This is a genomic window from Cupriavidus sp. C1SS-2L, assembly GCF_057073735.1.
Map to the genome: position 1 here is coordinate 284,881 of NZ_CP172709.1, position 911,205 is coordinate 1,196,085.

Here is a 911,205-nt window from a genome sequence, read left to right on the forward strand (position 1 = left end):
ATGCCGAGCAACTGGCCTTGGCCCGCGTCGCCCGCTGCGCGCGAAATCATCGCGGTCAGTACCGGTGTTGTGGCCCCCAGAAGCAGGCCCCACAGGAAGTAGACGGCAACAAATACCGCGATGCTGCGCGTCACCGCCGCCACCGCAGCGAGCGCGGCACAGGCCGCTACCACGCAGCCGATGCGTCGCAGCGCGTCGTCCGCCTGCCGTCCTTCGAAATAGCGTGCCCATGGCGCAGCCGATACGATGAAGCCCAGCGCCAGCAAACCGTAACACAGTCCCACCACCCAGTTGCTGACAGCGAAGACCGAGCTGACATAGAGCGAGAACGGTGTCTGCGGCATCATCCGGCTGATCAGGAGCAGGCCCATGGTGCCAAGCAATATCAGCATCTGTGGCGAATAGCGCGCAACGCCGTGACCGGTGCTCGTTGCAACCGGGGGGGCGGACGGTGCCGGCGGCACAGTCGGCAGGCATGTGGCGACGGCGGCCGCGCAGGCCGCGCACAGTGCCGCCGCGATGACATTGATCCAGTAGAAGGACGCGACGTCCAGGATCAGCCCGCCTGCCACCGCGCCGAGCAGCGAGCCGACGTTGGTGGAAACTTGCAGGAAGGCGAACAGCCGCCCGCGCCGCAGCGGGCTCTCGATGCTGACACCGTAGGCCTGCGCCGGCGCGATATAGCCGGCGCAGGCGCCTTGCAGGAAGCGCAGCGCGAGAATGGTCCAGACGTCCTGTGACCAGGCCAGCGCCAACTGCGTCAGGCATAGCCCGGCCAGCGCGCGCACCATCATCGGCTTGTGGCCATAGCGATCGCCGATGCGGCCCCAAAAGGTGCTGGTCAGCACGATACCAAGCATCGGGCCGACGTAGACGGCGATGCCGGCGAAGCCGAACACCGCGTCGGAACTGCTCATCGCGCGCAGATGAATGGGCCAGAATGGGCCGCTCATTTCCATCGCGCCCATGGAGATGCACTGCAGCACGAAGAGGAGCCGGATCTGGCGCGCGGTTTGCCTGGGGTCGCTTCGGGTGGTATCCGCGGTTCCGCGCATCAGGCCTCTTTCCCTTGACGCAAGGGGTTGGTGAGCCCGTGCTGCAGCCGGTAATCGCTGTACTTGAGCAAGTGCATACGCAGCAGCGAGCGGGTCGACCATGGGTCTTCGAGAAAGATGCGCTGTTCTTCTGCCCAAAATGCCGGATCGACGCGTGCCTGCACGGCGTCGAAGGCTGCGATGGTTTCTTCGCGCAGGATTTCCCACAACCTTGCCGTGGAGAACCCATAGGTGTGGAAGAGTCCTAGCGCGATCTCGTGCAGATGGCTGACGAAGCAGGCGTCGATCACGAATGTGCGCACCGGTTCGATGTCGCCATCGAAGACCGTCGGCAGGATGCCGGGCCAGGCGTACGGGCGCAACGTCAGACCGCGCGCCGCCAGTAGCGGCGCATAGGTGCGGCCATCGCCGAAGTCGCGTACCAGCAGGCGCTGGGCCTGGCCGTTGGCGTCGAACAGCACTTGCGTGTTCTGCTGATGCGCTTCCAGTGCGATGCCGTAGAGCAGGTAGATGGCAATGACCGGCCGCGTCACGGTGCGGGCGTACTGGCGGAACCAGCGCTGCGCAGCGTCCTGCGCGGTGACGTCGCCGGCGCCGGCCTCTACCAGTTCGGTGAACAGCGGGCCGCCGCCGTCGGGGCGCTCGGTAAAAAGCGCTGCGACCGTGACAGGGAGGCAGCCGTCGTCGCGGTCCAGCGCCGGTACGCTGGCGCGGAACACTACGGACAAGTGCTTGCCGGGCGCGTCATCCTTCGTCAAGGCATTGCGATAATGCCAGGCTATCTCTTCGGGAAATATTTCCAGTGTGCGGCCAAAGCCGTCTTCCGTCTTGAGGATGTGCTCGATCAACGCGCTGATGCGCGGTCCCATGTGGATCGACTTTGCCTGGAGGCTGCGCTGCTCGCTGGTCATCCACAGCGCCACAGGCAGCTTGATGAACGGTGCGGTCTGCGGCGTCGCCGGCAGCACGGTGCGGAAGGACATGGTCGGCAGCGTGGGCAGGTCGGGGCCATCGACGATCAGGATGCCATCGGCAATCTCGTTTGCGTAGGCAGATCTGACATGGGCGTTCAGGTGCCAGCTATGGATCGGCATCGGCAACCAGTCCGATTCGCACAGGCCGCGCGCGTTCAGCCCGGTTTTCCATGCTTGCCACAGCGACGGGAACTGCGTGGCGAACCATGCATGCGCGTCCTGGACATGGGGCATGCGTTCCACATAGGCCATGTCCGCGCGCAGCGCGCCGATGCGCACGTTCACCCGCGCCTGGCATTCGGGCGACAGGGCGAGCACTTCGTCGTCACGCAGGCCCGGCTTTGCCTTCCAGGTCGGGTAGTAGGGATGCCCTTCAAGGGCACCCCACTGATCAAGCAGCATGGCGGCATCTCGCGTGCTGACATGCCGGCGCAGGTAGTCGGTCAGCCGCACGACGCCGGCCTCGGCCATGTCGGATCGCAGTGCGGTGGCCCAGCCTTGGCGGTGCATGCGCACATTGGCGTCGTTGCGCACACTGTTGAGCATGTCGGCCTTCAGTCCATCGACGCCAACGTCGCGGGGCGCGAAATCGAAGCTGTCGCGCAATGCATCAATCAGCGCCTCATGCGTGTCCAGTGGAAGGTGCATGCCATCGGCGCGCAGCAGCGTGATGCTGCCGTGATTCACGAATGTATCGGCAGGGGCTGCCTCGAGGTCGTCGAAGTAGACAATGGCCTGCTGTTTCCACAGCGGGAACCATGCCTGGCGCCCGTGCGGCGCCAGCACCAGTCGGGTCTTGTCGAGGATGCCCTCGGCGAACAGGCAACGGACCAGCCGACGCAGCGCATTTCGGCGCGAAAATGCCGTGTCGGCTTCACCGTTGGCGGCAGGATCATCGGTTGCAGTGGTGGTGCGGCTTGCGGACTGTAGATTCAGCATGGTGATTACCGTGGCCAGAATTCAGGAAAATAGTCGAGGGCGGAGCCGCGCAGGCCGCCCATGTAGGTGACGTTCCATTCGAAGATCTCGCGCAGGTGAGGGGTGTCCACCCCCAGCCGCCGGGCCATTTCCACCAGCGTCGCGAGCCCATACGCCACATCTTCGTGGAACGCGCGGCTGGACGTGTCGACGAGGTAGCCGCCGCTGGTCGGCACCAGTGGGGCCTCGATATCGGCGTAGGCGCGGTTGGTGCGCAATACCGACAGCATCGTCGACGGGTCCTGGATCTGATCGCCGTAAGCGTCGACGATCTCCTGCCTGAGTGGCTTGACGGAAGACAGATCCACGCCGAGCCGGCGCGCGACCGCTTGGCACAGGCGCTGGCTTTCCTCGTCGGCGCGCTCCAGAAAATGTGCGCTCAGTTCCGGGCAGTCCGTCCACCAGCACAAGGGCGTGGGCAATGCACGGCCGTGCCACTGCCCATAGGGACCGATCAGTCCGTAGATGACGGCGCTATGCATGATCGGATTGCCCGGAGTCAGCGTGATCTCCAGGTAGCTGTCGAGCAGCTCCACCGATGCGTCGTACAGCCTGTTCAGGTGCGAGAGCAGGGCCTGCCGCGCCGCACGCTGTTCGCGCGCATGGCAGCCAACGTAAAGCCGTTGCTTGGCGCCGCCCATGCGCACGCTGACGCCGGGGTCGAGCGCGAATGCCGTATGCGGCACGTCTTTCATGCCCCAGATCACCGCGTTGGGCCGTTGCGCAAGTAAAGCCCCTGCCAGCCAGTCAAAGCCGCAGAAGCCCGGGATAGCGCCGACATAGACGGCTTTGCCTTCCGGCAAGTGGGCCACGATCTCCCGCAGCAGCGAAGGTCTTGCATGGGCGGGCACGGTGATGATGACGATGTCGGCATCGCGCAAGGCGACGGCAGGGTCGTCAGTCACCATGCCCGCGCTGGCCGTGAGCGTGGCGCCGTCCGGCAGGAGGCCACTCAGCATGGCATCCTGCCGCGCGGCGATGTGATGGTTCCGGGTCAGCAGCTTCACGCGCACACCGGGCCGTTGCGCGAACAGGATGGCGTTCAGGTGTCCGGTGCGGCCGCCGCCGCAGACTGTCACGCACAGCGGTGGCGCGCTCATGCGGCATTCAGGCGCAGGACGTCGGGCGCGACCTCGTCGCGGCACGTGGCCTTGCCAAGCCATGCGTCCAGGCGCTGCCATACCTGCGGCGCGAGCAGGTTGCGCGCCCGCAGCCAGTCCTCGTCGAAGACGGTGTGCAGGTACTTCTCGCCGCCGTCGGCCACGGGGACGACGACGTTGCCGCGTATTTGGCTGTCATGGATGGCCTCCAGCGCCTTGTAGATGGCGCCACCGGTGGAGCCGCCCACCAGCAGCCCGGTCTGGCGGGCCACGTAGCGCGCGGTCTCGAAGGCCTGCGCATCGGTGACCTGTACGCCCATGTCGATGCAGCTGTAGTCGAGCACGAGCCCGACCGTGTCACCCTGCGGCGTGCCCGTGCCCGACTGGTAGTAGGGGTGCCCAGGCATGCCGAACACGATCGATCCGGACGGCTCGACCGCAATGGTTACAGCGTCGGGATTGAACTGCTTCACGCCGCGGGCGATGCCGGTCATCGAGCCGCCGGTGCCGACGCAACCCACGAACGCATTGACTTCGCGCGCCTGGGCAAAGGTCTCTCGGACGAATTCGAGGTAGCCGCCGGCATTGGCCGCATTGTCCGACTGGTTCATGAATACGGCGCCGGGCGTCTGACTGGCGATCTCAGCAGCGAGGCGCTGGCGCTCCACCACGGCGACTTCGTTTTCTTGGAAATTGCCTTCTACGTAGCGAATCTCGGCGCCCAGCGCGCGCATGACGGCGATCTTGTCCGGCGCCGCGTGGTGGTCAACCACGGCAATGAAGCGCAAGCCGAATTCAATCGCGGCCAGCGCCAGCCCGATGCCGGTGTTGCCGGACGACGATTCGACAATCACGCCGTTCGGTTGCAGCCGCCCGGACTTCAGCGCAGCCAACACCATATTGCGGGCCATGCGATCCTTCATGCTGCCGCCCGGGTTGTTCTTCTCCATCTTCAGCAACAGCACCGAGTCCTTGTCGGGGACGGGGATGCCCAGCATCGGTGTGTTGCCGATCAGGTCTGACACTTTCCACAGGATCATCGGGAGCTCCGTTCATTGGTCAAGGGAAAAGGAAACGCGGCCCGCGTCATCGCACTGCGCGGCCACGCGGCGTGGTATGGGGTGGCGGTGAAACTCGTTTTCGAGCAGATCCATCTGGTAGCCCGCGGTGTTGGCGTAGACCAGCAGATCGCCCGGATGGGGCAGCCCGCCGAATGGCAGCAGGCGATTGGTCAGCACGTCTTCGTCCAGGCAACTGTGGCCGGCGATATAAGCCTGCACGGGCCTTGCGCCAACGGTGCGCGGCGGTACGGCGCTGATCCATGCGGGATCGGCCAGGAATTCCGAAGCGAACCAGGTCTCGCAGGCGCTGAAGCTGCTGCCCTCCACGAATACGACGTGCCGGCCATCGCCAAGCGGCTTGCTGCGCGTCACGCGGAACACGGTGATGCCGGCCTGGGCCGCAAGGCACCGCCCGGGTTCCAGCGCCAGCGTGACGCCGCCCGCCCGCAGCCATGCCGCGATCGACTGACCCGCCGTGCACGGCGCATTGAGGAAGTCGTCCAGCCATGTAGCGGCATCGATGTGGCCGCCGTATGGATAGAAGGACGCCGGCACGATGCCGTTGCGGTAATGTTCCGGCCGCTGCGATTGCAGGAATTCGGTGTAGACGTCGGGATCGACATAGCGCACCGGCAGGCCGCCGCCGATGTCGATCATCGTTGTAGTCAGCCCCATGGAATCCGCGGCATCGATCAGTGGAAGCAGTTCGCGCAATGCCTGTGCCCGGGTCTCCCAGCCATAACCACTCAGGTGAAAGTGAAAGCCTTCGAACGCCAGTCGCTCGGTGGCACTGGCAATGTGCTTCAGGCCCTGCACCACGGTATCGGCGGCCATGCCGAAGCGGCTGCCGCGCGCCGAATCGGGACAGTAGCGCAGCAGTACACGGGCGTGGCGGCCTGCCGGCGCTCGCCGCAGGCAGGCGCATACGTCGTCCAGTTCTTCGAGCGAATCGACAGAGATCAGTGCGCCATGCGCCAGCAACTGCTCATGAAACGCCTCGGTCTTGGCCGGACCCGTCGCGCATATGCGCAACGCGTCGGCGCCGGCCCGCAGGGCATCGCGCAGCTCGTGGCGGCTCGAGACATCGATGCCCACGCCTGCCATCACCGCGGCTTTCACCAGCGCCTGTGATTTGTTCACCTTGGCGCCGTAGAAGATCTCGGCTTGCACGCAGTGCGTGGCCAGCACCGCGCGCAAGGCCGCAACGTTGTTGCGCAGCGCGTGCGGCCAAAGCACGTTGAGCGGGGACCCGTATTGCGCCACTGCCGCAGCCAGCAGGTGCGGTGCGTTGCGCAGCATCCGCGCGATCACCGGGTCCCAGAACGGTGGCAATTGCCCGGGCGGAACGGTGCGGTAGCGATCCGGCAAAGCGCGTACGGAATCATGGTCAGTCCACATGGTCTGGTCCGAGGGGGCGTTGGTGGTCAGCGATGCAGTCATGCAGTGCAAGCGCGTCTCAGAATTCAACGGTGGCGGACAGCATTACCGTGCGCGGCGCGGCTTGCGAGAAGCCGCCCCACGATGTCACACCCGACCAGTAGTTGCGGTCGAATACGTTGAGCACGTTGGCGCGGAAGGTCGTGGTCTTTCCCGTGATGCGCGTGCGATAGCGTGCGCCCAGGTCGAACGTGGCCCATGACGGCAGGCTGGCGGTATTGAGCTGGTTCACGTATTGCCTGCCCGTGTAGATCATGGCGCCGCTTACGGTCAGGCCCGCTACCCACGGCAAGTCCCATTCCGCACCAAGGTTGGCCTGAACGCGCGGCACGCCGATCGGGTCCTTGCCGACCGCGGCCGCGGTGCCGGACCTCGTGATCTCGCCATCGATCAGCGCCACGCCACCCAACAGCCGCACACCGGGCGCAACCTGGCCGAACAGGTTCAGCTCCAGCCCGCGGTTGCGTTGTTCGCCGTTGACCGAGAACACATTGCCGCCGAGCTGGCCGCTGGGCTTGCTGATCTGGAACGCGGCCAGCGTGGCGCTGAAGCGGCCGAAATCGACCTTGGTGCCGACCTCGTACTGCGTGGTCTTATACGGCGCGAACACCTCGCCCGAGTTGCTCGCCGTAGGGGGCGCCACGTCGCCCTTGCTCAAGCCCTGGACGTAGTTCGCATACAGCGACACGCGCTTCCATGGCTGCACGACGAGGCCCGCCATCGGTGTGGTGGCGCTTTCCTCATAGGACGAAGTCACGGCCCCTGTTGCGCCGAAATTGCGTGAGCGGATGCGCTGCTGCCGCACGCCCAGCGTCAACAGCACGCGGTCATCCAGCGCGGACATGGTGTCCGCGAGCGAGAAGCCCGTCTGGTCGTTATCCGAGACTTTGGGAACGCTATCGGGCGCAGGCAGACCCTGGGCCGGACGTACCACGGGGTTATAGATATTCGATGCCACGGGCGTGCCTGTGGTGTTGGCGCGGTCCAGGCTGTCGGCGTAGGCGCTCGCCTGGAAGGTCACGGCATGGCGCAGGGGGCCGGTGTCAAAGCGGCTGCGCAAGCCGGCATCGTACGTGGCGCGATCGACCTTGAACTTGTAATAGGTGGGCGTGCTCAACGTGTCGCCCTGCGCGTTGACGATTTGTGGCGTGGTGCCGAACAGGCGCGAAAGCTGTGTCCAGCCGCCGCCGGCATCGGCGAACACGGTGAGGTGGTCGTTGATGTCGTATTCCGTGCGGAACAGCAGGGACTCGTCAGTGCCGCGCGTCCATTCCCACGGCTGCGTGACGTTGCGTCGGCCGTCCGGCGCGCCTGGGATGGCCTGCAGGCCGGGCCCCATGATGAAAGCGCGGCCCGGCGCATCGATCTTTTCCTGCTGGCCAATCACGTCCAGCGAGGCCCGCAGCTGCTTGCCCTGGTAGTCCAGCGACAATGCGCCGATGCCGGCCTTGCGCGACTGGTTATCCATGGGTGTATCGCCCTGGTAGTAGCTGCCGTTGAAGCGCACACCCCATTCCCTCGATTCGCCGAAGCGCTGGCTCACGTCGACGTGGCCGCCGAACTGCGTGTCGGACGCATAGCTTGCAGTCACCGAAGCCAGGTCCTCGTGCGCGCGCTTGGGCACGATGTTGATCACGCCCCCCACGCCGCTGTTGGGGGACATGCCATATAGCATCGCGGCCGGGCCTTTGATGACTTCGAGGCGCTCCACGTAGTCGGTGAAGACGCGGTAATTCGGTGCCACGCCGTACAGGCCGTCGAATGCGATTTCGCCGCTGTTGCCTTCGCCTACCGGGAAGCCGCGGATATAGAAGTTGTCGATGTTGCCGCCGGGCAGGCCGGTGAATCGCACCGATGGATCCTTGTTGACAGCGTCAGCCAGCGTTGGAGATTGCTGGTCCTGGATCATCTGCGCGGTGTAGCTGCTCACGTTGAACGGCGCCTTCATGATGCTGGTGTTGCCCAGCACACCAAGCCGCGCACCGCGCGCGACCTGGCCGCCGGCATAGGGCGCGGGCAGGTCTTCCGGTGACGCATCGGCGGTGACACGGACCTCCGGCAAGGTTTGCGCACTGACATTGCCGGTGGCAGTGGCGCCGTCCTGAGCCCGGGCGGGGTCCAGGGTGGTCAATGCCAGCAGGCCTGCCATTGCCAGAGACGGTGCGAGACCTCGCCCAGCCGGTCGCGGGCACGCGGCCGCTATGCCTGGGAGGGTGCTGGTTGTCTGGAACGATCTCGTTGTGGTGAGGGGGACTGCCAGGGCAGTCTGACCGGGGACCGGCATGCTCAAGGTTCCTCGTTGACGTCCACAACGAGCGGTCAGCGAGGATCGGATCGTATCGGACAGGTAAGTGGTGTCAGGAGCCTATTGCAAATGCGAATCATTATCAAGTAAATTGTGCAGATAACTTGATCTGTCCGAAACCGCTGGCTGCGCCGACGCACGTGTGGCCAGCCCAAGCCTGCTTGCCGAGACCATGAACGACATCCCGGAAACATCCGCGTTGGCGCGGCACGACGCCCGCGGCTATGGCATTGCCGTGCTGCCGATTTCCTTCTTCCGCCAGTCGGAGGAGGTGGATATGGAGGGGGTATGGATCCTTACCGAGTTGATTGCCTCCGATGGCTGCTGGCTGGCACCCATTCCGGTCGAGGCATCGCACGGTATCGTGATGGATGGCAACCACCGGTTGCGCGCCGCAATGCGTCTCGGGCTCAAGTGCTTGCCCTGCATTCCACTGTGCTATGGCGATGCGCGCATTTGCGTGCGTGACTGGCATTCCGGGGAGCCATTCGATACGCGTTGCATCCTGCATACCGTGGCTGCCGGCGCGCTGCTGCCGTACAAGAGCACCCGGCACTTCTTCGAGCCGTCCTTGCCCCGCACGTCAATTCCTTTGGAGCGCCTGAGAACCCAGGGCCGGTAGCAGGGTGAGCGGCCAGAACCTGCCGCGCGATGCCGTTATCTCATTTGCGCCGCCGATGGCCACCGACCGAATCGACGATGATCATCGTACGCGCGAAGCGCGAGGCATGGTCGTACCGGCTCTATGCGAGCGGCTATCAGCCGGCACACTTCAGCGTGTATTTTGATGACCAGGGCGTGCTCCTTCTGCCGAGGTCGGCCGCCACATAAAGAAATACCCCGCTCGCGGCGGGGTATCCAACTGTGTCCGGTGTTCCGGAGCGACCTTACTGCGGTCCGAGCTTGCGGATCAGCGCATCCAGCTTTTCCATCTCGTCGGCCGTCAGGTCCGTCAGCGGTGCGCGCACGGGGCCGGCGTCGTAGCCGACCAGGCGGGCGCCGGCCTTGACGATGCTCACCGCATAGCCCTGGCGGCGGTTGCGGATATCCAGGTAGGGGAGGAAGAAGTCGTCGATCAGGCGGCCGATGGTCGCGTGGTCGTCGTCGGCGACGGCGCGGTAGAACTCCATCGCAGTGCGCGGAATGAAGTTGAACACAGCCGACGAATACACCGGCACGCCCAGCGCCTTGTAGGCGGCGGCATAGACTTCCGCGGTCGGCAGGCCGCCCAGGTAGGCCAGGCGGTCACCGAGCTTGCGGCGCACGCGCACCATCGCTTCGATCTCGCCGACGCCGTCCTTGAAGCCGATCAGGTTCGGGCAGCGGTCGACCACGCGTTCGAGCAGGTCGGCACCGATGCGCGAGTTGGCGCGGTTGTAGACGATCACGCCGATGTTCACCGCCTTGCAGACTTCCTCGATGTGATTGGCAATGCCTTCTTCGCACGCTTCGGTCAGGTAGTGGGGCATCAGCAGAATGCCCTTGGCGCCAAGGCGCTGCGCTTCCTGAGCGTAGGCGATGGCAACGCGGGTCGGGCCGCCTGCGCCAGCCAGGATGGGCACCTTGCCCGCGCAGGTTTCCACCGCGGTGCGAATCACGTTCGAGTAGTCATCCGGCGTCAGGGAGAAGAACTCGCCGGTGCCGCCAGCCGCGAACAGCGCCGATGCGCCATAGGGCGCCAGCCATTCGAGGCGCTTGACGTACGTTTCCGGCCGGAAGTTGCCTTGCGTGTCGAAGTCGGTGACTGGGAAGGACAGCAGGCCTTCCGAAATGATCTGCTTCAGTTCTTGCGGTGTCGTCATGTCTCTCATCCTGGGCCAGAGGCGGCAGTGGGTGATGGATTGGGGCAGGGCGGCGTTCCGCGTTCCTGCAGTGCGTTATCAATGTACGTCATCGTACAACTAGGCGCGACAATAGACAAGCATTCAAATGCCGGATTGCGGGAAAACCCCGGTGTCGTATCTTTGGTCAGCGCTGTTGGCGCGCGATTTCAAACCGCCAGATACCCATGTTCTGCAAAGAAAACGGAAAAAATTCCAGGGTGAATCAGGGGAAGTTGGGGTAAACGCGCACTACGATGCCCCGATCCGATCCCTATAATCTCAGTCATACGACGACATATCTCAATCCGCCTTTTGCCGTGTGGCAAGCAGGGCCATGAGGAGACCTGATGAACGCAAGCCCCACTTCCACCTCGACGACCGCAGCCGGCAGCGCAGCCACCGCGCGCCGCACCAACATCCGTTACTGGATCCTGGCGATGATCTTCATCGTCACCACGGTCAACTATGCCGACCGCGCCACGCTGTCGATCACGGGCCCCGCCATGCGCGAGGCCTTCGGTTTCAGCGCCGTGCAGATGGGCTATATCTTCTCGGCCTTCAGCTGGGCCTATGTCATGGCACAGATTCCGGGCGGCTGGCTGCTTGACCGCTTTGGCGCGCGCCGAATCTATGCGGCCAGTATCTGCCTGTGGTCGGTGTTCACGCTCCTGCAGGGCTGGGTGGGTGTGTTCGCCTCCATGGGCGCGGTGATGACCGTGCTGTTCATGTTGCGCTTTGCCGTGGGCCTGGCCGAGTCCCCCGCATTTCCGGCCAATGCCAAGGTGGTCGCGAGCTGGTTCCCCACGTCGGAGCGCGGCACGGCGTCGGCCATCTTCAACGCGGCGCAGTACTTCGCGGCCGTGGTGTTCACGCCGCTGATGGCATGGGTCACGCATAGCTGGGGCTGGCACCACGTCTATCTGTGGATGGGCGTGATCGGCATGGCGCTGGCCTTGCTGTGGCTCAAGGTCATGCGTAGCCCAGCCGACCATCCCGCGGTCAATCGCGCGGAACTCGAGCACATCGAGCAGGGCGGCGGCCTGATCCACATGAACGAAGGCGCGGCGCGCGGTGCCGGCAAGGCCGCGGCGCCGGCGGGCTGGTTCTATGCACGCCAGCTGCTGAGCAACCGCATGCTGGCCGGCGTCTACCTGGGCCAGTACTGCATCAACGTGCTGACCTATTTCTTCCTGACCTGGTTTCCGGTGTACCTGGTGCAGGCGCGCGGCATGTCGATCCTCAAGGCAGGTTTCGTGGCGTCGCTGCCGGCAATCTGCGGCTTCCTTGGCGGCGTGCTGGGCGGCATGATTTCCGACGCGCTGCTGCGCCGCGGCCATACGCTGACTGTCGCCCGCAAGGTGCCCATCGTGGCCGGCATGCTGCTGTCGGTCAGCATGATCGCCTGCAACTATGTCGATGCCGAATGGCTCGTCGTCGGCTTCATGGCGCTGGCCTTCTTCGGCAAGGGCATCGGCGCGCTGGGCTGGGCCGTCGTGGCGGATACCGCGCCCAAGGAAGTGATCGGCCTGGCGGGCAGCATCTTCAATACGTTCGGCAATATCGCCGGCATCGTTACGCCGATCGCGATCGGCTATATCCTGAGCGTCACCGGCTCCTTCAACGGCGCGCTGGTGTTCGTCGGAGTCCATGCACTGGTCACGGTGCTGAGCTACCTGGTGATCGTCAAGGACATTCGCCGCGTGGAACTCAGGCACCCGCAATAACCGCAGGAAGCACAAGCATGTCAGAACACGATTCGCAGGCAGTCAAGGCGCCGCTCTATATCCGCATCCATCCCGAGGACAACGTGGCCATCGTCGCGAACGACGGCGGCCTGCCTGCGGGCGCGGCGTTTCCATGCGGGCTGGTCCTGCAAGAGGCCGTGCCGCAGGGGCACAAGGTCGCGCTGTCCGACCTGAAGCAGGGCGATGCAGTGGTGCGCTACAACGTGGTGATCGGCTACGCGCTGAAGGACCTGCCGCGCGGCAGCTGGGTCAACGAGCGCGTCATTGAAATGCCGGTGGCGCCGGGCCTGACCGACCTGCCAATCGGCACGCGCGTGCCCGCGCCGCTACCGCCGCTGGAAGGCTATACCTTCGAAGGTTTCCGCAATCCGGATGGTTCGGTCGGCACGCGCAACATCCTGGCTATTACCACCACCGTGCAATGCGTGTCGGGCGTGGTCGAGCATGCCGTGCGGCGCATTCGCGAAGAACTGTTGCCGCGCTATCCGAATGTCGATGATGTCGTCGGGCTCGAACACACGTATGGGTGCGGCGTGGCCATCGATGCGCCCGATGCCGTGATCCCGATCCGCACGCTGCGCAATATCGCGCTCAATCCGAACTTCGGCGGCACCGCGATGATGGTGAGCCTCGGCTGCGAAAAGCTGCAGCCGGACCGCCTGATGCCGGCGGGCACCATTCCGATCCAGACCGGCGCGGGCGAGGTGCAGGTGGGCGTGGTCTGCCTGCAGGACGAGCAGCATGTCGGGTTTGCCTCGATGATCGCATCGATCATGACCATGGCCGAAACGCATCTGGAGCGCCTGAACGCGCGTCGGCGCGAAACCTGCCCGGTGTCGGACCTGGTGGTCGGCGTGCAGTGCGGCGGCAGCGACGCGTTCTCCGGCGTGACGGCCAACCCCGCAGTCGGCTTCGCCACTGACCTGCTGGTGCGCGCGGGCGCCGCCGTCATGTTCTCCGAGGTGACCGAAGTGCGCGATGGCATCGACCAGCTCACCGCGCGCGCCGCCACCCCAGAGGTCGCCGACGCGATGATCCGCGAAATGGCCTGGTATGACCGCTACCTGGAACGCGGCCGCGTGGACCGCAGCGCCAACACCACACCCGGCAACAAGAAGGGCGGACTGTCAAACATCGTCGAGAAGGCGATGGGCTCGATCATCAAGTCAGGCAGCGCACCGATCTCGGGCGTGCTGTCGCCGGGCGAGAAACTGAAGCAGAAGGGATTGATCTACGCGGCCACGCCCGCAAGCGATTTCATCTGTGGCACGCTGCAGCTTGCGGCCGGCATGAACCTGCACGTGTTCACGACCGGACGCGGCACGCCCTACGGGCTGGCCGAAGTGCCCGTGATCAAGGTGGCCACGCGCAGCGACCTGGCGCGCCGCTGGCACGATCTGATGGACGTCAACGCGGGCCGCATCGCGACCGGCGAAGCCACCATCGAGGACGTGGGCTGGGAGCTGTTCCGCCTGATGATCGACGTGGCCAGCGGCCGCAAGAAGACCTGGGCGGAGCACCACAAGCTGCATAACGCGCTGGCGTTGTTCAATCCGGCGCCGGTGACCTGAGGGCGGTTTCGACTCCGCTCCCGGGCGGCTGTCAGCTGAAGTGATTCGCTGGACGATTTGGCTCTATCACTGGTGCTGGCCTGCTAGGGCTATGCGCCCCCACGGATGTGTCGGGGCTCGTTCTTGTTTCCGGCTTAAGTATGCGGCGAAGCCGGTATTCTCAGCTGGCTCGTCGGGCACAAGGCAGGCGCCGGCTTCTATTGCTACGTGGATGGCAACAAGCAGGTCCTTGCCGTTGCCGCCGTCCCGGCACGTCCGGCCAGCGTGCGGTGACGAAGCTGCTCGGCTCGCTGCCCAGGGCGAACCATCGCACCCGCGCGCGAGAGCTCCGCTTAGACCTGCTGCTGGCCGCCGTCGACGAACAACTCGACGCCGTTCACGAAGCTCGCGTCCTCCGAGGCAAGAAACAGCGCGGCGCTCGCGATCTCGCCGGGCTCGCCGAGGCGCCCCATCGGGATCTGGGCAGCCAGGTAGTCGGCCAGGCCCTGGCGTTGAGTGATATCGTCACCGGCGAGGTCGAGCAGGCCAGGCGTGCGCGTCGCGCCCGGGCTGATTGTGTTCACGCGGATGCGGCGATCCTTCAGGTCGAGAATCCAACTGCGTACGAAGGCGCGCACCGCGGCTTTCGAGGCCGAATACACGCTGAATGCAGCCGTACCCGCGCTGCCTGCCGTTGAACCAGTTAGAATCACAGACGCGCCCTGGGCGAGCAGCGGCAGCGCTTTTTGCACCGTGAAGAGCACGCCCTTCACATTGCGATCGAAGGTGTCGTCGTAGTGCTCTTCGGTGATGCTGCCGAGCGGCAGCATCGAACCGCCGCCGGCGTTCGCGAACAGCACGTCGAGATGCCCCTGTTCTTCCTTGATCTGCGCATACAGCGCGTCAAGTTCACCCAGCTTTGTTGAGTCGACACGTACCCCCGTCGCGTTGCCGCCTGCTTCGCGGATGCTCTTCACCGCGGTATCAAGTTCTGCCTGACGACGGCCGGTGAGATAGACGTGCGCGCCTTCCGTGGCGAAGCGCTGCGCAGTAGCGAGGCCGATGCCGCTGGTTCCGCCGGTAACCAGTGCAACTTTGTTGTCGAGCTTGCGTGCCATGGCATTTCTCCTTTCGTTCGGTAAGTGAATGACTGCGTGGTTGCGTGCTGCGATGTGAGGAGAATATCGACGCCCTCGGCTTTTCGAAATAGAATTGATTGCAAACTAACGTTGCAAAAATGAAAAGATGAGGGGCAATGCCGAAACTTCCTGATTTCGAAGGACTCGCGATGTTCGCGAAGGTCGCCGAGGAGGGATCGTTCACGGCCGCGGCGCGCGTCATGGGGGTGTCTGTGGCCACGGTCTCGCGTGGCGTCGCCCGGCTGGAAGAACGGCTGGGCGCTCGGCTTTTCAACCGCACATCACGCGAGCTCTCGCTTACCGGGTTCGGCCAGACGATCTGTGACAAGGCAGGAGCGATCTACCGTCAGGCCGAAGAAGCGGAAAGCGCCGCGCGCGAGATGTCGGTGCAGCCTCGCGGGCTGGTGCGCCTGGCTGTGCCGATGTCGTTCGGGCTGCGCTGGGTCGCGCCGCTACTGCCCGGCTTCTTTCGCGCGTACCCGGAGGTGTCGATCGACATGCATCTTTCAGATGCGTCGGTCGATCTGGTTGCCGATGGGTATGACGCCGCACTGCGCATCGCCGCGCTGCCGGATTCGTCGTTGGTCGTTCGACGGCTGTGCGCAGTCACACAATTCGTAGTGGCGTCGCCGGCGTATCTGAAGCGCGAAGGGCGGCCCGCCCATCCGCGCGAACTGGCGGACCGGTCGTGCCTCTCATACGCGTACCGCGCACGCAGCGATGTGTGGCGGTTCACGAACGCTGTGGGCGAGGAGGAGTCGGTCATGCCCACCGGCCCGTTGCGCGTGACGAATTCGGAGGCGCTGCTGCCCACGTTGCTCGACGGCCTTGCCATTGCCGAACTCCCCGAATTTATCGCCGGCGAATATTTGGCCGATGGCCGCCTCGAAACGATCCTCACCGACTGGTCGCTGACGAAGGGCGGCCTTTACTTCGTCACGCCATCGGCGCGCGCGCGTCCCGCGAAGGTGGCTGCGCTGTCCGACTATTTTGCGGAGCATCTCTCCGAGCCGACATGGCGATGGCCGAGGTAATGCGTTGGCGAAGTTGAGCCGCTTTTATGTTCACCGGGGAAATACTTTAGCCGACAACGGCGGCAAGAGCGCTACCCGGGCCGCCGCCAGCACCTCGCGACTCAAGCCTTCAATCAATCCCGACGTCGCACGGGCGTGTTGCCAGTGAAGCGGTACATCCAGCGGTGTATCCGCCACCAACTCGACGAGTGCGCCGTCGTCAAGATATGGCTCGATGAGCGACTCCGGATGTAGGCCCCAGCCCATGCCCGCAATGGCTGCGGACACGAAAGCGTGGGCCGAAGGCAATGTGTGCCGGGGCAGTTCCACGTGCCGGTGGCACAGACGCCGCGCCCAGCGCGCCTGCAATTCATCCTTGGTGTTGAACACCAGGCTGGGCGCTTTCGCCAGGCTCCCAGCGCCAACGCCGTCGGCAAAGTGGCGTCGCATGAATCCGGGGCTCGCAGCAGCCCGATAACGCATGGAGCCAAGAGGGCTGCTGTTGCAGCCTGCGGCAGGGCGCGCCGTAGCGGTCACGGCGGCCAGCACCGCGCCGCTGCGCAACCACTCGGTCGTATGGTCCTGGTCATCCACGGCCACGTCCATCAGCACGGGATTTTCCGCGGCGAACCGGGCAATCGCCGGAGCGATCCACGTCGCCAGGCTGTCGGCATTCACCGCAACAGGCAGCGTTACCCGGGCAAGCCCCTGTGGAGCGAGAGCCGGCAACGCCTCCTGCAACTCCTGTTCGAGTAGCCGCACACGGTCGATGTGCTGGCACAGGCGCCGTCCGGTCTCCGTCGGCCGACAAGGCTGATCGCGGACCACCAGCGTGCAGCCAACTTTCTCTTCCAGCAGCCGAATGCGCTGCGAGATGGCTGAAGGCGTCACGCTCAATGCGCGTGCGGCACGCTCAAAGCTGCCTTCTCGGATTACAGCAGCCAAAGCAGAAAGCGCGGCGTAGTCGAGCATATGTTAAGTTTTTCTAAACTGGGTGAAGGAAGGATAGTTTGTCTTCACAAAAAGGAGCAGGCAAGCTGGGGGCATGAACTCCCTGCCTGACACCGCTTCCCTCGCCCTGTCCATTGCCCTGCAGGGTCTTGCCCTGAGTCTTGGGCTGATCGTTGCCATCGGCGCGCAGAACGCTTTCGTGTTGCGCCAGGGTTTGCGTCGCCAGCATGTGGGCAGCGTGGTGCTGTTCTGCGCCGCGGCCGATGCCTTGTTGATTGCCGCTGGCGTCATGGGCATGGCGCAGGCCCTGGGCGACCGGCCCGGGCTGGCGCGTGCCCTCGCCGTGGCCGGTTCTGTCTTCCTGGCGATATATGGCTGGCAGGCATTGCAGCGCGCGCGGCAGTCGCATCAATTGAAAGCTGCGGACGGTGTGGACGGGCTCGGCCGGGGCGCTGTACTGGCGCAGGCGGCGGCCTTCACGCTGCTTAATCCCCATGTCTACCTCGATACGGTGCTGCTGGTCGGCAGCATTGGTGCCCAGCAACCTGCGGCGCTGCGCGGCTGGTTCGTGGCCGGCGCAAGCGCCGCCAGCCTGTTCTGGTTCGGACTTCTGGGATTTGGCGCGCGGTGGCTGGCGCCCTGGTTCGCGCGGCCCAAAGCCTGGCGAGTGCTCGACGGCGTCATCGCCATGACCATGTTCGTACTGTCCGCCTTGCTGGTGCGTCACGTATTCAACGCAGTGTGACCTGCCGCAGGTCTGCGAGCCCTTCGGGCATTGAAGATCGTGAAGCGCCGCATGCTCGCGTTGATCAACGAGGGCGCGCACATCCTGGCCAGGATTCGCGCCTTGCGGGAGCGCACGGCGCGCACTGGGAACCGGCAGCCGCTGCTGGAACGCCTTGTATCAAGCGGCGCGGGGACGTTCGACCGCACGGACTGAGCGAGGCAGCCAAGACGCCGCTACCCCGAACGACCACGCGCGTGGCCTATTCCGTCTCGATATCGAGCGCCGCGATCATTTGCTCCCGCCGGGCCAGCGCTCGCAGCGATCGCTTGCCAAGCTTTGTCGCGGCCAGATTGAGCAAGCCTTCGCAAAAGATCAGGTAGGCGCCCATGCTGTTGCTGAAGAAGCTGCTTTCGTGCGGGATGAAGAAGGCGTGGCGCGCAGCGGCCGCGAGCGGGGAGGCGCTGGTGTCGGTGATGGCAATGACTGTCAGCCCGCTTTCCGCCGCCGCTGCTGCGGCTTCGGCCACGCTGCGCGTATAGGGCGCGACGCTCATCACCACGACGACATCGCCGCGTTGCAACTGAGCCAGGCCTTCCGCCACGCCCAGCCCGTGGGCGTCGAGCAGGCCGACGTCGCTGCGGATCATGCTCAGGCCATAGCACAGAAAGCTCGCGAGGGCGCTGAACTGGCGCAGGCCATGAACGCGCACGCGCGGTGCCTCGGCCAGTAGTTCCGCGGCCCCGCGCAGTTCTTCGGCCGACAGTCGGGCCACGAATCGCTCGACATTCTGGATGGATTCGTGCGCAAGCTGGACGACAGCGCCAACCTCCGGAGAAACGCCGCCGGGCATGCCGGTATTGTCCGCGCCAACGAGCCGCTCGGCCTGCTGGCTATAAAAATGCCGGTGGCGCTGGGCCATGCTGTTCCGGAATACGCCCTGGAATTCGGCGAACCCTTCGAAGCCCAGTCGGGTCGCCAGGCGCGTAAGTGTCGACGCGTTCACGTCGAGGGAGTTGGCCAGGTCCGTGATTGTCCGGACGGCTACTTCCTCGGGGCGTTCTACCAGATGAGCCAGGACCGTCAGGGCCTTCGCGCCCAGCTTTACCTCGGCCTGGTCGCGCCCAATGCTCACGACCAGATCGCGCAGTCCTTCGACCGTGCGCGGCGGCAGGCTAGTGGCGGGATTGGACGTCTGGCCGGGCGCCAGCGTCGGTGGCGTCTTCTTCTCGCGTATGTCCATTGATCATTCGGTACCGGGGGGCAGTGCCGGGCTGTTCGTAAACCTCCCATTCTATGCAAGTCGGACCCACCCGCATATCGGCGGTCGCCTGGGTGTTCTCGCCGTCGCTGTCGTGCGGGTCATCCCGATAGATCGGGAACGAGGGATGAGCGGTATCGGCAAGGAGTTCCAGAGGATCAATTTCCCTTCCATCTCGCGCCGCATCGGCAATGACAGTGTCGCCGCGCATCTGCCGGTGCCCGGACGAACCGGTCACGATCTGCGGGTGGTCCCTCATCTGCGGGTGGATAGCATGGTTGGCGTGCATGGACGTCTGCGTGATGTCCAGCACCGAGCATCCATACGCGCTGAATTCCACACTGAGCAGCGCCGTGCTGCGGCAATGGCCGAGCGTCAGGTGGAAGCCGCCGGCATGGGGATTGTCGCGCAACACGGCCAGGGCTTTATCGAGATCGGGCGCATCCAGAACCGCGCGGGTCAGGACCATGCGCGGCACGCCAGCCGTCGTATTGCGGTAACGCAGGTTATTGACGGTCATGGCGAGCCCCAATTCGGTGGCCGCGAACGTATGCCCGGGCAGCGATCCCGGATAGACAAACGATGCGAACCCCGGGCTGCCGGCGATGTGGCATTGCGCGATCGCGCAGTGGCCACTGAAGCCAGGGTCGCCGTCCTCGTTGTGGCTGATGCGGCGCCGATGTGCGCCGGGAACCTGGACGGTGGTGCAGCCGTCGGGCGACATGGCCCAGACATCGCCGCGGCAGTTCCACAGGAACGTATCTTCCAGCGGAAGACCGAGGCCGTCGGCAAGGCCCTTCAACTCGTCCCAGATTCGCGGAAACCGCGCCTGGACCTGTGCCGCCATGAGGGCGGCCTGTTCCGTGCCACGCCAGCGCATCACGCTGCGCCACGCGTCGGTGTGCAGCAGATGGTCACGGACGGCGCTGGCGCCAAAGCGGCCGAGCGCCTGACCGGCCTGGAAGGGTGAACCTGAAATATCGATGAAAGCAATTGCCGGCATGGATTCTTCTTTGTTACTCGACGTGTTGGAGGAAGTCCTGCAAACGTTGATTGGGTGGGTTGTCGAGCACATCAACCGGCGAGCCATCCACCGTGATCCGGCCGTGCTCCATGAAGATCAGGCGCGTGCCTACCTTACGCGCAAACGCCATTTCATGTGTGACGACAACCATCGTCATGCCTTCGTCCGCGAGCGTCTGCATCACGCGCAGCACCTCCTGGCGCAACTCGGGATCCAGCGCCGAGGTGGGTTCGTCGAACAGCATCAACTGAGGCTTCACGGCCAGCGCGCGGGCGATGGCCACACGCTGTTGCTGTCCGCCGGACAACTCGCCCGGATAGTGGTCGGCCCGTGCCGCAAGGCCGACCTTCGCCAGCAGGTCTCGCGCTACCGCCTCGGCATCGGCCTTGGTCGTGCCACGCACCTGGCGGGGGCCGAAGGCCACGTTTTCCAGCGCTGTCATCTGTGGAAAGAGATTGAACTGCTGGAACACCATGCCGGCCTCGAGGCGGATCTCGCGGACCTTTGCTGCGCGATCGAGCACGCTGATACCGCCGACGACCAGGTCGCCGTCATCGATGGTTTCCAGCGCGTTGATGCACCGCAGGAGGGTCGATTTGCCGGACCCCGACGGCCCGATCAATACCACCACCTCACCCTTGTCGATCGAAAGGTCGACCTGGTCGAGCACCGTGGTTTGCCCGAAGCGTTTGGTCACGCCCTTGAAATTGACCATGCTCATAAGATGCGCATCCTCTTTTCCATCGTGCGCAGAACGAATGTCATCGCGCCGATCATGCATAGGTAGAGTGCCGCCACGGCTGTCCAGATTTCGACGGCCCGGAAGTTGGCTGCCATGACCTCCTGCCCCTGCCGCGTCAGCTCTCCCACGCCAATCACGATGAACAGGGAGGTGTCCTTCAAACTCACGATGAACTGGTTGCCCAGCGGCGGTGTCATGCGGCGCAGCGCGACAGGGCCGACCACAAACGCGAGCACACGCCACGGTGGCAGGCCCAGCGCCAATCCCGCCTCGCGCAGGCCCCGGGGCACCGACAGGAATGCGCCGCGCACGATCTCGGCAATGTAGGCGCCAGAGTTCACGATGATCGACGCCACTGCGGCAGTCATCGCGTCAACGCGAACATGCAGCAAGACCGGCAAGGCAAAGTAGATGAACATCACCTGGACCACGATCGGTGTGCCGCGCACCAGCTCGACATACGTGAAGGCAATGTTCTGGACCCAGGCATTGCCGTAGGCGCGCATCAGGCCGAACAGCAGGCCAACCAGGGTGCCGCCGACCAGCCCGGCCAATGTAATGGCGACCGTCAGCCTCGCGCCCTGGAGCAGGGCCGGGAGGGCGTCGGTAATCACCGAAAAATCGAACTCCATCTAGGTTCTCCGCTTCGGTGATGGATCACATGTTTGCCGGTTCGACACCGAACCACTTCTTGTAGATAGCGGCGTACCGGCCGTCGGCCCGAATCTTTGCCAGCGCCTCGTTGACCTTGGGAACCAGTGGGCTGCCCTTCGGAAATCCGATGCCGTACTTCTGCGCCATCATCTGCGGCCCGACTGCCTTGACTTGTCCTTTGCCGGCGGTGTGGATGTAGTACAGGACATTCGGTGTGTCGTGCATGGCCGCATCCACGCGTCCCGTCCTCAGTTCAAGGTAAGCGTTGTCAATATTCGGGAAGAGCCGCAGATCGGTTCCGGCGAAGTTCGATTTGGCGTAGTCGGCAGCGGAAGTACCGGTCTTGAGCGCCAGGGATTTGCCCTTCAGCTCGTTCGGGCCCTTGATCGTGCTGGAACTCGGCACCATCAGCATGAAGCCGCTGTCATAGTAGCCATCGGAGAAATCGATGACTTTCTTGCGGTCTTCCTTGATGGTGATGCCAGCCAGCGCCACGTCGACATTGCGGGTCTGGAGCGCCGGCAGGATGCCATTGAAATCCATTGGCTGCAGCTTGTAGTCGAGCTTCAGATCCCTGGCGATGGCATCCCATAGATCAATGTCGAAGCCGACATACTTGTCGCCTTGCTTGAACTCGAACGGGACGAAGGCGGTGTCTACGGCCACGAGCAGCTGCTCGGCATGTGCGGCGTGGGCGACAAGACTGGCGGCAAGGCACACAGCCGCGGCGAACTTGGCAAAGAGCTTCATACGGAAATCCTTTCAGACGTGTTCACCAACATGAATCAGGCAAGGTGCGTATCGCACATTGTCAGGCAACTACATTTGCGTAAGTGCTCGTAAAGCAAATGTAGTTGCGAAGTGTGGTTCCGAAAGACCGATGCCGCAACCTAGGGTTTTCCCATGGGATCGAATGCGGTCGGACTTGCCCCCACACGAGCAGAAGGTGGTGCGCGACGGCCAGGTGCTGGAAGCGCGGGTCACGGCCGGTATGGGCACTCGGCTGGGGACCAGCTCCTGAAACGGGAGCTAGCTGTTGCGGCAGCGGGCGCGCGCCGATGACGTGGTATGCCGTTACGGCAGCGAGGAATGACTGGAGGCGGATGCGGCCCGGATCGACCGGGCGGACAAGGCGATGTATCTCGCGAAGTCGAACGGGCGCAATCGGTCTGTGCCGCTTGCGGAGACGGATGCCAACGTGTCGTCGCGTGAGATGGGTGGCCTATACGGCAATGTCTGCGGTTTCCACAGGCTTGTCATCGCGCGGTTCCGGTGGCGCGCCGGGTCGCTTCAACGGGCTGTCGGGCATGTTGATCAGGTAGTGCGCCTCGCGCCGCAGTTGTGCGGCAAAGCTGGCGACCACCGGAGGCATCGGGGAATCGGCGCGGTAGATCAGGCAGACGGTGTGGCTCGGCAACGGGTCTTCGATCGGAAGGACCGCCAGCCCCGTCGAGGCACCCACCCGGTCTTGCATGAGTTGGCGCGCAACCATACACAGCAGCCTGCGGTCCTGCAGCAGCGCCTGGATGAGGTTGAAGGTGTCGCACCGCACGGCCACGCGGGGCAGGGGCAGATCCTGCGCGCGGAAGGCATCCATGATGGCCGCGCCAGGCCCGTGCATGCGGCAGGTAGTCAGGATCCATTCCGAACCCACCAGCTCACGCAGCGTGCGCGCATGGCGCAGCGGATGGTCCTGGTGTGCAACCACGACCGAGTCGTTGTTGTAGAGCGGCTCGCAGATGAAGTCGTGGTCAATGCCTTCATCGGGAATCGGGCTCACCGCGACGTCGATGAGGCCCGCACGCAGGTCCTGCAGGTGCACCGCAGAGCGGCCGCTGTCGATGTAGACCTGCACTTCCGGATGCTGCCGGCGGAACCGGTTCAAGGCAGCGGGCAGCAACAGGTGCGCCGGACCGCCGGTGACGCCAATGCGAACGGTGCCGGTACGCGCGCCCAGCATCTGCGTCATTTCTTCCGTGGCCCGGCGGGCTTCGGTGGCAATCAGCCGCGCGCGGCGCAGGAAGGCTTCGCCATAGTGCGACAGCACGACCCCGCGCGTCGTGCGCGTGAGCAGCGGCACATGCAGTTCGTCCTCAAGCTGGCGGATGCTCTTCGTCAGCGCGGGCGCCGACACGTCGCGCGTCCGAGCCGCGGCGCGGATGCTGCCGCCTTCCGCCACCGCGATGAAATCCTGGATCTGGCTGAGTCGCATGCTGTGCATCCGGGTTGAGAATCGGCGTCCAAAGTACCTTATGCCCTACCCGCGAAACGGGTCAAGGCGATGACCTATATTTCCAACATCTGGAAATGGATTCCACGTTTTGACACTGGGCGCCTCCGTGTCCAGACTGGATAGAGAGGAAACACCATGAACCTGCCCGTCGAACAATTCATTGCCGAGCGCCGCCGCGAAGACCCGTCTTTCGGGGGGCTGCTGGCCAAAGGCTTTGCCCTGCTGCGCTGCTTTATCGACGAGCCGCGGCCGCTTGGCAATGGCGAACTCGCGCAGCGGCTGCAGCTGCCGCGCGCGACGGTATCGCGCATCTGCCGCACGCTGTTCGAGCTTGGCTATCTCGACTGGGATCCCAAGCTCGACAAGTATTTCGTCAGCGCCCAGGTGCTCGCGCTCGGCTATCCGTACCTGACCGGCCTGCAAGTCCGCCACGTGGCCCGTCCGCTGATGCAGGCGCTGGCCGACCGCATCGAAGGCGCGGTGTCGATGGGTGTGGCGCACCGGCTCGACGTGACCTATCTGCAGTCCTGCACCCACAACGAAGGGACGCCGGCCAGACCCGGTACCGGCGCCGTGCGCTCGGTGCTTAGTACGGCCATGGGGCGTGCCTATCTGTGCACCTTGTCAAAGGCCGAGTTTGAAAGCCTGATGACCTCCGCAAGCGAGGAGCGGCCGGAGGAATACGCCGCGTTCTACGACACGCTGTGCCACAACGTCGCCCACTACCCGAAGCGCGGCTTTGCGCTCAACGAGGGCGATGCCGGCATTGGCGTGCATGGCGTGGGGGTCTATTCGCGCATCCGCTACCTGAACCGTCCGCTGCTGTTCAACTGCGCCTTGCCTGGCTCGCAGGTCAGGCGCGGGACCATGGAAAAGAAGATCGCGCCGCTGCTGATGGAAATGGTCCGCTCCATCGAGGCGGCCACCGGCCTGCAGCAATAGCGGCTGACGCCCAACATCCACAACAAGACCCGCATTGGAGACGCTCGTATGGTTGACCTGAATTCCCTGCTGTATCCGCGTTCGATCGCCGTGATTGGTGCTTCTACCCAGCCGGACAAAGTGGGCGGCATGCCCATCCGGCTGCTGCGCGAACTGGGCTATGCGGGACGCATCTATCCGGTCAACGCATCAGCGGCCGAAGTGCAGGGCTTGCCTGCCTATGGCTCGCTGTCAGATATCGGCGAACCGGTCGACCTGGCCATCATCGCGGTGCCGGCCAGCGCCAGCCAGGACGTGATGGCACAGCTTGCCGGCAACGGCACGCGCGCAGCGGCGGTGTTCACTTCAGGCTTCGCCGAGGCGGGCGGCGCCGGCGTGCAGATGCAGGAGCGCCTGGCCCGCAGCGCGCAGCAAGCCGGCATCACACTGCTGGGCCCCAACTGCCTTGGCGCCATGAATCTGCGCGAACGCGTGTTCGCCACGTTCTCGCCGATTGCGCTGAGCGGTACGCCGCCGGTCGGCGAAGTGGGCCTGGTGAGCCAGAGCGGGGCGTTCGGCGCCTATGCTTTTGCGCTCGCGCGTGAAGCGGGCCTCGGCCTGAGCCACTGGGTCACGACCGGCAACGAGGCCGGGCTGCAGGTGGCCGATGTGATCGAGTGGCTTGCCCATGATCCGAACACCCGCGTGATCCTCGCCTATATCGAAGGCTGTCGCGATGGCGCCCGCCTGCGCCGGGCACTCGCCGCCGCGCGTGCAGCCGGCAAGCCGGTTGTAGTTACCAAGGTGGGCACGACCGAAGCCGGCGCACGTTCGGCGCAGTCGCATACGGCCAGCCTGGCCGGCGAAGACGCGGTGTACCAGGCGGTGTTCGATGCGTACGGCGTGCACCGCGCCCATACGCTGGAAGAGTTCTTCCGGCTCGGCTATGTGCTGTCGCGCGGCCGACGGCCGGCCACGTGGCAGCGCACCAGCGGTGGTGACGCCGATGCGGTCACGCCGCTGGCCATCGTCACGGTGTCGGGCGGCGTGGGCATCATGATGGCGGACCGCGCCGAAGAACTCGGCCTGCCGCTGCCGCCGATGCCCGACGACGCGGCCGCGGCACTGCGTACCGCGATACCGTTCGCGAGTACGGCCAATCCGATCGACGTCACGGGGCAGATCGTGGCGCAGCCGCGCGTTTTCATGGACGCCATCGCCGACGTGGCGCGCAGTGGCGCCTACGGCAGCGTGGCGGTCTTTCTCGCCGGCGGCGCTAATGCCCCGCGGTTCTGGCCGGAGTTGCAGCAAGCCATCGGCGCGCTGAGCGAAGCGGCGGACGCCGCGCCGCTGATGGTGTCCGGCCTCGTCGATGACGACAAGCGCGCCTGGCTCGAAGCGCGCGGCTGCCTGGTGTTCCGCGAGCCGGGCCATGCGGTCGAAGCGGTCGCCACGCTGGCGCGTGCGGCCGCGCTCGAAGACGCGCGCGGAGATGACGCGATTGAAGGGCAAGCACAATCCGATCCGCAGGACGACCTGCTGCGCGACATTCCGCCAGCTGCCACCGCGCTGTCCGAGTACGAGGCCATGCGTCTGCTCGCCGAGGCCGGCGTACCGGTCGCCCCGCACGACCTCGCACGTGACGCTGAAGAGGCCGTGCGCATTGCCGAACGTCTCGGCTACCCCGTCGTCGTCAAGCTGTGCTCGCGCGAGATCCTGCACAAGAGCGATGTGGGCGGCGTGGCGCTCAACCTCGCCAACGCGCAGGCGGTGCGCGATGCCTTTGGCCGCATGGCGCAGGCCGTGGCCGGTCTGCGCACGGACAAAGGCACACCGGTCGCGCTCGACGGCGTGCTGGTAGCGCGCATGGTGCGGGGCTGGGGCGAGGTCATGGTCGGCGTGCGGCGCGATCCGGTATTCGGCCTGGTCGCGCTGGCCGGCATCGGCGGCACGGCCGTCGAGATCTTCCGCCAGACCGCCTGCGGACTGGCGCCGCTGTCGCGCGAACAGGCGCGCGCCATGCTGCACGCGAGCCGCGTCGCCGCGCTGTGCGAAGGGCACCGGGGCCACCCGCAGGTGGACCTGAACGCTGCCGCGCAGGTGCTGGCCAGCGTGTCGCAGCTTGCCGCGGAGTTGGGCGACCGGCTTGACACGATCGAGATCAATCCGTTCATCGTCACCGCGCAGGGACTGGTCGCCGCCGATGCGGTCGTCATGCTTCGCGCGGACAGCCACGGCGCACTGTAGCGAACGCAATCCCATCCGAAGAAAAGGAGTCAGGATGCCCGCACAGACAGGCACCGGCTCCGCAGCAGACCCTCAATAAAACAGGAGACAAAACATGCAATTGCAGACGCACTTGACGGCGCGGCGCATGGTGCTGCGTGGACTGGGCGCACTCGCCGCGACGGCGTTTTGCGCGGTGGCGCCCACGGCGCATGCGGGCGCCTATCCCGACAAGCCAATCCGTCTCGTGGTGCCGTTCCCGGCGGGCGGCGGCACCGATGTCGTGGGCCGGCTGGTAGCGGCCGGCCTGTCCAAGGATCTCGGCCAGACGGTTGTCGTGGAGAACATCGCCGGGGCCACGGGCACCATCGGCTCGGCACAGGTCGCGCGTTCCGCGCCCGACGGCTACACGCTGGTGCTTGGCATTTCCGCCACGCATGCGATTGCGCCGGCCATCTTTCCCAAACTCCCGTACGATCCGGTGCGCGATTTCGTGCCGATCGGGCGGCTCTTCTATGGCGGCAATGTGCTGATTGCCGGGCCCGCCTTCAAGGGCCGCGACCTGCCCGCGCTGATTGCCGCAGCGAAGCGCCCGGGCGCGGACCTGGCCTACGGCTCCTGGGGCAATGGCTCGGGCGGTCACCTGGCCGGCGAAAGCCTCAACGTCTTGAGTGGCATCCACCTGCGCCATATTCCGTACAAGGGCGTCAACCCGATGCTCACCGACGTGATCGGCGGCACGCTGCCCGTGGCCATGTCCGATCTGGCCGGTACGCTGCCGCTGATTCGCAGCGGCAAGGTGAGGGCGCTGGCCGTCACCGGCTCCGAACGTTCGCCCGCGCTGCCCGATGTGCCGACCTTCACCGAATCCGGCGTCGCGTTCGGTGTCGACAGCTGGTTTGCCTTGTTCGCGCCCGCGCGCACGCCCACCGACATCGTCGACCGGTTGGAGCGCGCATTGGCCGCAGCCATGCGCGACCCGGCCATCAAGGCACAGGCCGATTCGCTCGGCATGCGCTATACGCCCCAGCCGCGCAGTGCATTTGCCGCGCAGATGCGCAGCGACGTTACGTCCTGGGCCGCACTGGTCAAGTCCAGCGGCGCGGCCCAGGAGTGAGCCGCCGCGCCCGTCCGCTATTCCCTCAAGATTCCCGGAGCCCTGCATGAACCATCCCGCGCCACAGTTGTTTTCCGCCCCCGTCTACAGCTCCAGCCAGGAAGCCCTGGTTGCCGCCGCCGCATTGCCTGTCGTGATCTATGGCTATCCGCTGATCGAGACCTTGCGCACCTGCCGCATACAGACCTCGGTCAGCACGGCAACCGGCTATGGCCGCGCGCCGGTCAATACACTGTCGGCCAGCGAGCGCCAGTGGACGCATGAAGACCGCGACGTCGTCACGCCCGCCAATGACCTGCTTTACTTCTGCGGCTGGATCAACCTGGCCGACGGACCGGTCACGCTGCGCGTGCCGCCGCTGCCCGAGCGCGACCGCTACTACGTGGTGGAACTGCTCGACGCCTGGACCAACAACTTCGAGAACCTCGGGCCGCGCAACGTGTCCGCCGAAGGCAGCACCGTCACGCTAGTCGGCCCCGGCCAGCAGGCCACCGGGAGCCATGTGGTGGCGTGCCCGACTTCGCTGGTCTGGCTGCTGGGCCGCGTGCTGGTGCAGGGCCCCGCCGACCTGGCCGCGGCGCATGCGTTCGAAAGCGGCTTTGCGCTCGATGCGCCCGCGAAGACCATGCCGGAATGCTTGCGCGCCTGGAGCGACACCGGCAACGAAGCGCTCGACTTCTTCCAGAACCTGTTCAATGCACTGCGCGAGTATCCGCCCGCCGAACGCGAGCAGGGCGTGCTGACGCTGCTGCGCAAGGCCGGCCTGAAGCTCGAGGGCGAGATCGACATCGCCGGCCTGCGCGCCGAAGTCCGTGCCGGCCTGGAGAATGCCTATCGTCAGGCCCTGCAGGTGATCGAGGCGCATACGCGCAGCCAGGGCCGCAAGAGCTGGGGCTACAGCATGAAGCTCGGGCTCTATGGCGACGACTGGCTGCAACGCGCCTGCACCGCGATGAAGGGCCTGGGCGCGCTGCGGGCCGACGAGGCGATCTACGCGATGGCCGATTTCGATGCCGACGGCGAACCGCTGCGTGGCGAGCACATGTACGAGCTGCGTTTCCCGCCCGGCATGCTGCCGCCCGCACAGGCGTTCTGGTCGGTGTCGCTGTATGGCGAGGACCGCTTCTTCAGCGCCAACGAGATCGGCCGCTATGCCGTGGGCGACCGCACGCCCGGCCTGCGCCTGGAACCGGACGGCGAGCTGGTCATCCCGATTTCACACCAGAGGCCGGCGCAGGCGGAGAACTGGCTGCCGGCGCCCGCGGGCTCGTTCTACCTGATCCTGCGTCTCTACCACCCGGCACCGGCCTTTATCGAAGGCCAGTACCGCATCCCCGCAGTGCGCCGCGTTTCCTGAGGAGCGAGGTCCATGAAGCTCAAGACAGACGACTACCCGATATCGCGCAGGGCCATGCTGGCCCGCATGCGCGACCTGTTGCTGCTGGGCGCGGCGCCCGCGCTGGCGCCATGGAGCGCGCTGGCGCAGGCCTATCCGTCGCGCACGGTGCGGCTGATTTCCCCGTACGGGCCGGGCGGATCCAACGATACCTCGGCCCGGCTGCTGGCCGAGTCGCTGAGCCGCAAGTACGGCCAGCAGTTCGTGGTCGAGAACAAGCCGGGGGCCGGCACCCGCGTCGCCAACGAAACGCTCGCGCGTGCCGCGCCGGATGGCTACACGCTGCTGTGGGCTGCCGCGCCGTTTGCGATCAACACGGCGGCCGGCCTGCCGCAGCAGTACGACATCCACAAGGATTTCGTGGCGGTGGGCCCGCGCGTGGTGGGCCCGGTATTCCTGATCGTCAAGGCCGATTCGCCGGCGCGCACAGTCGCGGACTTCGTGCGCATGGCGCGCGCGAAGTCGGGCGGCGCCACGTTTGCGTCGCCCGGCGCCGGCTCGGGGCCGCACCTGACCGCGGAGCTGTTTGCCGCACAGGCCAAGTTCAAGGTGCTGAACGTGCATTACCGTGGTGACGCGACGGCCTATACCGAACTGCTTGCCGGCCGCGTGGATGCCACGCTGACCGCGATCACGTCTGCGCTGCCGTTCATCAAGGCCGGCCAGTTGCGCGTGCTGGCGGTGGCGTCGGAGCAGCGCACGCCGGTCTATCCGGATGCGCCGACCTTCGCCGAGCAGGGGTTCCCCGGTGTGGTTGGCTACGGCTGGTTCGGCCTGCTGGCGCCGGCGCGTACGCCCGCCGCCATCGTCCAGCAGATCAACCGCGATGCCAGTGCCGTGCTCGCGGACAGCGATGTGCGCAACAAGCTCACGGCGCTCGGTCTGCAGCCCGAGCCTGGCGACAGCGCAAGCTTTGCACGGTTCATCGATGAGGAAGTGCGCAAGTGGGGCACCGTGATCAAGACCAGCGGCGTGGTGCTGGAGTAACCGGGCCAGCACGCACGCGACGAGCCGGCGCTCAGTGGATGCCGAAGGTATCGGCCGCGCCGTGTTCCAGCATGTCTGCAGCGGCGCCATACAGGCTGCGGGACACGTAGCTCCGTACCTCGCCCGCGCGCTGGCGCAGCCACCCGGCCTTGAGCCGGCGGGCTTCGGCCAGCGTGGGCGCGTCGCCGGGCGCGAGTGCGAGCACATCGACCACGTGCAGCGCCAGCTGGATCTCGCCGCGCGCGGCCAGGGACTGCGCGTGGCGGATCAGCGCGTCGTGGTCGGCCACTGCGGCAGCGATCTCGGCTGCGGCTTGCTCCGGCGCGGCGGGGTGCAGCGAGGTCGCGTTGCGGTCCCACCAGCCATTCTCCGAGCGATAGATATCGCGCGCGATATAGCTCGGATCGCCGTACGTGGGCCGCATCCACGGTTGGTCGAACAGTTCCGCGGGCGGCTTGAGCGCCGCAAGCATCTGGCGCTCGTTGCAGCCCGCGTTCATCAGCCGGACCACCTCGGCGCGCAGCCAGCGCAGCGCGCGCGCCGTCTGGCACAGCACGCGTTCGCATTCCTCCGCGCCGCGTAGCGTGGGGCCGAACTCGCGTACGACGGTGCGAGGTCCCAGCGCTGCCATGCGTTCCAGCGTCTCGGCCCAGCGCACGGTATCGCGCAGCGTGCGGAACGGCGTGCCGACGTTGGGAATGGAGTCGATCACGGCCGGGCCGCCGTACAGCAGCCGCCGTCCCGGCAGCCAGACTGCGATGGCATCGTCGGTCTCCGATGGCGCCCACAGGATCTCCGCACGGCCATTGCCCTGGCCAATCGTCACGCTGTCGGCAAACGTCTCGGTGGGCGCGGTGTGGCCGAGCTTGCCCGCCATGGCGCCGGCAGGGCGGCGGAACTGGATCTCGGCCATGCGTTCCTGCATGCGGCTGGTCTCGCGATAGCGCGCCTGGCGCGCCAGCACGTTCACGTGGGCGAGCACACGGGGCGCTGGCTCGCCGCGTGCGGCGGCATGGTCGAGCCATTGCTGCAGGCCAGCGTTGTAGCCCATATGGCCGTGGCTGTAGCAGATTGCCAGCACCGGCAGGCTGCTCTGCGTGCGCAGGGCTTCGATCATGCCAGCGGTCACGCGCCCGCCCGGGCCGCTGTCGACCACCAGCAGGCCGCCGCCGACATCCGCGACAAAGCTCTGCCCTTGCCCGTGCAACAGCCATACACCATCGTCGATGGCTTCGATGCCGGTGCCCGTTACCAGCGCGACGGCCCTTTCCTCGAGATCCTGCATGCGTGACTCCTTTCGCAAAATGGTGAATCCGGCTGGCTGCCATGCATGTCCACGGCAGCCGTCTTCAGCACGAATTTCAGGGCAAGCGGCGGAGGATTGGGATAGGGGAAACTCCGCGCCGCCGTTCCCCCATCACCCGTCGGGCCAGCGCTGGCGCGGCCCGGCGGCCGTTCGGGTTGGCGCCGTGTGAACCGGTGGTTAGCAGCGGGCATTGCGCGGCAGTTCCCCCCAAGCGCCGCACGCGCTAGCGCATACCCGGCAGCCTGGATAACCCCGGGGTGCTAACCGCAGGTTTACGCGGCAGCGATCCTGCCATCTGCCGCAAACGCCGCTGCTGCCGCATGATCCTTTCGCATCATCGCAACGCCGGGCAAACCGGCATGGAGTCCATGGCATGGCAAGCCGGCAAGACCTGCCCCTGGCAGGCATTCGGGTAGCGGAGTTTGGGCAGTTCATCGCAGCGCCAGGCGCGGCCATGATGCTGGCCGACCTCGGCGCCGACGTGGTCAAGGTGGAAGCGCTGCGCGGCGACAGCGCGCGGCGTTTCGACGGCACCAGCGCGCAGAGTCCGATGTTCCTCGCGTACAACCGTGGCAAGCGCGGCATCGCGCTGGATCTGCGCAGCAGCGGTGGCATGGAGGCTGCGCGGCGGCTCGCGCTGGCCAGCGACGTGGTGCTGCACAACACGCGTCACGGCGTGATGGAAGCGCTGGGGCTGGATGCCGCGACGTTGCGCGCTGAGAAACCCGAGCTGATCCATGCATCGATCAGCGGCTTCGGCACGCGCGGACCGTCGCGCTCGCGGCCGGGGCTCGATATCGCCGCGCAGGCCGAAAGCGGCATGATGTCCGTGACCGGCGAAGCCGGCGGACAGCCGCTGAAGGCGGGCTTTGCACTGATCGACGCGGCCACGGCACTGGCTGCGGCCAACGCGATTCTCGCTGCGCTGTTTCGCCGCCTCCGCACCGGCAAGGGCGAAACCATCGAGACGTCGCTATTGCAGGTTGGCGTGCAACTGCAGGCGCAGTTGTGGGCGGAGTTCCAATGCTCGGGCGCGCTGCCGGTGCGCAGCGGCAACAGCCAGCCCAAGGCCGCACCTGCGGCGGATGTCATCGCAGTGGCCGATGGCCATGTGGTGCTGTCCGCGTATCTCGACGAACACTGGGCGCGCCTGTGCGAAGCGATCGGCAACCCCGCGCTCGCGCAGGATCCGCGTTTCGCCAGCAATGCACTGCGTGTGCAGAACCGTCCGGCGCTGCTCGCGATCCTGCACGATGCGCTGCGCCATTTGAGCGGCGACGCTGCGCGTGCGCTGCTCGAACGCCATCAGGTCGTGGTCGGCGTGGTGCGGGATTACCACCAGGTCGGCGCCAGTTCCGATGTGCGCGCCAGCGGCATCCTGCGCGCGGTTGGCAATGGCGAAGGCGGCCTGCTCGAACTGCCAGGGCTGCCGTTCTCGATGGAGAGCCTGCAAGGGGATGGTATTCCCGCCGTGCCTCGGCTGGGCCAGCACACCACTGAAGTGCTGACCGAGCTTGGCTACGGTGCCACTGAAATTGATGAACTGGCCTGCGCCGGCGCCATTGGCTGCGAGCAAGGAGTGACTGCATGAGTGAAGCGGCAATAACCTCACCGGTACTGCTGGAGCGCCATGCCGGCTGGACCGAGATCGTGTTGAACCGGCCCGAGCGCCGCAATGCCATCGACATTGCGCTAGCCAGCGCGCTGGCCACCGCCATCGACAGCGTCAACGCCGACGACAGCACGCGTGCCGTGCTGCTGCGCGGCGCCGATGGCGCGTTCTGTTCGGGACTGGATCTGAAGGCGCTGCAGGCCGAGCCGGACGGCATGGCGAAATTCGCGCAGGTCTGGGAGCGTGTCCACCTGTCGCTGCTACAGAGCGAGAAGGCGTGGATCGTGGCGCTGGAGCGCCATGCGGTCAACGGCGGCGCGGCACTGGCTCTGGCCGGCGACCTGATGGTGTGCGGCGCCGGCGCCTTTCTGCAGATCGGCGAGATCCGCCTTGGCATGGCCGCGCCGCGCAATGCGGCATGGCTGGCACTGCGCCATTCCGAAGCGGTCGCCGCGCGGCTGTGCCTGCTTGGCGATCGCGTACCCGCCGCTGACCTGCTTCGGCTTGGCGTGGCCACGGAAGTCACCGACGACACGCAGGTGCTCGACCGCGCGCGCGACCTGGCCACGACCATTGCCGCTTTCCCGGCCGGCGGCGTGACCGCGATCAAGCGCGGCATGCGTGCCGCCAGCACGCGCATGGCGCGCGATACCCACGACTGAAGCGAGATCCCGCATGAGTGAATCCATCACGACTGACAGCGAAGCCTCCCTGGAGGCATTCCGCCGCGAGGTCCGCGACTTTGTTGCGCAGGCCTTGCCGGAAACCGTGCGCGAGAAGGTGCGCCTGGGCCTTGAGGTCAGCAAGGACGAAATGGTCGCCTGGCAGCACCGGCTGGCCGAACGCGGCTGGCTGGCGCCGCACTGGCCGCGCGACTGGCAGGGCCTAGGCTGGAGCGCCGAGCGGCGCGCCGTGTTCCAGGAGGAACTGGTGCTCGCCCACGCGCCGGAGACCGGTGGCATCTCGATCGAGATGATCGGGCCGATCCTGATCCGCTACGGCACGCCGGCGCAGCAGCAGTATTTCCTGCCGCGCATGCTTAATCTGGAGCACTGGTGGTGCCAGGGGTATTCGGAGCCCAATGCGGGGTCGGACCTCGCATCGCTGAAGACGCATGCGGTGCGCAAGACGCGCGCCGACGGCACCGAAGTCTATGTCGTCAATGGCAGCAAGATCTGGACGTCGTACGCGCAGTACGCGGACTGGATCTTCTGCCTGGTGCGGACTGACAGCGCGGCGCGCGCGCAGCAGGGCATCAGCTTCCTGCTGATCGATATGCGCAGCCCCGGCATCAGCGTGCGGCCGCTCGTAGGCATCCACGGCTGGCACCTGTTCAACCAGGTGTTCTTCGACGATGTCGAGGTGCCCGTCGACCACCGCGTCGGCGACGAGAACGCGGGCTGGACGATCGCCAAGTCGCTGCTCGAGCATGAGCGACTGAACCTCGCCCGCGTGGCCGAGAACCGGCGCCGGCTGGTCAAGGTCCGCGCCATTGCCGCGGAAGTCGAAGAAGCCGGACAGCCGCTGATGGAACGGCCGTGGTTTGCGCGCCGCTATCGTGAACTCGACGTGCGACTGGAAGCGCTGGCCGCGACCGTGCTGCGCTTTCGGCAGCGGGCGCGTGCGGGCGAGCGGCTCGGTCCCGAGACCGGCATGCTCAAGCTGCTCGGCAGCCGCCTGATCCAGGACATCGAGAACCTCGCCGTCGACGCGCTCGGCCCCGGCACGCTCGCCTACGACCGCGCGGCGCACTTCGAGCCGGCGGCGCCACGCTCCGGGCAATCCGCGTACTCGGCAGCCGCTTCCGCGAGGCGCTTCGTGACGCGTGGCTACACCATCGCTGGCGGCTCCAGCGAGATCCAGCACGAACTGCTGGCCAAGCAGGTGCTCGGGCTCTAACAAACTCTGCGAAAGGAACGGAACCCATGAGCGATTCCCACGACGACCGCCGCATGCTGCGGGAAAGCGTACGGCGCTATGTCGAACGCGACTATGGCTTTGAACAGCGCCGCGCGGCGCTGGCGGAGCCGGGCGGCTTCTCGCGCAGGCACTGGCAGGCATTTGCCGAGTTCGGCTGGCTGGCGCTCGGCCTGCCCGACGCCTGTGCCGGGTTTGGCGATGCATCGGACCAGGCCGTATTGGCCGAGGCGCTCGGATGTGCTCAACCCGCCGAGCCGTGGCTGGCCAATGCCGCCTTGTGCGGCCCGCTGCTGGCCGCTTGCGGCGACGCTGCACATGCTGTCACCGCAGCCGCGATGGCGGAGGGCAGGACGATGCTGGCGCTGGCCGCATGGGAGGCGCAAGGGCGTTATGACGCCTTCGATGTCGCTACGTCTGCCGAGCCACGGCAAAGCGCAGGCCCCATCGACTGGATGCTGGATGGCCGCAAGACGCTGGTGCTCGGCGGCGGCTGTGCCGACATCCTGCTCGTACTGGCGCGCAACAGCGGCCAGCGCCGCGACCGCGATGGCCTCACGCTGTTCGCCGTGCCAGCCGGCACACGCGGCGTCGCCATCGAGGCATTGCCGACATATGACGGCCGCCAGACCGCCACGGTCACGCTGCGGCATGTGAGCGTTCCCGACAGCGCGCGAGTCGGTGCCGTCGGCGGTGCGTGGCCGAGCGTCGAAGCCGCTATCGATCGCGCCACTACCATGGCCTGCGCGGAAGCCGTGGGCACCATGGCGCGCGCGTTCGAGCTGACGCGCGATTACCTCGTTACGCGTGAGCAGTTCGGCCGGCCGCTGTCCGCCAACCAGGTGATCCGCCACCGGCTGGTCGACCTCTATGTCAGCGTGGAACAGGCGCGTGCCATCACCGAAGCGGCCGGCGCTGCGCTGCAGGGCGATGCGGCAGCGCGGATGCGTGCGGTCTCGCTCGCCAAGGCCTTCGTCTCGGTCGCGGGACGCGCGCTCGGCGAAGACGCGGTGCAGCTGCACGGCGCGGTCGGCATGACCGATGAGATGGAAGTTGGCCACTGCTACAAGCGGCTCGCCGCGCTGGCCAACCTGTTCGGCGATGCCGACTGGCACTACGAACGGCTTTCTGCCGTCGATCCCGCGGATCAGGCGCTGGCCGCCTGAGCCGCATTACCCGGGGCGCCTGCGAGCGCCCATACACAACACGCCGGCAACGCACCGGCATGGGCGGCCAATGCGCCGCAATGGAGACCACATCATGTTCAGCCAGCACACCGGCATCCGCAGGGCCGGCGCGGCACTCGCCGTACCACTGGCCTTGGCCAGCGCCGCCGCCGCGCACGCCGAAGCCCCATACCCGAACCGCCCGATCCGCGTGGTGCTGCCCTCCGGCGCCGGTACCGTGACGGACCAGACTGCCCGGCTGATTGCCGAGCGGCTAAGCACGTCGCTCAAGCAGCCGGTGGTCATCGACAACCGCCCCGGTGCCAACGGCATCATCGCCAGCGAAACCGTGGCGCGCGCTGCGCCGGACGGCTACACGCTGCTGTTCACCTATTCGGCCACGCTGACGGTGAACCCGTGGACCACGCCGTCGCTGCCGTACGACCCGCTCAAAGACTTCACGCCGATCGCGCGCCCCAGTGCGCCCGGCGGCAACCTGCTCGCGGTCAGCGCGAGCGTGCCGGTGCACAACCTGCAGGAGTTCCTGGCCTATGTGAAAGCCAGCAAGTCGGAACTCGCATATTGTTCATGGGGCGTGGGTTCGGGCGGCCATCTGGCGATGGAGTACCTGAAGGCCAAAACCGGCATCCGCCTGCGCCATATCCCCTACAAGACCGCGACCCAGTGCAGCAATGACCTGGCAGCCGGCCACGTGACCATCGGCATCACCGATTCGGTTTCGTCGATTCCGCACCTGAAGTCGGGCCGCATTCGCGGCATTGCGGTCTCGGGGCCCGAGCGGCTGCTGCCCACGCCTGACGTGCCGACGATGACGGAGCAGGGCGTGCCGTTCCAGCAGGCGAGCTGGGTCGCGCTGTTCGGACCGAAGGGCCTGCCGGCGCCCATCGTCGCGCGGCTCAACGCCGAGGTGAACCGCGTCCTGCAGTCGCCGGAGGACCGCGAACGCTTCACCTCCATGAACCTGAAGCCGGCCGCGCCGACGAGCGCGGCGGAGCTGGGCAAGCTGGTCAGTTCCGACCTGGCCGCCTGGGGCGAGGTAGTGAAGATCGCAGGACTCAAGGCGCAGTAGGGCACAACACAACAGGCAGTGAGAACGGGAGAGTGCAAGCGTGAAGGCAAGACAGTGGATGGCAATGGGGGCGACTGGGGCGGCGCTGGCCGCCGGCAATGCGGCAGCGGGAACGATGCAGCTGTTCGGCGTGGTGGATGCCTCACTCGAATATGCGAAGGGATCGGACAGCGTGGTGCGGATGCGCGAAGGCCAGCAGGCGGCCTCGCGCTGGGGGATTCGCGGCATCGAGGACCTTGGCGGCGGATTGAAGGCTAACTTCCTGGTCGAGTCGGGCTTCAACATCGACACCGGCACGGAGTTCTTCGGCAACAACCGGCTGTTCGGGCGGCAGGCCTACATGGGCCTGTCGGATGGCTGGGGCGAATTCCGGCTCGGCCGCCAGTACACGCCGTCGTTCTATGCGTTGCTGCGGCTCGATCCGTTCCTGCTCAACGGCGCGGTGTCGCCGTTCAACCTGCTCAGTGCCACGGCATCGCAGGGCACCGGGCATGTGGCCTATGGCGCGCGCTTCGACAATGCCGTGCAGTACTTCTCACCGAACTGGGGCGGCTTTTCCTTCACGGCCGCGGTGGCGCCGGGGGAAGTCCCCGGGGCGCCGCGATCAGGCCTGAACTTCGGCATGAACGCGACGTACGAGGCGGGCAACGCGTATGCGTTCTACAGCTACCAGGGCATGTACACGGGCGCCAACGTGCCCGTCGATACCACGCTGACATCGAACCATTTCATCGGTGGCTCTTACCGGTTCCAGCCGATCGAAGTCGGCTTGCTGTTCAGCACGGCCAGCAGCAACCGGCCTGATACGCGCTCGGCGCGCCACTATGGCGTGACGTTCAGCTGGACGGTGACGCCGCGCGACACGTTCAAGGCCGCCGCGGTCAAGCGGCAGATCCTGGGCGGTGGCGAGCGCCCGCTCGCGGTGACGCTCGGCTGGGACCATGACCTGAGCAAGCGCACCACGGCCTATCTGCGCGCGGTGCTCGTGCACAACAGCCCCGGTGGCAGCGTCACCAACAACAGCATTGCGATCGATCCGGGCAGCGGGGACGATGCCAGGTCCGTCAGCGTCGGTTTGCGCCACCGGTTCTGAAGACCCTCAGCCCTTCGCGGGTTGGCCGTCCTTCAGGCGCCACAGGTCCAGCGGATTGCCGTCCTGCAACGCAGGCGGCAGCAGTTCCGCGGGCACGTTCTGGTAGCACACCGGCCGCAGGAAGCGGTCCATCGCCGTGGTGCCGACCGAGGTCGTGCGCGTATCGGACGTGGCGGGGAAGGGGCCGCCGTGAACCATGGCGTAGGACACTTCAACGCCGGTCGGGTAGCCATTGAACAGGATGCGGCCCACCTTGCGCTCCAGCAGCGGCAGCAGTTGCGCGGCCAGCGCGTAGTCGCCACGGTCTGCTTGCACGGTGGCGGTCAGTTGGCCTTCCAATTGCTGCGCGACGGCGAGCAGGTCTTCCCCATCGCGGCAGACCACCAGGACTGTGGAAGGGCCGAACACTTCGGCATGCATGCGCGGATCGGCGATAAAGCGCTGCGCCGTGGTTTCGAATACTGCGGCGCAGGCCTGGTTCGGGCCGGTGCTCGCCTGGCCGGTCGCGGTGCGGGCGAGACCGGGGATGTCCGACAGACTGGTGATGCCATGTTCGAACGCGCGCTGAATACCCGGCGTCAGCATCGTGCCGGCCGGCTTCGCGGTCACTGCGGCGCCGGCCGCCGCGCGGAACCTGTCGAGCGCCGGGCCTTCGAGGGCGAGCAGCAGGCCGGGGTTGGTGCAGAACTGTCCCACGCCGAGCACCAGCGAATCGGCCAGTTCGCGGGCAATGGCTTCGCCGCGCGCCGACAGCGCCTCGGGCAGCAGAAAGACCGGGTTGATGCTGCTCATCTCCGCATAGACGGGAATCGGCTGCGCGCGGTTGCTCGCGACCTGCATCAGCGCCAGGCCGCCGCTGCGCGAGCCGGTGAAGCCCACGGCCTGGATGGCTGGGTGCGCGACCAGTTCCGTACCGACGGTGTGACCTGCGCCGGTCAGCAGCGAGAACACGCCCTCTGGCAGGCCGGCATCGGCAACGGCCTTGCGGATCGCGCGGCCGACCAGTTCCGACGTGCCTGGATGCGCGGGATGCGCCTTGGCCACCACGGGGCAGCCGGCGGCCAGCGCCGAAGCGGTGTCGCCGCCAGCCACGGAGAACGCCAGCGGGAAGTTGCTGGCGCCGAATACGGCCACCGGGCCGATTGCGATCTTCTGCATGCGCAGGTCCGGGCGCGGCGGCGTGCGTTCGGGCAGGGCCCTGTCGAGCGTGGCCGACTGCCAGCGACCGGCGCGCAGCACGCTGGCGAACAGGCGCAACTGACCGGTGGTGCGGCCGCGCTCGCCTTGCAGGCGGGCGATGGGCAGCGCACTTTCGGCGTGGGCGCGTTCGATCAATGCATCGCCCAGCGCTTCGATCTGGTCGGCGATTGCTTCGAGGAAACGTGCGCGCTGGTCAGGCGACGTCGCGCGGAAGGTGTCGAACGCCCCTTCGGCCAGTTCGCAAGCGCGTGCCACATCATCGGTGCCGGAGGCGTGGAATTCGGGCTCGAGCGTCTCCCCCGTGGCCGGGTTGATCGCGTGGAAGGGTTCGCTGCTGCCGCGCACGGCGCTCGCGCCGATCAGCATTTCGCCGGTTATCGTCATGGCTGGGGTTTCCTGCAGAAGAAGGGTGCGGGGGCACCATCAAACGGAATGATCGGCCTGAGCATGCTGCCGAATCTCATAGGACATCATATGACATGCGACGGTCGTCCGCAACAGTAGGGACGACGCAGGCTCAGGCTGCCGCGGACGCCTTGCGCAGGCGCTCGCGGCTGTTGGTCAGGTGCATGCGCATGGCGGCCTTGGCGGCCTCCGGGTCGCGGCGCTCGATGGCGTCGTAGATGTTCTCGTGCTCGACATGCACGCGTTCCAGATACTGGGCGCGCTCCTGCGTATTGACCTGCAGGCGGCTGCGCGGGATCAGCATGGTGCCCAGGTGGCCCATGATGTCGGTGAAGTAGCGGTTGCCAGTGGCGCGCGCGATGGACAGGTGGAACTCGAAATCGGCGCCGACGGCGTCGCTGCCTTCGGTCGTATTGCGCTTCATGGCGTCGAGCGCACGGCGCATGGCGGCCAGATGTTCGTCGCCGCGGCGCGTCGCCGCCAGGCCGGCGGCTTCCGCTTCCAGGCTCACGCGAAACTCCAGCATGGCCAGCACATCCATGGCGGTGCCCATGGCGGCGGTGTCGATGCGGAATGGTGACGGCGTTTCGGCAGGGCGCGCGAGCACGAACGTGCCAATCCCGTGACGCGTTTCCACCAGGCCGCTGGCCTGCAGGCGCGACAGCGCCTCGCGCACGACGGTGCGGCTCACGCCAAACGTGGCCATGACCTCGGATTCGGTGGGCAGCTTGTCGCCCGGCTTCAGCTGTCCCTGGCGAATGCGCTCGGTCAGGCCGCTGACCACTTCTTCGGCAAGCGTACGGCCGCGGCGGCGCAGCGGTGCGGGCGAAGTCATCTGGGCGTCGGGCATGGTCATGGGAATGGCGTAGGGAAATTGCGGCCTTGACCTGGCCGGGATGCCGTCATTATACTCGGTTGTAAGTCATACGACGACTGATAACGTATGCTAAAGCATTCAAGCATGCGCCGCCAACAGCGCATGCCAATCAGACCCTGGAGCAGCCCGCATGAACGCCACGCAAGCCGCCATCCCTGGCATTCCCGGCAACAGCGCCGCCACGCCGGTCGTGACCGAACTGACCGTGGTGCCGGTCGCCGGCCACGACAGCATGCTGATGAACCTGTCGGGCGCGCATGGCCCGTACTTCACGCGCAATATCGTGATCCTGCGCGACAGCGCGGGCCATACCGGCGTGGGCGAAGTGCCGGGCGGGGAGGGTATCCGACAGACGCTCGAAGACGCGCGGACGCTGGTGGTGGGGCAACCCATCGGCCAGTACCAGGCCGTGCTCAACCGCGCGCGTGCCGCGTTTGCCGGGCGCGACGCGGGCGGCCGCGGCCTGCAGACGTTCGATCTGCGCATTGCCATCCACGCCGTGACGGCGCTGGAAGCGGCGCTGCTCGATCTGCTTGGCAAGCATTTGCAGGTTCCCGTGGCGGCGCTGCTTGGCGAAGGCCAGCAGCGTGATGCGGTCGAGATGCTCGGCTACCTGTTCTATATCGGCGACCGCCGCCGCACCACGCTCGACTACCGTACCGAGCCGGATGCCGGCAACGACTGGTTCCGCCTGCGCAATGAAGAAGCCATGACGCCCGAGGCCGTCGTGCGCCTGGCCGAGGCCGCTTACGAGCGCTATGGCTTCAATGACTTCAAGCTCAAGGGCGGCGTGCTGCGCGGCGACGAGGAGATGGAAGCGATCATCGCGCTGCACGAGCGCTTCCCGAAAGCGCGCGTCACGCTCGATCCGAACGGCGGCTGGCTGCTGGCCGACGCGATCCGCCTGTGCCGCGACAAGCACGGCGTGCTGGCCTACGCGGAAGATCCGTGCGGCGCCGAAGACGGCTACTCTGGCCGCGAGATCATGGCCGAGTTCCGCGCGGCGACGGGCTTGCCGACCGCCACCAACATGATCGCCACCGACTGGCGCCAGATGGGCCATGCGGTGCGGCTGCAATCGGTCGATATCCCGCTGGCCGATCCGCATTTCTGGACCATGCAGGGCTCGGTGCGCGTTGCGCAGATGTGCGCCGAGTGGGGCCTGACATGGGGCTCGCATTCCAACAACCACTTCGATATCTCGCTGGCGATGTTCACTCACGTGGCCGCCGCCGCGCCGGGCCGTATTACCGCGATCGACACGCACTGGATCTGGCAGGACGGCGAACACCTGACGCGCGACCCGCTGAAGATCGAAGGCGGCATGGTGCAGGTGCCCAAGACGCCGGGCCTTGGCGTGGAGCTGGACATGGACGCGCTCGCGCGCGCCAACGCGCTCTACCAGGAGAAGGGCCTCGGCGCCCGCGATGATGCGATCGCCATGCAGTTCCTGATTCCGGGCTGGAAATTCAACAACAAGGCACCCTGCATGGTCCGCTAGGGCTGCTGCACAGCCACCACACAACACACAGCGACATAAAACAACAGGAGACAACCATGATCAAACTTTCCACGCTGCTGCGCCGCTGTGCGGGCGCGGGCATTGCCCTGGCTGCGGTAGCCATGGCCGTCGCTGGCGGCACCGCAACGGCCGCCAGCCCGGCCTGGCCACAGAAGCCCGTATCGGTAGTCGTGCCGTTCCCGGCCGGCGGCTCCACCGACACGATCGCGCGCATGCTCGCCGTGCCGCTCAACGAAAAGCTCGGCCAGCCCTTCGTCATCGACAACCGCCCCGGCGCCACGGGTGCGATCGGCGCGACCTTCGTCAAGCGCGCGCCGGCGGACGGCTACACGATGATGGTCGCCTCGATCGGCGTCTATGCCGTCAATCCGTTCCTGCAGAAGAACCTCGGCTATGACCCGGCCAAGGACTTCGACCTGCTCACCGTGGCCGTGCGTGCGCCCAATGTGCTGGTCGCCAACCCTAACTTCCCGGCCAAGACGCTGCAGGAGCTGGTCAGCTACATGAAGAAGAACCCCGGCAAGGTCAGTTTCGCGACCTCGGGTGCCGGTTCGTCGGATCATCTGACTGCCGCGCTGTTCTGGCAGAAGAGTGCCACCGAAGGTCTGCACGTGCCCTACAAGGGCGGTGCGCCGGCCATCTCCGACCTCCTGGCCGGGCAGGTCGACGTGTCGTTCCAGAACATCAACGCGGTGCTGCAGCACATCCGCAGCGGCAAGTTGCGCGCGCTCGCGGTGACTTCAGACAAGCGCGCCGCGGTGCTGCCGAACGTGCCGACCATGGCCGAAGGTGGCGTGAAGGATGTGGAGGTCTATTCCTGGCAAGGCGTGGCGGCCCCGCGCGGCCTGCCGGCTGACGTGAAGAGCCGACTTCACGGCGCACTGGTCGGTGCACTTAACGAGCCGAAGATGCGTGACAAGCTGGCCGAGAACGGCTTCGAGGTCGTGGGCAATACGCCGGAGCAGTTCGCACAGTTCGAGAACCAGGAACTCAAGCGCTGGAAGACGGTGATCGAGCAGGGCAAGATCACCATCGAATAAGGCGCGGCTGAGGCGCTAGCGCGCGAGCTGCAGCGTGATGATCCCTGCCAGGACCAGCGCCGTGGCGGCAAGCCGGCGTCGGTCGAATGGCTCGCGCAGCAGGAAGTGGCCAAGCAGCGCGGCGAAGATGACGCTCGATTCGCGCAGCGCGGCGAGCTTGGCCACCGGCGCCAGCGTCATCGCCCAAAGCATCAGCGCGTACGAGCCCACGCGGTTGATGCCCCCGATCCACGCGCGCTTCCATTCGCTGCGCAGCAGCGTCACCAGCGCCTGTCCGCGCCGGGCAAAGGCGTAGGACGGCATGAAAATGTGCGACAGCGCCTGCAGCCAGACGATGTAGGTGAAGACCTCGCCGTAGCGCTTGACGGCAGTGCCGTCGATGACTGTGCCGCCGGCCAGGCACGCGCCCGCCAGCAACGCAAAGCCAAGCAGGTCAGGCGCCTGCTGGCGCCAGCGCACCAGGCTGACCAACCCGCAGCAGATCAGCGCGATGCCGGCATAGCCGCCGGGCCCCAGGCGTTCGCTGCCGGTCAGCAGCAGGATGATTGCCACCATCATCGGTGCCGAACCGCGCATCAGCGGATAGGCCTGGCTGAAATCGCCGCGGTTGTAGGCGGCCACCAGCGAGAGCTTGTATCCCACCTCCAGTGCCACTGTGGCCATCAGGAACGGCCATACCTGCGGCGCCGGCAACGGCACGAAAAACAGCAACGGCGCCGCCGCGAGCAGGCAGAACGTGTCGATCAGCGCCATCGACGAAAGCCGGTCGCCACCGACCTTGATGATGGCATTCCAGGAAGCATGCATCAGCGCGGACAGCATGACGGCTGCGAACGCCATGCCGTGGAAGTCGGCGGGAAGGGGCATCAATATGGTCTTGGTGGCGCTGGCAGGGTGAGCCCTTCCACCGCTGGCGGGAAAGGGCGTGGGCTGGAAACAGACGGGGTCAGGCGGCCCGCACCCGCCCTTCGGGCTGCATGCTGATGCCCATCTCGCGCAACGTCTCGCCGATCGCCGAGACGACATTGCGCATCTCGTTGTCGTCGATCGCGCCGATGCAACCGACGCGGAACGTCTCCACCTGCGTCAGCTTGCCCGGGTACAGGATGTAGCCGCGGGAGCGCACTTTTTCATAGAACGTCCTGAAGTCATAGCGGGCGTCGGCGGGCGCGTGAAACGTCACGATGATCGGCGCCTGCACATCGGGCGACAGAAACGGACGGAAGCCCAGCACCGCCATGCCTTGCACCAGCGTTTCATAGTTGCGGCGGTAGCGCTCGCCGCGCACCGGCTGGCCGCCTTCCTCGAGGAACTGGTCCAGCGCCGTGCGGAAGGCCGCGACCACGTGCGTGGGCGGCGTGAAACGCCACTGGGTGGTCTTCTGCATGTAGGTGTACTGGTCGTACAGGTCCAGCGCCAGCGAATGGCTGTTGCCCTGGCTGCCTTCCAGCACGGTCTTCTTCACCAGCACGAAACCCATGCCCGGCACGCCCTCGATGCACTTGCCGGTCGCCGCGACCAGCGCGTCGAATGGCATCGTGCGCGCATCGATCTCGATCGCGCCGAACGAACTCATGGCATCGACGATCAGTCCCTTGCCCAGGCGCGCACACACGGCCGCAATTTCGGGCAGCGGATTGAGCACGCCCGCGCCGGTCTCGCAGTGGACTTGCGCCACGTGCGTGATCGACGGGTCCTTCTTGAGCGCCGCTTCGATCGCGGCCGCCGTGGCGGGCCGGTCCTCGGGAATCGGCAGTTCCACGTGGGCGCGGCCCAGCACCTTGCAGATCTTCAGAATGCGCTGGCAGTAGGCGCCGTTCTGCGGCACCAGCATCTTGCCGTCGCGCGGCACCACGTTCGCAATGGCTGCTTCGACGGAGAAGGTGCCGCTGCCCTGCATCGGCACGCAGACGTGCGTGCCTTCGCCATGGACGATGCGCACCAGGTCCTCGCACAGGCTTCCTGTGATGGCGTTGAAGGCGGCGTCCCACGATCCCCAGTCGCGCAGCATCGCCTGCTTGGTGGCCAGCGATGTGGTGAGAGGGCCGGGGGTGAGAAGGATCGGATCGTTGCCGCGGATCATGTCGGGCTCCTGGTGTTGGGAGGGAGAGAGGGTTGTCGGATCAGTGTCTGACCGACGATGCCGCCAGGGCGTCCGTGACGAAGCTTTGGCAGTCGGTTCTGTGGCATTGTAGTTGGCATTTTGTGTCAATGTGGTGAATTTGTGTTGTTATAAAAAGTACATATTCACGCACATTTATTTCGTAACCTATTGAATTTAAGTGAAACAACCGAGCTTCGACATTCGAGCGCCGCGACAGATTCCCTCTTCGCCTTCTGATGATTGTTGACAATAGACAAGGTGCTTGATTTAATCGCAGCCAGCAAACCTGCCGTGGCGCGAGCGCCGAACCCGGAGTCTTCATGTCTATCCAAGCCCCGCTTGCGAGCGAAATCTCGATCCTGCAGAGCCAGTCGCTGACCACGCTGGTCCAGCGCGAACTGGAGACGCGGATCATGTCCGGCGGTCTTGTCCCCGGGGCCAAGCTCAATGAGATCGAGGTGGCGGGGCAGCTCAATGTGTCCCGCGGCCCGGTGCGCGAGGCATTCCGGGCACTGGAACAGGCCGGCCTGCTGCGCATGGAGAAGAACAGGGGCGTGTTCGTACGCGCCATCTCGCTGCAGGAAGCCGACGAGATCTATGAACTGCGCGCGGTGCTGGACGAGCACGTCGGCCGGGCGCTGGCGGCCCATGCTACGGCCGAGGGCGTGCGGGAATTGCGCGCCTTCATCGAAGGGTTGGCCCGCGCCAGTACCGACGGCGACGTGGATTCGTACACGCGCCTGAACCTGCGCTTCCATGACCGCATGGTCGAACTGACCGGCAACGGCAAACTCGTCGATACCTACCGCCGTCTCGTCAAGGAACTGGCGTTGTTCCGCCGCGAGGCACTGTCCGGCAACAGCGCAGCCATGCCCGATTCGACACGCGAGCACCGTGAAATTGTCTCCGCCATTGCCGCGCGCGATGCCGATCTGGCGGGACGCCTCATGCGCGAGCACGTCGAGCGCGGCCGCGCCCGGCTGCATGCCGCCGTGGCCCCCGCGCAGGCAAACGCCTGATTACGCCGCGCCGGGGCAGTACATTGCCCGGCGCCATGAAAACCGAACCAAGTCCCGCACTGATCGTCGTCATGCCTGAAAGCCAAGCCTTGCCCCGCACCGTCACCGTCACCGTTACCGTCAACCAGCGCACTTACCAGTGGATGCAGCAGCCCGTCGTCGTGGTCTGCGTCGACGGCTGCGAGTACGACTATCTCCAAGCCGCGGCCGCCAGCGGCAGCGCGCCATACCTGAAGCGCGTGCTGGCTGAAGGCTCGGCCTTCCAAGGCAAGTGCGTGGTGCCGACCTTCACCAACCCGAACAACCTGTCGATCGTGTGCGGCGCGCCGCCGGCCGTGCATGGCATCTGCGGCAACTACTTCTTCGACCGCACTGCCAATGGCGGCAAGGGCGAGGAAGTCATGATGAACGACCCGAAATACCTGCGCGCCGGCACCATCCTGGCCGCGTTTGCCGATGCCGGTGCCAGCGTTGCCGTGGTCACCGCCAAGGACAAGCTGCGCCGCCTGCTGGGCCACGGCATGCGCGGTATCTGCTTTTCGTCGGAGAAGGCGGACCAGGCCACGGTCGAGGAGAACGGTATCGATGGCGTGCTCGAACTGGTCGGCATGCCAGTGCCGGACGTCTACAGCGCGGAGCTATCGGAATTCGTCTTTGCGGCCGGGGTGCGCCTGATGGAAACGCGCCGCCCGGACCTGATGTACCTGTCCACGACCGATTACATCCAGCACAAGTTCGCGCCCGGCTCGGACGGCGCCAACGCGTTCTACGCGATGATGGACAAGTACCTCGCGCGCCTCGAAGCGCTGGGCTGCGTGGTGGCGCTGACGGCCGACCACGGCATGAACGCCAAGCATGACGACGCGACCAAGGCGCCCAACGTCATCTACCTCCAGGACCAGCTCGATGCCTGGCTCGGCCGCGGCGTGGAAGCGGGCGGCGCCCGCGTGATCCTGCCGATCACCGATCCGTACGTGGTGCACCACGGCGCGCTGGGTTCTTATGCGACGATCTACCTGCCCGAGGATGTCGACGCAGCGGCGATCCGCGCGCAACTGGCCGGGTTACCCGGCGTGGAAGACGTCATGGACAACGCCGAAGCGTGCGCACGTTTCGAATTGCCGACCGACCGCGTGGGCGACCTCGTCGTGGTCAGCGAGAAGCATGTGGTGCTCGGCACGAGCCACGCGCGGCACGACCTGTCCGGTCTCGATGCGCCGCTGCGTTCGCACGGCGGCGTGTCCGAGCAGACGGTACCGCTGGTGTTCAACCGCACCACGGCCGGCATTCCCGGCAAGGCCGTGCTGCGCAATTTCGATATTTTCGATGTGGCGCTGAACCATCTGCACTGAACCGCCCATCCTGTGAACGCAATCCGGAGACCGACCATGAATGCCCCCCAGTTTCCCGACAAGGCTGTCAGCCCCCAGTTCCGCGCCGAAGCGTTGCGCATCGATGGCCAGAAGGTCGTGCGCGAGCGTGTGATCGAAGTGCGCAATCCGTATGACGGCACACTCGTCGGCACCGTGCCCAAGGCCACGGTGGAAGACGTGCGGCGCGCCTATGAGGTGGCGCACGGTTATCGTTCGACGCTGACCCGTTACGAGCGCGCGGCGATCCTCAACCGCGCCGCCGCGCTGCTGCGCGAGCGCACGGAAGAAGCCTCGGACCTGATCACGCTGGAGTCGGGCCTGTCGAAAAAGGACTCGATCTATGAAATCGGCCGCGTGGCCGATGTGCTCGGGTTTGCCGCCACCGAGACGCTGCGCGACGACGGGCAGATGTTCTCGTGCGACCTCACGCCGCACGGCAAGCGCCGCCGCGTGATGACGCAGCGCGAGCCGCTGCTGGGCGCGATCTGCGCCATCACGCCGTTCAACCACCCGATGAATCAAGTCGCGCACAAGGTCGCGCCGTCCATTGCGACGAATAACCGCATGGTGCTCAAGCCGTCGGAGAAGGTGCCGCTGTCGGCGTACTACCTGGCTGACCTGCTGTATGAATCTGGCCTGCCGCCGCAGATGCTGCAGGTGATCACCGGCGACCCGCGCGAGATCGCCGACGAGCTCATCACGCATCCGCTGGTCGACCTGATCACTTTCACCGGCGGCGTGGCCATAGGCAAGTACATCGCGAACAAGGCCGGCTACAAGCGCGTGGTGCTGGAACTGGGCGGCAACGATCCACTGATCGTGCTCGACGACGCCGACCTGGACCGCGCCTCCGACCTGGCCGTGCAGGGCTCCTACAAGAACTCCGGCCAGCGCTGCACGGCGGTCAAGCGCATGCTTGTGCACGAGGCGGTTGCCGCGCGTTTCACCGAACTCGTGGTCGAGAAGACTCGCGCGTGGCGCTATGGCAACCCGATGGACCGCAGCGTCGACATGGGCACCGTGATCGATGCGCAGGCCGCGGAGCTGTTCGAAGCCCGCGTGAACGAAGCCGTGGCGCAGGGCGCACGGCTGCTCATCGGCAACAAACGCAACGGCGCGAGCTATTCGCCGACCGTGCTCGACCGTGTTGATCCTTCGATGACGGTGGTGCGCGAGGAAACCTTCGGCCCGGTGTCGCCGATCATTACGTTCCGGGACGTGGATGACGCCATCCGCATTTCCAACGGCACCGCCTTCGGGCTGTCGTCGGGTGTCTGCACCAACCGGATGGACGATTTCACCAAGATCGCCAATTCGCTGCAGGTGGGTACCGTCAACCTGTGGGAAGTGCCGGGCTACCGGATCGAGCTGACGCCATTCGGCGGCATCAAGGACTCGGGCCTTGGCTACAAGGAAGGCGTGCAGGAAGCGGTCAAGAGTTTCACCAACCTGAAGACTGTCACGCTGCCCTGGGGCTGAGCGCGGCGGCTGCCGGGCGGCTGCAAGGCCGGACCCTGGCGGCCTTCGGCTAGAATCGGCGCACTTGTCCGTCCCTTCCGGAGTCCACTGTGCTGGCCGAACAGCGGCAGAAACACATCCTAAATCAGCTTGCCGCGACCGGTGCGCTGGCTATCAGCGCGCTGGTCACGGAACTCGGCGTCTCGCGCGAGACCATACGGCGCGACCTCAACGCATTGGCCGAACGCGGCCTGCTGGTGCTGACCCATGGTGGCGCGCTGGCGCCGAACCGAACCGAGCCCGACACCCAGACCCGTGCCGCGATCAACGCCGAAGGCAAGCGCGCCATCGGCCAGCGTGCGGCGGAGCTGGTGCCGGACGGCGCGTCGCTGATCCTCGACTACGGCACCACTACCCACGCCGTGGCGCAGGCGCTGCAAGGCCATCACAACCTGCTGGTCTATACCAACGACCTGTCGATCGCGCTGCTGCTCGGCCGGCGCAACGGCAACCGCGTAATCGTGCTCGGCGGGGAACTGCAGGACAACGAGGACGCGACCCACGGGTGGGACACCATCGAGCAGGTCTCTCGCTATCACACCGACTTTGCTTTTGTCGGCATCGGCGGCGTAACGCCGCGCGGCGAAATCTGCGACTTTTCGCGTGGTGCGGCGGAACTGCGCAGCCGCATGCTGCTGGCCGCCGATGTCGCCTGCGTGCTGGCCGACTATACGAAGTTCGGCCGCAACACGGGCGTGAACATCCGGCACTTCGATCAGGCCGCGTGGCTGATCACCGATATGGCACCCGAGCCGCCGCTGGCCGAAGCGCTGCGGCAGGCGGGGCCGAAACTGCTGATTGCCTGACCCCCGCGGGCAAGCCCGCGGGGCTACTGGTAATCAAACGTGAATGTCATTGCGCCACTGACCACGCCAGGCTTCGCATGCGGGGCCAGTGCGAAGTATCTCAACGCGTAGGCGTAGGTGGCCGGTGCATTGGCGTCGATGGTGCCGACCGGATTGCTTTGCTGCAGCGGCACGGGGTTGGTGCGCGCATCGGTAAGTTGCACGCCGACGCCGCCGGCGGCGCCGGGCGCGCCTTCGTTGGCCGGGCCGAGCACGCCGGCCTGTGCCGACTTGACGGTCGAGCCGCCGGCGGCATCGAAACTCACGCCAACGCGCGCAGTGCCATTGCAGTTCAGCACGATGGCGAACGGCGTTGCGCCTGCGGTGGCACCGGCCGATGCCAGCGTCGAAGCCTTGACCCTCGGTAGCCGCACGGCAGCAGGATACGTGGCATTGCAGGCGATCTGGCGGACCTGCAGCATGCCGCTGAATCCGATGTAGTTAGATGTGCCGCCGAGGCCGTTTCCGTGATACACGCCAAAGCCGAAGCGCGTCTGGGACGGGTCCAGCGCCCCGGCGGCAATCGATCCGGTCTTGACGAATTCTGTCGAGACCGAGACTGAATAGGTCATGTCCGCGTTGAGCGTCCCGAGCGAAGCGCCGCGGGTATCGCAGCTGCGTCCGGCCGCATTCAGCATGGGCTCGCCCGCGGCGTTGCGCAGTCGGATCCCCAGGCCGGAAACGCCGGTGGAATACACGCCGGGCATGACTTCCTTGCCGGAACCGTAGTAGCACGCGACGATCACGGCTCCCGGCACCTGGTACGGCTCACCATAGTCGCACTTGCCGGTCAGCGTGTAGTGCCTTGCCGTGCCGGGGATGGTCGCGCCAACCGCAAGGTTCGATTCCGCGGCAATGGTATCGATGGCCTGCAGGTAAGGCATTCCGGGTGTTGAGGTGCAGGCCGCCCGGGCTGGGCCGGAACAAAGCAGACTGGCAGGCAGCAGGGTCAGCAGGGCTGTGCTTTTCAAAGCGTCGATCATGGGATTTTTCAGAGCAGGCGTGCGCGAAAGAACCCGCCACTCTAGGCGACCCCTGGCCCGGCCGACATCGCCGAACGTTGAAATGGCTGCTTCCATTCAAGTGATTCCTGCAGCGCCTTCACCCCGGTCATTGCAGTTTTGACTGTCGGGAAATCGTCACGAAATGGTAAAGTGACACCTTGTTGATACATTCGATGCCCAACCATAATGTATTGACAATGGTGCCGCCCAGGGTTTTCCACGGGTCGCCGCCATTCTCACGGTACGCAGCCCGGCACGTATCCGGCGCGGCCGCCTTTTCCAGCACAGCAGAGACATCCCGTGAATTCTCCCTCCCTCGACGCATTCCTTGCCGGCGTCGCCCGGCGCGACCCCGGCCAACCTGAATTTCTGCAGGCCGTGAAGGAAGTCATGATGACGCTCTGGCCGTTTGTCGAGCGTCACCCGCGCTACGCCGATCAGGCCCTGCTCGAACGCCTGGTCGAGCCCGAGCGTGTGATCCAGTTCCGCGTGGCGTGGACCGACGACCAGAACCGCGTGCAGGTCAACCGCGCGTTCCGCGTGCAGCACAGCTCGGCCATCGGCCCGTACAAGGGCGGCATGCGTTTCCACCCGACGGTGAACCTGTCGGTGCTCAAGTTCCTCGGTTTCGAACAGACCTTCAAGAACGCACTGACCACGCTGCCGATGGGAGGTGGCAAGGGCGGTTCGGATTTCGACCCGAAGGGCAAGTCGGACGCTGAAGTGATGCGCTTCTGCCAGGCGCTGGTCACCGAGCTGTACCGCCACCTGGGGCCGGACACCGACATCCCCGCCGGCGACATCGGCGTGGGCGCGCGCGAGGTCGGCTTCATGGCCGGTATGATGAAGAAGCTGTCGAACCAGTCGGCCTGCGTGTTCACCGGCAAGGGCCTGGCGTTCGGCGGCAGCCTGATGCGCCCCGAAGCCACGGGCTACGGCACCGTGTACTTCGCCCAGGAAATGCTCCACCGCCGTGGCATGGACTTCGACGGCCTGCGCGTGCTGCTATCCGGCTCGGGCAACGTGGCGCAGTACGCAGCCGAGAAGGCCATCGAACTGGGTGCCAAGGTGCTGACGCTGACCGACTCCGGCGGCGTGCTGCACTACCCGGAGGGGATGACCACAGAGCAACTGGCCGAAGTGATGGCGTTCAAGAACGAAGAGCGTGGTCGACTGTCCGACTTTGCCGCACGCCATGGCATGAAGTTCGAAGCCGGCCGCACGCCGTGGCATGTGCCTGCCGACGTAGCGCTGCCTTGCGCAACGCAGAACGAACTCGATGGCAACGACGCCGAGACCCTGCTTGGCAACGGCGTGATCTGCGTGGCCGAAGGTGCGAACATGCCCTCGACGCTCGAAGCCGTGGACCGCTTCGTCGACGCGAAAATCCTCTACGCACCCGGCAAGGCCAGCAATGCCGGTGGCGTGGCGACCTCAGGTCTGGAAATGTCGCAGAATGCCATGCGCCTGTCCTGGCACCATGCCGAGGTCGACGAGAAGTTGCACGCGATCATGAAGGACATCCACCAGAACTGCATTCACCATGGGCAGAAGGATGGCGGGTACGTCAACTATGTCGAAGGGGCGAATATCGCTGGCTTTGTGAAGGTGGCGGATGCGATGTTGGCGCAAGGGGTGATTTGACGGCTGTGACTGCGGAGTGTGTTGCCGGGATGCCGTGCCCGGCATACACCGCTGTTTCGCCGGTGTAGCCCGCGACCTGCTTCTTGTCCGAGCGACAAGAGGCAGGCAGCTCCAAGGTGTAGAGGCGGATGTCATGCCATGGCGTCTGCGCGACACCCCTCGTCAGGGTAACAGTTTCGCCGTCAGACTTCCGTTATTGTCGATGGGAAATCGAGCGGCATCCAGACCGCGCACAAAGGCAGACAGTGAAAGGGGTGTTGCTGCGTATTGCCGATTATTCCCCGGGTTATTCCCGGTCGCGGAGACGATATGGCGGGCAGCACAAACATCTTTTCGCAACACGAATCGCGCTATACGCCAGGGACGAGCCTGATGCAGGCGCAGCCGCTGGATCGCATCTATCGCCGTGCCGACCGCATGATGTTGGCCATCATCTGGGGGCTGGTGGCCGTGTCTCTCGCCATCGGCTGGTACTACGGCACCATGGGTGTAACGTTTACGGTGGGCTTGCCACTGGCAGTGGCATTCACGCTGACTGCTCTCGCCGCACCAGGGCGTCTGCCCACGCGTCTCATGGCGGGCGCGGTGCTCATGGCGTTTTCGGCATTGCAGATCCACCAGTCCATGGGCCGCACGGAGTTTCATTTCTCGGTGTTCGTGCTGCTCTCCGTACTGTTGGCATATCGCGACTTCCGGCCCATTCTCGTGGGCGCCGTGACAATCGCCTTGCACCATCTGTCATTCAACTATCTGCAGGCGTGGGGTTGGGGGCCGGTCTGTTTTACAGAACCTGGACTCGGCATGGTCGTGTTGCACGCCGCTTTCGTCGTGGCGCAGACCGCCATGCTGGCGAGTCTGGCCTGGCGCATGGGGCGCGACGCCATGGCTGCGGAAGAGCTTGCGTCCCTGGCCATGACGATCAGTAGCGAATCGGGGTGTCTGACTCTGTCTCCTCAGGAGGCACCTGCTCGCAACAAAATCGCCCGCACGTTTGGCGACACGCTGGATGCGGTACGTGGCACGCTGGTCCAGGTTCGCGACAGCGCTCGCGAACTGGACGCCGCAGCCGCGCATATTCTGGACGGTAATACGGCGCTCTCGCAGCGTACGCGTGATCAGCAGCAGGCTGTGGAACGCATTGCCGAAGGGGTAACTGACCTGACGCGACTCGCTCATGCCGCCGCCGACAGTGCCGCGGCGGCACGCACGCTGGCGAATGCTGCGAGCAATGTCGCCACGCGTGGCGGCGCAGTCGTTGACTCGGTTATCTACACGATGGGGGAGATCAATGATTCGTCCGCTCGTATCGCTGAAATCGTGGGCGTGATCGACGGCATTGCTTTCCAGACCAACTTGCTCGCACTCAATGCATCGGTGGAAGCAGCCCGAGCTGGGGAACTCGGCCGCGGCTTTGCCGTGGTGGCGGGGGAAGTCCGTACGTTGGCCCAGCGCAGTGCCGGTGCAGCGAAGGAAATTCGCGCGCTGATCGCCGCGTCAGTGAATCACGCACATGAGGGCGCCGATCTGGTTGCTACCGCTGGCGGTACGATGACCGAGGTGGTGGACAGTATTGCAAAACTGTCAGCACTGGTCGAGGAGTTGGCCCGTATGGCCGAACATCAACGTGCCGATACGGATCGCATTGGCGTCGACATTAACGCCATTGACCGTGCCATGACCGAAAACAGCGCGCACGTCACGGAAACTGCCGTCGCGGCTCAACGCCAGCAGGCGCAGACTACGCAACTGACCGGAGCCCTGGAGGTCTTCCGGCTGGTTTAGGCCCAGCGTGTCCTCAGCAGCGTGGCGCATCCCGCACGGGGTTGATCGCCAGGTCGTCTAGACCGCAATATCCCCCTTGCGTGGGGGATAACCCGACTCTCGTCACCCCAACCTTCAGGCTATCATTCCCCTTTCGGTGGGCTCACGGCCTGCCAGAAATAGCGGTATCGGACACCCTCCGGCACCGTGCGACCTCGCAGGAGAGACCGGAACGCCGCCAGGCGCGTCCGGCGCCGACGGAGCAACCGCCCCGGAAACTCTCAGGCACACAGGACTGTGGCGTCGCAAGTACAGATCTGGAGAGAGGCGCTTTGCGCCCACCGAAGGGGACGGCATGGCCTGGCCATGTCCAAGCTCTCAGGTACCGCGGACAGATGGGGCAGGGGACCGGCAACGGTCAAATTTATCCTTGCTTCAGGACAATCTGTCATGTCTCACATGCTCGTCATCGGCGCCGGCATTACCGGCGTCACGACCGCCTATACCCTCGCGAAACTCGGCTATCGCGTCACCGTACTGGACCGCCAAGACTATCCGGCGATGGAAACGTCTTTCGCCAACGGCGGACAGCTTTCCGCCTGCAATGCCGAGGTCTGGAACAACGCCGGCACGCTGCTCAAGGGCCTGAAATGGATGATGAAGCGCGATGCGCCGCTGCTGCTGAATCCGCGTCCATCGTGGCACAAGTATTCGTGGCTCGGCGAATTCGTCGGGCACCTGCGCGGCTATCGCGCCAACACGATCGAAACCACGCGGCTGGCCATTGCCGCGCGCGAGCACCTGTTCGCAATGGCCGAGCGCGAGCAGATCGATTTCAATCTTGAGCGCCGCGGCATCCTGCACTTCTATCACGACCGCCCGAGCTTCGAAGCCGCGGGCCGCACCAACCGGATGCTGATGGAGGGCGGGCTGGAACGCTACGCCGTCACGCCGGAAGAGATTCGCACCATCGAGCCCACGCTGCAGGGCAGCTACTACGGCGGCTACTACACGCCGTCCGATTCCACCGGTGATATCCACAAGTTCACGCGCGGCCTGGCCCGTGCTTGCGAGCGGCTCGGCGTGACGTTCGTGCACGGCGTCAATGTGAAGGCCGTGGACCAGCGCTCCGATGGCGTGGTGATGCGCGTGGCGGCGTCGGAAGCCGCCGTAGCCGCAGGTCAGGATGGCGGCGAGCGCGAGATCAAGGGGACGGCAGTCGTGGTGTGCGCTGGCGTGGGCAGTCGCCATATCGCTGCCATGCTGGGGGATCGGCTAAACGTGTATCCGGTCAAGGGCTACTCGATCACCGTGCATCTCGATGACGTGCGCAGCGTGAACAATGCGCCGTACGTGAGTTTGCTCGACGAAAGCGCCAAGATCGTGACCAGCCGGCTCGGTGCCGACCGCTTCCGCGTGGCGGGCACGGCGGAATTCAACGGCCACAATCGCGATATCCGCGCCGATCGCATCGCGCCGCTGGTGTCGTGGGTGCGGCGCAATTTCGATATCGAAACCTCGCGCGCGGTACCCTGGGCAGGGCTGCGGCCGATGATGCCGGACATGATGCCGCGTGTTGCGCGTGGCCGTGCTGCCAGGGTCTTCTACAACACAGGGCACGGCCATCTGGGCTGGACGCTGTCGGCCGCGACGGCGACGATGATCGGCCAGACCATCGCAACAAGCCATCCCGTCCACTGACCGCGCTCAGGACTCCGCCGTGCCGGCCGGTGCGATGCGCCCGGCCGCGCGGTGCGCCACGAGCTTCTTGTAGAACGCGGCGCGGCTGATGCCGATGGCCCTGGCCGCACGCGGCACATTGCTTCCGCTTGCAGCCAGCGCTTGTGACAGGTAGGCGGCCTCGTATTGCGCCATGGCGTCCGCGTAGGCGGGTGGATCCGCGGGCAGCACCGGCTCTGTAGCGGTCATCGCGTCGGGGGATGGCGCCGAAGCGGCCACGGCAGCCGGCGCCGTCACGGCTCGCCGGCCGAGCAGCGGGGCCAGCATCGATGCATCGACGGCGCCGCCATCGTGCAGCATCACCAGGCGCTCCAGCGTGTTGCGCAGTTCGCGCACATTGCCCGGCCAGTCGTGTTCGCCCATGAGGCTCAGCGCACAGTCGGACAGCACGGGCGCGTCGCGCTCCGTGCGCCGGCAGATTTCTTCGAGGATCGCGTAGGCGAGCGGCAGCAGGTCCGCCTGGCGCTGGCGCAGCGGCGGCAGGCAGATCGGCACGACATTGAGCCGGTAGTAGAGGTCCGCACGGAACTTGCCGGCTTCCACCAGCGCAGGCAGGTCGGCCGAGGTCGCGGCAATGATGCGCACATCCGAGCGGATGATGCGGTTCGAGCCGATCGGCTCGATCTCCTTGTCCTGCAACGCGCGCAGCAGTTTGCTCTGCAGCGCAAGCGGCATGTCGCCGATCTCGTCGAGAAACAGCGTGCCGCCATCGGCCAGCTCGAACTTGCCGACGCGTCCCTTGCGTTCCGCGCCGGTGTAGGCGCCCGGCGCGGCGCCGAAGAACTCTACTTCGAGCAGCGCTTCCGGAATTGCCGCGACGTTGACGGTGACCAGCGGACGGTCGGCACGCAATGACCCGGCATGGATAGCATGCGCGAGCAGTTCCTTGCCCGTGCCAGTCTCGCCGAGCAGCAGCACCGGTGCATCGACCTGCGCGGCCCGGCGCGCCAGGCGCTTGACCTCCAGCGTCGCGGGCGAGTTGCCGACGAAGCTCGCGAAGGTGTACTTGGCGCGGCGCGTCTGCTCCAGCGTGCGGCGCGTGGCGGCCAGTTCGTCGCGGGCCCGCGTGTAGTGCGACAGCAGTGGCGTCAGCGCCTTGAGTTCGTCGAATAGCGCGAAGCCCACTGCGCCCACGGTATTGCCGTCGTCGTCCTTGATCGGCAGCCGCATCACGATCATCGGCTCGCGCCCGGCCTCCATGATGTCGAGCAGGATCGGCTTGCCGGTGTCCACCACCTCGCGCATCAGGCTGTTGGGAATCACCCGCTCGCAATCGAGGCCGACCGCTTCCTGCGGATCGGCAAAGCCGAAGCGCGCCGCATAACGCTTGTTGATCCACACGACGCGGCCGTTGACGTCGACGACGATCGTGCCCTCGCTGAAATTCTCGAACGTGCGGAACAGCGATTCCATCGCGCGGCGCGCCACGGAGTCGTAGTTGCCCAGCACGTTGTCTCCTGCGTCACTGAGTGTTTCCATTTGATTATTCTCGATTTGGAGACAGATAGTCTCACAATCGAGCGCGTATGGTGCATGGGTTTGCGCTCGTGTCTCCGAATTAAGACGTCCCCAGGTAGACTGGGGTTAAATTCGACGATAAGATACTTATAGAGCACTTATATTGTTGGCATGTTCCGTGCAATGTCTCCCCGCTCGCAAGAACGCGGCGTTGGCCGTGTGTTCTGCAACAGATGTAAGTGACCGGGCGCGCTCACGCGCCGGCACCTATATTTCCCCCAGACCAAGAACAATCCTCGCGGAGACTTCATGTCCTTTGTGATCGTCGTTGCTGCTCTAGCCTTCCTGATGCTTGCCGCCTACCGCGGCTACAGCGTCATCCTGTTTGCCCCGCTGGCCGCCCTTGGCGCCGTGCTGCTGACCGACCCGTCGGCCGTGGCGCCAGCCTTTACAGGCATCTTCATGGAGAAGATGGTCGGTTTCGTGAAGCTGTATTTCCCGGTGTTCCTGCTCGGCGCCGTGTTCGGCAAGGTCATCGAGCTGTCGGGCTACTCGCGCTCGATCGTAGCGGCCGCGATCCGCTACATCGGCAGCTCGCGCGCAAACGCGGTGATCGTCGCCGTGTGCGCGCTGCTGACCTATGGCGGCGTGTCGCTGTTCGTGGTCGTGTTCGCGGTCTATCCGTTCGCGGCGGAGCTTTACCGCCAGAGCAATATCCCTAAACGGCTGATGCCGGGCGCGATCGCGCTGGGCGCGTTCTCGTTCACGATGGATTCGCTGCCCGGTACGCCGCAGATCCAGAACATCATCCCGACCACGTTCTTCAAGACCACCGCCTGGGCGGCGCCTGTGCTGGGCGTAGCCGGTGCGCTGTTCATCATCGTGGTGGGCCTGAGCTACCTGGAATGGCGCCGTCGCGCCGCCATGGCGAAGGGCGAAGGCTATGGCACGTCGCTGCTGAACGAGCCGGAACCGATCGAGACGGCCCAGCTTCCGAACCCGCTGCTGGCCATCGCGCCGCTGGTGCTGGTCGGCGTGTCCAACTTCGTGCTGACGCGCATGATCCCGCAGTGGTACGGCACGACCGCTGGTCTGGAACTGCCCGGACTGGCCAAGCCGGTAACCGTCCCGGTCGCCTCGGTGGTCGCGATCTGGGCCGTGGAAGGCGCGCTGCTGCTGGGCATCCTGCTCGTGGTCGTGACCGCGTTCGGCACCGTGCGCCAGCGCTTTGCCGAAGGCAGCAAGGCCGCGGTGGGCGGTGCGCTGCTGGCGGCCATGAACACAGCTTCGGAATATGGCTTCGGGGGTGTGATCGCGGCGCTGCCGGGTTTCCTGGTGGTGGGCGATGCGCTGCACAGCATTCCCAACCCGCTCGTCAATGCTGCGGTTTCGGTGAGCGCGCTGGCCGGCATCACCGGCTCGGCGTCGGGTGGCATGAGCATTGCGCTTGCAGCCATGGGCGACACGTTCATCCAGGGCGCGCAGGCGGCGGGCATTCCGATGGAGGTGCTGCACCGCGTGGTGTCGATGGCGAGCGGCGGCATGGACACGCTGCCGCACAACGGCGCGGTGATCACGCTGCTGGCCGTGACCGGCCTTACCCACCGCGACTCGTATCGCGACATCTTCGCCGTCACGATGATCAAGACGCTGGCGGTGTTCTTCGTCATCCTGGTCTACTACATGACCGGCCTGGTCTGACCGTTCCGAACGTTTCCAACGTTTCCCGCAATTCCTGAATCCGCATTGCCATGAATACCCTGAACGGAAAGACCGCGCTCGTGACCGGTTCCACGAGCGGCATTGGCCTGGGCGTCGCCCGGGCACTGGCCGAGGCGGGCGCCAATATCGTGCTCAACGGCTTCGGCGACGTCGATGCCGCGCTTGACACCATTGGCGCTACGGGCGCACAGGTCGTGCACCACCCGGCCGACATGCGCAAGGCCGACGAGATCGGCGCAATGATCGCCATGGCCAACGAGCGTTTCGGCGCGCTGGATATCCTCGTCAACAACGCCGGCATCCAGCACGTATCGCCGATCGAAAGCTTCGATGCGCAGAAGTGGGACGACATCATCGCCATCAACCTGAGCTCGGGCTTTCACACCACGCGTCACGTGCTGCCCGGCATGCGGGCGCGCAACTGGGGCCGCATCATCAATATCGCTTCGGTGCACGGGCTGGTCGGCTCGGCCGGAAAGTCGGCCTATGTGGCTGCCAAGCATGGACTCGTCGGATTGACCAAGGTCACCGCGCTGGAGACGGCGGGCACCCGCGTGACCTGCAACGCGATCTGCCCGGGGTTCGTGCTGACGCCCCTGGTGCAGAAGCAGATCGACGATCTCGCCGCTCGCGAGGGGATTGCTATCGATGCGGCTCGCGCGCGCCTGCTCGGCGAGAAGCAGCCCTCGGGCCAGTTCGTCACGCCCGAGCAATTGGGCGGGCTGGCGCTGATGTTGTGTTCGCCGCTGGCGGCCGAAGTACGAGGTGCCACATGGGTGGCTGACGGAGGTTGGACGGCGCAGTAATCGCCCCCGGCCGGAAACGACTTCCACACCACATCCATGTCCACAAACGCGAAAAGCCGGCGGACACAGCCGGCTTTTCGCTGACCTGAACGGTCGCCCTGAGCGTTGTGCGCTCAGCTTGACTTCGGCTTGAGCAGCGCTCCCGCTTCCTGCAAATTCTGCTGTGCGCGGTTGCCGATCACAGCCATCGCATCGGCCTGCGACTTGCGGGCCATCTCGGCCAGCTCGCGCATATTCTCCAGCGCCTGGTGCAGGGCTTTCTGCACGAACTCGTTCTGCTGCGCCATGGCCTCGACCGGATTGGAGCCGGTGCTCATCTGCTGCGCGGCGGACTGGATCTGCTGCATGGCCTCGCCGAAGATCTCGGTCTGCTTCTGTATCAGCGCCTGCATGCCTTCATAGGCGAGCTTGTTGGCCTCGCCGAGCGCCTCGATATCCTTGCGCCGCGCTTCCATCACGGCGCTCATGTCCATGCCCGGAAGCTTGAATTGCTCAAACATCTTGGTGAAATCCGCGAAGGGGTTGGGAGGGGTAGTCATGCGGTCGCTCCTTGTCATCAGGGGGAATCGGCGTGGCGGTGCATGCAGCATGTCTGTGAATACTCTAGGTGTTGGACGGGCCGGGCGGCAAGGAATGGGAGCGTTCCGGGCACAATTTCCGAACCTGTCAGCCACACCCCACCATCGCCGGGTATTCGCAAAAACCCTAAAGTTTCGCCCTGCCGCTGCCGTTCCCATCCATAGCCCGCCACAGTCCCTGTCCAGGTCGGCGGGCCACGAGAGCGAAAGGCGGCGTCCGCGCGCCAGCACTTCGCCGTATCGAAGTCCAGATCAGGTAGAAGAAATAATGAAGAATTTCGGAATCGGGGTACGCCTCGGCATTGGCTTTGGCGTGGTGTTGGTGCTTTGCGCGTTGATGTCCGCATTCGGCATCATGCGCCTGCAGCAGGTGGCGGAGCGCACGCATGACATGATGCAGCAGCCGCTGACGAAGGAGCGCCTGGTCAGCGACTGGTATCGCCTGATGCATACCAGCGTGCGCCGTACCACGGCGGTGGCCAAGAGCGCGGATCCGTCGCTGGGCGCGTTCTTCGCGAAGGAAACCAAGGCGTCGCTCGAAGGCATTGCGGCGCTGCGCGACAAGATGCAGCCGATGCTGACATCCGAGGCCGAGAAGGCCGCGTTCGCGAAGATCCTGCAGGTGCGTGAGCCGTACAACGCCTCGCGCGACAAGATCACCAAGCTCAAGCAGGAAGGGCTGACCGAGGAAGCCAACGCGGTACTCGAGAAAGAGTTCGTGCCCGCCGGCGATGCCTACCTGGCCGAGATCCAGAAGCTGCTCGACATCCAGCGCACCAGCATCGACGCGACGGCTGCCGAGATCAACACCATCTACGTCAATGCGCGCAACAGCCTGATTCTGCTGGGCGTGCTGGTGCTGGCCATCGGCGTTGGTTTCGCCGTGTGGCTGACGCGCGGCATCATCCGCCCGCTGGGCCATGCCGTCGATATCGCGCGCACCGTGGCGTCGGGCGACCTGACCAGCGACATCCGCGTAGATAGCCAGGACGAGACTGGCCAGCTGCTGCACGCACTGTCGGAGATGAATACCAACATCCTGCACATCGTGCGCGACGTGCGCACCGGCACCGAGGCCATTGCCTCCGGCACCAGCCAGATCGCCGTGGGCAACACCGACCTGTCGCAGCGTACGGAAGAGCAGGCGTCGTCGCTGCAGCAGACCGCGGCCAGCATGGAAGAGCTGACCAGCATCGTGCGCCAGAACGCCGACAACGCGAAGCAGGCCAGCGCGCTGGCCGTGAACGCGTCGGAGATCGCGGCCAAGGGCGGCGACGTGGCCGACAAGGTCGCCGAGACCATGGAAGAGATCAACGGCGCGTCGAAGAAGGTGGTCGACATCATCGCCGTGATCGAAGGCATCGCGTTCCAGACCAACATCCTGGCGCTGAACGCAGCGGTGGAAGCCGCGCGCGCGGGCGAGCAGGGCCGCGGCTTTGCGGTGGTGGCGGGCGAGGTGCGCAGCCTGGCCCAGCGCAGCGCTACCGCTGCCAAGGAAATCAAGGCGCTGATCGGCGACTCGGTCGACCGCGTGGAGAAGGGCTCGACCCTCGTGGCGCAATCGGGCCAGACCATGCTGGAGATCGTGGAAGCGGTCAGGCGCGTGACGGACATCATGGGCGAGATCAGCGCGGCGTCGGCGGAGCAGAGCGCCGGCATCGAGCAGGTCAACCAGGCCGTGACGCAGATGGATTCGGTCACGCAGCAGAACGCCGCGCTGGTGGAAGAGGCGGCTGCGGCGGCCGGCTCGCTGGAGGAGCAGGCGCAGCGGTTGAAGCAGGCGGTGGCTACGTTTCGTATTGCGGCCTGACGCTGCATCGATAGCCTGAAAGAACAAGGCCCGGCGTCTGCCGGGCCTCTTATTTAGCGCGCCTTCAGAAACTCCCCGACTTCCAGCAACACCAGCTCGTTGTCATCCGCACGGTTAGGCTCGCGGCTGCTCGAGAAGGGCAGGTTGTTGTCATTGCCCACGACGATGTGCGTGGCATCCACCACGTCCACGTTCTCGATCGTGAAGAACGGGAAAGCCAGAACACCATCGGTCAGCGGCTTGCGTGCCAGGTGGTTCGGATCGGCCATGCGCAACAGGTCGATATAGCCGATCTTGCGTACTGGCGCGCCCGCGTTGGCATCGGTCAGTTCGATCTTGTAGATGCGCTTGAACTTCGCCACGTCGTCGAAGCAGTCGGTGCGCTTCTGGCCGGCCGGGCAGGCCTTGTCTGGCGTGCCTTCGCCGTTGTCGCGCTCGATGATCAGGCCCGTGGTGGCGTCGATCATGTTGAAGTCCCCGATGGCGTGGTGGCCCGCTTCGAGCACGTATTTCCAGTGGCGGCCGGTCCAGGCGCGCTGCTTCACGTCGAACTCCAGCACGCGCAGGTAGGGCTTGCCGTCTTCGGACTCATACGCGCGGCTGGCCTCGTTCCACAGTGCGCCTTCCAGCAGCGCGTACAGCTTGCTGCCATCCGGCGATGAAGCCATGCCCTCGAAGCCCTTCGAGCGGCGTACCTCGAATTTCACCGTGCCGTCCGGGGCGCCCGGCGCGGTGATGGCCGGGTGGTCGGGCGAGCGCACGACCTTGCCGTCGACCTTCGTCTCGAACACGGCCAGCACCTTGCCGTTCAGGTCCGCCTGAATCAGGAAAGGACCGAACTCGTCACCGATCCACAGCGAGCCGCCGGCGAACTGGAAGCTCTCGGTATCAAAGTCAGAACCCGTCAGGTAACGCGCCTTGCTGCCTTCGTGGACGATGCGGAACGGCACCTTCTTGTCCGGATCGTGCAGGAACACGGTCTTCAAGCGCTGGAACTTGCCGCTGGCGAAGTCGACCTTGTAGTGGTTCAGGTACAGCATGAAGTCCGGCGAATTGGCCTTGGCGCCTGCGCCGTTGTCGGTCAGTACCCAGAAGGTGCCATCGGCCATGCGCTTGATGCCGGAATGGCCCTGTGCAGGCTGGCCCTGGAACGGCAGCGAGACGCCGGTCGGGCGGCCGTTCGACTTGCCTTCCACGGTGCCCGGCGCGTCGGCACGCTGCGCAGTGGTGAATTTGCCGCTGAGCTGCAAGTCGGCCGGCGCATCCTTCGGCACGGGCAGGTAGGTCTGGGCCGGCAGCACTGCGTGGCCAGCCAGCGTGGCGGGATAGGCGGTCTGCGCTTGCAGCGACGGGGACAGGCCAAGACAGGCCAGCGCGATGGCGCTGGCCAGGACGGATTGACGGAACATCGGGCGGGCTCCTTTGCCGGGATTTTCGGTAAGCGCGGCACCGTACCGCGCAAGCAAAAGCGCCCCATTCTGGCGGTCGAGTTTTACAGATTTGTGATGCAATCGCCGCAGACAGGCGATTGGCTGCCAGTTGCCTGCGTGGCAAGGCTGCCGATTACCGGCCGTATCGGCCCAGCACGCTGGCGCCGCCGCGAGCGTGCCCCTTGAGCGCCGCCATCAGTTCGTCGCGTGTCAGGCCGGCGGGAAGGGCGCCGGGCTCCAGATCCGTGGCGACTACCGTCACGATGTAGTGGTGCGGCACATCGCCCACGGGCGGGCACGGTCCGCGGTATGCGGCTTCGCCGGAAACGTTCTTGCCGACCGTAATACCCGCGCCATCCTTCTGTCCCTCGCCCTGCTTGAGATGGCCGCGATCCGCCGCGATGTTGTAGGCGACCCAGTGCGAAACCCCCAGGCCCATGGCGCCATCGGGATCGAACATAAAGATCGCCACGGATTTCGTTCCGGCCGGCAGGCCCGTCCATGCCACGGGCGGCGATACGCCCTGGCCGCCGCAATTGGCTGGCGTGTTGCCACCATGTGCGGCTGGAATGACGGCGTTTTCGGCGAATGCGGTCGATGACACGGTCATCGGGGCGGCCTGCACGATCGACGTGCCGGCCAGGCCCAGCACTGCCACAGCGCAATGCAGCAAAGGCGTTGTTTTCATCGGAGAACCCGTTCCGCAATGGAAAGAAATGACCCGCACGGCATAACTCCAATACGGTAGGACGGAATTTCGGAAATGCCTAGTTGATTGCGTCTTTCGAAATGCTAGCTCGTCGGACCGGGCCCGGTGCGGCCGCGGTATGAGCAGGCACAAACCGCCTACGCCATGGCAAAGCGCCTGCGCAGAAGCCGGGTGGCGTTGGCCAGCGTACCTTCGGATACCTCCACAACCTCGCGCAGATAGTCCTCGCTGGCATCCAGCAGTGCCGCGTACATATCACGGCACAGGTCTCGCGCGGTGCGACCGGGCCAGTCCGTGGGCAGCAGTTGTTCCGGCAGATTCGGGTCGCGCAGCAGCACGCGGCGGTATTCGTGCAGCAGCAGCGTGCGTACGAAAAAGGCGTCGGCCGGCGTCATGGCATGTGCGTCGGCCAGCACGGGCGAGAAGCGGCGCAGCAGCGCCTGCCACGCGGACGCCACGTCGCCGAGCTTGAACGTCTGGTGCATCAGCGTCTGCAGCGGTCGGATCGAGAATGTCTCGAGGCTGGTCGCGTCCATCACCGCGACGAAGTCCTGCGCATGCGCTGCACGGATGATCTCACCTAGCGAGTTTGCATCGGCATTCGGATGCGCATACACGCCCGGCGCGATCGCGCCGAAGCCTTCCCACAGCAGCTCGCGCTTCAATCGCTGGCGGATGGTGGCGCGCGCGTCGCCACGCACCAGCGCCAACGTCCAGCGGCCGTCCCAGTCGGGTGCGTCGCCGGCGTAGATTCGCTTGCCGGCATGCAGGCAGCGCTGCAGCCCCGCCTCGGACAAGCCGTAGTAGCTGCGCCGCCCGATGCGCGTGGCGTTGAGCCAGTCATCGGACGTCAGCCGGAACGTCGCAGTGCGTACAAGCCGGTCGTTGATGCCGAACGGCTCGGCCAGGCGGATCAGGCTGCCCAGCCACAGCGCCTGAGGCCGCGGCGCGACCACATCGCCAAACAGTGTCACGAGCATCGAATTGGCGCCGAGCTTAAGGCCGCGTGCGAGCCGCGCGACCTGCGGGGAAACCGGTTCTGTCGCCGAACGGGTGGCCATGCATGCCCCTCAAAATGATTCCGAAAGTGATACACAAACGTCGATTGTTTGAATCAAATTGTATCACTATCATCCATTGCAACCGAATGATTTGACGCAGGTCAAGACCCTACAAAGCGGAGTACTGCATGTACGCACAGTTGGTGGATACCGGGGCAACAAGGCTCCGCGCGATGGAAGAGATGGACCCGCAGGAGCGCGAGTTCCAGGCACGCGTGGATGCCGGCATCAAGATCGAAGCGAAGGACTGGATGCCCGAGGCTTACCGCAAGACCCTGATCCGCCAGATCTCGCAGCACGCGCATTCCGAGATCATCGGCCAACTGCCTGAAGGCAACTGGGTCACGCGTGCGCCGACGCTGGAACGCAAGGCCGTGCTGCTGGCAAAGATCCAGGACGAAGCGGGCCACGGCCTCTACCTGTATAGCGCCGCCGAAACGCTCGGTGCTTCGCGCGACGAACTGCTGGGCGACCTGCACTCCGGCAAGGCGAAGTATTCGAGCATCTTCAACTACCCGACGCTGAGCTGGGCCGACATCGGCGCGATCGGCTGGCTGGTCGATGGCTCGGCCATCATCAACCAGGTGCCGCTGTGCCGCTGCTCGTTTGGTCCGTATGCCCGCGCCATGGTGCGCGTGTGCAAGGAAGAGTCGTTCCACCAGCGCCAGGGCTACGACATCCTGCTCAAGCTGTGCCAAGGCACGGCCGAACAGAAACAGATGGCGCAGGACGCACTGAACCGCTGGTGGTGGCCCGCGCTGATGATGTTCGGCCCGTCCGATGCGGATTCACCGAACAGCGCGCAGTCGATGAAATGGCGCATCAAGCTGTTCTCGAACGACGAGCTGCGCCAGAAGATGGTCGATCAGACCGTGCCGCAGGCCGAGTACCTGGGCCTGACCATTCCCGATCCGGACCTCAAGTGGAACGAGGAACGCGGCCATTACGATTTCGGCGCGATCAACTGGGACGAGTTCTACAACGTCCTGCGCGGCAACGGCCCGTGCAACCGCGACCGCCTGCGCACGCGCGTCAAGGCCTGGGACGACGGTGCGTGGTTCCGTGAAGCGCTGGTGGCCCGCGCCGACAAGCAAGAGCGCGCCGCCGCCTGAGCATCCGGCGCGCCGCCGCGCCAACAACCCCTCACAAACTGACAGGAGAGTTGCCATGAAAGAGTGGCCGCTTTGGGAGATCTTTATCCGCAGCCAGCACGGTCTCGCTCACAAGCACGTGGGCAGCCTGCATGCGCCGGACGGCGAAATGGCGATCAATCACGCGCGTGACGTCTACACGCGTCGCAATGAAGGCGTCAGCGTCTGGGTCGTGAAAGCCGCCGACGTAGTCGCCAGCAGCCCCGGCGACAAGGGCCCGCTGTTCGAGCCCGCCAACAGCAAGGTCTACCGCCACCCCACCTTCTTCCCGATGCCGGAAGAGGTCAAGCACATCTGAATTCCAGGCGCGAGGACGCATCCACCATGGACCAACACAAGTTCGAATATCTGCAGCGCCTGGGCGATACCACGCTGGTGCTGGGCCAGCGCCTGTCGGAATGGTGCGGCCGCGGCCCCGCGCTGGAAGAGGACATTGCGCTGACCAACGTCGCGCTGGATCTCGTCGGCCAGACCCGCCTGTGGCTCGGCTACGCGGCGGAAGTCGAAGGCGTGGGCCGCAACGCTGACCAGCTTGCCTACCTGCGCGATGCCCACCAGTTCCGCAACCTGCTGCTCGTCGAACAGCCCAACGGCAGCTACGCCGACACGCTGGCCCGCCAGTTCCTGTTCGATACCTGGCACTACTTCCTGCTTGAGCGGCTGCAGCACTCGACCGATGCGCGCATTGCAGAGATTGCGGCCAAGTCGCTGAAGGAAGTGACCTACCACGTGCGCCGCAGCGGGGACCTCGTCGTTCGCCTTGGTGACGGCACCGAGGAGAGCCATCGCCGCATGCAGGATGCCTTCGACGACCTGTGGATGTTCACCGGCGAACTGTTCGAGTCCGATGCTGCCGAAGTCGCGCTGGTTGCACAGGGCGTTGCGGTCGATCCGGCCTCGCTGGCCGAGTCGTGGCAGCGCCATGTGGGCGAGGTACTGGAGGAAGCCACGTTGCGCATCCCCGCTGGCAATTGGTCGCAGACCGGTGGCCGCCAGGGCCGCCATACTGAACATCTTGGCTACCTGCTGGCCGAGATGCAGTTCCTGCAGCGCGCCTATCCTGGCGCCCGGTGGTGAGCGCCATGTCAGCGCAAGTGTTGGAACGCGCCAGCGTTGCACAGCTCTGGGACTGGCTGGAGCAGGTGCCCGACCCGGAAATCCCGGTGATCTCCGTCGTCGACCTGGGCATCGTGCGCGACGTGGCGTGGATCGACGACGCCTGCGTGATCACCATCACGCCGACGTACTCGGGCTGCCCGGCCATGACGGTGATCCGCGACGACATCGAGCGCGTGCTGGGTGCGCAGGGCATCGACCGCATCAGCGTGCAAACGCGCCTGGCGCCGGCCTGGACCACCGACTGGATGAGCCCGCGCGGCAAGGCCAGCCTGTCCGGCTACGGCATTGCGCCGCCCGCGCAGCAGGTGATTGACATCAGCGGCATCAGCCGCAAGGCGTCGCCCGCGCTGGTGGTGGCCTGCCCGCACTGCGGCTCGCGCCACACACGCCTGGTCAGCCAGTTCGGCTCGACCGCCTGCAAGGCCCTGTACCGCTGCGGCGATTGCAAGGAACCTTTCGACTATTTCAAGGCCCATTGAGCCGCCCGGAGCCGCAGAATGAGCAAATTCCATGAACTGACCGTCGCCAGCGTGACACGCGAAACGCGCGATGCCGTGGCGGTGACTTTCGCCGTGCCGGAGGACCTGGCCGATACCTATCGCTACGTGCAGGGCCAGCATCTGACGCTGCGCGCCGGCATCGGCGGCGAGGACGTCCGCCGCTCGTACTCGATCTGCTCCGCCGTGCAGGACCGGCGCCTGCGCGTGGCGATCAAGCGCGTGGATGGCGGCATGTTCTCGAACTGGGCCAACGATGCGTTGCAGCCGGGCATGACGCTGGAAGTCATGCCGCCGTCGGGACATTTCCACGTGCCGCTGTCGGACACGCACAGCAAGCACTACGTGGCGTTCGCCGCCGGCAGCGGCATCACGCCGATGCTGTCGATCATCAAGACCACGCTGATGACCGAGCCGGACAGCCGCTTCACGCTGTTCTACGGCAACCGCGCATCGTCGTCGGTGCTGTTCAAGGAAGAACTTGAAGACCTGAAGGACACCTACCTCGAGCGCTTCAACCTCGTCTTCATCCTGAGCCGCGAACAGCTCGACATCGACCTGTTCAATGGCCGCATCGACGGCGAGAAAGTGCGCGCGCTGCTGCGCCACTGGGTGCGCCCGCAGGACATCGACGTGGCCTTTATCTGCGGCCCGCATTCGATGATGGAAGAGGTGTCGCATGCGCTGCAAGAAAACGGCGTCGACAAGGCACGCATCAAGCGCGAACTGTTCGCCACCAGCATTCCCGCGGCGCGCCCCGCGGCGCACGCACACAAGCAGCTGGGGCAGCAGCAGTGCGAGGTCACGGTGATCCAGGATGGCCGCACGCGGCAGTTCACGCTGGAGAAGAACAAGGAGACCATCCTCGACGCCGCGCTGGCGCAGGGGATCGAGCTGCCTTACTCCTGCAAGGGCGGCGTCTGTTCCACGTGCCGCTGCAAGCGCATCGAAGGCGAGGTCGACATGGATGTCAACTTCGCGCTCGAAGACTACGAGGTTGCGCGCGGTTTCATCCTGAGCTGCCAGAGCTACGCCGTCACCGACAAGCTGGTGATCGATTTCGACCAGGAAACCTGAGCGGTTCCCGGCGTCCATTCAAGTCATTCAAGCCATTCAAGCAAACATTTCCCCGGAGCAAGCTGTGTCCCATCCGTTTTTCACGCGTCATCAGGCGCTGCTGGACCAAGCCACCCAGGCCATCGCCGAGCGCGGCTACTGGAGCCCGTTCCCCGAAATGCCGAGCCCCAGGGCGTACGGCGAGACCGCCAACGCCGACGGCAAGGCCGCATTCGAAGCGCGGCTGAACAAGCCCTTCGCGCTGACACAGCCGGGCACGGTCGGCCAGGCCGGCAAGGAAGTCTCGCCGTATGGCACGGAACTGGGCGTTACCTATCCGAAGCCCGATCTCGACCAGCTTTTCGCCGGCGTGGCGGCAGGCATGCCCGCATGGCGCAAGGCTGGCCCCCAGGCTTGGGTTGGCGTCTCGCTCGAGATCCTGCATCGCCTGAACCGCCGCAGCTTCGAGATTGCGTACGCAGTCATGCACACCACCGGCCAGGCCTTCATGATGGCCTTCCAGGCCGGCGGCCCGCACGCGCAGGACCGCGGCCTGGAAGCCGTGGCCTATGCGTGGGACGAGATGCGTCGCATCCCGAAGCGTGCAGTGTGGGAGAAGCCGCAAGGCAAGAACGAGCCGCTGCGCATGGAGAAGCAGTACACCGTGGTGCCGCGTGGTGTCGGCCTGGTGATCGGCTGCTGCACGTTCCCGACGTGGAACGGATATCCGGGCCTGTTCGCGAGCCTTGCCACCGGCAACGCCGTGGTGGTCAAGCCGCACCCGGGCGCGATCCTGCCGCTCGCCATCACCGTGGAAGTCGCGCGTGAAGTGCTGCAGGAAGCCGGCTTCGACCCGAACCTCGTCACGCTGGTCGCCAACGACCCGACCGAGCGCATGGCATCGACGCTCGCGCTGCGTCCGGAAGTGCGCCTGATCGATTTCACCGGCAGCACCGCCAACGGTGACTGGCTCGAGCGCAATGCGCACCAGGCGCAGGTGTACACCGAGAAGGCTGGCGTGAACCAGATCGTCATCGACTCGACCAGCGACTTCAAGGGCATGGTGCGCAATATCGCGTTCTCGCTCGCGCTGTACTCTGGCCAGATGTGCACGGCGCCGCAGAACATCTATGTGCCAAAGGGCGGCATCGACACGCCGGAAGGGCACCTGAGCTTCGATCAGGTCGCCAGCGCGATTGGCGAAGCCGTGGGCAAGCTGACGGGCGATGCGGCCAAGGCTGTGGAACTGATCGGCGCGATCCAGAATGATGGCGTGGTGCAGCGTATCGAGGCATCTCGGTCGCTGGGCGAGATCGTCATCGACAGCCGCGCGCTGCAGCATCCCGAGTTCCCCGGCGCCCGCGTGCACACGCCGCTGGTGCTCAAAGTCGATGCGAGCGACGAAGGCAAGATCATGCAGGAGCTGTTCGGTCCGATCTCGTTCGTGGTCGCCACTGAAGACACCGCACACAGCATCGATCTGGCTCGCCGCGGCGCAAAGGAACACGGCGCGCTGACGCTGTCTGCCTACACCACCAACGACGGCGTGGCCGATGCGATCAGCGATGCAGCGGAAGAGGCCGGCGTGGCGCTGTCGTTCAACCTGACCGGCGCCGTGTTCGTCAATCAGTCGGCGGCATTCAGCGATTTCCATGCCACCGGCGCCAATCCTGCCGCCAATGCGTCGCTGTCAGACGCGGCGTTCGTCGCCAACCGCTTCCGCGTGGTGCAGAGCCGCAAGCACATCTGACCCTTACCGAGCTTCGCTCGCAGTACCGTAGCCCCTCGCGCCGGCCCCCCAAAGCATGCGGCGCCACGATAACGATGGAGTAGACAATGGTTCAACGCACTTCCCACCCCGACGAGCTGGAGCCGATCGAACGCGCCAGCCGCGATGAACTGCAGGCGCTGCAGCTGGAACGGCTTAAATGGAGCGTGCGCCATGCCTATGACAACGTGCCGCATTACCGCAAGTCGTTTGACGCGGCGGGCGTGCATCCGGATGACCTGAAGTCGCTGTCGGACCTGTCGAAGTTCCCGTTCCTGGCCAAGCAGGACCTGCGCGACAACTACCCGTTCGGCATGTTCGCCGTGCCGCGCGAGAAGGTGGCGCGCGTGCACGCATCGAGCGGCACCACGGGCAAGCCGACCGTGGTGGGCTACACCGCACGCGATATCGACACGTGGGCGAGCGTGGTGGCGCGCTCGATTCGCGCCGCAGGGGGGCGTCCAGGCGATCTCGTGCACGTGAGCTACGGTTATGGCCTGTTCACGGGTGGCCTCGGCGCGCACTACGGTGCGGAAAAGGCGGGTTGCACGGTCATCCCGATGTCGGGCGGCCAGACCGAGAAACAGGTACAGCTGATCCGCGAGTTCCAGCCGAACATCATCATGGTGACGCCGTCGTACATGCTGAACCTGATCGAGGAGATGATGCGCCAGGGTATGGATCCGGCCGAAAGCTCGCTGAAGGTTGGCATCTTCGGCGCCGAGCCGTGGACCGATGCAATGCGTGCCGAGATCGAAGCGCGCGCGGGCATCGATGCGGTGGACATCTACGGCCTGTCGGAAGTCATGGGACCGGGCGTGGCGTGCGAATGCATCGAAAGCAAGGACGGCCCGGTGATCTGGGAAGACCACTTCTATGCCGAGATCATCGATCCGGTCACCGGCGAAGTGCTGCCGGACGGCGAGGAGGGCGAACTGGTGTTCACCTCGCTGACCAAGGAAGCGCTGCCGGTGATCCGCTACCGCACGCGCGACCTCACGCGCCTGCTGCCGCCGACGTCGCGTTCGATGCGCCGCATTGGCAAGATCACGGGTCGGTCGGACGACATGTTGATCATCCGCGGTGTGAACGTGTTCCCGTCGCAGATCGAGGAACTGATCCTCAAGGCGCCCGCGCTGGCCCCGCAATACCAGCTCGTCGTCACGCGCGACGGCCATCTGGACAAGCTCGAGGTGCGCGTCGAAGCGCGTCCGCAATCGTCTGGCCTGAGCGGCAATGACCGTGCGGCGCTGGAGCAGCAACTCAAGGAGCAGATCAAGACCTACGTCGGCGTGACCACGCGCGTGCAGGTGCTCGATGCCGAAGGCATCGAGCGCACGAGTGTGGGCAAGGCGCGGCGTGTGCTGGATATGCGGCCGAAAGTTACGCATGAGCAGCCGGTCGGGGCGATCTGACCTTCCGGGCTGGCAAGTCTTGCCGGCCCGCAATTCCAATCCGATTTGACAAGGACGATGGCGCCCGCCAAGAGGCGCCACGGCCCCCCTCGGGCCAAAGGAGACCGCATGGACGCGCAACAACTGGAACTTGAGACCCTGCAGCAACACCCTGATTTCATCCGGCTGGCCAACGGGCGTGCGCGCCTGGGCTGGTCGCTCACGGTGGTGATGCTGGCCATCTATTTCGGCTTCATCCTGCTGCTGGCATTCGCGCCGGCCACGCTCGGCACGCCGCTTGGCGGCGGTGTCATGACGCTCGGCATCCCCGTCGGCGTGGGCATCATCGTGGCTGCCATCGTGCTGACTGCGGTCTACGTGCGTCGGGCCAATACCGAGCTGGACCCGATCAACGAACGCCTGCGCAAGGAGTGCCAAGCATGAAGCCGACTCTTCGCAAACTGCCTCTTCTCATCATGAGCCTGGCAAGTGGCGCTGCGCTGGCGGCGCCTGCCATCCAGGGCGAGGTCACGCGCCGGCCGCTGAACTGGAGCGCCATCGTGATGTTCATGCTGTTCGTGCTGTTCACGCTCGGCATCACGCGCTGGGCCGCGCGGCGCACGAAATCAGCGTCGGACTTCTATGCGGCCGGAGGCGGCCTGACCGGCTTCCAGAACGGCCTGGCGATTGCGGGCGACATGGTCTCGGCCGCATCGTTCCTCGGCATCTCGGCAATGATGTTCGACAAGGGCTATGACGGGCTGATCTACGCGCTCGGCGTGGTCGCCGGCTGGCCCATCATCCTGTTCATCGTGGCCGAGCGGCTGCGCAACCTGGGCCGCTATACGTTTGCCGACGTCGTGTCGTACCGCCTGTCGCAGAAGCCCGTGCGCATCACGGCCGCATTCGGCACGCTGACCGTCGTGATCATGTACCTGGTCGCGCAGATGGTTGGGGCCGGCAAGCTGATTGAACTGCTGTTCGGCACCAGCTATGAATCGGCCGTGGTCGTCGTCGGCCTGCTGATGGTGCTGTACGTGCTGTTCGGCGGCATGCTGGCGACGACCTGGGTGCAGATCATCAAGGCCGTGCTGCTGCTGGGCGGCGTCACGTTCATGGCGTTCATGGTGCTGGCGTACTTCGACTACAGCCCCGAAGCGATGTTCGCGGGCGCGGCGAAGGTGCATGACAAGGGACTCGCCATCCTGTCGCCCGGCGGCCTCGTGTCGAACCCGATCGACGCCATTTCGCTGGGCGTGGGCATGATGTTCGGCACGGCCGGTCTGCCGCATATCCTGATGCGCTTCTTCACGGTCGCGGATGCGCGTGAAGCGCGCAAGTCGGTGCTCTATGCGACCGGTTTTATCGGCTACTTCTACGTGCTGATCCTCGTGGTGGGCTTCGGCGCTATTGTCATGGTCGGGAGCGATCCTGCCTACCGCGATGCCGCGGGCAAGCTCATCGGCGGCAGCAATATGGTGGCGGTGCATCTCGCGCATGCCATCGGTGGTGACCTGTTCCTCGGCTTCATCTCGGCGGTGGCGTTCGCGACCATCCTCGCGGTGGTGGCGGGCCTGGCGCTTTCGGGGGCCTCGGCGGTGTCGCACGACTTGTACGCCAATGTGTTCCGCAAAGGACAGGCGAACGAGAAGGACGAGATTCGCGTCTCGAAGGCGGCCACGCTGGTCATCGGCCTGCTGGCGATGGTGCTCGGCGTGCTGTTCGAGAAGCAGAATATCGCCTTCCTGTCCGGGCTCGTGCTGGCTATTGCCGCTTCGGTCAACTTCCCGGTGCTGTTCCTGTCGATGTTCTGGAAGGGACTGACCACGAAGGGCGCCGTTGCGGGAAGCCTCGCGGGACTCGCATCGGCGGTGGCGCTGCTGGTGCTCGGCCCCACGGTGTGGGTCGGCCTGCTGCACCATGACAAGCCGATCTTCCCGTATGCGAATCCGGCGTTGTTCTCGATGACGCTTGCGTTCGTCTCCGCGTGGCTCGTGTCGGTGCTGGACAACTCGGCGCAGGCTGCTGCGGAGCGGCGTCGCTTTGGCGCGCAGTTCGTGCGGTCGATGACGGGGATCGGGGCTGCGGGGGCATCGCAGCATTGAGAATTCCCGACGGCGCCAATCATGCATGGGTCGGGTTGCTCCCTCTCCCACTTCTGGAGAGCGGAGTTACGCTGTGCGTAGTTGTTGCCGGCGCGCTCCCATACAGTCGAATAGCCCGGTGTGTTCGATTGAGATATTTTCGCTCGAAAAGCGCGTGGGCGACCTTCGATATGCCTGGCATGGATTGCAAAGTCGCTGGCGCGCTTTGCATGGCTGGTTGCGCGGCGGGCCGCTAGTCTTTGGGTGCGGCGATCGTCGAGGCGTGAAGCGGCTGGGGCCGGTACGCCCACTCGCGCGTCGTCGCATTCCAATGTTTCTGGAAGGACGGAACCAGCATGACCTACTCGCTTTCGCGTGCTGACGTGGACAGCATCACCGATACGGAACTGGCGCGCAGCACCACGAGGCTTCTGCCCCAATGGCCGGACATTCCCGACGACTTTCGCGAGGGCAATGTCTACACCCGCATGGCAGAGGCGCGCCTGCTCGACTACCCGATGCCGGCGATCACGCTGACGTTCCTGCCGGGCTTCGACGACGCGGCGGCATGCGCGGCGATCGACCGTTGCGTCGCCGCTCACCTGAAGGCATTCGATCCGGGGCACGAGCACCGGATCGCCGGTGTCGGCTACATGATCTCGAAGGTCTGCACGATCACGGGAGGCTGAGCACGGGGCGCCCGCTACGCAGGGACGAACGCGCTCCCACGAATGCTGGCAAGCGCCCGTGCGGCATTGAGGTAATGCGGAGGAAAAGGGCTACCTGATGCATCAGAAGCCCGCCCGGGCAGGATCAGTCGGCGATCAGATTGATCTTCGACGCGAGCTTCTGCCAGCGGTCGATATCGCCGTTCACGAGCTTCTGGAACTCGGCCGGGGTGCTGGTCGTGGTGGCGAAGCCGAGTTGCGCGAGCGATGCCTTGATCTCGGGCTTGGCCACGGCCTTTGCGATTTCCGCGTTCAGCTTCTGCACGATTTCAGGCGGCGTATGCGCTGGCGCAAGAATGCCGAACCACTGGTCGACTTCGTAGCCAGTCACGCCCAGTTCGCTGACGGAGGGCACATCGGGCAGCAGCGGCGAACGCGACTTCGATGTCACGGCCAGCGCGCGCAGCTTGTTGCTCTTGAGGTAAGGCACCGTGTTGGGCAGCGTGTTGATGCTGACCTCCGCCTGCCCGCCCAGCACGTCTGCAATGGCCGGAGCACAACCCTTATAGGGCACGTGCAGCATGTCGATCTTGGCGGACATCTTGAGCAGTTCGCCGGCCAGATGCTGCGGCGTGCCGTTTCCGCACGAGGCATAGCTCGGCGGCGTGGCGCTCTTGCCGGCCGCGAGCAGATCCTTGAACGTGCGCAAGCCGGAGTTTTGCGGAACGGAAATGACCGACGGAACCGACGCGAAGGTGATGACGGCATTGAAGTCATTCTTCGGGTCGAACTGCAGCTTCCTGAAGACGCCAGGGTTGATGGCGAAGCTGCTGTTGACGATCAGCAGCGTATAGCCGTCGGCGGGGCTCTTGGCAACGAACTCGGCGCCAATATTGCCGCTCGCGCCGGGACGGTTGTCGACGACAACGGGTTGCCCCAGGGTCTTGCTGAGGTCGGTGCCAATCAGCCGCGCGAGCGCGTCCGTTCCGCCGCCGGCGGGGAACGTGACGACCATGCGGATCGGCTTCTGGGGGAAGGTGCTCGCGATGTTGGCTTCGGCGCGTCCGGGCAAGGTGCCCAGGCTGCCTGCCACGAACAGCAGCGATGCAAGACTGCGGACGACGGTTAGGGGTCTCATTGATTTGCCTCGTCGGTTAGGGTGGGGGAAACAGGAAGCCAGGTCAATCGGGATCAACACGCACGGCCGTGGAGGCTTCACCGGCCGGGCCCGTCATGGCGACGGCCGTGGCGAGATCCGCGGCGGACTCCGCATGGATCCGGTACAGCGGCTCGCCGGCCGCAACGCGCTCGCCGATCGTGCAAAGCAGGTCGATGCCCGCACCGGCACTGCGCGGCGCGCCCGCGGCGCGCGCAATGCCGGAGATCTGCCACCCGTTGATCGCCGCGACACGGCCCTCTGCCGGTGCAACGATCACGTGGGTATGCGCGCCCGGCGCCACCGGATCCGGGCGGATTCCCTGCGTGGCGACAATCCGATCGAACGCGGCCCTGGCGCTTCCTTCGTCGAGCAGCGCCGTCGCAATGCGCATGCCTTGCGCCGCGGACGCCACACGCGGATCGAAGGCGATGATCTCGCCGGCGAAGCGCAGCGCCTTTTCGCGCAGGTCCATCGGGGCGTCGGGGTGGTTCTCCAGCACTTGCCGCACATCGCGCACCTCGAGCGCGGGACCGACGCCGCGGCCGATCGGCCGGCTGCCGTCCGTGACCAGCGCGCGCACGTGCAGGCCCAGTCCTTTGCCGACCTCCTCGAACAACCCGGCCAGCGCGTCGGCGTCGGCACGCGCGGAAAGCTTGGTCTGCGGGCCGTAGGGGATATCGACGATGACGTGCGTGGCGCCGGCCGTGGCTTTCTTCGACAGGATGGAGGCCACTGCCCAGCGGCGTGAGTCGAGACCGAGGGGCCGCGTGATCGCGTTCATCACGTCATCGATGACCGAATGGTTCAGACGCCCGTTCCACGCAATGCACGCGCGCGCCTGGGCGACGCAACGGCGCACGTCGTCGTGGGTCAGGTCCACGCGCGCCACGGTTTCCATGGCGTCGGCGGTGCCGGCCGCCGACGTGATCGCGCGCGAAGACGTCTTTGGCATGGCCAGTCCGTATGCGGCGACGATCGGCACCACGATCAGCGTGATGCGGCTGCCCGGTATGCCGCCCATGGAGTGCTTGTCCACGACGATTGGCTCATCCCACTCGATGCGCGCGGTAAAGCGTGTGCGCGCGCGGGCCAGTGCAACCACTTCGCGGTCGTCGAGCGAGCGTGTGGCGGCAGTCAGGAAGGCGGTGAGTTCCTGCTCGGTGTAGCGGCCTGCGATGGCGTCGCGCAGGATGGCTTCGTAGGCGCCTTCGTCGAGCGGCTGGCCGTCCAGCTTGGCCGCAAGATGGCGGCGGCTGGCGGGCTGCGGCACAGAGCCTGCGTTCGCGCCGTTCCGCAGCGCATCGGTGAAGCGCGCCACGCCGAGATCGAGCGTGCTGTCGTTCGTCACCGTGACGCAGTGCACGCCGTCGGGCATCGGCGGGGCCTGGCGTGCGACGCGGCGCATGACATCGTCGCCGGATTCACGGCCGCGTGCGGCAATGCGCTGCGCCAGCACGTCCTGGGGCGCAGTCACATTCACCACGACGAAGCGCGGCAGTTGCCGGGCCAGCATCGCAATCACGCCGCGCGAGCCGTTGGCGACCACGTGCTTTCCCGTCTCCAGCAGCCCGACCAGCCACTGCGGCAGCCCGTAGCGCAGCCCGTGGGCATGCCACGTAACGAGGAACTCGCCATTGCGCTCGCGCTCGGCGAACTCTGCCTCGGCGACACCTTCGTGGTCTTCGCCCGGCGATCCGCTCGGGCGCGTGATGATGCGCCGCGCGAACACGTACTCGTCGTTGCCGAGGGTCGCACGTGCACCGTCGATCAGGGAATCCTTGCCTGCCCCGCTAGGGCCCACCACAAGAAAAAAAGTGCCGCTCTCTTTCATGATTACCTTAGACGTCGAAGATGTTTGGGTATGCTAGCAGCCAGCCCCGGACTGTCAAGACAAGTTCGATGTCTAAGTTAATGCAAGCAACGGGCCAGCTGCCGCAAATCCAGTGTGTACGCGGGATTTCTGATGTTCTAGGGGAAAACACGGGGATGGCCGATGCGCGTTGCCGGTGCCCGGCGCATCAGCGTCGCGCATGCTGCACTGATGTAGTGACGGCTACATGGATGGGGCTGTGCGGTATGGCGGGAACAGCGCGGGCGATGTCCGGAAGCGCTATCATGTGCACCGCCCCGCTCGTGGCCACGATGGCCATACCGGGATCGCATCGCCTTCTATGTCACCGCTATGGCCACGAAAAAGCAGGAATCCCCGGTCACGATCACGCCTTCCGACGAAGTCGACGTCGAGCGCCTGGCGCACCTCGTCAAGGACGCCGCGCGCGCCTACATCCGCGCGCTGCAGCTGCGCCTCGCGCAGCATTCCGTGTCGTACGGGCACTGGACCATCCTGCGCATCCTGTGGCGGCACGATGGCCTGTCGCAGCGCGAACTGAGCGAGCGTGCCGGCGTGACGGAGCCAACGACGTTCTCTGCGGTCAAGGCGCTGGAAGCGCTGGGCTATGTGGAGCGGATGCACCTGCCGGGGAACAACAAGAAAGTGCATGTGTTCCTGAGCAAGGCAGGACGGGCGCTACGGCGCAAGCTCGAGCCGCTGGCCGAAGAGGTCAACGCGATCAGCGTCGAAGGCGTGACGGAAGAGGACGTGATGACCACGCGCCGCGTGCTGATCTCGATCGCCGAGAAGCTGGTCGCCGACGAGGCCGCGCTTGCGGAAAGCGGACGCAGGGTGCCTTCGACGCAGGAAGTCGGGCGCCTGCTGGCTGATCTCTGACGCAGAAAGCGAAGACGAAAAAGCCCCGCGCCGGCAGGTACCGGCGAAGGGGAAGTGCCCTCGGGTAGACGAGGAACAGCCTTGCGCGCCGCTCAGGCGTCGTCGAGCCCGATATCCACGGCGGGCGCCGATTGCGTGATCTTGCTGGTGGAGATGTAGTCGACGCCGGTTTCCGCCACCGCGCGGATTGTCTCCAGGCGAATGCCGCCCGACGCCTCGACCTTGGTCCGGCCGTTGACGATCTGCACGGCTTCCTTCATGTCGGGCAGCGACATGTTGTCGAGCATGATCACATCCACGCCGGCGTCCAGCGCTTCACGCACCTGATCGAGTCGATCGCATTCGACCTCGAGCTTGGTCAGCACCGGCAGCTTCCTGCGCACACGCGCCACGGCCGCGGCAATGCTGCCGCACACGGCGATGTGGTTGTCCTTGATCATCACACCGTTGTCGAGGCTGAGCCGGTGGTTCAGGCCGCCACCGCAGGTTACGGCATGCTTCTCCAGCGCGCGCAGGCCCGGCGTGGTCTTGCGGCTGTCGATCAGGCGCGCTTTCGTATGCGCGATTTCATCGGCATACCGCGCCGTCAGGTTGGCGATGCCGCACAGCCGCTGCATGATGTTGAGCGCCGTCCGTTCGGCGGTCAGTACGCTGCGTGCATTGCCGCTGACGTTGAGCAGCACCGCGCCTTTTTCGACCTTGTCGCCATCGGCCGCGCGCACGTCGATCGAAAGGCTGGGGTCATAGCGGGCAAAGATGCGTGCGGCCACGTCAATGCCGGCAATGATCATCGGTTCCCGCGCATTCATGCAGAACGTGCCGGTTTCACCCGGTTCGATCATCGTCTGGACGGTCAGGTCGCAGATGCCGATGTCTTCGGTCAGCCAGAGATCGATGAGCTTGTCGGTGGAGAATATGTCGTACATGTGTCGCTCCTGAGTGGTCGGTGGCTGTACTCAATAATCTTAGATATCGAAGTACATGGCGCAATACTAGCACCTCGGCGTACCGTGTCAATAATATTTCGATGTCTAAGATAAATTGGCGAGATCAGCCGGGAGCGACTTTGCTGCGACGGTGGGAGGCGAGGGGATGTGGCGCAGAGCCGGCCAGCCGCACCAGGGCATCTTCGGAACCGCGCGATGGAAACTACCGGCGCGCACCACGCCAAGGAAGAAAGTCAAGACACGGGCCTTGTCCATGATCGGAGCAATCAGTGGGAAACGGGGCCCATTATCGTCCGAACGGTGCGCGCGATGCTCGCGTATGGCCGCGAGCGTGCCGCGGCCATACGCGCAGAGGGGACGCGCTCAGGCCCCGGTATCGGCCTGCGCCTTGTGCTTGGCCGCCATCTTGTCCTGCTGCCCGGGCGGCACGCCCTCATAGTGGCTGAACTGGATGGTGTAGCTGCCGTGGCCGCCGGTCAGGCTGTTCAGCCGCGACTGGTAGTCGTTAAGCTCCGACAGCGGGACCTTGCCGGCGACAATTACCGTGTTGGCCGCACCGGTACGGGTGCCATGCACCTGGCCGCGCTTGGACGAGAGATCGCCGATCACGTCGCCCATGGACGAGTCGGGCATCATCACCTCGATATCGACCACCGGTTCCAGCACGCTGGGCCTGGCCTTGAGCACGGCGTCGACAAAGGCTTTGCGCCCGGCAGTGGCGAATGCCACTTCCTTGGAATCGACAGGATGGCTCTTGCCATCGAGCACCGTGACGCGCACGTCCTGCATCGGGAAGCCGGCCAGCGGCCCGCACTCCAGTGCCTGGCGGATGCCTTTTTCCACGGCCGGAATGAACTGCCCGGGAATCGCGCCACCCTTGACCGCGTCGACGAACTCGAAGCCCGTGCCGCGCGGCAGGGGGTCCACGCGCAGCATGACCTCGCCAAACTGACCCGCGCCGCCGGTCTGCTTCTTGTGGCGGTGATGGCCCTCCGCCGATCCGCCAATGGTTTCGCGATAGGCGATGCGCGGCGGCCGTGTGACCACTTCGAGCTTGTACTGCTCGGTCAGCCGCTCCATCACGCAGCGCAAGTGGAACTCGCCGAGCCCGAGCAGCACGGTCTCATTCGTGCCGGGCGGATGCTCGACGCGCAGGCAAGGATCTTCGGCGGACAGCTTGTGCAGGACTTCGGCCATGCGCTGCTCGTTGCCGCGGCGTGCAGGCTCGATCGCGAGGCCATAGATCGGCGTCGGGAATTCGAGCGGGATCAGGTGGATATTGCCGTCCTCGTTGGCATCATGCAGCACCGCATCGAAGCCGATCTCGTCGATCTTGGCCACCGCACAGATGTCGCCTGGCCCTGCGCGTGGCACTTCCTCGTGCTCCTTCCCTTGCAGCAACAGCAAATGCGCGACCTTGATCGGCTGGCGCGCATCGCCGATGTAGAGCTGGCTGTCGCGCGTGACGGTGCCCTGGTGGATGCGGAACACCGCCATCTTGCCGACGTACGGGTCCATCACGATCTTGAAGACGTGCGCGAGCACATGCTTGTCGGGCACGGGCTCGGCGCGCACTTCCTTCTTGCGCTCCGCACCGTCGCTGCCTTCGCCGACACTGCGGTAGAACATCGGCGGGTTGCCTTCGGTCGGGTTCGGCAGCAGCCGCACGAACGCGTCGAGCAGTTCTGGCACACCCGCACCGGTGGCGGCCGAGGTGAAGCAGATCGGCACCAGATGCCCTTCGCGCAGCGCGCGCTCGAACGGCGCGTGCAACTGCTCGGGCTGAATCGCTTCGCCTTGCTCGAGGTAAAGCTCCATCAGCTCCGGATCGATTTCGATCACCTGGTCGACCAGCGCATCATGCGCGGCGGGCACGCTCAGGAAATCCGCTTCGCCGGCAGGGTTGAAAAAGCAGTCCACCACCTGGCTGCCGCCCGCCGCCGGGAGGTTGATCGGCAGGCATTCCTTGCCGAACGCTTCCTGGATGTCGGCAAGCAGCGCTGGCAGGTCGACCTTCTCGCCATCGATGCCGTTGACGATGATCATCCGGCACAACTTGCGCGCCTGGGCCCACGCCATGGCGCGCCGCGTGGTCATCTCGATGCCGGTCTGGGCATTGATGACGATGGCGGCCGTTTCCACCGCAGGCAGGGCGCTGATGGCCTGGCCAGAGAAGTCGGGATATCCGGGGGTGTCAATCAGGTAGATGCGGGTGTTGCGGAAATCGACGTGCAGGACTGCGGAGGTGAGGGAGTGGTGGTATTTGCGCTCGAGCGGGTCAAAGTCGCTGACCGTTGAACCCCGCTCGACGCTGCCTGGGGCATGCAGGGCGCCCCCCTTGTGCAGCAGCGCCTCGGCTAGCGAGGTCTTGCCGCACCCCGCGTGGCCCAGCAGGGCAATGGTTCGAATTGCGTCGGGACTATAGTGCATGGCAGCTCTCGTCCGGCAATGGCAGTCAGGCCATTATTGGCGAAAATTGCCGGAAGCACCATATGCGGAAACCCGCCGATGGGGCGGGAGCAGACAAAGGAGTCCCGTCCTGTGCACTCGCGCTGCGGCCCACAGCGCGGCCGGCCGGCATGCTGCGACGCAGCGAAGCCTGCCGCCGGGGCGTTAGGGCGTTATACCTCGTCCTTGAAGTGGTACCAGTGATACAGGAAGCGCTGGCCAAAGCGGCGGAACGGCGCGAACATCTGCGATTCCACCATCTCGCGCACATTCGGGAAGGGCAGCGACGAACGGAAGATCGGCAGCGGCGGCAGTGAATCGCCTTTGCCAGCAATCAGCGCTGCAAGCCGTTTGCCGGCCTGCGCGGAATACATCACGCCGTTGCCGCCATAACCCAACGCGTAATAGATCGACTGCGACGGATCGGGCTGGGTGATGCGGGGCATCATGTCGTGGCTCACGTCGACCCAGCCCCACCACGAATAGTCGATCTGGATGCCGCGCAACGACGGAAATTTGCGGTACATGTCGTCGACGAGCTTCTGGCGGTACTGGTCTTGCGGTGCATCATGACCGGTGATCGCGCTGCGGCTGCCGATCTGCAGGCGCCCGTCGGGCATCAGGCGGTAGTAGTGGCGCAGGATGCGCGTGTCGGTGATGACCTGGTGCGTGCGGAAGTTGCACGCTTCAATCTCGGCGGGCGTCAGCACGCGCGTGACGATGGAGTTCGACAGGATCGGGAACAGCCGGTTCTTGAGCTGCGGGTGCAGCGACTGCGAGGTATAGCCGCCCGTGGCCACGCCTACCGAGCGCGCGCGCACGATGCCGCCCGGCGTACGCAGGTAATGCACGCCATTGCGCGTCTCCCAGCCCGTCACCGGGCTCGATGGATGCACCTTGACGCCGAGTTCGCGCGCGCGGCGCAGGTAACCGAACGCGAGCTTGCCGGCGTGGATGCCGATGCCCTCGGGCTCGTGCATGGCGCCCGCGGCTTCCTTGTCATCGACGTACTCGCGGCGCACGGTGTCGGCATCGATGATGCGCGCATCGTACTTGAAGATATCGCGCAGGACCTTCGCTTCCTTTTCGAGCGCAGGCATGGCCTTGGCGCGGTGTGCAATATACAGGTGGCCACCGGGCTGCGGATCGCAGTCGATGTCCTTGATCAGGCTCTTGAAGGTCTGCATGCCGTCGCAGACTTCTTCATGCAGGCGCAGTGCCGTATCCAGGCCATAGCGCTGGATCCATTGCGAGCGCTTGAGCCGGCCCGACGCGCATTGCGCCTGGCCGCCGTTGCGCGTGCTGCAGCCCCAGCTCACGCGGTTCGCTTCGAGCACGGTCGCCTTGATGCCGTGCTCCTGCGCGAGAAAGATCGCGCTGGTCAGGCCCGTGAAGCCGGAGCCGATGATGGCGACGTCCACGTCGATGTCATGCGTGATCGGGCCGTCATCGGCAGGGGGCTCGCCGGCCGTGCCGATCCAGTAGGTCGGCGCATATTCACGGCCCTGGCCCGGCGTAGGCGTGCGCAGCGGGTCGTACGCGGGGTCATACGGCCGCTGCGGCGCGGTGGCATGGCCGCCGGTGAGGAGATTGCGGGTGGCTACTGCTTCCATGGCGCGTCTCCGGTGCTCAGGCCGCGTTGGTCACCGGCGGGCGATCCTTGCGGTACGCGTTCTTCACCGCGATCTTGCCGTCGTGGAACGTGAACACGTCCACCATGCGCGCTTCGATACGTGCGCCATCGGCACGCGTGCCGCGGAACGTCGATTCGCTGACACCGCGGTCGCCAGACACGAAATGCTCGCCTTCAGTCCACGACGCATCGGGAAACGTCTGCCAGGCCAGCATGAAGCCCTCGCGCACGGCATCGCGGCCGACGAAGCTGCGGCCGAGCAAGTCGGCGCCCGCCACGCCGTGGAATGCGCAATCGTCGGCCATGAAGCTCATCAGCGCGTCGATGTCGTGGCGGTTCCAGGCGTCGTTGAAGGCTTGCAGGAGGTCGGTGCCGACCGGGGTGGTGCTGGGCTTGCTCATAGGGGTCTCCGTGGTATTTCTGGTGTTGCTGGTATGGCCGGTATTGCGTGACGATGCGGCAGCAGGGACCGCGCATCGACCATGACTCGAGGATAGGGAGACTGCGCGCTGCGCTGTAGGACCAGTTGGTGCTAATCGCTTGGGCCAGCAGTTTGCGGGCTGCGGATAGGCCCGGCAAATGACCTCCGGCAGAGCCGAAAATGCAGAAAGGGCTACTGCGCGGAGCGCGGTAGCCCTTCTTGCCTCAGTGCCGCCTGAGCCGCCGCTCAGGCCGCCGATGCGCCCCGTGCGGGGATAGCTGCGTGCAGTTCGCGTGCCACGCTGGCTAGCACGCGTATGCCGGGCTCGATACGTTCCGGCGCGATCGACGAATAGCCGAGCCGGAAGCCGTTGCGTGGCGCTGGCTCGCCCATGAAGAACACGCTGCCGGGCTCGATCAGCACACCCTGCAGTTCGGCGAGGCGCGCCAGCGCATCGGCATCGAGCCACGCCGGCCCTTCGATCCAGCACGACGCGCCGCCGGCGATTGGCACCGGGCGGAACTCGGGCATATGGGCGGCCAGCGCGGCCAGCACGGTCTCGGCGCGCGCCCGGTGCGCGGCGGACAGGCGCCGCAGATGCGCGTCATAGTGGCCCAGCGACAGGAACAGCGAGAACGCGCGCTGGATATACGCGGACGGATGCCGCAACATCAGCCGGCGCGCGCCGCGCAGTTCGGCAATCAGTTCGGCGGGGCCGACGATGTAGCCGATGCGCAGCCCCGGTGCGAGGCTCTTGGACAGGCTGCCGACGTAGATCACGCGGTTGTTGCGGTCCAGGCTTTTCAGCGTCGGCGTCGGGTCGCCTTCGAAGCGGCTCTCGCTTTCGTAGTCGTCTTCGATCAGCACGAAATCCGCCTCTTCCGCTTGCCGCAGCAGCGCCTGCCGGCGCGCCAGCGGCATGGTGACCGTGGTGGGGCACTGGTGGCTTGGCGTGACGTAGACGTAGTCGCATGCGCGCAGCGCATCGGAGGGAATCACGCCTTCGGCGTCGATCGGCAGTGGAATCAGCTTCGAGGTATGGCGGCCGAAGATATTGCGCGCGTCCGGGTAGCCCGGTTCCTCGATGCCGACTGGTGTATCTGGGCTAGCCAGCAAATCGGACAGCAGGTAGAGCGCCTGCTGTGCGCCCACGGTAATCACGATCTCGTCAGCGCCGGCCCACACGCCGCGGCGCGGCAACACGCGCGTGCGGATCTGCTGCACGAGCGATTCGTCGTCGCGCACGATCATGTCCTGCGCCCACTCGTGGATATCGAGCACGCTCAGTGCCTTCAGGCAGCACTCGCGCCAGTCGGCCGTGGGGAAGAGGACGGGATCGTACTGACCGTAGATGAACGGATACGGGTAATCGCGCCAGTTGTGGCGCTTGACGATATTGCGCTGGTGGGTCGGGCGGAACACGAAACGCCTGTCCCAGTCGGGACGGGCGCTGACGTGCGTGTCGGGTTGCGGCGTGCCGCGCAGCGATGCCACGCCGCTGACGCGCGTGCCCAGGATGTCCGGATTGACGAAATAGCCGCTGCGCTCGCGGGAGATCAGATAGCCCTCGTCCACGAGCTGCTGGTAGGCCAGTACCACCGTATTGCGGGCCACGCGCAGCTGCGCGGACATCTCGCGGCTGCTCGGCAGCGGGACGCCCTGCGGGAGCTGTTCATCCAGGATCGCGGAGACCAGCATCTGGCGGATCTTGCCTTGCAGGCTCAGGCCGGAGTGGGCGTGCTGCTGGAAGAGCTGGTCCCACATGGGGGGCGTCAGCTTGGAGGTCATAGGGCGGCTGTCTTGAGGGGGCGGAAGACAGGTTACCCCATCTCCACACCCTTTCCCATCCTCAATCAATATTCATGCAAATCCGGCCGAGGCATCTCCGCTAGGGGCACGACCTGTTGGACGCCACGCCGAAACAGATGCCGCACGATATAGGCCGATACCAACAGTCCAAGGCTAGCCACGCCCAGGGCCAGCGGCGTCCGCTGATCCGGAATAAACGCCATCGCCACTACAATCGCCAGCATCCCGAAAATCGCCAGCCACGTCAGATACGGATAGCACCACATCCGCACCTTGAGCAGGTGAGGCGCTTCGCGCTCAAGCCGCGCACGCAACCGCAACTGAGACACCGCGATCAGGATGTACACGAAGATGGCCACCGTGCCATACGAGTTCACCAGGAATGCAAAGACCTTGTCCGGCGATACATACGACATCACTACCGCGCCGTAGCCAAACAGTGTGGCGACGAGGATCGCGCGCGTCGGCACGCCGTTGCGGCTGACGCGGGCGAGGGAACGCGGTGCGTCGCCGCGCTTCGTGAGCGCGAACAGCATGCGCGACGAGGCATACAGGCCGGAGTTCAGCGCCGACAGCACGGCGGTCAGCACGATCGCGTTCATGATCTGCGCGGCTGCCGGAATCCCCATGACGTTGAGCGCGCTGACGTACGGCGTGGCGATGCCAGTGGCGTTCCACGGCACCAGGCAAACCACCAGCAGCACCGAACCCACGTAGAACACGAGTACGCGCGTGATGACCGAGTTCGTGGCACGGGCCACCGCCTTCTGCGGCTCGGCGGTTTCGGCCGCGGCGATGGTGACGATCTCGGCGCCGAAGTAGAAGCCTGTCGCCGCCACCGCGCCGGTCAGCACGGGCACGATGCCGTTCGGCATGAAGCCGCCGTTCGCGGTCAGGTTGGCCACGTTCATGCCATGGGCGCCGGGCGCGAGGCCCAGCACGTACACGCCGGCCACGAACAGGAACACCATGATCGCCGCGACCTTGATGGACGCGAACCAGAACTCGAACTCGCCGAATGACTTTACCGAGATCAGGTTGGTCAGCGTGAGCATGACCAGCAGCACCAGGCTGATGGTCCAGTTCGGCACGTCCGGCAGCCAGTAGCGCACCAGGTCAGCCCCTGCCACGGCTTCGAGCGCCACAACGATGACCCAGAAGTACCAGTACATCCACCCGGTCAGGAAGCTGGCCAGATTGCCGACTGCGGGGCGGTCGCTCCAGGCCTCGCGGGCATACTCATAGAACGAGCCGCCGCCGGGCATGGCGCAGGCCAGTTCACCGAGCATGCGCATTACCAGCACGACAAGGAGGCCGGTGATCAGGAAGGAAAGGACCGCGGCGGGCCCGGCGGATTTGATGACGACGCCACTGCCGACAAAGAGGCCGGCGCCGATGACGCCACCCAGGGCGATCATGGTCATGTGCCGCTGCTTGAGGCCGTGCGATAGCCCTGAGGAGGGCTGCGGTGTTTGGGTCATGTTGTGTCTCCTGTACTGCTGACTGCTGTACTGTCAGCCGCCACGGCGTCTTTCTCTGTAATAGTCGGCCCTGCGCTTGGTTGCAGGCCTGTGCCGTGGTCGGTCACCCCAATTTGGTACGAAAAGGGGCGGTGGCATCATCCATCCATCGATTTGTGTCTCCGAGTCGCCTTGTAAAACGGAACAGATTGTTCCGATAAATGTATTTGTATTCGGAATGTAGGTCTTCCTGAGCCGAAGGTCAACCCGGAATTTCAGGAATTGATATGATTTGTATCTGAAACTGAAACTTGACTATGATGGGAGCCAGGCATGAACGAATTGCGTCTTGCCAAGAGCGATGCCAGGCCTGACGGCGACACGCCGGCGCTGCGTCTCTTTGGCCTGCTGGAAGTCATTGCCACCAAGGATCACCCCTTCAACCTGCAGGCGCTGGTGGAGGAAACCGGCCTGCCCAAGCCCACGCTGCACCGCATGCTGCAGCAGCTCGAAGCGGCCGGCATGGTCCAGCGCAACGGCGATGGCCGCCACTACGGCACCGGCCTGCGCCTGCGGCGGCTGGCGGAAAACCTGTTGCTGAACAACACCTCGCACGGCGCGCGCCACATGGTGCTGCGCAAGCTGGTGGAAGAGGTCGGCGAAAGCTGCAACCTGACCGCGTTTTCGAGCGGCGAAGTGCTGTACCTGGACCGCGTGGAAACAGCGGCGCCCTTGCGCTTCTACCTGCACCCCGGCTCGCGCGTGCCGGCGCACTGCTCGGCCACCGGCAAGCTGTTCCTGGCGCAACTGACGCCAGCACAGCGCCAGCGCCTGCTCGCGCATGCGGAGCTGGAACGCTACACGGCCAACACGCTGACCGACCACGTGGAGCTGGAAGCGGAGATCGAGCGCGTGAAGCGCGACGGCTACGCGATGGATGACGAAGAGTTCCTGCCCGGCCTGCTGTGCATCGGCGTGCTGGTGCCGGCGGTGGACGGCGGGAAATCCAACCTGGGGCTCGCGTTGCAGGCCCCGGTGATGCGCGTGACGCACGAAAAGGCGCTGCAGATGCTGCCCGCGCTGCAGCGCGCGGCCAGGGCGCTGGCGGCCATCGAGGCCGAGAGCGGTACCGCCTGGGGCGGCGCGGACGAGGACGAGTAGCGGCGGATCGCGCAGGCTCCCGGCTTGTCTGCTGTCCGCCACAAGAAGGACACAAGCAAGGCAAGCAAGAGGAGCAAGACGTGACGCAGAAGGAGTTTGGCAGACCGGACCGCATGGTGCCGGTGCGCAGCCTGTTCGGTATCGATTCCGGCCTGATGGTGCCGGCGTTCAGCGAACGCGATGACCATGTGCCGGAGATCGATCCGGCCTACCGTTTCCAGCCCGAGGTGACGCTGGCCATCCTGTCGGGCTTCATGCGCGACCGGCGCGTGATGGTGCAGGGCCTGCACGGCACCGGCAAATCGACGCATATCGAGCAGGTTGCGGCGCGCCTGAACTGGCCGTGCGTGCGCGTGAACCTCGACGGCCACATCAGCCGGCTCGACCTGGTCGGCAAGGATGCAATCGTCATCCGTGACGGGCAGCAGATCACCGAGTTCCAGGAAGGTATCGTGCCGTGGGCGCTGCAGCGGCCCGTCGCGCTGATCTTCGACGAGTACGATGCGGGCCGGCCCGACGTGATGTTCGTGATCCAGCGAATCCTCGAACGCGACGGCAAGTTCACGCTGCTGGACCAGAATCGCGTGATTCGTCCGCATCCATCGTTCCGTCTGTTTGCGACGTCCAACACGGTAGGCCTCGGCAATCTCAACGGGCTGTACCACGGCACCCAGCTCCTGAATCACGCGCAGATCGACCGCTGGAACGTGGTCGCCACGCTCGACTACCTGCCGCATGCGGAAGAGACAGGCATCGTGCTGGCGCGCGTGCCGGAACTCGACAACACCGACGGCCGCGAACTGGTCGATGCCATGGTGGCACTGGCCGCGCTCACGCGGCGCGGGTTTGCCGCGGGCGATGTGTCAGCCCTGATGTCGCCGCGTACCGTGATCAGCTGGGCGGAGAACTGCCAGATCTTCCGCGATCCTGCACTCGCGTTCCGCCTGACCTTCCTGAACAAGTGCGACGAGGCCGAACGGCCGGTGGTGGCGGAGTACTACCAGCGCTGCTTCGGCAACCTGCCCGGTGAAGCGGCGGGGCAGGCGGCCAGCAACGCGACCCGACCGGAGCCGGCGCAATGAGCGCGGCGGCGGCCGCGCAACGGCTGCGCCGGCGACAGCGGCAGGATGCGCTGTCGGGTGCCGCCGTGCGTGCGCTCACCGGAGATGCGGCGCTGCATTTCCGCGACGGCCGGCTGTGGCGCGAGATGCGGCCCGTGCCGCAGCATGCGCCGCATCTGCGCACCGATCCGGACATCGACAGCGCGGCCTGCCTGCGCGGGGCCGCCGATGGCGCCGCGCTGCGCCACGCGCATTCCGATGCCGCGTTGCATCGCAGTCTTTGTCCAGAGGACGCCGTCGAGCGGCTGCTGTTCGAAATGCTGGAACAACTGCGCTGCGAAACGCGCGTGCCGCGCGGCATGGCCGGCGTCGAAGCCAACTTGCGCCATCGTTTCCTGGCGTGGTCGCGTGCGTTTCATCGCTCGGGCCTGACCGAGGGCCAGCTTGGCATCCTTCTCTACACGGTGGCGCAAATTGCTTGGTCACGCCTGAGCGGCGAGCCCGTACTCGATGAAACCGAGGACTTGATCGAAGCCACGCGCGCCGCGATCGTACCCGTGTTGGGCACATCGCTCGCGGGCTTGCGCGCGCATCGCCATGACCAGCCTGCGTTCGCCGAGCACGCACTGGCACTGGCCCGCGCGGTGGCGCAGATGGTGCGCAGCGAAGCGCCCAATGCAGGCGAGGATGATGACGACGCCGCATCCGCCGCGCGCGCCGGGTTTGCGTTGTGGCTCGATTTCGAAGAAGAGCAACCGGAGACCTTCGCCCTCGCTGACAGCGGCCACAGCCGGGTGCTGGCAGAAGCGAAAGACGGCTATCGCGCCTTCACCACGCGCTACGACCGCGAGGTGCGTGCCGCCACGCTGGTGCGGCGTGCCTTGCTCGATGAATACCGCACGCAGCTTGACGCGCGTATCGCGCGTGCCGGCGTCAACGTGGCTCGACTTGCGAGACGCCTGCGTGCCGCGCTGGCATTGCCGCGCGTGGACGGCTGGTCCTTTGGCGAGGAAAGTGGGCGTATCGATGGCCGCCGCCTCGCGCAGCTTGTCAGCTCGCCGGCCGAACGCCGCCTGTTCCGGCTGGAAGCGCACCGGGCCCATGCCGATTGCGTGGTCGGCTTCCTCGTGGACTGCTCGGGATCGATGAAGGCACGGGCCGAGCCGCTGACGCTGCTGCTGGACTTGCTCACCCGCGCGCTCGACGAGGCTGGCGTCGCCACCGAGGTGCTCGGTTTCACGACCGGTGCCTGGAATGGCGGCCGCGCCCGCGCCGACTGGCTCGCGCGCGGCCGGCCCGCGCATCCGGGCCGGCTCAACGAGACCTGCCACATGGTGTTCAAGGACGCTACGCGGAGCTGGCGCCGTTCCCGCACCGACATCACGGCCCTGCTCAAGCCTGACCTGTTCCGCGAAGGCATCGACGGCGAGGCCGTGGAATGGGCCTGTGCCCGCCTGCACGCGACCGGCAAGGCGCGCCGCATCCTGCTGGTGCTGTCGGACGGCAGCCCGATGGATACGGCCACGGGCCAGGCCAACGACGCCAGCTACCTCGACAACCACCTGAAGGCCGTCGTCGCGCGGCACGAGTTCTTGCGTGACGTGGAAGTGCTGGGGCTCGGGGTAGGGCTCGACCTGAGCCCATACTACAGGCATGCGCTGGCGGTGGACCTGTCGCAGCCGGTGGATATGGCGATGCTCGACGAGGTGGCGAACTTGCTGGCGGCACGGCGGCGTTAAGCCAGCCGCACCGATGAGGCTCAGGCGCTCGACGAACACTCGCTCTGCGGGGCAGGGGCATTTGCACCCGCCTGCGCAGGGCCGCGCGCCATCTCACGCGGCTGCCACGACACGGCAATATCGCCGCGGATAAACGTCTGGCAAGCCAGGCGGAAGCCGCCGGCAAGTTCCTGCTCCGTCAGCAGCTTCTTTTCCTTCGGCTTGACCGCGTCCGTATGCTCGTGGCCCGTTTCGATGCGGCATTTGCAGGTGCCGCACAGCCCGCCGCCGCACTTGAACGGAATGCCGCCCTGTTCGCGCAGGGACACGCGCAGCAGGTTGCTGTCGGGCGGTGCGCTGACCGTCTTGCCGTGGTTGGTGAGGAAGGTGATCTGAATCATGGCGATGAAGGGTTTGTGCGCCGGAATGGCCGCGTGCTCAGGGCTGTCCGCCAGCGGTGACGGGCGTGGGCACGAGGGCGATGTCCATCGTGCCGAATTGCGCCAGCTCGCGTAGCGCCGAGCGGGCCGCATCCAGCGTGTCGTACTTTTCTAGGAACTTGGTCGGCACCAGGTTGACGATGCCGGGCGGCGTTTCCTCCTGCACCCGCACCTTGGTGTCGGCGGCCAGTTCTGCAATGACGAAGCGCGCCGTGCGCTTGCCATAGAAGACGTAGTCGTACGCCTCCACCGCTGTCATGCCATCGGTGGGCTCCGTGCGGAACTGGCCGGGGCGGCTCGTGAGCAGGACGAACATGTCAGGCATCCACGCTGTCGGCGGGCACGGCAACGGTGCCTGCGGTAGCAGATGCGGGAGCGGGCAGGTCGTCCTGCGCGAGCTCGATGTCATGCTCGATCCACAACTGGCAGGCAAGGCGATAGCCCTGTTCGAGCCGATCACCCAGTTGCTTCTTTTCCTTCCAGTTCGGTGGCGGGAGGTGCTCGGCGCCGGCGATCACGCGGCAGGCGCACTTGGAGCACTTGCCCATGCCGCACTCATAGCGCAGGTTGGGGTAGGGGAACTGGCGGATGCCCGCGCGCACGACAAGGTTGGTCTGGGGTTTGACCTCGTCGGTGTAGGTCTGGCCCTGCTTGTGGAAGGTGACTGTCGGCATAGTGCGGATCCTGCGGATTCAGAATGAGTTCGGAAACGTCTTGAAGCGCCTGCTGCCGCTTACGACCACAGCAGCATCGCGGCGACCGTCGAGCAGGTCAGCCCGATCAGCACCGGAATCAGCAGCGCACGTACCGCTTCAAGCACCGGCACCCGGGCAAAGCCGGCCACCGCAATCAGCGAGGACCACGCCACCAGCGTGCCGCCACCGGTCCAGACGGCGCCCATCTGGCCGACCGCCGCCAGCGTGGCCGGGTCGAAGCCGACCACCGGGCCCAGCGCACCGGCCAGCGTGCCGGTCAGCGGCAAGCCCGCGAAGCCCGAACCGTCGATGCCGGTGATCATGCCGACCAGCAGCACGCCGAACGCGACCAGTACGTGGTTGTCAGGGATGGTGTGCTGGTACGCCTGGATCAGCTCGAACAGCAGGCTCGGTGCCTTGCCGGGCGGCAGGCCGAGAATCTGCGCGGCGGTCTCGCCCGCGCCGACGAAGAAGAAGCCCGCGATCGGCAGCACCGAGCCCATCGCCTTGAAGGCGAACACGAAGCCGTCGGTGATGTGTTCCGGGCAGACATCGAGCATGCGGCGCGGGCCTTCCGCGGCCAGCGTGGCGAGCATCATCAGCACGGCCGCCACCCCACCAACCAGCGCGGCCGCGTCGCCGCCCTTGAGGTCCTGCACGCCGGTGCCAAGCTTCGGCAGCACCATGATGGCGACCACTGCGAGGAAAGCAATCGGCGTGACGATGGCGAAGCATTTCGACCACTTCACGCGGCGCCGGGCCACCATCGACAGGCTGGCTTCGATGTTGCTGTCAGTGGCCAGCGGTTCGGAATGGGCGGTGCCGCGCGCGATCTCTGCCTTGTCGAAGGTGCCGCTGCCCTCGATGTGCCCGGCTTGCGCTGCGGTACCGCCGGCGCGTGCCTGCCAGCGGTCGAGCAGGGCGCCGCTGGCAGGCACGATGTGCTTGCGCATCGTCAGGTAGGCCAGGCACAGCGCAATGGAGCCCGTGATGATCGACAGCGCCAGCGCGCGATCGGCCACCACCGCAGCGCTCACCGCCGCACCGGCGGCCTTGGCGCTGATGCCGGGCGCCACACCGATCACATAGTCCGACGACAGCGCCATGCCCTGGCCGGCGATGGCGATGGCCATTGCGCCCGCCAGCGGCGGCAGCCCCGCGGCGATGGCCGCCGGCAGCAGGATGGCCGATACCAGCGGCACGGCCGGCGTCGGCCAGAAGAACAGCGAGATGACGTAGGTAATGCCCGCCAGGATGAAGAAGGCCGAATGCCCGTTCTTCATCACCATGCGGAAAGGCTCGACCATGCGGATGTCCGAGCGCAGCGTCTTGAGCGCGTTGAGCAGCGCGGTCATGAACGCGATCACCAGAAAGATATTGAACAGCTCTTTCGCGGCAACCAGGCTGGCGGAGAACACACCAGCCAGCGCCGATACCGGGCTGCCAGTCAGCGCGAAGACCACGAGCGCAGTACCCACGATCGAAGGCACTACGACATTGGCACGCAGGATCATCGTCAGCACGATGACTGCTACCCCTGCCAGATATATCCAGTGCGCTGCACCGATCACGACTTGTTGTGACATGAAAACTCCCTGGGGGCCGAGGGGTTGTGGGGGCCGGTTCTCGTCGGGGCGTGAATCGGTGTTGGTATACTATATTCCGAAGTGGGTGCGAGCCAAGCAGATTTTCATCGGGACTTACGCGAAGCCCAATACGGTGCAAGGTACTGTGACGTCGCACTGTTGTTGGGATAGGGGCTTTCCCGGCACCCTTTTGGTGGCGCGTCGAGCGTCTGTGTTATTTGCTCGCTGGCAGTCGTCTATGTAGACTGTATACCGTTATGCAACTGGACGGAACAGCGTGCCTCACGGATGAGCATGAGGCGTGCCTGGAACCAGACCCCGGTCTTCCGTCCTGACAACCCAAACCCAACCAGCGGAGCCCCCATGCAGCACATCACAGACGCGATGATCGACGCCCACGTCAGTCCCGAAGACGCCCGGCAAGTCATGGAAGCGGCGTTTGCCAGCTTTGGCCGGGGCGATGCGGCCATGCAGGAGCGCATCCGCACCGAGGCGGGTGGCGTCAAATTGTCCACGCTGGGCGCGGTGATTCCGCAGCAGGGTTTTGCAGGCGCCAAGGTTTACACCACCATCAACGGCCAGTTCTCTTTTGTCATTCTGATCTTCTCGACGGAGGACGGCCGTCCGCTTGCGTCATTCGATGCGGGCGCCATCACGCGCCTGCGGACGGCCGCGTGCACCACGCTTGCGGCGCAGCGGCTTGTGCGGCCGGGCGCGCGCACGCTGGCGCTTTTCGGCGCCGGCACGCAGGGCGTTCAGCACGCGCGCCAGCTCAGCGCCACGCTGGGGCTCCAACGCATCCTCGTGTCCGATCCGCATGCCGATGCCGGCATGCCCGCACGCCTGTCGGCGCAATGCGGCATTCCGGTTGTAGTGTCCGAGCCCGATGCTGCGGTGGCCGAGGCCGATATCGTGGTCACCGCCTCGCGCGCGACCACGCCGCTGTTCGCGGGTGCGTCGCTGCGGCCGGGCGCCTTCGTAGCCGCCATCGGCTCAAGCCTGCCGCATACGCGCGAACTCGACGACACGGCGCTGCGTCGGGCCGCCGCCGTGGTGGTCGAGTGGCGTCCGCAATCCACGCGCGAGGCCGGCGACATCGTACTGGCCGATCCACAAGCGCTGCCGACGGAAAAGATCGTCGAGCTCGGCGACGTCGTGCTCGGCAAGGTTTCGCCGCGACAGCGCGACGACGACATCGTCATCTACAAGTCCGTGGGTGTCGGCCTGGAGGACGTTGCGTTGGCCGGTTTTGCGTGGTCGCGCATTGCCGGCGCAGTGGAGCTTCGCGTCGCCTGATTCATCTACGGCTCGGGTAAACCCCGGCGTGACGAGTCAACGAAGCGCTTACCGTCCCACATTAACTGTATATAGTATACAAGCATGCCGATGCGATCGATTCTCTGACGACCACGGCATTCCAACCCACCGAATCGCCCCACATCCGCCAACAGGAGCCTCCGCCATGGCCGAACTGATGAACCGTGAAGCATTCCGAGCCGCCCTTGAAGAAGCCATCAAGGGCAAGAGCGCCAACAAGGCGCCGTTCAGCGTGGCCTGGGCCAGCGGCAAGCTGACCCGCGCCCATCTCGCACGCTGGGCAGAGAACCACTATCACTATGTCGGTCCGTTCGCGGATTACCTCGGCTATATCTATGCGCGCACGCCGGACCGGTATACCGAGGCCAAGGATTTCCTGCTCGCCAATATGTATGAGGAAGAAATCGGCGGCGACCGCCATACCGACCTGCTGATTCGCTTCGCCGAAGCTTGCGGCACCACGCGCGAACGCGTGATCGACCCGGACAACATGTCGCCGACCACGCGCGGCCTGCAGAGCTGGTGCTACGCAGTCGCCATGCGCGAAGACCCGATCGTGGCCGTTGCCGGGCTGGTGGTGGGGCTCGAATCGCAGGTGCCGTCGATCTACCGCAAGCAGACTCCGACGCTGCGCGACAAGTACCAGTTCACCGACGAGGAAGTCGAGTTCTTCGACCTGCATATCGTCTCCGACGAGATCCACGGCGAGCGCGGCTACCAGATCGTGCTCGAACACGCCAACACGCCCGAGCTGCAGCAGCGCTGCCTGAAGATCTGCGAGATCGGCGCGCAGATGCGTCTGCTGTACACCACGGCGCTCTATCACGACTACGTCGCGCACGAACTGCCGCTGCCCGAACTCGAGATGGCCGCCTGAGCGGCGCCCCCCCAACCCGGACCGACGATGAACGTATTCCTCAACCATATCGACGGCGAATGGACGGCCTGCCAGTCGGGCCGCACCTTCGACAACGTCAACCCGGCCGACACCGGCGATATCGTGGGCCGCTTCCAGGCGTCGTCGGCAGTGGACGCGCAGGCGGCCGTCGCCGCGGCGGCGGCCGCGTTCGCCGGCTGGAAGAAGACTCCGGTCGGCAAGCGCGCTGCTGTCCTCAACCGCGCCGCCGATCACCTGGAAGCCAATGCCGACAGCATCGCGGCCGAACTGACCCGCGAAGAGGGCAAGGCGCTGACGCTGGCCCGTGACGAAGTCCTGCGCTCGGCACAAACGCTGCGCTTCTACGCGGTGGAGGGGCAGACCTTTACCGGCGAGGTGTTCCCGAACGACGACCCGGACCAACTCGTCTTCAGCCAGCGCGAGCCGCTGGGCGTGGTGACGGTGATCGCGCCGTGGAATTTCCCGGTGTCGATCCCGGCGCGCAAGATCGCTCCGGCGCTGGTGACGGGCAATACGGTGGTGTTCAAACCGTCATCCGAAGCGCCGCTGTCGGGGTATCGCCTGGCTGAGGCGCTTATCAAGGCCGGCCTGCCCAAGGGAGTGCTGAACTTCATCACGGGCAGTGCGGCCGAGATTGGCGCCGCGATCACCGAGGCGCCGGTCGTGCGTGCGATTTCGTTCACCGGCTCGTCGCGTGCCGGCGAGCAGATCCACCGCGCCGTGCCGCTGACCACGCGCACGCAGATGGAGCTGGGCGGCAAGAACCCGCTGATCGTGATGGAGGATGCCGATCTCGACCGCGCGGTGGACCTGACCATCAAGGGCGGTTTCTCGTTGTCCGGGCAGGCCTGCACCGGAACCAGCCGCGTGCTGGTGGCGGAATCGGTCAAGGCCGCCTACACCGAGCGATTGCTGGCAAAGGTCGCCACGCTCAAGGTCGGCAGCGGCATGACCGCCGGGATGGACCTGGGGCCGCTGGCATCGCAGAAGCAGATGGAAACGGTGCTGCGCTACATCGACATCGGCAAGTCCGAGGCGACGCTGCTATGCGGTGGAGAACGGCTGACCGGCGGCGAGTTCGACAAGGGCTACTACGTCGCGCCGACGGTATTCACGGACGTGACGCAGCAGATGCGCATCGCACGCGAGGAAATCTTCGGGCCGGTGATCGCCATCCTCGGCTTCACCGATTACGCCGACGCCATCGCCAAAGCGAACGATACCGAGTATGGCCTTGCCGCGGCCATCGTCACCAGCAATCCGCGCTACATCCACCACTTTGCCAACGACATCGAAGCGGGCACGGTCAAGATCAACCGTACCACCACGGGCAACCTGGTCAACGCCCCGTTCGGCGGATTGAAACGATCGAGTACCTCAACCTTCCGCGAATCGGGCCGCACCGGGCTGGAGTTCTATACGCAGATCAAGACGGTCTATCGGGGCGCCTGAGCGCGGCCGTCGCAAGGAGTCACAGAGATGAAGAAAGCCATCAAGCTGGAACTGCGCGAAGCGCGCCACATGGTTGCCGCAGCCATTCGCCGTTCCGAAGAAATCGGCGTGCTCGAGTCGATCTGCGTGGTTGACGAGGGCGGCTATCCGCTCGTGCTGGAGCGCATGGACGGCGCGCGTATCACCGGGCCGCAGATTGCGTGGAACAAGGCGTTCACCGCCGCGGGCCACAAGCGTTCGACACACCTGTTCACCACGCCGCCGAATGGGCCGGCATTGCCCGGCAACGAGGCGTTCGGCATCCAGTGGAGTTTCGAAGGCAAGTTCGCCGCGTTCGTGGGCGGCTTCCCGATCGTTGTGAATGATGAAGTGATCGGCGGCATCGGCCTGTCCGGCGGCAACGGGGAGCAGGACACGCAGGCCGGCGTGGCGGCGCTGCAGGCGCTGGCGGAACTGCTGGCGCCGCAGGACCTGAAGGTCCTGGTGCAGGCCGATATCAAGAAGTAACGCAGTCATCTTGCGCGGAGGTTCCATGTCGTACCGCATCCAGATCGCCGAGACGCAGCAGGTCTTTTTTGTCGAACGCGGCGAAACGCTGCTGCAGGCCGCCGGGCGTGCGGATATCTCGCTGCCGCATGACTGCCAGCTCGGTGGCTGTGGCACTTGCCGCATACGTCTGCTCGACGGACAGGTGCGGTATGACGAAGAACCGTTCGGGCTTGCGCCGGACGAGGCTGCTGCTGGCTATGCGCTGGCGTGCCAGGCACAGCCGCTCGCCGACCTGGTCATCAGTACCGCGCGTGAAGACGAAGCGTGCGCCGAGCCGGCGCGGCATCAGGCCATCGTGCGCGGCGTGCGCCCGTTGTCTTTGGACGTACTGCATGTCGAGCTTGAGGTGCCCGATGCCGGTACGCTTGCGTATCGCCCGGGCCAGTACCTGAAGCTCGTGACGGGTGACGGCCTCGCGCGCAGCTTTTCGATGGCGTCGGTGCCAAGCGAAGGGCGGGTTGACCTGCATGTGCGGCGCATCCCGGGTGGCGCTTTTACCGACGGCATCCTGCCGAGGCTGAAGGCCGGTGACGCTGTCGATGTCGAATTGCCGCTTGGCACCTTTTTCTATCGTGCGAAAGACTATCGGCCATTGTTGATGGTGGCCACGGGCACGGGGCTGGCGCCGATCAAGGCGATCCTCGAGTCGCTGATGGACGATCCCGACTGTCCGCCCGTGTCGCTCTACTGGGGCATGCGCCAACCCGAAGACCTTTACCTGCACGCGGACATCCCGGCATGGGGAGAGCGGCTTTATGACTTCCAGTACGTGCCGGTGCTATCGCGCGCCGGCGATGGCTGGCAGGGTCGGCGCGGCTACGTGCACGACGCGGCATTGGCCGACCTGGGCGATCTGAGCGAGCATGCGATCTACCTTTGCGGATCTCCGAACATGATCCGTGATGCCCGCGCCGCCTTCATCGCGCGGGGCGCCAGTCCCGAGCATCTCTACGCGGACAGTTTTACCTTCCAGCGCGATTGATAAGACATTGCGGTATACAGTCGGAGGCTTGGTATACAATGAGGGCCAGTTCGTGTCCTGCTTCGCTTCCGTTCATCCATGGCCCTCACTTCGCCCACTGCCTCGACTGCTCCGACTGCCGAGCCGCTTAGTCTCGGCGCCAGCCATTCGCCGCTGTTCGCCCTTGTCACCGACAAGCTGCGCGAGGGCATCCTGAACGGCAAGTTCGCGCCGGGGGAACGGCTGGTGGAGAACAAGCTGTCGGCCGAACTCGGGGTGTCGCGTATTCCGGTGCGCGAGGCGCTGCGCGCGCTCGCCAGCGAAGGCCTGGTACTGATCGAGCCACGCCGTGGCGCCTCGGTGGCGAGCCTGTCGCCGGTGATCGCGCGCGAGATGGTCGAGGTACGCGCCACGCTGGAAGGCCTCAACGCCAAGCTCGCCGCACAGCGCCGCGACCCGGCGCTGGTCGCCGAACTGGAAACCGTGCTGCGCCAGGGCATGGACGCCGCCGCGCAGGGCCGCGCGGATGAACTGCTCTCGCTGAATTCCCGTTTCCACGAGGTGCTGGGTACGATTGCTGCCAACAGCGTGCTGCAGGAAATGATGCGCTCGCTGCGCGAGCGCACCGCCGTGCTGTTCGGGCCTGCAAACGTGGTCCGTGCGCGCCAGAACTGGGATGAGCACGCCCAGATCCTGCAGGCGGTGATTGCGGGGGACGCTGATCTGGCTGCCTTGCTGGCGGCGCGGCATGTTTATAGTGCTGCGAAGGCGGCGGATTTGCCGGTGGAAGGGCAGGGTGGTGGGGTGCAGGTGCAGGTGGCTTGAGGGTTTTGGCGGGATCTTTTGGATGCTTCGGTGAATGGCGGGGCGTCGTTCTTGGCATGCGCCGCTGTTTCGCCGGCGTAGCCGGCGAGTCACTTTCTGTCCGAGCGCAGAAAGTAACCAAAGAACGCGTCGCCTGGCGGCTGGTCATCAACGGTACGCTTCTTGTTATCAAGTGGCTTTGGTCTCGCGAGGCGTGGTAATCGTTCAAGCCTGCTCACGCTATGTGATTCAGAACCTGTGCCTGGCGCGGCACGGCTTTTGAACGATCCCCAAGTTGGACTCGGGTACAGCGTTTCAACCCGGTCAGTGGTGGGACGCCTTCGGCTGCGCTGCGCGCACGTCGTCGTCTGGGTGCAAGCTCATCAACGATGCTGACGCCCGAGGTCCGCTTTCTTCCCTCTCCCTCCCACAGTCTCTCTACTTCGCATGCAATGCCCTGGCCTGTCACCGCGGCGTGGTTTGCCCTGGGCCTTTCGCGCTCAGACTTGAGCTCTGCGCGTAGCGCAGCCGAAGGCGATCACACGATATCGCCAGCAGCAGGGTCCACGGACAGTTTCGGGGCTCGTTCAATCAGCGCTGTAATTCTGACCACGGTGGTGCACCACGCGGCAGGCAGCCAGAAAGACTCTGAAGCCCATACCCGTACAACACCCTCAGCCCACTACGATAAATATTCGCCCGTTAGGGCAAGCCTGACGCGCTTTTGCCTCCTTTTGTCGCTCGGACAAAAGGAGGTCGCCGGCTACGCCGGCGAAACAGCGGCGCCTGCCAAGAACGAAGGCCCTAACCCCCAGCAATCGCCAGACATTCAATCTCAACCCTTGCACCCAACGCCAGCCCATTAGCCCCCAACGCACTCCTAACCGGATAAGGGGGCTCAAAAAACCCCTTATAGACCTCGTTAAAAACCTGCCATTCACTAATATCCGCGAGCATGATCGTGCATTTAGCGACATCCCGCATCGTCAGCCCATGGGCTTCCAGCGTCGTACGGATATTCATAAGCGCCTGCTTGGCTTCTTCCCGGATGCCGCCCGGCACGAGGCGCGTACTGCCCGGCACGATACCCATCTGCCCTGACAGGTAGACAACATTGCCAATGCGGACGGCTTCGGAGAACGGCAGTCCTGCGGGCAGGACCTTGCCGGAATTCAGGAATTCCATGTCGCCCCTCCATGGTGGATGTGCGGCGCGCCGGAGCGCCGGCGCGTGGAGCATCCAATGTAGGCGCCAAAGCCAAACCGCTCAAGGCGTGGGGACAACAGCGTCCGGCACTTCTCGGTCGGCGGCGCGCCGGAGGCAGTCGAGCATTGCGGCGACGGCGGAACGATTGACCGAATCTTCGCGCCAGTACATCGACACCGAGCCAAACCCGGCGAGGCGCAGCGGCACAATGCGCAGCGCGCCAAGTTCTTCCAGCCGGCGCGCGGTCCGGTGCGAGGCCAGGCCGATCATGTCGCTGCTGTTGAGTAGCGTGAGGTTGAGAACCGTGGAGTTCGATTCCACGCAGTCCGCCGGCAACGGCCGCCCGGCGCTGGCCAGCGCCGCCTCGAGCGCATTGCGGATCGGCGTGCCGCGCGGCCAGACGACCCAGCGGTAGCTTTGCAGCGCCTCCCAGGTCACCGTGTCCTGCGTGGCCAGCGGGTGGCGTGGCCGTGCCACGAAATGGATCGGTTCGAGGTACAGCGATTCGCCAATGGTCTGCGCGTCCTGGAGCTCGGGCGCGGACCGCCCGACCACAATGTCCAGCTCATTGTGCGCAAGCTGGTTCATGAGCCGGTCCATGGTCGTTTCGACGAGCCGAACCTGCGCGCGCGGCATGCGCTGCAGCAGTTGCAGCACGGCCAGCGGCACCGTGTCGGCAGCCGACGCGCCCGACGTGCCGACCACCACCAGCCCGCTACCGCCCTCCCGCATCGCTGCCAGGTCATCGCGCGCCGTGTCGAGCTGCGCGGTAATGCGGCGCGCGTGCTCGATCAGCGACTCGCCGTAGGGGGTCGGCTGCAGTCCGCGCGCCTGCCGCTCGAACAGCGGCAGCCCGATGTCGTCTTCCAGGTCCTTTAGCCATTTCGATAGCCCCGGCTGCGTGGTGTTGAGCAGCGCCGCAGACTGGCTCATGTTGCCGGTTTCGGCGAGGCTGAGGAGCATCTGCAGGTTGCGCAGACGCAGGCGCTGGGTCCAGTCCATGTGTGATCGCTTGGTTCACCTATACGATGGATCGTATAGATAAGAGGATTTATTCATTTCAAATCTTATATCGAGGGACGTATAACTCCAAGCAACAGCCTGGCAACACGCCGGCGAACACAAAAAGCCACGGAGACAGCATGTCCGAACACTCGCCCGATCCCGCCCGCGTCGCGTACTACGAGCGCATCGGCCACAGCCATATGACGCCGCTGTGGGAGTCGCTCCACAGCCTGGTGCCCCCGCAGCCGCGTCCGCAGATCATCCCGGCCATCTGGAAGTACGACGCGATCCGCCCGCTGGTCATGCAAGCCGGCGCGGTCATCAGCGCCGAAGAGGCCGTGCGCCGCGTGCTGATCCTGGAGAATCCGGGGCTGCCTGGCAAGTCGAGCATCACGTCGACGCTCTACGCCGGCCTGCAACTGATCCTGCCGGGCGAGATCGCGCCGAGCCATCGCCATACCCAATCAGCACTGCGCTTCATTGTCGAAGGCAAGGGGGCCTGGACCGCCGTCAACGGCGAGCGCACCACCATGCATCCGGGCGACTTCATCATCACGCCGTCGTGGACGTGGCACGACCACGGCAACCCGAGCCTGGAGGACGGCGGAGAGCCGGTGGTGTGGCTGGACGGCCTCGATATCCCGCTCGTTCAGCAGTTTGATGCAGGTTTTGCCGAGAACTACCCTGAGTCGCAGCAGCCCGTGACACGCCCCGAGGGCGACAGCTTTGCGCGCTTCGGCCAGAACATGGTGCCGGTGCGCCACAAGGTCACCGACCCGACATCGCCCATCTTCAGCTATCCGTACGATCGTTCCCGCGAAGCGCTCGACAAGCTCTACCGCAATGGCGAACTGGACGCGTGGGACGGCGTGAAGCTGCGCTACGTGAACCCGGCCACGGGCGGCTGGCCGATGCCGACCATCGCCACCTTCATGCAGTACCTGCCGGCCGGCTTCCAGGGCAAGACCTATCGCAGCACCGACGCCACCGTCTACAGCGTGGTGGAAGGCCGCGGCACCGTGCGCATCGGCGATGCGCAGTTCCAGTTCGAGCCGCGTGATGTGTTCGTCGCGCCGTCGTGGGCACCGGTGCAGCTCGGCGCGATGGAAGACGCCGTGCTGTTCAGCTACTCCGACCGCCCGGTGCTGTCGGCGCTGAACCTGCTGCGCGAATCGCGCACCTGAGCCCCTTTCCACCCGATTCATCCGATTTCATATGCCCGGGTGCGCGCATAGCGCGGCACCCAGGCCCCCGCACACCCTTCTGACTGAACCGACCATGTCCTACGTCTTCACGCCCCCCGCTACCGTCGCCATTCCCGTTGTTGGCAGCGATGACCAGTTCGCCGTGCGCCGCGTCTACTGCGTCGGCCGCAACTACGCCGCCCATGCACGCGAAATGGGGTTCGATCCCGACCGCGAGCCCCCGTTCTTCTTCTGCAAGCCGGCCGACGCCATCGTGCCTGTGGCTGACGGCCAGACGCTGGAACTGCCCTACCCTGTACAGACGCAGAACTACCACTATGAAGCCGAGCTGGTCGCGGTGATCGGCAAGGCCGGTTCCGACATTCCGGTCGAGCAGGCGCTGGAGCACGTTTGGGGCTACGCCGTAGGCCTGGACATGACGCGCCGCGACCTGCAGATGAAGATGCGCGAGATGGGCCGCCCGTGGGAAATCGGCAAGGCCTTCGACGCCTCGGCACCAGTCGCGCCGATCCATCGCGCTGCCGATATCGGCCACCCGCAAGAGGCTGCGCTCTGGCTGACCGTCAACGGCGAAGACAAGCAGCGCAGCAATATCACGCACCTGATCTGGTCGGTGGCCGAAACAGTCGCTTACCTGTCGCAGTTCTTCCGCCTGGAACCGGGCGATGTGATCTTCACCGGCACCCCGGAGGGTGTGGGCGCGGTCAAGGCCGGCGACACCATGGTGACCGGCGTCGACGGCCTCGGCGAACTCAAGGTCCGCGTGGTCTGATATCCACGCCGGCAAGCAGCGAAGCCATCATGCAGCTCTATAGTTTCTTCAACAGCTCCACGTCCTACCGCGTGCGCATTGCACTGGCGCTCAAGGGCCTGCCGTTCGAGACCCTGCCGGTCAACATCCGCACCGGCCAGCACCGCGAGGCGGAGTACGTGCAAGGCATCAACCCGTCTGCGTGCGTACCCGCGCTGGTGGACGGCGACTTCACGCTCGGACAGTCGCTTGCGATCATGGACTACCTTGACGCGCACTACCCGGAACCGCGGCTGCTGCCGCAGGACGCGGAGCCGCGTGCGCGCGTGCTGGAACTGACCAGCCTGATCGCCTGCGACATCCATCCGGTCAACAACCTGCGCGTACTGCGCTACCTGCAGGATGTGCTCAAGGTGACGCCGGAACAGAAGGATGCCTGGTACCGCCACTGGGTCGATGAAGGCATGGCCGGTGTGGAACGCCTGCTCGCGCTGCACGGCAAGGGCCCGTGGTGTTTCGGTGACAAGCCGACCCTGGCCGACGTCACGCTGGTGCCGCAGATCGCCAACGTGCAGCGCATGGGCTGCGACCTGTCGCCCTACCCGCGCGCCATGGCGGTCTATGCGCATGCCACGGCGCACCCCGCGTTTGCCAAAGCTGCGCCCACGCAGCAACCCGATTACACGGCCTGATTCGCTGACCCGGCCAGGAGACAAGCATGAATACATCACAAGACACGGGCCGCAAGGTTCTGATCATCGGCGGCGGCATCGGCGGGCTGGCAGCGGCGCTGGCGCTCGCGCGCAAGGGCATCCGCATCGAACTGCTGGAGCAGGCCGAGCAGATCGGCGAAATCGGCGCCGGCATCCAGCTCGCGGCCAATGCGTTCGCAGCCATGGATGCGCTGGGCGTCGGTGAAGCCGCACGCGGCCGCGCCGTCTTTACCGACTACCTGAGCCTGCGCGATGCAATCGACACGCATGAGATTGCGCGCGTCGATGTCGGCACGCCCTACCGCGAGCGCTTCGGCAACCCGTACGCGGTGATCCACCGCGCGGACATCCATCTGTCGATTCTCGAAGCGGTGAAGGACCATCCGCTGATCAGCTTCCGCACCGCCACGCGCGTCGAAAAGCTCGAGCAGGACGAGCGCGGCGTCACCGTCATCGACCAGCGCGGCGCGCGCCACCAGGCCGAGGCCGTGGTCGGCTGCGACGGCGTCAAGTCCGCGATCCGCGACGCGCTGATCGGCGATGCGCCGCGCGTGACCGGCCACGTGGTGTATCGCGCAGTCGTCGAAGTCGAAAACATGCCGAAGGACCTGCAGGTCAACGCCCCGGTGGTGTGGGCCGGTCCGAACTGCCACCTCGTGCACTACCCGCTGCGTGGCGGCCAGCAATACAACCTGGTCGTGACCTTCCACAGCCGCGAGCAGGAAACCTGGGGCGTGCGCGAAGGCAGCAAGGAAGAAGTGCTGTCGTACTTCGACGGCATCCACGCGCTGCCGCACCAGATGCTGGACCGGCCGACGTCGTGGAAGCGCTGGGCCACCGCCGACCGGGACCCGGTCGAGCGCTGGAGCTTCGGCCGCGCGACCCTCCTCGGCGATGCCGCGCACCCGATGACGCAGTACGTCGCACAAGGCGCCTGCCAGGCACTGGAAGACGCCGTCACGCTGGGCGCTGCGGTGGAAGCTGCGGGCAATGATTTCGAGGCCGCGTTCAAGCTGTATGAGCAGGCCCGCATCCCGCGCACGGCACGCGTGCTCTACGCTGCGCGCGACATGGGCCGCGTGTACCACGCCAAGGGCGTGGACCGCATGGTGCGCAACTCGCTGTGGACTGGCCGCACGCAGACCCAGTTCTACGATGCGCTGCAGTGGCTGCATGGCTGGCGCGCCGAGCGCTGCCTGAGCGCGACGCCCTGGCTCTGACACCCCGCAAACCCAAGCAGTAACCGACAAGGTGACTGGCGGCCCATCCGGCCGCCGGCCCGAGTTCGTCCCGAAACAGGCAACGAGGAGGAGACAACCCATGCCTGCCAGCCAGACCATCAATATTTCCGCGTTCATCGACCGCCAGCCGCTGTCGCCCTTCCAGGTCATGATCGTGGTGCTGTGCTTTCTGATCGTCGCCATCGATGGCTTCGATACCGCCGCCATCGGCTTCATCGCGCCGGCGATCCGCGCCGAATGGCAACTGACGCCGGCGCACCTCGCACCGCTGTTCGGTGCCGGACTCGGCGGCCTGATGGCCGGCGCTTTCCTGTTCGGCCCGCTTGCCGACCGCTTCGGCCGCAAGAGCGTGCTGGTGTTCTCCGTGCTGTTCTTCGGCGTGGCAAGCCTCGCTTCCGCGTGGTCGGGCGGGTTGTGGGAGCTGATTGCGCTGCGCTTCCTGACTGGCCTTGGACTCGGCGGAGCCATGCCCAACACCATCACGCTGACGTCCGAATTCTGTCCGGAGAAGCGCCGCTCGTTCCTGGTCACGACCATGTTCTGCGGCTTCACGCTCGGCTCGGCGCTCGGTGGCCTCGCTTCGGCGGGATTGATCGAGGCGTATGGCTGGCGTTCAGTGCTCGTCGTTGGCGGCGTGCTGCCGCTGGTGCTGTCGGTGCTCCTGGCCCTGCTGCTGCCGGAATCGGTGCGCTACCTGGTGATGGCCCGCCGCGCGCCGGAACGCATCGCCGCAACGCTGCGGCGCATTGCCCCGCAGGCCAACCTGGATGGCGCCACCTTCACGGTGTCGGAATCCCGCAGCACCAGCTCGCCGGTGCGCCACCTGTTCAAGCCCGAGCTTGTACGCGGCACGCTGCTGTTCTGGCTGACCTTCTTCATGAGCCTGCTGGTGATCTACCTGCTGTCGAGCTGGCTGCCGACGCTGCTGCGCGGCACCGGCCTGTCGCTGCGCACCGCGGCGCTGGTCACCACCATGTTCCAGGTCGGCGGCACGCTTGGCGCCATCGTGCTGGGCTGGCTGATGGACCGATTCAATCCGCACTACGTGCTGGCGATCAGCTACGCGCTGGCCGGCGTGTTCGTCGCCGCGATCGGCAGCCTGGCCGATACTCCGATGCTGGCAGGTGTCGCGGTATTCCTCGCTGGCTTCTGCGTCTCGGGTTCGCAGGTCGGCGCCAACGCATTGTCGGCCGGCTTCTATCCGACCGACTGCCGCGCGACCGGCGTGAGCTGGGCCAATGGCGTAGGCCGGATGGGCTCGGTGGTGGGCTCTGTCGGCGGTGCGACGATGCTGTCGATGGATCTGGGCATGCCCACGCTGTTCTTGCTGATCGGCATCCCCGCTCTGCTGGCAGGGGGCACCATGCTGTCGCTTGGGCTGGCACGCCGCGCGCCTGTACGGCAAGAGTTGGCCGCGAGCTGACGGCCGGCAGCGTCAGTGAGCCCGCAGCGCATCGACGATGTTCATGCGGGCCGCGCGCAATGCCGGCAGGAAGCCGCCGATCAGCCCCATCGCCATCGAGAACAACAACGTCCGGACCACGACGCCCGGTGTCAGGATGAAACGGAACGACAGGTCGGCGAAGGTCTGGAAGTTGGTGGTCGAGAACGAGGCGAACTGCATCAGCGCGGCGCAGCATAGCCCGGCCACGCCACCGATGAGTCCGAGCAGCAGCGCCTCGATCAGGAACGCCGCCAGCACGTTGGTGCGCCGGAAGCCCAGCGCACGCAACGTGCCGATCTCCGCCACGCGGTTGGCCACCGACGCGTACATCGTGATCATGGCACCAATCATCGCGGCAATCGAGAAGATCGTGGTCAACGTCAGGCCCAGGATGTTGATGAACGTCGACAGCGCCTTGGACTGGTCGCTGTAGAAGGTCTGCTCGAGCTTGGCCTCGTTGGCCAGCCGGGGATCTACGTCGATGTCGGCGCGCAGCCGTGCGAACGCATCTGGCCGCGTCAGCCGTACCACCATCGACGAATAGCTGCTGCGGCGGAACGACTGCATGAGCTGGTCGGCATCGCCCCAGATCTCCGAATCGAAGCCGCTGCCGCCCGCATCGAACACGCCGACGATGGTCCAGTCGCGCTGGGCGAAGCGCAGGCGCCCGCCTGGCTGCGCACCGGTAAAGCCGCCGGCCACGCTGCTGCCGACGATAATCTCCGATGAACCGGGCCGGAACGTGCGCCCCGTCACCATCCGGATCTGCGGCCGCAGTTCCAGTCCCTTTGGCGACACGCCGCGAATCACCACGTTGGACGGCGTATCCGATCCGCGCTTGTTCAGCGAAATCAGCACCACGGCTTCTTTCGACGCCATCGGCCGGCCGTTGCCGTCCATCGCGACCGATGGGTGCATCTCCATGATGCTGGCCTGGTCGCGGCTGATCGCGCTCTGCACTTCGGTCTCCGCGCCCTTGCGGATCATGACGACGTTGTCTTTCTCGCCAGTGGTGACCAGCGTGCGCTTGAGCCCCGCGTCGAGCATCAGCATGGTCGCGAACACGAACACTACCAGCGCGAGGCCGCCCGCCGTCAGCGCCGTGGTCAGCCGACGGGCCCACAGGTTGCGCGCGATATAGCTGAGCGGGATCGCCATGTGATCCCTAGCCGATCGCCCGCAGGCCTTCGACGATGCGCACGCGTGCGGCCTGCACCGCCGGCACCACCGCGGCGAAAAGCGCCACGACGAGCGCGCAGGCCGCCTGCATCCACATCGTCTCGGGCGACACCGTGAAAACGGGGAAAACGCCGCCCACCGACTGCTTGAATATCGCGGCCATCGGCGGCGTGGCCAGCATGCCGATGCCGCCGCCCACGAGGCAGATGAACATCGATTCGCCGAACATCAGCAGCGCCAGGAAACCGGGCCCGAAGCCCAGTGCCTTGAGCGTGGCGTACTCCACCGTGCGCTCGCGCGCGCTCATGGCCATGGCATTGGCCATCACCGCCATGATGATCAGGATCACGACGTACGACACCACACGGATTGCCGCGATGATCTGGTTCGACATCGCCACGAAGCCGAGCTGGAACGCCTGCTCGGTCTCCGTCAGCGTCTCGGCGAGCGAATTGCGGAACACGGCGTCCACGTTTCTTGAAATGGCTGCGGCATTGTCCGGGTTGTCGATACCGAGGATGTACACACCGACCTGGTCGGCCTGCTTCGGCGAGCGCTTGCGCACCGTCTCGTTCAGGTATTCCCAGTGGAACACCATGTGGCGCGTGATCGTGCTCTCATCGCGCCCTTCCATGATGCCGCGCACGATGAACTCCCACGTGCCCGGATAGATCGTGCCCTTGATGGGGACCACGTCGCCGACCTTGAAGCCATACTGGTCCGCAAGCTGCCGGCCGATCAGCGCGCCCTTGCGATCGCGCGCGTAGTCAGCGCGCTGCTGTGCAGTGACGATGAATTCCGGATACAGGTCCAGGTAGTTGTCCGAGACCGCGAACTGGGCGAAGAAATTCTTGGGATCGCGATAGATGCCGCCGAACCAGTTGGAGCGCGCCACGACCGTCACACCGTCCACGCCGCGGATGCGGTTCTCGTAGCTGAGTGGCAGCGGGAACACCAGCGAGATGGCATTGCGCGTCACCAGCCGCCCGCTCGAAGCCGCTGCGGCACCCGCATACCATGCATCGACCACGGTCTGCAGCAGCCCATAGGCCAGCACCGCGACCACCAGGCCGGTCACGGTCAACACCGTGCGCAGCTTGTGGCGCAGTGCGTTGCGGGCGATCAGCTTCAGCACGAACATGGCGTGCAGTCAGCGTGGTTCAGGCGCCGTTGCCATGGATCAGCTCTCCCTTCTCCAGGTGCACGAGCGACCGCGCCGCATTGGCGGCATGCGCGTCGTGCGTGACCATGATGATGGTCTTGCCCGCCTCACCATTGAGCCGCTTCAGCATGGCCAGGATATCGGCGGCGGCGTTGCGGTCGAGGTCGCCGGTGGGCTCGTCGGCGACGATCAGCATCGGGTCGGTGATCAGCGCGCGCGCAATGGCCACGCGCTGCTGCTGCCCGCCCGATAGCTCGGACGGATAGTGGTCCATGCGGTCGGCCAGGTTGACCATGCCGAGCACCAGCTCCACGCGCGCGCGGCGCTCGGCGCGCGACAGGCGCGTCAGCATCAGCGGCAGCTCCACGTTCTCGAACGCGGTGAGCACCGGCATCAGGTTGTAGAACTGGAAGATGAAACCGACATTGGCGGCGCGCCACGCGGCCAGCTCCGACTCGGCCAGCCGCGTGATGTCCTGCCCGCCCACCAGCAGTTCGCCGCTGTCGGGCCGGTCGATGCCGGCGATCAGGTTCAACAGCGTGCTCTTGCCGGAGCCGGACGGCCCCATCAGCGCGATGAAGTCGCCCTCGGCAATGTCGAGCGTGATATCGGTCAGCACGGGCACGGTCTGCATGCCGCGCCGGTATGACTTGGCGACGTGGCGGATGCTGACGAGCGGGATCGCGGCCACGTTACTTCTTCGCCACGGTGACGCGGGCGCCGTCGTGCAGCTTGTCACCGGGCGAAAGCACCAGCACATCGCCCGCGGCCACGCCGTGAACGGCCACCAGTTCGCCGATGCGCTCGCCGGTCGTCACGGTAGTTTCATGCGCCTTGCCGTCGCGGACGACGAACACCACCTTGTGGCCGTCACGCGAGGCAATCGCGGCCGGCTGCACGGCGATAACGGCCTTGCGGTCCTGATTGGCCAGCGGTTTGGACAGGAACGCAATCTTGGCGCTCATGTCGGGCAGCACGCGCGCGTCGCGGTCGACAAAGCGCACCTTGACCAGCACGGTCGCCTTGGAGCGGTCCACGGTCGGCACGATGCGCGACACTTGGCCCGCGAATCGCATATCGGGCAGCGCATCAAGCTGCAGCAGACACGGCTGGTCCGCGCGGATCTTCGCGATATTGGATTCAGCGACGTCGGCCTCGACTTCGAGCGTATCCATGTCCGCAATCGTCACGACCGCGCCCTTTGTGTCGGACGCCGACGAGAACGGCGTGATGTTGTCGCCCACGTTGGCATGCTTGATCAGCACCACTCCGTCGAACGGCGCGCGAATGACCGTCTGGTCGACCGACACTTGCGCAGCCTGCGCATTCGCCTGCGCGGAGGTGATGGCCGCACGCGAATTCGAGACCGACGCCTGCGCCTTCTTGAAGCGGGCCAGGTCGGCATCATACTGCTGGACCGAAATCGCCTTCGGGCCCAGCAGTTGTTCCGAGCGGCGCAGGTTCACTTCCGCGTCGCGCAGCTCGGCGAGCTGCAATTCCAGATTGGCTTGCGCTACCTTCACCTGCGCGGTCGCCTGCGCAAGCGTGGCATCGACGTCCCGGCGTTCTATCCGGGCGATGATTTCGTCCTTCTTTACGCGCGAACCTTCCAGCACGCCCAGCCACTCCAGCCTGCCTTGCGCCTTGGAGGCGACAGCCGCCTTGCGTTGCGGCACGACATAGCCGGTAGCGTTAAGCAGGGTGTAGTTTTGGGAAGGATAGGCGGACGAGACCGTGACGGTTTCCACCGCGGCGGGACTGGCTACCTTGAAGGCGATAGCAGCAGCTGCAGCGAGCGCCACGGCGATGGCCACATAAAGCAGCCACCGGCGGCGGCGCGGCGGGGCCGCGTGTGGACCGCGGTCGATTTTCAGCCGGGAGAGGTCTTGGTCGGCCAATCGGGTCATCCTGCTGGGAGAGGTTGTCAGTATAGCGCTGGGGGCACTTTGGGCTCGTTGTCGCGGGGCAACCGCACGCCACCTAAAAAATTCCCTTGACCATTTCCCTATACCCATCATAATTGCAAACGTTTGCTGCAAACGTTTGCAAAGGAGATGAACAATGCAGACCATCCAATACAAAGAAAACGATCTGCGCCTGATCGAAGACGAGCATTCCGTCACCCAGATCGTCCAGGCCGCCATGGCTCAAACCAGCAGCCCGCGCCTGCGCTTCGTCATGGGTCTGCTTGTCCAGCACCTGCACGACTTCCTCCGTGAAGTGCGTCCAACAGACGAGGAATTTGAAAAAGCGCTGGAGTTCGTCGCCGCGCTGGGCCACGCAACCCACGCCACCAACAACGAAGTGGTGCTGGCCGCCGACGTGCTGGGTCTCTCCACGCTGGTTACCGTGATGAATAACAACACCACGGACGGCCGCACGCCTGGTGCGCTTCTCGGCCCGTTCTACCGCGCCAACGCCCCACGTTACGACTGCGGCGACTGCGTGGTGCAGGATGACGCACCAGGTCTGCCATTGTTCGTGCGCGGCACCGTGCGCGCGACGGACGGCACACCGTTGTCCAACGCACTTGTGGAAATCTGGCAGGCATCGCCCGTCGGCCTGTATGACAACCAGGACCCGCGCCAGCCCGACCGCAACCTCCGCGGCTGCTTCCAGACCGACGCAGAAGGCGGGTACCACTTCCGTACCGTGCGCCCGGCCGGCTATCCGGTGCCGACCAATGGCCCGATCGGCACACTGCTCGACGCACAGCAACGCCATCCGTACCGCCCAGCGCATATCCACTTCATCGTCGCCGCACCGGGCTACCGCACGCTGGTCACGCAAGTGTTCGTGGACGAGCCGCGAGCGCTCGAATCCGACGTGACATTCGGCGTGCACCGACAGCTCGTCGGGCAACTCGAACTTGTCGACCAGGGCCGCAGCCCATGGGGCGACCAGCCCGCGCCGTTCTACACGATGGACTTCGACTTTACGCTCGAACCGGGCGAGCAGACCTTCCCTAAGCCGCCGATCGACTGACGACCCGGTCCTCCACATTTCCACGCAGCACAACTGAACACCATGAGCCTCTCTTCTCTCTCCGGCAAGGTTGCCGTGATCCTCGGCGGTACTGGCGGCATCGGCCTGGCGACAGGCACTGCGCTGGCGCAGCTTGGCGCGAGCGTCGTCCTGACCGGGCGCAATCGCGATACCGCGGCCAGCGCGGCGGCTTCGCTGCCGGCCGGCAATCACATGGGCGCAGTGGCCGAGATCGGCGACACCGCATCGCTAAACGCGCTCGCCGCCGAAGTCGCTCACCACTACGGCCGCGTCGACATCCTCGTCAATACCGCAGGCTTCACGCAGGCCATTCCGCACGCCGATCTCGACGCGCTCAACGATGCACTGATCGACGAGCTGTTCGCGATCAACTGGCGCGGCCAGTTCGCGGCGATCCGCGCATTTGCGCCGCATCTTCGCGCCAATGGCGATGGACTGGTGGTCAACGTAGGCTCGATCGCGGGCCGAACGGGCCAGGGCAGCAACGTGGCGTACTGCGCCGCCAAAGCCGGTCTCGATGTCATGGCCGTGTCGCTGGGCCGCGCGCTTGCGCCGGCCATCCGCGTACTGAACGTGTCGCCGGGCGTGGTCGATACCGGCTTTGTGCCCGGCCGCGACGACACCTTCAACGAACGCGCGGCCAAAACCACGCCGCTGCGCCGCATCGGCCAGGCACAGGACGTGGCCGACGCCATCGTCGCCTGCGCGACTTCGCTGCGCTTTGCTACCGGCACCACCATCGTCGTCGATGGCGGCCGTCAGCTCGGCTGATCCATTTCCACCCTTAGCCCAACGCAACCATGCACGCTCGCAAGACCATCATCACCTGCGCGGTGACAGGCAATATCGTCACGCCTGAGCAGTACCCCGATCTGCCGGTCACGCCCGAGCAGATTGCCAATGCCGCACTCGACGCCGCCGAAGCCGGCGCCGCTGCCGCGCACATCCACGTGCGCGATCCCGAGACCGGCCGCCCGTCGATGTCGCTCGACTACTACGCCGATGTCATCGACCGCATCCGCAAACGCAACCGCGCACTGATCATCAACCTGACCACGGGCCCCGGCGGGCGCTTCGTGCCCAGCGAGGACGAGCCGCGCGTAGCCGCGCCGGGCACCACGCTGCTGCATCCGTCCAAGCGCGTCGAGCACATCGCGGCACTGCGCCCCGACGTGTGTTCGCTCGACCTGAACACCATGAACTCAGGCGGCGACGTGGTCATCAATACGCCGGCCAACGTGCGCAAGATGGCGGGCGTGATCCGTGCGGCAGGCGTCATGCCGGAGCTCGAGATATTCGATTCGGGCGACCTCAACATGGCGCTCGATTTCATCCGCGAAGGCGTGCTTGACGGTCCCGGTCTGTGGACCTTCGTGCTCGGGGTGAAGTACGGCTTCGCGCCGACGCCCGAAACCATCTTCTACGCACGCAACATGCTGCCGCCCGGCGCGCACTGGTCAGCGTTCGGCATCGGCCGTGCGGAGTTCCCGATCGTCGCGCAGGCATGGCTCGCGGGCGGCCATGTGCGCGTCGGCCTGGAAGACAACATCTACCTGGAAAAAGGCGTACTCGCGCCGAGCAATGCCGCGCTGGTCGCCAAGGCGAGCGACATCGTCCGCTCGCTGGGCGGCGAGATCGCCTCGCCGCACGAAGCGCGCCGCGTACTTGGCTTGCGCGAAGCCTGAGCATTCACAACACCGAACACTGAACGAGGAAGACACCATGAACACGATTCGCGTCAGCGAGAAAGCCTCAGGCATCGATACCCTGAAACTGGAACTGGTGGGCGCACCGCGCCCTGAAGCCACCGATGGCCAGTGCGTGATCGAAGTGGCCAGCGCCGGGGTCAACCCCAGCGACGTCAAGGCCACGCTCGGCCTGATGCCGCATGCAGTCTGGCCGCGCACGCCGGGGCGCGACTATGCGGGCGTCGTGGTCGACGGCCCGACCGGCCTGATCGGCCTGAAGGTATGGGGCAGCGGCGGCGAACTCGGCATCCGCCGCGACGGCACGCACGGCAAGTACCTGCGCGTCAATGCGCAGTCGGTGCGCGAAAAGCCGGCCACGCTGTCGCTGCTCGAAGCCGGCGCCGTTGGCGTGCCTTTCATCACCGCGTATGAAGGCCTGCGCCGCGCGGGCATGCCCAAGCCGGGCAGCGTCGTGCTGGTGGGCGGCGGCAACGGCAAGGTCGGCCAGGCCGCCATCCAGATCGCCACCGCGCTGGGCGCGCGCGTGTTCGCCGTAGAACGCACCGCCGAGCCCTACCGCGGCCACGCGAACGCACCGGTGCGCATGATCGACGCGAGCAGCGAATCGATTTCCGCCGTGGTGCGCGACGAGACCGACGGCCATGGCGCCGACATCGTCTACAACACCGTGGGCAGCCCGTACTTCGAGCAGGCCAACCAGGCCATGGCGATCGGCGCCACGCAGATCTTCATCTCGACCATCGAGCGTCCGGTGCCGTTCGACATCTTCACGTTCTATCGCGGCCAGCACACCTACGTGGGCGTCGATACGCTTGCGCTTGACAGCGGCGCGGGCGCAAACATCCTGGACCAGCTCGCGCCGATGTTCGCCTCTGGCGCGCTGAAGCCGTTCCCTGTGCTGCCCGAATACACGTATGCGCTGGCCGACGCCGCCGACGCCTATCGCGCCGTGCTGCAGGGCGCGACCGAACGCGTGGTGCTCAAGCCATGAACACGACCCGCTTCGCCCAGGCGCCAGCCTACTTTCCGCCGAACCACGACGGCATGCACTGCCTGCGCCTGCAGGGCCACGAGGCCGGGCCGTCGGAATCGCTGTGGATGGGTGTGTCGGTGCTGCTGCCCGGCGGACATACCAGCATGGATGCATCCACGGTGGAAAAGCATTACGTCGTGCTCGAAGGCGAGGTCTGCATCCGCACGTCCGACGAAGCCGTGACGCTGCAACAGTTCGATTCGGTGCGGCTGGCACCGGGCGAAGCGCGGCAGGTGTCGAACCCGGGCAACCGCCCCGCCATGCTGCTGCTGGCCATGCCTTATCCGAAGGCCTGACCGGCAGCCTTAGCAGCAAGCAGTATCCGGCGCCCCGGCATGGCGCCGTGCCCGCGCATCGGTGCGGGCGCCACTTCCACAACAAGCACACAGAAACACAGAAGCGGGAGACTACCCATGAAACGCGTTCCCATGCGAAGCGCTGTCCTGACCCTGGCCGCATGCTGCATAGCCGGCGAGGCCGCGGCGCAATCGTCGGTCACGGTGTATGGCCGCATCAACACGGCGCTCGAATACTCCAGCGCCAGCACGGCAACGGACGGCACGCATCTTGGCGGCACGGGCCGGCTGACCAACAACCGCTCGGTGTTCGGCCTGCGCGGAGAAGAGGATCTCGGCGGCACGCTCAAGGCCATCTGGCAGATCGAAAGTAATGTCTCGCTCGATACAGGCCAGGGCCAGATTGCCGGGCGCAATGACCGCATCGGGCTGCAGGGCAAGGCCGGTACCTTCTTCATGGGCCACTGGCAGACACCGTACACCGTGTCGACGATGGGCTATGACCCGTATTACCCGACCACCGCCGGCTACATGGCGCTGATCGGCAACGGCTCGGCGTCCAGCTCCGACAACGTGCAGGACACCAGCTCGTTCGACCGCCGGCAGAAGAACATCATCGTCTACCAGACGCCATCGTTTGCTGGCTTCAGCGGCTCGGCGGCGTGGGGCATCAACGAGGAAAAGCTGACGGTGCCGCGCAACCCGGGCCTGTACTCGTTCTCTGCCGCGTACGACAACGGCCCGCTCAATGTCGCGCTCGCCTACGAAATCCACCAGAACTACCAAGTCAAGGGCCGCAACGACGATGCCATGAAGGCCGGGGTGTCGTACCGGTTCCCCAGCACGACCGTCGCCCTGCTGTACGAACGCCTGCATTACCGCACCGCGACCGGCGATCTCACGCGCAACGGGTACTACGCATCGCTCGTGCAGAAGCTCGGGCCGGGCAGCGTGAAGCTGGGCTTTGCGCTGGCCAGCAACGGCACCGGCAACGCGACCGAAACCGTCGGCTTCTTCCGCAGCGGCGCGGATACCGGCGCCACGCAGGTGACCATCGGCTACGACTACCCGCTGTCCAAGCGCACGACGCTGTTCGCGTACTACAGCCGCATCGATAACAAGAAAAACGCGATCTACGACTTCGCCATCAACGAACTTGGCGTGAGCGCAGGCGCCGACCCGCAGACCTTCGCGCTCGGCATGCGCCACTTCTTCTGAATTCACCGGTTGTGAGGAGACAAACGATGTATCGCCCCCTTCGTCGCAAGACTCTGTTCACCCTGTCCGCCGCCGCACTCGCCGTGCTGGCCGCTGCTCCGCCCGTCATGGCGCAACCGCAATACCCTGCCAAGCCGATCCGTCTCGTGGTGCCGTTCTCGGCCGGCAGCGCGACCGATATCCTGGCCCGCATCGTCGGCACGAAGATGGGCCAGAACGCTGGTTACCAGGTCATCGTCGACAACCGACCGGGCGCCGGCGGCACGCTGGGCGCCACCGGCGTGGCCAAGGCCGCGCCCGACGGCTACACGCTGATCCTGGTGTCGGTGGGCCACGCCATCAACGCCACGCTATACCCGAAGCTAGGCTATGACACCGTCAAGGACTTTGCGCCCGTGTCGCTGGTGGCGAGCGTGCCGAACGTGCTCGTTGTGAATGCCACGAGCAAGTACAACTCCGTGCGCGACATCGTCGCCGCAGCCAAGGCAAACCCGGGCGCGATGAACTTCGACTCGGCCGGCTCGGGCAGCTCGACGCACCTCAGCGGCGAGATGTTCAAGATGCAGGCCGGCATCGACGTCGTCCATATCCCGTACAAGGGTACCGGCGAAGCGCTGACCGATGTCATGGCCGGTCGCGGCGACATGATGTTCGCACCGACCGTATCGGCGATGCCGTTTGTGCGGCAAGGCAAGCTCAAGGCGTTGGCCGTGACCACCGCGAAGCGGGCCGGCTCGCTGCCCGACATTCCGACCGTGGCGGAATCCGGCCTGCCCGGCTATGCGTTCGATTCGTGGTTCGGCATTCTGGCGCCGGCCGGCACGCCGAAGGAGGTCATCAACACGCTCAATGCCGAGATCGGCAAAGCGCTGGCGTCGCCCGATGTCAGGGAAAAGCTTGCGGTCCAGGGCGCCGAGCCGCGGACGTCCACGCCGCAGGAGTTCTCCAGCTACATCAAGACGGAGATCGCCAAGCTGGCGCCGGTGGTGAAACAGTCGGGCGTTCAGGGCGGCCAGTAACGGGGCGGACAGCGCCGCACGGGGCTCGGGTGGCGGCCGCCCGGGTCCCTTGCCTTAGAATGGCGTATTGCCGATTCCGATCAGCGCCGAGCGCCCACGGCGCCGCCGCCCCGCTTCCCGCCGACATGTCCGAGCGCAAACGCCTGACCCTCAAAGACCTCGCCGCCGAAATCAATGTGCATTACTCGACGGTGTCGCGCGTCATGAACCCGGCAACGCGGCATCTGGTGGCAGACGACGTGGCGGCGCGCGTACTCGCGCTGGCCGACGAGCGCGGCTTCCGCCCAAACCGCATTGCGGCAGGGCTGCGCACGCAGCGCTCGGGCCTGGTCGGCGTGGTGCTGCCTGATATCGCCAACCCTGTGTTTCCGCCGATCCTGGCCGGCATTGAATCGGTGCTTTGCCAGCAGGGTTATGTGCCGATCGTGGTCAATGCGGGCACCGACAAGGAACGCCAGCGCTTCGTGATCGACCAGATGGTCGGGCGCCAGGTCGAGGGCCTGCTGCTGGCCACCGCCGAGCGTGATGATCCGATCCTCGACTATTGCCTGGCCCAGCGCATTCCCGTGGTCATGGTGAACCGCGGCGAAGACACTGGCCGCGCATCATGCGTGGTCAGCGACAGCCTGCTGGCCATGCGGCTGACCGTGGACCATCTGATCGGCCTTGGCCACCGCCGCATCGGCCATATCGCAGGCCCCGCCACGCTGTCGACCGGCTTCCTGCGCCGCGCAGGATTCCTGCGCGCCGTGCGGCACCACCGCCTGCGGCGGGAGCAATGGCAGGTCATCGAAGCCCCAAGCTATTCGCGCGAAGCGGGCCGCGAAGCCTGCGCGAAGCTGCTGGCCGAGTTTCCCGGCATGACGGCCATCGCCGCCGGTAACGACCTGATCGCCATGGGCTGCTATGACTACCTGCGCGAGCGCGGTCTGCGCTGTCCGGAAGATATCTCGGTGGTCGGCCACAACGACATGCCGTTCGTCGATGCGCTGACACCACCGCTGACCACCGTGCGCATTGCCGTGCACGAGATGGGCGAAGAAGCCGCAAAGCTGCTGCTCAGGAAGATCAGCGAGCCCGACGCCGATGCCGTGACGGTCGAGCTCAAACCGGAACTGATTGTGCGCGGATCGACGGCGGCGCCGGCGTCCGCCTGAAACTGGCTGCCACCACCGCCAGAAAAACGCGCGGATTCGAAGTCCTTCTATAGTTTCCGTGGCTGCGGAACCCTAGTCTACGACCCGAAGATCCGCAGCATTCCACGTCGCTCGCCATATTCACGACTGAAGCCAGTCTCCCGGACAGCCAGGCTGGCCGTGGGCAGGTGTTTGCCGCGGATCGAAGTCCTTCGATCAACCCTGGGCACCACCATGAGATTGACTATCGCTTCGCTGACGGCCACCGTGGCATTGACGGCCACGATCCTTTCCGGATGTTCCACCACCTCCAGCCACCCCACCAACCAGGGCACGTCCGCCAACGTCGTATTCCCCGACAAGGCAAGTGCCTGGCCTGAACAAGGCACGTTCCCGAACCTAGACAGCCTGCGGCTGCTGCAGCCGGGCATGACCAAGGACCAGCATTACGCGCTGATCGGCCGGCCGCACTTCAACGAAGGCATGGCCGATGTGCGCGAGTGGGACTACCTGTTCAACTTCCGCACGGGCAAGCCGGCCCCGAACGATGTCGTGCAATGCCAGATGAAGGTGCTGTTCGACACGGCCATGGCGTCGCGCTCGTACTACTGGGCACCCGAATCGTGCGCGGCGTTCCTCCGGTATCCCGAAACGCCGGCTGCAATGCCTGCCATCGTGCAGACCACCGCCACCACCACCACCACGCTCGGCGCCGATGCGCTGTTCACGTTCAATGGCTCGACTGCCGCGGAGTTGGTGCCCGATGGCCATGCCAGGATCGACGCGCTCGGCCAGCAGCTGGCCGGCATGAAGATGCTCAAGCATGTGGACGTGTACGCGTACACCGATCGTCTTGGCACCGACGCCTACAACAAGCGCCTGTCACAGCAGCGCGCCGACACGGTGAAGTCCTTGCTCGTGGCACAAGGCGTCGACAGCCGCCTGGTAACGGCGCAGGGCATGGGCAAAGCCGACCCGCTCAGCCATTGCGGTGCGATGCCGCGTCCGAAGCTGATCACTTGTCTGGCGCCTGACCGGCGCGTGGAGATTCGCTCCGCAGGCGTGAAGTAGTACGCCGCGAGGCCGGCGTGAACACGCCCGGCTGATTTCCTCCATACACGAAGCTTCTCAAAACATGCCGCAGCGTGCGGCAGGGGCGGACTCGTGCCGCATTTCCGCGACGCGGCTCCGATGAGGCGCTGGCCGCCGCACGCCATCTCTGACTCAAGGGAACAGGAATTTCATCATGAACAAGACTTACCGCAGCATCAGGTCCACCTGCCGGTTAATTGCCTGCGCAACGCTTGCTGTCACTGCTGGATTGGCAATGCGAACCGCCTTCGCCTTCACGCCTATTGGCGATGGCGCAAGCGGCAGCTCCTCCGACTTGGTCATTGGCGACAACGCCAAAGGTGACACCACGCCAACCTACTTCTGGATCGTTCCCGATAAGGATCCCGCCGGCAACGCAATACCTAGCGTGGGCTCGACGATCGTCGGCAACTATGCCAACGCTAACGAGTACGCGGGCGTGACCTTGTTCGGCGACCATACCTACGCGACCGGCAACGGTGCGGTAGCATTCGGTCCCAATGCATCGGCTGGTACGGTTGCGACGGCGGTCGGCAATGATTCCATGGCCTCAGGCAAATGGAGCCTGGCTTTTGGCGCGCGCTCGTATGCTTCGGCCGATGCGTCCGTGGCGTTGGGCGGCATGTCGACCGCGTCCGGCGCGTATTCCAATGCCGTGGGGGTATATGCCAATGCCTCCGGCTATGGCTCGTTTGCGGGGGGTTTTGCCTCGGCCGCAGGCTCGGGTGGCATTGCCATCGGCCTGGGGGCCACGCAAACCGATGACAATGGCGTCGCGCTCGGGGCTTTGGCCAGTGCAGGCGGGACGTCGTCGGTGGCCATCGGCTACGGCGCGCGCACGAGCAGTGCCGACGCCATCGCGCTGGGCAAGAACGCCTCGGCACTTGGCAATCGCTCCATCAGCATTGGCACAGGCAGCACCGTGACAGGCGCACGGTCTGGCGCGATCGGCGATCCGAACACCGTCACCGGCTCTGGCAGCTACGCACTCGGCAATGACAACAACGTCGGCGCCGACAACGCATTCGTGATGGGTAACAACGTGACCGCACCGGCCGGCCTGAACGGCGTTGTCGTACTGGGCAACGGGTCGACCGTGTCAGCCGCTACGCCGGTGCCGGGCATGACGATGAACGGCGTCGCCTACACCTTCGCCGGTGGCTCCCCGGCAGCCGGCGATGTCGTGAGCGTCGGTTCCGCGGCCGCACCGCGCCAGATCCAGAATGTGGCCGCCGGCCGCATCAGCGCCGACAGCACCGATGCCATCAACGGTTCGCAGCTGTACGCGACCAACCAGGCGGTGAACGAGAACACGCAGGACATTGCCAACCTGAACCAGCAGATTGGTGGCAACACCCAGGCAATCAGCAACCTGAGCAACCGGATCGACGGCGCGCAGCGCGATGCCAATGCGGGTACGGCGTCAGCCATGGCCCTGGCGGGCCTGCCGCAGTCGGTGCTGCCGGGCAAAGGCATGGTTGCGCTGGCGGGCAGCACTTACAGCGGACAGTCGGCGCTGGCGCTGGGCGTATCGAAGCTCTCGGATTCCGGCAGGTGGGTCTTCAAGGGTGGCGTGACAAGCAATACGCGCAGGAACGTCGGCGCAACCGTCGGGGCCGGCTTCCACTGGTAGGCGCAAAGCCGTTCACTTGCCACCGTCGTTCCCGCCTGTGCGGGAATGACAGTCAGGGAGCGATCATGACTTCAAGCCGTGCTTCTGTGCATAATCGAACAGCTCGGCATCGTTCGACACCCCGAGCTTGCGCATGGCATTGGTCTTCTGGGTGCTGATCGTGTTGATGCTGCGATGCAGGTGCCGCGCCATCTCCGACGTCGACATGCCATTGACGTACATGCGCACGACCTCGGTTTCACGCGGGCTCAGCTGGCGGGCGGCATGCCGCTGCGACATCTGGTGTTCCCATTGCCTCAGGTCCTCGTGCACGGACGTGCTCAGCAACCTTCTGCGCCGGAATGCTGCCGCAATCACCGCCGGCAATTCCGACAGGTCGTCGCGCTTGTTCACGATGCCGAGCACGCCGACATCCTGCATGCTGACCATGAGCCCGGCATTCTCGAGCATGGTCAGGACAACCACCCTGACATGGGGAAACCGCTGCCGCAGGCTCGTCAGCATCGCCAGGCCATCTGGCGTTGCGCCGCAGGGCATGGAAAAGTCCGTTACCAGCACATCGCATGGCACGTTGCGCAGCAGTTCGGTCAGTGCGCCGGGGTCCGGGGCGTCCGCTACCACGCGAATGCCCGGCGCCGAAGCAAGCGCCTGCCGTACGCCAAAGATGATCAGCGGATGGTCATCCGCGACTATTACCCTGATTGCCATTGCTTCTCCCCTCTCCAGATTCAAGGCCGCCATGGGAATCGCCCATCGCGCATTCGGCACGCGACAGCATGCAATTCCGGCAGTTCACTGGCGGCTGCGCGCGCGCTTCGGCATCGCGTGTGTCCTGCGCCAGCGCCTGCGTCAGGTGGGCAATCGCGTCCAGGACGGGGCGGCTGGCATTGCGGATCCTGTCGCCGTTACCGCGTTCCACGGCCCGCTGAAGGCTGTCGATGATGTCGTCGAGGTGAGGCTGACCAAAGACGGAGAGCGCGCCCCGCATGCGGTGGCACCATGCGCGCAGCACCGGCGTCGCGCCCGTGGCAAGGCCATCTAGCAGGGCCTTGCGGTCTGCCTGCAGCGCAGTGATGCACGCTTGCAGGCCGGCTTCGCCCGAGCCCGGGACAAGCACAGCCAGCAGGTCATCGCGCCTTACGCGTGTTGCGTCGAAGCGCGGCGCATCCGTTGCCTCCCACTGTGGCCGGCGACTCCCGACCGGTACGTTAGCGCTGAATTCCGCGTGCATTGCGCTCGCAAGTCCTTGCCGCAGCGACGCGAGCGTGATCGGCTTCAGTACGCATGCGTTCATGCCAGCCTCGAAGCCGCGCTGGTGTTGCTCCCGCACGGTGGTCGCCGTGATCCCCACCACAGGTAGCGCCCGCAACGTGGCGTCCCGGCTGTTGCGCAGGGCTTGCGTCAGCGCGAAGCCATCCATGCGCGGCAGGTGGAAGTCCGTCAGCAGCAGGTCGAACGTGCCGGCACACAACGCGTCAAGCGCTGCCTCGCCGTTGTCAACCACCGTGGGCGAGTGGCCCAGCACCACCAACTGCTGGCGGATGACTTCCTGGCTGATGTAATGGTCCTCGGCCACCAGGATGCGCCAGCAGGCCGGCATCTCTGACATCTCTGTTTCACCCACGCTTATCGCCTCGCTCTGCCCCATCGGCATGGGCGGTCCGGATTCCTCAGGCATGACCGGACACGGCACACGCAAGGACGCCGTGGTGCCAGTGCCTTCCTCGCTGGTCAGCACGAGGCTTCCGCCCATCATCGCCGCCAGGCTTCGCGAGATGGCAAGTCCGAGCCCCGTGCCGCCCATGCGGCGTGTCACGCTGCGTTCGCCCTGCATGAACGGCGTAAAGAGCCGGGGCATGTCCGCGCTGGCGATACCGATGCCCGTGTCCTGCACTTCCAGCAGCAGCGCGGCTGTTTCGCCGTCAGACGTTTCGGCCGAAGCGTGAAGCGTGACGCTGCCGCGATCGGTAAACTTGATGGCATTGCCAAGCAGGTTGAACAGGATCTGCCGCATCCGGATGCCATCGGCGCGCACGGTCGCGGGAACATCGGCGCTGACGTGTACGCGCAACTGCAGGCCCTTCTGCTGCGCCTGTGGCAGCAACAGCGACGAGACGCTGTCCAGCAGCTCGCGCAGGTCCACCGGCGCCGGCACGATCGCAAGGCGGCCGGCTTCGATCCTCGCGTAGTCGAGGATGTCGTCCAGGATCTGCGCAAGCGCATGGCCGGACTCATGCGCGAGCGTCAGCATGCGATGCTGCGCCGGCGTCAGTGCAGTGTTCCGCAATAGTTCGACAAGCCCGAGGATGCCATTCATCGGCGTGCGGATTTCATGGCTCATCATGGCTAGAAAGCCTTCTTTGGCTCGCAGGTCTGCCTCGGCCGCGTCCTTCGCCTCATGCAGCGCCTCGGCTTGCCGGTGCACGTCGGTGACATCGATAACCACGCCGTTCCACACCGTGCAGTTGCCGTCCCGTCTCGGCATGGCGCGGACGCGGATCCATCCCGGTGCCGGCCCGCGATTCAGGCGCCCTTCGACATCCAGCGGCTGGCATGTACGCGCGCTCTCGAGGATTGCCGTGCGCAGGCGCGGGCGATCCTGCGGACAGAAGGCCGTGCTGTCGGACGGCGCGGCACCGAGTGCGGCAACCGTATCGATGCCGCGCCCGACACCATCGCCGGCGGCATACGTGACCTCCCAGCCGCGGTCCGATGCATCCTGCGGCAGACGGCTCTGGAATACGGTGACAGGCAGGCTGTCGACCACGTCCTTGAGCCGGCGCTCGAACGCCTGCGCGCGCTCGCGCGATTCATCGATATCCGTCACGTCGAAATGCACGGTCACGATGCCGCCGGGCATGCCATCGGGATTGCGGAACGGCAACGCCCAGAAGTTCACCCGGCGCGACTGGCCCGATGCGTTCCTCATCTGCAGCCGCGCCTGGCGCGGTTCCATGGTGCGGATGGCTTCGTCCTGCAGGCCCAGCAGGTCGCCCGTCATCCGCTCCCGCAAGGATTCGACTTCCAGCGCGTGCCTGCCCATGGCATCCGCCTTGGCGATGCCAAAAAAGTGCTCGAATGCGGGATTCAGTTCGATGTAGCGGAGATCCGGGTCTTTCGCTGCCACGGGTTCCGGCAGGCAGGCCAGCAGCGCCTTCCTGAGTGCGAGTTCATGGCCAAGCTTGGCCTCGGCTTTGGTACGCTGCGTGATCAGCCGGCGCATGCGCAGGTAGCCGATGGCCAGCACACCGCTGGCGAACATGAACGGCAGCAGCAGCGGCCATACGGCACGAAGCATGCCGCCCCGCTCCGTCATGACCTGCGCCGCTTCGTCGAGCAGGAACAGGAACAACCCTCCTGCGAACAGCGCACGACCGATATGCAGCCCCAAGGTGCTCCCCTTCTGTCTCCATGGCGATCCGCGTTCGCCGCATTGTTTGTTCGCGTCTGCGCGAAAGCATTTATTGCTGTCGTCCGCGGGTATTGGCGACAGCGTGGAAAAGTCTAGGCTCGGCACATCGTGCACGGCTATAGAAGGAATTCGATTCTTCAGACAATCCTGATGCAGTCCCGACGAACGGGTTCGCCTGCAGCTTCAACGGCGTGCGAATGATGAAGTGGGGAACAGGACCGCTCATGATGCTTTGGCGTTGAACCATGCCGGCGCGCGAAGCGCGAAGCGGGTGTCGAAGCTGACCGGCGACGTGGTGTCACACCGTGTTCGAGGAAAAGCCGAGAGCCATTCTAGGACTGCAGGCTGGGGACGCCTTGCGGTGTGTCAGCGTTCCGTGCAGGGTATCGCCGCGGCCTTGCACCGCCGGCGTTCGTGCTGCGCGCTGCGCCGACAGGCGCGGCACAGCAAGAGGATGGCAAAGGGATGCATTAGGCCGGAAGGAACCGAGGGCAGGTGCCGACAGCCATTCCGACCCCAAAATGCGCCTGCGCTATCCGGCCTTTGCCGAACTCTCGAAGCTGGCGAATACGCGAGCCTGCACCGCGTCCATGATTGCAAGCACCTGCGCGTCGGTCTGGCCGCTGGCCGCCACGCCTGTCGCATGTTTCGGCTTGGCGCCGGGAGGATAGAACACAAAGGCGGCGTCGCTGGTTCCGGCCAACTCCTTCTTCAGCTGCTGGTTGAGCGCCTTCAGGTACTGCTTCTTGATCGTCTTCGACATGAGTGACCCGGCTCCGTTTGCTGTGCTGTTTCCGATGATGGGCTGCCATCCTTGAAGGAAGCATGACCCGGTGCGGCCATGGGGCTCCACTGCCTGCTGTGATGCATCCTTCGGCCGCCATACGACCGGAGGGAACCTTTGCATAAAAGTGATTTACGAATAACCCAGAGAGGAGATCGCCCCTTTCGAGTGTACGCCCCGGCGCGAGGGCCGCTCGGTATGGCTCCGCACGTCGCGCCTTCGGTTCAGGTCAGGGTGGCCAGCAGCACGCTCTGTGCCGATTCCCCCTGGCGCGAGCGCTTGCGCCGGTAGCCGCCGGCGGGTTCCATTTCCCAGGCATCGCGCTTGTCATGCAGGTACGGCTTCAGGCCTTCGCCGATCACGCGCTTTTTCAGGCGCGCATCGAGCACCGGGAAACAGATTTCAATCCGCCGGAACAGGTTGCGGCCCATCCAGTCCGCGCTGGACAGCATGACGTCTTCGGCCTTGTCGTTGTAGAAGTAAAAGATGCGCGAATGCTCCAGGAAGCGGCCGATGACCGAGCGCACGCTGATGTTCTCGGACAAACCCGGGACACCGGGCCGCAAGGCACAGGCACCGCGCACGATCAGGTCGATGCGCACGCCGTCACGCGAGGCGTCATAAAGGGCCTGAATCAGTCCCGGCTCCAGCAACGCATTCATCTTGGCAATGATCCAGCCCTTGCGCCCTGCCTTCGCATGCTCGGCTTCGCCGCGGATCGCATGCATCAGCGACTTGTGCAGCGTGAATGGCGACTGCCAGACATGCGCCATCTTGCTGGTCTGCCCGAGTCCGGTCAGCTGGGCGAAGACATTGGCGATGTCCTGGGTGATTTCAGGATTGCAGGTCATCAGGCCAAAGTCCGTATAGAAGCGCGTCGTCATGCTGTGATAGTTGCCAGTACCCAGGTGCGCATAGTGCCGCAGGCGTCCACCTTCGCGCCGGACCACAAGCACCATTTTGGCGTGCGCCTTGTAGCCAACCACGCCATAGACAACATGCGCGCCCGCCTCTTCCAGCTGCGCGGCCCAGCCGATATTGGCTTCCTCGTCAAAGCGCGCGAGCAGTTCCACGACCGCCGTGACCTCCTTGCCCTTGCGCGCGGCCTCAGTCAGCGCCGACAGCAGCACCGAGTCGTGGCCGGCCCGATAAACGGTCTGGCGGATGGCCACGACATCCGGGTCCTGCGCAGCCTGCCGGACAAAATCGACCACCGGCGAGAACGACTGGAACGGGTGGTGCAGCAGCACGTCCCCGTCGCGGATCGCTCGGAACATGTCGCTCTGCTGCTGCAGCGCCTTGGGCAGGCCCGGCCGGAAAGGCGGGTATTTGAGATCGGGCCGGTCGACCTGGTCGGGCACTTTCAGCAAGCGCACCAGGTTGACCGGCCCGTTAACCGAAAACACCTCCGTTGCCGACAGGCCGAACTGCTGCTGCAGGAACAAGGTCACGGCCGGCGGGCAGTTGTCTGCCACTTCAAGCCGCAACGCATCGCCGAAATGCCGCTGTGGCAATTCACCCTGCAATGCTTCACGCAGGTTCTTGATTTCTTCATCGTCGACGAACAGTTCGCTGTTGCGCGTCACTCGGAACTGGTAGCAGCCGCGCACCGTCATGCCGCTGAACAGCTCGCCGACATGTGCATGCAGGATGGAAGACAGGAAGACGAAACCATGCCGGCACCCGGCCACGTCCGGCGGCAAGGCAATGACGCGCGGCAATGCACGCGGCGCCTGGACGATGGCGTTGCCGGAGCGGCGCCCAAATGCATCCTTGCCTTCCAGCTCCACCGCGAAATTCAGGCTCTTGTTCAGTACGCGCGGGAACGGGTGCGCGGGATCTAGGCCGATCGGCGTGAGCACGGGCATCAGTTCATTGAAGAAATACTCACGGATCCATTCCGCCTGTGCCGGGTTCCACGATGGCCGCCGCAGAAAACACACGTCTTCGGCGGCCAGCGCGGGAATCAGGACATCGTTGAACATCTGGTACTGCAGCGCGACCAACTCGCGGACCCTCGCGTTCACGAGGTCGTAGAGCGTCTGCGGGGACAGGCCATCGGGACCGGTGACCGGCGACTGCACCAGGCACTGCTCCTTCAGCCCCGCAACCCGGATCTCGTAGAACTCGTCCAGGTTGCTGCTGAAGATGCACAGGAACTTCAGCCGTTCCAGCAAGGGCGTACCCGCGTCGGCGGCCTGCATCAGCACGCGCCGGTTGAATTCAAGCTGACTCAGTTCCCGGTTGACGAACCATGCATTGCCGTTGGGCCACGCCGAAGAAGCGGCGTCCGACGCGTGCGCGGCCTCGATACCGGCCGGCGGCGGCAGCGCGCTCAGTGGAGTGATCGAGTCGTCTTCCATTTGGCATCCGATCAGAAGAGGTTCCGCCGCACGCACGCTGTTCGCGGCCGACGCCAGCACCAACACAAGGAATGCCGGCGCGGGCCCGTTTGGATTCTAGTTCACGACGTCATGGAAATCGCGTTCGCTGCCCTTTTAGGATCAGCTCGGACGAGCATTGAATTTTTTTGATTAACTTGTTTAGTATCGCATCCGGAATCTGGCCAATTACGCGTCTATTCTTCCGTCATGCAGGGAGACGTTTCATTCAACGAATTTCACGCTCACCCGGTTAATCTCAACTTTGGAGCTTGTCATGACCCCCAGCCTTTCCCGCCTGTACCCCGCCGGCCGCGCCCTGCTGGGCGTGCTCTTCCTGATTTCCGGAGTCCTCAAGATCGGCGGATTTGCGGGCACTGCCGCGTGGATGGCGAGTGCCGGACTACCGTTGGCGAGCGTCCTGCTCGTATTGACGATCGTGATCGAGATCGCCGGCGGCCTGACGCTCATTACCGGCTGGAACGCACGCTGGGGCGCGCTGGGCCTGGCAGTGTTCCTGGTACCGGTGAGCCTGGTTTTCCACGGCTTCTGGAGCGCGGACGCCGCGACGTTCCAGAACCAGCTCAACCACTTCCTGAAGAACGTGTCGATCCTGGGCGGGATGCTTGTGGTGTATGCGCTGGAGTCGCAGATCCGCGGTGGTACAGCCAAGGCACAGTGACGGTATGGCGCAGGCCGCGTGTTCGTGGCCTGCCATTGCAGGTGTCTCAAATGAAAAAACCCGCGCCATGACCAAGCGCGGGCTTTCCATTAAACAGTAGGTTTCGCTTACGCAGCCGCCTGATGCGCGCCTTCGCGATACTGCGCAAGCAGTGTGTCGCGCCGTGCCTGTGCCGCATGCAAACTGGCCTCCTTCACATGGCCGAAGCCCCGGATGTCGTCCGGCAACGTCGCCAGCGCGATAGCGCTATCGAGCCGCTCAACGCTTAGCGATTGCGCGAACTCATCTACCATGGCCAGGTACTCGGCGATCAGTTGCCGTTCGGCGCGGCGCTCTGCGGTCTTGCCAAACACGTCGAGCGCGGTGCCACGCAACCCCTTCATTCGGGCCAGCAGCCGGAATGCCGTCATGGTGCGCGGGCCGAAGCGGCGCTTGAGCAGGCGGCCCTTGTCGTCGGTCTTCGCAAGCATCGGCGGCGCCAGCCAGAAGTTGAGCTGGTAGTCGCGGCCCGGTTCGCCTTCGAACTGCGTACGCAGCTTGTCGAGGAACGCGGGATCGGTGTAAAGACGCGCGACTTCGTACTCATCCTTGTAGGCCATCAGCTTGGCAAGGTTGCGCGCAACGGCTTCGGTCAGCGCCAGCTTGCGGCCCGCGCCGAGCTTCTGCTCGGCGGCGCGGACACGCTCGACCGCGTCGCGATAGCGGCCCGCATAGGCGGCATTCTGGTAGTCCGTCAGCATGGCTTCGCGCTTGCGGATCAGGTTGTCCACCGTCTGCGGCATGGCCACGACCTGCTCGCGCCGCGGAGACGGCAGCAGCGCCTGCACTGCAGCCTCGCCATGATGCGCGAGATAGCGGCCCCACTCGAACGCCAGGCGGTTCTTCCCGACCGAAACGCCGTTGAGTTCGATCGCGCGCACCAGGCTGTCGCGCAGCAGCGGAATCCAGCCCTTCTGCCAGGCAAAGCCCAACAGCAGCGGGTTCGAGTAGATGGCGTCGGCCAGCAGCGTGACCGCCCATGCGCTCGCATCGACAAAGGCACAGGCATCGCCGGCGCTCGCGCGCAGGTCCTGTTCCGCGCTGGCGCCCGGGAACTTCCACTTCGGGTTCTTGATGAAGTCGGCGGTCGGCGTGTTGGCGCTATTGACGACAGCGGCGGTCACGCCGTGGCGGACCTTCGATAGCACCTCCGCCGAGGCGGAGACGATTGCGTCGCCGCCGATCACCAGCCGCGCATCACCGGTGGCAATGCGCGTGGCGTGCAGTTCGGCCGGGCTCGGCGCAATCTGCACGTGGCTGATCACCGCGCCGCCTTTCTGCGCCAGGCCCGCCATATCCAGCACCGTTACGCCCTTGCGCTCCAGATGTGCGGCCATGCCCAGCAGGCCGCCGATCGTCACCACGCCGGTGCCGCCCACACCGGTCACGAGCACGCCATAGGGACGCTCGAGCGCCGGCAGCAAAGGCAGCGGCAGCGCGTCGAAATCCGCACCCACGCCCTTGCCGCCGGCAGCCGCCGGCTTGCGCACCTGCGCGCCTTCAGCCGTGACGAAGCTCGGGCAGAAGCCGTTGACGCAGGAGAAGTCCTTGTTGCACGACGACTGGTTGATCTTGCGCTTGGTGCCGAGCTCGGTTTCGAGCGGCTCCACCGACAGGCAGTTGGACTTGGCCGAGCAGTCGCCGCAGCCTTCGCAGACCGCATCGTTGATGAACGCGCGGCGCGCCGGATCCGGATAGGTGCCGCGCTTGCGGCGGCGGCGCTTTTCCGTGGCGCAAGTCTGGTCGTAGATCAGGATGGTCACACCCGCGGTATCGCGCAGGTCGGTCTGCACCTGGTCGAGCTGGTCGCGGTGGAACACCGTTACGCCGGACGGCAGCATGCCGCCATCGCCGTACTTCTCGGGCTCGTCAGTCACCACGACGAGCTTTTTCGCGCCTTCGGCAAGAACCTGATGGGCGATCTGCGGCACCGTCAGCACGCCGTCGATCGGTTGCCCGCCGGTCATCGCGACAGCGTCGTTGAACAGGATCTTGTACGTAATGTTCGCGTTGGCCGCGATCGACGCACGGATCGCCAGCAGCCCCGAGTGGAAATAGGTCCCGTCGCCGAGGTTCGCGAACACGTGCTTGTCGTTCGTGAAATGCATCTGGCCGGTCCAGGCCACGCCTTCTCCGCCCATCTGGCTGAAGGTGTCGGTATTGCGGTCCATCCACAGCGTCATGTAGTGGCAGCCGATGCCGGCCAGCGCACGCGAGCCTTCGGGCACGCGCGTCGACGTGTTGTGCGGGCAGCCAGAGCAGAACCACGGCTTGCGCTCCACCGCGATACGCGGCTGCGCCGCCTCGCGCTCCTTCGCTTCGATCAGCGCGACCCGCGCGGCAATACGTGCGCGGACCTCTTCGGGCAGGTCGAAGTGTTCCAGACGCCGTGCGATAGCCTTGGCAATCAGCGCCGGCGACAGTTCGTAGTGCGCGGGCAGCAGCCAGTTGCCACGCGGCACCGACCATTCGCCGCCGTCATTGCCACGCTGGTCGAACTTGCCGTAGACCTTTGGCCGCACGTCCTCGCGCCAGTTGTACAGCTCTTCCTTGAGCGCGTATTCGAGGATCTGGCGCTTCTCTTCGACGACCAGGATCTCTTCGAGACCGGTCGCGAATTCGCGCGCGCCGTGCGCTTCGAGCGGCCATACGCAGCCGACCTTGTAGACGCGGATGCCGATGCGCTGGCACGTATCGTCGTCGAGCCCCAGGTCGGCCAGCGCCTGGCGCACGTCCAGGTAGGCCTTGCCGGCGGTCATGATGCCGAAGCGCGCATTGGGCGAATCGAGCACGACGCGGTTGAGCTTGTTGGCGCGCACATAGGCGAGTGCCGCGTACCACTTGTGGTCGAGCAGGCGGGCCTCCTGCTGCAATGGGGTATCCGGCCAGCGGATATTCAGGCCGCCCTCAGGCATGGCGAAATCTTCGGGAAGCACGACCTGCACGCGGTCCGGATCGATATCAACCGAAGCCGTCGACTCCACCACGTCCGTCACGCACTTCATCGATACCCACAGGCCCGAGTAGCGGCTCATGGCCCAGCCATGGAGCCCGTAGTCGAGGTATTCCTGCACGTTGGACGGATAAAGCACCGGAATGCCGGCGGACAGCAGCACGTGCTCCGACTGGTGCGCCACCGTGGACGACTTGGCCGCATGGTCATCGCCGGCTAGCAGCAGCACCCCGCCGTGACGCGACGAGCCGGCCGAGTTGGCGTGTTTGAGCACGTCCATGGAACGGTCCACGCCCGGACCCTTGCCATACCACATCGCGAAGACGCCGTCGCGCGTGCCGTTCGGGAACAGGTTGACCTGCTGGCTGCCCCAGACCGCCGTAGCGGCCAGGTCCTCGTTGACGCCCGGTTGGAACACCACATCGCTCGCGGCCAGGTGCTGTTTCGCCTTCCACAGCGCCTGGTCGACACCGCCCAGCGGCGAGCCCCGGTAGCCGGAGATGAAACCCGCCGTATTGAGGCCAGCGGCACGGTCGCGCGCCTTCTGCAGCATGGGCAGGCGCACCAGCGCCTGCGTGCCGCTCATATAGACGCGGCCCTTGTCCAGGGTGTACTTGTCGTCCAGGCTGGCATTGGCCAGCGCCTCGCGCAACGCGTTGGGTAGCGGGGCATTCATGGTGTCTCTCTCCGGGGGATATCGGGGGATATATCGGGCTTATCGGGGCAGTGTAGAAAGCACCGCGGCTATCGTAAAATCATGAAATACGAGAGCTGATATCTGACAAACGAATACCGGAGAGCACGACCATGGCAAAGGCTCGCGAGACGCCCGAACGTCTGGCCAAGGAAATCACATTGCGGCAGTTCCGCTACTTCGTTGCCGCGGCGGAAACGGGCCAATTCTCGATGGCCGCGACGGCCGAACATGTGTCGCAATCAGCCATCACCAATGCGGTACTGACGCTGGAACAGCGCCTCGCGGTACGCCTGTTCGACCGCCTGCCCCACGGCGTAGCACTGACGGCCGAGGGCCACCTGTTCCACCAGCACGCGCGGCAGATCCTTGATTCGGTCGAGGACGCGCTGCGCGAGCCGCGGTTTCAGGTACACGGGTTGAAGGGCAGCGTACGGCTGGCCGCGTCGTACACCGTGCTCGGCTACTTCCTGCCGGGGCTGCTGGCGCGCTTTCGCACGAACTACCCCGATATCGAACTCGACCTGCTGGACATGGATCGCCCCGAGATTGAAAAAGCCGTGTTGTCCGGCGACATCGAGCTCGGCATCGCGCTGCTGTCCAACCTGGAACGGCCGCAGCGCTTTTCACGTCACACGCTGGTCCGTTCGCGGCGGCAGCTATGGACATCGGCCACGCACCCGCTGCTCGCTATCGACCGCCCTTCACTGCGCGATATCGCGGCTCATCCGTACATCCTCATCACCGTGGATGAGGCGGAAACGTCGACCATGCGCTACTGGCGCAGCCGCAAGCTCGCGCCGAATGTTGCGTTCCGCACCAGTTCGATGGAAGCGTTGCGCGGGCTGGTCGCGCATGGCTTCGGTGTCACAGTGCTGTCCGATATCGTGTACCGGCCCTGGTCGCTGGAGGGTAAGGAGATTGCCGCACGGCCGATTGCGGATGCAGTGCCGGACATGGAGGTCGGGATGCTGTGGCAGCCCGGGCGCAAGCTGGAGAAACCGGCGGATGCGCTGCGGGAGTTTTTGATTCATGCGTGTGGGAGCTGACGAGGTGACGCCTCCTCCCTTTGGCTAAGCTCAACCTTTGGTCTCATACCGCACCAAGAGCCTAAGCCCTTCAGCCAATGTTCGTCCACGTACAGAACGCGCCTAATGTGCCCACGGTGAGCACCGGATCGACAAGAACTCTTCGAAACTTGCTAAACGGGGGCGGGAATGGACACTTCAATCGGATCGAGCAGCAACAACCTTCTGTTGCGTCAGCTTCCGGAATCGGAATGGACGGCACTGAGGCCGTATCTGGAAACCGTGGCATTGCGAGGCGGCCAATTGCTGTGCGACGCCGGCCAGCGCGTGCGGCACGTCTACTTTCCCAAGGACGGCGTGGTCTCGCTGCTGTCGCTCCATGCGGACGGCTCCAGCGTGGAACTGGCGGCGGTCGGCAAGGAAGGCCTCGTCGGCCTGCCGGCGCTGACGGGCGCGGAATCCATGCCGCAACGCTGCGAGGTCAGCCAGGCAGGCATGAGCTGGCGCATTGCCGCCGCCGACCTGCGCGACCTGTATCCGCGCTTGCCGCACATGCAACGACTGGTCATGCGCTATATGCAGCTGCTGCTCACGCAGGTCGGCCAGACGGCGGCATGCATCTGTCATCGCACGTTGATGGAACAACTCTGCCGATGGATCCTGCAGACGCTGGACCGGCTTCAGAGCAACGAGCTCAGGATCACGCAGCAGCGGATTGCCGAGATGCTCGGCGTGCGGCGCGAAGGCGTGACTGAAGCCATGGGCAAGCTGCAAAACCTGCGGTTGATCGAACACACGCGCGGCAAGATCGTCGTGATCGACAGGATCGGTCTGGAGTCCATGTCGGGCGAGGCCTATACGATCGTTTCGGCGGAAGTGCGGCGGCTGGTCGGGGATGCCAGCGCGATGGCGCGCTGAACCGAAGCATCGGGCGATGGCCGGGTATTGGAAGGACGGGACTTTATCCCCGCTTCTGCCCGGTCACATCCTGCGACGCTCCCACCATCGTAAGTGCATTTCCATCCTCGTCGAGCGTCACCTCGCCTTCCTCGTGGATCTCCCGCCGACTTCCGTCCGGTAGCAAGATCGCGTAATCCACGCGGTACGGCTGACCGTCGACAACGGCCGCGCGGATAGCAGCCTGGACTCGCGGGCGGTCTTCTTCCACGACGGATGCCAGGAATCGCTCCATCGTGACCTTGAACGCCTGGGGGGCCCAGCCGAAGATGCGATAAGCCTCGTCGGTCCACGCGCAGTCGTCGGTCTGGATATTCCAGTACCAGCCGCCAAGGTGGGCGATTTCCTGCGCCTTGGCGAGCAGCGCCTCGCTCTGCCGCAAGGCCGCCTCGGCCCGGCGGCGTTCGCTGATGTCGAGGCTGACGCCGATCATCTTCGTGGGACGCTGGCCAAAATCGAACACCAGGGTCGCGCGGGATGAGATCCATCGCGTCGCGTTTTCGTGCACGACGCGAAACTCCCACTCGTGCATCTCCTGCGCCCCCAGCGCGCGCTGCAGCACCTCGCGCAAGCGGGCCGCGTCGGACGGATGCACGCAGGCCCAGAAGTCCTCCATGGTCCGGATATGCCGGCCGAACAGCGTGATGTCATTCGACGAATAGGTCACGCTGTCGGTCAGCACGTTCCATTCCCACGTAACGATGCCCGAGACCTCCTGCGCGAATTTCATTCGCGCTTCACTCTCCATGATCTCGGTGAGGTGCTTCTGGCGCAGTTCGCGCATGTGCGGGTCGCTGACGCTGCTGGCCTCCAGATCCGCAATGGCGCGCTCTCCGTAACGGAGCCACAGCCAGTTCACGCCGAGGAACTTCGCGAGCGCGAGCAGTCGTTCGTATTCGATTTCGCCGCCGCGTGTCCATTTGTGGACCGCCGATGGCGACACCGCCAGTGCCTCGGCCACCTGCTTGAGCATGATGCGCTTGCTCTCGAGCACGCCCTTGAAGCGGGTGGCGAACGTGTCTTCCGTCATCGCTTTCCCTGATATCTGATTAACCATCGGTGAATTTTACAGCCAGAACACTACAGCATCCGGCACTTTTTAGCTTTTTGATAGAAATCGATGATCGCAGCCCTCCTAGCGATTGTTTTTTTGAGGTTGATTCACTGGCATCGAAGTCACTAGACTTCGCCTCACATCACCAATGGTTATTTACTTAACCATCAGTGAATCGCCACAACAGACGAATAATCCTTAAGGAGACAAGCCATGCAACAAGCGACTGCCCCCGTCTGCCCCGCCCCCGGCGAACTCGGCTACACCTTGCCCGCGCACTACTACACCTCGCAGGACATCTTCGAGCATGAAAAGAAGACCATCTTTGCGCGCAACTGGATCTGCGTGATGCATCGCAGCCAGGTGGCCGAGGCGAACCAGTACGCGACGGTCAGCGTGGCCGGCGAGAACGTTTTCGTCGTGCGCGGTCGCGATGGCGTACTGCGGGCGTTCTACAACGTATGCCCGCACCGCGCCCACGAGTTGTTTCCGGAAGGCGCCGGCAAGGCGAAGAACGTCATCACCTGTCCCTACCACGCCTGGTCCTTCGGCCTGGACGGCAAGCTGATCCACGTGCGCAACGCCGAAAACGTGCCGGGCTTCTGCAAGGACAACGCGGGGCTGACCCCGGTCCGCGTGGAAGAGTTCTGCGGCCTGATCTTCGTCAACCTCGATATGAACGCCAGGCCGCTGGCCGAGCTGGCGGCCAGCCTGAACGACGAGATCCGCGCGCGCTGCCCCGACGTCGACAAGCTCGTCCCGGCGCGCAAGCTCACCTACGAAATGAAGGCCAACTGGAAGGTCGTCGTCGACAACTACCTCGAATGCCTGCACTGCCAGACTGCGCATCCGGCGCTGGTCGAGTCCATCCGGATGGAGACGTACAAGCACGAGGTACGCGGCATCTACACCAGCCAGGTCGGTCAGACACGCTCGGGCAGCGACGCGTTCACCTACGACAGCGACGCCCCCAACACTGACTTCGCCGCGTACTGGCTGTGGCCCAACGTCACGCTCAACGTGCTGCCTGGCGATGGGAATTACGGCGTGTTCTACATGTTCCCGGTCGACGCCGACACCACCATCCAGCACTTCGAGTTCTACTTCCGCGACGCCACGCCCACCGCCGAGCAGGAGCAGCTCATCGATTACTACAAGAACGTACTGAAGCCCGAGGACCTAAGCATCGTCGAGTCGGTGCAGCGCGGCCTGAAGTCACGTGGCTATCGCAATGGACAGGGCCCGTTGCTGGTCACGGACGACCGCACGTCCGCCATCGGCGAACACGGCGTGCAGCACTTCCAGCAGATGGTGCTCGACGCCCTCGCCGCCTGAGGCGAACCACCCATACAAGAAGGAACAGGACATGATCCAGACCCAGCTTTACATCGACGGCCGTTGGCAGTCGCCGCTCGAAGGTAGCACGCGCGACATTCTCAGCCCCGCCGACGAATCGGTGATCGCCCAGGCCGCCGAGGGCACCCGTGCCGATGCCCGAATCGCCATTGCCGCGGCGCGCCGAGCTTTCGACGGTCCCTGGCGCCAGACCACCATCCGGGATCGGGCCAGGCTGCTGAACAGGATCGCCGCGCTGATCGACCGCGACGCAGAGGAACTTGCCAGGTTCGAATCGCTGAACACCGGCAAGACGCTGACCGAGAGCCGCACCGATATGGGCGATATCGCCGCCACGTTCCGCTACTTTGCCGGACTGGTGGCCTCGGAGTCCGGCGCCGTCAACGAAGCGCCGCACCACGTCATCAGCCGCACGCTGCGCGAGCCGGTCGGCGTTTGCGGGCTGATCACGCCGTGGAACTATCCGCTGTTGCAGGCCGCATGGAAGATCGCCCCGGCACTGGGCGCGGGCAATACGGTCATCATCAAGCCGAGCAACCTGACGCCGCTGACCACGCACCATTTCACGAAGCTGATCGCGGAACTGGACCTGCCGGCCGGCGTCTTCAACCTCGTCACAGGGGGAGCTGAAGTCGGCGCCGAGCTGGCCGAGAGCCGCGACGTCGACCTGGTCTCATTCACGGGCGGCGCGTTCGCGGGCGAGAGCATCATGAAGGCCGCGACCGGCAACTTCAAGCGCATCGGCCTGGAGCTGGGCGGCAAGAACCCCAACATCGTTTTCGCCGACGCCGACCTGGACGTAGCGGTGGACTACGCGCTTAACGCCGCCTTCTTCCATGCGGGCCAGGTCTGCTCTGCCGGCTCGCGCCTGATGATCGAAGACAGCATCTACGACGCCTTCGTCGCAAAGCTGGCCGAGCGCTTGCCGCGCATTGCAATTGGCAACGGTTTCCACGCCGAAACGCAGATGGGGCCGGTCCAGTCCGCTCAGCAGCACGAGAAGATCCTGCGCATGGTGCAGGCGGGCGTCGCGGAAGGTGCCCGACTGGTCTATGGCGGCAAGCGGCCCGAAGGTGACGTATACCGAAAGGGTTATTGGCTGCAGCCGACCCTGCTCGCCGACGTGACCGCCGACATGAACATTGCAAAGGACGAGATCTTCGGCCCGGTGGTGACCGCGGAACGCTTCCGCTCCGAGGACGACGCGCTGCGTGCCGCCAACGACACGCCGTATGGCCTCGCCGCCGCAGTCTGGACGCGTGATCTCGACAAGGCCAACCGCATGTCGCGCGCGCTGCGCTTCGGCACGGTCTGGGTGAACGACTACCATCCGTACTTCCCGGAAGCGCCTTGGGGCGGCTACAAGGCCAGCGGCATCGGGCGCGAGCTGGCGCGCATCGGCCTGGACGAGTACACCGAACTGAAGCACAGCTACATCAACCTCGCGCCGAAGGCGATGGGGTGGTTCGGCGCCTGAGCGCCGGCGTCGCCCACATCACCCATCAGGAGGAGACAGCTCGATGAGTGCAATCCACGAATACGACTACATCATCGTCGGCGCCGGGTCGGCAGGCTGCGTGCTGGCCGCGCGGCTGACCGAAGACGCCGATGTGACGGTGCTGCTGCTCGAAGCCGGCGGACCGGACTGGCGGCTCGACTGGCGTACGCAGATGCCGGCAGCGCTGGCCTATCCGCTCCAGGGCACCACCTACAACTGGGCTTACGTCACCGAGCCGGAGCCGCATATGAACGGCCGCCGCATGACGCAGGGCCGTGGCAAGGGCCTCGGCGGCTCGTCTCTGATCAACGGCATGGTCTACATCCGCGGCAATGCGATGGACTATGAGGATTGGTCGCAGAACAGGTCGCTGGAAAACTGGAGCTACGCAGACTGCCTGCCCTACTTCCGCAAGGCCGAAACCTATGACAAGGGCACGAACGACTATCACGGCGGCAATGGCCCGCTGCATGTCACCACGCCCAAGGCCGGCATCAGCCCGCTGTTCGATGCGTTCATCGCCGCCGGCGAGCAGGCCGGCTACGCACGCACCGAAGACCTGAACGGCTACCGCCAGGAAGGCTTCGGCCCGATGGACCGCACCACCACTGCGAAGGGCCGCCGCTGCAGCACGTCGCTCGCCTATCTCGACCAGGCGAAAGAGCGCCCGAACCTCACGGTGCACACGCGCGCACTGGCCGACCGCGTACTGTTCGACGGCGCCCGCGCCACCGGCGTTTCCTACCTTCAGGGAGACTACGTGCGCGAAGCCCGGGCGCGCCGCGAGGTGATCGTCAGCAACGGTGCCATCGCCTCGCCGCAATTGCTGCTGCGCTCGGGCGTGGGCAATGCCGACGAACTTCGCGTGCTAGGCATCGACCCCGTCATCGACCTGAAGGGCGTGGGCGAAAACCTGCAAGATCACCTGGAGATGTACCTGCAGTACGAATGCACAAAGCCTGTATCGCTGTACCCCGCGCTCAAGTGGTGGAACAAGCCAGGCATCGGCATGGAGTGGTATCTGCGCGGCACGGGCATCGCGGCGTCGAACCACTTCGAGGCGGGCGGTTTCATCCGCAGCAGCGAAGAGTTCGACTTCCCGAACCTGCAGTACCACTTCATCCCGCTGGCGATGAACTACGACGGCAGCAACCCGGTCCAGTCGCACGGCTTCCAGTGCCACGTAGGCTCGATGCGGTCGCCCAGCACAGGCTTCGTCAAGCTGGCCAGCCGCGACCCGCGCGTCAAGCCGCGCCTGCTGTTCAACTACATGGCGCACGACGTGGACTGGCGCGAGTTCCGCGCCGCGGTCCGCCTGACGCGAGAGATCATCGGCCAGCAGGCCATGGACCAGTTCCGCGGCCGCGAGATCAAGCCCGGCTTGATGATCCAGTCCGATGCCGAGATCGACACCTTCGTGCGCGAGCACGCGGAGACCGCACTGCATCCGTCCTGCACCTGCAAGATGGGCAACGCCTCCGACCCGATGGCCGTGGTCGACAACCAGGGCCGTGTGCATGGGCTGTCCGGGCTGCGCGTGGTCGACGCGTCGATCATGCCGAAGATCGTGACCGGAAACCTGAATGCGCCGACGATCATGATGGCAGAGAAGCTCGCCGACGTGATTCGCGGACGCGCACCGTTGCAGCGGTCAAACGCACCTTACTACAAGGCGACGCCGATGCGCGGGCACGCGGCAAACCCGCAGGACGCGCGAATGCGGACAACGGCGACACCGATGTTCGCGCCTGCCTGACGACGGCGCGACGCTCGCGGGTGTAACCCGCGCCCCCTCCGACGAACGATGACACCGGGACTGCCAGTCCCGAAGGACACCGCACGCCCGGAGGCTGCGTCGCGCCCCTGCGCTACGGGCAACCCACACCCACCCATCTGACAAAGGCCGGCCAGCCACCCCGAAGGACACAAGACAAGGACCGGCCAAGGGGAGACACTCATGCTTTGCAAGCGTTCAGCAATCCACCACAAGCCTTGCCTGGCCGCCGTCACCGGCGCGCTGCTGCTGTGCCAGGCCGCCGCCGCGCACGCGCAATCCGGCAGTGCGGACACGACCGTCGCCGTCGCGCCCGTGCCGCAGGTCATGGCCACGGTGCCGCCGGAGCAGGCGGCCTCGCCGTCGCCGCTCAGTGCCAACATGACGCTGACCTCGCAGTACGTGTCGCGCGGCTTCCGCCAGACCTGGGGAAAGCCGGCTGTGCAGGGCGGCGTCGACTACGCCCATCCGAGCGGCTGGTCAGTGGGCACGTGGATGTCGACGATCAGCGACAAGTTCATCGAAGGCGGCACCGTCGAGTGGGATCTCTACGGCGGCTACACCGGCACCATCGGCGACTTCGTCTATGCGGGCCAGATCTACTACTACCTTTACCCGGGCGCGAAGCTGCAGTCCGCGCAGACCAAGTACAACTACGGCGAGGCCGTGGCGTCGCTGACCTACAAGTGGATCAACGTCAAGTACTGGCTGACCTATACGCCCGACTACTTCGGCTACAACAGCGCGTCCATCGGCACCGGCAGCGGCCTGCACAGCCGCGGTTCTGGCTACCTCGACATCAACGGCACCTTCGATCTCGGCTACGGCGTCTCGCTGCTGCTGCACTACGGACAGGAGCGCGTGCGCAACTTCGCCGCCTACGGGTTCCGCGACGTGCGCGTGGCGCTCTCCAAGGCCTTCGACGGCGGCTGGACGCTTACCGGCGCATATACGCGCGGCTGGGGACGCTCCGATGTCTATGACCACTACACCACCGGCGCGCTCGACTCGGCGGGCAACCCGTCCGTGTCGAATCCGCTCGAGAACACCTTCCTGGTCTCGCTGACCAAGACGTTCTGACGCGCCACCGACTGCTTTCACTGCCTCAACCCATTTACATCATGGCTTCACTGGGTCTTACCGATGCAACCGGTCTTGTCGGCGTCGCCGCCTACGTTGCCGCGCACTTCGCCGTGCAGGTCCTGCACAAATCGCCGACCGGCAGGCTGGCCGTCGCCCTCAATGTCATCGGGCCGGTCTGCATCCTCGTCTCGCTCACGGATGCCTTCAACCTCGCCTCTTTCCTGACGCAGTGCTTCTGGCTTGGCCTGACGCTGCTGGGCTGGTGGCGGAACCGCCGCAGGAAGCGCCGCGCGGACAGGCCCGTGGCAATGCCAGGGGAAACGCCCGCACGCGTGGCAACGCACCGCCCCGCGTCGCCTCACAACGTCTAGATCACTTCATCGCCAGGTGCCCGCAGGGAAACGATTTTTCGCGACATCGCAACCCCGGATTGACAACAGGAGACAACGATGACGACCGCCCCCACAATACCGCTCAAAGGTTTCCAGGCCGTCCCCCATATCGGCTCCCCATGAAGAAGGTGCCAACGACGCTTCCAGGCGTCCAGCACAGGCATCCACCAGCCCAGACGGCAGACCGCGGCGGAGCACCGCTCCGCACAAGCGGCAACCGGGAAACCAGGAGACAACGTGTTATCACAAAAAGATGTGCTTTCGCTCGGCGCCGATGCGCCGACCGCTTCATCCGCCCCTTCGCCCCAACATCACGAACTGCAGCGCACGCTGACGTGGAAAGACGCGTTCTGGGTCACGAGTGGCGTGCCCGCTGGCGTGCTGTTCACCATCGGCGGCGTTTCGGCCACGATCGGCAACCCGGCTTGGGTCATCTGGATCCTCGCCATTCTGGTGGGCTTCGCGCAGAGCTTCGTCTACGCGGAGATCTCGGGCCTGTATCCGCACAAGTCGGGTGGCGCGTCGGTCTATGGCGCGCTCGGCTGGGTACGCTACAGCAAGTTCGTGGCGCCGGTATCGGTGTGGTGCAACTGGATTGCCTGGTCGCCGATGCTGGCGCTCGGCACGAGTCTCGCGGCGGGCTACATGCTGAGCTGCCTGTTTCCGCCCGATTCAGTGATCAACACGTGGCAGATCACGCTGGTCGACCTGGGCTTCATCAGCCACGGCCTGACGCTGCGGGTGAACTCGACGTTCCTGCTGGCCACGGCGTTCCTGCTCGTCACGTTCAAGCTCCAGCACAGCGGCGCATCGTCCGCGGCGACCACGCAGCGCATCCTGGGCATCGCATCGCTGACGCCGCTGGTTGTCATCGCGCTCGTTCCGATGTTCACGGGCGACATGCCGTCGACGAACTTCATGCCGCTGCTGCCGCTGACGCACGACACGTCCGGCGCCGCCGTGCTCGGCAGCTGGAATGCGGCCGGTATCAGCACCGCAATGGGCGCGATGTTCCTGGCCTGCTGGTCGACCTTCGGCTTCGAGACCGCGGTGTGCTACACCCGCGAGTTCAAGGACCCGCAGAAGGACACTTTCCGTGCGATCTTCTGGTCCGGCGTACTGTGCCTGTTCATGTTCATTGCGGTTCCGATCGCGTTCCAGGGCTCGCTCGGGCTGCACGGCATGCTTGAGCCGTCCATTGTCGACGGTACCGGCGTGGGCGCCGCCATGGCGAAATTCGTGGGCGGCGGCGCGGTGGTGTTCAACGTGATCGTCGTGATGCTGGTGCTCGCGATCCTGCTGATCGTGATGACCTCGATGATGGGCTCGTCGCGCACGCTGTACCAGGCCTCGGTCGACGGCTGGCTGCCGCGCTATCTCTCGCACGTGAACGAGCACGGCTCGCCGACCCGCGCCATGTGGACGGACCTGGTGTTCAACCTGTTCCTGCTGCTCATGTCGAACTACATGGCGGTGCTGTCCATCTCGAACGTCTGCTACATGATCTTCGTGTTCCTGAACCTGCAGTCGGGATGGATCCATCGGCTGGACCGCGCCGAATGGCCGCGTCCGTACAAGTGCAAGAACTGGCTGCTGGCCCTGGGCGCGATCTGCGGCTTCCTCGACCTGGCCTTTGTTGGCGCCGGCGCCAATTTCCAGGGCGAGAACACGCTGCGTAATGGCCTCATCGCCACGTTTCTGATCGTGCCGGTGTTCGTGTACCGCCATTACGTGCACGACAAGGGCCGCTTTCCCGAGTCGATGCGCCGTGACATGGAGCTGCCCCATGCCCGCGCAGCGTGGCTGCCCTACGCCGCCCTGGCCGCGGGTGCGCTGGTGGTCTGGCTGGCCGCGAAGCTGACGGTGATCGGCTGACGCCGGGACGCCTTGCGTCCACGAGGACCGGTACCGCGCCGGTCCTCCCTCCACTACATACATTCCCGAGGTTCCGCAATGAACGACACCCTTCGCGTGCGCATCGGCCGCATCGAGCAGCTTGCCGCCGGCATCAAGCGTTTTACCTTGCAGCCGTGCGACGGCGACGCGTTGCCCCCATTTGAAAGCGGCAGCCACGTCGTCGTCCACATGGACAACGGCCGCTACCGCAACGCGTATTCGCTGACCAGCGCGCTCGACGACGACAGCCATTACCAGATCAGCGTCCGTCTTGAGGAAGCCTCGCGCGGCGGCTCGCGGTTTCTGCATGAAACCGTGCGTGAGCACGACGAGCTGGAGATCGGTCGTCCAGGCAATCTGTTCTCCCTGCACCGTGGCGCCAGCAAGCACTTGCTGATCGCCGGCGGCATCGGCATCACACCGTTCATGACGCATATCCAGACGCTGAAGCGCCAGGGCGCCGCTTTCGAGCTGCACTACTGCTTCCGCAACCGCGCCAGCGCGGCATTTCTCGACACGCTGTCAACCGCGCTGAATCAAGGCCAATGGCAGCAGTACGAGAGCGACGCCGGCATCCAGCTCGACATCGCGGCGCTGATTGCCCGCCAGCCCACCGATGCCCACGTCTACGTCTGCGGCCCTTCCGCGCTCAACGACGCCGTCGTCGATGCCGCCCGGGCCGCCGGCTGGGACGCATCGCGCATTCACTTCGAGCAGTTCCGCAACGAGGTCGACGCGACCGGCGGCGCCTTCGAGGTAACGCTGCGCAAGAGCGGACTGACGCTGCAAGTCGCACCGGACGACACGCTGCTGCGGGTGATCGAGAAAGCCGGCGTCAAAGTCGATTGCATGTGCCGCGAGGGGATCTGCGGATCGTGCGAAACAGCCATCGTTGAGGGCGAGGCGGATCACCGCGACAGCTACCTCTCCGACGAAGAGAAGGCGGCGCAGAAAACGATCATGCTCTGTGTTTCGCGGAGCAAGGCACAGCGGCTCGTCCTGGATCTCTGAGCGAGCCTGATGATGCTTGCAGGCTGACTCGGGTAGGTCTGTGCGGCGGCAGGCAGCACGGTCACAGCGCTGGCTGCACCTCGGCGGGCGGCCGGAACGTGAAGCCCTGCGAGAACGACTCCCGCAGGTACTCGACAAAGACCTGGGAGACGCGCGACGCGTGTGCGGAGTACGGCCGGATCGCATAGAGCCAGTCTCCAAACGCACCAGTCGCGCGCCATTGCGGCAGCAGCTCGACCAGTCGTCCGCTTTCCAACGCCGACTGCGCACTGAAGTCCGGCAGCAGCGCGATGCCGAGCCCTTCGATGGCGGCGTCACGCAATGCCTCGCTGTTGTTGACCGCGAGCGGGCCGGCCACCGGGACCGTAACCGGATCGGCATGCGTCGCGCCTGCGTCCGGCGCCTCCGGCACGAACGTCCATGTGGCGGTGCCCTGGCGCCGCGGATAGTGCAGGCAGGCGTGGTCGGCCAGCGCCTCGGGCGATTCGGGCGCGCTTCTCGTCCTGAGGTAGGAGCGGCTTGCCACCAGCACTGTGCGCGTTGGGGCCAGCGTCCAGGCAACATGGGTTTCGGGCGGCGCGGATGTATGCCGCACGGCAATGTCGAAGCCTTCCTGCGCGAGCGGGCGCAAGCGGTCAGACATATCCAACTCGACCTGGATCTGCGGATAGCGGCGCAGGAACTCCGGCAGCCGCGGCACCAGTTGCTGTCGGGAGAATGCCACCGGCGCGGTGACACGCAGGAAACCACGCGGCGCGCCCGCCAGATCTCGAACATTGGCGTAGCCCGTGGCAATTTGTTCGAAAGCCCCGCGCATCGAATCAACCAGCTGACGGCCGGCATCCGTCAGCGTCGCGCTGCGCGTGGTGCGCTGGACGAGCATGATGCCGGCGGCCTTTTCCAGATCGGCAATGTGCTGGCTCATCGAGGCCTTGCTTACGCCTAACCTTGCGGCGGCCTTGCTGAAGCTGCCCTGCTGGTGCAGCACGACCAGCCAGTGCAAGTGCTCCCAAAGATCCTCTACGTTAGCTTTCGTCATTTAGGGAGACCTCCTGCGTCACTTTCGGCGTTTATTTTTCGATATTCATAGCATGCCACTATCTAAAAATCCTGAACAGTGAGTTCGGCGGCGGATGGCTACCCGCGCGCGGCCCGTCTTTCTACACTCGCCTCATTCCCAGACACGGCGGGCGACGCAGGCCCGCAGACCAGCACAGGAGATCCCCATGACGGCGCCTTACAACGATTCCGCTGACGTCATCCACTTCGTTTCCGGCGAGCTTTACGCCGGTTCGGGCACGCGTTCGCAGGCCGTGTTCAACCCGGCGACGGGCGCCGTGGCGCGGCAGCTTCGGCTCGGCACGGTCGAGGATGTCGATGCGGCAGTAGCCAGCGCGCTGGCGGCATTCCCTAAGTGGGCCGACACGCCGCCGATCCGCCGCGCGCGCGTCATGCTGAAGTTCCTGGAGCTGATGAACCAGCACAAGGACGAGTTGGCCACCATCATCACGGCCGAGCACGGCAAGGTACTGAGCGATGCGGCCGGCGAAGTCAGCCGCGGCATCGACATCATCGAATTCGCCTGCGGCATTCCGCAGCTGCTCAAGGGAGATTTCACGGACCAGGTCTCCACCGGCATGGACAACTGGACGCTGCGCCAGCCGCTTGGCGTGGTGGCCGGCATCACGCCGTTCAACTTCCCGTGCATGGTGCCGTGCTGGATGTTCCCGGTCGCAATCGCCGCCGGCAACTGCTTCGTGCTGAAGCCGAGCGAGCGCGACCCGTCGGCGTCGCTGTTCATGGCAAAGCTGCTCAGGCAAGCCGGCCTGCCCGACGGCGTCTTCAATGTCGTGCAGGGCGACAAGATCGTGGTCGACGCACTGCTCCATCATTCCGATGTCAAGGCAGTGAGCTTCGTTGGCTCCACGCCGATCGCGAACTACATCTACGAGACTGGCGCGCGGCTGGGAAAGCGCGTGCAGGCGCTCGGCGGTGCCAAGAACCACATGGTCGTGATGCCGGACGCCGACATCGATCAGGCCGTGGACGGGCTGATTGGTGCGGCATACGGCTCCGCCGGCGAGCGCTGCATGGCGATCTCCGTCGCGGTGCTGGTCGGCGACGTGGCCGACAAGATCATGCCGAAGCTGGAAGCCCGAGCGCGCGAACTGGTGATCCGCAATGGCATGGACCCCGCGGCCGAGATGGGCCCGGTCGTCACGGGCCAGGCGCTCGAACGCATTGAGAACTACATCGCGCTCGGCGTGAAAGAAGGCGCGAAGCTGGTGGTCGACGGCCGCAGCTACAAGGTGCCCGGGCACGAGCAAGGGTTCTTCACGGGCGGCACGCTGTTCGACAACGTCACGCCGGACATGCGCATCTACAAGGAAGAAATCTTCGGGCCTGTGCTGTCATGCGTGCGTGTGGATGACTTCGCGCAGGCCGTAAAGCTCGTCAACGACCATGAGTTCGGCAACGGCGTGGCTTGCTACACGCGCGATGGCCAGGTGGCGCGCGAGTTCGCGCGCCGCATCGAAGTTGGCATGGTCGGCATCAACGTGCCGATCCCCGTGCCGATGGCGTGGCATGGCTTTGGCGGGTGGAAGCGTTCGCTGTTTGGCGATATGCATGCCTATGGCGAGGAAGGGGTGCGGTTTTACACGCGGCAGAAGAGTGTTATGCAGCGTTGGCCCGAGGATGTGACGCGGGGGGCGGAGTTTGCGATGCCTACGGCGAAGTAGAGGGTTCTCGGGTGGAGCCGGGGGGGTGGTGGGGATTGTGTGTCGCTCTTAGCTCCTCCGGCCTGCGCACATTGACTGTATATTCATACAGTTGCGAAATCCCCGCCTGTTTGCGCCTTGTCCGCCACCCAAACCGCCCCACCCCGCTACACCGTCGCCGTTCGCACCTTATGCGAATTCACCGCCAAGGCCGGCGACCTCGACCTGCGCTTCACGCCGTCGCCCACGGGGCAGGAAGGCGTTGCGGGCCATGGCGTGGTCACCAGCCGCCGCGGGCCGGGCTACGAGTCCGAGGTAACGCTGTCGGGTGAATTCGAAGGCCTGCGCGTCCGCGGCCGTGCCGATGGCTACGATCCCGTGGCGAACCGCGTCGAGGAAATCAAGACCATACGCGGCGACAAGGCCGAGATCCCGCAGAACCATCAGGCGCTGCACTGGGCGCAGGCAAAGATCTACGGGTGGCTGCTATGCGAAGCCCGCAATCTGCAGAAGATCGACGTGGCGCTCGTTTATTTCGACATCCTGAGCCAGCGCGAACGCGTGCTGAAGGAACGCTATGACGCCGCGACGCTGCGTGCCTTCTTTGAAGACAGCTGCCGCCGCTTCATGCACTGGGCCGAGCGTGAAATCGCGCATCGCAGCGATCGCGATGCGGGCCTGCAGGCGCTGGCCTTTCCCCATGGCACATTCCGCGACGGCCAGCGCCTGCTGGCGGAGTCGGTCTACAAGGCCAACGCCTCGGCACGTACGCTGCTGGCGCAGGCGCCTACCGGCATCGGCAAGTCGATCGGCACGGTGTTTCCGGCCTTGAAGGCCATGCCCGCGCAGCGCATCGACAAGATCTTCTTCCTGTCCGCACGGTCGACGGGCCGCGCCGTCGCGCTGCAGGCGACTGCACAACTGCGCGGCAAGCCCGACGATGCGCCGCTGCGCGTGCTGGAACTCACGGCACGCGACAAGGCCTGCGAGCATCCTGATCTGGCCTGTCACGGCGAATCCTGCCCGCTGGCGCAAGGCTTCTATGACCGGTTGCCAGCGGCGCGCGATGCCGCGAGCCGCGTACCGCTGCTGGATCGCCACGCCGTGCGCGAGATCGCCCGTACGCATACGGTGTGCCCGTATTACCTCACGCAGGAGATGATCCGCTGGAGCGATCTGGTGGTGGCCGACTACAACTACTATTTCGACCGCAGCGCGATGCTGTATGCGCTGACCGCGCTGAACGAATGGCGCGTGAGCGTGCTTGTGGATGAAGCACACAATCTGGTCGAACGCGGCCGCACCATGTACACCGCCACGCTGGACCACGCGGCGTTCCGCGGCGTGCGGCTGTCCGCGCCAGGTGCGTTGAAGTCGAAGATGAACAAGGTCTATCGGCAGTGGAACACGCTGGCCAAGTGGAGCGAGGCGGAGTACGAAACGCACGACGAAGAGCCCGCGGCATTCATTGAAGCGCTGACGCAGCTGTGTACTGCCATCATCGACGACATGAGCGAGCATCCGCAGCGGCACGACGCCACGCTCGAACGCTTCTATTTCGATGCGATGCACTTCTTGCGCCTGGCGGAGCAGATGACGGAGTACGGCGGCAAGCATTCGCTGTTCGATATCACGCGCACACCGCGCGGCCGTTCCGGCGTGGATGCCGCGCTGTGCGTACGCAATCTGTTGCCTGCGCCTTATCTCGCGCCGCGCTTCGCGGGCGCACATTCGACCACGCTGTTTTCCGCCACGCTGCAGCCGGCCGACTATTACCGCAACCTGCTTGGCATGCCCGCCAGTGCGGTGTGGGTCGAAGTGCCCTCGCCGTTCCAGCCCGAGCAGCTCGACGTGCACGTCGCACGCCATATCTCCACGCGCTATTCCCACCGGCAACGCTCGCTGCCGGCAATCGTGGAACTGATTGCCGGCCAGTACGCGCGGCGTCCCGGCAACTACCTGGCCTTCTTCAGCAGCCATGATTATCTGCAGCAGGCCGCGGCGCTGCTGGCCGAATGCCATCCTGGTATCCCGACCTGGTCTCAGGCACGCGGCATGACCGAGGCCGGTCAGGCCGCGTTCCTCGACGCGTTTGCGCCGGGCGGCTGCGGTATCGGCTTTGCGGTGCTTGGCGGCGTGTTCTCCGAAGGCGTGGATCTTCCGGGCGACCGGCTGATCGGCGCGTTCGTGGCCACGCTGGGGCTGCCCCAGGTGAACCCGGTCAACGAACAACTGCGCGAACGGATGGATGCCGCATTCGGCCGCGGCTATGACTACGCCTACCTGTATCCGGGCCTGCGCAAGGTCGTGCAGGCAGCCGGCCGCGTGATCCGCACCCGAGAGGACCGCGGCGTGGTGTGGCTGATCGACGATCGTTTTGGGCGGCCGGAAGTGCGGGAAATGTTGCCGGCATGGTGGGAGATATCACCGATGGATGATCGGCAACGCAACGTTCGCGAACGACAGCCCGGATCCTGACCTGCAAAGTATTGCCATGCCCCTGTTGCCGCCGCCCGCCTTGCTTCAGCAGACGCTGCGCGCCGTTGCTCGCCGGTATCGATTGCCTGCTCTATCCGAGACGGGAGAAGCAGGTCCCTCTGCCACGCTGGCAACCGTGATCGAACAGGCGCGCCTGGCGTTGGCTCGCGGCGAATCTCCGGACGCTACGCTCAAACGCCTGTTCGTCGATGCGCTCGCCCGGCTGATACACGACGCAATGCGCGTGGATGCCGGCGATCCCGTCTTTCAGGCCATGCTGCTTCGGCACCGCGTGACGCATGTTCGCGAGTATGCGTCGCTGTCCGCGCGTGCCGAGCAGGATCGGCGTCCGGTCCTCGCAAGCGTCAATGCGTTGGCCCATCCGCGCAAGCCACAAAGTGAGGGGATGGCGAAGCTGCATGCGTTGGCATCATCGTCATCGTGGTCAGCGCTGCACGACGCAGTGCAACAGCTGCTGGATCTGCCGGCGATCCCAGACGACACACCGACCCGGCATCGTTTGTCGCGGCTCGCCGACAATCCCGAACTGGAACGCTTGCGGCGCCTCGAAACGCTAGCGTCCGATGCGCTCGTGCGCCAGTACCGGACGCTGTGGGACCGACATGGTCCACGCTCCGGCACTGCCGCGGCTGCGGCCCAGGGCGTTGACGCGCAGCGGCGTGGCACTGCCGTCGAAGCACTCACGGCACAGGCGCTTCAGGCCTTGGCGCGCGGACTCAATGAGGCAGATGGCACCGGGGCTCCATACCGTGTTGTCACATCGATGCGCGTACCCGCATCCATGCCCGCAAAGCACGAGCGCGCCAAGACCGAATGGGATGCGGTACTGCTGAGGCAGGCGGAAACGATCGACGATGCACCGGCCTGGGACATCTGCCTGCTCGCAGAAGCGAAGGCCTCCGCCGATGCGGCTACCACCGACTTCCCGCGGTTGCTGCGCGGCATGCGCCTGCTCGCGCAAGCGGACGCTACCGTGATCTATGATTTTGAAACGCGTGAAGGCGTGGTCAGGCTGCGCGGCGCTTCGTTGAGCACGCTACCTACCGACGAAACCGCGCTCGCCGATACGGTGCTCTACTGCAGCAATGCCCCTGCCGAGGCGACGCCGCGTTTGCTCAGTGCGGCCAGCCGGATGCAGTTGCTGTCCGCGCAGGCCAGCCTGGACTTCGCGGCTTGCGTCGCGGAAACGCAGCACGCAGACACACGCAGCCTCGAACCGGTGTGGCAGCAATTGGTGGAATCACCGCGCTGGGCTGCAGTGTTGAACCAATACGCGGTGATGCGCGAGGTCCGCGAGTTGATGGTCCATCCGGAGGACCTGCTCGCTGCCATCGACAGCCCGGATTAAGTCCGCATTCGCCTCACGGCTAATGTGGCGTAGGCCTTGGACGCGGAGTCGGATAAGGGGGATTCGGTCCGCCGCCGGGCACTTCGATATACGGCGCGACGATGATTGGATACTGCGCAGCCCCATTGGGCTGCGAAGCCTCGGGTGCCATGTACGGCTGGCCTCCTGCGGCGCCGCGACGCGAAGGCGGTGCTGTCTGAAGTCCGGTGCCGCCGCTCTTTCCGTCGTGGATGCCGCCTTGCGTATCGAGGACCAGCGGCTGGCTGGTCGAAGGTGGCGCGGCAATAGCCGAGGAAGCCGCGGCCAGCAGCAGCGCGGTTGCCGCGGATTGCAGTAAGACGGACACAGCTGAACGCATGAATGCTCCGTTGGACCAGGTAGAAGGTGGCTGCCGGCTTGATTTGGCGCGATCAGGACGGCTCGTTGCCATCGCTCTATGGTAGCCCAGAGACTTTCTGGCAACACTGAATTACCCGGCGCCGCATACCGCGCTGAAAACGTACGTTGAAAATCTCTTTGCCTCGCTCTTGCTATTCTCAATATATGAGAATTAATCTCGCATATTGATAATTTCTTCGAGGCAGAGTAATCTTCGTCCACGGGCGCGGCCACCGAATCCCGCAAGACCGCCCCTGCTGCCCATTCCCGACACAACAGAGGGCCGGCAGCAACGCGCCACCCAAGGAGGCTCAATTGGCGACAAGGAAACTCAAGGCCGCGATCATCGGATCCGGCAATATCGGCACGGACCTGATGATCAAGATCCTGCGCCATGGCAAGCACCTCGAGATGGGCGCCATGGTCGGCATCGATCCGGCATCGGATGGCCTGGCGCGTGCTGCCCGCATGGGTGTGGCGACCACGCATGAAGGCGTGGAGGGGCTGATCAGCCTGCCGAATTTCGCCGACATCGACGTCGTCTTCGACGCCACCAGCGCTGGCGCCCACGTCAAGAACGACGCGCGCCTGCGCGAAGTCAAGCCGGGCATCCGCATGATCGACCTCACCCCGGCGGCCATCGGCCCGTACTGCGTGCCCGTGGTCAATCTGGACGACCGCCTCGACGCGCTGAACGTCAACATGGTCACCTGCGGCGGTCAGGCGACCATCCCCATGGTCGCGGCCGTGTCACGCGTCGCAAAGGTCCACTACGCCGAAATCGTTGCATCGATCTCCAGCAAGTCGGCCGGCCCGGGCACGCGCGCCAACATCGACGAGTTCACCGAGACCACGTCGAAGGCGATTGAAGTGATCGGCGGCGCCGCCAAGGGCAAGGCCATCATCGTGCTGAACCCGGCCGAGCCGCCGCTGATCATGCGCGACACGGTCTACGTGCTGAGCGCCGCCGCCAACCGCGCGGAGGTGGAAGCCTCCATCGAGGAAATGGCCGCCGCCGTGCAGCAGTACGTGCCCGGCTACCGCCTCAAGCAGAAAGTGCAGTTCGACGAGATTCCGGCCAGCGCTCCGCTCAATATCCCGGGCCTCGGCAAGTTCAGCGGCCTGAAAACGTCGGTGTTCCTGGAGGTCGAGGGCGCCGCCCACTACCTGCCCGCCTACGCCGGCAACCTGGACATCATGACCTCCGCCGCGCTGGCCACCGCCGAGCGCATGGCGCAGGCCGCACTGACTGCTTGAGGAGACACCCGCCATGCCTTTCAACCCCGGCAAGAAGCTCTACATTTCCGACGTGACGCTGCGTGACGGCAGCCACGCCATCCGCCACCAGTATTCGATCCAGAACGTCAAGGACATCGCCCGCGCGCTCGACAAGGCCCGCGTCGATTCCATCGAAGTCGCCCACGGCGACGGCCTGCAGGGCTCCAGCTTCAACTACGGCTTCGGCGCCCACACCGACCTGGAGTGGATCGAGGCCGTGGCCAGCGAGATCTCGCACGCGCAGATCGCCACGCTGCTGCTGCCCGGCATCGGCACCATCCATGACCTGGACAACGCTTACAAGGCCGGCGCGCGCATCGTGCGCGTGGCCACGCACTGCACCGAGGCCGACGTCTCGCGCCAGCACATCGAGCGTGCGCGCGAACTGGGCATGGATACGGTCGGCTTCCTGATGATGAGCCACATGACGACGCCGGAAAACCTGGCGGTCGAGGCGAAGAAGATGGAAAGCTACGGCGCGACCACGATCTACGTGGTCGATTCCGGCGGCGCGCTCAGCATGGATGATGTCCGGGCCCGCTTCCGCGCGCTCAAGGCCGTGCTCGACCCGTCGACCACGACGGGTATGCACGCCCACCACAATTTGTCGCTCGGCGTGGCCAATTCGATCGTCGCCGTCGAGGAAGGCTGCGACCGCATCGACGCCAGCCTGGCCGGCATGGGCGCCGGCGCCGGCAATGCGCCGCTCGAAGTCTTCATCGCCGCCGCCGACCGCATGGGCTGGGACCACGGCACCGATCTGTACACGCTGATGGACGCCGCCGATGACATCGTCCGTCCGCTGCAGGACCGCCCGGTGCGCGTCGACCGCGAGACCTTGGCACTAGGCTACGCAGGCGTGTATTCGAGCTTCCTGCGCCACTCCGAAGTCGCCGCCAACAAGTACGGCATCAAGACCGTCGACATCCTGGTCGAGCTTGGCAAGCGCCGCATGGTCGGCGGCCAGGAAGACATGATTGTCGACGTGGCGCTGGACCTGCTCAACAAGGCATAAAGCGATTGGGCCTGCGTTCGGCCTACGCGCGCGCGAAGTGCCGCCGGACACCTCCGGCGGCGTTACACTTGCCGGCATGACCGACACCACCAATCCCACCCGCGCCCTCGCCAGCCAGACGCTTTTCCGCGGCCTGGACGTGGTCGATGCCGTCGCGGCCGGTTCCCAGACCGTGCAGGACATCGCGAACCGCACCGGACTGCCGTTCAGCACCACGCACCGGCTGGCGTCGGCCCTAGTGCAGGCGCGCTACCTCCATTTCGAGCCGCGACGCGGCTACCGGCTGGGCCCGCGCCTGCTGGAACTCGGCTTCGCCGCCTACCGCGACTCGGACATTACGCGCAGCGCGCGCGCCGGCATGGAAGAACTGGCCGAGCAAACCCGGGACACCATTCACCTCGCCCAACTCGACGGCGACGAGATCATCTACCTCGACAAGATCGGCGGGCAGCGCCCGATCAGCGTCAATTCGCGCATTGGCGGCCGCAAGCCGGTCTGCTCGACCGGCGTGGGCAAGGCGCTGATCCTCGACGAGACCGAGGACAAGTGGAAAGCTCGCTACGAATACGATGCGAAGCGGGGCAACGTGCAGCTTCCTCTCGATCGGTGGCTCGCCGGCATGCGCGTGTACGCGCAGGGCGGCTATGCCTTTGACCTTGAAGAAGACGCGCCGAGCATCTGCTGCGTGGCGGTGCCCATCCGCGATGCCAGCGGCCAGACGGTGGCAGCCATCAGCGTCACGGGGACGACCGATTACACCGACGAAGCGCAACTGCGAGCGCTGATTCCGGTGGTGCGGCGGGTCGCGCAATCCATCAGCGAGAAGATCGGCGGCAGGCTGGGGTGAGGGCCTGTCCGGGGCAGCAGGGGTGAACCTGCCCGAGTTTTTGTCGTACTCCCGAATCGGACATCACCCGACCAACGACAGCCGCGCAATTTCCGAGGCGAGTCCGCCGGCGAAGTCGTCGGTGCCATGACGCTGCGCCAGTGCGACGCTGTCCCTCCACGCCGTAGACGGTCGTCGCAGCGAGCGGCATCGAGTTCTCTTCCACAGGCGCTCCGGCGCCTCTCGGCGCTTAGTGCCGACCTTCGGGACCGTCGGGCGGCAGCAAGACGCCGCACCGATATCTGCATAGCGCGATCAGTCCTCGCCTTCCACCTGGCAAAGGATCCGATGCGCCAGTCGCAAGTGGGGACGGTCAATCATGGTCTTGCCCAGCTTCACCACGCCCGAAGCGCCCACCTTTGAAAACGCCTCGACCACCTCTCGTGCCCAGCGAATCTCTTCCACCTGGGGCATGAAGGCTTGATTGATCGCTTCGATATGGGAGGGATGGGCGGCAGCCTTGGCAGTAAAGCCGTCGCGCTTTGCCTGCGCCGCCTCGTGGCCGATCTCGGCGTCGTCGGACAGATTGGTGCTGACCGCGTCGATGGCGTCGATCCCAGCCTGTGCGGCTGCCATCAGGCACATCGTACGTGCCACGGAAAACGGTGCGGTGAGTTCCCTGCCCTGGTGCGACGAGCGCGCCCCAAGGTCGGCCGCGAGATCGTCCACGCCCCACATCAAGGCGCGCAGGCGCATCGGGGCATTCCGGTATGAAGACAGGCCAAACACCCCTTCCGATGACTCGGTGGCCATGGCAACGATGCCGGTCTCCCACGCGCTGTCGAGCAACACGCACTCGAGCGCCGCGAGGAAATCGCACAGGCGATGAACATCGGCCACGCCCCTGCACTTGGGAAGCACGATCGCATCGGGACGGTGAGGCACGACAGCGGCCAGGTCCTGAAGAATATGTCCCGACGCCAGGCCGTTGACCCGCACCATCACCGCAGCGTCCATGCCTTGACGGTTCTCCCCAAGAAATGCCGCCAGCTTGCGCCGCGCCTCTTCCTTGCCATGCTCGGGAACGGCATCTTCGAGGTCAAAGACCAGGCCATCGGCTCCCGTCTTGAGTGCTGCGGCGAGTTTCCTGTCGCTGTCCGCGGGAACGAATAGCAGGGAACGTAGACGTTGTGACATGTTGGCGTGCATGGTCGCTTGCTCCTGGGAAATTGCGGCAGGTATCGCTGAGACTGGGCACGGGTATGGGCATCGTGCTGATGCCTAACGATGCCAGTGATTTCCGCGAACAACAAATTGCCATTTCCGAAAGGGCCATTCGCGAAACGCGAACGGCTTGCTGGCATCGGGGCATCACCGGACCGCGGCACACCTACACCACGACTGGCAAAGGTGCGGCGAATGAAAGTCCGTTTCGCCTGATCTCCGACCATTTCGTCGGAGTGATCTGCTATGCGCTCAGCCTACGAGGCGCGAGCGGCCGGATACCCGCATGAGCATGTACGGCAGTTCGGCTACCAGTTCCCGGTCAATAGTTCGCAGAGCGGACCGTGGCATGGGTGTGGGGGCAGTGTTGGAGTTCGATATGTCTGGTGAAACACGCAGTCTTCTCCGTGTCGCGCTCCCCACATGGCAGCAAATGCTAAGCCAACTGTGTGCAATGCAAATCAAGCCGGCCGTTAATTCCCTATATTGCTTCCGTTGAATCCGACCCGGCATGAGGCGATCGCCGCTCGGCCGCCGCTTGATTTGGTCAATGAAAGGAGGAAGTGATTAGTGAGTCTTCTGAGAGAAATAACGTCCGCCGCTTATATGCTTTGGGGCCAACACGCTGCTGCCAGAGCGAGAACCCTGGCGCGGGATATTCGATCGCTGATGCACGAAGCAGGCACTACCCCAAACGACGTGAATGATCACCACGGCGTGAAATCGAAAATCTGGCGCAGAACGCGTCATTGCTCCCAGAAGGAGCTGCTGTTTCTCTATGCAGTCGACAAGGAGGTTGCCATGCTGTGCGAACAGGTCGCGCGACAGCACCTCCTGCCGGATCTCGTGTGAGCGTAAGTCTCCACCTGCAGCCAGCACATCATAGCCGCCACTGACGTGACCGTTAACTCATGATCGGCGCCATCGCGGCTTCGATTCTGGACAGTTGGTTTCCAGTGATCATGTTGCTGAGAACCTGACTGAAGCGCGGCTCCTGAACGCCGGAGATGATGTACTGCCACCTGTATGCCGCCAGCAGGCCGCTGCGCACGGAATCCTTCTCGGTCATCGACAGCGAGCGGCCGCAGATCATCGCGAAGTAGTCCGCGTCAGCACTCGCCTGGGACTGCAGGATGCCATCCACGGCGGCGACCAGTTCGATCAGATCGTTAACGGCCGTGTCGCGTTCTTCAGGTGAAAGCTTCGCGTCTTCGCGCTGCCATTCGAGTTCGTCCAGAATCGCGTGCTGCGATTCCTCGCGCCAGTGAAAGAGGAACACATCCTTCCATAGATCGGAGGAATTCATGTCCCCGTCGATGCTGCCTCGATAGTGCGCGAGCACGAAGAGTTCGATGTGGCAGGTCAGGGCGAGCACCGCCCAGGTGGACTTCGCTAGTACAAACGATGCCACACTGTTTGCTTCCGGCAGGAACGTGTAACCGTCCGGCATGCCTTCGGCGCACATGTGTTCGATGCGGCGAAACAGCTCCTGATGCTTGATCTCTTCATCGCTGAACCGCACGAGCGCTTCGAGTGCCGTCTGGTTGCCGAGTCGGTGTGGTCCGCTCATCTCGAGCACCTTTGCTGCGATGAAGCGTTCGACAAGTCCGAACATGTTCGCGTAGGTGCGACCCTGGACCTGGCTGAGCAGACGTTTTTCGTCCTGCCCAAGAAAGGAAAGCGCGTCGACCTTCGAGAGCGCATCGGGCAGAAACTTCTTCGAATAATCGAAGCTTCGACCGCGAATCACATCGCGGTCGATATCCCAGCGCACGCGCTTGGACGCAGCGATGCACTTGGCGTAGCGGTTGATAGTCGCACCATCGAATTCGGTCATGATTTCCATTTGGCACATCTCCTTCCATATCTCACACACCCCGTGGCGGCCGTGGGCGTCAACCGTCTTCCCACCCGCACGGATCAAACGCCGGGCTGTCCGGCATCCTGCGACGGTAGTACTCGCCTTTCGCAGCGCTTCGAAGGGGAAGTCCACGTTGGAAATGCAGCACCATCACGCTTCCGACTATCGGCGCCTGACGTCATGAATCCGTGATCAGGGGTCGGGTCCGCGTAAAAACGCCGTAAAAAATGCTCATGCAGTTGGGCTCGTGCCTCAGCGCAACGAGGCACGGACATCTGGCCTGACCGGGACGCTCCAATCGGCGCCGTAGAAAGTGACCCATGAAATACGGCGCTGCCGCAGGGGCGCATGAAAGTTGCGCCGGGCGGTCTAGACTCTTTGAGAGCAACGCTTCACCTCACGAACGACATGACCCGGCTCAAGATCGACGTTCTCGGCGGCCTGCAGATCCGGCTGGCCGGGCAACAGGGATCGCCGGCTTTTCCCACCCGGAAAAGCAAGGCCATCCTGGTCTACCTCGCCTTGTCGCCGGGCATGCTGCGGTCGCGAGCGCAACTGGCAAGTGTGTTCTGGGAGCGCAGCGCGGAAGAGCAGGCAAGAGCGAGCCTGCGCCAGACGCTCTCGAGCTTGCGCCGGATCCTGCCGAACGCGCCGCCACTCCTGCGCGCGGAGTCTGATGCCGTCTGGCTCGACGAGCCCTCCGTGGAAGTCGACGCGCTGCAATTCCGGCGCCTTGCAACTGACCGGTCTGCGGCTTCCCTGGCAAACGCGGTGGCACTCTACCGGGGCGTCCTGCTCGATGGCTTCGGTCTTCGTGAAGAACCGTTCGAGCAGTGGATGATCCTTGAGCGCCGCTGGTTTCATGAACGTGCCGTGGACGTGTTGACCGAGCTTGCCGGCCACTACGAACGATCAGGCGAGATGGACCACGCCATTGCTGCCGCAAGCAGAGTATTGACCCTTGACCCGACCCTCGAATGGGCTCATGCGGTGCTCATGAAACTCTATGCGAGGACGGGACACCGCAACGCTGCCGTTCGCCAATACCAGGAATGCGTACGCGCCCTCAATATTGAACTCGGGATTGCCCCGGCGGAGAGCACGCAGCGGCTGGCCGCTCAGATCCAGCGGGATGCGCATCGCGAGCCTGCAGGTTCGGCCGTGGTGATCCAGAATCTGGACACGCAGACAGCGAGTGCGTCGCGCACTGGCTACGAGGCAGGCAACGCAACGATCTTGCCAGCGGAGCGAAAGCACCTGAGTGTGCTGTGCGCCCGCGTGCGCCAGCCAGTCAGCGTGACGGATCACGAAACGGCACTGGAGCGCGTCGACGCCGTGCTGAAAGCGATGGCCGATGCCGTTCAGCGATTCGGCGGCCTGGTCACCCAGGTCAGGAGCGATGGTGTGACTGCCCTGTTTGGCGCCCCTGTCGCGCAGGAAGAGCATGCGGTAGAAGCCTGCTATGCCGCGCTGGCGATGCGCGAGCGCATCTCGGAGCTGATTGGCCGGTCCCTGGAGGTGCGCATTGGCGTACATTCCGGCGAAGCTGTCGTTCGCGCGATTGGGGAAGGCGGGTCGCAGCACTATGACGCACTCGGCGCCGTTCCGCAGGTCGCGAATCAGATCGATGTCGCGCTCGCTGCCGGAGAAATCGGCGTCAGCGCCGACACCGTCCGGTGTGCCGAAGGTTTCATCCAGCTATCGGACGATCGTGCGAGACCGCTCCCCGGTGCGGCGCCTCCCATCGAAATCTTCCTGTTGCGCACAAAGTCCGATTTGCGCCTGCGCTGGAATGCCCGCACGGTGCGCGGCCTCACGCAATTGGTCGGTCGTGACGCGGAGATGTCTGCTTTGCGGGGAATGCTGGGGCGCGCCGGACGCGGCGCAGGCCAGGTATGCGCAATCGTCGGGGAGCCCGGCGTCGGAAAGTCCCGCCTCGTGCATGAGTTCGTCAACTCGGAACAGGCGGCCGGGTGGACCATAGTCGAGACAGGCGCGACATCGCGCGACACGAGGGCGATCTACCTTCCGCTAGCCAATTTGCTCCGGACATGGTTCCGGATCGCGGCCCGCGACTCCCTGGACGAGGCAGCCGGCAAGCTTCGTCGCGGCGTCGAAGCGGTCGACCCCGCGCTCGCGTCGGCCTGTCCCGCATTGTCCGCCATGCTGGACTTGCCTCCGGATGATCCGCAATGGGACATGGCGAGTCCACCGCAAAAACGCAAGCTGACGCTCGAAGCGCTTGCCGCTTTCGTGATTTGTGCGAGTCACACCCATCCATTGATACTCGTTGTCGAGGATCTGCATTGGATCGATGAGGGCACGCAGGCGGTTCTCGATCATCTCGTCGACTTTATCGGTGCTTCACGCATCCTGCTTCTCGTGACCCATCGCCCCGAGTATCGGCACACATGGTTCGGAAAGAGCTATTTCTCCCAGCTTCACGTTGACAACCTCGACGCCGAAAGCGCGAAGGTGCTGCTGCAGATGCTCCTCGGCGACGGCAGCGAGCTTTCCACCCTGAGGCGTCGCCTGATCGAGCGTACGGGGTGCACGCCGCTCTTCCTGGAGGAGTCCGTTCGCGCGCTTGCAGACACGGGCGCACTGGTTGGCCGGAAAGGCGCATATCAAATGGCGCGGACGATCGACACGCCCGACATTCCATCAACGGTGCATGCCGTGCTCGCTTCGCGGATCGATCGCCTGCCGGCGGAGGAGAAGTCGCTGATGCAAATGGCGGCCGTGATTGGTCAAGAGTTCTCCGTCGATGTGCTGCAGCCGATCGCCGATCTGGACCGCGAACGGCTGCTCGATCTGCTCACTAATCTGCAAGCAGCGGAGTTTTTGTATCAGACCCAGCGTTTGCCGCATCAGCAATACACCTTCAAGCACGCGCTCACGCACCGCGTCGCCTATGCAAGCGTGCTCAAGGAGCGAAGGCGCTCCATGCATATACGGCTCGTGGATGTCATCGAGCAACTTTACGCGCAACGTCTTGACGAGCATGTTGAACGCCTCGCGCATCACGCCATTGCCGGCGAGCTGTGGGACAAGGCCATCCATTACCTCTACCAGTCTGCCGGCAAGGCGCTCCAGCGGTTCTCCTACCAGCAGGCGCTTGATCACCTGATCCAGGGACTCGGGATCATCGGTACGCTATCTCCTTCTCCTGCGCTGCTAAGGCAAGAGCTCGAATATCAAAAGGTACTCGGCGTGACCATGATGGCGGCGAAGGGGTGGGCGGCGAAGGAAGTCCTCGACGCCTATACGCAGGCCAGAACGCTCTGCGAGGCGCTTGGCGACAAGGGCGAGCTGTTCACCGCACTGCGGGGCGAAGGGCAGTACCGAATGATCCGTGGCGAATCGGAGATCGCCCGTGAACTTGGCAATCGATGCATCGCTCTGACCGCGGATTCCCATGACCACGGGATGCAGATCGAGACGCATCACCTGTTCTGGACCAACAGCTTTTTCATGGGCGAGTATGCGACGTCGGAGTTTCACAGCAGCAAAGGAATAGCGCTTTACGAGCGGGAGCGGGACCATGCGCTGACATTCAAGTACTCCGGACATGATCCTGGCGTGTGCTGCCGATGCTTCACCGCGTTGGCTGTGTGTTTGCGCGGATACCCCGACAAAGCACTGTCGGTTTGCCACGAGGCGTTGGGACTCGCGCAGGATCTCGCTCATCCGCTGACTACGGCACTGGCGTACTGGGCCTGCAGCTTCGCGCATATCCTGCGCGGCGAGCCGGACCAGGCGAAGCACTGGGCTGAGCGGGAGATTTCAATCTGCGATGAGTACATGTTGCCCCTGCTGCTGTCGCAAGGCCAATTTCAGCTTGGCTGGTCAGTGGCACAGACCGGCGACCTCGACGAAGGGATCGAGCGGATGCGGGAGGGCATCTCGGCAATCAGTGCGACCGGTGCAGAAATGGGGCTGCCCTTCTTCAATGCGCTGCTGGGCGAAGCGCTGGGCCGCGCAGGCAAGCCGGAGGCAGGGCTTGCAGAGATCGAACGTGCGCTTGCGATTGTCAACCAGCGCGGCGGACGCTTCCAGCTATCGGAAATCTTGCGTCTGAAAGCCGAACTGCTCGCAACCGGGGACTTTGCACAACAAGACGAAATACTCACGATCCTCCTTGAGGCGATCGCGATTGCACAAAGACAGGGTGCAAGTCTGCCCGCGCTTCGCGCGGCGTTGAGCCTCGCCCGCCAGCTGGCAGCAACCGGCGACATGCGGAATGCATACGCCGTGTTGCAGCCTGCCTGCGACAGCATCATGGAGGGCGGCAACCTCGCCGATATAGGTACCGCGCGAAGGCTCCTCGCTGAGATCAAACAGCGCTAGCTTTCTCCGTGTGGGGGTGACCGCTCAGTTCGGCGCGATGCCGCGCGACAACACCTCGTGCGCCCATGTCACTGCCGCGCGTGCGGGCGCCTGGCGCGTCGACTCCACGCGCTGCGCCAGTCCGAGTACACGATCGCGGATACCAGCGACTTCGTCGCGCAGGGCGGAATCGTCGACGCCACCGAGGTATTCCCGCGCGCAACTTACGATGCCGCCGGCATTGATCAAGAAATCGGGCGCATAGAAGACGCCGCGCTGATGCAGGGTGTCGCCCTCGGCCAGCGAGGCAAGTTGGTTGTTTGCGCCGCCGGCGATGATCTGGAAGCGGCAGTTTTCGGCCACGGCCGCGGTGATGACGGCACCCAGCGCGCAGGGCGCGAATATGTCGGCATCCACTGCCGTAATGGCTTCCGGCGATACGACGCGTGCGCCAAATTGCTGTTGCGCCCGCGTCGTGCGCCCTGCGTCGATATCGGCCACGGTCAGGATGGCGCCCGCTTCATGGAGGCGGCGGCAGAGTTCCCAGCCTACCGACCCCAGACCCTGAACCGCCACAGACAGGCCAGTGAGCGACTTGCGGTCCAGGCGGTACTGCGCCGCCGCTTGAATACCGACGAACACGCCGTAAGCCGTCCACGGCGAAGGGTTGCCACCGAATCCGCCATCGCGCGGCATGCCGCTGACATAGCGGGTCTCGGCCTGGACAGCGCGCATGTCGTCCACCGTCGTACCCACATCTTCAGCCGTGATATAGCTGCCGCGCAGTGACTCGACCATGCGGCCGAAAGCGCGGAAGAGTTGTTCGCGGTCTGTCTGCGCAGGCGAGCGCAGGATCACCGCCTTGCCGCCGCCGAACGGGAGCCCGGCGAGGGCGTTCTTATAGGCCATGCCCTGCGACAGGCGCAGGGCGTCGGACAGCGCCTCGGTCTCGGCTGCATAGGTCCAGTACCGGCAGCCGCCGAAGGCAGGACCGAGTCTGGTGTTGTAGATCGCGATGATGGCCTGCAGGCCGGATTCCGGATCGGTGGCGAGCGTCACGCGCTCGTGAGACAGGCCTTCGCCGGTGCCGAACAGGCGGACAGCGGCCGCTGCGTGGGTACAGTCGTTCAACTTCTTCTCCATGACGTGGGGAATGCAAAGCTGTAGCTCTGCCTTCCTTGGCACACCGCCTGGGTCGCAGTGCGGTGCGGCTTTGACAGGGCGCGGAGCCCCATCGCGTCCGGCGCGGGCGATCGTGTCGCGCCAGCGCCGGGTTGGCGTCCTACCGGGATTCCATCGTTGCCAGGCAAACGGTGGCGTCCATGTGTGCGCTTACAGGTGGCCCCGCGCGCTACCTGCTGCCTTCGTGTAGCACCGCATTGCGGCGCGCGTACAGGAAGTAGACCGATAGTCCGATCGCCAGCCAGGTGAGAAATGCGATCCAGGTCAGCGCTTGAAGGTGTGCCATCAGAAACAGGCAGAAGCCCACCGATAGCAGCGGAACCACCGGCACGCCGGGGCATCGGAAGGCCCTATGCAGTTCGGGACGGGTCCGGCGAAGCACCAGCACCGCGATCGAAATCAGCGTGAAGGCGGAGAGCGTGCCGATATTGATCAACTCGGCCAGCACATTGAGCGGCACGAATGCGGCGATCATCGCGAATACGATACCGACAGTCCAGGTGGCAAAGAATGGCGTGGCGTGTACCGGGTGTACTGACGACAGCCTGGCGGGCAACAGGCCGTCGCGCGACATGGCGAAGATGACGCGAGTCTGGCCAAAGGTCATGACCAGGATCACAGTGGTCATGCCGAGAATCGCGCCCAGGTCGACAAAGCCGGCCACCCAGTTCTGTCCCGCGTACTGCAGAACCAGCGACACCGGATGGTCGATGCCGGCGAACTTGGCGAAGGGAACGACGCCGGTCATGATGGCCGCGACAATCACGTATAGCACTGTGCAGACCGCCAGCGAGCCGATGATGCCGACCGGCAGGTCGCGGTGCGGATTGCGTACTTCCTCGGCGGCCGACGTCACCGCGTCGAAGCCGATGAAGGCGAAGAACACCAGCGCTGCAGCATTGAAGATGCCGGATACCCCGAACGGCGCGAATGGCTGCCAGTTGGCCGGTTTGACGTGCCAGACGCCGACTGCGATGAACAACACGACCACTGCAACCTTGATCGCCACCATCACGTTGTTGAGGCGCGCCGACTCACGCACGCCGCAGGACACCACCCACGTGGTAATCAGCATGATCAGGAAGGCCGGCAGGTTGAACAAGGTCTGCACGCCCGGCACTGCGCCTGGAGCTGCTGTCAGCGCCGCCGGCAAATGCAGGCCGAAACCTGCCGCCAACGACTGGAAGTATCCCGACCAGCCCACTGACACCGCCGAGGTAGCGAGGCCGTATTCGAGCAGAAGATCCCAGCCGATCATCCACGCGATGATTTCGCCCAGCGTCGCATAGCTATAGGTGTAGATCGATCCCGACACAGGGATGGCGGAGGCGAACTCGGCATAGCACAGTGCGGCGAAGCCGCAGGCCATGGCGGCAATGACGAAAGATATGGTGAGTGCGGGACCGGCGGTCAAGGCGCCCGTTCCGGTAAGCACAAAAATGCCGGTCCCGATGATGGCACCGATGCCCATCAGTACAAGGTCCACCGGACCCAGGACCTTCTTCAGGCCGCCAACGTGGCTGTTCACCAGCATGGCGTCAATGTCTTTGGTTCGAAACAAGCTCATATAGGTGTCTCCTGCATGTGCTGCCGCGCGATCGCACTGCCCGCGCCGGAGATGGCCACGGGTCATGCGGGTGTGACGGCATCCGGGCAGCGTGCTGCCGGGGTCGACGGCACGCTTGCCGGCACGCGGGTAGCTCACCGGTCCCGGTAGTTGTTGGAATTTATCCAGACCGCGATTTGAGAACCGCGGCCAGCCTGATTGCGTCAGACCTATTGCTGGGTCAATGGCTGCGAACAGGTGGTGTTCCTTCTTTTGTTCGGAGGAGTGTAGGAAGCGCCCTCGTCATCGTAAAATCAAAAATTCCGACACCTGATATCCGGGAAACAGATAGCGCAAAAGTGGTCACGGCCGAGTCTCTGGACGCCCATTTTCACCGTCATTCTTTTGTTGATGGAGCCGCCTCCACCGCCCGCAATCCAGTTGCCAGCCATGGTGGCGGTGCGCGCAACGATGATGGTCTCGTTGTTAGGAGATCGACCTGCTCCTTCCATTGCGACGAACCGTGCATCGTCGTCAATGACACCCTTACGGAACGATTCGAGCACCAGATCCATCGCCACGTGCCCGCCCCGCGAAAACCCGATCTGTCCAATTCGTTGCGGATCGATACGCGGATCCGTACTCAGCAGTTTCAGGGCAAATAGTGCATCGGCGTCGTTGGCGGCAGGGCTCAGCTGCGACTGGTTATCCATGGTGTTGGCAATCCCGCGCCCGCCAAACGAATCGACCACGAACGCTGCCACTCCCATCTGGTTGAACACACGTACCCAGCGGTCGGTGTCCTTGTCCTGTACGCCCGCCGACCCATGGGAGATCACCATGGCGGGAACCCTGCCTTGGACGTTCTCGGGCAGGTACAGCATGCCCCAGATGGTTGTCGGCTTCGGGTCGTACTTGCGATGGACCAGTTCCCATTTGCTCTTCGGGGTGACGCTGTTGAAATAGATCCTCCCGGACGGCCTGGACGCGAGGTCGTTGTAGATTTCCTGCGCCAGTGCCGGCAACGAAATTGCTGCGGCGAGGCTGATCGCGAGCAACTGGCGCAGCAAGCTGGCTTTAAATAGGGGCCTCATGGGTTTTCCGCGTGGCAAGGTCGCCCACTCTACCGCAATTGAGGGCGACCGAATGCTCCAAGCGGATTCATCTGCCGGTTGGATGAACTTGAGCGCTGGATGGCGTTATCGCCCTAATCAGTCCGCGACACGCTGCTCAGCAAACGCCAGCAGCGCCAGCAGGCTCGCCGTGCCGCAGCCGAGCACATACCACGCGGGTGAAAGCGGGTTCCCTGTCACGCTCAGCATCCACGTGACGATAAACTGAGCAAAGCCTCCGAACAGCGTCACGCCGCAGGCATAGATGATCGCCAGCCCGGTGGCACGCACGCGGCGCGGGAAGCTTTCCATGATGAATAGGAAGCCGGCCGGCGCCCCCAGCGTAGCCAGCATCATGACACCGCACACCAGCACCAGTGCCGACCCGAGTGACGGCGCATTCTGCACCAGCAGGAATCCCGGCAGTATCCCTAGCAGCGACACCATGCGCAGCGTCAGCAGCAACGGCTTGCGGCGGCCCAGGCGGTCAGCGAACACGCCCGCCAGCGGCGATACCAGGAGCATGATCGCCCCGGCCGCGCAACCGGTGAGCAGCGACGTGGCGGCCGGCATGTGGAAGGTCTTGACCAGCCAGGCAGGCGTGAAGAATACGACTACGTACATTTCGGCAGTGCCGCCGAGGATCAGCAGCGTGCCGAGCAGCAGCTTGCGGCCGTGCTGTTGCACCGCCTCAGACAGCGCGCTGCGCTCGCGCGCTACGTCCTGGTGAGTCTCGTCGAGGTGGCGGCGGATATAGAAGCCGACCGGGCCAATAAGCAGGCCGAGCAGAAAGGGCACACGCCAGCCCCAGCTTTCCAGCGCGGCCTGCGGCAGGCCGTGGATCAGCAGGGCACCGCACAGGGCGCCGGCCAGCGCCGACGCACCCTGCCCGGCCATCTGCCAGCTCACCATGAAGCCGCGGTTGCTGCGCGTGCCGGACTCCATCAGGAAGCTGGTAGCGGCGCCGATCTCGCCGCCGGCCGAGAAGCCCTGTAGCAGCCGGCCCGTGACGACCAGCAGCGGCGCGGCGATGCCGATCTGTGCATAGGTGGGCGCCAGACCGATGATGGCCGTGCCGAGCGCCATCAGGCCGATCGTCAGCGTCAAGGCCGGCTTGCGACCGGCGCGGTCGGCGTAGTTGCCGATCACCACGCTGCCCACGGGCCGCATGACAAAGCCGATGCCGAACGTCGCCAGCGCCAGCAGCAACGGGCCATATTCGCCTTCTACCGGAAAGAACAACTTGCCAATCAGCCCGGCGAAGAAGCTGAACACCGTGAAGTCGAACAACTCCAGCGCGTTGCCGAGCGAGGCCGCCACTATGGCGCGGCGCTGCCTGGCGAACGTTGTGGCGTCAGCCCGCGCGGTCGGCGAGCCAGGTAAGACAGGGCCCGTCAGGGCCGCATCGAGTCTTTGCTCCATACAGCATCCTCCCTTTTCAGGCGGCGACGAGGTAGCGCTCAACCAGCCGCGCCCACATGCTTGCGCCCAGCGTCAGCGCCTCGTCGTTGAAATCGTAGCCGGGGTTGTGGACCATGCAGCCGCCCTGCGAGCCGCTACCGTTCCCGAGCAAAACGTAGCAGCCTGGCACTTCGTCGAGCATCCACGAGAAATCCTCGCTGCCCATTGCTCCCTTTTCCATGTCCTGCACGCAATCCGGGCTGACGAGGTCCTGGATGACACCGCGGATGAAGCGCGTTTCGTCTGGCGTATTGACCACCACGCTGGTGACCTTGTGATAGTGAATTTCCGCACTCGTCCCGAGGCTGCGGGCCTGCAGGTCGACCACTTCGCGCAGGCGGGCCTCGAGCGTGTCGCGCACAGTGCGGTCGAGTGCGCGCACGGTCAGGAGGATTTTCGCTGTCTCGGGAATAACGTTGTGCGCGGCGCCGGCCTGCAGTGCACCCACAGTAATCACTCCGGCATCGGTGGCCGACAGGTTGCGCGCGACGATTGTCTGCAGCGCCATGACAATGGCGGCAGCCGCCACCACGGGATCGCGTCCGTACTGCGGCATGGCGCCGTGCGCGCCTTTGCCGGTCAGCGTGATGGTGACGGTATCGGCCGAGGCCAGCGTCGGCCCCTCATGCACCACGAAGTGCCCGAGCGGCACGCCGGGCGCATTGTGCAGGGCGTAAACCGCGTCGCACGGGAAACGCTTGAACAGGCCATCCGCCACCATGCGCTGCGCACCGCCCTGCCCCTCCTCAGCCGGCTGAAAGATCAGGTTGAGTGTGCCGTCGAACCGGCGCGTGGTGGCGAAGTAGTGCGCGGCGGCAAGCAGGATAGCGGTGTGGCCGTCGTGGCCGCAGGCGTGCATTTTGCCGTGGTGGATACTGGCGTACGGCAGGCCGGTAGCCTCGACGATGGGAAGCGCGTCCATATCGGCGCGGATGCCGATGCGGCGCGTACCGTTGCCGAGCTTCAGTTGCCCGACCACGCCGGTTCCGCCCACGCCTGTCGTCACGTCGTAGCCCCACTCCGCCAGCTTGTCGGCCACCAAGCGGCTGGTGCGGACTTCCTCGAAGCCGAGTTCCGGGTGTGCGTGGATATCGCGGCGCAGCGCGACGAAGTCCGCCTGATGGGCGTGAATTTCGGGAATAATGGCGGCGCCTTGCGACATTTGTGGGTTCCTGTGGAGATGGATGCAGAAGGCCCATGGTAGGGAATCCCACGCCACAGCAGCAAAGCACGAAAGTTGATAACCATAACCGGGGGTTATTCAGGTAAACCCCTGACCGGGTAGACCCGCATGAAACACCACCACCTGCGCGCCCTCGTCGCCATTGCCGATCACGGCAGCATCAACGCCGCCGCGCGCGCCCTTTGTCTAACCCAGCCGGCCATCACCAAGGCCATGCGCGAGCTGGAGACCGAGGCCGGCGTGCCGCTGCTAGCGCGCAACTCCTGGGGCGTGACGCTAACGAACGATGGCCAGGCGCTGCTAGCGCGAGCTCGGCTGATCGTCTGCGAGATCGAACGGGCCGAGGCCGAGCTGGCGCAGCGGCGTGGCATCAACGAGAGCCGACTGCGGATCGGGGTGTCGCCGCTGCCCGGCATCTCGCTGCTGCCGCCGGCATTCTCGCGATTTCGACGTGTCATGCCTGACGTGAGCGTCGACTTCCTTGAATTCGACCCGCCGCGACTGCAGGAACACTTGCGCAACGGCCAGGTCGACTTCGGCCTCACCGCCACGCAGGTTCTGGCCGCCGATCCGTTCCTGGAGTACTCCGAACTGTCGGTCTATCCGACATCGTTCGTAGTGCGCGCCGGCAGTCCGCTGGCCGGCGCCACCTCGCTGGCGGACCTACAGGACGCGGAATGGCTGCACCAGGATGCGAGCAACAGCTACCCCGTATATCTCGCTGGCCTGTTCGGCCGGCACGGACTGCCGCCGCCGCGACGCGTCACACGCAGCACGTCGAACGTCCTGTTCAGCACGCTCATGCTGGAGACTGACGCGGTGGTGCCACTGTCGCTGGCGTCGGTACGCTCACCCTATATCGCCAGCCTGTTGACGCCTCTCGCGCTGCCGGAGAATCCTCCGGATATCCAAGTGGCCTTGGTGCTTCGCGAAGGTGCGATCCTCACTCGCACGGCGGACTACTTCATCCACTGCATCCGCGAATCCACCGGTCTTGGGAACGGCTCGGAGCCCAAATGACCACCTGCCGTCCAGTGGACGTCGAAACTTGCAGTCCGAACGACCGCAATACCCAGGACTCCTGACGGTGGTCCGTCCATACCTCGACACTAGGCACGCCGACGTTCGCGACCAACGCCGGGGGGGAGAACAGACTGCAATGTGATCCTAGCCGCAGGCTCTTACGCCGCAAGGCTCTCGACAAAGAGAATGGCAATGGGGCCCAGCTCCGCGATCAAGCGCGAGACAAGACACGGGCGTCCGATGTCCCGTGCCTCAGTCGCCATGACCGAAGCTGCAAAATTGTTCCTGGAGTTACCGCTCGCGGACAAAAAATAAGGGCGCGCTGCAAGCCGGAATGAGTTCTGTCCCAATCGAAGGCCATGGAATGCGCGTCACGAAGAACAAGGTTGGCCTCGCTGTCCGCAACTTTTGTCATTCTGCGCAAAAAATGAACGACCATGTTGGCATAATCCTTGCCGTGCGGGTATAACCGAATCGCAAAACCCAACATTCTTGCAAGACAGGAAAGGACCGCTGACATGGCAACGGATCGCGCGCTCGGCGTGCTGACACTCTTCTCCCTGGACAAGCCAATGTGGACGGTTGACGAAATCGGCGAGCAGCTAGGGGTTTCGTCCAGCAGCGCCTATCGGTACCTCTCCAATCTCTTGGAGCTTGGGCTCGTTGCAAGTGCAGGTGCGAAGCGCTATGTGCTGGGCCCTGCGATCATTCAACTGGATCGGCAGATCCAATTGACCGACCCGATGTTGCAAGCTGCGCGCCCGGTCATGGCCGAACTTGTTGATTTCGCGCCCAGTGGATCCGTGATGTTGCTATGCCGGGCCTTTGGTGATTCCGTCCTGTGCGTCCATCAGGTACTCGGTAAAGGACCTCAGTCAATCGTGAGCTACGAACGAGGGCGTCCCATGCTCATGTTCCGGGGCGCGACGTCTCGCATCATTCTTGCCTTCCAGCAGACGCGAATGCTGCAAGCAATCTACGAAAAACACCATGTCGAGATTGCCGCTGCAGGGCTCGGAGATGATTGGAGCACCTTCCGCCTTGGCCTGAGCCGTCTCCGGCGTATGGGTTATGCCGTCTCGCACGGCGAAATCGACCCAGGCCGGGTCGGTATCGCGGCGCCTATTCTTGGCGAGGATGGTCGCGCGGCTGGCAGCTTGAGCTATGTGGTGGCGGAAGCCAGCGTGGATCAAGGCTCCATCGCAAGGTTGTCCCACATTCTGATGGGAGCTGCGCACGAAATCTCGATCTCGATGCTTGCCCAAGGCAAGGACGGTACAAGCGCCGCCGACGCACAGTCTGCCGGACACTAGCACACCTACTTCCCATTCAGGGCCCCGCCTCTTCTTCGAGCCACCGGCAAAGACGCATGGGGAGATCCCCTCCGTCTTAACCAATGCGCTCGAGCGCCTGACGTGCTGTGCCAATGCTCGCGCGCGCACCTCGTAGATGAGAGGAGCGCTGCAGCGAACTGCTACGGACCAAGCCCTTCGCGGCGCCTCTTCCATGACGAACCATCCTCAGGTCTCGCGCGGCTCACGCGGCGCATGCGCAATATTCATTTTCCCCACACATATCTCTTATTCCGCAACTCTTAACATAGTACTTTATCTTTTTTCTCACTATATGCGAAAATAGAACACATAAAGACGCTGCATTCCTGTTAGCGTCTCCTCGCAAAGGAGAGAAAAGTGAAACTCGTAAGCTTCGAACATGCCGGAAGGGCCTCTTTCGGAGTCGTCCTCGGAGACGCAGTGCTGGATCTGGCCCCCCACGCTGCTGCCGTCGGTCAAAGCCTTCGCGAAGCCCTCAGCAAAGGTACATTGGGCTCGATTGCCGAAATCGCGAAGGATGGAGGGACGACGATTGCGTTGGACAAAGTCCGCCTGATGCCCGTAATTCCCGACCCGGCGAAGATTCTCTGTGTCGGCATCAACTACGCGTCTCACGTCAAGGAAACAGGTCGCGAGATGCCGAAGTACCCCATGTTCTTCACACGCTTCGCCGACTCGCAGGTCGCGCACGACCAACCCATTATTCGCCCCCGTGCCTCGCAAAAGCTGGACTTTGAAGGCGAGCTGGCCGTGGTGATCGGACGCACGGCCCGCCATGTCCCTGCGGAGCAGGCATTGAACTATGTTGCCGGCTATTCCTGCTACAACGACGGAAGCGTTCGCGACTGGCAAAAGCACACCATTCAGTTCACACCGGGCAAGAACTTTCCCCAGACCGGCGCGTTTGGCCCATGGCTCGTAACAACCGATGAGATTCGCGATCCGTCCGCGCTGTCGCTGACCACGCGGCTCAACGGCGAAGTGGTGCAGGCCGCCACGACGGACGACCTCATCTTCAGCGTAAGCGAAGTGATCGCCTATTGCTCAACCTTCACGGAGCTACGCGCTGGCGACGTCATCATTACCGGAACGACAGGCGGCGTCGGCGCATTCCGTGAGCCTCCGCTATGGATGAAGCCCGGCGACGTGGTGGAAGTGGAAATCTCCAAGATTGGCGTGCTGCGCAACACAATCCAGGACGAATGACGCAGCCGTGGGCGAACGCCGCACGATCCAGCGGTCGTCCACGAAGGAGACAACCATGCAAGACGCGAACGCGCTCAACACATCCGTGTTGATTGTCGGCGCCGGCCCAACCGGGCTTACCCTCGCCAATATCCTCGGCCAGCAGGGCATTGACACCATCATCATCGATCGCAAGCCGTCCACTGTAGGGGAACCGCGAGCGGTTTCGATCGACGACGAATCTCTGCGAACCATGCAGGCAATCGGCCTCGCTGACGACGTATTGAAAGACGTGGTCAAGGGCTACGGCGTGCACTACTACACCCGCCCTGGCGGCATCTGCTTCGGCAAAGTGGAGCCCACGGCAAGCGAGTACGGCTTCCCGCGCCGCAACGCATTTCGCCAACCGCTGCTGGAGGCCACGCTCCGCAAGGGACTTGACCGCTTTGCCTGTGTTCGCGTTCTGTTCGAGCACACGCTAGTTGACTTTACGCAGGATGCAAACGGCGTCCGTGCAAACGTCGCGTGCAGCGATGGCCCGAAAACCATTGCGGCAGCCTATGTCGTAGGCACCGACGGAGGCCGCAGCGGAGTTCGTCAGCAGATCGGCTCGACGCTCGTCGGCTCATCGTTCAACGCAAGATGGCTGGTGATCGATATCGAGAATGACGACGACTCGTTCTGGCAAACACGAGCGTTCTGCGACGCGGACCGTCCCGTGGTCGACGTCCCGGGCCCCAACCGCACGCGCCGCTACGAGTTCCTCCTCAAGCCCGACGAGACGGACGACGCCATGCTGAAACCAGAGCGCATTCGCGAATTGCTTCGGCCTTTCAAAGATGACAGGCCCGTAGACGTCGTCCGCAAGACCGTCTATACGTTTCACGCGCGCGTGGCTGACAAATGGCGCGTCGGCCGGGTGTTCCTTGCCGGAGACGCTGCACATCTGACCCCGCCGTATGCGGGTCAAGGCATGAATAGCGGGGTTCGCGACGCACACAATCTCGGCTGGAAGCTTGCTGCCGTGCTCAACGGCATGATTGGGCCAAATGCACTGGACACCTACCAGCAGGAGCGTCGCATTCACGCCTGGGCGTTAATTCGTCTTGCGTTACAACTGGGTTTCGTCATGGCGCCCTCAAGCCGCTTTCAGGCATGGAGCACCTCCGCATTCTTCCGAGCGACGGCCATCGTCCCGCCGGTGCGTGATTTTTTCCTCAAGATGAAGTTCAAGCCGAAGCCGCGCTTCCGCGAAGGGCTCGTTGAAATTGAACATAGCAAACATCCGCGACTAGTCGGCTCCATGGCGCCCCAGCCGTTGGTTCGGGTAGAGGGCGGCGAAACCGTCCCCCTCGACGATCTCATCGGGCACCACTTCGGTCTACTCGCCATCGATGTCCCCACCGTGGCACTGCGATCTGTCTGCGACCTCCCTCTCTGGACGCAACTGCAGGCAAGCAAGATTGTGCTTTGCGCGAATGGGATTCGTACCGGTGCAACCTTGGGTGGTTTCTCAACTGCGGCTGTCGACGAATTGCCAGCGAGTCTGGCGACTGCAAAGGGTTGCTTCATCCTGCTGCGTCCCGACCGATATATCGCTGGTGTTTTCGATGCAGACGGCGCCGAGCCGTTTGCGAAAAGCTACCAGCAACGAGCTCAGTCCAGACAGCAAGCTCCAGACCTCATTTCGACTTTTCCACCAGCTCGCCAACCGCAATTGGTTGTGGCCGACTGACGGAGCCAATCATGTCAACACTCCAGACTGACACGCCGCTCTCCCTGCATCATCTGCACGTCACCAGTGAAGCGCCGCAAGCCTTGGCCAGCTTCTATGCCGATCTCTTCGACCTCCGGCTTGTGCCATATGCCGGAGATGCAATCGCACTGGGTGGTGGCTCTCGAGCCATCGTGATCCACGAGGGTCGTTCCGGTGAACTTGCCGCCGCCGCCTACGCAGCCGGCGACGAAAGCGCCCTCGCACGGCTGACTGCACGCCTCGGGGACACGGCGATTCCCGCTGGCCCGGAAGCGATGATCTTCTTCAAACGAGGGGCCATCGCCGTCGAGGATCCTCAGGGCCGTCGCCTGATTCTAGGTGTTCCTCGTGAGACTCGCAGTGACGATCCCCTTCCCGCCCGGCTACAACATACCGTGTTCCAGACAACCGAACTCGAAAATGTGCTTGATTTCTACGTGCATCGACTTGGCTTTGTCGTCTCTGATGAAGTCGTCGACGATGAAGGCCGCCTGACAACGTGCTTCCTGCGCTCGGACGACGAGCATCACTCGCTCGCATTCTTCCGCGGATCGCAGAACGCGTGGGACCATCATTGCTATGAGACGAGTTCCTGGAATGACATCCGGGACTGGGGCGACCGATTTGCCCGGGTACGCCGATCCATCTTCTTCGGCCCCGGTCGGCATGGCCCCGGAAACAACCTGTTCTTCATGGTCACGGATCCTGACGGCAACCGGCTCGAGCTGTCCGCCGAACTCCAGAAGGTGAAGGCGGACCAACAACCGGGCTTGTGGCCGCACGAGGAATACACGCTCAATTCCTGGGGCCGCGGCTGGATTCGCACCTGAGTCTGACGGCGCGACAATGATGCGCCGGATGACCGGCCGCCCAAGTCGGGCTCGCTCAATGAAGCATACGAATCTTGTCGAGTTCGGCCTTATACAAGTTAATAACGGAAGCGTCATAGTCGCGGGCAATGCGCGCAAGCACCGGTCGGGCTCGCTCGCCTAACTTCCTGAGTTCGGCGGGCTCCATCTCATTGATACGCATGCCTTTGGCTTCAAGCTCCGCACGCATCCTGGCATTCTCAGCGCGAATCAGGCGCCGCTGATACTGGCCGGCCTCCGCCGCGGCGTCGCGCAACAGTGCCTGGTCAGCCGGCGCCAACGTGTCCCAGAAGCGCTTGCTCGCGATCAATGTCATGGCACCGTACGAGTGGTGGGTGACACTCAGGTAGGTCTGGACCTCATACAGTTTGCCCGTCACTATCTGGGAATAGAAATTGTCCTGCGCTGCGACGCTCCTGGATTTCAACGCGGCATGCAGTTCAGAAAATGGCAGAGGGACGGGATCCGCCCCAATTTCCTTGAAGCTTTCCATGAACAAAGGCGAAGGGATGACACGAATCTTCAAGCCAATGAAGTTGTCCGCATGGAGGATGGGACCAGTAGAAGTCGTCACATGCCGGAAGCCGTTCTCCCACCATGCGAGTCCGATCAGATTACGGCTTGCCAGACGATCCAACAGGGTGGCGCCGAAAGGTCCGTCGAGCAATGCATTGGCCTGATTTTCATTGCTGATCGTGAACGGAAGATCAATCAGACCAAAGCCCTTCTCGACATCAGCCAGCCCGATCGTAGCTTGAAGCATCAATTCTGGCGTTCTGCCATCTCCTGCCTGCAAGGATGCGATCTGGACTGATGGAGATTCCGGCATGGAATCTGCGGAGGCCTGCACGAGTATGCGGCCACCACTTCGGGCTGCCACCAGTTCTGAAAACTTGTTCATGCCACGGCGCACGGGGTGATCCGCCGAGAGATATCCACGGTAATCGGCGATATGGATGATTCTCACCCCCGGCATCGCGGCGGAGAGAGGGTCCGCCACCGCTGCGGTTGCCAGTACGGACAATGGGATGCAACAAGCGAGTCTGGCAAGACTCCGCCTATACCTTGATGACACCAGTAAGGTAAGCAGACCCACTACGGATGAATGCTTGGGCATTCCTGTCTCCTTGTGATGCACGACGATGCGCCATCCTGATTTCTTGCAAAGCAGTAAGAAGCGTGACATCCGCTTCTTTCCCCACCTTGCTTCTCACAGCCAGGGCGTCTGGCTCAGGCATTTCTCAGCCCGCCACCCATGCAGCCATTGCAGCGAGTCGTAGAACTGCGACTGCGTGCGGCCCGTCCACAGCGAGTTGCGCACGTGGCGGTCAACGCCCTTGGCGTGATAGATGCGGCCCATGTCGCGGGCGGCATACAGCACGCGCGCGGTACGCGGGATGCGGGCCTGTTCGTACAACGTAAACGCGGCCTCAAAGTCGCCATTGGCTTCCTGCACGGCTGCGCCGAGCGTGACGGCGTCTTCGAGCGCCTGGCAGGCGCCCTGCGCGACGTACTGGGTCATCGGATGCGCAGCGTCGCCGAGAATGGTTGCGCGGCCGAAGCTCCAGCGTTCGACCGGTTCGCGGTCGGCCGTAGCCCAGCGCTTCCACGACGATGGCCGGTCGAGCATCTGGTGTGGGAGCGGATGGATAGCCTCGAAGTATGACAACACCTCTTCCTTGCTGCCGTCTTTCACCCCCCATTCTTCCTTCTCGCGGCTGTGGAACGTGACGACGAGGTTGTACTGCTGACCGCCGCGCAGCGGGTAGTGCACAAGATGGCAGTTTGGGCCGGCCCAAACCACAGGCGCGTTGACTTGCAAGTCCTTTGGCATGTCTTCTACATCGACGACGGCGCGGTACACGACGTGGCCGGTCACGCGCGCCTCATCGCCGATCAGCGTCTGGCGGATAGCGGACTTCACGCCATCGCAGCCCACCACGGCATCAGCCACGTGGCATTCGCCGCGCTGGTCGATCACCGTCACGCCGCGCTCGCCCTGCTCCAGCTTTTCCACGCGGGTGCTGGTGCGAAACGTGATGAGCGGATGGTCCTGCACGGCTTCCAGGATTGACAGGTGGATGTCGGCGCGATGAATGACCGCATACGGGTTGCCGAAGCGCTCTCGGTACCGTGCGCCCACATTGACGACGGCCACGTCGCCAGTGTCGATCGCATCCTTCAGGATCATCTGTTCAGTGAACACTGCCCGATCGCGCGCAGCCTGGCCAACGCCCAGCGCGTCAAGCGCGGCAAAGGCATTGGCGGCCAGTTGGATACCGGCGCCAATCTCGCCGATCTGGTCAGCCTGCTCCAGCAGCTCGATGCGGATGCCCTGCTTCGCCAGCGCCAGCGCCGCGGCAAGACCGCCGATGCCGCCGCCGATGATCAAGACTTTCCTGTCGGATTGATTCGATTGCATGTGTCGTCTCCTATGCCCGGGCGCTCTTGCGCTCAGGCGGTGTAGTCGGGCTGCCGCGCCGGGGCGGCCAGGGCGAAAGCGGGGTGCGCGCTGGCGTGGGCATACACTGCCATCGCCTTCGGGTAACCGGAAAGATCGCAGCCCATGCGTAAGGCATTGGCGATCTGCGGCACGAGGCAGACGTCTGCCAGCGTGGGCTGGGAGCCGAAGCACCACGGCCCTTCCCCATACCGGGAAAGCAGGCGCTCGACGCCGGCCATGCCTTCATCGATCCAGTGGCGATACCACGCGTCCTTCTGCTCGGGAGACACCTTCAGCTCGCTTTGCAGATACTTGAGGATGCGCAGGTTGTTCACCGGGTGCATGTCGCAGCTCACCAGATATGCCAGTTCGAGCACCCGCGCGCGGAGATGGCCGCTCGCCGGCAGCAGGCGCGGCTCCGGATGGCGCGCGTCGAGATAATCCACGATCGCCAGCGACTGCCCGAGCGCGAAGTCGCCATCGATCAGCGCCGGTACCGATGCCGACGGGTTGATTGCGTTCACGTACTCCCCGTCGTGATGTTCGCCGACGCGGATGTTCACCGGCAGGTACTCGTACGACAGGCCCTTGAGCGCGAGGGCGATGCGCACGCGGTACGACGTGGAACTATTGAAAAAACTGTAGAGCTGCATGTCGACTCCCGTGAATTTCCGTCAGACCACGCGCACGGTCAGTTCGCCGAGCCCGTCCACGCCCGTCACCATCGTCTCGCCGGCCTTTACCGCACCCACGCCTTCCGGCGTGCCGGTAAAAATCACGTCGCCCGGCTCCAGCCGGAAGAACTGCGACAGGTACGCCACCGTCTCGGCCACCGACCAGATCAGGTGCGTGATATTGCTGCGCTGCTGGTCTTCGCCGTTGACGGTCAGCCAGAGCGCAGCCTCTTGCGGGTGGCCGATATCGGCAGCGCGATGGATCGGCGCGACCGGTGCCGAGGCGTCGAAGGCCTTGCCGATCTCCCACGGGCGGCCCATCTCGCGCATCTTCATCTGCAGGTCGCGGCGGGTCATGTCCAGGCCCACGGCGTAGCCCCAAACATGCTCGAGCGCCTGGTCGACGGGGATGTCGGAACCGGCCTTGCCGATCACGGCCACGAGTTCGGCTTCGTAGTGATAGTTGGTGGTCTGCGCGGGATATGGCAGTTCCAGCACCTGGCCGTCCTGCACCGGCATGATGGCGTCGGCGGGCTTGCAGAAGAAGAACGGGGGCTCGCGGTCGGGATCAAAGCCCATCTCGCGCGCATGGGCGGCGTAGTTGCGGCCGACGCAGTAGACGCGGCGCACGGCGAACTGGTCGTCGCTGCCCGCGACAGGGATGGAGACAGTTGCAGGCGGCGTGAAGATGTAGGACATGACAGTCTCGGTTAAAGATTTGGCAAACGCAGGTTGAGCGGGTCCGAGGCAGCGCCTGTGGCGGCGCGGCCTGTTGGCTTTTATCGAAAGGAAATCGGATCAGGTGCGCGATTCGCGCAGCAGGTTGAGCGCGGACAGCACGGGGCGGTCGGAGTAGCTGAACAGCACGGTTTCGTCCAGCGCGGCGAGTTGCACCGGAGCCCAAGAGGGAACCACGAAGGTATCGCGCGGTTCGAACTGGAATTGTTCGTCGCCAATACGTACCGTGCCGCGCCCCTCGACCACGCTGTAGACGGTTGCGTCCGTGCTGCGGTACGTGCGGCCCTGGAAGCCCGCCGGCAGGTATTGCATGAAGGTCGCGATGGTCGGCATTGGCCAGCCGCCCGTGGCAGGGTTGACGTAGCGTAGCTTCACGCCGTCCCAGGCATCGAGTTCGCCGTTGCGGTAGAGCTGGTCGAGCGCCTCGCGGGAGCGGTCGTACGGGTAGCTGAAAATCGGCGAGGTCGGGTCGGAAACATTGTGGCGCACCGGCACCATGTTGTGACCAAAGCGGGCAAAGCTGTCGCCCTCGGGCCGCGTGACCGGCTGCTGCGCCTCGGGGTAGTTCTCGGCAAAGCCGCCGTCGAAGAATTGCACCAGCGGAATATCGAGTCCATCGAGCCAGACCACCGGCTCACCGCCGTTCTCGACGGCCGGATTGCCGTGGTCGTGCCACGTCCACGAGGGCGTAATGATGAAGTCGCCGGGGCGCATGGTGGTACGCTCGCCATTCACGGCGGTCCAGGCACCTTGCCCCTCCACGATAAAGCGCAGCGCCGACTGCGTATGGCGATGACTCGGCGCGACCTCGCCCGGCAAGATCAGTTGCAGCCCGGCGTAGAGCGAGCCGGTGATGCTCGATTTGCCAGGCAGGCCCGGATTCTCCAGCACCAGCACGCGGCGCACGGCTTCCTGGGCACTGATGAGATTGCCAGCCTGCATCACCAGCGGACGGACCTGCCTGTACTTCCAGATGGCCGGCAGAATCTTCGGCTGGGGCTGCCGCGGCACCAGCGTGTGCAGCGATTCCCAAAGGGCGCTCATGTGGCTTCGGCCGATATCGGCGTAGTAAGCAGCACGATCGGCGCCGGATTGGCGTGCGTCCATAGTATCTCCGTAATGATTGTTGTACATGGCGGCGCGCATCGGCCGCATTGGGACCCATGCGTTCAGGGCCGCCTTCGCCTATGCCCACGAGCGACCACGCGCCACGGCAGCAGCGCCCGCTCCAGCATGTCGAAGCCAAGCGAGAACAGGAATCCCAGCATCGCGCTCGCGGCCAGTCCCACGTACATCCTTTCGACTTCAAACACCTGCCAGCTATTCCAGATCAGGAAGCCGATGCCCGACTTCGCGCCGACGAACTCCGCCGCGACGATGACCAGCAGCGCTACACCAAGGCTGATTCGCAAGCCCGCAAGAATCTGGGGAAGCGCCCCCGGAAAAGCGATGTCCCGAAACATCATCAGGCGGCTCGCTCCGAAGTTGTGGCCGACGTCGAGATGCAGCGGACTGATGTCGCGCACTCCCTCGTATGTATTGATCAGCACCAGGTACACCACGGTGACGGCGATGATGGCGTACTTCGACAACTCTCCCATGCCGAACATCAGGATGAACAGCGGCAGGATCGCCACCTTTGGAATAGGAAACGTCGCGTTCACCAGCGGCTGGACCAGCGCGCGGACGACCGGCGACAGACCCATCGCTAGCCCGATCAGCACGCCCGGGACCGCGCCGAGCAGGAAACCCGCGAGAATCCGGGTCAGGCTGATGCCGACGTGCACGAAGATCTCGCCCGTCGCGATGAGGTGCGTCAGTTCCTCCAGCACGGCCGAAGGCGGAGGGAAGAAGCCCGTGTTCACCCAGCCCGCGCGGCACGCACCCTCCCATATCGCCAGCAGCAGCAGCGGGGACGCGATCGACAGCAGCGCGTAGCGGCCTGGCATCAGCGCGCGCAGGCGTCGCCACGGCGGCGGCTGGTGCGCCGTTGCAGGATCACCGGATTGCATGGCGTCGGCCATGTTTCGCTGCGCCTTCATTTCCCCATCTCCCGGCCGTGGGCCATGACTTCCTCGCGCAGGCATCCCCAAATGCGCCCGAAGAGATTGCCGTATTCGGCGCTGCTCTTGACCTGCTCGACATGGCGCGGGCGCGCGAACACCTCGCTGATATCGATGACCTCCTTCACGCGTCCCGGCCGATTGGTCATCACCAGCACGCGATCGGCCAGCACGATGGCCTCGTCAATGGAATGGGTGACGTACACCACGGTCTTGCGCGATGCTTCCCAGATATGGAGCAGTTCCGCCTGCAGGACCAGCTTGGTCTGCTCGTCCAGCGCCGCGAACGGCTCGTCCATCAGCAGGATCTCGGGATCGTTGGCGAACGCGCGGGCGATGCTGACGCGTTGCTTCATGCCGCCTGACAGTTGGTGCGGATAGGCGTCGCGGAACATCTGGAGACCGACCTTGGCGATGAAGTCCTCGGCGATGCGGTAGCGGTCCTGCTTGCCCATGCCGCGTGCCTTGAGGCCGAACGCCACGTTGTCCCGCACTGTCATCCACGGAAACACGCCGTGTTCCTGGAACACCATCGAATTCAGCCTGCGCTTTCCCTTTTCCTCCGACGTGGCATTGCGCGTCACCTCCACGTCACCGGCCGATGGCGTCTCCAGATCGGCCAGGATACGAAGCAGCGTCGTCTTGCCGCATCCGGACGGTCCGACGATGCAAAGGAACTCGCCTTCCCGGATGTCAAAGTCAAACGGCGCCAGCACGGGCACCTGGCGTCCGTTCAGCGGAAACGACTTGCTGACGCCGCGCAGCCTGACCTTGGCCGATGTACCTGTGGGCGTAGTTTCCCGGGCTGGCAAGGAAGCCGTAGCCGTCATGCCGGATTCTCCCCGGAGTATCGCCGTGTGGCCGCCTGTCATTTCGCACGCCCAAGCCGGCCGATCGCATAGTCAACGTAGGCGGGATCGAAGACCTTCGCTGGCTCGACCACCTTCTTCTGCACTCCGCTCGCGATAAAGAATTTCTGCACCTGCACCTCGGCGAGCGCCGCCGCATTGCTGGCGCCGTTGGGTTCGGCATTCGGCAGGCCGATGGCACGCAGGAGGTTCACGTCCTTCACCGGCGTATGCGCCTGCAGCGACCGGATCAGTTCCTCCTTCGCCGGTCCGCCGCTCGCGCTCGCCCGAATGAATTCGCGTTGTCCGCGCAGCAATGCGGTGACGAATCGGCTGACCGCTTCCTTGTTGGCCATCGCGAAATCGCGATTGGCGAACAGCACGATGGTGGGGAGCGGCGGCGACGTCTGCCCCTGTGGAATCGCCATCACGGCGGCGCCGCGCGCTTTAGCCAGGCTGATGAACGGCTCGACCTGGAAGGCGGCGTCCAGCGACTTGTTCGTGAGCGCAACCACGGCGTCGGGAAACGACAGCGTCGTAATATGGACGTCGGTTTCGGACAGGCCCGCCTGTTGCAAGGCGCGCAGCACATTGAAGTGCGCATTGCCGCCGAGCGTCAGCACGCCGATCCGCATGCCGCGCAGGTCCTGCGGCCGCTTGTACTTGCCTGACTCAACCAGATCACGGCGCACGGCGATGCCGCTCGAATGATCGTTGGGTCCGACCGTGTTCAGTGGCAGCAGCCCCACCACGCCGATGCCTCGGTTCAGCGCATTGAACAGCGCGGCGCTGAGCGACATCGAGCCGAGATCGAGTTCGCCGCCGGCAAGCTGCGCCAGCGTATCGGAGCTTGAGTTCGCGCTGGCTGTGGCGACCAGTTGGACATCGAGCCCCTCCTCCTTGAAGTAGCCCTTATCGTAGGCCAGGAACAGACCGCTTTCGGCGAACAGGCCGGCGGTATTGATGCGGATCTTCACGGGAGGATGAAGAGCCTGCGCGTGGGCGCCGCCAAGCGCGGCACCGAGCGCCACTCCAACCATGCACGCGAGGCGCCGCAACATGCCGCGTCTTGTCATATCCGTCTCCGTTCGGTGGCCTTGATGGGGAAGCAGCGGGGTGGCCAAACCTGTTTTGTAGGCTAGATATTATTCAATTATGAATTCTTAATCAAGAACTGCTGCGTGAACAGGGTGCAGCATGAACAGAGATGCTCGCGCATCGAGGCGGCCCATGCAGTACGCAATGGCCGATCGCCGTGGCGGGGGAGAAGTCAATCAGCCGATGTTGCCCAGTCGGGCGCGGCATGCTGTCAGCAGGCGGGGAGCTGGGGGACCGAGGGACATCTCGCTGACAGCGTCTGGTACATGAGCGCGAGCGTACGCGCCCAGGGCAAGCGCGACTCCAGACAAGAGTGCGGGCCGCATCGGCAACCTGGTGCTGCGGCCTTCGAGCCGTACTACGACAGCTTCCTGTTCGAGAACCGCGGTCTACCCGCGCGGCATCACGCGGGTTCTCAGGCGAGCTACAGCCCGCGCGCGTCGATCCTCGCCAGCATCGACGTCAGAATCTTCTCGCGCTCGCGTTCGAAACCGCGGATGAGTTGCGCACGGTCCCGTTTCGACATGGCGGCCAACAGCGTATGTTCAAGGTGCGCGGTCCGTTGTTCGCCCGGTACCCTCACCTCCGAGGCCAGTGCCCGGTAGCGGTCGGTCAGCCTGATCAGGCGAATCGCCTCGCGCCGCAGGATCTTGTCCGGTGACAGGTCAAACAGCAGTGCATAGAAATCCTGGTATTCGTCGATCCACTCTGCGCGTTGGCCGCTATCGAGGTAGCTGTCGAGCCGTTCCAGCATCGCCTTCAGTGCCTTCATCTGCGTGCTGTCCGGCCATTCGACGGTCTTCAGCAACTCCCGCTCCAGCAGGAACCGGTAGCGGTAGAGCTGGCGGGCTTCGTCTGTCGAAAGCGGAGCAACGAAAAAGCCGCGGTTAGGATCATGTTCAATGATGCCCTCGGCCGCCAGCAGCTTGAGCGCCTCTCGCACCGGCACCCGGCTGATGCCGAAGCGATCGGCCAGGTCTGACTGGCGCAACTGGAGCCCCGGGGCAAGGGTGCCGCGATTGATCAGCTTGCGGACCTGTTGGGCGATCTGGGCCGGAAGATCTACGCCCTTGACTTCTACATGGTTCATGTTCGGCAGCGGATGGACAGACGGGACGCCTGCAATCATGACAGGTTCATGCGACTGTACACCGGTTGAACCTGCTCGCGCATGGCGGCGACGTTCGTCATGTACAGCGCCGATGCCAACAACAACACCACGCCGCAGGTCGTCAGCGCAGCCGGCGTGCCGACGTACTCCGCCGTCCAGCCCCAGAACAAGGCGCCCACGGGTGAAATGCCCAGGAACGCCACGACGTACAGCGACGCGACCCTGCCGCGAAAGCCATCTGGCGCCGCGAGCTGGATCAGGGTATTGACTGAAGCCGCTGCGAGCATGGTACCCATGCCGACGAGAAACAGCATCACGAACCCCATCCAGACCACCGGCGCCTGGGCGAACCCGATGGCGGCGCAGGCAGCCATGACGGAGGCGAAGCCGATCGTCGCCAACAGCCAGCCGACACCGCGCCGCATCGCCAGATACAGCATCCCGGCCAGCGCGCCAAGCCCCGCCGCGCCAAGCAGCATGCCCAGCGTGCGCGAGTCCCCGTGGAAGCGCTCCCGCACGAACCACGGCATCATTGCGGCATGGGTCTGGATGGTAAAGCTCATCGTTGCCAGCAGCCACAGGCTGTTGCGGCAGGGCGTGAAGCGATTCGCATAGCGCAGCCCAGCCGCGAACTGCCTGAGCCAAGGCTCCGGCTGCGCCGCGCGCTGCGCCGGCGCCACGCGCATGGCGCGCAGCGCCGCGATGATCGAAAAGCGCAGGATCGCGTTGGCCGCGAACGCCCACACCTGGCCGAACGTGGCGATGATCGCCCCAGCGATCGTCGGGCCGACGAATCGGGCACCCGCCATCATGCTGGAATTGAGAGCGATGGCGTTGGCGAGATCTTCCTTGCGCTCCACCATCTGCGACAACAGCGATTGCCGCGCCGGCGAATCAAACGCATTCACGATGCCGAGCACCAAGTTCGCCACCACAATATGCCAGGGCCGCAGCAGGCCGGTTGCCACCAGCGACAGCATCGCCACCGACTGCATGCACGCGACGGCATTCGCTACCATCAGCACGCGCCGGGTATCGAGACGGTCCAGCAGCGGCCCCGTCACCGGGGCCATCAGCAGAAAGGGAATCTGCAGCGCGAAGGCGGCCAGGCCAAGAACCAGCGTCGAACCGGAGAGCGCATAGGCCAGCCAGGACGTGGCAATCAACTGCTGCCAGTTGCCCACTTGCGCGGCACCCTGCCCCGCCATGAACAGGCGGAAGCTGCGGGAGGAGAGTGCGCGGAGGCCGTGGGGTAACTGCATGTGGGACACCATAAGAAAAAAAGAGCGACAGCCGTTTCCAGGCGCCGCCCAACTCTCGAGCACGAGAAGTCAATAATTAATGATCAGGCATCGGCGTTGCCACGCTTCGCCCCGCGGAACGGCTTGCGCGGCTATCCTTGACGAACATCACGAAGACGTAGAGCCATGCCGCTATCAGCGCAAAGCAGTCGCGATAACGCAGCGGACGATAATCCGCATAGCCCAGCCCGGTCGACCCGATGCACGCGGCGAGCGTGATGAGCAGACAAATACCGACAGCAATCCACATAGGCTTCTTCATCGCAGTCTCCCGGTTCAGGCGTCAGCCTGCTGAACCACGCGCGCCCGACCGGCGCCTTCGCGCGATCGCACTAGCGTCTTCCATCCGTCCCACAGCCATACCGGCTCGGCCTTGGCCTGCAGGATCGTCGCGTAGTGCCCGCCATACGCTAACAGGAGCGAGACGTTCATCAGCAGTTCCTGCGGGCCGGAAAACAACTGGCGCGGCGTGCCCACGATAAACGTGTTCATCCAGAAGATGTTGAAGGTGGTCGGCATCTCCAGCACCAGGGCCAGCAGCACGTTCCGATTGGTCACGAGCAAGATCCCACAGAAGCATTCGAGAAACTTGATGCCCTGGTAGATGTAAATGGCCTTCGCCGCATCCACATAGACGCCCGCGGCTCCCGGAATCTCCGGAATGAACCCCGTGGCGATGTAGCGAACGCTTGAATAAATCAGGTTGGCGCCATAGTAAATCCGCAACCAGGCGACCACGTATTTCCAGGGGGATTGCGCGTCCCTGCTCATTTGATGTCTCCTCTGCTTACCCTATTGTTCCCGTCAATGGCTTACCGTCGCTTGTTCGCCGCCGGCAACTGCTGAGCCGGCGGGCGTCAAGGTCACACCGGCGTGCCGATGCGACTGCTACTCACGATTTGTTGCTGCGGCGATCCTTGATGAGGGTCACGATCAGGAAGAGCCACGACACTCCCAGCGCGAAATAGTCGAAATTGCGCAGCGGGCGATAGTCCGCATAGCCCAGCCCTGTCGAGCCGATGCATGCCGCCACGGACAAGAACACGCACATGGCCACGCCAATCCACATCTCTTTCTTCATTGCAGTCTCCGGTTCAAGCTTTTGTTCATGCTTCGATCTGTTGGACCGAGGTGGGAGCGCCGTCACCGCGTTCACGCGCGCTTGCGACCTTCTTCAGTCCATCCCACAGCCACATCGGCTCGACCTTCGCCTGCAGGACCGACGCGTAGTAACCACCGTAGGCAAGCAGCAGCGCGCCATTCATGAAGAGCTCCTGCGGGCCCGTAAAAAGTTGGCGCGGCGTCGCGACGATGAAGGTGTTCAGCCAGAAAATGTTGACCGTGGCCGGCATCTCAAGCATCAAAGCCAGCAACACGCCGCGATTGGTCAGCAGCATCAGACCAAGCACGCATTCCATGTACTTGATTAGCTGGTAGATGTAGATGTCCGACGCGGCGGCAACATAGGCGCCGCCAATGCCCGGTATCTCGGGAACGTATGACGTCAGGATGAAGCGGGAGCCCGAATAGAAAAGGTGCGCTCCAAAATAGATACGCAACCACAGGATCGCGTACTTCCACGGTGATTGATTGGCCCTGCTCATGTCTGTCTCCTAGATCAACACGAATTGAAATCCTGGCGGGGTCGGGGGCGCCCTACAGGTTGACCACCCGCGCAGGACGGCCCTCGGTGCGAATCTGCCCGAGCAGTGCCTCGTTCAGTTCCACGCCAAGGCCCGGACCGTCGCCGGGGGATACATGGCCGCGATGGAATCGCGCGCCTTGCAGGGCAAGGTCCGCGCCCTGCGGGATGTCTTCGCTATTCCAGACGCCATGCACAGCCAGCGGCCCCGTACTCTCGCTGATGAACTGGCAAGCCCACTGGTTCGCCACCCACAGATGCGCGGTCGGACAGGCCTCCACGCCAGAGCCGATCAGCGTGCTGCACATCACTGGCAGGTCGAACATCTGGGCCACGGCGAGGAAGCGCTGGGCCTTCAACAGGCCACCGACCTTCTGCACCTTGAGGATGACGCCGTCGGCCGCGCGCCGCTCGGCGATTTCCTTCAGGTGATGCAGCTCCTGCGCTGCCTCGTCGGCGTACACGGGCGTGTCGATGCGCTGTCGCAGGCGCGCCATGCCTTCGATGTCCCAGTGCGGCAGGGGTTGCTCGACGAAGTCGAGTCGATACGCATCGAGCCGTCGGATCGTGCGCAGGGCCTGCTCGTAGTTCCATGAGCCATTGGCGTCCAGGCAGATGCGCGCGCTATCGCCCAGCGCCTTGCGCACGGCTGCGGCGGTCGCCACATCGTTGTCAAAGGTGCCGCGCCCCACCTTCAGCTTGAAGGCGACAAAGCCCGCTTCCCGGGCCGATAGCGCGGCCTCGGCCACTTTGTCCGGCTCGCCGGCCGACAGCACCCAGCCAAGCGGCGCCGATTCGCGTGTGCGTCCGCCGAGCAACTGGTAGACCGGCACGTTCAGTACCTTGCCCTTCAGGTCGTGCAGCGCGCAGTCGACGAGACCCTTGGCCTGGTTGTTGTCACGCGCCAACGTGTCCATTGCGCCGACAATTTTTTCAATGTTGCACGGGTCTTCACCGAGAAGAATGCGCGGCGCAAATATGTCGCAGATCATGCTGACCATCGAGGCCTGGCTTTCGCCGCGGTACCACGAAGACGTATCGCCGGATTCGGCGATGCCCACCAGGCCCGTTTCGGTATGCAGCCGCAGCAGCAGCGTATCAAGCTTGGTAATGGTGACATTCGGCAATCGCAGCGGCTTCTTCAGCGGCATCGATACCGGAATGCATTCGACTTTGGTGATTTTCATGGCGGCCTCACTTCCTTCTGGCGTCACGGAGCAGCGCAACCACGGCAACCACGCCCGCGGCCAGCGGCGGGCCGTAGTCGTAGATTCTCAGCGGTCTTGCGCCGAAGCTGGTGGAGACAGCCATGACGATGAGTATCGTCACCACGATCACTGCCACAACAATGACTAGATCCTTAATCACGTTTATCTCCTCGCACCAAATCGGCGATGCATGCCAATCGGGGGGTTATATGAATCGAAGTGTTGACGACATGCCCGCCTGCCGGCCGCTTTTACTCTCCCGCCTGAGCGCGTGACGCGTGCGACAACCCGTCCCAAAGCCAGAACGGTCTGGTCTTGATGCGACAAAAGTTCGCGTAGTACCCGCCGTAGGCGAGCAAGAGTGCGCCGTTGAGAAGCAGCTCCTGGAGCCCCGTGAACAACTGCCGGGGCGCGGGGGAAATGAAGAGATTCAGGTAGATGATGGTGACGCTGATGCCAGCCATCACAATCAGCGCGAGCGGCACTGCCAGGTTGAAAAGCAACATCGTCCCAAGCACGACCTCGAGGTATTTGATTACCTGGTAAAAGCCGATATCCGCCATGGCATGAAGATACGGCCCAACCCTTCCGGCATGACTGAAATCCGGAACGAAGTTGAAGATGACGTAATTCAAGCCTGAAGCCAGATAGTGAATGGCGAAGTACAGCCTGAGCCACAGGACAATATATTTCCATGGCGATTTTTCAGCGGCATGCATTGGCAGTTTCCCTTTTTGCGGTCAGACAAAAGCGGAGGCGTGGGCGTGGCGCGGCATGGCGCCGCGGATCAGGAGGCGCGACGCTGCGTGGCAACCTGGAGCGCTCGCGAGACGCGCACCAGCAGGCACACGGCTATGCCGACAGAGACCACGTAACACGCCACAAATGCATGGCCGAGCGCGTTTGGGCCATTGAAAAGCAGCCGCGCCACCAGCGCACAGACGGTGGGGCCGAGCGCCAGTCCGAGCAGGTTGGTGATGAGGTAATAGAGGGCCGTCAGCTTGCCCATCATGTTGCCTGGCGTGAAATTGGCCATGGTGGCGCCGCCAGCGACCGCAAAAATCGCGAAGAAGAACGTCTGCGCGCCGTAGGCGATGGCGCCGAGTTGGGCGCTGTGAATCAGCGGAAAACAGGCGGTGATAAGCGCGGCCACGGCAGTCGAGCCGATCGCGACGCGAACCGGTGCGTCACTCCAGCGCTTCTGCAGTTTGTCCGCCACACTGCCGAAGAACAGCAGCCCCAGCGGCGAAGCCACCAAACTGATCGCGCCAAGCGTCTTGCCGATCTCGGGGCGTGCGATACCCATCGAGCGGTTGATGATTTCGGGCAGCCACGCCAGTTGGCTGCCGATGGCGATACCGTAGAGGCAGATGGCGATCCACAGCGGACCGTATACGGCACGCTGCTGCCATGCAAAACGCAGTGCAGCCGGATAGGTGACGCGGTCCGCGTGAACGACGGCATCGCGTCGCGGCGGCTCGCGCAGCAGCAGCGTCAACGCGGCGAGCGGCACGCCAAGCAAGCCCGGAACGATCAGGACGAATTGCCAAGGCTTCAGCGCTCCCAGCAACGGCACGCCCGCCAGCTTTCCGCTGGCCGCAAACGTCAGCAGGAAGCTGCCGAGCACCAGCGCCAGCCCGGTGCCCAGCAGCGGTCCGATGTTGTAGATACCGAATGCGAGCCCGCGCCGCTCGGGCGGAAAGGCGTCCCGGATCATCGACGATGCCGCGGGCGGCAGCATGGCTTCCCCTACGCCGAGACCGATACGCGCGAGGAACAGGTGCCAGTACGTATTGCTCAGTCCGCACAGCATCTGCACGCCGGACCACATCAGGATGGCGCCGCTCAGCAGATACTTTCGCCGGTACAGATCGACGAGGTAGCCGGCAGGAATGCCCAGCACGCTGTACAGCAGCATGAACGACAGCCCGAGCAGCCAGCTCACTTCCAGGTCGGTGGCCCCGAGATCCTGCTTGATGGGGCCGACCACCAGCGAGATGGCCCCACGGTCTATGAACGACACGATATAGACCAGGGTGAGCACGCACAGCAAAGCCCAGCCGCCTGGCGCCACCGCCGATTTCGCCGGCGTCGGCGCGGCCACCGCGGAGCTGCGGGGCGGCGACTGGATTGTGGTGGGGCTTTCCAACATGATTGTCTCCGTTTATCGGTTCTTCGAACTCTCGTTGCCTGGGACTCAGCGGTCCCAGGCGTCTTCTTCCAGGGCCGCGCGCGCGGCGGTGCGGCCCGACACGATGAACTCCGCGATGTCGCCCATCGAGTTGTAGTAAGGCCCCCACAGCGAGCCGCATTCGCCGATGGCGTACAGCCGTGGGATGGGCGCGCCGCGCTGGTCGAGCACGCGCTGGCGGGCGTCGTGTCGGGGGCCGCCGTGCGTGTTCAGGAAGGTCGGCAGCATCGGGCCGATGGCGTAGTACGGACCTTTATCGAGCGGCACGAGGAAATTCTTGCGGCCGAAGTCGGTGTCCTCGCCGGCTGCGCATTGCGCGTTGTAGCGCGCCACGGTGGCCTTCAGCGCTTCAGGGTCGAGATGGCCGGCGGGCCAGGCGCCGGGCTCCGCATCCCAGCGGCACTTCAGCGCCAGCTCCTCCAGCGTGTCCGCCTGGAGGATCCAGCCTTTCTCCAGTTCGGCGAGGTTGTCCTGGCTCCACGGCGGGGTGCGCGAGTTCAGCGTCGTCATGGCTGCGCCGCCCGAGCGCACCTTCTCGTCGAAGATGTGGAAGGCAGGCACATTGATGAACTCGGGCACATCGGGGTTGGTGGCCAGCCAGGTGGCGCGGTTGCTGAGGCCGTGGCGGACATCGGCCGTATCGGTGGTCTCGTTGTGGAAGCGTGCCGCCTCACGGTTCACCCAGATCAGGCTGCCGCCGTCCTTGAACGCGCCCGAGTTGTAGCCGAAGCCCGCTACCTTGTTGAGGTCGTACGTCACGTACACCCTGCCGCCGTCCACCCTGATGCCCCAGTTCAACGGCCCTGCCACGGCATTCATGTGCCAGAGCTGGGCACCGACCTCCTGCGCCATGCGGATGCCGTCGCCGGTCAGGTTCGGGCTGCCAAGGAAATGGATCGGGCACGGTGTCAGGTACTGCCGGCACATCTCGGCATCGAACTCGAAGCCCCCGCTGGCAAGCACTGTCGCCTTGCGTGCCTTCACGGCGATGGTGCGGCCTTCAGCGGTGCGGGCGAGCACGCCCAGGATGCCTCGCGACGCCGGATCCTGCACGAGCTGCGTCACCGTCGTATTGCACTGAACGCGCGCACCATGCTTTTCAGCTACCGCCGCGATGGCGTTGTATAGCCCTGCCCCGCCGGGCGCGGCCACCACGCTCATACCGTGGATGCTCGCGGCGCCTGGCGCGCCCGGAAACTCAGGAAAGAATCCCGGCGCGCTGAAGGGCCTGGGGTTGTCCTTCAGCGGCAGCTCCAGCTTGTGCTGGAAGGCCGGGATGTCCTTCAGGCCTGTGACAAAGTTGCGCAGGACCGGCTCGTCGGTCTGGCCGGCGCACAGCCAGTTCATGTAGTCGAACGTGGCTTCCTCGTCGGACGAGGTCATGATGAGCCCGCCCGCGACGCAAACCGAATTGCCGCCGCCGCGATCGCCCTTTTCCAGCACCAGCACGTCGGCGCCGGCCTCTGCGGCTGCGAAGGCAAACGTTGCGCCAGCGCCGCCGTAGCCGACCACGACCATGTCGGCCTCGTCGTCCCAAGCCGGCGGCGACCAGTTCACTGCATGCGTCTTCTGTTCCATCTTTCTATCTCGAAATCCTGTCGGTCACAACGATTCAGGCCGGTTCGGCAACCGGCTTCTCGACGGCCAGCAGACGCGCATAGATCTCGTTGTAGCGGACCACCGGCTGGTCCATCGGGAGCAGCACGAACTTGCGGCCGGGCGAACGATGGATCATGTCCTGTTGCGCCTCGATGATCCGCTTGTCTTCCTGGAAGGCAGCGTCGGCGATGCCGAAGCAATGCTGCTTCAAGTCGGCGGCGGCGGCCCACGGCCCGAAGTTGAAGAAGAAACGCGACTTGTTCTTGCTGATCGGCGTGATCATCTGGCAAGTGCAGCGCTTGAAGATCGGCGTCTCGGTTACGTCGCCGCCCTCGCTGCGCTCGAGCACGCCCGGCTCGTAGGAAGTGATGGTCAGGATAAAGACGCCGGGCACCAGGAACAGGCTGACGACGTGGTCGTCGCATGGGCGCGCGCCGAAGTACGGGTTGGACTGGCGGCCCAACTGCCAGCGGTCGGCCAGCACGCCGCGCTCCAGTTGGGTGACGCCACGCTTCGTTTCACTTTCTTTCATCATCTTCAGCGCGACAGGATCGCTGGCGCCGAAGGTGGCCTCGTGCACGAACGGCGCGTGCGAAAGGTCGAGCAAATTGTCGGAGATCAGCTCGGCATTTACGTCCATGTCAAAGGTCGAGCATTGCATCGCCCATTCGGCGTTGTCCGGCCCGATGATGGGGGGAACCAGCGCCTCATCCGCCTTCTCCGCCTCGCCCATCCAGACCCAAGCAGCGCCGTGCTTCTCCACGATCGGGTAGGCCCGCACGCATACGCGCGGCGAGATGCGGTCCTGGCCCGGCACTTCCGTGCAACGCCCATCGGCGGCAAACTTCAAGCCGTGGTACATGCAGCGCAGTTCGTCACCTTCCTTGCGGCCGACCGACAGCGGCGCGAGGCGGTGGCAGCAACGGTCTTCCAGCGCAGCCAGGCTTCCATCGGTCTTGCGATAAATGGCCAGCGGCTCATCCATCACGGTAAAGGGCACGATGGCATCGGCCGTGAAATCCGTGGACCATCCAACCATGTACCAGCAATTGCGAAGGAACATTTCTTTACTCCAGTTTGTGTTTTGAGGAACGGCTACCCGTGCTGCGTGCGGGTCACGCACTTCGTTGTTCTTCCGGGCTTGTAGCGAAGACAGCAGCCGGCAGGCGCCTGAAGTCATCGAGACGCCCCGGTGATGTGCGGCACGCCAGCATCGGCAAGTAGTAGCGCAGGTACGCGAGAATCAGGATGACGTTCAAATACAGGCACCACACGCTCATGGACGTGCTGACCAGCATTGCAAACCGCAGGTTAAGGACAATGGCGTTGAAGAAGACCATGAACGAGATCGGCAGCGTCATCGCCAGCGCGAAGGGGACGAACAGGTCAAGCAGGAGGAGTAAGCCTGCTATCAGTTCGCAAGCCTTGACGATATCGAACACACCGGTTTCGATCAGCGTGACCAGCATCGCGTTGGAAGCGGGCAGGGTGCCAAGCGGCTGAGGGAAGATCGGCGGGAACCCAAAGTTCGTCAGCCAATGGCTCAGGCCGCTGTTGATCATCCAGGCGCCAAGGGCGAGCCGCATCAGGGTGATGACCAGACGGCCGGCGCAGGCAGCGTCCAGCCTCCGCTTCGCAGGGGACGTTGTATTCATTTGGCATCTCCGGAATGGGTGGTCTTGGCGGCCTCGCCGGCCGGCGGGAATTGGACGAAACGCCGCCTTTCGGCGATCCGGCCCGTATAGGCGCCTGTCTTGAACACGTCAAGCACATCGACAGCCGGCTGGCCCCGCGCCGCCTCCACACGGTGGTAGACAGCGACGACCAGGCCTTCGGCGATAACCTGCCGGATCTCATGGCGGATCGGTTCACCGTCGCGAAGCTCGATCGAGCCGGGATTGTGGTCGACCATCTTCGGCGAGAAGTACCCCTTTGCGGCCTCGGCGCCCCGACCCGTGTCGTAGGCCTGCTTCATATAGTCCAGCACGATCGTGCGTGGAAGCTTTCCCACGCCGGGGCCGTTATCGCCATACCAGCGCGGATTGAAATGCAGGCTGTAAGCAAACGATAGTGCGATCGCAATCCCGACTCCGATGGAGGCCGCGCGGGTCATGCAGGCATTCGTTGCAGTACTCGTTTTCATCGATAGACTCCGGCTGCGTCAGAAACGGTGATAGATGCCCGCGCCAAGCGCGTTCACGTTTTCGTGCAACTGGGTCGGCGCAGCGAGCCCGCCCGGCGGATAGATGGTTTGCTTTGACGAACCGCGGTTTTCGAGGCGCTTGAAGAAGGCGTAGAGCGTCGTGCGCTTGGATAAGTCGTAGGTGTAGCCGATGGCCCAGGCGGCCACGTCCGCCGTCGGCGTGTTATCCGGGAGGCCGTTCGTCACTCCGCTGTCGCGCATGCCGTAGGCAAGCTTCAGATTACCCGCCGCACCAACCGGAATGGTCGTACCGACTTGCCACGCCGAGTCATGCGCTGCGCCCAGCCGATAGCGCAATTGATAGTTCACGTAGAGCGTTGCCCAGGGCGTCTCGTAAGATGCCGCGAACGCGTGCTCAAGCTGACGGCTGGTGTCCGGTGTCAGGTTGGTCGTTCCCGTGGCGCGCGCAAAGCCGTAGCCGGCGTTCAGCTTATTGGCCGAGTAGAGGAACGTGACGATGTCGTAGTTGCGATTGACCGGCGCGCCCGCATTCTCGCTAAACACATGCGCTGCCGAAACCGTCACGCCGCCGAAGGATGGCGAGTTGTAGCGGACCGCGTTATCCGAGCGGGCCGGATCATTGAGCGGGTTGAACATCCACGGATTGCTCGACTCGCCGGTGAGCGACGCTGCCACCGAACCCGGAGCCATCAGTACGGGATCGAAAATCGCGGCGAAGTCGTAGCCCGGCGTGGGCTGTCGTCCCAGCGCGATCTCGCCATAAGTATTGCTGCGCATACCGACAGTTGCGCGACGTCCGAACAGACGGCCGCCCTGCGCGTTAGTACCGGTATCCATGTTGTAGCCGCCCTCAAGCACAAACACGGCCTGTAGATCCGCCGACAGGTCTTCCGTGCCGCGCATCCCCCAGCGCGAGCCAGCCAGGCCACCGCTGTTCAGACTCGTGACGCTCTTCTCCGAATTGCTGAAATAGCCGATAAAGCTGTCTGCGACCCCATACAGGGTTACGCTGGCGGCAGATGCGGCAAGGGGGAAAAAGCCGGCAACCGCTACTCCGGCAAGTCTTTTGTCCACGTCGTCTCCTTCTAGTCGTTATGTTCTTGCCAGTGGGCTGGCATTGGGGCTACATACTCTGGCCAACGGCGTCCGTAGCCGTTGTGTCCGAATGTGCTTTTGATCCGAAAGGCGGATCGCTCCTGGTCCTCTCAGTCCAAATATTATTCAATTTAGTATTGCGAATCTTATACAGCGAAAAGCGCCACTTCAATCTTTTCTTTGGCTTTACGGGGTAAACCCCGTTCCACCCTCACTGCACCCAAAAAGCGGGCGAGCGCCGTCCCCGAGCGCGTGGTGACGAACAAAGGATTCCAGCGTAGAGATATGACTTCAGAGAGCGCGCGCGGTCAGCGACGCCAGCAAGCGCTTTTCCACCGCGCTGCGGTCGCGGCGGTAGGCATCCAGCAACGCCTCGCGGTCTTGTGCGGCGAGCGTCTCGACGAGATGATGTTCCGGATCGGCGGGGAAACGATAGCCGGCAATATCTGGCGCGGCCATGGCGCGATATCGATCCGTCTGCCGCATCAGTCGCATCACTTCACGCCTTAGCACCGCGTCGGGCGACAAGGCAAAGATGGCACCGTGGAACTCCCGGTGTGCGCGCACCCACGCGGCCCGGGCGCGCTCCGTCAGATGGTGGTCGAGCAGCGCGAGCCGCGCGCGCAGGTCCGCCAGTTCGCTGGCGTCGGGCCATCTCACCGTCGACAGCAGTTGCGTCTCGAGCAGATGTCGTATGCGATAGAGTTGCCGCGCCTCGCTACTCGACAGCGGCGCAACGTGGAAGCCGCGATTGGGGTCGTGGCAGACCGCAGCCTCGGCAACCAAAAGGCTCAGCGTTTCCCGCACCGGCACGCGACTGATGCCGAATCGCCGGGCCAGGTCCTGCTGCCGCAACTGCTGTCCGGGCGACAGTTTCCCTTCGTTGATCATTTCGCGGATATCGGCCGCGAGCCGCGACGGCAAGTCGGTATCGGTGGCGCGTGGCGTCAGGCCCACAGCAGGATCGAACACTTCGCGCCGGCCCATCTCAGCGCGTTCCCCAGTACACAGCATGCGCGGTGTCGTGCAGAACCTTGCGCTGGTCGGTTTCAGACAGCAGCGACACCGACTCCTTCGCCAGCGCCACCATCTGCGCGTAGCTACCTTTGGATTGCGCGACGTCGGACCCCCACATGACGCGATCCGCGCCGAACTCGCGTACCACACGCTCGACCATCGGCGCCGCCGCCATCTGCGCGGCGGCGAGTTTGCCGAGGTTGATCATGGAGTACAGCAGGTAGACGTTGGAATGCTCCACCATCTCGAGCAGCGTCGCGTCGACGCCGTGGTCCGGGGCGCCGCTTTCGCCGACGATATTGGAGAAATGATCCAGTACCACCGTAGTCTGCGGAAACCGCTGCAGTACCGGCTTGAGCGCCTTCAGGGCAGCCTCGCGATTCCAGCGATAGAAGTGCAGTCGCACCGAACCGCCCAGTTCCGACACGGTTTCCCAAGCTGCCATCGCCTCAGGCGAAGCGAACCAGGACGGGTCAGCACCCTTGAACGGTTCAGTCAGGCGGATGCCGACCGCGCCGCGCTCGCCGACCCAGTGCCGCACTTGCTCACGGATGTTCTGGTCAAGCGCGTCCACCATGCCAAGCGCGCGCAGGCGTTCCGGGTAGCGCTGGGCGGCATCGCACACATAGGCGTTATTGAAGCCGTAGATATGCGCCCGTTGCACGGCCAGCGCGCGCTCAATGCCTTGCTCGTCCATCAGCGCAAGAAGGCGCTCCGCTGTCACCGGATTGTCGAGAGCGCCGGGCTCCAGCTCGCCGCTCAGTGGAGAAGTCGGATAGCGTTCCACATCGGCGGAAATCAGGTGTGCATGACTGTCGATCATTGACTTTGTCTCCTGTAAGTAATGAAGTGAAGTGATGTCTGACGCCTTGCGCTCCGCTCGCTCAACCTCGAGAGGAGCGCGAGCCGTTCACTTCCAAGGATCCACCGTAACGTGGACGGCGCCCTCCACGCCGCGACCGGCAGTGGCAAGGATCGCCTCGTGCGTCTGTGCCAACCCGAAGGTATGCGAACACACTTCATCGAGCGGATAGCGGCCTGAGCCGATGTAGCGCAGGGCGAGTTCCACCGCCGCGTAGCTGCGCCCGCGCGGAGCACGCACGGTCAGGTAGCGCTTCTTGATCTCGCCGATCGGTACGCTCTGCGCCAGGCCGTTCAGGCTCAGGTACGCGCCCTTGGCAGCCAGGCCAATGGCAAGCTGCGCCACTTCGCCGGTCGGATCGCCAGTGGTATCCACCACCACGTCGACGCCGCGACCATTGGTCAGGCGCATGACTTCGGCATGGAGATCCTGGTTCTGCACGTCGATGGCATGGTCCGCACCGAGGCGCAGCGACAGGTCGAGCCGGCTGCGATCGCGGGTCATGCCGGCGAGGATCACCATCAGGGACCCTGCGGCCTTGGCCGCCAGCACGCAACCCAGTCCCTGCTGTCCGGGACCGAATACCAGCACTGTCTTGCCGGGCCCGGCGCCGCCGTCATTGCATGCCCACTGCACGCCGTTGCCGAACGGCACCGCGAGGGTGGCGTGGACGGCGGGCATATCGGGCGGGATCACGTGCATGACCGTATTCAGCGGCAAGTGCATGTACTGCGCGTAGCCACCCCACAGGTGCGGTGCAATGGTGCAGGTCGACATGCCGAAACGCAGCGTGTTGAGCCGGTCCTTCACATTGAAGAAGTCCACCTCCATGCACAGTCGGAAGTCGCCCTTCATGCACCATTCACAGTGCCAGCACGGCAGGTATTCGTGCAGCGCCACGCGGTCGCCGGCCTTCACGCCCCAGCGTTGCTGCGCAATGGGGCCAAGCTCGACGATGGTGCCGACATTCTCGTGCCCCATGATGACAGGAGCGTGCTCGGACTTGCGATACAGCTCCGGATCGCTGCCGCCAACGCCGCTAGCCTCCACCTTGAGGATGCCTGAGTCCGGCTGCACTAGTGGGTAGTCGAACTCCCTCAGCTCGGTCGTCTCGACACCAGTCTTGACTGCCGCGAGTACTTTCCTTGTCATATCAAATCTCCTTCCAAAATATACGGCGCGCGGTATCGCCAAGGATGGCCTCGCGAACCACTGCCGGATGGTCGAGGAGGCATTCGCGCACTAGCGCCAGGGCATTGCCATAGCCTTCACGGCTGCTCACCACCGGAAAATCGCTACCCCACATCAGGCGCTGCGCGCCGAACGCTGCAATGGCGGCCTCCAGCAGCGCTGCCGCCTCACCGCCGAACGTGGGGCCGTCCCGCAGCGCGCCGGGCGCACGAGGCGCCAGTTCCCCGAGGCCGGGAACCTTGAGGCACACATTGTTGAAGCGGGCCAGCCGCAGCACCGTGTAGCGCAATTCGCCATCGGCCACGGTCTGCATCGGCTTGCTGGTGTCGCCGAGATGCTCCAGCACGACCGTCAGGCCCGGCACCGCCTGCAGCAGATCGGCAAAGGCTGGCGTGGTAAACGCTTCGGCATTGCCGACGCAACTGACCGGCAGGCCGCAAGCTTCTGCGGCCCGCCAGATCGCCAGCGGATCGTCGCCGGGCGAGCGGGCTCCCGGGCGCAGGCGCACGCCGGCGGCACCTTCGTCCGCCAACCTTGCAAGCGCGCGCGGAGCGTCCGGCGCGGCCGGGTCAATCCAGACCACGCTGGCGAATCGGCCTGGATGCGCGCGTACGCAATCCGCCTGGTAGCGGTTGTCCGCCTGCCCGATCATCTGCGTCAGCACCGCACGCGCCACGTCGTGACGCTTCATCTGGCAGAGCAGCGTCTCCACCGGCTCGTACCAGACCTGCGAGACATGCGCGTGGCTATCGATCAGCATCGCCGCGTCAGGCCGTCAGGGCCACGTCCGGATTGAGTGGGACCTCCTGCTTCCACGTGCGCTCGTTGCTGAAGATCACCGTCGCCGCGCGAATCTGCGGGAACGGAATCGGCGCGGTCAGCACGCTGGGCGCCTCGCCGCGTTCGGCCAGCGCGCGGGCAGTGCGGATCATCTGGCGGCGCCAGGCCACCACGGCCACGTCGGACGTGCCGAGGTGTTCCTTGGTACGGTCCAGGATGCGGCCCTGCGTTTCGCTGACCGCGTGGTCCTGCGTCAGGATGCCCTTGATGCCCGACATCGACCCGGTCTTCATCCACTCGCGGTCCTGCTGGTACCAGTTGTCGATATTGAGCTTCTTGCGGAAGTTCTCGTCGACCCAGTGGCCGCCCTCCTCGATGCGATAGGCAACATCCACCGGTTGGGTGTCGTCGAAGAACCACTGGACGTGCCACGTGGATTCGTCGTCGCGCGGCACGAAGGCGTTGGCCATGCGGCGGTTCTTGCGCACGCCGAAGCCGTCGGGCGGGATCAGCGTAAAGAAGGGCAGCACCACTTCGGTCACGCGCGCATGCAGCTTGCCTTCTTCGCGGAAGTTGCGCACGCCCGCGTAGCGCAGGCCGTACTTGGTGTATTCGACTTCGATCTTCGGTTGCAGGTCGCGCTCATGGTCGTACTTCGCGGGCGCGCTCCACGGCTGCTCGCGGTGCAGCACACCGGCATGGGCCGAGTCGATGGTACCTTCCACCGCCTGCGCGTAATTGCAGTCTTCCAGCACCTTGAAAGGCACGGCGTTGACGGCCGGGTACGACAGCCACTCGAATTCCGGGAATTGCGGCTCCTCGGCGGCGGGGCCCATGTAGGTCCAGATCACGCCGCCCGCTTCCCGCGTCGGGTAAGCCTGCGCGCGAATGCGCGAGCAGAAGGCGGAACCGGACGGCTCGGTGGGCGTGTCCAGGCAGGTGCCGTCGGTGGCGAACTTCCAACCGTGGTAGAGGCAGCGCAAGCCGCCGTCGGAGTTGTCGCCCAGCGCCAGCGACGCGCGGCGGTGCGGGCATTGCTCGTCGAGCAGGCCCACCTTGCCATCGGTATCGCGGAAGGCCACGAGATCTTCGCCGAGCAACCGCACGCGCACCGGCTTGCCACCGGGCTCTGCAATCTCGGATGCCAGAAGCGCCGGAATCCAGAAGCGCCGGATCAGTTCGCCCATCGGGGTGCCGCGGCCAACCTGGGTCAGCACATTGTTGTCTTCGCGAGTGAGCATAGGTCCTCCTATCTTGAATCGGTGTATCGTCTTTGTGGGAAAAAACGGCCTGCGCCGGCTTCAGTCCAGAAGCGCGATGGCGCGGCCGAGTCGTTCACGGGCGGCAACGGTGTCTCCGTCGTTGCCAACCAGGTCATGTGCTTCGATCACCAGCGAGCGCATCGCCTCCAGGCGCTGCAATTGCTTTGCGCTGCAACCGTCGCGAGCAGCATTGGCGACGTCGGCGTCGAGCAGGCGCCAGACCTCGTCCAGTTCGGATTCCCGGTAGATCATGTGTTCCACTTCGCGGGAGACCGCCATCCGCTCGCAGATCGACGACAGCGTGGCGGCCGAGTAGTCGTCGATGGAAGTCAGTTCGTCGGCATGCATGGGGCTTTCCACTCGGCGCGCCGTTACCGGCCCTTCGGGCCGAATTTCGAGGGCTGCAGGCCAATGACCGCACGTCCGTAGCTGGTCATGGCGCTGTCCCACGTAAAGGCGAAGTGCTGGGCGGCGGAATTTACGTCGCGCCAGATTCTCTGCAACTCGGAACTGTTGTAGATACCGGACCCGCCGGCTGCTTCGAACAGCGCGTTTACCGCGTAGCGCGCCTTCTGCGCGGCATAGGCCCAATCGCGTGGAATGCGTGCCCAGTCCAGGTCGCTGATCGAGCGCGGATCGTCCGCACTGTCTACACGTCGCGCATCCTCGCGCACCACGGCCAGCGCCGCGTCGATCTCGGCCACCGATTCCGCCACCCGTGCGAACGTGGCCGATTGCTCGGCTGCCTGTTCACTGCTGAACGTGGCCAGGCGCGCCGCCAGCCCGTCGGAGAATGACCGCACCGCCGCACGGGCCATGCCTAGTGGCGCGCCCACGAGCGAAAACGGCGTGACGTTCTGGAACGGCATCCGGTAGATCGGTGCGCGCACCGATCCGGTTTCATCGGCCATGCCCGACATCATGTCCTTCACCGATACCGAGCGATGCGCCGGGATGAACGTATCGGCGATTCGGATCGAGCGGCTACCGGTGCCGCGCATGCCTGCCGTGAACCAATCGTCAACGATCTCGATATCCTCGCGCGGCACCACGAAGAAGCGCGGCTCCGGCGGTTGGCCCTCACGCTGCACCGCATTGCCGACAATGACCCATTGGACATGGTCGATGCCGGAACAGAAGCGGCCGTCGCCGTTGACCAGCCGATAACCGCCGTCCACTTCCGTGACGGTGCCGCCGAGACGGAACACGGTCGCGGTCAGCACGCGGTCGGCGCTCATCACTTCGCGCTGCGCCTGCAGCGGGAACAGGTTCAGCATCCAGCTATGGCCGGCCAGGACACCATAGACCCAGCCGGTCGAGCCGCACGCGGAGGCGATCTCGGCAGTCACGTCGACCAGCGTCGCGAAGCCCAGCTCCGAACCGCCAAACATGCGCGGCGTCACGACGCCGAACAGGCCGGCTTCCATCAGCTCGCGGATGGTCTCGGCAGATACGATGCGCTCGCTTTCGGTGCGGTCGGCGCGCGCGCGGATCTTGTCGTGCAGCGCACGCGCCGCGGCAATCGCGGCATCGTGGCTGGCCAGTACGGGGAGGCTACCGGAAGCGGTTGCCAAGGGGGATGTGCTCACGTCTTGTCTCCTTTGTGAGGACGTACGCCTCCGCGCCGCGCGCCGGTGACGCCGCGGCGAGGCATGGTTCGTCGTTTCTGAATGGTTCGGCCGGGGCGGCCGTCAGGTGCCGGTGCGCATGCGGTCCTCTACCTTCTCGCGCTCGTCGGCTTGCAGGAACCAGCGATAGTGGCCGCCCTTCGAGATGGGGGGCAAGTTGTCGGCAACCGTGTACCAGTTCTCGCCACCGTCTTCGCTGGCGTAGGTTTCGCCGGTCGCGGTGCCGGCCAGCAGCATCACCTGGTCGGCCCAGTGATACAAGCCCATGCCTTCGATATTGCCGATAACTTCTGCCGGCAGGCCGTTGCGGATTTCCTGCCACGTTGCGCCGCCATCGCGGCTGCGCAGCACGGTGGCATCGGCACTGCGCTTGGAGCCCCAATCACGCGGCGCGTTGCCGGGCCCGCCGAGGTACAGCACGTTCTCGTCGCGCGGGTCGATAAACATGGCATCGGGGTAGCCAATACGGTCCGCACGCGTCATCAGGTGTGTCCAGGTCTCGCCGGCGTCGGCGCTGTAGTGCAGGCCTTCGCCACCGCACATGAAAAGCTGTGCAGGGTTCGACGGACGGATCAGAACGCGGTGGTTGTCGTGATAGAACTTGTCCTGCGCGGACTCATAGCTGCGCGGCTCGGTCCAGGTGGCCCCATCGTCCGTCGTCTTCAGCAACGCGCCCTGCTCGATGCATACGTACAGCGTGCCCGGTTGCGCCGGATGAAAGGCCACGTTCTTGACATGTGCGACGTGCGGCGGCGGCGGGAACGTCCACTTGTCCTGGTCCGGCACAGACAGCATGGCCGAGACTTCCTCCCAGTTTTCGCCAAGGTCGTCGCTCCGATACAGGGCTGAGGGCTCGGTGCCCAGATAGAGCGCCACACGGCCGTCGCGCTGCTGTGCCGCCAACGTGTAGACGTGTTCGCTCTTCAGGCCATTGCCACGCGGTTCCCACGTGACGCCGAGGTCGCGACTGACCCACATGCCGCCCTTGCCGTGCGCGCCGGCAAACAGCAACCCTGATTGCGGCTCGAACAGCAGCGCGCTCACGTGACGGTCTTCCAGCGCCGAGCGGGTCCGCTGCCAGGGCGCGCCTTGCCCTGTCCGCTCGAATACGTGCATGCCACGCAAAGTGGCGACGAAAAGTCGGGTGGCCGGGCCGCTGCCGTGTGTGACCGTGCCGCCGTTGCAAGAGAGGACTGCGATCAATTTGTTCTCCATTTCCATGTGACGCGGACGGTGCTACTGCGCTGCACGATGCCGCTGCCGGTTTCCGCCAGTGATGTGCCCCTCGGGCCGATGCCCGGGAAAGTCCACGCATCAAGATGCTTTGACTTTTTTCTTGTTAGTCGAAATAATATGCAAAAAAGAATTTCGCGTCAACGACGAAGCGAGCGACAGCGGGCCTCTCCTTATCGGTCCCACGCCGCACGCTTCGGACACCAGGCGCCGGCAGGAATATGCCTCGCCGCATCACTGAACGTCGTCACTGGAGACACACATGAACGACCTGCCCCAGTTCACGGGCGCCCTCCTTGAGTTGCGCCTGGAGTCGATTCAATTCCTCGCCCGCGACACGCTGCTCTACGCCTTCGCGTCTCCGGTGGGCGCCGCGCTGCCGCCGTGCGAGCCGGGTTCCCATATCGGCTTGCACCTGCCCAATGGCCTGGTGCGCCAATATTCGCTGCTCGAAGGCGGCCGCGAGCCGCGGCGCTACCAGGTAGGGGTGAAGCGCGACCCCAAAAGCCGCGGCGGTTCCAGCTTCATGCACGAGCAGTTGCGCCCCGGCGCGGTGATCCAGGTGGAGCCGCCGCGCAACAATTTCCCGCTGAATGAAGAGGCCGAGCATTCGGTGCTGGTCGGTGGCGGCATCGGCATCACGCCGATCCTGTGCATGGCGAGGCGCCTGAAGGCGCTGGGCCGCTCGATGACACTGGTGTACTCGTGCCGCGACCGCGTCGACGTCGCCTTCCTCGAGGAACTGCGCAGCTATGAGAACCTGCACCTGCACATCGACGCAGAAGCGGGCGGCGTGCTCGACATCGCCGAAGTAGTGAAGGCGCATCCGGCCAACACGCACTTCTATTGCTGCGGCCCGGGCCCGATGCTGGCGGCCTTCGAAGCAGCCACGGCCCACCTGCCTGCGGCGCAGGTCCACGTCGAGTATTTCACCGCGAAGCAGGAAGCCGCGCTGGACGGCGGCTACACGGTCGAACTGAAGCGCAGCGGCAAATCTCTGCAGGTACCGGGTGGCAAAACCATCCTGCAGGTGCTCAAGGATGCCGGCGTGGAAGTGGCGCACTCCTGCGAGGAAGGCGTGTGCGGCGCCTGCGAGACGCGCGTGCTATCCGGCATTCCCGATCACCGCGACGCCATCCTTTCCGAACCGGAGAAGGCGGCCAACAACACCATGATGATCTGCTGCTCGGGTTGCAAGGGCGAGCGGCTGGTCCTCGATCTGTAAGTCATTTCATCCCAACCGGAGACATCCCATGATCATTGACTGCCACGGCCACGTCAGCCCGCCCGCCGAACTCTGGGTCTACAAGGCTCACATCCTGTCGCATCGCGGCGAGCACGGGCGCAAGATGCCCGAGGTGACGGACGAGGAGATCCTCCACTACGCCAATCGGAAGGAGATGGGGCCGGCCGGGCACATCGACCTGCTTGACCGCGTGGGCACCACCGTCCAACTGCTGTCGCCGCGTCCGTTCCAGATGATGCACAGCGCGAAGCCGGGCAAGCTGGTGCACTGGTTCACCGAGGAGACCAACAACATCATCGCCCGCACGGTAAAGCTGCTGCCCAAGCGCTTCATCGGCGTGGGTGGGCTGCCCCAGGTGGCTGGCGACCCGATTGAAGTGGTGCTCCCGGAACTGGAACGCTGCGTGAAGGAACTGGGCTTCCGCGGCGTGCTGCTCAACCCGGACCCATTCGAGAACAACGGCGCTGAAGCGCCACCGCTGGGCGACCGTTACTGGTATCCGCTCTACGAAAAGCTGTGCGAGCTCGACATTCCCGCGCACATCCACGCCACCGGCTCACACTCCGCACGGTCGCCGTACACCGTCCACTTCATCAATGAAGAGACCATCGCCGTGTTCGGCCTGGTGAACTCCGACGTGTTCAAGGACTTCCCGTCGCTGAAGATCCTGGTGTCGCACGGCGGCGGCTCGATCCCCTACCAGATTGGCCGCTTTCAGTCGGGTGCCGCGCGCGCGGGCCGCGACTTCCTGGCCGGAATGCGCAACCTCTACTACGACACCGTGCTGTATTCAGAGGAGTCGCTGCGCCTGCTGATCAAAACCGTCGGCGCGGACCGCTGCCTGTTCGGCGCCGAGTGCCCAGGCGTCGGCTCGCAGACCAATCCGGCTACCGGCCGCACCTTCGACGACATCAAGCCGTTCATCCAGGGCTTCGACTGGCTGTCGCCGGAAGAGAAGGACCAGATCTTCTTCGGCAATGCGCAAAAGTTGTTCAACCTCGACCTGGCGGCGTACCGCTAAACGCGCGACGACGCCCGGAGGAGAGCAAGCATGGCAGAAATCGTACTCGGCATGGGCACCTCGCATGGTCCCATGCTGGTCACGCCGCCGCACACATGGGGCTCGCGCCTGCCCGACGACCGCCGCAGCCTGCATCACTACCAGGGCCGGACATGGACGTTCGATGAGCTGGTGCAGCATCGCGCGTCGGGAAACCTGGCCGCGCAGATTACGCCGGAAGTGTGGGAAGCCCGGCACACCCGCTGCATGCAGGCCATCGAACGCATGTCGCGGGTGCTCGCGGAAGCCCGCCCCGATGTGGCAGTGATCGTCGGCAACGACCAGATGGAAATCTTCGACGACATGCTCGTGCCCGCGTTCAGCGTGATGTGGGGCGAGACCATCGTCAACAACATGATCAGCGACGAGAAGCTGTCGCGGCTGCCGCCGGGCGTGGCCCACGCCATGCCCGGCTACATGCCCCCGGAAGCGACATATGCCGGCGTACCGGCGCTTGGCCGCCACCTGATCGAACGCACCGTGGCCGACGGCTTCGACATCACGGCATTGAAACACCTTTCCGCCACGGAGACGCCGCACGCCTTTGGCTTCGTATTCCGGCAACTGATGAAGGATCAGGTGATTCCCACCGTGCCGGTGCTGATCAACACGTTCTATCCGCCCAATCAACCGACGGTTGGCCGTTGCCACGCGTTCGGACGCTCGTTGGCGCGTGCCATCCGGTCATGGGACAGCGACGCACGTGTGGCCATCATCGCCTCTGGCGGCCTGACCCACTTCGTCATCGACGAGACCGTCGATCAGTTGATCCTCGACAGCATGCGCGCGCATGACTTCGCGCCCGTGGAGGGGCTGGGCGAGGCGATCTTCCAGGCCGGGACCTCCGAGGTCAAGAACTGGATTCCCGTGGCCGGCGCGATGGACGAGCTCGGCTTCGGCATGGAAGTGATCGACTACGTGCCGTGCTACCGCAGCGAAGCGGGCACGGGCAATGCGATGGGCTTCGCCTGCTGGCGGCCCGACAACAACAAGGAAGCCATTCGATGAGTACCCCCGACGAATATGTGCGCCGCCTGCGCCGGCTGGATTGCTGCGCGGTGTCCGACACGCTCGACAAGCTCGGCCTTCCGGGCGTGGTCAGCGGCGTGCGGCAGGAAGCCGGCGAGGGCCGCATCGCCGGTCGCGTGATTACCGTGCAGCTCGGCACGGGCGCGCCGCCACCGGGCGAGCCCCGCCACTTGGGCACCACCGCCATTGAGGCCGGCGGCGCCGACGACGTGATCGTCGTCGAGCAGCGCACCGGCGTCGAGGCGGGGAGCTGGGGGGGCATGCTGTCGCTCGGCGCGAAGGTGAAGGGTATCGCGGGCGTGGTGGCCGATGGTCCCGTGCGCGACATCGACGAAGCGCGCGCGATGAACTTTCCCATCTTCGCCTCTTCCCTCACCGCCCGTACCGCGCGCGGCCGCATCGTCGAGAAAGGTACCAACGTGCCGATCCGCGTGTGGGGCATTGACGTCGATGCCGGGGACTACGTTCTCGCCGACCGCAGCGCTGTCATCTTCATCGCCGCGGCGAACATCGACCGGGTGCTCGAGGCCGCGGAAGGCATCGTCGCCCGCGAAGCTCGCATGGCCAAGGCCGTTCTGGCCGGTACACCGATCAGCCAGGTCATGGGCGGCAACTACGAATTCATGCTGAAGGATTAAGTCATGTCAGAACAGATCGAAGACCGCAACGTCGCTCGCGCCGGCAGGCTCGACACCGCCACGCTTAGCGACGCCATGGACCGCCTCGGCATCGTCGGCCAATGCCGCGCCATCAAGCCGCGCGATGCCGGCTTCCGCATGGCCGGCCGCGCCTTCACCATCCTCTACGGCCCCGCCGCCAGCCCGCCGGGCACCGTCGGCGACTTTATTGACGACGTGCCACCCGGTCACGTGATCGTGCTGGACAACGGTGGCCGCACCGATGCCACGGTCTGGGGCGACATCATGACGGAGATCGCCCATCGCCGCGGCATCGCCGGCACGGTAATCGACGGCATCAACCGCGATGTGCATCTTTGCCTGTCGCTCGGCTACCCCGTGTTCTCGCGCGACAACTGGATGCGCACCGGCAAGGACCGCGTGCAAGTGGAGGCCACTAATGTGCCGGTAAATATCGGCGACGTGCGCGTGGCACCGGGGGACATCCTGCGAGGTGACGCAGACGGCCTGGTATCGATCCCACGTGATCACGAGGAGCGCATCCTGGCGGCCGCCGAAGAGATCGAAGCTGCGGAGAACGCCATTCGCAAGGCAGTCGCCGGCGGCATGCGTCTGGACGAGGCCCGCGCCGAGTACCGCTACCATCAACTGCAGACGCGCGCCGAAGGAGCGAAAGCATGACATTGTCCATCGACCGCATCGATCCGCGCGACACCACGCAACTGGATTTCGCGCGTACCGCTCCGCAGATCGTTGACGCCGCCCGTGCCGTCCCAACGGCCACGCTGCACGAGGCCGGCGGGAAGATCGGAGCGTTTCCGTCCGCGATCAAGCCCGTCGCACCGGGATTCAGGCTGTGCGGCCCCGCCGTCACAGTGCATGCGCCGGGCGGCGACAACCTGTGGCTGCACCGCGCCATCTATGCCGCGCAACCAGGCGACGTGCTGGTGGTGTCGGTCAGCGACGCTTTCGAGCACGGCTACTGGGGGGAGGTCATGTCCACCGCCAGCCAGGTGCGCGGCCTCGCCGGCCTGGTCATCGACGGCTGCGTGCGTGATGGCGTGCTGCTGGAAGAGATCGGCTTCCCGGTGTTCGCCCGCGGACTTTGCATCCGCGGCACCGGCAAGGATTTCGGCGCGCGCGGCTGGATCAATGCACCGACCGTGTTTGGCAACGTCACCGTCCATGCTGGCGACCTGATCGTCGGCGACGGCGACGGCGTGGTCTGCATTCCGCGCGACAGTGCGGGCAAGGTGGTGGACGCCGGCCTTGCGCGAGAAGTGAACGAGGCTGATCAGTGCCGCCGACTCCGTGCAGGCGAGGCCACGCTCGACATCTTTGGCTGGCGCTGAGGAAGGAGGCAGACGACATGAAGGAAAGCATCGACGACAAGACGACGATCCGCACGAGCTGGATCGACATCCCCGCAGCCGATGGTCGCGCGTACCAAGGCTATCTCGCGCTGCCGCCAGCGAGAACGGGCCCCGGGATTGTCCTCTTCCAGGAAATCTTCGGCGTGAACCGCCATATCCGGGCCGTAGCCGAGCAGTACGCGCAACTGGGCTTTGTCGTGCTCGCGCCCGACGTGTTCTGGCGGCAGGCGCCGCGCGAATCGTTCGGCTATGTGGGCGATGAAGCCGCTCGCGCGCGTGACATGCTCATTCGCGCCGACATGGCAGAGATCGAGAGCGACCTGGAAGGCACCGTGCGATCGCTGCGCGAGCGTCCCGAAGTGACGGGCGGCGTGGGGGCGCTCGGCTTCTGCATCGGTGGCCGCCTGGCCTATCTGGCCGCCGCTGCGGGACTGGTGGACACCGCCGCGTGCTACTACGGCGGCGGCATTCAGGACCAGTTACAGAAGGCGTCGGCTGTGCGTTGCCCGATGCTGTTCCACTACGGCGAGACCGATCCCATGATCCCGGTCGCCGCAGTCGAGCGGGTCAAGGCAGCCTTTGCCGACCGCGACACGGCGAAATTCTTCGTCTATCCCGGCGCAAGCCACGGCTTCAACTGCTGGGAGCGTGCCAGTTATCAGCCGCTCGCCGCGATGCAGGCGCACGGTCGGACGGTGCTGCACTTCGCCCGCCATCTCGCCGCAGCCCCCACGGTCGCATAGCCTCCGGACGGAGAACTCGCATGAGCATCGACGCCAACCAGTTCAGGACAGCGATGCGCTGCCTCGCCGGACATGTCTGCCTGATTACCACGTTGTCGGCGGACGGCTCGCGTGCGGGGCTAACAGCCACGGCCGTCTGCTCGGTCTCGGCCGATCCTCCCACGCTGCTCGCCTGTGTCAACCGCAACAGTGCGTCGTTCCACGCGATCCAGGCATCAGGGATCTTTGCGGTGAACGTGCTGGCGGTGGAAAGCCGCCGGCTGGCGGACCGCTTTGCCAGCCCCATACCGGCAGAGGAAAAGTTTGCCGACGGCGTATGGGGACGCGCCAGCACCGGCGCGCCAGTTCTCCGCGACGCGTTGGTCAGCTTCGATTGCCGAGTGGCCAGTGCGTTGGACGTTGGCACGCACGGCATTCTCTTCGGCGCCATCGACACCGCAACGCCCCGCGCCGACCGCGCCCGGCCTCTGCTGTACGCGCACGGCAGCTACGGCGAATTTTCATCGACCGACGCTGCCGCAGCTCCAGAACTGCTCTGGATTCCGACATGGGACCCGGAGCCTGCTAGCTGAGGCGGACCCTCGCAAATCTGCCGGTCGACCGAAACCGGCCTGCTCCCCTGCAGGGCAGGCACCACAACAATAAATTCCAACCACGGAGACACGGAATGGCTTTTCGGAAGAAAAAGCTGGCAATGGCACTTCGCCATCTGTCATTTGGCATTGCAATGACAGCCGCGACCACAGTGACGCACGCGCAGGGCAGCGTCACCATCGGCGGCCTGCTGGACGAAAGTGTCGCGCTCTATCGAGACAACGGCGGCCATTCGAACGTCCGCATGCAGGATTCCGCGATCTACCCATCGAAGTTCTACGTGCGCGGCACCGAGGACCTCGGTGGCGGCCTGCAAGCATCGTTCAGCCTGGACTCGATGATTTCCCTCAGCACCGGGGCGCTCGATCCGCAATCGCGCGGCGCATTGTTCGAGAACTCGGCTTGGGTCGGCATGCGAAAGGTTGGAATCGGCAGCTTACGCCTCGGGCAGCAGAACGACTTCGCGTTCGACTACTTCCTGATCGGCGCGATCGACCCCGCCACCGGCATCGCGGGCGGCATGCTGAACTTCCGCACCGGGAGCTTCGGTGCGGACCTGCTCGGCCTCAAGGGCCCTGCGCAGATCGGCGCCGGTCTTGCCGCCGGTGGGCCATACGCGCCCTACACCAATGCCGCTGGCGTGCCGGTGGGCATGTCGGCCATCAACTGGGACCGCGTGGGCGGCAAGCGGATGTCAAACGCCGTCAAGCTGACGACCGACGAGATCGCCGGCTTTTCGGCCGGCTTGATGTACAGCTTTGGCGAAGTGGCGGGAGACTTCCAGAACGGGTCCGGCAAGAGCGCGGCGATCGGGTATCACCACGGAGAAACGCGCGCCGCCATGGTCTATACCGAGCAGAACTACGGGGCGGTAAATGGGGGACAGAGTGGCATCGCCAACTTCCTCGCCGGCGCCCGCACCAAGGTATCGCGCTTCGATTTCTCGGGCATGTACAGCCAGGCGCGCAACACATTCACCGGAGCGAGGATCTACGCGGTGGCCGGCGGCATCGGTTATGAACTGACGCCGGACCTGATTCTCGGGGGCGCCTATACCTACGAGAACGGCAACGAGCAACTGAAGAACGTGATCATTCACCAGGGCGCGCTCCAGTTGACGTATACCTTTTCCAAGCGGACCGCCGTCTATCTGGTGGGCGTGTATCAGCACACTAACGGCGCCTATGCCGCGGAAATCGGCAACATCCTGGCCAGCGGGAAGATTCAATCCGTGGCGGCAGTCGGCATGATGCACCGCTTCTGACAGCGGTGCACGGGGGGCTAGAGCGCTCCCCGCTTCATACGCCGCGCGCCGCGAGGATCTGCATCAGCCCCTCGGCCACCATCTTGCGGCCTTCGGCGTAGGCATCCAGCAACATGTCCCGATTCTTGGTACTCAACGCTTTCACAAGCTTCTGTTCGATGTTGGCGTTCAGGTGCTGGTCGCGCAGCGTGATATCGGCGGCCAACGCGCGGTAGCGGTCGGTCAGCCGCATGAGCCGCAGCGCCTCGCGCTTGAGCACCTTGTTCGGGGACAGCTCGAACACCGCGTCGTGGAACGCGCGATGGTGCTCGATCCATTCCGAGCGGTTGCCGGCCGAGAGCAGTTCGTCGAGTTCGGTCAGCATCGTCTTGAACTGCTTGAGTTGGGCGGGCGTGGGCCACTCGATCGTGGACAGCAGTTCCGCTTCCAGCAGTTGACGCATCAAGTAAAGCTGGCGCGCTTCGTCAGTCGACAACGGCGCGACGAAAAAGCCCCGGTTCGGATCGTGTTCGATGATGCTTTCAGCCGCCAGCAGCTTCAGCGCCTCGCGCACGGGAACGCGGCTGATGCCAAAGCGGTCGGCTAGGTCGGATTGCCGTAGCTGCAACCCGGGCGGCAACTGTCCGCGGTTAATGAGCTTGCGGATTTCCTGGGCTATCTGCGCGGGAATGTCGATGCCTTGTAGTTCTGCGGTGGACACGGTAGGGCTAAGTCGGAATTAGATATGCAATATTGAATGCAATCATACCTCCAAATTACCTTTCTAAGGCACGATCCGCAGTTCTTTCGGTAGCAATGCGCGCTCATGGCCGCACCTCGTCAAACGCTCCCGCGCTCTGCGGATGAAGTAAGCACGCACCCTATTGGACGCGCTTCAGCTTCGACGGTAGAGCCGATGCAACCTTCCCGCATGCACTGGGAAGCCTGCGGCGGAACCTCGACTGTCGCCCCCCGAAGTGTCTTGAAAGCAGACGTTGATAGGATGAGTGTGCGGATGGCAGCTATGGGTCGGCGGTAGTTGCCTTCGGCGTCCAACAGCCGGCGCCGAAAGGGAGGAGGGCAGAGTTCGGCCAGATTCTGTCACTCGCCTTCGGCCGGCAAATGACCGTACCGGCCAATGATCTGCCTGTCGAGTTCGGCGAGGGCCACGCCGCCCGACTTCAGTCGATCCTGTATCGCCCTGGGGAGCCACACAGGAACACATGAGCGGTTCTACGCAGCCGTGGCCCACTTCGCTTGCTGCCCGGCCGACGTTAGTGGCGAATCAAGCTGCGCCCGCGATCGTACCGGCGCGATCGATTCTGCCCCCCATAGCCTTCAGCCCGATGCCGGCAGCCAGTGCAATAACGGCGACACCCGTCAGGTAGAGGCCAGGCGCAGCCGGAGATCCCGTCGCGTGCAGGAGTTGTGTCACCAGGAAGGGCGTGGCGCCCGTGAATATGACCGTGGCAAGGTTAAGCGAAAGCGCAATGCCACTGAAGCGGACTTCAGTGGGGAAAAGATCCGCCAACAGGAAGGCGTAGGACCCATTCACCAGTCCGCCTATGGCCCCAATGATCGTGAAGGCCGCGATCACGTCGAGCCTCTGGGCGGTGAGCAGTGCATAGAATGGGTAGCTTCCTGCCAGCATCAGGATTGTCCCGAGCCGATGCCAGTGTCGAGACGCGATGCGGTCACCCAGGCAGGCAAAGAGAAGGAGCGACACGCACATCGTGGCAATCCCGATGTTCTGCCCCTCGCTGACAAGACGCGGATCCGCATGCAGTACAAGCGCCATGTACGACGGCAGCACCACGAACAACAAGCTATTCGACGCGTTAACGATCCCAGCCACTCCCACGCCAACAACGATTTGCTTCGGATATTCAGCGAGCACACGGCGGAAGGGGCGCTTGACTTTGTGGCTTCTGAGTTGCTGGAACTCGCTGGACTCCTCGAGCGAGGTCCTCAGCCAGTACGACAAGAGGCCGATGACGCCGCCAAAAAGGAAGGCAATGCGCCACCCGTATGTCAGGACATCATCCGCCGACAGTGTTGAATGAATGACCAGGCTGACGAGCGTCGCGATCAGGATACCCGCAGCGGCACAGAAAATGACAAGCCCACTGACCGTGCTCGCGCGGCCGGGTACCTCCTCTACCACATACGTGATCGAGCAGGGCAATTCCCCCGCCAGGAAGAATCCTTGCAGGAGGCGGAGCATCACGAGCAACACCGGTGCGGCCATGCCAATGGCCGCATAGCCGGGGACCAGGCCAATGCCGATGGTCGTGGCCGACATCGCCAGCACCGAGACCAGGAAGACCACGCGCCGGCCGAATCGGTCGCCCAGGCTGCTCAGGATGACACCGCCCAGCGGCCGGGACATGTATCCGAGCGCGAAGACGCCGAAGGCGCCGATCAGCGAAGCGACGGGATCTGTCGCGGGAAAGAATTGCGTGGCGATCTCCCGCGCGAAGACGCCGTAGATGATGAAGTCGTACAGTTCCAGCGAACCGCCAAGGCTCGCCAGGATAACGGTTTTCCACTTCTGCCTGAGCATGGGATGGTGCGCTTGCAACGCGAGGTCGATTGACGTCATCACTTGTCTCCAATCGGTATGGTGCCGCGCTCTCCGTCGCGTCGCTAAAAACTTGTGGCGCACGGCCAACATCGAGGTCCGACCGTTACCCTCAGGCTAGGGTGCCGAGAGCACGCAGACCAGATACGCGGGTGCGGGCTTCGAGAACCAGTAGGCCGTGAGCCAATCACAACGCCAGCCTTGGCTGGCGGGAGCTACGCCCCCTTGATGCCCAAGCGCCTGATGATGTCTCTGTAACGCGTCGACTCGCTGCGCATCCGTTCTGCGAATTGCGCGCCCGGCATGCTGACCAGATCCGTCCCGAGGGCCAGGAACCTCGCCCTGGTGTCCGGGCGCTTGAGCACTGTGAACGCTGCCTTTTCAAGCTGGGCGACGACGTCCGCGGGCGCGCGCGACGGCACGAGCAGGCCGTACCACGTCACGAAGTCGTCCTCCCGCATGACGCCCATCGCCTCGCCGAGCGTCGGCACGTTCGGCAGCAGTGGCGAGCGGCGGGGCTGCGTGGTCGCCAGCGGCACCAGCTTGCCGGACGCGATATGCGGCAACAGCGGGGGCGCGCCGACGAGCGCGAAGGTCACCTCTCCGCCCAGCGCGGCCACGGTTGCAGGGCCGGCCCCCTTGTAAGGAACGTGGACGATGTCGAGCCCGGTACGTGCCCGCAGCAACTCCAGCGCAATGTGCTGCGGTGAACCGTTGCCAGGTGTGCCGACAGTAATACCGCCGGGGCTGCGTTTTGCCGCGTCGAACGCCGCGTGCAAGGTCTTCGCGCCGATCGAGGCATTGGCGACGAACACGTTTGGCGACTGCGAGATCAGCACGACCGGCGTGAAGTTGGTGATCGGCGCATACGACCTCTTCGCCTGCAGCCACGGCGTAATGGTCAGTTCCGGATTGCCGGCAACGAGCACCGTGTAGCCGTCCGGGGAGGCCTTGGCGGCTGCCTCGGCGCCCATCATTCCGCCAGCCCCGGGACGGTTGTCAACCACGAAGCTCTGCCTGAGTTCGTTGCCCATCCCCTGCCCGAGTAAGCGGGCGATGGCGTCCGCCCCGCCCCCGGCCGCGTAGGGCACAATCATCCTGACCGGCGCGTTGGGATAGCCCTGCGCCCAAGCCGGTTCGAGCGTGGCGAGCAGCGACGCGCCCAGCGCACCCATGAAGGTTCTGCGATGCATGTGGATCTCCAGGCTAGTCGAATATCCGGCCGGGATTCAGTATGCCGGCCGGATCCATCGCCTGCTTGATGCACCGCATCAGCGCGATCTCTTCGGGCTTGCGCGATACCAGGAGGTATTCCTTCTTCAGCCGGCCAACGCCATGTTCGGCGCTGACGGTGCCCCCGCGGCCCTTCAGTGCAGCGTAGGCCAGTTGGTCGACGAGGTGCACGCCGGCGTCGTCGACGGGGCCGCTGATCAGGTGGATGTTGTTGTCGCCCAGATGCCCGAGGAACAGGTGTTCCGCATCCGGCAGGCGATCCCGCAGCGCGGCTTCCAGTTGCCCGATGTAGCTGGCAGTCTCGCTCCACGGCAGGCCGAGATCGAGCGTCGCAGCCGGCTTGAGATGCGTGAGGACTTCCGGGATTGACTCGCGCAGACGCCAGAACGCTTCACGATGCGACAGCGATGCCGCAAATGCGCAGTCGGTGATCTCGCCGGCTTCCAGCGCATCGGACAACGCTGCTTGCAGCGCATCCTCCATCGATTGCCCGACATTGCCGGCCGCCTCGATCAGGACATGCCATGGCGCTGCAGCGACTGGCGCCGGCTGCCCGGTCAGGCGCGACGCAAGACTGACGAAACGGTCGGACATGAATTCGAACGCGCACATCGCCGAACCCAGGCGGCGCTTGAGCGCACGCAGCAGTTGCGGCAGTGCCTCGAAGCGGGCGGCCGACACCCACGCCGCCGCCAGATCGCCCATCGGCGGATGCAGCCGCAGGGTTAGCCGTGTGATGATGCCCAGCGTGCCTTCGGTTCCGATGAACAGGAACCGTGGATCCAGTCCCGTGCTGTTCTTTACCAGGCGGGAGAGCGAAGAGACAGCAGTGCCGTTGGGCAGCACGGCCTCGACGCCGAGCACGGAGTCGCGCATTGTCCCGTAGCGCATCACGCGGATACCGCCGGCATTGGTCGATGCATTGCCGCCGATCTGGCAACTGCCGCGTGCGCCGAGGTCGACCGCGAACATCCAGCCCTGATCTGCCGCCGCCTCCTGGACCTGCTGGAGCGTCGCGCCAGCCTGGACCTGCATCACGCCTTCAAGAGCGTCGATCTCTTCGATCCGGTTCATGCGTTCGAGGTTGATCACCACGTCACCCTCGCCGGGCACCGCACCGCCGGCCACCCCGGTCAGGCCGCCCTGCACCGTGATCCGGCGCCCTTCCTCGTGGCAGCGGCGCACGATGGCCGCGACTTCCGCGGTCGTGGTTGGGCGATACACTTGGGCGGGTCGTCCAACGGCGAGTCCGCTCCAGTCCCTTAGAAAGCGCTCATCGATCTCGGTCGACGATGCGAGTTGAAGCTGGTCGTCCATGATGTCGCTCCCTGTCTTATGCAGCGGTCTTTGCCGTCACGGGCGTGGATGTGGACGAGCCGAGCGTATGGGCCATATCGGGGCCGCCGTAGTGCTCGATCAGGGCGGCTTGATCACACTTGGCCTGCCGATCAACTGCATCGGGGTCGCAGATCGCCAGCAGGGCCTCGTGCATGCTGGCAAGGACCGGGGCGTATGCCGGATCGCCAGCCAGATCGGTCAGTTCCTCGGGGTCTGACTCCAGGTCGAACAACTCCGGGCGGAAGCCAACGTAATGGTGGTACTTCCAGCGTCCCTTGCGCAGCATGAAGCCACCCGCATTGCTGCCTGCCGCGTGGTACTCGCTGAGGATGACCCGATCCGGTTCCGGCGCCGAGCGCGCAAGCTCGAACAGGGAGCGGCCGGGCCGTTCATCGATCTCCGTCGCCGGATCGACACCCGCGCCTTGCAGGATCGTCGGGAACAGGTCCAGCAGGTCGACAGGGGTGTTGCACACACCGGGCGTGACAATCGGGCCGGCCAGCAGCATCGGCACCTTGACGCTCTCTTCATAGAGGGTCGACTTGCCCCAGACACCACGCGCGCCGAGGTTGTCCCCGTGGTCGGAGGTGTAGACGATGTGCGTGGTGTCTTCCAATCCGTTGTCGCGCAGCGCCCCGAGGATCTGGCCGACGTTGTGGTCGAGCCAGGTGCAGAGCCCGTAGTACGCGGCGAAGGCGCGCAGGCGTTCGTCAGCATCGGCGAACTGCCGTTCCGACGCCATGAAGTCGCAATACTCCCTGACCCAGGGATGCTGTTCGTAGCCGGTACGCGGGTGCAGCTTCGGCTCCGGCAGGCCGTCGGTCGGGTAGAGGCTGTAAAACTCTTCAGGTACGACGAAGGGGAAATGCGGCGCGACCAGGCCGACGTACAGCACAAAGCCGGCTTCCTGGCGCTGTGCCGCCTCCTGCAGCCATTGCACCGCCCGTTGCGTTACCGCCCGGTCGTATTGCGTGTACGACGACTCGCCGGGGCCGATGTGCTCGCCCAGCATACGCGGGCCGTTTTCGCGTGGACGAAACGGATTGCGGATCGACGCCCAGACCATGCCGTGGCCACCGACCACGTGCATCGGCAGGTGCTCCGCATCGAAGCCCGCCGGATCTTCTTCATTGCGGTAATGCAGCTTGCCGATACTTTCGACGCGGATGCCCCGGTCCTGCAGCACATGGCCCCAGCCGCGCTGCTCGCCCGTATACGGCATGGCGTTGTCCCAAAGCCGGACCTGATGTACCCGCCGGCCGGTGGCAAAGGCTGCACGGGCCGGGACGCAGATCGGGCTGGGTGTGTAGGCGCTGGAGAAGCGCACGCCGCGGGCGGCCAGTGCATCCAGGTTGGGAGTTTTCACGAAGGGATGCCCGGAGCAGCCCATCATTCTCGGGTCGTGCTCATCGGACATGATGACCACAACATTCTTGCTTGCCATGCTTGTCTCCATCGAAGGCGTCTCAGTGCGCTCTGGAGACAACTCTAATCAACCCGCTGCGCCGAAACCAATACTGTCTCGGACTAGGAAGGTTTCATTTTTTCTTATAGGTCGCCCCGACCGTCCGGCCGGGCAGCGCGCCGCGCTCCACGAGGTCACCGACAATGTGGGCGATGAGGTCACGGATTGCCGCGGCAGCAGGAGACAGGGGCCGGTCCCCTGGCCAGACCAGCGCCTGGATGCGGGTCAGGTCGGGTTCCGTCACCGGGCGTCCGACAATGGATTTGGCCGCGACGGCCTCGAGGCAGGCGCTGGGCGGCATCACAACGTACGCGAGTCCGTCACGTGCCAGCGCGATCAGCATCTGCGGGCTGTTGAGTTCGTACCGGACATCAAGGGAACGGCCGATGGCATTGGCCGCACGCTCGATGATCTTGCGCAGGTCATGCGCGCCATCCGGCGCGGCCAGTGGCAGTTCTGCCACCTCCGCGAATGTCATCGTTTCTGGCTTGCGGCGCATAGCGGCACGCGTGCCGTACAACATGAAGCGCTCTTCGTAGAGAGGTATAGAGGCCATTCCCTGGATTTCCGAGGGGCTCGGCATGAGGGCCAGATGCGCCTGCCCCGACTCGACGAGCGCGCGCGATTCGAAGGACATGCTTTCGCGCACGGTCACTTCGATGCCGGGATACTCGCGTGCCACGGCGCCAAGCAGCGGCGCAATGACGGCGCCGGCAATGGATCCGGCAATCGACAGACGCACACTCCCGGTCGGAAGGCTTGCGCGTCCGTCGATGTCGTCCTTCAAGGCGTCGGTACGAGCGAGAATGTCGATGGCGCTCGTCAGTAGCCGCTCACCGGCCGGCGAGATTTCGACGCCACGAGCATGGCGCTCGAACAGCTTTGCGCCCAGGCTGTCTTCCAGTGAGGAGATATTCTGGCTGAGAGCGGGCTGGGCTACCCGCAACCGCTCCGCGGCGCGCGAAAAGCTGCGGCTCTGCGCGATCTCCACGAAGTACCTGAGTTGACGCAGCGTGATGTTCATATGGCCCGTCCCTCCCGTTTCAGCCGGTACTCTTTCGCCAGCCTCTGGCGTGCCATTTTAAGCACTTATTGCGGTGAACTGACGAGAAGAAAGGCAAGTACATTGGAAGGCGCACACTGGGCCGAAGTCTTCCCAGAACTCAAGGCTCGGGCCTTGACCCTCGATCGACCGCAGCGACGCTTTACGGGTTTCACAGACTCACGCCGTCATCCGAACGACACCTTCTCCCACGATACCGGCCAATGGCTTACGAAGCGCGAGTGGCCGACACGGGTCGTGGATTCAACCCGTCGATGCAACACTAGACGCTTCGTGAGCAGTGGAGGTGTTGCAAATGAAACAGAGGCGCAGGATCTACTACACCGAGACTCAAAAGGCACTGATGTGGGAGCGGTGGCGAAGTAAAGGCGCTAGCGTAGCGTTTCCCTCAGCGCAACCCGCAAAAATTCCCGCAGGCTTTGCGTCTGCGGGTCTGCTCCGGCATCGAGCCGCCAGATCAATCCGACGTCCATGGACGGCACCCTGTCAGAAAGGCCGCGCCGCAGAATGCGCTGCCCTTCAAGCGACCAGGGTCGGTAAACGAGATCGGAGAGGATCGATACGCCGCGCCCCGACGCCACCAGACTGCGCACGGCCTCGATCGAACAGCTTTGCAGCCGCACGCTGGGCGAAAGCCCGTACTGTCCCCAATACTTGATCACGGTGGCGATATGTTCGTCCATGTCCAGCAAGATATAGTCGTGCTGCGCCACGTCGGACAGGCTTATCTCTTCCTGCTGCATCAGCGGATGGTCCGGATGCCCCCAGAGCTGACGCGCCGAGCGCAGCAGCGTTTCGCAGCCAACGTGCTGCATTTCAGGCAGGTTGGAAACCAGTAGCAAAGCGAGGTCGAGCTTGCCTGTCTCGATATGCGCCTCGATATCGCCGCGCGGTCGCTCCAATATCTGCAGTTCCAGTTGCGGAAACTTCTGTTCGAGGGCGGGCAACAGCTTGGGCAGAACGTATGCCGTGATGGTCTCTGTGACGCCGAGGCGGACGACGCCTGTCAGCGTTGCAGGGGCGACCGCGGCCGCACTGACTGCCTCGCGCACGGCCACGTCGATCTGCTGCGCATGGCGCAAGAAGCGAATGCCCGCAGCAGTCAGCTTTACCCCGGCGGCGTGCCGCGAGAACAGCGGCGCGCCCACGACCTCCTCCAGCGCCTTGAGCGATGCCGTCATCGAGGACTGCGAAACGTGGCAGCGCTGTGCGGCGCGCGACACCTGTCCGGTCTCGGCAATGGCAACAAAGTGCTGTATCTGTTTCAGTGTCGGCAGCATCGATTTTTCCGATATTGCAATGTCAAAACTATGAATTAGCTATAACGCTCCATGCTAGCTAGCATCCAGCTCGAAGACAAGTTGCTGGGATCTGGCGATGAGCGAAGTAGAAAAGAAGGGGTTCTGCACGTTGTGCCGTTCCCGTTGCGGTACGGTCAACGTCGTCGACGGCGAGACGCTGGTCGCGGTCCGCCCCGACGGCGATCACCCCACCGGCAAAGCGATGTGCCTGAAGGGCAAGGCTGCCCCGGAACTGGTGCACAGCGCCGATCGGATCCTGTACCCGATGCGCAGGACCCATCCGAAAGGGGCGGACGACCCGGGCTGGGTACGCATTTCCTGGGACGAGGCGCTCGATGAAATCGCCGCGCGCCTTCTGCACGCGCGCGCCACGCGCGGCGCCGAGTCCGTCGCGTTCGCGGTGACGACGCCTAGCGGTACAGCGCTGTCGGACAGCATCGACTGGATCGAGCGCTTTGTCCGCCTTTATGGCAGCCCGAACATCTGCTACGCCACCGAGATCTGCAACTGGCACAAGGACTTCGCACACGCCTTCACCTTCGGCTGCGGGATGCCGACGGCGGACTACCGCAATGCCGGGCTAATCTTGCTGTGGGGGCACAATCCGACCAATACGTGGCTGTCGCAAGCCGAGGCAATCGGCGCCGGTCGGGCGGGCGGGGCCAGGCTTATCGTGGTGGACCCGCGGCAGACAGCCCTGGCGGAGGACGCCGACCAGTGGCTGCGCGTCAAGCCCGGCAGCGATGCTGCGCTGGCCATGGCGCTGGCCAACCTGATGATCGAAGCCAATGCTTTCGATATCGATTTTATCAGGCGCTGGACCAATGGCCCGTTGCTCGTGCGCCAGGACAACGGTGCCTTCCTCCGTGGGGGCGACATCGGCCTGGCGGATACGGATGCCCTGCTGGTCTGGGACGCACGCCAGCGCATGGCGGTGCCGGCCGGCAAAGGCGTCGATGACGCGCAGCATATCGCGCTGCGCGGTACCTTTGCCATCCCGCGGATCGGCGGCGGCGAGCGGAAGTCGCTGCTGTGCCAGCCGGCCTTCGACTTGTATGCCGCGGAGTGTGCACGCTATACGGTAGAGCGCGCGGCCGCGCTCACGTGGATCCCGGAGGGCGATATCCGGCATGCGGCGAGCCTGATCGGAGCGGCGGGCCGCATCGCGTATCACGCCTGGTCCGGGGTCGGTCAGCATGAGAACGCCACACAGACGGAGCGCGCCATTGCGTGCCTGTATGCGCTGACGGGCAGCTTCGATCGCCGCGGCGGCAACCGTGTCTATAGCAAGCCGCCGTTCAACGCGGTAAGCCGGTTCGACTTGCTGAGCCCGGATCAGGCGCACAAGGCGCTGGGGCTGGATGCGCGGCCGCTCGGTCCACCGGCGCAAGGCTGGGTCACGGCGCCGGACCTCTACCGCGCGATCACGCATCACGCACCTTATGCGGTCACGTCGCTGATTGCATTCGGCACAAATACGCTGTTGTCGCAGCCCGATGTGGCCAACGCAGAGCAGGCCCTGCGTGAGCTGGAGCTCTACGTGCATTGCGATCTCTTCGAGAACCCTAGCGCCCGGCACGCGGACATCCTGCTGCCAGTGAACACGCCCTGGGAACGCGAGGGCCTGCGAATCGGCTTCGAGGTGTCCGCCGACGCCGAGCAGCTCGTGCAGTTGCGCCAGCGCATGGTCGCGCCGCGCGGCGAATCCCGCTCGGACAACGACATCGTGTTTGCACTGGCTGCGCGCATCGGACTCGACGAAGCCTTCTTCGGCGGCAGCCTTGAAGCCGGCTGGAACCACATGCTGGCGCCGACGGGGCTGACCGTGGCGGCGCTGCGCGACGCCCCCGAAGGGATACGCGTGCTGGTCGAGGATGTGGAGATGAAGTACGCGGCCGGCACCGACGGTCAGCCTTTCAACACGCCGACGGGGCTGGTCGAGCTCTACTCCGAGCGCCTGCTCCGTCATGGCTATCCACCGCTGCCCGGCCTGCCAGAATCGGCATGGAACGATGCAGGACAGACCAGTGCATCGTTTCCCTATCTGATGACGTCGGCGAAGAACGGCTACTACTGCCACAGCCAGCAACGCGGCGTGGCGTCCTTGCGCCGCAAGGCATTGCTGCCGCAGCTCGATATCTCCAGCGACATCGCCGCGGCCAGGAACATCCGCACGGGAGATCCCGTCCGGGTGTCGACGCCGGCCGGCAGCGCGCGATTTACCGCGCGGGTCCAGCCAGGCCTGCACCCCGCCGTGGTGGTTGGGGAGTATGGATGGTGGCAAGGGTGCGACCCCATGGGGCAACAGCCCACCGCCGTGCTTGGCACGGAAAGCGCAAACTTCAACGCACTGATCGATGCGACCCGGCAGGATCCGGTTAGCGGCTCCTCGCCGCTGCGATGCTGCCACTGCAACGTGGAACGCGACGCCACGCTCGACATACGACGCAGGCGCTGGGAAGGATATCGACCGTTCCGCATCGTCGGGCTGCGCAAGGAGGCAACCGATGTGACTGCGGTGGACCTGGAGCCGGCCGACGGCGGCCGGCTGCCGGACTACCTGCCAGGCCAACACGTGACCATCAGGCTCTGTGTTGACACGGGCCAACAGGAGGTGGTTCGCTCGTACTCGCTGACCGGGCCTGCTGTCGTCGCCGATCGCCGCCGCTATGCGATCGCCGTGCGGCATGCGAGGGCGCGGCTCGCCAGCGGCGAGGTCGTGTCCGGCGTCGCCTCGTCCTTCATCAACACGCGACTGGCGATCGGCGACACGATCGAGCTGCGCGCACCCGCTGGCACATTCGTCATGCCAACGCGTACAGCAAGACCGTTGGTCCTGCTTGCCGGCGGCATCGGCATCACCCCGTTCATCAATCTGCTGGAATCGCTCGTCGGTCAACAGGACCCGCCCCGGATGCTGTTGCTGTATGCGAACCAGAACGGCACCACGCACGCTTTCAGGGACCCGCTGCGCGAACTGGAAGCGCTGATCCCCGCACTCAAGGTGATCAATTTCTATGACGCTCCCGCGGACGGCGACATCCTTGGCAGCGACTTCCAGGTGCATGGGCGCGTCACTGCGGCGGCTGTGCCGGACGCGCTGCTGGCCTCGCGTCCGCTGGTCTACATGTGCGGGCCCGACGCCATGATGACGGCGTTTGCCGCCGGGTTGGCCGCGAGAGGCGTGCCGCGCTTCGATATCCAGAAGGAAGTTTTCCGTTCGCCGACGGTGCGGCGAATCGAGGCGAGTCAGGCCTTCCAGGTTCAGTTCCGCAGGTCTGACATCACGCTTTCGTGGCGCTCCGAGCATGGCCCCCTGCTTGGCTTCGCCGAGGCGCTGGGCATTCGGCTGCCCAGTGGCTGCCGCGTCGGCCAGTGCGAGAGTTGCGCCGTCCGGATCGTATCCGGAACCGTACACCACTTGCATGGCGAGGCGCCCGATGACCCCGGCGTATGCCTGGCGTGCCAGGCGGTGCCTGCCAGCGACCTCGTCATTGACGCATGAATCACCATTCCCATTTTCTTGAAGAGTTATCGCCATGCTGAACATCGATGCGCCCACCACGCGGGCGTCCCTGCCATTCGACCGCCTTGTCGCAGCCCTGAAGGACGCGTTCGCATCGGGTTGCGAGGTGCCGCTTCGGCACAGCCATACGGTCACGGCCGCGCCGGGCGAGCCAGGCACGCTTTTGCTGATGCCTGCGTGGAATGCGGCAAGCGGGTACATGGGCGTCAAGACCGTGTGCGTTTATCCCGGCAACCACGGTCGCAAACTACCGGGGCTCTATTCGACCTACATCCTGTACCGTGCGGAGACAGGCAAGCCGCTGGCGTTGATCGACGGCAATGAGATTACCTCCCGACGGACGGCCGCGGCGTCGGCCCTCGCGGCGTCCTTCCTGTGCCGCGCGGATGCGAGTTCCATGCTGGTGCTTGGCGCCGGCCGCGTGGCCGGTCTGCTTCCCTATGCCTATCGCACCGTGCGCCAAATCCGGCGCGTCGCGGTGTGGGATATCGACACGGACCAGGCCCATCGGCTCGTTGCCCGCCTGTGCGCCGACGGCTTTGATGCCGATGTGGTCGACCGGCTCGATATCGACACCTGTGCCGTCGATATCGTCAGCGCGGCAACGTTGTCCACCGAGCCGCTGATCCGCAGGGAATATCTGCGCCCCGGCACCCACGTCGACCTGATCGGGGGCTTCACCCCTGCCATGCGAGAGGCCGATGACGCGTGCTTCGATGGCACGTCGGTGTTTGTTGATACGGACGAGGCCTTCCGCAAGGCCGGTGACTTGCTGTCGCCTGTCGCCAGCGGCGTGATCGGCCCCGAAGAGATTCTCAGCGACCTGGCCGGCCTGTGCAGGGCCGAGCATGCAGGAAGGCGCTCGGCGCAGGAGATCACGGTGTTCAAGGCGGTGGGGACCGCACTGGAAGACCTGGCCGCGGCCGCCATGTGTTTCGAAGCCGTGACGAACCATTAGAACGATATAGGAAACTGCCAAAGGAGTTCAGCATGAAAGAGACAACAAGCATGGCATTCCCGGATGCCGGGAAGCTGCAACAAGGCGGACTGGAACGCCTTGCGATACGGGTGACTGACTGGTCCGAGCGGTGGTTCCCGGACTCGTATATTTTTGCGGCCATCGCCGTGGTCGTGGTGGCGTTGGGCGCAATGTTGGTGGGCGCGCCAGCGCAGGCCGTGGCGAAGGCCTTTGGCGACGGCTTCTGGAGCCTGATCCCTTTCACCATGCAGATGGCAGTGGTCGCGATTGCCGGCTACGTGGTGGCGGTGTCGCCGCCGGCAGCCATGCTGATCAACCGTCTGGCAGCCTTGCCGCGGACAGCGCGCGGTGCCGTGGCTTTCGTCGCGCTCGTGAGCCTGTCGACGTCGCTGCTCAACTGGGCAATCAGTTTGATCTTCAGTGGCTTGCTGGTACGCGCAATTGCCAGGCGGCGCGGCTTCCGTGTCGACTACAGGGCAGCCAGCGCGGCAGCCTACCTTGGCATGGGGGCAACCTGGGCACTGGGACTCAGCTCCTCCGCCGCGCAGCTACAGGCAAATGCCGCCAGCCTGCCCAAATCTCTGCTGGATATCACCGGGGTCATCCCGTTCTCCGATACGATCTTTCTTTGGCAATCCATGGCGATGACCGCCGTATTGATCGTCGTGTCCCTGGCGGTGGCGTACTTCTCGGCCCCTACCGAGGCGCGTGCTCGCACGGCGGCCGATATGGGGGTTGACCTGAACGATGCCGATGAAGCGGTCGCGCGGCCATCTCGGCCAGGTGAATGGCTGGAATACAGTCCGATCCTGACGTTGGTTCTGGTCGCCATGGGCGCGAGCTGGCTCTATCAGGAGTTTTCGACCAAGAATCCGATTCTCGCCATCTCCAACCTGAATACCTACAACTTCCTGTTCCTGCTGCTCGGCATGCTGCTGAACTGGCGTCCGAAGCGCTTTCTGCGCGCCGTCGCGAAGTCCGTGCCGTCCACGGCCGGCGTCCTGATCCAGTTTCCGCTGTATGGCGGCATTGCCTTTATCCTGACCAAGGCGACCGGCGGCAACGGCGCCCCGCTGTCGCACCATCTGGCGTCAGCCTTTGTCTCCATGGCGACCACGGAGTCGTTCTCCGCGGTCATGGGAGTGTATTCCGCCGTGCTCGGCTTCTTCGTACCGTCCGGCGGCGGCAAATGGATCATCGAAGCTCCTTACGTGATGCAGGCCGCCAACGAACTAAAGGTACACCTTGGCTGGGCAGTACAGGTCTACAACGCCGCTGAAGCGCTGCCGAATTTGATCAATCCTTTTTGGATGCTGCCGTTGCTCGGTGTGCTCGGCATCCGGGCCAAGGACGTGGTCGGCTTCACCTTCACCCAGTTGCTGGTGCATACGCCGTTAGTTCTGCTCATGTTATGGGCTTTCGCCGCGACGCTTTCCTACCATCCTCCGGTGATGCCCTGAGGGCGACCGGACCTGGCGAGCGCCGTGTGCGCGCGTCATGGCGCCCTCTGCCCGCGCTGATCTGGGACCGGGAAGATTTGTTGGCAGCGCGCTCACACGACCGCCTGATCCATTGTTGCGCGCACGGCGGCTTCTGCTGCATCGCCGAAGGCGCCGATGAACACCAGCGCCGATTCGCTCATGCGATCGGTGCATGCCAGTCGGCCGATACGCAGACGTCCTCCGACCAGATGGACTTCGTGCAGACACACATCGCCGGCCAGCCGCACTACCCCTTTGGCGCGCAGCAGGCGCACTGGCAAGTTTTTGAGTGCCTGGCACAGGCGACTTTTGTCAAACACGCGGCCGGTGCGGTATGCGAGAGTGCGTATGCCAGCGTGCTGCGCCGCCCCGGACACGCTATGCCAGCCTTCTCGACCGTCTAGCAGTCCCGGTGAGACAGGCCGAGGCTCGGCCACGTCCGCAAAGACTTCCCACGGCACGTCGCCATGGTGTGCGACCAACACCGTCGCCTGCGGCGCGATTTCCGCCATTAGCGCCCTCGCCCTTTCAAGGCCTGTCGGCCCAGCCAAATCCGCCTTGGTCAGCACTACCGCCGACGCCCCAGTGATCTGCCGCCGCACCATGTCGCCTACGAGCGGATCGGCCAGACGCTCGAACACGCTTTCAGCGTCAACCGCCACCACGACGCCGTTGAGTCGAAGCGCTGCATCGAGCAATCCGACCTGTGCAATCCGCTGCGGGTCGGAGACCCCGCTCGCCTCGATCACCAGCAAGTCAGGGCGCTTCTCGCGCTGGCCGATTTCGACCAGCGCGGCGGCCAGCCGTCCTCCAATCGAGCAGCAAATGCAACCGTTCTCCAACTGAATCACGTCGTCGCTGCGCGAGCGAACGAGTACGGCGTCGATATTGATCTCGCCAAAGTCGTTGACGAGCAACGTGATGCGCCGGCCCTCGCCGTTGGCCAGCAGACGGTTCAGCATTGTCGTCTTTCCCGCCCCAAGATAGCCGCCGACGACGACCATCGGCACCGGCGCGCGCTTATTCATCGCGTCGGCGCAGGGAAAATACGTCCCCCGAGCACTGTGCCCCACACGCGCGTATCCTTGAGCCGTTCGGCGCCAAGCGCAATCGGGTCGTCGTCGAGCACGGCAAAGTCGGCCAGCTTGCCCGGCTCGATGCTGCCGATCAGGCGGTCGAGCTTCAATGTGTATGCCGCGCCGAGCGTGACCGCGTGCAGTGCCTCCTCGAGGGACAGTCGTTCACCCTCGCCGAGCACGCGCCCCGCCGCCGACTGCCGCCACGCCGCGCACCACGCGGTAAAGAGCGGATTGAGCGGCGTGATCGGCGCGTCTGAATGCACCGACAGCGGGATCCCGAGCTTGCGTGCGGTACCGGCTGGGTTCATGCGCGCCGCGCGCTCGGGGCCGACGGTCTGCGTCGAGTGCGCCTCGCCCCAGTAATAGAGGTGGTTGGCGAAGAAATTGATGCACATGCCAAGGTCCGCGGCACGGCGGAGTTGCGCTTCGTCGGCCAGTTGGCAGTGCTGGAGCGTGTGGCGATGGTCAGCGCGCGGGTGGCGGGCGAGCAGCGTCTCGATGGCGTCGAGCACGACTTCGGTGGCTTCGTCGCCATTGGTATGAATATGAAGTTGCAGGCCGGCCCGGTGAAATGGCGTGAAGGTGTCGAGCAACTGGTCAGGCGGGATCAGCCACAGGCCGTTCTCCTGGCCGCCCGCGTAGCCGGGGGCGCGCAGTCGCGCGGTAAAGCCCTGGATCGAGCCGTCGACGATGAACTTGACAGGACCGAAGTGCAGCTTGTCTGAGCCCCCTTCCTGCGCCGCCGCCACGCGTGCGAGGCCGCCTTCCGGATTGCGCTGCGGCGCAAACGCGGGCACCACGCGCAATGGAAAGTTGTCGGAACTCGTGACTTCGCGCAGTGTGTGCAGACCAAGCGGCGACAGGTCGCTCACAAGGTCGGTCGCAGTCGTCACGCCTGCAAGTTGAGCCACGCGACCGAATCGGCGTACCGCTTCCGGGTCCTCTGCCGCCGCCAGCGACAGGCCCTTGCCGAGCACACGATGGACCGGAAACATGGCCGCAAACTCCTGCAATTCGCCCGTGGGCTGCCCGTCGGGAGCCCTGTGGATACCGTCGATGTCGGTGTCCTCGTTGATGCCGGCCAGATCCAGCATGGCCGAGTTGACGTTCATCAAGTGGACGCTCGCGTGCATCACCGCGATCGGTCGCGACGCCGACACGCGGTCCAATTCCCGCACCGACAGCCGATCGGTGCCGAAGTAGATCGGATCGAAGCCCCACGCGAGCAGCGGCTTGCTTGCCTCCTTCAATTGGCTTTCGGCGCCCGCCAGGCGGTCGATGACCTGGTCGAGCGTGCGCAGCCCGCGCCAGAGGCGTCCGTCCGGGTCGCGCCGGTCGAAATAGCCGACGTAGACCGCGTCCCACATCGCACCTTCCATCAGATGGCAGTGGGCTTCCACCAGGCCCGGCATGAGTACCTTGTCGCGGAACGTGTCGACCGGCTCGGCGTCGGGCCACGGGGCCATTTCGGCGGGGCCGCCGACCGCGAGGATTTTGCCGCCCCGCACAGCCACGTGGGTGGCCTCGCGCTGCGCGGGATTCATCGTAAGGATCTTGCGTGCTGCGAAGACCTGTGTAGTCGTAGTCATGATCGGTTCGATAATTCAGGCGGCCTGCACGCGGGTGAGGCGCGGGGCATAGTGGACGAAGGCGCTGACGAGCACGTTGACGGCGAGCGCGATGAGGCCGATGTTCACGCCGCCGAAGTCAGCCTGCTGCAGATAGAGCGCCATCGCCAGGATCTGGCCGGTCAGGATGCCCGCCCCGATGGCGAGCGGCCGGACGCGCAGACCGAAGAGAATCACGATCACGCCCGGGAAGAACTGCGTCACGCCGTAATACGCGGTGTTGATCAGCGTGAGCATCAGGTTGGGCGTGGCGAGCGTCATGCCGATCGACAGCACCAGATACACCACAATTACCACCTTCGCGCCCCGCTTCTGCTTGCTTTCTGGCATCCCCGGCAGCAGATTGCGCGTGACGATCGGACCGATTGCGAGGCAGATCCCAGCCAGCACCAGCAGCCCCGACAACGCTGCGCCCGCCCCCACCAGACCGAGCAGCCATCCCGGCAGCAGTCGCACCGCCGCCGCGAAGAACGCTTCGTTCGGCGACGCGAGGTGCAGGTTCTGGCTGATTGCGTAGTACGACGCCAGCACGAGGAACGGGTACATCAGCATGTACAGCGGCATGTAGATCTGCGTGCGGCGAATCGTGTCGGCACTTTTCGCGGTGAAGAAGTTCTGCACCGCGAATGGCATCACGTAGAAGCCCATCGCCTGGAACAGCATGGTGCTCATCGAGAAGCGCAGTTGCGTGTCGGTCATCTGGTTGCTGACCTGCACGCTCGCCACGTGGAACACGTCTCCCACGCCCGCCTTCATGCCCACGGCCACGCCGGTGGCAACAATGGCCACCACCATCAGGATGTCCTTGAGGATGGCGATATAGGCCGACGCGCGCACGCCGGAGATGGCGATGTATGTGAACGCGAGCGCGGCCGAGATCATCACGAGATAGACCGGCGAGAACTCCCAGCCGAGGCCCTTGAGCGCCGCCACCAGGCCCGTAAATTGAAGTTGTCCCCAAGGCAGGAGAAACAGGATCGATGACCCTGCCACGATCAGTTCGAGCGTACGGTTGCCATAGTGGCCCTTGAACAGATCGGCCATCGTGATCGCATTGAACTTTGCGCCTGCGCGCCAGATGCGCGGACCGAGAAAATAGCCAAGCGGATACGCGAGCAGGATGTAGCCAAGGAACCAGACACCATAGGTCGGCCCCTTGGCGTAGATACCGCCCGGAAAGCCGACCATCGTGCCAATGCTGTAGATCTCGCCGGCGGCGAGGAAGAACACAAGGAAGGCGCCGAACTGGCGCGATGCAACGAAGAAGTCGTGCATGCTCTGTGCGCCGTGGCCCTTCTTCGAGCGAATGGCAAGGTAGAGCGACAGGACGAGAAAGCCGAGGAATACCGCGCTGGTCATGTTGGCTCCTTCAGCAGGGGTCGGCCGCGGGCACGACCTCGGTGTCAAGCGAATCGGCGCGTCGGTCGAACAACCACCAGCACGCGAGCATGCAGCCCGACGTCAGCACAAACCACAGGAAAATCCACGCATAGATGAAGGGCACCCCGAGCACGAAGCGCTCGACCGACGCTACCCACGGCAGCATGCCGATCACGCCGATGTACGGGATTCCCAAGCCTATGAACAGCTTGAGCATGTCTGTCTCCATTTCGATGTTGAGGCGGCTGTCGGGAGTCCGGCGCCGTCCTTTCTTGGTTCTCATGTTCGATTTCTTGTTGTCTGGCCATCTTAGGGAGTCCAGAGGTATGATTCAAATGCAAATTAATAACGATTTCCATAACATCGACGCATGGATACGCAAAAGCTGCTGCATCTGCTCGCGGTGGTCGAGCACGGGACGTTTTCCGAGGCCGCGCGAGCGGTCCACCTCACGCAACCGGCATTGAGCCGCAGCATCCGGTCGCTGGAAGACGAGGTGAAGGCCCCGCTATTCGACCGCGGCGCGCGGCGTGCGCGGCTGACGGTATTTGGGGAACTGGTGGCCGAGCGTGCGCGGCGCATCCGGCTGGAGGAGCGCCAGTTGAAGCGCGACCTGGACCTGCTGCGTGGTGGCGAGGAAGGTTCGATCACGGTCGGCATGGCGCCTGCGCCGGCCGCGCTGCTGCTCACGCCATTCCTGATCCACATGGCGAGCAGCCACCCGCGCATCAAGGTGCGTATCGAGACAGGCGCCACCAGTGCGCTGCTCGACAGGCTGCGCAACGAGTCGATCGACGCCATCGTGGGGGACGCTTACGTGTTGCGCGCCGCGGACGACATCGACATGGATCCGCTCGGCGACCTTCCCGCGGGCCTTGTCTGCCGCGCGGGCCATCCCATCCTGAACGAACCGATGCCCGACATCGCCACGATCGGCCGCTGGCCGGTGGCCACGACCACGCTAAGCGCGGTCATCAGCCGCCAGCTCGCCGATCTGTGGGGACCAGAGGTCAACCCCGACACGTTGTTCACACTGATCTGTGACAATCTCGACATGCTACGCAGCGTGACGCTCGCCACTGACACGCTGCTGTTCGGCGTATTGCCTATCACGCGCCATGAGCGCGCGACGGGGCAGATGGTTGAGGTGGCAATGCCTCCCGACCCCAGCCGTTGCGGACGGTATGCAGTGGCGCGGATGGGCGCAAGGTCGCTGTCACCAGCGCTCGCCGCGCTGTATGGCTTCACGCGCACGCACTGGCAGGAATTGTCGCAGGATCCCGCGTAAGCGGAAAAATGGACACTTTGTTTGCCAGCCGTCGCATAGCCGACCGGCAACATCAGCCGTATTATCCAGCCGCCGGGCATCGTAGTTGCGACGGCCAATGAGTCATTTGGCGTTGGCCTATCAACGTGTAACCGGGTCGCGCCCACCAGTGCCGCCATGCCACTCGGGGCGGTTCTCACCGCCGATCTTGAAGGCGAATATCTGGCTCAGGTGCCGGTACCGCCGGGTGTTGAGCAGATCGTAAAAGGGCGCGAGCCGGGGCCGCTGATCGGTCGGGTCGACCAGCATCGACAGGTTCTTGGCGTGACTGTCGTATAAAGCGCATGACGAGACGCGCAAGCAATTCCGTGCCGCCATGTGTCATGCACCGGAATGGCGACGCGCACAAGGGCTTCTTAATGCAGGGTGTAGAGAGTCTGCCGCCCCTCGACATAGAGGGCCATGGCGATCTTCAGGATCTCATTGCGATGCCGGTCGAAGGAGGCCAGCACCCCGGCTTCGTCAGAACCGAGAGCGGAGTCGAAATTCATCAGTACGCGGTCTTCCACAAGGAAGGTAATTTCGCGTGCGTTGTCGTAACCCCAGAACCACACGCCATGCCTGGTTCCATCATAGCTGCGGCTGGGGTTGGGAAAACTGAGTGCCATGTGTCGTCCTGCGTTCTACGCCTTTGATGGACCGGTTTGCACGCTCACTACCAACGCGAAGCGCTCCCGCTAATGCGTATCGCCTTTCATGCTCTCGGCTTCCATCGCGGCATGCAATTCCTCATACGCCTCGATTGGCTCCATGTCCTGATCGACGAACGCGGCTGCGCGCTCTGCGGCGGCCACCGCGTCGGGCGGGCTGTCGCTCTGGCTGTCGTCCTCGGTACTTGGCGGCAGCAGCATGTCCTCAAGCATCCCGCGTAGCTCCGGGGTATTCCATGGCTTGCCCAGCCTGGCCTTCCTGTTCAGGTAGTGACGGATTTCCGAGTCTTGCTCGGCGGTGAGCGGAAGCCCTCGGAAAGTGGGGTCCGTGTTGTGATGAATCATGATGCGCCTCCCGATGCGGTCTGCGCTTTCAATGTAGAGATATCGATTCCCTGCGGTGAACGTTACAAGTTGCGTGTGATCACTGTGCCGCGTGTCCGCGGCCAACCGATTCACGTCTTCTTCTTGGCGACACCTTCGTTCCCAACCCGCGAATGAGCCGTGCTGAACGGGGTTGCCGGCACTGACGGCTTCTTGGGCTGCTTGGGCTTTTTCGCTTCGCGAGTGCTGCGTAGTTGACTCTTGGCCATGGTGTTGCTCCTAGTGCGTTGCTTGCCAAGGTGGCAGTCCCAGCATACGCGCTTAGAAGCGCTAACAAAATGACTTTCATGAGATGGCGCCAGCAGATGATGCAGCAAGCGATTTTCAGGAAGGCTTCATGTATGAGGGCGAGTCTCTCGAAGCGAACTCGCAGTCGAGTGAAATTGTGCAACCAGGCGATCGTTCGTTCCACAACCCAGCGGGTCTTGCCAAGGCCGCTGCCGTGCAGCTGGCCCCAGCGGGCGATCTCCGTGGCGATGCTGACGGCATGTAGGGGCTTGCGCTATTTGTCGTGGTGGTATCCGCGATCACTCTGCAAGATGCTGGGCTTGGATAGGGGACGACCACATTTGCCACGGTTCGGAGGAATGGCCTCGATCGGCGGCAGTCGGGTGACGTCGTTGCGGTTGGCGCCCCAGTCAGGATCCTGACGGGCATGCGTGGCAATTTGCCGATCGAACCAGGCGATTTCCTGATTAAGCGCTTGCCACTGTGCCCAGGCACACATCATGTCCAACTGCAGGCCCGCGTCGGCTACTACCAGGCCCTGGTCGCAGTAGCCAACAAGCACGCCAGCATTCTTTGGGCCATCCTCGCGAAAGGGGAAAAAATTCGAATCCACATCCCTGGAATTGACCTCGCCTCATCCGCTATCTTGAACCGAAGAGGAGGTGCTCATCATGCCCAAGAGCCTCCGCAGCGCGCTGGGCTATTGCTTGCCGCTTGTCTGCGAACAGCGTCAAGGCCGAAGCACAACGAAACGCGCTCGCCAGCGAGTTGTCCACCGCCGGACGGCGTCGTGGTCGGCAGCGGCGACCCCCCGCCCGCCCGCGGACAACTCGCGCCACGCCACCACAAACCGATCTTGCTATAGGGCGAGGCTCCTTATAGGTGGATTGGCCCTGAACTCACCCTTTCTCAAGGAGCGCAAGCATTGATCGCATGATGGCTAACAGGTTGGACCGGGGCGAGGAAAACCCGATAGGGAAAGTGAGCAGCTTCATGCTCGGTAATCAGATGGGGACCTCGTCAGCGAATTCCATATGGGCCAGCAGGCTAGATCCTTCATGCTGCCATGTATCGCAACCACGCACAGGTCACTTGCGTGGCGGCCGTAATGCGCTATTTCCCCTCGTCCGGCACGTTATACATCTCGCGTAGCCGGCTGGCGAACGGGCGGATCATCTCCAAACATGCGGCGCTGTTGCCGCCTTCCATGGTTGACAGACTCCAGTTGCAGCCCCCGGCATCTGCGGCATGCCAGAGCACGTCGCCAAAGCAAGCGCCCTCACATTCAGAAAATTTTGCCTGTTCCGCGCGAAGCATGGCGCGCAGTTCGGCCTTGTGCTTGAGCTGTCTCGACATTATGTCCCCTCTTTCTCTCTCGATCGGAGCCTATGGCATGGCCGCCGGGACTACCTCACCTCGCCTTGACGAAGGTGGACATGCCGTCAATCGCATCCCTGGCCGACGACAAGGCCAGCGCGGTGGCAGCGTGCGGCGCACTGGCGAAATGCTGGATCACGGCTGGCAGCCGTCTGCGCGAACCCATTCCTGTACTCACTTGTGTAATCGTTACGGTAGCGAGGAAGCGCGACTGAACCCGGTCCCCGCCGGGGACTGCACCGGGTGCGTGACGCACCCTCGCAGATACCCTGAAACCTTTGTAGATTGCGTTGTTCTGCGACATGTCGGTCTCCTTTCATCACCGAGCATACGCGGATATGCCGGGATGTGTCCGATTTACTTTTGGCGACAAGGTGGCAATGTCATCGCGCGCCTTTGCCACTCCATGGTCAAGCGCCGCATCGGCGCTGCGAAAGTAGTCGGTGCCGTCAATGAGATCGTAGGAATGTACGCTGAGAAGATCGCCTCTGATGGGCCGGCAATCCGGACGGGCAATCGAGTAGCGTACTACGTAGCCAATCGCTCCGGCCAACTGGGTGGTACCGAGGTGTTGCTCAGCTTCGATCAACACTTCATATTCACCAATCGTGACGCGTCTTTGCATATCTGACCTCCGCACTGGGCCTCTGTTCATTCGTCCATTCCAGGAATAACGTCCACGGCCGCCTTATCGTTCAGGCTGCCTAACGTACGTTTCCGGGAGCGCATTGGCAAGGCCAATCCGAAGCGGCAGTCATTGCCATCTGAAATTCGGCATCAGGTCACTACGCTCGTCGACCCCGACCCCGCCCAGTTCGTTGATGAGCTGCTTCAGGGCTTCTTTCGATCTCGAATCGCAACTGACGATCATCAGCAATTGGCCCGGTGCGAGTTGCGCATTCCGCCGCCACAGTGCAAGGCGAACGATCTTGCCGCCGACCAATCCGCAGACCCACCATCCGATCATCGCGCCAAGCATGACAGCACCAACATACGCAATAGCAGTGGCGCCGGCGCCGGCTGAAGCGCCGTATCTGAAGATGACAAGCGCTCCAACGAGCGCGCCGACGAAAATTCCTGTGATCGCCGCCTCTTCCCGGTACGTAGTCTGACCGACGTCGATCGTTGGCAATCCGTCGACGGGCTGATTGTCGCGCTGGACAAACCACGGCCCTGCGACGAGTGCCTGGGTACCGGCGAAATCGCCCAATCGCACTTTTGCCAGTCGCGCCGTGGCGGTGTCTCTCAGACTAAAATACAGCAACGTACGCATGAAGTTACCTCACGCAATCTCAGTGCCCATTTCCGGCGAGCCGGCGGATGCTTGCTTGATGACTACGGCCGATGCTCCTCATGGCTCTGGTTCGGGTGCAGGACGGTGACCGCAGGTCTGGCCAGCCTTCGTTGACAGCACGATCCCAGTCAATCAGCAGCGTGATTGCCTGATGCCACTGGGACGCTGCCAATCGCATGACTCCGAATCGCTGGGTATTTCCCTTCGACGGCCTGCCCACCTGGCGGTCGCGTAAAAGGCGCGTAACATGTATAAACCGGTAAGTGGTCTCTGCAGATTCTTTCGGCACGATATCTTCCTTCATCGCTTGCCACGCTGGCATAGTGATGGCAGTGTTGAAAAATTGTCATCGTTGTGGGCACCGATCTTCCATTGCCAGCGGGTAATCATTTCCACCCATATCGCGTTGCTGGAGATCGTCACGGCATCTTCATCACGATGAGAGCACGGCTCCGCCAGCCCGAAACGCGGGAGAGCAGCCACAAAGGCGGAAGCCAACTTTGCAATCGGTCTTGCGGAGAAGCGTCTCCCTTGCCAGACATCGGTTGCATCGATCCCGGCGAAAGACTGACTTATTAATAACTGACGATTGGGGGGCTGGGCGAACGGCGGTCGCCGCGTGGCATCTTGCATGAATTTTCCAGGAGTCCCCATAAGTGACTTCAGGAGTCACCAGTCCTAAGACGTCATCGAGGGGGAAGGCCCGGAAACGAGTGATCGGCGGATCAGAGGCACTTGGCTTCCGAAACGCTACAACTAGCAGTATAGGGGGCCGATGCACACCGTCCTATCTCCCTTACAAATTGGGCGCCGCGCAACTGCTTCCCAGCTAACGCGGACCGGTCGACCGCTTCTGGCGCTACACTGAATTAGAAGGTCCGATCCGTTCCTGCGGCCGACACCATCTCCCGCCTCCACATCGCACAAGGTCAGCAATGAACCGCCTTCGGTACTCGGTGAACCTGTCCTACGAGATCTCGGATCCCACAGGAGACTTTCTGTTGATTGTCGAAGCTGCGAAGACCGCAAGACAGTCCGTTGTCTCCGAGCGTCTGGCACTCACGCCACCGACTCACGCCGCTCGCTACACGGACCCACTCGGCAACCGGCTGCTCAGGATACGTGCGAATAAGGGCCCCTTGGCCATCCGCTATGAAGCTGTGGTGGACATCGATCATCGTCTGGACGATGGCATGTCGCTAACGGAGGTACCCGTCGCCGAACTCCCTTCGATGTACTGTCGTACCTGGCGCCGAGCCGGTATTGCGAATCTGACCGCATGATGGAGTTCGCCATGCGCGAGTTTGGCAGCATGCGCCCCGGCTATTCGCGCGTGTATGCAATTCGGGAGTGGGTGCGCAACCATGTGCGCTTTCTTTCGCGATCCACCAATGAGCGCACCTCTGCGATCGATACGATTGTCGAGCGCACCGGCGTATGCCGGGATTTCTCCCACCTGATGATCGCGATCTGCCGCGCCCTGAGTATTCCCGCCCGTATGTCCAGCAGCGTGGACTATGGCGCGGACCCCGCCTTGGGCGCGCCGGACTTTCATGCGGTCGTCGAGGTGTTCCTGTCAGGCGGATGGTACCTGCTCGACCCCTCAGGGGTATCCATTCCGACTGGCCTGCTGCGCATCGGCACCGGCCGGGACGCAGCCGACATTCCGTTTGCTGCCATATTTGGCAAGGTCGAGTCGAAGCGGCCCTTTATCGAGATCCAGCCAATAGCCGACCCGGTTGCCGGGATTGGCCTGCCGCTCGCAACGACAAGCGCCATCTCCACGTGGTAACCAGCATTAGCGCACTTCGCCTGTCATCCCCTCGATTTCCAAGGCGGCGTTCCAATCCTCATATGCCGCAACCGGATCCATCGCCTCATCGACGAACGACGCCGCACGTTCCGCGGCAGCCGACCGCCCTAGGAGTACATCTTCCTGACCGCCCTCCTCGGCCTTCGGCGGCAGCAACATGTCTTCGAGCATCCCGCGTAATTCCGCGGTATCCCATGGCTTGCCAGGCCTCGTTTTTCTGCTCCGATAGTGGCGAACCTCCGAGTCTTGTTCGGCTGTTAGTGGCAGGCCTCGGAATGTAGCGCCTGTGTCAGGATGGATCATGGTGCGCCCCCCTCAACGATCGGCATTCGTTGAATGAAGAGGTATCGCCCAGCGGCGATATCGCGCCTTGCCTGGCATTTGCCCGGCTTACGACTTCCTCTTGGCGAGACCGTCGTTCCGAACCCGCGACTGAACTGTGCTGAACGGGGTTGCCGGTACGGAAAGCTTCTTGGGTTGCTTTGGCTTTTTCGCTTCTCGGTTGCCGCGTAGTTGGCTTTTTGCCATGAGAACTCCTGCTGCATTGCTTGCCGGTTGGCAACCCCAGCATACGCGCTGAAGCGGGCCTGTCAGAAATTTTGTGTTTAGGGCATAACATGTCACCAAGGAGCATGTATGCCACGCAAAACCAAGACGAGCCAAGCCGCTGACCGCGAGCTGCCGACCATTCCCGAGGACCTGATCGCGCATTTCGTCAAGGGTCCGATGACCGCTGAGGCGGTCCAGGACGCCTCGATGGCGTTCAAGAAGGCCCTGATCGAGCGCGCCCTGGGCGCTGAACTGGGCCATCATCTAGGCTACCCGGCTGGTGCTGAGCGCCCAGCCGGCACGGCCAATCAGCGCAATGGCAAGAGCGCCAAGACGGTCTTGACCGATGACGGCCCACTGCGGGTGGATATCCCACGCGACCGCGATGGCAGCTTCGATCCGATCCTGATTCCCAAACACGAGCGGCGCTTTACCGGGTTCGACGACAAGATCATCGCCATGTACGCCCGCGGCATGACCGTGCGCGAGATCCAGGCGTTTCTGGCCGAGCAGTACGGCACCGAAGTGTCGCCCGAGTTCATCAGTTCGGTGACCGACGCAGTCATGGATGAGGTAATCACCTGGCAGTCGCGCCCGCTGGAGGTGATGTACCCAGTGGTGTTCTTCGACGCGCTGCGGGTCAAGATGCGCGAGGACGGCGTGGTGCGCAACAAGGCTGTCTACCTGGCCTTGGGCGTGCTGCCAGATGGCACGCGCGACATCCTGGGCCTGTGGATCGAGACTACCGAAGGCGCCAAGTTCTGGATGAAGGTGTTCAACGACCTGAAGACCCGCGGCACGCAGGACATCCTGATCGCGGTCACCGATGGGCTCAGAGGCATGGAGCAGGCATTGAATGCGGTGTTCCCGAATACGACGCTGCAGACCTGCATCGTGCATCTGATCCGCAACAGCCTCGAGTACGCCAGCTGGAAGGAACGCCGGGCCGTGGCGGCAGCGCTCAAGCCCGTGTACACGGCACCTACTGTCGAAGCTGCGCTAGCCGAGTTGTCAGCCTTCGAGCAAGGGGAATGGGGTCAACGGTACGCACCCATCGGCGCATCCTGGCGGCGCGCCTGGGATCAGGTGATTCCGTTCTTTGCGTTCCCGCCGGCAATCCGCAAGATCGTCTACACGACCAACGCCATTGAGAGTATCAATGCCCAATTGCGCAAGATCATCAAGACGCGAGGTCACTTCCCCAGCGACGAGGCGGCAACCAAACTGCTCTGGCTGGCGCTGCGCAACATCACCGGCAAGTGGGGAAGCTCCACCCATGACTGGAAGGCGGCGATGACCAGTTTGCGATCCTCTACGAGGAGCGCTTCACCCATCCGCATCGTTGAGATAATGCTGGCTCACCGCTCAATCGACGGTGAGCCTTTAACTGCCTGCACACAAAAAAACTGACAACCCCGCTGAAGCTTCGGCAAAGGAATTTTTTCGTCCAACCCATGACTTTGTATGGGCTCCAAGGCGTGAGCGTCCATGTCCCTGGCATCGCGACTGAACCCTTCCGCCTCGCGGCCCGCCGCCAACTCAGTCAGATTCAGGTTATAGCGATGCAACACACTACGGCGGCGTGAATTGGGTACATCGCAAGCAGAGATATCCAAAAGTGGTATCATCCAATTTCGTCGATACCCATCGACGCCAAATGCGCTGTCCGCAAGACATTATCATTAGAAGAGTATCAGCGGCAGCACGGGCGTACACCCGAATCTTTCGCGGCAACAACCGGCCGCAACCTTTTCCGACCCGCGGCACGTCCGCTCCGCAGCCACTGCGCATGTACCAGGCGCGCTCGCTGATGCAAGAACGGTCAATTTCACACCAGTTTCTCCACCTGCACTAGAGCGCGGGACTCGACACTGATTTTTCCAATGGCAACCGATTGCGGGGACCACGCGCGCACCGCTCCCACAAGGGAACACCAGACGCCCCCCCCGAAACGAGCGCCTTCCGAACAGGCAACAGTTTGAATCACAGCATGACCCCGTTCACCGTTTCGGTGTACCCCATCCAACAAGAGCCCGGCGTATGGTTCGCGAATTACATGATCTCCGAGTACAAAGACGGCGCTGAACGCATCGTCGCCAACGTCTCGATGCGCCATGCCACACATCACACCGAAACCAAAGCGCGGCAAGCCGCCCGTCGCGCAGGGGAAAGCGCAGTCGCGCGCATACGGTTGCAACCATCCGCGCATCGGCATACGGCACTCGCTTCCACGTTGCCGCGTGGCATTCGATAAAACTTAAAGGAGCATCCTTGGCAAAAGAAGAACTGGTGGAGTTTGGCGGAAGGGTCTCCGAAGTCCTCCCGGATAGCCGTTTTCGCGTCACCCTGGAGAATGGCTTCGAAGTCTGGGCCTATTCGTCCGGGCGGCTTAAGAAGAATCGCATACGAATTCTCGCCGGAGATCGCGTCACGCTCGAGATGTCGCCATACGATCTGACAAAGGGTCGCATCAACTATCGTCACAAGGTCTGAGCGAACGCTGTTGCCGTATTCCTAATCTGAGCTGGCATGGTGCAGAGGTTCCTCCAGACAGACACCATGCGAGCGCGCGGCTTCCCGACGCACCGTCGCTCGCTATCCCGCATCCCCAATACCATCGCGTTTTTGCAAGCCAATTTCGGGGCTTATGGGACGCTTTGACTTCGTAGCCGAAAGTAAATCGGACACGCCGCTGTCGTGAGCGTATGCTCGGTGATGAAAGGAGACCAACATGTCTCAGAACAACAGCATCTACAAAGGCTTCAGGCTATCTGCGAGCGTACGTCGTGCCTCCAGTGGCATCCCCGGTGGCGACTCGGTTCAGCCGCGCTTCCTCGCTACCGTAACCATCATGCAAGTCTGTTCAGGAATGGGTTCCCGAAGACAGCTGCCACCGTTGCTCCAGCATTTCGCAAACGCGCCGCACGCTGCGATCACGCTGGCCCTCTCGTCCGCCAGGGACGCGATCGATGGCCTGTCTACCTTCGTCAAGGCGAGGTAATCCGTCGGCCATGTCGCGGGCTTAGATTAAAAGTGTGGTGGCATGACATTTTGCATGGATTCTCCGAGCCCCCTTAGGCGTCTTCAGGAGTCACCGTCCTAACGCCTTGTGACTGTCGCCGTTGTCTCCCGGCCTGGCGAGGCGTCACGCCCCCCTATGCCGGGAGTCTTGACAAGCCCTACCAGTCTGCGGTTGACGTTTCGTGTACCTCGCGATGGAAGGGGACAAGGCGGGACAGAGACCGCTGGCGGTCGGATGGCGCAGACGCCGAAGTCCCGGACAGCAAGTGGGACGAATTGCGTCATGACGAGATTGCACCGGATAGAGGAGATGATTTTTGTCGTGAGACTACACCAGCATGTCTCGGGACGGTGCCACGCCGTCAAAGGATTAACACAATCCGCTTCTCAGCGGCGGGCCGGATCGCGCGTTGTGTGCCACGCCTTGCGGCGCTGAGGATATGTCCCGAAAAACGATCGCACCCCTACCGAGCGGCCACTACTGGGCCACGCCCCACGCGCCCTTTGCGCTGGACGGTCCGAACGGCCACGACGAAGTGTTTCCTGGCGCCCACTGCGTCAGCGACGGCAAATGGGTCACCTTCTATAAGAACGGGGAAGAGGTATGGGCGTGCAATGCCATGTATGCTGCCGCCCATTTCGACGTTCCGCCCCTTTCCAGTGCCTGCGCGTCGACGGCCGACTTAGGGGCGCACGACTCCGACCGGCAGGGATACCCGCCGCATCTGACATAAGCGCCGCCCAACAGCAATTGCGCGATAGCAATTTCTCTCTGATCGGGTGTGTGGTGGATGGCTTGCCATCGACGCTGCCCCATGTGAAAGTGGAAAGCTGAAGCCGCTTGCCGTCACCAGTGCGAAGCGCATTTCCGTCTTGCCGGACGTTCCGACGGTCGCGGAGTCGGGATTGACCGGTTTCGAGATGGTTTCCTGGTATGGCTTGTAGGGGCCGGCGAGAATGCCCGCAGAACTGACTCAACGTATTAGGAATGAAGTCGCGAAGGCGTTGGCTTCGGAAAAAGCCATCAAGGTATTGGGCGATTATGGATTCAGCTCCACCGCTTCCGAGCCGGCGGACTTCACCACATACATCAAGCAGGAGAAGGCCAGATTCAGCACCCTGATCAGGGAGGCAAATATCACGCTCGACTGAGCGGCACTTGGAGGGCCACGATGAGCACATTTACCGCACGCGACCGAGCCAGCGCGGTGGAACGCATCCATGGTCGCGCTGCCGGCACGCTTGAGTTGGACTACGAGAACGCTTGGCAGGATGCGGTTGAGCTTGAGCAACTCGGCCGACAATTCGGTGTCGACGTCCAGTACCGCGCCGTCGAGCATGTCTCCGTGGCATCCCCCGAAGCATTGGTGCGCGGCCTGCGCATGGAAAAGGCCACATTCAGGCAGCGCTACCTCTACTGCAGGTTTGACATGGCCGCGCTGTCTGAGGATACGCTGCGCGATCTGGAAGATCTTGCCATTGAACACGGCGACTACCTCATGCCCGCTAACCTCTTTACGGAGGCAACGCTGACTTGGATGTGAGCGGCCAGTGGCGCTTGAGGATGAGCTGACACGGATACTACATTTTCCTAACGGATCAATACCTTTCAGCGGCGCATATGTCGCATAAGGCATATCTCGATCGAAGGCCGCGTTTTGAGGCTCGGCCGGAATTCGTGAAATTTTCGCCAAATATGGAGGACGCTGCCCCTCCCGAACGGCACAGGCGAGCGCCCAACGCCATCGCCCGCGACAAGAGAAAACGGAGGTCAGAGACGAATCTTCCTTGTCCCGCCTGCACGTCCCATGTACCGTGGAAGCGAGCTTTTTAGCAGGTACCACAAGGCGCGTCCGCATCCGGTATCCGTGCAGGCGGCCGCGCGCCCGCGAAGGCCCGCAAACAGGAGCTGCCATGATCGAAATCCTGGAAGGCTTCCCGGGCAACGTCGTCGCGGTGCGTGCGTCCGGCGAAGTCACACGAGATGATTACGAGCGGGTTCTGATTCCTGCCGTGGACGCCGCGATGAAGGGGCACGACAAGATTCGCGTCTACTATGAGCTCGGGCCGGGTTTCACGCGGATGTCCGCGGGTGCGGCATGGGATGACCTGAAACTTGGGGTTGCCCATTACTGGCATTGGGAAGCCGTAGCCGTGGTGACGGATCATGACTGGATCCGCCGCGCTATCGATGTCTTCCGCTTCGTGGTGCCGGCCCACGTCAGAACTTTCCCGGACGATCAGGCGGCCGAGGCGCGGGACTGGATCGTGAGCGCTCTCGACAAGCCCACGACTCGCCCGAGCTGACCAGGCCGCGACGGCAAATCAGGCCGCACTGGCGCGCCGAGGCGTATGAAGGACTGACACTGGGCGATTATGCTAAGCGATGGGTGTCCACAGGTCTGGATCTAGCAGTAAAGGGGGGCAACGTGTCAGAAGATCTCAATCAGGAGAAGCTGCGCCAGCTCGCTGCCACCGTAGCCACCCAGATCGCCGAAGAGGACCGGTCCGCTGTCCTCGCATTAATGCGTCAGCTCTTAGTGATCCGCGACAGCGCACTGCCCCGGTATGAACAGGCGCGCGCGGCTTACCGAGCGACTGCGCAAAGTGGCGGAGCCTGGGCTCTCGCGAAGATGGCGGCTGGGGCTCTCAAGGAATACGCCTGGGACAGCCGTAGCACGTCCACTCGGCTTGGGCTTTCAGGTCTCGCCATCGTCGCGGCCGCGTTCGCCCGTCGAGGCTTAGGAATTGCGGCGGTGGGGGCGTTATTTGGCGTCCCCCTCTGGATCGTGTTCGGCGCCGGCGGCCAGTTCCCTGACCTACTGATTGAGGAACTCTCTAAGATGGAAAAACCAAACGGCAGGGACGACGCGCAATAAACAATATCCTGCATATCGCTGCCCTGGTTCTTATCAGTACCGCTGTCGAGATTCACGTAACTCTGAACTTTGTTCGCTCAACTCTGAACTCTAGCGGCGCACGTACGTACCGGTCGTGGTGGGGCGAGCCGGTTCGGTAACGTTCCGGACGGGCTGCAGTCACTCGAGGTCGCGGAGAGGACGACCATGTAGCAGTCTTGCTCGCGCGGTTGTCGAACGGCTGAGCTTGGACTCCCGATCCTGACCCTGAGCCTGCGGAAAGGTGGCAGCGGTCAGGCTTCAATGAAGGAAAGCGAGGGGGGGCTATAGAGAACGTGAAATTATGGCTCCCAGCCGTATTTTCGCATAGCGATCTCCCGTAGATGCTGAAAGTGGATGGAGTCGCGCCGCCGGCCCCTGGCATTGGCCGCGATGGCACGACGCAGGAGAAACTCAACGCTTGCGTGGACGATCGGGGCGTGGGGGTCGCCTTCGTATTCCTCTAGCATCGCGGCGAGGTAGAGCATCGCCAGCGCCTGTGGCGCGAGTTCGCCTCGGGCCTGAACGCTGAGGCACATCAGCCGGTGGTGGATCTCGTCTGTGATCCGGAGACCATAGTATTTCCAGAGGAGGTCTGCTGCTTTCGCGCTTCGACGGTAGATGACATACGCGCGAAGGTAGTCAACCAACCTGCCCATATCGTCCCCGCCGCGAATTGTGAACGAAATTTATCTGGTAACACCCGGCAGCGGGGAGAGGCGCAAGGTGGACATCTGTGGGTTTCCGAACAGGGCGTGAGCCAGGTATCGCAGGGCATCGATGGATTCACTCAGATCATCCTTCCTATGTTGTCCTTGCCGGTTAGTCGGCGCCCGTTTTTTGCGCGGTCTCCCGGCCTTGCAGCAACACGGCTTGAGGGAAATTGCGAATCTCAGCTGTGGCGCGGAATAACGCGCACTGCAAGCGCGTGATCGGTCTGCTCCGGCGAGATCGTGCTGGCCGTGGCGATCACCGAGCTGGGCAGCGGCTCTGACACGAAGGCCTGCCGCCAATGCCGTCAGCCCACCACTGGTCCTGGCGCGGGAGGCAGCCTTCTCCAGGAGGCGCCGCGCTGTGGCGCGGAACTGCTCGTGATCCTACCGGCTCGAAACGTGCCGGAATCGAAATCGCAATCAATGCTGCCCCTACGGTAAAGCGTGTCGCGCAAGAACTCGGGGGGATGTCCCCGTATCTGGCACCGGTGGGGCCATCCGACCCGGAAAACCCCCACACTCAGCCCCGCATTGACCGTCCGCCGCAGCCACGAGGGCATTTCTCCCTGCCCGTCACTAAGGCACGTGCCTTTGCGCGTCCGAATGTGCGCGCAGCGACCAGGATCGAGCCGATCTGATCGTCGCGACGCAAGTTGAGTAAAACTCCGCAATGCGGAGCTTTTTACAGGCGCGATTGTCGCCTCCAGTGAAATAAGGCCGGCCCTGGCCTCACAAGAGGAGTAGAGTGGGGCATGGAAAGCAAACCGCAAAAGCCCAGAGCAAGTCATGGATACTTACCCGAGTGCCACTTACAAGGGGTATGACCTTTACCCTCTGGTGTATAGGGATACTGTGGAGCGTGCTTGGCGCGAGCCTAGGCCTGACCGGTCCTTCAAGGCCGCAGTGGTGATCTGCCGTGAAGGCGGACGTCCCGAAGGCGAGCAGGCACGCACCTTTCGTCTCAACGCAACGCCGTGGGACAATGTGGGCGAAGCACGGCGCGCCGTGCTTCGCTACGCCGAGGACATCATCAACGGACTGGTCGCGGGCGAATCCGTGGTTTTGCTCTAGCACCATATGCTCGTATCCGGGCGGACCATCATCTGTAGCTTGCTAGGGGTTCAGGCATGAGCAGCGTCGACGCGTCATCCAGTTTCCTGTGCACGCTGCCCGGCGTAGACAAGGGGATTGCCTACCATGTTGCCGTCCTCTTTGTCGATGCGGCCCACCCGAAGGGCGTCAGGTTCACCAGCTTTGTCGGCGGCGGCAGGCGTTCATTCGAGGTACTGACCGAGGTAGCTTCGCTTCAGGGTGCGATTGCCTCAAGCTGTGAGGGACTGTGTCGCCTTGCGATCGGGCAGGCGATCCGGGACCACCTCTACGAGAAAACCAGAGAAGGCGACTATTTGCTGGATCCGGATGCCGCACCCTGGGAGGGCGAACTCAGACCGGTCGGAGTGGGAGCCACGCCACGCCGACCACGACAGCACTTCCCAGGCTGAGTCCATGCTCTGCCGTAGCTATTGCGGCACGGCGTGGAGAGGGCGAGTGCGAGTTGCCCAAGAGATCATGTTGACCGACGAGGAGCGAACCAGGTTGACGAAGCTGGTTCGGTCGAAGCTCACGAGCGTGAGGCGGGCGCAGCGTGTGCGTATCGTGCTGCTGGCCGGTATCGAACGCGACTTGCCGCGCGGTGCGCCGCCGTTGAAGGTGGACACGGCGCGGCTGGTGGAGCTGACCACGCAAGGCAAGCCCGTTGCGGCCACGCACTGGAGCACGCGCAAGCTCGCCGCCGAGTTGGGCGTGAGCGCCAGCACCGTCATGCGCCCATTGGCACGCCCATCCACCCAAGCCGCTCGGCATGGTGTTGTCGGTATTTGCGCTGGTATTGGTGTCGATGGCCAGCCACGAGTTCATCTGGAAGGGTGCGCTTCTGAACGGCGTGGAGCCCGTGCGGATCAGCACGGGCTCCCTTCGTCTACGGCATCAATCTTCAGATGCCGGTTTGGCCGGCCTTTATCGCAGGCTAAGGAGACCGCCACATGGAACTGCTATCCAACCTGGGCTTAGGCTTCGCGACTGCCCTGTCCTTCCAGAACCTGGCTTATGCCTTCCTCGGCTGCGTGCTCGGCACGCTGATCGGCGTGCTGCCGGGTATTGGGCCGCTGGCCACCATCGCCATGCTGTTGCCGGTGACCTACACGCTGCCGCCGGTGGCCGCACTGATCATGCTGGCCGGTATCTACTACGGCGCGCAGTACGGCGGCTCGACCACCGCGATTCTGGTGAACCTGCCGGGCGAATCGTCCTCGGTGGTGACCACCATCGACGGCTACCAGATGGCGCGGCGCGGCCGCGCCGGAGTGGCGCTGGCCACTGCCGGCCTGGGCTCCTTCTTCGCCGGCTGCGTGTCCACGCTGATTCTGGCCGCCTTCGCCGGGCCGCTGTCGGAACTAGCATTCAAGTTCGGTCCCGCCGAGTACTTCTCGCTGATGTGCCTAGGCCTGATCGGCGCCGTGGTGCTGGCCTCGGGGTCCTTGATCAAAGCCATTGCCATGATCGTGCTGGGCCTGCTGCTGGGCCTGGTCGGCACCGACGTGAACTCGGGCGCCGCGCGCTTCTCCTTCGATGTGCCTGAGCTGACCGACGGCCTGAACTTCGTCTCGGTGGCCATGGGCGTGTTCGGCTTTGCTGAAATCATCGCCAACCTGGAGCAAAAGGAACATCGCGAGACCTTCACTGACCACATCACGAGCCTGTGGCCGAGCAAGGCGGACTTCAAGCGCATGGCCCCGGCCGTGCTGCGCGGCACGATATTGGGTTCGGCGCTGGGCATCCTGCCGGGCGGCGGTGCTGCACTGGCGTCGTTCGCGGCCTATTCGCTGGAAAAGAAGACCTCCAAGTACTCGCATGAGTTCGGCAAGGGCGCCATCGAGGGCGTGGCGGGTCCGGAGTCGGCCAACAACGCGGCGGCGCAGACCTCCTTCATTCCGCTCCTGACGCTGGGCATCCCGCCCAATGCGGTGATGGCGCTGATGGTGGGTGCGATGACCATTCACAACATCCAGCCCGGCCCGCAGGTGATGACCAGCAACCCGGCGCTGTTCTGGGGCCTGATCGCGTCTATGTGGATCGGCAACCTGATGCTGATCATCCTGAACCTGCCGCTAATCGGGGTGTGGGTGAAGCTGCTCAAGGTGCCCTACCGTTACCTGTTCCCGGCCATCCTGGTGTTCTGCTGCATCGGCGTGTACTCGGTGGGCAATACCACATTCGACGTGTTTCAGACCGCCGTCTTCGGTGCGATCGGCTACCTCTTCATCAAGATCAAGTGCGAACCGGCGCCGCTGCTGCTGGGGTTCGTGCTGGGGCCGATGATGGAGGAAAACTTCCGCCGTGCCCTGTTGCTCTCGCGTGGTAACTTCAGCGTGTTCGTGACCCGTCCGCTGTCGCTGGGCCTGCTGATTGCCGCGGCAGCACTAGTGCTGATCGTGGCGATGCCGACGATTAAGAACAAGCGCGAGGAAGCGTTCCAGGAAGAATAAGCAAAACAAGAGCGCCGGCCGCAGGGCGGCCGCGCAACGCCAGTTCATAGGGGCAGCCGGCACCCTTTATTACGGTTGACATCGACAACGCCCCGCAGACGCCGACGGAAATCGAATGGCTGACGGATAATGGCACAAGGTGCTTGCCGGTTGAGGTGCACGAGAGCGAGGCGGACCCACTCGAGCATTATTGAGCGGGGCGTCAGCCCCCCCCGCAGAGGATCCAGTGACCGGCGGCGAGCGGTCATTCAAGCGAAGGTCCGCGGTCCGTGGTCGGCCATAGCAGTCCTACGATTTCCGTGATCGCTTTAACCGCCTGGATAATCAGTGCTTGTGCAGGTCGGTGTACGGCAGCAGCGCGAGGAAACGCGCGCGCTTGATGGCCGTATTGAGCTGACGCTGATAGTGCGCCTTGGTGCCGGTCAGGCGAGCCGGCGTGATCTTGCCGTTGTCGCCGATGAAGTCCTTCAGGGTGTCCAGATCCTTGTAGTCGATCTGTTCTACACCAGCCACGGTGAAGCGGCAATAGCGCTTGCGCTTGAAAAGAGAGCTTTCCTTTTTGAAAGGCTTCTTCTTTTTGTCGCTACGTTTGATGAATGCCATGATTCGATCCCTTGCGGATACAGTGGGGATAGCGTATTTGCATGGAGCCTCCTGCCAGAGTCAACAGTATCGGCAGCAGCCCTCGTCGTCGAAATTTTCTGTGCTCAGGGGTCGCTACCCCCGCGGTCACAATTCTGGGTGCTCGCAGGGTTGCGGATCCAGGGCCTCTGCGCACCAAGAGCGAGCCGACGCCCTTACCGATGCCACACGCCATCTCATACGGCGCTCACGATCCTCGGCGGATAGCGGCATCGGAGGGCGCACGGGACACCGTCCATCCCCCCAGCCGGCGTTGCGAAGCCGCCGGGATGATCGCCCGGCCCACCTATCCTTGTTACGTGACTACTGATGCCACGAAAGGAGCGAGCCGTGACGACCATCTGGACGCTAGCCGCAGATGGCACCCATGCGCGGATCTTCCAGATGCACGGGATGGAAAGGAATATGGAAGAGATCCAGGACGTTGTCAATCCGGTTGGTCGGGCCAAGGATGGCGAACTGCGCGACGACGCGCAGGGGCGCTTTGCCGGCAAGGGCGAGCCCATGCCGCGGCGTTGGAGGGATACCATCGTTCAACGTACGACCGGAGCTGGTCATTGAGCACGGCCGTGGAAGCCCAGTATTCACATTCCGCGCGCGGCGTGCCGGTTGATGCTGGAAGTGGCCGACGTAAGCGTGGAGCGGCTGCAGGTCATCAGCGAGGCTGATGTTCAGGCGGAAAGCGCTATTTGTGGGCCTTTGCCTCCGATGAGGTTCAACTTGCACGGTTGCGATCCAGACGATGCATCCATGCGCTCCCGTTACATCCACTTGTGGACTCATCAACGGCGCCGATTCATGGAAGGCCAACCCGTGGGTGTGGGTGGTGGAGTTCCGGAGGGTTCAGCGTTGATCCTCGACCCACGCTTTCGCCCATGCGATGCCTGCCGCGACGGCAAGGTCGAACGTTGGGTAGTAGCCCAAAGGCTCAGACGCCTCCAGAACGAGATGGTCCTTTTGCACGGTGCCAAAGGCTTCGAACGAACCATCGCACATTTGCTTCGCAAAGCCACGAACTGTGTAGTCCTGGTAGCTCTCAATGCCCATGGTGGTACCTCCCTGTTTTGGAGGATCGTAGCATGACCAAAGAACACGCTATCCTCTTCAGTGGTGCCATGGTGCGCGCCATCCTGGACGGCGGGAAGTCATCGACTCAGCGCCTGGGACGCCTGCAAAACAGCCGAGAGTCATGTTCATCAGCGCAGGAGAAACGATACCGCCTTGCGGTGTACCAGCCTGCGTTGAGTGAAGAACACGGTTATGAAGGTAGCCTGCCTTCAACCATTTTTGCAGTATCGCCTTGTCCGTAGGGATGTTGGCGACAAGCCAGTCGTGCGAAATTTCGTCAAAACAGCTGCGGATATCAGCCTCAAGCATAGCGCATGCTCGCACTAGGACTCCGCAAAACAGGAAGCAGATCAGGAACAAGGCCGGGCCCCAAAATAAAAAAAAGCCCGCGCGGCGTAAACCGGGCGGGCTTTCGAATCTGGTTGCGGGGGCAGGACTTGAACCTGCGACCTTCGGGTTATGAGCCCGACGAGCTGCCAACTGCTCCACCCCGCGGGCCGCACTATACGCGGATTGGCAAAACATTGATACAGCTAAATGCAGAAAGCCCCGCCGGCGTGATCCGGGCGGGGCTTGGCTGAGCCTTGGTGAAATCGCACGCTGTATGGGGGGCGGCAACGCCGTGGCCTCGTTTTGTCCGGGCTTCGTGGAACGCATTGTCTACCTGCTGGTGGAGAAAGTCGTGCGCGGCCAGTACTGCCGCAGCGCGGCCGGCGGCGACCCGATGCCTGGATACGTGAGCGAGCCAGGCATCCGAGAGCGCGCCAAAGCGGGGGCTGATAATGCGGCAAGGCGGCGATCTTCATCTCACAGCGACGGAGGGATACCATCGTTCAACGTACGACTGGAGCTGGTCATTGAGCAAGGCGGTCCGGATTTGTAGGAGGTTGTGCGCATGCCGGGGCCGCCAGGCCATCTGCTGCGCTTGACGAACCGCTTGCTGACCACCTGGTTGACGGCTGACTCGACGAACCCTGATGCAATGGGCTCCCCATGTCGATAGCTGTCACCGTTCACGATGCAGCTCCCAGTTGTTGTCCAGGTAGACGATGAACGCTTCGAGTTTGCCGAGCACCGGCACTCTGCCTGCGCCATCGTGTCGTATGGACGGGAGGATCAGATCGAGCGCGGCTCAATAGATCGCCGGTTCCCCCGAGGGCCGATTCTTGAACCGGCGATGCACCCAATAGTACTGCTCGGGAATTCGCAGGATTTGCGCTTCGAGAAACGCGTTCATCTGTGCCGCGTCTGCCGTTACGCAGGCCGACGGAAAGCCTGGTAGCGGCTTGAACACCCGGAGTTGGTAGCCGCGATAGTCGGGCAAAACCTCGGTTGTAAAAGGCACGACCTGGGCACCTGTGAGCCTGGCGAGGCGGGACACGGAGATCAGTGTGCAGGCCGCGACGCCGAAGAACGGAACGAATACGGAGTCTTTCAGGCCGAAGTCCATGTCGGCGGCAAGCATGACCGGTACACCCTTGCGCAATGACTGAATGACCTGCCTTGCGCTTTCGTTACGCGGCACCATGACCGCGCCAAATCGCTCGCGCTGCGTTCTGGCAATGGTTTCGAGCGCCCGGTTCGACATTCTGGTGTAAAGCGACGTTACCGGGCTGCCGGCCATCGAATAGAACATGCAGCCGGCTTCGATGGCGACGAAGTGGAAGCCGAGAAAAATCGTCGGAGTACGCGAGCACGACGACAGGTCTATCTCGGATTCCAATCGCAGCAGGCCATTGAGGCGATCGCGGTCGCCGAACCATTGCACGCCTCGCTCGACGTAGCTGCGCATGACGTGGCGAAAATGCAGCCGTGCCAGGTCGCGCCGTGCAGCATCGGACAGATCGGGGAAACACAGCGACAGGTTGGTATGGACAATGTTCCGCCTGCGACTCGGGATGCTGTAAAGCAGCGCGCCAAGTGCTGCGCCAATGTGGGCGGACCATCGATACGGCAGCGCGGCGAAGGCCTTGAGCAGCAGGGTGAGCAGTGCCGCGATGAGGCTGTCGATCATGTGGGGGGGATAGCGGAAGTCGCTGGCACACTGGCCCGACGACTAGCATTGATGTACCTGCACTGTAGCACGCCGGCCCGATTCCCTGCGGCGGGACATAGGCGAAGCCGGCACCAAACTCAAGCAGGATACTCATGATGTGATTGACCAGTGCTACCTCGAGGTCCTGCTCACTCGACCACTGCCCAATTCCAGCTGTCAACGGCGAGCGCTTCGGCACTTGGGGATTGAGCTAACCTCCCCAGGATTCATTTGCAACATTGAGTCTCCAAACTCAGTTCCTCAATGAGGGCCGGCCGGGATACGCCCCCTCGAGCAGGCTACCATTTACCGTCGTGATCGAGCATTCCCAAGTATTCGCATGCTGGCATCGATGCCAAGCTCTCAAATGAACAAGGGCCCCCGAAGGAGCCCTTGTCAGTAACTTTTCTGTTTCGAGGTCAGTTACAACCCAAGGCGGCTGTTAGGCGGCCAATGCGAACTTTTCGTCGTTAGCATTTACTTCGATTTAGTTTTAACGTCTTCTCTGACGAGTTGCCTCACGACCCTATCTCCCCCTGTCGAAACCAGGTCAGGCCCATCAGAAGTGCACTGCCCGTGCAATGTGCTTCTGGTGGACCTGGGCGGAATCGAACCGCCGTCCAGAAGGCCTTCAAGAAGAAGGTTCACAACCATTATCGGGAACCTTGCAGCCCCCGACGGTCCAGATTCTACGCGTCCTGCCGGCAGCGTCAAGGCAGTTTGCGTGGGGCTTTACAAGGACCCGACCCGGTAAAACTCCACGCTCTGCCCCGCATTGACTCCCCGCTTGAGCCACGACGGCATCTCGCCCTGCCCGTCCCAGGTCAGCCCGTCCGCGTTGCGGTAGCAGAACTACCAGCGGGGGTAGGGGCCTTCCAGTCGATGACCCCATTCAGCGCTTTCCCGTAATGCCTTTCCCCAAGTGCTACTGATTGCAGTTGTACCCATACTGGGGACTCGCCTTTTCGCGTGGCGATCACTTTTACCCATGGAATCTGCCGCCATGCTTGCAATTGTTGCCTGGATCACCTGCTCCTTCGCGGTTGGCCTTTTCGCCAACGCCCTGGGACGCTCCGGCGCCACATGGATTATCTTCTCATTGATCCTGAGCCCGTCGCTTGGGCTGATGGTCGTCGCCGTGCTCGAGAAGATGTGGACCAGGTCAGCTCGCGTGGTGACTGCCATTGCACCTGCAGCGGTGTCAGTGCCCGTATAGTCGGCCGACAGGACCTTTTCGGGATCATCGCTGACCCTACACTCCGGAAAATGTAGGGTTCGTCAGAATCTGAAGATCCACCTAAAGCGGGCCTTCGGCGTGTGGTGCGGCCGCTGGAAGCCGCCCGCCCTTACATCAGCGTCTTCAACCGGTTGTTCGCCGCATGCCCGCCTTCGGTAACGGGATACTTGGCCACGACCTGTTCCAGCGTTTTGCGTGCGGCCGCCTTCTGGCCGGACTCGAGCTGATTATTGGCAACCGCGATCATGGCGTCCGGCACCTCAAGCGCGTGGCTCGCCTGATGCGTGAAGCGGGCCTGCGCGGCGTAAGCCGGCGCCGCTGGGTAAAGACCACGCGGCGAGCACCTGGCGCACGACCGGCTCCGGATCTGGTGCAGCGCCACTTCCAAGCTGACGCACCGAACCGTCTGTGGGTCGCCGATGCGACCTACATTCCAACCGCAGCGGGCTTCTTCTACCTCGCGGTGGTGTTGGATGTGTTCAGCCGCCGGATTGTTGGCTGGGCCATGGGCAGCCATCTGCGTACCGAGTTGATGCTGCAGGCGCTGGATATGGCGCTCGCACAGCGCAACAGCTTCTTCAAGACCGTCTCACATCCAGTGACCGTAAGCGTGCTATAGGCGACATCTCCCAAGGTATTCGCGAGCTGCTGCCAAGGGTCGGGTAGCGCCGACCGGCGCCCTCCCCCCGGACACCTGAAGTCAGCATCGACCACTGACCAGCGCATTCAAGATGGATGCGCGATTACCGGCCCGCACCTTCAAGCGCATGATCAGCATGCCGGCGGCCCAGGTCAGCGTCCTGCGCAACTCGTCGTTATTCAGCCGATTCGTTCAAGCTTCCAGCAATCAGCGGCCCTACACTGGCGTCTCGTTTCAACCGAAAGGAGAGCCACCATGAATACCGCCACCCAATCTACGTGCAACTGTGTTGTTTGCCCCGGTGCAGGCTGTGCCTGCGGCTGCCAGGGAACTGCGGAGCAAAGAGCGTGTGCCTGTGGCCCGCAATGCCCCTATGGACCGCGATGCGCCTGCGGGCCACAATGCCAGTGCGGCGCTGAATCCACCTGACATAGAAAAACGGCAGGAACAAAGTCGATGGGGTCTCGAGCAAAAAAGAACGCCGGCCTCCTCTAAGAATGGAGGCAGCTTGCGGACCGTCGAATACCACTTTTCGACCATTTGGCGCATCGATGCGCCAGTGCAGGAAGTATGGGCAGCAATCCAGGATTCGGCGCGCTGGCCCGAGTGGTGGATTAACGTCGAGCGAGTGGACCAGCTAGAGGCCGGTTCCGATCAGGGCGTGGGCGCCATACAACGCTATACGTGGAAAGGCTGGTTGCCCTATCGACTCGTGTTCGATATGCGGGTAACGCGCATCGATCCGTTGGTCGCGCTGGAGGGGGAAGCTAGTGGCGACGTCGAAGGCGCCGGTCGATGGAGCTTTTCGAGCGACGGACGCAACCTTACCGTGGTCCGCTATGACTGGTGCGTGCATACGAACCGCGGATGGATGAATGCATTGGCGCCGTTGTTGCGACCGGTTTTTCAGTGGAACCACGATGCAGTGATGCGCGAAGGTGGCGCGGCGCTAGCGCGGCGGCTAGACGCGCGCCTGCTCGGCATCGAGCATGGATGAAGCGTACCCGGCAACGGATTGAACGCTCTGCAACGTCTCCCCCTTTACCTCGGTTGTTTCTCTTGGCATCGAGGCAGGTGATGGGCATGAGATGGTGGAGCACACTGAAGTCGGGTGCCACCGGATGGCGATCCATCATTCGTCCCTGAGCGGCCAGAAGCAGACTATCGACCACGGTATCAAGCTAATATGTGGACGACGCAACTACATCAATACCGGCCATTTGGAACTCACTCGTCTCCCTCGACGTGGGAGAGGATTCGATGCGGTAGTCGTAAGTGCCGCCGATCAATCAAAGCGTTTTCAACGCCTCGCCAGACCTGAAACATTGACGCTTGAGAACTTACTAACAATCTCCCTCGCCCATGTGAACTTTTCCTTATGGGGCATAAAGTGTTTGCCATGCTTTTGCACGGCGTCTTCAATATCGAAGAGGAGGACCGCAGTGGATTGGGCAAGGCCGTATGCATTTTTGTTGATCTTCTGAGGTGCCCTGGTTGCCTGGCAGCCAGCACTACTGCTTCCTTCAACTCTGATCACATCGACCGCGGGAATCCCCAGCTACTCATTCAACAGCCTTGACCATGTCCTCGACCACCTTCTTGGCGTCGCCGAACACCATCATGGTCTTGTCCATGTAGAACAGCTCGTTGTCGAGGCCGGCGTAGCCGGCCGCCATCGATCGCTTGTTCACGATGATGGTCTTGGCCTTGTACGCCTCCAGGATCGGCATGCCCGCGATCGGCGACTTCGGATCGGTCTTGGCCGACGGGTTCACCACGTCGTTCGCGCCAAGCACCAACACCACGTCTGCCTGGCCGAACTCGCTGTTGATGTGTTCCATCTCGAAGACCTGGTCGTAGGGCACCTCGGCCTCGGCCAGCAGCACGTTCATGTGGCCCGGCATGCGGCCCGCCACCGGGTGGATCGCGTACTTCACGGTCACGCCCTTCTCGGTCAGCTTTTCGGTCAGTTCCTTGAGTGCGTGCTGGGCGCGCGCCACTGCCAGGCCGTAACCCGGCACGATAATCACGGTCTCGGCATTGCCCATCAGGAACGAGGCGTCATCGGCGGAGCCCGACTTTACGTTGCGCTGCACTTGCGAACCGCCTGCTGCGCTCGCTCCCGCATCGCTGCCGAAGCCGCCGAGGATCACGTTGAAGAACGAACGGTTCATCGCCTTGCACATGATGTACGAGAGGATGGCACCGGACGAACTCACCAGCGAACCGGCAATGATCAGCATCGGGTTGTTCAGCGAGAACCCGATACCGGCGGCCGCCCAGCCCGAGTACGAGTTCAGCATCGACACCACCACCGGCATGTCGGCGCCGCCGATCGGGATGATGATCAGCACGCCGAGCACGAAGGCGATGGCAAGCATGACGAGGAACGGCGGCCACTCCTGCGTCATGAAGAACGCAATGCCGAAGCCGACCATGGCGACGGCCAGCGCCAGGTTCAGCATGTGCTGGCCCGCGAACACAACGGGGGCACCCTGGAACAGGCGGAACTTGTAGCGACCTGCCAGCTTGCCGAAGGCGATCACGGAACCGGAGAACGTGATGGCACCGACGAAGCAGCCGATGAACAGTTCGATGCGGTTGCCCATCGGAATCTCATGCGAGCCCGCCGGCGCGATGCCGAAGGCCGAAGGTTCCGCCACCGCGGCCACCGCAATGCACACCGCCGCGAGACCGATCAGCGAGTGCATCGCCGCGACCAGTTCGGGCATCTTGGTCATCTCGACCTTCTTCGCCACATAGGCGCCGATGCCGCCGCCGACGACCAGGCCAGCCAGGATCAGCGCAAGGCCAGACCCGGCTGTCGTGCCGCTACCGGCAGCGAGGAACTCGTTCTTGAGCTTGAGGATCAGCGCCACCGTGGTGAGTGCCGCCACCGCCATGCCGATCATGCCGAAGGCATTGCCCTTGCGGGCCGAAGCCGGGTGCGAAAGCCCTTTGAGGGCCTGGATAAAGCAGACCGACGCGCCCAGGTAGAACAGCGTCACGGTATTCATGGACAGTCCGTTCATCGCGGCATCTCCACCAGTTCTCCGCCGGCATGCGCGGGCGTCTTTGCGGGCTGCGCCTCGGCCTTCACCTTCGGCGCCTTCTTGCGGAACATCTCGAGCATGCGCTGCGTGACGAGGAAGCCGCCGAACACGTTGACCGCAGCCAGTGCCACCGCAAGCGTGCCCATCGCGCGGCCCACGCCGCCTTCAGTCAGGCCAGCGGCCAGCATCGCACCGACGATGATGATGGCCGAGATCGCATTGGTTACCGCCATCAGCGGCGTGTGCAGCGCGGGCGTGACCGTCCACACCACGTGGTAGCCCACGTAGATCGCCAGCACGAAGATGATCAGGTTGATCACCGTGTGGTTCACCATTTCCATGGTTGTCTCCTTAACCGGCCAGCGCCGCTTCTTCGCGCCGCGTCATCAGGCAAGCTGCGACGATGTCGTCTTCGAGGTTGAGCGAGAACTGGCCGTCCTTGTCGATGACCAGCTTGAGGAAGTCCAGCACGTTGCGCGCGTACAGCGCCGAGGCGTCTGCCGCGACCATGCTGGCCAGGTTCGTATGGCCCACGAAGATCACGCCATGGCGCTCGACCACTTCGTCGGCCACGGTCAGCGGGCAGTTGCCGCCTTGCGCGGCGGCCAGGTCGACCACCACCGAGCCCGGCTTCATCTGCTGCACGGTGGCTTCGTGCAGCAGAACCGGTGCCTTGCGGCCGGGGATCAGCGCGGTGGTGATGATGATGTCGGCCTGGATCGCACGCTGGTGCACCAGCTCGGCCTGGCGCTTCATCCAGTCCGGCGGCATTGGCCGCGCATAACCGCCGACACCTTGCGCGATCTCGCGCTCTTCGTCGGTCACGAACGGCACGTCGAGGAACTTGCCGCCGAGCGATTCGATCTGCTCCTTCACGGCCGGGCGCACGTCCGAGGCTTCGATTACCGCACCGAGGCGCTTGGCCGTGGCGATGGCCTGCAAGCCCGCCACGCCGGCACCGAGGATCAGCACGCGCGCGGCCTTGACGGTGCCCGCGGCGGTCATCAGCATCGGCATGAAGCGCTGGTAGTGATGCGCTGCGACCAGCACGGCCTTGTAGCCGGCGATGTTCGCCTGCGAGGACAGCACGTCCATGCTCTGCGCACGCGTGGTGCGCGGTGCCGCTTCGAGCGCGAAGGCGGTGATGCCGGCGGCGGTCATGCGCGCGTTGTTCTCGGTATCGAACGGGTTGAGCATGCCCACCAGCACGGCGCCGGACTTCATCTGCGCCAGTTCGGCGCTCTCAGGTGCGCGCACCTTGAGCACGAGCGGCGCGCCGAGCGCGTCGTCGGCGGTGCCGATCGTCGCACCGGCCGCCTCATAGGCGCTATCGGGCTGGCTGGCACGCAAGCCCGCGCCTGCCTGCACCACGACCTTGTGGCCTTGTGCGACGTATTTCTTGACTGTCTCCGGCGTAGCGGCGACGCGCGATTCGCACGCATGCGTTTCTACGGGCACTCCGATATTCATTTGCGCTTAATTCTTGAAGTTGTTCATGGTCGTCGTGACTCCCTGACAGCGCGGCGCTTACTTAGCATCACGGCCTCACCCGCGCAACAGCGGACCTTTTCGCCGCCTCAGATTGTCAGGCCACCGTCGACTACAATGCATTCGCCATTGGTATAGCTCGAAGCATCCGACACAAGATAGAGCACCGTGCCGGCCATTTCGCGGGGCTCCGCGTGACGACGCAGCGGGATCTCGGCGAGCCATCGCTCATAGATTGCCGGGTCCTCGAACAGCGCACCCGAAAATTTTGTCCTTGTGAGGCCAGGAAGCAGCGCGTTCACCCTGATGCCGAGCGGCCCGCACTCCTTCGCGAACGCCTTCGTCATGTTGACGACCGCGGCCTTCGTGATTGAGTAGATGCCCTGCTTTTCGCCTGGCTGCAGCGCGTTCACCGACGCGGTATTGACGATCGCGCCGCCGCCTTGCGCCTTCATCATCCTGCCGGCTTCGACTGACATGAAGAAGTAGCCGCGCACGTTCACTTCGACCGTCTTCTCGTAGGCGCCAAGATCGGTGTCGAGGATGTGGCCAAAATAGGGATTCGCCGCCGCGTTGTTAACGAGGATGTCGAGACGGTCGTGCTTGCTGCGGATATGCTCGAACACCGCGGCAACATCCTCCATCCGCCCGACATGGCACGCCAACGCCTCCGCCTGGCCGCCCGCCTTGACAATCTCGTCGGCGACAGCCTGACAGTCATCAAGCTTTCGGCTCGACACGATCACGTACGCGCCCTGCTCAGCGAGCAGCTTCGCAATTTCCTCGCCTATGCCTCGGCTCGCGCCGGTCACGAGGGCGGTCTTTCCGGTCAAGTCGAACAGATTCGTTGCCATAAATTGTTCCTCCAATTGGTTCGAGATTCGATGAACTGCGTCGATACCGATCGCGGAGGTCGTGAGCGACCTGCATGTCAGCCTCGCGCATCGATCACGCGCACGGCCTCTTCGGCCAGCATGCCCGCCATTTCACCGACTTGCAGGGCAGCCGTGCTGGACGCATTGCCCTTCAGCGCGCGAGCCTTCACACCCTGCGCGATCGCAGCGAGCCTGAAAAAGCTGAACGCAATATAGAAATGCCAGTCGCGGATTGGTTCGATGCCGCGCAGCTCGCAATAGCGCGCGACAATTTGCGTTTCCTGCGGCACGCCGAGCTCAACGCGATCCCTACCCGCAAGTCCGGGGACGCGGCCGTCGGACGGCAGCCGCAGGCACATGCAGAAGTACGCGAGATCGGCGAGCGGATTGCCCAGCGTCGACAGTTCCCAGTCGAGGACCGCCTTCACGCGGTAGCTATCGCGCTCGAACATTACGTTATCCATCCGGTAGTCGCCATGCACAAGCGTCGGCGGACCAGCGTCTTCGGGGCACGCACTTGGCAGCCAGTCGATTAGGGTTTCCATCGCGTCGAGCCGCTCGGTCTCTGCCGCTCGGTACTGTTTCGTCCAGACGCCGATCTGGCGCTCGAAGTAATTGCCATGCCGTCCGAAGTCAGCAAGTCCGACGGCTTCAATGTCGATGTCATGGAGCACGGCCATTGTTCGCAAAACTGCGTCGTAGCAGGCGGCGCGATCCTGCTGCGGCAACTCAGGCAGGGACGGATTCCAGAAGATCCGCCCATCCTCGAAGCTCATCACATAGAACATGCTGCCAATTACGTCGCAGTCCACGCAAAGGTGATACGGGTGCGCGACAGGGACCTTGGTCCTGGACAGGGCGGTCAGGACTCGAAACTCACGATCGACAGCGTGGGCGGACTTCAGCAGTTCGCCAGGAGGCTGCCGCCTGAGCACATATCGACCGCTGCGCGCTTGCAGCAGAAAGGTAGGATTCGACTGGCCGCCGGCGAACTTCTCAGCGTGCACAGGTCCGTCGAAACCAGGCAGGTGGTCTTCGAGATAGCGCGCCAGAATTGCGGTATCGAGTGGATCGGAGATCTTCTTCATCGTTTCTTTCCATTTTCCATGCCGTAGCGCTGCCGCGAATGGTAGTCAGTATGACAAACGCGCACCTTTGGGCTGAGCAGTCATTGCCAAGGGTGGTGGATCAACGTGGTGCCAAAGGGCGACTCGGCAATGATCACCTGACGATCTCCGGTGGCTCGAAGCAGGTTGTCGTCGGTAGAACCCCGGCATAGCGCTCGATCTGGACAAGGCATGAATTCGCTGCGCTGCCCTGCGCGATTTCCGATGTGCCAACATCGCGCGTCAACACATTGGGGTTGCCATGCTTATCCAAAGGTGGACCATCTCCATCACCAAAGGCCAGGTCCAGCCAAGCGCCTGTGGCCATTTGCACCACCCCAGGAATCACGTCATCGGACACCACCACACCCGCGAGACAACTGCCTCGCGCATTGAATACGCGAACGATCATTCCGTGTTCAATGTTTCGGCTCGATGCATCGATTGGGTGAATGCGTATTGGCTCCCTGTCAGAGATCTTCAATTTCCTGCTGTGCGGCGCATGGTCATATTGGCTGTGCAGCTTGGATGCTGGCTGGTTCGAGAGTAGATGCAAAGGAAACTCGAGCACCTTAGGAGACCCCAGCCACTCCTCGGGCTCGATCCACACCGGATGCCCGGGCTGGGCCTTGATCCCGAAGTCGTGAATGGTCTGTGAAAAGATCTCAATTCGACCAGACGGCGTCTGCAAGGGCTCTCCCACCGGATCACGGATGAACTCCGAGAAAACGGTGTGGGATTCTCTCGTCGGAGCCTCAATCATTCCCTTCGCCCAGAATTCATCGAAGTGCGGGAAGCTCAGGCCCTGTTCGTCGCCCTGCTCTTTGATCCGTGCATAGAAAGATCGCAGCCAATCCTCCTCGCTCTTTCCTTCCGTGAACTTCTTCACAAATCCAAGTCGGGCGGCGAGCTCGGAAAAAACCTCATAATCATTACGCGCGTTGGCATGCGGTTTCACATGTGCTGCTGACGCGATAATGAAAGGGTCTGTACTGGTGCCAGCGATATCGTTTCGCTCGTAAGCGACTGTCGTAGGGAACACGATGTCCGCGTGCTTTGCGGTTGCTGTCCACCAGGGCTCATTGACGATGATGGTTTCTGGCACCGCCCATGCCTTTCGGAGTCGGTTCAGATCTTGATGGTGATGAAACGGGTTGCCCCCGGCCCAATAGATGAGCCGTATGTCGGGATAGGTCAGGGTCTCGCCGTTGTAACGGTAGGATTGCCCCTTGTTGAGTAGCATGTCCGAAATGCGCGCCACGGGAATAAACGAATCCACATGGTTCTTGCCCTGCGGCAGCGCGGGGATCTTCACCGTGATAGAGTCAAGCCCGATACCGTTGATGGCGGCATAGCCGAACCCAAATCCGCCGCCATCCAGGCCAATCTGGCCGATCATCGATGCAAGGGCCACTGTCATCCAATACGGTTGCTCGCCATTCTCGGCCCGCTGCAGCGACCATGACATGGTGATCATGGTCCGTTGCTGTGCCATATCACGCGCGAGATGCGTGATGCCCTGTGCGGAAATGCGGCATATGGACGATGCCCACTGCGGCGTCTTTGGCACACCGTCGGACTCGCCCAACAGGTAATGCCGGAAGCGGTCGTATCCGACCGTGTAGCGGTCCAGGAAGGCGCGGTTGACCAGGTTCTCGGCTTCCAGAACATAGGCCAGGCCAAGCATGAGGGCTACATCAGTCTGCGGACGTATGGGAATCCATTCGCATGGTGCGCTGGTGTCATCCTGGATCGGGCTGATAGATACCAGGCGCACTCCTGCCTGTGCGAGTTGCCCGAGTGTGTCGCGGTAGTGATGGCGTGTCACGCCACCGGAATTCATCTGAGCATTCTTTTCCGGCAATCCCCCAAACGCCACCAACAGTCGAGTACTTCGAACCATGGATTTCAGCGAGGTGTGCCTGTCCGCCAAGCTATGCATGGAGCCCACCACTCGGGGAATGATCACCTCCCCTGCGCCATAGCTATATGAATTGACCGACCGCGTATAGCCGCCCAGAAGGTTCAGAAAGCGGTGAATCTGGCTTTGCGCGTGATTGAATCGCCCGGCGCTCGCCCATCCATAAGAGCCACCGAAAATCGCCGAGTTACCGTACGATGAGCAGACTCGCTGTAACTGCCCGGCGGCCATATCAAGGGCGGTATTCCAATCCACCTCGACAAATGGCTCGCGCCCTCGGCCCTCACCACTTGCCCGATGCTGCTTGTCGAGAAACGACTTTCGTATGGCAGGTGAGGCAACCCTCAACTTGGTGTGAGATCCATCGAGCTGCTCCCAGATGGGGGCCGGAGCAGGGTCGCCAGGCCAGGATCGAATGTTGGACACACGGCCTTGGTCCACGGTGACGTTGTAGGTGCCCCAATGCGTGGAGACCCACCGATTTTCTTGAACGGGCAACATGGAAGACTCCTTACTGCAGGGCAGGTGAAAGCTGATTCATGCGGCAGCGTGCGCGGCTGACTTGGTGGGGTCGCCTGACGTCCCAAGGCCCAATTCTTCGTCGGCTACTGCTTCCAGCGAACGGTTGGTGGTGCGCGGGCCGAAGATAAGCACGGGGATGGCGAAGGCGATGTAGATGGCGGCGGCGGTCCACGTTACGTACTTCAGGCCACCCGCAGTGACCAGCGCCGCGCCCATCACGCCGGACACCACGCCGCCGACCCGCGCACCCGACATCACGATGCCATTGCCCAAGGCACGCAACTGCGTTGGCATTGTCTCGGGGATATATGTGTAGTAGGCGTTGAGTACGAAGCCACTGAAGATGGCGAGCGCCCCGCCGATAACGGCCACGGCCCAATAGCTGGTTGAGAGGCCCAGCACAACCAACGCGAGCGCGCAGAACACCGACATGCAGAGGATGGTGTTCTTGCGTTCCCACCGATCCAGCAGTCGCATGGCAATGAAAGGCATTACACCGTAGACCACGACCCAGATGAACATGATGAAATATGCGTCCTTCTGGGGGTATTTGAGACCATACACCAGCGCGTAGATGCTCCAGTTGATCCAAGTGTAGTACGCCAGGTACACCCCGAAATAGGACACAAACAGAACGATCAGGTTGCGCAAGACCCCCTTGTTCCGCAGCAGGTCCCGCAAGGTGGCATTCGCTGCGCCGCCTTGCGCTGCCAGCGGATTGGGGTCGTCGAGCGGCCCCTTGCGCGACGCGCGCGCTTCCAGGCTGGCGACAATCTGCGCTGCGTGCTCGAGCTTCCCGCGAGAGACGCACCAGCGCACTGACTCCGGCAGATAAAAATACACGAGGGGCGCAATCAGCAAGCCGATGCCGCCGGCCAAGAACAGGTACCGCCAGGTGTTCGGTCCGCCCGTAGGCAGGTAAAACATGGCCAATGCCGCCGCAATCACTGCCGAGGCTGTGTAGCCCATCGTCACGAGCGAGAGAAAACGTCCGCGTGCATGGCGTGGGAACATCTCGGCGACGTAGACGAGCAGCACCGACGTGGCCGCCTGCACGCCCAGTCCAGTCACGAAGCGGGAGGTCAGGATCATCTCGTACCCTGGGACGAACGCCGTCACGATCACGCCGAGCGAGTACATGACCGTGCCCCACACCAGCACTGGACGACGCCCCACCCTGTCGGAGAGCCAACCGCCGGCCAGCGCGCCAATCACCATCCCCACGTAGAGGGCGCTGCTGATAACCCCGATCTGCTCGGTACTCATGCCCGTGTGCGCCTTGATGGTCGGCGCAGCGTACGAAAAGATGGCGTTGTCGTAATACTCCAGCATCAAGTTGATTGCCAGCAATGCCGCCCAGGCGTAATGCGTGCTCATGGTTGGCAAGCGGTCGAACCGCGCCAACAGATGGGAGGAGCGGGAGTTACTGTCTGAGAATGACTTCGTTCCGTCGATGTGACTCACGGTGTGTCTCCGGTTGGCGCTGTCGCCGTTATTGGTCTTCGGTACTTCAGTGATGCGGCCACCTCCACACGGAATGCGGACACAACCGCCCTCCTCCCATCAAACGATCCTGGTATCAACGCAGTTGTGTGCACCATGCGGCGCGAAACGGCTCACCTGGCATCAGCGAGGGATCATTGAGCGCGCTGATGTCGTAGGGGTAGTTGCAGCCCCCGGTCGGCAGCGGCCGGTAGAAGAGCTTGTCGCCGAAGAACCGGTAGACGAGTGTGTGGCGATCGGGGCAGTCCGCGCTGACGGGGGCGCCGCCGTGCAGCGCACCGGAGTGGAATACCAATGCGTCGCCCAATTCCAGGTCCCATGAAAGAACATCCCACGAGTTCGGATCTTTCGCCCGTTCCGCCTCGATATCCGGAAGATCCGGCCAGTCGGTGTTGAGCCACAACGGCTTAGTGGGCTTTCCCGGGTCTGTATAAGAGTTGCCGTTGTACTGAATGCCGAGATGCGAGCCGCGCACGACTTCGAGCGCGTTCTTGCGAGGTATCCGTTCAAAACAGGTCCAGATGTTGAGCATCTGCGGCCCGCTTACTGGTGTGTACGAGTTGTCCTGATGCCACGGCGATCGCCCGGCCTTCCCGCCCTTTTTTATGAAGATCTCCTCGCCTTTGAACCATACATGCTGGGAGTCCCATAGCGACGCCACGAATTCATCAAGCACCAGTGCCTTGATCGTCGCGATATGCACATCGCGGTTGGCAATGTTGCCGTAGTCGTTGAAATGCTCGTCCGGCGTGCCTTTGAAGATGTAGCCGTGCTGCGGACTCGGGTGTTCAATCCCATAATCGAAAGCCTCGCGCATCCGCTTGAGCCCTTCAGGAGAAAACAAGCCTCGTGCAACGAAGGCGCCGTCCCGTGCCAGGTCCAGCTTCATTTGTTCAGTCACCTGCATGTGAGCCTCCCCAGTCAATCGGCACCGCAGCCGGCCACCGCGACGGCGCGAACTTCGACAAGAAACGCCGGATTCGCCAGTTGGGTCACGCCTACCGCAGTCCAGGAGGGGTAGCGCTCAGGCAGGAACTCGTCCTTCGCCCTCACGAACGCTTGAATGTCCGGGCCATGCAGGTCGATGTGGAAAGTCACGATCTCGACGATGTCCGCCATCGTCGCACCCGCCTCCTCCAGCACGCACTTCAGGTTGTTGAAGGCCAGTCGAGCCTGCTCGGCCATGCCCTCGCCCGGCTTGCCAGTGGCCACATCAAGGCCCACCTGACCCGACACCCAGATCATGTCGCCGACACGGGTGGCGGACGAGAAATGCAGTTGGTCGTAATGCCGCTCCTTGAATGGCGCGGGGTTAATCATTTTTCGCTTCACGATGTTGGTACTCCGTAGTGATATCAGACCCCGGCAACCTGGCGGAAGACCGGCGAGCGGAACGCATCGCCCTGATTGAGCTTGGCCATTTCTTTCTGGAAGAGCGGGCCGTTGCGGGCGTACTTGGGGTTGCAGGTGGGCAACTCGCGAAAGGTGGCGTCGTCACCGAAGAAGCGCAGCACCAGTGTGTGGCGGGTCGGGCAGTCGGCATCGACCTGTGCACCGCCATGCAGAGAGCGCGGGTGCAGCAAGACGATGTCGCCAGGATTGATGTCAAAGGAGACGATGTCCCAGGAATTGGGATCCCGAGCAAGCTCGTTGTCGATGTGCGGGAGACGAGGATAGGTGCCATCGCCATAGAGCGGATCGGTCGGATCCTCGGCACTATCAAAGCTAGCGCCGTCGTACTGGATACCCAGATGTGAACCGCGCACGATCTCCAGCGAATTCTTCTTGGGCAGCTTCTGGAAACTGATCCAGGCATTGCCCCAATGGCGGCCGGCCCACGGCAGGTTCGCTGTGTCCTGGTGCCAGGGGCCTCGGCCGCTTTTTCCCCCTTCCTTGGCGAAGATCTCCTCAGCGAAGTACCAGACGTTTTTCGAGCCCCACAATTCCTGGAAGATCTGGCCGAAAGGCAATGCGGCCGCCAGGTCATCCAGCTCGGACTTGGCTTCGGGGTTAGCAATGTCGATGTGGGTGTGCAACGTGGTGCCGATGAGACCGCCCTTGTAGACGTGCGGGCCGGGGTTAGCCATGTCCCACTTGAAGCCGTCGTAGCACTGGGCCAGTTGCGCTTCGTTGAGGCAGTTCCTGAAGATAGTGACACCGTCGTTGCGGAACTGCTCGCGCATCTCGGGGGTGGTCAGCATAGTGAAGCTCCTTGGTGGCTTGGACGGCACACACTCCCGTCTCTAAGATGATTCACTTTAGTCCTCGCCAGAGGTTAACACAACAGCCGTTTTGTAAATACATTCCCATATTTGCACAACGTACGTTTTGTGATATCGATCGTCATTGAGCGGCGGGCTAATGGGAAGTACTGGGCGCGTGCGGGAAGCCGCGTTTGCAACATCGCGCACTGCCATGCTGACGAAGAGCCTCCGCAGGGAATACCCTCATTCTTCGTTAAACATAACGACTGTTATTCTAAATTAGCGTTCGCTTCCGGACTTCCTGTCAGGGGATGTCGACAGGGATGCGGCCGTGCGGGAGTGCTGTGACGGCTACGCAACTGCCCGGATCAGAGGATCAACCGTGCATGAGTGCAAGCGCGAAGTTTTTCCCGCGGATCGAGAACCTGTCATTGACGACTGTCTCAACCAAGGAAGCGCTGGCGCTGTGCAAAGTGGCGGCGTTCAGTCCAGGTATCGAAGTTCGTGCAGTGGCGGCGGCCGGCTTCGGTAAGACCGTCGAGTAAAGGCAGTCTCGGTTCACATGACGCTATGTGCGCGCGACGGAGGCTCTTGCGCGCACCGGGCCCAATCCTATTTGAACGGAACATCGAGCATGAAGAAGAAATGGCTGATCGCGCTAACCACACTTGGCACCGTAGCAGGCGTAGCCCAAGCTCAGTCCAGCGTCACGTTGTACGGCGTGCTGGACACGAACGTCGAAGTCGCCACGAATATGAAGGCGCCGAGCGGTGGCTCGGGTACCCGCTACGCGCTGAATGGCGGCGGCCTGTCCAGTTCGCGCTGGGGGCTGCGTGGCAACGAAGACCTGGGCGGCGGTCTGAGCGGTATCTTTGTTCTGGAAAGAGGCTTCAGCGCGGACGACGGCAAATCTCTGCAAGGCGGTCGTCTGTTCGGCCGTCAGGCATTCGTCGGCCTGCAGAACGCAACCTTTGGCAAGGTCACCTTCGGCCGCCAGTACACGTCGATGCTGGATGCATTGGCCCCCTTTTCGCCCGCTGCGCTGGCAGTCTTGTATGAGCCAGTCATCGCCCTGTTTGGCGCCGCCTACCGGCAAGACAATACGGTCAAGTACACCGGAACATTTGGGCCGCTTATGGTAGGTGCCCACTGGTCATTCGGTATTGGGCCCACCTTCAGCAGCCCGGGCGGCGTCAACATCAGTGGCAGCGGGGAGGTTCCGGGCCAGATCCGCCGCGATAGCGGCTTCGGTGGCCAGACAACTTATCGTGCGGGCTCGTTCGGCGCCACGTTGTCCTATGATCAGGTCAATCCGAGCATTACCCGTAACGGTGCGCTCCTTGATATCGCCACCAGCAAAAAGGCTGCCGCCGCGGCCAGCTACGCCCTTGGCCCTATCCAAATCATGGGCGGCTATCGCTGGGGCAAAGCAGTCGCGTCCGGGCAGACGCTGGTGCGTGACGACTTGTATTGGGCAGGGGTTTCCTATGAGGCGGCACGTTCTCTCAGCTTGACGCTGGATTACTACTACCAAGCTTTCCACTCTTCGACAACGCCCGCATTGAAGCCGCCAGGCAACCCTTGGCAAGTCGCGTTCATCGTCGACTATAACTTGTCCAAGCGTACGGACCTATACTGGACCACGGTGTACGCCAAGAATTCCGGCCTGTGCCTGGATACCGCCTCCATTGGTTACGCTAATGGGTATCAGCCGGGAGGCACCAGGAACAATATGTTGGGGGCTGCTGTGGGCCTCCGCCATAAGTTCTGAAAATAACTGAAGCACGGATGCCATCTTACTCGGGCACGTATGTGCCCTTTTCTTACAAGCAGCAGAGGTCCCCTTATCGCAGATCCGTTGCACGGCCACTGCGACTTGGCAATCGCGTAGGCTCCGCTACATTGCACAGATCGCTGCGGGAGTTCCAGTTTGCGAGGGACCCTTTTCCCATTGGAGGCTGGTTCATGGCAAAATTGACCGTCTGCCACAAGGCCGTGCTGATATCTCCTGTGCCATGCATCTGCAAACGCCTATCGACTCATTGTCGATGACATGTCTTGTCGCTCTAGAGTCGGCGCAGTCCTTTCCTCAGTGCCCCATTGACGTGCCGGCTTTCCCGCAATGCGCGCAATGACGGCGTATTGATGAAACGAATGGTCAGAAGGAATGAGTACGCACGCGCCCCGTTGTTTGTGGATTCCCGACAGATGCCAGAGAGAAAAATCAAGCCAAAACACGACGATAGTCGGACCGATCAAGTCACGACCCGTGGCCGCCCTGCCGGTGACCGTGAAGCGAAGCGCCAGGAACTGCTGAAAGCCGCAGCATTGGTGATAGCGCGGGAGGGGTATGCAAAAGGATCATTGCGCTCAGTGGCACAACAAGCGGGTCATACGACCGGCGCCGTGACGTACTATTTTGCAAATAAGGAAGAACTCGTCGTTGCTCTACTAGAAAGCGCATTTGATCGCTACGATGCCATGCTCGAGTCCGTTCGGCAAAGCGGCGATATTCATTCGCTTCTGGGTTGCTGGCTGCGACTGAATCAGCGCAGCGAAAGTTTCTTGCCTGAACTCTCCGAGTTGCTTGCGCAAGGCCGGTATGAGCCCGTCTTTGCTGACGTCATTGCCAGACGCTACGCGCACTATCGACGAGTCTACGCGTCGATCCTCAAGACCGCACAGGAGCAAGGGACCGTTCGCCGCGATATTTCGGCTGACGTGCTGGCCGATCAACTGTGCGCCATGGGTGATGGCTGGATCCTAATGTACCCGGTCGAGCCAAAGCGATTCACACCCAAGCGTATCCAAGCGTTGATCGAAGCCTTAGGTGCCCTGATCGCCCCCCCTTTCGCTCACCAGCCTCCCGCGAATGGCAGCTAGTCAGCGAGGTACTTAGATCAGCACTATATCGGCGCAAGTAGTCGAACTGCCTGGGCTGTACGGTGACGGTCGTTCCAGCGCGAAGGAACTACGCCAGCCGTCGGCTTCCAAGGCGATGTAAACCTGTAAGGCCTTCTCGTCTGATAACCGGATCGAAGAATTGCCAGCGCGCTGGGGGTTATGTTTGATGGGTACGCAGCATTGTCCGCATCAAGTAGCGCTGCGCGCACCGGGGTATGTGGATGTGCAACGAGGGCGACGGCGCCCACAACGCCCGACCTGGATGCTCTGTGCGGAATGCATTCCGAGCTATGCAGGTTTCCGAGTCCGCATTCGTTCCAAGGCAAAGGCAGAGATCGCCCAATGAAGGTTGCAGGCACGCACGCTCCTTCGCGGGCGGAGTGCTATCTGAACGTCCAAAACGGACTAGGGGCCAGCTTACCCACTCGGCGTGCCCTCCTACCCCAACCAGCCGCCCGCGTCACCAGCAATCGGCCAACAGGAGCCACGTGGGAGCGGCCCTCGCTCCGGCGAACGGCCGCGGGGATGCACCCGACTTGGCGCGGTACCGAAACGTCACGGCCTCGCAAGTCGTACGACGCACTTCTGCAAAGTGGCCGCGCTATACTTCGCGGCGATGCGTCTAGCGCATCCCCACCCCGCACCGCGAGAACCCGCCCTCATGACCGAAGCCACCGCCCTGACGCCCGACGAACTCCAGGAGCTTGACGATCTGCTGGACGACCTGCGCCAGCGCGCTGAGGAAATCCCGCAATGGGAGTTCTGCGACGGCTTTCTCACGGCCCTGGTCTGCACGCGCCGCCGCATCCCGGCTGCCGACTACCTGCCCATGCTGCTGGGCGACGGCGCGGCGCTCGACGTGGCCGAGGGCAGCCCGCTGCCGTTGCTGCCCGCGTTCCATGAAGCGGCCCAGCAGACCCGCTTCATGGAGCTGTGGCAGCGTCGATGGAACGAGGTGGAGCATCAGCTCGACCAGCCCGTGGAGACGCTGGAGGACGAACGCACCTTCCATCCCGAAGCCATGGACATGCGCGGCGCCATCTTGAGCCTGCCCGAGGAAGAGCGCGCCGAGATTGACGGGCGGGAAATCCCGTCGTTTGGCCAGGTGTGGGCGCTGGGCTTCATGTTCGCGGTAGAGAACTGGCCCGAGGAATGGGCCTCCCCACGCGACAAGGAAGCCGCCCAGTGGTTGGACGACGCGCTCGACGCCATTGTCGCCCTGACCGAGGACGACACCGGCCAGCCCGAGGTCTGCATGTACAGCGAGGATGGCCCGCCCAGCACCAGCCAGGCGCGCGTGGAAACCTTCGGCGAGGCGATCTGGGCGGTCTACGACCTGCGCCAGATCTGGAAGAGCCTGGGCCCGCGCGTGGAGGCCGTGGTGAGGGGCGACCAGCCCGGTCGCAACGACCCGTGCCCTTGCGGCAGCGGCAAGAAGTTCAAGAAGTGCCACGGGAGATAAGGGATTCAGCCAGAATTGGCCGATTGTCTGCCCGAATTTCTCAGGCGAGTCGACATGAGGGTGGCTGGTCGCCGCCGCCCAAAGTCGAGCAGCCGGCGACTTGCTCGCAGGGGCCGTGTCCGGCCCAGAAGGAGACGTTGAACTGACCCGTCCAAATCGACGGCAATCGCGCCTCCGCAGACTCGCCCAAGCTCGCCCGCTTTGACGTCTCACCTGGCATACGCCGGGGGCCGCCTTAAATCCACTGGTCGTTCTCGACAGTACGCTCGCCCGTCGCGCCGTCGCCCGTGTTCACCACGCCTCGCGGCTCGATCAGCAGCAGCTTCACTTCTGCGCTTGCACGGGGCTTGTGCTCGACGCCCTTCGGTACCACCGCCATCTGACCGGCACGCAGCATGATCGAACCGTCGCCGGAGGGCCCCGCGCGAAAATCGATACGCAACTCGCCTTCGAGCACGATGAATGTTTCGTCGGTACCGGCATGTCGGTGCCACTGGAACTCGCCTTTGACCTTTACGACCTTAAACTGATAATCGTTCATTTCAGCGACAACGCGCGGTTGCCAGTGACCGTCGATCTGCGCGATCTTGCCGGCCAGGTCGATGGCCTGGCACTGGCCGCGCTCGGCCGGCGCGATGGTGTGGTTCGAGGATTGAGACATCGTTCTCTCCGTTCAAAGGTCAATGCGTCGAGGATACGCACGCGCCCTGCGGCCGTATTGAACGATCGTGGGAGTTTCAGCCGCGCTGGGAGCGGTTCGCGACCTGGAGCCAGCGCCCCGGCGTCAGCCCGAATGCCCTTGAAAAGTGGCGCGTCATGTGACTCTGATCAGCAAAACCCGCGGCGGTAGCGGCGTGAGCGAGCGAGGTGCCAGTGAGCAGCATGCGGCGCACCGCATCGAGGCGCCGCATCAACCCTTGCCGACTCGACATTCCCGGCTGCATCGCTAAGAAAGACAGCGGCCGACCATCGGCCGGCAGCCAGTCCGAAGCTGGCGGGCCATGCCAGTGCGGCGGTCGGCCGCATCAATTTCGGAACCAAGTCATCCGGTGAAGCCGGCCCCGCTTGGGCTCTCGATCTTGTTATCGATCTTCCTCTCCAGTTTCAGGTACGCATCGGCCGCGACCAAGCCAAACACCACATGTGCCAGGAAGCTCAGCGCGCTTCGCGCTTCGACAAACCACGGGAAGACCTGGGTCATGCCATAGAAGTTGATCCAATACACGGCGACGCCGAACACAGCGCCGGCAAGCGATGCCATCCCCACACTCGAATCGAAGCTAAACGGTGCCATGATCACCGCCAGGATCAAGCCGAGCACGATGGACAGCGCGAAATGCACGACCAGCCCGACAAGCATGATGCCAGCGCCCGGCGCGGCTTGAGACACCACGCTTGGCCCCATGACGATTGCGCCGATCATCCGCGGCAGCCCCCAGGGGCTCTCGCCCATCAGCCACAGTACGACCATTTCGACCACCAGAAAGACCACTCCGGCGGCAAAGCCGGCCATCGCGGCGGCACGCCAGTCAGGCATTCGCCGCGTAAAGTGGTGCGAGTGCATATGAAGTTCCATAGTGCCCTCCTGTAGATGCGGCCTGATTGGGCCGCTTCCGAGAAACATTTTAGGAAATGTGCCACCAGGTGCAACCCGGCCCCGACTCGCTGAGGCAGCCAAGGTTGCAACGTAACATGGCTGTTCACGCGGAAGCAGGGACATGAGCCGGCTCATGCACATGGGAGCGGCCTCTGACACTCTTGGCTGTGGGACTTCGTCGCGATACTTTAGACAACCCGTGAGGAAGGCCGCGCCGGCCCTCGATGGTGTGATCCTCCGGTTTGCGTAGACGAGTTCGATCGCTCGTTGTATCTCGTCGCGCGCATCCACATCCGGCGGCGCGTTCACCTGTGCATCGACCGGTTGAATCCGCAGTCGACCAGCGACGGCCGCAGCTTGGCGGTGGGCAGTCGGCAGAGACCGGCCAGGAAGCGACTTTCGCCCCATACGTCGGCGAGGCATTCAAATGGCAACTTCACTCTGTAAGGAGTCGTTCGCCGAAAAGCGGCGTCGCGTTACGGCACCCGCCGACCGCCGGACTTCGGCAACCAGCCGCATTCGGGAATGCCTCGAGCGAGTCTCCAATGCTCTTCCCTCCCAAAACGTCGCCATGACCGTCGAACTCGAGGTGAAAAATGCGGGAGCTACGTTGACATACGTAGATTGAGCTATAAAGAAGATTGCAACGCCTCTACAAATACTCGCACAGCTATCGTCTGTTCACGACCTTTTAGCAACGCCAGCGAGAATTCGGCGCTATGGCTTAGAAACGCGGGATGTATCGCTCGCATCAGGTCTTGCTTGACCCACTGCAAGGCATAATGCTCCGGAAGGAACCCGATAAAGTTGCCTGACAAAACGAGGGTCGCGACCGCTTCCATGTGATGGACGGTGGCCGCTACTTTAAAGTTGCTAGCGTCGCTCAGCTCCCTGGATTCGCGCATATAACCCCGCGCAACGTAATCCAGCTTCTGCAAATCCTCTGTGTTGATGTCATTCGGAGCCGAATTGAAAAGAGGGTGGAGGTGGCTGCAGTAAAGACGTAGATTCTCTGTATAAAGTGGCAGGTACTTCAAACCTGGATGCATAATTCGGAAGGGTCCAATGCCAACATGTATTCTCCGCTCAAGCACCGCAGCCTCGATCTCGTCTGGGGATTTGATTTCCATTTTCAAAAAGAGATCACCCCCTTTTTTCTTGACGGCGCGGATCGCATCCGTAATTTTGGCCTGCACGTCGGTGATGGTGTTATCTACAACGCCAATTGCCAACTCGCCGCTAATCTCATGACGTATGGCCCCGATGTCCGCCCGGAATTCTTCCACTGAGTTCAGCAAGCTCTCGGCCGCCTGATAAACAGAATAGCCCTCTTCGGTCAGATGGAAGCCCCGCCGACCGCGCTCGCATAGCCTTAGGCCCAGTCGCTTTTCGAGATCCGTCATGTGGGAGCTTATGGTGGACAGATTCATATTGAGCGCAGATTCCGCTGCTGAAAGACCTTTCAAGTCAGCAACCGTTTTGAATATGCGCAACAACCGTAGATCGACGTCGGTCATTCTGATCATACTGATACTCCTCCATCCGCTGTCCGTGGGCTTGCACTAGTGGCTCCTACAGCTTACGTCGCATCGCCCCATGGACAGCCTAGCACGGCCGCCGACCTTGAATGGCAGATTGGAAAGGTTCGAGGAATCCAAAACTAAAGTTCGAGAAGTTCTGATTCAACATGTGTCACTCGCGTGCAAGACTAAATGGACGCCTATGGCGGATGGCCGGACCACAGCATCGGAGCGCCGGTTCCAATCGTACTAACTGCGAGGACCTTACTCATGGAAGAAAAAATGTTTGCGCCGGTCACCGGTACAGTGACGCCACGTTATGCCGGTTTGGCTACATTGATGCGGCTGCCGCACATCGAACTGATGAGCGAGAACATTCCAGATGTGGATATCGGGTTGATTGGGGTGCCATGGGATGGTGGCACCACCAATCGTCCGGGCGCCCGACATGGCCCTCGTCAGGTGCGTGATATCTCGACGATGGTGCGCAATGTCAACCGAAGCAGCGGTATCAAACCATTTGAGATCTGCAATTGCGCGGACCTAGGGGATACGCCTGTCAATCCGGTGGATTTGATCGATTCGATGAATCGCATCACCGCGTTCTACGACGCAGTGTGCAGGGCTAATATAGCGCCACTATCGGTGGGTGGAGATCACCTGGTAACGTTGCCGATCTTGCGGGCGCTTGCAACGGACGGGCCCGTTGGTATGGTTCACTTTGACGCGCATACAGATACGTGGAATCGCTATTTTGGCGATAACCTTTACACACATGGCACCCCCTTTCGGCGAGCGATCGAAGAGGGATTGCTGGATCCGAAACGGACCATACAAATCGGTATTCGCGGGGCGTTGTACAACGACAGTGAGAATGATTGGGGAGAACGTCAGGGCATTCGAGTCATCGACATGGATGAATTTCGGTCGATGGGTGTCGAAGCCGTGATCCAGGAAGCCTGGCGTGTAGTTGGAAACGGCCGCACGTATGTGACCTTCGATGTCGATGCACTGGATCCCGTATACGCCCCCGGCACTGGCACACCGGAAATCGGTGGGCTGACAACGATCGAGGCCCAGCACATGATTCGTGGACTACGGGGCCTGAATCTCATCGGAGGTGACGTGGTTGAAGTGTCGCCGCCGTTTGATCCAACTGGCAATACGGCATTGGTCGCTGCCACGTTGATGTTCGAGATTCTATGTGTTCTAGCTGCCAACATCAGCAAGCAAAAACGCCGCTAGCCTCCGAACATCTAGTCAGCGCCCAAAGAAATAGACTGCCAGCCGTCGACTGAGATCGACAGCTAGGTAAGCCTCTACGCAGGAGACAAAAATGGACACTTCGAAATTCGGCACAGAATCCTCGGCAATCTCACCTTCAGGGCCGAACCTAACCTCAGGTCAGATCTCCTCCCGGCTCATTGAACGCCGCTCGATTGACTTTATCCCAGAATCGGAAAGGCATGGCAGCCTGGCCAGTCAGTTTACTTTATGGCTTGGCGCCAATCTTCAGATCACCGCTGTGGTAACGGGTGCACTGGCAGTGGTGCTTGGCGGCGACGTGTTCTGGTCCCTCATCGGCCTCCTGATTGGCCAGATCCTAGGTGGTGCAGTCATGGCGCTCCATGGCGCGCAAGGACCTCAGCTCGGGCTCCCGCAGATGATCTCCAGTCGAGTCCAGTTTGGCGTCTACGGTGCGATTGTGCCCCTGGTGCTTGTCTGTATCATGTACGCGGGATTCTCTGCGGGGGGCATGGTTCTGTCCGGCCAAGCGCTCAGCCATCTGATGGGCATAAGCAACGCCAGCTCGATTCTACTGTTCTCGGGCCTGGTGATCATGCTCGCGACATTCGGCTATCGCACCATTCATTTCATGGGGCGAGTCTCCAGCGTGATTGGCGTTGTGGCGTTCCTGTACCTGTTCGCCAGCCTACTCAAAGGGCAGGACGTTGGCGCGTTGCTGCAGAATCGCAGCTTCGATGTGGGGCACTTCCTGCTGGCCGTTTCCCTTTCCGCCTCATGGCAGATTGCCTACGGGCCATATGTCGCCGACTACTCGCGCTATCTGCCTCGCTCGACCTCGGCTTTCAAGACATTCCTCGCAGTGGGCATTGGTTCGGTGCTGGGTTCGCAGATCTCCATGGTCTTCGGAGTCTTTGCCGCAGCGTTGGCGGGCAACCAGTTCGCCGGACATGAGGTGAGCTTCATCGTCGACTTGGGCGCGACTGGGGTAGCTGCCATTTTGCTCTACCTGACGATCGTCTTGGGCAAACTCACGATCACCACGTTGAATGCCTATGGGAGCGTCATGTCGGTCGCCGCCATCCTGACCGGACTTGGTGGGCAACGGACCATCTCCGGCCGTACGAAATTCTTCTTCGTCGTGGTCATGGTTGGGTTTTCGACCGGGCTCGCTTTGGCGGCCGGGGAGCATGATTTTCTCAAGAAGTTCTCAGCCTTCCTGTTGTTCCTGCTTGCGTTCCTGACTCCTTGGAGCGCCATCAACCTCGTCGACTACTACTTTGTCACCAAGGAGCGCTACGACGTGCCAGCGCTCTTCAACCCCAACGGCCGCTATGGTCGCTGGAATGCCAGGGGCATGACGGTCTATGTGTTGGGTGTAGCGGTGCAAATGCCCTTCATTGCTACCAGTTTCTACACCGGTGCATGGGTGGAGGCGCTCGGTGGTGTCGACATATCCTGGATTGTAGGTCTGGTTGTTCCAGCCGTGATTTACTACCACTTTGCCAGTAAAGCGAACGTGCCGCAGGCTCTGATCCTGCCAGCCGACCACGCCGAGTCGTAGTCCGGCCAATCCGGCCTGCACCCGCGCGGTATCGGGTCGGTGCGCCTAGGTTACCCCCATCATGTCCGGAATGCCCTCGAGAGCCCCGATTGCTACCGCGCTACTCTGACCAAGTACCGACAAGGGCTTCCTGGCAGTTTGGCATCGCGAATTCAAAAGACGCATTCCGCTGCGTTATGCCCTTTGCCGCGATTTCAATTGTCATGGGCATAGCGGATTCGTAGTCTTCGACTCGGCAAAGCAACGGGTATCACCACGGTAGTTGATGTGGCCACCAGCCGCTGCGGCCATCATTGAAGTTCGCAATCGCTCAACGCCTTTGGGTACCAACACGATTTTGCCTGTAACACTCTGCTCTCCAAGCAATTCATGCGCCTGTCTTGCCTCAGCCAGTGAAAACCTTGCGGCGATCAGCGTCTTGATTTTCTTCTGTTGAAGCAAATCCAACAAGGCGATCAGGTCGTGGCGAAACAATGCTGGCCGCATCCGCTTGAGCCACTGGAGCCTCGGCAGCGTCCAATCCGAAAGGCATGGGAACAAGCTCACACTGCGGCAGACAGACGAACTCGGAATACGCACCGGTGATGGATAGTGCGGCGACCAACTGACCTGAATCCACTTCGGCAACTCCGGCACCAACTCGATCCACCAGTCCAATCAGGTCCCACCCCGGTGTGAAAGGCAAACGAGGCGTTTCAGGATGAAAGCCTTCGCGCATCATCAGGTCGGTCTGGCGCACACCGGCTGCCAGCACCCTTACCCGCACCTCTCCGTTCTTTGGCCCGGGACACTCTTCATCTATTACCTGAAGCGAATCCGGACCGCCGTAATGCGTGACGATGACTCGCGTGTTTCTCATCTGACGAGCTGTCTCGGTTGCAGAACCGCCTGGCGGATTACCGACGAACATTTAGCACACGACCAGGTCCGTGTGTCCGAAACCTTTCGAGTAGTCGAGGACGGAAATGACCGTGGGCGTCACGCGAAATATCCTCACGTCGTTCCGGGTAGGCATCGATACTGGCAACGTGGATTGCTGCGGATACTTGAGGGGAAGCATGTGCAGGACCTCGTCCTCCTCGACCGGGTCGAGGACGAGCTTCGCGCGCGCTGCCATAGACAGCCCAGTGATCGCCATCAGATCAGAGGCGTCGTCATCAATGGTTAGGGATACCCGGTCATCCTGAGCCAGGTTAGCTGCTTTCTGGCTGTTCAGGCCACACAGAAAATAGAGCACAAGGCCTTTGCTGACGTAGCCCACAGTGGTCGCCTGTGGCCAGCCATCCGGCCGGATCGTGGCGATCGTCATGATCCGGTGTTGATCCAGTAACGTCAGGATCTTCTTCCTGATCTCGTCATCCATGATGACTCTCCCTTTCAGTCAGGAAAGAGGGTACCCCTCGCCAACCCATGGAAGACGCCTCAAGGCAGGCCGGGGCCACCAGTCCGATGGCACCCCGCATGCAACGGCATGCCTGCGGTCGCGTGACGCCGCAGCCACCGATCCTTAGTTCAGGATAGAAACAGCAGATCCCTTGCCTGTTGACTTGCATCAATCAAGTCCTGTATCGGTCCGGGGCTCATGAGGTGAGATTGAGCAGCTTCCGATTCCTGCGGCCGTTGCTAGGCAGCGAGACCAGGGATCGTCACTTCCAGGTCAGCGGCCGTGCCGGGTCGCATAGTCCACGCCGTGCTCTTCGAGGTACTCGCGTATCAGGCGGCGCACCACCTGCGACGGCGTCTGATCTTGCGCCGCACACAGCGCCTCAAAAGCCTTCTTTTTTTCCGGATCAATCAACAGGGTGAGCCGGGCGGTCTTGGATTCCATACGCTCTGTATGATCATCATATGTTAATATAATGATCATTGTATACAACTAGTAGTCATCATCCGAAGTTCGTTGGCACAAGCCGATTTGGACGATCCGGAGTCTCGCTCACGAGTACAGTCGTGGCAGTTCCGGCCTCACCAGAGTGGCAGGCAGACAGCCGCGGCGCGCCTGGCCGTCCTCAATCGCGGGTGCCAGGATCGTCTGACGTGAATTCACTTGAAGGTGCGGTGGAAACAAGAACAGTTGAAATGGCCAGCCGCGTCGGCCTGCAGGGCAGCGGCTCCGCGCGAGTTGCGCTTGCCGCCAGCCAATTCCACAGCGAGATCCTGCTGGTCTGTCACGATTGCAGCGCAGATGCCAAGGATGTCATGGCGGTGATGCGGCTTTCCGCACGGGCCGGTACCAAAGTAACGATCCAGGCAGCCGGCCCCGACGAGGTGGCTGCGGTGCAAGCACTTGCCGCGCTCCTGGCAGCGTGACACTTTCTTGCGCATGTTTGATGGAACCCGGCTGATGAATTCCTCCCGCGCCTCCTTCGAAGCCTATTTAAACTTTCTCGCCGAGGCGACAGGCGACGGGTCACCCGTGTTGCTGGAAACTGAGCATGCGCTGTCGCTGCACTTTGACGTCCATGCGACCCAAAGCCTGATGTCCAGGCGCGATCCCAATAAGCTCGTACTCGGGTACACCCGGACGATGATGAGCTTCCTGCTGTTGCAGCCAGCTCCCACCCGAATATCTATGATTGGCCTGGGCGGCGGCTCCCTGCCCAAATATTGTTACCACCATCTCCCCCACACCAAGGTGGTGGCCATCGAGATCGATCCGGCAGTCATCGCCCTGCGTGAGACGTTCCTGATTCCGCCGGATGACGAACGCTTCGAAGTCATCTGTGCGGATGGTGCCGAGTACGTGAAAGGCCAGGATGCCCGGCCTGATGTGATTCTTGTCGACGGGTTCCTGGCCTATGGCATGCCGTCCCAACTTGGCACGGCGGACTTTTATGCCGCCTGTCATACGCGGCTCGCCGACAACGGCGTCCTGGTCGCCAACTTTCTCGAGAGCGACCAGGACATCCCGTTCTACTTGGAAGAGGTGCGCTCGGTGTTCGGAGAATCGTTCTCCATTTCCCTGTCCGAGGATAGCTGCAACTACACGCTGTTCGCCTGGAAGGGAACGTGGAAGCTGCCATCGCTGGACACGCTGCTCGCGCGAGCGCGCATTCTGGAAACCGCACACCCGCTGAAGCTACGCACGGCGGCGCGCCGGCTTAAGCAGGGCAAGCGGCTCGCGTCGGACCGCAAGTTCTGGCAAAGGCTGACGGGCTGACCAGGCCACACATCGACGCTGCCAGCCAAGACAATTACCGCACGCGACCATGCCCATCTCGTACCTGCGCCAGTTGACCGGTAAGGAACGCAGTCCTGAGGCCAACCGGGAACTGGCTTGCTATTTGTCCTTTGTCGCGGGCGCTGCCAACGCCGGGGGCTTTCTAGCCGTGCGGCAGTACACGTCGCATATGTCAGGCATCATTTCGGCCATGGCCGATAACCTGGCGCTAGGCAGCATGGGGCTTTTGCTGGACAGCCTCGGTGCTCTGCTGTCTTTCCTTGTCGGCGCCGCCTGTTCGGCCGTGCTCATCAACTGGGGCCGGCGGGAAAACTTGCAGAGCGAATACGCGCTCCCGTTGATGGTGGAAGCCGGACTCCTGCTCTGCTTCGGGCTGCTCGGCGGCAATCTGGAACATCACGAATGGTTATTCGTGCCGGCAACCGTGATGGTGCTTTGCTTCATCATGGGATTGCAGAACGCCATGGTAACGAAGGTTTCCAACGCGGAGATTCGCACGACGCACGTGACCGGCATGGTGACCGATATCGGCATCGAGCTTGGGAAACTCCTCTACTGGAACCTGTCGAGAACCCATGCCACCAAGCCGATGGTTCTGGCCAACCGTCACAAGCTGCGAGTGCTGACTCACCTGGTTGGGCTCTTCTTCCTCGGCGGTGTGGCGGGTGCGTTGGGTTTCAAACATATCGGGTTCAGTGCCACGCTGCCATTGGCCGCCCTGCTCCTTGCGCTTGCGGCGGTTCCGGTGCTTGACGACATGCGACTGCGCGTCTGGCGCCGGGATTTCTTGCCACACCTCGCCGAGCGCGGTCGTCGATGGGCCCGCGCGGTCAAGGCGGATGACCACGCGATCTGGCTCGCCACGCATGACGCGCGCACGCCCTGGTACGCGAAAGCACTGGGTCGGGTGGTTGCCGCATACGCGTTGTCTCCCATTGGTCTCATTCCGGATTTCATCCCGGTGCTCGGTTATCTGGACAAAGTCGTGCTGGTCCCGCTGGGTATCTTGCTGGTGGCCCGTCTGATTCCGGGCGAGGTCATGGAACAACACCGGGTGGCAGCCCGGCGAGCCGAGTGCCGGCCCAACAACTGGATAACGGCGGGGATCATCGTGGGAATCTGGATTTTCGCGTTGTCCGGGTTCGCACTCTGGTTCCCGCGGCTTGCAGGCTGGTCTTTGCACTCATGAACGAGACTCAGCGCCCCTGGTTGCGCTAATCCAGTAGCACTGCTTGGCCGGAAGCGGCCATAGAAAGACGCTCGCCCGAAGTGTTGTCGAGACCCCGCGGGCGCTGACGCACCCGCAGCATGGCCAAGTGGCGGTTGGTGGACGCCGCGATGCTGCTCGACCGCGTCAGGCTGACAACCGACTGGGCAGCAATGCGCAAACTCTTCATCATCAACAATCTGTGCTTCACGTTCGTGCCGTCCATAGCGGTCGCCCGAACTTGGGCGGCCGTTCAACGCCTCTGAACTGGCTTAGAGCGGAACCCGAGGACTGCGGAGCGCTTCATGTTTGGTTTGATCCGGGCGCAGCCGTGACGACAGCCTTCCGACCCGGATCATGACAGCTCCCTTAGAAAATGTGGCGGACCCCCACTGCGACGGCGGTCATCCCGCGTTGTCCCGGTGTCGGAAAGTAGCCGGTCGCAAAGCCCGTATTCGACGAATCGAAGTTCACGCCGGCATTGCGGGCGTACGCCGTCGTCAGGTAGACGTCCGTGCGCTTCGAGAACGCGTAGTCCGCCACGAATGCGACTTCCCACGGATTTGCCGGATTGCCTTCAGTAGCAGTTGCACCGAGTCGTAGAGACTTGATGTTCCAGTAGTAGTAGCCAAGTTGGAAATTCAGCGCAGTGGTAGCCTGATAGCTGCCGCCCGCCCACCAGAAGTCGTCGCGCGACAGCGTTGCTCCGTTCGCGAACTCAGTGGAACCCCAGCGGTAGCCTCCCATCACGCTGGCTGGCCCAATGCTATAACGGAGAGCGGCTGCCGCCTTCCTTTGCACACCGCTCTGGCCCGTTACGATTGCAGGATGCCATTCGTCGTACGCCAGTGCGACACCGAATCCGTTGGCGGAATAGGAAACGCCTGCGCCAAAGCCGGTATCGTCGCGGCCATGACCCGGTACCTCCCCCGCACCCGCGCCTGCCAATGGCGTCATACCGGTCAAGCCGACGCCAGTGCCAAAGGAGTAGTGGGCCATGGCGGTCAAGCCGCCGAAGGTGCCGGAATACTTGACGGTATTGTCGGAGCGGTTATCCAGCCCCGTCAGGGCCCCGACGGGCTCATAGAGGCTGGCATAACGCAGGGGCGCGAAGTTTGCCAGGGTTTCAAACAGCGGCGTGTATTGTCTGCCGAGCATGATCTGGCCCAGTTCTGATTGCAGCCCGACATATGCCTGCCGTCCAAAGAGACGGCCGCCGTTCCCGGATACTCCGGTATCCACCCCAAATCCACTCTCGAGGACGAAGATCGCGCGCTTCCCGCCGCCCAGGTCTTCCGTCCCACGCAGGCCCCAGCGCGGACCGGACAGTCCACCGATCGACCCCATTGCGAATCGACTCCCACCTTGCTGATAGGTGACTTGGCCGTTGTTGAGCGTTGGCGGACTACTCGCCATCTTGCTCACATACTCGACTGGGGCATCCAGTACCCCGTACAGGGTGACGTTGCTTTGCGCAGCCGCCGGCGTACAGAGCATCACCGATCCGACGATGGCTGCGGCGCATGCGAAGGCGATGCCATTTATCTTCTGACTCGAACTCATGGTTTCAGATTTCCTCCTCGTAGTTATGTTTGGTCTGCCCGCATCCATCGCCGGGCCCCATGTTGGGGCCCGGCAAACGACGAGCGTCTCCGCGCCCGGGACGCTTGCCGCGTGGGCGTTCGTTATGCACCGCTTCGTTGTTTGCCTGAAAAGCGGAAGAGACTGGCTTACCGCTGTGGATCCTTACACTATGCAGCGATGAGCTTCGCGCGGACCAGCGCGCTTGCGCCGGTCAGTTCGCCGAGCGGTCGCTCCGGTGTTATCAAGGGCAGCCCCTGCTGCTCCATGCGCTGGAGCTTTACCGCCTGCTCGCATTGGGCCAGTGCCTCTGCGCGCGACATGAACACAATGCCACCTTCGTCGGCGATGACGAGATCCCCGGGGGCCACTACCGCACCGCCACAGCTCACCGGCACATTCATGGCACCGCCGATCCCCTGAAGACGAGTAGTGATGCTGCTGAAGCCGCGCGCCCAGACGGGCAACGCGAGGTCCCGAATCTCCGCGGGGTCCGCGCAGGGGCCGTCGACAATCACGGCTGCGACCCCGGCCTTTGCAATGGCATAGGCGACGCCTCCGCCCAGGCATGCATGCCGGTCGTCGCCGAGCCGGTCGATCACCAGGACGTCACCGGGTCGCAACATGCCAACCGCGTGATGCAGCAGCGTGGAATCTGCCGCTGGTAATGCCAGGGTCACCGCTGGGCCAGCGATACGCTCGCGGCCAAAGAGCGGTCGAATTCCGGAATCCGGGAAGCCCAGCAGCCGGAAATGGCCGATCGTTGCCGGCTCCGCTTCCATCGCTGCACGATGAATCTCCGGAGGCAGTCTCTCCGGCATCGGTCGAATGTCAAACATGGGTAGACTCCGCTCGTCGCTTAAAGGACACGGTGTTGGCGCAACGGCATGCGCGCGCGGATCTGAGAAAGATAGGCTCGGTCGAAGCTTGCCGACGCGTGACCTTCGGTGTTCGACACCTGTGCCACGATTTGACCCCATGGATCGATGATCATGGAGTGGCCGAAATTCTTGTACTTGCCTTCGCCAAACGTGCCGACCTGGCCGGGCGCTACAAAATAGGTCTGCGTTTCGATGGCACGCGCACGCAAGAGGACTTCCCAGTGGGCAGCACCGGTTTCAAAGGTGAAAGCCGACGGCGCTACGATGATGTCGGCGTCACGTTCCACCAGGGCTCGATAGAGTTCGGGGAATCGCATGTCATAGCAGATCGAGAAGCCAATTTTGACGCCCTCCACTTCCACGCAAACGATCTCCTCGCCACGACCGACCAGCTTCGATTCCTTGAGCTCGGTACCATCCGCAAAGACCACATCGAAGCGATGAATCTTGCGGTACTTCGCCAGGAGATTGCCGTCTCGGCCGAACATGAGCGAGCAATTGAAGACGTCGTCGCCATCACGCTCCATCATGCTGCCGATATGGAGAACGATGTTGTGCTTGCGGGCTGCCCCGCTGAAGGCGCGGCAAGCCTCGCCGTCCGGCAGCGCTTCGGCGGAGTCGCGCATTTCCTTTGGCGACGCGCTGATGCAGGCAACCATTTCCGGCAGCACAACAAGATCGGGGGAATCAGCTTGCACCGCACGCTCGATCAGGTCGAGCGCCTTTTCAATGTTCTTCGGCTTGTCGTTGGTAGCGTTTAGCTGGATGACTGAGATTTTCATGGTTGGCTTGTAGTTGGACTTCGCGAAATTCGAGAAAAAGGGGGGCCCCCGCCAAGCGAGGACGCTTGGCGACTTTCGGCCCAGGTACTTTGGTGTGGCGGCGCAGACGCGCGCCGCAGGAATCAGGAAGACGTCGGGATTCTGGCGTCGATCCGTCAGGACATCGCGGCGGCCGCCCGGCCTCTCGCTACCAGCGTGTAGCTGGCAAGCACGGCGACCGAGATCAGCAGTGCGGTGCCGCCAACGACCGCGACGGACGTGCGCAGTGCTTCCGCGCCTTGCGGTACAAGCTTGGTCATCTCGCCCACCAGCAGCGGCCCGACTGCCAGTCCGCAAATATTTACCGCTAGGACATAGACGGCGGATACGCGGCTGCGGATGACAGCCGGGGTGCGAAGCTGAATCAACGCGGGAGCCACCCCGATCGAGCAAGTGCAGAGGGCGTGCAGTATCGCGGCAACGCCCAGCAGCAGCATTGGTGTGTTAGTGAGCGCAAGTGCGATAGCAAATGGCAGGCCGATGACTGCCGCGGTCAGGGGTACGCGCAGAACCCCTACCTCTGGTTGGTTGCTCTGGATGCGATCGGCCGCCCAGCCGCCAATCAGCATGCCGATGGAGCTGGCGAAGAGGACGATGAGGCCATAGGGTCGACCAATCTGGCCAGGCGTCCAGGCAAACTCACGGGCGAACATGGAAGGCAGCCAGGAGAGCAGCGCGTAGTTCATCGTCAGCAGACCAGACATGCCGACGAACAGCGCTGCAATAAAGGTCCTGTCCGACCACATGTATCGACCCGTGCTGACCTGTGCGGACACTGCCTTGGCATTGCCCCGATCGATTGCCACGGGCTTCTTCTCTTCGGTGCGCGACAGCACCCACCAGAGTAACGGGGTGAGCACCAGCCCCGGCAGGGCAACTGCCACGAACGTCTGCTGCCACGGTTCCAGAGTGCCAAACCATGGCGTGACGACCGGGCCGACGCCTTTGAGATAGTCATACATCGCGCCGACGATATAGAAGGCCGTACCCGCACCGACTACAGCACCTACCTGAAAGAGACTCAGGGCCCGATTGATCATCGTGCGGGGGAACTGATCGTGAATAATGGCGTAGGCGGCTGGGGCGAGCGCCGCCTCACCGGCACCGACCAGCATCCGCGAGGCCAGCAGCCCGACGAAGGTTGTGGTCAGTCCGCAAGCCGCAGTCGCCGCGCTCCAGATCAGTAGTCCGACGACAATGGTGCCCTTGCGCGACCACTTGTCCGCGAACCATCCGCACGGAAGACCCAACACCGCGTAGAAGAGGCCAAAGGCCAGACCTTGCAGCAGGCCAATCTGCGAATCGGAGATGCCGTACGCTTTCTTGATCGGCTCGATCAGCAGCGACAGGGCGAATCGATCGATGACTGAGATCACCATCGCCAGGGCGAGGACCATCGTGAGTATCCACGCCCAGCGTTGGACTTTCTTTACCACCGGCTGAATGATTGGGGAATTCATGTTGCGTATCCTGTTCCAGGAATCCGATAAGCAGCGCGACTTCGCTTACTGCTGGGAATGGCTTTGCAGCGTCTCGTTTGCCGTGGCCCAGATGGCGCTCAGCCCACGGTACAACGCTAGCTGCTCCATCGCGATGAACACGCGCTCCGCACCGTTCTGGATGGCGAAGGCTTGTTCTTCCGGGCTCCATGCCGGGAAAACCCACGATTTCCCCGCGGCCTTGGCGCTTTTGACGACGGACTCGATGTCGGTCCAGTCGCCCACCTGCCGTTTGTAGATGCCTCGACCACGCCGGATGGAGAGATCAGTCGGCCCAATGAAGACACCGTCCACGCAAGGCAGGTCCAGGATGGCCCCGACTTCCGCCAGCGCGTGCTCGTCCTCAATCATGGGATAGCACTTCGTGTTCCTGTCTTGCTGTTCGATCCACTCATCGGCGGGGTAGGCAAAATTCGTCGTTCTGCCGCCTGCGAGACTGCGATCGCCAAGGGGTGGCAGCTTTGCGTAGCCGCAAACGCGCCTGGCCTCTTCAACGCCAGAAATGTGGGGAATCACGACGGCATCCGCGCCGAAATCGAGGGCCTGCTGGACCGCTTCCCGGGTTGGGCCGAGCACCTTGGCAAAGACTTCATAGCCAAGTGCCTTCAGGAAAGGAATGAATCGGTCGAGCGCATCCAGATCAAAGGTGCCGTGTTCGATGTCCAGGATCGCCACGCTATAGCCGATGGTCTTGCCTATTTCGGCTGTGGCCACGTTAGGCCCGGAAAACCAGAGCCCAAGGTGGTTACGGGAAAGCTTCGTCTTCATATCGAGTTGGGGTAAATCGCTTTTCATGGAGAGGCTGCAACGCAATTGCCAAGTAGAACATTCGCCGCAGAGTGCTATGTGCATACTTCATGTATACACGACGTATGCAAAGATAGAAGGCGGAGCATGCCCGAGCAATCCGCGTTTACCCGGTTTCATGCCCAGTGGTCTCTGGCGGACAGACAGGCCGGGTATGCTTTTTCAGCTATGATGCGGTCTGACGGATCCAGTTAATGGAAACATGGAATAAGCGCTCGATATGGCACTTTTAGAAAGTCGCGCGCCTGAGATATACATGACGTACACAAGAGTTAGCCAAATGGGTACCGAGAGTTCGAAGACAACAGCCGCAGCACTTTCTGCCGCCGAGCGGGCCTACCAGCACATCCACAACCAGATTTTGCGGGGGCAGCACGCCAGCGGTGCCTTCCTTGAGGAAGAACCGCTGTCCGATGAAATAGGCGTGTCACGCACGCCGATCCGCGAGGCGCTGCGACGTCTGGCGGCTGAAGGATTCATCGAACTCATTCCTCGGCGAGGCGCACGCGTGCGCGGGGTGACCGCACAGGAACTGCGCCAGTTTCTGGAAGCGAGGTACGCCCTGGAAAGCCATGCCATTCGGACCATCTGCCAGCAGAAGCTTGCCGTCCCCGCCGAAATGGCGCGCATGATTGGCGAAATCAGTCGTCTGGTCCTGGAGCGGAACTTCTTTGAGGCCGCCGAGTTGGACCGTCAGTTTCATCGGGCCATCGTGTGCCTGGCCGGTAATGACTTGCTGGTCGAACTGTTCGATGCGCTTCGATTCCGTCATCTCCTGGCCTGCCTTTCCACACCGCCGGATCCAACGCAAGTTCGTCTGGTCGTTGACGAACACGTGGATCTGCTCGCCGCGCTGTCAAGCCATGACACAGCGCGGGCGTTGGACAACCTCGCGGAACATCTGGATCCGGAACGGGCCCCCCGGCTTCGCGCCTTATCCGATTAAAGGAACGGTCACTCCCCTGCCAGGCATTGAACAGTAGCCTCGGAAGCCGGAAGCGTTCAGGCGGCCTGCTCCACCGGGGCAAGTAGTTCAGGCGCCTGAAATTCATACCATTCGCGTGCCAACCATTGTGCGAAGCGCAGAGCCGCAAAGTCGCCGAACGCGGGCGCGATGATCTGCGCGCCGAAAGGCAGTCCGCGCGCGCCGCGCCCTAACGGAACGGCCGTGGCCGGCAGCCCCACCACCCCCGGGTATCCAGCCCAGAACATCGAATCGGTGCTCTCCTGCGGCTGCCCATTGACATCGAGCATTCGCTCCCAGCGTTCGCCCTTCTGATTGTGGGCGAAGGCCGTCGTGGTGGCGACCGGGCAGATCAGCAAGTCATAGTCGCTGAAGAATTGATTCCATTGCGTGCGTAGCTTCGAGCGGCGCTGGTCAAACGCGAACCAGTCCCGGTGCGTAAGCGTGCTGCCGCGATAGTGGCAAGCGCGATAGCTCATGTCGGCGGGGTCCAGCAGGCTCGTTGTGCGCCGTGCCACGTCGTAGGCTTCGTCGGAGAGGAAGGCGCCGGTCGCGGCACGTACCAGATGCAAGTACACAGCACGGGTCTCCCTGCTATCGACGGGGCGGTGATTCTCGCTGACAAAGGCAACCTCGCTACGCAGGAACGCAGCCAGTTCCTGCAGTCTCGAGACGATGACGCTATCGACGCGCGCCACCGGATCATCGGCAACGACAGCGATTCGCAGGCCCTCGACCGGGGGGCTGCGATCACGCCAGCGCGCGTCTTGCCAGCCGTGGCTGCCAAAGCAATGACCGGGCGACGTCAGGACGTCCATGGCCAGTTCGAGGTCGTGAGCGCTGCGTGCCATGGGCCCGGCCACTCCGATATCCACGGTATTCATGCATGCAATCCCTGGCAATGCGTGGCCGTCCATGGGTACCAAGCCCCACGTGGGCTTGTGACCATACACGCCGCAGTAATGCGCAGGGTTGCGAATCGATGCGCCAATGTCACTGCCAAGCTCGAGCGACGTGTAACCGGCCGCCAATGCGGCAGCCGACCCACCCGAAGAGCCGCCCGGAACGCGTGTGGCATCCCAGGGATTGCTGGTGGTCCCATATACCGGATTGAAGGTCTGCCAGTCGGCCAGTGAAACAGGCACGTTAGTCTTGCCAAAAATGATGGCTCCAGCATCCACCAGGCGCTGCACTGCCGCGGCATGGCAAGTAGCGATGTTGGTTCTGAACGCCTCATAGCCCCAGGTTGTAGGCAGGCCGGCGACGTCGAACGATTCCTTTACCGTTATCGGCAAGCCGTGCAAAGGCCCCAAACTCCTTCCGCGCGCCCGGGCTGCATCGGCTTCGGCGGCGCGCAACAGCGCGCGTTCCGCATCTAGTACCGCTACGGCGTTAATGATTGGATCGACCGCCGAGATACGCGCCAACTGGTTTTGCAGGACTTCGACGCTGGAGATTTCTCCGTGACGCAGCAGTCTCAGGAGTTCATGGGCAGTTGCATAGTTTTTCATTTGGACAGTTCCCCCTTTGATCAGCGGTTGACGGCCTGCGCGGGCATCAAGAGCACGGCGATGCTGCCCAACGCGATGCAGGCCGCGAGAATGCCCAATCCCAGCGATGCACTTCCGGTCGTCGCGAAGAGCCATCCAAACACCGAGGGGCTGGCAAATCCGGCGACCTGCCCAAAGGCATTGACAAAGGCAAGACCGACGGCGGCCGCGGCCCCCGACATGAACGCAGTCGGCAGATTCCAATACAGCGCGTTGGCAATCACGTTAAAACTGATGGCAACGGTGCTGGCGATCAGCAACAGCGTCGAGTTGTCGAGTGTCCACGGCATGACCGCGAGGCCGGCGGCGGCGGCAAAGCCGGGCAAGGCGCTGTGCCAGCGGCGTTCACCGGACGCATCGGAGGTCCGGCCCAGAACCAGCATGCCGATGACTGCGAGTACGTACGGGATGGCAACCATCCAGCCGATTTCCACCGTGCTTTTTACCCCTGCGTTGCGCAGCATGGACGGCATCCAGAAGGCCAACGTGATGCCGCAAAGGAAGGCGAAGTTGATGAACGCGAGCAGCCAGACCAGCGGCGAGCCAAATGCGTCGCGCATGCGGTGGGCGCTGGCATGTTGCGCGTCGCTGGCGACACGTTGCTGCAGAAGATGCCGTTCACCGGGACTGAGCCACTTCGCCTGCGCGATGGCGTCGGGCAAATAGCGAAGCGTGATCAGGCCGAGCAGGACGGCCGGGATTCCCTCGACCAGATATAGCCATTGCCAGGCAGCCATGCCTCCCTGGCCATCAAATGCGCGCAGGATCCAGCCTGACAGCGGACTGCCGAAAATGCTGGAGACCGGAATGGCCGCCATGAATAGCGTAATGACGCGGCCGCGCCGGTCGGCCGGATACCACTGCGTAAGGTACAGCATGACCCCAGGGAAGAACCCGGCTTCGGCAGCACCGAGCAGCAGGCGCAGCACATAGAAGTGCGTGGGAGTCCGGACGAACATGGTGGCCATGGACAGCAGGCCCCAGGTCACCATGATGCGGGCGATCCATCGGCGGGCGCCGAAGCGCCCCAGCAACAGGTTGCTTGGGACTTCCAGCAGGAAGTAGCTCACGAAGAATATGCCCGCCCCAAGCCCGAAGACGGCTTCGCTGAAGCCAAGGTCGGCTTGCATGCCAATCTTGGCGAAGCCGACATTGATCCGGTCCAGGAATGCGAAGATAAAACAGACGAAGAGGAAGCCGACCAGGCGCCGTGTCACTTTGGCGTAGACGGCATCCTCCCTTGCTGCGGGATTCTCGGTGGTGGAACCGGGCGGCACCAGAAGCCCCTCGGGGCTCTGGCAATTGACCTGCGGGCGCATGCTGTCTCCTTGGAGTGGGCGGCCCCCTTGGGGATCCGCTATGCCCAGCATGGTAGGAACACCGGCAGCTTGCCGCTACTGATAAGATTTCATAGTGAACCCTTTAGGTGTTCACTCTCCGTATAGCTATCAAGTCGGTGAGGACATGAAAAACAGTCAGTTGCGGGCTTTTGTCGCCACCGCCGAACAAGGAACTATCAGGGCTGCGGCCCGTTCGCTGGCGCTGTCGCAGACAGCGGTCACCAAGGCACTGCGAGAACTGGAGCGTGACCTCCAAGTACCTTTGCTGAGCCGCAGCCCCCAGGGCGTGAAGCTGAATGACGCCGGCCTCGAACTGCTCAGGCGTGCCAAACTGATCCTCGCTGAAGTGGACGATGCACGCGCTTCGATCCAGCGACTTTGCGGCCAAGGAACGCCGCACATCCATGCCGCAGTGACCCCCGCGTTCTCGCTCTTGTGCCTTCCCGATGCACTGCAGCGCTTTCGCAGCCGCTATCCCGAGGCCCGCGTGACCATTCGCGACGCTTTCCTGTCGGAGATGTTGCCCTTGCTGCGCGACGGCACCATTGACGTTGCGATCACCTCTCTCATGCCGGAAGTGTTGGGTAGCGACCTGAGCTTCGAGCCGCTGGGGCGTGTCGCAGTTGCAATGTCGGCCCGAGCTGGCAAGTTCGGGACTCGTACGCATCGCCTTGCGGACCTGGGCGATTCGGTCTGGCTGCTCGACAGTTCGCGCGGCGGCACGAGCGAAACGGTTCGACAGTGGTTCATGCGACATCAAGTACCGCTGCCGCGTCAGATCATCGAATGTCCGTCGTCCATGGCCTCGCTTGTGCTGACCACCAACGGCGATGCCATCGCCCCGGTTCCGCAGCCAGTGCTTTCCCTGCCATGGCTGGTCCCGCTGCTGAGTGAGATCCAACTCAAAGAGCCGTTGCCGACCATGCCGATCGGCATAGTCAAGCGCAAAGGCAATGTGCTGGACGCACCAGCCAACTGGTTTGTTGAATGCGCGCACCTTGCGATACGCTCGGTCCCCAATCTGAATCTATCCCCCTAGAGGCGCCGTTCGCTTCCTCGGCGTCGAGGTGGACGATGCCATAGAGATCGTGAAGCAAGCCAAGGGTATGAAAGCGAAACTGGTCGGTAACTCGTCGCGGCCACGAGCAGCTATTCCATCGAGCTTTCGAATGGACATTCGAGCGACTGCTTCGCCCCGAGGCCGTGTGGAAACGTCTCTCGAATCGGACTAATGCGCGTCTCCTCCGGGGCGTAGCCTGTCTTATCGAATTTTCGGCCAATCTGGTCATGGGACGACGCCGTAACGGGTGCGAACAGCGCTAGTGAGCTCCTGAGGGCGATCTTCAGCCCATTTTTTGGGCGCAAATGGGTGCTTACGCACCCACCAGGCGCATTGCCTTCATTGTTTTCGAGAACCCGAGAATTCGAAGGACGCGCTTCAGGTTGTACGCCAGAACATGCAGGCTCATTTCAGTACCTACATTCGGTAGCGTGCGCGTCAGGAAGTGCGTGTAGCCCATCCAATGTTTGAAGGTTCCGAAGACATGCTCGACGGTTCGCCTACGAACCGTCATTGCATCCGGCGTCTTGTCGAGCCGGCGCTGGACGGCCTCCAGCACTTCCTCATGCTCCCATCTGGAGATGCGCCGGTACGGACTCGGCGTGCAGTGAGATCGCATGGTGCACTGAGGACAGGCACTACTCCAATAGCGGCGTAGCTGCAGTCCATGTTCTTCTCTGGTGAAGCGGTATATCGCACGTTCACCGGCGGGACATTGATATTCATCGTCCCGGGCAATGTAGATGAAGTCCGCCCGATCAAATCGACCTCCCGCCTTCGCGCTGGACGTCGTTGGCTTGGGCAAGATGGCAGCAACTCCCGTATCCGCGCATGCCTTGATCTCCTGCGCGCTGAAGTAGCCACGATCAGCTATGGCTTTAAGCCTGGTCTTACCCATCGCATCGCGAGCGGCTCGAGCCATCGAACTCAGTTGCGCCCGATCATTGCCAATATTGGTGACTTCATGAGCGACGATCAGATGGTGCTTGGCATCTACGGCCATCTGTACGTTGTAGCCGACCATTCCGGAGCCCTTGCCACTTGTCGCCATCGAACGCGCATCAGGATCGGTCATCGAGATCTGACCATCTGGAAGTGTCTTGAGCTCTTCCTTTATCTGGCCAAGGCTATGCATCTGCTGACGCAGTTGCGCAATCTTCTCGCGCAGTCGAGTTGTCTTGAGTTCCATCTCCGCCGGCTGCGTGCGATCGGCAGTCTCCAGCGCGCTCAGATACCGCTGGATGCTTTCCTCGATTTGCTGCTGGCGTTTGTCGACTTTGCCAGCCGTGAAATTGCGGTCCCGAGTATTGACTGCCTTGAACTTGCTGCCGTCGATGGCGACCAGGGCCTGCGAGAACAACTTTAAATCGCGGCACAGAACTATGAAACGACGGCAGACATTGCGAATGCCCGTGCTGTTATCCCTGCGGAAGTCTGCAATCGTCTTGAAGTCCGGCGCCAGTCGGCCGGTAAGCCACATCAGTTCTATATTGCGTTGGCACTCGCGCTCCAGACGGCGGCTGGACTGGACTCGGTTGAGGTAGCCATAGATGTAAATCTTCAACAGGACGGCAGGATGATATGAGGGGCGACCTGTAGTCGAAGGATTGGCACCTTCGAACCCGAGCGACTCGAGATCCAACTCTTCAACGAACGCGTCGATGATCCTGGCGGGGTTATCCTCGGCGATGAAATCATCGAGGCATTCTGGAAGCAGCGTAGCTTGCTTGCGGTCTTCTCCCTCTATGAATCGCTTCATCCGGTCCCCCAATCTGAATGCGTTGATCCAGTCTAGGTGATCGAACCGTTTTCACACAGCCTCCCCCGGAAGCTGTCGTCGGTTAAGCGTGCGGTCCAGTGGCTGTAGTGGGTCGCTAGCGTTCCCTTGAACCATCGAGACCGAAGCCAGGAGGGCAACTCCGCGGCCCCCGCCTTCTGTGAACTCAATCCAACGGTAACGGGATCCCATTCTCGGCGAATACCTCCCGTACGACGGACAGTCCGTTCAACGCTGCCGGAAATCCTGCATAGACCGCCATCTGCATTACCGCTTCCACGACCTCGGCCGGCTTGCAACCGACATGCAATGCGGCATGGACATGCACACGACCACCATCGTCGCGTTCAGTGAATCGACGGAGCGCACCTGATTGAGCCGGGTCAGCGACAGCAGTACCGCCGTCCCGCTGGCATCCGGCACGCTGCCCCCCAGGAGCGAGGTGTTGCCGCCCTGCGGCACCACTGGAATGTCATTCCGGTTGCAGTACGCCACGACAGCGCTTACCTCCGCGGTCGACGCCGGCCTGACGACCGCCAGAGCCTGACCACGGAAAACACCTCGATAGTCGGTGGCGAAGGACTGGACGTCCTCGCCGACCAATACATTGGCCGGGCCGACGATGGAGATGAGATGGTTCACGTGGTGGTTCGACATGCGGGCTCCGACGGTGAGAGGGTTCTCGTGACGCCGGAAGGATCTGCATTGAGTCGTCCGACACAGTCCGAAGCATATGGGCCGTCATGCCGTCCGCATACCTATGTGTCATAGGAGAAATCGCAGGAATTTTCACACTGCCGGGCATGAGCGGGCGGCGGATTGTCCTGTCAGCCCCTTTCGCAGGGCCCCCCGACTTCCAGGGCTTTTGACGCAGCGATGGCCTGTTCGAAGTCGAAGGCCGAGTGACGGATCGCAAGCCTCAGGACGTTGCGCCACCGAGCGGCCAACGGCCCATACCGGCGAACGAACTTGCGTATCCCTATCGGGAATGCCCCGGGGGTGGCGAATCACTGCAGGCCCTTGTGGGACTTTGCATCGGCGCAGGCTGGAGCGGCGAGGTCTGCAAGCGGCTGCCATCCGGTGAAACCTGTGCACACCTGCGCGAAATACTGGGGGAAAACACCGATCACAGCAGGCGTGGACGATGCAGAACGTTCGGCACGTGTCATGCCGAACGTGCGGTGATGTGACCGCTGAAGCGCAGGCGTCAGACCACGGAGGCCTGTCCGCTTACTGCCTCAGTCGTCGAGATCCCACATCTGGTGAAGGTCGAGCCTGAGCCGGCTGTCGGCTTCCAGCGCATCGACCCGTGCAAGCCGTTCGGCCAGCAGCGCCTCCGCAAGGCTTCGGCGGACCGCAAGCAATTCGGCCAGGCCAGATTCGCCTGCGCGATAGGCGCGCGTGGCGCGATCCGACGCGATCCGCTGCAGGCGCGCGGCCTCTGCCTGAGCCTGCGCTGTCGAGCGTTTGCCAAGCAGATTCCGGTACTGCACGTCGAATTCCGTGCCGAGCCTGCGCTCGGCTGCCATTCGGCTGCGCGCCGCGGCCTCGGCGTCCGCTGCTGCTGCCGTGGCGACCGCGCGGCGATGTTCGCCGCCAAGCGGCATGGCCACGCTGACGCCAAGGATGCGCTCGGCGCCGCCACGCTCAATGGAAACAAACATGCCCACCGTCGGATCGGGCTTGCGCTCCAGATCCGCGCGGGTAGCCTGCCGTAGCGCCTGCGCTTCCTGCGCCATCGCGAGCCGGTACTCATGGCTGCCGCGCACGTAGTCCATACGTAAAGCCTCGGGCGGGTCATGAGGCGCAAGTGACAGCGCTGTATCTGCCAGCGGGCCGGGCTCTCCCAGCCCCGGAAACCGCCCACGCAGTTCGGCCAGTGCGGCCTGCTCCGCGGCCGCGGCCGTCGCTAGCGCGGCCTGCGTACGTGCGTGATCCGACGCAGCCAGCTCTCCGTCGAGCCTCGCGGCGTCACCCATTTGGATGCGGCGCGCCGTCATGGCCACAAGTTCGCCGGCCGCCCTGGCGTTATCCTGCGCGGCAAGGCGAGCCTGCCCGGCACGCATCACGGCAAACCACAGGGCAAGGATCTGGCGCGACGATTCGTGCCGCGCGTCCATCACGGCAAGGTTCGCGGCTTCGCCAGTCGCATCGGCCAACCGCGCATCGGCATCGGCCTTGCCCCATAGACGCAGCGGTCTTTCCACTGCTATCTGCCCTTCGGCAAAACGCTGGGACGGCTCTCGAACGCTGCGGCCCTGCCCAATCGCCCGTACCACCGTTTCAGCGGTGCCCGCGCGGATGCCGACGGCGCGCGCAAGCGCGGCATCGCGCCTGGCTTGTGCAGTCATCACGTCGGGAGAACCGGCAATCGCTTCCCGCACCGCCGCTTCGTCCGGCAGATAGCCGCCTGCGCTGCCCGCGTGCGCAGCAGCACTCCAGACCGTCATCGCGACGGCCGCTGCAAGGCGCTTGACATACAGGTCGCGTTTCATCGCGGCTCTCCCTGCGGGATGGACGGCCGCGGTCCCGACACGCCGAATCGTTCGAACAATAGTGGCAGCAGGAGCAGCGTCAGTGCCGTCGAGGACACTAGGCCACCCGAGACAACGATCGCCAGTGGGCGCTGGATCTCCGATCCGGGGCCGCTTGCCAGCAACAGCGGGATCATCCCCAGCGCAGTGATGCAGGCGGTCATCAGAACGGGGCGCAGGCGGTCACGTACGCCGGTCCGGACAGCCTGCGCAATGTCGATTCCCGATTCCAGCAACGTGTTGAAGTGCGACACCAGCACGACCCCATTGAGCACTGCGATGCCGAGCAGCGCGATGAATCCGACCGACGCCGGAACCGACAGGTACTCTCCCGACAGCCGCAATGCGGTAATACCTCCGACCAGTGCGAACGGAATATTGGCGATCACCAGTACGGCCTGGCGCACTGAGCGAAACGTCAGCATCAGCAGGAGAAAGATCGCTGCCAGCGCCATTGGCACCACCAGTGCCAGGCGTGCCGCGGCGCGACGCTGGTTCTCGAACTGCCCGCCCCAGATGATGCGCAGCCCCTTGGGGAGTGCCTTGAGATTGGCGACAGCCGACTGCGCTTCCTGCACGAAGCCGGCCAGGTCGCGGCCTTCCACGTTGGCCTGGATCACCGCGAACCTGGCGCCATCCTCATGATTGATGCGCACCGGGCCGTCCACGCGCTCGATGCTCGCCAGCGACGTCAGCGGCCAAGCGCGGCCGTCGGGCGCTGTGACCAGCAGGCTGGCAAAGGACTCGGGCGCCTGGCGCAATGCCGCGCCGCCACGCAGGATCAGCGGCGTGCGGACGATCCCTTCAGGCACCACGCCGATGCGGTCCCCTTCCACCAGCGCGCGCAATTGCGCCTGCAGGGCATCGCCGGTGAAGCCGGCCCGGCCCGCGGCGGCACGGTCGAGGGACAGTTTCAGGTATTGCACACCGCTGTTGCTGGGGGCGATCACCTCGGCCGCCCCCCTGATGCCGCGCACGGTCGTCGCGATGACCTGCGCCGCCGCGTCGATGGCCGCAAGATCACTGCCGAACAGCTTGATGGCAACGTCGCCGCGCGTGCCGGTCAGCATCTCGGAGACACGCATCTCGATAGGTTGGGTGAATCCATAGATCACGCCGGGAAAGCGTTCCATCACGCGCCGGATCGCTATCGCAATATCCTCTTTGCTGCCGCGCCACTGGTCCTTCGGCTTGAGGACCAGGAAGGTGTCGGTCTCGTTCAGGCCCATCGGATCGAGGCCCAGGTCGTCGGAGCCGGATCGCGCCACGATGGATCGGATCTCCGGGACCTCCTTCAGCAGGGCCTGCTGTACACGCTGGTCCAGATCCAGCGATGCCGCGAGCGATACTGATGGCGCCTTCTGGAGCTGCACGATCAGATCACCCTCGTCCATCGTCGGCATGAAGGTCTTTCCCACAGACAGGTACAGCACCGTGGCACCGGCCAGCGCCGCGCCTGCGACCCCAAACACGGTGCGGCGGTGCGTCATGCTCCAGTCCTGCATCCTTGCAAAACCCGCCGCCACCTTGCGCATCAGCCAGGGCGGTTCATCGGCATGCGAGAGCAGCAGCCACGATGCCAGTGCAGGGACCACCGTGAAAGCGATCACCACCGAGGACCCCAGCGCCAGCACGATGGTAAGCGCCACCGGCGCAAACAGCTTTCCCTCAAGACCTTCCAACGACAACAGCGGCAGGAACACGATGGCGATGATCGATACGCCGGCCAGCATCGGCACGGCCACGGTCGACACCGCGTGCCGAATGGCCGCGCCACGCAGCGTCTCATCGGTCTTGTGCGCTTCGGCGCGTGCCAGGGCAGTCTCGATGTTCTCGACGACGACCACGGCGGCATCCACCAGCATGCCCAGCGCGATTGCCAGGCCGCCAAGGCTCATCAGGTTCGCAGTGAGCCCGGCGTAGCGCATCAGCAGAAAGGTGGCGAGCATCGATAGCGGCAGCGTGGCCGCCACGACCAGCGCGGCGCGTATACCGCCGAGAAACAGGTACAGCGTGACGACTACCAGCAAGCCCGCCTCCGCGAGCGCACGGATCACGGTGTTTGCAGCCCGTGTCACCAATTCGCCGCGGTTGTAGAAGACGCCGGTCGACATGCCTTTCGGCAGGCTTGGCGCCAACTCGTCCAGCCGCGCCTGTACTGCCCGCACCAGCTTGCGCGCATCCGTGCCACGCAGCCCCAGCACGAGCCCCTCCACCGCCTCGCCCTGCCCGTCCTTGCTGACCGCGCCGTTGCGCGTCGCCTCGCCAAGCCGCACCGTGGCCACATCACCGACCGTCACGGCCGGCGCCGCGGAAACGTCGTGCGGGGCAGACACCACGATGGCACGCAGGTCATCGAGCCCCCGTACGCCCCCTTCCACACGCACCACCCAGTGCTCGTCGCCGCGATCGAGGCGACCGGCACCGTCGTTGCGGTTGTTCGTGTCCAGCGCCTGGCGCAGCTGGTCCAGTGTCACGCCGCGCGCTCGCAGGCGGGACGGATCGGGAATTACCTCGTAGCTTCGGACCTCGCCGCCAAGTGCGTTGACGTCGGCGACGCCCGGCACGGTACGCAAGGCCGGCCGGATGATCCAATCAAGCACGCGGCGCCGCTCCGCAAGCGAATAGCCATCACCCTCCACGGTGAACATGAACATCTCGCCCAGCGGCGTGGTAATGGGCGCCAGGCCGCCCTGGGCGGTCGAAGGCAGGTCCCGCGCGAGGCCGGCGATCCGCTCCGATACCTGCTGGCGCGCCCAGTAGACATCCACCCCTTCCGCAAAATCCACCGTCACGTCGCTGATGCCGTACTTGGATACCGAGCGCACGATGGTCTTGTGCGGGATGCCGAGCAGTTCCTGCTCGATCGGCGTCGATACGCGCTGCTCGACCTCCTCCGGCGTCATGCCGGGCACTTTGAGCACCACCTTGACCTGAGTCGGAGAAATATCAGGGAAGGCGTCAATCGGCAGGTTTGCATAAGCCCAGGCGCCCGCGGCGGCCAGCACACAGGCGGCGATCAGGACAAGAACGCGCTGGCGCAGGGAAAATTCGATCACTCGGGCAAGCATTACCGGTCTCCCGCCAGCAGGCCTTTGAGCGCGCCGATGCCCGCAACCGCTACACGCGTCCCCGCCGGAAGATTGCCGCGGACCACCGCGCTGGCTTCATCCATGCCCTCCAGCGTCACGGGCTGGAAGCGGAAGCCCTTGTCCGTAGCGATGAACACGCCCGGCACTCCCTGCCAGTAGGCCACCGCTGCCGCCGGTATGCGCACCCGGCCGGCAGTACCCTTCCCGTCCTTGCTTCGCAGTTTCAGCGTGACATTGACGCTCTCGCCGACGCGCAGGTCACCACGGCGGTCCAGCGAAGCGCGCACGCGAATTCCCGCCGTTCCATCGGCGGCGGGCGCAACGCCAACCACCGTGCCAGCCGCGTCGCGTTGCGGCACCTCCACCCGCTCACCTGGCGCCGGCACTGGCACATCGCGGCCCAGCAGAAGATCGAGTTCCAGCGCATCAGGGTCGACGACGCGGAACAACGGCGTCGCGGCTTCCACGCGCGCGCCGGGCACGGCGTTCACTTCCGACACGATGCCGCCGTGGGCGGCCACGAGCTGGGCCTCGTCGCCCGCAGCGGAAAACACCACGCCCGACGATGCCATCTCCGCCCGTCGCGCCTTTGCCATGGCGGCAGCCTCGGCGGCCCGCGCCTGGGTTGCCTGCCAGCGGCTGGCAGCGATAATGCCGTCGTCATAGAGCGACTGGTCACGCACCAGGGCCTGTTGCGCGAGGCGGCCCTGCGAATTCGCTTCGGCCAGAGCGCGCCTTGCGTCGAATAGTTGCGGGCTCAGGAAGCCGGCCAGCGGCTGGCCTGGACGCACGGTCTGCCCGATGGCTACCAGCACACGCGGCACGATGCCCGCATACGGCGCCGCCACGACATACTGCGCGCCGGGCTTGAATACGACCCTGGCGTGCGTGCCCACGTCAACGGTTTCGGCGGCGGAGACGGCGCTGGTGCGCACGCCAAGGGCGCGCGCATGCTCCGCTGAAAGCGGCACCGCTTGTGCCGCGGTCTGCGCGACAGCGATGTTCGAAAGCGACAAGCAGGTCAATGCGATCCACGCACGGACCCTACGAAGGTGTCTGAATGACATTCCTGACTCCAACATGCAGGAGAGATTCGCGATCCACGAACGAACCGCGTGAACGAACACCGGCAAGGCGCCGGACAACGGGAATCAGGAGAACTGCGGTGGCGCTTGCGCGGGCGGCGGGCGACTGAAGCGGTAACGCCAGCGTGGCGCTGGGGCGCGATAGAAGGGAACGCGTCGCGAGACATCGCTCGCAAGTGCCGCCAGCAATACGAGCGTCAGGATCGACAACCCGGGAAGTACTGCCGGCTGGATCAGCGCGCCCAACACCAGGCGTCCGACCCCGGATTCGACATCCACTTCTAACGAATCGCCACTAGCCAGCGACGAATCGGCACGAGCAGCGTCATCACGCATTTGCGACGCCGCTGCAGGGAAATGGGAATCAGTTTCGGCAGGTAGGCCAGCGTGCACGTGCAGGCCAGTCTGTATCGGAGTTCCGAAATGGCCGTGCAGGAGCGGGGTCAGCAGCTGCGTCAGTATGAAGAGCACCAACACGGCGCCCCGGAGCGAGGCTCTCGGTATTGCACGTGACATGCACGCATTGTAATTCAACAAGTGCCGAGCGCCCGGCCGGCTTGTGCACCCATGATTGCCGCCCCCCAAAAGCCGGCCTTCGCGGTTGCTAAATTTCTACCAATTCGACCCGTCCTTGCTCGGGCTGTCGGCGTGATGCCTCAGAAAGCTCCGGAGGTGCTCGACGAAGTAAGAGACCTTGGCAGACTGGTTCAGGCGTTCCAGATAGACAGCGTAGATGTCCGCGGGAGGCGTGGCATAGTCAGTGAGGACCTGGACCAACCGCCCGCTGCGCAAGAACTTGGCGACATCCCACTCGGCGCGCATCAGGATGCCGTGTCCTTCCAGCGCCCAGTTGAGGGCCACTTCTCCGTCGTTGGTGCTGAGTTTGCCGTGAACCTTGATGGTCTCGGTCTGCTTCCCACGGGTCAGCCGCCAGTTGCCATAGGCGGTCTCGTTTTGCCGCAGCACGATGCATGCATGCTGCGTCAGGTCGTGCGGCAAAAGCGGTTCGCCCGCAGAGCGCAGATAAGCCGGTGACGCGCAAAGCAGACGCCGGTTCGGCGCAATCCGCTTGGCGATGAGCCGGGAATCAGGCAGGTCGCCGAAGCGGATCGATACATCGATCGCTTCATCGGGCAAGCTGATCGGGCGATCCGTCAGCTGGAGCTGGACTTCGACGTCCGGATAGGTCTTCGAGAACCCCGAAATGGCCGGACCGATATAAGAGCGCCCGAAACCCAGCGGCGCATTGACACGCAACAGGCCTTTCGGCGCCTCGCGACTGCTCGATACCAGCCTCTCCATTTCATCGATATCGCCGAGGATGCGCATCGCGTTCGCGAAATAGACCTCCCCTTCGTTAGTGAGACTGATCCGTCGCGTCGTGCGGTTCAGCAGCCGCACTCCCAGACGCGCTTCCAGTTGTGACAGCCGCCGCGATACAGCGGGCGGCGTCAGATTCAGCTCACGCGCTGTGGCGGCAAGGCTCCCCTGCTTCACGAGCAGGCAGAAAAAGGCGAGCTGCGAGTCCGAATCCATTAGTAAAAATTTTGCAAGGATGTCTTAACTTTACATCGATTCATCGCCGCACTGAAGCGAATAACCTTCGATCACACCAAGCAAGCGCGCTACCAGCTAACGCAGCGAGCCGAGAAGTGGCATTTCCGCACCGATCGGGATTCATCAACAAGGAGACACCCAGTGCAAGCGGATATCGAGAAGCGGACCTTGCGCCGCATTAGTTGGCGCATCGTGCCGTTCATCATGCTGTTGTATTTCATCGCCTACATCGACCGGGTCAATATCGGCTTCGCTGCCCTGACGATGAAAACGGACCTCGGCTTCACCGCCTCGATTCTCGGCTTCGGCGCAGGCATCTTCTTCTGGGGCTATTTCCTGTTCGAGGTGCCGTCCAACATCGTGCTTCACAAGGTAGGCGCGCGCCTGTGGATCGCCCGGGTAATGCTCACCTGGGGACTGATCTCGGCCTGCATGGCTTTCGTCCAGGGTCCGACCAGCTTCTACATCGTTCGCTTCCTGCTTGGCGCAGCAGAGGCCGGCTTCTTCCCCGGCATCATCCTGTATCTGAGCTACTGGTTCCCCGCGCGTCACCGGGCCGGCGTGACGGCGTTCTTTATGGCCGCTGCGCCGATCTCCACCGCGCTGGGCTCACCGCTCTCGGCCGCGCTGCTGGAAATGCACGGCGTGATGGGCCTCGCAGGCTGGCAATGGATGTTCATCGTGGAAGCGATTCCGGCTGTCATCCTCGGCGTCGTGGTCTTTTTCTATATGACCGATCGCCCCGAGCAGGCAACCTGGCTAAACGAGGACGAGCGTGCCTGGCTGGTCAGGGAAATGAGCCAGGAGGCCGCCAGCAAGCGGCATCACGGTGACCACAGCGTCCTGCGCGGCCTTGCCGACCCCCGGGTGCTGGCCCTGGCGCTGATTTACTTTGGCACGTCGGCAGGTCTCTACACGCTGGGCATCTGGGCGCCGCAGATCATCAAGCAACTGGGCGTTTCGTCCATCACCGTCGGCTTTCTCAACGCCATTCCCCCGATCGTTTCGGTCATCGCCATGGTCTTGTGGTCCCGCCATTCCGACCGCACCGGCGAACGCACGTGGCACGTAATTCTGGCCTGTGTCGCCGCCGCAGTGGGCCTGGTGGTCGCGGCAAGCGCCAATAGCATCGTTGGACTGATTGCTGCGCTCACGCTTGTCAACGTAGGGATCAGTTGTGCCAAGCCGCCCCTGTGGACGATGCCGACGGCGTTCCTGTCGGGCGCTGCCGCCGCGACTGGCATTGCCACCATCAATTCGATCGGGAACCTCGGCGGCTTTGCCGGCCCCGCCATGATTGGCTGGATCAAGGACCAGACAGGCAGCTTCGCGGGCGGACTCTACTTCGTCGCAGGCCTGCTCGTGCTTTCCGCAGTGCTGACCCTCGTGCTGGCCACCTCGCAGAAGTCGAAGGTGACCGCCTCCAACGCGACAGCGCACTAACCACGTTGCGCCTCTCATAACCCCCGCATATCGAAAAGGAGTACCACATGGACACGGAAGCTGCAGTCCAGTCGCTGACAGACACCATGGCGAAGTTCACGGCTTACATCGGCAAGCGTCTGCCCACCGATGTCAAGAAGAAGCTCGCCGAACTGCGCACGATGGAAACCAATCCGCTGGCGAAGTCGATCTACGATTCGATGGCCGGCAACCAGGAAGCTGCGGACAAACTTGATCGGCCGAGCTGCCAGGACACCGGTGTCATCCAGTATTTCGTCGAGGCCGGCGCCAATTTCCCGCTGCTGGGCGAACTCGAAGAGATCCTGAAGGAGGCCACCGCCGAGGCCACCCGCATGGGGCCGCTGCGCCATAACGCCGTCGAGACCTTCGATGAGAAGAACACCGGCACCAATACCGGCACCCAGATCCCGTGGCTGGACTGGCGCATCGTCCCAGGCCTGGATAGCTGCACCATCGACGTCTACATGGCCGGCGGCGGCTGCACGCTGCCCGGCGCGGCCAAGGTCCTGATGCCGGGCCAGGGTTACGAGGGCGTGGCGGAATTCGTGATGGACGTCATCACCGAACGCGGCGTCAATGCGTGCCCGCCGCTGCTCGTCGGCGTCGGTGTGTCGACATCGGTCGAGACTGCCGCGCGGCTGTCCAAGCTCGCGATCATGCGGCCGGTCGATTCCAGGAGCGCAAATCCGCGTGCGGCGCTGATGGAAGACCTGCTGGAGCAAGGCCTCAACGAGGTCGGAATCGGGCCGCAGGGCCTGACAGGGAATAACAGCGTCATGGGCGTCAACATCGAATCGTCGGCGCGTCATCCATCGACGATCGGCGTGGCGGTCAACACGGGCTGCTGGGCGCATCGCCGCGGCAAGATCCGCATCAACGCCGACATGTCTTACGAAATCATTTCCCACGAAGGAGTCGTCCTGTGAAAAAAGTCCTCACTACCCCCATCAAGGACGAAGATCTTGCGGATCTCAAGGTTGGCGACGTCGTCTATCTGACCGGCCGCCTGGTGACCTGCCGCGACGTGGCACATCGCCGCCTGATCGAACAGGGGCGCGAACTTCCGGTCAACCTGGAGGGAGGTGCCATCTTTCACGCCGGCCCGATCGTCCGCAAGAAGGAAGACGGCGGCTTCGAAATGGTCTCGATTGGCCCGACGACCAGCATGCGAATGGAGAAGTTCGAGCGCGAGTTCATCAAGCAGACTGGCGTGAAGCTGATCGTCGGCAAAGGCGGCATGGGTCCGGAAACCGCAGCCGGCTGCCAGGCAAACGTGGCAGTGCACGCGATATTTCCCGGCGGCTGCGCCGTGCTGGCGGCGACGCAGGTGGAGGAAATCGAAGGCGCGGAATGGCAGGACCTTGGCATGCCCGAGACCCTCTGGATCAACCGGGTCAAGGAATTCGGACCGTTGATCATCTCGATCGATACCAAGGGCAATAACCTGATCCAGCAGAACAAGGCCGAGTTCAACTCGCGCAAGGCCCCGATCCTGGAGCGGATCAGCAAGGAACTGAGTTTCATCCGGTAATCGGCCCCGGCTCGACAACATCTGCGATGACCTGACAGCCGGGTGTCAGGCCAGAGTTGTACCTGCCGGCGATCGGCGCCGGGGCATTGCAGCAGGTCAGCGGGGCGTGACACCGCGTCCGCAGGCTTTGCGCGCCGCGCAACGCAGACTTGCTCTGCGTTGTGATTCAAATTGCGCTTTTACGCTCCTAAGCTTGGGGCACTGCAACCTGATACCCCAAGCCATGAAAACCACAACCTCCCACGCGCCGCATACTGCCGATCACGCGGCCGCGCCAATGTCTGGCGCGCTGGTCGGCTTGTTCGCCCTGTGCGCAGGCGTCCTCGTCGCCAATCTCTATTACGCACAGCCGATCATCGAACTGATTGCACCGGCCGTTGGCCTGTCCGCGCAAAGCGCCAGCGTGATCGTATCGCTGACCCAGATCGGCTATGCGGTCGGCCTTTTCTTTCTGGTGCCCCTTGCCGACCTGCATGAGAACCGGCGTTTGCTGACGATCAGCGGCGTCGCGGCCGCAATCAGCCTGGCAGGCGCCGCCACCGCGTCGCAACCGGGCGTGTTCCTGCTGGTGTCGCTGCTGCTGGGCCTGAGTTCGGTGAGCGTGCAGATTCTGATTCCGCTGGCCGCGCACCTTGCCCCTGAGGCGCTGCGCGGGCGGACTGTCGGCACCATCATGGGCGGCCTGCTTTCCGGCATCCTGCTGTCCAGGCCACTGTCGAGCATGCTTGCGCAGTACTTCGGCTGGCGTGCCGTGTTCTACATCGCCGCCGCGACGACGCTGATCACGGTCGGCATCATTACCACGACGCTGCCTCGGCGCACGCCGCAGCATCGGGCCACCTTTGCCGAACTGCTCGTATCGTTGTGGCATCTGTTCACGCGCTTTGCAGTGCTGCGTCAGCGCTCGCTGTACCAGGCCCTCCTCTTTGCGGCCTTCAGCCTGTTCTGGACCGCTGCACCGCTCGAACTCGCCAGCCATTACGGGCTGTCGCAGTCGCAGATCGGCGTGTTTGCCCTGGTCGGCGCACTGGGCGCAGTCGCAGCCCCTGTTGCGGGCCGGCTGGCAGACGCGGGGCACACGCGCATTGCCTCATTCCTTGCGATGATCGCGGCAGCCATCAGCTTTGTTCCGGGCATTGCCGGTGGCGCTGGCGGCCTGTATTGGCTGGCACTCACCGGCATCGTGCTCGACTTCGCCGTGCAGATGAACATGGTGCTGGGCCAGCGTGCCATCTATGCGCTCGATGCCGCCAGCCGCGGACGGCTGAACGCACTGTATATGACTGCCATCTTCGCCGGCGGCGCGGTGGGATCCGCGCTGGCCAGCACGCTGTACACGCATCTCGGTTGGGCCGGCGTGGTCGCGGCAGGCAGCGGTCTTGCGACGGTCTCGCTGGTGGCGCTGGCGATCGCTTCGCGGCGCTGAGACCACGCCGCCGCGGCACGGGCGAGCGATCAGTCCCGACGCCGGGTCGGCCCTGGCAGCGCTGCGAGGAAATCCATGAACGCCGCGATTCTGCGCGAACCGCGCTGGTTCGGCAGATATAGCGCGGAGATTGCGGAACTGGCCTGATCCGGGTTGACTGACCATGCATCGAACAATGGCATCAGTCGTTGGCTTTCGATATCTTCATCGATCAGCCAGTCCGGCAGAAGGCCGATTCCGGCGCCCGCGAGCGCGATATCGCGCAAGACGTCGATGTTGTTGCTGCGAAAATGTCCGCTGACGGGAACTTTGGTCTCGCTGTCGCCCTGGCGAAATGTCCAGACCTGGTCGCGCGTGCCGTAGCTGAACCGAAGGCAACGATGGTTGACCAGATCAACGGGATCATCGGGACAGCCCCGGCTTTCCAGATAGGCCGGACTGGCGACCACCCGGCGACGAAAGCGGCCGATCTCACGCGCGACGACATTGTCATACGACGCAGGGCTGCCGAGCCGCACGGACAGATCGACGCGCTCGCCCACGAGGTCGACGATATCGTCGGTCAGCGTCACGTCAACCTCGAGCTGTGGATACTTCGCCAGCCAGCCGCCAAGATACGGCGCGATGCACCGCCGCCCGAAGGCCACCGGCAATGACACGCGCAACTGCCCGACCGGCTCCTCGCCTCGATCCGCGATCAGCGCATCAGCCTCTTCTACGGCATCCAGGATCCTGCGAGCCCGCTGATAGTAGGTGGCGCCGGCCTCCGTCACCGTGATCTGCCGCGTCGAGCGGTTCAGCAGCACGGCGCCGAGCGACGCCTCCAGTCCATCAAGCGCACGCGTCACGGACGACGTCGCCAGGTCCAGCCTTCGCGCAGCGGCCGAGAATCCCTTTGCGTCCACGGTCTCCACGAACATCTTCAGTGCAAGCAGTTTGTCCATCCTTGCCGTGATCCTTGTTGATTGAATTGGCTTGTCCGTACCCAAGGCACGGACAGATTATGCCGAGAGATTCGCGTCAAGGATCGCGACGCGGTCGCTTTGTATCGGGCTGGTCACTTCACAGGCCCGATCACGCCCCCATCGGCCCGCAAGGGTTAACACCGAGATTCGCGCCCCTTGGTCTTCTGCGCGTTCCGCCCTATTATTTATCAACCGATCACTGATCGATCGATCATTAAAGGAGACAGCGATGGCACTGACCAGGCTGGCACATTTTTCCATCCGCACCACCGACCTGGAGCGGACTTGCGCGTTCTACGAACGCATCCTGGGTTTCCGACGCGGATACCGGCCCCCGTTCGACTTTCCGGGTGCGTGGCTCTACATGGGCGATGACGAGCGCGACTATGGAACCGTGCACATCATCGGCGTCGACCCTGACAACCCGCAGGGCCTGTCCGCCTACCTTGGTGACAAAGCCCTGCCCGCATCGGGAACCGGCACGCTGGACCACATCGCCTTCCTTGCCACGGGTGTCCGGCAGATGTGGGCGACTCTGCGCGCGGAGGGCATCGCCTGGCGCGACCGCACCGTTCCAAGCCTTGGCCTGCACCAGGTGTTTATCGAGGACCCGTCTGGCGTGACGATTGAATTGAACTATCCGGCCGCCGAGGTGGAAGGCCTGGAACTGCCGAAAGCGGCGCAAGCATGAACCGGAGTCATGGCATGAATAACGTACTGCAACAACGACCCAGGGCAATCATCGTAGGCGGCTCCCTCGGCGGACTCTTTGCGGCCAATATGCTTCAACGCAATGGCTGGGACGTCACGATCTTCGAGCGCACGCCCGAGACATTGACCGGCCGCGGCGCTGGCATCGTCACGCATCCGGAACTGTTCGAAGCGCTCGCTGCTGCCGGCGTGGCGATCGACGACAGCATCGGGGTTCGTATCCGTACCCGCGTCACGCTCTCGCGCGACGGCTCGACTGTATCCGATCGCGAGATGCCGCAGACATTGACGGCCTGGGGCAAGATGTATGACGTACTGGGCCACGCATTTTCCGGCGAGTATCGGACCGGTGCCACGGTGACGGACGTCGATTCGCGCAGCGACCATGCAGTGGTCGAGCTGGAGGACGGCTCGACGCACCGCGCCGACCTGGTCATTGCTGCAGACGGCTTTCGCTCCGGCGTGCGCGAACGGCTGGTGCCATCCGCGGCCCTGGAATACGCCGGATATATCGCCTGGCGTGGTCTTGTTGATGAAGCCCAAATTTCGCGCGAAACGCATGCGGCAATCTTCGACAAGTTCGCCTTCTGCCTGCCACCGCATGAGCAGATCCTCGGCTACCCCGTGGCCGGCGACGGCAACAGCACGACGCCGGGCCAACGCCGCTACAACTTTGTGTGGTATCGCGCCACGCGCGAGCACGACGAACTGCCCGACCTGCTGACCGATGCCACCGGCAAGGTCTGGAACAACGGCATTCCGCCGGCGCTGATCCGCGCGGACGTGCTCGCCGACATGGAAAGCGCCGCCGCCGACCGGCTTGCTCCGCAGTTCGCGGAAATCGTGAGCAGCACTGCGCAGCCGCTGTTCCAGCCGATCTTCGACCTGACCGTGCCCCGCATGGCCTTCGGCCGGATCGCGCTGCTCGGCGATGCCGCCTTCGTGGCGCGCCCGCATTGCGGCATGGGTGTCACCAAAGCCGCCGGCGACGCCATGGCCCTCGTCCGTGCGCTTGCCGGACATGAGTCTGTTGAAACGGCGCTCGAAGCGTACAGCGCGGAACGCGTCCAGGTGGGACAGGCAGTCGTCGAGCATGCCCGCCATCTCGGCGCATACATGCAGGCGCAACTCAAAAGCGAGCAGGACCGCGAGATGGCCGAACGCTATCGCACCCCCGAGGCGGTGATGCGTGAAACCGCAGTTTCGCGTCGCTTCTGAAGGATCTGGAACCACAAACATTCGGAGACAAAGCATGCCTCAAACCGCCCCCGCCGCTTACTCAACCGATCTCGGCACTGCCGGGATCGATCCGCCGTTACCACACCCCGTGCTCAGCGAACCCGCCTTCGAGCGCCTGCACCGCATGCGACGCCGATTCTCCTGGTCGCTCACGGCAGCCATGCTGGCCGTCTACTTCGGCTTCATTCTTACGCTGGCGTTCCGGCCGGACCTGCTTGCCGTGCCGTTGACTCCCGGCCAGCCGATGAGCATCGGCATACCGGTCGGCTTCGGCATGTTTGCCTTCACCTTTGCCCTGGTGGCCATTTACGTGCATCGCAGCAACACCGTCTACGACAAGATGATCGCGGACATCCGCAAGGGACTTCAGCCATGAAACGCCTATTGATCACCGCTGCCGCGCTGGCAGCAACCACCCCGGCCTTCGCGGCGACGCCTCCGGTCGGCCAGGGCCTCAACCTGATTGCCATCGGCATGTTCGTGGTATTTGTCGCGGCGACGCTCGGCGTGACGCGCTGGGCAGCACGGCGCAACCACAGCGTTGCCGACCACTACGCGGCGGGCGGCAAGATCACTGCGATGCAAAATGGCTGGGCCATCGCCGGCGACTATATGTCGGCAGCATCGCTGCTCGGTATCTCGGCGCTGGTCTTCACCAGCGGCTACGACGGGCTGATCTACTCGATTGGCTTTCTGGCCAGCTGGCCGATCATCCTGTTCCTGATCGCCGAGCCGCTGCGCAACCTCGGGCGCTACACGCTGGCCGATGTCCTGTCCTATCGCCTCAGGCAGCGGCCAATTCGTGGTTTCTCGGCATCGAGTTCGATCGTCATCGTGCTCCTGTACCTGGTCTCGCAGATGGTCGGCGCCGGCAAGCTCGTGGAATTGCTGTTCGGCTTCAACTACACCTCGGCGGTCGTGCTGGTCGGCGTGCTCATGGTCGTCTATGTGTTCTTTGGCGGCATGCTCGCGACCACCTGGATCCAGATCATCAAGGCGGTCATGCTGCTGGCCGGTTGCGCATTCATGGCTTACATGGTGCTCAGCCGTTTCGGCTTCAGCCTGAACAGCCTGTTCGACCACGCCATTGCCGCGCACGGCAAGCACGAGGCGATCATGCGTCCCGGCGGTCTGGTGTCCGATCCGGTCTCCGCCGTTTCACTGGGGCTGGCGCTGATCTTCGGTACGGCTGGACTGCCGCACATCCTGATGCGCTTTTTCACCGTCGGCGATGTCAAGGCCGCACGCAAGAGCGTGCTTTATGCGACCGGCATCGTCGGCACGGGCTATGCCATGATCATCGTGATCGGATTTGGCACGATCGCGCTGGTTGCGCAGGATCCGCTGTACCACAATGGCGCGGGCGCAGTGATTGGCGGCGTGAACATGGTGGCCGTGCATCTGGCTCACGCAGTCGGCGGCAATGTGTTCCTCGGCTTTATCTGCGCCGTGGCGTTCTCGACCATCCTGGCTGTCGTGGCAGGCCTGACGCTCGCCGGATCTTCGGCGATCTCGCATGACCTCTATGCAACGGTCATCCGCAAGGGGCAAGCGTCCGACAAGGATGAGCTGCGAGTGTCCCGCATGACCACGCTGGTGCTTGGTGTCCTGTCGATCCTGCTCGGCATTCTGTTCGAGAAGCAGACCATTGCGTTCATCGTCAGCCTGACCTTCTCCATCGCGGCCAGCTCCAATTTCCCCGTGCTGCTTCTGTCGATCTACTGGCGCGGGCTCACCACGCGCGGCGCCGTAGTCGGCGGCATGCTGGGCCTCGTGACGGCGGTCGTCCTGACGATCCTCAGCCCAACGGTCTGGGTACAGGTGCTGGGACATGCGTCCGCAATCTACCCGTACGAATATCCGGCGCTGTTTTCGATGCTGGTGGCATTCCTCGGCATCTACGTGTTCTCCGTGACCGACCGATCGCCTCGCGGCGCGTGGGAACGCGATGCCTACCAGAACCAGCGCGTAGATGGCGAACTGGGGCTCGGCAGTAAAACCGCCGGCTGACCGTTCCCCCATGATGAGAAGCGACCCGCGCAGGCTTCAGCGGGCCCGTCTTCTCATTTATCGCCCGATTGGTAGAATCCTGACATTATCCGCATCACCACTGCGAGAAGAAGCGTCATGGAGACCAGCACTGCATCGGCCGGGGAAGATACGCCCGTCAAAGCGTCCAGGCGGCTGCTGCCCGAGGAACGCGAACAGCAGATTGTGGAAAAGGCGATCGAGCACTTCACCCGGAACGGCTTTGGCGGAAGTACCCGCGAACTGGCACGGCAGATCGGGGTGACGCAGCCGTTGCTCTACCGCTACTTCCAAAGCAAGGATGCATTGATCGAGCGCGTCTACAACGAAGTCTTCCAATGGCGCCCAGGCTGGGAAGGGCAGATCGCAGACCGCTCGTTGCCGCTGACGGAACGGCTTCACGCCTTCTACCTCGACTATTCGTCGGTGATCCTTCGCGAAGAGTGGATTCGCCTGTTCATCTTTGCCGGCCTCACGCACGAAGGCATCAATAAAAAATATCTGAGCAAGTTGCGCAGCAAGGTGTTCCTTCCGGTGCTGGCCGAGGTCAGAGCGGAGTTCGGCATTCCCGCTCCGCGCAATGCGGCAGAAACCGAAGCCGAGATCGAAATGATCTGGAGCCTGCACGCGGCCATTTTCTACATCGGCGTGCGCAAGTGGATCTATGGCCTGAAGGTGCCGGCCGACATGGACGCCCTGATCCGGCGTCAGGTCGATATGTTCCTGAACGGAGCCGCGGCGGCCATACGTGCGATGCGTGCAGGCACGCCTTGAGCCGCCACAGTTTGTTGTGTGACTGGCTACCCCTGGTCAAGAGAGGAGCCGGCCAACCCGCTGCGCGACGCGCCGTGCTATGGCTTGCTGCCCGCCCGCACGGGCAACCAGGCAGCATCAGCCAGCCGCATGCGGCTGCCATCCGCCACCGAGCGCCTTGAATGCCGCAACCGCGGCCCGCGCCGATTCGGTCCGGGCCTGAGCCCTTGCATCGGAGGTTTGCAGGAGCCGCTCGTCGGCATGCAGGACCTCGATCAGGCGGACGACGCCTTTCTGGTAGGCGGCAAACGATGCATCGCGCGCCTGGGACAGCGACGCCTCCCCGCGTGCCAGGGTCTGTGCCTGGTTCTCGCGCTTGACCAGCGCGGAGAAGGCGTTCTCGACATCTTCCGTGGCGTGCAGCACGGCCTGGCGATACGCGGCGAGCGATTCCGCCTCCTGTCCCTGCGCCTGTTCAATCTGCGCGTTGATGCGGCCAAAATCGAACAGGCGCCAGCGCAAGCCCGCTACGCCTGCTGCCTGGCTCGCGCCAGCGGAAAAGAGATTGCCGCTGGCCACTGTGGTGGCGCTGCCCAGCAACGCCCCCAATGAAAATTTCGGGTAGTACTCCGCAATGGCGACCCCGATGCGTGCATTGGCGGCTGCCAGCCGCCGCTCCGCGACGACCAGATCGGGCCGGCGCCGCAGCAGGTCTGCGGGCGACCCCGAGCCAGTGATCTCCGGGGCCGCGGGTATGTCTTGCACACCCTGCAGTTCCGCGCGATATGTGCCGGGCGGAACGCCGAGCATGACGTCGAGCGCGTTCAGCGCCGCATCCAGTCCGGCCTCGAGTACCGGTATGGTGGCCTGAACCTCGGCCAGCGCGCCTTCGGCCTGCCGCACTTCCAGTTCTGCCGCGAGGCCCTTGCCATACAGCAGGCCAACAGTCGACACCAGCTTCTGTTGCGTCTGCGCCTGCCGCGTGGCAATGGCAAGGCGGGCCTGCAGGCCGCGGACCGTGATGTACAGGTCCGCGGTCTGCGCGGCCACCGCAAGCCGCGTGGCCATGGCGCCCGCTTCCGATGCGCGATAGTCAGCGAGCGCAGCCTCGCGCCCGCGCCGCAAGCCGCCGAACACGTCCAGTTCCCAGGACGCGCCCAAATTCGCTTCGTAATTGTTGCCATACCGGTCAAAGCCCTGCGTCGCGCTTTGCAGCCTCCCCAGCGGTGTTTCGATCGACTGGTAGCTTCGGGCCGCCTGTGCGCTGACGCCGGCCGAAGGCAGCAACGCCGCGGTGGCGGCACCGAGCCCGGCGCGAGCCTGGGCGACGCGTGCCGTCGCCTGGGCCAGATCCAGGTTCTGGTCGAGTGCGACCGACACCAGGCGGGTCAGTTGCGGATCGCCAAACCCCTCCCACCAGTTCACCAGTTCCGCCGTGGATGCGGCCCGGCGCTGCTCGACCTGCGGCTGGCCCAGGTATCGCTCCGACAACGGGACATCCGGCGCGTGATAGTCGGGGCCGACCGCGCAGCCCGCCACGACGGCGGCACTCAGTAAAGGGGCGAGGAGACGGGCAGAACACATGGCAGCGGACCTTGAAAGGATGTTGTGACTATTTTATAAATTGGTCACATGTTGTCAACTCCCAATTCGCGCGGTACCCTCGTACCATGACTGAGACCACGACCACCACGCCGGCCCAGCGCGGGCCGTCCGACCACGCCATCCGCACCCAGATCGTGGAGGCGGCCACCAAGCATTTCAGCCTCTATGGCTACGAGAAAACCACGGTGTCCGACCTCGCCAAGGCGATCGGCTTCTCCAAGGCGTACATCTACAAGTTCTACGATTCGAAGCAGGCGATCGGTGAAGTGATCTGCGCGAACTGCCTGACCGCGATCGTCAAGGCAGTGGACGAAGCGGTGGCGGGTGTGCCGTCGGCCGCTGACCGGCTGCGGCGTATGTTCCGCGCGCTCGTGGAAGAAAGCGTCCGCCTGTTCTTCCAGGATCGCAAGCTCTACGCCATCGCCGCGGCCGCCGCTGCGGAGAGGTGGCCGCCGGTGAAAGCCTACGAAGTCCACGTCAGGCAGCTGGTCCTGCAGATCGTCCGCGAAGGACGGGAATCGGGCGAGTTCGAGCGCAAGACACCGCTTGACGAAGCCACCAGCGCGATTTACCTGACCATGCGCCCGTTCTTCGATCCGCTGCTGTTGCAGCACAACCTCGATCTTGCGGAAGAGGCGCCGGCCCTGCTTTCGAGCCTCGTCCTGCGCAGCCTGGCGCCTTGAGCGCCGCTTTCTGTTTGTGACCATTGACTAAATTGGTCACAAGAACAATACTGAGGTCCTGCCTTCCAGGAGAGACCTCATGCTTTCGCGTCGCCTTGCCTCTTCCGCCGCAAGCTGCCTTTTGCCCCTCGCGCTAGCCGCGTGCGGCGAAAAGGCCGCGCCCGACCCGCGTACCCAGCCTCCGCTAGTCCGGGTCGAAACTGTCCGGACCACATCGGTCGGTTCCCGCTCATTCACGGGAACCGTTGCCGCCCGCGTTCAGGGCGATCTCGGTTTTCGCGTTTCCGGGAAAGTGCTGGAGCGGCTGGTGGATGCGGGGCAGACAGTCCGCCGCGGGCAGCCGCTCATGCGGATCGATCCCAATGACCTGAAGCTCGCGGCCCACGCGCAGCAGGAAGCCGTCGCGGCGGCCCGTGCACGGGCCAGGCAAACCGCGGAAGACGAGGCGCGCTACCGCGATCTGGTCGGCTCGGGCGCCGTATCGGCCTCTGCCTATGACCAGGTGAAAGCCGCGGCGGACTCGGCCCGGGCCCAACTCAACGCGGCAGAGGCCCAGGCCGACGTGGCCCGGAACGCGACCAGCTATGCGGTACTGGTCGCCGATGCCGACGGCGTGGTCGTCGAAACGCTGGCGGATGCAGGCCAGGTTGTCAGCGCCGGCCAGATCGTGGTGCGTGTGGCGCACGCCGGTCGCCGCGAGGCCATCGTGCAGCTGCCCGAAACCCTGCGCCCGGCCGTGGGTTCCGTCGGCCAGGCAACGCTCTACGGCAATGACAGCCTGACCGTGCCGGCCAGGCTCAGGCAGCTTTCGGACGCGGCGGACAGGCAGACCCGGACCTATGAAGCGAGATATGTGCTGGAGGGCCCGCTGGCCGACGCCCCGCTCGGCGCCACCGTGACCATCCGGCTCCCCGAAAGCCATGCAGCGACGGCGCAATCGGACCTGCAGGTGCCGATCGGCGCGCTGCACGATGCCGGCAAGGGCCCCGGGGTGTGGGTGATCGATCCAAAGCTCAATCGTGTGAGCTGGCGTCCGGTGACGGTTCGCGGCCTCGGTGACGACACCGCGCGTGTCGCCGGTGAGCTCCGCACCGGCGACCGTATCGTGGCGCTTGGCGCCCATCTGCTGCGCGAAGGCGAGCAGGTCCGCGTCGCCGCCAGCGAAACCGTGGCCGCCCGTGAGGCGGGCCGTGGAGCGCAGCAATGAGCGGCTTCAACCTATCGGCGCTCGCCGTCCGCGAACGGTCCGTCACGCTGTTCCTGATCATCCTGGTATCGGTAGCGGGCGTCATCGCCTTCTTCAAGCTTGGCCGGGCAGAGGATCCCGCCTTCACTGTCAAGACCATGACCGTCGTCACCGCATGGCCGGGCGCAACCGCGCAGGAAATGCAGGACCAGGTTGTGGAAAGGCTGGAAAAGCGCATGCAGGAACTGCGCTGGTACGACCGCACCGAAACCTATACCCGTCCGGGCCTGGCCTTTACCACGGTGACACTGCTCGACAGCACGCCGCCTGCCGAGGTGGAGGGAGAGTTTTACCAGGCGCGCAAGAAGCTGCGCGATGAATCGGCCTATCTGCCCCCCGGCGTCATCGGGCCGATCGTGAATGACGAGTACTCAGACGTGACATTCGCGCTCTTTGCGCTGAAGGCCAGGGGCGAGCCCCAACGTCTGCTGGCCCGCGACGCCGAAAAGCTGCGACAGCGCCTGCTGCATGTAGCGGGCGTCAAGAAGGTGAACATCATCGGCGAACAGCCGGAGCGCATCTACGTGGCCTTTTCCCATGACCGGCTCGCGACGCTCGGCATCTCGGCGCAGGACATCTTCACCGCGCTCAATAGCCAGAACGTCCTCACGCCGGCCGGATCGATCGATACCGCAGGCCCGCAGGTCTTTATTCGTCTCGATGGCGCGTTCGACAAGCTGCAGAAGATTCGCGACACACCGGTAGTGGCACAGGGCCGAACGCTGAAACTGTCGGATATCGCCACGGTCGAGCGCGGCTACGAAGACCCCGCGACCTTCCTGATCCGCAACAACGGCGAACCCGCGCTGCTGCTCGGCGTCGTGATGCGCGAAGGCTGGAATGGCCTGGACCTCGGCAAGGCTCTCGAAGCCGAGGCCGCGACCATCAATGCCGGCCTGCCACTAGGCATGAGCCTGACCAAGGTGACCGACCAGTCCGTCAACATCAGTGCGTCGGTCGACGAGTTCATGGTCAAGTTCTTCGTCGCACTGCTGGTTGTCATGGTGGTGAGCTTCCTGAGCATGGGCTGGCGCGTCGGGATTGTCGTGGCGGCGGCCGTGCCGCTGACGCTGGCCGCCGTGTTCGTCGTCATGGCGGCCACAGGCAAGAATTTCGACCGCATCACGCTTGGCGCGCTGATCCTTGCGCTGGGCCTGCTGGTCGACGACGCGATCATCGCCATCGAGATGATGGTAGTGAAAATGGAAGAAGGCTACAGCCGTGTGGCCGCCTCCGCCTACGCCTGGAGCCACACCGCCGCGCCGATGCTGTCGGGCACGCTGGTGACTGCGATCGGCTTCATGCCCAACGGCTTTGCTCGCTCCACGGCTGGCGAATACACGAGCAATATGTTCTGGATCGTCGGCATTGCGCTGATCGCGTCGTGGATCGTCGCCGTCGCCTTCACGCCTTACCTTGGTGTCAAGCTGCTTCCGGAAATCCGCAAGGCCGAGGGCCATGGCGCTGTCTATGACACGCCGAACTACAACCGTTTCCGTGGTTTGCTGGGCCGTGTGATCGGACGCAAATGGATCGTCGCCGGCATCGTGGTGGGCAGCTTCGTGGTCGCGGTGCTTGGGATGAGTCTGGTGAACAAGCAATTCTTCCCGACGTCGGACCGCCCCGAGGTGCTCGTCGAAGTGCAGATGCCATATGGCGCCTCCATCGGCCAGACCAGCGCGGCTGCGGCCAAGGTCGAAGCATGGCTCGCGCGGCAGTCCGAGGCAAAGATCGTCACGGCCTACGTCGGGCAGGGGGCGCCCCGCTTTTACCTGGCGCTTTCCCCCGAGCTGCCGGATCCCTCGTTCGCGAAGATCATCGTGCTGACCGGCAGCCAGGAGCAGCGCGAGGCCCTGAAGCTGCGGCTGCGCAAGGCGATCAACGACGGACTCGCACCGGAGGCGCGAGTCCGTGTGACTCAGCTGGTGTTCGGCCCATATTCGCCCTTCCCGGTGGCGTTCCGTGTCTCGGGCCCCGATCCCGACAAGCTTCGCGCCATCGCCGCTGACATGGGCAAGGTCATGGAGGCCAGCCCGCTGATGCGCACCGTCAATACCGACTGGGGCACGCGCACGCCCGCGCTGCACTTTACGCTGCAGCAGGACCGGCTGCAGGCCGTCGGCCTGACCTCCAGCGCGGTCGCGCAGCAGCTGCAGTTCCTGCTCAGCGGCTTGCCCGTCACCGAAGTCCGCGAGGACATCCGCTCGGTGCAGGTGCTGGCGCGCGCGGCGGGGGACATACGACTGGACCCGCAGAAGATCGCCGGCTTCACGCTGATCGGCGCTGCGGGGCAGCGCATCCCGCTTTCGCAGGTAGGCACCGTAGACGTGCGCATGGAAGATCCGATTCTGCGCCGGCGCGACCGTACACCGACCATCACGGTGCGCGGCGATATTGCCGAGGGGCTGCAGCCGCCCGACGTGTCGACCGCCATCTACAAGCAACTCGCGCCCATCATCGCCAGGCTGCCTGCCGGCTACAGCATCGAGCAAGCGGGAGCCATCGAGGAATCGGCAAAGGCCACCAAGGCGCTGCTGCCGCTGTTCCCCATCATGCTGGCCTTGACCCTGGTGATCATCATCCTGCAGGTGCGCTCGATCTCGGCGATGGTCATGGTGCTGGCCACGAGCCCGCTGGGGCTCATCGGCGTGGTGCCGACCCTGCTGCTGTTCCGGCAGCCGTTCGGCATCAATGCCCTGGTCGGACTGATTGCACTGTCAGGCATCCTGATGCGCAATACGCTGATCCTGATCGGGCAGATCCACCAGAACAAGGCAGAAGGGCTCGCACCGTTCGACGCCGTCGTCGAAGCCACGGTGCAGCGTGCGCGTCCCGTGATCCTGACCGCGCTGGCGGCGATGCTGGCCTTTATTCCGCTGACACACTCGGTGTTCTGGGGAACACTGGCCTACACGCTGATCGGTGGCACGTTCGCCGGCACGGTGCTGACGCTGGTGTTCCTCCCGGCGATGTACGCGATCTGGTATCGGATCCGGGTACCTGTCGACAAGACCGGGCGCATCCCGGAAACTCGCATCCCCATGCCACCCGCTGGCGACACGCGCGGCCGGAACGCCGACACGCCCGCTGCCACTACGTGAGCCGGCGCGACGTCCCGACTCCGGCGAGCCACGTCGGGACGTCATCACGGGAGCACAGGCGCTCAACATGCGTTGCTCAAGAATTGCTGATGCCTGCCCTCGTCTGCAGCCCTGTGAGTGGCCATAGCTCGTATGGGCAGGCATCGAACACGCCTCGCGGGAGGTGTCAAAGTTCGAACACCCTGTTCAGCAAAGCGGCATCACAATGCGCTGGACTCCCCGGTGAGAATGCGGTCTTCATGAGGCTTAGCCCTGAGGTACCAGGCGAGGGACAGCAGGGCAACCCAACCCGCACCGATATAAAGCGCTACGCGCGTGTCTTCTACATAGCCCAGCACACAGATGACAAACAACATGAAGGCAATTGCAAGCGCCGGACCGACAGGCCACATTGGCACTTTGAACTTGAGCGCGCGAACCTCTTCGGCCGACAGGCGACGCCGCATGGCAACCTGAGACAGAAGGATCATGAGCCAGACCCATACGGTCGCAAAGGTCGCGATCGACGCAATGATCACGAACACCTGCTCGGGAATCAGGTAGTTCAGCACAACGCCGCCGAGCAATGCGGCAGCCATCGCCAGCACCGTCACCCAAGGCACACCTTGACGCGAGGTGATCGCAAAAAGACGGGGTGCCTGGCCCTGCTCTGCCATGCCGAACATCATCCGTCCGGCACCAAAGATGTTGCTATTGATTGCCGAGATGGCGGCGGAAATAACGATCAGGTTGAGAATCGCTGCGGCAGACTTGATGCCCAGTCCCGAGAATATCTGTACAAACGGGCTGCCCTGACCGCCGATGCCGGTCCACGGAAAGATTGCCATCAGGACGACCATCGTCAGTACGTAGAACAGCAGAATCCGTGCAGGTACGGCATTGATCGCCCTTGGAATGACCTTCTCCGGCTCCTTTGCTTCGCCGCCGGTGATGCCGATGATCTCGATGCCACCGTACGCAAACATCACCACCGCCAGCGAGGCGATCAGCCCTCCTGCGCCATGCGGGAGGAAACCGCCGTGCGCCCACAGATTGGTCAGGCCCGGAGAGTGTTCGCCATTCATCTTGACGCCTAGAAACAGGATCAGGGTGCCGCCAATGATCATCGCGCCGATGGCAAGGATCTTCACCAACGCAAGCCAGAACTCCAGTTCCCCGAACACCTTCACGTTGCACAGGTTCAACCCACAGATCAGCATGACGATGCCGAGCACCCATATCCATTGCGGGACTTCCGGGAACCAGAATCCCATGTAGATGCCGAATGCGGTCACGTCTGCGAGGCAAACGATGATCATTTCGAGGATATAGGTCCATCCGGTGAGAAAGCCTGCGAGCGGCCCAAGGTACTCGCTTGCATACCGTCCGAAGGAACCGGATACTGGCTCGCGAACCGCCATTTCGCCGAGCGCGCGCATGACCATGTAGACGGCCGCTCCGCCCAGGATATAGGCCAGAATGACGGCCGGGCCAGCGAGTTGGATGGCCGATGCGGAGCCATAGAACAGGCCCGTGCCAATAGCCGAGCCAAGCGCAAGAAAGCGGATGTGCCGCGCGCCCAGGTTACGTTGCAGGTGTTTCAAGCTGTCTCCAGAAAGATATCGAGATGGGGACCGGCAGTCCCATGGCGCGCAGGTCTTAGCCCGCTCAGCGCCGGTGTAAGCGTTTTGCGTTCTTCTTAGAGGCTTGGCAGCATGCCCGCAGGCAACAGGGCCGTGAGGTGGCGCTCGGCGATCAGTGCGCTGGCCCCTTCAATGTCCGGAGCGAAGTAGCGGTCCTTGTCGTAGAACGGCACTGACTGTCGCAGAAGCCCACGCGCGCGCTCCAGCGCCTCAGAAGACTTTGCCCCCTCGCGGAAATCGAGTCCCTGGCAGGCAGCGAGCCATTCGATGGCAATGATGCCCTTCACGTTGCTGGCCATCTCCCAAAGACGCTTTCCGGCGTTGGGAGCCATGGACACGTGGTCTTCCTGATTCGCGGAGGTCGGCAGGCTGTCAACGCTGGCAGGATGTGCGAGCGCCTTGTTGTCCGACGCCAGGGCAGCCGCCGTGACCTGCGCGATCATGAAGCCGGAGTTAACGCCGCCGTTGGCGACAAGGAACGCCGGCAACTGCGACATGTGCTTGTCCATCATCAGTGAAATGCGCCGCTCGCTCAACGCGCCAATCTCAGCCAGTGCCAGCGCGAGGTTGTCCGCTGCCATGGCCACCGGCTCCGCGTGGAAGTTGCCGCCCGAGATGATGTCCCCTTCCTGCGCAAACACCAGGGGATTGTCGGAAACCGAGTTCGCCTCGACGGCAAGCACGTCCGCCGCATTGCGGATCTGCGTCAGGCAGGCGCCCATGACTTGGGGCTGACAGCGCAGGGAATAGGGATCCTGGACCTTTTCGCAGCTTGCATGGGACTGACCGACCTCGCTGGTCGGCCCCAGCAGGTGACGATAGACCTCCGCCGAATCGATCTGCCCTCGCTGGCCGCGCGCGGCATGGATACGTGGATCGAACGGCGCGCGCGAGCCAAGCGATGCCTCGACGGTCAGCGCCCCGCAGACACTCGCCGCGGCAAACAGGTCTTCTGCCTGGAACAATCCCTGCAGAGCGTACGCAGTGGAGACCTGCGTGCCATTGAGCAACGCAAGCCCTTCCTTGGCTGCAAGCGTGAGCGGTTGCAGATCGGCAAGGGCAAGCGCTTCACGTGCGGGCAGCCATTCGCCGCGATAGCGTGCCTGGCCTTCGCCGAGCAGCAGCAGCGACATGTGGGCAAGGGGCGCCAGATCGCCCGACGCGCCGACCGACCCCTTCAGCGGGATGCGAGGGTACACCTCGGCGTTCACCAGAGTGATCAGCGCGTCGATGACTTTGCGACGGATGCCGGACAGTCCCCGCGCCAGGCTGTTGATCTTGAGCACCATGATCAGGCGCACCAGGGCGTCGTCGATCGGCTCGCCTACGCCGGCCGCATGCGAGAGCACCAGCGAGCGCTGTAGGCTCTCCAGGTCCTCGCGCGCAATGCGCGTCTGTGCCAGCAGGCCGAAGCCGGTGTTGATGCCATAGGCAGTGCGGCCCTCGGAGATGACGCTCTCGACGCACGCCACGCTTTGATCGATGGCCGCGAAGGCACGCTCGTCGAGCATGATCCTGACGGGATACTGATGTACGGCACGCAGTTGCGCGAGCGTCAGCTCACCCGGTTGCAGATGGAGGGCGGTGGCCGGCTGGTTTGCTTGATATGACATGTTCAGGTTCACTTGGAGGTGCCGAGCATCGGCAGGTTCAGACCGGCTTCGCGTGCGCAGTCGATGGCGATCTGGTAGCCAGCATCGGCATGGCGCATCACGCCGGTGGCAGGATCGTTGTTCAGCACGCGGGCAATGCGCGCGGCGGCTTCATCGGTGCCGTCGCAGACGATCACCACGCCCGAATGCTGCGAGAAGCCCATGCCGACACCACCACCGTGGTGCAGGCTCACCCAGGTCGCGCCGCTCGCGGTGTTGAGCAGCGCATTGAGCAGCGGCCAGTCAGAGACGGCGTCCGAGCCGTCCTGCATGGATTCGGTCTCGCGGTTCGGGCTCGCGACCGAGCCGGAGTCGAGGTGATCACGACCGATCACGATCGGCGCCGACAGCTCGCCGCTGCGCACCATCTCGTTGAATGCCAGACCCAGCTTCGCACGCAGGCCCAGCCCGACCCAGCAGATCCGCGCCGGCAGGCCCTGGAAGCTGATGCGCTCGCGCGCCATGTCGAGCCAGCGGTGCAGGTGCTCGTCGTCGGGAATCAGTTCCTTGACCTTGGCGTCGGTCTTGTAGATGTCCTGCGGGTCGCCCGACAGCGCAGCCCAGCGGAACGGGCCGATGCCGCGGCAGAATAGCGGGCGGATATAGGCCGGCACGAAACCCGGGAAATCGAAGGCGTTGTCGACGCCCTCTTCCTTGGCCATCTGGCGGATGTTGTTGCCGTAGTCGAAGGTCGGCACGCCCATCTTCTGGAAGTCCAGCATGGCCTTCACGTGGGCGGCCATCGACGCCTTGGCGGCCTTCACCACCACGGCCGGCTCGCGCTGCGCGCGCTCGCGGTATTCGTCCCAGCCCCAGCCCGCCGGCAGGTAGCCGTTGAGCGGGTCATGCGCGCTGGTCTGGTCGGTGACCATGTCCGGACGCACGCCACGGCGCACGAGTTCGGGCAGCACTTCGGCGGCGTTGGCGCACAGCGCGATCGAGATCGCCTTGCCTTGCGAGGTATAGCGGTCGATGCGGGCCAGCGCGTCGTCCAGGTCCGTGGCCTGTTCGTCGACATAGCGCGTCTTCAGCCGGAAATCGATGCGGCTCTGCTGGCATTCGATATTCAGCGAGCACGCGCCGGCCAGCGTCGCGGCCAGCGGCTGCGCGCCGCCCATGCCACCGAGGCCCGCGGTCAGCACCCAGCGGCCCTTGAGGCTGCCACCGTAATGCTGGCGGCCCGCCTCGACGAAGGTTTCATACGTGCCCTGCACGATGCCCTGGCTGCCGATGTAGATCCACGAACCGGCGGTCATCTGGCCGTACATGGCCAGGCCCTTGGCGTCGAGTTCGTTGAAGTGTTCCCAATTAGCCCAGTGCGGCACCAGGTTGGAATTGGCGATCAGCACGCGCGGCGCGTCGCGGTGCGTGCGGAAAACGCCAACCGGCTTGCCCGACTGCACCAGCAGCGTCTCGTCATCTTCCAGGCGGGTCAGCACCTCGACGATGCGGTCATAGCATTCCCAGTTGCGCGCGGCGCGGCCGATGCCGCCGTAGACCACCAGTTCCTTCGGGTTCTCCGCGACCTCGGGATCGAGGTTGTTCATCAGCATGCGCAGCGGCGCTTCGGTCAGCCAGCTCTTGGCGGTCAGCTTGTTGCCACGCGGGGCACGGATCTCGACATCGCGGAAACGGGGGTTCTCACTCACGGCACAACTCCTTCGGAATTTCGGAACAACTGGCCCACGGCACGGCCGGGAAACGTCATCTTATAGTGGTGTATAGTGTTGTATATACAAGCATAGATGTATTGGGGTATTCCCGAGGACTAGCAGAGATCTATGCCTGGAAGTGACTGCGCCCGGACTTGGCCGGGCGCGAGGGTCGGGTGGGAACCGCCCAGGCACCCACTACAACGGGGGCGTCGGTGAGCCCCCGCCTTCTGTTCGCTGGATGTAAGCCTGGTAAAGACGGGAGATGTAATGCGGTCACGAAATACCGTCTGATCTCACCCAACGGTTCGAGCGACGACTTTTGTACGACCCCAGTCTCGAGCGGCACCGAAGCGGGGAATCACGGAACTCGGGGATTCCGTCGTCACCGTAGAATTCAACCACGAAGCCAAATTCAGTGGCCGCCCAGCGCTTCTCATATGCTGCAACGAAATAACAGTGCCATATGCACCACATTAAGATGTGTCAGGCGTTCCGAACCGCATCGATTCGCTTAGCAAGATCGGCTTAAGAACAAAAAAGCCTCGAAACCGGTATAGATACCGGGCTCGAGGCCAATTCTTCAATCACTTTTTGGATTTAATCTATCGCGGGTTTTGAGCCTTTATTGTCCGTGCACAAACACGGAATGCCCGACCCGCTACCGTCCTTACAGATACTTAAACAAATTCATCCCTTGAATTTGCATGAACGATTGCTGCGCGCCCTGCAATGCAGTCTGTCTCTGGTAGTACTCGGTAATCGCTGAAGCGTAATCCAGATCCTGAAGGCCGGACAGCGTCTCCGTGTAGTTCAGACCACGGTTCGTGCCAATGGTGTCCAGCGCGTCCAGTTCCTGCATGCGCGAACCCACGGACGCGCGCACCGTCAGCACGTTATCCAGCGAATTCGAGAACTGGCGGATGCCGGTGGCAATGACGTTGTTCAGGTTGGCACTGTCGGCGTCGGAATGCACCGGCGCGTCCAGCGCGTCGATCACCGACTTCAGGTTCGCGAACATGTCGGTGCCCGCCTGGCTGGCCGGCTGAATGCTGATGGTGTCGCCCGTCTTAGGCGCTCCCTTGACCGTGAAGGTGACACCCGCGACGGCGATCTGTCCTGGGTCGGTGTAGGCGAGCGGCGTACCGCCAACGGGGTTTCCGCTCGGATCGGTGATGGTGTACTGCATCGAGCCGCTGCTGTCGTCGAACGTCAGCGTGAGCGGGGTACCGTACAGCGGATTGGTCGGATCGGTGGTCGATACCTGACCGTAGGTAGCACTGCCCGTGTTCGCGCTGTTGCCCTTGAGCACATAGCCAGCCGAGCCCTGCACGCTCTGGAATACCTCGCGGCCGTTGCTGCCTGCCGGCATCTGGCGCGCTACGTCGACCTGGTACTGCTGTTGCTCGGTATTGCCGATGTACTGGACGCTGCCTCCACCCTGCACGAACGGCGGCGAGCCCGACAGCGTGCCGCCGAACAGGTACTGGCCGTTGCCGTCGTCGGCGTTGGCCAGGCCCAGCAACTGCTCGTACTGTCCCTTGAGCGCGGTGGCCAGCGAGGCGCGGTCCACATCGCTCAGCGTGCCATTTCCGGCCTGTACCAGCAGCGTCTGGATGTTCTGCGTCACCGTGGTCACGGTCGACAGCGTGTTTTCCTCCATGCCCAGCGAAATATTCGCCTGGTTGCGCGAGGTGGTGTACTGGTCGTTGATCGCGCTTGCCTGCGTGACGCCAAGTGCGCGCGTGGCGGCCACCGGGTCGTCGGACGGCGTGAGCACCTTGCGGCCGGTGCCGAGCTGTTGCTGGATATGCAGCAGCGACGACTGCTGCATGTTCATCGAGGCCAGGCCTTGCTGGTAGAGCGTGGAGGTTGCGACGCGCATTGTCTGTTCCTTCTCGGATTCCTGGTCGGTTCGGCTTACCGGCCGATGCCGATGATGGTGTCGAACAGCGTCGAGGCCGCCTGAATCACCCGTGCGTTGGCCTGATACATCTGCTGGAAGCGCAGCATGGACACCGTTTCCTCGTCCATGTTCACGCCCGATACCGACTGCTGCGCAGCGGTGATCTGAGCGGTGATGCTGTCCTGCGATGTCGAGGCGATCTGCACGGACTTGGCTCGCGTGCCGACATCGTTGACAAGCTGGGCATAGGCATCGTTGAAACTGGACACGCCGCCGATGGTCTTGGCGCTCTGCAGCTTGGCCAGCGCGAGCGCGTTGCCGTTGTTCTTCACCGCGCCCGCATTCGAACCGAGCGTGAACGAATCGCCCGCCTTGGGCGTGCCGCCAAACGTGAAGGTCAGGCCACCAAACGTGTAGTCGGTGTTCGCACCGTTCGCCGCCGTGCTGTCCGGGGTGATCGCCGCACCGGACGCGTCCGTAAAGGTGTAGCCGGTACCGTCGTAGGTGGCGATGATCTTGCCGGTCATCGGGGTAAAGCCCGGTGCCACGCTACCGAGTGCGGCGGTGCCACTGCCCTGGTTCGTGCTGCCGGCATCGACCCCTGCTGGCGCTGCCGCGGCAATCTTGGCCGGATCGGAGATCGCCATGTCGAAGCTGGCCGCGGCGTTGCGCGTCGGCTGGATCAGGAACGAGTCATGAGCGCTCGGGGTGCCGTTCAGCTGCACGGAAAAACCATCGAACTGGATCGGGTCAGTCGGAGCGAAGGTTTCGACGTGCTTGTCCGACATGCGGGTCAGCTTGTAGTTGGTACCGTCGAACTCCAGCGTGTAATCGCTCGTGGTCAGGGCCGATGCGTCGGTGACCGTGGCCTGCGCGATGGCACTGCTCGTGTTGTTGGCGTTGGACAGCGTGGTCGCGCTGCCCAGTTTGAACATGTCGGTGCCGATATCGCCGTTCATGTCCATGCCCAGCTTGTGCTGGTCATTGAAGGCCTGGCCGATCGCAAGCGACAGGCGGCCAATGGAGTTCTGCGCGCTATCCAGCGTTTCGCTGCGGAACTGCAGCAGGCCGCCCAGCAAGCCGCCGGTGATGGCGCCGCTCTCGCTTTCACGCAGGCCACCGCCAGGCACCGTGTAGGCGACCACGGTACGGCCAGGATCGGCCGCCGACGCGACGGCCTTCAGGTCATAGGACTCGTTGCCCATGACCAGCGGCTGGCCGTTGCCGATGAACACGTTGTAGGTACCGCCGTCCTGCACCACGACCTTGGCGCCGACCAGCTTGGTCAGTTCGGATACGGCCTGGTCACGCTGGTCCAGCAGGTCGTTGGGCGGCTGGCCGCCCGACAGTGCCTTCAGCTTCGCGATCTCGCCATTGAGGTTAGAGATCTGCTTGGAGTAGCTGTTGATCTGATCGACGGCAGTGCCGATCTGCTCATTCACGCCGGACTGCAACTGCTTGAAGTAGTTGCTGGCCGAGCGCACCTGCCCCACCAGCGCCTGGCCTGCCGAAAGCATGCCTTGGCGAGCTGCCGGGTCAGCCGGCGTATCGGCCACGGCCTGCACCGCCGAAAAGAACTTCTGCATCAGGGGCGCCAGGCCGCCCTTCTGGTCGGCCAGCAGGTTGTCGATCTGGCCGATCTGGTCGGAGTAGGTCGACAGCGCCGAACCGGCCGACTGCGCACCGCGCAGCTGGCCGGTCAGGAACTGGTCGTACACGCGGGCCACGGTGGTCGTGTTCGACCCCATGCCAAAGAAGCCCTGGCTGGTGTACTGCCCGCCAGCGGAAGCCACGATGGTGTTCTGCCGCGAATAGCCTTCGGTGGCCGCGTTGGCGAAGTTGTGGCTGGTCGTCGTCAGCGCGTTCTGCGCGGTGTTCAGGCCGGAAAGACCAATGCTGAAGAGAGACATGTTGCTCTGACCCCGGATGCTGTTGATGCCTCCGGCGTACTGGGTCGGAGGCAGGGAATGTGAGAGTTATCGGCAATTTACGCGGGAGACTTTAGGGTCATCCGCGCTGGACGAGCGGTGTCGCAACTGCGTGCGCCAACCCTTCAACTCCGGCCCCTCTCCCGAGAGCGAGAGAGGGAGGGACTCGTCGACGAGCGCTTACGCCGACACCTTCTTCATGATCTGCACCAGCTTCTGCCCGTAGGCAGGATCGGTGGCATAACCCGCGCGTTGCAGGCCATGCGCTGCTTCGTCGGCAGAGCCTGCCGACACCACGGCCGCGTAACGCGGATTGGTGGTCAGCAGCCGTGCGTAGTCGGCACACGCCTCGTCATACGAGCCATAGGCGCGGAAGCGCGCGCGCACCTTCTGCGGCTGGCCATCGACATACTCGGTCGTGGTGACTTCAGCCACGCGGCCCTTCCAGTTCGCGCCGGCCTTGATGCCGAACACATTGAACGTGGTGCTGCCGTCGGGATGCGTAATTTCGCGGCGGCCCCAGCCCGATTCCAATGCCGCCTGACCGACGATCAGCCGCGCCGGCACGCCGCTGACGCGCGAAGCTGCTTCGGCGGGTGCGGACATGCGCGATACAAACGCGCTCACGTGCGCCGGTGCATCGTCGGGCAACGGCCCGAGATTGCTACCGCCCTGCCCTTGTCCCTGCCAGGCATAGTCCTGCTCGCGGTATTGCCGCAGGCCCGCCGTCGGGTTCCAGCTCGCGCCCGGCACCACGGTGCCGATGGCCGGTGCGTCGCCATCCTGAGCAGTCGCCGCGCCGGCGCCGCGGCCGTCCAGCAGCCGTGCCATCTCGGCATCGGCTGCCGCGGTGCCGGTGGCACCCGGCGCGGCGTTGGCATTGATCATGCCCGGCGGAACCTGCGCACCCGTGGCGCGCGCAAGCTGACGCACCATCACTTCGGCCAGGCCGATGCCGCGCGAAGACATCTGCTGTGCAAGCTGCTGGTCCAGCATCGACATGTAGAGCTTGCCTTGCTCGCTGTCGAACACACCGTCCTGCGGCGTGGCATCGCGCATGCTCTTGAGCACCATCTGCGTGAAGACGGCCTCGAACTGCTTCGCGGCGGCACGCAGCGTGCCTGTGTCAGCGCCGCTGCGCGCGCTTTGCTTGAGCGCCTCGAAGCCTTGCGTATCGAGGGCAAAGCGCTGCGATACATCCGCCTGCGCGGAGAGAGCGCTGTCCATCAGATAATCTCCAGCTCGGCGCGCAGCGCCCCGGCCGCGCGCATCGCTTCCAGGATGGTCTGCAGGTCCGCCGGCGTTGCGCCCAGTGCATTCAGACCCTTGACCACGGCCGCCAGCGAAGCGCCGGCCTTCACTATCTGCAGCGAGCCACCCTGCTGCTTCATGTCGATCTGCGACACGGGGGCAACCACGGTCTGCCCGCCGCTGAACGGCGCGGGCTGGCTGATCACCGGCTGGGTGTTGATTACCACCGAAAGATTGCCGTGTGCCACTGCGCAGTCTTCCACAGTCACGGCCTGGTTCATGACGATGGAACCCGTGCGCGCGTTCAGGATCACCTTGGCCGCCGCCTTGGCCGGCGTCACGTCCAGGTTCTCGATGCGCGCCAGGAAACCCACGCGTGCCGACGGCGATTGCGGCGCACGTACCTGCACCACACGGCCATCGAGTGCCGCTGCCACGCCGCCGCCCATCGAGCGGTTGATGGCTTCCACCACGCGCTCGGCCGTGCCGAAATCCGTGTCCTTGAGTTCCAGGTTGAGGACCCCACCGTCAGGCTGAAAGGCCGCCACCGCACGCTCGACAATCGCGCCATTGGCAATACGGCCCACGGCCAGCTGGTTGACCTGCACCTTGCTGCCATTGGCCGATGCACCAGCGCCGCCCACCAGCATATTGCCCTGTGCAATCGCGTACACCTGTCCGTCAGCGCCCTTCAGAGGCGTCATCAGCAGGGTGCCGCCGCGCAGGCTCTTGGCATTGCCCATCGACGACACCACGATGTCCAGCTGGCTCCCCGGTTGCGCAAACGCCGGCAGCGTGGCGGTGACCATCACTGCCGCCACGTTCTTGAGCTGCATGTTCTTCCCGGCCGGCAGCGTGATGCCGAGCTGCGAGAGCATGTTGGTCAGGCTCTGCGTGGTGAACGGCGTCTGCATGGTCTGGTCGCCGGTATTGTCCAGGCCGACCACGAGGCCGTAGCCCACCAGCGGGTTGTCACGCACGCCCTGGAACGTCGCCAGGTTCTTCAGGCGCTCCGCGCGAGCGAAATTGGCGGCGAAGCCGAACGCCACCACCACCGCCAGCGCGGTGACGCTGGCCTTGAGCAGGCTCGACAGGAAACGGGCAAGCATCGGAGCGGACATGGGCGAATCAGAGCAATCAGAACGGTGAGACATTGAGGAAGAAGCGCTGCAGCCAACCCATGTTCTGCGCTTCGTCGATATAGCCCTTGGCCGTGTATTCGATGCGGGCATCGGCAACCTGGGTGGACAGCACCCCGTTGTCGCCGGTGATGGTGCGTGGGTTGACCACGCCCGAGAAACGGATGAATTCGGCGCCCTGGTTGATCGCGAGCTGTTTTTCGCCCGAGACCACGAGGTTGCCGTTGGCCAGCACTTCCAGCACCGTCACGGTGATGGTGCCGTTGAAGGTATTGGCCGCGCTGGCGCCGCCGCTTGCCTTCAGTGCATTTGCGCCATTGATGCTGGCGTTCGAGCTGCTGCTGAACAAACCGGCCAGTGCCTTGGGCACCGCGTCAAATGCCATGGAGGTGCTGCCGGTGCGGCTGGCATTGGTGCCCGAATTCTTGGTAGCGTTGACGTTTTCGGTAATGACGATCGTCAGGATGTCGCCGACGTTGCGCGGACGGCGATCCTCGAACAGCGGGTTGCCGGCGTATGAGGACGCGAAGATCGAACCCGTTGCCGGGCCCATCGGGCGCGGCTCGGCGCGCGCGGTGGTCGGCAGTTGCACGAGCGGCTCGCGCGGCATCAGCGCGCAGCCGCCGCTGGCCAGCAATGCCAGGCCGGCCAGGCAATACAGAACGCGCGCGCCTAGGCGGGAAAGCATGTTGGCCATATCCACTCCGTCAGCCCATTTGCGTCAGGCGCTGCAGCATCTGGTCGGATGTCTGCACTGCCTTGCTGTTGATTTCATAGGCGCGCTGGGTCTGAATCATGCTGACCAGCTCCTCCACGACGTTGACGTTCGACGCTTCCACGTAGTTCTGCTGCAGCACGCCCGCGCCGTTCAGGCCCGGCACGGTGGTGTTGGGCGCGCCGGAGGCATCGGTCTGCACGTACAGGTTCTCGCCCATGCTTTCCAGGCCGGCCGGGTTCATGAAGGTGGCGAGCTGCAGCTGGCCGACCTGCACGTTGTTGCTCGAGCCCGGCTGGGTCACCGACACCGTGCCGTCGCGGGCAACGGTCATGGAAGTCGTGTTGGCAGGAATCGTGATGGCCGGCTGGATCACGAAGCCGCTCGACGTCACGAGCTGGCCGTTCTGGTCGACCTGGAACGAACCGTCACGCGTATAAGCCGTGGTGCCGTCGGGCATCGCGACCTGGAAGAAGCCCTGGCCGATGATGGCCACGTCCTTCGAATTGCCGGTCTGCTGCGGATTGCCCTGCGTGTGGATGCGCTCGGTGGCGACCGGGCGCACGCCGGTGCCGAGCTGCAGGCCCGAAGGCAGGGTGGTCTGGTCCGACGACAGCGCGCCCGGCTGGCGGATGTTCTGGTACATCAGGTCCTCGAACACCGCGCGACCACGCTTGAAACCGTTGGTGGACACGTTGGCGAGGTTGTTCGAGATCACGTCCATCTGCGTCTGCTGCGCATCGAGGCCGGTCTTGGCAATCCAGAGAGAGCGGATCATGGTATTCCTTGGAATCCTGTGCAGGGCCGCATGGCCCCGCGCGTCATGCGTTCATGGGTGCGGCGGCGCCGCTTCAGTTGGTCGAGAGCAGCTGGTTCGCGCGCTGGTCGTTGGTGTCGGCGCCGGTAATCATCTTCATCTGCATCTCGAAGCGCCGGGCATTGGCGATCATGTCGACCATCGCTTCAGTCGGATTCACGTTGCTGCCTTCGATCGCGCCCGAAACCACGCGTACGGTCGGGTCGGCTTCCAGCGGCTGCGCACCGGGGCGCAGGCGGAACAGGCCGTCATCGCCACGCGCGATCGAATCGGCGGGCGGGTTCACCACGCGCAGCTTGCCCACCTGAGCCAGGCCCGCTGAGGCTTCGCCAGGACCACGCGCTGTGATGGTGCCGTCGCTGCCGATCGTCACCTGCGAGCCAGGCGGCACCGACAGCGGGCCACCGTCGCCCATGACAGGCAGACCCGAGCTGGTCTGCACCTGCCCGTCCTGCGCGATCTGCAACGAGCCGGCGCGCGTGTAGGCTTCGCTGCCATCGCGCGCCTGCACCACCAGCCAGCCGTTGCCTTGCAGGGCAACATCCAGCGGGCGGCCGGTATAGGTCAGCGGACCCGCGCGCATGTCGGCGCCCGGCGTCGACGCCAGCGTGAAGGCACGCGTGGGCGACTCCTGCCCCACCACCGGCACCGCGCGGTACATATTGACCTGCGCGCGGAAGGCCGGCGTCGAAACGTTCGCCAGATTGTTCGACACAGCGGCTTGCTGGTCGAGAATCTGCTTGGCGCCCGACAGGGCGGTGTAGATCATGCGGTCCATCGACTTGCCTCAGCTTGCTTGCTCTTCACGCTCTTCACGCCGCTCACCATGCTTACATGTTCATGAGCGAATTCATGACCTGGTTCTGCGTCTCGATGGTCTTGGCGTTGGCCTGGTAGTTGCGCTGCGCGACGATCAGGTTGACCAGTTCGCCCGACAGGTCGACGTTGGAGGCCTCCACTGCGCTCGACAGCAGCTGGCCGCGGGCGCCGCCCGGCGCGCCGACGATGGCCTCGCCGGACGCACCGGTCGCTGCCCAGGTGTTGCCACCTTCCGGCTTGAGGCCCTCGGGGTTTCCGAAGCTCGCCAGGACGACCTGGCCCAGCACCTGCGTCTGCTCGTTCGAGTAGCTGGCGCGCACGGTGCCATCGCCCTCGATTGCAAAGCCCAGCAGCGCGCCCGATGCATAGCCGTCCTGCGATGGGCTCATCACGTCGTTGTCCGACCCGAACTGCGTCGTGCCGGCAAGATCCAGCTTCATCGACAGGTCGGAAGCACCATTCGTCATGGTCTTGGTCAGCGTGATCGTGGCAGGGCTGGTGGACGTCAGCTTGCCGTTGCTGTCGAACGCGAGCGTGATCGGCGATCCGCCCATGACGTTGCCGGCGGCGTCCGTCACGTTCATCGTCCAGTCGGTGCCACCGGCAACAGTCGGGCCGCTGGAGGACTTGCCGAAGTACGCAACCAGCTGCTGCGAATTGCCGAGCGAGTCATACACCGTCATGCTGTTGCTGTAGCTGTACATGTCGGAAGTCGGCAACGCTGCGGGGGTCGGAGGCGTCGCGGTCGGGTCTGCGGCCGTGCTGGAGAATGCCGTGGCAGGCACGCTGCTGCGCGAATCGAGGTTGTAGCCAACCTTGATATTGCCCGTCGGCTTCGGCGGCATCTGCGCGCTCGAGACGACCAGCGGCTGCGGCAGTGCGCCGCCGCCGGAACCAGCTGGCGGGAAGCCGGTCAGCTGCAGGCCTTGGGCGTTGACGATGCGGCCGTCGTCGGTGCGGGCAAACTGGCCGTTGCGCGAGAAGTGCACCGAACCATCCGTCCCGACCAGCCGGAAGAAGCCACTGCCGTTCGTGATGGCCACATCCAGCGAGCGATTGGTCGCCTGGATATTGCCCTGCGTGAACGATTGCACCACCGAGTTGACCGTGGTACCCAGGCCGATCTTGGTGCCGGCGTACACGTCTGCGAACTGCGCAGTCGACGCCTTGTAGCCGACGGTGTTGGAGTTTGCGATGTTGTTGCCGATCACATCCAGATTCGCTGCGGCGGCATTAATGCCGCTTACGCCTTGACCGAAACCCATTTAGTTTCTCCTTGATACCTGTATTTCGTTTGTCGCCAGCGCGCTGCCGGCAGGAATCAGGGCCGCGGCCCCGCGTTCAGAATCAGAGAATGCGGCGCACGTCGTCCACGTTCGCCTGCTGCCCGTTGCCAACATCCACCAGCACGCCAGACGAATCGCCGCTGATGCTATTGACCTTGCCGTAGACCAGTGCCACCGGCTGCACCGAGGTGCCATTGGCCGTGGCGCTGACCTTGAAGCTGTAATCGCCGTCTGCAACCGCCACCCCGGCATCGTTCTTGCCGTCCCAGGCGATGTCGTGCACGCCGGCCGTCTGGCCCTTCATGTCGATGGTGCGCACTACGTTGCCGTGGGCATCGAGCACGTTGACGGTCACCGCATCGGCCGTCGACGGCAGGTCCACGCCGAACTGGCCAGCCACGCCGTCCTTCACCGAGAACTGCGAACCCGGCACCATCACCGTACGGCCGATCAGCGCAGCCGAATCCATGGCGCGGCTTGCGCTCGTCTGGTTCAGCAGCTGGGTCAGCGTGGAGTTCATGGTCTGCATGCTGCTGACCGTGGAAATCTGCGCGAGCTGCGAAGTCAGCTGCGCGTTGTCCATCGGGTTGAGCGGATCCTGGTTGTTCATCTGCGTCACGAGCATCTTCAGGAAGTTGCTCTGCAGATCGGCGGCGCTGGCGCTGCCGCTCTGGAGCGCCGCATTGACGTTCGTGGTGCTGCTGGCGCTGCTGCTGTTGTTGACCGAGGAGGTAGTAGTCATGTCGCGTTGGATGAGTCCGTTGTCGTTACTGGCCGATGGTCAGCGTCTTGAGCATCATGTTCTTGGCGCTGTTCAGCACCTCAACGTTGGCCTGGTACGAGCGCGAGGCCGAAATCATGTTGACCATCTCCTCCACCGGGTTGACGTTGGGCATGACCACATAGCCTTCCGCATTGGCCATCGGGTGCGTGGGGTTGTGGACCATACGCGGCGGCGACGGGTCTTCCATCACACCTTGCACCTGCACGCCACCGACGTCGCTCTGGCCGGGCGTAGGCGCCATGCCGAAGATGACCTGCTTGGCCCGGTAGGCCTGGCCGTCGGGGCTGACCACGCTGTCGGCGTTGGCCAGGTTGGACGCAGTTACGTTCATGCGCTGCGATTGCGCAGCCATGGCCGAGCCCGCGACGTCGAAGATGTTCATTGCTGGCATGTGTGTCTCCGGCGCTTACTGCTGGATCGCGGCCAGCATGGTCTTGATCTTCGAGCTCACCACGGTCAGGTTCGATTCGAAGTGGACCGAGTTGTCGGCGAAGGCCACACGTTCGGTGTCCATTTCGACCGTATTGCCGTCGACGCTCGACTGCAGGGGAATGCGGTAAGCGAGATCGGCGTCGTCGCGGGTCGGTGCTTGTGCCGGCAAGTGGCGCACGGAGGTCGTCGACAGCGACACGCCGTCGGGACGGCGGCCGCGCTCCATGGTCTGCGCCAGCGTGCTCGAGAAATCGAAATCGCGGGCCTTGTAGCCGGGCGTATCGGCATGCGCAATGTTCGAGGCAATCACCGACTGCCGCTGAGTCCGCAGGCTCAGCGCTTCCTGCTGGAAGCGCAATGCCGAGTCGAGTCTGTCAATCATGTATGCATCTCCGCTTGGAGCAACTTGGAGCGAACGACGAAGGGCGACCTTCTTCAGGGATCGCATCTTAGGTTCAGCCCTGTCACGCCAATCGGATGAATAAGAACGGGAAATCCATGCAATTCGGAGGGCTTGCCCGGCAACGGCTGCCTACAATGGGACCCGTTTCCTTGCGTGCGGCCGCACAAGCGGCTCAGTTGCCACCGTGGCCGCCGCGTCGTCCTTGCTGGGATGAAGACATGAAGAAGATCCATCGCGCCGTCATCAGGCCGGCGCTGGCCCTGCTGGCAGGAGGCGTCCTGTCAGCCGTGGCCGGCGAAGCCCTGGCGGCGCCTGCGCAGGTCACCCCGGTGGCCATGCAGGCGACCAATCCATTCCCGGAAGACCCGGTACGCGCGGCCGTGGAGCAGTTCCTGCTGCGCCAGACGGCCGGCCTGCCGGGCAAGGCCACCGTTCAGGTGCAGCCGCCGTCAGGTGGCCGCGCTCCGGAATGCGTGTCGCCCGATCCGTTCCTGCCTCCGGGCGCTTCGCCATGGGGCCGCATTTCGGTCGGCGTGCGCTGCGGCGGCGAGCGGCCGTGGATCCGCTATATGCAGGCACGCGTGTCCGTGCTGTCGGACTACTACGTGGCCGTGCGCGCGCTCGGCCCGGGCGAGCCGGTGACGCCGGCCGACCTTGAAGTGCGGCAGGGCGACCTGTCCACGCTGCCCAAGGCCGTGATTACCGACCCGTCTCAGGTCGTGGGCGCAGTCACGGCCAACCGCGTCGCAGCGGGCTCGCCCATGCGCACCGATCTGCTGAAGAAATCGATCGCCGTACGCTCCGGCCAGACCGTGACCGTCGCGGTGGAAGGCGACGCCTTCCAGATCACCAGCGAGGGCAAGGTGCTCGCCGATGCCGCCATCGGCAACTCGGTGCAGATCCGCCTGCGCAACGGGCAGGTAGTGAGCGGCCTAGTGCGCAGCGGCGACACCGTCGTGCTGCAATAACGTCCGACAAAAGTGCCTCATGGGACACTGGAATGCAGGATCGGCGACCATGCGACAATGCGTGCCAGTCCTGCCGTCGGGGCGAGATTTTCCTAAAGATTTCGCCAAGGCGTCCGTAATGACAGTGGAACCCAGCAAGGAACGCCCGTGAAGATCAACCATTCCACCTCGTCCAGGCCGGCCGACGCCCCGGCTGCGGACAGCACTGTCCGGCCGCAGGCGGGACAGAGTGCCCCCGTCGCCACCACGAGCGGCGTGAGCGTAAGCCCCCTGGCCTCGCAGGTCCGCGAAATCGGCAGCCGCCTGGCCAACGAAACCGACGACGACATCGACACCGCCAAGGTCGAAGAGATCCGCCAGGCCATCGCCGAAGGCCGGATCAAGATCGACCCGGGCAAGATTGCCGACGGCCTGCTCGCCACCTTGCGCGAACTGAGCCAGGGCGACATCCACTGAAACAGCCATGAGCCAGCCCCTGATCCAGAGCCTGCAGAAAGAAGCCGAAGCCGTCACGGCGTTTGGCCAACTGCTCACCGAAGAGCGCGACGCCCTCAAGGGCGGAGACTTCCAGTCCCTGAGCGGACTGCTCACGCGCAAGGTGGAACTGGGTCAGGCGCTCTCTCGCCAGGTAGCTGCGCGCGAAGCACAGATGGGCGCGCTGGGCCTGCGCCCGGGCCCGCAGGGCCAGTTGCTCGGCCGCAATATCGATCCCGCCGTGGGCGATGCCTGGCGCAAGCTGATCTTTGCCGCACGCGCCGCGCGCGACAACAACCAGCTCAACGGCGCCATCGTCGCTGCGCACCTGGACCACACGCGCGAAGCGATCAATGTGCTGCGCCAGCACAGCGGCGGCGACTCCGGGCTTTACGGCAAGAACGGCAAGGCATCGGCCGGTGCGGGCGGCGTCAGCCTGGCCAGCGGCTGAAGCCGCCTGCGTTCAATCGTCGCAATACTGTTCGAGCACGTTGAGACCGCGCTGCGGGTCCCGGACAAACGGATTGGAACGGTCCCACGCGTAGCCGGCCAGGATGGCCGAGATCATGCGGCGGATCTCCGGTGTGGCGTTGGGATGAAAGACCAGCTTCTGGAAACCTCCGGCGTACCACGCATCAACAAATGCGCGGAAGCAATCGACGCCGGACTTCAGTATCTGCGCATAGTCGGCTTCCCAATTCACCGATTCGCCCGCGAATTCACGCGCGATGCAATCGGCGGCCAGACTGGCTGACTTGAATGCGATCGTCACGCCTGAGGAAAAGACCGGATCCAGGAATTCGCCCGCGTTGCCAAGCAGCGCGTAGCCGTTACCCCAGAGCGACTTCACGTTAGCCGCATAGCCCGCAATATGTCGCGCGGGGGTATCCCACACGGCATGGGCCAGCAGGCCGGCAAGAGCGGGATCCTCGTTCACCAGCGCCTGCAGCCGTTCGGTGTCGTTACCGGCATAGCCATCAAGGAATGCCTTTTCGGCAACGACGCCCAGCGAACAACGTCCGTTCGAAAACGGAATTGTCCAGTACCAGACATCCACGTGCTGCGGATGAATGCCAATACGAATCTTGTTGCGATCGAAGGTACCCGGCATCACCCGGTCTTCGACATGCGTGAAGATGGCGCTGCGCACGGGAAACCCGGATGGCGACTCGAGCTGCAGCAGGCGCGGCAGGATCCGTCCGAACCCCGATGCATCCAGCAGGAAACGGCTGGTGACGCGATAGCTGTTGCCATCAGGGTCGAGCACGGTCACAACCGGTCGCGCACCTGACACGTCGACGCCCGTCACCAGATGCCGGAAGCGGACTTCGGCACCTTGCTTCTCCGCTTCGCGTATCAGCACATGATCGAAATCCGCGCGCTGGACCTGGTACGTCGTACCCCAGCCCGCCGAGAACTTATCGCGGAAGTCGAAATCGACATAGCGATCTCCACGCGCAAACGCGGCACCGTTCTTGTATTGGAAGCCAGCCTCTACCACTGCCCGCAGCATGCCGGCCGCTTCAATGTACTCCATGCTCTGCGGCAGCAGGCTTTCGCCGATTGAAAAGCGCGGAAACGTCTCCTTCTCGAGCACCAGCACACCAATACCACGACGACGCAGCAAACCCGCCGCAACAGAACCTGCTGGCCCCGCGCCGATGATCAGCACGTCTGCGAATTGATCTTCCATTCCAACCTCCAACACGCCTGGCGTATCGCCAACGCTTTCGCCCAAACCAGTGATAAAGCCGGCCCTCCCGGCAGGATATCGCGTCCTGCAGGATCCGGCGGAACCGCTACGGAAGGGATTGGCTACAGAAAACCGCGAAAACTGTCAGGGAACAGCATGGGCACATGCTACCGAAGGATTGGCAGCGTGGAAACCGGACATTCGGTGTGCGCGCCGGCGGAGATTGCGATGCCGGTTGTTGCTCGGCGGTTGCATCACATCGCCGGGCCGGTACGCCCGGCCGTGGTCAGAGGGATTGAGCGTCTTATCGGAACCCCACAACCACCTGATTGCTCTTGCCCTGCAGCACCGGCGCCACCGGGCCCTGCCCCGGCAGCCGAAACGCAAACACAAAACCCTGGGTTGCATCATCACCGTCGAAGGCGTCGGTCTTGCCTTCGGCCTGTGGCAGCAGCACGCAGCGCGTGTCGTTGCAGAGATAGGCCTGCAGATCCGTGGGCGGCGTCGCGGCAAAACTGTAGCGCCAGCGCACCGAGGTAATGACGCCCTCCGACTGCGGCAGGTTGCCGCTCGGCAGGATCGGGCGGGACACGGTACGCAGCCCGCGGCCATACAGCGCCGGGCCGTTGACCGATGCGCTCCAGCTGTGGTTCGTGCCGTCATCGGGCGCGGCCCACGTAATCGTCGCCATCGCAGCAAGCAGCGCCGCGATGGCATGCATGGCAACCTGACCTGAGCCGTGCCGCCCGCGCATCAGAGCAGCCCGCGCAGTTGGTTGCGCAGGCGCGTAATGGCTTGCCCGCGGATCTGGCACACGCGCGATTCGGTCACGTCGAGCACGGCGCCGATTTCGCGCAGGTTGAGTTCCTGGTCATAGCACAGTGAAAGCACCAGCTTTTCGCGCTCGGGCAGGCGCTCGATGGCGCGGATCAGGGCTGCGCGCATGCCGTTTTCCATCAGCTGCGTGAGCGGGTTGCCGTCTTCGCTGCCGCCAAGGTGGCGATCGAGGAAGTCCTCTTCCCCGGAGCGCTCGAAATCTTCATAGTGCAGCAGCTGGCAGCCATAGACCTCGTTGAGCAAGGTCTGGTATTCGTCCAGCGGCATTTCCAGTTCCTGCGCAACCTCCGAATCCAGCGGTGCACGGCCAAGCTTCTGCTCGAGGCCGCGCTGCGTGCGTTCGATACGGCGCGTGAACTGCCGCAGGCTGCGCGACTGCCAGTCGTTGGCGCGCACCTCGTCGAGCATGGCGCCGCGGATACGCTGGCTGGCGTAGGTTTCGAACCGCGCGCCATGGGTGTCCTCATAGCGCTTGGCCGCGTCGAGCAGGCCGATCATGCCGGCCTGGATCAGGTCGTCGATCTGCACGCTGGCCGGCAGCTTGGCCGCCAGTTGCAATGCGATGCGGCGCACGAGCTGCGCGTGGGTCTTGACCACATCGGCCTGTTCGAGCTTTCCCTGGATCGTGTACATGGTGGAATTCTCGTGAATGCTTGCTTGCAGAACCTGCCCGTTTTTGCGGGCCGGCGGCTCAGGGTCTTCGTCAGTTTCGAATAGTCACGGCATCAGGCCGCCACGGCAGCGTGCGCAGCCGATGCAGCCGGCTCGGCACGCAATGGCCATGCGCCGATGCCGCTGGCAATGCGGCGCAATCCGGTCGTCGCGGGCGCTGCGGGGTAGGCTTCCACCACGCACCGTCCGAGCTCCACGCTGCGCGTGACCAGCGTGTCCGCCGGCAACCAGCCGGCACAGCCGATCTCGACGCCCAGGTACTGCCGTCCTGTGCGCGCCAGGTTCCCTGTGATCGCCTGAACGGTGGCCTCATTGGCCGCCATGTTGACCACCAGATGGAAATGCCGGCAAGCGTACAGATGGTGCAGCCGCTTGATGCAGGCATATGCCGCGGTAATAGACGCCAGTTCCGGCCGCATCACCACGAGCACATTGTGTGCGGCCCCCGCCAACGGTGAGAGCGCACCGTCGCCGTCCCTAGCGGCATCGACCAGCACCGTGCGAAAACCCGACAGTGGATCCGCCGATGGCGCACCTTGCTGCGTTGCCTTGCCAGCCGGCAGCACCGCGACGGCACTGGCCGGACGCGCACCGAGTGCGGTCTCCAGCGTCATGCGGCCAGCCTGCACGTCGGCAAGCGTGCCGGCTGGGTCGGCCCCCGACAGGCGCACGGCATGGCCCGCGTTGTCCTCATCGGCGAGCAGCACGCGTTCGCCCTGCATCGCCAGCGCATGCGACAGGCCCAATGCGATCGTCGTCGCACCGGCACCGCGTTCGCTGGCCACCACCGCAATGCGGCGCGTGACACGCGGCGCCAGCATGCGTCGCAGGCTTTCGGCCTGGTCCATTGCGAGCGCGCTCACGACACGACTCCCGGCGCCATGAGTTGGGGAAGTCCCACCACCACATTCGATTGCGCTTGCACGTCCGGCTCCGCAGGCGCGTCGGCCTCGGCGGCGTCAACGACCGGGCGGCCCGGATAGTTTTCGAGTACATCGAGCAAAGCCAGCAGGCGCCCCATGCCTTCATTCAGCACTGATCCCGGCACCGATGCGCCGCCGGGCTGTCTCGCAGCCGTGCGGCCGGCAAGGCGGGCCAGGAAGGCCGGGGCAGTAGCCGTGGGCGCGTGTTCGAGGCGCAGCACCGTCAGACCGAGCTGAAGCGCGGCCACGCTGCCGCCAGCGGCGCTTTCGCCATCCTGAGCGAAATGATCGAGCGCATGGCGCAGCGTGCGGAACTGCGCATCCGCGTTGTCGGCCCACAGCGCCCAGCGTGCCGTGTGCGCGGCCTGGCCTGACAGCTGCGGGTCGCACAGCAGGTAGCGCGTATCGAACAGTTCGCCCGAAGCGTGGTCGACCATTCTTGCAATCACGAGTTTCGCGTCGATGCCGCCTTCCGGTGCACCGCGGCCACGCACGGGGCCTTCCGGCACACGGACATCCGCCGTGGCGAGCCACTGCACGGCCTCGCGGCCACGCACGGTGAACTCGCCCATGGCGTGGAACGTCAGCGTTTCGGCCAGTGCATCAAGCTTCCACGCCGCGCCGCCGCTGATCACGCGCGCCGTCTTGCGTGTGGCAGCGACCCAGCGCTCGCCGGATTGCTGCCAGCGCGCCAGCGTGGCCCCGGCCGGTAGCGCATCCAGCATATGCACGACGGGCCGCGCCGCGCCAAGGGTGGCGCGCAGCGTGGCGACCTCGGCGTCGGCTTCGCCCATGGCCTGGCCAGCACGTCCGGCAGGCGTAACCGTGGCCGCCACCGGCATGCCGGTGCGGTCGCCCAGCCACAGCGTATGCAGCATCGACTGCGGCGCACGGCGTCCCGGTACTGGCACCTGCAGCGTGGCCGTCAGCGACAGCACGAAGTGGTCGCATTCGCGGTTCACGTCGCGGCAAACCGCTTCGCGCACCTGCTGCGCCATCGGCCGCAGTGCGGGCGTATCAGCCGTGCGCTGCTGCCAGAGCTGGCGCGCCAGGTCGAAGCCATGCTGCGCGGCATTGAGTTCATTCACGCACTGGCCCAGCGCGTCCGCGCTGTCGGTCAGCGACCGCAGCACATCGTCGGCGCCGCCCTGGCGGCCCGGCGCTTCGTCGAGGGTGCCGGCCTGGCGCCGTGCAGCATCTGCATCGGCAAACACCGAACCACGGCGCGGCGTCAGGAACGCACGCTCGACCAGCGAGGCGCCTTGCGCAAGCTCGAGGTGTTCCGGCACACGCTGTCCGGTGGACACGTAGAACACCGGCAAGCGATGGCGAATCACGACGTCGAGCACGGAGCCCAGATGCGTGGCTTCGTCGAGCTTGCTGATGATGCAGCCGTCGACGCCACCGCCTTCCGGCACGGCGTCATGGCGGTAGGCATGCACCACCTCGTTGAGTGTGTCGCCATGGCTGGCGCCATTGAGCAGCAGCACACGCTGCACCGGCGCCTGCACGCCGGCAAGCATGGCGATCTGCTCCGACAGGTTGCGGTCCCGCTGGCTCATGCCGACGGTGTCGATGATCACCAGATGCTTGTCCTTCATCGCCGCGAGCGCGAAGCGCAGATCGGCAGCATCTTTCACCGCATGCACGGGCACGCCGAGGATATCGCCATAGATGCGCAGCTGTTCATGCGCGCCGATACGGAAGCTGTCGGTGGTCAGCAGCGCCAGGCGCTCGGGACCATGGCGCAGCACGTAGCGCGCGGCCAGCTTGGCCGTCGTGGTGGTCTTGCCCACGCCGGTCGGACCGATCAGCGCAAGCACGCCGCCCTGGTCGAACAGTGTGTCTTCGTTGTCGAGTACGGGCACCTTGCTGGCCAGCTCGCCGCGAATCCATGTCATGGCAGCGGGACGGTCGTAGCCAACCGGCAGCCGCGCCAGCAGCGTGCGCGAAAGCTGTGCCGAGAAGCCGGCCCCGACCATCCAGGCGAACAGCGATTCGCGCAGCGGATCGCCATTGGAAACCGCGCCAGCGGCAGCGGCGGGGGCCAGCCCGGCCAATTGCCGTTCGAACATGGCACGCATGGACTGCAGTTCGCCGCGCAGATCGTCGATGGCAGCCGGCTCGGGCGCTGCTACGACCGGCGCGGGCGCCACGTAGACCTGCGCGCCGGCCGATGCGGCGCTCAGGTCGGTGTCGCGCATGGCTACGATTTCCACGCCGCCATCGATGGTGCGGTTGGACAGCACCACGGCATCGGGTCCCATGGCTTCGCGCACCTTGCGCATGGCTTCACGGCCGTTGGCCGCCACGAATTTCGCTACGCTCATCTTGCGTTCCTCACGCACCGATCATTGCGGTAATGCGGATATTGCGGTTGTCCGGCACTTCGGCATGGGACAACACCCTCAGCTGCGGCATGGTGCGACGCAGGAAGCGCGCCATCAGCGGGCGCAGTTGCGACGGCACCAGCAGCACCGGATCCAGGCCCATCTGCTCCTGGCGGCTCACAGCGCCCTGCGTCTGCTGCAGCAGCGCGTCGGCGAGGCCCGGCTCGATGCCGCCGCCATTGGTCAGCGCCTGCGACAGCACGCGCTCCAGGCCCGCGTCGAGGCCGATCACCTGCAGGTCGGCGCCATTGGGGAACAGCTGCTGCGTAATCGCGCGGCCCAGCGCCTGGCGCACCAGTGCGGTCAGTTCGTTCGGATCGCTGATCTTCGGCGCATGCTCGGCGAGCACATCCAGGATGGTGCGCATGTCGCGGATCGGCACGCCTTCGTCCAGCAGGTTCTGCAGGATCTTCTGCAGCGCCGTCAGCGAGATGGTCTTGGGCACGAGGTCCTCGGTCAGCTTGGGCGCTTCCTTGGCGATGCGGTCGAGCAGCATCTGCACTTCCTGGCGGCCCAGCAGTTCGGCGGCGTGCATGTGGATCAGGTGGTTCAGGTGCGTGGCGACCACGGTGCTCGCATCCACCACGGTGTAGCCGAACGCCTGCGCCTGCTCCTTCATGCCGGCGTCGATCCACACGGCTTCCAGGCCGAACGCCGGGTCGCGCGTGGCCGTGCCCGGCAGCGTACCGCTGACCTGCCCGGGGTTGATTGCCATCCACTGTCCCGGCATGGCCTCGCCACGCCCGATCTCCACGCCCTTGAGCGTGATGCGGTAGGCGTTGGGCTTCAGTTCCAGGTTGTCGCGGATATGCACGACCGGCACCAGGAAGCCGATTTCCTGCGCCACCTTCTTGCGGATGCTCTTGATGCGGCCCAGCAGTTCGCCGTCTTGCGCGCGGTCCACCAGCGTGATCAGGCGGTAGCCCACTTCCATGCCGAGCGGGTCCACCAGCGTGACGTCGTCCCAGCTCGCTTCGGTCGATTCCGGCGCGGCGGCGGGTGCGCGCTCCTCGCGCTGCTTGGTCTGCTGCGCGGTGGCCTCGCGCTGCGCCAGGTAGCGGCCCAGCCAGATCAGGCTGCCGGCCAGCACCAGGAAGGCGAAATGCGGCATGCCGGGGATGATGCCCATCATGCCGATGATGCCGGCGGTCAGGTACAGCACGCGCGGATTGGCGAAAAGCTGGCCCGTGAGCTGCTCGCCCACGTCCTGCTCGTTCGACACGCGCGACACGATCACGCCGGCCGCGGTCGAAATCACCAGCGCAGGAATCTGCGCGACCAGGCCATCGCCAATGGTCAGCAGCGTGTAGTTGTGCACGGCGGTGCCGAAGTCCAGGTCGTGCTGGACCATGCCGACCACCATGCCGGCGGCGACGTTGATGAACATGATCAGCAGGCCGGCGACGGCATCGCCGCGCACGAACTTGCTGGCACCGTCCATGGCGCCGTAGAAGTCGGATTCCTGCGCGACTTCCGCGCGGCGCTTCTTGGCCTGATCTTCATTGATCAGGCCGGCGTTCAGGTCGGCGTCGATCGACATCTGCTTGCCGGGCATGGAGTCCAGCATGAAACGCGCGCCCACTTCGGCGATACGGCCCGCGCCCTTGGTAATCACCATGAAGTTGATCACCACCAGGATCGCGAACACCACGATACCGACGGCGAAGTTGCCACCGACCAGGAAGTGACCGAACGCCTCGATCACCTTGCCGGCCGCGTCCGGGCCGGTATGGCCTTCGAGCAGCACCACGCGCGTGGACGCCACGTTCAGCGACAGACGCAACAGCGTGGTGAACAGCAGCACGGCAGGAAACGCCGCGAAATCGAGCGGCTTCTGCGTGTACATGCTGACCAGCAGCACCATGATGGCCAGTGCGATATTGAACGTGAACAGCAGGTCCAGCACGAACGCCGGCAGCGGCAGGATCATCATGCCGAGGATCATGACGATCAGCATCGGCCCGGTCATTGCCTTGAGCTGGCCCACATTGCGCAGGCCTGGCAGTTTCAACAGGGAGTTCAGAGCGTTCATGCGCGGCTTTCCGGAACGGCGAGTTCGTCCGGCACCAGGAGATCGCTGGGCGCCGACGGCTGCGGGCCTTGCGAGTAGTGCCAGTGTTTCAGTTGATAGACCCAGGCCAGGACTTCAGCCACGGCGGTGTAGAGGCCGGCCGGGATTTCCTGCCCCAGGTCCACATGGCGGTGCAGCGCGCGCGCCAGCGGCGGCGCGGACATCAGCGGAATACGGTGTTCGGCGGCGAGTTCGCGGATGCGCGCGGCCACCTCATCGGTACCCTTTGCGATCACGCGCGGCGCGCTCATGCGGCCTTCCTCGTAGCGCAGCGCCACGGCGAAGTGGGTCGGGTTGGTCACGACCACATCGGCCTTGGGCACTTCCTGCATCATCCGGCGCCGCGCCATGGCGCGCTGCTGCTGGCGGATGCGTCCCTTGATGTGCGGATCGCCTTCGCTTTCCTTGAATTCCTGCTTGACCTCTTCCTTGCTCATGCGCAGCTTCTTGAAGTGCTCCCAGAACTGCCAGGGCACATCGATGGCTGCAACCAGCAGCAATGAGAGCACCACGGGCACGCAGCAGCGCAGCACCATGTCGAGCATATGCAGCAAGGCTTCCTGGACCGGGGCGTTCATCAGCGCGATGGCATCGGGCAGCCGGTGCCACACGACCCAGGCGCCGACGCTGCCGACCAGCAGCGACTTGGCGATGGCCTTGACCAGCTCCGCCACGGAATGCACCGAGAACATCCGGCCCAGGCCGGACATTGGCGACATGCGGCCGAAGTTCGGCATGAGCGCCTTGGTCGAGAATGTCCAGCCGCCCATCAGCAGCGGCGCCGCTACAGCGGCCACGCCGAACAGCAGCAGCAGCGGCATGAACGCGAGCAGGCTTTCCCAGATCACGTTGGCAAAGCGCGACAGCATGCGCGACGTGTCGAAGGCGGTGGCCGGCTCGAAACGCAGTGATTGCCGCATGACTGTGTCCAGCGAGCGGCCGATCGTGCCACCGAGCGTCCAAAGGCCGATCACGCCGGTCATCAGCATGATGAACGTGGCGAGTTCGCGCGAGCGAACGACCTGCCCCTCCTCGCGCGCCTTTTCCAGGCGCCGGGGTGAGGCGGGTTCGGTCTTCTCGAGATCGCTTTCGTCGGACATCCACGCTCCGGTGACAGGACGGTCAGGCGGCACGCAAAGGCCGCCATGGGTCAGCGAGGATTATCGAAGCGCGCCCGGACAGGCATTAGGCGGAAAAGGCGGGGGATTTCGGTGCTGTTTGGAAAATGAGCACCGGCAGGGAGTTAACGGCACCTGACAGCACCGACTTTAGGGCGGGAATGGAGAGAGCGGCACCGGAAGGTCCGGCCGGCAAGACCGTTCCCCCCTCTTCCATGTGATGGAAGAGGGAGAAACCAGAAGATACCGCTCAGAAGCCGCTCAGAAGCCGCTCAGAAGCCCAGGCTGGCCAGCAGGTCGTCGACCTGCGACTGGTCGGAAACGACGTCCGCCTTGCCTTCCGGGTTGATCTGCGGGCCGTTGAGCAGCGTTGCGGCTTGCGCTTCCGAGCGTCGCTCGCTAGGCACGTTCTCGATCAGGACCTGCAGCAGCTCATGCTCGAGCGTGCGGATCATGTCCATCATCTTCTTGATGACTTGGCCGGTCAGGTCCTGGAAGTCCTGCGCCATCATGATGTCCAGCAGATGGCTGCCGGTGGCGCGGGCCTGTTTCGGCACGTCGGTCAGGAATTCGCGCGTGTCGAGCACCAGGGCGCGGGCATCGCCGAGCTCCACCGGCGTTTCGAACCACGCGTCCCAGCGCTTGTCCAGGGCTTCGGCCTGCTGTTCAAGGCTGGCCTGGATCGGCTGCGCCAGTTCCACGGCATTGAGCGTACGCTCCGCCGCTTGTTCCGTCATGGCCGCAATGTAGTTCAGGCGGTCACGCGCATCCGGAATGGCCTGGGCGGCGCGCTCGATTTCCTTGTCCAGGCCGAGCTCGCGCATATTGTCGCGCAGCATCCGCGTCAGATTGCCGATGCGGAGGATCAGTTGCTCTGCGGAATCGTGGGGAAGAGTCGCAGTCATGGGACGCTCCTTGGCTTCAGCCGCCCAGTTTCTCGAAGATCTTGGTGATCTTCTCGTCCAGCGTGGCGGCGGTGAACGGCTTGACCACATAGCCGTTGGCGCCGGCCTGTGCGGCGGCAATGATGTTTTCCTTCTTGGCTTCGGCGGTCACCATCAGCACGGGGGTCTTGCCGATGGCGGCGTCGGCGCGGATCGCCTGCAGCATGCTCAGGCCGTCCATATTGGGCATGTTCCAGTCCGAGATCACGAACTGGAAGCTGCCGTCCTTGGCCTTCTCCAGGCCGGCGGCGCCGTCTTCGGCTTCTTCGACGTTGTTGAAGCCCAGTTCCTTGAGCAGGTTGCGGATGATCCGACGCATGGTCGGGAAGTCGTCGACCACTAGGATCTTGATGTTCTTGTCCACTTTGAAGGCTCCGGTAGATGCAGTTGTGGAATGTCGTTTGGTTTTCAGGCCAGCCCCGCCGGGGACAGGCCTCGACCTGTTATTTCAGACCCGTTGCGCGCGGGTCCCGTAAGTGGCCAGGCGCGCCATCACGCGCTGGGTCATCGAGTGCAGGGGCACTACTTCATGCACGCCGCCGGCGGCGATCGCCTCCTTCGGCATGCCAAACACGATGCAGGTACTTTCGTCCTGCGCCAGGTTATAGGCACCGGCCTCGCGCATGCGCAGCATGCCCTTGGCACCGTCCTTGCCCATGCCGGTCAGGATCACGCCGATCACGTTCTTGCCGCCATGCTCGGCGGCAGAATCGAACAGCACGTCCACCGACGGACGATGGCGGTTGACCGGCGCTTCTTGCGACAGGTGCGCCACGTAGTTGGCGCCGCTGCGCGCCAGGCGCAGGTGCGAATCGCCGGGCGCGATATAGGCATAGCCGGGCAGCACGCGTTCGCCGTGCTCCGCTTCCTTCACCGTGATGCGGCACAGCCCATCGAGCCGTTGCGCGAACGAGCGCGTAAAGCCGGCAGGCATATGCTGCACGATCAGCACGGCGGGGCTGTCCGGCGGCAACGGCATCAGGAAGTCCTTGATCGCTTCCGTTCCGCCCGTCGACGCGCCCAGGATGATCAGCTTCTCGGTCGACAGCAGCGGGCTGCGCAGCATCGGCGTGGCCGGCGTGCCGGACGCGGCCTGCGGAGCCTGGCGTACGCGCGCACGCGACGCGGCGCGGATCTTGTCCGCGATGGTGTCGGTGTACTCCATCAGGCCGTCGCGGATGCCGAGCTTGGGCTTGGTGACGAAGTCGACGGCGCCCAGCTCCAGCGCGCGCATCGTGATTTCGGAACCGCGTTCGGTCAGCGACGACACCATCAGCACGGGCATCGGGCGCAGCCGCATCAGCCGCTCGAGGAAATCGAGCCCGTCCATGCGCGGCATTTCGACGTCGAGCGTCAGCACGTCGGGGTTCAGCTGCTTGATCATCTCGCGCGCGACGAGCGGATCGGGCGCAGTCCCAACCACTTCCATGTCGGGCTGGCTGTTGATGATCTCCGTCATCAGGCTGCGAATCAGCGCGGAATCATCCACGCACAACACCTTGATCTTCGCGGCAGTCATAGTCGTTCTGCTTTCGATTCGTTCAGGATGGCGTCCGGGACGCCGATGGGCGCGTAAAAAGCTCGCCACCACGCGACGGCGCCGTGCCGGACGTGGCGATGGCGCGCGCCAGCGCGCGCTCGTCGCGCTCTACCGACACCTGGTCGTCCTGGCGCGTCAGGCGGCGCACCAGTGCCAGGCCGGTAACCGGGAAATAGCTCACGCGCCGCGCATGCGGGCCGCGCAGGTCCTGCGCCGCAACGCGGATTTCCTCTGTCTTCAGATAGCGCAGCACGAAGTCCGCGTTACGGTCGCCAATGTTCAGCGTGGTCATGTTGGCCAGCACCGCGCCGCCACCAAAGACCTTGGCCTCCAGGCGTTCGCGCCGCGCGCCCATCTTCAGCAGCTCGTTGATCAGCACTTCGAGCGCATAGCAGCCATAGCGCATCGACGCGGACAGCATGCGGTCCGCGGTGCCGCCCTCATCGTCCGGCAGCATGAAATGGTTCATGCCGCCCACGCCGGCCTTCTCGTCGCGGATGCACGCCGCCACGCAAGAACCGAGTACTGTCGTCAGCACCACGTCCTCGCCGGTCACGTAGTACTCGTTGGGCAACAGCTTGATGGCCTGGCGGTCGAACTCGCGGTCGAAATACTTGCGCGTGGCAATGGCTTCGGGAAGATGAGGCGTACGCATCAGGCCCGTCCCGCACGTGCGGCGTCGGGCGCCAGTTCGTACACGGTCTGCCCGCGCAGCTGGAATGCGCGCGTGACGTACGAGAAGTTCTCCGAATGGCCCGCGAACAGCAACCCGCCCGGCTTGAGCAGCGGTGCGAAGCGCTCGAGGATGCGGCCCTGCGTCGGCTTGTCGAAGTAGATCATCACGTTGCGGCAGAAGATCACGTCGAAGCGGTCGCGGATGCCCCAGTCAGGCGCGAGCAGGTTGAGCGGCTCGAACGCAATGGTCGATGCAAGCTCCGGCTTGACCTTGACCGCGCCGGCGCGCTGGCCCGTGCCCTTCAGGAAGAAGCGCTTGAGCCGTTCCTGCGACAGGCGTGCGATCTGTTCCTCCGTGTACACCCCCGCCCTCGCCTTGGCCAGCACCTGCGTGTCGATATCGGTGGCCAGCACCGTCGCACCGCGGTCCCCCAGCGCCTCGGCGAGCGTGATGGCGATAGAGTACGGCTCTTCGCCGGTCGATGCCGCGCAGCACCAGACGTTGTAGGGCCGGCCGGTCTTCTTGGCGTGCTCGGCCAGCAAGGGGAAGTGATGCGCCTCGCGGAAAAACGACGTCAGGTTGGTCGTCAGCGAGTTGGTGAAATATTCCCACTCGGACGATGTGTCATCCGCTTCAAGGATGGCAAGGTAGCTCGCGAAATCGGTCAGCTGCAGCGCGCGCAGCCTGCGGGCCAGACGCGAATACACCATCTCGCGTTTGTGGCTGCCCAACGAAATACCTGCGCGGCGATGGATCAGCGCGCGGATCTTCTCGAAGTCGCGCTCCGTCAGCAGGAAGTCGCGCGACTCGTCGCGCCGCAGGGCAGCAGACGCCGCGCTGGCGGCGGCCATGCCTTGGGCAAAGCTGGCGGCGTTACGGTTGGGCGTCATGGGTTCGCGTGGCAATACGGGTAATGCGGCAAGATGCGGATCGCGCGTCGGCCGCTCAGGCGGCCTCAGCCTCGATCAGCTCCATCTCGGGGCTGGTGATCAGGCGCTCGATATCGATCAGCACCAGCATGCGGCCTTCGACCGTGGCCAGGCCTGTCAGGTGCTCGGTGGACACCGACACGCCGAACTCCGGCGCCGGCTTGATCGCTTCGCCGGTCAGCGTGAGCACGTCCGACACGCCGTCCACGACGATGCCGACCACGCGGCCCGCCACGTTCAGGATGATCACGACGGTCTGGTGGTCGTAGCGCACGTTGCCCAGTCGGAACTTCAGCCGCAGGTCGACGATGGGCACGATCACGCCGCGCAGGTTGGTCACGCCTTTCATGAAGTCGGGCGCGCTGGCAATGCGCGTCACGGTCTCGTAGCTGCGGATCTCCTGCACCTTGAGGATATCGATGCCGTATTCCTCCGTTCCCAGCGTGAAGACCAGGAACTCCTGGCCCGAAGCTTCGCTTCCGGGGGTATCGATCTGTCCGATGCCGGCCATGATGTCTAGTTCTCCTTTGGTTGGACGATTACAGCGCCAGCGTCGTTTCTTGCCGGCGCACGCCGGTGCGCTGCAGCGCACCGACATCGACGATCAGCGCCACGCTGCCGTCGCCGAGAATGGTGGCGGCGGAAATGCATGGCACCTTGCGGTAGTTGGTTTCCAGGTTCTTCAGCACGACCTGGTGCTGGCCGATGAGCTGGTCCACCAGCAGCGCGAAGCGCTTGCCTTCGGCCTGCAGGATCACGGCGATGCCCTGGGTCGGCTCCTGCAGCGCGTCAGCCACGTTGAAGACGCGGTGCATCTCGAGCAGCGGCAGGTATTCGCCGCGCACGTGCATGACGCGGTCGGCGTTGGCTGCGGTATGGATGTCCTCGGACTTCGGCTGCAGCGACTCCATCACGCAGTTCAGCGGCAGGATGAAGGTTTCCTCGCCGACCTTCACCGACATGCCGTCGAGAATCGCCAGCGTCAGCGGCAGCACGATGCGGATCGTGGTGCCCAGGCCCGGACGGCAGCTGATCTCGACATGGCCGCCCATCTCCTGGATGTTCCGCTTGACCACGTCCATGCCCACGCCACGGCCGGAAACGTCGGTCACGACTTCTGCCGTAGAGAAGCCCGGCGCGAAGATCAGTTGCCAGACTTCTTCATCACTGATGTTCTCGGACACCGGCAGGCCGTTCTGGATTGCCTTGGCGAGAATGCGCTCGCGGTTCAGGCCACCGCCGTCGTCGCTGACCTCGATCACGATATTGCCGCCGTGGTGCTGCGCGGAGAGGATGAGCTGGCCGGTCGGATCCTTGCCCGCGGCGACGCGCTTGTCCGGCGTCTCGATGCCGTGGTCCAGGCTGTTGCGCACGAGGTGGGTCAGCGGGTCGATGATGCGTTCGATCAGGCTCTTGTCGAGCTCGGTCGCCTTGCCGAACGTCACCAGGTCGATCTGCTTGCCGAGCTTGCTGGCCAGGTCGCGGACCAGGCGCGGAAAGCGCGAGAACACGTAGTCCATCGGCATCATGCGGATCGACATCACGGCTTCCTGCAGGTCGCGCGCATTGCGCTCGAGCTGGCCCATGCCGGAGAACAGGCGATCGAACAGAACCGGGTCGAGCGACGACGCGGTCTGCGCCAGCATCGATTGCGTGATAACGAGTTCGCCCACCAGGTTGATGATCTGGTCGACCTTCTCGGTCGGCACGCGGATCGAGCCCGACTCCTGATTGTGGGCGGCCGCTGCGGCCGGCTTGGTCTTCTCCTTGGCAGCGGGTGCCGGCGTGGCGGCGACCGGTGCGGCCGCAACCGGCGCTGGCGCCGCAGCGGCAACAGGCACCTCGGCCAGCGCGGGAGCCTGAGCCGATGCGCCGGCTGCCTCGACCACGATCTGGTCGGCATCGATCACGAAACAGCAGACGGCAATGATGTCGTCAGCGCTGCACTGGCTGTTGAGCCAGATCGCCAGTTCGCCGTTTTCTTCGTGCTGCCCGGTGATCTCGCCAAGGTTTGCAAGCTCTTCGCGCAGCAATGCCTGGTCGGAGGCAGACACCTTGATCAGGCGCACCTTGAGGCCACCGCCGGCAGCGGGCGCCGCAACGGGCGCGACTACAGGTACCGGTGCCGCTGCGGGAGCCGGAGCGGATCCGCCTGCCGTGCCATTCGCCTCCTGGGCAAGCTGCTGCAGCACGGCGCAGATGCGCACCAGTGTTTCCTGATCGGGTTCGGTGCCGTTGCGGTAGGCGTTGAGCTGATCTTGCAACACGTCCTTGGTTTCCAGAAAGGTGTCGATGATGGTCCGGGACAGCGCCAGTTCCTGGCGGCGCGTACGGTCCAGCAGATTCTCGAAGATGTGCGTGGTTTCGGTCAGTGCCGCAAACCCGAAGGTAGCCGCACCGCCCTTGATGGAGTGCGCGGCACGGAAGATCGCGTTGAGGTCTTCCGGGTCGGGCGACTCGATGTCCAGGCCGAGCAGCAACTGCTCCATTTCAACGAGCAGTTCTTCCGCCTCTTCAAAGAAGGTCTGGTAAAACTGTGTGATATCGATATCGACAGACATTGGCGTCCTGACTCACTAAGTTACTGCGCTAAGCATCGCCGCCATGCCAGCGGCCACGCATCATTCTGTCTTTGCCTTCGGCGCCGCCGGTGCTGCCGGTGCTGCCGGTGCCGAAGCGGCCAGCCCTTCGTGCATCGCGCCCGCAACCTTGCCGGCCTGTGCCTTCACCGTGACGTCCGCGGCGCTCGCGTTTTCCGCTTCGAACTGGGCCTGCGCCTTCTGATTCAGCACCACGATACTGATGCGCCGGTTAACCGGCGCCAGCAGGTCGCTCTTGTCCAGCGGCATGGTGGCCGCCAGGCCCAGCACGCGCAGCACCTTGCCCTCTTGCATGCCGCCGGCGATCAGCTCGCGGCGCGATGCGTTGGCGCGATCGCTCGACAGTTCCCAGTTGCTGTACGTGCGCTCGCCGTTGGAGTAGTTCGCCGAGTCGGTATGGCCGGACAGGCTGACCTTGTTGGGCAGATCATTGATCACCGGGCCGATCTCGCGCAGGATGGCACGCATGTACGGTTCCACCTCTGCACGGCCGGTACGGAACATCGGGCGGTTCTGCGTATCGAGGATCTGGATGCGCAGTCCTTCGCTGGTGATGTCGAGCAGCAGTTGCGGGCGGAACTGCTTGAGCATCGGGTTGTTCTCGATGATCTGCTCAAGCCGGTTCTTCAGCGCGCGCAAACGCTGGGCTTCCTGAAACTCGTTGCGGCGTTGCTCGGCGGACGGATCGTTGTCGTGCGCACGCATGACTTCACCGTCCTTGCGCATCACGTCCATGCCGCCGCCGGGAATCACGCTGGGCGTCTGGCTGCTCCTTTCACCGCCGACAACAGCCACCTTCAGCGGCATGCGGAAATACTCGGCAATGCCTTCCAGGGTCTTCTTGTTGGCGCTGGACAAAAGCCACAGCACCAGGAAGAGCGCCATCATCGCCGTCATGAAGTCGGCGTAGGCGATCTTCCAGCTATGGTTGCCGTGCGGTTTGGCGTGCGACTTCGCCCTGCGGACGATGATCGGACGCATATCGTTTGCGCTGCTCATGACGGTGGCTCGGCAGGATCAGCTCAGGCTCTTGACTTCGCGGACGTGGTCGTCCAGCTCGAGGAACGACGGCCGCACCGTGGAGTACAGCACCTTGCGGCCGAACTCGACCGCCACCAGCGGCGCATAACCGTTGAGCGAGGCAAGCAGGACCACCTTGATGCATTCGTAGACCTTGACGTTCTCCGACACCTGCAGCTCGATGCGCGCGGCAAGCGGCGAGACAAAGCCGTAGGCCAGCAGAATGCCCAGGAACGTACCGACCATCGCGTGCGCGATCAGCGCGCCCAGTTCGGCCGGCGGCAGGTCGGCCGAAGCCAGTGCATGCACCACGCCCATCACCGCGGCGACGATGCCGAAGGCCGGCAGTGCGTCGCCGACGCGCGACAGCGCATGGGCAGGGATTTCGGCTTCGTGGCGGAAGGTTTCGATCTCGTGGTCCATCAGGGCCTCGATCTCGAACGCGTTCATGTTGCCGTTGACCATCATGCGCAGGTAGTCCGTGAGGAACTCCATCACGACCGGATCGGACAGGATGCGCGGATACTGGCTGAACACGCTGCTCGCGGCGGGATCGGCGATTTCCTTTTCGAGGAACAGGATGCCTTCGCGGCGTGCCTTGGACAGCAGCACGTACAGCAGCGACATGACGTCGAGGTACAGCTCCTTTTTGTACTTGGAGCTCTTGAACAGGCCCGGCAACGCCTTGAGCGTTGCCTTGAGCGCCTTGGTGGTATTGGTGGCGATGAAGGCACCGGCGGCAGCGCCACCGATGATCACAAGTTCCGCCGGTTGATACAGCGCGCCCATGTGGCCGCCGGTCATGGCATAACCGCCAAGCACCGCCGCTACCACGACGATATAGCCAAGAACTACTAGCACGATCGGATCCCCGTCAAAAAAGCGCGTCAGTCACGCACGATTGCCCGTTGCACGGGCGGACAGGGATGATCCGGTCCACCAGTGCTGCGCAGCTTGCCAGCCTGGCGGACCTCAACCAGGATCAGGCTTCGGTCTGCAAGGCGGCGGCGTTCTTCGAGGGCTTCTTCACCTTCCCGGCACGCGAGGGCGGACGGCACAGGCTGCACACGAAATTCGCGTGCGGCTCATAGGCGTGCGTCACGAACTGTCCACCGCAACACGTGCAGCTGGACAGCTGCAGCATATTGCTCTCGAAGAACCGTACTAACGTCCAGGCACGGGTGAAACTTAAGACTATTTCGCCGCCGAGCAGCGAAACATGCTCGAGATACAGACGGTAAGCGGCCACTACGGCGCGAATACCCACGGTTTCGCCCTCTTGCACCATGAACTGGTACGCGGAGAAGAACAGCGACGAATGGATATTCGGCAGCCAGGTCGTGAACCAGTCTGTCGAGAACGGGAGCATGCCCTTGGGCGGCGAAACGCCCCGCAGCTCCTTGTAGAGACGGATCAGCCGGTCGCGCGAGAGCGTAGTCTCGGCCTCAAGCACCTGCAGGCGCGCACCCAGGCCGATCAGCTCGATGGCGAGCTGGGTCTGGTTGGCATCCTGCAGTACGCTCTTGCGGCTTGGAACGGGCGCGGTGGTAACGCTGCGCGCCGAAGGGGCCTGCAGGAGCGCGGTCAATTGAGCGACTCCACAGGCTGACGGGCAAGCAGGATCGCAGCGTGCATCTGCTGCATATCGTGGTTCTTGGCCGTATGAGTGAGAGTGGACAGAAGCGCGTGGTCGTCAAATCGGAACCTGCAGAGCACCATGTTCGATGCCGCGAGCTTCACGAGTTGCGCCGAGGTCAGCTTAGCGAGAATGTCGGCAATTTCCTTGCTGACACCAAGTCTGAACATGGCTTCCACCTGGTTTTCCCGCACCAGGCGCTGGGCGAGCAGAAGATAGGCGAGGTTAACCTCCCTGATCTCCTGGAGAACTTCACTGCTTTCCAATTTTTCCCCGCTACCAAAAACCTGCCTTGCGCTTGTCCGGCGCTTACCGGCGGCCCAGTAGGGGGCTTCCGGCGACCAGATCGTTTACATGCGTGTCAGGCAGGTACTACGTACGACAATAGGAACTTCAGCCCGGTCGCACTTACTTCCTCGTACCGACTCGTTACAAGTGTTACAGAGTGTAAGTGAAACTGTTACGTTTATATCGGCAATCCGCCCGCAATGCCAATCCCTACTTACGCGGGGGAAACCCCAATGTCGCACGGAAGATACATGGCTGTACGAATTTTGTAACAAATCGAGCGTGCAACAATTGATGTAACGCAATAGTGGAACGGATAAGTCATTGCATGCGCTGACTATCACCCACTACCGGGATTCCACTATTGACGAATTGGAATGTGACGAATTGAACAACCGTCTGAGCCAGGCAGCCAATCGTGCGAATACATCGTCCGGGGCGTCCTGGAACAAATGTGGCCGTGCCCGGGCGGCTTGTTCGAGCACGCGGTTGGCTTCTTCAAGCTGGATAGAGCCGTATTGCAGCGCCAGCGTCAACGTCGCACGCAGTTCCCCGACGCGCGACCGGCCGAGCGTTTCATTGTCCTCGGTCTGCAACGCATACATCAGGTCATACGCGCGCTGCCGCAGGCTTTCGGCCAGCACCCAGGCCGGCGTTCGCATGCGTTCCTCCAGCACGCGTACATCTTCGGCCGACGCGGCAACCTGAGACGCCAGGGCGTCCGTGAACGCTGCATCCGCCCCGCATTCGGCCAGCACCTGGGCGGCCCATTCGCGTGCGTGCTCGAAGCGCTGTTGCGGGTTCCAGTCTGACTGCACGGCGAGGCCGAAGCCAAAGCGTCGCGCATCGCGCATCAGCGACGACAAGGCGTTGGGAAGCTGCTTGTCGAACACCTTGCGCGCCCAGCCGTATTCCCCGCTGGCCAGCAGCCGCATGACGGCGCGCTCGGTCAGCGGACCATCATGCTGGAGCAGCCGCGCGCGCAGGAAGTCGTTGAATTCAGGCGGCAGGAAGTCCTTGTCGAAACCCGTCGACAGGCTGACGAAGTCGTCGAACTCCCTGCGCAGCCTGGCCACCTCGTCTGGCGACAAGGCCAGGGTGATATTGGTATTCATGGCATCGAAGGCGAAGGCGGGCGGCAGGCCGTAGCAACCGATTGCCGCCCGCCGGGGCTCAGAACGCGCTCCAGTCCCCGTTGTCCGCGGCGGCGAGAGCGGCCGGGCGCGGTAGCGCACGGGCCTTCGCCGCCGGCTGGCTCGTCGGCTCCGCGGCATCTGCAGTCGGTGCGGGCTTGCGCGCCGACGCGAGTGCGGCCTTGCCGGTTGGGCGTGCCGTGGAATGGGCTGCGGCAGGCCGTTCGAAGCGGGCCGAGGCTACCGAGCCATCCGCAGCCAGACGGAACGTGGCGACCACCGTCTGCAGGCGGCCGGCCTGGTCCTGGAGCGAGCCTGCGGCGGCTGCAGCCTGCTCCACCAGTGCCGCATTCTGCTGCGTCACCTCATCCATCTGCGCCACGGCCTGGTTCACCTGTTCGATGCCCGAGCTCTGCTCGGCCGAGGCCGCGCTGATCTCGCCCATGATGTCCGTCACGCGCCGCACAGCCTGCACGATCTCGTCCATGGTCGTGCCAGCCTGACCCACCAGCGCTGTGCCGTTGTCCACGCGCGCCACCGTGTCGCCGATCAGGCCCTTGATTTCCTTGGCGGCATTCGCGCTGCGCTGTGCAAGGCTGCGCACCTCGCCTGCCACGACCGCAAAGCCACGACCTTGTTCGCCCGCACGTGCGGCTTCCACCGCCGCGTTCAGCGCCAGGATATTGGTCTGGAACGCAATGCCTTCGATCACGCCGATGATGTCCACGATCTTGCGCGACGCTTCGTTGATCTCTTCCATCGTGTTCACCACGCGGCCGACCACTTCGCCACCGCGCACCGCGGTTTCCGACGCATTCGCCGCCAGCCCGCTCGCCTGGCGCGCGTTGTCTGCATTCTGGCGCACCGTGCTGGTCAGCTCCTCCATGCTCGATGCCGTCTCTTCCAGCGACGCCGCCTGCTGCTCGGTGCGCTGCGACAGGTCGTTGTTGCCCGCGGCAATCTCGCGCGATGCCGTGGCGATCGACTCAGCCGACTCCTTGAAGTCGCGCACCATGCCCGACAGCTGCTGCTGCATCTGCTTCATGGCGTGGACCAGGCTGTCGCGATCGCCGGCACGCGTCTTCACTTCGGCGGAGAAATCGCCATCGGCAATGCGCGAAGCAATGGCCACGGCGTAACTGGGCTCGCCGCCGAGTTGACGCGACAGCGCGCGCGCCAGGAAAGCGCCAAGCAGCACCGACAGCGCCAGGCCGCCGAGCACGAGGCCGAGCATCCACAGGCGCGTGCTCGTATAGACGCTGCGCGCCTCTTCCATGTTGGAGCGTGCGCGGTCATCGCGGCGCTTGACCATCGTGGCCATGATCGCTTCAAGCGCATGGCTGTCCTTGAGCAGGTCTGCGCTCTCGCTGAACACGCTGCTTTCGAACTGCGAGGTATCGAGCGGCTGCTTGCTCACGAGCTCCGTGTACTTGCCCATGCGTTCGCGGAACGCCGGCGCCAGCGTCTGGTATTGCTTGACCAGCGCCTTGCCCTCCGGCTGTTCGAACTTGTCGGCCACCTGCTTCACGCGCTCGTCCATGGCGGCGAGCGACTTGGTGATCTGTTCCTTCTCGGTGCTGCGCTCGCCCATGGTCGATGCCGACAGCAGCGCGATCTGCGCACGGCTGGCATAGACCAGATTGATATTGGCGTCCTGCACCGCTTTCAGCGCCTGCAAGTCGTTGTTGTAGATCTTGCCGGTCCAGTCGGCCATGCGCCCCATATTGACGACGCCGAGCAGCCCCATGAAGGCACCGATCACTGCGACCACCAGGAACCCGCCAACCAGCCGGGTCGTAACCCGCAGTTGATTGAACCAATGCATAGAAATCCCCCTTGTAACGAATGATCCGGGTACGCCCCACCGGCGTGCGGTAGCACGCGGCCGTCGCGCCCTGCCTGTCTCAAGCCTGCGCCAGCGACAGCACCCCTTCTGTATCGGCGCGGCGCGGCCGCTGGGGCCGCACCTCTGCCTGCATGCTGACGCGGAAGGTCGCTACCGCGTCGCGCAAGCGTTCCGCCTGCTCTTCGAGCGAACCGGCCGCCGCTGCAGCCTGCTCGACGAGTGCCGCGTTCTGCTGTGTCACTTCATCCATCTGCGCCACGGCCTGGTTCACCTGTTCGATGCCCGAACTCTGCTCGGCCGAGGCCGCGCTGATCTCGCTCATGATGTCCGTCACGCGCTTGACCGCCTGCACGATCTCGTCCATCGTCGTGCCAGCCTGGCCCACCAGCGCTGTGCCGTTGTCCACGCGCGCCACCGTGTCGCCGATCAGGCCCTTGATTTCCTTGGCGGCATTCGCGCTGCGCTGTGCAAGGCTGCGCACCTCGCCTGCCACGACCGCAAAGCCACGACCTTGTTCGCCCGCACGTGCGGCTTCCACCGCCGCGTTCAGCGCCAGGATATTGGTCTGGAACGCAATGCCTTCGATCACGCCGATGATGTCCACGATCTTGCGCGACGCTTCGTTGATCTCTTCCATCGTGTTCACCACGCGGCCGACCACTTCGCCACCGCGCACCGCGGTTTCCGACGCATTCGCCGCCAGCCCGCTCGCCTGGCGCGCGTTGTCTGCGTTCTGGCGCACCGTGCTGGTCAGCTCCTCCATGCTCGATGCCGTCTCTTCCAGCGACGCCGCCTGCTGCTCGGTGCGCTGCGACAGGTCGTTGTTGCCCGCGGCCACCTGGTGGGTCGCCGACGAAATGCTGGCCATGCCTTCCTGGATCTCGTGCACCACGGACAGCAGGCTGCGCTGCATGGTCTGCATAGCCTGCGCGAGTGCGCCGACCTCATCGTTCGCGCGATGTTCAAAACTGGTGGTGAGGTCCCCTGCGCCCATGCGCAGAGCAAAGTCGAGCATTTCGCGAACGGGACGATGCACGCGCGACAGCAGCATCGTGCCGGTCGCGAAGGCGGTCACGACCGCCAGCACGAAGCCGCCCCACAGCCAGGGACGTACCGCGGCGACGGCGTCGCCACCGAATGCTTCGGCGGCCAGCAGCGCCGCCAGGAACCACACCAGGCCGCCCGCTTGCGACCACAGGATGCGCCGGCGCAGGTTCAGGCGCGTGGCACGGCCGACCCATCCCGCCATGCCGGTACGCACCACGGCCCCCTCGCGGATGGCCAGGCCGCCCGCGCGTCCTTCGCGGAAGCGCGCGTAAGCGGCGCTGGCCGCCTCGACCTGTTCGCGTGTGGCCATCGAGCGCACGGAGGTATAGCCCACCAGGCGACCATCGATATGGGTCGGCGTGACCGTCGCGCTGACCCAGTAGTAGTCGCCGTTCTTGCGGCGGTTCTTGACCACGCCCACCCACGAACGGCCTGCCTGGATGTTCTGCCACAGGTCGGCAAAGGCCTCCGGCGGCATGTCGGGATGACGCACCAGGTTGTGCGCCGCGCCCAGCAGTTCCTGCGCGCTGAAGCCGCTTGCCTCAACGAACGTACGGTTGGCGAACGTGATGCGGCCTTTGAGGTCGGTACGCGAAATCAGGTAGTCGTCAGGGGAAAGCTTGTATTCGTTTTGCGTGACGGGTTGGTTGTTTCGCATGTATGACATTAACTGCTTGCTTTGGGCACGGCGGCTGCGATTGCGGCACCACTCAAAGCGGTTTGGCGGGGGTGCGGCGGCACGGGTGGGTGCCGGCTCCGCTGGCCGGGCGGGCTTGGGGCCCGCGGCCGGAGCGATCAGCGTTCGGGCGTGGCTCAGGCCAGCGCTTCGAGCGCGGCGAGCTCTTCGGTATTGAGGAGCTTTTCGATATTCACCAGGATCAGCATGCGCTCGTCGACCGAACCCAGCCCGCGGATATAGTCGGTGGCGAGTTCGCTGGTGAAGTGAGGCGTAGGCTTGATCTGCGCCGGCGACAGCGTAAGCACGTCGGACACGCCATCGACGACGATGCCGGTGGTGCGGTCGCTGAGGTCGACGATGATGACGACCGTGTACTGGTCGTAGCTGATCTTTTCCTGGCGGAACCGGATGCGCAGGTCGATGATGGGCACGATGGTGCCGCGCAGGTTGATCACGCCCTTGATGTAGTCCGGCGCATTGGCGATCTGCGTCACGGACTCGTAGCCACGGATCTCCTGAACCTTCAGGATGTCAACGCCGTACTCCTCGCGCCCGAGCCGGAACGTCAGGAATTCTTCGCCGGCGCCTTCCGCCTTGTCGATCTGTTTCATCGTTGCTTGCCCCCGGTTGGCTGCTGGTGACTCGTGTCCGCCGATGCACCATGCAGGCGCCGGCGGCACGGGGACCTTTTCACTTTGTCCCCCCGTTATTTACGGCAGCGCGGCGAGTGCCTGAAGGGCTACGCACGGCAATTCGACCCCTTCGTTAGTGGGGGATTGCGTGAATGGCCGTTCAGTTGCCCAGCTCGGCCACCGCGGCCATGAGCTGGTCGGGATCGAAGGGTTTCGGCAGGAAACCCGATGCCCCGGCCTCGCGGGCCTGCTCGCGGATGCGGTCGTCGGCTTCGGTGGTCAGCATCAGGATGGGAATGCCTGCATAGCGTTCGGTCGCTCGCAGATGGCGGATCAGCGTCAGCCCGTCCATGCCCGGCATGACCTGGTCGGTCAGCAGCATGTCGAAGCTCGCTTGCGCCGCGAGCGCCTGTGCCTGGTCTCCATCGGCGGCCTCGGTCACTGCATAGCCACCGGCACGCAGGCATGCGGCAATCATGCGGCGCAGGGACGGCGAATCATCGACGACGAGGATGCTGGGAACAGACGTGGCAGGCATGGTGGCTCCGTGGACGCACGGCGGTTGGATCCGACAGGGGCATGGCGCGACCGGCGGCGGACAGGCCGGCGCGGGCTGCGGGGATTGCCGTCAAGGCAATGGCGGCCTGCCGCATTGGATATCGGCAGGCTTGTGCAGCAGCTTGAGGGAATCAGGGAATACGCGGAGCGTGTTGTGGCCGTCGCACGCCCCTGATGCGCTGCGCGTCAGCGCACCGCCTGGACTTCGCGGGCGGCCGCCTTGTGCTCGAGCGCCTCGGCAAATCCCGCGGCGTCCAGCGGCAGCGACAGCAGGTAGCCCTGCACCTCGTCGCAGCCCATCTCGTTCAGGATCTCGAGTTGCGACGTCGATTCCACGCCTTCGGCCACCACCTTCATGCGCAGCTCGTGCGCGAGCGCCACCATGGAGCCGACAATGGCCCGGCCCTGCGCATCGGCATCGAGGCCACCGATGAGCGTCCGGTCAATCTTCAGCGTGCCGACGCGCAGTCGCTTCAGGTAGCCGAGGCTCGAATAGCCGCTGCCGAAGTCGTCCAGCGCCACCTGGATGCCGAGCGATTGCAGTTCGGCCAGCGTTTCGAGCGACTTGGCGATGTCCTTCATGGCCGCCGTCTCGGTGATTTCGAGCGTGATGGCCGACGGCGGAATGTCGTGCTGGTGGATCTGCTCGAGCAGGTATTGCGGGAAATTGCGGCTGGCGAAGCGCAGGCCCGATACGTTGATGGCCACCGGCACTAGCGGCAAACCGGCGTCCTGCCACTGGCGCACGTGCCGGCATACGCTGGCAATGACCCAGTCGTCAAGCTTATCGATCTGGCTGGACTGCTCGGCCACGGCAATGAACTCGGCCGGGCTGACCTGGCCAAGCGCCGGGTGGCGCCAGCGGCAAAGCGCCTCGGCGCCGACCACGGTGCGCCGCCGCGCGTCGAACTTCGGCTGGAACTGCAGCGACAGCGCATCGTCCTGAATCGCCGTCCACAGGTCGCGCCGGATCACGCGCGTGCGGCGCGCGCGCTCGCCGGCCGCACTGTTGAACAGGCGCACCTGGTTGGAGCCGCTTTCGCGCGCCTCGGTCAGGCTCACGCGGGCGGCCTGCATCAGCGACTCGGACGTCTGTGCATCGCGCGGATAGATGGCAATGCCGATGTTCACGCCGATCTGCATCTGCAGGCCGCGCGACGCCACGAACTCGGCCAGCGAGCCTAGCACGCGCGAGCCCAGTTCCTGCGCACGGCCATGGTGGACCATTTCGGGCACCCCGACCGCAAATTCGTCGCGCGCGAGCCGGGCCAGGAAATCGTGGGGTTCCAGCGCGGCCTGCGCCAGCGCGCCGGCATCCTGCGCGAGGATGTCGTCCGCGCGCACTTCAAAGACTTCGTCGACTTCGCGGAAATCCGCGACATGGATGAGCAGGACGGCGCAGCTGCTTTCGGCCAGCCGCGCCTGGGCGATCGCCTGGTCGAGCCAGCGCCCGAACGCGACGCGGTCCGGCATAGCGGTAGCCACGCTGTACTCGGCCACTGTGCCCTGGCCCCGCGCGCCAGGCCGCACGACCAGACGCCCGGGAATCCGTCCGCTACGCCGGATCTGCCGCGACTCCACCACGCGCAAGGCGCCGGCCGCTTCGTCAGACAGTTCGTCGGTAGCGCCAGCCGCATTGCGCCTGGGACCAGGCACCCAGCCGCGGGACTGCGCCTTGTGGACGAGCAACATCAGCAGGCACAGCGCGGTCAGCCCACCCGCCAGCCAAGCCGGATGCGGCAATCCCGCCGCGTCGATGCACGCGCGTGCGGTCATGGAGCCTGCGCCACAGACCCGGCCAAGCCGGGTACCCGCGACCGCCACCAGCCCGGCGCCGGCCAGAGCCGAGGCAATCGCCGCGCCGCGCCAAAGCCGCGCGCCCTGCCTGAGCCACGCAAACAGCAACTTGCCCGCCGAGGTGGCCGCCGCGGCAACGGCAAAGGCCGCAGCGATCTGTGCGGTTTCATTGGCCGCAGGCACCGCGCCGGAGCTGATCACCACCACGAACGGCAATCCGACCGTCAGTTGCGACAGCAGCGCGGCGGACCACGTCAACGCGCGCAATGGACGGCGAGCCCCCACCTCCGGCCGTGCCTGGCGACCGCCGAGAACGGCGGCCACGCCGAGCAGGGCGGCCAGCAGCAAAAGGGCGGTACTCAAGGCGATCATTCGATTGCGCGGAAATTAGAAGAATGCGCGAACAGTCGGGCAATCCGAGGCAAACCCCGAATCATGGCACTTTGCGGTCGCTCTGTGAACAAGGCAATACTTCATCCGTGCTAGAAAGCGCTCCAGTCGTCGTCCGCGCCACGCTGTACCGCCGCAACCGCGCGGACAGGACGTACCGTGACGGACGAGCGGGCCAGCGTTGCCGCCGCGCGCGGCCTGACCGGCTTGGCCTGTGGCGTGCGTACGGCGACCTGCGCAACTGTACCGGCTCCGCCGCCTACATTGAATACCGAAACCACGCTCTTGAGCTTGCGAGCCTGTTCTTCCAGCGAACCGGCGGCCGCGGCCGCCTCTTCGACCAGCGCGGCATTCTGCTGCGTGACCTGGTCCATCTGGGTGACGGCCTGGTTCACCTGTTCGATACCGCTGGTCTGCTCCTGCGAGGCAGCACCAATCTCGTTCATGATGTCCGTGACCCGGCGCACAGCCTGCACGATCTCGCCCATGGTCTGGCCCGCCTCCGCCACCAGGCGCGTCCCGCTTTCCACGCGCTGGCCGGATTCACTGATCAGCGCCTCGATTTCCTTGGCCGCGGTCGCCGAGCGCTGCGCCAGGCTGCGCACTTCGCCCGCGACCACCGCAAAGCCCCGCCCTTGCTCGCCCGCGCGGGCCGCTTCGACCGCGGCATTGAGCGCGAGGATATTCGTCTGGAACGCGATGCCTTCGATCACGCTGATGATCTCGACCACCTTGCGCGACGCGTCGTTGATCTCGTTCATGGTGTCGACCACGCGGCCGACCACGTCTCCACCCTTGACGGCGATCTGCGAAGCCTCGCCAGCCAGTATGCCGGCCTGGCGGGCATTGTCTGCGTTCTGGCGCACCACGGTCGTCAGTTCTTCCATGCTGGCCGCAGTTTCCTCGAGCGAGGAAGCCTGCTCTTCCGTGCGTTGGGACAGGTCCAGGTTGCCGCTGGAGATCTGTTCGGTCGCCGACGCCATGGAGTCGGCGCCGACACGGACCTCCGACACGATCTTTTGAAGGCTGTCCTGCATGGCCGCCAGCGCCTGCATCATGCGTCCGACTTCGTTGCGGGACACCGTGCTGATGCGCGAGGTCAGGTCGCCGCGCGCGATCCGCTCCATCACCGTCAGCGCTTCCTGGACCGGGCGCACGATGGCGCGGTTCAGCGTCACCGTGCACAGCGCCGCGATGGCAAGCCCGGCGACGATCAGCACGATCGACAGAATGCGGATCCGCTCGAAACGAGCCTGCGCCGCGTCGAAGTTGTCCTGGCCGGCGGTCAGCTGGAATTTCTGCAGCGCCTCATGCGCTGAAGACATGGCACGCTGCAGTTCGGGCAAGACCTTGCTGGCCAGCCTAACCGCCTCTTCCTGGTTTCCGGCCAGTGAAGCCTTCTGCAACGGCTCGATGCCATGCGTCATGAAGTCGGCGCGCTTGCGTGCGAGTTCATCGGCGAGCGCCTTCTCCTGGTCGTTCTGCGGCAGGCTCGCATAGCGCTTCCAGGCCGAATCCGAGGCTTCGACGAAGACCCTGGAGCGGTCGACGTTGACCCTGGGATCGTCCAGTTCGCCCTGCATAACGTTGCGGTCGAGCGCCAGGCGCATGCGGACCGTGGCCAGCATGGCGTCGCTCAGCGCCATCGTCGAGGCAAGCTGGTTCGAATACGTTTCCTTCAATGCGTCATTGCTCTGAGAGATTCCGTGCAGCCCCGCGCCCCCCATCAGGATGAGCAGCAACGACAGCGTGGCCATGGCGCCCCTTAACAGGGTCTTGATCTGGATATTGTTCTCAAATGACATGATGAATGCGACGGTAGGCAATCCGCAGGACACACCCTTGGTCCCGGTACGGCGAACCGACACCCCGACGATCCGCCCTGCCCGGATAACGGCTTGCACACTTGGTTCTTGAGACAATCCAAATCCCGCGGGACGTCGTCTTGAAATGTCGGATATACCGCACGTGACGTATTTCCGACATCGCCTTTCATGCGAAAAATGACATTTCGGTCAAGTTTGTCGCCGCCCCATGCGGGATTATCTGTATTTCAATAGCGAAGACCGGCGCGCACCGGCGGGACAAGAGCGAGAAAAAACAATTGACCCATTTGTCCCAGTTCCACAGGGCCGCTGCGGGCGGGGAATTCGCCAGCAAGTGCAGGCCAAACCGGCGAACAGATGGCGACATGGCATGCCCCGAAAAGTTCATGACAAAACCGCTGGAGAATCTTCCTAATTTTGCATGCGAAACGCAGGTGAAGGATTTGCAGCGGCGCGGGAGCCCGATATAATGCTTTTCGACATACCGCACCCACCCGATACCCGAGGATCAAATGGCGACTTATCAGGAAATCGTTCAGAAAATCAACGAACTGCAAAAACAGGCCGAGGAAATCAAGGCACGCGAGCAGGCCGCAGTGATTGCCGATATTCGTGAAAAAATCGACCAATATGGCCTGACCGCGGAAGATCTCGGTTTTGGCGTGAAGGCCGTGGCCGGCAAGAAGGCGACCAACCGCAAGGTACCCGTGCGTTATCGCGACAGCGCTGGTAACACCTGGACTGGCCGCGGCAAGCGTCCGGGCTGGCTGACCCAGGCCCTGGCGGCCGGCAAATCGGTGGACGATTTCCTGATCCGCTGATCATTCGGTTGCTTCTGCCAAAGCAAAACGCCACGGAAACCTCCGTGGCGTTTTTGTTTTCTCAGCGTTTGCCGCAAACCGCGGCAACGCAGAAACGGGTACGCCCCAGATTTCAGGCGTCAAAACCATTGGGGTTGGTGGACTGCCAGCGCCACGAATCCTCGCACATGCGATCAAGGCCGTGACGCGCGCGCCAGCCCAGCAACTGGTGCGCCAGCGCGGGATCGGCATAGCACGATGCAATATCGCCGGGGCGGCGCGCCACGATCTCGTAAGGCACTGGGCGTCCGCTCGCCCTCTGGTACGCCGCCACGACCTCCAGCACGCTGTAGCCACTGCCCGTGCCAAGGTTGACCGTCATGCTCTGACCGCGGTCGCGCAAACAGACCAGCGCGGCCAGATGGCCATCAGCAAGGTCGCAGACGTGGATGTAATCGCGTACGCCGGTGCCGTCCGGCGTCGGATAGTCGCCGCCGAATACCATGAGTTTTTCACGGCGGCCGCCAGCCACCTGCGCGACATAAGGCATGAGGTTATTCGGGATCCCGCGCGGGTCTTCGCCGATCAGCCCGCTTTCATGCGCGCCAACCGGGTTGAAATACCGAAGGTAGGCAATGCGCCACTCGGGATCCGATTTTTCGAGATCGCGCAGGATTTGCTCGCCCATCAGCTTGGTCTGGCCATAGGGGTTGGTGGCCGACAACGGGAAATCCTCGAGAATGGGCACCGCATGCGGATTGCCGTAGACAGTGGCTGACGAACTGAACACCAGTTGTTTTACCCCGGCGTCGCGCATGGCCGCGCATAGCGTAAGCATGCCGTCCAGGTTGTTGCTGTAATACTCGAGCGGCTGGCTGACGGATTCCCCTACCGCCTTGAGCGCAGCAAAATGGATTGCGCCGGTGATGTCATGTTCGGCGAACAGGCGGTCCAGCAGCGCGCGGTCGCGGACATCGCCCTCGACAAAATGCGGAGTCTGCCCGGTAATGGTTGCCAGCCGGTCTACCACCACGCGGCTGCTATTGCACAGATTATCGAGCCCGATCACCTTGTAGCCGGCATTGAGCAATGCGACCCAGGTATGGGAAGCGATATAGCCAGTAGCACCGGTAAGCAGCAAGGTCTGGGACATGGAAATTCAGTAATCAATCAGAAAAACGATGGGCGAACATCGACCATCGGAGGGCCGACTCAGCGCGTTGTGTGCAGCACAGCACACGCCGGAACAACCACTATTATCGCCGACGCTGGCGACGGCTTGCCTGAATCAGCCGCCCGCCGCGGCACTTGCCGGCAGCAGGCCAGCACGGGCCACCCACGCTTCGTGCGCGGCGCGCAGCCGCCAGCCAGACTCGAAATCGCGCATGCCGAGCCACTGCGCCACCATTGCCGGCGATGCACCAGCCTCGAAATGCATTGCGCCGCAGGTGTTGCGCAGGGTCTGCGGCGAGGCGCGTTCACTGCGTGCCGACAGCACGCCAGCCTCGTCCAGCAGCAATTCCACCCGCCGATAGACGGACGCCGCATGCAGCGGCCGCCCGCTCGGCATGGCCGGGAACACCAGGTCGCCGAGCGTTCCCGATGCTTCGCGCAGTGCAAGCCAGGCCATCAGCGGCCGGTGAGCAAACGCAAACAGCGGCGTTTCATAGGTGCGACCGCTCTGCGGCTTTGCCATGCGCAGCATCACGCGCCCGGTGCGGTTGCTGTCGATGGCCATCGTACGCAGCGCGCGGACTTCGCCAACCTTCAGCCCCGCGCCCAGCAGCACCGCCACCAGCGCGGTATCGCGCGCACGCTTCCATTCGGTGGGCGAAACGCCGGCACCATCCGCGGCAGCTTCGCCGGCAGGGCCGAGCACGCGCGCGATCAGCAGGTCGCGCTCGCCGGGCAGCAGGAAAGCCGTCGGATCGTTCTCGCCCTCGGCCAGATGCGCGCGCACCGCCTGGCTCGCGGGGTTGTGCAAGCCATCCTGCAGCCGGGCGAGATGGTTGTAGATCCGCTCGATCAGGCGCGCATAGCGGTAGCGATGCGACTTGTGCAGGTCCTGCTCGTCCAGGAACTCGCCGATCTGGCTGGCGGACCAGGACAGCGGCGCCAGGCCGCGTTCGGCCGACCACCGCAGCAGTTTTCCCCACATCGCTCGATAGACCACGCTGGTGCCATGGCGGAAACCGTTGCGCGCAAGCCAGCCGTCGAACGCACGCTCGGGATGGCTGTGCCAGCTTGCCAGGTCGGCATCGAACAAGGCTGCCTGGGGTCCATCCGCGCTGGACTCGCTGTGCTGAGTGGTCACTGACTCTCCGGCAGAAGATAACGGCAATGCGCTAATTGTAGACAACCCGTCACTGCACGGGCGCTCGGCGCCCGTGACTGCGCTGCACACGCTTGCGGGTACGTCCCGCTCATGCTACCTTTCACTCGTCAATGCAACTGGTTGCATAGTTTCAATAACTTGCCGACCAGCAGAACGAGGAGACCACCGCCCATGAACGCCGCCCTGATTCCGAACGCCCAACCCACCCTGGCCGCCTGGCACGAGATGCTAGCCACCCATTCATTCGAAGGACTGGGCGAGATCATGGCCGACGACGTGGTGTTCCGCTCGCCGGTCGCCCATACGCCATACCCGGGGCGCGCCGCCATCGTGCTGGTGCTGACCACGGTCAATCGGGTATTCCAGGAGTTCCGCTACCACCGGAGCTTCGCCAGCGAAGACGGCCACAGCGTAGTGCTCGAATTCAGCGCACAGGTGGACGGCAAGCAGCTCAAGGGCATCGACATGATCCGCTTCGACGCGCAAGGCAAGATCGCTGAGTTCGAGGTCATGATCCGGCCACTGAGCGGCCTGCAGGCACTGGGCGCCGCCATGGGCGCACGCCTGGCCAGCCAGAAGCAAGTACTCACCGGGGCGGCCTGAAGCCGCCCGTCAACGCTACCTCGCCCGTTTCCATCAAGGAGTTCCGCATGTCGCTTCCCGTCCAGCTGAAGAACCGGCTCTCGCTGCCGGCCGTATGCTCGCCGCTGTTCATCATCTCCAATCCGGACCTGGTCATCGCCCAGTGCAAGGCCGGCGTGGTCGGTTCGTTTCCCGCGCTCAACGCACGGCCGGCGCCGAAGCTCGAAGAATGGCTGGACCGCATCACGACCGAACTCGCGGAACACGATGCCAAACACCCGGACCGTCCGTCCGCGCCGTTCGCGGTCAACCAGATCGTGCACAAGTCCAACGACCGGCTCGAGCATGACCTGGAGCTGTGCGTGCGCTACAAGGTGCCCATCGTGATCACCTCGCTGGGCGCGCGCACCGAAGTCAATGAAGCCGTGCATTCGTACGGCGGCATCGTGCTGCACGATGTCATCAACAACACGTTTGCGCGCAAGGCGATCGAGAAAGGTGCCGACGGCCTGGTCGCCGTGGCGGCGGGCGCGGGCGGCCACGCCGGCACGCTGTCGCCGTTCGCGCTGCTGCATGAAATCCGCGAATGGTTCGACGGCCCGCTGCTGCTGTCAGGCGCCATTGCCAGCGGCGACGCCATCCTGGCCGCGCAGGCGGCAGGCGCGGACCTGGCCTATATCGGCTCGGCCTTCATTGCGACGCAGGAAGCAAATGCCCAGGACGCCTACAAGCAGATGATCGTGGACAGCTCGGCGAACGACATCGTCTACTCGAACCTGTTCACCGGCGTGCACGGCAACTATCTGCGCGGCAGCATCGAGCGCGCGGGCCTGGACCCGCAGGCCCTGCCGGAATCGGATCCGTCGAAGATGAATTTCGGCTCCGCCAGCGCCAAGGCATGGAAGGACATCTGGGGTGCCGGCCAGGGCGTGGGCGCGATCAAGCGCGTGGTGCCGGCTGCCGAACTGGTGCGCCGCTTTACCGAGGAATATGCGCTGGCCCGGCGCCGCCTGGGGCTGCCCGATGCCGCGCTTGCGCAGCCGGCGCGCACGGTGGACGTCGCCTGACGACGTCGGAAGGGTTCATTCCTGGCGGTTGCCGGACGGCGCCGCCAGCAGGGGCAGCAGGTCGTTGCCCCACGCCACCCAGTCCTGTTCGAAGCGAATGCCGCGACGCAAAAGCGCGAAGCGCAACTGCTCGCCGCGGTCCGGGCGCGCGCCGGCGAAATCCCGGCGCTCGATCGCCTGATAGGTTTCCAACCGCGCCTGGTGCAATGCAATCAGCCGGCGCATTTCATCGGCCAGGCCCAGCGGGCCGATCGCCGCATCCGCACGCAGCTTGACCAGGATCTCTTCGCGCTGGTCCAGCCCGGCGCCGGGCTCCAGCACCCACCGCACCAGTTCCTCGCGGCCTGCGGGCAACACGTGGTAGACCTTCTTGCGGCTCTTCTTCTCTTCGCCATTGGCCGTGGTGTTGCCATTGGCATCGCTGCCCTGTTCGTTGTCTTCGGCGGCAATCCATCCATGTTCGGCCATGCGGCCCAGTTCTCGGTAAATCTGCTGGTGCGTCGCGTGCCAGAAATAGCCGATCGAACGGTCGAAACGGCGTGCCAGGTCATAACCGGACGACGGTTTCTCGATCAGGGAAATCAACAAGGCGTGCTGTGTCGACATTCGCTGGGAAGGTAGCCATGTGGGCGGTTGATCGGCCGGGAAGCGATACGACTGCGGGTACGACTGCGGCCTCACGGTGGATCGCGCTATGGTAGCGCAAGGCCTTGCGCGGCAACCGCCGAACGCATATCGACAGACAATGTCTGACGCTCGGGGGCGACGACAATTGCTACAGAATCGCTAAAACCAACAATTTTGATAGCGCATGCCTCTTAGAATTAAAAAATACTGAATAGCATTTCTGCGACGCATGGCATACATTGCGAACATTACCCCCTGTCTGCGCGAGACTGGCATCGCCTCACCCGCTCGCGCCCTGTTTATCGGAGCCAATGGAAATGACGAGAGGACACGATCTTGCAGAAGACCGTGACGTCGCCTGGGAGGCGGATACCGTGCAGCTTCCGGCCGACGCCGTGGCACTGATGCCGTCCCGCCCACCGGTTTACTACCGCCTGCCCGATACGCCGGACGGCCATCACATCAAGGAATACGCGAGCGGCCTGCGCCAGCTCGTGCGCTTCGTCGGCGTTGAAGAACAGGTGGTGAAGTACTGCCTGGGATAGCCAAAGCTCCTCCGGGATGACCTCGCCGGTTGTCTCCTCCGGGCCTGCCTGTGGGCACGGATTGAACCCGCCGATATGGCGGGTTTTCTTTGGCCCCGACGATCGCCTCCCAATGCAAAGAGCCGGCCCAGGGCCGGCTCTCGTCAAGGCAACACTGCCGTGAGGATCAGTCCACGGTCGCGCCCGAGGACTTCACGACCTTCGCCCACTTCGCGGTTTCGGACTTCATGAACGCGGAGAGCTGCGCCGGCTTTTCCGGATACGGCTCGGCGCCCTGGTCGGCCATCTGCTTCTTCACTTCCGGCATGGCCAGGATCTTCACGACTTCGGCGTTCAGGCGGTCGACGATGGCTTGCGGCGTGCCGCCGGTTGCGTACAGCGCGAACCACGAAGTGGCTTCATAGCCGGGCACGCCAGACTCCGCCACGGTCGGCACGTTCGGCAGCGCCGGCGAGCGCTTGGCCGAGGTCACGGCGATCGCGCGCAGCTTGCCGGCCTTCACGTGCGGGTACGACGACGGCATGTTGTCGAACATCAGGCCGATCTGGTTGCCCAGCAGGTCGTTCACGGCAGGCGCGCTGCCCTTGTACGGGATGTGCTGGATGTGCAGGCCGGTCATCGAGTTGAACAACTCGCCCGACAGGTGCATCGACGAGCCGCTGCCCGACGAACCGTAAGACAGCTTGTCCGGATTGGCCTTCACGTAGGCGACCAGTTCCTTGATGTTGTGGACCGGCACCTTGGGGTTCACCACCACCAGGTTCGGCACCATGGCCACGCGGCTGATCGGCGCGAAGTCCTTGACCGGGTCGTACGGCAGCTTCGAGTACAGCGACTGGTTGATCGCGTGCGTGCCGATGGTGCCCATGAACAGCGTGTAGCCATCGCCAGGCGCCTTGGCCGCCAGCGATGCGCCGATATTGCCGCCTGCGCCCGGGCGGTTGTCGATCACCACGGGCTGGCCGAGCGCCTTGCCCAGTTGCAGGCCGACGATACGGGCAAGGATGTCGGTGGTGCCGCCTGCCGAGAACGGCACGATCATCGTGATCGGCTTGGTCGGGTAACCACCCTGAGCATGTGCGGCACCGGCAAAGCCGGCAATGGTGGTAGCCAGCGCAACGCCTGCGGCCAGCAGGCGGCGGCGGGTCGTGGAAGTCTGGGAATCGAGTCTCATCGGTTTACTCCGGTTGTCCTTGTTGCCCGCGCGCACCATGTGCCGGTCGCAGGCTATTGCCAGATAGCGTGATTGCTGCCCTGAAAGAAGACAGCGCGGTGGCGCTGTCCTCGCCGGATGTGGCCCATGGGAAAAGGATCACATCCTGATATGACGTTTTAATAACGTCTGTTCTATTTGAATGCTTGAGCAGGCGTGCGCCTCAGACCGGTGCCACGCCAAGCGTGGTGCCGCCGCACACGTAGAGCACTTGCCCCGTGACGAACCCGTTGTCGGGCGACAGGAAGAACAGCGCGGCGCGTGCCACGTCTTCCGGCGTGCCCATGCGCTTCACGGCGATGCTCGCGAGGATGCGGCGGGTCTGCTCGCTGCCTTCGGGATTGCTCTTGCGGAACAGCTCCGTGGCGATCGGGCCCGGCGCCACCGCGTTCACGGTGATGCCGTCGCCGCCGAGCTCCATGGCCAGCGTACGGGTCATGCCGATCAGCCCGGCCTTGGTCGCCGAGTACACCACGCGCTCGGGCTTGCCCAGCGCCGCGCGCGAAGCCATGTTGACCACGCGGCCGAACCCGGCGGCGCGCATCGCAGGCAGGCATGCCTGCGTGAGCAGCATGGCCGCCTGCAAGTGCAGGCCGACGACATAGTCGAGGTCGGCCACGGTGGCCGAATCGGCCGTGCCCGGACGCGTGGCGCCCGCGTTGTTCACGAGCCGCGTGACGTCGAACTGCGAGGTGACCTGCTCCGCCACGGCGCGTGTCGCCTCGGCATTGGTCAGGTCAGCCTGGAAAAAGGTCATGTTGGGGTGCGACCAGCCCGGCTCGGTGTAGTCGATATTGACCACCCGGGTATTGCCGTCTGCCAGCAGCATTTCGCTGATGGCGCGCCCGATACCGGAACTGGCGCCGGTGACGATCGTGGCGTTGGGAAGAGACATCTTCAACTCCGCTCCGGCCGCTCGTGGACCGGATCTTGCAAACAATCGCGACTTCACTCACTACATGCCGCCGGACCGGCGAGCCTGTCGGCCCTGCAGCATGGCTCCGTCACGGGGGAGGGAGACGATACTGCGCCGCGTCCCGTAGCGGGCCGCGGCGCATGCGCTATGCCGAAGCGTCAGACGCGTTCGATCACCATGGCGATACCCTGGCCCACGCCGATGCACATCGTGCACAGCGCGAAGCGGCCGCCGGTGCGATGCAGCTGGTACATCGCGGTGGTCACCAGACGCGCGCCGCTCATGCCGAGCGGGTGGCCCAGCGCGATCGCGCCGCCGTTCGGGTTGACGCGCTTGTCGTCGTCGGCGATGCCCAGTTCGCGCAGCACGGCCAGGCCTTGCGCGGCGAACGCTTCGTTCAGTTCGATCACGTCGATCTGATCCAGCGTCATGCCGAGCTGCTTCATCAGCTTCTGCGTGGCCGGTGCCGGGCCGATGCCCATCACACGCGGTGCCACGCCAGCCGTTGCCATACCGACGATGCGCGCACGCGGGGTCAGGCCGTGTTGCTTGATGCCGGCTTCGCTCGCGAGCAGGATCGCGCAAGCGCCGTCGTTCACGCCCGATGCATTGCCGGCAGTCACGGTGCCGTCAGCACGGACCACGCCGCGCAGCTTGCCCAGCGCTTCCATGCTGGTCGCACGCGGATGCTCGTCACGCTCGACGATGATCGGGTCGCCCTTCTTCTGGGCGATCGTCACTGCGGTGATTTCCTGGGCCAGCGTACCGTCGGCCTGTGCGCGCGAGGCCTTTTCCTGGCTGCGCAGCGCCATCAGATCCTGGTCTTCGCGGCTGATCTTGTAGTCGGTCGCGACGTTCTCGGCGGTCTCGGGCATCGAGTCAACGCCATACGCAGCCCGCATCGCCGGGTTGATGAAGCGCCAGCCGATCGTGGTGTCGAAGATCTGCGCATCGCGCGAGAACGCGCTGGTGGCCTTGCCCATCACGAACGGAGCGCGGCTCATGCTTTCCACGCCGCCGGCGATCATCAGGGTCGCTTCGCCGGCCTTGATGGCGCGCGCGGCCGTGCCGGTTGCGTCCATGCCGGAACCGCACAGGCGGTTGATGGTGGCACCCGGCACGTCCTGCGGCAGACCGGCCAGCAGCGACGACATGCGTGCCACGTTGCGGTTATCTTCGCCGGCCTGGTTGGCATTACCGTAGATCACGTCGTCGACGGCTTTCCAGTCCACGTTCGGATTGCGCGCCATCAGCGCTTTCAGGGGCACCGCGCCCAGGTCGTCCGCGCGTACCGCGGACAGGCTGCCGCCGTAACGGCCGATGGGGGTACGGATGGCGTCGCAGATAAAGGCTTCGGTCATGTCTCTCTCTCGGTCTTGATATCAGTGGTCAGCCCTGGATCAGGGTAACGCCGGTCAGGCGCTGCAACTCGTCAAAGCTCAGCCCTTCCACCAGGTCGCGCGCAACCAGCCCGTCGGTGGTTACGTCGATGGTGGCCAGATCAGTGTAGATGCGCGTCACGCAACCGATGCCCGTCAGCGGATAGGAGCACTGCGGCACGATCTTGCTTTCGCCCTGCTTGGTAAGGTGTTCCATCATCACGAACACCTGCTTGGCCCCGATGGCGAGGTCCATCGCACCGCCAACGGCGGGGATGGCGCCCGGTGCGCCGGTGTGCCAGTTGGCCAGGTCGCCCTTCTCGGAGACCTGGAACGCACCCAGCACGCAGAAGTCGAGGTGGCCGCCGCGCATCATGGCGAACGAATCGGCGTGATGGAAATAGGAACCGCCAGCCTTGATCGTCACTGGCTGCTTGCCGGCGTTGATCAGGTCGCCGTCTTCTTCACCGGCCGCGGGCGCGGGGCCCATGCCGAGCAGGCCATTCTCGCTGTGCAGCAGGATTTCCTTGTCTGCGGGCAGGTGGTTGCCCACCAGCGTGGGCAGTCCGATGCCGAGGTTCACCACGGCACCTTCGGGGATGTCTTTGGCCACGCGGGCGGCCATTTGGTCGCGGGTCAGTTTTTGCATGTTCGCTCTCCTTCGCTCAGACCTTCACCACGCGCTTGACGAACAGGCCCGGCGTCACGATGTGCTCGGGATCCAGCTCGCCCAGTTCCACCACGTGGCTCACCTGCACGATGGGGCACTTGGCAGCCATGGCCATGATCGGGCCGAAGTTGCGAGCGGTCTTGCGATACGTCAGGTTGCCCCAGCGGTCGGCCTTGTCGGCCTTGATCAGGGCGAAGTCGGCGTGAATGGGCTTTTCGAAAACATAGCCCTGGCCGTCGATGATGCGCGTTTCCTTGCCTTCGGCCAGCGGCGTGCCGTAGGCCGTGCGCGTGAAGAAACCGCCGATGCCGGCACCGGCGGCGCGGATGCGCTCGGCCAGGTTGCCCTGCGGCACCAGTTCCAGTTCGATTTCGCCAGCGTGGTACAGCGAGTCGAACACGTACGAGTCCGTCTGGCGCGGGAACGAACAGATGATCTTGCGCACGCGTTTGGTCTTCAGCAGCGCGGCCAGGCCGGTGTCGCCGTTGCCGGCGTTGTTGTTGACGATGGTGAGGTCGCGCGCGCCTTGGGCGATCAGGGCATCGATCAGTTCAGCGGGCATGCCTGCCATGCCGAAACCGCCGATCAGGATCGTGGCGCCGTCGTGGATGCCGGCCACCGCCGCTTCCACCGAGTCGAATAGCTTGTTGATCACTTGCGTTCCAGTCCGGGTAGAGGTCTGGCAGGTGCCGGAACCGGCCGCAAGGCGCGGCGCGCAAAAACTGTCTCCGGGCATGCCTGCCGGACGGGCGTCTGGCGCAAGCACCGGTGATGGCGCACTAGCCAAGACGTGTTCCAACAGAGTGCGTCAGTTTTGTTCTAATTACGAACTTGAATTCGCACTATGAACAGAGTACACCTCGCGACAAATGCGGGTCAAGACAACGGTAAAGAGCTTGTCCGGTAATCGGCCGCACTCGATTTAAGGAGGCCCATACATGGAGGGTGCGATACACCGAGGGCCTCATTCAGCGCCTGTAGGACAGAGCCGACGCCACAATCGGCCCGGCTTCGATACGGCCGCGGATCCCCGTTGCCTATGCTTGCCTCAAGACATGCCACATGGCAACCGCCATCGGACCACCCGGCACGCCCCGGCAAGTCTGAAGACAACGAGTCAGGCCCCCAGGGCCTGACCAGAACAGCCAGAGGAGTCGGACATCATGGCACGCGCAATCGCCATCCCGCGCCACCCCAGTCCCTCAAGGACCTTCAATAATAGTCATCACGATGCGCTGGAACGGATTCTGCGTACCACGCGGCAACACTGGAAGCTTGACGTCCCGCCAGCCGAGCCGGCTCCGCAAATGCCCACGCCGCGCACGCGTGTGCGCCTGCCGCGCCTGGCAGCCCGCGCGTTCGAAGCGCAGATCATGGCGATCCGCTGTCAACAGGTCTTCACGGCCTGACCCCACCATCGCGATCAGGGCAACTGCATCACCGCGCGACTGCCCGCAGCGCCAGGCTTGACTTCGAGCCGAACGTCGATGCGTTCGCGCAGTTCAGCGACGTGCGAGATGATCCCCACCAGCCGTCCGGCCTGCTGCAGGTCCAGCAATGTACGGATCGCGAAGTCCAGGCTTTCCGGATCGAGCGTACCGAAGCCTTCGTCGACGAACAGCGTGTCGAGCTGGATGCCGCCCGAGCGCGACTGCACCACGTCGGCCAGCCCCAGCGCCAGCGACAGGGACGCGAGGAACCCCTCGCCGCCCGACAGCGTGTTGGCCGGCCGCGCCGCGCCGGTGTCATAGTCGAACACTTCCAGATCGAGGCCGCCGGCCGAGCGCTGGTCGGTCTGCTCGCGTACGCGCTGCAGCGTATAGCGGCCCCGGCTCATCGCCAGCAGGCGCACGGACGCCGCTTCCAGTACCTCGTCGAGCAAGGTGGCCAGCACAAAACGCTGGAACGTCATGCGGCGCGGATTGTTGCCGTTGGCAACCTCCGCCAGGCGCCCGAGCACCGCGTAGCGCGCCTCTATCTCGCTGTTGGCGGCGGCCAGTGCATCGAGCTGCCGCTGGCATTGCAGCAGGTTGTCACGCATGCGGCCCCGATCGGCTTGCCGCCGGACCAGGTCTTCGACGCCGGCGGCGGCGGTCGACGCAGCAGTACGCAAGCCATCGATGTCCGGGGCCGATAGCCCTTCGGCCGCCGCAATCGCACGTGAAAGGCCGTGCGCGGCCACCGCGAGTGCTTCGTCGTACCTGCGCACCGCATCATCCAGCCCTTCCATTGCCGCGGCATCGAGCCGTGCCGCGCTGAATGCCGCCATGTCGGCAAACCCCGACGCTGCCAGCATGGCATCCGCCGCGCTGCGGGCCTCTTGCAGACGTTCGCCTGTCCGGACCTGCGTCGCCAATGCGGACTGGCTGGCCGCTTCGGCGCGCGCCAGCGCCGCAGTGGCGTGCTTGTCGGCCGCCTGCGCCGACTCAAGAGCGGCGACAAGCACGGCCATCTGCTTGCGCACCTGCTGAAGCGCGGCTTCGATCGCTTGCGGAACGCGTAAATCTTCCGGCAACTGGGCACAGGCTGCGCGCCACTCGCCCTGCAGTTGGGCAAGCGCCTGCGCCGCGGATTCCACCGCCGCGCAGGCCTTGCGGTGGAGGTCATCAGCGGTAGCCAGCGCTGAACGCCGTTCCTCAATGACCGCCGGCATGCGTTGCAGCCGGGCAGCCGAAGCCTGTGCCGCCGCCAGATCGCGCTCAAGCTCCGCCGTCTGTGCCGCCAGGGCCTGCGCCGTCGACTCCACGGTGCGCAGCGCACCATCGCCGATATCAGCTTCGAGTTCCGCGAGTTGCTCTGACAGCCGCTCGACGTCCGCCTGCGCGGCGTGCCGGGCATTAGCAGCGCGCAGCACGAGATCATCGGCCTCTCGCGAGGCGATCCGCGCATGTTCAAGCGCATCATCCGATACCAGTTCGCCGCTGTGTTGCGCCAGCGACGGATGATCGGTGCCGCCGCACACGGGACATGTGTCCCCCGCTGTCAGTGCGGCAGCCAGGCGCGCAGCCTGTCCGGTGCGCCATGCCGATTCGGTGGCGGCCAGCACCGCGCGCGCGGACTCACGGCCGGTTGCGGCACGCGTAGCCGCAGCGTCGCTACGCGCAAACGCCTCGCGGGCTTTTGCCACCGCCTGTCCGGTCTGCCGGTAGCGGGCAATCTGCTTTGCACGCGCCTGCACAGCCTGCAGTTGCAGGCTCAGCGCCTGCGCCTGTGCGGCGAGCATCTGGGCGCGCCGCTGTTCCTCTTCGGACGAGGCCAGCTCCGCTTGCCGCTGCGCCAGCGACTGCGCGGCACGATCCCGCGCGGCGACGGTATCGCCCTGCTGCTTCTGCGCCGCATCAAGTGACTGGCGCAAGCTGCCGAGCTGACGCGCGCGCGGCAGCAGCGCCTCGAATTCCATCACGCGGCGCTGCGCGGCTTCACGCGCGTCACCGCGCGCAAGCTCTGCCTGCAGCCGTTCGCCCGAGTGGGCCGCCTCGGCCTGCTGCTGCCGCAGCGCGCCAGCCGCCTGCTCCACGGCGCCCTGCGCGGTTTGCTGGTCTCGTTGGGCAGTCTCCATCTGCTGGACGGCAGGCCACGCCTGCGCGGCGCGCCGCGCCGCCTGCAAACGCACGCGCTGTTCGTCGACCGTCGCCTTGCGGGCCAGCAAGGCATCGTGAGCAGCTTGCGCGTCGGCACGTTCGCGCAGCCGCGCCTCGACCTGCTCGCCGGCCTGCAGCGCCGACTGCGCAGCAGCCAGCGTGGCACGCGCAGCCTGTTCCTGCTGTTGCAGGTCGCCCAGTTCCTGCTGGAGCTGGGCGATGCCTGCAGCCAGCGTTTCCGTCGATTCCATCTCGAATTGCCCGAGCAGCGCCTGGCGCTGGTCGCCGATGCGCTCGGCTTCGCGCTTGATGCCGGCCGCTTCGCCTTTCAGCAACTCTTCCACGCGCCGGTACAGCTCGGTGCGGAACAGGCGCTCCAGGATCGATTGCCGCGCCTGCGAGCTCGCGGTCAGCAGTTCGCGGAAGCGTCCCTGCGGCAGCACGATGACCTGGCGGAACTGTGCGCTGTCAAAGCCCAGCAGTTCGCGGACGGCCTCGGTGACCTTGGCCGGCTGCCCGGCTTTGCTGACCCAGCCGTCACCGTCCCATGCGTCGAGCTGGGCCTTCGGGGTCTCGTTGACCATGCCTTCGCCACGCTGCTTCGGCCGCTCCTGCGCGGGAGAACGCACGACGCGGTAGCGCTTTTCGCCAAGGCTGAATTCGAGCGCGACTTCCGTGCGCAATCCGGGCGCGGCGTTGGCGCTGCGCATGGCCTGCGCGCTGCGTTCGCCGCCGGAAGTATCGCCATACAGTGCGAAGCAGACCGCATCGAGCAGCGTGGTCTTACCGGCACCTGTAGGCCCGTGAATCAGGAAGAAGGCCTGCTCGCCCAGGCGCGTGAAATCGATTGCCTCAGTGCCGGAAAACGGCCCGAAGGCCTGCATTGTCAGGTGCAGGGGTCTCATGCGGACTCCCGCTGTGCCGCGGCCATGCCGGCCAGCACCTGTTCCAGCGCGCCACGCTGGCCATCATCGAGTTCCGCATCGACCACTTCGCGGAAGAAGCTCGCGAAGAGCTCGCCCGTGCTTTGTTCGCGCAGGCGCCGCGCCGCATCGCCGGCTACACCGCCGCGTGCCAGCACGGTGCGCTCGACCGCGAGCGCGTTGGGATAAGCCTGCCGCAGCTTCGCCATCGGGTCCAGCAGCGCGCCGGTGTCCGTCAGGCGTGCATAGACATAGTCATCACGTCGCGCGTCATCGGCGGCAGCGGCGATCAGCTCGCTGAGTTCGCCTTCCACGATACGCAGGTCGCGTAGCGGCCGCAGGGGCATGGGCGTGATTTGCACGCTGCCGTCAGCGCCAAGGTCGATCATCGACACGGATTTGTCGTGACCGCATTCCGACAACGAATACTTGAGCAGCGAGCCCGCGTAATGCACCCGCCCGTCGAGGGTCTGGGGCCGGTGCAAGTGGCCCAGCGCAACAAGGTCGAACCCTTGGAACGCTTGCGCGGCAACAGCGCCGCTGCCGCCCACCGATAACGGCCGCTCGGATTCGCTGACCGCGCCGCCGACCACGAACGCATGGCCGACCACCACGGAGCGCATACCGGCCGGATGGCTCGCACGAATCGCGTCGAGCTGCGCGCACAACGCCGCCTCATGGGTGGGCAGTTCGGCACCGAGCGCGTCGCGCACGACGGCCGGCTCCGCATACGGCAGCGCATAGAGTCGCACTTCGCCATGCGCGTCATGCAACGACACGCAGGCCGGTGTGGCGGACGTGCAGCCGGCAACGTGCAGGCCCTGCGACTGCATCAGCCGGGCGCCGAATTCCAGCCGCTGCGCGCTGTCGTGGTTGCCGGCGATCAGCACGACAGGAACGCCCACGTCCAGGATGATCCGTGCCAGCACGTCATCGAGCAGCGCCACCGCTTCCGGCGGCGGCACGGCACGGTCATAGACATCGCCGGCGATCAGCACGGCGTCGGGCCGCTCGGTGCGCACCAGTTCGACAAACTGGTCGAGGATGTAGGCCTGGTCTTCAATCAGGCTGCGGGCATGAAAGAGCCGCCCGAGATGCCAGTCGGCGGTATGCAGGAAACGCAATGTAGATACCTGGTCTGCGGTGTGGGGGTGGCGTGTCCGTCACGGCGGCACGCGGTACAGCCGGCATCATAACTGTGCGCGCGGCGCACAGGTGCCGCCTGTCCCTCAGGAAACCACAGCGCCGGTGAAAACCGTCAGCACGCCGGTGTAGCCGTACAGATGGTCGCGAGCGATCTCGCCATTGGCAAAGAAGCCCGCCATCGGCAAATCCCCGAGCGCACGGCGCACGATCTGCAGTTCGGCACTGGGCGCGCCGAAATGCGGCCCACCTCGTCCGGAACAGCTGATATAGAGCGCGCCGAGCGCCTTGCCGGCTGCGCCTCCCTCGATCTCGGCCCGGATCTCCGTGGCGATGCGCGTCAGGTCCGTGCGCGCCGCGGCTGGATTGCGCGTGCAGAACGCCAGCCGCATACCGGTTTCGGGAACATCGGCCAGCGCGAGTACGCGATGCTGCACGTCCAGGCCGATCAGATGCCGCACCACGGTTTCTGCGCCGAACATGCCGGGGAGCCTTGGCGCATCTTCGGTACCGGCGCTCAGGCCGGCTAGCGTTCCCGACAGCGCCTCGGCCATGGCCTTGGTCGGCGCATCGCGCTCGAGCCCGAGATCCTTGAGCACGCAGTCGAGGGCGGGTTCATGGTCCAGCGTGAACACCACGTTGCGTTCCGCGCGCGTCACCGTTCGCGCAGGCCCGATGGGCTGGCAGCCCTGCGTCACGCGAGAGATCAGGCCAACGCCAGGGCCGAACAGTACGCCCGACAGGCCGCCCGTGAAGATGCCGTCGGCGATCTGCAGTGTCTGATTGCGTGCCGACGACAATCCGCCGAACAGGTAGCCGGTCGCCGTGCGTTCGCTCAGTTCGCGCAGCAGGTCCTGGAGGTCTGGCGTCGACCCCTCCGCATGCACGAGCGCGGTATGAGGCGTGAAGCCTGAAGTGGCTGGCGGCAAGGGCTTGCGCCCCGAGAACAGCCGGAACGCGTCCCGCGGCAACGGCGCCATCATCAGCGCCAGTGCGGGCTCATCGATGTACTCCACCCCGCAAGCCGATATTCCCATTGCCGCCGTACCGACCCAGGCCACGCCGGGCCATTCCTGCTGCAATGCATCGAGAATGCGCTCGGCGGCCGTTGCGTAGTAGTCGCTCAGGTAGCACCAGCCAAGCGTCAGGGCGACCGCGCTGCCCAGCCGGGCGTGTTGCACTGCAAGCTGGGCCTCCAGTTGCTGGCGGCAGTCCGCCAGCGCGTCCTGCCAGCGGGCATTGGCCGCGTGGGCATGTACGAAGGCAACGTCATGCATGGTGGATCCTCCATTGCGCCTTCGTCGAGTGGCTGGCAGCACAGGTTGGACACCGGCGCGCGCACAGCGTTCTTGCCGTGCGGGACAGGCCGGATCATTCCATACCCTTGCTCGCCAGTTCACCGCGCAGCAGCTTCTGCACGATCCGTTCGTGCTGCGCGAGCGCCGCTTGCAGCGAGCTGGCCCCGTAGCTGCGGTTCCCGCCGGGATCCGCTGCCCCGGCCACGCGCGTGATAAATAGCGGCGTGTCCACCGGCGCGGCTTCCGACACCCCGCGGAAGCGCGTGGTCACCGTGCTGCCGGCAGCCTCCAGCACGGTACGGCGGAACACGGGGTCGTTCTCCTCCATCCAGCGCGACCATTCGCCATGGCCAGCCACCTGGACCGGCTCATTGCGTTCATCGAGGATGTAGAAGCGGGCCCACGCCTCGTTGGACCTGGTGCGGGATTTCATAGGCGGTCAGCATCGCAGCCCAATACCGGACCTCGCGATTGGACTGCGCAACAACCCATCGACGCCAACACGTTGTGGGACTGGCGAGCGAATACGACAAGGCACTGATCGGCGAATCGCACTTCGACGTGAAGGAAATCCGCCTGCCGTTGGTGGCCGCTCAGGTCACGCGAAAGCCGATCTTCAGCGTCACCTGGAAATGCCCGACCTTGCCGTTCTCGATATGGCCGCGCGTTTCCACCACTTCAAACCAGTCAATGTTCTTGATGGTCTCGCCGGCCTTGGCGATCGCATTGCGAATGGCGTGGTCGCTGCCGTCCGGCGATGAGCCGACGATTTCGACGAGCTTGTAGGTATGGTCGCTCATGTCCGTCTCCTTGGCCGGCTGGCACCCGGCGCGGTTTATCCATCATAGGCAGCACCACGGTGAAAACCCAGTAGACGCATGCGGTGAAAAGGACTGTTACACACGCGCGGCTTGTCCGGTGCGGAGCGTGCTGCTACGCTGCGGGCCCGCATTGCCGCGCGGCGTGGCAATGCGGGCCTCCGTTCCCGAACCGAATCGCACCGTGACTCACCGATCCAAGCGCGCGGCCCTGTCCGCCCTACTGCTCGCCGCATGCGCAACCGGCCTGGCTCATGCCCGCTCCGCCTCGGCGCTCGACAGCATCACCGATACCATCAGCAGCACCTTCAACGACGCAATTGCAAAGCACATGCCCGACATCCCGGGCCAGAACGCGCGGCAGGATGCGTCGGCCCGTCCGGTCAACGCCAAGCCGTTTGCGTCGGGCAGCGGCTATACCCTGTGCTTCGTCCCCGACGGGCTGAGCTGCCAGGACCTGCTCGTCAATGCGATCCGCGGTACGCGCCGGCGGCTGCTGATCCAGGCCTACTCGTTCACCAGCAAGCCCATCGCCGAAGCCGTGGTGCAGGCGCACAAGCGCGGCGTCGATGTACGCGTGATCGTCGACAAGAGCCAGGTGAGCGAACGCTACACCAGCGCCACCTTCCTCAAGCACGCGGGCATTCCGGTCGTCATCGACACCAAGCCCGCGATCGCCCACAACAAGGTCATGGTGTTCGATGACCAGGCCGTATTCACCGGGTCGTTCAACTTCACCAAGTCCGCCGAAGAACGCAACGCCGAGAACGGCATGCTGATCCGCGGCGACTCGGCGGTGGTCAAGGCCTATACCGAGAACTGGAACGCGCGCTTCCAGCAGTCGTCCGCGTACTGAGCCGTGGCCGGCGTGATCTGGCCGGCGGTGGCACACTTGCGGTTTGCCCATCCTTCATCCGTCACCAGGAACCCGCCATGCCAGCCACTCCCAACAGCAAATGGATCCGTGTCGACAGCGACGCCGGCAGCTTTGACGCCTACCTGAGCCTGCCGCCTGCAGGCGTGCAGCCCGATGGCCCCGCCATCGTGCTGCTGCAGGAAATCTTCGGCGTCAACGAACATATCCGCGCGGTAGCCGACCAGTACGCGGCCGACGGCTACACCGTGCTCGCGCCCGATGTGTTCTGGCGCGATGCGCCGCGCATCGAGCTGGGCTATGCCGGCCCCGACATGGAGCGCGCCATGGCGCTGCGCAAGTCGGTCGACGTGGAAGCCGCCGTGCGCGATATCGCCGCGACCGTGCGCACGTTGCGCACGCACACCGGTGCAGGCAGCAAGGTTGCGGCGGTTGGCTATTGCTTTGGCGGCCTGCTCGCCTACCTGAGCGCGGCGCGCGGCCTCGTCAACGCCGCGGTGCCCTACTACGGCGGCGGCATCCAGAACAACCTGCAGGAAGCGAGCGCGCTGAACGTGCCGGTGCAGTTCCACTACGGCGCGCTCGACGCGCATATCACGCCCGATGCGGTCGCCAACGTGCGTGCCGCTGTCGCCGGCAAGCGTGGCACCGAGGTGTTCGTCTACGACGGCGCCGACCACGGATTCAACTGCTGGGCCCGCGCGAGTTACCACCAGCACAGCGCAGCGCTGGCGCACGGCCGCGCACTGACCTTCCTCGCGCAGACGCTGTAATCCCGCGCCCCTCGCCGGAGGGGCCCGCCTTGCCACCGGCGTGCGGCACGCCGTATGCTGAGCTGTCGAGCTTCAAGACTTGCTGGATCCAAACCACGATAACGGAGACCACCATGCAGTCAGAGCAGCAGCGCGCCCTGCGCAATACCATCCCTGACGCCGTCGGCCGCGCCGTCCGGCGCGATCCCGACAAGACTGCCATCCGCTTCGGCGCCCGTAGCTGGACCTTCCGGCAACTGGACGAAGCCGCGGCATGCGTGGCGGGTGCGCTCGCGCAGTGGGGCCTGCGGCCCGGCGACCGCGTCGCGGCCTTCGGCAAAAACTCCGATGCCTACGTGCTGCTGTGGCTCGCGTGCTTGCGATCCGGCCTGATCCACGTACCGGTGAACTTCTCGATGACGCGAAGCGAAGCCGAGTACATCGTCACGCAATCCGGTGCCAGCGCGATCTTTGCCGATCCTGCACTGGCCGAACGCGTGCAAGGGCTACCCTGCCGGGTGAGCGGCACGCTGCATGGTGGCGGTGATCACGACATCCTGATGGCAGCCGCGCAAGGGCCCGCGGCACCGGTGCTCGCGGAACTGGCCGACGACACGCCGGCGCAGATCCTGTACACGTCCGGCACCACTTCCGCACCGAAGGGCGCCGTGCTTACGCATCGCGCGCTGCTGGCCGAGTACGTGAGCACCATCGCGGCATGCGACGTGCGTGCATCGGATTATTCGCTCGCAGCGCTGCCGCTCTACCACTCGGCGCAGATGCACGTATTCCTGATGCCGCTGCTGCTGAGCGGTGGCACCACGCTCATCGCCGACAGCCCCGAGGCCGGCTTCTGCCTGCGCACCATCCACGACGAAGAGATCACGAGCTTCTTTGCGCCGCCCACGGTGTGGATCGCGCTGCTGCGGCATGCCGATTTCGATCCCGCGCGGCTCGGCACGCTGACCAAGGCGTACTACGGCGCCTCGATCATGCCGGTGCCGGTGCTGCTCGAACTGCAGGCGAAGCTGCCGGCGCTGCGCTTCTACAACTGCTACGGCCAGAGCGAGATCGGCCCGCTCGCCACGGTGCTCGGTCCCGACGAGCATGCGGAGCGCCCGGCCTCTGCGGGACGGCCCGTGCTCAATGTGGAAACCCGCATCGTCGACGAGAAGATGAACGACGTCGCGCCCGGCACGCTTGGTGAAATCGTGCACCGCTCGCCTCAGTTGCTGACCGAATACTGGGACAAGCCGGAACAGACCGCCGAGGCATTCGCCGGTGGCTGGTTCCATTCCGGCGACCTCGGCTACATGGATGTCGCGGGCTACCTGTATGTGGTGGACCGCATCAAGGACGTGATCAACTCGGGCGGCGTGCTGGTGTCGAGCCGCGAAGTCGAGGAGTGCCTGTACACCCATCCCGCTGTGGCCGAGGTGGCGGTGTTCGCGCTGTCGCACCCGAAGTGGGTGGAAGCCGTGACCGCTTGCGTGGTGCTCAAGCGCGATACTGCAGCCACCGAAGAAACACTGGTCGCGCATGCACGCGATGCGCTGGCACCGTTCAAGGTGCCCAAGCGCGTGGTGTTCGTGGCCGACCTGCCGCGCAATACGGCAGGCAAGCTGCTCAAGCGGAAGCTGCGTGAAGACTATGCGGCGCTGTTCAGCGACGAGACAGGCGGAACGGGACGATAGCGGGACAGTCTGCGGGCAAGGTGTGTCTGGCGGGGCCACTCGCCAGATACGGCGCCCGCCGCATTGACGAGCGCCTGTCTCGGCCTCAATACGGCACGGCTACGCCATTCTCCACCCGCACCCGGTCGCCATTCCGCAGTTGGTACGGATTGGCCTGCGTCACGGTCAGATAGGCATTGTCATTGGTCCGAACGCGCACGCGATAGGCGGGCGGCACCGCGCTGCCGCGCTTCTCCACTTCGTTGCCGGCCAGCGCGCCAGCCACCGCGCCACCGATGGTCGCCACGGTGTTGCCGCGTCCGCCACCGACCTGGTGGCCGAGCAGGCCGCCAACGATGCCGCCGACCACGGCACCGGCACCACTGGTCGAAGCCGCTTGCCCCGACACGACTTCGATGGACTCGACCCATCCATAGCGGACACCATACTGATCGGCGCCGGTGCTGCCGTAGCCGCTGTCGGCGGGATACCCCTGCTGGTAGCCGCCCTGCTGGGGATAGCCTTGCTGCGGGTAGCCTTGTTGCGGGTAGCTTGCCTGCGGATATCCCTGCTGGGGATAGGCCGCCTGCGGATAAGACGACTGCGGATACCCCGTCTGCGTTACCGCACCGGAACCATAGCCTCCGGAGTACCCACCCGAATAACCGCCCGCGTATCCGCCATAAGGCGCAGTCACGCAACCGGCGAGCGCGCCGGCACCGAGCACCGCAAGCACAACGGAACGAAAGGGGATGGACATGGAAACGGCTCCTGCGGATTTCGCGAGTTGGGAATGCGCGCGAGTCTAGAGCCGGCGGAGCGCGGCGGGTGTCACTACAAATTGTGATTGGTAACCGCCTGTAACGGCCCGGCCCCAGCCGTGGCGTGGCGGCCTCAGCCGCGTTCGGCTTCGTCGTCGTTGAACGCCGTGATGCGCGCCACGCGGAAAGTACCGCGCAGCGACTCCAGTTCAGTCCGGTGCAGCATGGCCAGCCGGTTCAGGCAGCGCTCGCCCTTTGCAAGCAGGTGCACCTGGACCACGCGGCGGTCATCAGGGTTGAGCTTGCGCTTGACCAGGCCAGCAGCCTCGCAGCGGTTCACCAGCGCCACCACGCCGTGCTGCTGGGCCTGCAGCCGCTCGGCCAGTTCGCCGATCGATGCCCATTCCTTGCCCGGGCAGCCCCGGATATGGAGCATCAGCAAATACTGCTGCACGGTCACGCCTTCGTTGCGCGCGGCGTCTTCGGAAAAACGCAGGAAGCGGCGCAACTGGTAGCGGAAATCTGAAAGTGCCTCGAAGTCCAGCTTGCTGAGCGGCGACTGTTTCGCGGAGGCGGACTTGCTTGGCATAGGCAGGGAAGGCAGACGGTAAAAGCGCGATCGCGCAAGGCTTGGCGGGCGTCCGGATTCGGACCGTCGCAATTATAGGGGCAGACCTGCCGCATCGCGGAATGCGAAGCGGCGCCGTCATGGCATCCGGCTATGGCAGAATCTGTGCGGTTGCAGACACCTTTCCCACCGCCACGGAACCCTGACCGATGTTTACGGAAATCGCCCTATTCCTGCTCGATACAGTCTTTACCCTGTTCGGCATGGCCCTGTTGCTGCGCGTGTGGATGCAGATCACGCGCCTGCCCACGCGCAATCCGGTGTCCCAAGGTGTATTCCAGGTTACCGATTGGCTTGTACGGCCGTTGCGCCGGGTCATTCCTGGCTTCGGCGGCATCGACTGGGCCACGGTGGTCGGCGCCTGGCTGACCGCGGTGGCGTTCCTGCTGCTGGTGACAGCGCTCACCGGCGGTGCCTTGCTCGATTTCCTGCCCATGGTGCTGCTGGGCGGCGTGCTCTACGTGCTCAAGTGGGGCATCAGTCTCGTGATGTGGGTAACGCTGCTGATGGCGATCCTGTCGTGGGTGAATCCGCACTCGCCCGTCACGCCGGCCATCAACTACCTCACGGCGCCGCTGCTGCGCCCGATCCAGCGCGTGGTGCCGCGCCTGGGCGGCTTCGATATCTCGCCGCTCGTGCTGTTCGTGATCGCCCAGATCCTGCTGATGATCATCGCCCGCCTGAGCGTGGGCGTGTTCGGCATGCACTACTGAGCAAAGCGGGGCGAAACGGAGCGCGCATCGACATTGTCCAGCTTATTGGACAGTGTGTCGGAGATTGACGCTTTTTCCGGGGTCTTCGAAGTCCTACATTACAGGCATCGTGGTTGACGCCACAAACCCTGACAAGAAGGACATGATCATGAAGACCCTTGCACAACGCCGCAACCTTGCCACTTCCGTGCTCTGCGCACTCGGCCTGACGCTGGCCGCCGCTTCCGGCGCACACGCTGCCTCGCCCGTTTCGGACCTGGCCCGCCTCGACGGCAGCATCGGCCGCGTCGGCAATGTCGACCCCTACCTTGACGGTGCCAAGCTGGGCAAGGTGGACCCGTACACCGACGGCGCCAAGCTCGGCAAGGTGGATCCGTTCACCGACGGCGCCAACCTCGGCAAGCGCGACCCGTACACCGATGGCGCCCGCACCGTGCAGGAATCCCGCGACGCCTTCACCGACGGCGCCTGATCCTTTGCCGCAGCCCTGAACGCCCCCGCATCGCAGCCCGGTCAGAAAGCCGGGCTCGCTCCTTCCTCGGAGTCCTGTTCCAGTTCGGGCTCCAGCATCGACTCGATTGCCTCCATGAACGCGCGCACCTTGCGCGGCTGCAGCCGCCGGTCCGGCAGCAACGCGAACGCGCGCAGCGGCGGCAACGGATAGTCGGGCAACACGCGCACCAGCCGGCCCTGCGCAATTTCCGCCTCGCAATAGTTCACCGACAACTTGGCAATGCCCAGTCCCGCCAGCGCGCCCTGCAGCCGCAATTCCGCGTTGTAGGTCTGCATGCGCGGCCGGATCGGCACCGTGATGCTTTCGCCGTCGCGCTGGAATTCCCATACCGTGTCGCCCGGCGTCGTGAGCGTCGGCATATTGACGAGGTCTTCGGGGCGCGCCAGCGGCGGCAGGCTGGCGGCCAGCGCCGGCGCGACAAAGAGACCGCGCTCCACGTGGTAGATGCGGCGTGCCACTGTACCGGAGTCGGGCAGGTCGGCGTCGACGATCACGAAAGCAACGTCAAACCCGTCGCGGATCGGATCGACAAGGCCTTGCGTGATTTCCACCGACACATCGAGCGCCGGATGCGCGGCCAGCGTGCGGCAGATGATGCCGCCAAGCTGCTGCGCGCCGAATTCGTAGGGGGTGGCGATGCGCAGCACGCCCTGCACGCCTTCCTCGCGCGCGAGCGTTTCCTGGCGGATTTCGCGCAGGCGCGCGAACAATGGCGCGACATCGCGGTAGACGGCGCTGCCGGCATCGGTGAGCCGCATGCGGCGCGTGGTGCGCTCCAGCAGCTTCGCGCCGATCGCGGTTTCGAGCCGCGCCACGGCAGCCGACACGCGCGATTTCGGGCAGTCGAGCTGCTCCGCCGCTGCCGTAAATGTGCCCTGCTCGACCACGCAGCAGAACGCCTCCCAATCATTCCACTGGATTGTTTCGTTCACCGGACAATGTTTCCCTGACAAGCTGTAGTTCCAGACAGCAGGCGACATTATGCTGTAGCGATGCAACAAACGTCTGTCCCCGCTGTTTCCAGCGTCCCGGTCGCGCACAGCGCCACCACTTCCCCAAGCCAGGCCACCATGGCTACCGCAGCCCCCGCCCGCCCTCGCATGCAGATCGCTAGCCATCCGGAGATGGGCCACTGGCGGCTGTCGCTGTTCGGGCTGACGCTGGGCCTCGTGACCGGCATCGACTTCTCCTCCACGCTGATGATGGGCGTAGCCAGCCAGCACATCCAGGGCGGCGTGGGCGCCGCGCCCGAAGATTACCTGTATGCGGTCTCGGCCTACGCGGCCACCGCGGTGCTGATGAACATGGTGCTCGACCAGATCGCGCGCCGTACAACGTACAAGCGCTTCACCATCGCGTCGCTGCTGATCTTCATCGTCGGCTCGCTGCTGTGCGCCGAAGCCGCCAGCCCGGCCGGACTGATCGGCGGCAAGGCTGTACAGGGGTTGGGCGCCGGCGGATTGTTCGCGGCCTCGCGGATCCTGGTGCAGCTGGTATCGACGCCGGCCGAGCGCGCGCCGCTGATGCTGCGCTTTGGCGGCGGTGCGTTCGCCATGCTGGCCATCACGCCATGGCTCACCAGCATCTTCCTTGACGACATCGGCTGGCGCGCGGTGTTCCTGTTCCAGGCCGGGATCTCGCTGCCGGTGCTGCTGTCGGTGATCGCCACCTATCCCACGCGCGCGCCGCGCGATCCGCATCCGCCTGTCTCCACGCTGGACTGGCCGGCTGCGATCGCCGCGGCACTCGGTGCGCTGGTCTTCCTGCATACGCTGCAGGAAATGCGCTACACGCGTTTTTTCAGCTCGCCGCAGATGCCGCTGGCCGCGTTGCTCGGCGTGGGCCTGTTTGCGTTCAGCGGCTGGCGCCTGTACCGGCACCCGGACCCATGGATCGACTTCTCGCGGCTGGCCGGCCGCCAGTACCTGTACGGGCTGGGCTTCTATACGCTGTACTACCTGCTGTCGTCGGCGTGGGCATTCCTGTTGCCCACGCTCACGCAGAGCGGCCTGCGGCTGACCTTCCGTACCACGTGCATGCTGCTCACGACCAGCGGCACGGTTTCCGCCATCGGCGCGGTGCTGATCACGCTGGGTATGGCGCTGGTCTTCCGCAAGCGCCGCGTGATCGCGGTCGGCTTTCTCATCTATGCAGGCGCGGCCATGCTGTTGTCGTACCAGTTGATGCCCGGAGCGCCCGACTACGCACTCGTGCCGGTGGTGCTGCTGGAAGGCCTGACGCCGGTCCTGCTGATGGTGCAGGTCGCTTCGATGACCTACCTGGACCTGCCGGTCGAGGACTTCTCCCACGCGTACCAGTTCAAGAACGTCTGCAAGCAGATCGCCTCGGCCTCCGGTACCGGTCTGGCGAGCGTCTTCATGCAGGACGGCCTGGCGGCGCACCGCACGCACCTGGTCGAGCACGTCACGCGCTTCACGCCGTCGCTGCAGATGCCCGATGCACTGTCCGCGTCGAACCTGGCAAAGATCTCGCTGGAAATCGACCGACAGGCCACCCTGCTGGCCGGCATGGACATGCTGCACGGCTTTGCCGCGCTGTGCGTGGTCATGGCCATTTTCGTGCTGCTGCAGAAGAGCTTCCGTTGATCCGGGTAACCCGATAACGGTGCAGGAGACAGCATGGCGGCGGCGCCCCGAACGGCGGCGCCGCCAGCACGTGCGTCGCTGCGCACTGGCGAAACCGGCGTATTTCCTCTACGCTTTCGGCCTTTGCGAGCCAATCCGGCGACCCGCGCCGGTGCCCGACAGATGGCCAGTCCCGCCGATCCCTCACAAGCCGCGGAAACCGCCGCCACCTCCGCCGCCACGCCCGAAAAGCCCAGCGACAGCTATGTGCAGTCTTTTGCACGCGGCCTGGCCGTGATTCGCGCGTTCAACGCCGAGCACCCGGCCCAGACCCTGACGGAAATCGCCCAGGCCAGCGGCCTCACGCGCGCCGGCGCGCGCCGCATCCTGCTGACGCTGGTGGGCCTTGGCTATGTGCAGGCCGAAGGCAGGCTGTTCCGCCTGACCCCGAAGATCCTCGATCTTGGCTTTGCCTACCTGACCTCGATGCCGTTCTGGAACCTGGCCGAGCCGATCATGGAGGCGCTCTCGCAACAGGTCCACGAAAGCTGCTCGATCTCAGTGCTCGACGGCACCGAGATCGTCTACGTGCTGCGCGTGCCCGCCCGCAAGATCATGACCATCAACCTGTCGATCGGCAGCCGCTTGCCGGCCTATTGCTCCTCGATGGGGCGCGTGCTGCTGGCCGGCCTGCCCCCCGATGAACTGGACCGAGTGCTGCGCAACACCGAACTGCGCGCGCGCACCAGCCGCACCGTGACCGATATCGATGCGCTGAAGACCGTCATCGCCGATATCCGTACGCGCGGCTGGGCGCTGAATGACCAGGAACTGGAAGAAGGGTTGGTTTCGCTGGCCGCGCCGATCCGCAACCGCGCGGGCCATACGATTGCCGCCCTCAACATCAGCGGCCAGGCCAACCGCACCAGCGCCGCGGAAATGCGCGAGCGCTTTCTGCCTTCGCTGCTGGAAGCGGCCGACAAGATCTCTGGGCTGGTCGGCCTGCGCACCTGAGCGCCACAGGCCCCGCCCCGGGCACGCTTAAAGCTCGACGCTGCCGAATTCGGCCGAACGCGTGCCGTCCACGGGACGATTGCTGGCGCCGAAGTAGGCGAACGCCACCGACAGCTTGACTGCATTCGAGCTGTTGCGGCCGGCGGCATGGAACAGCCGGCTGTCGAAGAACAGCACGTCGCCACGGTGCAACGCCAGCGACGCCGCGCTCTCGAGCAACGGCTGACTTGCCGGGTGGGCCTCGATCAGGAACTCGGCCGGATCGAGCTGGCCCGGTTCCAGCACGGCCTTGTGCGAGCCGGGAATGACGCGCAGGACGCCGTTACTCTCGTCCTCGTCGCCAAGCGCCAGCCACACCGTCACGAGTTCCGGGCTGACGAACGACCAGTAGCGCGTATCGCGATGCCAGCCGGTCTGGCTGCCGTAGTGCGGATGCTTGGTCATCACGCAGTTATGGTGGGCCAGCGTGATGCGCGGGGCTTCGCCCAACAGCGCCTGCACGATAGCTGTCAGGCGCGGGTTCGCCGCCCAGTCGCGAAAGACCTGATCGCGTCCATAAGCCTGCCGCAATCGCCTGACGGTGCCGCCGCCGGCGGCATCGCGCGTGGCGGGTGCGCCGGGATAGCCGAGGTCGGCCTCGAACTCGACCGGTGGAACGGCCGTGGCCAGGTGGCTGCGCGTCACCGCTTCCAGCGCAGCACAGGTCTGCTCCGGCGCGAAGCCGCGCAGCACGATGAAGCCATCCTTGTGGAACGCCTCGGCGAGGTGCTTCAGCGCGGCGGAATCAGGCTCGGTGGAGGTGGCAGACGGGAAGGGGGATGCGTCCAGCGGGGCAGTCATTGCGGCAGAGGGAGATCCAGGCCAACATGTGGCCGATACGACGATGATGCCAGAAGCCGGCGCCGCTCGCGCGTCAAGGCCGAAGAGGCAGGAAAAGCCCGACCCGCGCATGGTTGTCTTCGTGCGGAAACAGACTGTGCCGAGCAAGGCGCACGCCGCTACAATGCGCGGATTCCCCGTCTCCCAGCCGAGGCCAATGTGACTGCTCGCCCGAGGATCGTCGCTACGCTCGCCGAAGCCCAGAACCAGCTCGGCCGCATCGTGCTGGGCAAGCCGCGCCAGATCCGGCTGGCCCTGGCCTGCATGCTGGCCCGCGGCCACCTGTTGCTGGAAGACCTGCCCGGTGTCGGCAAGACCACGCTGGCGCATGCACTGGCCCGTACGCTTGGCCTGCAATACCAGCGCGTGCAGTTCACGAGCGACCTGCTGCCCGCCGACCTGATCGGCGTATCGGTCTTCGTCCGCGACACGAGCGAGTTCCGCTTTCATCGCGGGCCCGTTTTTGCGCAAGTGGTGCTGGCCGACGAGATCAACCGCGCCCCGCCCAAAACCCAGAGCGCGCTGCTCGAAGCGATGGCCGAAGGCCAGGTCACGCACGACGGCGCCACGCATGCGCTGCCCTCGCCATTCTTTGTGATTGCGACGCAGAACCCGCTCGAGCAACTCGGCACCCACGCTCTGCCCGAGTCGCAGCTCGACCGCTTCACCATGCGGCTGTCGCTGGGCTATCCCGATCCGGCGTTCGAACGAGTGCTGTATCTGGGCGGCGGCACGCCACCCCAGGACGAACCCGTCATGGATGCCGCACAGGTCCTGGCGCTCCAGGAAGCCGCGGCACAGGTCTACGTCAGCCCGGCACTGGTGGACTACGTGCTGGCATTGGTGCATGCGACACGCACCAGCAGCGCGTTTGCCGCCGGACTGTCGCCGCGCGCGGGGCTCGCATTGCTGGCGTGTGCGCGGGCATGGGCACTACTCGATCAACGCGAATTGGTGCTGCCCGAAGACGTACAGGCGGTCTTTACCGCCGTGGCGGCGCACCGCCTGGAGCCCTCCGGAACACGCGCCGGCGCCGATAGCCTGTCCACGCTGCTGGCTGGCGTACCGATTCCCTGACCGCCATGCCGCGCGATCCGTCCGCGGCAACCCGCCACGCCGCGCTGCCGCTGGCCGGTGCCTCGCCATACCGGCGGCGCTGGTTCCGGGCTCCGCAAGTCCAGGCGCAGAGCGACGTGCGGCTGGATCGCCGGCGTCTCTACATCCTCCCCACCCGCAGCGGCGTCGGCTTTGCCGTGCTGCTGCTGGCCATGCTGCTGACATCGCTGAACTACAACATCAGCCTCGGCTTCGGGCTCACGTTTCTGCTGGCGGGCATCGGCATGGCGTGTATGTGGCTCGCTTATCGGAACCTGCTGGATGTGTCGGTGACCGCGGACCCGGGCGCTCCCGCGCAGGAAGCGTTCGCCGGGCTGAATGCGGGATTTGCGCTGCGGCTGTCCAATGCCGACGAGCAGGCGCGCATCGGCATCGAGGCGCGCGTCGCGGCCATGCCAGAGGTCGAGACCGCGAGCGTCACGCTCGATGCCGCAAGCAGTGGCACGCTGACGTTGTATGTACCAGCCGCGCGGCGCGGCTGGCTGCGGCTGCCGCGCGTCACGCTGTCGAGCCGGTTTCCGTTCGGCCTGTTCCGGGTCTGGGGCTATGCGGACCTGGGCCTGTCGGTGCTGGTTTTCCCTGCGCCGGAAACCGCCGCGCCGCCACTGCCACCACTGGCTGCCGTGGACAATGGCGACGATGGCACCGCCGGTGGACCGGCCACCGACGGAGGCATCGACCAGCTTCGCAAGTACCGCAGCGGCGACCCGCTGCACCGCATTGCGTGGAAGCACAGCGCGCGCACCGGCCGCTGGATGAGCCGGGCGGGCGAGCCGCCGGCACGGCCGACGCGCTGGCTGGACTGGCATACGCTGCCAGCCAGCATGCCGACCGAAGCGCGCCTGTCCAGGCTATGCGCATGGCTGCTGGCCCTCAGTGACACCACCGAAGTCGGCCTGCGGCTGCCAGGTGTGGAAATCCGGCCCGGACACGGCGCCGGCCACCGCCGCGCCTGCCTGGAAGCGCTGGCACTGTGGCGTGCGCCCGGCCGAGGAGCCCCGACATGAGCACGGCGGCGCGACCCCTTGCGCACCAGGATCACGGCGTCCTGCTCGGACAGCTCGCGCTGGTACTGGCGCCGCAGGCGCGTACGCTGCCGATGGCGGTCAGCCTGCTGCTGCTCGCGCTGCTGTGCTGGCGCTGGCTGCTTTGGCGCAAGCGTGCGCCGCTGCCATCGCGATGGGTAGTTGGCGTGGCCGCCCTGCTGGTGCTGGGAATCGCCGCGGCGCTGATCTGGCAAGACGGCGGCGGCGCCATGCGCGACCTGGCCGTTGCGTTGCTGGGCGCCTTTGTCGTGCTCAAACTCCTCGAATGCCATAGCCTCGCCGATGCCACACTGGTCACGCAGCTCTCGTTCTACCTGTTGCTGACGCTGTACCTGTCCGACCAGCCGTTCTGGCTGGCGTTGTACAGCATGGTGATCGGCGCATGGGTTCTGCGCAACTGGCTGCTGCTCCACCACCCCGAAGCGCGCGGCCGGCTGGCCATCTGGCCGCTGCTGGGGCGCATGGCGCTGATTGGCCTGCCGTGGGCGCTGGCGCTGTTCATCCTGTTCCCACGCCTGGAACATCCGCTGTGGCGCCTGCCGCAATCGACGCCGACGTCGCGAACGGGCCTCAGCGACGTGATGCGCCCGGGCAGCGTCGGGCAGCTCGTACGCTCGCCGGAAGTTGCGCTGCGCGCGGAGGTCGAGGGCGATCCGTTGCCGACCGGTGCGCTCTACTGGCGTGCGCTGGTGCTGTGGCAATTCGACGGATCCGCCTGGCTGCCCGCGCGGCAACGCCAGCAATTCACGATGCCGGCCGCGCCCACGCCGCCCGCTGGTACACCGCGGGCCGGCGGCGTTGACTACACCGTCACGCTGGAACCAAGCCAGCAACAGTGGCTGTTCACGCTGGACCGTGGCGTGGCGATGTCATCGGATGCGAATACCCGTGTCACCGCGGATGGCGAGTATTTCGCGTCGGTGCCAGTCGACCAGCGTATGCGCTACCGGGCCCGCTCCACGCTGGGTCCATCGCCCGAACCACTGTCGGCACGCACGCAGGCACTCGCGCTGAGCCTTCCGCCTGGCAATCCGCGCGCACGCGAGCTGGCTGCGGGCTGGGCGGCCAGCTATGCCGACCCTGCACTGCGCGTGCAAGCCGCGCTGCGACTGTTTGCCTCGGCGCCGTTCGGCTACACGCTGCGGCCGCCCCCACTGGGCACGCAGCAGGTCGACAGCTTCCTGTTCGAGACACATCGCGGCTTCTGCGAACACTATGCAAGCAGCTTCGTCTTCCTGATGCGCGCGGCGGGCGTGCCCGCGCGCGTGGTAACCGGCTACCTGGGCGGCGAGTATAACCCCCTCGGCCGCCACTACATCGTGCGCCAGTCCGACGCCCACGCATGGGCCGAGGTCTGGCTGGAAGGACGCGGCTGGGTGCGTGTCGACCCGACCAGTGCGGTAGCGCCGAGCCGGGTCGAACAAGGGCTCGACGCCGCACTGGATAGTCAGGAATCCGGCGTCTGGTCACCGGGCCGGGACGCCGGCTGGCTGCGCAACGTGCGCTGGGCCTATGACGGGCTGACCTACACGTGGCAGCGGTGGATCCTGCAATACGACCGCGGCCAGCAGGAACGGCTGTTCGGCAAGCACCTGCCCGGCATCAGCCTGGCGCAACTGCTCGCGTTTGGGCTCGCCGCACTGAGTCTGCTGGCACTGCTGCCGCTGTGGCTGCGCCGCCGGCGTATCGATCCGGTGGAAGCTTCTTATGCGCAGGTGTGCCGCATGCTGGCACGCCGTGGCTGCGAGCGCGGCGCGGCCGAAGGCCCCCAGGCATTCGCAGCGCGCGCGGCAGCCCGGTTGCCGCATGCCGCTGCGGCGATCCATGCCTTTATCGCCACCTACATCGGCCTGCGGTATGGCGCCATGCCGGAGGCGCGGCGGCCGCAGGAACTTGCAAGGCTGCGCGCAGGCGCGCGCCGCGTGTCGGCGAGTCTTCGCATAAGGCACGCCGACAACGTCCGGGCTGGCGAAATTCGTCCCGGCTGATATAATTTCGTCTGAAACTATCTCAGATGAAATCATCTGTGCCACTATCCTGCGGCGCGGATGCCTCCCTCGCCATGTCCTTCGAACAACGTATGGATCGCTACTGCGCGGCGCATCCGGATGCCCCGCGCGACCTGATCCTGGCATCCCGGCTGCTACTGCGCACCGCACGCCTGCTGCGTGACCACATCAACCGGAGCCTCGCGCAGTTCGACCTCGACCTGAATCAGTACCTCGTCCTCAGCATGCTTGCCGTCGATGAGGGACAGCCGAGCATGCCTTCCGAACTGAGTGCCACGATCGACGCCACGCGTACGCAGATGACCCGCCTGGTTGACGGCTTGGAGGCTCGCAGCCTGGTGCGCCGGCAGGCTTCTGAACAGGACCGCCGCAGTCTGGAATTGACGCTCACGCCGGCTGGCCGGAGGCTGCTCGAGCGAGCGCTGCCGCTTGTGCATGCGGCCTATGCCGAAGTGTGGGCGCCTGTCGGGGAAAACGCGCTGGCGTCCAGCACGCGCGTGCTGAACCGCCTGCACCAGAGCCTGCTGGCGTTACAGCCATGAGCGTCGGCTCTCGCTGGCAATCGCTCTGGCAGCTGCGCCTGAGCGTGCGCTGGCTGCGGTGGCTCAGCCACCGGCAGCGGCAGACGCTGCTGATGATGCTGCTGGCCCTGGCCACCGGCGTGGAATTCCTCGAGAACATCATGTTCGTGTTCGCGTCGAGCCACATCATGGGCGGTCTCGACGCGGATCCCCGCAGCTTCGCGCTCGCGCAGGCCGCGTACGCCGTGGGCAGCATGCTCATGATCCTGAAGCAGCAATGGCTGTCACGCCGCTTCGGCTACCGCTATTACCTGACCGGTGCGCTGCTGATCTTCATGGCGGGCACGCTGGGCGCCGCGACCAGCCACTCGCTCGCCCAACTGGTCGGAGCCCGCTTCGTGCAGGGTTTTGGCGGCGGCGCGCTATTCACGAGCTGCCGCATCCTGGTCGCGGTGCTGTTCGGACCCGCCGACCGGCCGCGCGCAAGCCGCATCTTTATGACCGGCATTTTCGTGGCAAGCGCGCTGGGGCCTGCATTCGCAGCCGAACTGGTGGACCACGGCGTCTGGCAGGACGTGTTCTACGGTGCCCTTCCTTTCGCCGCGCTGGCCGCGCTTGGCGCGTGGGTGCTGCTGCCCGATGCGGAGCCGCGCCGCCCGGCACCGAGCCCCGGGCTCGGGCCGCTGCTGCTGTTCGGCGCTGCGGTAGTCACGCTTCAGGCGGCACTGACCGAAGCGCGCTTCGACATTTTTTCGCATCCGCTCCGGCTGGCGCTGATCGCGGCCGCAGGCCTCGGTCTGCTTGCCGTGTTCCTCTGGCACCAGTGGCACCACGAGACCCCGGTGCTGCATCTGCGCGCGCTGCGCAATCCGATCTACCTGGCCGGGATCGGCATGTACTTCGTGTACTACATGATCAACAACCTCAGCGCCTACGTGTTTCCGATCTACGCGGAGCAGGCACTGCGGATTCCGCTGGCCACCACGGGCTGGCTCAACACCTTTGCCGCGATCGTCAGCCTTGTCGGGGTCATCATCTACCTGCGCTACGGCTCGAGGCTGACCCGCAAGAAGCCGCTGATGGTGACCGGCCTGATGATGATGGCCGCCACGGCCTGGTGGTTTTCGCGCATGCCGCCGGACGCAGGGCCGCCCGCGCTTGCTTGGGGTCTGGTCGGCAAGGGCCTGTTTGGCGTGATGGTGATCATCCCGATCGCCGGGCTGACGTTCCGCTCACTGAGCGGCGAGGAATTCGCGCATGGCTACCGCAGCAAGAACCTGATGCGCCAGATCGCCAGCTCGTTTGCTTCGGCCATCGGGGCAGTGCTGCTGCAGAACCGGCAGTTTGCCGTGCATGACAGTCTCGTGCACGCGCTCGGGCAACGGGTCGCGGAAACCCAGCTCTGGATGCAGTCGGTGCAGGCGGCGTTGGCCGCTCGTGGCTTTGATGAAGCGCAGGCTCGCCATGGCGCGATGGCGCAGCTTGCCGGGCTGGTCGAACAACAGGCCCGTCTGATTGCTTGCGAGGATATCTACCGTCTGATTGCGGTGCTGGCGCTGACCGCTGCGGTGTACATGCTGCTGCAGCGCCGCCTGGACTAAGGCGCTACGTGTGTGGGTGCCATCGATCGGGGCACCGGGCGGGAAATCAGAACAGCGTCAGAACGTCATCAAAACAGCGAAAGCTGGCGCATGCCAAAGCCGACCGTCTCTTCCACGCGCGCGCGCGCATGGACCAGCGATCCTTCCGCGCCGGAGTAGTTGCCCGCGGCCCAGTGGTACACCACCGGCACGTCGCCACGGTCGGACAGGCGGACTTCTCCCAGCTTCTCGCCGCGCTCGTTGCGGTAGAAGTGCGAACGGTAGCCGCGCTCCCAGTGCGGAGGCGCTTCCTTTTTGCGCCGCCGGGGGCTCGGCGCAGACTGAGCGGTGGGCGCAACGCGCCGCGCTCTCTCAGGACCCGGAGTAATGGCTCGGGTGAAATCCAACTGCATAGACTTCCTTGTTCTATCGATTCAGCAAGAACCAGGGTCGGCGGGCCGTGCCGCCGCATGCTTCATGCATCGCAGTCGAGATCATACCTGCTGGCGCGGTTTCTGTAAGCCCTTCCTTGCGCGGAAACCCGCTTGCCGCAAGGCTTCGCGGGCCGTATACCGGCTTCGTATACGGCCCGTATACGCTTCGTATACGCCGCCGTTTACCCCCCTGCATACGACCCGCGAACGCCCCCAAAGCCTTATCGGTAAACGCTTGCAGCGATCAGCCGAGGTCGAGCGGAATGAAGATGCGCGCCTCATCGCGCTGCACCAGGAGTGCCACCTGCTTGCCGGATTTGGCAACCAGAGCGCGCAGTTGGTCGGCCGACGTAATCGGCGTGCCGTTGAGCGACAGGATCACGTCGCCCGGCTGGATGCCCACGCGCGCAGCCGGGCCGGCGACATCCTCCACCACGAGTCCGCCATCGATCCCGCTTTCGCGCCGTTCCGAAGGCGTCAGCGAGCGGACGGCCAGGCCCAGCCGTCCGCCGGCCTGACTGTCGTTACCCTTCTGCGCGACCGATTCCTCCTTGGCGGCGCCCACCTTCACCGCGAGCGTCATCGGCTGGCCCTTGCGGATGATCTTCAGCGTGGTCTGCGTGCCCGGCTTGATATCGGCAACGTGCTCAGGCAAGTCTCCGGAGTGGTCGATCACGTCGTCGTCGAGTTGCACGATGACATCGCCAGGCTTTACGCCCGCCTTGGCAGCGGGGCTGTCAGCCTCGACCGAATTCACGAGCGCACCCGACGGCTTGGGCAGGCCGAACGACTGCGCGAGCGCTTGGTTGACTTCCTGCACCGAGATGCCTAGACGGCCGCGCGTGACCTTGCCGTGCGCCACGAGCTGCTGTTCGACCTTGGTCGCGACGTTGATCGGAATTGCGAACGACAACCCCTGGTAGCCGCCGGTCTGGCTGTAGATCTGCGAATTGATGCCGATCACCTCGCCGCGCTGGTTGAACAAGGGGCCTCCGGAATTGCCAGGGTTCACGGCCACGTCGGTCTGGATGAACGGCACATAGGTGTCGTCAGGCAGTGAGCGCGACTTGGCGCTGACGATACCGGCGGTCACCGTGTTCTCGAATCCGTAAGGCGAGCCGATGGCCAGTACGGGCTCACCAACCTTCACGCGTGCCGGGTCGCCGAGCCGGACCGTGGGCAGGTCTTTGGCATCGATGCGGATCACGGCCACGTCGGTCTGCGGGTCCGTGCCCAGCACCTTGGCCTTGAACTCGCGCCGGTCGGTCAGCTTCACAGTGACCTCCTGCGCGCCATCCACGACGTGCGCGTTGGTCAGGATCAGACCATCCGGGCTCACGATAAAGCCGGAACCCAGGCCCTTGACCAGTTGCTGACCGCTCTGCGGCCCCTGGAACTGGGGCCCAAAACGCTTGAAGAACTGGAACAGCGGATCGTCGGGGTCCATGCCGGACGGTGCCTGCATAGCGGTGCGCTGCGCACGCGCGGTCACGCTGATATTGACCACGGCTGGGCCATACTGGTCGACGATGCCGGAGAAATCCATCGGCGTCGCCACCGCAGCGGCTTGCGCGGGTGCGGCCGAGACCGCCGGCGCGGATGCGGCGTACCCCGGCGTTATGACTTCCTTCTGCAGGTAGGCATAGCCTCCACCAATGGCGGCGAGTGCAGCAATGCCAATGGCGGTACGTGCAATGGTCTGGCGAATCATGGAATCTCCTTTCCCCGATCTGTTCCTGCGCCGTTGCCGATAGCGGCGTGGCGCGACACGGTAGATGCTAAACAGCAAGACTTAAGACAGCCTTAAAGGGCGAAGTTACGTATTCGCTACTTCGAAAAAAGACTTCAAATTTATCTTGCACACAATTTAATTGTGTCTAATATATGTGCATGGACGACACGAACACGCAAGCCAAGCAGAACCTGCTGTTGCTGGACCGGCAGCTGTGCTTTGCCCTGTACTCGACTTCGCTGGCGATGACCAAGGTCTACAAGCCGATGCTGGATGAGCTTGGACTCACTTATCCGCAATATCTGGTCATGCTGGTGCTGTGGGAGCACGAAGGACTGACGGTATCCGAACTGGGCAACCGCCTGGCGCTGGATTCGGGGACGCTGACGCCATTGCTGAAGCGGCTCGAAGGCGCCGGACTGGTCAGTCGCAGGCGCGACGCCGGAGATGAACGCCGTGTGCTGGTCGCCCTGACCGATGCCGGCCGCAAGTTGCGGCAGTCAGCGGTCGGCATTCCGGAAAGATTGCTGTGCGCGACGCAGTGCCCGCTCGACGAGATACAGGCACTGACGGAGCGCCTGCATGCATTGCGGTCGACGCTCGAACAAGCGCGAACGATTTCTGGGCTACCGCATGAGGATGAAGCGGTCGCTCACATGCCCTGATGATGGGCTACATTACCTCTGGAGCTTTCATGAAACTCGAAAAAGTCCTCTACACCGCCCATGCCACTGCCACCGGTGGCCGCGATGGCCGCGCTGTGACGTCCGACGGGCAACTCGACGCCAAGCTGGCGCTGCCGAAAGAGATGGGGGGTAAAGGTGACGGCCTGAATCCCGAGCAACTGTTCGCCGCGGGCTACTCGGCCTGCTTCATTGGCGCCATGCGGCATGTCGCGGCCCAACAGAAAATCGTGCTGCCGGCGGATACGTCGATTGAAGGATCGGTTGGCATTGGTCCGATTCCGCAAGGTTTTGGCATTCAGGCCGAACTGAAGATCTCGGTTCCGGGCTTTGAGCGCGAGGCAGTGGAAAAGCTGGTTGAGCAGGCACACCAGGTTTGCCCGTACTCGAATGCGACGCGCGGCAATATCGAAGTGACCTTGACGGTCGTCTGATAGACCGGCATCGAAACGGAAAGGCGCACGCTGCGGCGTGCGCCTTTTTCATTTCATGTTTCGGGCTGCTCAAGTTTCGCGCAAAATGCGATCTTCTGCGCCGAACTCATACGCTTCGTCGCCAATTCGGCTTTCAGCGCTTCGGACTTCGAGGGAAAGGCGACCTGGCCGAGCACACGCAAGGGCTTGCGCGACCGGGTGTACTTCGCACCTTTTCCGGCTTGGTGCTGCGCGAAGCGTCGCGCCACATCGGTAGTAATGCCGGTGTAGATTGAACCGCCCGTGCATTCGAGCAGATAGAGATACCACTGGCGCTCAACGGACATGCAATCCTGACACTTGAAAACGATCAGGCGATGTTAAAGCGTGAGTGCCGGCCGCGAAAGTGGGTGTCGCGGGATTATTGGAATGTCCGCGCGCAGCCACAAAAGACAAAACCCCTCGCAGCACACGCTGTCGAGGGGTTTTGGGTATAAGAGCCTGGCGATGACCTACTTTCACACGGGTATCCGCACTATCATCGGCGCGGAGCTGTTTCACGGACCTGTTCGGGATGGGAAGGGGTGGTTCCAGCTCGCTATGGTCACCAGGCATGAGGGGTTGTGAGGCTGACGCGGTCAACCTCACCAATTCGGGATGTAGTTTTGTAGCGTTGGGTTGTGCTGTATCGGCACAAGGCGATTGACTCACCAGGCTAAAACACACTGGTTATAGGATCAAGCCTTACGGGCAATTAGTACTGGTTAGCTTAACGCATTACTGCGCTTCCACACCCAGCCTATCAACGTCCTGGTCTCGAACGACCCTTCAAGGAGGTCAAGCCTCCAGGGAATCCTCATCTTCAGGCGAGTTTCCCGCTTAGATGCTTTCAGCGGTTATCTCTTCCGTACATAGCTACCCTGCGATGCCTCTGGCGAGACAACAGGTACACCAGCGGTACGTCCACTCCGGTCCTCTCGTACTAGGAGCAGCCCCCGTCAAGATTCCAACGCCCACGGCAGATAGGGACCAAACTGTCTCACGACGTTTTAAACCCAGCTCACGTACCTCTTTAAATGGCGAACAGCCATACCCTTGGGACCGGCTACAGCCCCAGGATGAGATGAGCCGACATCGAGGTGCCAAACACCGCCGTCGATATGAACTCTTGGGCGGTATCAGCCTGTTATCCCCAGAGTACCTTTTATCCGTTGAGCGATGGCCCTTCCATTCAGAACCACCGGATCACTATGTCCTGCTTTCGCACCTGCTCGACTTGTCGGTCTCGCAGTTAAGCACGCTTTTGCCATTGCACTTTAGGTACGATGTCCGACCGTACCAAGCGTACCTTCGAACTCCTCCGTTACACTTTGGGAGGAGACCGCCCCAGTCAAACTGCCTACCATGCACTGTCCCCGACCCGGATTCACGGGCCAAGGTTAGAACCTCAAACAAACCAGGGTGGTATTTCAAGGACGGCTCCACGTGAACTAGCGTCCACGCTTCAAAGCCTCCCACCTATCCTACACAGATCGGTTCAAAGTCCAATGCAAAGCTACAGTAAAGGTTCATGGGGTCTTTCCGTCTAGCCGCGGGGAGATTGCATCATCACAAACACTTCAACTTCGCTGAGTCTCGGGAGGAGACAGTGTGGCCATCGTTACGCCATTCGTGCAGGTCGGAACTTACCCGACAAGGAATTTCGCTACCTTAGGACCGTTATAGTTACGGCCGCCGTTTACCGGGACTTCAATCAAGAGCTTGCACCCCATCATTTAATCTTCCGGCACCGGGCAGGCGTCACACCCTATACGTCCACTTTCGTGTTTGCAGAGTGCTGTGTTTTTATTAAACAGTCGCAGCCACCATTTTATTGCAACCCCTTCACCCTTCTGGCGCAGGCCAGTCAAGCTACCAGGGCGTACCTTATCCCGAAGTTACGGTACCAATTTGCCGAGTTCCTTCTCCCGAGTTCTCTCAAGCGCCTTAGAATACTCATCTCGCCCACCTGTGTCGGTTTGCGGTACGGTCTCGTATGACTGAAGCTTAGAGGCTTTTCTTGGAACCACTTCCAATTGCTTCGCGAGCCTAGCTCACTCGCCCCACAGCCTTGAATTACGCGCCCGGATTTGCCTAAGCGCCTTCTCCACTGCAGGGACCGGGACTTCCAACACCCGGACAACCTTCCGCGATCCGTCCCCCCATCGCATCATACGACGGTGCAGGAATATTAACCTGCTTCCCATCAGCTACGCATCTCTGCCTCGCCTTAGGGGCCGACTCACCCTACGCCGATGAACGTTGCGTAGGAAACCTTGGGCTTACGGCGAGGGGGCCTTTCACCCCCTTTATCGCTACTCATGTCAGCATTCGCACTTCCGATACCTCCAGCATCCTTTACAAGACACCTTCACAGGCTTACGGAACGCTCTCCTACCACGCACATTACTGTGCGTCCGCAGCTTCGGTATATGGCTTAGCCCCGTTACATCTTCCGCGCAGGACGACTCGATCAGTGAGCTATTACGCTTTCTTTAAAGGGTGGCTGCTTCTAAGCCAACCTCCTGACTGTTTTAGCCTTCCCACTTCGTTTCCCACTTAGCCATATTTGGGGACCTTAGCTGGCGGTCTGGGTTGTTTCCCTCTTGACACCGGACGTTAGCACCCGATGTCTGTCTCCCGTGATTGCACTCTTCGGTATTCGGAGTTTGCTATGGCGGGGTAATCAGCAATAGACCCCCCAACCATGACAGTGCTCTACCCCCGAAGGTGACACACGAGGCACTACCTAAATAGTTTTCGGAGAGAACCAGCTATTTCCAGATTTGTTTAGCCTTTCACCCCTATCCACAGCTCATCCCCTAACTTTTCAACGTTAGTGGGTTCGGTCCTCCAGTACGTGTTACCGCACCTTCAACCTGGCCATGGATAGATCATCTGGTTTCGGGTCTACACCCAGCGACTAATCGCCCTGTTCGGACTCGCTTTCGCTACGCCTGCCCTAATCGGTTAAGCTCGCCACTGAATGTAAGTCGCTGACCCATTATACAAAAGGTACGCCGTCACCCCTTACGAGGCTCCGACTGTTTGTATGCATGCGGTTTCAGGATCTATTTCACTCCCCTCCCGGGGTTCTTTTCGCCTTTCCCTCACGGTACTGGTTCACTATCGGTCGATCACGAGTATTTAGCCTTGGAGGATGGTCCCCCCATCTTCAGACAGGATTTCACGTGTCCCGCCCTACTTGTCGTACACCTAGTTCCACAACGCTGTTTTCGCATACAGGGCTATCACCTGCTACGGCCGGGCTTTCCATCCCGTTCTGCTAACAACACTGCTAAAGAGTACAAGGCTCTTCCCATTTCGTTCGCCACTACTTTGGGAATCTCGGTTGATTTCTGTTCCTGCAGCTACTTAGATGTTTCAGTTCGCCGCGTTCGCTTCCCTGACCTATGTATTCAGTCAGGGATGACCCATTCGGGCCGGGTTTCCCCATTCGGACATCTCCGGATCAAAGCTCGTTTGCCAGCTCCCCGAAGCTTTTCGCAGGCTACCGCGTCCTTCATCGCCTGTGATCGCCAAGGCATCCACCACATGCACTTGTTCGCTTGACCCTATAACAAGTGTGTCTCAAGGACACCGTCTCGCTACAGGTTGAGTTCTCGCATTTGTGCCGTATTCCAAGTCATCTTTCGATCACTTAAATACTTTGGTTGATACAATCACAACCCGGTATCGCGTTATACAACTGAGCGTCTCATCAACGCTCGCGCGACACCTTTACTACATCCCATATTGTTAAAGAACAGCCGATCTTGCGATCGCTTGGCAAATGCCAAAGGCAAGCGCTCAATGCTAAGCGCTTGCCTTTGGCCAACCATTCTGGCTGCAACAACAAACAAACCGATAAGTGTGAACGCTTGACTTGGGATGCACACTCTGGAAAGGAGGTGATCCAGCCGCACCTTCCGATACGGCTACCTTGTTACGACTTCACCCCAGTCATGAACCCTGCCGTGGTAATCGCCCTCCTTGCGGTTAGGCTAACTACTTCTGGCAAAACCCACTCCCATGGTGTGACGGGCGGTGTGTACAAGACCCGGGAACGTATTCACCGCGGCATGCTGATCCGCGATTACTAGCGATTCCAGCTTCACGTAGTCGAGTTGCAGACTACGATCCGGACTACGATGCGTTTTCTGGGATTGGCTCCCCCTCGCGGGTTGGCAACCCTCTGTACGCACCATTGTATGACGTGTGAAGCCCTACCCATAAGGGCCATGAGGACTTGACGTCATCCCCACCTTCCTCCGGTTTGTCACCGGCAGTCTCTCTAGAGTGCCCTTTCGTAGCAACTAGAGACAAGGGTTGCGCTCGTTGCGGGACTTAACCCAACATCTCACGACACGAGCTGACGACAGCCATGCAGCACCTGTGTCCACTTTCCCTTTCGGGCACCTAATGCATCTCTGCTTCGTTAGTGGCATGTCAAGGGTAGGTAAGGTTTTTCGCGTTGCATCGAATTAATCCACATCATCCACCGCTTGTGCGGGTCCCCGTCAATTCCTTTGAGTTTTAATCTTGCGACCGTACTCCCCAGGCGGTCAACTTCACGCGTTAGCTACGTTACTGAAGAAATGAATCCCCAACAACTAGTTGACATCGTTTAGGGCGTGGACTACCAGGGTATCTAATCCTGTTTGCTCCCCACGCTTTCGTGCATGAGCGTCAGTCATGTCCCAGGGGGCTGCCTTCGCCATCGGTATTCCTCCACATCTCTACGCATTTCACTGCTACACGTGGAATTCTACCCCCCTCTGACACACTCTAGCCTTGCAGTCACAAGCGCCATTCCCAGGTTAAGCCCGGGGATTTCACGCCTGTCTTACAAAACCGCCTGCGCACGCTTTACGCCCAGTAATTCCGATTAACGCTCGCACCCTACGTATTACCGCGGCTGCTGGCACGTAGTTAGCCGGTGCTTATTCTTCCGGTACCGTCATCCCCCCACCGTATTAGGGCAAGGGTTTTCTTTCCGGACAAAAGTGCTTTACAACCCGAAGGCCTTCTTCACACACGCGGCATTGCTGGATCAGGGTTGCCCCCATTGTCCAAAATTCCCCACTGCTGCCTCCCGTAGGAGTCTGGGCCGTGTCTCAGTCCCAGTGTGGCTGATCGTCCTCTCAGACCAGCTACTGATCGTCGCCTTGGTGGGCTCTTACCCCACCAACTAGCTAATCAGACATCGGCCGCTCCTATCGCGCGAGGCCGTTACCGGTCCCCCGCTTTCACCCTCAGGTCGTATGCGGTATTAGCTAATCTTTCGACTAGTTATCCCCCACGACAGGGCACGTTCCGATGTATTACTCACCCGTTCGCCACTCGCCACCAGGGTTGCCCCCGTGCTGCCGTTCGACTTGCATGTGTAAGGCATGCCGCCAGCGTTCAATCTGAGCCAGGATCAAACTCTTCAGTTCAATCTCTGTGTGGTGCCGAAGCACCTCGCTCTTTCGAGCGGTCGCTCACTCTCAGAAAACTGACTGACCAGATCCGTAGACCCAGTCACGTTTTGCTGTGCGAGCACTGATAACTTTTGAGCTAAAAGACCGAAGTCTTTCGCATCCAGTATCAAGCGCCCACACTTATCGGTTGTTTGATTGTTAAAGAAGCCACCCTTTCGGGTTACGCTCACCGGCTTTGCCGTTTGCGTTGCTGCGTCAGCAGCAGAGAAACAAGACTTTAAAGTATTTTCGACGATTAATCAAGCATTTTCGCGAAATTTCTTTTTTCCTGAACTGCTCCGCTCTTTTGAGTGATTAATCCCGGAAAGTCTTTTTCCTACCCCGTTTCGCAGTACTCTTGCGAACGAGGGAGCGAATACTAATGCCTCGATGGCAGGAATGCAAGTCTTTATTGGAAAAAGGACCGGGGATGGCTTTTTGAGCACCCCTCCCTCGACGCAGCCTACGGCTTCATGAACAGCGGGATCAGCGGGATCAGCGGGATCAGCGGGATCAGCGGGATCAGCGGCCCAATCCTCTCCTCAATCCGTTGAGCACGTAAAGTTCGCAGCGATTCGGCGCCGGCATGCTCTGACTTCCCCGAGCAGATCACTGAGCCTGGTATCGCCTGCGGCGTCGGCCGCCGACACAAGCGGCGTATCGGAAATAAATGCCATGATGTCCTGCAAGGTGATGAGAAGTTATCGGCGCGAAGCGCGATCCCAGGGCAGGCGCAGTAAGTTCCTCGTTCGGGCGCAGCGATACCTGCGGCAAGGGCTGGACTTCGCTTTATGCGCTGTCTACGCTAAGCATCAAAATCCCGTCGCCCATGGCATCCGGGATGTCTCCACAATTGCGGGAGAGCGTAGATGCAGAATACGTCAGGCTTGGCGCCGCGCGACGCGGGCGCGGACACGGACCATCCCGAACTCACCCCGGATCGCCTGCTGCAGCTTGGCATGGGATTCTGGGCATCCAAGACCATGCTGTCCGCCGTCGAACTAGGCGTGTTCACTCGCCTGGCGGCGGGCCCTCTCGGCGCCGCGGAACTCATTTCGGCGCTTGGACTGCATCGCCGATCGGCGCTTGATTTTCTCGACGCGCTGGTCGCACTGAAGCTGCTGGAACGCGAACAGGGGAAATATCGCAACACACCCGACACCGCTCTATTTCTGGATGCGGCGAAACCCAGCTACGTGGGCGACTTGCTGGAAATGGCCAACACCCGGTTGTATCCGTTCTGGGGCTCATTGACCGAAGCGCTTCGGACCGGGCAACCTCAGAATGAGGCCAAGCGCGGCGGCAACCTGTTCGAAGCCGTTTACCACGATGAACATGCGTTGCGGCGCTTCTTGCGGGCGATGACCGGTGTCAGCCTGGGCGCGGCCAAGGCAATGGCGCAGAAATTCCCTTGGCAGAACTACAGCACATTCATCGACATCGGCACAGCGCAGGGAGCATTGCCCGTGCAGATAGCACTGGCGCATCCCCACTTGCGCGGCGGCGGCTTCGATTTGCCTGCCGTGGGTCCAGTGTTTGAAGAATACGTGGTCTCGCACGGCTTGCAGGAACGGTTGCGCTTCCAGCCTGGCGATTTCTTCAAAGACCCATGCCCGACGGCGGATGTGCTCGTGATGGGACACATCCTCCACGACTGGGACCTCGGGCAGAAGCTCGAACTTTTGAAGAAATGCCACGCGGCGTTGCCTGACGAGGGCTGTCTGATCGTCTACGACGCGGTAATCGACGACGAGCGCAGGCAGAACGCATTCGGGCTTCTGATGAGCCTGAATATGCTGATCGAAACGCCCGGCGGCTTCGACTACACCGGGGCGCAATGCTGCGCCTGGATGAAGGAGGCGGGCTTCACGCAGGTACGCGTCGAGCCGCTGGCCGGGCCGGATTCAATGGTGATTGGCATCAGGTAGGCGCCCTGATTCAAAGCGCTTCCGTACTCGCCTTGGTTTTCGACGCTCCAAAAGCAAAAACCCCTCAGCTCGAGGGAGCTGAGGGGTTCTGCATTATAAGAGCCTGGCGATGACCTACTTTCACACGGGTATCCGCACTATCATCGGCGCGGAGCTGTTTCACGGACCTGTTCGGGATGGGAAGGGGTGGTTCCAGCTCGCTATGGTCACCAGGCATGAGGGGTTGTGAGGCTGACGCGGTCAACCTCACCAATTCGGGATGTAGTTTTGTAGCGTTGGGTTGTGCTGTATCGGCACAAGGCGATTGACTCACCAGGCTAAAACACACTGGTTATAGGATCAAGCCTTACGGGCAATTAGTACTGGTTAGCTTAACGCATTACTGCGCTTCCACACCCAGCCTATCAACGTCCTGGTCTCGAACGACCCTTCAAGGAGGTCAAGCCTCCAGGGAATCCTCATCTTCAGGCGAGTTTCCCGCTTAGATGCTTTCAGCGGTTATCTCTTCCGTACATAGCTACCCTGCGATGCCTCTGGCGAGACAACAGGTACACCAGCGGTACGTCCACTCCGGTCCTCTCGTACTAGGAGCAGCCCCCGTCAAGATTCCAACGCCCACGGCAGATAGGGACCAAACTGTCTCACGACGTTTTAAACCCAGCTCACGTACCTCTTTAAATGGCGAACAGCCATACCCTTGGGACCGGCTACAGCCCCAGGATGAGATGAGCCGACATCGAGGTGCCAAACACCGCCGTCGATATGAACTCTTGGGCGGTATCAGCCTGTTATCCCCAGAGTACCTTTTATCCGTTGAGCGATGGCCCTTCCATTCAGAACCACCGGATCACTATGTCCTGCTTTCGCACCTGCTCGACTTGTCGGTCTCGCAGTTAAGCACGCTTTTGCCATTGCACTTTAGGTACGATGTCCGACCGTACCAAGCGTACCTTCGAACTCCTCCGTTACACTTTGGGAGGAGACCGCCCCAGTCAAACTGCCTACCATGCACTGTCCCCGACCCGGATTCACGGGCCAAGGTTAGAACCTCAAACAAACCAGGGTGGTATTTCAAGGACGGCTCCACGTGAACTAGCGTCCACGCTTCAAAGCCTCCCACCTATCCTACACAGATCGGTTCAAAGTCCAATGCAAAGCTACAGTAAAGGTTCATGGGGTCTTTCCGTCTAGCCGCGGGGAGATTGCATCATCACAAACACTTCAACTTCGCTGAGTCTCGGGAGGAGACAGTGTGGCCATCGTTACGCCATTCGTGCAGGTCGGAACTTACCCGACAAGGAATTTCGCTACCTTAGGACCGTTATAGTTACGGCCGCCGTTTACCGGGACTTCAATCAAGAGCTTGCACCCCATCATTTAATCTTCCGGCACCGGGCAGGCGTCACACCCTATACGTCCACTTTCGTGTTTGCAGAGTGCTGTGTTTTTATTAAACAGTCGCAGCCACCATTTTATTGCAACCCCTTCACCCTTCTGGCGCAGGCCAGTCAAGCTACCAGGGCGTACCTTATCCCGAAGTTACGGTACCAATTTGCCGAGTTCCTTCTCCCGAGTTCTCTCAAGCGCCTTAGAATACTCATCTCGCCCACCTGTGTCGGTTTGCGGTACGGTCTCGTATGACTGAAGCTTAGAGGCTTTTCTTGGAACCACTTCCAATTGCTTCGCGAGCCTAGCTCACTCGCCCCACAGCCTTGAATTACGCGCCCGGATTTGCCTAAGCGCCTTCTCCACTGCAGGGACCGGGACTTCCAACACCCGGACAACCTTCCGCGATCCGTCCCCCCATCGCATCATACGACGGTGCAGGAATATTAACCTGCTTCCCATCAGCTACGCATCTCTGCCTCGCCTTAGGGGCCGACTCACCCTACGCCGATGAACGTTGCGTAGGAAACCTTGGGCTTACGGCGAGGGGGCCTTTCACCCCCTTTATCGCTACTCATGTCAGCATTCGCACTTCCGATACCTCCAGCATCCTTTACAAGACACCTTCACAGGCTTACGGAACGCTCTCCTACCACGCACATTACTGTGCGTCCGCAGCTTCGGTATATGGCTTAGCCCCGTTACATCTTCCGCGCAGGACGACTCGATCAGTGAGCTATTACGCTTTCTTTAAAGGGTGGCTGCTTCTAAGCCAACCTCCTGACTGTTTTAGCCTTCCCACTTCGTTTCCCACTTAGCCATATTTGGGGACCTTAGCTGGCGGTCTGGGTTGTTTCCCTCTTGACACCGGACGTTAGCACCCGATGTCTGTCTCCCGTGATTGCACTCTTCGGTATTCGGAGTTTGCTATGGCGGGGTAATCAGCAATAGACCCCCCAACCATGACAGTGCTCTACCCCCGAAGGTGACACACGAGGCACTACCTAAATAGTTTTCGGAGAGAACCAGCTATTTCCAGATTTGTTTAGCCTTTCACCCCTATCCACAGCTCATCCCCTAACTTTTCAACGTTAGTGGGTTCGGTCCTCCAGTACGTGTTACCGCACCTTCAACCTGGCCATGGATAGATCATCTGGTTTCGGGTCTACACCCAGCGACTAATCGCCCTGTTCGGACTCGCTTTCGCTACGCCTGCCCTAATCGGTTAAGCTCGCCACTGAATGTAAGTCGCTGACCCATTATACAAAAGGTACGCCGTCACCCCTTACGAGGCTCCGACTGTTTGTATGCATGCGGTTTCAGGATCTATTTCACTCCCCTCCCGGGGTTCTTTTCGCCTTTCCCTCACGGTACTGGTTCACTATCGGTCGATCACGAGTATTTAGCCTTGGAGGATGGTCCCCCCATCTTCAGACAGGATTTCACGTGTCCCGCCCTACTTGTCGTACACCTAGTTCCACAACGCTGTTTTCGCATACAGGGCTATCACCTGCTACGGCCGGGCTTTCCATCCCGTTCTGCTAACAACACTGCTAAAGAGTACAAGGCTCTTCCCATTTCGTTCGCCACTACTTTGGGAATCTCGGTTGATTTCTGTTCCTGCAGCTACTTAGATGTTTCAGTTCGCCGCGTTCGCTTCCCACACCTATGAATTCAGTGTGGGATGACCCATTCGGGCCGGGTTTCCCCATTCGGACATCTCCGGATCAAAGCTCGTTTGCCAGCTCCCCGAAGCTTTTCGCAGGCTACCGCGTCCTTCATCGCCTGTGATCGCCAAGGCATCCACCACATGCACTTGTTCGCTTGACCCTATAACAAGTGTGTCTCAAGGACACCGTCTCGCTACAGGTTGAGTTCTCGCATTTGTGCCGTATTCCAAGTCATCTTTCGATCACTTAAATACTTTGGTTGATACAATCACAACCCGGTATCGCGTTATACAACTGAGCGTCTCATCAACGCTCGCGCGACACCTTTACTACATCCCATATTGTTAAAGAACAGCCGATCTTGCGATCGCTTGGCAATGCCAAATGCAAACACTCTTGCGCAGAGCGCTTGCATTTGGCCAACCAAACCAAGGTACTTCCGTCCCGCTCGTAAGCGGTGGTGGAGGATGACGGGATCGAACCGACGACCCCCTGCTTGCAAAGCAGGTGCTCTCCCAGCTGAGCTAATCCCCCCTCGGATAACTTGGTGGGTCTGGTAGGACTTGAACCTACGACCCCCGCCTTATCAAGACGGTGCTCTAACCACCTGAGCTACAGACCCTTGGCTGTAACAGCAAACAAACCGATAAGTGTGGACACTGAGCACGCAGAACGCGCGCCTCTGGAAAGGAGGTGATCCAGCCGCACCTTCCGATACGGCTACCTTGTTACGACTTCACCCCAGTCATGAACCCTGCCGTGGTAATCGCCCTCCTTGCGGTTAGGCTAACTACTTCTGGCAAAACCCACTCCCATGGTGTGACGGGCGGTGTGTACAAGACCCGGGAACGTATTCACCGCGGCATGCTGATCCGCGATTACTAGCGATTCCAGCTTCACGTAGTCGAGTTGCAGACTACGATCCGGACTACGATGCGTTTTCTGGGATTGGCTCCCCCTCGCGGGTTGGCAACCCTCTGTACGCACCATTGTATGACGTGTGAAGCCCTACCCATAAGGGCCATGAGGACTTGACGTCATCCCCACCTTCCTCCGGTTTGTCACCGGCAGTCTCTCTAGAGTGCCCTTTCGTAGCAACTAGAGACAAGGGTTGCGCTCGTTGCGGGACTTAACCCAACATCTCACGACACGAGCTGACGACAGCCATGCAGCACCTGTGTCCACTTTCCCTTTCGGGCACCTAATGCATCTCTGCTTCGTTAGTGGCATGTCAAGGGTAGGTAAGGTTTTTCGCGTTGCATCGAATTAATCCACATCATCCACCGCTTGTGCGGGTCCCCGTCAATTCCTTTGAGTTTTAATCTTGCGACCGTACTCCCCAGGCGGTCAACTTCACGCGTTAGCTACGTTACTGAAGAAATGAATCCCCAACAACTAGTTGACATCGTTTAGGGCGTGGACTACCAGGGTATCTAATCCTGTTTGCTCCCCACGCTTTCGTGCATGAGCGTCAGTCATGTCCCAGGGGGCTGCCTTCGCCATCGGTATTCCTCCACATCTCTACGCATTTCACTGCTACACGTGGAATTCTACCCCCCTCTGACACACTCTAGCCTTGCAGTCACAAGCGCCATTCCCAGGTTAAGCCCGGGGATTTCACGCCTGTCTTACAAAACCGCCTGCGCACGCTTTACGCCCAGTAATTCCGATTAACGCTCGCACCCTACGTATTACCGCGGCTGCTGGCACGTAGTTAGCCGGTGCTTATTCTTCCGGTACCGTCATCCCCCCACCGTATTAGGGCAAGGGTTTTCTTTCCGGACAAAAGTGCTTTACAACCCGAAGGCCTTCTTCACACACGCGGCATTGCTGGATCAGGGTTGCCCCCATTGTCCAAAATTCCCCACTGCTGCCTCCCGTAGGAGTCTGGGCCGTGTCTCAGTCCCAGTGTGGCTGATCGTCCTCTCAGACCAGCTACTGATCGTCGCCTTGGTGGGCTCTTACCCCACCAACTAGCTAATCAGACATCGGCCGCTCCTATCGCGCGAGGCCGTTACCGGTCCCCCGCTTTCACCCTCAGGTCGTATGCGGTATTAGCTAATCTTTCGACTAGTTATCCCCCACGACAGGGCACGTTCCGATGTATTACTCACCCGTTCGCCACTCGCCACCAGGGTTGCCCCCGTGCTGCCGTTCGACTTGCATGTGTAAGGCATGCCGCCAGCGTTCAATCTGAGCCAGGATCAAACTCTTCAGTTCAATCTCTGTGTGGTGCCGAAGCACCTCGCTCTTTCGAGCGGTCGCTCACTCTCAGAAAACTGACTGACCAGATCCGTAGACCCAGTCACGTTTTGCTGTGCGAGCACTTTGTAACTTTTGAAGCTCCGAAGTCCGAAGACTTCGTGCGTCCGCTACCCAGCGCCCACACTTATCGGTTGTTTGGTTGTTAAAGAACCCGCCCTTTCGGGCCACGCACCGGCTTTGCCGTTTGCGTCGCTGCGTCAGCAGCAGAGAAACGAGATTATGCAGAACTTTCTTCGTTTCGTCAACCGGGTCAGCACTTTTTTTTACTTCGGTTCGTCGCGCTAACTCTCTCGCTCCGAACCACCCAGTTGCCCCGCAGCCCTTGTCAGCCCTGCCTTGCAGCGCCGCGTTGTGTTGCGAGGGGGCGAATAGTACGGCAGCAAATCACCCTTGGCAAGCGGTTTGGTGAAATAAATCGCCAATATCGAAAGGCGCCGCATTAATCACTGAAAATGTCGCAGTTCGTACATCTGTATAGAATCGTTACTCCCGGGCCGCGCTCCGGCCCACTCCCGTACGAGGACGTTCGATGACTATCCAAGCGACATGGCAGCCGAGCCAGGACAATACGCTTTGCAACCTGACCAATGGGCAAGCGCGCTGGCAAGCGGATCTGGATGACACGGCGGGCGGCGACCCGCAGTATCCCAGCCCGCATGACTTGCTCGATTCGGCGCTTGCGGCATGCACGGTGCTCACCCTCCAGCTTTATGCCAAGCGCAAGGGCTACGCCGTGGATGGAATCCATGCTTCCGTCAGCCACGAGGAAACCTCCGGCCACTACGCGATGAAGCGCGAAGTCCGCGTCACTGGCAATCTGGAACCCAAAGTGCTTGAGGATCTGCTGCGCGTGGCGAACAAGTGCCCCGTGCACAAATCGTTGTCGGCCGAGGTTGCTATCGACACCACGATCTCCGGCTGAACCGGCCCGTCATTCTCCTGACCCACACCTTGAGGTACGGTAGCAAAGAGTCAGTCGCCCGGCGCGTGACCATGCCGGCGGCTGACAGCGGGAGGCACCGCATTCGTTCGCTGTCCCACCAAGCTCATGGCATCGAGAGCCTGATACGACACTTTTGATTTTGTCGGTGTCCGGGGCTGCGGCTTACCATGAAGAAAAAAAGAAGCTGGCAGCACCTTTATCGCAGTGGAGCGGGGACACCTTGACGAACTACATCGAAGAATATTGCGCCCAGATCCGGCGCATGGGATCCGCTGGGCTAATCGCCAAGCCGATACTGGTCGATCAGGACGGCACTTACACGATGACGTATGTGCCGCACGAGCACTTCAACCTGGGCGCACGCCTGGTACTAGTCAGCACGACGCCAGGGCATGCTCACGTGCGGCTTGCCGCAGCGGTGACCGAGGAGCTGCTGCAGGCGCGTACGCCGGGCCGCGTGATCCAGCGCGAGAACAAGCGCCGCGTGGAACTTGGCGGGCAGCTGATACGGCCCAATCTGATCCGCATGCTCGATCATTTCCGCGCACCGGAGCTTGTGGGGCTGCCCCACGCGGCGGCGCTATGGAACGAGGGTTTCGAGCAGTTCCAGCCATTGGCCTTGTTACCGTGCGCCACCACGCGCCGCGGCCTTGCTTTCAATGGCACGCTGGAAGACCTGCTTGCGGCGCCGATGCTGCGCGCCGCATTCGAAGCCCACTTTCTCGGCGCGCTTCGCCAGATGCGTCCCGACGCGTTCTACATTGCGCTAGGCCGTACCGCATGGTCCGGACTGCGCCATGCAGCAAGCCGGCGGCTCCTGGCCAAACACCAGCTTCTGGGGATGATGCCGGTTCCGGCACGGGCTGGAAACATGGTGCGCTATTTCCTGCGCGAGATTTCAGCAAACGATCTGTCGCCGAACGATCCGGTCCGGCACCGCGTCGACTGGCTGGACGCAGCACATACCGAACTGATGGCGAACGTGCAGAAAGTGCGCGCTGCCAATATGCCCCCCGAAGGCCCAAACTACCTGATCGCTTAATCGGACGATGCGAGGCAGCCCCTCCCAAAGAGGGGTCTCGATGCGAGACGCTGCGCCGATAACGCCTCTTGAGGAAACTGACCTCCTCGCATTCCCGATTAGCGGCCCCTGTGCGGGCCGCGATTTTTTTGGGGGCGTGTAACACGCGACCCCTTGCGCCCCGAAGCTGCCACTACCTGCTGAAGTATCTCTCGGTGCCAGACGGAAAATGTCCCGCCTCACTACAATGCTCCCATGCCCAGTCACCGGAGCGTTTGCGTCATGCCACCCCTCTCACCCCGGTACGCACACAGGCAGACGCAAGCGCTATGGCGCGGCTTGCTGTGCGCGGCCGTCCTGCTTGCAACCCCGGCGCAGTCCGCGCAGGGCGATCAACCCGGCATCGCATTTTCCGCAATGCGTCCCGGCGCTCAGTTGCCGGACGATTGGAAGAACCTGCCTGTCGTGCATGGTAAGGCGATGACCCGCTATACGCTCGTGGCGGATGGCAACACCACCGTGCTGCAAGCCGATGCGAACAGGTCCGCTTCCGCGCTGATGCACGAGGGCAATATCGACCTGGACCGCACGCCGGTTGTCGCGTGGCGCTGGAAGGCGCAAGCGCCAGTCGAAGGCGCCGACAACAGCGAGGGCGCCAAGGAAGATGCCCCGGCCCGACTGGTGTTCTTCTTTGACGGCGACAAGGACAAGCTGTCGTTTGGCGATCGCGCGGGCATCCAGCTTGCGAGGAAGCTCGGCGGCGAAGACCTGCCCTATGCCACGCTGATGTATATCTGGTCGACGACAGCCGCGCGTGGCAGCGTTATCGCCAACCCGCACACCAACCGCGTGCAGATGATCGTGGTTGCCGGCAAGCCCGGCGATGCGGGCCAGTGGCAGACGCTGCGCCGCAATATTGCCCAGGACTACGAGCAGGCGTTCCACGAACCTCCCGGCAAGATTACGGCCTACGGCCTGCTCACCGATACCGACAACACAGGCGCCACCACGCGCGCGTGGTACGGCGACATGCTGTTCCTGCCCGCGCGATAGCAGACTATGCGCGCGGCGGCACCGAAGCGGCCACGCTTGCCCGCAACGCTTCGAGTACCCGCTGCGCCAATGCTGCCTGATCGTCGTTGGCTGCGTTCATGGCCTGCTGTACGCTGACCACCTTGTCGGCATCGTAGTGCCGGCCCGTATCGGCCTCGGCCTCGAAATCATTGGCGCGCTGCGTGATCGACACCGGATCCGCGCTGACGAGCAGCACCGCATGCGCGAGTACCACATGGCGCTGGCCATCCGGCGCCTGCGCGGCTGCCGGTGCCCGGCGCCAGTACTGGGCCGTGCCAGCAATCTTGCGCGCCTGGCCCGGCGGCCCCCAGGCCAGATTGAATCGCCCGTCGCAGAACGATCCCTCGACGGCCTGCCAGTGACTGTCGACATCAAGGTTGCACAATGCCCCGCCGACGACCTCGCACAGGTGCAGGTACACCGCCTCGCTCAACGCGCCCGGTGGCCCATCCACACGATAGGCGAGACTCAGGTTCATGATGCCGGGCCCCTGCGGCACCAGTCCGCCGCCCGACATGCGCAACCAGACAGGGCAGCCACGCCGGGCAAAGCTGTCACGCGCGGCCTCGAACTTCGGATAGCGCAGGTAGCTGCGGGGCACCACCAGCGACACCGGGGCCTCCCACAACTGGGCGACTTCGCTGCCGTGAGCGGCAGCGTCCAGCAACGCGAGTTCGTCCTGCAGCGGATCTTCGCGCGCAGCGTGGGGTTCGACAAATACGAATGGCATGGAATTCGTCCTGGCGGTGACCTGCCACACGATAGCAGGCCGGCGCGGACGGCGTGGCCGCCGTCCGCGATCCGGCATCAACCGGCCAGGTGTGTGCGCAACAGCGCATTGAAGTCGCCGGCCTTTTCCATCTGGCTCATGTGTCCGGCGTCGTCGAACACCTTCACCGTGGCGCCTGCCGGCGCGTTCTGCGCGTGGGTACTCGGGATGATCTGGTCCTTTGCGCCCCACACCACGAGCGTGCGCTTGCCCGTATCAGCCAGCCGCTGCGCCGGCTGCTCGCGCTGCCTGCCTCGCGCGAACAAGCTGTAGCCGATCGCCGACAATGCTTCCTGCACGCCGTCGAGCCGCTTGTAGCGCAGCAGGTCATCGAGCATCTGCCGGCTGACGAGGTCCGGGTTGGCGAACAGCAGCTCGATCACGGGCTTCAGGTCCCGGCGCGACTGCGCGTTGACGAAGCCTTCGGTATAGCCGCTGTTGATCTCCTCGCCCATGCCGACCGGCGAGACCAGCGCCACCGAGAGCACGCGCTGCGGCGCATCGACGGCAAGCTGCGCGGCAATGCCCCCGCCCATCGAATGCCCGACCACATGCGCCGCGTCGATGCCCGTCACATCCAGGAAGCGTGCTACAAAGCCGGCCATCTCCGCCAGCGTCGTACCCGCGAGCCGCGGCGACGTCTGTCCGTGAGCGGGGAGGTCCAGCGCGACCACCGTGTACGCATCGGCAAGGGCGTCAAGGTTGAACAGCCAGTTATCCAGGTCACCGCCAAATCCGTGGACGAAGAGCACCGCCGGCCCCGCGTCGCCCCTCCGGGCGTAGCGGACGCGGATGCCGTCGACGTCGGCGTATTGGTACGCGGGTTCGGCTTCCTCTTCGTCGCCGTCGTCCGCCGGCGTTTCGTAAGCCGCAATATAGGCATCGATTTCCGCATCGCTCACCTCCGCAGGCGCCAGCACACCGAGCAGGGCCTTGACCGGCAGCACGTCCCCCACGCTGGCTACCTTGCGGCGCAAGGTGCCGGCATCGGGCGCCTCGACGGCGTTGGCGATCTTGTCGGTTTCCACATCAAGGATCGGCATGCCCACCGATATTTGGGCGCCCTCGTCGACGAGCCACTCGTTGATAGTGCCTTCCTTCATCGACAGGCCCCACTTGGGCATCACGATCGGGGTAATTGCTGCGGCCATCAGTGCTTGCCTCCCTTCATGGTCTTGCGCACCGCTTCCACGACGTGCGCGGCGCTGGGGATATACAGGTCTTCGAGCGTCGGCGAGAACGGAACCGGCGTGTGCGGCGGGCACACCATCTCGATACCGGCCTTCAGCGCACCGAATGCCTGCTGCGCAACCTGCGCCGAGATATCAGTCGCGATATTGCAGCGCGGGCTAGCTTCGTCCACGACGACAAGCCGTCCGGTGTTCTCGACCGACTCGAGCACCGTATCCATGTCGAGCGGCGACAGCGTGCGCAGGTCAATCACTTCCGCTTCGATGCCTTCCTTCGCCAGCGTCGCCGCCGCGTCCAGCGCGCGATGCACCATCAGCCCGTAAGCGACGATGGTCACGTCCTTGCCGTCGCGTGCGATATTGGCCTCGCCGAACGGAATCGTGTAAGCGCCCTCCGGCACGTCGCCCTCAAGCCCGTACAGGTTCTTGTGCTCGCAGAAGATCACCGGATCGTTGTCGCGGATGGCCTGGATCAGCAGGCCCTTGGTGTCGTACGGCGTCGAGGGGCACACCACCTTGAGGCCGGGAATGTGCGTGAACAGCGGCGTCAGCATCTGGCTGTGCTGCGCGGCCGCGCGAAAGCCCGCGCCTACCATTGCGCGGATCACCACCGGCGTTTCGGCCTTGCCACCGAACATGTAGCGGAACTTGGCCGCCTGATTGAAGATCTGGTCGAAGCACACGCCCATGAAGTCGATGAACATCAGTTCGGCGATCGGTCGCATGCCGCAGGCCGCGGCGCCGATGGCCGCCCCCACGTAGGCCGACTCCGACAGTGGCGTATCGAGCAAGCGGTCGCCATGCTTGGCGTACAACCCCTTGGTCACGCCAAGCACACCGCCCCATGCGTCCTTTTCACCGTCCGCGCCGGCGCCGCCGACAATGTCTTCCCCCAGCATGATCACGCTGGGATCCCGCGTCATTTCCTGGTCGATCGCCTCGTTGATCGCCAGCTTGATGCTCAGTTTGCGAGCCATGGTCTGTCTCCTGAAATGTGGATAGCAGTGTCGGGTTGGCGATTCAGTAGCTCACGTAGACATCAGTCAGCAGATCCTCCGGACCAGGCAATGGCGCGGCCTTGGCCTCCTGCACGGCGTGCTCGATCAGCGTCGCGACTTCGCGGTCGATCGACTCGAGTTCCTCGCGCGAGACCACGCCCGCTTGCGTCACCGCGCGCGAGAACAGCTTCAGGCAGTCCTTGTTGGCGCGGATGTCGTCGAGTTCGCCCGCGGCGCGATAGGTTTGCGCGTCGCCTTCGAAGTGCCCGTAGAAGCGGACCATCTTGCATTCGAGCAGCGACGGCCCACCGCCTTCACGCGCGCGGCGGATGACTTCGCCGGCTGCCTCATGCACCGCGAAGAAATCGGTACCGTCCACCGTCACGCCGGGAATGCCGAAGCCGGCCGCGCGATCCACGTAGCTGTCCACCGCGGTGCCGTAATCGCGCGAGGTCGATTCCGCATAGCCGTTGTTCTCGATCACGAAGATCACCGGCAGGTTCCACACGGCGGCGAGGTTCAGGCTTTCGAGGAACGTGCCCTGGTTCGATGCGCCGTCGCCGCTGAACGTAATGCCGACCTCGCCCTTGCCGCGGAACTTCGCGGCCAGCGCGGCGCCGCAGATCAGCGGCGCGCCGGCGCCCAGAATGCCGTTTGCGCCCATCATGCCCTTGGACAGGTCGGCGATATGCATCGACCCGCCCTTGCCATTGCAAGAGCCGCCCTTCTTGCCGTAGATCTCCTTCATCATCGCCACCGGGTCGACGCCCTTGGCAATGCAGTGGCCGTGACCGCGGTGCGTACTGGCGATGCGGTCGCCATCGTGCAGGTGGTGCAGGATGCCCACGCCCGCGGCCTCCTCGCCCGCGTACAGATGCACGAAACCGGGAATGTCGCCGCGGCCGAAGTCCACGTGCAGGCGTTCTTCGAACTCGCGGATGGTGCGCATCTTCCGATACACCGTCAGCAGGGTCTCCTTGTCGAGTGGCAGCCCGCTTGGGCCGGCTTGCATGGCACTGGCGCTCATGGTTGTCTCCTTGGTTGGGGTGGTACGGCTTGCTCAGTGATTAGCGAGAATGGCGGCTGGACTGCTGCGCATCAGCCGCTCGCGCGCGGCATAGCGCATGCACGCCGCCACGTCGATGCTGCGGAAAGCGTGTTCGTGCAGGGTGACGGTGACTTCGTCATGCGGCCCGAAGGCCAGTTCGCGCTCGCCATCGAGCGCGACGATGCCTGCACGCTGTCGCACGCGGTGCGGCCGGGCATGCTCCAGGCGCTGCCAGCCAGCGATGGAGACCTGGCTCAGCAGGCCGGGCGCGATGGGCGCGCGCAGCTCGAACTCGCCCTGTCCCGGGGCGGCCAGTTCGATCGCAAGGCCGCCCGCTTCGCGCCGTCCGAGTGGTTCCAGCAGCCCGGCGATGGCGGACAGCCCGATCGCCTGCGGATCGGCGAATGCCACGTACACGGCAGCGAGCGTGTCGGACTTCCACAGCGCGCGCGCGCCGATGAAATGCTCATGCGCGATCACTGCGTCGACAAGCGCGATGTCGCGCCGGAAACCGCCGTCAGCATCGCGAATGACGATATCGAGTCGCTTGTTCGATGCGAGCGCGTGCGATGCCGGCACCTTGCCCGTCGCATACAGTCCCGACGCGAGCCCGGTAATGGTGGCCTCGCGCATTTCCGGGAACGCATTGTTGGTGCCGGTGGACAGCCCGGCGATCGGCACGCCGCCGCATTCGCGCACCACGGCGCGATGCGTGCCATCGCCGCCGAGCACGATGATCACTTCCACGCCGGCGTCGGCCATATGGCGCGCCGCGTTCAGCGTGTCATCGACGCGCGCGGTGACCGGCATGTCGATGTACTCCACTGCAGGCAGTCCCGCGTCCGGACCCTGGTGCCGGCTCAGGTGCCGAGCGAGCATGACGCGCAGCCCTTCGCGGTCCGGCATCATCATCACACGGTCGATGCCGCAGGCCGACAGCGCGGCCAGCAGGCGCAGCACGATATTGACGCGGTCGGCCAGTTGCAGGCTGTTGGCGTTCGCAATCACGCGGCGGATGTCGCGCGCTGATACCGGGTTGGCGATGATGCCGACCAGCGGCGCGCCGGCGAACCGTGCCTGCCCCATGGCCTGTCTCCTTTGTCTTTGTGGTGACAGGCTCATTGCAATGGCTGTGCCAATGCGCGCGACATGCGGAAAGACCGCCGGGAACGCGGAAAATTGCGGGATTACCCGCAGGAAGCGCGGGTCAGAGGGCCACCAAAAGGGGCCTGGCGGTGCTCACGGTGTGACAGGTGTCACAGCGCAGGTGTACAGCACTGGACAACCGTATCGGGGCGAGCGCTACTGCAGCGGCCCTTCGCCATCGCGGCGGTTCGGAGACTGGATGCCGTAGCGCTCCATGCGGCGGTACAGCGTCATGCGGCTGATGCCGATCTGGCGCGCTACCGCGCTCAGGTTCCAGCCCGACGCGCGCAGGTACTGCATCAGCAGCATGGCTTCCGGCGGCATCGCCTTAGTGTCGCCCTCTTGCTCTTGCGCGGGTAGCGCCTGCACGGCTGTCATTGCCGCCGGAGCGCCAAGGGCATCGGGAAGGTCGTGCAGATCGATGTAGCCGTCCGAGCAGACCGCACGCGCGTACTCGAGCACGTTACGCAATTCACGCAAGTTGCCGGGCCAGCGATGGCGGCAAAGCTGTTCGCGCGCCTGCGGCGACAGCGCGATGCCGCGCTGGCCGCCAGCGTCGAGCATCTTCTGCACTAGCCAGTCAAGGTCCGTGCGCTCGCGCAGCGGTGGCAGCGCGAAGCGCGCGCCGTTGAGCCGGTAGAACAGGTCTTCGCGGAAGCGTCCTTGCGCGACCAGATCCTCCAGCCGATGATGCGTGGCGGAAATCACGCGCAGCCTGACCGGTATCGGGCGTGCCGCACCGATCGGCAAGACCTCGCCCTCGGCCAGCACGCGCAGCAGACGCGACTGCAGCTCGCGCGGCATGTCGCCGATCTCGTCGAGGAACAGCGTGCCGCCGTCGGCTTCCTGGATTAACCCGCGCTTGCCGCGCGGACCGGCCCCCGAGAAGCTGTTGGGCAGGTGGCCGAACAGCTCGCTTTCGATCAGCGTTTCAGGAATCGCAGCGCAGTTCACTGCAACGAACGGCTGGCCGCGCCGGGCGCTCGCCTGATGCAGCGCCTTGGCGAAGTACTCCTTGCCGCTGCCGGTCTCGCCATTGATCAGCAGGTTGATCGGCGAATCGACCAGGCGCGCCGCGCGCTGCAATTGCTGCTGCAGCGCGGCATCGCCGCCACTCAATGCCGCGAGCGGCTCTGGAAACGGCGCGAGGCGTTCTTCGCGGGCGCCGGCCTGCCAGCGCAGCGCGGGCGGCATCACGCTCAGATAGAGTAGCCCCCCACTGCGGTTCAGCGCGACGAGCCGCTGCTCGCTCGGGCGCGAGTAGACATAGCGGCTCAGGTCTTCCAGCCGCGCGTTGAACAGCGTCTCGAACGACTGGCCGAGCACCGTGCCAGTGGATAGCTCCCCTTCCAGCATGCGCCGCGCGCGGTGGTTGTGCCCGACGATGCGGCCGCAGTCGTCGAGCGCGAGCAGGTATTCCGGATTCACGTCGACAAACTCAGGCGCCACGTTGAGCTTGAGGATCCAGTCGCGATGATGCACGCGCAGGAAGTTCGCATTCTCGATATGCGCCGCATAGATGCGCACCATCTGCAGCGCCAGGCCCTGGCTCTCCTTGGCATGCGGCGAAGTCAGCGCGGAAATGTCGAGGATCGCACTGAGATTTCCGCGCGAGTCGAACAGCGGCGCCGCCGTGCAAGTGAGCGGAATATGCGTGGCGTCGAAATGGTCGGCCTGATGCACGGTCAGTGCTTCGCCAGTGACCAGCGCCGTGCCGACCGCGCAGGTGCCGGCTCCGCTCTCGCTCCATTCCGCGCCCAGGTACAGGCCGGCGTGGCGCAGATCGGTATCGGTACGCGCGTCGCCGATGTAGTCAACGGTCACGCCCTGCGCGTCGGTCAGCAGCACCACGTAGCCCAGCCCTGCCACCTGCGCATACAGGCTTTCCAGCCCATGACGCGCAATGCGCGCGAAATCGTCGATGCGTTGCTGGTGCTCGCGCAGGCGTGTCTGCGGCAGGATGCGCGCTTCCTGCATGCGCGAAGGATCCAGTCCGTACTGGTGCACGCAGCGCCGCCATGAATTCTGGATCACGGCGTCGTGCGTGGGCCGGTCCGCGGGCAAGGCAGGCGGGGGCAGGTAGCTGGTGGCCTGGACTACCGTCTCGATGTGATCGCGTTGCCGCAGGTCCATCGCTGTCTCCTGGTTGTCTTCGCTGCGGTCTGCGCCATGCGCCGCGGGCGGCACTTTGGCGAACTGGCGAACCGGACACGTCGTCGCGCGCCTCTGTGCTGGCTACTGTATCCGACACGGTCGGAGCGGTGCAATCCGGCGTCATCGTTGCGGCAAATTTGTGCATTGAACGGCATTTCGCAACCGGACAATAGGACATTCTCAAGACAGCGCGGAGCCCGCCGTTAGGGGTGCCAGTGTCACGCCGGCGGCCATGGCACCCGTCGCCTTGCCGGCTCTACCTCGTGAATCGGCGTGACCGGCCGAATTCAGACGGCGTGTGCACCACTCCCTTTTTCCTACCGCCGAAGACGATGAATCGCATTACGCTCAACACCAAACTCTGGGCGGCACTGGCCGTGATCTGGCTGGCGCTGCTCGGGCTCGGAACCTGGAACGCGTTCCATACCCGCAGCGTCATGATGGACGAGCGCCGCGACAGCGTGAAAGCGCTCGTGCAGGCGACCGAGGCCATCGTCTCTGCTTACGCGGAACGTGCCGCCAAGGGCAGCATGACGACCGAAGCCGCGCAGCAGGCGGCCAAGGACGCCGTACAGGCCATCCGCTTTGGCTCCAGTGGCTACCTGCTGCTGGTCAACTCGAAGCCGCAGATCGTGCTCAATCCCGGCCGCCCGGAAATGAACGGCAAGGACGTCGGCGACTTCAAGGACCCGGACGGCGCGCCGATCTACCAGCGCATCGTGCAGGCGGGCAAGTCCGGCGCCAGCGGCGGCGATGGCTTCACGACCTATCGAGGCCGCCTGCCCGGCACCGAGACGGCCGAACTCAAGCTGACCTACGTGCGCTACGTGCCCGCGTGGGACTGGCACGTAGCCACCGGCGTCTACATCAAGGATGTCAATGACCCGTTCCGCGACAGTCTGATCCAGGCCGTCCTCGGCACGCTGCTGATCGGCGCCATCGTATCGGCCGTGATGCTCGCGATCATGCGCGTGGTGAACCGCAGCCTCGGCGGTGAACCCGCGTACGCCGTCGAAGCGGTAGCGCGCATTGCGTCCGGCGACTTCACCCTGCCCGTGCGCGCGCGCGACGGTGATGAAACCAGCGTGCTGGCCGCCATGCGCCAGATGCAAGAGCGTCTTTCCGCCACATTGCACGGCATCCGCGATGCAGCGGATTCGATCGGCTCGGCGACGAGCCAGATCTCGGCGGGCAACGCGGACCTGTCTCAGCGCACCGAAGAACAGGCTTCCGCACTTGAGCAGACCGCCGCGAGCATGGAAGAGCTGACTGGCATCGTGCGCCAGAACGCGGACAATGCGCGTCAGGCGAGCATGCTGGCGGTCAATGCCTCCGAAACCGCGAATCGCGGCGGAGAAGTCGTCGGCCAGGTGGTGTCGACCATGGGCGCCATCAGCAAAGCTTCACGCCAGATTGTCGACATCATCGGCGTGATCGAAGGCATTGCGTTCCAGACGAATATCCTCGCGCTGAACGCCGCGGTGGAAGCGGCGCGTGCGGGCGAACAGGGCCGCGGCTTCGCCGTCGTCGCCGGCGAGGTGCGCACGCTGGCCCAACGCTCGGCCACGGCCGCCAGGGAGATCAAGTCGCTGATCGACAACTCCGCGGCACAGGTCGAAGCCGGCACCGCGCTGGTTTCCCGCGCGGGCCGGACCATGGGTGAAGTCGTCGACGCGGTGCGCCGCGTGACGGACATCATGGGCGAGATCAGCGCCGCGTCCGCCGAGCAGAGCACGGGCATCGAGCAGGTCAGCCATGCCGTGACGCAGATGGATTCGGTCACGCAGCAGAACGCCGCGCTTGTGGAAGAATCGGCCGCCGCCGCGCATGCGCTGGCTGAACAGGGCCAGCGCATGATGCAGGCAGTCGCGGCGTTCCGGCTCGCGGGCGCCTGATACTCAGTCAGACTGCCGGCGCGAGCGTGCGCGCCGCGTCGGCGGCGATTTCAAACGAGCGCAGGCGCGCCGCGTGGTCGTAGATCTGGCCCGTCAGCATCAGTTCGTCCGGATGCAAGTCATCGACGAAGCGCTGCATGCCGGCGCGCACGGCTTCCGGATCGCCCACCACCGAGCAGGCCAGCGAACGGCGGATATGGTCCGCCTCGCTCTCGTTCCACAGCGACTCGATATCGTCCACGGGCGGACGCAGCTGGCCCGGCGTGCCGCGCACCAGACCCAGGAACTGCTGCTGCAACGAGCTGAACAGGCGCCGCGCTTCGTCACTGGTCTCTGCCGCGAACACATTGAGGCCGAGCATCACATAGGGCCTGTCGAGCTGCGCGGAAGGCCGGAACGTGCGCCGGTACAGGTCCACCGCCTGCCGCATGAAGCCCGGTGCGAAATGCGAGGCGAACGCAAACGGCAAACCCATTGCCGCCGAAAGCTGCGCACTGAACAGGCTCGAGCCGAGCAGCCACAGCGGCACCTTCAGGCCCGCACCGGGCACGGCGCGCAGGCGCTGGCCGGGACGCACGTCATCGAAATAGGCCTGCAGCTCCTCGACATCCTGCGGGAACGTGTCGGCCGTGTCGTGCGACAGTTGACGGCGCAGAGCACGTGCCGTTGTCTGGTCCGTTCCGGGTGCGCGGCCCAGGCCCAGGTCGATGCGGCCCGGATACAGCGAAGCCAGCGTCCCGAACTGCTCGGCCACGACAAGCGGCGAATGGTTGGGAAGCATCACGCCGCCGGAGCCCACGCGAATCGTGCTGGTGCCATTGGCCACATAGCCGATCAACACCGCAGTCGCGGCGCTGGCAATGCCGGGCATATTGTGGTGCTCGGCCAGCCAGAAGCGGCGGTAGCCAAGACGCTCGGCGTGCTGCGCAAGGTCCAGCGAGTTGCGCATGGCCTGGCCGGCATCGCTGCCTTGCGCGATGGGCGCGAGATCGAGAACGGAATACGGGATCGGGGTCGTCATGTAAGCTGCCTTGGCGCGGCTGGGCAGGCGTTTGCCAGCCGCCGCGCGGGAAAATCGAAACGTCCGCTATCTTAGTGAGACCCCGGCAATCGTGCTGGCGACCGCCACGCGGCCATGCCGTCGGCGTGGTTATCGCCGTGACGCCGGATCCACCGAAGGATTGAGCACAGCGCCGCTTGTCCCGTACCATGCTGCCCCATGCGAAGCAGGAAATCGGTATGACACTCAAGACACTGGACGGCGCGCTGGCCTTGCTGACCCACTTCACCGTGCGGCAGCCGACCTGGGGCGTGCGCGAACTCGCCAAGCACAGCGGCGTGCACTATGCCGTGGTGCACCGCGTGCTGGCGACCTTTGCCGCCAACGGCTTCCTCGTGCAGGACGCGGCCACCGGCAAATACTCGCTGGGCTTGCGCCTGTTCGAGCTGGGCCAGGTCGTGCGCAAGAGCTTCTCGCCCGACGAGATCGTGCGGCCCGTGCTGGAAAAGCTGGCGGCGCAAAGCGGTGAGACGGTCTTCCTGTCATGGCTCGATGGCCATGAGGGGCTATGCGTTGGCCTGGTGCAAAGCCAGCACCAGTTGCGCTTTTCGATCGAACTCGGCGAGCGCTTTCCGCTGTATGCGGGCGCGCATGCCAAGGCCATGCTCGCCTTCCAGGACGACGCGTTCCGCGACGAGGTCTATCGACAGGGCATGGAAAAGATGGGACCGCACACCACGCTCGACCGCGATACGATCGAAGCGCAGCTCGCCGAGGTACGCGAGCAGGGCTGGGCCCACACGCGCGAGGAAGCCGCCGCGACCGTGGCCGGGCTGGCGCTGCCGCTGCGGTCGCGCGACCACAGCACGGTGATTGGCTCTGTGGCCATTGCCGGCCCGCAGCAGCGGCTTGGCGAAGACGCGGTGCCGCGCCTGCTCGAAGCCCTGCGCGATGCGAGCGGCCGGCTCGAGGATGTGATCGGGTTCGTGCGCTGATACCGTATCAACCGGCCAGCAACGCCTGCCCCACAGCACCGCTGAACACGCGCTGGCCGATGACGTGGCCCAGCGCGCGGTAGCTTTCCCACTGCGCCTCATCGAAGAACTGGTCCGACGTCGCTTCCTGCGGAAAGGCCGGATGGCCGGCGCCGTACTGTCGCACGTCGGCCGGCGCCCATGCCGCCAGGCACGGCTTGAGCAGCACGATGCGGCAGACCGGTTCGCGTTGGTCCGCACCTGGTCCCGCGCGGTACACGTTGAGCAGCACCGCGCATTTGCCCGATGCCGCGCCAGTGGCGCCCGTACCAAAATCTTCCGGCGTACCAAACACCTGGCTCAGCACCGGATGCGTGGTCGCGGCGTCAGTATCGACCTCGATCTCGAGCGCGTGGTCGATCCGTGCGAGCCGGATCAGGTTGGCGAGGTCGCCGAAGCGGTAGTCGATGTCTGCACCGGCATCGCACAGCACGATCAGCGATACGTCGCGGCCCGGGCGCAGCAGTTCGTACACGCCGGTGTTGTCGAAATGCCCGCCGTCCGACAGGTATTGCCAGCCGCGCCGCATGCCGTGAAAGCGCGCGGCCAGTTCGCAGCCGAGGCAATACTGCGTGCGGAACAGCGCGCTGAAGCGCGCCAGCAGCGGGTGCGTGGCGCGTTCGGGCTGGCGCTTCGTAGCGGGCACGGCGCCCGCGTGGCGCGGGCCGTCGTGCAGGTAGGACGGCCACCATGTGCCAAGCCGAAGATTGGCCAATCCCATCAGCAGCGAAGTCCCCAGCGTCGTTGCGCGCCCCAGCCCGGTCGACAGCGTCGCGCCGGAGATCGCGATCCAGTCGCCCACCGTGCGCGATTCCGCGACGCGCGCGGTTCCCGGACGCGACAGGTCTGGGCAGCACGGCCGCCCGTCGACCAGAAAGCGTGCATAGGCGTCAGCGGGCAGCGTCTGCGTCGAGCCGGGCTGCACCACGCTAGGCCCTGGGCCGAGGCACAGCGGCTTGCCCTTGCGGTCCCGCTGCACGAGTTGTTCGGCCGGATCGACGGTCTGATTCAGCGTGATGTTGATCAGGTGCAGCGGTGCCAGCACGCGCGGATCATAGTAGGTGTTCAGGCTGAGCTGGTCCCCAGGCACGGGTTCGGCCACGCTGAAGCGATCGCGCGCATGGCGGCCCGGTGCAGGCGTGGCGAAGCGCTCGCCGTTGGATGCGCCGAGGTACGCGCGCGTGAGCCGCGCGGCATAGAACGGCTGCAGCGTCGACAGGTTCAGAAAGCCCGTGAAGCGCCCTGCCACGACCGCCAGCGCCAGCGACACCAGCACCAGCACGGCGAGCACCGGTCCGGTATAGGCATTGCCGTACACGAGCCAGTCGACCGGCTCGCGGCCGTTCCAGCGCACGTAGAGGACTAGCCACGACCACAGCACGTACACGAGCAGCGCCAGCAGCGCGGCCAATGCGCCCGCCAGCAGTGACACCGGCAGGTGCGCGAGCAGCGCGCGCCATGGCGTATCGGCGCTGTCGTGCCTGCCTTCGTCGCGCAGGCCGGCAACGTAGCGCACCATCCAGACCAGCGCGGCCAGTGTGCCGATGGGTGCGCCGGTGCTCCAGAGCGAAGCCATCATGAACGCGTAGAGGAATGTGGTGCGCGCCACGGTATCGGCAAGGCCGAGCGCCAGCAGCCACAGCGTCAGCGTCATCGCGCTGCGCAGCGCGCGCGTTGCGCGCACGCGGTAGTCCGACACCGTACGCGGCGCAGATGCCAGCATGAGCAGGCAGCACAGCACGGCCAGCAGCATGAGTCCCCCAACCGAGGCAAGCAGACAGGCCAGTACCAGTCCTGGGCCCAGCCACACGACCCACCGTGCCGCCAGCAGCAGCAATACGGCGATCAGTGTGGCGACGATCGGCCCCGGGCTGAAAAAGCGGGCCGCTGCCTGCGGGTCGCTGGCGCGCGGGTAGACCAGCCAGTAGGCCAGTCCTGGCGGTGCGGCCAGCAGCAGCAACGAGCCCAATGGCAACCACAGCAGCGCGCTCCACCAGATCGCCCACTGTTCCTGATTGAATGCCTGGCGTGCGTCGTGCAGCAAATCCATCTCGTATCGGCCAAGGCCGTACGACATACCCACGGCCACATACTGGCCCAGCGCCAGCACAGCCAGCAGCACGAGCAGAGCGCTGCCGATCACGTAATGCATGGCCACCCAGTTGCGCAGGACCATCACGGCCGCATAGAGGTTGTCGCCTGCGCCGGTCGGCGACAGATAGCGACCGTTCTCGCGCAGCCATGCCACGGCGCCGCGTCCCGGGTCGGCGGCATAGGACACCGAGGTCCGGATGCGCCCGGGTGGTTCGCATTGCAGTGTGTGGTACGCGTCGGCCGCGGCCTGCACAGCGTTCGAGCCGCGCCGCAGCCGGCCTGGTACGAAGAGGCTGGTGAAGAAGGCGCCGAGGTAGCCGCCGCCGCTGACCGTGGAAAGGTAGTCGAACTGCGCCAGCAGCGACGACATCGGCGCCGGTGCATCGGGCGGCTCGCGCTCCGGTTCGGGTTTCGGTCCCGGTGCAGCGTCGGACTTCGGCCGAGGCGTGCGGGCCAGCGCCTGAAGCACCCCAAGGCAAAACGTAGCGCTGCGGATACCGCCGCCGGACAGCGCCAGGGCCCAGTTCCGCGCATCGCCACCGGGCCGCGCCGGGATGCTGAGTTGGCGCCGCCTTTGTGCGATACGAGCCGCTTCATCGCCGAATCCGTGGTCATCTGCCGGCATGCACGCCTCCGTTGCGGATGGTCAGTGCCAAGTATAGGTCGCTCGCCAACCTGTGCCGGATCCGCCGCCCAACGTCGCCTACGCGCCGGCACTCCCACCTTATCCGCGTTAACCCTGATTGTTCGGTAGGCCTACCGACGCCTAGCATTTCTCTCTATCAGAGACGTTGTCTCTATATAAGAGACACAAGGCAGTCGAAATGCTCAAGACCCTCGATGGCGCACTGGCGCTGTTGACCCATTTCAATGCGCGCCAGCCAAGCTGGGGCGTGCGCGAACTCGCCCGTGAAAGCGGCGTGCACCACGCGGTGGTCCACCGCGTGCTGGCGACGTTCGCCGCCAACGGCTTCCTGGTGCAGGACGCCGCCGGCCGCTATGGCCTTGGGCTGCGCTGGTTCGAACTCGGTCAGGTCATGCGCAAGACCTTCACGCCGGCCGAAGTCGTGCAGCCCGCGCTGGAAGCGCTGGCGAGGCAGAGCGGGGAAACCGTGTTCCTGTCGTGGCTCGATGGCGAGGAGGGCCTGTGCACGGACATCGCCCATAGCCAGCATCAGTTGCGCTTTTCGATTGAGGTCGGCCAGCGCTTCGCGCTGGATGCCGGCGCGCATGCCAAGGCGATCCTGGCGTTCCAGCCGGAATCCCTGCGCGAGCGCGTGGCGCACCGCGCGGGCCTGTCCGTGCAGGAGCTGGAAGCACGCCTCGCGCGGGTCCGCAGCGATGGCTGGTCCTATACCTGCGAGGAATCCACGGCCACCGTGGCGGGCCTGGCAGTACCGCTGTACAGCCGAGATACGCGAACCGTAATCGGTTCGCTGGCGATTGCAGGTCCGCTGCAGCGCCTGGACGAACAAGCCCTGCCGCGCCTGCTCGATGCGCTGCGGGCCGCACGCGACACCATCGGGCCGGTGACGGGATTCCTGCGCTGACAACACACGGCGCGCCACCGGCCGGGCTGGCAGGGCGCGCGAAACGAGACAACACTAGGGAGGAAAGGTAGACATGACGCCTATGCAAACAGAACTGAACGCGCCGGGGGTGGCGCAACCAGCGGCAAGATCGCGCTTCATGGAGCCGTTCCTGCTGCTGGTTTCCGTGGGGCTGTCCGTGTTCGGCGCGATGATCGGCATGCAGTTGATCGTGTCGCTGGGCATCTCCGCCAATACGTCGATCATCGGCGCGCTGATCGCCATCGTGTTCTCGCGCATTCCGCTCGAGGTGACGCGGCGCTTCCGCGTGCTGGAGCGGCAGAACCTGGTGCAGACCGCGATCTCGTCGGCCACGTTCGGCGCGGCCAATTCGCTGATGATCCCGATCGGCGTGCCTTACGCCATGGGCATGCCCGAGCTGGCGACGCCGATGCTGATCGGCGCGGTGATCGCCATGTTCGTCGACGGCGCGATGCTGTACTTCCTGTTCGGCAGCAAGATCTTCCCCGCAACCGGTACCTGGCCCGCGGGCATCGCTACCGCTGAGGCGATCTGGGCCGGCGACCGCGGCGGCCGCAAGGCGGCGTTCCTTGGCCTCGGCATCGCCGTGGGCGTCGGCGGTGCGTGGTTCGGCGTGCCGATGTCCGCGTTCGGCGCGGCCTTCCTTGGCAATCTCGCGGCGCTGACCATGTTCGGCATTGGCCTGCTGGTGCGCGGCTATTCGGTGACGCTGACCGGTATCGACATCGCCAAGGCCTACATCCCCCACGGCCTGATGATCGGTGCCGGCATCGTCGCGCTGTTCCAGGTGGCCAACGAAATCCGCCGCGCACGCAACGCGCCGGCCGCCGATGCCCGCACGATCGAAGTGCCCGCCTCGCGCGCCAGCCGCATCCTGTCGGGCGGCTTCCTGATCTACCTGGCGATCGCGCTGCTGATCTCCGTGCTCGCGGGCCACGTGTCCGACATGTCGCTCGGCATGCTGGTCGTGTTCGTACTGTATGCCGCGTTCGCCGCCTATGTGCACGAGCTGATTGTCGGCATCGCCGCGATGCACTCGGGCTGGTTCCCGGCATTCGCGGTGGCCCTGATCACGCTGACCATCGGCATCCTGATCGGCTTCCCGCCGACGGCGCTGGCGGTGCTGGTGGGCTTCTCCGCCGCCACCGGTCCGGCCTTCGCCGACATGGGCTATGACCTGAAGACCGGCTACCTGCTGCGCGGCGAAGGCCGTGACATGGAAGCCGAACTCGCCGGCCGCAAGCAGCAGTTCCTGGCCGCCATGATCGGCTTCGCCGTGGCGGCGGTCGTGGTGCTCGTGTTCCACGGCACCTTCTTCTCGCAGAACCTGATCCCGCCTGTCGACCGCGTCTACGCCGCGTCGATCAAGGCCGGCTCATCCGCCGAAATCGCGCGCAACCTCATGATCTGGGCGGTTCCCGGCGCGCTGCTGCAACTGCTCGGCGGCTCCAAGCGCCAGCTTGGCATCCTGCTGTCGACCGGCATGCTGATTGCCTCGCCGCTGGCCGGCTGGGCCGTGCTGGCGGGCCTGCTGATCCGCTTCGTAGTGCAGCGCCTGCGTGGCGACCAGTACATCGCCGAGATGAGCGCCTTTGCCGGCGGCGTGATCGCGGGCGACGCGCTGTTCAGTTTCTTCGGCTCTGTCACCAAGCTGCGCAAGTAACACGAGTCACGCAAGCCACACACCTTCCCTGCATTACCAGAGACGTTCCATGGATATCCAAGCGATCCGTGCCGGCACTCCGCTGACGGCCTCCACCATCTACCTCGACACGGCCGCGGCCTCGCTGCCGCCCGACGTCGTGCTCGACACCGTGCGCAGCTACCTGCTCGACACCGGCCATGTGGGCATCTACCTGCCGGCGTTCCGCAAGGAAACCTATGCACGGGTGGACGTCGTGCGCGGCAAGCTGGCCGCGCTGCTGAATGCCGCAGCCGACGAGATCGCCTTTACCAAGAACGCGACCGAAAGCATCTCTCTGGTCGCACGCGGCATCGCCTGGCAAGCCGGCGATGAAGTGCTGGTGGCCGACACCGAAATGCTCAGCAACCTGCTGCCGTGGCGCAGGCTCGAGCAAACCCACGGCATCGTGGTGAAGATGGTCGCCGCCAATGCCGAAGGCCTGCTGTCGCCCGACGCCTTCGCCGCCGCCATCACGCCGCGCACGCGCTTGCTGACGTTCTCGCATCTGCCGAACTCGACGGGTGCGGTGCAGCCCGCGGCGCAGATCTGCGCCGTGGCGCGTCGGCATGGCGTGCTGTCGCTCGTCAATGCCGCGCAGAGCGTCGGCATGCTGCGCTCGGACGTGGCCGAACTCGATTGCCATTTCCTCGCCGGCTGCGGCCGCAAGGCGCTGCGCGCGACCGAAGGCTCGGGCTTCCTGTATGTGCGCCGCGCGCTGATCGAGCAGATCGAACCGTCCCTGGTCGGCTGGTGGAACGGCGCCTATGACCGCGCGACCGGCGCGCTGTCGCTCGTCGCCGGCGCGCGCCGCTTCGAGGCGGGCTGCCCGATCGTGCCGGCCATTCTCGGCATGGGTACCGCAATCGACTACGCAATGCAGATCGGCATCGACGCGATCGAAGCACGCGTGCGCGACCTGACCGAGTACGCAGTGGCGAAGTTCTCGTCAATCCCGGGCTTCGAGCTGTACGGCCCGGCCGACGTGTCGAACCGCATCGGCATCGTGCCGTTCAACGTGCGCGGCGTGGACCCGGCCAGCATCGTCGCGGCGCTCGAAACGCAGCAATGCATCATCGAAGCCGGTAATTTCATGGCGGACGCGATCCTGGCGCGCTATGGCGTGTCCACCATGGCGCGCGTGTCGCTGCACTACTTCAATACCCACGAGGAAATCGACCGCGTGGCCGCGCTGATCCGCGCCGCCATTGCCTGATCTCCGATCCGAATCCTTGAAGGAAACCCAGACATGACCCAACGCATCCTCCTGATGAGCAGCTCGCGCAAGGACAACCTTGGCTACCTCGAGCACGCCAGCGAACAGATCCACACATTGCTCAAGCGCGAGCCGCGCAAGGTGCTGTTCGTGCCGTTCGCGGGCGTGACGTTCAGCTTCGATACCTATGAAGGCATGGTCAAGCCGGTGTTCGAGAAGCTGGGCTACGCGCTCGAATCGATCCACCACAACGACGATCCGCTGCGCGCGGTGAACGAAGCCGATGCCATCGCCGTGGGCGGCGGCAACACGTTCGCGCTGCTCAAGCGCCTGTATGACGCGGGCATCGTCGATGCGATTCGCGCGAAGGTGCGTGCGGGCACGCCGTACGTGGGCTGGAGCGCCGGCAGCAACGTAGCATGCCCGACCATCCGCACCACCAACGACATGCCGATCGTGCAGCCGCCGTCGCTGCGCGCGCTTGGCCTGGTGCCGTTCCAGATCAACCCGCATTTCATCAGCGGCAAGCCCGCTGGCCATAACGGCGAAAGCCGTGAAGAGCGCCTGGCCGAGTTCCTGCACATCAATGCGCCGGAACAGGTGTTCGCGCTGCCGGAAGGCTCGGCGCTGTACAGCGACGGCACCCATGGCACGGTGCTCGGCGAGCGTCGTGCGCTGTGGTTCCCGGCGGAAGGCAAGGTCGAGACCATTCGCGAAGGCGAGACCTTTCCGCTGTCTCGCATCACCGGCCCGGCCGGGATGCAGGACTGGCCGGGCTTCGCTATCTAAGCGCCCGCCCCGCTGACCCCGCCGGGTCGTCAAGGCCCGGCCAATACGTAGAAACAAATACCGACGCAGGCCGCGGTCATCCGCCACCTGCGCGGCCCCCCTTTTACCCTCTGGAGGAGAAACCACAATGAGCCAACCGTTCCGCCGCGCCGCCCGCGTGGCCCTGCCGCTGCTGATGAGCCTGCCCGCCGCCGCCATGGCGCAGTCCGGCCTCACGCTGTACGGCGTCGTCGACAGCGCGCTGACGTACCAGACGCATTCCAATCCGGCTGGCGACGCGGTGCTCGGCCTGCAGCAGGGCGGCGAAGGCTTCCTGTCAGGCAGCCGTTTCGGCCTGCGCGGCAGCGAAGATCTTGGCGGCGGCCTCACGGCCGGCTTCGTGCTCGAGAACGGCTTCCTGACCGATACCGGCAAGCTGGACCAGCAAGGCCAGCTCTTCGGCCGGCAGGCTTACGTGAAGATCGGCAACCGGTGGGGCGAGCTGGCCATGGGGCGGCAGTACACCACGGCCAACACCATGCTGTACTACGTCGATCCGCTCGGCGTCGGCGCGGCACCGTCGAATTCGTGGATGGTGTACCTCACCGGCCAGCGCTACGACAACGCGGTCAGCTATACCGGCAACTTCGGCCCGGTATCGGTCATCGCCGAATACGCACTCGGCGAGACGGCAGGCAAGGGATCGGCGAGTTCGTCGGTGTCGCTCGGCCTGAAGTACGCGGCCGGCCCGATTACCGCGATCGGCGACTTCCAGCAGACCCGCGATATCCAGAGTCGCGCGGCGCGCATCTACATGGCTGGCCTGAATGCCGCCGTGGGCCGCGGCAACCTGTTCGCCAACTACATCTACAGCGACCGCGACGGCGGCTTCGATTCGTCGCGCGGCGGCACCGACACGGCCACCATCACGAGCATGTCGACCGCGCCCACGCCGACCAACCGCGCCGCCATCAACGCGGTCTTCAACGGCAGCCGCCGCGACGACTTCTTCACCGTCGGCGCGAGCTACCCCGTCACCGGCAACGTGACGCTGATCGGCAGCGTGATGCACAACCGCACGCGCGCCGACAACTTCAGCGGCAATCGCACCACGGCCTACGGCGTGGCCGACTACGCGTTCAGCAAGCGCACCGACGCCTACCTGGCCGTCGCCTACGACTGGGTGCGCGGCGACTGGTCCGGCCTGTTTGGCAACAACACCACGAACTGGACCGGCGACAGCGGCCGACGCCTTGACGGCCGCGACAACCAGACCACGGTCATGGTCGGCCTGCGCCACAAGTTCTGACCGCATTTCCCGCCGCGCACCACCGCGTGCGCGGCACTACGCAATTTCATTTGGAGAAAGCCATGGCCCTGCAGCAAACGCTGGTCATTCATGAAGCCCTGGACAGCCCGAACGCCAATGGCGCGGTCGTCCAGGAACTGTTCGCCCCCTACGCCGAAGCCGGCGTAACGGTCGAAGTGACCACGGTGCACAACGCGCCGCCCGAAAACACCGCCAACACCAGCGACTTCATCACCATCGTGGTGCCGGGCACCGCGGGTAAGCGTGCAGGCGGAAAGGCGCCGACACTGGGCGTGATCGGCCGCAACGGCGCCATCGGCGCGCGGCCCGAGCTGGTCGGCCTGGTCTCCGACGCGGACGGCCCGATCGGCTGCCTGGCCGTGGCGCTGAAGCTCGCCCAGATGAAGGCACGTGGCGACCACTTGGCCGGCGACGTCATTGTGACGACGCACCTGTCGACCAATGTGTCGATGCAGCCACATGACCCGGTGCCGTTCATGGGCATGCCAGTGTCGTCGGACACCATGAACGACTACCAGGTGCTGCCGGAAATGGACGCGATCCTGTCGATCGATGCGTCCAAGGGCAACAGCATCATCAAGCATCGCGGCTTCGCGATCTCGCCGACGGCCATGCAGGGCTACATCCTGCGCGTGAGCCCGGACCTGGTCGCGACGATGGAATCGACCACCGGCTGCCCGGCCGTCACGTTCCCGATCTCGCAGCAGGACATCACGCCGTACCACAACGGCCTGTACCACTTCAACAGCATCATGCAGCCGCACGTGGCCACGCAGGCGCCGGTGGTGGGCGTGGCGGTCACGGCACAATCGGTCGTCTCGGGCAGTGCCACGTCGGCCAACCATGAGATCGACATCGCCGAGGCCGTGCGCTTCTGCGTGGAAGTGGGCAAGCGCTTTGGGGCCGGCAAGTGCCAGTTCTTCAACGTTGCCGAGTGGGAGAAGATCCGAGCGGTCTATCCGGACCTGTCGGTGTTCCAGACCGCCGGCAAGCGCTGACAGCTGCCGCCCCCAAGGGGGGCTCAGCTGGCTGCCGCGTCATTGGCGGCATGGGCCGCGTGCAGCGGGGCGTCATCGCCATGCAGGCGCTTCCATTCGTCGAAGCCGCCTGCCAGGGCCCAGGTCTTGCCGTAGCCGGCGACTCGCAGCCGTTCCGCCAGGATGGCCGCCGATATCTCATTCGGGCAGGCGCAGTAGACGACGATATCGCGCGATTCGAGCTGCCCGCCCAGCGCATCGAGCGGCCCATGCATGTCGACGACCACGGCGCCCGGAATGCGCTCGATCGGCACCGGCCCATGCGCGCGCACGTCCAGCACCAGCGGCAGCGTACCGGCGCGGCGGCGTGCTTCGAGTTCATCGACAGTCATGCGCGGTATCCGCCGCGTACGGCGCAGCATGTGGAAACGCCACCACACGCGCCAGGCCAGGAACAGCGCGAATGCGCCCAGCAACGCCATCACCGCCAGATGCCCGTAGGCGCTGAATGCCGCAAGAATGACATCGACAAAATCGCTGAATACCACGCCGATGAGCAGCGCCGCACCTGCCCATACCAGCGCGCCGAGGGCGTCATAGAACAGGAACACCGGCAGCGGCGTAGCGGTCATGCCAGCCATGGCGGTGGACAACGCACCGGCGCCGGGCAGCAGTTTGGCGAATACCAGCGAACGCGGCCCCACACGAAGATAGAGCGACTGGGTCTGGCGAATGCAGGTATCCGGCGACATCGACACCTTGCAGATCGTGCGCAGCATCGGCTGGCCCAGCCGGCGGCCTGCGAAATACCAGGCGGTATCTGCGATCAGGCAGGCCGCAATGACGGCTGCCAGGACCGCCCCAATCGACGGGCCGGTTTCTTGGACGCCCAGCGCACCGGCCACGAACAGCATCGGATACGCCGGAATCGGCAGCCCTGCCTGTTCCGCCAGTACGTTCAGGAATACCAGCATCAGCCCATGGTGTTCCAGCATGGTCTGCAACTCGCCCACAGCCGTCTCCCTGTCCAGTCTCGAGCATTGATCAGACCGACAGTGTGCCAGCGCCGGTGTCGCCTTGCACGCGCGCCGTCTGCACGGGATATTCAAATTCCCTGAGCCTGCGCCACCGGCAACGACTGCTACTGGACCAACCGGCAGCGGCGGGCGAAATCCACCAGTTCCACGAGCGAGCTGACCTGCAGCTTGGTCATGATGCGGGCCTTGTAGCTACTGACGGTCTTGTTGCTGATAAACAGTTCGCCGCTGATGGTCTTGTACGAGAGGCCACGCGCCAGCATCTTGAGCACGACCAGCTCCTTGTCGGACAGGCGGCGCAGGTTCTCGTCGTCGCCGCACAGCACGGGGCCGGGCGAGCCGCGCCGCGCCAGCGCCGGGAATACCGTGTAGCCGGCCAGTACCGATTCCACCGAGCGCAGGATTTCCCGGATGTCCTGCGTCTTGCTGACGAAACCCTGCACGCCAGCCTGCCACGAGCGCGACACGAACACCGCCGGATCGAGCGCCGTCACGACCAGGATGCGTACCGGAGGGTGAATGTCGCGCACCCTTGTCGCCACATCGAGCCCGCCGATGCGCGGAATGTCGAGGTCGAGCATCACCAGTTCCGGCTTGTGCTGGCGGACGGCCTCGATCGCGCACTGGCCGTTGTCGGCTTCAAGAATATGCTCCACGCCGAGCAATTGCGAAAGCTGCGATTTCATCACCAGCCGCAACGCGGGGTGATCATCGACGATCAGGACGGTAGCCATGCTTGCCTGTCTGTTCCTCTGTATCGGTATCGGTCAGGAATGCGTCGGGCGCCGGGCGACCGGCAACCGCGGGATAGGAAACGTGCATTCGGAAACGCGCATTGGGAAACGCAGATCGGGAACGCGAAACACAAGCGGGAAAGTATAGGCAGGCACCGCCGTCGCGGCTTGGAGAGAACTCTGCTTCAGGGCGAAGCAATTTCCTTGCGTTCTTTGGGCAGATTCGTCTTCAGATTCGCGGATTTGCTACCTAAAGTCGGTCGGCCGCGCGCCGGTTCGACGGCCTGCCCCTTCCGATTGCAGGGGAAAACGCGCTTGTGCGACAGGTGCTACTCTATTTCATTGGTGTCATCCAGGAGAGACGACCGTGTCCCGCAAAACCCCCATCGAGCGCTACCGCAACATCGGCATCAGTGCCCATATCGACGCCGGCAAGACGACGACGACGGAGCGTATCCTGTTCTACACCGGCGTCAATCACAAGCTGGGGGAAGTGCACGATGGCGCTGCGACCATGGACTGGATGGAGCAGGAGCAGGAGCGCGGCATCACCATCACGTCGGCGGCGACCACGGCGTTCTGGAAGGGCATGGCCGGCAACTACCCCGAGCACCGCATCAACATTATCGACACGCCGGGGCACGTCGACTTCACCATCGAAGTCGAGCGTTCCATGCGCGTGCTGGACGGCGCGTGCATGGTCTATGACGCCGTGGGCGGCGTGCAGCCGCAATCCGAGACGGTCTGGCGCCAGGCCAACAAGTACAACGTGCCGCGCATCGCGTTCGTCAACAAGATGGACCGCGTCGGTGCGGACTTTTTCCGCGTGCAGACCCAGATCGCCGACCGCCTCAAGGGCCGTGCCGTGCCGATCCAGATCCCGGTCGGGGCGGAAGACCATTTCCAGGGCGTGGTCGACCTCGTCAAGATGAAGGCCGTGGTCTGGGACGATGCCAGCCAGGGTGTGCGTTTCGAGTACGTGGACATCCCGGCCGAGCTGCTGCCGGTCGCGCAGGAATGGCGCGACAAGATGATCGAAGCCGCTGCCGAAGCCGACGAGGCGCTGCTCGAGCAATACCTGGCCGGCGAACCGCTCACCGAGACGCAGATCAAGCAAGGCCTGCGCAAGCGCACGATCGCCAACGAGATCGTGCCGATGCTGTGCGGCAGCGCGTTCAAAAACAAGGGCGTGCAGAGCATGCTCGACGCCGTGATCGATTACCTGCCCTCGCCCGCCGATGTGCCGGCCATCCTCGGCCACACCGAGGACGACCGCGAGGCCGAGCGCCACCCGAGCGACGACGAGCCGTTCTCCGCGCTCGCGTTCAAGATCATGACGGACCCGTTCGTTGGCCAGCTCATTTTCTTCCGCGTGTATTCGGGCGTGGTGAATTCGGGCGACACGGTCTACAACCCGGTCAAGGGCAAGCGCGAGCGGCTCGGGCGCATCCTGCAGATGCATGCCAACGTGCGCCAGGAAATCAAGGAAGTGCGCGCCGGCGACATTGCCGCGGCGGTCGGGCTCAAGGAAGCGACCACCGGCGATACGCTGTGCGATCCGGGCAAGGTCATCATCCTCGAACGCATGAGCTTCCCCGAACCGGTGATCTCGCAGGCGGTGGAGCCGAAGACCAAGGCCGACCAGGAAAAGATGGGCATCGCGCTGAACCGCCTGGCGCAGGAAGACCCGTCGTTCCGCGTGACCACCGACGAGGAATCCGGCCAGACCATCATCTCCGGCATGGGCGAGCTGCACCTGGAAATCCTGGTCGATCGCATGCGGCGCGAGTTCGGCGTGGAAGCTTCGGTCGGCAAGCCACAGGTGGCTTATCGCGAAACCATCCGGCAGGGCGTGAAGGACGTCGAAGGCAAGTTCATCAAGCAGTCCGGTGGCCGCGGGCAGTACGGTCACGTGGTGCTCAATCTCGAGCCGATGCCGCATGGCGGCGGCTACGAGTTCGTCGATGCCATCAAGGGTGGCGTAGTGCCGCGCGAGTTCATCCCGGCGGTGGACAAGGGCATTCGCGAAACGCTGACCGCCGGCGTCCTGGCCGGCTATCCGGTGGTCGACGTCAAGGCCACGCTGGTGTTCGGTTCGTACCACGACGTGGACTCGAACGAGAACGCGTTCCGCATGGCCGGCTCGATGGCGTTCAAGGAAGGCATGAAGCGCGCCAGGCCGATCCTGCTCGAGCCGATGATGTCGGTGGAAGTGGAAACGCCGGAGGAATTCACCGGCAACGTGATGGGCGACCTGTCGTCACGGCGCGGCATGGTGCACGGCATGGAAGAGATCGCGGGGGGCGGCGGCAAGGTCGTGCGCGCCGAGGTGCCGCTGGCGACGATGTTCGGCTACTCGACTTCTCTGCGCTCGCTGACGCAAGGACGCGCGACGTTCACGATGGAGTTCAAGCATTACGCCGAGGCGCCGGCCAATGTGGCTGAGGCAGTGATTAATGCGAAGAAGGCGTAGCGAACTGCCATGGCTCTGACAAAGGCCGCGAATACATCGCGGCCTTTTTTTCTTGCCGTCAGACAGCCGCCGTCATCTTGAAAATCCCCTGCGCATTGCCAGCATCAAACCCGAGGTCAACACGCGGGCTGGCTGCAGGCGCATCGGCAAAGCGGTCACGCGTGATGAACTCGTAGAACGAACCCGGCACATCGCGCTCTACCGTCTCGCCTTGCGCGCCAATGAACTGGCGCCGCACCGTATCAGCACGGAACGCGGTCTGCTTCACGCGGCCACTGCCCGAGACCTCCACCTTGTCCTTCATCGGCCGGCCCAGCGCTTTTTGCTGTTCAGACAGCGCGAACACGTCGTCCACGCGATCGGTGGCGTGGTTGAAGGCGTTGCCTTCGGTGGCAATCCACGCCATCTCGGCCGATTCCCGCAGCAGCGTTTCGTAGTCCGCCAGTCTCGGGACACCATGCTGGCGCTCGAAGCAAGGCACGAGCAGGCCGATCAGTTCGGCGCCGTCAGCTACCGCCAGCACGCCATCCCGATCCAGTTGCCACAGCAGCGTCTGGGCACGCGGCGTCAGCGGATCGGCGGAGTTGCCGGTCACGCGGCCAACCGCCTCGCGGAAGGCGTCGCTGAAGCGTTCCGGGTGGAACTCGCTCACAAAAAACTGCGCGATCCCTTCGGGCGCGTCGGCATGGGCATAGGAGCGTCCCGTCATGCTGATGCGATCCAGCGGATAGTTGCCGTTCAGCCGATAGCCGAGCGGACGCAGGATGCGCGTGAACGCGGCCTCGCCCTCGGGCAGCGCGCCATTGTCGCGCCACTTCACCGTGCGCAGCGCGCCGTGATCGAACACCACCTTGCCGCCGGTCGCGGCGACGTCATCGGTATAGGCACGTCCGGTCGGCACGCGGTCCAGGATGCCGGCGAACAGCACCATGTTCAACGCCTGCGCAATCTCGGCACGCGTGGCGCGGCCTTCGGCATCGGACGGCAGGCCGTCGGGCACGCTGACGAGCGACAGCAGGTGGCGGGTTCGGGATTCACCGAGGTTAGCGGACAGCAGCGTGGCGATATTCGGGTGCATGGTGATTGGGGGAAGGCAGGAATTTGCCGGGGCAGCATAGGACCGGCACGGTGACGCGACAAGCGCGGAATCCGCACAACATTGTGCGTGCCGCGCACGAAGTGCCGCCCCGGCAGCGGGCGCTATACTGAGCGCCCCCGCGCCGTCCGCAGTCATTCCCATGAGAAACGACATCCCCAACCTTGGCGCGCTGCAGGCCTTCGAGGCTTCGGCGCGGCTCGGCAGCTTCACGCGTGCGGCCGACGAACTGGCGCTTACGCAAAGCGCCGTGGGCCGGCAGGTGGCGATGCTGGAGCAACGGCTGGGCGTGGCGCTGTTCTCGCGCGTGCGCCGGCGCCTGGTGCTGACCGACACGGGCCGCGAGTATGCGGCCCGCATCCGCCGCCATCTGGATCATCTTCAGCGCGATACGCTCGAAATCACCGCTGGCCGCGTCATGGGTTTCACGCTGGAACTCGCAGTCGTGCCCACCTTTGCCACGCAATGGCTGATTCCACGCCTGCCCGACTTTGCGCGGCGGCACCCTAACATCACCGTCAACCTGAACGCCCGCTCGCAGCCGTTCTCGTTCCAGGAGTGCGCTTACGACGCCGCGATCTACTTCGGCGACCAGTTCTGGCCCGGCACGCGCGGCGGCATGATTTTCCGCGAAGGCGGCGTGGTGCCGGTCTGCAGCCCGGCGTTCCTTGAGAAGAACCCGGTCGCTGATGCCGCCACGTTCTCGCGTTGCCGCCACCTGCACCTCAGCACGCGCGCGCAGGCATGGCGCGACTGGTATGCCGTGCAGGGCTGGGACTACAGCATCGCCGCATCGCGCGGGCCGCGCTATGAGCTGTTCACGATGATGACCGCCGCCGCCGCGGCCGGCCTCGGCATCGGCCTGGCGCCGCGGCTGCTGGTCGAGCGCGAACTGCGCAGCGGCGAACTCGTCGTGCCGGTCGAGCGCGTGCTGGATGAACAGCAGGGCTACTACTTTGCCTATCCCGAGGGCCGGCCGCCGTCGGAAGCACTCGAGGCGTTCCGCGAATGGGTCCTGGAGCTGCCGCGCGAAACGACTTCGGCGACGTAAGCGCCCTCAGCCGAGCTGCGCCGTGCGCTGCTCCAACGCGCGGATCACGGCCGCCATGTCATCCTGGCCGAGTCCCAGCGCTTCGGTCTCGCCGTACAGCGCATGGCAGACATCAAGCAGCGGCGATGCCATTCCCGCTGCCCTCGCGGCCTCGGTAACGAGCCGGCTGTTCTTCAGCACATCGGTAATGGCGGCCTGCACCGAGAAGTCGCGCGCGGCCAGCTTTGCCACCTTGAAGCGCGACACATCGCTTGCCATCGGACTCGCATTGGCCACGGCCATGAAATGCGCCGGGTCGAGCCCGTGGCGTTCAGCAAAATGCATGGCCTCCGCCAACCCGGTGACCATCGTGATCAGGAACACGTTGACCGCAAGCTTCATCGTCAGCGCGTTCGGCACAGCGCCGCAGGAAATCGCCTCACGGCACATCGGCGCTAGCAGCGGCCGCACCTGCTCCATGGCTGCCGGGTCGCCCGCGAGCATGGCGACGAGCTGGCCGGCCTCCGCCGGCTTGCGCGAGCCCGACACGGGTGCTTCGACATACTGGCCGCCCGCCAGACGGATGTCAGCCTCCAGCCCATGCGAGTACGCAGTCGAAGTGGTCCCCATATGCACGATCGTTCGTTCGCGAACCCGTGCGGCAAAGTCTGGCGTGCCGCGGCCCAGTGCCTCGTCGTTGGCCCGGTCGTTCGCCAGCATCAGGATCACCACGCCGGCGCAAGTGAACACATCCGCCGGGCTGTCCGCCACCGCGGCGCCCGCCTCGACCAGAGGCTCGTATTTCCCGCCCGAGCGGTTCCACACCACCAGCGGCGTGCCGGCTCGCGCCAGATTGAGCGCCATGGGCTGCCCCATGACACCGAGTCCGATGAATCCCACCGCCATGTGCGTCTCCGGTTAGCGTTAGCATTGGTGCAAGCGTACAAAGCCATGCGGAGACTGTCTTGAACGATTGTGCAGGCGACAGCGGTGCGCCCCTGCGAAACCGCATGCGGTTCGGGCCCGGTGCAGCGGGCATCGAGCGTGCCGAGGCGCAGTTCCATGATCACGCGTTCGCCCCGCACCGCCACGCCACCTACGCCATTGGCATCACGCTGAGCGGCGTGCAGACATTCCGCTATCGCGGCGAAACCCGCCACTGCCTGCCCGGGGAATGCCATATCCTGCATCCTGACGAACTGCACGATGGCCGAGCCGGTACGCCCGAGGGCTTCGGCTACCGGATCGTCTATGTCGATCCGGCGCTGGTGCAGCAGGCGCTGGGCGGACGCGCGCTGCCTTTCGTGCCGGATCCGGTGGTCGGGACGGCGCGGATCGCGGAGTGCCTCGCCACCGGCGTATGGAACCTTGACGATGCCGTCGACGCGCTGAGCGGCGTGGATATCGTGGCGTCGGTCACGCAATTGCTGCTCGACGCCGCCGGGCACCCATCCGATGAACGCTCCCGCGCGCTGGCGCTCCCGGCGCTGATGCACGTGCGCGAGCTGATCATCGGCGACAGCCAGCGCGAACTCGACATGGAAACGCTGGAGCGGGCCGCGGGCCTCGATCGCTGGACTATCGCGCGACAGTTCCGCGTGCTGTTCGGCACCAGCCCGGGGCGCTTCCGTACGCAATGCCAGCTCGCCCGGGTGCGGGGTCTGCTGATGGAAGGCGCCTCGCTGAGCGCCGCCGCGATCGAGGCGGGATTCGCCGATCAGAGCCATATGACGCGGCAGTTCAAAGGCGCTTTCGGGGTGACGCCGGGAAGATGGGTGGAAGCGCTGTCTGGCAGGGCCGGCTGACCCAACACATGAGGATCCCCGTCCTCGCGAAAAAACCCAAAACTCACTTGTAATGAGATCGATTCCCATTTACTATATCATCACTGTCTGACGCAGCAACAACGCGATACAGACAATCCGGCTAGCCTGGCACCGTCGCGGTACGCGGCGTGAGCAGCGTGCCTGCCGGAAAGTATTTCGGATCGTCGCCAGCAGGCGGCATCCCGTTACCGACTTTTGTGGGGACCGCTCCGTAACGCGGAGCGTTTGGCAGTAGCCAGTCGCCGGATGGTCGGGAAAGCAACCAGACCCCGCTTTCCCGACCGCGTCATCCATCGACAAGCCAAGCCGCCTTTTTATTCCGCGCGCCGCCCAGCTGTTCCGGCACGGCGCCACGTCCGGGACGCACCGCAAGGGCGTTCCGGACGTCTTCCAGCCTGATTTCCAGCGATTTTCGCGACGCCATTTCTGGATGGCGCCTGTAGCCACATGCCATGCCAACTGTGATGTCCGATCCTGCCCACCTGAAGCGCGCTGGTCTCAAGGCGACGTCGCCGCGCATGCGCATCCTGGAGGTGTTCCGCACCAGCGACCGGCGCCATCTGAGCGCCGAAGACGTTTATCGCATCCTGCTCACGCAGGACGACGACGCCGGGCTGTCGACCGTGTACCGCGTGCTCAACCAGCTCGTGCAGGCCGAGATCGTGCTGCGCCACAGCTTCGAGTCGGATCATGCCGTGTTCGAGCTCAACGAGGGCGGCCATCACGACCATCTGATCTGCGTGAACTGCGGGCGCGTCGAGGAATTCCGGGACGAACGCATTGAGCAGCGCCAGCGCCAGGTGGCTGCCGACAACGATTTCGCGCTGCGTGAGCACATGCTGGTGCTGTATGGCATCTGCCCGGCATGCCGGGCCGAACAACCGGCCGGCTGACATGCACGGCGCGCCTTAGCAGGAGCCGATCATGGACCGACTGACCAAGCCTCTGTCCGAACTGAAGCGTTTGCTCAACCTGTGCCTGCGCCAGGAGCCGGGCTGCCAGGACTGCCAGCTACGTGCGCTGTGCGTGCACCAGCCGGACCACACCGGCTGCAACTGGAGCGCCGAAGTCGATTTCCCCGAGCGCTCCGAGGCCGATGCCGTGCGCAACCTACGCCAGGCGCGCCGCGTGGTAACGCTGGTACGTGAGCGCTACAACGTAGTGACCGGTGCCTGAAGGTCAGCCACGCGCGGGTTCGGGCTGTGCCAGCGGCCTGGACGGCCGCAACACCAGCCACACTGCGGCACCGATCAGCGCGCCACCCGCCAGGTGCGCCCACGACAGCGATTCGTGCAGGAACAGCGCGCCCCAGACCATGCCGAACGGCGGGATCAGGAACGTGACCGTCAGCGAACGCACCGGGCCGAGGTCGGCAATCAGCCTGTAATAGAGGATGTAAGCCAGCGCGGTGCATACCACGCCGAGGCCCAGCATGGCCGCCCAGACCCCGGCGCCCGCATCGGGCAGCGTGTTGTGCTGTGCCAGCGCGCCGACGCTGAACGGCAGCAGGAACAGCGTTGCCCCGATCAGGCTGCCGGCAGCGACGAGGCGGCTGTCCAGCCCGCCCCGCTCGGTGATCCACCGGCGCGTCAGGAACCCAGCCAGCCCATAGCATGCTGTGGCCACCAGGCAGGCCAGCGCCCCAAGCATCACATGCACGGAAAACGCCACCGGACCGGTGCGCGTGAGTACCGCCACACCGGCAATGCCCAGCAACACACCCGCTGCCTTGGCTCGCGTCAGCCGCTCGGCAAAGAACAGCGCGCCGATCAGCACGCCCATCAGCGGCGTCATGGCATTGAACACTGCGGAATATCCGGCCGGCAGCCAGAGCGCCGCGACGGCATACATCACGAACGGAATCCCGGAGTTCACCACGCCGAGCATCAGGACGGCCGGCCATTTGCCGCGCATTTCCCAACGCAGGCCCAGCACCGGCAGGCAGGCGGCCAGTGTGACCGCACCGATCAGGACGCGCACGAAGGCGGTCGGGAATGGCCCGAGGATAGGGGCCCCGATACGGAGAAACAGGAAACTGGCGCCCCAGAGGGCGGCCAGCGATAACAGGCGGACGAGATCGGCAGGTTTCATGATTTGGTGACTTGCCATCGGCATGGGCGGATTAGACGCCAGCACGAGGCCAAGCCGCAAGCTGTTTTCGGACGTCTCCATGACGGCAGCAGGCCCTGATTTGCGCCTTCGAAAATGCGAATAAATCATCACAAAAGTACGATTTTCTTGCGATTTAAGGCGCCAATCCCACAATCAGGACAGTTGCACGCAACACGACCTTCCGAAAGCCTTACAGCGACACCCCACGGTAGAGGGGGATATACGTCAAGCGCGTGACAACGCCACTTCGATCAAACTAAAATCTGGTCTGCGCCAGAGTTAATTGACCCCTCCGACGCATTCCCGACAAGCCGCCAGACTCTGGCGGCTTCTTTTTTGCCGAAACGAGGCGCAAGCTATCAGTTCCGGCATGCCACCCCAGTTGTTGTGACCTCCGTGTCAGGCGCATGCTTCACATTGCGCAACTTGCGTCAACCAGCTTTCCCCGTTCCGCGTTGCCTGCCACATGAAACGACAGTTCCTGGGCTTGCTCGCCCGCGTTTACGTCCTGCAGTTCGCCATGGAAGTCCCCGCGACCGTGGCCATGCTTGCAGAAATGTTGATGGAATACGGCTTCCAGGTCGATATCGGCACGGTGCGGCCTCTGCTGCGCGCGTTGCAGATGGAGGGGTATCTGCAGTCCGTGCTCCGGGATGGGATCGGGCGAGTCTATCTGCTCACGGAGCAGGGACGCGAAGAATTGCGGGCCAGCCGGGAGCGGATTGACGATCTGTATCGGCGCTTGCACGCGCCCGATGCCGTAGGTAGCGAGTCTGTGACCGGGCCGGCCTGAGACCAGCTTGCGCCAGGTCTTCCACGATTTTCTTCTTGCTTCCGCCGGCACCCGGCGCGTACCTGTTTCTGCGGGCTACGGAGCCGACAGACCGGACATGGAAGAACGATCCGGTCCCTGAAGTGCCACTCGAAGGGCACGGAGCCGTGTACGACGACATTGCAGGGACACGCTAGCGTCGCCTATGCTGTCCATGCGGCAGGCACAAAGTGCTCGCGACGCGATGTGGCAAAAGAAGAAGACGAAACACTCCCGCAACGGAGTGCCGCGCACCCGCGCATAGAGACGCGGCGCGCTCAATGGGCGTTAGTGCAGTCAAGGGGTAGTGACTATCGCACACGGGCGATGCATGCTCGTGGGCAGGATAATCCGGTGACCCATGGCAGATACTTTCCTGTTCAGCAAGCCGTTCACATTTCTTGCCTGTCCGGGCATGTCGGAAATCCGGGCGGGTGTCGAGGCGCTGGAAGCCCTTCCGGGGCATTTGTTCTGGCTCGAGAACGAAGATTTCATCCGCCGGATTCACGTGGCCGATTTCCGCGAGCAGAGCCGCGCGGCGCTGGACACGGCCATGCCCGGTGGCGTAGCGCTGATCGATGCGCTGGCGGACGAGATCCGCGGCAACGTCAATTTGCTCCCGGCCCTTCAAGACCTCGATACCGAAGTCGCCGCCCTTGCTCACTCGTATTGCTATTGGCACTACTCTGCCGATGTGCTCGGGCGCTCCCAAGGCATTCCACGCAGTTCGATAGAAAGACAATTCGAGCGCGCAGTCGCGCCGCGTGATGGTGCGCACAAGCTGCAGTGGATGTGCCCGTGTTGCGATGGACGGGCACACTACCAGGTCGACGGCTTGCTCGCGACCCAGAGGCCGGCGCGACAGGGCGGCTTTGCCATCGAATGTCCCCACTGCGGACATCAGGAGCGGCTCTATGCGGGATTCCTGCATGCGGGGCGGCTGGAATGCAACTGCGCGGTTTGCAAAAGCGTCGTCCAGACGCTGGCTCTGCAGCTGGCGAGGCCCGCACGCAAGCTGTCGGAGAACCTCGAAGCCTATGCGTGGCGGCATGCCGCAGAAACCGCCGCGGAAATCAGCGAACTCAAGGAAGTCGCCACCCAAAGGCTGGCGCGCGGTGACAAGCCGTCGGAGAACGCGATGGCTTTTGCATTGGCCGTCCTGTCGAATGAGCATCGCCCGATGCCGGAACTGCTGGCTCAGGTAGATCCCACCCTCGAAGGCAGGCTCGCAAAGAATCCGAGAGCCTGGGCCCTGTTATGCGAGCTGCTGCAGCAGGGTGCGATCGACTGCGAATGCCAAATCTATGATCAGGACGGATGCCAGCGCGCGGCGCTGGAAATCTCCGTGCTCGACGATGATCGTGCGGCGGGGACCGCTATCGCGCAGGATGCGCTCGCGTGTTTGCTAAAGGGTTATCAGCCCTCCGATCGCGACAGCTTCGTCAACTGGATCAAGGCACTGAAGCGCTTGCGGCTTTGCACCACAAGGTCCAGCGCTGCCGTGGACATCAGCTGGAAGCCCAACCTGGGTCATTGCCGTATTCTCTCCGCCCGGCAGCCTTCAGCTGACGATGTTCCGTATGTGTATGCAAGCGGATCGCAGCTGCTGGTCGGGCAGCATGCTCCGGGGCGGGAACGTCCGGTGTACCTCGATGCCGAACTGGAGGCGCTCAGGCTGCTGAAATCGCTTGGTTATATTGTGCTCAGTCCAGAAGATATCCGGTGGCAGCATAATCGCTTGGAAGATCTGCTCTGATCGGACTTAGCGGGATATCTCCGGCGCGTTTTGTGGTTCTTGCCGGATTGCGCGGGTGATGGCTCCTGGCCGCCGCCTTGTTTCACCGGCCGAGAGCGATGACCCCCGGCCAGCCCCATCTTCAACGCCCCTTACTTTTTCTCCGCCTTCCCTTCATACCGCTTGCTCCATTCCGTCAGGATGCGGTCACGATTCGCGCTCGCCCACACAAAATCATTCTTGATCAAGCGCTTCTCATAATCGGCCGGCAGCAAGGCATCCGGCTTGGCAATCCCAGGTACCGCCAGCACCGCGAAGTTCTTCTCATACAAGCCCATGGCCTCACGAGAGGCCGAGAAGTCAGCCAGCTTGCGCGCAGCCTCGAGATTCTTCGTGCCCTTGATAATCGCCGTGGCCTCGATATCCCAGCCCAGGCCTTCGCTCGGCAGCACGATATCGATCGGCGCGCCTTCCTTCTTCGACTTCATCGCACGATATTCAAACGCGATGCCGATCGGGAATTCACCCTGAGCGGCCATCTTGCACGGCTTGGAGCCGGAATGCGTGTACAGGCCGATGTTCTTGTGCAGGGCGTCCATGTAGTCCCAGCCCTTCTTGTCGCCCATCATCTGCAGCCACGCGCTCACATCCAGGAAGCCGGTGCCCGACGACGCCGGATGCGGCATCACGATCTTGCCCGCGTACACCGGCTTGGTCAGGTCCGCCCACGAGCTCGGCTTGGGCAGGCCCTGCTTCTGCGCTTCGACGGTGTTGAAGCAGATTGCCGCACCCCACACATCCATGCCGACCCATGCCGGCGGATTGGCCGCGCTGCGGTACTGCGCGTCGATCGCGGCGATGTTCTTCGGCGCGTACGGCTGCAGCATGCCTTCCTTGTCGAGGATGGCAAGGCTCGAGCCAGCGAGACCCCACACGGCGTCGGCGCGCGGCGCGGCCTTTTCGGCCAGCAGCTTGGCCGTGACGATGCCAGTGGAGTCACGTACCCACTTGATCTCGATATCGGGGTTCACCTTCTCGAACGCGGCCTTGTAGGCGGCGATCTGGTCGGCTTCGAGCGCCGTGTAGACCGTCAGCACGGTGTTGGCGTGAGCCTGGGCGGCGGCCAGCAGCGCGAACGCTGCCAGTGCGGTGGCGGTGCGGGTGATGCGGGACATGGTTTCTCCTTTGGGTAAGCCTTGGGTACGCGATTGGTTCAAGCCGGCCGGCGCCAGGCCTGTGTGCGGCGCAGCCAGCCGGCGGAGGCGGCGTGCAGCAGCAGCGCGGCGACGATGGCGGTCAGCAGGATCAGCGTCGACATGGCAGCGGCGGGCGCGGTGTCGCCCGCGTCGTCCATGTTCAGCACGGAGATTGCGGCCAGCACGGTGTCGGAGCTGTACAGGAAGATCACCGCCGAGACCGTGGTCATCGACGACACGAACAGGTAGCGGAAGATGTCGAGGATGGCCGGCAGGCAGATCGGCACGGTCACGCGCCAGCACGTCACCAGCGGCGCCACGCCGAGTGACAGCGCTGCGGCTTCGAATTCCGTGTCGAGCTGGCGCAGCGCGGCCGCCGCGGTCAGGTGGCCGGTCGTGTAGAAGTGCGTCACATTGCAGAGCACCAGCAAGGCCATGGTGCCGTACAGCCCATGCAGCGGATTGTCCGGGGCATTGAAGAAGAACACGTAGCCGAGGCCGAGCACGAGGCCGGGCACCGCCATCGGCAGCAGGAAGCCGCCTCGCAGCACCGCGTGCAGCCACGCCGGGCCGCGCGTGCGCTCGGTCAGCCACGCGCCGAGGAAGATGATCGCGGCACCAGCGATGGCGGTCATCAGCGACAGCTTCAGGCTGTTGCGATAAGCCAGCCAGCCGCCGCCATCCATATTGTCGAAGTCATAGTGGCCGAGCGTGAGCTGCAGGTTGTACGGCCACAGCTTCACCAGCGACGCGCCCACTGCCGTCGCCAGCACGGTCAGCAGCGCCGCGCTGACGGCGGCTACCATGAGCAGGCAAATGGCATCGCGCACGCGGTCGGGCCTGGGCATATAGACCTGCGCGCGGCTGCTCATCTGCGCGCGCTGGCGGCGCTGCATGGCCATGTCGACGCCAAAGGTCAGCAGCGCCGGCAGCAGCAGCAACATGCCGATCAGCGCGCCCGTGTCGAACTTCTGCTGGCCGACCACGGCCTTGTAGGCCTCGAGCGCCAGGACCGGGTAGCCGCCGCCGACGACCTTGGGCACGCCGAAATCCGTGATCACCAGCGTCACCACCAGGCAAGCCGCCGCGAACAAACCCTGGCGCGCGCCGGGCAGCGTCACGGTGCAGAAGGTGCGCCACGGGCTCGCGCCCATGGCACGCGCGGCCTCGTAAAGGCGCGCATCGGCCAGCGACAGCGTGGCGACCAGCACCATCAACGCATGCGGAAAGGTGTAGAAGGCCTCGCCGAGCAAGATGCCCCAGAAGCCATAGATGCCGCCTGCGCCGAAGACCTGCCTGAAGATGCCCTGGTTGCCGAACAGATAGACCAGCGCGATGGCCGGCAACAGCGACGGCGCAAACAGCGGCAGCAGCGCAATGCCGCGCCACAGCGGACGCACGGCGATGCGCGAACGCTGCAGCGCATAGGCGAAACCGAAGGCGAGCGGCACCACCACCGCCACAGTCGCCAGCGACACCGCCACGCTGCGGCCCAGCAGTGGCAGGAAATTGGGATTGGCGAACAGTTCCGCCAGCCGGGTGCCAAGCGCCCACTGCCCGGCACCGTCGAACCATGCCTGGCGGAACAGCGCCACCAGCGGCAACAGCAGCGCAATGGCCCCGCCCAGCAGCCACAGCCATTTCATGGCGGCAGGCGCGCGATGGGCGAGCCCCGCTCCGGTGGCGCGCTGCGGCACGGAGGCGTGGTCAGCCACGGGCGCGGCAGCGAGGCCGGTAGTCTCTTGAGCGACCCGGTTCATGCGAACACCCGCAGGGCCGCCGCCGGCAGCGAAATCCAGAACTTCTGCGCGCCCGCGTCGGGCAGGAGGTGGCGTTGCGCGCGCGGCACGTCGGCAAACAGGATCGTGCCCGGCAGGCGTTCGGCTTCCAGCGCCACGCGGTAGCGGCTGCCCAGGAACGTATGGTCGACCACGCGGGCCAGCAGCCGGTTCGCTTCGCCGTCGGCGGCGTGCAGGCGCACGGCCTCGGGGCGGCAGCACAGGCGTCCGGATTCGGGCATGCCATTGGGCAATGCCACTTCGAGGTCCACGGCAAGGCTGCCGCCCCCGACCACGAAGCGCCCCGGGGCGCCGCGCCGGCCGTGCAGCCAGTTGGCCTGTCCGACAAAATTGGCGACAAACGCCGAGGCCGGCTGCTCGTAGATCTGCACGGGGGTGCCTGACTGGACGATGCGCCCGCCGTCCATCACGGCGATGTGGTCGGCCATGGCCATCGCCTCTTCCTGGTCATGGGTGACCATCACCGTGGTGATGTTCAGGCGGCGCTGGAGCTGGCGCAGTTCGGTGCGCAGGTGTTCGCGCACGCGCGCGTCGAGTGCGGACATCGGCTCGTCAAGCAGCAGCAACGACGGTGCCGGCGCCAGCGCGCGGGCCAATGCGACGCGCTGCTGCTGGCCACCGGAAAGCTGGCCGGGGAACTTGTGCTCGCTGCCGGGCAGGCCGATCAGGTCGAGCATTTCGGCGACCCGGGCATCACGGCGGGCGCGGCCCATACCGCGGCCGTGCAGGCCGTACGCCACATTGGCGGCGACGGTCAGGCTCGGAAACAGCGCGTACGACTGGAACAGGATGCCGTAGTCACGCGCCTGCGGCGGCAACCGGGTCAGGTCGCGGCCACCCGCGTGAATACGGCCCGCGTCCTGGCGCTCAAGCCCGGCAATGATGCGCAGCAGCGTGCTCTTGCCGCAGCCCGAAGGCCCCAGCAGGCACAGCAACTCCCCTTGTCCGACCGACAGCGAAACGCCGTCCAGCGCCGCAAATGCGCCAAAGCGCTTGCTGACCTCATCCACCGCCAGGAACACCCGGCCCTCCCCGGGCTTGCCTGCCTGCATCACGCCATCTCCGCCAATCCATTGAAACGGACGCCAGCTTAGGCAGGCGATATGCCAGGCGTGTGGCAGAACGGCAAACTTATCCGATGGGGCTATCGGCCGTTTTTTGGCTTCGGAGGATGCGGCTCAGGCGGGGTCGCGGTCAGTACCGGTTTCGGCGCTCGCACCGGTCTCGGACCAGGCGTCGGCGGGCAGCATGCGCTCGAAGCCGCTGTCGAGCACCTCGCGCAGCGTGTCGGGGCCGACCGCGCGGCAGAACAGGTAGCCCTGCAGCGCATCGCAGCCCTGGGCGCGCAGGAACTCGAACTGCGCCATGGTTTCCACGCCTTCGGCCACGACCTTGAGGTGGAGCTGGTGGCCCAGCGCGATGATCGCCGCCGCGACCACCTGGTCGTGTCCGGGCGTGGCCACGTCATCAACGAAGGACTTGTCGATCTTCAACCGGCTGATCGGCAGGCGCGTGAGATAGTGCAGGCCCGAATAGCCTGTGCCGAAGTCGTCGATCGACAGCTGCACGCCCAGTTCGCGCAGCCGCAGGAAGGTGTCGATCGTGGTCTCGCCCCCTTCGACAAGGATGCCTTCCGTCACTTCGATGGTCAGGCTGCCCGGCGGCAGGCCTGCCTGCTGCAAGGTGCGTGCAACGAGGTCGGGGAATCCCGGCTGGCGCAGCTGCAGCGGGGAAATGTTCACGGCCACCTCGATGTCGCGGCCGAGCGCCGTGCGCAAGGCCTGGATGTCGCTGCAGGCCGTGGCCAGCGCCCATTCGCCGAGCGCGCCGATCAGGCCGCATTGCTCGGCAATGGGAATGAACTCGGACGGCTGCATCATGCCGCGTTCAGGCGTATGCCAGGCCATGAGCGCCTCGACGCCGGTCACGGCCAGCGTGCTCGTATCGACGATGGGCTGGTAGCGCAGCGTGAATTCCTGTTCGTCGACCGCGCGGCGCAGCAGCCCTTCAATCGTCAGGCGCGCGAGCGAGGCTTCGGCCATCTCGCTGGCAAAGCGGCGCAGCTGCGCGCGGCCGCCCTGCTTGGCGGCATACAGCGCGGCATCGGCCGACTTGAGCAGGTCGGTCAGCGATTCGCCGTCGGCCGGGAACATCGCAATGCCCAGCGATGGCGTCACGCGCAGGCGCTGCCCGCCGATCTCCAGCGCTTCGGACACCCGCGCGAGAATTTTTGAGGCCGCCAGCTCCGCCTCGGTGTCATGGCGCAGGCCGCCCAGCACGACCGCGAACTCGTCGCCGCCCATGCGCGCGACCAGGTCGCCCTGGCGCACCGCGGCCTTGAGCCGGTCGGCAATGGTGCGCAGCACGTCATCGCCGACCGGGTGGCCGAGCGAATCGTTGATGTGCTTGAAATGATCAAGGTCGAGCAGCAGCAGGGCCACGCGCTCGCCGTGGCGCCGCGCGTGCAGCAGCACGGCTTCGCAGCGCTCGGTCAGCTCGGCGCGATTGGGCAGCCCGGTCAGCGCATCGTGCAGCGCCAGGTGGCGAATGTATTCATCCACGCGGTGGCGCTCGGTCAGGTCGCACGCAATGGCCTGGTACTGGCGCGGCTGGCCGTCTTCGGCAGGCAGTTCGCGCAGCGTGACCTGCACCGGCACGCGCGAGCCGCCCTTGCGCACCCACGTCCATTCACGTTCGTCGACCAGCCCGAGGCGGGCCTTGGCCACCAGCGCGGGCAGCCCCGGCGCGATGGTCTCGCCAAGCTCGCGCGTCAGGTCGCGCGCACGCTCGGCCAGTTCGTCTGCCACGTGCAAATCGGCATAGCGTATGCCTGCGCCCTGCGCCGGGCCGGGATACCAGAGCATGTGCTGGCCGGTGCGATTGATATCGGTGATGCAGCCGTCTTCATCGAAGGTGATGACGCACATCGGCGCGTGGTCGGCCAGGCTCGCATAGCGCCCGGCCTGTACGGCGGCCTGCTGGCGCGCGTGCCACAGTTCGTCGAGGTCGGTCAGGATCCAGAGCGAGCGGGCAGGCTCGCCGGCGTTGGCGCCGGGCAGGCGCGCCATGCCGGCCCGCAACGGGAAACGGCTGCCGTCCACACGCACGCCCTGGAGTTCGCGCTGTGCCGATGCCTGGGCAGACGGCGCGACGGACGCCATGGCGATGCCGGCCACGCCTGGAACCAGGTCGGCCAGCGCCCTGCCCTGCAGGCCGTCGATGCCGGCGCCGAAGAGCTGCATTGCGCGCGGGCTCGCGCTGAGCACCTTGCCGTCGGCATCGGTCACGAGAAAGCCGTCAGGGGCCAGCGCCATGCAAGCCTGCAGCATCGCATGGTCGGCGTCCCGCCGGCTATCGGCCGCCGCCGCGTCCCGCCGCGCCGCCTGGCCCCGGCGTGCGAGCGCAAAGGTCAGCAGCACCATCAGGAACGTGGCCAGCGCCCCGGCGGCGGCGGCCATGCGGGCGCGATCGCCGCCGTGGGCCGCTTCGAACGCCGGCCGGGTCGACGCATGCAGGGTCCAACCGCGTCCGCCATAGTCGAAATGGCGCTCGCCGGCCAGCATCGGCGTAGCGCCGTCGTCGCGCCGCTCGCCATCGGTGAGGTCGCCCGACACCTTGCTGCCGCGTACGCTGCCGGAGCCCTCGTGAAGCGACAGCACCAGCTCGCCGGCGCCGCGTCCCGCCACGCTGCGCATCAGGTCGCCCAGGCGCAGCGACGCATAGACGTAGCCGACAACCGCCGCGCGCCGCTGCTCGACGCTGCTCAGCGCCTCACCGCTGCCGTAAATGGGCACGAACACCAGCGCGCCAAGCTGGTGCGTCGATGACTCGGCTTCACGCAGCAGTTCCAGCGCGCTCGTGGCACGCGGCTCGCCGCTGTCGCGCGCGGCCTCCAGGGCGGCGCGGCGCGCCGGGTCGGACAGCATGTCGAAGCCCAGCACACGGGCGTTGCGCCCAGCCAACGGCTCGATATAGAAGACCGGGGCATAGAGATCGCGCGCGCCCGTGGGATGGATCGCGTAGTCGGACAGGCCGTCGCGGCGCGCGGCGACAGCCAGGCGGGCAACCCCGTCGCGCCGCACCACGGGGGCATAGCCGACGGACTGCGTGCCGGGCGGCAGTTCGTCGAGTTGGGCCGCATACAGGTAGTTGCGCCACTGGGTTCGCGATGTCGCCGGATTGGCCGTCATGAGGCCCGCCACGCCGCGCAGGAGCTGGTCGTTCTCCTGCAGCCGCGCGCGCAGCGCGACTGTGGCGTCGGTCAGCAGCGCGTCGAAGCGCTGCTGCGCCAGGCGCTGCTCGGGTTGCGCCACCTGCCGCCATGCAGCAACCGTCAATAGCGTACCGCCCGCGGCAACGAGCAGCGCGAGCAAGGCGGGCACGGCGGACGTCGGCAAACGCAGTTTCATGGCGGAGGGCATTCGTGGGATCGCCGCACGGCGCGCACCCGCGCCTGGCAGGCAACGGGCACTATACCTTGGCGCGCCGCAAAGCACAGCCCCGCATTGGAGCGTTTCCACACAGCGAGGGCACAGGCTGTCGGGGAAATTCCCCTCGCACCGCATTGTCAACCCCCACACATTGCCCACCTGCGGGGATCGTGCCGGGTATGGTAGGGTAGTGCCGCAGGCGTTCCGCCGTGCGCATCGCCTGCCCGGACCCTGGCCCCCGCGCGGCAAGCCGAATTCCGAACATCGCCCCCGCATGCCTGTCTTCTTGCCTTCGCTGAAAGCGCGTATCGCGTTGATCACCACGGTCCTGGCCGCGGTGTTCGGCACCGGCATCGTGCTGACGTCGCTGTTCGCCGCGCACCGCGACCTGCAAGACGTGCTGCAGGACGAGCAGGACTCCATCGTCAAGCTGTCCGCGGACCAGCTCGACACTGCCATGGAAGACCGCATCATGCTGCTGAGGCAGCAGGCCGCGCAGCTTGGCGGCCTGTTTGGCACGGCGCGCGGCGCGCAGGCCCCCGCGGCAATGGCGCAGGCGCTGGCGCAGGTACGACGCGCCATTCCGGTCCCCGGTGCGTTCAATTCACTGATGGTCGTTGACGCGCGCGGCACGGCGCTCGGCGACAGCGGGATGGTCACCGAGGTGGGCGACCGCACCTATTTCCGCGAAGCCGCACGCACGCTCGCCCCCGTGATCAGCCCGCCGATCCGCGCGCGCACCAACGACCGCCTCGGCGTGATCGTCGCCGTGCCGGTCCTGTCCGCGCAGGGACGCTTTGCCGGCCTGGTCGGCGGCTGGCTCGACCTGGCTCGTTCGAACTTCCTGGTCGAGGTGCTGCACAACCGGTTGGGCACCACGGGCTTCTACTGCCTGGTCTCCGCGGGCAGCCGCCCCGTCTACATACAGCATCCCGACCCGACCCAGGCGCGCCAGCCAGCCCGCGCGATCGGCGACACCTGTGGCCAGGACGATCGCGCCGCCACGTTGGAATTCCTGACACCCACGCGCCCCGTAGTCTCGCGCTACCTGATGTCCACGACGGGCTGGGAACTGGTGGCGCTGCTGCCCGCGCACGAGGCCTACGCGCCGCTGCACCGCATGCAGCAACGCTTCCTGATCCTGGCGGGGCTGGCGCTGCTGCTGGTGGCCGCGTCCATCTGGCTGGCCGTGCGCCTTCTGCTGGCGCCGCTGACGCGGCTGCATGAAGTGGTCAGGGACAGCGCGTCCGACCTGTCCGCGTTCGAGCGGCTGCCCGAGCGGCAGCACCGCGACGAGATCGGCGACCTTGCGCGCGCCTTCACCCGCCTGATGCGCGACGTGCGCGAACGCCGCCAGGAACTGGACCGCAGCGAGCGGCGCCTGCGCGCGGTGACCGACACGCTGCCGTCGCTGCTGGCCTTCATCGACACGGACGAGCGCTATGTGTTCAACAACATTGCGTACGAGCACACCTTCGGCCTGACGCTGGAGGAATTGCGCGGCAAGACCGTGCGCGAGGTATTGGGCGAAACGCGCTATGCCAGGGCCCAGCCTTTCCTGCAGCGCGCACTGGCCGGCGCCGTGGTGACCTTCGAGTCCGAGGAAAACGAACCCGAGTACCACTGCATGGAAACCAGCTACCGGCCCGAATGGAGCGCGGATGGCAGCGAGGTGGTCGGCGTGCATATCCACGTGCAGGACATTACGCCACGCAAGCTCGAAACCATGCGGCTATCGCATATTTCCAGCACGGACCACCTGACGCAGCTACTGAACCGCAGCGCGTTCGAAAGCCGCCTGCAGGATGCCATGGCGCGATGCCGCGAAAGCGGCGGCATGATGGCGCTGCTGTACCTGGACATGGACCGCTTCAAGGCGGTCAACGACATCCATGGCCATGCGGCCGGCGACCTGCTGCTGCAAGCCTTCGCCAAGCGCGTGCTAGGCTGCGTGCGCAAGCAGGATGCGGTGGCGCGGCTCGGCGGCGACGAATTCGCGGTGATCCTCGAGAGCGTTGGCCATGCGGCCGCGGCGCGCAGCGTGGCTACCGACATCCTGTGCGCGGTGGGCCAGCGCTTTCACTTCGAAGGCATGTTCGCCGATATCGACGTGAGCATCGGCGTGGCGCTGTACGATGGCGGCCCGATGCAGGAGCGCGAACTGATGCGCCTGGCCGATGTGCTGCTCTACCGCGCCAAGGGCGCGGGACGGGGCCGCTACGAGATCGGCCCCCCGGAACTGATTACCGCAGACAGCGCTCAGTGAACCGTGCCGCGCGGTGTGCCGCCCGAGCCACCCGCGTCGCCAGCATCCTCACCGGCGTCACTGCCGGGCTCATACGGCACATGGCGTCCGTCGCTGGACTGGTAGCCGAGTTGCGCGTCGGCGCCCAGCATCTTCTGCCACGCAATCATCGCCTCGGCCACCGAGTTCGGTTCGCCCTTGAAGACGACCACGTCGTTGCCGCATGCCGGACACTGCCCGCCAAAGACGGCGTCGATGCCGGGCAAGCCGGGCACGTCGAGCTCATCGAATTCCTGGAAGGCCGTCTTGCAGTGGCCGCAGACCAGTTGCGCCGGGCGCAGGGCCTCTTTCTTCGCGCGTGCCGCTTCGGCCCGCTCCTGGGGCGTACCCCTTCGTTTTGCCTCGCCCATGATGTCCTTCCTTTCCTGCCTTGGTGTGGAATGCCGCCTTTCCGATTAGAGCATGGCGGGGGGCGGCAAGTGCCGCTGCCCTGCGGGCTCCCGCGACATGTTCGGAGGCACAGGTCGCATTGTAGATCACTGCTGTGCAGCATACCCGTCCCGGCAGGACCCGTTTGCGCCTGCTATTGTGGATAACGGTTGCCTGCGGCATCCGTTCCGGTCACCGCGCGCGCCGTCTCTGTGTTGTCTCTTACCGCATGCCGTCACCGATCCCCCAAGGAGGACGCTCCCATGATCCGACCCACCGTGCAGGAAAACGCCGCCCGCTACGCCGACTGCATTGCCGCCTGCAATGCCTGCGCCGCCGCCGCGCTCAAGTGCGCCGCGGCATGCCTGGAAGAGCCCGACGTGCGCAAGATGGCGCGCTGCATCGCGCTGGACATGGACGTCGCCGGCATTGCGCAGCTCGCCGCGTCCTACATGCTGCGCAACAGCGAGTTTGCCCCGTTGGTCTGCGAAGACTGCGCCGAAGTCTGCAAGTGGTGCAAGGAAGAGTGCGAACGGCACGACGCCGAGCATTGCCAGGAATGCGCCCGTGCTTGCGCGGCCTGCATGGAAGCCTGCCTGAAGATGACGGCCTGACCGAGCCAATAGTGCGCGTGGCGGGTGCCGCTTTCCTCACACCTGCTGCGCGCTAATCCTCGGTTCTCTTCCCGGCTGGCTCCGCAAGCGAGACAAACGCATCGATGAGCCGGGCCTGCCGACGTTCGCGCAGGCAGTACATGTACTCGTGCAATTGCGGCGATCCGCCCGTGAAGTGCAGCACGCGCAGGTCCGCGTGGCTCGGCACTTCATGCAGCGCGATCACCGACACGCCGAGATTGCGCACCACGGCCTCGCGAATCGACTCGCGGCTGCCGATTTCCATCTGGGAACCAGGCACGACATTGGCCTCGGCCAGCATCTGCTCGGTCGCGATGCGCGTGGTGGATCCCGCTTCCCGCATCAGCAGCCGGCACCCAGCGAGTGCGGCGGCGGTGATTTCGGTTCGCCCGGCCAAAGGATGGGTGCGATGCACGACCAGCACGAGCGGATCCACGCCCAGCAGCAGCCGCGACAGGCGCGGGTCATCCACGAAATTGGACGACATGGCCACGTCCACGCGGTACTCCTGCAGGGCATTGAGCATTTCCTGCGAGTTGCCCATCTCGACCGTGACGTCGATGGCCGGATAGCGTGCGCTGAAGCGGCGGATGAGGTCCAGCACATAGTACGGCGCGGTGGCGCCGATGCGCAGGCTGCCCGTGCGCAGGTCGCCCGAATGGCGCAGGAAGAAATCGATTTCCGTTTCCTGCTGGACCAGCGTCTCGACCTTGGGCAGCAGCGTCAGCCCCGCATCGGACAGCGCCAGACGCCTGCCGCCGCGGTGGAACAGCTCGACGCCATAGGCCTCTTCGAGCGCGCGGATCTGCGCGGTGATGGTCGGCTGCGACAAGCCCAGCCGCTTGGCGGCCTGCGTCACGCTGCCGATGCGAGCCACCATGAAGAACGACTTGAGCTGGGCGATAAGCATGCTGGTGGCAGGGGAATGGCGTAAGAATGGCGTGAGTGCCGGTCACAATGAAGCACTATTCTAGAGGACGGCCACGTGACGGGCCGCCAGATGGCCATGCACCGCGTCCGTCTCTCTCTCCCTCGTAGCCAGGAGCTTGTCAATGTCCGCACCGTCTTCCTCCGCCACCCGCATCGAAAAAGACAGTCTCGGCGATGTGCCAGTCCCCGCCGACCACTTGTGGGGGGCGCAGACCGAACGCTCGCGCCAGAATTTCCGCATCGGCAATGAAAAGATGCCGCCGGCGCTGATTGAAGCGTTTGCCATCCTCAAGCTGTGTGCCGCGCGCGCCAACCGCGAGCTTGACGTGCTGCCACAGGAATTGGCAGGCGCCATCGAGCAAGCAGCAAGCGAAGTGATCGAAGGCCGCTGGCCCGATGAATTCCCGCTTTCGGTGTGGCAGACCGGCTCTGGCACGCAGACCAACATGAACCTCAACGAGGTCATCGCCAACCGCGCCATCCAGCTGCTTGGCGGGCAGGTCGGCAGCAAGAAGCCCGTGCACCCGAACGACCACGTCAACGCGAGCCAGTCGTCCAACGACAGCTTCCCGACGGCCATGCACATCGCCGCCACGCGCGCGATCCAGCAGAAGCTGCTGCCCGCGCTCGAGACGCTGCAGCAGACGTTCGCGCGCAAGGTCGATGCGTTCGCCGACATCGTCAAGGTCGGCCGCACGCACCTGCAGGATGCCGTGCCGCTGACGCTCGGCCAGGAGTTCTCTGGCTATATGACGCAGGTCGCCGATGCCCAATCGCGGTTGCAGCAGGCCATGCTTCGCGCGATGCCTGTCGCGCAGGGCGGCACGGCGGTGGGCACCGGCCTGAACGCGCCGCCGGGATTCGCCGCCGCATTCGCGCGCGCGCTGGCCGACTACACCGGCCTGCCATTCGAGCCCGCACCGAACCGCTATGCGCTGCAGGCCGCCCACGATGCGCTGGCCGACCTGTCCGGCGCCCTCAATACGACGGCCTCATCGTTCCTGAAGATCGCGCGCGATTTCATGCTGCTGGGCTCGGGCCCGCGCGCCGGCTTTGCCGAACTGCAGCTTCCGGCCAACGAACCGGGTTCGTCGATCATGCCGGGCAAGGTCAATCCGACGCAGGCGGAAGCGCTCGCCATGGTCTGCTGCCGCGTGATCGGCAACCACACCACGGTCACGCTGGCGAATGCGCTCGGCACGCTCGAACTCAATGCGTACAAGCCGGTGATCGTCTACAGCCTGCTGCAGTCGGTGACACTGCTTGCGGATGCCGCATCGAGCTTCGCCGAACACATGGTCGAAGGCGTGGAAGCCGACCGCGAGCGCATTGCCGAACTGCTCGAACGCTCGCTGATGCCGGTAACCGCGCTCAATCCGCATATCGGCTACGACAAGGCTGCGGAAATCGCCAAGCTGGCCGTCAAGCGCAACCTGTCGCTGCGCGAGGCGGCGATTGCTTCGGGTCATGTAACCGAGGAGCAGTTTGCGCAGTGGATCGATCTGAAGGGGATGACCAAAGAGGTGTAAGGCCTGAGAACGCCGGGGCGCAACTGTCGCTCCGGCAATACCTAACGATCTTGCCTACCGGGAACATCGAATTGTCTACCGACCTCGCCCAATCCTGGCTGACCTTCAGCGCACCGGTTGCCGCAGCGCGTGCCGCGGGTCGGCCGCTCGTCGCACTCGAATCGACGATCATCGCGCACGGCATGCCCTACCCAGAAAACGTGCGGACGGCGCACGAGGTAGAGGCACTGATTCGTGAGCTGGGCGCGGAGCCCGCGACGATCGCGCTGATCGACGGGCGCATCCGCGTCGGCCTGTCGGACGATGAACTCGAACGGCTCGGCCGCTCGGGCAAGGCCCACAAGGTCAGCCGCCGCGACCTGCCCGCGGTGCTGACCAGCGGCGAGCTTGGTGCGACTACCGTGGCGGGCACGATGATCTGCGCGGCGCTGGCCGGCATCGAGGTCTTCGTGACCGGCGGCATTGGCGGCGTGCACCGCGGCGCGCAGGAGACTTTCGATATCTCCGCCGACCTGCAGGAACTTGCGCGAACGTCAGTAGCGGTGGTGTGCGCGGGCGCCAAGTCCATTCTCGACATCGGCCTGACGCTGGAATACCTGGAAACGCAGGGCGTCCCCGTGCTCACTTGCGAGCAAGAAAACTTCGCTGCGTTCTACAAGCGCGACAGCGGTTTTCGCGCGGACTACCGGCTCGACGATCCGGCGGAACAGGCACGCTTTATCCGCACGAAATGGGATCTCGGACTTGCCGGTGGCGTGTTGCTGAGCACGCCAGTGCCAGAGGCGGCGGCCATGGCGTCGGAGGAAATCGATGCGCTGACGCAGCAGGCACTTGACGAAGCGCAGGCGCAAGGCATCACCGGCAAGGCTGTGACACCGTTCCTGCTCGCGCGCATCAAGGCGCTCACCGGTGGCCGCAGCCTGGCCACCAATATCGCGCTGGTGAAGCACAACGCCGAAGTCGGCGCACGGCTCGCACTGGCGCTGGCACAGGCGGCACGCGGCGCAGTGGCCTAGACGCCGCCTCGGGCTGAAATGGCTTCAGTCACCGCTCTTTTCGGGCGGGACTGCCTTGCCCAGCAGCTTGCCGAGCAACCCGGTCTTCGCAGCAGCCTGCCGATCCTTCGTCTTCGGCACGTTGCCGGCGCGGTTGGCACCTGCCTGCTTCATGTTGTTGTTGATCTTCAGGCCCTTGTTTTTTTCGAGGTCGGTTTTCTTCACGGAGGTCATCCCAGGAGTCGATGGGCTGCATTGTACGCAGTAGGGAGACCCCGGCGGCGTATTCGGACAGTGTCCGCCAGCCGGGACGGCCGGGCCTCAATCACTCGCCGTGAACCCCGACGCCTCCACCACGGGCTTCCACTGCGCGCGCTGCGCTTGAATCATCTTGCGCAGTGCCGCGCCGGACTGCCCGTTCATCTCCATGCCCAGTGCGGCCATTTTGTCGCGCACGTCTGGCGTCCGGATCGCCTCGAGCATCGCCTTTTCAATTCGCCCCACCGTTTCCGCAGGCGTGCCTGCAGCAACGAAGGCCGAGTACCAGCCCGATGCCGATTCAAAGCCCGGCGCACCGGATTCCGCGAGCGTCGGCACGTCGGGAAGCAGCGACGTACGCTTTGTGCCCGTAACGCCGAGGAAGCGGATCTTGCCCGCGCGATACAGCTCCATCTGCCCGGCGACGGCGTCGATGCCGAGCGGCAGCGTGCCGCCGATCTCATCGGTCAGCGTCATCACCGCGCCGCGGTAAGCCGTCGGCAACAACGGCACGCCGATTTCCTTGCCCAGCGTCAGCACGCCGAAATGGATCGTGCCGCCTAGCGTGACCAGCCCGACGCCGCCCTTGGCCGGTTCGCGCTTCACCCACGCCAGGTATTCCCGCATGGTGCGATAGGGCTGGTTCACGCTGGTCGACGCCACCAGCGGTACGTCGGCCAGATAGGCAACGGGGACAAGGTCCTTGTCGGGATCGTACGGAAGCTGCTTGTAGGTCAGCGGAAAGATCGTAAACGGCGGCGCAGGCGAGATCAGGATCGTCTTGCCATCGGCGGCCGAGCGCCTGACGGTATCCAGCGCAAGCCTTGCCGATGCGCCGGGACGATTCTCGACCACCACCGGCGTGTTCAGCGACACGCGCAGCTTCTCCGCCAGCGTGCGCGCGAAGATGTCGAGCGCGCCACCGGCGGCGAAGCCGACCACGATGCGCGTGGGCGTGTCACTGGCAGCCGCAACGGCGGCGTGGGGAACGGCACTGGCGCCGAGGGCCAGGCCCAGTATGGCCGCCAGGCGCTTCAGAACAATTCGGAACGGCATTTCGGCAACCTTGGGCAATGCGCAGTCGCTCAGGCGGCCTGCAGCGTGGTGTCGGTTTCGAGCGGATAGATCGGGCGCCGCAGGTTGCGGAATGGGAACAGGCTGTAATCCGAGCTGCAGACACCCGGGCCGGCAACGAGCACGATGTCCTTGGCGATCGGCTCGAACCCTGCGCGGAAATGCTGGCGCGACTTGATCAGCACGTACTTGCGGCGCGACAGGTCGATGCCGGCATGCGTGAATACGCCCGTATCGAACGGCTCCTGCGGCTTCTCGCAGATGACCACGAGCGTGCCTTCCACGTCGAGCACGACGGTGCGGCCGAGGCTCAGCTTCATGCCGGTGAACATCGGCCCGGTCACCTGGTAGTTGCCATCGGTGATGCACTGGACGCGTCCTGTCAGCGTCAATGGGCGGCCCTTCAGGCCCAGCGCCGGCATATCTGTCTTGCCGCCGACGCCGAGCGTCACGGTGCTGCCGACGCCAGCGTCGATCAGCCTCGCCACGGCGGCCGGGTCCCAGAATGGTCCCGCCACCACGCCCTCCAGCCCTTGCCGGAGCACTTCGCCGAGCACCGTCATCTCGTCGGTCGGACCGCCCGCGCCGCAGTTGTCGCCGTGGTCGACCAGGATCACCGGCCCGGTTTCAGCCGTGCGCGCTCGCGCGATCGAGTCCTCCATCGGCTCGATCGGGAACACGAAATCGGCGCGGCGTTCCCAGGCCATGTGGCACAGGTCATCGAGCAATCGGCGCGCGGCATCGGTATGCCCCGCATCGGCGACGATTACGACAGTCAGCCCGGTATGCGGGATGTCAGCCAGCGGGAAGCCGCCGAACACCGACGCGTTCAGCACCTCGCCGTCGCGCTCGGCGGCCATGGCGCGGTCCATGATGTCCTTCATCGGCTGCTCGCGCGGCGTCTGGCGCAGCATGTGCGTGAGCATCGGCAGCGTGCGCCAGAGCATGACGGGCTTGCTCTCGCCGCGCAGCGCCGCCATCAGCGTGCGTGCCGCGCGCGCGCCGGTCTCGTAGACGTCCACGTGCGGATAGGTGCAATAGCCCGCGATGACCGTGGCGTTGTCGATCAGCGCAGCACTGAAGTTCGCGTGGAAATCGAGCGAGACGGCGATAGGCACGTCCGGCGCGACGGCCCGGATGCGTGCTAGCAGCTCGCCTTCGGCATCGGGAAAGCCTTCGGCGACCATCGCGCCGTGCAGGTCGAGCATGACCCCATCGCAACCGTCACGCACGGCGTCGACGATGATGGCCGCCATCGACTCGAATGCGTCGGCTGTGACCACGCCGCTCGGCACGGCGTTGGCCATCAGCGGCATCACGAACTCGTCGCCCTGCTTCTCGACCAGGTCCATGAAAGCCGCCGCCGCGCTATTGGTGCCGCGGCATGCCCGCACCGCGTCTTCGCCGCGCAGCGGACCGTCAGTGGTGCTGCCGCGGTTGAATGCGCGCAGCGGCGTGGGGATCGGCGAAAAGGTATTGGTTTCATGCCGCATCAGGGCAATGACAAAACGCATAACAAAAACTCCGGTACGGGCGAGGCGTCAGTTGGATTCGAGATCGACAGTGCGGGCGATGGCGCCATAGCGCAGCGTCTCGCCCTGCAAGAAGCGCTTGCTCTCGGCGGGCGGCGTCAGCACGGACTCGTAGGCAAGCGTCTGCAGCCGTGCCTGGAAATCCGGCTCCTGGACACTGGCCTTCACTTCCTTGTAGAGGCGGTCGATCGTGTCCGCGGGCGTGCCGGCCTTGACCACGAGTGCCAGGTTGGCGCGGATCTGCAGCGCATCCTTGTCGTCCGGCTTCTGCAATTCCAGGTTCGGGAACTGCGCTACGGGCTTGCCCTGCAGCGCGGCCAGCGGCCGGGCCTTGCCCTCGGTCACATAGCTGATGGAGGAGCCGATTACGTCGACGTGCGCGTAGGTCTGGCCGCCGATCAGGTCCGACATCGCCGGCGGCGAACCGCGATACGGCACGATGGTGAAGTCGAGCCCGTTGCGGCGCTTCCAGTCCGCCAGCCCAAGGTGCGCGGCGCCGGCCACGGTATTGATGCTGATGGATACCTTGCCGGGGTTCTTCCGGATATAGGCCGTCAGTTCGGACAGGTTCATCTCTTTGCGGTCCGCCCGCGCAATGATCCAGTGCGGCACGGTGCTGACGATCGTGACGGGCGTGAAATCGGTGTCGGGGCGGTAACGCAGGCCCTTGATCGTATGCGGGTTGATGTTGAGCGTGCCGTCGCTCGCGAGCAGCAGCGTGTTGCCGTCCGCCTTCTCTTTCAGCACGGACATCGCCCCCGGCACCGTGGCGCCGCCGGCAATGTTCTCCACCACCACGGGCTGGCCAAGGCGCTGCTCGAGCTTGCGCGCCAGCGTGCGCCCGACGATGTCGTACGACCCGCCGGCCGGGAACGGCACCACGAGGCGGAGCGGCCGGTCGGGCCACGTGGCGGCGGTAGCGCACGTCGCGGCCATCATCGCTGCACCAGCAAAAGCCGCCTGAAGGATGGCGGAAAGCCTGCTCGTTCGAATCATCGGTCTCCTTCCGAGGTCTCGGTGCCTCGTCTGCATGTTGCGGATGCGGCCGACTATAGGGGATCCTGTCCTGCACCAAAAGCGAATTAAAATCTCGTCATATTGAGCAAATGGTTAACTTACCGAACGGGCCCATGCCATGGCATTCACCCCCACCGCTGACACGCTGGAATCCGCCAGCTTTCCACTGAGCCGCCTCAAGCTGCGGCACCTGCGCATCATCGTCGCGCTCGGCGAGATGCAGACCGCAGCGTCGGTGGCGGCGCGCTTTCATGTGAGTCCGGCGGCCGTGTCGAAAACCCTCGCCGAAATCGAGGACATCGTCGGCATGCCGCTGTTCGTGCGCGGACGCCGCGGGTTGGAGCTAACCGAAGCAGGGCGCGAACTCGCGACGCACGGTCAGGTGTTGCTCACGCAGCTGGGCCGGCTCGCGGACTCCATGCAGGCGGTACGCGCCGGGAACCAGGGCGAACTGCGGGTCGCGTTCCGGACCATGTCGGTGCAGCCGTTCCTGGCGCAGGCGATGAGCGATTTCTACCGCGACAACCCACGCGTCGAGATAAGCGTGATCGAAGGCGGTATTGGCGAACTGACCGAGCAGTTGCTGCAAGGCTCGCTGGACCTGCTGTTCGCTTATGACGATCCACGGCTGTCGCGGCCCGCGCTGCGCAGCACGCCCGTAGTGCCGGCGCAGAAGGTCGTGATCGTCGCCAGCCCGGACCACCCCTTGCTGGCGCGCCGCAAGTTCACGGCGCAGGCGTTGTCCGAACAGCAGTGGTGCATTCCGGCTGCAGGTTCGCGCATGCTGCATCTGCTGCATACGGCCTTCCATGCGCTCGGTGCGCCGGCGCCATCGCAAGGCATCCGCACGAGCGACGTCGCCGCGACCGCCAGCCTGATGCAGACCGGGCACTACCTGTCGGTGTTCCCGGAGCGCATTGCCGCGCAGCTCGCCTCGGCCAAGGTGGCGCGCGTGCTGCGCTTCGAACTCGACAGCCGTGTCGAACCGGTGGTCGCGGTATGGAACGGCCAGATCACGCCACGTACCGCCGCACACCGCTTTCGCGATTTCGTGCTGCAGCGAGCCACGCAGGACGTCTTGGGCGACGCGGAGCCACTGCTCGCGGCCCGCGCGGTGGCAGCGGCTGGCCTGGCACCGCGCCGCACCCACGGCTAAGCGGGCTGCCCGCCGCGAACGTCGCGACGATCAGAAGATATGCTTGATGCCCAGCATTGCGCCCGCCTGCGAAGCACCGGGCGGCGGAGTTGCCGCGCCATCGACCGCCACGGCCGACTGGCCGCTGTTGTCGACGTAGCCGACGGTGCCATACACCGATGTGCGCTTCGAGAAGGCATAGGTACCACGTAATGCGTACAGCATGGCCTTGTTGGCGCTGTGGTGGAAGCGCAGAGAATAGACCTGCCCGGCGACGTTAAAGGCCGGCGTGATGTCGTAGGAACCCCCGACGTACCACAGATCGCTGCGCGGCGTGGCGCTGCCTTCATTGTCGCGACGGATGACACCGGCGCCGACCTTGGCGCGGTTGGCAAGAATGGCATAGCCCGTGACCGTCGCGCGCCGGTCGGTCAGGCCGCTGTTTGTCAGCCCGCCGAACGCACCCGGGCCGCCGCGGTTTTCATCGTACGCTGCGGCCACGCCCCACCAGTCGGTCTGGTACTGCAGCAAGGCCGACCACTCACGGCATGCGCGCTTGTCAGCAGCGTTCTCGCCCGCGCAATTGGTCCCGGCGGGGCTGGGTCCAGCGCTGACGGTGTCGCGGCCAAAGCTGTACGTCGCACCGACGGTCAGGCCACCGAACGTGCCCTTGTACGAGACCGCATTGTCAGCGCGGCCGAACGTCATGTAGTTGTCCAGGCTTGCGGAGCCGAAGATGTTCGGGCCCAGGATGTCGGAATCGAGATAGGACCAGAACAGCATGGTGTTCTGGCGCCCGAACGCGATCTGGCCCCAGCGGCCTGACAGGCCGACGAAGGCCTGTCGGCCAAACAGGCGGCCGCCCATCGACGATGTTCCGCTGTCGGGAAAGAAGCCGGATTCCAGTACGAATACGCTCTTCAGGCCGCCGCCGAGGTCTTCGGTGCCGCGCAGGCCCCAGCGGGAGGGGACCATGCCTGTATTGCCCATCACGCGGAGGACATTGTCCTTGGCTGCGCCGATGTTGTTGACGTATTCGACGCCGGTGTCGACGACGCCGTACATGGTTACGGATTGTGCTGTTGCCAGCCCCGGCAGCAAAGCTGCGGCTGCGGCGATGCGCTTGATCGGTTTCATCGGGGTTTTGGCTCCTCCTGTCCTGCTCTTCATGTTTGCTCTTTCCCTGGTTGTTGCGGACGTTGCATGTCTTCTTTTATTGAATGACGTGCGATTTGTCTTTATCGCGTCCGTTTTGGGAATTTCGTTCAAACTGATAGCATTTATCAAGCGATTAAAATTAATTGATTTATGAGGATATTTGATTCAATTCTTTCGCCTGAATAAAAAACCGCAGTCAACTGAAATTTCAATTGACCGCGGAAACGGCATGAAGGTTTTTTGTTTGGATTTTGGCTTTGGCGCTTGGCAGACGCCAAGAACCACAACCCTCACTTAGCCAAGCACGTCCCCTTAACACACCTATCCCCTATCACCGCCACCGCCTGCACCTCAACCTGCATCCCCGGCACCGCCAGGTTAGAAACCGTAATCTGCGCGCTAGCCGGATAGTTCCCATCCGGGAACATCTCCTTGCGAACCTTCGAGAACGTAGCGCCATTGCGAGCATCCGTGAGATACGCCGTCATGCTGACCACGTCCTTGAGGCTGCCACCGGCGCGCCTAAGCGTCTGGTCAATCAACGCAAACACCGTCCGCGCCTGCGCCTCGAAGTCACCCTTGATGTCCTTGCCGTTGAGATCGGTGGTCGTCGTTTCCCCAGCCAGCCAGACGATGCGTCCCCCTTCGGTAACGACCGCAGGCGAGTAGGAACGGCCCTTGATGCGCTCGCTCTGCTCCATGTATTCGGCCGCCTGCGCGGTGCCAGCCAGTGCGCAGCACGCCAGCAGCGCTGCAGTGAACTTCGAAACCTTCATTGCTTGTCTCCCCTGTTTATATCTGAAGAAATGGATGCGCTCAGGCTGCACGCGCAAACCGACGCCGCAGCCCATGAATCGATGCCGCCGCATCGCTGACGATGGCGGATACATCGACATGCGTATGGCAGCCATTGCGCACAAGCACCCTGCCATCCACCAGCACCGTATCGACATTGGACGGCTGCGCCGAATACACCAGCGCATGCACAGGATCAATCACGGGCGCCACGTTGGCATCGGTCGTGCGCACCAGGATGATGTCGGCACGCTTGCCCGGCACCAGCGATCCGATACGCGCACCCAGACCCAGATCACGCGCACCATCGATCGTCGCGAGTTCGAGCAGGCGGCGCGGCGGCAGTGGCACCGTGCTGCCGAAGCGCTGCTTGTGCGACCACAGCAGCGCGCGCATGCAGCTGAAGTAGTCGGCATTCGCCGACGCGGCGGAACTGTCGACGGACAGGCTCTGCTGCACGCGGTGATCCATCAGCTCCTGGAACTGGATCTCGCCACGCGTGGCCTGAGCGTAGTGCATCTCGATCACTGGCGAGCACGAGAACGTCGTGCCGGAAGCGGCGAGCAATCTCGCCTCATCCGGCGATACACCCTGCGGATGAACCAGTTGGAGATCGCGTCCAAGCAGTCCCTCGTCGGCGAGCACCGAGACCACGCCGGGTCGCGCGTGCATGGTGATGGGTAGCCCGAGTGCGCGGATGGCGGCCATCTCCGCCTTGACCACGTCGATCGGCACAGCGCCGCGCGGATTCGAGACCGGCGTGCGCACGGCCGCGCCAAGCGTGAGCAGCGTGGAATCCGGCATGCCTTCACGCTGTACACGCGCCAGGTCTTCCAGGTCCATCATCTGATCCAGCGGCAACTCCTGCCCCCAGCCGTACGAGAAGCGGCCGCGTACACCCATCTCGTGCATCGCGCGCAGTTCCGCGTCCGCATGCTGCGGGCTCCGGGTGTTGTGCGACCAGTTGTTGACCGTGGTGATCCCCGAAGCAAGGCCTTCGGCCAATCCCAGCCGGATGGAGTGGTAGGAGTCCTCCGGCGAGAAGAACGGGCCGATCCGCAGCGTGGTCGGAAAGTATCCGTGCTCGGGATCATCGCCACGAACCAGCGCGCGCAGCGAGCTGTTCCACAGATGCCAGTGCGTATCGACCAGCCCCGGCATGACGATCATGCCGCGCGCGTCGATCTCCGCCATGCCGGGCTTGCCTAGCCCGACTCCGACCTCGACGATTTCCCCGTCGACGACATGCACGTCGGCCTCCGGCAGGTCGCCAAGCGTCGCGTCCATCGTGAGCACATGGCCCCCGCGTATCACGAATTCCGCTTCGCCTGGCGACGGCTGCTTGGTCGCGTTCGCACTGCTCGCATTCTTGAACATCGGCATCTCCCACTCTCTTTTTCTGGGTTGTTCTTGTTTGAGACTTTCCAGGCCTTTATTCGGCCTTGGCCCCGGTGAGCCGGATCAGTTTTTCCTTCTGGCTACGGTCAGCCTGGATGAACTTCGCAAATGCGTCCGGTGTGGAGAACACCGGATCAAACCCACGCGACCGCACGTAGCGCTCGATGAATGCCGGGTCCGCCGCCACAGCGGCGACGTCACGCGCAATTTTCTGCACGACAGGTGTCGGCGTACCACCCGTCACGAACAGGCCGAACCACGACTCATGCGGATCGATGTCTGCAAAGCCCGCTTCGGCCAGCGTCGGCACCTGGGGCATGCCCGGCAGCCGCTCGCGGCGCGCGATGGCCAGTGCCTTGAGCTTGCCTGCACGCAGATAGCCTTCCGCCGCCGGCACACCGGCCAGCGTGAGCTGGACTTCGCCGGTTAGCACGGCGGTAACCGCCGGCGTAATGCCCTTGTATGGAATCTGCGTCATCTTCACGCCACGGCGCGCGTTGATGCCCTCGAACAGCAGGTGTGGCAGGCTGCCCGAACCATAGGTGGCATAGCTGAGCGAATCGGGCCGCGCCTTCGCCAGTGCCACAAGTTCCTTCATGTCGGAGGCCGGCACCGATGGATTGGCGACAACCATCTGCGGCAAGCTCACCAGCTCCGAGATCGGTACCAGTTCGCGCGCCGGATCGTAGGGCAGCTTGTCGAACAGGTAAGGGTTGCTGGTGACGGTAGCTTCGCTTGTCAGTAACAGCGTATGGCCATCCGGCAGCGCCTTCGTCACCGCGACCGTGCCGATGATCGTCGACGCGCCCGGCTTGTTCTCGACGATGACGGGCTTGCCCCATTTCTGCTGCAGGCGCTCGGCCAGCACACGGGCCATGCCGTCGATGCCGCCGCCGGGCGCGTACGGCACGACGATGCGCACGTTCTGCATCGGGAACGACTGTGCCGCCGCAACCAGCGGCAATACCCACAACGCGGCCGCTACCCACTTGATGCTCTTGAATTGCATTGCTGGCTCTCCGCCCTTCTCTTTCAGTTCGTACGCGCGGCCGCAGCCAGTTGTTCGCGCAATTGCGGCATCACCCGGAAGGCGTTGTCGCGATAGACCGCCTGCAGGACCTGCGGCGACAGCCCTGATGCTTCCAGGCCCGTGGCGATCTTGGCCGGCTCGACCCATGGATAGTCGGAGCCGAACACGATCTGGCTCGGCGGCACGACCATCTTCAGGATGCCCATATGGATCGCGTCCGCCGCCGCAGCTGTGTCGTAGTAGAAGCGCCGGAACTGGTACAGGCGCGAGTCGGCCGGCGCTTCGCGCGCCAGCGATGCCGCGGTTTCGCCGACCAGGAAACGCTGCGCCCAGATGCTGCCGCCGCCGTGCGACCAGATGTATTTGATATCCGGCGTCGCCTTCGCCGTGCCACCCTGAACCAGGCTCACCATGGCGCGGGCGAGGTCGGATCCCAACTCGACGAAGGTCGGCAGGATGCCCGGCTGGAATTCCCACGCGCAGCAGCCCGGCGCCGTGGCGTGGATATAGACCACGGCCTTGCGGCGGTTCAGTTCTTCCCAGACCGGCCAGAACGACTTGTCGCCGAGCCACTTGTCGCCATAGCTCGACAGCAGGCCCACGCCATCCGCCTTGAGCGTGTCGAACGCGTATTCGATCTCCTTCAGCGTGGCATCGATATCCGGCAGCGGCAGCACGGCAAACTGGCCATAGCGGCCCTTGTGGTCCGACTTCATCGTCGCCGCGAAGTCGTTCATGTCACGCGCCGCACGCCGCGATTCTTCGACGTTGCCAAACCAGACGCCCGGTTGCGTGACCGACAGGAAGGCCTTCTCGACATTGCCGCGATCCATTGCTTCCAGGTCCCTGGCGATCGTCCAGCTCTTGAACTGGTCGAAGCCGAGTACGGGCTGGACCTTGTGCTTGGACTCCACCAGCCTGACCCACGCCGGCGAAAAGTAGTGGTGGTGGAAATCGATACGCCCGCCGCCGGGGCCGATGGCGTGAGCCCTGGCCAGACCGGTCGGCATCAGCGCAGCGCCTGCCAGCGCTCCCAGTGAGCCCAGAAAATGGCGCCGCGACTGGCAGCCGTCGTGATCACAGTGTGTATGCAAGATGCGTGTCTCCGTTGCGAGATGCGAGGCTTACTTCTCGCCGAACAGCGCGTAAGACGGATCGGCCTTGCCCAGGCGCGGCGCGACTTCATAGCGCTTTTTCACGTCGTCGGCGGACACATAGCTGATGCGGCGGTAGTCCGAGACTGTCTGGCGGCTGTCGAGCGCCCATTTGCCGTTGCGGCGCGACCACGTGTCGAGGTAGCGCGAATGCATCCAGCGTTCCTCGTACTGGTCGTCATGGCCCTCGCGCTTCACGAGCAGCGTGGCCGTGCCGGTCGATTCGCTCACGGCTTTGTCACCCTTCACCTCGACCAGGATGTTGCTGATGCGGTGGTTGTTGCCAAGCATCTCGGTGTGCGCCTTGATCAGCCAGTCCACATAGGCCGACCACGACGGGAATGTGCGCTTGCCGAACTGCATGCGCGCTTCCGGATGCGCGATCGACAGCAGCATGTCGCGGTCCAGCCGGTCGAGTGCGCGCGGGTACTTGTAGAGGAGTTCCGTAATCGCCTGTTTGCTGAGCAGTTCGTCGAGTTGCGCTGCCTGTGTCGCTTGCGCCGTCTGCGCATGCACGACAGTGCTCACTCCGCATGCCGCGAAACACGCCGCCGAGGCGAGCACGACGCCGAGCAGCTTGCGGCTAAGGGTACGTTGCATCTTGACAGTCTCCATGGGTTTCAGGGTCCGGCGCATCGCAGCGCGTGCCGGGCTCCGTGTTGTTGTGGCGTGTATTTCAGCGAATTCGAGTCCATTCAGCAAGCGATTAAATTTAATGGTTTAATAAGAAATACTTGTTCAAGATCGTCAGACCAGGTTTCAAGCGGGACCGCGGCACGGCGCCTGTATGCAGGGCCTTTCACGCGATGTTGCGAACCGGTGACACGCCGGCCGCAAGCTGCGGCACATCCGCTATGCTCCGGAACCAGTCAATCCGGCAGATTCATAAGAACCGCATATGAACGTGACCCTGCGGCAGTTGCGCGCCTTTGTCGAAGTCGCTCGCAGTGGCGGCTTTACCGCGGCCGCGCCCAAGCTTCACCTGACCCAGTCGGCCACGAGCCTGCAGATACGCGAACTGGAATCCCAGCTCGGGCTGCAGCTGATCGACCGCTCTACGCGGCGGTTCGCCCTGACCGATGCCGGCAGCGAATTCCTGATCAGTGCCATGCGCATCGTCGGGGATGTCGAGCAGTCGGTGGCCGATACGCGCGAGCTCGTCCACAAGCGGCGCGGGCGCATCACCGTGGCCACTACGCCGCTGCTGGCGTCGACGCTGCTGCCGGAGAGCATTGCGCACTTCCTCGACGCCTATCCGGCGATCACTGTGCGCATCGCCGACCTGCCGGCCGAGCAGATCGGCCGGCGCGTGCTGAGCGGCGATGTGGATTTCGGCTTTGGCGTGTTTCCGGAAGAGGACCCGCAGTTCGACCGCATTCCGCTGCTGCGGCATCCGCTCGGCGTGATGGTGCCGAGCAGCTGGCCGCTGGCTACGCGCAAGCGCGATCTGGTGTGGTCGGACCTGGAAGGCCAACCGCTGATTGCCATGTCGCACGCGACCGGTATGCGCACCCTGATCGACCAGCAACTGCACCAGGCCGGCGTGCAGGTCAATCCGCGTTTCGAAGTCGCGTATCTTGGAACGGCCGTAGGCCTGGCCGAGGCAGGCCTTGGCGTGACGGTAGTGCCCGCCTATGTCGGCAAGCTGATGGGATCGGACCGCGTGCGCTTCCGGCCGCTGCACAAGCCCGTGGTGCACCGGCAGATCGAACTGATCGTGCGCGCGGGGCGCTCGCTGTCACCGAGCGCCGCGGCGTTCCGCGATTGTTTGGCGGCGCGCTGCAAGATGCTGAACGGCTGATGCCGGCTTGTTGACCGACCGGCCGAGGTCAGACAGCGTTGCTCTCCGCGTCGAGCCTGAAGAACCGGCTCGCGTTGTCCGCGAGAATCTTCCGCTTCTGCGCCCCGTCCAGGAACGACACACCGCGCACGAGCCCGCCGACTTCCTGCTCGCCGAGCGGAAACGGATAGTCGGAGCCGAGCATCACGCGCTCGACGCCCATCACGTCGACGAGCAGCCGCAGCGCGCCTTCGTCGAAGACGATGCTGTCCACATGCAAGCGGTGCGCGTATTCGGATGGCAGGCGGGGGCAATCCTTGCGCACGATGTCGCGATGCTTCCACGCGTTGTCGGCGCGGCCCAACAGGAAGGCGAAACTGCCGCCGCCATGCGCAAAGCAGATGCGCAGCGACTCCGGGATGCGTTCAAGTGCGCCTGACAGGATCAGCGACATCATGCCGAGCTGCGTCTCCGCCGCCATGCTGACCAGCCACGGCAGCATCCATTGCTTCATGCGCTTGCCGCCACCCATCATGTCCCACGGATGCACCAGCACGGGAATGTCGTTCTCCGCACAGTACGTCAGGAAGTCGACAAGGTCTGGATGATCGAGGTCCTTGTCCCCGACATGGTTGCCGATCTGCACACCAACACAACCGTTGGCCACGGCGCGCGAAGCCTCGGCGCACGCAAGGCGCGTGTCCTGCAGCGGCACTTGCGCAAGCGCCTTGAGCCGGTCAGGGTGCCCCGCGCAGAACGCGAGCGCCTTGTCGTTCATCTGCGCGGCCCAGTCGGCGGCCTTCGCTGCGTCCCAGCCATAGCCGAACATCACCGGCGTTGCGCAGACGAGCTGCGTGGCAATGCCCTGTGTGTCGAGTTCGGCGATGCGGAAATCGGCATCCCACAGCGCGCGGTACACGGGCCGGAACGGCTGGTCGGCCAGCATGATCTGCCCGGTTTCGCCGGACGGATCCACGGCGAGCCATGGTGCGCGCTCCGCATCGACGGCCTGTGCTTCCTGGCGGCTGATGAGCGGGAGAAAGTGCGAATGGATGTCGATCATGAAGAGTGCCTGGCGAGCGTGCGGTGCCAAGCCTGGAAATCGCGGCCGGGGTGGATTTCGCCGCAGCCCGGGCAACGGCGGGCATCCTCGGAGCTGGCGTAGAACTTCTCGTACAGCGGCGGCAGGTCGGCCACGATGCTCTGCAGCGTCACTTCATGGCGCTGCACGATAGTGCCGCAGCTGGCACAGCTCCACTGGAACGCATCGTTCTGGCCCTGCGGCCGTTTGCGTTCGACCACCAGGCAGCGGCTGTCCGCCTCGGGGCGCTGCGGCGAATGCAGCGTGTGCGGCGGCAGCAGGAGCATGTCGCCCTCGCGCAGGTCGACACGCTCGTAGCGGCCGTCTTCCCACAGCAGCAGGTAGGCGTTGCCCTTGAACTGGTAGAACAGCTCTTCGATCGGGTCGTCGTGGAAGTCGCTGCGTTCGTTGGGGCCGCCGACCACGGTGACCATCATGTCGCTGTCCTGCCAGATCTGCTGGTTGCCAACCGGCGGCTTCAGCTTGTCGGCGTGGTCGTCGAGCCAGCGCTTGAAGTTCAGCGGCCGGCCGTATTTCAGGTCGAACATATCATGCCTCCTTTCTGGCCAGCGGCTTGTACGCCGTGCCCTTGATCTCGATAAGCAGGTGCGGATGCGGAAGCTGGTGCACCGCTACTGTCGTCCGTGTAGGCCCGCCGTAGTCGAAATACTCGGCCCAAACTTCATTGAAGCCGCCGAAGTCATTCATGTTGACGAGGAACACCTGCGTCTCGACCAGATCGGCCAGGGTCGCGCCGGCGTTCACCAGGATGTCGCGGATATTCTCGATCACCGCGCGCGTCTGCACGCGGATGTCGAGTTGGGTCACGCCCATCTCGTCGGCTTGCGCGCCGGCAAAGCTGTTGTCCGGCAGGCGCGAGCTTGTGCCCGAGATGAACAGGAAATCGCCCGCGCGCTTGCAGTGCGGGAAACGGCCCCGTGGCTTTGCCTTGCCCTGCACCAGATGCGCCTCTGTCGGCATGGTTGGTCTCCTGGTAGCTGTTGAATGCGTTGTCGATGCGGATACGGCAGTCAGTCTGGCATGCCCGCACGCGTAGTGAACGACACGCTGCCCAGCGTGTTGACGCCGCTGCCGATATGGCAACTCACATGCAGCCCCGCGCGCAACGCCTCGGCCGCGGTGGCCGCGCCGGCCATGATCAGCGAGCCCGCCGGCAGGCTGACCTGCGCCGCGTGCAGCAGGCGTGATGCCTGCACGACGGTGCGCAGCGGATGGCCGAGAATCGCGCCTGTCGAGCCGACCTGCACATCACGGCCATCGAACTGCATGCGTACGCCTAGGTTCGCAAGCCCCGCAAAGTCGCGCGACCACGCACCCACCACGAGTCCGGCCGACGAACAATTGTCGGCCACGACATCTTCCAGGCTGAAGCGGAAATCGCGGTAGCGCGAATCGATGATCTCCATCGCCGGCGCGACCGCTTCGAGATAGTCCGCCGCTTCCAGCGCCGTCAGCGGCGCGTCGATGGTCCGGCGCGTCACGAAGCAGACTTCGGGCTCCACGCGCGGATGGATATAGCGCCCAAGGTGCACCGTACCGCCATCTTCCTCGAGCATCGCGTCGGTAAGGAAGCCCCAGATCAGGCTGTCGACGCCCATCTGCACCATCTTCGCGCGGCTGGTGAAACCAAGCTTGATGCCCTTGACCTGTTCGCCGCGTGTGACGCGGTGCTGGATCGACGCGCGCTGGATGGCATACGCCGTCGGCAAATCGAAATGGCCGGCTTCGAACTGCGGCATCGGCTGCGCCTGCATGGCGGCGTTGTCGAGCGCGAGCGCCGCGTCGACGATCGTCTGGCTCATGTCGGTCATCTCAGGCATCTCCTTGCTGGCTATCGGCGCGGAACGCGGCGGTCACGGCACCGAGGCCTTCCATACGTGCGGTGAAAACATTGCCCGGCTGCACAGTCGCCATCGGGCCGAGTGCCCCCGTCAGGATCACGTCGCCGGCCTTGAGCGGCGCACCGACGCGGCTCATGGTGTTGGCAAGCCACACTGCCGCATTGAGCGGATTGCCCAGGCAAGCGGCGCCGGCGCCGACCGACACCGGATCCCCATTGAGCTCCATGCTCATGCCGCAGTTGGCCAGGTCCAGCGCGCCGAGCAATACCGGCCGCGTGCCCAGCACGAACAGGCCCGACGATGCGTTGTCGGCAATGGTGTCGGTCAGACGGATATCCCACCCGGCCACGCGGCTGCCGACGATTTCGATGGCCGGCAGCGCAAAGGCCGTGGCTCGGATCACGTCCGCTACGGTATTCACCTCATCTTGCAGATCGCGTTCGAGCACCAGCGCGACTTCGGCCTCGACCTTTGGCTGCAGGACATCGGCGCAGTCGATGTCTTCGCCGTCCTGTCGCGCCATATCGGCGAACAGCATGCCGAAGTCCGGCTGGTCCACGCCAAGCTGGCGCTGCACCGACTTCGCGGTCAGCCCGATCTTTCGGCCGACCAGACGGCGGCCGGCGCGCAGCGCGCGCTCGGTGTTGTACTGCTGGATCGCATAGGCCTGCGCGATCGGGTCCGCGCCACCGGCGCTGGCGTGTGCAATGGCATCGCGCACGGGCAGGCACGGCTGGCGGCGTTCCGCAGCGAACCAGAGTTGGTCCGCGGCCTCGATAAGTTCAGGGTTCAGCATGCGGGCTCACGGGTTGACGCAGATGGTGGTGGTGGACGAATAGAAGTCCAGCGAATGGCGCCCGCCTTCGCGCCCGATGCCCGACAGACGGGTACCGCCGAAAGGCGTGCGCAGGTCGCGCAGGAACCACGTGTTGACCCAGACGATGCCCACGTCGAACTGGCGCGTCACGCGATGCGCGCGGCCCAGGTCGCGCGTCCAGACCGAAGCGGCCAGGCCATAGCGCGAATCGTTGACGCGGGCCACCACCTCGTCGTCGCTATCGAACGGCGCGATATGGCAGACCGGGCCGAATACTTCTTCCTGCACGCAGCGTGCCGAATCGGGCAAACCCGTCCAGATTGTCGGCTGGACATAGGCACCGTTGTCGCGCGCGTCGCCGAACTGCGGCACGCCGCCGCCGGCGACAACCGTCGCGCCTTCCTCGCGTGCCAGCGCGAAATAGGACAGCACCTTGTCGCGATGGCCGTGCGAGATCAGCGAACCCATCTCCACGCCGTCTTCATCGGGATAGCCGATCCGCATGGCCTCGGCGCGAGCCTTCATCGCCGCGACGAAGCGCTCGAAAATCGGGCGCTCGACATACACGCGCTCCGAGCACAGGCAGACCTGCCCGGTGTTGGTGAAGCTCGAACGCGTGACGCCGGCCACGGCCTGGTCGAAATCGCAGTCGGCGAATACCACGGCGGCGTTTTTGCCACCGAGCTCGAACGACACTTCCTTCACGCCGTCGGCCACGGCCTTCATGATGGTGCTGCCCGTGCGCGACTCGCCTGTGAAGGTGATCGCGTCGATATCCGGATGGCGCGACAGGAATTCGCCCGCCGAGCCTCCGCCAAAGCCATGCACGAGATTGAAGACGCCCGGCGGCACGCCCGCTTCGTGCATGACTTCCGCGAGCAGTGTCGCGCTGCCCGGCGTTTCTTCGGACGGCTTGATCACCACCGCGTTGCCGCAGGCCAGCGCTGGCGCAACCTTCCAGGTCATCAGCAGCATCGGCAGGTTCCACGGCGAGATGATCGCGACCACGCCGTGCGGCTTGCGTACCGTATAGCTGAAGACGTCGCCGTCAGCGGCGCGCATTTCGAAGCACTCGCCACCCGCCTGGCCAGCCAGTTCGGCGAAGGTGCGGAAATTCTGCACGCCGCGGCGGATATCGAGCGTGCGTGCCTGGTGTTCGGGGCGGCCGGTGTCGGCCACTTCTGCCGCCACGAATGCGTCGAAGCGCTTTTCGATGCCGTCGGCGACCGCCTGCAACACCCTGGCGCGCTCGGCCGGGGTCGTCCTGCCCCACGGGCCGGCCAGGGCGGCGCGCGCGGCGCGCACGGCACGGTCGACGAGGTCGGCGTCGGCCTCGCACACGGTGCCGATCACAGCGCCGTTGACCGGCGAGATATTGGGAAAGCCTTTGGCGGACTCGACGAAGCGCCCGTCAACGTAGTTCCGATACAGGGTCGGGGATGGCGACAAGACTGTCTCCTCGCAAATATTTGCAGGCAGTGTATCGACGCCATCTATTCCTGAAAAATGAAACTTTCGGCTCCTGATATTCCAGTCTAGAATACCGGCCACGCCCGCATTGCGCCGAACCCAGCAGCGCGCCTCGCCCTTGCCCATGTCCCTGAATCCCACCTCGCTTGGCCGGAAATTGCGCTTCGCGCAGATCCTCGTGTTCGAACAGGTGCTGCGCAGCGGCTCGATCCTGCGCGCAGCGCAGGCGCTCAACATGACGCAGCCGGCGGTCACGAAGGTGATCCACGAACTGGAAAGCCACCTCGGCGCGCCACTGCTGATCCGCGGCAACCGCGGCGTGACCACGACCGAGTTCGGCGAGCTCGTCGCGCGGCGCGCCAAGACCCTGCTGGCCGAGCTGCGCCACCTGACTGACGAGATCAGCGCGTTCCGCGAAGGCACGTCGGGCCAGGTGCTGATCGGCACGCTGATCTCGGCGTCGGCGGTGCTGCTGCCACGCGCCATCCAATTGCTGAAGGAACAGGCACCGGCGGTGTCGGTGACCTTGCGCGTCGGCCAGATGGACCAGCTGCTGCCCGCGCTGGCGGTCGGCGACCTCGACGTGGTTGTCGGGCGCATTCCGGAAGATGTGTCGTGGCGGGCCACCGCACCCGGGCTTGAAGCCGAAATCCTGCACCGGGAGCCGCTGTGCGTGGTCGGCGGCGTGCATCATCCGATGGCATCGCGCGCGTCGACCACCCTGCAGGCGCTGAGCGACTATCCGTGGATCCTGCCCACGCGCGACTCGTCGCTGCGGCAGACGGCCGAACGCCTGTTCTACGACACGGGCCTGGCGCTGCCCGCGAACGTCGTGGAGTCGCTGTCGGTCATGACCAACGTCGCGCTGATGTTCGACCAGAAGACCCTTGGGCTGATGCCGCGCTCGGCCGCGCGGCAATTCGTCGATACCGGCAGCCTGGCGATGATCCCGCTGGAGCATGCGCCGTCATTCGGCGATGTCGGCTTCTTCGCGGTACCGGGCACGCTGGCCGTGCGTGCGGTCGAACTGTTCAAGGATTGCCTGCGGGCGGCCGCGCGCGAAGTCGGCTAGCACCCCGTCATTCGCACCGCTCGCGCGCCAGCGACTCCCGCGTAAAGCCATGCCGCACGCGCAGCTGGTGCTCGACCGCGTCGGCCTGGTCGAGGCAGGCGAACATCAGGTCGTCCTTCACACGCTGCGGCACGCCCTTTAGCCTCGGCGCCTCATACGAAATCCGCCGCGCTCGGCAGCGCAGGAACAGCAGGGTTTCGGTGGTGGCGGCGGCGAGCTGTTTCTGGTCGATGCGCTTGCATTCGACCAGATCCTGCGCCCGAGACGGCTCGGCTGCGACGAGCAGCAACAGACACATCCAGTAGCGCAGAGGACGGGACATCGGTATGTGAGTGGGGGACACTTCGGGACTCATCATTGTCCACCGGCACGCGCGTTGCAAGCCGGCCGGCGCCTCTGCTCACAGGCGTCCCACAAGACAGTGTGTCCACAGCGCGGAACAATCCGCCGCCAGCCCAATCGCCACGTAACAAATGTTGCATCGCAACAGGAAGCGCCACGCGGCCGGGGTGTGCAGGCAGCCCCGGTTCGCGGTAGGCTGTAAAACACCGACGCGTCGCAGCGTGCGCGGATTCACGCCAGTCAGTACGGGCAACATGCCCGCCCTTCTCCAGCCGCCCCGCCCCATCCCGGAACCCGGCGGCGTTCCAACCGGCGCGAGCCGCCCTGCGGCCAAGCTGACGCTGGCCAGCCGCCGGGCATCGCCCCTGACTGCAACACACAACAATGACCGATCTCACAGCCAACTCCAACCAGGCCACCGCGCCATCGGCTGAAGAGGTGCGCAAGCGCGTCTTCGCCATCGTTGCCGCCTCTTCCGGCAATCTCGTCGAATGGTTCGACTTCTATGTCTACGCGTTCTGCGCCATCTACTTCGCGCCGTCGTTCTTTCCCAAGGCCGATCCGACAGCCCAGCTGCTGAACACAGCCGGCGTGTTCGCCGCAGGCTTCCTGATGCGGCCGATCGGCGGCTGGCTGTTCGGCACCATCGCCGACCGCCACGGCCGCAAGAACTCGATGCTGATCTCCGTGCTGATGATGTGCTTCGGCTCGCTGCTGATCGCCAGCCTGCCGACGTACAGCAGCATCGGCAACTGGGCGCCGGCACTGCTGCTGCTGGCACGTCTGATCCAGGGCCTGTCGGTCGGAGGCGAATACGGCACCACCGCCACCTACATGAGCGAAGTGGCGCTGCGCGGTCGACGCGGCTTCTTCTCGTCGTTCCAGTACGTCACGCTGATCGGCGGCCAGTTGCTGGCTGTGCTGGTCGTGGTGATCCTGCAGCAGCTGCTTGATGAAGCCGAGCTCAAGGCCTGGGGCTGGCGCATTCCGTTCGTGGTCGGCGCCATTACCGCCGTCGTGGCGCTCTTCCTGCGCCGCACACTGCACGAGACCTCGTCCGCGGCAACGCGCGGCAGCAAGGAAGCCGGCAGCGTCGCGGAGATCTTCCGCAACCACAAGGCCGCGTTCTTCACCGTGCTCGGCTATACCGCCGGCGGCTCGCTGATTTTCTACACCTTCACCACGTACATGCAGAAGTACCTGGTCAACACCGCGGGCATGTCGATCAAGACCGCCAGCTATGTGATGACGGGATGCCTGTTCCTGTACATGTGCATACAGCCCGTGTTCGGCGCGTTGTCGGACCGCATCGGCCGGCGCAACAACATGCTGCTGTTCGGCGCGCTGGGCGCACTCGCCACGGTGCCGATCCTGACCGCGCTGCGCACGGTAAGCAGCCCCGAACTGGCGTTCGTGCTGATTGCCGTGGCGCTCGCCATCGTCAGCTTCTATACGTCGATCAGCGGCATCGTGAAGGCGGAGATGTTCCCGGCCGAAGTGCGCGCGCTCGGCGTCGGGCTGGCGTATGCCATCGCCAACGCGGCGTTCGGCGGCACGGCCGAATACGTGGCGCTCGGGCTCAAGACCATGGGCCACGAATCCGCGTTCTACTGGTATGTCACCGTGATGATGGTGATCGCGTTCCTGGTCAGCCTGCGCCTGCCGCGCCAGGCGAAGTACCTGCATCACGAGCACTGAGCCGGCTTTGCGCGCCATGCCGGCGGCCCGGCGACGAGGTGCTGGCGGCGGCGCGTGGCAATATACGGGGGCGGACGCTGCCGGCGGCAGCCCGCGCCCTGAACCGCCTGCCCCTTTTGCTCACCCATGGATCTCAACGCCCTGCGCCTGTTCGTCGACATCGTCGATGCCGGCAACCTCAGCGCCGCCGCGCGCAAGCTCAAGATGACGCGGGCCAACGTCAGCTATCACCTGAAGGCGCTCGAGGAAGAACTTGGCGTGCAACTGCTGCGCCGGACCACGCGCCACGTGGAGCCCACGCCCGTGGGTGCCGGGCTGTATGAACACGGGCGCAACATCCTCGGCGAGGTGGCAGCGGCCAACGCGCTGATCAGCAATATGGGCAAGAGCCTGCAGGGCCATGTGCGGCTTTCCGTGCCGACAGGCCTCGGCCACACCATGCTGTCGCCGCTGCTGGTGCAGTTCAAGCAGCGCTATCCCGACATCCTGCTCGACGTGGTGTTCGACAACCGCGTGCACAACCTCGTGTCCGAAGACGTCGACGTCGCGCTGCGCATCATCTCTACGCCGCCCGACTCGGTGGTCGCCACCGAGATCGGCGAAGTCGACTGGGTTGTGTGCGCCGCACCGGCCTATCTCGCGGCACACCCGGCGCCCACCGTACTCGCGGAACTGGACGGGCATGCCGTAGTGTGCGCATCTCCGGTGGGCCAGAAGCTCAAGGTGTCGGGCTTGCCGCCGCATGGCGTCGGCGCACGCGAACAGATCGTGCTGGAACCCACGCTTAGCTCCGACAATTTCGGGTTCTTGAAGGAGGCCGTGCTCGCGGGGCTGGGCATCGGCATCTTCCCGATCTACGCGATCGGTACGGAGCTCGCCAACGGCACGCTGGCATCGCTGCTGGATGGCTACCACGTCAGCGTGTTCGGCAGCCGGCTCTATATGCTGACCATGCCCAACCGTTACCAGACGCTCGCCACGCGCTGCCTGCTGACCTTCCTGAAGACCGAACTGCAGGCCGTGTGGCCGCGGCTGCACGGCACGCCGGCCCAGCGCCAGTCCTGACACCACCGTCTATAGTAGGAACACAAGGAAAACCCTTGATCCCGGCCGGTGCCCGGGGGGTGCCGGCCCCTGCATCCAGAGGAGCAACCATGGCCCTGGCAAGCACGCTGGCAACCTGCCTGAACAGCAAGAATACGCAGTACGACATCATCCATCACCCGTACACCCTCAGCAGCATGGCCACTGCCGAGGCTGCGCACATTCCTGGAGACCGCCTGGCCAAGACCCTGTTGCTCGAAGACGAGATGGGCTACGTTGCCGCCGTGATCCCGTCGAATCATCACCTGCACATGGCCGCGTTGTGCGAACAGACCGGCCGCAAGCTCGTGCTCGCGCATGAGGATGAAATCCGCGAGGTCTTCAAGGACTGCGACCTCGGCGCGATTCCGCCGGTGGCCATGGCCTATGGCATGCAGACCTATGTTGACGACAGCCTGATGAAGCACCCCGATGTCTATTTTGAAGCGGGCGATCACCAGGAACTGGTGCACATGAGCATGGACCAGTTTTCGAGCCTGATGTCGGATGCCGAGCAGGGGCATTTCTCGCGGCGCATGATGTAGCCGCCATTACCATCGCAACGCGCAACGGCCGGCCTTGAGCCGGCCGTGGTCATTTGGCGCTGCAGTCCAGCGTGTACTGGCCGACTACGGCATTGCCCTCCCGCAACGTCAGCCCGACCTCGCACTTGCCACCTCGCACCGGCGTTACCCTCATGGTTGACACCTGGCTCGGCTGGTTTTGCCCGACGTGCACCATGCCACTCTGCGCGACCGCCGACGAGCTGCCCTGCCCGCTATTGCGCAGCCGGATGTCGTACTGCAGGTCTGTCTCCCGGGCCGCGCTGACATAGGCGACGATCGTCGTCATGCCATTGCCGGCGTGGGATTCGAGCCAGGCCTGCAGGTTGATGTCGGCTTGCATGGTGGTCTCCGCGTCATGTCTCGATGGCGTTGCCTGGTCCGGCTGCCTCGTCCGGCAGGACATGCGCACTGTCGTCCTTGAGTGCGACGCCCGAACAACCCAGTGCCACAGCGCCACGCAACAGGAAGACGAGCCGGCTGGCCGCCCGCTCGTACGCCAGCCCTTCAGGCCGGATGTTGGAAATGCAGTTGCGCTCGGCATCGGTGCGGCCGATGCGCGGCGCATAGGTCAGGTAGAGGCCGAGGCTGTCCGGCGAACTGAGTCCCGGCCGTTCGCCGATCAGCATCACGACTTGCCGCGCGCCGAGCAACTCGCCAGCTTCATCGCCAAGCGCGACGCGAGATTGTTCCGCGATCACCACTGGCGCCACGGTCCAGTCATGCGGCAGCCGGTCGCGCACGGCGCGCAGCACGGGCACGCCGTGGCGCTGTGCGGCCAGCGCGGACAGGCCATCCGCGATCACGAACACCACATCAGGTGGCGAGTCCGCCCGCGCTGCGGACAGCCGGTCGCGGCTGGCGTCATCGAGCCTTCGGCCCAGGTCCGGACGTCGCAGGTAGTGCGCACGGTCGGGTGCGGCGCTGCGCACGGACAACGTGGCGAACCCCGCGTTGCTCAACGCGGATTCGACGGCAGCGCGATCCAATGGCAAGTGGACGGCATCGCGCGCCTGCGCATGGGCCAGTCCGAAGGCGAGTACGGTGTCGGTCGTCTGGCTGTGTCCTGCACGGCCCAATGCAATGCGTGCGCGCGTGAACTGGCGCAACTGTTGCCAGGGATTCTGCTGCGTGACGGTCGCTGGTGGCTTGGTCATGGCGGGGCTTACAGCGTGTGCGCCAGTTCGAGCAGCGGCTGCCGCTCAGCCGGTTCCAGCAAGCGGCCGCTGCCATCGGCGATGCCCATGCGCTGCAGCCACGCCTCGAATTCGGGTGCCGGGCGCAGCCCCAGCACTTCGCGCAGGTACAGCGCGTCATGGAACGACGTGCTCTGGTAGTTCAGCATGATATCGTCGGCGCCGGGCACGCCCATAATGAAGTTGATGCCCGCCACGCCGAACAGCGTCAGCAGCGTGTCCATGTCGTCCTGGTCGGCCTCGGCGTGGTTGGTGTAGCAGACATCGCAACCCATCGGCACGCCAAGCAGCTTGCCGCAGAAATGGTCTTCGAGCCCGGCGCGGATGATCTGCTTGCCGTCATACAGGTACTCGGGGCCGATGAAGCCGACCACGGTATTGACGAGCAGCGGCGAGAATCGCCGCGCCACCGCATACGCGCGTGCCTCCATGGTCTGCTGGTCCACGCCGTGGTGCGCGTTGGCCGACAGCGCGCTGCCCTGCCCGGTCTCGAAATACATCACGTTATCGCCAACGGTGCCGCGCGCGAGCGCCTGCGCGGCGTCGTGCGCTTCGGCCAGCAGCGACAGGCTGATGCCGAACGCCGCATTGGCGCGCTCGCTGCCCGCTACCGACTGGAACACGAGATCCACGGGCGCGCCCTGCTCCATCGCGCGCAGCGTGTGAGTGACGTGCGTGAGCACGCACGACTGCGTGGGAATGTCGTAGCGGCAGCGCAGGTCGTCGATCATGCGCAGCAGCGACACGATCGCACCGAGGCTGTCCGACACCGGATTGACACCGATGGTCGCATCGCCGCAGCCATACATCAGTCCGTCGATGATCGACGCGGCGATGCCCTTTGGATCATCCGTGGGATGGTTCGGCTGCAGCCGCACCGAGAGACGGCCCGGCAGGCCCACGGTGCTGCGAAAGCGCGTGACCACGTGGCATTTGCGCGCGACGGCGATGAGGTCCTGGTTGCGCATGAGCTTGCTGACTGCGGCAGCCATCTCGGGCGTGATGCCGCGCGCTACAGTTGCAAGCGTGGTGCTGTCGGTCTCGTGCAGCAGCAACCAGTTGCGGAAATCCCCAACTGTCAGCGATGCGATCTCGGCAAACGCGACAGCATCGTGACTATCCACGATCAGGCGGGTGACCTCATCGTCCTCATAGGGCACGAGCGCTTCAGACAGGAACTGCGTCAGCGGCACCGCGGCGAGCGCCATGCGCGCCGCCATGCGCTCTTCCTCGCTGGCGGCGGCGATACCGGCAAGATAGTCGCCCGAACGTGCGGGGCTGGCCTTGGCCAGCAGCGTGCGCAGGTCGGCAAAGACATGACGGTGCTGTCCGACGGTGTGGGTGAATGCCATGAGTGGGGGCTCCGGGGCAAACCACGCGATGGCATGCCGCATGCGCCATCGGGACCGGGCGATATTGCGCCGGTATCGTAACTATAGACCTTCAGGTTACAAGGCTTGCGCAACGACGCCATCCCGCGCAGTTCCCCCGCTCGAGTAATTCTCCCTGTGAAGTCTTTGGAGACCCGCCGTGTTGCGGAAGGCATCACGAAAACCGGCCATGTCCGGAATGACCCGATACCGCACACCGCTGCTCGCTGCCCATGTACTACGCAAACGCGCTCATCCGCGCCGCGCCGCCGTCCGGCGTCATCTTTCTCCTATAGCGATGTCGGCAATGCACCGACAGCGACCGCGTTTCCCGGCACCTAGGGCTACGCTGAACAAGCTGGGTAAATTGAGTGACGCAAGTTGATCAGGAGCCCGTTCGGCCGGAAAAATAGCTGTGGCGATGCGAATTTGCCTTCACGCGCCCCCAATTGGGGTGTGTTGACGGGGCGCCCGCCCCGCATTCGCCCTTTATGGGCGGACTGCTCCCATCAGATGCCCTCGACTCAAGTAGAGATTGGCCAGCGCCAGCGCCGTGAAGGCACGGCCGGCGTTCTTCTTCAGGCCACGGTAGCGGACTTTCGTGAAGCCCCACAGGCGCTTAACCACGGCGAAGACATGTTCAACCCGGGCCCGGATCTTCGATTTGTTACGGTTCTTCCCGCGTTGCACTTCGTCAATCTCCCCGTTCCTGCGGGTCCGCTGATTGGTGAAGTCCTTGGCGTGCGGCGCCTTCGATGCGATCAGCTCCTGCTGACTGGCGTATGCGCTATCACCGTAGACACGCCGCTCCTGCCCATGCAGTAGCTGGGGCAGCGCATGCTTGTCGTGAACATTGGCCGGCGTCACCACCGCGGAATGAGCCAACCCGCTCTGACTATCCACGCCAATGTGCAGCTTCATGCCAAAGTACCACTGCTGGCCTTTGCGGGTCTGATGCATCTCGGGGTCGCGCGACTTCTCTTCATTCTTCGTCGAGCTGGGCGCACCAATGATCGTGGCATCGACAATGGTGCCGGTCTTCAGCTTCACGCCATTGGCTTGCAGGCTTCGGCCAACCTCCGCGAACAGCCGTTCGGCAAGCTGATGTTTCTCCAGCAGCCGCCGAAACTTCAATACCGTGGTGGCGTCCGGCACCGGCTCACGACCCAGGTCAATTCCTACGAAGCGGCGCAGGCTGGCGCTGTCATACAGGGCCTCCTCGCAAGCCAGATCTGCCAGGTTGAACCAGTGCTGCAGAAAGTGGATGCGCAGCATCCGCTCCAGACCAATGGGCCGCCGGCCATTGCCAGCCTTCGGATAGTACGGCTCAATCGCGGCGCACAATGCCGCCCACGGCACGATCTGCTCCATCGTCGCCAGAAATTCCTCACGTCGCGTTGGCTTGCGGTGTTGCTCGAAACCTGCGCATTGGTCTGCACCCGCTGCCAACGTCATCTGCTTCATGTTCTTCTCTTTGCGCTCGTGATTCTTCAAATAACGCGCCTTCTCACGAACCGGAGGACTTGATCAGCATTGCCCTAGTATCCAGATGCCACCGCTTGCGGGACCACAACAAGGAGAAGCACCATGGACCGTCGCCAGTTCCTCAAGTGGGGGAGTTTCATGACTGTCTCGGTGGCAACCGGCGGGCTCGCCGGATGCGGTGGAGGTGGAGATTCCGATGGGGGGCCTACCGATACCGGCAACCCCGAGAACTTCAATTTCCTGCATGGCGTCGCCTCGGGCGATCCGAAGCCCGACAGCGTCATCGTATGGACGCGCGTCGAGGGCAGCAACGGGCAACGCCCCGTGGAAGTGCGGCTGCAGGTATCGACCCAACAGGACTTCGGCACGCTGCTGGTCAACCAGCGCCTGTCCGCATTGCCCGACTGGGACTACACGCTGCGCAACAAGGTGACGGGCCTTGCCGCAGCGACGCAGTACTACTACCGCTTCCTGCTCGGCGATCGGCCCAGCATGACCGGCCGGACACGCACCGCCGCCGCCGCCGGTACGCCGCTGTCGCAACTGCGCTTTGCCTTTGTCTCGTGCCAGAACTGGAACGTCAACCACTGGGCCGGCATGGAAGAGCTTGCCAACCAGGACCTGGAGTTCATTGTCCATGTCGGCGACTACATCTATGAAGCTGTACCGGGCGGCTCGCGCAATGGCAACGTGGAAGACCGGCACGGGGTACTGCAGCTTCCCAATGGCACTGGACTGCCGGACGGTTCCGTCTACGCGACCACGCTGGCCGATTACCGCTACCTGTACCGAAGCTACCGCAGCGACACGCGCCTGCAGGCGCTGCATGCCGCCTTCCCGATGATCGCGATCTGGGACGACCACGAGTTTTCCGACAACTGCTGGCAAGACCGCCAGACCTACAGCCCCAACGACGACATGACACCGCGCACGGCGCGGCGGCGCAGCGCCAATCAGGCGTGGTTCGAATTCCTCCCGGCTGATGTCACGATCGACCTCAACAATCCGTCGTTCCAGAACATACAGATCTACCGCTCCTTCACGTTCGGCAACCTCGCCACGCTGCTGATGACCGACGAGCGGCTGTACCGGGCCGACCACATCATTCCGGAGTCGTCGACTGGCGGCAACGTGGGCAGCAGACAGTTCGTTCCGGCCGGCAGACTTGCCTCAGCCGAAGCCGACAAGATGGCAGCCGCTGGCAATGCACTGACGCCGGTGTCCATGCTCGGTGACACGCAGCGCGCGTGGTGGCAGGACCGCGTGGGCGGCGCCAATACCACGTGGAAGCTGTGGGGCAACGAGCTTGCGATGCTGCGCATGCAAATCGACATGCCACAGGCGCTGGCCGACCTCATCTCCAGAGCGCTTGCGCAGGTCAACGGCGTACTCGCCCCGATCGTCGCCGACATGACGACCGCTCTCGCGAGCGACCTGCGCGGCGCGAGCGCGGCGGGGACTTACGTGGGACTCACCTACACCGCACTGCGCAACGTGGTGTCACGCGTCGGGATCAGCAGCGCGACCTTCGACGCGAATATCAAGCCGTTCATCGACAGCCGCCTGCCCCCGATCTGGCTGCTCGACCGCATCATCCTCAACGCGGACCAGTGGGACGGCTACAATGCCGAGCGCAAGAACCTGATGGCGTTCCTGAAGACCCACGGCATCAAGAACGTGGTGACACTGAGCGGCGATATCCATGCCTTCTTTGCGGGCCAGGTCATGGATGACTACGACGCCGCCACGCCGGCTCCTGTGATGGTGGACCTCGTGACGGCCGGGCTGTCGAGCAATTCGCTCCTTAGCGGACTGCGCCAAAGAATCGAGAACGACCAGACGTTCACCGCGGTGCGCGATCTCATCTTCAGCAACGTCGGCGGCACGCTGGTGAACACGCTGGATACCACGCTGCGCACGTTCAATCCCTGGCTGCGCCATGCCGAAACCAACGTCGAAGGCTATGCCCTGGTGACGCTGACACCCGACAAGCTCAGTTGCGCGTTCCACGTGATGAAGGAACTCCAGGGCACCACGGCACCGGCGCAGCCAGCCACGGCGAGCGTGAAGGTCTTTGAAGTGGCGTCAGGCGCCGTCGACGTTACCGCCGTGTAGAGCAGCTTCGGCGCGACCGCATTCATTCAGGCGTCAGTGCTGCCGCCGCGCCCGGCTGCCGGCGCTTCCAGGCTGCGCTCCAGCAGCGTCAGATCATCCCGCAGCATCTGCAGGATCGCAGCGGGCCCCGGCTTCTCCAAGGCGCGGCTGGCCGGCAGCTCCACCGAGCGCAGCGCCATGTCCGCGATCTGGCCCGCTACCTCGTCCATCGATACCTGTCCGGCAGGGTTGAACCACCACGCGGTCCAGTTGCACATGCCGATGATCGAGAATGCGGCGACCTTGGCGTCCACCACGCGAAAGGTGCCATGGTCGATGCCGAATTCGATTGCCTGCCGGAACTGTTCCAGCACCGCGCGGCGTGACTGCTCGGCCATCTTGCGCTGCTTGAGCGGCAGGTTGTTCTCGTTGCGCTCGACCACGCGGAACTGCAGCGGGTGCGACAGTATCAGCGTGGCGTGGCGCAGCACCAGGTGGCGCAGGATGCCGTCCGGCGTGCGCATGGCCTCGGGGATGGCCTCGGTGGCCAGCTGTGCCGCAGTGCGCGTGACCGCCGTGGTCAGCTCTTCGAGGATCGCTTCCTTGCTCTTGAAGTAGTAGTACAGCGCCGGACGGCTCAGTCCTACCGCGTCCGCGATGTCGTTGAGCCCGGTGCCATCGAAGCCGCGCTCGATAAAGAGGCGCGTTGCGACCTCCAGGATCGAGTCCCGCAGCGCGTCGCTCTTAGTCTGTGTCTTTGCCATGGACTGCCATTCAGTTTTTCGACGCAGGCGTCGACAAGCCACCACGATAAACAAAATGGCGGTAACACGCCACCCCGCGAGCCTGCCCGCCAGTCTCGGTGCACCTGTCTAGTGAATCAAGCGCCGCCCAGCAGGCCATTTCGACGCCTTCGCGAAAAAATTTACGCCTACGTCGAAAAATGGACTATTCTGTAAAAAACGGAGTGAGATGATGACAAGCCCCCAGACGCCCCCCAACGCTTCTCCCGCCGCACGCGGGCCGATTGCAGGTTTTCTGAACACCGACTGGAACCCCCGCGACGTGCCAGCCGGCACGGTCACGCGCAACGTCGTGCTGCGCACCGAGGACGGCGCGGCCACCGGTGGTTCGCTGTATGCCGCAGGCCAGCCCGACACGGTGGTCTGCATCATGCATCCGCGCGAGTTCATGGCCTGCCACTACCTGATTCCCGACATCGTGGAAGCCGGTTATGCAGCCTGGTCGCAATCGCCGCGCAGTGTCGGCAACGACCAGCGCATGGAGCACGAGTTCGCGCTCTATGACGTGGCGGCCGGCGTGCGATTCCTGCGTGAAGCGGGCTTCCGCAATATCGTGCTGCTCGGCAACTCGGGCGGCAGCGGCCTGTATGCGCTGTACGTCCAGCAGTCGAACATTGCACCCGAGGCACGCATTGCGCGGACGCCGGGCGGCCGCGCGACGAACCTTGCATCGGCATTGCTGCCGGCCGTGGATGGCGTGGTCTTCGTCGCACCGCATCCGGGACAAGGCATGCTGTTGCAGTCCTGCATCGACCCGTCCGTGACCGATGAGCGCGACCCGCTTTCCGTCGATGCTGCGCTCGATGCGTTCTCGGCGGCCAATGGATATGCGCCGGCTCCGCAGTCGTCCGCGTATCACGCCGACTTCGTCGCGAAGTACCGTGCCGCGCAAGAAGGACGCGTACAGCGTCTCGACCATCTTGCCAAAGCGATGATTGCCGAGCGCATGGACGCCCGTGCCGAAGTGAAGCGCAACCCGGGCACAGTCAGCGATGCCGTGCGCCGGCGCGCCGCCCACACGCAACTCTTCACCGTGTGGCGCACCGACGCCGACCTGCGCTGCTTCGATCTGTCGCTCGATTCGTCGGACCGCAAATACGGCTCGCTCTGGGGCTCTGATCCGTTTGCGTCCAACTATGGATCGGTTGGATTCGCACGCGTGTGCTCGCCCGAAAGCTGGTTGTCGACGTGGTCCGGCCAGTCGTCGAACGCCGCGCTGTCGCGCACGGCGCCTGCCATCCACCAGCCGACGCTGCTGATCGAGTACACGGCCGACCAGGCCTGCTTCCCCAGCGTCATCGCGGACATCTTCGAAAGCCTCGGCAGCGCCGGCAAACAGCATCACCGCGTGCGTGGCGACCACCACGGCCGCGCGCTTGCCAGCGGTGAGGAGCCCGGCCGCTACGCAGCGGGACGCTTGCTGCAGACATGGCTGCGCGAAACCTTCCCGCAGTAACGCCCTCAACACATACCGCCCCATTCCGATCCGGAGACACAACGATGTATGCAAGGACCGCCCCCCCCGACGCCGCCGCGCCGCTGCGCCTGCACGGTGTCGACCACACTGCCCGGCCCACCTGGCGCCTGAAGGAGACCGTCACGTTCTATCGCGACATTCTTGGGCTGCCGCTGATCCACACGATCTCGGCACGCGGCTGGGGGCCTTCGACGCACCCCGATTTCCTGCACTTTTTCTTCGACAGCGGCAAGGGCAGCACCATCGCATTCTTCTACTACCTTGGCAGTGACGCGCCCGAAGCGCTCGCGGGCCGCGACACCCGCCCGCCGCTGCCGGACGATCACGTGTTCGACGCGACCCACACGGCATGGCTGGTTGACACGCAGGAAGAGCTGCTGGCGTGGAAAACGCGCCTGGAAGCACGTGGCGTGGTGGTGTCCGCGGAAACCGCACACGAGGTGATCGAGTCGATCTACTTCCGCGACCCGAACGGCTACTTCATCGAGATCACGCGCAAGCTGCGGCCGCTGGCCGCGCTTGATGCGCGCGACGCCGATGCGACGCTAGCCGCCGCGATCGAACTGGAAGACGAAGCCCGTGCTGCGCAAAAGCGCGTGACGTCGATCGACGATATCTGGATGCGCAAGGCGGAGATTATTGGCCGTCGCCTCAACGTGGAGCAGGAGTGTCACGCATGAGCCAGTCCGCCCTGCGCATTTTTGTGCTGAACGTGCCCGAGTTCGCATCGCTGACGGAGGCCGCGCGCCGCCTGCCGGCATGCCGCCTCAGCGACGTTGGCGACTACACCGTGATCGCGTCCGATGAGCCGGTCGAGTTCGGGCGCCGCGCACTGGGCCTTAAGCCTGCTGTCTGGTATGGCCTCTTTACCGGCGGCCTCGACGGCAGGATCGAGCGATTCGACCGCGATATCGCGCGCATCGTGCCGCGCGATGCCGCGGCGCAATGAGTTCCGGAGGCCATCATGACCGGCATTCATTTCCCGATTGAAGGCGTGGCGTACTGCCCGCCGGCAGACGCTGAACGGTACTTCAGAAGCGGTGCATGGATCGACGACACGCTCGGCGGCGCACTGCGCAAGACCGCACGGCGCGCGCCGGACCAGGCCGCGTTCATCAGCGACGAGCGGACGATCACGTTTGCGGAACTCGATGCGCTCAGCGAGCGCCTCGGCGCCGCGCTGCACCAGCTCGGCCTGCTTCCGGGCGACCGTGCCATCTTCCAGATGGGCACCACGATCGACTCGGTCATCGCGCTGATGGGCTGCTACAAGGCAGGCGTCGTTCCCGTGTGCGCGGTGCCGCAATACCGTGAAGTCGAGATCGGCCAGCTTTCCGCGCTGTCGGAACCCCGCGCCTACTTCGTGCAAGCCGATTTCAGTGCATTCGACCTGACCGGCTTTGCCCGCGGCATGGCGCAGCGCCACCCGTCGATCGAACACCTGTTCGTCGCGCGGGGCGGCAGTCCTGCGGCACAGGGCCAGGTTGCCGAACATGGCATGGATGCGCTCATCGAGTCGATCCCTTACGAACAGGCTGTCGAAGTGCTGGCCGGCGTTCCGATCGGCAGCGAGGACGTGCTCAGCTTCCAGCTTTCCGGCGGCACGACCGGCGTACCGAAGATCATTCCGCGCTTTCATGCCGAATATATCGGCCATGCGCTGGCCTGCATGCGCCAGCTCGGCCAGACCGCGCAAAGCCGGCTGATCTGGTCGCTGCCGCTGCTGCACAACGCGGGACAGGTCTACGTGCTGGTGCCAGCGGTGGCGGGTGGCATGACGTCGGTGCTGATGCCGCGCGTCGATATCGCGCGGATGCTGGAACTGATCGAACAGCATCGCGTCACGCATGGCATGTCGATTGGCCCGGTCGCGCCGCAGATGATCGCGTACCAGGACATCGCGCGGCACGACCTGTCGTCGCTGGAGCTGTTCGGCACGATGACGCGCGCCGATGCGCTCGAAGCGCATCTCGGCGTGCCCTGCTTCAACCTGTTCGGCACCACCGAAGGATTGCTGCTCGGTGGCGGCGCGCGCTTCCCCTCCGCGATGCGACATCGCACCCAGGGCTTCTCTGGTTGCCCCGATGACGATCTCCGCCTGCTGGTGCCCGGCACGGACGAAGCTGCTGCACCGGGAACGCCGGGCGAACTCTGCTTCCGTGGCCCGTCGAGCCTGCGCGGCTACTACAAGGCGCCGGAGGCCACCGCGCAGTCCCTGACCGCGGACGGGTTCGTTCGCTCCGGCGACCTCATGACCGAGCACGTGATCGACGGCTACCGTTGCTTCGCATTTGAAGGCCGCCTGCGCGACAACGTGAACCGGGGCGGCGAAAAGATCGGCTCTGAAGAAGTGGAGGCGTATGTCAGCCGGCATCCGGCAGTCGCGGATGCCAAGCTCGTCGCGATGCCAGATCCGCTGTACGGCGAAAAGGGTTGCATCTACGTGATCCTGCGCGCGGGCCACGTAGCGCCCGATGTGACCGAACTCGCAGCATTCCTCGTAGAACAGGGACTCGCGAAATTCAAATGTCCCGAGCGAATTGAAGTTGTCGCCGAGTTTCCGGTGACGCGGGTCGGCAAGGTCGACAAGGCCGCCTTGCGCGCCATGGTCGCGCGCCAGCTTGAAAACGAAGCCACGGAATTGGGAAGGAAGTCAGCATGAAGAGCCGTACTTACCGAATCGGGCAGATCGTGCCCAGCTCCAACACCACGATGGAGACCGAGATTCCCGCCATGCTGCGCGCCCGGGAACAGATCCTGCCGGAGCGCTTCACGTTCCATTCGAGCCGCATGCGCATGCACCGCGTGGTGCGCGAAGAACTGGAGGCGATGAACCGCGAGGGCCTGCGCTGTGCCGCCGAACTGGCCGACGCACGCGTGGACGTGATGAGCACCGCGTGCCTGGTCGCCATCATGGCGATGGGTCCCGGCTATCACCGCCAGGTTGAACGGGACCTGCTGCGCGTGGCGCGAGAAAACCACTGCGAGGCACCGGTCATGACATCGGCCGGCGCGCTGGTGGCAGGATTGAAGGCGATGGGCGCGCGCCGCATTGCGCTGATGGCACCGTACATGAAGCCGCTGACGCAGGCCGTCGTGCAGTACATCGAGCATGAAGGCATCGAGGTGCTGGATGCGTTGTCGTTCGAAATCCCCGACAACCTCGAAGTCGGCCGCCGCGATCCCATGCAGTTGCTGGATGACGTCAAGCGGCTGAACACGGCCAATGCCGACGTCGTGGTGTTGTCCGCCTGCGTGCAGATGCCATCGCTGCCGGCCATCCAGGCCGCGCAGGATGCCATCGGACTTCCGGTCACGTCCACCGCGGTCTGCACGGTGCGCCAGATGCTCGAGCACCTGGACCTTGCCCCCATCGTCCCCAATGCTGGTGCGGTTCTGGCGCCGGCTAGCAAGTAAGAGGCTTACCATGAATGTCGTCGTCATCGGAGGCGGCCCCGCCGGCCTGTACTTCTCGCTGCTGCTCAAGCAGCGCCACCCGGAAGACCATATCGTCGTGCACGAGCGCAACGAAGCAGGCGCGACGTATGGATGGGGTGTCGTGTTCTCCGACATCGCGCTGTCGTTCCTGCAGGACGCCGATCCGGCGTTCTTCAAGAAGTTCACCGCACATCACCAGCGCTGCGACCATATGGAGGTGATCCACCGTGGCGTGGCGGTGCCGTTGCGCGGCAACCATTTCTCGCGTACCTCGCGCATCGACCTGCTGCGCGTGCTGCAGGACGCGTGTACCGAAGCTGGTGTCGAGATTCGCTACGGCAGCCGCGTGAACGATCCGGCGGAGTTGCCCGAGGCGGACCTGATCGTGGCGGCAGACGGCATCAACAGCGAGGTGCGCACGCGGCTCGCCGAACATTTCCAGCCGAGCTTCGAGGTTCGCCGCAACAAGTTCGCGTGGTATGGCACGCATCAGCTGTTCCATCCTGTTTCGCTGATCTTCCGCGAGACCGAGTACGGCGTGTTCATCGCGCACTCGTACCAGTACAGTGATGAACACTCGACGTTCCTGGTGGAGGTGGACCCGGATACCTGGCAGCGCGCCGGGCTGGACACGGCAACCGAGGAAGAAAGCCGCGCGTTCTGCGAGAACGTGTTTGCCGACGATCTCGGCGACCATGCACTGCTCGGCAATCGCTCGAACTGGTTCCAGGCCAGCGTGGTGCAGAACGCGCACTGGTCGCACGGCAAGGTGGTGCTGCTCGGCGACGCGCTGCGCAGCGTGCATTTTTCGCTGGGCTCAGGCACCCGCATGGCCATGCAAGATGCCATCGCGCTGTGCGATGCGGTCTGCTCGCATCGCGACGACGTGCCGGCTGCGTTCCGGGCATTCGAAGATTCCCGCCGGGACGCTTCGGCGAAGTTCCAGGACGCCGCCCGTCGCAGCCTGGACTGGTATGAGTCCGTCGACCGCAAGATGCATCTCGACCCCATCGCGTTCGCTTACGACTACATGCTGCGTACCGGCCGCGTGACGCACGAAGACCTGCGCGAGCGCGACCCCGAGTTCATCACCCGCGTGGAAGCCGCCGGCAACGCCGCGTAGTCCTTCACCGTCGCACAAACCCGTAGCACCCGCACAAGCCGCAGCATAGCGGCTGTGCGCTGACAACATCCCAGGAGACAACATGACCGCCCCATCCGCCCCCAACGGCGCGGCTCCCGCGCCTGCGCGCAACGCCGTCAACGTCCGCGAGTTCATCGACGCCGCGCGGCTTTCGCCCCTGCAGTTGCGCATCATGCTGCTGTGCTTTGCGATCGTCGCGCTCGATGGCTTCGACATCGCCATCATCGGCTTTCTCGCGCCCCATATCCGCAGCGAATGGTCGCTGTCCATGGTCGCATTGGGACCGCTGTTCTCGGCCGGCCTGCTCGGGCTGATGACCGGGGCCTTCCTCTGCGGCCCGCTGGCCGACCGCATCGGCAGGCGCCGCGTGCTGATCCTGTCGGTCGCCTGGTTCGGCGCGGCATGTGCTGCTTCCGCTGTGGCACCCGGCATCGGCTGGCTGATCGCGCTGCGCTTCCTGACCGGCCTTGGCCTTGGCGGTGCCATGCCCAATGCCATCACGCTGACGGCGGAGTTCAGCCCTTCACGTCGGCGGGGAACCTTGCTGACCGTGATGTTCTGCGGGTTCTCGCTTGGCTCGGCGATCGGTGGCGTGGTGACGGCCTACCTGATCGACCAGGTCGGCTGGCGTGGTGTGCTGGCGCTGGGCGGTGCGCTGCCGCTGGCGCTAGTGCCCGTACTCGCGCTGGCATTGCCGGAATCGGTGCGCTACCTCGCCACGCGTGAAGGCATGCAGGCGCGGATCGCCGCCATCCTGGCGCGCATCGACGCGCGCCGAATCACGGCCGACATGCACTACGTCGCCGACGAACCTGAAGGCCCTGGCTCGCCGGTCAGCCAGCTGTTCGCACCGCGCTACCGGATGGGGACGCTGTGGCTCTGGCTCGCATTCTTCTGCAGCCTGCTGTTGCTGTACCTGATGATCAACTGGCTGCCGATCCTGGTTCAGCGCAGCGGCCTTTCGCTGAAAGAGGCATCGATGCTTGCAGGCCTGCTGCAGGGCGGCGGCGTGCTCGGTGCCATCGTGCTGGGCATGCTGCTTGACCGGTTCAACCCGTATGCGGTGGTGGCCGGCGCCTACACGCTCGGCGCGATCTCGGTGGCATGCCTGGCTTCTGTGAGCGCACCGCTGGCGATGGCCGCGGCGATCTTCGTCACGGGCTTCTGCGTCAGCGGATCGCAAGTCTGCGCCAATGTGCTGGCGTCGGCGTTCTATCCGACGTCGAGCCGGGCAACCGGCGTGGCATGGGCGCTCGGCATCGGGCGCGTGGGCGCCATCGCAGGCTCCCTCGGCGGAGCCGTGCTGTTGTCGGCGGGATGGAGCAATGCCGCGCTCTATTTGCTGCTGGCGATCCCGGCCGTCGCCGCGGGGATCGGCATTTTCCGGGTCGGCCGCGTGCAGGTCGCCATAGGGGCCGAGGAGCGGGACACCACTTCGAACAATCCGCAGGACGTCGTGCAGGCCTGAACGCCCGGCAAATCGCTTCTTTTCAGGCGCGCCGGACATCACAGTCAGCGGCCACGCGTTTCCGGAAGTCCCACAGGGGCGCGATCCAGGCTTCACACCGGTCGCGGGTGAGTGCCCTGCCAAACACTGGGGCAAGCAGGTACTTGGGAGAACCAGCGCCCATCGACTAGCTTGAAAACCGTGGTTGCGTTTGCGGGGAGCCGGAAGTGAAGAGCATCATAGGGCGTCTGGCCACGATTGGGGCTGTGGCTTTCGCCGCGAGTCTTTGTGGTACAAGCGTCGCGCGCGCCTCGGACATCGACTGCAAATCGGCTGCCCAAGGTTCTTCGGTCCATTGTGAAGACCCGCATGGCGAAGGTATGCGTTGCAGCGTGGACACCAACGCGCCCCCATCGCGCGGGCGCCAAGCGCACCGGATCTGCGAGTCGGCCACGTTGGCGGCGCGCTACGAGCGCATCTACGCTGAACAGCAGAGGATGTTGCATAAAGGCACCATGCTGGACGCGGACGTTACAGCGTGGCGCGCCAAACGCGACGCCTGCGATTCGGTACGCTGCCTGGAAAGCCTGTTCGCCAGGTTCTGGCGGGAGCGAGATGCGATGCGAAACGCGCCGCGCCACCAGGTTTCACCACCCCCCGCTCCTACCGCTATGCCAGACTCGGTCAGGCATGAGCCGGTGCCGATGACTCCGCCGATACCGCAGGCGCAGGAAGCGCCAACGTCGACCCAGCCGCCTGCCACTCAGGCCACGCCAGAACCCACCGAGCTCACCCGCCCGAGCGCGCCGCCTATGGCAACACCGGCTGTCACACAAGCCCCTGCCAGCCCGCTCGCGAAGGACATGAACGACACTCCGGACCAACCTAAACCCGCCGCACTTGCTCTGGAGAGCCTGGCTTCCGGGCTTGCCATCCTGGGCGTGGGCGCGGGATTCCTATGGACTCGCCGTACCGCACGTGCACAGGATAGGCCGTGTGCCGCTGTCCCGGTGGCCATGGTTATCGCTTATGGCTTGCTCTTATTGAATGTACTGCTGCTGCCGTTCACGCTTGGATTGAAATAAGTGCGCGGGTCATGAGCGTGGCGCGGCCGCGTCTGAAACTGCCAAACGGTGCATGAACGGAAGGAAATCCAACGATCGCCTACGGGACCCGGGCGCGCGCGGAAGCCACCCGGCGCGCCATTCCGCTGTGCTTCGAGGGCGCCGAGCCCAATGTCTTCCACAAAACGGAGTGGGTGGATGCGGGACAGGTCCCGCAACTGTCTCCCACGATCTTCCTCGTCGAGCAGCCGCCGAACTCGGAGCATCCGCCTACATGCCTGCGTCCGTCGAGAATCGTCAATGCTGATGTGAAGACGGCGCACGCAGATCGGGAACCGTGACAGCCACCACTTCGGTCGCCAGGATCTTGTGATTGGGATCGGCAAGCTCCAGTCGGAGCTTGTGCGGTCCCGCCGGAAGGCCCACCACGATGACAGGATCCTCACTGGTATGCGCCCATGTGGCCGGGCCCTGATCGACAGTCACATGTAAGTGACCGACGCGCGGCGACACCTGCGCGGCAGCCTTGCCGAAGACGGGAATGACGCGGAAGTGCTCGGTCCGGAACTGGACGATCACGACACCGCGGGCCAGCGGCTCGGATAGCGGCGCGTACGCGAGCAGGCTGGGCGCCGGCTCTGATTCGAGCGGAAGAATTGCCGGCGGGCGGACGGTGTCTGGAGACGTCTGCGCAAAGGCCGTCACACAGAAGGCGGTGCTGACGGCGATCAGCAAATATCGGGGCAAGGTTCGCATGGTGTGTTTCCAATGAGGGACAAAGGTGCATTCACGTGTGATTCGGCGTGAATCGCACCGCTGCGAAGAATAGGCTCATGGAAACGCGGGCGTTGGGGCTTTTTGTACGCCAATGTATCAAGCGGGATTGGGAAACATGACGATACGTTTGGTGCATGCCGCTGCTACAGCCGCGACACATCCTGTTCCTTTAATGCTCGTCAGGCAGCCGACACTGTTCCACCGGAAAGCGTCTGCTGCCATCGGCTCACGAAAAGGCGACAGGCATGACAACGCAATCCATTTCTCATCGATCGATCCGGCTGGCAGGAACCGCCGCCGCGGCACTGCTCATGGGCACCACGGCAGGCCACGCGGCAAATAGCACGGCAGACAGCACCACAGCTCGCACGACAGGCGCGCAGGACATCCGGCCGGCACTGGACATTGGCCGGCTCGATATCAGTCCAGACATCCAGCTGCGGCGGATGGTGGTGCGCAATGCCAGCGCCAAGGGAACCGTGCTGCTCCTGCACGGCTTTCCGGAGACCGCGCTTGCGTGGCATGACATCGCGCTGAAGCTGGGCACCGACTATGAAGTCCATGCTTTCGACTGGCCGGGCTACGGCGAATCATCGCGTCCTTCCGCGGACAGGTTTTCCTATGCGCCACGCGACTACGCCAACATTCTGAAAAGCTATGTCGACGCCGCTGGCATCGACAAGCGCAATCTCGTGATCTATGCGACGGATATCGGCGCCCTGCCTGCGCTTCTTGCAGCGATCGACGACCCGGCCATAGCCAGGCGCATCATCGTTGGCGACTTCGCGCCGTTCAACCGGCCCCAATACATGCAGGAGCGCCTGCAGGGATTGAAAGACCCGAACACGGCGCCAGCCGTGCGGGCGGCCTTCAACCAATCACGCGACGAGATTCTGGAGAACGCCTTCACGCGAGGCCTCCCTGCCACCTCGCAATACAAGCTGAGCGCGGAGTACAAGGCCGATCTGGCCCGCGGCTGGCAGAACGGAACGCTGACATCGGCCGACGCGTTCTACCACTACTACGCTCACTTCACGCGTGACCAGAACGCCTTCGAGGCAACCCTTGCCAGGCTCCAGACACCAGTCAAGGTGGTGTGGGGTGAACAGGACATCTACATCCGAAAGGAAATGGGCGCGGAGCTTGCACAGAGGCTGAACGCGCCGTTGCACGTTTTGTCCGGCGTGGGGCATTACCCGCATCTGCAGCAGCCGGAACACACCATCGACGAAGTGCGCGCATCGTTCGAGTGAGCACCCGACGCCGCATCCGCCCGGCCTGCTTCGAGAACAAGCCGGGCGCTCGTCCACGCCCGATTGTTGCGCGGGCGCCATCCCCACAAGAGTAGGGAGCCCGGAATCGGGGCTCAGAATACGTCGGTCTGCTACGCTACCCCCAACTGCGAGAGCCCGCAGTCACGCCGTACCAAAAGCCTGGCGACCATGATCAGGCAAGGATATGAATCATCAGGCATAAGGGGGAGCCTAACCGTGCATGCGTCTGTCCAGTTCCACAGAGCCATGGAGGCAGTCGCGTGCATTGCCGACGAGACGCCGCCCTGGTCCGATATCCTGACCGTCACACGCGACCTGATCGGGGCCGATTCGGGCTCGCTGATCATGCTCGACGGTGACGGCGACCTGCTTCATGTCAGCCACATCGGGCTGGCCGACTCCACATTGCAAGCGTACGAGCAGCATTTTCACAAGGTGGATTTGCTCGCGCATGCCGCGGCAAGGCAGGACGCCGGCCAATGGATCGACACCGACGAAGCCATCGCGCGCCAGACGCTGCTGCGCTCGGAGTTCTATAACGACTACTTGCGCAAACACGGCCAGAACCAGATTGTCGGGCTGCTGCTGGAGCGCAGCAGCACGCGCATGACCGCGATGAGCTTCCAGCGCGCGACGATCGAGCCTGGCATTCGTGAGCGGCTGGGCAGCGGTCACATCGGCGAATATGTCCGTGCATTCCAGACAGCGCTGGCGCGAAAGCAGCAATTGATCGCCGAGGACGTCGGGCTTCTGGCGGAAACCTTCGATGCGTTCGGAGACGCAATCTGCCTGGTGTCACGCGGCGGCGCTGTCATTCGCATGTCGCCGCTGTGCGAAACGCTGCTCGACAACCGTCAGGGCCTGACTGTCAGGCGGGGCCGACTGTTCCATCCGAACGGTGCGGTGTACGCGCATCTGCTCGACAAGCTCGGCCTTGCGATTCAGGGCAAGATCCGCACGAAAGCAGTAGTCGGCCTGTCATCGGGAGATACGATTGTCGTCGATATCTCCCCGGCACCGAAGAAGCTGCAGATGGTTGGCGAACCGCTGGGGCTGGTACGCTTGCGCCGGAACACGGAAGGCCGGAACATCGATTTGTCCGCTCTGATCGCAACCTTCGGCATTACGCCGGCCGAAGCGCGCGTGCTGGCCGCACTGGTGAGTGGCCGTACGCCGCTCGAGTACGCAGCGGAACATGCGGTGTCCGAGAACACTGTTCGCAAGCAGATCGCCAGCCTGAAAATCAAGATGCACTGCAGCCGTGTTGTCGACCTGGTGCGAATGGCGATTCAGTCAGCGACCTGAGCAGGCATCTTGGCGTGGGCCCAGGCCTTTGGCAGCAGAAAGTACTCCACATGCGATGCGGAAGTCTGCGCGTAACGGTCGCCTGAAGTGGTGGATCGGCTTGACAGGCTGAACAGCTGGAGCGTGCCGCGCGCCGCATCGAGCGTGCCGGACATCGCCGCCACCGTGCCCGCGCCCGGATCGGCGACCGCCAGCGAGACGGCATGCCGCGAAACAGCGGTCCCGCTTCCACTGGTGATGAAACCCGTCACTGGCACTTCATGCCCTTTGCACGACAGCACGCCCGATACCTCGGCAAACCCCGCGTCAGGCAACAGGCCCGCAACCAGCTTCAACACCGTGCCGTCGCCACCGCACCATTCGCCAGCAAGAGGATGGTTCATGGTGGCAGCGGCAGGCCGCACGATCGCGGGCGCAGATGGCGGGTTGGCGCACCGCCGGTAACTCAGCTTGTCTATGTAGTGGCCCGCAGGCATCAGCCCGGGAAAATCGCCCGACGCCATCAGCAGATGGGACAAGGTCAGGACTTCCTCGCCATCCACCACGCTGAGCTGCCCGCTCAGGCCGGACGTCCACTGCCAGCTCGGATCGGCCTGCTCGCCGCCAAGCGAATGCCAGCAGATCGACAGCGCGACCGGCTGGCCGTGGTCCAAGCTGACTGCCTGCGCAGCGGCGAACCCCGCGACGAGATAGCTGCCGACAGAGCCGGTCGATGACCGGTAGAGGCCCCGCAAGGCTCCCGGGGCGACGCCGTCCCCGACCGAAAGGGTCATCAGCGACCCGTATTCGTTGCGCCATGTTCCAGCGATCGACATCCCGTTGTCTCCTCATGATCGGGGTGCGGACGGCGAGCACGTCGGCAACCGCATTCCCTGGCGAGCGCCGAGCATAGGCGAAGGAAGGGCAGCACGTCTTAGCACAGGCGGGTAGTCCGGGACCGGAAGGTTCGGGTGCCTACCCGAACGGGTAGTATCGTCAGGGAAGATGCTGAGGCAGGCGCTGCGCTGCCATGCCAAGCTCGCGGCACGACTCCCCCTCAGAATCATGCATACCGAAGACCGCGACGACGACAACCATGCCTGGATGTGGTTCGGAAAACTCGCGCCGCCGCATACGCAGCTCGAAACCGTACCGCGAGATGCCTTGCTGGCAGACATGCGCGGGCACGCCACATGTGCGCTTGCGCTACTGGTTTCCGCACCCGGTTTCGGCAAGACCACGCTGCTCTCGCAGTGGCGCAGGTGCCTGCTGCAGGCCTCGGACGGCGCGTGCGTCGCCTGGCTTTCGCTTGATGAAGCGGATGCCGAGGTCAACCGCTTTCTTGCCTACATGCTGCTCGCGCTGGAAGAGGCGGGGCTCGATATCGACGGCCTGTCCCCGCTGGCGCGTTCGCAGCGGCTTGACGAGCAGCCCCAGCGCACCGTGGCCGCGCTGCTGCAGGCACTGGCGCGGCACGGACGACCTGTGACGCTGATTCTCGACGACTACCATCGCGCGGAATGCGCCGCCGTTGACGAAGCGCTGCTGACGCTGCTCGAACGCGGTGGCCGCTGGCTGCGGCTCGTGGTGTCTTCGCGCAACCGGCCGTCGTGGCCCCTGGCGGCCCTGCGCGCGCGCGGACTGGTGCATGAACTCGATGCAGCGAGCCTGACGCTGTCGATGGCGGAAGCCAGCCAGATCTTCGGGGCTGCGCTGGAGGGACCGGCACTGGCCACGCTGCACGCCAAGACCGAAGGCTGGGCCGTGGCGCTGCAGCTTGCGCGGTTGTGGCTGGCACGCGGCAGCGGCTCGGCCTTCGGGTTGCCATCGTTCTCGGGCCGCGTGTCGGAGGTTGCCGAGTACCTTGCCGAGCAGATCGTCGACAACCTGCCGGCGGACTGCCGCGAGTTCCTGCTGGAAACGTCGCTGCTGGAACGCTTCAACGCCGACCTGGCCGACGTGGCGCGCGGACGCGACGACAGTGCCAGGATGCTGACCCGGCTCTCTCAGTTCGACGCGTTGCTGGTCCCGCTCGATCCCGGCCGCAGCTGGTTTCGCTATCACCTGCTGCTGGCCGACTTCCTGCGCGCGCGACTGCCTGCCGCGCGTGCCAGGGAAATCCATCGCGCCGCAGCGGGTTGGCTCGCGCGCAACGACGATCTGGTGCAAGCCGTCTCCCACGCGCGCGCCGGGGACGATACGGCCCTCGCACTGCGGCTCGTGGTCGACGCGGGCGGCTGGGAACTGGTGTTGCGCAAGGGCATCCGCTACACCGAGAACCTGCTGAGCCAGTTCGACGAACTGGCCACGCGCGCCGAGCCCGAGCTGACTCTGATGCATGCGTACCTTCAGGCCAAGCTCGGCAAGGAAGCGCTCGCGCTGGAACTGCTGCGGCTGGCGCATGTGGCAGCGCAGGATACGCCTGCGCTCAAGCGCGACTACGGCGCCATCGAAGCGGTGGTCCATGTCTACTTCGACATCTTTGACGATTACGAGCGCTGGCCCGTCAGCGGCAATGCCGCCCAGCAACGCATTCCGGACGACCCGCTGGCGCAGGGCATCCAGCTTTGCGCAAGGGCCGTGGGCTCGCTTGCATGGGGCCGCATGGACGATGTCATGCAGGCCGTTCGCGCGGCGCGCGTGCAGATGCAACTGATAGCAAGCCCACTCGGGGAAAACTACTGTCTGATGCACGAAGCGCTGGCGCTTGCCATGACGGGAGAGATGGCGTGCTCGCGCCAGCTCCTGAGCGACGCGCTCCGACAGGCCGAGGCGAACTTCGGCACGGACAGCTCGCTGAAGGGCATCGTCGGCTGCTTCTGGGCGCAGCACCTGTACTGGCAGGGCGAATGGAAAGAGACGCCGCCATGGATCCGCGACGGCAACGCGACGCTGGAACGGACCGATGGCTGGCTCGATGTGTTTGCATCCCATGCGGAGGTCGCGTGGCGCACCGCATTGCGCCTCGAAGGTCTGCAGCCGGCACTGTCCGTACTCGATGACGCCGCGCGCACCGGTCGCGAGCGCCACCTCGACCGGCTCGTGCATCTGGTGCAAGCGTGGCGCGTGGACCTGCTGTCGCAATGCGGACTCGCGGCACAGGCATTGCAGGAGGCCCGAGCCGCGGACCTCGAATCGGCTGCGGCGCACTCGCCCGTACCGGGCCTCGGGTGGCGGCGCCTGGAGGCAGTCACGCTGGCGCTCGCGCGGCTCGCGCTGGCAAACGGCGCCTCCGCGGCGGCGCAGGCACGCCTGGAAGCGGCAGCCGGCGTGTTCGAGCCGGCCGGCCTGATGCTGCCCGCGTGGCGGTTGCGGCTGCTCGCGCTGGTCGCGCGCCGCAAGGCGCAGGACGGCAACGTGGCACCCGCGCTCGTGGAGGCCGCCATGGCGCCCGTCGTCCGCTTCGGCTTGTCGGGGCTGCTGCTGGAGACAGGACCCGCGATCCTGCCGATCCTGCCGGATGCCAACAGCGAGGCGGGCCAGTCTCTTGGCGCTGCGGTATCGCAGCTGCGCGGCTGGCAGGCGCATCCGGTACGCCGGCGTGCGCAGTTCAGTGCCAAGGAGATGCAGGTACTCGCGCTGCTCGCGAGTGGCCAGTCCAACAAGGCGATCGCGCGCGGGCTCGATGTCTCCGAGAACACTGTGAAGTTCCACCTGAAGCAGATCTTCCAGAAGTTCGGTGTAGACAATCGAGCGGGGGCCGTGAGCCAGGCCATGCAGCAGGGACTGCTTTCGCCGTAGCAGGGCCCGAACGGACCGTCGCCCCGTTTCAGGGGTTGCCCTCACCAACCTACCCGGGCGGGTAGCCATCCGCCACCCTGCCGCAACTCCCACCTGCCGCCGTTGTTGAGCGGCTCCCCAGCTCTTCCTAGAGTGCCTGCCAACGGCCGGAACCGAAAGAGTTCCGCCTGTCAGGCAACCGGCGCGGCAACGCCGCCGCGCCCGAATTCTGCTAGGAGAAGCAATTGACGCAACAGCGCAATACCGTCCGCGTAGCCACCGACGTGGGCGGCACCTTCACTGACCTCGTCTACTTCGAGTTCGATCCTGCCACGGGCACGCAACGCATCCGCACGGCAAAGTCCGACACCACGCCGCCCAACTTCGAGCAAGGCATCCTCAACGTCCTGCGCAAGGCCGACGTCGATCTCGAAGAGGTCAGCTTCCTCGCACATGGCACCACCGTCGTGATCAATGCGCTGACCGAGCGCCGCGGCGTGCGCACCGGCCTCATCACGACCGAAGGCTTTCGCGATGTGCTGGAGATCGGGCGCGCCAACCGTCCCGACTTCTTCAACCTGAGCTGGGTCAAGCCATCGCCGTTCGTGCCGCGCTATCTGCGCCGCGAAGTGCCGGGCCGCATCCATTTCGATGGCGCAGAGCGCCAGTCGCTCGACCTGTCAGGCGTCGCGCAGATCATCCATGACTTCCGCAGCGAAGGCGTGGAAGCCGTCGCCATCTGCCTGATGCACGCATACGCCAACCCCACGCACGAGCAGGCCGTGCTGGCCGAGGTTCGCAAGCTGTGGCCCGAGGCCTCGGTCGTCGCGTCGCACCAGATCACGCGCGAATGGCGCGAATACGAGCGCACCAGCACGGCCGTGCTCTCCGCTTACGTGCAGCCAATTGCAGCGCGCTATCTCAGCAACCTCGAAGACGGCCTGCGCGCAAATGGCTATCGCGCACCGCTGTATGTGATGCAGTCCAACTGCGGCGTCGACACCGTGGCGCGCGCACGCGAAATCCCCATCACGATGGTCGAATCCGGTCCCGCCAGCGGCTTCTGGGGCGCGGCGGAACTCGGGCGCCTGATCGGCGAGCCGAACGTGCTCGCGCTCGATATCGGCGGCACCACCGCCAAGTGCTCGCTGATCGAGAACGGACAGGTCGCCATCAAGACGGACTACTGGATCGAACGGGACCGCACCAGCGCGGGCTATCCGATCATGGTGCCAGTGGTCGATCTGGTCGAAATCGGCAACGGCGGCGGCTCCATCGCCTGGACCGACGACTTCGGCAAGCTGCATGTCGGCCCACAATCCGCCGGCGCATCGCCGGGGCCCGCCGCGTACGGCAACGGCGGCACCCGTGCCACGACGACCGATGCCAACCTCGTGCTCGGCCGCATCAACCGCGACTACTTCTGCGGCGGCGAAATCCAGGCCGATATGGGCGCCGTCGATCGCGCGCTGCAGCCGCTGGCCGAGCGTCTGGGCCTGTCACGCGAGGACGTGGCCCGCGGCATCGTGCGCATCGCCAACGACAACATGGTCAATGCGCTCAAGCTGGTCTCGCTCAATCGCGGTCACGACCCGCGCGAGTTCACGCTGGTGGCATTCGGCGGCGGCGGTGCCATGCACGCGGTTGCACTGGGACAGGAGCTTGGCGTGAAGAAGGTGGTGATTCCGCGCGGCGCATCGGTGTTCTCGGCGTGGGGCATGACCATGTCGGATCTGCGCCGCGACATGTTCGCCAACCGCTTCTTCGAAGCGAGCCGCGACGGCGCGACAAGCTCGGCACAGGCTCTGCTCGAAGAACTCGCGCAGTCAGCACGGCAGCAGTACGCACAGGAGGATATCGACCCGTCCCAGGTACGCGTGGCCCTGCATTGCAGGCTGCGCTACCAGAACCAGGAGCATGCGGTGGAGGTGCAGTTGCTGCCCGGAGAGCGAGTCGATGCCGAGTGGGCGGCCATTGCCGAGCGCTTCCATGCGCTGTACGAGCAGCAGTACACGTACCGGCTCGATGCCCCGCTTGAGATCGTCGGCTTCCATGTGGTCGCGGTCGCCGAGATCGGCAAGCTCGACCTGGATGAACTGCCGCTCAGCGGCGCAACGCTCGACGCAGCCATCAAAGGCAAGCGGCTCGTCGACTACGCGCTCGAAGGCATCCACGAAGCCACCATCTACGACAGCGTGCACCTGGAACCAGGCATGGCCTTCGACGGCCCGGCGATTGTCGAAGACCCCGGCACGACCATCGTCGTGCATCCGGGCAACCGCGCCAGCGTCGACCGCCTCGGCAACCTCCACATCATCCTCTGAGGGCGAGGAAAACCATCATGAGCCGTACCGATATCTTCACGCTGGAAATCATCCAGAACTCGCTCCAGGCCATTGCCGACGAAATGTTCGCCGCCATGCGCAAGACCGCGATGAGCCCGATCATCTACGAGGTGCTCGACATGGGCACGGGCATCACTGATGCGCAGGGACAGATGGCGAGCTCGGGCTCCGGCATTCCGGCCTTCGTCGGCGTGCTGGACAAGGCCGTGCGCTGCGTGCTGGCGCAGTATTCGCAACCCGGTGACATCGAGCCGGGCGACATCTTCATCACGAACGATCCGCACACCGGCGGTGTCACGCACCTGAACGACGTGGTGCTGACCATGCCGGTGTTCGCCGGTGACCGGCTGGTCGCATGGACCGCCAATATCGCGCACTGGAACGACGTGGGCGGCATGGTGCCCGGATCGCTGAGCACCGATGCGACCGACATCTTCCAGGAAGGGCTGCGCCTGACCGGCGTCAAGCTGATCTCCGGCGGCAAGCCAGTGCGTCCGGTCATGCAGATCCTGCGCGCCAACACGCGCATGCCTGACTTCATGGAAGGCGACCTTTGGGCCGGCATTGCGGCGGTGCGCGGCGGCGCGGGACGGATCGTCGAGCTGACGCGCAAGTACGGTGTCGATGCCTTCGTCGCGGCGATTGGCGACTTCATGGACCACGGCGAGCGCGTCTCGCTCCATGCGCTTGCCGACGCGCCGCGCGGACGCTTCACGATGGAAGAACTGCAAGACGACGGCCAGACGTTCCGCGTGACGGTCGAACTCTCCGGCAACGAGATGATCGTCGATCTGTGCGACAACCCCGCCCAGGCGTGCGGCCCTACGAACCTGAGCCGCGACGGCACCATCGTGGCGACGCAGATGGCGTTCAAGGCCGTCACTGCGCCGCAGGCCGCGACCAATGGTGGCACGTTCCGTCCGCTGAAGGTGCTGACGAAGCCCGGCACGCTGTTCGACGCGAGCATGCCGGCCGCGGAGGGCTTCTATTTCGAGAACCTGATCCGCGTCTATGACCTGATCCTGCGCTGCCTTGCCGCGCACATGCCGGAACGCCTGCCCGCAGGCAATTTTGCATCGGTCTGCGCGACCATCATCGGTGGCGTGCATCCGGACACCGGCCGCGCCTTTACGCTGGTCGAGCCCGAGATCGGCGGCTGGGGCGGCGAGGCCGGCCGCGACGGCAACAGCGCGATGTACTCGGGCCTCCATGGCGAGACCTACAACTGCCCCGCTGAAATCTGCGAGGCCCGCTACGGGCTGTATGTCGATGGCATGGCCCTCAACGATGAGCCGGGCGGCCACGGCGAGTACCGCGGCGGACTCGGCATCCGCATCGACTACCGCGTGCGCGCCGACGACACCTTCCTGACCTGCGGCTACACGCGCTCGCAAGTCCCGCCGTGGGGCCTTGCAGGCGGCCGCGACGGCACGCCGAACTATATCGAGGTGCTGCGCAAGGATGGCCGCAGCGAGCGGCACGCCATGGTCAGCGGCCTGATGCTGCAACAGGGCGACGTCATCCGCGTGCGTACCGGTGCGGGCGGCGGCTACGGCGCCCCTGCCAGTCGTTCGCCCGAGGCCGTGCGCGACGACGTGCGCAACGGCTACCTGAGCGCGGCGCAGGCCCGTGAAATCTACGGCGTCACGGTCTGACATGGGCTGCGCCATCGAACCTATCGGCGTTCCCATGTTTGACAAGGGCGTCTACCGGGCACGCCGTCGCCAGCTGCGCGAGCGCGTCGGCACGGGTCTGCTGCTATTTCCCGGCAATGACCACTGCGCCATCAACTTCGCGCATAACCCGTATCCGTTCAGGCAAGACTCGACCTTCACCTACCTGTTCGGCATTCGCCGCCCCGGCCTGGCCGCATTGATCGATGCCGATAGCGGTGCGGAAACGCTGTTCGGCGACGACGCCACCGCTGACGATGAGCTGTGGCTCGGTGCACAGCCTCGCCTCCATGCGCAGGCCGAACGTGCGGGCATTGCCAGTGTACGGCCGTTGTCGGAGATCGAAGCCGTGATCAGCACTGCCCGCAGTCAGGGGCGCACCGTGCACTACCTGCCTTCTTACCGGCACCAAACGACGCTCGATCTCGCCCGACGGCTTGAGCTGCCGGCGGCATCCGTCGCGGCAAAGTCGTCCGTCGCACTGATCCGCGCAGTGGTCGCACTGCGCGAGATCAAGAGCGCGGGCGAGGTATCCGAAGTCGAGAAGGCACTCACCGTGACGCACGCCATGCACCTTGCCGCCATGCGCATGAGCCGCCCCGGCGTGGTCGAGCGCGAGGTGGTCGCGGAGATGCGCCGCATTGCGCAATGCCACGACGTGCAGGAAGCCTATGCACCTATCTTCACGCGGCGCAAGGAAGGGCTGCATGCGCAGGTCTATGACATGCAGCTTGCAGCGGGCGACCTCGTCATCAACGACGCGGGCGCCTGCAGCGCCATGGACTACGCCAGCGATGTCACGCGCACGCTGCCTGTTGGCGGCCGCTTCAGCGCCAGGCAGCGCGAACTGTACGAACTGCTGCTGGCGGCCCAGCTTGCCGGTATCGCCGCCATGCGTCCCGGCTTGCGCTATCTCGACCTGCACAAGGCGGTCAGCGCGGCGATCGTGCGCGGCATGTGCGAGATGGGCTTCTTTCGCGGCGAGCCGGAGGAGATCGTCGCTGCCGGCGCCCATGCCATTTGCTTTCCGCATGGGCTGGGTCACCAGCTCGGCCTTGATGTCCATGACATGGAGGCGCTGGGCGAAGACCACGTCGGCTACGACGACGAAGTATCGCGCAGCGGCCAGTTCGGGCTGCGCTACCTGCGCATGGGCAAGCGCCTGCGCGAAGGCATGGTCATGACGATCGAGCCGGGCATCTATTTCATGCCGGCCCTGATCGACCGCTGGCGCGCCGAGCAACGGCACGCCGCACACATCTGTTACGCGCGCTTCGACGCCTACCGCGATTTCGGCGGCATGCGCGTCGAGGATGTGGTGCATGTCGGCGGAAAGAGCGCGCGCGTGCTCGGCCCGCACATCCCGAAGACGGTGGCCGAGGTCGAGGCGGCCATGCCGTAGTCATTCCGTTCGTCGCAGCATCCTGCGGCCGCCCGGCCAATCCGCATGCCGCAGCGCTTTCCTACCACTGAGAGAGATCTTGAAGGCATCTTATTTGCCGCGCATTTGCGCGTCGGCCGCGCTCGTCCTGACGTCGGGCATTTCGGCCACTGCCCATGCCGACCAGTTCATCGGCTTCGGCCAGCCCGGCACCCCGGGATCGTGGGCCGTCGAGGCGTTTCCCGTCATCAACCGCAGTGCCGGCGGCAATGTCCGCGCCGGCGCCAATACCGTCCTTGCGTACTTCTCCAAGACCGGTTTCACCGGAACTACGCGCGACCAGATCGAAGTCTGGGCAGGCGCCATTCCGGGCTATGCCACGCCCGTCGGCGGCTCCGATACCGCAGCGGGCATTGCATCGCCGAACATCGGCCTCGAGTACTACTACAACGTCGTGGAACCGAAGGGGGAGTATGGCTCGCCCAACTACACCACGTTCTGGACCAGCCCGACGCTGATGATCGAGTTCCCCAACGGGAACAAGGACGTATCGGGATTCGGGGCGGGTGGCAACCGCTATGCATACAGTTTCAGCATCGCGAACTATGTGCAGGTCGGCAAGTGGGGCATGACATTCACGCCGGTGGGGCTGTACTACGCGGACCGTGCACGCAACGCAACAGACATGGGCAATGGCGACTTGCGCAGACTGCGCGGAGGCCTGAGCCTGTGGTTCGCGGATATCGCCGCCGGTTACCAGGTCACGCCGTCGCTGTGGCTGGGTGTCCACCACATCTACAGCATCTTCAACCACAGCGCGACTGATTTTGCCGAATCGCGCGAAGGCAAGATCGGTCCGTCTCTGACGTACACGGGGCTGTCGAAGTATGGCGTGGTGATCGCGGCCAACGTGAATTTCGGCTACTACCACTCGGCGAACCTGCCGCACGCGAATTCCCTGACCATGGCGCTCGTAAAGAGCTTCTGACCGAGGCACCAACGCATGAAGACAAACCAACCTGCACAGGCCGTTGATGTACCGGTCTCGGTGCGCTGTCTCAATCCCACCGGGTCACCCGCGTGCGAACAGCCAATTGCCGGGGCGTTCTGGCTGTTCAAGGGACCGGTGCCGGTCGCCCATGTCGTGCGAGCCTGATCCCACAAGCAAAGAGAAAGAGGAGACATCCCCATGAGCGATCTATCGCCAAGCGTGGCGGACGCGGTGCGCAATGCGCCGTCGCACCGCACAGTTCCAGCTACACACACAACGGACTCCATTGCCGTCGGCAAGCTGTTCGAACAATTTCCACTGACCCGCGAACACCTGAAGAGTTGCCTCGCGCTGTTCATGGTCTTTGCCATCGAGGCGTGGGAGATGATGATCATCGTCTACACCGCGCAGCTGATCGGCAAGGAGTTCCAGCTCGACGCCGCGGCGCTTGGCAACCTGATCGGCGCGATCTTTGTCGGCATGCTGATCGGCTCGCTGTGGTGGGGCAAGATCTCGGATCGGATTGGCCGCAAGCGCGCCATCATTCTGAGCCTCGTGCTCTACGGGCTGATTTCCGTTGCCAGCGCCATGGCCACGAGCTACGGCATGCTGTACGCGCTGCGCCTGCTCTCAGGCATCGCGGCCGTCGGCATGATGGTGGTGACGTTTGCCCATTTCGAGGAACTACTGCCGGTGAAGGTACGGGGTACCTGTACCGTGTACCTGGCATCGGGCTGGCCCGTCGGGATGCTGATGGCGCTGGGCGTATCGATGTGGCTGCTGCCGTGGGGCTGGCGCGGCATCATCGCGGTGAGTTCGCTTGCAGCGGTATGGGCGTTCGTCGTGGCGCGGTGGGTGGAGGAATCGCCGTACTGGCTGGCCGCGGTTGGCCGCGACGACGAGGCAAAGGCCGTGATCGGCAGGCTGAGCCGCGGCGCCGTGATCGTGCCGCCCTCGACGCGGCTGCACGTGGAAAAAGGCGCTCACGGTGGCACGCACCGCGAGTTGTTCTCCGGGTCGGCGCTGCGCATCACGCTGCTGCAAATCGCAGTCAACTTCACGTTCTCGTGGGGCTACTGGGGCCTGCAGACCTGGCTGCCAACGCTGTTGCAGCAGCGCGGCCTGAACCTGCCGCAGAGCTACGGCTTCATCGCGATCTCGGCAATCTGCATGATCCCCGGCTACATTGCAGCGTCCTTCCTGACCGGAAAATTCGGCCGCAAGCGCGTGATTGTCGGCTTCGTCGGCATGTCCGTGATTGCCGGCTACGTGTTCGCGAATGCGCAAACCATGGAAATGCTGTACGCGGGCAACTTCGCGCTGGCCTTCTTCAGCATGGGCGCGTGGGGCGTGTGGGATACGTGGATCGGTGAACTGTATTCCACTCGGTTGCGCACGCTCGGCTACAGCTGGGCGGTGTTCGCGCAGCGCGTCGCCAATATTGCGGCACCCAGCCTGATCGGCATGCTGCTGGTCCGTGGATGGTCCTTCAACACGACGACGACGATGATCAACGCATTCATGCTGGCGACGGTGCTGCTGGCGCTGTTCATGCCTGAAACTGAGGGCAAGGAATTGGACTAGCGTTGCCAGCGCAGCGGCCGCCGGCAGATAGTTGGCGCGCCGCTGTCGGCAGTCATCATCGCGCTGCGTCCTTCAGGAAAAGGGATGGAGCTTCGGCTGCGCCAGCTCAAGTCGATTGCCGCCCAGCGACTTCGCGCGATACAGCGCCTGATCCGCCGCAGCCAATCCTTCCACCAGCGCGGGCACCTCGTCCTCGAAATGCGCCAGCCCAATGCTGACCGTCGCCGGCACGCCAAGACTGTCGGTACGGCTCGAAGTCGTCTCGGCAAAAAGCCTGGCGACGCTCTCGCCCAGTGACTGGGCGCGCCCTGCGTCATGGCCAGACAGCACCGCGGCAAACTCTTCGCCGCCGATACGGGCGAGAATCGCGTCGGCGCCGACTACGCTGCGGGCAGTCTCGGCGAATGACTTCAGCACCTTGTCGCCGGTCTGGTGGCCGTACAGGTCGTTGATGGCCTTGAAATGGTCGAGATCGAACGCGAGCACGGAAACCGGGCCGCTTGCGCCACCGTCGAGGATGCGGCTGCCCTGTTCGAAGAACCACCGCCGATTGCCGAGACGGGTCAGGTAGTCGGTCTGCGATTCGAGCAGGAGCTGGCTGTGGGTTTCCTCGCGAATCAGCCTGATCAGGGCCATCGGCAGCAGCACCGAGTACAGCACGCCCTCGTAGAGCGTGACATTGCTCGCGATCGCGCTGACGGAAGGCCCGTACGCCCCCACAAGCCAGGGCAACACGAACGACCGGCCCGTGTAAAGCACGGCGTGCACGCCGGTCACCGCCACGACAACATACCGCGCATGCAGCGACTTCATCGCCTCACAGCGCAGCATTTCCCACGCCGTCGCGGCGCTCACGACCGCCAGCGGGAATGCGCTGATGTAGCTCCAGATGATGTCCTTCCAACGCGCACCCGCAACGATCCACACGAGTGCCATGGCCACCAGCAAGCCGGATGAGGCGGCACGGTAGCGCCGCCCGCGCAACGAGGCGACGCCACCGAGGACAAGCAGGTAGCCGCTGAGCATGACGAGATTGGCGACGGCTGAACCGAGCACCTCGGGCAAACTGCGGCGAACCAGCACCACCGCGCACCCTGCGGCGAGCGTCGTGAACCCCGTTGCAAGGATCCGCAATGACCTGCTGCGCCCGGGATTGGCCCTGCGCTCCCAGAACATCATTCCGGCGCTAGCGAGGAGTGTTCCGATTGCCAGAAAGTAAAGGGTGAGAAGATCGACGTGCATCCCAAATGTAAAGACATTGCGCCGCCGGTACATGGGCGGCGGCAGGGAGATTCTACGTGGGAAATATGGCAGGCCTCGCGGGCGGGGCATCTTGGGCGACAGCCCCCGTCGGAGCGGGTTCTGCGGAATCTCCAAAAAAATCTCCCGCCGATGTCACACCCAGGGGGCCCTGACTCGTCATGTCGTCGTAACCCTGACCAAACGGAGATACCACCATGACCGCCAGTTTCGACCCGTTCGCCGCCGCCCCCGCCCAGATGAAATCCTGGATGGGCATGTCACTCGCCGTAGCGGGCAGCCTTGAACCGAGCCTCGTGTCGCTCGTTGAAGTCCGCGCTTCCCAGATAAACGGGTGCGCGAACTGCATTAACATGCACACTGTCGACGCCCGCGCGAAAGGCGAGACCGAGCAGCGTCTCTATCTGCTGTCCGCGTGGCGCGAAGCACCGTGCTATACCGAGCGCGAACGCGCAGCACTTGGCTGGACCGATGCGCTGACGCGGCTGTCGGAAGGCCATGCGCTCGACCGCGCCCGCGCCGCACTCGACGAACATTTCTCGAAGGAGGAGCAGGTGAAGCTCACGCTCATGATCAACGTCATCAACGGGTGGAACCGCCTTGCGGTCGGCTTCGGCATGTGGGTCGACCCGGCAGCGGCCAAATCGGCAGCCAAGGCAGTCGCCTGATGACCGACGCCAATCTCGCCGACGCCGCGGCAAGTTTCGAGCCGCTGCGGCGCACGCTGATCCGGGTCGGGTACCGCATGCTCGGCTCGGTCGCCGATGCCGAGGATATCGTGCAGGACGCGTTCATCCGCTGGGTGAACGCCGAGCGCACCGAGGTGCGCGTGCCCGAAGCGTTCCTGCGCCGCATGGTCATGCGGATGTGCCTGGACCAGCTGAAGTCCGCGCGCCACCAGCGCGAAACCTACATCGGCCCGTGGCTGCCCGACCCTGTCGTCGAGGAAGACGAGCAGGAGGACGTCACGCTGCCACTGATGCTCGCGCTCGAACGGCTGTCACCGCTCGAACGCGCGGCGTTCCTGCTGCACGACGTATTCGGTCTGGAATTCGACGAGATCGCGGCGACGATACAGCGCGAGCCCGCCGCGTGCCGGCAGTTAGCAGCGCGCGCGCGTACCCATGTGCGCGAATCGCGTCCGCGCTTCCAGGTCGAAAAGCAGCGCGGCATCGAACTGGCAAAGGCGTTCTTCGACGCGTCGCGCAGCGGCGACATGAGCGCGCTAGGCGCCATGCTGGCCGCTGATGTGAGCCTGCAAGCCGACGGCGGCGGCAAGCGGTCGGCAGTCGGACAGCCGGTATTCGGCTTCGACGATGTGATGAAGCTGCATGAAACCCTGTCGGCGTACTTCCTCAAGAACGGCTCGACGTTCGTGCGCGCGGGATTTATCAACGGGCTGCCCGGCATCGTCACGCTCGAGGCCGATGGCGAGCTCCAGACGACCGCGCTCGACATCGAAGACGGCAAGATCACGGCCATCTATGTCATGCGCAATCCGGACAAGCTGCGGCATCTGCATTAGCGTGTGCTAACTGGTGGTGTGCGCACGCTGCCGCCAGTTCAGGACGCGGCTTGTGCCTGCGGAAACTTCCAGCGGCCGTCGAGGATCTCCGCATGCGGCAAGTAGAAGCGCACCATGTAGTTCCATCCCGGCATCGTGGGCAAACAGTTCGGAGTATCCGGTGCGCAATTGCCGAAGCGGATCGACACCGCGCCGTCTGGCCCTGCCTTCGCCGTCAGGTTGTTGATGGTGTACGCCTGCTGCGCATTGGGCTCGAAGTACCCTGCCGCGTTGTAAACGCTGATTGACCAGAACCCGTCCACCGGTACGCGGGGGACGTCCAGGCGATAACCGGTCTTGCCGTCGTTGCGCGCGGGATTGACGATCAGGTAGAACGCGTCGCGTTCCGGTATGCCGCCCCAGGCAATCGCGCTGCCCACCAGATGGCGCACGGGATCCACCTTGCCGGGCGCGCCGAACATGCCGCGAGAATCGGGTACGGTGGCGCCGAGCGTCACCAGCGCATGTCGAAGGGCATCCTGGCTGGCCATGTTCCACGCGGGGATCTCGAAGCGGCCAGGGCCACCGGGCTGGCTGACGGCAATGGCGTCCTGCATCGCGTGCGCAAGCCGTACATCGTCGGCGCTGCGGGGATCCACCATCGTGCGCACACCAACCAGCGCATAGCGCGTGCCGACGTTTTCCTTCGACAGCACGTAGCGCCCGGCACCGTAGTGCACTGCCGCAACGTAGTGATCTTCGTTGAACACCGACATGGACATGTAGCGGTGCCCTGCATCGGGCATCGACACCGTGACAGGTCCGGCATCCAGATCGAATACCGCGCTGGAGTAAAGCGTGTCACGATTCCCGCGCACCACGGTCTGCGCCTCGACCGGCATCAGGGTTCGCGCGTGCATGAAGCGGCCGAGGGCACCGCGCTTCACCACGCGATCGAAGTAGCGGTCCGATTCGGCACGCGCGAAGTTGTCGACCGTGACCGCCACTGGCGCCGCGGACTGTGCGTGGGCCGTCAATGCGGCCGCACCGATCAGCGTGGAAGCGACCACGCCGCGGAATCGTTGCTTCATCTTTTCTCCTTTCGGACGGTTTATCCGATGCGCCGCAAGCGCCCTTCTTCCTCTGCCCTGGCTAGTCAATCCGGACAAGCGCCGGTGGATAGGCATTGCCGTTCGCGACCTCGGCATCCGGGCCGTAGTACCGGAACGTCAGGTTGTAGCGGCTCCCGGCGGGAGTCGGCAGCCAGTTCGATCGCGGCGTACCTGACGGCAGCGTGGGGGCGTAGACGATCGTCAGCGAACCGTCCGCGTTGTACTTCAGCGCCGACTCCTTGTTGAGCAGGAAGCGGCTGATCGGATTCGGAATGACCTTGAAGTCCTGCGCATCGACCGCTATGACCGACCAGAAGTACCGTGCATGCTTTGACGGCAGCGCTGCGGCCGGGAACGTCTGGGAATACGCCTGCCCGCCATCGAGCCCGCGGTTGCCGAAGTAGGTCACCTCGGCACTGTTGTTCGCCCAGATGCCGACCAGGTTCACGGCCGTCCGTGTCTTGTAGTCGTCGCCGTAGTTGCCGACAATCGACGGCCGCACCCAGCCGTTGCGGATGGTGCCGAAGTCTCGGATTTGAGCCTGGAGCGCCTGCCAGGCCTGCTCGCGGACCGTGCGTTCGACGCGTGCCCGTCCCTCAGCACCAGATCTTGCCAGGGCGGCAACGGAGGCAACCTGCGCGCGGATCGGCGCCATGCCCGGATTGATATCGGGCTCGCCGCGCAGGATTGCGTCGGTCCAGTCGAATACCTCGGCACCGGGCAGGCTCTTGTTAGTGAAGACCGGCACCTCGGTCGGCGGATCGATCTTCGGCTGTCCCAGTGGCGTCAGCGTGAACCGCCGCTGAAGGCGCGCAGCGGCGGCTGGGTCCGCGCCCAGCTCGATACGCGCCAGCACGCGGAACGTCTTTCCCGGCAGGTCGATACGCTGCAGGCCCGCCGGCACGCTGACGGCAGCGCCCTTGAGGCAAAGGGCATAGCTGCCGTCGGGATGCGTGGGATACGTGCGCTCGTTGATATTGACGGCGGTCTCGCCCCAGCCATTGAGCATCTGCCACGTGTAATAGCGCCCGCTTACCTTCGGCATATCGAGCCGCACGCACGTCTTTTCGTCAACCGCCACCCATGCTTCCGAATACGCGACGTCCAGGTTCGGATTCGCCCACGTCACGCCACCCGGCTCGCGGTAAACAAGGTGATTCCACTGAAATCCCTCGCGCTCGAAGTCGAGCCGCTGCTGGCGCAGGACCAGCACGCGGCCCAGCAGGTAAAGGTAGGCGTCGCTGATCTGCTGATCCGTCAACGCGGCGGCCTGTTGGACGGACGGCTCGCCTGCATTGCCTTGCGGCACGGAGGACGCCGTACAGGCCCCAAGCACGATCAGTGCCGCACTCGAAATTGCCGTCGTACGCAAGGTCTTCATCGATAGGCTTCTCATTGCGCGCAATACCCTCCATCGACCATCAGGCTCGTACCGACGATGAACGATGCATCGTCGCTCGCGAGAAACAGCACGGCCTTCGCGACCTCATCGGCGTGACCCAGGCGGCCAATCGGATGCGCCGCCACCAGGCGCGCACGGGCTTCCTCAGTGGCACGTTCGATCAGCGGTGTTGCCACGAAACCCGGACATACCGCGTTGACGCGTATGCCGTCCTGTGCATGCGAGACGCCGAGAGAGCGCGTGAGGTTGACCACGCCGCCCTTTGCCGCGTTGTAGGACGCCGCGCCCGGCATCCCGACATGCCCGAGTATCGATGCCATGTTGACGATCGCGCCGCCGGTGCCCTGCTTCTTCATCTGCACAATGGCAAGCTTGTTGCTCAGGAAGACGCCGGTCAGGTTGACGTCGATCATCTGCTGCCATTGCTCGACACTGACATCCTCGACTGGTGCAGACGGATGCGCAATGCCGGCATTGGCGACCATGATGTCGAGCCGCCCGAAGCGGCTCACGGTGTCATCGATGAGCCTGCGCGTGTCGTCCTCGCGCGACACATCGACTTCGCTGTAGTGCGCGGCCAAGCCGCTTTCGCTCAGTTCACGCGCGAGCTTCTCGCCGAGTGCCGAGCGGTCGGCAATGACGACGCTGGCACCTTGGGAAGCGAACAGCCGAACCGTTGCCTCGCCAATACCGCTGGCACCGCCCGTTACGATGGCGACCTTGTCCTTGAGCTTCATGTCGATGTACTCCATTCAGTCTGTGGTTGCCGACTAGGCCGCCGTGAATCCGCCGTCCAGCACCAACTCCGCGCCGTTCATGTAGGACGACTCGTCCGAAGCGAGGAACAGAGCGAGGCCGCCGACTTCATCGGCCGTGCCCAGTCGGCCCATCGGCGACATGACCTGGCCCAGATCCTGCTTGCTGCGTCCCGCCGTGCCCGAAGCGTAGTCGGCCATGGCCGTATCGATAAGGCCGGGATGGATCGAATTGACCCTCACGCCCTTCGCCGCATACTCCAGTGCTGCGCCCTTCGTCATGGCACGCACGGCACCCTTGCTGGCGCTGTACATCGTGGACCGCGGCGAGCCGACCAGGCCGGCGACCGAAGACACGTTGATGACCGAGCCCTTCCCGGCGCGCGCCATCAGCGGCATCACGTGCTTCATGCCAAGGAACACGCCCGTGACGTTGATCGCCATGAGGCGGTTCCACTCGTCCAGCGTCGTTTCGGCAAGCGGCTTGAGCACGAAGATGCCCGCATTGTTGAAAAGAACGTCGACCGTGCCGAATGCCTCGACCGCAGCGTCGACAACTCGCGTCCACTGCGTTTCGCAGCCCACGTCGTGCGCCAGTGCCATGGCACGCCCGCCGGCTGCGTTGATCGTGTCGGCGACTTCCTGCGCGCCGTCGCGGTTGATGTCGGTCACCACAATGCTCGCGCCTTCGCGCGCGAAACCAAGCGCGGTAGCGCGGCCGATACCGCCCGCAGCACCGGTGAGAATCGCAACCTTGCCTTGCAGTCGCATGTCAGTACCTCTTATCGGTTGTCGCTCTGGAACGCCGCCGCGAGTGCGGCTGCCGTGTCGTCGAGTGCCTGCCGGCCCTTGTCGAGTACGCCCGGCATCCAGCAGAAGCCGTGGATGGTGCCGTCATACCGCTTGCATTCCACCGGCGTGCCGGCCTCTGCAAGCCGGCGCGCGTAGGCCTCGCCCTCGTCGCGCAGCGGATCGAACTCCGCCGTGACCACGAAGGCCGGCGGCAGGCCGCGATGGTGATCGGCGCGCAATGGCGAGGCGTAGGGATGCGTGCGGTCGGCATCGCCCACGTAGTGGTTCCAGAACCAGACCATGCTGTCGCGCGTGAGCAGGTAGCCCTCGGCGTTCTCGCGGTACGACGGCGTGTCGAGCGTGCCGTCGGTCACCGGGTAGAGCAACACCTGGAAGCACGGCTGCGGCGCGGCGCGGTCGCGCGCCATCAACGCGACGGCTGCAGCGAGGTTGCCACCGGCGCTGTCGCCACCCACGGCGATACGTGTGGCGTCGACCTGCTGCGCGCGCGCATTGCTCACCAGCCACTGGAACGCGGCGTAAGCGTCCTCAGTGGCGGCGGGAAACCGGTGTTCGGGTGCCAGCCGGTAGTCGACCGACACGACCACGCAAGACGCGCGGGTAGCGAGGCGACGGCATGGCACATCTACCGTGTCGAGGTCACCGACGACCCAGCCACCACCGTGGCAATACACCAGCGCCGGAAACGGGCCTTCACCGTCGGGGGTGTAGATGCGGACGCGGATATCGCCGGCGGGGCCGGGAATCGTGACTTCCTCGATCTGAGCCACGGCGTCCGGCACGCCGGCCAGTGGCCGGAAATCGAACGACTGCCGCGCCTGCTCCGGCGTGCAGGTATGCAATGGCGGCCGTCCTGCCGACGCAATCATGTCAAGGATGTAGCGGGCCTGCTCGTCGAGCGCCATGGTCTCTTGTCTCCGTCGTAGTTGTTGTGGCCCGGCTTACGCCTGCAGGAAGCCGTCGTACCCGTTCGCCGCCACGCGAGCGCACAGCTCGCGATAGACGCTGATGCCCGCCAGGTAGATCGGGAAGCTCATCTTCTTGCCTTCGACGTTCGAGCCGTTGTACCAGGATTCGCCCTTTGGGAAGAGTGTGGCATCGGCGACTTCATGGCAGTGCCGGCTCCATGCCGCTTCGGCCTGCGGCTTCGCTTCGATGACAGCGGTACCGTTCTGCTCCATCTGGCGAATGCACGCATCGATCCACTCGACGTGCTGTTCGATTGACCACACCATGTTGGACAGCACCGACGGGCTTTCCGGGCCGGTGATCATGAACATGTTCGGGAAGCCGGCGGTCGCCAGGCCCAGATAGGTCTGGATGCGCTCGCCTTCCGCCCACTTCTCGCGCAGCGTCATGCCGTCCTTGCCGCGGATGTCGATCCGGAACAGTGCGCCCGTCATGGCGTCGTAGCCGGTGGCGAAGACGATGACGTCGAGCGGATACTCGGCGTCGGCGGTACGCAGGCCCGTCGGCGTGAATTCGACGATGGGCGCGGCCTTCACGTCGACCAGCGTCACGTTGTCGCGGTTGTAGGTTTCGAAGTAGCCGGTATCCATGACCGGGCGCTTCACGCCGTACAGATAGGTCGGCGTGAGCTTTGCGGCGATTTCCGGATCCTTCACGACCGTGCGGATCTTGTCGCGGATGAATTCGCACACGGTCTCGTTGGCGCTCGCGTCGGTGACGAGATCCTTGTACAGGCCATGCATCCAGCCGCCTTCGGTCCAGGCCGCCTCATAGCGCTGCTGGCGCTGGGCTTCGGTATCCTCGAACGTCGATCGATCCGGGCGCGGCCGCGTCGTCGTGCCGCCCCAGGACTTCAGGACCTGCTGCCTGAGCGCGGGATAGTTCGCTTTGACCTGCGCCACGTATTCGCTGTCATAGGGCCGGTTGGCCGCTGGCGTGCTGTATTGCGCGGTACGCTGAAACACGAACAGGTGCGTGGCCTGCGCGGCGATCTGCGGGATGGCCTGAATGCCGCTCGAACCGGTGCCGATCACGCCGACCCGCTTGCCGGCGAAGCTGACCGGCTCATGCGGCCACGTTCCCGTGTGGTACTGCTCGCCTCGGAAGCTGTCCAGGCCCTTGAAGCGCGGTGTGCTCGATGTGGACAGGCAACCCACGCCCGAGATGAAATACTTGGCCGTGGCCACGCGGCCATCGTCAGTCTGCACCCGCCACTTGCCGGCGCTGGCGTCGAAGTGTGCCGAGACGACGCGCGTGCTGAACTCGATGTCGCGGCGCAGATCGAAACGGTCCGCCACGTGGTTCAGGTAGGCAAGGATCTCGGGCTGTTCGGCATACCGGCTCGTCCAGGTCCACTCGGCGAGTAACTCCTTCGAGAACGTAAAGTTGTAGTAGATGCTCTCGACATCGCACCTGGCGCCCGGATAGCGGTTCCAGTACCAGACGCCGCCGACGTTGTCGCCGGCCTCGTAGACCCGTGCCGACAGGCCCGCTTCACGCAGGCGATGCAGCATATACAGGCCGGAGAATCCGGCTCCCACCACAATGGCGTCGTAGTTGTCCATCTTGTTGTCTCCTTCTTTCTGCGCGACTGGCCCCCGTGCGGGGACCATGCGTGTCGTTTGGCTTTTTATGCTCGCACCCGCGCGTCGGCACTGTCCAATTCAACTTTTTCCGCCGTATTCCTCAAAGTCATACCTCGCCAGAACGGGCGGCGGCGCGCCGGCCCTGCCTCGCACGGATCCGGTTGACAGGGCTGTTCACCGCGTCCGTGGCAAAATCACCAATCATTGAAGTCCGGCCAGCATGGGAGAGGTTGCAAATGGATGCTCGTCTGAAGCAGGCCGTCGCCGTTGGCAGGTTCGGCTCCTTCTCGAAGGCAGCGGAAGCGGTCAATGTGACCCAGTCGGCCGTCACCAAAAGCGTCGCGGAGCTGGAGCGGCGCCTCGGCTTCCCTATTTTCATCCGCACCTCGCGCGGCGTAGTGCCGACCAGCGAAGGGCGCGCGTTCCTGGAGCGCGCCTCACGGCTGATTGCGGATACCGATGAACTGCTGAGCGGGGCGCTGCGCACCGACCCGTTCAGCGGGAGCCTGCGCATCGGGATCTTTCCGACGACGTTCGAGTGGATGCTGGCAAAGCCGCTCGAGGTGCTGGTGCAGCGTCATCCGCGGCTGCTGCTGGACATTACGTCAGGAACGAAAGAACGCGGCGTGCAACTTCTTGACCAGGGCGACGTCGATGTTGCCATCGGACTCGAGTCGGCGTTCGGGGACAAGGCCCGCTTCAAACTCGAATACATCGCTACGATCTCGGCATCGATATTCGTGCGGCGCGGGCATCCGCTGCTGGAGCTGGAGGCGCCGGTGGCGTCCGATATCGCCCGGTACGACATGGTCCTTCCGGGCCAGCTCTGGGATCTGTCGCTGTACCCGATTCTCAGCCAGATCTACGGTCAGGCCGAGGCAGTCCGGTTCCACAGGATCGAAAACTTCTCACTGCAATGCAAAGTCATCGAAAACACGGATGCGATGGGCTTTGTCGACCAGGCCATCACGAGGACAGATTACTTCCAGTCGCGCTTTGCGGTTCTGCAGGGCCTTGAAACCGCCACCACGGCCGGCATTGTCTGTGCCGTTCGCGAACAATGGACGCCCAAAGCCGGTGTCGGGGCACTGGTCGACATCTTGCAGCGTGTGCATGCGGAGGGAATGCTGAACAGCGACATCCAGAACCGGCTGTTCGGACATGAATGCGCGGCGCTGGCGGCCGAAGCGGTGCCGCACCGGGGTTGATCCCGAGTTCTTTTTCCGACAAGCGGTGCACATTGCATTAAAGTGGCACCCTTTCCGCGATGCGACTCCCGGCCGCCAGCCGACGTTCACGCGGCTCCAAACGCTGGTACGCCAGTCCTGCCGCAGGACGCTGTCGCCCACCGATATGTCGAACGCCTTTGCTCACCGCCATGCACGCCTGCGGCGCAGCGCCGCGCTGGCCACCGTTTTACTTAGCCTGACAGCAGCCTGCACCACGCGACCGTTCCAGCCGTCCCCGCCGGCATACAAGCTTTGGGCCAAGGCAGGCGTCAGCGAGCAAGGCGTACGCAGTGCCATGCTCGATTGCGGCTTTGCCGATTCCGCCTATGTCGACGGTACCGTGATGACGAACAATGACTACGCTCGTGCGCAGTTGTGCATGATCGACAAGCGCTTCGTTTATCAGGACCGCCGGATTCTCTGCGCCGACATGCCGGAGCTGCCGGCCTGCGCCAATGTGCCGCGTGGCAAGACGTTCGGCTCGGATCCTGACATCGACCCTGCACGGCTAGATAGCCGCCCGCCGCGGGCCCCGGCGTACACCTACTGGAGCCGTCCTGGCACCGATACCGAAGGCGTCAAGCACGCCATGCTGGCATGCGGCTACACCACGGTGATCGAGCCCATCCACACCATGCTGCTCAACGACATTGCCGCGGCCGAGCTATGCATGATCGACCAGCAGTTCAGGTATGCACGGCCTGCCAACGCACTGTTGTGCAAGAATCCGCCGGGGTTGCCTGCCTGCCGCAATCGCAAGATCGATGCGCAGCAGTGCTGTGCGCCGCCGGCGCCGGCGGGGGCCCGCTGATGAGGTAAACAGGCCTGCGCGCTTTCAGGACCTCGCTGGCTTGCGCCGCGATGGAGGATTCGACCTGCTATGGCTTCGCCAGATCGGGAATCTTGATGCCGGCCCATTTCCACGACCAAAGCCCGTCGCGCCGCAGATCGGCAACGACTTGGTCGCCGTTGTCCTTCGTGGCCGTCGCCTGAACCAGTGTCCAGCTTCGATACGACACGTCGTACTTCAAGGCGTCCTTTGCCGCTTCCTTGCGGGGCGCTTCCGGTGCGGGTGCGGGCGCCGGCGATTGCGGTGCCGGGCTCCCGGTTGCCGGCTTCTCGCCGGCCATCAGCGCCATGACACCGGCCGGCGACACCATGGTATCCACGATCGTGTTCACCATGGCGAGGCCGATCATCTGCCCGAGTCCGGCAAACGGGTTGTCCTTCAACGCCGGCGATTGCATCTGGCCCTTGAGCGAAGACTGGAGCTGGCCCTTCAGGTTTTCGCGCAGCGCGGGATAGTCAGCGTATCGCGAGAACTTCTCCGCGTCATGCGTTTCGATGGCGGAGCGCATCTGGTAGATGGTCCAATAGGGGCTCGCGTAGCTTGTGGCTGCACCAATCGCGATCACGGCGATCGCTGCGGCCATCCATTTCCTGTTCAATATCTCCTCCGGCAGTGCGCATGGGCACGTTGTCCATGCGCGGATCAAGTCTTGAAGACGACTCGAAATTGTAGCCGTGCATCACTGGCACTGGCTGATCGCACCCGCGGCACCACTGTCAGCCCCACGGAACCCCAGCCATGAGCCGGCTCCCGTGGGCGACTTGCGCACGACGGCAGCGGAGCCGCTTGGCGGCTGTTGCCCCGGAACATAAACATCGAAGGCCTGGTCATTGGCCAGCATGTATTGCATCCACACTTGCTGCTGGGTACTTTGCGCCCACTTCTGGCCGATACACTGGGCGGCGTCCTTGGGCGCCAGCTTGCTTTCGCCGATGGCGCGCGTGTCTTGCGTTGGGGGTGGGGTGTAGGGAGATGTGACGCAGCCGGCGAGCGCGGCAGTGGTGATAGCGACGATGAACGGATATTTCATGTTATTGGCTCCATATCGAATCGCGAAAGCACCGACGATGCCGCATGAGTCGATTCGTCACCTTCCGGTGCCGCTTACGTGACCTAAGATGGGTGAGGCGACCCGGTCCGTACAAGCTCCAGTCTAGGCGCCAGACGCCGGATGCGGCAAAGGCGCCAGACAGCACTCGGCGCTGCCCGCAACAGGAGCGCGGCCTGCACTTTTCCGTCATGTTCCGGTCATCGAACCTTCCACCTGGAAACCACAATGCGAGCACATCCGTTGCGCCTCTGTCCCGGCGATGATCTGCGTGGCGCACTGGAAGACATGGTGCGCCAGCGCCAAGTATCGGCGGCATTCGTGATGCAGGGTATCGGCAGTCTCAGCGTCGCCCGGTTGCGATTCGCCGGAAACGAGAGTCCCGCCGAACTGCGCGACGATCTGGAAATACTGACGCTCGCGGGGACACTGTCGGCGGATGGCGCGCACCTTCACATGTCGGTCGCCGATTCACGCGGTCGGGTGTTCGGTGGCCACGTGGCACATGGTTGCCTGGTCCGCACGACCGCCGAGATACTGCTGGCGATTCTTCCTGAACATCGTTTCTCGCGCGAGTACGACGCTCGCTCCGGCTTTGCGGAACTCGCAATACGAAAGGAACTGCCACTGGAGTAAGGGGCGGCTGAGGCGTACGAGAAATGCAGGGGACGACAAAGATTGAACTGAGCCGTCAGGATGATGGTCGGCGGCTAAACGTTATATCCTTGATAAACGGGGCCGACAGGCGTCATGGCCCTTGTTTCTCCGTCACGGCACGGAAAGTGTGGCATTGACAACATGTGGCCCAGACACGCACCGATCGTGCTTTGCATCATGTTGGCCGCCTGCGCATCGACCGGCGTCGACGTCAGACCCGAGCAGATGTCTAACTTCCTGCCCGGTTTCTCCACCATCGACGATGTCACCACACAGCTCGGGACACCAACCTCCCAGGTCACGATGAAGAGCGGATCCACCGTCCTGATCTATTCATTCGCGACTTCCAGGCCGCACCCTGAAAGCTTCATCCCGTTCATTGGTCCGCTCTTTGCCGGTGGCGAAGTCCGGTCGTCGACCGTGCTGTTCGAGTTTGACGAGAACGGCGTCCTCAGCAGCCTGCGCAGAACGACGTCGAGCGGTGCGTCTGGCTGGAGTGTGTTGCCTGCGGAGGCGATGTAGCCGCGTACGCGTGCGGCAGAAGTCATGCGCTCGAACGGGTGAGTGGGCAAAGTGAGCGCCGCGCACCAGCAGCACCACTGGCTACTTCCGATGTGGGACAAGAACGGACAAGCCTTTCAGCCTGCGCAGCAGCCACCGCGCATGTTCGCCGCAGTAGATTGAAGGTATCTGGTACGACTTTCAAAGAGGTAAATCATGTCCCTACGCTACGCAACTTGCCTCGCCGTTGGCCTGCTCGCCACAGCGGCCTCGACAGCCACGCTGGCGCGTGACTATGTCGAAGGTGGCCCTGTCTACGTCCAGCCCGCCCCGCAGCCCGCACCCGTGGTCGTGGCCGAGCCGCGCGTAGTCGTCGGCTGGCATGGCGACCGCTATTGGGATGGTCGCCGCTGGTGGGCCCGCGACGAGTGGAATCGTCATCATCACCACCATAATCATCATTACGATAATCAGCACTACGATCACCACGACGAGCACCACGACGAGCACCACGGTTAAGGCGTTCGATGAAGGCGCGAGGCTAATGCAACTTCCGGCATCGAATGTCGCGCGCCCCGCGCCCACCCGGAACACGGCCGCCCCCGAAAAGGGGCGGCGTCATTTGCTTGCGGCCGATGACTGCGCGCTTGCCGAGGCGGAGTTCAGTCCATCGTTGCAGTTACTGGGGCATGTCTGACGCCGTCGCGCCTCAGCATTGGCCTTTCTTGGCCTTGCCTGGCGGACAGAACGATTCATTACCGTACTGGTCGACGCGGCAGTTCCCTTTCTTTGCCTGCCCTGGCGGACAGCCAGGGCCGCCGCCGTGCTCTTCGTAAGGCGGCGCCACCACGCAGCCGCTTAACAGTAGCGAGCAGCCGGCCAGGATCATCAGAATCGCTCTCATGAGGTCTCCTTCCATTGTCGATGCTCGCGATTATGAAGCAAGGACACGTGGCCGACCAGCGATAATCTCACGGCCCCTGGTGACTACGCCAAAGCATGCCTTGCCTGGCTATCCTGTTGCCGGCATCCGGCAACGTTTTGGCAGGATATTTATTTAATATATATTCTGGCTCCAGCCATGCATTCGCGTAAATCCGAGCGCGCCGGAATGTGAGTTTTTAATATAACTGAGGTCGCTCGATTGATCAGTGAGGATCTGTCGAATTCGGCATCATTTCGTGTGCAATGGTGGACCCGGCTCTTCGCCCGGCGTCCAAAATAAACGACCCCGAGGCGCTGCTCGGGGTCGTTGCTGGTTTTAAGCCTTGATGGCCTCGTCTGTAGGACCCTTGCACCATTTGATTACACACATCTCAGTCGTCAAGTTCACGGGCGTACCTGAGGCCTGCGGCGAAATCCACCGCTCGCTGCAGGCCTTGCCAGATAGTCTTGACTCCGGGTTCGCCGTCGCCTTTGCGCGCCAGGAAGCCGCCGAGCATAGCGACCAAGCGCACGACCTCATTCAGACGCGGTGACGTCTTCGGCGGCTTCTTCTTGTTAAGAATGAATGCCGCGCGCCATTCATCGCGCTCGAACAACAGCCCTGCATCCAAGTCCGGGCAAGTTCGGCCCAGTCGCATCAACCGAGCGATGCGCCATGCCACCACCATGAACAGCGCCAAGGCACGCTCAAGCCGTGCCATCGATGCGAGTTGCAACGCCTCGACCCGACAGCCGTTCTTGAGCACGTGAAAGAATAGTTCCACTTCCCAGCGCGCGCGGTACCAGTCAATAAGCTGTGCTGCCGCGTCAAGGTCGTCCACCTCGCGATTACTCAGCAGTCGCCATTCAATCGGTTTGACGCCGGCCGGCGGGTCGACCTCCCGGGCGACGATGCAAGTGGCACTTACCACGCCGCCTGCAGCATCAGGCAACGCGACACGTTGTGCCCACACCTGCTGCCGTACCGCGCGCGCCGGCTGAGCCTGACGGGCTGCCAGCGTAAAGTGAATCCTGCCCACTGGCTCACCCGCAGTCACTTGGTCCCACAGCTTGCCGCCGCCAGGCAAGGTGCGATTGTGCTGCGAGCGCAGTAGCCAATCCGCCGGGTGGCCCAACTCCTTTGCCTTGACCATCAGCGCCATGATGTCCGACTCCCGGTCAGCCACATAGACGAGTCGCGTGGCAGGCAGTGCGGCCGCCTGTTCGGCGACCCGCTCATATCCTTCGGTCCAGCGGGTACTTTCCTTGATGCCGGGGCGCACGCCATCCGCACCCTTGGGCTCGCGCGCCCACATGTAGGCGTCAAGCACGCCCAGCGGTTCGCGCGCTGGCGTTACCGCGTAAGTCGGGTGCAGATATAGCCCGCGTTGCGCCTCATACGACAGCGGTCCCAGGCCTGCGATGGCCTGGCCGTTAAAGTCCAGCTCCGTGGTGTCTTGGATGCATAGCACCACTTCGCAAGCTCGCATCCGCTCGGCTGAACTCTGCCAGTGGGGCGCCAGAATATCGCGCCAGTCCAGTTCATCCTGAGCCAGGAAGCGGTACGCCGCAGCCGTTTCCGCCCAGCCGCCGCATGCACTGGGTATGCTTGCCGTCGGCTTCTCTGCGAGCCGCTCCGCTAGCAGTACCGCCCGCTTGTTCAGGCGCTGGTCGCCCAAGTCAATGTCCTTAAATTCTGCCGCCGCCCAACTCGTTGCCTCTCGCTGCATGTGCCGCCCAAAATGCAAGAGTGAACGACAATCCGAAAGAGTTTACAACCCCACCCGCTATGTCATTGACCGTAAACGACTTTCTGCGGAGCACCAGCCGCCAGGAGTTGTGTGTAACGAGGTGCCCTTGCACAGGGCGCTCCAGAATTGCCATCGTGGCGGCTGATTCAAGCGCCGTCGGTGAAAGTATCCCGCTTGTCCACCACACGCGATCCGTCGGTGAAGACGTCTCGCCTGTCCACGACTCTCGTTCCATCCACGTAGACATCAAATTTCTTGCTTCCGTCGCCATATGGGTCCCGTGGCCCCATGACAGTGCTGCCGTCCGTGTAGATGTCTCGTGGCCCGGTACCGGCCTGCGCCACCCCGGCGCCAAGCGCCGCGCTCGTTCCAATGAGCAGCAAGAGTGCTTTCAACATCGCTTCACCCCCTATTTCCTTCGGTTGAGAATTCCGGGCCGAATGAGTTTCGTTCCGGTTTGACGAAGCCGCTTTCTGTTTTCTGGATTGAAATGTATGTCGCCCCAGGTAGTGGGTGAATCAGGCGCGCGTCCGAAAAGTAGCTAGTGGATTTCCCTATTCGAACTGTGACGCAAAAGCATTAAAGCAATCCAGTCGCTCGGACCACGCAGCGCAACTGCATGCGCGTTGAATGTCCGGCAGCACATTTTCGAACATGTTCGGAATATAAGCGCATAAGTGCCATAAAAATTTTGGACTTTGACACTTCCAGTAGTATTGTCATTTTGGCTAGCAAAAAAAGTGACGTGCCAAAGCCTGTCCCAAGAATTCGGGGTGAAAAATGGTCAGCTTTCCGCACAAGTCGAGGCTCAGCATCCTCGTGCAGACCGGAGCTGTCGGACTGACGTATTTCGCCGGTGCAAAGCTGGGGCTCACGTACGCCGTCGTGGGCGGCGCAGTGTCGCTGGTGTGGCCTTCCAGCGGAATCGCACTCGCGGCGCTGCTCACAATGGGCTACGTTGTCGCGCCGGGCATTGCCATCGGTTCCGTGCTGGCCAATGTGTCGGTGGGCGTACCTCTGCATATCGCGGTGGTGATCGGTCTTGGCGCAACGGCTGCGGCTTTGGCAGCCACATGGTTGTTGACGCGCGCGGCCCGGTTCCATATCGCCTTGGACCGCATCAGGGATGTGCTGGCTTTCCTGATCGTGGCTGCGATATTCAGCACGGCAGTAAGCGCCCTGGTCGGTGCGACCGTACTGAGAGGCGGTGGGCTGCTGGCAGGCAGCCAGTACGGACGCGCGATGCTCGAATGGTGGCTCGGTGACATGATGGGAGTGCTGGTAGTGGCGCCGCCATTGCTCACCCTGTTCACGTATCGCAGCGCTCTCGGCTCCGCACCGCAAGCCGTGGAAGCATGCGCACTGGCGGTGGCAACCCTTTCGGCAAGTTATCTGATTTTCGGCGCGCCCCAGCTTGCCGGGCATGGCTACTATCCTGCGGCCCTGGCGATTTTTCCCTTTGTCGTCTGGGCAGCGCTGCGCTTCGATCATCCGGGCGCCAGCCTCTCGACCCTGATGGTCTCGATCATGGCCATCTGGGGTACCACTCAGGGTACCGGGCCGTTTGCTTCCGACCATCCTGTGGACAGCCTCGTGAGATGGTGTGCTTTCGCCAATGTCGTCGCAATCACCGGCTTGCTGCTTGCGGCTGCGCGTGCGCAGGAAAGGCGCATCCACGGGATCCTGCTGGCATCCCAGGCCGAACTGGAGCGCCGCGTGCAAGAGCGAACCCAGGATCTGCAGCAGGCGAATACCGAGCTGAAGCAAGAGATGGCGAGGCGTCGCCAACTGGAAGCGGAACTGATCCGGATCGGCGATCGTCAGCAGAGGCTTATCGGCCGGGAACTCCATGATGGCCTTGGGCAACACCTTACCAGCCTGGGCTTCTATTGCGCCTCGCTCAGCCAGGAACTGCAGAAGCATCGCCATCCGGCTGCCGCTGACGCGGCAACGATCGTCGAGCTGGTCAGGCAGGCGTCCCTGATGGCTCGCAAGATCGCCCATGGCCTGGATCCGATCGCCCTGGAATCTGGCGGTCTTTCCGCCGCCCTGGAAACCCTGGCGCAGACTACCGGCACGCTGAACGGCATAGACTGCCGGCTTCGCATCGGGTCAGAGGTGGGACAGATGGATTCGCCAGTGCAGATCAACCTTTACCGGGCCGCACAGGAAGCCGTCAATAACGCGCTGAAATACAGTCATGGCCAGCACATCTGGATCGATCTGGAGTTCGAAGCCGGCGTGCAGAGGCTTTCCGTCAGCGACGACGGCGTGGGGATGGATCCGGCACAGATGGGGCATACGTCGGGACTCGGATTTTACAACCTGCGTCACCGTGCGAGCCTGCTCGGTGGTGCATGCGCGGTGACCCGCAACGCCACGGGCGGAACCACGGTTATCATCAGCTATCCAGTCGCGCAAGGTCCCGGCCATGCCAGGGAAATCATGTAGCAGCAGCCCGGGCCGCCCGGCCAGGGTCCTGATCGTGGATGACCACCCCATCGTCCGCGAGGGCCTGGCCCACCTGCTGAATATGCACGAGGAACTTCAGGTTTGTTGTACGGCCAGCAGTGCTGAAGAAGCGTTGCAGGAGATGGTCTGCGAGCCTGACATGGCAATCGTGGATCTCAGCCTGCATAAGGACTCAGGCCTGGATCTTGTCAGAACACTTCGGCAACACCACCCGGAACTCGCGATCCTTGTCCTCAGCATGCATGACGAATCCTTGTTTGCCGAACGCGCACTGCGGGCCGGAGCAAACGGATATCTGATGAAGCTCGAGGCCACGGAACATATCATGAGCGCCATCCAGGAGGTACTCGCAGGGAATATCTATCTGAGCGCGGCCATGCATGGCAGACTCGCCCGGGCCCTGACGGCTTCCAGGAACGTCACGGCCGGTTCGGTGGCGAGCCTCTCCGAACGGGAATTCGAGGTCCTCCACCTGATCGGACTCGGTTTTGGCACCCGCGAGATCGCGAGGAAACTGAACCGGAGTATCAAGACCGTCGAGGCGCACCAGGCGAACATCAAAGAGAAGCTGGACATTCATAGCGGAAAGGCGTTGATCCGTTTCGCTATTCAGTGGATCGAGAACCAGTAGGCGGTCAGCCCGATGGCCGCTGTCACAATGGCGTCTTGCCGACGGGCTTCCGGCGCGAAGTTCCCGAACTTGCCGAGGACGTGGCAGCCTTTGCCGACGACTGGGCCGGCAATGCGATCACAAATGCCTGTTCGCACGTTTCGAAGTGCTTGCCTGGCCGCACCTCAACCCCGAAAATCGACCTCCAGCACGCTCGCAGCCTTTGGCGCATTCATCCTGCCCACAAAGCTGCCGAGGCACTCATCCACGCCGGAGCCCCAGATGCCCCATCAACCCCCGCCACCCACCCCCCGCCTGCTCCCGGCAGCCTGGTTCACCGTGGTCGGCGCCTCCTACCTTCTCACTGTTCTCGCGCTGTGGACGGTGCTCCAGGCCAATCTCGTCGCCGCCTTTTTGTCCGGCCTGCTGCTGTATTCGCTCGTAGACGTCCTGGCCCCGCGCCTGAAGGGCCTGAACCATCGGCACGATGCCGTCGCGGTCGCCATCCTCTCCTTCGTGATCCTGCTGGCGCTGTCGCTGGGAATTTGGGCACTGGTCCGGTTCGTCAGCGGCGAGGGCACGCTGGACGCCCTGCTCAACCATATCGCCGACATCATCGACCAGTCCCGCGGCCAGTTGCCCGACTGGGTCAGCGGCGCCTTGCCGACCACGGTGGAAGAACTTGCCAACACCCTGATCCACTGGCTTCGTGAACACGCGCAGATGGCGCAGAAGCTGGGCGCCGAGGTTCTGCGCACGCTGCTGCATATCATCATCGGCATGGTCATCGGCGCCATGGTGGCGCTCTACCGCGCCGTGTCCCGCCCCAACCGCCGGCCGCTGGCGACCGCGCTGGTGATGCGCGCGCGCGCACTGCAACAGGCCTTTGCGCAGTTCATCTTCGCGCAGATCCAGATTTCGACCATCAATACGATGCTGACGGCGATCTACCTGCTGGTGGTGATGCCGCTGTTTGGCGTTCACCTGCCGTTGTCGAAGACGCTGGTGGTCATCACTTTCGTGGCCGGGCTGCTGCCGGTACTGGGCAACCTGATCTCCAACGCGGCCATCGTGGTGTCGTCACTGGCGGTGTCGCTGCCGATTGCGGTGGCGTCGCTGTTCTATCTCGTGGTGATCCACAAGCTCGAGTATTTCCTGAACGCGCGCATCATCGGCGCGCGCATCCAGGCGGCAGCCTGGGAGTTGCTGATCGTGATGCTGCTGATGGAAACGCTATACGGCATTCCGGGCGTGATTGCGGGGCCGATCTTCTATGCGTATCTCAAGCGAGAGTTGTCTACTGCCGGGCTGGTTTGATCCAAGACGGAGCCGCGTGACCCCTGCCATGGCCGCGCGCTAGTCCACGCTCCTGTCCGCCCCGCCCCCGTTCTCCACCCACGTCCGCACGAAATCGATATGCGTCTGCATCGCCGTGCGCGCTTCTTCCGGGCGGCGCGCGCAGATAGCGTCGCACACGGTACGGTGCTGCAGCAGCAAGAGCGCCGACGTGGCCTCGCCCTCTTCGCGCAGGCCGGTGCCGCTGATGGTGATGTGTTCGCGCAGCATGCTGATGACGCTGGTATGCAGGTGCAGGAACATGGTGTTGTGCGAGGCCTGCGCGATGGCGTCGTGCAGGCGCGTGTCGGCCTCTGCCTCGGCCTGTTTGTCGTCAACCATGCGCGCACGTTCAAGTTCAGCCATCAGGCCGCGGATGCGCTTGCGGTCTTCATCGTCGCCACGCAGTGCGGCGAAGTAGGCCGTGGCGCCTTCCAGCACGCGGCGGAATTCGAGGATGTCGTCACGCAGCGCCGGATGGTCGGCCACGAGCTGGCCCCATGGCGAGGCGATGCCTGATCTCAACTGGTCGGTCACGTAGACCCCGGCGCCGCGCCGGCTTTGCAGCAACCCGCGTGCGGCCAGACGCTGAATGGCTTCGCGCACGGTATTGCGGGCCACGTCGTATTGCTCTGCCAAATCGCGCTCGGCCGGCAAGCGCGCGCCCGCGGGCCAGGTGCCATCCAGCAAGGCGGTTTCGATTTGCCGCATTACCGCTTCGACGCGTCCCCTGCCCCGTCCGTGCGATTGCGTCTGCGTTGCCATTCCTCTCCCCTTGCCGATCCCCGTCATGCCAATGTGATGTCCGCTTGAATTGGTCCAACCAATTTGTACTGTAGCGCGGAAGCGGGAATTATGCGCCCGAACGTGCGATTCCAGCGCGATGCGGAGCGAGACATGAAGGACAGGCAATACCCCACCACTGCCCCGACGCAGGTCTACCTGTTTGCGACCTGCCTGGTCGACCTGTTCGTGCCCCAGGCCGGGTTCGACGCCGTGCGGCTGCTCGAGCGCGAAGGCCTGACCGTGCACTTTCCGCGCGCGCAAAGCTGCTGCGGACAACCGGCGTACAGCAGCGGCAATCCGGAGCAGGCACGCGACGTTGCGCGCGCGCAGCTCGACCTGTTCAGCGAACCGTGGCCGGTCATCGTTCCGTCCGGCTCCTGCGCCGGCATGATGCGGCACCACTGGCCGCAGCTGTTTGCCGATGACCCTGTCTCCGGCCCCAAGGCGCGCGAACTGGCAGAACGCATCTACGAACTGGGCGAGTTTCTGCTGAACGTGCTCAGACTGGACTTCAGCGAGGCACTGTCGGGCCGTCAGGCTGACGAGCGCATCGTGCTGCATACCTCGTGCGGGGCGCGTCGAGAAATGGGTACGCGCCAGCACGGCGTGGCGCTGGTCGACGCGCTGCCCGGCGTGACACGCGTGGAACATGAACGCGAATCGGAGTGCTGCGGCTTTGGCGGCACGTTCTCGCTCAAGCACCCAGACATCTCCGGCGCGATGGTGCGCGACAAGGTCGCCTCCGCCTGCGCCACGGGCTGCGACCGCCTGGTTTCCGCCGATTGCGGCTGTCTGCTCAATATCGGCCACACCGCCACGCATGACGGCGCGTCGCTGCAGGTCGAACACCTTGCCAGTTTCCTGTGGCGCCGTACGGGAGGTGCAGCATGAACGCCCTCACTGCGCGCGAACGCATGCTGGGCCGGCTGCGTGCTGCCGCGCCGGCCACGGTGGCTACGACCACGGCGGAAATCGATAACCGCATCGACGCGCACTACGCTGGCCGGCAATCCACCGCACCCACACTGGACGAACGTGTTGCATCGATGCAGGCCGCGCTCGAAGCCTCGCACGCCGAGGTTTGGCGCACCACCACCTCGGCATGGCCTGCCCTGCTCGCGGACAAGCTCGCACAGGCCGGCGTACGGCGGCTGTTGCTGGCCCCCTCGCAAGCCGCAGGTGCAGCACTGAAGCAAGCGTTGCCGCAGCACATCGAAGCCATCGGCTTCGACCGCCCTATCGAGCAATGGAAGGCGGAACTGTTCGACACCGTCGATGCCGGCTTCACCGTCGCGCGCTCCGGCATTGCAGCCACAGGCACGCTGATCCTGGCGCCGGATACGTCCTCGCCGCGCACGGTGTCGCTGGTGCCGCCGCTGCATGTGGCGCTGGTCTACGCATCCACGCTGCATCCGGACCTGCATTCAGCAGCGCACACCGAGCGCTGGCGCGACGGCATGCCAACCAATCTCGTGATGGTCTCGGGCCCGTCGAAGACCTCCGATATCCAGCAAACCCTGGCTTACGGCGCGCACGGTCCGCGCCAGCTCTGGGTCGTGATCGTCGATGACAGCCACGCAGGGAGCCCGGCATGAGCGAGACCACGCTGCACTTCGTCCCGACACAGGACTTCAAGGCGCGCGCCCGCGAGGCGCTCGACGATCCCAAGCTGCGCCAGAGCTTCCGCGGCGCGATGGATTTTCTGCAGGGCAAGCGCCGGTCGCAGTTTCCGGATAGCGATGAGCTGGAGCATCTGCGCGATATTGGCGAGGCGATCCGCCAGCACGCGCTGGCCAATTTGCCCGACCTCCTCGTGCAGCTCGAAAGCAACTTGACCGCTGCCGGCGTGCAGGTGCACTGGGCCGAGACCGCCGAGGAGGCCAACGCGATCATCCATCGCATCGCCGAATCGAAGCAGGCGAAGCGAGTGATCAAGGGCAAGTCGATGGCCAGCGAGGAAATCGAGCTGAACCATTACCTCGCCGAGCGCGGCGTGGATTGCATCGAGTCGGACATGGGCGAGTACATCGTCCAGCTTGCCGGCGAGAAGCCCTCGCACATCGTCATGCCGGCGATCCACAAGACCAAGGGCGACATCGCCACGCTGTTCGAGCAGCATATCCCCGACACGCCCTATACCGAGGACGTCGACGCGCTGATCCAGACCGGCCGCCGCGCGTTGCGCCAGGCGTTCGTCGAGGCCGATATCGGGCTGTCCGGCGTGAACTTCGCCGCGGCGGACACGGGCACGCTGTGGCTCGTGGAGAACGAGGGCAACGGACGGCTGTCGACGACGGTGCCGGACGTGCATATCGCCATCATGGGGATGGAGAAGGTGGTGGCGCGGCTGGAGCATATCGTGCCGCTGTCGAGCCTTCTGACGCGCTCGGCCACGGGGCAGCCCATCACGACCTACTTCAACCTGATCTCGGGCCCGCGCCGTGAGGGCGAGCGCGATGGGCCGCGCGAGGTGCATCTGGTGCTGCTCGACAACGGGCGCACGCAGGCCTATGCCGATGCGCAGTTGCGCGCGACGCTGCAGTGCATCCGTTGCGGAGCCTGCATGAACCATTGCCCGGTTTATACCCGGATCGGCGGCCACGCTTATGGCACGACGTATCCGGGGCCCATCGGCAAGATCATCTCGCCGCATCTGCTGGGGCTGGAGGCGACGGCCGATCTCGCTACGGCGTCGAGTCTGTGCGGTGCGTGCGGGGAAGTGTGCCCCGTGCGCATTCCGATTCCGCAATTGCTGGTGCGTCTGCGTACCGAAGCCAACCGCAATCCCGACGAGCAGGTCGAGCATCCGCTGCGTGGCCAGGGGGCCAAGTACAGCCGTGGCGAGCATCTGATCTGGCGCTTCTGGAGCGGCGCGTTCTCGCATCCGAAGGCTTATCGCATGTTCCGCTGGGCGGCTACGCGGATGCGTGCGCTGACGCCGGCGAAGCAGATGGGATGGACGCAGCACCGGACGCCACTGACGCCGGCGAAGCGGAGCTTGTCGGATTTGCTCAAGGATAAAGGCCAGCCGGAGTAGGAGTCCGCCTGGTTCCCCCGTCTCCCGCTCGCGGGAGAAAAAAAGAACATCGTCGCGACGGACACGGCCGCGTGGCGCCAACAACAACAAGGATTTCCCGAAACACCATTGAAGTAGGAGACGAGCGTGCAACCCTGGACCCAAATCTATATGCCGCTGGGCAGCCTCTGGCTGTCCTCACTGGCGGCAGCCATCCCCATCCTGTTCTTCTTCATCGCGCTGGCCGTGTTGCGCCTGAAAGGCCATGTCGCGGCGGCGGGAACGCTGTTGCTTTCGCTGGCCGTGGCGGTCTTTGCGTACGGCATGCCGGCGCAGCAGGCGCTTGCTGCAGCGGGTTTCGGCTTTGCCTACGGGCTGTGGCCGATCGCATGGATCATCGTGACAGCGGTGTTCCTCTACAAGATCGTGGTCAAGACCGGCCAGTTCGACGTCATCCGCGCGTCGGTGCTGTCGATCACCGATGACCAGCGCCTGCAGATGCTGCTGATCGGCTTCGCCTTTGGCGCGTTCCTGGAAGGTGCGGCGGGCTTCGGTGCGCCGGTGGCCATTACCGCTGCGCTGCTGGTGGGCCTTGGCTTCAATCCGCTCTACGCGGCAGGCCTTTGCCTGATCGCCAACACCGCGCCGGTGGCCTTCGGTGCGATGGGCATTCCCATCATCGTCGCCGGGCAGGTGACGGGCATCGACGCCATGCACATCGGCGCGATGGCCGGGCGCCAGCTTCCGCTGCTGTCGCTGATGGTGCCGTTCTGGCTCGTGTTCATGATGGACGGCGCCAAGGGCGTGCGCGAGACGTGGCCAGCCGCGCTGGTGACGGGCGGCAGCTTTGCCGTGACGCAGTACTTCACGTCGAACCATATCGGGCCCGAGTTGCCGGACATTACCTCGGCCCTGGTCAGCCTGGTGTCGCTGGCGGCCTTCCTGAAGGTGTGGCAGCCGCGCAGCGCGTCGCAACGCGCTGGCGGCAGCGTTGGGGGCGGCGCCATGGCGATGTCGGCATTCGGCGGCGGCGGCTTCAGCAACGGCGTGCAGAACGGCGGCAATCGCAAGTCGCCGTACACCACGGCGCAGACAATCCGTGCGTGGGCGCCGTTCGGCATCCTGACGGCTATCGTCACGGTATGGAGCCTGCAGCCGTTCAAGGCGCTGTTCGCCGGTAACGGTGCGCTGGCCGGTACGGTGCTGAAGTTCAAGGTGCCGGGGCTGGACCAGCTGGTCCTCAAGGCCGCGCCGATCGTCGCTTCGCCCAAGCCGTACGAAGCTGTGCTCAAGCTCGACCTGCTGTCCGCCGTTGGCACCGCCATCCTGCTGACTGCGCTGATCTCGGCCGTGCTGCTGCGCATGAAGCCGCGCGACCTGGTGACCACGTTCGGCGAAACGCTGGTGGAATTGGGCCGCCCGATCCTGTCGATCGGACTGGTGCTGGCGTTTGCGTTCGTGGCCAACTACTCGGGCATGTCGTCCACGCTGGCGCTGCTGCTGGCCGGTACGGGCGCCGCATTCCCGTTCTTCTCGCCGTTCCTCGGCTGGCTCGGCGTCTTCCTGACGGGTTCGGACACGTCGTCGAACGCGCTGTTCTGTTCGCTGCAGAACACTACGGCGCATCAGATCGGCGTGTCGGACACGCTGCTGGTCGCCGCCAACACCACGGGCGGCGTGACGGCCAAGATGATCTCGCCGCAATCGATCGCGGTGGCCTGCGCGGCGACGGGGCTCGTCGGCAAGGAGTCCGAACTGTTCCGCTTCACCGTCAAGCACAGCCTGCTGTTCGCGGTGATCGTCGGCATCATCACCGTGGTACAGGCGTATCTGCTGCCGGGAATGATCCCCGGTTAAGCCTCTCCGGCCCAGGGCGGGTTTCGTCGCATCCGACGATGCCCGCCGACTATGCGGCCTCTTAGCATGATCTGATCCGCCCGAGCACAAGGGCCGGCTCATCCATCCTCAAAGGAGACAGATCATGCCTTTCACCCCCTTCGACCTTACCGGCAAAGTGGCGCTGATTACCGGCGGCAACGGCGGCATCGGCCTTGGCATGGCCGAAGGCCTGGCCCAGGCCGGCGCCGATATCGCGATCTGGGGCACCAATACGCAGAAAAACGCAGCCGCCGCCGAGCGGCTCGCGCAATATGGGCGCAAGGTGCATACCGCGATCTGCGATGTGAGCAACGAGTCTTCCGTGGCTGCGGCCATGGATGGGACGCTTGCGGCGCTGGGTCGCCTGGATGGCTGCTTCGCCAATGCCGGTGTCTCGGCGCGTGGTACGCGCTTCGAAGAAATGGGTACGGACGATTGGCATCGGGTGATGCGGGTCAATCTGGATGGGGCATTTTTTACGCTGCGCGCGGCGGCGCGGCAGTTGCTGGCGCAGGGCGATGGGGGTGTGCTGGTCGGGACGGCTTCTGTCGCCGCTATCGAGGGCGCTGCACGCAACGAGCACTACGCGGCCACCAAGGGTGGATTGATTTCCATGATGCGCGCGCTGTCGGTCGAGTATGCGCGGCATGGGATCCGCGCGCACTCCGTGCTGCCGGGGTGGATCAAGACGGAGATGACCAGCAATGCGCAGGCCAATGCCACGTTCCAGGAAATGGTTGGGAAGCGGGTGCCTATGCGCAGGTGGGGGGAGGGGGCTGACTTTGCCGGGATTGCGGTGTATCTGATGAGTTCGGCATCGGGGTATCACACGGGGGATACGTTTGTGATTGATGGGGGGTATACGTTGTTTTGAGGGTTTTGGGGTAGTTGGTTCTTGGCATGCGCTGCTGTTTCGCCGGCGTAGCCGGCGACCTCCTTTTGTCCGAGCGACAAAAGGGCAAAAGCGCGTGGGCCGCGGTTCCGAACTTTGCTCGGCGATGCACAACGCGCATGCCATGTGGGAACACCTTCAGGCGGAATCAGCCACCCCGGCTTGATCGCCGCTTTGCCTCAGGACATCTACAAGAGCGGTGACATAGTTTCTCGATCCCAGCACATCTCGCCGCACACACAGGCTGAGCGTCCGCCTGGCCCAGGCGTCGCTGAGCGCCACGACGCGCAGGCCTTCCACATTGATCGCCGCCAGGGCCGAGCGCGGCACGATCGCTACCCCGACTCCCGATCGCACCATGGAGGCCACCGCGGCGAATCCGGCTACCTGGATCCGCACGTCGACGCGTCTGCCCTGCTCGCTGGCCTTGGCTAGCAGGAAGGAGTGAATAGCGGAGCCGTTCTGCTGGCTGACGAAGGGGAAGGACAGGCAGTCCAGGAATGCGACGGGCTCGGTTTTGGTCCACGGCTGCGTTTCCGCCAGGAGCAGGACGATTTCGTCTTCGTGGTACGGGAAGTAGACCAGGTCCGGGTGCGGCTCGTCCTTGGTCAGGATGCCGATATCCGCGCGCCCTTCCACGACGGCGACCAGCACGTCGCGGCTCAGGTGTTCTTCCAGCGTGATTCTTGCCTTCGGATGGGACTGCAGGAAGCCCTGCAGGTCGCCGGGCAGGAACGATGCAATGGCGCTGCTGTTGGCATAGAGAACCAGCTGCGCATGCACGTCTTCCGAGAATGGGGTCAGGCTTGCCTGCATCTGCTCGATCTCGGTCAGGCAGCGCCGGCTGTGGTCCACCATGATCTGTCCCGCCCGGGTCAGGGACACGCCGCGCGCCTCGCGCCGGAACAGCCGCGTGCCCACGATCGCCTCCAGATGCTTGATGCGCAGGCTCGCGGTCGATGGCGCGAGAAAGCAGACGGCGCCGCCTTTCGACATGTTCCCCGCGTCGGCCACGGCAACGAGAAGCCTCAGATCCATGATGCTGCAATGCATCAGCTTTTGCATTTCTCAAACCCTGGTATTGGAACAACTCGTTTGTCAGAACCCCGTGATAACGCCAAAGTTCGCTCAGGCGCCATTCTGCTCGAGCCTTTGCAAAACACAAATACGGGAAGACAAGTATGAAGAAAGCCATCGAAGACCCCTCATCGCGAATCGCCACCCTCGCCAGCGCTATCGACGCGCTTCTGGCTTCCGAGGCGTGCTTTGATCCTCGCGTTATCCAGCGGATGATTCGCGACGCATTCCCGTCGGGAAACTGGTTGCCGGAGGCCATGTGCAAGCCGAACGAACAGGGCTATGTGCGCCATGTCCTGCACAGCGATGCGGCGGACCGGTACACCATCGCGGCGCTGGTCTGGAGGCAGGGACAACACAGTCCGGTCCACGCACATCACACGTGGTGCGCGCTCTCCGTCGTCGAAGGGGCATTGCTGGAGGAGTACTTCGACTACGACGCGCAAGGCGCGGCAGCGGTGCCTGCTGGCAGTGCTTGCCGGAACGTTGGCGAGGGAAGCTCCGGCACGGCTGGCCTGCATCTGATCCATCGGGTCGGAAACAGTGAGGCCCGCACCGCCATCTCCGTGCACGTCTATGGCGTCGCCACGTCACGGATGTCCAACGGGATCAACCACGTGTTGCCGGTCGCCGAGACGACAATCGCATAAGGGAGACACGCAATGAAACCGATGGACCATTGGCGTCGCCTTGAGGCGACCTTGCGTGGAGAGCCTGCCGACCGCGTGCCGGTTGCGCTCTGGCGCCATTTTCCGGTGGACGATATGGACGCCGGCAAGCTGACAGCCCTGACGCTGGCGTGGCAACGGAAATGGCAGTTCGACCTGCTCAAATTCATGCCGCCCGGCACGTATGGCGTGGAAGACTGGGGCGCGAAGACCGCCTATGCCGGCGCAGCAAATGGCGCACGCGTCGTGACCGATCCCGTGGTCAGGCGAACCGAAGACTGGGAAAGGATCCGCTGGATCGATCAGCGACTCGGCGCTTACGGGCAACAGAACATCGCGCTCGGGCAGACGGCACGCAGTCTTGGCGGGACGGTGCCAATCCTTCAGACGGTTTTCAGCCCGCTCACTACCGCGCGCAAGCTTGCGACCGAGCGCCTGTTTACGGACATCCGGTGCCATCCGGCGGCACTCCACGCAGCCTTGCGGATCATTACGGACGTCACCATCGATTTCTGTATCGAGGCGCTGAGCGTGGGCGCACACGGCATCTTCTTTGCCACGCAATTGGCATCGCATCGCCTGTTGACGACGGCCGAGTACGAGCAGTTCGGCAAGCAGTATGACCTGGAGATCCTCGATGCCATTCGCGGCCGTTGCCGCGTAAACATGCTGCACGCCCACGGCGACGACATCATGTTCGGCCTGCTATCGGACTACCCTGTCGAGCTGTTCAACTGGCATGACCGGCTGACCGACCCCGATCTGAGCCGCGCGCGGCGCCATTTTCCCGGTGTGCTTGTAGGCGGGCTCAATGAACACCACACGCTGCTGCATGGGGGACGTAATGCGATCGCCGATGAAGTGCAGGATGCCGTGGCTCAGACCGATGGACGCAAACTCATCATCGGACCCGGCTGCGTGCTGCCGGTGGAGACTTCCGATGCAGCCATTCAGGCGGTACTGGACGCTGCGCGGAATACGGAAGCGCAAGCGGCTTAAGCAATCGATGCATTGACGCCTGCACCGCCAGGCTATTTCACGGAGAAGAAGATGCTGAAGCACATCATCAGGATGAGCGCTGTAGCGGCCCTGCTCCCCGCCAGTCAGGTCAGTGCTGCCGACACGTGGCCGGAGCCATCCAAACCCATCATGCTGATCGTCCCGGCGCCCGGTGGAAGCGGGACCGGCGACACGATTGCACGCGTCCTGGCGCAGCGCCTCAAGAAAGAATTGGGTACGGCGGTGATCGTGGACAACCGCGGCGGCGCCAACGGCAATATCGGCGCCGGCGTGGCGGCGGCGTCGGCTCCGAACGGATACACGTTCCTGCTCTCCTGGGCCGGCACGCTCGCAGTCAATCCCAGCCTGTACCGGAATCTTCCGTTCAATCCGCAAACGAGCTTCGAGCCAGTGGCCCTGATTGCGGACGTGCCCAATATTCTGGTCGTGAACAGCACGCTGCCCGTGAAGTCGCTGCAGGACTTCATCGCCTACGCCAAATCACACAAGGGGGAATTGAACTACGGTAGCTCCGGCAACGGCAGTTCCATGCACCTTGCCGGCGAGCTGTTCGATCGCGAGACCGGGGTGGAGATGACGCACGTTCCGTACAGTGCGCCGGGTACCGCGACTACGAACCTGCTAGCCAATGATATCCAGGCCATGTTTCAGCTGGTCCCCGGCATCGTCAGCCAGGTGAAGTCGAACAAGGTCAGGGCGCTGGCGATCATGTCCAGCCGACGATCGCCAGCGCTGCCCGAGGTACCGACCACGACCGAACTTGGCTTTCCTTCGTTGCTGTCGTCCACGTGGTTCGCAGTCCTGGCGCCGAAAGGAACGCCGAACGACATCGTGCGCAAGATGAATGTCGCGATCAACAACGTCGTGGCGGACCCGGAAACCGTGAAGGTCTTCACGGAGATGGGTGCCAGCCCGCTCGGAGGTACGCCGGAGCGGGTGGCGTCCGTACTGTCAGCGGATCTGCTCAAGTGGCGTGCGGTCGTGAAGCGCGGCAACATCCAGATGCAATGAGCCAGCAGCACCGCATCGCAACAGGGGCGTTATCAGTCTTCCTTCGGCAGGAACTGGTCGCCTTCCGTCAACGGCGCGAACCGGTACGTCGCGGGCGTGCGGCTCAGCTTCACGGGGGCGCCCAGCCCCTTGTAGCCCCCTTCCATCTCGACCACCATTTCACGATGCACGGTATGCGGATGCTGCAGGGCATCCGGCACCGATAGCACCGGCGCGCATGGCACGCCGGCCGCGACCAGCGTATCGGCCAGCACCTTGCCGTCCAGCTCGCGCATGCGCGCTTCCAGTTCGGCCTTCAGCGCCACGCGGTTGACCGAGCGTCCGCCTGCCGTGGCATAGCGTTCGTCGTCGGCCAATGCAGGAATCCGCAGATGCTCGCAGAGGATGCGGAACTGCCGGTCATTGCCCACGGCGAGGAAAATCGGATCCGTGCCGGTGGCTACCGTGTCATACGGATAGATGTTCGGATGCGCATTGCCCGTCCGCACCGGCGTCTTGCCATTCATGAACCAGTTCGCCGCGTGCGGATGCAGCAGCGACAGGCCCGAGTCATACAGCGCGGCTTCGACGAACTGTCCGCGCCCGCTGCGCTCGCGTTCCTGCAGCGCCAGCAGCACGCCGAGCACGGCGTTCATGCCCGTGACCATATCGACGACCGGCAGGCCGACACGCAGGGCATTGCCATCGGGCTCGCCGTTGATGCTCATGAGGCCAGCCATGGCCTGTACAGCGGCGTCATAGCCGGGCAGGCCGCCGAGCGGGCCATCCGCGCCGAAACCGGAAACCCGGCAGTGAATCAGACGCGGAAAGCGAGCCGACAGCGTGTCGAAGCCAAGCCCCCACTTCTCCATGGTGCCGGTCTTGAAGTTCTCGACCAGCACATCAGCATCTTCCAGCAGCGCGAGCAGCACGCTGCGGTCCGACTCGGCCGTGAGATCGAGCTTCATCACGCGCTTGTTGCGGTTCAGCCCGAAGTAATAGGACGCGACGCCATCCTTGAACGGAGGGCCCCAGGTACGCGTGTCATCGCCCTGCGGCGGTTCGATCTTCAGCACGTCGGCGCCGTGGTCGCCGAGAATCTGCCCGCAGTACGGGCCGCCCAGGATGCGCGACAGGTCGACCACGCGGATGCCGGCCAGCGCGCCCGTCTTGGATTGCGTCATGACATCGCTCCTTGTCAGTCTCAGTCGAGTTGCGCGCCAGACTTCTGCACGACGGTACGCCACTTGCTGACTTCGGACTTCACGAAGCCGCCGAGCTGATCGGGCGTGGTGGACGGCGCGAACTCGAGCCCCTGGGCCAGCAGCGTCTTGCGGACTTCGGGCTTCTGCAGCGCTTCGGCGAACGCATGGTTCAGCTTGGCGATGACCGGTGCGGGCGTGCCGGCCGGGGCGACCACGCCGAAGAACACCGACACGTCGAAGCCATTCACGCCCTGCTCGGCCACCGTCGGCACATCCGGCAGCGCCTGCGAGCGGGCCTTGGTGGTCACGCCCAGCGCGCGTACCTTGCCGCTCTTGATAAATGGCAGCGCGGTCAGCACGTCGGTGAAGGTCATGCTGACCTGTCCGCCGAGCAGGTCATTGAGCGCCGGGCCGGTGCCCTTGTACGGCACGTGCTGGAAATCGGTGCCGGCGAGGTTGTTGAACAGCACGCCGGCCAGGTGCGACGACGCGCCATTGCCCGACGATGCGTAGCTAAGCTTGCCCGGGTGCGCTTTGCCATAGGCGATCAGTTCGCTCACGTTCTTGGCCGGCACGCTCGGGTTGACCACGAGCACATTGGGCAGCTGGCCGATCTGGATCACCGGTGCGAAGCTCTTGACCGGGTCGTAGTTGATCTTGCGGTACAGGCTCACGTTGATGGCAAGCGGCGCCGAGGTGCCGAACATCAGCGTGTAGCCGTCAGGCTCGGCGCGTGCGACCGCTTCTGCGCCGATGTTGCCGCCGGCACCGGCGCGGTTCTCGACCACCACGGGCTGGCCAAGGCTGGTCTTGAGCGCAGCGGCGAGCGTGCGCGCCATGGCATCGGTCGGACCGCCCGGCGGGTAGGTCACGACCATCATGATCGGCTTCGAGGGATAGTCCTTCTGCGCGAAGGCGGGAGTGGCGCTCACGCAAAGCGAGCAGGCGGCGATGGCCGCGAGGCGGTGCCAGAGTTTCATGGCTTGTCTCCTGGTATGGGTCGTCTCGCATCGCCCCGGGGGATGTCGGGCGATGCGATGGGCGGCACCGGGTTGCGGTGCCACCGGGGGCTGATGTCGGGTGAAGCTGGAGAAGGATCAGAACACGTTGACCTGATCGACCGCACCGGCTGCGCGCACGGTACCGTCGGCAGGCGGTGCCACGGTCTCGGCGAGCCATTGCGGCTCGGCCTGGCCGGACAGCGGGTCTTGCGGCAGCACGCGGTGGCGCAGCACGAGCTGCGCGAGCCGCATGCGGCGCACCGAGCCGATGCGCCCGGCTTCCCAGGCCATCGCCACGGCGGTCGTGACGTTGTACAGGCCGGAGGCGGCCTGGCGGGCCAGCAAGTCGCCTTCGGCGCCGGCTTCGGCCGCGCGCGCGGCGAAGGCCGATGCGCGTTCGATGGCGGATTCGAAAGTGGCGCGGGCGGTCGGATGCAGCGGCGTATCGGCCAGCAAGCCGGACAGGTGCGCGCGCAGCGCGGGTAGCGAGCCCTCGCGGCGGATCGCACGCAGGACGTCGAGTGCGACGATATTGCTGGTGCCTTCCCAGATCGAGCCGAGGTGGGCGTCGCGCACGAGGCGCGCATCGCTCCATTCTTCGATGTAGCCGCAGCCGCCGCGGATTTCCATGGCATCGCCGGTGACCTTGCGTGCGTCACGGCACGCGCGGAACTTGATCAGGGGCGTGAGGATGCGCATCAGCGGATAGGCGCCGTCCTCGCCGGCGTCGGCGCGGCGCAGTGCTTCGGCGGTCTGGAACACCATGGTGCGCGCCTGCTCGGTCGGCAGCGTGAGCTTCAGGAGCTGGCGGCGCATCAGCGGCATGTCTTCGAGGCGCTTGCCGAAGGCCTTGCGCTCGTGGGCGATGAACAGGCCCTCGGTCAGTGCGCGGCGCATCAGGCCGGCGGCGCGCACGCCGTTGGACAGGCGCGAGTTGTTGATCATGTCGGCCATCTGCACGAAGCCGCGGCCGAGTTCGCCGACCAGGTAGGCGCTTGCGCCTTCCAGCCGGATTTCACCACTGGCCATCGAGCGCGTGCCGAGCTTGTCCTTCAGGCGGATGATGCGGTACTGGTTGGCGCTGCCGTCGGACAACGTGCGCGGCAGCAGGAACAGCGACACGCCCTTGTGGCCGGGCACAGCGTTGCCGGCTTCGTCTTCCACACGCGCCAGCACCATCGCCAGCGCGGCGTCGGGGTTCGAGCAGAACCACTTGTCGCCGCTCAGGCGCCAGCCGCCTTCGGCCTGCGGGTCACGCACAGCACGCGTGGCCGTGGCGGCCACGTCGGAACCGGCGCCCTGCTCGGTCATGAACATCGCGCCCTGGTACAGGTCTTCGAACACCTGCGTGGTCAGGTTCGGCAAGAACTTCTCGACCAGTGCCGGATCGCCGAACTTGCGCAGCGTGCGCGTCAGCGAATCGGTCATCGACAGCGGGCAGCACAGGCCGAACTCGGCCTGCACCAGCATATACGTGAGTGCGTACTTGGCCGCAGGCGGCATCGGCTTGTCCCAGCCGAACACACCGCCGCGATGCGAGACCGCAGCGAGCCCGAACTCGGAGAACGCCACGCGCTCCAGTTCGACGTAGGCGGGATGCTTGTGCACGCGTTGCTGGTCGATGCCGCTGCGGGTGCGGTGGGTCAGCGTCGGCGGATGCTGATCGGCAGTCAGGGCCAGTTCGTCCAGCACGCCGCCAGCCAGCTCGCCCATACGCTCCAGATGCGGCTGCAGCAGGTTCAGCAAGTCCGCCGGCAGGTAAAGCGGCAGCAGCGCGCGCAGATCCGGATCGGCGGTGTACAGGCTGCCGCCCTTGCGGTCGGGCACGGGGTGCTCCGCCGGCGATACAACGGGGGCTTGAGGGGCAGCATGGCGCACAGCACTGGTCATCTGGGTCTCCTGGATGGGCTGGCCCGCCATTCGCCGGGCTGGCTTGCCGGCGCGCGGACCTGTTTGCACCATTATTGGATTCCCATGGATTCGCGTCTAATTCTAAAATTGGCTTGATCCATATATTTTTTGTATCGCCATGGAATTCCGACACCTGCGCTACTTCCTGGTCCTCGCCGAGGAACTGCACTTCGGCCGCGCCGCGAAGCGGCTGTCGATCTCCCAGCCGCCGCTGTCGCTCAATATCCAGCAGCTGGAGGCTTCGGTCGGGGCAAAGCTGTTCGAGCGTGACAGCCGCGGGGTGCGGCTGACAGCAGCCGGCCGGGCATTCCGCGAATCGGCCAACGCGCTGCTGGCGCAGGCCGAAGCGGCGCGCGTGCTGGCGCGCGAGATCGAAGCCGGGGCGGTCGGGCGGCTGCGCGTGGGCTTTGTCGGGTCGATGCTGTACCGGGGGCTGCCACAGCACCTGCGCGACTTCCAGGCGGGCTATCCGGGCATCCACGTGGCGCTGACCGAACTCAACTCGCAGGAGCAGATCGACGCGCTGCTGCACAACGAACTGGACGCCGGGTTCGTCCATACGGGCCGCCTGCCCGATGAACTGAGCGCCGTACTGATCCATAGCGAGCCCTTCGTCTGCTGCGTGCCGCAGGACCATGCGCTGGCAGCACAGGCTGAGGTAGCGCTGGTGGACCTGCGCGCCGAGCCGTTCGTGCTGTTCTCGCGCAAGGCGTCACCCGATTACTACAGCCGGATCTTCGATATGTGCGCGGCGCAGGGCTTCTATCCGCAGATCCGGCACGAGGTGCGGCACTGGCTGTCGGTGGTGTCGCTGGTGTCGCAGGGGATGGGGGTGGCGGTGGTACCGGCGGCCCTTGCGCGCTCGGGCATGGCTGGAGCGGCGTTCCGGCCACTGGCCGATGCCACGGTGCCGTCCGAGGTTTACTGCGCGTGGAAAGCCGCGCCCGACCATCCGGCGCGCGATCATTTCGTGGCGATGGTCCGGGCAGCCACGGCAGCACAACCGGCCGACGCCTGAACGGATTCCGGACCCCAAAGAAAAAGCCACCGACCCAAAGGCTGGTGGCTTATGAAGTACGCGTGGAACGGGGTGTTCAGCGTGAGTGCAGCTTAACCCCGCAGCCTTTGTCCTACCAATAACACAAATGTAGTAATCGGAGGCGGCCCTTCCACGGGGGTAATGACTCCCCGCGAATACAGGTAAGCCCGCCCCACCGCATGGCAGGCCATCGCTCAGAACTTGTGGCGCAGCCCCAGGCCGAAGGTGTTGCCCGGGTTCAGCGTGCTCACCTTGTCATACCGCCAGGCGGCATACATGTCGGTGCGCTTGGAGAACGGATAGTCGTACGCCAGCGTCGTAGTGTCGCGACGCGCCGAGCCGATGATCTCGTTGCCGCCCTGCCACGTGCGAACCCAGGTGGCCATCAGCGAACCGGGACCCAGAGGAGCGCTGGCGCCGACCTGCACGGTCTTGTCGCGCTGGCGGCTCTGCGCGTTGAAGTTGTTGTCCGACTGCGCATACTGGCCGAACAGCTTCACCACCTTGAAGTCGTACGAAGCGCCGGCCAGGTAAGCCATCTGGTAGCTGGCGCCGGACGCGGCGAACTCGGGCGCGTTCACGGCCACGCGCTGCACGGCCAGCGTCGCACCGAAGTTGCCGTTGAAGTACGTGGCATTGCCGCCGTAGTTCTGCTTGCCCTGGTGGCCGGTGGTCTCGCCGGTCGAGTAGATGGCATTGAAGCGCAGGCCGCCGAAGCCCGGGCTCTGGTACAGCACCGAGTTGTCCCAGGCGGTGTCGCCGGCCACCGAGTTACCCACGGGCGAACCCGGCGGCGTGGTGTAGGTGTGCAGGAACATCGGCGAGAACGTGGCCGAATCCGCGAGCGGGTTGAACAGCAGCATCGACACGAACCACGGCGTGGTGTTGCGGCCGAGCTTGATGGCGCCGAAGCCGCCGTTCAGGCCGACGTAGGCATTACGGCCGAACATGGCATCGCCGTCGAAGCGGCCGACCTTGCCGTTGTCGGTGCGGAAGAAGCTTTCCAGCGCGAACTCCGCGTTGAGGCCATTGCCGAGCGCTTCCTGGCCGCCGATGCCCCAGTAGGACGTGGTCAGGCCGGAGCTTTCCACGGCGGCGGTGCTGTGGGCGTCGCCACTCGCGCGTACCGAGCCGACGAAGGCGTCGACGGTGCCGTACAACTGCACATTGCTCTGGGCGCTTGCCGCGCCCGCGGCAAGGCTGCCGGCGGCCGCCATGACGGCCAGCAACTTACGTTGAGACTTCATTGTTTCCTCTTTCTCTCTTTTGGTGGATGGGGTCTGACGGGTCTGACAATCAGCCACCAATCAGCGCGAGCACGCGCAGCGGGCTACCGGAGCCGTTCTGGATCTTCAGCGGTGCGGCAACGATCACGGCCCCTGTGGCGGGCAGTTGGTCCAGGTTCTTCAGGCACTGCAGGCCGTATTTGTTGGCGCCGTGCATCAGCGTGTGGCACGGGTACGGCACCGGCCATGCGTACGACTGGCCTGCGTCGGTGTTGATGGTCTCGACGCCGAAGCCGTGGACGTCGCGCTCCCGGATCAGCCACTCGACCGCTTCCTGCGTCGGGCCCGGCGTGTGGGCACCGTCTTCGCGCAGGCCGAGGAATTCCTGCGGGTCGGTCTTCTTGCTCCAGTCGGTGCGCAGCAGCACCCAGGCGCCGGCGGGGATCTGGCCGTGCTTCGCTTCCCAGGCCTGCAGGTACGGAACCGTCAGCGTCCAGTCCGAGTCTTCGGCGACCGGGCCGCTGGCGTCGATCACGACTGCCGGAGCGATGAAGTGCTTCGCATCGATCGTGTCGACCGAGTTCTGCGCGTGATCTTTGCCGCTGATCCAGTGCACAGGCGCGTCGAAGTGCGTGCCGGTGTGTTCGCCACAGGAGAAGTTGTTCCAGTACCAGCCGGGACCCTTCTCGTCATACTGGCTGATGCGTTCCATCTTGAACGCCCAGACCTGGCCGAACTCGGGCGGCAGGACGAGGGCCGGGAAGTCCGGCGACAGCGTTTGCGTCAGGTCGACGACTTTGACCGCACCGTTGGCCATCTCAGTGGCCAGTTGCATGAGGCTGTTGCTCATGGATGTACTCCTCGTTCGTAGCTCAGTTGGCGTGTTGCGCCAGTCGCGTGTAGCGGCCTTGCCAGTACAGCAGCGGGGCTGGCGCTTCTTGCGCGACGCGGATCTCGCGGACACGGCCGATGATCAGGTAGTGGCCGTGGCGCTCCAGCAATTCGTCGACTTCGCAGTCCATGGCCACAACTGCATCGGCCAGCACCGGTGCGCCATCTGCCAGCAGTTGCGTCCACGCATCGCTGCCGTAGCGCTCTATCCCGGCTTCACCACCGAAGCCCGTGAAGCGCTGCGCGATCGCCTGTTGCTCTTCCCGCAGCAGGTTCACGCCGAAGCGGCGCGTGCGCTGCAGCAGCTCCGCCGACGAACTCGTTGCCTTCATCGACGCCACCACCATCGGCGGCGTGGCCGAGAACGACGAGACCGACGTCGCCGTGAAGCCGCTGCGCTCGGACTCGTTCAGCGGATCGGCCACCGTCACCACGCTCACCGCGCCGGCGAAGCCGCGCATCGCCTGCTTGAACGATTGCTGCAGCGCCTCCAGCGCCGCCGGCATCTTGTCAGTTCCCATGCTTCGATCCACCGGGCTTGCGCAGCCCGCGTGCCTCCAGGATCGGCAGCACCGTGTCGCGGAAGTACGGGAACTCCTTCACGTAATCCACGAACGACAGCGTCGTGCCTTTGAAGCCGGCTTCGGCCAGTGCGCAGATGCCATCGGCCACTTGCTCCGGCGTGCCGACCAGCGGGAAGCCACCGTGGCCCGCTGCCATGCGGTCGCGGATCAGTGCCAGCAGGTCGTGCGGGAACGATTGGGCATTGGCGAACTGCAAGGCCACGAGGTTGTCCACCGCGGCCCAGTCCGCATTGTCCTGCGCGAAGTGGCGCAGGTAGTCGCGCGCTTCCTGCTCGGTCGGGCGGCACACCACGTGCGAGAACGTCAGCACGTTCACCGGCTTGTTCGCTGCCTTCGCCTTCTGCTTGAGTTCGGCCACTTCCACCTTCGAGCGCTCCAGGTCGATCGCCGGCGTGAACAGGAAGTTCGCGTTGTTGATCGCAAACTCGCGGCCTTCGCCCGAACCCGCAGCGTTCAGGATCGGCGGACGCTCGCCGTTCCACGGCTTGGGCAGGCCGTAGATGCCCTTCAACTTGAAGTTCGCGCCGTCGTAGTTGAACGCGCCGTCGCGCTCCCAGATCTGCTTGATCACGTCGAACCATTCGCCCGCAAACGCGTAGCGCTGGTCGTGGCTCACCGCCAGGTCCTGGCCCATCGCCTCGTACTCGGGGCGGTTCCAGCCCGCCACGATGTTCAGGCCCGCGCGGCCCTGGCCAATCTGGTCCAGCGTCGCGATCTGCTTGGCCACCACCGCCGGGTGGTTGCACGCCGTGTGGATCGTCGCGAACACCGTCAGGTGCTTGGTCTGTGCCAGCAGCGCCGCTGCCCACGTCATCGTCTCGAGCACCGAGCCGTGGAAGTCCGTCTCGCCGCCGTAGCCGATCCAGCGCGCGATCGGCAGCATGAAATCGATTCCCGCCTCGTCCAGCATCTGCGCCAGCTTCGCGTTGTTCTCCCACGAGTTGTCCCAGCGCTCGCCGATCTTCGTCACCGACATCCCGCCCGAGCAGTTCGTCGCAAACGTCCCCAGGACAAAGTCCTTCGTGTTCAGAATTTTTCTCATGCCGTCACCATTCAAAGAGTTGGGGTTGGGGTGCAAACGGAGGCTGCAGCACTCCGTACAGGTTGTCTGACGCGTGATCCGTCGCCTCGCGCCGTTGTATGAATATGATTATGTTTATATATAAACTATTCCATAATCATGGTTTACCCCCGAGGCGTTTTTAGTGCGTGATGCGGTACCTGCAGGCACCTTCAAGGTGCGTTTCCAAGCGAGCGTTTCGCCGTCTCGGCGCATGTGCGCAACGGAGTGGCCTCGTGTCGTGGTATGTTCTTGGCCGTCCCGCGGCCCGCAAGGCCGCTTACCGCCTGCCAATACGCATGAACGATCCGAAAAAGACCCAAGACGAAGCGGATTTCGTCGACGACTACACCCCCGCGCTGCTGGCCCAGGCCAGCCAGCTGATCTCGGGGGAATTCCACGTTATCGTGCAAGCCAACGGCTTCACCATCTCGGACTGGCGCGTGCTGTCCTCGCTGTCGGGCGGCAAGGCGCTCAGCATTGGTGAACTCGCGCAGATCTCAGTGACCAAGCAGCCGACCGTGACGCGCCTGCTCGACCGCATGGAAGCGCAGGGCTACGTCAAGCGCATTCCGCATGAAACCGATCGCCGCATTACGCTCGTACGCATTACGCCGCGCGGGCAGAAGCTGACGTCGAGCCTGATCGAACAGGCCCGCAAGCACGAGGATGAAGTGCTCGCGCCGCTCGGCAAGAAGAAGGCCGACGAGCTGCGCGCAACGCTCAAGCTGCTGATCGACCTGCACCGCCCGGCCAACTGAGGTCGTGCGCACTTACATGGGGCGGCGCATGTGGAACAGCGTCGAGTGGCTGACCTCGAAGTAATCGCCGAGGCCGCCGCCGCGCAGGATGGGGCGTGCTGCCGCCGTGTCGTAGACGCCATCTGTCAGGAACGCGCGGTCGATATGCACGCCGACCACCTCGCCCAGCACCATCCACGTATCGACCAGCTCGCCGTCTGACTTGCCGAGCTGCATCACGCGCGTCACACGGCATTCGAACGACACCGGGCTTTCCTGCACACGCGGCGCGGCGACAAGCCGCGATGCGACAGGTGTCAGGCCCGCCAGTGCGAACTCGTCCTCATCCGGTCCCACACCCGCACTGGTCATGTTCATGCGCTCGGCCAGCGGACGCGTCACGAGGTTCCACACGAACTCGCCGGTCGCCTCCGCATTGCGCACCGTGTCCTTGTAGCCGACGCTCGAGAACGCCACGATCGGCGGCGTGTAGTTGAACACGTTGAAGAAGGCGTAAGGCGCGAGGTTCGCAACGCCTGCCTTGTCCATCGTGGAAATCCAGCCGATGGGCCGCGGCCCCACGATGGCCGCCAGCGGGTCATGCCGCAGGCCATGGCCGCGCGTGGGTTCGTAGAAGTGGATATCGTCCATGCGAGTCACAAACAACAACACGCCGTCCCCACGCAGGCGGGGACAGCGTCAGTTCAACAAAGGCGAACGGCCAGATCAGTACTTGCCGCTGAGCAGCTCGCCGCAGCCCTGCACTTGCGCGCGCAGGCCGAGCTTGCGCAGCATCTGCCACGTGGTCGCCACGGCAGCCGACACGGTCGGGATACCCGACTCTTCCTGCACCTTCTGGATCGACGGCAGCGACTGCATCTGCACACAGGCCGACAGCACGATGGCATCGACGCCTGTCGTGTCGATGCGCTTGTAGATCTCCAGCAGATTCGCCGGATCCTGCGCCGCGACCTGCAGGTTATCGGGGATCTCGAGCGCGCAGTAGTCCTTGACCTCGATGTCTTCGCTTTCGATGTACTCGACCACCATCTTGGTCAGCGGCTTCATGTACGGGCACACCACGGAAACGCGCTTGGCGCCCATCGCTTTCAGGCCGTCGATGAGCGCACCTGCGCTGGTCACGACCGGCGCCGGGTTGCCATTCTCGACCGTGCGTTGTGTCAGGCGTTCCTCCGACACGCGGTGGTAGCCCTTGCCCATGCTCATGATCGCAACCAGGCACGCATAACCAAGCACATCGACGCGCGCGTCCGACAGCTCGATCGCGCAGCGGTCGCTGTCGCGGTCCATGGCTTCGAGTTCTTCCTTGACCACCTTCTTCATGCGCATGCGGCTCGAATGGAAGGTGAAGCGCTCGGCGAAGTCGAGTTCGCGCGCGCGGAACATGGCGGGGATCTCGGTCTCCATCGTGGTGTTGGACGACGGCACGATCTGGCCGATACGCAGCGGCTTCTGCGGGGTAAAGATTGGGGACTGCATTACTTGGTCTCGGTCAGTTCGAATGCGTTGAGTTCGGCCTCTTCGGCTTCCATGTCGATCTGCGCCGCCATGCCGTCGAGGAACTGCGCCGGCTGCAGCGCGCGGCGGTTCACGCGCAGGTCGAAAATGTCGAAGCGGTTGTAGTGGCCGGTGATGTCATGCATCTGGCGCGGCTGGATGCAGCGCGACAGGTCGATGTCGGCGTAGACGATGCCTTCCTCGTCGATCAGCGGCTCGCCGATCACGCGGCCGTCCGGGCCCAGGAATCCCGAGAACGCGCTGTTGCGGCGCGACATCAGTTCCCGTGCCTTCGGATTGAGGGCTTCCATCGCGGCGATAATTTCCTCCGACACGGTCGAGCACGACACCGCCGTGAAGACCTTCCCCTCGAAGCAGTGCGCAGCGGCGCGCACCTTGATCGCTTCCGCCATGTCGTAGTCGGCCGGTGCCACGGGCAGCGAGATATAGCTGGCCACGTGCATCAGCTCGCCCTGCGACAGCAGCGAAAAGCGCGCGAGGGTGTTGGTGTTCTCGCCGCACGCGAGCGAGCCCAGCGGACCCACGCTGGTCTGGTGGACGCGCAATGCCGATGCATCGCCATTGGCCCACGTGAGCTTCTCGGCCCACGTCGGCACGAGCTTGCGGTGGCGGCCCAGGATGCGGCCTTCCTCGCTGATGGTCACCAGCGTGTTGTACAACGTGCCGACACCGGTCTTGCTGCGCTCGTTGACGCCGACAACCACGTTGATGTGGTTGGCCCGCGCAGCTTGCGCGATCTTGCGGATCTCGGGGCCGGGAATTTCGATCGAGGCCGAGACCAGCTTTTCGAACCACGGGCTTGCGTCGACCGGGTTGGTCAGCCAGCTCCAGTACGGGTAGCCGGCGACGAACACTTCGGGAAACGCAACCAGCTTTGCACCATTGTCGGCGGCTTCCTTGATGAGGCGGCAGACCTTGTCGACGGTGGCGTCGGCATCAAGAAAGACCGGCGCGGCCTGCACCGCAGCGGCCTTGAACTTGGGCAGGTTGAGCATGGAGTTCTCCGTTCTGCTCCCCGCTCCTCTACGGAACGGGGAATCGTTCATGCGAGGATGTCGAGGCTTCAGACAGCGACCACCGGGTGGCGCAATTCACCAATGCCTTCCACCTTGGCCACCACCACGTCGCCCGGCCACAGCCATTCCTGCGGCGCACGGCCCGCGCCGACGCCATCCGGCGTGCCAGTGGCAATGATGTCGCCTGGCTCCAGCGTCATGCCCTTGCTGATGTCGGCGATCAGCGCGTTGACGTTGAACAGCATGTGGCGCGTGTTGGAGCTTTGCTTGGTCACGCCGTTGACGGTCAGCGACAGGTCCAGCGCGTGCGGATCGGCGATCTCGTCGGCGGTGACGATGACCGGCCCAAACGGTGCGTAGGTGTCCTGGCCCTTCGAGTAGATCCACTGGCCGGCGCGGCGGCAGTCGCGCGCCGAGATGTCGATCATCACGCTGTAGCCGAACACGTAGTTGAGCGCGTCAGCTTCCTTCACGCCCTTGCCGCGCGTGCCGATGACCACGGCCAGTTCGACTTCCCAGTCCATTTGCTGGGTGATTTCCTTGTTGTGCTCGATCGCATCGCCCGGGCCGATCACGGTGGTCGGCGGCTTCGAGAAGATCACCGGCTCCTTGGGCAGTTCCTTCGAGGTGTCCAGGCTGCGGCTCGATTCGGCCACGTGCTCGACGTAGTTCAGGCCGATGCCCCAGATGTTCTTGCGCGGGCGCGGGATCGGCGCGAGCAGCTTGACGTTCGATGCCGGCACGGCCACGCCGAACGGGAAGCGGCCCTTGTACTCGTTGAGCAGCGCACTGGTCGACTTGACCGCTGCCGGGCCAAGGTCGATGAACGACAGCATGTCGGACGGAATGCTCGCGCCGACGGCTTCGCCGAAACGGGCCAGGTCGACGACATAGCCGTCCATGATGGCGCCCAGGCGGGCGGCGGCGGCAACTTCAGTGCGGAAGGTAACGAGACGCATGGTTTTACTACTCCAATGAGAATTCAGTAATCAGGGATAAGGGGGTCGCGGGATCAGGCCGGGCGTTGATGGCCGTCGTTTTCCGCCAGCGCTTCCTCGCGGTACAGGCCGAGCGAGCGCATCACCGGCAGGTCGTTGAAGCAGAACAGCACGGCGTCGTCGCTGGCCGATGCGTTTGCGTGTTCGTGGAACGCCCACGACGGCACGCAGAAGATGTCGCGCTCGGTCCAGTCGAAGCGCTGGCCGTTGATGACCGAATAGCCGCTGCCCTTGGCCACCTGGTAGATGAAGCTGCCGGTGTGGCGGTGGGCCTTGGTGGCCTCGCCGGGACGCAGCAACTGCATGCTCGCGCCGATGGTCGGCATGACGGGGCCGCCGGTGACCGGGTTCACGTAGTGCATCAGCACACCGTCGAACGGGCTGCCGTCGGTGACCTTGCTGTAGCGCACCAGTGCCTCGTAGGTCGGCGCCCATTCGTACTTGTACAGCGGCGAGTACGGCTTGCTCCACGACCCGCCATGCGGCTTCAGGCCCTTGCCGCCCCAGATAGCGGGCATGTCGTCGACAGGGTGCGTGACGACTTGCTGCAGGTTCGGGTGCACCGCATAGAAACCGGCTTCCATGGCGTTGACGAGCGGAATGTCGAGGCCGTCCTGCCAGATGCAGGTGGTGCCTTCGGCCGACACCCCGTGCTCGTGCCACGTGCCGTTCGGCGTCAGCACGAAGTCATTGGCGCCGAGCGTCATCTTGTGGCCATCGACGATCGTGTACGCACCACTGCCTTCCATGATGAAGCGCAGCGCCGATGACGAATGCGCGTGCGCCGATGCGGCCTCGCCCGGATGCATCACCTGCAGGCCCGAGTAGAGCCAGCCCACGGCGGCTGACACATCCTGGCGGCCGGGGTTGTTCAGGTAGATCACGCGGCGCCCTGCCTTCTCCGGCGTTACCAGGTCTACCGAGCGCAGCACATGGTCGCGCAGGTCGCGGTAGCGCCACAGCACCGGCACCGACTCGGATTTGGGTTGCCACGGCTCGATCCTGTTGGCCACGGTCCACAGCGCCCCGGTCTTCAGCGTGTCGAGTTCCCTGTAGTAGGCCACCAGTTCCGGGGTGTCCTCCACATCGGCGCGGCCGGCGACGCTTTCGCGGTAGGTGTCGTAGTTCTCAGCCATCTTGTCTCCTTCTCTCAGGCGGCGGCGCGCTTGATACTGCGCTCGAGTTGATCCTTGGCGAACAGGTACTGCCTGGGCCATTCGACGCGGCGGAAGCCCAGTTGCGCGGTTTCGCGCAGCACCCACGCCGGGTCGGCCAGGTGCGGGCGCGACAGAGCGCACAGGTCGGCGCGGCCCGAGGCGATGATCCCGTTCACCTGGTCGGCCTCGGTGATCGCGCCGACAGCGATGGTCGGCACGCCGGCTTCGTTGCGCACGCGATCCGCAAACGGCGTCTGGAACATGCGGCCGTAGACGGGCTTCTGATCGGGCGTGACTTCGCCGGACGAACAGTCGATCATGTCGGCGCCGGCTTTCTTGAACAGGCGCGCCATGTCGACGGCGTCGTCCGCGCTGTTGCCGCCCTCGACCCAGTCGGTCGCCGAAATGCGCACTGAAATCGGCTTGTCCTGCGGCCATGCGGCACGCACCGCGCGCAGCACTTCGAGCGGGAACGCCATGCGGTTCTCGAGCGAGCCACCGTATTCATCCGTGCGCTGGTTGGTCACGGGCGAACTGAAGTTCGACAGCAGGTAGCCGTGGCCGGCCTGCAGTTCGAGCCAGTCGAAGCCGGCGGCGGCAGCGCGGCGCGTGGCAGCGGCGAAGTCGTCGCGCACGCGGTCCATGTCTTCACGCGTCATCTCGCGCGGCGTCTGCGAGACGCCCGGCAGATACGGCAGCGCCGATGCGGAGATCAGCGGCCAGTTGCCGTCCGCCAGCGGGTGATCCATCTTTTCCCAGCCGACCTGCGTGGAGCCGCGACGGCCCGCATGACCGATCTGCACGCCGATGCGCGCGCTGCTGTGCTCGTGCACGAACGCCACGATACCGGCGAAGGCCGCAGCCTGTGCGTCGTTCCAGAGGCCGGGGCAGCCCGGGGTGATGCGGCCATCGGGCGATACCGAGGTCATCTCGACCATCACCAGCCCGGCGCCGCCCAGCGCGCGGCTGCCGAGGTGGACCATGTGGAAATTGCCCGGCACACCGCTCTTGCATGAGTACATCGCAGTCGGCGATACCACCACACGGTTCTTCAGCTCCACGCCGCGCACGGTGAACGGCGTGAGCATCGGCGGAACAGCTGCGGGCTTGGTGCCCGCGCGCTCGGCCAGCCAAGACTCGTAGCCTTCCAGCCATTCCTTGTCGCGCACGCGCAGGTTCTCGTGCGAGATGCGTTGCGAGCGCGTCAGCAGCGAGTATGCGAACTGCTCGGGCTCAAGGTCCTCATAACGCTTGACGTTCTCGAACCACTCGGTGGAGTTGCGCGCAGCGTTCTGGATCTTGAGCACTTCGACCGAGCGAACGGCTTCGTAGTGCCTGAGTGCCTCTTCAAGCGAGCCATCGACACTCTTGATTGTGCGTGCGAGTTCGATCGCATCTTCGAGCGCAAGCTTGGTGCCCGAGCCGATCGAGAAGTGCGCGGTGTGCGCGGCATCGCCCATCAGCACGACGGGTACGCGCTTGCCGCCGATCTCGTTCCAGTGCACCCAGCGCTCGCAGATCACGCGCGGGAACTGGATCCAGATGGCCGATCCGCGCAGGTGGCCGGCGTTGCTGATCAGCGGGTTGCCGTCGAGGTACGGGGCGAACAGCTTCTCGCAGTAGGCGATGCCTTCTTCCTGGCTCATCTGGTCGATGCCCGCCGCCTTCCACGTCTCTTCGGGCGTTTCGACGATGAAGGTCGAAGTACCGTCTTCGAAGCGATACGCGTGCGCCTGGAACCAGCCGTGCTCGGTCGGCACGAAGATGAAGTTGAACGCATCGAAGACCTTCTTCGTGCCGAGCCAGACGAAACGGCACTTGCGGGTGTCGATGTCGGGACGGAAGGTGTCAGCGTAGCGCTTGCGCACCACACTGTTCAGGCCGTCGGATGCGATCACCAGGTCCGCGCCGTACTTGCGCGCGATCTCCTGGTCATCTTCGATGAAGGTCTCGAACACGAGTTGCACGCCAACCGCTTCGCAACGCGCCTGCAGGATGTTGAGCAGCTTCTTGCGGCCGATACCGATAAAGCCGTGGCCGCCACTGCGCACGGCGCGTTCCTTGAAGTGGACCTCCACGTCGTCCCAGCGGTTGAAGGCATCGCCGATGGTTTCCGCCGACACGGGGTCGGCTTCACGCAGGTTGCCCATGGTGGCGTCGGAAAACACCACGCCCCAGCCGAAGGTGTCGTACGGGCGGTTGCGTTCCACCACCACGACGTCGTTGGCGGGATCCTGCAGTTTCATCAGCAGGCCGAAATACAGGCCGGCGGGACCACCGCCGATACATACGATCTTCATTGCAGCTTCCAGTCAAATGCTAGGGTCGGGATGCCTTGCCGGGCGCGGCGCGTACCACCCCTTGTTGGGTCTGTCGCGCCCTCAGGCCGCGGCCGCCATGCGCGCTTCGATCGCCGCATGCAGGTCGTCGGGTACGGCAATGGACAAGTGCGTGTCGAGCGAGGTGACGACAATGGTCTGGGTGACCGCCATCCTCAGGTCCCCGTCCTTGCCGGTGCAGCGCCAGGCCAGGGTGATCGACTTGGTGCCCAGGCGCATCACATCGAGCGACAGCGTGACGTCGTCGCCCATGCGGCTGATGGCGCGGAAATCCGCTTCCAGGTGAACCGTCGGCATGCCGGTGCGGCGCTGCACGATCAGGCCCTCGAATCCTTCCGGCAGCATGTCGTCGATCCATGCTTCCATCAGGTTGTTGAACATCACGAAGTACTGCGGGTAGAACATGATGCCGGCGGGATCGCACTCCGAGAAGCGGATGCGATGCTGGCGTTGAAAGACGGTCTTGCTCATGGCGGAGAATCCAGCGGTAAGTTCAGGCGAGCGCGTGTTGCGCGAGCAGCGCGTGCAGCTTCTTGCCGTGCTCGTCGGCCAGCGCGGCTTCGCGCAGTTCGCGCAGCGTGGCCGGCGCCAGGTGCGCACCGGCGCGCACGACGGCGCCCATCAGCGTCTGGTAGTTGGTCAGGCCGCGCACATGGGTGTCGCTGTAGCCCTTGACCAGGCGCTGGCACTGCACGACTTCGAGCGCGAGCGCCGGGTTGATGCGCGCAGCGTCGAGCACCTGGCGCAGCCAGCCTTCGATGCGCTCGGTTTCAAGCGCGTAGCGCAGCGTGCTGCGGCGAATTCCGCGCAGGCGCGCGACGGTCCAGAGCATCAAATAGCCGCGCAGCGAGCTGGTCGTGACCACGCGGCCCGCCTTGGTGAAGCGGCGCACGAGGCGATGCACCCAATGCGGTTTGGCAAGCCAGCGACCGAGACCTGCGGGCAGCGTCTCGCAGATTTCTTCGAGACGCGGATGCATGAACTCGTTGATGGCCAGCAGCTGGTTGTCTGCGGCGCGCACTTCGCCACGCACCCGTTCGAAGCGCGTGCCGCGGATCTTGAGGTCGGCCACGCGGATGGTGTCTTCGTACGACATCCACAGCGCGAGGTGTCGCGCGGTCTCGCGCAGCAGCACGGTGTCAGCCTGCGGCATGGCGCGGCGCACGGCAGCCAGCCGGTCGAGGTACAGGCCGGCGTAGGCGACGTCCTGGTAGTCGATCATGCGGCGCACGCCTTCGATCACGATCGGGTCGATCTCGGCTGGCTGCTCCGCACGGACGCGGCCGAGGACCTTGGCCACCGCGGCATCCTTCGGCTGGGCAAGGGGCACGCCCTTCGGCGACTCGGACGGGACGTCGCCGGATTCCGTCTTTGCGAACGCAGCGCCGAACGCCCGCAGGCTCGGCTTGACGCCGACACCGCCGCGCTCGATGGTGGCTTCGAACTGCGCGCGGCTGAACGGCAGGACGCCGGTGCCCGCAAGCGCTCCGAACAGCACCGCGCTGATCACGCTGCCATTGGCCTCGGCTTCCTGCGCCATGTCGAAGCGCACGTAGCGCTTGGACGCCTTGGTCGCGTGAGCAATCAGTTCGTGGCTGTCGACGCGGCCATCGCCCATCGCGGATTTCTCGGCGATCGAGTAGACACGGTGCGTCGACGACACCAGCGTGGTGCGGTCCGGCGTGACAAGCCCGCGTTGGACGGCGCGACCGGCTTCCATCAGTTCGGAAGCGAGCACTACGTCGACATCGCCCGGCGTCGGCATCAGTGCGAGCACCGGCGTGCGACCGGCACGCTCGGCGACTTCGCGCGGGAACAGCTCGACGTAGTAGATGGTGGCGCCGGTGCGCTGAGCCACGCCCGGCACCGAAGTGGTCTGGGCGATGTAGCCGTTGTGCTCGCCGAGGTCGACAATCCAGTCGGCCAGCACGCCGCCGCCTTCACCGCCCATGGCGAGAATGGCGACCTTGATGGGTTTTGCGTTGATCATGTTCGGGCCTTCCAGGTTCAGAGTGCGTAGCGCGCGCGGCGGACAGCGTCGCGCTGCTGCAGGAAGCCGATGACGGCATCGCGCAGGCGCTGGCGCAGCTTGTCCCAGCGAGTCGGGTTGCTGACGATCTGCGCACGGTAGAACGACGGGCACAGCACCGCGGCGTGCGAGACCTCGCCGCACAGGCCGCAGCCCACACAGCTGTCGAGCACGGACGCGACCGGGTCGGTACGCAGCGCGTCAGGGTTCGGCTTGATCGAGAGCGACGGGCAGCCGGACAGGCGGATGCACGAGTGGTCGCCGGTGCAGGTATCCGAATCCACGCCGAAACGCTCGCGCACCACACGCTCGCCATTGGCGATGGCCTTGCGGACCTTCGGCTTTTCTCGGCGCTGCTTGTTGAGCATGCATTCGCTCTGCGCGATCAGCACCTTGGGGCCCTTGGTGCCAGTGGTCAGCGCTTCCTTGAGCGTTGCCTTCATCGACTTGAGGTCATAGGTGCGGCGGATCGTGCGGACCCACTTGACGCCTACTCCGCGCACCGCATCCTCGATCGCATGGCCGGTGCTGCGCGTGTCGTTGTGCGCGGTGGACGACAGGATGTCCTGCCCGCCGGTCGCCGACGTGTAGCTGTTGTCGACGACGATGGTCAGGTTGTCGCTCTTGTTGAAGACCGCGTTGGCGATGCCGCTGGTCAGGCCGTTGTGCCAGAAGCCGCCATCGCCCATCACGGAAATCGCACGCTTGCCGGCCGGCGCGTTGAGCGCGGCTGCGCTGGCGCTGCCGAGACCGTAGCCCATGGTCGTGTTGCCAAGGTTGAACGGGGGCAGGATCGAGAACAAGTGGCAGCCGATGTCGGCGCTCACGTGGTGTTCGCCGATCTCGCGCTCCACCAGCTTCATCGCGGTGAAGATCGGGCGTTCCGGACAGCCGGTGCAGAAGCCCGGCGGACGCGCATGCACGCTTTCATCGACAATTGCCTTCGGCTCCAGCACTTCGGCGGCCACTGGGTCGGGCGTCGCCTGCACGAGCGGGATCACCTTGCGTACGGGTACGGGCTGGGGCAGCGGCTCGATCTTCTCGTACTGCTCCAGGAATGCGCGCAGGCCCTTCAGGACCGTGGCGGTGTTGTACTCGCCGGCCAGCGGCAGCACATCCTTGCCGTGCAGCGCGGCAGTAGTGCCCGCCATGCGCAGGATGTTTGCCGCGTTCTGTTCGATGAAGTTTGGCTGGCCCTCTTCGAGCACGAGCACGGCGCGCTTGTCGGCGCAGAAGCGCTCCCACTCGCTGTCGATCAGCGGGTATGCGACGTTCATGACGTACAACGGAATCTTCGATTCGCCGAACACGTCGGCCAGGCCGAGTTGCTCGAGCGCACGGATCAGCGTGTTGTAGCTGCCGCCCTGCACCGCAATACCGATGTCGGCAAAATTGTCGTCGTCACCGTCGAAGAACTCGTTGAGCCTGCGCGCTTCGATGAACTTCACGGCGGCGGGCCAGCGCTGCTTGATCTTTTCGTGTTCGTGCAGGAAGCTCGCCGGCGGCAGCACGATGCGGCTGACGTCGCGCGTGGGGTTCTCGAGCGCGTCCTGGATCGAGAACCTGGAACGACGATTGTCGGATGCGACGAACTGGCCATGCACATGGCACGAACGCACGCGCAGTTGCAGCATCACCGGCGTGTTGGACGCCTCGGACAGATCGAAGCCGTCCTTCACGGCCTGCACGATGCACGGCAGATTCGGGCGCGGATCGAGCAGCCACATCTGCGACTTCATCGCGAACGCGTGGCTGCGCTCCTGCATGATCGACGAGCCCTCGCCGTAGTCTTCGCCGACGATGATCAAGGAGCCGCCGGTCACGCCACCCGAGGCCAGGTTGGCCAGCGCGTCGGACGCGACGTTTGTGCCAACCGTGGCCTTGAAGGTCACCGCGCCGCGCAGCGGGTAGTTCACCGATGCCGCCAGCGATGCGGCGGCCGTGGCTTCGCTCGCGCTGTTTTCAAAACGGATGCCGTTCTCGGCCAGGATGTCCTGCGCGTCGGCGAGCACGTCCATCAGGTGCGAAATGGGCGAGCCCTGGTAGCCGGCCACATAGGCCACGCCCGATTCCAGCAGTGCCTTGGTCACCGCCAGGATGCCCTCGCCGCTGAACACTTCGCCAGCGCCGAGGCGCAGCTTCTTCACTTCTTCGACAAATGACCGCTCTGCCATGGCCCTTCCTTTTGAGTCTTTCGGGGGAACCGCCCGGCGCACCGCGCCGCGTCTGGCTTCCTATAGTTTAGATTTGAATATATCCAAAATCATAGATTAGGACGGACTGGGACGACAAGGATTTCGTGTTGGGCCTCGCGTTTACCCTAGGAAATGTGCCGTCAGATGGCGTCTGCCAAGAGGGCGAGCACGCGCAGCGGGCTACCGGAGCCGTTCTGGATCTTCAGCGGTGCGGCAACGATCACGGCCCCTGTGGCGGGCAGCTGGTCCAGGTTCTTCAGGCACTGCAGGCCGTATTTGTTGGCGCCGTGCATCAGCGTGTGGCACGGGTACGGCACCGGCCATGCGTACGACTGGCCTGCGTCGGTGTTGATGGTCTCGACGCCGAAACCGTGGACGTCGCGCTCCCGGATCAGCCACTCGACCGCTTCCTGCGTCGGGCCCGGCGTGTGAGCACCGTCTTCGCGCAGGCCGAGGAATTCCTGCGGGTCGGTCTTCTTGCTCCAGTCCGTGCGCAGCAGGACCCAGGCGCCAGCGGGGATCTGGCCGTGCTTCGCTTCCCAGGCCTGCAGGTACGGAACCGTCAGCGTCCAGTCCGGGTCTTCGGCGACCGGGCCGCTGGCGTCGATCACGACTGCCGGAGCGATGAAGTGCTTCGCATCGATCGTATCGACCGAGTTCTGCGCGTGATCTTTGCCGCTGATCCAGTGCACAGGCGCGTCGAAGTGCGTGCCGGTGTGTTCGCCGCAGGAGAAGTTGTTCCAGTACCAGCCGGGACCCTTCTCGTCATACTGGCTGATGCGTTCCATCTTGAACGCCCAGACCTGGCCGAACTCGGGCGGCAGGACGAGGGCCGGGAAGTCCGGCGACAGCGTTTGCGTCAGGTCGACGACTTTGACCGCACCGTTGGCCATCTCAGTGGCCAGTTGCATGAGGCTGTTGCTCATGGATGTACTCCTCGTTCGTAGCTCAGTTGGCGTGTTGCGCCAGTCGCGTGTAGCGGCCTTGCCAGTACAGCAGCGGGGCTGGCGCTTCTTGCGCGACGCGGATCTCGCGGACACGGCCGATGATCAGGTAGTGGCCGTGGCGCTCCAGCAGTTCGTCGACTTCGCAGTCCATGGCCACAACTGCATCGGCCAGCACCGGTGCGCCATCTGCCAGCAGTTGCGTCCACGCATCGCTGCCGTAGCGCTCTATCCCGGCTTCACCACCGAAGCCCGTGAAGCGCTGCGCGATCGCCTGTTGCTCTTCCCGCAGCAGGTTCACGCCAAAGCGGCGCGTGCGCTGCAGCAGCTCCGCCGACGAACTCGTTGCCTTCATCGACGCCACCACCATCGGCGGCGTGGCCGAGAACGACGAGACCGACGTCGCCGTGAAGCCGCTGCGCTCGGACTCGTTCAGCGGATCGGCCACCGTCACCACGCTCACCGCGCCGGCGAAGCCGCGCATCGCCTGCTTGAACGATTGCTGCAGCGCCTCCAGCGCCGCCGGCATCTTGTCAGTTCCCATGCTTCGATCCACCGGGCTTGCGCAGCCCGCGTGCCTCCAGGATCGGCAGCACCGTGTCGCGGAAGTACGGGAACTCCTTCACGTAATCCACGAACGACAGCGTCGTGCCTTTGAAGCCGGCTTCGGCCAGTGCGCAGATGCCATCGGCCACTTGCTCCGGCGTGCCGACCAGCGGGAAGCCACCGTGGCCCGCTGCCATGCGGTCGCGGATCAGTGCCAGCAGGTCGTGCGGGAACGATTGGGCATTGGCGAACTGCAAGGCCACGAGGTTGTCCACCGCGGCCCAGTCCGCATTGTCCTGCGCGAAGTGGCGCAGGTAGTCGCGCGCTTCCTGCTCGGTCGGGCGGCACACCACGTGCGAGAACGTCAGCACGTTCACCGGCTTGTTCGCTGCCTTCGCCTTCTGCTTGAGTTCGGCCACTTCCACCTTCGAGCGCTCCAGGTCGATCGCCGGCGTGAACAGGAAGTTCGCGTTGTTGATCGCAAACTCGCGGCCTTCGCCCGAACCCGCAGCGTTCAGGATCGGCGGACGCTCGCCGTTCCACGGCTTGGGCAGGCCGTAGATGCCCTTCAACTTGAAGTTCGCGCCGTCGTAGTTGAACGCGCCGTCGCGCTCCCAGATCTGCTTGATCACGTCGAACCATTCGCCCGCAAACGCGTAGCGCTGGTCGTGGCTCACCGCCAGGTCCTGGCCCATCGCCTCGTACTCGGGGCGGTTCCAGCCCGCCACGATGTTCAGGCCCGCGCGGCCCTGGCCAATCTGGTCCAGCGTCGCGATCTGCTTGGCCACCACCGCCGGGTGGTTGCACGCCGTGTGGATCGTCGCGAACACCGTCAGGTGCTTGGTCTGTGCCAGCAGCGCCGCTGCCCACGTCATCGTCTCGAGCACCGAGCCGTGGAAGTCCGTCTCGCCGCCGTAGCCGATCCAGCGCGCGATCGGCAGCATGAAATCGATTCCCGCCTCGTCCAGCATCTGCGCCAGCTTCGCGTTGTTCTCCCACGAGTTGTCCCAGCGCTCGCCGATCTTCGTCACCGACATCCCGCCCGAGCAGTTCGTCGCAAACGTCCCCAGGACAAAGTCCTTCGTGTTCAGAATTTTTCTCATGCGTGTCTCCGGCAAAGTAAAATTTGTAAATCGCACGCCGCTTATAGAAAAATGATGCGCGGCTTACATCGCTTGAAATTCAATGCGCCACATTCAGGCGCTTACCTGACAATGACCAAACCCGAGCAGGAATCCGAAAAATCCGAACGCGCCGCACGGCAGCACCGCTGGCATCTGGCCACGGATGATTTCGGCGTCGAGATCACCGATCTCGAATATGCCGTGATGCGGGTTTATCAATCCTTCCTGCGCTGGCAATCCGAATGCCTGGCGGCCGTCACCGGCATTAACCTGAGCGGGCAGGAAAATACACTGCTGCACATTATCCGGATGCACGATCGGCCAAAGACCATTCGCGATCTGGCGCAAATGACCAACCGCCAGGACATCCCGAATATCCAGTACGACCTGCGGAAACTGCTCAAAGCAGGGCTCATCGACAAATACGGTACTGCCCGTACCGGGATTTATTACGTCACGACCGAACAAGGTGTTCGCGTGTGCGAGGATTTCGCTAAGCTGCGCAGCGATATATTGCTGGAATCAGCCCGGCCGGAATTTGATTCCAAACCGGACGCCGGCAATATCACGGCCCGCCTGGAACAGCTGGAAAAGGTCTACGAAACCGCCACGCGCGAAATCACCACGTTTCACCGGCGCCGCTAACGGGTTATCGCTTGTACCGACATGAGGCTGACTCCTTGTTGCATGCGCTGTCTCACACACATCAAATAAATCATTACATTGAATTTTTATTTGATTGAATCGTAGCGCATGCGGGCGACCATCGCCAAGGCTTTTGGGGTAGGGGAAAACACCAAGCCCCGCTGACCGCGAGCGGAGCCGGTCAGCCAAAGAGACGTTTACTGCGCCAGGTCGGCCGCGACCGCTTCGCCGAGGGCATGCGGCTGGCCGGAATACGGGTATGCCGGCACGGCCCGCCTTGGGTAACATCACAACTTTTCTACATTGCATGCCGCAATGTGGACTGCAGACCTCCGCTGGCGCACGTTGCCGGCGCATCGGCGCCGACACCATGGCTGAGTTGAGATACAATGAAAACGATTTTCATTTACGTACCCTGGCGCGAGCTTGCTGTCCGTGCGGCTGCAGGCGCGCCTTCGGACTGGAAGCATGATGCGCTTGTCTGAACTTCCGCGGCGCACGCCCGCCGTTGTGCAATCGGTGGACGATGCCGCGCCGAACGACCCGGTTGCGCGCCGCTTGCGCGAACTGGGTTTCGTCCCTGGCGAGGCGGTACAGGTGATCGCCTTCGGCCCCTTCGGCATGGATCCGCTCGTGGCTCAGGTTGGCTTCACGCGCTTCGCGCTGCGCCGCTCGGAGGCCGCCCGCATCGGCGTTGAAGTCGTCAGCGCCACCGTTACCAGCATCGCGCCGGCCAGTGAATCCGCCGGCCAGCCTGATACCAGGGCGGCGCAACGCACCGCCTGAGTTCTTCCGCGAATATGTCTGCAGCTCCTTCTTCCTCCGCCTTGCGTATTGCGCTGGTGGGCAACCCCAACTGCGGCAAGACCGCGCTGTTCAACCGCCTGACTGGCAGCCGCCAGAAGGTGGCGAACTATGCCGGCGTGACGGTGGAGCGCAAGGAAGGCTTCTTCGTCTCGCCGGCCGGCCGGCAGATCCGCATCCTCGACCTCCCGGGCGCATACAGCCTGCACGCGGCGAGCCTGGACGAGGCCATCACGCGCGACATCTGCATGGGCAAGCGCCCCGGCGAGCCGAAGCCCGACCTGCTGGTCTCCGTGGTCGACGCCACCAACCTGCGCCTGCACCTGCGCTTCGTGCTGGAGTTGCGCCGCCTTGGACTGCCGATGGTGGTGGTGCTCAATATGAGCGATGCGGCGGCCAAGCGCGGCATCCATATCGACCGCGACAAGCTTGCGTCGGCGCTCGGCGTGCCGGTCGTGCAGACCGTGGCGATCAAGCGCGAAGGCGCGGCGGCCTTGCTCAGCGTACTCGATGGCACCCTTCCTCCCGCGCCGCAGGCCTTGCCTCCGGCCGATGACCTGGAAGTGCACGCAGAGGTCAACCGCCTGTTGAACACGGCGGTGACCATGCCTGCACGTACAGCCGCGCTGGATGACCGCCTCGATCGCATCGTGCTGCATCCGGTCCTGGGCCTTGTGCTGCTGGCCGTGCTGCTGTTCCTGATGTTCCAGGCGGTGTTCTCGTGGGCCGCGCCGCTGATGGATGGCATCGAGGCCGGCGTGCACTGGTTCGGTGAGATCGTCGGCACGCATATGCCCGACGGCATGCTGAAAAGCCTGCTTGTCGATGGCCTGATCGCGGGCCTGGGCAGCGTGGTGGTGTTCCTGCCGCAGATCCTGATCCTGTTCCTGTTCATCCTGACGCTCGAGGAATCGGGCTACCTGCCGCGCGCGGCGTTCCTGCTGGACCGGCTGATGATGGGCGCCGGGCTGTCGGGGCGCTCGTTCATCCCGCTGCTGTCGAGCTTCGCATGCGCGATCCCGGGCATCATGGCCACGCGCACCATCCAGGATCCGCGCGACCGGCTCACCACGATCCTCGTCGCGCCGCTGATGACCTGCTCCGCGCGGCTGCCGGTCTATGCGCTGCTGATCGGCGCATTCATCCCGCAACGCACGGTGATGGGCCTGTTCAATCTGCAGGGGCTGGTGCTGTTCGCGCTGTATGTGGCGGGCATCGTCAGCGCGCTGGCGGTGGCCTACGCGCTCAAGTATTTCCGCCGCGACCGCACCGACCATCCGCTGCTGATGGAGCTGCCGTCGTATCGCATCCCGAACCCGCGCGACGTGGCGCTGGGGCTGTGGGAGCGTGCCCGAATCTTCCTGGCGCGCGTCGGCAAGGTGATCCTGGCGCTGACCGTGCTGCTGTGGTTCCTGGCCACCTTCCCGGCGCCGCCGGACGGCGCCACGGGGCCGGCGATCGACTACAGCTTCGCCGGCATGATCGGGCGGGCACTGGAGCATGTGTTCGCGCCGGTGGGTTTCAACTGGCAGATCTGCATTGCGCTGGTGCCGGGCCTGGCCGCGCGCGAAGTGGCCGTGGGTGCGCTGGCAACGGTTTACGCGCTGTCGGGCAGCGACGACGTGGTAGCCGCGCAGCTTGCCCCGATGATCGCGCAGCAATGGTCGCTCGCCACCGCGCTCGCACTGCTGGCCTGGTACGTGTTCGCGCCGCAGTGCATTTCCACGCTGGCGGTGATCCGCCGCGAGACCAACTCGTGGAAGGTGATGGCCGCTTCGGCGGCCTATCTGGCGGGCCTGGGCTATCTGGCCGCGTTTATCACCTACCGCGTCGCCCTGATGTTCAGCTGACGCCATGAGCCTCTATCACGCCGTCGAAACCCTGCTGGTCCCGCTGATCGTGCTGGCATGCGCGGTGTCGGTGGCATCGCGCTACGCGCCGCGCACGCGCGAGCGTATCAAGGCCGGACTGGCCGCGCGGCTTGGCGGCCAGGGAGCCATCGGCTGGCGCGCGCGTATGGTGCGCTGGCTGGCGCCCCAGGCCGCGGCGGGTTGCGCCAGCGGCTGCGACGACGGCGGCTGCAATACCTGCGCTTCCAATACCGCCACTGCTACGGGCACGCCGGGCCAACCTGCCGAACAGGTCATCCAGCTGGTGCGCAAGCGCTGATTTTCGCGCCCGGACACCCACTTTTCCCCTTCGAATTTGCACGCAGAAACGGGTACGCTCCGTGGCTTTGTCACGTCCGCAGCGGCCGTTCCATGCGACATGCGATGGCCAATTGGCCGCAATGCGGACGCTCGGGCAGTCGCGCTGAGGGCTTTCTCCCTTGCATTCAGGCACGCAGAAACGGGTACGCTTTGCCTGTCTCGCAAGTAGCGACCCTTGCCTTTTGCCTCTCGGGACCAGCAAAAAAGGCGCGTTGCGAAGCGTGGGGCCGCAAGGTGCGGATGGTCGCTGGCCGGCACGCAGAAATGGGTACGCTCGTCGTCCGCCCGCTGCGTTTCTGGCACCGTCACCGGCACCCCAAATGCAGAACGCCCTCCACAGGAGGGCGTTCGGTGCTGCGGGATTTTGTGGTTCGTGCTTGTTACTTGACCGTGCCCACCAGCTTCAGCGTCATCAGCTTGCCGTCGGCAACGTTGGTGCAGCTCACCGTCAGCGTGAAGTCGCCGGCAGCCGTCCCCGTCACGAGTTGCTGGTTCGGGCCGACGCCGGAGCCGCCCAGCAGGACCGGCCCGGTCGAGGTCCAGTTCCAGCCCGTGCATGCGCTCGAAGGCGTGTCATTGCCGAAGTTCTTCAGGCCCACGGTCACCGGAATGGGGATACCGAGCATCGTCAGAACGAGCGGTTGCTGGACATCCGGCATCAGCGTCCACTCGGGGTTCTCCACCACGTTGAGGGTAGCGGTCGGCTTCGCTGCCAGCTTGGTGCTGGCAGCCGTCACCGTGAGCGTGCCCTGGGTCGGGCCGGCGCCCTTGGCAAGGCTGGTGCTGACGGTCACGTCGTGCGTACCTGCGGCTTCAGATGCCGACAGCGTCGGCGATGTCGCAACGTACGTCCAGGCGCCGTCGAAGTCCGCGGTCACGTCCTGGTCGTCGTTGCGCAGCACGCGGGCGGTGAACTTGGCCGGATAGCTGCTGAGCACCTGCAGTGCGTTGACCGGGTCACCGTTCTGCGTCGTCACCACGCGGTACGTGGCGCTGCCGTTCTTCTGCACGGTGACGAAGATCACGCCGCCGAGCACGCGGCCATCGGGCGCAGTGACCGACACCGACACATCGGCCGCGGCAGCTGCGGTGGTCGAACTGTTCGACGCCTTCAGCGAAGCGCTGTTCAGGCTCGCCGTGACCTGCACCGCGGAGCCGCTGCTGGACCAGGCCCAGCCGCTGCCATTGGCGGACACGTCGTTGCCGTTGTTGTCGACCAGCGATACCTTGACCGGGAGCGTCTGGCCGTCGGTCATCGACAATGAGGTGTTAGGCACCGACAGGCTGTAGGTCGTGGCCGATGCCGGCACCACAGTGATGGTCGCGGTCTGGGCAGGCAGTTGCACGGTCGAATTGTCGGCGGCCTTGACGGTGGCCACGACTTGCACCTTGGTGGTACCGGTATTGACGCCGGTGACCACCGCATTGCCGACCGTGGCGGTGCTGCCGACAACGGACGCCACGGCGTTATCCATGGACGTCCAGGCAAAGCTTGTCGACGACGTGACATCGTTGCCGTTGCTGTCGACAGCCGCGGCACTGATCGTGATTGTGCGGCCAACGCCGACCTCGGCGGTGGTGATATTCAGTTTTGCTGCGTAGTTCACGGCCGTCGCCGCGGTCGGCGTCGAGCTGCCCGAGCCCCCTCCTCCGCCCCCGCACGCCGCCACGAGGAACGTCGCCGCCGCGCATACGAGCCCGCCAAGCCAAGACCTCGCCTTCATGATGGTTCCCCCCTGAGTCATCTATTTTTTCCCGCGCTACCAGACTATGCGGAACGGCGGCGGGGCAGTACCGGCCAGACGGCTGAGCGCTAGCGCACATAGGCGGGGAATCTCATCCTTTGGCAGAGGCTGCGCCGGCCGCCGGCGTCCCTGGCACGGTCAACCACCGCCGGCAACAGGGGTATCCCATCCCTTTGGATCAGAGGGCAATCCCGCACGCGATGGCCGGCGCAACAGGCCGGAAGCAGGGGGAACGGATGGGTAGGCACGCGAAGAAGCGGGAACGGGCGGTACGCCGGCCGCGCCATCAATGGGGCCACGGAAAAGAAAGCCGGTGTGCCCCGCCCCCACGGGGCACACCCGGAAAGACGTCCTTGGGGACGCCCACGACATGCCTGGGACCGGCCGCTACGGCTGACATGAAGCGGCCATGACGCAGAGGTTAAGGCCGCCCTTGGAGCCGCGCCACGAATAAATCCGCATGTGTTTAGAAGGTGCCCTCGCGCGTTGCCGATGTCGTCTGCGCGCGCAAGGCGGTTGTGGTGTCATCGCGACGACCCTACACGCGATAGGGTTGGCCTTGTCCGCGGTCAATGTCGTGGCATAGCCGCTCGGCCAAACTGGCGGCGATTTACTACCAGACCAAAGCAAGAAACCATGAACAAGCTCTCTCTCCTGACCCGGGTCGCCTGTACTGCCATCGCCGCGATTGCCATGTTCGGCGCCGTCTCCACGCCCGCCCTCGCCGCCGACGGCGAGACCCAGGGCAACTGGATGGTGCGCCTGCGCGCCACGTACCTCGACATGGCCGACAAGTCCGATGCCATTCCCGCGCTGGGCGTGCCGTCGGATGCCATCACGGTCAACAACAAGTGGATTCCCGAGCTCGACGTCACCTACTTCTTCACGCGCAATATCGCCGCGGAACTGGTGCTGACCGTGCCGCAGAAGCAGGACGTCTACCTGAACGGCAACCGCATCGGCACCTTCAAGCACCTGCCACCCACGCTGCTCGTGCAGTACCACTTCCTGCCCGAAGGCACGATTCGTCCGTACGTGGGCGCCGGCCTGAACTTCACGCGCATCTGGGGCGCCGACATCGCCAACAACACGCTGCAGCTCGACAACTGGAGCGTGGCACCGGCGCTGCAGATCGGCATGGATTACAAGCTGACCAAGAACTGGTTCCTGAACGCCGACATCAAGAAGGTCTGGCTCGGCAGCGACGTAAAGGCCGGCGGCGAGAAGATCTCGAAGGTCAATCTGGATCCGTGGCTGTTCAGCATGGGCGTGGGTTACCGGTTCTGATCGGGCTCGTCCGAGTCTGCGTGAAACGAAAAAAGCCAGCGCATGAGGCGCTGGCCTTTTTCATTGCGAAGCCGCTGTCCGTACAGTGCGGCGGGAATCGTTCAGCGGAATGCCGGCTCGTCGAAACTACGCAGCTTGCGCGAATGCAGTTGCTCGACACCGTTCTCGCGCAGGATGCGCACCGCTTCGAGACCGATGGTCATGTGCTGGCTGACGCGCTGGCGATAGAACGCATTAGCCATGCCGCGCAGCTTGAGTTCGCCGTGCAGCGGCTTGTCCGAGACGCACAGCAGCGTGCCATACGGCACGCGCAGGCGGAAACCATTGGCCGCCACGGTCGCGCTTTCCATGTCGATGGCAATCGCTCGCGACTGGTTGAAGCGCGCGTACAGTGCCTTGGATTTCAGCTCCCAGTTGCGGTCGTCCGTGGAGACCACCGTGCCCGTGCGCATGCGCGTCTTCATCTCGCCGCCGGACAGGCCAGTCACACGTGCCACCGCTTCCTGCAGCGCCACCTGGATTTCCGCGATCGGCGGCACCGGGACCCACGGCGGCAGGTCGTGGTCGAGCACGTGGTCGTCGCGCACATAGGCGTGGGCGAGCACGTAGTCGCCAAGCTGCTGCGAGCGCCGCAAGCCGCCGCAATGGCCGATCATGAGCCAGCAGTGCGGGCGCAGCACGGCCAGGTGGTCGGTCATGGTCTTGGCATTGGACGGACCCACGCCGATGTTCACCAGCGTCACGCCGAGCTTGTCCTCGCGCACGAGGTGGTAAGCCGGCATCTGCGGCAGCGCGCGGGGACGCACGGCGTCGTCGGGCTCGGCGCCGCCAAGCTGCTGGATGACGTCGCCGGGCTCGACGAAGCGCGTGTAGCCGCTGCCATCGCTGCTGGCCATCAGCGATCGGCCGAGCGCGATGAATTCATCGACGTAACGCTGGTAGTTCGTGAACAGCACGAAACGCTGGAAATGCTGAGGCGCGGTGCCGGTGTAGTGATACAGGCGCTGCAGCGCGAGGTCCACGCGCTCGGCGGGGAACAGCGACAGGGGCCACGCCTCGCCGGGCACCGGTTCGTAGGTGCCGTTGGCAATGGAGTCGTCGATGCGGCTCAACTCCGGCAGCACGAAGGATACTTCGAGTTCGCGCGCCTGGGTATAGCTGATGTCGGTCGTCGAGGCCTCGATCACGAACGGCAGCGGGATCGGCCGGCGGCTGAGGCCCACCACCACGGGCACGCGGTGATAGCGCATCAGCCGTTCGATCTGGTCGCGGTAGTAATCGGCGAGCAGGTCGGGACGCGTCACCGTGGTGCCATAGACGCCCGGATAAGCCACCGTGCCCCATGATGGCCGGCTGTCGGTCACCATGGTTTCGATGTTCACGGAAATGCCCAGGTACGGGTAGCACGCATGCGCCGCCGAAGGCAGCGGCTTGCCGCTGGCGAACGCGTCAAAGCGCGCGCGCACGGCGCTGACCGAAGCGTTGTAGATCTCCTTGATGCGCGCCAGCGCAGCGTCGGCATCGGAGAATTCGGCCAACTGATCGGCCGGGTGGGCAGAAGAGAAGATCGGGGCGTTCATGAAAGCCATCATACCGCGCTGCAGCGCGAGAGGCAGCGGTTGATGCGCCGGCACTGCGTACGTGCGGCGGCAAATTGACGTGTCTGCCCCCGCTCGCTACACTCCGCCAATTGCGCGGCCGGGCTTCCCGTGCCGTACTCGACTCGCGGCACCCCCCGGCAGTGGGGCGGCGAGGGGTTGTACATGCTTTTGCTAGGGGAGCCGCCGATGGAAATCCGTAATGTGTTGCCTGGAGACATCGAGGCTGCCAGGCAACTACTGATCGCCAACGGCTGGAACAACCGCGTAGGCAGCGCCGAACGCTTCGCTCGCCTGGTTGCCAATTCGCAGCGCGTGGTCGTGGCAGTGGACAAGGGTGAAGTCATCGGCTTTGCGCGCGCGCTGTGCGACGACGTTTCCGATGGCTTCCTGTCGATGATCGTGGTGGCGCCCAACTACCGCCGTCAGGGCATCGGCCGGGCGCTGGTGCGCCAGGTCATGGGCAACGATCCCGACATCATCTGGGTACTGCGCGCGGCGCGCTCGTCCGAAGCGGCATTCTTCGGCCAGCTCGGCTTCACGCCGTCGATGGTGGCCATGGAGCGCCGCCGGCCCTGAGCCTGCGGCTCACGCGCTAAAGCTCCTCTCCCTCTACTGCGCGCCCATTTTCCTGCGCATTTCCTCCACGCTTCCGATCTGCCGGAACAGCGGCCCGCCAGGCGCGAATTTATCCGCACTGGCCAGCGGCCCTACCACGACCGGTTCAAACCCCGCATCACGCACAAGCTGCTCCGCCACGCGCAACGCGGCCGCGTCGTCGCCGGCAATCGGCACGGCCACACGATCGCCCTCGCGATGGTGTTCCTTTGCGAAGTTCGCCGCCCCCATGAAGTTGAATGCGCGCACCACGCGCGCGCCGGCCAGGTATTTGCCCGTGGTAATGCCAATGCCGTTGCGCTGCGCCTCGTCGGCAATGGCACCGTCGCGCTGCGCAATCGCATTGGTCGCATCCAGCACGATCTTGCCTTTCCACGCGCCCGCGTTCTGCTCGCTCAGTTGCGGCAGCGCGTTGTAGGGCGTGGCGAGGAACAGCACGTCCGAGAACGCGATGGCGTCGGCCACCGTTCCCGCGCGCGCCAGCGGGCCGAGTTCGCCGACCAGTCTTTTCAGCGACTCGGGATGCCGCGAGGAAAACAGTACCGGATGGCCCGATTTCACCCAGAGGCCACCGATGGTCCCGCCGATCCGGCCCGATCCGACCACGCCGATCTTCACCGGCTGGCCGTTGCCACGACTGCCGGCGCCACCGTCCTGCGCGCATGCGCCAAGGCCCGGCACGGCCAGCGCCAGCATGGCAATGGCGCCGGCACCAAGCAGGCGGCGGCGGCCGGGGTCGACGGCGGGTTCGGTGATCGGCATGGGCGGCTCCTGCTGGTTCGGGATTCGGGAGATTTCGAAGTAGGCAACGCCGGGCGCAACCCCGGGGCCACTTGAAAACTCTAGGCAAAAATGGCGCATAGTGGCGGACAGGCCGCCGCTGCAACTTGGCAGTACCGGACCGCTGGACTAGATTAGGTAGCATTTGCGCCACTCGAAGTCATCCGCGACCGTGCCTGCGCGACGCAGCGCAACAAGGGGACCCCATGGCCCGACGCCGTTGCCGCACCCGTCCGCTGCGGGTGGTGCCGTGCCTGAGCGCGCTGGCACTGTCCGCGCCCGGGTCCGCGGCGGCGCAGCAGGCTACCGGCGAAGCGGCCGCTGACCAGGTCCGCAACCTGCAGGAGGTCACAGTCGTCGCACCCACCCCGTTACCGGGCTTCACCATCGAGCGACAGGCCTTTGCCGGCAATGCGCAAACCGCCACCGACGGCGACCTCGAGCGCGTGAAGGCGCCCAACCTGACAAGCTTTCTGGCGGAGACCATGACTGGCGTAGTGGTCAACGACGCGCAGGGCAACCCGTTCGCGCAGGACCTGCTCTATCGCGGCTACCGGCTGTCGCCCACGCTGGGGTCGGCGCAGGGCCTTTCGCTATACTTGGACGGCGTACGCCAGAACGCCGCGCTGGGCGACGTGATCCAGTGGGCAGCCATCCCCGAAGCTGCGCTCAGCACCATCACGCTGGTGCCAGGCAGCAACCCGCTCTACGGGCTCAATACGCTGGGCGGCGCGCTCGCGCTCCAGACCAAGTCCGGCGAAACCCATCCGGGTGTGGAAGCCGACCTGAGCATCGGCAGCTACGGGCGCGCGCGCCTGGACGTCAGCGCCGGCAAGGCGCTGGGCGACGGCTGGCACGCCTACATGGCAGGCACGGGATGGCGCGAGGACGGCTGGCGCGACCGCTCGGACAGCGACCTGGGCAACCTGTTCTTCAAGCTGGGCCGCTCGACCAGCGGTACGCAATGGAACGTGAGCGTACTGGGCAGCAGCAGCCGGCTGTCCGGCAATGGCCTGACACCGGACAGCCTCTACGCCGCCGATCGCCGCGCGATCTACACCGCGCCCGACGAGACGCGGTCGCGCTCGCTGCAGGTCGTGCTCAACGGTGCGCACCAGTTCAACGCGCAGGACCAGCTTCAGCTCACGCTGTACCTGCGGCAGACCCGCACGCACGCCAACAGCGGCGACATCAGCGATGCCTACCTCGACACCGTGCTCGATTGCCAGGGCCAGGCCGGGAGCGGCGATTGCGAGGCCGACGATGCGCCGCCCAACGCCGTGCTCAACAGCGCCACGGTGCGGGAAACGGGCTATGGGGCCTCGGCGCAGTGGTCGCATGATGGCGATACCCACCGTTTTGCGTTCGGTGCGGCGCTCGACCTGAACCGCTCGCACTATACGCAGACCACGCAGCAGGCCAGCTTCGACAGCGCCCGCAATGCCGTGGCCGATGCCGGCGCGCCGGTAGTGACCCAAGCCGCGCTGGACGGCCGCGACAGCACGGTCGGGCTGTTTGCCACCGACACCATGCGCCTGCTGGAAGGCACCTTCCTGACGCTGGCGGCGCGGTGGAACCAGGGCCGTCGCCACACGCTGCTCAATCTCCCTACGCAGTCCGACGAGAGCTTCACCTACTCGAAGCTAAACCCTTCCGTTGGCCTCACGCACCGGTTGCTGGACCGGCTGGTGGTGTTCGGCTCGGCGTCGCAGGGCACGCGCATGCCGACGGCCATCGAGCTCGGCTGTGCCGATCCCGCCAACGCGTGCCAGCTTCCCACCGGATTGCAAGCGGACCCATTTCTGCGCCAGGTCGTCACCCGCACGCTGGAATTTGGCGGACGCTGGCAGCCCGCCGATGCCACCGAGGTCACGCTGGCGCTGTACCGCAGCGACAACCGCGACGACATCGTGTTCCAGCGCTCTCCGGTCAGCCCGCTCGGGTACTTCTCCAACTTCCCCAAGACCCGCAACGAAGGCGTGGAACTGGGGCTGCGCCAACGTCTTGGCCGCCTGACACTGCGCGCGGGCTACAGCTACACGCGCGCGACTTACCAGGCGCAGGGCGAGCTGCAGACGCCGTTTGCGGCGCCCGTGGCGGTACAGCCCGGCACGCGCATGGCCGGGATCCCGCTGCACAGCTTCAGGCTCGGCGCCGACTGGCGCGCCACAGCGGCGCTCAGTGTCGGCGGCGACCTGCTGGTGTCGTCGTCGCGCCCGGTCGCCGGCAACGAGGACGGCGCGCTGAGCGCGCAGAACCCGGCGCTGTCCGATACCGGCGGCTACCTGCTGCTGAACCTGCGCGCGAGCTGGCAGTTCTCGCCGCGCTGGCAGGTCTATGGCCGCATCGACAATGTGTTCGACCGGCGCTACGCCACCTATGGCCAGGCCGGCTATAACCTGTTCGCAGGCGGATCGCTGCTGCAGCCGGGCGCGGCAGTGCCGGTGGAGCGCTTTGTCGCGCCCGGTGCGCCGCGCCTGTTCCTGGTCGGCGTGCGCTACGAATGGGACGGCCGCTGACCGACGTTGCCCGATTCACGTGAAAGGAACCGCCATGACATTGCCATCGACATCCTTGCGCGCAGCCACCGTGCTGGCGCTTGCCTCGGTGCTGGCCGGAACCGGCCAGGCCGGCGCGGCACAGGCTTATATCTCCACCGAGAGCGGCGGCATCGCCGTGATCGACCTGGAGCGCATGGAGCGCCTGCCCGGGCTGAGCACCGCCGGCAAGGGCCCGCGCGGACTCGCCCTCACCACGGATGGCAAGTTCCTGCTGGCGGCGAACAAAGAAACGGGCGATATGTCGGTGATCGACGTGGCGGCCGGCAAGGAAGTGAGACGCGTGCCGATCGGCCAGAACCCGGAATTCGTGCGCGTCGCCGGCGACCAGGCGTTCGTCACGTTCGAGCCCGGCGAGCGGCCCGGGCCGCCGGGAAAGCAGGCCGCGTCGGCAAAGGACGCCGGCAAGGACGTCGACAAGCCACTGCCGGCTGAAATCGCCGTGGTCGACCTCAAGAGCTGGCGCGTGGTGCGTACTGTCCGCAGCGGCCTGGAAACCGAGGGCATCGAGTTCTCGCGCGATGGTCGGCTGATGCTGGTCACCAACGAGGGCGACGATACGGTCACCGTCTACGACAAGGCCAGCGGCCGGCAATTGCAGCAGCTGCACATGCCCGCGGGATCGCGTCCGCGGGGCATCCGCGCAAGCCCCGACGGCAGCCGCTATGTGGTGACGCTGGAATCGGCCAATGCGTTCGCGGTCCTGGCCGCAGACGACTACCGGGTGCTGCGTACCGTACCCACGCGCACGGGGCCGTACGGCGTCACATTCGATCGCAGCGGCGGGCGCCTGTTCGTGGCGGCGTCTCGCGCGGATACGCTGCAGGTCTTCGACGGCCAGAGCTATGCGCCAGTGGCCGATATTGCCGTAGGCAAGCGCTGCTGGCATTTCGCCTTCACGCCCGACGATGCGCGCCTGCTGGTGGCGTGCGGGCGTTCCAACGCGGTACAGGTGTTCGACGCACGCACTTACCAGCCCGTGCAGCAGATCGACGGTTTGCCGCTTGCGTGGGGCATCGTGACCTGGCCGAAGAGCATCGGCACGATCGACGCGCCCTGATCGCCGAGGACTACTGGCGCGCGGCCATCATCGCCGCAACGGCCTTTGCGCCGGCCTGCTCGGCGATCTGCCGCGCGGTCAGCCCGCGATCATCGCGCAGCGACGCATCGGCGCCACGCGACAGCAGCAGTTGCACCACATCGCCCTTGTCATAGCCGGCGGCCCACATCAGCGCCGTCAGGCCATGCTGGTAGCGCGCATTGACGTCGACACCGGCATCGAGCAACTGCTTCACGATGGCCGCCTGGCCCTGGCCCGCTGCGTAGACCATCGCGGTCTTGCCGATCCGGTCAGTCGCGTTGAGGTCTGCATGGCGGGCCAGCAGCATCGTGCTGATGTCCGGGTAGCCGCCGAACGCGGCGGCCATCAGCGGCGTGACGCCCTGCAGGTTGGGCTGGCTGACGTTGGCGCCGTGGTCGACGAGCGTGCGCGCCATGCCGGTCAGGCCGCGCTTGGACGCCGTGATCAGGGCCGTGTCGCCGATGCGGTTGCGCGAATCGACGGCGGCGCCCTGTTCGAGCGCGCCACGTACGCCGGCCTCGTCGCCAGCGCGCGCCGAAGCGAGCAGACGGGCGTTGAGGCTGACGTCATCGTCGGCCAGCACGGGCGCTGACTGCAGGCACAGCACGCCCAGCATCGTCAGCCCCAATAGGGAAACGCTCTGCAGTACGCGGTTCATCTGCGGCTCCTTCCGCTTCGGGCCGGTGTCGTTGCCGTTAGTGTGGTGTGCGCAAAGCACAAATTCAAGCCACACGCGAAATGCTGCAATGCACGCGGATCGCGCGTCCGGAAACGCACCGCACAACCGGGTGCGTACTGGTTGTCTTGTGCACATTCTTGCCTATACTGCCCTCACCTCGGGCCACATCGACGCGCGGCCGGGCCAGTCTGTGCGCCGCGCCGATGCCGGCCCGCGCGCCGCGATCCGGCGCACGAGGCTGGCGCCACCGGGGCTACAAGATTCGAAGAAAAGGAGCGACCATGCTCTCTGTCCCTCGCCTCTCCCGGCAAGCCCTTCCCCTGCTGCTCCTGGCCCTGTTTGCGTCCGCCGCGTACGGCGCCGACGAGATCCAGGGCGGCGCGACCACCGCTGGTGCGCCGATGTCCAGTGCGCTGCGTCCCGTCACGCAGGCGCAACTCGACGGGGCGCTCACGAACAGCAATGACTGGCTGCATTCGAACGGGTCGTACGGCCAGACGCGCTATTACGCGGGCACCCAGATCAACACGAAGAACGTCGCCAAGCTTCGGCCCGCGTTCGTGTTCCAGACCGCGGTGATGGAGTCGATGGAAACCGCGCCGATCGTCGTCAACGGCGTGATGTTCCTCACGACCTCGTACAACCACGTCTACGCGGTGGACGCGGTGACCGGCAAGGAGTTCTGGCACTACAAGCACAAGATGGGCCCGGTCACGACCTTCTGCTGCGGCCCGAACAACCGCGGCGTGGCCATTAGCGGCGACCGTCTCTACATGGGAACGCTCGACGCGAAGCTGGTTTCGCTCGATGCGAAGACGGGCAAGCTGCTGTGGGAAACGCAGATTGCCGATCCTGAACTGGGCTATTCGGAAACCATGGCGCCGGTCGTGGTCGACGACAAGATCCTGATCGGCACGAATGGCGGCGAATACGGCATCCGCGGCTTCGTCAAGGCCTTCAGCGCCAACGACGGCAAGCTGCTGTGGACCTTCTATACGATCCCCGACAAGGGCCATGAAGGTGTCTGGGCCACCAAGGACGCCACCGGCCGCGACATGAAGCGCAATATCGCCGCGGAAAAGAAGATGCTTTCCGACAAGGGCGGCGACTTCTACAAGACGCTCGGCGGCGGCGTGTGGATGGCCCCGGCCGTTGACCGCGCCAACAAGCTGGTGATCTTCGTGGTCGGCAACCCGTCGCCGGACCTGTATGGCGCGATTCGCCCGGGCGACAACCTGTACACCGACTCGATGGTCGCGGTCGATCTCAACACCGGTGCGTACAAGTGGCATTCGCAATATATCGCCCATGACGTCTGGGACCTGGACGCCGTGAGCCCGCCGATCCTGGTCGACGTGCGCGATGAAAAGGGCAACATGATTCCCGGCGTGATCCATGGCGGCAAGACCGGGCACGTCTACGTGCATGACCGCCGCGACGGGCGCCTGATCCGCTTCTCGGACGCGATGATCCCGCAGGAAAACATGTGGACGCTGCCAACCGCGCAAGGCGCACGCATGCTGCCCGGCGCCAACGGCGGCGTGGAATGGTCACCGATGGCGTTCAACCCGAAGCTGCGCCTGGTCTATGCCGCCAACCTGCACCAGCCGATGACGTACCAGGTGGAAGACGCACCGTACCCGGGTGGCAAGCTTTGGCTCGGCGGCGCGTTCAAGACGATCCCGAGCGAGCAGCAGTGGGGCAAGCTGTCGGCGGTCAATATCGACACCGGCAAGGTAAAGTGGGACTTCAAGACCGAGCAGCCGCTCATTGGCGGCGTGCTGGCGACCGCTGGCGGGCTGGTGTTCAACGGGGAAGGCAATGGCTGGTTCCGCGCCTTTGACGCAGCCACCGGCAAGAAGCTGTGGGAATTCCAGTGCGGCGCGGGCGTCAACGCGCCGGCGGTGTCCTACATGGTCGGCGGCAAGCAGTACATCGCCGTGGCAGCGGGCGGCAATACGCAGCTCGACTTCAAGCGCGGTAACAGCGTGTTCGTCTTTGCCGTGCAATAACGCGATCATCGACGGGGGCACCATGGCAGGCGTCAGCCCGGTTCCAGCGCGGCGCCTGCCCGCGCTGATGCTGTTGCTATCCCTCTGCGGCGTGGCCGGCCAGGCCATCGCCGATGCCGCGGCCGGACAGGCCAAGGCGCAGGTGTGCGTGGCCTGCCACGGGCCGCAGGGCAACTCGACCAATCCGGCCTATCCGGAACTGGCGGGCCAGACCGCGCGCTATCTTTACCTGCAGCTGCGCGATTTCAAGGAAGGCCGCCGCAGCGACCCGGCCATGTCGCCAATGGCCGCACCGCTATCGCGCGAAGACATGCAGGACCTGGCCGATTACTTCGCCGCGCAGAAGCCGATACCGTCCACCTACAAGGTCGAGGCCGCACGCGTCGAAGCGGGGCGCAAGAAGTCCGAGGAAATCCTGTGCACGATGTGCCACCTTGGCGGCTTCTCGGGCCAGAACGAGATCCCGCGCGTGGCGGGACAGCAGTACGCCTATATCGTGAAGCAGCTCGAAGACTTCCGGGCCAAGCGCCGCACCAACGATGCGGGCAACATGACCAGCGTCTCGCGCAACCTGAGCGACGAGGATATCCGCAACCTGGCGAGCTACATCACGAACCTTAACTAGCGTCCTGGTCTTTACGCCGGTTCAGCCTCGCTGTCGGCAATCTGATACTTGCGCATCTTCTCCCACAGCACCTTGCGGCTAATGCCCAGGCTGGCAGCCGTATCCTGACGGCGCCAGCCGTTGGCGTCGAGCGCGGCCAGGATACGGCGGCGCTCATCCGCGTCGTTGCGCCAGTCGGCATGGCGGTCGCTGCCATCGAACGCGCCCGGGTGCAGCATGCTGAAAAGCGGGCGGATTCGCTCAGGGTCCCAGTCTCCGGCTTGCCGGACGGCAATGCCAATGCGCTCGGCCAGGTTCCGAAGCTCGCGCACATTACCGGCAAAGTAAGCCGTGCCGACGGCGCCCTTGATCCAGTCCGGCATCGGCGGCAGGGCGTCCAGCGCCGCCGCCCCCATCATGTGCCGCAGGAAGGCGGTCAGCAGCGCCACCTTGTCGGCCATGCCGCGCTCTTCCAGGCTCGGAATACGCATCTCGATCACCGCCAGGCGGAAGAACAGGTCAGCGCGAAAACGCCCCTGCCGTACCGCATCGCGCAGATCCTTGTTGGTCGCGGCAACCAGGCGGAAATCGAGCTTTACGTTCATGGTCGAGCCCAGCCGTGTCACCACGTTCTCTTCGAGCACGCGCAGCAGCTTGACCTGCTGGAACAAGGGCAGGTCGCCGATCTCGTCCAGGAACAGCGTGCCGCCGTTGGCCTGTTCGAAGAAGCCGCGGTGCGCGAACGATGCGCCGGTGAACGCGCCCTTGGCGTGGCCGAAGAATTGTGACTCGAACAACCCGTCCGGTATCGCGCCGCAGTTCACGGGCACGAACGGGCCCTTGCCATATGTCTTGTTGCGCTCGTGGAACAGTTGCGCAATGCGCTCTTTGCCGGCCCCGGTCTCGCCGTACAGCAGCACATTGCTGCCGAAGTCCGCGAACGTATCCACCTGCGACAGCAGTCGCTGCATGGCGGGCGAACCTGCTACCAGTTCGGCGTGCCGGTCGCCGTGGTCGTCTGTCGCCATCATCTGCGGCAACAGCTTGCCGATCTGGTTGCGCAGGTCGGCGCCGGTAAAGTCATCGGGCAGGATGTGGGCGTATTCGGGCGGGAAGCGTCCGGGATCCGACTCGCGACCCGGTGCGGCGACCCAGATCACCGGCATGCCATGCGCGGCTTCCCAGTCCAGCGCGGTGAAGCGTGCCGCGCCGATCACCGAGACGCTGATCACCGCCAGGCACGGTCTGGTGCGGGCTCCTTCGGGCAGGGCTTCCAGCGCCCCCGCGCGGATCACTTCCACACCGAGCGGCGTCAGGAAACGCGTCACGCGGTCGGCAATCTCGTACTTGCCTTCCCAGACGTAGACTTCGAGGTTTTCGTAGGCCCAGCGGTCGGTTTTCATTCGATTCCTGCCATCAGGCGAGAGGTCGCGATCATGGCTCAGTACACCAGTTCGGCGTTGTTGCAGTCGATGTTGTGCAGCCAGAGGTCGGCGGTGCCCAGTTGCAGGCCAAGGCTGCCCAGCAGTGGTACGAGCGCGCTGTCGAGTGCGGTGCCGAGCAGTGCCAGTATCGGTGCAAGGAAGCTCAGGTCGATCGCTACCGGCAAGCCAAGCAGCGAGGTGGCCTGCAGATTCAATGCCGCCGCGTTAGCGAGTACACCACCAACGGGGTCGCCACTGCTTACCTGCACATGTCCGCCAGGCGCCATCGTGACATCCGTACCTGCGCCGGCCACCTGCTGCGGGTTGTCATGTGCCCATACATTGAGCAGCCCCAGGCCGATCACACTGACCGAACCGATGTTGACCGCCGAGCTGGCGCATCCCGTACCCGCCGCATTGGCAAGACACGCCTTCACCAGCGATGGGGCGACGTGCAGCGTGGCACGCCGGTCCGCCGGCCCCGCCGCGCACTGCAGGCTGGTGAGCGACGCGTCCGCGCGTGCCGCTTCGACATAGAGCGGCACGTTGAGATTGACGACGCCCGTGTTGACACTCGCCGACAACGCCAGCCCCACCTGCGCCGTATGCGCCGCGGTCTGCCAGGTGACCGGGCTGTCGCTGAGCTTGCGCGCCGGCCCCACTGCCATCACGGGCGGCTGGATGATGCGCAGCCGCGCGCTGAGCCCGCCAAGCCCCGCCGGCAGGGTGCCGGTGACGGGCACCGTAACAGCCGAGTTGCCATTGGCGAGCTGGGCGCCCGCCAGCAACAGGTTCGCCACGTTCAGCCCGACCTCGGCCGCCGAGGACGCCGCGGGAGCCAGCACGCCGAGGTCGATTAGCTGCCCTAGCGTCATGCTGGCCGACGCGCCGCTCGCGCCGAGCTGGGTTGGGGGGCTGCCGAGCGCCGTGCTCAGCAGCGCGTCCTTGCCCGCGGCGCCGAGCACCAGCGCGTCAAACTGCTGCAGTGTCAGCCGTGTATTCAGCAGCTCGGAAACCGTGCCTACGCCGAGTTTGAGCCGCAACTGGTCCAGCGTCACATTGGCATCGACGAGCCCCTGCCAGTCAACCGCCGAGAAATTGACGGAATTCCCGAGCAGCAGACCCAGCAGGCTGTTGGCCGAGCTGAAGCTCGCGAGACCGCTGCCCAGCGAGAACGCCGCGACCGGCGGGCTACCGCTGGCAATGGCTTCGGCGTGCAGCTGGCGCGACTGCCCGCCCGGAAACACGAACAGGATCGGCACTGTCTGCGTGGCCTGCACGCGCACGGCATTTGGCGACAGCTTCGTGGCGTCGTATGCGGCATTGAAATGCCGCGCCGTATCGCTACCGCTGTTGTAAACCGGGTCCCACACGCCAAGGCAGGCCGTCATGGCGTCGGCGCTGCCGGCCGCCGCGTTGGCGCAGCCCATGGCGATGCCGGACGGATAGCCATTCTGGCTGCCAATGGTCTGCACGGTGCCGAGCACGCCGGCACTCTGTAGCGCGGCGCTGGTGGCCAGCTTGAGTTGCTGCGCACCGGACAGCGCGGACAGGTCCACCATGTTCTGCAGCTGGCGTTGGCGCATGAACACATGCCCCACATCGATGGACAGCAGCGCCACGAATGCCACCGTGGCGGTGAGGATCACCGCCACGGTACTGACGGCCCCGCGCTCGCGCGCCGTGGTGTGGTCCCTGCCTGTTGTCATCGGCCGATCGGCTGGCCGGCGGAGCCAGAGCGAACCGTGCTGGCATTGGCCTGGCCGGTGTAAAACTCCGGCAGGGCAAAGCGGAAGCTGTCCAGATAGCGTTCATAGCCCAGCGCCGCCTGCTCGCCCGTCATGGGCACCAGCGCGCCAGCCTGCGTACCCTCGCGCTGGATGGCAAGGATGGCGCGGGTGTTGGCGCCGACTTCGCTCGCCGCGGGCTGGCCGGTTGCCTCAGCAGACATGCCCGGGCGGGCGGCTGATTGCGTCGCGCCGACGTCCTGCGCCAGCGCTGGCGCGGCAAGCAGCGCTGCGGCCACAGCCAGGCCCGACAGTTGTGTGCGGAACATTATGGGGTGGCTCCTTCCTGTGTGGCTACGGCGGCCCTGGAAATCGAGGCGACGGCCGTTGCCGTGGCAGCTTGGGCGTTCGCGGCCGGTGCGCGCGCCGCGGGGCGGGGCGGGTTGCGGTCGTGCGCCGCAGCCGCGCGGGCCACGCGGTCGGCTTCCTTGCGGATGGCGCTGCGCGTGGATTCCGGCAGCGCCGCGCGCTGCATGATGGCCGTCGCCTGGGCCCGCTTGCCGTCGGCCATCAGCCAGACCGCGGCATTGCTGATGGCGCGCGGATTGCGACCATCGAGTTCGAGCGCCTGCATGACGGGCACCCGCGCTTCCTGCAGCGCCCCCGCGCGCATCAGCGCGTAGCCGAGGTCGCCGGCGATCTGCGGATTGACCGGGTCGAGCGTGGCCGCTTCGCGCAAGTCGACGATCGCGCGCGGGAAATCGCCCTGGCGTGCCGCAATCAGGCCAAGGCCATGATGCGCATGCGCAGCCTGCGCGCCTTGGGCGGTCCTGATCAGTTGCCGGTACGCATCGGCCGCGGCGGCGTCCTGCCCGGTCTCGCGCAGTGCATCGGCGCGCATGACGAGCATTTCCGGATCGTTGCCAAAGCGCTGCCGGTAGACGTCGATATGCGCGAGCGATGCAAAATAAAGCCCCTCCTCCTGCATCTTGCGGATCAGCCCGAGATAGACGGCCTGGTCGTTGTACTCGGCACGCGCGGTCTTGTCGCGCAGCTTGGCGAGCTCGACCTGTACTTCGGCCTGCTGGTTCATCATCGCGGCACCGTTGTCGTTCGCCGCGCACGCCGCCAACATGAACGGCATGCACAGCATCACGGCCCGGCGGAACGCGGGCACGCCTGCTTGCGTCATTTCGCTCCTCCCATATGTGCGAGCATGCGGATCACGCCCAGAAAGCCCGGGCCCGCGGTAATGATCAGCAGCACGGGAAGCATGCTGACCACCATGACCGCAGTCATCTTCACGGTCAGCCGCCCGATCTCGTCCTTCATGCGCGACTTGCGTGCTTCCTGCATGCGCTGGCCGAACAGGCGCAGCGGCTCCTGCACCGCGCCGCCGTGCCGGTCCACCTGCGTGAGCAGCGTGATCAGGCTCTTCAGGTTCTCGCTGTCGAACAGGCGGCCGATGCGCAACAGCGTCTGCTCGCGCGAGCGGCCCGAAGCAAACTGCTGGTTGGAAAGCGCAAGCTCGGGGCCCAGCACGCGCAGCATGCCGCCGAATTCGGACACGATGATCTGCAGGCTCTGGTCGATGGAAAGGCCCACGCCCTGCAGCAGCCGCAGCATGTCGATCACGATCGGCAGTTCGTCTTCGACGCTGCGCAGCCGCGCCTGCGCCCGGCGCCTCAGGTAGTGCTTGGGCGCCAGGTACGAGACGGCGAACGTGGCGAAGCCCCACGCCAGGCTCGCCGCCAGCCCCTGGCCGACATGCCAGGCCGCCGCGCAGAGCGCCAGAAGCACCGGCACGTTAAGCCGCAGCGCGCCGAAGATGGCGCGGGCGCGCAGGCCATGCCAACCGCATTGTTCGAGCAGCAAGATTTCCTCGGCGGTGACCACGGCGCGGCCAAGCGGCGAATCGAGCCAGCGCAGCCAGTGCGCGTCGACGCGCCCGCCCAGCCGCGCACCGATCTGCGCGGCCGAGCCGGCCGGCGCGGAGGGGGTGCCCGGTGCCGCAACCCGCGTGGCGGCAGGCACCGCGCCGTCGCCGCTCGCGGGCGTCGCAGCGGCCGGCTTCGCGGCGCCGGCCTGGCGCACCAGCGCGGCATCGAGCGTGCGCGCGGCGAGCCGGCGCTGGCGCCATTCCCGCAGCAATGGCAGCGCCAGCACCGCGACGCCGCATGCGGCGGCCAGCAGGCTGAGCGAAATGAGCGTGGCGCTGTCCATGGCGGCTCCTAGATCGACTTGGCCAGCCGGTACAGCATGAACGCACCGGCGATCTCCAGCGCAAGCGCGGTCAGCAGCATGGTCTTTCCGGTCGGGTCCCGCCACATCATCAGCACGTAGCCCGCGTTCAGCACGAACAGCCCCCCGCCCACCACCAGCGGCAACAGACCCAGAATCCACGCGGACAGGCGGGTTTCCGCCGACAACGCCATCAGCTCGCGCTGGGCCTGCTCGCGGTCGCGCATGAAGGCCGCGGTGCGCTCCATCATCACATCGGCCCGTCCGCCATAGCGCACCGACAACCGCAGCACGGAGGCCAGCAACACCAGCTCCTGGAGGTGATAGATGCGGCCCATCTGCAGCACCGCCTGATCGAGTTCCTTGCCCGCACGCTGCAAATGCACCGCCTGCACCAGGCACTGGCGCAGCGGCGCATCGGTGTTCGCGATGGAATTCTGGAACGCCGCCGGCACGCTGCTGCCAATGGTCATCAGGCGCACCACGCCATCGAGAAATCCAGGCAGTTGCAGCAGCATCTTCTGGCGGATGCGCCGCACCCGGTTCCACAGCACGAACGCGCTCACCGCGACGCAGACCACCGCCATGGCCGCGGCGCCAAGCACGCCGCCTGACGCGAGTGCCGCCAGCGTGAGCAGCACGCAAGGCCCGCCCCACTTCACGTAAGTGCGCCGGTTCGGTACCAGGTCGGCGCGGCGCAGGAAGTCCTCCCAGCGGCGCTTGAGGTCCCTGGCCGGTTGTTGCAGCTGGGGATCCTGCCCCGCCGCGTAGCGCAGCCGGACCTGCTCCGTCTGCGCGCGCACGAAGGCATCGGCCTGCTCCTTGCGGGCGCGCGCCTGCGCGTTGGCCAGCAGCAGCAACCCCAGGCTGGTGACACCCAGGGCCATGGCCGCAAGCAGCAGCGTGGCGCTAGACATCGAAGCGGTCATCCATCATGAAGCCGCCGCCCGGCGGCCGCATGCGCGCGAGCTTTGGCGAATGCGGCAGGATGCCAAGAGACAGCCAGCGGTCGGTCTCGGTGCCGTCCGGTCCGGTGAACGGTTCGTGGCGGTAAAGCTCCTGTGTCGAGACGATGTTGTCGCCGAGCCCCGTGACCTCGGTGATCGAGATAATGCGGCGCTTGCCGTTGGACAGGCGCCCGATCTGGACGATGAAGTCGATGGCGTTGGCAATCTGCCGGCGCAGGCTCTGCTCGCTGCCCTGGAAGCCGGCAAAGCCGGCGAGCATCTCGAGGCGGTAGAGGCATTCGCGCGGGCTGCTGGCGTGGATCGTGCCCATCGAGCCATCGTGGCCGGTGCTCATGGCCTGCAGCATCTCGAGCACTTCGCCACCGCGCACTTCGCCGACGATGATGCGGTCGGGACGCATGCGCAAACTGTTGCGCAGCAAGTCGCGGATCGTCACCACGCCGGTGCCCTCGAAGCCGCCGGGCCGGCTTTCCAGCCGCACCACGTGCGGATGGTTCAGCGCGAGTTCGGCCGTATCCTCGATGGTGATCACGCGCTCGCCCGCAGGCACGAACGTGGCCAGTGCATTGAGCAGGGAAGTCTTGCCGGAACTGGTGCCGCCGCTGACCAGGATGTTGCAGCGGGCCTTGACCGCGGCCTCCAGCAACTCCGAAATCTCCGGGCTCATGGTACCCAGGTTCTGCAGGTCCGCGGGCGTCAGCGGGTCCTTGCGGAACTTGCGGATCGACACCACCGGGCCTTCCAGCGCGAGCGGCGGCACGATGACATTGATGCGCCCGCCGTCGGGCAAGCGCGCGTCGACCATGGGCGAAGACTCGTCCAGCCGCCGCCCGATCGGCGCCAGGATGCGGCGCACGATCCGCAGCAGGTGGCCGCCGTCGGCAAACCGCACCGGGATGCGCTCAAGCACGCCGTGCCGGGACACGTACACATCCCGGTGCCCGTTGACCAGGATGTCCTCGACCGCAGGGTCGTTGAGCAGGTCTTCGATGGGCCCGAAGCCCGCCAGCTCCTTGGTCAGCGCCTCGGCGATCTGCCGTAGTTCCGCCTCGTTGATCGGAATGCGCCGCAGGCGCGTAAAGCTCTCTAGCTCCAGGTCGACGAAGCGCTGGATCGCGGTGCGCGACCAGCGGCCGAACTCCGCGCCCAGTTCCTCGATACGAGTGAGCAAGTGTTCGTGCGCCGCTTCCTTGATGTTGTGAAATTCCTGCGAGACGGGGAACGGTGCGGGGGCGTTGTCCGAGAATTCGATCGCTTGCGTCATGTCAGTTTCCTGGCAGTGCCGCGCGCATTGCACGCAACGCACGCAATGCATGGGGCAGCTTGTTCTTCACGCGGGTCAGCCGACTGCGCTGCACGGGCCTCACGGTGGCGTAGCCAGCGGCGGCCAGCAGATCAGCCAGCGCATGGACGTAGGGGTCTTGCGGCGAGTCATCGGCGAGTACAGCGGCGCGATTGACCGACTGCACCAGCGCTTCGCGGCGATCGGGGAGCGTGCTGACGGTAGACAGGCCCACGCGCCTGCGGATCATTTCGGCATCCAGCCCCAGGCGCATGTCGAAGCGGGAAACGAGCAGGTGCAAGTCTTCCCGCCCGATTTCGCGCGATTTCAACTCGTGCAGCAGTTCTGCAGCGGAAACGATCGCGCCCACGCTTTGCTCCGCGACCAGCATCACCGTGTCCGCCGCCTTGACGATTTGCGCGGTGAACTCGATGTTCGTGAAGCCGCCCAGGTCGATGATCTGCAGGTCGAAGTACGCGCGCAGGCGGTCCAGCAGCGCGGTCGCTTCCGAATAGGAAATGTCGCGCAGTTCGGCCAGCGATGGCGGCAGGGGCAGCACGCACGCCCCGTTGGCATGCCGGGACAGCGCCGTCTGCACGAATACCTGGTCGAAGCGGCGCTGGTTACGCACGGCCTCCACAAAGTGGAATCCCGGACTCAGGTTGAGATACAGCGCCCCGTCACGCGCCGGGAGGCCAAGATCGAGCAGCAGCACCTCGGCGCGCCCATCGGCGTGGGCGCCCGCGCGGACCTCTTGCTGGTTGCGCACGAGCTGACGGCGCGCCGTGGCCGCCAAGTTGACGGCGAGCGTGGTGACGCCGACACCGGGGCGCGCGCCCAGCAGCGCGATGATCTTGCCCTGGCGTGTGCCTTCCGCACGGCACACCTGTTCGCGCGGCACCATCAGCCGCCGCACCACGGCCATCGCGTCGGCCGGCGTGTCGCGCAGATCGATGAAGTCCCTGACGCCCATGCGCAACGCGGCCAGCATCATGCCGGGCTCGTCGGCGTCGCCGACGGCCACCAGGGGCAAGCCGGGAAAGACCTGTGCGAGCTGCTCCCCCAATCGCGCCGAAGCCGCCGCGAGCGCGGGGCAGAAATGCAGGAACACCAGCCCGGGGCGCAGTTCGCCGACGCGCTGGAGGAACGCCTCCTGGGAGCGGCTTTCAGCCTGCAACGTGCCAGCGCCACCCAGCACGTTGCCAAGCCATTCGCGTACGTCGTCCCGGGTTGCATGCAACAGGAATTGGTCCATGATTCCGTCTCTTTCATGTCCGACATAACCTTCCAGGAACCGGGCCGGCTAGCGCGAGAACCCCGGCAGCGACGGATCCACGTACTCGCCCGCCACGAATTTGCCCCATACCGCCGGGTCGGCGCTGGTGCGGCCGTCGCCGCCGATCGCAGCGACTGCCGGCGCCGCCCGGGCCAGCGGCTTCACCAGCCGTGGGGTGACCACGATCATCAGTTCTCTGTCTTCCTGGTGGAAGTTCAGGTTCTTGAAGAACGGTCCGATGACAGGCAGGTCGCCCAGGAAGGGCACCTTGTTCACATTGCTGACGGTATTGCGGCTGACCAGCCCGCCGATCACGAAACTCTCGCCGTCGCCCAGCTCGATCGTGGTATCGGCACGCCGCGTGACAATGGCCGGCACGATGGCACCGTTGATGGCAATGCCACGCGACGGATCGAGGTCGCTTGCCTCTGGCGCCACCTTGAGCGCAATGCGCTGGTCCGACAGAACCGTGGGTGACACCGTCAGCCCGATGCCGAACGGCTTGAACTGGATGGTGGTCGTGCCGAGGGCCTGCGGCACCGGGATGGGGATCTCGCCGCCGGACAGGAAGCTTGCGCTCTGGCCGGACAGCGCCACCAGGCTCGGCTCGGCCAGCACGCGCGCGAGGCCATTGGCTTCAAGCAGGCTGATGTTGGCGAAGAAGCCGTGCGACAGGGAGGCCGCGACCAGGTTGAAGGCATTGCTGATCGGCGTCGTGATGTCCGCGCTGAAACTGCCGTTGGCACCGCCCGTACCGGGCGTAAAGGTGAACTTGCTAAGCGTTGACGGCGAGAACGAGCCGAAGGCAAAGCCGGAATTGTTGCGAAAGAAGTTGATGCCGACTTCCTTGAGCACGGTCTTGCTGATTTCGACGACTTTCACGTCGACCTGGACCGTGTTGCTGACCGGCACGGTGGAGCGGTCCACCACTACCCCGCCCTTGCCGGATCCCACGCGCGCCGCCGTCTGTGCGCGGGCCGCGGCGTAGGCGTCACGCGACTGGCCGGTAATGGTGGCGCCGACGGCCGAATACGCGATATTCGCACCGCCGGTGTCCGGGGTGATGGCATCCACCTGCACCGTGTACGTCTGCTGCGCAGCGCCCCTTGGCCAGATCATCAGATCGGTGACGCCCGGCTGTTTGGCCACGACTAACACACCTGGCGGCCCGCTGCGCTGCTTGATAAGCAGCGCGTCGGCGACGGCCGGATTGCCGACCGCGACGCGCTCGATCGGCTGCGCGGGGCGGATCTCCTTCTGCGCGCCGGCCATCAACCGCAGCGTAGACGGCGCCGGCGCGGCCTCTTGCGCTGTGGCGCGCGGGATCGCTGTCACTAGCATGGCCGTGGCAAGCATGGCTGCAAGCAGCGTCTTCATCATGGCATCGCGAATCATGGAGTCAGGGAGCAGGATGGCGCCTACGCTTCGACGGATCATGAGCGTCTCGCTATTCGATCTCGCGCTTGCCTGCGCGAATCACTTCCACACCCGCAAGCTGCCGTTCCGGCCGGCCCTGTCCCGCTACAGGCGCCACACTCTGCGGCCTGACTTGCGGTGCCGCCGTGTTCGGCGCACGTGCCGATGGTGTGCTGCCAGCCGCCATGCCCGCCAGCATCACGCCGGCCACTGCCTTGTCGGCTGCGGCGCTTGGTGCGTCGGCCGGCACGCCAGCGCGCACGGCCAGCGCTGGCGGAGGCTCGGAGAACATGCCGTCGCTGGGAATGAGTTCATCGTGCGGATTGCGCAGCGCCATCAGCAGGCGGCCGGAGTGCTGAGCCATGGCCAGCTTGCTGACCTGTTCCAACGGTACGGACAGCACGGCGGTCTTGGCGCCTTCGCGGCGCGTCATCATCTGTTCAGGCTGCTGCTTTTGGGGTTCGTTGACTGCGCCGCTGCCGTAGGCAAGCACGCGCAGCCTGGGCAGCAGCATGCGGGCCTGGCTGGCGCCGATCTCTTGGCTGTCGCGCCGCAGGACCAGAAATACGTCGACATAGTCCCCCGGCTGTACCTGGTTGCCGACGCCAATCACTTCGTCCACGGCGATCGCCACCGCGCGCTCGCCTTCGGGGATCTGCGCGGCCAGTCCCGCGAGCAGCTGGCTTTCGAGAACCGGGACGTTCGCGCCGATATTGACCAGCGGCACCTGTCCTGCCACGCGTGTCACCTCGGCATAGGCGCCCGTGGGCTCGATCGGCAGCATTTCGACCTTCAGCGCGTCGGCAGGCAGGGGCTTGCCCGCTTCCACCGCACGCGCCGTCACGACCACCGGATGCGGAACCGCCGCCGCGGCCCGGGACACCGGTGGGGGTTCTGGCTGGCGTCCCACCTGCCAGGCCAGCAGCGCGAGCAGCAGCGCCACGCTGAGCAGGGCAATGGCGACAATCCGTATCTGCTTACTGGTCATGGTCGGCTTCTCCCGGCTGATGGGCTGACGATCGATGCGCGGACGTCAAGACGCGAATACCTTGGATAGCTCGGCACATGCGGCGGATGCGAGCCTGTTCACGTATCCGGGGAAAGCTGGACCATGGCCGAACCGGACAGCGTGGCCGGCACCGGCACCATCGGCACGGACGGAAGGATGCGGGTTGTCGGCAGGTTCAGGGTGACCCGCACGCAGACGTTGCCGGAGGCCGACGCGCAGGTAACGGCCTGGGCCACACCGGTCTGGGCGACAAGCGCGGCAAGGGAGGTGGGCAAGGTGGACAGCGCGGTTGCCGCAGCGGCATTGACTCGCAATGCCTGCGTGGCGGCAGCGTTGTCCGCCGACGCGCCGCTGGGGTAGCGCAACGCGGCACGCGCGCCCTCTTCGGCAGCCAGGGTCAGCACTTGCTGCAATGCCAGGACCATGCCGTAGTAGACAATGCCGATCACGATCGCGACCAGCGCCGGCGCCACGATGGCGAATTCCAGCGCCGCAATCCCTTCACAGCGCCGCCGCCACAAGATTTCATCCTGCGCACGCATGCTTCACCCGGTCCTGTTCATGTGGGCGCCGACCGGCGGCGCCATCTCGCTGCAAGGACAGGCAACTCATGCACGCGTGCCCATCCATACCAGCATGCCTGCGGCAAGGTAGGCGGCATATGGAATGCCGCGCACCTTGCTGAACTGCCGACTGCTTTGCGAGGCTGGCCTGATCGCGGTGTGCACCCGCAGCGCAGCCGGCATGCGCTGCCGAAGCGCCGACAGCGGACGCGAATCCAAGGCATACGCCAGCACCGCATGCACCAGTCCGAGCAGGCTGCCGACAACCCATACCGTGACCAACCCTTGCGGGCCCGTGAAGAGCCCTGCCACGGCCAGGAACTTGACATCGCCCGCCGCCATGCGCCCGAGGGCGTAGACGGGTAGCGTGACAGCCGCGCCAAGCCCTGCGCCGAGCAACCGTGCAGAGATCGCCGGCTCCGGCGCGTTGCCAGTCAGCAATGCCAGGCTGAGAGCCACCAGCACCGCCGCCAGCAAGGCGTTCGGAACACGTCGATATGCCAGGTCGGTCCAGAGGGTCGCCGCGCAAAACAGCACGGCGATCATGGCCGGTTCAGGTCAGGGGGTTGGTGTGCCGCCGGTGCCCGGCAGCCATGCCGCCACGCGCGTGGCCAGGTTGGAGAAACCGTTCTTCAAATTATCGCCAAGCGTGCCGGCCGAAGCCGCAATGGCGAGGGCAATGAGGCCGGCGATCAGGCCGTACTCGATGGCGCTTGCGCCACGGTCGTCCCTGATAAAGCGTGTCAGCATTTTTTTCATGATCTCGATTCCCCAGTGATCCTGTTTCCGTTGATCACGCTGTCCCGTTCGATATCGCGGCGCTCTGCGGCCCCGCTCCTTTGTGGTGTCGTCACGCTGACTGCACTCTCCTTATAGGGCACCAAATGTATCAACAATACCCCACGTTCGGGTGGTGTGCTCCCCCATCCGGGCTAGTACATGCGTTTGAAACGCAGATAGGGTTCCGAGCTTTCCCAGGTTGTCAAAGAGCGTTTGCCACGGCCGGCGCGCCGGCCTGCAGCCTGGCATTGCGGCGGATTGGGGCAGCAATGCCAAGCGGTGTAAAAGGATGCGCCACGACGGGGTAGTGACGACGGCGCACCGTGAAAGCCGAAGGAGGGATGAGACATTCAGCGGGGGAGTCCCCGCGCGGGCGGCGTGCCCTTGCCATCCTCTCCTGTTGTGTATTTGGTACCGGCGGAAGCCAGGCCCGCCACTGGTCCCAACACCGGTGCCAGGAGGCCGGCACTGTTGGCGCCGTGCTGCGCAGGCGTGCCAGCCACGGCGGCGACGAGTGTGAGGCCGACCAGCAGATTCGGGGCGCATTCATTGCCACCCGGGCCGCCATACTTTCCGCCACCGCTGGCTAGCGGCAGCGTGTTCAGGAGGCCGCCGAGCGGATTGCCACCGCCTGAAGGAGTGCCATGCACCAGCCCGCCGGCAACGGCCACCGTCCTGCCGGTTTCGGTGACTGCGCCGCTGAGGCCGGACACCGCCGGGGCAGGGCTGTTGGCCAGCAGTCCGGCTCCGCCCGCGACGTTGTGGCCGGCCCTGAACAGCAAGCCGTCCACCGGCATCCCCAGGCCGGTCGCCCCGCCCACGGTCTGCGTGGTGTCGGTCAGCCTGGTCGTCAACGGCACGATTGCCTTGCTCGAGGCTTCGGTAAGCTGCGCGACCGGGCCTGCGGAAAGCGCCTCGCCCAGCTTGACGCCGCCATACGACACGGCCATGCCGACCTTCTGGACAGCGCCTCCAACCGGCGCCGTCACGGGTTCAAGCGGTGAAAGCCGGTCCGTGCCGACGCCGCTGATCAGTTGGCCGGCACTCGTCACGGTGTCTCCTGCCTCCTGCACGACGTTGCCGGTGCTGGTCACGGTGACGCCGACAGGGTTATAAACCGAGCCCATCTTGCCCAGGCCGTCGTGAGCGGCGGCGCCCAGGGCACCGATGGTCTCGCCGGCATTGATGACCACGCCGCCGGCGCCATAGCGCGCTTGCGCCGGCAGAAGCGGAATCGGCGCATCCTGAATCTGTTTGCCGATATCGCTGACGGCATTGCCGGCGGCCATGACGGTGTGGCCCGTGCTTTCGATCACCTTCGCAGCCGGTGTGCTGTCGGACGCCGACGCCGGCGGCTGCTGCGGCGGCGGATTGGCCCCGTCACCCTTGGGGCCGAGCCCCGAATCACCGCCACCACCCGATGCGCAACCGGCCAGCAAAGCGAGTGCCGAGATGCAGATGCCTGCCAGAGATGCCAGAGGACGCTGGACCCGATTGTTGTTGTTCATTGTGCTTCTCCCGTTGTCATAGCCACGTCCGTGGCCGCGGTAAACCTCCGCGAATCGTTATGTCACCCCGTCAGCACGGGCGGCCTTGTTGCTGCCAGGGCGTCGCCGCTGTCGGAGATGGAATGGCAAGCCGCGTGCCAGCCCGGCGAGCCAGACCCGGGCGACGTGTCGTCACGCTTGCCTCGCCGCCTGCAAACCCTTTGCTGTCACCGCTTTGCGGCCAGTGGCGGGGTCCGTCCGCGTGGCAGTGGGGCGCAGTCCGCCGCGGGTTCGCCCGTGTTACGTGCTACGTAACGTGTTCCTTCCCCGTTGGAACATCGGCGGCTTCGCGCGGGGGGTCCACGCATGGCTGGCGGCGGCCGGCACGGGACTTGTTCCGGCGCGCCTTGTTCCCATCCCGCCGACACACGTTACGTAACGCGTAACGCGACGGAACCTGCGCTGCGCGAATACGAGGCCTGCGCGAGACGCCGCGCCCTCACCCGCAAAGGCAAGCCCTGCAAGGCCGTTGCGGACCCTTTCCCTACCTTGCGGGGGGATGTCCGTCTGCCAGCGCACACACTGGCACGCCCATTGCGCCATACACGCTGCCGACGCACGCAGCAGACATAGGCGGGCCGGCCAGGCGACTTAACGACGGGACAAAGGAACATCATGCGTACACAACAACTTGCCATCGCAACTCTGGTCACCACCCTGCTGGCCCTTGGCGGTTGCGCCAGCGGCAGCGGATCCACTTCCATGGGAACGGCCGGAACCAAAGCAGGCGCGGGTGGCAGCGGGGACATTGGCGCAACGGGCAGTGACGGCGCAGTGGGCACGAAGAGCGCATCAGGTGGTGACGGCGGCAATTCCGATCCCGGCGGCGGCAACACAGGCAACAACGACGGCGGCACGCAGACGCCGGCTTCGCTGACCCCCACCTCCGAGATCATCAGCAAAGGAAGCACGATCGTGACGGCGGCCGGCGGCGCCGTCAGCGACCTTGGCCAGCAGATCGGTGACGCCGGCGTGCCGCTGCTGCCGTCGCAGACCCAGGGCGGCCTGGGTGGTGCGGTCGCGTCAGCGGGCGATGCCATCAGCGCACTCGGTACGGGCCTGCAGTCTGGCCTTGGCAATATCCCGAATACCTCCAATCCTGTGGGCACCACGCTGGCCAGTACCGGCGTGGTGGTGACAGATCTCGGCAATGCCGTGGGCAGCACCGGCAGCGCGGTCAGCGGCCTCGGCACCGGACAGTTGTCGCCGCTCTCGCCACTGACGTCGACGCTGGGTTCCGTCGTGACGCAGCTCGGCGGCACCGTCAGCAACGGCGGCAGCACGCTGAGCACCGCACTATCTGCCAGCCCCGTGGAGCAGCTGACCTCGGGCACAAGCAAGCTCATCGTGCCGCTCACCACGCAACTGACCAGCAGTACCCAATCGCTTGGCGCAGCCACCAGTTTCGGAGCGCCGACCACGAGCCTGCTCGCCACAGTGGGCGGTGCACTGGCTACCGCCGGCACCGCGCTGACGCAAACCAATACGCCCGTGGTCGCGGGGCTGGGCGGCGCCGTCACGGGCACCGGCAATACTGTCGCGGCACTCGGGGGCGCGGTAAACGGTCCGTCTGCCAGCAGCCCGCTCGGTACGCTCAGCCCTGCCGTTGGCGCAGTACTCGGCCCGGTCGCGTCGCTGGGCAGCGCAGCCGGCGCGGGCAGCACCTCATCGCCGCTGGCGCCCGTGACGGGCCTGGTGAGCAGCCTGTCCGGCGGACTGGCCGCGGCTGGCACCGGCGGCGCCACGGCACCGGCGCTGGCGCCCGTGACCAGCGTTGTCAATGGCGTGGCCAACACGGTCTCCACCGTCGCCTCGGCCGCCGGCACTGCCACCCCTTCGGGCGGCACCAGCGCGCTGGCACCGGTCACGGGGATCGTCTCTGGCCTCGCCGGCGGCTCCGCCACCAAGACACCCGTCACGGGCGCCGTCGCACCGGTCACCGGACTGGTCGGCGGCCTGCTCGGCGGGCTGACCGGCACGCGAAAGTAAGCCAGCTTTCCACAGCCTGCGCGGCGGCCACGAAGCTGTCTGACAGGCGCCGGGGTAGCGGCAACCCCGGTGCCAGTGGCCTGCCCGCCTATAGCCGCAATGTCTTGTTGACAGGGGTATTGCCATGCATGCACGTCATCGTGTCGCCGCGCTGCTGGTCGGCGTCGGCGCGCTCCATTCCAGCCTCGTCCTTGCCGATCCGCGCAGCCCGGTCCAGGGCGATCCGACGGTAACGCTTCCCAAGATTGCGCCGGCTCGCCCGGAAAGCAGTGTCACGATTGAAGTCGCGCGGCCGGACGCGGCGCTGCAGAACCTGCTCAACGCGCGCCTGACGCCGAAGCACTTCCAGATCGAGGGCGTGAGGACGCTGCCCTTTGCGGACATCGCGGCCCGGTTTGCCCCGCTGGCAAACCAGGAGATCACGATTGCCCAACTGCTGGAAGCCGCCAATGCTGTGACGAAGATGTACGAGGCGCAGGGCTATCCGCTTTCCTTCGCCTTTGTGCCCGCGCAGAGCTTTGAAAACGGCAATGTGCTGATCACCGTGGTGGAAGGCTATGTCGCCAAGGTCACGGTGAATGGCAGTGCCGGCCCCGCCGAAAAGCGGTTGCGCGACATCGCCGGCATGCTCGCGAAAGACCGTCCGCTGCGCCGTGAAACCTTCGAGCGCTACGTGAACGTCCTGTCGCAGCAACCCGGCATGCAGGTTGCCGCGACGGTACAACCGCCCAGCACCACCGATGGCGCCTGCGAGATGGTGCTGGACGTCAAGCGCAAGCCGTTCGCCTTTGGCACCGCCATCGACTACCTTTCGCCAGGACTACGTGCGATCGCGACGGCGACGACCAACAGCCTGACGCCACTGGGCGAGCAAGTCTCCGTTTCGGCCTTGTTTCCCAAGGGCCGCGACAACGAGGAGTACTACGCCGCTTCCTACGCGCAGCCGATCGGCACCGAAGGCATGCTCGCCAGGCTGACCGCTTCGCACTATCGCGGTGTCCCGCAGAACGCCACGCTGGGACCGCTCGGTTTCGATCCGCGCTACGTCAACGACACCAAGCGCATTGGCGGCCAGCTCAGTTATCCCTTGCTGCTGTCCAACGCGCACGCACTCACGCTCACGGGTGGGGTCTACGGCGCCGATCAGTTCGAACGCTATACCCATGCCGCCACCGGCACGGCGGTCACGCTAGGCACCAATGTGCGCGTGGCAACCGCTGAGCTGACCTACGTGCAGCGGCGCGAAGGTCAGACACAAAATGCGCTGCTGGGCCTGTACAAGGGCGTCGATGCACTCGGGGCCAGCCGCCGGAACAATGCGAACGACCTAGACTTCTGGCGTACGCGCCTGCTCGTCTCGCAATCCAATGACCTGCCGTTCGGCTTTGGCACCAGCCTCTCGGCCGCCGGCCAGTACAGTGCCAACCGGCTCGCATCGGGCGAGCAGATCAGCTTCGGCGGCCGCTTCTTCGGGCTCGGTTACCCGGCGGGCGAAGTGGCGGGCGACAAAGGGTGGGGGGCTTCCGCAGAGCTGAACCACCTGTTCAAGCCGGATGTGGAGTACCTGCGCACCGTGCAACCCTACCTCTGGATCGACGTGGCGCGCGTCTACTCCAACAGCGTGAGCCTGTCGCATCGCAAACTGTCGTCGGTAGCGATAGGCGTGCGGCTGTCCGACAGGAAGTACTACACGCTCGACGTGTCGGTCGCGCAGCCTGTTGGCGACAAGCCCACCAATGCCACGCACCGGTCGCCCCGGATCAACATGACCTATTCCTACCAGTTCGACTGAATCGGGCTTCAGGCCCGACTCGACGCTACCGTTGCGCCCTGCGGCACAGTTAGTGCCGCGGCGTCGTTGCGACATCCTCGCGGACCGGCCCATATTCCACCGGTACCCACTCATATCCGGCCGTCTCCCGCCGCACGTGTCCAATACCCGGGAACGGCAGGTGCGCACCGCCCACCCACAACCTGCCCTTCGCCGCATCGGCAAAGATCCGGCTGCGCGTGATTGCCGCGGCATGGCTGTCGACATCGAATTCCATCGACACCGACGGGCGGCGGAATTGCACGGCATGGTTGTGGACGATATCCCCCCACAACAACAGGCTGGCCTTGCCCGAGGTGAACAGGTAGCCGGTGTGGCCCGGCGTGTGGCCATAGGCTGCCACGGCACGAACACCGGGTACGGGCTCCGCGCCGGTGGCCGCATCGAAGGTTCGGAAGCGGTTGGCGGCCTGGTACGGCGCCACGGCATCGCGCGCCATGCCGAACAACGCCTGGCTGTCTTTAGGGGCGGCGGCGGCATTGGCCTCGCCGAGCCAGTAGTTGGCGTCTGCCTTGTCGACGTAAACCGTGGCGTTGGGGAACACCGCCTGGCCGTTGGAGACGAGTCCGCATGCATGATCGCCGTGCAGGTGCGTGAGCAGCACGGTATCGACCTGTGCCGGCTCGTAGCCCGCCGCGCGCAGGTTGTTGACGACCTGGCCCAGCGTCGGGCCGAAGCAGCTTGCCGTGCCGGCATCGACGAGCACGAGGTTGCTGCCGGTGTTGACCAGATACGCGTTGACGGCGGTCTGCATGCCTGGCGTCGAGGCCACGAACATGCGCGCGAGCAGGCGCTGCACTTCACGGGCGCTCGTGTACTTGAAGAGCTTTGGGTCGAGGTCGATGTAGCCGTCGTACAGCGCTGTTACCTCGAACTGGCCCACCATCATGCGGTAGAAACCGGGCGCCTGGGTCCTGACCTGCGCAGGTGGTGCGGCGTGCGCGATGGGCACCGCGTCCGGCATTACCATGCCGGCGAGGGCGGCCGCAGCCATCATGGAGCCGGCAAGTCGAGAGGTCAAAGCATTCGGCAGCTTCATGTCACGTTCCTGTTTTTCGATTCGCGTTCTGGACGCAAGCGGCTGGAATGACCGGTCTGGCGCAGAAGCGCAGCGTGTCAGTCGGGCAAACGCGTATCTTAAGGTGCGACAAGGGCTAGCGGTAAGCGCGAAGGCAAAAGCGTACCTACTTCTGCGTAAGAAAAACGGGGCCGTCGGCCCCGTTGCAAGCGCGATTGCGGCTTAGCCTATTCAGGCTGGATATTCGCGGCCTTGATGATGCGGCCCCATTTGGCCGATTCCTGCTGCTGGAAGCGCGCGAGTTCAGCGGGCGTGCTCGTAAACACTTCGGTGCCCGTACCTTGATAGAAACTTGCAGCGGTGTCGCTGCGCGCAGCCTTCACCAGCATGGCGTTGAGCTTGTTAACTACCGCGGGCGGCGTACCGGCCGGTGCGTATGCCGCGAACCAATAGCTCATCTCATAGCCTTTTACGCCCGCTTCGTCGATGGTCGGCACGTCCGGCGCCAGCGGCGAACGAGTCTTGCCGGACACGCCCAGCGCGCGCAGCTTGCCGCTCTTGACCTGCGGCAGGCCGGTCGCGGTATCGGTGATCATCATCTGGATCTGGTTGCCAAGCAGGTCGGTCACGGCCAGCGGGTTGCTCTTGTAGGGGACGTGCAGCAGTTCGACATGCGCCATCTGCTGGAACAGCTCGCCCGCGATGCGCGACGACGAGCTGCCGCTGCCGAAGCTCAGCTTGCCCGGCTGTTTCTTTGCCAGCGCGATGAACTCGCCCACCGTCTTCGCCGGCACCTGCGGGTTCACGACCATGATCTGGCCCCCGCGGCCGAGCGCGGTAACGGGCGTGTAGTCCTTGACCGGGTCGTACGGCAGCTTGCGGAACAGGTGCTCGTTGGCGGCGTGCGTGGTGTTGGTGGTAATGAGCACGGTGTAGCCGTCGGGGCTGGCCTTGGCGACGTCGCTGGCGGCAATGAAGCCGTTGGCGCCGGGCTTGTTGTCGACCACGACGGTCACCTTACTGTCCACGGTCACCGCTTGCCCGACTGCGCGCGCGAGCTGGTCGGTGGCGCTGCCGGCCGCAAACGGCACGACGAAACGGATCGGCTTGTCGGGGTACTCTGCCAGCGCCTGGGCCGCAGGCAGCGCGGTCAGGGCGAGTACGGCGGCGGTCAGGATCCTGTGGATTCCAGGCATGGATGTCTCCGGTTGAGGGGTCTTTTTGATGGTGGAAGCGGGTGAAGGGGCAATCGTGTGCTTACGCGCCCGCCGCGACCAGGCGCGGCGGCAATGGGATCGGCAACTGCAGCACGCGGAACGACAGCGCCTTGCCGTGTGCGTCGAGATTCAGCGCGTCGTTGACGCCGCCATCGAGCACGCCGTCGATCACGAAGTTCATCGCATGCAGCGACGGCACCAGATAGCGCGTGACGGCAGTCGGCTGGCGGTCGCGGAACTGCGCGCGCACGGCGTCTTCGGTCACATGCTCGACGAGATGCGCAAAGTCGCGCGCGTCGTAGGCGATCACGCTGATGTTGGAACGGTTGCCCTTGTCGCCGGTGCGGCCATGGGCGAACTGGTAGAGCATTGCGGTGGCGGTCATGTCGGGGCTCCGCTCAGTCGATAAAGGTGTGGTCCGGCGTCACCGCATCACGCGGAACCAGGCAGGACATGGCGTTGAGGCGCGCGCGCTGCGCGGTGCGTACGCCACCGCCGCCCGCAGGCCCGCAGGTATACAGCGCGTTGACTTCGCGCAGCAGGGCCTGGGCGACTGTCGGATCTTCATGCGACAGCGCTGCGCGCAGGCGCACGTCTTCCGCTGCGGCTTCGTGCTGGCCCGGCTGCGCAAGCATCCGGCCCGCATCGTCGGCGAGCACACTGAGCACACCGATCAGGTCGAAGCGGATCGGTACGTCGTGTCCAAGCAGCGCCATGCGCTTGCGCACGATATCCGCCGCCAGGCGCGCGCGCGCCGCGGCATTCGGGCCGGCGTAGGAGATCTCGCCTTCCGCCATCCAGCCGCCATGGAAGAAGAGGTTGGCCTTGAGCTGTTCCGGCCGCGCATGGCCGCGCACGTTGCGCACCGCCACGCGGTCTGGGCCGACTTGTGCAACGGTGACCTCGCTGATGTCGGCCACGACATCGGGCGTCAGGTACGCGGCGGGATCATGGACCTCGTACAGCAGCTGCTCCTTGACCGTGCGCAGGTCGACACAGCCGCCCGTGCCTGCCGCCTTGAAGATTTCGATCGCGCCGGTCTCGTCGAGCTGCGCGATCGGAAAGCCGACTGCATGGACATCCGGCACGTCCTTCATGCCGGGATCGGCGAAGTAGCCGCCGGTGACCTGCGCGCCGCACTCGAGCAGATGCCCGGCCATCGTTGCCGCAGCCAGGCGGTCCCAGTCCTGCCAGGACCAGCCGAAATGCGCCATGGCCGGACCCACGGCGAGCGCGGGATCGGCGACACGGCCACAGACCACGACCTGTGCGCCGGCCTGCAGGGCATCGGCAATGCCACGCGCGCCGATGTAGGCGTTGGCGCAGACGAAGAGCGCTTCGGGAAACGCGGGCCCGACGATGTTGCGCAACAGTGTGCGGCCGGTGTCATGCGAGAGGTCATCGCCCTCTACCACGGCCACACGCGGTGCCGGCAGTCCCAGTTGCTGCGCAAGCTCCCGCACACGGGCTGCCGCGCCCCGCGGGTTGGCGGCGCCGAAGTTGCCGATGATCGGAATGCCGTTGGCCAGGCAGAGGCCCAGCACGGGCGTCAGCAGCGCATCGAGGAGCGGTTCATAGCCGGCCGCCGGGTCGTTGCGCCGGGCCAGCTGCGCGAGTGCCAGCGTGCGCTCGGCCAGAGTCTCGAAGATCAGCGCGGCCGGCCCGCCTGCGGCGACCAGGGTGCGCACGACGGGTAGTGCGGCATCGGTGCGGTCGCCGGAGAAGCCAGCGCCGGAGCCGATGAGCAAGGGAGCGGTCATGGTGTCTTGGGGCGGGTTGGTCGATGTTCCAGCTCATTCTAGGCCGGCATCAGTCAACCAAAAAATGGATTATTTGGATTAATCTAGCGACTTCCAAGATGAATCTGCCGGGCGGCCATGAACCTTTCCGTCAAACACCTGCGCGCCTTCGTGGCGCTTGCCACTCACCGCAACTTCACGCGCGCGGCGCGGGCGTGCCATCTGTCGCAGTCGGCATTCAGCGCGCTGGTCCAGACCCTTGAGGAACAGGCCGGCAGCCGCCTGTTCGAACGCACCACGCGGCACGTGGAACTGAGCGCCGATGGCATGCGATTCGAGGAAACCGCGCGGCGCCTGCTGGGAGATTTCGAGGCCGCCTTCGAGGACCTGCGGGCGCACGCGGAGCGCCGCAAGGGACGCGTCAGCATCGCTGCACTGCCTTCGATCGCGGGCGGCGACCTGCCGCCGCTGCTGGCGGCATTCCGGCAGCGTTATCCGGGGATTGCGCTGGAGTTATTCGACCAGCTCGCCGATGGCTGCATCGACCTGGTACGGCGTGGGCGCGCCGACTTTGCGCTGGCGCCTGCGCCCGTGCAGGACGATGACCTGCGTGTCGAGCCCTTGGTGCATGACACCTTCCATCTGGTCTGCCCGACCACGCACGTGCTTGCGCGCAAGCGCCGCATCACGCCGCAGATGCTCGCGGGACAGCCGTTCATCCACCTGTCGCGGACCAGCAGCGTGCGCCAGCATCTGGACGCCGCGCTGCATCCGCTCAAGCTCAGCAGCGTGATGGAAGTCGAGCACCTGGCCACGGTCGCCGCACTCGTGCAGGCAGGCCTGGGCGTGAGCGTGGTGCCGTCGCTGGCGCTGTTCCAGTTCCAGCGCGACGGTCTGGCGGTCCGGCCGCTGCAGATGCCGTCGCTGGTCCGGGACATCTGCCTGGTGCGGCTACGCGACCGTGGCGACTCGGCCGCGGCGGCGGCGATGATCGATTGCCTGCATGTCCACTACGGCCGGCGGCGCACTTGAGGGTACGCAGAATTGGGTACGCTTTGTGTGGATTGGCACCGCTTCCACGCCTTGTCCGGTGCGGCATTGATGGCAGGGCGAAGCACCACGCAGAAATGGGTACGCCCTGCCGGCTGGCGCTGTGCCGGTCAGCGGATCAGCTTGCCTGTGGACGACACGATCGACATCTCGACAAACGACGACCCGGTGTGGCGGCTCGGGCTGTAACTGATCAGAATGCCCCCCATGTCGTAGTCGCGCAGGTTCTCCAGCGCCGTGACCAGGCGCTCGCGGGTCAGGTCCGGCCCCGCGCGGCGCAGGCCTTCCACGAGCACCTTGGCGGACATGAAGCCTTCCATGCCGGCGTTGGTCAGCGTCACGCCCTGCTGCCGCGCCAGGCTGCGGTATTCGCTGGCCAGCGTCATCTGGCTCGAGTTCGTACCGGGAACGATCTGCGTGATGATGAGCCCGCGCGCATCATCGCCAAGTTCCTTGATGAACGAGTCGGCCGCGTTGTTCGACAGCGTGACGAACTGCGCCTGGCTGCCCGCCTTGCGCATGTCGCGAATCACGCGCGCCGCTTCCGAACCCGAACCGATGACCAGTACCGCCTGCGGATCGGTCTTGTTCACGGTCGCGACCTGCTGCGTGATATCTCCCATCGGCCGTGCAAAGCTGGCCGCCGCGGCCGGCTGGGCGCCGCGCGCCTGCAAGGCGGCGGTGAAGCCCTCGTATACGTCCTTGCCGAAGCCGTCGTTCGCGTAGACGATGGCGATGCGGGTCATGCCCGAAGTCGACAGATGGTTGACGGCGCGCGCGACTTCATCCTGATATTTGGCGCGCACATTGAACACGTAGCGGTTGACCGGGCGGTGCAGCGTGATCGCGCCTGTCAGCGGTGCCACCAGCGGTACCTTCTCCGCCGTGATGATCGGCAGGATGCTTTCGTTCTGCGGCGTGCCGCGCACCATGAACAGCGCGAAAACCTTCTCGTCGTCGATCAGCTTGCGCACGTTGTCCGGCGTGCGTTTTGCGTCAAACCCGTCGTCGAGCGTCACCAGTTCGATGCGGCGGCCCGCGACGCCACCGTTGGCGTTGACCGCGCGCAGGTACACCTGTGCGCCTTCGATCTGTTCCCTGACCGATCCTGCCACCGGGCCGGACACGCCGGCCGATTGCCCGATGCGGATCACGGTCTTGCTGACGCCCGGCTCCGCCAATGCCGCAGGCGCGGCGATCCCAAGCGTGGCGGCCAGCATGCCGCACGCAAACCATGTTGCCTTCATTGTCCTGACCCCTCCGCCCTAGTGGCGTGCTGTAGTTGTAGCGTGGCTGCCGACTGCGCCATGCATGCGTTCATGCGACAGCGCCAATGCGACGTTTCGCAAATTACCCGAAGCACGGTACAGGAGCAAACAGCGGATGGGGAGGGTGTTGCTGCGACATCACACCGGAACCGGATGCCGGCACCGGTGTGAGTGAGGGACGCGCGCGCCGCTCAGGCGCGCGGCAAAGCAAACGGCGTAGCGCGCTTCAGGGGAACGCCGGCACGGCCGGATCCAGGCCCGCAAACGCGGCTTCCGGATGGGCCTTCTGCAGCATCATTTCGATTTCCTCGACACGTCCGCGCGGCACATCGACCATCAGCAGGATCTTGCCGGCTTCGATGTCCTTCTCGAACGCGCGCAGGCGGCTGTTGGGCGCCGAACTGCCGATCATGCTCGAAGCCCACGCACCAAATACGGCGCCGAGCACGGCCAGCACGCCGACCAGGCCCCACTGCGGGGTGTCGCTGACGATCGGGAACATGGCCACTACCGCGCCGGCCACCACGCCCACGCCGCCACCGACCATCAGGCCCATTTCAGCGGCATGGATGATATCGGACGTCTGGAACAGGTTGGCTTCGTGCAGGCCCGTCATATCAGAACCGTCGCGCGCCACGAAATGGATATGACTGTTCTCCACACGGGCCAGCAGGAGGTCGTCCATGGTGCGTCGGGCACTGACCAGATCGGGCAATAACCAGAAGATGCGTTTGCGCATGTCTGTCTCCTCTATCAGGCCGTCCCGTAAGTGGGGATACCGTCTGTGGGACGGGGGTTATTTCTTTGTACGCCGTTCATGCAGCGAGTGCAAGACAGCTTTCCCACTGGCCTGCCGATGTGACGCGCGCGTTGGTCACGCGCGTCACACACGCCGGAGTTGCGCTTCAGAATGTGATCGGCAGACGCACATTGACCTGCAGGTCGGGCGTATCGCGCGTGAGACCGGCACCCACCGACAGGTTCAGCGTGTAGCGGTTGTTGAAGCGATACGAGTAACCCACCAGCAGCGTGCCCTGCGTCACGCGCACCGAGCCCGGCACCGTCTGCCCGTTCTGCTTGGTCGGCCAGATGATGGCCTGGTCGTAGCCAATCGAGAACGACGCATGCTCGTTGAGCGCAAGGCCCATGCCGAAGCTGAACTCGAAGATGTCCCCCGGGGCGATCTTGCCCAGGTCCTCCTTCTCGCCATTGAGCACGGTGCGGCTGACGTTGTCACGAGCAAAGTTGTGCAGATAGCTGAAGGTGCCGAAGAAAACTGCCGGGTCGGTCGGCAGCAGCCACGTAATGCCGGGTTGCAGGGCCTGGAAGCCCGTACCGGTGGGCAAGCCCAGTGGCAGGCCGGTACCCGTTGCATTGCCGACGCAGCGCGTCACGCAGTCGGTCACAACTTCGAACGGATCCTTGCCGGTGTTGGATTTGTATCGCAACCAGCCGATGAAGTACGGCATCTTTTCTGTGCCGTAGTTGAGCTGGTACCGCAGCGTGGCTTCCACATCCCCAATGCCGCTGCCGCTGGCGTTGAACACGTTGTCGACTGCCGTGCCCGTGAATATCTCGCGGCTGACGGTAGAACCCGAGCTGTGCACGTATGGCACCTTGGCTTCGATCTCCAGGCGCTTGGTGATGCCGTAGCGCAGCGCGACTGAAGCGAGGTACGTGGTCGTCTTGACCTCGCGCACGTCGACCAGGCCGATCAGGATGGCAGGAATCACCGTGTACCCAACCAGCGCAACACGGTTGTTGGACGAATAGCCGTACTGGAAGCCGGGCTCGACCACGAGCTTGCCCTCGCCGGTCAGCACGCCAGGCTGGTCGGTAATCGGCGCGATTTCTGGTGGACGAGTGTCGCGTTCGGGCGGGCGGCCAACGGGTTCGTCGGCGGCCACTGTTTGCTGGTCGGTCGATTCACCCTGCTGTGGCTGTCCCGACTGAGGCTGGGCCACCATTTGCGGCGGCTGCTGCGGATTTGCCACGGCGTTTGGCACGCCTTGCGTGGCACTGGAGGCCGCCGCCGCCGCGGCCGCGTTGGTAGCGTTGTCCGAGGGCGTCACGCCTGGACCGGCCCCGCCGCGCTTTCTCGCCAGGACATCGTTGCCGATGACACTGCGCAATTCCTTGATGACGGCCTCCTGCTCGGCCAGCGCCCGCTTCATCGCTTCCAGTTGGCCCTGCTGATCGGCCAACTGGCTTTGCAGGGCTTCCATCCCCGTGGCAGGCGATGGCCCGGAGTCCGGGGAAGTCTGTGCGTGCGCCAGCCCCCCAAGCAATAGCAACGTCGAGCATCCGGCGTTCCGGATGCCCTGCATCGACCGCTTCTTCATTTCGTCTACCCTCCCCCGGGACGGCGGACTGATTATCCAGGAGTCCGCTACCTGTACTGCGCTATGCCTTCGCTACGACTACCTCATGCTGGCGGCCCGCATCAACGCGCTGTTCAGCGCTGTGTTGGCCAACTGTGACCGGAATGCCTGGAGTGTATTCACGCTGGCGTCGATTGTCATCAGGCTCCGGATGCTCTGGTTGTTCAAAGAGTTCTGGATCACGGTTGCCGGCGAGCCTGCCAGCGCCCCTATGTTCGCCACGTTGCCCGCGCCATTCTGGATAATGGTCAGGGCCCCATTGGTAATGACCTGACCGGTCCCGGTGGCAATGGTCGTTATCGGCGCGCCCGTCGTTGCGGAGCTTGCGCCCGCACTGCCTGCCGCCGTGCTCGAGGCTCCTGCCGCGCTCGCCGTCGTCGCGGCGCCAGTGCCACCGCTGCTGCCGGCATTGCTGGCACTACCGCCCTGCGATCCGGCCGTGGAACCCGCCGTGGCGGGATTGCCGGCTAACGCACTGTTGACAGTTGCCTGGGTCGCGCTCACGATCGACGGCCCAAGCGTGGAGGCCAGCCGGGCGGCCTGGTCAGTCGTAATCCTTCCCACATCGGGAATATTAAGGGTGGTCGCCACAACCAGCGCACCGTTGATATACACGGCGCGTTCGATTCCGAACGAAACTTGCAGGCCGCCGGCATCGAAACCGCCCCGCATTTCTTCCAGGCGCTCATGGGCGACGGGCTTCCAACCCGCCATGTCGCCACGAGCAGCCGAAGGCGCCGAACCCGCCAAAGCAGGGCTTTCCACCGGCGTATCTTCGGTAGCCAGCACAGCCTGCGCCGGCAATACGCCTGCATCAAATACATCCGGCAAGGATTGTTCAACCGCATGCACGGTACCCGTACATGCCATGCCGGCCCCGACCAGCAACATGGCAGTGGCCTGCCCTGCCATGCCGGATCGCCGCACGGTCAGGTCAGTGAATGAATCAGGTTGTTGGAGCATGATGTGTTCCTCAGAAATCGCCAGCGCCATGCTTTGGCATGACGGTGAAGAACAAGCTGTCCCGGCTAACTCCCATCCAGTAAGGACCCATCGGCGCGACACGCCAGTCAGCCGCAAGGTTGAACCGCGCCCGCTCGGTGCGGTTATGGATGACGAAAAGCAACTGGCTCTCCCAGATGCTTTCAAAATGCTCTCGGGAAATGGATCGCGTGCCGCGCGCAGGATCTCCGATCAGCACGCGGTCCCCCTTGACCCCTTTGACAACCACGAAATGGTGGTAGCCCCCTTCTGAGATCAGCACGATCGCGGGAATCTGTGTTTCTTCGAGCTTGGACAGCGGCAACTCATAGCCATCCGCCAGGAAGCCCCGCGACTCCAGAAAGCGCTTCATGTCCAGCAAGGAAAAGCCCTCTTGCCGAATCTTGTTCTGATCGCCGTTGACGAACATGTTGGCAAATGCCAACTCTTCGCTCACGGGATCGCCGTATTGGTAGGTCAGCAGGGTCGCCACAGCGGCTGACCCGCAACTGAAATCGTATTGCTGCCGGACCGTCGTCTTGAACCTTGCCTCGCGCAGGCTGGTTACCGGCACGTTGTAGGCTTCGCCAACCGGCCCGTATAGCGTCATCCGGTCTGCCATCGCGGGCGACATCCCGCCCAAGGCCAGCAGAAACGGTATGGTCCCCAGCACCCGTCGGAAGATCGTCATCACTTGAACTGGACGTTGATGATGGTCGCGTTCTGGATCAGCACGCTATTGCCGCTGTTCTGGATAGCGGTCGGCAAGCCTGCCGCATTGGCAAATGCGCCGTCGGAGATGAGATTGGTGCCGGTGATCGGGTTGACCACGGCGTTGTCGGCAACCGTGCCGTGCAGCCGCATGTCGTTCACAACCACTTCGGTGCCGCCGCGCACGCCATCAAGTTTGTCGCTCGCGACTGCCGCTACCGCCGAGCCGAACGGATTGCGTTGGCCGCTTGCACTCAAGTCCGTCTTTGCGACGGCCTCGGAGCCCATACCACTTCCAATTGCGCCTGCCCCGCTGGCCTGCGTGGCCGCGGAGGCAGCGTCCGCCACAGGATCCGCCTGGGCTTGAGCGAAGGGCCAAGCCAGAAGTGCAGTCGTCAGAACGGTGACTGCGGAGCGAATCGGTCGCATGGTGCGTCTCCTTGTTGCTCGCTGTGGTCCGGCCCCATCCGGCCGGTAGCGGCGATACTCCCAGGCTGACAAGCCAGTGGACTGGCATCATTCCGGAACCTTCCCCGGCGATACCAGCTCCTGGCCGCGTGAAGCTTTCCATCGGTGTGCCCGGCCTGCCAAGATCACAGCCGGCCGGGCGTTCCACTCAGACTTCAGTGGCCGACATTCAGGTTAGCCTGCACGTTGACGCTGTGCTGCACCAGGGACGCCGCACCGTTGTTCTGCGTGGCGATCATGATGCCGGCCGCAGTCTGACCAACGCTGGTCATGACGTTGGACATGGCGAACGAACCTGCGCTGACGGCGTTATAGCCGCCAGAGCCGCCGGCGCCGCCGACTGCACCGTTGCCGACGCCGCCAGTACCACCGGCACCTGCGCCGCCAGCACCGCCTGCGCCGCCTGCAGCGCCCACCGCACCGTTACCGGCCGTGGAGCTACCGTTGCTGGCAGAACTCGTCGCGCTGCCGTTCGTCGCAGAACCGCCTGCGCCACCGGTACCGCCAACGCTGGCCTGCGTGCCGCCTGCGCCGCCCGTGCCCGTGGTCGCGCCCGTCGTCGCCGTCGCGGTCGCCGTGCCACCAGCACCGCCAGCGCCGCCCGTGCCGCTGCCGGCACCGCCGGTCGCTGCACCAGCCGTCGAGGTTCCGGCGCCGCCGGCACCACCACCAGCCGTGGCTGCACCGCCCGTGCCCGAGCCAGCACCAGCCGTACCGCTGGCCGTCGCCGCACCGCCCGCGCCGCCTGCGCCAGCGCTATCGTTACCAGCGCCATTCGCCGAGGTGGCTCCGCCAGCCGAACCTGCCAGGCCGCCGAATCCAGCGCTCGCGCCAAGGGCGCTGCCGCCGCGGCTGAAGGCCCCACCACCACCGCCACCAGCACCAAGCGAAGCGCTCAGAGCACCGCCGCCACGGCCAGACGCGTCACCACCGCTACCACCGCGGGTGCCCGCTGCGCTGAGCGCGCCGCCGCCCGTAGCCCGGCCGTTGCCGCCGTCGCCTGCCCAACCCACTGCACGGCCGCCATTGCCGCCATCACCAGCCTGCGCGCCGTAGTTGGTCGCGCTGCCGTTGGTGGCGCTGCCGTTGGTCGCCGTACCGCCTGCGCCGCCTGCACCGCCCGCGCCGCCTGCGCCGCCGACCGCGCCGCTGCCATTACCACCCGTACCGCCATAGCCATTGCCACCAGTGCCGCCCGACGCCTGGGCGTTACCGCTGTTGGAGGCGTAGTTGCCAACAGGCGCAATGCTGTTGCTGGTCACATAGCCGTTCAGCTTGCTGACCGCCACCGCCTTGCTGTGATTGAACGAGTTGGTCAGGTTGGCGACCGCGGTGCCGCCATTGGCTGCTGCAGCGTTGCCATATCCGCCCAATTCTTGATCAGCGCGGGTGATGGTCCGGGTCGACGTCCTTGTGGAGGTGCTCGTCCGGGTCGATGTCCTGGTGTCAGTGGCAGTGTTGCCGCTGACATTGAGCGAGCGTGAATTCTCATTCGCCTGGGCCCCCCCGCCGCCCTGCGTCGAGGTGGCGGTGGCAGTCTGCGTGTTGGTCGTGCCACTATCGTCGTTGTTGTTTGTCGGATTTGCCCATGCCGGCCCTGCGAACGCGAGGGCGACGGCAGACGCAAGAAGTGTCTTTTTCATACGATGCTCCCAGGAGAATTTCACACAGCGGCTCAGCCTCCGCCCAACGCTCTGCGAAACGATGGCTGGAGGTTCAGGTCCGGCACCGTGCCAAACCAGACCCCCTCTGCGCATAATCGGTGCCAGCTTCGTCACCCCAAACCGCGACCCCTTGCGGCATAAGGGCTTGGCAGACATTTCCCGGGAACTTTCGAATGCCGGGGGCAATCTCACCCCACCCTCGTCGCAGTGCATCACAAGCGACATGTCACACCGCTGTGACAGGGACTTCGGCCTTCCTGCTGAGGGCCGTTACGCAGTAGTCAGGAACCCTTTAATTTTCAGTGGTTTAGCGCGTGGCTCGGGGAACCCTCGATGCGACTGGGTGCGTATCGACACTGAAACAGGGTGCCCGCCGACGCACAGGCCGCTGGAATCCTTTCGGACCCGCCGGGCGGCAGAATCGCCTCGCGGTCGCATGCCGCGAACCCCGCCTGGCAGCGGCGCCGGCCAGACATGGGGCCTCCCATGGCTGTCCGGGGAGCCACCACTCCGGGCTAGATGCATCGCTGCAACAGATCGATGCCCGGCAGCATGCCGAAAGCGGCTCATCGCACGGTCCCGCTAGGACTTATGTCTGATCTACAGTACATTAGAGGCATTACAGACTTGTCATGTCTCCCCAAGCGAAACCATGAGCGAAGCCGTCGTTCCCCTGTATCACCAGATTTACGTGGTACTGCGCCAGCAGATCGTCGAGGGCCGCTTTGGCCAGGGACCCCTGCCGGGCGAAATTGATCTCGCCAAACAGTTCCACGCATCCCGCGTGACCATGCGGCGCGTGTTCGACCGGCTGGTCCAGGAAGGGCTCGTGCGCCGTCACCGCGGGCTGGGGACCTTCGTCAACCCGCACCCGGTCAAGGCCGCGGCTTCAGCCGAAGAGCGCAGCGCCAGCCTGCTCGACAACATCATCGACATGGGCCAGAAGACGGCCGTGAAGGTGATCTCCATCGATGAGGTCCACGCCACGCCGGAAGTGGCTGAGGCGCTCGATCTCTCGCCCGGCGATCCCGTGGTGAAGATCGTGCGTGTGCGCCACTACCGGAACCGGCCGCTGTCCCATATCACGGTCTATCTTCCCGCCGAACTAGGCCGGCCGATCACGCGCAAGTCGCTCGAGGAACAGCCGGTGCTGCGCCTGCTGGAAAGCGGCGGTGTGCGACTCGGCCGCGCCAGCCAGACGCTGTCCGCGCGCCTGGCCGACGTGGTGGTCGCTCCGCTGCTCGACGTGCCGGTCGGGGGCGCCCTGCTCGCGGTGCGCCGCGTGGTCAAGGACAGCGACGGGCGCCCGGTCCAGTTCCTGCTTGGCCAGTACCGGCCGGACCGCTACGAGTACCGCATGGAGCTCTCTCCCGCCGGCGTCGACAGTGCCAACGTCTGGGTGGAGAACGAAACCCGCCCCGGCCTGCGCGATTGAACTGACCCGGCCGGCGCAGGGCGCCCAACAGCCCTGCGTGCCCAACGGGATCGCTCCATGCCGCGCGATCCCCGGCGATACTTCGCATTCGTGATCACTTCCCGCCAGGAGTTGCTGTCATGCCGTTGTTTCGTCCACGCTCGCCGCTCCGGCCACGCGCGCTGAGCGCCGGGCTGCGCAATGCTGCCCGCGCCTGCGTGCTGGCTTGGTGTGCGGTGCCGCTCGCCGTGCACGCTCAGATCGCGGGCGGCAAGGCTGTCCGCATTCTCGTGGGCGCCCCGGCCGGTGGCACCACCGACACGCTGGCCCGCACCATCGCGCAGGAAATGTCCCAGCAACTGGGGCAGCCCGTGGTGGTGGAGAACCGGCCCGGCGCAGGCGGCAACATCGCCGCCGATCTGGTCGCCAAGAGCGCGCCCGACGGGGCCACGCTGCTGATGAGCTTCACCAGCCATACCATCAACGCCACGCTCTACAAGAAGCTGCCGTTCGATCCGGTGCACGACTTCACGCCGGTCACGCTGGTGGCAACCGTGCCCAGCGTGCTGGTGGCAAACCCGCGGTTACCCGCCAACAACGTGCCGGAACTGCTCCGCCTGGCCCGCGCGCAACCCGGCAAGCTGAACTTCGCCATCGGCTCGGTCGGTTCGTCGGTGCACCTGGCCGGCGACATGTTCAAGATGATGACTCACACCTACATCGTGAACATTCCGTACAAGGGCACTGCGCCGGCCATCACCGACCTGCTCGCCGGGCAATGCGACCTGATGTTCGCGAGCACGCTCAATGTCCTGCCGCATGTGCGGGCCGGCAAGCTCAAGGTACTGGGCGTGACCAGCCCCGCGCCGCTGCCGCAGTTTCCGGGCGCGGCGCCGATCGGCGCCACCGTCAAAGGCTTCGAGTCGAGCGCGTGGTTTGGCCTGTTCGGGCCGGCCGGGCTTCCGGCCGAAGTGACGCAGGCCCTCTACCAGGCCGCCCGCAAGGGGCTGGAAGCACCGGCCGTGCGCAAACGCCTGGAAGCCGATGGCGCACAGCCGCTCGGCACCTCGCCGGAATCGTTCGCCGCGTTCGTGCGGCAGGACGTCAAGCGCTGGGCCGAGGTCGTGAAATATTCAGGCGCCACGCCAGAATGAACGTCGCCGCAGCATCCGGGCACATCCCTCCCGCCACGCTGGCCCAGAAGCTGGTGGCGCGAGCCGCCGGGCTCGCGCACGCCGAGCCCGGTTCACTCGCGATGTGCCGCGTCGACCTGGCGATGTCGCACGACTCCAGCGGACCGCGCCGCGTCGCGCCGTTGCTGGAGGCGCTCGGCACGACCGTGTGGGATCCGTCGCGCTACGTGGTCGTGACCGACCATTTCGTGCCGGCCTCCGATCCCGCTGCTGAAGCCATCCTGCACTTCACGCGCGACTGGACGCGCAGCAGCGGCGCGCATCTGATCGACGGAGAAGGCATCTGCCACGTGGTACTACCCGAGCACGGCCACGTGCTGCCCGGCCGCCTGATCGTGGGCGGCGACAGCCACAGCCCGACCGGTGGCGCGTTCGGCGCGTATATGTTCGGCGTGGGCGCCACGGAGATGGCCGGCGTGCTCGCCACGGGCGAAATCTGGCTGCGCGTGCCGCAGACCATCCGGCTGCAGTGGGACGGCGCGCTGGCGCCCGGTGTCTGCGCCAAGGACATGATGCTGTTCCTGTGCGCGAAGCTGGGACTGGGCGGCGGCCGCTACGAGGCGATCGAGTATGCCGGCAGCGCCGTGGCCGCGCTGCCCATGCAGGAACGCATGACGCTGGCCAATATGAGCGCGGAGCTCGGCGCGCAGACCGGGCTGGTCGCGCCCGATGTCGTCACCCTGGACTGGCTTGCCGCTGCTGGCGTACCGGCGCAAACGCTGGCGGAAATTGACCTCGCACACTGGCGCAGCGATACCGATGCGCCACTGCTGGCGAATCATGTCTTCGATGCCGCCGCACTGACACCGCAGGTGGCCGCTCCCCATTCGCCCGCCAACAGCGCGCCGGTGGATCAGGCCGCCGGCGAATCCGTGCAGATCGCCTACCTTGGCGCCTGCACCGGCGCCAAGCTCGAGGACCTGCGCATGGCCGCCAGCGTGCTGCGCGGACGCCGCGTGGCGCCAGGCGTCAGCCTGCAGGTAGCACCCGCTTCCGCGCGCGACCAGCAGCAGGCGCAGCGCGAAGGCACGCTGGCCGTACTGGCCGACGCGGGCGCCGACCTGCTGCCCAATGCCTGCGGAGCCTGCGCCGGCTATGGCGCGGCACGCTTTCCCGCCGGCAGCCGGGCGATTGCCTCGACCGCGCGCAACTTCTCCGGGCGCATGGGCGATGCCGGCAGCGCGGTGTGGCTCGCGTCCCCGCTGACTGTAGCGGCCAGCGCCGTGACCGGACGCATCACCGACCCACGTACCCTGCTCTGAAGCCGTATTTCCATTTCCGCATGACCGAGCCTTCCGTTCCCGCGTCTGCCGGCCGCATCTGGCGCTTTGGCGACAACATCGACACCGACGCCATGGCACCCGCGGTATGGATGAAGGCCGCCCCAGAAGTCCTTGCCGCGCATTGCCTCAAAAGCCTGCGCCCCGAGTTCCCGGACCAGATGCAGCCAGGTGACGTGGTGGTAGCAGGCGCCAACTTCGGCATCGGCTCTTCGCGCGAGCAGGCGCCGCAGGCGCTGCGCCAGCTGAGGGTGCGCGCCGTGGTGGCGCCCTCGTTCGGCGGGCTGTTCTACCGCAACGCCATCAACCTCGGCCTGCCGGTGCTGGTATGCCCCGACACCAGCCGCCTGGCGGATGGCATGCTTGCGACGCTGGATCTGGACCGTGCCGTGCTGCAGCTCAGCGACGGAACAACCGTGGCGTGCGAACCCGTACCGGCATTCCTGCGCGAGATCCTGCAGGCAGGCGGCTTGATTCCCCACCTGAAGGCGAAGCTGGCAAGCCGTTGACGGGTTAGCCGGCGCTTACACCGCCCACATTGCCGCCTCGCGCAGCAATGCCAGCGCCTCGTCGTCGCTGGTCTGGGTGAAATCCAGATAGAAGGCGCCCACGGCGCCGAAGTTCGCCGGCGTGTTCAGGCAGATGACCCGGTCCGCGGCGGGCTCCAGGCTGGCCAGCCCGTCGGCCGAGCCCACGGGCACGGCGGCGATCACCTCGGCCGCACCGGCCATGCGTACGCCTTCGAGCGCGGCGCGCATCGTGGCACCCGTTGCCACGCCATCATCGACGACGATCACCGTACGGCCGGCCAGGCGCGGCAGCGGTGCGCCGCCACGGTACCGCTGCTGGCGCCGCACGATCTCGTCGAGCTGGCGTCCGCGCTCGGCGTCGAAGCTTCCGCTTTCCACGGCGCGGTGCACCCATGGATCGTCGTTGATCACGGTATGCGGATCGCGGCCCGCGTCGCCCTCCACCACCGCGCCGAGCGCCAGTTCCGGGTAGCCGGGCGCGCCGATCTTGCGCACGAGCAGCACGTCGAGCCGCGCACCAATCGCGCGTGCGACTTCATACGCCACCGGCACGCCGCCGCGCGGCAGTGCCAGCACCAGCGCCGGAGTGCCCTCGCGTGGCTGGCCGACACCGAGTTCGGCCAGGTGGCGCCCCAGGTACTGCCCGGCCTCACGTCGGTCGGCAAAGCACGGCGGCATGGACATGGCGCGCTCCTGCAGGATGGTCGGCGTGTCGGCACATGGAGTGGGTTCGGAGACCCCTCAGCCACTATAGTCTGTCGCCGGCGCTCCGCGCTGCTGGCTTCGGCCGGTCACGCATTGGTCGCAATGTGGCAACAGTGTGTTGCAGTGCGGGAGGCTGATCGCGGGTGCAAGGCCCGTTAGCATGTCTCTCAGGCGGCAACACCGCCCGTGTGATGAACCGGCCTCAGCGGCCGCACCAACCGTGAACCTGACATGACTTCGCAACGCCCCGCCAGCAACGAACAAGACGTCTCCCGCCAAGATCACGAACTGGACATTCCGTTCGGGTCGCTGGACGCCGCCGCCATGGTTGAACTGCCGTATACCTTCCGCCAGGCCGGCACCTGCACGCAGTACTTCCGCGAATTCTTCAGCTGAGCGATTCCCCGCTTGATCCATGGGTGCCGTTTGCGCCCATGGCCTGGTCACACAGCGCGATCAGGCGCCCCATCATGTCGCGCGCGGCGGCAGACGGCTCGGGCTGGGCATGTAGTGTCAGTTCGATGGCTGGCACTGCGCCGAGCCATGGTTCGTCATCGAGCAGCCGGTGTGCCGCCGAAGCCAGCCGGCGCGGCAGCAGGCTGATGCCAAGGCCGTCGGCCACCGCTGAGCTGATGCTGGCGAGGCTCGCACTGACGAAGCCGATGCGCCAGCGGCGTCCGCTCGCATCGAGCGCATGCGTCATCTCGCCGCGGTAGAGGCCACCGCTCGGGAATGCCACCAATGGCACCGGATCGCGCGCCAAGGCTGGACGCGTGCGGCTGTCTATCCACGCCAGCGGCTCGGGCCAGCACGCCACGCCGGCGGCATGGCCCACGCGCTGCTTGACCAGCGCCAGGTCCAGTTCGCTATCCTGGAAACGTTGCCAAAGGTCATGGCTCAACCCGCTGGTCACTTCCAACCGGATACCGGGCCAAGTATCGGCAAACCCGGCCAGCACCGCCGTCAGTGGCTGCGCCGCAAAATCCTCGGGCACCCCCACCCGGATCTCGCCCTGGCCTGAAGTCTGGCGCACCTGTTCCACCGCCTCGGCCATCAGCTGCTGCAAGCGCCGCGCGTAGCCGAGCAGCCGCTCGCCCTCGGGCGTGGTGGTGACGTAGCGGCCGCCCCGGTCGAGCAGTTCGCAGCCAAGCTGTTCTTCCAGCCGCCGCACTTGCTGGCTCACCGTCGATTGGGTCAGGTGCACGCGCTGCGCCGCGCGCGTAAAGCTGCCGCTTTCCGCAACGGCGACAAAGCTCTGGAGCAACGCAGGATCGAGGCGGGCGTCATGCACGGCGGTCAGGTATTTGGTTTTCCACTACTGACGATTTCATCATTTAATTTCCCAATTGCAAAGGCCGGGCGTAGATTGGCGACTGTCCCTGTCACGCCTATTGCCGCATGGTACGTGCGCTGCACGCCATACGGTGAGCCGGCGCTTGCTTAGCTACGCTATGGCAACCCACGAACATCTGATGCGCGAGGCGGTCGAACTCGCCGTGACCAATCTGCGCCGCGGCGGCCGGCCTTTCGGCGCGGTACTGGCCATCGACGGCGAAGCCGTGGCCACCGGCGTGAATGACATCGTCCACAGCCACGACCCCACCACGCATGCCGAGATGGAGGCCGTGCGTGCGGCCGCCCGCAAGCTGGGCCGGCCCGACCTCAGCGGCAGCGTGGTCTACGCCAGCGGCCATCCGTGCCCGATGTGCCTGGCGGCGATGACCATGGCCGGCGTGCAGGCGGTGTACTACGCCTTCGACAACAACGACGCCGCACCCTATGGGCTGTCGAGCGAAGCCGCCTACCAGGCGCTGCGCCTGCCGCTGATACCGCCGCCGCTGCCACTGCAGCGCGTGCCGGTCGATATCTCCGCCGCGCAGCTCTACGGCACGCGCCAGCCCCGTGGCTGAGCGCATGGCAGTCGGCGCGCATGACGCGGATCGGGCGCCGGCACGCTGGCTGGTCCTGGCCGCGGTCGTGGCGATTGGCCTGAACCTGCGTCCGTTCCTGACGGCGGTTGGTCCGCTTGCCGCCACCATCCGCGCGGGCACAGGACTGGACTACGAAGGCATGGCGTGGCTCACGCTGCTGCCGATGCTGCTGATGGGCCTCGGTGCTTTTGCCGCGCCGGCCATCCGCCAGCGGCTTGGCGCGCGCCGGGCGGTACTGGGCGCGCTGGCCATGCTTGGCGCAGGATCGGCCTTGCGCGCGCTGGCGACGGACGGCGCCTTGCTGGTGGCGACCGCGGCCGTGTGCGGCCTTGGCGTTGCCGTGGTGCAGGCAGCCTGCCCGGGCCTCATCAAGCAGGAATTCCCGCGGCGCGTCGCACCGGTCATGGGCCTGTATTCGGCCGCGCTAATGGGCGGCGGCGCGCTTGGCGCGCAGATCGCACCGGTCATCGCCAACCTGTCCGGCTCATGGCAGCAGGGCCTGGCCTGGTGGGCGCTGCCGGTCATGGCAGCGCTGGGCCTCGCATGGCGGGCGTTGCCGGCGCCGGCCGGCCCGGCACCGGCCACACGTGCCACGCACCGGCCCGCAAGGCAGCTTCTGCGCCGGCGCCGGACGTGGATGCTGATGGTGTGTTTCGGCGTGATGAACGGCGGCTATGCCTCGCTCGTTGCGTGGCTGGCGCCGTTCTACCAACAGCACGGCTGGAGCGTCGCACGCAGCGGCAGCCTGGTAGCCGTGATGGCGATCGCCCAGGCGGCGGCCGCCCTGCTGTTGCCCACCCTGGCAGCGGCCCGCCAGGATCGCCGCGCATGGATGGCGGCCGCGCTCGCCATGCAGGCCGCGGGCTTTGCCGGCCTGGCCCTGTGGCCGGAATGGTCGCCGTATGCCTGGGCTGCGATCGGCGGTGCCGGGCTCGGCGGCTGCTTTGCGCTGTACCTGGTGGTGGCGCTGGACCATCTGCCCGATCCGGAAAGCGCCGGCGCACTGGGCGCATTGATGCAGGGTGGTGGCTTCCTGCTGGCGTCACTGGCGCCGTGGATCACGGCCGCGCTGCATTCGCGCACCGGCGATTTCATGGCGGGCTGGTGGTTCCACCTTGGCTGCGTCGCGTTCGTGGCCGCGCTCACGCTGCGCCTGAACCCGGCGCGCTATGCCGTGTCGATGACGGGCGCCCCGTCGATGGCCCGATAGGTCCTGCACGGCAGGAACTGCATCGCACTGGCCGGGCTCCACGTCAGCGCGGCGTAGCGCGCTCGATGATTGCGCTGACGTCGGCGGAATCGGGGTCGGCGGCCACCGGCAGCGCAAACAGCGCGCCCGCCGCGGGCGTCAGGCCCTGCACGATACGAAGGGCGATCAGGATAAGCATGACCGGCATGGCGCCTCCCTGCATGGTTGCCCGGGAATGCCGCAAGCAGCGCAAGCTTCGTGCCACAGCCCCGACGCCTTGCGGGCCATATGCGGCATCGAGGCGGCACCAGTCCGGCACCGGCGCCGGGAAAGTGTTGCCCCATCCCGAGGCAGGAATGCCCCAAGCGTACCCAATTCTGCGTACTGCGGTACAGCCCCACGCGTCATGTCGTGGGGCGGCCGGGCGAGTGCGCCACCCCAAATCCTTTGCGAGATCTATTTCCGATGTAACGCCACATTACCTTTCGCGGACGAAAACGGGCCGCTTCTGCCGCCCCGGCGCGCAGCCCGCGAACCCTTGTGCGGCAAGGGCTTGATGGCAACGGAGTGAAGCCGCGCAGGACTCGGAGCCTCGCATGCGTCATGTGAGACAGCCTTACAAGTGCAACCACTCAGCGCGGGGCCGCGTCGCTACATTGAAGCCGTGTTCAACGCGAACCGTCCGGAGCCTCACATGAAACGCGCCCTCTGCCTGGCCGTGCTGCTGTCCACCACCGCAGCGCTGCTTTCCGCCTGCATCGTGGTACCGCCTCGCGGCGGGCCGCCGCCCCGCTACCACTACTACCACGACCGCTACTGATACCGCCGGGCCGTCCACCAGACACCAGGAGAACCAATATGAAACGCCAGATCCTTCTCGCCGCAGCCGTTCTCGCCGCCGGAGGTACCTTCGGCCTGCTCAGCCCCGCACAGGCCCACGATGGCCCGCCCGCCTACAGCTATGGCCACCCGCCGCCCGCGCCGCGCTACGAGCCGCGCCCGCCGGCACGTCCGGGCCAGGCGTGGGTGCCGGGCCACTGGGTCGCAAGTGGCAGCCGCTACGACTGGCGCGGCGGCTATTGGCAGGCACAGCGCGCAGGATACCGCTACGTCCCCGACCGGTGGGTGCAGAGCCCTCGCGGCTGGGTCATGCGCCCAGGACACTGGGTGCGCTGACCGAACGCCAGGTTGGTGGCAAGACCCCGGAGCAGCAGTGCCGCACGCTGCTCCGGCCTCATCCCGAGAGGGGAATCCCCCCTCCTCCAGAAGCACTAGATCGCGTGTCCGCGCAAGCGCTTCAAGCGCCGCTGATATCGAGAAACATTGTCATCGGATGACGTTTCATAATTGCGCCATTGAATGAATCGGGATTTTCTTTTACCCCCCGAAGGGGTTATAAAATCCGTACGCAACGACACTAAATAACGGAATCGGTTTCAACCCTGCAACCATCCGGCAAAGCCGTGTCTCAGTTGTGATACGGTTGCGAACCCTTCGGGAAATGACGTCTTCAAGACAATACCCCTCGGTATGGCGGGATTTTCGGAGGGTATTATGAAGGCTGATTCATTCCCCCCTTGTCCGATGCCGTATTAGCCCCGCTTGCAATCCATACCACCACCCCATAAGATGGTTTTAAGCCGATTTAGGAGCGAGAAACTTTCGGGTTCGGGTTCGGGTCATCTTCCAGCCGCCGACAAGTTCCGAGCAGAAGAACGGAACAGGCCGGACATGGAAGCACGGGGGTCAGGGCAGTCAGCGGGCCGCAGCAGCGCGTCCGCTTGCCATGCAATGTCTCCCCATACGCAAAGCGCCCGCATTCCCTCCCGAGTAACGGGGAGTGAAACAATGAACGCCTTGCTGATCGAGGAGCATCCTCTGCTCCGGCTCGGGCTGCTGCAGATGCTCGAGAACATCCAGGATTCGGGTCACGTCGCGGCGCTTGCGCCTGACGAACTCGGGAGAATCGACAACGTGCCGCACAATGCCGACCTGCTGGTGTTCGGCATGCCGGCGGACACACGCATCGGCTGGGGGCAACTGCAGGTCGCACGCGAACTGCTGTCGCCGCAGCGCATCCTGATCCTGGCCGACCAATTGCCACTGCACATGCCAGATGCGGACAGTGCGCGCAGCGTCTGCGGCTGCCTGCCAAAATCGGCTTCGCTGGCAGTGATCGAGGCCGCCATCCGGCTCGCAGTATCAGCAGTGCAAGGCCTGCTGTTCAGCGCGGAGATCGGCACCATGCCGTCGGCATCGCGCCCGGCGCTGCCCGTCACCCAATCGCTCGCATCCGCCGCGCCGCTGCCGCCAACGGCCCAGGCCGACCCGCTGTCCTCGCTGGCAACGTGCGCCAGCGCCCCGCGCGGCGCACTGCGCAGCAGCGTTGCCGTGCGCGACCTGACTGGCCTCAGGCCCGGACAGCCACTGTCCGGCAGCTCGCGCCCGAGCGAGCCGCCCGCCGACGCCGAGCCAAGCTATGACGAAGCCGAGATGCTCAAGATCACGCCGCGCCAGTACGAGGTACTGGTGCTGCTGGCACGCGGCTATCCGATCAAAACCGTCAGCCGCATGCTGAACATCTCCGTGGCCACGGTGAAGAGCCATGCCTGCACGCTCTACCAGCGGCTCAAGGTCCGCAACAAGGGCGAGGCCGTCTACGCCGCCCTGCAGCGCGGCGCCACGCTGGAATGGGTCAGCGGCGACGAGCGCGTGACGCGGGACAGCAGCATGCGCCCGGTAGTTGCGCGCCACAGCGAAACGGCCGTCTACGAGGCCGCCAGCCCGACGATCTGAACGTCAGCACCAGCGCCGCGCCCGCGTGACAAGACGGGCCGGCGCTGCCCCGGGCATCCCGGGACCGAGGGGTCAGCCATGCCAGCCAGCACTTTCCTGCCCATGTTTTCCGTGTGCGTCTGCACGCGCGACAATCCGGACGGCCTGCGGCAAACGCTGCAGTCGATCTTCGAATCCACCATGCCGCCGCACGAGATCCTCGTGTCGGACGACAGCAGCAACTACGACACGCGGCAGATGATGCGCGAGTCGTACGCCACCATTCCGTACCTGGAAGGCCCCAGGCGCTCGCAGGCTGCGAATCGCAACCGGCTCGTGCGCGCGGCGACCGGCTCCCACGTGCTGTTCCTCGACGACAGGACGCTGCTTGGCCCGACGTTCCTGCAGCAGATGGCGGAGCGGATTGCGGATGACTACATCCATTGGGCACAGGCTGAGGATGGAGGGACGCCGCTGATTCTGACGGGGCTGGTGTTGCGGGACGGGCTCTGTTGCAGGCCGTGCAAGGTGTCGTTCCTGGGCTATCCGTTGCCCGAACATAGAAATGGCGAACGGATTTGCTCGGTCGTGCTGCATGGCGCAGTGTTTCCACGCGATCTGTTCGCGACCGAATGGTTCAATGAGCAACTCGCGCCCGACTATGATGTCAACGAACTGGTGGATCGCGCGGTTCATATGTGGAGGCATCGGATTGAACTAGTGCCAAGTGCGGTGAACCGAAATCTGGCCATTGCAGCCTCGCCCGAAGAACCCGTGCTCAACGATGCCTCGCGGTTTTACGCCATGTTTCGTGGCTACAAGAGCCTTCAGCATCGCCCCTTCACGGCATTGGCGTTCGCCTTGCTCGCATGGACCGAGATACTATGGAGGTGTGTAAGGACTGACGGCGTGCAAGGGGCAGCCACCGCTTGGCGGACGATTGGCCAGCTTCGGAGACTGCTGCGCGAATGTAGCAACGAGTATCCGGGACTCAGCGACCGGGCAAGGTTTCCGGGCACTGCGGCCTGACGGCCCTATCGCGAGCAAGCCTCGCTCGCGGCGAGGGTTTCTTCGACGCCGTCATCCAGGGCGTCTGCGATGTCGCGTCTATACGCGGGGAAATACCCCTTCAAATCAGACAGCACGGACTCATCGCCATCGCATAGCCGCACATATCGCTCCGGATGGACAACCACTCGCTGAGTCTTGAAAACATGGGTGTCGGGAGAGAATCCCCGCTTGAAATTGAACAGAGAGTCCGCGGACGACCCGCCGACCCCGCCACCCAGGTGTAGGCGCTTGAGGCCTCGATCCCGCCCCCAATTGCGTGCCGCTTGCGCAATAACTTTGCTGGGGTACCGGTGCTGGTATCGCTGGTCTGTCCCAACGAGATGGTATTGGATGATTCCGGCTTCCCACGCCACCGAAAACAGCGTGGCTCCGATGATTTCCCCAGCCTCTTTCGCCACGAAGAGTCTCAGGTTTGCGCCTGCCTCTGCAACCAGCGCGTGGTAGTAGCGTTCGTCAAAGAAGTAGCTTGGCTCAGCGCCCAAGCGGCGCATCGTTTCATTGTAGAGGCGGATAAACGTCGGCAGTGCAACAAAATCTCTATCGATATGGACCGTCACGCCAGCCTTGACAGCCTTGACGATGTTTCGGCGATGATTGATGCGCGTCTCACGCCAGTGTTCTTCCTCGGTCTTGGTCAAGTCTATGGACACAGTCATGCCTTGCTCAACGATCTCCCCGACAGAACTCTGCCAGTCGGCATTCAGCAATGGATGCAATCGAATGAACCACGAGATGCAACCCGTCTTACGCAAGCGGCCGACGATTGCGCGCAAGGCTTCGTCGATGAAATCGCTGGAGGTAGCTTCGCTGAAGATCGGACCGCCATATCCGTACGGCGACACCGCGTCCCACCCTTCGGCGTCTACCTGCCTGCGAATGATCGGCACAAGCAGTTCGCTCTGGCCGTCGGTAGCGTAGACAGCGCGGGCCTTGCCCCCGTCGCTGAACTCGGAGGCTCGCATCCAACCGGGCAAATGGTAGCAATCGTGCGCGCACCGCTTGAGCAGAGCCGCCCATTCTGAAGCCGAGGTGTCCAGGAAACCGACTCGTACCATCTTCTCCCCCCGATAAGCGGCATGATGCGCTCACACGGTGAGCGGGTGCGAACGCTTCCACGCATCGGCGCACCGGCTGTAGCAGCCAGTGCCCACTGGGGGACGTCGCACTGAAGGATCGACTCCAGTCTCACGATAGCAGACCGACCTCGCCCTTCCCATCATGGCTTCACCTGATTCTTATTGCAGACATTAATCTACGGACCGCCGCAGGACGCGGAATGGCAGTCCGCTATCGCGGTCGCGACCCAACGATGCATGCAACGCAGATCGCGGCGCCCATCACATCACCCGTCCACCGGCGCACCGCAGGCCACTGCCTGCGATGCTACCCGCGAGGCGACTTCTGCGGTCTTGCGCATCTGCGCTTCCGTCAGCGTGGGATGCACCAGGAACATGAGGCTGGTTTCGCCAAGCGCCCGGGCAGCAGGCAGCCTGTGCCGAGGTCTCAATCCGGTACTCTCGAACGCCTTCTCGAGATAGACCTCCGAGCAACTCCCGGCATAGCACGGAACGCCCTGTGCATGGATTTCCGCAATCATCCGATCCCTTGTCCACCCATCGCGTAATGCTTCGGGACGCACGAAGGCGTAGAACTTGTACCAGGCGTGCTGCATATGGGAGGGATGCTCGGGCAGCCTCAATGCCGAACATGACTTCAAAGCCTCCGTCAGCATCGCTGCGTTATCCGTGCGTCGCGCATGCCATTGCGGCATCCGGCCAAGCTGAATACGGCCGATCGCCGCCTGAATTTCCATCATGCGCCAGTTCGTGCCGAACGAGTCGTGGACCCAGCGGAACCCGGGCGGGTGATCGCGCTCGTAGACGGCCTCCCAGCTCTTGCCATGATCCTTGAATGACCACATGCGCGACCACAATTCCCTGTCGTTCGTCGTCACCATGCCACCTTCACCGCCCGTGGTCATGATCTTGTCTTGACAGAAGGACCATGCGCCGATGTCACCGATCGTGCCCACCGATTGCCCCTTGTATCGGGCGCCGTGGGCCTGAGCGCAATCCTCGACCACCTTCAGCCCATGCGCTCGGGCCAGCGCCATGATTTCATCCATCTCGCAGGGCGATCCCGCCAGATGCACACACAGGATGGCTTTGGTACGTGTGGTAATTGCCGGCGCGATCGTTGCTGCGCAAATGTTCCCGCTGTCTTCATCCACATCGGCAAACACCGGAGTCGCGCCAGCATTGACCACGCACGATATGCTGGCGATGAAAGTCCGTGGCGTCACGATGACTTCATCGCCCAAGCCGATGTCAAGGGCCTTGAGCGCAAGGTCCAGCGCCAACGTGCCATTGGCCAGGGCAATTGCATACCTTGCGCCCGACCAGGCCGCAAACTCGGATTCAAACTGACGACACTCTGTCCCGGTCCAGTAATTCACGCGATTGGACAAGAGCACCTGGCCAACCGCTTCAGCTTCTTCGGCAGTGAAACTCGGCCAGGGTGAAAATTGCGTGTCCAGCATAGGATCCTCTCCATCGTTCCTATCAACGCAGCGTCTACCTGCTCCGCAGTGAGGCTTCTTCGTCTGTGACAAGGCTTCCGGCAGCCACAGCACTTCAGTTTCTTATCTAATCAGAGTTGGACGGCTCCATGAAGCTAGCCAAGTGAATTAGAACGCCCGGCTGATGCCAGCGATGCTGGGAAAGTAACGATTCCGATTCTGCGCCTCATCGGTGGCACGCTGCGTTCGGCAGCGAACACAGAGCCGCTTCTGGTGACAGGCAACGCATGAATAATGTCCCTAACGAAGGCAGATCCAGGCGGACTGCTTCCGCAACGTTCCTGTACTCGCCTTGACGCCACCGATGAGTCAGCTGTCGCGCTCTGCAAGACGGCGACTGGACTTCGGGGGCACTTTGGAACCCGAAAGCGAGCGGTTCGACTGAAAGCCCCGCTCAAGGTCCAGTAGAAAAGAGCTCCCGAAAATGAGGATCTACCCTCCCGTCTGGCTAACGTCCCTTCCTCGTCGTCAAAAGATTGCGCTGATGGTCTGCGCGGACCTGATTGCCCTTCCCGTGTGCTTTTCGCTGGCGCTGTTCCTGCGTGCCGGCAATACAGAACTACTCCACCAGTACGGGTTCTTGCCTTCACTGATCATCTCGGCCTGCACAATTCCGGTGTTCTCATACAGCGGACTGTATCGAATGGTCGTTCGATACTTCGACCTCAGGGTCCTGTGGGTCTCCGGTGCAAGCCTGGCTTGTCTGGTTGCCCTGACTTACGCGCTATCTTATCTCGTGACTATCGGCCACCTTCCCAGGACCGGCCTCCTCATCTACTGGTTCATCGCGTTCTCATACGTCGTCATCTCGCGCTTCCTGGCGCGGGCCGTCATCACGCGCGCGCAACAGCGCAAACAGACAGGCGACCGCGATGTCCTGCGGGTTGCCATCTTCGGTGCTGGTGAAGCAGGGGCGCAACTAGCCACCGCCATGCGCGCAAGCTCGGGCCACCGACCTGTCTGCTTCTTCGATGACGACATCTCACTCGACAAGAAGATCTTCTCCGACCTCCCTGTGTACTTCAGCGACAACATGAAGGACCAGATCAACCAGTTGGGCATCAACGAGGTCGTGCTCGCAGTTCCCTCTCTCTCCATCAAGCGTCGCAAGCAAATCGTTGACAAGCTGCACCGGTACGCAGTCAGTGTGCGAACGCTCCCGACACTGCTTGAGCTTGTCGACCGCAAGATCACCATGCAGTCGGTGCGAGACATCAAGATCGAGGATTTGCTGGGCAGGGATATCGTGCCGCCGCGAGAAGAGTTGTTTGCAAGATGCACCCACAGAAAAGTCGTGATGGTTACGGGCGCAGGAGGTTCCATCGGCAGTGAATTGTGCCGGCAGATCGCCAGCCGCCAACCCAGCAAGCTCATACTGTTCGATCATTCCGAATTCGCGCTATACGTCATAGAGCAGGAGCTGCGGCGCACGTTTCCCGAGTTGCAGATCGTCGCGCGCATCGGCTCTGTCTGCGACGTCGAAGCCGTGGCGGCCGCCATGCGGGGTCAAAGGATCGATTCGGTCTATCACGCCGCGGCCTACAAGCATGTACCGATGGTTGAGGCCAACATGCCAGAGGGCATACGCAACAATGTCCTTGGGTCCGCAACGATCGCCAACATGGCCGATCATTTCGGCGTAAAGACGTGCGTCTTGATTTCCACGGACAAGGCGGTACGTCCAACCAACATCATGGGTGCCAGCAAGCGCATTGCAGAGTTGGCGTTTCAGGCTGCCGCGTCACGGCCGAATACGAGCACCACGTTTTCGATGGTTCGCTTCGGCAACGTACTGGGCTCGTCCGGCTCGGTGGTTCCACTGTTCCGCAAGCAGATCCGCGCCGGCGGCCCGGTGACCATCACGCACCCGGACGTCATCCGCTTCTTCATGCTGATTCCCGAAGCGGCACAGCTGGTCATCCAGGCGGGCGCCATGGCCCAGGGCGGAGAGGTCTTTGTCCTCGACATGGGCAAGCCGGTCAGGATTACGGATCTTGCCCGCACCATGATCGAGATGTCCGGGCTTGTCGAGAAGACACGCAAGAATCCCGCTGGCGATATCGAAATCAAATTCGTGGGCTTGCGCCCCGGCGAGAAGCTCTACGAGGAGTTGCTGATCGGTGGGGAAGTGACGCCAAGCGAGCACGAACGCATCATGTGTTCGCACGAGCCCTTCCTGGAAGAATCGGAGTATCGCGAGAAGCTTGGCAAGCTGTTGGCAGCCTGTGAATCCCGTGATGATCTCGCGATCCAGCTGGCGGTGCAAAACCTGGTGCCCGAATACGCTCCCTACAGCTCGCTGGACACGCCGCGTGACAGTACAGCGGTTGCGGACGAGTCCCGGCAGCCGACGCCATTGCCAGTGCTCAATCTGAAGCCCGCGCAAGCCGGGATCTCCGGAATCTCTGGCGGCTCCTGACGACAGTCACGAGTACCAGTCCCGCTTGCCGCGTGCACCACGCGGCCAAGGACACCGTTCCGCTGGCGGCAGCCGGACCTGGACCTGGCACACCGCACTCACGCGAAGCCCAGCCGCCATCAAGCGCTCCGCGTTTGTACGCCAAGACACGAAGCCCTGCGCACAGGGCGCCGCATGCCCACGATAATTCTTTAAAAGTCCCACATCCATGCCGCCGCCAGGCCCACTCACCACGGAGATTTTGGTCATGGACCTCAGCAACGCAAAGATCGCCATCATCGGACTGGGCTATGTCGGCCTGCCGCTTGCAGTGGAGTTCGGCAAGCAACGCCAAGTCGTAGGCTTCGACATCAATGCCGTACGCATTGACGAATTGCGCAGCGGACAGGACTCGACGCTCGAGGTAAGCCATGATGACCTGCGCGGCGCACGCTCCCTGAAGTTCTCCTGCGATCCGGCGGATCTGAAAGACTGCCAGGTATTTATTGTCACGGTGCCAACCCCGGTGGACCGGGCAAAGCGCCCGGACCTCACGCCGCTGATTCGCGCCAGTGAGACGGTGGGCCGGGTCATGGGACAGGACGCTGTGGTCATCTATGAGTCGACGGTGTATCCCGGCGCTACAGAAGAAGTCTGTGTACCGCTTCTCGAACAGCACAGCGGCTTGAAGTTCAATGTGGATTTCTATTGCGGTTACAGTCCCGAACGCATCAATCCGGGAGACAAGGAACACCGGCTGCCGGACATCCGCAAGGTCACCAGTGGCAGCACGCCCGAGGTCAGCGTGGCTATCGACGAGCTGTACCGCAGAATCATTGTGGCAGGTACGCATCGCGCCAGCAGCATTCGTGTAGCGGAGGCCGCAAAGGTTATCGAGAATACCCAGCGCGACGTAAATATCGCGCTGATGAATGAACTCAGCCTGCTTTTCCACAGGCTGGGCATTGACACGCTGGAGGTGTTGAAGGCAGCGGGCACGAAATGGAACTTCCTGCCTTTCCGGCCGGGGCTGGTGGGAGGACATTGCATAGGTGTAGATCCCTACTATCTCACCCATAAGGCGCAGGAAGTGGGCTATCACCCGCAGGTCATCCTGGCGGGCCGTCGTATCAACGACCGAATGGCCATCCATGTCGCGGATGAGCTGGTGAAACTGATGCTGCGCCGGGGCATTTCCGTGCTGGGCAGCCGCATTCTCATGCTTGGTCTCACATTCAAGGAAAACTGCCCCGACGTTCGAAATACGAAGGCAGTCGATATCGTGACCACACTGCGCGGCTACAACGCCACGATTGACGTCTACGACCCCTGGATCGATGTGGAGGAAGCCGAAGCGGAGTATGGGCTCGCATGCCTGCGTGAACTTCCGCGCCATGATCAATACGACGCCATCGTACTGGCCGTGCCCCATCATCAGTTCGTCACGATGGGGGTGCGGGCGATCAGGGCCTTTGGCAAATCGCACGCCGTGCTGTTCGACGTAAAGGGCATTTTGCCGAGGAACGATGTCGACGCCCGCCTCTAGAAGCGCACCGCCACGAAGAGCTCACATGGAATCCATCACCTACGCGAATCTGAGGACCAGTCTGGTTGCCAATCCGTGCACGTGGCTGGTCACAGGAGTGGCCGGATTCATCGGCAGCAATTTGCTGGAGACCTTGCTGCGCCTGAACCAGCGCGTGGTCGGCCTGGACAACTTCTTGACCGGCCACCGCCGCAACCTGCATGAAGTGCAGGCGCTGGTATCTCCCGCGCAGTGGGAGAACTTTCAATTCATCGAAGGCGACATCCGGGACCTTGAACAGTGCCGGAGCGCCATGCGCTTTTGCTCCGGGGAGCGCGAAGGAACGCACGGCGCGAGCAGCCATCCGGTCGATTTCGTGCTGCACCAGGCCGCGCTGGGCTCCGTGCCACGCAGCCTGGAGGACCCCATCGCGACCCACAGCGTCAACATCAGTGGCTTCCTGAATATGCTGGTCGCTGCGCGCGACGCCGAGGTACGCGCTTTCGTTTACGCGGCGAGCAGCAGCACCTACGGCGATCACCCCGGCCTGCCCAAGACCGAAGACAGGATCGGCAAGCCATTGAGCCCCTACGCGGTCACGAAATACGCGAACGAGTTGTATGCCGACGTCTTCAGGCGCTGCTACAGTTTGCGTGCCATCGGACTACGCTACTTCAATGTATTCGGTCCACGCCAGGATCCGAACGGGGCATACGCAGCCGTGATTCCGCGGTGGATTTCCGCGTTGCTGCGGCGCGAGACCGTCTACATCAATGGCGACGGCGAAACGAGCCGCGACTTCTGTTACGTGGCGAATGCTGTGCAGGCCAACCTGCTTGCCGCTCTCAGCTGCAGCGGAGACGCGGAAAGCCAGATCTACAACGTCGCCGTCGGTGACCGCACCACGCTGAGTACCCTGTTCCAGCTTCTGCGCGACGGGCTTCGTCCTTATGGCATCCCCGCGGACACGCAGCCGACCTATCGGGCCTTCCGTGCGGGCGACGTCCGCCACAGCCAGGCTGATATCGGCAAGGCACAACGGTTGCTCGGATATCAGCCCACCCACCGCATCGGTGACGGGCTGGCCGAGGCAATGCACTGGTATGTGCAGTTGCACCGGACGCAGGACGCCTGAGCAGCACCGAAGACAAAACGGAAGAGCGCGATGTGTGGATTTGCAGGATTTCTTGGCGGTATACCGGGTTCCCTGGAAGATCGTGCGATCTTGCTGACCCGTATGGGACAGCGGATCCTTCACCGGGGTCCGGACCATGGCGACCTTTGGTGCGAGCCCGGCGCGCCTTTCGGCTTTGCGCACCGGCGCCTCGCAATTGTCGATCTGTCCCCGGCCGGTCGACAGCCGATGATTTCGGCGAGCGGCCGCTACGTCATTGTGTTCAATGGCGAAATTTACAACCATCCCGAAATACGCGCCGAACTCGAAAGCGCAGGGGCCGCGCCGCGTTGGCGAGGGCACTCCGACACCGAAACGCTGCTTGCCGGCATCGACGCATGGGGAGCCGATGCCACGGTTCGGCGAACCATCGGGATGTTTGCCTTTGCCGTGTGGGACCGGCAAACGCATTCCCTGACGCTGGCGCGTGACCGGCTGGGTGAGAAGCCGCTCTACTATGGCTGGCAGGGCTCAGGCCAGGCGCGTGCCTTTCTATTCGGATCAGAGCTCAAGGCACTGCGCCCTCACCCGGCATTCGACGGCAGCATCGACCGCAACGCCCTCACCTTGTACATGCGCTACAACAATGTCGGTGGCGGGCATTCGATCTACCAAGGCATCGCCAAGCTTCCACCTGCGCACTTGCTGACCGTGTCGATGCTGGCGCGCGAGCCTGTTTTGCGTGCCTACTGGTCGGGGTCCGCGGCAGCGCTGCAAGGTAAGCAGGACCCTTTCACGGGCGGTCCCGAAGAAGCCGTCGACAGCCTCGATGCGCTGTTGCGAGATGCTGTCGCCCGCCAGATGATGGCTGACGTGCCGCTGGGCGCATTTCTCTCCGGTGGTATCGATTCGTCGACCGTGGTCGCACTGATGCAGTCCCAGTCCACACAGCCGATCCGCACGTTCTCGATCGGCTTCCACGACGCCGGCTACAACGAGGCCGCACACGCCAAGGCCGTCGCCCGCCACCTCGGCACCAGCCACACCGAGCTGTATGTGTCCCCCGAGCATGCCATGGCGGTGATTCCGCGATTGCCGGAGATCTACGACGAGCCATTCTCCGACTCTTCGCAAATCCCCACGCTGCTTGTTAGCGGACTGGCCAGGCAGCACGTGACGGTGTCCCTCTCCGGCGACGCGGGAGACGAGTTGTTCGGTGGATATAACCGCTACCAGATCACGGCAGAGCTTTGGGGCCGGCTTGCCCGCATCCCCGGTCCGGTGCGCGCCGCGGCGGCCTGGGGGCTGACCCGTCTTTCTCCGCACCAGATCAATCGCGTCGCAGCGCTGCTGCCAATGGCATCGCGCTGGTCCCATGTGGGGGAGAAGGTCCACAAGGGCGCGGGCGTCATGGCCGCGCACACCGTGGATGAACTCTATCGCGGCATGGTCTCCCAGTGGCAATGTCCGGATGCAATCGTCATGGGCGGGGCGGAGCCGGCAACCTTGCCTGAGCCCGTTGCAAGGGCGCTGGCGATGCTCGGCGACGTGGAACGCATGATGGCGGCCGATCTGCTGACCTACCTGCCCGACGACATCCTCACGAAGGTCGACCGCGCGGCCATGGCGCGAAGCCTTGAAACTCGCATCCCCTTCCTCGATCACCGCGTGGTGGAGTTCGCCTGGCGGCTGCCGCTGGCCTACAAGATCCGGCAGGAGGACGCCGGGCACACGACCAAATGGGTACTCAGGCGCGTGCTTGACCGCTATGTGCCACGCGAGCTGATCGAGCGGCCGAAGATGGGATTTGGCGTCCCGATCGACGCATGGCTGCGTGGTCCGCTGCGCGACTGGGCCGACGATCTTCTGAGCGAGGAGCGCCTGCGTCGCGAGGGCTTCCTGAATCCGCAACCCATACGCCAGCGTTGGACTGAGCATCTGTCCGGGCGGCGCAACTGGCAGCATCCCCTATGGTGTGTGCTCATGTTCCAGGCCTGGCTAGGGCACGAGACAACAGAGCGGACCGCACCGCCGCTGACTGATATCCCGACATCCGATAGGAGGCTGGCATGCGCTTTCTGATGATCGCGAGCTACGCGGAGTCGCTGATCGCGTTTCGCGGGCCGCTGATGGAAGCATTGCAGGATAGCGGACTTGAAATGCATGTCGCGGCGCCGGGGCTACTGGAAGGACATCCCGTGCGCGTCGCGCTGGAGGCACGCGGCGTAGTCGTGCACCATTTCCCGCTCGACCGTACCGGAAAGAACCCGCTCGCCGACTTTCGCACGCTCTTCGCGCTGTATCGGCTGATGCGCGGCATCCGGCCAGACTGCATGATGAGCTATACGATCAAGCCCGTGATCTACGGCATGCTGGCCGGATGGCTTGCGCGCGTGCCGCGCCGCTTCGCGCTAATCACAGGGCTGGGCTACACCTTCCGCGATGCAGAGGGCAGGAACAGCCTGCGCGCCGTGGTCCTGCGGCTGTACACGCTGGCGCTCAGGCAGGCCCATATCACCTTCTTCCAGAATCCCGACGACGAGGCATTGTTCCGACGGTCGGGAATACTGGCCCGCCACAAGCGGTCCTGTATCGTCAATGGCTCCGGCGTCGATATCGCCAGCTTCCAGGTGGCTCCGTTGCCCGACGACGGACCCCGCTTCCTGCTGGTCGCCCGGCTGCTCGGCGACAAGGGCGTACGAGAATATGCAGAAGCTGCCAGGCGAATCCGGGCACGCCGCTCGGGGGCTCGCTTCGGCCTGGTTGGCTGGATCGATACCAGCCCCGACGCGATCGCCCAGCATGAACTGGACGCGTGGGTGGCGGACGGGACCGTCGATTTCCTTGGGCGGCTGTCTGATGTACGTCCCGCGATTGCCGGCTGCAACGTGTTCGTCCTGCCATCCTATGGCGAAGGCACACCGCGCGCCGTGCTGGAAGCCATGGCGATGGGGCGTCCCATTATCACGACAGACGCGCCGGGTTGCCGCGAGACGGTCGTCGATGGCGACAATGGACTGCTGGTGCCGGTCAAGTCCGCCAGCGCGTTGGAAAACGCGATGATGCGTCTCATTGAGGACTGGGAACAGGTGGAGCGCATGGGCCAGCGGTCACGGCAGATCGCAGAGCACAAGTACGACGTTCACAAGATCAACGCGGCAATGCTGCGTGAGATGGGATTCGGCTGAGCGCAGACGGCGTCGCGGGTTAAGGCGTTTGGCCTGACCCGTGTGCCCTCAGTTCATGAAATGATGAAGGCGCGGCGCTTCAATGCGCCCCTCCGCCGGAGTCATCGCTGGATCACAGGGACCGAATAACGCGATATATGAGAACATCATCTTCCCGATGTTGCGGCCTGCGAGAACATGTTCGCAATTTTCGGGATTACCGTCTGCACGCAATATAGGCTTTCGACGAGTCCACGTCCCGCGGTGCCCATGGTGCGCCGAAGGTCTCCGTTATCCAGCAACTGCGATAGCTTCGAAATCCACTCATCTTCGTCTCGTGCAAGAAAACCATTGACGTTGTCCCGCACGATCTCGTTGTTGACACCGACCGGAGACGCGATCACCGGCAGCCCGCATGCCATGTACTGGATCAGCTTGTACCCGCACTTTCCCCGTTCCCACGGGGAATCAAGGAGAGGCATGATTCCTACATCACACTCCGCGATACATTGCGCCTCTGTATCTTCCGTCCACGGCAGGCATTCCACGCGCACACCGGAGATCGTGACGCTGCCGCCTATGACGCGAAGCATGAATTCATGGCGTGCGCTCAGCGAAGCCAACGCCGCTCCCAGCGTAGACAAATATCCTACCGTAGAGGGGGAACCGATCCAGACAATGCGCAATGGTGCAGCCGGATCCTCGCTTAACCGACGGTGGACACCGTAGCGATTCAGGTCAACGACAGTCGGAACGGTCTCGACCCAGCTCGCGCCTGCGCGCCTTGCGCGCTCCGCAAGATATTCGTTTCCGGCTGTGACCAAGCGCGCTCCGGCCATCAATGCATCCAGGCGACGACCGAACCAAAATCGAACAAGCGCCGAATGATGAAGATCGTAAACATGGAATTGCGCGTCATCGTAGTCGAGAACGTAAGGCACGCCCTTTAGCAGTCCGCGCTCAAGCCAGGCCGGCAACCACGGCAGCGCTTCCTTTTCGATCCAGATGAGATCAAAGTCCCGTCGCCGGACCAGCGCAAGCACGCGCCGTGCGTAAGCATGGAAAAGTGGCGCCAACCCGTAGCCCCCTCCGGTATAGCGCTGACCTAGCAACGCGTCGGAAAGCAGTGGCTGCACGGTCAGCGACAAGCCGGCTTGCTCCAGCCAGGGGCGAAACTGCAGGCCTCGCAGACGCGAAGATGCACCAAGCCGCCCGTACTTCGACAAAACCAGAACCCGGACCGTGCTGGCTTCCACTTCCAATTGAGCCGAGAAGTCCCGATTCCCGAGATTGGCTGCAAAAGTGCTGTATTTCATAGACAGGGCATGGTGCGTGGCGTGAGTCCTTTGGCTCGGCCTGTAGTTCGACCTGAGGCTCTTGTTCTCCGCAGGTTACCGTTCGAAGCCGCCGTCCTTCAATACCGGTGGGTGGGTTGCCGAACGCATCGGTCCTTCTTGATGCATTCCTTCGGTCCATAGAGAAAGTGGATGAATTGATGCTTGGCTGCAACAGCCATCGCACCAGCGCAAGCCTGCTGCCACAGGGTCGGTCGCGCTCGGGCAGTGTGCGAGAACGCACCGAAGCATGGTCGAAGCCTTCCTACGATGCAAAGGCGGGCATGCACTGGGCGCGATGCCCGGCCGTACTCAAGAAGGAGACTGCTATGAGACCGATCCCTGAAGGAAAGGAATCAGGCGGGCTGGGCCTGGTGAGGCACTGCCATGCCACCGCGTCGAAGTTAGCCGCGATTGTCGTGGTCATGTTGTTGGGTGCATGCGCGGCGTCACCCGGCATGTACTTTGATTCTAAGGCGAAAGTTTCAGCGATCGGGCCCGACGCCGTGCCGAACGTGACTCCGATCACGCTGGATTTGGTGCGCGAACTGAAGACCAAGCCAAAGGTGGTGAATGAAAACGTGGAGCAATTGTTCGCAAAGCCCGAGCCCTATCGGATCGGCGCTGGCGACATCCTTTCGGTGGTGGTGTGGGACCACCCAGAAATGGTCTTTCCTACGCAAACGTACAGCATTGCCGCAGCGTTCGAGGTCCCGCAATCCAGCGGTGGGTCCAATATGCCTGGGTACGTTGTCAGCGCACAAGGTGACATCCAGTTTCCCTACGCTGGCGTGATGCATGTGGCAGGCCTGACAGCAGGTGAAGTCAGAGACCGTATGGCTCGCGTTCTCTCGCGCGTAGTGAGGGATCCCCAGATGACCGTCCGGGTGCTGGGATTTCGCAGCCAGCGTGTGTATGTCGACGGCGAGGTAAAGACTCCCGGCATGCAGGCTATCGACGATGCGCCCATGACACTGGTCGAGGCACTCAACCGCGCCGGGGGCGTACTGAACCAAACCGGTGATAACAGCCGTGTGCGTGTTACCCGGGGGGAGCAAAGCTGGTTTGTCAACATCCCGGCACTGCTGGCCAAGGGCGTTGATCCCGCGCACATCCTCCTTCGGTCCGGCGACATTGTTCGCGTAGAACAACGGGAAGACAACAAGATCTTCGTCACCGGGGAAGTGGTGCGCCCTACCTCGCTGCTGATGCGAAATGGCCGTATGACCCTGAACGAGGCATTGGGGGACGCTGGCGGTGTCAACCCCGGCTCTGCCAACGCTGAGCAGATTTTTGTGATCCGCAAGATGGCCGACGGGGAACCAAAGGTGTACCACCTTGACGGAAACTCGCCGGTTGCGCTTGCTATCGCCGAAGGCTTTGAGCTCGAGCCCAAGGATGTCGTCTATGTCGACGCGCGTGACCTTGTGCGGTGGAGCCGGGTGATCAATCTGCTTCTTCCCATCACGCAGCCAGTGGTCGGCGCAGCCAGCGTTGTCAAATAGCCAAGTGCATCGCCATGATCCGGTCAATCCTTATCATCTGCACCGGCAATGTCTGTCGTAGCCCCATGGCCGCATGCCTGTTCAGGCGCGCCCTGCCCGACTGCAACGTCGCTTCCGCGGGACTCGCCCCGCCGGTCGGAGCCAAAGCTGACCCTCGTGCGGTCAGGCTTCTCGCGAGTGAGGGGTGCGACCTGGGCACCCACCGCGCACGTGCCGTCGATGCGACCATGGTGGACACCGCCGACCTGATTCTAGTGATGGATGCCGAGCAGCGCCGGAAGCTGGAGTTGCTCTTCCCGCACGCCCAGGGAAAGACATATCGAATCTGCGAGTTTGTGTACGCGGACGTACCGGATCCGTACGGCTGTTCCGCCAGCATGTTCAGTATCGTGCTCGAGTTGATCAAGCACGGTATCGAGACATGGCTAACGCAATTAGAGGCGGATTCGACTGCCGCTAAACCGATGGAGATCCACCATGAGAACGGTCGATATGCACGATGAAGCGTCCGGCGGCCGGGACATCAACGGCACATCGATGGACGTTACAGCTTATCTTGACGTCCTGGTGCGCTTTCGCTGGACGTTCCTGATTACGGTGGCTCTGGTGGTAAGTGTCGGGGTTCTCTACGCGTTTCTTGCGCGCCCGATCTACCACAGCGACGTGATGGTTCAGGTGGAAGAGTCGAATGGCAACGCCAACACCAATAACGGCAAGCTCAATGCCGGGATTTCGCCAATGCTGGACCTGAAGCCCACGGCCAGTGCTGAAGTCGAGCTGTTGCGTTCCCGTATGGTCGTTGGCAAAGCGGTCGACGTCCTGCAGCTTTACATCGAGGCGAAACCTCGCTACTTCCCGTTGGTGGGCAACGTCATTGCCCGCTTCAATCCCGAACTGTCGACGCCGGGCCTGTTCGGCTGGGGTGGCTTTGCCTGGGGCAATGAATCGATCACCGTCCGGCAACTGGACGTGCCGGCAAACATGGAGGGCCGCAAGATCTTGCTGACCGCCCTGGGAGACCACCAGTACCGGGTCAGCTTTTCCAGCGACAACGCAACCGCAACGGGCACAGTGGGAGAGCCACTGTCGATTTCCACTGCCGCGGGCCCTGTGACGCTTCTTGTCAGCGGACTGGACAGCAAGGCAGGTGGGGCCTTCACGCTGCGGCGGCTCTCGCGCAGCGATGCGATTGCGCAACTGCAGGTGCGGCTGACCATTGCCGAACGAGGAAAGCAAAGCGGGGTCATCGGGATCTCCCTCGAAGGCGAGTCCCCGGATACGATCGCCGAGATCCTGAATGAAATTGGCAGCGCCTACGTTGATCAGAACGTTCGACGCAAGGCAGCGGAAGCCGAGAAATCCTTGGCATTCCTGGAACAGCAGTTGCCGGAACTCCGGCAACAGGTGGAGACCGCGGAGACACGGTACAACGCCATGCGCAACCAGCGCGGGACCGTGGACCTGAATGAAGAATCCAAGCTACTCCTGGCGCAACAGGTGCAAATCCATACGAAACTGCAGGAGCTCAGGCAACGACGGCAGGACCTGGCATCGCGCTTCACGCCAGGCCACCCTGCAATTGGCCTGATCGACAGCCAGATAGCCGGCCTGACCGGCGACCTCAATAGCCTTTCCGGTCGCATCCAAAAGCTTCCGGACGATGAACAGAAAGTGCTGCGCCTGATGCGCGATGTCAAAGTCAAAACGGAAATGCTGCAATCCATGCTCAATGATGTCCAGCAGTTGCGGCTGATGAAGGCCAGCAAGGTCGGGACCGCTCGCCTGGTCGACCCTGCGGAGGTCCCGGTAAAGCCTGTGCGGCCCAATCGCAAGATGATCAGCATTCTTTCGGTCGTAGCTGGTCTGATAGCCGGACTCTCGCTGGTCATCTTGCGTCAGCTGCTGAATGGTGGCGTGGCCGATGCGGAAGAAATCGAAGAGAAGACCGGGATGATTGTGTACTCCACTATCCCGTTTAGCGAACAGCAGTCGCGGCTCGATCCCGCCGATAGTAATCCCCCGGGACTGCTCGCCAGCGAGCACCCCGATGACCCTGTCACCGAAAGTCTGCGCAGCTTCCGGACCGCACTGCAGTTCGCCATCACTGGCAAGAACAACAAGGTGGTGGTCTTTGTCGGGCCGGCGCCGGGGGTGGGGAAGTCGTTCGTCTGTTCGAACTTCGCCGCCATTGCGGCCTCCGGGCATCGTGTATTGCTTATTGACGCAGATCTGCGCCGCGGGGAACTGCATCGCCGCTTCAACGACAAGCGCAGCCCCGGCCTGAGCGAACTGCTGATGGGTGCGCCGCTGGATCGCGTGATTCGGCGCCAGGTGGCACCCGGACTCGACTTCATCCCTACGGGTACCGAACCACCGCGTGCAGCCGACCTGCTGTCAGGTCCAGGCATGGACCCGCTACTGGAGGAACTCAAGTCACGCTATGACCTGATCTTGATCGATACGCCGCCTGTACTGGCGGCCTCCGACGCCGGTATCCTGGCCAGCAAGGCAGGTGCTGTGTTCATGGTCGTCCGCGCGGAAAGCACCACGATCAGCGAGCTGATCGCATCGCGACGGGAGATCCAGCAAGCAGGCGCAGAGATAAAGGGCGTCATCTTCAATGGACTGATCGTCGAAGGACGCTGGTACCGGGCACACTACTACTTTGGCAAGTATCGTTACCCTGGCGAATATGGAAGCGTGAATTCAAAGCGCGCGTGATGCGGTCGTCGTGTGCCTGGTGGAATAGGCAGAACGAAGATTTTGTATAGGTCCCCCGCCGGAGCCCTCCCAGGGCCCCGGTGACTGACGAAGGCGAGGTCGCCATGCCACTCATCACTGCAACCTCAGTGGCCTCCATTGTGATAGCCGGGGCCGGCGGCCTGGGCCTGGAGCTCTTTGATTACCTGGACAGGGAAGCCCTGGATGGCGGACCGCCGGTGGTCGGCTTTATTGACGACACGCCTGGCAAGGTGCCGGATGGCGTGAACCGGCCCAACCTCGGCCCGATCCGGCAGTTCGTTGCCGCGCCACAGCAAGGCGTCATGGTCGCAATTGGTTCACCCGCAGCACGTCAAGACGTATTCCGCTGGCTATTGCAACAACGCGTCATGATGCCGTCATATGTCCATGCCACGGCTTTGGTTTCAACATCTTCCCGTCTGGGCATGGCCGCGTTGATCTTCCCGTTTACCGTCGTGAGCCGCGATGCGACGGTGGAGGACGGCGTGGTAGCCAACGCGTTCTGCGGAATCGGGCATGGGGCTTCTGTCGGTCCCTGCTCGGTGCTTTCCCCTCATGTCGTGCTGAATGGCAATTCCTCCGTCGGACCCGGCTGCTTCTTGGGTACCCGCGCGACCCTGTATCCCGGCGTCAAGATCGGCGCCGAATGCACGGTGGACTCTCACACGGGCGTGTCATCCAACGTCAAGGACCGGCAGTTCGTCACGTCGGGGGCTTACCAGATTGCATCACGCCGTCTTCGGGACGAATAGGACTGCCACCTGTCCCGCGATACTGGCATCTGCGTCAGGCGCTGCTAGGAACGTAGACGCCACTGGACACTAATGGTGACGACGGTTGCACCGGAGATCGGATCAATACCGATCCTGCGCGAATACCGCTCGGTGACGCCAAGCCAGTCCAATCCCCGCGACCACAGTTGAATGCGGATCGGGTAAAACGATACGGGGACCAGCACGACCAGAAGCAGGCCCAGCACAAGGCTATTCAGTGCGGGCGCCCGCACAGCCGCAACCTTCCTGCGGGAAGGACGCAGATTTGCCCATGTCACAATGAATCCGACTCCCATGCCAATCAGCGTTTCTGCCACCGTGTGATAGTGGCCCGCAATCAGTGCAAGGGCTGCGAGCACCGCCACGCCAATGCCGATCCTCGTTCCAGTGCGAGCCGCTCTTTCGCCCCAGATAGATCCAAGTACTGTCAACAACACGGGATAAACGCAGGCGGTCAGCATGGCGTGTCCGCTGATGCTGTAAAGGTTGGCAGCAGGGACGGACCATCCGCCGAACTCAAAAGCCAGCTTTCCTGCGACGATCACGGCCGAGCCGGCGCAGAGCGTGAAGAGCCAATAGAAAGCCTGCTTCCACAAACCTTGGTATGCAAGACGAACTGCAACAAGAGCCGCGAGTGGAAACAGGAATGAGGCCTCGCCAAACCGCGCGACAAGAAACCAGGGAATATGCACTATTGCTCCAGCTTGTTGTTGTCGTTCACTCCTGCGCAATGCTGAATCGTGCCCTTAGTTCACGCAATATCGGCATTGTGAGCGCTCGGATTGCTGCCCCGGAAACGTGGCGCCGAGAATTCTCCCACCGCACTAATGCCATCGCGCGCCAGCACCTTTCTGACTGTTCGCCAAAGAATCACAATATCCAGCCACACGGAAGCATGGTCGACGTACCAGACATCCAGCCTGAACTTCTCTTCCCAACTGATCGCGTTGCGGCCGCTGACTTGCGCCAGCCCCGTGATTCCGGGCCGAACGTCATGGCGGCGCGCCTGTTCCTGCGAATACAGCGGCAAATACTCCATCAGCAGCGGACGAGGACCAACCAGGCTCATCTCACCTTTCAGGACATTCCACAGTTCCGGCAGCTCATCGAGACTGGTCGCGCGCAGGAATGCCCCGAAGCTTGTCAGGCGGTCCGGGTCCGGCAACAGTTCCCCATCCGCACCCCGGGCATTCGTCATGGTCCGAAACTTGAGAATCTGAAAGGGCTTGCCGTGTATACCCGGCCGCACCTGCCGGAAAAAGACCGGGCTGCCGAGCTTGCGGCGGATCGCGCAGAACAGGATGGCCAGCGGAACGGCAAGCAGCAAAAGACCCAGTGACGACAGAACAACATCAAAAATGCGCTTCATGGCGATCTCGCATTCCAGTCGAGCCGGCAGGCCACGATGCCGCCGACAGTCATGCTCTGATGCTACTCGCACAGGGCTTGCAGTCTGTGGGAGAGCGCACCGAAAGCCTTCGAACGGATTGCTAGTGTGACAGCAGGGGCATTGAAGGGCATTGAAGCGTGCCGAGGACATGATGAAATCAACGACCGTACCCAGCGAAGGCGGTGGCGGACTCGACGCCACCACGCGAACCTCCGTTCAACCCCACCCCCTGCACGGCCCCGACGCCACCTGGCAGGAAACCAATTGCTATATCGACCTCTGGATCGAACTGCTGCACGCCTGGGGACTCGACCCGCGCGCCGCGCTGCCGTTCACCGTCGCGCAAGATTTCGAAGGCGACCACTTCACCTTCTTCAAATACCCGCAAGCCGACCTGGAAACGCTGTACGGCACCGTGGTGCAGGAGATGGCGGTCTATGACACGCTGCAGGCCCACGTGGTGACACAGGTCGAACGCGGCCATACGGTGCTCGTCGAGGTCGACAGCTACTATCTGCCCGATACACACGCGACCGCTTACAAGCGCGAGCACGTGAAAACCACGGTGGCGATCGATAACATCGATCCTCACGCGCAACGGCTTTCGTACTTCCACAGCCTCGGTTACCACAGCGCGCACGACGAAGACTATCGCGGCCTGATGAGGTTGTCGCGCGAACTGAGCGGCAATGGGAACATCCTGTTCCCATACGCCGAATGTGCAAAGCGCGTGCGCCCCGCCCTCACCATGCCGGCCATGGCGGACGCGTCCGTTGCGCTGATGCGCCAGCATCTGGACAGGCTGCCCGCCATCAATCCGGTCACCTTGTGGCGAAGGGAATTCGACGCGCACATGGACACGCTGCTGGCGCGCGACGACGCCTATTTCCACCTCTACACCTTCAACCTCCCACGTCAGCTTGGCGCGAATTTCGAGATGTTGCATCACTGGCTGCGATGGCTCGACGAGCAGGGCCGCGGCAACCCGCTCGCGGCCCGCGCCGCGGAGTCTGCCGCCACCATTGCGGCCGAAGCCAAGGTCCTGCAGTTCCGGCTGGCGCGTGCGGTCGCACGCCGCCGCGCCGACCCGTGCACGCAGAGCCTTGACGTGCTGGAGTGCTGCTACGACAAGACCGTGGAAGGATTACTCTCCGCTTTCGGTGACACACGGCTTGCTGCCGCATAGGCAGACGGCGCCAGGCAAACACCGGCGACGTCCCTGATGTCGCCACAATCAGCCCACAATGAGCCCACAATCAGCCGTCGTAGCCCAGCGAGCGCTCGGCGTTGACGGCGTAGATCTCTCCTGACGGCACCGCATCGACCTGGCTTGTGTCTGCGCTATCCCGCATGAGGCGCACGCGCCGGCTGCATCCCGGGCCAAGATGAAACCAGTTCTCGGTGGCCTGATAGGCGTGGTCCTCGATGTGTACCCAACGTGCAAAACGGCGGGCTGTGATGGTCAGCCACCAGTCGTCATCCACACGTTCGACCTGCGCCTGCAGTTCAGGCGGCTTCAGCGCGGCCGCGCGGCGGTCAGGCAGGTACACGGCCTGGCTCAGCGGCTCGCCGCCGTTCTCGTCCATCAGCGTCGCGATCACCACGTCGTGCGACGGCGGACCGAAGCGGTACGCATAGGTGAAGTCGACAAAGCGATCGAGCAGCGCGGCGGCTTCCACGCGTTCCGCGCCGTGAGCCGGCAACCGAAGAGAATGCCGGACCTTCTCCACGACGATCTCGCCGTCACGCAGGCAACACAGCTCCAGCAACAACCGGCGCGGCTGCGGCGTCTCGTTGAGCACGTGCAGGTGCAGCCCGTTGAGGCCTTCGTCGGTGATGAGCACCTGCAGCGGTTGCCACGCCTGCTGCAATGCATGCCACGCCGATTTTGGACGCCCGCGTGCATCGACGATACCCCAGCCCGCACCGGGCACCAGATCCTGGAATTGCCAGATCAGGCCGCCCGCGCAACCGGAGCCGACGCGCCGCCATTCGGCGAACACATCGCTCATCACCTCGGCGACCACCGCGCGCGACAGCATCAGGTAACGCTGCGGCTGCTCATAGCGCAGACGCGACGGATCGACATCGTAAAGCGTACGCAGGTAGTGATCGCGCACGTCCTCGAAATCCCACGGCGCGCCGGCGTCGCGCGGCACCGTGGCCTTCCAGCGCGGCGAATGCAGCGGCGGCGACCCCATCTCCGCAAGCGTGCGGTCACACGGCACGTTGGAGAAGGCCAGACATTCCGATGCGAACCGTACCTGGGCCAGGCGGGCATCCGCGAGCGGACGCTCATAGGCGCCTACGCCGTAATAGTGGCTGACCCCGCCATCGGGCTGGAATGGCCATGCGCCGCCGTTGGGCGAATTGCCGACATACACGATATCTGGTCGATGAGCCGCAACGAGCTGCGGAATCAACGTGTCGAACAAAGGCTGCTTCCATTCGCTGCGCGAGGTGCCGAGCATCGCGGCTTGCTGCTCCGCTTCACTGCCGCCACAGGCCACCGCAATGCTCGGATGGGCCCGCGTCGATGCCAGCCACTCGCCAACTTCGCGCGTCGCATCTTCGGTGAGGCCAACACCCGGCCCAATACTGCCGTAGTCGAAATTGGCGAACATGAAGTCCTGCCAGACCAGCAGTCCGAGTTCATCGCAGTTGCGATAAAAGGCTTCACCCGGATAGCATGTCACGCCGCTGATGCGGACCATGTTCATGCCGCCCGCGCGTGCGAGTTCGAGCCAGCGCCTCGACGCCTGGTCGGTATCCGCCAGCCCCGTGAGATCGATGCTGGAAAAGCAGGCACCTCGGCAGAACAGCCGTTCGCCGTTGATGCGCAGCGTGAACGCTCCGGCTTCTGCCGGGCACTCCGTCGACACACTGCGAAAGCCGACACGTCCGCAAGGGATCGAACGACCGTCGATGGTGGCATCGACACGATAGAGGCTTGGTTCGCCATGCGTATGCGGCCACCATAACCGCGGGCGCTCGACATGGATGGTGCCCGCCAGCGTGTGCCGGTCGATACGAACCAGCGCGGCCTGACCTTGGCAGCCGGCTTCGTCGCTGAGCTCCACGGCGCCGGTGGCAGGCGCCGACGCAGCAAAATGCAGGCGCACCGACACCTCGCCATCCTGCTCGTGCAGCCGCGCCCACAGGTCTGCCCGCAAGCCATGCAGGATGTCGCTGCCCGTGGGGTCAAGCAGTTCAACGGGCCGCCAAGGTCCGACAGCATGAACCGGCGGGCACCATCCCGGCATATGGCCAAGCAGCGTCGCGCGCACGGTCCGCAACTGCGGCGGCACGATCATGCGGGGCTTCCATCGTACCGGGCCCCGCTGCCTGCGCAGCCATGGATCGAGCGCCCGGAAGCAGAGATGAAGCAGATTGCTGCCGGCCAGATCCACCTCAACCTCGTGGGCAACGAACATGTGCCGTGTGCTCAGCACAAGCCTGCCGTTCAGCCAGACTTCGGCGAGCGTGGCCAGGCCGTTGAAACGCAGCACGCGCCGGCCGTCGCCGGTAAAGACAACCCGATACCAATGGTCATGTACGTGCAACGGCAGCGGCGCAGCGTCGTCCCAGCGCCCCGCTGCGCGCAGGGCGCTGGCGACAGTGCCCGGCACGGGGGCAGGCAGCCATGCCAGCCCCGGGCTCAATGCCGCGGGACTGTCTGCGGCACCGGGAGGGGTCTGGGTCCACGTCCACTCGCCTTGCAGCGCGGCATCGACCACGGCAATCCCCGGGCGCTCAATGCGCGGGGATTGCCTGCCAGGCGCGGCAAGGCTTGCATCCAGGCAAGTCTGCAGCTTCATGAGACCGTCTCGGCGGCGCGTCAGAGGGGTCAGAGGCCTCCGAGCACTTCACGCACTCGCTTGGGCCATTTCGCCAGTTCAAAGCCATGGTGGCGCAGCAGCGCAAGCGTCAAGCGCTCGATGCCGAATCCCACGCACCCCGTATGGGCAGGCTCCCCATCCGCAGTACGCAAAGGCCATGCGTGAGCGAAATGGTCCATGTGGTAGTTGAAGCTCATGCAAGCCGTAGGCGGCGCGCCATCGTTGATCGGGACCAGCAACTCGAACTTGAGCTTCAGCTCGCGCTGGCTGTCGGCCACGATCTTTCCGCCGCGGCCAAAGAACGGATCGTTCGCCAGATCGACTTCATGGGGCAGTTCCAGCATGCCGGCAAGCTTCCTGCCACGCTCCATCCATACCTCACGGAACGCGACGATCTGCTCGGCGGTGCCAAGCCGCACGTATTCGCGCTGACGGAACATCTGCATGCGAGCCGGGTCAATCGACGGCTCATGGCGGAAGCAGTAGGTCAGCACGTCGACCACCATCCCGTCGGCGGACATCGGCCCACGCGCGGCGATCACGGGGTACACCGGGTAGCAGGCTGCCGGCGCGAGCACCACGTCCGTCGGGCGCTGCTGATCGGCCCAGTCCTCGCCCTGCTCCAGCCGTGCCAACAGGCGGTGGTGGTCGCGATCGCTGCCGCAGAAGCAGTGCACCGTGCCCGCCAGTTGAGGAAAGCTCTTGAGGTACTCGCTGGCCTCGAAGTCCTTGCGGGGCATCGCCGGGGGGAACCGCATCACTTCCGCATGCTGGTCTGCGCCGAGCTTGCTGATCGCGGCGTTCAGGCCGTCGGCGATGCTCTCGAAGAGCCCGCTGCGGCCATAGATACCCTCGACCGCGCTCGGATACAGCACCCGGGCATCGACCAGCGCCTGGCGAAACGCCCGGCGGCCGACGTCAGGGTCTTGCGTTGTTTTTGGCGCGGCATAGCTGCCACCGGCCGCCGTATCGTCACCTGGTTCGTAAGCGTTGCTGACATCTTCCATTGTCGGCTCCTCAGGCGGACCGGTCCGCCAGCAGCAGGTTGGCGGTGTTGGTCAGGATGCGATCATTGTTGATCATGAGCGGCGCCGACCACAGGTCCCGCAGGTGGCGGCCCAGGCTGAAGGGCGTGCCGTGCTTGTATCCGGCCATGCCGCACACCAGCATTGCGATGTGCACAGCTTCGAGCGCCATGGCCGACACGCTGGTCTTGAGGCCGTTCATTTCCGCTGCAAGGTTGAAGACCGCCGACATGCTCTGACCGCTGGCGTCAGCCTGGCGCTGGCGCTGGTGGGTCAGGGCGAGTTCCAGCCGGCCTTCCAGCATCTGGATGATCGCCACGGCCTCCGCCACACGAGTGGCCGAGGGCGGCAGCGTGCCCGGCCGGGCGCGGGCCTGGCCCTGGAAAAGGGCCTTGGCACGGTGCACGGCATCTGCGGCAATGCCAGTCCACAACGCCGACCACAGGATGTGCGACACAGGGGTCATGGTGACATCGGCGATCTCGCCGAACGGCACCGGAATGACCTGGTCGGTATGGCCACGCGCTTCGAGCCTGAAGCCGTTGCTGCATGTGCCCCGCATGCCCAGCGTATCCCACGCGGACAGGCCTTCCAGCGCGTAGTCGGGCTTGAGCACGCTGACCATCACCTGGTCCGACGGCGACGCGTCAGGACTGCGCCGTGCAGTCACGAGGATGCCGTCCGCGTGCGCGCCATAGGAGATGGTCGGCGCCATCTTGAGCAGGTGCAGGCTGGTGCCGTCGACATTGACGGCACAACCGCTGTTGCGCAGGGCGCCGCCGATGGCTTCTTCGGACGTGGCCGAGGCCAGCAGCAACTGTTCGCCGGCAAGGCGCCGCAGCAGCTGCGCATGCCATGCGCTGCCGCTCGCATGGTTGACCAGGCACGCGACCTGGATCTGGTGCATGGCGTAGATCATCCCCGCCGACGCGCACGCGCCGCCGATAACGCGGCAAACAGCCGCGATGGTTTCCAGCGACGCGCCGCCTCCGCCAAAGGCGACAGGCACCATGGCACCCAGCAGTTTCTGCTCGCGCAGGACCCCAAAGGCTTCGTGCGGGAATCGGGCTTCGGTATCGACCTGGTCCGCAAACCGGGCGGCCTCGGTCGCCGCCAGATGAGCACCGGTCAGGCACTGCGCGGCGTCCATGGCCTGCGCATGCGAATGCGCCAGTTCCACGCTGGCGAGAGCGGGCTTCATGCGGCCTCCTGTTCTTGCTTGATCTGCTCGGCCGCGGCGGCGAGCGAGCTGATGCTGCGGAACAGCTGACGGGTCAGCAGGCGATCGGGAATCTCGATGCCAAGCGTGTTCTCCATCGCGAGCATTACATGCACGGTTGCCAGCGACGAAAGCCCTGCGGCATACAGGTCGGCCTGATCGTCCAACGACTCGACCGGTACATCAAGCCGGGCAACTTCCGAAAGGATGGTACGTATGGCTGCTTTCATGCTGGCGCTCCCGTGTCGGGTTTCTTCCCGGTTTATTGGCATTAGGCCAAAAGAACGGGGCCGAATCGGTGCGCTTCCCCACCAACGTTGCATTTTGGAAGCAGCCCGTTCCATCTTGGTAACGTCGTTACCGAAGGAGGGCGCATTCGCTGGGCAAAGGGAGGAACCTGTCGCGGTGCCAGTCTCGGCTGCGCGACGTATCGCATCCCCGTCGCGCCCCGCAGAAACGGGTACGCCCGGCAGGGCCGGGCGTATCGCTGTGGCGTAGTAGGTCAGGCTTTTCCGGTCGCGTCGACCTCGGCGGTCAACGCCGGATGCTTCGCTTCGGCGCGTGGCAACGGCATCCCCAGATACGGATTGATGCTATTGAAATCCGCCCGATTACTGCGCCGCTGCACCACCCCATTGAGTATGCCGCCGGCCAGCCGCGCATCGGCGCGCGCCAATCGCTTGAGCGTTTCATTCACCTGATCCGCCGGCGTGACGTCCGCGCGAATGACCAGCAACGTCGATCCGGCCAGGCTGGCGACCAGCGTCGCATCGGCAACCGCCATGACGGGCGGCGTGTCGACGATGACCAGATCGAAGCGCCCTGCGCACCGGCGCAGGTTGTCGGCCAGCGTCGGCAACATCAGCAGCTCCGACGGGTTGGGCGGCGTCTGCCCGTGGGTGAGGATGAACAGGCCATTGACCACGGTCGGCCGGACAGCTTCGGCAATCTGCAGGCAGCCAGACAACACCTCCGCGAGCCCGCCTTCAGGTGATTGGTCAAACCACTCGGCAATCTTGCCCCGGCGCAGGTCAGCGTCGACGAGCAGCACGCGCTGCCCCGCCTCCGCGAACAGCACCGCGAGGTTGACCGCGGAGAACGTCTTGCCCGCGCCTGCCGCAGGACTCGTCACGGCGATGACGCTATCGGGTGCCACGCGCAGCGAGAAATGCAGCGCCGCGCGCAAGGTGCGCAGCCCTTCCACCGCGAGCGAGTGCGGCGCCCGCCGGGCCAGCAGGAAATGATCGTGCAGTCCCTGCCTCAGGAGCCGTTCGCTTTCCGCGTATTCGCTGTCGGCTTCGTCGACGCCCGATGCATCGACCACCGAGGTGCCCGGACGCGGCGCCTCCAGGCGGCCGTTTGCCTGCAGGGCAAAACCCGCAGCAATACCAAGGCGACGCTTGGCTTCGATCTCGCGTTCGAGTTCCACCTGTTCGTCGCTGAACGCGACATCGCCGAGCATGGCGATGCCGAGCCGCTCTTCCGCGTCGTTGGTCGTCGCCACCGACGGCTTCAGCCGCTGGCGTACGCCGACACCGACCACACCAAGGCAAAGCCCCAGCAGCATGCCACTGGAAACGAACGGCCACGCGCCAGGCCCTACTGGCCGCGTCGGGACAATCGCGGTGTCGACCACACGCATCTGGCTTGAGTTGTCCGCGCGCAGCAGGGACAACTGCTCGACCTTCGTGCGCAGCGTCATGTACATGTCTTCAGCCACCTTGACGTCGCGTGCCAGTGCCACCGATTCGCGCTCGGAAGCCGACAGGCTCTGCATGCGCGCATCGATCTCCGCGCGCTCGCGTGTCATCTGCTGGATCTGGCTGTCGACGGTCTTGACCTCGTTGGCGTCCGTGGTGAAACGCTGCAGCAGCTTCGTGCGCTCGAGCCTGAGGGCCGCAATCTGGCGCTGGTACTCCATGCTGTTGTTCAGGAACGATTGCGCGTCGCGGCTGGGCTGCATCGAACCGGTGCGGGCGCGATAGCGGCTCAGCGAATCCTCAGCACGCGCGAGTTCGGCCTGCACGCGCGGCAACTCGCCGGTCAGGAAGGCAAGCGTGTCGGCGGCGTCGCCGCGGCGCTGCGCGGTCTGCCCGTTGATGTAACCGCGTGTCACGCCGTTCACGAGCGCGGCGGCGGCATCCGGGTCCGGGAACTGCCATGCGATGCGTACGGTGCTGCCGGCTGCGTCCGCGCTTTCGTTTTCGACGGCAAGGCCCAGCCGGATCGCGTCGGCGGTACGCGCCGGGTCATGGCGCGTGAGCAGGAAGCGCGTGCCGGGCGCGGCATCAATGCGCGCTACCCGCAGTTCCACGCCATTGCCCGCGGCATTCTCGCCGACGACGCCCTCTACCAGCTTTGTGTCCTGGTAGCTGATGCGGTAGCTGCCATCGCGCAACACTTCGAACAGCATGGGCTGGTCCACCAGCCTTTCGGGCACCGCAAGGCTGTCCAGCTGCAACCGTTCACCGCCCCATGCATAGCCCAGCCAGCTGCCGCGCGGCTGTCCCGGCGTGGACCACCGCTCGACGAGCCTGCCAACAAGCGGCGCGCGCACGGGCCTGGCGGAGATGTCCAGGTGCAGTTGTTCGACCACCGGCGACACCACCGCGCGGCTGCGCAGCAGGCCCGCGTCAAGCGGTGCGCCCTGCGGCGTCTGCGCGACGTTGCCGATGTTGCGTACCGCGCCGTCCTTGCCCTCCACCTGGACCAGCGCCTGGGCGCGGTACTCCAGCGGGGACGACAGTGCGATCACGCCGCCGATCGCCGCGCCAGCCACGCCGGCCGCGACGATCCACCCCATATGGTCCAGCAACGCGCGCGCCTGCAAAGCGCGCGGCGCCGGGGCTTCACGCCGGGGGGCCTCCCGGTCGGCCGGTGCACCGGCATATGACAGTCTGCTCACGGACACTGCTCCTCAAAACCATGAAGGCCGGATACCGCAGCGCAGGCTGCGTCACCGGCCATACCTGCTCACTTCCGGCTTTCCGGTCTCAGGCATGCGCCAGGGCGGGCAGCAGGCGGTCGTATTCGCGCTTGACCAGCTTGTAGCACTCGCAAGAGTGCTTCTCCAGCCCGCATCGGTCGAGCACCGTGATGTGGCCGCGGCTGTGATGGATCAGGCCGAGGTCTTCGAGCTTGCCCGCGGCTTCGGTCACGCCCTCGCGGCGCACCCCCAGCATGTTGGCGATGACCTGCTGCGTGATCACCAGCTCGTTCGAACTGAGCCGGTCGACGGCCAGCAGCAGCCAGCGGCACAGTTGCTTGTTCAGGGAGTGGTGGCGGTTGCACGCCGCGGTCTGTGCGATCTGCGTGAGCATGGCCTGCACGTACAGCAGCGTGACGCGTTGAAGCGTGGGCGTGCGGGGCAGCTCGGAACGCAGCAGGCGAGCGGGGATGCGATAGGCCAGGCCCGGGCTGCGCACTTCCACGCGGCACGGCATAGTGTCGCCACCGGTGACTACGGGAACGCCGACCAGGCCTTCGTTGCCGACCGCGGCGATCTCCACGGTGGCGCCGTCCTCGAGCAGGGACAGCAGCGACACCACCGACGTGGTCGGGAAATACACGTGGACGATGCGTTGTCCGGAATCGGTCAGCAACTCGCCGGCGCGCAGGCGCACCAGTTCGACGTGCTGCGCCAGCGATTCCCATTCGCTGCGCGGTAATGCATTGAGCAGATAGTTGGCATTCAGATCCGAGCGATGCGTGATCATTTCCTACCCCCCTGTCCAATCCCAAGCCCGTCTCCGGGCAAGAATCTACCCGCCGGCGCCGCGCACCCCCAACTACTCTGCCGCAGGGCCCGGCCGCACCAGACCGGTCTGTCGCCTGCCAGGATCGCAGGCCCGGCGTTTGCGTTCGTTTTCCCGTCAGCGTTGCCGCGGACCCCATCCATGCGGCAATCGAGCTGGTCCGGTGTCTTTATTAAGCTCCATGGAACGTCAATGGGACAGTAGGCAGACGGTTGGTGCCCCGTCATCCATTGGTAGGTTGGCCGGATAGCGGACATGCTTGCCGCACGCACGCGGGGGGTGGCCTTTGGGCAGGAACAGAAGCGGAAAACGCTACGCCCCGTAGTGGACGGGCGCGTCCTGGTTGAGTGCGCGGACCTTTCCAGCGGGGCACATGGCAGGATGAAGGGCATGCCCGCCTTCATGCAAAAGACGGATGCGGATGCGTCCGCCCGGTGCAAGGTGAAACCAGTCCTGCGACGGCTGAAGCACGTCGTCTTCGATATGCACCCAGCGCGCAAAATGCGTGGCCGATATCTCAAGCCACCACTGCTCCGCATACCGCTGCACTTCGACGTGCAGGCCGGCTTGCGGCAACGCGTCGGCGCGGCGATCGGGCAGGTGCGCGGCCTGGCTGAGCAGCTCGCCACTGCGAGCGTCCGACAGCGTGGCCAGCACGACATCTGCCGCTGCCGCCGCTGCGCCCTGTTGTGGCTGCGGCGCCAGCACAAGCACAGCGCGCGCTTGCAGGCAAAGCACATGGTCGGCCTCGGCGTGTACCTGTGCGCCGTTCCGGATCCAGCAAACCCGCACGCGGACCTCACGCGGCGCGGCTGTTTCATTGGACAAGTCCAGCCGGATGCTGTCGCTGCCGTTGCTGCCGTTGTTACTGATCAGCACCTGCAACGGACGGCATGCCGCACGCATGGCATGCCAGCCGGATTTCGGGCGGCCGCACACATCAACCAGGCCTGTGCCGTTGGCCAGCAGCACATCGTGCAGCGATGGCGCCAGCGCCAGTCCCGCGCTACTGCCGTCGCGACGGCAACCGGCGATGAGATCATTCACGAGATCGGCAGCGAGCGCGCGCGACAGGCGCAGGTAGCGCTGCGCATCGGTCCGGCGCAGATGCGGGGGATCCACGTCATACAGCGTGCGCAGCTGGCGGTCGCGCGCATCCTCGGCATCCCATAGCGTGCCGACCGGATGCGGCACGCTGGCCTTCCAGCTCGGATCGGCCACGGCGTGCGACAGGCCGAGCGCTTCAAGCGTACGCGCGCACGGCACGCCAGCGATCTCGGGCAGCCATGCGGTGTCTGCCGGAGCCATGCCGTCGCGCCAGAGCAGCATGCCGGCGGCCTCGCACGCAGCTCGAATATCCGCGGCAGGCGCGCCATCGCGATCGAGATACAGCACGTTCAGGCCCGCGCCGCGCGCGAGCCGCATCCAGCGCCGCGTGGCCAGCGGCGATGCTGCCAGTGCGGCCAGTTCCTCGGCGGCCAGTCGCGCGCCGCGGCAAAACACGGGCACGTCATTGATGCGGGGGTACGGCATGTGTCCCTGCCTGTCGCGCCGGACGCTGCGCAAACCGATTTGCCCGCAGTCGAGTGCATGCGCGCCAGCCTCGGCCACGATGCGATAGCGGGCGGGCCGGCCGTGGGTATGCGGCCACCATGGATCGGGATGCGCAAGACGCACCTGCGCCGTCAGCGTGAAGGCATCTTCGCGCGTGAGTGACGCCTGGACTGCGCGTCGCGCATTGCCGACGTTCAGGGTTGCCCGCAACGGTGCCTCGCCATGCAGGTGCAGGCGCATGCGGACCACGCCGTCGCCGTCTTCCAGTCCGGCGGAAAGGTCCATGGCAGCATCGGCAAGGACATCGCCACCGGCGACGTCAAGCACTTCGACCGGCTGCAGCACGCCGACGGCATGCAAAGGCTTCCCCTCTGCCGCCGCATGTCCGATCACACCGGACATCGGGAACGCACCGGCCTGGCGCCAGAACAGCGTGGCGCGCGCGCCATGCAGCCGCGGCACGGTCGCGCGAAAGCACAGGTGCAACGTGTTAAGGCCTGCCAGTTCGACCTCGGCATCGCAGGCATCGCCCGGCGCTTGCGGAGCGGAAATCTCGCGGCCATTCAGCCATGCCTGCGCAGTGCCGGCCAGCCCGCGCAGGCGCAGGACCCGACGGCCAGTCGCGGCGAAACGCAGGCGGTACCAGTAGTCGTGGCGATGCACGGCCACCGGCGCCGAGTCGCGCCAGCGTCCCGACACGCGCATCGCGTCGGCCACTGTGCCCGGCACCGGCGCCGGCAGCCACGACGCGCGTTCGTCGAGGCACGCGGGGCTGTCGGCGGCGCCGGGCAGGGTCTCCAACCACGACCAGTCGCCCGACACGCGCCAGCCGCCTGGCACGCGCTTGTCGCCGCGTGCGATCGTGGCCGGAACCGTCACGCCGTGCTCCCGCCGAAATGCCGCGCCAGCACTGGCACGCAGGCCTGGTACGAGGCTTCGAGCTGGTCCAGGCAATCTTCGCAGGTATCCGGCTTGCGGCTGATCACCGCGCGCATCAGCCGGAACTGCATGACCATCGCTTCCGATGCCATGGTGTAGCAAGCCTCGGCCGTCTTGTCCGGCACCTGCTCACCTTGCATGACCAGCCAGCGCAGATAGCGCGCCAGCAGTTCGAAGTTGGCGCCGAGCTGGCGCAGCACGCCGGCCGCGTAGTGATGAAAGCCAGGCTCGCCGCGCGCCATCAGGCGATCGAGATGCTCGGGGAACGCCGCGCGGAATGTGCTGACCGGGTTGTCGCGCGGGCGGTTGGCCAGGTGAAAGCGGAAGAGTTCAAGCGACGCCTGCAGCAACGATGCCTCGCTGTGCGTGCAGGGATTGCGGCGCACGACGTCGGCATGGGCATAGAGCTGGACTTCCGGTATGCGCCCTCCCGGCGCGCGGCCGAAGAGCGCGGTGTAGTCCTCGCCGCTGGCGGTGTGATAGCCATCGGAGTGGAAGTAACCGACGGCCAGCGCATCGGGAATCATCACGTCGATGCCAATGCATGAGAGCGTGCGCTGTCGCTGGTAAGCCGCGCCCGGCGCGGGCGGCAACTGGGTGCTGTCGACCTCCATCACCACGATATTGCCGCGGCAGGTCTGCGCGGCGACGTGGCTTTCGAGCGAGTCGTATAACGTCAGGGCATGGATGCTCAGGCCGAACAGCCGCTCGAGGTCGGCATCGGGTATCCGGCACTGCGTGAAATGGTCGGCTTCAAACGCCTGCCTGACCGTGCAGGGCAGCGCGGCCACCGGTGGCAGGTCCAGGCCATGCAGCAGTTCAATCCAGAGATCCACGTGGCTGTTGACGTGAGACCAGACCGGATTCCCGCCTCGCAATCCCGGACCGCCACGTCCACGCATCTTCGTGTCGCCGTACACTATTGGCCTCCGCGCGTGCCAAGACGTTGCGTTCGCGGGCGCGCACGGTCAGGGTTGCCGGCGCACCTACGCGCCAGCAACTCGATTGTCCGTGCATTCACTCCTGTCCTGCGCGCCTTCCCCCAACCGTGTCCGTTGCTTTCGCGACCGGTTGTGCTGGCGATCATTGCGCGGCGTGTTCCCGCCAGTCTGTTGGACGGCGCACAAAGTTCTGCAGCCCTGTGCGCGGCGGCTCGCGCAAGGCGTTAGAGACCCCTCCGGTAGGGTTGAGGCATGGATGAATACTTGGTGCGCGGGGCCGCACGCATGATGCTTCTGGCTAATGGAGCGAGTGACGGCGATTGCCTATCGTCGATGAGACGTGCAAGCGCTACATGCCTTGCACGGTTCAAAGCCCGCATGGTCCCCCGGTCGGCGGGCTTCTTTTTTGGAGGCGTCCCATCGGGATTGCGCGGGGCGTGTGAAACCGGGGTACGGCATGGCAGATGCCATCTCCCCGAACCGTCTCCGGGGGTGCATTGCGCAGAAAGTCCGCCGAAAGGACCGGACGGGACCAAGGACGAGAGTCAGGGCACGAACGATGGCGGCAGGCGGTGCCGGTGCTGCGCGACGATGAGTGCCTTCAGGCTTTCCACGCGCAATCGCGCTTCGCGCTCGCCTGCTTCGCGTGCCGCCTCGGCCGCAGCCAGTTCGCAGTCGAATTGCCGGCCGTGCAGTTCACCGCGATACAGCAGCGGTTCATCGCTTTGCGTTGCCAGCCGGATTTCGAAGCAACAGGCCCACTTGCCCCGTCCTTCACGCACGGCGAAGCCGCGCACGACGAGGAATTCCAGACCGACCTCCATACGACCCCCTTGCACTCCCGCGACGGCGGCCTCTGAAACGGGCCAGCTTCTGCCGCAGGCATCTCAAGCATAGCCGCGCAACGGCTGGCGCGCCCTCATCCGGTGGCCGTAGTCCCAGCCGGACAAACGAGTGAGGGCTGAGGCGTACCCGTGGGCAGCGTAACAGCGGTGCGCGGGAAACACTGCCCGCCGGCCCAGACCAGCGCCGTGGCGGCACACACCAGATCATGCGATACGGGTGCGGCAAGGCAGCCGCTCGCACCGAGCAGCGCGGCATGAAGCATCAGCGAGGCATCGAGGCGATCGGAGATCACCAGCCAGCGCCGAGGCGCGAGCCGCGCATGCAGGCGGTCAAGCACCGCGCGCGGATCGCCTTCGACGCCGCTGCAATCAAGCAACGCGATGTCGGCGGGATCTTCGGCATGCTCGGAGGACATCGACACTTCGGCCTCATCGAGCCAGCGCAGCGCTCGCCAGCGGATCGGGCTGGGCAGGTTGAGCGCCTGCAGGCGGCGGGCCAGGACCCGGCACATCACTTCGTTGCTGGCAATCAGATAGGTCGACATTGACGGTGCGTGGCCCGTGCCTGGCCACAGATGCGGTACCACCGTTGCAGGAACAAGGCGCGGGGCGCCCCGGCTTTCCGACACGTCAGGCGGGCGGCGCCACACTGTTGCGCACAAGTGCCTGCCGGTCCCTTTACTGAGAACGTAGCAACCCGCCTCAATATCCGCCTCATGCTTTTGGATGAGACGGGGTCGCCAGAAGGATGAGTCAGCCTGGCCGCACTGCACGGCCAGACCCCGCAAGCACTATGCCGCGGCCATTCCGAAGCCTGCCGGCGCCTGCGAGGGGCTGGCCGGTGGCGGGCCAGCCCAGTTCAGCGTGGCGCCGCGCTGCAGTGCGACGTAGACCGCCTCACCCTTGTTGCGGACATGCAGCCGCTGGTACAGCGTGCAGGCGTGCGTCTTGGCCGTGGCCACGGAGATGTTGAGAACGCGGCTGACCGTCTTGATCGGATAGCCGCGCGCCAGCAGCGCGAGCACCTCGTACTGGCGCTCGGTAATGTTCAGCAGGTGCGCGCCCGCCGCAGGCGTTTCCTGGCCGCCAGCCTGCACTGCAGGTGCCATTCGTGGCGCCGCTGATGACGCAGTGTGCGCAACCAGCGCCGATTCGTTCCGGACGCATGCCCCGGCAGCGGGTACAACATGGGCCCGCGGCAACGCCACGACGTGCCGTTCGTCGTCGTCAGGCACCACGTCGGCCAGCATGCCCTGCGTCGCTACCTCGTCGTCGATCACGGCGCATGGGCTTTCGAGCTGGACACGGGACGGAAAGCACTCGCCGCCCGCCAGTACCAGCCGCACCGCGGCGTCAAGCGCCGCTGCACTGCTGTGCTTGTGCATGCAACCACGCACGCACTCGGGCAGCGTTGCCGCGACGAGTGCGGCGGCCGGCGATTCGGCCAGCACGAGCACGCGCTGCGGCTGCAGGCGTGCGCACACCTCGGCAAGCAAGGCGCAGCCGCTGCCGTGATCGGACGGCAATCCGAACACCAGCAGCTCCGCATCATGCAGCCACAGGTCCGGTTCAATCGGTGCCAAGGGATCGATATCGATCAGGTCACCCGCGATGTGCGCTTGCGCCAGGAGATGGCGCAGCCCCAGGCGCAACAGTGGATGAGGCTCAATCAAGAGGATGGTGGCCATGGCCGCTCTCTTTTTATAGCGGCAAGCGCGGACCCTGCGACGACCCGCACTTGCTGTTGGAAACAGCCTCGCTATCTTGCGAGATGCGGCTTCCATACGATCCGACAGAGCTCCAGCGCCTTCAGCCTTCCCGTCCGGCCGGCTGACAGCCCTTCCCGTGGAGGTGTCGAAATCGCCCCGTTTGCGTCTATCCGACGCTTATGTCCCGCAGGCGCTCTTAGACGCCATTGAAAACAGATGTAAGAAAATGTAATTCCGGTTTCCAGCTTATGAAAGGGTCGTTGGGAAAGCAAGGCAGCAGCATCCCGGAGGGGTTTTCCCTATGGACTGTTTGATGGATGCGCGCAGGCGAAAATCGGCGTAACGCGAGGCGCGAATGTGGCGCAAACGCTGCCACATGGCAGTATGACTAGTCCGTGCGGCCTGCGTTGTGAAGTAATCGTTGCCTGGCCAGGCGCCAGCGAAGGGAAAAAACCCCTGATCGGGTGAGAGGTGCTGTGTCATGCAAGCGCGCTCCCCGCTGAAGAGGGGTATCGCCCTTTGGACTAGGGTTGACGGTGCACGAACGGCCGCCAGGGCTTGGCGGCCGCCGAGGCGACTAGAACTGCGCCCACTCCTCCGTCGCCAGCGCCTCGGCCCTGCCGGGGCTGCCAGCAGGCCGGCTGATGGCAACGCTGACCGCTGGCGTCGCGGCGCGCGGGGGCATCGCTGGCGATTTCACCGGCGCGGCTACCATGGCGCGGACAGGTGCAGCGGCATGCGCATTCAGCGCCGACGGGGACAACCGAGCGCCGCCATCGATCCGGCATGTCTGGCAGACGGCCTGAAGCGATGGTTCATTGCAATCCGCAAGGCGGATTCGCGCGCCGCCACGCCGGACGTTCATGCCAGCGAAGCGAAAGGAAGGGGCGTGCTCATGGGAGTCAGTGAAATTGGCGCCCACACTGTCGCCGTGCACTGGCTGACGCCAGCAAGCGTCAACGCGCGGCGGATCGCTTCCCGTGGAGGATGCACCAGGCCGCGCTGCCGATCGCGATTCCCCAGAACGCAGAGCCCAGACCGAACATGGTCATGCCCGAGGCCGTGGCCAGGAACGTGATGACCGACGCTTCGCGGTGATCGTCCTGCGTGATGGCCTCCATCACGTTGGACATGATGGCACCGATCAGCGCGAGCCCGGCCAGGATCGCGACAAAGGCGTGGGGCAAGGCATCGAACAGCAGCACGATGGTGCCCGCGAAGGTCCCGCCCACGAGATAGAACACGCCATTGGCAACGCCGGCCACATAGCGGCGCGCAGGGTCTTCATGTGCGTCCTTGCCCGTGCACAGCGCGGCAGTGATGGCAGCCGTCACGATGGTGATGCCGCCGAAGCACGCGACCGCGGCACTGGCCAGGCTGGTCGCCGCAAGAATGGGCCGTGCCGGCGTGTGGTACCCGGACAGGCGCAGGATTGCCATGCCGGGCAGGAACTGCCCTGTCAGGCTCACGATCACCAGCGGAATGGCAAGACTCAGCGTCGCGCTCAGCGACCAGTGCGGCGCGATGAACACCGGCCTCGCAACGGCCAGATGCAGATCGCCCGCATGCGTGAGCCCCAGCGCCGCAGCCGTCGCGACACCCACGGCCAGCACCACCACCATGCAATAGCGCTGCAGCCAGCGCCGGCACACGAGATACGTAGCGATCATCACGCCCGCCAGCAGCGGCATGGTTCCCGCCGCCTTGAATGCGCCCGCACCGAACTGGAACAGGATGCCCGCCATCATGCCGGCCGCGATGCCGCGCGGGATCCGTTGCACGAGCCAGTCGAAACTGCCGGAGATCCCGATCACGAACAGGATCGCCGCGGCGCTCACGTAAGCCCCCACCGCGTCCGCAAGGCTCATCTGCGGAAACAGCGTCACCAGCAGCGCCGTCCCGGGCGCGGACCACGCGGTGATGATTGGCACACGGAGCCACGCGCTCAGCAGCAGCCCCGAAACGCCAGCACCGATCGAAATCCCCCACACCCATGACGTGACCATGTCGGCGGGCAGGTTGGCAGCGTGCGCGGCCTGAAAAAAGATCACCAGCGGGCCGGAATACGAAATCAGGACCGCGAGGAAACCTGCCGTGATCGCGGAGAGCGACAGTGGATTGCCGGCGCGATCCGCATGGTGTTGCGGAGCCGGAGAGATGAGGGGTTCTGGCATAGGGCGATTGAAGGCGGTGGGCCTTCCTGTCTCCGTTCTGGCCCAACACGGGGGCCGGATGTTATTCCTGGGCTGCGCCGCACTGACGGTGCAACCCATGGTGCACCTGCCGCTCGCGTCTTGTGCGGTGGGCGCGAACCGAGAATAGACAAGGATCGCGTGGAGCGTCCAACACTGATTGGGTATTGGGTTGATACGCCGGAGGTATGGTGGTGAAAGGGGCTTTTCGTTAGGGTAGGGCTATCGCGTGAAGCGACCGTTCCTCACGATCCCTGGTGAATCACGGCTTCGCTGGGTATCCAGCCCTTCGTCAGAACGTTTTTTTCTTTACCTGCCAAGCGACGCCCGCACTTGCTGTCGTAGCAGATGCAAAACCGATAGTGAATGTAGTAGGTGATACGGCAGCGATATACGGCCTGGCATTCGCTGCCTCTCGGTTGGTCGCTGTCAATACGATCTCGCTCTTGGCCGGCGTATAGCTCAAGCCATGCTTCACCGTGATGGCAGATGCATCTGCTGCAGCTATTGCCTCGCCACTTCCCTCGGTAGCGAACCCCAAGTTGCTTTCGACCCTGGCGAATAGCGTAGATATCCGCAGTCCCCCAGTATCATTTCGACTCACGCTGTTGCTACTGTCACCATCCGCCGACTCAATAATCGCCGTCGTGGCAGGCGAGCCCGCCCCCCGAGCCAGTGTGTTCTCGTTAACCTGGAAGCGTGTGCAGCCAGCAAAATCGACCCCAAACCGTCTAAAGAAGGAAATCGTACAGTGCACCAGGAATCCGGAAGCCACGCCCCGCAGCCTTATGCAATCAGCTCCGGCACCGTTTGAATGGTTAAGTGCTGAAATAAAGCCGATCTTGAGGTTTCGCGTGGGGTCGCCGTTGCTTGCCAGGCTGACATCCAACGCGGGATTAGATCCCCCCCCACGAAGCTGGCGACTCGACAGGTAGCACCCACCGTTGATCTCGGCGCCGTCAACCCCACGTAGGACCACGGGGGCATCACAATAATCAATGACCGCTCCCCCTGTGATTGTTACCAAATCAGTTCCCTGCGAATAGACGCCAATTGCACAGCCGATGGCGACACCGCCATTGATGACAAGACCAGCAGAATAAGGGCCGTAGTCGCCGTCATCATTGACCATGTACGCGGTATTCTTCCAATTGCAGCCTATAAACTGCGTATTAACTGTCCTGACACGATAAACGCCCTTGTTACCAAACGCACCGTCAAAGGAACATCCAACTAGCGCCCCTTCGCGCACCCCATCGAGATACACGCCGTAGTCGGCATTCATGAATTGGACGCCGTCCAGCAAGAAATCATCGTATTGAGTAGTGCTGGTGCCGGTCACCCACCTGACGCCGATACCCCGTCCAGTGAATCTGCCACCGCAGATTGTCAGCTTCTTTCCGTGATCGCTTTTCCTTAGAGCGCCCTTGCCTTCCGTGGCACATATGATTTCGGCCCCGTAGGCAATGAGCGTGACCGCCTTTCCAGACAGGTCCACCTCCGTCAGCCTGTAGCGACCGCCGGCCGGAAACACTAACGTCCCGCCATCCCTGATCCCAGCCACGGCAGCCACGACGGCAGGCGTATCATCGGCAACACCATCTCCCCGTGCACCAAACCTCCTAACGCTTGTCGGTTCCTCCCCCGGACCACGCGACGGAGACCGCTCCTCAGTGCCTGCGAGACTTGTTTGCCACCGGAGCAGTGAAGCACCGATGGCCGTTGCAAACCCTCCGAAAAGGATCCTCCGCCTTTTACTCATATCCTGGCAACTCCATACTCATTTGCCACCGCCCGAGCGCGGTTCAGGCATGGATCGCGCAACAGCAGAACAAGACAACTTTCATGGCCGGCTTGCCCTCATCAATATATCGCCGAGATCTGCAATCAGCATACGATAGGCCATCCATGTATTGCGAGCATCATCAACTCTGCCGGCGATTAGCGAAAAACCTATCCGACTTAACGGCTCCAGGCAAAGGGTCACAAAAACCAACGTCCACGCAGGAATCCGCTTAAAATGTTTGAACCCGTAAAGCAAGCGGCTACGCAAAGAGTAAAACAACCGATGCCCCTTTACCTGTTGCGAAGTGCCGCCACCGGCATGGTACGCCTGGACGTCAGCTATATACATACTCCTGAATCCGGCTTGACGAGCACGCAGCGATAAATCGACCTCCTCAAAGTAAACAAAGAATCGCTCGTCAAATCCGCGCAGTGCCACAAACAGGTCACGGCGCATTAAAAAGAAAGCCCCTATCACCTGGTCTACTTGCCTGTTCGAATCGTGCGGCCATTCCACCATGGCTTGCGTCCATCGCCTTAGACCCGGAAGGCGATTGAGTCCGGTAGCGTTAGCAAAAAAAGATGCCATCGTCGGAAAACGCGAGCAACTGCGAGACACTTGATTCTTCTCGTCCACAAGTGAAACGCCGACAATCCCGACGTCCGCCGCCCCCGGTTCCCTAAGGTAGGTCAGCGGTCTAAGCAACGATTCGGCAAATATTCTCGCATCCGGATTCAGGAAGAGCACAAATTCTGCCCTGGCAAGAGCCGCACCTTGGTTGCAGGCCGCCCCGAATCCGCGATTCGAGGTATTGACTATTACCTTTACATCAAATGGTGAATTCGTCGCCGAGGCTTTCGCCAACGACAGAGAATCGTCACTCGACGCATTATCGACAATAATTACCGATTCAACCAATCCGCCGTGATACTGCATAATGCTTTCGATTGCATCCGAGAGCTGCCCGCGGCTATTCCAGTTCACCAGAACAATATCAAGCATGACCGAGCCCTCCCTTTTTCCAGCTGAATCGGTGCGGCGTCGTAAGGAGCCAATACCAAAACCAGACCTGTATCCAGGTTGACAGCAACGAAAAATACTGGTCCTGGAAGAACTGCATCACCAGCGGATACACCGATGCTGAATAATAGAAGATCCAGACTCCACCGCGCGCGCGCGCTCTCCTGTATAACCAATAGTGCACAATCAAGAACACGGGCGGAATTAGCACGCCGAGGTACGAAAAGTCGCGGAAATAAACTTCATATACCGTATACACATTTGTTGGGTCCGGGACGAACGCATATCCCTTCATCAAGGCTACAGGCGCCAGAGTTGAAATACCCAAAGCGTACTGAATGGAAATCAACAAGCGAAACGTATTCTCGCCCCAACTTAGATCCGGATTCCATTCCACAAGCCGGGAAAATGCAAGCAAAGGCGCAATCGTATAGCCCTTCATGCTTTCGAGAAACGATTCTACATTTTCCACAATACCGTCATCCGCGGAAATCCCCTTGGCAGTCATCCCCGCCACAAATACTGATAATGCAATAAATATGATCAGCGTAATGAGTAACCCGCGCATACGAATTGCGCCAACATTCATCAACGGAACAAGGGCCAGACACAAAAAGAACAAGATATATGTCCGACCAGTGCTGAGATAGCAGTAACAAAGACTCACCGCAACCGAAAGCCACAGGCGCCCAAATCCCAAATTGGATTGCCGATAAAGAAATATTGACACGGAGGTAGTCACAAACGAAAGTACCCACAGGTATGCCAATATCCCATAACCCTCTCCATCCTCCGTCATCGCCGCACGAAGTTGTATATAACCCAACACGGTGAAAACGCTCTCACCACCCGCGATTTCCGTAGCCCGCGCGTAGACGAGCGGCAGAGCAATGATCGCGACCAGCTGAGCCAGGTCAATAAATCGAGTCTTTCTCGCAATGACCCCGTGCCGCCGGATTTCTGGGCCTCGCCCCTGAAGCCCGCGACAGCATAAGATCATGATAAGCAATGCCAGAAGCTTCGCGGTCAGAATAAGAAGGACAAATTCCACCGACATCGAGATAAAAGAATCCCGGGACAAGTAATATCCAAGGAGCAAAGAGAACCAAACGAAGAAATAAATCTGGAAGGGGTTCCCAAACCCCAATGGCCGCCGACTCGCTGTCAGCAGCCCTGCGAACGTAACGAGCAGCAATAACTCAAACATTCCGCATCCTGGAATAGTATGCGAGCGCGCTGGCGTCAAAAATCATACGACCCACCCAGGCCCATGCCGCACCGTGAATACCGTATGTATTTAGGAGAAAATATAGCGAAACAACAAAAATCGGTAATTCGATCATGTGCAATGTGGCGGTCAGACTCGCTCGCCCGTCTGCCTGAATCAACGCGTAAAACATGGAGCCGATCGCATTAGCAAAGACTCCGAGACACAGCACTTGACCGATTACAATCGACTCGGATTTCAGATGATCCTTTATCCACCACAAGAGTACATCCGGCAGAAGCAAGGCCATCAATATGCTCACGACCGCCATCAATCCAACCATGATGAACAGCCAGCGACGAAAATAGGGGCGCCACTCGCCAGGACGCTCGCGCATCAACTGGCTCAAGGTTGGAAACATTACGGACGACACCGAGCTTACCAATATCAGGCTTTGCGTCACCATCTCGTACGGCAACACATAAACAGTCACGGCAGCAGCGGAGATGACCGAGGCAATAACAAAGCGATCCGCCTGGACCAGGATCGGGCTGACGATGCTACTGACCGTCACCCATCCGCCGAAGGCGAACAGTGATCGCGCGATTCTTGAAGAATAGGCGCCCTTATATCCAACCCCACCATTCCGCATGCATCGGGCAGCCAGGTAATCAAATGCGAACAAAGCAAGAACCCTGCTGACAACTAACGTTGCAATCAGCCACGGAAGTTGATTGGTGTAGAGTGTTACCAGATACGGCCCACCAAAATTGATTACGCCGAGTCCCGCGCGCAATAGACTGATGCCTTTGAAGTTCAGGAAGGCTTCATTCATTCCGCGGTACGTGGCACTCATCGCCTGCGCCGGCAACGCAATGGCCAGCAAGATCATGGCCGAGCGGATCTCAAGAGGGGGAGTACCATGCGCGTCGATCCAGGCGTATCCACCCAGCAACGCGGTCGCCGCGACCAAAATGCCACCGACCAGTCCGGCCACAAGAGTGATCCGCCGTGCTGTCGCCAACACGTCCGGAATATCTGCCAGGTTGTCTGCGCCCCGTAGACTGGAGACCAATTGCGTCAGCGCTCGACCGATGCCGAGATCCAGCGCCCCCGCATAGCCGATCAATCCCCATGCCAGCGCCAGTAACCCAAACCGTTCGTTCCCGAGTTTCTGTATGAGTTGCGGGACCGTGACAGCTGCGACGAGTAATGGGAGCGTTAATCCAGCCAGATTCCACGAAATATGGGATAGCCGCATGATCTAATCATTTGGTTTCGCAAGCGGATCATGGCCGCAGACGGTGCTTCCCAATTCTCAAAGCTCCCTCACTAGACCAGCTACCTTGCTATTGCGCAAACTTCGCACCTTTCACCGCGCGTCCAGGACTGGAAGAGCGTCTTTGCTGTTTGCCGTGCCACGCACACGCCACGCAATAATTCATCGATCGGCCGGAATGATTTGCGGGTGATAGCCCAGTTGGCGTCTTCCTTTGCTTCAAGCAATTATGGGCGGTGCTGGCGGCGCGAGAGAGTAGCTATGTGCGGCACCCCATATATGCATTTCGACAGCGCCGCGTTGACGTCGTTGTCGACGTACGGTCAGCGAGGTATGTTCGCGTGAAGGTCCAGCCGGGAGTTAATGCCCGCGCGGTCCGCACGTGGCGCTTCGCCCATATGTCAGGGCCGCCCCACATTGGGGGTTTTCAATAGCGGAGTTCGCCGCAGTCACCGCCCAAGCGACCCCTTTCATCACGAGTCCAGGTTGCGGATTGCGCTTTCGATTTCAGCGCTGAAATACTGTGAACGAGCAATCGCAGCACTGATGTGTTTGCACGATGAGGGCGCCGACCTGCGGCATGGCGAGGAAGCCCTCGCGTTCGCCAGCGGGCGTGAAATGGCCCTGATCCCGGGTGCCCCCTGAAACCTGTCCGGTCTGAAACACCGCCACCGCCGCGGACAAATCCCGCACACGCTCCTGCAGCGATTCCGCGGCCGCCGCTTTGTTCTTCGCTCGCCCGTCAGGTCCCAGTCGCGCTGCAAGTTGCCTCGTATTCGGCCTTGCCGACATTGAGCTGCAGTTCGATCAGCGCGCTGAGGTCCTTTCGCGTGGGGGGATAGAGCGCTTTCATCGGACCACGCACGATCGCATCGAGACGCTGCGCGTCCCGGGCGCGCAATGCCGCCAGCGCCGGCGTGATCCTTCGTCTCGGAACTACTTGATGCTTAAGTCGTTCACCGAGATTTTCCTACGCTGTCCGTGACCCGTTCCCTGCCGGCGAAGGCAAGTGCTTGTCAGGCTGGTTCATCGCCAGCCTTTCCTTGATGGATGCCTGTATCAGGCTTCCGGTTATCGTCAGGCGCAGGCCAGATTTAAGGCTCGCTTTTGGTGCAGTCGGGGAGTCGCCTCGCGCGTACCACGCCCGAGGCCTGACGCGAAGGAACCGTGCGCTTCAACGCGATGCCGCGAGTGTCTTGCGGCATGCATGCAAGGGGGAGAGTAGAACTACTCAGCGGCGCAGGACTGCGTCGGCGTCGGCGCGTCGACGAACTTCAGCGCGGTCGACAGCGACGACAGCAGCGATTCAAATTGGTCCATGAACGCGGATAGCAGCGCTTCGTCGGGCCGGTCGTCGAGGAGCTGGCGCTCCAGCGTGCGAAGCATCGGGGCGAGTTCCACCGCGCCGAGCGTGGCCAGGATCGCGTGCATATTGTGCGCAAGCAGGCTCGCATCGCGGTAGCGCGCTTCGGATACGGCCTGATGCAACTGCCGGTGGAAGTCCATTCGCTCGGCAAGAATGCGCTGCACGAGCCCGACGTAGATCTCGCGGCGTCCCTGCAGCCGTTCGAGTGCCGGCCCGACATCGAGCGCCGGGATCGCGCGCAGCGATACGATGCACGGAACTTTCGCGACGGCTTGCGCTGGCGTGCTCATGATCGCCGCGGCGCTTTGCAATGACTGTGCATCGCCGCCCACAAGCCGCGCCATGACCTGGTAGAGCTTCCGGGGCTCGATCGGCTTCGACACGTAGTCATCCATGCCGGCCGCCAGGCAGCGCTGCCGGTCATCTTCCAGCGCACTGGCCGTCAATGCCACGACCGGCATCGAGGCGTGCCGCGGATCGCGGCGGATGCGCTGCGTGGTTTCGAGCCCGTCCAGCATGGGCATCTGGACGTCCATCAGTACCAGATCAAAGCGCCCTTGTGCGAGCAGGCCCAGCGCATGCTGGCCGTTGTTCGCTTGCGTGACCTGCATGCCGGCCTGCGTCAGCAGCGCCTGCGCGACTTCCTGGTTGATCAGGTTGTCCTCCACCAGCAGCACCGTGCGTCCGCGCAGGGCGTGCGGTGTCGCGGTGCGTGCAGCGCCAGGCAGATCGTCGTGCACGTGTTCTGCCGAAGACTGGACGGCGTCCTGTTTTGGCGTGACGGCCGGCAGGCGTGCAGCGCGGCCTTGCCATGCGGGCGGTTTCGAAACGCCAAGACCGATCTCGAGCGTAAATAAGCTGCCCACACCTGCTTGGCTCTGCACGGTGATGCGACCACCCATCAACTCGGCAAGTCGTTTGCTGATCGCCAGGCCAAGGCCCGTTCCCTCGAAGCGCCGCGCGGCCGAACTGTCGGCCTGGTGGAACGGGCTGAACAATACGAGCAAGGCATCTTCGGCAATGCCGATTCCCGTGTCGCTGACCTCGAAGCGCACGGCCACGGTGTCGTCATCGGCATTGCATGCGCGCACCCGCAAGCGGATCTCGCCGGCATCGGTGAACTTGAGCGCATTGCCAAGCAGGTTGATCAGGATCTGCCCGATGCGCTGGGAGTCCCCGATGACATGGAGCGGCAGCGCGGGATCGACCTCCATCTGCAAGACCAGGCCTTTCTTGCGGACCTGCTCGCGGAACAGGGACAAGACATGGTCCAGCAGGCGCGCAAGCGGGAAGCTCGCGGCATCGACTGCCAGCATGCCTGCCTCCATCTTCGAGAAATCGAGGATGTCATTGACGATACGCTGCAGGTGCTGGCAAGACTCCTCGATGCGCGCGAGGTATTGCCCCTGCCTGCCGCTGTCCGGCTCGCCGATCGCGAGATGGGTCATGCCGCTGATGCCATTCAGCGGGGTCCGGATCTCGTGGCTCATGTTCGCCAGGAACTGCGACTTGGCCCGCGCCGCCGCTTCCGCCGACTCGCGCGCCTCCATCAGTTCGCGCGTGCGCTCGGCCACTTTCCATTCGAGCGTGCTCGCCAGGTTTTCCAGCGCCTGGCGCGTCCGTTCCTGTTCGGAGATGTCGGTCACCACGGTGCCGACGCCCATGATGACTGCGTCATGGCGGCTGCGGACCGGAAACCTCGCGACGCGGTAGACCCGTTGCCCGTGCGCGCGCACATTCAGCGTATGCTCGTCCACGTGCGTTTGGCCTGTGCGCAGCACGTCGGCATGGCCGCGCTCGCAGATGCCTGCGACGCGCCGGTCGGGCAAGGCCGTCCACGCGTTCCTACCCAGCAGGTCATGGAGGGGAAGGCCGGCGAATTCGCAGTAGATATCATTAGCCATATCGACCCTGCCGCCTGGGCTCATGTAGGCGAGGCCCGCCGGCACGTTCTTGCGAAAGGCCTGCCAGCGCTCCGCGTTCTGGCGCATTTCCCGGCGGCTGCGCCAGTGCAAGGCGGTCAGCGCAAGGATCAGGCAAATGGCGAGCGCGGTCAGCGCGATGATTGCCTGGCGCGCCAGATGGAACGAGCGGTACGCTTCATCGGTGTCGAGTTCGACAATGACACCCATTGCGGTGTCGGGAAACCAATGGCCCACGCCGATGACGCGGCGGCCGCGATAGTCGAGGTAGTGATCGAATACGCGCGTCTCGCCGTCCCTGGCATCGATCAGCGCAGCAGCCAATTCGGTCAGTTGTCCGTTACCGTCGGCAGGCACCGATGGCCCGCCACCGCGCGGCCGGGTCGGGACTTGCGCCCACAGGCCGAAGGGCGCTGATACCCATGGCTTCGCCGATGGCTGCAATGCTCTGTCGCCAGGCAGCCCGGGCGACAGCAGGCGCCCTGCGGCGTCGATGACATAGGCCTTGCCGCTCTTGCCAGACCAGCCCACGCGCAGGATCTCGAACAGCCGATCCTGGGGGTCCGTACGCAGGCAAAGGAAGGCGATTGGCGCCTCCGGCGTGCCGATGCGGGCACAGACCTGCTGGAACAAGGTGCCCGGGGGCTGTTCGCCCTCGGCAGTCAGGATCGGCATGGGCGACCGGTTCGGCCGTGTCGCCGCGTAATCAGCGTGCTGTGCGCGAGCCAGCGCTTCGATCACCACCGCGGTCGATACCGGCCTGCCGACATAGGCGCGGCTGCTGGCAGCGACAATCACGCGCTGCGGCGAGATCAGGCTATAGCCCTCGAAGCCGCGGCTGCGGAAGACGGGCGTGATCCACGCCTCATACTCGGCGCGCAGGGCCTGGTCGCCCGGCGCGGCGGCAATGCGGCGAGCGAGGTCGATCTGGTACGGGTTCTCGATGATCGTCCGCAGCCGTGTCTCACCGTCCTCCCTCAGCATCCCGATCATGCGCGTGACGGCATGCAGCGCGGCCTGCCGTTCGGCCTTCACGCGAGCACGCTCCTGCGAATGCAGCGTCTCAAGCACATGGGCGCTCAAAAGAAGAATGAGTGCAATCGCGGCGCAAGTCATGCCCATCGTCTTTCGGACATCAGCAGCAGGAATTTTCCCGGCACGCTGCCAGAGTCGCCCGAGGCCTTGCCTGACCTGGCCGGGCGTGAAAGAGAATGAGTTCACGGTAGATGGAACGTGGGTGCGGTGGTGCCGGCGGGGCCGAAACTGGGAGCGCGTGCGACTGGCGTAGATAGTCCATTTCGCGCCCGCCAACGTCGCGCGCCGCGGTGCATTATCCGAACCGCGCCGCGTCGGGGGAATCCGGCATTGCCCGGCATAGGACTCCGCGATGAATTGCGCCAGAACCCGCAGGGTTCCTACGAAGAAATGGGTACGCTCTGGCGGACTTCAGCAACCGGGGTGGTGATTTGTGCGCCCGCCGCACCGTGCGGAGACTCACTGGCACTTGCGGAAGTGTGGTGATTCGCACAAAAATAATTTACATTAACTTTGGTGCGGCAAAAGTGGCCTGCTCGGAATCCACTTTGGATAAAGTTGTTATAGTTCAGTCACTTACATGAGATCGGGCAATGAGTGAAGACGGCGGCGCATCGGGTGCCACCAAGCTGACGCGGACGGAATTCGCAGTCGTGCGCGCGTACGCGCAGGGCATGAGGCCGGTCGATATCGCAAACCGGTACCTCACCGATCCGGACGACGATGACGTGCTGACCGAGCACCAGGCGATCACCCGGATCCTTAGTCTGCGCGACCGACTGGTCCAGTTTGCGTTGCAGCACGACCGGCCCGAGATCGCCGAGATGTTCGAGGCGCTGCGCGGGCGCTCCGACGTCGGCATGACCCGCCGCGTTGACGCGCTTTCCTCTCTAGAGGGTCTTGGCCAGGGGCGTCCGTCGTCGGGACATGAGGTAGGGCTATGGTTCGGCCCGAGCCTGGCCCGGCGCCTGACCTCAGCCGGCATCCACAAGATTTCAGATCTGGCCGACCTGGCTAATGCTCGAGGCAGCAGCTGGTGGCGCGCCGTTCCTCGCATTGGCCCGAAGTCGGCGGAGGTCATTACACGGTGGTTGATCCAACAGCGAGCCGCACAAAAAGATAATAATAAGGCACTTATAGCGCCGTATATCGTCGCACCGTCGGACGTCTCGCGACGTCCTTCCCTGGTCCCCCTTGCACTGGGCCTGGGCATGACGCATCCCGTACCGCTTGAACTTATGTTGCCGCATAGCGACGCGGGGCCAAACGCTGAGCGATCGGATCTGGAACTCGTTCGGCAATGGCTGGACGCCAGGCCCCGATCGCCCCATACCCGAAACAGCTATCGCAAGGAGGCGGAGCGGCTGCTGCTTTGGCTGGCCCAGGAACGACTGCAACTGAGAAATATGACGACGCAAGCGCTGCAACGCTATGCGGCTTTCCTGCGCGCACCGGAGCCGGCGTCGTTCTGGTGCGGCCCCGCAAGCCCGCGCGACCGGGTTCACTGGCGCCCATTCGAGGGGCCGCTCGGCGCAAGCTCGCAGGTTGCAGCGCTGCGCGTGGTGCATGCCATGCTCAAGGCACTGTCCCGCGCCGGACGGATAGGCGATGTCCGCGGGATGCTCGATGCGTCCGTTGCGCGGGCCGACGTGGTGGTGTCCGAGGCACCAGAAGCATCCGACGCAGCAAACGCTCCAGACGCGCTGAAGCGAAATGACATTGATGAATTCTTCGATTGGCTGAGGTCGCAACAAGACGCGAAGTGGCAGGCAGCGCTTGCAGCCGGCCTGCTGGTGCGCGATGGCTTCAGGCTAAGCCACCTTGCCAGCGTGACATGCGGCGCTTTGCGAATGGATGGAGACGGGGCCCGTCTGGATGAGGATGGTGCGCCATCGGTCGCTGCCGTGGTTGCTGCCGACACCCTCGCAGCGCTTCGGAAGCATTGGGTACGGCGAGGATTTGAAGGCAACCCGCCTGCTAGCGCGGCGCTCCTTGGGCCGCTCGAATTTCCGCGCACCCGTCGTGGCCTCGCGAAGCGCCTGGCAGGCAGTGCTGCCGGGTATGGGGCCAGCGGTCTCGATCAGTTGTTGCGAACAGCGTGGAAGACTTTCGCGACAGCGAAGGCACGCGAATTGCCGGCATTCACGCCGAGACAGATCCGTACTGCGACAGCATGAAGCCCCTGCGGGCCGGCAGGGAGGAGAAGGTCATTCCCCTCCCCGCGTTACACGGTCTTCGCCTCAGCTGCGCACTACGTCAGAGCAGCGTCTTGTCGAGGCCAAAGCGCGCCTTGAGCGCCTCCACCAGCGCCTCGCGCGCGCTGCGGTCGCTAAGCTGAACATCCAGCATCACCCGCCCGGAATCCCATTCCTTGATCGTGCCGAGCAACTGACCAGCATCTGTACGAATCTTGTACTGGCGGCTGATCTCCTTGACCTTGCGCGACTTGCCTTCCTGCGCCTGCTTGCGGATTGACTCGACTTCACGGCTGGACAACCCATCCGTCATGATGCGCGTCGCAAGTTCACGCGTGCGATCCTCACCCGCCAGCTTGAAGTACAGCGTCAGTTCATAACCCGCAGCGATGCCGATCGCGTTCGGCCGTTCCCGCATGACAGCCAGAACCGACTCGGGAAGGCGCAACAATGCGAGAGTCTTGTTTACCGTGCCGGCGGAGATACCGGTCAACTCGCAGATGTCCTCCTCCTTCTGCACCTTGCCTTCATCGAGCAACTGGCGCCAGGCGATCGCGTTGTCGAGCGCGGACTGATCCGACCGCTGCTCGTTGAGCATGAACGACAGCCGGTAGAAGTCGAGGTCGCTAAGATCATTTTCGACAAAGCATTCCATCTCGAGCTTGCCGGCAGATGCCAGGGCGCGCTTTCGATAGTGGCCGTCGATCAGGATGTAGTGGCCCGGCCGGGATGGATCCGGCGCGGCAAGGCCTGGCGTCTTCTGTCCGTGGGTGGCAATCGATGCGGCCCGCTCCTGCACGACGGCAGGATCGTAGATGCGGCGGGCATTTAGCGGATTGTCATGCAGGTGGGTCAGGAGAATCCGGACCAGCGCACGGGAGTTCTCGGTTTCCGCGCTTTCAGCGCTGAAAGCCGTCGGTGGCTCCGGCTGGCGCGCCTGCAGCAGGCCGTTCGGATGCTGGGAGATCGCCGCCTCGGCGCGCGCGAATCGATCGAGGGAATCGCTGCGATTCTTCTCGGCCGCCATGCCGGCCAGCATGCCCGCCTTCAGGCTCTTCAGTTTTGTAGCCATGCCTTAATGCTCAATCAAAGACAACACTTCATCAACCATCATGTCGACCTCCTGAACCGCTTCGCGAGCGCCGGCGACGCCGTGGACGGTACATCCGATTGCCTGGCATTCGCGGAATGCCGAGCGCGACCCGATCATCGAGTTCAATAGCGGTACCTCGCCGTCGTCGCCAAGGATTTCGATGGCCTGCCGCGCGATCGACACGCGTCGCTGAACCATATTCGCCATCACGCGGATCAGGAGCGTTTCGTTCTGGACTTGTGCATGCTGGGCCAGCGTCTTCGCCGCCACGGCTGCCCACAAATCGGGGGGCGACGGTACCACGGGAATGATCGCCAGATCCGAAATCAGCAGTGCGCTCGACGGCGCCGCGGAATGGACCGCAGGCGGGCAATCCACAACGATGTAGTCGTAGTCCTGCACGAACTTGCGGACTTCCCGATGCATGGCACCGCCCGACGGCGCCAGGCCAATAACGGAGGCGGGAAAAGGGCGTTCATCACTAGCCTGTGCCGCCCATCGCGTCGCAGTGCCCTGTTCGTCCATGTCGACCAGCATCGAACGGGCGCCACGCAGACCGAGCGTCCCGGCCAGATGCATGCTCACCGTAGTCTTGCCGCACCCGCCCTTCTGGTTGAAGACCGTGATGATTTTTGCTGCCACAAGGACCTCTCTTTCAGCGCTGAAAGCGCAGTTAACTTTAGGCGCAACTTTAGCCAAAACGACGTGACGTATCAACCCAGTTCGTAAATTTTATAAAATATATAAACATCCCTTGCGCTTTCACTGCAAGAGCGCTTTTTGCGGCCGCTTTGGCAAAAAGCCCAAAGCTTGATATTTCTGCTTGAAATGCGTCAGACAATCCGCCTAAAGTATCTGTAGTGCGCTCTACGGCGCACATGACACGCCAGCACAATCTGGTTATGATGCGCCCTACAGTCGAGTCAAGTCGTGCCAACCTCGTCGGCTTCCGTTCGGTATCTACGAGAACTCAACGTGCTTGAACGGTTGTTTACGTGGTGTAAGAGAACTTGCTTCGAAAAGGAAATTCCTATGGCAACCGGTACGGTCAAGTGGTTTAACGAGACTAAGGGCTTTGGCTTCATCACCCCGGACGACGGCGGTGCGGATCTGTTCGCGCACTTCTCCGAAATCCAGGGTTCGGGCTTCAAGACGCTGAAGGACGGCCAACGCGTGACCTTCGAGGTCAAGCAAGGTCCGAAGGGCCTGCAGGCATCGGCGATCAAGCCCGCCTGATCTTGCGGCAGCCACGCAGTTGATGCGCGGCTGTCGTTTGAAAGCAAAAAAGGCAAGCTGCGTGCTTGCCTTTTTTGTTGACCCTGGCAGGTATCAGCCGAGCTTGCGGACGCTGGTCCTCGACGGTTGCAGGATCAGGGCCTTTGACGAGTCCGCGTCGACCTTGGCACCCGGATACACCACGAGCACATCCTTCAGCGCCTTGCGGAACAACGCGCGAAACTTGCGTTCGCTCTCGGTCTCGGTGCCGAACTGCATTTGCAGGGCCTCCCAGGGGATCTCCGTACGCCGCTGGATCGTAAAGAACCGGTACGTCAGCCAAGAGTAGACGTCCAGCGCGAACGGCGACTGCTTGAGCGCCTTCAGTGCGCGCATATCGACCGGCACGGGTCGGTTGACCAGCTCGTTGAAGAAGGGTTCGGACAACACCACAAAGCTCTCGAACATGGAGCCCTGCCCGGGCTGCATGGGATCCCACCACGTCGACAGTTGATCAGCCAGCAGGTAACCAACGCGATCGATCGACAGCGGTTCGTGGTTGCTGGTCTGATTCTGGCTCGGCATCGACTTGTTCTGCACGATCGCAATCGTGGCCGAGAACAGCCGGATCATCTGCTGGCGTACCAGCGTCATGGTCCCGCGCTTGCCGCCAGTGGCCATCGGAATGCCGAGGTTGTACATGAACTCCGACAGGGAATTGCCCAGCGAGATGCGGCGGTCCTCAACCGTGCCGGTGAATTCGCCCCGCTTCTTCTTGGCCATGATCTCCTTGCCGATCCAAGCAAGCATCAGGCGAGGATAGGAGCCATAGGGGTAACCGAGCGACACGGTTTCCGACACAAGTTTCTGCCGGCCATTGCTGGCGCGCTCCGACCGCTGCTGCGTGAAGTAGCCAGGCTGGATCATCAGCGAGATGTTGCCGCTCGTACGCGTCCACACCGGCGGCGCGCCCTTGGGCGCGCGATAGGGCAACGTCACCTGGACACTGGCCCGGCTCAGGAAACCGACTTCGCCGCTTTGCCAGGCGTCTTCGCGCTCCATGGCCTGCGCCTCGTCGAACAGGCGTTGGAATTTTTCGGACGGAACCAGGTTGTTCTCGTTGCCGGGAACAATGATGCGGGATGGCTCGCCGTCCATATCCAGGACGGAGCGATCCCCCGCGGCGACCGGGGAGCGTTTGATGGGCATATTGGCGTGCTTCGGATTACCCGCCTTTGTACGCGAAGCCGTAAACCTTGTCACGCAGAAACGGGTACGTATACGTTCCGTTACGTTTCCTGTGGCGTTTCCCTGTATGCCAATTGGGTTGAGGTGCCGTGTTTACCTGGCTGGCAGAAGGCTGGCATGTCGGTGGGCAACCCGGGAGGGTTGTCCACGGAACGCCAGACCTTGGCTACAAGTAAACGATACCGATACGGGTTAACTACTTGTAAACCGTATACGGAGGGGTCAGCGCCTTGATTTCAAAAGAGATTTGTCCCGCCCGCGAACCCGAATCTGCGGAGGAACGTACTCGATTCTGCGAAGCCCCGAACCCGAATCTGCGCAAGGACGAACCTGTTTCAGCGGGTGGCCTGAACCGGTTTCTGCGTGGATAACTTCTTGTTCACACAGGCTTTTCCACAGCTGGAGCGTCCATTTGCGTACCCAATTCTGCGGCGATGTGCCGTTTTGATCGCCAGGAGGCGTAAACGCGCTCGCCGGCCGGAGTTATCCCCGCAGAAATAGGTACGTTCCGCGGTATACGCCTTGCCTGTTAACGCTTTGGCGTACCTGTTTCTGCGAAAGATCGATCCAAAGCGTACCTGATTCTGCGCTGCGGCGGTTTACACAGCTGTGCGCTCGTTGTCGTACCCATTTCTGCGGCGTACCTGATTCTGCGACGCGCCGGCCCAGGCAGATCCTCAAGTTCGGCGTACCCATTTCTGCGTGTTTAACAGATGCGCAATGGCGAAGTGCGTACCCGTTTCTGCGAGTCGTCTCACGTTCGCGCCGCAGCCAAACAATAACACTTTCCATTATACACATGCCTTTCCACAAAAGCTAGCGCTCACATTTATACGTATACGTGCGTTTGGCGGCACAGGCTGCGAGTACCCGTTTCTGCGCACGTTTGCGTACTGAGTCTTCGGTGAGCGACAGGCGCAAGGGTTGGCTCTGCTCGGTGCGTACCCATTTCTGCGTACTCGGACCAATCCAAACGCCAGGGGACCGCGTACCCGTTTCTGCGAACTGGTCCCAAGGGGGCTCGCAGCGGAAAATTCTTGCGCTGCAACAACACCCGTACCCATTTCTGCGCAGGAAAAATGCGGCACGGCAACAGAAAGAGGGGCTATCTACGCGTCGTGGCAATCACGACGGGGCACGAAAAAAAATTTCTCGCCGTACCCGTTTCTGCGGGCGTGGAATCAGGGGCCGGACAGGCGTTTCCGGTTTGCGTACCTGTTTCTGCGGGCCTGAATCGGAGCGAGCGTACCCATTTCTGCGTGCTGCGCTGCGGAAGGTATGCGGCCGGACTCCCCAGGGACGGGGATTGCGTACCCGTTTCTGCGTGCCGGAGGCCGGCACTTACGGATTCGGTAGGAAGAGGGGGAGACCGTCCTCCGGCCTTACTGGAGGGATGTGGCAGTGAAGGCGCGACAGCGGCAGTCGCGACCCCAACAGGCGTAAAAAAACCCGCCTCAGTGGGCGGGTTCCTTGTCGTAGCGCGCCAGGCGCGCCGCGCGCTCGCTTACAGCGGGGTGATGTTCGCGGCTTGCAGACCCTTCGGGCCGTTCTTGACTTCGAACGACACGCGCTGGTTCTCTTGCAGCGACTTGAAGCCTTCCGAGCGGATTTCGGAGAAGTGGGCGAAGAGGTCGTCACCACCTGCGTCCGGCTTGATGAAGCCGAAGCCCTTGGCGTCGTTGAACCATTTGACGATACCGGTTTGCATGATTTGCTTTCCAGAAAAAATAAAAAAAGCGAATGGCGAAACCGCCATCCTACATAGAACTCAAGGAAAGGACACCATGGACAACCGAAGTACCAGACGGTGGCTAACGAATGAACTGTTGCCTCGTCGCTTGAATCTAGGCCGATTTATACGGGGGTTCGATGCCACCGTCAAGCTGGGAGTGATCCCGGGGTGGGGCGGACATCACTTTTCGGCGCTGTGCGATCATCACGCCTTTTGCATGTCGTTCATGCGTCGGCCCCGCCACCTGCGTCACGATTCTGTACCAGCGTACGCTTGCCGCAACATGGGCGCGGTATACCCATGCCCATGCGGCGGCCAGGATGTCCCGGCCATATCGGCCATTGCGTCCGGCGCACCGATGCACCAACGATAGACAGTCAGGAGACCATTCATGTCGATACCGGAACCCGCCTCCACGCCACCGGGCGGCCCAGCCGCCGGCCAACCCGCGCCGTCGCTGCTTGAGCGCCTCTTCGGGCTGTCGGAACACCAGACGGATGTCCGCACCGAAGTCCTTGCCGGGATGACGACCTTCCTTACGATGGCGTACATCATCTTCGTAAACCCGTCCATCCTGGGCGATGCCGGCATGCCGAAGGACGCGGTTTTCGTGGCCACTTGCGTGGCTGCGGCGATCGGTACGCTGATCATGGGCTTCTATGCCAACTATCCGATCGCAATGGCCCCCGGCATGGGCCTGAATGCTTACTTTGCGTACACCGTGGTGAAGGGCATGGGCTTCGCGTGGCAGGCCGCGCTCGGCGCGGTGTTCATCTCCGGCTGCCTGTTCCTGCTGGTCACGCTGTTCCGCGTCCGCGAGATGATCGTCAACGGCATTCCGCATTCGATTCGCGTGGCGATCACCGCGGGCATCGGCCTGTTCCTCGCGATCGTGGCGCTCAAGAACGCGGGCATCGTCACGGCGAGCCCCGCTACGCTGGTGACCATCGGCGACCTCCACCAGCCGTCCGCGGTGCTGGCGATCGTCGGCTTCTTCGTCATCGTTTCGCTGGACCAGCTCAAGGTGAAGGGGGCAATCCTGATCGGCATCCTGCTGACCACGGTGCTGAGTTTCTTCTTTGCAGGAAATACGTTCCACGGTGTGTTGTCGGCACCGCCGTCGATCAGCCCGACGCTGTTCAAGCTCGATATCTCGGCTGCGTTGTCGATCGGCATCGTCAACGTAGTGCTGGTCTTCTTCCTGGTGGAACTGTTCGATGCTACCGGCACGCTGATGGGCGTGGCCAACCGCGCTGGGTTGCTCAAGGCCGGCCGCATGGACCGCCTCAACAAGGCGCTGATGGCGGACAGCACGGCGATCATGGCGGGCTCGTTCCTGGGCACGTCGTCGACCACTGCCTATATCGAAAGCGCATCGGGCGTGCAGGCAGGCGGACGCACGGGGCTCACCGCCGTGACGGTCGCGGTCCTGTTTCTGGCGTGCCTGTTCATCGCGCCGCTCGCGGGCACGGTGCCGGCCTACGCGACCGCGCCCGCATTGCTCTATGTGTCCTGCCTGATGCTGCGCGAACTGCTCGACATCGACTGGAACGACGTCACTGAAGTCGTGCCAGCCGTGCTGACCGCGCTCGGCATGCCTTTCACCTATTCCGTCGCCAATGGTGTCGCATTCGGCTTCATCAGCTACGCCGTGCTGAAGCTGATGACCGGCCGTGCGCGCAATGTCCCGGTGATGGTGTGGATCATCGCTGCGGTGTTCGTCTTCAAGTTCTACTACCTGCCAGGCCACTGAGCGGTGGGGGTCGAGGCGGGTCCGCGCCGCCTCAGTCTGCGTGCCGAGAACCCTCAAGGCGTACCCGTTTCTGCGTGACCGGCCGTGGCAAGGCGTACCCGTTTCTGCGAGCATCGGGCGCGCTGGCGCATGACCGCAGAAGCATGCCATGCCGATGGATGAGAACGGTGAGGCGCTTGCCGCAGGCTTCATCCCAATGGATGAGTGCGGCATGAGTTTGGTCGGACATCCCCCACTCGGGGCTGGACAAACCGCCGCAAATGCACTGAACTATAGGCGTGGCAAAGAGAGGGCGCATGAAAGCGCCCTTTCTTGACTCCGGTTCATCGGGAAAGGCGCCATAGAGCGCACTGAAGCAGCTTCGGCAAGTCCGCCTGCCGTGGGACACGTCCGACAAGACCGTTTTTCAATACGGCATCGCCACCACGAAGACAGAGCGCGCGGACACACGTGCGCCAAGCAAAAAACAATTTAAAGACAGAAAAGTGGTAAACGCGAACGTGTAGTGCCGGGGGTGTTGTACAACGGGGATCAGATCATGACCGCAGGAGAAATCCGGCGAACCGCCATCGGGCCCATCAGCGAGTCCGCCAGTCGTTCCATGCATCGCACCTGGGCTGCACTGGGAGAAGCCGCGGGTGAGTCAGCCACCCGCAGGATCCGCCACGACGGTGCGGCGGTGTCGGGCGTGACCGCGTTGCTCCAGGACGGCGAGCTGTCGGCGGGCGCGCGCGAGGCGATCGAGAACTTGCTGCGGCGCCATCGGCTGCTCGAGGCCGAACTGGTGCGCCAGCGTGAGCTGCTGCAGGAATGGATCCTGAGCCAGCAGACCTACAAGGCTCTCTACTATCAGTATTCCGGACAGACGCCCGAGGCTCCGCGCGTTGAACTGATGCGCGAGCGCGATGCCGTGCGGCGGCGTCTCCAGGAAGAATTGCATCTTGGCAGCGATCCGCTTGCTGTCATGGATGAACCAGCACGCAGTCAGTCCAGTTCGTGACACCGACGTCAAACCCGCGGCGGCAACGGCCGGGAGGGCCGGAACCGATGCGCCGGGAAACCGGGATGAACAATAAGCCCAACGTCCGGGAGATCGTAATGGACCGACTGTGCAAGGCGCCGACACGCGCCGCGCAGGTCGTGGTCGTGTCGCGTCATGAGGATTTTGGTTTTACCCCTGCCCAGTTCGGGCCGGGTTGGGACGTGCGCCGCATCCAGCAGGTGCGCGACCTGGAGCGTATCGTGCGATCGAGCGCGCCCATGGCGGGCGTGATCGACCTGCAGACCGAGTACAGCGATGTCGAGCTCGGGCAGCTGGAGCAGGGGCTGCAACACCTGCACGTGACGTGGGTGGCCATCACCACCGATGCACGTCTTGCGGACCAGCGCATACGCCGGCTGATCCGCGACTATTGCGTCGACTATGTGCGCACGCCGTTCTCGCATGACGAACTGCTCTACACGCTCAAGCATGCGCATGGCATGGCGTGCCTGCATCACGGGCGCACCACCGAGATGGCGCCGCATGGGACCATGATCGGCGAATGCGCGTCGATGCGTGCGATGTTCCGCTCGCTCGCCAAGGTGGCGCACAACGAGGCGCCGGTGTTCATCTCGGGCGAGTCGGGCACGGGCAAGGAGCTCGCAGCACAGGCCATCCATGAGGCATCGAGCCGGCGCAAGGGACCTTTCGTTGCGATCAACTGCGGCGCGATTCCTTCACACCTCGTGCAGTCGGAGCTGTTCGGCTACGAGAAGGGCGCGTTCACCGGCGCGAACCAGCGCAAGATCGGTTGGATCGAGCAGGCGCAGGGCGGCACGCTGTTCCTCGATGAAATCGGCGACCTGCCGCTCGAAAGTCAGGTGGCGCTGTTGCGCTTCCTGCAGCAGGGCACCATCACCAGGCTGGGCGGACACCAGTCCATTCCGCTGGATCTGCGCATCATCTCGGCCACGCACGTGGACCTGGTGGCGGCGCAGGCCGATGGCCGCTTCCGCGCGGACTTGTTCCACCGGCTCTGCGTGCTCACGCTGACCATCCCCGCATTGCGCGAACGCGGCGAGGACATCCTGCTGCTTGCCAATGCGGTACTGGCCGAGCACGGGCACGAAGCCCACCGGCGCATCCGCGGATTCTCGCCATGCGCCACGCAGGCGATGATGCAATACGCCTGGCCGGGCAATGTGCGGGAGCTGATCAACCGCGTGCGGCGTGCGATCGTGATGACCGACAACCGCAAGATTACCGCAGAGGACCTGCAATTGCATGGTGGCGCCGAGTTGCCGCGCAAGACGCTCGATGCGATTCGCGAGGAGGCCGAACGCGAGGCGATCCGCAGTGTCATGGCGAGCCACGGCTTCCATGTCGTGCCCGCCGCGCGCGAACTCAACGTGTCGCGCGTGACGCTGTACCGGCTCATGCACAAGCACAACATCCGCGTGGAGACGCAGCAGACGGCCGGCGAGTAAGCCGGCGAACGGTTGAGCCGACTGGCCGCATGCGCGCGCCAGGCGCTCCAGGGAAAGGGGAACTGGCGACGTCCGCTCGCCGGTTCCCCCTTCCCCGTGCCTTGCGGCACGTCAGCGCACAACGGCGACCGGCACGGGTGGCGTGCGCACCGGTCCGGCAGCTTCGGTCCCGGCGACGGGAGCCGCCGCCAGGTTCATGCTGATCTTGCCGCGCGGGCGTGGCGGGGCGTTGCCGCCGCCGTCATTGTGGCGGCCGGGCGCCGCGTCGCGGCGGTCCAGGCCATCGCGTGCCTGCCGCTCGTTCGGCGTCGCGGCGCCCGGGTCCTGCTTGAACTGCAAGTCGCCCCATGCCCAGCGGAAGCCGCGCACGTAGACGTCGCTGCTCACGGCCGCATGCGAATTGTCACTGGCGTTATCGGGCCGGTCAAAATAGGCATAGCTGGCCGCCAAGGCGCTGGTCGAGCACAAAGCCAGGGCGGCGACAAGGTATCCGGCTTTCATGGTGGCTCCTCCCTTGGTGGAAAAAAGTGCCCGCCGGGGGACGGAGCACAATTCCTGCTGGCTTGCGGCGCTTGCTGCGCTATAGCGGCTGCGCCGTGGCCATATCTAAATATATCTAATGTCCAGTGCGGCGCCGATACGCCGAGATCGCAAGCGCCCGGCTCCATAACGCGCATGGCGATGCGGGCTGTGTTGGCACACGCGGATGCGGCAGCAACGGCGATGACAACAGGTCCATGACAGACGGCGGCGGTCCCGCCAACCGGTGCGAACGCCGGCGTGCCGTCATGCGTGCTGGCGGATGACGCATGGCTGGGGGCTCCTCTTGCAATCGCGCGTAATGGCGTGTGGTGGCGTCACGGATTTTTACTACTCCCTGTCAGACAGAGAGCGACAAGTGTGCCAATGGCCGCAAGCGCTTGTTTCATGCGGCTTCCAGCCCGATGCAAAGGCTGTATGGTCATCTTGTGCCGCGGTCGCCGACGATTCCGTTACGCCGATGCAACGGAAGCGGCCCGCGTGGCGCGCCGCGCCCCCGCCACGCGTGAGCGTTACATGCCGCGATGCCGCGTCCCAGGCGGCATTGCGCGCCGCGAGGGGGTCCGCTGGTGCAATTCCGCCACGGTTGCAGCGCTGTTACACGGGCCACGCGTATATCACTTGCGCGCACGCCGGCGCCGCACGCAGAAACGGGTACGCCGGGTTAGCCAGGACGCGGGGAGACGCTCAGCGTGCCGGGGCTGATTGCTGTGCCGGAGCCGGCGACTGGCCGGCGCCGCTGGCACCCGCGCCGGAAATGGGTTTGGGTCCGGGTTGGCTGCGTTCGCAGCCACCACAAGCCAGCAGGCTCAGTCCAAGCAGCAAGATGACGGCCAGCGGCCGCCCTGGGATCGTGCGGGTCACAGTGGCTCCTTTCGCGGTAGTTGCGGCGCAGATGCCGCGTCACAGGCGCGGGCAGGCATGCCTGTTTTTACTGTAGCAGGTCGGTCGTGTACTGCCGGATGCGGCTCCAGGCCGGAAGAGTGCTCCGATGCGAAGTATCATGAACGCAGGTGTCGCGTCGGCTGCGGCTGCACCAGGCATGGCAGCTGGCGCCACGTTCTGTCCGTGGTGCTGCGAAGGTCTCCCGAGCATGACTGCTGATGAGCACAACCTGTCCGATCCAACGGACCGCCACGCCCGCCGTCCGCACTTTGGCCTGCGACGCTTCCTGCCTGATCGCCACACCGGCCAGCGCACGGTTCGCGTGGTGGTTGCCGCGGTTCAGTCGTGGTTCGCGCACCGTGCTGCCAGCAAGGGCGCCGCACTCTCGTTCTACATGCTGTTCTCGCTGGCCCCGATACTGGTCCTGGTGATATCGATCGCCGGCCTGTTCTTCGGCGCAGAGGCCGCGCGCGGCGAGATTTTCGAGCAGTTGCAAGATCTGGTCGGCGAACAGGGTGCGAGTGCGATCCAGAGCATCCTGGCTGCCACGCATCGCGCCGGGGGCAGCGGGGTGGCCGCGATCATCGCCACCGGGATCCTGTTTGTCGGTGCTACCAGCGCCTTTGCCGAACTCAAGAGCAGCCTGGACGATATCTGGCACGTGCCGGTGCCGGCGACGGCGGGCTGGCAGCAACTGCTGCGCTCGCGGCTGCTCTCGTTCAGCCTGGTGCTGGTGCTGGCGTTGATGCTGCTGGTTTCGCTGATCGTGAACGCGGCGCTTGCCGTGATCGATCGCTTCTGGGGCGCGCTGTGGACGCAGTCCTGGTTCGCGCCCGTGGCCGATGTGCTGTCGACGCTGTTCTCGTTTGCCGTGGTGACGGCGTTGTTCGCCGTCATCTTCAAGATGCTGCCCAACGCGCGCATTGCCTGGCGCGATGTCACCATGGGCGCGATCATCACTGCAGTGCTGTTTTCGGTCGGCAAGCGCCTGATTGGCCTTTACCTCGGCAACAGCGCGGTGGCATCGTCGTATGGGGCCGCCGGCTCGGTCGTGGCGCTGATGCTGTGGGTGTATTACTCTGCACAGATCTTCTTTTTCGGCGCAGAACTGACGCGCCAGTACGCGCTGCAGTTCGGCAGCCTGCGCGGCCAGCAGGCGGATGCGTTGCCCGGCCAGGGCGGCGAACCGGTAAAATAGCGCCCCATTCCCTTTCGTGCGTGCCCGCAGTGCCGGCTCGACCGCCACCCTGCGGTCCTCGTCGTTGCCCGGTCGGCTCCCGCATGCCGGGCCCTGCAATCTACCCGATCCCTATCCGCTGCCGTGAGCTCGCTCGTATCCGAAATTGCGCGTCGACGCACCTTTGCCATCATCTCCCACCCCGACGCGGGCAAGACCACTCTGACCGAAAAGCTGCTGTGGTTCGGCGGCGCGATCCAGGTGGCCGGCGAAGTGCGCGCGCGCAAGGCTGACCGCCATGCCACGTCGGACTGGATGGAGCTGGAAAAGCAGCGCGGCATTTCGGTGACCTCGTCGGTGATGCAGTTCCCGTACCGCCGCGAAGCTGCCGACGGCAAGGCCGAGGAGAACATCGTCAACCTGCTCGACACGCCGGGCCACGAGGATTTCTCCGAAGATACCTACCGCACGCTGACTGCCGTGGACTCGGCCGTGATGGTGATCGACTCGGTCAATGGCGTGGAAGCGCAGACCATCAAGCTGCTCAACGTCTGCCGCCTGCGCGCTACGCCGATCCTCACCTTCATCAACAAGCTCGACCGCGAAGGCCGTTCGCCGATCGAGTTGCTCGACGAAATCGAAGACGTGCTGCAGATTCAGTGCGCGCCGATGACCTGGCCGATCGGCATGGGCAAGGCCTTCCGGGGCGTGTACCACCTGATCGACGACAAGGTGCAGCTGTTCGATCCGCACGGTGACAAGGGTACGGCGGCCATTCTCGATGGCCTCGACAACCCGGAGCTTGACCGCATCCTTGGCAGCCAGGCCGACGAGCTGCGCCTCGAGATCGAACTGGTGCGCGGTGCCTCGCACACGTTCGACAAGGAAGCGTTCCTGGCCGGCAAGCAGACGCCGGTCTACTTCGGCTCCGCCATCAACAACTTCGGTGTGCAATCTCTGCTCGACGCGCTGTGCCAGCTGTCGCCCCCGCCGCTCGCGCGCAATACCGAGTCGCGCGTGGTCGAGCCGCAGGAAGGCAAGTTCACGGGTTTCGTGTTCAAGATCCAGGCCAATATGGATCCGCGCCACCGCGACCGCATTGCCTTCGTGCGCGTGTGCTCGGGCCGCTTCGAGCGCGGCATGAAGCTCCTGCACGTGTCGCAGGCCAAGACCGTGGCGATCAACAACGCCATCACGTTCATGGCGCAGGACCGCAACACGACGGAAGAGGCCTACGCGGGCGACATCATCGGCGTGCCGAACCACGGCACCATCCGGCTGGGCGATGTCTTCACCGAGGGTGAGCCGCTGAAGTTCACGGGCATCCCGTCGTTCGCGCCCGAGTTCTTCCGCCGCGCGCGACTGAACAACCCGCTCAAGGTCAAGCAACTGCAGAAGGGCCTGCAGCAGCTCGCGGAAGAGGGCGCCACGCAGATGTTCCGCCCGCTCGCGTCGAACGAACTCGTGCTTGGCGCGGTCGGTATCCTGCAGTTCGACGTGGTGGCGCACCGGCTCGAGCACGAGTACGGCGTCGATGCCATTTTCGAGTCGCACGAATGCGCGACCGCGCGCTGGCTCAAGGGCGCGCCGGCCGAGATCGAAAAGCTCATTGCCAAGGCCGGCCACAACGTGGCGCTCGACGGCGCCGGCGACCATGTCTACCTGGCGCCCAGCATGGTCAACCTGCGCCTCACCCAGGAAAAATTCCCGGACGTGCAGTTCCTGGAAACGCGCGAGATCGTCTGACCCGAGCGCATTCCGGATGCAAAACGGCCCGCAGCGTGCGGGCCGTTTTGCATGGAAGTGCCGTTTTGCGCGCATTGGCGCCTGGGATAGCAACGCGGCGGGTCAGAGAGCCCCTCTCTTCACGCCGTGTGCGAATGTCGGCAGCTGTATGCACGCGATCCACCATGCCGCCGTAGAATAACGCTCTTTGCCCTAATGGCGCGCTGTGCAGCCGGATGCTCCGCAGCTGGCCGCTCCGCAGCTAGCCGCAAGCCACGCCATCCATCTCCCTGACCGGCACCCGCCGCCGCGACTGCTCCCATGTCTTCCCCCGCCGCCACCACTGCCGAAGCGTCCGACAGCGTCTTCGGTGATGCTTCATTCCGCCGTTTCTGGTTTGCGCGCCTGTGCACGACCATCGGGTACCAGATCTTCACCGTGGCGGTTGGCTGGCAGATGTATGACCTGACGCGTGATGCGTTCATGCTCGGGCTGGTGGGGCTCGTGCAGTTCCTGCCGTCGGTCGCGCTGATCCTGATGTCGGGCCATATGGCGGACCGCTTTGACCGTCGCCGCATCGTACGGACCTGCCAGGCGCTGGAAGCGCTGATCGCTGTCGCGATGGCAGTGTCCAGCCTCTCCGGGCGGATCAATCCCGAGCACATCTTCGTGTTCGTGGCGCTGATCGGTGCGACGCGGGCGTTCGAAACGCCCACACTGCAGGCTTTGCTGCCGAGCGTGGTAACGCAGCGCCAGTTGCCGCGCGCGGTGGCGCTGTCCAGTTCCGCGGGGCAGGCGGCCATCATCATCGGCCCGGCCATCGGCGGCTTCGCTTATGTTGCGGGGCCAGGCGTGGTGTACGCGCTGAGCGCCACGCTGTTCGTGTTCGCCGCGATCCTCGTCAGCGGCCTGACGCTGCGCCAGCCGGTGCAGCGGCTAACGGCGCCGGTCAGCGTGAAGACGCTGTTTGCCGGGTTTGCCTATATCCGCAGCCGCCCGGTGCTGCTTGGCGCGATCTCGCTGGACCTGTTCGCGGTCCTGCTCGGTGGCGCGACGGCGCTGCTGCCGATCTATGCGCGCGACATTCTCCACACCGGCCCGTGGGGGCTTGGGCTGCTGCGCTCGGCGCCCGCGATCGGGGCGCTGGTCACCGCGCTGTGGCTGGCCCACCATCCGCTCAACCGCCGTGCGGGCAAGGTGATGTTCGGTGCCGTGGCACTGTTCGGCGCGGCCACGCTGGTGTTCGGCGTATCGCACTGGCTGCCCCTGTCGATGGCCGCGCTGGTGGTGCTTGGCGCATCGGACATGATCAGCGTGGTGGTGCGCTCGACGTTGGTTCAGCTCGATACGCCCGATGACATGCGCGGACGCGTCGGCGCCGTCAACTCGGTCTTTATCGGTGCATCCAACCAGCTCGGCGAGTTTGAGTCGGGTGTGACGGCGGCACTGCTGGGGCCGGTCGGCGCGGTGATCCTCGGCGGCGTGGGCACGCTGCTGGTGGTGGCGGTCTGGATGCGCCTGTTCCCGGCGCTGACCCACCGCGACCGCCTGCACGACCATCCGGCCTGATGACTGGGGCCCCGAGGCCCAGAGCGTACCCGTTTCTGCGTGCATGTGTGGTGTCGTCCGGCAACGTCGGGCGGGCGATCGCGGTATAGTCGCCAGGCACTCTTCAGACACGTATGGCCGCTCCTGACACCAGCCTCCACACCGGGAATGACCCGCTGCGACACCATGCGGTGTTCAACGCGCTGACGGGCTCACGTGCCTCGCTGGAACGCGCCGCCGCGCTTGGCGATGGGCTTGGCCTCGCGCTGTGGCGCAACGGGCATGACGACACCGCCTACGCGCAACCGGGCCACCATACGCTGTCGGTTTACCTCGAGGGCGGCCATTCGACGTACCGGCTCGATCAGCCCGGCAATCTCGGCGCTCCCGGCCGCCTGTGCCTGTTGCCCGCGGATCATGAGTCGCGCTGGCATGTCGGGGGTACCCAGCGCTTCCTGCATCTGTACTTCGATCCCGGCTACGTCGCCTGGCATTGCGTGCGGCTGCTCGATCGCGAGCCGCGCGGGCTGCAATTGCGCGACCTGACCTTCGCCGAGGATCCGCACCTGTTCGCGTTCGGCCAGCGCCTGGCCATGCTCGACTGGCAGGCGCCCGATGCGCGCATGGCCGGCAACGCGCTTGCGCATGATGCCGTCACGCATCTTCTGCTCAGCCATGCCACCCATCGCGCAGGCACCGACTGGCGAGGCGGATTGTCTGCAGCGGCGCGCCGCATGGTGCGCGACTGGATCGAAGCCCATCCCGAACAGAATCCGACGCTCGGTGAGCTGGCAGCGCTGGCGGGTTTGTCGGAATACCACTTTGCGCGCATGTTCCGCGTGAGCTTCGGCATGCCGCCGCATGCTTGGATCCTGCGAGCGCGGCTGCAACGCGCGCTGCGACTGCTGGGCGAGCCGGGCCTGTGCTTGCGTGAGATCGCTATGCGCGCCGGGTTTGCCTCGCCCAGCCACTTCAATAACCGCTTCCGTTCAGCGTTCGGCGTCACGCCTGGCGCGTGGCGTGCCGACCGCGTACGCTGACGCGGCTTGCCGTCCGGCCGTCGATGCCGGAAACCAATTCCCTTTCCGGCTGTCCTCTGAAAAACAGCGTAATCCCGCCTAATGGCGCCATTTGTCGGTGAATGTCTGACATTTTGGCCTGACAACGCGCCTGATCCGTTGCTTCACATTGCGCCTTGTGTCGCATAACGGCCTGGCATACGCGCGCAGAAACGGGTACGCCCCGACCTGGAGCCGCTTCTCATGAACTGGAATATGGACGCCGTGAAGCTCGATACCGCATGGAACTACCTGGTGCAGCTGGCCGTGCATCAAGGCATGAACTGCCTGGTCGCCGTACTGATCCTGATCGCGGGATGGTGGTTGTCGGCGTGTGCGGCCGAATCGGCGCAGCGCGCGCTGGGCCGCACGCACCTCGATGAAACCGTGCGGCCGATGCTGGCCAACACGTTCCAGTGGATGGTGCGCGTGCTTACCATCGTGCTGGTGCTGTCCCAGTTCGGGGTGCAGACGGCCAGCATCATCGCCATGCTCGGCGCGGCCGGCCTTGCGATCGGGCTGGCGCTGCAGGGAACGCTGCAGAACATTGCAGCCGGCCTCATGCTGGTGCTGCTGCGGCCGTTCCGCGTCGGGCAGTACATCGATGCTCAAGGGGTTGCTGGCACGGTCCGCGAGGTCAGCCTGTTCATGACCGAGCTGACCACGGCTGACGGTGTCTGCCTGCGCGTGCCCAATGGCAAGCTGTGGGGCAGCGCGATCACGAACTACAGCGAGAACGCGTCGCGCCGCATCGACATCGAGACCACGGTGGCGTTCGGCGGTGACATGCACAAGGGCCTGGACGCACTGCACATGATGCTGTCCGCCGAGCCGCGCCTGTTGCCGGAGCCGAAGCCCGAGGCGATGGTCGTCAACTACACCGAGCAGGGCGTCACGCTGAACCTGCGCTGCTGGACTTCGAGCGAGGACTACTGGACGGTGCGCTACGCGTTCTACGAGCGCATCAAAAAGGTGCTCGAGGACGCGGGCTGCAAGCTCGCATCACCGATCCAGGAGGTGCGCATGCCAGACCCGGGCGCCACGCCGGTCACCACACCGCCGACCGCAACGCCCGATCCGCGCGCCAATCCGTTGCGGCGCGCGGGCTAGTTCGCTGAGTCAGTCGCGCGCGTCTTCGTCGGCGAACAGCGTGCAGGCGCCCGCTTCGGCATCACTGACGTTGCGGCGGAAGGTCGCGAACAGGTCGCGTCCGACGCCATGGCGATTGGCCCGCAGGTCGGGGCGTGCGGATTCGCGCGCGTCCCACTCGGCATCTGCCACCAGCACGGTCAGCACACCGGCCGGCGCATCCACGCGCACCATGTCGCCGGTACGCACGCGCCCAATACCGCCACCGTTCAGCGCCTCCGGACAGACGTGAATGGCCGCCGGCACCTTGCCCGATGCGCCCGACATGCGTCCATCCGTCACAAGCGCGACATGGAAGCCTCGGTCCTGCAGCACCGTCAGCGTCGGCGTGAGCTTGTGCAACTCCGGCATGCCGCATGATGCCGGGCCTTGCCACGGCAGCACTGCGACGAAATCGCGCTCGAGCTCGCCGCGCTTGAATGCCGCGATCACGTCGTCCTGGTGCTCGAACACGATCGCAGGCGCTTCCACGACCTGGTGTTCCGGCTTCACTGCAGAAGTCTTGATGACCGCACGCCCGAGCCTGCCGTCGAGCACCTTGATGCCACCGTCCGCCGCGAACGGCTGCGCCGGGCCGCGCACGATCGTGTCGTCGAGCGAGGCCTTGGGCCCATCCGTCCATTCGAGCTTGCCATCGCGCAGCACGGGCTCGCGCGTATAGGCCTCCAGCCCGCGGCCGACCACCGTGTTGACATCGTCATGCAGCAGGCCGAGTTCGAGCAGACCGCGAATCACCACCGACAGTCCGCCGGCCGCCTGGAACTGGTTTACGTCGGCCTTGCCGTTCGGGTAGACGCGCGCGAGCAGCGGCACCGCGGCCGACAGTTCATCGAAATCGTCCCACGTCAGTACGATGCCGGCCACGCGTGCCATGGCGATCAGGTGCAGCGTGTGATTGGTCGAACCGCCCGTGGCCAGCAGGCCCACGATGCCGTTGACGAAGGCGCGCTCGTCGAGCACGTCGGCCACAGGCGTATACCGTTCGCCGCCATGCACGAGGCGCAAGGCCTGCCGGGCCGATTCGCGTGTCAGCGCTTCGCGCAGCGGCGTGTTGGGATTGATGAAGGCCGTGCCCGGCAGATGCAGGCCCATCATTTCCATCAGCATCTGGTTGGAGTTGGCGGTGCCGTAGAACGTGCACGTGCCGGGGCCATGATAGGAACGTGTCTCGGCCTCGAGCAGCTCCTTGCGGCCGATCTTGCCTTCGGCATAGAGCTGGCGCACATGCGCCTTCTCGTCATTGCTCATGCCGGTGATCATGGGGCCGCCCGGCACGAACACCGCCGGCAGGTGGCCAAACGACAGCGCGCCCATCACCAGCCCTGGCACGATCTTGTCGCAGACGCCGAGATACAGCGCGCCGTCGAACATCTGGTGCGACAGTGCCACCGCCGTGGCCAATGCGATCACATCGCGCGAGAACAGTGACAGGTCCATGCCGTCCTGGCCCTGGGTTACGCCGTCGCACATGGCAGGCGTGCCGCCGGCGAACTGCGCCGTGCCGCCGGCTTCCAGCGCGGCCTCCTTGAGCCACTTCGGGAAGGCCGCCAGCGGTTGGTGCGCCGACAGCATGTCGTTGTAAGACGAGACGATCGCCAGGTTGGGCCGCTCGTCGGCCTTGAGCCGGATCTTCGCCTCGTCCGGCATAGCGGCGATGGCGTGCGCGAGGTTGGTACAGGAAATCTGGCTGCGCTCGACTTTCTGGCCCGCCATGGCGCGGGTGCGGTCAAGGTAGGCCTGACGCGAAGGGCCGCTGCGCGAGACGATGCGGGCCGTGACCCGTTCGAGTACTGGGTGACGTGGCATAGGTTTCTCCTGCGGGGTTGCTTCCAGCCTAGCGCACTTCGCGGCACGCTGCACGGTGGAGCGACGCAGCCAGTGGGCACGCAGAAACGGGTACGCTTTGTGGCCCGCTCGCCTCGCCAAGCGGCGGGGACTCACGTAAACTGGCCGGAACTTATGGGCCGCTGCGGGACACTCATTGCATGCGGCCGCATCGGGCAGGTGCCGCGCATGCGCGCGTTCTGACCGCCATCCTCATGCCTAGGAGCCCACGGTGAGCATGCCTGATTTCGACATGGTGCTGTTCGGCGGCACCGGCGACCTGGCCCGGCGCAAGCTGTTGCCGTCGCTTTATGAAGCCCACCATGCCGGGCTGCTGCACCCGCGTGCGCGCATTCTCGCGACGGGCAGCCAGCCACTGAGCCAGGAAGACTACATTGCGTCGCTGGAGCAGGGCGTACGGCCGGGCCTGGCGCATGCGCCGCCCGAGTCATGGGCCGCGTTCCTGGCCCGCATCTGCTACGTGCAGGCCGACGCACGCGTGCCCGCGCACTTCGATGCACTCGCCGAAAAGGTGCTGTCGCGCCGCCCCGAAGTGGTGGTGTGCTACCTTGCAACGGCGCCACATCTTTTCGTGCCGATCTGCGAGCAACTGGCGCGTACCGGGCTGAACACGCCGAATGTCCGGATCGTGCTGGAAAAGCCGCTGGGGCACGATCTCGAATCGTCCGAAGCGATCAACGCCGCAGTCGCGAAATTCTTTGCCGAGGACCAGATCTACCGCATCGATCATTACCTCGGCAAGGAGTCGGTGCAGAACCTGATGGCAATCCGCTTCGGCAACGCGCTGTTCGAGCCGCTGTGGCGGCGAGAGTGGGTGCAGGATGTGCAGATCACGATCGCCGAGGAACTCGGCGTCGAGACGCGCGGAGACTTCTACGATCGCACGGGCGCCTTGCGCGACATGGTGCAGAACCACCTGCTGCAGCTGCTGTGCATGGTGGCCATGGAGCCCCCGAGCAGCCTGTCGGAAGACGCGATCCGCGACGAGAAGATCAAGATCCTCAAGGCGCTCAAGCCGATTACGCCGCAGGCCGTGGCCGAGAAGACCGTGCGCGGCCAGTATCGCGCCGGCGCCATCGGGGGCAAGCCGGTGCCGGGCTACCTCGACGAGAAAGGCATTGCCGCCGACAGCCGGACCGAGACCTTTGTCGCGATCAAGGCGGAGATCGCCAACTGGCGCTGGGAAGGCGTGCCGTTCTACCTGCGCACGGGCAAGCGCATGCAGTCGCGCGTGGCCGAGATCGTGGTGCATTTCCGCGATGTGCCGCATGCCATCTTTCCGCGGCCGCTGACGCTGTCGCCGCAGAACCGGCTCGTGATCCAGCTGCAGCCCGAGGAAAGCATCCGCTTGTACTTCCTGGTCAAGCAGCCTGGCGACACGCTGGAACTGACGCCCACCTCGCTCGACCTGGACTTCGCCAACTCGTTCAAGGTGCGCCGCGCGGGCGCCTATGAACGGTTGCTGCTCGACGTGATCCGCGGCAGGCTGGGCCTGTTCGTGCGGCGTGACGAGCAGGTGCAGGCGTGGCGCTGGGTCGAGCCGATTCTCGACACATGGGAAGAAAGCAACGTGCCGCCCAAGCCGTATACCGCGGGCACGTGGGGTCCGGCGGCGTCGTCGGCGCTGATGTCGCGCGACGACTCGCTGTGGCACGAGGAAGCCTGACTGGAGATACCGCCATGCGCGAATTCGAGCATGCAAACGCGATGGACCAGGCCGAGGCGCTGGCCATTTCCATCGGCAATGCACTGGACCAGGCGATCCGCGTCAACGGCTGGGCCGTGCTCGCGGTGTCCGGCAGCCGCTCGCCGGTGCCGATGTTCGAGCGCCTGCGCTACCGCCCCGTGCGCTGGGACGCAGTGACCATCACGCTGGTCGACGAGCGCGTGGTGCCGCCGGACCACCCCGACAGCAATGGCGGGCTCGTGCGCGCACACCTGCTGCGCGAAGCCGCGGCCAGTGCGGCGTTCGTGCCGCTGATCGCGGATGCCGCTGAGGTCGCGGACCCGGCGAGCGCCGTGGCGCGGCTCAACAAGGCATTCCGGCAACCCGACGTCGTGGTGCTCGGCATGGGCGAGGATGGGCACACCGCATCGCTGTTCCCGGATGCGCCCGAACTGCAGACCGCACTCAGCGACCCGAAGCCCGGGTACCTCATTACCCATCCGTCGAGCGCGCCGCATGTGCGCGTGACGCTGAACCTTGCCGCGATCCTCGCTGCCGAGCGTGCTTTCCTTGCTGTCGCAGGCAAGGTCAAGGCCGAGGTGCTGGCCCGCGCAATGCAAGGCCCGACGCCGGCGCTGCCGGTCAGCATCGTGCTGGCCAACCAGCGCCGCGGCTTCGACCTTTTCCGTGCATGAGCAACGCCATGGCTGCTTCCGCCGTGCCCGATGACACCGCCTATCCGCGTTTGCTGGCCGACGTGGGCGGGACCAATGTGCGCTTCGCACTGGAAACGGCGCCGATGCAGATCGGCGCCGTGACCGCGCTGAAGGTGGCCGACCATCCGTCGCTGGAAGCGGCCATGCGCCACTACCGCGATGCGCTGTCTGCCTCGGGTGCCAAGTTGCCGCGCCATGCTGCCATCGGTCTCGCGAATCCGGTCACGGGCGACCACGTTCGCCTGACCAACCACGACTGGGCCTTCTCGATCGAAGCCACGCGGCAAGCGCTCGGGCTGCAGACGCTCGTGGCCATCAACGATTTCACGTCGCTGGCGCTGGGCTTGCCTTACCTTGGCGCGAACGATCTCGTGCAGATCCGCTCCGGCCAAGCCGTGGCCACTGCGCCGCGTGCGCTGATCGGGCCTGGCACCGGGTTGGGCGTGTCGGGGCTGGTGCCCGCGCCGGGCGGTGGCGCCGTGGCGCTGGCGGGGGAGGGCGGCCATATCGAACTCATGCCCGTGACCGACGACGAGTGGATCGCCTGGCGCGCCACGCACGCGAGCCTTGGGCGGGTGTCGGCGGAGCGGTTGTTGTCAGGCATGGGGCTGTCGCAGATCCATGCCGCGCTGTCCGCAGAAACGGGTACGCGCGTGGACGTGCCGCTGACGCCCGAGCAGGTCACGACGGGTGCCTTCGCACGGCACGATCCGCTCTGCGAGCGCACCATGGCGGTGTTTTTTGGCCTGCTCGGATCTGTCGCAGCGGACATCGCGCTGGTAATGGGCGCGCTTGGCGGCGTGTATCTCGGTGGCGGCATCCTGCCGCGCTTCGTGCCAGCGCTGCAGGCGTCGGCCTTCAATGCGCGCTTCGTCGCCAAGGGCCGCATGCGCGGCTATCTCGACAAGCTGCCTGTCTACGTGATTACCGCGAGCTATCCCGCGCTGCCGGGCCTGGCGCGCGCGCTGGCCGATACGCTCAGTCACGGCCGCCCACATATCGGATAAGACATGCGCGTGCTGCTGGTGGAAGACGATGCCATGATCGGCGACAGCGTGAAGCTTGCGTTGCGCCAGGAAGGCTTTGCGGTGGACTGGGTGCAGGATGGCGAGGCGGGCCTTGCCGCGGGCACGCCAACGGGAGGCTCGGGCGGTGCCGACGAAGGCGCGTGCTATGACCTGATCCTGCTCGACCTCGGCTTGCCGCGCCGCTCGGGGCTTGACGTGCTGCGTGCCCTGCGCGCGCGCGGCGTGTCGACGCCGGTGCTGATCCTGACCGCACGTGACGCGATTGCCGATCGTGTGGCGGGACTCAATGCGGGCGCCGACGATTACCTCGTCAAGCCGTTCGACCTGCAGGAGCTGGCCGCGCGCATGCACGCGCTCGCGCGCCGCGCCGAAGGAAGGGCCGAGCCGATCCTCAGCTACGGTGCCATTTCGCTGAACCCGGCCACGCGCGAGGTCACCCTCAATGGCGAACCGGTGCACCTGTCCGCGCGTGAGTTCTCGCTGCTGTCGGCGCTGATGGCGCGCCCGGGCAAGGTCTGGTCGGTCGCGCAGTTGCAGGAACGACTGTACAGCTGGGACGACGAGGTGGGCAGCAATACGGTCGAGGTCTACATCCACGCGCTGCGCAAGAAGTTCGGCGCCGCGCTGATCCGCAATATCCGCGGCGTGGGCTATGTCATGCCCCGGCTCGAAGAGGGACCGGGCAACTGATGCGTTCGATCCAGCGAACCCTGCTGTGGTGGCTTGCGGCCGGGCTGATGGCGGGCATCGCCATCGCGACCGTGCTGATCTACGGCCAGGCGCGGCAAGAGGCCAACGCCTTGTTCGATTACCAGATGAAGCAGGTCGCGGCCGCGCTGCCTAGCCAGTTCGCCGATCCGGTGGCACCGCCGTTCCTGATGGAGGGCGGCCCAGGTGCTGACCTGCTCCATGCCGACGAGGACGTGGTCATCCATATCTGGGACGGCTCCGGCCGCAGCCTGTACTTGTCGCACGCGCATCCGGCGCTGCCGGCGCGCGCTGAGCTTGGGTTCTCCAACGTCACCACGGGCGAAGGCGAATGGCGTCTGTACAGCATGCAGCTCGGCCCCGCAGTCGTTCAGATCGCGCAGCCGATGAGCGCGCGACGCACGCTCGCGGCGCGCATGGCGCTGCGCACCGTGGCGCCATTGCTGCTTCTGCTGCCGCTGCTGGCGTGGCTGGTGTGGATGGCGGTGGGCCGTGGGCTGCGGCCGCTGCGCGAGATCGCCACCGAAGTCCGTGCGCGCGATGCGAACGCGCTCACGCCGCTGGCTGTGCGCCCGATGCCGGACGAGATCGCGCCGCTCAGCGACGCGCTCAACCAGCTGCTGGGGCGGCTGTCGCATGCGATCGATACCCAGCGCGCCTTCGTGGCCGATGCCGCGCACGCGCTGCGCACGCCGCTGACGGCGCTGCAGTTGCAGGCGCAACTGGTCGAGCGCGCCGAAGATCCGCAGGCGCGGCGCCAGGCAGTCAGCAACCTGCGCCAGGGGCTCGAGCGGCTGACCCATCTGGTGGCACAGCTGCTGACGCTCGCGCGCCAGGAGCCGGGAGCCGTGACGTTGCCGCAGGAGCCGGTGGACCTCCACGAGGTGGCATCCACCGTGGTGGCCGACATGGCGCAGGCTGCGCTGGATCGTGAAATCGACCTCGGCCTCGACGCTGACAGCGTGCCGGTTGCAAGCGTTCACGGCGATGCCGATGCGCTGCGCATCCTGCTGACCAACCTGATCGACAACGCGCTCGCCTACATCCCGCGCGGCAGCCGCGTGGACGTCCAGGTCAGGCAGGCGACGGGGGGCCGCGCGGTCGAGCTTGTGGTCAGCGACAACGGGCCGGGCATTCCCGCGGCGGAGCGGGGGCGCGTGTTCGACCGCTTCTACCGCCTGCCCGATGCGCCGACCGGCGGCAGCGGGCTGGGACTTGCCATCGTGGCCGAGATCGCGCAGTCGCATGGCGCGCGCGTGTCGCTGGAAGACGCGGGCCCGGGGTTGCGCGTGCGCGTGACGTTTCCCTCCGCTTGAGGGTGCGCGTCGCTCAGACAGGCGTCAGCAGCGACTCGCCGGCAAAGTGGCGGCGGGCGTTCTCCAGGAACTGATCGACCGACGCCTGGATCGCCTCCGGAGACCCTCCGGCCATATGCGGGGTCAGGACCACGTTCGGGCAGTCGAACCGCGCTCAAAGCGTGCGGCCAAAAGCGAAAAAGGAGCGCACATTCTATCGCCGCGGCGCGGCCTGCGCTGTCACGGACGCGTACGCAGAAACGGGTACGCTTTGGCTGTTCGCAGAAACGGGTACGTTCGCAGAAACGGGTACGCTTTTGCTCCGGCAGGACAGCGAGAGGCGATCTTCCAGTGTCCCAGGCCGGTCATCTGTGGCAGAAATCCGGACCGCTGAAGGCCCTGCGGCAGGCGCGCAGAAACGGGTACGCTTTTGCCGGCGCGTATCATCGTGCTCTCTTCTACTCGTCCCGGAATCCCCGCATGCGCGCGATCGGCAATTTCCTCTGGTTCATCCTTGGCGGTGTCTTCATGGGCCTGGCCTGGTGGCTGGCGGGGCTGCTGGCGTTTTGCTCGATCGTGGGTATCCCGTGGGGCAAGGCGTGCTTCGTGATCGGCAGCTTCACGTTCTTCCCGTTCGGCAAGCAGGCGATCAGCCGGCGCGAGCTGAACCAGCGCGACGACATCGGCACCGGTGCGCTCGGCATGGTCGGCAATGTGCTGTGGTTCGTCTTTGCCGGCATCTGGCTCGCGATCGGCCACGTGATGTCGGCCATCGCGTGCTTCGTGACCATCATCGGGATTCCGTTCGCGATCCAGCACCTGAAGCTGGCCGGTATCGCGCTGGCGCCGATCGGCCAGACGGTAGTGAGCAATGAGGTGGCGGAGGCCGCGCGGCGCGAAACGGCGCGTGGCGAGGTCAACAGCCTGAGGCGGTAGGGGCTAGGCGTCGTCGGACGGTTCTTCGCGGCTCGCATGGGCGACGAGCCGGTCCAGCAGGCTGGCGAGCAGCGCCTGCTCCTGTTCGCTCAGGCAGCCGAAGATCTCTTCATTGCGCCGGGCGATCAACGCGATGGCCTGCCGGTACAGCGGCTTGCCCTGCGGCGTCAGGGTGAGCACCACGCCGCGCCCGTCGGCTTTGCTTGCCGACTTGCTGACCAGCCCGCGATCCACCAGCGCTTGCGCCGAACGGCTGGCCTGCCCCTTGGTCAGGTTGGCCTTCTGCGCGAGCGCATTGACCGACAACGGCGCGAACGCGCCAATCGCGGCCAGGCAGCGGCCTTCGCTGAGCAGCAGGCCACATTGCTCGAGGTACGCGTAGGCGCTGTCCTTGTCGCTGAGCTTGTTGACCTGGTGCAGGCGGTAGGTCAGGAACTGGTCCAGGCGGGGCAGGGCTTTCATGTCGGATCCATCAGGGAACCGGAACTTTACACCCGTGCCTCGGCTGTTTCGATCAGGGCGAGCACGGGGGCCAGCGCGTCCTGTCGGCTCATCAGGCCGAGGCACACCATGGCCAGCAGCAGCGGCGTCTTGTCCCGGCCGACCCGGGCCATGGTTTCGCACAGGCGGGTGTAGGCGAGATCGAGTTCGTCAGCTTGCATGGCGGGCTCCGTCAGAAGGGGTTTGCAGGAAAGGGGCGAGGACGGTGCGGATCTGATCCGGTTGCGGCGTGCGCCAGCGCGCCAGGACATAGCCGTCCGGACGAATCACGTACAACGTGCCAGGCTGTGCGCCATAGCGCTGAAAGGCCTGCCCGTCGACATCGACCAGCATCCCTTCCCGAGCCGTACTGCCAGCGGGATTTATGGCGAGCAACTGCACGCCAGCGGCATGCGCCTGCGCCATGGCGGCGATGTCTCCCGGTACGCTATCGCCAAACCACAGCAGCGTGAAGCGATGGCCGAAGCTGGCGGTCAGGTGTCCGCGGTCCACGCGGGCTTCCGGCGCGGGCATGCCCGGCGCCGCAGCGGCGCACTCGCCGCCGAAGTCGGACGGACCATTCAGCGCCGAGTCCGCATACGCGATCGGCGCCGACTGACGCGGATTGATCAGCGAGCGTACGCCCGGTTCATCGAGCGCCAGGCGCAGCGTGGCCTGGCGCATCAGCTCGAAGGCGAAGTTCGGCGGTGCCATGAACTCCGTGCTCTTGGCACCGTACGCGATGTTCTGGCGCGTGGCGTGCACGCGCTCCGTGGAATAGCTGTCGAGCAGGCTGGCATCGGCGCGGCCCTGGAGGACCCACGCAAGCTTCCACGCCAGGTTGCCCGCATCATCAAGGCCGGAGTTGAGGCCGCGCACACCGAAGATCGGCACCAGGTGTGCCGCGTCGCCCGCAAACAGCACGCGCCCGTGCCGGTATGCATCGAGCGTCAGGCACTTGGCGTTGTAGATCGAGATCCACAGTGGTACCCACGGTTCGGTCTCGCCGATCATGTCGAGATGGCTCTGCACGCGGGGCAGCACGTTCTCTGGCTTGACGGCTTCGACCGGGTCCTCGTCGTCGCGGATCTGGTAGTCGATGCGCCAGACGTCGTCGGGCTGGCGGTGCATCAGAATGGTTGAGCCCGGGTTTGACGGCGGATCGAACCACGCCAGCCGCTCCACGTCGCGCTGCGTCTTCTGCACGATGTCGACGATCACATAGCGGCCTTCGTACTGCGTGCCTTCCATGCGCAGGCCGAGCTGTTCGCGCACGGTGCTGCGGCCGCCGTCGCAGGCGACGAGCCACTGGGCGCGGACCTCTTGCGTGCCCTGCGCGGTTTCGACGTTCACGCTGACGCCGTTCGCATCGTGGCGCACGGTGGTGACGCGCGCATTGAAGCGCACATCGGCAAGCGGCCCGCATGCAAGCGCGGCCTCGTGCGCGAACGCTTCCAGGTAGTACTGCTGGATGTTGACCATCGGCGCGAAGCGTTCGCCGGGTTCGCTCGGCATGCGGAAATGCAGCACCTCGGCATCGCGGTAGTAGCTGCGCCCGCCGACCCACGGCAGGCCCTTGTCGACCGTGGCCTGGTCCGCGCCAACCCAGCCGAGGATCTCCAGCGATCGGCGCGACATGCAGATCGCACGGCTGCCCGCGCAGTACCCGCCATCAGCTTCGATCACGAGCGAGGCGATGCCCTGGCGCGCGAGCAGGGCGCTCAGCGCCAGGCCGACCGGGCCACCACCGGCGATCAGCACAGGAACCTCGGACGGCCATGGCCGCGCGTCGGCGACGGGCGGCAAGGGTGGCGCAGCGGAGGCGGGGGCGGGGGCGGGGGCGGGGGCGGGGGCGGAACGATCTGTCATGGACAACCTCGGCAATGTAGTTGTGTGCGCAACTATATCGACATAATAGTTGCGCACGAAACTAGCGTAAACCCCGGCGTTCGATACTCTCGCCTATGCTTTGCAGGAAGCACTTCTCCGGCTCATTGTGTGTCTGCCATGCCATCCGTTCCGTCTGAAGCCGCACCTCGCCTGCACTGGCTGCCCGCGCCCGGGAGCTGGCAATACCACGTGCTGCTCGGCGCGGCGGGCATGCTGGTGCTCGGCCCGCTGGGCGGGATTGCCGCGGCGTACATGAACTTCTCGCTGGGCTTCTTCGTGGGCGGGCAGGTGCTGGCCGGCATACTCGGCTCGGTGGTGACCTGCGGCTACGGCGCGTCCGGCCGGCATGGCGCGAACTACATCCAGACCGCGGCCGCCTCGGTGGCCGGCATGGGCGGCATGGCGGTGGTGATCCAGGCGATGAGCTGGCTCGGGCTCGCGCAGCCGCCGCTTTGGCAACTCATGGGGTACATGCTGTGCATCGGCATGTATGGCGTCGGCGTCGGCATGCTGTACACGCCCCTGCTGGTCGACCGCATGCAGCTGACGTTTCCGTCGGGCCTGGCGGTCGCCAATATCCTGCGCGCGCTGACCGATCCACCGCTGCTACGCCGCGCGGTGTCGCGGTTGGGCGGCGGCATGGCGGTGGGGCTTGCAAGTGGATTGTGGCTGTCCCGTCTCGCGCCGCTGGCCGCGCTCGATATCTCGGCATCGACCTTCGGCGCGGGGATGATCGTCAGCGCGCGCATCGGCATTGCCGCGCTGACCGGCGGGCTCGCAGGCTGGGCGATGACGCCGTACTTCGTCTCGATCGGCTGGCTGGCGCCGGGCGACCCATACCGCAAGATCACGTTCCTGATCGCGCTCGGCATGATCGTGGGCGCCGCGGTGGTGGACGTTTCGCTGCTGGCGGCGCGCGCATGGCGGCAGTGGCGCGACCGTGCAGCGCCCGCGGTCGCGCGTGTCGACGGGCCTGGCATGCGCTGGGTCGTGGCATGGGTGCTCCTGTGGGGCGCGGCGGTGGTCGCGGCGGGGGTGGCCTGGTTCGGGCAGCCTCTCGGCTATCAGTTGATGGCGGTGCTGCTGGTAGTGGTGTTTGCGCTGGTCAACGGCATTTCGGTCGGCATGGTCGACCAGAACCCGATCTCGTCGGCGTTCGTGCTGTGCGTGATCCTGATGGCGGCAGCAGGGCTGCGTGCGCCGCACGTCGGCCTGATCGCCGCGACGGTGCTGCTGGTGTCCACCGCCGAGGCCTGCGACATGCAGCAGGACCGCTCGACGGGCTGGCGCCTTGGCAGCCGCCGCATGGTGCAGTTCGGCTATCAGGTGGCGGGGATCATCGTCGGGGCGCTGCTCGCAGTCGCCCTCGCGCGGCTGTTCATGCAGGCGTATCCGGTGCTGGCGCTGGACCAGACCACGCTCACGGCCGACCAGCAGCCAGCGCGCTGGACCTCGGCGATGACCTACAAGATCGTTGGCGTGCTGCGCGGACTGGCCGAGTCGCGCGGCTATCAGCATCTGGCCGTCATCATCGGCGTGGCGATTGGCCTGGTGACTGAAGTGCTGCGCAAGGCGCTGCGCGCGCATGACGGCTACGTGCGTTTTGCTCAATCCGGTCGAACTGGCAGGGCGCTGGATTTCGCGCTGGACGCCGTCTTGCTGCCTTCGCCGTATGCGTCGTCGTTCGGTGGCTTCGTCAATCTGCCCGCCGCGGCATGGATGGCGGCCGGCGGCATCGTGGCCGGCCTGACCGAGGGATTCGGCGCGCGTCGCCCAAGCCGTTCCCTGCCAGAGGACATGAGCACCCCATCGCTGATTGGCGGCGGCATGATCGCCGGCGACGCGCTGGCCGCGCTGGCCATCGGCATGGCAGGACTGTTGGCCGTCACACGCGGCTGACTGTCAAATTTTATTGACGCTTCTGTCCAATGTGGGATGGATTGTCAAATCAGATGGCGCGCGTACCATTGCGCCAAGACTGTCGAACTGGCTTGACTGGAGAAACGCCATGGCCCTTGACCAAGAATCCTTTGCCCTGCTGCGCGCGTCGGTGCAGCGTTTCATCGACGAACGCCTGAAGCCGGCCGAAGACACGCTCGAAGAGCTTGACGACGTGCCGGCCGACATCGTCGCCGACATGAAGGAAATGGGCCTGTTCGGCATCTCCATCCCCGAAAACTACGGCGGTATCGGCCTGTCGATGTCGCAGGAATGCGACGTGGTGTACGACCTCGGCCACACCGCATTCGCGTTCCGTTCGGTGTTCGGCACCAACGTCGGCATCGGTTCGCAGGGCATCCTGATGGATGGCACTGAAGAGCAGAAGCAGGCCTACCTGCCGAAGATCGCCAGCGGCGAGCTGATCATCTCGTTCGCGCTGACCGAGCCGAACGCCGGTTCCGACGCGGCTTCGCTGCAGACGAAGGCCGAACTCGATGGTGACCACTACGTCATCAACGGTACCAAGCGCTTCATCACCAATGCGCCGCGCGCGGGAGCCTTCACGCTGATGGCGCGCACGGGCGGGCCCGGTGCGTCGGGCATCTCGTCGTTCATCGTGCCGGCCGATACCCCGGGCATCTCGCTGGGCAAGCCGGACAAGAAGATGGGCCAGCGCGGCACCAAGACCTGCGACGTCGTGCTGGAGAACGCGCGCGTGCCGGCCGCCAATATCATCGGCGGCGTACCGGGCGTGGGGTTCAAGACCGCCATGAAAGTGCTCGACCGCGGCCGCCTGCACCTGTCGGCGCTGGCCTGCGGCATGGCGCATCGCCTGATTACCGATGCCGTGGCCTATGCCAAGGAGCGCAAACAGTTCGGCAAGCCGATCGGCGACTTCCAGCTGATTCAGGGCATGCTGGCCGACAGCCAGGCCGAGTTGTACGCGGGTCTGTCGATGATGCGCGACTGCGCGCAGCGCTATGACGCCAAGCCGGCCGGCAAGAGCGACCCTGAAGTCAGCATGCTGGCCTCGTGCACCAAGATGTTCTGTACCGAAATGGTGGGCCGCATTGCGGACCGCGCGGTGCAGATTCACGGCGGCGCCGGCTATATCGCCGAATACAAGGCAGAACGCTTCTACCGCGATGTGCGTCTGCTGCGCCTGTATGAAGGCACCACGCAGATCCAGCAGGTCATCATCGCCAAGCATCTGCTGCGCGACTGATGGCGGCCTCGGCAGCAGGGCGCGATAAGGGCAGTCTTCCGGAGAGCCGCGGCGTGCACCGCCTGCGTGCCGTGGTGGCTACCTACCGGCCGGAGTTCCCGGCCTACACGCTGGCCGTGTCGCCGGCCGAGTTGCTGGCGCTCAGCGCCATGCCAGGGGAACTGGCGGCAGCGCGTGATCCGCGCGCGCATGCTCACCTGGAACGCCTGCGTGAAGACGTACATGGCAGTGGCATCGCGTTGCCCGGTGCGATCGTGGTGGCCGTGAGTGGCGGGCACATGCATTGCGAATGCGACCACCTGTATGCGCTGGAAATGCGCCCGCAGGCCGGGGACCGGCTGATTGTGATCGATGGCTATGATCGCCTGCTGGCGCTCGCCCACAGCGAACGTCGCCACTGCCAGACGCTGGTGTCGGCGGTGTTGTGGCACACCGCCATGAAACCGGTGCCCGCCGCGTGTGGGGGGACCGCCCAAGAGGCGACCGCCAGCGCGATGGCGCAATCGGCGGCCGCGCGCTGGGCCAATGCCGCGCGCGTCTGGCACTGAGTATCCGGAAACACGTGAACGAAGCATGCCGCCGATTGGCGGCATGTTTGTTTTCGGGGGGAATTCGATTCTGTGAGTGGCGCCCTATTCGGCCTACTCGGCAGGCCAGACGCTGTCCACGTCTCGCAGCAGATGCCCCGCGAGGATGTAGTCGCCAAGCCGCGTGGCCTTGGCTTCCAGGTCGAGCAGTTCATGGTCCGTCAGCGTGCCCAGATCGAACTGGCAATACAGGTTGCGCTGCCTGAACGTGGTCTTGACCTTGGCCAGGCCTTCGATCAGCGCTTCGCGCGAGCGCACGGCGACGCTTTCCTGGCCGCGATACTGAACCTTGATCCCGCGCTTTTCCCCGAGCCTGCCGAGTTCGACGGCGTCCTGCCATCCGGTCTCGTAGTCCAGCTCCAGCGCCAGCACTCCTTCCGCAGCGAGAAGCCGGAGCGCTTCCGCCTTGCTGCCAGCCCGCACGATTGACATCCACACCTCTTGTCTCTACTTATACTGTACGAATATACAGTCAACACCAGGGCACGGCAAGGGGCGCGCCGTGGGATGGCGCCCGCGGAAGCCGGCGCGTTGGCTCATTCTGGGCCGCGTCCTTTTCGCTTGCATGACGCTTGCGTGACAATACTACGGACGCGCGGCGGGCGCTTCGCCGGATGCGGCCCCATCCATGGCCCCTGCCGCCGCCGCCGCGGCACTGAAATCGCCAGCATAGACCTGCGACAGCCCGCTCGGGATCACGTATCTGCGGATCGCCGCGTTGACCGCGTCGGGCGTGGCTGCACGCAGGCGCGCTTCGAGGTCCTCGGTATAGGCCATGGTGCGGCCCAGATAGAGCTGGTTGGCCAGCGCGCCCGCCAGTGCGCCGTCGCTGCTGCGGCTGACGATGCCCTGCTGCAGGATGCCGCTGACGGCTTCGGACAACTCCGCCTTGCTGACGCCTTCACGCACGAAGCGCTCGAGTTCGTCTGCGACGGCGCGCTGCACGCGTTCGAGGTTCTGCGGTGCATATTGCGCCTGCAGGCCGAAGCGGCCGGCGCGGTCGAGCGCGCCCACATTGACCCAGCTCGATGCGCCGTAGCTGAGCCCTTCCTTCTGGCGCAGCCGGTCAGCCAGGCGGCTGCGCAGCGAGCCGCCGCCGAACACGCGGTTGGCAATCAGCATCAGCGCGAAGTCGGGGGCGTCGTTGGTCAGGTCGATCGGCTCTGCGGCCAGGTAGACCGCATTGGCCTTGCCCGGCGTGGCCAGCGTGAAGTCCGCGGGCGTGATCGGCACGAAAGGCCTGTCCACGCGCGCGAAGGATTGCTGCGCGCGCCAGTCGCCAAACAGCTCGCCGGCCTGGGTGACAGCCGCATCGGCATCGAAGTCGCCGACGAGGCTCAGTTGCGCGTTTTCTGTACCGTAGAAACGTGCGTGGAAATCCCGCACCTGCGCGAGTGTGGCGGCCTGGAGTGCGGCGATGCTTTCATCAAACGTTTGCGCGTGGCGCGGGTCGCCGACCGGGTAGGGGTCGCCATGGCGGCCAAGCGCGTCGGAGGCCATCACGCCCGGCTGCCGCCGCACGCTTTCTATATCGGAGATGGTCGTGCTGCGCAGTGTTTCGAATTCCGCTTCGGGGAAGGTCGGCGCGCGCAGCACGTCACGCAACAGCGCGAGTAGCGCGGGCAGTTGCTCGCGCCGGGTCTCGAAGCTCACCGCGACGCGCTCCGAGCCGCCGGAAATCGATACCCGTGCGCGCAAGGCCTCGATGCGATCGGAAATCTGCATGCGATCCATGTTGCCGGCGCCGCGCCTGAGCATCGATGCGGCAAGACTGCCGACGGTCGTCAGGCCCTGCAGGCTTTGCACGTCGCCCATGCGCAAGATCAGCGTGCCGTTGACCACGCCGCCGCGCGTGGGCTTGGGCAGCAGCGCGAGCTTCATGCCATTGGCCAGCGTCTCGCGCCGCGTGTGCGCTTCGATATTGGCCGGGCTAGGATCAAATTCGGCGACTGCCGCCAGCGCCGGCTTGCCCTGGTAGCCACGCACGAGCTGCGCCACGTCCGGTGCCCTGGGGACCTGCGCGCGTTGCGGCTTGTCCTCGGGTACGAACAGTCCGACCGTGCGGTTCGACGCCTGGAAGTAGTTGAGCGCGACGCGCTGCACATCTTCGAGCGTCACGGTCTCGATGCGGTCGCGCGCAATCAGGAACAGGCGCCAGTCGCCCTTGGCAATGGCTTCCGACAGCGCAATGCCAAGCGCGCCGGGATCGTTCATGTAGTGCTCGTACGCATTGCGCATGCGCACGCGCGCGCGTTCTAGCTCTTCCTGTGTCACCGGCGCATCGGCGAAGCCTTCGACCTGCGTGATAAGCGCCGCGCGCGCGGGCGACATCGCCTGGTCCTTCGCGGTTTCGGCCATGAAGAGCAAGGTGCCGGGATCCTTCATTGCACTGAACGATGTGCCGACCGAGGTCGCCTTCTTCTGCTCCACCAGCGCCTTGTACAGCCGCCCGCCCGGCGTGTCGCCGAGGATGATCGTCAGCATCGCGAGCGCCGTGGTGTCCGGGTGCGCGCCCGGGCTGACGTGGTACTGCGCGGCTACGAGTCCACTGTCGCCGGGCCGCTTTACGACCAGTTCGCGCGCGCCTTCCTGCGGCGGCTCCACGGTGTGCTCGGGCGGCAGCACGCGCGTGGGACGTGCAATGGATCCAAAATAGTGCTCGATGCGTGCAAGCGTCCACGCCGGGTCGAACTTGCCGGCGATCACGAGCACCGCATTGTCGGGCTGGTAGTAGCGACGGTAGAACGCACGCAGGTTGTCGATGCTGACCTGCTCCACGTCGCTGCGCGCGCCGATGGGTGCCTTGCCGTAGTTGTGCCAGCGGTAGGAAGCGGCCATCATCTGCTGGATCAGCATGCGGCCGGGGCTGTTCTCGCCCATCTCCATCTCGTTGCGTACCACCGTCATCTCGCTGTCGAGATCGGCGCGCGAGACGAAGCTGTTGACCATGCGGTCGGCCTCCATGCGCAACGCCCAGTCGAGGTTGTCGTCGCTCGCGGTGAAGGTCTCGAAGTAGTTGGTGCGGTCCTGCGCCGTGGTGCCGTTGGACGACATGCCGCGTTGCGCGAACTCCGTCGGGATGGTCTTGCCCGGCAGCGTCGGCGTGCCCTTGAACAGCAGGTGTTCGAGCAGATGCGCCATGCCGGTTTCGCCGTAGTTCTCCTGGCGGCTGCCGACCAGGTAGGTCATGTTGACCGTGGTGGTGGGCTTGGCCGCGTCCGGCGCCAGCACGATACGTAACCCGTTGGGCAGCCGATACTCGGTGATGCCCTCGACAGAGGTGACCTGGACCGCGCTCGCCGCCGCCTGCGCCGTGCTGGCCGGCGCGGCGGAAGCGCCGCCTGGCAGCCCAAGCCACAACAGGCCCGTCATAGCGAGCGAGCAGGTCAGCGGAAGCGGTTTGGCAGGACGCATGGAATCTCCGGGAAACAACATCGCAGGCTGGTGATTCTAGCCGTAGTCCATTGCCGTAACTGTGCCCCATGGCACGGTCGAAGGCCACAGGGGAATGTCCGAATCCAGCGGGTGCCTGGGTGCCTGACGCGGTAGCATGCACGCATGGAACTCGATCCCGACACCTGCTACAAGGCCGTGGCCTCGCATGACCGGCGCTTCGATGGCCGCTTCTTCGTCGGCGTGTCGTCCACGGGCATCTACTGCCGGCCCGTGTGCGCGGTGCGTACCCCGAAGCGCGAGAACTGCACGTTCTACGAAAGCGCCGCGGCGGCGGAGAAACACGGCTTTCGCCCCTGCCTACGCTGCCGCCCGGAACTCGCGCCCGGCCATGGGCTGGCCGATATCTCGGGCCGCCTCGCGCAAGCTGCCGCAACGCTGATCGACGAAGGCTTCATGGCCGATGCCGGCGTGGCTGCGCTTGCCGCACGCATCGGCGTGACCGAACGCCATCTGCATCGACTGTTCACCGCGCAGTTTGGTGTCTCGGTGCTCGAGTACGTGCAGACGCAGCGCCTGCTGCTGGCCAAGCGGCTGCTGACCGATACCGCGCTGCCCGTCACCGAAGTGGCGCTGGCCGCTGGTTTTGGCAGCGTGCGGCGCTTCAACGACGTGCTGCGCACGCGCTATGGCCTCACGCCCATGGCATTGCGCAAGCGCGCGTCGGACGGCGTGGCTGACCGGCTGGTGTTCGAACTCGGCTACCGGCCGCCGCTCGCATGGGAGGCGCTGCTGGGCTTTCTGGCGGTGCGCGCGGTCGATGGCATCGAGCAAGTGCGCGATGGCGCGTATGCGCGCACGCTGTCGGTCGAGAGCGGCGGCACCACGCATCGCGGCTGGGTGCGCCTTGATCATGTGCCGGGGCGGCTCGTGTTGCGCGTCACATTGTCGGCGTCGCTCGCGCGCGTGATTCCGCAAGCGCTGGGCAAGGTGCGCCGGCTTTGCGACCTTGGCTGCCGGCCCGATATTGTCGACCGCCACCTTGGTGAGCTGGCCAGCGATGTGCCGGGCATGCGGCTGCCGGGCAGTGTCGACGGGTTCGAGATCGCCGTGCGCGCCGTGATCGGCCAGGTGATCTCGGTGGTGCAGGCGCGGCGCATCCTGGCGCGGCTCGGACAGACCGCAGGCGATGCCCTGCCGGCGCCCGCCATGCCGATCGACGGATGCGCGCCGCTGCAACATGGCTTTCCATCCGCCGCTGCGCTGGCAGCATTGCCGGATGCAGACATGGTTGCCGCCGGCGTGTCACCGGGCAAGCTGCGTACACTGCGCGCACTTGCGCAACGCGTTGCCAGCGGTGCGCTTCCGCTGGAGCAGCACATGCCGCCCGAGCAGACCGTGGCGGCGCTGTGCGAGATTGACGGGATCGGCGACTGGACTGCGCAGTACGTCGCGATGCGCGCATTGGGCTGGCCTGACGCGTTCCCGGGGACCGACTACGCGTTGCGCAAGGTACTCGGCGTGAACACCGTACGGGCCATGCAGGCGCGTACGGCGCAGTGGGCACCATGGCGCGCCTATGCGGCCATCCACTTGTGGCATCGCTATGAAGCGATGAAAACGCAAGGTGACGGCGCAGTGATACCTTTGCCCGACATAATTGCCAGCCATTCCGATATCGAGGTGACGACATGATCAGCTACCGCCAGATCGACAGCCCGCTCGGCGCCATGCTGTTGCGTGTGCAGGACAGCTTCCTGACGGGCGTTTATTTCGAGGGGCAGAAGTACTATCCGGCCGCGGCAGTGTCCAGCGTGGTGCCGGAAAGCGCCGCACGCATCTTCGACGAGACCGCCAGACAGATTGCCGCGTATTTCGATGGATTACTCGAAGCCTTCTCGGTGCCCATGCGCCTCGTTGGCACGGACTTCCAGAGGCGCGTGTGGGAGGCGCTGCGTGCGATCCCGTTCGGCGAGACGTTGTCCTATGGCGATCTCGCCGGACAGCTTGGGCTGCCGCCGGGGCACGCGCGCGCGGTCGGCGGCGCGGTGGGACGCAATCCCGTTTCGGTGATCGTGCCGTGCCATCGCGTGCTTGGCGCGGCCGGCGACCTGACCGGCTATGCCGGCGGCACCGATCGCAAGCGCGCGCTGCTCCGGCTCGAGGGCCACGCTGCCGCAGCGCGTCTGCCGATCATGCAGCAGTCCGCTCTCGCCTTCGTGTAGGTCCGGCGTGGCACGCCTGTTCATCGCCGTCGACGCGCCGCCTGAGATAGCGGCGCGGCTGGTGAAGAGCGTGCCGACAGCCAGCGGCATCCGCGCTGCACCGACCGGGCAGGTGCACCTGACCTTGCGCTTTCTCGGGGAGTGCGACGCGGAGCAGACCGAGCGCATCCGCGCCGCGCTCGACGCCGTCCGTGCGGCGGACTTCACGCTGAACGTGGCTGGCGTCGGCCGCTTTCGCGGCCGGCAGGGCAGCGTGCTGTGGGCAGGCATGGCGCCGTGCCCTGAGCTCGATGCGCTGTATGTGGCCATCACCGCCGCGCTGCAGTCCGTCGGTATCGCGCCGGAGCCGCGGCGGTTTCGCCCGCACCTGACTCTTGCGCGCTGTCGCCCCACGGCGCCGGAAGTGCTGCAACGCGAATGGCTGGCCAATCATCGCGACATGGCCGTGCCGCCGTGGCACGCGCGGCGCTTCGTGCTGTACGAAAGCCGCCTGGAGCGGCAAGGCGCGACGCATGCCGAGATCGGGTCGTGGCCGCTCATGGCACCGGATACTCCTCCTGCGACGGCGAGCGTACCCGTTTCTGCGTGACGCAGCGTGACAAAAACCGCGCGCCGCTGCGCGAAAGCGGCGTGAACGCTACCCCCCGAAAGTCTGTGCTCAAGTTTTGCCACAGATTGCCGAAGCCCATCCCATGAGTCTTGCCGTCGAGCGCAGCGTCCCCTTAATATGCGGCGCTCGGCCGCATGCCGTTTCTGCCGCGCCGCCCCCTGAACGTGAATGCGCGCGGTGCGCTGCCATCCTGATGTTGCCTGATTCCATGAGCCTCCAAGAATTTCCCGAGTCCACCCAAGCCGGCGACGGCCAGCGAGACGATATCGATGAGGGGCCAGGCGCTGCGCAGCCGGACGAGCGCTATCGGCTGACCCATACGTCGCAGATCGGCACGGTGCTGCGCGACCTGTCCTGGCAGAAGTGCCTGATCACCGTGCGCACGCGCACCGGCCATCAGTTCGTGACGTCGATCCTGCACATGGATCCGGTCAACCGGACGTTTATCTTCGACTGGTGCAACGCTGATGCCGAACGCCAGTCGCTGATGACGTCGGACGAGAACGCGTTTTCGGGTTTGCTGCGCGGCGTGCCGGTCAACTTCGTGGTCGGCCGTCCGGCGGCCACGCGCCACGACGACCGTCCGGCCTTTACCGCCGAGTTTCCCGAGAAGCTTTACCACTTCCAGCGCCGCCGGCATTTCCGCGCCCGCACGCTGGTGACCAAGGGCTACCGCTGCGAAGTCCGCAACCCGGACAACAGCGTGCTGTCGCTCGACATTGCCGACCTGTCGCTGTCCGGTGTCGGCCTGCGTTCGAAGACGGTTGGCGAAGACCGCCTGCCCGTGGGCACGATGGTGAGCCGCTGCCGCCTGGATTTCCGCGAGCTGGGCAAGCTCGACATCGATCTCCAGATCGTCGGCCACTGGCTGGTCGGCAACGACGACAGCGCGATCCACCACTATGGCTGCGCGTTCGTGAACCCGGACGGACGCATAGAGAATTTTCTGCAGCGCCTGGTGTTTGCGCTGGAACTCGCGCACCGCGGCTGAGGCCGCAAGCTGCCTCAGCGAACCGCGGCGCGGTCAGGACGTACGATCAGGACGTGATCAGGCGGCCAATGGCCGCGGCCGCTTCGCGCATCGGCGGCAGCAGGCGCGACACCATTTCCGCTTCCGTCACCTTGGCCGCACGCACGCTCACGCTGATGCCGGCCAGCACGATGCCCGCGGCCGAACGCACCGGCACCGCCATGGCGCGCAGGCCCGGTTCGAGTTCTTCATCGACGACCACGTAGTCGAGTTCGCGGGCGCGCTCGAAGCATGCTTCGAGTTCCTGGCGCGATACCTTGGTTTGTAGCGTGCGCGGCCGCAGGTCGGCATGCTCGAAGAAACCGTCGAGCACCGACGCCGGCTGGTGCGCCAGCAGCAGGCGCCCGTTCGACGTGCAATAGGCCGGTAGCCGGCTGCCCATGCCGAGCGAGTAATTGACCACGCGCTGCACTTCCGAACGCACGAGATAGAGGATGTCGGTGCCGTCCAGGATGGCCAGCGTGCAGGTCTCGTGGATGCGCGCGCTCAGGTTGTCCAGGATCGGCTGTGACAGCGAAACCATCGACGTCGACGAGAAATACGCGTGCCCGAGGTGCAGCACGCGCGGGCGCAGCGCGAACTGCCCGTCCTGCTGGCTGACGTAGCCGAGCTGCTCCAGCGTGTACAGGCAGCGGCGCACCGACGCGCGCGACAACTGCGTGCGCTGCGCCACTTGCGAGATCGTCAGCGGGCGCTTGCGCTCGGAAAACGCCTCCAGCACGGTCAGGCCGCGTGCCAGCGACAGCATGAAGTTCGGGTCGCCGGAGAAACTGCTGAGCAGATCAGACTGGGGATAGGCAACGCGGACGGTATCGGCCTGGGCCTGGCCGATACCAAGGGGGCGGGTGGTCTCCATCTTTGATTTGCTTTGTTCGATAATCGCGCAATCTTAAACGGAGTCGGCGCCGCGGGCCAGTGGTTTTGGAGCACTGGGGCAAAGACGCCCTGTACACCCGGTGTTTCAGCGCCGAAAGCGACTCTGCCAGCTTGGAGGTAAGGCCCATTCCCGGCAGTCCGCTCAGTCGGTCACCCGACCTGTTCGCGCAGCAGCGCGGCCATGCGTTGCGCCAGCGGCGACAGGTAGGCGCCGGCGCGCGTCACCACGCCGATGCGCCGCCGCAAGTCGAGTTCGTCCAGCCCCACGTCGAGCGGCTTCAGGCCCGGCAGCCCGGCCTCGGCGTGGCCGCTCGATACGCTCAGCATGGGCGTGCCACGGATCAGCCCAAAAAGCGATGCGGTGCCGAAGTCCACTTCCACCCGCATCGCCGGCGGCGGCAGCCCTTGCCGGCGGAAGGCCTCGTCGACCTGCTGGCGCAGCACGATATGGCCCTCCGGCAGCAGCCATTCCTGGCCGCACAGGTCGGCCAGGCGCAGGTTGCGCCGCTGCTGCAGCGGATGAGCTTCATCGGCCACCACCACGAGGCGGTCGTCGAACAGCTCTTCAATGGCCAGGATGTCGGTGGCCTGCCTCGGTACGGGCGCTACGGCAAGGTCCAGTTCGCCGGCCGTGAGCAGGTCCATCAGGTCGCGCGCCAGGCGGCGGCGCAGACGCAGACGGGCCACCGGGCGCTCCTTCAACAGCCTGCGGCAGGCGTCCAGCACGATCGAATTGGGCAGCGACGGCGAGTATCCGAGCCGCAGCACGCCCAACTCGCCGGTGCGGATCCCCTGCATCTCCTTGAGCGCATCCTCGTATTCGAGCTGGATGCGGCGCGCGCGCTCGATAAAGTGCCGACCCGCTTGCGTGGTGCTCATGCCATTGGCCGTGCGCTCGAACAGCGGCACGCCAACCTGCGCCTCGACGCGCTGCACCGCCTTGGTCAGCGCCGGCTGGGTGATGCCCAGCGACTCCGCCGCTCGGCCGATGCCGCAGCACCGCTCCACGGCCAGGATGTATTCGATATCCCGTGTCTCCATGCCAGCATTCCTGTTGGTTATGACTTTATAGCCAAGCCTGCATTGTGGTGATGTCGCTCATCTTACAGACTCCACCAGACATACAGCATGGAGACGCCGATGGGCTTTGCATATTTCCTGCGCCGCGCCGCGCGCTACTGGGGCGACCTGCCGGCCGTCCTCTATCGCGATCAGGTCCTGACCTACCGCGAGCTCGACGAGCGCTCGACGCGGCTCGCCAACGCGCTGCTCGCGATGGGGCTGCGCCAGGGCGACCGCGTGGCGGTGCAGTCGCGCAACCGGCCGGAACTGGTGGAAATCGAATGCGCGCTGTACAAGGCGGGCCTGGTCAAGGCGGCGCTCAACCCGCGCTTTACTGCGCCCGAGGCGTCCGACGTGGTGGAAAACTGCCAGCCGCGCGTGCTGATCGCCGGGCCGGGCTACGCCGGCTATTCGCCGGCCACGCGCGGCTTCGGGTCGGTGGAAACGTTCGTCTCTATCGGCAAGGATGCGCCCGGCTATGCAGCCTATGAAGCGCTCCTGGCTGAAGCCAGCACCGAATTGCCCGAGATCACCCCCGCGCCCGGCGATCTCGCCGTGCTGCATTTCTCGTCCGGCTCGACCGGCAAGATCAAGGCCGCCATGCAGAGCTACGGCAACCGCCTGGCAGCGCTGCGCAAGATGCTGATGGGCATGGACAGCCCGCCACGGCCCGGTGACCGGCTGGCGCTGATCGGGCCCGTCACGCACGCGTCCGGCATGCTGATGCAGCCTTACCTGTACTGCGGCGCCACGCTGGTGCTGTTCGAGAAATTCGAGCCGGCCGATTTCCTGGCCGAGGTGGCGCGCCTGCGCATCACGCACGTGTTCATGGTCCCGGCCATGATCAACATGCTGCTGGCCGAACCCTCGCTGGCCAGTGCGGACCTGAGCAGCCTGAGGACGCTCGCCTATGGCGCTGCGCCGATGGCGCCGGCACGCATCCGTGAAGCGTGGGAGCGCATCGGTCCCATCCTGTCGCAGGGCTACGGCGCGAGCGAGTCCACCTCGGGCGTCACGCGCCTGTCTACGGCCGATCATGCGCAAGCCATCGCCTCGTACCCCGAGCGGCTGGCCTCATGTGGCCGCGCGCTCGGCGAGACCGAGGTGCGCGTGGTCGATGAACAGGGCCGCGAGGTGGCCGTCGGCGAGATCGGCGAACTGGTGATCCGTGGCGAGGACGTGTTCCAGGGCTACTGGGGCGAGCCGGCGCTGACGCAGGAGGTGCTTGTCAATGGCTGGCTGCGCACCGGCGACATGGCGCGCGTCGACGCGCAGGGGTACCTGTACATGGTGGACCGCAAGAAGGACATGATCATTTCCGGCGGCTTCAACGTCTATCCGACCGAGGTCGAAGCCACGCTGTACCAGCACCCCGACGTGCTGGAGGCGTGCGTGATCAGCGTGCCCGACGAGACCTGGGGCGAAAGCGTCAAGGCTGTCGTCACGCTGCGCCCGGGCCGGCAGGCCAGCGCCCAGTCGCTGATCGCGCATTGCCGCGAACGGATTGCCGACTACAAGTCGCCGCGCTCGGTGGACTTCGTCGACGAACTGCCCAAGAACGCCAGCGGCAAGCTGGCCCGCAAGCTGGTGCGCGAGCCGTACTGGCAGGGCGCATCGCGCCGCGTGAATTGATAAAGCCGAGAAAGCCGAGGAAGCCACCATGTTCGAATACCTGACCAATCCGCTGTTGACCGAGACGCGTGCCGCCGTCCGGCGCTTTATCGACGAAGAACTGCGGCCGCTCGAACGCGAACTGGGCCTGGGCTCGGAAGACCCGTGGCCGGTCGAAACGCTGCGCAACGTGTGGCGCCGCTCCAGCGAGCTTGGCCTCTACGCCGCCTGCCTGCCGGTGGCGCTCGGCGGCAAGGGCCTGAATATTGCCGAGCAATGCGCGCTCAAGGCGGACCTTGCGGCGAGCGGCTGCGTGCTGGCGCCGCACGTGCTCGGCGACCTGGGGGGGCCGCCGCGCGTGGGCAATATGCTCAAGTACGCGACCCCGGAGCAGCTCGACCGCTACTTCCTGCCGGTGATCCGCGGCGAGAAGTCGACCTGCTTCGCGCTCACCGAGACGCATTCGGGCTCCGACGCCCAGAGCATTGCCACGACCGCAGTGGCCGATGGCGACACGCTCGTCGTCAACGGCAGCAAGCACTACATCAGCGGCGCGCCGTTCGCGAGCTTCGCCATCGTCATGTGCGTCACCGATGCGACCGTATCGCCGCCCGCGATCAGCGCCGTGCTGGTGGACCTGGACCTGCCGGGCGTGACCGTCACGCAGGCCTACGTGCCGATGTCGGGCCAGCATATCGATGCCGATATCGCTTTCGACAACGTGCGCGTGCCGCGCGCCAACATCCTCGGCGGCGAGGGCAATGGCTTCAAGCTGGGCATGTCGCGCATCAACGTCAACCGGCTGCTGCATTGCCCGTCCATGCTCGGACTTGCAACCAGCGCTTACCGGTCGTCGCTGGAATACGCGGGCAAGCGGCGCCAGTTCGGTGGCCCGATCGCGCGCTTCCAGGCCATCCAGCACATGCTGGCCGACATGGCAGCGGCGCTGTGGGCGTGCGAGAGCATGATCGCGCAGACGGCCGCGCTGGCCGACGCCGGCGCGGACCTGCGCATGAAGGCGGCGGCGTGCAAGCTGTTCGTTTCGGAGCGCTGCTTCGAGGTCGCGGACAAGGCCGTGCAGATCCACGGCAACGTGGGCGTCACGCGCGGCCATCCGGTGGAGCAGGCCTTCCGCAAACTGCGCATGTTCCGCGTGTTCACGGGCACCAGCGAGATCCAGCGCAATACCATCGCCAAGGCGATTCTCGAACCTGCGACGAAATAGCCGCCCGCCCACGGCACGGCAACGACATACCCAGACAATAGGCGGTGCAGGACACTGCCCGCCAGCCACGGAGACAACCATGAACCGCCGACAATGGCTTGCCACCACAGGTGCCGCCGCGGTCAGCGCAATGCTGGCCCCGGCGCGCGCCGCCGCACCGGCATCCGCCGCCTATCCTACCCGCCCGATCCGCCTGATCGTTCCGTTCGTGGCGGGCAGCTCGCCCGACAACTCGGCGCGGATGCTGTCGTCGGAGCTGGGCGCCCGGCTCGGACAGCCGCTGGTCGTGGAGAACATGCCCGGCGCGGGCGGCATCATCGGTGCCGGCGCGCTCAAGCGTGCGGCGCCCGACGGCTACACGCTGGGCCTGCTGGCCAATACGCACGTGATCAACGTGCACATGTACCGTAATGCGCCGTATGATGCGGCGCGCGACTTCACGCCGATCACCGCGATCTCGGGTGGCCCCACCGCACTGGTGGTGCCGGCCGATTCGCCGTACCGCACGGCCGGCGAACTGATCCAGGCGATGAAGAAGGCGCCTGGCAAGCTCAACTACGGCTCTGGCGGCAAGGGCAGCATCGCCCATCTGGCGGTCGAAGCGCTGCTGCACCAGACCGGCTGCGAAGCCGTCCACATCCCGTACAAGGGCGCGCCGGAAATCGTGTCCGCCATGCTGAGCCACCAGACCCAGTTCGGCATGCCAGTGCTCGCCACGGCCACGCAGTACGTGCGCAACGGACAGGTGCGCGCATTGGCGGTCTCGTCGTCATCGCGCTCGCCGTACTTCCCCGATGTGCCGACGCTCGCCGAGGTCTTGCCGCCGGGGTTTGTGATCGACAACTGGGGCGGCCTGTTCGCGCCCGCAAATTTCCCGCCGGCACTGACGCAGAGATTGTTTGCCGCCGTCACCGAAGTGCAGGCGAGCGGCCGCATGGACGCGCAGATCAAGGCCAATGCCGGTGAACTGCGGCGCAGTGCCTCCCCGGCCCAGTTCCGCGACATGGTCGCCGCCGATAACGCCCGCTACGGCGCGCTGATGCGTTCGATCGGCATGCTTGCCGATGTCGGCTAAATCTTGCGGAGCGTTGCGATGAAACCAGAGTGGTCCTGCCTCAGGGACGTGAAGATCATCGACGTCAGCCAGTTACTGCCTGGACCGCATGCCACCAGCCTGCTGATGCAGCTTGGCGCGGACGTGATCAAGGTGGAGCAGCCGGGCACGGGCGACACCTCGCGCCAGCTGGGCAAGGCGGTATTTGCGCAGTTCAATCGTGGCAAGCAGTCCGTGGCGCTCGACCTGAAGTCGGCGCACGGCCGCGAGGCCTTCCTTGCGCTGGTGCGCGATGCGGATGCGGTGGTGGAAGGTTTCCGCCCGGGCGTGATGCGGCGGCTTGGACTCGACTACGAGGCGCTGGCCGCGGTCAACCCGGCCATCGTGCTGTGCTCGGTCTCCGGCTTCGGGCAGGAAGGTCCGTACGCGGACCATGCCGGCCATGACCTCAACTACCTGGCGCTCGCCGGCTACTGGTCGGTGCCGGTGCAGGTGCACGACAAGGTATCGCGGCCGCGTGCGCGTATCTCGGACTACGCGGCATCGGGCTATGCGGCACTGTCGCTGGCGGTGGCCATCATGAGCGCGCGTGAGAACGGCCACGGCCAGCATCTCGACGTATCGATCCACGATGCGATCCTGTCGTGGACCGCGCACGGCGCATGGGCCGCGCGCGGCTACGAAGAGAGGCCTGCCGATGCGCCAATGGTGATGCCGGACAACGACCTGTTCGAAACGCGCGATGGCCGCCACCTCGCGCTTGGCATCCTGGAAAACAAGTTCTGGGGGAACCTGGGCGAAGCCCTTGGCGAGACCTTCCCCGCATTGCGCGATCCGCGCTTTGCACAACGGCCGGGCCGGCAGCAGCACAAGGCCGAAGTGCATGGCCTGTTGCAGGAGATTTTCAGGTCGCGCACGCTCGCCGAGTGGACGGACACGTTTGCCGCGGTCGATGTGCCGTTCTCGCCTGCGCTCGGCGCACGCGAGCTGTTTGACGATCCGCACATCAAGGCACGCGGCACAGTTCGTCATCTGCCTGATGAGGACGCGATCGCGCTGCGGTTTCCGGTGAAGTTCTCGCTGGGTCTGCCGGATGGTGATGACACGGTGCCGCCGCTGGGTGGCGCTGGCGGCTGACGACCGGCGACGCTGATCGAGCTGACCACGCGGAGGCCTCGTCAGCGTCGTCAGAGCTTCTGCTGCGCCGCGAGCGCGAGAATCTTCGCCCACCGCCGCGCATGCGTGCGTGTGGGCATGGGGATCTGCCAGAGCGGCCGGGCATTGTGCTCGAGCCGCAGGGCCAACGCCCACGTGCCCGCATCGGTGACCGGCTCGGCGCCCGCGATGTCGGCGAAGATGAAGCGTGATTGCACGTCGCCAAGCACTACCGTGCCGAGCTTGCGGTCCGCGTCGATGCGCAGGCTGCCCCACGTGCCGCCGACAGACAGGATGCGTTCGCCCTGCCTGCGTACACCGTGGATGGCGCGCCAGCGCCGCACGCCATCGGCAATCAAAGCGGCCAGCAGCGCGATGGCAAGCGCGACAGCGCCGCCACCGGCAGGGGTGCCGGCTGCGTCGGCGACGGCATGGTAGAGACGGACCAGCCCGTAGATCAGGGCCCCGATCAGGGCCAGGCCAAGCAGGATAAAGGGCACGTACGGCTCCGGCGCGTACCGGGCAGGCTGCCCGGCGTTCAAAGCCGCGATTTTACCGGCGCCCCGGTGAAGGGCGCCGGCATGCGACTACGAGAGCCGCCGGCCCAGCGTCTCCGGCACCATCCGCAGCCCGATCAGCGACACCAGCCCGCAGCCGATCAGGTAGAACGCCGGCGCATTGGGGCTGCCCGTCACGTGGATCAGCACGGTCGAGAACAGCTGTGCAAAGCCGCCGAACACCGCGATGGCCACGTAGTAGGTCACCGCCATGCCGGTCGCGCGCAGGCGCTGGGGCAGCACCTCGCTGACCAGCACCAGCGTGGCGGGCGACGTCATCGCCATCGGGATGGCCAGGCACCCGACCACTACCAGCAGGCAAGTCAGCGACGGGAAGGTGTTGATCAGCACGAAGGCCGGATAGGCCATCACCAGCAGCGCGATGCGCGACCACCACACCATGGTGCGGCGCCCGACCCGGTCGCTCAGCAAGCCTGCAATGGGCCCGAAGATCACCATCATGCCTGCCGCGACAAAGCCGGCCCACACCGCGTCGCCGCGCGGGATGTTGAGCTGGAACGAAGCGTAGTTGGGCAGGTAGTACGCAATCAGGTGCACGGCGGCAGCCAGGCCGGTCATCAGCAGCACGCTGGCCACGAGTTCGCGCCAGTGCGCGCGCATCAGCTGCCAGCCGCCGGCCGCGGCCTTCTTGCGAGCCGGGGCCTCCAGCGTTTCTTCCAGCCGGCGGCGGATGACCTGGCCGACAGGAATGACGAGGATGCCGATCAGGAAGGCCACGCGCCAGCCCCAGTGTTCCAGGGCGTCCGGACTCAGCGTATGGCTGAGCGCGAGCGCAACCAGCGCGGCGAAGACCGCGGCAATGCCCTGGCTGGCGGTCTGCCAGCTGGTGTAGAAGCCGCGCGAACGTTCGTCCGCATACTCCATCAGCATTGCGGTGGCGGAGCCCATTTCTCCGCCGATCGCGAAGCCCTGGACGAGGCGCGCGACGATCATCAGGATCGGCGCCATGATGCCGAACTGCGCATAGGGCGGCGTCACGACAAGGATCAGCGCGCTGAGCCCCATCAGCCACATCGACAGCAGCACCGCCGGCTTGCGGCCATAGCGGTCGGCGTAGGCGCCGATCACGAGGCCGCCGAGCGGGCGCATCAGGTAGCCCGCGCCAAACGTGCCGAAGGACAGCAGCAGCTGGCCCAGCGGATTGCCCACCGGAAAGTAGAGCGGAATGATCAGCGTGGCAAAGAAGTTGTACACGCCGGAGTCATACAGTTCCAGCGCGCCGCCGATGGTGATCGCCGTGATGGCCGACGCCTTCGACATCGGTTTCTTCTGGTCCGGGTGGTCCGCTTGCTGGCCGGATACCGGCGGGTGCGCGGGCGCCACCATGGTGGTCGGGTCGAGAGGCATTGCAAGTCTCCTGGGCGCGGCAGACCGGTTATCCATGTGTGGCTGCCGCGTTGTTGACGTCTGAATCTGAATGCGACGCCGCCTCAGGCGGCGCCTGCGCTATTCGGGTTTGAGTCCCGCGCGCCTGACGGCGAGCGGCCATACCTTCTGTTCCGCTTCGATGAGGCTGGCGAACGCCTGCGGCGTGCTGCCTACGGGCTCGAAGCCCTGGCTGGTCAGCCGCTCGCGTACCGCTGGTTTGCCTACCGCACTTGTCAGCGCCTGGCTCAGCCTGGCGATGATTTGCGGCGGCGTACCGGCGGGCGCGACCAGACCGTACCATTCAGTGGTATCGATGCCCGGCACGCCGGCCTCGGCAAGCGTCGGCACATCGGGCAACTGCGGCAGCCGCTGCTTGCTCACCACCGCGAGCGCCTTGAGCTGTCCGGAGCGCAGCAGCGGCTCGGCTACCGGCAGGCCCGGGAACATCAGCTGCACATGGCCGCCGACCACGTCGGCCAGCGCCGGCGGCGCGCCTTTGTAGGGCGCATGCACGATGTCCACGCCGGCCTGCCGCTTGAACGATTCGCCGATCAGGTGAAGCTGCGTGCCCGGTCCCGAAGAGGCATAGCTGTAACGCCCCGGTTGTGCTTTGATCTTCGCCACCAGATCGCGCACTGAAGTTGCCACGGCCGGATTGACGACCATGACGTAGTTCAGGCTGACCAGTTGTCCAATGGGCGCGAACTCGCGCGACAGGTCCACGGTGGCGTTGGCGGACAGGCTGCGGTTGATGATCGTCGGGGTGGTCGCCACCAGCAGGGTGTATCCGTCCGGCGCCGCCTTTGCTGCCGCTGCCGCGCCGATATTGCCGGCCGCACCGGTAGTTTCACGGGGTGATTCGGGTACGAACCCTGTGCCCAGGCCCCCGTCATCATCACGGCCAGCCCGATCGCGCCCAGCATCTTCTGCTTGCCTTGCGTCTGGGATTTCACAACCACTCTCCTTTACTTCTTGCGTTACTGCTTGCTTTACTGCGTCATTCCAGGCGGAAGCCGGTCTGCTTGATGGCCAGCGCCCATTTCTTCTGTTCGGCGGCCATGAAGGTCGCGAACTGGGCCGGCGAACCGGCCGCGGCCGGTTCATAGCCCTTGCTGGCCAGCTGCTGGCGCACGCCGGGCGCATTCAGCGCTTTTTCGATCTCCTTGCCGAGCAGCGCTACGATGTCCTTCGGCGTGCCTGCTGGCGCCACCAGCCCATACCACTCGCTCGCCTCGATGCCCGGGTACCCGGCCTCCGCCATGGTCGGGATGTCCGGGAACAGCGGCAGGCGCTGCTTGCTGGCCACCGCGATGCCCTTGAGTTGGCCGCCCTTCACGAACGGCATCACCGCAGGCACGCCATGGAACATCATGTGGATGTGCCCGCCCACCATGTCGGTCAGCGCTTGCGGGCCACCCTTGTAGGGCGCGTGGACGATATCGACGCGGGCCATCTCCTTGAAGACCTCGCTGACCACGTTCTGCTGCGTGCCGGGGCCGACCGAGGCATAGCTGAGCTTGCCGGGCTCGGACTTGGCACGGGCCACCAGGTCCTTGACCGAGCCGGCCACCGACGGGTTGACGACCAGCATGTACGGCGAGCTGGCCATCAGTCCCAGCGGCGCGAAGTCCTTCCCGAAGTCGAACGGCAGGTTCTTCTGCAGGCTGGCGTTGATGGCCATCGGCGCGCTGGCGACCAGCAGCGTGTAGCCGTCCGGCGCGGCCTTGGCGCCCATGCCGGCGCCGATGTTGCCGGTGGCGCCCGGCCGGTTGTCGATTACGAACTGCTGGCCCAGGCTCGCCGTCATCTTCTCGGCCACGGTGCGCGTGACGGTATCGACGCCGCCACCGGCCGGCCACGGCACGATGATGCGCACGGGGCGATTCGGGTAACCGCCTTGCGCCAGGGCGCTGGTGGCACCCGCAACGAGGGCAATGGCGCCCAGGGCATGACCCACGCGGTGCAGTACGGATTTCATGGCTTGTCTCCTTGTTGTCTTGTGATGGTCCCCGCGTCTCGGGTTCGGGGGACTCGCTACACCAATCGTTTTAGTCGTTCGTAGTTCGTCTTCAGGCTGCCACGGTGGGCCGGGCCGCTTCGCGCTGCACGTCGCCTTGCTTCCATTGCGCCGTCAGCCGTTCCCAGCGCGTCCGCACGGCGGCCACGTTGCGCGCCTTGATGTGGCCATAGCCGCGAATGTCCATCGGCAGGCGCGCAATCTCCAGCGCCAGCTCCAGGTTTTGCGCAGACAGCTTTGGCAGCAGCGCCTCGATGCCGCGGCGGTACTCGGCGATCAGCGCGCGTTCTTCCTTGCGCTCCTCGGTGTAGCCGAACGGGTCGAATGCGGTGCCGCGCAGGCCCTTGAATTTCGCCAGCACACCGAAGGCCGAGCGCATCCACGGGCCATACGTGCCCTTGACCAGTTCACCCTTGTCGTTCTTCTTCGCGAAGAGCGGCGGCGCAAGGTGGTGCACCAGGCGCACGTTGCCTTCGAACATCGACTCGATCTGCTTGCGGAACGCGGCGCCGGTGTGCAGGCGGGCCACCTCGTATTCATCCTTGTAGGCCATCAGCTTGAACAGCGAGCGCGCCACGGCCTCGGTGAGGCGCGTGCCACCCGTGACCGACTCGGCGATCCTGACGCAGTCGATGAAGCTTTCGTACTGCGCCGCGTAGGCGCGGTTCTGGTAGCCGGTCAGGAACTCGACGTGGCGCGCCAGCAGGTCGTCGAGCGACGGCTTGCGCAAGAACTGGATCACCTGGGCATTGGCGGCGCGCACCGGTACGCGCGACATGTCATGCGCGCACATCCGGCCCCATTCGAACGCCGCCTTGTTGCTGTCGATCTGCACGCCGTTCAGTTCGATGGCCCGCATGATCGCGTCATGCGACAGCGGCACGCGGCCCTTCTGCCATGCGTAGCCAAGCATCATCAGGTTCGCGTAGATCGACTGGCCCATCACCTGCTTCGCCACTTGCTCTGCGTCGAAGCTGCCGACCTGGTCCCGGCCCACTGCCTGCGCGATGCAGCCGACGGCTTCCTCGGTCTGCGGGTCCCAGTCAGGGTTGCGCACGAAGGCGGCGGTCGGGGTCACATGGCTGTTGAGCACGACATAGGTGCGCTGCGGCGACATGGCGGCAATGGTTGCCTTGCTGGCTGCGACCACCGTGTCGCACGCGATCACCAGGTCCGCCATGGCCATGTCGACACGGCTCGCATGCAGCGCATCGGGGCTCGCGGCGATCTGGATGTGGCTCCAGGTGGAACCACCCATCTGCGCCATGCCGGTGGCGTCCTGCGTGATCACGCCCTTGCCTTCCAAATGCGCGGCCATGCCCAGCACGCCGCCGATAGTCACGATGCCGGTGCCCCCGATACCCGCCACGACGATGCGCGCCGCTTCCGGCAGCACGGGCAGCGGGATGTCGGTCGGCACGGATTGGACCTTTCCGCCGGTCGACGGCTTCTTCAGCTTGCCGCCCTCAACGGTGACAAAGCTCGGGCAGAAGCCCTTGGTGCACGAGAAATCCTTGTTGCAGGTGTCCTGGTTCACCTTGCGCTTGCGGCCGAATTCGGTCTCCACCGGTTGCACGGCCAGGCAGTTGCTTTCCACCGAGCAGTCGCCGCAGCCTTCGCACACGAGCTCGTTGATGACCACGCGCTTGTCCGGGTCGACCATGGTGCCGCGCTTGCGTTCGCGACGCTTCTTGGTGGCGCAGGTCTGGTCGTAGATGATCGCCGTGACGCCGCTGACTTCGCGCAGTTCGCGCTGCACGGTGTCGAGTTCGTCGCGGTGGCGAATCGTGACGCCGGCTGCCAGGTTCGCGACACCCTTGTACTTCTCGGGCTCGTCCGTGACCACCACGATCTGGCGCACGCCTTCAGCGTGCAGTTCGCGCGACATCGCGGGGACGTCAAGCTCGCCGCCGTCCACCGGCTGGCCACCGGTCATGGCCACGGCGCTGTTGAACAGGATCTTGTAGGTCAGATTCACGCCGGCGTGGATCGACTGGCGTATCGCCAGGAGACCCGAGTGGTTGTAGGTGCCGTCGCCCAGGTTGGCGAACATGTGCTTGCGCTTGCTGAACGCCGACTGGCCCATCCAGTGCACGCCTTCACCGCCCATCTGCGACCACGACGTGGTCGAGCGGTCCATCCACACCACCATGCCGTGGCAGCCGATGCCGGCGGTCGCGACGGAGCCTTCCGGCACCTTGGTGCTGGTGTTGTGCGGGCAGCCCGGGCAGAACCATGGCAGGCGGTCGGTGCCGCGCGCATCGCCCTGCGCGGTGGCGCGTTCCTTGGCTTCGATTTCCTGCAGCCGCACATCCATGCGCGCGGCCACGTCGGCGGGCACGCCCAGTGCCTTGAGACGCTTTGCGATGGCCTTCGCCACCAGAGCCGGCGACAGGTCGGCCTTGGCACGCAGCAACCAGTCCTCGGCCGGCCGCGCGTGGCTCCATTCGCCGCCCGCGCCTTCGGAGTGGTGGTACTTGCCGAACACAGCCGGGCGGGCCTGCTCGGGATAGTGGTACAGCTCGTCCTTGAGTTGCTGCTCGATGATGGGACGCTTTTCTTCCACGACCAGCACTTCGCGCAAGCCATGCGCGAACTCGCGCACGCTCAGCGATTCCAGCGGCCACACCACGCTGACCTTGTGGACGCGGATGCCGAGCGCGCGGCAGGTGGCGTCATCGAGACCCAGGTCGAGCAGCGCCTGGCGCGTATCGCTGTAGGCCTTGCCGCTGGCGATGATGCCGAAGCGGTCGTTCGGGCCTTCCACCACGTTGCGGTTCAGTCCGTTGGCACGCACATAGGCGAGCGCCGCGGGCCACTTGAACTCCATCATGCGCGCCTCGGCGGCGAGCGGGTCGTCCGGCCAGCGGATGTGCAGGCCGCCCTCGGGCACGGCGAAGTCTTCCGGCAGCAGGATGCGCACGCGGTCCGAATCGGTGACGACCGACGAGCCGGACTCCACCACTTCCTGCACGGTCTTCATGCCGGACCACAGGCCGCTGAAGCGGCTCATGGCGAAGGCGTGCACGCCCAGGTCCAGGATGTCCTGCACGTTCGACGGGAAGAACACCGGCAGGCCGCAGGCCATGAAGGTGTGGTCGCTCTGGTGCGCGAGCGTGCTGCTCTTGGACACGTGGTCGTCGCCGGCGAGCGCGATCACGCCGCCCAGGCGCGACGTGCCGGCCAGGTTGGCATGCTTGAGAGCATCACCGCTGCGGTCGACGCCGGGGCCCTTGCCATACCAGATGCCGAACACGCCGTCGTATTTCTTGCTTTCCGCATCGAAGTCCAGCTGCTGCGATCCCCACACGGCCGTGACGCCGAGCTCTTCGTTGACGCCGGGCTTGAACACGACGTGGTTGTCGGCGAGGTATTTCTTCGCCTGCCACATGGCCTGGTCATAGTTGCCGAGCGGCGAGCCGCGGTAGCCGGAAATGAAGGCCGCGGTGTTGTGGCCCGCCATGGCGTCGCGCCGGCGTTGCAACAGCGGCAGGCGCACCAGCGCCTGCACGCCGCTCATGTAGGCACGGCCGGATTCGAGCGCGTACTTGTCATCGATCGAGACAGCTTCCATGGCCTTCCGGGCCGCGTCGGGGAGAATTGGAGCGTTCATGGGGCGGATTCAGCCAGTGTGTTTGTAGGGTAGGGACGGCCAGCGTCTGCCGGTAGCCCGGATATCAGCAATCTGTGTGTGGTTGGATCAGGCCGGAAGCGAGACTGGATGCGGGACTGGAAGCGGAATGCCCAGTTGCTGGCCCAGCGCGCCTAGCTCACGGGCAATGGCGTCTGGCAGTGCGATGCCGTGCGCTCGGCCTTCGCGTTCCAGCGTGTCGCCGCGGTGGCCGGGGAGCCGTGCATCCCCGCCGCCGGCGGCCAGGTAGTTGCCGGTCCACTGCGCCATGTAGTCGGCGAAGACGCCCTGGCCGGAAAAGGCCTCGGGCTTGACCAGCCAGACAAAGCCGCCCTGACGGCCGACCGCACCGCCGCTGCCGACGTGGTTGCGCTCTGGCGAGAGCGAATCGGCCGTGGCGGCCAGCGCACCCGCGAGGCACTCCACCATCATGGCGATGCCGATGCCCTTGTGGCCGCCCGTGGGTAACAGCGACCCGGCGAGTGCGCGTTGCGCGTCGGTGGTCGGCTGACCGTCGGCGTCGAGCGCCCAGCCTTCGGGAATGGGTTTGCCCTCGCGGGCGGCAAGCAGGATGTGACCGCGCGCGGCGACGCTGCACGCCACATCGAACACGATCGGCGCCTGGCCCGGCAGCGGGCAACCGAAGGCGATCGGGTTGTGACCGATGGCGGGGCCGGAAAAGCCTTCCATGCCGAGCACCGGCGGGGTGCGCTGTCCCACCATGCAGAACGCGCCGGCCTCGGCCGCGAGCAGTGCATGGATGCCAAGTGCGCCAAGGTGGCCGCACGACTGCACCGCGACGAGCACGGAAGCGCTCGATTCCAGTGCTTCCAGACCAAGCCGAACCGCATGCGGCCCCGCAACCTGTCCCATGGCACCATCGGCGTCCAGCACGATGCCGCCGGCAAAGGCACGGTGCGACATTGTCGCGCGCGGATTGAAGTCACCGGCGCGCAGGCGGTCGACGTAAGACGGCACGCGTGTCATGCCATGCGTCTTGTAGCCGCGCAGTTCGCTGCGCACGAGCGCGGCGGCGGCCTCGACGGCATGCTCGGGCGCCACGCCGCACGATTCGAATACGGCCGACGTCCATTGCTCCAGGCCTTGGACATTCCATCGGGTCGTCATGACGATTTCTCCCGCACGATCATCAGCCGCTCGGTGAACGGCGCGGCATAGACCGACTGGTAGTAGAGCGGCTGGTCGCGCAGCGTGTAGCCGCGCATTTCCATGATGAAGGCCGGAGCCTCGGGGTCGATGCCAAGCTGGCGCGCGACCGTTGCCGGCGGCTTTTCAAAGCGGATCCACTGGTCCACGCGCAGCGTCGGCAGCGACAGGCGCTGGCCGATCAGCTCGCGCAGGTTCTTTTCCAGTGCCTCGCGGTCCAGGCCGCCCAATTGGGCGAAGTCTTCCTCGCGCAGCCAGAACTCGCTGTACAGGTCAAAGCGGCCGCCGACGTTGATCACGCGCTCGATGCGCACGTAGCCATCGCCTTCGAGGAAGTCTGCCCACGGCCCCTTCTTCTTGATGCGCTTGACCGAGCGCGCGTGGACGTACGACGGCAGTTCGTTGCCCTCTTCGTCGCGGAAGCGCAGGTAGCGTACGTCCGCCGGCGCGACGCGCGTACCGGATACGAACGTGCCGCGCCCCTGCTCGCGCGTGATCAGTCCCGAGTGCGTCAGCCGGATCAGCGCTTTCTGAATGGTGCCGACGCTTACGCCGTGCATGGCGGCCAGCTCTGCCTCTGACGGCAGGCGGTCGCCCTCGCGCAGGGCGCCGGATTCGATGGAGCGGATGATCGCGTCGGAGACGCTGTTCAGTTTGGTCATGGTTGCTCAGAGGCTCAGTGCGAATCGACTGATCGCGGTCTCCCGGACATCGAGCACCTCGCTGGTCAGCTGCGTGCCCGATGCGATATCCATCGCATAGGCATACAGCTGCTCGCCAAGGTCGGAGATCTTCTCTCCGTGCTGCAGGACGCCGCTCACGTCGAAATCTATGTTGTCGGCCATGGTCTGCAGCGTATTGACGTTGCCGCACACCTTGACGGTCGGTGCCACCATGCTGCCGATCGGGTTGCCCACGCCCGTGCCGAAAAACGTGAGCTGGCACCCGCCGGCGGCAAGCGCAGTCAGATTTTCCACTGCCGCGGCCGGTGCGTCCATGAAATGCAGCCCCGGCTTGCGCGGCGCCTCGCCGTAGCGCAGCACGCCGACCAGCGGCGTGCTGCCGGCCTTGGCCATGGCGCCCAGCGCTTTTTCCTCGACGGTGGTCAGACCGCCGCGCTTGTTGTCGGGCGAAGGCTGGTCTTCGCGCATGTCGACGCCGCGCGAGATCGCGAGGTTTTCCATATTGCGCACCGCGGTGACGAAGGCCTCGCGCACGCGGCCGTCAGCGGCGCGTTCGGCAAACAGGTGATCGGCGCCAATGAATTCCGAGGTCTCCGAGATGATGACAGTGCCGCCTTCGGCGATCACCATATCCGCCATGCGTCCGATGACCGGATTGCAGCTCAGGCCCGAGGTGGTATCCGATCCGCCGCATTCCACACCGATTACCAGCGACGACACCGGGCACGGCACGCGGCGCGCACGCGACGCGGCCAGCGACAGGCGGGCCGCCTTGCGCGTGCCTTCGGCGATGCAGTCAACAGTGCCGTTGGGCTGCAGGTGCACGCGTTCGACCGGTTTGCCGGCAGCCTGGATGCGGCGCGCCACTTCTTCCGTGGACGAGGGCTCCAGGCCAACCAGCAGTACCGAGGCGATATTGGGGTTGCGGCCCAGCCCGGCCAGCTGCTCGAAGGCGAAATCCAGGTCGGCGCCGAACTGGCCGCGCACGAACAGCGTAGTGACCGGGATGCAGCCGCCCACGGTGCGCGCAATGGTGCGCGTCACAGGGTTGCAGTTATCCATGACCGAAACGACGGCGACCCAGTTGCGCACGCCGACCGCGCCGTTTTCGCGCGGATATCCGAGAAAGGTGGTTGCCATCTGTGTCAGCCCTTGTGCAGGTCGCCGCGCGCGCGCGCCGATTCGATGTTGTGAACGTGCATGTGTTCGCCGGCCCGGATCATATGGCTGGCGCGGCCGATGACCTGGCCGTACTTGACGATGTCGACGCCCGAAGGCGTGTCGGTGATGCAAATCTTGTGGCCGAAGGGCACGTCCTGCAGCAGGACCAGTCTTCCTGATCGCTCGCCTTCCAGGGCGCACGCTTCTCCGGCGTGGCCCGCGTCCAGCAGCGTGGCCACATTGTCGGTCGGGTTCAGTACGATAGCTCGGGGCATTGATCAACTCCTGTATAGGTGTTGAGATGCAATGTAGAGAATTGCACAATGCTTAGTCAAGGCAAATCGCGTATCCCCCCGAGAAAACCACTACTCTTAGATAGAAGTCCTATATAGAAGTTGTTGACATCGGCTTGCGGCGTGTCTATCGTCATGTCAACGGCGCCGCGGTTTTGCGCCGATGTGATTCAACAAAGGAGTCAGCATGAAGGTGGTGTCACACCTGGAAAAGATTGCGAAGCTTCAGGCACTGCGCGACCGCCTGGATCCGCTCGATGATTTCGAGCTGTGGTTCTGGGCCGGCATGACGGCCGGCACGCATGCGGTCAATGCAGCGCTGCATCAGGCAGGCGTCACGCTGGACGACAACATGTTCGCCACGCAGCCCGGCGTGTATCTGGTGCCGCAAGCGGACGGCAAGCTGCAGGCGGCGTTCCGGCCGCTTGGCGACGTGCTGCATGTCGGGCGCCCGAAAGTGGAGGCACCGGTGCCCGCCGACATCGCCGCGATGATGGAAGACATGGAGCGCATCGAGCATTACCGCGACCCGTGCTTGCGCGAAGGCCTGGTCCCGACCGAGGCCATTGCCCGCAGCTGCGACACGGCGCTGCGGCATTGCCTGGATTTGCTGGCGACGCGCATGGAGGGGAGTGCACATGGACATTGAAGGACACCTCGGCATCGCGCGCCGCATCGAGGCATCGCTGCAGAAATGCGGACCGGCCGACTACGAGATGACCATCGAGGCCGCGATGCTCGCCGGCACGCACTGGCTGAACGTGCTGCTTCACAAGCTTGGCACCACGCCGGCGCAGCAGGACGTGTTCCACACGTACCTGCTGACCGTCAACGAGTTCCGGCGGCTGACGGTGGCGGCGGAAAAGCCGCTGGCCGCGCTGGCGGCCATCGAGGACACGCGTGCGCCGTTTGTGCGGGGCAATCATCCCGGCGGAGAAGCCGCGGCCGAACGTGCGCTGACGCTGCTTTCGCTGATCCGTGCGACGGCGCTCGGCCAGGCGTGAGACAGCAAGGAATCAGTCAGTAATCGAACGAAACAAAGCAAGGAGCCAACAGTGAAGGCAATTCGTGTGGTGCCGGGCCCGGAGGGCGGCAAGGTCGAGGTGCAGGATATTCCGGTTCCCGTCGCGGGGCCGGGCCAGGTGCTGGTCAGGGTTCGTGCATCGGGCCTGAACCGCGGTGAGATTAACCAGGCGAAGGAGTTGCGTACCGGCAATACCATCACCACCGGCGTCGAGTTCGCGGGCGAGGTGGCCGAAGTCGGTGAAGGCGTGCACGGCTGGCGCAAGGGCGACCGCGTCATGGGGCACGGCAAGGGCTGCCAGGCTGAATATGTCGTTTCCGATCCGATGGCGCTGATCGCCGTGCCGGACGGCATGTCGTGGATCGATGCCGCCGCGTTTCCGAATGTCTTTATCACGGCACACGACGCGCTGGTGGTGAACGGCCAGCTCAAGCAGGGCGAGTCGGTGCTGGTCAACGGTGCGTCGGGCGGCGTGGCGATGGCTGCCATCCAGATCGCGTCGCTGATGGGCGCCAAACCGGTGATTGCCCAGTCGCGTTCGGCCGCCAAGCTCGACAAGCTCAGCCAGTACGGTGTGGACGTCTGCATCGATTCGTCGAAGGACGACCAGGTCGAAAAGGTGATGGAGGCGACCGGCAACAAGGGCGTCGACGTCATCATCGACACGGTCGGCGGGCCGGTGTTCGAAGCCAATATGAAGAGCCTTGCCGTTCAGGGGCGCCTGGTGAACATCGCGCGGCTAGGCTCGGCCACGGCGCAGATCGACCTGGCCCAGCTATGGCTCAAGCGTCTGCACCTGATCGGCGTGACGTTCCGTACCCGCACCGAGCAGGAGCGGCTCGAATGCATCCAGGCGTGCGCGCGCGACATGCTGCCGTTCCTGCGTGCCGGCCGCGTGCGGCTGCCGATCGACCGTACCTTTGCCATGACCGATATCCACGCGGCGCACGCATACATGAAGCAGGACCAGCACGTCGGCAAGATCGTGCTGCTGGTCGACTGAATCCACCGATAGAAGAGGAGACATCATGACCATTGAAATCAAGCCGCTGACCGGTTCGGTCGGTGCATCCGTGACCGGCGTCAACCTGAACGACCCGATCAACGACGCCACCTTCAAGGTGCTGCACCAGGCGTTCCTCGAACACGGCATGCTCGTGTTCCGCGGCCAGTTCCTGCAGCCCGCTGCGCAGGTGGCCTTCGCCCGGCTGTGGGGCACGCCCGTGCAGGGCAACCCGCTGCTCAAGGGGCTGGCGGAGTTCCCGGAACTGTTTCAGGTCACCAAGATTCCGAAGGAGACCGCCTCGACCGAGGCCTGGCACTCGGACTCGATCTACACCGCGGTGCCGCCGAAGATCTCGATCCTGTCGGGCGTCACGATTCCCATCGGCGGCGACACCATGTGGTGCAACCAGTATCTCTCGTACGAACGCCTGTCGCCGGTCATGCAGCGCCTGATCGAGGGCCTGCGCGCACGCTTCTCCGGCGCGCGCCTGGCCAAGATGACGGGCTCGGACAAGGTGCCATCGGCGGTGCACCCGATCGTGCGCACGCATCCGGAGACGGGCCGCAAGGCACTGTACGTCGGCCATCCGGACACCGCCGAATGCATCGAAGGCATGACCGAGGCCGAGAGCCGTCCGCTGCTCGACTTCCTGTACGAGCATTCGGTCACGCCGGACAACGTCTACCGCCACATGTGGCAGGAAGGCGATGTGGTGATGTGGGACAACCGCTGCACCATGCACTACGCCGTCCATGACTACGGCAATGCCGAGCGCGTACTCAACCGCGTGACGCTCGAAGGCGAAGTGCCCAACTGAGCGGCACGAACCGACCGGCACCGCAGGCGGCACTGGCCCCACGCGGTGTCCGGCGCGCAGCGTCCCCATGCTGGTTGGCGCGGCGGATCACAGGAGATGGAACCATGCAGATAGGCATCCCGACTGAAACTCGGGCGGGAGAGGCGCGCGTCGCCGCTACGCCGGAGACAGTCAAGAAATACGTCGCACAAGGCCACAAGGTCGTGGTGCAGGCGGGCGCGGGCTTGCGTGCCAGCCAGACCGATAGCGCCTATGAGGCGGCCGGTGCGACGATCGGCACCGCCGCCGACGCGCTCGGCGCGCCGCTCGTGCTCAAGGTGCGCGCACCTGAGAGCGCCGAACTGGCGCAGATGAAGTCCGGCGCCGTGCTGGTGGGCATGCTCAACCCGTTCGATACCGAGAACAACGCGCGCATGACCGCCGCCGGCATCACCGCCTTCGCGCTCGAAGCGGCACCGCGCACCACGCGTGCGCAGAGCATGGACGTGCTGTCCTCGCAGGCGAACATCGCCGGCTACAAGGCCGTGCTGGTCGCAGCGCATCACTACCAGCGCTTCATGCCGATGCTGATGACCGCCGCGGGCACCGTCAAGGCCGCGCGCGTGCTGATCCTCGGTGCCGGCGTGGCGGGCTTGCAGGCCATCGCCACGGCCAAGCGCCTCGGTGCGGTAATCGAAGCCTCGGACGTGCGCCCGGCCGTGAAGGAGCAGATCGAATCGCTCGGCGGCAAGTTCCTCGACGTGCCGTTCGTGACCGACGAAGAGCGCGAGATCGCGCAAGGTGTCGGCGGTTATGCGCGGCCAATGCCGCCGGACTGGATGAAGCGCCAGGCCGAGCTGGTGCACCAGCGTGCGATCCAGGCCGACATCATCATCACCACCGCGCTGATCCCCGGCCGCAAGGCACCGGTTCTGCTGCACGAAGCCACCGTGCAGCAGATGAAGCCGGGCTCGGTGGTGGTCGACCTGGCCGCCGCGCAAGGCGGCAACTGCCCGCTGACCGTGGCCGACGAAGTGGTCGAGCGCCATGGCGTGATCTTCGTGGGCCATACGAATCTGGCCAGCATGGTCGCCGCAGACGCCTCGGCGCTGTACGCGCGCAACGTGCTGGACTTCCTCAAGCTGGTCATCGACAAGGACGGCCAGTTCTCGCTCAACCTCGAAGACGACATCGTCGCGGCTTGCCTGATGACGCGGCGCGAAGAAGCGGCGCTGGCCGGTTAAGGAGACAACCATGGAAATGGTGAACCACACGGTGATCAACCTGATCATCTTCGTGCTGGCGATCTACGTGGGCTACCACGTGGTGTGGACGGTCACGCCCGCGCTGCACACGCCGCTGATGGCGGTAACCAATGCGATCTCGGCCATCATCATCGTCGGCGCGATGCTGGCCGCTGGCCTGACTGAAGGCGGCGTGGGCCGCGCGATGGGCACGCTTGCGGTGGCACTGGCTGCGGTCAACGTGTTCGGCGGCTTCCTCGTCACGCAGCGCATGCTCGAGATGTTCCGCAAGAAGGCGCCGAAGGTGAAGGCCGAGGCGCAGCCCGCAAAGACGCCCGCGCATGCCGGCGGAGAACTGGTGGAGATGCCGCGATGAACGGACTGTCCATGAATACCGTGACGCTGTTCTACCTGGGCGCGTCGGTCTGCTTTATCCAGGCCCTCAAAGGGCTTTCGCACCCGGCTTCGGCCCGCAAGGGCAATGCCTTCGGCATGATCGGCATGGCGGTGGCGGCACTCACCACGGTGGCGCTGATCCTCAAGCTCAAGAACGAGTTCCTCGCTGCCGGTAGCGGCACGACAGCCGGGTCTGGCCTTGCGCTGATCCTGGCTGGCCTGGTCGTCGGCGGCGGCATCGGCGCCTATGTGGCGAAGAAGGTCGAGATGACCAAGATGCCCGAACTGGTCGCGGCGATGCACTCGCTGATCGGTCTCGCGGCGGTGTGCATTGCGGTGGCCGCGGTGGCGGAACCTTCCGCCTTTGGTATTGCGCCGGCGGGCTCGCATGAGATTCCGATGGGCAACCGCATCGAACTGTTCATCGGCTGCTTCGTCGGTGCCATCACGTTCTCCGGTTCCGTGATCGCCTTCGGCAAGCTGGCAGGTCGCTACAAGTTCCGCCTGTTCCAGGGTGCCCCCGTTGTGTTCGCGGGCCAGCACATGCTGAACCTGGCGCTGGCCGTCGCCATGGTCGGCTTCGGCATTGCGTTCTTCATGACGCAGGAGTGGACGCCGTTCCTCGTCATGCTGGCCATCGCCTTCGTGCTCGGCGTGCTGATCATCATCCCGATCGGCGGCGCCGACATGCCGGTGGTGGTGTCGATGCTGAACTCGTACTCGGGCTGGGCGGCCGCCGGTATCGGCTTCTCGCTGAACAACCCGATGCTGATCATTGCCGGTTCGCTGGTGGGTTCGTCCGGTGCCATCCTCTCGTACATCATGTGCAAGGCGATGAACCGTTCGTTCTTCAACGTGATCCTCGGCGGCTTCGGCAGCGATGCGGGAGCGAGCGCAGCAGGCGGTTCGCAAGTGCAGCGCAACGTAAAGTCGGGCTCCGCCGATGACGCCTCGTTCCTGATGGGCAATGCCGAGACCGTGATCATCGTGCCGGGTTACGGCCTGGCAGTGGCGCGCGCCCAGCACGCACTCAAGGAACTGACCGAAAAGCTGACCGAGAAGGGCGTGACCGTGAAGTACGCGATCCACCCGGTGGCGGGCCGCATGCCGGGCCACATGAACGTGCTGCTGGCCGAGGCCGAGGTGCCCTACGACCAGGTCTTCGAGATGGAAGACATCAACAGCGAGTTCGGCCAGGCCGACGTGGTGCTGGTGCTCGGCGCGAACGACGTGGTGAACCCGTCGGCCAAGACCGATCCGAAATCACCGATCGCCGGCATGCCGATCCTGGAGGCGTACAAGGCCAAGACCATCATCGTGAACAAGCGTTCGATGGCGGCCGGCTACGCCGGCCTCGACAACGAGCTGTTCTACATGGACAAGACCATGATGGTGTTCGGCGACGCCAAGAAGGTGGTCGAGGACATGGTCAAGGCGGCGTAAGCACTACGTCATACGGATATCGGAGGAGACATGGCAATGAACCATGAGGACGGACGCAGCCTGAACCCGTTCGCTGATCTGGAGGGCAAGGTGGCGCTGGTCACCGGCGCCTTCGGTGGACTGGGTCTGCATTTCGCGAAGACCCTGTCGCGCGCCGGCTGCAAGGTGGCATTGGCCGGACGGCGCGTGGGCGAAGGCGAGGCGCTGCTGGCCGAACTGCGCAAGCAGGGTGGACAGGGTTGCGTGGTCGCGCTCGACGTCAGGGACCCCACCTGGGTCGATTCGGCATTCGAGCGAGCGCAGCAGGAGCTGGGTCCGGTGCAGATCGTCGTCAACAGCGCCGGCATTGCAACCACCGGCGCGGCCATGGACGTGGACGAGGCGCAGTGGCAAAGCGTGATCGACACCAACCTGAACGGCGCCTGGCGCGTGGCGCAGCGTGCCGCGCGCATGATGCGCGACACCGACACGCACGGCAGCATCATCAACATCGCGTCGATCCTCGGGCTACGCGTGGCCCAGCAGGTGCCGGCATACACCGCAGCCAAAGCGGGCCTGATCCACCTGACGCGCTCGCTCGCGCTGGAGTGGGCGCGCCATGGCATCCGCGTCAATGCGTTGGCGCCGGGTTACTTCGAGACCGAGATCAACCGCAGCTTTTTCGAGACCGAGAGCGGGCAGGCGCTGATCCGGCGCATCCCGCAGCGCAGGCTCGGTCAGCCGCGGCAGCTCGACGGCGCGCTGCTGTTACTGGCGTCTGACGCATCCGATTTCATGACCGGCACGGTGCTGCCTGTCGACGGTGGCCATTCCATCAATTCGCTTTAAGGCAAGCCTCCATGTTCACTCCCTGCCCCACCGAACGCAGCAAGGCCATTGCCGACCGCGTCGAGGCCTTCGTGCGCGACGTTGTCGCGCCGTATGAGCGCGATCCCCGCAACGCCGGCCACGGCCCGACCGAGGACCTGGTCCGCGAACTGCGCGCCAAGGCGCGCGAAGCCGGCGTGATGACGCCGCACATCCTGCCCGACGGCGATCACCTGTCTCAGCTGGAGACGGCAGCGGTGCTCAAGCGCTCGGCGTTGTCGCCGCTGGGTCCCGTGGCGGTCAATACGATGGCGCCGGACGAAGGCAATATGTATCTGCTTGGCAAGGTCGCCACGGCGGAGCAGAAGCGGCGCTTTCTCGACAAGCTCGTGAGCGGCGACGCGCGTTCGGCGTTCTTCATGACCGAGCCGGCCGAGGAAGGCGGCGCCGGGTCCGATCCGTCGATGCTGCAGACCATTGCCGTGCAGCAAGGTGACGAGTGGGTCATCAACGGCCGCAAGATGTTTATCACCGGAGCGGAAGGCGCGGCGGTGGGCATCGTGATGGCGCGCACGGGCGGCGACGACAAGGTCCAGTCCACCATGTTCCTGGTGGACCTGCCCAACCCGGCCATCCGCATCGAACGCGTGCTCGACACCATCGACAATTCGATGCCTGGCGGCCATGCGCTGATCGTCATCGACAATCTGCGTGTGCCGGCCAGCCAGGTGCTTGGCGAAGTCCATGAAGGCTTCCGCTATGCGCAGGTACGGCTGTCCCCGGCGCGGCTGTCGCATTGCATGCGCTGGCACGGGTGCGCCACGCGCGCGAACGAGATCGCCACAGCCTACGCGACGCGGCGCAAGGCCTTCGGCAAGCTGCTGATCGACCATGAGGCCGTGGGCTTCATGCTGGCCGAGAACCTGATCGACCTGCAGCAGGCGGCGCTGATGATCGACTGGTGCGCGGGCGTGCTCGATAGCGGTGTGCTCGGCACCAACGAAAGCTCGATGGCAAAAGTGGCGGTGTCCGAGGCGGTGTATCGCGTCGCTGACCGCTGCGTGCAGGTCATGGGCGGTACGGGCGTATCGCGCGATACGATCGTCGAGCAGGTATTCCGCGAAGTGCGCGCCTTCCGCATCTACGATGGCCCGACTGAAGTTCACAAGTGGTCGCTGGCGAAGATGATCAAGCGCAAGGCCCTGAACGGCGAGGCGAGCCATGGCTGAGGCGCACGATTTCGCCGGCACGGTGCCGGTGCGCGAGCAGCACCGCTTCGACCAGGCGGCGCTGGAGCGGTGGATGGCGCAGCACGTCGAAGGCTACGCCGGACCGCTGACGATCGATCAGTTCAAGGGCGGGCAATCCAACCCTACCTATCGCCTGCGCACGCCAGGACACAGCTATGTGCTGCGGCGCAAGCCGCCCGGCGAACTGCTCAAGGGTGCGCACGCGGTGGAACGCGAAGCGCGCGTGATGGCGGCGCTGGGACAGGCGGGCTTTCCGGTGCCCCGTATCCACGGGCTCTGCACCGACGATTCGGTGATCGGCAGCTGGTTCTTCGTCATGGATATGGTCGAAGGGCGCATCTTCTGGGATGCCGGCTTCGCCGACGTGCCGCGCGACGAGCGTGCCGCGTACATGGATGCGATGAACGCGACACTGGCCAGCCTGCATACGATCGATCCGCAGGCCATCGGGCTCGGTGACTACGGCAAGGCGGGCGGCTATGTCGCGCGGCAGGTGGCGCGGTGGTCGAAGCAGTACCTCGACGACGAACTCGCTGGCCGGCATCCGGCGATGGACCGGTTGGTCGAGTGGCTGCCGAAACATCTTCCCGCGAGCGACGACGTTGCCATCACCCACGGCGACTTCCGCGCCGACAACCTGATCTTCCATCCGACCGAGCCGCGCGTGCTGGCGGTGCTGGATTGGGAGCTGTCGACGCTCGGCGATCCGCTGGCCGACTTCGCCTACCACGCGATGATGTTCCGCATGCCACCCGATATCCTGGGCGGGATCGCGGGACGAGACCTGGTGGCGGCAGGCTTGCCGGACGAGGCGGCGTACGTCGCGGCTTATTGCCGCCGCACCGGGCGCGAAGGCATCGCCGACCTGGACTTCTACATCGCCTTCAACATGTTCCGCTTTGCTGCGATCCTGCACGGCGTGAAGGGCCGTGCTGCACGCGGCACGGCATCCAGTGCCGAGGCGCATGCGATGGGCGAGCGCTTCGCACGCGTGGCGGACCTGGCGTGGGCGCAGGCGCAGCGCGTGGGCTGACATTGTCGTAGTCGTAGTCGTAGTCGTAGTCGTAGTCGTAGTCGTAGTCGTAGTCGTAGTCGTAGTCGTAGTCGTACTCGAAGTCGTACTCGAAGTCGACCGTCAGGCCAGGCGCAGCTGTCGGCGTAGCCGCCTGTGCCTGCGATCCTTGGATCCTCCTGTAAAACCCGGCCCGTTGCCCTCGCAAGGTCCGGGTTTTTTCATGTTGTCCCGTGCATCCCGCCTCGAATGTCGTGCGCCACACAGGCTCCCGCCGCCGCGTCACGGCAACTGTCTGTATGTTCTGTTTATTCGAACACGATCGCTGATCCGGGGCCATTGAACCGCAGATTCTCGCTGCCCATACTCCTTCTTACATTGCCGGAGGCGGACGCGTCAGCAGCGACAGCGAAGAAAAGACGAGCACGAGCCAGCCGCGTCGCACTATGTTCTATGTAGGACATCTGGATTTCCCTAGAAGAAAGTCATCAGTGCCGGATATATGCTTCAAATACATATATAGGAGTTGATGAGTTGACCATGCGAATCGAAGTTCCGCGGACGACCTTGCCCGGCTCTTCATTTGCGCGTCCAGGGACGCAGATGGGGGTAGTGCGCGGCATTGCGGGCTCGCGGGAGGCGGCCTCCTCGGTGATTTCGATTCGCGCCGCCAGCTGACCGCGAAACGGAGAAGCGCTGCACCAAACGATTCGTTGTGCCGCGACGCCTGCAGGCTCGTTCAACGGAGCTGCTGGCGTCGTGACTTCATGTCAACTATCAGGAGGTTTGAGAAATGCGTCTGATGACTGGATTTCGCAGCGTTGCCTGCGTCTTGACGATGCTGTGCGCTGGCGCAGGCATTGCGCATGCGCAAGAATTTGCCGGCCGCCTGGTCAATGTGATTGTCAATTTCCCGGTGGGGGGCCCCACCGACCTCGAGGGGCGCGTCTTTGCGGAACATCTGCCGCGCTTTCTGAAAGGCACCAGCGCTGTCGTCGTTCGCAACGTCGCCGGCGCCGGCGGCATGATCGCCGTGAACCAGCTCGGCGACATCTCCGAATCGAATAAGCTCAACATCGGTTTCTTTACCTGGGACCCGATGCAGCAGATCTTGAAGCATCCGAACTTGCGGGTCCAATTCAACGACCTCAAGTTCATTGCCGGCATGGAGCAGACCAACCTGCTTTACATCCGGCGTGACACCGCTCCGGGCATGGCCAAGCCTGCCGACATTGCCAAGGTCAATACGTTCCGCGCCGCCGTGCTTTCGAACGGTTCGGACTGGTCGGCGTTGCGCCAGAGTCTGGCCCTTGACCTGCTGGGCGCCAAGTACCGGATCATCCCTGGCTACAAGGGGACGCGCGAGGCCGAAGTGGCGATGCTCCAGGGCGACATACAGTTGGTCAGTAATTCCTTGCCCGGCTACAACTCCTTTGCCAGATTGAACTTGGTGGACAAGGGCATCGCGATTCCGCTGTTCCAATACGAGCGCGGCGAAGGCAACCTCAGGCGCAGTCCCAACCTGCCCGATGTGCCCACCTTCCTGGAGCTGTATCGCGACATCCACGGTGCCAATGCGAACCCGAGCGGGCCGAAGTGGGAAGCGCTCCAGTTCCTGAACCGGATCTCGCGCACGCCGCGGGTGATCTTCATGCCGCCCAATGCCCCCGACGCTGCCGTCGCTGAACTGCGCAGCGCGGTGGAAAGGATGGCGAAGGATCCGCAGTTCCTCGCGCAGTACGAAAAGGTGGCGCAGGCGCCGGCACATTTCGTACAGGGTGCCGACGGCGAGCGCGTCATTGTCGAACTGAAAAGGTTGCCGCCGGAAATGGTGACCTTCTTCAACCAGTACATCGAATCGAATTCATCGCGCTGAGCGCTGCCAGCACGGCCAACAGCAGCCGCGTGCACGCATGTCGCCATGCGCGCACGCAGCGGCACTCAAAGGAAATGGGTATGGACTGCAACGATATGATGAATTTTGCGTTGCCGGAAGAACTGCGCATGCTGAAGGATTCGCTGCGCCGCTTTGTGAATCAGGAACTCATTCCGGCTGAACTCACCGCACGCAAGGACGACAAGCTGATTCCGGAACTGCGTGCCCGCGTCGAGGCGTTCGGGCAAGAACTGGGACTCGACAAGTTCGATGTTCCGGTCGAGTACGGCGGGCTGGGCTTCGGCCTGCTCGCCAAGACAATCGTGTGGTCCGAGCTTGCCCGCACGGTGGCCTTGCCGGTGCGGTCAATCAATCCGTTCGGCGCGACGGTGTACCCCGTGCTCTATGAACTCGACGCTGCGCAGAAGGAGCGCTTTCTCTTGCCGACATTGCGCGGCGAATTGAAATGGTGTTTTGCCCAGACCGAGCCCGATGCGGGTTCGGACCCCGGCGGCATGAAGACCACCGCCGTGCGCGACGGCGATCATTACGTGATCAACGGTTTCAAGCGCTTCATCACTGGTGCGGCCGATGCCGATTATGCGCAACTGATGGCCGCGACGGAGCGCACAAAAGGCTCGCACGGCGGGATCTCTGCCTTCATCGTCGACATGAAATCTCCCGGCGTCAAACTGCTGCGTGCGCAGAAGATGCTGGTCGACGACACGCCCTGGGAGATCGCCTTCGACGATGTCAGAGTGCCGGTCGAAAATCGCATCGGCGCCGAAGGCGAAGGCTTCAGGCACGCACAGAAGGTGCTCACCGTACTTCGCGTGCGCCACGGCGCCAGGGCCTGCGGAGTGATGGAGCGCTGTCTCGAACTGGCCGCAAGCTACGCGAAGGAGCGTGTGACCTTCGACAAGCCGCTTGCCGAACGGCAAGGCGTGCAATGGTTGATCGCCGACTCCTACCTCGAGTGGCACCAGCTCGAACTGATGGTCAGGAACGCAGCGTGGAAACACGATCGCGGCGAGGACATTCGCACGGAAGCTTACATGGCGAAGAATTTCGGCGACAGCAAATCCTTTGAAGCTGCAGATCGATGCATGCAACTTCACGGCGGTATCGGACTCTCGACCGAACTGCCGATCGAGAAGTTCTGGCGTGATCAGCGCAGCATGCTGATCACCGATGGGCCGACCGACGTTCTCAAGGGCGCCATCGCCCGGCATGCCTTGAATGTGTTCGGCTGATGACACTGGTCCGCCGAGGCGCATTGCCGGTCCAGGCAATGCGTCGCGACTGAATCTGTTCCTTTTGGAGAACCCATGAATCCAAGCCGCATCCACGAACTCCTCGAGCCGTGGCTCGCGAGTGAGCCCGAACGCGAATTCATTCATCTCCCCGGTCGCACTGTGACCTACGCCGAGGTCGGCGCGATGGCCAGCGCCCTGGAGACGGAACTGCTCGCCTTGGGCGTGCGCCCCGGCGATCGGGTGGTCATCGTGACGGAAAACTGCACCGAGCATATCGCCTTGCTGCTCGCTTGCAGTCGCGTCGGCGCCTGGTCCTGCGGCGTCAATGCCCGCATGGCAGCCGGCGAAGTCGATGCCTTTGCGCAATTGGTCGATGCGCGGCTGATTTACTTCACTACGGGGGTCTCGGCGTCGGCAATGACCCATGCCGGGCGCCACCGGGCCCGCTCATCGACGCTCGGCGCACTCATGCACAGCGACGTGCGCCTTGAGGCAGTCGCCGAACAAGGCAGCGAAGCCGAGCGCGTCGCGGCGATCATCTCCACCTCCGGCACCACCGGTAGGCCAAAGGGCGTCATGGTGACCCACGCGGCAGTGCTGCATGCCGCGCGCGTCTCCTGCAAATCGCGCGGCCTGGGTCGCGACGATCGCCTGTGCCTGTTCGTGCCGATGACCCATATCTTCGGCCTCGCCGCCGTGCTGGCCTCGTCGCTCCTGTCGGGCGCAACCTTGGTCTTGCACCAGACTTTCTCTGCGGCCGATGTGCTCGACGCACTCGCCCATCATCGGGTCAGCCAGCTGCAAGGTCCGCCGGCGCTGTATTCGCGCCTCCTTGCCCACCTCGAGACGCATGGCATTGATCGGCCATCAGCGCCGCATCTGCGCTACATCTACACGGGAAGCAGTCCGCTCGACATCGCGCTGAAGGAGCGCGTGGAGGCTTGTTTCGGCCTGCCGCTGCACCACGGTTATGCAAGTTCGGAATCCCCGGTTGGCTGCGCCACTGCAAGCAACGTGCGGCGCCAGGACACCGCCGCAGGCTATCTCCTGGAGGGCATGTCCATTCGCATCGTGGACGCCGACCATCGCGATGTAGCGGCGGGCGAGACCGGGGAGATCTGGCTCGCCGGGCCGTATCTGACGCCCGGTTACTTTCGCGATCCCGAGGCCACCCGCCAGGCCTTCCGTCCCGGCGGCTGGTATGCCACCGGTGATCTTGGGCGGCTGGGGGAGGACGGCGCGTTGTTCATCGTCGGCCGGCTGAAGGAGCTCATCATCCGCTCCGGCTTCAATGTGTATCCGGCAGAAGTGGAAGCGGTGCTCAATCAGCATCCCAGCGTGCGGCGCTCGGCGGTCGTCGGGCAGCGAGAGCCTGATGGCAACGAGAGGGTGATCGCTTTCCTCGAGCTTCGCGACGGCACGGGGTTCGATGAGCAGGCACTGCGCGGCTACCTGCGGGAGCAACTGGCTCCCTACAAGCAACCGGCGCTGTTTCGCGTGCTGCCCTCCATGCCGATGACCGACACCGGCAAGTTGCTCAAACGAAATTTGCTCGCCCACATCGATGCAGTGGCGCAGGGATGACCGGGCTGTTGCCGTCGTGAATTGAACGAAACATCGAAGGAGAAAGAGATGAGTCAGGAAGTCGTGAGTTATGAACTCGATGGCGACGTTGCCATGATCGGTCTCAACCGCCCGGCCAAGCGTAATGCTTTCAACGACGAACTGCATAAGCAGTTGCATGCGGCGGTGATGCGCGCGGGTGAAGAGGCCAGGTGCGGCGTGCTGTTCGGTCATGGGGAGTGCTTCAGCGGTGGGCTGGATCTCGCCTACGCCGCGGCGATGTGGGAAAGCGGCAAGGAGCACAAGCTGCCGTATCCCCGCAATTACGACACTGAGCTGATCGCTCGGGGCAGGATCCCGTTCGTTTCTGCCTTGCATGGCGCCACCATTGGTGGCGGCTTCGAGGCCGCGGCCAGCACCCATATTCGGGTCGCCGACGAAACGACGTTCTTCGCCCTGCCTGAGGGCCAGCGTGGCATCTTCGTCGGCGGCGCCGGCTCGGTGCGGATCAGCCGGCTGATCGGCACCGCCCTCATGACGGACCTGATGTTGACGGGACGCGTGCTGAACGCCGAGGAGGCGCTGCGCTTCAACGCGGTGCAATATGTGGTGCCCAAGGGGCAGGCGCTGGAGAAGGCCGTCGCATTGGCCCGGCGCATCTGCGCCAACGCGCCGCTGACCAATTTCGCCATCACCAATGCCTTGCCGCGCATCGCGGATATGTCGTACGACGATGGCATCTTCGTCGAGCGGCTGGTCAGCGAATACACCCTCAGCCCCGAAACGACCGCGCGTCTGGGCGAGTTCCTCAACAAGAAGGCGGCGCCCATCAAGGCGCCGGGAGGGGGAGAGACGCTGTGAAGTGCCTGCGCGAATCGGCGATCGTCGCTTATGCCGAAACCAAGGTCATGGAGAAAAGCGACCGCGACGTCTGGGAGCTTGATGCCGAAGTCCTCGAAGCCTTGCTCGAACGCAGCGGCTTCGAGAAGGGGGAGATCGACGGCCTGGTCATGGCCGGGTTCGGGCTGACAGCGGCGGGCGAGAGTTTCTGGGCGCAGGTAACGGCCGACCAGCTCGGCCTGGAACTCGACTACTGCGACCAGGTGCATATCGGCGGCTGTTCAGCCACGGGCAGTGTCGCACGTGCCGCGGCAGCGATCGATGCCGGCCTGTGCACCACGGTCTTGCTGCTGTTCGCCGATACCGGCGTGGCGGAGAACAACCGAGGTGACCGGAGTTTCCGCCGCGAGTGGGCCGATCCGTACGGCGTATTTGGTCCCCCCGACGCTTTCGGCTTGCTGACGCGGCGCTACGAGCATCAGTATGGACTTGACTACGAGATGCTGGGCAAGCTGGCGGTCACCCAGCGTGCCCATGCCGTGTTGAACGAGAACGCCTGCGAGAAGCTGCGCAAGCCGATCACGATCGATGACTACCTCAACTCGCGCATGATTGCCGACCCGATACGTCTGCTCGATTGCGTCATGCGCTGCGACGCCGCTTCCGGCTTGCTGATGACCAGCAGACGGCGCGCCAGGGAAAAGGGCATCGACAAGTTCATCACGCCGATCGGCTACGGGGAGCGGACCAACTTCCAGGGCGGGGAGAACTTCGTCGATGTGACCCGCAGCGGCCACGAGGCTTGCGGCAAACGCGCCCTCGCCCAGGCGGGACTCGCGCTCAAGGATGTCGCATCGTTTCATCCCTACGACGATTTCATCATCGCGATCATGCTGCAGCTCGAGGCGTTCGGCTTTTGTGGGCGAGGCCAGGGCGTGCAGTTCATCCGCGAAATGAACTTTTCCTTCGATGGTGATCTACCCTTGAATACCGGCGGCGGTCAGATCTCGGCAGGACAAGCGGCATGCTGTTCGCACAACCTGATCGAGGCAATAAGGCAGTTGATGGGCGAGGGCGGCGCGCGTCAGGTCAGGAATACCGCCAATGCGCTGGTGAGTGGCATCGGCTGGATCAATTATTCGCGCAACTGGGGCACGAGCAGCGCCCTGGTTCTGGCGCCCAACGCATGATCAACACCCAAGGCGACAATGGAAACAGCGACTCCCGATCTTCTCGATGATACGTTGGATGTCAGACGCGCGATCCGGCCATCCAGCTTCACGCAGCCATTCTGGGCCGCGACACGCGAGAAGAAACTGGTCATCCAGTATTGCCGGGCAACCGGCAAGTATCAGCATTACCCGCGCCCAACCAGCATCTTCACCGGCCGCAAGACCGACATCGAATGGCGCGAGGTCTCGGGTCGCGGCGAAGTCTTCTCATGGACCGTGGTGCGGCGCGGCCCCGGAGCTTTTCGTGGGCACGAGCCCTATGTGGTCGCGTCGGTGACGCTCGATGTCGGCGTCAATGTGATTGCCAACCTGGTCCATTGTTCGCTGGATGAAGTGTTCATCGGCATGAAGGTCGTGCCGTACTGGCTGCCGATAGACGATGGCATGCACCTGCTGATGTTTGAACCGGAGCGGTAGAGCAGCGATGACCGCCGATGCCTCCAACGTGGCGGGCAAGCTCACCCGTACGCCGTGACCGCGGGGAACAGTCGCACTACTGCGTCGCCAATGAAGCCTGCCCGCCGGACTCCGCGCCGTACTCATCGTACTTGTGTATCTGCGCCTTCAGTCGATTCAGCAACCGGTTGGCCGCCGGAGAGAGCTGGCGGCCGGCACGCGTGACGAGATGGGCCTCGGAACTCTCGAGCAGGCGATTGTCCACGGGAAGGGCCACCAGCTCGCCTGCCGCCAGTTCCGGTGCAATCGCGATGGGCGCGAGCAGCGTGAATCCCAGGTTGCTCTTTGCAAAGAGCTTCAGGACATTTACCGAATTGGTCGTGATGGCAGGGGTGAGCCTGACCTTGTCGAGCAGCATGGCAGCGTCCACCAGCCGCCGCGTACCGTGTTCGGGATGTGTCAGGGCCATCGGGTACGGCATAAGATCTTGAAGCGTTACCGATTTCACCTTGCCAACCAGCGGGAATGCCGGCGAGACGATGGCATGCATCGGCTGGCGCGATCCCGCGCGGCTCACGATTTTGCTGTCGGATGACGGGTTGAAGACCAGGCCTATGTCTGCTTCATCTTCCGACACCCTCCGCATGACCTCGTTGGTGCTGCAAAGGTCCATCGTGATCGAAATCTCTGGGTACGCTTCGCAGAACTGCTTGATAGGGCCGCCGACCATGGTGGAGGCAAAGCCTTCGCCCATCACGACAACGATCGTGCCGCGGCGAAGTCCCCGGATCTCCTGGAGCTTGGCAACCAGGTCGCCCTGATGGGAACGTTGCTGCCGGAAGTACTCGATAAGCAGGGCACCCGCTTCGGTCGGCCGGACGCCGCGCTTGTTGCGTTCCACCAGAGCGATGGCGAGCTCCTCTTCCAGCAGCGCAATCTGCCTGCTGACGGCCGAGGGTGCCACATCAAGATAATCGGCCGCCGCGCGTACCGTGCCGCATCGTACGGCTTCATACAGATAGCCTATGCGGCTTTCGTTGATTGGGCTTGCCATTCCGTTTTCCCGATACGAGCAGCGCCGTCCCTGGCCAATAGCGGATTCTCGCACTCCTGATCGCGAGAGCGCAATCGCATGCCGGGACGGGACGGCGGTTTCGTAGCGGATGCCGTGGCCCATCTCGCGTGCGGCGAAATTGGCCAGGTTTGATGGCCAGGCGATTTTGCGCGTCATGTGAGCGCTCCCAGCATGCTCATGACCGGCCCTGCCTGGCTTCGTTCGCACGGTTGGCTGTCGCGTCTACGCCGTCAGGCGCGGCCAATTGCGGTGACTGCCGACGCGGCGGTCTGGACCCAGACGCTCTTTGTCTGCGTGTACTCGTAAAGCGCTTCAATGCCGCTGGTGCGTCCGTAGCCGCTGTTCTTGTAGCCGCCAAATGGCGAGCCGACATGGACGGCCCGGTAGCCGTTGATCCAGAACGTACCCGCATCCACTTGCGCGGCGACGCGGTGTGCACGCGCGACGTCGTTGGTCCAGACCGCGCCGGCGAGGCCAAATTCGCTGTCATTGGCAATGGCGATTGCCTCTTCCTCGGTGTCGAACGGAATGGCAGCGATGACGGGGCCGAAGACTTCCGTGCGGGCAATGTCCATCTGGTTGGACACGCCGGCGAAGAGGGTCGGCGGGACAAAGTAGCCGCGGTCCTCGAAGCTGGTCGTACCGGCGGCGAGCTGTGCACCTTCTTCCACGCCGCGTGCAATCATGCGCTTGATGTGCTCGTACTGGTTCCGGTTGTTGATCGGACCGATCTCCGTGGACGTTTCAAGCGGGTGGCCAAGCCTCAGCTTGCGGGCACCTTCGGCCACCTTGTCGACGACTTGCTGGTAGACCTTTCGCTGGATCAGCAGGCGCGAACCGGCGGTGCAGCTCTGGCCTGAGCCGGAGAAGACCGCCGCCTGGGCCCCGATCGCGGCAAGGTCAAGATTGGCGTCATCGAAGACGATATTGGCCGACTTTCCGCCCAGTTCCAGGATGCACGGAATGACGCGCTTGGCGGCGGCTTCTGCAATACGTATCCCGGTTGCGGGCGATCCCACGAAGACCACCTTCTTCACGACATCGTCGGCGATAGCCGCCTGGCCGGTGGTATGGCCATAGCCCGCGAGCACATTGATCAGGCCAACCGGTACGCCAGCCTGTTCAGCCAGCGACGCCACGGCGAGCGACGTGAACGGCGTCAACTCGGAAGGCTTGAGCAAGACGGCATTGCCGACCGCAACGGTCGGGGCTACCTGCCATCCGAACGACAGGATGGGGATGTTCCAGGGGGCGATGTGCAGGATCGTGCCGAAGGGCTCGCGGCGGGTGTAGTTCAGGTGCGTGGTGGGGACAGGGATGACGTGCCCATAGAACTTGTCCGCCCAGCCCGCATAGAACTCGAACATTTCCGCGACCATCTCCACCTCGCGGCGGCTGTCGCGGATGGGCTTTCCCTGAGACATCGATTCCAGCACGGCGAGCGGTTCATTGTGCTCGCGCACTTTAGCTGCGACCGCGTAGAGGATGCGGCCGCGGGCAGCATGCGTGAGGCTCCACCAATGCTTTTGCGCTTCGCGCGCGGCGATGCAGGCCTGCTGTGCAATCGCGGGGCCGGCATCGCGATAACTAAGGCTCTTCTCGCCCGTAGCCGGATCGAACAGCTCGATGTCCTGGCCCGTGCCCGCGACGAGCCTGCCGCCGACATAGGATCCGATTTCTGTAGCGTCCGGGAAGAACGCAGCAAATGCGCCGATCAGGGTTCCTGCTTTCGATTGTTCCATCACCGCTCCGGTCAGGGAAAAGTTGGTCGTGAGGCAACACGGCTTTTGCGTCGTCATCAGCCTTGCTGCTCGTTCCGGGGCAGTATGGTTTGCGGCTTTGCGCTCAACAATCAGATCCGATGCGCGATCGTGTTCTAACAATGAGAACACGCGCGCCGATGTGCCGATGCAGGCCCATGGCAGCGCGTGGAGGGAGATCGGGGCATGGCTCGAAGCGGCGCATGACCCACAGGCGGTGATGTGGCCAGGTGATGGCCTGCTGTTTCAGCGGGGGAAGCGGACGGACAGGCCGGAACACGTGCCCGCCACGCTCAGAGTTCCAGACTGAGCCGGCTACCCGGCAACGCGCGCGAGCAGCACGTCATCATCTTCGTGTTCGCCTCGCGCTCGCCGCGCGTGAGGACGACGTCGCGATGATCGACGCTGCCGGAAAGCACGCGCACCTCGCATGAGCCGCACAGGCCTTCCTCGCAATCGCTCTGGATGTCGATGCCGGCGCAGCGCAGCGTGGTCAGCAGGGTCTGGTCAGCGGGCACGGTGACGGTCAATCCCGAGTCCTTCAGCTCTACCTCGAACGGCTGCTCTTTCGACGGATCGAGCGTGCCCAGCGTCGTCGCGAAATGTTCGACGCGCAGCGCGTCATCCGGCCAGCCGGTGCAGGCCTGTTCCAGCGCTTCCACCATGCGCGCCGGGCCGCAGGCGTAGATTTGCGCGCCGCGGTCGGTGCGTGCCAGCAGCGCGTCGAGGTCGTTGCGGCCGCCTTCTTCCTTGATGTACAGGTGCAGGCGCTCGCCATGCAGCGCGCGCAGCTCGTCGATCATCGCCATGCCGGTCCGCGTGCGCCCGCTGTAGTGGATCTCGTAGTCGATCCCCAGCGCCAGCGCGCGCCGCGCCATCGCGCTGACCGGCGTGATGCCGATGCCCCCTGCAATGAAGATCGCCTTGCGGCATCCCTCATCCATGCGGAAGTGATTGCGCGGGCCGCGGATCTTCAGGCGGTCGCCGGGCTTCACGTGATCGTGGATCCAGGCCGAGCCGCCACGGCTTTCTGCCTCGCGCAGCACGGCGATCTCAAGCACGCCGGTTTCGGCAGGGTCGCCGCACAGCGAATACTGGCGCGACAGGCCCGTCTCGCCGCAATCGACATCGATATGCGAGCCCGGCGACCAGCGCGGCATCGGCTTGCCATCGGGCGAGGCGAGCCGCAGCCGCACGATGCCGTCTGCTGCCTGCGTGACGCTCTGTACGACCACCGGTCGGCTGATGGCTTGCCCGGACGGTTCGCCGATGCGCACCGGCGTATGTTGCGCGAGCAATCCAGGTTGCGTGCGCTCCGGGTTCTGCGCCGGGTCCCATTCGACCCACAGATGCTCGGGGCCGCGGAACGAAGTGTTGGGCAGATACGTGAATGACTGCTGCGCGAGCCGCATATGCGGCAGCCGGCGCGTCAGTTCCTCCAGGAAGACCTGCATCTCCATGCGCGCCAGGTTCTTGCCCATGCACTGGTGCGAGCCGTAGCCGAAGGTGAGCTGGTCGGCAGCGTTCTCGCGGCGGATGTCAAAGAGGTCGGCATCGGCGAAGTGCGCCTCGTCATGGTTCGCCGACGAGGTCACGATCAGCAGTTTCGATCCGGCCGCGATGGGGATGCCGCCGACGTCGGTATCGCGCGTGACTACGCGCCGCCATGCCGCTACCGAGCCGTTGTGGCGCAGGCATTCCTCGACGGCGTTGGGGATCAGCGCGGGGTCCTCGCAGATCTCGCGCCACACGTCCGGATGCTGCAGCAGCAGCTTGATGGCGTTGGCGCTGGCATTCGCGGTGGTTTCGTGCGCGGCGACGATGCCGGCCATCATCATCGAATGCAGGTAGGAGTCGGTGACGACTTCGGGCAGTTCCTTCTGCTTGCGGATGCCGTATTGCATCCAGCCTGGCGCGGATGGGTCTGCGCGCATCTTGTCGAGGATGCGGCCGGCGAGCTGCCAGAAGTTGCCGACCGCATGAGCGACCGCGACCTGCTCTTCGGGCTTCGGCCGGCCCCAGGTGTTGACCGTATGCGCGATCGAATACTGGCGCAGCAGGTCCATGTCTTCCTCGGGCACGCCGAGGAAATGCAGGGCGACCGTCAGCGGGACTTCCCACAGCATCTGGTCGACGAGGTCGGCCTTGCCGTCGTCGATGAAGCGGTCCACATACTCGCGCGCCAGTTTGCGCACCAGCGGTTCATGGTGCTTGAGCTGCTCGGGCGTGAACGGCTCCATCAGCGCGCGGCGGCGCGGCATGTGCGCGGGCTCGTCCTCGTTGACCAGCGTGCGGTTCATCGCGTAGCCGTACGAGGCCAGCACGGCGTTGGCCTCTGGGCCGGTCGGCGTGATCTTCTCCAGCGCGATGGCGGGGCTGAAGGTCAGGTTGTCGCGGAAAATCGCCTTGATGTCGTCATAGCGCGTCACCACCCAGTAGCCGAGCTGTGGGCTGTAGAACACCGGCTCCTGCTCGCGCGACCAGCGCACGTACTCGGGCGGGTCCTGCTGGTAGCCATCGCCAAACGGATCGAAGGCCGCAGCCTCCGCGCTGACCGGACAGCCGTTCGGCGCGGCTGCAGCGGGCTGCGCGCCATGGCTGAACGGACACTTCTGCGTGGTGGTTTCCGGGGTGGCTGCGGTCATGGGTATGGCTCCAACAAGGCAATGTGGACAACGGCTGGCGCCAGTCTCAGTCCAGCGTGATCTTCAGGTCGCGGATGAGTTTCTGCCAGCGCGCGGTTTCGCTGCGCAGCAGGTCACTGAACTGCTGCGGCGAGTTGCCGACCGGCTCGACCCCGAAATCCACCAGGCGCTTGTTCACGCCCGGCTCCTTCAGCGCGGCCACGACCTGGCGATTCAGCGTGGCTATGACATCGGGCGACGTGGCGGCCGGCACCACCATGCCGACGAGTGCGGCGGCTTCGACGTTCTTGTAGCCGACTTCCGCGAAGGTCGGCACATCGGGGAGCTGCGGCAGGCGCGAGGCGTTGGCCACGGCAAGCGGCCGGACCTTGCCGCCCTTGATGAAGCCGGCGCCGGCGGCGAAGTCGACCATCATCGCCGGGATCTGGCCAGCCGCCACGTCGGACAGCGCGGGCGCTGCGCCACGGTAAGGCGCATGCGTCATGGTCAGCCCCGCCTCGACCTTCAGCAATTCCATGGCGAGGTGGTGCGGGCTGCCGGCGCCCGCCGATCCATAGTTGATACCGCCCGGCTTGGCCTTGGTCTGCGCGATGAATTCCTGCACCGTGTGCGCCGTGCTGCCCGGGCCGACCACCAGGATCATCGGAAAGCGGCCAAGCAGCGTCACCGGCGCCAGGTCCTTGGGCTGGTAGCTCAGCGTCTTGTAGAGCGCGGGGTTGAACACCAGCGTGCCGTTATCGGCGGACAGCACCGTGTAGCCATCCGCCGCGGCGCGCGCCGTCTCGGTCGCGCCGATGGCGGTATTGCCGCCGGGCTTGTTATCCACGACTACCGGCTGCCCCACCTTGGCCGACAACCCCTGCCCGATGGTGCGCGCCAGGAAATCCGAGCCACCGCCCGCGGCATACGGCACGACCCAGCGGATCGGCTTGCTCGGGTAGGTATCGGCGGCCAGAGCGGCGCCGGTGGAGGTGGCTGCCAGCGTTGCCGCGACAAAGGCGAGGCGAAAGGAAGTCCTGTGGGGCGTCATGTTGTCTCCGGTGTTGTGGTACTTCATTTTGCGTAAATCATATACGCATTGCGTAAAAATAAGATGAGGGTTAACCTCGAAGGCAAGGAAGTCGGCGAACCGATAAGCAGACGGTCCCCGGGAGGATGTGATGCGCGAAGAACGAAACGACGACAAGGCGCCCGCGCGCGGCGAACGGCGCCGCCGGGTGCAGTCGGCAGTCACCGGCATGGCCGTGCTCAAGGGCTTGGCCAGAATGGGGGGCAGGGCGACTCTGACGGGGCTGGCCGCCCATATCGACGAAAGCCCGGCCAAGGTCCACCGCTATCTGGTGAGCCTGGTCGAGGAAGGGCTGGTTGCCCAGGACGCCGGTGGACAGCAGTACCAGCTTGGCGTGGAAGCACTGCATATCGGCCTGGCGGCCATGCGGCAGGCTGATCCGATCCGGCTCGCGGAGGCATCGCTGATTCGCGTGCGCGAGCGGCATGAGGTCACCTGCTTTATCGCCGTCATGGGCAACAAGGGGCCGACCATTGTGCGTTTCGAGGAACCGGGACTGCCGGTGACCGTGAACGTGCGGGTGGGCTCGGTCATGCCCTTGCTATGGAGCGCCACCGGACGGGTCTTTCTGGGATTGCTCGACGAGCGGGAAGTCCTGGCGCTGGCCCGCGCGGAACTGGCGGCGGCGGCGCCGGACTTGCGCGCCATGCTGGCGGCCGATGACCCGATCGGGCAACTGCGAAGGGATGTCCGGACTGCCGGCTGTGCGGCGGTACGCGATGTGAACCTGAAGGGCATCAGCGCGGTGTCAGCGCCGGTGTTCGACTACACGGGCAGACTGAGTGCGGTACTGACCGCGCTTGGCGCCACCGGCGGATTTGATCCGGATATCGATGGACCGATCGGCAGGGTGGTGAGGGAGGAGGCGGCGGCGGTCAGTGCGCAGCTTGGATATGTGCCGACCTGATGTTCGTGCCTGGACAGGCCGAATAACGTATCACGCAACATCGTCACGATAACGCTGTCATTCCTTGCGAGCGCTCGCCGTCTGCGCAGACGTCTGCGGATTCGGTACGCTGTGCTGCAGCGCCGCCTGCCTGATTGGTTCCGGCTTCATGCCTGCCAGTTGCAGCACATTGTCGGTCGCGTCGATCTTCACCGGATCGGTCTTCTTCCATTGCTGCCTGGGGATGATGAGTTTCCATGTCCCGGTCTTGCCCGTATCGCGGAAGAACGCAGCCACGCCGACGTACTCGGTGGCCTCGTTCATGGGCTCGCTGATGCTCGCAGCGGCGTCAGGCCTGAGCACGACATCCCTGGTGGCAAGCAAATCCATCTTCAGCATGTCGAGGTCATTCGCTTGGAGTTGTTCGTAGCTGAGCTGTTCGAACGTTTGCGGCGTCCTCAACTGGTAGACCCGCACCACGGTCGACAGCGATCGTCCAGCGCCACTTGCATTCAACGACGACCGGCTGACGAGGTCGATGTTCATGGTCTTGACCTGCGTCGTGAACATCCACTTCGCCGCATCCACTGTGCCGTCCTTCACGGCCTGGCCCACGCCGCAGCCAGTTAAAAGGGTGAAGCCCAGCGCCGCGATGCAGCTTCGCAATTGCCACGTCATTGTGTTGATCCTCTGTGTTTTCATGTTGCTGTGTTCCATCGGCGTGCGACCTCAGTGTGGTCCGGACACCGGCGCCGGATGGCCCGTCCAGGTGCCAAGTTTCACGCGCGTCACCGGATCATCGACCGGTGCGTCAGATTCACCTGTGTGCCGCCTCAATTGCGTAGTCAAGCCGAGGCTGGCATCGTTCGAGTTCAACGCGGGCGGTGGCATCAATGAACGTCTCACATGCATTTCCAGGTGGGCATGCGCTGCGTAGCCGAGGTAGAAGCGCAGCACGCCCATCACCTCCTGATGGAGGCGTCGGCCCGGCATCAGCCCGAGTACCGAGTCGCGCCGGTTCGGGGTGATCACCACGAGTACGGTGTTGGTGCGGTCAAGGAAGCCGCGTCCGAGCACGCAGTTCTCCCCAAGCGGCTGCTGTTCGTGCGTATCCAGACGCACCCACACAGGATGAAATTCCGTGACTGTGATCATGGCATCCGGCACCGCATGCTGCAGCACACCTGCGAGCCCCTCCGCAGTACGCGTACGCTGGCTGGCGAGTCCCAGCATCGACAGGAGCTTGCGCGTCGGCACCGATTGCTCGACCGGCGACTGGCCGATGCCGAGTCCCAGCAGGCTCAGCAGACAGCGCGACACCTTGTCTTCGCCGCCGGTGCGGAAGCCCACCGGATAGCGGTACTTGCGTCCCACGCGGTAGAACTGCGTGGTGATCCGATGGTGGAACAGGTCCAGGAACGCGGCCAGGGGTTCCGCGCCGTCCCGGCGCTGGGCAATCTCGTCCACAAAGTAGGACGGCATGCGGGCATCGACGCCGTAGAGGCCAAGGAAAGTCGTCCGAAGCACCGGCGGCAAGGCGGGTTGGTCCGCATCCCGCTCGACGCGATCGATTTCCCGCCCCGGAAATCCGAGCTGTCCGGACGAACGGAATCGAACCGGCTCGTCGGCAGGCGAATCGGTGGTGCCCAGCGGTGGGCGCTCCGGTGCGGCCAGCTCGATCAGCTCGCACAGCCGGAAAAAATTCATCCGCGGCGCATTGGCAAGCAACGCCGGCAGCAGGCTACCGGTATCCATGGTGCACTTCTCAGTGGAGTTCAAAACGGGGCCCCCTCACCTTTGCTGTCGGGCCATTCGAGCCGCTTGCCGCTGGGCTGCGAGACAACGACCAGGCGGGTGTACAGGTTCAGGGTGGCATAAAGCGCCAGGAAGCGGTTCAGCATTTCGCCGAACAATTCCACATCGCCGTCGCCGGCGAAGCGGGTGCTGTCCAGGCTCACCTCGATTTCCACTCCGCGCTGCAGTCCGCCCTTCACCAGTTTCTGCAGCGGGCGATGGCGGACGTCGGTGATGGCATCGATCCTGCGCCGGTTCAGCTCGCCGTCGGTCCAGTCGTAGAGCGCCAGACTGCCACGCAGCACCTCGGCATCAAGGAGGGACAGATAATTGGGCGCCAGGTGCGACAGCACGCGCCAATGAAATCGGTCGCCGGTCGGCGGGTACACCGGCAAGGTGGGCGCCGTCAGGTTGCGCACGGCGCCGATATTGGTGAAGCCGCCGCCCATGCGGCAGATGCCGGCCTCGCGCAACCCCTTTCTCGGCAGCATGCCGTTCGTACCGGTGACCGACAGGGACAGGGTTTCCTGCGGCAACGTGTCCTGCTGCTCCCAGGCATGCCCTCCAAGCACGAGCCAGGTATCGAAGCGCCCGGACGGCCCCCTTCGTACACGCGTATGAAAGTAGCGCTCGGGCATGTCATGGCGCAGCATCCCGCCTCGGTGCCGGAAAGCGGCGAATGGCGCGTACTCGAAGCGCTCGCCGGTCGCTGCGTCGAATCCGCGCACGGTATCGACCGAGTAGGCCTCGACATGCTGACCGTGTTGTTCCATGGTCCGCACCCGGTATTCGGTCTCATGGTGAGTGACCGTGATCGGATCGGCCTCCAGCTCGAACAGGTTGATGACAGGTGTGCAGAAAAGCCGGATGTTCTCGGCCGAGAAGCGCATGTCATCCGGAAACAGCTTGGCGAGAACGACTTCGACATCGAAGTGCTGAACATCTGACGGGATTGCCGCCATGTCGAGCCCGAGCAGGTCCACAAACATGAACTTCTCGGGGAACGTGAAATACTCCAGCAGCAGCTGGTAACCGCCGAAGGCATTGTCGGGCTTGGGCCAGAGCCGCTCGCTGGCGCCAAATCCCACCGGCGCCAGGCGCAGGCCCGTCATGGACTGCGGTGCGCCTGGCCGGTCGATCGGGTAGCCGGGAATGCGAACGTGCATGGCCAGCGGTTGCGCAGTCAGCGCCGCGTAGAGTGCCAGCGCCACGGGACGATCCGCATGCAGATAAAGCCGCAGCCGGGGCACCTTCAGCTGTTCCTGCCGCGACTGGGCCTGCCGGGCCAGGCGCAGATGAATGACGGAGCGGCCGTCCTCGCGTGCGTAGGTACCCGCTTCGGCCACGCTAAGCGGGTACAGATCGACAGGCTGGGTTGTCCGGTAGATGCATTCCACGCTGTTGCCGATGCCTTGCTGCGACCCCAGCAAGACCGGATCGGACACAGCCTCCAGCCCGGCCGCCAGGGTCTCGTGACCTTGCAGCACGCCGGGGCTCGGGATCAGTTCCAGGATCGACAGCGACGGGATCATGCGCAGGTAGTGCGGCCACAGCATGCTGACCAGGCCTTCCGTCAGTTCCGGCAACTCGTCGTCGAGCTTGTGGCGCAGCCGCCCCATCAGGAAGGCGAAGCCCTCGAACAGACGTTCGACGTGGGGATCGCGTTCGCCGATGCGGTCGATATTGAGCATCCGCGCGCGGTCGGGGAACGCCTGGGCGAATTCCTTGCCGGCCTCGCGCAGGTAGCGCATCTCGGCCTCGTAATAGCGCAGGATGTCGTTGTCTTGGGTGGGGTGATTCATGGGCATGTGAGTGGTCTTGCCGTTCAGGCCATGGCGACGGCGCGGGCCGGGTCAATGGCGGTCAGCTCGCCCATCAGGGCATCGATGCGCTGCGCCAGGGCGGGCTTGTCGGCATCCTTGCGCGTCAGGCGGGATCTCAGCAGCCGCACCATTTGATGCTTGACCTCGAACGCCAGCGACGGCTCCCAGGTTGCCAGCCGATAGTGATGAGCGCTCTGGTCCAGCGCGGCAAGCAGGTGCAGGGCGGTATCCGCGCGATCGGCACGCTCCGCCACGCGCGCCATCACCAGCTGGCGCAAAAAGCGTTCGCGCTCGCCGTCCGACGCGGGCAGGCCCTGCAACCACGCCAGGGCCGCATCGAGGCTTTGCTGTGCGGCCAGCTCTGCGGCCTGGGCCTCGGTTTCCGCCCAATCCGTGCTGGCCGAATCCACTGCCACGGGGGCTACAGTCTCACCGCGCTCGATATCGCGCACGGTGGCATGGCGGGCGATCCATTCCAGCGTAGTGTCGTCCGCGAACGGCGTCCCATCGGCAAAGGCAAGTTGATCGAGGCCCGGCAGCCGCTCCAGCATCAGCGCGCAATCGGTGGCCAGCAGGTCGCGCACGCGTGCGTACTGGCCGCCGGCCTGGTCCTGGGCGGCGAACGCGTAGTACTGCAGATCGAGCCAGAAGTGATTGGTCCCCTCGGCAAAGGCCTGCTCGACCCGGTCGAGCAGTTCCGGCCACTGCTTCTGCAGGACCAGCCGCTTCATGTGGGCGCGTAGTTCGGCACGCGGTGCCACGAGCCGCGTCCTGCCACCGGCCTCATGCGGCGGGACCTCGGTCAGCGTGTCCCAGCGTACGCAACGCATCAGGCGGTAGGCAGCCAGATAGCCTTCCGGCTGATCGCGCAGGAACTGCGCCATCTGGCGCGCGCCGTCCAGGAGCTCCCGCGTGGAGGTCACCTTGGCCGAGGCGAGCGTCGTCGCGATTGCCGGCGCCTTGACGGGCACTGCGTGACTATCGCTATCCGCGGCTGATGGAGACTCGACCCGGCCCTCGAACCGGCGAAATAGCGTATCCAGCGCCGGACGGGCCGCTTCCGGCCACTGTGCGGTGCGCTCCTGCATCAGCGCCAGCGCCGACAGGGTGCGCTCCAGGTAAGTCCCGCTCAGTCCAGAGACGCGGTCGAGGCGATCCGTGAAGGTGGCGCCAGCGAGCCACTCCAGGGCGGCCTTGCGGCTTTCCGCGCGGGCCGGCAGCAACTGTTCCCCGAACCGGTCGATCAGTGCCGACAGCAGTTCAAAGGCCGAGGCCACGCCTTCCGCCCCATCCCGCCGCATGCGACCGTAGGCGTAATAGGCCGCCAGTCGTACATCCTTGGCGCTGGCCTTGAGCAACCGCTCTGCCGTGTCGATGATCAGGCTATCGTTGATGTCCGACAGCCTGGCGACCTCCTCCTTAATGGCGAGGAAATCGTCGTCATAGCCGGGGTCATCGCCGACCGGCGCCTCGGGGCGGATAGGCTGAAGCCAGGGTTCCCAGCGCACCTGCGTGGAACGTGCGAGGTCCGTGGGCGTGCGCGAGCCGAACAGCGCATTGAGAAGATGGTTGAACATAGGCGCTACTTGCGTGTTGACGGTGCCATGCGTCCGGCAGGTTCCTTGCCGGCGAAGATGCGGGACGGGAGCACGAATCCGCGCAGCCATAGCATTTCCAGCGGACCCTGACTCACGTCTGTGCGCAACTGATAGCTGATCGGATAGGCAAGGTCCGCCGACGCTGGCCGCTTTGCATCGCGTGCAATGAGGGCAGCGGCGTCGGGTTGTACGGCAGCACCGGGCTCGCCCGTGCCAGCGCCCGCCTTTTGGTCCCCAGTGTCCGCGCTGGCTTGCCAGGTCAGCTGAAACGTCGCAGTGTCGATTGGCATGACGCGCGCGCGCTCCAGCATCCGCACCCAGCCCCAAGGCCCGCTGAACTCGTAGTTCTTGTTGGTGCCGGCCTTCTCGGTTTGCCATTGCAGCCTGGTGCCGGGCTCCTGCAGGTTGCTGGCCGGCCACGTCATGAACTGCCAGGTCTCGCGCTGGTTGTAGTAGTGCAGTTTCTGGTTATCCACGGTCAGCAGCGAGTCCGTCAGGCCGGGCGTCGGAATCGGCTTGAGCTGGAAGCGATACGCGGGCTCGCCCTGCGCCAGCAGGTGGGCGGCAATATGCTGCAGCGTATTGATGCCCTTGAGAAAGGCGGGATCGAAGGCCATGGCCTGTCCTGCGGTGGCCGAGGGTACCCATTGATCCCCCTGCAACTCGAGCACGCCAGCAAGGTTCGTTGCCAGAAATGCGTGGATCAGACCGCTTTGCGGGCGCAGGAAGCGCGCCAGTTCCGGCAGCGAGGCGTCATTGGCGGTGTCGGCGAACGGGTAGCGTCCTGCAAACGACCGGCCCCACGCCATCGCAATGTTCTGGCGCCATGCATCATCCAGGCTTGCCTGGGCGGGCAGCAGGACCACCTGAGTGGCCTGCGCGATCGGGCGCACGAACAGGGCGTCTCCCATGCCGGCCCATTGGTTACCGAAGCTGGCCGCCATCAGCTGTGCATAGGCCTGGGTATCGGCCAACTCCGAGCCTTTGCCTTGAAACAAGGCTTGGGCCATCTGGCGCGCCTGGGCATCGCCATCACTACTGGTGCTGATCTGCTGCAGGCGCAGCCGCAAGGCCGTCGCGCGATCGAGATAACGTTGCAGACTCAGGTCGCCCTGATTGCCTTGGAGGCCCTGGCCGCCCTGGCCCACCAGCCGCAGCACTGGACCGAACGCGATCCCGAGCGGGCCGGCAGGGTCGGCCTTGGCGACCTCCGGTACCTCGATCTTCTTGCCGATCAGGTCGCGGGCCTTGTTGACCAGCGTGTCCGACAGCGAATCCTTGCGCGCCCCGGCGCCACCCTGGTACTCCAGCGACTTCATCAGCGCGATCACCGGCGACTGGCGCGCGTCGGCCAGGAGCTTGAGCTGGTCGATAACGGCAGGTAGCGTCGCCGCTGGCTCCCATTGCGCGCTGTTCATGAACTGCTGCCAATGGTCGGCGTACTCGTCGAAGTACTGCTCGGTCAGGGCGGCCTGCAGGTCCTTGCCGGAATCTGCGTCGGCATCCGGCTGTGGCGGCTTGCCTCCCGTCAGCACCCAGTCGCTGGCGACCTGCTTGCGCTTGGCGGCTTCCTCAATGGCTGCAGCTACGTAACCCTCATAGGCCTGCCGGGTGAAGACGCCGGGCACCAGCGCGACAGCGCGCAGCAACCCGCGCGGGTCCGTGCCGGCGGTCAGGGAGGCCAGGGTCTGGTCGGGGTATTTGTTGCCAGCGCCGCGGAGGATGCCCTGATAAATGGTGTCCTGCGCATTGCGCTCCCCGATCACCGCTAGCAGGGTCTGCCGTGCACCGGTCACCAGCTCTGGACGGGGCTCGATGCGCCAGTCCGGGTTGGCCTTCAGGTGCTCGGCGTAGAACCTGGCGAACCGCTCGGCCAGATCCTGCTTCTGTCCAGGGGGAATCCTCGCGTCGGTGGTCCAGTGCTGCCCCAGTTGCTGCGCGAGGAATGCAGCATCCACTCGCTCCGGGTGGGCGAGCATGAGGTAGGCCTTGAGGGTGTCGTGTCCCTGCAGTGCCCACTTGCTGGTTTCTTCATTCAGTCCGCTGGTCTGCAGTTGCGACAGGTCGACCAGTTTCGCTTCCAGGTCCTGTGCCGCCGGAGCGACAAGGATGTCGCGGCTGGCCTTTGCGTAAGGCTTCCACAGCGCGGCCAGTACGTCGGCATCGCGGTTCAGGCCGAAGCGGGTGAAGAGCGGCGCGTGGTGTTGGACGCGGTCCTCGTAGCGCTGGATTTGCTGTTGCAGGGTATCGAGCGCCTGCAGGCGTGCGGCGGTACTGGGCGTAGATTGGATCTCGTGCGCGGCCTGCTGTGCGGCCTGCAGGTCTCGCGCGTTCTGGAGACCGGACAGAAACATGCCCCCAATCCACAAGCTGATAGCGGACAGAGCCAATACCGTAAGCACCGTCACGGGATGAAAGCCTATACGACGCCCCGGCTGTCGCCGTGCGGTATCGCCTAAATGTTGCCACAGCGGCAATTCCGCAATGGCGTCGAGGTATTCCCTATCATCAAACGCCGGCGCAAAGGCGAAACCGCGAACCGGCAACTTCCTGCGGGTACCGCCCTCCAATTCGCCAAGCCAATTGGCCAGTGCCTTGGCGCGGCCATCCAGCCATTGGGAAAGCTGTCCCAGATAAATCTCCCGGCCATTCTGGGGGAGTCGTTCCAAACTCTGTTCCGATAGTTGATCACGTAGCGCATGTAGCGCGGCCTCGATTCCACTGGAGTTCGCTTGCCGGGACACCTCACAGGCAATGACTGGCATATCGGCGGGCGAAATGGAACTTGCGTGAACAATTTCGAGCGCATGAATCGGAGCAGACCAGCGCAAACTCTCAGCAACGCGCGCAAGGGCGATGGAAAAAGCATGCGTGCCATAACGTTCCTTGAGCGGGGTTGTCGCCCCGTCCAAGACCAGCACAACCAAGTCGATAGGGCGCCGACGGCGCAGTTTCGAGAGTTGTTTGAGTCGAGCCGTCTCCAATTTGCTGCGAACCAGTACAGCATGCGGAGTGATTAGCCAGCCCTGTTCATCCAGGTCAGGTAGCCGTTGCGCGATGGCGGCATCGTCGCCGATCAACAGCAGCCAAGGCAGACGATAGCGCCAACGTAGGCCGTACCGCTGTCGCAACTCACTACGTAAATCGTCAAGATCCTTCGGTGCTCGTTGCGTGAGGCGGGACTTCAGTAGGCTCGCTTGTGTAGTATCGGCCAACTCAGGTTCACGGCGGCGAAGCGACATAGTCAGCGCACGCACCGCATCCCACGCGCGCGCAAAACGATCCAATGACGCAAGCACAGCGAGAATGAGCGTGCCGAAAGCCACCAAGGAAAGCCAAAGGCTCCGAGCATCGGGGGTCTTGATGCCGAGACTTTCTCCCCAAATCACGATAGCGCAAGTGATCAGGAGCGCAAGCACAAGGAGGGAAAGCAAATCTATCCGTAGCTTCTTCATGACTTTCAAACTTCTTCCTAGCAATCGGCGTTCCGGGCGCGCATGCAACGGTAGCGACCAGGGGCTATGCTAAGGCGAATCAAATGTCCATATAGGAGGTGTACTGCGTGGGGATCAGGAGGGGGCTTGGGTGACACTTGCAGACACACAGATCGTCGCTCAGGGCAGCTTCGCGGCCATCCGGGCCTTTCATTGCCAGTCTTGGGCCGCTGCAGACAATGACTCCCATGGTTTTGCAGACCGGGCACCAAACTGGATCGCCCTCATAGGCTTGATCGCGGTTCCCAACCATGTCGTCGGCCCTGCCACCTTCGACCCTGCCACCAACAGTCGTTGGGTCGCCTCTCTGAATGTCGTAGCGTCTTGTCACACCATCTTCCTTCAAGAATCTGCCTGCGTTCGATCAGAATCCCGCGTTACATCTTTATCGGCGTCACGGCGGACCACAGCGGTGAGCATTGTTCTTTGCTCCGCCGTTACGATGATCTGACACGGGGTCTGCTCTGAAAGCGCGTCCACGGCGCATGCCAACGCCAGCCAGGGAGATGCCACACCGGCATAACCGATCGTCTGATCGATATCCGTTGGTGTAGCCTCCAACCCAAGCTGCCGTGCGGCTTCATGTAGCTTGCTGCTTTGATCGACACTCAACCCAGACTTCCAGCCAGAAGGAATCTTCTCGGCTGTCACATCGGCCCACTTCAAGGCATTCGCCAACATGGCTTCTGGCGCATCGACGTCCCCCCACACTGGCCTGTGCAGGCTTGCGCACGCCGTGAGAGCATGTTTGCGGACCAGTACATCGGACGCTAGCAGCAAAGCCGTGCCGGCTTCGCAGGTTCCTGTCGGAGGCGAATTGCCGATAACTGGGTGCAATTGGATGGCGACGACGAGTCGTGTCACTTGCGTTGCCTCTTCGGCAACGATGCGATCTAGCCAGTCATCCATGATGCCGATGCCGGATGGCGTATCTTCATCGGCGATCTGCATGGAGGATGGCAGGCGCCGCTCAGTCCAGCACTCCTGCCAAAGAGCCACATACGCTTCCCGGTCCAACTCCCCAGAGAGCCACAAGCTAACTTCGATCCCGGAACGGGATGGGAGAGCTCGAATGGCTTTCGCCATGTCGGCAAGCAGTTCCGAGTACAGCCATCGCGTCACGGCGACTTGGCGAGCGCTATCGTCCATTTCAGAATCCAGCTTGCCCCCCGGCACTTCGATCCACCGCGCCTTGACGGGGTCACTATCGGAAGCAAGGGCATCTCGCGTCGTCAGATTGACGGACCCAGATCGCACAGCCGAACTGGCATTCTCCCGCCTTTCCGCCGAGAAACGAAAGGCTGACCCGAGAAGAATCAAGGGACGAGACGCTGCAGCAAAGACCGCTTCGTTGTACTCATGTGCAGCTTCACGTTGCATCTCGGCGTCCAGCTTTCTTCCTTCAAAGTAGCTGTACCTCCTCAGCACGACAAAAAGCGGGATGCCTAGCGGAAAGATGATCAAGGTCACCCAGAATTTGAACGTGTTCGTGGGCAATTGTGCCGGCCAGAAACGAAGAATTCCCAAAGCGAGTACCGACGCAGTCGCGAGGTGCACAATGGCCCAGAGAATTCTGGACGGACGTGCCACAGCTTCGGTGTTTTCTGTCGGCAACAGCGAGAAATCGACTGCCATGTCAAGCGAAGCTTCGCTTCCCCACCGAAGTGACATGGAACTGCCCGACGCCCCGAGTCACGCCTTGTGACTCGGGGTTCAAATCCGTCCCGTAGTCTTTCTCATTGCTCGTTGGAAACACCTCTTCGCAGAGATAGTGCATCGCTTGCCCAACTGTCATGGCAGGGTTCCGAAGAGCCTCCATGCGATTGGAAAGTGCAACGACAGGCATTGCGCTCAGCGCAAGAAGAACACAACGGCGAGAGATTGGTTTCATACGGCCCCCGGACGTAGACGAATAGAATCAATCACGGCGTCCCACAATTCCAGCGCTTCTTCATCGCTGGCGAAGGATTCCCTGTTGGTGGTGTAAGCGCTTTCACCGACCCTGAGCGTGGCGTTCAGATTGGGTTCCACCAGCGAGTGCGCCATGCCGGGGGCCTCCCATTTGAATCCGTAGCCGCGCTTTCCGTCCTGATTGCTTGCCAGCAGGATCTCGTCCGCCTGAATGGGGCCGACCGGACGTGCGCGGTCACGTAGACGCGCGAACCCCGCTATCGTGCCAAGCAGCCCGGCAACGACACCTCCGGCCCGCTCGCGCAAACCGGGTTCCACCCGACGCTGTGCATAGGATGTGAGCTCGAAGAAGACATCGGGCTTGCCGGGCAACTGGATGACCATGCGCCAGCTTTCTCGGTTGAAATCGTTGTCCGCGAGAATTGCGTCATCGACCACGTAGCCGACACCCTCTGGAATTTTCCCTGAAGGAATCTGGTGCCACTCGCGAGAGAGCTCTTCGCAAGTAGCCAAGGCTGTCGATTTGCGACTTTTTGACACATCTCCCGAGTAGCTAAGAAATCGCGTACCTGCACGAAAATAGGTATCAAATACGTAAGGCTGATACCGCTCCTCCGCGTCGGAGTTCGGCCAGGATATCAACGTTACTCCACCGTTCGAATGCGAGACGCGCTCGATGAATAGACTGTCGTGTGTGGCCGTCCTGGCTAGGCGCAACGACTGTACTTTCTGAGCGAGAAATCGCTCGTAGTCTTCCTGGCTCCGGATATCCAGTAACGGTTTGATCTTGACCTTGTTGAAGGAATAGGTCTCGATCGTCTTGGCGTTCTCGGGGATGTCCACCAAGTGTCGGCCAATCGCTCGCGTTCTCCATCCTTGTTTCATGGATTCTCCTTCTTGTGCCAGTTTGCCTGTTGGGCGATCTTGATCACCGCGTACATCGTTGCGAAGAGCGATCGCCGATGCGCGTCGCCATAGCTTCCCTGATGGTCGTAGCAAAAGTATTCATTGCTCTGCCCTGGATTACTCTGTCCATGCGCAAAGCTCATCGCAACGCCGGCTTTACCTGGGGCTTCGCCCGAGTACACTGGCACCGTGCCGTCACCAGGACAGTCAGGATCGGCGATCGTTAAGACAGAACCTTTGTTGGTTCTAAGCGTTCCTTTACCGTCGTCCCGTACCACAGTGATTGCCGCCGGACCGAAAGCGGATACTTCGTTGATTTCCCATGTCACCTCTCCCCAGCTCATACGGTCCTTGGCAGCCATCAGACCTGACCCGAGCAGCCCGCCGGCGTCCTTGTCGACCTCGCGTAGACCCTGCGCCCCATAGTGGGCATAGGTGGGCGACTTATATTGCTTCTCGATAGCGCTGTGAAACTCTCTGACCAGTCCGATGGTTGTTGTCAACTCTTCGCGAGGAGCATCACGCTCTTCCTTTTCGTGTCCTTGGCTTTTCTTGTCACCAGGATCCATCAACGCCAAATTGTGATCAGGCACAAGCCCATACCATGCCGGAGACAGATAGATCTCCTCATAGGGGTCTCCACCTGCCGGTAAGGGCGGCATCAGCTCGTTTCCTTTGTTGTCCCGCACGAACAGCCATGGCTTGCCGTCGTTGTAATCAGCGGTCGGCAACAACTCGAGTCCACCCGGAGCTTGCGAAAGAATGGCCACAACGTCGGCGGCGTTGCGCCCCAGAAACAGCTTTTCCGCTCCTTCAAAGCCCGCGCGCATGCGCTTATACGTGGCCGGCGCACCTGTTGCGGGCTGAACGCCGTGCGAAACGCCAAGGACCTTGTCGCATTGATGAATCTCGGTCAGCGCACGGCTGACCAGCCCTCCCATCGAGTGAGTGACGACGATGACCTTTTCCGCCATCGGCCGATTCGGCTTCTTGCGCTGAATACTGCATTGGTTGCTCCCCTCACCATCCGGTGTGTCCTTGACGGTCACGCGCTTGCCCTCGTTGTAGTAGGGAAGAATCGTGTTTTCGACCAGGTCCTTGATGGCTGCGCCAGAATCCTTGTTGCTCTGCAGCCAGTTGTAACCACCTGCCCAAACATCGAACTGATAGTTGGCTGCGTGCAAAACTTCTTCTCGTGTCAGCGCGTCGCCCTCTTTTGCACCCCATTCGCTCGGCGAATCCTGACTAGATTCCTCCGCCCAACCCTTGAAGTCGGCTTCGCAACGATCGAAATCGTACCGGGCCAAGTCATTGAGCAGTTTTTGCAACTGCCCCATGAATGGGTGGTAGCTGGAGCGCATCAATGCACCCCACCCGCGCGCTACCAACACGTTCTTCGGCAGTCCGCTTTCGCCCGCGTCAATAGGCCCACTGGGGTCGACCTCAACCGTTTCGGTCGCCAGGTCATCGGCCCGCTCGTTGGTATTCTTGAGTAGGTAGCTGAACAGTTGCACGATCAGGTCTGCTCCACCTCTTAGATCGAGGTTCGGGGGACTCCACGCGCTTGATTTGCCTTCCTTCTTACGGAGGTTGGTTCCCATGATGCCCGGTACGAAAAGGATGGGAATCACATACGGCTTTGCCAGCACGATTTTTTCACGCTGGTCCTCCTCAGAGGTCAGTGTCGCGGAACTGTACTGATCGCCGTTCTTGTCGACGGTACTGTGAATGATGACGGTATTGGATTCGGCCATAGTCTTCGCAACGAATTGGGGAGTTAGTCGAGCGGACGAATTTGTACGGGCTCCACGAAGATGCTCTTCTGGACTGGCGTCTTGCCGGACGCGTCCGTTTGCATCTTGAGTCTCGTGCCGTCGCCTCTGGCTATTTCAATGGCAGAGTTGGAGAGTGGCTCCCCTGTCGATGGATTCCGAAGGACATAGGTGTCATTGAATTTTGCGTGCTGCCACGTGTTCATCGACTGAGCCAGCGAGCTGGGTCCCTGGCGGCTGAATGCCGCCGACCTGATGGTCCGGTCTCCGCGCGTTCCGTCCTCGATCCCGGTTGACGACATTCGCAGATACGAGCCGCCACACTTGAGCAGCAGCTCGTCCTTTGCCTCGATGACGACGCGACCATTTGCACTGGTAATCGTCATGTGTTTATCCGCGAGAAGACGCATTTCGTCGCTCTGGGCCTGGAGTTCAACCTTTCCCCGCGCAGCAACCAACTTGACGCCCAGCTTCTGGGCAAAGATGGACACCAACTCGCCCGCAGCCAGCGTGAAGCGTTTTGCGATGCTGAAATCCGCGTGGCTGCCCGCCGTAGCAATGAGGTTTTGGGCGGCTGTGCATTGCAGGTCATTACCGGAGGCCAGCGCCACGCCGGCAGGAGCACTGACGAGAATTCCCGCTCTCTTGAGTTGTGCGAGAGACTCATCGAGGAGGGCTTTCTGCCTAGCGTAGTCAGCGGCTACCGCCTCGGCTGCCTTGGCCGCAGCACCCAACGCCTCGCTTTGCTGAAGCGCCTGCTGCAGTAGCCCCTTTGCAGCCTCCATATCAAGTTGCTGGCCGTGGGCGTTCGGCTGGTCATCTGCCGAGATCAGCAGACCCTTGCCCCCACGCACGGCACCCCATCCGGACGTGCGCAATTCAAAGCCGTCGCCGCGTTTCTGCTTCTTGCCGTCAACCAGGTAGCCCAGATTGAGTTGGGTCTTGCCGCCGTACTCCGTCGAGAGCTTGATGCCTTCCTGGCCCTCCCAATCCTCCATGCGCAGCTTGTTGTTGCTCTGCGTGCGGATAACATTGCGCGACAGCCACCGGTCCGCGGTCGTGATGTGGTCGCCCTGATAGCTGTTGTGGTGGGCCGACGCGATATAGGGCTTGTTCGGGTTCCCGTCCGTGAAGGCAATGGCCACCTCAGTTCCGTCCAGCAGCGGGAAGTGGAAGCCAGTCTGAAGGCCGCCAGCGAAGGGTTTGGCGAGGCGTAGCGGCACGCTCTCGCCGCCGGAGGGCCACTCCTCGAAGTCCAGGTCGAAGCGCACCGTGTAATGCCCGTCCTGGGTCAGGTAGGCGTACTTGTACTTGTTCGGTGACGTGACGCGTGCACCGAGCGTGCCTGCAATGCGCGGCCAGTTCGCTTCGTCTAGCGGCAGCCGGAAGCGCCGGTCGGACGGAATGGACTTGAAGGAATTGCGGTAGGCCTGATCGCGCGCGCCGCTGTGCGTGACCTCGGTGATCACCTGACCGTTGGGCGCATCGAGGAGCGCAAGGTTCAGGCGCAGGATGCGTGCCGGGCGCAACTCCAGCACGTTGCTCTCGCCCTCATAGACGACTTGCCCGGCAATGGCTGCCTCGTGGCGTAGCTGCGCTTCCCACTTGGCGCTGTCCTGATCCAGGTGGTGCGTGCCATAGAAGTATGGCTGGCCGTAAGTCGTGCGGTCCTTGCGCGCGATGTTCGCCTCGGCCTGGAAGCGCTCGTAGGCCTGCGCCGGGTTGCGGTCAGCGGCCCGGACCGATTGCGCCACCGTCCTGGCGACGGTCTTGATGGCGTAGACGGCTTCCACCCCGGATTCCAGCCCTGCTGTCTCCTGATACGGTGGCCGCAGTTCCGGCTGATAAAGGTAGTGGTCGATATCGTCCGCCACCACCCAGTTTTCCCCGAATTTGCCCGGAACGAAGTAGCTGTACAACCCTTCCTGCTCCATCAGCAGGCGGATGTAGTCCCAGTCGGACATCTGGTACTGGAGCCGGAACTTGTGCTGCGGATACTGGCGGCGCGTCTTGAAGGCGAACTGGTGTCCCTTGAGGTCGTGCCGCCGCAGGATGGCCTCGATGATCTGCGGCGCGGTCTTGTGCTGATAGACACGGCTGGCATGCGTGAGCCGCAAGCGCGCCACGAGGGGTTCCACCACCATTTCATAGGCAGCGAAGTCGCGCGTCTGCCTGGTCTTGGCGAAGCGGGTAATGCAGCCGGCGAACCGGCGAGGCTCGTCACCGTCGGCGGCGTCGATCACGAACGCCGCGTCGCGACCAAGATAGTCCGCGCGGTCCAGTTCCAGCGGATGCGTCAGCTGCACGGTCACCACATAGGGTTCACCCAGGCGCTCCACGGCCTTGAACGACACCACTGAAAGCGCGGCGGCAGTGGGCGCGCTGGGGACCTCCAGGAAATACGCCTGTCGACCGGTAATTCCCTTGGGCAGATCGCTCGCAGTCGCCTTTGGTTCCTCCACCACACTAGCCATTGTTCTTTGCTCCGTTCTCAACGTGATCGAACCCTGCCGGAGAGCGGCAATTCGGGCGTTCTCACGTTCTCCTCGGTCCGGACGGTACGCTAATTTATTACGGACGCAAACATATCTAGGTCAAATATCGATTTAAATCAATGATCTGTAAATCGGTATTTAAATTTGGGAAGTTTCATATATTTTCCGCTGATCTTTCATGTTACTTATCACACCGGATCGCCCGCGCCGGACTACAGAATATGGATCTGGTTTCATGCTCCAAGCAACTTTTTAATCAGAGATAAGAGGGAAAAAAATGGCTGAAAGTTTCCAGAATGAAGTGCCCAAAGCACGGATCAACATCAAGCTGGACCTGCATACCGGCGGTGCGCAGAAGAAGGTCGAGTTGCCGCTCAAGATGCTGGTGATGGGCGACTACAGCAATGGACAGGACACCCGCGCCCTTGCAGAGCGTGAGAAGGTCTCGATCAACAAGAACAACTTCAATTCCGTCCTCGCCGATTTCAATCCCAAGGCCAGGATTGCGGTCGGCAACACGCTGGCCGGCGATGGCTCGGAACTTCCAGTCGACCTTGACTTCAAGTCCATGGACGACTTCAAACCGGAAGTTGTGGCGGGCCGCGTACCCGAGTTGCGGGCGTTGATGGCCGCGCGTAACCTGCTGCGCGACCTCAAGTCGAATCTGCTCGACAACGCGATGTTCCGCCGCGAGCTGGAAAAGATCCTCAAGGATCCGTCCCTGTCCGAGCGCCTGCGTGCCGATCTGCAAAGGATTGGCGAGAACGCCCCGTCCGCCCAGTAATCAGCCTATTTAGGATTGAATCCCATGGCCAAACAAGAGATTTCCGCACTCGCTCACAGCGAGGTTGACACCGTTGTGCTGGACGCGCCTGGCAAGACCGTCTACGAATCCCTTTGCGAGAAGATCAACCTGACCCCGGTCAGGAGCGCACGTCCGGTGGAATCCTTCCAGAGCCCAGAAGCATTGTCCGATTCATCGCTGGATGAGCGTGTTGCGCAAGCGATGCACGTATTCCTGAAGATGATCCAGGATTCATCGCAGCAGGTGGACCGGCTCGATAAGAGCCTGCTGGATTTTCATATCGCGCACCTGGACGAGCAGATCAGCCGCCAGCTTGATGCAATCATGCACCACGAAACATTCCAGCAGATCGAGTCTGCGTGGCGCGGGCTGAAGTTCCTGGTCGACCGCACGGACTTCCGCAAGAACGTCAAGATCGAGGTGCTGGATGCTTCCAAGGAAGCATTGCGCCAGGACTTCGAAGACACGCCGGAAGTGATCCAGAGCGGCTTGTACCTGCATACGTACATCCAGGAATACGACACGCCGGGCGGCGAGCCGATCGGCTCGATCATCTCCAACTACGCGTTCGATCGCAGCCCCCAGGATATCGCCCTGCTGCGCAATATCTCGAAGGTTTCGGCGGCGGCCCACATGCCGTTCATTGGATCGGTGTCACCGAAGTTCTTTGGTAAGGACTCGATGGAGGACGTGGCCAGCATTCGAGACATCGGCAATTATTTTGACCGTGCGGAATACCTGAAGTGGAAGAGCTTCCGCGATTCCGACGATGCCCGCTACATCGGCCTGACGCTGCCGCGCTTCCTCGCACGTTTGCCCTATGGTCCCGAAACGGTGCCAGTGCGCGCCTTCAACTATACCGAGGCCGTCAAGGGCCCCGATCACAATCGCTATCTGTGGGCGAATGCCTCGTTCGCCTTTGCCGCAAACATGGTGCAAAGCTTCATCAAGAACGGCTGGTGCGTGCAGATTCGCGGCCCGCAGGCCGGCGGCCTGGTGGAGGACCTGCCGATCCACTTGTATGACCTGGGTACCGGTAATCAGGCCAAGATCCCCACCGAGGTGCTGATCCCGGAAACGCGCGAGTTCGAGTTCGCCAATCTGGGCTTCATCCCGCTGTCGTACTACAAGAACCACGACTTCGCTTGCTTCTTCTCGGCGCACTCCACGCAGAAGCCGGCGCTCTATGACACCAGCGAGGCCACGGCCAACAGCCGGGTCAACGCGCGCCTGCCATACATTTTCCTGCTGTCGCGGATCGCCCATTACCTGAAGCTGATTCAGCGCGAGAACATCGGCACCACCAAGGACAGGCGCCTGCTGGAGCTGGAGCTGAACACGTGGGTCAAAACGCTGGTGACAGAAATGACCGATCCGGGCGACGAGCTGCAGGCCTCGCACCCGCTGCGCGAGGCGAAGGTAATTGTCGAGGATATCGAGGACAACCCGGGCTTCTTCCGCGTCAAGCTTTTCATCGTGCCGCACTTCCAGATCGAGGGCTTGGACATCAACCTGTCGCTGGTGTCGCAGATGCCGAAGGCGAAGAACTGAGTGCACTGAACCGGTTCGCCAGCACTGCTGCGCATTGCGTGGAGGAAAGTCCTCCATGCAATGCGCAGCCTCAGCCACGATGACGCGCCTCAGACTGCGCGGCGATTGATCACACATGAAGATAACGAGACCGCTGTGGGCACAAGGCATTTTCATGACTCCACAGCATTTTCAGCAGCAAGCGCTGTGGGAGCGCCATACCGACGAGCTGGTTGCGCGCATTGCGTGTCCGGAGCCGTGGGGCACCGTTCGTGTCGCACTCGACCCGCAAGCGCTATCCATCCACCGACTGGCCGTCAGTGCCTTGACTGTGCGCCTGCCCGACGGAACGGTGATTGACACGGAAACCGCGGACCGCACGCCACCGGCACGCGATCTCGCCGATGTGCCGGCTAGTGTCGATGCGGCAGTCGTACTGGTCGGCCTGCCACTGGTGGACGCCCAGGGTGGCAACTGCATGGAGGACGGCGAGCGTCCCGCCCGGCCGCGACGCTTCGTGCGCGAGTATCTGTCAGTGGCCGATCTGCATGGCGAAGGCAAGGAAGAGATTAGCGTCGAGCGGCACGCGCTCGCACTGCTCTTCGATTTCGAGGCCCACGGCGACTATGTGACCTGCCCGATCGCCCGGCTGATCCGCACGCCGCACGGGCGATTTGAACTCGACCCGACATTCGTGCCGCCGTGCTTGCTTGTCGCTGCGAGCGATAGGCTTACCGAGCGGATGAAGCGGCTCTCGGAGATCCTTGCCGCCAAGAGTGCGAGCCTGGCCGTGCGCCGAAGGGAGCGCTCGGACCAGATTGCCGACTTCGCCGTGGCAGATGTGGCGCTCTTCTGGCTGCTGCATAGCGTCAACAGCAATTGGCCGGAGCTGGCCCGCCTGTGTGCAGCACCGCGGCAACATCCGGAACGACTCTATGGCGTGCTGTCCCGCCTGGCCGGGGCGCTGCTGACTTTCTCGACCACCGAGACATTACAGGCCATTCCCGCTTACAACCACTTGGCGCCAGAACCGGTGTTCGCGGAACTGGAATCGCTAATCCGCACGCTGCTCGACACAGTCATCCCGTCGCGGGTGGTTCCCGTTGCGCTGGAACGAACAAGGCCCACGGCCTGGGTTGGCAAGATCCTCGACGAACGGCTGGTGGAAGGCGCCGAGTACTACTTGTCCGTCCAGGCAGGCTTGCCCGCTCACACACTGCTCGAACAGCTGCCGCGCCTGTGCAAGGCAGGTGCGCCAGACGAAGTCGAACAGATCGTCAACTCAGCGCTGCCGGGTATTCCCTTGCGCACCATGTCCCGCCTTCCCGCAGCGATTCCGGTCCGTGTCGAGAATCAGTACTTCGCACTGGATAGCGCGCATCCGGCCTTCCAGCGCATGCTGGCCGCGCGCGCGTGCCAGTTCTATGTTCCGGCCTCCGTGCCGGACGTATCGCTTGAACTTTTTGCGGTATTGCCGGCATGACGACGCTTACTACCATTCTGCCTCTCGCCTTGCGCGACACGGCCTTGACCGTTACGGAACTTGCCGGGGAAGCCAAGCCGGAGACTTTCGAGACCTTCCGGACCAGGTGCCTTGAGCACTTGAGCCGCCTGCGTGAAGAGTTCCACGCGGCCGGGCATTCGACGGCCGTGGTCGAAGATGCGGCCTACGCCCAATGCGCGTTGCTGGACGAGGTGGCCTTGCGCAGTCTGCAGGCCAAGGAGCGCGATGCCTGGGAACGTGAACCCCTGCAGGTCAAGGAGTTCCAGAGCCATGACGCTGGCGAGGAACTGATTGCCCGCATCGAGCGCCGATTGGCCGAACCCCAGCCGGTGTTGCCCCTGCTGGCCGTCTTCTACACCGTGCTGGGGCTGGGCTTCCAGGGCAAGTTCGCGCTGGAGGGCACCGGCGCCCGCGAGCGGCTGATGCGTGCCATCGACGAGCGTCTGGAGCGTGGCGGCGTTCAAAAGAACACGGGGCCGGTGATCGTTACGAGTGGGCAGGCAAGAGAATGGCGAGGCCTGTCGCCAGTGGCCTGGGTGGGCATCGCCCTGGCTGGTGCGGCTCTGGTCTATGTTGCGCTGGACCGATGGCTGGCCGTGTCGATCGCCCAGCTCGGTGGCTGAAAGGGTGTTCGTGACAGGCTATCCCTATCGCACGCTTTTCAGTTGGGTCACGGCGCTCGCGCTGGCCTGGCTGGCCCTCAGCTCTCCCTGGGCAATGACCTGGAACCTGCTGCTGGCCGGGCTCGTCATCGTGCTGGCGCTTGTGGCTATCGTGGTTGCGACGCGGCGTGCCCGTGCCCGCAGACAGGCGTCGCGGGCCGTGCTGGAGGCCATCCACGTGTCGTTGGACACGCTTCCGGGAGACCTTCGCCAAAACACCCCGATCGTGCTGACCGTGGGCGACTGCGCGCCCGCGCTGGTCTTTGGCGAACCGCTGGTTCGGATGACGGACGCCGCGATCTGGGTGCGCGTGCACGAGCCCACCAGGCTGGCCTACGTGGCCGATGCGCTGAAGCGCTGGCGCGAGGGCCAGGGGCCCGATGCCGTCGCGTGCCTGGTAGGCGCGGACCAGGCATGCGATCCGGCTACGCTCAGCGCTGGACTCAGGCGTTGGCGTGCTGCTATCGGCGAGGCCAGTCGTGCCGTCGGGTATCCGCTGCCGGTCTGCGTCGCCGTGTACGCGGAAGAAGCCGGCGGCCCCCCTGATGACTGCCCGTGGTTTGGCATCTCTGGCGGGAGCCTGCCCTCGGGAGAAGCGCTGTGCGACCAACTGGCCGACCGCCTTGCACAGTATCCGCAGGCGGCAGCGCCAGTTGACCGTGCGGAGCGCATGGGGCGCGCCGCACGCCTGGATGCGCTCGTCAGGTGGGCGTCCGGCGCATTGTTGCCGGCCTTGCGGGATGATGGGCGGGAATCAGGACGAAGCGGGCGCCCGGTCCGCGTGGCGGCCTTCGGCGTGACTGCCGTGAAAGGCATCCCGGCTCATGATTCGCTCTACGCCCGTTTTGTGACGCAGCTCACTGGATTGGCAACGTCCGCACGGGAAGGGAATAGGGCGTCCTATCCCTTGCCGGATGCATTGATCCGTGGCATTGCTGTGCAGCCTGTGCGACGCGCCTTGCCGAGCGCGTTAGCACACGCCTTTGCCTGGCTGGCCCTGAGCTTCTGCGCGGCCGCAGCCGCGTCAGCTTGGCAGAACCGCGCATTGGTGACGCGCGTCTTTGGCGACATGGCCCATTACCGCACCATCGGCGCGGAGCACGACGCCGCACGGGTCGACGCGTTGCAGGCGCTCAAGCGCGATCGAGATGAACTCGAGCAGTACCAGAGCGCCGGCGTGCCGCCACGGCTCGGGCTGGGCTTCTATCGGGGCGCGAAGCTGCTGGCGCCCCTCAACACCCTGATCGCAGGCTATCAGCCGCCAGCACCACCGCCTTCGACCATCGAACTGAACAGCCTTTCGCTGTTCAAGAGCGGCAGCGCGGTGCTCAATCCCGGGTCCAACCGCGTCCTGATCGGCGCGCTGGAGTTGATCAAGGCTCATCCGGACAGGCGCGTACTGGTTGCTGGACACACCGACGCCGTAGGCGCCGCCCAATCAAACCTCAAGCTGTCCGAGGCACGTGCCGCCTCGGTGCGCGACTGGCTCGCCGATGCGGCTGGTCTGCCGGTGACGCGCTTCGCAATCCAGGGCTATGGCGACACCCGTCCCAAAGCACCCAACGACACGGAAGCCGGACGTTCGGCTAACCGCCGTGTCGAGATTACCCTCGTCCCAGATTGCCACGATGACCGTCGCGGCGTTCAGGAAACTTTGGGCCAGTCGGCCTGTTCATTCCAGCAAAAGGAGTAGGAAGCAATGGCAATTCCCGCATACATGTGGATCAAGGACGACGGCGGAGCCGATATCAAGGGCTCGGTCACCGTGTCCGGCCGCGAGGGCAGCGTCGAAGTCGTCGCCTTCGACCACGCCGTCAACATCCCGACCGACTCGAACACCGGCAAGCTGACCGGCACCCGCGTGCACAAGCCGATCGTGTTCACCAAGGAAACGGATGCCTCGACCCCCTACCTGTACAAGGCGGTCACCAGCGGACAGACGCTGAAGTCGATTGAGATCAAGTGGTACAAGATCGATGACGCCGGCAAGGAGAAGGAGTACTTCAACACCAAGCTGGAAAACGTCAAGGTGGTCGGCGTCACGCCGAAGATGCTGGACATCAAGAACCCGGCCTACGAAAAACATAACCATCTCGAGGACATCGAGCTGCGCTACGAGAAGATCATCTGGTCGTATAAGGACGGCAACATCATTCACGCCGACAGCTGGAACGAGCGCTCATAAGCGCCATATAGCCGGTGCCTGACACCGGACCGCAATGCGTGCGGCACCTGACACCAGTTGCCGCACTTCACTTTCTCTTCTGCAGTTCGCCATGACCAGCCGTGACTATTCCCCGTTTCTGCGCCGCCTGAATGCGCACTGCGCCCATGCGCTGGCCGATGCCGCCAGCCTTTGTGAAACGCGAGCCCACCGGGACATCGAGGTGGAGCACTGGCTGGTCAAGTTGTTGGAACTCGGCGAAGGCGACCTGCTGGCGATCCTGCGGCGATATGAACTGGACGTGGATGGAGTCTGGAATGGTCTGCTTACCGCCATTGACCGGCTGCCACACGACCTGCGCGGCAAGCCGGGATTGTCGGCACGTCTTGGCCAATGGCTGGAAGCGGCCTGGGTCAAGGCCTCTCTTGATAGCGGGGCGCATTCGATCCGCTCCGCCCACCTCCTGGCCGCGTTGGCGGAGACTCCCAACCTGCTGCGGGCGCCGGATGCCTGGCCATTGCTGAGTATTTCGGCGACACAGATTGAACGCCTGATTCCTGAACTGGATAAGATCTCCACCGAAGCTGATCTCCCGGGTGCATCTCCCACGCCGGCAAATCCGCGGATGTCCGACTCCCCATCGCAGACGCCGACGATGCCACCCCGACCGTTGCCGGGTCAGGCCGACACCTCTGCGCTGGCACGGTTCACTACCGACATTACGCAGAAGGCGCGCGACGGCAGAATCGACCCCGTGTTCGGCCGTGACACGGAGATCCGCCAGATGATCGATATTCTCGCGCGTCGCCGTAAGAACAATCCGATCCTGGTAGGCGAGCCGGGGGTAGGTAAAACGGCGCTGGTCGAAGGGCTGGCCCTTAAGATCGCGCAAGCAGATGTCCCGGCAGTCATCCGCGATGTCAGCGTGCTGACGCTGGATCTGGGGCTCCTGCAGGCCGGAGCTGGCGTCAAGGGAGAGTTCGAACAGCGCCTCAAGAACGTGATAGAGGCCGTGCAGCAGTCGTCCACGCCGATCTTGCTCTTCATCGACGAGGCGCACACGCTGATTGGCGCGGGCAACAATGCCGGCGGCGCCGACGCCGCCAACCTCCTGAAACCCGCGCTTGCACGCGGCGAACTGCGCACGATCGCCGCAACGACCTGGTCGGAATACAAGCAGTACTTTGAGCGTGACGCGGCGCTTGAGCGCCGGTTCCAGATGGTCAAGGTCGACGAGCCAGACGATGAAGGCGCTTGCCTGATGCTGCGGGGACTCAAGGAGCGCTATGCGCAGCACCACGGGGTGCACATCACCGATGCAGCAGTTGCAGCAGCGGTCAGACTTTCGCGCCGGTATCTCACCGGGCGCCAGTTGCCTGACAAGGCGGTAGATCTGCTCGACACTGCCGCCGCTCGCGTGCGGATGAGCCAGGAGGCGACACCGGTCGCCATCTCCGCCTGCGAAGCCGAGCGCGCCGCACTGGAGGTCGAGCGAACCGCCCTGCGGCAGGATCAGGGTGCCACCGGGACCAGCGACGCCGAACGGCTGGCCGCCATCGATGAGCGACTGGCGTCACTGGATGCCCAACACGAAGAGCTTGAGCGCTCCTTTGCCGAACAGAAGGACTCCGCGCAGGCGCTGCTGGCCTTGCGTGGGCAATGGCAAGCCGCCTCGGATGCTTCGGTGCGCCGGGATCTGGAGCCGTCGGTCCTGGCAGCACACCAGGTGCTCGCGCGTGCCGGCCAGACGTCCCTGATTCATGCGGAAGTCGATGAGAACGTCATCGCGCAGGTCATCGCCGACTGGACCGGGGTTCCAGTCGACAGTCAGCTGTCCAATGAACTCGCCACGTTGCTGGAACTGGAATCCCGCTTGGGTGAGGTGGTGGTGGGTCAGGACGAAGCGCTGGCCGCGCTTGGCAAGAGCCTGCGTGCTGCCAGGGCGGGGCTCAAGTGCGAGGAAGCACCCATTGGGGTCTTTCTGCTAGTCGGTCCGTCCGGAGTCGGCAAGACAGAAACTGCGCGAGCATTGGCCGACCTGATGTTTGGCGGAGAGCGATCGCTCATTACCATCAACCTGTCTGAATATCAGGAGGCACACACCGTCTCCCAGTTGAAGGGTTCGCCACCGGGCTATGTTGGCTATGGCGAAGGCGGCATCCTGACCGAGGCCGTTCGCCAGCGTCCCTACAGTGTGGTGTTGCTGGATGAAGTGGAAAAGGCCCACCGCGATGTGCTGAACCTGTTCTACCAGGTGTTCGATCGCGGCTTCATGCGCGACGGCGAGGGCCGGGTCATTGACTTCCGCAACACGGTCATTCTCATGACGTCGAACCTGGGCAGCGATGAAATTCTTGCAGCCAACCAGGCCGTTGCCGAAGCTGGCGGCGATATCACCACCGCCATACTGATGGAGACCATCCGGCCCCAGCTGGTGGACCATTTCCAGCCCGCGTTGCTGGCGCGCTTCCAGACCGTCGTATACCGTCCCCTCGCCGCCGAGGCCATGGAAAGGATCGTACGCATGAAGCTCGCGAAGGTGGCAACTCGCATTGAGCGCCGCTTCGGCGTGCCACTGCAGTGCGAGGACGCGCTGGTGGCCGAGTTGGTCCGTGCCTGCCTGCTCCCCGATTCCGGCGCCCGCAACATCGACAGCCTGCTGGATCAGCAGATTCTGCCTGTGCTGGCGCGCGAGTTGCTCGCGCGCATGATGGACACGCAAATCCTGGCCGCAATCCGGCTGTCGTTTTCCGACGAAGACGGTATTGGCGTGGAGATTGAAGAGGTGTCGCGGTGACGCGGGGCGGGCCAGGGCTCTTCGAGGCGGTGACGGGATACTTTGCGAACGGCGTCGCCGTGGACGAGTTCGATCCGGCCACGCAGACCTTCTTGTCAGTGCAGGACAACATCCAGCGCATCCTCAACAGTCGCCGGGGCGGGCTGGCACACCTGCCCGACTATGGACTTGGAGACCTGTCGCGGATTTACCGCCACCTGCCAGCTTCCGCGCACACGCTCCAGCGGGAGATCGAGGCAACGCTGCTGCGCTACGAGCCACGTCTCAGGGCGATCGACATCACGATCGAGGAAACGGAGCCCGGCATGCTGCTGAGCTTCACCATGAGCTGCCACCTGCATCAGGCGGGGCTCGTGCGTTTCGGCACCCATTTCACGCCGGACGGCAAGACGCGGCTCAAGCTGCTGAAGGCCGTACAGGACCGGCACTGACCCATCGCGTTACGACGACAATCCCCATCCCCCTGATCGAAAACCCAAAAAAATCGCCGCTTGCGGCGGCGATGGGGAAGGGGGGCGTCAGTCAAGACGGGGTCTGTGTCTCAACGACAAGGACATTATACCTTATGTATTAAGACATTACATACAACTTTAGTGGGGCAACGCTGAGCAACAATTGAATAGTCAACCCCTCAGTAAGGCTTGCCGAGGAACAGATAAAAGCTGTAGACGCCCGCGGCAGCCCGCCCGTAAGCGAGATAAAGCGGGCCAACCGGGCTATCCAGCGCCAGGAAGATCGACCCCGACTTGAGCACCCCGGTCGGGCTGCCAGGCACCAGCGGCTGCCCCACGCGGCCCGCTTCCAGCGACATGCCGGCATAGACGCCTTCCAGCAGACTCTGCCGTGCAAGCTTGTTGTAGTAGACAATGCGCGCGAACTGCAGGTCGGCGCCCAAGAGTTGCCCGGTGCTGTAGCCCGATTGCTGAAGGAATCCGCCCCACTGAAAGTAGTCGTAGCGCGGCAGGGGGTTGTCGCCGATTTTGCTGCCCGCCTTGAAGCCCAGGTTGAACGTGTTGTTGCCGAACGAAAAGGCGTAGGTGCCGTCGATGGTGCCTTTGACATAGGCCTGCTCGGCGCCCAGCCCAGGCTGGGAGGCATAGAGTTTCAGCCAGCCGGCATAGCCGCTGCGGGGAAAAGATGTGCTGTCGAGTTGATCCAGGAAGAGTCGCCCCGTGATCGCCCCGAGGCGGATATGGCCGGGCTCGGGCGCCAGTTGCGCGGGACCTGTACTGAGCGAGGCATCGAGAGAGCCGACTTGCACGCCGATGCGCGCTTCACCGTACTTGGTGAACTGGCTGCCGAAGTCCAGCGACACGCTATAGCTGCGTACGTCGTACTGCGCGATGCGGGTGTTGCCCTGGAAAATGTTGACCGGTCTGCGCTCCAGGTCGATGCGCGGCGCCACGAAGAAGTACTGGCGCGTGTTGAGCGGCTGGTAGAACTCGCTGTGCAGCGCGGAGGTCTGGCCGACCTGCAGGTCGTTGCGCCATTCGGCGCCGAGCGAGTTGATCCACGGGCGCCGATGGCTGGCGACGAGGTTGAAATAGGATTCGCCGCGGAAATCCGTGGTCAATCCCAAGCCGAAGCGCAGATAGTTCGGGCCGTAGGTTTTTTCGATGGCATCGACTGCCATGATGCGTCGGCCTGGCTCTTCCAGGAAGCCGTAGTTCACATGCTCGAAGTCGCCAGTGCCGAACAGATGCCGCATGTCGAGGTCAAGCTGTGCCTGGTCGATCGGTTCGCCGGGTTTGGTCTCCATCACCGACGCGGCATAGCCGGGGTTGACGCGCTGCATCGGCGCGAAGCGGATTTCGTCGACGGGGCGCAGGTCCGGCGGATCCAGCGTTTGCTGGCGGATGCGCAGCGCGGCGTACTGCCCCGGGGGCAGCGCCAGCGGCGCAAGGCGGTCGGCCACCTTGTGCGCCGCGGCTTCGCCGACGGGAATGGTGTTGGTCAGGTGATCGAAGTCGCTGGCCGAGAAATCGCCCAGTTCCGGCAGGATCAGCACATCCGTGGACTTGAGCAAGGCCAGTGAACTGCGCACGTTCTGCTCGGTCAGGATGTTCAGCATCTGTCCCGTGACGCCGAGAATCGAATTCAGTTCGTCACGCCGCATCAGCGGCGTGCCGAGGTTCACCGCAATGACGATGTCGGCGCCCATCTGGCGCGCCACGTCCACCGGCAGATTATCGGTCAGGCCGCCATCCACGAGCAGCCGTCCCTCGTATTCGGCCGGCGCGACCGCGCCGGGCACGGACATGCTGGCGCGCATGACCTGCGCCAGTTCGCCCTTGCTGAAGACCACCGGCGTGCCCGCGACGAGATCGGTGGCCACGGCACGGTAGGGAATCGGCAGCCGGTCGAAGTCACGGTAGCCTGGGACCTTGGCCAGCTGGCGCAGCACGGTCTCGAGCTGCACGCCGGATACCGCCCCTTTGGGCAACTGGATGCTCCCGTCCTTGATGCCGATCTCGGGTGTGAACAGGTTGGTGTAGTCGTCCAGCTTGCGGCGCACCGTCAGGTCCTGGCGCGGCGGGCGTTCCTTAAAGATTTTCGCGGTGGACAGGCCCGCCACGAGCTTTTCCATGTCGGCGGGCGACATGCCGCTGGCATAGGCACCGCCGACGAGCGAGCCCATGCTGGTGCCGGCTATACAGTCCACCGGCACGCGCAGTTCTTCCAGCACTTTGAGCACGCCGATATGTGCCGCACCGCGTGCGCCGCCGCCGGACAGTACCAGGCAGATGCGCGGACGGCCGAGGCCCGGGGTCGGTACGGTCGGGGGCTGTGGCGGCGTGACGGCAGGCGGTGGCCCCGGCGCCGGCGTTGGCTGTTCCGTGGCCGTGGCCGTGGTCGTCGCGGCGGCCGCGCGCGCGCTGTCGACTGCCAGCAGCAGTGCGGCAGCGAGCAGCGCAGCCAACCATCGGGGTCGGATCGCAACGTTCATGGGACAGATCAGCGGACGCCGCATGTACGGCTCGGGTCTGGCTCAGGTCTGGCTTGGGTGGCCGTGCCGTGCAAAGGCCGCCGACCATGCTTGCGGATATCTTGGCGCAAACCGCGTGGCACCGAGTCCGCCGTCGAAACAATTCATCATGGCTAGCGGAAGCGTTCAGATCGCCGCATCGCAGACTCGGCATGCCAGTCGCAGCGAGAACGACTAACATCTACAGGACGAGCAAGGTTCTGGGGTACGAATGTACGGGTACTTCTTCTACCAGACCGCCGCAGGGCAACTGACCCTGATACCACGGGAAAAAGACTGGATGTTGATGCTGGGCAGCGGCGTTGTCGGCCGCTTTCCGGATGCCCAGACGGCGGTGGACGCCCTGTACGGGGGCGAATTGCGTGTGCGTGGGCGCCTGCTGGACGCCAATGGCCTTGGTGTGCCCAGGCGCGCGCATGACTGGCTCTACCATGTGTTGAGCCGTTGAGCGATCCAGCCGGCACGCCGGCGCCCGTGGAAAGGGGAACCGCCATGACAGCCCTTGTCGAGTGGACCCGCGAGCATACGTGCCGTCTCTTCCCGATGTCGGCGCAATACAGCGCGGGCGGCGGTTGCCAGGTGCAGGTGATCTGGCAGGCCGAACCGCCGGGTGCCGGGGTAATACGCCCGCGCCACGGCGCGGCGCTGCAGTTCGACCAGGACGTGATCGATGCGGTCTATCTGGCCGATCCGGCCGAACTGGCGCGTATCGGCGGCCGGCTGACGGATCTGGTATCGCGCTGGCTGGCTGGCGATGACATCGCTTGTATGACGGGCGATGTGCTCGTGATTCCGGTGGGGGATGCGTTGCTGAATCACTAGGCCGCGTCCAGCGTCGAGATCGCCACGCCGGCCTGCTTGCCCCGCCGGGAATATACTGTTGGCAACCCCGGCTCGCCGGTTTTGCCATTCCGAGTTGTTCCGTGCCAGACCATCCCGATCAAGACGACCCCCGTCCCGTGCCGCCCGAGCAGCCCGGCGACAATGAATGCTGCGGCTCCGGCTGCGATCCCTGCATCTTCGATTACTACTATCAGGAAATGCAGCGATACCGCGATGAACTGAAGGCCTGGGAAGCGCGCCAGGCCGCACGCCAGTCCGCCGCCGAGGATTCGCCCACTTGAGCGCGCTCGGCGATTTCGTGCGGCGCCATCCGCGCCTGTTCGTGCTGACCGGCGCGGGCATCAGCACCGATTCCGGCATTCCCGGCTACCGCGATGCAAACGGCCAGTGGCAGCGTTCGCAGCCGATCACGCTGCAGGCCTTCCTGGGCTCGCATGCGGGGCGCCAGCGCTATTGGGCGCGCAGCATGATCGGCTGGCCCGTGGCGGCCGGGGCGGAGCCAAATGCCGGCCATCACGCATTGGTGACGCTGGCGCGGCAAGGGCATGTGATGCGTCTGGTCACGCAGAACGTGGACGGGCTGCACCAGCGTGCCGGCAGTGAGGATGTGATCGAGCTGCACGGCAGCATCGGCAGTGCAATCTGCCTGTCGTGCGGCACGCGCCATGACCGCGCCGGCTTGCAGCGCTGGCTCACCGAGCAGAACGGCGAATTGCGCGATGTGATTGCCGAACCTGCGGCCGATGGCGATGCCCACTTCGAATCACCGCTGTTCGCGCATTTCCGTGTGCCGTCGTGCGAGCGGTGCGACGGTCTGCTCAAGCCCGACGTGGTGTTCTTCGGCGAATCCGTACCGCGCGAGCGCGTCGATGGCGCACGCGAAGCCCTGGTGCAGTCGGACGCGGTGCTCGTGGTCGGCTCGTCGCTGACGGTGTATTCGGGCTATCGCTTCTGCGTGTGGGCCGAGCAGATGGGCAAGCCCGTGGCCGTGGTCAACCTCGGCGTGACGCGAGCCGATCCGATGCTCACGCTCAAGGTCGAGCAGCCATGCGCGCAGGCGTTGTCCGAACTGACGACATGGCTCGCTCAGCCCGGTGATTGACCGGCACGCATTCGCCCGTTAGCATCGCTTCATTCGTCTTATCGTTTTCCACGCTTCCGACATCATGAACGCAGCCCGCCATCGCCACGCCCAGCCAGCCCTTGCGGCCGGTGCGCGCGCACGCGGTCTCGCTGCGCTGGTGGCGGTGGCTTCTCCCCCTCCTGTCGCGTCGCCACCCCCGGCGACCGCCGGCGCCCATCCGCCGCCGGCATTGCTTGGCTGACGGGTTCGTCCCGCAGCGCCTCTCTACGTCTCCGGTAGCACCACCCCTGGCGCTTTAATGCGCTGATGGCACACATGCGTGCCGGAGCCTGCCATGCTTTCGACAGGTGCAACCCCATGCGCATTGACAATCAACTGGCGGCACAGACCGATGCCGCTTCCGGCCAGCGTACGCTGGCTTCCCTGGGCGCGACGCCCCTTTTCGTGCTGCTGTGGAGCAGCGGTGCGATCTTTGCCCGCTGGGCGCTCGACCATGCCACGCCGTTCGCGCTGCTCACGCTGCGCTTTGCGCTGGCGCTCGCCGTACTCATCGCCATCGCGCTTGCGCAGGGGCAGCTGTTGCCGCGGCGTGGTGAACGGTGCCAGGCCGCGCTGGCGGGCTTGCTGATGGTGGCTGGATACTCGATCGGCTACTTCCTGGCGCTCGAGCGGGGCCTGACCCCGGGTGTGCTGGCCACCATCCTCGGCGCGCAGCCGATGCTCACGCTGTTGCTGACCGAGCGGCGCTTTGGCGCGGCGCGGATGGCGGGACTGGCTTTGTCCCTCGCCGGCCTGGCCATGGTCGTGGCCGACAGCCTGCTGATGGCGCGGTTGTCGCCGGCCGGCGTGTTGTTCGCGCTGGCCTCGCTGATGAGCGTGACGATCGGCGCGATCCTGCAAAAGCGCCTCACCAGTACGCCTGCGCAGGTGCTGCCGCTGCAGTATGGCGTGAGCACCCTGGTATGCCTGCTGTGCGTGACGTTCCAGCCGTTCTCGTTCGATGCGACGCTGGCGTTCTTCGTGCCGCTGGCATGGCTGGCGCTTGTGATCTCCGTTGCCGCCACGCTGCTGTTCTATCGCCTGATCCGCGCCGGCAATCTCGTCAACGTGACAAGCCTGTTCTACCTGGTGCCGGCGGGCACGGCCGTGTTCGACTATCTGCTGCTGGGGAACCGGCTGGCGCCGATGGCGATCGCGGGAATGGGGGCGATCCTGGCAGGGCTGGCGGTCGTGTTCCGGCGCAGGCCGGAACACTGAACCGACCGCGTCAGGCCGCTGCCTTGCCCCGCAGAAGCTTGCCGGGCAGGGCGCCGGTGGCTTGCTTGTTCTCGAAGATCGGCACGCCGGCTACCAGTGTCGCGAGATAGCCATCGGCTTCCTGCACGAGACGCCGTCCGCCGGCAGGAAGATCAAAAGCCATGCGCGGCGCGTGGAGCTTCAGGCCGTCGTAGTCAATCACGTTGATGTCCGCCTTCATGCCCGGCTGCAGCGTGCCGCGGTCGGACAGGCCATACAGCCTGGCGGTGTCCGCGGTTTGGCGCTTGACCAGCGCTTCGAGCGGCAGGCGCGGACCGCGCGTGCGTTCTCGCGCCCAGTGGGTCAGCATGAACGTCGGCATGCTGACGTCGCAGATATAGCCGCAATGCGCGCCGCCGTCGGACAGGCTGTTGACAGTGGCCGGATGCTGCAGCATCTCGTGCAAGTGCGTGAGCGAGCCGTAGGAGTAGTTGAAGCTCGGGTAGTACAGGATCGCGCGGCCGTCCTGCTCCAGCATGAGGTCGTAGATGGCCGCGAGCGGGGTCTGTCCGCACCGGGCCGCAATTGCGGCGACGCTGGTTTCGGGTGGCGGTTCATAGTCGGGCGTGCCGCCGAGCGGGAAGATGCGCTCGAAGTGACCGAACATCGCTTCGAGACCCTTGTCCATGCGTGCGCGCGGCTCGGTCAGGACGCGCTCGCGCACGGCGGGATCGCGCAGCCTTGTCACGCGTGCCTCAAAGCTCAGGCCGGCCAGTTCCTGGAATGCCGGGCACGCGATGAACGGGTGCAGCGAGCTCTGCCACGAGAACAGCAGCCCCAGCGGCCGGCCGCTGATGCCCCCATAGAGCGGCACGCCGCCGGCATGTGCCTGGTCGAGTGCGGCCAGCAGGTCGCGCCACAGGTCGGGCGCGGGATCGGTCTGCTGCAGGTTGAACAGCACCGGCAGCTTGTTGTGGCGCGCGAGCCGTTCCAGCCACGGCAGCTCATTGCCCATCGACACATGGTTGGCCGTCATCTGGAATACGCCGTGGCCGGCCTCGCCGAGCACGCGGCCGAGGCTCATGATCTCGTCGCCGCTCGCGAACGTGCCGGGCGGGTACTTGCGCTCGTCGTACTTGTGCAGGAACGTGCGCGACGTCGAAAAGCCGAGCGCGCCCGCTGCCATGCCTTCGCGCATGAGCCGGCACATCTGGTCGAGGTCCTGCGGCGTAGCTTCGTCGTGGTGGATGCCACGCTCGCCCATCACGTACGCACGCAGCGCCGCGTGCGGAATCTGCGCGCCGATGTCGAGAGCCTTGGGACGGCGGTCCAGTGCATCGAGGTACTCAGGGAAGGTTTCCCAGTCCCACTCGATGCCTTCGGACAACACCGAGCCCGGGATGTCCTCCACGCCTTCCATCACCTTGATCAGCCACGAACGGTCGGCCGGGCGCACCGGTGCGAAGCCGACGCCGCAGTTGCCCATCACCGCAGTGGTCACGCCGTGCCACGTCGATGGCGACAGGTACGGATCCCACGTCGCCTGGCCGTCGTAGTGCGTGTGGATGTCGATCCACCCCGGCACGACCAGCGCGCCGTTGGCGTCGAGTTCACGACGCGCTGTGCCGGCCCTGCCGCCGGCCTGGGTGACGCGCCCGCCGTCGATCGCAAGGTCGCCCTGATAGGCCGGTTGGCCGGTGCCGTCGACGAGGGTGCCGCCACGGATGACTAAATCGTGCATTGCCTGTTCCTTTGCCGTGTCTTGCAGGGTTTGCTGGCGGGGCGGTCAGTCGAGCTTGAGCCCGATGCGCTTGATCACAGCGCCCCAGCGCTCATAGTCGTTGGCCACGATCTGCCTGAACGCATCGGGGCCGGCGCCGCTGATCTCGTTGCCTTGCGCGCGGATCAGCTCGGCGATATCGGGCGATTCCACCGCGGTGCGGAACGCATTGGCGATCTTCTGCGCAATGGCCGGCGGCAGCTTGCCGGGCCCGAACACGCCTTGCCAGCCGACGATGTCGAGCCCCGGCACGCCCTGCTCGGCCATGGTCGGCAGGTCCGGCAGCACCGTCAGGCGCTTGTCGGCCGCCACGCCGAGCAGCTTGACCTTGCCGGCACGCGCGTTCTCGACCGCGGTGGAGGTGCCGTCGAAATAGACCTGCACGTCGCCAGCCAGCAGTGCGCGGGTGGCATCGGCGGTGCCCTTGTACGGCACGTGGACCATCTCGATGCCGGCGCGCTGCTGCAGGATCTCGCCGTTCAGGTGCGAGGTGGAGCCGAGGCTGTACGAAGCAAAGTTGAGCGCGCCCGGATGCTGCTTCGCGTAGCTCACCATTTCGCGCACGTTGCTGAAGGGCGCGTTGCGGTTGGCCACCAGCACGGTGGCGGAGCGTACGAGCTGCACCACGGGCGTGAAGTCCTTGAACGCGTCGTACGGCAGCTTGTTGTAGAGATGCGGATTCTGCGTGTGGGTGACGACGATGGTGTAGAGCAGCGTGTGGCCGTCGGCCGGGGCATGCGCCACATCCGCTGCGCCGATGAACGTGCCGGCGCCCGGCTTGTTGTCGATGATCAGGTTCGCGCCGGTCTGGTCCGACACGCGCTTGGCGATCAAGCGCAGCAGGCCGTCACTGCCCGACCCGGCGCTGAACGGCACCACCACGCGTACCGGCTTGCCGGCCTGCGGCCAATCGTTGGGAGGGGCCGCGCTGGCGGGGTTGCCAGTGAATGCGGCGACGGTGACGGCAATGACGGCGAGGCTCAGGCGCGCGGTTCCGCGCGCTTGCGGGGCAAGGCGGTCCATCTTGTCTCCTGTTCCGGAATGTTCCGTAGGGGGCAGCCGTGGCGCCGGTGGGGCGCTCGATGCTCTCTGGCAGGTCTGCGAGCCGAGTATAGGGATTGCCGTACCGTGAAATCCAATGCATATTTGTGGCCTTCCCTATGAAATAAATCTATATGCTCAGCTTGCGTCGTCTCGAGCATTTCGCGGTGCTGGCCGAAGAGCGCAGCTTCTCGCGCGCCGCGCGCCGGCTCAACCTGACCCAGCCGGCGCTGACGCGCAGCATCCAGACGCTCGAGGAAACGCTGGAGCTTCAACTGGTGGACCGTGCCGCGAGCGGGCTGGTGCTGACGGAAGCCGGCGCAATGGTGCTGGAGCGTTCACGCCGCATGCTCGGCGATGTGCGTGCGCTGCAGCGCGAAGCGGGGCGGCTGCGCGGCTTCGAGACGGGGACGGTGAACTTTGGCGTCGGCTCTTTCCCTGCCGCGGCCTTCCTCGGCTCCGTAATGACACGCGTGGCGCGCGACTATCCCGGGCTGGTGGTACGCGTGGAAACCGAGAGCTGGCGTCGGCTGCTCGAAAAGCTGCAGCGCGACGAGCTCGATTTTGTCGTGGCCGTGACCCACAGCCTGCCGCCGCCGGCGGATTTCCAGGTGCGGGAGTTGCCAGCGCAGCGCATGGGGTTCTTCGTACGGCCGGGGCATCCGTTGGCGGGGCTCGGTCAGGAGGCGGTGCGCGGGCAGATTGCCGGTTTTGGGCTTGCCACGACCACGCTGCCGCCACGCGCGCGCAGCGAACTGGCAGCGCTTTTCGGACTGCCCAGTGCCGACGAACTGCCGGTACGGCTGGAGTGTGACAACGTGCAGGTGTTGTGCGAGGTGGCCGGCGCGTCTGACGCGGTGCTGTTCGCGACCCACGAGGCCGTGCGCAGGGAGTTGGCCGCGGGAACGCTGGCGCCACTGATACTGGAATACCTCGCTCCGGCGCCTTTACCGCTGACGCTGGTGTACCCCGGTGGACGCAATCTGTCAGGCGCAGCCCAGTTGCTGGTCGGGCTGCTGGAGGAGTGTGCCGGCTGTCCTGTCACGCCACAAGCGCCTCCGCCGGCCGGCTGAGCGCTACTGGTCCTTCACTTCGACCCGAATCCCTTCCGGCGCCACGGTGATCGCGCCGGGTTCGACGTCCTTGCCGCCGAAGCGCAGCTCCTCCGGCTTGAACGTGTAGATCGGGTAATCCTTCAGCAGTTGCTGCGCGACCACCGCGCCGATGGCATTGAGCTGCTCCTTGTACAACGCCATGCCTTGGACTTCCACGTCCTGCACGGTCGGGTTGTCCAGCAGCACGGCGCGTTGCGCCTTGTCGTAGCGCAGCCCGCTGTTCAGCGAAAGCGTGCCGTTGACCGGCGGCGATGCCGTCAGCGCGTTGGTGAGCCGGGCATCCATCTGCGTCGTGATGCGGTTGTTGGCATCGTCGAGCACCAGGCGCGGGCGCGTGAGCTGGACGCTGACGACCTGCGCATAGCGCAGTGTGGCCGGGAAGCGCTTGTCCACGGCCTGCTGCAGTTCCTGCTTCGTGAATGTGTATTCGCCGGTCCAGATGTTGTAGCCAGCGTGGGCGGCGGTCGTCACGGCAACGGTCGCCGCGGCAATCAATAGGCGTCGATGAAGGCGCATGAGGCTGGGTGCGCGCATTGGCGCAATGTTGTCTGCGTAGTGCCTGTCAGACACGGATCGGCAGAGGAGCGTTCCAGTGCGGGAACAAAGGCACGGCCAAGTGCGGCCTGAGGCTCAGTAGTGCGGGGGGATTTCGTGCTGCGGGTTGGACTCGGCAGCCGTCGAGGGCGCGCTGGTCACCTGCTGATAGAGCGCGCGGAACTGCTCCTGCAGCAGGTCAAGCTGTTGCTGCTGGCGCGCGACGGTCAGGTTCAGCGTTTCGAGCAGGTCTTCCTGGAACGCGAGCTTGATCTCGAGTTCGTTGAGGCGGTCATCCATGGCGGTATCTCCGGCTTGGTCTCCGGCAAGGGCGCCGAGCCGCGCATTGTAAGCGAGGCGAGGCCCCCTTGCGGATCAGTCGGAGCGCCGCCTTACTGGTGCTGGGCAGGCTTGATCAGCATCCACAGCACGCCGAAGCGGTCCGTCACCATGCCGAACTTCTCGGCGAAGAAGGTCGTGGACAGCGGCATCATCACCTGGCCGCCTTCGGTCAGGCCGTTGAATGCCTTTTCCAACGCCGCTACGTTGTCGTACGTGATCGACAGCGCGATGCCCTGGAATTGCGGATTGCCGGTGCAGCGCCCGTCGGACACCATGATCAGGCTGTCGCCGACCTTGAACTCGGCGTGCATGACCTTGTCATCCATGGCGGCAGTAGGACCGCAGCCTTCGCCGGCACCGACCTTGTCCTTTTCGGGATTGTCCTTGAACCGCATCAGCATGCCGGGCTTGGCGTCAATCGTCTTCTTGTAGAACTCGAGTGCTTCCTCGCAACGGCCTTCAAAGAACAGATAAGGCTGGACTAGCATGGACATCTCCTGTTGGGGGACACGCTTGCGCATGGCCGGAGGGAATCAGTCTTGGGGCCGGGAACGTTGCATCCGCGGCGAGCGGCGTCACTGCGTTTGTGTACGCCGTCCACAATACCTTAGCAAAGAAACTGGACGGCGTCCACATCGATATGCCGGCACTTCAGCGGCGCCCTCTACGGCACAAGTGATGGCATAGAATGACCGCGCCGCCTCCATTCAATCTGGCACGGCGGCTACAGACACACAAATGGGGTTGCATTGCGTTACGAACTGACCGACCTGCGCCTGTTCCAGGCCATTGCCGACGCGCAGAGCCTTTCCGGCGGGGCGACTGCCACGCACATCACGGCGTCGGCGGCGAGCTACCGGCTGAAGAATCTCGAGCATGCAATGGGCACGCCGCTGTTCGTGCGCAATGCGCGCGGCATGGAGCTGACGCCGGCGGGGGAGACGCTGCTGGTCCACGTGCGCGAACTGCTGCTTGGCGTGGAGCGCATGCATGGCGAGGTCGGGCGTTTTTCCGCCGGGCTCAAGGGCCACATCCGGCTGCTGGCGAACAGCAGCTCGCTCAACGGCTTCATCATCCCGAGCGTGAGCCGTTTCCTGACGGCCAACCCGGATGTGAATATCGACCTGGAAGAACGTGCGAGCCAGGCCATCCTGACCGCGGTGGCTGCGCATGAAGCCGACGTCGGCATCCTCGCTGGCGACTTCGATACCACCGGCGTACGCGCGGTGCGCTATGCCGTCGACGAGTTGATTCTTGCCGTGGCGGCGGACCACCCGCTCGCGCGCGAGGCGGAGGTGCGCTTCGGCGCGGCGCTGGCATTCGATTTCGTATGCATGAGCCGCACGAGCAGCAACTTCCTGTTCCTGCGCGACATGGCGCAGCGTGCGGGCAAAAGCCCCAATGTGCGACTGCATGCGCACAGCTTCGAGGCGGTGCTGTCGCTGGCGGAGGCGGGAGTCGGTGTGGCGCTGGTGCCGCGCAGCGTCGCGGCGGCCGCGTTGCGCGACGCGCGCGTGGTGGGCGTGCGGCTGGCCGAATCGTGGGCGCTGCGTGAACTCAACCTGATCGTGCGCGCCGATGGCAAGCTGCCCGGGTTTGCGGCTGCGTTCGTGCAGTTCCTGCTCAATGACCCGCGCGTGGCGGCCACGCGCGAGGGCGGTACGGTCGCGTCGACCGCACCGTGATGACTGCGTTGATTTACCGCTTGCGATTCAGGAACGTCGCCATGTGATGCTGCGGCTCACCCGTATCGAACGCGCGGCCGAACTCGGCCACGCTGTTGTTGATCGATACATCGAGCGGCGCTTCTTCCCACTCTCGCAGCAGGCGCTTCTGCTGGCGCACGACCTGCGGGCCGAAGCCTGCGAACAGCGCGGCAATGCGCTCGACTTCCGCGTCCAGTTCCGCGAGCGGCACTACGCGGTTCACCATCCCCCACGACAGCGCTTCTTCCGCGCCGCACAGTTCTCCCGTCAGCAGCATCCAGGCAGCGCGAGCGTTGCCGATCAGCCGCGGCATCAGCGCGGCATGAATCACGGACGGGATGCCGACCTTGACCTCGGGCATGCCGAGCTGCGCGTTGTCCGCGGCAATGCGGATATCGCAGGCGAGTGCCAGTTCCAGTCCGCCACCGAGGCACCAGCCCGGCATGCGTGCAATCACGGGTACCGGAAAGTGCCGCAGCGCATCACAAAGGCCGCGCAGGCCGCTGATGAAGACTTCGGCGGATTCGCGTGTGAGCGCGGCCATCTCCTTGATATCGGCGCCGCCGATGAATCCCTTCTCGCCAGCACCGCGTACCACCAGCACCCGCACGGCGTCATTGGCGGCCAGTGCGTTGACCACGCGCGTGAGGTCCGCAATCACCGACGTGCCCAGGATGTTCAGCGATCCCGCTTCACGGATGGTCAGCGTGGCAACGCCGCGCTCGTCGACCTCGACGCCGGCGTGCGTGTTGGAGGCGTGTTCGCTCATGATGTATTCCTCGATGTGTGGCTTATTGCAGCTTCGTGAAGTGGATATCCTCGACCACCTTCTTCCAATGCGCGTTCTGCGTGCGGATCAGGTCGCCGAACGCCTTGCGCGAGGTCCATGCCGGAATCGCGCCCTGTTTCTCGATGGCGGTGATGACCTCCGGCTCGGCTAGCACCTTGCGCACTGCGTCGTTGAGCTTGTCGAGGATCGGTGCGGGCGTGCCGGCCGGCGCGCCGAGGCCGAACCACGACGGATTGTTCATCGCGCCCAGCCCGGCTTCGGCGTACGTCGGCACGTTCGGCAGCACCTTGAGCCGCTGTTTCGCCGCGACGGCCAGCGGCTTGAGCTTGCCGCCCTGGATCAGCCCCGACGAGGACGGAATGTTGTCGAACACGACCTGGATCTGTCCTGCGACCGCATCATTGAGTGCGGGGCCCAGGCCCTTGTACGGCACGTGGAGCATACGTGTGCCGGTCTCGTTCATGAACAGTTCGCCGTTCATATGGCTCAGGCCGCCGTTGCCGGACGAGCCGAACGAATACTTGCCCGGATTGGCCTTCAGCAGCTTGATGAACGCCTGCAGGTCGGTCGCCGGGAAAGCCGGGTTCACGACCAGCACGTTGGGCACGTCGGCGAGGTTGCTGATCGGATCGAAGTCCTTCACCGGGTCATAGGCGGTCTTCAGGTACACGTTCGGATTCACCGCGTGCGAGCTTTCGACTTCCATCACCAGCGTGTAGCCATCGGGCGTCTGCTTGGCCGCGTAAGCGCTGCCTACGGCGCCGCCCGCGCCGGGGCGGTTTTCGACGACGACGGGCTGGCCAATCACCGGCCCGAGCCGCGTGCCGACGATGCGCGCGATGATGTCGGTCGTGCCGCCTGCCGCGTAGGGCACGATCAGCTTGACGGGGCGATCAGGCCAGGCCGCCTGCGCGGTGCCCGCCACGCCGAGGCCAGCCAGCAGTGCGAGGACAGGATAAGTCGGTTTCATCAGGTGTCTCCGTATCAGGATATCGATTGTGTTCAGGCCGGCGCGGTGTGTTCGCCCAGCAGCGGCGGCGGCTGCGACGGTCCGGTGTGGCCGGCGAGCATAGGGTTGCGCACCATCGGCACGGTGCCCATCACCGGGTGCTCGGCGAATTGCTGCAGCCCGCGGTGGCGCACCTGCGGATGCGCAAAGACTTCTTCCATAGTGTGGATCGGGCCCCACGGCACGCCGGCGGCATCGAAGGCGTCCGTCCATGCGGTGCGAGTGCGTGTCGGGAAGATCTCCGTCAGCAGTGCGCGCAGTTGCGGCAAGTTTTCGATACGCGCCGAGTTGGTCGCGTAGCGCGCGTCCTGTGCCAGGTCGGCCATACCGGCGACTGCACAGAAGCGGGCGAACTGGCCGTCATTGCCGATGGCGAGGATCAGGTAGCCGTCCGCGCAGCGGAACACTTCGTACGGCGCGCAGTTCGGGTGCGCATTCCCGCTGCGCTGGGGGTTCTCGCCCGATACCAGGTAATTCGCACCCTGATTCGCGTTGAGCGCCACGGCTACATCGAGCAGCGCGATATCGAGGTGCTGGCCGACGCCGGTCGCGTGGCGCTGGTACAGCGCAGCAAGCACGGCCGAAGTCGCGTACATGCCGGTGCTGAGGTCCACCACCGCCACGCCGGTGCGCAGCGGGCCGGCGCCAGGACTGCCGTCGGGCTGGCCGGTATAGCTCATGAGCCCGCCCATTCCCTGGAACACGTAGTCATAGCCCGGTTTGTCGGCCATCGGCCCGTCCTGGCCGAAGCCGGTGATCGACAGGTAGACCAGTCGCGGGTTGATCGCCTTGAGGCGGTCGTAGTCCAGCCCGTAGCGCCGCAGCGTGCCGACCTTGTAGTTCTCGACCAGCACGTCTGCCTCGCGCGCCAGTTCGCGCACCTGTGCGGCGCCTTCGGGCGTGCCGTAGTCGATCGCCACCGAACGCTTGCCGCGATTGCAGCTGATGAAATAGCCGGACAGGCGCGCGTCGCTGCCATCGGCCGCCGACATGTAAGGCGGGCCCCAGCCGCGCGTATCGTCGCCCCGCTCGGGGTGTTCGACCTTCGTCACCTCGGCGCCGAGATCCGCCAGGTTCTGGGTGCACCAGGGGCCGGCCAGGATGCGCGACAGGTCCAATACACGCACGCCTTCCAGGGCACGATGAAGCATGACAACTCCCGCATTCGCAAAACAATGCGGCCGAGTATAGGGAGCGCCCCAGGGCCGAACCAGTCGAGAGTTTTTAAAGGCGCGTTCGCCGGTTTTGAACGGTCTCGCAGCGCCTGTCCGCAGGCCATTCGGACGCCGGGTTTGGCGCAAGCCCGCCGCCGTGTCACAATTCGCCTTTGGACCTTTCCGGCACCTTGATTCGGCCCGTGACCCGGCCAGCCGAGTCCCAGCGCTTCGACCGCGGCCGAAAGCTGCTTCAAGAGCCGACAAATTCACATAGATTTTCTGGCGATGACTACCATCCTTCAGCACATTCCCACCGGCGAGCGCGTCGGCATTGCGTTCTCTGGCGGCCTGGACACCAGCGCGGCGCTTCTCTGGATGCGCCAGAAGGGCGCCATCCCTTACGCCTACACGGCCAATCTGGGCCAGCCCGACGAGCCTGACTACGACGACATCCCGCGCCGCGCCAAGGCCTACGGCGCCGAGGAAGCCCGCCTGGTGGACTGCCGCACGCAGCTCGTGGCCGAGGGCATCGCTGCATTGCAGTGCGGTGCGTTCCACATTTCCACCGCCGGCGTCACGTACTTCAACACCACCCCGATCGGCCGCGCCGTCACTGGCACCATGTTGGTTGCCGCGATGAAGGAAGATGGCGTCAATATCTGGGGTGATGGCAGCACGTTCAAAGGCAATGATATCGAGCGTTTCTACCGCTACGGCCTCCTGACCAACCCGGGCCTGCAGATCTACAAGCCGTGGCTGGACCAGCAGTTCATCGACGAACTTGGCGGCCGCGCCGAGATGTCCGAGTTCATGCGCCAGAACGGCTTCGACTACAAGATGTCGGCTGAAAAGGCGTACTCGACGGATTCGAACATGCTGGGCGCCACCCACGAGGCCAAGGATCTGGAGCACCTGGATTCGGGCATCCGCATCGTGCAGCCGATCATGGGCGTGCAGTTCTGGCGTGACGAAGTCGAAGTCAAGCGCGAGGAAGTCACCGTGCGCTTCGAGCAGGGCCAGCCCGTTGCGCTGAACGGCAAGACCTTCGCCAACAGCGTCGAGCTGTTCGCCGAAGCCAACGTCATCGGCGGCCGCCATGGCCTGGGCATGAGCGACCAGATCGAGAACCGTATCATCGAAGCCAAGAGCCGCGGCATCTACGAAGCCCCGGGCCTGGCACTGCTGTTCATCGCGTACGAGCGCCTGATTACCGGCATCCATAACGAAGACACCATCGAGCAGTACCGCGACAACGGCCGCCGCCTTGGCCGCCTTCTGTACCAGGGCCGCTGGTTCGACCCGCAAGCCATCATGCTGCGCGAAACCGCCCAGCGCTGGGTGGCGGGTGCCGTGACCGGCGAAGTGACCATTGAACTGCGCCGCGGCAATGATTACTCGATCCTGAACACCACCTCGCCGAACCTGACCTACAAGCCGGAACGGCTGACCATGGAGAAGGGCGAGTCGATGTTCACGCCGCTGGACCGTATTGGCCAGCTGACCATGCGTACGCTGGATATCGTGGATACTCGCGAGAAGCTGCAGACGTATGCGAAGACGGGGCTGCTGTCGTCGGCGGTTAGTGCTTCGTTGCCGAAGCTGGAAGACTGAGCGTACTCGCGGTGACAACGCTGCGTGAATGCGCGGCGCATCATAAAAAACCGGCACTTCGTGGTGCCGGTTTTTTCTTTGTGATCTGTCCCAAACGACGCCGCACTGAACCTGCTCACATCAGTGCGGCCACAGTCCTTTTTTCCGGCGGCAGGCGAGCATAGACTGGTGTCACGATGCATCAAGGGGAGCCTCAGATGACCGTCTCGCCTCCTGAAGACCGCGAAAAGAGCTCCCGCCGCGATTTCCTCGGTGACCTCGGCAGTCTGGCCGCCTTAGCAACCCTGGCCCCCGCAAGCGCGGCGCAAACACTAAGCCCGAACGCCGCCGCCTGCCTGCTGACCCCGGCCGCCACTGAGGGCCCCTTCTATGTCGGCGACGCTCAACTGCGCAGCGATATCCGCGACGGCCGGCCCGGCCAGCCATTGCGCTTGCGCTTGATGGTTGTCGATGCCGACCATGACTGCACGCCGGTGCAGGGTGCGCTGGTCAGCATCTGGCATTGCGATGCCGAAGGCAGCTATAGCGGTGAAGACGGGCCGCGCGACGCTACGCGTTTTCTGCGCGGCGTGCAGCCAACCGCTGCTGATGGTGCCGCTGCGTTTGTCACGATCTATCCCGGCTGGTACCGGCCGCGCGCGGTTCATATCCACTTCAAGGTGTTGCTCGCGAATGCCGAGGTGCTGACCAGCCAGCTTTACTTCAGCGACGCGCTGAACCGAGAGGTGCTAGGCAGCCATCCGGCATATCGCGCGCGCGGCGTGCCGACGCGTGGCAATGCACAGGATCCGATCGCGGGCGGTCAGCCGCCACTGGTGCACGTACGCACCGGGCCGGAACGGCTGGATGGGGATTTCATCATAGGCATCGCACGCGGTGGCGCCCATCGCGCGGGCGTGCGTTCTTCCCTATGAATGAAGTGCCGCCCCGCTCGACATCCGTCAGGAGGCTGACGGCGGGCTCGCGGCAAGCAGGTTGGCGTCGCGGCTCAGCCGCCACTTGCCGTTGTCCTCCCTGCGCAGCAACGTGAGCGTGTAGCCCGAGCGATGCATCGCCTTGCCATCGGGCGGCGTGATGGTCAGGTCGATGAAATTGCGCAGGTAGGCCCAGTCGCCGATCACCTGCAGTTCGCGGATGTCATAGCTGCCTTGCAGCTTCACACCGGCCATGCCCGCGGATGCTTGCGCGAAGGCGGCCTTGCCGAAGGGTTCCTGCCCGGGGACCATGAAGACGACGTCGTCCGTCATCAGGTCCAGCACCGTGTCGGTATCGCCGCGCTGGCTGGCGGTGAACCAGGCCTCTACCAGTTCACGGATGGCGCGTTCGTCGTCTGCGGGATTCATGGCTGCCTCGCTTGTTTGCCCGTGCCAGCGGGCGTCCGTATCGGCACCGCCAGCAGCGGGTAGGGGTTGATGGCGTCGCCGGCCCCGGCGGCGTGCCCTGCGCATTGCCGGTATTGCCGCAAGTGGCATGCCGCGCCGGCAAGAGCATCATCTTGCCCGGAATTACGCTTGATGCGCACGCGCCATCGATTCAGGGGAATTTTCTACATTGGCGGGAAGTTCTTACGTTGCCCCAGAAAGCCAGACTCACAACCAGATAGGCAAAGCAAAGCACATATGCGGGGTTTGGAGCCGGAACCGGCGTTGGTATGGCAGTTGCCTTTGCCAACACAGGATCGGCATGCAGAGCGGGTCCGGCTCAAGGCTGGCCTGCCGGCCGGTCACCAAGGCTTCGATGGAGGAAAGCATGAGCAAGAAAATACTGATTTGCATGATGGCGGCGGCCACGTTTGGCTCGCTGGCGGGCTGCAGTGCGACCGGCACAGCGTCCGGTTCTGGCGCCGGCGGCGGCACGCTGACTGGCTCGGGCTCCGTCAACGACAACACCGGCAGCCGTCCGCGAAGTGGCTATGGTACGGCGCCGGGCGCGACGTCAAGCGGAGGGACAGCCAGTGGCGCCACGTCAGGCGGCACGTCGTCCACGTCGCCGCGCTATTGAGATGGCTTGAGCTGGCGATACAGCGGACGTTGTCATGGCGGGCACCGGCGAAGCATCGCCGGTGCCCGTTTTGCATTCGCCGCGTGGACTTCTTAGCGGGAAGCCGTTCCGGTCCGGAGCGAGGCGCTGGCGGCCTGGGCGCCGGGCGCTGCAGATTGCGCGGCCGGGGCCTCTGCCATGGCTGTATGCTGGGACCAGCCACCGCCGAGCGCCTTGTAAAGATCGACGCGGCTCGTCAGCCGTGCGAGCCGGATGGTGACGAGCGTCTGCTGCGCCGAATAAAGCTGGCGCTGCGCGTCGAAGACCGGGAAGTAGTTGTCCACGCCGTTGCGAAACCGCATCTCGGAGAGGCGCCGCGTTTCCTCTATCTCGCGCGAGAGGGTTTCCTGCGCTGCCGCCTGGCGGTCATAGGTGCCCCGCGCTGCGAGGCCGTCCGCCACTTCGCGGAACGCCTGCTGGATAGTCTTTTCGTAGGCGGCGACGTTGATGTCCTTCTGTACCTTCGACGCATCCAGCCTGGCCTGGTTAGCCCCGCCATGGAAGATCGGCATGGTGATCTGGGGCGCGAACGCCCACGCCATGCCGCTTGAAAACAGCCCGGCCAGCGCGGTGCTCGCGACGCCGATCGCCGCGGTTAGCGAGATGCTTGGGAAGAAGGCTGCGCGCGCCGCGCCGATGTCGGCGTTTGCCGCCTTCAGCCGATGCTCTGCGGCCATGATGTCAGGCCGTTGCTCAAGCAGCGCCGAGGGCAGGCCAGGCGGCAGTTCGGCGACGAACGACGTGTTCTCGAACGGTTGCGGCCCCGGCAGGTCCGCCGGCAACTGCGTACCTACAAGCAGCGTCAGCGCATTTTCGTCCTGCGCGACCTGACGTGTGTACTGTTCGACGCCGACGCGTGCGGTTTCGAGTTGCGTCTGCGCGCGATGCATGTCGATCTGCGCCATGCCGCCTGCGCGCTTGCTGCGCTCGACCATCTGCACGATGTCTTGCTGGACCTTCAGCGTGTCCTGCGAGATCTTCAGCAGCGCCCGGTCCGCCTGCAGCGTCAGGTAGGCGCTTGCAACCTCCGCCACCAGGCTGATCTGCGCGCTGCGTTGCACCTCCTGCACAGCCAGGTACTGTTCCAGCGCCTCATGCTTGAGGCTTCGCACACGGCCAAACACATCGAGCTCAAAGGCATTGAAGCCGACGCCAGCCGCATAGGCATGGATGACCGATGACTGCGCCCCCTGGCCGATCAGCGCGCCGGGTATGCGCGTCGCAACCATGCTCGCGTTGGCATCGAGGGACGGGAACTGCGCGGCCCGCTGGATGCGGTACTGCGCGCGCGCCTGGTCGATGGCCAGCGTCGCCATGCGCAGGTCGCGGTTATTGGCCAGCGCCAGTTCGATCAGCCGGCGCAGCCCCGGATCGGTGAAGAAGTCCTCCCATCCGAGGCTCGCAGCCGGCGTCTGCGCTTGTGCCTGCACGCCTGTGCCCTGCACATAGGCCGCTCCGGTTGGCCAGGCGTTGGGCACCGGCTGGTCGGGACGCTCGTACGTGGGCTCCAGCGTGCAGGCTGTCAGCGCCAGCGGAATTGCAACTGTCGCGATACGCAGGAGCGGAGGGAAGGTTCGCGTTTGCTGTGCTTTCATGTGGCTCATCCGTGTTATCCGCTTCAGCCGGCAAACGCGCGGCGCAGCAACTGTGCGATGGCGACGCGCGGCCTGCCCTGATTGGCAATGTTGTGGACGGGCTCGCTGAACAGCAGCCGGATCAGCCGGTGCCGTGCCGCCATATCCGGCCGCAACGACACGCCGACAAGCCCGTCGCGCGTGCGGGCGACCTGGCATGGCACCCAACCCAGCGGCGCCAGCCAGAACGCGCCTTCGGCACCGGGCCGGACATCGGCCGCGCGCGCGCAGCGCAGCCCCGCGCCATTGCAGGAGAGATCCTGGGTGACGCCCGCGAACTCGCGCGGCGTGCCGTCGGCACCATGCAGGCGCAGCAGTGCGCGCGCGCGATATGGGAAGCGCTCCTCCTTGCGCGGCCGCGGCAGTTCGAAGCACACCAGCAGCGATGCCAGGTAAAGCACCATCGACACCACGGTCCACGCGATGTTGAACGACACGCCCGGCGCGTTGGCATCTGCGGCGACGGCGCGCGCGAGTCCCATGCCGGTCAGCACGAACAGCGCGCCGTACAGCGCGGCGAATTTGCCGTGCACGACCAGCTTCGATCGGTCGAGTCCCTTGTTTGTGACCTTGAACGGCCGCCCGAACGGCTTGATCACCGCGCTGGCCAGCGTTGCTGTGACAGCCACCGCCGCGACGATCTGCGTGACCTCGGTGAAGATCGGCATCGCGCGCGACCCGGTCACCCAGATGCTGTACGCCCAGTACAGCAGCAGCGCAGGCACGCCATAGGCAAGGAACTGCAGCGGATCGCCATACAGCGTTGGCACGTCGAAGTACCAGTACAGCAGAGGCCCTGCCAGCAGCATCAGCGTGAATGGCCGGCTGATCCAGTGCAGCAGTCCGTGTATGTAGTGCAAGCGCTGCAGGCCCGTGTAGCCGCGCCCGCGCAGCGGACCGTCGGCCGTCAGCGCGACCTGGATCGTGCCCAGCCCCCAGCGGCTGCGCTGGCTGATGTATTCGGGCAGGCCTTCAGCGGAAAGGCCCACGCTCAGGCGTTCGTTCAGCCAGCGCGTGGTGTAGCCATGCGGCATGAGCCGGTAGGTCAGGTGGATATCTTCCGTCACGGTGCCGGTCGGAAAGCCGCCGATGCGCGCGAGCGCCTCGCGCCGCACCACGAACGAAGTGCCGATGCAGAACGCCGTGCCCCACGCATCCTTGGCCGGCTGCATGATGTCGAAGAACGCGCGCTGCTCGTCGACCCAGCATTCCGTCGAGCGCAGGTTGTACTGGATGGGGTCGGCGTTGTAATAGAACTGCGGCGTCTGCACCACGCCCACGGCGGGGTCGTCGAACAACCCGACGATGCGCAGCAGGATGTTGCGATTGGGGGCGAAATCCGCGTCCAGCACCATGATGAATGGCGCGCCGCCGCCGCGCTGTGCCGCACTGTGCATCAGGCCGTTGTTGAGGTTGCCGGCCTTGGCATGCGCGTTGTCGGGCCGCGTCACGTAGCACGCGCCAACACGTGCGCAGTAGGCCTTGAGCCAGTCGCGGCGCGTATCGTCCAGCACCCACACGCGGAAGTTCGGATAGTCGATCGCCAGTGCCGAGACGATCGTCTTTTCGAGCACGTCCAGGCCTTCGTTGTAGGTCGCGATGAAGATGTCCACGGCGGGCGCCGGGCGGCTGCGCCGCAGGCTGGCCTCGCTGGCATCGGCGGCGGCGCTGTGGTTTGAAGTACGCGTCAGCGTGATGATGGAGATCAGCGTATAGGCGATGGTCAGGGTTTCGAAGCCGAAAAACGTGTACGACCACAGGCTTGGGAAATCCATGCGCCAGTCCGGCAGCGTCTGCGACGCGCGCCACACGTAATACACCACCAGCAGAACCCCTGCAGCGGTGCCGAACAGCCATCGGTCCGCGGCACGGTGGCGGTCACCGCGCAGGCACAGCACCGCGATCAGGAAGGCGCCGGCATTGATCTGCACCAGCATGCGGTTTTCAAGAAAGTAGGCGAACATCGTCACTCCGTGCGTGTGTCGTCGGGCGGGGCCTGCGCCTGCGCGGCGACGGTCTTGCAGGCCGGGCAGTTGCCGCCCGGCTGGAACGGATTCCAGCCCGAAGCGGCCAGCACGGCCCAGGCGGTCGCGCCCAGGTGTGGCAGGTGGTAGTAGTAGAAGTCTTCCGTGGTCGAATCCGGCCCGATGGACAGGCCGGTGCGGATGCGCGGTTCGGGCGTCGCAAACAACATGCCCGACGGTGCGCGTTGCGCCCGCAGCAGCGGCCACAGTGCGCGCGCTTCGTCGTCGCGGCCGCTGGCGCGCAGCACCAGCGCAGCCTGGCCCGTGCCCTCGGTCCACATGCCGTCGGGCCGCGCGTTGAAGCCATAACCACCGCCTGCTGCGTGGTGCGTGCGCGTCCAGTCAAGTGCACGCCGCCACGATGCGGCTGACTCGGGCACTGCGATCAGCGGCCACAGGGATGCATCCAGCGCCGATGGTTCTCCGTTGAGCGTGCGGCCGTCGTCGCGCGTGCCGATCGCGAAGCGGCCATCGCCGGGCTGCCACATCGCGTCGACGAACCCGCGCGCGCGCTGCGCTGCGGCATTCCAGCGCGCGTCGCCAGTGCGCAGCGCGAGCCAGCGGAACGCGGCGTACGCATCGACGTTGTGCTCGGTCGACTTCCAGCCCTGGCGGCGCGGCGTCGGCTCATGGCCGAAGTAGCCCCCGATGTAGCCGGCCGGGCTTTCGCTGCCGAAGGTCTGTTTGTCGATCCATGTCATCAGCGTCGCGGCGGTGTCGAGATAGCGGCGCTCATGCGTGGCTTCGTAGGTGGCCAGCAGCAGCAGCGCCGCCCAGGCCACGTTGCCGGTCGCGGTGCCGACCTGGTAGGCGTCTTCGAACCAGCGCTTGCTCGGCGCGTCCCACCAGCCGGGCATCGGTACTGGTCCGTCCGGCACCGCGCCGGCACGATAGGCATTGCGCACGCGGCCGTCGTGGTAGTGGCGGTCGCGCGTGGCGCCAGCCACCACGCCATCGGCGATGCGGCGCGCGGCGTCCGGCTGGCCGCAAGCGATCAGCGCCACGCCGGCCAGCGCGTTGTCATAGACAAACGCGGACTGCTGCAGCGGAGGCGGCAGCGGCTCGCCGCCCGGGGCGGGCTCGTAGCTGCCGAGCATCACGGGTCCCTTGCCGGGCACGGCGGCTACGCGTGCCGCCAGTGTCTTGCAGCCGTCGCGCAGCAACTGCTCGCGCGCCTGCACAGCCGGCGCGGCCGCGGGTGCTGCCATGGCCGTCGCGCTCAACACGGAGCACGCCAGCAGCATCGCCGCGAGCAGCCCGGCTCTGCGCGCGGGAAAGGCCTGGATTGTATAACGCTGCACGGTGTCCTCCTTCCTGCGGGCGTTCGCTTTGACTTCGATAACCGGCTCACATCAGGCTGTGCAGCCAGGAGCTGTTCAGGCTGACCTTGGCCCAGTGGCCAAGCGCGCAGCGGTCGGTCTCCTGCGTGCCGGTTGCTGGCAGGTCGGGCAGCGGCTTGTCGAGCCGCGCGATCAGGTAGACCTCGTTCTTCTCGATCGGCGGGAAGGGTACGAAGTAGCGCGCCTGATCGCCGTCTGGTGCACGTGGCAGGACTTCGGCCACCGCCCCGGAAACTGGCTTGCCTACGCCATCCACGTGGACCGTGACGCGTGTGCCGGGCAGCAGGTCCTTGCTCAGGCTGCGCGGGAATACCGCGACCACGCGGGGCTGGCTGCAGTTAGTCGTGCGCATCAGCGTGGCACCGGCCGCGACGCGCGTTCCGGGCGGGGCCAGCACGTCTTCCACTACGCCGCCTGCATAGGCCTTGATTTCCAGGTTGGAAACACGGTCCAGCCGTTCTTGCTCGGTGGCGACCATCTTGTCGACGGACTCGCCGTATTCCTGCAGCTGCGCGATCTCTGACTGCGTCTGGGCGATGCTCGCGCGCAGTTCGTCCTGGCGCTGCACCAGCGCACCGACGGCACCGTCGGCGCTGCTCATGTAGACCTTGCCGCGCGCCGCCTCGCTGCTGCCGCGCGCGCTCTCCAGCTCTGCCTGAATCGCGTCGCGCTGGCCGGCCAGCACGGTGAGCTGGTTGCGCGAGGCATCGGTGTACGCTTCGCTGACCGCGCCGGCCCACTGCATGGCCTGGTTGCGGTTGACCACGTCTTCCTGCTGGTCAATCTGCTGGCGCGCGACCGAAAGCTTCGCCTCGATGCCCTTGATGCGCGATGCGTGTTCACGCTGCGCGGCCGTCTGGTAGCGCTGGATTTCCTGGGTCGTCGACGCGAGCCGTGACTGGTCCGACGCGAGCTTGGCCCGCGCGGCCTCGAGGCGCGTCTGGTTGTCGAGCCGTTTGCCGGTCAGGTCCACCAGCAGCGCACGGTCAAGGTTCGAGTTCTGCAGCGTCATCAGCGGCTGCCCGGCCCCGAATGTGCCACCCACCGCCACGGCCTGGCGCGTGACGACGCCTTCGACCGGCGTGGTCACCAGGTTCACCGGGCTGTTGACCACGGCGCGCTCGGACGAGCGGTTGAATACCGGGGGAAACATCACGGACAGGATGACCCAGATGATGAAGGCGACCATGCCGTAGCTGGCAAGGCGCGGAGCGATCTGCCACAGCGGCCTCAGGCTGATTTCGCGGCTTCGCCCGCGTACCAGCGGCTCCGCGGGTTTCGCCGGGAGCGGCTGTATCCGTGCCGGCAACGTGGGCCGAGGGTCTGGCTTCTTGTTCATGGCATCCTCACGCGTGTAAAAAGCTTTCCCCGCCGCCGCGATAGGAACCGAGGCAGAATGGGCGATCGTTACCCGCACGCGGCCCAGCGGCCTTGCGCGCAAGCGTGGTCGTCATCCCCCAACAACTATTTCTTATGCACCGCGTTCCGCGGCCTGCATGGGCACGGGACGGGACTACTGTTCGACCGGGAAAGCCGGTCTGGTGTTTGCCCGCTTCATCACCATTGCGAACGCAGCGAGTCAGCGAGCGGAAGAGCGAGGCGCGAACGCCATTGATCCCCGGGCATGTTGCGTTGCGACGATGCTGCCCGGAGCGATTCAAGGCTATGCAAGTCGACGCATATATGCTGTAAGAATGTGTAAGGGCTGTATGTCACACCACTTTATGACGGGCTCGATCCGCGACGCGATACACGATGCCCATCGGCTTCGCTCGCACGATGGACATTGCACATCGACGGCACTGTTGTGGCGCATGGTCTCTGCGCGATTCGCGCATTCGCGGCAAAATGCAGATCGGCCGCGCTGCCGGCAATATGAACATTACGGACATTGATTCTTGCAAAACAGGAAAACCGCCATGCCTGACATCGCCACGCACGCCGTGCCATATCGACGCCTTGGTACCAGCAACCTGAAGGTCTCCGCGCTGTGCCTCGGGACCATGATGTTCGCCGACCAGACCGACGAAGCCGAAGCGGCACGCATCGTCGCCAGCGCGCGCGAGCACGGCGTGAACTTCATCGATACCGCAGACGTCTACAGCAAGGGCGCGTCCGAACAGATGGTCGGTCGCCTGCTAACGGGCGATCGGCACGACTGGGTGCTCGCGACCAAGCTCGGCAACCCCATGCAGGCGGGACCAAACCATTCGCACTATTCGCGCGTCTGGATCCTGCACGAAACCGAGGAGAGCCTGCGCCGCCTGGCCACCGACTACATCGACATCCTGTATCTGCACCGCGACTACGCGGGCGAGAATCTCGAGGAAGCCGTACGCGCGATGGGCGATCTCGTGCGCGCGGGCAAGATCCGCTACTGGGCAGTCTCGAACTTCCGCGGCTGGCGCATTGCCGAGATTGCGCGGCTGTGCGACCAGCTCGGCGTGCCGCGCCCCGTGGCCTGCCAGCCGTACTACAACCTGCTCAACCGCATGCCGGAAGTCGAGATCCTGCCTGCCTGCGAACACTATGGCCTGGGCGTCGTGCCGTACAGCCCGATCGCGCGCGGCGTACTGACGGGCAAGTATCAGCCGGGCCAGGCGCCGGCCAGCGGCACGCGCGCCGGCCGCGCCGACCGCCGCATGATGCAGACCGAGTTCCGCGAGGAATCGCTCATCATCGCGCAACAGCTCAAGGTGCATGCCGAGGCGCGCGGGCTCACGCCGGGCCAGTTCGCGACCGCCTGGGTGCTGGCCAATCCGATCATCACGTCGGTGATTGCAGGCCCGCGTACGCTGTCGCAGTTTGAAGACTACTTCGGCGCGATGAACGTTGTCATTTCGCCGGAAGAGGAAGCCATGGTCGATGCGCTCGTCACGCCGGGCCATGCGTCGACGCATGGCTATAACGATCCGAACTACCCGTTTGGCGGCCGTCCGGTACGCGTGGCGGCACCGCCGGCGGCCTGAGGCGCCGGCAAGTGGACAATGCGTGGCTCTTGCCGCCGATGTTTTGTGGCAACAACCGCGTAAGCCCTCAAGCTGTCCCTGCGCGTCGCGCGCGTTCCTACTAATATTCAGTTAAAGCGGTGTGCGCAATGGTTGCGCACCACCCATGCACTTGGGACCGGCGTGAAGACCGCGCCGAGGGTGCCGGTAGAACGGGATGGCCAAAACGTGGCACGACGTGGCTGGATCTTCGCTGGCTTGGCAGTCGCCCTCTGTGGGGGCGGATATGTCGTTTATAGCCTCGTATCGAATGAAGTGCGCAATTCGCACTGGCAGGCGCGCTACCTTGGCCGCTTTGCCAGCGAATTGACCTTCGAGGTGCAGCCTGGCGCCAGCGATCGCATCAGGTTCCCGCATTCGGGCCCCTACGACGCCAGGATGGGCTACGGCCGCCTGCCGCAGATTGCGCAGCGGCTCGGCGAGCGCGGTTTCGTGCCGGCCGAGCAGGCGCGCATGTCGCCCGAGATGATCCGCCTGATGGATCAGGGTATCTTCCCGCCGTATCGCGAAAAGAACCAGGCTGGCCTGGTGCTGCGCGACTGCAACAGCATGACGCTCGTGTTCGAGCGTTATCCGCAGCGCCAGTACGACAATTTCGACGCCGTGCCGCCGGTGCTCGTGAGCGCGCTGCTGTATGTCGAGAACCAGGGGCTGCTCAATCCCGAATACCCGAGCATGAACCCGGCACTGGACTGGAAGCGGCTGTCGCGCGCGGTAATCGACCGCGCCATCCGCTTCGCCGACAGCTCGCATGAATCGCCTGGCGGCAGCACGCTTGCGACGCAGATCGAAAAATACCGGCACTCGCCCGAAGGCCGCACGCAATCGATTCCCGAGAAATTCCGGCAGATGGCGTCGGCTTCGCTGCGGGCCTATATGGACGGCCCCGATACCCAGCGCGCACGCGAACGGATCGTGGTCGATTACCTCAACACCGTACCGCTGTCCGCACGCGTGGGCTTTGGTGAAGTCAACGGCATCGGCGACGCGCTGTGGGTCTGGTATGGCGAAGACTTCGGCGAGGTCAACCGCCTGTTGAAGCAGATGGATTCGCGCGCGCCGACCGACCGCCAGGCACAGGCGTTCAAGCGCGCGCTGTCGCTGATCATCTCGCAGCGCCGGCCGTCCTACCACTTGCGCCGCGACGACACCAATCTCGACGCGCTGACGGGCAGCTACCTGCGCTTGCTGGGGGCCAACAACATCATTACGCCGGAGCTGCGCGATGCCGCGCTGCGGCAGCAGCTTGACAAGGCCGCGCCGCCTGTGCGGCCCGATCAGGGACCGTTCGTCACGCGCAAGGCCATCAACCGCGTGCGTGCGGACATCGGGCGCCTGACCGGCGTGGACAGCCGCTACGACATGGACCGCCTGGACCTGACCGCGGACAGCACCATCAATCGCGAAGCGCAACGCATCGTCACCGATACCCTCTTGAGCATGCGGGACAAGGCCGTCGCGCACACCATGGGGCTGTATGGCCACAACCTGCTGCGCGAGCAGGACGACCCGTCAAAGCTGGTCGCTAGCTTCACGCTGTTCGAGCGCGTCGGCAATGCCAGCGTGGTTCGCGTGCAGGCCGACAACATCGACCAGCCGTTCGACATCAACAGCGGCGCGCGCCTGAATTTGGGCTCGACGGCCAAGCTGCGCACGCTGGTAACGTACCTGGAAATCTTCAGCGAACTGCACGCGCGCTACGCGAGCATGAGCAAGGAAGAACTGGCCGGCGTGAAGGTCGCGAAGCCCGACGCCCTGAGCCGCTGGGCGATCGACTACCTTTCCAAGGCACGCACGCCGCAGGATCGCACGCTGGCAGCCATGCTCGACGCCGCGATGGAACGCAAGTACTCGGGCAGCCCGGGCGAAGGCTTCTACACGGGCGGCGGCCTGCAGAGCTTCACCAACTTCGAGCGCTGGGAAGGCGAACGCATCATGACCGTGCGCGTGGGTTTCCAGCACTCGGTCAACCTGGTGTTCATCCGCATGATGCGCGACATCGTGCGCTATGAGCTGTTCCACGGCAAGGTGGACATGAGCAATATCTTCGAGGACCGCAACGCGCCCGAGCGCCGCGTGTACCTCGAGCGCTTCGCCGACCAGGAAGGCGCAGCGTACATGACCAATTTCTACCAGCGCTACCGCGGCAAGGATTCGGACCAGCGCGTGGCGACGCTGCTCGGACGCGTGCGCGTGAGCACGCCGCACTATACGGCGGTGCGCATGTCGGTGGCGCTCCTGAGCGCGCGGCCCGATCTCGATGAAGAGAGCTTCGTGCGCATCATGCGTTCGCGCATGTCGGAAAAGCAGCTTGCCGGCGAGGACCTGCCGGCGCTCTATCGCAAGTACGGCCACGACAAGTTCAATCTCAATGACCGCGGCTACCTCTCGCGCGTCCATCCGCTGGAGTTGTGGATGGTGGAGTACCTCGGCAAGAATCCGGACGCCACGCTGACGCAGATCCTGAACGACAGCAAGGCCGAGCGGCAGTATGTGTACCGCTGGCTGTTCCGTTCGCACAGCAAGTACGGGCAGGACAACCGCATCCGCACGCTGCTGGAGCAGGAGGCATTCCAGCGCATCGCCAAGCGCTGGCAGCGGTTGGGCTATCCGTTCGATTCGCTCACGCCGTCGTACGCGACCGCGATCGGCGCGTCAGGCGATCGTCCCGCGGCACTCGCCGAACTGGCCGGCATCATCCAGAGCGGCGGCATGGCCACACAGACCGCGACGCTGCGTAGCCTGGATTTTGCGGCGAACACCCCTTATGCGACGCGCTTCGTGCTCCAGCCGGACCCGGGCAAGCGGCTGCTACCGACGGAGATCACGGACCTGGTGCGGCGCTCGATGCTGGATGTGGTGGAACGCGGCACGGCCAAGTCGATCGCCGGAGCATTCGTGGTACCTGACAAGGGCGGCGCGCCTGTCCCGATTGCCGGCAAGACCGGAACCGGCGACCAGCGCTTCCAGACCTATGGCCCGGGCGGGCGACTGATTTCGTCGCGTTCGGTCAATCGTTCCGCCACGTTCGTGTTCGTGCTCGGCGAGCGCTTTTTCGGCACTGTGACCATCAACGTCAGCGAGCCCTATGCCGCGCGCTACAGCTTTACCAGCGCGCTGGCGGTACGGGTGCTGCGCTACCTGGCGCCGCAGGTGGCAGCAATGGCGACGCCGGGCAGCGAACAGGCGCTGCTGCGCTGCCGCGACTGGCCACAGGAAATCCGCCTGCCGCGCAACGAGGCGCAGGCGCCTGCGCCGGAAGGCGCGACGGCTTCGGCGGACGTGTTGAAAGTGGATCAGCCCCTGCGGCGTACCATGCCGTAGAGCACCAGCAGCACGATCGCGCCGAGCACCGAGGCAATCCAGCCGGCCGGCTGGCCTGGCTGGTACCAGCCCATCGAACGGCCGACGAAACCGGCCGCCACCGAGCCCAGAATGCCGAGCAGGATCGTCATGATCCAGCCCATCTTGTCGTCGCCGGGCTTGATGGCCCGGGCGATCAGTCCCACGATGAGGCCGACGAAGACGGTGCCAAGGAATGCCATCATGATCTGCTCCTGCTGTGGAAGGGATCGCGGCGGGCGCCCGTCCCGCACGTTCGCTGGCGCCGCCCGCTGCGATCCATAATATACGCGGCCACGGCAGGTGGCATGGCTCGCCATGCCCAGCCGCCCAGCCGCCCAGCCGCTTAGCCGATCAGCCGCCGGCGAGCCGGAACTGGCCGACCGCGTGGTGCAGTGCGGCTGCCTGGTCTTCCAGCGACGCGGCAGCGGCGGCAGCTTCTTCCACCAGCGCCGCGTTCTGCTGCGCCATCTGGTCCATCTGCGACACCGCCTGGTTGACCTGCTCGATGCCGCCGGTCTGCTCTTCGGTGGCTGCCCGCATCTCGCCCATCAGGTCCGTGACGCGCTTGACCGCCTCGACGATCTCGTCCATGGCCTTGCCCGCACCTTCGACCAGCACCGCGCCGTCTTCCACGCGCTGCGCCGAATTGCCGATCAATGCCTTGATCTCCTTGGCAGCAGTGGCGCTGCGCTGGGCCAGCGTGCGCACCTCGCCGGCTACCACGGCAAAGCCGCGGCCCTGCTCGCCGGCGCGCGCGGCTTCCACCGCGGCGTTCAGCGCCAGGATATTGGTCTGGAACGCAATGCCTTCGATCACGGCGATGATGTCGACCACCTTGCCCGACGCTTCCTTGATGTCGCCCATGGTCGTGACCACTTGGCTCACGATGCTGCCGCCGCGCACCGCGATCTCGGATGCGCCCTCGGCCAGGCGGCTGGCCTGGCGCGCATTGTCGGCGCTCTGGCGCACCGTGCTGGTGAGCTGCTCCATGCTGGCTGCGGTTTGCTCCAGCGAGGCCGCCTGCTCTTCGCTGCGGCGCGACAGGTCGGAGTTGCCGGCGGAAATCTGCTTGGCCGCGCCCGCGATTGAATCGGCCGAACCCCGGATGCTGCCTATTGCGCCGGTCAGGCGCGACTGCATCTGCTGCATGGCGTAAAGCACGCTGTGCTCGTCGCCGGGCTGCACCTCGACCATGGTGCTCAGGTTGCCTTCGGCGATGCGCGTGGCGATCTGCGACGTGAGCGCAGGCTCGCCGCCGAGCTGCTTCTGCAGGCTGCCGGCCACGCGCAGCATGACCACCGTCATCAGCGCGCCCACGCCGAGCAGCAGCCCGAGCGCGTTGAGCAGCGACGTGCGGAACGTGGCCTCGATGTCGTCCAGGTACAGGCCGGCGATAAAGTTCCAGTCCCAGGGGCGGAAGTTGGCCACATAGCTGAGCTTGGGCTGCGGCGCCTCGGCGCCTGGCCTGGGCCACAGGTAGTTGACGAAGCCCTTGCCGGCGCCCTTGCCGATGGCGGCGATATCGCGGAACAGGTACGTGCCGTTGGGATCCTTCATGTCCTCCATCTTCTTGCCGATCATGTCGGTCTTGAACGGATGCATGAGCACTTCGGTGTCGGAGCGCATCAGCGTGAAGTAGCCGTCGTCGCCAAAGCGCATCGCGCGCACGCGCTCCAGCGCCTGCTCTTTGGCTTCTTCCGGCGGCATCTTGCCCGCCTTGGCCAGCGCCTCATACCCGGCCACCACTGACACCGCGGTATCCGTGACGTGTGCCAGGTCAAGCCGGCGCTCCTCCATGCGCAGCGCGCGCATCTGCCATGCATTCCACAGCGTGATGCCAAGCAGGCATACCCAGCTCAGCACCAGTGGCAGCAAGAGCTTTTTCCTCAGACTCAGGTTTTGCAGCATTGCCTCTGTTTCTCCCCATATGCTCGGTGTAATCGGACTTTTGGCGTCCGTCCCCGCCATAACGGCGACCGCTTTGACTAACTTGATTGGGGTAATACCTCCTTGAAGGCAGCAAGGTTTGTCGGCTTTTTGGAAAGAAGTGGAGACAGCGTCACGGAGAAAACCTCGGTCTGCCCTAAAATCGGCGGCAGTCCGACAGGGCCGCAGAGCGCCCTGTATCCCATCCCACGCCAACCCCCCCAAGAGGAGGACGCATGGCAGCGACGCCACGCAACCCTATGACGCAACCCGATGCAGCCGACGGCAGTCGCACGCATGACCGCGGTGTCCTGTCGGTGTTCCTCGTGTTCCTGCGGCTGGGCCTCACGTCGTTTGGCGGTCCCGTGGCGCACCTCGGGTACTTTCGCGACGAGTTCGTCACACGCAGGCGCTGGCTCAGCGAACGCGCCTATGCGGATCTCGTCGGCCTGTGCCAGTTTCTGCCGGGCCCGGCGAGCAGCCAGGTCGGCCTAGCCCTTGGCATGTCGCGCGCCGGCTATGCAGGCGCGCTGGCGGCATGGACAGGCTTCACCTTGCCGTCGGCACTGGCCATGATCCTCTTGGCGCAGGGGTTGGCGGCATGGGGAGCCAACGTTCCGCCTGGCCTGTTGCACGGGCTCAAGCTCGTGGCCGTGGCCGTGGTGGCGCAGGCGTTCTGGGGCATGGCGCGAAACCTATGCCCGGACACGCTGCGCGTGACCATCATGGCGATTGCTGTGTGCCTGGCCGTCGCGGTGCCCGGGCCGTGGATCCAGGTCGCAGTCATCGCCGCCACGGCGATCGCTGGTCTCATGCTGATCCGAACGGAAACAGCGCCTGTGCATGACCCCTTGCCGATGCCCGTGACCCATCGCGCCGGGGTCGCGGCGTTGGTGCTTTTCGCTGTGCTGATGGCCGGCCTGCCGTTGCTTGCGCGTCATGCGGGCGCAGGCGCGGTGCCGATGTTCGATGCCTTCTTTCGCGCCGGGGCCCTGGTGTTCGGCGGCGGCCACGTCGTGCTGCCGCTGCTGGACGCGGCGGTGATCCCGACCGGCTGGGTGAGCCGCGACGCGTTCCTTGCCGGCTATGGCGTGGTGCAGGCCATGCCGGGGCCGCTCTTCACGTTCGCCGCGTTTCTCGGTGCTGCGATGCAGATCGAACCCACCGGCTGGGCCGGCGGCTTGCTCTGCCTGGTGGCGATCTTCCTGCCTGGCATGCTGCTGGTGATCGGCGTGCTGCCGTTCTGGGAAAGCCTGCGCCGCAGCCGGCGCGCGCAGGCCGCGCTGGCGGGCGTGAATGCCGGCGTGGTCGGCCTGCTGCTGGCCGCGCTGTACCAGCCCGTGTGGACCAGCGCGGTGCATGCGCCACGCGATTTCGGGCTGGCTGTGGTGGCGCTGGTCGCGCTGATGTGGTGGCGGCTGCCGCCGTGGCTTGTCGTGGCGGTGGCTGCGGTGGCCGGGTGGGCGGCGGGGCTGTAGCGCTGCTCCCGGTTTCGCGCGTGCGTTACCGCTCGGGCTCGACGCGCCGGAATGCCCGCAGCAGGGCAAGGTCATAGCCGATCTTGAGCAGCCCGCAAGCCACCAGCGGCGCGGCGGCCCAGCCTGTGGCCAGCATGGCGCCGGCCAGCGTCGGGCCAAGCGCGGCGGCCAGACTTCTGGGTACTGCTGTCAGGCTGGCAGCCGCGGGGCGTTCTGGCGGTGTCACCACGGCCATCACGTACGCGGTGCGAGTCGGTACATCCATCTGGGACAGTGCGCTGCGGGCCAGCAGCAGGACCAGCGCCGGCACGAGCGAGGGCGCCATGGCCGCGGCAATCAGGCACAGGCTGGACGGGATATGCGTGAACACCATGGTGTTCAGGAGGCCGACGCGGCGCGCCAGCGGCACGGCCACCAGCTGCGATGCCGCCGACAACAGCCCGGCCCAGAAGAAGAACCGGCCCGCGTCGCCCGGCGACAGCCCAAAGCGCTGCATCAGCCAGAGCGACAGCAGCGCGTTGACCACCAGCCCGCCCGCGAAGGCGTCCACGCTGAACAGCAGCGCCAGGCGCATGACGATGCCGCGCGATGCACCGAGTGGCACGCGCGGCGTGTCCGCATGCGGATCGTGTGCCGGCAAGCGGGCATAGAGGTACCACAACGCGCCTCCCACGAGCGCGTACAGCACGAACATCGCGCGCATGGCGGGCAGCGGCGCCAGCATGCCGTGCCCCGCGGCCCAGCCCGGCAGCGCTGCCGCGAGCGCGCCGAAGGCCGATGCCAGCGAACCGCTCAGGCTGTAGCGCGCAAACAGCGCGGTGCGCGCCTGCGGCGTGGCCGCATCCGCCAGGCGCGCATGCTCCAGCGGCAGGAACAGGCTGACATCACCCGAGCCGGGATTGATCGTGCCGACAAAGGCAACGATCACCAGCGGCCACAGCGAGGTTAGTCCCGCAAAGCCGATGCCGGTCGCCACCATCAGCGCGGCAGCCAGCGTCAGCATGCGCCGCAACGGATAGCGGTGCCCGAGCACGCCGACCAGGACGGTCGCCAGCGCAGACCCCGCCAGCGTGGCGCTGCCGATCAGCCCGACCGCGAGCGGATCGAAGCCGAGCGCCAGCAGGTACGCGGGCAGCAGCACGGCGACAAAGCCATCGCAGATGCCGCGCAGCGCGCGGCCCAGCAGCAGCGTCAGGGCCACCGGATCGATACCCGGCGGCAGCACCATACTGGCGAGCGAGGCCCGCATCGGCGCTTCCCTAGTGATGGAGCAGCGCATGCCGGGCCGGCAACAGGTAGGCGCCGTCGCGCAAGGCGGCGCAACCGAGCGCACGGACGGCGCGCCAGATCCGCATGCGGGCGGTGGCGCTGGAAGTAGGCAGGCTGACGATCAGCAGCGTCCACGAGTCTTGGCTGTTCATGGCTCGATGATAGGACTGCCATAGGGTTGTCTTCAATGCTGTAGCAATGTCTACAAACCTCGACACGGAAATCTTTCATTGATTGCGCAATGGATGTATCGCGGCCGCCCCTCGCGTCAGCAATTCGTCAAGAAACTGGCCTATGGTGGAGACTTGGCGTACAACCAGACCCTGCTCCGCACCGCGAAGCAGTCTGGAACCTGCAGGAGGGACCATGTCGGTCAGACTCAGGTGCTGGTCGGAAGATGGCGAGGAAGTCGTCGACGTTCCCGGGGCCACGCTCGCTGCCCAGGTCGCACAGGCGGCCGCGCAACCTGCGCCCGAAGCACCGCAACCGCCGGTGGAGTTCACCAAGTGGACGATGCCCGATGACCCCGACCGCTACGCAGACTACGCGTAGCCCCATGTGGTGCCCGGCGCATACCGCCGGGCGCTCTTCCCACCAAAGATTTCCTCTTCGCTGAAAGGCTGATATCTCGCTTTATGCATAGGACGCGGCAACGCGTTTTCATATGCTTCGGTCATCGCGCTGCACCCTTCTGCCCGCAGCGAGAACGATGACTGGAGACATCAATGCCCTTGTTCCTGAACGAAGTCTGGCTTGGCGACATCAAGCCGGAACTGATCGAAGAGGCCGTGACCTTCTTCGGCAACCTGAGCGTCGGCACCAAGCCCGACAACCTTCCGCCCGACCTGCGCATGATTGCCGGCCCCTGGCTCTCGGCCGAGGAGGCGAAGGTGATGTTCATCTTCGAGATCGACGACCCGTCGACCATGTTCGATGCCTACGCTGAGCGCGTAGTCAGCGGCCTGTTTGCGCGGCGCAAGCTGACGCTCCTTTCCGGTTGGGACCAGATGAAGGCCTATACCGATCGCGTGACCGACAGCGTCGCTAACGCCTGACCCGCATCGAGACAAGGAGAACGAAGATGCCGAAGTTTTTCAATGAAGTCTGGCTGCGCGACATGTCGCCGAAGACCATGCAGGGGGTCGTGGATTTTCTGGGCAACCTGCGCAAAGGCGTGCGCCCGCACAACCTGCCTGGCGACCTCAAGCTGCTTGCCGGCCCATGGCTGTCCAACGAAGAGGCGAAGGTGTATTTCGTGTTCGAGATCGACGACCCGACCGAAACGTTCGAGGCCTTTGCCGAGCGCGTGGCCGATGGGCTGTTCCTGAAGCGCCGGCTGACGCTGATCCAGGACTGGGACGGCGCGCGCAGCTTCTCTCGCTACCTCAGCGGACGTCCGGCCAAAGCGGCATAAAGCAGAAGGGCACCTCAGGTGCCACGGGCGGCCTCCCGGCGGCCGCCGCCGTACTGCGCAAGCAGCGCGTGTGAATCGCGCGGAACGCCGGAAACACTACAAGATCAGACCGCAGGAGACAAACCATGAGCGGGTTCAACAACGGGCGCCGCCTGGCGCTTAAGCAGGGCATTGCGCTGGTGGCGGCTTCGGCTGCGTCCGGGCTGATGATCCACACACCGGCACGTGCCGCGGGGCAGACGTACAACTACAAGCTCGGCATCGCGCTCGATGCGACGCATCCGACGACCGTCAACCTGACCGCTGCCGCGGCCGAGATTGCGCGTGCCTCCAACGGCCGCCTGAACATCCGCGTCTTTCCGAACAGCCAGCTCGGCAGCGACACCGACATGGTGTCGCAGGTGCGCTCGGGCGCCATCGACCTTGTCAGCACGGCGGGCCTGATCTGGGGCACGCTGGTGCCGGCCGCCTCCATCAGCGGGATCGGATTTGCGTTCCCGAGCTACGAGCACGTCTGGAAGGCCATGGACGGTGATCTCGGCGCGCATATCCGCGGTGCGTTCGCGAAGGTCAACCTGATGCCGCTGCCGAAGATCTGGGACCACGGTTTCCGCCAGGTCACCAGCAGCAACCGGCAGATCAACACGCCGCAGGACCTGAGCGGCTTCAAGATCCGCGTGCCGCTGAGCCCGGCGCTGACGTCGATGTTCAAGGCCTTCGGCGCCGCGCCGGCGGGCATCAACATGGCGGAGACCTACACCGCGTTGCAGACGAAGATCGTCGACGGCCAGGAAAACCCGCTGACGATCCTGGGTACGCAGCGGCTCTACGAAGTGCAGAAGTACTGCTCGCTGACGTCGCACGTGTGGGATGGCTTCTGGCTCGTCGCGAATCTGCGCACATGGAACGCCTTGCCCGAAGACCTGCGGCAACTGGCGGCCACTACGTTCGATACGTATGCCGTCAAGCAGCGCCAGGCCGTCGATGCACTCAATACCCGCCTGCGCGAAGAACTGAAAGGCCGCGGCATGGTGTTTAACCAGCCTGACGTAAAGGTGTTCCGCGATTACCTGAGCAAGGCCGGTTTCTACCGCGACTGGCAGAAAAAATTCCCGGCCGAAACCTGGGCGCTGCTCGAACAGTACTCGGGCAAGCTGGCCTGACCACAACCCACGGCATTTCCAATCCGGCACCGCTGGCCGGTGGCTGCACGCCACCGCCGCGGCTGCGCTCAAGCAGAATTCCAGGAGACATCATGACCTTCCTCGCGCGCATGGCATCGCTCGTCACGCTCGGCCTTACCCTTTCCTGCATGGGCACGCAAAGTGCCGCGGCGCAGGAGTTGAAGGGCAAGTACATGAAGACGCCGACGGGCTACCTGATGGTGCTGCGGCATGGCGACAACGTGCTGCAGAACCTTGAGCAACTGGCGCGGGACGAGCATATTCCGAGCGCCAGCTTCGTCGGCATCGGCTTCATGTCCGAAGCCACGTTCGGCTTCTACGACTTCGGCCGCAAGCAGTTCGATCCGAAGACGTACCGCAATGTCGAGATGGCCAACATGACCGGTTCCATCGCGTGGAAAGAGGGCAAGCCTTCGATCCACGCGCACGGCACCGTCACGGACGGCACGTTCCAGGGCGCGGGCGGCCATCTTCTCGGGCTGACCGTCGGCACCGGGTCCTGCGAGATCACGGTCACGGTCTACCCGCAACGTCTGGATCGCTTCGTCGACCCCGAAATTCAGGCCAACGTACTTGGCTTGCCGCAGCAATGACGGAGGCGGGACATGTCCACGCATATGGTCGATATCAATCCCCCGGGCATAGAGTCCCATGCCGGGGCGCTTTCGGGCGGCGCACCGGCGCGCATGCTGCGGCTGGCTGACAAGGCGCTCGGCGTTGTGTCCGAAGTGCCGGCGGCCCTGCTCGTGGTGGCCGAGATCGGCGTGCTGTTCAGCGGCGTGCTGAGCCGCTATGTCCTGCACACGCCGCTGGTGTGGGTCGACGAGCTGGCGTCGCTGTTGTTCATCTGGCTCATCATGCTCGGCGCCGCGGTGGCGTTCCGGCGCGGCAGCCATATGCGCATGACGGCGCTCGTTGATGCCGCAGCGCCGAAATGGCGCCGCGTGTTCGAACTCGTGGCAACGGTGGCGGCGCTGACGTGGCTCGTGCTGGTCGCGCATCCCGCTTATGAATTCGCGAGTGAGGAAGCCGCCGTGACCATGCCGGCACTGGACATCTCCAACGCCTGGCGTGCCGCCGCGCTGCCGCTCGGCATCGCGCTGATCCTGCTGATGAGCGTGGTGCGGCTGCTGTCCACCTCCAGCCTGCGAATGGTGTTGGTGGCACTGGTCGCATGCGCTGGGGTCGTGGGCGGCCTCGTGCTGCTGCAGCCTGCCTTGCAAGAACTCGGCAATGCCAACCTGCTGGTGTTCTTTGTCGGCATCGTTGGCCTGCTGGTGTTCACGGGCGTGCCGATCGCATTCTCGTTCGGCCTAGCGACGTTCGGCTATCTGTCGCTGACTACGTCCACGCCGACCATTGTCGTGATCGGCCGCATGGACGAAGGCATGTCGCACCTGATCCTGCTCGCGGTGCCGATGTTCGTGTTCCTCGGCGTGCTGATCGAGATGACGTCGATGGCGCGCGCCATGGTGCAGTTCCTGGCCAACCTGCTCGGCCATATCCGTGGCGGCCTGTCGTATGTGCTGATCGGGGCGATGTATCTCGTCTCCGGCATCTCGGGCTCCAAGGCGGCGGACATGGCAGCCGTGGCGCCGGCGCTGTTTCCCGAGATGAAGAAGCGCGGCGCCGATGATGGCGACATGGTCGCGCTGCTTGCGGCGACCGGCGCGCAGACGGAGACGGTGCCGCCGAGCCTGGTGCTGATCACCATCGGCTCAGTGACCGGCATCTCCATTGCCGACCTGTTCACCGCCGGATTGATGCCGGGCATTGTGCTGGCACTCGTGCTCGGCCTGGTCGTGTGGTGGCAGGCCCGCAAGAGCGGCAGCGCCTGCAGCGCGCGTGCCACGCGGGCCATGATCGGCAAGAGTCTCGTGGTGGCATTGCCCGCGCTCGCGCTGCCGTTCGTCGTGCGCGCCGCGGTGGTGGAGGGCGTGGCGACGGCGACGGAAGTGTCCACGATCGGCATCGTCTACGCGCTGATCGTCGGGCTGCTGGTGTACCGCAAGCTCGACCTCAGGCAACTGTGGCCCGCGCTCGTCGATACGGCCGCCTTGTCTGGAGCGATCCTGCTGATCATCGGCACCGCGACCGGCATGGCCTGGTCGCTCACGCAGTCGGGCTTCTCGGGTGACCTGGCAGCGGCCATGGCTCGGCTACCGGGGGGTGCGCCGGCTTTCATGGCGGTCTCGATCGTGGCCTTCGTGCTGCTTGGCAGCGTGCTGGAAGGCATTCCCGCAATCGTGCTGTTCGGCCCGCTCCTGTTTCCGATCGCGCGCCAGCTGGGCATCCATGACGTGCATTACTCGATGGTGGTCGTACTGGCCATGGGCATCGGCCTGTTCGCGCCGCCGTTCGGTGTCGGCTACTACGCCGCCTGCGCGATCAGCCGTACCAAGCCTAGCGAGGGCGTGCGCCACATCTGGCGCTACATGACTTTCCTGTTCATCGGCACCGTCGTCGTCGCGGCCGTGCCGTGGATCTCCACCGGTTTCCTCCATCACTGAGCATCCCATGAAGTTCGCCGCCATCGTCGAATACGTAAACGAGCCTGAGCGCCTTGCGCAATTCCGGCCCGCCCATCGCGCCTATCTGCAAGCGCTGTTGCAACACGGACGCCTGGTGATCGCCGGCCCGTTCGCCGACGGCAGCGGCGCGCTGTTCGTGTATGAAGTCGCCAATGAAAGCGAGGCATCGAAGCTCGCTGCCAATGATCCGTTCGCGAAAGCGTCGCTGTTCCGAAGCGTTGTCATGAAGCCCTGGAAGCTCGTGTTCGCGAGCCAGGACAACCTGAATCTCCCGCTGTGAGGCGCATATGAAGATGGACACCACGATCCTGCAGACACTGGCTGCATCGCTGCGCCATGCCGCGCAGCAGAACCAGCCGATTCCGCCCGTGCGGGACGCCCTGTCCGCCGTGGGCGTGCAAGGCGCCTATACGGTACAGGACATCAATACCGCGTACTACCTCGACACCGGCCGCCGGCTGACGGGCCGCAAGATCGGCCTGACGTCGAAGTCCGTGCAGCAGCAGCTTGGCGTGGATGCGCCCGATTTCGGCATGCTGTTCGCGGACATGGAACTCGCTCCAGACGAAGAGGTTGCGCTCGACCGCGTGTTGCAACCGAAGGTCGAGGCGGAAGTGGCCGTCGTGCTGGAGCGCGACCTGAAGCACGAACAGGTCACGCTGTCGCAGTTGATCTCCGCGATTGCTTATGTGTTGCCGGCCGTGGAGATTGTCGGCAGCCGCATCGCAAATTGGGACATCCGCCTGCTGGACACCGTGGCGGACAACGCGTCGTCTGGCCTGTATGCGCTCGGGACGCAGCCGCGCAGGCTGTCGGAGGTGGATCTGCGCATGTGCGGCATGCTCATGGAGCGCAAGGGTGAGGTGGTATCGCTCGGCGTGGGCGCCGCGTGCCTGAGCCATCCGCTCAACGCTGCGCTGTGGCTGGCTCGCAAGATGGCGGAAGTGGGAAGGCCGTTGCTTGCGGGCGACGTCATCATGACGGGCGCGCTCGGGCCCATGGTGACCGTCGCGCCGGGCGACATCATCGACACCACCATCGCGGGTCTTGGCTCGGTCCGCACTGCGTTTGCCGCTGACTGAATCGAGCGATTGAGATTAACGCGAAAGCCGGTGCGGGCTCAGGCCCGTGTCAGCTTTCGGATCAGGTCGATGACGGTCCGGCTCGCATACGTCAGCGGCCGCTGCGTGCTCGTGGCCAGCACCAGCGTGCGCGTGAGGACCGGGTCGACGATCCGGCTCACCGCAATGCGGCCGAGCTTCATGTCGACTTCCACGGCTTGCCGCGTGAGGATCGTGTAGGCTGCCCCGTTCGCGACGATCTCGCGCATGGCGGTCAGCGAATCGACCTCGATCTGGGTGTTCAGCTGAACGCCCGCCTTCTTTGCCTCGTCCAGCAGCATCATGTGGAAGCCATCGGGCGCGCCAGGCAGCACCAGCGGCAGCGCCGCGGCGTCGGCGAACCTGCAGCTCGGACTGGCCACATTCGGATCACCCGCACGTGCGATCAGATAGAGCTCGTCGGTGGCCAGCTTTTCATCGGTCTTGTGGATGCGCTCGCCATAGCGCGAAAACACGCCCACATCCGTGCGTCCGCTGGCCAGCGCTTCTTCGATATTGCCTGCGAAACCCTCCATCAGCCGCAACTCGATCTTCGGGAAATCCGCGCGCACGCGCTGGAACAGCGGGCCGACGATCTGCTGCGTGATCGATGCCTGCAGGGCCAGCTTGACGGGGCCGCTCGGCACTTCGGCGCGGTCGCGGATATCGTTCCTGAGCAGTTCGAATTCGCCGAGCAGCGTCTTCACGCGCGGCATGATGGACTGCCCGAATTCCGTCAGCACCACGCCGCGGCCGGTGCGGTAGAACAGCTTCGCGCCGAACTCGCCTTCCAGTGCGGCAATGTGCTTGCTGAGCGCAGACTGCGCAATGCCGCGTGACGCACAGACTTTGCTGAGACTGCCGGCTTCGACGATGTCGGATAACAGTTGTAGGTGCTTGATGTCCATCGTCGGTCTGCGCCTGTGGAGTCGGTTCCGATTGGTTCGCGACGATTGTAGCGAAAGGCTCGCGCTGCGGTGTCCGGAATGCGTGGTGCGAAAGCAGGAGCGCGCACCAGCCTGTACCATGGGGTCTGGGCCGCGTGGCCCGCGCATCAGGAAGACGTGGAGATTCGCGAGGAAGGGAATGGCATTGCAATCCGGGAGCGGAAAGATGTTCGTGGCGGGCGAAGCGGGCAGGATCGAGCTGATCGTCGATATGCCTCGCGCCGTGGCAAGCGGTATCGCTGTCGTCGCGCATCCGCATCCGCTGCAAGGCGGCACGGCCACGCACAAGGTCCCGCATGTGCTTGCGAAAGCGCTGGCCGCGCGCGGCTATGTGACGGTGCGCCCCAATTTCCGCGGCGTGGGCGAGACCGAAGGCGAGCACGATGCCGGCGACGGCGAGACGAACGACACCGTGGCGGTGGTGAACCACCTTCGCCAGCAATACCCGGGCCTGCCGCTGGTCCTGGCGGGCTTCTCGTTCGGCGCCTATGTCGTGGCGCTTACGGTGCAAGTGCTCGCCAGCCAGGGACTCGCATGCCCGCACGTGATCCTCACGGGCATGCCGTGGGGAACCATCCCGGGGCACCGCAGCTATGAGACGCCGGATGTCCCGTCGACAGCGCTGGTCGTGCATGGCGAGAACGACGAGCGCGTGACGCTCGGCGCCGTGCTGGACTGGGCGCGTCCGCAGGAAATGCCCATCGTGGTAGTGCCCGGCGCCAACCACTTCTTTACCGGAAAACTTTCTGCGCTGGAGCGCGTGGTCGGTCGCTATCTTGACCATCTGCCGGAGCCGTCAGCGCCTGCCTGATCCGCCGGTATGCCGGGCGGCGCAGGCAAGTCGCGGCGCGCCGGGGCGAGAAGCGAAGCGGTCAGGCGCGGCGGGCCCGCGCTAGGATCGGGCTGACATCATGTTCCATCACGCGACTCGGGAGCCTGACAAAGCCACGCCGATGCCGCCGTCAGCATCGCTTGCAGGCCCGTTTGCAATGTGGGGTGAATCACGGGTGCGAACTTCGGCGAATGATTGCTAGGTATCCTATTCAACTGCTTTGCGGCTTTGGCCTGTGCATAGACTTCCGGGTCGGTGCCACCGATGAACCAGAACACGTAGGGCACGTTCCAGGCTCGCCCAAAAACGCTAAAGTCCTCACTGGCCGAGGCCGGCCGCGCCTCGCAGGCCTTATCGCCAAACTGCGCCTTGAAGACGTCGGCCACCTGACTTGTGGCTGCGATATCGTTCTCCGTCAGCGGATACGTGCTCAGCGTGGTGAACTCCGGCGGTCGCTCAGCGTTGGATGCATCGCACTCCGCGCAACAGATGCGTCGGATGGACGCCAGCATGTACTCGCGCACGTCCTCGTCGAACGTGCGCATATTCAATTTGATGGTTGCCTCGTCCGGAATGATGTTTTCCTTGGTACCTGCCTGCAGTGAGCCAATCGTCAGCACCGCGTTGTCCATCGGCGAAATCTCGCGCGAAACGATGGTCTGCAGGCGCAGCGTCGTGGACGCGGCCATGATGACGGGGTCGATGGAAGTCTGCGGCTGCGAACCATGCGAGCCACGACCGAACAGCCTGATCTTAAGGCTATCGCCCGCTGACAGAATGACGCCCGGGCGATAACTGACGGTGCCGCTCGGGCCTACCATGACGTGCTGGCCCAGAATGATGTCTGGCTTGGGAAAGCGTTCCGCATGCCAGGCGTTGACCATGCTGCTGGCACCGCGTCCCACTTCTTCGCCTGGTTGAAAGACCAGCATGACGGTGCCCTTCCAGGCATCACGGTGCTCGGCCAGGACACGCGCCACCCCCATCAGCCATGTCACGTGCATGTCGTGCCCACACGAATGCGCGACATCGACTTCGACGCCGTCTTCATCTCTGGCCTTGACGGTGCTGGCATAGGACAAGCCGGTGTTTTCGGCCATGGGTAAAGCATCCATGTCTGCACGGAGCATTACCGTGGGTCCCTCGCCGTTGCGCAGCACACCAACAAGCCCGGTCACCCCCACTTCACGCGTCACTTCATAGCCCAAGGCCTGGATGTAATCTCCCGCGACTTTGGCTGTGCGGAACTCCTGCATCGACAACTCGGGGTGCTGGTGAAAGTCCTTGTAGATGGCTTCGAGTTCCGTCACCAACGTGTCGCTGCGGGTCGCCATAGCTTGGACGAGTGCGTTCATGGAACACCTCCGGACGTTCAGTGTTCAGTTTGCGTTATCCGGGTTGCTTCGGCCAGGAAGAAATCCTTGGCTCTTCCTTGAATGGACTGTTGCAACGCTTCATTTGGCGCGCGGGAACCCGGGCTGTCTCGCGCGTCGGCCAAGGGGAGCGGGTCGGGCATACCGACACGACTTCGTCAAAAATTTGTCTCCCGGTTGGAGACGTACATGTGCCCGCCTGATGAGGCTAGGCGAGTGGGTGTGTTTGCATTGTTCGCGTTGTGGAAATAATTATTCATATTTACGGACAATTGTTTAAATATGCCTGTCACATTGCTGTCGCAATATCTCGCGGCCGAGTCGGTGGGAGGCTGCGGCTCGCAAGGTAGCCGTGACACCACCGCCAGGAACCTTCGCTTAAAAGAAACCGGGATTTGACAGTGAAAAAAACTCTCCTCGCAATGGCAGTCACAACTTGCGCCTTGTCCGGCGCCGCCTTTGCTCAATCGTCCAACGTGACGCTCTATGGCATCGCTGATGCTGGCGTCAGTTTCCAAAGCCACGTCAATGGTGGCGCTAACGGAAGTGGCTCCGTAACCGGTGTGACTTCAGGTGGCCTCTCCGGCTCGCGTTGGGGCCTGCGCGGTGTCGAGGATCTGGGCAACAATCTGAAGGGCATCTTCGTACTGGAAAGCGGCTTTGACATCGATTCTGGCAAATCCGCCCAAGGGGGCCGACTGTTCGGGCGCCAGGCCTATGTTGGCTTGCAAGGCAACTACGGCGCTATCACGTTAGGCCGCCAGCAGAACGCGCTCTATGACTTGTTCGGCGCGTACGACCCGATGGCGGTGGGACCGATGTACTCGCTCAACTCCGTCGATAACCAATTCAATGGCCGCGCCGACAATGCCATCAAGTACACCGGCAAGTTCGGCGGCCTGACGGCAACTGGCTTCTACAGCTTCGGCCGCGATGTCACGTCCGGCCTCGGCGGTGAAGTGCCGGGTCATTTCAAGGTGGGTACCAACTTTGGCGGCGGCCTGGCCTATGCGAGCGGCCCATTCTCGGTGGGCGCTGCTTATGATCAGTTCCAGGGAAGCACCCTTGCGTCGGCGGACCTGACCGCCAAGCGTGCTGCGATTGGCGCCTCGTATGCATTCGGTAATGCCAAGGCATTTGCCGGATACCGCTGGATGCAGGACGAGGTCACGACCGGCAAGGCCCGCCACGACAACCTGTATTGGTTGGGGGCAAATTACAAGTTCACGCCGGCCTTCACCCTGACCGGCGCGACCTACTTTACCGACGCGCGCACTGACAGCAAGGACTCGTGGATGTTCGTCCTGAATGCTGACTATGCCTTCTCCAAGCGTACGGATGCGTACCTGTTGCTTGGTTATGTGAAGAACAAGGGCAACGCCACGTTCGGTGTGACGGGCACCGCGAATACGCTGCCGGGCCAGAACCAGACTGGCGCTATGGTCGGCGTGCGTCACCGCTTCTGATCCGCCTTGGTGCGGAATTGGCACACCATAGAGTGTGCCGTGACAGATCATATCGACCTTGACTTGTCACTGGGTTAAGGACGTTTGGCCGGCATATGCCGGCCATTTTTTTGCCTGCGTGGAGCGTAGGCAGCGAACGGCTCGTTGCGGGAAGTTCGCGGACACTTGTTGCGTTGAAGCCCGCTGTAACGCTCCGTAAACCGTTGCTACCGTCGCATCGTTGCGATTTCAAATGAGAACGATTATCCTTTTTGCTTCCGATCTTATTTGTGGCTGAAGTGTCACAACACGTCTGCGGCTTTCGTCGCCCCATCCATCGCAATGACCGAATCCGAGCCGGCTTCCGGCCAACAGCGTCGGGCCTTCTGGCTCAAGCATCTCCATCAGTGGCACTGGATCAGTTCCGCGATCTGCCTGATCGGGATGCTGCTGTTCGCGGTGACCGGCTTCACGCTGAACCATGCGGCCCAGATCGAGGCTTCGCCGAGTGTCGTGACGCGACAGGCTACCGCGCCTGCCAGCGTGCTTTCCGCGCTGAAATCCGCGATGCCGGCTGCCTCGGGCAGCGGGCGCGATGCCAAGAGCCCGGTGCCGCCGGCGCTGGCCGAATGGCTGTCGCGCGAACTCGATATCGACGCGAGCGGGCGCGAGGCGGAATGGTCCGCCGATGAAGTCTACGTGTCGCTGCCCCGGCCGGGCGGCGATGCCTGGGTCAGCCTGGCGCTCGATACCGGCGAGACCCAGTACGAGAAGACCACGCGTGGGGCCATCTCGTACCTGAACGACCTGCACAAGGGCCGCAATACAGGCCGGGCCTGGAGCCTGTTCCTGGATGTGTTCGCGCTGTCCTGCCTGTTATTCAGCCTGACTGGCCTGTTCCTGCTCAAGCTGCATGCCGCCGGCCGCGTGGCCACGTGGCCGCTGGTCGGACTGGGTCTGGTGGTGCCGCTGCTGCTGGCGATCCTGTTCATCCACTGACCGGTCTCGGCTTCCGGTCTTTCGAACTTTCCTGATTCTCCTGACGAGGTTTTCCGATATGCGCCGACTGCTCACCGTCACCCTCACCGGCATGGCCGCCGTCCCGCTGACCGGCCCGGCCTTCGCAGCCGACATGAACGTGAAGGTGGAGATCCCGCGCCTGAACGTGGCGGAATACCACCGCCCATATGTCGCGGTCTGGGTGGAACGCGCCGACCAGAGCCCGGCGGCGACGCTGGCGGTCTGGTACGACGTCAAGAACAAGGAAGGCACCAAGTGGCTCAAGGACATGCGCCAGTGGTGGCGCAAGGCCGGCCGCGACATGCAGATGCCCGCCGACGGCATTTCCGGCGCCACGCGTGCGCCGGGCGAGCACACGCTCACTTTCACGGAGGGAAAGGCCCCGCTAGGCAAGCTGACTGCCGGCAACTACCAGCTCGTGGTCGAAGCCGCGCGTGAAGTCGGCGGCCGCGAACTGCTGCGGGTTCCGTTCACGTGGCCACCGCAGTCGGCCCAGACCGCCCGTGCGAAGGGCGAGCACGAGCTGGGCGGCGTGACCGTCGACCTGAAGCCTTGATGTTCTTGACGTTCCTGATGCCACTGCCGCACTGATTCCAACCGGAGACCGACGATGAAGACTTTCCGATCGCGCCTTTCCACGCGCCTGGCCGTACTGGCGCTGGCGACCCTGGCCCCGCTGGCCGCCCATGCGCACCGCCAGTGGCTGCTGCCGTCGGCCACGGTGCTGTCCGGCAACGACACCTGGGTGACCGTGGACGCCGCCGTCTCCAACGACCTGTTTTACTTCGAACACGTGCCGCTGCGCCTGGACAACCTCGTCGTGACCGGCCCGGACGGCAGCGCCGTGAAGGCCGAGAACGCCAGCACGGGCCGCTACCGCAGCACCTTCGACCTGCACCTGACGCAGCCCGGCACGTACCGCGTGGCGGTGGTCAACCAGGGCCTGTTCGCCAGCTACAAGGAAAACGGCCAGACCAAGCGCTGGCGCGGCACCGCTGACGCATTCGCGAAGGAAGTGCCCGCTAACGCGCAGGAGCTGCAGGTGACGCAGGCCGAAGGCCGTGTCGAATCGTTCGTCACGAACGGCAAGCCGAGCAGCCAGGGCCTGGCCGCCAGCGGCCGTGGCCTGGAACTGGCGCCGATCACGCATCCGAACGACCTCGTATCCGGCGGTACGGCCAGCTTCCGCCTGCTGCTCGACGGCAAGCCAGCGTCCAACCTGAAGGTCGCCGTGGTGCCGGGCGGTATCCGCTACCGCGACCAGTTGCAGGAGTTCAGCGCCACCACCGATGCCGACGGCAAGTTCAGCGTCAAGTGGCCGGCCCCTGGCATGTACTGGATGGAAGCCGAAGTGCGCGACGAGAAGACCTCGGTCAAGGCTGCCAAGACCCGCCGCGCGACCTACGCGGTGACGGTCGAAGTATTGCCGCAATAAGGCGTCTGAAGGTACCGTCCGCGTGAACCGCGTCCTGATCCCGCCGACCCTGTCCGCGCCGCCGCTTCCGCCCGGCGCGCAGACTCGCGCGCAGCGCTGGAGTGGCGAGACCATGGGCACGACGTGGTCGGTCGTGGCCATGCTGGTGCAGGAGGCCGATGCCGACGCGCTGGAGCAGGGCATCTGCGCCGTGCTCGACAGCGTGATCGCGCAGATGAGCAATTGGGAGGCCGATTCGGACGTCAGCCGATTCAACCGCGCCCCCGCGGACACGTGGGTCGCGCTGCCGGCCGACTGCGTGCGCGTGCTTGCGTGCGCGCTGCAGGTCGCGCGCGACAGCGGTGGCGCCTATGACCCCAGCGCCGGGCCACTGGTCGACCTGTGGGGCTTCGGCCCTGCGCCGCGACGCTGCGCGACGCCGGCTCCGGACCAGGTCGCTCAGGTCCGGCAGCAATGCGGCTGGGATCGTATCGAACTCGATATCGACGGAGGCCGCGCGCTGCAGCCGGGCGGCGTATCGCTCGACTTCTGCGCGATTGCCAAGGGCTTTGCGGTAGATGCCGTCGCGCAATACCTCGAGTCCGAAGGCGTGGCACACCACCTGACCGAAATCGGCGGCGAACTGCGCGGCCACGGCGTCAAGCCGGACGGCTTGCCATGGTGGGTCCAGCTGGAAACGCCGCCTGATTGTGCAGTCGCGGCGCAGGAGCAGACGCTGGTCGCCATGTACGGCCTGTCCGTGGCAACGTCGGGTGACTACCGGCGCTTCTTCGACAGCGAAGGCCGCCGCTATGCCCACACCATCGACCCGCGCACCGGCTATCCAGCCAGCCACGCGCTCGCTTCGGTGACCGTCCTGCACACCGAATGCATGATGGCCGATGCGCTTTCCACTGCCCTGACCGTGCTCGGCCCACAGGCCGGCATGGAGCACGCGCGCCGGCATGGCATTGCCGCGCGCTTTCTCGTGCGTACGCCGGGCGGCTTTGACGAACATCTTTCCCCGGCCTTTGCCGCGATGCTGGCGTGAACCTATTCACCGCATGCTGGCTGGCCGCTGTGGCAGGTGTCTGCGTGGCAATGCTGAGCCCGTCGCGCGCCGGCATGGCAGCCGGCGTGTTGCTGGCCTATGCGGGCTTCTGCGGCGCGGTGTGCGACCACCACCGCCGCCGGCGCGCGCGCGTTGCGTCGCTTGCCGTCAGCGGCGCGCATCAGGAAGGGGCGACGCTGGTGGCTTACGCAAGCCAGACCGGCTTCGCCGAGCAACTGGCCATGCAGACCGCCACGGCGCTGCAGGGCGCTGGCATGCCGGTGCATCTGCTCTCGTTCGAAGAGCTCGATGCGCGCCGCCTCGCCCGCGTCCGGCAGGCGCTGTTCGTGGTCAGCACGACCGGCGAAGGCGATGCACCGGACAGTGCCTCCGGCTTTGCGCGCCGCCTGCTGGCTGGTGGCGGCCACGATGCACTGCGCCAGCTTCGCTATGGCGTGCTGGCGCTCGGCGATAGCAGCTATGCGCGCTTTTGCGCGTTTGGCCATGCGTTGTCGGATTGGCTGCAGCGCCACCATGCAAGGCCTTTATTCGATCTGATCGAGGTCGACAACGGTGATGCAGGCGCCCTGCGGCACTGGCAGAACCACTTGTCCGCGCTCAGCGGCGGCACGGAGATCGCCGACTGGGAGCGTCCGCGTTATGAGCATTGGCAGCTCGCTGCGCGCGAACACTTGAACCCCGGAAGCGATGGCGCACCGGCGTTTCACCTCGTGCTCAGGCCCGAGGGCGCCGTGCCGGGCTGGCAGGCCGGCGATATTGCTGAAGTTGGTCCTTGCCATGATCCGGCCGATATCGGCCGCTTGCTGAGCCACCTGAGCATGGACGGCGCCGCGCCGGTGCGCTGCGATGCGCAGACGGTGACGCTGGCCGAAGCGCTGGCCACGCGACTGTTGCTGCCCGAAGCGCATCTGGCCACGATGCGGGCGTTGCCGCCGCAGCAGCTTGTCGATGCACTGTCACCGTTGCCGCATCGGGAGTATTCGATTGCCTCGCTGCCGCAGGATGGTCAGCTCGAACTGCTGGTGCGACAGACCCGGCATGCCGACGGCAGGCTGGGTCTCGCCTCAGGCTGGCTGACGAGTCATGCGCCGGTGGGCGCGCGCATTGCGCTGCGTATTCGCACCAATCGCAGCTTCCATTCGCCGGCTGACGGCCGGCCGCTGGTACTGATTGGCAATGGCACCGGCCTGGCCGGGCTGCGCGGCCACCTGAAGGCGCGTGCGCTGGCGGGGCGCCATCGCAACTGGCTGTTCTTCGGTGAGCGGTCGGCGCGGCATGATGGATTCTTTGCCGATGAACTCGCGGCCTGGCAGGCGGAGGGTGTGCTGGAGCGGGTCGATCTTGTGTATTCTCGCGACGGCAATGCCTCGCGATATGTGCAGGACGCGCTCAGGGAGCGCGCACCGGTGCTGCGGGAATGGGTTGTGGCGGGTGCGGCGATTTACGTTTGCGGCAGCCTGCAAGGCATGGCCGGTGGCGTCAATGACGCGCTGGCCGATGTGCTTGGCGAGGCGGGTTTGCGCCGGCTGACCGAGCAGGGTCGCTATCGCCGCGACGTCTACTAGATCCGCCAGCTCCCGTTTATCCGACGTACCCGAGGATGCTGACGAACTGGCATGCACTGCCGGCCAGCACGAACAGGTGCCAGATGCCATGGAAGTGCTTCACCTTTTCGTCGAACAGGAAGAAGCCGATTCCGGCCGTATAGAGCGCTCCGCCCGCTACCAGCCACCAAAGACCGGCCGCAGGCAACGCTGCGGCCAGCGGCTGAAACGCAATCACCACCAGCCACCCCATCACCACATAGATCAGCAGAGACAGCACGCGTGTGCGCCGCCCGATCCAGAGCTCCTGCACGATGCCAATTACAGCGAGCCCCCAGTTGATCCCGAATAACGTCCATCCCCACGTCCCACGCAACGTAACCAGCGCAAACGGCGTATAGCTGCCGGCAATCATCAGATAGATCGCGCAATAATCAAGCCGCTGGAACACATTCTTGGCCGGACCGCGCAAGCTGTGATACAGCGTGGAAATCGTATAGAGCAGAACCAGCGTGGTCCCGTAGACCACTGAACTGACCACCTTCCACGCATCGTGGTAGAGGGCCGAGGATGTCACCAGCACCGCCATGCCGGCGGCTGCCAGGATGGCGCCGGCCAGGTGGCTGTACCCGTTGAATCGTTCGCCGCGATACATGCGCCGTCCTCCGGAAGAACTCAGTCGGTTCGCGATCCGCGTTGCGATCGCGGATGCGCGAAGCCATATTCTGGCACGGCTGCCGCAAGCGACCACCGCAAGGCCCTGACGCGAGTCATGGCATCGTTGCCGCAGCGCGACGCATCGCAGCACATTCCTGGTGTAAAGCACGTGTGCCCTAAACAGGTGCCGCAGTCTGTTTGCACCGGCCAGATGGCGGCAGCACTGACCTCTCACCCGTACGGGTGGCCTTCGAGAGGGAGTTCGAAACGCGCATCGCGGAGTGTCCTCTGTACTCCCTTGCAATTCACTGTCTCATCGCCTTACATGAAGCGTTCTCCGCGGACGACAGGATCATCACGCGGCCGCCCGGCAAGACCGCCTGAAACCCGCCGCCCTCGTGCGGCTTCCATTGACCAGGAGCGTCGATCATGAGCACCGTGACCACCAGGGACGGTACGGAAATCTTCTACAAGGACTGGGGCAAGGGCCGGCCCGTAGTGTTCTCGCACGGCTGGCCCCTGACCGCCGATGCATGGGACCCTCAGATGCTCTTCCTCGTGCAAAAAGGCTTCCGTGTCATTGCGCATGACCGCCGCAGCCACGGGCGTTCCACGCAGACATCGGCGGGCAACGAGATGGACACCTACGCCGATGACCTTGCGACGCTGCTGGACAAGCTCGACATCAAGGACGCCACCATGGTCGGCCATTCCACCGGCGGCGGCGAGGTCGCGCACTACATCGGCCGGCATGGCACCGCGCGCGTTGCACAGGCCGTGCTGATCGGTGCCGTGCCGCCGCTGATGCTGAAGACCGATGCCAACCCCGGCGGCCTCCCGCTCGAAGTATTCGACGGCATCCGCAAGGGCGTGGTGGATAACCGCTCGCAGTTCTACCTCGATCTCGCCACGCCGTTCTACGGCTACAACCGTTCCGGTGCCAAGCCATCGCAAGGGGTTATCCAGGAGTTCTGGCGCCAGGGCATGGCCGGTGGCGTGCTGGGCCAGTACGAATGCATTCGCCAGTTCTCGGAAGTCGACTACACAGAAGACCTCAAGAAGATCGACGTGCCGACGCTGGTGCTGCATGGCGACGATGATCAGATCGTGCCGATCGATGCGTCGGCCAAGATGACCGCGAAAATCGTCAAGAACGCCACGCTCAAGATCTATCCGGGCGCGTCGCACGGCCTGTGCACGGTCAACGCCGACGAGGTAAATGCGGATCTGCTTGCGTTCCTGAACCAGTGACGGGGAACTTCGCCGGCGCCGGCGGTGATGTTAGTCCGCCGGCGCGGCGAGCGCGGCGTCCAGCATCGCGATCGCAAGGCCAATCAGCAGTGCGGCGGCGGAGGCGATGAACCAGCGCACGGTCTGGCGATACTCGGTGACGGCATCATCCTCGATGCGCAGGGCGCGGAATAGCGCGACGATCTGCAGCACCACCGCGCCGACCAGCGACAGCGCGGCGAACAGCGCGCGCGCATTCCAGTGTCCGGGGCTCTCGAAACCCCAGAAACGCCAGAAGGCCAGCGAGAAACCGAGCAGCACGGTGATCGCCGTGATGATGCCTTGCCGGTAGCCCGCAGGTACTACCTGTGGCATGGGCGGTGTGTCGGGACGCGGAGTCTCGGGGGAGGCCACCTGGCGTGCGTTCAGGATGAGTACGCCGGCATTTGCACCATGGCCAGCGTCGCAACCAGCCCGCCCACGACGTGGCTGCGATGTCCCTTGCCGGTCGTGTCTTCGAGCAGCAGCGCGCTGCCCGGCACCAGCGAACGGCGCTCGCCGTCGGATGCCTGGAACTCCATCTCGCCGTCCAGCACGATGATCCACATGCGCGCCGGCGAGGGGTGAAGGTCGCCGACCCAGCCAGCCGGCACCACCAGGAATCCTTGCCGCGCGGCCTCGCTCATGGGAGATACCCAGAAGGCAGGCGCCGGCGGCGCAAAGCTGCGCTCGGTCATCTCCATCGACAACGCGCCGAAATGCGATTCGCCAGCCTCATCGGCATACAGCCGCCCGAAGGCCAGTGTGGAATGGCTGTGGGCATGCTCCGAAGTATCGGGCATGGTATGCCTCCCGCACGGGGCCTCATGCCCCTCATCGTGTCTTGTCAGTCTAGGTCGCCGGAGCAGGGGCGTCGAGAGATGAAAAAAGGCGTTGCCCGATGTGTCGGACAAGGCCTCGTTGCTAAGCCCGCCTGAACCTCGGAACGCGATGTGCGCGGGCACGCCACGCTGCGCGGATCACCCCGGCTACAACAGCCTAAATTCCCAACTGCCGCGCCGCCAGATCCTTCATGATCTCCTCCGCTCCCCCACCGATCATCATGACCTTCACTTCCCGGTACAGCCTTTCCACCCGGCTGCCACGCATGTAACCCATGCCCCCAAGCAACTGCACCGCACGATCCGCACAGAACTGGAAAGTACGCGTGGCCATGTTCTTGGCCATGGCGATCTGCGCAACCGGTGCCGCGCCGTCGTCCAGTCGGGCGGCCAGGTCGTCCAGCATCGCGCGCGTGGCTTCGATGCGCGTGGCCATGTCGACCAGCTGGTGGCGCACTACCTGGTGATCGGCCAGCCGCTTGTCGAAGGTGTGGCGATCGCGTGCCCAAGCGAGGGCGTCGTGGAAGCACACCTGCGCGTAGCCGCAGGCTGCGGCCGCCAGGGCCAGGCGTTCGTGGTTGAAGTTCTTCGTGATCGCGGCGAAGCCCTTGCCTTCCTCGCCGATCAGGTTGTCGACCGGTACTCGGCAGTTGTCGAAGTAGAGCTGCGCGGTGTCGGAGGCCCACCAGCCCATCTTCTTGAGTTCCGTGCGCGACAGGCCCGGTGTATCGCCTTCGATGAGCAGCAATGACACGCCACTGGCGCCCGGATCACCGGTGCGTACCGCGACTGTGAAGTAGTCGGCCCGCATGCCCGACGTAATGTAGAGCTTGGTGCCATTGACGACGTAGTGGTCGCCTTCACGACGTGCCGATGTGGTCAGGTGCGCGACATCGGAGCCCGCGCCGGGTTCGGTGATGGCGAGCGCGGAAATCTTCTCGCCGGACAGGATCTGCGGCAACACGCGCGCCTTCATCGCTTCGCTGCCGACCGCGGCAATCGGCGGCGCGCCGATGGTGTGCGAGAACAGCCCCGACGCGATGCCGCCGGAGCCGCCCCACGCGCGCTCTTCGAACAGGATCATGCGGTAGAACGCGTCGCAAGGCGCGCCGCCGTAGGCCTCGGGAAAGCCGGGCTGCAGCAGGCCCGCTTCGGCGGCCTTGCGGTACAGCTCGCGCGGAAAGCTGCCGGCCTCGTCCCAGGCTTCGGCGTGCGGGGCGACTTCCTTCTCGAAGAAGCGGCGGACCGAGGCGCGGAATGCTTCGTGGTCGGCGGTGTAGTAGCGGGGATTGGGCGGTTGCAGAACCATGTTTGCGGGCATTGTCGGGTCACTCCGCGGCCGGCGCCAGGCAATCGGGCAGCTCGTAGAGCGGGAAGCCGTTGAATGGCTCGGAGCGCTGGTGCGCGGGCAGGGCCCACGTATGCTTGGCGTTGGGGACGCCGCCGTCGACGCGCAGCGTCGAGCCCGTGATGAACGCCGCTGCCGGGGACAGCAGAAAGGCCACCGCGGCGGAAACTTCCGCCTCCGTGCCAAGCCGCTGCAGCGGCACCTTGCGCGCGAGCTGGCGGATCTTTTCCTGGAACGCGGGCGGATAGGTGTCGAAGCCGCTGGACGCGATCCAGCCCGGGGCTACAGCATTGACGCGCACGCCCGACGCGGCCCATTCGCACGCGGCGGTTTCCGTGAACGACAACATGCCCGCGCGCGCCGCGCCGGAATGTCCCATGCCCGGCATGCCGTTCCACATGTCGGCGATGATGTTGACGATGGCGCCACCGTTGGCTTCCATCCACTGCGTGTAGCACTCGCGCGCGACCAAGAAGCCGCCGGTCAGGTTGTTGCGCACGACCGCTTCCCAGCCCTTGAGACTGATGTCGCGCAGCGGCGACGGGAACTGCCCGCCGGCGTTGTTGAAGAGACCGTCGATACGACCATGCACGGCCAGCACGTTGACGATGGTGTGGCGTACCTGCTCCTCGTCGCGGATGTCGCACACGTGCAGCGAAATGCGTTGTGCGGCGCCCGGTTCGGCGGCGTCGATTTCCGCACGGACCTGTTCGAGTTTTTCGATCTTGCGGCCCGCGAGCGCCAGGCTGGCGCCAAGGCTCGCAAGTTCGTGCGCGGTGCAGCGGCCGATGCCGCTGCCGCCGCCGGTGACCAGTACGGTGCGTCCGGCAAACAGCTCGCGGTGGAATACGGAACGATATTGCATGCGTGTCTCCGGGTTCAGGGATTGGTACTCAGGCCAAGCCGCTTGACCAGTTTGCCCTGGCTCTCATAGCGCTGGCGGGCGAACGCGGCGTAGCCGCTGCTGTCGAGGTAGGCCATCTCCTGGTCGAGCTTGTCCAGCATCAGCTGCATGGCTGGCTCGTACAGGGCCTTGCGGAACGCGTCGTGCAGCACCTGCACGGCTTGTGCGTCCATGCCGCGCGGCCCGGCAATGCCGAACGGCGACGTGGAGACCATGTCGAGTCCCACATCGCGCAGCGTTGGCACGGAAGGCCAGCGGCGCGAATGCCCGGCGGTCCACAGCACAAGCCAGCGCGCCTTGCCGCTGTCCACGTACGGCCCGATGCCGCCCGCGGTCACGCCAAGATCGATATGTCCGCCCATCATCGCCGCGATGATTTCCGACTCGCCCTTGTACGGCACGTGGTTCAGGCGGATGCCGAGCCTCTGGCTGATTTCCTCCATGGTCACGTGCATGGTGCTGTTGGTGCCCGTGGTGCCGTAGCTGATCTTGCCGGGATTGCGCCGCGCTTCCTCCACCATGTCCTGCCACGATTTCCACGGCGCGTCGGCGCGTGTGGCCACGCCAAGCGAATAGCCGGTCAAGTGGATGACATAGGTGAAGTCCTGCATCGGGTCGAACTGCGTCTTCTGCAGATGGGGGAGGCGGAACACGGGCTCCGGCATGATCGTCAGCGTGTAGCCGTCGGGCTTGGCGCGCGCGACGTAATTGGCGCCGAGCACACCGGCGGCGCCGGGACGGTTCTCGACCACAACGGGCTGGCCCAGGTGCTTGCTCGCGCCATCGGCGAGCGTACGCACGAGCGTGTCGGTGGCACCGCCGGCCGCGAACGGCACCACCAGTGTCACCGGCCGCGCCGGGAATCCCGCCGCCCGCGCACGGCCCGCGGCCAGCGTGCCCAGCGGCGCAAGAATGCCGAGCGCCACCAGCGAGAGGCTGGTACGGCGTCGGTCGTCAATGACTTCAGTTTTCTCAGCCTGCATGGTGCGCTCCTCAGGGCTATTGCTCGTTCTGGTTCTGAAGGATCAGGGCATCCAGTGCCACCGCGCCTTGTCCTTCCTGGCGCACCAGCAGCGGGTTCACTTCCATTTCGCTGAGCCGGTCGCCGAGTGCCATGGCGGCGTCGGAGAGCGCGGCAATCGCGGCCGCGGCCGCTTCGATGTCGGCAGCGGGTTTGCCGCGGAAGCCGGTCATCAGCCGGTAGCCGCGCAGGCTGGACAGCATCTCGCGCGCCATGGCGCGGTCCACCGGCAGCAGACGGTGCGCGACGTCGTGGAAGATCTCGGTGAAGATGCCGCCCAGGCCGACCGTCATCGCCGGGCCGAATACGGGATCGCGCGTCACGCCGACAATCAGCTCGCAGACGCCGCTGGCCATTTTCTGTACCAGCACGCCGCGTTGCTCGGCTTGAGGCATGGCCTTGACCGCATTGGCCACGACTTCGCCCGCCGCCGTACGGACTTGCTCCGCATCGACAAGGCCAAGGCGCACGCCGCCTACCTCGGTCTTGTGCGCGATGTCCGGACTCAGCACCTTGACCACTACCGGATAGCCGATGCTGTCCGCAGCCATGGCGGCCTCGTCCGGCGTGGCGGCCATGGCCTCGGCGCCAATCGGCACGCCAAAGCCTGCCAGCCACTGTTTGGCCTGGTATTCATCGGTGGAAGCGGCAGGCAGGTAGCCGGCGGCGCCCGTCGACGCCTGGGCGCGCAGATCCATCCAGTGTGCAGTCGGCGCGGCGGTGTCAAGCCAGCCCACGTAGGTGCCGAGTGCCTGCGCGGCACGTGCGACGTCCGGGAACAGCGCGACGCCGGCCTCGGCCAGCCGCTGGCGGCTGGTCGGCTCGCCAGTTGTGGCGACCACGATCAGGCGGTTGGTCTTCGCGGCGACCTCGATCAGTTCGTCGGCGACGCGGTCGAGCAGGTAGGCCGTGGCGTAGATGAAGATGACATCGGTGCCGTCATCGTCGGCCAGGTTGTCGAGCACCGCATAGGCCAGGCCATTGCGGTTGAAGAGCTGGCCCGTCATGTCGACCGGATTGGCCACGCCACCGATCTCCGGCACGGCGGTCTGCAGACGCTGCTGCACCGCCTCCGACAGGCGCGGCACGTCAAGGCCCGCGGCGCTGAGCAGGTCAGCCGACAGCGCGCCCATGGCGCCCGACACCGATGCCACCACCACGCGGCGCCCAGCGCTGCGCTGTCGGAAGCCGGACAGGTAGGCAAGATCGGTGAGGTGCGCCGGGTCGCGCGCCTGCATGGCGCCGACCTGCGCGAAGGCGGCGCGGTAGATCGCCTGGTTGCCTGCCAGCACTGCGGTGTGCGATTGCGTGGCGCTGGAGCCGGCCTCGCTTTCGCCGGCCTTGAGCACGATCAGCGGCTTGCCCGCGGCACGCAGGCGCGCGGCGGCGTCGATGAAGCGCGGACCGTTGCGCAGGCCTTCCACATAGCCGACCACGGCGCCGGTCTGCGCGTCATCGGCCAGGTAGTCGAGGTAATCGGCATAGTCGAGACAGGCTTCGTTACCGGTGTTGATGAACTGGTGGAAGCCCACGTCCATCTGCCGGCCGGTGGCGTAGACGATCGCGCACACATTGCCGCTCTGCGTCAGCAGGCTGACGTGGCCGGGGCCGTCTTGCGGCGGGTAGGCCCGGAACGTCGTGGCGAACGCGGTGATGGCGCGCGTAGTCAGGTTGGCCAGGCCCATGCAGTTGGGGCCGGCAATGGCCATGCCGGTTTCCCGGGCAAAGGCGGTCAATTCGGCCTGAAGGGCGATGCCGGCCTCGCCGGCTTCGGCAAAGCCCGAGGCATAGAGGATGGCCGCGCGGATGCCGACTGCGTGGCAGCGGCGCATCTGCGGCAGTACGTCGTCGGCGCCGAGTGCGAGTACGGCCACATCGGGCGTCTTTGGCAGCGATTCGACATCCGGATAGCACGCCAGCCCGGCGATTTCCGCGTAGCGCGGATTGACCGGATAGACCGTGCCCCGGTAGCCAAGGCGCTGCAGGTGGTCCAGCGCCACGCCGCCGATACGGCTGGTATCGCGCGAGGCGCCGATGATGGCAATGGAAGCCGGTTCGAGCAGCTGGGACAGGGCGGCGCGGTCTGTTCGGGGCGCCGTAGCGGTAATGGTCATCATGATCTCCATCCTTCCTGTGCCGGAAAGGTGGAGCGATTCAAGCCCATGGCGGCGGGGCGCGGCAAGCAAGGCGCCGCAGACTGTGCACATTGTGAACGGATGCCGTGTGGCGCCCAGGCGCTTGTTGCGCCGCAATGTGGCTTGGGCGATGCCTTCGCGGGCGCGTGGCGGTGTATCTTTAAAGGTATCTGACCTTTAGGCCGCCCGGGCAGCCGGTGCTGGGGGGCGCAGCGGAGAGACGCGAATGCACGAGCCCTGCAATGTGAGCGTGTCGTCGGTGACCCGTCATGGCCGCTCACGGCATGCGTGGCGCGCGGCCTGGCGGCGCGCGGCCTCGCTGGTGACAACGCTGTTTTGCGCCGGTGTGCTGGCGGGTTGCGCGAGCCTGCCAGCGTCGGCCGAACGTACGCCTTCGACGGCGCCAACCGATACCAGCGACACGCCACTCGGCAAGGCGCTCGCGCCCAGGCTGGCGCAGCATCCGGGCGATTCGCTGTTCTATCCGCTATCGTCCGGTCCCGACGCGCTGGCTGCACGACTGGCCATGGCGCGGGCGGCGCAGCGCAGCCTGGACCTGCAGACCTATATTTTCGAGCCTACCGGCACCGGCGCTGCCGTGCTCGGCGACATCATCAACGCCGCCGACCGCGGGGTGCGCGTGCGGCTGTTGCTGGATGACATGCATACCGGTGGCCTGGACAAGGTGCTGGCCGCGATCGACTCGCATCCCAATATCGAGGTCAGGCTGTTCAACCCGTTCGCGAACCGGGGCGCGCGCTGGCTGGAAATGCTGTGGAGCTTCAGCCGGCTGGACCGCCGCATGCACAACAAGTCGATGACGGTGGACAACCAGATCTCGCTGGTTGGCGGGCGCAATGTGGGCGATGCCTATTTCTCCGCGCGTGCCGACATGGACTTCAGCGATCTGGACGTGCTTGTCGCGGGACCGGTCGTGCCGCAGGTGTCCGCGGTGTTCGATGCTTACTGGAACGATCCGTCGTCCTACCCCGTGGCCGCGCTGATTCCCGAAGGCAAGGATGCGCCCGAAGAAATGCGCGCGTTGCGTAAGCGCCTCGAAGCGCGCGGCGAGCAGGCGCGCGCCAGCCCCTATGTGCAGGAACTGCTTGATTCGGGTCTGGCGAAAGGTATCGAAAGCGGCCATATGCCCGGCTACACGGGCAAGGCCACCGTGGTGTCGGACAGCGCGTCCAAGGCTACCGGGAAGACCGAGGGCGATGGCTATGCCACGGTGCGGCTGGAGCACATGATCAGTGCGGCGAAGAACGAAGTGGTGCTGGTATCGCCGTACTTCGTGCCGGACGATGACGGCGAAGCGTGGCTTGTCGCGCTTGCCCGTCGCGGCATTCACGTGCGCATCCTGACCAATTCGTTCGCGGCCAACGACGTGAGCGCCGTGCACGCCGGCTACATGCCTCACCGCGAGGCGCTGGTGGCGGCGGGCATCGAACTGTACGAGCTCAAGCCGAGTGCCTACGCGGAACTCGCCCAGCGCGGCAAGCCGGCCGAATCGGGATCGGGAACGGGCGCGGGAACGGGCGCGGGAACGCGCGCTGGCGCGGGGACGGGATCGGGGACGGGGACGGGGACGGGGACGGGTTCGGGATCCGGGTTGGGCTCGGGGTCCGGGTCGAGAGTGACTTCGGGCTCGAGCTCGGGTTCGCGTTCATGGCTTGCGTCGAGCCGCGCCAGCCTGCATGCCAAAAACTACATCGTCGACCAGCATCTTGTATTCATCGGTTCGCTCAACATGGATCAGCGTTCGGCCAAGCTGAATACCGAGATGGGCATCGTCCTGGATAGCGCGCCGCTGGCCCAGCGCATCCTCAAGGGCATGAATGATGGCTTGCTCGACATCGCCTACCGGGTCGAACTGCGTGCAAACCCGGACGGGAGCTCGCGCCATCTGACGTGGGTCACGCGCGAGAGCGGCCAGTTGAAAACCTACGACAGTGAGCCGGGGATGGGCCCGCTGCAACACCTTGGCATCGGCTTCCTGCGCGTGCTGCCGATCAAGGAAGAGTTGTAGACGCGCATAAGCGGGAGGCCGTTGCTGCACAGCGTCTTACGTGAATCTCCGATCGGCGGTAATGTGCGGGCTGCGCCCCGGAACCCACTGACGGCCGCCCGCGCTGCCCCGGCAATCGCGCAGCGGCCTGCACGCAAGGAGATCCATGAAAGCCGCTGTCCTGCATCAACCCAAGTCCCCGCTGGTGATCGAAGACGTTGTCATCGGCAAGCCTGGCCCGCATGAAGTCCTGATCCGGACCGCCGCTGTTGGCGTGTGCCATTCGGACCTGCATTTCCTGGATGGCGCCTACCCGCATCCGATGCCCGCAGTACTTGGCCACGAAGCCGCCGGCGTGGTGGAGCAGGTCGGCGAACTGGTGCGCACGGTCAGGCCCGGCGACCACGTGATCACCTGCCTGTCGGCCTATTGCGGCCATTGCGAGCACTGCCTGACCGGCCACCTGTCGTTGTGCACCGAGCCGGATACGCGCCGAGGCGAAGACGAACCGCCGCGCCTGACGGCGCACCACGGCGGCCCGATGAATCAGTTCATCAACCTGTCCGCGTTTGCCGAGCAGATGCTCGTACACGAGCATGCGCTGGTTGCGATCCGCCGCGACATGCCGCTTGACCGCGCCGCACTGATTGGTTGCGCCGTGACCACCGGGTTCGGCGCGGTGGTTCATACCGCGCGCGTGCAGCCCGGCGAAACCGTGGCCGTCATCGGCTGCGGCGGTATCGGATTGGCCACCATCAACGGTGCGGCCATCGCGGGCGCTGGCCGCATCATCGCTATCGACCGCGTGCCTGGCAAGCTGGAACTGGCGCGACAATTCGGCGCGACCGATGTCGTCCAGGCCGGTGACGATACCGTCGACGCCGTGCGCGCGCTGACCGGCGGCGGCGTGCACCATGCGTTCGAGGCGATCGGCCTCAAGCAAACTGCCGAGCAGGCCTTCGCGATGCTGCGCCGCGGCGGCACGGCCACCATCATCGGCATGATTGCACCGGGCGTGAAGATCGAACTCAAGGGCAGCGACTTCCTTGGCGAGAAGAAGATCCAGGGCTCGCTGATGGGCTCCAACCGCTTTCCGGTGGACATGCCGCGCATGGTGGATTTCTACATGGCGGGACGGCTCAAGCTCGACGAACTGATCTCGCGGCGCCTGCCGCTCGAAGAGATCAACAGCGCGTTTGATGAACTTAGGCGCGGAGAACTGGCGCGTTCGGTGGTGGTGTTTGGGGACTGAGGAAGTTGCTGGCAGGTTGATCGGGGCCGCAGCCGCTTGCGGCGCGGCCCTGTCGACTCCACTGGTTTACGACCGCATTCGATTCAGTTCATCGATACGCTGTTGGTAGCTGCGCAGCAGGCAGCCCTTATCGCTGCAAAGATTGCGGGAATCGCGAAGCCATGCGCGCTGATCCGCGCGTAACCGCGCCTTGTTCGCCGATGTCTTCAGTTTCTGCTCATAGACCATGGCCAGCTTTTTATCGACACGCGTCAGTTCTGCATCCGCGCAAATCAGCTGCGCCTGCGTGGAGACGAGCTTGCTGCAATCGAAACTATGGGCCAACGCATCCTTCATCTCGGGCTGAATCTCCGCCAGTCCCGGTCTGCATAGACCTTGCAGCGATTTGCAAGCGACATCGCGCCCGACCCATGCCATATCACGCGCCCCATACTCCTTGACGAAGCGATTGATGCCGGCATTGCTGACGCCGCGCTGCATGGCATTCGCCGCGATGATCTCGTTGCAGAGCGAGTCCGAAGCGTAAGTCTTGCCATCGCGCCGGTAGCAACTGTGAAAGCCGAGCAGCCCGGTGCCAACGACACTGCGTCGTTCTCCTGATGCGAACACAATGGAAGCGCAAGCGGAAGCGCACCTGGCATTGCTTGGCACGGTCGTGTAGACGCGTACCGTGTCCATGGCATCGATCAGCCGGAAAGCGGCCTCGACATTGCCGCCCGGGCTGTTCAATGCAAGGATCACGAGTCCTTCTTCATCACGGTCAGCCAATTTGGCTGCGGCGAGGAACTTCTTTGCATCACCTTCCTGAATCTTGCCTTCCCCGATCAGCATCTTCTTCCTGAGTTGGGGTTGGTAGTAGATGGTGAAGTCCATGGCGGATGCCGTACCGGGAAGCATCAGCACAGTGAGCCAGACGCAGCAAAGCCACCGGAGGATCAAGCCCGGCGCCGTCGCTTGCGTGGCTGCCGGGCGCGCTCTGTTGTGCATACGCTTCTCCCGCTGGATGTGAAAAGCATAGCCTCGGATCTGCGGCCGACTGCGTTGTGCGTCAGGCTTGCACCGCCTCCCGCTTTCGCGCGGCCGGACGTCTGGTCTCCGGCACGCCCAGTGTCTGTTCCAGCACGTCGAGGAAGACGCGCACGCTGGCTGGCATCAGCTTTCGCGCCGGCATCAGCACATAGACCTTGAGCGGTGACGACGAGTAGGCCGGCAGCACGCGTACAAGCTGCCCTTGCTGGATTTGGTCCTGCACGAAGCGCGGCGACAGCCGGGCGACACCCAGGCCGTCGATGGCGGCCTTCAGGCGCAGTTCGGCGTTATGCGTGCAGATGCGGGGCTCGACATCCAGCCGCGCCGTTTCGATGTCGTCGCGCAGGAATTCCCAGAAGTGATCGTCGGCGTTGCCGAGCGTGGGCCAGCCGGCCAGGTCCTGCGGGGTACGCGGCAGGCCGCGGTCGCGGATCAGCGCAGGCGCCGCATAGAAGCCGCGCTCGATCAGCACGACGCGCTTGCTCGCGAACGATGTGTCCTGAAGCCGCGTGTTCGTCATGACGAAAGCTAGGTCATAGCCATGGCGGATCAGGTCGGGCTGGTCCCAGCTGACATCCACGTGCACGCGCAGGCGCGGATGCAGGCGCATCAGGCGGCTGAGCCCGTCGGACAGGTGCTGCGAACCGACTTCATAGGGGGTGGAGATACGCAGCACACCGCTGACCTCGTCGCTGACGGAGGCGGCCTCGGCGTTGATCTCGTGCAGTTCGGCGAACAGCGGCGCCACGCGGTCGTAGAGCCGCTGGCCGCGCTCGGTCACGCGCACGCGCCGCGTGGTGCGTTCAAACAGACGCACCCCAAGCTGGCTCTCCAGCCGGGCCACCGCCGCGCTGGCCGAGGACTTTGGCACCTCAGCCAGCTCGGCGCCCTGGGTAAAGCCGCCGCCTTCCACCACGCGGCAGAAAATTTCCCAGTCCTTCCATTCGATCGTTTTCATGCAGTGCCCCGGCGTCAGTGGCGCGCTCGCGGATGGGTCCGGGAGCGGGTGCGCTTGCGGCTGGATTGTCCCACAGTGTGGACAATGGTGCTGGGGCCGATGTGCGGCGCAACCGGTGCTGCCGGATTTAGTTCCAATATTGCTGGGCAGCAGGCACGTCGGTGGCGGACGCCGGAGCCCGAACCAACGCTCAGTAGGGCTGGTCGCCAGGGCGGATATCGAAATTCAGGGTCTCGGCGATATCCAACATTTCCTCGTCATCCTCGCTGCGCGTGATCCAGCCGCCGTAGGCATCGCCGCCGGTATCCCAGTTCCACAGCGTGTAGCCGGCCACGCGCAGCTGCCGGTGGGCCAGTTCCATCAGTTCTGGCACGCTGGTGCTCTCCAGGAAGTTCTCGTCCTCGGGGTCCTCGCTGCCCCAGTCGATCTCAAGGTCCAGCCGCTCGCACAGCTGGTTCATGCAGCCGATGAAGGACTGGCAGTCCTTCCAGTCCACGTAGAAGCCCGACTGCCAGTCGATGACCTCGCGGATCACCCACAGCAGTTCCTGGCCCTCGGTGTCGTCTTCCTCCGCGTCGAGCAGCGCGTCTTCGAACAGCGCGCGTTGCGCATCGGTCTGCGCGGTGTCGCCAAGGTTGATCAGCGCAAAGAAGCGCTGGATGGCGTCCTGGATGTGGTCGTCCAATGGTGTGACCATGTTCGTTCTCCTTATTGGGTATGTCTGTATTGGGTATGTCTGTGTTGCGGGGCCTTCAGGCCGCGATGCCGCCGATTTCTCGCTGGCCGAGCGGCGTCACCCGCAGCGCGCGCGACGCGGGCGTCGCCTCGATCCAGCCGCGTTCAAGCAGGTTGCCGAGCAGCGCGGCACCGAGTGCGCCGCCGAGATGCGGCTTGCGCTCGCTCCAGTCGGGGCAGGTGCACGCGAACTGGCGCCGCTTGCGGCGCGCGGCCTCGACGTTGACGCCAAGCCGCGACATGGCTTGCGCGCCGTCGCCGCTGAGGTCCACGGCATTGCCGTTCACGAGCAGCCAGCCGGCGCGCGTCATGCGCTCGAACAGGCCAACGGCGAGTTCGCCAGCCAGATGATCGTAGCAAGTGCGTGCCTGCCGCAACGCAGGCGGCGCCGCGCGCGACACCGGCACATCACGCAGCCGCGGCGGCCGGCTCGCGAGCGAGGCGGAAGCCAGCGCTTCAATCGCCACGCCGATCTCGGGCGCCGCCAGCCGATAGTAGCGATTGCGCCCGCGCGTCTCCACGGCGAGCAGCCCGCCTTCACTGAGCCGCGTCAGATGTCCGCTCGCGGATGAGGCGGACAGGCCAGCGATCAGCGCCAGTTCCCCGGCGGGGCGGGCGCTGCCGTCCATCAGCGCCCATAGCATGGCCGCACGGCCGGGATCTGCCAGCAGGCCGGCGAGCTGGCTGATGCCTGGAGTGTATTCCATGATTCATAGGGGGATGAATGATGGAATGGAGTATAGAGGGATTTGCAGTCGGCGTGATCTCGGACATTAATGTCCTGCTTGCACATCAAAACCCTGTTCTGGACATCAAAGCGCCTTTCTGAACATCAGTGAGCTTTTAAATGTATGGACGCCCCGGAGTCACGCGCGCGTTGCTCCCGTCGATGACGGTTCCGGTGCTGTTTTCGCACTGAAGCTCAAGGCACCGATGAGGATCCCACGTTGTGCGGCGTGGGAAGGGGTTCGAGCGCGTCGGTTTCATCCAGGTGGAACAGCGCGTCGAACTGGCCGGCGATGGATGCATCGAAATAGTGGCTGGCCCGTTCTGACTGCGGCAGGTAAAGCACGCCAATCGCCCGCTCGAGCATGGCCTCGGACAGCGTCCGGCTTGCGCCGGCGCCCAGCGCAAGAAAGAAGCGGTCCAGTCCGGTGGCGTGAAACAGTGACTCCCAGCTGCCGGGCAGTGCCGGGACAATGCGCTTTCGCTCGGGATCGCCATCCCACTCGGATGCCGCGCACACATAACCTGTATAAGTAGTAAAGCCAACCAGCAGCGCGCGCGTCCCGGCCAGCTTGCGAACCAGTTGGCCGAGAGTCCACTCCCCGCGCAAGCGGGACTCCGTCGCGCTGGCATCGCCGACGTGTGAATTGTGTGCCCAGACCACGGCACGGCCGCTTCCGCCGCGCCGCTGCCTGTACTCGGCCAGCGAGTTCAGCGTCTGCGCCATATGGGCGTCGCGCAGATTCCAGGTGTTGACGCGACGCCCGAACATCTCGCGGTAGTAGGCCTCGGCATTCACCACTACCAAGGCGTTCTGCTCCGCAAAATAGTGCGAGTCCATAGCAGCGAGGCCATTGCGAGAGATGTAGGCGGCTTCATCGCAGCGCAACTGAAGTAATTGCCGGATGGCGCCCTCCGTGGCCGGCATGCGCGCCCCGGTCGCAGCCTGGTAACCATAGGCGGCGGGGTCTCGCACATGATCAAGCGCGGCATAATGCTGCCGGGCCGACTCCGCCTGCATGGGGTCGATGGGAGCGAGATACCGGATCACGGCCTCTGCGGAGCGATACAGGCTGTAAAGATCAAGGCCGTACACGCCCGTACGCCGCTCCGCAGGCAGGCCGGCGTTGTGTTCGCGCAGCCATTCGATGAATGACAGGAACTCCTGGTTCCGCCACATCCAGGATGGGAACCTCTGGAAGTCGGCAACAGCCATTACGCTGTCATCGTGGCCTTCACCATGCACATAGCGATTGACCCGCCACGCGTCCGGCCAGTCGCCTTCGATGGCAACGGCATCGAACCCTTCATCCGCTATCAGCGCCTGCGTGATCTGTGCACGCATTCGGTAGAAGTCGGCGGTGCCGTGAGTGGCCTCACCGAGCAGAACGAACTGCTTCTCGTGCGCCAGCTCAAGTAGCCGCGCATAATCGGACGAGGTGCCGTCCAGTCGATGAGCGGCTTCCCGTACTGCCAAAAAGGGTGTGAGCGCAGAAGACATAGGGTTCCATACAGGGCTTGCTGTCAGGCGGCCTCGGCGCGCGATTCGTGCGCGGGCATGCGCTTGAGCAGCGTATCCAGCGTTGGTCGATCGACGACCTCCTTGTCGAGCAGCAACTGCGCCAGAGCGTCAAGCACCGGGCGCCGGGCGAAGAGGGTCTTGCGGGTCCGCTCGGCGGCCTCGGCCAGAATCAGGCGAACTTCTTCGTCGATGGTTTGCGCAGTGCGCTCGCTGTAGTCCCGGTCAGGCCGGGGCAGCGCGGGGCCCATCGGCAGCAGGCTGTTGCCGGTGCGTTCATAGCATGGCAGCCCAAGCGAGCTGCTCATTCCGTATTGCGTCACCATCTGGCGGGCCATGTCGGTGGCACGCTCCAGGTCGTTCTGAGCGCCGGTGGAGACGTCGTCGAAGACAATCTGTTCGGCCATGCGTCCGCCCAGCAACACATCGAGCCTGTCGAGCAATTCGCTGCGCCGGAGCAGATAGCGGTCCTCCGCCGGTGTCTGCTGTGTATAGCCGAGCGCGCCTACACCACGCGGGATGATGGAGATGCGCGATACCCGGTCGGCATGCGCGCGGCTTTCCGCGACCAGTGCGTGGCCTGCCTCGTGGTAGGCAATGGTCTGCTTCTCCAGCGCGATCATGACGCGATTGCGCTTTTCGAGGCCGCCGATGATGCGGTCGAGCGCCTCGTCGAAATCGGCCATGTCTACGGCAGCCTTGTTCTTGCGCGCGGCAAGCAGGGCCGCCTCGTTGACCAGGTTTGCGAGATCAGCACCGGCGAAACCGGGGGTGCGTGCGGCGAGGTCATGCAGGGCGACTTCAGGGGCGAGCGTGACATTGCGAACATGGACGAGCAGGATCTGCTCGCGTCCGGCAAGGTCGGGGCGGTCAAGTACGATGTGGCGGTCGAACCGGCCCGGCCGCAGGAGCGCTGCGTCGAGGATCTCCGGCCGGTTGGTGGCGGCCATGATGATGACCCCTTTGTTGGTGTCGAAGCCGTCCATTTGCACGAGCAACTGATTGAGCGTCTGTTCTCGCTCGTCCTGGCCGCCTGCGACGTTGAGGGTGCGGGTCTTGCCCAGCGCATCCAGCTCGTCGATGAAGATGATGCAGGGTGCCTTCTGTTCGGCCTGGGCAAACAGGTCTCTGACACGCGCGGCGCCAACACCCACGAACAGCTCGACAAACTCGGATCCGCTCATGCTGAAGAACGGCACGCCAGCTTCGCCTGCAACCGCGCGCGCCAGTAGCGTCTTTCCGGTGCCGGGGGCACCGAGGAGCAGCACCCCTTTGGGTATCTTGCCGCCCAGTCGCCGATAGCGTTGGGGTTCCTTGAGGAAGTCGACCACTTCCATCAACTCGGCCTTGGCTTCGTCAATGCCGGCGACGTCAGCGAACGTGACGCCGGTCTGCTGCTGCAGATAGATCTTTGCCTTGCTCTTGCCAATTTCGAGCAAGCCGTCCCTGCCTCCGCCCATGCGCTTGATCACCAATGTCCAGATTCCCAGGAAGACGAGCGCCGGTACGATCCATGAAAGGACCGCGCCAATCCACTTGTTGTCGGCTTCACCGGCGTACCGCACATGTGCGGCGTCCAGATCGGACAGGAGGTTGGGGTCATTGATGCGTACGGTAGTGAACACATGCTCGGCTCGTCCTGACTTCTGCAGTGCCGCGGCCTGGTCGCGGGGCACAATGGCTTCCAGCCCGGCTGTGACGACCGTGCCACTGATTTCGGTTTCGCCAACGCTCGCGGTGCGGACCTTGTCGGCTTTGAGCAGCGCCTTGAAGTCGCTGTACGCCAGTGTCTGGATACTGGCCGCACCGATGTAGAACTGCAGAATCAGTATCGCTACGGTTGTGAGAATGAGGTACCAAAGCGAGAACTCGGTTTGCTGACGTTCCATGGTCGATTGACGGCGGGCTTGCCTCGGCAGGTTGCTGCTTGGTCAAACATAGTGCCGGCTACCGAGCCAAGGTTGATCGGCATCAACGGTTGTGAAGAGATCGCTCATCAAAGGGTCCGTCGGACCATCGGGGCTGAGGTGAAGACTGAATCTCATGTCAATCCCGGAACAGCGGCGACCCATGCAAGCCAGCGGGAAATGCCGGCAGGTTTCGACCCCGCGAGTCCGCGCAAGCCGGGGTCCTTTGGCCTGGTGGGCATGCGAGAGCGCGCTTACCTGCTCGGCGGCACATACGCAGTGGAAAGCGGACCAGAGAAGGGTACAGAGATCGTGATTCGTCTGCGACTGCCTGGCAGACCCGTGCTGGCAGAGGGTGATCCCGTTACGGAGTTGGGAGTTCCTTGACGCTTGTTAACTCGGCCTGCACGCGGATGCCTAAATTTGCCGTGAGCGAACGGCGCAATGAGCAGGAGCGCGAGCGCACCGGCCATACCCAATTGGCGCTTCATGTCTGAACCATTACAGGAACGGCGGACCTCGCCGCCGCAAATTCAACATCGTCTTCTGCATCCGGGGCAAGCTGGTCAGAATTCTTCGCCGAACATGCGGGCTCCCGCGGCCGCGTTCTCCGCGGAGCCGTGGGGGATGCGCTCGATCGCAATCATGCAGTCGGTCGTGAGCAGCAATGAAGCGATGGAGACGGCATTCTGCAGCGCGGTGCGTACGACCTTGACCGGGTCGATCACGCCGAGTTCGAGCATGTCGCCAAAGCGCTCGCCCCCGGCATCGTAGCCGATGGTTCCCGACGCCTCGCATACCCGGTGAACGACCGCATCGGCGTCGGCGCCGGCATTCGCGACGATCTGCCGCATTGGCGCCGCCAGCGCTGCGTGGACGATGCGTGCACCGGCAGCCTGTTCCGCATTTGGCGCTTGCCAGTCCTGCAGCACGGTACGGGCACGCAGCAGCGCCACGCCTCCACCTGCGACGATGCCCTCGTCCACTGCGGCGCGCGTAGCATGCAATGCGTCCTGGAACCGGTTCTTGCGTTCATGCAATGCGCTCTCGGTAGCCGCGCCGACCTTGATGACGGCGACGCCGCCCGTCAGCCGGGCGATGCGACGCTGCAATCCTTCGCGGTCGTAGTCCGAGCGTGCGTCGGGCACCCGGCTGCGCAGTACGGCGATGCGCGCGGCTACGCGGGATGCATCGGCGCCGGAGCCCACCAGCGTCGTCGCGTCCTTGTTGATTTCCACGCGCCGTGCCTCGCCCAGTTGTTCCAGTCCGACATGCTCAAGGGATGTGCCCGTTTGCGGCGACACCACCGTCGCGCCGGTCAGCGCAGCGAGATCCCCAAGTTGCTCGGTGCGAGAGTCGCCAAAGCCAGGGGACTTTACCGCGCAGCTCTTCAGTGCGCCGCGCAGGTTGTTGACGACCAGCGTCGCCAGCGCTTCGCCTTCCACATCGTTGGCAATGACCAGCAACGACCGGCCTGCCCGCGTCACAGCTTCCAGGATCGGCAGCAACTGTGCTATCGACGAGATACTTGCGTCACAAAGCAGTACCAGCGGAGATTCGAGCACGACAGCGCGGCTCTCCGTGGTCGCGAACAGCGGAGACAGGTAGCCGCGGTCGATCAGTGCGCCTTCGGCAATATCCAGCTCGTCGTCAAGCTTGGAACCGTCTTCGACGCTGATGGCGCCGTCCTTGCCCACGTGTTCCACGGCCTGGGCGACCAGCGTTCCGACAGTGTGGTCGCCGCTGGCCGAGATGGTCGCAATCTGCCTCATTTCGTCAGTACCGCCGCACGGCTTCGCACTTGCCAGCAAATGCTCCGAGACTAGTTTTCCGGCCGCTTCGATGCCTCGTTTGAGTTGCATCGGGTCGTGTCCGGCCTCGACGTACTTCACCCCTTCCGCCACGATGGCGTGGGCAAGGGTCGTCGCAGTCGTGGTGCCGTCGCCGGCGATCTCGCTGGTTCGGACCGCTGCTTCGCAGAGCAGGCGGGCGCCCATATCGGCGAACGGGTCGGGCAGCGAGACGGACTTGGCTACCACCACCCCGGAGTTGGCGACCAGGGGCACCATGTCGCGGCGTTCTACGATGACATTGCGCCCGCCCGGTCCCAGCGTGACCTTGACGGCCCGCGCGAGCAATTCCACACCATGAAGCATCTCGCGTCGCGCGCTCTGGTGGAAGATAAGAGTTTTTTCGGGCATGGCGAATTCCGCATCGTGATCCAGGTTGGCAACGGCTCTACCGTAGGTGCCGTGGCGACGCGCGCGTTGATGTAACGCAAGGGCGACGATGCGCGATGGCGTCACGCATTGTCGGACCGGCTTCGCGGTTCGGCCCGGACATTGGCCCCGTCTGTCACCACCTTGGAAAGTATCAAGAGCGTCGTCATGCCCCGGCTGGCCCCTGGCTTTGCTCTCTCAAACATAGGCTAGCCCTGTCGACTGGAATTGCTCCGTATCAACGGATGCAGAAACGCTGCGTCATGGCGTTGCCGAGGCCGGGCGTCCGACCGCCTCTGCTTACCCGGTGCCTGTGCGGTTCCTTTGATCCAGCTTAAGTCGCGGTCTGGCAGGGCGCATAGCTTATCCCTATGTGACCTGCGGTCGCTGCCAACGCGAAGCTTGTGGCGTGTGACGCCGCCTGCTACGCCCCCGGCCGTCAGGGTGCTGCCCTTCAACGAGGAGCCCAACATGAAAGTCCGTGCACAGTTCGCGAAGGTCCGACCCGTTCGGTGGAGTCCGTTTCCGGTCGAGCACATTTCCGACCGCTACAAGCAGCCCGCTGCCGCGCCAATTGTGGCGACCTGTCCCGTCTGCCACGCTGTCTTCATGCGGGGCCACTGGCAATGGCGCCCGGCGCCCTCCGGCGCGGCACACCTGGTGTGTTCGGCATGCGCGCGCACCGCTGACGGCATTCCGGCGGCGCGGGTGGTGCTTGCAGGCGGCTTTGAGGGCACCCATCGCACGGAGATCCTCGCTCTTGTCCGCCATAGGGAAGCCGGGTTGCGCGCGCAGCATCCGATGGAACGGCTGATGTCCATCGATTCCGACGACCAGGGCACCGTCATTGCGACCACCGGCGTGCACTTGGCGCGCGATGTCGGCAATGCCATCCATCACGCTTACCGCGGCAAGCTTACGATCGACTACGACCATGCGGAAACCGAACTGCATGTGAGCTGGCACCGGGATTGATCGGAGCACCTGAACGGGGGCGCGAATGAAACTCGTCACTGCGCAGCAGGTAATGATCGACGCGGATGGCGTGGTCCTTCCAGGGGAACTGGCCTTGCCTGACGCGCCTCGCGGGATTGTCCTGTTCGCCCACGGGAGTGGCAGTTCCCGCCATAGCCCGCGCAACCGTCTGGTGGCGTCGATGCTGCACGATGCCGACATCGGCACCTTGCTGTTCGACCTGCTGACGCCGGAAGAGGATATTGGCCTGACGCGGCGCTTCGATATTGCGCTGCTGCGCGACAGGCTCAGCGCTGCGACGGAATCAATAGAACGCCTGGCAGGGCAGCGCGATCTCAGAGTTGGTTACTTCGGTGCGAGCACTGGCGCGGCCGCGGCCGTGCGTGCCGCCGTCGCAACGCCGGCGCACCGGCGTATCAATGCGGTCGTGTCCCGCGGCGGGCGAGTTGATCTTGCCGGCCACGATGCACTTTGCCGCCTGGCCTCTCCGCTGCTGATGATCGTCGGGGAAAATGATCCGGTCGTCGTCAGTCTCAATGCCCGCGCCGCCGCGTGGATACCATGCGAAAAGCGGCTGCAAGTGATTCCCGGCGCTACCCACCTGTTCGAAGAACCCGGCGCGTTGGAGCAGGTCGGCAAGCTTGCCGCCGGATGGTTCGTTCGCCACTTTGCCGCCGCCGAAAGCAAAAGGAAAACGTAGCGCTCTCATTGCCCGTCTGCCCTGGCGCCGGAACTGCGATATTGCAGCTCTGCCCGCACCGTGGCCGGCCTCCGCACCGGCTCGGCAGACCCACCGACATCAGCCGTGAGGGGTTAACTCACGACATGTTCCATTTTCACTGTATCGCTCATTTCGGGTGTGCGAAGGCGGCATGCCTACTGTTTGGGGCCGAAGGGACCCATTGCGCCGAGCAATGCGGTGCTAGGCCGACGCGTGTCGGCTTCGCTTCACTGTCTCGCGGCCCCCAGCTCCCATCGGGATGATCACACGGTGACCGTATCGCTTTTTATTTCCCCGAAAGCGGGTTCCGGTACAGGACCTGCCGCCCGCCAATGCTCCTCTGCAAAACGGCGACATCTCGTCTGACATTAGCGATGGCTTCGATCGGTTCTCTGACGCGGTGGCTTAGCCGCTTGACCCTCAGCCAGTCCAGTCGCGTGGTACCGCTTTGCATATGACCCGGCGGAAAAGGCAACCGAGGTTTCCAGTGATACACATAATGACGGACTCAAAATCAGCGTCTCACTGACTACCGTTATGTTTGTGGTAGCCGATACTTCCAAATGCATAATTGCGGAGTCAATCCATGTCTGCGAGCGCAATGAATAGAACGTTGGCATCATGCGCGACTTCGGCGGAGACAGGCCAACCTCCTGCCCTATCCGGACACCCTCGGCTGCAACTTATGATTGCACAAACGGAGTTAGTTACTGCGGCCCTGGCCACGGCGTGCCGCCTTTGTGATAAGCAGCAAGCCCTCGTCGCAAAACTTGCCCGGCAAGGGCCGCCTCCGCCTAGTGCAATTCAACTGCTTGATACGTTACAAGCAAGCCTTGATCTCCTAGAACGCCGGCGAACCGCGATGCTAGGCATCATCGATTGCATTGCATCCGGGCATCTTTCTGTTCTTCAAAGCCGGGAATTATTGGATTCACGAATTGCGACGATGGCTAACTGCCTCGCCGATTGCAAAAGTTATTCGGTCGATTCATCTTCATTGCTATTTCGACGTCAGCAAGATGGTAGTACGGCTGCCGCACGGTCGGGCAGAGAATACCCGATACCGCTGCAAGTTCGATCAGGCTTGGCAAGATCGTCGCCAGCGAAGGATGGCCGCATAATGAAACTTGTGCCCTTGGTCCCGCATTCTTCATGAGCGTGCCCAAGCTTCCGCCGTTGCGCCTCACACCCTGGGCGGTCAGGCGGAAGGTGACAGTTGTGTTGACCCTTGAACGCTCGCCATGGTGCGGAGTCAGGTATCGTTGCGATGCCGTGGCGCCTCTGTACGCATTTGTTCGCCGATGTCAGTGAACGTGATGGCCACACCGGCTGTCGCGCCTGTCTCCGAGATGTAGGGAAATGTCTTGCGCAGGAAGCATCGCCCACCGTTATCGCGTATGACAGCTTCGCACGGTTCGCCTCCGCTAACCACATGCTGGATGTCGGTATAGAAGTTGGGATCGCGGAATATCGGCACGAGGTCAGCGATTCTTCTTCCGGTATCGGCAGGCCTCAGCGGAAATACATTCCGCATGGTCGGCGTGAACCACTGAAGCTTCAGGTCCAGGTCAAGAAACACAGCCATGACTGCACCGGAAAGCAGTACGCGGTTTTGCATCGCGAGCCGTTCGATGTTCCCCTGCAGGTCGACGTTGGCATCGTTAAGCTCCGCGTTGCTCTGTTTGAGTTGTTCGTTGGATGCCTTAAGGCTACGCTGAACAAGCTGGGTAAATTGAGTGACGCAAGTTGATCAGGAGCCCGTTCGGCCGGAAAAATAGCTGTGGCGATGCGAATTTGCCTTCACGCGCCCCCAATTGGGGTGTGTTGACGGGGCGCCCGCCCCGCATTCGCCCTTTATGGGCGGACTGCTCCCATCAGATGCCCTCGACTCAAGTAGAGATTGGCCAGCGCCAGCGCCGTGAAGGCACGGCCGGCGTTCTTCTTCAGGCCACGGTAGCGGACTTTCGTGAAGCCCCACAGGCGCTTAACCACGGCGAAGACATGTTCAACCCGGGCCCGGATCTTCGATTTGTTACGGTTCTTCCCGCGTTGCACTTCGTCAATCTCCCCGTTCCTGCGGGTCCGCTGATTGGTGAAGTCCTTGGCGTGCGGCGCCTTCGATGCGATCAGCTCCTGCTGACTGGCGTATGCGCTATCACCGTAGACACGCCGCTCCTGCCCATGCAGTAGCTGGGGCAGCGCATGCTTGTCGTGAACATTGGCCGGCGTCACCACCGCGGAATGAGCCAACCCGCTCTGACTATCCACGCCAATGTGCAGCTTCATGCCAAAGTACCACTGCTGGCCTTTGCGGGTCTGATGCATCTCGGGGTCGCGCGACTTCTCTTCATTCTTCGTCGAGCTGGGCGCACCAATGATCGTGGCATCGACAATGGTGCCGGTCTTCAGCTTCACGCCATTGGCTTGCAGGCTTCGGCCAACCTCCGCGAACAGCCGTTCGGCAAGCTGATGTTTCTCCAGCAGCCGCCGAAACTTCAATACCGTGGTGGCGTCCGGCACCGGCTCACGACCCAGGTCAATTCCTACGAAGCGGCGCAGGCTGGCGCTGTCATACAGGGCCTCCTCGCAAGCCAGATCTGCCAGGTTGAACCAGTGCTGCAGAAAGTGGATGCGCAGCATCCGCTCCAGACCAATGGGCCGCCGGCCATTGCCAGCCTTCGGATAGTACGGCTCAATCGCGGCGCACAATGCCGCCCACGGCACGATCTGCTCCATCGTCGCCAGAAATTCCTCACGTCGCGTTGGCTTGCGGTGTTGCTCGAAACCTGCGCATTGGTCTGCACCCGCTGCCAACGTCATCTGCTTCATGTTCTTCTCTTTGCGCTCGTGATTCTTCAAATAACGCGCCTTCTCACGAACCGGAGGACTTGATCAGCATTGCCTTAAGTTCCTCATTGAGTGCCTGCAATTCCTCGCGCGATGCTTCCAACTCCTCGCGGGACACGCGCGCTTCGTCCTTCCAGTCGACGCTGGCGCCAATACCAAGGTCATCTTGAAGAAGGCTGGAGCCGGCCGCATCGGGCACGTCAGCAGAATCCTGGTCCCGAATGAATGACACCAAAATGCGATCCCATGCCTTCCCACACGAGGTTTGCAGCGGTGTCAGCCGCATGCTGATGGGAGCGTCGCCGGCAACGCCGTCCTTCAGGTTGGTCAGAGTCAGTGCCTCGTGTCTGTCTAACACCTGCCTGATGCCATATTGGAGCTGCGCCGCCCATTGCCCACGGACCAGATCCGCCAAATTGAGGGAAGGTTCCCCCGCCGGCAGGCTCAGGATGCCCTTCGTGTTGCCATATGTCCTCAGCACCTCGCCCCCGTCGTCGATCAGCACCGACGGAACGTCGAACTGCTCATGTGCGACCCGAAGCGCAGCCGCTGCCCGCGCAGTGCTATGCGGAGCAGGGGACAGGGGGTGCCGTCGGGCGCCTGGCATCGGGCCGACTTTACGATAAATATTCCATTCTGCAGAGACTGCCTCGAATCCCTGTACGTTGAAGGGTAGGGCTTCACTCTTGCCCAGGAAGAGAAATCCGCCGCTGCGCAATGCGCCGTGAAGAAGAAACAGCACGTCCTTGACTGTCTCCCGCTCCAAATAGATAAACAGGTTGCGGCAGGTAACAAGGTCCAGTTGCGAAAACGGGGGGTCGGAGAGCAGATCCTGCGGCACAAACACCAGCTTTTCGCGCAGGAACCGCTTTACTCGAAAGAACGCGTCGACCCTGTAGAGGTACCGGCTTTGACGCGCGGGCGATAGCCCGGTCAGCGACTCAGTACGGAACAGGCCTCGACTCGCCTTTGCCACGAGTTCGGGCGCCGCGTCTGTGGCAAAGATCTGGAAGTCCAGTGCCGCAGCCTTTTCCTGTCCGATTTCATCGAGAAGCATCGCAATTGAGTAGGCCTCCTGACCGGTCGCGCACGCCGGCGTCCACACCCTCACCGTGCGCTCGGTTCCCGCCTCGGCGACGAGCGGTCCAAGTACATCTTTACGCAGGACCGCCCACGCATCGGTGTCACGGAAAAACTCGGTCACGTGGATGGGGATGCCGCGCACCAGTGCTTCCAGTTCGACCGGATCATCCTCGAGAAGCAGGGCATAGTCGTCGAACGACCAAACTTTTCGTATATCCATGCGTTGCTGGATGCGCCAGAGCAGCGGCGAAGGCTTGTATCCGCGCAGGTTGAGTCCCGCCCGCTGCGCTACCAGCCCGATAATCCGGTCGAGCGTCGCGGACATGCCGCCTGTCCAGTCCCCGGACGCCTCGGGGCGTACATAGGCCGGATCGGCGCAGGCGACTAGTTGTTGGCCGATGGCGCCGACGGGCAGGACATGATCGTGGATGCCGCGCTGTATGACTGCCCGAGGCATGGCGTCATGCAAGGCCGTGAGGGGGTCCTGGACGATGACGATGCCACCAGCCTGCCGGATGCGGACCGCGCCGGCGGTTCCGTCCATGCCGGTGCCTGAAAGGATGACGGCTATGGAGCGCGGCGCTTCACGCAGCGCCAGACTTTCGAGGAATGCGTCAATCGTATCGATGCCGGGGCGTCGACCGCCGCCGTCCGCAGCACTCGTATGAAGCGCGCCATCTTCAAGTGTCAGGATGTGATCCGGCGACGGGATGTACACCGTGTTCGCCGCGGGCCGCATGCCGTCGGCAGCGACTTGGACGGGCAGGCTTGTCCATCTAGTGATCAGATCCGGCAAACCGCTGGGACGGTCGTTGGGCAAATGCTGAAGCACGACAAGCGCAAACGGCAACTTGGCAGGGAGACCCTCAAAAAGCTTTTGCAAGGCCGTGATGCCGCCGGCCGATGCGCCGACGGCAACGACTGGTACATCGACCTGGCCTCTGTCCAGCATTTGCTCTTCCACTGGCTCCTCCGATATCAGAATGTTGCAAACCAGTCTGCAACGCAAGGTTTGAGGTCATCCGGCCGGCCAGTCATTGTAGAACTGCCCAACAAACGATCAGAGTCCCTGTTCGCATTTCTCCGACTTCGCCGACGAAAACGATACTCGTAGGTTTTTTTTGAGTTCTGACGGCCACGGAGGCCGCCACAGCGACAAACACCTATGCGAGAGAAATAGCCGCGGACTGCCTGGCGGCCAGGGTAGAGCCGCTGATGCATGACGCAAGCGCTGTCCGAAATGTGATCTAACTGAACACGAGGGCGAGATCCGGGGCTGCCCGCGCGCAGCATCAATCCCTTGTCGCGAAGGATGTCGTTGATCAGCGCGAGACTCTGAGCGGCCAGCTTGTGCGCAGCGCCTGCCTGATCAATTTGTAAGCGGGTTAGGGCGGTGCGCATCGCCCCCCTATACTGCTAGTTGTAGCGTTTCGGAAGCTAAGTGCTTCTGGTTCGCCTATCACTCGTTTCCGGGCTTTCCCCCTCGATGACGTCCTAGGACTTGTGACTCCTGAAAGTCACTCATGGGGATTCCTGGAACATTCATGCAAGATGCCACACGGCGACCGCCGTTCGCCCAATCCCCCAGTAGCCAGGCAAGCCAGCCTTTCCCAAGGGACGATGCAATCGATGTCCGGCGAGAGACTCTATTTCGCAAGACCGATCGCAAAGTTGGCTTTCGCCTTCGTTGCTGCCTTTCCGCGTGTCAGGTTGGCGCAGCCGTGCTCTCATCGTGATGAAGACGCCGTAACGATCCTAAGCACTGCGATATGGGCGGAGATGATCGTTGGCAATGGAAGATGAGCGTTCACAACGGTGACAGTTGTTCAACACTGCCATCACCATGCCACCCTGGCAGGCAATGAAGGAAGATATCGTGCCGAATGAATTTGCAGAGACCACTTACCGTGCCATACATGTCACGCGCCTTCTACGCGACCGCCAGGTGGGCAGGCCGCCGGAGGGGGGCTCCCAGCGATTCGGAGTCATGCGATTGGCGGCGTCCCGCTGGCGTCAGGCAATCACGTTGCTCATTGACTGGGATCGTGCTGTTAAAGAAGGCTGGCCCGACCTGAGGTCACCGTCCTGCATCCAACCCAGGACCGTCAGGAGCATCGGTCGCAGTCATCAAGCAAGTGTCCGCCGGCTCGCCAGAAATGGAAACTGAGATTGCGTGAGGTAACTTCATGCGTACGTTGTTGTATTTCAGTCTGAACGACACCGCCACGGCACGAATGGCACAAGTGCGATTCGGCGATTTGGCCGGTGCCTCAGCAGGCGTCAAAGGGCCATGGTTTGTCCAGCGCGACAATCAGCCCGTCGAGGAATGGGTTCCCAGAGACGGTTGCCTCCGCTGCTCCAGCATTTCGCCAACGCGCCGCACGTTGCGATCACGCTAGCCCTTTCGTCCGCCCGGGAGGCGATCGATGGCATGTCTACCTTCGTTAAGGCGAGGTAGCCGCTCGGCCATGCCGCTGGCTCGGATCAAGAGAAAGAGGGGGCATCGTGTCGGGTCGCGGTCTCAGCGTTTTCGAATCACAGGCCGACGATCGACTCGCCTGCGACCAGACCATCGATAACGTGTTCGCCGTGTCGTACGGCGGCACGCTTCGCCAACCCCAAGTCAGCCCAGTGCATATCTGGAACGTGGAACACGCGCGCATTATTTCCACTAGGTGGCTCACCTTCCCGACAGATGAGCACGGACGCACTGTATGAGCGGTCTGGCCGGCGCTCATGCCATTTGCGAGGAGCGTCATATTTATAGACTAACGGATAGATATCAAATCCCTTACAGTTTTCCGCAGGATAGTTGTCCATCATTTCACTCCAAGTATGGTTTGTTTCCGTACGCACTCTTCGTGACGGCGTTCTGGTATTTAATCAGGATTTTTGACCATCCGCTGTGGCTTACCTTGCATTCTGCATATTCGGTCCAAATAATGGCTGCTAGCGCACGACAATTTTGATTCGCTGTGAATCACAGATAGATTTTTACCTTTTCATGTCGATACGCGGCGACGCCTCAGCTCAGGCCATGAATTATATCGACAGCAAATTTTCCGTAGTGGACGGCGGCCTGCTCCGCGGCCGCGCGCGTGTAGTAATCATCCTCTTCGTCGAATGACTCACAGAACATTCGATCGTCGCGATTCGCTGTGTAACGGATGGCCATCATATAGCACCATTTCGGCCCGGGAGCGCCAGCGCGAACACACTCGCGGGGAGACTCGAATGCCGCGACGTGTATGTACATGCCTCGATACTCCTGGCACAGCCAATTCATTCGTGCTCGCACGGCGGACGCTCGTCAGTCAGCCTCCTAAGGCTTAGGCTGCTAAGATCATCTTTGCAACAGCACATACCATCACCAGTAATGATGTGGAGTAGGCGAACACACTAAGCCAATGGAGCATTCTGCTCGGTATTTCGCTTCGTCGTTGTCGCCAATCAAAGAGCTGCGAGAGGACAAATAGGATAAAACTGGAAGAGTAAACTGCCAACACACGCTTCCCCTCGTAAACGAATCGCTTTTCTCTACATTTAGCGGTTCAGCTACCCCCGATGGGGAATGGCTGAATAGAAAAGAAGCGAACTCTCGCAGATGCTGACTGGCACGTGGATTCGCACGCTTTGCATTGTGGCTTGCGGCAATCTACGCGTCGGTAATTAGGGCGCAGCGAGAAGATCAAGGAGGCGGCATTGAGGACAGTCGCCCCGTAGAGGCGGACGTTTCAACGCGGGTAGCATGGCTACTTGAAGATCCTGCTGAAACAGTTATACGGAGCTTTCCCATCGTAGTCAATGAGACTTTATCGCTCGAATCTGTAAGCGGTCTAGCCGCTCGAGAGCGCCATGACCTGCGGAGCGGTTGCCATGACCTACGCAGATCATGCACAGGGCTGGCGCGGAGCGACGCTTCGCACCAGGTTGGATATCGCTCCACGGTCACGCCCGGTACGGTTGCCCAGCGATGCGGGCTCACGGGGATACTGCCAAAACAGCCGTTCCGCGCGTCGCTCGGTAACCGCGCCTGGTACCAGAGCTAAGACTTCAGGTTGGCGTCTATTCGATCGTGGCCGTTCCACGTCAGGCGCCATGCCATATTTGGGGTTTTCTCCGCCAGTCCATGGTCCTGTAGGAGCAGGAGATGGTGGGCTAGCCTCGAAGGGTCGACATTGCCAAGAGCCTTGCCAAGCTGAACATCAGTCATAGAGGCTTGGATCTCGGCTCGTAGCGCCAGGAGGATTCTGTCCAGCAAAGACTTGTCTCGTTGCATCTCGCACCTCGGATCTTATTGGGTTGCGCCAAGTATTGTTGCTGCGTGGATTGAAGTCCTATGTGGAGCCAGGGGTTGTGCTCTCACTCGTACCTGGACCAACAAAAAAATGGTTCTATTCCGAGGTGGCACCAACAGTGATCGCCATTTCGACACGCAGAAAAGCCGCATTCGCTCAGAACTTGTGGCGATAGTTGATGCGCCCCTTTGTCAGATCGTATGGCGACATTTCGAGCGTAACACGATCCCCGGCAAGAATCCGTATGCGATTCCTCTTGAGCCGGCCAGACGAGTAAGCCCAGACCTCGAAGCCATTCTCCAGGGTGACGCGAAAGCGGTTATCCGGAAGGACTTCCGAAACCTTTCCGCCAAATTCCACCAGTTCTTCTTTTGCCACGGATGCTCCTTTCTGCTTTAGCGAGTGCCACGCGATAGCATGGGATGCCGATGCGGGAATGGTTGCAGGCGTAGGTGTGCCACTGCGCTTTCCCCTGCGCTACGGGCGGCTTGCCTGGCGTTGGCTTTCGTATGGTGCGTGGCATGCCGCATCGAAACATTGGCGACGATACGTTCGGCGCCGTCCTTGTACTCGGAGATCATGTAGTTCGCGAACCAGACGCCGGGCTCTTGTTGGATGGGGTAAACCGAAACGCTGAACGGAGTAATGCTGGGATGCAAATTGTTGCCTGTTCGGAAGGCGCTCGATCCTTGAGGGCGCGTGCAGTGTTCCCATGTTGGTGTGGTACACGTGCCTGGCGATCGGTTGCCATTGCAAAAGCCAGTGTCGCATCCTGCGTGCGATCGCAGGCGGAGAAACTGGTGTGGATTGACCGTGCTTGCGCGAGCCAGTACGCCTAGCACATGCGAGCTGGTTACGGAACGTGCTGCGGGTCGGAAATGATTGCGGCCGATGTTGCCGCGAAAGGTTCGGGTGGACGCCCGTGCTGCCGCTAATACTCTTCTAATGATGATGTCTGGCGGACGGCGCATTGTGGGCATCGACTGGTGTCGACGCAAAGATATGGTACCACTTGCGGAGATTTCCTGCCTGGAGGGTGCGTCCAAGGCCCGGCAGGTACGGCGGATCCGGGGCGACTCCATGGAGTAACAAATCCATCAAGTCTGATCGCCTTTCCAGATCATGCCTCGGTCAAAGGCAGCAGGATGTCGGCATACCAGGCGGAATTCAAGCCCAGGGCTTCGTCTAGTTCAAAGTCCCGCGAGCCCACGTCCAGTCTAGCTGAATGGGTGCCCAGCAGCATCCACGGCAGCGCGCGCGTGGATGCATCGGTCCTGGGCATGCGCATGACCACCGGTGCTCCGCTCGTGCCGCGATGCGTCCTTGCATCGGTCAGGAAGTAGCCATGCCCCTGAAAGCGCATGCCGAATGAGGATGAGATGATTGCCTGGCGCACAACGGGCAAATGATGAAGCGTGTCATGGAATCCCAGCGGGAAGCCGACGATCAGCACCGGTGTGCCTGCTTCGATGCGGTCGCGTGGCCGGTAAAGGTGGGCGGGTGTAAAGGCCCGGTAGACCATGCTCGGCGGCAGCGCGGCGTGGTCGAGTTCGATCACGGCCACGTCGATGCCGCCGCCGCCATCGAGGCCGTCACGCCAGACACTTTTGCCGTCGCGATACAGCGGAATCGAGAAGCCGATGGACGCTCCCATGTTGTCCGGATCGACATGCAGTTCGATCTCGATCCGGTCGGGGAAGTGCTTGGTCGGCTCATCGATCAGCACATGCCGGCTCGTGACAACGAACAGTCGCTGCCCTCTTTCGAAGAAAAAGCCAGTGGCGTTGGTCTTGGCTTGTGGCCCCTCGAATGTGGCAACGCGCGTGACGGCCAGCAGGATCGATTCGATCATGATTCGGTGGTACTCCCTGCTTGCTCAACAACATGGTTGGAAGGCGTCGGGGTTCAGTGCTTGCCAATTCGATCGCCGTTCTTGCATGAAACAATCGTGCTGGTGTCGGCACTCGTCCACTACAGACTTGCGTAGTCCCCGCCTGCCTCTTCGCTCAATACCTGGGACCAGCCTTGTGGACCGCTGTCCTTTGCTTCGCGGTAGCGCCAGATCACACCGCAGTCGGAGCAACGGAATGTGCTGATAGTGACCGTGGCAGCTCGAGGGAGCTTACTTCGCCGTGTATCGATGATATGCAACGCCAGATGTCCGGAGGCCTTGGAGGCGTCGCGCGCCACTGCAAGACAGTTTGCGCAGAGCAACATACCGATCTCTTGAGCTGGAGGGATGCCACTGTAGCATGCATCGCTGAACAATCCGGCACCCTTTCGCGGACGTCTTCAGCGCCTTGGCTTTTGGCGGCCCTGGCAAGTACGTTTCGATTGCCGCGAGATCTTCATTGACCGCGATGCGGCATGCCTGTATAAGAATTAGTGCAGGATCTTCAAGCGTAACCTCGAAGCGTTAGGTACACGCCCCGGCGGCGCCACTTTCTCTCCATGTTTCCTCCTTGATCGTCATGCCTCGCTGCCCACATTTTCAGATCGGCGAGAATTCTTAAGGAGTCCTTACGTGGAAACCGGTACAGTAAAGTGGTTTAATGATTCAAAGGGTTTTGGCTTCATTACGCCTGATGCAGGCGGAAACGATCTGTTCGCCCATTTCTCCGAAATTCAGGGGAACGGGTTCAAGTCGCTCCAGGAAGGCCAGAAAGTGCGCTATGTGGCTGGTGTAGGCCAGAAGGGTCCGGCTGCGACCAAGATTGAACCGATCTAAGTCGACCGCCCAAGGTACGCAAGAAGCCCCGTTGGGAAAGCCGGCGGGGCTTTTCCTTTATGGGTTCACCGTGATGGGTACGGAAGGAGTAGCGTCGGGAACTGGTCTTGAAGTCGTAGACTCCCCCGAGACTCCACGATCGCCATCTGGCGCAAGCACGACATTCGACCACATCGGCTCGATACCCACATGGTGTCCGACGATCCCGACTTTGAGGCCATAGTCGCGGATGGCATCGGCCTGTACTGAACTCGCCGGCGCATGCGGTGTGTTCTGAGTGGATGAGAAGACCGCGATTCAGGGGCTCGATCGGTCCAATCCAACGCGGAGCATCCGGTGCGATTCTTCTGGTTCAGTGGACTAGCAGTCGTTTTGTTGCTGCTCCTCTCGGATGCTTCGGCGGATCTTTCGCAAGGCACGGAGGGCGTGGGGATCATTCGGTTGTTCCATCGTGACGTCAACAGATCTCGCATGATCAGCCAGGGATGCGCACACCGCGTCGCGGAATCGGCCTTCGCCAGAGTCTCCCTTGCTTCTGGCTTCGTGATCGCGCATTGTCTTCCGCTCCAATGCGCGATCGGCCAGGAAGCTCGCTTCATCTTTACGCACGTGCTCGCTCTTTCCAAGGACCGATACGCTGCCTTGGGGAGAGCTATCAAAGATACCGTAGCCATCTGGGCATGCCGCATCTTCGGTGTAAAGTGTCCTGCCACTGCCTTCGCAACGTATTGCATGTGCGGAGGACGCCGTTGCCAGCATCATGCCAAGGAGTGTTGCTCTGATAGTTCTCATGTTAATTCTCGTTGGCGTAGGAATGTGCTTGGCGTGTCAGAGCCGGCGGTGTTGCTGGAATCAACATATGACATCCGAAGATGCGGCATACCCTCTCGATGGCTTAAGGCCGGTGACTGTAGCATGCAGGCAGTCTGTTGGTGGGCCGCATAACGGCTGAACGATTCCATCAAACTGGTGCATCGACCGGTTGAATCCGCAGCTGCGGTAGGCGCCTTCGTCTGGCTTTCCCTTAAATCTTCGAGCGAAGCCGATATTTCGCGCAGAAAAGGGGCGCTGACGGACAACTGAGGGCTCCTCGAGCGTTTGCGAATCGCTATCTGGCGTGGCGACCCAATGTCCTTCGTGAGTGATCAAACGGGCCAATCGAAAAATGGTCGCATGAGGTCGGCCGGTTCTGCCTGCGTACGCCGGCCAAGCGAACGACTGCAGGAGTACCGGCGGGCTCGCAATTCAGGTGTCAGGCACGTTCGATCATGCGCAATACGGCGGCGGCAAGGGGACCATTGGAATCCCCCAGCAAATCTACCGCATCGAAATGATGCCCGCGTTCCTGCGCTACAACCTGTACGTCAAAACCGCATTCAGTCAACAGTGCCTGATATTCGCGCTGGAGTCGGTGGTACTCCGGAGATTCATCCCCGCCAACGGTCAGGATCATTGGCAGTTTCACCATCGGCAGATGGTGGATCGGGCTGTAGTTGGCAACATCCGCCTCGTTCAACCCCACCACCCTGTTGAGATAGCACAGGCGGATGGGCTCCAGGTCATACAAGCCGCTGATGGCGCAGCCACCCTTGACGATATCGGCGGGCACGCCGAGCGTTTCCCAATCCGTTCCTGCCAGCATGGCGGTGAGATGGCCGCCGGCGGAGTGACCCGAGACAAAGATCCGGTTCGCGTCGCACCCAAGCTCCCCGGCGTTGCGATAGAGCCATGCCACGGCACCACGATTGTCGCCCACGATTTCGCCCATGCTGACATCAGGGGCGAGGCGGTAGTTCACCACAGCGACATTGATGTCGTGCCTCAGATAGGGCGCTGCGATGTAGCTGAAGTCCGATTTGTCCAGCGATTGCCAGTAGCCGCCGTGGATGAAGACCAGCAATGGACGGTCCTTCGTGTTGGCGGGAAAGAAGTCCAGGGCCTGCTTGATGTTGGGACCATAGGCGAGATTCTCCCTTACTGGATGGGCTCGACGAAATTCGGCGCTGGTTTTCTCCCACCCTCGAAAAATATCCTGGAAGCCGGGGATGCCGGCCCTGACGTTGTACTGCTGGTCCAGTCCTTCCTGATTGAAGTTTCGATACACTGACATTACATTTGGCTCCACACTGTTGGATCGATGTTTCGATTCATTAGATCGTTGCGACGCAAATTGGCGTCCGGCCAAAGATACTTGTCGGCGTAAGGTGCGGCGCGCCCCTGGGTGACAACGACTATCGCAAAGACGCCATGTTTGGAAAGAGTGAAAACCGGGATGACTACCAGGCGATAGACCGGCCGGTGGGCGGGATGGCGAGGAAGCTGAAGGATGGCTTTCATATCTCCGCACATTCTCATCCGCGCGGCCAACTCATCTACGCCTATGTGGGCGCAATCCTGGTTACAACGGACTTCGGTTCCTGGGTCGTGCCGCCGCAGCGCGCGGTATGGGTGCCGTGCAACGTCGAACATGCCATGCAGGCTTGCGGCGACGTCGAGATGCGCACCGTCTATATCCGTGCCGATGCCGTTCCCGCGGAACTGCGTGATTGTTGTGTCGTCGCTGTCCCGCCCTTGTTGAGGGAGCTGATTTCGGCGGTGGTTCGCATGCCCCTGGACTACGATCCAGGCAGCCGGGATGGCCTCGTGGTCGAGCTGCTCTTGCAGGACCTGCGACCGCTTTCCGTCGTTCCGCTGCACTTGCCGATGCCGAAGGATGCCCGGCTTAACAAGATCTGCGCGAAGATTCTCGACGATCCCTCTGACGAGACCTCCGTGGAGGCGTGGAGCCGCTCGGTGGGCGCAAGCGAGCGGACCATCATCCGCTTGTTCCCGGAGGAAACGGGCATGACGTACAGCCGCTGGAAGCAGCAGGCAAGGCTGATGGCGGCAGTGCGGCTGCTCGCCGAGGGATGCCATGTCACGGACATTGCCTTGCAGCTTGGATATGAAAGTCCAAGCGCCTTCAGCGCCATGTTCAGGCGAGCGCTGGGCATGACGCCTACCGAATATTTCAGGGACAGGGCCGGCGACTAGCATCGCGAGTAGTTTGGCGTCTTCTCGACATCAACTGGCGTCACCGCACGAATCGCATACCGCACCATGCGGCACAGTCAAGGTGTCGGCGGCCTGCCAGCACCGTGCGGGCTCCGTCGGCACTTTATCCAGTCGAGGAGTCAGTATGTCAGTGATGGATCGTATCCAGGCTGCCGGCATTGTCTTGCCCGCCGCCGAAATCCCGAAGGCACTCTATGTCCCCTACACGCAGCACCATGGTTTGCTGACGGTATCGGGGCAATTGCCTCTGCGGAACGGCAAGCCCTTGTTCGTCGGCACGGTGCCCGACGCAGTCGCCGTCGAGGCTGCACAGGAAGCGGCACGGCTGTGTCTGGCCAACTTGCTGGGTTGGGTCGCCGCGGCTGTGGAGGGCGACTTCGAACGTATCCGCGGCGTGGTCCGGGTTGGCGGCTACGTGGCGGTGAAACCTGGGTTCAATGACGCCCCCCTGGTGATCAACGCGGCGTCGGACCTTCTCAACCGGATCTTCGAAGAGCGGGGGCGTCATGCACGCCTGGCGATAGGCGTGGCGAGCCTTCCCTTCGGTGCGCCGGTGGAAATCGAAGCGACCTTTGCACTGGACGTGTAGTCGATGGACACCGCGACAAAAACCGGGTATGCGGACGTGCTGGTTGGGCTGCAGTACGGCGACGAGGGAAAGGCCCGGGTGGTTGACCACCTCGCTGCCGGGTATGACGTGATTGCACGCTTCAACGGCGGCGCGAACGCAGGGCACACCATTGCCACGTCTGAGGGCATCTTGCGGCTCCGTCAGGTACCTTCTGGCGTGCTGCACCCTCGGGTTTCCCTCTACATCGGCTCGGGCTGCGTGATCGGCTTGCGGCAACTGGCATCCGAAATGGAAATGTTGGCCGGGCAGGGAATCGACCTGGCGGGGCGCCTGACCATCAGTGACCGATGTCCGGTCGTGCAGCCAGCGCACTTCCTGTCTGATCGTCGGGATGGCGGGCGCATCGGCACCACCGGCAACGGTATCGGACCCTGTTACGCGGACTTGGCGGCCCGCATGCGGGGCGGCGAGCGATCTGCGTTTCAGCTTTGCGACCTCATGCGGGACGAGAGCAGGGTGTTCGAACAGATGATGCGGCTGGCAGCCCAACGCGATGACGAGGATATCGCGGTCCTCATTCAAGAGATGCGCCAGGCATGGCAGGTGGTGCGGCCCTTCGTAACCGATAATCCGGTTGCGCTGCTGGAGCGGGTTGAAGGCGGGGCGCGGGTTCTGTTCGAGGGCGCTCAGTCAGTCATGCTGGATGTTGTGCAGGGCGCCCAACCCTGGGTGACGTCCAGCCATACCCTGCCTTCCTACGCCTACGTGGGCGGTGACCTCCCATGCCGGTATCACCGCAAGACAATTGGCGTGGCCAAGGCCATGGTCTCCCGCGTTGGCAGCGGTCCCTTGCCGACCGAACTCGGCGCGGAGCGCTCAGAGGCATATTGCGCCGACGCGGGGCGCGAGGGGCGCGGCAGAGCTGATGAGGCGGCACGCTTTGATCCGCGGGCATTGCTCGCGCAAGGGGACGCCTTCTCCACCGGTATAGCGATCCGCATGCTGTCGAACGAATATGGCACCGGTACCGGCAGGCCGCGTCGGGTAGGTCTGCTCGACGTCGCTCAACTCCAGCTTGCCATACGGCAGTTTGGGGTCGACGAGGTCTACCTGAACAAGTGCGACAGCCTGGCGGTTTTTGCGCAGACTCGCGACCGGTGCATTCCGGTCGTTGTCGGCTCACGCGACGGCAATGCCATGCATGTGATGCGATTTCCGGCTTTCGATGAGAGCGTCATTCCGCGCGACGACGCAACGCCGCTTCCTCCGCAACTTGAAACCCTGCTCGAATGGTTGGCGGATGTCCTCGGCCGGCCACTACGCGGCATCGGATTGGGTCCGCAACGTGCGCAGATGCGGCTATTCAAGACTCAACCATGAACCCCATGAACATTGAGACACCATCCTACTTTCGTAGCGAAATGCGTCGCGCCGACCTGGCCTGGACCGACTGGGCTGCCGTCGAAGCCTTCCTCAGGGACGAACTGATCTGCAGGGTTGCGGTGCATGACGCACCGTTCCCCTACATCACTGCGCAGAGCTTCACTTTCACCGGCGACACGTTCCTGATCCACAGTTCGAGATTCGGCAAGCTCGCGTCGGCGATACGGGCGAATCCCCTTGTCACGATCGAAGTGGATCGGCCTATCGCGTTGCTGAAGGCGCCCAAGGGACAGAACACAAGCCTCGAGTACTACAGCGTCATCGCGCGATGCGAAGTGAAACTTCGGGAGAGCACGGACGAAGTGCGTGCCCACCAGAACCAGGCGCTGGAGAAGTTCAGACCCGAGAAGGACTATTCACCGATCGAGGATGGAGCAGCAAATCAGATCATTGCCTATCGATGCGAGATTCGTGAGCTGAGCGCGAAAAAGCGCATCCTTGCCGACGGCCAGTACTCGCCGCCGGGGCAGCCGAAAGCGCCGTACTTGCGCTATCCATTCCAGTCTGGCGCTACGCTGTCCGGCTTGCCGCCGGAGGCATTCGATCCTCACAAGTTCGCAGCAAGGTAACTCCCGAGATCCGACGATACGAGAGGTGCTCCGGCACCTCTTTTTTTCGTTCGTCGAGAGAGTTCCTTGGCACCTGCGAGACAGAGCTTGGCGTTCCTGCGCGGGCCTCGACTACGTCTCCACGCGACAGTAGCAGGCGATACGCATCGATGCATATCGCGCTGCCAGCAGCGCCCCTCCCGAGGGTCCTGGCATCAAAACTACTGGAGACAAGATGAAACACACCCCACTCGAGCTGATGCGCGTGCGCACCGGCGACCGGCTGGAACGGCTACCCGTATGCGGTTACCACCGATTCCTGTTTGCCGTTATTGCACTGGCCTTCTTCTTCGACAATCTCGACCTGGCCATGATGACCTATCTCCTGGGATCGATCCGCTCGGAATTCGGATTGACTCCCGCACAGGCCGGCATGCTCGGCAGCGCTAGCTTCGTCGGCATGGCTGTCGGTGCGCTCGGCTCCGGGGTACTGGCGGACAGGTTCGGCCGGAAGCCGGTTTTCCAGGTCAGCATGATCATCTGGGGCGTTGGCAGCTACCTCTGCTCCACCGCGCACAGTCCGACGGAACTTGGCGCGTATCGGGTCTTGCTTGGCCTGGGCATGGGCATGGAACTTCCTTTGGCCCAGACGCTGATGTCGGAATTCATTCCGGCGCGCCAGCGCGGCAAGTACCTGGCACTGATGGATGGAAACTGGCCGATTGCCTTCATTTGCGCGGGCATGATGTCGTACTACGTGTTGAGCGCATATAGCTGGCGCACGATGTTCCTGCTCGGCGCGGTACCGGCGCTCTTCCTCCTTGTCATCCGCCGCTACGTGCCGGAGTCCCCTCGCTGGCTGGAATCGCGAGGCCGGCATGCGGAGGCGGCCGACATCGTCGAGCGGATCGAGCAATCGGTGATGCGGCGGATGAAGCTGCATGCGTTGCCCGAAGTCACTCCCATGGTTGCCGCGCCGGAGCCGGCTGCATCGGGCCTTCGCGTGCTCTGGTCCCGCGAGTACCGCAGTCGGACGTTGACGGTATGGGGTCTGTGGTTCTTTGCCCTGCTGGGGTTCTATGGTCTGAACACCTGGATTGGCGCATTGTTGCAGCAGTCCGGGGTGGGGGTGACCAAATCGGTCTTGTATACGGTCTATATTTCCATCGGGGGCATTCCGGGGTTCCTCTGGGCCGCCTGGGCAGTGGAGCGCTGGGGACGCAAGCCTGCCTGCGTCGCGACGCTGGTGGGCGGTGCCTGCATGGTGTTCATCTACGGCAGGGTGGCCGGTTCCCATTCTGAAGCCTTGGTGCTGTTCCTTTCAGGCGGCATGATGCAGTTTTTCATGTTCGGCATGTGGGCGGTGCTCTATACCTACACGCCTGAGCTCTACCCCACGCGCGCACGCGCCTCTGGTTGCGGAATGGCATCGACGGTCGGCCGGGTGGGTTCGTTGCTCGGCCCGGCGCTGGTGGGCCTGATACTGCCTGTCGCCGGGCAAGCTGGCGTGTTCTGCCTTGGCGCGTTGTGCTTCCTTGCGGCGGCGGGGATCGTGTGCCGGTTCGGCATCGAGACCCGGGGACGAGCGCTGGAGACCATTGCTGACTGATCCAGGCGGGCCCTCTTCAGGTTGAGCGAAGCGAGCAGGCCGTCATCAAGGTCTTGAATGATGCCGTGCTCACCAGGGAGGGCAACACTTATCGCGTCGCAGTGGCGATCGTGGCCGACGGTCCGCAGTAAAGGGCAGGGTCAACGAGTGATCTTCGTGAGCGGCCAAGCGCTGACGGCGCCCGCGTTTTCCCCGCGCAAGGGGACGCCAACGCGATGGTGTACGCCTTTCGGCCGCAACTGGCGCAATTCACACGGGATCGCAGCCGGCTCTAGCGCGGCAGCGTGCCATCCTAAAGCGCCGCCGCGAACGGGCTAGAGGGGAGGGCGTACGGTCAGTCGTCGCGCCAGTGGTGCCATTCGCGGCGCTGCGCTTGCCATGCGTGCTCCTGGCGCTCGCGCCATTCATGTTCTTGATGCTCCCGCCATTCATGTTCGCGCCACGCGCGAGCGCGCCAGTCTTCGTAGTAGCCTGGTGAGAGCACGACAGGTTGGCGCTGGATTCGCCCGCCCAAGTTCATTGGTTTTGGGTCCGAGCATGGCCGCGGTGCCCTACGGGTCCGCAACGCTGCGTTTAACCGAAACGAGGTATTTCTATGCCGCGCGCTCCGCAGCATACTGACCGAGGGCATGGCAGGCTGCCGGTACGAGCTTCGGCGGGCCTGAAAACGCAAAGACCGTATCAGACACTGACAAGAAATTCGCTGTATCTCGAAGTCAAGCATGGCAATAGGGGCTATCCCGGAATGGCTCCAACAGTCGTATTTTTCAACGGGGGGTGAATGATGTTTGTCGGCTTCCAGGCAGTTCCCGGCGCAATCGTGCCGTACGCTTATGACTGGTCGATGATCGGTCTGTCGTTCCTAGTCTCCGTATGTGGCGCCTATGTGGGTCTGCGCTGGCCGCAGCGCATTCGCAAGGGCGACGGTCGGCTTGATGTCGACCGCCTGCTTTGCGCGTGCGTGGCGTTGGGAGGCGGTGCGGTCTGGTCCATGCACTTTATCGGCATGGTTGCCTACCAGACGCCGACCCGTCGCGAATTCGACATGCTGCTGACCATCGCTTCGCTGCTGGCGGTGCTCGTGCTCGTGGGGGCGGGGCTGGTTATCGCCTCACGGCCTTTCGGGGGGCGTACGGACAATATTGTCAAAGGAGGCGTGCTGACAGGGCTCGGCGTGGTGGCCATGCACTACACCGGCATGGCCGCGATTCACTCCAACTCGCGCTACGATTGGGATATTGGCATCATTGCGTTGTCGCTGCTGATCGCCGTGGTGGTATCGGTCATAGCACTATGGCTAGCCACGACCGTCAAAACCGCCGGTAAGCAGTTCGCAGCGGCCATGGCCATGGGTCTTGCGGTTTGCGGCATGCATTACACGGGCATGGCTGCCGGTACCATGATCTGCACCAGCCCAAGCTACTCACCGAGCCTGTTCGCCATCGAAGGCGGCAGCATCGGCTATGCGGTTTTCGTGCTGACCATGGTCACGCTACTGATCATCCTCCTGATCGAAGCGACCCGAGCTGGCATCGATGCGGCCGCGACGTCGACTTCCGGTTCGCGACCTCGATAACAAGAGTTCGTTCTTTGCAAGCACAAGCCCTCGCAGCACTGCGAGGGAAAGGCGTCGCGTCGTCACCCCACATCAAAGGCGTCCGTCTTAGTTGTTGCGAACAGCTCGTCGACCAGGGTGCGTAACGCGCGGTTGAATGCAGGATGCGCGAGGAGATCCTCGCGCAAGGCGACCCATTGCTTGTGCAACGCAGGCGAGTCGGCGAGATTACCGATCCATGCGTTCGCCATCTCGGTGAATCGTTGACGCCAAGGGTGGTCCGGCATCGTACACACTTCCTGCAGGGCCTCATCAGTGAGGCGATCTCACTCAGGTTGGTCGATACCAAGAAGTGAACCGCCTTGCGGATATTGCTGTAGATCGTCCGTGATCCGCGGCACGACAGGTATTACCGTCTGCCGGGCGGCGAGAAATAACCCCAGCGTCCAAGCGATGGATGCCGAGTACAAGCGCTGCATTAGCCGAGGCGTCTCAGCCGGTGCCAGTCCCGAGCAGGGGAAGAAGTCAGAGGCCGATGTGAAAGCGTTCTTTAGCCGGGCAATGGGGTTGTAGCGATGGTGCGCTGAGTCCGCGGCAGCGGCCGGTTCGCTGGCGGCTGACGTGCCAGGAGAGAAGCCCGTTACACCATCATTTCGCCGACGCTGCCGGGCTCGACCGTGCTGGGCACGAGATGGGTTTCGATCACGGGTGACTTCGCCATCTTCGGCACCGGATAGTCGGGGAAATTGCTCCGGCCTTGCTGGCGTACAGCGCCGCGGTCAGCCTGAATAAAATCCCGCTTTCCTTCTGCTGCTTCTTGTAGCACCGATGCTCTACTGTCCGAAGACGGTGACGGATCCTCAGACTATTCTCGTGGGATCCTCCTGCTCGAACGCCCGCATCAACGCCCCAATCTTCATTCAAGTATCGCACGCGTGGCCTCCCGGGGCGACTACTGCGCTTGCGTGATCAGGGGGTGGCGTCTGATATCGGTTGTGGGATTCGGAATGCTTGCCCTAATCGGAGCAGTTGGCGTCGGAATAGCAGTCGGACTAAGTCGCAATCTCTAAAGTGCTTTAAGGTGCGCGCTGGAATGTGAGCATCCCGTCGACCGTCCGACGAGGCAAGGTCGGCCGTTCTACAACGCATGCAGCTTAATCCTTGATCCAGCCCAAATCCGTGAATGCTTCATCACCTACCTTATTAACATGGGCAGTGCGGTAGAAGGTAACCGCCGAGGCTTGTAATCCGTCGCTTTTCGCAATGCTGTGCGGCGCAACATTTGATCGTCGCGGTCTTCGTCATCCAAGGAGTATGTGATGCAATCCATTGTACTTGCGGCCGATGGGTCAACGTACAGCGATGCAGCGGCGCAATGTTTGGCTGCCGGGAAATTACTGAAGGGGCCATTGCTCGTACACCTCGTCCACTGCATGCCCGACGTGTCGGGGGAGGTGAAGTCCTACATCAGCGCCGCTGACCTTGCAGCATGGCACTCGGACGAGAGTGGCCGGACGTTGCGGTCTGCCGCTGAGATCCTGAGCGCAGCGGGTGTTCCGTTCGAACAGCACGCGCTGACGGGTTTTGCACCAGAGCGCATTGTCGCGTTAGCACGTTCGGTCAATGCAGCAGCGATTGTGATGGGCACTCACGGCCGTGGCGCATTCCTGGATGCAATTGTTGGTTCCGTAGCGGGCCGCGTCATTGCTCACGCCCCGTGCCCCGTCATTTTGGTGAAGGCTGGCACTACCAGTAGCTAAAGACTGGGAATGCATGACCTCCGGTAATGAGGTCAGTTCTGCTATGTCCAACGATCGCAGCCCGCTCTTTCGCGTGCGCGGCGTCTATAAGACGTATCGAACCGGCGAGGTGATCGTCCACGCGCTGAACGGTGTGGACCTCGACCTTTATGACCGGGAGTTTGTCGTCCTATTGGGAGCATCGGGAAGCGGAAAATCGACGTTGCTGCATATACTGGGCGGACTGGACCGCCCGACGTCCGGGACCATCCAATACCGGGACCATGACCTGGCAAACGCCAATGAGGCCGGTCTTACCGTCTACCGCCGCGAGCACGTTGGTTTTGTATTTCAGTTCTACAATCTGATCCCGAGCTTGACGGCCCTGGAAAACGTCGCACTGGTGGCCGATATCGCCGAGCACCCCATGAATCCGCTCGATGCCCTTGAGTTGGTAGGGCTATCGGCGCGCAAGGACCACTTTCCAGCGCAACTCTCCGGCGGAGAACAGCAGCGCATCGCCATTGCCCGTGCCGTCGTCAAGCAGCCGGACATTCTTCTTTGTGACGAGCCAACCGGAGCGCTGGACTACAGCACGGGGAGGCTTGTACTTGAGGTTCTTCAGCGCGTGAATACGGAGCAGGGTGCAATCACTGCCGTTATCACGCATAACACAGCCATAGCTGCAATGGCTGACCGCGTGCTACACATCAGCAGTGGTCGCATCACAGAAATTGAGCAGCACGCGACGCGAGCAACTCCATCGGAGCTGCGATGGTAGCCGCGCGCTTAACCATGCTATCGCGTGAGTTGTGGCGGCTTCGCGCCCAGGTTACTGCCGCGGCGCTGGTCGTCGCATGCGGCATAGCCGTGCTGGTCGCGATGAATGGGGCATGGCGCTCTCTTGCATCTTCCAAAGACCGTTACTACGAGATGCAGCGCTTTGCCGACGTGTTTGCCAATGTGAAACGTGCGCCGGTTTCCCTCGAAAGACCCATTCGCGCTATCCCGGGCGTGCGGGAAGTCCTCATGCGCATCGTCCATGACGTTACTGCGGATGTACCGGGCACCCGTGAGCCGGCCACGCTTCGCCTCATCTCCCTGCCAGCCGCTGGCAAGGTCGGCATCAATGGGCTATGGGTTTCACGAGGCCGACTTCCAGACTCATCCCGTGACGACGAAGTCGTCCTTAGTGTCGCCTTCGCAGATGCCAATGGACTGGATGTCGGGGGGCACGTGACAGCCATACTCAATGGTCATGCCCGCCGGTTGACGATCACTGGCCTCGGAATGTCACCCGAGTACGTTTATGAGGTAGGGCAGGGCATGGTGTTTCCGGACAATCGCCGGTTCGGCGTCATGTGGATGGGGCACGCCGAAATGGAATCCGCCTTCGATATGGAGGGGGGCTTCAATGATCTGGCCATCCTGCTTGACGCCGAGGCCCGCCCCCAGGAGGTCGTCACAAGGCTGGACCGGATACTTCTCCGTTACGGCTGCCTCGGAGCGTATGAACGAACGCTGCAACAGTCGAATCGATTTCTTAGCGATGAACTCGACGAGATCCGCGTGATCGCCAACTACGTCCCAGCCCTATTCCTGGCGGTGGCGGCTTTCCTGCTGTATACGTTGCTGAGTCGCCTCGTGACCTTGCAGCGGGCAGAGGTTGGTTTGCTGAAGGCGTTTGGCTACAGCACCGGGACCGTGGCTCTCCAGTATGTGTATTTTGGCCTGGCGACGGTATTGCTTGGGGTGCTGCTCGGCGTGCCTGGCGGGCTGTATCTGGAGAAACTGCTGGTCGACCTATACCGCCAGTATTTCCACTTCCCCGCGCTGAACGCCGAGGTCTCCCCCGGGATCGTGGTCGGCGCTGTCATGGCGAGTGTGTGTGCGGCCTCCGTGGGCAGTGCATCGGCCGCCCTGCGCGCAGGGCGCTTGTCGCCAGTTGAAGCGATGCGCCCTGAGTTACCGCTCGGCTTCCGGGCGAGCTTTCTCGACCGTGCAGGCCTCCTGGCGGTGCTGCCCATTCCCCTGCGGCTAATTTTGCGCAATCTGGCTCGTAGGCCGGGCAAGGCCTTGATGTCCATTACCGCCATCGCGCTGGCCGTGGGGTTGACCATCGTCGGACGGTTCGGACTCGACGGCGTCAACACCATTCTCAACCTCCAGTTCGGCCGCGTTCAGCATGAAGACGTGACGTTGATCTTCAACGAGCCGCGCCCCCTGCGGGTCGTCCATGACTTGGCCCAGATGCCGGGCGTCCTGCGAGTCGAGCCATTTCGGGTTGTGCCGGTATGGTTGCGCCACGCTAATCGCTCCAAACGCACCGAGATCACAGGTCTGGAAGCCAGGGGCGAGTTACATGAGATTGCGGGCTACACCTCCGGACGTCATCCAGTTGCTTCGGACGGGCTTGTACTCTCGGCAAGACTGGCAGCGGAGCTGGGCTTATCGGTGGGCGAGCGTGTTGAAGTTGAAGTGCTCGAGGGCCGCCGCAACAGTCTGGTCATGCGGGTAGCGGATGTCGTCGATGACCTGCTGGGCGCCGCTGCCTACATGGACCACAAGGCATCGTCCCGCTTGCTGGGCGAAGCGCCGGCAATCAGTGGGGCGTACCTCCGTGTCGACGCCGACAAGGCACAATTGCTGTACCAAAGGCTCAAGGGCCTGCCGGTCGTGAGTTCCGTGATCATACGCTCCGCTGTAATCGCCAGCATCCGCAGAACGCTTGATCGGACGTTCGTCGTCTTCAGTCTGGTGCTGGCGGCGTTCGCCACGGTGATCGTGGCTGGGGTCGTCTACAACAACTTTCGCATTGCGCTGTCCGAGCGCGGGAATGAACTGGCAAGTCTGCGGGTACTCGGATTTTCCCAGCAAGAGGTTGCGGGGATTCTGCTCGGCGAGCAGCTCTTTCTGACGGTCTTGTCCTTGCCGGTCGGCATTGCGTTGGGCTATGGCTTGTGCGCCTTGCTCGTCCCCATGTTCGACCGCGAAGCCTTCCGCATCCCGCTCCACCTGAGCAGGCAAACACTGGCCCAGGCATTGCTGCCGGCCATCGGCGCCGCGGCCGTGGCGGCACTGCTTGTCCAGCAGCGGCTGCGACGGCTGGACCTGATCGCAGTGCTGAAAACCAGAGAGTAAGGCGATGCGGTGGTCAAGAGTCAAGACGTTCCTGATGGCGGGTGCTGCCATGATTGCGGCAGGCCTTGGCTATCTGCTGATGCCAGAGCCGGTGGAAGTGGAGGTGGTCAAGCCGTCTGTTGGTGCGATGGCAGTCATCACAACCGAGGAGGGAGAGACCCGCAGCAGGGAACGCTACGTTGTTGCCGCACCTGTCGCAGGAAGGCTAATGCGGATCAGCTTGCGGGAGGGCGACTGGGTGCATGAAGGGGAAGTGGTGGCAGAACTCGCGCCCCTGCCGCTCACCGCCCAGGAACGCGAAGAAGCCCAAGCACGGGTGGCTGCGGCGCGTGCGGCATACCGTGAGGCGCAAGAGCGCGTCCGGCATGCCGCCGAAGACCACGCTCAGGCGCAGCGCGAACTGCAGCGTGTCGAGAGGCTGGTGCGGGAGCGCTTCCTGTCTCCCCAGGCAGGGGAGCAGGCCGCCAACGCCACCATTACCGCCGGCAATGATCTCGCCGCGGCGCGCGCCCGCGCCAGCACCGCCTTGCAGGAGGTCCGCGTGGCAGAAGCCGGCCTGCTGGCCATCGAGGAGCACAAACGGGGGCGCTGGCCGGTCGTGTCGGTTCATGCACCGTTCACCGGAGCCGTATTATCCATTCCGGAGCGCAGCGAGCGGGTTGTCGCTGCGGGCGAGCCCTTGCTGACGATCGGCAATCCACACGACTTGGAGATCGTGGTCGAACTACTGTCAACGGAAGCAGTCAAGGTGCGGCCGCAGATGCCGGCGCGCCTGGAAGGATGGGGCGGCGAGCAAGCGGTACAAGGCAAGGTTCGGCTCGTGGAGCCCCATGCGTTCACCAAGGTATCCGCACTGGGCATAGAAGAAAAGCGGACCCGGGTGATTATCGACGTTATTGATCCACCCTCTGGGCTGGGCGACGGATTTCGCGTCATAGCGAGCGTTGTGCTGTGGCAGACCGATCACGCGACAAAGTTGCCCGCGAGTTCGCTGTACCGTTGCGGCGGTGCCCAATGGTGTGTGTTTCGGCTTGAGGGCGACCGGGTGCGCAGGACGGAGGTCAGGATTGGTCACCGGAATTCGGATGAGGTGGAACTGCTTTCTCCCTTGACCGGCGGCGTACAAGTAGTTCGATATCCGCAAAGCAGCCTTCAGGATGGCCAGCGGGTAAAGCTGCGTACCGACCCCTAGTCCATTGTGTCAGTCGAAATGCACCCCGAATCGACTGCGCCCCTAGGTTACATGCCATGTCGCCGATGTTCGCAACGGCCGCGCCGTTGCCGCGGATTGCGCTTTTGTACGGTGCCGGAGGTGCAGCTTCCCGGTGCGGTTACTCTGGCGCCGTCTGCGAATGAAGGCTGGTGGTCTCCCAAGGTTGCCGCCGCCGGCCCAGCTTGGTCAAGGTGTCGCGCAGGCGCTAATATTTGGCTTGTCGTCGAATCACAAGGCACTGTCAATGCAAAAGCAAGATGGATTGAGTCCTGACGCGGACGAAATGCCAGGGAGTCAGGCTGCGGCAAGACGAAGCACGCTCGTGAGCGTCGCGGTCAATGTCGGCCTGACACTCGCCCAGGTTGCCGCCGGAATCTTTGCTGGCTCCCAGGCACTGGTGGCCGACGCCATTCACTCCCTTTCGGATCTGGTTTCGGATTTCGTTGTCCTGTATGCCAGCCACCATAGCAAGAAAGCGCCAAGCGACTCCTATCATTATGGGCACCAGCGTTTCGAGACTGCTGCCTCGCTGATACTTGGACTTCTCTTGCTAGTTGTCGGCGTCGGCATGCTGTCAAACGCCGTACTCAAGCTTGAACATCCGGATTCAATCCAGCCAGTACGAATAGTCGGGCTTTGGGTCGCCCTGGGTGCGCTGGCAACCAAGGAATTGTTGTTTCGCTATATGCTCGCGATCGCCGAACGAGTCCGTTCGAGCATGCTGGTTGCAAATGCCTGGCACGCTCGGTCGGATGCAGCATCTTCGCTGGTGGTGGCGCTGGGGATCCTGGGCAATACCCTGGGTTACCACCTGCTGGATCCGATCGCGGCACTCGTGGTTGGCCTGATGGTGACAAGAATGGGCTGGCAGTTTTCCCGGAGTGCCTTGCGGGACCTGATGGATCGTGCGATCGACGCGGAGACGGTAACGGCGATTCGAAATGCCATGCTGGAAACGCCAGGCGTGCTCGGTGCGCACGATGTGCGGACCCGGAAGATGGGTGACATGATTCTCGTGGACGTCCACCTTGACATCAATGCAGCGGCGAGCGTGAGACAGGGGCATGACATTGCGCTTGAGGCGAGACGGCGAGTGATGAGCCGCAAAGATGTCCTCAACGTCATGACGCACGTTGATCCGGTCGACGTGGCATGAAATCTTGTGGTCAACCGACCAAATGCACTTGGCGGAACTGGTATGAGGAATTGCGATTTTTTCTCACAGAGATAATCAGGTGCATTTTCTCTTTAGTGCTGACGCTGATGCCAGCCTTTGCCCCGCCGACACGGATGGTAATGTCACGGGACGCCTCATCAGCTATTTTGTATGGACGCATCTGGCTCAGGCGGGCTCGCACTATCTGGACAGGGATCTTGATGGGGCCTATTTCGGTCTTTATTTCGTTCTCCCTGTCCGATACGGGTAACCTGCCGGTCGAGCCAGGGGGGCGGTGCTACGGCTATGTCGCCAGGCGGTTCATGCGCGCTTCTGCATCGCTGGCGCACCAAGCAAATCGTCGATGCTGACTTGCAGGCCGTCTTGCCAGCCCGGAGCCGGGGAGCGTAGTTCAAGGGAAGAACCCGCGCCGCGTACAATCGCTTCGACGATAGCAAGGCCAAGTCCGCTGCCCTTGGCTGCGGTCGCTCCGCGCTCGAACGGCTTTGTCAGACGTTTAAGTTCATCGTGCGGCAGCACCGGTCCGTGATTCCTCACTGTGAGCGAACCGGTGGCCAATAGCGAAATCTCCACAGGTTGCCCATGTGAGCCGTGCTTCTGTGCATTCTCGACCAGATTGCGCACGACGATGGCAAATGCGTCCTGATCGATCCACGACGGAACAGGCTGGTCGGGCAGGTCAAGCTGGATCGGGTTCGCAGAGGCCACGCGTCGGAAATCCTCGATGACAAGTTCAAGCACCGGCCGGAGATCCTGCGGCGCATCGCCGAGCACGCGTCCATTTTCCGCCTTCGCGAGTTGCATCAGCCTTTCGCTGACCCGCGACAGGGTGTGCAAGGACCGTTCGACGTTCTGCACGCGCTCCCGCATGGCGGCGGAAGGCATTTCGTCCATGAGACGTTGCGTCTGTGCGAGGGCCGCGGCAATCGGCGTGCGCAACTCGTGTGCGCTGTTGGCGGTGAAGCTGCGCTCGGCGGCCAGCGCGCGATCCAGCCGGGCCATAAGGTCATTGACTGCGTCGGCAATCGGCGCGATTTCCGTCGGTAACTCCTTCTTTGCGAGCGGCGTCAGATCGTTCTGACCGCGCGCGGCAATGCTGCCGCAGAAGCGTCGGATTGGCCGCAGCCCGGTCCGGACAATCAGCCAGATTCCACACAGGCCCACCGGTAGAAACAGGATGAGGACCTTGGCGACCGCGAGCGCGGCTTCCATCACGGCATGCCGGCGCGTGGCGAGCGGTTCGGCGATCATCAGAGAGACCGTGCCCTGTAAGCCCGGCTCGGCGTAAATGCGGTGCGACGGCGTAGAAGTGAAGCCGGCCTTCAGGCCAGGCGGGAAGATGGCCAAAGTGGCGTCGTGCGATCGCAGCAGCAGTCTGCCCTTGTCGTCGCGGACCGCGTAGGTCAGCAATTCGTCGTGCGGGCGAACGGCTGCGATACGGCGGCTGCTATCCTCATCATCATCCGCATCCCGCCCGACGATGTCCATGATGGCGAGCGGCAACAGGCGCTGCGCGGTCTCCTGCAACGCACTGTCCGACATCCGATCGACCTCGCGACGCAGTACGTAGAAAGAAGCCGCCGTCGCGGCCAGCGACAGCACGGCGAGCCCTGCAACCAGCGCTGCCGCGAGTCGACCTTGCAGGCTGCGCAGCATGGTCAGTCCCGCTTGAGCCGATAGCCGAGCCCACGCAATGTCTCGATGACATCGGCACCAAGCTTCTTGCGTAGCCGGCTCATGTGTACCTCGATGGTGTTGCTGCCAATCTCCTCGTTGAAGGAATAAAGGCGATCCTCCAGCCGGCTCCTTGACACGATTATCCCCGGACGCTGAATCAGGGCTTCGAGAAGTGCCCATTCACTGGCCGTCAGGTCAACGTGCGCGTCCCCGCGCATCACGCTGCGCCCCGCCGTATCGATATGCAGTTCGCCGAGTGTGACCAGGGGATTGGGATTGCCCGAATATCGGCGTGACACCGCGCTCACCCGTGCGGAGAGCTCCGACAGGTCGAACGGCTTAACGAGATAGTCATCCGCGCCGGCGTTCAGGCCAGCGATGCGGTTCGATACCTGATCGAGCGCAGTCAAGATGATGACCGGCACGGTCGAACCACCCGAGCGAATCTCTCGCAGGAAATCGAGCCCCCTACCGTCGGGAAGCAGCAGATCGAGCAGGATCAGGTCGTAGTTAGCGGCCGCAAGGTGTCGGCGCGCATCGGCGATGCTGGCCACGAAGTCGGTCGGATGTCCGTCTTTCTCGATCTGGTCGCGGACAGCCTCCCCGAGCCAAGGTTCATCTTCGATGAGAAGGACTCTCATTAAGAGCTCCTTGATAGGTGTGTCGCGTGACTTTGGCACGCGAACCTGTCACCAACATGAAGAAAATTTCTTGTGTCCGCAAGCTTGGCTTCAGGTTTCAGGTGCATTGTGGAGTCCAGGGATGCGAACGGGAGATGTTAGTCATGAAACACCTGCGAATAGCCAGAGGCTTGGCGCTCACGATGGTCGCACTTGTCGGCGCTGCCGGCATCCATCCCGCACTGGCGCACGACAACGACGATTGCGAGGCGCCTGTGAATGCCTGGAAGCCGCGAGACGCGGTCCGGACGGTGGCGCGGCAAAAAGGCTGGCAGATCGACAGGCTCAGGATTGACGACGGTTGCTATGAGGTCAAGGGGCATGATGCCGAAGGCCGCCGTTTCAAGGCAAAACTTGATCCGGTCACCCTTGACGTCGTCCGTATGAAGCTTGAAGACGCCGACCACGGCGGGGCACGCGGACAACGGCCGGACGCGAATGCTGGCAAGCCACCGGCTGACGCACCCCCCGAAGGCTTAATGAAGCCAGGCACGAAGCCCCAGGTCCAGATCCGCTGACTCCCTATTGCCGACGCACCGCGTACCTCATCGGCATTGTCCCTGCTGAAGCAGCGGCAGGCCAATGCGATGAGTGCGATGCCCCCCCTTTTGTCCAAATCAGGAGAATCCAGATGAAACACGCCTTCCCGATCGCCGTGCTTGCCGGCGCGCTTGCCGCGCCTTCACTGGCATCCGCGCGCCAGGTCTTGTTCGAAACGCAACTGTCGAGCTATGGGGGAGATGGCGCGTACGTTGCCATGTATGTCACCGATCGCGCCGGACGGTATCAGGGCACGCTGTGGGTGGCAGGGCAAAAAGCCAAGTACTACCGGCACCTGCGCGACTGGTATCGCGCCACGGGCGGCACCGCAAAGGTGGACGGCATCACCGGCGCCAGCGTCGGCGCCGGCAAGACGCTGCGAGCGACTCTGGATCTGTCCGACGCGCTGATCGATGCCGGATATGAGGTCCACATCGACACGGCGGTCGAGGACATGAAGGAGTACCCGTCCGAGGTCGTCGTGCCGCTGACCTCCTCGGGCGCGAACAAGACATTCAAGGGGAGTGGCAATGTGAAGTCGTTCCGCTATTCACTGTAACCAGGGGCAGGCGAGAAGGTGACCGATGTTACGCAAGCTCCATTCAATCCCCGGTCTCATTGCTGCATTGCTGATGACGATCGTCGCCTTGGCAGGCGCCGCGCTTTCGGTGAATCCGGCACTTGAGCAGGCAAGTGCCGTTCGCCCGAGCCTCGCTCCTCTTAGCGTTGCAACGCTAGCCAGCCGCGTGAGCGCCGCGACGCCCGACATCGAAACTCTCACACGTCGGCCGTCAGGGGTGATCATCGCGCACTACCAGGCCGGGGGCCAACAGCGTGCATCGATCATCGATCCCGCTACTGGCAAGGCTATCGGCGACTATCGCCCCTCGGCTGTCGAGCGTTGGCTGAAGAACCTGCACCGCAAGCTCTTTCTTGGCGACGCTGGCCGGATCGCAACCGGTGCGACTGCTGCCCTCATGCTGTTCGCAGCGTTGTCCGGGCTTGTATTGCTCGCACGCCGGATGGGCGGGTGGTCGCGTATTTTGGCCCCGATCCGGGGTGACGGGTTGCAGCGGTTGCATAACGAAACTGCGCGCGCTGCGCTTGCCGGCCTCACGCTGTCGGCGATAACCGGGGTCTTCATGTCGTTGACGACGTTCGGCGTGATTCCCGAAGGCGGCGCGCAGGAACCCGTCCTCAGCGTTCCGGCAATCACCACACCCCCGATGCCGTTGCGGCAGATGCCCGCACTGGCAATAGATGTCTCCAGTCTGCGCCAGCTGACGTTTGCCAACGCGGCCGACCCAACCAGCCTCATCGAGGTGAATACGACGGATGGCATCGGTTATGTCGATCCATCGTCAGGCAGATGGCTTGCCTTTCAGCCGGCCGACGCCTGGCAACGTGCGCATGGTGTTGTCCGCATGCTGCACACGGGCGAAGGGCTATGGTGGCTCGGGCTGATCCTCGGCGCATCGTCGGCGTCGGTGCCGTTGCTGGCCGCAACCGGTCTGCTGCTGTGGCTGCGTCGTCGACGGGCCATGCCGAAGCTCGCTGGGAACGTGCCGGCACGCGACGCGGATACCGTGTTGCTGGTGGGCACCGAGGGCAATAGCACGTGGGGCTTTGCTTCGGCGCTGCATGCAGCGCTGACCCGGGCTGGCCTTCGCGTGCATGTAGCGCCGATGAACGATTTTGCAGCCGGCTACCGCAGCCTGCGGTATCTGCTGGTCCTGACTGCGACCTACGGTGACGGCGATGCACCGGAGAGCGCTGTGCGATTCCTGCCGAAGCTCGAGCGCCTGACGATCCCCGGCGGGGTAGCGTTCGGGGTCTTGGGCTTCGGCGACCGCCAGTTTCCTCATTTTTGCGGCTATGCGCGAACGGTTCATGACGCACTGACCGCCAGGGGGCTGGAAGCACTGACCGATCCGGGCATGGTTGACCGTCAGTCCGAACCCGAATTCCGGCAGTGGTGTACGGGGCTCGCCGAAAGGCTCGGCGTATCGCTCGATATCCGCTATACGCCATTGCTGCCGCCCACGATACCGCTCAAGCTCGTCTCACGTGACGACTATGGTGGGGATCCGGAGGACATGACTTCGGTGTTGCGCTTCATGCCTGCCGAGGGGGCAAGATCCTGGGCCACCCTGCTACGGCCGCGGCTGCCCCGGTTCGGGACGGGGGATCTGCTCGGCGTCGTGCCACCGGGTGCTACCTCGCCCCGGTACTACTCGCTCGCGAGCGCGACAGCGGACGGCCTGGCCGAGATCTGCGTGCGGCGTCATCCGAACGGCGTGTGCTCCAGGTATCTCACAGGCCTGCAGCCAGGCGACACGATTAAGGCATTCATGCGGCCGCACGCGAGCTTTCGGCCGGGCGCGGGAAACGCTCCTTTAATCCTGATCGGGGCCGGTACCGGGATTGGTCCGCTGATCGGCTTCATCCGGCACAACGCGGCCCGCCGTCCGATGCACCTGTATTTTGGTGCGCGCAATGCTGACGATGGTTTCCTGTACCGCGACGAACTCAGGGACCTGGTAGCCGACCGGCGGCTGCAGGCACTCACGACTGCCTTCTCACGCTCCGGTAGTCGGAGTTATGTGCAGGACCGCCTTGTCGCCGATGCAGTGAGCCTGCGCACCTTGCTTACTCACGGTGCGCAAATCATGGTGTGCGGTGGCCGAAGGATGGCGGAGGGGGTCGCACAGGCGTGGGAACGCATTTTGACGGGTACCGGCTTGTCCGTCGCACAACTGAGAGCACAGGGACGTTATGTCGAAGATGTCTATTGAGGGGGCGCCTGACCTGCAGCTCAAGCGCTTCCGGGTGACCGGCGCGACGATGGGCACGCGGTACTCTGCGACGTTCCACGCGTCCCCGGAGACCGATGAAAGCGAACTTGCTGCGGAGCTTGCTGCTGCCGTAGGCGCGGTTGACGAGCAGATGTCGAACTGGAAGGACAGTTCCGACCTGTCTCGCCTGAATCGCGCCGAGCCGAACTGCTGGGTGCAGGTCTCCGGCAATCTCGCGGCTTTGCTCGTGCGTGCGCTGGAGATCGGCCGTGACACCCACAATGCCTTCAACATCGGCGTCGGTGACCTGGTCGGCATGTGGGGCTTTGGGCCATCGGGGGAACAGCGTGCACATCGTCCGGGCGGAGTGGGCACGTCGCGGGCAAGCCCGTGCCCGCCTGTGAGCGATCTGATCGACGTGGACGTGCAACAGTGCCGGGTGCGCAAGCGGGAACCCGTTGCGCTTGATCTGTGCGGCATTGCAAAGGGATTCGGCGTCGACGAACTCGCGCGCGTGTTGAGCGAGCACGGGATCGGCTCATGGCTTGTCGGCATCGACGGTGAAATGCGCGCGCGCGGAAGCAAACCGGACGGGCCGCCGTGGGCGATCGCGCTTGAGGCCCCGGATTACGACCGACACGCAGCAATGGCCGTGATCGAACTGAGTAACGCCGCCATCGCGACGTCCGGCGACTACCGCCACTGGGCTGACATCGATGGTACACGCGTCTCGCACACAATGGATCCCCGAACTGGCGCGCCACTGTGCGGGTCCGTTGCGTCCGTGACGGTACTTGCCCCGACATGCGCGGACGCGGACGCCTACGCAACAGCCTTGCTGGTGCTCGGCTTGCAGGCGGGGCGAGACTATGCGCATTGCCGGCGCCTCGACGCACTCTTCATCGTACGCGACGGCGATGCGCTGCGTGCGATCGGGACTGGCTGCTTTGCCAATGTGCAATAGGACCTTGGCCAATTCTTGCTACCGGTATGAGCTTTAGCCATGCACTCAGCGCGGCGCTGTCTTCCGTGACGGCATTCCGATTATGGACATCATCCAGACCTGGCTCGACGTCTCGGCTCACCGCCACGCGGCGCCGAGTCGCTCAACTGAAACACGGACGCCGGCGCTGCCATGCAAGGCATTCTTGTGCCATCGCAATTTGAGCGAGCAAGTTCCTGCGTTACGCGCGTTCTTGGACTTCGGTTGCCTCCGCCCATGGGTCGTCACTGTGAAGCAGCGCAAAATCATCGGGGAACAGCTCGCGAAAGGGCGGGGGATATTGAAATGCCCGCATCGATTCGAGTTTCCGCTGGTCGGTTACGACAAACACCTCAATGAGACGTCGTTGCCCGATGTAGTCCCGAGCATGAACGTAGTAGTACCTGACGTCCTGCCAGACTAACGATTCAGCAATGTAGGGCCCGACGATTCCCGGGATTAGGCTGAAGGCCTTGAACTGCTCCAACGCCTGGTTGACATACTCGGCTTCGGATAACTCAGGTCCCATGGCCGCTGCCGTGAGCCTCAGACGTGGGGCTTTCATCATATCGTGATGTATGTAAGGCACCGTCGGAAAACAGCCTTCATTATTACGGCGGCACCCTGACGTGGCGAGCCCGCATGCCCATGCGATGGGTTCTATGGCTCGAAGGGCTGCAGCTAAGCCGCCCACACCCTTAACGGCCCTTTGACCTAGGCCGCCTCTACGGCTGCTCCCACGTGCGTACGGTCAGTCGTCGCGCCAGTGGTGCCATTCGCGGCGCTGCGCTTGCCATGCGTGCTCCTGGCGCTCGCGCCATTCATGTTCTTGATGTTCCCGCCATTCATGTTCGCGCCACGCGCGAGCGCGCCAATCTTCGTAGTAGCCTGGTGAGAGCACGACAGGTTGGCGCTGGATCACCACAGGAGCCGGCTCCTCATAGACAGGAACAGGGGCATACACCGGCGCAGCGACGTAGGGAACTGGGATACCCACTCCCACATCCACGTTGACACGAGCTTGTGCGCCAGCCGAAGTAAAGGCAGCCACGCCCGCCAGAAGCACCAACGACAGAACTTTTCTCATGGAGAGAATCCTTCTACTATGACTTACGTGGATAGAAACCGCTGTTGCGAGGATGTTTCCAACGGCACCGGGGTGTCGGCCGCCGTCACAAGCATCCCTCGATTAGTGTTGACGCTTGGGCCGAAGCTGTTTGACGTGCTCGGTAACCGAGCCTGCGTCCGTCACTGCTTCTTGGTGGCCTCAGCGGCGCCGCCGCTAGTGGCCTTGGCTGCGGGAGCCGTTGCGCCCGCCTTCGACTGTTCTGCCGAGGCCTTGCTGGCTTTCGTCTTTGCTACGCTCTTCTCGTGCTTGGCCTTGCTTACCTTTGCCGTCGCCTTGCCTTCCTTTTCTTGCGCGCCCGCGGCCGGCACGTCCTTCTTGGCTTCTTCCTTCAGGGCCGGTGCGGCCTTGCTATCGGCCGCCTTGTCTTTGGCGGTTGCGGTTTGTGCGGGGAGGACGCTCGGATGTGCCGAAGAGGCCGGCGCACCGGTCTGAGCAGCAGCGGTACCAACGAGAGCGATAGAGGCGATGGCGAGGAGAAGCTTTTTCACGGTGACATTTCCTTGGGTTAGGTGACAGCGCAGCATTGTGCCGTGCTCACTTCCAAGAACGGGGCTGATCTGCACCCTGTTGACCGTTAAGTCGTGACAATCCGTAAGCTTTGCAACCGTTGAAACAATTTACGAAACGCGGACGAATCGATGCTTGGATTAAGGGCGGCAACTCCGATGCGGAGCAAATCGATTGCTGACGATGAATCGGCAAATTGAAATGTTGCATTCGCTCTGCCATCACCGGACCGCGGCATGGAACACCTCCAAGACCTCGAACTCGACTCTGAAACCGTGCCCGCAAAAAAGGGTGGCTGCCAAACGAAGCACGCTTGTTGAGCGACGCCAGGGCGGGTGGTCGCCGGCGTCCTCGCAGGACCCCAGGCGCTGATCGCGGATGCCATTCGCTACCCCCGTCTCGAAGAGGTGTTGCCAAAGACCTAGCCAAACAGTTCAAGCATCGCGTCAATGTCCAACGTGGTGCGGCCACCGATTGGCACCTGGCGACCGCCGCTGATCGGACATGCCACTGAGGGCGCGTTAGGCCGGCCGGTGGCGGGCACCAGCGTGTCTTCCAATGTCGCCGTAATCCCGGACCAACCCGTCTGGATTGCCAATCTCCAGCAACTCCATATGGACGGATTTTCAGATCCGGAAGGCCGCCTTCTTCCTGGCGTTCTTGGGCTTCACTGGAGACGCTCTGCTTAATTGACGGGCTGGGCCGGCGGAAAACTCCATGCGCCACGGAGAATCTCGGAGTGGGGCCTATACAGGCGTACGGTGTAGTTCCACCCGGGCACGATCGGCAGACAGTTGGGCGACTGTCCGTTACACCCACCGAACTGGATCGGAATCGATCCGTCACCGTCCTTCTTGGCTGTGATGTTGTTGACCGTGTAGACGTTGGCCGGGTTCTTCTGGAAGTAACCTTCGGCATTGTAAACGCTGACCGACCAGAATCCGTCCACAGGCACATCCTTTACGTTCACCCGGTACACGGTCTTGCCGTCGTTCTTTTCCGGCGTGATATTCAGGTAGGTGGCGTCCTTGTCCGGGTTGCCGCCCCAGCCAGCCGCAGTGCCCATTAGGTGGCGCACGGGATCGACCTCGCCTTTCTTGCCGAACGACCTCTTGAAATCCGATGTTGTGGCCGATAGCGCCAGCAACGCATCACGCACCTTTTTCTGGCTAACCTGGTCCCAGCTTGGCAGTTCCAGCTTGCCCGTCGCCTTCTGGCTGACCTTGATGACGTCTTGCAACGCATGGACCTGCTTCAGGTCATTCGAATCGTTTGGGTCCACCAGCGTGCGGATGGCCACCACCACGTAGCGCGTGCCGACGTTCTCGCGCGTCAGCGAGTGCGTGCCAGCACCGTAGAACACATTGGGCACGTAGTGGTCCTCGCTGATGACCTGCAGCGACATGAAGCGCTTGCCCGATTCCGGCATAGTGATTGTCACCGGGCCGGCATCAAGATCGAACACACCTGAGGAATACAGCGTGTCACGGTTCAGGCGGATCACGGTCTGCTGATCGATCGACGCGGGCTCGCGCCGGTGCATCAGATTGCCCACGCCGTCCTGCTTTGCCACTCTGGCGATATACATGTCGGACTCTGCACGCACGAAGTTGTCTACCGTGACCGGCACGGTTGCGCGAGCGGCCTGTGCAGCGACGGTCTGACCATGGGTAGTACCCACGGCAGCAAGGGCGAAGCCCACCAAGGCCTCGGCAATCATTGCTCTCTTCACAACTCCCCTCCTCGTATCGGGTTTTCAGAGTCACACAAGCGCGTGCCTGAGCCAGCCTTTTACTCGGCCGCCACCATGGGCGGCTGCCGCCATTGGCCGGACAGCATCTCCTGTTTCGGTAGGTACACGCGCAGGAAGGCATAGAAAGGCCCGTCTGGCGCTGGCAGCCAGTTGCTTACCTTATCTTTGCCGGGGCTGTCCTTCTGGACATACAGGGTCAGCCCGCCATCGCGATCGCGCTTGAGTTGGCCGAGCATCGAAGAGTTGATCAGGTATCGATTCAGGGGGTTAGCCACCAGCAGCTTGCTCTTGCCGTCATACATCGTCAGCGACCAGAACGCATTGGCGGGCGGTAGCTTGTCCTTGTCGAAATGCAAGGTATAACGCGCGCCGGCCGCATTCAGCGGCTGGCCTGCGGCGTCCAGGAAGTAGCCGGGATAGAGCGCCTCTTCCGCCGAGTTACCGAATATTCCCAGTGCCGCCGCTGCATAGCGGTACATGTAGTGGTTGTTCAGGTGCTCTCGTGTACCAAACAAGTCACCGCTGGTGAGCTTCCTTGTGTCCAGTTGCGTCTTCTTGAACTCCACGAACTGCGCCTTGCCATCGGCCATGCCGTCCTCCAGGACCTTCCGCATGGCCGGCGATAGCGAGCGCTTCGGGTGCCAAGATAGGCGAAGTTGTGCGTATAAAGATCGATCAGTTGGACGGAGTAGTAACGTTTGTTCTCGATGGGCGGCAACGTAAGCACCAGCGGCTCCGCGCGCAGGTCCATCCAGACAAATGAGTATGGCGTGTCGGAATTGGGCGTGATGATCGCCGTGTCTTTCGGCGTGAAGACGTTGGCTGTGTTGCCTATTTGGTTGAACGGCGCCTTGAAGTTCGGACCACCCTGGTCGACTGCCTGGGCGTAGAGGGTCTTGTACGCTTCAACGACCGGGTAGCCGTAGGTGTACGCGTCGCCCGCGATGGAGCGAAGTTCCGCCTCATTGACCGCGCTCGCAGCCCCCTCGTCGGCGGCCTGTTCCGTCGCTGGACTATTTTTTACGGCCTGGCATCCCGACAATGCAAAGACTTGTAGCAAAGCGGCCACCAACAGATGCTTGATCGACATCACGGCTCCCATAAATTAGAACAGGGGGTTACATTCCCCAAGTGCAGCACACATGGGCAATTGCGACGTCCTGCCGCCATTTGTAATGTGGAGAATTCTTTCAATGGAAGGCATAGACAGCGCGGGGCCAGGCCCTTCTCCCGGGTGCAGCGCCCACAAGACTACTCCCCATCCCGCGCGGTGCGTTGGCAAGGCCGCCCAGCGCTTTGGACCAAGGCGCCCCGGTGTGCACGATTGATCCACCGGGAATATACGTCCAGTTAGTTTCGCGAGGGCATCGCTCGTCCAATCAGCCGCCAGTAGCTTGTCGGCATGAGACGCTCCAGCCAGGAAGAGATGACGGCGTCGTGGCCCACAAGCACGCGTTCACGGTCGACTTGCACGGCCCGTACGATAATCTCGGCCGCCTTCTGCGGGGGCATGCGCAGCAGCTTCTCGAAGTCGGCGCGGCCCTGCCGCACTTCCTCTTCACACAGGTTGCTAGGTGTGCGTGCATGACGGGCGATGGATGTGGTGACCCCTCCTGGGTGGACGACCGTAACGCCTATCGGGGTCCCTGCCAGTTCGTGGCGCAACGCATTGGAGAACCCGCGCACCGCGAACTTGCTGGCGCAATAGGCGGCATGGCCTGGGGGCGCGATGAGACCAAACAGGCTGGAAATATTGACGATGCGCGCCTGCTGACGCTCGCGCAGCAGGGGCAAGAACGCGCGTGTCATCCTCACCACGCCCTCGAAGTTGACGGCCATCACCCAGTCGAAGTCAGCCTCGCTGACCTCCTCGAAGGTGCCACCGAGTGCCACGCCCGCATTGTTAATGACCAGGTCGACCTGGTCGTGCTCTTGCACCACTGCATGCGGCAAGGCAGCGACGGCTGCACGGCAGGCGACATCGAGTACATGTTGGCTGGTGTGTACGCCCGACTTGCCAGCCATCCGCGCGGTCTCGCGCAGACCGTGCTCGTCGATGTCCGCCAACGCCAAATGGCAGCCTCGACGCGCCAGTGCCAGCGCAAGCGAGCGCCCGATACCACCACCTGCGCCCGTCAATACGGCAACGCGGTCGTTCAGCTTCATGGTCTCGATTCCATAAGTTGACAACATTGCGAGGATTGCCCCGTTGCGCGGGGGACGACACCAATGTGCCTGTTCAGAAAGGCCAACTGCGCCGCGATGCTGCTTGCGAACGCCCGCTCATCGTGCAAATGCAACTCAAAGTGGTTGCCTTCCACGAGATGAAATTCGCCGTTCGGTATGCATCTGGAGGCCCGTCGCGCCGCACTGGCCGGCGTAATCGTGTCGTTAGTTCCGGCCACGATCAGCGTAGGCGCGGTAACCTTGTGTGCGCGCCGGATCGGGCTGTAGAGCGGCACCTCAAGGAAGACGCGCGACAGGACCTTGTTCTCCCACTCAGCGCCTGCAGGCAGCAGCCTTGCATAACCATGCCAGGCGTCATCGCCGGTCAACGCGGCCATATCGCCGGGACGACCGACGATCGGGCTGTAGTGCGGGCGACGAATGACGCTCCCACACAGGTCGCGCATGGCGGCAAGCACCATGCGCAGTGAGAGGCCGAAGGGTATCTGCCGCATACCGGCCAGCCCACTGACATGCGGGACTTGGGCTATGACCGCCCGTACCCGGTGGTCGGCGGCAGCGGTCTGGATGACATGCCCGCCTGAGAACGACGTCCCCCACAACACCATGCGATTGGCGTCGACCTCTGGAAGTGAGCGCACATGGGCGATTGCGGCGGCCCAGTCCTGCAGGTGACGGCGCGGGCTGACCCAATGCCTCGGCTCTCCATCGCTGTCTCCAAAATTCCTGTAATCGAAGAGATATGCAGCGTAGCCTTCGGCCACGAACCGCCCTGCAATGGCAGGCAGGCCGGCGGCACGAATGGCGCCGAATCCGTGCGCCATGATGATGACAGGCGGGCTCGGGCTCGGGCTCGGGTTCGGCAGCATCAGCGTGGCTGCACAACGCTCACCGCGACTTTGGAAGGAAGTCTCAATGCTGACCATGCAAGGCTCCAAGGCGGAATGTGGCTGACACTCACACGGCCGTTCCGTCCATTCTGGTTGCCACAAGGTCGCTGGCTTTCCCAGTGCGCGCCGTGGTTGCGGCACGGACGAACGCCAGCGCGGGATCGTTGACCGGATGCCTTGTCAACATGTCGCGGTCGGCCTCGAAGTTATGGACGACGCGCCACGGCAGCTTGCGCCCCTGGCGGGGCAAGACGTTTCGGCCGCGCTGCACATAGCCGGACTGCAGGGAATCCATGACTGTTTCATCCAGCATTTCCCCGGCGGGCGCACCTGGCGTGACAACCTCGTACTCGTGGCGGTCCATATGATCGAGCAGCCGGCAGATGTAGCTGGCAGCAAGGTCGACCTTCAGAGTCCAGGGGGCATTGGTATAACCAAACAGATGGGCCATGTTGGGCACGTCCTGCATCAGCACGCTCTTGTAGGTCATGAGGCTGCTGGCGTGGCGCGGTTGCCCATCCACCTGTACTTCCATGCCACCCAACGACTGAAGCTGAAGGCCAGTGGCCGTGACAATGATGTCGGCGTCGAGGCGCCTGCCCGACTTCAGGCGAACGCCGGTCTCAGTAAAGGTGTCGATCTGGTCCGTCACCACTGACGCCTTGCCTTCGCGGATGGCCTTGAAGAGATCGCCGTCAGGCACGGCACACAACCGTTGGTCCCACGGGTTGTATTCCGGCGAAAAGTGCCGCAGGTCGGCACCGTGGCCGAGTTGTTGCTCGACATGCGACAGCAGCCAGGCGCGAACGCGCTGAGGCCACCGTCTTGCCGCCCTGTAGATAAAGCGCTGCAGGCGAATATTGCGCCAGCGTGCCAGGCCAAAGACCCAGCTTGCCGGCAGCATCTTCTGCAGCACGGCAGATATCTTGTCATAGGCCGGCACTGAGAAGACGTAACTCGGCGATCGCTGCAGCATCGTGACGTGCGACGCCTTGCCTGCCATGGACGGCACCAGGGTGACCGCCGTCGCACCACTTCCGATCACGATGACACGCTTGCCGTGGTAGTCGAGGTCTTGAGGCCAGTGTTGCGGATGGACGCAGATACCCTGGAACCGCTCGAGACCCGTAAAGTCGGGGCGGTACCCTTGGTCGTAGTTGTAATAGCCCGTGCAGGAAATCAGGAACTTGCAGGTGAGGGAATGGGTTTCGTGACTGTCTTCCTGCTGTACGGTGACGGTCCAACTCCGATCTTCGCTCGACCACGATGCACGTAGGACTTTGAGTCCGAACCGGATGGATTTGTCGACGCCATACTCGCGCGCGGTATCGGCTATGTAGCGACGGATCGCGGGCCCGTCGGCAAGGACTTTCAACTCATGCCAGGGACGGAACTTGTAGCCGAAGCTGAACATATCCGAATCCGACCGGATGCCGGGGTACCGGAACAGGTCCCATGTGCCGCCGATGGCGCTGCGCCGCTCCAGGATGCCGACGCGCTTGTCGGGACAAGCCTCGGCCAGGTGGCAGGCCATGCCGATGCCGGATAAGCCGGCGCCAATGATCAATACGTCGAAGTCGGCCTTCACGCAGCGTCTCCTTATGTCTTGCCTGATCGCCCGGAAACTGTAGCGCGCCGCGCGAAAGCACTCTTGACACTACGAGACACTTAATTTACGTTACGAGCCATGGATGCCCTGGTGAGAGCAAGTGGATTGCGTGGCTACCCCGCGCTGATGCGCGACCTGGGTTGCGACCCCACGCCGTTGCTGCAGCGATATCACCTCGACGAGGGGGCGCTCGGCAGCGATGACGCCATGATTTCGCTACGCGCCGTCGTGCATCTTCTGGAAGCCAGCGCGGAACAGACCCGGACCGGTGACCTCGGCTTGCGCCTGTCCCGGCACCAAAGCATTGACGTGCTGGGGCCTTTGAGCATCGCTTTGCAGAACGCACCGACGATTCGCGCGGCCATGGATTTCGCGGCGCGCCACACGTTCGTGCATAGCCCCGGCCTGGTCTACGCCGTGCACAAGCACAGCGAGTTTGCCAACGATGCAGCCGAAGTTTCCATCGAGATCCGCCTCTCGCGGCAGCCGGCTCAGCGGCAAACCATTGACCTGTGCCTGGCAGATATCCATAACTTCACTCGGCTGCTAGCCGGCGACCGATACCTGCTTCGCGCAGTGTCAGTTCCACACACGCCCGTTGTACCCGTCAGCACTTACGAGCGCTTCTTTGGCGCCAGGGTATGGGTGGAGCAGCCGAGAGCCAGTCTGCATCTCAGCCGGAGCACGCTTGCGGCCGACCTGCTCGGCGTCGACGCAACGCTGCGGCGAATTGCCGAGGACTACATCTTTCGCCATTTCGGCAGCGAGCAAGGCAGTGTTTCTGATCGTGTCCGGCAGGTTCTGCGCCAGACGCTGGGCACGTCGAGCCACAGCAAGGCCACCGTGGCCGATCTGCTGGCCTTGCACCCGCGCACGATGCAACGCCGCCTTGCTGCGGAGGCGACCAGTTTCGAAGCCATCAGGGACGACGTGCGCAGGGAACTGGCCATGCGCTATCTATGCGAGACCAGTCTGCCTCTCGGACAGATCTCTCTCTTGCTGGGCCTTCCCGCCCAATCTGCGTTGTCGCGGGCTTGCCGTCAGTGGTATGGCGTCCCCCCTTCTGCATTGCGCAAGCATAAACGCGCCGTAGATTGATCCACGCGCTGCGAGGCCGCAACCGGCCGGAAACGGCCGGCTCACATCTAGGCCGGCCTTGTATAGAGGCAAAGCCCCGGGAAGTTTTCAGGGGAGGCCGTCGAAGCCTCCATAAGCTGTCAAAAAGACTAGCGCAATCCAAAAAAGCTCAGGATGGCCAGGATAATCACTACCGCTCCGACAAGCCAGACTATGTTCATGAGAATCTCCTAGCTACACGTGTCCTGAACCAGTTTCAAGGCACTTGCGTGTTACCGGGGCAAATTTCGTGCCGATTCGCAGATACCAAAAGCGATGACATGGGCGGCACATGGCCAGCGCGGACTGAGAGAGCGGCATCGGGCGCGCCGGCGCGCCTGCAACTTTTGCTCCGTCCCGGTGAAAATGTTTCCGATACGCAAGGAGGGCGACAACGGTGCTTCCTTAATTTGCTGCAGCGCATAATCGGAAATTGCAGCCTACGTTCTGTGCTTGCCTTTCGGGTGCCTATGTATCCACGTCGGTGGCAGTCCTGAGACTATTTCGCGCAACGGCGTGACCCAGAACCGCCACGGCCTCATCTTCCAACTTCACCGCTTGTTCCGGCAATTCAAGAGAACTGTGTCGCGGATATAAGCAGCTAAGCAGTTCGGCAACAACAGCTCTTGAATCGAAAGGCCCGAACTGTACGACTTCGCCCTCATTGACCTCGGCTATATACCATTCGGACCGCGAAACCGAATAGACCACGACCAAACGCCTAGTTTGAGCGTTCATGACAAACTCCCCGAATCCTCCTGACGGAGGCAGGAAATATTAATGTGCTCTCTGGCTCAGAAAATGAGATGAAAACGGCATTGCGCTTGACTGTGAATAGCCGCCAGCCATTTGGCCGATATAAATCAGACGCTCGAAAATAGCCTCACTGAATGAGGGGGACAATACCGATCCGCTCGGCCAGCATCCGTTCGTACACGCCAAAGTGGAGGTCCACTTCGGCCTGGCTGACCACCGTGACGTCTATGCTGAACTGATCCGTCTTTAGCCCTAACATGGTGGCGAGCGCTACCTCCAGAGTTGGCGCAGCATCCTTGTCCTTCGAAAACGTCGTGCCAATATTGATGGAATAGGCATTTGAACGGTCCGCTACGACCTCCAATAGTCGCGCTGCAGCGCTCATATTGTGCTCGATGGCAATGCGCGCCAGCTCTGCAATGGTCCGCATCTTTTCAGTCGGAAATCCACCCAAGCAGCGCAGGCGAACGCGATGGGGACCTAACGTTATCCAATCGGTATCGAACTCCATGGTGACCTCTGCTGTGTACGTCATGCTGCCGTCGACAACGATGATCCATGTGGCTTAGGAAAGGCCAGCGTCATTAGCCGTGCGCATACCGTAGATCGGCGAGGGCTGGGGTTCCATCGCGCGCGGCGAACACGAGGTTCGCCGGGCCGACCAGCGCGCCTGGTCGACGCCCTGGTCGACGCCATGTCTCCCTACGTCACGTTGATCGCAATCCTCCGCGGCCGCGCATCCTCGCGACGCGGAATGGTCAGCTTCAGCACGCCGTCTTGCAGCTGTGCATTGATCTGCGTGGCATCCAGATCCGGACTCAGTGAAAAGACACGCGCGAAGTGGGGCTGGCTGACTTCCGCGTACTGCACGCGCAGGCCTGAAGGCATCGGTACGGCGGCTTCCGCCGCAATATGGAGGTTGTTGTCGTGCACGCTCACCTGAAGCTTGTCACGACTCACTCCCGGCAGATCAGCCCACAAGGTCACGCCGTTTGTATCCTCCACGATGTCGACTGCGGGCACCAAGGTCACTGCCCGCGCAGCTTTGTCCTCGCGGCGTTGCGCCAACGCACTGTCATGGCGTTCGGCGACTTGGGTGGTATCGTTCATGGCAGGCTCCTTCCCATTATTGGACGGTGATGGCACGCGGCTTCGATGCCTCGCGTTTGCCCACGCTTACGGAAAGACAACCATTGGCATATCGCGCCTGTACCTTGTCGGGATCGGCGCCCTCGGGCAATTCAATCACTCTGCGGAAGGCTCCGACAAAGCGTTCCTGTGCATACCGTCGCGACTCCGGCATGTCATCGGACCAAACGGAGTGGCGCTCGCCGCTGATTGTCAGCAGCCCTCTGTCGATAGAGACCTCAAAGTCTTCTTGCTTGACGCCGGGCGCGAACGCAACGATCTCGATGGAGTCGTCCGTTGCGCCAACATTAACCGCAGGAAATGTGCCGAAACGCCCGGCGCGGATGCTGGAGGGAAAACCCCCGAACACACCAGTCATCTGCCTTTGCAAACGTTCGAGGTCACTGAAGAGGTCAGTTCCAAAGAATGCGTCAGCCATGGTCGTTCCTCCTTTCGATGCAAGCGAGGAGGAAGGGGCCTTACGCGCTCCCATTCACCTGCCTCACTGCTGGCAAACAAACAGAAACACGCAGCGCGACGTCGCGACTGCCTTAGCGGAAATAAAAATAGCAAGAGAAAAAAGCGATTTCAAGAGATGCATAAATCACATTCATGCCGGGCTGGCGAAACGTGTCCTGCTTTGTCTGGCAATCAGTAATCGCTATCCTCGCAGGGGCGGGAGGGCGACCCCGCAGGGCAAGCGCGCTCGACAATCGGCCGCGCCTTACGGAAAGTGCAAGAAGGAGAAAACGAATGGAGCTTCGGCAGTTGCGGTATTTCCTGCAGGTAGTCGAACTCGGCAGCATGGGAAAGGCTGCGCAGAAGCTGGACGTGGGCACATCGGCACTTAGTCAGCAGATCAGCAGGCTCGAAGGCGAGTTGGCGACTCGGCTCTTGCAGCGCACGTCCGCAGGCGTGGTGCCGACGGACGCCGGGCTGGCTTTTTGGCGGCAGGCGCAACTGGCCGTCCGCCATGCCGACGATGCGGTCCGTGCCGCGCAGCTCGCGAGACTGTCTGGCCACGTCAGCGTCGGCATGGCGCCCAGTACGATCTCGGTGCTTGGCTTGCCTTTCATGCAGGCCATGCGGGACCGCTATCCGGACATCCGGCTTCATCTCGTCGAAAGTCTCTCGGGCAACCTGGCGACCATGATCGACACCCGCCAACTTGACCTCGCCGTCCTGTTCCAGGCGGACGGACACCACCGCTGGAGTCTGGCGCCACTGCTTACGGAACGTCTTTTCCTGATCGGCCGGCGCGACATGCCGGGCGTGCCAGCGGGTAAGACCGTGAAGCTGGCGCAGTTGCACGATTTGCCGCTGATCCTGCCAAGCAGTCCGCACGGATTGCGGTCGGTGCTCGATGTGGCATTTGCGAGGGGAAAGTTCCAGCCAAACCTGGTGGCCGAGATCGACGGACTCGCGATGCTGATGGATGCCGTGCGGGCAGGCTTCGGGGCGACCGTGCAGCCCGGCGCGGCAGTCGCGCGGCTCGGCGGCGAGCCGCTTGCCATGATTGCCATCGCGGACGCCGGCGCACGCCGGCCCAATGTGCTGGCCAGCTTGTCGGATGAAGAGCTGTCGCCGGCCGGGCTCGCCGCCCGAGGCACCCTGGCGTCCGTCGCGCGTCAGCTGGTGCTGGACGGAAGCTGGCCAGGGGCGACCCTTCACGATTCCTAAACACCTGTTTCCCGCCCCCTTCTGGCGGGCGCCCGCCCCGCTCAGTACAGTCGCAGCCAACAACGGAGACTGTACTCATGTGGGACGTACTCGTAATCGGCGGGGGCAACGCGGCGCTGTGCGCGGCCCTCATGGCGCGCGAAGCTGGCGCCAGCGTGCTGCTGCTGGAAGCTGCGCCGAAGGCCTGGCGCGGCGGCAACTCCCAGCACACCCGCAATCTGCGATGCATGCACGATGCGCCCCAGGACGTGCTGGTCGACAGCTACCCCGAGGAGGAGTACTGGCAGGACCTGCTCAAGGTCACCGGTGGTATCACCAATGAGGCGCTGGCGCGCCTGGTGATCCGCGCTTCATCGACCTGCCGGCCGTGGATGCGCCGCCACGGCGTACATTTTCAGCCGCCCCTGTCGGGCGCGCTGCATGTCGCCCGCACCAATGCCTTCTTCATGGGCGGCGGCAAGGCCCTGGTGAATGCCTACTATCGCAGCGCCGAAAACCTTGGGGTAGAGATCCGCTACGAAACGCCGGTCGATGCCATCGAACTCGATGGCAGCCGGTTCGTGGCCGCGCGCAGCGGGGCACAGCGCTTCCAGGCGCGTACCTGCGTGCTGGCCGCGGGCGGCTTCGAATCGAACCGGGAATGGCTGCGCGAAGCGTGGGGCCGCAACGAGCGCGGCGAATGGCCGGCCGACAACTTCCTGATCCGCGGCACACGGTTCAATATGGGAGTACTGCTCAAGCACATGATCGAGGCGGGCGCCGATGCTATCGGTGATCCGTCGCAATCGCACTGTGTGGCCATCGACGCGCGTGCGCCGCTGTATGACGGCGGCATCTGCACGCGCATCGATTGCGTGTCGCTAGGCGTGGTGGTGAACCGCGACGCCGAGCGCTTCTATGACGAGGGCGAGGATTTCTGGCCGAAGCGCTACGCGATATGGGGCCGCCTGGTGGCCCAGCAACCGGGCCAGATCGCTTACTCGATCATCGATGCCAAGGCTATCGGCCGCTTCATGCCGCCGGTCTTCCCCGGCACGGTAGCCGATACGCTGCCCGAACTCGCGCGCAAGCTGGGTCTGCCGGAACAGGCATTTGTGAAGAGCGTGGCCGACTACAACGCCGGCTGCCGGCCCGGCACGTTCGACCATACGACGCTGGATGACTGCCGCACCGAAGGGCTGACGCCGCCGAAGACGCACTGGGCACGGCCCATCGACACCGCGCCGTTCTATGGCTATGCGCTGCGTCCTGGCATCACGTTCACCTACCTCGGCCTGAAGGTCGACGAGCACGCCGCCGTGCATTTTGGCGGCGAGCCGAGCGACAACCTGTTCGTCGCTGGCGAGATGATGGCCGGCAATGTGCTTGGCAAGGGCTACACGGCGGGCGTCGGCATGTCGATTGGCACCGCCTTCGGCCGTATTGCGGGCACCCGCGCCGCGCGCGCGGCCGCACAAGCCAAAGGAGTACAACATGAAGCAGCTTGAGGCACTCGTGCGCGAGGCTGAAGATACGGCCGTCGCGGCCGCGGCCGACATCTCTCAGACCCGTGAACGCAGGATCATCCCGATCCAGGCGCTGCCGCTGACCGACAACGAAGCCGAGGTTGCCCGCCAGATGCAGATCTGCAATGCCTGTCGCTACTGCGAGGGCTTCTGCGCGGTGTTTCCGGCCATGACGCGGCGCCTGTCCTTCGGCAAGGCGGACATCAATTACCTGGCCAACCTGTGCCACAACTGCGGTGCCTGCTACCACGCCTGCCAGTACGCGCCGCCGCACGAGTTCGCGGTGAACGTACCGCAAGCCATGGCGCGGGTGCGTGGCGAGACCTACGCCGAATATGCATGGCCCGCGCCGCTGGGCGCGCTGTACCGGCGCAACGGTCTCACCGTGGCACTGGCGCTGGCCTTTGGCCTCGCCTTGTTCCTGCTGCTGGCCGTGGCGCGCCACGGCGCCTTGTGGCACGCACCGCTGGCCGGCAACTTCTATGCGATCTTTCCGCACAACATGATGGCCGCGATGTTCGGGGCGGTGTTCGGCTTCGCAGTGCTGTCGCTGGGCATCGGTGTGCGGAAGTTCTGGCGCGATGTGTCGCCTGGCCACGCGACGCCGCCTGCCCTGAAGGAGGCCGCCGCTGACGCGCTGACGCTGACCTATCTCGACGG

At 64.3% G+C, this 911,205-nt stretch carries 800 protein-coding genes, 3 tRNA genes, 6 rRNA genes, 1 other RNA gene, 15 pseudogenes and 1 riboswitch (2 of these 826 cut by a window edge); of the genes and pseudogenes, 375 read left to right on the forward strand and 450 right to left on the reverse strand.

The genetic code is table 11. The features are described from left to right. The 6 genes in view from ACIGJG_RS19030 to ACIGJG_RS19055 are tightly spaced (at most 16 nt apart) and all read right to left on the reverse strand, a layout consistent with a single transcriptional unit that may run on beyond the window. Positions 1-1,055: the 5' portion of an MFS transporter gene (locus ACIGJG_RS19030; RefSeq protein WP_220630472.1), read on the reverse strand. It extends 190 nt beyond the left edge of the window; the window shows 1,055 of its 1,245 coding nt (coding positions 1-1,055); its start codon is at positions 1,053-1,055; the stop codon falls past the left edge of the window. Further along, the gene (locus ACIGJG_RS19035; RefSeq protein WP_220630471.1) at positions 1,055-2,968 is read right to left on the reverse strand and encodes an IucA/IucC family protein; all 1,914 of its coding nucleotides are present in this window, start codon (positions 2,966-2,968) and stop codon (positions 1,055-1,057) included. Before ACIGJG_RS19035 ends, ACIGJG_RS19030 begins: the two co-directional genes overlap by 1 nt. 5 nt (positions 2,969-2,973) lie before the next feature. Continuing rightward, positions 2,974-4,107 carry an NAD/NADP octopine/nopaline dehydrogenase family protein gene (locus ACIGJG_RS19040; protein ID WP_483673745.1) on the reverse strand — a complete coding sequence of 378 codons (1,134 nt, stop codon included), beginning with the start codon at positions 4,105-4,107 and terminating at the stop codon, positions 2,974-2,976. Beyond that, positions 4,104-5,147, reverse strand: a complete 1,044-nt coding sequence (locus ACIGJG_RS19045; RefSeq protein WP_483673746.1) for a PLP-dependent cysteine synthase family protein — start codon at positions 5,145-5,147, stop codon at positions 4,104-4,106. Before ACIGJG_RS19045 ends, ACIGJG_RS19040 begins: the two co-directional genes overlap by 4 nt. 12 nt (positions 5,148-5,159) lie before the next feature. After that, positions 5,160-6,608 carry a Y4yA family PLP-dependent enzyme gene (locus ACIGJG_RS19050; RefSeq protein WP_483673748.1) on the reverse strand — a complete coding sequence of 483 codons (1,449 nt, stop codon included), beginning with the start codon at positions 6,606-6,608 and terminating at the stop codon, positions 5,160-5,162. Between the two features lie 16 nt (positions 6,609-6,624). Beyond that, a complete protein-coding gene (locus ACIGJG_RS19055; protein WP_483673749.1) occupies positions 6,625-8,754 on the reverse strand; it encodes a TonB-dependent receptor in 2,130 nt (709 codons plus the stop codon). A 328-nt stretch (positions 8,755-9,082) separates the two neighbouring features. Here ACIGJG_RS19055 and ACIGJG_RS19060 point away from each other — a divergent pair, with 328 nt between their 5' ends. Both ACIGJG_RS19060 and ACIGJG_RS19065 read left to right on the forward strand, forming a co-directional pair. Further along, positions 9,083-9,532 carry a transcriptional regulator gene (locus ACIGJG_RS19060; RefSeq protein WP_483673750.1) on the forward strand — a complete coding sequence of 150 codons (450 nt, stop codon included), beginning with the start codon at positions 9,083-9,085 and terminating at the stop codon, positions 9,530-9,532. Between the two features lie 77 nt (positions 9,533-9,609). Further along, complete coding sequence (locus ACIGJG_RS19065) at positions 9,610-9,741, forward strand: hypothetical protein (protein WP_272956359.1); 132 nt, start codon at positions 9,610-9,612, stop codon at positions 9,739-9,741. A gap of 56 nt (positions 9,742-9,797) precedes the next feature. Here ACIGJG_RS19065 and kdgD read toward each other — a convergent pair whose 3' ends face one another. Then, positions 9,798-10,712 (reverse strand): 5-dehydro-4-deoxyglucarate dehydratase, encoded by a 915-nt coding sequence (kdgD, locus tag ACIGJG_RS19070; RefSeq protein ID WP_483673751.1) that lies wholly within the window; start codon positions 10,710-10,712, stop codon positions 9,798-9,800. Between the two features lie 368 nt (positions 10,713-11,080). Here kdgD and ACIGJG_RS19075 point away from each other — a divergent pair, with 368 nt between their 5' ends. Both ACIGJG_RS19075 and garD read left to right on the forward strand, forming a co-directional pair. Continuing rightward, positions 11,081-12,457: an MFS transporter gene (locus tag ACIGJG_RS19075; protein ID WP_011299814.1), complete on the forward strand. Its 1,377-nt coding sequence runs from the start codon at positions 11,081-11,083 to the stop codon at positions 12,455-12,457. Between the two features lie 17 nt (positions 12,458-12,474). Continuing rightward, entirely contained in the window at positions 12,475-14,049 is a 1,575-nt protein-coding gene (gene garD / locus ACIGJG_RS19080; protein ID WP_140951186.1) for a galactarate dehydratase, read from the forward strand. A gap of 332 nt (positions 14,050-14,381) precedes the next feature. On the opposite strand, the gene ACIGJG_RS19085 is transcribed toward garD, so the two are convergent. Then, positions 14,382-15,146 (reverse strand): SDR family NAD(P)-dependent oxidoreductase, encoded by a 765-nt coding sequence (locus ACIGJG_RS19085; protein ID WP_011299816.1) that lies wholly within the window; start codon positions 15,144-15,146, stop codon positions 14,382-14,384. A gap of 137 nt (positions 15,147-15,283) precedes the next feature. Here ACIGJG_RS19085 and ACIGJG_RS19090 point away from each other — a divergent pair, with 137 nt between their 5' ends. Beyond that, entirely contained in the window at positions 15,284-16,201 is a 918-nt protein-coding gene (locus ACIGJG_RS19090) for a LysR family transcriptional regulator (RefSeq protein ID WP_011299817.1), read from the forward strand. A 30-nt stretch (positions 16,202-16,231) separates the two neighbouring features. On the opposite strand, the gene ACIGJG_RS19095 is transcribed toward ACIGJG_RS19090, so the two are convergent. Next, positions 16,232-17,152: a LysR family transcriptional regulator ArgP gene (locus ACIGJG_RS19095; RefSeq protein ID WP_140951182.1), complete on the reverse strand. Its 921-nt coding sequence runs from the start codon at positions 17,150-17,152 to the stop codon at positions 16,232-16,234. 73 nt (positions 17,153-17,225) lie between these two features. Between ACIGJG_RS19095 and ACIGJG_RS19100 the strand changes: the two genes are divergently transcribed. Together ACIGJG_RS19100 and ACIGJG_RS19105 are read left to right on the forward strand one after the other, a co-directional pair. Next, positions 17,226-17,876 carry a LysE/ArgO family amino acid transporter gene (locus ACIGJG_RS19100; RefSeq protein ID WP_011299819.1) on the forward strand — a complete coding sequence of 217 codons (651 nt, stop codon included), beginning with the start codon at positions 17,226-17,228 and terminating at the stop codon, positions 17,874-17,876. A 51-nt stretch (positions 17,877-17,927) separates the two neighbouring features. Next, positions 17,928-18,071, forward strand: coding sequence for a hypothetical protein (locus ACIGJG_RS19105; RefSeq protein ID WP_166487060.1), 144 nt, complete (start codon positions 17,928-17,930; stop codon positions 18,069-18,071). Positions 18,072-18,117: 46 nt separating this feature from the next. On the opposite strand, the gene ACIGJG_RS19110 is transcribed toward ACIGJG_RS19105, so the two are convergent. From ACIGJG_RS19110 to ACIGJG_RS19135, 6 genes are all read right to left on the reverse strand, one after another. Beyond that, positions 18,118-19,098, reverse strand: coding sequence for a MurR/RpiR family transcriptional regulator (locus ACIGJG_RS19110; protein ID WP_011299820.1), 981 nt, complete (start codon positions 19,096-19,098; stop codon positions 18,118-18,120). After that, positions 19,031-20,119, reverse strand: a complete 1,089-nt coding sequence (locus ACIGJG_RS19115; RefSeq protein ID WP_011299821.1) for a C45 family autoproteolytic acyltransferase/hydrolase — start codon at positions 20,117-20,119, stop codon at positions 19,031-19,033. The genes ACIGJG_RS19110 and ACIGJG_RS19115 overlap by 68 nt, the downstream gene beginning before the upstream one ends. Positions 20,120-20,132: 13 nt before the next feature. Further along, positions 20,133-20,861, reverse strand: a complete 729-nt coding sequence (glnQ, locus tag ACIGJG_RS19120) for a glutamine ABC transporter ATP-binding protein GlnQ (protein WP_011299822.1) — start codon at positions 20,859-20,861, stop codon at positions 20,133-20,135. Then, on the reverse strand, positions 20,858-21,514 hold the full coding sequence (glnP, locus tag ACIGJG_RS19125) for a glutamine ABC transporter permease GlnP (RefSeq protein WP_011299823.1): 657 nt from the start codon (positions 21,512-21,514) through the stop codon (positions 20,858-20,860). Before glnP ends, glnQ begins: the two co-directional genes overlap by 4 nt. A 25-nt stretch (positions 21,515-21,539) precedes the next feature. Continuing rightward, positions 21,540-22,286 carry a glutamine ABC transporter substrate-binding protein GlnH gene (gene glnH, locus ACIGJG_RS19130; protein WP_140951180.1) on the reverse strand — a complete coding sequence of 249 codons (747 nt, stop codon included), beginning with the start codon at positions 22,284-22,286 and terminating at the stop codon, positions 21,540-21,542. Positions 22,287-22,758: 472 nt separating this feature from the next. Next, the gene (locus ACIGJG_RS19135) at positions 22,759-23,748 is read right to left on the reverse strand and encodes a LysR family transcriptional regulator (protein WP_140951178.1); all 990 of its coding nucleotides are present in this window, start codon (positions 23,746-23,748) and stop codon (positions 22,759-22,761) included. A 156-nt stretch (positions 23,749-23,904) separates the two neighbouring features. On the opposite strand from ACIGJG_RS19135, the gene ACIGJG_RS19140 reads away from it, so the two are divergent. From ACIGJG_RS19140 to ACIGJG_RS19160, 5 genes are all read left to right on the forward strand, one after another. Continuing rightward, the gene (locus ACIGJG_RS19140) at positions 23,905-24,711 is read left to right on the forward strand and encodes an IclR family transcriptional regulator (protein ID WP_011299826.1); all 807 of its coding nucleotides are present in this window, start codon (positions 23,905-23,907) and stop codon (positions 24,709-24,711) included. A 48-nt stretch (positions 24,712-24,759) separates the two neighbouring features. Beyond that, positions 24,760-26,937 carry an acetate--CoA ligase family protein gene (locus ACIGJG_RS19145; RefSeq protein WP_483673752.1) on the forward strand — a complete coding sequence of 726 codons (2,178 nt, stop codon included), beginning with the start codon at positions 24,760-24,762 and terminating at the stop codon, positions 26,935-26,937. A 94-nt stretch (positions 26,938-27,031) separates the two neighbouring features. Then, on the forward strand, positions 27,032-28,033 hold the full coding sequence (locus tag ACIGJG_RS19150; protein WP_140951173.1) for a Bug family tripartite tricarboxylate transporter substrate binding protein: 1,002 nt from the start codon (positions 27,032-27,034) through the stop codon (positions 28,031-28,033). 46 nt (positions 28,034-28,079) lie between these two features. Further along, entirely contained in the window at positions 28,080-29,390 is a 1,311-nt protein-coding gene (locus ACIGJG_RS19155; protein ID WP_483673754.1) for a DUF1254 domain-containing protein, read from the forward strand. A gap of 66 nt (positions 29,391-29,456) precedes the next feature. Beyond that, positions 29,457-30,416, forward strand: coding sequence for a Bug family tripartite tricarboxylate transporter substrate binding protein (locus ACIGJG_RS19160; protein ID WP_049796540.1), 960 nt, complete (start codon positions 29,457-29,459; stop codon positions 30,414-30,416). Positions 30,417-30,447: 31 nt separating this feature from the next. On the opposite strand, the gene ACIGJG_RS19165 is transcribed toward ACIGJG_RS19160, so the two are convergent. Beyond that, positions 30,448-31,701: an alkyl sulfatase dimerization domain-containing protein gene (locus tag ACIGJG_RS19165; RefSeq protein ID WP_140951167.1), complete on the reverse strand. Its 1,254-nt coding sequence runs from the start codon at positions 31,699-31,701 to the stop codon at positions 30,448-30,450. A 394-nt stretch (positions 31,702-32,095) separates the two neighbouring features. On the opposite strand from ACIGJG_RS19165, the gene ACIGJG_RS19170 reads away from it, so the two are divergent. The 6 genes from ACIGJG_RS19170 (at position 32,096) to ACIGJG_RS19195 (ending at position 38,600) form a co-directional block, all read left to right on the forward strand. Further along, the gene (locus ACIGJG_RS19170) at positions 32,096-33,313 is read left to right on the forward strand and encodes a CaiB/BaiF CoA transferase family protein (protein WP_140951164.1); all 1,218 of its coding nucleotides are present in this window, start codon (positions 32,096-32,098) and stop codon (positions 33,311-33,313) included. Then, positions 33,310-33,996: an enoyl-CoA hydratase/isomerase family protein gene (locus ACIGJG_RS19175; RefSeq protein ID WP_011299833.1), complete on the forward strand. Its 687-nt coding sequence runs from the start codon at positions 33,310-33,312 to the stop codon at positions 33,994-33,996. Before ACIGJG_RS19170 ends, ACIGJG_RS19175 begins: the two co-directional genes overlap by 4 nt. Before the next feature lie 13 nt (positions 33,997-34,009). Then, a complete protein-coding gene (locus ACIGJG_RS19180) occupies positions 34,010-35,233 on the forward strand; it encodes an acyl-CoA dehydrogenase family protein (RefSeq protein ID WP_140951162.1) in 1,224 nt (407 codons plus the stop codon). 26 nt (positions 35,234-35,259) lie between these two features. Beyond that, positions 35,260-36,417, forward strand: a complete 1,158-nt coding sequence (locus ACIGJG_RS19185; protein WP_483673755.1) for an acyl-CoA dehydrogenase family protein — start codon at positions 35,260-35,262, stop codon at positions 36,415-36,417. A gap of 94 nt (positions 36,418-36,511) precedes the next feature. Continuing rightward, positions 36,512-37,507 carry a Bug family tripartite tricarboxylate transporter substrate binding protein gene (locus tag ACIGJG_RS19190; protein WP_011299836.1) on the forward strand — a complete coding sequence of 332 codons (996 nt, stop codon included), beginning with the start codon at positions 36,512-36,514 and terminating at the stop codon, positions 37,505-37,507. Between the two features lie 64 nt (positions 37,508-37,571). Beyond that, a complete protein-coding gene (locus ACIGJG_RS19195) occupies positions 37,572-38,600 on the forward strand; it encodes a porin (RefSeq protein WP_425291359.1) in 1,029 nt (342 codons plus the stop codon). Positions 38,601-38,606: 6 nt separating this feature from the next. On the opposite strand, the gene ACIGJG_RS19200 is transcribed toward ACIGJG_RS19195, so the two are convergent. Together ACIGJG_RS19200 and ACIGJG_RS19205 are read right to left on the reverse strand one after the other, a co-directional pair. Then, complete coding sequence (locus tag ACIGJG_RS19200; protein ID WP_483673756.1) at positions 38,607-40,184, reverse strand: aldehyde dehydrogenase (NADP(+)); 1,578 nt, start codon at positions 40,182-40,184, stop codon at positions 38,607-38,609. Between the two features lie 133 nt (positions 40,185-40,317). Beyond that, positions 40,318-41,055, reverse strand: a complete 738-nt coding sequence (locus ACIGJG_RS19205) for a FadR/GntR family transcriptional regulator (protein ID WP_220630652.1) — start codon at positions 41,053-41,055, stop codon at positions 40,318-40,320. Between the two features lie 157 nt (positions 41,056-41,212). Here ACIGJG_RS19205 and gudD point away from each other — a divergent pair, with 157 nt between their 5' ends. Both gudD and ACIGJG_RS19215 read left to right on the forward strand, forming a co-directional pair. After that, a complete protein-coding gene (gudD, locus tag ACIGJG_RS19210; protein WP_220630465.1) occupies positions 41,213-42,583 on the forward strand; it encodes a glucarate dehydratase in 1,371 nt (456 codons plus the stop codon). Between the two features lie 56 nt (positions 42,584-42,639). Further along, positions 42,640-43,644, forward strand: coding sequence for a Bug family tripartite tricarboxylate transporter substrate binding protein (locus ACIGJG_RS19215; RefSeq protein ID WP_220630464.1), 1,005 nt, complete (start codon positions 42,640-42,642; stop codon positions 43,642-43,644). Positions 43,645-43,659: 15 nt separating this feature from the next. On the opposite strand, the gene ACIGJG_RS19220 is transcribed toward ACIGJG_RS19215, so the two are convergent. Beyond that, complete coding sequence (locus ACIGJG_RS19220; RefSeq protein ID WP_220630463.1) at positions 43,660-44,511, reverse strand: EamA family transporter; 852 nt, start codon at positions 44,509-44,511, stop codon at positions 43,660-43,662. A gap of 79 nt (positions 44,512-44,590) precedes the next feature. Then, positions 44,591-45,727: a 2-aminoethylphosphonate--pyruvate transaminase gene (locus ACIGJG_RS19225; RefSeq protein ID WP_220630462.1), complete on the reverse strand. Its 1,137-nt coding sequence runs from the start codon at positions 45,725-45,727 to the stop codon at positions 44,591-44,593. A gap of 341 nt (positions 45,728-46,068) precedes the next feature. Here ACIGJG_RS19225 and ACIGJG_RS19230 point away from each other — a divergent pair, with 341 nt between their 5' ends. The 4 genes from ACIGJG_RS19230 to ACIGJG_RS19245 all read left to right on the forward strand — a co-directional run bounded on the left by ACIGJG_RS19230 (position 46,069) and on the right by ACIGJG_RS19245 (position 50,464). Beyond that, entirely contained in the window at positions 46,069-46,767 is a 699-nt protein-coding gene (locus ACIGJG_RS19230; RefSeq protein WP_220630461.1) for a phosphonate utilization associated transcriptional regulator, read from the forward strand. 71 nt (positions 46,768-46,838) lie between these two features. Continuing rightward, entirely contained in the window at positions 46,839-48,119 is a 1,281-nt protein-coding gene (gene phnA, locus ACIGJG_RS19235; RefSeq protein WP_483674024.1) for a phosphonoacetate hydrolase, read from the forward strand. A gap of 36 nt (positions 48,120-48,155) precedes the next feature. Further along, positions 48,156-49,619, forward strand: coding sequence for a phosphonoacetaldehyde dehydrogenase (gene phnY, locus ACIGJG_RS19240; RefSeq protein WP_011299846.1), 1,464 nt, complete (start codon positions 48,156-48,158; stop codon positions 49,617-49,619). Positions 49,620-49,708: 89 nt separating this feature from the next. After that, complete coding sequence (locus tag ACIGJG_RS19245) at positions 49,709-50,464, forward strand: DeoR/GlpR family DNA-binding transcription regulator (protein ID WP_011299847.1); 756 nt, start codon at positions 49,709-49,711, stop codon at positions 50,462-50,464. A gap of 23 nt (positions 50,465-50,487) precedes the next feature. On the opposite strand, the gene ACIGJG_RS19250 is transcribed toward ACIGJG_RS19245, so the two are convergent. Further along, the gene (locus ACIGJG_RS19250) at positions 50,488-51,387 is read right to left on the reverse strand and encodes a fimbrial protein (protein WP_224002474.1); all 900 of its coding nucleotides are present in this window, start codon (positions 51,385-51,387) and stop codon (positions 50,488-50,490) included. 420 nt (positions 51,388-51,807) lie between these two features. Between ACIGJG_RS19250 and gdhA the strand changes: the two genes are divergently transcribed. The 3 genes from gdhA (at position 51,808) to ACIGJG_RS19265 (ending at position 56,613) form a co-directional block, all read left to right on the forward strand. After that, positions 51,808-53,151 (forward strand): NADP-specific glutamate dehydrogenase, encoded by a 1,344-nt coding sequence (gdhA, locus tag ACIGJG_RS19255; RefSeq protein WP_011299849.1) that lies wholly within the window; start codon positions 51,808-51,810, stop codon positions 53,149-53,151. A gap of 912 nt (positions 53,152-54,063) precedes the next feature. Then, positions 54,064-54,933, forward strand: coding sequence for a methyl-accepting chemotaxis protein (locus ACIGJG_RS19260; protein WP_258234482.1), 870 nt, complete (start codon positions 54,064-54,066; stop codon positions 54,931-54,933). 187 nt (positions 54,934-55,120) lie between these two features. After that, positions 55,121-55,220, forward strand: a riboswitch (glycine riboswitch). A 142-nt stretch (positions 55,221-55,362) separates the two neighbouring features. Then, positions 55,363-56,613 carry a D-amino acid dehydrogenase gene (locus ACIGJG_RS19265; RefSeq protein ID WP_483673757.1) on the forward strand — a complete coding sequence of 417 codons (1,251 nt, stop codon included), beginning with the start codon at positions 55,363-55,365 and terminating at the stop codon, positions 56,611-56,613. Between the two features lie 6 nt (positions 56,614-56,619). Here ACIGJG_RS19265 and ACIGJG_RS19270 read toward each other — a convergent pair whose 3' ends face one another. Further along, positions 56,620-58,131, reverse strand: a complete 1,512-nt coding sequence (locus ACIGJG_RS19270) for a sigma-54 interaction domain-containing protein (RefSeq protein ID WP_011299852.1) — start codon at positions 58,129-58,131, stop codon at positions 56,620-56,622. 288 nt (positions 58,132-58,419) lie between these two features. Between ACIGJG_RS19270 and ACIGJG_RS19275 the strand changes: the two genes are divergently transcribed. Together ACIGJG_RS19275 and ACIGJG_RS19280 are read left to right on the forward strand one after the other, a co-directional pair. Beyond that, complete coding sequence (locus ACIGJG_RS19275) at positions 58,420-59,811, forward strand: GntP family permease (RefSeq protein ID WP_140949381.1); 1,392 nt, start codon at positions 58,420-58,422, stop codon at positions 59,809-59,811. Between the two features lie 50 nt (positions 59,812-59,861). After that, complete coding sequence (locus tag ACIGJG_RS19280; protein WP_011299854.1) at positions 59,862-60,638, forward strand: 3-hydroxybutyrate dehydrogenase; 777 nt, start codon at positions 59,862-59,864, stop codon at positions 60,636-60,638. 113 nt (positions 60,639-60,751) lie between these two features. On the opposite strand, the gene ACIGJG_RS19285 is transcribed toward ACIGJG_RS19280, so the two are convergent. Continuing rightward, a complete protein-coding gene (locus ACIGJG_RS19285; RefSeq protein WP_011299855.1) occupies positions 60,752-61,177 on the reverse strand; it encodes a phasin family protein in 426 nt (141 codons plus the stop codon). 307 nt (positions 61,178-61,484) lie between these two features. Here ACIGJG_RS19285 and ACIGJG_RS19290 point away from each other — a divergent pair, with 307 nt between their 5' ends. Then, positions 61,485-63,026 carry a methyl-accepting chemotaxis protein gene (locus ACIGJG_RS19290; protein WP_011299856.1) on the forward strand — a complete coding sequence of 514 codons (1,542 nt, stop codon included), beginning with the start codon at positions 61,485-61,487 and terminating at the stop codon, positions 63,024-63,026. 53 nt (positions 63,027-63,079) lie between these two features. On the opposite strand, the gene ACIGJG_RS19295 is transcribed toward ACIGJG_RS19290, so the two are convergent. The 3 genes from ACIGJG_RS19295 to paaX form a co-directional block, all read right to left on the reverse strand. Beyond that, complete coding sequence (locus ACIGJG_RS19295) at positions 63,080-64,435, reverse strand: esterase-like activity of phytase family protein (RefSeq protein WP_483673758.1); 1,356 nt, start codon at positions 64,433-64,435, stop codon at positions 63,080-63,082. Between the two features lie 154 nt (positions 64,436-64,589). Further along, positions 64,590-65,144, reverse strand: a complete 555-nt coding sequence (locus tag ACIGJG_RS19300; protein ID WP_140949379.1) for a YbhB/YbcL family Raf kinase inhibitor-like protein — start codon at positions 65,142-65,144, stop codon at positions 64,590-64,592. 158 nt (positions 65,145-65,302) lie between these two features. Next, positions 65,303-66,226, reverse strand: coding sequence for a phenylacetic acid degradation operon negative regulatory protein PaaX (paaX, locus tag ACIGJG_RS19305; RefSeq protein WP_483673759.1), 924 nt, complete (start codon positions 66,224-66,226; stop codon positions 65,303-65,305). A 128-nt stretch (positions 66,227-66,354) separates the two neighbouring features. On the opposite strand from paaX, the gene paaA reads away from it, so the two are divergent. The 10 genes from paaA to ACIGJG_RS19355 all read left to right on the forward strand — a co-directional run bounded on the left by paaA (position 66,355) and on the right by ACIGJG_RS19355 (position 75,984). Continuing rightward, positions 66,355-67,338 carry a 1,2-phenylacetyl-CoA epoxidase subunit PaaA gene (gene paaA, locus ACIGJG_RS19310; protein ID WP_011299860.1) on the forward strand — a complete coding sequence of 328 codons (984 nt, stop codon included), beginning with the start codon at positions 66,355-66,357 and terminating at the stop codon, positions 67,336-67,338. A 55-nt stretch (positions 67,339-67,393) separates the two neighbouring features. Next, entirely contained in the window at positions 67,394-67,675 is a 282-nt protein-coding gene (gene paaB, locus ACIGJG_RS19315) for a 1,2-phenylacetyl-CoA epoxidase subunit PaaB (protein ID WP_011299861.1), read from the forward strand. A 26-nt stretch (positions 67,676-67,701) separates the two neighbouring features. Then, complete coding sequence (paaC, locus tag ACIGJG_RS19320; RefSeq protein ID WP_011299862.1) at positions 67,702-68,454, forward strand: 1,2-phenylacetyl-CoA epoxidase subunit PaaC; 753 nt, start codon at positions 67,702-67,704, stop codon at positions 68,452-68,454. A gap of 5 nt (positions 68,455-68,459) precedes the next feature. After that, positions 68,460-68,975: a 1,2-phenylacetyl-CoA epoxidase subunit PaaD gene (gene paaD / locus ACIGJG_RS19325; RefSeq protein ID WP_011299863.1), complete on the forward strand. Its 516-nt coding sequence runs from the start codon at positions 68,460-68,462 to the stop codon at positions 68,973-68,975. Positions 68,976-68,993: 18 nt separating this feature from the next. Then, positions 68,994-70,070 (forward strand): 1,2-phenylacetyl-CoA epoxidase subunit PaaE, encoded by a 1,077-nt coding sequence (gene paaE, locus ACIGJG_RS19330; protein ID WP_220630456.1) that lies wholly within the window; start codon positions 68,994-68,996, stop codon positions 70,068-70,070. Positions 70,071-70,134: 64 nt separating this feature from the next. Beyond that, positions 70,135-71,799 (forward strand): phenylacetic acid degradation protein PaaN, encoded by a 1,665-nt coding sequence (gene paaN / locus ACIGJG_RS19335; protein WP_483673761.1) that lies wholly within the window; start codon positions 70,135-70,137, stop codon positions 71,797-71,799. An 86-nt stretch (positions 71,800-71,885) separates the two neighbouring features. After that, entirely contained in the window at positions 71,886-73,232 is a 1,347-nt protein-coding gene (gene paaK / locus ACIGJG_RS19340; RefSeq protein ID WP_011299866.1) for a phenylacetate--CoA ligase PaaK, read from the forward strand. Between the two features lie 108 nt (positions 73,233-73,340). Then, positions 73,341-73,655 carry a DUF485 domain-containing protein gene (locus ACIGJG_RS19345; RefSeq protein WP_140949373.1) on the forward strand — a complete coding sequence of 105 codons (315 nt, stop codon included), beginning with the start codon at positions 73,341-73,343 and terminating at the stop codon, positions 73,653-73,655. After that, entirely contained in the window at positions 73,652-75,316 is a 1,665-nt protein-coding gene (locus ACIGJG_RS19350; RefSeq protein WP_011299868.1) for a cation acetate symporter, read from the forward strand. The genes ACIGJG_RS19345 and ACIGJG_RS19350 overlap by 4 nt, the downstream gene beginning before the upstream one ends. Positions 75,317-75,651: 335 nt before the next feature. After that, positions 75,652-75,984 (forward strand): hypothetical protein, encoded by a 333-nt coding sequence (locus ACIGJG_RS19355; protein ID WP_011299869.1) that lies wholly within the window; start codon positions 75,652-75,654, stop codon positions 75,982-75,984. Positions 75,985-76,108: 124 nt separating this feature from the next. Here the strand turns inward: ACIGJG_RS19355 and ACIGJG_RS19360 are convergent, their stop codons facing one another. After that, positions 76,109-77,101: a tripartite tricarboxylate transporter substrate binding protein gene (locus tag ACIGJG_RS19360; RefSeq protein WP_483673762.1), complete on the reverse strand. Its 993-nt coding sequence runs from the start codon at positions 77,099-77,101 to the stop codon at positions 76,109-76,111. A 43-nt stretch (positions 77,102-77,144) separates the two neighbouring features. After that, positions 77,145-78,953 carry a phosphonate metabolism protein/1,5-bisphosphokinase (PRPP-forming) PhnN gene (gene phnN, locus ACIGJG_RS19365; protein ID WP_483673763.1) on the reverse strand — a complete coding sequence of 603 codons (1,809 nt, stop codon included), beginning with the start codon at positions 78,951-78,953 and terminating at the stop codon, positions 77,145-77,147. A 351-nt stretch (positions 78,954-79,304) separates the two neighbouring features. Here phnN and ACIGJG_RS19370 point away from each other — a divergent pair, with 351 nt between their 5' ends. Beyond that, positions 79,305-79,850, forward strand: coding sequence for a MarR family winged helix-turn-helix transcriptional regulator (locus tag ACIGJG_RS19370; protein ID WP_011299872.1), 546 nt, complete (start codon positions 79,305-79,307; stop codon positions 79,848-79,850). A 92-nt stretch (positions 79,851-79,942) separates the two neighbouring features. Here ACIGJG_RS19370 and nadC read toward each other — a convergent pair whose 3' ends face one another. From nadC to ACIGJG_RS19400, 6 genes are all read right to left on the reverse strand, one after another. Beyond that, positions 79,943-80,776, reverse strand: a complete 834-nt coding sequence (gene nadC / locus ACIGJG_RS19375) for a carboxylating nicotinate-nucleotide diphosphorylase (protein WP_011299873.1) — start codon at positions 80,774-80,776, stop codon at positions 79,943-79,945. A gap of 384 nt (positions 80,777-81,160) precedes the next feature. Next, the gene (fusA, locus tag ACIGJG_RS19380) at positions 81,161-83,227 is read right to left on the reverse strand and encodes an elongation factor G (protein WP_483673764.1); all 2,067 of its coding nucleotides are present in this window, start codon (positions 83,225-83,227) and stop codon (positions 81,161-81,163) included. 191 nt (positions 83,228-83,418) lie between these two features. Further along, positions 83,419-84,858, reverse strand: a complete 1,440-nt coding sequence (locus ACIGJG_RS19385; RefSeq protein ID WP_011299875.1) for an NAD(P)/FAD-dependent oxidoreductase — start codon at positions 84,856-84,858, stop codon at positions 83,419-83,421. Positions 84,859-84,874: 16 nt separating this feature from the next. Further along, the gene (locus ACIGJG_RS19390) at positions 84,875-85,279 is read right to left on the reverse strand and encodes a nuclear transport factor 2 family protein (protein ID WP_011299876.1); all 405 of its coding nucleotides are present in this window, start codon (positions 85,277-85,279) and stop codon (positions 84,875-84,877) included. A 266-nt stretch (positions 85,280-85,545) separates the two neighbouring features. After that, positions 85,546-87,087, reverse strand: a complete 1,542-nt coding sequence (gene pdxR / locus ACIGJG_RS19395) for a MocR-like pyridoxine biosynthesis transcription factor PdxR (RefSeq protein WP_483673765.1) — start codon at positions 87,085-87,087, stop codon at positions 85,546-85,548. Positions 87,088-87,152: 65 nt separating this feature from the next. Further along, the gene (locus ACIGJG_RS19400) at positions 87,153-88,589 is read right to left on the reverse strand and encodes an amino acid permease (protein WP_011299878.1); all 1,437 of its coding nucleotides are present in this window, start codon (positions 88,587-88,589) and stop codon (positions 87,153-87,155) included. 312 nt (positions 88,590-88,901) lie between these two features. Here ACIGJG_RS19400 and ACIGJG_RS19405 point away from each other — a divergent pair, with 312 nt between their 5' ends. The 3 genes from ACIGJG_RS19405 (at position 88,902) to ACIGJG_RS19415 (ending at position 92,529) form a co-directional block, all read left to right on the forward strand. After that, complete coding sequence (locus ACIGJG_RS19405) at positions 88,902-89,729, forward strand: IclR family transcriptional regulator (RefSeq protein WP_011299879.1); 828 nt, start codon at positions 88,902-88,904, stop codon at positions 89,727-89,729. A 113-nt stretch (positions 89,730-89,842) separates the two neighbouring features. After that, the gene (locus ACIGJG_RS19410; protein WP_011299880.1) at positions 89,843-90,811 is read left to right on the forward strand and encodes an AAA family ATPase; all 969 of its coding nucleotides are present in this window, start codon (positions 89,843-89,845) and stop codon (positions 90,809-90,811) included. Beyond that, complete coding sequence (locus ACIGJG_RS19415; RefSeq protein WP_483673766.1) at positions 90,808-92,529, forward strand: cobaltochelatase CobT-related protein; 1,722 nt, start codon at positions 90,808-90,810, stop codon at positions 92,527-92,529. The genes ACIGJG_RS19410 and ACIGJG_RS19415 overlap by 4 nt, the downstream gene beginning before the upstream one ends. 20 nt (positions 92,530-92,549) lie before the next feature. On the opposite strand, the gene ACIGJG_RS19420 is transcribed toward ACIGJG_RS19415, so the two are convergent. From ACIGJG_RS19420 to ACIGJG_RS19435, 4 genes are read right to left on the reverse strand one after another with little or no spacing between them, the layout of a single operon-like run. Then, a complete protein-coding gene (locus tag ACIGJG_RS19420) occupies positions 92,550-92,909 on the reverse strand; it encodes a 2Fe-2S iron-sulfur cluster-binding protein (RefSeq protein ID WP_220630452.1) in 360 nt (119 codons plus the stop codon). A gap of 37 nt (positions 92,910-92,946) precedes the next feature. Beyond that, a complete protein-coding gene (locus ACIGJG_RS19425; protein ID WP_011299883.1) occupies positions 92,947-93,264 on the reverse strand; it encodes a hypothetical protein in 318 nt (105 codons plus the stop codon). A 1-nt stretch (position 93,265) separates the two neighbouring features. After that, the gene (locus tag ACIGJG_RS19430; RefSeq protein ID WP_011299884.1) at positions 93,266-93,622 is read right to left on the reverse strand and encodes a 2Fe-2S iron-sulfur cluster-binding protein; all 357 of its coding nucleotides are present in this window, start codon (positions 93,620-93,622) and stop codon (positions 93,266-93,268) included. Positions 93,623-93,681: 59 nt separating this feature from the next. Continuing rightward, positions 93,682-95,229, reverse strand: coding sequence for a hypothetical protein (locus ACIGJG_RS19435; protein ID WP_011299885.1), 1,548 nt, complete (start codon positions 95,227-95,229; stop codon positions 93,682-93,684). Between the two features lie 363 nt (positions 95,230-95,592). Between ACIGJG_RS19435 and ACIGJG_RS19440 the strand changes: the two genes are divergently transcribed. The 6 genes from ACIGJG_RS19440 to ACIGJG_RS19465 all read left to right on the forward strand — a co-directional run bounded on the left by ACIGJG_RS19440 (position 95,593) and on the right by ACIGJG_RS19465 (position 101,231). Further along, positions 95,593-96,525 (forward strand): ornithine cyclodeaminase family protein, encoded by a 933-nt coding sequence (locus ACIGJG_RS19440; RefSeq protein WP_011299886.1) that lies wholly within the window; start codon positions 95,593-95,595, stop codon positions 96,523-96,525. A 166-nt stretch (positions 96,526-96,691) separates the two neighbouring features. Then, on the forward strand, positions 96,692-97,423 hold the full coding sequence (locus ACIGJG_RS19445; RefSeq protein WP_011299887.1) for an iron-containing redox enzyme family protein: 732 nt from the start codon (positions 96,692-96,694) through the stop codon (positions 97,421-97,423). A gap of 27 nt (positions 97,424-97,450) precedes the next feature. Next, positions 97,451-98,896 carry an aldehyde dehydrogenase family protein gene (locus ACIGJG_RS19450; protein WP_011299888.1) on the forward strand — a complete coding sequence of 482 codons (1,446 nt, stop codon included), beginning with the start codon at positions 97,451-97,453 and terminating at the stop codon, positions 98,894-98,896. 27 nt (positions 98,897-98,923) lie between these two features. Then, positions 98,924-99,403 carry a GlcG/HbpS family heme-binding protein gene (locus ACIGJG_RS19455; protein WP_011299889.1) on the forward strand — a complete coding sequence of 160 codons (480 nt, stop codon included), beginning with the start codon at positions 98,924-98,926 and terminating at the stop codon, positions 99,401-99,403. 25 nt (positions 99,404-99,428) lie between these two features. Beyond that, positions 99,429-100,427: a 2Fe-2S iron-sulfur cluster-binding protein gene (locus ACIGJG_RS19460; protein ID WP_011299890.1), complete on the forward strand. Its 999-nt coding sequence runs from the start codon at positions 99,429-99,431 to the stop codon at positions 100,425-100,427. A 78-nt stretch (positions 100,428-100,505) separates the two neighbouring features. Next, entirely contained in the window at positions 100,506-101,231 is a 726-nt protein-coding gene (locus tag ACIGJG_RS19465) for a GntR family transcriptional regulator (protein WP_483673767.1), read from the forward strand. Between the two features lie 783 nt (positions 101,232-102,014). On the opposite strand, the gene ACIGJG_RS19470 is transcribed toward ACIGJG_RS19465, so the two are convergent. Continuing rightward, positions 102,015-102,395 (reverse strand): RidA family protein, encoded by a 381-nt coding sequence (locus tag ACIGJG_RS19470; protein WP_011301971.1) that lies wholly within the window; start codon positions 102,393-102,395, stop codon positions 102,015-102,017. A gap of 81 nt (positions 102,396-102,476) precedes the next feature. Then, positions 102,477-103,418 (reverse strand): LysR family transcriptional regulator, encoded by a 942-nt coding sequence (locus ACIGJG_RS19475; RefSeq protein WP_220630528.1) that lies wholly within the window; start codon positions 103,416-103,418, stop codon positions 102,477-102,479. 140 nt (positions 103,419-103,558) lie between these two features. On the opposite strand from ACIGJG_RS19475, the gene gtdA (ACIGJG_RS19480) reads away from it, so the two are divergent. The 5 genes from gtdA (ACIGJG_RS19480) to ACIGJG_RS19500 all read left to right on the forward strand — a co-directional run bounded on the left by gtdA (ACIGJG_RS19480) (position 103,559) and on the right by ACIGJG_RS19500 (position 108,754). Next, on the forward strand, positions 103,559-104,605 hold the full coding sequence (gtdA, locus tag ACIGJG_RS19480) for a gentisate 1,2-dioxygenase (RefSeq protein WP_140948813.1): 1,047 nt from the start codon (positions 103,559-103,561) through the stop codon (positions 104,603-104,605). A 94-nt stretch (positions 104,606-104,699) separates the two neighbouring features. Next, positions 104,700-105,398: a fumarylacetoacetate hydrolase family protein gene (locus ACIGJG_RS19485; protein ID WP_041680373.1), complete on the forward strand. Its 699-nt coding sequence runs from the start codon at positions 104,700-104,702 to the stop codon at positions 105,396-105,398. Between the two features lie 29 nt (positions 105,399-105,427). Beyond that, positions 105,428-106,069 (forward strand): maleylacetoacetate isomerase, encoded by a 642-nt coding sequence (gene maiA / locus ACIGJG_RS19490; RefSeq protein ID WP_011301967.1) that lies wholly within the window; start codon positions 105,428-105,430, stop codon positions 106,067-106,069. 26 nt (positions 106,070-106,095) lie between these two features. Further along, a complete protein-coding gene (locus tag ACIGJG_RS19495) occupies positions 106,096-107,310 on the forward strand; it encodes a 3-hydroxybenzoate 6-monooxygenase (protein ID WP_011301966.1) in 1,215 nt (404 codons plus the stop codon). 100 nt (positions 107,311-107,410) lie between these two features. Then, positions 107,411-108,754: an MFS transporter gene (locus ACIGJG_RS19500; protein ID WP_011301965.1), complete on the forward strand. Its 1,344-nt coding sequence runs from the start codon at positions 107,411-107,413 to the stop codon at positions 108,752-108,754. Between the two features lie 12 nt (positions 108,755-108,766). On the opposite strand, the gene ACIGJG_RS19505 is transcribed toward ACIGJG_RS19500, so the two are convergent. Genes ACIGJG_RS19505 through ACIGJG_RS19520 form a run of 4 tightly spaced genes read right to left on the reverse strand, consistent with a single transcriptional unit; the run spans position 108,767 to position 113,014 of the window. Further along, complete coding sequence (locus ACIGJG_RS19505) at positions 108,767-109,933, reverse strand: ABC transporter permease (protein ID WP_011301964.1); 1,167 nt, start codon at positions 109,931-109,933, stop codon at positions 108,767-108,769. Positions 109,934-109,940: 7 nt separating this feature from the next. Then, entirely contained in the window at positions 109,941-111,095 is a 1,155-nt protein-coding gene (locus ACIGJG_RS19510; RefSeq protein ID WP_011301963.1) for an ABC transporter permease, read from the reverse strand. Between the two features lie 19 nt (positions 111,096-111,114). Then, the gene (locus ACIGJG_RS19515) at positions 111,115-111,807 is read right to left on the reverse strand and encodes an ABC transporter ATP-binding protein (RefSeq protein WP_011301962.1); all 693 of its coding nucleotides are present in this window, start codon (positions 111,805-111,807) and stop codon (positions 111,115-111,117) included. A gap of 1 nt (position 111,808) precedes the next feature. Further along, positions 111,809-113,014 carry an efflux RND transporter periplasmic adaptor subunit gene (locus ACIGJG_RS19520; protein ID WP_140948815.1) on the reverse strand — a complete coding sequence of 402 codons (1,206 nt, stop codon included), beginning with the start codon at positions 113,012-113,014 and terminating at the stop codon, positions 111,809-111,811. Positions 113,015-113,177: 163 nt separating this feature from the next. On the opposite strand from ACIGJG_RS19520, the gene ACIGJG_RS19525 reads away from it, so the two are divergent. From ACIGJG_RS19525 to ACIGJG_RS19570, 10 genes are all read left to right on the forward strand, one after another. Beyond that, a complete protein-coding gene (locus ACIGJG_RS19525; RefSeq protein ID WP_011301960.1) occupies positions 113,178-114,101 on the forward strand; it encodes a dioxygenase family protein in 924 nt (307 codons plus the stop codon). A 42-nt stretch (positions 114,102-114,143) separates the two neighbouring features. Beyond that, positions 114,144-114,893: an SDR family NAD(P)-dependent oxidoreductase gene (locus ACIGJG_RS19530; protein ID WP_011301959.1), complete on the forward strand. Its 750-nt coding sequence runs from the start codon at positions 114,144-114,146 to the stop codon at positions 114,891-114,893. Positions 114,894-114,922: 29 nt separating this feature from the next. Next, positions 114,923-115,807, forward strand: a complete 885-nt coding sequence (locus tag ACIGJG_RS19535; protein ID WP_011301958.1) for a beta-keto acid cleavage family enzyme — start codon at positions 114,923-114,925, stop codon at positions 115,805-115,807. Between the two features lie 37 nt (positions 115,808-115,844). Further along, entirely contained in the window at positions 115,845-116,822 is a 978-nt protein-coding gene (locus ACIGJG_RS19540) for a quinone oxidoreductase family protein (RefSeq protein ID WP_483673768.1), read from the forward strand. Further along, a complete protein-coding gene (locus tag ACIGJG_RS19545; RefSeq protein WP_011301956.1) occupies positions 116,819-117,160 on the forward strand; it encodes a cupin domain-containing protein in 342 nt (113 codons plus the stop codon). Before ACIGJG_RS19540 ends, ACIGJG_RS19545 begins: the two co-directional genes overlap by 4 nt. A gap of 117 nt (positions 117,161-117,277) precedes the next feature. Further along, on the forward strand, positions 117,278-118,378 hold the full coding sequence (locus tag ACIGJG_RS19550) for a porin (RefSeq protein ID WP_011301955.1): 1,101 nt from the start codon (positions 117,278-117,280) through the stop codon (positions 118,376-118,378). 26 nt (positions 118,379-118,404) lie between these two features. After that, a complete protein-coding gene (locus tag ACIGJG_RS19555; protein ID WP_011301954.1) occupies positions 118,405-119,397 on the forward strand; it encodes a tripartite tricarboxylate transporter substrate binding protein in 993 nt (330 codons plus the stop codon). A gap of 125 nt (positions 119,398-119,522) precedes the next feature. After that, complete coding sequence (locus ACIGJG_RS19560; RefSeq protein ID WP_220630533.1) at positions 119,523-120,554, forward strand: LacI family DNA-binding transcriptional regulator; 1,032 nt, start codon at positions 119,523-119,525, stop codon at positions 120,552-120,554. Positions 120,555-120,767: 213 nt separating this feature from the next. After that, positions 120,768-121,604 carry an outer membrane protein assembly factor BamE domain-containing protein gene (gene bamE / locus ACIGJG_RS19565; RefSeq protein ID WP_220630534.1) on the forward strand — a complete coding sequence of 279 codons (837 nt, stop codon included), beginning with the start codon at positions 120,768-120,770 and terminating at the stop codon, positions 121,602-121,604. 256 nt (positions 121,605-121,860) lie between these two features. Continuing rightward, on the forward strand, positions 121,861-123,258 hold the full coding sequence (locus ACIGJG_RS19570) for a YadA family autotransporter adhesin (protein WP_041680370.1): 1,398 nt from the start codon (positions 121,861-121,863) through the stop codon (positions 123,256-123,258). Positions 123,259-123,321: 63 nt separating this feature from the next. On the opposite strand, the gene ACIGJG_RS19575 is transcribed toward ACIGJG_RS19570, so the two are convergent. The 4 genes from ACIGJG_RS19575 to ppk1 form a co-directional block, all read right to left on the reverse strand. Further along, the gene (locus ACIGJG_RS19575) at positions 123,322-123,966 is read right to left on the reverse strand and encodes a response regulator (protein ID WP_011301950.1); all 645 of its coding nucleotides are present in this window, start codon (positions 123,964-123,966) and stop codon (positions 123,322-123,324) included. Next, positions 123,938-126,649, reverse strand: a complete 2,712-nt coding sequence (locus ACIGJG_RS19580) for an ATP-binding protein (protein ID WP_483673770.1) — start codon at positions 126,647-126,649, stop codon at positions 123,938-123,940. Before ACIGJG_RS19580 ends, ACIGJG_RS19575 begins: the two co-directional genes overlap by 29 nt. A 553-nt stretch (positions 126,650-127,202) precedes the next feature. Next, a complete protein-coding gene (locus ACIGJG_RS19585; RefSeq protein ID WP_011301948.1) occupies positions 127,203-127,433 on the reverse strand; it encodes a hypothetical protein in 231 nt (76 codons plus the stop codon). 245 nt (positions 127,434-127,678) lie between these two features. After that, positions 127,679-129,817 carry a polyphosphate kinase 1 gene (gene ppk1, locus ACIGJG_RS19590; protein WP_011301947.1) on the reverse strand — a complete coding sequence of 713 codons (2,139 nt, stop codon included), beginning with the start codon at positions 129,815-129,817 and terminating at the stop codon, positions 127,679-127,681. Positions 129,818-130,112: 295 nt separating this feature from the next. Between ppk1 and ACIGJG_RS19595 the strand changes: the two genes are divergently transcribed. Further along, positions 130,113-130,517 carry a DoxX family protein gene (locus ACIGJG_RS19595; RefSeq protein ID WP_011301946.1) on the forward strand — a complete coding sequence of 135 codons (405 nt, stop codon included), beginning with the start codon at positions 130,113-130,115 and terminating at the stop codon, positions 130,515-130,517. A 107-nt stretch (positions 130,518-130,624) separates the two neighbouring features. Here the strand turns inward: ACIGJG_RS19595 and ACIGJG_RS19600 are convergent, their stop codons facing one another. After that, positions 130,625-134,185 (reverse strand): indolepyruvate ferredoxin oxidoreductase family protein, encoded by a 3,561-nt coding sequence (locus ACIGJG_RS19600; RefSeq protein ID WP_011301945.1) that lies wholly within the window; start codon positions 134,183-134,185, stop codon positions 130,625-130,627. A gap of 131 nt (positions 134,186-134,316) precedes the next feature. Here ACIGJG_RS19600 and ACIGJG_RS19605 point away from each other — a divergent pair, with 131 nt between their 5' ends. After that, positions 134,317-135,252: a LysR substrate-binding domain-containing protein gene (locus tag ACIGJG_RS19605; RefSeq protein ID WP_011301944.1), complete on the forward strand. Its 936-nt coding sequence runs from the start codon at positions 134,317-134,319 to the stop codon at positions 135,250-135,252. A gap of 168 nt (positions 135,253-135,420) precedes the next feature. Then, positions 135,421-136,149 (forward strand): Crp/Fnr family transcriptional regulator, encoded by a 729-nt coding sequence (locus tag ACIGJG_RS19610; protein ID WP_011301943.1) that lies wholly within the window; start codon positions 135,421-135,423, stop codon positions 136,147-136,149. A gap of 43 nt (positions 136,150-136,192) precedes the next feature. On the opposite strand, the gene ACIGJG_RS19615 is transcribed toward ACIGJG_RS19610, so the two are convergent. After that, positions 136,193-137,218, reverse strand: coding sequence for a helix-turn-helix domain-containing protein (locus ACIGJG_RS19615; RefSeq protein ID WP_011301942.1), 1,026 nt, complete (start codon positions 137,216-137,218; stop codon positions 136,193-136,195). Positions 137,219-137,455: 237 nt separating this feature from the next. Here ACIGJG_RS19615 and ACIGJG_RS19620 point away from each other — a divergent pair, with 237 nt between their 5' ends. The 7 genes from ACIGJG_RS19620 (at position 137,456) to ACIGJG_RS19650 (ending at position 146,252) form a co-directional block, all read left to right on the forward strand. Continuing rightward, a complete protein-coding gene (locus tag ACIGJG_RS19620; RefSeq protein WP_011301941.1) occupies positions 137,456-138,577 on the forward strand; it encodes an aromatic ring-hydroxylating oxygenase subunit alpha in 1,122 nt (373 codons plus the stop codon). Positions 138,578-138,608: 31 nt separating this feature from the next. Beyond that, complete coding sequence (locus ACIGJG_RS19625) at positions 138,609-140,075, forward strand: aldehyde dehydrogenase family protein (RefSeq protein ID WP_011301940.1); 1,467 nt, start codon at positions 138,609-138,611, stop codon at positions 140,073-140,075. Positions 140,076-140,118: 43 nt separating this feature from the next. Then, positions 140,119-141,852: a choline dehydrogenase gene (gene betA, locus ACIGJG_RS19630; protein WP_011301939.1), complete on the forward strand. Its 1,734-nt coding sequence runs from the start codon at positions 140,119-140,121 to the stop codon at positions 141,850-141,852. Between the two features lie 201 nt (positions 141,853-142,053). Then, on the forward strand, positions 142,054-142,950 hold the full coding sequence (locus ACIGJG_RS19635; RefSeq protein WP_011301938.1) for a TorF family putative porin: 897 nt from the start codon (positions 142,054-142,056) through the stop codon (positions 142,948-142,950). Between the two features lie 41 nt (positions 142,951-142,991). Then, on the forward strand, positions 142,992-143,324 hold the full coding sequence (locus tag ACIGJG_RS19640; protein WP_011301937.1) for a CBU_0592 family membrane protein: 333 nt from the start codon (positions 142,992-142,994) through the stop codon (positions 143,322-143,324). 258 nt (positions 143,325-143,582) lie between these two features. Further along, positions 143,583-145,220 carry a trimethylamine N-oxide permease gene (locus ACIGJG_RS19645; protein ID WP_011301936.1) on the forward strand — a complete coding sequence of 546 codons (1,638 nt, stop codon included), beginning with the start codon at positions 143,583-143,585 and terminating at the stop codon, positions 145,218-145,220. Positions 145,221-145,298: 78 nt separating this feature from the next. Further along, positions 145,299-146,252, forward strand: a complete 954-nt coding sequence (locus ACIGJG_RS19650; protein WP_011301935.1) for a PDR/VanB family oxidoreductase — start codon at positions 145,299-145,301, stop codon at positions 146,250-146,252. Positions 146,253-146,313: 61 nt separating this feature from the next. On the opposite strand, the gene ACIGJG_RS19655 is transcribed toward ACIGJG_RS19650, so the two are convergent. Next, complete coding sequence (locus tag ACIGJG_RS19655; RefSeq protein WP_483673774.1) at positions 146,314-147,291, reverse strand: LysR family transcriptional regulator; 978 nt, start codon at positions 147,289-147,291, stop codon at positions 146,314-146,316. A 187-nt stretch (positions 147,292-147,478) separates the two neighbouring features. Here ACIGJG_RS19655 and ACIGJG_RS19660 point away from each other — a divergent pair, with 187 nt between their 5' ends. The 6 genes from ACIGJG_RS19660 (at position 147,479) to ACIGJG_RS19685 (ending at position 156,337) form a co-directional block, all read left to right on the forward strand. Further along, positions 147,479-148,993 carry a CoA-acylating methylmalonate-semialdehyde dehydrogenase gene (locus ACIGJG_RS19660; RefSeq protein WP_483673775.1) on the forward strand — a complete coding sequence of 505 codons (1,515 nt, stop codon included), beginning with the start codon at positions 147,479-147,481 and terminating at the stop codon, positions 148,991-148,993. Between the two features lie 117 nt (positions 148,994-149,110). Beyond that, a complete protein-coding gene (locus tag ACIGJG_RS19665; protein WP_140948824.1) occupies positions 149,111-151,450 on the forward strand; it encodes an ATP-dependent DNA helicase in 2,340 nt (779 codons plus the stop codon). 16 nt (positions 151,451-151,466) lie between these two features. Continuing rightward, positions 151,467-152,819 carry a 3-deoxy-D-arabino-heptulosonate 7-phosphate synthase gene (locus tag ACIGJG_RS19670; protein WP_483674025.1) on the forward strand — a complete coding sequence of 451 codons (1,353 nt, stop codon included), beginning with the start codon at positions 151,467-151,469 and terminating at the stop codon, positions 152,817-152,819. Between the two features lie 693 nt (positions 152,820-153,512). After that, positions 153,513-154,454: an acetaldehyde dehydrogenase (acetylating) gene (locus tag ACIGJG_RS19675; RefSeq protein WP_011301929.1), complete on the forward strand. Its 942-nt coding sequence runs from the start codon at positions 153,513-153,515 to the stop codon at positions 154,452-154,454. A gap of 13 nt (positions 154,455-154,467) precedes the next feature. After that, positions 154,468-155,490, forward strand: coding sequence for a 4-hydroxy-2-oxovalerate aldolase (gene dmpG, locus ACIGJG_RS19680; protein WP_140948826.1), 1,023 nt, complete (start codon positions 154,468-154,470; stop codon positions 155,488-155,490). 76 nt (positions 155,491-155,566) lie between these two features. Further along, positions 155,567-156,337 (forward strand): IclR family transcriptional regulator, encoded by a 771-nt coding sequence (locus tag ACIGJG_RS19685; RefSeq protein ID WP_483673777.1) that lies wholly within the window; start codon positions 155,567-155,569, stop codon positions 156,335-156,337. A 294-nt stretch (positions 156,338-156,631) separates the two neighbouring features. On the opposite strand, the gene ACIGJG_RS19690 is transcribed toward ACIGJG_RS19685, so the two are convergent. Further along, positions 156,632-157,525 carry an HpcH/HpaI aldolase/citrate lyase family protein gene (locus ACIGJG_RS19690; protein ID WP_011301926.1) on the reverse strand — a complete coding sequence of 298 codons (894 nt, stop codon included), beginning with the start codon at positions 157,523-157,525 and terminating at the stop codon, positions 156,632-156,634. A 53-nt stretch (positions 157,526-157,578) separates the two neighbouring features. Between ACIGJG_RS19690 and ACIGJG_RS19695 the strand changes: the two genes are divergently transcribed. Both ACIGJG_RS19695 and ACIGJG_RS19700 read left to right on the forward strand, forming a co-directional pair. Further along, positions 157,579-157,830 (forward strand): hypothetical protein, encoded by a 252-nt coding sequence (locus ACIGJG_RS19695; protein ID WP_140948828.1) that lies wholly within the window; start codon positions 157,579-157,581, stop codon positions 157,828-157,830. A gap of 379 nt (positions 157,831-158,209) precedes the next feature. Continuing rightward, positions 158,210-158,392: a hypothetical protein gene (locus ACIGJG_RS19700; protein ID WP_140948829.1), complete on the forward strand. Its 183-nt coding sequence runs from the start codon at positions 158,210-158,212 to the stop codon at positions 158,390-158,392. Positions 158,393-158,444: 52 nt separating this feature from the next. On the opposite strand, the gene ACIGJG_RS19705 is transcribed toward ACIGJG_RS19700, so the two are convergent. After that, positions 158,445-159,386: a hypothetical protein gene (locus ACIGJG_RS19705; protein WP_011301924.1), complete on the reverse strand. Its 942-nt coding sequence runs from the start codon at positions 159,384-159,386 to the stop codon at positions 158,445-158,447. Between the two features lie 363 nt (positions 159,387-159,749). Here ACIGJG_RS19705 and ACIGJG_RS19710 point away from each other — a divergent pair, with 363 nt between their 5' ends. Continuing rightward, on the forward strand, positions 159,750-163,751 hold the full coding sequence (locus tag ACIGJG_RS19710) for an AfsR/SARP family transcriptional regulator (RefSeq protein WP_483673778.1): 4,002 nt from the start codon (positions 159,750-159,752) through the stop codon (positions 163,749-163,751). A gap of 24 nt (positions 163,752-163,775) precedes the next feature. On the opposite strand, the gene ACIGJG_RS19715 is transcribed toward ACIGJG_RS19710, so the two are convergent. The 5 genes from ACIGJG_RS19715 to ACIGJG_RS19735 all read right to left on the reverse strand — a co-directional run bounded on the left by ACIGJG_RS19715 (position 163,776) and on the right by ACIGJG_RS19735 (position 170,193). Further along, positions 163,776-164,873, reverse strand: coding sequence for a Leu/Phe/Val dehydrogenase (locus tag ACIGJG_RS19715; RefSeq protein ID WP_011301921.1), 1,098 nt, complete (start codon positions 164,871-164,873; stop codon positions 163,776-163,778). 208 nt (positions 164,874-165,081) lie between these two features. Continuing rightward, positions 165,082-166,479 (reverse strand): branched-chain amino acid transporter BcaP, encoded by a 1,398-nt coding sequence (gene bcaP / locus ACIGJG_RS19720; RefSeq protein WP_011301920.1) that lies wholly within the window; start codon positions 166,477-166,479, stop codon positions 165,082-165,084. A gap of 293 nt (positions 166,480-166,772) precedes the next feature. Further along, positions 166,773-167,528: a dienelactone hydrolase family protein gene (locus ACIGJG_RS19725; RefSeq protein WP_483673779.1), complete on the reverse strand. Its 756-nt coding sequence runs from the start codon at positions 167,526-167,528 to the stop codon at positions 166,773-166,775. Positions 167,529-167,669: 141 nt separating this feature from the next. Next, on the reverse strand, positions 167,670-168,992 hold the full coding sequence (locus ACIGJG_RS19730) for an MFS transporter (RefSeq protein WP_483673780.1): 1,323 nt from the start codon (positions 168,990-168,992) through the stop codon (positions 167,670-167,672). A gap of 16 nt (positions 168,993-169,008) precedes the next feature. Beyond that, positions 169,009-170,193, reverse strand: a complete 1,185-nt coding sequence (locus ACIGJG_RS19735; protein ID WP_483673782.1) for a M20 aminoacylase family protein — start codon at positions 170,191-170,193, stop codon at positions 169,009-169,011. 129 nt (positions 170,194-170,322) lie between these two features. On the opposite strand from ACIGJG_RS19735, the gene ACIGJG_RS19740 reads away from it, so the two are divergent. The 5 genes from ACIGJG_RS19740 (at position 170,323) to ACIGJG_RS19760 (ending at position 176,342) form a co-directional block, all read left to right on the forward strand. Next, positions 170,323-171,234: a LysR family transcriptional regulator gene (locus ACIGJG_RS19740; RefSeq protein ID WP_011301916.1), complete on the forward strand. Its 912-nt coding sequence runs from the start codon at positions 170,323-170,325 to the stop codon at positions 171,232-171,234. A gap of 521 nt (positions 171,235-171,755) precedes the next feature. Then, positions 171,756-172,550, forward strand: a complete 795-nt coding sequence (locus ACIGJG_RS19745; protein ID WP_483673784.1) for an IclR family transcriptional regulator — start codon at positions 171,756-171,758, stop codon at positions 172,548-172,550. Positions 172,551-172,928: 378 nt separating this feature from the next. Further along, complete coding sequence (locus ACIGJG_RS19750) at positions 172,929-173,777, forward strand: fumarylacetoacetate hydrolase family protein (RefSeq protein WP_483673785.1); 849 nt, start codon at positions 172,929-172,931, stop codon at positions 173,775-173,777. 55 nt (positions 173,778-173,832) lie between these two features. Further along, positions 173,833-175,491, forward strand: coding sequence for a bifunctional 3-(3-hydroxy-phenyl)propionate/3-hydroxycinnamic acid hydroxylase (locus ACIGJG_RS19755; RefSeq protein WP_483673787.1), 1,659 nt, complete (start codon positions 173,833-173,835; stop codon positions 175,489-175,491). 11 nt (positions 175,492-175,502) lie between these two features. Further along, positions 175,503-176,342: a VOC family protein gene (locus tag ACIGJG_RS19760; protein WP_140948833.1), complete on the forward strand. Its 840-nt coding sequence runs from the start codon at positions 175,503-175,505 to the stop codon at positions 176,340-176,342. 55 nt (positions 176,343-176,397) lie between these two features. Here the strand turns inward: ACIGJG_RS19760 and ACIGJG_RS19765 are convergent, their stop codons facing one another. The 31 genes from ACIGJG_RS19765 to ACIGJG_RS19915 form a co-directional block, all read right to left on the reverse strand. Further along, a complete protein-coding gene (locus ACIGJG_RS19765) occupies positions 176,398-177,348 on the reverse strand; it encodes a TRAP transporter substrate-binding protein (RefSeq protein WP_483673789.1) in 951 nt (316 codons plus the stop codon). 243 nt (positions 177,349-177,591) lie between these two features. After that, positions 177,592-178,803 (reverse strand): 3-hydroxybenzoate 6-monooxygenase, encoded by a 1,212-nt coding sequence (locus ACIGJG_RS19770; protein WP_140948835.1) that lies wholly within the window; start codon positions 178,801-178,803, stop codon positions 177,592-177,594. Positions 178,804-178,835: 32 nt separating this feature from the next. Beyond that, positions 178,836-179,477, reverse strand: a complete 642-nt coding sequence (gene maiA / locus ACIGJG_RS19775) for a maleylacetoacetate isomerase (protein ID WP_483673791.1) — start codon at positions 179,475-179,477, stop codon at positions 178,836-178,838. 21 nt (positions 179,478-179,498) lie between these two features. Then, entirely contained in the window at positions 179,499-180,197 is a 699-nt protein-coding gene (locus ACIGJG_RS19780) for a fumarylacetoacetate hydrolase family protein (RefSeq protein WP_483673792.1), read from the reverse strand. Between the two features lie 99 nt (positions 180,198-180,296). Beyond that, positions 180,297-181,343: a gentisate 1,2-dioxygenase gene (gene gtdA / locus ACIGJG_RS19785; protein WP_041680364.1), complete on the reverse strand. Its 1,047-nt coding sequence runs from the start codon at positions 181,341-181,343 to the stop codon at positions 180,297-180,299. A 62-nt stretch (positions 181,344-181,405) separates the two neighbouring features. After that, positions 181,406-182,278, reverse strand: a complete 873-nt coding sequence (locus tag ACIGJG_RS19790; RefSeq protein WP_483673794.1) for an ABC transporter permease — start codon at positions 182,276-182,278, stop codon at positions 181,406-181,408. After that, positions 182,275-183,129, reverse strand: coding sequence for an ABC transporter ATP-binding protein (locus ACIGJG_RS19795; RefSeq protein ID WP_220630550.1), 855 nt, complete (start codon positions 183,127-183,129; stop codon positions 182,275-182,277). The genes ACIGJG_RS19790 and ACIGJG_RS19795 overlap by 4 nt, the downstream gene beginning before the upstream one ends. Positions 183,130-183,167: 38 nt before the next feature. Next, the gene (locus ACIGJG_RS19800) at positions 183,168-184,223 is read right to left on the reverse strand and encodes an ABC transporter substrate-binding protein (RefSeq protein WP_483673796.1); all 1,056 of its coding nucleotides are present in this window, start codon (positions 184,221-184,223) and stop codon (positions 183,168-183,170) included. 446 nt (positions 184,224-184,669) lie between these two features. Continuing rightward, positions 184,670-185,374: a GntR family transcriptional regulator gene (locus ACIGJG_RS19805; protein WP_245001838.1), complete on the reverse strand. Its 705-nt coding sequence runs from the start codon at positions 185,372-185,374 to the stop codon at positions 184,670-184,672. Further along, positions 185,371-186,618, reverse strand: coding sequence for an MFS transporter (locus ACIGJG_RS19810; protein ID WP_166487126.1), 1,248 nt, complete (start codon positions 186,616-186,618; stop codon positions 185,371-185,373). Before ACIGJG_RS19810 ends, ACIGJG_RS19805 begins: the two co-directional genes overlap by 4 nt. 76 nt (positions 186,619-186,694) lie before the next feature. Beyond that, complete coding sequence (locus ACIGJG_RS19815) at positions 186,695-186,919, reverse strand: hypothetical protein (protein WP_049796527.1); 225 nt, start codon at positions 186,917-186,919, stop codon at positions 186,695-186,697. Between the two features lie 14 nt (positions 186,920-186,933). After that, positions 186,934-187,428: a hypothetical protein gene (locus tag ACIGJG_RS19820; RefSeq protein WP_140948842.1), complete on the reverse strand. Its 495-nt coding sequence runs from the start codon at positions 187,426-187,428 to the stop codon at positions 186,934-186,936. A 121-nt stretch (positions 187,429-187,549) separates the two neighbouring features. Further along, positions 187,550-187,738 carry a hypothetical protein gene (locus ACIGJG_RS19825; RefSeq protein ID WP_140948843.1) on the reverse strand — a complete coding sequence of 63 codons (189 nt, stop codon included), beginning with the start codon at positions 187,736-187,738 and terminating at the stop codon, positions 187,550-187,552. Positions 187,739-187,763: 25 nt separating this feature from the next. After that, the gene (locus tag ACIGJG_RS19830; RefSeq protein ID WP_011301899.1) at positions 187,764-188,261 is read right to left on the reverse strand and encodes a hypothetical protein; all 498 of its coding nucleotides are present in this window, start codon (positions 188,259-188,261) and stop codon (positions 187,764-187,766) included. A gap of 52 nt (positions 188,262-188,313) precedes the next feature. Next, positions 188,314-189,486 (reverse strand): mandelate racemase/muconate lactonizing enzyme family protein, encoded by a 1,173-nt coding sequence (locus ACIGJG_RS19835; protein WP_011301898.1) that lies wholly within the window; start codon positions 189,484-189,486, stop codon positions 188,314-188,316. A gap of 7 nt (positions 189,487-189,493) precedes the next feature. Further along, complete coding sequence (locus tag ACIGJG_RS19840; protein WP_181184348.1) at positions 189,494-189,667, reverse strand: hypothetical protein; 174 nt, start codon at positions 189,665-189,667, stop codon at positions 189,494-189,496. Between the two features lie 91 nt (positions 189,668-189,758). Beyond that, positions 189,759-190,226 carry a hypothetical protein gene (locus ACIGJG_RS19845; protein ID WP_011301897.1) on the reverse strand — a complete coding sequence of 156 codons (468 nt, stop codon included), beginning with the start codon at positions 190,224-190,226 and terminating at the stop codon, positions 189,759-189,761. Positions 190,227-190,294: 68 nt separating this feature from the next. Next, the gene (locus ACIGJG_RS19850; RefSeq protein WP_011301896.1) at positions 190,295-191,659 is read right to left on the reverse strand and encodes an MFS transporter; all 1,365 of its coding nucleotides are present in this window, start codon (positions 191,657-191,659) and stop codon (positions 190,295-190,297) included. 45 nt (positions 191,660-191,704) lie between these two features. Then, positions 191,705-193,276 (reverse strand): FAD-dependent oxidoreductase, encoded by a 1,572-nt coding sequence (locus ACIGJG_RS19855; RefSeq protein WP_011301895.1) that lies wholly within the window; start codon positions 193,274-193,276, stop codon positions 191,705-191,707. A gap of 34 nt (positions 193,277-193,310) precedes the next feature. Next, entirely contained in the window at positions 193,311-194,360 is a 1,050-nt protein-coding gene (locus ACIGJG_RS19860) for an aromatic ring-hydroxylating dioxygenase subunit alpha (protein ID WP_011301894.1), read from the reverse strand. 52 nt (positions 194,361-194,412) lie between these two features. Further along, complete coding sequence (locus ACIGJG_RS19865) at positions 194,413-194,952, reverse strand: hypothetical protein (protein WP_011301893.1); 540 nt, start codon at positions 194,950-194,952, stop codon at positions 194,413-194,415. Beyond that, positions 194,949-195,410 (reverse strand): hypothetical protein, encoded by a 462-nt coding sequence (locus ACIGJG_RS19870; RefSeq protein WP_245001839.1) that lies wholly within the window; start codon positions 195,408-195,410, stop codon positions 194,949-194,951. Before ACIGJG_RS19870 ends, ACIGJG_RS19865 begins: the two co-directional genes overlap by 4 nt. A 48-nt stretch (positions 195,411-195,458) precedes the next feature. Continuing rightward, on the reverse strand, positions 195,459-196,535 hold the full coding sequence (locus ACIGJG_RS19875) for a porin (RefSeq protein WP_011301891.1): 1,077 nt from the start codon (positions 196,533-196,535) through the stop codon (positions 195,459-195,461). Positions 196,536-196,847: 312 nt separating this feature from the next. Then, entirely contained in the window at positions 196,848-197,543 is a 696-nt protein-coding gene (locus ACIGJG_RS19880; protein WP_011301890.1) for a GntR family transcriptional regulator, read from the reverse strand. Between the two features lies 1 nt (position 197,544). After that, positions 197,545-198,396, reverse strand: a complete 852-nt coding sequence (locus ACIGJG_RS19885; protein ID WP_011301889.1) for an amidohydrolase family protein — start codon at positions 198,394-198,396, stop codon at positions 197,545-197,547. Positions 198,397-198,483: 87 nt separating this feature from the next. Then, the gene (locus ACIGJG_RS19890; RefSeq protein WP_011301888.1) at positions 198,484-199,587 is read right to left on the reverse strand and encodes a zinc-dependent alcohol dehydrogenase; all 1,104 of its coding nucleotides are present in this window, start codon (positions 199,585-199,587) and stop codon (positions 198,484-198,486) included. A gap of 1 nt (position 199,588) precedes the next feature. Then, positions 199,589-200,386: an amidohydrolase family protein gene (locus ACIGJG_RS19895; protein WP_220630553.1), complete on the reverse strand. Its 798-nt coding sequence runs from the start codon at positions 200,384-200,386 to the stop codon at positions 199,589-199,591. Between the two features lie 7 nt (positions 200,387-200,393). Further along, on the reverse strand, positions 200,394-201,647 hold the full coding sequence (locus ACIGJG_RS19900; RefSeq protein WP_220630554.1) for a Rieske 2Fe-2S domain-containing protein: 1,254 nt from the start codon (positions 201,645-201,647) through the stop codon (positions 200,394-200,396). A 60-nt stretch (positions 201,648-201,707) separates the two neighbouring features. Continuing rightward, a complete protein-coding gene (locus ACIGJG_RS19905; protein WP_140948849.1) occupies positions 201,708-202,016 on the reverse strand; it encodes a hypothetical protein in 309 nt (102 codons plus the stop codon). Positions 202,017-202,039: 23 nt separating this feature from the next. Beyond that, positions 202,040-203,257 (reverse strand): acyl-CoA dehydrogenase family protein, encoded by a 1,218-nt coding sequence (locus ACIGJG_RS19910; RefSeq protein ID WP_011301884.1) that lies wholly within the window; start codon positions 203,255-203,257, stop codon positions 202,040-202,042. A 102-nt stretch (positions 203,258-203,359) separates the two neighbouring features. Continuing rightward, positions 203,360-204,499 carry a WD40/YVTN/BNR-like repeat-containing protein gene (locus ACIGJG_RS19915; protein ID WP_483673798.1) on the reverse strand — a complete coding sequence of 380 codons (1,140 nt, stop codon included), beginning with the start codon at positions 204,497-204,499 and terminating at the stop codon, positions 203,360-203,362. Positions 204,500-204,791: 292 nt separating this feature from the next. Here ACIGJG_RS19915 and ACIGJG_RS19920 point away from each other — a divergent pair, with 292 nt between their 5' ends. The 9 genes from ACIGJG_RS19920 (at position 204,792) to ACIGJG_RS19960 (ending at position 212,476) form a co-directional block, all read left to right on the forward strand. Then, on the forward strand, positions 204,792-205,754 hold the full coding sequence (locus ACIGJG_RS19920) for a PDR/VanB family oxidoreductase (RefSeq protein WP_483673800.1): 963 nt from the start codon (positions 204,792-204,794) through the stop codon (positions 205,752-205,754). A 28-nt stretch (positions 205,755-205,782) separates the two neighbouring features. Beyond that, positions 205,783-206,796, forward strand: a complete 1,014-nt coding sequence (locus ACIGJG_RS19925) for an amidohydrolase family protein (protein ID WP_011301881.1) — start codon at positions 205,783-205,785, stop codon at positions 206,794-206,796. A 30-nt stretch (positions 206,797-206,826) separates the two neighbouring features. Beyond that, on the forward strand, positions 206,827-207,843 hold the full coding sequence (locus tag ACIGJG_RS19930) for a DODA-type extradiol aromatic ring-opening family dioxygenase (protein ID WP_483673801.1): 1,017 nt from the start codon (positions 206,827-206,829) through the stop codon (positions 207,841-207,843). Continuing rightward, positions 207,840-208,502, forward strand: coding sequence for an RraA family protein (locus ACIGJG_RS19935; RefSeq protein ID WP_011301879.1), 663 nt, complete (start codon positions 207,840-207,842; stop codon positions 208,500-208,502). Before ACIGJG_RS19930 ends, ACIGJG_RS19935 begins: the two co-directional genes overlap by 4 nt. A gap of 3 nt (positions 208,503-208,505) precedes the next feature. Further along, a complete protein-coding gene (locus ACIGJG_RS19940; RefSeq protein WP_011301878.1) occupies positions 208,506-209,183 on the forward strand; it encodes an RraA family protein in 678 nt (225 codons plus the stop codon). Then, a complete protein-coding gene (locus tag ACIGJG_RS19945) occupies positions 209,180-209,854 on the forward strand; it encodes a 4-carboxy-4-hydroxy-2-oxoadipate aldolase/oxaloacetate decarboxylase (protein ID WP_011301877.1) in 675 nt (224 codons plus the stop codon). The genes ACIGJG_RS19940 and ACIGJG_RS19945 overlap by 4 nt, the downstream gene beginning before the upstream one ends. 17 nt (positions 209,855-209,871) lie before the next feature. After that, the gene (locus ACIGJG_RS19950) at positions 209,872-210,618 is read left to right on the forward strand and encodes a dienelactone hydrolase family protein (protein WP_011301876.1); all 747 of its coding nucleotides are present in this window, start codon (positions 209,872-209,874) and stop codon (positions 210,616-210,618) included. A 20-nt stretch (positions 210,619-210,638) separates the two neighbouring features. Beyond that, positions 210,639-211,190, forward strand: a complete 552-nt coding sequence (locus ACIGJG_RS19955) for a flavin reductase family protein (protein ID WP_140948854.1) — start codon at positions 210,639-210,641, stop codon at positions 211,188-211,190. Between the two features lie 122 nt (positions 211,191-211,312). Further along, positions 211,313-212,476, forward strand: coding sequence for a porin (locus ACIGJG_RS19960; protein WP_483673803.1), 1,164 nt, complete (start codon positions 211,313-211,315; stop codon positions 212,474-212,476). A gap of 34 nt (positions 212,477-212,510) precedes the next feature. Here ACIGJG_RS19960 and ACIGJG_RS19965 read toward each other — a convergent pair whose 3' ends face one another. The 7 genes from ACIGJG_RS19965 to ACIGJG_RS19995 form a co-directional block, all read right to left on the reverse strand. Further along, positions 212,511-213,176, reverse strand: a complete 666-nt coding sequence (locus ACIGJG_RS19965) for a GntR family transcriptional regulator (protein ID WP_011301873.1) — start codon at positions 213,174-213,176, stop codon at positions 212,511-212,513. 564 nt (positions 213,177-213,740) lie between these two features. After that, positions 213,741-215,057 carry an MFS transporter gene (locus ACIGJG_RS19970; protein WP_140948856.1) on the reverse strand — a complete coding sequence of 439 codons (1,317 nt, stop codon included), beginning with the start codon at positions 215,055-215,057 and terminating at the stop codon, positions 213,741-213,743. A gap of 194 nt (positions 215,058-215,251) precedes the next feature. After that, complete coding sequence (locus ACIGJG_RS19975) at positions 215,252-216,229, reverse strand: Bug family tripartite tricarboxylate transporter substrate binding protein (protein ID WP_220630558.1); 978 nt, start codon at positions 216,227-216,229, stop codon at positions 215,252-215,254. A gap of 13 nt (positions 216,230-216,242) precedes the next feature. Beyond that, positions 216,243-217,586 carry an FAD-binding oxidoreductase gene (locus ACIGJG_RS19980; RefSeq protein ID WP_011301870.1) on the reverse strand — a complete coding sequence of 448 codons (1,344 nt, stop codon included), beginning with the start codon at positions 217,584-217,586 and terminating at the stop codon, positions 216,243-216,245. A gap of 16 nt (positions 217,587-217,602) precedes the next feature. After that, positions 217,603-219,051, reverse strand: coding sequence for a sulfatase family protein (locus ACIGJG_RS19985; protein ID WP_011301869.1), 1,449 nt, complete (start codon positions 219,049-219,051; stop codon positions 217,603-217,605). A 94-nt stretch (positions 219,052-219,145) separates the two neighbouring features. Continuing rightward, positions 219,146-220,096: a LysR substrate-binding domain-containing protein gene (locus tag ACIGJG_RS19990; protein ID WP_011301868.1), complete on the reverse strand. Its 951-nt coding sequence runs from the start codon at positions 220,094-220,096 to the stop codon at positions 219,146-219,148. 410 nt (positions 220,097-220,506) lie between these two features. After that, complete coding sequence (locus tag ACIGJG_RS19995) at positions 220,507-221,415, reverse strand: LysR family transcriptional regulator (protein WP_011301867.1); 909 nt, start codon at positions 221,413-221,415, stop codon at positions 220,507-220,509. A 97-nt stretch (positions 221,416-221,512) separates the two neighbouring features. On the opposite strand from ACIGJG_RS19995, the gene ACIGJG_RS20000 reads away from it, so the two are divergent. From ACIGJG_RS20000 to ACIGJG_RS20010, 3 genes are read left to right on the forward strand one after another with little or no spacing between them, the layout of a single operon-like run. Beyond that, positions 221,513-224,941 (forward strand): molybdopterin-dependent oxidoreductase, encoded by a 3,429-nt coding sequence (locus ACIGJG_RS20000; RefSeq protein ID WP_483673804.1) that lies wholly within the window; start codon positions 221,513-221,515, stop codon positions 224,939-224,941. Positions 224,942-224,975: 34 nt separating this feature from the next. After that, positions 224,976-225,920 (forward strand): bifunctional Delta(1)-pyrroline-2-carboxylate/Delta(1)-piperideine-2-carboxylate reductase, encoded by a 945-nt coding sequence (gene lhpI, locus ACIGJG_RS20005; protein ID WP_011301865.1) that lies wholly within the window; start codon positions 224,976-224,978, stop codon positions 225,918-225,920. 32 nt (positions 225,921-225,952) lie between these two features. After that, entirely contained in the window at positions 225,953-227,401 is a 1,449-nt protein-coding gene (locus tag ACIGJG_RS20010; protein WP_011301864.1) for a short-chain fatty acid transporter, read from the forward strand. 92 nt (positions 227,402-227,493) lie between these two features. Here ACIGJG_RS20010 and ACIGJG_RS20015 read toward each other — a convergent pair whose 3' ends face one another. From ACIGJG_RS20015 to ACIGJG_RS20030, 4 genes are read right to left on the reverse strand one after another with little or no spacing between them, the layout of a single operon-like run. Next, on the reverse strand, positions 227,494-228,450 hold the full coding sequence (locus ACIGJG_RS20015; protein ID WP_011301863.1) for a CobW family GTP-binding protein: 957 nt from the start codon (positions 228,448-228,450) through the stop codon (positions 227,494-227,496). Further along, the gene (locus ACIGJG_RS20020) at positions 228,447-230,090 is read right to left on the reverse strand and encodes an amidohydrolase (RefSeq protein ID WP_140948861.1); all 1,644 of its coding nucleotides are present in this window, start codon (positions 230,088-230,090) and stop codon (positions 228,447-228,449) included. The genes ACIGJG_RS20015 and ACIGJG_RS20020 overlap by 4 nt, the downstream gene beginning before the upstream one ends. A 15-nt stretch (positions 230,091-230,105) precedes the next feature. After that, positions 230,106-231,488, reverse strand: coding sequence for a sodium:solute symporter family protein (locus tag ACIGJG_RS20025; protein ID WP_011301861.1), 1,383 nt, complete (start codon positions 231,486-231,488; stop codon positions 230,106-230,108). Positions 231,489-231,498: 10 nt separating this feature from the next. Beyond that, positions 231,499-231,726 carry a DUF3311 domain-containing protein gene (locus tag ACIGJG_RS20030; protein ID WP_041680362.1) on the reverse strand — a complete coding sequence of 76 codons (228 nt, stop codon included), beginning with the start codon at positions 231,724-231,726 and terminating at the stop codon, positions 231,499-231,501. Between the two features lie 153 nt (positions 231,727-231,879). Between ACIGJG_RS20030 and ACIGJG_RS20035 the strand changes: the two genes are divergently transcribed. After that, positions 231,880-232,797, forward strand: a complete 918-nt coding sequence (locus ACIGJG_RS20035) for a LysR family transcriptional regulator (RefSeq protein ID WP_011301859.1) — start codon at positions 231,880-231,882, stop codon at positions 232,795-232,797. 120 nt (positions 232,798-232,917) lie between these two features. Here ACIGJG_RS20035 and ACIGJG_RS20040 read toward each other — a convergent pair whose 3' ends face one another. From ACIGJG_RS20040 to ACIGJG_RS20080, 9 genes and pseudogenes are all read right to left on the reverse strand, one after another. Continuing rightward, a complete protein-coding gene (locus ACIGJG_RS20040) occupies positions 232,918-233,154 on the reverse strand; it encodes a HipA domain-containing protein (RefSeq protein ID WP_483673806.1) in 237 nt (78 codons plus the stop codon). Between the two features lie 38 nt (positions 233,155-233,192). Then, positions 233,193-233,444, reverse strand: coding sequence for a DUF1488 family protein (locus ACIGJG_RS20045; protein WP_011301858.1), 252 nt, complete (start codon positions 233,442-233,444; stop codon positions 233,193-233,195). Positions 233,445-233,513: 69 nt separating this feature from the next. After that, positions 233,514-233,831 carry a hypothetical protein gene (locus tag ACIGJG_RS20050; RefSeq protein ID WP_011301857.1) on the reverse strand — a complete coding sequence of 106 codons (318 nt, stop codon included), beginning with the start codon at positions 233,829-233,831 and terminating at the stop codon, positions 233,514-233,516. A gap of 337 nt (positions 233,832-234,168) precedes the next feature. Further along, positions 234,169-234,504: pseudogene (locus tag ACIGJG_RS20055) on the reverse strand (transposase); the annotation flags it as partial. Between the two features lie 707 nt (positions 234,505-235,211). Next, positions 235,212-235,454: a hypothetical protein gene (locus ACIGJG_RS20060; protein ID WP_011301856.1), complete on the reverse strand. Its 243-nt coding sequence runs from the start codon at positions 235,452-235,454 to the stop codon at positions 235,212-235,214. A gap of 55 nt (positions 235,455-235,509) precedes the next feature. Next, the gene (locus tag ACIGJG_RS20065) at positions 235,510-235,779 is read right to left on the reverse strand and encodes a hypothetical protein (protein ID WP_011301855.1); all 270 of its coding nucleotides are present in this window, start codon (positions 235,777-235,779) and stop codon (positions 235,510-235,512) included. 15 nt (positions 235,780-235,794) lie between these two features. After that, positions 235,795-236,100, reverse strand: coding sequence for a hypothetical protein (locus ACIGJG_RS20070; RefSeq protein WP_245001842.1), 306 nt, complete (start codon positions 236,098-236,100; stop codon positions 235,795-235,797). A gap of 129 nt (positions 236,101-236,229) precedes the next feature. Beyond that, positions 236,230-236,748 carry a hypothetical protein gene (locus ACIGJG_RS20075; protein ID WP_220630561.1) on the reverse strand — a complete coding sequence of 173 codons (519 nt, stop codon included), beginning with the start codon at positions 236,746-236,748 and terminating at the stop codon, positions 236,230-236,232. Positions 236,749-237,069: 321 nt separating this feature from the next. Next, positions 237,070-237,402: a hypothetical protein gene (locus ACIGJG_RS20080; protein WP_140948863.1), complete on the reverse strand. Its 333-nt coding sequence runs from the start codon at positions 237,400-237,402 to the stop codon at positions 237,070-237,072. 302 nt (positions 237,403-237,704) lie between these two features. On the opposite strand from ACIGJG_RS20080, the pseudogene ACIGJG_RS20085 reads away from it, so the two are divergent. Next, positions 237,705-238,561 (forward strand): annotated as a pseudogene (locus ACIGJG_RS20085) (transglutaminase-like domain-containing protein). Positions 238,562-238,567: 6 nt separating this feature from the next. Here ACIGJG_RS20085 and ACIGJG_RS20090 read toward each other — a convergent pair. Next, a complete protein-coding gene (locus ACIGJG_RS20090) occupies positions 238,568-238,885 on the reverse strand; it encodes a hypothetical protein (RefSeq protein WP_483673808.1) in 318 nt (105 codons plus the stop codon). Between the two features lie 333 nt (positions 238,886-239,218). Here ACIGJG_RS20090 and ACIGJG_RS20095 point away from each other — a divergent pair. From ACIGJG_RS20095 to ACIGJG_RS20135, 9 genes and pseudogenes are all read left to right on the forward strand, one after another. Further along, positions 239,219-240,477 (forward strand): annotated as a pseudogene (locus tag ACIGJG_RS20095) (IS256 family transposase). Positions 240,478-241,121: 644 nt separating this feature from the next. Next, a complete protein-coding gene (locus ACIGJG_RS20100; protein ID WP_049796526.1) occupies positions 241,122-241,385 on the forward strand; it encodes a hypothetical protein in 264 nt (87 codons plus the stop codon). 17 nt (positions 241,386-241,402) lie between these two features. After that, positions 241,403-241,624, forward strand: a complete 222-nt coding sequence (infA, locus tag ACIGJG_RS20105) for a translation initiation factor IF-1 (RefSeq protein ID WP_011301847.1) — start codon at positions 241,403-241,405, stop codon at positions 241,622-241,624. 238 nt (positions 241,625-241,862) lie between these two features. Beyond that, positions 241,863-242,132 (forward strand): hypothetical protein, encoded by a 270-nt coding sequence (locus ACIGJG_RS20110; protein WP_011301846.1) that lies wholly within the window; start codon positions 241,863-241,865, stop codon positions 242,130-242,132. Between the two features lie 800 nt (positions 242,133-242,932). Continuing rightward, positions 242,933-243,097 carry a tripartite tricarboxylate transporter substrate-binding protein gene (locus tag ACIGJG_RS20115; RefSeq protein ID WP_011301844.1) on the forward strand — a complete coding sequence of 55 codons (165 nt, stop codon included), beginning with the start codon at positions 242,933-242,935 and terminating at the stop codon, positions 243,095-243,097. A gap of 12 nt (positions 243,098-243,109) precedes the next feature. Continuing rightward, entirely contained in the window at positions 243,110-243,304 is a 195-nt protein-coding gene (locus ACIGJG_RS20120; RefSeq protein WP_049796524.1) for a hypothetical protein, read from the forward strand. A gap of 20 nt (positions 243,305-243,324) precedes the next feature. After that, the gene (locus tag ACIGJG_RS20125; RefSeq protein ID WP_011301843.1) at positions 243,325-243,696 is read left to right on the forward strand and encodes a hypothetical protein; all 372 of its coding nucleotides are present in this window, start codon (positions 243,325-243,327) and stop codon (positions 243,694-243,696) included. 370 nt (positions 243,697-244,066) lie between these two features. Then, positions 244,067-244,459, forward strand: a complete 393-nt coding sequence (locus tag ACIGJG_RS20130; RefSeq protein ID WP_011301842.1) for a SpoIIAA family protein — start codon at positions 244,067-244,069, stop codon at positions 244,457-244,459. A gap of 122 nt (positions 244,460-244,581) precedes the next feature. Then, positions 244,582-245,031, forward strand: coding sequence for a hypothetical protein (locus ACIGJG_RS20135; protein WP_011301841.1), 450 nt, complete (start codon positions 244,582-244,584; stop codon positions 245,029-245,031). Positions 245,032-245,351: 320 nt separating this feature from the next. On the opposite strand, the gene ACIGJG_RS20140 is transcribed toward ACIGJG_RS20135, so the two are convergent. Then, entirely contained in the window at positions 245,352-245,708 is a 357-nt protein-coding gene (locus ACIGJG_RS20140; RefSeq protein WP_011301840.1) for a hypothetical protein, read from the reverse strand. Between the two features lie 551 nt (positions 245,709-246,259). Then, positions 246,260-246,337 (reverse strand): annotated as a pseudogene (locus ACIGJG_RS20145) (H-NS histone family protein); the annotation flags it as partial. A 211-nt stretch (positions 246,338-246,548) separates the two neighbouring features. Here ACIGJG_RS20145 and ACIGJG_RS20150 point away from each other — a divergent pair. Next, positions 246,549-246,833, forward strand: a complete 285-nt coding sequence (locus ACIGJG_RS20150; RefSeq protein ID WP_011301839.1) for a hypothetical protein — start codon at positions 246,549-246,551, stop codon at positions 246,831-246,833. A gap of 56 nt (positions 246,834-246,889) precedes the next feature. Beyond that, positions 246,890-247,264, forward strand: coding sequence for a hypothetical protein (locus ACIGJG_RS20155; RefSeq protein WP_011301838.1), 375 nt, complete (start codon positions 246,890-246,892; stop codon positions 247,262-247,264). 18 nt (positions 247,265-247,282) lie between these two features. Here the strand turns inward: ACIGJG_RS20155 and ACIGJG_RS20160 are convergent, their stop codons facing one another. Next, positions 247,283-247,609 (reverse strand): hypothetical protein, encoded by a 327-nt coding sequence (locus ACIGJG_RS20160; RefSeq protein ID WP_140949671.1) that lies wholly within the window; start codon positions 247,607-247,609, stop codon positions 247,283-247,285. A 2-nt stretch (positions 247,610-247,611) separates the two neighbouring features. On the opposite strand from ACIGJG_RS20160, the pseudogene ACIGJG_RS20165 reads away from it, so the two are divergent. Together ACIGJG_RS20165 and ACIGJG_RS20170 are read left to right on the forward strand one after the other, a co-directional pair. Next, positions 247,612-247,792, forward strand: a pseudogene (locus tag ACIGJG_RS20165) (tripartite tricarboxylate transporter TctB family protein); the annotation flags it as partial. Positions 247,793-247,804: 12 nt separating this feature from the next. Further along, positions 247,805-249,307: a tripartite tricarboxylate transporter permease gene (locus ACIGJG_RS20170; RefSeq protein WP_011301836.1), complete on the forward strand. Its 1,503-nt coding sequence runs from the start codon at positions 247,805-247,807 to the stop codon at positions 249,305-249,307. A gap of 324 nt (positions 249,308-249,631) precedes the next feature. On the opposite strand, the gene rpsR is transcribed toward ACIGJG_RS20170, so the two are convergent. Further along, complete coding sequence (gene rpsR, locus ACIGJG_RS20175; RefSeq protein WP_011301835.1) at positions 249,632-249,910, reverse strand: 30S ribosomal protein S18; 279 nt, start codon at positions 249,908-249,910, stop codon at positions 249,632-249,634. Positions 249,911-250,279: 369 nt separating this feature from the next. On the opposite strand from rpsR, the gene ACIGJG_RS20180 reads away from it, so the two are divergent. After that, entirely contained in the window at positions 250,280-250,510 is a 231-nt protein-coding gene (locus ACIGJG_RS20180; protein ID WP_483673811.1) for a host attachment protein, read from the forward strand. Between the two features lie 282 nt (positions 250,511-250,792). Here ACIGJG_RS20180 and ACIGJG_RS20185 read toward each other — a convergent pair whose 3' ends face one another. The 7 genes and pseudogenes from ACIGJG_RS20185 to ACIGJG_RS20215 all read right to left on the reverse strand — a co-directional run. Beyond that, positions 250,793-250,996: a hypothetical protein gene (locus ACIGJG_RS20185; protein WP_483673813.1), complete on the reverse strand. Its 204-nt coding sequence runs from the start codon at positions 250,994-250,996 to the stop codon at positions 250,793-250,795. 57 nt (positions 250,997-251,053) lie between these two features. After that, a complete protein-coding gene (locus tag ACIGJG_RS20190) occupies positions 251,054-251,326 on the reverse strand; it encodes a reverse transcriptase domain-containing protein (protein WP_140949667.1) in 273 nt (90 codons plus the stop codon). A 110-nt stretch (positions 251,327-251,436) separates the two neighbouring features. Beyond that, positions 251,437-251,512, reverse strand: a tRNA-Met gene (locus tag ACIGJG_RS20195). 307 nt (positions 251,513-251,819) lie between these two features. Further along, positions 251,820-252,089: pseudogene (locus ACIGJG_RS20200) on the reverse strand (ISKra4-like element ISBte1 family transposase); the annotation flags it as partial. 60 nt (positions 252,090-252,149) lie between these two features. After that, positions 252,150-253,040 (reverse strand): annotated as a pseudogene (locus ACIGJG_RS20205) (lipid A biosynthesis lauroyl acyltransferase); the annotation flags it as partial. A gap of 380 nt (positions 253,041-253,420) precedes the next feature. Further along, positions 253,421-253,780, reverse strand: a transfer-messenger RNA (tmRNA) gene (gene ssrA / locus ACIGJG_RS20210). Positions 253,781-253,784: 4 nt separating this feature from the next. Then, a pseudogene (locus ACIGJG_RS20215) lies at positions 253,785-253,901 on the reverse strand (H-NS family nucleoid-associated regulatory protein); the annotation flags it as partial. Between the two features lie 139 nt (positions 253,902-254,040). Here ACIGJG_RS20215 and ACIGJG_RS20220 point away from each other — a divergent pair. From ACIGJG_RS20220 to ACIGJG_RS20230, 3 genes and pseudogenes are all read left to right on the forward strand, one after another. Continuing rightward, positions 254,041-254,268: a hypothetical protein gene (locus ACIGJG_RS20220; RefSeq protein ID WP_483673815.1), complete on the forward strand. Its 228-nt coding sequence runs from the start codon at positions 254,041-254,043 to the stop codon at positions 254,266-254,268. A gap of 283 nt (positions 254,269-254,551) precedes the next feature. Beyond that, positions 254,552-254,857 (forward strand): annotated as a pseudogene (locus tag ACIGJG_RS20225) (DDE-type integrase/transposase/recombinase); the annotation flags it as partial. A gap of 580 nt (positions 254,858-255,437) precedes the next feature. Further along, positions 255,438-255,926 (forward strand): SRPBCC family protein, encoded by a 489-nt coding sequence (locus ACIGJG_RS20230; protein ID WP_041680356.1) that lies wholly within the window; start codon positions 255,438-255,440, stop codon positions 255,924-255,926. A 565-nt stretch (positions 255,927-256,491) separates the two neighbouring features. Here the strand turns inward: ACIGJG_RS20230 and ACIGJG_RS20235 are convergent. From ACIGJG_RS20235 to ACIGJG_RS20280, 10 genes are all read right to left on the reverse strand, one after another. Beyond that, positions 256,492-257,961, reverse strand: a complete 1,470-nt coding sequence (locus tag ACIGJG_RS20235) for an NAD(P)(+) transhydrogenase (Re/Si-specific) subunit beta (RefSeq protein ID WP_483673817.1) — start codon at positions 257,959-257,961, stop codon at positions 256,492-256,494. Next, entirely contained in the window at positions 257,958-258,323 is a 366-nt protein-coding gene (locus tag ACIGJG_RS20240) for an NAD(P) transhydrogenase subunit alpha part 2 (protein ID WP_011301401.1), read from the reverse strand. The genes ACIGJG_RS20235 and ACIGJG_RS20240 overlap by 4 nt, the downstream gene beginning before the upstream one ends. Before the next feature lie 10 nt (positions 258,324-258,333). After that, complete coding sequence (locus ACIGJG_RS20245; protein ID WP_140949148.1) at positions 258,334-259,452, reverse strand: Re/Si-specific NAD(P)(+) transhydrogenase subunit alpha; 1,119 nt, start codon at positions 259,450-259,452, stop codon at positions 258,334-258,336. A 107-nt stretch (positions 259,453-259,559) separates the two neighbouring features. Next, complete coding sequence (locus ACIGJG_RS20250; RefSeq protein WP_140949147.1) at positions 259,560-260,324, reverse strand: SDR family oxidoreductase; 765 nt, start codon at positions 260,322-260,324, stop codon at positions 259,560-259,562. 77 nt (positions 260,325-260,401) lie between these two features. Next, positions 260,402-261,433 carry a phosphotransferase gene (locus ACIGJG_RS20255; protein WP_140949146.1) on the reverse strand — a complete coding sequence of 344 codons (1,032 nt, stop codon included), beginning with the start codon at positions 261,431-261,433 and terminating at the stop codon, positions 260,402-260,404. Positions 261,434-261,566: 133 nt separating this feature from the next. Next, positions 261,567-263,873: a molybdopterin-dependent oxidoreductase gene (locus tag ACIGJG_RS20260; RefSeq protein WP_140949145.1), complete on the reverse strand. Its 2,307-nt coding sequence runs from the start codon at positions 263,871-263,873 to the stop codon at positions 261,567-261,569. A gap of 36 nt (positions 263,874-263,909) precedes the next feature. After that, positions 263,910-265,358, reverse strand: a complete 1,449-nt coding sequence (locus tag ACIGJG_RS20265; protein WP_483673819.1) for an MFS transporter — start codon at positions 265,356-265,358, stop codon at positions 263,910-263,912. A 115-nt stretch (positions 265,359-265,473) separates the two neighbouring features. Next, positions 265,474-266,286, reverse strand: coding sequence for a phytanoyl-CoA dioxygenase family protein (locus ACIGJG_RS20270; protein WP_235679935.1), 813 nt, complete (start codon positions 266,284-266,286; stop codon positions 265,474-265,476). A 32-nt stretch (positions 266,287-266,318) separates the two neighbouring features. Beyond that, positions 266,319-266,717: a RidA family protein gene (locus tag ACIGJG_RS20275; protein WP_011301821.1), complete on the reverse strand. Its 399-nt coding sequence runs from the start codon at positions 266,715-266,717 to the stop codon at positions 266,319-266,321. A gap of 35 nt (positions 266,718-266,752) precedes the next feature. Then, positions 266,753-267,598, reverse strand: a complete 846-nt coding sequence (locus ACIGJG_RS20280) for a phytanoyl-CoA dioxygenase family protein (protein ID WP_140949143.1) — start codon at positions 267,596-267,598, stop codon at positions 266,753-266,755. Positions 267,599-267,987: 389 nt separating this feature from the next. On the opposite strand from ACIGJG_RS20280, the gene ACIGJG_RS20285 reads away from it, so the two are divergent. The 4 genes from ACIGJG_RS20285 (at position 267,988) to ACIGJG_RS20300 (ending at position 271,967) form a co-directional block, all read left to right on the forward strand. Further along, complete coding sequence (locus ACIGJG_RS20285; RefSeq protein WP_181184367.1) at positions 267,988-268,146, forward strand: hypothetical protein; 159 nt, start codon at positions 267,988-267,990, stop codon at positions 268,144-268,146. 89 nt (positions 268,147-268,235) lie between these two features. Continuing rightward, a complete protein-coding gene (locus ACIGJG_RS20290) occupies positions 268,236-269,372 on the forward strand; it encodes a porin (protein ID WP_483673821.1) in 1,137 nt (378 codons plus the stop codon). A gap of 374 nt (positions 269,373-269,746) precedes the next feature. After that, a complete protein-coding gene (locus ACIGJG_RS20295; protein WP_011301818.1) occupies positions 269,747-270,484 on the forward strand; it encodes a TetR/AcrR family transcriptional regulator in 738 nt (245 codons plus the stop codon). Positions 270,485-271,166: 682 nt separating this feature from the next. Beyond that, on the forward strand, positions 271,167-271,967 hold the full coding sequence (locus tag ACIGJG_RS20300) for a YecA/YgfB family protein (protein WP_041680355.1): 801 nt from the start codon (positions 271,167-271,169) through the stop codon (positions 271,965-271,967). Positions 271,968-272,202: 235 nt separating this feature from the next. On the opposite strand, the gene ACIGJG_RS20305 is transcribed toward ACIGJG_RS20300, so the two are convergent. The 4 genes and pseudogenes from ACIGJG_RS20305 to ACIGJG_RS20320 form a co-directional block, all read right to left on the reverse strand. Continuing rightward, positions 272,203-272,628: a cupin domain-containing protein gene (locus tag ACIGJG_RS20305; protein ID WP_011301816.1), complete on the reverse strand. Its 426-nt coding sequence runs from the start codon at positions 272,626-272,628 to the stop codon at positions 272,203-272,205. 76 nt (positions 272,629-272,704) lie between these two features. Then, a pseudogene (locus ACIGJG_RS20310) lies at positions 272,705-272,878 on the reverse strand (helix-turn-helix domain-containing protein); the annotation flags it as partial. Between the two features lie 131 nt (positions 272,879-273,009). Next, a complete protein-coding gene (locus tag ACIGJG_RS20315) occupies positions 273,010-273,543 on the reverse strand; it encodes a hypothetical protein (RefSeq protein ID WP_011301815.1) in 534 nt (177 codons plus the stop codon). 650 nt (positions 273,544-274,193) lie between these two features. Continuing rightward, positions 274,194-275,090, reverse strand: a complete 897-nt coding sequence (locus ACIGJG_RS20320) for a LysR family transcriptional regulator (protein ID WP_011301814.1) — start codon at positions 275,088-275,090, stop codon at positions 274,194-274,196. Between the two features lie 264 nt (positions 275,091-275,354). On the opposite strand from ACIGJG_RS20320, the gene speB reads away from it, so the two are divergent. Together speB and ACIGJG_RS20330 are read left to right on the forward strand one after the other, a co-directional pair. Further along, the gene (gene speB / locus ACIGJG_RS20325; RefSeq protein WP_011301813.1) at positions 275,355-276,329 is read left to right on the forward strand and encodes an agmatinase; all 975 of its coding nucleotides are present in this window, start codon (positions 275,355-275,357) and stop codon (positions 276,327-276,329) included. Positions 276,330-276,420: 91 nt separating this feature from the next. Then, positions 276,421-277,893 carry a purine-cytosine permease family protein gene (locus ACIGJG_RS20330; RefSeq protein WP_483673823.1) on the forward strand — a complete coding sequence of 491 codons (1,473 nt, stop codon included), beginning with the start codon at positions 276,421-276,423 and terminating at the stop codon, positions 277,891-277,893. A 201-nt stretch (positions 277,894-278,094) separates the two neighbouring features. Here the strand turns inward: ACIGJG_RS20330 and ACIGJG_RS20335 are convergent, their stop codons facing one another. The 4 genes from ACIGJG_RS20335 to ACIGJG_RS20350 form a co-directional block, all read right to left on the reverse strand. Continuing rightward, complete coding sequence (locus tag ACIGJG_RS20335) at positions 278,095-278,379, reverse strand: zinc-binding dehydrogenase (protein WP_245001844.1); 285 nt, start codon at positions 278,377-278,379, stop codon at positions 278,095-278,097. Further along, on the reverse strand, positions 278,279-278,803 hold the full coding sequence (locus tag ACIGJG_RS20340) for an alcohol dehydrogenase catalytic domain-containing protein (RefSeq protein ID WP_245001845.1): 525 nt from the start codon (positions 278,801-278,803) through the stop codon (positions 278,279-278,281). The genes ACIGJG_RS20335 and ACIGJG_RS20340 overlap by 101 nt, the downstream gene beginning before the upstream one ends. Continuing rightward, positions 278,804-279,256: a pyridoxamine 5'-phosphate oxidase family protein gene (locus ACIGJG_RS20345; protein ID WP_011301810.1), complete on the reverse strand. Its 453-nt coding sequence runs from the start codon at positions 279,254-279,256 to the stop codon at positions 278,804-278,806. It abuts the gene before it with no gap. A gap of 294 nt (positions 279,257-279,550) precedes the next feature. Beyond that, the gene (locus tag ACIGJG_RS20350) at positions 279,551-279,721 is read right to left on the reverse strand and encodes a ribbon-helix-helix protein, CopG family (RefSeq protein ID WP_041680353.1); all 171 of its coding nucleotides are present in this window, start codon (positions 279,719-279,721) and stop codon (positions 279,551-279,553) included. A gap of 209 nt (positions 279,722-279,930) precedes the next feature. Here ACIGJG_RS20350 and ACIGJG_RS20355 point away from each other — a divergent pair, with 209 nt between their 5' ends. The 4 genes from ACIGJG_RS20355 to ACIGJG_RS20370 all read left to right on the forward strand — a co-directional run bounded on the left by ACIGJG_RS20355 (position 279,931) and on the right by ACIGJG_RS20370 (position 282,547). Then, the gene (locus ACIGJG_RS20355) at positions 279,931-280,203 is read left to right on the forward strand and encodes an HPr family phosphocarrier protein (RefSeq protein WP_342394091.1); all 273 of its coding nucleotides are present in this window, start codon (positions 279,931-279,933) and stop codon (positions 280,201-280,203) included. A gap of 34 nt (positions 280,204-280,237) precedes the next feature. Beyond that, positions 280,238-281,053, forward strand: coding sequence for a fused MFS/spermidine synthase (locus ACIGJG_RS20360; protein ID WP_041680351.1), 816 nt, complete (start codon positions 280,238-280,240; stop codon positions 281,051-281,053). 49 nt (positions 281,054-281,102) lie between these two features. Beyond that, on the forward strand, positions 281,103-282,263 hold the full coding sequence (locus ACIGJG_RS20365) for a DUF1275 domain-containing transporter (protein ID WP_011301806.1): 1,161 nt from the start codon (positions 281,103-281,105) through the stop codon (positions 282,261-282,263). Between the two features lie 119 nt (positions 282,264-282,382). Next, complete coding sequence (locus tag ACIGJG_RS20370) at positions 282,383-282,547, forward strand: hypothetical protein (RefSeq protein ID WP_181184366.1); 165 nt, start codon at positions 282,383-282,385, stop codon at positions 282,545-282,547. 103 nt (positions 282,548-282,650) lie between these two features. Here ACIGJG_RS20370 and ACIGJG_RS20375 read toward each other — a convergent pair whose 3' ends face one another. From ACIGJG_RS20375 to ACIGJG_RS20395, 5 genes are all read right to left on the reverse strand, one after another. Further along, the gene (locus tag ACIGJG_RS20375) at positions 282,651-283,844 is read right to left on the reverse strand and encodes a porin (RefSeq protein ID WP_140949137.1); all 1,194 of its coding nucleotides are present in this window, start codon (positions 283,842-283,844) and stop codon (positions 282,651-282,653) included. 188 nt (positions 283,845-284,032) lie between these two features. Next, positions 284,033-284,644, reverse strand: a complete 612-nt coding sequence (locus tag ACIGJG_RS20380) for an RraA family protein (protein ID WP_483673827.1) — start codon at positions 284,642-284,644, stop codon at positions 284,033-284,035. 77 nt (positions 284,645-284,721) lie between these two features. Further along, positions 284,722-285,525: a carbon-nitrogen hydrolase family protein gene (locus ACIGJG_RS20385; protein ID WP_483673828.1), complete on the reverse strand. Its 804-nt coding sequence runs from the start codon at positions 285,523-285,525 to the stop codon at positions 284,722-284,724. 155 nt (positions 285,526-285,680) lie between these two features. Beyond that, positions 285,681-287,024, reverse strand: coding sequence for an MFS transporter (locus ACIGJG_RS20390; RefSeq protein ID WP_483673829.1), 1,344 nt, complete (start codon positions 287,022-287,024; stop codon positions 285,681-285,683). Between the two features lie 45 nt (positions 287,025-287,069). Next, complete coding sequence (locus tag ACIGJG_RS20395; protein WP_219916584.1) at positions 287,070-287,858, reverse strand: HpcH/HpaI aldolase family protein; 789 nt, start codon at positions 287,856-287,858, stop codon at positions 287,070-287,072. Between the two features lie 292 nt (positions 287,859-288,150). Here ACIGJG_RS20395 and ACIGJG_RS20400 point away from each other — a divergent pair, with 292 nt between their 5' ends. Continuing rightward, positions 288,151-288,816 (forward strand): GntR family transcriptional regulator, encoded by a 666-nt coding sequence (locus tag ACIGJG_RS20400; protein ID WP_181184365.1) that lies wholly within the window; start codon positions 288,151-288,153, stop codon positions 288,814-288,816. Positions 288,817-288,872: 56 nt separating this feature from the next. On the opposite strand, the gene ACIGJG_RS20405 is transcribed toward ACIGJG_RS20400, so the two are convergent. After that, positions 288,873-290,345 (reverse strand): amidase, encoded by a 1,473-nt coding sequence (locus tag ACIGJG_RS20405; RefSeq protein WP_140949149.1) that lies wholly within the window; start codon positions 290,343-290,345, stop codon positions 288,873-288,875. A 20-nt stretch (positions 290,346-290,365) separates the two neighbouring features. Beyond that, complete coding sequence (locus tag ACIGJG_RS20410; protein WP_140949132.1) at positions 290,366-291,703, reverse strand: MFS transporter; 1,338 nt, start codon at positions 291,701-291,703, stop codon at positions 290,366-290,368. 145 nt (positions 291,704-291,848) lie between these two features. Between ACIGJG_RS20410 and ACIGJG_RS20415 the strand changes: the two genes are divergently transcribed. Beyond that, positions 291,849-292,763 (forward strand): LysR family transcriptional regulator, encoded by a 915-nt coding sequence (locus ACIGJG_RS20415; protein WP_140949131.1) that lies wholly within the window; start codon positions 291,849-291,851, stop codon positions 292,761-292,763. Between the two features lie 334 nt (positions 292,764-293,097). On the opposite strand, the gene ACIGJG_RS20420 is transcribed toward ACIGJG_RS20415, so the two are convergent. The 3 genes and pseudogenes from ACIGJG_RS20420 to ACIGJG_RS20430 form a co-directional block, all read right to left on the reverse strand. Further along, positions 293,098-294,543 carry an IS1182 family transposase gene (locus tag ACIGJG_RS20420; RefSeq protein ID WP_211955797.1) on the reverse strand — a complete coding sequence of 482 codons (1,446 nt, stop codon included), beginning with the start codon at positions 294,541-294,543 and terminating at the stop codon, positions 293,098-293,100. A gap of 184 nt (positions 294,544-294,727) precedes the next feature. After that, positions 294,728-294,892, reverse strand: a pseudogene (locus tag ACIGJG_RS20425) (carboxymuconolactone decarboxylase family protein); the annotation flags it as partial. Beyond that, on the reverse strand, positions 294,829-295,218 hold the full coding sequence (locus ACIGJG_RS20430) for an FAD-binding oxidoreductase (RefSeq protein WP_483673830.1): 390 nt from the start codon (positions 295,216-295,218) through the stop codon (positions 294,829-294,831). The gene ACIGJG_RS20430 and the pseudogene ACIGJG_RS20425, both read right to left, overlap by 64 nt. A 224-nt stretch (positions 295,219-295,442) precedes the next feature. On the opposite strand from ACIGJG_RS20430, the pseudogene ACIGJG_RS20435 reads away from it, so the two are divergent. After that, a pseudogene (locus ACIGJG_RS20435) lies at positions 295,443-295,673 on the forward strand (DUF2889 domain-containing protein); the annotation flags it as partial. Between the two features lie 126 nt (positions 295,674-295,799). Here ACIGJG_RS20435 and ACIGJG_RS20440 read toward each other — a convergent pair. The 5 genes from ACIGJG_RS20440 to ACIGJG_RS20460 all read right to left on the reverse strand — a co-directional run bounded on the left by ACIGJG_RS20440 (position 295,800) and on the right by ACIGJG_RS20460 (position 302,808). Then, positions 295,800-297,056 carry a TolC family protein gene (locus ACIGJG_RS20440; RefSeq protein ID WP_011301764.1) on the reverse strand — a complete coding sequence of 419 codons (1,257 nt, stop codon included), beginning with the start codon at positions 297,054-297,056 and terminating at the stop codon, positions 295,800-295,802. Next, on the reverse strand, positions 297,053-300,166 hold the full coding sequence (locus tag ACIGJG_RS20445; RefSeq protein WP_483673831.1) for an efflux RND transporter permease subunit: 3,114 nt from the start codon (positions 300,164-300,166) through the stop codon (positions 297,053-297,055). The genes ACIGJG_RS20440 and ACIGJG_RS20445 overlap by 4 nt, the downstream gene beginning before the upstream one ends. Beyond that, positions 300,166-301,254: an efflux RND transporter periplasmic adaptor subunit gene (locus ACIGJG_RS20450; RefSeq protein WP_011301762.1), complete on the reverse strand. Its 1,089-nt coding sequence runs from the start codon at positions 301,252-301,254 to the stop codon at positions 300,166-300,168. The genes ACIGJG_RS20445 and ACIGJG_RS20450 overlap by 1 nt, the downstream gene beginning before the upstream one ends. Before the next feature lie 84 nt (positions 301,255-301,338). After that, entirely contained in the window at positions 301,339-301,608 is a 270-nt protein-coding gene (locus ACIGJG_RS20455) for a hypothetical protein (protein ID WP_049796522.1), read from the reverse strand. A 276-nt stretch (positions 301,609-301,884) separates the two neighbouring features. Next, a complete protein-coding gene (locus ACIGJG_RS20460; RefSeq protein WP_011301761.1) occupies positions 301,885-302,808 on the reverse strand; it encodes a LysR family transcriptional regulator in 924 nt (307 codons plus the stop codon). 162 nt (positions 302,809-302,970) lie between these two features. On the opposite strand from ACIGJG_RS20460, the gene ACIGJG_RS20465 reads away from it, so the two are divergent. The 4 genes from ACIGJG_RS20465 to ACIGJG_RS20480 all read left to right on the forward strand — a co-directional run bounded on the left by ACIGJG_RS20465 (position 302,971) and on the right by ACIGJG_RS20480 (position 307,250). Next, a complete protein-coding gene (locus ACIGJG_RS20465; RefSeq protein ID WP_011301760.1) occupies positions 302,971-304,272 on the forward strand; it encodes an MFS transporter in 1,302 nt (433 codons plus the stop codon). 47 nt (positions 304,273-304,319) lie between these two features. Beyond that, positions 304,320-305,219 carry a L(+)-tartrate dehydratase subunit alpha gene (gene ttdA / locus ACIGJG_RS20470; protein WP_011301759.1) on the forward strand — a complete coding sequence of 300 codons (900 nt, stop codon included), beginning with the start codon at positions 304,320-304,322 and terminating at the stop codon, positions 305,217-305,219. Beyond that, complete coding sequence (gene ttdB / locus ACIGJG_RS20475; RefSeq protein ID WP_011301758.1) at positions 305,216-305,824, forward strand: L(+)-tartrate dehydratase subunit beta; 609 nt, start codon at positions 305,216-305,218, stop codon at positions 305,822-305,824. The genes ttdA and ttdB overlap by 4 nt, the downstream gene beginning before the upstream one ends. Before the next feature lie 223 nt (positions 305,825-306,047). Beyond that, a complete protein-coding gene (locus ACIGJG_RS20480) occupies positions 306,048-307,250 on the forward strand; it encodes an MFS transporter (RefSeq protein ID WP_483673832.1) in 1,203 nt (400 codons plus the stop codon). Positions 307,251-307,279: 29 nt separating this feature from the next. Here ACIGJG_RS20480 and ACIGJG_RS20485 read toward each other — a convergent pair whose 3' ends face one another. Further along, positions 307,280-308,194: a LysR family transcriptional regulator gene (locus tag ACIGJG_RS20485; RefSeq protein WP_011301756.1), complete on the reverse strand. Its 915-nt coding sequence runs from the start codon at positions 308,192-308,194 to the stop codon at positions 307,280-307,282. A gap of 250 nt (positions 308,195-308,444) precedes the next feature. On the opposite strand from ACIGJG_RS20485, the gene ACIGJG_RS20490 reads away from it, so the two are divergent. The 5 genes from ACIGJG_RS20490 (at position 308,445) to ACIGJG_RS20510 (ending at position 312,967) form a co-directional block, all read left to right on the forward strand. Continuing rightward, complete coding sequence (locus ACIGJG_RS20490) at positions 308,445-308,906, forward strand: VOC family protein (protein WP_011301755.1); 462 nt, start codon at positions 308,445-308,447, stop codon at positions 308,904-308,906. A gap of 14 nt (positions 308,907-308,920) precedes the next feature. Further along, positions 308,921-310,144 carry an FAD binding domain-containing protein gene (locus ACIGJG_RS20495; protein ID WP_483673833.1) on the forward strand — a complete coding sequence of 408 codons (1,224 nt, stop codon included), beginning with the start codon at positions 308,921-308,923 and terminating at the stop codon, positions 310,142-310,144. A gap of 34 nt (positions 310,145-310,178) precedes the next feature. Beyond that, positions 310,179-310,541: a DUF485 domain-containing protein gene (locus tag ACIGJG_RS20500; RefSeq protein WP_011301753.1), complete on the forward strand. Its 363-nt coding sequence runs from the start codon at positions 310,179-310,181 to the stop codon at positions 310,539-310,541. Further along, positions 310,538-312,175 carry a cation acetate symporter gene (locus ACIGJG_RS20505; RefSeq protein WP_011301752.1) on the forward strand — a complete coding sequence of 546 codons (1,638 nt, stop codon included), beginning with the start codon at positions 310,538-310,540 and terminating at the stop codon, positions 312,173-312,175. Before ACIGJG_RS20500 ends, ACIGJG_RS20505 begins: the two co-directional genes overlap by 4 nt. Positions 312,176-312,292: 117 nt before the next feature. After that, the gene (locus ACIGJG_RS20510) at positions 312,293-312,967 is read left to right on the forward strand and encodes a TetR/AcrR family transcriptional regulator (RefSeq protein ID WP_011301751.1); all 675 of its coding nucleotides are present in this window, start codon (positions 312,293-312,295) and stop codon (positions 312,965-312,967) included. A 117-nt stretch (positions 312,968-313,084) separates the two neighbouring features. Here the strand turns inward: ACIGJG_RS20510 and ACIGJG_RS20515 are convergent, their stop codons facing one another. After that, positions 313,085-314,530 (reverse strand): efflux transporter outer membrane subunit, encoded by a 1,446-nt coding sequence (locus ACIGJG_RS20515; RefSeq protein WP_483673835.1) that lies wholly within the window; start codon positions 314,528-314,530, stop codon positions 313,085-313,087. A gap of 86 nt (positions 314,531-314,616) precedes the next feature. Between ACIGJG_RS20515 and ACIGJG_RS20520 the strand changes: the two genes are divergently transcribed. From ACIGJG_RS20520 to ACIGJG_RS20530, 3 genes are all read left to right on the forward strand, one after another. Beyond that, positions 314,617-315,234: a TetR/AcrR family transcriptional regulator gene (locus tag ACIGJG_RS20520; RefSeq protein ID WP_011301749.1), complete on the forward strand. Its 618-nt coding sequence runs from the start codon at positions 314,617-314,619 to the stop codon at positions 315,232-315,234. A 79-nt stretch (positions 315,235-315,313) separates the two neighbouring features. Continuing rightward, complete coding sequence (locus ACIGJG_RS20525) at positions 315,314-316,441, forward strand: efflux RND transporter periplasmic adaptor subunit (protein ID WP_011301748.1); 1,128 nt, start codon at positions 315,314-315,316, stop codon at positions 316,439-316,441. After that, complete coding sequence (locus ACIGJG_RS20530) at positions 316,438-319,581, forward strand: efflux RND transporter permease subunit (protein WP_483673838.1); 3,144 nt, start codon at positions 316,438-316,440, stop codon at positions 319,579-319,581. Before ACIGJG_RS20525 ends, ACIGJG_RS20530 begins: the two co-directional genes overlap by 4 nt. A gap of 200 nt (positions 319,582-319,781) precedes the next feature. Here ACIGJG_RS20530 and ACIGJG_RS20535 read toward each other — a convergent pair whose 3' ends face one another. From ACIGJG_RS20535 to flgB, 14 genes are all read right to left on the reverse strand, one after another. Then, a complete protein-coding gene (locus ACIGJG_RS20535; protein WP_011301746.1) occupies positions 319,782-321,164 on the reverse strand; it encodes an amino acid permease in 1,383 nt (460 codons plus the stop codon). A 95-nt stretch (positions 321,165-321,259) separates the two neighbouring features. Continuing rightward, complete coding sequence (hutH, locus tag ACIGJG_RS20540; protein ID WP_483673839.1) at positions 321,260-322,816, reverse strand: histidine ammonia-lyase; 1,557 nt, start codon at positions 322,814-322,816, stop codon at positions 321,260-321,262. Positions 322,817-322,824: 8 nt separating this feature from the next. Next, positions 322,825-324,504 carry a urocanate hydratase gene (hutU, locus tag ACIGJG_RS20545; protein ID WP_011301744.1) on the reverse strand — a complete coding sequence of 560 codons (1,680 nt, stop codon included), beginning with the start codon at positions 324,502-324,504 and terminating at the stop codon, positions 322,825-322,827. A gap of 673 nt (positions 324,505-325,177) precedes the next feature. After that, positions 325,178-326,392, reverse strand: a complete 1,215-nt coding sequence (gene flgL / locus ACIGJG_RS20550) for a flagellar hook-associated protein FlgL (protein ID WP_011301743.1) — start codon at positions 326,390-326,392, stop codon at positions 325,178-325,180. A 35-nt stretch (positions 326,393-326,427) separates the two neighbouring features. Further along, the gene (flgK, locus tag ACIGJG_RS20555; protein ID WP_483673840.1) at positions 326,428-328,323 is read right to left on the reverse strand and encodes a flagellar hook-associated protein FlgK; all 1,896 of its coding nucleotides are present in this window, start codon (positions 328,321-328,323) and stop codon (positions 326,428-326,430) included. A 198-nt stretch (positions 328,324-328,521) separates the two neighbouring features. Further along, a complete protein-coding gene (gene flgJ, locus ACIGJG_RS20560) occupies positions 328,522-329,568 on the reverse strand; it encodes a flagellar assembly peptidoglycan hydrolase FlgJ (protein WP_483673842.1) in 1,047 nt (348 codons plus the stop codon). Beyond that, positions 329,568-330,713 carry a flagellar basal body P-ring protein FlgI gene (locus tag ACIGJG_RS20565; protein ID WP_235679950.1) on the reverse strand — a complete coding sequence of 382 codons (1,146 nt, stop codon included), beginning with the start codon at positions 330,711-330,713 and terminating at the stop codon, positions 329,568-329,570. The genes flgJ and ACIGJG_RS20565 overlap by 1 nt, the downstream gene beginning before the upstream one ends. Positions 330,714-330,729: 16 nt before the next feature. Continuing rightward, positions 330,730-331,428, reverse strand: coding sequence for a flagellar basal body L-ring protein FlgH (gene flgH / locus ACIGJG_RS20570; RefSeq protein ID WP_011301739.1), 699 nt, complete (start codon positions 331,426-331,428; stop codon positions 330,730-330,732). A gap of 10 nt (positions 331,429-331,438) precedes the next feature. Then, positions 331,439-332,224, reverse strand: coding sequence for a flagellar basal-body rod protein FlgG (gene flgG / locus ACIGJG_RS20575; protein WP_011301738.1), 786 nt, complete (start codon positions 332,222-332,224; stop codon positions 331,439-331,441). A 73-nt stretch (positions 332,225-332,297) separates the two neighbouring features. Beyond that, positions 332,298-333,041 (reverse strand): flagellar basal-body rod protein FlgF, encoded by a 744-nt coding sequence (gene flgF, locus ACIGJG_RS20580; RefSeq protein ID WP_011301737.1) that lies wholly within the window; start codon positions 333,039-333,041, stop codon positions 332,298-332,300. A 52-nt stretch (positions 333,042-333,093) separates the two neighbouring features. Beyond that, on the reverse strand, positions 333,094-334,347 hold the full coding sequence (gene flgE, locus ACIGJG_RS20585; RefSeq protein ID WP_483673844.1) for a flagellar hook protein FlgE: 1,254 nt from the start codon (positions 334,345-334,347) through the stop codon (positions 333,094-333,096). Between the two features lie 82 nt (positions 334,348-334,429). Next, positions 334,430-335,110 carry a flagellar hook assembly protein FlgD gene (flgD, locus tag ACIGJG_RS20590; RefSeq protein ID WP_011301735.1) on the reverse strand — a complete coding sequence of 227 codons (681 nt, stop codon included), beginning with the start codon at positions 335,108-335,110 and terminating at the stop codon, positions 334,430-334,432. 25 nt (positions 335,111-335,135) lie between these two features. Then, complete coding sequence (flgC, locus tag ACIGJG_RS20595) at positions 335,136-335,543, reverse strand: flagellar basal body rod protein FlgC (protein WP_140950529.1); 408 nt, start codon at positions 335,541-335,543, stop codon at positions 335,136-335,138. Positions 335,544-335,558: 15 nt separating this feature from the next. After that, the gene (flgB, locus tag ACIGJG_RS20600; protein ID WP_011301733.1) at positions 335,559-335,966 is read right to left on the reverse strand and encodes a flagellar basal body rod protein FlgB; all 408 of its coding nucleotides are present in this window, start codon (positions 335,964-335,966) and stop codon (positions 335,559-335,561) included. 239 nt (positions 335,967-336,205) lie between these two features. Here flgB and flgA point away from each other — a divergent pair, with 239 nt between their 5' ends. The 3 genes from flgA to ACIGJG_RS20615 all read left to right on the forward strand — a co-directional run bounded on the left by flgA (position 336,206) and on the right by ACIGJG_RS20615 (position 337,880). Next, entirely contained in the window at positions 336,206-336,955 is a 750-nt protein-coding gene (gene flgA, locus ACIGJG_RS20605) for a flagellar basal body P-ring formation chaperone FlgA (RefSeq protein WP_011301732.1), read from the forward strand. Between the two features lie 147 nt (positions 336,956-337,102). Further along, positions 337,103-337,411: a flagellar biosynthesis anti-sigma factor FlgM gene (flgM, locus tag ACIGJG_RS20610; protein ID WP_011301731.1), complete on the forward strand. Its 309-nt coding sequence runs from the start codon at positions 337,103-337,105 to the stop codon at positions 337,409-337,411. A 7-nt stretch (positions 337,412-337,418) separates the two neighbouring features. Next, positions 337,419-337,880 (forward strand): flagella synthesis protein FlgN, encoded by a 462-nt coding sequence (locus tag ACIGJG_RS20615; RefSeq protein WP_011301730.1) that lies wholly within the window; start codon positions 337,419-337,421, stop codon positions 337,878-337,880. Between the two features lie 12 nt (positions 337,881-337,892). On the opposite strand, the gene ACIGJG_RS20620 is transcribed toward ACIGJG_RS20615, so the two are convergent. The 25 genes from ACIGJG_RS20620 to ACIGJG_RS20740 all read right to left on the reverse strand — a co-directional run bounded on the left by ACIGJG_RS20620 (position 337,893) and on the right by ACIGJG_RS20740 (position 366,653). Continuing rightward, positions 337,893-339,122: an NAD(P)/FAD-dependent oxidoreductase gene (locus ACIGJG_RS20620; RefSeq protein ID WP_011301729.1), complete on the reverse strand. Its 1,230-nt coding sequence runs from the start codon at positions 339,120-339,122 to the stop codon at positions 337,893-337,895. Between the two features lie 304 nt (positions 339,123-339,426). Then, a complete protein-coding gene (locus tag ACIGJG_RS20625) occupies positions 339,427-339,843 on the reverse strand; it encodes a flagellar protein FlhE (protein WP_011301728.1) in 417 nt (138 codons plus the stop codon). A gap of 32 nt (positions 339,844-339,875) precedes the next feature. Then, complete coding sequence (locus ACIGJG_RS20630) at positions 339,876-340,592, reverse strand: RNA polymerase sigma factor FliA (RefSeq protein ID WP_011301727.1); 717 nt, start codon at positions 340,590-340,592, stop codon at positions 339,876-339,878. A 92-nt stretch (positions 340,593-340,684) separates the two neighbouring features. Further along, positions 340,685-341,479, reverse strand: coding sequence for a MinD/ParA family ATP-binding protein (locus tag ACIGJG_RS20635; protein WP_483674026.1), 795 nt, complete (start codon positions 341,477-341,479; stop codon positions 340,685-340,687). Between the two features lie 11 nt (positions 341,480-341,490). After that, positions 341,491-343,884, reverse strand: coding sequence for a flagellar biosynthesis GTPase FlhF (gene flhF, locus ACIGJG_RS20640; protein WP_483673845.1), 2,394 nt, complete (start codon positions 343,882-343,884; stop codon positions 341,491-341,493). A gap of 10 nt (positions 343,885-343,894) precedes the next feature. Beyond that, a complete protein-coding gene (flhA, locus tag ACIGJG_RS20645) occupies positions 343,895-345,976 on the reverse strand; it encodes a flagellar biosynthesis protein FlhA (RefSeq protein ID WP_483673846.1) in 2,082 nt (693 codons plus the stop codon). After that, positions 345,973-347,115 carry a flagellar biosynthesis protein FlhB gene (flhB, locus tag ACIGJG_RS20650; protein WP_011301723.1) on the reverse strand — a complete coding sequence of 381 codons (1,143 nt, stop codon included), beginning with the start codon at positions 347,113-347,115 and terminating at the stop codon, positions 345,973-345,975. The genes flhA and flhB overlap by 4 nt, the downstream gene beginning before the upstream one ends. A gap of 290 nt (positions 347,116-347,405) precedes the next feature. Further along, the gene (cheZ, locus tag ACIGJG_RS20655) at positions 347,406-348,038 is read right to left on the reverse strand and encodes a protein phosphatase CheZ (protein WP_011301722.1); all 633 of its coding nucleotides are present in this window, start codon (positions 348,036-348,038) and stop codon (positions 347,406-347,408) included. A gap of 16 nt (positions 348,039-348,054) precedes the next feature. Further along, entirely contained in the window at positions 348,055-348,441 is a 387-nt protein-coding gene (gene cheY / locus ACIGJG_RS20660) for a chemotaxis response regulator CheY (RefSeq protein WP_011301721.1), read from the reverse strand. An 84-nt stretch (positions 348,442-348,525) separates the two neighbouring features. After that, the gene (locus ACIGJG_RS20665) at positions 348,526-349,596 is read right to left on the reverse strand and encodes a protein-glutamate methylesterase/protein-glutamine glutaminase (protein ID WP_011301720.1); all 1,071 of its coding nucleotides are present in this window, start codon (positions 349,594-349,596) and stop codon (positions 348,526-348,528) included. 22 nt (positions 349,597-349,618) lie between these two features. Next, positions 349,619-350,272 carry a chemoreceptor glutamine deamidase CheD gene (gene cheD, locus ACIGJG_RS20670; protein WP_140950526.1) on the reverse strand — a complete coding sequence of 218 codons (654 nt, stop codon included), beginning with the start codon at positions 350,270-350,272 and terminating at the stop codon, positions 349,619-349,621. Beyond that, positions 350,272-351,183, reverse strand: coding sequence for a CheR family methyltransferase (locus tag ACIGJG_RS20675; RefSeq protein WP_483673847.1), 912 nt, complete (start codon positions 351,181-351,183; stop codon positions 350,272-350,274). Before ACIGJG_RS20675 ends, cheD begins: the two co-directional genes overlap by 1 nt. 55 nt (positions 351,184-351,238) lie before the next feature. After that, positions 351,239-351,733 carry a chemotaxis protein CheW gene (locus ACIGJG_RS20680; protein ID WP_011301717.1) on the reverse strand — a complete coding sequence of 165 codons (495 nt, stop codon included), beginning with the start codon at positions 351,731-351,733 and terminating at the stop codon, positions 351,239-351,241. Between the two features lie 28 nt (positions 351,734-351,761). Further along, positions 351,762-353,783 (reverse strand): chemotaxis protein CheA, encoded by a 2,022-nt coding sequence (gene cheA / locus ACIGJG_RS20685; RefSeq protein ID WP_011301716.1) that lies wholly within the window; start codon positions 353,781-353,783, stop codon positions 351,762-351,764. 60 nt (positions 353,784-353,843) lie between these two features. Next, positions 353,844-354,821 (reverse strand): flagellar motor protein MotB, encoded by a 978-nt coding sequence (gene motB / locus ACIGJG_RS20690; protein ID WP_011301715.1) that lies wholly within the window; start codon positions 354,819-354,821, stop codon positions 353,844-353,846. Positions 354,822-354,839: 18 nt separating this feature from the next. Beyond that, positions 354,840-355,703: a flagellar motor stator protein MotA gene (motA, locus tag ACIGJG_RS20695; RefSeq protein WP_011301714.1), complete on the reverse strand. Its 864-nt coding sequence runs from the start codon at positions 355,701-355,703 to the stop codon at positions 354,840-354,842. A gap of 121 nt (positions 355,704-355,824) precedes the next feature. Continuing rightward, positions 355,825-356,430, reverse strand: a complete 606-nt coding sequence (flhC, locus tag ACIGJG_RS20700; protein ID WP_011301713.1) for a flagellar transcriptional regulator FlhC — start codon at positions 356,428-356,430, stop codon at positions 355,825-355,827. Then, entirely contained in the window at positions 356,427-356,744 is a 318-nt protein-coding gene (gene flhD, locus ACIGJG_RS20705; RefSeq protein ID WP_011301712.1) for a flagellar transcriptional regulator FlhD, read from the reverse strand. Before flhD ends, flhC begins: the two co-directional genes overlap by 4 nt. A gap of 369 nt (positions 356,745-357,113) precedes the next feature. After that, on the reverse strand, positions 357,114-357,881 hold the full coding sequence (locus ACIGJG_RS20710; RefSeq protein ID WP_011301711.1) for a DUF4088 family protein: 768 nt from the start codon (positions 357,879-357,881) through the stop codon (positions 357,114-357,116). A 58-nt stretch (positions 357,882-357,939) separates the two neighbouring features. After that, positions 357,940-359,724 carry a methyl-accepting chemotaxis protein gene (locus ACIGJG_RS20715; RefSeq protein WP_220630595.1) on the reverse strand — a complete coding sequence of 595 codons (1,785 nt, stop codon included), beginning with the start codon at positions 359,722-359,724 and terminating at the stop codon, positions 357,940-357,942. A gap of 79 nt (positions 359,725-359,803) precedes the next feature. Beyond that, complete coding sequence (locus ACIGJG_RS20720; protein WP_041680668.1) at positions 359,804-361,450, reverse strand: methyl-accepting chemotaxis protein; 1,647 nt, start codon at positions 361,448-361,450, stop codon at positions 359,804-359,806. Between the two features lie 155 nt (positions 361,451-361,605). Beyond that, positions 361,606-362,082 (reverse strand): chemotaxis protein CheW, encoded by a 477-nt coding sequence (locus ACIGJG_RS20725; RefSeq protein WP_011301708.1) that lies wholly within the window; start codon positions 362,080-362,082, stop codon positions 361,606-361,608. Positions 362,083-362,263: 181 nt separating this feature from the next. Next, on the reverse strand, positions 362,264-362,641 hold the full coding sequence (locus ACIGJG_RS20730) for a response regulator (RefSeq protein WP_011301707.1): 378 nt from the start codon (positions 362,639-362,641) through the stop codon (positions 362,264-362,266). A 206-nt stretch (positions 362,642-362,847) separates the two neighbouring features. Then, positions 362,848-364,830: a putative bifunctional diguanylate cyclase/phosphodiesterase gene (locus ACIGJG_RS20735; protein WP_140949608.1), complete on the reverse strand. Its 1,983-nt coding sequence runs from the start codon at positions 364,828-364,830 to the stop codon at positions 362,848-362,850. Positions 364,831-364,940: 110 nt separating this feature from the next. After that, entirely contained in the window at positions 364,941-366,653 is a 1,713-nt protein-coding gene (locus ACIGJG_RS20740) for a methyl-accepting chemotaxis protein (protein ID WP_011301705.1), read from the reverse strand. Between the two features lie 533 nt (positions 366,654-367,186). Between ACIGJG_RS20740 and ACIGJG_RS20745 the strand changes: the two genes are divergently transcribed. Next, positions 367,187-367,495 carry an H-NS histone family protein gene (locus ACIGJG_RS20745; protein WP_011301704.1) on the forward strand — a complete coding sequence of 103 codons (309 nt, stop codon included), beginning with the start codon at positions 367,187-367,189 and terminating at the stop codon, positions 367,493-367,495. 112 nt (positions 367,496-367,607) lie between these two features. On the opposite strand, the gene galE is transcribed toward ACIGJG_RS20745, so the two are convergent. Together galE and ACIGJG_RS20755 are read right to left on the reverse strand one after the other, a co-directional pair. Next, complete coding sequence (gene galE / locus ACIGJG_RS20750; RefSeq protein ID WP_140949610.1) at positions 367,608-368,627, reverse strand: UDP-glucose 4-epimerase GalE; 1,020 nt, start codon at positions 368,625-368,627, stop codon at positions 367,608-367,610. Positions 368,628-368,762: 135 nt separating this feature from the next. Beyond that, positions 368,763-369,788, reverse strand: a complete 1,026-nt coding sequence (locus ACIGJG_RS20755; protein ID WP_220630598.1) for a tyrosine-type recombinase/integrase — start codon at positions 369,786-369,788, stop codon at positions 368,763-368,765. 192 nt (positions 369,789-369,980) lie between these two features. Between ACIGJG_RS20755 and ACIGJG_RS20760 the strand changes: the two genes are divergently transcribed. Together ACIGJG_RS20760 and ACIGJG_RS20765 are read left to right on the forward strand one after the other, a co-directional pair. Continuing rightward, positions 369,981-370,412, forward strand: a complete 432-nt coding sequence (locus tag ACIGJG_RS20760) for a nuclear transport factor 2 family protein (protein ID WP_483673849.1) — start codon at positions 369,981-369,983, stop codon at positions 370,410-370,412. A gap of 47 nt (positions 370,413-370,459) precedes the next feature. Continuing rightward, positions 370,460-371,458 (forward strand): NAD(P)H-dependent flavin oxidoreductase, encoded by a 999-nt coding sequence (locus ACIGJG_RS20765; RefSeq protein WP_011301700.1) that lies wholly within the window; start codon positions 370,460-370,462, stop codon positions 371,456-371,458. 15 nt (positions 371,459-371,473) lie between these two features. On the opposite strand, the gene ACIGJG_RS20770 is transcribed toward ACIGJG_RS20765, so the two are convergent. After that, a complete protein-coding gene (locus ACIGJG_RS20770) occupies positions 371,474-372,064 on the reverse strand; it encodes a PadR family transcriptional regulator (RefSeq protein ID WP_011301699.1) in 591 nt (196 codons plus the stop codon). A gap of 338 nt (positions 372,065-372,402) precedes the next feature. Here ACIGJG_RS20770 and ACIGJG_RS20775 point away from each other — a divergent pair, with 338 nt between their 5' ends. Beyond that, the gene (locus ACIGJG_RS20775; RefSeq protein WP_011301698.1) at positions 372,403-372,630 is read left to right on the forward strand and encodes a hypothetical protein; all 228 of its coding nucleotides are present in this window, start codon (positions 372,403-372,405) and stop codon (positions 372,628-372,630) included. Positions 372,631-372,796: 166 nt separating this feature from the next. Here ACIGJG_RS20775 and ACIGJG_RS20780 read toward each other — a convergent pair whose 3' ends face one another. The 5 genes from ACIGJG_RS20780 to ACIGJG_RS20800 form a co-directional block, all read right to left on the reverse strand. Continuing rightward, positions 372,797-373,804 (reverse strand): Bug family tripartite tricarboxylate transporter substrate binding protein, encoded by a 1,008-nt coding sequence (locus ACIGJG_RS20780; protein WP_011301697.1) that lies wholly within the window; start codon positions 373,802-373,804, stop codon positions 372,797-372,799. A gap of 202 nt (positions 373,805-374,006) precedes the next feature. After that, entirely contained in the window at positions 374,007-374,738 is a 732-nt protein-coding gene (locus ACIGJG_RS20785; RefSeq protein ID WP_011301696.1) for an SDR family NAD(P)-dependent oxidoreductase, read from the reverse strand. 179 nt (positions 374,739-374,917) lie between these two features. After that, on the reverse strand, positions 374,918-376,120 hold the full coding sequence (pcaF, locus tag ACIGJG_RS20790) for a 3-oxoadipyl-CoA thiolase (RefSeq protein ID WP_140953077.1): 1,203 nt from the start codon (positions 376,118-376,120) through the stop codon (positions 374,918-374,920). A gap of 28 nt (positions 376,121-376,148) precedes the next feature. After that, entirely contained in the window at positions 376,149-376,787 is a 639-nt protein-coding gene (locus ACIGJG_RS20795) for a 3-oxoacid CoA-transferase subunit B (protein ID WP_011301694.1), read from the reverse strand. A gap of 16 nt (positions 376,788-376,803) precedes the next feature. Continuing rightward, positions 376,804-377,463 (reverse strand): 3-oxoacid CoA-transferase subunit A, encoded by a 660-nt coding sequence (locus ACIGJG_RS20800; RefSeq protein ID WP_041680343.1) that lies wholly within the window; start codon positions 377,461-377,463, stop codon positions 376,804-376,806. Between the two features lie 508 nt (positions 377,464-377,971). On the opposite strand from ACIGJG_RS20800, the gene ACIGJG_RS20805 reads away from it, so the two are divergent. Beyond that, positions 377,972-378,217 (forward strand): hypothetical protein, encoded by a 246-nt coding sequence (locus tag ACIGJG_RS20805; protein WP_011301692.1) that lies wholly within the window; start codon positions 377,972-377,974, stop codon positions 378,215-378,217. Between the two features lie 14 nt (positions 378,218-378,231). Here ACIGJG_RS20805 and ACIGJG_RS20810 read toward each other — a convergent pair whose 3' ends face one another. The 5 genes from ACIGJG_RS20810 to ACIGJG_RS20830 form a co-directional block, all read right to left on the reverse strand. Continuing rightward, positions 378,232-381,294 (reverse strand): AAA family ATPase, encoded by a 3,063-nt coding sequence (locus tag ACIGJG_RS20810; RefSeq protein ID WP_011301691.1) that lies wholly within the window; start codon positions 381,292-381,294, stop codon positions 378,232-378,234. Next, positions 381,291-382,436, reverse strand: a complete 1,146-nt coding sequence (locus ACIGJG_RS20815) for an exonuclease SbcCD subunit D (RefSeq protein WP_011301690.1) — start codon at positions 382,434-382,436, stop codon at positions 381,291-381,293. Before ACIGJG_RS20815 ends, ACIGJG_RS20810 begins: the two co-directional genes overlap by 4 nt. 105 nt (positions 382,437-382,541) lie before the next feature. Next, positions 382,542-383,732, reverse strand: coding sequence for an FIST signal transduction protein (locus tag ACIGJG_RS20820; protein WP_140953081.1), 1,191 nt, complete (start codon positions 383,730-383,732; stop codon positions 382,542-382,544). 94 nt (positions 383,733-383,826) lie between these two features. Then, positions 383,827-384,186, reverse strand: a complete 360-nt coding sequence (locus ACIGJG_RS20825; protein ID WP_011301688.1) for a hypothetical protein — start codon at positions 384,184-384,186, stop codon at positions 383,827-383,829. Between the two features lie 160 nt (positions 384,187-384,346). Further along, a complete protein-coding gene (locus ACIGJG_RS20830) occupies positions 384,347-384,553 on the reverse strand; it encodes a dodecin (RefSeq protein WP_011301687.1) in 207 nt (68 codons plus the stop codon). Positions 384,554-384,755: 202 nt separating this feature from the next. On the opposite strand from ACIGJG_RS20830, the gene ACIGJG_RS20835 reads away from it, so the two are divergent. The 3 genes from ACIGJG_RS20835 (at position 384,756) to ACIGJG_RS20845 (ending at position 387,891) form a co-directional block, all read left to right on the forward strand. Beyond that, positions 384,756-385,427 carry a phospholipase D family nuclease gene (locus ACIGJG_RS20835; RefSeq protein WP_258234688.1) on the forward strand — a complete coding sequence of 224 codons (672 nt, stop codon included), beginning with the start codon at positions 384,756-384,758 and terminating at the stop codon, positions 385,425-385,427. A gap of 77 nt (positions 385,428-385,504) precedes the next feature. Further along, entirely contained in the window at positions 385,505-386,218 is a 714-nt protein-coding gene (locus tag ACIGJG_RS20840) for a dienelactone hydrolase family protein (RefSeq protein ID WP_011301685.1), read from the forward strand. 113 nt (positions 386,219-386,331) lie between these two features. Beyond that, positions 386,332-387,891: an acyl-CoA synthetase gene (locus ACIGJG_RS20845; RefSeq protein ID WP_011301684.1), complete on the forward strand. Its 1,560-nt coding sequence runs from the start codon at positions 386,332-386,334 to the stop codon at positions 387,889-387,891. Between the two features lie 85 nt (positions 387,892-387,976). Here the strand turns inward: ACIGJG_RS20845 and ACIGJG_RS20850 are convergent, their stop codons facing one another. Both ACIGJG_RS20850 and ACIGJG_RS20855 read right to left on the reverse strand, forming a co-directional pair. Continuing rightward, complete coding sequence (locus ACIGJG_RS20850) at positions 387,977-388,630, reverse strand: glycine zipper 2TM domain-containing protein (protein WP_011301683.1); 654 nt, start codon at positions 388,628-388,630, stop codon at positions 387,977-387,979. A gap of 134 nt (positions 388,631-388,764) precedes the next feature. Then, entirely contained in the window at positions 388,765-389,220 is a 456-nt protein-coding gene (locus ACIGJG_RS20855) for a MarR family winged helix-turn-helix transcriptional regulator (protein WP_011301682.1), read from the reverse strand. Between the two features lie 188 nt (positions 389,221-389,408). Here ACIGJG_RS20855 and ACIGJG_RS20860 point away from each other — a divergent pair, with 188 nt between their 5' ends. Both ACIGJG_RS20860 and ACIGJG_RS20865 read left to right on the forward strand, forming a co-directional pair. Beyond that, complete coding sequence (locus ACIGJG_RS20860; RefSeq protein ID WP_011301681.1) at positions 389,409-389,972, forward strand: YggT family protein; 564 nt, start codon at positions 389,409-389,411, stop codon at positions 389,970-389,972. 142 nt (positions 389,973-390,114) lie between these two features. Beyond that, positions 390,115-390,444 (forward strand): hypothetical protein, encoded by a 330-nt coding sequence (locus ACIGJG_RS20865; RefSeq protein ID WP_011301680.1) that lies wholly within the window; start codon positions 390,115-390,117, stop codon positions 390,442-390,444. 41 nt (positions 390,445-390,485) lie between these two features. Here the strand turns inward: ACIGJG_RS20865 and ACIGJG_RS20870 are convergent, their stop codons facing one another. Beyond that, positions 390,486-391,418 (reverse strand): LysR family transcriptional regulator, encoded by a 933-nt coding sequence (locus tag ACIGJG_RS20870; protein ID WP_041680342.1) that lies wholly within the window; start codon positions 391,416-391,418, stop codon positions 390,486-390,488. Positions 391,419-391,478: 60 nt separating this feature from the next. Between ACIGJG_RS20870 and ACIGJG_RS20875 the strand changes: the two genes are divergently transcribed. Both ACIGJG_RS20875 and ACIGJG_RS20880 read left to right on the forward strand, forming a co-directional pair. Beyond that, complete coding sequence (locus ACIGJG_RS20875) at positions 391,479-393,092, forward strand: MFS transporter (protein ID WP_483673851.1); 1,614 nt, start codon at positions 391,479-391,481, stop codon at positions 393,090-393,092. A 162-nt stretch (positions 393,093-393,254) separates the two neighbouring features. Beyond that, a complete protein-coding gene (locus ACIGJG_RS20880) occupies positions 393,255-394,085 on the forward strand; it encodes an IclR family transcriptional regulator (protein ID WP_041680341.1) in 831 nt (276 codons plus the stop codon). 27 nt (positions 394,086-394,112) lie between these two features. Here ACIGJG_RS20880 and ACIGJG_RS20885 read toward each other — a convergent pair whose 3' ends face one another. After that, positions 394,113-394,925 carry a phytanoyl-CoA dioxygenase family protein gene (locus ACIGJG_RS20885; RefSeq protein ID WP_483673852.1) on the reverse strand — a complete coding sequence of 271 codons (813 nt, stop codon included), beginning with the start codon at positions 394,923-394,925 and terminating at the stop codon, positions 394,113-394,115. 198 nt (positions 394,926-395,123) lie between these two features. Here ACIGJG_RS20885 and ACIGJG_RS20890 point away from each other — a divergent pair, with 198 nt between their 5' ends. From ACIGJG_RS20890 to ACIGJG_RS20910, 5 genes are all read left to right on the forward strand, one after another. Beyond that, a complete protein-coding gene (locus ACIGJG_RS20890) occupies positions 395,124-396,041 on the forward strand; it encodes an AAA family ATPase (protein WP_011301675.1) in 918 nt (305 codons plus the stop codon). Positions 396,042-396,046: 5 nt separating this feature from the next. After that, a complete protein-coding gene (locus ACIGJG_RS20895) occupies positions 396,047-397,087 on the forward strand; it encodes a DUF58 domain-containing protein (protein WP_011301674.1) in 1,041 nt (346 codons plus the stop codon). Next, the gene (locus ACIGJG_RS20900; protein WP_483673853.1) at positions 397,084-399,114 is read left to right on the forward strand and encodes a transglutaminase TgpA family protein; all 2,031 of its coding nucleotides are present in this window, start codon (positions 397,084-397,086) and stop codon (positions 399,112-399,114) included. The genes ACIGJG_RS20895 and ACIGJG_RS20900 overlap by 4 nt, the downstream gene beginning before the upstream one ends. 74 nt (positions 399,115-399,188) lie before the next feature. Next, positions 399,189-399,677 (forward strand): MarR family winged helix-turn-helix transcriptional regulator, encoded by a 489-nt coding sequence (locus tag ACIGJG_RS20905; protein ID WP_041680340.1) that lies wholly within the window; start codon positions 399,189-399,191, stop codon positions 399,675-399,677. Continuing rightward, positions 399,674-401,257 (forward strand): MFS transporter, encoded by a 1,584-nt coding sequence (locus tag ACIGJG_RS20910; protein WP_011301671.1) that lies wholly within the window; start codon positions 399,674-399,676, stop codon positions 401,255-401,257. The genes ACIGJG_RS20905 and ACIGJG_RS20910 overlap by 4 nt, the downstream gene beginning before the upstream one ends. Before the next feature lie 68 nt (positions 401,258-401,325). On the opposite strand, the gene ACIGJG_RS20915 is transcribed toward ACIGJG_RS20910, so the two are convergent. Beyond that, complete coding sequence (locus tag ACIGJG_RS20915; RefSeq protein WP_011301670.1) at positions 401,326-401,649, reverse strand: hypothetical protein; 324 nt, start codon at positions 401,647-401,649, stop codon at positions 401,326-401,328. Positions 401,650-401,914: 265 nt separating this feature from the next. Further along, on the reverse strand, positions 401,915-403,381 hold the full coding sequence (locus ACIGJG_RS20920; RefSeq protein ID WP_011301669.1) for a DegQ family serine endoprotease: 1,467 nt from the start codon (positions 403,379-403,381) through the stop codon (positions 401,915-401,917). Between the two features lie 173 nt (positions 403,382-403,554). On the opposite strand from ACIGJG_RS20920, the gene ACIGJG_RS20925 reads away from it, so the two are divergent. Both ACIGJG_RS20925 and ACIGJG_RS20930 read left to right on the forward strand, forming a co-directional pair. After that, complete coding sequence (locus tag ACIGJG_RS20925; RefSeq protein WP_140950115.1) at positions 403,555-404,067, forward strand: MarR family winged helix-turn-helix transcriptional regulator; 513 nt, start codon at positions 403,555-403,557, stop codon at positions 404,065-404,067. Between the two features lie 29 nt (positions 404,068-404,096). Further along, entirely contained in the window at positions 404,097-404,519 is a 423-nt protein-coding gene (locus tag ACIGJG_RS20930) for an organic hydroperoxide resistance protein (protein WP_011301667.1), read from the forward strand. A gap of 53 nt (positions 404,520-404,572) precedes the next feature. Here ACIGJG_RS20930 and ACIGJG_RS20935 read toward each other — a convergent pair whose 3' ends face one another. From ACIGJG_RS20935 to ACIGJG_RS20950, 4 genes are all read right to left on the reverse strand, one after another. Beyond that, positions 404,573-404,845: a GIY-YIG nuclease family protein gene (locus ACIGJG_RS20935; RefSeq protein WP_011301666.1), complete on the reverse strand. Its 273-nt coding sequence runs from the start codon at positions 404,843-404,845 to the stop codon at positions 404,573-404,575. A gap of 152 nt (positions 404,846-404,997) precedes the next feature. Then, a 5S ribosomal RNA gene (gene rrf, locus ACIGJG_RS20940) occupies positions 404,998-405,110 on the reverse strand. A gap of 121 nt (positions 405,111-405,231) precedes the next feature. Continuing rightward, positions 405,232-408,112: ribosomal RNA gene (locus ACIGJG_RS20945) — 23S ribosomal RNA — on the reverse strand. Between the two features lie 329 nt (positions 408,113-408,441). Continuing rightward, positions 408,442-409,975: ribosomal RNA gene (locus ACIGJG_RS20950) — 16S ribosomal RNA — on the reverse strand. The 16S, 23S and 5S rRNA genes sit together here, the layout of an rRNA operon. Positions 409,976-410,868: 893 nt before the next feature. Here ACIGJG_RS20950 and ACIGJG_RS20955 point away from each other — a divergent pair. Further along, positions 410,869-411,927 carry a methyltransferase gene (locus ACIGJG_RS20955; protein ID WP_011301665.1) on the forward strand — a complete coding sequence of 353 codons (1,059 nt, stop codon included), beginning with the start codon at positions 410,869-410,871 and terminating at the stop codon, positions 411,925-411,927. A 101-nt stretch (positions 411,928-412,028) separates the two neighbouring features. Here ACIGJG_RS20955 and rrf (ACIGJG_RS20960) read toward each other — a convergent pair. From rrf (ACIGJG_RS20960) to ACIGJG_RS20980, 5 genes are all read right to left on the reverse strand, one after another. Beyond that, positions 412,029-412,141 (reverse strand): 5S ribosomal RNA (gene rrf / locus ACIGJG_RS20960). A 121-nt stretch (positions 412,142-412,262) separates the two neighbouring features. Continuing rightward, a 23S ribosomal RNA gene (locus ACIGJG_RS20965) occupies positions 412,263-415,143 on the reverse strand. Positions 415,144-415,441: 298 nt separating this feature from the next. Continuing rightward, a tRNA-Ala gene (locus tag ACIGJG_RS20970) sits at positions 415,442-415,517 on the reverse strand. 11 nt (positions 415,518-415,528) lie between these two features. Continuing rightward, positions 415,529-415,605 (reverse strand) — tRNA-Ile (locus ACIGJG_RS20975). Between the two features lie 64 nt (positions 415,606-415,669). Beyond that, positions 415,670-417,203 (reverse strand): 16S ribosomal RNA (locus ACIGJG_RS20980). Between the two features lie 574 nt (positions 417,204-417,777). Here ACIGJG_RS20980 and ACIGJG_RS20985 point away from each other — a divergent pair. The 3 genes from ACIGJG_RS20985 to ACIGJG_RS20995 all read left to right on the forward strand — a co-directional run bounded on the left by ACIGJG_RS20985 (position 417,778) and on the right by ACIGJG_RS20995 (position 420,265). After that, on the forward strand, positions 417,778-418,170 hold the full coding sequence (locus ACIGJG_RS20985; RefSeq protein ID WP_483673857.1) for an OsmC family protein: 393 nt from the start codon (positions 417,778-417,780) through the stop codon (positions 418,168-418,170). A 241-nt stretch (positions 418,171-418,411) separates the two neighbouring features. Then, positions 418,412-419,233, forward strand: coding sequence for a hypothetical protein (locus ACIGJG_RS20990; protein WP_140949465.1), 822 nt, complete (start codon positions 418,412-418,414; stop codon positions 419,231-419,233). Positions 419,234-419,494: 261 nt separating this feature from the next. After that, a complete protein-coding gene (locus ACIGJG_RS20995) occupies positions 419,495-420,265 on the forward strand; it encodes a DUF3047 domain-containing protein (protein ID WP_483673858.1) in 771 nt (256 codons plus the stop codon). A 4-nt stretch (positions 420,266-420,269) separates the two neighbouring features. Here the strand turns inward: ACIGJG_RS20995 and ACIGJG_RS21000 are convergent, their stop codons facing one another. The 6 genes from ACIGJG_RS21000 to ACIGJG_RS21025 form a co-directional block, all read right to left on the reverse strand. Continuing rightward, a complete protein-coding gene (locus ACIGJG_RS21000; protein WP_011301661.1) occupies positions 420,270-421,016 on the reverse strand; it encodes a lipoyl protein ligase domain-containing protein in 747 nt (248 codons plus the stop codon). Positions 421,017-421,093: 77 nt separating this feature from the next. Continuing rightward, positions 421,094-422,206 (reverse strand): acetoin dehydrogenase dihydrolipoyllysine-residue acetyltransferase subunit, encoded by a 1,113-nt coding sequence (locus tag ACIGJG_RS21005; protein ID WP_483673859.1) that lies wholly within the window; start codon positions 422,204-422,206, stop codon positions 421,094-421,096. Further along, complete coding sequence (locus ACIGJG_RS21010; RefSeq protein WP_011301659.1) at positions 422,206-423,222, reverse strand: alpha-ketoacid dehydrogenase subunit beta; 1,017 nt, start codon at positions 423,220-423,222, stop codon at positions 422,206-422,208. The genes ACIGJG_RS21005 and ACIGJG_RS21010 overlap by 1 nt, the downstream gene beginning before the upstream one ends. Positions 423,223-423,265: 43 nt before the next feature. Further along, complete coding sequence (locus tag ACIGJG_RS21015) at positions 423,266-424,270, reverse strand: thiamine pyrophosphate-dependent dehydrogenase E1 component subunit alpha (RefSeq protein WP_011301658.1); 1,005 nt, start codon at positions 424,268-424,270, stop codon at positions 423,266-423,268. A 33-nt stretch (positions 424,271-424,303) separates the two neighbouring features. Beyond that, positions 424,304-425,377, reverse strand: coding sequence for an ATP-NAD kinase family protein (locus ACIGJG_RS21020; protein WP_483673861.1), 1,074 nt, complete (start codon positions 425,375-425,377; stop codon positions 424,304-424,306). A gap of 216 nt (positions 425,378-425,593) precedes the next feature. Further along, positions 425,594-427,570 carry a sigma-54-dependent Fis family transcriptional regulator gene (locus tag ACIGJG_RS21025; RefSeq protein WP_483673862.1) on the reverse strand — a complete coding sequence of 659 codons (1,977 nt, stop codon included), beginning with the start codon at positions 427,568-427,570 and terminating at the stop codon, positions 425,594-425,596. A 353-nt stretch (positions 427,571-427,923) separates the two neighbouring features. Between ACIGJG_RS21025 and ACIGJG_RS21030 the strand changes: the two genes are divergently transcribed. Next, entirely contained in the window at positions 427,924-429,486 is a 1,563-nt protein-coding gene (locus tag ACIGJG_RS21030) for a methyl-accepting chemotaxis protein (RefSeq protein WP_483673863.1), read from the forward strand. Between the two features lie 7 nt (positions 429,487-429,493). Here ACIGJG_RS21030 and ACIGJG_RS21035 read toward each other — a convergent pair whose 3' ends face one another. Continuing rightward, positions 429,494-430,507: an LLM class flavin-dependent oxidoreductase gene (locus ACIGJG_RS21035; RefSeq protein WP_483673864.1), complete on the reverse strand. Its 1,014-nt coding sequence runs from the start codon at positions 430,505-430,507 to the stop codon at positions 429,494-429,496. A gap of 218 nt (positions 430,508-430,725) precedes the next feature. Between ACIGJG_RS21035 and ACIGJG_RS21040 the strand changes: the two genes are divergently transcribed. Beyond that, a complete protein-coding gene (locus tag ACIGJG_RS21040) occupies positions 430,726-431,481 on the forward strand; it encodes an IclR family transcriptional regulator (RefSeq protein ID WP_011301653.1) in 756 nt (251 codons plus the stop codon). 7 nt (positions 431,482-431,488) lie between these two features. Here ACIGJG_RS21040 and ACIGJG_RS21045 read toward each other — a convergent pair whose 3' ends face one another. Then, positions 431,489-434,239: a patatin-like phospholipase domain-containing protein gene (locus ACIGJG_RS21045; protein ID WP_011301652.1), complete on the reverse strand. Its 2,751-nt coding sequence runs from the start codon at positions 434,237-434,239 to the stop codon at positions 431,489-431,491. Positions 434,240-434,438: 199 nt separating this feature from the next. Between ACIGJG_RS21045 and ACIGJG_RS21050 the strand changes: the two genes are divergently transcribed. The 6 genes from ACIGJG_RS21050 to ACIGJG_RS21075 all read left to right on the forward strand — a co-directional run bounded on the left by ACIGJG_RS21050 (position 434,439) and on the right by ACIGJG_RS21075 (position 441,178). Further along, positions 434,439-435,164 (forward strand): IclR family transcriptional regulator, encoded by a 726-nt coding sequence (locus tag ACIGJG_RS21050; RefSeq protein WP_011301651.1) that lies wholly within the window; start codon positions 434,439-434,441, stop codon positions 435,162-435,164. Between the two features lie 73 nt (positions 435,165-435,237). After that, positions 435,238-436,848 carry an OPT/YSL family transporter gene (locus ACIGJG_RS21055; protein ID WP_011301650.1) on the forward strand — a complete coding sequence of 537 codons (1,611 nt, stop codon included), beginning with the start codon at positions 435,238-435,240 and terminating at the stop codon, positions 436,846-436,848. Positions 436,849-436,897: 49 nt separating this feature from the next. After that, positions 436,898-438,082, forward strand: coding sequence for an aminotransferase class V-fold PLP-dependent enzyme (locus ACIGJG_RS21060; RefSeq protein ID WP_140949471.1), 1,185 nt, complete (start codon positions 436,898-436,900; stop codon positions 438,080-438,082). A gap of 33 nt (positions 438,083-438,115) precedes the next feature. Then, positions 438,116-438,871: a dipeptidase PepE gene (pepE, locus tag ACIGJG_RS21065; RefSeq protein ID WP_011301648.1), complete on the forward strand. Its 756-nt coding sequence runs from the start codon at positions 438,116-438,118 to the stop codon at positions 438,869-438,871. A 127-nt stretch (positions 438,872-438,998) separates the two neighbouring features. Then, on the forward strand, positions 438,999-440,159 hold the full coding sequence (locus ACIGJG_RS21070) for a porin (RefSeq protein ID WP_011301647.1): 1,161 nt from the start codon (positions 438,999-439,001) through the stop codon (positions 440,157-440,159). A 62-nt stretch (positions 440,160-440,221) separates the two neighbouring features. Further along, positions 440,222-441,178 carry a DUF1177 domain-containing protein gene (locus ACIGJG_RS21075; protein WP_011301646.1) on the forward strand — a complete coding sequence of 319 codons (957 nt, stop codon included), beginning with the start codon at positions 440,222-440,224 and terminating at the stop codon, positions 441,176-441,178. Between the two features lie 23 nt (positions 441,179-441,201). On the opposite strand, the gene ACIGJG_RS21080 is transcribed toward ACIGJG_RS21075, so the two are convergent. Together ACIGJG_RS21080 and ACIGJG_RS21085 are read right to left on the reverse strand one after the other, a co-directional pair. Next, positions 441,202-442,170, reverse strand: coding sequence for a DedA family protein/thiosulfate sulfurtransferase GlpE (locus tag ACIGJG_RS21080; protein ID WP_011301645.1), 969 nt, complete (start codon positions 442,168-442,170; stop codon positions 441,202-441,204). A 128-nt stretch (positions 442,171-442,298) separates the two neighbouring features. Next, positions 442,299-442,928, reverse strand: a complete 630-nt coding sequence (locus ACIGJG_RS21085; protein ID WP_011301644.1) for a response regulator transcription factor — start codon at positions 442,926-442,928, stop codon at positions 442,299-442,301. A gap of 367 nt (positions 442,929-443,295) precedes the next feature. Here ACIGJG_RS21085 and fusA (ACIGJG_RS21090) point away from each other — a divergent pair, with 367 nt between their 5' ends. Beyond that, a complete protein-coding gene (gene fusA, locus ACIGJG_RS21090) occupies positions 443,296-445,401 on the forward strand; it encodes an elongation factor G (RefSeq protein ID WP_011301643.1) in 2,106 nt (701 codons plus the stop codon). A gap of 58 nt (positions 445,402-445,459) precedes the next feature. Here fusA (ACIGJG_RS21090) and ACIGJG_RS21095 read toward each other — a convergent pair whose 3' ends face one another. Continuing rightward, on the reverse strand, positions 445,460-446,479 hold the full coding sequence (locus ACIGJG_RS21095; protein WP_483673867.1) for a 2-oxoadipate dioxygenase/decarboxylase family protein: 1,020 nt from the start codon (positions 446,477-446,479) through the stop codon (positions 445,460-445,462). 160 nt (positions 446,480-446,639) lie between these two features. Between ACIGJG_RS21095 and ACIGJG_RS21100 the strand changes: the two genes are divergently transcribed. Beyond that, positions 446,640-447,548 (forward strand): LysR family transcriptional regulator, encoded by a 909-nt coding sequence (locus ACIGJG_RS21100; RefSeq protein WP_483673868.1) that lies wholly within the window; start codon positions 446,640-446,642, stop codon positions 447,546-447,548. Between the two features lie 6 nt (positions 447,549-447,554). Here ACIGJG_RS21100 and ACIGJG_RS21105 read toward each other — a convergent pair whose 3' ends face one another. Continuing rightward, positions 447,555-448,433: an NAD(P)-dependent oxidoreductase gene (locus tag ACIGJG_RS21105; RefSeq protein ID WP_011301640.1), complete on the reverse strand. Its 879-nt coding sequence runs from the start codon at positions 448,431-448,433 to the stop codon at positions 447,555-447,557. Between the two features lie 59 nt (positions 448,434-448,492). Between ACIGJG_RS21105 and ACIGJG_RS21110 the strand changes: the two genes are divergently transcribed. From ACIGJG_RS21110 to ACIGJG_RS21120, 3 genes are all read left to right on the forward strand, one after another. Then, on the forward strand, positions 448,493-449,332 hold the full coding sequence (locus ACIGJG_RS21110) for an AraC family transcriptional regulator (RefSeq protein ID WP_041680337.1): 840 nt from the start codon (positions 448,493-448,495) through the stop codon (positions 449,330-449,332). A gap of 485 nt (positions 449,333-449,817) precedes the next feature. Next, positions 449,818-450,246, forward strand: a complete 429-nt coding sequence (gene fur / locus ACIGJG_RS21115; protein WP_425332979.1) for a ferric iron uptake transcriptional regulator — start codon at positions 449,818-449,820, stop codon at positions 450,244-450,246. Positions 450,247-450,277: 31 nt separating this feature from the next. Beyond that, on the forward strand, positions 450,278-450,529 hold the full coding sequence (locus ACIGJG_RS21120; RefSeq protein WP_011301637.1) for a hypothetical protein: 252 nt from the start codon (positions 450,278-450,280) through the stop codon (positions 450,527-450,529). 3 nt (positions 450,530-450,532) lie between these two features. Here ACIGJG_RS21120 and ACIGJG_RS21125 read toward each other — a convergent pair whose 3' ends face one another. Next, on the reverse strand, positions 450,533-451,444 hold the full coding sequence (locus ACIGJG_RS21125; RefSeq protein WP_220630623.1) for a DMT family transporter: 912 nt from the start codon (positions 451,442-451,444) through the stop codon (positions 450,533-450,535). Positions 451,445-451,931: 487 nt separating this feature from the next. Here ACIGJG_RS21125 and ACIGJG_RS21130 point away from each other — a divergent pair, with 487 nt between their 5' ends. Next, a complete protein-coding gene (locus ACIGJG_RS21130; RefSeq protein WP_224006608.1) occupies positions 451,932-452,258 on the forward strand; it encodes a PadR family transcriptional regulator in 327 nt (108 codons plus the stop codon). 379 nt (positions 452,259-452,637) lie between these two features. Further along, entirely contained in the window at positions 452,638-454,032 is a 1,395-nt protein-coding gene (locus ACIGJG_RS21135; protein WP_483673869.1) for a hypothetical protein, read from the forward strand. 131 nt (positions 454,033-454,163) lie between these two features. Here the strand turns inward: ACIGJG_RS21135 and ACIGJG_RS21140 are convergent, their stop codons facing one another. The 4 genes from ACIGJG_RS21140 to ACIGJG_RS21155 form a co-directional block, all read right to left on the reverse strand. Beyond that, a complete protein-coding gene (locus ACIGJG_RS21140; protein WP_483673871.1) occupies positions 454,164-455,186 on the reverse strand; it encodes a putative 2-aminoethylphosphonate ABC transporter substrate-binding protein in 1,023 nt (340 codons plus the stop codon). Positions 455,187-455,224: 38 nt separating this feature from the next. Continuing rightward, a complete protein-coding gene (locus ACIGJG_RS21145) occupies positions 455,225-456,967 on the reverse strand; it encodes a putative 2-aminoethylphosphonate ABC transporter permease subunit (protein ID WP_483673872.1) in 1,743 nt (580 codons plus the stop codon). Next, a complete protein-coding gene (locus ACIGJG_RS21150) occupies positions 456,964-458,058 on the reverse strand; it encodes a putative 2-aminoethylphosphonate ABC transporter ATP-binding protein (protein WP_140950417.1) in 1,095 nt (364 codons plus the stop codon). Before ACIGJG_RS21150 ends, ACIGJG_RS21145 begins: the two co-directional genes overlap by 4 nt. A gap of 126 nt (positions 458,059-458,184) precedes the next feature. Further along, positions 458,185-461,415, reverse strand: a complete 3,231-nt coding sequence (locus ACIGJG_RS21155; protein WP_483673873.1) for a bifunctional diguanylate cyclase/phosphodiesterase — start codon at positions 461,413-461,415, stop codon at positions 458,185-458,187. A 295-nt stretch (positions 461,416-461,710) separates the two neighbouring features. Here ACIGJG_RS21155 and ACIGJG_RS21160 point away from each other — a divergent pair, with 295 nt between their 5' ends. Then, positions 461,711-463,702, forward strand: a complete 1,992-nt coding sequence (locus ACIGJG_RS21160) for a sensor domain-containing diguanylate cyclase (RefSeq protein WP_011301629.1) — start codon at positions 461,711-461,713, stop codon at positions 463,700-463,702. On the opposite strand, the gene ACIGJG_RS21165 is transcribed toward ACIGJG_RS21160, so the two are convergent. Further along, positions 463,696-464,091, reverse strand: coding sequence for a hypothetical protein (locus tag ACIGJG_RS21165; protein ID WP_011301628.1), 396 nt, complete (start codon positions 464,089-464,091; stop codon positions 463,696-463,698). The two genes, ACIGJG_RS21160 and ACIGJG_RS21165, sit on opposite strands and share 7 nt — an antisense overlap. Before the next feature lie 282 nt (positions 464,092-464,373). Between ACIGJG_RS21165 and ACIGJG_RS21170 the strand changes: the two genes are divergently transcribed. Continuing rightward, complete coding sequence (locus ACIGJG_RS21170; RefSeq protein WP_011301627.1) at positions 464,374-464,724, forward strand: four-helix bundle copper-binding protein; 351 nt, start codon at positions 464,374-464,376, stop codon at positions 464,722-464,724. A gap of 52 nt (positions 464,725-464,776) precedes the next feature. Here ACIGJG_RS21170 and ACIGJG_RS21175 read toward each other — a convergent pair whose 3' ends face one another. Continuing rightward, on the reverse strand, positions 464,777-465,655 hold the full coding sequence (locus tag ACIGJG_RS21175) for a LysR family transcriptional regulator (protein WP_483673875.1): 879 nt from the start codon (positions 465,653-465,655) through the stop codon (positions 464,777-464,779). Between the two features lie 142 nt (positions 465,656-465,797). On the opposite strand from ACIGJG_RS21175, the gene fumC reads away from it, so the two are divergent. Together fumC and ACIGJG_RS21185 are read left to right on the forward strand one after the other, a co-directional pair. Then, on the forward strand, positions 465,798-467,204 hold the full coding sequence (fumC, locus tag ACIGJG_RS21180) for a class II fumarate hydratase (RefSeq protein WP_011301625.1): 1,407 nt from the start codon (positions 465,798-465,800) through the stop codon (positions 467,202-467,204). A gap of 71 nt (positions 467,205-467,275) precedes the next feature. Next, on the forward strand, positions 467,276-468,220 hold the full coding sequence (locus tag ACIGJG_RS21185) for a pseudouridine-5'-phosphate glycosidase (protein WP_483673877.1): 945 nt from the start codon (positions 467,276-467,278) through the stop codon (positions 468,218-468,220). Positions 468,221-468,244: 24 nt separating this feature from the next. Here ACIGJG_RS21185 and ACIGJG_RS21190 read toward each other — a convergent pair whose 3' ends face one another. The 4 genes from ACIGJG_RS21190 to ACIGJG_RS21205 all read right to left on the reverse strand — a co-directional run bounded on the left by ACIGJG_RS21190 (position 468,245) and on the right by ACIGJG_RS21205 (position 472,059). Next, positions 468,245-468,433 (reverse strand): hypothetical protein, encoded by a 189-nt coding sequence (locus ACIGJG_RS21190; RefSeq protein WP_011301623.1) that lies wholly within the window; start codon positions 468,431-468,433, stop codon positions 468,245-468,247. Positions 468,434-468,520: 87 nt separating this feature from the next. After that, complete coding sequence (locus tag ACIGJG_RS21195; protein ID WP_483673878.1) at positions 468,521-469,513, reverse strand: tripartite tricarboxylate transporter substrate-binding protein; 993 nt, start codon at positions 469,511-469,513, stop codon at positions 468,521-468,523. A gap of 29 nt (positions 469,514-469,542) precedes the next feature. Continuing rightward, the gene (locus ACIGJG_RS21200; protein ID WP_220630629.1) at positions 469,543-471,045 is read right to left on the reverse strand and encodes a M81 family metallopeptidase; all 1,503 of its coding nucleotides are present in this window, start codon (positions 471,043-471,045) and stop codon (positions 469,543-469,545) included. 27 nt (positions 471,046-471,072) lie between these two features. Continuing rightward, a complete protein-coding gene (locus ACIGJG_RS21205; RefSeq protein WP_220630630.1) occupies positions 471,073-472,059 on the reverse strand; it encodes a Bug family tripartite tricarboxylate transporter substrate binding protein in 987 nt (328 codons plus the stop codon). Positions 472,060-472,198: 139 nt separating this feature from the next. On the opposite strand from ACIGJG_RS21205, the gene ACIGJG_RS21210 reads away from it, so the two are divergent. Then, positions 472,199-473,236 carry a LysR family transcriptional regulator gene (locus tag ACIGJG_RS21210; RefSeq protein WP_220630631.1) on the forward strand — a complete coding sequence of 346 codons (1,038 nt, stop codon included), beginning with the start codon at positions 472,199-472,201 and terminating at the stop codon, positions 473,234-473,236. A gap of 30 nt (positions 473,237-473,266) precedes the next feature. On the opposite strand, the gene ACIGJG_RS21215 is transcribed toward ACIGJG_RS21210, so the two are convergent. From ACIGJG_RS21215 to ACIGJG_RS21240, 6 genes are all read right to left on the reverse strand, one after another. Continuing rightward, positions 473,267-474,352 carry a porin gene (locus ACIGJG_RS21215; protein WP_220630632.1) on the reverse strand — a complete coding sequence of 362 codons (1,086 nt, stop codon included), beginning with the start codon at positions 474,350-474,352 and terminating at the stop codon, positions 473,267-473,269. Between the two features lie 311 nt (positions 474,353-474,663). Beyond that, a complete protein-coding gene (locus ACIGJG_RS21220; protein WP_245001848.1) occupies positions 474,664-475,149 on the reverse strand; it encodes a RidA family protein in 486 nt (161 codons plus the stop codon). 40 nt (positions 475,150-475,189) lie between these two features. Beyond that, complete coding sequence (locus ACIGJG_RS21225; protein ID WP_011301616.1) at positions 475,190-476,545, reverse strand: amidohydrolase family protein; 1,356 nt, start codon at positions 476,543-476,545, stop codon at positions 475,190-475,192. Between the two features lie 55 nt (positions 476,546-476,600). Then, positions 476,601-477,575 (reverse strand): Bug family tripartite tricarboxylate transporter substrate binding protein, encoded by a 975-nt coding sequence (locus ACIGJG_RS21230; RefSeq protein WP_011301615.1) that lies wholly within the window; start codon positions 477,573-477,575, stop codon positions 476,601-476,603. Positions 477,576-477,598: 23 nt separating this feature from the next. Continuing rightward, a complete protein-coding gene (locus tag ACIGJG_RS21235; protein ID WP_011301614.1) occupies positions 477,599-478,690 on the reverse strand; it encodes an amidohydrolase family protein in 1,092 nt (363 codons plus the stop codon). A gap of 30 nt (positions 478,691-478,720) precedes the next feature. Further along, positions 478,721-479,350 (reverse strand): nuclear transport factor 2 family protein, encoded by a 630-nt coding sequence (locus tag ACIGJG_RS21240; protein WP_235679851.1) that lies wholly within the window; start codon positions 479,348-479,350, stop codon positions 478,721-478,723. Positions 479,351-479,648: 298 nt separating this feature from the next. Between ACIGJG_RS21240 and ACIGJG_RS21245 the strand changes: the two genes are divergently transcribed. After that, entirely contained in the window at positions 479,649-480,551 is a 903-nt protein-coding gene (locus ACIGJG_RS21245; protein ID WP_011301612.1) for a LysR family transcriptional regulator, read from the forward strand. A gap of 28 nt (positions 480,552-480,579) precedes the next feature. Here ACIGJG_RS21245 and ACIGJG_RS21250 read toward each other — a convergent pair whose 3' ends face one another. Genes ACIGJG_RS21250 through ACIGJG_RS21275 form a run of 6 tightly spaced genes read right to left on the reverse strand, consistent with a single transcriptional unit; the run spans position 480,580 to position 485,739 of the window. Further along, positions 480,580-481,593, reverse strand: a complete 1,014-nt coding sequence (locus tag ACIGJG_RS21250; RefSeq protein ID WP_220630634.1) for an amidohydrolase family protein — start codon at positions 481,591-481,593, stop codon at positions 480,580-480,582. Next, a complete protein-coding gene (gene nbaC, locus ACIGJG_RS21255; protein WP_011301610.1) occupies positions 481,590-482,159 on the reverse strand; it encodes a 3-hydroxyanthranilate 3,4-dioxygenase in 570 nt (189 codons plus the stop codon). Before nbaC ends, ACIGJG_RS21250 begins: the two co-directional genes overlap by 4 nt. 1 nt (position 482,160) lies before the next feature. Continuing rightward, positions 482,161-482,592 carry a RidA family protein gene (locus ACIGJG_RS21260; protein WP_220630635.1) on the reverse strand — a complete coding sequence of 144 codons (432 nt, stop codon included), beginning with the start codon at positions 482,590-482,592 and terminating at the stop codon, positions 482,161-482,163. A 50-nt stretch (positions 482,593-482,642) separates the two neighbouring features. Next, entirely contained in the window at positions 482,643-483,443 is an 801-nt protein-coding gene (locus ACIGJG_RS21265; RefSeq protein ID WP_011301608.1) for a 2-keto-4-pentenoate hydratase, read from the reverse strand. 1 nt (position 483,444) lies between these two features. Beyond that, positions 483,445-484,269 carry a 2-keto-4-pentenoate hydratase gene (locus ACIGJG_RS21270; protein ID WP_220630636.1) on the reverse strand — a complete coding sequence of 275 codons (825 nt, stop codon included), beginning with the start codon at positions 484,267-484,269 and terminating at the stop codon, positions 483,445-483,447. Positions 484,270-484,275: 6 nt separating this feature from the next. Continuing rightward, complete coding sequence (locus ACIGJG_RS21275; RefSeq protein ID WP_483673880.1) at positions 484,276-485,739, reverse strand: 2-hydroxymuconic semialdehyde dehydrogenase; 1,464 nt, start codon at positions 485,737-485,739, stop codon at positions 484,276-484,278. 145 nt (positions 485,740-485,884) lie between these two features. Here ACIGJG_RS21275 and ACIGJG_RS21280 point away from each other — a divergent pair, with 145 nt between their 5' ends. Next, positions 485,885-486,832, forward strand: a complete 948-nt coding sequence (locus ACIGJG_RS21280; protein WP_011301605.1) for a LysR substrate-binding domain-containing protein — start codon at positions 485,885-485,887, stop codon at positions 486,830-486,832. Positions 486,833-486,839: 7 nt separating this feature from the next. Here ACIGJG_RS21280 and ACIGJG_RS21285 read toward each other — a convergent pair whose 3' ends face one another. Further along, positions 486,840-487,130 carry a hypothetical protein gene (locus ACIGJG_RS21285; protein ID WP_483674027.1) on the reverse strand — a complete coding sequence of 97 codons (291 nt, stop codon included), beginning with the start codon at positions 487,128-487,130 and terminating at the stop codon, positions 486,840-486,842. Between the two features lie 428 nt (positions 487,131-487,558). Between ACIGJG_RS21285 and ACIGJG_RS21290 the strand changes: the two genes are divergently transcribed. The 3 genes from ACIGJG_RS21290 (at position 487,559) to ACIGJG_RS21300 (ending at position 490,500) form a co-directional block, all read left to right on the forward strand. Further along, a complete protein-coding gene (locus tag ACIGJG_RS21290; protein WP_483673882.1) occupies positions 487,559-488,872 on the forward strand; it encodes an MFS family transporter in 1,314 nt (437 codons plus the stop codon). 126 nt (positions 488,873-488,998) lie between these two features. Continuing rightward, the gene (locus tag ACIGJG_RS21295) at positions 488,999-489,937 is read left to right on the forward strand and encodes a LysR family transcriptional regulator (protein WP_011301602.1); all 939 of its coding nucleotides are present in this window, start codon (positions 488,999-489,001) and stop codon (positions 489,935-489,937) included. Between the two features lie 89 nt (positions 489,938-490,026). After that, positions 490,027-490,500 (forward strand): aminoacyl-tRNA deacylase, encoded by a 474-nt coding sequence (locus ACIGJG_RS21300; RefSeq protein ID WP_011301601.1) that lies wholly within the window; start codon positions 490,027-490,029, stop codon positions 490,498-490,500. A gap of 49 nt (positions 490,501-490,549) precedes the next feature. Here the strand turns inward: ACIGJG_RS21300 and csgH are convergent, their stop codons facing one another. From csgH to ACIGJG_RS21320, 4 genes are all read right to left on the reverse strand, one after another. Next, the gene (gene csgH / locus ACIGJG_RS21305) at positions 490,550-490,861 is read right to left on the reverse strand and encodes a curli-like amyloid fiber formation chaperone CsgH (protein WP_140951105.1); all 312 of its coding nucleotides are present in this window, start codon (positions 490,859-490,861) and stop codon (positions 490,550-490,552) included. A gap of 13 nt (positions 490,862-490,874) precedes the next feature. Next, positions 490,875-491,675, reverse strand: a complete 801-nt coding sequence (gene eutC / locus ACIGJG_RS21310; RefSeq protein ID WP_483673883.1) for an ethanolamine ammonia-lyase subunit EutC — start codon at positions 491,673-491,675, stop codon at positions 490,875-490,877. A gap of 8 nt (positions 491,676-491,683) precedes the next feature. Further along, complete coding sequence (locus ACIGJG_RS21315) at positions 491,684-493,066, reverse strand: ethanolamine ammonia-lyase subunit EutB (RefSeq protein ID WP_011301598.1); 1,383 nt, start codon at positions 493,064-493,066, stop codon at positions 491,684-491,686. 507 nt (positions 493,067-493,573) lie between these two features. Continuing rightward, positions 493,574-494,548, reverse strand: coding sequence for an IS5 family transposase (locus ACIGJG_RS21320; RefSeq protein ID WP_483672899.1), 975 nt, complete (start codon positions 494,546-494,548; stop codon positions 493,574-493,576). A 123-nt stretch (positions 494,549-494,671) separates the two neighbouring features. Here ACIGJG_RS21320 and ACIGJG_RS21325 point away from each other — a divergent pair, with 123 nt between their 5' ends. Continuing rightward, positions 494,672-496,684 (forward strand): alkaline phosphatase D family protein, encoded by a 2,013-nt coding sequence (locus tag ACIGJG_RS21325; protein WP_011301597.1) that lies wholly within the window; start codon positions 494,672-494,674, stop codon positions 496,682-496,684. Between the two features lie 26 nt (positions 496,685-496,710). Here ACIGJG_RS21325 and ACIGJG_RS21330 read toward each other — a convergent pair whose 3' ends face one another. Beyond that, the gene (locus ACIGJG_RS21330) at positions 496,711-497,427 is read right to left on the reverse strand and encodes a TetR/AcrR family transcriptional regulator (RefSeq protein WP_011301596.1); all 717 of its coding nucleotides are present in this window, start codon (positions 497,425-497,427) and stop codon (positions 496,711-496,713) included. 208 nt (positions 497,428-497,635) lie between these two features. Here ACIGJG_RS21330 and ACIGJG_RS21335 point away from each other — a divergent pair, with 208 nt between their 5' ends. From ACIGJG_RS21335 to ACIGJG_RS21370, 8 genes are all read left to right on the forward strand, one after another. After that, positions 497,636-498,922, forward strand: a complete 1,287-nt coding sequence (locus ACIGJG_RS21335) for an alpha/beta fold hydrolase (RefSeq protein ID WP_483673884.1) — start codon at positions 497,636-497,638, stop codon at positions 498,920-498,922. A gap of 44 nt (positions 498,923-498,966) precedes the next feature. Continuing rightward, positions 498,967-499,623 carry a VOC family protein gene (locus tag ACIGJG_RS21340; protein ID WP_011301594.1) on the forward strand — a complete coding sequence of 219 codons (657 nt, stop codon included), beginning with the start codon at positions 498,967-498,969 and terminating at the stop codon, positions 499,621-499,623. Next, a complete protein-coding gene (locus tag ACIGJG_RS21345) occupies positions 499,620-499,892 on the forward strand; it encodes a hypothetical protein (RefSeq protein WP_483673885.1) in 273 nt (90 codons plus the stop codon). The genes ACIGJG_RS21340 and ACIGJG_RS21345 overlap by 4 nt, the downstream gene beginning before the upstream one ends. 15 nt (positions 499,893-499,907) lie before the next feature. Continuing rightward, the gene (locus ACIGJG_RS21350) at positions 499,908-501,605 is read left to right on the forward strand and encodes an AMP-binding protein (RefSeq protein ID WP_483673886.1); all 1,698 of its coding nucleotides are present in this window, start codon (positions 499,908-499,910) and stop codon (positions 501,603-501,605) included. After that, positions 501,602-502,360 (forward strand): maleate cis-trans isomerase family protein, encoded by a 759-nt coding sequence (locus ACIGJG_RS21355; protein WP_280640414.1) that lies wholly within the window; start codon positions 501,602-501,604, stop codon positions 502,358-502,360. Before ACIGJG_RS21350 ends, ACIGJG_RS21355 begins: the two co-directional genes overlap by 4 nt. Positions 502,361-502,370: 10 nt before the next feature. Then, positions 502,371-503,504, forward strand: coding sequence for an FAD-dependent monooxygenase (locus tag ACIGJG_RS21360; RefSeq protein ID WP_483673888.1), 1,134 nt, complete (start codon positions 502,371-502,373; stop codon positions 503,502-503,504). A gap of 82 nt (positions 503,505-503,586) precedes the next feature. Beyond that, complete coding sequence (locus ACIGJG_RS21365; protein ID WP_220630642.1) at positions 503,587-504,993, forward strand: MFS transporter; 1,407 nt, start codon at positions 503,587-503,589, stop codon at positions 504,991-504,993. A 206-nt stretch (positions 504,994-505,199) separates the two neighbouring features. Further along, positions 505,200-506,057: a GntR family transcriptional regulator gene (locus tag ACIGJG_RS21370; protein ID WP_220629951.1), complete on the forward strand. Its 858-nt coding sequence runs from the start codon at positions 505,200-505,202 to the stop codon at positions 506,055-506,057. 276 nt (positions 506,058-506,333) lie between these two features. Here ACIGJG_RS21370 and ACIGJG_RS21375 read toward each other — a convergent pair whose 3' ends face one another. Further along, complete coding sequence (locus tag ACIGJG_RS21375; RefSeq protein WP_011301587.1) at positions 506,334-506,792, reverse strand: DUF6130 family protein; 459 nt, start codon at positions 506,790-506,792, stop codon at positions 506,334-506,336. Between the two features lie 266 nt (positions 506,793-507,058). On the opposite strand from ACIGJG_RS21375, the gene ACIGJG_RS21380 reads away from it, so the two are divergent. Next, entirely contained in the window at positions 507,059-508,066 is a 1,008-nt protein-coding gene (locus ACIGJG_RS21380; protein ID WP_140951618.1) for an alpha/beta fold hydrolase, read from the forward strand. A gap of 237 nt (positions 508,067-508,303) precedes the next feature. Then, positions 508,304-509,392, forward strand: a complete 1,089-nt coding sequence (locus tag ACIGJG_RS21385; protein ID WP_220629953.1) for a helix-turn-helix transcriptional regulator — start codon at positions 508,304-508,306, stop codon at positions 509,390-509,392. Here ACIGJG_RS21385 and ACIGJG_RS21390 read toward each other — a convergent pair. Continuing rightward, positions 509,377-510,207, reverse strand: coding sequence for an avidin/streptavidin family protein (locus tag ACIGJG_RS21390; RefSeq protein WP_011301584.1), 831 nt, complete (start codon positions 510,205-510,207; stop codon positions 509,377-509,379). The two genes, ACIGJG_RS21385 and ACIGJG_RS21390, sit on opposite strands and share 16 nt — an antisense overlap. A gap of 229 nt (positions 510,208-510,436) precedes the next feature. Here ACIGJG_RS21390 and ACIGJG_RS21395 point away from each other — a divergent pair, with 229 nt between their 5' ends. The 7 genes from ACIGJG_RS21395 to ACIGJG_RS21425 all read left to right on the forward strand — a co-directional run bounded on the left by ACIGJG_RS21395 (position 510,437) and on the right by ACIGJG_RS21425 (position 521,065). Then, a complete protein-coding gene (locus ACIGJG_RS21395; RefSeq protein WP_140951622.1) occupies positions 510,437-513,112 on the forward strand; it encodes a winged helix-turn-helix domain-containing protein in 2,676 nt (891 codons plus the stop codon). Between the two features lie 224 nt (positions 513,113-513,336). Continuing rightward, positions 513,337-515,415: a hydantoinase/oxoprolinase family protein gene (locus ACIGJG_RS21400; RefSeq protein ID WP_011301582.1), complete on the forward strand. Its 2,079-nt coding sequence runs from the start codon at positions 513,337-513,339 to the stop codon at positions 515,413-515,415. Positions 515,416-515,432: 17 nt separating this feature from the next. Next, complete coding sequence (locus tag ACIGJG_RS21405) at positions 515,433-517,091, forward strand: hydantoinase B/oxoprolinase family protein (RefSeq protein WP_483673891.1); 1,659 nt, start codon at positions 515,433-515,435, stop codon at positions 517,089-517,091. Positions 517,092-517,125: 34 nt separating this feature from the next. Then, positions 517,126-518,511, forward strand: a complete 1,386-nt coding sequence (locus ACIGJG_RS21410) for an aminopeptidase P family protein (protein ID WP_483673892.1) — start codon at positions 517,126-517,128, stop codon at positions 518,509-518,511. Positions 518,512-518,590: 79 nt separating this feature from the next. Beyond that, the gene (locus ACIGJG_RS21415) at positions 518,591-519,478 is read left to right on the forward strand and encodes a hypothetical protein (RefSeq protein ID WP_140951628.1); all 888 of its coding nucleotides are present in this window, start codon (positions 518,591-518,593) and stop codon (positions 519,476-519,478) included. A 15-nt stretch (positions 519,479-519,493) separates the two neighbouring features. Beyond that, positions 519,494-519,646 carry a hypothetical protein gene (locus ACIGJG_RS21420; RefSeq protein ID WP_166487115.1) on the forward strand — a complete coding sequence of 51 codons (153 nt, stop codon included), beginning with the start codon at positions 519,494-519,496 and terminating at the stop codon, positions 519,644-519,646. A 33-nt stretch (positions 519,647-519,679) separates the two neighbouring features. After that, positions 519,680-521,065 (forward strand): MFS transporter, encoded by a 1,386-nt coding sequence (locus ACIGJG_RS21425; RefSeq protein WP_011301578.1) that lies wholly within the window; start codon positions 519,680-519,682, stop codon positions 521,063-521,065. A 72-nt stretch (positions 521,066-521,137) separates the two neighbouring features. Here ACIGJG_RS21425 and ACIGJG_RS21430 read toward each other — a convergent pair whose 3' ends face one another. Then, the gene (locus ACIGJG_RS21430) at positions 521,138-522,307 is read right to left on the reverse strand and encodes a GGDEF domain-containing protein (RefSeq protein ID WP_483674028.1); all 1,170 of its coding nucleotides are present in this window, start codon (positions 522,305-522,307) and stop codon (positions 521,138-521,140) included. A 215-nt stretch (positions 522,308-522,522) separates the two neighbouring features. Between ACIGJG_RS21430 and ACIGJG_RS21435 the strand changes: the two genes are divergently transcribed. Then, positions 522,523-522,993, forward strand: coding sequence for a carboxymuconolactone decarboxylase family protein (locus ACIGJG_RS21435; RefSeq protein ID WP_011301576.1), 471 nt, complete (start codon positions 522,523-522,525; stop codon positions 522,991-522,993). Further along, positions 522,993-523,850: a sigma-70 family RNA polymerase sigma factor gene (locus tag ACIGJG_RS21440; RefSeq protein ID WP_011301575.1), complete on the forward strand. Its 858-nt coding sequence runs from the start codon at positions 522,993-522,995 to the stop codon at positions 523,848-523,850. The genes ACIGJG_RS21435 and ACIGJG_RS21440 overlap by 1 nt, the downstream gene beginning before the upstream one ends. A 38-nt stretch (positions 523,851-523,888) precedes the next feature. Here the strand turns inward: ACIGJG_RS21440 and ACIGJG_RS21445 are convergent, their stop codons facing one another. The 6 genes from ACIGJG_RS21445 to ACIGJG_RS21470 form a co-directional block, all read right to left on the reverse strand. Continuing rightward, positions 523,889-524,920 (reverse strand): DUF1254 domain-containing protein, encoded by a 1,032-nt coding sequence (locus ACIGJG_RS21445; protein ID WP_258234639.1) that lies wholly within the window; start codon positions 524,918-524,920, stop codon positions 523,889-523,891. 61 nt (positions 524,921-524,981) lie between these two features. Further along, positions 524,982-526,322, reverse strand: coding sequence for a DUF1214 domain-containing protein (locus ACIGJG_RS21450; protein ID WP_258234640.1), 1,341 nt, complete (start codon positions 526,320-526,322; stop codon positions 524,982-524,984). An 11-nt stretch (positions 526,323-526,333) separates the two neighbouring features. Continuing rightward, entirely contained in the window at positions 526,334-527,095 is a 762-nt protein-coding gene (locus ACIGJG_RS21455; protein WP_483673894.1) for an SDR family NAD(P)-dependent oxidoreductase, read from the reverse strand. An 18-nt stretch (positions 527,096-527,113) separates the two neighbouring features. Next, a complete protein-coding gene (locus ACIGJG_RS21460; RefSeq protein ID WP_011301571.1) occupies positions 527,114-527,869 on the reverse strand; it encodes an SDR family NAD(P)-dependent oxidoreductase in 756 nt (251 codons plus the stop codon). Between the two features lie 11 nt (positions 527,870-527,880). Continuing rightward, positions 527,881-528,816, reverse strand: a complete 936-nt coding sequence (locus ACIGJG_RS21465) for an alpha/beta hydrolase (RefSeq protein WP_011301570.1) — start codon at positions 528,814-528,816, stop codon at positions 527,881-527,883. Between the two features lie 36 nt (positions 528,817-528,852). Further along, entirely contained in the window at positions 528,853-530,445 is a 1,593-nt protein-coding gene (locus tag ACIGJG_RS21470; RefSeq protein WP_483673895.1) for a flavin-containing monooxygenase, read from the reverse strand. Positions 530,446-530,702: 257 nt separating this feature from the next. On the opposite strand from ACIGJG_RS21470, the gene ACIGJG_RS21475 reads away from it, so the two are divergent. Then, positions 530,703-531,674: a LysR family transcriptional regulator gene (locus ACIGJG_RS21475; protein ID WP_011301568.1), complete on the forward strand. Its 972-nt coding sequence runs from the start codon at positions 530,703-530,705 to the stop codon at positions 531,672-531,674. A gap of 25 nt (positions 531,675-531,699) precedes the next feature. Continuing rightward, positions 531,700-532,506 carry a hypothetical protein gene (locus ACIGJG_RS21480; protein WP_483673896.1) on the forward strand — a complete coding sequence of 269 codons (807 nt, stop codon included), beginning with the start codon at positions 531,700-531,702 and terminating at the stop codon, positions 532,504-532,506. A 67-nt stretch (positions 532,507-532,573) separates the two neighbouring features. On the opposite strand, the gene ACIGJG_RS21485 is transcribed toward ACIGJG_RS21480, so the two are convergent. Further along, on the reverse strand, positions 532,574-533,128 hold the full coding sequence (locus ACIGJG_RS21485) for a DUF2939 domain-containing protein (protein WP_011301566.1): 555 nt from the start codon (positions 533,126-533,128) through the stop codon (positions 532,574-532,576). A 96-nt stretch (positions 533,129-533,224) separates the two neighbouring features. Further along, the gene (locus ACIGJG_RS21490) at positions 533,225-533,575 is read right to left on the reverse strand and encodes a hypothetical protein (protein WP_011301565.1); all 351 of its coding nucleotides are present in this window, start codon (positions 533,573-533,575) and stop codon (positions 533,225-533,227) included. Positions 533,576-533,821: 246 nt separating this feature from the next. Here ACIGJG_RS21490 and ACIGJG_RS21495 point away from each other — a divergent pair, with 246 nt between their 5' ends. The 3 genes from ACIGJG_RS21495 (at position 533,822) to ACIGJG_RS21505 (ending at position 535,270) form a co-directional block, all read left to right on the forward strand. Beyond that, positions 533,822-534,229: a PPC domain-containing DNA-binding protein gene (locus tag ACIGJG_RS21495; protein ID WP_011301564.1), complete on the forward strand. Its 408-nt coding sequence runs from the start codon at positions 533,822-533,824 to the stop codon at positions 534,227-534,229. Between the two features lie 162 nt (positions 534,230-534,391). Beyond that, positions 534,392-534,772: a hypothetical protein gene (locus ACIGJG_RS21500; RefSeq protein WP_041680330.1), complete on the forward strand. Its 381-nt coding sequence runs from the start codon at positions 534,392-534,394 to the stop codon at positions 534,770-534,772. 192 nt (positions 534,773-534,964) lie between these two features. Continuing rightward, a complete protein-coding gene (locus tag ACIGJG_RS21505; RefSeq protein ID WP_084791980.1) occupies positions 534,965-535,270 on the forward strand; it encodes a hypothetical protein in 306 nt (101 codons plus the stop codon). Positions 535,271-535,460: 190 nt separating this feature from the next. On the opposite strand, the gene ACIGJG_RS21510 is transcribed toward ACIGJG_RS21505, so the two are convergent. The 3 genes from ACIGJG_RS21510 to ACIGJG_RS21520 all read right to left on the reverse strand — a co-directional run bounded on the left by ACIGJG_RS21510 (position 535,461) and on the right by ACIGJG_RS21520 (position 537,824). Then, complete coding sequence (locus ACIGJG_RS21510; protein ID WP_041680329.1) at positions 535,461-535,655, reverse strand: hypothetical protein; 195 nt, start codon at positions 535,653-535,655, stop codon at positions 535,461-535,463. A 412-nt stretch (positions 535,656-536,067) separates the two neighbouring features. Next, entirely contained in the window at positions 536,068-537,405 is a 1,338-nt protein-coding gene (locus ACIGJG_RS21515) for an IS4 family transposase (RefSeq protein ID WP_483673424.1), read from the reverse strand. 167 nt (positions 537,406-537,572) lie between these two features. Then, the gene (locus ACIGJG_RS21520) at positions 537,573-537,824 is read right to left on the reverse strand and encodes a hypothetical protein (RefSeq protein ID WP_011301561.1); all 252 of its coding nucleotides are present in this window, start codon (positions 537,822-537,824) and stop codon (positions 537,573-537,575) included. A gap of 382 nt (positions 537,825-538,206) precedes the next feature. Here ACIGJG_RS21520 and ACIGJG_RS21525 point away from each other — a divergent pair, with 382 nt between their 5' ends. From ACIGJG_RS21525 to ACIGJG_RS21535, 3 genes are all read left to right on the forward strand, one after another. Continuing rightward, the gene (locus ACIGJG_RS21525; RefSeq protein ID WP_011301560.1) at positions 538,207-539,877 is read left to right on the forward strand and encodes an MASE1 domain-containing protein; all 1,671 of its coding nucleotides are present in this window, start codon (positions 538,207-538,209) and stop codon (positions 539,875-539,877) included. A 34-nt stretch (positions 539,878-539,911) separates the two neighbouring features. Further along, positions 539,912-540,529 (forward strand): response regulator, encoded by a 618-nt coding sequence (locus tag ACIGJG_RS21530; RefSeq protein ID WP_235679848.1) that lies wholly within the window; start codon positions 539,912-539,914, stop codon positions 540,527-540,529. 261 nt (positions 540,530-540,790) lie between these two features. Then, on the forward strand, positions 540,791-541,825 hold the full coding sequence (locus ACIGJG_RS21535; protein WP_011301558.1) for an AI-2E family transporter: 1,035 nt from the start codon (positions 540,791-540,793) through the stop codon (positions 541,823-541,825). A gap of 39 nt (positions 541,826-541,864) precedes the next feature. Here ACIGJG_RS21535 and ACIGJG_RS21540 read toward each other — a convergent pair whose 3' ends face one another. After that, positions 541,865-542,608 (reverse strand): FadR/GntR family transcriptional regulator, encoded by a 744-nt coding sequence (locus ACIGJG_RS21540; RefSeq protein ID WP_181184502.1) that lies wholly within the window; start codon positions 542,606-542,608, stop codon positions 541,865-541,867. Positions 542,609-542,740: 132 nt separating this feature from the next. On the opposite strand from ACIGJG_RS21540, the gene ACIGJG_RS21545 reads away from it, so the two are divergent. The 5 genes from ACIGJG_RS21545 (at position 542,741) to ACIGJG_RS21565 (ending at position 548,397) form a co-directional block, all read left to right on the forward strand. Beyond that, positions 542,741-543,520 carry a (Fe-S)-binding protein gene (locus tag ACIGJG_RS21545; protein ID WP_483673897.1) on the forward strand — a complete coding sequence of 260 codons (780 nt, stop codon included), beginning with the start codon at positions 542,741-542,743 and terminating at the stop codon, positions 543,518-543,520. Next, positions 543,517-544,224 (forward strand): LutC/YkgG family protein, encoded by a 708-nt coding sequence (locus ACIGJG_RS21550; RefSeq protein WP_140951763.1) that lies wholly within the window; start codon positions 543,517-543,519, stop codon positions 544,222-544,224. The genes ACIGJG_RS21545 and ACIGJG_RS21550 overlap by 4 nt, the downstream gene beginning before the upstream one ends. Further along, entirely contained in the window at positions 544,221-545,666 is a 1,446-nt protein-coding gene (locus ACIGJG_RS21555) for a LutB/LldF family L-lactate oxidation iron-sulfur protein (RefSeq protein WP_483673898.1), read from the forward strand. Before ACIGJG_RS21550 ends, ACIGJG_RS21555 begins: the two co-directional genes overlap by 4 nt. A gap of 126 nt (positions 545,667-545,792) precedes the next feature. Beyond that, positions 545,793-547,502 carry a lactate permease LctP family transporter gene (locus ACIGJG_RS21560; RefSeq protein WP_011301553.1) on the forward strand — a complete coding sequence of 570 codons (1,710 nt, stop codon included), beginning with the start codon at positions 545,793-545,795 and terminating at the stop codon, positions 547,500-547,502. Between the two features lie 124 nt (positions 547,503-547,626). Continuing rightward, the gene (locus ACIGJG_RS21565; protein WP_011301552.1) at positions 547,627-548,397 is read left to right on the forward strand and encodes an SDR family NAD(P)-dependent oxidoreductase; all 771 of its coding nucleotides are present in this window, start codon (positions 547,627-547,629) and stop codon (positions 548,395-548,397) included. A gap of 156 nt (positions 548,398-548,553) precedes the next feature. Here ACIGJG_RS21565 and ACIGJG_RS21570 read toward each other — a convergent pair whose 3' ends face one another. Then, positions 548,554-549,453 (reverse strand): LysR family transcriptional regulator, encoded by a 900-nt coding sequence (locus ACIGJG_RS21570; RefSeq protein WP_235679846.1) that lies wholly within the window; start codon positions 549,451-549,453, stop codon positions 548,554-548,556. A 143-nt stretch (positions 549,454-549,596) separates the two neighbouring features. Between ACIGJG_RS21570 and ACIGJG_RS21575 the strand changes: the two genes are divergently transcribed. Genes ACIGJG_RS21575 through ACIGJG_RS21585 form a run of 3 tightly spaced genes read left to right on the forward strand, consistent with a single transcriptional unit; the run spans position 549,597 to position 552,191 of the window. Then, a complete protein-coding gene (locus tag ACIGJG_RS21575) occupies positions 549,597-550,142 on the forward strand; it encodes a cysteine dioxygenase family protein (RefSeq protein WP_011301550.1) in 546 nt (181 codons plus the stop codon). A 12-nt stretch (positions 550,143-550,154) separates the two neighbouring features. Beyond that, entirely contained in the window at positions 550,155-551,159 is a 1,005-nt protein-coding gene (locus ACIGJG_RS21580; RefSeq protein WP_011301549.1) for a uroporphyrinogen decarboxylase family protein, read from the forward strand. A 51-nt stretch (positions 551,160-551,210) separates the two neighbouring features. After that, positions 551,211-552,191 carry a Bug family tripartite tricarboxylate transporter substrate binding protein gene (locus tag ACIGJG_RS21585; RefSeq protein WP_483673900.1) on the forward strand — a complete coding sequence of 327 codons (981 nt, stop codon included), beginning with the start codon at positions 551,211-551,213 and terminating at the stop codon, positions 552,189-552,191. Between the two features lie 32 nt (positions 552,192-552,223). Here the strand turns inward: ACIGJG_RS21585 and ACIGJG_RS21590 are convergent, their stop codons facing one another. The 3 genes from ACIGJG_RS21590 to ACIGJG_RS21600 form a co-directional block, all read right to left on the reverse strand. Continuing rightward, positions 552,224-553,354, reverse strand: a complete 1,131-nt coding sequence (locus tag ACIGJG_RS21590; protein ID WP_483673901.1) for a CaiB/BaiF CoA transferase family protein — start codon at positions 553,352-553,354, stop codon at positions 552,224-552,226. Between the two features lie 20 nt (positions 553,355-553,374). Further along, complete coding sequence (locus tag ACIGJG_RS21595) at positions 553,375-554,355, reverse strand: Bug family tripartite tricarboxylate transporter substrate binding protein (protein WP_011301546.1); 981 nt, start codon at positions 554,353-554,355, stop codon at positions 553,375-553,377. A gap of 117 nt (positions 554,356-554,472) precedes the next feature. Continuing rightward, positions 554,473-556,266, reverse strand: coding sequence for an acyl-CoA dehydrogenase family protein (locus ACIGJG_RS21600; RefSeq protein ID WP_483673902.1), 1,794 nt, complete (start codon positions 556,264-556,266; stop codon positions 554,473-554,475). Positions 556,267-556,405: 139 nt separating this feature from the next. Here ACIGJG_RS21600 and ACIGJG_RS21605 point away from each other — a divergent pair, with 139 nt between their 5' ends. Continuing rightward, on the forward strand, positions 556,406-557,305 hold the full coding sequence (locus ACIGJG_RS21605; RefSeq protein WP_011301544.1) for a LysR family transcriptional regulator: 900 nt from the start codon (positions 556,406-556,408) through the stop codon (positions 557,303-557,305). Between the two features lie 215 nt (positions 557,306-557,520). Here ACIGJG_RS21605 and ACIGJG_RS21610 read toward each other — a convergent pair whose 3' ends face one another. Genes ACIGJG_RS21610 through ACIGJG_RS21625 form a run of 4 tightly spaced genes read right to left on the reverse strand, consistent with a single transcriptional unit; the run spans position 557,521 to position 561,069 of the window. Next, positions 557,521-558,573, reverse strand: a complete 1,053-nt coding sequence (locus ACIGJG_RS21610) for a porin (RefSeq protein WP_483673903.1) — start codon at positions 558,571-558,573, stop codon at positions 557,521-557,523. A gap of 49 nt (positions 558,574-558,622) precedes the next feature. Beyond that, on the reverse strand, positions 558,623-559,402 hold the full coding sequence (locus ACIGJG_RS21615; RefSeq protein ID WP_483673905.1) for a cyclase family protein: 780 nt from the start codon (positions 559,400-559,402) through the stop codon (positions 558,623-558,625). A gap of 22 nt (positions 559,403-559,424) precedes the next feature. After that, a complete protein-coding gene (locus tag ACIGJG_RS21620) occupies positions 559,425-559,964 on the reverse strand; it encodes a flavin reductase family protein (protein ID WP_245001782.1) in 540 nt (179 codons plus the stop codon). Then, a complete protein-coding gene (locus ACIGJG_RS21625) occupies positions 559,954-561,069 on the reverse strand; it encodes an LLM class flavin-dependent oxidoreductase (protein WP_011301540.1) in 1,116 nt (371 codons plus the stop codon). The genes ACIGJG_RS21620 and ACIGJG_RS21625 overlap by 11 nt, the downstream gene beginning before the upstream one ends. A 317-nt stretch (positions 561,070-561,386) precedes the next feature. Here ACIGJG_RS21625 and ACIGJG_RS21630 point away from each other — a divergent pair, with 317 nt between their 5' ends. Beyond that, complete coding sequence (locus tag ACIGJG_RS21630; protein ID WP_140953246.1) at positions 561,387-561,848, forward strand: MarR family winged helix-turn-helix transcriptional regulator; 462 nt, start codon at positions 561,387-561,389, stop codon at positions 561,846-561,848. A gap of 12 nt (positions 561,849-561,860) precedes the next feature. On the opposite strand, the gene ACIGJG_RS21635 is transcribed toward ACIGJG_RS21630, so the two are convergent. From ACIGJG_RS21635 to ACIGJG_RS21690, 12 genes are all read right to left on the reverse strand, one after another. Next, entirely contained in the window at positions 561,861-562,478 is a 618-nt protein-coding gene (locus ACIGJG_RS21635) for a flavin reductase family protein (protein ID WP_140953245.1), read from the reverse strand. A gap of 75 nt (positions 562,479-562,553) precedes the next feature. Continuing rightward, positions 562,554-563,327, reverse strand: a complete 774-nt coding sequence (locus ACIGJG_RS21640; RefSeq protein ID WP_483673907.1) for a maleate cis-trans isomerase family protein — start codon at positions 563,325-563,327, stop codon at positions 562,554-562,556. Further along, positions 563,327-564,361, reverse strand: coding sequence for a carbon-nitrogen hydrolase family protein (locus ACIGJG_RS21645; RefSeq protein ID WP_483673908.1), 1,035 nt, complete (start codon positions 564,359-564,361; stop codon positions 563,327-563,329). Before ACIGJG_RS21645 ends, ACIGJG_RS21640 begins: the two co-directional genes overlap by 1 nt. A gap of 68 nt (positions 564,362-564,429) precedes the next feature. Then, positions 564,430-565,341 carry a fumarylacetoacetate hydrolase family protein gene (locus ACIGJG_RS21650; protein WP_140953243.1) on the reverse strand — a complete coding sequence of 304 codons (912 nt, stop codon included), beginning with the start codon at positions 565,339-565,341 and terminating at the stop codon, positions 564,430-564,432. A 53-nt stretch (positions 565,342-565,394) separates the two neighbouring features. Next, positions 565,395-566,516 carry a cupin domain-containing protein gene (locus tag ACIGJG_RS21655; RefSeq protein ID WP_483673909.1) on the reverse strand — a complete coding sequence of 374 codons (1,122 nt, stop codon included), beginning with the start codon at positions 566,514-566,516 and terminating at the stop codon, positions 565,395-565,397. A gap of 14 nt (positions 566,517-566,530) precedes the next feature. Beyond that, a complete protein-coding gene (locus ACIGJG_RS21660; protein ID WP_483673910.1) occupies positions 566,531-568,837 on the reverse strand; it encodes a bifunctional salicylyl-CoA 5-hydroxylase/oxidoreductase in 2,307 nt (768 codons plus the stop codon). Between the two features lie 81 nt (positions 568,838-568,918). Further along, positions 568,919-569,347 carry an acyl-CoA thioesterase gene (locus tag ACIGJG_RS21665; protein WP_483673911.1) on the reverse strand — a complete coding sequence of 143 codons (429 nt, stop codon included), beginning with the start codon at positions 569,345-569,347 and terminating at the stop codon, positions 568,919-568,921. 22 nt (positions 569,348-569,369) lie between these two features. Continuing rightward, a complete protein-coding gene (locus ACIGJG_RS21670; protein ID WP_483674029.1) occupies positions 569,370-570,863 on the reverse strand; it encodes an indolepyruvate oxidoreductase subunit beta family protein in 1,494 nt (497 codons plus the stop codon). Between the two features lie 20 nt (positions 570,864-570,883). Further along, a complete protein-coding gene (locus tag ACIGJG_RS21675) occupies positions 570,884-573,079 on the reverse strand; it encodes a thiamine pyrophosphate-dependent enzyme (RefSeq protein WP_220629972.1) in 2,196 nt (731 codons plus the stop codon). Positions 573,080-573,240: 161 nt separating this feature from the next. Then, a complete protein-coding gene (locus ACIGJG_RS21680) occupies positions 573,241-574,026 on the reverse strand; it encodes a cyclase family protein (RefSeq protein ID WP_220629973.1) in 786 nt (261 codons plus the stop codon). 22 nt (positions 574,027-574,048) lie between these two features. After that, on the reverse strand, positions 574,049-574,588 hold the full coding sequence (locus ACIGJG_RS21685) for a flavin reductase family protein (RefSeq protein ID WP_245001782.1): 540 nt from the start codon (positions 574,586-574,588) through the stop codon (positions 574,049-574,051). Further along, the gene (locus ACIGJG_RS21690) at positions 574,578-575,693 is read right to left on the reverse strand and encodes an LLM class flavin-dependent oxidoreductase (protein WP_011301540.1); all 1,116 of its coding nucleotides are present in this window, start codon (positions 575,691-575,693) and stop codon (positions 574,578-574,580) included. The genes ACIGJG_RS21685 and ACIGJG_RS21690 overlap by 11 nt, the downstream gene beginning before the upstream one ends. A 111-nt stretch (positions 575,694-575,804) precedes the next feature. Here ACIGJG_RS21690 and ACIGJG_RS21695 point away from each other — a divergent pair, with 111 nt between their 5' ends. The 4 genes from ACIGJG_RS21695 to ACIGJG_RS21710 all read left to right on the forward strand — a co-directional run bounded on the left by ACIGJG_RS21695 (position 575,805) and on the right by ACIGJG_RS21710 (position 579,332). Then, a complete protein-coding gene (locus tag ACIGJG_RS21695) occupies positions 575,805-576,359 on the forward strand; it encodes a winged helix DNA-binding protein (protein WP_011301539.1) in 555 nt (184 codons plus the stop codon). A gap of 471 nt (positions 576,360-576,830) precedes the next feature. Further along, positions 576,831-577,145: a FeoA family protein gene (locus ACIGJG_RS21700; protein WP_041680328.1), complete on the forward strand. Its 315-nt coding sequence runs from the start codon at positions 576,831-576,833 to the stop codon at positions 577,143-577,145. A 14-nt stretch (positions 577,146-577,159) separates the two neighbouring features. Then, a complete protein-coding gene (feoB, locus tag ACIGJG_RS21705) occupies positions 577,160-579,013 on the forward strand; it encodes a ferrous iron transport protein B (RefSeq protein WP_011301537.1) in 1,854 nt (617 codons plus the stop codon). 4 nt (positions 579,014-579,017) lie between these two features. Next, positions 579,018-579,332, forward strand: coding sequence for a DUF6587 family protein (locus ACIGJG_RS21710; RefSeq protein ID WP_011301536.1), 315 nt, complete (start codon positions 579,018-579,020; stop codon positions 579,330-579,332). A 421-nt stretch (positions 579,333-579,753) separates the two neighbouring features. Here the strand turns inward: ACIGJG_RS21710 and ACIGJG_RS21715 are convergent, their stop codons facing one another. Beyond that, on the reverse strand, positions 579,754-581,097 hold the full coding sequence (locus tag ACIGJG_RS21715; RefSeq protein WP_049796517.1) for a hypothetical protein: 1,344 nt from the start codon (positions 581,095-581,097) through the stop codon (positions 579,754-579,756). Between the two features lie 657 nt (positions 581,098-581,754). Between ACIGJG_RS21715 and ACIGJG_RS21720 the strand changes: the two genes are divergently transcribed. Continuing rightward, entirely contained in the window at positions 581,755-582,405 is a 651-nt protein-coding gene (locus ACIGJG_RS21720; protein WP_483673914.1) for an OmpW/AlkL family protein, read from the forward strand. 101 nt (positions 582,406-582,506) lie between these two features. Here ACIGJG_RS21720 and ACIGJG_RS21725 read toward each other — a convergent pair whose 3' ends face one another. Next, entirely contained in the window at positions 582,507-583,994 is a 1,488-nt protein-coding gene (locus ACIGJG_RS21725) for an AMP nucleosidase (protein ID WP_373460902.1), read from the reverse strand. Between the two features lie 198 nt (positions 583,995-584,192). On the opposite strand from ACIGJG_RS21725, the gene ACIGJG_RS21730 reads away from it, so the two are divergent. Further along, on the forward strand, positions 584,193-584,582 hold the full coding sequence (locus tag ACIGJG_RS21730; protein WP_041680327.1) for a GNAT family N-acetyltransferase: 390 nt from the start codon (positions 584,193-584,195) through the stop codon (positions 584,580-584,582). A 33-nt stretch (positions 584,583-584,615) separates the two neighbouring features. Here ACIGJG_RS21730 and ACIGJG_RS21735 read toward each other — a convergent pair whose 3' ends face one another. Then, on the reverse strand, positions 584,616-585,383 hold the full coding sequence (locus tag ACIGJG_RS21735; RefSeq protein WP_220629975.1) for an NADPH-dependent F420 reductase: 768 nt from the start codon (positions 585,381-585,383) through the stop codon (positions 584,616-584,618). 224 nt (positions 585,384-585,607) lie between these two features. Here ACIGJG_RS21735 and ACIGJG_RS21740 point away from each other — a divergent pair, with 224 nt between their 5' ends. Beyond that, a complete protein-coding gene (locus ACIGJG_RS21740) occupies positions 585,608-587,920 on the forward strand; it encodes a TonB-dependent receptor (RefSeq protein ID WP_011301530.1) in 2,313 nt (770 codons plus the stop codon). A 34-nt stretch (positions 587,921-587,954) separates the two neighbouring features. Then, positions 587,955-589,019, forward strand: a complete 1,065-nt coding sequence (locus tag ACIGJG_RS21745) for a beta-propeller fold lactonase family protein (protein ID WP_011301529.1) — start codon at positions 587,955-587,957, stop codon at positions 589,017-589,019. Positions 589,020-589,029: 10 nt separating this feature from the next. Here the strand turns inward: ACIGJG_RS21745 and ACIGJG_RS21750 are convergent, their stop codons facing one another. Continuing rightward, complete coding sequence (locus ACIGJG_RS21750) at positions 589,030-589,698, reverse strand: ankyrin repeat domain-containing protein (RefSeq protein ID WP_483673915.1); 669 nt, start codon at positions 589,696-589,698, stop codon at positions 589,030-589,032. Positions 589,699-590,000: 302 nt separating this feature from the next. Between ACIGJG_RS21750 and ACIGJG_RS21755 the strand changes: the two genes are divergently transcribed. Continuing rightward, positions 590,001-591,731 carry a pyrroloquinoline quinone-dependent dehydrogenase gene (locus tag ACIGJG_RS21755; RefSeq protein WP_140950351.1) on the forward strand — a complete coding sequence of 577 codons (1,731 nt, stop codon included), beginning with the start codon at positions 590,001-590,003 and terminating at the stop codon, positions 591,729-591,731. Between the two features lie 67 nt (positions 591,732-591,798). Continuing rightward, positions 591,799-592,356: a c-type cytochrome gene (locus ACIGJG_RS21760; protein ID WP_235679854.1), complete on the forward strand. Its 558-nt coding sequence runs from the start codon at positions 591,799-591,801 to the stop codon at positions 592,354-592,356. 11 nt (positions 592,357-592,367) lie between these two features. Here ACIGJG_RS21760 and ACIGJG_RS21765 read toward each other — a convergent pair whose 3' ends face one another. The 14 genes from ACIGJG_RS21765 to ACIGJG_RS21830 form a co-directional block, all read right to left on the reverse strand. Further along, positions 592,368-593,738, reverse strand: coding sequence for a sigma 54-interacting transcriptional regulator (locus ACIGJG_RS21765; protein WP_483673916.1), 1,371 nt, complete (start codon positions 593,736-593,738; stop codon positions 592,368-592,370). Between the two features lie 38 nt (positions 593,739-593,776). Next, positions 593,777-595,468 (reverse strand): TadG family pilus assembly protein, encoded by a 1,692-nt coding sequence (locus ACIGJG_RS21770; RefSeq protein ID WP_011301524.1) that lies wholly within the window; start codon positions 595,466-595,468, stop codon positions 593,777-593,779. Next, positions 595,465-595,815, reverse strand: coding sequence for a DUF3613 domain-containing protein (locus ACIGJG_RS21775; protein ID WP_011301523.1), 351 nt, complete (start codon positions 595,813-595,815; stop codon positions 595,465-595,467). Before ACIGJG_RS21775 ends, ACIGJG_RS21770 begins: the two co-directional genes overlap by 4 nt. Further along, on the reverse strand, positions 595,815-596,678 hold the full coding sequence (locus tag ACIGJG_RS21780) for a tetratricopeptide repeat protein (protein ID WP_011301522.1): 864 nt from the start codon (positions 596,676-596,678) through the stop codon (positions 595,815-595,817). Before ACIGJG_RS21780 ends, ACIGJG_RS21775 begins: the two co-directional genes overlap by 1 nt. Beyond that, entirely contained in the window at positions 596,675-597,709 is a 1,035-nt protein-coding gene (locus ACIGJG_RS21785; RefSeq protein WP_011301521.1) for a type II secretion system F family protein, read from the reverse strand. Before ACIGJG_RS21785 ends, ACIGJG_RS21780 begins: the two co-directional genes overlap by 4 nt. Before the next feature lie 8 nt (positions 597,710-597,717). Continuing rightward, positions 597,718-598,644, reverse strand: coding sequence for a type II secretion system F family protein (locus tag ACIGJG_RS21790; RefSeq protein WP_140950358.1), 927 nt, complete (start codon positions 598,642-598,644; stop codon positions 597,718-597,720). Beyond that, positions 598,637-599,959: a TadA family conjugal transfer-associated ATPase gene (locus ACIGJG_RS21795; protein ID WP_011301519.1), complete on the reverse strand. Its 1,323-nt coding sequence runs from the start codon at positions 599,957-599,959 to the stop codon at positions 598,637-598,639. The genes ACIGJG_RS21790 and ACIGJG_RS21795 overlap by 8 nt, the downstream gene beginning before the upstream one ends. Before the next feature lies 1 nt (position 599,960). Beyond that, positions 599,961-601,232 (reverse strand): CpaE/TadZ family protein, encoded by a 1,272-nt coding sequence (locus ACIGJG_RS21800; RefSeq protein ID WP_011301518.1) that lies wholly within the window; start codon positions 601,230-601,232, stop codon positions 599,961-599,963. A gap of 48 nt (positions 601,233-601,280) precedes the next feature. Then, positions 601,281-602,633: a type II and III secretion system protein family protein gene (locus ACIGJG_RS21805; protein WP_425291347.1), complete on the reverse strand. Its 1,353-nt coding sequence runs from the start codon at positions 602,631-602,633 to the stop codon at positions 601,281-601,283. A gap of 67 nt (positions 602,634-602,700) precedes the next feature. After that, entirely contained in the window at positions 602,701-603,657 is a 957-nt protein-coding gene (cpaB, locus tag ACIGJG_RS21810; RefSeq protein WP_011301516.1) for a Flp pilus assembly protein CpaB, read from the reverse strand. 98 nt (positions 603,658-603,755) lie between these two features. Continuing rightward, the gene (locus tag ACIGJG_RS21815) at positions 603,756-604,220 is read right to left on the reverse strand and encodes a TadE/TadG family type IV pilus assembly protein (RefSeq protein WP_011301515.1); all 465 of its coding nucleotides are present in this window, start codon (positions 604,218-604,220) and stop codon (positions 603,756-603,758) included. A gap of 66 nt (positions 604,221-604,286) precedes the next feature. Then, positions 604,287-604,787 carry an A24 family peptidase gene (locus ACIGJG_RS21820; RefSeq protein WP_011301514.1) on the reverse strand — a complete coding sequence of 167 codons (501 nt, stop codon included), beginning with the start codon at positions 604,785-604,787 and terminating at the stop codon, positions 604,287-604,289. 12 nt (positions 604,788-604,799) lie between these two features. Then, positions 604,800-605,000, reverse strand: coding sequence for a Flp family type IVb pilin (locus ACIGJG_RS21825; protein ID WP_011301513.1), 201 nt, complete (start codon positions 604,998-605,000; stop codon positions 604,800-604,802). 371 nt (positions 605,001-605,371) lie between these two features. Beyond that, entirely contained in the window at positions 605,372-606,529 is a 1,158-nt protein-coding gene (locus ACIGJG_RS21830; RefSeq protein WP_220629977.1) for a collagen-like triple helix repeat-containing protein, read from the reverse strand. 654 nt (positions 606,530-607,183) lie between these two features. On the opposite strand from ACIGJG_RS21830, the gene ACIGJG_RS21835 reads away from it, so the two are divergent. Then, positions 607,184-608,557: a collagen-like triple helix repeat-containing protein gene (locus ACIGJG_RS21835; RefSeq protein WP_140950345.1), complete on the forward strand. Its 1,374-nt coding sequence runs from the start codon at positions 607,184-607,186 to the stop codon at positions 608,555-608,557. Positions 608,558-608,681: 124 nt separating this feature from the next. After that, the gene (locus ACIGJG_RS21840; protein ID WP_483673918.1) at positions 608,682-610,349 is read left to right on the forward strand and encodes a ShlB/FhaC/HecB family hemolysin secretion/activation protein; all 1,668 of its coding nucleotides are present in this window, start codon (positions 608,682-608,684) and stop codon (positions 610,347-610,349) included. Between the two features lie 49 nt (positions 610,350-610,398). Here ACIGJG_RS21840 and ACIGJG_RS21845 read toward each other — a convergent pair whose 3' ends face one another. The 4 genes from ACIGJG_RS21845 to ACIGJG_RS21860 form a co-directional block, all read right to left on the reverse strand. After that, complete coding sequence (locus ACIGJG_RS21845; RefSeq protein WP_220629979.1) at positions 610,399-611,427, reverse strand: MBL fold metallo-hydrolase; 1,029 nt, start codon at positions 611,425-611,427, stop codon at positions 610,399-610,401. 206 nt (positions 611,428-611,633) lie between these two features. Beyond that, the gene (locus ACIGJG_RS21850; RefSeq protein WP_220629980.1) at positions 611,634-612,602 is read right to left on the reverse strand and encodes a Bug family tripartite tricarboxylate transporter substrate binding protein; all 969 of its coding nucleotides are present in this window, start codon (positions 612,600-612,602) and stop codon (positions 611,634-611,636) included. Positions 612,603-612,663: 61 nt separating this feature from the next. After that, positions 612,664-613,008, reverse strand: a complete 345-nt coding sequence (locus ACIGJG_RS21855; RefSeq protein WP_011301507.1) for an AtuA-related protein — start codon at positions 613,006-613,008, stop codon at positions 612,664-612,666. A gap of 13 nt (positions 613,009-613,021) precedes the next feature. After that, complete coding sequence (locus ACIGJG_RS21860) at positions 613,022-614,383, reverse strand: acyclic terpene utilization AtuA family protein (RefSeq protein ID WP_483673919.1); 1,362 nt, start codon at positions 614,381-614,383, stop codon at positions 613,022-613,024. A 117-nt stretch (positions 614,384-614,500) separates the two neighbouring features. Between ACIGJG_RS21860 and ACIGJG_RS21865 the strand changes: the two genes are divergently transcribed. Then, entirely contained in the window at positions 614,501-615,394 is an 894-nt protein-coding gene (locus ACIGJG_RS21865; RefSeq protein ID WP_011301505.1) for a LysR family transcriptional regulator, read from the forward strand. Positions 615,395-615,522: 128 nt separating this feature from the next. Here ACIGJG_RS21865 and ACIGJG_RS21870 read toward each other — a convergent pair whose 3' ends face one another. The 7 genes from ACIGJG_RS21870 to ACIGJG_RS21900 form a co-directional block, all read right to left on the reverse strand. Next, complete coding sequence (locus tag ACIGJG_RS21870; protein WP_011301504.1) at positions 615,523-616,659, reverse strand: ABC transporter substrate-binding protein; 1,137 nt, start codon at positions 616,657-616,659, stop codon at positions 615,523-615,525. Positions 616,660-616,906: 247 nt separating this feature from the next. Continuing rightward, on the reverse strand, positions 616,907-617,419 hold the full coding sequence (locus ACIGJG_RS21875; protein ID WP_011301503.1) for a hypothetical protein: 513 nt from the start codon (positions 617,417-617,419) through the stop codon (positions 616,907-616,909). Between the two features lie 166 nt (positions 617,420-617,585). Next, on the reverse strand, positions 617,586-619,022 hold the full coding sequence (locus ACIGJG_RS21880; RefSeq protein ID WP_011301502.1) for an acetate kinase: 1,437 nt from the start codon (positions 619,020-619,022) through the stop codon (positions 617,586-617,588). 78 nt (positions 619,023-619,100) lie between these two features. Next, entirely contained in the window at positions 619,101-620,054 is a 954-nt protein-coding gene (locus tag ACIGJG_RS21885) for a flagellin (RefSeq protein WP_483673920.1), read from the reverse strand. Next, entirely contained in the window at positions 620,035-620,676 is a 642-nt protein-coding gene (locus ACIGJG_RS21890) for a C39 family peptidase (RefSeq protein ID WP_373460900.1), read from the reverse strand. Before ACIGJG_RS21890 ends, ACIGJG_RS21885 begins: the two co-directional genes overlap by 20 nt. A gap of 56 nt (positions 620,677-620,732) precedes the next feature. Further along, a complete protein-coding gene (locus ACIGJG_RS21895) occupies positions 620,733-621,182 on the reverse strand; it encodes a hypothetical protein (protein WP_011301499.1) in 450 nt (149 codons plus the stop codon). A 194-nt stretch (positions 621,183-621,376) separates the two neighbouring features. Further along, positions 621,377-622,864, reverse strand: coding sequence for a hypothetical protein (locus ACIGJG_RS21900; protein WP_011301498.1), 1,488 nt, complete (start codon positions 622,862-622,864; stop codon positions 621,377-621,379). A 673-nt stretch (positions 622,865-623,537) separates the two neighbouring features. Between ACIGJG_RS21900 and ACIGJG_RS21905 the strand changes: the two genes are divergently transcribed. The 4 genes from ACIGJG_RS21905 (at position 623,538) to ACIGJG_RS21920 (ending at position 627,281) form a co-directional block, all read left to right on the forward strand. Then, positions 623,538-624,320: a GntR family transcriptional regulator gene (locus tag ACIGJG_RS21905; protein WP_011301497.1), complete on the forward strand. Its 783-nt coding sequence runs from the start codon at positions 623,538-623,540 to the stop codon at positions 624,318-624,320. A gap of 119 nt (positions 624,321-624,439) precedes the next feature. Then, positions 624,440-625,453, forward strand: a complete 1,014-nt coding sequence (locus tag ACIGJG_RS21910) for a tripartite tricarboxylate transporter substrate binding protein (protein WP_011301496.1) — start codon at positions 624,440-624,442, stop codon at positions 625,451-625,453. After that, on the forward strand, positions 625,450-626,754 hold the full coding sequence (locus tag ACIGJG_RS21915) for a 3-isopropylmalate dehydratase large subunit (RefSeq protein ID WP_011301495.1): 1,305 nt from the start codon (positions 625,450-625,452) through the stop codon (positions 626,752-626,754). The genes ACIGJG_RS21910 and ACIGJG_RS21915 overlap by 4 nt, the downstream gene beginning before the upstream one ends. A gap of 20 nt (positions 626,755-626,774) precedes the next feature. Beyond that, the gene (locus tag ACIGJG_RS21920; protein WP_140950096.1) at positions 626,775-627,281 is read left to right on the forward strand and encodes a LeuD/DmdB family oxidoreductase small subunit; all 507 of its coding nucleotides are present in this window, start codon (positions 626,775-626,777) and stop codon (positions 627,279-627,281) included. A 15-nt stretch (positions 627,282-627,296) separates the two neighbouring features. Here ACIGJG_RS21920 and ACIGJG_RS21925 read toward each other — a convergent pair whose 3' ends face one another. Beyond that, complete coding sequence (locus ACIGJG_RS21925; protein ID WP_140950097.1) at positions 627,297-627,986, reverse strand: phosphoribosyltransferase; 690 nt, start codon at positions 627,984-627,986, stop codon at positions 627,297-627,299. Between the two features lie 252 nt (positions 627,987-628,238). Here ACIGJG_RS21925 and ACIGJG_RS21930 point away from each other — a divergent pair, with 252 nt between their 5' ends. Further along, positions 628,239-628,403, forward strand: a complete 165-nt coding sequence (locus ACIGJG_RS21930; RefSeq protein ID WP_166487113.1) for a hypothetical protein — start codon at positions 628,239-628,241, stop codon at positions 628,401-628,403. On the opposite strand, the gene ACIGJG_RS21935 is transcribed toward ACIGJG_RS21930, so the two are convergent. After that, a complete protein-coding gene (locus tag ACIGJG_RS21935) occupies positions 628,396-629,298 on the reverse strand; it encodes a LysR family transcriptional regulator (protein WP_140950098.1) in 903 nt (300 codons plus the stop codon). The two genes, ACIGJG_RS21930 and ACIGJG_RS21935, sit on opposite strands and share 8 nt — an antisense overlap. Before the next feature lie 160 nt (positions 629,299-629,458). Here ACIGJG_RS21935 and ACIGJG_RS21940 point away from each other — a divergent pair, with 160 nt between their 5' ends. Both ACIGJG_RS21940 and ACIGJG_RS21945 read left to right on the forward strand, forming a co-directional pair. Next, positions 629,459-629,917: a nucleoside deaminase gene (locus tag ACIGJG_RS21940; RefSeq protein ID WP_011301491.1), complete on the forward strand. Its 459-nt coding sequence runs from the start codon at positions 629,459-629,461 to the stop codon at positions 629,915-629,917. A gap of 4 nt (positions 629,918-629,921) precedes the next feature. Next, positions 629,922-631,148 (forward strand): cyanate transporter, encoded by a 1,227-nt coding sequence (locus ACIGJG_RS21945; RefSeq protein ID WP_483673922.1) that lies wholly within the window; start codon positions 629,922-629,924, stop codon positions 631,146-631,148. Between the two features lie 43 nt (positions 631,149-631,191). Here the strand turns inward: ACIGJG_RS21945 and ACIGJG_RS21950 are convergent, their stop codons facing one another. Further along, the gene (locus ACIGJG_RS21950; RefSeq protein ID WP_166487112.1) at positions 631,192-631,335 is read right to left on the reverse strand and encodes a hypothetical protein; all 144 of its coding nucleotides are present in this window, start codon (positions 631,333-631,335) and stop codon (positions 631,192-631,194) included. A 486-nt stretch (positions 631,336-631,821) separates the two neighbouring features. Here ACIGJG_RS21950 and ACIGJG_RS21955 point away from each other — a divergent pair, with 486 nt between their 5' ends. The 4 genes from ACIGJG_RS21955 (at position 631,822) to ACIGJG_RS21970 (ending at position 634,931) form a co-directional block, all read left to right on the forward strand. Further along, positions 631,822-631,947, forward strand: a complete 126-nt coding sequence (locus ACIGJG_RS21955; RefSeq protein ID WP_041680323.1) for a hypothetical protein — start codon at positions 631,822-631,824, stop codon at positions 631,945-631,947. 38 nt (positions 631,948-631,985) lie between these two features. Next, positions 631,986-632,303 (forward strand): YXWGXW repeat-containing protein, encoded by a 318-nt coding sequence (locus ACIGJG_RS21960; protein ID WP_011301489.1) that lies wholly within the window; start codon positions 631,986-631,988, stop codon positions 632,301-632,303. A 672-nt stretch (positions 632,304-632,975) separates the two neighbouring features. Next, on the forward strand, positions 632,976-633,923 hold the full coding sequence (locus tag ACIGJG_RS21965; protein WP_483673923.1) for a response regulator transcription factor: 948 nt from the start codon (positions 632,976-632,978) through the stop codon (positions 633,921-633,923). A 102-nt stretch (positions 633,924-634,025) separates the two neighbouring features. Next, positions 634,026-634,931 carry a glycosyltransferase family 2 protein gene (locus tag ACIGJG_RS21970; protein WP_483674030.1) on the forward strand — a complete coding sequence of 302 codons (906 nt, stop codon included), beginning with the start codon at positions 634,026-634,028 and terminating at the stop codon, positions 634,929-634,931. A gap of 5 nt (positions 634,932-634,936) precedes the next feature. On the opposite strand, the gene ACIGJG_RS21975 is transcribed toward ACIGJG_RS21970, so the two are convergent. Further along, positions 634,937-636,028, reverse strand: a complete 1,092-nt coding sequence (locus ACIGJG_RS21975) for a GNAT family N-acetyltransferase (protein ID WP_011301486.1) — start codon at positions 636,026-636,028, stop codon at positions 634,937-634,939. Between the two features lie 287 nt (positions 636,029-636,315). Next, positions 636,316-637,512, reverse strand: coding sequence for a DegT/DnrJ/EryC1/StrS family aminotransferase (locus tag ACIGJG_RS21980; protein WP_140950099.1), 1,197 nt, complete (start codon positions 637,510-637,512; stop codon positions 636,316-636,318). A gap of 463 nt (positions 637,513-637,975) precedes the next feature. On the opposite strand from ACIGJG_RS21980, the gene ACIGJG_RS21985 reads away from it, so the two are divergent. From ACIGJG_RS21985 to ACIGJG_RS22005, 5 genes are all read left to right on the forward strand, one after another. Then, a complete protein-coding gene (locus tag ACIGJG_RS21985) occupies positions 637,976-639,970 on the forward strand; it encodes a polysaccharide biosynthesis protein (protein ID WP_140950100.1) in 1,995 nt (664 codons plus the stop codon). A 247-nt stretch (positions 639,971-640,217) separates the two neighbouring features. Then, positions 640,218-641,495, forward strand: coding sequence for a Vi polysaccharide biosynthesis UDP-N-acetylglucosamine C-6 dehydrogenase TviB (tviB, locus tag ACIGJG_RS21990; RefSeq protein WP_140950101.1), 1,278 nt, complete (start codon positions 640,218-640,220; stop codon positions 641,493-641,495). Between the two features lie 25 nt (positions 641,496-641,520). Continuing rightward, positions 641,521-642,609 carry an NAD-dependent epimerase/dehydratase family protein gene (locus ACIGJG_RS21995; protein WP_140950112.1) on the forward strand — a complete coding sequence of 363 codons (1,089 nt, stop codon included), beginning with the start codon at positions 641,521-641,523 and terminating at the stop codon, positions 642,607-642,609. Between the two features lie 30 nt (positions 642,610-642,639). Next, positions 642,640-644,670 carry an asparagine synthase (glutamine-hydrolyzing) gene (gene asnB / locus ACIGJG_RS22000; protein WP_140950102.1) on the forward strand — a complete coding sequence of 677 codons (2,031 nt, stop codon included), beginning with the start codon at positions 642,640-642,642 and terminating at the stop codon, positions 644,668-644,670. Beyond that, the gene (locus ACIGJG_RS22005; protein WP_483673924.1) at positions 644,658-645,776 is read left to right on the forward strand and encodes a glycosyltransferase family 4 protein; all 1,119 of its coding nucleotides are present in this window, start codon (positions 644,658-644,660) and stop codon (positions 645,774-645,776) included. Before asnB ends, ACIGJG_RS22005 begins: the two co-directional genes overlap by 13 nt. A 146-nt stretch (positions 645,777-645,922) precedes the next feature. On the opposite strand, the gene ACIGJG_RS22010 is transcribed toward ACIGJG_RS22005, so the two are convergent. Beyond that, positions 645,923-647,071 (reverse strand): glycosyltransferase family 4 protein, encoded by a 1,149-nt coding sequence (locus tag ACIGJG_RS22010; RefSeq protein ID WP_483673925.1) that lies wholly within the window; start codon positions 647,069-647,071, stop codon positions 645,923-645,925. 443 nt (positions 647,072-647,514) lie between these two features. Between ACIGJG_RS22010 and ACIGJG_RS22015 the strand changes: the two genes are divergently transcribed. From ACIGJG_RS22015 to ACIGJG_RS22030, 4 genes are all read left to right on the forward strand, one after another. Beyond that, positions 647,515-648,594, forward strand: coding sequence for a polysaccharide biosynthesis/export family protein (locus tag ACIGJG_RS22015; RefSeq protein ID WP_041680630.1), 1,080 nt, complete (start codon positions 647,515-647,517; stop codon positions 648,592-648,594). Positions 648,595-648,608: 14 nt separating this feature from the next. After that, positions 648,609-649,097, forward strand: coding sequence for a low molecular weight protein-tyrosine-phosphatase (locus tag ACIGJG_RS22020; RefSeq protein WP_011301477.1), 489 nt, complete (start codon positions 648,609-648,611; stop codon positions 649,095-649,097). Beyond that, positions 649,072-651,315 carry a polysaccharide biosynthesis tyrosine autokinase gene (locus tag ACIGJG_RS22025; RefSeq protein ID WP_011301476.1) on the forward strand — a complete coding sequence of 748 codons (2,244 nt, stop codon included), beginning with the start codon at positions 649,072-649,074 and terminating at the stop codon, positions 651,313-651,315. The genes ACIGJG_RS22020 and ACIGJG_RS22025 overlap by 26 nt, the downstream gene beginning before the upstream one ends. Positions 651,316-651,419: 104 nt before the next feature. Next, positions 651,420-652,088, forward strand: coding sequence for an acetyltransferase (locus ACIGJG_RS22030; protein ID WP_011301475.1), 669 nt, complete (start codon positions 651,420-651,422; stop codon positions 652,086-652,088). 44 nt (positions 652,089-652,132) lie between these two features. On the opposite strand, the gene ACIGJG_RS22035 is transcribed toward ACIGJG_RS22030, so the two are convergent. Both ACIGJG_RS22035 and ACIGJG_RS22040 read right to left on the reverse strand, forming a co-directional pair. Further along, positions 652,133-652,801 carry a membrane protein gene (locus ACIGJG_RS22035; RefSeq protein ID WP_011301474.1) on the reverse strand — a complete coding sequence of 223 codons (669 nt, stop codon included), beginning with the start codon at positions 652,799-652,801 and terminating at the stop codon, positions 652,133-652,135. 59 nt (positions 652,802-652,860) lie between these two features. After that, positions 652,861-653,478 carry a sugar transferase gene (locus ACIGJG_RS22040; RefSeq protein WP_483673926.1) on the reverse strand — a complete coding sequence of 206 codons (618 nt, stop codon included), beginning with the start codon at positions 653,476-653,478 and terminating at the stop codon, positions 652,861-652,863. A gap of 172 nt (positions 653,479-653,650) precedes the next feature. Here ACIGJG_RS22040 and ACIGJG_RS22045 point away from each other — a divergent pair, with 172 nt between their 5' ends. Beyond that, on the forward strand, positions 653,651-654,685 hold the full coding sequence (locus ACIGJG_RS22045) for a DUF1839 family protein (RefSeq protein WP_011301472.1): 1,035 nt from the start codon (positions 653,651-653,653) through the stop codon (positions 654,683-654,685). 70 nt (positions 654,686-654,755) lie between these two features. Here the strand turns inward: ACIGJG_RS22045 and ACIGJG_RS22050 are convergent, their stop codons facing one another. The 11 genes from ACIGJG_RS22050 to ACIGJG_RS22100 all read right to left on the reverse strand — a co-directional run bounded on the left by ACIGJG_RS22050 (position 654,756) and on the right by ACIGJG_RS22100 (position 669,304). Then, positions 654,756-657,317 carry a beta-mannosidase gene (locus ACIGJG_RS22050; protein WP_140950103.1) on the reverse strand — a complete coding sequence of 854 codons (2,562 nt, stop codon included), beginning with the start codon at positions 657,315-657,317 and terminating at the stop codon, positions 654,756-654,758. 29 nt (positions 657,318-657,346) lie between these two features. Continuing rightward, positions 657,347-658,345 carry an amino acid--[acyl-carrier-protein] ligase gene (locus ACIGJG_RS22055; RefSeq protein ID WP_011301470.1) on the reverse strand — a complete coding sequence of 333 codons (999 nt, stop codon included), beginning with the start codon at positions 658,343-658,345 and terminating at the stop codon, positions 657,347-657,349. A 10-nt stretch (positions 658,346-658,355) separates the two neighbouring features. Then, positions 658,356-659,564: an acyl-CoA dehydrogenase family protein gene (locus ACIGJG_RS22060; protein ID WP_011301469.1), complete on the reverse strand. Its 1,209-nt coding sequence runs from the start codon at positions 659,562-659,564 to the stop codon at positions 658,356-658,358. Next, entirely contained in the window at positions 659,561-659,812 is a 252-nt protein-coding gene (locus tag ACIGJG_RS22065; protein WP_011301468.1) for an acyl carrier protein, read from the reverse strand. Before ACIGJG_RS22065 ends, ACIGJG_RS22060 begins: the two co-directional genes overlap by 4 nt. A 272-nt stretch (positions 659,813-660,084) precedes the next feature. Continuing rightward, the gene (locus ACIGJG_RS22070) at positions 660,085-662,487 is read right to left on the reverse strand and encodes a polysaccharide biosynthesis tyrosine autokinase (protein ID WP_011301467.1); all 2,403 of its coding nucleotides are present in this window, start codon (positions 662,485-662,487) and stop codon (positions 660,085-660,087) included. An 88-nt stretch (positions 662,488-662,575) separates the two neighbouring features. Further along, positions 662,576-663,298, reverse strand: coding sequence for a Crp/Fnr family transcriptional regulator (locus ACIGJG_RS22075; protein WP_011301466.1), 723 nt, complete (start codon positions 663,296-663,298; stop codon positions 662,576-662,578). 351 nt (positions 663,299-663,649) lie between these two features. Then, positions 663,650-665,770, reverse strand: a complete 2,121-nt coding sequence (locus ACIGJG_RS22080) for a glycoside hydrolase family 2 protein (RefSeq protein WP_483673927.1) — start codon at positions 665,768-665,770, stop codon at positions 663,650-663,652. Further along, entirely contained in the window at positions 665,767-666,750 is a 984-nt protein-coding gene (locus ACIGJG_RS22085; RefSeq protein ID WP_140950106.1) for a DUF1839 family protein, read from the reverse strand. The genes ACIGJG_RS22080 and ACIGJG_RS22085 overlap by 4 nt, the downstream gene beginning before the upstream one ends. 566 nt (positions 666,751-667,316) lie before the next feature. Next, positions 667,317-667,595 carry a hypothetical protein gene (locus tag ACIGJG_RS22090; RefSeq protein WP_011301463.1) on the reverse strand — a complete coding sequence of 93 codons (279 nt, stop codon included), beginning with the start codon at positions 667,593-667,595 and terminating at the stop codon, positions 667,317-667,319. A gap of 95 nt (positions 667,596-667,690) precedes the next feature. After that, positions 667,691-668,161: a response regulator transcription factor gene (locus ACIGJG_RS22095; protein WP_041680321.1), complete on the reverse strand. Its 471-nt coding sequence runs from the start codon at positions 668,159-668,161 to the stop codon at positions 667,691-667,693. 246 nt (positions 668,162-668,407) lie between these two features. Next, positions 668,408-669,304, reverse strand: a complete 897-nt coding sequence (locus tag ACIGJG_RS22100; RefSeq protein WP_041680320.1) for a helix-turn-helix transcriptional regulator — start codon at positions 669,302-669,304, stop codon at positions 668,408-668,410. 665 nt (positions 669,305-669,969) lie between these two features. Here ACIGJG_RS22100 and ACIGJG_RS22105 point away from each other — a divergent pair. Beyond that, a complete protein-coding gene (locus tag ACIGJG_RS22105; RefSeq protein ID WP_166487109.1) occupies positions 669,970-670,131 on the forward strand; it encodes a hypothetical protein in 162 nt (53 codons plus the stop codon). Between the two features lie 150 nt (positions 670,132-670,281). Here the strand turns inward: ACIGJG_RS22105 and ACIGJG_RS22110 are convergent, their stop codons facing one another. From ACIGJG_RS22110 to ACIGJG_RS22140, 7 genes are all read right to left on the reverse strand, one after another. Next, complete coding sequence (locus ACIGJG_RS22110; RefSeq protein ID WP_011301459.1) at positions 670,282-671,499, reverse strand: benzoate/H(+) symporter BenE family transporter; 1,218 nt, start codon at positions 671,497-671,499, stop codon at positions 670,282-670,284. Positions 671,500-671,809: 310 nt separating this feature from the next. Further along, complete coding sequence (locus ACIGJG_RS22115) at positions 671,810-672,859, reverse strand: hypothetical protein (RefSeq protein WP_337902853.1); 1,050 nt, start codon at positions 672,857-672,859, stop codon at positions 671,810-671,812. Between the two features lie 501 nt (positions 672,860-673,360). Then, positions 673,361-674,305, reverse strand: coding sequence for a glycosyltransferase family 2 protein (locus ACIGJG_RS22120; protein ID WP_011301457.1), 945 nt, complete (start codon positions 674,303-674,305; stop codon positions 673,361-673,363). Then, positions 674,298-675,530, reverse strand: coding sequence for an O-antigen polymerase (locus ACIGJG_RS22125; RefSeq protein WP_011301456.1), 1,233 nt, complete (start codon positions 675,528-675,530; stop codon positions 674,298-674,300). Before ACIGJG_RS22125 ends, ACIGJG_RS22120 begins: the two co-directional genes overlap by 8 nt. Next, positions 675,523-676,791, reverse strand: a complete 1,269-nt coding sequence (locus ACIGJG_RS22130; RefSeq protein WP_011301455.1) for an oligosaccharide flippase family protein — start codon at positions 676,789-676,791, stop codon at positions 675,523-675,525. The genes ACIGJG_RS22125 and ACIGJG_RS22130 overlap by 8 nt, the downstream gene beginning before the upstream one ends. 760 nt (positions 676,792-677,551) lie before the next feature. After that, the gene (locus tag ACIGJG_RS22135; RefSeq protein ID WP_483673928.1) at positions 677,552-677,710 is read right to left on the reverse strand and encodes a hypothetical protein; all 159 of its coding nucleotides are present in this window, start codon (positions 677,708-677,710) and stop codon (positions 677,552-677,554) included. Positions 677,711-678,036: 326 nt separating this feature from the next. Beyond that, positions 678,037-681,168 (reverse strand): PAS domain-containing hybrid sensor histidine kinase/response regulator, encoded by a 3,132-nt coding sequence (locus ACIGJG_RS22140; protein ID WP_220629985.1) that lies wholly within the window; start codon positions 681,166-681,168, stop codon positions 678,037-678,039. Between the two features lie 557 nt (positions 681,169-681,725). On the opposite strand from ACIGJG_RS22140, the gene ACIGJG_RS22145 reads away from it, so the two are divergent. Further along, positions 681,726-683,309: a phage integrase family protein gene (locus tag ACIGJG_RS22145; protein ID WP_483673929.1), complete on the forward strand. Its 1,584-nt coding sequence runs from the start codon at positions 681,726-681,728 to the stop codon at positions 683,307-683,309. Positions 683,310-683,388: 79 nt separating this feature from the next. Here the strand turns inward: ACIGJG_RS22145 and ACIGJG_RS22150 are convergent, their stop codons facing one another. Both ACIGJG_RS22150 and ACIGJG_RS22155 read right to left on the reverse strand, forming a co-directional pair. Further along, positions 683,389-684,399 carry a ParB/RepB/Spo0J family partition protein gene (locus ACIGJG_RS22150; protein WP_011301452.1) on the reverse strand — a complete coding sequence of 337 codons (1,011 nt, stop codon included), beginning with the start codon at positions 684,397-684,399 and terminating at the stop codon, positions 683,389-683,391. Positions 684,400-684,402: 3 nt separating this feature from the next. Further along, positions 684,403-685,062 (reverse strand): AAA family ATPase, encoded by a 660-nt coding sequence (locus tag ACIGJG_RS22155; protein ID WP_011301451.1) that lies wholly within the window; start codon positions 685,060-685,062, stop codon positions 684,403-684,405. A gap of 390 nt (positions 685,063-685,452) precedes the next feature. Here ACIGJG_RS22155 and ACIGJG_RS22160 point away from each other — a divergent pair, with 390 nt between their 5' ends. Continuing rightward, positions 685,453-685,656: a cold-shock protein gene (locus ACIGJG_RS22160; protein WP_006159056.1), complete on the forward strand. Its 204-nt coding sequence runs from the start codon at positions 685,453-685,455 to the stop codon at positions 685,654-685,656. Positions 685,657-685,749: 93 nt separating this feature from the next. Here ACIGJG_RS22160 and ACIGJG_RS22165 read toward each other — a convergent pair whose 3' ends face one another. Together ACIGJG_RS22165 and ACIGJG_RS22170 are read right to left on the reverse strand one after the other, a co-directional pair. Further along, positions 685,750-686,844: a replication protein RepA gene (locus tag ACIGJG_RS22165; RefSeq protein ID WP_011301450.1), complete on the reverse strand. Its 1,095-nt coding sequence runs from the start codon at positions 686,842-686,844 to the stop codon at positions 685,750-685,752. Between the two features lie 1,543 nt (positions 686,845-688,387). Beyond that, on the reverse strand, positions 688,388-688,591 hold the full coding sequence (locus tag ACIGJG_RS22170; RefSeq protein ID WP_035875195.1) for a cold-shock protein: 204 nt from the start codon (positions 688,589-688,591) through the stop codon (positions 688,388-688,390). Between the two features lie 415 nt (positions 688,592-689,006). On the opposite strand from ACIGJG_RS22170, the gene ACIGJG_RS22175 reads away from it, so the two are divergent. From ACIGJG_RS22175 to ACIGJG_RS22185, 3 genes are all read left to right on the forward strand, one after another. Continuing rightward, positions 689,007-690,368: an NCS2 family permease gene (locus ACIGJG_RS22175; protein WP_011301448.1), complete on the forward strand. Its 1,362-nt coding sequence runs from the start codon at positions 689,007-689,009 to the stop codon at positions 690,366-690,368. Between the two features lie 538 nt (positions 690,369-690,906). After that, positions 690,907-691,368 carry a hypothetical protein gene (locus tag ACIGJG_RS22180; RefSeq protein WP_011301447.1) on the forward strand — a complete coding sequence of 154 codons (462 nt, stop codon included), beginning with the start codon at positions 690,907-690,909 and terminating at the stop codon, positions 691,366-691,368. A 98-nt stretch (positions 691,369-691,466) separates the two neighbouring features. Continuing rightward, on the forward strand, positions 691,467-692,837 hold the full coding sequence (locus ACIGJG_RS22185) for a sigma-54-dependent transcriptional regulator (RefSeq protein WP_041680627.1): 1,371 nt from the start codon (positions 691,467-691,469) through the stop codon (positions 692,835-692,837). A gap of 111 nt (positions 692,838-692,948) precedes the next feature. On the opposite strand, the gene ACIGJG_RS22190 is transcribed toward ACIGJG_RS22185, so the two are convergent. Together ACIGJG_RS22190 and ACIGJG_RS22195 are read right to left on the reverse strand one after the other, a co-directional pair. Further along, the gene (locus ACIGJG_RS22190; RefSeq protein WP_483673930.1) at positions 692,949-693,338 is read right to left on the reverse strand and encodes a hypothetical protein; all 390 of its coding nucleotides are present in this window, start codon (positions 693,336-693,338) and stop codon (positions 692,949-692,951) included. A 726-nt stretch (positions 693,339-694,064) separates the two neighbouring features. After that, positions 694,065-694,241, reverse strand: a complete 177-nt coding sequence (locus tag ACIGJG_RS22195) for a hypothetical protein (protein ID WP_166487107.1) — start codon at positions 694,239-694,241, stop codon at positions 694,065-694,067. Positions 694,242-694,470: 229 nt separating this feature from the next. Here ACIGJG_RS22195 and ACIGJG_RS22200 point away from each other — a divergent pair, with 229 nt between their 5' ends. The 5 genes from ACIGJG_RS22200 to ACIGJG_RS22220 all read left to right on the forward strand — a co-directional run bounded on the left by ACIGJG_RS22200 (position 694,471) and on the right by ACIGJG_RS22220 (position 700,880). Continuing rightward, positions 694,471-695,460, forward strand: coding sequence for a YihY/virulence factor BrkB family protein (locus ACIGJG_RS22200; protein ID WP_011301444.1), 990 nt, complete (start codon positions 694,471-694,473; stop codon positions 695,458-695,460). A 123-nt stretch (positions 695,461-695,583) separates the two neighbouring features. Then, positions 695,584-697,185, forward strand: a complete 1,602-nt coding sequence (locus ACIGJG_RS22205) for a peptide chain release factor 3 (RefSeq protein WP_011301443.1) — start codon at positions 695,584-695,586, stop codon at positions 697,183-697,185. Positions 697,186-697,485: 300 nt separating this feature from the next. Continuing rightward, positions 697,486-698,733, forward strand: a complete 1,248-nt coding sequence (locus ACIGJG_RS22210) for an MFS transporter (protein ID WP_483673931.1) — start codon at positions 697,486-697,488, stop codon at positions 698,731-698,733. Positions 698,734-698,846: 113 nt separating this feature from the next. Further along, on the forward strand, positions 698,847-699,752 hold the full coding sequence (locus ACIGJG_RS22215) for a helix-turn-helix transcriptional regulator (RefSeq protein WP_483673932.1): 906 nt from the start codon (positions 698,847-698,849) through the stop codon (positions 699,750-699,752). A gap of 222 nt (positions 699,753-699,974) precedes the next feature. Beyond that, positions 699,975-700,880, forward strand: a complete 906-nt coding sequence (locus ACIGJG_RS22220) for a mechanosensitive ion channel family protein (RefSeq protein WP_483673933.1) — start codon at positions 699,975-699,977, stop codon at positions 700,878-700,880. Positions 700,881-700,889: 9 nt separating this feature from the next. On the opposite strand, the gene edd is transcribed toward ACIGJG_RS22220, so the two are convergent. Beyond that, on the reverse strand, positions 700,890-702,725 hold the full coding sequence (edd, locus tag ACIGJG_RS22225) for a phosphogluconate dehydratase (protein WP_483673934.1): 1,836 nt from the start codon (positions 702,723-702,725) through the stop codon (positions 700,890-700,892). Between the two features lie 256 nt (positions 702,726-702,981). Between edd and zwf the strand changes: the two genes are divergently transcribed. The 5 genes from zwf to ACIGJG_RS22250 are packed head-to-tail and all read left to right on the forward strand — an operon-like array spanning position 702,982 to position 708,198. Further along, complete coding sequence (gene zwf / locus ACIGJG_RS22230; RefSeq protein WP_011301438.1) at positions 702,982-704,430, forward strand: glucose-6-phosphate dehydrogenase; 1,449 nt, start codon at positions 702,982-702,984, stop codon at positions 704,428-704,430. 14 nt (positions 704,431-704,444) lie between these two features. Beyond that, a complete protein-coding gene (pgl, locus tag ACIGJG_RS22235; protein ID WP_011301437.1) occupies positions 704,445-705,125 on the forward strand; it encodes a 6-phosphogluconolactonase in 681 nt (226 codons plus the stop codon). Next, a complete protein-coding gene (locus ACIGJG_RS22240; protein WP_011301436.1) occupies positions 705,122-706,153 on the forward strand; it encodes a glucokinase in 1,032 nt (343 codons plus the stop codon). Before pgl ends, ACIGJG_RS22240 begins: the two co-directional genes overlap by 4 nt. 3 nt (positions 706,154-706,156) lie before the next feature. Then, positions 706,157-706,864 carry a response regulator gene (locus tag ACIGJG_RS22245; RefSeq protein ID WP_011301435.1) on the forward strand — a complete coding sequence of 236 codons (708 nt, stop codon included), beginning with the start codon at positions 706,157-706,159 and terminating at the stop codon, positions 706,862-706,864. Continuing rightward, positions 706,864-708,198, forward strand: coding sequence for a sensor histidine kinase (locus ACIGJG_RS22250; RefSeq protein ID WP_140949805.1), 1,335 nt, complete (start codon positions 706,864-706,866; stop codon positions 708,196-708,198). Before ACIGJG_RS22245 ends, ACIGJG_RS22250 begins: the two co-directional genes overlap by 1 nt. Positions 708,199-708,211: 13 nt before the next feature. Here the strand turns inward: ACIGJG_RS22250 and ACIGJG_RS22255 are convergent. Next, positions 708,212-708,346: pseudogene (locus ACIGJG_RS22255) on the reverse strand (2-hydroxyacid dehydrogenase); the annotation flags it as partial. Positions 708,347-708,657: 311 nt separating this feature from the next. Here ACIGJG_RS22255 and ACIGJG_RS22260 point away from each other — a divergent pair. Continuing rightward, the gene (locus tag ACIGJG_RS22260) at positions 708,658-709,113 is read left to right on the forward strand and encodes a YccF domain-containing protein (protein ID WP_011301433.1); all 456 of its coding nucleotides are present in this window, start codon (positions 708,658-708,660) and stop codon (positions 709,111-709,113) included. Positions 709,114-709,116: 3 nt separating this feature from the next. Here ACIGJG_RS22260 and ACIGJG_RS22265 read toward each other — a convergent pair whose 3' ends face one another. The 3 genes from ACIGJG_RS22265 to ACIGJG_RS22275 are packed head-to-tail and all read right to left on the reverse strand — an operon-like array spanning position 709,117 to position 711,462. Then, positions 709,117-709,575 (reverse strand): MarR family winged helix-turn-helix transcriptional regulator, encoded by a 459-nt coding sequence (locus ACIGJG_RS22265; RefSeq protein WP_011301432.1) that lies wholly within the window; start codon positions 709,573-709,575, stop codon positions 709,117-709,119. A 26-nt stretch (positions 709,576-709,601) separates the two neighbouring features. Next, positions 709,602-709,775, reverse strand: coding sequence for a hypothetical protein (locus tag ACIGJG_RS22270; protein ID WP_166487106.1), 174 nt, complete (start codon positions 709,773-709,775; stop codon positions 709,602-709,604). Further along, complete coding sequence (locus tag ACIGJG_RS22275; RefSeq protein ID WP_483673935.1) at positions 709,765-711,462, reverse strand: FAD-dependent oxidoreductase; 1,698 nt, start codon at positions 711,460-711,462, stop codon at positions 709,765-709,767. The genes ACIGJG_RS22270 and ACIGJG_RS22275 overlap by 11 nt, the downstream gene beginning before the upstream one ends. A 138-nt stretch (positions 711,463-711,600) precedes the next feature. On the opposite strand from ACIGJG_RS22275, the gene ACIGJG_RS22280 reads away from it, so the two are divergent. The 3 genes from ACIGJG_RS22280 (at position 711,601) to ACIGJG_RS22290 (ending at position 715,197) form a co-directional block, all read left to right on the forward strand. Further along, the gene (locus tag ACIGJG_RS22280) at positions 711,601-713,382 is read left to right on the forward strand and encodes an OPT/YSL family transporter (protein WP_011301430.1); all 1,782 of its coding nucleotides are present in this window, start codon (positions 711,601-711,603) and stop codon (positions 713,380-713,382) included. A 109-nt stretch (positions 713,383-713,491) separates the two neighbouring features. Continuing rightward, positions 713,492-714,649, forward strand: coding sequence for an acyl-CoA dehydrogenase family protein (locus ACIGJG_RS22285; RefSeq protein ID WP_011301429.1), 1,158 nt, complete (start codon positions 713,492-713,494; stop codon positions 714,647-714,649). After that, the gene (locus ACIGJG_RS22290) at positions 714,649-715,197 is read left to right on the forward strand and encodes a hypothetical protein (RefSeq protein WP_483673936.1); all 549 of its coding nucleotides are present in this window, start codon (positions 714,649-714,651) and stop codon (positions 715,195-715,197) included. The genes ACIGJG_RS22285 and ACIGJG_RS22290 overlap by 1 nt, the downstream gene beginning before the upstream one ends. Before the next feature lie 93 nt (positions 715,198-715,290). Here ACIGJG_RS22290 and ACIGJG_RS22295 read toward each other — a convergent pair whose 3' ends face one another. Then, the gene (locus ACIGJG_RS22295; protein WP_041680317.1) at positions 715,291-715,668 is read right to left on the reverse strand and encodes a hypothetical protein; all 378 of its coding nucleotides are present in this window, start codon (positions 715,666-715,668) and stop codon (positions 715,291-715,293) included. 153 nt (positions 715,669-715,821) lie between these two features. Next, positions 715,822-718,650: a M16 family metallopeptidase gene (locus ACIGJG_RS22300; RefSeq protein ID WP_483673937.1), complete on the reverse strand. Its 2,829-nt coding sequence runs from the start codon at positions 718,648-718,650 to the stop codon at positions 715,822-715,824. 144 nt (positions 718,651-718,794) lie between these two features. Between ACIGJG_RS22300 and ACIGJG_RS22305 the strand changes: the two genes are divergently transcribed. From ACIGJG_RS22305 to ACIGJG_RS22320, 4 genes are all read left to right on the forward strand, one after another. Continuing rightward, on the forward strand, positions 718,795-720,324 hold the full coding sequence (locus ACIGJG_RS22305; RefSeq protein WP_011301425.1) for a DNA-3-methyladenine glycosylase 2 family protein: 1,530 nt from the start codon (positions 718,795-718,797) through the stop codon (positions 720,322-720,324). Continuing rightward, on the forward strand, positions 720,321-720,854 hold the full coding sequence (locus ACIGJG_RS22310; protein ID WP_011301424.1) for a methylated-DNA--[protein]-cysteine S-methyltransferase: 534 nt from the start codon (positions 720,321-720,323) through the stop codon (positions 720,852-720,854). The genes ACIGJG_RS22305 and ACIGJG_RS22310 overlap by 4 nt, the downstream gene beginning before the upstream one ends. A 7-nt stretch (positions 720,855-720,861) precedes the next feature. Beyond that, complete coding sequence (thpR, locus tag ACIGJG_RS22315) at positions 720,862-721,443, forward strand: RNA 2',3'-cyclic phosphodiesterase (protein ID WP_011301423.1); 582 nt, start codon at positions 720,862-720,864, stop codon at positions 721,441-721,443. A 229-nt stretch (positions 721,444-721,672) separates the two neighbouring features. Beyond that, entirely contained in the window at positions 721,673-722,455 is a 783-nt protein-coding gene (locus ACIGJG_RS22320; RefSeq protein ID WP_041680621.1) for a flagellar brake protein, read from the forward strand. A gap of 46 nt (positions 722,456-722,501) precedes the next feature. Here ACIGJG_RS22320 and ACIGJG_RS22325 read toward each other — a convergent pair whose 3' ends face one another. Together ACIGJG_RS22325 and ACIGJG_RS22330 are read right to left on the reverse strand one after the other, a co-directional pair. Beyond that, complete coding sequence (locus tag ACIGJG_RS22325) at positions 722,502-723,350, reverse strand: IclR family transcriptional regulator domain-containing protein (RefSeq protein WP_011301421.1); 849 nt, start codon at positions 723,348-723,350, stop codon at positions 722,502-722,504. Between the two features lie 170 nt (positions 723,351-723,520). Next, entirely contained in the window at positions 723,521-724,411 is an 891-nt protein-coding gene (locus ACIGJG_RS22330) for a LysR family transcriptional regulator (RefSeq protein ID WP_011301420.1), read from the reverse strand. A gap of 99 nt (positions 724,412-724,510) precedes the next feature. Here ACIGJG_RS22330 and ACIGJG_RS22335 point away from each other — a divergent pair, with 99 nt between their 5' ends. The 4 genes from ACIGJG_RS22335 to ACIGJG_RS22350 all read left to right on the forward strand — a co-directional run bounded on the left by ACIGJG_RS22335 (position 724,511) and on the right by ACIGJG_RS22350 (position 729,459). Beyond that, positions 724,511-726,064, forward strand: coding sequence for an acyl-CoA synthetase (locus tag ACIGJG_RS22335; RefSeq protein WP_483673938.1), 1,554 nt, complete (start codon positions 724,511-724,513; stop codon positions 726,062-726,064). Between the two features lie 28 nt (positions 726,065-726,092). Continuing rightward, entirely contained in the window at positions 726,093-727,268 is a 1,176-nt protein-coding gene (locus ACIGJG_RS22340) for an acyl-CoA dehydrogenase family protein (RefSeq protein ID WP_011301418.1), read from the forward strand. A 79-nt stretch (positions 727,269-727,347) separates the two neighbouring features. Beyond that, positions 727,348-728,343, forward strand: a complete 996-nt coding sequence (locus ACIGJG_RS22345) for a tripartite tricarboxylate transporter substrate-binding protein (RefSeq protein ID WP_011301417.1) — start codon at positions 727,348-727,350, stop codon at positions 728,341-728,343. Positions 728,344-728,361: 18 nt separating this feature from the next. Further along, positions 728,362-729,459 carry a CaiB/BaiF CoA transferase family protein gene (locus ACIGJG_RS22350; protein WP_483673939.1) on the forward strand — a complete coding sequence of 366 codons (1,098 nt, stop codon included), beginning with the start codon at positions 728,362-728,364 and terminating at the stop codon, positions 729,457-729,459. Between the two features lie 50 nt (positions 729,460-729,509). Here ACIGJG_RS22350 and ACIGJG_RS22355 read toward each other — a convergent pair whose 3' ends face one another. The 9 genes from ACIGJG_RS22355 to ACIGJG_RS22395 form a co-directional block, all read right to left on the reverse strand. Continuing rightward, entirely contained in the window at positions 729,510-729,977 is a 468-nt protein-coding gene (locus ACIGJG_RS22355) for a hypothetical protein (RefSeq protein WP_140950692.1), read from the reverse strand. Between the two features lie 87 nt (positions 729,978-730,064). Then, positions 730,065-731,402 carry an MFS transporter gene (locus tag ACIGJG_RS22360; RefSeq protein WP_011301414.1) on the reverse strand — a complete coding sequence of 446 codons (1,338 nt, stop codon included), beginning with the start codon at positions 731,400-731,402 and terminating at the stop codon, positions 730,065-730,067. Positions 731,403-731,501: 99 nt separating this feature from the next. Continuing rightward, positions 731,502-732,527, reverse strand: coding sequence for a Bug family tripartite tricarboxylate transporter substrate binding protein (locus ACIGJG_RS22365; RefSeq protein WP_483673940.1), 1,026 nt, complete (start codon positions 732,525-732,527; stop codon positions 731,502-731,504). Next, positions 732,421-733,401 (reverse strand): tripartite tricarboxylate transporter substrate binding protein, encoded by a 981-nt coding sequence (locus tag ACIGJG_RS22370; protein WP_011301412.1) that lies wholly within the window; start codon positions 733,399-733,401, stop codon positions 732,421-732,423. Before ACIGJG_RS22370 ends, ACIGJG_RS22365 begins: the two co-directional genes overlap by 107 nt. A 91-nt stretch (positions 733,402-733,492) precedes the next feature. Then, complete coding sequence (locus ACIGJG_RS22375; protein WP_483673941.1) at positions 733,493-737,053, reverse strand: indolepyruvate ferredoxin oxidoreductase family protein; 3,561 nt, start codon at positions 737,051-737,053, stop codon at positions 733,493-733,495. Between the two features lie 87 nt (positions 737,054-737,140). Then, positions 737,141-738,199, reverse strand: a complete 1,059-nt coding sequence (locus tag ACIGJG_RS22380) for an Ldh family oxidoreductase (RefSeq protein ID WP_011301410.1) — start codon at positions 738,197-738,199, stop codon at positions 737,141-737,143. Beyond that, positions 738,196-738,900: a GntR family transcriptional regulator gene (locus ACIGJG_RS22385; protein ID WP_011301409.1), complete on the reverse strand. Its 705-nt coding sequence runs from the start codon at positions 738,898-738,900 to the stop codon at positions 738,196-738,198. The genes ACIGJG_RS22380 and ACIGJG_RS22385 overlap by 4 nt, the downstream gene beginning before the upstream one ends. A gap of 6 nt (positions 738,901-738,906) precedes the next feature. Continuing rightward, a complete protein-coding gene (locus ACIGJG_RS22390) occupies positions 738,907-740,061 on the reverse strand; it encodes a UxaA family hydrolase (protein WP_011301408.1) in 1,155 nt (384 codons plus the stop codon). Positions 740,062-740,066: 5 nt separating this feature from the next. Further along, on the reverse strand, positions 740,067-740,357 hold the full coding sequence (locus tag ACIGJG_RS22395) for a UxaA family hydrolase (RefSeq protein WP_011301407.1): 291 nt from the start codon (positions 740,355-740,357) through the stop codon (positions 740,067-740,069). Between the two features lie 205 nt (positions 740,358-740,562). Between ACIGJG_RS22395 and ACIGJG_RS22400 the strand changes: the two genes are divergently transcribed. The 16 genes from ACIGJG_RS22400 to ACIGJG_RS22475 all read left to right on the forward strand — a co-directional run bounded on the left by ACIGJG_RS22400 (position 740,563) and on the right by ACIGJG_RS22475 (position 756,537). Beyond that, positions 740,563-741,024 (forward strand): hypothetical protein, encoded by a 462-nt coding sequence (locus ACIGJG_RS22400; protein ID WP_011301406.1) that lies wholly within the window; start codon positions 740,563-740,565, stop codon positions 741,022-741,024. Beyond that, the gene (locus ACIGJG_RS22405) at positions 741,014-741,379 is read left to right on the forward strand and encodes a hypothetical protein (RefSeq protein ID WP_011301405.1); all 366 of its coding nucleotides are present in this window, start codon (positions 741,014-741,016) and stop codon (positions 741,377-741,379) included. The genes ACIGJG_RS22400 and ACIGJG_RS22405 overlap by 11 nt, the downstream gene beginning before the upstream one ends. A gap of 51 nt (positions 741,380-741,430) precedes the next feature. Next, positions 741,431-742,402 carry a zinc-binding dehydrogenase gene (locus tag ACIGJG_RS22410; RefSeq protein WP_011301404.1) on the forward strand — a complete coding sequence of 324 codons (972 nt, stop codon included), beginning with the start codon at positions 741,431-741,433 and terminating at the stop codon, positions 742,400-742,402. Between the two features lie 25 nt (positions 742,403-742,427). Continuing rightward, positions 742,428-743,222: a TauD/TfdA dioxygenase family protein gene (locus tag ACIGJG_RS22415; RefSeq protein WP_011301403.1), complete on the forward strand. Its 795-nt coding sequence runs from the start codon at positions 742,428-742,430 to the stop codon at positions 743,220-743,222. 104 nt (positions 743,223-743,326) lie between these two features. Next, complete coding sequence (locus ACIGJG_RS22420; RefSeq protein WP_220629997.1) at positions 743,327-744,445, forward strand: Re/Si-specific NAD(P)(+) transhydrogenase subunit alpha; 1,119 nt, start codon at positions 743,327-743,329, stop codon at positions 744,443-744,445. Positions 744,446-744,455: 10 nt separating this feature from the next. Then, positions 744,456-744,821 carry an NAD(P) transhydrogenase subunit alpha part 2 gene (locus tag ACIGJG_RS22425; RefSeq protein WP_011301401.1) on the forward strand — a complete coding sequence of 122 codons (366 nt, stop codon included), beginning with the start codon at positions 744,456-744,458 and terminating at the stop codon, positions 744,819-744,821. Further along, positions 744,818-746,284 (forward strand): NAD(P)(+) transhydrogenase (Re/Si-specific) subunit beta, encoded by a 1,467-nt coding sequence (locus ACIGJG_RS22430; protein ID WP_011296109.1) that lies wholly within the window; start codon positions 744,818-744,820, stop codon positions 746,282-746,284. Before ACIGJG_RS22425 ends, ACIGJG_RS22430 begins: the two co-directional genes overlap by 4 nt. Before the next feature lie 36 nt (positions 746,285-746,320). Further along, a complete protein-coding gene (locus ACIGJG_RS22435) occupies positions 746,321-747,112 on the forward strand; it encodes an SDR family NAD(P)-dependent oxidoreductase (protein ID WP_011301400.1) in 792 nt (263 codons plus the stop codon). Positions 747,113-747,123: 11 nt separating this feature from the next. Beyond that, on the forward strand, positions 747,124-748,320 hold the full coding sequence (locus ACIGJG_RS22440; protein ID WP_220629998.1) for an acyl-CoA dehydrogenase family protein: 1,197 nt from the start codon (positions 747,124-747,126) through the stop codon (positions 748,318-748,320). Beyond that, positions 748,313-749,374 carry a phosphotransferase gene (locus ACIGJG_RS22445; protein WP_220629999.1) on the forward strand — a complete coding sequence of 354 codons (1,062 nt, stop codon included), beginning with the start codon at positions 748,313-748,315 and terminating at the stop codon, positions 749,372-749,374. Before ACIGJG_RS22440 ends, ACIGJG_RS22445 begins: the two co-directional genes overlap by 8 nt. A 772-nt stretch (positions 749,375-750,146) precedes the next feature. Then, a complete protein-coding gene (locus ACIGJG_RS22450) occupies positions 750,147-751,229 on the forward strand; it encodes a Bug family tripartite tricarboxylate transporter substrate binding protein (protein WP_011301397.1) in 1,083 nt (360 codons plus the stop codon). Positions 751,230-751,357: 128 nt separating this feature from the next. Further along, on the forward strand, positions 751,358-752,482 hold the full coding sequence (locus ACIGJG_RS22455; RefSeq protein WP_483673942.1) for an acyl-CoA dehydrogenase family protein: 1,125 nt from the start codon (positions 751,358-751,360) through the stop codon (positions 752,480-752,482). Between the two features lie 75 nt (positions 752,483-752,557). After that, entirely contained in the window at positions 752,558-754,069 is a 1,512-nt protein-coding gene (locus ACIGJG_RS22460; protein ID WP_220630001.1) for a class I adenylate-forming enzyme family protein, read from the forward strand. 48 nt (positions 754,070-754,117) lie between these two features. After that, positions 754,118-754,909, forward strand: coding sequence for a crotonase/enoyl-CoA hydratase family protein (locus tag ACIGJG_RS22465; protein ID WP_011301394.1), 792 nt, complete (start codon positions 754,118-754,120; stop codon positions 754,907-754,909). Further along, the gene (locus ACIGJG_RS22470) at positions 754,906-756,078 is read left to right on the forward strand and encodes a thiolase family protein (RefSeq protein WP_011301393.1); all 1,173 of its coding nucleotides are present in this window, start codon (positions 754,906-754,908) and stop codon (positions 756,076-756,078) included. The genes ACIGJG_RS22465 and ACIGJG_RS22470 overlap by 4 nt, the downstream gene beginning before the upstream one ends. An 18-nt stretch (positions 756,079-756,096) precedes the next feature. Beyond that, positions 756,097-756,537, forward strand: a complete 441-nt coding sequence (locus ACIGJG_RS22475; RefSeq protein WP_011301392.1) for a Zn-ribbon domain-containing OB-fold protein — start codon at positions 756,097-756,099, stop codon at positions 756,535-756,537. Positions 756,538-756,613: 76 nt separating this feature from the next. Here ACIGJG_RS22475 and ACIGJG_RS22480 read toward each other — a convergent pair whose 3' ends face one another. From ACIGJG_RS22480 to ACIGJG_RS22495, 4 genes are all read right to left on the reverse strand, one after another. After that, the gene (locus tag ACIGJG_RS22480; protein ID WP_140949777.1) at positions 756,614-757,570 is read right to left on the reverse strand and encodes a LysR family transcriptional regulator; all 957 of its coding nucleotides are present in this window, start codon (positions 757,568-757,570) and stop codon (positions 756,614-756,616) included. Between the two features lie 251 nt (positions 757,571-757,821). Further along, positions 757,822-759,333, reverse strand: a complete 1,512-nt coding sequence (locus tag ACIGJG_RS22485) for an aldehyde dehydrogenase family protein (protein WP_011301390.1) — start codon at positions 759,331-759,333, stop codon at positions 757,822-757,824. Between the two features lie 311 nt (positions 759,334-759,644). Beyond that, a complete protein-coding gene (locus tag ACIGJG_RS22490) occupies positions 759,645-761,996 on the reverse strand; it encodes a cytochrome P450/oxidoreductase (protein WP_140949731.1) in 2,352 nt (783 codons plus the stop codon). Positions 761,997-762,042: 46 nt separating this feature from the next. After that, complete coding sequence (locus ACIGJG_RS22495; RefSeq protein ID WP_011301388.1) at positions 762,043-763,026, reverse strand: Bug family tripartite tricarboxylate transporter substrate binding protein; 984 nt, start codon at positions 763,024-763,026, stop codon at positions 762,043-762,045. A 130-nt stretch (positions 763,027-763,156) separates the two neighbouring features. Between ACIGJG_RS22495 and ACIGJG_RS22500 the strand changes: the two genes are divergently transcribed. Beyond that, positions 763,157-763,972 (forward strand): IclR family transcriptional regulator, encoded by an 816-nt coding sequence (locus ACIGJG_RS22500; RefSeq protein ID WP_011301387.1) that lies wholly within the window; start codon positions 763,157-763,159, stop codon positions 763,970-763,972. A gap of 57 nt (positions 763,973-764,029) precedes the next feature. Here ACIGJG_RS22500 and tssJ read toward each other — a convergent pair whose 3' ends face one another. From tssJ to ACIGJG_RS22550, 10 genes are all read right to left on the reverse strand, one after another. Further along, positions 764,030-764,653 (reverse strand): type VI secretion system lipoprotein TssJ, encoded by a 624-nt coding sequence (gene tssJ, locus ACIGJG_RS22505; RefSeq protein ID WP_483673943.1) that lies wholly within the window; start codon positions 764,651-764,653, stop codon positions 764,030-764,032. Between the two features lie 27 nt (positions 764,654-764,680). Then, positions 764,681-765,706: a type VI secretion system baseplate subunit TssG gene (gene tssG, locus ACIGJG_RS22510; protein WP_041680316.1), complete on the reverse strand. Its 1,026-nt coding sequence runs from the start codon at positions 765,704-765,706 to the stop codon at positions 764,681-764,683. Positions 765,707-765,726: 20 nt separating this feature from the next. Next, positions 765,727-767,547: a type VI secretion system baseplate subunit TssF gene (gene tssF / locus ACIGJG_RS22515; protein WP_041680617.1), complete on the reverse strand. Its 1,821-nt coding sequence runs from the start codon at positions 767,545-767,547 to the stop codon at positions 765,727-765,729. 23 nt (positions 767,548-767,570) lie between these two features. Then, positions 767,571-769,145: a type VI secretion system protein TssA gene (gene tssA / locus ACIGJG_RS22520; RefSeq protein WP_011301383.1), complete on the reverse strand. Its 1,575-nt coding sequence runs from the start codon at positions 769,143-769,145 to the stop codon at positions 767,571-767,573. Positions 769,146-769,150: 5 nt separating this feature from the next. After that, positions 769,151-772,621, reverse strand: coding sequence for an ImcF-related family protein (locus tag ACIGJG_RS22525; protein WP_011301382.1), 3,471 nt, complete (start codon positions 772,619-772,621; stop codon positions 769,151-769,153). A gap of 79 nt (positions 772,622-772,700) precedes the next feature. Then, on the reverse strand, positions 772,701-772,991 hold the full coding sequence (locus tag ACIGJG_RS22530) for a PAAR domain-containing protein (protein WP_140949784.1): 291 nt from the start codon (positions 772,989-772,991) through the stop codon (positions 772,701-772,703). An 11-nt stretch (positions 772,992-773,002) separates the two neighbouring features. Next, positions 773,003-774,295, reverse strand: a complete 1,293-nt coding sequence (locus ACIGJG_RS22535; RefSeq protein ID WP_041680315.1) for a hypothetical protein — start codon at positions 774,293-774,295, stop codon at positions 773,003-773,005. 252 nt (positions 774,296-774,547) lie between these two features. After that, positions 774,548-775,456 (reverse strand): T6SS immunity protein Tli4 family protein, encoded by a 909-nt coding sequence (locus ACIGJG_RS22540; RefSeq protein WP_011301380.1) that lies wholly within the window; start codon positions 775,454-775,456, stop codon positions 774,548-774,550. After that, complete coding sequence (locus ACIGJG_RS22545) at positions 775,453-777,231, reverse strand: alpha/beta hydrolase family protein (RefSeq protein ID WP_011301379.1); 1,779 nt, start codon at positions 777,229-777,231, stop codon at positions 775,453-775,455. Before ACIGJG_RS22545 ends, ACIGJG_RS22540 begins: the two co-directional genes overlap by 4 nt. 23 nt (positions 777,232-777,254) lie before the next feature. Next, the gene (locus tag ACIGJG_RS22550; RefSeq protein ID WP_220630673.1) at positions 777,255-779,723 is read right to left on the reverse strand and encodes a type VI secretion system Vgr family protein; all 2,469 of its coding nucleotides are present in this window, start codon (positions 779,721-779,723) and stop codon (positions 777,255-777,257) included. Positions 779,724-780,021: 298 nt separating this feature from the next. Here ACIGJG_RS22550 and tssB point away from each other — a divergent pair, with 298 nt between their 5' ends. The 8 genes from tssB to tssE all read left to right on the forward strand — a co-directional run bounded on the left by tssB (position 780,022) and on the right by tssE (position 789,637). Next, complete coding sequence (gene tssB / locus ACIGJG_RS22555; protein WP_011301377.1) at positions 780,022-780,528, forward strand: type VI secretion system contractile sheath small subunit; 507 nt, start codon at positions 780,022-780,024, stop codon at positions 780,526-780,528. Between the two features lie 24 nt (positions 780,529-780,552). After that, positions 780,553-782,100 (forward strand): type VI secretion system contractile sheath large subunit, encoded by a 1,548-nt coding sequence (tssC, locus tag ACIGJG_RS22560; RefSeq protein ID WP_220630009.1) that lies wholly within the window; start codon positions 780,553-780,555, stop codon positions 782,098-782,100. A 115-nt stretch (positions 782,101-782,215) separates the two neighbouring features. Further along, a complete protein-coding gene (gene tssK, locus ACIGJG_RS22565) occupies positions 782,216-783,562 on the forward strand; it encodes a type VI secretion system baseplate subunit TssK (protein ID WP_220630010.1) in 1,347 nt (448 codons plus the stop codon). Continuing rightward, a complete protein-coding gene (locus tag ACIGJG_RS22570) occupies positions 783,559-784,206 on the forward strand; it encodes a DotU/TssL family secretion system protein (protein ID WP_140949737.1) in 648 nt (215 codons plus the stop codon). Before tssK ends, ACIGJG_RS22570 begins: the two co-directional genes overlap by 4 nt. After that, positions 784,154-785,938, forward strand: a complete 1,785-nt coding sequence (locus tag ACIGJG_RS22575; protein ID WP_483673944.1) for an OmpA family protein — start codon at positions 784,154-784,156, stop codon at positions 785,936-785,938. Before ACIGJG_RS22570 ends, ACIGJG_RS22575 begins: the two co-directional genes overlap by 53 nt. 6 nt (positions 785,939-785,944) lie before the next feature. Beyond that, complete coding sequence (locus tag ACIGJG_RS22580) at positions 785,945-786,430, forward strand: Hcp family type VI secretion system effector (protein ID WP_011301372.1); 486 nt, start codon at positions 785,945-785,947, stop codon at positions 786,428-786,430. 91 nt (positions 786,431-786,521) lie between these two features. Beyond that, complete coding sequence (tssH, locus tag ACIGJG_RS22585) at positions 786,522-789,206, forward strand: type VI secretion system ATPase TssH (protein ID WP_140949740.1); 2,685 nt, start codon at positions 786,522-786,524, stop codon at positions 789,204-789,206. After that, the gene (tssE, locus tag ACIGJG_RS22590; RefSeq protein WP_011301370.1) at positions 789,203-789,637 is read left to right on the forward strand and encodes a type VI secretion system baseplate subunit TssE; all 435 of its coding nucleotides are present in this window, start codon (positions 789,203-789,205) and stop codon (positions 789,635-789,637) included. The genes tssH and tssE overlap by 4 nt, the downstream gene beginning before the upstream one ends. A 200-nt stretch (positions 789,638-789,837) precedes the next feature. Here tssE and ACIGJG_RS22595 read toward each other — a convergent pair whose 3' ends face one another. Continuing rightward, complete coding sequence (locus ACIGJG_RS22595; protein ID WP_245001788.1) at positions 789,838-792,153, reverse strand: patatin-like phospholipase family protein; 2,316 nt, start codon at positions 792,151-792,153, stop codon at positions 789,838-789,840. Positions 792,154-792,403: 250 nt separating this feature from the next. Here ACIGJG_RS22595 and ACIGJG_RS22600 point away from each other — a divergent pair, with 250 nt between their 5' ends. The 5 genes from ACIGJG_RS22600 (at position 792,404) to ACIGJG_RS22620 (ending at position 795,376) form a co-directional block, all read left to right on the forward strand. Beyond that, positions 792,404-792,640 carry a hypothetical protein gene (locus tag ACIGJG_RS22600; protein ID WP_011301368.1) on the forward strand — a complete coding sequence of 79 codons (237 nt, stop codon included), beginning with the start codon at positions 792,404-792,406 and terminating at the stop codon, positions 792,638-792,640. A gap of 44 nt (positions 792,641-792,684) precedes the next feature. After that, positions 792,685-793,014, forward strand: coding sequence for a hypothetical protein (locus ACIGJG_RS22605; RefSeq protein ID WP_011301367.1), 330 nt, complete (start codon positions 792,685-792,687; stop codon positions 793,012-793,014). A 101-nt stretch (positions 793,015-793,115) separates the two neighbouring features. Further along, complete coding sequence (locus ACIGJG_RS22610; protein WP_224009352.1) at positions 793,116-793,316, forward strand: oxidoreductase-like domain-containing protein; 201 nt, start codon at positions 793,116-793,118, stop codon at positions 793,314-793,316. Continuing rightward, positions 793,313-794,137 (forward strand): NAD-dependent protein deacetylase, encoded by an 825-nt coding sequence (locus ACIGJG_RS22615; RefSeq protein WP_011301365.1) that lies wholly within the window; start codon positions 793,313-793,315, stop codon positions 794,135-794,137. Before ACIGJG_RS22610 ends, ACIGJG_RS22615 begins: the two co-directional genes overlap by 4 nt. Before the next feature lie 339 nt (positions 794,138-794,476). Continuing rightward, a complete protein-coding gene (locus ACIGJG_RS22620) occupies positions 794,477-795,376 on the forward strand; it encodes a DMT family transporter (protein ID WP_483673945.1) in 900 nt (299 codons plus the stop codon). Positions 795,377-795,386: 10 nt separating this feature from the next. Here ACIGJG_RS22620 and ACIGJG_RS22625 read toward each other — a convergent pair whose 3' ends face one another. Both ACIGJG_RS22625 and ACIGJG_RS22630 read right to left on the reverse strand, forming a co-directional pair. Then, the gene (locus ACIGJG_RS22625; RefSeq protein ID WP_011301363.1) at positions 795,387-797,096 is read right to left on the reverse strand and encodes an N-acyl-D-amino-acid deacylase family protein; all 1,710 of its coding nucleotides are present in this window, start codon (positions 797,094-797,096) and stop codon (positions 795,387-795,389) included. Positions 797,097-797,141: 45 nt separating this feature from the next. Beyond that, complete coding sequence (locus ACIGJG_RS22630) at positions 797,142-798,158, reverse strand: Bug family tripartite tricarboxylate transporter substrate binding protein (protein WP_011301362.1); 1,017 nt, start codon at positions 798,156-798,158, stop codon at positions 797,142-797,144. 152 nt (positions 798,159-798,310) lie between these two features. Between ACIGJG_RS22630 and ACIGJG_RS22635 the strand changes: the two genes are divergently transcribed. Further along, the gene (locus tag ACIGJG_RS22635; RefSeq protein WP_011301361.1) at positions 798,311-799,249 is read left to right on the forward strand and encodes a LysR family transcriptional regulator; all 939 of its coding nucleotides are present in this window, start codon (positions 798,311-798,313) and stop codon (positions 799,247-799,249) included. Between the two features lie 3 nt (positions 799,250-799,252). Here the strand turns inward: ACIGJG_RS22635 and ACIGJG_RS22640 are convergent, their stop codons facing one another. The 3 genes from ACIGJG_RS22640 to ACIGJG_RS22650 form a co-directional block, all read right to left on the reverse strand. Next, the gene (locus ACIGJG_RS22640) at positions 799,253-799,807 is read right to left on the reverse strand and encodes a DUF1439 domain-containing protein (RefSeq protein WP_041680614.1); all 555 of its coding nucleotides are present in this window, start codon (positions 799,805-799,807) and stop codon (positions 799,253-799,255) included. A 114-nt stretch (positions 799,808-799,921) separates the two neighbouring features. Continuing rightward, complete coding sequence (locus tag ACIGJG_RS22645; RefSeq protein WP_011301359.1) at positions 799,922-800,125, reverse strand: SlyX family protein; 204 nt, start codon at positions 800,123-800,125, stop codon at positions 799,922-799,924. A 92-nt stretch (positions 800,126-800,217) separates the two neighbouring features. Beyond that, complete coding sequence (locus tag ACIGJG_RS22650) at positions 800,218-800,655, reverse strand: VOC family protein (RefSeq protein ID WP_011301358.1); 438 nt, start codon at positions 800,653-800,655, stop codon at positions 800,218-800,220. 261 nt (positions 800,656-800,916) lie between these two features. On the opposite strand from ACIGJG_RS22650, the gene ACIGJG_RS22655 reads away from it, so the two are divergent. Further along, complete coding sequence (locus tag ACIGJG_RS22655; RefSeq protein WP_011301357.1) at positions 800,917-801,852, forward strand: LysR family transcriptional regulator; 936 nt, start codon at positions 800,917-800,919, stop codon at positions 801,850-801,852. A 13-nt stretch (positions 801,853-801,865) separates the two neighbouring features. On the opposite strand, the gene ACIGJG_RS22660 is transcribed toward ACIGJG_RS22655, so the two are convergent. Genes ACIGJG_RS22660 through ACIGJG_RS22670 form a run of 3 tightly spaced genes read right to left on the reverse strand, consistent with a single transcriptional unit; the run spans position 801,866 to position 804,823 of the window. Further along, positions 801,866-802,642, reverse strand: a complete 777-nt coding sequence (locus tag ACIGJG_RS22660) for an enoyl-CoA hydratase (protein ID WP_483673946.1) — start codon at positions 802,640-802,642, stop codon at positions 801,866-801,868. 22 nt (positions 802,643-802,664) lie between these two features. Further along, positions 802,665-803,633, reverse strand: coding sequence for a Bug family tripartite tricarboxylate transporter substrate binding protein (locus ACIGJG_RS22665; protein WP_011301355.1), 969 nt, complete (start codon positions 803,631-803,633; stop codon positions 802,665-802,667). Positions 803,634-803,665: 32 nt separating this feature from the next. Further along, positions 803,666-804,823 (reverse strand): CaiB/BaiF CoA transferase family protein, encoded by a 1,158-nt coding sequence (locus ACIGJG_RS22670; RefSeq protein WP_011301354.1) that lies wholly within the window; start codon positions 804,821-804,823, stop codon positions 803,666-803,668. Between the two features lie 291 nt (positions 804,824-805,114). Between ACIGJG_RS22670 and argG the strand changes: the two genes are divergently transcribed. Further along, complete coding sequence (gene argG, locus ACIGJG_RS22675; protein ID WP_011301353.1) at positions 805,115-806,440, forward strand: argininosuccinate synthase; 1,326 nt, start codon at positions 805,115-805,117, stop codon at positions 806,438-806,440. A 197-nt stretch (positions 806,441-806,637) separates the two neighbouring features. After that, complete coding sequence (locus tag ACIGJG_RS22680) at positions 806,638-807,354, forward strand: intradiol ring-cleavage dioxygenase (protein ID WP_011301352.1); 717 nt, start codon at positions 806,638-806,640, stop codon at positions 807,352-807,354. Between the two features lie 27 nt (positions 807,355-807,381). Here the strand turns inward: ACIGJG_RS22680 and ACIGJG_RS22685 are convergent, their stop codons facing one another. Beyond that, complete coding sequence (locus ACIGJG_RS22685; protein WP_011301351.1) at positions 807,382-807,783, reverse strand: YybH family protein; 402 nt, start codon at positions 807,781-807,783, stop codon at positions 807,382-807,384. A 406-nt stretch (positions 807,784-808,189) separates the two neighbouring features. On the opposite strand from ACIGJG_RS22685, the gene ACIGJG_RS22690 reads away from it, so the two are divergent. Next, positions 808,190-808,441: a hypothetical protein gene (locus tag ACIGJG_RS22690; protein WP_140949748.1), complete on the forward strand. Its 252-nt coding sequence runs from the start codon at positions 808,190-808,192 to the stop codon at positions 808,439-808,441. Between the two features lie 92 nt (positions 808,442-808,533). On the opposite strand, the gene ACIGJG_RS22695 is transcribed toward ACIGJG_RS22690, so the two are convergent. The 4 genes from ACIGJG_RS22695 to ACIGJG_RS22710 form a co-directional block, all read right to left on the reverse strand. After that, positions 808,534-810,084: an efflux transporter outer membrane subunit gene (locus tag ACIGJG_RS22695; protein WP_483673947.1), complete on the reverse strand. Its 1,551-nt coding sequence runs from the start codon at positions 810,082-810,084 to the stop codon at positions 808,534-808,536. A 14-nt stretch (positions 810,085-810,098) separates the two neighbouring features. Continuing rightward, positions 810,099-812,078 (reverse strand): glycosyltransferase family 2 protein, encoded by a 1,980-nt coding sequence (locus ACIGJG_RS22700; protein WP_483673948.1) that lies wholly within the window; start codon positions 812,076-812,078, stop codon positions 810,099-810,101. A gap of 2 nt (positions 812,079-812,080) precedes the next feature. Further along, positions 812,081-813,382, reverse strand: a complete 1,302-nt coding sequence (locus tag ACIGJG_RS22705; RefSeq protein WP_483674031.1) for a hypothetical protein — start codon at positions 813,380-813,382, stop codon at positions 812,081-812,083. Between the two features lie 103 nt (positions 813,383-813,485). Next, positions 813,486-814,817 carry an HlyD family secretion protein gene (locus ACIGJG_RS22710; protein ID WP_011301345.1) on the reverse strand — a complete coding sequence of 444 codons (1,332 nt, stop codon included), beginning with the start codon at positions 814,815-814,817 and terminating at the stop codon, positions 813,486-813,488. Positions 814,818-815,397: 580 nt separating this feature from the next. Between ACIGJG_RS22710 and ACIGJG_RS22715 the strand changes: the two genes are divergently transcribed. Continuing rightward, positions 815,398-816,447 (forward strand): aldo/keto reductase, encoded by a 1,050-nt coding sequence (locus ACIGJG_RS22715; protein ID WP_011301344.1) that lies wholly within the window; start codon positions 815,398-815,400, stop codon positions 816,445-816,447. A 207-nt stretch (positions 816,448-816,654) separates the two neighbouring features. Beyond that, a complete protein-coding gene (locus ACIGJG_RS22720; protein WP_483673949.1) occupies positions 816,655-819,810 on the forward strand; it encodes a transglycosylase domain-containing protein in 3,156 nt (1,051 codons plus the stop codon). Here ACIGJG_RS22720 and ACIGJG_RS22725 read toward each other — a convergent pair. Together ACIGJG_RS22725 and ACIGJG_RS22730 are read right to left on the reverse strand one after the other, a co-directional pair. Beyond that, the gene (locus ACIGJG_RS22725) at positions 819,783-820,034 is read right to left on the reverse strand and encodes a GlsB/YeaQ/YmgE family stress response membrane protein (protein WP_011301342.1); all 252 of its coding nucleotides are present in this window, start codon (positions 820,032-820,034) and stop codon (positions 819,783-819,785) included. The two genes, ACIGJG_RS22720 and ACIGJG_RS22725, sit on opposite strands and share 28 nt — an antisense overlap. Positions 820,035-820,182: 148 nt before the next feature. Next, positions 820,183-821,739, reverse strand: coding sequence for a methyl-accepting chemotaxis protein (locus ACIGJG_RS22730; protein ID WP_140949752.1), 1,557 nt, complete (start codon positions 821,737-821,739; stop codon positions 820,183-820,185). A 254-nt stretch (positions 821,740-821,993) separates the two neighbouring features. On the opposite strand from ACIGJG_RS22730, the gene chrA reads away from it, so the two are divergent. Beyond that, positions 821,994-823,235, forward strand: a complete 1,242-nt coding sequence (chrA, locus tag ACIGJG_RS22735; protein ID WP_483673950.1) for a chromate efflux transporter — start codon at positions 821,994-821,996, stop codon at positions 823,233-823,235. Positions 823,236-823,260: 25 nt separating this feature from the next. On the opposite strand, the gene ACIGJG_RS22740 is transcribed toward chrA, so the two are convergent. Both ACIGJG_RS22740 and ACIGJG_RS22745 read right to left on the reverse strand, forming a co-directional pair. After that, a complete protein-coding gene (locus tag ACIGJG_RS22740; protein WP_483673951.1) occupies positions 823,261-824,484 on the reverse strand; it encodes an MFS transporter in 1,224 nt (407 codons plus the stop codon). Positions 824,485-824,515: 31 nt separating this feature from the next. After that, positions 824,516-824,656 (reverse strand): annotated as a pseudogene (locus ACIGJG_RS22745) (chromate resistance protein ChrB domain-containing protein); the annotation flags it as partial. A 214-nt stretch (positions 824,657-824,870) separates the two neighbouring features. Between ACIGJG_RS22745 and ACIGJG_RS22750 the strand changes: the two are divergent. The 8 genes from ACIGJG_RS22750 to mhpD all read left to right on the forward strand — a co-directional run bounded on the left by ACIGJG_RS22750 (position 824,871) and on the right by mhpD (position 830,715). Beyond that, positions 824,871-825,056 (forward strand): hypothetical protein, encoded by a 186-nt coding sequence (locus ACIGJG_RS22750; protein WP_041680308.1) that lies wholly within the window; start codon positions 824,871-824,873, stop codon positions 825,054-825,056. 173 nt (positions 825,057-825,229) lie between these two features. Further along, the gene (locus ACIGJG_RS22755; protein WP_011301337.1) at positions 825,230-825,559 is read left to right on the forward strand and encodes a hypothetical protein; all 330 of its coding nucleotides are present in this window, start codon (positions 825,230-825,232) and stop codon (positions 825,557-825,559) included. 26 nt (positions 825,560-825,585) lie between these two features. Further along, the gene (locus ACIGJG_RS22760; RefSeq protein WP_011301336.1) at positions 825,586-825,918 is read left to right on the forward strand and encodes a hypothetical protein; all 333 of its coding nucleotides are present in this window, start codon (positions 825,586-825,588) and stop codon (positions 825,916-825,918) included. A gap of 125 nt (positions 825,919-826,043) precedes the next feature. Further along, complete coding sequence (locus tag ACIGJG_RS22765) at positions 826,044-827,081, forward strand: TRAP transporter substrate-binding protein (protein ID WP_011301335.1); 1,038 nt, start codon at positions 826,044-826,046, stop codon at positions 827,079-827,081. Positions 827,082-827,173: 92 nt separating this feature from the next. Then, positions 827,174-827,695 (forward strand): PPC domain-containing DNA-binding protein, encoded by a 522-nt coding sequence (locus ACIGJG_RS22770; RefSeq protein WP_011301334.1) that lies wholly within the window; start codon positions 827,174-827,176, stop codon positions 827,693-827,695. A 12-nt stretch (positions 827,696-827,707) separates the two neighbouring features. Beyond that, positions 827,708-829,612: a TRAP transporter large permease gene (locus tag ACIGJG_RS22775; protein ID WP_483673952.1), complete on the forward strand. Its 1,905-nt coding sequence runs from the start codon at positions 827,708-827,710 to the stop codon at positions 829,610-829,612. Between the two features lie 7 nt (positions 829,613-829,619). Beyond that, positions 829,620-829,913, forward strand: a complete 294-nt coding sequence (locus ACIGJG_RS22780; protein ID WP_011301332.1) for a YciI family protein — start codon at positions 829,620-829,622, stop codon at positions 829,911-829,913. Positions 829,914-829,920: 7 nt separating this feature from the next. Beyond that, a complete protein-coding gene (gene mhpD, locus ACIGJG_RS22785; RefSeq protein WP_140949762.1) occupies positions 829,921-830,715 on the forward strand; it encodes a 2-keto-4-pentenoate hydratase in 795 nt (264 codons plus the stop codon). 38 nt (positions 830,716-830,753) lie between these two features. Here mhpD and ACIGJG_RS22790 read toward each other — a convergent pair whose 3' ends face one another. After that, on the reverse strand, positions 830,754-831,641 hold the full coding sequence (locus ACIGJG_RS22790; RefSeq protein WP_483673953.1) for a LysR family transcriptional regulator: 888 nt from the start codon (positions 831,639-831,641) through the stop codon (positions 830,754-830,756). A 178-nt stretch (positions 831,642-831,819) separates the two neighbouring features. On the opposite strand from ACIGJG_RS22790, the gene ACIGJG_RS22795 reads away from it, so the two are divergent. Then, entirely contained in the window at positions 831,820-832,491 is a 672-nt protein-coding gene (locus ACIGJG_RS22795) for an alpha/beta hydrolase (protein WP_011301329.1), read from the forward strand. A gap of 98 nt (positions 832,492-832,589) precedes the next feature. Here ACIGJG_RS22795 and ACIGJG_RS22800 read toward each other — a convergent pair whose 3' ends face one another. Then, entirely contained in the window at positions 832,590-833,867 is a 1,278-nt protein-coding gene (locus ACIGJG_RS22800) for a M20 family metallopeptidase (protein WP_011301328.1), read from the reverse strand. A gap of 419 nt (positions 833,868-834,286) precedes the next feature. Between ACIGJG_RS22800 and ACIGJG_RS22805 the strand changes: the two genes are divergently transcribed. From ACIGJG_RS22805 to ACIGJG_RS22830, 6 genes are all read left to right on the forward strand, one after another. Then, positions 834,287-835,351 carry a porin gene (locus ACIGJG_RS22805; protein ID WP_011301327.1) on the forward strand — a complete coding sequence of 355 codons (1,065 nt, stop codon included), beginning with the start codon at positions 834,287-834,289 and terminating at the stop codon, positions 835,349-835,351. A gap of 321 nt (positions 835,352-835,672) precedes the next feature. Then, complete coding sequence (locus ACIGJG_RS22810) at positions 835,673-836,329, forward strand: PepSY-associated TM helix domain-containing protein (RefSeq protein ID WP_011301326.1); 657 nt, start codon at positions 835,673-835,675, stop codon at positions 836,327-836,329. A 58-nt stretch (positions 836,330-836,387) separates the two neighbouring features. Beyond that, entirely contained in the window at positions 836,388-836,906 is a 519-nt protein-coding gene (locus ACIGJG_RS22815; RefSeq protein WP_483673954.1) for a DUF2271 domain-containing protein, read from the forward strand. 54 nt (positions 836,907-836,960) lie between these two features. Continuing rightward, a complete protein-coding gene (locus tag ACIGJG_RS22820) occupies positions 836,961-837,785 on the forward strand; it encodes a DUF4198 domain-containing protein (RefSeq protein ID WP_011301324.1) in 825 nt (274 codons plus the stop codon). A gap of 22 nt (positions 837,786-837,807) precedes the next feature. Then, positions 837,808-838,815, forward strand: coding sequence for an FAD:protein FMN transferase (locus tag ACIGJG_RS22825; RefSeq protein WP_483673955.1), 1,008 nt, complete (start codon positions 837,808-837,810; stop codon positions 838,813-838,815). 50 nt (positions 838,816-838,865) lie between these two features. Further along, positions 838,866-840,401: a sulfite reductase subunit alpha gene (locus tag ACIGJG_RS22830; protein ID WP_483674032.1), complete on the forward strand. Its 1,536-nt coding sequence runs from the start codon at positions 838,866-838,868 to the stop codon at positions 840,399-840,401. 16 nt (positions 840,402-840,417) lie between these two features. On the opposite strand, the gene trhA is transcribed toward ACIGJG_RS22830, so the two are convergent. Further along, positions 840,418-841,035: a PAQR family membrane homeostasis protein TrhA gene (gene trhA, locus ACIGJG_RS22835; RefSeq protein ID WP_483673956.1), complete on the reverse strand. Its 618-nt coding sequence runs from the start codon at positions 841,033-841,035 to the stop codon at positions 840,418-840,420. Positions 841,036-841,466: 431 nt separating this feature from the next. Here trhA and ACIGJG_RS22840 point away from each other — a divergent pair, with 431 nt between their 5' ends. Continuing rightward, positions 841,467-842,288 carry an alpha/beta fold hydrolase gene (locus ACIGJG_RS22840; protein WP_011301320.1) on the forward strand — a complete coding sequence of 274 codons (822 nt, stop codon included), beginning with the start codon at positions 841,467-841,469 and terminating at the stop codon, positions 842,286-842,288. Positions 842,289-842,318: 30 nt separating this feature from the next. On the opposite strand, the gene ACIGJG_RS22845 is transcribed toward ACIGJG_RS22840, so the two are convergent. The 6 genes from ACIGJG_RS22845 to ACIGJG_RS22870 all read right to left on the reverse strand — a co-directional run bounded on the left by ACIGJG_RS22845 (position 842,319) and on the right by ACIGJG_RS22870 (position 848,535). Continuing rightward, complete coding sequence (locus ACIGJG_RS22845) at positions 842,319-842,642, reverse strand: hypothetical protein (RefSeq protein WP_011301319.1); 324 nt, start codon at positions 842,640-842,642, stop codon at positions 842,319-842,321. 50 nt (positions 842,643-842,692) lie between these two features. Next, positions 842,693-843,109 carry a cupin domain-containing protein gene (locus tag ACIGJG_RS22850; RefSeq protein WP_011301318.1) on the reverse strand — a complete coding sequence of 139 codons (417 nt, stop codon included), beginning with the start codon at positions 843,107-843,109 and terminating at the stop codon, positions 842,693-842,695. A 196-nt stretch (positions 843,110-843,305) separates the two neighbouring features. Then, complete coding sequence (locus ACIGJG_RS22855) at positions 843,306-844,457, reverse strand: acyl-CoA dehydrogenase family protein (protein ID WP_140949791.1); 1,152 nt, start codon at positions 844,455-844,457, stop codon at positions 843,306-843,308. Between the two features lie 19 nt (positions 844,458-844,476). Beyond that, entirely contained in the window at positions 844,477-845,361 is an 885-nt protein-coding gene (locus ACIGJG_RS22860) for an SDR family oxidoreductase (RefSeq protein ID WP_011301316.1), read from the reverse strand. A 14-nt stretch (positions 845,362-845,375) separates the two neighbouring features. After that, a complete protein-coding gene (locus ACIGJG_RS22865; RefSeq protein WP_011301315.1) occupies positions 845,376-846,383 on the reverse strand; it encodes a tripartite tricarboxylate transporter substrate binding protein in 1,008 nt (335 codons plus the stop codon). A 16-nt stretch (positions 846,384-846,399) separates the two neighbouring features. Then, positions 846,400-848,535 carry an acetate--CoA ligase family protein gene (locus tag ACIGJG_RS22870; protein WP_011301314.1) on the reverse strand — a complete coding sequence of 712 codons (2,136 nt, stop codon included), beginning with the start codon at positions 848,533-848,535 and terminating at the stop codon, positions 846,400-846,402. A 247-nt stretch (positions 848,536-848,782) separates the two neighbouring features. Between ACIGJG_RS22870 and ACIGJG_RS22875 the strand changes: the two genes are divergently transcribed. Continuing rightward, positions 848,783-850,585: a phospholipase D family protein gene (locus tag ACIGJG_RS22875; protein WP_483673957.1), complete on the forward strand. Its 1,803-nt coding sequence runs from the start codon at positions 848,783-848,785 to the stop codon at positions 850,583-850,585. Between the two features lie 145 nt (positions 850,586-850,730). After that, positions 850,731-851,816 (forward strand): Zn-dependent alcohol dehydrogenase, encoded by a 1,086-nt coding sequence (locus ACIGJG_RS22880; protein WP_483673958.1) that lies wholly within the window; start codon positions 850,731-850,733, stop codon positions 851,814-851,816. Positions 851,817-851,882: 66 nt separating this feature from the next. On the opposite strand, the gene ACIGJG_RS22885 is transcribed toward ACIGJG_RS22880, so the two are convergent. From ACIGJG_RS22885 to groL, 7 genes are all read right to left on the reverse strand, one after another. Next, positions 851,883-852,689, reverse strand: coding sequence for a lysozyme inhibitor LprI family protein (locus tag ACIGJG_RS22885; protein ID WP_235679928.1), 807 nt, complete (start codon positions 852,687-852,689; stop codon positions 851,883-851,885). Between the two features lie 175 nt (positions 852,690-852,864). Continuing rightward, a complete protein-coding gene (locus ACIGJG_RS22890) occupies positions 852,865-853,803 on the reverse strand; it encodes a LysR family transcriptional regulator (RefSeq protein ID WP_011301310.1) in 939 nt (312 codons plus the stop codon). A 190-nt stretch (positions 853,804-853,993) separates the two neighbouring features. Then, positions 853,994-854,500, reverse strand: a complete 507-nt coding sequence (locus ACIGJG_RS22895) for a DUF6630 family protein (RefSeq protein WP_011301309.1) — start codon at positions 854,498-854,500, stop codon at positions 853,994-853,996. 55 nt (positions 854,501-854,555) lie between these two features. Further along, the gene (locus ACIGJG_RS22900; protein WP_011301308.1) at positions 854,556-855,245 is read right to left on the reverse strand and encodes an ArsR/SmtB family transcription factor; all 690 of its coding nucleotides are present in this window, start codon (positions 855,243-855,245) and stop codon (positions 854,556-854,558) included. Between the two features lie 215 nt (positions 855,246-855,460). Next, complete coding sequence (locus tag ACIGJG_RS22905) at positions 855,461-856,765, reverse strand: erythromycin esterase family protein (protein WP_011301307.1); 1,305 nt, start codon at positions 856,763-856,765, stop codon at positions 855,461-855,463. Between the two features lie 23 nt (positions 856,766-856,788). After that, a complete protein-coding gene (gene ftsH, locus ACIGJG_RS22910) occupies positions 856,789-858,672 on the reverse strand; it encodes an ATP-dependent zinc metalloprotease FtsH (protein ID WP_220630019.1) in 1,884 nt (627 codons plus the stop codon). 584 nt (positions 858,673-859,256) lie between these two features. After that, the gene (gene groL, locus ACIGJG_RS22915) at positions 859,257-860,891 is read right to left on the reverse strand and encodes a chaperonin GroEL (RefSeq protein WP_011301305.1); all 1,635 of its coding nucleotides are present in this window, start codon (positions 860,889-860,891) and stop codon (positions 859,257-859,259) included. A 489-nt stretch (positions 860,892-861,380) separates the two neighbouring features. Here groL and ACIGJG_RS22920 point away from each other — a divergent pair, with 489 nt between their 5' ends. Together ACIGJG_RS22920 and ACIGJG_RS22925 are read left to right on the forward strand one after the other, a co-directional pair. After that, positions 861,381-861,884 carry a BCAM0308 family protein gene (locus tag ACIGJG_RS22920; protein WP_220630020.1) on the forward strand — a complete coding sequence of 168 codons (504 nt, stop codon included), beginning with the start codon at positions 861,381-861,383 and terminating at the stop codon, positions 861,882-861,884. 25 nt (positions 861,885-861,909) lie between these two features. Continuing rightward, on the forward strand, positions 861,910-862,584 hold the full coding sequence (locus tag ACIGJG_RS22925; protein ID WP_011301303.1) for a dienelactone hydrolase family protein: 675 nt from the start codon (positions 861,910-861,912) through the stop codon (positions 862,582-862,584). Between the two features lie 1,273 nt (positions 862,585-863,857). On the opposite strand, the gene ACIGJG_RS22930 is transcribed toward ACIGJG_RS22925, so the two are convergent. The 6 genes from ACIGJG_RS22930 to ACIGJG_RS22955 form a co-directional block, all read right to left on the reverse strand. After that, entirely contained in the window at positions 863,858-864,223 is a 366-nt protein-coding gene (locus tag ACIGJG_RS22930) for a PAS domain-containing protein (RefSeq protein WP_483673959.1), read from the reverse strand. Positions 864,224-864,459: 236 nt separating this feature from the next. Further along, entirely contained in the window at positions 864,460-865,434 is a 975-nt protein-coding gene (locus tag ACIGJG_RS22935; protein WP_483672899.1) for an IS5 family transposase, read from the reverse strand. 43 nt (positions 865,435-865,477) lie between these two features. Then, positions 865,478-867,499 carry a chemotaxis protein CheB gene (locus tag ACIGJG_RS22940; RefSeq protein WP_483673960.1) on the reverse strand — a complete coding sequence of 674 codons (2,022 nt, stop codon included), beginning with the start codon at positions 867,497-867,499 and terminating at the stop codon, positions 865,478-865,480. A 1,571-nt stretch (positions 867,500-869,070) separates the two neighbouring features. After that, positions 869,071-869,355, reverse strand: coding sequence for a hypothetical protein (locus ACIGJG_RS22945; RefSeq protein ID WP_084792008.1), 285 nt, complete (start codon positions 869,353-869,355; stop codon positions 869,071-869,073). A gap of 1,634 nt (positions 869,356-870,989) precedes the next feature. Next, positions 870,990-871,211 (reverse strand): translation initiation factor IF-1, encoded by a 222-nt coding sequence (gene infA / locus ACIGJG_RS22950; RefSeq protein WP_011301299.1) that lies wholly within the window; start codon positions 871,209-871,211, stop codon positions 870,990-870,992. Positions 871,212-871,953: 742 nt separating this feature from the next. After that, positions 871,954-872,685 carry a S1 family peptidase gene (locus ACIGJG_RS22955; RefSeq protein ID WP_011301297.1) on the reverse strand — a complete coding sequence of 244 codons (732 nt, stop codon included), beginning with the start codon at positions 872,683-872,685 and terminating at the stop codon, positions 871,954-871,956. A gap of 672 nt (positions 872,686-873,357) precedes the next feature. On the opposite strand from ACIGJG_RS22955, the gene ACIGJG_RS22960 reads away from it, so the two are divergent. Beyond that, entirely contained in the window at positions 873,358-873,561 is a 204-nt protein-coding gene (locus tag ACIGJG_RS22960; protein ID WP_010812830.1) for a cold-shock protein, read from the forward strand. Positions 873,562-873,705: 144 nt separating this feature from the next. After that, positions 873,706-873,913, forward strand: a pseudogene (locus tag ACIGJG_RS22965) (IS630 family transposase); the annotation flags it as partial. An 8-nt stretch (positions 873,914-873,921) separates the two neighbouring features. Here ACIGJG_RS22965 and ACIGJG_RS22970 read toward each other — a convergent pair. After that, positions 873,922-874,353, reverse strand: a complete 432-nt coding sequence (locus ACIGJG_RS22970; RefSeq protein WP_011301296.1) for a hypothetical protein — start codon at positions 874,351-874,353, stop codon at positions 873,922-873,924. A 460-nt stretch (positions 874,354-874,813) separates the two neighbouring features. Continuing rightward, positions 874,814-875,671: an alpha/beta hydrolase gene (locus tag ACIGJG_RS22975; RefSeq protein ID WP_483673961.1), complete on the reverse strand. Its 858-nt coding sequence runs from the start codon at positions 875,669-875,671 to the stop codon at positions 874,814-874,816. 137 nt (positions 875,672-875,808) lie between these two features. On the opposite strand from ACIGJG_RS22975, the gene ACIGJG_RS22980 reads away from it, so the two are divergent. The 6 genes from ACIGJG_RS22980 to ACIGJG_RS23005 all read left to right on the forward strand — a co-directional run bounded on the left by ACIGJG_RS22980 (position 875,809) and on the right by ACIGJG_RS23005 (position 882,362). Next, positions 875,809-876,594: an AraC family transcriptional regulator gene (locus tag ACIGJG_RS22980; RefSeq protein WP_041680302.1), complete on the forward strand. Its 786-nt coding sequence runs from the start codon at positions 875,809-875,811 to the stop codon at positions 876,592-876,594. A 145-nt stretch (positions 876,595-876,739) separates the two neighbouring features. Continuing rightward, the gene (locus ACIGJG_RS22985; RefSeq protein ID WP_483673962.1) at positions 876,740-877,204 is read left to right on the forward strand and encodes a RidA family protein; all 465 of its coding nucleotides are present in this window, start codon (positions 876,740-876,742) and stop codon (positions 877,202-877,204) included. A 3-nt stretch (positions 877,205-877,207) separates the two neighbouring features. Beyond that, on the forward strand, positions 877,208-878,566 hold the full coding sequence (locus tag ACIGJG_RS22990; protein WP_483673963.1) for an adenylosuccinate synthetase: 1,359 nt from the start codon (positions 877,208-877,210) through the stop codon (positions 878,564-878,566). Positions 878,567-878,571: 5 nt separating this feature from the next. Beyond that, positions 878,572-879,198 carry a pyridoxamine 5'-phosphate oxidase family protein gene (locus ACIGJG_RS22995; protein WP_182142185.1) on the forward strand — a complete coding sequence of 209 codons (627 nt, stop codon included), beginning with the start codon at positions 878,572-878,574 and terminating at the stop codon, positions 879,196-879,198. 214 nt (positions 879,199-879,412) lie between these two features. Then, on the forward strand, positions 879,413-880,786 hold the full coding sequence (locus tag ACIGJG_RS23000; protein WP_011301290.1) for an MFS transporter: 1,374 nt from the start codon (positions 879,413-879,415) through the stop codon (positions 880,784-880,786). Between the two features lie 784 nt (positions 880,787-881,570). Beyond that, positions 881,571-882,362 (forward strand): MHYT domain-containing protein, encoded by a 792-nt coding sequence (locus ACIGJG_RS23005; protein WP_483674033.1) that lies wholly within the window; start codon positions 881,571-881,573, stop codon positions 882,360-882,362. Positions 882,363-882,424: 62 nt separating this feature from the next. Here the strand turns inward: ACIGJG_RS23005 and ACIGJG_RS23010 are convergent, their stop codons facing one another. Continuing rightward, positions 882,425-882,646 carry a hypothetical protein gene (locus tag ACIGJG_RS23010; protein WP_483674034.1) on the reverse strand — a complete coding sequence of 74 codons (222 nt, stop codon included), beginning with the start codon at positions 882,644-882,646 and terminating at the stop codon, positions 882,425-882,427. 335 nt (positions 882,647-882,981) lie between these two features. Continuing rightward, complete coding sequence (locus ACIGJG_RS23015) at positions 882,982-883,167, reverse strand: hypothetical protein (protein WP_483674062.1); 186 nt, start codon at positions 883,165-883,167, stop codon at positions 882,982-882,984. Positions 883,168-883,660: 493 nt separating this feature from the next. On the opposite strand from ACIGJG_RS23015, the gene ACIGJG_RS23020 reads away from it, so the two are divergent. From ACIGJG_RS23020 to ACIGJG_RS23040, 5 genes are all read left to right on the forward strand, one after another. Further along, entirely contained in the window at positions 883,661-884,101 is a 441-nt protein-coding gene (locus ACIGJG_RS23020) for a universal stress protein (protein WP_041680300.1), read from the forward strand. Positions 884,102-884,144: 43 nt separating this feature from the next. Then, a complete protein-coding gene (locus ACIGJG_RS23025; RefSeq protein ID WP_483674035.1) occupies positions 884,145-884,861 on the forward strand; it encodes an ABC transporter ATP-binding protein in 717 nt (238 codons plus the stop codon). Beyond that, positions 884,855-887,221, forward strand: a complete 2,367-nt coding sequence (locus tag ACIGJG_RS23030) for an ABC transporter permease (RefSeq protein WP_483673964.1) — start codon at positions 884,855-884,857, stop codon at positions 887,219-887,221. The genes ACIGJG_RS23025 and ACIGJG_RS23030 overlap by 7 nt, the downstream gene beginning before the upstream one ends. Positions 887,222-887,270: 49 nt before the next feature. Further along, positions 887,271-888,413: an efflux RND transporter periplasmic adaptor subunit gene (locus tag ACIGJG_RS23035; RefSeq protein ID WP_166487104.1), complete on the forward strand. Its 1,143-nt coding sequence runs from the start codon at positions 887,271-887,273 to the stop codon at positions 888,411-888,413. A 265-nt stretch (positions 888,414-888,678) separates the two neighbouring features. Further along, a complete protein-coding gene (locus tag ACIGJG_RS23040; protein WP_011301283.1) occupies positions 888,679-889,590 on the forward strand; it encodes a cation diffusion facilitator family transporter in 912 nt (303 codons plus the stop codon). A 321-nt stretch (positions 889,591-889,911) separates the two neighbouring features. Here the strand turns inward: ACIGJG_RS23040 and ACIGJG_RS23045 are convergent, their stop codons facing one another. After that, complete coding sequence (locus ACIGJG_RS23045; protein WP_011301282.1) at positions 889,912-891,267, reverse strand: sensor histidine kinase; 1,356 nt, start codon at positions 891,265-891,267, stop codon at positions 889,912-889,914. A gap of 2 nt (positions 891,268-891,269) precedes the next feature. Then, the gene (locus tag ACIGJG_RS23050) at positions 891,270-891,929 is read right to left on the reverse strand and encodes a response regulator (protein ID WP_483673965.1); all 660 of its coding nucleotides are present in this window, start codon (positions 891,927-891,929) and stop codon (positions 891,270-891,272) included. 143 nt (positions 891,930-892,072) lie between these two features. Here ACIGJG_RS23050 and ACIGJG_RS23055 point away from each other — a divergent pair, with 143 nt between their 5' ends. The 4 genes from ACIGJG_RS23055 to ACIGJG_RS23070 all read left to right on the forward strand — a co-directional run bounded on the left by ACIGJG_RS23055 (position 892,073) and on the right by ACIGJG_RS23070 (position 896,267). Then, positions 892,073-892,486 (forward strand): PepSY domain-containing protein, encoded by a 414-nt coding sequence (locus tag ACIGJG_RS23055; RefSeq protein ID WP_483673966.1) that lies wholly within the window; start codon positions 892,073-892,075, stop codon positions 892,484-892,486. Between the two features lie 113 nt (positions 892,487-892,599). Beyond that, the gene (locus tag ACIGJG_RS23060; protein WP_011301279.1) at positions 892,600-893,067 is read left to right on the forward strand and encodes a DUF2271 domain-containing protein; all 468 of its coding nucleotides are present in this window, start codon (positions 892,600-892,602) and stop codon (positions 893,065-893,067) included. 25 nt (positions 893,068-893,092) lie between these two features. Beyond that, a complete protein-coding gene (locus ACIGJG_RS23065) occupies positions 893,093-895,303 on the forward strand; it encodes a PepSY domain-containing protein (RefSeq protein ID WP_483673967.1) in 2,211 nt (736 codons plus the stop codon). Next, a complete protein-coding gene (locus ACIGJG_RS23070; protein WP_011301277.1) occupies positions 895,284-896,267 on the forward strand; it encodes an FAD:protein FMN transferase in 984 nt (327 codons plus the stop codon). Before ACIGJG_RS23065 ends, ACIGJG_RS23070 begins: the two co-directional genes overlap by 20 nt. Before the next feature lie 220 nt (positions 896,268-896,487). Here ACIGJG_RS23070 and ACIGJG_RS23075 read toward each other — a convergent pair whose 3' ends face one another. The 9 genes from ACIGJG_RS23075 to ACIGJG_RS23115 all read right to left on the reverse strand — a co-directional run bounded on the left by ACIGJG_RS23075 (position 896,488) and on the right by ACIGJG_RS23115 (position 904,339). After that, entirely contained in the window at positions 896,488-896,853 is a 366-nt protein-coding gene (locus tag ACIGJG_RS23075) for a hypothetical protein (protein WP_483673968.1), read from the reverse strand. 183 nt (positions 896,854-897,036) lie between these two features. Continuing rightward, on the reverse strand, positions 897,037-897,372 hold the full coding sequence (locus ACIGJG_RS23080; protein WP_140951375.1) for a hypothetical protein: 336 nt from the start codon (positions 897,370-897,372) through the stop codon (positions 897,037-897,039). A gap of 161 nt (positions 897,373-897,533) precedes the next feature. Further along, the gene (locus ACIGJG_RS23085; protein ID WP_483673969.1) at positions 897,534-897,902 is read right to left on the reverse strand and encodes a hypothetical protein; all 369 of its coding nucleotides are present in this window, start codon (positions 897,900-897,902) and stop codon (positions 897,534-897,536) included. A 704-nt stretch (positions 897,903-898,606) separates the two neighbouring features. Beyond that, entirely contained in the window at positions 898,607-899,641 is a 1,035-nt protein-coding gene (locus ACIGJG_RS23090; protein WP_483674036.1) for a DUF1254 domain-containing protein, read from the reverse strand. 71 nt (positions 899,642-899,712) lie between these two features. After that, entirely contained in the window at positions 899,713-900,153 is a 441-nt protein-coding gene (locus ACIGJG_RS23095; protein WP_483673970.1) for a DUF1214 domain-containing protein, read from the reverse strand. A gap of 11 nt (positions 900,154-900,164) precedes the next feature. Further along, positions 900,165-900,764 (reverse strand): DUF1254 domain-containing protein, encoded by a 600-nt coding sequence (locus tag ACIGJG_RS23100; protein ID WP_483673971.1) that lies wholly within the window; start codon positions 900,762-900,764, stop codon positions 900,165-900,167. Between the two features lie 260 nt (positions 900,765-901,024). Then, the gene (locus ACIGJG_RS23105) at positions 901,025-901,840 is read right to left on the reverse strand and encodes an SDR family NAD(P)-dependent oxidoreductase (protein WP_011301271.1); all 816 of its coding nucleotides are present in this window, start codon (positions 901,838-901,840) and stop codon (positions 901,025-901,027) included. Then, entirely contained in the window at positions 901,837-902,787 is a 951-nt protein-coding gene (locus ACIGJG_RS23110; RefSeq protein ID WP_011301270.1) for an alpha/beta hydrolase, read from the reverse strand. Before ACIGJG_RS23110 ends, ACIGJG_RS23105 begins: the two co-directional genes overlap by 4 nt. A gap of 31 nt (positions 902,788-902,818) precedes the next feature. After that, positions 902,819-904,339, reverse strand: a complete 1,521-nt coding sequence (locus tag ACIGJG_RS23115) for a flavin-containing monooxygenase (protein WP_483673972.1) — start codon at positions 904,337-904,339, stop codon at positions 902,819-902,821. A gap of 99 nt (positions 904,340-904,438) precedes the next feature. Here ACIGJG_RS23115 and ACIGJG_RS23120 point away from each other — a divergent pair, with 99 nt between their 5' ends. Beyond that, on the forward strand, positions 904,439-905,458 hold the full coding sequence (locus ACIGJG_RS23120) for an AraC family transcriptional regulator (protein ID WP_483673973.1): 1,020 nt from the start codon (positions 904,439-904,441) through the stop codon (positions 905,456-905,458). Positions 905,459-906,359: 901 nt separating this feature from the next. Here the strand turns inward: ACIGJG_RS23120 and ACIGJG_RS23125 are convergent. From ACIGJG_RS23125 to ACIGJG_RS23135, 3 genes are all read right to left on the reverse strand, one after another. After that, the gene (locus ACIGJG_RS23125) at positions 906,360-906,743 is read right to left on the reverse strand and encodes a hypothetical protein (protein ID WP_011301266.1); all 384 of its coding nucleotides are present in this window, start codon (positions 906,741-906,743) and stop codon (positions 906,360-906,362) included. Positions 906,744-906,934: 191 nt separating this feature from the next. Further along, the gene (locus ACIGJG_RS23130) at positions 906,935-907,342 is read right to left on the reverse strand and encodes an Hsp20/alpha crystallin family protein (protein ID WP_483673974.1); all 408 of its coding nucleotides are present in this window, start codon (positions 907,340-907,342) and stop codon (positions 906,935-906,937) included. A 16-nt stretch (positions 907,343-907,358) separates the two neighbouring features. Next, a complete protein-coding gene (locus tag ACIGJG_RS23135; RefSeq protein WP_011301264.1) occupies positions 907,359-907,799 on the reverse strand; it encodes an Hsp20/alpha crystallin family protein in 441 nt (146 codons plus the stop codon). Positions 907,800-908,113: 314 nt separating this feature from the next. On the opposite strand from ACIGJG_RS23135, the gene ACIGJG_RS23140 reads away from it, so the two are divergent. The 3 genes from ACIGJG_RS23140 to tcuB form a co-directional block, all read left to right on the forward strand. Further along, entirely contained in the window at positions 908,114-909,040 is a 927-nt protein-coding gene (locus tag ACIGJG_RS23140) for a LysR family transcriptional regulator (protein ID WP_011301263.1), read from the forward strand. A gap of 77 nt (positions 909,041-909,117) precedes the next feature. Continuing rightward, positions 909,118-910,527: an FAD-dependent tricarballylate dehydrogenase TcuA gene (gene tcuA / locus ACIGJG_RS23145; RefSeq protein WP_483673975.1), complete on the forward strand. Its 1,410-nt coding sequence runs from the start codon at positions 909,118-909,120 to the stop codon at positions 910,525-910,527. Next, on the forward strand, positions 910,514-911,205 hold the 5' portion of the coding sequence (gene tcuB, locus ACIGJG_RS23150; protein WP_483673976.1) for a tricarballylate utilization 4Fe-4S protein TcuB. It continues 520 nt past the right edge of the window; the window shows 692 of its 1,212 coding nt (coding positions 1-692); it begins with the start codon at positions 910,514-910,516; its stop codon lies beyond the right edge, outside the window. Before tcuA ends, tcuB begins: the two co-directional genes overlap by 14 nt.

Excerpts from the sequence above, each read along its gene's own strand:
- ACIGJG_RS21980 (WP_140950099.1), bottom strand. The coding sequence starts at position 637,512 with ATGCTGGACACGCAATTTTCACCCTGGCCGAGTTTCACTGCCGAAGAA.
- ACIGJG_RS22040 (WP_483673926.1), bottom strand. The coding sequence starts at position 653,478 with ATGAAGCGCATTTTTGATGTTGTTCTGTCGTCACTGGGTCTTTTGCTG.
- ACIGJG_RS20455 (WP_049796522.1), bottom strand. The coding sequence starts at position 301,608 with ATGCGTGATGACGCTGCTCGTGCCGATTCGTCGCTGGCTAGTGGCGAT.
- ACIGJG_RS19685 (WP_483673777.1), top strand. The coding sequence starts at position 155,567 with ATGACCGACACCACCAATCCCACCCGCGCCCTCGCCAGCCAGACGCTT.
- ACIGJG_RS20050 (WP_011301857.1), bottom strand. The coding sequence starts at position 233,831 with ATGATTCATCACAACACGGACCCCACTTTCCGAGGGCTTCCGCTCACC.
- ACIGJG_RS22335 (WP_483673938.1), top strand. The coding sequence starts at position 724,511 with ATGGGCTTTGCATATTTCCTGCGCCGCGCCGCGCGCTACTGGGGCGAC.
- bamE (WP_220630534.1), top strand. The coding sequence starts at position 120,768 with ATGAGATTGACTATCGCTTCGCTGACGGCCACCGTGGCATTGACGGCC.
- ACIGJG_RS20110 (WP_011301846.1), top strand. The coding sequence starts at position 241,863 with ATGTCTCAGAACAACAGCATCTACAAAGGCTTCAGGCTATCTGCGAGC.
- ACIGJG_RS21900 (WP_011301498.1), bottom strand. The coding sequence starts at position 622,864 with ATGAAAAAGACACTTCTTGCGTCTGCCGTCGCCCTCGCGTTCGCAGGG.
- paaB (WP_011299861.1), top strand. The coding sequence starts at position 67,394 with ATGAAAGAGTGGCCGCTTTGGGAGATCTTTATCCGCAGCCAGCACGGT.
- flgF (WP_011301737.1), bottom strand. The coding sequence starts at position 333,041 with ATGGACCGCATGATCTACACCGCCCTGTCGGGCGCCAAGCAGATTCTC.
- ACIGJG_RS22705 (WP_483674031.1), bottom strand. The coding sequence starts at position 813,382 with ATGCTGCTGGCGTGCTCCGTGTTGAGCGCGACGGCCATGGCAGCACCC.
- ACIGJG_RS19770 (WP_140948835.1), bottom strand. The coding sequence starts at position 178,803 with ATGCAATCGAATCAATCCGACAGGAAAGTCTTGATCATCGGCGGCGGC.
- ACIGJG_RS22385 (WP_011301409.1), bottom strand. The coding sequence starts at position 738,900 with ATGACCAAACTGAACAGCGTCTCCGACGCGATCATCCGCTCCATCGAA.
- ACIGJG_RS19530 (WP_011301959.1), top strand. The coding sequence starts at position 114,144 with ATGAGCCTCTCTTCTCTCTCCGGCAAGGTTGCCGTGATCCTCGGCGGT.
- ACIGJG_RS20300 (WP_041680355.1), top strand. The coding sequence starts at position 271,167 with ATGACCGAAGCCACCGCCCTGACGCCCGACGAACTCCAGGAGCTTGAC.
- ACIGJG_RS20340 (WP_245001845.1), bottom strand. The coding sequence starts at position 278,803 with ATGTTCGTCGGTAATCCGCCAGGCGGTTCTGCAACCGAGACAGCTCGT.
- ACIGJG_RS22670 (WP_011301354.1), bottom strand. The coding sequence starts at position 804,823 with ATGCTTCATCGTGCCCTGGAAGGCGTGCGTGTATTGGACCTGTCGCGC.
- ACIGJG_RS23075 (WP_483673968.1), bottom strand. The coding sequence starts at position 896,853 with ATGATGAAAGCCCCACGTCTGAGGCTCACGGCAGCGGCCATGGGACCT.
- tcuA (WP_483673975.1), top strand. The coding sequence starts at position 909,118 with ATGTGGGACGTACTCGTAATCGGCGGGGGCAACGCGGCGCTGTGCGCG.
- ACIGJG_RS19300 (WP_140949379.1), bottom strand. The coding sequence starts at position 65,144 with ATGAAAACAACGCCTTTGCTGCATTGCGCTGTGGCAGTGCTGGGCCTG.
- ACIGJG_RS21520 (WP_011301561.1), bottom strand. The coding sequence starts at position 537,824 with ATGTTGAAAGCACTCTTGCTGCTCATTGGAACGAGCGCGGCGCTTGGC.
- eutC (WP_483673883.1), bottom strand. The coding sequence starts at position 491,675 with ATGACCAAGCCACCAGCGACCGTCACGCAGCAGAATCCCTGGCAACAG.
- ACIGJG_RS22790 (WP_483673953.1), bottom strand. The coding sequence starts at position 831,641 with ATGGACATCAAGCACCTACAACTGTTATCCGACATCGTCGAAGCCGGC.
- ACIGJG_RS22425 (WP_011301401.1), top strand. The coding sequence starts at position 744,456 with ATGGAAATGGTGAACCACACGGTGATCAACCTGATCATCTTCGTGCTG.
- ACIGJG_RS22025 (WP_011301476.1), top strand. The coding sequence starts at position 649,072 with ATGAGAACGGTCGATATGCACGATGAAGCGTCCGGCGGCCGGGACATC.
- ACIGJG_RS22455 (WP_483673942.1), top strand. The coding sequence starts at position 751,358 with ATGCTGAAGGATTCGCTGCGCCGCTTTGTGAATCAGGAACTCATTCCG.
- ACIGJG_RS21605 (WP_011301544.1), top strand. The coding sequence starts at position 556,406 with ATGGAATTCCGACACCTGCGCTACTTCCTGGTCCTCGCCGAGGAACTG.
- argG (WP_011301353.1), top strand. The coding sequence starts at position 805,115 with ATGACTACCATCCTTCAGCACATTCCCACCGGCGAGCGCGTCGGCATT.
- ACIGJG_RS19860 (WP_011301894.1), bottom strand. The coding sequence starts at position 194,360 with ATGTTCCTTCGCAATTGCTGGTACATGGTTGGATGGTCCACGGATTTC.
- ACIGJG_RS21430 (WP_483674028.1), bottom strand. The coding sequence starts at position 522,307 with ATGCACGTCGATCTTCTCACCCTTTACTTTCTGGCAATCGGAACACTC.
- ACIGJG_RS19955 (WP_140948854.1), top strand. The coding sequence starts at position 210,639 with ATGAGCATCGACGCCAACCAGTTCAGGACAGCGATGCGCTGCCTCGCC.
- ACIGJG_RS22750 (WP_041680308.1), top strand. The coding sequence starts at position 824,871 with ATGTCGGTCAGACTCAGGTGCTGGTCGGAAGATGGCGAGGAAGTCGTC.
- betA (WP_011301939.1), top strand. The coding sequence starts at position 140,119 with ATGAGTGCAATCCACGAATACGACTACATCATCGTCGGCGCCGGGTCG.
- ACIGJG_RS21135 (WP_483673869.1), top strand. The coding sequence starts at position 452,638 with ATGGCAGATACTTTCCTGTTCAGCAAGCCGTTCACATTTCTTGCCTGT.
- ACIGJG_RS20460 (WP_011301761.1), bottom strand. The coding sequence starts at position 302,808 with ATGGATTCGGACTCGCAGCTCGCCTTTTTCTGCCTGCTCGTGAAGCAG.
- ACIGJG_RS22065 (WP_011301468.1), bottom strand. The coding sequence starts at position 659,812 with ATGAAAGCAGCCATACGTACCATCCTTTCGGAAGTTGCCCGGCTTGAT.
- ACIGJG_RS21475 (WP_011301568.1), top strand. The coding sequence starts at position 530,703 with ATGGATGCTCGTCTGAAGCAGGCCGTCGCCGTTGGCAGGTTCGGCTCC.
- ACIGJG_RS23100 (WP_483673971.1), bottom strand. The coding sequence starts at position 900,764 with ATGTCGATCAAGCATCTGTTGGTGGCCGCTTTGCTACAAGTCTTTGCA.
- ACIGJG_RS20775 (WP_011301698.1), top strand. The coding sequence starts at position 372,403 with ATGACGAGAGGACACGATCTTGCAGAAGACCGTGACGTCGCCTGGGAG.
- ACIGJG_RS21575 (WP_011301550.1), top strand. The coding sequence starts at position 549,597 with ATGAAGAAAGCCATCGAAGACCCCTCATCGCGAATCGCCACCCTCGCC.
- ACIGJG_RS22045 (WP_011301472.1), top strand. The coding sequence starts at position 653,651 with ATGAAATCAACGACCGTACCCAGCGAAGGCGGTGGCGGACTCGACGCC.
- ACIGJG_RS20740 (WP_011301705.1), bottom strand. The coding sequence starts at position 366,653 with ATGTCATTTGAGAACAATATCCAGATCAAGACCCTGTTAAGGGGCGCC.
- ACIGJG_RS21860 (WP_483673919.1), bottom strand. The coding sequence starts at position 614,383 with ATGACCGCTCCCTTGCTCATCGGCTCCGGCGCTGGCTTCTCCGGCGAC.
- ACIGJG_RS19640 (WP_011301937.1), top strand. The coding sequence starts at position 142,992 with ATGGCTTCACTGGGTCTTACCGATGCAACCGGTCTTGTCGGCGTCGCC.
- ACIGJG_RS20140 (WP_011301840.1), bottom strand. The coding sequence starts at position 245,708 with ATGGGCAGGTTGGTTGACTACCTTCGCGCGTATGTCATCTACCGTCGA.
- ACIGJG_RS19610 (WP_011301943.1), top strand. The coding sequence starts at position 135,421 with ATGGACACTTCAATCGGATCGAGCAGCAACAACCTTCTGTTGCGTCAG.
- ACIGJG_RS20500 (WP_011301753.1), top strand. The coding sequence starts at position 310,179 with ATGCCTCAAACCGCCCCCGCCGCTTACTCAACCGATCTCGGCACTGCC.
- ACIGJG_RS20065 (WP_011301855.1), bottom strand. The coding sequence starts at position 235,779 with ATGTCGCAGAACAACGCAATCTACAAAGGTTTCAGGGTATCTGCGAGG.
- ACIGJG_RS21640 (WP_483673907.1), bottom strand. The coding sequence starts at position 563,327 with ATGCAGTCCCCAATCTTTACCCCGCAGAAGCCGCTGCGTATCGGCCAG.
- ACIGJG_RS19990 (WP_011301868.1), bottom strand. The coding sequence starts at position 220,096 with ATGAACATCACGCTGCGTCAACTCAGGTACTTCGTGGAGATCGCGCAG.
- ACIGJG_RS21035 (WP_483673864.1), bottom strand. The coding sequence starts at position 430,507 with ATGACGACCCCGATCCCGTATTCCGTTCTCGATCTCGCGCCCATCGCG.
- ACIGJG_RS19450 (WP_011299888.1), top strand. The coding sequence starts at position 97,451 with ATGAACGTATTCCTCAACCATATCGACGGCGAATGGACGGCCTGCCAG.
- ACIGJG_RS21800 (WP_011301518.1), bottom strand. The coding sequence starts at position 601,232 with ATGGACCAATTCCTGTTGCATGCAACCCGGGACGACGTACGCGAATGG.
- ACIGJG_RS21790 (WP_140950358.1), bottom strand. The coding sequence starts at position 598,644 with ATGTCTAGCGCCACGCTGCTGCTTGCGGCCATGGCCCTGGGTGTCACC.
- ACIGJG_RS23135 (WP_011301264.1), bottom strand. The coding sequence starts at position 907,799 with ATGGCTGACGCATTCTTTGGAACTGACCTCTTCAGTGACCTCGAACGT.
- ACIGJG_RS20260 (WP_140949145.1), bottom strand. The coding sequence starts at position 263,873 with ATGTTGCCCGTTCAAGAAAATCGGTGGGTCTCCACGCATTGGGGCACC.
- ACIGJG_RS19850 (WP_011301896.1), bottom strand. The coding sequence starts at position 191,659 with ATGTTGGAAAGCCCCACCACAATCCAGTCGCCGCCCCGCAGCTCCGCG.
- ACIGJG_RS20430 (WP_483673830.1), bottom strand. The coding sequence starts at position 295,218 with ATGTCGAACCACCACGTGAACCATCTCATCTCCATCGTCGGCCCGGCC.
- ACIGJG_RS19105 (WP_166487060.1), top strand. The coding sequence starts at position 17,928 with ATGCTCGCGTTGATCAACGAGGGCGCGCACATCCTGGCCAGGATTCGC.
- ACIGJG_RS21015 (WP_011301658.1), bottom strand. The coding sequence starts at position 424,270 with ATGAGCGCCAGTGCCATGCAAGCCGGCCCAAGCGGGCTGCCACTCGAC.
- ACIGJG_RS20935 (WP_011301666.1), bottom strand. The coding sequence starts at position 404,845 with ATGTCCGTTGAGCGCCAGTGGTATCTCTATCTGCTCGAATGCACGGGC.
- ACIGJG_RS19110 (WP_011299820.1), bottom strand. The coding sequence starts at position 19,098 with ATGGACATACGCGAGAAGAAGACGCCACCGACGCTGGCGCCCGGCCAG.
- ACIGJG_RS19485 (WP_041680373.1), top strand. The coding sequence starts at position 104,700 with ATGTCCTACGTCTTCACGCCCCCCGCTACCGTCGCCATTCCCGTTGTT.
- ACIGJG_RS23040 (WP_011301283.1), top strand. The coding sequence starts at position 888,679 with ATGCAAAAGCAAGATGGATTGAGTCCTGACGCGGACGAAATGCCAGGG.
- ACIGJG_RS19570 (WP_041680370.1), top strand. The coding sequence starts at position 121,861 with ATGCGAACCGCCTTCGCCTTCACGCCTATTGGCGATGGCGCAAGCGGC.
- ACIGJG_RS20910 (WP_011301671.1), top strand. The coding sequence starts at position 399,674 with ATGAGCGTCGGCTCTCGCTGGCAATCGCTCTGGCAGCTGCGCCTGAGC.
- ACIGJG_RS20985 (WP_483673857.1), top strand. The coding sequence starts at position 417,778 with ATGACTATCCAAGCGACATGGCAGCCGAGCCAGGACAATACGCTTTGC.
- galE (WP_140949610.1), bottom strand. The coding sequence starts at position 368,627 with ATGTCCCAGACCTTGCTGCTTACCGGTGCTACTGGCTATATCGCTTCC.
- ACIGJG_RS20630 (WP_011301727.1), bottom strand. The coding sequence starts at position 340,592 with ATGTACACGATCCAGGGAAAGCTCGAACAGGCCGATGTGGTCAAGACC.
- flgK (WP_483673840.1), bottom strand. The coding sequence starts at position 328,323 with ATGTCTCTCTTCAGCATTGGTCTTTCCGGCCTGAACACCGCGCAGAAC.
- ACIGJG_RS19160 (WP_049796540.1), top strand. The coding sequence starts at position 29,457 with ATGCGCGACCTGTTGCTGCTGGGCGCGGCGCCCGCGCTGGCGCCATGG.
- ACIGJG_RS21955 (WP_041680323.1), top strand. The coding sequence starts at position 631,822 with ATGAAACGCGCCCTCTGCCTGGCCGTGCTGCTGTCCACCACCGCAGCG.
- ACIGJG_RS19385 (WP_011299875.1), bottom strand. The coding sequence starts at position 84,858 with ATGGAAGCAGTAGCCACCCGCAATCTCCTCACCGGCGGCCATGCCACC.
- ACIGJG_RS22650 (WP_011301358.1), bottom strand. The coding sequence starts at position 800,655 with ATGCTAGTCCAGCCTTATCTGTTCTTTGAAGGCCGTTGCGAGGAAGCA.
- ACIGJG_RS19825 (WP_140948843.1), bottom strand. The coding sequence starts at position 187,738 with ATGAAGAAAGAGATGTGGATTGGCGTGGCCATGTGCGTGTTCTTGTCC.
- ACIGJG_RS20495 (WP_483673833.1), top strand. The coding sequence starts at position 308,921 with ATGAATAACGTACTGCAACAACGACCCAGGGCAATCATCGTAGGCGGC.
- ACIGJG_RS20905 (WP_041680340.1), top strand. The coding sequence starts at position 399,189 with ATGTCCTTCGAACAACGTATGGATCGCTACTGCGCGGCGCATCCGGAT.
- ACIGJG_RS19425 (WP_011299883.1), bottom strand. The coding sequence starts at position 93,264 with ATGTTCGTCCTGCTCACGAGCCGCCCCGGCCAGTTCCGCACGGAGCCC.
- ACIGJG_RS21590 (WP_483673901.1), bottom strand. The coding sequence starts at position 553,354 with ATGACGCAATCCAAGACGGGCGCGCTGGCCGGCATCCGCGTGGTCGAC.
- paaE (WP_220630456.1), top strand. The coding sequence starts at position 68,994 with ATGAGCAAATTCCATGAACTGACCGTCGCCAGCGTGACACGCGAAACG.
- ACIGJG_RS20735 (WP_140949608.1), bottom strand. The coding sequence starts at position 364,830 with ATGATCGCCTTGAGTACCGCCCTTTTGCTGCTGGCCGCCCTGCTCGGC.
- ACIGJG_RS21830 (WP_220629977.1), bottom strand. The coding sequence starts at position 606,529 with ATGAACAACAACAATCGGGTCCAGCGTCCTCTGGCATCTCTGGCAGGC.
- ACIGJG_RS19985 (WP_011301869.1), bottom strand. The coding sequence starts at position 219,051 with ATGGCAAGCAAGAATGTTGTGGTCATCATGTCCGATGAGCACGACCCG.
- ACIGJG_RS22075 (WP_011301466.1), bottom strand. The coding sequence starts at position 663,298 with ATGATCACGCATCGCTCGGATCTGAATGCCAACTATCTGCTCAATGCA.
- ACIGJG_RS20955 (WP_011301665.1), top strand. The coding sequence starts at position 410,869 with ATGCAGAATACGTCAGGCTTGGCGCCGCGCGACGCGGGCGCGGACACG.
- ACIGJG_RS21880 (WP_011301502.1), bottom strand. The coding sequence starts at position 619,022 with ATGAAGAAGCGGTCGATGCAGGGCATCCGGAACGCCGGATGCTCGACG.
- ACIGJG_RS19155 (WP_483673754.1), top strand. The coding sequence starts at position 28,080 with ATGAACCATCCCGCGCCACAGTTGTTTTCCGCCCCCGTCTACAGCTCC.
- ACIGJG_RS22935 (WP_483672899.1), bottom strand. The coding sequence starts at position 865,434 with ATGAAGCAGATGACGTTGGCAGCGGGTGCAGACCAATGCGCAGGTTTC.
- ACIGJG_RS19290 (WP_011299856.1), top strand. The coding sequence starts at position 61,485 with ATGAAGAATTTCGGAATCGGGGTACGCCTCGGCATTGGCTTTGGCGTG.
- ACIGJG_RS22055 (WP_011301470.1), bottom strand. The coding sequence starts at position 658,345 with ATGGAAGATGTCAGCAACGCTTACGAACCAGGTGACGATACGGCGGCC.
- ACIGJG_RS22545 (WP_011301379.1), bottom strand. The coding sequence starts at position 777,231 with ATGGCCGAATCCAATACCGTCATCATTCACAGTACCGTCGACAAGAAC.
- ACIGJG_RS22860 (WP_011301316.1), bottom strand. The coding sequence starts at position 845,361 with ATGCAATATCGTTCCGTATTCCACCGCGAGCTGTTTGCCGGACGCACC.
- motB (WP_011301715.1), bottom strand. The coding sequence starts at position 354,821 with ATGAGCAGCGCAAACGATATGCGTCCGATCATCGTCCGCAGGGCGAAG.
- ACIGJG_RS22755 (WP_011301337.1), top strand. The coding sequence starts at position 825,230 with ATGCCCTTGTTCCTGAACGAAGTCTGGCTTGGCGACATCAAGCCGGAA.
- ACIGJG_RS22875 (WP_483673957.1), top strand. The coding sequence starts at position 848,783 with ATGCACGAGCCCTGCAATGTGAGCGTGTCGTCGGTGACCCGTCATGGC.
- ACIGJG_RS19060 (WP_483673750.1), top strand. The coding sequence starts at position 9,083 with ATGAACGACATCCCGGAAACATCCGCGTTGGCGCGGCACGACGCCCGC.
- ACIGJG_RS19420 (WP_220630452.1), bottom strand. The coding sequence starts at position 92,909 with ATGATTCAGATCACCTTCCTCACCAACCACGGCAAGACGGTCAGCGCA.
- ACIGJG_RS19815 (WP_049796527.1), bottom strand. The coding sequence starts at position 186,919 with ATGAAGAAGCCTATGTGGATTGCTGTCGGTATTTGTCTGCTCATCACG.
- ACIGJG_RS19670 (WP_483674025.1), top strand. The coding sequence starts at position 151,467 with ATGCCCCTGTTGCCGCCGCCCGCCTTGCTTCAGCAGACGCTGCGCGCC.
- ACIGJG_RS22855 (WP_140949791.1), bottom strand. The coding sequence starts at position 844,457 with ATGGTTCTGCAACCGCCCAATCCCCGCTACTACACCGCCGACCACGAA.
- ACIGJG_RS20170 (WP_011301836.1), top strand. The coding sequence starts at position 247,805 with ATGGAACTGCTATCCAACCTGGGCTTAGGCTTCGCGACTGCCCTGTCC.
- ACIGJG_RS22730 (WP_140949752.1), bottom strand. The coding sequence starts at position 821,739 with ATGCTGCAAAACCTGAGTCTGAGGAAAAAGCTCTTGCTGCCACTGGTG.
- ACIGJG_RS22815 (WP_483673954.1), top strand. The coding sequence starts at position 836,388 with ATGCGCCGACTGCTCACCGTCACCCTCACCGGCATGGCCGCCGTCCCG.
- ACIGJG_RS20060 (WP_011301856.1), bottom strand. The coding sequence starts at position 235,454 with ATGTCGAGACAGCTCAAGCACAAGGCCGAACTGCGCGCCATGCTTCGC.
- ACIGJG_RS19470 (WP_011301971.1), bottom strand. The coding sequence starts at position 102,395 with ATGGAATTCCTGAATTCCGGCAAGGTCCTGCCCGCAGGACTGCCGTTC.
- ACIGJG_RS21630 (WP_140953246.1), top strand. The coding sequence starts at position 561,387 with ATGAACGATCCGAAAAAGACCCAAGACGAAGCGGATTTCGTCGACGAC.
- ACIGJG_RS21225 (WP_011301616.1), bottom strand. The coding sequence starts at position 476,545 with ATGTTCAAGAATGCGAGCAGTGCGAACGCGACCAAGCAGCCGTCGCCA.
- ACIGJG_RS20635 (WP_483674026.1), bottom strand. The coding sequence starts at position 341,479 with ATGGACCAGGCCGAAAGCCTGCGACGCATGCTGGCGCCGCGTGTCACG.
- ACIGJG_RS22925 (WP_011301303.1), top strand. The coding sequence starts at position 861,910 with ATGAAACTCGTCACTGCGCAGCAGGTAATGATCGACGCGGATGGCGTG.
- ACIGJG_RS20445 (WP_483673831.1), bottom strand. The coding sequence starts at position 300,166 with ATGCTTGCCCGAGTGATCGAATTTTCCCTGCGCCAGCGCGTTCTTGTC.
- ACIGJG_RS21045 (WP_011301652.1), bottom strand. The coding sequence starts at position 434,239 with ATGCCGGCAGATGACCACGGATTCGGCGATGAAGCGGCTCGTATCGCA.
- ACIGJG_RS20525 (WP_011301748.1), top strand. The coding sequence starts at position 315,314 with ATGCTTTCGCGTCGCCTTGCCTCTTCCGCCGCAAGCTGCCTTTTGCCC.
- ACIGJG_RS22270 (WP_166487106.1), bottom strand. The coding sequence starts at position 709,775 with ATGCAAGCTGACGAACTCGATCTCGCCTACACCCGCCTGTGCGAAACC.
- ACIGJG_RS22005 (WP_483673924.1), top strand. The coding sequence starts at position 644,658 with ATGCGCTTTCTGATGATCGCGAGCTACGCGGAGTCGCTGATCGCGTTT.
- ACIGJG_RS20860 (WP_011301681.1), top strand. The coding sequence starts at position 389,409 with ATGTTTACGGAAATCGCCCTATTCCTGCTCGATACAGTCTTTACCCTG.
- ftsH (WP_220630019.1), bottom strand. The coding sequence starts at position 858,672 with ATGGAACGTCAGCAAACCGAGTTCTCGCTTTGGTACCTCATTCTCACA.
- ACIGJG_RS22620 (WP_483673945.1), top strand. The coding sequence starts at position 794,477 with ATGCGCATTGACAATCAACTGGCGGCACAGACCGATGCCGCTTCCGGC.
- ACIGJG_RS21200 (WP_220630629.1), bottom strand. The coding sequence starts at position 471,045 with ATGCGTTTTGTCATTGCCCTGATGCGGCATGAAACCAATACCTTTTCG.
- ACIGJG_RS21325 (WP_011301597.1), top strand. The coding sequence starts at position 494,672 with ATGGACCGTCGCCAGTTCCTCAAGTGGGGGAGTTTCATGACTGTCTCG.
- ACIGJG_RS19170 (WP_140951164.1), top strand. The coding sequence starts at position 32,096 with ATGGCAAGCCGGCAAGACCTGCCCCTGGCAGGCATTCGGGTAGCGGAG.
- ACIGJG_RS19225 (WP_220630462.1), bottom strand. The coding sequence starts at position 45,727 with ATGATCCGCGGCAACGATCCGATCCTTCTCACCCCCGGCCCTCTCACC.
- ACIGJG_RS20395 (WP_219916584.1), bottom strand. The coding sequence starts at position 287,858 with ATGAAAAGCGATTTACCCCAACTCGATATGAAGACGAAGCTTTCCCGT.
- ACIGJG_RS19220 (WP_220630463.1), bottom strand. The coding sequence starts at position 44,511 with ATGCCCCTTCCCGCCGACTTCCACGGCATGGCGTTCGCAGCCGTCATG.
- ACIGJG_RS20090 (WP_483673808.1), bottom strand. The coding sequence starts at position 238,885 with ATGATCCATCCTGACACAGGCGCTACATTCCGAGGCCTGCCACTAACA.
- ACIGJG_RS19095 (WP_140951182.1), bottom strand. The coding sequence starts at position 17,152 with ATGCTCGACTACGCCGCGCTTTCTGCTTTGGCTGCTGTAATCCGAGAA.
- ACIGJG_RS22280 (WP_011301430.1), top strand. The coding sequence starts at position 711,601 with ATGCCATCCGTTCCGTCTGAAGCCGCACCTCGCCTGCACTGGCTGCCC.
- flhF (WP_483673845.1), bottom strand. The coding sequence starts at position 343,884 with ATGAGCGTAGCGAAATTCGTGGCGGCCAACGGCCGTGAAGCCATGCGC.
- ACIGJG_RS22630 (WP_011301362.1), bottom strand. The coding sequence starts at position 798,158 with ATGGACCGCCTTGCCCCGCAAGCGCGCGGAACCGCGCGCCTGAGCCTC.
- ACIGJG_RS22580 (WP_011301372.1), top strand. The coding sequence starts at position 785,945 with ATGGCAATTCCCGCATACATGTGGATCAAGGACGACGGCGGAGCCGAT.
- ACIGJG_RS23005 (WP_483674033.1), top strand. The coding sequence starts at position 881,571 with ATGTTTGTCGGCTTCCAGGCAGTTCCCGGCGCAATCGTGCCGTACGCT.
- ACIGJG_RS22700 (WP_483673948.1), bottom strand. The coding sequence starts at position 812,078 with ATGTTCGCCTACTTTCTTGAAAACCGCATGCTGGTGCAGATCAATGCC.
- ACIGJG_RS19845 (WP_011301897.1), bottom strand. The coding sequence starts at position 190,226 with ATGCATGCCGCTGAAAAATCGCCATGGAAATATATTGTCCTGTGGCTC.
- ACIGJG_RS19115 (WP_011299821.1), bottom strand. The coding sequence starts at position 20,119 with ATGCCGGCAATTGCTTTCATCGATATTTCAGGTTCACCCTTCCAGGCC.
- ACIGJG_RS22570 (WP_140949737.1), top strand. The coding sequence starts at position 783,559 with ATGACGACGCTTACTACCATTCTGCCTCTCGCCTTGCGCGACACGGCC.
- cheA (WP_011301716.1), bottom strand. The coding sequence starts at position 353,783 with ATGTCTGTCGATATCGATATCACACAGTTTTACCAGACCTTCTTTGAA.
- ACIGJG_RS20840 (WP_011301685.1), top strand. The coding sequence starts at position 385,505 with ATGCCAGCCACTCCCAACAGCAAATGGATCCGTGTCGACAGCGACGCC.
- ACIGJG_RS19925 (WP_011301881.1), top strand. The coding sequence starts at position 205,783 with ATGATCATTGACTGCCACGGCCACGTCAGCCCGCCCGCCGAACTCTGG.
- ACIGJG_RS20025 (WP_011301861.1), bottom strand. The coding sequence starts at position 231,488 with ATGACCAGCGCGGTATTCCTCGGCTTTCTCGTCCTGTCGCTCTACCTT.
- ACIGJG_RS20315 (WP_011301815.1), bottom strand. The coding sequence starts at position 273,543 with ATGGAACTTCATATGCACTCGCACCACTTTACGCGGCGAATGCCTGAC.
- ACIGJG_RS21890 (WP_373460900.1), bottom strand. The coding sequence starts at position 620,676 with ATGTCGCCCGCGATGGCAGACCGGATGACGCTATACGGGCCGGTTGGC.
- ACIGJG_RS21300 (WP_011301601.1), top strand. The coding sequence starts at position 490,027 with ATGGCCCTGGCAAGCACGCTGGCAACCTGCCTGAACAGCAAGAATACG.
- ACIGJG_RS20100 (WP_049796526.1), top strand. The coding sequence starts at position 241,122 with ATGACCCCGTTCACCGTTTCGGTGTACCCCATCCAACAAGAGCCCGGC.
- ACIGJG_RS19275 (WP_140949381.1), top strand. The coding sequence starts at position 58,420 with ATGTCCTTTGTGATCGTCGTTGCTGCTCTAGCCTTCCTGATGCTTGCC.
- ACIGJG_RS21070 (WP_011301647.1), top strand. The coding sequence starts at position 438,999 with ATGAGCCAACCGTTCCGCCGCGCCGCCCGCGTGGCCCTGCCGCTGCTG.
- ACIGJG_RS22775 (WP_483673952.1), top strand. The coding sequence starts at position 827,708 with ATGTCCACGCATATGGTCGATATCAATCCCCCGGGCATAGAGTCCCAT.
- ACIGJG_RS19755 (WP_483673787.1), top strand. The coding sequence starts at position 173,833 with ATGCAAGACGCGAACGCGCTCAACACATCCGTGTTGATTGTCGGCGCC.
- ACIGJG_RS22635 (WP_011301361.1), top strand. The coding sequence starts at position 798,311 with ATGCTCAGCTTGCGTCGTCTCGAGCATTTCGCGGTGCTGGCCGAAGAG.
- ACIGJG_RS21895 (WP_011301499.1), bottom strand. The coding sequence starts at position 621,182 with ATGCGACCGATTCGCTCCGCAGTCACCGTTCTGACGACTGCACTTCTG.
- ACIGJG_RS20120 (WP_049796524.1), top strand. The coding sequence starts at position 243,110 with ATGCCCGCAGAACTGACTCAACGTATTAGGAATGAAGTCGCGAAGGCG.
- ACIGJG_RS19805 (WP_245001838.1), bottom strand. The coding sequence starts at position 185,374 with ATGATTGCAGGCGTCCCGTCTGTCCATCCGCTGCCGAACATGAACCAT.
- ACIGJG_RS20305 (WP_011301816.1), bottom strand. The coding sequence starts at position 272,628 with ATGTCTCAATCCTCGAACCACACCATCGCGCCGGCCGAGCGCGGCCAG.
- ACIGJG_RS21535 (WP_011301558.1), top strand. The coding sequence starts at position 540,791 with ATGCCCCATCAACCCCCGCCACCCACCCCCCGCCTGCTCCCGGCAGCC.
- gtdA (WP_041680364.1), bottom strand. The coding sequence starts at position 181,343 with ATGGACGCACGCCAATCCGGCGCCGATCGTGCTGCTTACTACGCCGAT.
- ACIGJG_RS23130 (WP_483673974.1), bottom strand. The coding sequence starts at position 907,342 with ATGAACGATACCACCCAAGTCGCCGAACGCCATGACAGTGCGTTGGCG.
- ACIGJG_RS22820 (WP_011301324.1), top strand. The coding sequence starts at position 836,961 with ATGAAGACTTTCCGATCGCGCCTTTCCACGCGCCTGGCCGTACTGGCG.
- ACIGJG_RS21775 (WP_011301523.1), bottom strand. The coding sequence starts at position 595,815 with ATGTTCCGCACACAACTGTCGGGCCTGGCTGTGGCCGCAGCGCTGCTT.
- ACIGJG_RS20850 (WP_011301683.1), bottom strand. The coding sequence starts at position 388,630 with ATGTCCATCCCCTTTCGTTCCGTTGTGCTTGCGGTGCTCGGTGCCGGC.
- ACIGJG_RS20330 (WP_483673823.1), top strand. The coding sequence starts at position 276,421 with ATGGACACTTCGAAATTCGGCACAGAATCCTCGGCAATCTCACCTTCA.
- ACIGJG_RS19230 (WP_220630461.1), top strand. The coding sequence starts at position 46,069 with ATGTCTATCCAAGCCCCGCTTGCGAGCGAAATCTCGATCCTGCAGAGC.
- ACIGJG_RS22030 (WP_011301475.1), top strand. The coding sequence starts at position 651,420 with ATGCCACTCATCACTGCAACCTCAGTGGCCTCCATTGTGATAGCCGGG.
- paaD (WP_011299863.1), top strand. The coding sequence starts at position 68,460 with ATGTCAGCGCAAGTGTTGGAACGCGCCAGCGTTGCACAGCTCTGGGAC.
- ACIGJG_RS20130 (WP_011301842.1), top strand. The coding sequence starts at position 244,067 with ATGATCGAAATCCTGGAAGGCTTCCCGGGCAACGTCGTCGCGGTGCGT.
- ACIGJG_RS19525 (WP_011301960.1), top strand. The coding sequence starts at position 113,178 with ATGCAGACCATCCAATACAAAGAAAACGATCTGCGCCTGATCGAAGAC.
- ACIGJG_RS21945 (WP_483673922.1), top strand. The coding sequence starts at position 629,922 with ATGGCAGTCGGCGCGCATGACGCGGATCGGGCGCCGGCACGCTGGCTG.
- ACIGJG_RS22525 (WP_011301382.1), bottom strand. The coding sequence starts at position 772,621 with ATGAAGAAGCTACGGATAGATTTGCTTTCCCTCCTTGTGCTTGCGCTC.
- ACIGJG_RS19980 (WP_011301870.1), bottom strand. The coding sequence starts at position 217,586 with ATGGACGACCAGCTTCAACTCGCATCGTCGACCGAGATCGATGAGCGC.
- ACIGJG_RS20405 (WP_140949149.1), bottom strand. The coding sequence starts at position 290,345 with ATGAAAAACTATGCAACTGCCCATGAACTCCTGAGACTGCTGCGTCAC.
- ACIGJG_RS20255 (WP_140949146.1), bottom strand. The coding sequence starts at position 261,433 with ATGAAGAAGATCTCCGATCCACTCGATACCGCAATTCTGGCGCGCTAT.
- ACIGJG_RS21460 (WP_011301571.1), bottom strand. The coding sequence starts at position 527,869 with ATGCGACTGCAAGGCAAGGTTGCGATTCTCACCGGTGCTGCGGGCGGT.
- ACIGJG_RS21345 (WP_483673885.1), top strand. The coding sequence starts at position 499,620 with ATGAGCCAGTCCGCCCTGCGCATTTTTGTGCTGAACGTGCCCGAGTTC.
- ACIGJG_RS20040 (WP_483673806.1), bottom strand. The coding sequence starts at position 233,154 with ATGGCGGCACGGAATTGCTTGCGCGTCTCGTCATGCGCTTTATACGAC.
- ACIGJG_RS21740 (WP_011301530.1), top strand. The coding sequence starts at position 585,608 with ATGGCCCGACGCCGTTGCCGCACCCGTCCGCTGCGGGTGGTGCCGTGC.
- ACIGJG_RS22245 (WP_011301435.1), top strand. The coding sequence starts at position 706,157 with ATGCGCGTGCTGCTGGTGGAAGACGATGCCATGATCGGCGACAGCGTG.
- pdxR (WP_483673765.1), bottom strand. The coding sequence starts at position 87,087 with ATGACCTCCAAGCTGACGCCCCCCATGTGGGACCAGCTCTTCCAGCAG.
- ACIGJG_RS20510 (WP_011301751.1), top strand. The coding sequence starts at position 312,293 with ATGGAGACCAGCACTGCATCGGCCGGGGAAGATACGCCCGTCAAAGCG.
- ACIGJG_RS19905 (WP_140948849.1), bottom strand. The coding sequence starts at position 202,016 with ATGCATGCCGACGAACTGACTTCCATCGACGACTACTCGGCCGCCACG.
- ACIGJG_RS22240 (WP_011301436.1), top strand. The coding sequence starts at position 705,122 with ATGAGCAACGCCATGGCTGCTTCCGCCGTGCCCGATGACACCGCCTAT.
- ACIGJG_RS21395 (WP_140951622.1), top strand. The coding sequence starts at position 510,437 with ATGCATACCGAAGACCGCGACGACGACAACCATGCCTGGATGTGGTTC.
- cheD (WP_140950526.1), bottom strand. The coding sequence starts at position 350,272 with ATGCGTACGCCTCATCTTCCCGAAGCCATTGCCACGCGCAAGTATTTC.
- ACIGJG_RS21025 (WP_483673862.1), bottom strand. The coding sequence starts at position 427,570 with ATGGACCTGCGGCAACGCGATCACATCGAGACGGTAGTCCAGGCCACC.
- ACIGJG_RS21240 (WP_235679851.1), bottom strand. The coding sequence starts at position 479,350 with ATGCAACGTACCCTTAGCCGCAAGCTGCTCGGCGTCGTGCTCGCCTCG.
- ACIGJG_RS23120 (WP_483673973.1), top strand. The coding sequence starts at position 904,439 with ATGGATGCCCTGGTGAGAGCAAGTGGATTGCGTGGCTACCCCGCGCTG.
- ACIGJG_RS23020 (WP_041680300.1), top strand. The coding sequence starts at position 883,661 with ATGCAATCCATTGTACTTGCGGCCGATGGGTCAACGTACAGCGATGCA.
- ACIGJG_RS21350 (WP_483673886.1), top strand. The coding sequence starts at position 499,908 with ATGACCGGCATTCATTTCCCGATTGAAGGCGTGGCGTACTGCCCGCCG.
- ACIGJG_RS22980 (WP_041680302.1), top strand. The coding sequence starts at position 875,809 with ATGTTTGGAAAGAGTGAAAACCGGGATGACTACCAGGCGATAGACCGG.
- ACIGJG_RS19405 (WP_011299879.1), top strand. The coding sequence starts at position 88,902 with ATGAACGAATTGCGTCTTGCCAAGAGCGATGCCAGGCCTGACGGCGAC.
- ACIGJG_RS20420 (WP_211955797.1), bottom strand. The coding sequence starts at position 294,543 with ATGAAGCGATTCATAGAGGGAGAAGACCGCAAGCAAGCTACGCTGCTT.
- ACIGJG_RS22880 (WP_483673958.1), top strand. The coding sequence starts at position 850,731 with ATGAAAGCCGCTGTCCTGCATCAACCCAAGTCCCCGCTGGTGATCGAA.
- feoB (WP_011301537.1), top strand. The coding sequence starts at position 577,160 with ATGTCTGCAGCTCCTTCTTCCTCCGCCTTGCGTATTGCGCTGGTGGGC.
- ACIGJG_RS23045 (WP_011301282.1), bottom strand. The coding sequence starts at position 891,267 with ATGCTGCGCAGCCTGCAAGGTCGACTCGCGGCAGCGCTGGTTGCAGGG.
- ACIGJG_RS21685 (WP_245001782.1), bottom strand. The coding sequence starts at position 574,588 with ATGGGAACTGACAAGATGCCGGCGGCGCTGGAGGCGCTGCAGCAATCG.
- ACIGJG_RS22180 (WP_011301447.1), top strand. The coding sequence starts at position 690,907 with ATGACCGCAGGAGAAATCCGGCGAACCGCCATCGGGCCCATCAGCGAG.
- ACIGJG_RS21450 (WP_258234640.1), bottom strand. The coding sequence starts at position 526,322 with ATGAAGACCTTGCGTACGACGGCAATTTCGAGTGCGGCACTGATCGTG.
- ACIGJG_RS20375 (WP_140949137.1), bottom strand. The coding sequence starts at position 283,844 with ATGAGTTCGAGTCAGAAGATAAATGGCATCGCCTTCGCATGCGCCGCA.
- ACIGJG_RS21360 (WP_483673888.1), top strand. The coding sequence starts at position 502,371 with ATGAATGTCGTCGTCATCGGAGGCGGCCCCGCCGGCCTGTACTTCTCG.
- ACIGJG_RS19585 (WP_011301948.1), bottom strand. The coding sequence starts at position 127,433 with ATGTCGAAGACGATCAAGAAGCAGTACCTGAAGGCGCTCAACCAGCAG.
- ACIGJG_RS20290 (WP_483673821.1), top strand. The coding sequence starts at position 268,236 with ATGAAGAAGAAATGGCTGATCGCGCTAACCACACTTGGCACCGTAGCA.
- ACIGJG_RS21940 (WP_011301491.1), top strand. The coding sequence starts at position 629,459 with ATGGCAACCCACGAACATCTGATGCGCGAGGCGGTCGAACTCGCCGTG.
- ACIGJG_RS19960 (WP_483673803.1), top strand. The coding sequence starts at position 211,313 with ATGGCACTTCGCCATCTGTCATTTGGCATTGCAATGACAGCCGCGACC.
- flgC (WP_140950529.1), bottom strand. The coding sequence starts at position 335,543 with ATGCCAGCAATGAACATCTTCGACGTCGCGGGCTCGGCCATGGCTGCG.
- ACIGJG_RS19660 (WP_483673775.1), top strand. The coding sequence starts at position 147,479 with ATGACGGCGCCTTACAACGATTCCGCTGACGTCATCCACTTCGTTTCC.
- ACIGJG_RS22850 (WP_011301318.1), bottom strand. The coding sequence starts at position 843,109 with ATGCCCGATACTTCGGAGCATGCCCACAGCCATTCCACACTGGCCTTC.
- ACIGJG_RS21245 (WP_011301612.1), top strand. The coding sequence starts at position 479,649 with ATGAACGTGACCCTGCGGCAGTTGCGCGCCTTTGTCGAAGTCGCTCGC.
- ACIGJG_RS20370 (WP_181184366.1), top strand. The coding sequence starts at position 282,383 with ATGGCCAAGTGGCGGTTGGTGGACGCCGCGATGCTGCTCGACCGCGTC.
- ACIGJG_RS19740 (WP_011301916.1), top strand. The coding sequence starts at position 170,323 with ATGAAACACCACCACCTGCGCGCCCTCGTCGCCATTGCCGATCACGGC.
- ACIGJG_RS20480 (WP_483673832.1), top strand. The coding sequence starts at position 306,048 with ATGAAAACCACAACCTCCCACGCGCCGCATACTGCCGATCACGCGGCC.
- ACIGJG_RS22275 (WP_483673935.1), bottom strand. The coding sequence starts at position 711,462 with ATGACAGATCGTTCCGCCCCCGCCCCCGCCCCCGCCCCCGCCCCCGCC.
- ACIGJG_RS22220 (WP_483673933.1), top strand. The coding sequence starts at position 699,975 with ATGAACTGGAATATGGACGCCGTGAAGCTCGATACCGCATGGAACTAC.
- ACIGJG_RS19560 (WP_220630533.1), top strand. The coding sequence starts at position 119,523 with ATGTCCGAGCGCAAACGCCTGACCCTCAAAGACCTCGCCGCCGAAATC.
- ACIGJG_RS19855 (WP_011301895.1), bottom strand. The coding sequence starts at position 193,276 with ATGGAACAGAAGACGCATGCAGTGAACTGGTCGCCGCCGGCTTGGGAC.
- ACIGJG_RS22095 (WP_041680321.1), bottom strand. The coding sequence starts at position 668,161 with ATGTCGACCTATCTGATTGCCAGCAACGAAGTGATGTGCCGGGTCCTG.
- ACIGJG_RS21850 (WP_220629980.1), bottom strand. The coding sequence starts at position 612,602 with ATGCCTGGAATCCACAGGATCCTGACCGCCGCCGTACTCGCCCTGACC.
- ACIGJG_RS22320 (WP_041680621.1), top strand. The coding sequence starts at position 721,673 with ATGAGCCTCCAAGAATTTCCCGAGTCCACCCAAGCCGGCGACGGCCAG.
- ACIGJG_RS22495 (WP_011301388.1), bottom strand. The coding sequence starts at position 763,026 with ATGACGCCCCACAGGACTTCCTTTCGCCTCGCCTTTGTCGCGGCAACG.
- ACIGJG_RS22290 (WP_483673936.1), top strand. The coding sequence starts at position 714,649 with ATGGCGGCCTCGGCAGCAGGGCGCGATAAGGGCAGTCTTCCGGAGAGC.
- ACIGJG_RS20035 (WP_011301859.1), top strand. The coding sequence starts at position 231,880 with ATGGATACGCAAAAGCTGCTGCATCTGCTCGCGGTGGTCGAGCACGGG.
- pcaF (WP_140953077.1), bottom strand. The coding sequence starts at position 376,120 with ATGACCGAAGCCTTTATCTGCGACGCCATCCGTACCCCCATCGGCCGT.
- ACIGJG_RS22435 (WP_011301400.1), top strand. The coding sequence starts at position 746,321 with ATGAACCATGAGGACGGACGCAGCCTGAACCCGTTCGCTGATCTGGAG.
- phnY (WP_011299846.1), top strand. The coding sequence starts at position 48,156 with ATGAATGCCCCCCAGTTTCCCGACAAGGCTGTCAGCCCCCAGTTCCGC.
- ACIGJG_RS21515 (WP_483673424.1), bottom strand. The coding sequence starts at position 537,405 with ATGCAGCGAGAGGCAACGAGTTGGGCGGCGGCAGAATTTAAGGACATT.
- ACIGJG_RS22760 (WP_011301336.1), top strand. The coding sequence starts at position 825,586 with ATGCCGAAGTTTTTCAATGAAGTCTGGCTGCGCGACATGTCGCCGAAG.
- ACIGJG_RS19625 (WP_011301940.1), top strand. The coding sequence starts at position 138,609 with ATGATCCAGACCCAGCTTTACATCGACGGCCGTTGGCAGTCGCCGCTC.
- ACIGJG_RS21050 (WP_011301651.1), top strand. The coding sequence starts at position 434,439 with ATGCTCAAGACCCTCGATGGCGCACTGGCGCTGTTGACCCATTTCAAT.
- ACIGJG_RS20250 (WP_140949147.1), bottom strand. The coding sequence starts at position 260,324 with ATGGCAACGAATCTGTTCGACTTGACCGGAAAGACCGCCCTCGTGACC.
- ACIGJG_RS21055 (WP_011301650.1), top strand. The coding sequence starts at position 435,238 with ATGACGCCTATGCAAACAGAACTGAACGCGCCGGGGGTGGCGCAACCA.
- ACIGJG_RS20285 (WP_181184367.1), top strand. The coding sequence starts at position 267,988 with ATGAGTGCAAGCGCGAAGTTTTTCCCGCGGATCGAGAACCTGTCATTG.
- ACIGJG_RS20190 (WP_140949667.1), bottom strand. The coding sequence starts at position 251,326 with ATGCTTGAGGCTGATATCCGCAGCTGTTTTGACGAAATTTCGCACGAC.
- ACIGJG_RS21885 (WP_483673920.1), bottom strand. The coding sequence starts at position 620,054 with ATGGCGCTGGCGATTTCTGAGGAACACATCATGCTCCAACAACCTGAT.
- ACIGJG_RS20360 (WP_041680351.1), top strand. The coding sequence starts at position 280,238 with ATGAATTCCTCCCGCGCCTCCTTCGAAGCCTATTTAAACTTTCTCGCC.
- ACIGJG_RS21755 (WP_140950351.1), top strand. The coding sequence starts at position 590,001 with ATGCTCTCTGTCCCTCGCCTCTCCCGGCAAGCCCTTCCCCTGCTGCTC.
- ACIGJG_RS19415 (WP_483673766.1), top strand. The coding sequence starts at position 90,808 with ATGAGCGCGGCGGCGGCCGCGCAACGGCTGCGCCGGCGACAGCGGCAG.
- ACIGJG_RS21620 (WP_245001782.1), bottom strand. The coding sequence starts at position 559,964 with ATGGGAACTGACAAGATGCCGGCGGCGCTGGAGGCGCTGCAGCAATCG.
- ACIGJG_RS19620 (WP_011301941.1), top strand. The coding sequence starts at position 137,456 with ATGCAACAAGCGACTGCCCCCGTCTGCCCCGCCCCCGGCGAACTCGGC.
- ACIGJG_RS19930 (WP_483673801.1), top strand. The coding sequence starts at position 206,827 with ATGGCAGAAATCGTACTCGGCATGGGCACCTCGCATGGTCCCATGCTG.
- ACIGJG_RS19100 (WP_011299819.1), top strand. The coding sequence starts at position 17,226 with ATGAACTCCCTGCCTGACACCGCTTCCCTCGCCCTGTCCATTGCCCTG.
- ACIGJG_RS19790 (WP_483673794.1), bottom strand. The coding sequence starts at position 182,278 with ATGAAGGCGCAGCGAAACATGGCCGACGCCATGCAATCCGGTGATCCT.
- ACIGJG_RS19090 (WP_011299817.1), top strand. The coding sequence starts at position 15,284 with ATGCCGAAACTTCCTGATTTCGAAGGACTCGCGATGTTCGCGAAGGTC.
- ACIGJG_RS22285 (WP_011301429.1), top strand. The coding sequence starts at position 713,492 with ATGGCCCTTGACCAAGAATCCTTTGCCCTGCTGCGCGCGTCGGTGCAG.
- ACIGJG_RS22575 (WP_483673944.1), top strand. The coding sequence starts at position 784,154 with ATGTTGCGCTGGACCGATGGCTGGCCGTGTCGATCGCCCAGCTCGGTG.
- ACIGJG_RS21005 (WP_483673859.1), bottom strand. The coding sequence starts at position 422,206 with ATGGCCGCAGCAATTACCCCGATCGTGATGCCCAAGTGGGGCCTGTCG.
- ACIGJG_RS20155 (WP_011301838.1), top strand. The coding sequence starts at position 246,890 with ATGAGCAGCGTCGACGCGTCATCCAGTTTCCTGTGCACGCTGCCCGGC.
- ACIGJG_RS19995 (WP_011301867.1), bottom strand. The coding sequence starts at position 221,415 with ATGCTGCCGACACTGAAACAGATACAGCACTTTGTTGCCATTGCCGAG.
- ACIGJG_RS19900 (WP_220630554.1), bottom strand. The coding sequence starts at position 201,647 with ATGCTCACTCGCGAAGACAACAATGTGCTGACCCAGGTTGGCCGCGGC.
- ACIGJG_RS21975 (WP_011301486.1), bottom strand. The coding sequence starts at position 636,028 with ATGGTACGAGTCGGTTTCCTGGACACCTCGGCTTCAGAATGGGCGGCT.
- ACIGJG_RS22420 (WP_220629997.1), top strand. The coding sequence starts at position 743,327 with ATGCAGATAGGCATCCCGACTGAAACTCGGGCGGGAGAGGCGCGCGTC.
- ACIGJG_RS22800 (WP_011301328.1), bottom strand. The coding sequence starts at position 833,867 with ATGAACGCACTCGTCCAAGCTATGGCGACCCGCAGCGACACGTTGGTG.
- ACIGJG_RS21455 (WP_483673894.1), bottom strand. The coding sequence starts at position 527,095 with ATGGAGTACATCGACATGAAGCTCAAGGACAAGGTCGCCATCGTAACG.
- ACIGJG_RS21020 (WP_483673861.1), bottom strand. The coding sequence starts at position 425,377 with ATGGGGCAGGCACGGTTCGCCGGCGCGCCGCTGGTCGGCATCATCGCC.
- ACIGJG_RS21925 (WP_140950097.1), bottom strand. The coding sequence starts at position 627,986 with ATGTCCATGCCGCCGTGCTTTGCCGACCGACGTGAGGCCGGGCAGTAC.
- ACIGJG_RS21445 (WP_258234639.1), bottom strand. The coding sequence starts at position 524,920 with ATGAAGCAACGATTCCGCGGCGTGGTCGCTTCCACGCTGATCGGTGCG.
- ACIGJG_RS21970 (WP_483674030.1), top strand. The coding sequence starts at position 634,026 with ATGTTTTCCGTGTGCGTCTGCACGCGCGACAATCCGGACGGCCTGCGG.
- ACIGJG_RS20015 (WP_011301863.1), bottom strand. The coding sequence starts at position 228,450 with ATGAATAAGCGCGCGCCGGTGCCGATGGTCGTCGTCGGCGGCTATCTT.
- ACIGJG_RS20275 (WP_011301821.1), bottom strand. The coding sequence starts at position 266,717 with ATGATTAACCCCGCGCCATTCAAGGAGCGGCATTACGACCAACTGCAT.
- ACIGJG_RS21375 (WP_011301587.1), bottom strand. The coding sequence starts at position 506,792 with ATGCGAACCTTGCCCCGATATTTGCTGATCGCCGTCAGCACCGCCTTC.
- ACIGJG_RS20925 (WP_140950115.1), top strand. The coding sequence starts at position 403,555 with ATGTGCATGGACGACACGAACACGCAAGCCAAGCAGAACCTGCTGTTG.
- paaX (WP_483673759.1), bottom strand. The coding sequence starts at position 66,226 with ATGGCCACCCGTTCGGCGACAGAACCGGTTTCCCCGCAGGTCGCGCGG.
- ACIGJG_RS20805 (WP_011301692.1), top strand. The coding sequence starts at position 377,972 with ATGGCACGCGCAATCGCCATCCCGCGCCACCCCAGTCCCTCAAGGACC.
- ACIGJG_RS19435 (WP_011299885.1), bottom strand. The coding sequence starts at position 95,229 with ATGTCACAACAAGTCGTGATCGGTGCAGCGCACTGGATATATCTGGCA.
- ACIGJG_RS20770 (WP_011301699.1), bottom strand. The coding sequence starts at position 372,064 with ATGTCGACACAGCACGCCTTGTTGATTTCCCTGATCGAGAAACCGTCG.
- ACIGJG_RS22540 (WP_011301380.1), bottom strand. The coding sequence starts at position 775,456 with ATGAAACAAGGATGGAGAACGCGAGCGATTGGCCGACACTTGGTGGAC.
- ACIGJG_RS22365 (WP_483673940.1), bottom strand. The coding sequence starts at position 732,527 with ATGAACCGGCCGCGGCCGGTTCGCCGGCCCAGTTCGCGACCTTCATGG.
- ACIGJG_RS22300 (WP_483673937.1), bottom strand. The coding sequence starts at position 718,650 with ATGCGTCCTGCCAAACCGCTTCCGCTGACCTGCTCGCTCGCTATGACG.
- ACIGJG_RS19540 (WP_483673768.1), top strand. The coding sequence starts at position 115,845 with ATGAACACGATTCGCGTCAGCGAGAAAGCCTCAGGCATCGATACCCTG.
- ACIGJG_RS22900 (WP_011301308.1), bottom strand. The coding sequence starts at position 855,245 with ATGGAATACACTCCAGGCATCAGCCAGCTCGCCGGCCTGCTGGCAGAT.
- ACIGJG_RS21230 (WP_011301615.1), bottom strand. The coding sequence starts at position 477,575 with ATGCAATTCAAGAGCATCAAGTGGGTAGCGGCCGCGTTGTGGGTATTG.
- ACIGJG_RS20440 (WP_011301764.1), bottom strand. The coding sequence starts at position 297,056 with ATGAAACGCGACCTGTATGTCAAGCGCCTTGCAGCGGCCGTCGCGATG.
- ACIGJG_RS19460 (WP_011299890.1), top strand. The coding sequence starts at position 99,429 with ATGTCGTACCGCATCCAGATCGCCGAGACGCAGCAGGTCTTTTTTGTC.
- ACIGJG_RS21875 (WP_011301503.1), bottom strand. The coding sequence starts at position 617,419 with ATGCGCAAACGCATCTTCTGGTTATTGCCCGATCTGGTCAGTGCCCGA.
- ACIGJG_RS22485 (WP_011301390.1), bottom strand. The coding sequence starts at position 759,333 with ATGGAACAATCGAAAGCAGGAACCCTGATCGGCGCATTTGCTGCGTTC.
- ACIGJG_RS19605 (WP_011301944.1), top strand. The coding sequence starts at position 134,317 with ATGGCAAAGGCTCGCGAGACGCCCGAACGTCTGGCCAAGGAAATCACA.
- ACIGJG_RS20235 (WP_483673817.1), bottom strand. The coding sequence starts at position 257,961 with ATGAACGGACTGTCCATGAATACCGTGACGCTGTTCTACCTGGGCGCG.
- ACIGJG_RS22645 (WP_011301359.1), bottom strand. The coding sequence starts at position 800,125 with ATGGATGACCGCCTCAACGAACTCGAGATCAAGCTCGCGTTCCAGGAA.
- hutH (WP_483673839.1), bottom strand. The coding sequence starts at position 322,816 with ATGTCATATCAAGCAAACCAGCCGGCCACCGCCCTCCATCTGCAACCG.
- tssH (WP_140949740.1), top strand. The coding sequence starts at position 786,522 with ATGACCAGCCGTGACTATTCCCCGTTTCTGCGCCGCCTGAATGCGCAC.
- ACIGJG_RS19345 (WP_140949373.1), top strand. The coding sequence starts at position 73,341 with ATGGACGCGCAACAACTGGAACTTGAGACCCTGCAGCAACACCCTGAT.
- ACIGJG_RS19730 (WP_483673780.1), bottom strand. The coding sequence starts at position 168,992 with ATGGAGCAAAGACTCGATGCGGCCCTGACGGGCCCTGTCTTACCTGGC.
- ACIGJG_RS22190 (WP_483673930.1), bottom strand. The coding sequence starts at position 693,338 with ATGAAAGCCGGATACCTTGTCGCCGCCCTGGCTTTGTGCTCGACCAGC.
- ACIGJG_RS19440 (WP_011299886.1), top strand. The coding sequence starts at position 95,593 with ATGCAGCACATCACAGACGCGATGATCGACGCCCACGTCAGTCCCGAA.
- ACIGJG_RS21840 (WP_483673918.1), top strand. The coding sequence starts at position 608,682 with ATGCATGCACGTCATCGTGTCGCCGCGCTGCTGGTCGGCGTCGGCGCG.
- ACIGJG_RS23065 (WP_483673967.1), top strand. The coding sequence starts at position 893,093 with ATGTTACGCAAGCTCCATTCAATCCCCGGTCTCATTGCTGCATTGCTG.
- ACIGJG_RS21750 (WP_483673915.1), bottom strand. The coding sequence starts at position 589,698 with ATGAACCGCGTACTGCAGAGCGTTTCCCTATTGGGGCTGACGATGCTG.
- ACIGJG_RS21270 (WP_220630636.1), bottom strand. The coding sequence starts at position 484,269 with ATGCTGAACCCTGAACTTATCGAGGCCGCGGACCAACTCTGGTTCGCT.
- ACIGJG_RS22995 (WP_182142185.1), top strand. The coding sequence starts at position 878,572 with ATGAACATTGAGACACCATCCTACTTTCGTAGCGAAATGCGTCGCGCC.
- ACIGJG_RS22550 (WP_220630673.1), bottom strand. The coding sequence starts at position 779,723 with ATGGCTAGTGTGGTGGAGGAACCAAAGGCGACTGCGAGCGATCTGCCC.
- ACIGJG_RS19140 (WP_011299826.1), top strand. The coding sequence starts at position 23,905 with ATGAACCTGCCCGTCGAACAATTCATTGCCGAGCGCCGCCGCGAAGAC.
- ACIGJG_RS22870 (WP_011301314.1), bottom strand. The coding sequence starts at position 848,535 with ATGACCATTACCGCTACGGCGCCCCGAACAGACCGCGCCGCCCTGTCC.
- flgE (WP_483673844.1), bottom strand. The coding sequence starts at position 334,347 with ATGGGTTTCGGTCAAGGCGTAAGCGGCATTAATGCCGCCGCAGCGAAT.
- ACIGJG_RS19950 (WP_011301876.1), top strand. The coding sequence starts at position 209,872 with ATGAAGGAAAGCATCGACGACAAGACGACGATCCGCACGAGCTGGATC.
- ACIGJG_RS21995 (WP_140950112.1), top strand. The coding sequence starts at position 641,521 with ATGGAATCCATCACCTACGCGAATCTGAGGACCAGTCTGGTTGCCAAT.
- ACIGJG_RS20520 (WP_011301749.1), top strand. The coding sequence starts at position 314,617 with ATGACTGAGACCACGACCACCACGCCGGCCCAGCGCGGGCCGTCCGAC.
- ACIGJG_RS20280 (WP_140949143.1), bottom strand. The coding sequence starts at position 267,598 with ATGCTGACCACCCCCGAGATGCGCGAGCAGTTCCGCAACGACGGTGTC.
- ACIGJG_RS22105 (WP_166487109.1), top strand. The coding sequence starts at position 669,970 with ATGGCAACGCTGACCGCTGGCGTCGCGGCGCGCGGGGGCATCGCTGGC.
- ACIGJG_RS23025 (WP_483674035.1), top strand. The coding sequence starts at position 884,145 with ATGTCCAACGATCGCAGCCCGCTCTTTCGCGTGCGCGGCGTCTATAAG.
- ACIGJG_RS19265 (WP_483673757.1), top strand. The coding sequence starts at position 55,363 with ATGTCTCACATGCTCGTCATCGGCGCCGGCATTACCGGCGTCACGACC.
- ACIGJG_RS20295 (WP_011301818.1), top strand. The coding sequence starts at position 269,747 with ATGAAACGAATGGTCAGAAGGAATGAGTACGCACGCGCCCCGTTGTTT.
- ACIGJG_RS20665 (WP_011301720.1), bottom strand. The coding sequence starts at position 349,596 with ATGACTGCCGCGAAGATCAAGGTGTTGTGCGTGGATGATTCCGCGCTG.
- ACIGJG_RS22770 (WP_011301334.1), top strand. The coding sequence starts at position 827,174 with ATGACCTTCCTCGCGCGCATGGCATCGCTCGTCACGCTCGGCCTTACC.
- ACIGJG_RS23125 (WP_011301266.1), bottom strand. The coding sequence starts at position 906,743 with ATGGAGTTCGATACCGATTGGATAACGTTAGGTCCCCATCGCGTTCGC.
- ACIGJG_RS22795 (WP_011301329.1), top strand. The coding sequence starts at position 831,820 with ATGGCATTGCAATCCGGGAGCGGAAAGATGTTCGTGGCGGGCGAAGCG.
- ACIGJG_RS19390 (WP_011299876.1), bottom strand. The coding sequence starts at position 85,279 with ATGAGCAAGCCCAGCACCACCCCGGTCGGCACCGACCTCCTGCAAGCC.
- ACIGJG_RS21260 (WP_220630635.1), bottom strand. The coding sequence starts at position 482,592 with ATGCCGACAGAGGCGCATCTGGTGCAGGGCAAGGCAAAGCCACGGGGC.
- ACIGJG_RS20675 (WP_483673847.1), bottom strand. The coding sequence starts at position 351,183 with ATGACGCCCAACCGTAACGCCGCCAGCTTTGCCCAAGGCATGGCCGCC.
- ACIGJG_RS22765 (WP_011301335.1), top strand. The coding sequence starts at position 826,044 with ATGAGCGGGTTCAACAACGGGCGCCGCCTGGCGCTTAAGCAGGGCATT.
- ACIGJG_RS22605 (WP_011301367.1), top strand. The coding sequence starts at position 792,685 with ATGACAGCCCTTGTCGAGTGGACCCGCGAGCATACGTGCCGTCTCTTC.
- ACIGJG_RS21095 (WP_483673867.1), bottom strand. The coding sequence starts at position 446,479 with ATGCACCCGAATATCGCCACGCTGCTGTCCGCTAACCTCGGTGAATCC.
- tssJ (WP_483673943.1), bottom strand. The coding sequence starts at position 764,653 with ATGAAAACACAGAGGATCAACACAATGACGTGGCAATTGCGAAGCTGC.
- ACIGJG_RS21085 (WP_011301644.1), bottom strand. The coding sequence starts at position 442,928 with ATGGCTACCGTCCTGATCGTCGATGATCACCCCGCGTTGCGGCTGGTG.
- ACIGJG_RS21600 (WP_483673902.1), bottom strand. The coding sequence starts at position 556,266 with ATGACCAGTGCTGTGCGCCATGCTGCCCCTCAAGCCCCCGTTGTATCG.
- ACIGJG_RS22930 (WP_483673959.1), bottom strand. The coding sequence starts at position 864,223 with ATGCAAAACCGCGTACTGCTTTCCGGTGCAGTCATGGCTGTGTTTCTT.
- ACIGJG_RS22895 (WP_011301309.1), bottom strand. The coding sequence starts at position 854,500 with ATGGTCACACCATTGGACGACCACATCCAGGACGCCATCCAGCGCTTC.
- ACIGJG_RS22010 (WP_483673925.1), bottom strand. The coding sequence starts at position 647,071 with ATGAAATACAGCACTTTTGCAGCCAATCTCGGGAATCGGGACTTCTCG.
- ACIGJG_RS19830 (WP_011301899.1), bottom strand. The coding sequence starts at position 188,261 with ATGAGCAGGGCCAATCAATCACCGTGGAAGTACGCGATCCTGTGGTTG.
- ACIGJG_RS21485 (WP_011301566.1), bottom strand. The coding sequence starts at position 533,128 with ATGGCCGCAGCGATCGCCGTGATCGCGATTGGTGCAGCCACAAGCTAC.
- ACIGJG_RS20020 (WP_140948861.1), bottom strand. The coding sequence starts at position 230,090 with ATGACTACGACTACACAGGTCTTCGCAGCACGCAAGATCCTTACGATG.
- ACIGJG_RS21565 (WP_011301552.1), top strand. The coding sequence starts at position 547,627 with ATGCCTTTCACCCCCTTCGACCTTACCGGCAAAGTGGCGCTGATTACC.
- ACIGJG_RS19550 (WP_011301955.1), top strand. The coding sequence starts at position 117,278 with ATGAAACGCGTTCCCATGCGAAGCGCTGTCCTGACCCTGGCCGCATGC.
- ACIGJG_RS19615 (WP_011301942.1), bottom strand. The coding sequence starts at position 137,218 with ATGACGGAAGACACGTTCGCCACCCGCTTCAAGGGCGTGCTCGAGAGC.
- ACIGJG_RS19445 (WP_011299887.1), top strand. The coding sequence starts at position 96,692 with ATGGCCGAACTGATGAACCGTGAAGCATTCCGAGCCGCCCTTGAAGAA.
- phnN (WP_483673763.1), bottom strand. The coding sequence starts at position 78,953 with ATGAAAGAGAGCGGCACTTTTTTTCTTGTGGTGGGCCCTAGCGGGGCA.
- ACIGJG_RS20820 (WP_140953081.1), bottom strand. The coding sequence starts at position 383,732 with ATGCATGACGTTGCCTTCGTACATGCCCACGCGGCCAATGCCCGCTGG.
- ACIGJG_RS19355 (WP_011299869.1), top strand. The coding sequence starts at position 75,652 with ATGACCTACTCGCTTTCGCGTGCTGACGTGGACAGCATCACCGATACG.
- ACIGJG_RS21215 (WP_220630632.1), bottom strand. The coding sequence starts at position 474,352 with ATGAAACCGATCAAGCGCATCGCCGCAGCCGCAGCTTTGCTGCCGGGG.
- ACIGJG_RS20875 (WP_483673851.1), top strand. The coding sequence starts at position 391,479 with ATGCAACAAACGTCTGTCCCCGCTGTTTCCAGCGTCCCGGTCGCGCAC.
- ACIGJG_RS23060 (WP_011301279.1), top strand. The coding sequence starts at position 892,600 with ATGAAACACGCCTTCCCGATCGCCGTGCTTGCCGGCGCGCTTGCCGCG.
- ACIGJG_RS19250 (WP_224002474.1), bottom strand. The coding sequence starts at position 51,387 with ATGCCTTACCTGCAGGCCATCGATACCATTGCCGCGGAATCGAACCTT.
- flhA (WP_483673846.1), bottom strand. The coding sequence starts at position 345,976 with ATGAACGCTCTGAACTCCCTGTTGAAACTGCCAGGCCTGCGCAATGTG.
- tssC (WP_220630009.1), top strand. The coding sequence starts at position 780,553 with ATGGCCAAACAAGAGATTTCCGCACTCGCTCACAGCGAGGTTGACACC.
- ACIGJG_RS21760 (WP_235679854.1), top strand. The coding sequence starts at position 591,799 with ATGCTGTTGCTATCCCTCTGCGGCGTGGCCGGCCAGGCCATCGCCGAT.
- ACIGJG_RS21855 (WP_011301507.1), bottom strand. The coding sequence starts at position 613,008 with ATGACCGCCACCGCAATGCTCTACCAGTTCGCCCATGGCCGCACCGGC.
- ACIGJG_RS19505 (WP_011301964.1), bottom strand. The coding sequence starts at position 109,933 with ATGGCGATCCCGCTCAGCTATATCGCGCGCAACCTGTGGGCCCGTCGG.
- flgD (WP_011301735.1), bottom strand. The coding sequence starts at position 335,110 with ATGACTACTACCTCCTCGGTCAACAACAGCAGCAGCGCCAGCAGCACC.
- ACIGJG_RS21105 (WP_011301640.1), bottom strand. The coding sequence starts at position 448,433 with ATGGCGGTGGGATTCATCGGACTCGGTGTCATGGGGCAGCCCATGGCG.
- ACIGJG_RS21330 (WP_011301596.1), bottom strand. The coding sequence starts at position 497,427 with ATGGCAAAGACACAGACTAAGAGCGACGCGCTGCGGGACTCGATCCTG.
- ACIGJG_RS21585 (WP_483673900.1), top strand. The coding sequence starts at position 551,211 with ATGCTGAAGCACATCATCAGGATGAGCGCTGTAGCGGCCCTGCTCCCC.
- ACIGJG_RS19430 (WP_011299884.1), bottom strand. The coding sequence starts at position 93,622 with ATGCCGACAGTCACCTTCCACAAGCAGGGCCAGACCTACACCGACGAG.
- ACIGJG_RS22490 (WP_140949731.1), bottom strand. The coding sequence starts at position 761,996 with ATGACCGCAGCCACCCCGGAAACCACCACGCAGAAGTGTCCGTTCAGC.
- ACIGJG_RS21915 (WP_011301495.1), top strand. The coding sequence starts at position 625,450 with ATGAACGTCGCCGCAGCATCCGGGCACATCCCTCCCGCCACGCTGGCC.
- ACIGJG_RS19180 (WP_140951162.1), top strand. The coding sequence starts at position 34,010 with ATGAGTGAATCCATCACGACTGACAGCGAAGCCTCCCTGGAGGCATTC.
- ACIGJG_RS22640 (WP_041680614.1), bottom strand. The coding sequence starts at position 799,807 with ATGCGCCTTCATCGACGCCTATTGATTGCCGCGGCGACCGTTGCCGTG.
- fumC (WP_011301625.1), top strand. The coding sequence starts at position 465,798 with ATGTCCGCACCGTCTTCCTCCGCCACCCGCATCGAAAAAGACAGTCTC.
- flgB (WP_011301733.1), bottom strand. The coding sequence starts at position 335,966 with ATGATTGACAGACTCGACTCGGCATTGCGCTTCCAGCAGGAAGCGCTG.
- ACIGJG_RS21960 (WP_011301489.1), top strand. The coding sequence starts at position 631,986 with ATGAAACGCCAGATCCTTCTCGCCGCAGCCGTTCTCGCCGCCGGAGGT.
- ACIGJG_RS21695 (WP_011301539.1), top strand. The coding sequence starts at position 575,805 with ATGACCAAACCCGAGCAGGAATCCGAAAAATCCGAACGCGCCGCACGG.
- ACIGJG_RS21580 (WP_011301549.1), top strand. The coding sequence starts at position 550,155 with ATGAAACCGATGGACCATTGGCGTCGCCTTGAGGCGACCTTGCGTGGA.
- ACIGJG_RS19885 (WP_011301889.1), bottom strand. The coding sequence starts at position 198,396 with ATGATCGACAGTCATGCACACCTGATTTCCGCCGATGTGGAACGCTAT.
- ACIGJG_RS20080 (WP_140948863.1), bottom strand. The coding sequence starts at position 237,402 with ATGCAAGATGCCACGCGGCGACCGCCGTTCGCCCAGCCCCCCAATCGT.
- ACIGJG_RS19350 (WP_011299868.1), top strand. The coding sequence starts at position 73,652 with ATGAAGCCGACTCTTCGCAAACTGCCTCTTCTCATCATGAGCCTGGCA.
- gtdA (WP_140948813.1), top strand. The coding sequence starts at position 103,559 with ATGTCCGAACACTCGCCCGATCCCGCCCGCGTCGCGTACTACGAGCGC.
- ACIGJG_RS21985 (WP_140950100.1), top strand. The coding sequence starts at position 637,976 with ATGAGGATCTACCCTCCCGTCTGGCTAACGTCCCTTCCTCGTCGTCAA.
- ACIGJG_RS23055 (WP_483673966.1), top strand. The coding sequence starts at position 892,073 with ATGAAACACCTGCGAATAGCCAGAGGCTTGGCGCTCACGATGGTCGCA.
- ACIGJG_RS22480 (WP_140949777.1), bottom strand. The coding sequence starts at position 757,570 with ATGGCAAGCCCAATCAACGAAAGCCGCATAGGCTATCTGTATGAAGCC.
- ACIGJG_RS22725 (WP_011301342.1), bottom strand. The coding sequence starts at position 820,034 with ATGATGGCATTCCTTGGCACCGTCTTCGTCGGCCTCATCGTGGGACTG.
- tssB (WP_011301377.1), top strand. The coding sequence starts at position 780,022 with ATGGCTGAAAGTTTCCAGAATGAAGTGCCCAAAGCACGGATCAACATC.
- ACIGJG_RS20915 (WP_011301670.1), bottom strand. The coding sequence starts at position 401,649 with ATGCAGTTGGATTTCACCCGAGCCATTACTCCGGGTCCTGAGAGAGCG.
- ACIGJG_RS21675 (WP_220629972.1), bottom strand. The coding sequence starts at position 573,079 with ATGGCAGAGCGGTCATTTGTCGAAGAAGTGAAGAAGCTGCGCCTCGGC.
- ACIGJG_RS22150 (WP_011301452.1), bottom strand. The coding sequence starts at position 684,399 with ATGGCTACAAAACTGAAGAGCCTGAAGGCGGGCATGCTGGCCGGCATG.
- ACIGJG_RS21545 (WP_483673897.1), top strand. The coding sequence starts at position 542,741 with ATGAAGGACAGGCAATACCCCACCACTGCCCCGACGCAGGTCTACCTG.
- ACIGJG_RS19975 (WP_220630558.1), bottom strand. The coding sequence starts at position 216,229 with ATGCATCGCAGAACCTTCATGGGTGCGCTGGGCGCGTCGCTGCTCGCC.
- ACIGJG_RS22130 (WP_011301455.1), bottom strand. The coding sequence starts at position 676,791 with ATGCGGCTATCCCATATTTCGTGGAATCTGGCTGGATTAACGCTCCCA.
- ACIGJG_RS19780 (WP_483673792.1), bottom strand. The coding sequence starts at position 180,197 with ATGTCCTACATCTTCACGCCGCCTGCAACTGTCTCCATCCCTGTCGCG.
- ACIGJG_RS21700 (WP_041680328.1), top strand. The coding sequence starts at position 576,831 with ATGCGCTTGTCTGAACTTCCGCGGCGCACGCCCGCCGTTGTGCAATCG.
- ACIGJG_RS21825 (WP_011301513.1), bottom strand. The coding sequence starts at position 605,000 with ATGAAAAAAATGCTGACACGCTTTATCAGGGACGACCGTGGCGCAAGC.
- ACIGJG_RS20810 (WP_011301691.1), bottom strand. The coding sequence starts at position 381,294 with ATGAGACCCCTGCACCTGACAATGCAGGCCTTCGGGCCGTTTTCCGGC.
- ACIGJG_RS22810 (WP_011301326.1), top strand. The coding sequence starts at position 835,673 with ATGACCGAATCCGAGCCGGCTTCCGGCCAACAGCGTCGGGCCTTCTGG.
- dmpG (WP_140948826.1), top strand. The coding sequence starts at position 154,468 with ATGCCTTTCAACCCCGGCAAGAAGCTCTACATTTCCGACGTGACGCTG.
- ACIGJG_RS21550 (WP_140951763.1), top strand. The coding sequence starts at position 543,517 with ATGAACGCCCTCACTGCGCGCGAACGCATGCTGGGCCGGCTGCGTGCT.
- ACIGJG_RS19410 (WP_011299880.1), top strand. The coding sequence starts at position 89,843 with ATGGTGCCGGTGCGCAGCCTGTTCGGTATCGATTCCGGCCTGATGGTG.
- ACIGJG_RS19165 (WP_140951167.1), bottom strand. The coding sequence starts at position 31,701 with ATGCAGGATCTCGAGGAAAGGGCCGTCGCGCTGGTAACGGGCACCGGC.
- ACIGJG_RS22990 (WP_483673963.1), top strand. The coding sequence starts at position 877,208 with ATGGACACCGCGACAAAAACCGGGTATGCGGACGTGCTGGTTGGGCTG.
- ACIGJG_RS20920 (WP_011301669.1), bottom strand. The coding sequence starts at position 403,381 with ATGATTCGCCAGACCATTGCACGTACCGCCATTGGCATTGCTGCACTC.
- ACIGJG_RS21870 (WP_011301504.1), bottom strand. The coding sequence starts at position 616,659 with ATGAAGGCAACATGGTTTGCGTGCGGCATGCTGGCCGCCACGCTTGGG.
- ACIGJG_RS22050 (WP_140950103.1), bottom strand. The coding sequence starts at position 657,317 with ATGAAGCTGCAGACTTGCCTGGATGCAAGCCTTGCCGCGCCTGGCAGG.
- ACIGJG_RS20900 (WP_483673853.1), top strand. The coding sequence starts at position 397,084 with ATGAGCACGGCGGCGCGACCCCTTGCGCACCAGGATCACGGCGTCCTG.
- ttdA (WP_011301759.1), top strand. The coding sequence starts at position 304,320 with ATGGACACGGAAGCTGCAGTCCAGTCGCTGACAGACACCATGGCGAAG.
- ACIGJG_RS21340 (WP_011301594.1), top strand. The coding sequence starts at position 498,967 with ATGTATGCAAGGACCGCCCCCCCCGACGCCGCCGCGCCGCTGCGCCTG.
- ACIGJG_RS19215 (WP_220630464.1), top strand. The coding sequence starts at position 42,640 with ATGATCAAACTTTCCACGCTGCTGCGCCGCTGTGCGGGCGCGGGCATT.
- ACIGJG_RS19040 (WP_483673745.1), bottom strand. The coding sequence starts at position 4,107 with ATGAGCGCGCCACCGCTGTGCGTGACAGTCTGCGGCGGCGGCCGCACC.
- ACIGJG_RS22905 (WP_011301307.1), bottom strand. The coding sequence starts at position 856,765 with ATGTCTTCTGCGCTCACACCCTTTTTGGCAGTACGGGAAGCCGCTCAT.
- ACIGJG_RS20930 (WP_011301667.1), top strand. The coding sequence starts at position 404,097 with ATGAAACTCGAAAAAGTCCTCTACACCGCCCATGCCACTGCCACCGGT.
- ACIGJG_RS19800 (WP_483673796.1), bottom strand. The coding sequence starts at position 184,223 with ATGACAAGACGCGGCATGTTGCGGCGCCTCGCGTGCATGGTTGGAGTG.
- ACIGJG_RS20845 (WP_011301684.1), top strand. The coding sequence starts at position 386,332 with ATGCAGTCAGAGCAGCAGCGCGCCCTGCGCAATACCATCCCTGACGCC.
- ACIGJG_RS20715 (WP_220630595.1), bottom strand. The coding sequence starts at position 359,724 with ATGCATTGGTTCAATCAACTGCGGGTTACGACCCGGCTGGTTGGCGGG.
- ACIGJG_RS21125 (WP_220630623.1), bottom strand. The coding sequence starts at position 451,444 with ATGAAACCTGCCGATCTCGTCCGCCTGTTATCGCTGGCCGCCCTCTGG.
- ACIGJG_RS22430 (WP_011296109.1), top strand. The coding sequence starts at position 744,818 with ATGAACGGACTGTCCATGAATACCGTGACGCTGTTCTACCTGGGCGCG.
- ACIGJG_RS20150 (WP_011301839.1), top strand. The coding sequence starts at position 246,549 with ATGGATACTTACCCGAGTGCCACTTACAAGGGGTATGACCTTTACCCT.
- fusA (WP_483673764.1), bottom strand. The coding sequence starts at position 83,227 with ATGCACTATAGTCCCGACGCAATTCGAACCATTGCCCTGCTGGGCCAC.
- ACIGJG_RS19175 (WP_011299833.1), top strand. The coding sequence starts at position 33,310 with ATGAGTGAAGCGGCAATAACCTCACCGGTACTGCTGGAGCGCCATGCC.
- ACIGJG_RS21905 (WP_011301497.1), top strand. The coding sequence starts at position 623,538 with ATGAGCGAAGCCGTCGTTCCCCTGTATCACCAGATTTACGTGGTACTG.
- ACIGJG_RS22310 (WP_011301424.1), top strand. The coding sequence starts at position 720,321 with ATGATCAGCTACCGCCAGATCGACAGCCCGCTCGGCGCCATGCTGTTG.
- cpaB (WP_011301516.1), bottom strand. The coding sequence starts at position 603,657 with ATGACCAGTAAGCAGATACGGATTGTCGCCATTGCCCTGCTCAGCGTG.
- ACIGJG_RS21440 (WP_011301575.1), top strand. The coding sequence starts at position 522,993 with ATGACCGACGCCAATCTCGCCGACGCCGCGGCAAGTTTCGAGCCGCTG.
- ACIGJG_RS20530 (WP_483673838.1), top strand. The coding sequence starts at position 316,438 with ATGAGCGGCTTCAACCTATCGGCGCTCGCCGTCCGCGAACGGTCCGTC.
- ACIGJG_RS19360 (WP_483673762.1), bottom strand. The coding sequence starts at position 77,101 with ATGAGACCCCTAACCGTCGTCCGCAGTCTTGCATCGCTGCTGTTCGTG.
- ACIGJG_RS23000 (WP_011301290.1), top strand. The coding sequence starts at position 879,413 with ATGAAACACACCCCACTCGAGCTGATGCGCGTGCGCACCGGCGACCGG.
- ACIGJG_RS22695 (WP_483673947.1), bottom strand. The coding sequence starts at position 810,084 with ATGAGCCACATGAAAGCACAGCAAACGCGAACCTTCCCTCCGCTCCTG.
- ACIGJG_RS23140 (WP_011301263.1), top strand. The coding sequence starts at position 908,114 with ATGGAGCTTCGGCAGTTGCGGTATTTCCTGCAGGTAGTCGAACTCGGC.
- ACIGJG_RS19880 (WP_011301890.1), bottom strand. The coding sequence starts at position 197,543 with ATGGGCCGGCGCGAAGTGTTCGATCCTGCTGTGGGCCTGACGCCACGC.
- ACIGJG_RS21195 (WP_483673878.1), bottom strand. The coding sequence starts at position 469,513 with ATGCCGTTCCGAATTGTTCTGAAGCGCCTGGCGGCCATACTGGGCCTG.
- ACIGJG_RS21365 (WP_220630642.1), top strand. The coding sequence starts at position 503,587 with ATGACCGCCCCATCCGCCCCCAACGGCGCGGCTCCCGCGCCTGCGCGC.
- ACIGJG_RS19745 (WP_483673784.1), top strand. The coding sequence starts at position 171,756 with ATGGCAACGGATCGCGCGCTCGGCGTGCTGACACTCTTCTCCCTGGAC.
- ACIGJG_RS22740 (WP_483673951.1), bottom strand. The coding sequence starts at position 824,484 with ATGCGGGCCTCGCTCGCCAGTATGGTGCTGCCGCCGGGTATCGATCCG.
- ACIGJG_RS21250 (WP_220630634.1), bottom strand. The coding sequence starts at position 481,593 with ATGATCGACATCCATTCGCACTTTCTCCCGCTCATCAGCCGCCAGGAA.
- ACIGJG_RS21265 (WP_011301608.1), bottom strand. The coding sequence starts at position 483,443 with ATGACCGACATGAGCCAGACGATCGTCGACGCGGCGCTCGCGCTCGAC.
- zwf (WP_011301438.1), top strand. The coding sequence starts at position 702,982 with ATGCCTGATTTCGACATGGTGCTGTTCGGCGGCACCGGCGACCTGGCC.
- ACIGJG_RS19695 (WP_140948828.1), top strand. The coding sequence starts at position 157,579 with ATGGGCATCGTGCTGATGCCTAACGATGCCAGTGATTTCCGCGAACAA.
- ACIGJG_RS19035 (WP_220630471.1), bottom strand. The coding sequence starts at position 2,968 with ATGCTGAATCTACAGTCCGCAAGCCGCACCACCACTGCAACCGATGAT.
- ACIGJG_RS20895 (WP_011301674.1), top strand. The coding sequence starts at position 396,047 with ATGCCGCGCGATCCGTCCGCGGCAACCCGCCACGCCGCGCTGCCGCTG.
- ACIGJG_RS22600 (WP_011301368.1), top strand. The coding sequence starts at position 792,404 with ATGTACGGGTACTTCTTCTACCAGACCGCCGCAGGGCAACTGACCCTG.
- ACIGJG_RS21165 (WP_011301628.1), bottom strand. The coding sequence starts at position 464,091 with ATGGGCGAGGCAAAACGAAGGGGTACGCCCCAGGAGCGGGCCGAAGCG.
- ACIGJG_RS22840 (WP_011301320.1), top strand. The coding sequence starts at position 841,467 with ATGAGCACCGTGACCACCAGGGACGGTACGGAAATCTTCTACAAGGAC.
- ACIGJG_RS22375 (WP_483673941.1), bottom strand. The coding sequence starts at position 737,053 with ATGAACGCTCCAATTCTCCCCGACGCGGCCCGGAAGGCCATGGAAGCT.
- ACIGJG_RS20825 (WP_011301688.1), bottom strand. The coding sequence starts at position 384,186 with ATGAAATCCCGCACCAGGTCCAACGAGGCGTGGGCCCGCTTCTACATC.
- ACIGJG_RS19260 (WP_258234482.1), top strand. The coding sequence starts at position 54,064 with ATGACGATCAGTAGCGAATCGGGGTGTCTGACTCTGTCTCCTCAGGAG.
- ACIGJG_RS19705 (WP_011301924.1), bottom strand. The coding sequence starts at position 159,386 with ATGGAAATCATGACCGAATTCGATGGTGCGACTATCAACCGCTACGCC.
- ACIGJG_RS20490 (WP_011301755.1), top strand. The coding sequence starts at position 308,445 with ATGGCACTGACCAGGCTGGCACATTTTTCCATCCGCACCACCGACCTG.
- ACIGJG_RS22360 (WP_011301414.1), bottom strand. The coding sequence starts at position 731,402 with ATGCCTCTCGACCCGACCACCATGGTGGCGCCCGCGCACCCGCCGGTA.
- ACIGJG_RS19655 (WP_483673774.1), bottom strand. The coding sequence starts at position 147,291 with ATGACGAAAGCTAACGTAGAGGATCTTTGGGAGCACTTGCACTGGCTG.
- ACIGJG_RS21635 (WP_140953245.1), bottom strand. The coding sequence starts at position 562,478 with ATGGACGATATCCACTTCTACGAACCCACGCGCGGCCATGGCCTGCGG.
- ACIGJG_RS21665 (WP_483673911.1), bottom strand. The coding sequence starts at position 569,347 with ATGAGCAAGACCGTCTTTCAACGCCAGCATCGCATCCGCTTCTCGGAG.
- ACIGJG_RS22595 (WP_245001788.1), bottom strand. The coding sequence starts at position 792,153 with ATGAACGTTGCGATCCGACCCCGATGGTTGGCTGCGCTGCTCGCTGCC.
- ACIGJG_RS19810 (WP_166487126.1), bottom strand. The coding sequence starts at position 186,618 with ATGCAGTTACCCCACGGCCTCCGCGCACTCTCCTCCCGCAGCTTCCGC.
- ACIGJG_RS21820 (WP_011301514.1), bottom strand. The coding sequence starts at position 604,787 with ATGATCGCCGTGCTGTTTTGCGCGGCGACCCTCTGGACCGACCTGGCA.
- ACIGJG_RS21540 (WP_181184502.1), bottom strand. The coding sequence starts at position 542,608 with ATGGCAACGCAGACGCAATCGCACGGACGGGGCAGGGGACGCGTCGAA.
- ACIGJG_RS20075 (WP_220630561.1), bottom strand. The coding sequence starts at position 236,748 with ATGCGTACGTTGCTGTATTTTAGTCTGAGAGACACCGCCACGGCGCGA.
- ACIGJG_RS22265 (WP_011301432.1), bottom strand. The coding sequence starts at position 709,575 with ATGAAAGCCCTGCCCCGCCTGGACCAGTTCCTGACCTACCGCCTGCAC.
- ACIGJG_RS21295 (WP_011301602.1), top strand. The coding sequence starts at position 488,999 with ATGGATCTCAACGCCCTGCGCCTGTTCGTCGACATCGTCGATGCCGGC.
- ACIGJG_RS20220 (WP_483673815.1), top strand. The coding sequence starts at position 254,041 with ATGGAATCTGCCGCCATGCTTGCAATTGTTGCCTGGATCACCTGCTCC.
- ACIGJG_RS19870 (WP_245001839.1), bottom strand. The coding sequence starts at position 195,410 with ATGACCCGCGCGGCCTCCATCGGAGTCGGGATTGCGATCGCACTATCG.
- ACIGJG_RS21495 (WP_011301564.1), top strand. The coding sequence starts at position 533,822 with ATGCGAGCACATCCGTTGCGCCTCTGTCCCGGCGATGATCTGCGTGGC.
- ACIGJG_RS22060 (WP_011301469.1), bottom strand. The coding sequence starts at position 659,564 with ATGAAGCCCGCTCTCGCCAGCGTGGAACTGGCGCATTCGCATGCGCAG.
- ACIGJG_RS20345 (WP_011301810.1), bottom strand. The coding sequence starts at position 279,256 with ATGGATGACGAGATCAGGAAGAAGATCCTGACGTTACTGGATCAACAC.
- tviB (WP_140950101.1), top strand. The coding sequence starts at position 640,218 with ATGGACCTCAGCAACGCAAAGATCGCCATCATCGGACTGGGCTATGTC.
- ACIGJG_RS21660 (WP_483673910.1), bottom strand. The coding sequence starts at position 568,837 with ATGAAGATCGTATGTATCGGCGGTGGTCCCGCCGGCCTGTATTTCGGC.
- ACIGJG_RS22145 (WP_483673929.1), top strand. The coding sequence starts at position 681,726 with ATGAGTGAAGACGGCGGCGCATCGGGTGCCACCAAGCTGACGCGGACG.
- ACIGJG_RS21525 (WP_011301560.1), top strand. The coding sequence starts at position 538,207 with ATGGTCAGCTTTCCGCACAAGTCGAGGCTCAGCATCCTCGTGCAGACC.
- cheZ (WP_011301722.1), bottom strand. The coding sequence starts at position 348,038 with ATGACTGCGACTCTTCCCCACGATTCCGCAGAGCAACTGATCCTCCGC.
- ACIGJG_RS22780 (WP_011301332.1), top strand. The coding sequence starts at position 829,620 with ATGAAGTTCGCCGCCATCGTCGAATACGTAAACGAGCCTGAGCGCCTT.
- ACIGJG_RS22215 (WP_483673932.1), top strand. The coding sequence starts at position 698,847 with ATGGCCGCTCCTGACACCAGCCTCCACACCGGGAATGACCCGCTGCGA.
- glnH (WP_140951180.1), bottom strand. The coding sequence starts at position 22,286 with ATGAAGCTCTTTGCCAAGTTCGCCGCGGCTGTGTGCCTTGCCGCCAGT.
- ACIGJG_RS19050 (WP_483673748.1), bottom strand. The coding sequence starts at position 6,608 with ATGACTGCATCGCTGACCACCAACGCCCCCTCGGACCAGACCATGTGG.
- ACIGJG_RS20830 (WP_011301687.1), bottom strand. The coding sequence starts at position 384,553 with ATGAGCGACCATACCTACAAGCTCGTCGAAATCGTCGGCTCATCGCCG.
- flhB (WP_011301723.1), bottom strand. The coding sequence starts at position 347,115 with ATGTCCGACGAAAGCGATCTCGAGAAGACCGAACCCGCCTCACCCCGG.
- ACIGJG_RS21150 (WP_140950417.1), bottom strand. The coding sequence starts at position 458,058 with ATGCAGGCAGGCAAGCCCGGGGAGGGCCGGGTGTTCCTGGCGGTGGAT.
- ACIGJG_RS21910 (WP_011301496.1), top strand. The coding sequence starts at position 624,440 with ATGCCGTTGTTTCGTCCACGCTCGCCGCTCCGGCCACGCGCGCTGAGC.
- ACIGJG_RS21625 (WP_011301540.1), bottom strand. The coding sequence starts at position 561,069 with ATGAGAAAAATTCTGAACACGAAGGACTTTGTCCTGGGGACGTTTGCG.
- ACIGJG_RS19690 (WP_011301926.1), bottom strand. The coding sequence starts at position 157,525 with ATGCACGCCAACATGTCACAACGTCTACGTTCCCTGCTATTCGTTCCC.
- ACIGJG_RS22865 (WP_011301315.1), bottom strand. The coding sequence starts at position 846,383 with ATGCAGGCTGAGAAAACTGAAGTCATTGACGACCGACGCCGTACCAGC.
- ACIGJG_RS21390 (WP_011301584.1), bottom strand. The coding sequence starts at position 510,207 with ATGTCGATCGCTGGAACATGGCGCAACGAATACGGGTCGCTGATGACC.
- ACIGJG_RS20785 (WP_011301696.1), bottom strand. The coding sequence starts at position 374,738 with ATGTCTCTTCCCAACGCCACGATCGTCACCGGCGCCAGTTCCGGTATC.
- mhpD (WP_140949762.1), top strand. The coding sequence starts at position 829,921 with ATGAAGATGGACACCACGATCCTGCAGACACTGGCTGCATCGCTGCGC.
- ACIGJG_RS19940 (WP_011301878.1), top strand. The coding sequence starts at position 208,506 with ATGTCAGAACAGATCGAAGACCGCAACGTCGCTCGCGCCGGCAGGCTC.
- flgH (WP_011301739.1), bottom strand. The coding sequence starts at position 331,428 with ATGGCCAACATGCTTTCCCGCCTAGGCGCGCGCGTTCTGTATTGCCTG.
- ACIGJG_RS21780 (WP_011301522.1), bottom strand. The coding sequence starts at position 596,678 with ATGACGCAAGCAGGCGTGCCCGCGTTCCGCCGGGCCGTGATGCTGTGC.
- ACIGJG_RS19535 (WP_011301958.1), top strand. The coding sequence starts at position 114,923 with ATGCACGCTCGCAAGACCATCATCACCTGCGCGGTGACAGGCAATATC.
- ACIGJG_RS21405 (WP_483673891.1), top strand. The coding sequence starts at position 515,433 with ATGAGCCGTACCGATATCTTCACGCTGGAAATCATCCAGAACTCGCTC.
- ACIGJG_RS21380 (WP_140951618.1), top strand. The coding sequence starts at position 507,059 with ATGACAACGCAATCCATTTCTCATCGATCGATCCGGCTGGCAGGAACC.
- ACIGJG_RS21815 (WP_011301515.1), bottom strand. The coding sequence starts at position 604,220 with ATGCGTGCGCAGGATGAAATCTTGTGGCGGCGGCGCTGTGAAGGGATT.
- ACIGJG_RS19945 (WP_011301877.1), top strand. The coding sequence starts at position 209,180 with ATGACATTGTCCATCGACCGCATCGATCCGCGCGACACCACGCAACTG.
- ACIGJG_RS19045 (WP_483673746.1), bottom strand. The coding sequence starts at position 5,147 with ATGATCCTGTGGAAAGTGTCAGACCTGATCGGCAACACACCGATGCTG.
- ACIGJG_RS20485 (WP_011301756.1), bottom strand. The coding sequence starts at position 308,194 with ATGGACAAACTGCTTGCACTGAAGATGTTCGTGGAGACCGTGGACGCA.
- ACIGJG_RS22975 (WP_483673961.1), bottom strand. The coding sequence starts at position 875,671 with ATGTCAGTGTATCGAAACTTCAATCAGGAAGGACTGGACCAGCAGTAC.
- ACIGJG_RS21730 (WP_041680327.1), top strand. The coding sequence starts at position 584,193 with ATGGAAATCCGTAATGTGTTGCCTGGAGACATCGAGGCTGCCAGGCAA.
- ACIGJG_RS21140 (WP_483673871.1), bottom strand. The coding sequence starts at position 455,186 with ATGTCCCGCATCACCCGCACCGCCACCGCACTGGCAGCGTTCGCGCTG.
- ppk1 (WP_011301947.1), bottom strand. The coding sequence starts at position 129,817 with ATGGAAGACGACTCGATCACTCCACTGAGCGCGCTGCCGCCGCCGGCC.
- pgl (WP_011301437.1), top strand. The coding sequence starts at position 704,445 with ATGCGCGAATTCGAGCATGCAAACGCGATGGACCAGGCCGAGGCGCTG.
- ACIGJG_RS23070 (WP_011301277.1), top strand. The coding sequence starts at position 895,284 with ATGTCGAAGATGTCTATTGAGGGGGCGCCTGACCTGCAGCTCAAGCGC.
- ACIGJG_RS19920 (WP_483673800.1), top strand. The coding sequence starts at position 204,792 with ATGAACGACCTGCCCCAGTTCACGGGCGCCCTCCTTGAGTTGCGCCTG.
- ACIGJG_RS21470 (WP_483673895.1), bottom strand. The coding sequence starts at position 530,445 with ATGGACAACTACGACGCCATTGTGGTGGGAGCCGGATTCTCCGGCCTG.
- ACIGJG_RS19085 (WP_011299816.1), bottom strand. The coding sequence starts at position 15,146 with ATGGCACGCAAGCTCGACAACAAAGTTGCACTGGTTACCGGCGGAACC.
- ACIGJG_RS22110 (WP_011301459.1), bottom strand. The coding sequence starts at position 671,499 with ATGCCAGAACCCCTCATCTCTCCGGCTCCGCAACACCATGCGGATCGC.
- glnQ (WP_011299822.1), bottom strand. The coding sequence starts at position 20,861 with ATGAGCATGGTCAATTTCAAGGGCGTGACCAAACGCTTCGGGCAAACC.
- ACIGJG_RS19835 (WP_011301898.1), bottom strand. The coding sequence starts at position 189,486 with ATGAAAATCACCAAAGTCGAATGCATTCCGGTATCGATGCCGCTGAAG.
- ACIGJG_RS21835 (WP_140950345.1), top strand. The coding sequence starts at position 607,184 with ATGCGTACACAACAACTTGCCATCGCAACTCTGGTCACCACCCTGCTG.
- nadC (WP_011299873.1), bottom strand. The coding sequence starts at position 80,776 with ATGTACGACATATTCTCCACCGACAAGCTCATCGATCTCTGGCTGACC.
- ACIGJG_RS21680 (WP_220629973.1), bottom strand. The coding sequence starts at position 574,026 with ATGAGCAACAGCCTCATGCAACTGGCCACTGAGATGGCCAACGGTGCG.
- ACIGJG_RS20390 (WP_483673829.1), bottom strand. The coding sequence starts at position 287,024 with ATGAATTCCCCAATCATTCAGCCGGTGGTAAAGAAAGTCCAACGCTGG.
- ACIGJG_RS19635 (WP_011301938.1), top strand. The coding sequence starts at position 142,054 with ATGCTTTGCAAGCGTTCAGCAATCCACCACAAGCCTTGCCTGGCCGCC.
- ACIGJG_RS22465 (WP_011301394.1), top strand. The coding sequence starts at position 754,118 with ATGAGTCAGGAAGTCGTGAGTTATGAACTCGATGGCGACGTTGCCATG.
- ACIGJG_RS19970 (WP_140948856.1), bottom strand. The coding sequence starts at position 215,057 with ATGACGTCAATCGACCTCGCGTTGCAAGCGCACCATCCCATGCTCAGG.
- chrA (WP_483673950.1), top strand. The coding sequence starts at position 821,994 with ATGGCAGCGACGCCACGCAACCCTATGACGCAACCCGATGCAGCCGAC.
- ACIGJG_RS22305 (WP_011301425.1), top strand. The coding sequence starts at position 718,795 with ATGGAACTCGATCCCGACACCTGCTACAAGGCCGTGGCCTCGCATGAC.
- ACIGJG_RS21615 (WP_483673905.1), bottom strand. The coding sequence starts at position 559,402 with ATGAGCAACAGCCTCATGCAACTGGCCACTGAGATGGCCAACGGTGCG.
- ACIGJG_RS22185 (WP_041680627.1), top strand. The coding sequence starts at position 691,467 with ATGGACCGACTGTGCAAGGCGCCGACACGCGCCGCGCAGGTCGTGGTC.
- ACIGJG_RS21650 (WP_140953243.1), bottom strand. The coding sequence starts at position 565,341 with ATGCGTCTCGTTACCTTCCGCACTGAAGTTGCCGCCGCCGCCCGCCTG.
- ACIGJG_RS22450 (WP_011301397.1), top strand. The coding sequence starts at position 750,147 with ATGCGTCTGATGACTGGATTTCGCAGCGTTGCCTGCGTCTTGACGATG.
- ACIGJG_RS19510 (WP_011301963.1), bottom strand. The coding sequence starts at position 111,095 with ATGTTCGTGCTGAAGCTGATCGCCCGCAACGCACTGCGCCACAAGCTG.
- ACIGJG_RS20995 (WP_483673858.1), top strand. The coding sequence starts at position 419,495 with ATGCCACCCCTCTCACCCCGGTACGCACACAGGCAGACGCAAGCGCTA.
- ACIGJG_RS20125 (WP_011301843.1), top strand. The coding sequence starts at position 243,325 with ATGAGCACATTTACCGCACGCGACCGAGCCAGCGCGGTGGAACGCATC.
- ACIGJG_RS21155 (WP_483673873.1), bottom strand. The coding sequence starts at position 461,415 with ATGAAACTGCGTTTGCCGACGTCCGCCGTGCCCGCCTTGCTCGCGCTG.
- ACIGJG_RS22395 (WP_011301407.1), bottom strand. The coding sequence starts at position 740,357 with ATGCCCCGAGCTATCGTACTGAACCCGACCGACAATGTGGCCACGCTG.
- csgH (WP_140951105.1), bottom strand. The coding sequence starts at position 490,861 with ATGCAAGCCGACATCAACCTGCAGGCCTGGCTCGAATCCCACGCCGGC.
- paaC (WP_011299862.1), top strand. The coding sequence starts at position 67,702 with ATGGACCAACACAAGTTCGAATATCTGCAGCGCCTGGGCGATACCACG.
- garD (WP_140951186.1), top strand. The coding sequence starts at position 12,475 with ATGTCAGAACACGATTCGCAGGCAGTCAAGGCGCCGCTCTATATCCGC.
- ACIGJG_RS19575 (WP_011301950.1), bottom strand. The coding sequence starts at position 123,966 with ATGGCAATCAGGGTAATAGTCGCGGATGACCATCCGCTGATCATCTTT.
- ACIGJG_RS22160 (WP_006159056.1), top strand. The coding sequence starts at position 685,453 with ATGGCAACCGGTACGGTCAAGTGGTTTAACGAGACTAAGGGCTTTGGC.
- ACIGJG_RS21920 (WP_140950096.1), top strand. The coding sequence starts at position 626,775 with ATGACCGAGCCTTCCGTTCCCGCGTCTGCCGGCCGCATCTGGCGCTTT.
- ACIGJG_RS20365 (WP_011301806.1), top strand. The coding sequence starts at position 281,103 with ATGCCCATCTCGTACCTGCGCCAGTTGACCGGTAAGGAACGCAGTCCT.
- ACIGJG_RS19595 (WP_011301946.1), top strand. The coding sequence starts at position 130,113 with ATGACCCCCAGCCTTTCCCGCCTGTACCCCGCCGGCCGCGCCCTGCTG.
- ACIGJG_RS20745 (WP_011301704.1), top strand. The coding sequence starts at position 367,187 with ATGGCGACTTATCAGGAAATCGTTCAGAAAATCAACGAACTGCAAAAA.
- ACIGJG_RS19500 (WP_011301965.1), top strand. The coding sequence starts at position 107,411 with ATGCCTGCCAGCCAGACCATCAATATTTCCGCGTTCATCGACCGCCAG.
- ACIGJG_RS22210 (WP_483673931.1), top strand. The coding sequence starts at position 697,486 with ATGTCTTCCCCCGCCGCCACCACTGCCGAAGCGTCCGACAGCGTCTTC.
- ACIGJG_RS22090 (WP_011301463.1), bottom strand. The coding sequence starts at position 667,595 with ATGGAGGTCGGTCTGGAATTCCTCGTCGTGCGCGGCTTCGCCGTGCGT.
- ACIGJG_RS22340 (WP_011301418.1), top strand. The coding sequence starts at position 726,093 with ATGTTCGAATACCTGACCAATCCGCTGTTGACCGAGACGCGTGCCGCC.
- flgJ (WP_483673842.1), bottom strand. The coding sequence starts at position 329,568 with ATGGACAGCGCTCTCTCCGCGCAGGCGGATGTATCGCAGCGCTTTGCC.
- ACIGJG_RS21075 (WP_011301646.1), top strand. The coding sequence starts at position 440,222 with ATGGCCCTGCAGCAAACGCTGGTCATTCATGAAGCCCTGGACAGCCCG.
- ACIGJG_RS20720 (WP_041680668.1), bottom strand. The coding sequence starts at position 361,450 with ATGCGAAACAACCAACCCGTCACGCAAAACGAATACAAGCTTTCCCCT.
- ACIGJG_RS20385 (WP_483673828.1), bottom strand. The coding sequence starts at position 285,525 with ATGAAAATCTCAGTCATCCAGCTAAACGCTACCAACGACAAGCCGAAG.
- tssA (WP_011301383.1), bottom strand. The coding sequence starts at position 769,145 with ATGTTCAACCATCTTCTCAATGCGCTGTTCGGCTCGCGCACGCCCACG.
- ACIGJG_RS21435 (WP_011301576.1), top strand. The coding sequence starts at position 522,523 with ATGACCGCCAGTTTCGACCCGTTCGCCGCCGCCCCCGCCCAGATGAAA.
- ACIGJG_RS22625 (WP_011301363.1), bottom strand. The coding sequence starts at position 797,096 with ATGCACGATTTAGTCATCCGTGGCGGCACCCTCGTCGACGGCACCGGC.
- ACIGJG_RS19205 (WP_220630652.1), bottom strand. The coding sequence starts at position 41,055 with ATGCCCGACGCCCAGATGACTTCGCCCGCACCGCTGCGCCGCCGCGGC.
- ACIGJG_RS20030 (WP_041680362.1), bottom strand. The coding sequence starts at position 231,726 with ATGCTCAAGCTGTTCATAGGCTTGGGAATCCCGTACATCGGCGTGATC.
- lhpI (WP_011301865.1), top strand. The coding sequence starts at position 224,976 with ATGCTGAACATCGATGCGCCCACCACGCGGGCGTCCCTGCCATTCGAC.
- ACIGJG_RS19890 (WP_011301888.1), bottom strand. The coding sequence starts at position 199,587 with ATGACAAGGAAAGTACTCGCGGCAGTCAAGACTGGTGTCGAGACGACC.
- ACIGJG_RS19270 (WP_011299852.1), bottom strand. The coding sequence starts at position 58,131 with ATGGAAACACTCAGTGACGCAGGAGACAACGTGCTGGGCAACTACGAC.
- ACIGJG_RS22405 (WP_011301405.1), top strand. The coding sequence starts at position 741,014 with ATGGACATTGAAGGACACCTCGGCATCGCGCGCCGCATCGAGGCATCG.
- ACIGJG_RS22955 (WP_011301297.1), bottom strand. The coding sequence starts at position 872,685 with ATGATCGAATCGATCCTGCTGGCCGTCACGCGCGTTGCCACATTCGAG.
- ACIGJG_RS21420 (WP_166487115.1), top strand. The coding sequence starts at position 519,494 with ATGAAGACAAACCAACCTGCACAGGCCGTTGATGTACCGGTCTCGGTG.
- ACIGJG_RS22100 (WP_041680320.1), bottom strand. The coding sequence starts at position 669,304 with ATGGCCACCATCCTCTTGATTGAGCCTCATCCACTGTTGCGCCTGGGG.
- ACIGJG_RS21170 (WP_011301627.1), top strand. The coding sequence starts at position 464,374 with ATGATCCGACCCACCGTGCAGGAAAACGCCGCCCGCTACGCCGACTGC.
- ACIGJG_RS19700 (WP_140948829.1), top strand. The coding sequence starts at position 158,210 with ATGCACGAAGCAGGCACTACCCCAAACGACGTGAATGATCACCACGGC.
- ACIGJG_RS20855 (WP_011301682.1), bottom strand. The coding sequence starts at position 389,220 with ATGCCAAGCAAGTCCGCCTCCGCGAAACAGTCGCCGCTCAGCAAGCTG.
- ACIGJG_RS19935 (WP_011301879.1), top strand. The coding sequence starts at position 207,840 with ATGAGTACCCCCGACGAATATGTGCGCCGCCTGCGCCGGCTGGATTGC.
- ACIGJG_RS21555 (WP_483673898.1), top strand. The coding sequence starts at position 544,221 with ATGAGCGAGACCACGCTGCACTTCGTCCCGACACAGGACTTCAAGGCG.
- maiA (WP_483673791.1), bottom strand. The coding sequence starts at position 179,477 with ATGCAGCTCTACAGTTTTTTCAATAGTTCCACGTCGTACCGCGTGCGC.
- ACIGJG_RS21795 (WP_011301519.1), bottom strand. The coding sequence starts at position 599,959 with ATGACGCAAGCGATCGAATTCTCGGACAACGCCCCCGCACCGTTCCCC.
- maiA (WP_011301967.1), top strand. The coding sequence starts at position 105,428 with ATGCAGCTCTATAGTTTCTTCAACAGCTCCACGTCCTACCGCGTGCGC.
- ACIGJG_RS21490 (WP_011301565.1), bottom strand. The coding sequence starts at position 533,575 with ATGAAATATCCGTTCATCGTCGCTATCACCACTGCCGCGCTCGCCGGC.
- ACIGJG_RS22370 (WP_011301412.1), bottom strand. The coding sequence starts at position 733,401 with ATGAAATCCGTACTGCACCGCGTGGGTCATGCCCTGGGCGCCATTGCC.
- ACIGJG_RS23050 (WP_483673965.1), bottom strand. The coding sequence starts at position 891,929 with ATGAGAGTCCTTCTCATCGAAGATGAACCTTGGCTCGGGGAGGCTGTC.
- ACIGJG_RS22535 (WP_041680315.1), bottom strand. The coding sequence starts at position 774,295 with ATGGCAGTCGATTTCTCGCTGTTGCCGACAGAAAACACCGAAGCTGTG.
- ACIGJG_RS19200 (WP_483673756.1), bottom strand. The coding sequence starts at position 40,184 with ATGACGATAACCGGCGAAATGCTGATCGGCGCGAGCGCCGTGCGCGGC.
- ACIGJG_RS20620 (WP_011301729.1), bottom strand. The coding sequence starts at position 339,122 with ATGGAAGATCAATTCGCAGACGTGCTGATCATCGGCGCGGGGCCAGCA.
- ACIGJG_RS19055 (WP_483673749.1), bottom strand. The coding sequence starts at position 8,754 with ATGGCAGGCCTGCTGGCATTGACCACCCTGGACCCCGCCCGGGCTCAG.
- ACIGJG_RS21805 (WP_425291347.1), bottom strand. The coding sequence starts at position 602,633 with ATGATGAAGACGCTGCTTGCAGCCATGCTTGCCACGGCCATGCTAGTG.
- ACIGJG_RS22460 (WP_220630001.1), top strand. The coding sequence starts at position 752,558 with ATGAATCCAAGCCGCATCCACGAACTCCTCGAGCCGTGGCTCGCGAGT.
- ACIGJG_RS22020 (WP_011301477.1), top strand. The coding sequence starts at position 648,609 with ATGATCCGGTCAATCCTTATCATCTGCACCGGCAATGTCTGTCGTAGC.
- ACIGJG_RS21715 (WP_049796517.1), bottom strand. The coding sequence starts at position 581,097 with ATGAAGGCGAGGTCTTGGCTTGGCGGGCTCGTATGCGCGGCGGCGACG.
- ACIGJG_RS20010 (WP_011301864.1), top strand. The coding sequence starts at position 225,953 with ATGAAAGAGACAACAAGCATGGCATTCCCGGATGCCGGGAAGCTGCAA.
- ACIGJG_RS20410 (WP_140949132.1), bottom strand. The coding sequence starts at position 291,703 with ATGCGCCCGCAGGTCAATTGCCAGAGCCCCGAGGGGCTTCTGGTGCCG.
- ACIGJG_RS20865 (WP_011301680.1), top strand. The coding sequence starts at position 390,115 with ATGATCATGAAGACCCTTGCACAACGCCGCAACCTTGCCACTTCCGTG.
- ACIGJG_RS19065 (WP_272956359.1), top strand. The coding sequence starts at position 9,610 with ATGATCATCGTACGCGCGAAGCGCGAGGCATGGTCGTACCGGCTCTAT.
- tssG (WP_041680316.1), bottom strand. The coding sequence starts at position 765,706 with ATGGATACCGGTAGCCTGCTGCCGGCGTTGCTTGCCAATGCGCCGCGG.
- edd (WP_483673934.1), bottom strand. The coding sequence starts at position 702,725 with ATGCCACGTCACCCAGTACTCGAACGGGTCACGGCCCGCATCGTCTCG.
- ACIGJG_RS19795 (WP_220630550.1), bottom strand. The coding sequence starts at position 183,129 with ATGACGGCTACGGCTTCCTTGCCAGCCCGGGAAACTACGCCCACAGGT.
- ACIGJG_RS21765 (WP_483673916.1), bottom strand. The coding sequence starts at position 593,738 with ATGAAAACCGACCGCTGGGCCTACGAAAACCTCGAAGTCTACGTCTGG.
- ACIGJG_RS22680 (WP_011301352.1), top strand. The coding sequence starts at position 806,638 with ATGACCGTCTCGCCTCCTGAAGACCGCGAAAAGAGCTCCCGCCGCGAT.
- ACIGJG_RS20615 (WP_011301730.1), top strand. The coding sequence starts at position 337,419 with ATGAGCCAGCCCCTGATCCAGAGCCTGCAGAAAGAAGCCGAAGCCGTC.
- ACIGJG_RS23110 (WP_011301270.1), bottom strand. The coding sequence starts at position 902,787 with ATGGTCAGCATTGAGACTTCCTTCCAAAGTCGCGGTGAGCGTTGTGCA.
- ACIGJG_RS21145 (WP_483673872.1), bottom strand. The coding sequence starts at position 456,967 with ATGAACCGGGTCGCTCAAGAGACTACCGGCCTCGCTGCCGCGCCCGTG.
- glnP (WP_011299823.1), bottom strand. The coding sequence starts at position 21,514 with ATGGAGTTCGATTTTTCGGTGATTACCGACGCCCTCCCGGCCCTGCTC.
- ACIGJG_RS20070 (WP_245001842.1), bottom strand. The coding sequence starts at position 236,100 with ATGCAAAGACGCGTCACGATTGGTGAATATGAAGTGTTGATCGAAGCT.
- ACIGJG_RS22845 (WP_011301319.1), bottom strand. The coding sequence starts at position 842,642 with ATGCCACAGGTAGTACCTGCGGGCTACCGGCAAGGCATCATCACGGCG.
- ACIGJG_RS20880 (WP_041680341.1), top strand. The coding sequence starts at position 393,255 with ATGGCCAGTCCCGCCGATCCCTCACAAGCCGCGGAAACCGCCGCCACC.
- ACIGJG_RS22345 (WP_011301417.1), top strand. The coding sequence starts at position 727,348 with ATGAACCGCCGACAATGGCTTGCCACCACAGGTGCCGCCGCGGTCAGC.
- ACIGJG_RS19735 (WP_483673782.1), bottom strand. The coding sequence starts at position 170,193 with ATGTCGCAAGGCGCCGCCATTATTCCCGAAATTCACGCCCATCAGGCG.
- ACIGJG_RS20335 (WP_245001844.1), bottom strand. The coding sequence starts at position 278,379 with ATGCGGCCAGCATTGTTTCGCCACGACCTGATCGCCTTGTTGGATTTG.
- ACIGJG_RS22380 (WP_011301410.1), bottom strand. The coding sequence starts at position 738,199 with ATGACGACCCGATGGAATGTCCAAGGCCTGGAGCAATGGACGTCGGCC.
- ACIGJG_RS20515 (WP_483673835.1), bottom strand. The coding sequence starts at position 314,530 with ATGTGTTCTGCCCGTCTCCTCGCCCCTTTACTGAGTGCCGCCGTCGTG.
- ACIGJG_RS21290 (WP_483673882.1), top strand. The coding sequence starts at position 487,559 with ATGACCGATCTCACAGCCAACTCCAACCAGGCCACCGCGCCATCGGCT.
- ACIGJG_RS20780 (WP_011301697.1), bottom strand. The coding sequence starts at position 373,804 with ATGAGACTCGATTCCCAGACTTCCACGACCCGCCGCCGCCTGCTGGCC.
- tssK (WP_220630010.1), top strand. The coding sequence starts at position 782,216 with ATGAAGATAACGAGACCGCTGTGGGCACAAGGCATTTTCATGACTCCA.
- ACIGJG_RS21410 (WP_483673892.1), top strand. The coding sequence starts at position 517,126 with ATGTTTGACAAGGGCGTCTACCGGGCACGCCGTCGCCAGCTGCGCGAG.
- ACIGJG_RS21010 (WP_011301659.1), bottom strand. The coding sequence starts at position 423,222 with ATGGCTCGCAAACTGAGCATCAAGCTGGCGATCAACGAGGCGATCGAC.
- ACIGJG_RS19455 (WP_011299889.1), top strand. The coding sequence starts at position 98,924 with ATGAAGAAAGCCATCAAGCTGGAACTGCGCGAAGCGCGCCACATGGTT.
- ACIGJG_RS22330 (WP_011301420.1), bottom strand. The coding sequence starts at position 724,411 with ATGGAGACACGGGATATCGAATACATCCTGGCCGTGGAGCGGTGCTGC.
- ACIGJG_RS22970 (WP_011301296.1), bottom strand. The coding sequence starts at position 874,353 with ATGAGAACTATCAGAGCAACACTCCTTGGCATGATGCTGGCAACGGCG.
- ACIGJG_RS20625 (WP_011301728.1), bottom strand. The coding sequence starts at position 339,843 with ATGCATGCCATCGCGGCGCTGCTTGCTGCGATGGCGACGATTACGTGG.
- ACIGJG_RS19150 (WP_140951173.1), top strand. The coding sequence starts at position 27,032 with ATGCAATTGCAGACGCACTTGACGGCGCGGCGCATGGTGCTGCGTGGA.
- ACIGJG_RS20450 (WP_011301762.1), bottom strand. The coding sequence starts at position 301,254 with ATGTCATTCAGACACCTTCGTAGGGTCCGTGCGTGGATCGCATTGACC.
- ACIGJG_RS19295 (WP_483673758.1), bottom strand. The coding sequence starts at position 64,435 with ATGTTCCGTCAATCCGTCCTGGCCAGCGCCATCGCGCTGGCCTGTCTT.
- ACIGJG_RS21355 (WP_280640414.1), top strand. The coding sequence starts at position 501,602 with ATGAAGAGCCGTACTTACCGAATCGGGCAGATCGTGCCCAGCTCCAAC.
- ACIGJG_RS22475 (WP_011301392.1), top strand. The coding sequence starts at position 756,097 with ATGGAAACAGCGACTCCCGATCTTCTCGATGATACGTTGGATGTCAGA.
- pepE (WP_011301648.1), top strand. The coding sequence starts at position 438,116 with ATGACCCAACGCATCCTCCTGATGAGCAGCTCGCGCAAGGACAACCTT.
- ACIGJG_RS21690 (WP_011301540.1), bottom strand. The coding sequence starts at position 575,693 with ATGAGAAAAATTCTGAACACGAAGGACTTTGTCCTGGGGACGTTTGCG.
- ACIGJG_RS23090 (WP_483674036.1), bottom strand. The coding sequence starts at position 899,641 with ATGATTGCCGAGGCCTTGGTGGGCTTCGCCCTTGCTGCCGTGGGTACT.
- ACIGJG_RS22125 (WP_011301456.1), bottom strand. The coding sequence starts at position 675,530 with ATGTTTGAGTTATTGCTGCTCGTTACGTTCGCAGGGCTGCTGACAGCG.
- trhA (WP_483673956.1), bottom strand. The coding sequence starts at position 841,035 with ATGTATCGCGGCGAACGATTCAACGGGTACAGCCACCTGGCCGGCGCC.
- ACIGJG_RS21210 (WP_220630631.1), top strand. The coding sequence starts at position 472,199 with ATGGCATTCACCCCCACCGCTGACACGCTGGAATCCGCCAGCTTTCCA.
- ACIGJG_RS20765 (WP_011301700.1), top strand. The coding sequence starts at position 370,460 with ATGTCGCTTCCCGTCCAGCTGAAGAACCGGCTCTCGCTGCCGGCCGTA.
- ACIGJG_RS21965 (WP_483673923.1), top strand. The coding sequence starts at position 632,976 with ATGAACGCCTTGCTGATCGAGGAGCATCCTCTGCTCCGGCTCGGGCTG.
- ACIGJG_RS21320 (WP_483672899.1), bottom strand. The coding sequence starts at position 494,548 with ATGAAGCAGATGACGTTGGCAGCGGGTGCAGACCAATGCGCAGGTTTC.
- ACIGJG_RS21710 (WP_011301536.1), top strand. The coding sequence starts at position 579,018 with ATGAGCCTCTATCACGCCGTCGAAACCCTGCTGGTCCCGCTGATCGTG.
- ACIGJG_RS23095 (WP_483673970.1), bottom strand. The coding sequence starts at position 900,153 with ATGTACCGCTATGCAGCGGCGGCACTGGGAATATTCGGTAACTCGGCG.
- ACIGJG_RS22175 (WP_011301448.1), top strand. The coding sequence starts at position 689,007 with ATGTCGATACCGGAACCCGCCTCCACGCCACCGGGCGGCCCAGCCGCC.
- ACIGJG_RS22985 (WP_483673962.1), top strand. The coding sequence starts at position 876,740 with ATGTCAGTGATGGATCGTATCCAGGCTGCCGGCATTGTCTTGCCCGCC.
- ACIGJG_RS20505 (WP_011301752.1), top strand. The coding sequence starts at position 310,538 with ATGAAACGCCTATTGATCACCGCTGCCGCGCTGGCAGCAACCACCCCG.
- tssF (WP_041680617.1), bottom strand. The coding sequence starts at position 767,547 with ATGAATCACCCCACCCAAGACAACGACATCCTGCGCTATTACGAGGCC.
- ACIGJG_RS22350 (WP_483673939.1), top strand. The coding sequence starts at position 728,362 with ATGAAACCAGAGTGGTCCTGCCTCAGGGACGTGAAGATCATCGACGTC.
- ACIGJG_RS22295 (WP_041680317.1), bottom strand. The coding sequence starts at position 715,668 with ATGTCAATCGTGCGGGCTGGCAGCAAGGCGGAAGCGCTCCGGCTTCTC.
- ACIGJG_RS19475 (WP_220630528.1), bottom strand. The coding sequence starts at position 103,418 with ATGGACTGGACCCAGCGCCTGCGTCTGCGCAACCTGCAGATGCTCCTC.
- ACIGJG_RS22920 (WP_220630020.1), top strand. The coding sequence starts at position 861,381 with ATGAAAGTCCGTGCACAGTTCGCGAAGGTCCGACCCGTTCGGTGGAGT.
- ACIGJG_RS20885 (WP_483673852.1), bottom strand. The coding sequence starts at position 394,925 with ATGACTGCCCCGCTGGACGCATCCCCCTTCCCGTCTGCCACCTCCACC.
- ACIGJG_RS19760 (WP_140948833.1), top strand. The coding sequence starts at position 175,503 with ATGTCAACACTCCAGACTGACACGCCGCTCTCCCTGCATCATCTGCAC.
- ACIGJG_RS23080 (WP_140951375.1), bottom strand. The coding sequence starts at position 897,372 with ATGAGAAAAGTTCTGTCGTTGGTGCTTCTGGCGGGCGTGGCTGCCTTT.
- ACIGJG_RS20380 (WP_483673827.1), bottom strand. The coding sequence starts at position 284,644 with ATGGAAGCGGAGCCGGCAACGATCGGCCATTTCCGGCTGCTGGGCTTC.
- ACIGJG_RS19190 (WP_011299836.1), top strand. The coding sequence starts at position 36,512 with ATGTTCAGCCAGCACACCGGCATCCGCAGGGCCGGCGCGGCACTCGCC.
- ACIGJG_RS22415 (WP_011301403.1), top strand. The coding sequence starts at position 742,428 with ATGACCATTGAAATCAAGCCGCTGACCGGTTCGGTCGGTGCATCCGTG.
- ACIGJG_RS21030 (WP_483673863.1), top strand. The coding sequence starts at position 427,924 with ATGAATCGCATTACGCTCAACACCAAACTCTGGGCGGCACTGGCCGTG.
- ACIGJG_RS21160 (WP_011301629.1), top strand. The coding sequence starts at position 461,711 with ATGCCTGTCTTCTTGCCTTCGCTGAAAGCGCGTATCGCGTTGATCACC.
- bcaP (WP_011301920.1), bottom strand. The coding sequence starts at position 166,479 with ATGAGCTTGTTTCGAACCAAAGACATTGACGCCATGCTGGTGAACAGC.
- ACIGJG_RS20795 (WP_011301694.1), bottom strand. The coding sequence starts at position 376,787 with ATGCAAAAACTGACCCGCGACCAAATGGCCGCCCGCGTGGCCAAAGAC.
- ACIGJG_RS23035 (WP_166487104.1), top strand. The coding sequence starts at position 887,271 with ATGATTGCGGCAGGCCTTGGCTATCTGCTGATGCCAGAGCCGGTGGAA.
- ACIGJG_RS22200 (WP_011301444.1), top strand. The coding sequence starts at position 694,471 with ATGACTGCTGATGAGCACAACCTGTCCGATCCAACGGACCGCCACGCC.
- fur (WP_425332979.1), top strand. The coding sequence starts at position 449,818 with ATGTCCGATCCTGCCCACCTGAAGCGCGCTGGTCTCAAGGCGACGTCG.
- ACIGJG_RS21425 (WP_011301578.1), top strand. The coding sequence starts at position 519,680 with ATGAGCGATCTATCGCCAAGCGTGGCGGACGCGGTGCGCAATGCGCCG.
- ACIGJG_RS23105 (WP_011301271.1), bottom strand. The coding sequence starts at position 901,840 with ATGAAGCTGAACGACCGCGTTGCCGTATTGACGGGCGCAGGTGGTGGT.
- ACIGJG_RS22690 (WP_140949748.1), top strand. The coding sequence starts at position 808,190 with ATGAGCAAGAAAATACTGATTTGCATGATGGCGGCGGCCACGTTTGGC.
- ACIGJG_RS22400 (WP_011301406.1), top strand. The coding sequence starts at position 740,563 with ATGAAGGTGGTGTCACACCTGGAAAAGATTGCGAAGCTTCAGGCACTG.
- ACIGJG_RS21735 (WP_220629975.1), bottom strand. The coding sequence starts at position 585,383 with ATGCCGATCACCGAACCCGCCGTCGACCCCGGCCGCCGCCGCCTGCTT.
- ACIGJG_RS21745 (WP_011301529.1), top strand. The coding sequence starts at position 587,955 with ATGACATTGCCATCGACATCCTTGCGCGCAGCCACCGTGCTGGCGCTT.
- ACIGJG_RS20400 (WP_181184365.1), top strand. The coding sequence starts at position 288,151 with ATGGGTACCGAGAGTTCGAAGACAACAGCCGCAGCACTTTCTGCCGCC.
- kdgD (WP_483673751.1), bottom strand. The coding sequence starts at position 10,712 with ATGACGACACCGCAAGAACTGAAGCAGATCATTTCGGAAGGCCTGCTG.
- ACIGJG_RS22440 (WP_220629998.1), top strand. The coding sequence starts at position 747,124 with ATGTTCACTCCCTGCCCCACCGAACGCAGCAAGGCCATTGCCGACCGC.
- ACIGJG_RS21930 (WP_166487113.1), top strand. The coding sequence starts at position 628,239 with ATGACTTCGCAACGCCCCGCCAGCAACGAACAAGACGTCTCCCGCCAA.
- ACIGJG_RS21220 (WP_245001848.1), bottom strand. The coding sequence starts at position 475,149 with ATGAAGGTTTCGAAGTTCACTGCAGCGCTGCTGGCGTGCTGCGCACTG.
- ACIGJG_RS21190 (WP_011301623.1), bottom strand. The coding sequence starts at position 468,433 with ATGACCTCCGTGAAGAAAACCGACCTCGAAAAAAACAAGGGCCTGAAG.
- ACIGJG_RS22325 (WP_011301421.1), bottom strand. The coding sequence starts at position 723,350 with ATGGAGACCACCCGCCCCCTTGGTATCGGCCAGGCCCAGGCCGATACC.
- ACIGJG_RS19600 (WP_011301945.1), bottom strand. The coding sequence starts at position 134,185 with ATGAATGCCCCGCTACCCAACGCGTTGCGCGAGGCGCTGGCCAATGCC.
- ACIGJG_RS22390 (WP_011301408.1), bottom strand. The coding sequence starts at position 740,061 with ATGGCAACCACCTTTCTCGGATATCCGCGCGAAAACGGCGCGGTCGGC.
- ACIGJG_RS19710 (WP_483673778.1), top strand. The coding sequence starts at position 159,750 with ATGAAAGTTGCGCCGGGCGGTCTAGACTCTTTGAGAGCAACGCTTCAC.
- ACIGJG_RS22260 (WP_011301433.1), top strand. The coding sequence starts at position 708,658 with ATGCGCGCGATCGGCAATTTCCTCTGGTTCATCCTTGGCGGTGTCTTC.
- ACIGJG_RS19280 (WP_011299854.1), top strand. The coding sequence starts at position 59,862 with ATGAATACCCTGAACGGAAAGACCGCGCTCGTGACCGGTTCCACGAGC.
- ACIGJG_RS21040 (WP_011301653.1), top strand. The coding sequence starts at position 430,726 with ATGACACTCAAGACACTGGACGGCGCGCTGGCCTTGCTGACCCACTTC.
- ACIGJG_RS20710 (WP_011301711.1), bottom strand. The coding sequence starts at position 357,881 with ATGAATACCAATATCACCCTGGCCTTGTCGCCAGACGAGGTGGCCAGG.
- ACIGJG_RS22830 (WP_483674032.1), top strand. The coding sequence starts at position 838,866 with ATGCTGAGCCCGTCGCGCGCCGGCATGGCAGCCGGCGTGTTGCTGGCC.
- ACIGJG_RS21610 (WP_483673903.1), bottom strand. The coding sequence starts at position 558,573 with ATGAAGTCTCAACGTAAGTTGCTGGCCGTCATGGCGGCCGCCGGCAGC.
- asnB (WP_140950102.1), top strand. The coding sequence starts at position 642,640 with ATGTGTGGATTTGCAGGATTTCTTGGCGGTATACCGGGTTCCCTGGAA.
- rpsR (WP_011301835.1), bottom strand. The coding sequence starts at position 249,910 with ATGGCATTCATCAAACGTAGCGACAAAAAGAAGAAGCCTTTCAAAAAG.
- ACIGJG_RS20045 (WP_011301858.1), bottom strand. The coding sequence starts at position 233,444 with ATGGCACTCAGTTTTCCCAACCCCAGCCGCAGCTATGATGGAACCAGG.
- ACIGJG_RS21865 (WP_011301505.1), top strand. The coding sequence starts at position 614,501 with ATGAACCTTTCCGTCAAACACCTGCGCGCCTTCGTGGCGCTTGCCACT.
- paaA (WP_011299860.1), top strand. The coding sequence starts at position 66,355 with ATGTACGCACAGTTGGTGGATACCGGGGCAACAAGGCTCCGCGCGATG.
- ACIGJG_RS20000 (WP_483673804.1), top strand. The coding sequence starts at position 221,513 with ATGAGCGAAGTAGAAAAGAAGGGGTTCTGCACGTTGTGCCGTTCCCGT.
- ACIGJG_RS21100 (WP_483673868.1), top strand. The coding sequence starts at position 446,640 with ATGAGAAACGACATCCCCAACCTTGGCGCGCTGCAGGCCTTCGAGGCT.
- ACIGJG_RS20760 (WP_483673849.1), top strand. The coding sequence starts at position 369,981 with ATGAACGCCGCCCTGATTCCGAACGCCCAACCCACCCTGGCCGCCTGG.
- ACIGJG_RS21655 (WP_483673909.1), bottom strand. The coding sequence starts at position 566,516 with ATGGCTGAGAACTACGACACCTACCGCGAAAGCGTCGCCGGCCGCGCC.
- ACIGJG_RS21060 (WP_140949471.1), top strand. The coding sequence starts at position 436,898 with ATGGATATCCAAGCGATCCGTGCCGGCACTCCGCTGACGGCCTCCACC.
- paaK (WP_011299866.1), top strand. The coding sequence starts at position 71,886 with ATGGTTCAACGCACTTCCCACCCCGACGAGCTGGAGCCGATCGAACGC.
- ACIGJG_RS19195 (WP_425291359.1), top strand. The coding sequence starts at position 37,572 with ATGGGGGCGACTGGGGCGGCGCTGGCCGCCGGCAATGCGGCAGCGGGA.
- ACIGJG_RS22500 (WP_011301387.1), top strand. The coding sequence starts at position 763,157 with ATGCGCGAAGAACGAAACGACGACAAGGCGCCCGCGCGCGGCGAACGG.
- ACIGJG_RS19185 (WP_483673755.1), top strand. The coding sequence starts at position 35,260 with ATGAGCGATTCCCACGACGACCGCCGCATGCTGCGGGAAAGCGTACGG.
- ACIGJG_RS19495 (WP_011301966.1), top strand. The coding sequence starts at position 106,096 with ATGAATACATCACAAGACACGGGCCGCAAGGTTCTGATCATCGGCGGC.
- ACIGJG_RS22660 (WP_483673946.1), bottom strand. The coding sequence starts at position 802,642 with ATGAGCGAACACGCCTCCAACACGCACGCCGGCGTCGAGGTCGACGAG.
- flgL (WP_011301743.1), bottom strand. The coding sequence starts at position 326,392 with ATGCGCGTCGCAACCTCCACGCTCTACCAGCAAGGCCTGGCCTCGATG.
- ACIGJG_RS23030 (WP_483673964.1), top strand. The coding sequence starts at position 884,855 with ATGGTAGCCGCGCGCTTAACCATGCTATCGCGTGAGTTGTGGCGGCTT.
- gudD (WP_220630465.1), top strand. The coding sequence starts at position 41,213 with ATGAACGCCACGCAAGCCGCCATCCCTGGCATTCCCGGCAACAGCGCC.
- ACIGJG_RS21770 (WP_011301524.1), bottom strand. The coding sequence starts at position 595,468 with ATGACAACAGGCAGGGACCACACCACGGCGCGCGAGCGCGGGGCCGTC.
- ACIGJG_RS21570 (WP_235679846.1), bottom strand. The coding sequence starts at position 549,453 with ATGGATCTGAGGCTTCTCGTTGCCGTGGCCGACGCGGGGAACATGTCG.
- ACIGJG_RS22015 (WP_041680630.1), top strand. The coding sequence starts at position 647,515 with ATGTTGTTGGGTGCATGCGCGGCGTCACCCGGCATGTACTTTGATTCT.
- ACIGJG_RS20245 (WP_140949148.1), bottom strand. The coding sequence starts at position 259,452 with ATGAATATCGGAGTGCCCGTAGAAACGCATGCGTGCGAATCGCGCGTC.
- ACIGJG_RS22665 (WP_011301355.1), bottom strand. The coding sequence starts at position 803,633 with ATGAAACCGACTTATCCTGTCCTCGCACTGCTGGCTGGCCTCGGCGTG.
- phnA (WP_483674024.1), top strand. The coding sequence starts at position 46,839 with ATGCCTGAAAGCCAAGCCTTGCCCCGCACCGTCACCGTCACCGTTACC.
- ACIGJG_RS19895 (WP_220630553.1), bottom strand. The coding sequence starts at position 200,386 with ATGCTGATCGATAGCCACGCGCATGTCTCGCAGGTCTGGTACGAGCCG.
- ACIGJG_RS21510 (WP_041680329.1), bottom strand. The coding sequence starts at position 535,655 with ATGAGAGCGATTCTGATGATCCTGGCCGGCTGCTCGCTACTGTTAAGC.
- ACIGJG_RS22120 (WP_011301457.1), bottom strand. The coding sequence starts at position 674,305 with ATGCTTGATATTGTTCTGGTGAACTGGAATAGCCGCGGGCAGCTCTCG.
- ACIGJG_RS21950 (WP_166487112.1), bottom strand. The coding sequence starts at position 631,335 with ATGCCGGTCATGCTTATCCTGATCGCCCTTCGTATCGTGCAGGGCCTG.
- ACIGJG_RS21595 (WP_011301546.1), bottom strand. The coding sequence starts at position 554,355 with ATGAAACTCTGGCACCGCCTCGCGGCCATCGCCGCCTGCTCGCTTTGC.
- ACIGJG_RS19545 (WP_011301956.1), top strand. The coding sequence starts at position 116,819 with ATGAACACGACCCGCTTCGCCCAGGCGCCAGCCTACTTTCCGCCGAAC.
- ACIGJG_RS21315 (WP_011301598.1), bottom strand. The coding sequence starts at position 493,066 with ATGGCATTCACCCACACCGTCGGACAGCACCGTCATGTCTTTGCCGAC.
- ACIGJG_RS19555 (WP_011301954.1), top strand. The coding sequence starts at position 118,405 with ATGTATCGCCCCCTTCGTCGCAAGACTCTGTTCACCCTGTCCGCCGCC.
- ACIGJG_RS20350 (WP_041680353.1), bottom strand. The coding sequence starts at position 279,721 with ATGGAATCCAAGACCGCCCGGCTCACCCTGTTGATTGATCCGGAAAAA.
- ACIGJG_RS22250 (WP_140949805.1), top strand. The coding sequence starts at position 706,864 with ATGCGTTCGATCCAGCGAACCCTGCTGTGGTGGCTTGCGGCCGGGCTG.
- ACIGJG_RS20185 (WP_483673813.1), bottom strand. The coding sequence starts at position 250,996 with ATGGGCATTGAGAGCTACCAGGACTACACAGTTCGTGGCTTTGCGAAG.
- ACIGJG_RS19650 (WP_011301935.1), top strand. The coding sequence starts at position 145,299 with ATGAACGACACCCTTCGCGTGCGCATCGGCCGCATCGAGCAGCTTGCC.
- ACIGJG_RS20320 (WP_011301814.1), bottom strand. The coding sequence starts at position 275,090 with ATGATCAGAATGACCGACGTCGATCTACGGTTGTTGCGCATATTCAAA.
- ACIGJG_RS20725 (WP_011301708.1), bottom strand. The coding sequence starts at position 362,082 with ATGAAACAGATCGACAAGGCGGAAGGCGCCGGCGAAGAATTCCTGACG.
- ACIGJG_RS21205 (WP_220630630.1), bottom strand. The coding sequence starts at position 472,059 with ATGATTCGAACGAGCAGGCTTTCCGCCATCCTTCAGGCGGCTTTTGCT.
- ACIGJG_RS19465 (WP_483673767.1), top strand. The coding sequence starts at position 100,506 with ATGGCCCTCACTTCGCCCACTGCCTCGACTGCTCCGACTGCCGAGCCG.
- ACIGJG_RS22890 (WP_011301310.1), bottom strand. The coding sequence starts at position 853,803 with ATGAAAACGATCGAATGGAAGGACTGGGAAATTTTCTGCCGCGTGGTG.
- ACIGJG_RS20270 (WP_235679935.1), bottom strand. The coding sequence starts at position 266,286 with ATGAAGCTGGACCTGGCACGGGACGGCGCCTTCGTTGCACGAGGCTTG.
- ACIGJG_RS21285 (WP_483674027.1), bottom strand. The coding sequence starts at position 487,130 with ATGTGTCTGTTGCTGCTCGTCGCAGCCGAGCCGTCTCGGGCGCAGGAT.
- flgG (WP_011301738.1), bottom strand. The coding sequence starts at position 332,224 with ATGATCCGCTCTCTCTGGATTGCCAAGACCGGCCTCGATGCGCAGCAG.
- ACIGJG_RS22945 (WP_084792008.1), bottom strand. The coding sequence starts at position 869,355 with ATGGACAACTATCCTGCGGAAAACTGTAAGGGATTTGATATCTATCCG.
- ACIGJG_RS20415 (WP_140949131.1), top strand. The coding sequence starts at position 291,849 with ATGAAAAACAGTCAGTTGCGGGCTTTTGTCGCCACCGCCGAACAAGGA.
- ACIGJG_RS19135 (WP_140951178.1), bottom strand. The coding sequence starts at position 23,748 with ATGCGACTCAGCCAGATCCAGGATTTCATCGCGGTGGCGGAAGGCGGC.
- ACIGJG_RS21280 (WP_011301605.1), top strand. The coding sequence starts at position 485,885 with ATGTCCCTGAATCCCACCTCGCTTGGCCGGAAATTGCGCTTCGCGCAG.
- ACIGJG_RS19370 (WP_011299872.1), top strand. The coding sequence starts at position 79,305 with ATGGCCACGAAAAAGCAGGAATCCCCGGTCACGATCACGCCTTCCGAC.
- ACIGJG_RS22710 (WP_011301345.1), bottom strand. The coding sequence starts at position 814,817 with ATGAACAAGAAGCCAGACCCTCGGCCCACGTTGCCGGCACGGATACAG.
- ACIGJG_RS21720 (WP_483673914.1), top strand. The coding sequence starts at position 581,755 with ATGAACAAGCTCTCTCTCCTGACCCGGGTCGCCTGTACTGCCATCGCC.
- ACIGJG_RS22885 (WP_235679928.1), bottom strand. The coding sequence starts at position 852,689 with ATGGACTTCACCATCTACTACCAACCCCAACTCAGGAAGAAGATGCTG.
- ACIGJG_RS21500 (WP_041680330.1), top strand. The coding sequence starts at position 534,392 with ATGTGGCCCAGACACGCACCGATCGTGCTTTGCATCATGTTGGCCGCC.
- ACIGJG_RS20240 (WP_011301401.1), bottom strand. The coding sequence starts at position 258,323 with ATGGAAATGGTGAACCACACGGTGATCAACCTGATCATCTTCGTGCTG.
- ACIGJG_RS20680 (WP_011301717.1), bottom strand. The coding sequence starts at position 351,733 with ATGGCCGGCATCGGACAGATCGATACCCCCGGAAGCGAAGCTTCGGGC.
- ACIGJG_RS21130 (WP_224006608.1), top strand. The coding sequence starts at position 451,932 with ATGAAACGACAGTTCCTGGGCTTGCTCGCCCGCGTTTACGTCCTGCAG.
- ACIGJG_RS21175 (WP_483673875.1), bottom strand. The coding sequence starts at position 465,655 with ATGCTTATCGCCCAGCTCAAGTCGTTCTTCATGGTGGCTCGCATCGGC.
- ACIGJG_RS21120 (WP_011301637.1), top strand. The coding sequence starts at position 450,278 with ATGGACCGACTGACCAAGCCTCTGTCCGAACTGAAGCGTTTGCTCAAC.
- ACIGJG_RS22165 (WP_011301450.1), bottom strand. The coding sequence starts at position 686,844 with ATGCCCATCAAACGCTCCCCGGTCGCCGCGGGGGATCGCTCCGTCCTG.
- ACIGJG_RS21000 (WP_011301661.1), bottom strand. The coding sequence starts at position 421,016 with ATGCCATTCGTATTTGTCGAACCCCACGCTGCGCGCGAAGATCCGCTG.
- ACIGJG_RS19075 (WP_011299814.1), top strand. The coding sequence starts at position 11,081 with ATGAACGCAAGCCCCACTTCCACCTCGACGACCGCAGCCGGCAGCGCA.
- ACIGJG_RS21645 (WP_483673908.1), bottom strand. The coding sequence starts at position 564,361 with ATGCTCAACCTGCCCAAGTTCAAGGCCGCTGCGGTGCAGGCCGCGCCG.
- ACIGJG_RS22445 (WP_220629999.1), top strand. The coding sequence starts at position 748,313 with ATGGCTGAGGCGCACGATTTCGCCGGCACGGTGCCGGTGCGCGAGCAG.
- ACIGJG_RS21465 (WP_011301570.1), bottom strand. The coding sequence starts at position 528,816 with ATGGCGCTCGACGAGCAGGCCCGCTACATCCTTGACATGATTGCGTCG.
- speB (WP_011301813.1), top strand. The coding sequence starts at position 275,355 with ATGGAAGAAAAAATGTTTGCGCCGGTCACCGGTACAGTGACGCCACGT.
- ACIGJG_RS19715 (WP_011301921.1), bottom strand. The coding sequence starts at position 164,873 with ATGGAGAAGAAGTTGAACGACTGTACCCACGCAGCGGCCGCTGTCCGC.
- ACIGJG_RS20565 (WP_235679950.1), bottom strand. The coding sequence starts at position 330,713 with ATGTCCGCTCCGATGCTTGCCCGTTTCCTGTCGAGCCTGCTCAAGGCC.
- ACIGJG_RS22685 (WP_011301351.1), bottom strand. The coding sequence starts at position 807,783 with ATGAATCCCGCAGACGACGAACGCGCCATCCGTGAACTGGTAGAGGCC.
- ACIGJG_RS19865 (WP_011301893.1), bottom strand. The coding sequence starts at position 194,952 with ATGAATACAACGTCCCCTGCGAAGCGGAGGCTGGACGCTGCCTGCGCC.
- ACIGJG_RS22715 (WP_011301344.1), top strand. The coding sequence starts at position 815,398 with ATGCCTGACATCGCCACGCACGCCGTGCCATATCGACGCCTTGGTACC.
- ACIGJG_RS21335 (WP_483673884.1), top strand. The coding sequence starts at position 497,636 with ATGATGACAAGCCCCCAGACGCCCCCCAACGCTTCTCCCGCCGCACGC.
- nbaC (WP_011301610.1), bottom strand. The coding sequence starts at position 482,159 with ATGTTCGACCTGAAATACGGCCGGCCGCTGAACTTCAAGCGCTGGCTC.
- ACIGJG_RS19285 (WP_011299855.1), bottom strand. The coding sequence starts at position 61,177 with ATGACTACCCCTCCCAACCCCTTCGCGGATTTCACCAAGATGTTTGAG.
- ACIGJG_RS19400 (WP_011299878.1), bottom strand. The coding sequence starts at position 88,589 with ATGACCCAAACACCGCAGCCCTCCTCAGGGCTATCGCACGGCCTCAAG.
- ACIGJG_RS21845 (WP_220629979.1), bottom strand. The coding sequence starts at position 611,427 with ATGAAGCTGCCGAATGCTTTGACCTCTCGACTTGCCGGCTCCATGATG.
- groL (WP_011301305.1), bottom strand. The coding sequence starts at position 860,891 with ATGCCCGAAAAAACTCTTATCTTCCACCAGAGCGCGCGACGCGAGATG.
- ACIGJG_RS22170 (WP_035875195.1), bottom strand. The coding sequence starts at position 688,591 with ATGCAAACCGGTATCGTCAAATGGTTCAACGACGCCAAGGGCTTCGGC.
- ACIGJG_RS21725 (WP_373460902.1), bottom strand. The coding sequence starts at position 583,994 with ATGGCTTTCATGAACGCCCCGATCTTCTCTTCTGCCCACCCGGCCGAT.
- ACIGJG_RS19145 (WP_483673752.1), top strand. The coding sequence starts at position 24,760 with ATGGTTGACCTGAATTCCCTGCTGTATCCGCGTTCGATCGCCGTGATT.
- ACIGJG_RS19820 (WP_140948842.1), bottom strand. The coding sequence starts at position 187,428 with ATGAGCAGGGACGCGCAATCCCCCTGGAAATACGTGGTCGCCTGGTTG.
- ACIGJG_RS20730 (WP_011301707.1), bottom strand. The coding sequence starts at position 362,641 with ATGCCTGCCACGTCTGTTCCCAGCATCCTCGTCGTCGATGATTCGCCG.
- flgA (WP_011301732.1), top strand. The coding sequence starts at position 336,206 with ATGAAGAAGATCCATCGCGCCGTCATCAGGCCGGCGCTGGCCCTGCTG.
- ACIGJG_RS21785 (WP_011301521.1), bottom strand. The coding sequence starts at position 597,709 with ATGGACAGCGCCACGCTCATTTCGCTCAGCCTGCTGGCCGCCGCATGC.